The organism is Peribacillus sp. ACCC06369, from assembly GCF_030348945.1.
Classification (GTDB): Bacteria; Bacillota; Bacilli; order Bacillales; family DSM-1321; genus Peribacillus.
Genome location: NZ_JAUCEN010000002.1, coordinates 346,029 through 1,268,774, shown reverse-complemented (window position 1 = coordinate 1,268,774; position 922,746 = coordinate 346,029). Strand labels below are relative to the sequence as shown.

At 40.4% G+C, this 922,746-nt stretch carries 849 protein-coding genes, 16 tRNA genes, 15 rRNA genes, 17 pseudogenes, 17 riboswitches and 1 other annotated feature (2 of these 915 running past the window's edge); of the genes and pseudogenes, 282 read left to right on the top strand and 615 right to left on the bottom strand.

Annotation, left to right across the window (positions count from 1 at the left end):
• The 5 genes from clpB to QUF78_RS07010 form a co-directional block, all read right to left on the bottom strand.
• A protein-coding gene (gene clpB, locus QUF78_RS07030) for an ATP-dependent chaperone ClpB (RefSeq protein WP_289324116.1) crosses the window boundary here: on the bottom strand, positions 1-2,149 show its 5' portion. 434 nt of this gene lie to the left of the window's left edge; the window shows 2,149 of its 2,583 coding nt (coding positions 1-2,149); it begins with the start codon at positions 2,147-2,149; the stop codon falls past the left edge of the window.
• Between the two features lie 228 nt (positions 2,150-2,377).
• Positions 2,378-3,577 carry an FAD-dependent monooxygenase gene (locus QUF78_RS07025; RefSeq protein ID WP_289324115.1) on the bottom strand — a complete coding sequence of 400 codons (1,200 nt, stop codon included), beginning with the start codon at positions 3,575-3,577 and terminating at the stop codon, positions 2,378-2,380.
• A 126-nt stretch (positions 3,578-3,703) separates the two neighbouring features.
• Entirely contained in the window at positions 3,704-4,816 is a 1,113-nt protein-coding gene (locus QUF78_RS07020; protein ID WP_289324114.1) for a cupin domain-containing protein, read from the bottom strand.
• A gap of 31 nt (positions 4,817-4,847) precedes the next feature.
• Entirely contained in the window at positions 4,848-5,339 is a 492-nt protein-coding gene (locus QUF78_RS07015; protein WP_289324113.1) for a DinB family protein, read from the bottom strand.
• A gap of 1 nt (position 5,340) precedes the next feature.
• Positions 5,341-6,288 carry a fumarylacetoacetate hydrolase family protein gene (locus tag QUF78_RS07010; RefSeq protein WP_289324112.1) on the bottom strand — a complete coding sequence of 316 codons (948 nt, stop codon included), beginning with the start codon at positions 6,286-6,288 and terminating at the stop codon, positions 5,341-5,343.
• Positions 6,289-6,702: 414 nt separating this feature from the next.
• On the opposite strand from QUF78_RS07010, the gene QUF78_RS07005 reads away from it, so the two are divergent.
• Positions 6,703-7,461, top strand: coding sequence for an IclR family transcriptional regulator (locus QUF78_RS07005; RefSeq protein WP_289324111.1), 759 nt, complete (start codon positions 6,703-6,705; stop codon positions 7,459-7,461).
• A gap of 52 nt (positions 7,462-7,513) precedes the next feature.
• Here the strand turns inward: QUF78_RS07005 and QUF78_RS07000 are convergent, their stop codons facing one another.
• The 8 genes from QUF78_RS07000 to argC form a co-directional block, all read right to left on the bottom strand.
• On the bottom strand, positions 7,514-7,693 hold the full coding sequence (locus QUF78_RS07000; protein ID WP_061462081.1) for a YjzC family protein: 180 nt from the start codon (positions 7,691-7,693) through the stop codon (positions 7,514-7,516).
• A 133-nt stretch (positions 7,694-7,826) separates the two neighbouring features.
• On the bottom strand, positions 7,827-8,786 hold the full coding sequence (argF, locus tag QUF78_RS06995) for an ornithine carbamoyltransferase (protein ID WP_289324110.1): 960 nt from the start codon (positions 8,784-8,786) through the stop codon (positions 7,827-7,829).
• Positions 8,783-11,902: a carbamoyl-phosphate synthase (glutamine-hydrolyzing) large subunit gene (locus tag QUF78_RS06990; RefSeq protein ID WP_289324109.1), complete on the bottom strand. Its 3,120-nt coding sequence runs from the start codon at positions 11,900-11,902 to the stop codon at positions 8,783-8,785. Before QUF78_RS06990 ends, argF begins: the two co-directional genes overlap by 4 nt.
• A complete protein-coding gene (locus QUF78_RS06985) occupies positions 11,895-12,977 on the bottom strand; it encodes a carbamoyl phosphate synthase small subunit (protein ID WP_289324108.1) in 1,083 nt (360 codons plus the stop codon). Before QUF78_RS06985 ends, QUF78_RS06990 begins: the two co-directional genes overlap by 8 nt.
• Before the next feature lie 81 nt (positions 12,978-13,058).
• Positions 13,059-14,210 carry an acetylornithine transaminase gene (locus tag QUF78_RS06980; RefSeq protein ID WP_289324107.1) on the bottom strand — a complete coding sequence of 384 codons (1,152 nt, stop codon included), beginning with the start codon at positions 14,208-14,210 and terminating at the stop codon, positions 13,059-13,061.
• On the bottom strand, positions 14,207-14,980 hold the full coding sequence (argB, locus tag QUF78_RS06975) for an acetylglutamate kinase (RefSeq protein ID WP_289324106.1): 774 nt from the start codon (positions 14,978-14,980) through the stop codon (positions 14,207-14,209). Before argB ends, QUF78_RS06980 begins: the two co-directional genes overlap by 4 nt.
• Before the next feature lie 10 nt (positions 14,981-14,990).
• On the bottom strand, positions 14,991-16,223 hold the full coding sequence (gene argJ / locus QUF78_RS06970; RefSeq protein ID WP_289317483.1) for a bifunctional ornithine acetyltransferase/N-acetylglutamate synthase: 1,233 nt from the start codon (positions 16,221-16,223) through the stop codon (positions 14,991-14,993).
• Positions 16,224-16,239: 16 nt separating this feature from the next.
• Positions 16,240-17,277: an N-acetyl-gamma-glutamyl-phosphate reductase gene (argC, locus tag QUF78_RS06965; RefSeq protein WP_289317484.1), complete on the bottom strand. Its 1,038-nt coding sequence runs from the start codon at positions 17,275-17,277 to the stop codon at positions 16,240-16,242.
• A 259-nt stretch (positions 17,278-17,536) separates the two neighbouring features.
• Between argC and QUF78_RS06960 the strand changes: the two genes are divergently transcribed.
• Positions 17,537-18,199, top strand: a complete 663-nt coding sequence (locus QUF78_RS06960) for a Crp/Fnr family transcriptional regulator (RefSeq protein WP_483313880.1) — start codon at positions 17,537-17,539, stop codon at positions 18,197-18,199.
• 269 nt (positions 18,200-18,468) lie between these two features.
• Here QUF78_RS06960 and moaA read toward each other — a convergent pair whose 3' ends face one another.
• The 3 genes from moaA to QUF78_RS06945 form a co-directional block, all read right to left on the bottom strand.
• Positions 18,469-19,482: a GTP 3',8-cyclase MoaA gene (gene moaA, locus QUF78_RS06955; RefSeq protein ID WP_289324104.1), complete on the bottom strand. Its 1,014-nt coding sequence runs from the start codon at positions 19,480-19,482 to the stop codon at positions 18,469-18,471.
• Between the two features lie 109 nt (positions 19,483-19,591).
• Positions 19,592-19,933 carry a metal-sulfur cluster assembly factor gene (locus QUF78_RS06950; RefSeq protein ID WP_370014223.1) on the bottom strand — a complete coding sequence of 114 codons (342 nt, stop codon included), beginning with the start codon at positions 19,931-19,933 and terminating at the stop codon, positions 19,592-19,594.
• 38 nt (positions 19,934-19,971) lie between these two features.
• A complete protein-coding gene (locus QUF78_RS06945; RefSeq protein WP_289324102.1) occupies positions 19,972-20,760 on the bottom strand; it encodes an alpha/beta fold hydrolase in 789 nt (262 codons plus the stop codon).
• 242 nt (positions 20,761-21,002) lie between these two features.
• On the opposite strand from QUF78_RS06945, the gene QUF78_RS06940 reads away from it, so the two are divergent.
• From QUF78_RS06940 to QUF78_RS06930, 3 genes are all read left to right on the top strand, one after another.
• Entirely contained in the window at positions 21,003-21,818 is an 816-nt protein-coding gene (locus QUF78_RS06940; protein ID WP_289324101.1) for a Cof-type HAD-IIB family hydrolase, read from the top strand.
• A 104-nt stretch (positions 21,819-21,922) separates the two neighbouring features.
• Entirely contained in the window at positions 21,923-22,075 is a 153-nt protein-coding gene (locus QUF78_RS06935) for a hypothetical protein (RefSeq protein WP_164468789.1), read from the top strand.
• On the top strand, positions 22,075-22,266 hold the full coding sequence (locus QUF78_RS06930; RefSeq protein WP_289324100.1) for a DUF3813 domain-containing protein: 192 nt from the start codon (positions 22,075-22,077) through the stop codon (positions 22,264-22,266). The genes QUF78_RS06935 and QUF78_RS06930 overlap by 1 nt, the downstream gene beginning before the upstream one ends.
• Before the next feature lie 42 nt (positions 22,267-22,308).
• On the opposite strand, the gene QUF78_RS06925 is transcribed toward QUF78_RS06930, so the two are convergent.
• The gene (locus QUF78_RS06925; protein ID WP_483313835.1) at positions 22,309-22,560 is read right to left on the bottom strand and encodes a KGG domain-containing protein; all 252 of its coding nucleotides are present in this window, start codon (positions 22,558-22,560) and stop codon (positions 22,309-22,311) included.
• Positions 22,561-22,696: 136 nt separating this feature from the next.
• The gene (locus QUF78_RS06920) at positions 22,697-23,539 is read right to left on the bottom strand and encodes a YitT family protein (protein WP_289317488.1); all 843 of its coding nucleotides are present in this window, start codon (positions 23,537-23,539) and stop codon (positions 22,697-22,699) included.
• 156 nt (positions 23,540-23,695) lie between these two features.
• Here QUF78_RS06920 and QUF78_RS06915 point away from each other — a divergent pair, with 156 nt between their 5' ends.
• From QUF78_RS06915 to QUF78_RS06895, 5 genes are all read left to right on the top strand, one after another.
• Entirely contained in the window at positions 23,696-24,562 is an 867-nt protein-coding gene (locus QUF78_RS06915) for a DegV family protein (RefSeq protein WP_289324099.1), read from the top strand.
• Between the two features lie 69 nt (positions 24,563-24,631).
• Positions 24,632-24,763 (top strand): DUF3941 domain-containing protein, encoded by a 132-nt coding sequence (locus QUF78_RS06910; RefSeq protein WP_081092478.1) that lies wholly within the window; start codon positions 24,632-24,634, stop codon positions 24,761-24,763.
• A 124-nt stretch (positions 24,764-24,887) separates the two neighbouring features.
• Positions 24,888-25,379 carry a YajQ family cyclic di-GMP-binding protein gene (locus QUF78_RS06905; RefSeq protein WP_289317490.1) on the top strand — a complete coding sequence of 164 codons (492 nt, stop codon included), beginning with the start codon at positions 24,888-24,890 and terminating at the stop codon, positions 25,377-25,379.
• Between the two features lie 240 nt (positions 25,380-25,619).
• Positions 25,620-26,495, top strand: coding sequence for an SDR family oxidoreductase (locus QUF78_RS06900; protein WP_289324098.1), 876 nt, complete (start codon positions 25,620-25,622; stop codon positions 26,493-26,495).
• Positions 26,496-26,612: 117 nt separating this feature from the next.
• Positions 26,613-27,401 carry an MBL fold metallo-hydrolase gene (locus tag QUF78_RS06895; protein ID WP_289324097.1) on the top strand — a complete coding sequence of 263 codons (789 nt, stop codon included), beginning with the start codon at positions 26,613-26,615 and terminating at the stop codon, positions 27,399-27,401.
• A gap of 36 nt (positions 27,402-27,437) precedes the next feature.
• Here QUF78_RS06895 and QUF78_RS06890 read toward each other — a convergent pair whose 3' ends face one another.
• From QUF78_RS06890 to QUF78_RS06875, 4 genes are all read right to left on the bottom strand, one after another.
• Positions 27,438-28,481: a LacI family DNA-binding transcriptional regulator gene (locus tag QUF78_RS06890; protein ID WP_289324096.1), complete on the bottom strand. Its 1,044-nt coding sequence runs from the start codon at positions 28,479-28,481 to the stop codon at positions 27,438-27,440.
• Positions 28,482-28,823: 342 nt separating this feature from the next.
• Positions 28,824-30,473 carry a glycoside hydrolase family 13 protein gene (locus QUF78_RS06885; protein ID WP_289324095.1) on the bottom strand — a complete coding sequence of 550 codons (1,650 nt, stop codon included), beginning with the start codon at positions 30,471-30,473 and terminating at the stop codon, positions 28,824-28,826.
• 78 nt (positions 30,474-30,551) lie between these two features.
• The gene (locus QUF78_RS06880) at positions 30,552-32,087 is read right to left on the bottom strand and encodes an alpha-amylase family glycosyl hydrolase (protein ID WP_289324094.1); all 1,536 of its coding nucleotides are present in this window, start codon (positions 32,085-32,087) and stop codon (positions 30,552-30,554) included.
• Positions 32,088-32,236: 149 nt separating this feature from the next.
• Positions 32,237-33,484, bottom strand: a complete 1,248-nt coding sequence (locus QUF78_RS06875) for an extracellular solute-binding protein (RefSeq protein ID WP_289324093.1) — start codon at positions 33,482-33,484, stop codon at positions 32,237-32,239.
• 368 nt (positions 33,485-33,852) lie between these two features.
• On the opposite strand from QUF78_RS06875, the gene QUF78_RS06870 reads away from it, so the two are divergent.
• Complete coding sequence (locus QUF78_RS06870) at positions 33,853-35,604, top strand: glycoside hydrolase family 13 protein (protein WP_289324092.1); 1,752 nt, start codon at positions 33,853-33,855, stop codon at positions 35,602-35,604.
• Between the two features lie 44 nt (positions 35,605-35,648).
• On the opposite strand, the gene asnB is transcribed toward QUF78_RS06870, so the two are convergent.
• Positions 35,649-37,496 carry an asparagine synthase (glutamine-hydrolyzing) gene (asnB, locus tag QUF78_RS06865; RefSeq protein WP_289324091.1) on the bottom strand — a complete coding sequence of 616 codons (1,848 nt, stop codon included), beginning with the start codon at positions 37,494-37,496 and terminating at the stop codon, positions 35,649-35,651.
• 319 nt (positions 37,497-37,815) lie between these two features.
• Here asnB and QUF78_RS06860 point away from each other — a divergent pair, with 319 nt between their 5' ends.
• The gene (locus QUF78_RS06860; RefSeq protein WP_063232220.1) at positions 37,816-38,382 is read left to right on the top strand and encodes a DUF2777 domain-containing protein; all 567 of its coding nucleotides are present in this window, start codon (positions 37,816-37,818) and stop codon (positions 38,380-38,382) included.
• Positions 38,383-38,438: 56 nt separating this feature from the next.
• Here the strand turns inward: QUF78_RS06860 and QUF78_RS06855 are convergent, their stop codons facing one another.
• The 4 genes from QUF78_RS06855 to QUF78_RS06840 form a co-directional block, all read right to left on the bottom strand.
• Positions 38,439-38,780 carry a YisL family protein gene (locus QUF78_RS06855; protein ID WP_289324090.1) on the bottom strand — a complete coding sequence of 114 codons (342 nt, stop codon included), beginning with the start codon at positions 38,778-38,780 and terminating at the stop codon, positions 38,439-38,441.
• Positions 38,781-38,886: 106 nt separating this feature from the next.
• Complete coding sequence (locus tag QUF78_RS06850; RefSeq protein WP_289324089.1) at positions 38,887-40,095, bottom strand: DUF418 domain-containing protein; 1,209 nt, start codon at positions 40,093-40,095, stop codon at positions 38,887-38,889.
• Positions 40,096-40,134: 39 nt separating this feature from the next.
• Complete coding sequence (locus QUF78_RS06845; RefSeq protein ID WP_289324088.1) at positions 40,135-41,409, bottom strand: MFS transporter; 1,275 nt, start codon at positions 41,407-41,409, stop codon at positions 40,135-40,137.
• Between the two features lie 350 nt (positions 41,410-41,759).
• Entirely contained in the window at positions 41,760-43,352 is a 1,593-nt protein-coding gene (locus tag QUF78_RS06840) for a long-chain-fatty-acid--CoA ligase (RefSeq protein WP_289324087.1), read from the bottom strand.
• A 226-nt stretch (positions 43,353-43,578) separates the two neighbouring features.
• Here QUF78_RS06840 and QUF78_RS06835 point away from each other — a divergent pair, with 226 nt between their 5' ends.
• The 6 genes from QUF78_RS06835 to QUF78_RS06810 all read left to right on the top strand — a co-directional run bounded on the left by QUF78_RS06835 (position 43,579) and on the right by QUF78_RS06810 (position 45,536).
• Positions 43,579-43,800 carry a spore germination protein gene (locus QUF78_RS06835; protein WP_289324086.1) on the top strand — a complete coding sequence of 74 codons (222 nt, stop codon included), beginning with the start codon at positions 43,579-43,581 and terminating at the stop codon, positions 43,798-43,800.
• A gap of 22 nt (positions 43,801-43,822) precedes the next feature.
• Entirely contained in the window at positions 43,823-44,029 is a 207-nt protein-coding gene (locus QUF78_RS06830) for a spore germination protein GerPB (protein WP_289324085.1), read from the top strand.
• A gap of 76 nt (positions 44,030-44,105) precedes the next feature.
• Complete coding sequence (gerPC, locus tag QUF78_RS06825) at positions 44,106-44,717, top strand: spore germination protein GerPC (protein WP_289324084.1); 612 nt, start codon at positions 44,106-44,108, stop codon at positions 44,715-44,717.
• Positions 44,707-44,886 (top strand): spore gernimation protein GerPD, encoded by a 180-nt coding sequence (locus QUF78_RS06820; protein WP_289324083.1) that lies wholly within the window; start codon positions 44,707-44,709, stop codon positions 44,884-44,886. The genes gerPC and QUF78_RS06820 overlap by 11 nt, the downstream gene beginning before the upstream one ends.
• A 5-nt stretch (positions 44,887-44,891) precedes the next feature.
• Positions 44,892-45,296 (top strand): spore germination protein GerPE, encoded by a 405-nt coding sequence (locus QUF78_RS06815; protein WP_289324082.1) that lies wholly within the window; start codon positions 44,892-44,894, stop codon positions 45,294-45,296.
• A 21-nt stretch (positions 45,297-45,317) separates the two neighbouring features.
• Positions 45,318-45,536, top strand: coding sequence for a spore germination protein (locus QUF78_RS06810; RefSeq protein ID WP_289324081.1), 219 nt, complete (start codon positions 45,318-45,320; stop codon positions 45,534-45,536).
• 45 nt (positions 45,537-45,581) lie between these two features.
• Here QUF78_RS06810 and trpB read toward each other — a convergent pair whose 3' ends face one another.
• From trpB to QUF78_RS06785, 5 genes are all read right to left on the bottom strand, one after another.
• Complete coding sequence (gene trpB / locus QUF78_RS06805; RefSeq protein ID WP_289324080.1) at positions 45,582-46,745, bottom strand: tryptophan synthase subunit beta; 1,164 nt, start codon at positions 46,743-46,745, stop codon at positions 45,582-45,584.
• A 133-nt stretch (positions 46,746-46,878) separates the two neighbouring features.
• The gene (gene addA / locus QUF78_RS06800) at positions 46,879-50,610 is read right to left on the bottom strand and encodes a helicase-exonuclease AddAB subunit AddA (protein WP_289324079.1); all 3,732 of its coding nucleotides are present in this window, start codon (positions 50,608-50,610) and stop codon (positions 46,879-46,881) included.
• Positions 50,603-54,100, bottom strand: a complete 3,498-nt coding sequence (gene addB, locus QUF78_RS06795) for a helicase-exonuclease AddAB subunit AddB (RefSeq protein ID WP_289324078.1) — start codon at positions 54,098-54,100, stop codon at positions 50,603-50,605. The genes addA and addB overlap by 8 nt, the downstream gene beginning before the upstream one ends.
• Positions 54,101-54,288: 188 nt before the next feature.
• A complete protein-coding gene (gene lepB / locus QUF78_RS06790) occupies positions 54,289-54,852 on the bottom strand; it encodes a signal peptidase I (RefSeq protein WP_289317509.1) in 564 nt (187 codons plus the stop codon).
• Positions 54,853-54,885: 33 nt separating this feature from the next.
• Positions 54,886-55,500: a TVP38/TMEM64 family protein gene (locus QUF78_RS06785; protein WP_289324077.1), complete on the bottom strand. Its 615-nt coding sequence runs from the start codon at positions 55,498-55,500 to the stop codon at positions 54,886-54,888.
• A 292-nt stretch (positions 55,501-55,792) separates the two neighbouring features.
• Between QUF78_RS06785 and QUF78_RS06780 the strand changes: the two genes are divergently transcribed.
• The 4 genes and pseudogenes from QUF78_RS06780 to QUF78_RS06765 all read left to right on the top strand — a co-directional run.
• The gene (locus tag QUF78_RS06780) at positions 55,793-56,167 is read left to right on the top strand and encodes a YhjD family protein (RefSeq protein WP_289324076.1); all 375 of its coding nucleotides are present in this window, start codon (positions 55,793-55,795) and stop codon (positions 56,165-56,167) included.
• A gap of 1,522 nt (positions 56,168-57,689) precedes the next feature.
• A complete protein-coding gene (locus tag QUF78_RS06775; protein ID WP_289327253.1) occupies positions 57,690-57,776 on the top strand; it encodes a hypothetical protein in 87 nt (28 codons plus the stop codon).
• Positions 57,777-57,831: 55 nt separating this feature from the next.
• The gene (locus QUF78_RS06770) at positions 57,832-58,263 is read left to right on the top strand and encodes a ComEC/Rec2 family competence protein (RefSeq protein ID WP_289324075.1); all 432 of its coding nucleotides are present in this window, start codon (positions 57,832-57,834) and stop codon (positions 58,261-58,263) included.
• A 36-nt stretch (positions 58,264-58,299) separates the two neighbouring features.
• Positions 58,300-58,437, top strand: a pseudogene (locus QUF78_RS06765) (DUF3006 domain-containing protein); the annotation flags it as partial.
• A gap of 163 nt (positions 58,438-58,600) precedes the next feature.
• On the opposite strand, the gene QUF78_RS06760 reads toward QUF78_RS06765, so the two are convergent.
• The gene (locus QUF78_RS06760; RefSeq protein ID WP_289324074.1) at positions 58,601-59,164 is read right to left on the bottom strand and encodes a competence protein ComK; all 564 of its coding nucleotides are present in this window, start codon (positions 59,162-59,164) and stop codon (positions 58,601-58,603) included.
• 325 nt (positions 59,165-59,489) lie between these two features.
• Here QUF78_RS06760 and QUF78_RS06755 point away from each other — a divergent pair, with 325 nt between their 5' ends.
• Positions 59,490-59,726: an IDEAL domain-containing protein gene (locus QUF78_RS06755; protein WP_289317515.1), complete on the top strand. Its 237-nt coding sequence runs from the start codon at positions 59,490-59,492 to the stop codon at positions 59,724-59,726.
• 72 nt (positions 59,727-59,798) lie between these two features.
• Here QUF78_RS06755 and QUF78_RS06750 read toward each other — a convergent pair whose 3' ends face one another.
• From QUF78_RS06750 to QUF78_RS06715, 8 genes are all read right to left on the bottom strand, one after another.
• Positions 59,799-60,608 carry a YitT family protein gene (locus QUF78_RS06750; RefSeq protein WP_289324073.1) on the bottom strand — a complete coding sequence of 270 codons (810 nt, stop codon included), beginning with the start codon at positions 60,606-60,608 and terminating at the stop codon, positions 59,799-59,801.
• 152 nt (positions 60,609-60,760) lie between these two features.
• Positions 60,761-62,026 (bottom strand): M48 family metallopeptidase, encoded by a 1,266-nt coding sequence (locus QUF78_RS06745; protein ID WP_289324072.1) that lies wholly within the window; start codon positions 62,024-62,026, stop codon positions 60,761-60,763.
• Between the two features lie 37 nt (positions 62,027-62,063).
• Positions 62,064-62,330: a hypothetical protein gene (locus QUF78_RS06740; RefSeq protein ID WP_289324071.1), complete on the bottom strand. Its 267-nt coding sequence runs from the start codon at positions 62,328-62,330 to the stop codon at positions 62,064-62,066.
• Positions 62,331-62,357: 27 nt separating this feature from the next.
• On the bottom strand, positions 62,358-63,044 hold the full coding sequence (locus QUF78_RS06735) for a response regulator transcription factor (RefSeq protein WP_289324070.1): 687 nt from the start codon (positions 63,042-63,044) through the stop codon (positions 62,358-62,360).
• A gap of 183 nt (positions 63,045-63,227) precedes the next feature.
• A complete protein-coding gene (locus QUF78_RS06730) occupies positions 63,228-63,755 on the bottom strand; it encodes an HD domain-containing protein (protein ID WP_289317526.1) in 528 nt (175 codons plus the stop codon).
• A 178-nt stretch (positions 63,756-63,933) separates the two neighbouring features.
• Positions 63,934-65,478 carry a fatty acid--CoA ligase family protein gene (locus QUF78_RS06725; protein ID WP_289324069.1) on the bottom strand — a complete coding sequence of 515 codons (1,545 nt, stop codon included), beginning with the start codon at positions 65,476-65,478 and terminating at the stop codon, positions 63,934-63,936.
• 179 nt (positions 65,479-65,657) lie between these two features.
• The gene (lplA, locus tag QUF78_RS06720; RefSeq protein WP_289324068.1) at positions 65,658-66,647 is read right to left on the bottom strand and encodes a lipoate--protein ligase; all 990 of its coding nucleotides are present in this window, start codon (positions 66,645-66,647) and stop codon (positions 65,658-65,660) included.
• A 45-nt stretch (positions 66,648-66,692) separates the two neighbouring features.
• Complete coding sequence (locus tag QUF78_RS06715; RefSeq protein ID WP_289324067.1) at positions 66,693-67,427, bottom strand: MBL fold metallo-hydrolase; 735 nt, start codon at positions 67,425-67,427, stop codon at positions 66,693-66,695.
• 171 nt (positions 67,428-67,598) lie between these two features.
• On the opposite strand from QUF78_RS06715, the gene yhfH reads away from it, so the two are divergent.
• Positions 67,599-67,727, top strand: a complete 129-nt coding sequence (gene yhfH, locus QUF78_RS06710; RefSeq protein WP_065310849.1) for a protein YhfH — start codon at positions 67,599-67,601, stop codon at positions 67,725-67,727.
• A 156-nt stretch (positions 67,728-67,883) separates the two neighbouring features.
• Here the strand turns inward: yhfH and QUF78_RS06705 are convergent, their stop codons facing one another.
• The 3 genes from QUF78_RS06705 to hemE form a co-directional block, all read right to left on the bottom strand.
• Positions 67,884-68,459: a TetR/AcrR family transcriptional regulator gene (locus tag QUF78_RS06705; protein ID WP_289324066.1), complete on the bottom strand. Its 576-nt coding sequence runs from the start codon at positions 68,457-68,459 to the stop codon at positions 67,884-67,886.
• Positions 68,460-68,716: 257 nt separating this feature from the next.
• Positions 68,717-69,652: a ferrochelatase gene (hemH, locus tag QUF78_RS06700; RefSeq protein ID WP_289324065.1), complete on the bottom strand. Its 936-nt coding sequence runs from the start codon at positions 69,650-69,652 to the stop codon at positions 68,717-68,719.
• A 78-nt stretch (positions 69,653-69,730) separates the two neighbouring features.
• Positions 69,731-70,774, bottom strand: a complete 1,044-nt coding sequence (hemE, locus tag QUF78_RS06695; protein ID WP_289324064.1) for a uroporphyrinogen decarboxylase — start codon at positions 70,772-70,774, stop codon at positions 69,731-69,733.
• A gap of 270 nt (positions 70,775-71,044) precedes the next feature.
• Between hemE and QUF78_RS06690 the strand changes: the two genes are divergently transcribed.
• Positions 71,045-71,560: an antibiotic biosynthesis monooxygenase family protein gene (locus QUF78_RS06690; protein WP_289324063.1), complete on the top strand. Its 516-nt coding sequence runs from the start codon at positions 71,045-71,047 to the stop codon at positions 71,558-71,560.
• A gap of 184 nt (positions 71,561-71,744) precedes the next feature.
• Here the strand turns inward: QUF78_RS06690 and QUF78_RS06685 are convergent, their stop codons facing one another.
• Positions 71,745-72,368 carry a phosphatase PAP2 family protein gene (locus QUF78_RS06685; RefSeq protein WP_289324062.1) on the bottom strand — a complete coding sequence of 208 codons (624 nt, stop codon included), beginning with the start codon at positions 72,366-72,368 and terminating at the stop codon, positions 71,745-71,747.
• Between the two features lie 93 nt (positions 72,369-72,461).
• Between QUF78_RS06685 and QUF78_RS06680 the strand changes: the two genes are divergently transcribed.
• On the top strand, positions 72,462-73,673 hold the full coding sequence (locus QUF78_RS06680) for a M20 family metallopeptidase (RefSeq protein WP_289324061.1): 1,212 nt from the start codon (positions 72,462-72,464) through the stop codon (positions 73,671-73,673).
• 28 nt (positions 73,674-73,701) lie between these two features.
• Here the strand turns inward: QUF78_RS06680 and QUF78_RS06675 are convergent, their stop codons facing one another.
• The 3 genes from QUF78_RS06675 to QUF78_RS06665 form a co-directional block, all read right to left on the bottom strand.
• On the bottom strand, positions 73,702-74,406 hold the full coding sequence (locus QUF78_RS06675; RefSeq protein ID WP_289324060.1) for an EcsC family protein: 705 nt from the start codon (positions 74,404-74,406) through the stop codon (positions 73,702-73,704).
• 105 nt (positions 74,407-74,511) lie between these two features.
• A complete protein-coding gene (locus QUF78_RS06670) occupies positions 74,512-75,720 on the bottom strand; it encodes an ABC transporter permease (protein WP_289324059.1) in 1,209 nt (402 codons plus the stop codon).
• Positions 75,713-76,456 carry an ABC transporter ATP-binding protein gene (locus QUF78_RS06665; RefSeq protein WP_289317538.1) on the bottom strand — a complete coding sequence of 248 codons (744 nt, stop codon included), beginning with the start codon at positions 76,454-76,456 and terminating at the stop codon, positions 75,713-75,715. Before QUF78_RS06665 ends, QUF78_RS06670 begins: the two co-directional genes overlap by 8 nt.
• Positions 76,457-77,122: 666 nt before the next feature.
• Here QUF78_RS06665 and QUF78_RS06660 point away from each other — a divergent pair.
• From QUF78_RS06660 to QUF78_RS06650, 3 genes are all read left to right on the top strand, one after another.
• Positions 77,123-77,545, top strand: a complete 423-nt coding sequence (locus QUF78_RS06660; RefSeq protein WP_063232254.1) for an HIT family protein — start codon at positions 77,123-77,125, stop codon at positions 77,543-77,545.
• A gap of 260 nt (positions 77,546-77,805) precedes the next feature.
• Positions 77,806-78,909 carry a 3-phosphoserine/phosphohydroxythreonine transaminase gene (serC, locus tag QUF78_RS06655; RefSeq protein ID WP_289324058.1) on the top strand — a complete coding sequence of 368 codons (1,104 nt, stop codon included), beginning with the start codon at positions 77,806-77,808 and terminating at the stop codon, positions 78,907-78,909.
• 126 nt (positions 78,910-79,035) lie between these two features.
• On the top strand, positions 79,036-79,554 hold the full coding sequence (locus QUF78_RS06650) for a tryptophan transporter (RefSeq protein ID WP_289317541.1): 519 nt from the start codon (positions 79,036-79,038) through the stop codon (positions 79,552-79,554).
• Between the two features lie 100 nt (positions 79,555-79,654).
• On the opposite strand, the gene yhzF is transcribed toward QUF78_RS06650, so the two are convergent.
• A complete protein-coding gene (gene yhzF, locus QUF78_RS27965; RefSeq protein ID WP_483313834.1) occupies positions 79,655-79,834 on the bottom strand; it encodes a membrane protein YhzF in 180 nt (59 codons plus the stop codon).
• 315 nt (positions 79,835-80,149) lie between these two features.
• Between yhzF and QUF78_RS06645 the strand changes: the two genes are divergently transcribed.
• Entirely contained in the window at positions 80,150-80,512 is a 363-nt protein-coding gene (locus QUF78_RS06645) for a YtxH domain-containing protein (protein WP_289324057.1), read from the top strand.
• A 189-nt stretch (positions 80,513-80,701) separates the two neighbouring features.
• Positions 80,702-81,280: an HTH-type transcriptional regulator Hpr gene (locus QUF78_RS06640; RefSeq protein WP_289317543.1), complete on the top strand. Its 579-nt coding sequence runs from the start codon at positions 80,702-80,704 to the stop codon at positions 81,278-81,280.
• Between the two features lie 2 nt (positions 81,281-81,282).
• Here QUF78_RS06640 and QUF78_RS06635 read toward each other — a convergent pair whose 3' ends face one another.
• Positions 81,283-81,609, bottom strand: coding sequence for a DUF1878 family protein (locus QUF78_RS06635; RefSeq protein WP_289317544.1), 327 nt, complete (start codon positions 81,607-81,609; stop codon positions 81,283-81,285).
• Between the two features lie 196 nt (positions 81,610-81,805).
• On the opposite strand from QUF78_RS06635, the gene QUF78_RS27765 reads away from it, so the two are divergent.
• Both QUF78_RS27765 and QUF78_RS06630 read left to right on the top strand, forming a co-directional pair.
• Positions 81,806-82,390, top strand: a complete 585-nt coding sequence (locus QUF78_RS27765; RefSeq protein WP_353957895.1) for a DUF3267 domain-containing protein — start codon at positions 81,806-81,808, stop codon at positions 82,388-82,390.
• Positions 82,391-82,498: 108 nt separating this feature from the next.
• Complete coding sequence (locus tag QUF78_RS06630; RefSeq protein WP_034314696.1) at positions 82,499-82,681, top strand: hypothetical protein; 183 nt, start codon at positions 82,499-82,501, stop codon at positions 82,679-82,681.
• 112 nt (positions 82,682-82,793) lie between these two features.
• On the opposite strand, the gene QUF78_RS06625 is transcribed toward QUF78_RS06630, so the two are convergent.
• Positions 82,794-82,877 (bottom strand): YjcZ family sporulation protein, encoded by an 84-nt coding sequence (locus tag QUF78_RS06625; RefSeq protein ID WP_034314699.1) that lies wholly within the window; start codon positions 82,875-82,877, stop codon positions 82,794-82,796.
• Between the two features lie 185 nt (positions 82,878-83,062).
• The gene (locus QUF78_RS06620) at positions 83,063-83,146 is read right to left on the bottom strand and encodes a YjcZ family sporulation protein (protein WP_285767821.1); all 84 of its coding nucleotides are present in this window, start codon (positions 83,144-83,146) and stop codon (positions 83,063-83,065) included.
• Between the two features lie 199 nt (positions 83,147-83,345).
• Here QUF78_RS06620 and QUF78_RS06615 point away from each other — a divergent pair, with 199 nt between their 5' ends.
• Together QUF78_RS06615 and QUF78_RS06610 are read left to right on the top strand one after the other, a co-directional pair.
• The gene (locus tag QUF78_RS06615; RefSeq protein WP_289324056.1) at positions 83,346-84,212 is read left to right on the top strand and encodes a peptidylprolyl isomerase; all 867 of its coding nucleotides are present in this window, start codon (positions 83,346-83,348) and stop codon (positions 84,210-84,212) included.
• 79 nt (positions 84,213-84,291) lie between these two features.
• Positions 84,292-85,634, top strand: a protein-coding gene (locus QUF78_RS06610; protein WP_289324055.1) for an IS3 family transposase whose coding sequence is annotated in 2 segments (ribosomal slippage) — positions 84,292-84,733 and positions 84,733-85,634 — 1,344 coding nt in all. Because the reading frame shifts where the segments join, the coding sequence is not laid out codon by codon here.
• Positions 85,635-85,702: 68 nt separating this feature from the next.
• Here QUF78_RS06610 and QUF78_RS06605 read toward each other — a convergent pair.
• From QUF78_RS06605 to cysK, 8 genes are all read right to left on the bottom strand, one after another.
• Positions 85,703-85,885: a sporulation YhaL family protein gene (locus QUF78_RS06605; protein WP_053344914.1), complete on the bottom strand. Its 183-nt coding sequence runs from the start codon at positions 85,883-85,885 to the stop codon at positions 85,703-85,705.
• A gap of 100 nt (positions 85,886-85,985) precedes the next feature.
• Positions 85,986-86,924 (bottom strand): 3'-5' exoribonuclease YhaM, encoded by a 939-nt coding sequence (yhaM, locus tag QUF78_RS06600; RefSeq protein ID WP_289324054.1) that lies wholly within the window; start codon positions 86,922-86,924, stop codon positions 85,986-85,988.
• A gap of 170 nt (positions 86,925-87,094) precedes the next feature.
• Positions 87,095-87,793, bottom strand: coding sequence for a (2Fe-2S)-binding protein (locus QUF78_RS06595; protein ID WP_289324053.1), 699 nt, complete (start codon positions 87,791-87,793; stop codon positions 87,095-87,097).
• Complete coding sequence (locus QUF78_RS06590) at positions 87,786-88,610, bottom strand: ABC transporter ATP-binding protein (protein ID WP_289324052.1); 825 nt, start codon at positions 88,608-88,610, stop codon at positions 87,786-87,788. The genes QUF78_RS06595 and QUF78_RS06590 overlap by 8 nt, the downstream gene beginning before the upstream one ends.
• Positions 88,611-88,913: 303 nt before the next feature.
• Positions 88,914-89,321, bottom strand: a complete 408-nt coding sequence (locus QUF78_RS06585; protein ID WP_289324051.1) for a hypothetical protein — start codon at positions 89,319-89,321, stop codon at positions 88,914-88,916.
• Positions 89,322-89,362: 41 nt separating this feature from the next.
• Positions 89,363-92,383 (bottom strand): ATP-binding protein, encoded by a 3,021-nt coding sequence (locus QUF78_RS06580; RefSeq protein WP_289324050.1) that lies wholly within the window; start codon positions 92,381-92,383, stop codon positions 89,363-89,365.
• 21 nt (positions 92,384-92,404) lie between these two features.
• The gene (locus QUF78_RS06575) at positions 92,405-93,643 is read right to left on the bottom strand and encodes a metallophosphoesterase family protein (protein WP_289324049.1); all 1,239 of its coding nucleotides are present in this window, start codon (positions 93,641-93,643) and stop codon (positions 92,405-92,407) included.
• A 148-nt stretch (positions 93,644-93,791) separates the two neighbouring features.
• A complete protein-coding gene (gene cysK, locus QUF78_RS06570; RefSeq protein ID WP_289324048.1) occupies positions 93,792-94,715 on the bottom strand; it encodes a cysteine synthase A in 924 nt (307 codons plus the stop codon).
• A gap of 306 nt (positions 94,716-95,021) precedes the next feature.
• Here cysK and QUF78_RS06565 point away from each other — a divergent pair, with 306 nt between their 5' ends.
• On the top strand, positions 95,022-95,210 hold the full coding sequence (locus QUF78_RS06565) for a YhzD family protein (protein ID WP_289324047.1): 189 nt from the start codon (positions 95,022-95,024) through the stop codon (positions 95,208-95,210).
• 73 nt (positions 95,211-95,283) lie between these two features.
• Here the strand turns inward: QUF78_RS06565 and QUF78_RS06560 are convergent, their stop codons facing one another.
• Both QUF78_RS06560 and QUF78_RS06555 read right to left on the bottom strand, forming a co-directional pair.
• The gene (locus QUF78_RS06560; protein ID WP_370016987.1) at positions 95,284-96,075 is read right to left on the bottom strand and encodes an enoyl-CoA hydratase; all 792 of its coding nucleotides are present in this window, start codon (positions 96,073-96,075) and stop codon (positions 95,284-95,286) included.
• Between the two features lie 96 nt (positions 96,076-96,171).
• Positions 96,172-97,788 (bottom strand): long-chain fatty acid--CoA ligase, encoded by a 1,617-nt coding sequence (locus tag QUF78_RS06555; RefSeq protein ID WP_289324045.1) that lies wholly within the window; start codon positions 97,786-97,788, stop codon positions 96,172-96,174.
• A 495-nt stretch (positions 97,789-98,283) separates the two neighbouring features.
• Between QUF78_RS06555 and QUF78_RS06550 the strand changes: the two genes are divergently transcribed.
• On the top strand, positions 98,284-99,162 hold the full coding sequence (locus QUF78_RS06550; RefSeq protein WP_289324044.1) for a dimethylarginine dimethylaminohydrolase family protein: 879 nt from the start codon (positions 98,284-98,286) through the stop codon (positions 99,160-99,162).
• Positions 99,163-99,492: 330 nt separating this feature from the next.
• Here QUF78_RS06550 and QUF78_RS27760 read toward each other — a convergent pair whose 3' ends face one another.
• The 10 genes from QUF78_RS27760 to QUF78_RS06500 form a co-directional block, all read right to left on the bottom strand.
• Positions 99,493-99,648 carry a hypothetical protein gene (locus tag QUF78_RS27760; RefSeq protein ID WP_353957894.1) on the bottom strand — a complete coding sequence of 52 codons (156 nt, stop codon included), beginning with the start codon at positions 99,646-99,648 and terminating at the stop codon, positions 99,493-99,495.
• A 141-nt stretch (positions 99,649-99,789) separates the two neighbouring features.
• Positions 99,790-100,185 carry a hypothetical protein gene (locus QUF78_RS06540; RefSeq protein WP_289324043.1) on the bottom strand — a complete coding sequence of 132 codons (396 nt, stop codon included), beginning with the start codon at positions 100,183-100,185 and terminating at the stop codon, positions 99,790-99,792.
• 172 nt (positions 100,186-100,357) lie between these two features.
• Positions 100,358-101,002, bottom strand: coding sequence for an urease accessory protein UreH domain-containing protein (locus QUF78_RS06535; RefSeq protein WP_289324042.1), 645 nt, complete (start codon positions 101,000-101,002; stop codon positions 100,358-100,360).
• A 21-nt stretch (positions 101,003-101,023) separates the two neighbouring features.
• Positions 101,024-101,839, bottom strand: a complete 816-nt coding sequence (locus QUF78_RS06530; protein WP_289324041.1) for an urease accessory protein UreD — start codon at positions 101,837-101,839, stop codon at positions 101,024-101,026.
• Complete coding sequence (gene ureG, locus QUF78_RS06525; protein ID WP_289324040.1) at positions 101,836-102,453, bottom strand: urease accessory protein UreG; 618 nt, start codon at positions 102,451-102,453, stop codon at positions 101,836-101,838. The genes QUF78_RS06530 and ureG overlap by 4 nt, the downstream gene beginning before the upstream one ends.
• Before the next feature lie 49 nt (positions 102,454-102,502).
• A complete protein-coding gene (locus tag QUF78_RS06520) occupies positions 102,503-103,189 on the bottom strand; it encodes an urease accessory protein UreF (RefSeq protein ID WP_289324039.1) in 687 nt (228 codons plus the stop codon).
• The gene (gene ureE, locus QUF78_RS06515) at positions 103,182-103,628 is read right to left on the bottom strand and encodes an urease accessory protein UreE (protein WP_289324038.1); all 447 of its coding nucleotides are present in this window, start codon (positions 103,626-103,628) and stop codon (positions 103,182-103,184) included. The genes QUF78_RS06520 and ureE overlap by 8 nt, the downstream gene beginning before the upstream one ends.
• A gap of 9 nt (positions 103,629-103,637) precedes the next feature.
• Positions 103,638-105,347, bottom strand: coding sequence for an urease subunit alpha (ureC, locus tag QUF78_RS06510; protein WP_289324037.1), 1,710 nt, complete (start codon positions 105,345-105,347; stop codon positions 103,638-103,640).
• 4 nt (positions 105,348-105,351) lie between these two features.
• On the bottom strand, positions 105,352-105,666 hold the full coding sequence (locus QUF78_RS06505; RefSeq protein ID WP_289324036.1) for an urease subunit beta: 315 nt from the start codon (positions 105,664-105,666) through the stop codon (positions 105,352-105,354).
• A 12-nt stretch (positions 105,667-105,678) separates the two neighbouring features.
• Positions 105,679-105,981: an urease subunit gamma gene (locus tag QUF78_RS06500; RefSeq protein ID WP_289317572.1), complete on the bottom strand. Its 303-nt coding sequence runs from the start codon at positions 105,979-105,981 to the stop codon at positions 105,679-105,681.
• Between the two features lie 328 nt (positions 105,982-106,309).
• Between QUF78_RS06500 and QUF78_RS06495 the strand changes: the two genes are divergently transcribed.
• From QUF78_RS06495 to QUF78_RS06485, 3 genes are all read left to right on the top strand, one after another.
• Complete coding sequence (locus tag QUF78_RS06495) at positions 106,310-106,762, top strand: DinB family protein (protein ID WP_289324035.1); 453 nt, start codon at positions 106,310-106,312, stop codon at positions 106,760-106,762.
• 115 nt (positions 106,763-106,877) lie between these two features.
• Positions 106,878-107,051 carry a hypothetical protein gene (locus QUF78_RS06490; RefSeq protein ID WP_289324034.1) on the top strand — a complete coding sequence of 58 codons (174 nt, stop codon included), beginning with the start codon at positions 106,878-106,880 and terminating at the stop codon, positions 107,049-107,051.
• On the top strand, positions 107,048-107,275 hold the full coding sequence (locus QUF78_RS06485) for a hypothetical protein (RefSeq protein WP_289324033.1): 228 nt from the start codon (positions 107,048-107,050) through the stop codon (positions 107,273-107,275). Before QUF78_RS06490 ends, QUF78_RS06485 begins: the two co-directional genes overlap by 4 nt.
• A gap of 154 nt (positions 107,276-107,429) precedes the next feature.
• On the opposite strand, the gene QUF78_RS06480 is transcribed toward QUF78_RS06485, so the two are convergent.
• The 6 genes and pseudogenes from QUF78_RS06480 to QUF78_RS06455 all read right to left on the bottom strand — a co-directional run bounded on the left by QUF78_RS06480 (position 107,430) and on the right by QUF78_RS06455 (position 110,783).
• Positions 107,430-107,705, bottom strand: a complete 276-nt coding sequence (locus QUF78_RS06480; protein ID WP_483313833.1) for a transcriptional regulator SplA domain-containing protein — start codon at positions 107,703-107,705, stop codon at positions 107,430-107,432.
• A 115-nt stretch (positions 107,706-107,820) separates the two neighbouring features.
• A complete protein-coding gene (locus QUF78_RS06475; RefSeq protein WP_289317575.1) occupies positions 107,821-108,687 on the bottom strand; it encodes a Cof-type HAD-IIB family hydrolase in 867 nt (288 codons plus the stop codon).
• A 148-nt stretch (positions 108,688-108,835) separates the two neighbouring features.
• Entirely contained in the window at positions 108,836-109,192 is a 357-nt protein-coding gene (locus QUF78_RS06470) for a YlbF/YmcA family competence regulator (RefSeq protein ID WP_289324032.1), read from the bottom strand.
• Between the two features lie 73 nt (positions 109,193-109,265).
• Positions 109,266-109,763, bottom strand: coding sequence for a DUF445 family protein (locus QUF78_RS06465; RefSeq protein WP_289324031.1), 498 nt, complete (start codon positions 109,761-109,763; stop codon positions 109,266-109,268).
• Positions 109,735-110,337: pseudogene (locus QUF78_RS06460) on the bottom strand (DUF445 family protein). Before QUF78_RS06460 ends, QUF78_RS06465 begins: the two are co-directional and overlap by 29 nt.
• A 239-nt stretch (positions 110,338-110,576) precedes the next feature.
• Positions 110,577-110,783 carry a hypothetical protein gene (locus QUF78_RS06455; protein ID WP_289324030.1) on the bottom strand — a complete coding sequence of 69 codons (207 nt, stop codon included), beginning with the start codon at positions 110,781-110,783 and terminating at the stop codon, positions 110,577-110,579.
• Between QUF78_RS06455 and QUF78_RS06450 the strand changes: the two genes are divergently transcribed.
• The 6 genes from QUF78_RS06450 to QUF78_RS06425 all read left to right on the top strand — a co-directional run bounded on the left by QUF78_RS06450 (position 110,782) and on the right by QUF78_RS06425 (position 116,032).
• On the top strand, positions 110,782-111,834 hold the full coding sequence (locus tag QUF78_RS06450; RefSeq protein WP_289324029.1) for a YheC/YheD family endospore coat-associated protein: 1,053 nt from the start codon (positions 110,782-110,784) through the stop codon (positions 111,832-111,834). The two genes, QUF78_RS06455 and QUF78_RS06450, sit on opposite strands and share 2 nt — an antisense overlap.
• 16 nt (positions 111,835-111,850) lie before the next feature.
• On the top strand, positions 111,851-112,921 hold the full coding sequence (locus tag QUF78_RS06445; RefSeq protein ID WP_289324028.1) for a YheC/YheD family endospore coat-associated protein: 1,071 nt from the start codon (positions 111,851-111,853) through the stop codon (positions 112,919-112,921).
• 3 nt (positions 112,922-112,924) lie between these two features.
• Entirely contained in the window at positions 112,925-114,292 is a 1,368-nt protein-coding gene (locus QUF78_RS06440) for a YheC/YheD family endospore coat-associated protein (protein ID WP_289324027.1), read from the top strand.
• On the top strand, positions 114,289-115,485 hold the full coding sequence (locus QUF78_RS06435; protein WP_289324026.1) for a YheC/YheD family endospore coat-associated protein: 1,197 nt from the start codon (positions 114,289-114,291) through the stop codon (positions 115,483-115,485). Before QUF78_RS06440 ends, QUF78_RS06435 begins: the two co-directional genes overlap by 4 nt.
• A gap of 63 nt (positions 115,486-115,548) precedes the next feature.
• Positions 115,549-115,752, top strand: coding sequence for a YheE family protein (locus QUF78_RS06430; protein WP_289327251.1), 204 nt, complete (start codon positions 115,549-115,551; stop codon positions 115,750-115,752).
• 91 nt (positions 115,753-115,843) lie between these two features.
• Complete coding sequence (locus tag QUF78_RS06425) at positions 115,844-116,032, top strand: hypothetical protein (RefSeq protein ID WP_061461991.1); 189 nt, start codon at positions 115,844-115,846, stop codon at positions 116,030-116,032.
• Between the two features lie 277 nt (positions 116,033-116,309).
• On the opposite strand, the gene QUF78_RS06420 is transcribed toward QUF78_RS06425, so the two are convergent.
• On the bottom strand, positions 116,310-117,134 hold the full coding sequence (locus QUF78_RS06420; RefSeq protein ID WP_289324025.1) for an MBL fold metallo-hydrolase: 825 nt from the start codon (positions 117,132-117,134) through the stop codon (positions 116,310-116,312).
• Positions 117,135-117,420: 286 nt separating this feature from the next.
• Positions 117,421-117,525: riboswitch (SAM riboswitch) on the top strand.
• A 67-nt stretch (positions 117,526-117,592) separates the two neighbouring features.
• Between QUF78_RS06420 and QUF78_RS06415 the strand changes: the two genes are divergently transcribed.
• From QUF78_RS06415 to QUF78_RS06400, 4 genes are all read left to right on the top strand, one after another.
• Positions 117,593-118,609 carry a methionine ABC transporter ATP-binding protein gene (locus tag QUF78_RS06415; RefSeq protein WP_289324024.1) on the top strand — a complete coding sequence of 339 codons (1,017 nt, stop codon included), beginning with the start codon at positions 117,593-117,595 and terminating at the stop codon, positions 118,607-118,609.
• The gene (locus tag QUF78_RS06410) at positions 118,596-119,264 is read left to right on the top strand and encodes a methionine ABC transporter permease (RefSeq protein WP_289317585.1); all 669 of its coding nucleotides are present in this window, start codon (positions 118,596-118,598) and stop codon (positions 119,262-119,264) included. The genes QUF78_RS06415 and QUF78_RS06410 overlap by 14 nt, the downstream gene beginning before the upstream one ends.
• Before the next feature lie 52 nt (positions 119,265-119,316).
• Complete coding sequence (locus QUF78_RS06405; RefSeq protein WP_289324023.1) at positions 119,317-120,138, top strand: MetQ/NlpA family ABC transporter substrate-binding protein; 822 nt, start codon at positions 119,317-119,319, stop codon at positions 120,136-120,138.
• A gap of 64 nt (positions 120,139-120,202) precedes the next feature.
• Entirely contained in the window at positions 120,203-121,309 is a 1,107-nt protein-coding gene (locus QUF78_RS06400) for an iron-containing alcohol dehydrogenase family protein (RefSeq protein ID WP_289324022.1), read from the top strand.
• A 148-nt stretch (positions 121,310-121,457) separates the two neighbouring features.
• On the opposite strand, the gene QUF78_RS06395 is transcribed toward QUF78_RS06400, so the two are convergent.
• Positions 121,458-122,492 carry an NAD-dependent epimerase/dehydratase family protein gene (locus QUF78_RS06395; RefSeq protein ID WP_289324021.1) on the bottom strand — a complete coding sequence of 345 codons (1,035 nt, stop codon included), beginning with the start codon at positions 122,490-122,492 and terminating at the stop codon, positions 121,458-121,460.
• A 232-nt stretch (positions 122,493-122,724) separates the two neighbouring features.
• Here QUF78_RS06395 and QUF78_RS06390 point away from each other — a divergent pair, with 232 nt between their 5' ends.
• Together QUF78_RS06390 and QUF78_RS06385 are read left to right on the top strand one after the other, a co-directional pair.
• A complete protein-coding gene (locus tag QUF78_RS06390; protein ID WP_289324020.1) occupies positions 122,725-123,609 on the top strand; it encodes a PucR family transcriptional regulator in 885 nt (294 codons plus the stop codon).
• 124 nt (positions 123,610-123,733) lie between these two features.
• On the top strand, positions 123,734-124,879 hold the full coding sequence (locus QUF78_RS06385; RefSeq protein WP_289324019.1) for an ABC transporter ATP-binding protein: 1,146 nt from the start codon (positions 123,734-123,736) through the stop codon (positions 124,877-124,879).
• Positions 124,880-124,946: 67 nt separating this feature from the next.
• Here QUF78_RS06385 and QUF78_RS06380 read toward each other — a convergent pair whose 3' ends face one another.
• Both QUF78_RS06380 and fumC read right to left on the bottom strand, forming a co-directional pair.
• A complete protein-coding gene (locus QUF78_RS06380) occupies positions 124,947-125,189 on the bottom strand; it encodes a hypothetical protein (protein WP_289324018.1) in 243 nt (80 codons plus the stop codon).
• Between the two features lie 108 nt (positions 125,190-125,297).
• Entirely contained in the window at positions 125,298-126,680 is a 1,383-nt protein-coding gene (gene fumC / locus QUF78_RS06375) for a class II fumarate hydratase (RefSeq protein ID WP_289324017.1), read from the bottom strand.
• 346 nt (positions 126,681-127,026) lie between these two features.
• Positions 127,027-127,140: riboswitch (SAM riboswitch) on the top strand.
• Positions 127,141-127,225: 85 nt separating this feature from the next.
• Here fumC and QUF78_RS06370 point away from each other — a divergent pair.
• Both QUF78_RS06370 and metC read left to right on the top strand, forming a co-directional pair.
• Entirely contained in the window at positions 127,226-128,338 is a 1,113-nt protein-coding gene (locus tag QUF78_RS06370) for a methionine biosynthesis PLP-dependent protein (RefSeq protein ID WP_289324016.1), read from the top strand.
• Positions 128,335-129,516, top strand: coding sequence for a cystathionine beta-lyase (gene metC / locus QUF78_RS06365; protein WP_289324015.1), 1,182 nt, complete (start codon positions 128,335-128,337; stop codon positions 129,514-129,516). The genes QUF78_RS06370 and metC overlap by 4 nt, the downstream gene beginning before the upstream one ends.
• Positions 129,517-129,626: 110 nt before the next feature.
• Here metC and QUF78_RS06360 read toward each other — a convergent pair whose 3' ends face one another.
• The 3 genes from QUF78_RS06360 to QUF78_RS06350 form a co-directional block, all read right to left on the bottom strand.
• Entirely contained in the window at positions 129,627-129,875 is a 249-nt protein-coding gene (locus tag QUF78_RS06360) for a type B 50S ribosomal protein L31 (RefSeq protein WP_061461980.1), read from the bottom strand.
• A 137-nt stretch (positions 129,876-130,012) separates the two neighbouring features.
• Positions 130,013-132,031, bottom strand: coding sequence for an ABC transporter ATP-binding protein (locus tag QUF78_RS06355; RefSeq protein WP_289324014.1), 2,019 nt, complete (start codon positions 132,029-132,031; stop codon positions 130,013-130,015).
• Positions 132,028-133,779 carry an ABC transporter ATP-binding protein gene (locus tag QUF78_RS06350; RefSeq protein WP_289324013.1) on the bottom strand — a complete coding sequence of 584 codons (1,752 nt, stop codon included), beginning with the start codon at positions 133,777-133,779 and terminating at the stop codon, positions 132,028-132,030. Before QUF78_RS06350 ends, QUF78_RS06355 begins: the two co-directional genes overlap by 4 nt.
• Positions 133,780-134,571: 792 nt before the next feature.
• Between QUF78_RS06350 and QUF78_RS06345 the strand changes: the two genes are divergently transcribed.
• The 3 genes from QUF78_RS06345 to QUF78_RS06335 all read left to right on the top strand — a co-directional run bounded on the left by QUF78_RS06345 (position 134,572) and on the right by QUF78_RS06335 (position 138,616).
• Positions 134,572-135,675: a DUF2515 family protein gene (locus QUF78_RS06345; protein ID WP_289324012.1), complete on the top strand. Its 1,104-nt coding sequence runs from the start codon at positions 134,572-134,574 to the stop codon at positions 135,673-135,675.
• A gap of 65 nt (positions 135,676-135,740) precedes the next feature.
• Entirely contained in the window at positions 135,741-136,103 is a 363-nt protein-coding gene (locus QUF78_RS06340; protein WP_289324011.1) for a hypothetical protein, read from the top strand.
• Positions 136,104-136,501: 398 nt separating this feature from the next.
• Entirely contained in the window at positions 136,502-138,616 is a 2,115-nt protein-coding gene (locus tag QUF78_RS06335; protein ID WP_289324010.1) for a peptidoglycan D,D-transpeptidase FtsI family protein, read from the top strand.
• Between the two features lie 52 nt (positions 138,617-138,668).
• On the opposite strand, the gene QUF78_RS06330 is transcribed toward QUF78_RS06335, so the two are convergent.
• Positions 138,669-139,136, bottom strand: coding sequence for a CBS domain-containing protein (locus tag QUF78_RS06330; protein ID WP_289324009.1), 468 nt, complete (start codon positions 139,134-139,136; stop codon positions 138,669-138,671).
• Positions 139,137-139,202: 66 nt separating this feature from the next.
• Entirely contained in the window at positions 139,203-140,693 is a 1,491-nt protein-coding gene (gene glpK / locus QUF78_RS06325; RefSeq protein ID WP_289324008.1) for a glycerol kinase GlpK, read from the bottom strand.
• Between the two features lie 186 nt (positions 140,694-140,879).
• Between glpK and QUF78_RS06320 the strand changes: the two genes are divergently transcribed.
• On the top strand, positions 140,880-141,671 hold the full coding sequence (locus QUF78_RS06320) for a TIGR00266 family protein (protein WP_053534043.1): 792 nt from the start codon (positions 140,880-140,882) through the stop codon (positions 141,669-141,671).
• A 66-nt stretch (positions 141,672-141,737) separates the two neighbouring features.
• Entirely contained in the window at positions 141,738-141,968 is a 231-nt protein-coding gene (locus QUF78_RS06315) for a hypothetical protein (RefSeq protein WP_054397303.1), read from the top strand.
• A gap of 2 nt (positions 141,969-141,970) precedes the next feature.
• Here QUF78_RS06315 and QUF78_RS06310 read toward each other — a convergent pair whose 3' ends face one another.
• Positions 141,971-142,720, bottom strand: coding sequence for an SDR family NAD(P)-dependent oxidoreductase (locus tag QUF78_RS06310; RefSeq protein WP_289324007.1), 750 nt, complete (start codon positions 142,718-142,720; stop codon positions 141,971-141,973).
• A gap of 250 nt (positions 142,721-142,970) precedes the next feature.
• Here QUF78_RS06310 and QUF78_RS06305 point away from each other — a divergent pair, with 250 nt between their 5' ends.
• Both QUF78_RS06305 and QUF78_RS06300 read left to right on the top strand, forming a co-directional pair.
• Positions 142,971-143,273 (top strand): phasin family protein, encoded by a 303-nt coding sequence (locus QUF78_RS06305; RefSeq protein ID WP_289317606.1) that lies wholly within the window; start codon positions 142,971-142,973, stop codon positions 143,271-143,273.
• A 14-nt stretch (positions 143,274-143,287) separates the two neighbouring features.
• The gene (locus tag QUF78_RS06300) at positions 143,288-144,958 is read left to right on the top strand and encodes an ABC1 kinase family protein (protein WP_289324006.1); all 1,671 of its coding nucleotides are present in this window, start codon (positions 143,288-143,290) and stop codon (positions 144,956-144,958) included.
• 229 nt (positions 144,959-145,187) lie between these two features.
• On the opposite strand, the gene QUF78_RS06295 is transcribed toward QUF78_RS06300, so the two are convergent.
• Positions 145,188-146,120: a catalase family peroxidase gene (locus QUF78_RS06295; RefSeq protein WP_289324005.1), complete on the bottom strand. Its 933-nt coding sequence runs from the start codon at positions 146,118-146,120 to the stop codon at positions 145,188-145,190.
• A 239-nt stretch (positions 146,121-146,359) separates the two neighbouring features.
• Positions 146,360-146,782 (bottom strand): Lrp/AsnC family transcriptional regulator, encoded by a 423-nt coding sequence (locus QUF78_RS06290; protein WP_289327250.1) that lies wholly within the window; start codon positions 146,780-146,782, stop codon positions 146,360-146,362.
• Positions 146,783-146,900: 118 nt separating this feature from the next.
• Here QUF78_RS06290 and QUF78_RS06285 point away from each other — a divergent pair, with 118 nt between their 5' ends.
• Positions 146,901-147,299: a carboxymuconolactone decarboxylase family protein gene (locus tag QUF78_RS06285; protein WP_289324004.1), complete on the top strand. Its 399-nt coding sequence runs from the start codon at positions 146,901-146,903 to the stop codon at positions 147,297-147,299.
• 100 nt (positions 147,300-147,399) lie between these two features.
• Here the strand turns inward: QUF78_RS06285 and QUF78_RS06280 are convergent, their stop codons facing one another.
• Positions 147,400-147,867, bottom strand: coding sequence for an Lrp/AsnC family transcriptional regulator (locus QUF78_RS06280; RefSeq protein WP_289324003.1), 468 nt, complete (start codon positions 147,865-147,867; stop codon positions 147,400-147,402).
• Between the two features lie 173 nt (positions 147,868-148,040).
• Here QUF78_RS06280 and hisC point away from each other — a divergent pair, with 173 nt between their 5' ends.
• Complete coding sequence (gene hisC, locus QUF78_RS06275) at positions 148,041-149,153, top strand: histidinol-phosphate transaminase (protein ID WP_289324002.1); 1,113 nt, start codon at positions 148,041-148,043, stop codon at positions 149,151-149,153.
• Positions 149,154-149,249: 96 nt separating this feature from the next.
• Here hisC and QUF78_RS06270 read toward each other — a convergent pair whose 3' ends face one another.
• The 6 genes from QUF78_RS06270 to iadA form a co-directional block, all read right to left on the bottom strand.
• Positions 149,250-150,626 carry an amino acid permease gene (locus tag QUF78_RS06270; protein WP_289324001.1) on the bottom strand — a complete coding sequence of 459 codons (1,377 nt, stop codon included), beginning with the start codon at positions 150,624-150,626 and terminating at the stop codon, positions 149,250-149,252.
• 320 nt (positions 150,627-150,946) lie between these two features.
• Positions 150,947-152,371 carry a dihydrolipoyl dehydrogenase gene (lpdA, locus tag QUF78_RS06265; RefSeq protein WP_289324000.1) on the bottom strand — a complete coding sequence of 475 codons (1,425 nt, stop codon included), beginning with the start codon at positions 152,369-152,371 and terminating at the stop codon, positions 150,947-150,949.
• On the bottom strand, positions 152,372-153,652 hold the full coding sequence (locus QUF78_RS06260; protein ID WP_289323999.1) for a dihydrolipoamide acetyltransferase family protein: 1,281 nt from the start codon (positions 153,650-153,652) through the stop codon (positions 152,372-152,374).
• A 23-nt stretch (positions 153,653-153,675) separates the two neighbouring features.
• Entirely contained in the window at positions 153,676-154,659 is a 984-nt protein-coding gene (locus QUF78_RS06255; protein ID WP_289323998.1) for an alpha-ketoacid dehydrogenase subunit beta, read from the bottom strand.
• Positions 154,659-155,771, bottom strand: coding sequence for a pyruvate dehydrogenase (acetyl-transferring) E1 component subunit alpha (gene pdhA, locus QUF78_RS06250; RefSeq protein WP_289323997.1), 1,113 nt, complete (start codon positions 155,769-155,771; stop codon positions 154,659-154,661). The genes QUF78_RS06255 and pdhA overlap by 1 nt, the downstream gene beginning before the upstream one ends.
• Before the next feature lie 547 nt (positions 155,772-156,318).
• Positions 156,319-157,494 carry a beta-aspartyl-peptidase gene (gene iadA, locus QUF78_RS06245; RefSeq protein WP_289323996.1) on the bottom strand — a complete coding sequence of 392 codons (1,176 nt, stop codon included), beginning with the start codon at positions 157,492-157,494 and terminating at the stop codon, positions 156,319-156,321.
• 193 nt (positions 157,495-157,687) lie between these two features.
• On the opposite strand from iadA, the gene QUF78_RS06240 reads away from it, so the two are divergent.
• Complete coding sequence (locus QUF78_RS06240; protein WP_061461953.1) at positions 157,688-157,996, top strand: hypothetical protein; 309 nt, start codon at positions 157,688-157,690, stop codon at positions 157,994-157,996.
• Positions 157,997-158,198: 202 nt separating this feature from the next.
• Here the strand turns inward: QUF78_RS06240 and QUF78_RS06235 are convergent, their stop codons facing one another.
• Entirely contained in the window at positions 158,199-160,256 is a 2,058-nt protein-coding gene (locus tag QUF78_RS06235) for a transglycosylase domain-containing protein (RefSeq protein WP_289323995.1), read from the bottom strand.
• Between the two features lie 300 nt (positions 160,257-160,556).
• Here QUF78_RS06235 and QUF78_RS06230 point away from each other — a divergent pair, with 300 nt between their 5' ends.
• Positions 160,557-161,078, top strand: coding sequence for a universal stress protein (locus tag QUF78_RS06230; protein ID WP_289323994.1), 522 nt, complete (start codon positions 160,557-160,559; stop codon positions 161,076-161,078).
• Positions 161,079-161,156: 78 nt separating this feature from the next.
• Here the strand turns inward: QUF78_RS06230 and thiT are convergent, their stop codons facing one another.
• Positions 161,157-161,735, bottom strand: coding sequence for an energy-coupled thiamine transporter ThiT (thiT, locus tag QUF78_RS06225; protein ID WP_353957641.1), 579 nt, complete (start codon positions 161,733-161,735; stop codon positions 161,157-161,159).
• A 105-nt stretch (positions 161,736-161,840) separates the two neighbouring features.
• Positions 161,841-161,943, bottom strand: a riboswitch (TPP riboswitch).
• 247 nt (positions 161,944-162,190) lie between these two features.
• Between thiT and QUF78_RS06220 the strand changes: the two genes are divergently transcribed.
• The 3 genes from QUF78_RS06220 (at position 162,191) to QUF78_RS06210 (ending at position 166,042) form a co-directional block, all read left to right on the top strand.
• Positions 162,191-163,075, top strand: a complete 885-nt coding sequence (locus QUF78_RS06220) for a cation diffusion facilitator family transporter (RefSeq protein WP_483313832.1) — start codon at positions 162,191-162,193, stop codon at positions 163,073-163,075.
• Positions 163,076-163,321: 246 nt separating this feature from the next.
• Positions 163,322-164,431, top strand: coding sequence for a histidine kinase N-terminal domain-containing protein (locus QUF78_RS06215; protein WP_289323992.1), 1,110 nt, complete (start codon positions 163,322-163,324; stop codon positions 164,429-164,431).
• 279 nt (positions 164,432-164,710) lie between these two features.
• Entirely contained in the window at positions 164,711-166,042 is a 1,332-nt protein-coding gene (locus tag QUF78_RS06210; RefSeq protein WP_289323991.1) for a hemolysin family protein, read from the top strand.
• Positions 166,043-166,096: 54 nt separating this feature from the next.
• Here the strand turns inward: QUF78_RS06210 and uptA are convergent, their stop codons facing one another.
• The 4 genes from uptA to QUF78_RS06190 all read right to left on the bottom strand — a co-directional run bounded on the left by uptA (position 166,097) and on the right by QUF78_RS06190 (position 168,537).
• Positions 166,097-166,726: an undecaprenyl phosphate transporter UptA gene (gene uptA / locus QUF78_RS06205; protein WP_289327249.1), complete on the bottom strand. Its 630-nt coding sequence runs from the start codon at positions 166,724-166,726 to the stop codon at positions 166,097-166,099.
• A gap of 161 nt (positions 166,727-166,887) precedes the next feature.
• Positions 166,888-167,052, bottom strand: coding sequence for an Lmo0850 family protein (locus tag QUF78_RS06200; protein WP_289323990.1), 165 nt, complete (start codon positions 167,050-167,052; stop codon positions 166,888-166,890).
• A 103-nt stretch (positions 167,053-167,155) separates the two neighbouring features.
• The gene (locus tag QUF78_RS06195) at positions 167,156-167,869 is read right to left on the bottom strand and encodes a FixH family protein (protein ID WP_289323989.1); all 714 of its coding nucleotides are present in this window, start codon (positions 167,867-167,869) and stop codon (positions 167,156-167,158) included.
• Between the two features lie 95 nt (positions 167,870-167,964).
• On the bottom strand, positions 167,965-168,537 hold the full coding sequence (locus QUF78_RS06190) for a YitT family protein (RefSeq protein WP_353957891.1): 573 nt from the start codon (positions 168,535-168,537) through the stop codon (positions 167,965-167,967).
• Positions 168,538-169,150: 613 nt separating this feature from the next.
• Between QUF78_RS06190 and QUF78_RS06185 the strand changes: the two genes are divergently transcribed.
• The gene (locus QUF78_RS06185) at positions 169,151-170,503 is read left to right on the top strand and encodes a hemolysin family protein (RefSeq protein ID WP_289323988.1); all 1,353 of its coding nucleotides are present in this window, start codon (positions 169,151-169,153) and stop codon (positions 170,501-170,503) included.
• A 343-nt stretch (positions 170,504-170,846) separates the two neighbouring features.
• On the opposite strand, the gene ytvI is transcribed toward QUF78_RS06185, so the two are convergent.
• Positions 170,847-171,890 (bottom strand): sporulation integral membrane protein YtvI, encoded by a 1,044-nt coding sequence (ytvI, locus tag QUF78_RS06180; protein WP_289323987.1) that lies wholly within the window; start codon positions 171,888-171,890, stop codon positions 170,847-170,849.
• A gap of 127 nt (positions 171,891-172,017) precedes the next feature.
• Here ytvI and QUF78_RS06175 point away from each other — a divergent pair, with 127 nt between their 5' ends.
• Positions 172,018-172,221, top strand: coding sequence for a hypothetical protein (locus tag QUF78_RS06175; RefSeq protein WP_289323986.1), 204 nt, complete (start codon positions 172,018-172,020; stop codon positions 172,219-172,221).
• 699 nt (positions 172,222-172,920) lie between these two features.
• Positions 172,921-173,340, top strand: coding sequence for a MarR family winged helix-turn-helix transcriptional regulator (locus QUF78_RS06170; protein WP_289317632.1), 420 nt, complete (start codon positions 172,921-172,923; stop codon positions 173,338-173,340).
• 62 nt (positions 173,341-173,402) lie between these two features.
• Here QUF78_RS06170 and pdxR read toward each other — a convergent pair whose 3' ends face one another.
• Positions 173,403-174,797 (bottom strand): MocR-like pyridoxine biosynthesis transcription factor PdxR, encoded by a 1,395-nt coding sequence (gene pdxR / locus QUF78_RS06165; RefSeq protein WP_289323985.1) that lies wholly within the window; start codon positions 174,795-174,797, stop codon positions 173,403-173,405.
• A gap of 103 nt (positions 174,798-174,900) precedes the next feature.
• Between pdxR and QUF78_RS06160 the strand changes: the two genes are divergently transcribed.
• Positions 174,901-175,479, top strand: a complete 579-nt coding sequence (locus tag QUF78_RS06160; RefSeq protein WP_289323984.1) for a GNAT family N-acetyltransferase — start codon at positions 174,901-174,903, stop codon at positions 175,477-175,479.
• A 50-nt stretch (positions 175,480-175,529) separates the two neighbouring features.
• Here the strand turns inward: QUF78_RS06160 and QUF78_RS06155 are convergent, their stop codons facing one another.
• The 3 genes from QUF78_RS06155 to QUF78_RS06145 all read right to left on the bottom strand — a co-directional run bounded on the left by QUF78_RS06155 (position 175,530) and on the right by QUF78_RS06145 (position 177,255).
• A complete protein-coding gene (locus QUF78_RS06155) occupies positions 175,530-175,682 on the bottom strand; it encodes a hypothetical protein (protein ID WP_289323983.1) in 153 nt (50 codons plus the stop codon).
• 86 nt (positions 175,683-175,768) lie between these two features.
• Positions 175,769-176,221 (bottom strand): GNAT family N-acetyltransferase, encoded by a 453-nt coding sequence (locus QUF78_RS06150; RefSeq protein ID WP_289327247.1) that lies wholly within the window; start codon positions 176,219-176,221, stop codon positions 175,769-175,771.
• Positions 176,222-176,238: 17 nt separating this feature from the next.
• Positions 176,239-177,255 (bottom strand): nitronate monooxygenase, encoded by a 1,017-nt coding sequence (locus QUF78_RS06145; RefSeq protein ID WP_289323982.1) that lies wholly within the window; start codon positions 177,253-177,255, stop codon positions 176,239-176,241.
• A gap of 141 nt (positions 177,256-177,396) precedes the next feature.
• On the opposite strand from QUF78_RS06145, the gene trhO reads away from it, so the two are divergent.
• Positions 177,397-178,362 carry an oxygen-dependent tRNA uridine(34) hydroxylase TrhO gene (gene trhO, locus QUF78_RS06140; RefSeq protein WP_289317637.1) on the top strand — a complete coding sequence of 322 codons (966 nt, stop codon included), beginning with the start codon at positions 177,397-177,399 and terminating at the stop codon, positions 178,360-178,362.
• A gap of 641 nt (positions 178,363-179,003) precedes the next feature.
• Here the strand turns inward: trhO and QUF78_RS06135 are convergent.
• Both QUF78_RS06135 and QUF78_RS06130 read right to left on the bottom strand, forming a co-directional pair.
• Positions 179,004-179,636 (bottom strand): superoxide dismutase family protein, encoded by a 633-nt coding sequence (locus tag QUF78_RS06135; RefSeq protein WP_289323981.1) that lies wholly within the window; start codon positions 179,634-179,636, stop codon positions 179,004-179,006.
• A 169-nt stretch (positions 179,637-179,805) separates the two neighbouring features.
• The gene (locus QUF78_RS06130; RefSeq protein ID WP_289327246.1) at positions 179,806-181,131 is read right to left on the bottom strand and encodes a CitMHS family transporter; all 1,326 of its coding nucleotides are present in this window, start codon (positions 181,129-181,131) and stop codon (positions 179,806-179,808) included.
• 197 nt (positions 181,132-181,328) lie between these two features.
• Here QUF78_RS06130 and QUF78_RS06125 point away from each other — a divergent pair, with 197 nt between their 5' ends.
• Entirely contained in the window at positions 181,329-182,540 is a 1,212-nt protein-coding gene (locus tag QUF78_RS06125) for an MFS transporter (RefSeq protein ID WP_289323980.1), read from the top strand.
• Between the two features lie 375 nt (positions 182,541-182,915).
• Positions 182,916-183,006: riboswitch (cyclic di-GMP riboswitch) on the top strand.
• A 452-nt stretch (positions 183,007-183,458) separates the two neighbouring features.
• Here QUF78_RS06125 and QUF78_RS06120 read toward each other — a convergent pair.
• Positions 183,459-183,593, bottom strand: coding sequence for a hypothetical protein (locus QUF78_RS06120; protein WP_289323979.1), 135 nt, complete (start codon positions 183,591-183,593; stop codon positions 183,459-183,461).
• Between the two features lie 178 nt (positions 183,594-183,771).
• Here QUF78_RS06120 and QUF78_RS06115 point away from each other — a divergent pair, with 178 nt between their 5' ends.
• From QUF78_RS06115 to QUF78_RS06105, 3 genes are all read left to right on the top strand, one after another.
• Positions 183,772-184,005 carry a hypothetical protein gene (locus tag QUF78_RS06115; RefSeq protein WP_289323978.1) on the top strand — a complete coding sequence of 78 codons (234 nt, stop codon included), beginning with the start codon at positions 183,772-183,774 and terminating at the stop codon, positions 184,003-184,005.
• A 134-nt stretch (positions 184,006-184,139) separates the two neighbouring features.
• Positions 184,140-185,597, top strand: coding sequence for a SulP family inorganic anion transporter (locus tag QUF78_RS06110; protein WP_289323977.1), 1,458 nt, complete (start codon positions 184,140-184,142; stop codon positions 185,595-185,597).
• An 85-nt stretch (positions 185,598-185,682) separates the two neighbouring features.
• Positions 185,683-185,829 carry a hypothetical protein gene (locus tag QUF78_RS06105; RefSeq protein ID WP_289323976.1) on the top strand — a complete coding sequence of 49 codons (147 nt, stop codon included), beginning with the start codon at positions 185,683-185,685 and terminating at the stop codon, positions 185,827-185,829.
• Between the two features lie 99 nt (positions 185,830-185,928).
• On the opposite strand, the gene QUF78_RS06100 is transcribed toward QUF78_RS06105, so the two are convergent.
• Complete coding sequence (locus QUF78_RS06100; protein WP_289323975.1) at positions 185,929-186,858, bottom strand: manganese-dependent inorganic pyrophosphatase; 930 nt, start codon at positions 186,856-186,858, stop codon at positions 185,929-185,931.
• Positions 186,859-187,151: 293 nt separating this feature from the next.
• A riboswitch (cobalamin riboswitch) is annotated at positions 187,152-187,331 on the top strand.
• A gap of 140 nt (positions 187,332-187,471) precedes the next feature.
• Between QUF78_RS06100 and QUF78_RS06095 the strand changes: the two genes are divergently transcribed.
• The 4 genes from QUF78_RS06095 (at position 187,472) to QUF78_RS06080 (ending at position 191,560) form a co-directional block, all read left to right on the top strand.
• Positions 187,472-189,769: a ribonucleoside-diphosphate reductase subunit alpha gene (locus QUF78_RS06095; protein WP_289323974.1), complete on the top strand. Its 2,298-nt coding sequence runs from the start codon at positions 187,472-187,474 to the stop codon at positions 189,767-189,769.
• 45 nt (positions 189,770-189,814) lie between these two features.
• Positions 189,815-190,867 (top strand): ribonucleotide-diphosphate reductase subunit beta, encoded by a 1,053-nt coding sequence (locus QUF78_RS06090; protein WP_289317647.1) that lies wholly within the window; start codon positions 189,815-189,817, stop codon positions 190,865-190,867.
• On the top strand, positions 190,857-191,276 hold the full coding sequence (locus QUF78_RS06085) for a flavodoxin domain-containing protein (protein ID WP_289323973.1): 420 nt from the start codon (positions 190,857-190,859) through the stop codon (positions 191,274-191,276). The genes QUF78_RS06090 and QUF78_RS06085 overlap by 11 nt, the downstream gene beginning before the upstream one ends.
• 116 nt (positions 191,277-191,392) lie before the next feature.
• Positions 191,393-191,560, top strand: coding sequence for a hypothetical protein (locus tag QUF78_RS06080; RefSeq protein ID WP_289323972.1), 168 nt, complete (start codon positions 191,393-191,395; stop codon positions 191,558-191,560).
• Between the two features lie 70 nt (positions 191,561-191,630).
• Here QUF78_RS06080 and cspD read toward each other — a convergent pair whose 3' ends face one another.
• Together cspD and QUF78_RS06070 are read right to left on the bottom strand one after the other, a co-directional pair.
• Complete coding sequence (gene cspD / locus QUF78_RS06075) at positions 191,631-191,828, bottom strand: cold-shock protein CspD (RefSeq protein ID WP_289323971.1); 198 nt, start codon at positions 191,826-191,828, stop codon at positions 191,631-191,633.
• A gap of 198 nt (positions 191,829-192,026) precedes the next feature.
• Positions 192,027-192,518, bottom strand: coding sequence for a hypothetical protein (locus tag QUF78_RS06070; protein ID WP_289317650.1), 492 nt, complete (start codon positions 192,516-192,518; stop codon positions 192,027-192,029).
• Between the two features lie 115 nt (positions 192,519-192,633).
• Here QUF78_RS06070 and QUF78_RS06065 point away from each other — a divergent pair, with 115 nt between their 5' ends.
• Positions 192,634-193,113, top strand: coding sequence for a GNAT family N-acetyltransferase (locus QUF78_RS06065; RefSeq protein ID WP_289327245.1), 480 nt, complete (start codon positions 192,634-192,636; stop codon positions 193,111-193,113).
• Here the strand turns inward: QUF78_RS06065 and modB are convergent.
• On the bottom strand, positions 193,075-193,728 hold the full coding sequence (gene modB / locus QUF78_RS06060) for a molybdate ABC transporter permease subunit (RefSeq protein ID WP_289323970.1): 654 nt from the start codon (positions 193,726-193,728) through the stop codon (positions 193,075-193,077). The genes QUF78_RS06065 and modB overlap by 39 nt on opposite strands.
• 255 nt (positions 193,729-193,983) lie before the next feature.
• Between modB and spx the strand changes: the two genes are divergently transcribed.
• Positions 193,984-194,379, top strand: coding sequence for a transcriptional regulator Spx (spx, locus tag QUF78_RS06055; RefSeq protein ID WP_057912582.1), 396 nt, complete (start codon positions 193,984-193,986; stop codon positions 194,377-194,379).
• A 67-nt stretch (positions 194,380-194,446) separates the two neighbouring features.
• Here the strand turns inward: spx and QUF78_RS06050 are convergent, their stop codons facing one another.
• The 5 genes from QUF78_RS06050 to QUF78_RS06030 form a co-directional block, all read right to left on the bottom strand.
• Complete coding sequence (locus tag QUF78_RS06050) at positions 194,447-195,877, bottom strand: HAMP domain-containing sensor histidine kinase (RefSeq protein ID WP_289323969.1); 1,431 nt, start codon at positions 195,875-195,877, stop codon at positions 194,447-194,449.
• Complete coding sequence (locus QUF78_RS06045) at positions 195,867-196,556, bottom strand: response regulator transcription factor (RefSeq protein ID WP_289317653.1); 690 nt, start codon at positions 196,554-196,556, stop codon at positions 195,867-195,869. Before QUF78_RS06045 ends, QUF78_RS06050 begins: the two co-directional genes overlap by 11 nt.
• 290 nt (positions 196,557-196,846) lie before the next feature.
• Positions 196,847-197,776 carry a cation diffusion facilitator family transporter gene (locus tag QUF78_RS06040; RefSeq protein WP_289323968.1) on the bottom strand — a complete coding sequence of 310 codons (930 nt, stop codon included), beginning with the start codon at positions 197,774-197,776 and terminating at the stop codon, positions 196,847-196,849.
• A 198-nt stretch (positions 197,777-197,974) separates the two neighbouring features.
• On the bottom strand, positions 197,975-198,103 hold the full coding sequence (locus tag QUF78_RS06035; protein ID WP_289323967.1) for a hypothetical protein: 129 nt from the start codon (positions 198,101-198,103) through the stop codon (positions 197,975-197,977).
• An 88-nt stretch (positions 198,104-198,191) separates the two neighbouring features.
• Positions 198,192-198,941 carry a metallophosphoesterase family protein gene (locus tag QUF78_RS06030; RefSeq protein ID WP_289317656.1) on the bottom strand — a complete coding sequence of 250 codons (750 nt, stop codon included), beginning with the start codon at positions 198,939-198,941 and terminating at the stop codon, positions 198,192-198,194.
• A 216-nt stretch (positions 198,942-199,157) separates the two neighbouring features.
• Between QUF78_RS06030 and QUF78_RS06025 the strand changes: the two genes are divergently transcribed.
• Positions 199,158-199,310 carry a YjcZ family sporulation protein gene (locus tag QUF78_RS06025; RefSeq protein WP_289323966.1) on the top strand — a complete coding sequence of 51 codons (153 nt, stop codon included), beginning with the start codon at positions 199,158-199,160 and terminating at the stop codon, positions 199,308-199,310.
• Positions 199,311-199,355: 45 nt separating this feature from the next.
• Here the strand turns inward: QUF78_RS06025 and QUF78_RS06020 are convergent, their stop codons facing one another.
• A complete protein-coding gene (locus tag QUF78_RS06020) occupies positions 199,356-199,967 on the bottom strand; it encodes a DedA family protein (RefSeq protein WP_289323965.1) in 612 nt (203 codons plus the stop codon).
• Between the two features lie 348 nt (positions 199,968-200,315).
• Positions 200,316-201,281, bottom strand: coding sequence for an NAD(P)H-dependent flavin oxidoreductase (locus tag QUF78_RS06015; RefSeq protein WP_289323964.1), 966 nt, complete (start codon positions 201,279-201,281; stop codon positions 200,316-200,318).
• A gap of 80 nt (positions 201,282-201,361) precedes the next feature.
• On the opposite strand from QUF78_RS06015, the gene QUF78_RS06010 reads away from it, so the two are divergent.
• Entirely contained in the window at positions 201,362-201,874 is a 513-nt protein-coding gene (locus tag QUF78_RS06010; RefSeq protein WP_289317660.1) for a gamma carbonic anhydrase family protein, read from the top strand.
• A gap of 93 nt (positions 201,875-201,967) precedes the next feature.
• Here the strand turns inward: QUF78_RS06010 and paaX are convergent, their stop codons facing one another.
• From paaX to QUF78_RS05925, 17 genes are all read right to left on the bottom strand, one after another.
• On the bottom strand, positions 201,968-202,849 hold the full coding sequence (paaX, locus tag QUF78_RS06005; protein ID WP_289327244.1) for a phenylacetic acid degradation operon negative regulatory protein PaaX: 882 nt from the start codon (positions 202,847-202,849) through the stop codon (positions 201,968-201,970).
• An 85-nt stretch (positions 202,850-202,934) separates the two neighbouring features.
• Positions 202,935-203,711, bottom strand: coding sequence for an enoyl-CoA hydratase-related protein (locus tag QUF78_RS06000; protein ID WP_289323963.1), 777 nt, complete (start codon positions 203,709-203,711; stop codon positions 202,935-202,937).
• A gap of 59 nt (positions 203,712-203,770) precedes the next feature.
• On the bottom strand, positions 203,771-204,979 hold the full coding sequence (locus tag QUF78_RS05995; protein ID WP_289323962.1) for an acetyl-CoA C-acyltransferase: 1,209 nt from the start codon (positions 204,977-204,979) through the stop codon (positions 203,771-203,773).
• Entirely contained in the window at positions 204,976-205,848 is an 873-nt protein-coding gene (locus tag QUF78_RS05990) for a 3-hydroxyacyl-CoA dehydrogenase (RefSeq protein ID WP_289323961.1), read from the bottom strand. Before QUF78_RS05990 ends, QUF78_RS05995 begins: the two co-directional genes overlap by 4 nt.
• A gap of 120 nt (positions 205,849-205,968) precedes the next feature.
• Positions 205,969-207,486, bottom strand: coding sequence for an aldehyde dehydrogenase family protein (locus tag QUF78_RS05985; RefSeq protein ID WP_289323960.1), 1,518 nt, complete (start codon positions 207,484-207,486; stop codon positions 205,969-205,971).
• Positions 207,487-207,509: 23 nt separating this feature from the next.
• The gene (locus tag QUF78_RS05980; RefSeq protein WP_289323959.1) at positions 207,510-208,283 is read right to left on the bottom strand and encodes an enoyl-CoA hydratase-related protein; all 774 of its coding nucleotides are present in this window, start codon (positions 208,281-208,283) and stop codon (positions 207,510-207,512) included.
• Between the two features lie 10 nt (positions 208,284-208,293).
• Positions 208,294-209,070: an enoyl-CoA hydratase/isomerase family protein gene (locus tag QUF78_RS05975; RefSeq protein WP_289323958.1), complete on the bottom strand. Its 777-nt coding sequence runs from the start codon at positions 209,068-209,070 to the stop codon at positions 208,294-208,296.
• The gene (locus QUF78_RS05970; RefSeq protein ID WP_034314904.1) at positions 209,067-209,372 is read right to left on the bottom strand and encodes an EthD family reductase; all 306 of its coding nucleotides are present in this window, start codon (positions 209,370-209,372) and stop codon (positions 209,067-209,069) included. The genes QUF78_RS05975 and QUF78_RS05970 overlap by 4 nt, the downstream gene beginning before the upstream one ends.
• A 20-nt stretch (positions 209,373-209,392) precedes the next feature.
• Entirely contained in the window at positions 209,393-209,890 is a 498-nt protein-coding gene (gene paaD, locus QUF78_RS05965) for a 1,2-phenylacetyl-CoA epoxidase subunit PaaD (protein WP_289323957.1), read from the bottom strand.
• Positions 209,891-209,916: 26 nt separating this feature from the next.
• Entirely contained in the window at positions 209,917-210,717 is an 801-nt protein-coding gene (gene paaC / locus QUF78_RS05960; protein ID WP_289323956.1) for a 1,2-phenylacetyl-CoA epoxidase subunit PaaC, read from the bottom strand.
• On the bottom strand, positions 210,707-211,066 hold the full coding sequence (gene paaB, locus QUF78_RS05955) for a 1,2-phenylacetyl-CoA epoxidase subunit PaaB (protein ID WP_289323955.1): 360 nt from the start codon (positions 211,064-211,066) through the stop codon (positions 210,707-210,709). The genes paaC and paaB overlap by 11 nt, the downstream gene beginning before the upstream one ends.
• 18 nt (positions 211,067-211,084) lie before the next feature.
• Complete coding sequence (gene paaA, locus QUF78_RS05950; RefSeq protein WP_289323954.1) at positions 211,085-212,041, bottom strand: 1,2-phenylacetyl-CoA epoxidase subunit PaaA; 957 nt, start codon at positions 212,039-212,041, stop codon at positions 211,085-211,087.
• A 364-nt stretch (positions 212,042-212,405) separates the two neighbouring features.
• Positions 212,406-213,731, bottom strand: coding sequence for a phenylacetate--CoA ligase PaaK (gene paaK, locus QUF78_RS05945; RefSeq protein WP_289323953.1), 1,326 nt, complete (start codon positions 213,729-213,731; stop codon positions 212,406-212,408).
• 364 nt (positions 213,732-214,095) lie between these two features.
• Entirely contained in the window at positions 214,096-215,475 is a 1,380-nt protein-coding gene (locus QUF78_RS05940; protein ID WP_289323952.1) for an allantoinase, read from the bottom strand.
• Positions 215,476-215,507: 32 nt separating this feature from the next.
• Entirely contained in the window at positions 215,508-216,770 is a 1,263-nt protein-coding gene (locus tag QUF78_RS05935) for a pyridoxal-phosphate-dependent aminotransferase family protein (RefSeq protein ID WP_289323951.1), read from the bottom strand.
• A 14-nt stretch (positions 216,771-216,784) separates the two neighbouring features.
• Positions 216,785-218,032: an allantoate deiminase gene (allC, locus tag QUF78_RS05930; protein ID WP_289327243.1), complete on the bottom strand. Its 1,248-nt coding sequence runs from the start codon at positions 218,030-218,032 to the stop codon at positions 216,785-216,787.
• Between the two features lie 211 nt (positions 218,033-218,243).
• Positions 218,244-219,299, bottom strand: a complete 1,056-nt coding sequence (locus tag QUF78_RS05925; protein ID WP_289323950.1) for a Rieske 2Fe-2S domain-containing protein — start codon at positions 219,297-219,299, stop codon at positions 218,244-218,246.
• A 327-nt stretch (positions 219,300-219,626) separates the two neighbouring features.
• On the opposite strand from QUF78_RS05925, the gene QUF78_RS05920 reads away from it, so the two are divergent.
• From QUF78_RS05920 to uraH, 4 genes are all read left to right on the top strand, one after another.
• The gene (locus QUF78_RS05920) at positions 219,627-221,243 is read left to right on the top strand and encodes a PucR family transcriptional regulator (RefSeq protein ID WP_289323949.1); all 1,617 of its coding nucleotides are present in this window, start codon (positions 219,627-219,629) and stop codon (positions 221,241-221,243) included.
• Between the two features lie 165 nt (positions 221,244-221,408).
• Positions 221,409-222,731 (top strand): nucleobase:cation symporter-2 family protein, encoded by a 1,323-nt coding sequence (locus tag QUF78_RS05915; RefSeq protein ID WP_289323948.1) that lies wholly within the window; start codon positions 221,409-221,411, stop codon positions 222,729-222,731.
• A 14-nt stretch (positions 222,732-222,745) separates the two neighbouring features.
• Entirely contained in the window at positions 222,746-224,239 is a 1,494-nt protein-coding gene (gene pucL / locus QUF78_RS05910) for a factor-independent urate hydroxylase (RefSeq protein ID WP_289323947.1), read from the top strand.
• Between the two features lie 9 nt (positions 224,240-224,248).
• Positions 224,249-224,608, top strand: coding sequence for a hydroxyisourate hydrolase (uraH, locus tag QUF78_RS05905; RefSeq protein ID WP_289323946.1), 360 nt, complete (start codon positions 224,249-224,251; stop codon positions 224,606-224,608).
• Positions 224,609-224,955: 347 nt separating this feature from the next.
• Here the strand turns inward: uraH and QUF78_RS05900 are convergent, their stop codons facing one another.
• From QUF78_RS05900 to QUF78_RS05885, 4 genes are all read right to left on the bottom strand, one after another.
• On the bottom strand, positions 224,956-225,852 hold the full coding sequence (locus QUF78_RS05900; protein WP_289323945.1) for a carbon-nitrogen hydrolase: 897 nt from the start codon (positions 225,850-225,852) through the stop codon (positions 224,956-224,958).
• Between the two features lie 33 nt (positions 225,853-225,885).
• Positions 225,886-227,511, bottom strand: a complete 1,626-nt coding sequence (locus QUF78_RS05895) for an amidohydrolase (RefSeq protein WP_289323944.1) — start codon at positions 227,509-227,511, stop codon at positions 225,886-225,888.
• Positions 227,512-227,538: 27 nt separating this feature from the next.
• Positions 227,539-228,894 (bottom strand): APC family permease, encoded by a 1,356-nt coding sequence (locus QUF78_RS05890; RefSeq protein ID WP_289323943.1) that lies wholly within the window; start codon positions 228,892-228,894, stop codon positions 227,539-227,541.
• A gap of 255 nt (positions 228,895-229,149) precedes the next feature.
• Positions 229,150-229,512, bottom strand: a complete 363-nt coding sequence (locus QUF78_RS05885) for a group I truncated hemoglobin (protein WP_289323942.1) — start codon at positions 229,510-229,512, stop codon at positions 229,150-229,152.
• 448 nt (positions 229,513-229,960) lie between these two features.
• Here QUF78_RS05885 and QUF78_RS05880 point away from each other — a divergent pair, with 448 nt between their 5' ends.
• Together QUF78_RS05880 and QUF78_RS05875 are read left to right on the top strand one after the other, a co-directional pair.
• Positions 229,961-230,707 (top strand): ABC transporter ATP-binding protein, encoded by a 747-nt coding sequence (locus QUF78_RS05880; RefSeq protein ID WP_289323941.1) that lies wholly within the window; start codon positions 229,961-229,963, stop codon positions 230,705-230,707.
• A gap of 529 nt (positions 230,708-231,236) precedes the next feature.
• The gene (locus QUF78_RS05875) at positions 231,237-231,449 is read left to right on the top strand and encodes a hypothetical protein (RefSeq protein WP_289323940.1); all 213 of its coding nucleotides are present in this window, start codon (positions 231,237-231,239) and stop codon (positions 231,447-231,449) included.
• A 390-nt stretch (positions 231,450-231,839) separates the two neighbouring features.
• On the opposite strand, the gene QUF78_RS05870 is transcribed toward QUF78_RS05875, so the two are convergent.
• On the bottom strand, positions 231,840-231,977 hold the full coding sequence (locus tag QUF78_RS05870) for a hypothetical protein (RefSeq protein WP_289323939.1): 138 nt from the start codon (positions 231,975-231,977) through the stop codon (positions 231,840-231,842).
• A 516-nt stretch (positions 231,978-232,493) separates the two neighbouring features.
• Between QUF78_RS05870 and QUF78_RS05865 the strand changes: the two genes are divergently transcribed.
• The gene (locus tag QUF78_RS05865) at positions 232,494-233,366 is read left to right on the top strand and encodes a DMT family transporter (RefSeq protein WP_289323938.1); all 873 of its coding nucleotides are present in this window, start codon (positions 232,494-232,496) and stop codon (positions 233,364-233,366) included.
• 328 nt (positions 233,367-233,694) lie between these two features.
• Here QUF78_RS05865 and QUF78_RS05860 read toward each other — a convergent pair.
• Positions 233,695-234,084 (bottom strand): annotated as a pseudogene (locus tag QUF78_RS05860) (gamma-glutamyltransferase); the annotation flags it as partial.
• A gap of 311 nt (positions 234,085-234,395) precedes the next feature.
• Here QUF78_RS05860 and chrB point away from each other — a divergent pair.
• The 3 genes from chrB to QUF78_RS05845 all read left to right on the top strand — a co-directional run bounded on the left by chrB (position 234,396) and on the right by QUF78_RS05845 (position 237,197).
• Positions 234,396-234,983: a chromate efflux transporter ChrB gene (gene chrB / locus QUF78_RS05855; protein ID WP_289323937.1), complete on the top strand. Its 588-nt coding sequence runs from the start codon at positions 234,396-234,398 to the stop codon at positions 234,981-234,983.
• Positions 234,983-235,534, top strand: a complete 552-nt coding sequence (gene chrA / locus QUF78_RS05850) for a chromate efflux transporter ChrA (protein WP_289317692.1) — start codon at positions 234,983-234,985, stop codon at positions 235,532-235,534. The genes chrB and chrA overlap by 1 nt, the downstream gene beginning before the upstream one ends.
• A gap of 304 nt (positions 235,535-235,838) precedes the next feature.
• A complete protein-coding gene (locus tag QUF78_RS05845; protein ID WP_289323635.1) occupies positions 235,839-237,197 on the top strand; it encodes an IS1182 family transposase in 1,359 nt (452 codons plus the stop codon).
• Between the two features lie 140 nt (positions 237,198-237,337).
• Here QUF78_RS05845 and chrS read toward each other — a convergent pair whose 3' ends face one another.
• The 3 genes from chrS to QUF78_RS05830 all read right to left on the bottom strand — a co-directional run bounded on the left by chrS (position 237,338) and on the right by QUF78_RS05830 (position 239,461).
• The gene (gene chrS, locus QUF78_RS05840; RefSeq protein ID WP_034315019.1) at positions 237,338-237,814 is read right to left on the bottom strand and encodes a chromate efflux transcriptional regulator ChrS; all 477 of its coding nucleotides are present in this window, start codon (positions 237,812-237,814) and stop codon (positions 237,338-237,340) included.
• A 181-nt stretch (positions 237,815-237,995) separates the two neighbouring features.
• On the bottom strand, positions 237,996-238,730 hold the full coding sequence (locus QUF78_RS05835; RefSeq protein WP_289323936.1) for a hypothetical protein: 735 nt from the start codon (positions 238,728-238,730) through the stop codon (positions 237,996-237,998).
• Complete coding sequence (locus tag QUF78_RS05830; RefSeq protein ID WP_289323935.1) at positions 238,727-239,461, bottom strand: hypothetical protein; 735 nt, start codon at positions 239,459-239,461, stop codon at positions 238,727-238,729. The genes QUF78_RS05835 and QUF78_RS05830 overlap by 4 nt, the downstream gene beginning before the upstream one ends.
• Positions 239,462-240,098: 637 nt before the next feature.
• Between QUF78_RS05830 and QUF78_RS05825 the strand changes: the two genes are divergently transcribed.
• The 4 genes from QUF78_RS05825 to QUF78_RS05810 all read left to right on the top strand — a co-directional run bounded on the left by QUF78_RS05825 (position 240,099) and on the right by QUF78_RS05810 (position 243,746).
• Complete coding sequence (locus tag QUF78_RS05825; RefSeq protein WP_289323934.1) at positions 240,099-241,403, top strand: sensor histidine kinase; 1,305 nt, start codon at positions 240,099-240,101, stop codon at positions 241,401-241,403.
• Complete coding sequence (locus QUF78_RS05820) at positions 241,381-242,055, top strand: response regulator transcription factor (RefSeq protein ID WP_289323933.1); 675 nt, start codon at positions 241,381-241,383, stop codon at positions 242,053-242,055. Before QUF78_RS05825 ends, QUF78_RS05820 begins: the two co-directional genes overlap by 23 nt.
• Before the next feature lies 1 nt (position 242,056).
• Entirely contained in the window at positions 242,057-242,608 is a 552-nt protein-coding gene (locus QUF78_RS05815; RefSeq protein ID WP_289323932.1) for a TVP38/TMEM64 family protein, read from the top strand.
• 358 nt (positions 242,609-242,966) lie between these two features.
• A complete protein-coding gene (locus tag QUF78_RS05810) occupies positions 242,967-243,746 on the top strand; it encodes a SurA N-terminal domain-containing protein (RefSeq protein WP_289323931.1) in 780 nt (259 codons plus the stop codon).
• Positions 243,747-243,848: 102 nt separating this feature from the next.
• Here the strand turns inward: QUF78_RS05810 and arsC are convergent, their stop codons facing one another.
• From arsC to QUF78_RS05795, 3 genes are read right to left on the bottom strand one after another with little or no spacing between them, the layout of a single operon-like run.
• Positions 243,849-244,268 carry an arsenate reductase (thioredoxin) gene (gene arsC, locus QUF78_RS05805; protein WP_289317703.1) on the bottom strand — a complete coding sequence of 140 codons (420 nt, stop codon included), beginning with the start codon at positions 244,266-244,268 and terminating at the stop codon, positions 243,849-243,851.
• Positions 244,269-244,299: 31 nt separating this feature from the next.
• The gene (locus QUF78_RS05800) at positions 244,300-245,598 is read right to left on the bottom strand and encodes an arsenic transporter (protein WP_289323930.1); all 1,299 of its coding nucleotides are present in this window, start codon (positions 245,596-245,598) and stop codon (positions 244,300-244,302) included.
• An 18-nt stretch (positions 245,599-245,616) separates the two neighbouring features.
• A complete protein-coding gene (locus QUF78_RS05795; RefSeq protein ID WP_289323929.1) occupies positions 245,617-245,964 on the bottom strand; it encodes an ArsR/SmtB family transcription factor in 348 nt (115 codons plus the stop codon).
• A 404-nt stretch (positions 245,965-246,368) separates the two neighbouring features.
• On the opposite strand from QUF78_RS05795, the gene QUF78_RS05790 reads away from it, so the two are divergent.
• Positions 246,369-246,809: a cell wall hydrolase gene (locus tag QUF78_RS05790; protein ID WP_289323928.1), complete on the top strand. Its 441-nt coding sequence runs from the start codon at positions 246,369-246,371 to the stop codon at positions 246,807-246,809.
• Between the two features lie 406 nt (positions 246,810-247,215).
• On the opposite strand, the gene QUF78_RS05785 is transcribed toward QUF78_RS05790, so the two are convergent.
• From QUF78_RS05785 to QUF78_RS05740, 10 genes are all read right to left on the bottom strand, one after another.
• Entirely contained in the window at positions 247,216-248,592 is a 1,377-nt protein-coding gene (locus tag QUF78_RS05785) for an NAD(P)-binding domain-containing protein (protein WP_289323927.1), read from the bottom strand.
• A 63-nt stretch (positions 248,593-248,655) separates the two neighbouring features.
• On the bottom strand, positions 248,656-249,111 hold the full coding sequence (locus tag QUF78_RS05780; protein ID WP_289323926.1) for a MarR family winged helix-turn-helix transcriptional regulator: 456 nt from the start codon (positions 249,109-249,111) through the stop codon (positions 248,656-248,658).
• Positions 249,112-249,188: 77 nt separating this feature from the next.
• Complete coding sequence (locus QUF78_RS05775) at positions 249,189-249,380, bottom strand: hypothetical protein (protein WP_289323925.1); 192 nt, start codon at positions 249,378-249,380, stop codon at positions 249,189-249,191.
• A 21-nt stretch (positions 249,381-249,401) separates the two neighbouring features.
• Positions 249,402-249,887 (bottom strand): arsinothricin resistance N-acetyltransferase ArsN1 family A, encoded by a 486-nt coding sequence (locus QUF78_RS05770; RefSeq protein WP_289323924.1) that lies wholly within the window; start codon positions 249,885-249,887, stop codon positions 249,402-249,404.
• A 136-nt stretch (positions 249,888-250,023) separates the two neighbouring features.
• Complete coding sequence (locus tag QUF78_RS05765; RefSeq protein ID WP_289323923.1) at positions 250,024-251,439, bottom strand: SpoVR family protein; 1,416 nt, start codon at positions 251,437-251,439, stop codon at positions 250,024-250,026.
• Between the two features lie 173 nt (positions 251,440-251,612).
• The gene (locus QUF78_RS05760) at positions 251,613-252,692 is read right to left on the bottom strand and encodes a YkvI family membrane protein (protein ID WP_289323922.1); all 1,080 of its coding nucleotides are present in this window, start codon (positions 252,690-252,692) and stop codon (positions 251,613-251,615) included.
• Positions 252,693-252,852: 160 nt separating this feature from the next.
• The gene (gene menC / locus QUF78_RS05755; RefSeq protein WP_289323921.1) at positions 252,853-253,962 is read right to left on the bottom strand and encodes an o-succinylbenzoate synthase; all 1,110 of its coding nucleotides are present in this window, start codon (positions 253,960-253,962) and stop codon (positions 252,853-252,855) included.
• 13 nt (positions 253,963-253,975) lie between these two features.
• Positions 253,976-254,770 carry a GNAT family N-acetyltransferase gene (locus QUF78_RS05750; RefSeq protein WP_289323920.1) on the bottom strand — a complete coding sequence of 265 codons (795 nt, stop codon included), beginning with the start codon at positions 254,768-254,770 and terminating at the stop codon, positions 253,976-253,978.
• Positions 254,763-255,917: a M20 peptidase aminoacylase family protein gene (locus QUF78_RS05745; protein ID WP_289323919.1), complete on the bottom strand. Its 1,155-nt coding sequence runs from the start codon at positions 255,915-255,917 to the stop codon at positions 254,763-254,765. Before QUF78_RS05745 ends, QUF78_RS05750 begins: the two co-directional genes overlap by 8 nt.
• Positions 255,918-255,974: 57 nt before the next feature.
• A complete protein-coding gene (locus QUF78_RS05740) occupies positions 255,975-256,817 on the bottom strand; it encodes a MurR/RpiR family transcriptional regulator (RefSeq protein WP_289323918.1) in 843 nt (280 codons plus the stop codon).
• 394 nt (positions 256,818-257,211) lie between these two features.
• Here QUF78_RS05740 and QUF78_RS05735 point away from each other — a divergent pair, with 394 nt between their 5' ends.
• Entirely contained in the window at positions 257,212-257,373 is a 162-nt protein-coding gene (locus QUF78_RS05735) for a hypothetical protein (protein WP_289323917.1), read from the top strand.
• A gap of 94 nt (positions 257,374-257,467) precedes the next feature.
• Here QUF78_RS05735 and QUF78_RS05730 read toward each other — a convergent pair whose 3' ends face one another.
• The 3 genes from QUF78_RS05730 to QUF78_RS05720 form a co-directional block, all read right to left on the bottom strand.
• On the bottom strand, positions 257,468-258,349 hold the full coding sequence (locus tag QUF78_RS05730; RefSeq protein WP_289323916.1) for a radical SAM/SPASM domain-containing protein: 882 nt from the start codon (positions 258,347-258,349) through the stop codon (positions 257,468-257,470).
• Positions 258,350-258,599: 250 nt separating this feature from the next.
• A complete protein-coding gene (locus QUF78_RS05725; protein ID WP_289317719.1) occupies positions 258,600-258,920 on the bottom strand; it encodes a DUF3889 domain-containing protein in 321 nt (106 codons plus the stop codon).
• 49 nt (positions 258,921-258,969) lie between these two features.
• Positions 258,970-259,938, bottom strand: coding sequence for a M14 family zinc carboxypeptidase (locus tag QUF78_RS05720; RefSeq protein WP_289317720.1), 969 nt, complete (start codon positions 259,936-259,938; stop codon positions 258,970-258,972).
• 132 nt (positions 259,939-260,070) lie between these two features.
• On the opposite strand from QUF78_RS05720, the gene QUF78_RS05715 reads away from it, so the two are divergent.
• Positions 260,071-260,313: a YhdB family protein gene (locus QUF78_RS05715; protein ID WP_289323915.1), complete on the top strand. Its 243-nt coding sequence runs from the start codon at positions 260,071-260,073 to the stop codon at positions 260,311-260,313.
• Positions 260,314-260,443: 130 nt separating this feature from the next.
• Here the strand turns inward: QUF78_RS05715 and QUF78_RS05710 are convergent, their stop codons facing one another.
• From QUF78_RS05710 to QUF78_RS05700, 3 genes are all read right to left on the bottom strand, one after another.
• Positions 260,444-260,971, bottom strand: a complete 528-nt coding sequence (locus tag QUF78_RS05710) for an NADPH-dependent FMN reductase (protein ID WP_289323914.1) — start codon at positions 260,969-260,971, stop codon at positions 260,444-260,446.
• A gap of 218 nt (positions 260,972-261,189) precedes the next feature.
• Positions 261,190-262,920 (bottom strand): phospho-sugar mutase, encoded by a 1,731-nt coding sequence (locus QUF78_RS05705; protein WP_289323913.1) that lies wholly within the window; start codon positions 262,918-262,920, stop codon positions 261,190-261,192.
• A 153-nt stretch (positions 262,921-263,073) separates the two neighbouring features.
• Complete coding sequence (locus QUF78_RS05700; protein WP_289323912.1) at positions 263,074-264,621, bottom strand: bifunctional GNAT family N-acetyltransferase/carbon-nitrogen hydrolase family protein; 1,548 nt, start codon at positions 264,619-264,621, stop codon at positions 263,074-263,076.
• Between the two features lie 190 nt (positions 264,622-264,811).
• On the opposite strand from QUF78_RS05700, the gene QUF78_RS05695 reads away from it, so the two are divergent.
• Together QUF78_RS05695 and QUF78_RS05690 are read left to right on the top strand one after the other, a co-directional pair.
• Positions 264,812-265,249 (top strand): disulfide oxidoreductase, encoded by a 438-nt coding sequence (locus QUF78_RS05695; protein WP_289323911.1) that lies wholly within the window; start codon positions 264,812-264,814, stop codon positions 265,247-265,249.
• Positions 265,249-265,719 carry a thioredoxin family protein gene (locus QUF78_RS05690; protein ID WP_289323910.1) on the top strand — a complete coding sequence of 157 codons (471 nt, stop codon included), beginning with the start codon at positions 265,249-265,251 and terminating at the stop codon, positions 265,717-265,719. Before QUF78_RS05695 ends, QUF78_RS05690 begins: the two co-directional genes overlap by 1 nt.
• A gap of 68 nt (positions 265,720-265,787) precedes the next feature.
• Here the strand turns inward: QUF78_RS05690 and QUF78_RS05685 are convergent, their stop codons facing one another.
• Positions 265,788-266,207 (bottom strand): DUF5365 family protein, encoded by a 420-nt coding sequence (locus QUF78_RS05685; RefSeq protein ID WP_289323909.1) that lies wholly within the window; start codon positions 266,205-266,207, stop codon positions 265,788-265,790.
• Between the two features lie 225 nt (positions 266,208-266,432).
• On the opposite strand from QUF78_RS05685, the gene QUF78_RS05680 reads away from it, so the two are divergent.
• Positions 266,433-267,344: an RluA family pseudouridine synthase gene (locus tag QUF78_RS05680; protein ID WP_289323908.1), complete on the top strand. Its 912-nt coding sequence runs from the start codon at positions 266,433-266,435 to the stop codon at positions 267,342-267,344.
• 172 nt (positions 267,345-267,516) lie between these two features.
• Here QUF78_RS05680 and QUF78_RS05675 read toward each other — a convergent pair whose 3' ends face one another.
• Both QUF78_RS05675 and QUF78_RS05670 read right to left on the bottom strand, forming a co-directional pair.
• Positions 267,517-267,771: a GlsB/YeaQ/YmgE family stress response membrane protein gene (locus QUF78_RS05675; RefSeq protein WP_170946860.1), complete on the bottom strand. Its 255-nt coding sequence runs from the start codon at positions 267,769-267,771 to the stop codon at positions 267,517-267,519.
• Positions 267,772-268,248: 477 nt separating this feature from the next.
• Positions 268,249-269,079 (bottom strand): aldo/keto reductase, encoded by an 831-nt coding sequence (locus QUF78_RS05670; RefSeq protein ID WP_289323907.1) that lies wholly within the window; start codon positions 269,077-269,079, stop codon positions 268,249-268,251.
• Between the two features lie 378 nt (positions 269,080-269,457).
• Here QUF78_RS05670 and QUF78_RS05665 point away from each other — a divergent pair, with 378 nt between their 5' ends.
• From QUF78_RS05665 to ald, 6 genes are all read left to right on the top strand, one after another.
• Entirely contained in the window at positions 269,458-270,456 is a 999-nt protein-coding gene (locus QUF78_RS05665) for an inorganic phosphate transporter (protein WP_289323906.1), read from the top strand.
• Between the two features lie 238 nt (positions 270,457-270,694).
• On the top strand, positions 270,695-271,315 hold the full coding sequence (locus QUF78_RS05660; RefSeq protein ID WP_289317730.1) for a DUF47 domain-containing protein: 621 nt from the start codon (positions 270,695-270,697) through the stop codon (positions 271,313-271,315).
• A gap of 15 nt (positions 271,316-271,330) precedes the next feature.
• The gene (locus QUF78_RS05655) at positions 271,331-272,329 is read left to right on the top strand and encodes an inorganic phosphate transporter (protein WP_289317731.1); all 999 of its coding nucleotides are present in this window, start codon (positions 271,331-271,333) and stop codon (positions 272,327-272,329) included.
• Between the two features lie 132 nt (positions 272,330-272,461).
• A complete protein-coding gene (locus QUF78_RS05650) occupies positions 272,462-273,718 on the top strand; it encodes a PucR family transcriptional regulator (RefSeq protein ID WP_289323905.1) in 1,257 nt (418 codons plus the stop codon).
• Positions 273,719-273,767: 49 nt separating this feature from the next.
• Positions 273,768-274,589 (top strand): EcsC family protein, encoded by an 822-nt coding sequence (locus tag QUF78_RS05645; RefSeq protein ID WP_289323904.1) that lies wholly within the window; start codon positions 273,768-273,770, stop codon positions 274,587-274,589.
• 197 nt (positions 274,590-274,786) lie between these two features.
• A complete protein-coding gene (gene ald, locus QUF78_RS05640; protein WP_289317734.1) occupies positions 274,787-275,920 on the top strand; it encodes an alanine dehydrogenase in 1,134 nt (377 codons plus the stop codon).
• 419 nt (positions 275,921-276,339) lie between these two features.
• Here the strand turns inward: ald and QUF78_RS05635 are convergent, their stop codons facing one another.
• Both QUF78_RS05635 and proC read right to left on the bottom strand, forming a co-directional pair.
• Positions 276,340-277,707 (bottom strand): FAD-binding oxidoreductase, encoded by a 1,368-nt coding sequence (locus QUF78_RS05635; RefSeq protein WP_289323903.1) that lies wholly within the window; start codon positions 277,705-277,707, stop codon positions 276,340-276,342.
• Positions 277,708-277,791: 84 nt separating this feature from the next.
• Positions 277,792-278,598 carry a pyrroline-5-carboxylate reductase gene (gene proC, locus QUF78_RS05630; protein WP_289323902.1) on the bottom strand — a complete coding sequence of 269 codons (807 nt, stop codon included), beginning with the start codon at positions 278,596-278,598 and terminating at the stop codon, positions 277,792-277,794.
• Positions 278,599-278,872: 274 nt separating this feature from the next.
• On the opposite strand from proC, the gene QUF78_RS05625 reads away from it, so the two are divergent.
• The 4 genes from QUF78_RS05625 (at position 278,873) to QUF78_RS05610 (ending at position 283,075) form a co-directional block, all read left to right on the top strand.
• On the top strand, positions 278,873-280,438 hold the full coding sequence (locus QUF78_RS05625; protein WP_289323901.1) for an MDR family MFS transporter: 1,566 nt from the start codon (positions 278,873-278,875) through the stop codon (positions 280,436-280,438).
• 110 nt (positions 280,439-280,548) lie between these two features.
• A complete protein-coding gene (locus tag QUF78_RS05620; protein ID WP_289323900.1) occupies positions 280,549-281,181 on the top strand; it encodes a DNA-3-methyladenine glycosylase in 633 nt (210 codons plus the stop codon).
• A gap of 198 nt (positions 281,182-281,379) precedes the next feature.
• On the top strand, positions 281,380-281,541 hold the full coding sequence (locus tag QUF78_RS27960; protein WP_483313831.1) for a TIGR03943 family putative permease subunit: 162 nt from the start codon (positions 281,380-281,382) through the stop codon (positions 281,539-281,541).
• Between the two features lie 361 nt (positions 281,542-281,902).
• Complete coding sequence (locus QUF78_RS05610) at positions 281,903-283,075, top strand: C40 family peptidase (RefSeq protein WP_289323899.1); 1,173 nt, start codon at positions 281,903-281,905, stop codon at positions 283,073-283,075.
• 297 nt (positions 283,076-283,372) lie between these two features.
• Here QUF78_RS05610 and QUF78_RS05605 read toward each other — a convergent pair whose 3' ends face one another.
• Positions 283,373-283,576: a hypothetical protein gene (locus tag QUF78_RS05605; protein WP_289323898.1), complete on the bottom strand. Its 204-nt coding sequence runs from the start codon at positions 283,574-283,576 to the stop codon at positions 283,373-283,375.
• 668 nt (positions 283,577-284,244) lie between these two features.
• Positions 284,245-285,918, bottom strand: coding sequence for an alpha-keto acid decarboxylase family protein (locus QUF78_RS05600; RefSeq protein WP_289323897.1), 1,674 nt, complete (start codon positions 285,916-285,918; stop codon positions 284,245-284,247).
• Positions 285,919-286,289: 371 nt separating this feature from the next.
• Here QUF78_RS05600 and QUF78_RS05595 point away from each other — a divergent pair, with 371 nt between their 5' ends.
• Complete coding sequence (locus QUF78_RS05595) at positions 286,290-287,693, top strand: sigma-54 interaction domain-containing protein (protein WP_289327241.1); 1,404 nt, start codon at positions 286,290-286,292, stop codon at positions 287,691-287,693.
• A gap of 75 nt (positions 287,694-287,768) precedes the next feature.
• Here the strand turns inward: QUF78_RS05595 and cobT are convergent, their stop codons facing one another.
• The 4 genes from cobT to QUF78_RS05575 all read right to left on the bottom strand — a co-directional run bounded on the left by cobT (position 287,769) and on the right by QUF78_RS05575 (position 290,999).
• Positions 287,769-288,815, bottom strand: coding sequence for a nicotinate-nucleotide--dimethylbenzimidazole phosphoribosyltransferase (cobT, locus tag QUF78_RS05590; RefSeq protein WP_289317742.1), 1,047 nt, complete (start codon positions 288,813-288,815; stop codon positions 287,769-287,771).
• 127 nt (positions 288,816-288,942) lie between these two features.
• Positions 288,943-289,491, bottom strand: coding sequence for a signal peptidase I (gene lepB / locus QUF78_RS05585; RefSeq protein WP_289323896.1), 549 nt, complete (start codon positions 289,489-289,491; stop codon positions 288,943-288,945).
• A gap of 269 nt (positions 289,492-289,760) precedes the next feature.
• Positions 289,761-290,537, bottom strand: coding sequence for a nitroreductase family protein (locus QUF78_RS05580; protein WP_483313830.1), 777 nt, complete (start codon positions 290,535-290,537; stop codon positions 289,761-289,763).
• Positions 290,538-290,582: 45 nt separating this feature from the next.
• Positions 290,583-290,999, bottom strand: a complete 417-nt coding sequence (locus QUF78_RS05575; RefSeq protein WP_289323894.1) for an Rrf2 family transcriptional regulator — start codon at positions 290,997-290,999, stop codon at positions 290,583-290,585.
• A gap of 313 nt (positions 291,000-291,312) precedes the next feature.
• Between QUF78_RS05575 and QUF78_RS05570 the strand changes: the two genes are divergently transcribed.
• Both QUF78_RS05570 and QUF78_RS05565 read left to right on the top strand, forming a co-directional pair.
• The gene (locus QUF78_RS05570) at positions 291,313-292,278 is read left to right on the top strand and encodes a bile acid:sodium symporter family protein (protein WP_289327240.1); all 966 of its coding nucleotides are present in this window, start codon (positions 291,313-291,315) and stop codon (positions 292,276-292,278) included.
• A gap of 116 nt (positions 292,279-292,394) precedes the next feature.
• On the top strand, positions 292,395-292,940 hold the full coding sequence (locus QUF78_RS05565; protein ID WP_289323893.1) for an NADPH-dependent FMN reductase: 546 nt from the start codon (positions 292,395-292,397) through the stop codon (positions 292,938-292,940).
• Positions 292,941-293,068: 128 nt separating this feature from the next.
• On the opposite strand, the gene QUF78_RS05560 is transcribed toward QUF78_RS05565, so the two are convergent.
• The 6 genes from QUF78_RS05560 to QUF78_RS05535 form a co-directional block, all read right to left on the bottom strand.
• A complete protein-coding gene (locus tag QUF78_RS05560) occupies positions 293,069-293,854 on the bottom strand; it encodes a glucose 1-dehydrogenase (protein ID WP_289317747.1) in 786 nt (261 codons plus the stop codon).
• Positions 293,855-293,869: 15 nt separating this feature from the next.
• Positions 293,870-294,724 carry a RhaT/GlcU family sugar-proton symporter gene (locus tag QUF78_RS05555; protein ID WP_289323892.1) on the bottom strand — a complete coding sequence of 285 codons (855 nt, stop codon included), beginning with the start codon at positions 294,722-294,724 and terminating at the stop codon, positions 293,870-293,872.
• 522 nt (positions 294,725-295,246) lie between these two features.
• Complete coding sequence (locus tag QUF78_RS05550; protein WP_289323891.1) at positions 295,247-297,073, bottom strand: APC family permease; 1,827 nt, start codon at positions 297,071-297,073, stop codon at positions 295,247-295,249.
• A 139-nt stretch (positions 297,074-297,212) separates the two neighbouring features.
• Positions 297,213-297,362, bottom strand: a riboswitch (cyclic di-AMP (ydaO/yuaA leader).
• Between the two features lie 423 nt (positions 297,363-297,785).
• Positions 297,786-298,241 carry a GtrA family protein gene (locus QUF78_RS05545; protein WP_289323890.1) on the bottom strand — a complete coding sequence of 152 codons (456 nt, stop codon included), beginning with the start codon at positions 298,239-298,241 and terminating at the stop codon, positions 297,786-297,788.
• Positions 298,201-299,223, bottom strand: a complete 1,023-nt coding sequence (locus tag QUF78_RS05540; RefSeq protein ID WP_289323889.1) for a glycosyltransferase family 2 protein — start codon at positions 299,221-299,223, stop codon at positions 298,201-298,203. The genes QUF78_RS05545 and QUF78_RS05540 overlap by 41 nt, the downstream gene beginning before the upstream one ends.
• Positions 299,224-299,238: 15 nt before the next feature.
• Positions 299,239-300,903 (bottom strand): DUF6044 family protein, encoded by a 1,665-nt coding sequence (locus QUF78_RS05535; RefSeq protein ID WP_289327239.1) that lies wholly within the window; start codon positions 300,901-300,903, stop codon positions 299,239-299,241.
• Between the two features lie 179 nt (positions 300,904-301,082).
• Between QUF78_RS05535 and galU the strand changes: the two genes are divergently transcribed.
• Entirely contained in the window at positions 301,083-301,943 is an 861-nt protein-coding gene (gene galU / locus QUF78_RS05530) for a UTP--glucose-1-phosphate uridylyltransferase GalU (protein WP_289323888.1), read from the top strand.
• Positions 301,944-301,958: 15 nt separating this feature from the next.
• On the opposite strand, the gene QUF78_RS05525 is transcribed toward galU, so the two are convergent.
• On the bottom strand, positions 301,959-302,240 hold the full coding sequence (locus tag QUF78_RS05525; RefSeq protein WP_289323887.1) for a hypothetical protein: 282 nt from the start codon (positions 302,238-302,240) through the stop codon (positions 301,959-301,961).
• Between the two features lie 79 nt (positions 302,241-302,319).
• On the opposite strand from QUF78_RS05525, the gene QUF78_RS05520 reads away from it, so the two are divergent.
• The 5 genes from QUF78_RS05520 (at position 302,320) to QUF78_RS05500 (ending at position 303,999) form a co-directional block, all read left to right on the top strand.
• Entirely contained in the window at positions 302,320-302,460 is a 141-nt protein-coding gene (locus QUF78_RS05520) for a bacitracin ABC transporter ATP-binding protein (RefSeq protein ID WP_289323886.1), read from the top strand.
• A gap of 255 nt (positions 302,461-302,715) precedes the next feature.
• Complete coding sequence (locus QUF78_RS05515) at positions 302,716-303,027, top strand: cytochrome P450 (RefSeq protein WP_289323885.1); 312 nt, start codon at positions 302,716-302,718, stop codon at positions 303,025-303,027.
• Positions 303,028-303,088: 61 nt separating this feature from the next.
• On the top strand, positions 303,089-303,316 hold the full coding sequence (locus QUF78_RS05510; RefSeq protein WP_289323884.1) for a hypothetical protein: 228 nt from the start codon (positions 303,089-303,091) through the stop codon (positions 303,314-303,316).
• The gene (locus tag QUF78_RS05505) at positions 303,301-303,726 is read left to right on the top strand and encodes a cytochrome P450 (protein ID WP_353957890.1); all 426 of its coding nucleotides are present in this window, start codon (positions 303,301-303,303) and stop codon (positions 303,724-303,726) included. The genes QUF78_RS05510 and QUF78_RS05505 overlap by 16 nt, the downstream gene beginning before the upstream one ends.
• Positions 303,727-303,825: 99 nt before the next feature.
• Positions 303,826-303,999, top strand: coding sequence for a hypothetical protein (locus tag QUF78_RS05500; protein ID WP_289323883.1), 174 nt, complete (start codon positions 303,826-303,828; stop codon positions 303,997-303,999).
• A gap of 27 nt (positions 304,000-304,026) precedes the next feature.
• On the opposite strand, the gene QUF78_RS27750 is transcribed toward QUF78_RS05500, so the two are convergent.
• Positions 304,027-304,170, bottom strand: coding sequence for a YjcZ family sporulation protein (locus QUF78_RS27750; protein WP_353957889.1), 144 nt, complete (start codon positions 304,168-304,170; stop codon positions 304,027-304,029).
• 432 nt (positions 304,171-304,602) lie between these two features.
• On the opposite strand from QUF78_RS27750, the gene QUF78_RS05495 reads away from it, so the two are divergent.
• The 3 genes from QUF78_RS05495 to QUF78_RS05485 all read left to right on the top strand — a co-directional run bounded on the left by QUF78_RS05495 (position 304,603) and on the right by QUF78_RS05485 (position 308,239).
• Positions 304,603-305,934, top strand: coding sequence for an amino acid permease (locus QUF78_RS05495; protein WP_289327237.1), 1,332 nt, complete (start codon positions 304,603-304,605; stop codon positions 305,932-305,934).
• Between the two features lie 386 nt (positions 305,935-306,320).
• Complete coding sequence (locus QUF78_RS05490; RefSeq protein ID WP_289323882.1) at positions 306,321-306,998, top strand: FadR/GntR family transcriptional regulator; 678 nt, start codon at positions 306,321-306,323, stop codon at positions 306,996-306,998.
• A 14-nt stretch (positions 306,999-307,012) separates the two neighbouring features.
• Positions 307,013-308,239, top strand: a complete 1,227-nt coding sequence (locus QUF78_RS05485; protein ID WP_483313829.1) for a CynX/NimT family MFS transporter — start codon at positions 307,013-307,015, stop codon at positions 308,237-308,239.
• A gap of 731 nt (positions 308,240-308,970) precedes the next feature.
• Here QUF78_RS05485 and QUF78_RS05480 read toward each other — a convergent pair.
• The 19 genes from QUF78_RS05480 to QUF78_RS05390 all read right to left on the bottom strand — a co-directional run bounded on the left by QUF78_RS05480 (position 308,971) and on the right by QUF78_RS05390 (position 332,863).
• Positions 308,971-310,497, bottom strand: a complete 1,527-nt coding sequence (locus QUF78_RS05480; RefSeq protein WP_289323881.1) for a BglG family transcription antiterminator — start codon at positions 310,495-310,497, stop codon at positions 308,971-308,973.
• Positions 310,498-311,319: 822 nt separating this feature from the next.
• Positions 311,320-311,532 carry a hypothetical protein gene (locus tag QUF78_RS05475; protein ID WP_289323880.1) on the bottom strand — a complete coding sequence of 71 codons (213 nt, stop codon included), beginning with the start codon at positions 311,530-311,532 and terminating at the stop codon, positions 311,320-311,322.
• A gap of 381 nt (positions 311,533-311,913) precedes the next feature.
• Positions 311,914-313,074 carry a DegT/DnrJ/EryC1/StrS family aminotransferase gene (locus tag QUF78_RS05470; protein WP_289323879.1) on the bottom strand — a complete coding sequence of 387 codons (1,161 nt, stop codon included), beginning with the start codon at positions 313,072-313,074 and terminating at the stop codon, positions 311,914-311,916.
• A gap of 12 nt (positions 313,075-313,086) precedes the next feature.
• Positions 313,087-313,710 (bottom strand): acetyltransferase, encoded by a 624-nt coding sequence (locus QUF78_RS05465; protein ID WP_289323878.1) that lies wholly within the window; start codon positions 313,708-313,710, stop codon positions 313,087-313,089.
• Positions 313,711-313,850: 140 nt separating this feature from the next.
• Positions 313,851-314,435 (bottom strand): sugar transferase, encoded by a 585-nt coding sequence (locus QUF78_RS05460; protein ID WP_289323877.1) that lies wholly within the window; start codon positions 314,433-314,435, stop codon positions 313,851-313,853.
• Between the two features lie 236 nt (positions 314,436-314,671).
• Positions 314,672-316,483: a polysaccharide biosynthesis protein gene (locus QUF78_RS05455; protein ID WP_289323876.1), complete on the bottom strand. Its 1,812-nt coding sequence runs from the start codon at positions 316,481-316,483 to the stop codon at positions 314,672-314,674.
• A 26-nt stretch (positions 316,484-316,509) separates the two neighbouring features.
• A complete protein-coding gene (locus QUF78_RS05450) occupies positions 316,510-317,241 on the bottom strand; it encodes a tyrosine-protein phosphatase (protein WP_289323875.1) in 732 nt (243 codons plus the stop codon).
• 56 nt (positions 317,242-317,297) lie between these two features.
• Positions 317,298-317,939, bottom strand: coding sequence for a CpsD/CapB family tyrosine-protein kinase (locus tag QUF78_RS05445; protein ID WP_289323874.1), 642 nt, complete (start codon positions 317,937-317,939; stop codon positions 317,298-317,300).
• 89 nt (positions 317,940-318,028) lie between these two features.
• A complete protein-coding gene (locus QUF78_RS05440; RefSeq protein WP_289323873.1) occupies positions 318,029-318,724 on the bottom strand; it encodes a YveK family protein in 696 nt (231 codons plus the stop codon).
• A gap of 61 nt (positions 318,725-318,785) precedes the next feature.
• Positions 318,786-320,141: a nucleotide sugar dehydrogenase gene (locus QUF78_RS05435; RefSeq protein ID WP_289323872.1), complete on the bottom strand. Its 1,356-nt coding sequence runs from the start codon at positions 320,139-320,141 to the stop codon at positions 318,786-318,788.
• A 645-nt stretch (positions 320,142-320,786) separates the two neighbouring features.
• Positions 320,787-321,272 carry a DUF4352 domain-containing protein gene (locus tag QUF78_RS05430; protein WP_289323871.1) on the bottom strand — a complete coding sequence of 162 codons (486 nt, stop codon included), beginning with the start codon at positions 321,270-321,272 and terminating at the stop codon, positions 320,787-320,789.
• A gap of 210 nt (positions 321,273-321,482) precedes the next feature.
• On the bottom strand, positions 321,483-324,899 hold the full coding sequence (locus QUF78_RS05425) for a toxin Cry1Ac domain D-VI-related protein (protein ID WP_289323870.1): 3,417 nt from the start codon (positions 324,897-324,899) through the stop codon (positions 321,483-321,485).
• A 1,496-nt stretch (positions 324,900-326,395) separates the two neighbouring features.
• Positions 326,396-326,959: a hypothetical protein gene (locus QUF78_RS05420; protein WP_289323869.1), complete on the bottom strand. Its 564-nt coding sequence runs from the start codon at positions 326,957-326,959 to the stop codon at positions 326,396-326,398.
• An 18-nt stretch (positions 326,960-326,977) separates the two neighbouring features.
• Positions 326,978-328,126 (bottom strand): galactonate dehydratase, encoded by a 1,149-nt coding sequence (dgoD, locus tag QUF78_RS05415; protein WP_289323868.1) that lies wholly within the window; start codon positions 328,124-328,126, stop codon positions 326,978-326,980.
• A gap of 33 nt (positions 328,127-328,159) precedes the next feature.
• Positions 328,160-328,786: a bifunctional 4-hydroxy-2-oxoglutarate aldolase/2-dehydro-3-deoxy-phosphogluconate aldolase gene (locus QUF78_RS05410; protein WP_289323867.1), complete on the bottom strand. Its 627-nt coding sequence runs from the start codon at positions 328,784-328,786 to the stop codon at positions 328,160-328,162.
• Positions 328,787-328,809: 23 nt separating this feature from the next.
• Entirely contained in the window at positions 328,810-329,763 is a 954-nt protein-coding gene (locus QUF78_RS05405; RefSeq protein ID WP_289323866.1) for a sugar kinase, read from the bottom strand.
• 17 nt (positions 329,764-329,780) lie between these two features.
• Complete coding sequence (locus tag QUF78_RS05400) at positions 329,781-330,545, bottom strand: IclR family transcriptional regulator (protein WP_289323865.1); 765 nt, start codon at positions 330,543-330,545, stop codon at positions 329,781-329,783.
• A 488-nt stretch (positions 330,546-331,033) separates the two neighbouring features.
• Positions 331,034-332,203 carry a sporulation protein YhbH gene (gene yhbH / locus QUF78_RS05395; protein WP_289323864.1) on the bottom strand — a complete coding sequence of 390 codons (1,170 nt, stop codon included), beginning with the start codon at positions 332,201-332,203 and terminating at the stop codon, positions 331,034-331,036.
• Between the two features lie 480 nt (positions 332,204-332,683).
• Positions 332,684-332,863: a hypothetical protein gene (locus tag QUF78_RS05390; protein ID WP_289323863.1), complete on the bottom strand. Its 180-nt coding sequence runs from the start codon at positions 332,861-332,863 to the stop codon at positions 332,684-332,686.
• 118 nt (positions 332,864-332,981) lie between these two features.
• Between QUF78_RS05390 and QUF78_RS05385 the strand changes: the two genes are divergently transcribed.
• Positions 332,982-333,191, top strand: coding sequence for a hypothetical protein (locus tag QUF78_RS05385; RefSeq protein WP_289317779.1), 210 nt, complete (start codon positions 332,982-332,984; stop codon positions 333,189-333,191).
• Between the two features lie 186 nt (positions 333,192-333,377).
• Here the strand turns inward: QUF78_RS05385 and QUF78_RS05380 are convergent, their stop codons facing one another.
• The 4 genes from QUF78_RS05380 to QUF78_RS05365 form a co-directional block, all read right to left on the bottom strand.
• Positions 333,378-333,929 (bottom strand): GNAT family N-acetyltransferase, encoded by a 552-nt coding sequence (locus tag QUF78_RS05380; protein WP_289323862.1) that lies wholly within the window; start codon positions 333,927-333,929, stop codon positions 333,378-333,380.
• Between the two features lie 214 nt (positions 333,930-334,143).
• Positions 334,144-336,039, bottom strand: coding sequence for a PrkA family serine protein kinase (locus QUF78_RS05375; RefSeq protein WP_289323861.1), 1,896 nt, complete (start codon positions 336,037-336,039; stop codon positions 334,144-334,146).
• A 540-nt stretch (positions 336,040-336,579) separates the two neighbouring features.
• Positions 336,580-338,214 (bottom strand): glutamate/serine transporter AimA, encoded by a 1,635-nt coding sequence (locus QUF78_RS05370; RefSeq protein WP_289323860.1) that lies wholly within the window; start codon positions 338,212-338,214, stop codon positions 336,580-336,582.
• 171 nt (positions 338,215-338,385) lie between these two features.
• Entirely contained in the window at positions 338,386-339,375 is a 990-nt protein-coding gene (locus QUF78_RS05365; RefSeq protein ID WP_289318474.1) for a glutaminase, read from the bottom strand.
• 384 nt (positions 339,376-339,759) lie between these two features.
• Here QUF78_RS05365 and QUF78_RS05360 point away from each other — a divergent pair, with 384 nt between their 5' ends.
• Both QUF78_RS05360 and QUF78_RS05355 read left to right on the top strand, forming a co-directional pair.
• Positions 339,760-341,022 (top strand): sensor histidine kinase, encoded by a 1,263-nt coding sequence (locus QUF78_RS05360; protein ID WP_289318475.1) that lies wholly within the window; start codon positions 339,760-339,762, stop codon positions 341,020-341,022.
• 4 nt (positions 341,023-341,026) lie between these two features.
• Positions 341,027-341,974, top strand: coding sequence for a response regulator (locus QUF78_RS05355; protein ID WP_289323858.1), 948 nt, complete (start codon positions 341,027-341,029; stop codon positions 341,972-341,974).
• Positions 341,975-342,059: 85 nt separating this feature from the next.
• On the opposite strand, the gene QUF78_RS05350 is transcribed toward QUF78_RS05355, so the two are convergent.
• The 8 genes from QUF78_RS05350 to queG form a co-directional block, all read right to left on the bottom strand.
• Positions 342,060-343,007, bottom strand: coding sequence for a FecCD family ABC transporter permease (locus QUF78_RS05350; protein WP_353957690.1), 948 nt, complete (start codon positions 343,005-343,007; stop codon positions 342,060-342,062).
• 56 nt (positions 343,008-343,063) lie between these two features.
• On the bottom strand, positions 343,064-344,074 hold the full coding sequence (locus tag QUF78_RS05345; RefSeq protein ID WP_289323857.1) for a FecCD family ABC transporter permease: 1,011 nt from the start codon (positions 344,072-344,074) through the stop codon (positions 343,064-343,066).
• Positions 344,075-344,141: 67 nt separating this feature from the next.
• Positions 344,142-345,062, bottom strand: a complete 921-nt coding sequence (locus tag QUF78_RS05340; protein ID WP_289323856.1) for an iron-hydroxamate ABC transporter substrate-binding protein — start codon at positions 345,060-345,062, stop codon at positions 344,142-344,144.
• Positions 345,013-345,861 carry an ABC transporter ATP-binding protein gene (locus QUF78_RS05335; RefSeq protein ID WP_289323855.1) on the bottom strand — a complete coding sequence of 283 codons (849 nt, stop codon included), beginning with the start codon at positions 345,859-345,861 and terminating at the stop codon, positions 345,013-345,015. The genes QUF78_RS05340 and QUF78_RS05335 overlap by 50 nt, the downstream gene beginning before the upstream one ends.
• A gap of 298 nt (positions 345,862-346,159) precedes the next feature.
• Positions 346,160-346,909 carry an oxygen-insensitive NADPH nitroreductase gene (gene nfsA, locus QUF78_RS05330; protein WP_289323854.1) on the bottom strand — a complete coding sequence of 250 codons (750 nt, stop codon included), beginning with the start codon at positions 346,907-346,909 and terminating at the stop codon, positions 346,160-346,162.
• A gap of 85 nt (positions 346,910-346,994) precedes the next feature.
• Positions 346,995-347,483 (bottom strand): tRNA (uridine(34)/cytosine(34)/5-carboxymethylaminomethyluridine(34)-2'-O)-methyltransferase TrmL, encoded by a 489-nt coding sequence (trmL, locus tag QUF78_RS05325; RefSeq protein WP_289323853.1) that lies wholly within the window; start codon positions 347,481-347,483, stop codon positions 346,995-346,997.
• A gap of 67 nt (positions 347,484-347,550) precedes the next feature.
• Positions 347,551-348,408 carry an amidase domain-containing protein gene (locus QUF78_RS05320; protein WP_289323852.1) on the bottom strand — a complete coding sequence of 286 codons (858 nt, stop codon included), beginning with the start codon at positions 348,406-348,408 and terminating at the stop codon, positions 347,551-347,553.
• A gap of 195 nt (positions 348,409-348,603) precedes the next feature.
• Positions 348,604-349,743 carry a tRNA epoxyqueuosine(34) reductase QueG gene (gene queG, locus QUF78_RS05315; RefSeq protein WP_289323851.1) on the bottom strand — a complete coding sequence of 380 codons (1,140 nt, stop codon included), beginning with the start codon at positions 349,741-349,743 and terminating at the stop codon, positions 348,604-348,606.
• A 106-nt stretch (positions 349,744-349,849) separates the two neighbouring features.
• Between queG and QUF78_RS05310 the strand changes: the two genes are divergently transcribed.
• Positions 349,850-350,518 (top strand): B3/B4 domain-containing protein, encoded by a 669-nt coding sequence (locus QUF78_RS05310; protein WP_289323850.1) that lies wholly within the window; start codon positions 349,850-349,852, stop codon positions 350,516-350,518.
• A 248-nt stretch (positions 350,519-350,766) separates the two neighbouring features.
• Here the strand turns inward: QUF78_RS05310 and QUF78_RS05305 are convergent.
• From QUF78_RS05305 to mgtE, 5 genes and pseudogenes are all read right to left on the bottom strand, one after another.
• Positions 350,767-351,150 (bottom strand): annotated as a pseudogene (locus QUF78_RS05305) (SAM-dependent methyltransferase).
• A gap of 520 nt (positions 351,151-351,670) precedes the next feature.
• A tRNA-Gly gene (locus QUF78_RS05300) sits at positions 351,671-351,744 on the bottom strand.
• A gap of 183 nt (positions 351,745-351,927) precedes the next feature.
• A complete protein-coding gene (locus QUF78_RS05295; RefSeq protein WP_289323849.1) occupies positions 351,928-352,341 on the bottom strand; it encodes a YbjN domain-containing protein in 414 nt (137 codons plus the stop codon).
• 459 nt (positions 352,342-352,800) lie between these two features.
• The gene (locus QUF78_RS05290) at positions 352,801-353,829 is read right to left on the bottom strand and encodes an NADP-dependent oxidoreductase (RefSeq protein WP_289323848.1); all 1,029 of its coding nucleotides are present in this window, start codon (positions 353,827-353,829) and stop codon (positions 352,801-352,803) included.
• 546 nt (positions 353,830-354,375) lie between these two features.
• Positions 354,376-355,727: pseudogene (gene mgtE, locus QUF78_RS05285) on the bottom strand (magnesium transporter).
• A 97-nt stretch (positions 355,728-355,824) separates the two neighbouring features.
• Here mgtE and QUF78_RS05280 point away from each other — a divergent pair.
• The 4 genes from QUF78_RS05280 (at position 355,825) to QUF78_RS05265 (ending at position 360,584) form a co-directional block, all read left to right on the top strand.
• The gene (locus QUF78_RS05280) at positions 355,825-355,974 is read left to right on the top strand and encodes a hypothetical protein (protein WP_289323847.1); all 150 of its coding nucleotides are present in this window, start codon (positions 355,825-355,827) and stop codon (positions 355,972-355,974) included.
• Positions 355,975-355,976: 2 nt separating this feature from the next.
• Positions 355,977-356,142: riboswitch (M-box (ykoK) riboswitch) on the bottom strand.
• Positions 356,143-356,519: 377 nt separating this feature from the next.
• Positions 356,520-357,851 (top strand): alpha/beta hydrolase family protein, encoded by a 1,332-nt coding sequence (locus QUF78_RS05275; protein WP_289323846.1) that lies wholly within the window; start codon positions 356,520-356,522, stop codon positions 357,849-357,851.
• Positions 357,852-357,943: 92 nt separating this feature from the next.
• The gene (locus QUF78_RS05270) at positions 357,944-358,690 is read left to right on the top strand and encodes a 4'-phosphopantetheinyl transferase family protein (protein WP_289323845.1); all 747 of its coding nucleotides are present in this window, start codon (positions 357,944-357,946) and stop codon (positions 358,688-358,690) included.
• A gap of 1,765 nt (positions 358,691-360,455) precedes the next feature.
• Complete coding sequence (locus QUF78_RS05265) at positions 360,456-360,584, top strand: hypothetical protein (protein WP_289323844.1); 129 nt, start codon at positions 360,456-360,458, stop codon at positions 360,582-360,584.
• A 377-nt stretch (positions 360,585-360,961) separates the two neighbouring features.
• On the opposite strand, the gene QUF78_RS05260 is transcribed toward QUF78_RS05265, so the two are convergent.
• The 11 genes from QUF78_RS05260 to QUF78_RS05210 all read right to left on the bottom strand — a co-directional run bounded on the left by QUF78_RS05260 (position 360,962) and on the right by QUF78_RS05210 (position 374,237).
• Entirely contained in the window at positions 360,962-362,449 is a 1,488-nt protein-coding gene (locus QUF78_RS05260) for a sodium:solute symporter family protein (RefSeq protein WP_289323843.1), read from the bottom strand.
• Complete coding sequence (locus tag QUF78_RS05255; RefSeq protein ID WP_289317800.1) at positions 362,446-362,646, bottom strand: DUF3311 domain-containing protein; 201 nt, start codon at positions 362,644-362,646, stop codon at positions 362,446-362,448. Before QUF78_RS05255 ends, QUF78_RS05260 begins: the two co-directional genes overlap by 4 nt.
• Before the next feature lie 12 nt (positions 362,647-362,658).
• Complete coding sequence (locus QUF78_RS05250; RefSeq protein ID WP_483313879.1) at positions 362,659-363,834, bottom strand: M20 family metallopeptidase; 1,176 nt, start codon at positions 363,832-363,834, stop codon at positions 362,659-362,661.
• 343 nt (positions 363,835-364,177) lie between these two features.
• On the bottom strand, positions 364,178-365,536 hold the full coding sequence (locus QUF78_RS05245; protein ID WP_289323635.1) for an IS1182 family transposase: 1,359 nt from the start codon (positions 365,534-365,536) through the stop codon (positions 364,178-364,180).
• A gap of 302 nt (positions 365,537-365,838) precedes the next feature.
• Entirely contained in the window at positions 365,839-367,137 is a 1,299-nt protein-coding gene (locus QUF78_RS05240) for a helix-turn-helix domain-containing protein (RefSeq protein WP_289327234.1), read from the bottom strand.
• A gap of 400 nt (positions 367,138-367,537) precedes the next feature.
• Complete coding sequence (gene nikE / locus QUF78_RS05235; protein ID WP_289323842.1) at positions 367,538-368,359, bottom strand: nickel import ATP-binding protein NikE; 822 nt, start codon at positions 368,357-368,359, stop codon at positions 367,538-367,540.
• A gap of 33 nt (positions 368,360-368,392) precedes the next feature.
• Entirely contained in the window at positions 368,393-369,220 is an 828-nt protein-coding gene (gene nikD / locus QUF78_RS05230; protein ID WP_289327233.1) for a nickel import ATP-binding protein NikD, read from the bottom strand.
• Positions 369,221-369,238: 18 nt separating this feature from the next.
• Positions 369,239-370,069 carry a nickel ABC transporter permease subunit NikC gene (gene nikC / locus QUF78_RS05225; RefSeq protein ID WP_289323841.1) on the bottom strand — a complete coding sequence of 277 codons (831 nt, stop codon included), beginning with the start codon at positions 370,067-370,069 and terminating at the stop codon, positions 369,239-369,241.
• Positions 370,066-371,010 (bottom strand): nickel ABC transporter permease subunit NikB, encoded by a 945-nt coding sequence (nikB, locus tag QUF78_RS05220; RefSeq protein ID WP_289323840.1) that lies wholly within the window; start codon positions 371,008-371,010, stop codon positions 370,066-370,068. Before nikB ends, nikC begins: the two co-directional genes overlap by 4 nt.
• Before the next feature lie 20 nt (positions 371,011-371,030).
• Positions 371,031-372,653: a nickel ABC transporter substrate-binding protein gene (gene nikA, locus QUF78_RS05215; protein ID WP_289323839.1), complete on the bottom strand. Its 1,623-nt coding sequence runs from the start codon at positions 372,651-372,653 to the stop codon at positions 371,031-371,033.
• Between the two features lie 525 nt (positions 372,654-373,178).
• Complete coding sequence (locus QUF78_RS05210) at positions 373,179-374,237, bottom strand: alkene reductase (protein WP_483313828.1); 1,059 nt, start codon at positions 374,235-374,237, stop codon at positions 373,179-373,181.
• Between the two features lie 264 nt (positions 374,238-374,501).
• Here QUF78_RS05210 and QUF78_RS05205 point away from each other — a divergent pair, with 264 nt between their 5' ends.
• Positions 374,502-375,356 carry an alpha/beta fold hydrolase gene (locus tag QUF78_RS05205; protein WP_289323838.1) on the top strand — a complete coding sequence of 285 codons (855 nt, stop codon included), beginning with the start codon at positions 374,502-374,504 and terminating at the stop codon, positions 375,354-375,356.
• Between the two features lie 125 nt (positions 375,357-375,481).
• Here the strand turns inward: QUF78_RS05205 and QUF78_RS05200 are convergent, their stop codons facing one another.
• The 7 genes from QUF78_RS05200 to speB all read right to left on the bottom strand — a co-directional run bounded on the left by QUF78_RS05200 (position 375,482) and on the right by speB (position 382,473).
• Complete coding sequence (locus tag QUF78_RS05200) at positions 375,482-376,909, bottom strand: MDR family MFS transporter (protein ID WP_289323837.1); 1,428 nt, start codon at positions 376,907-376,909, stop codon at positions 375,482-375,484.
• 61 nt (positions 376,910-376,970) lie between these two features.
• Positions 376,971-377,543, bottom strand: a complete 573-nt coding sequence (locus QUF78_RS05195; protein ID WP_289323836.1) for a TetR/AcrR family transcriptional regulator — start codon at positions 377,541-377,543, stop codon at positions 376,971-376,973.
• 253 nt (positions 377,544-377,796) lie between these two features.
• A complete protein-coding gene (locus tag QUF78_RS05190; RefSeq protein ID WP_220126990.1) occupies positions 377,797-377,889 on the bottom strand; it encodes a putative holin-like toxin in 93 nt (30 codons plus the stop codon).
• A gap of 190 nt (positions 377,890-378,079) precedes the next feature.
• Positions 378,080-379,069: a D-2-hydroxyacid dehydrogenase gene (locus QUF78_RS05185; protein WP_289323835.1), complete on the bottom strand. Its 990-nt coding sequence runs from the start codon at positions 379,067-379,069 to the stop codon at positions 378,080-378,082.
• Between the two features lie 64 nt (positions 379,070-379,133).
• Positions 379,134-379,895, bottom strand: a complete 762-nt coding sequence (locus QUF78_RS05180) for a class II aldolase/adducin family protein (RefSeq protein ID WP_289323834.1) — start codon at positions 379,893-379,895, stop codon at positions 379,134-379,136.
• A 42-nt stretch (positions 379,896-379,937) separates the two neighbouring features.
• The gene (locus QUF78_RS05175; RefSeq protein ID WP_289323833.1) at positions 379,938-381,377 is read right to left on the bottom strand and encodes a sodium:solute symporter family protein; all 1,440 of its coding nucleotides are present in this window, start codon (positions 381,375-381,377) and stop codon (positions 379,938-379,940) included.
• Positions 381,378-381,474: 97 nt separating this feature from the next.
• Entirely contained in the window at positions 381,475-382,473 is a 999-nt protein-coding gene (speB, locus tag QUF78_RS05170) for an agmatinase (RefSeq protein ID WP_289323832.1), read from the bottom strand.
• Positions 382,474-382,795: 322 nt separating this feature from the next.
• On the opposite strand from speB, the gene QUF78_RS05165 reads away from it, so the two are divergent.
• Positions 382,796-384,199 (top strand): sigma-54 interaction domain-containing protein, encoded by a 1,404-nt coding sequence (locus tag QUF78_RS05165; protein ID WP_289323831.1) that lies wholly within the window; start codon positions 382,796-382,798, stop codon positions 384,197-384,199.
• A 269-nt stretch (positions 384,200-384,468) separates the two neighbouring features.
• Here the strand turns inward: QUF78_RS05165 and QUF78_RS05160 are convergent.
• The 17 genes and pseudogenes from QUF78_RS05160 to QUF78_RS05080 all read right to left on the bottom strand — a co-directional run.
• Positions 384,469-384,752 (bottom strand): annotated as a pseudogene (locus QUF78_RS05160) (BclA C-terminal domain-containing protein); the annotation flags it as partial.
• 66 nt (positions 384,753-384,818) lie between these two features.
• On the bottom strand, positions 384,819-385,835 hold the full coding sequence (locus QUF78_RS05155) for a LacI family DNA-binding transcriptional regulator (RefSeq protein ID WP_289323830.1): 1,017 nt from the start codon (positions 385,833-385,835) through the stop codon (positions 384,819-384,821).
• Positions 385,836-385,905: 70 nt separating this feature from the next.
• Positions 385,906-386,859, bottom strand: coding sequence for a sugar phosphate isomerase/epimerase family protein (locus QUF78_RS05150; RefSeq protein WP_289323829.1), 954 nt, complete (start codon positions 386,857-386,859; stop codon positions 385,906-385,908).
• Between the two features lie 23 nt (positions 386,860-386,882).
• A complete protein-coding gene (locus tag QUF78_RS05145) occupies positions 386,883-388,091 on the bottom strand; it encodes an MFS transporter (protein ID WP_289323828.1) in 1,209 nt (402 codons plus the stop codon).
• Positions 388,092-388,199: 108 nt separating this feature from the next.
• Positions 388,200-389,054, bottom strand: a complete 855-nt coding sequence (fba, locus tag QUF78_RS05140) for a class II fructose-1,6-bisphosphate aldolase (RefSeq protein WP_289323827.1) — start codon at positions 389,052-389,054, stop codon at positions 388,200-388,202.
• A gap of 41 nt (positions 389,055-389,095) precedes the next feature.
• Entirely contained in the window at positions 389,096-389,941 is an 846-nt protein-coding gene (gene iolI / locus QUF78_RS05135) for a 2-keto-myo-inositol isomerase (protein ID WP_289323826.1), read from the bottom strand.
• A gap of 4 nt (positions 389,942-389,945) precedes the next feature.
• A complete protein-coding gene (locus tag QUF78_RS05130; RefSeq protein WP_289323825.1) occupies positions 389,946-390,824 on the bottom strand; it encodes a sugar phosphate isomerase/epimerase family protein in 879 nt (292 codons plus the stop codon).
• A 47-nt stretch (positions 390,825-390,871) separates the two neighbouring features.
• Complete coding sequence (gene iolG / locus QUF78_RS05125; protein ID WP_289323824.1) at positions 390,872-391,903, bottom strand: bifunctional inositol 2-dehydrogenase/D-chiro-inositol 1-dehydrogenase; 1,032 nt, start codon at positions 391,901-391,903, stop codon at positions 390,872-390,874.
• A 48-nt stretch (positions 391,904-391,951) separates the two neighbouring features.
• A complete protein-coding gene (locus QUF78_RS05120; RefSeq protein ID WP_483313827.1) occupies positions 391,952-393,364 on the bottom strand; it encodes a sugar porter family MFS transporter in 1,413 nt (470 codons plus the stop codon).
• Between the two features lie 22 nt (positions 393,365-393,386).
• Complete coding sequence (iolE, locus tag QUF78_RS05115) at positions 393,387-394,274, bottom strand: myo-inosose-2 dehydratase (protein WP_483313826.1); 888 nt, start codon at positions 394,272-394,274, stop codon at positions 393,387-393,389.
• Between the two features lie 17 nt (positions 394,275-394,291).
• Positions 394,292-396,202, bottom strand: a complete 1,911-nt coding sequence (gene iolD, locus QUF78_RS05110; protein ID WP_289323822.1) for a 3D-(3,5/4)-trihydroxycyclohexane-1,2-dione acylhydrolase (decyclizing) — start codon at positions 396,200-396,202, stop codon at positions 394,292-394,294.
• Between the two features lie 32 nt (positions 396,203-396,234).
• Complete coding sequence (gene iolC, locus QUF78_RS05105; RefSeq protein WP_289323821.1) at positions 396,235-397,212, bottom strand: 5-dehydro-2-deoxygluconokinase; 978 nt, start codon at positions 397,210-397,212, stop codon at positions 396,235-396,237.
• A 22-nt stretch (positions 397,213-397,234) separates the two neighbouring features.
• Positions 397,235-398,050: a 5-deoxy-glucuronate isomerase gene (gene iolB / locus QUF78_RS05100; protein ID WP_289323820.1), complete on the bottom strand. Its 816-nt coding sequence runs from the start codon at positions 398,048-398,050 to the stop codon at positions 397,235-397,237.
• 72 nt (positions 398,051-398,122) lie between these two features.
• Positions 398,123-399,592, bottom strand: coding sequence for a CoA-acylating methylmalonate-semialdehyde dehydrogenase (locus QUF78_RS05095; protein WP_289323819.1), 1,470 nt, complete (start codon positions 399,590-399,592; stop codon positions 398,123-398,125).
• Between the two features lie 972 nt (positions 399,593-400,564).
• Positions 400,565-400,885 carry an antibiotic biosynthesis monooxygenase gene (locus tag QUF78_RS05090; protein ID WP_289323818.1) on the bottom strand — a complete coding sequence of 107 codons (321 nt, stop codon included), beginning with the start codon at positions 400,883-400,885 and terminating at the stop codon, positions 400,565-400,567.
• Positions 400,886-401,062: 177 nt separating this feature from the next.
• Positions 401,063-401,191 carry a hypothetical protein gene (locus QUF78_RS05085; RefSeq protein WP_260359184.1) on the bottom strand — a complete coding sequence of 43 codons (129 nt, stop codon included), beginning with the start codon at positions 401,189-401,191 and terminating at the stop codon, positions 401,063-401,065.
• A gap of 287 nt (positions 401,192-401,478) precedes the next feature.
• Positions 401,479-401,658 carry an IDEAL domain-containing protein gene (locus QUF78_RS05080; RefSeq protein ID WP_289323817.1) on the bottom strand — a complete coding sequence of 60 codons (180 nt, stop codon included), beginning with the start codon at positions 401,656-401,658 and terminating at the stop codon, positions 401,479-401,481.
• Between the two features lie 441 nt (positions 401,659-402,099).
• Between QUF78_RS05080 and QUF78_RS05075 the strand changes: the two genes are divergently transcribed.
• Positions 402,100-403,398 carry an MFS transporter gene (locus tag QUF78_RS05075; RefSeq protein ID WP_289323816.1) on the top strand — a complete coding sequence of 433 codons (1,299 nt, stop codon included), beginning with the start codon at positions 402,100-402,102 and terminating at the stop codon, positions 403,396-403,398.
• An 89-nt stretch (positions 403,399-403,487) separates the two neighbouring features.
• On the opposite strand, the gene QUF78_RS05070 is transcribed toward QUF78_RS05075, so the two are convergent.
• The 10 genes from QUF78_RS05070 to QUF78_RS05025 all read right to left on the bottom strand — a co-directional run bounded on the left by QUF78_RS05070 (position 403,488) and on the right by QUF78_RS05025 (position 412,983).
• A complete protein-coding gene (locus QUF78_RS05070) occupies positions 403,488-404,183 on the bottom strand; it encodes a YjjG family noncanonical pyrimidine nucleotidase (protein WP_289327231.1) in 696 nt (231 codons plus the stop codon).
• A 266-nt stretch (positions 404,184-404,449) separates the two neighbouring features.
• On the bottom strand, positions 404,450-405,169 hold the full coding sequence (locus QUF78_RS05065; RefSeq protein WP_289323815.1) for an anti-sigma factor: 720 nt from the start codon (positions 405,167-405,169) through the stop codon (positions 404,450-404,452).
• Positions 405,169-405,723 carry an RNA polymerase sigma factor gene (locus tag QUF78_RS05060; RefSeq protein WP_289327230.1) on the bottom strand — a complete coding sequence of 185 codons (555 nt, stop codon included), beginning with the start codon at positions 405,721-405,723 and terminating at the stop codon, positions 405,169-405,171. The genes QUF78_RS05065 and QUF78_RS05060 overlap by 1 nt, the downstream gene beginning before the upstream one ends.
• Positions 405,724-405,801: 78 nt before the next feature.
• Entirely contained in the window at positions 405,802-406,272 is a 471-nt protein-coding gene (locus QUF78_RS05055) for a COG4315 family predicted lipoprotein (protein ID WP_289323814.1), read from the bottom strand.
• A gap of 21 nt (positions 406,273-406,293) precedes the next feature.
• A complete protein-coding gene (locus tag QUF78_RS05050; RefSeq protein WP_289323813.1) occupies positions 406,294-407,067 on the bottom strand; it encodes an extracellular solute-binding protein in 774 nt (257 codons plus the stop codon).
• Positions 407,068-407,478: 411 nt separating this feature from the next.
• Positions 407,479-408,582, bottom strand: coding sequence for a GerAB/ArcD/ProY family transporter (locus QUF78_RS05045; protein ID WP_289323812.1), 1,104 nt, complete (start codon positions 408,580-408,582; stop codon positions 407,479-407,481).
• 185 nt (positions 408,583-408,767) lie between these two features.
• Positions 408,768-409,868 (bottom strand): GerAB/ArcD/ProY family transporter, encoded by a 1,101-nt coding sequence (locus QUF78_RS05040; RefSeq protein ID WP_289323811.1) that lies wholly within the window; start codon positions 409,866-409,868, stop codon positions 408,768-408,770.
• 57 nt (positions 409,869-409,925) lie between these two features.
• Entirely contained in the window at positions 409,926-410,117 is a 192-nt protein-coding gene (locus QUF78_RS05035) for a hypothetical protein (protein ID WP_286201571.1), read from the bottom strand.
• A gap of 26 nt (positions 410,118-410,143) precedes the next feature.
• Positions 410,144-411,394, bottom strand: a complete 1,251-nt coding sequence (locus QUF78_RS05030; RefSeq protein WP_289323810.1) for a Ger(x)C family spore germination protein — start codon at positions 411,392-411,394, stop codon at positions 410,144-410,146.
• A complete protein-coding gene (locus QUF78_RS05025; RefSeq protein ID WP_483313825.1) occupies positions 411,391-412,983 on the bottom strand; it encodes a spore germination protein in 1,593 nt (530 codons plus the stop codon). Before QUF78_RS05025 ends, QUF78_RS05030 begins: the two co-directional genes overlap by 4 nt.
• Positions 412,984-413,375: 392 nt before the next feature.
• Here QUF78_RS05025 and QUF78_RS05020 point away from each other — a divergent pair, with 392 nt between their 5' ends.
• Positions 413,376-415,442, top strand: a complete 2,067-nt coding sequence (locus tag QUF78_RS05020) for a Na+/H+ antiporter (protein WP_289323808.1) — start codon at positions 413,376-413,378, stop codon at positions 415,440-415,442.
• Positions 415,443-415,541: 99 nt separating this feature from the next.
• Here QUF78_RS05020 and QUF78_RS05015 read toward each other — a convergent pair whose 3' ends face one another.
• From QUF78_RS05015 to QUF78_RS04990, 6 genes are all read right to left on the bottom strand, one after another.
• A complete protein-coding gene (locus QUF78_RS05015; protein WP_289323807.1) occupies positions 415,542-415,958 on the bottom strand; it encodes a DUF3021 domain-containing protein in 417 nt (138 codons plus the stop codon).
• A complete protein-coding gene (locus tag QUF78_RS05010) occupies positions 415,958-416,413 on the bottom strand; it encodes a LytTR family DNA-binding domain-containing protein (protein ID WP_289323806.1) in 456 nt (151 codons plus the stop codon). Before QUF78_RS05010 ends, QUF78_RS05015 begins: the two co-directional genes overlap by 1 nt.
• Before the next feature lie 189 nt (positions 416,414-416,602).
• Positions 416,603-417,088 (bottom strand): PaaI family thioesterase, encoded by a 486-nt coding sequence (locus QUF78_RS05005; protein WP_289323805.1) that lies wholly within the window; start codon positions 417,086-417,088, stop codon positions 416,603-416,605.
• A gap of 296 nt (positions 417,089-417,384) precedes the next feature.
• Complete coding sequence (locus QUF78_RS05000; protein WP_289323804.1) at positions 417,385-419,178, bottom strand: glycosyltransferase family protein; 1,794 nt, start codon at positions 419,176-419,178, stop codon at positions 417,385-417,387.
• 37 nt (positions 419,179-419,215) lie between these two features.
• Entirely contained in the window at positions 419,216-419,539 is a 324-nt protein-coding gene (locus QUF78_RS04995) for a hypothetical protein (protein ID WP_289323803.1), read from the bottom strand.
• Positions 419,540-419,559: 20 nt separating this feature from the next.
• Positions 419,560-420,744, bottom strand: a complete 1,185-nt coding sequence (locus QUF78_RS04990) for a glycosyltransferase family 4 protein (protein WP_289317853.1) — start codon at positions 420,742-420,744, stop codon at positions 419,560-419,562.
• A gap of 475 nt (positions 420,745-421,219) precedes the next feature.
• Here QUF78_RS04990 and QUF78_RS04985 point away from each other — a divergent pair, with 475 nt between their 5' ends.
• Positions 421,220-422,056 (top strand): RMD1 family protein, encoded by an 837-nt coding sequence (locus QUF78_RS04985; protein ID WP_289323802.1) that lies wholly within the window; start codon positions 421,220-421,222, stop codon positions 422,054-422,056.
• 239 nt (positions 422,057-422,295) lie between these two features.
• Here QUF78_RS04985 and QUF78_RS04980 read toward each other — a convergent pair whose 3' ends face one another.
• The 7 genes from QUF78_RS04980 to QUF78_RS04950 form a co-directional block, all read right to left on the bottom strand.
• Positions 422,296-422,778, bottom strand: coding sequence for a GNAT family N-acetyltransferase (locus QUF78_RS04980; RefSeq protein ID WP_289323801.1), 483 nt, complete (start codon positions 422,776-422,778; stop codon positions 422,296-422,298).
• 138 nt (positions 422,779-422,916) lie between these two features.
• Entirely contained in the window at positions 422,917-423,489 is a 573-nt protein-coding gene (locus QUF78_RS04975) for a YdhK family protein (RefSeq protein WP_289323800.1), read from the bottom strand.
• A gap of 416 nt (positions 423,490-423,905) precedes the next feature.
• Positions 423,906-424,523, bottom strand: a complete 618-nt coding sequence (locus QUF78_RS04970; protein WP_289323799.1) for a hypothetical protein — start codon at positions 424,521-424,523, stop codon at positions 423,906-423,908.
• 66 nt (positions 424,524-424,589) lie between these two features.
• Positions 424,590-424,826 carry a hypothetical protein gene (locus QUF78_RS04965; RefSeq protein ID WP_289317858.1) on the bottom strand — a complete coding sequence of 79 codons (237 nt, stop codon included), beginning with the start codon at positions 424,824-424,826 and terminating at the stop codon, positions 424,590-424,592.
• A 162-nt stretch (positions 424,827-424,988) separates the two neighbouring features.
• Positions 424,989-425,756 carry an arylamine N-acetyltransferase family protein gene (locus tag QUF78_RS04960; protein ID WP_289323798.1) on the bottom strand — a complete coding sequence of 256 codons (768 nt, stop codon included), beginning with the start codon at positions 425,754-425,756 and terminating at the stop codon, positions 424,989-424,991.
• A 204-nt stretch (positions 425,757-425,960) separates the two neighbouring features.
• Positions 425,961-426,941, bottom strand: a complete 981-nt coding sequence (locus QUF78_RS04955; RefSeq protein WP_289323797.1) for an NAD(P)H-quinone oxidoreductase — start codon at positions 426,939-426,941, stop codon at positions 425,961-425,963.
• Positions 426,942-427,154: 213 nt separating this feature from the next.
• Entirely contained in the window at positions 427,155-428,000 is an 846-nt protein-coding gene (locus tag QUF78_RS04950; protein WP_289323796.1) for a manganese catalase, read from the bottom strand.
• 336 nt (positions 428,001-428,336) lie between these two features.
• Between QUF78_RS04950 and QUF78_RS04945 the strand changes: the two genes are divergently transcribed.
• From QUF78_RS04945 to QUF78_RS04935, 3 genes are all read left to right on the top strand, one after another.
• On the top strand, positions 428,337-428,819 hold the full coding sequence (locus QUF78_RS04945; protein ID WP_289327229.1) for a DUF2243 domain-containing protein: 483 nt from the start codon (positions 428,337-428,339) through the stop codon (positions 428,817-428,819).
• Entirely contained in the window at positions 428,809-429,591 is a 783-nt protein-coding gene (locus tag QUF78_RS04940) for a cytochrome c oxidase assembly protein (protein ID WP_289323795.1), read from the top strand. Before QUF78_RS04945 ends, QUF78_RS04940 begins: the two co-directional genes overlap by 11 nt.
• A 113-nt stretch (positions 429,592-429,704) precedes the next feature.
• Entirely contained in the window at positions 429,705-430,070 is a 366-nt protein-coding gene (locus QUF78_RS04935; RefSeq protein WP_289323794.1) for a carboxymuconolactone decarboxylase family protein, read from the top strand.
• A gap of 77 nt (positions 430,071-430,147) precedes the next feature.
• Here the strand turns inward: QUF78_RS04935 and QUF78_RS04930 are convergent, their stop codons facing one another.
• Entirely contained in the window at positions 430,148-430,783 is a 636-nt protein-coding gene (locus QUF78_RS04930) for a spore coat protein (protein ID WP_289323793.1), read from the bottom strand.
• Positions 430,784-430,973: 190 nt separating this feature from the next.
• Here QUF78_RS04930 and QUF78_RS04925 point away from each other — a divergent pair, with 190 nt between their 5' ends.
• Positions 430,974-431,117, top strand: a complete 144-nt coding sequence (locus QUF78_RS04925; protein WP_167555965.1) for a hypothetical protein — start codon at positions 430,974-430,976, stop codon at positions 431,115-431,117.
• Between the two features lie 121 nt (positions 431,118-431,238).
• Positions 431,239-431,719, top strand: a pseudogene (locus QUF78_RS04920) (DUF3231 family protein).
• A 285-nt stretch (positions 431,720-432,004) separates the two neighbouring features.
• On the opposite strand, the gene thiC reads toward QUF78_RS04920, so the two are convergent.
• The 7 genes from thiC to QUF78_RS04885 all read right to left on the bottom strand — a co-directional run bounded on the left by thiC (position 432,005) and on the right by QUF78_RS04885 (position 439,742).
• Positions 432,005-433,786 carry a phosphomethylpyrimidine synthase ThiC gene (thiC, locus tag QUF78_RS04915; protein WP_289327228.1) on the bottom strand — a complete coding sequence of 594 codons (1,782 nt, stop codon included), beginning with the start codon at positions 433,784-433,786 and terminating at the stop codon, positions 432,005-432,007.
• Positions 433,787-433,919: 133 nt separating this feature from the next.
• Positions 433,920-434,034: riboswitch (TPP riboswitch) on the bottom strand.
• A gap of 111 nt (positions 434,035-434,145) precedes the next feature.
• Positions 434,146-434,928, bottom strand: a complete 783-nt coding sequence (locus QUF78_RS04910; protein WP_289323792.1) for an HAD family hydrolase — start codon at positions 434,926-434,928, stop codon at positions 434,146-434,148.
• 183 nt (positions 434,929-435,111) lie between these two features.
• Entirely contained in the window at positions 435,112-435,645 is a 534-nt protein-coding gene (locus QUF78_RS04905) for a histidine phosphatase family protein (protein ID WP_289323791.1), read from the bottom strand.
• A gap of 403 nt (positions 435,646-436,048) precedes the next feature.
• Positions 436,049-436,501: a hypothetical protein gene (locus tag QUF78_RS04900; RefSeq protein ID WP_289323790.1), complete on the bottom strand. Its 453-nt coding sequence runs from the start codon at positions 436,499-436,501 to the stop codon at positions 436,049-436,051.
• A 183-nt stretch (positions 436,502-436,684) separates the two neighbouring features.
• Entirely contained in the window at positions 436,685-437,824 is a 1,140-nt protein-coding gene (locus QUF78_RS04895; RefSeq protein ID WP_289323789.1) for a zinc-dependent alcohol dehydrogenase, read from the bottom strand.
• Between the two features lie 175 nt (positions 437,825-437,999).
• Positions 438,000-438,920, bottom strand: a complete 921-nt coding sequence (locus QUF78_RS04890; protein WP_370013934.1) for a glycerophosphodiester phosphodiesterase — start codon at positions 438,918-438,920, stop codon at positions 438,000-438,002.
• A gap of 573 nt (positions 438,921-439,493) precedes the next feature.
• Entirely contained in the window at positions 439,494-439,742 is a 249-nt protein-coding gene (locus tag QUF78_RS04885) for a hypothetical protein (RefSeq protein WP_289323788.1), read from the bottom strand.
• Between the two features lie 500 nt (positions 439,743-440,242).
• On the opposite strand from QUF78_RS04885, the gene QUF78_RS04880 reads away from it, so the two are divergent.
• Entirely contained in the window at positions 440,243-441,412 is a 1,170-nt protein-coding gene (locus QUF78_RS04880; protein ID WP_289323787.1) for an ATP-binding protein, read from the top strand.
• A 60-nt stretch (positions 441,413-441,472) separates the two neighbouring features.
• Here the strand turns inward: QUF78_RS04880 and QUF78_RS04875 are convergent.
• Both QUF78_RS04875 and QUF78_RS04870 read right to left on the bottom strand, forming a co-directional pair.
• Positions 441,473-441,897, bottom strand: a pseudogene (locus QUF78_RS04875) (ABC transporter permease); the annotation flags it as partial.
• On the bottom strand, positions 441,849-441,995 hold the full coding sequence (locus tag QUF78_RS04870; protein WP_289327226.1) for a DUF6241 domain-containing protein: 147 nt from the start codon (positions 441,993-441,995) through the stop codon (positions 441,849-441,851). The pseudogene QUF78_RS04875 and the gene QUF78_RS04870, both read right to left, overlap by 49 nt.
• A 511-nt stretch (positions 441,996-442,506) precedes the next feature.
• Between QUF78_RS04870 and QUF78_RS04865 the strand changes: the two genes are divergently transcribed.
• Positions 442,507-443,463, top strand: coding sequence for an alpha/beta hydrolase (locus QUF78_RS04865; protein WP_289323786.1), 957 nt, complete (start codon positions 442,507-442,509; stop codon positions 443,461-443,463).
• 115 nt (positions 443,464-443,578) lie between these two features.
• Here the strand turns inward: QUF78_RS04865 and clpP are convergent, their stop codons facing one another.
• From clpP to QUF78_RS04850, 3 genes are all read right to left on the bottom strand, one after another.
• Positions 443,579-444,163, bottom strand: coding sequence for an ATP-dependent Clp endopeptidase proteolytic subunit ClpP (gene clpP, locus QUF78_RS04860; RefSeq protein ID WP_289323785.1), 585 nt, complete (start codon positions 444,161-444,163; stop codon positions 443,579-443,581).
• Positions 444,164-444,193: 30 nt separating this feature from the next.
• Positions 444,194-444,898, bottom strand: a complete 705-nt coding sequence (locus tag QUF78_RS04855) for a sigma-70 family RNA polymerase sigma factor (protein WP_289323784.1) — start codon at positions 444,896-444,898, stop codon at positions 444,194-444,196.
• Between the two features lie 367 nt (positions 444,899-445,265).
• Entirely contained in the window at positions 445,266-445,598 is a 333-nt protein-coding gene (locus QUF78_RS04850) for a hypothetical protein (RefSeq protein ID WP_289323783.1), read from the bottom strand.
• 562 nt (positions 445,599-446,160) lie between these two features.
• On the opposite strand from QUF78_RS04850, the gene QUF78_RS04845 reads away from it, so the two are divergent.
• Complete coding sequence (locus tag QUF78_RS04845; protein ID WP_289327225.1) at positions 446,161-446,682, top strand: tyrosine-type recombinase/integrase; 522 nt, start codon at positions 446,161-446,163, stop codon at positions 446,680-446,682.
• Entirely contained in the window at positions 446,669-446,863 is a 195-nt protein-coding gene (locus QUF78_RS04840; protein ID WP_063235353.1) for a hypothetical protein, read from the top strand. The genes QUF78_RS04845 and QUF78_RS04840 overlap by 14 nt, the downstream gene beginning before the upstream one ends.
• A gap of 299 nt (positions 446,864-447,162) precedes the next feature.
• Here QUF78_RS04840 and glsA read toward each other — a convergent pair whose 3' ends face one another.
• Entirely contained in the window at positions 447,163-448,104 is a 942-nt protein-coding gene (gene glsA, locus QUF78_RS04835; RefSeq protein WP_289327224.1) for a glutaminase A, read from the bottom strand.
• Positions 448,105-448,627: 523 nt separating this feature from the next.
• On the opposite strand from glsA, the gene QUF78_RS04830 reads away from it, so the two are divergent.
• Together QUF78_RS04830 and QUF78_RS04825 are read left to right on the top strand one after the other, a co-directional pair.
• Positions 448,628-448,834: a hypothetical protein gene (locus tag QUF78_RS04830; protein WP_289323782.1), complete on the top strand. Its 207-nt coding sequence runs from the start codon at positions 448,628-448,630 to the stop codon at positions 448,832-448,834.
• 635 nt (positions 448,835-449,469) lie between these two features.
• Positions 449,470-449,760, top strand: a complete 291-nt coding sequence (locus QUF78_RS04825) for a hypothetical protein (protein WP_289323781.1) — start codon at positions 449,470-449,472, stop codon at positions 449,758-449,760.
• Positions 449,761-450,313: 553 nt separating this feature from the next.
• Here QUF78_RS04825 and QUF78_RS04820 read toward each other — a convergent pair.
• The 5 genes from QUF78_RS04820 to QUF78_RS04800 form a co-directional block, all read right to left on the bottom strand.
• Complete coding sequence (locus QUF78_RS04820) at positions 450,314-450,616, bottom strand: hypothetical protein (protein WP_289323780.1); 303 nt, start codon at positions 450,614-450,616, stop codon at positions 450,314-450,316.
• Positions 450,617-450,624: 8 nt separating this feature from the next.
• A complete protein-coding gene (locus QUF78_RS04815) occupies positions 450,625-450,837 on the bottom strand; it encodes a hypothetical protein (protein WP_289323779.1) in 213 nt (70 codons plus the stop codon).
• A gap of 330 nt (positions 450,838-451,167) precedes the next feature.
• On the bottom strand, positions 451,168-451,380 hold the full coding sequence (locus tag QUF78_RS04810) for a hypothetical protein (protein WP_289323778.1): 213 nt from the start codon (positions 451,378-451,380) through the stop codon (positions 451,168-451,170).
• A 180-nt stretch (positions 451,381-451,560) separates the two neighbouring features.
• Positions 451,561-451,788, bottom strand: coding sequence for a DNA-binding protein (locus tag QUF78_RS04805; protein WP_483313824.1), 228 nt, complete (start codon positions 451,786-451,788; stop codon positions 451,561-451,563).
• A 37-nt stretch (positions 451,789-451,825) separates the two neighbouring features.
• Entirely contained in the window at positions 451,826-452,005 is a 180-nt protein-coding gene (locus tag QUF78_RS04800) for a hypothetical protein (RefSeq protein ID WP_289323777.1), read from the bottom strand.
• A 736-nt stretch (positions 452,006-452,741) separates the two neighbouring features.
• On the opposite strand from QUF78_RS04800, the gene QUF78_RS04795 reads away from it, so the two are divergent.
• Positions 452,742-452,876, top strand: coding sequence for a hypothetical protein (locus QUF78_RS04795; RefSeq protein WP_289323776.1), 135 nt, complete (start codon positions 452,742-452,744; stop codon positions 452,874-452,876).
• Positions 452,877-452,905: 29 nt separating this feature from the next.
• Here the strand turns inward: QUF78_RS04795 and QUF78_RS04790 are convergent, their stop codons facing one another.
• From QUF78_RS04790 to QUF78_RS04675, 24 genes are all read right to left on the bottom strand, one after another.
• The gene (locus tag QUF78_RS04790; protein WP_289323775.1) at positions 452,906-453,073 is read right to left on the bottom strand and encodes a hypothetical protein; all 168 of its coding nucleotides are present in this window, start codon (positions 453,071-453,073) and stop codon (positions 452,906-452,908) included.
• Positions 453,074-453,690: 617 nt separating this feature from the next.
• Positions 453,691-454,218, bottom strand: a complete 528-nt coding sequence (locus tag QUF78_RS04785) for a DUF6241 domain-containing protein (RefSeq protein ID WP_289323774.1) — start codon at positions 454,216-454,218, stop codon at positions 453,691-453,693.
• Positions 454,219-454,441: 223 nt separating this feature from the next.
• Positions 454,442-455,592 (bottom strand): IS3 family transposase gene (locus QUF78_RS04780; protein WP_483313823.1). Its coding sequence is split into 2 segments (ribosomal slippage): positions 454,442-455,343 and positions 455,343-455,592, totalling 1,152 coding nucleotides; the frame shifts between segments, so codons are not numbered across the junction.
• A gap of 221 nt (positions 455,593-455,813) precedes the next feature.
• A complete protein-coding gene (locus QUF78_RS04775) occupies positions 455,814-456,623 on the bottom strand; it encodes a hypothetical protein (protein WP_289323773.1) in 810 nt (269 codons plus the stop codon).
• 169 nt (positions 456,624-456,792) lie between these two features.
• Positions 456,793-457,395 carry a tyrosine-type recombinase/integrase gene (locus QUF78_RS04770; RefSeq protein WP_289323772.1) on the bottom strand — a complete coding sequence of 201 codons (603 nt, stop codon included), beginning with the start codon at positions 457,393-457,395 and terminating at the stop codon, positions 456,793-456,795.
• 452 nt (positions 457,396-457,847) lie between these two features.
• Positions 457,848-457,928 (bottom strand) — tRNA-Leu (locus QUF78_RS04765).
• Between the two features lie 8 nt (positions 457,929-457,936).
• Positions 457,937-458,010 (bottom strand) — tRNA-Cys (locus QUF78_RS04760).
• Between the two features lie 8 nt (positions 458,011-458,018).
• Positions 458,019-458,093: transfer RNA gene (locus QUF78_RS04755), tRNA-Gly, on the bottom strand.
• A 3-nt stretch (positions 458,094-458,096) separates the two neighbouring features.
• A tRNA-Gln gene (locus QUF78_RS04750) sits at positions 458,097-458,171 on the bottom strand.
• A gap of 38 nt (positions 458,172-458,209) precedes the next feature.
• Positions 458,210-458,285 (bottom strand) — tRNA-His (locus QUF78_RS04745).
• Between the two features lie 17 nt (positions 458,286-458,302).
• A tRNA-Trp gene (locus tag QUF78_RS04740) sits at positions 458,303-458,376 on the bottom strand.
• A 10-nt stretch (positions 458,377-458,386) separates the two neighbouring features.
• A tRNA-Tyr gene (locus tag QUF78_RS04735) sits at positions 458,387-458,470 on the bottom strand.
• 16 nt (positions 458,471-458,486) lie between these two features.
• Positions 458,487-458,562 (bottom strand) — tRNA-Thr (locus QUF78_RS04730).
• A gap of 7 nt (positions 458,563-458,569) precedes the next feature.
• A tRNA-Phe gene (locus QUF78_RS04725) sits at positions 458,570-458,645 on the bottom strand.
• A gap of 12 nt (positions 458,646-458,657) precedes the next feature.
• A tRNA-Asp gene (locus QUF78_RS04720) sits at positions 458,658-458,733 on the bottom strand.
• A gap of 5 nt (positions 458,734-458,738) precedes the next feature.
• Positions 458,739-458,812, bottom strand: a tRNA-Met gene (locus tag QUF78_RS04715).
• 79 nt (positions 458,813-458,891) lie between these two features.
• Positions 458,892-458,967, bottom strand: a tRNA-Val gene (locus QUF78_RS04710).
• Positions 458,968-458,982: 15 nt separating this feature from the next.
• A tRNA-Glu gene (locus QUF78_RS04705) sits at positions 458,983-459,057 on the bottom strand.
• A 10-nt stretch (positions 459,058-459,067) separates the two neighbouring features.
• Positions 459,068-459,159: transfer RNA gene (locus QUF78_RS04700), tRNA-Ser, on the bottom strand.
• Between the two features lie 5 nt (positions 459,160-459,164).
• Positions 459,165-459,239, bottom strand: a tRNA-Asn gene (locus QUF78_RS04695).
• Positions 459,240-459,248: 9 nt separating this feature from the next.
• Positions 459,249-459,364 (bottom strand): 5S ribosomal RNA (gene rrf / locus QUF78_RS04690).
• A 119-nt stretch (positions 459,365-459,483) separates the two neighbouring features.
• A 23S ribosomal RNA gene (locus QUF78_RS04685) occupies positions 459,484-462,416 on the bottom strand.
• 175 nt (positions 462,417-462,591) lie between these two features.
• Positions 462,592-464,142, bottom strand: a 16S ribosomal RNA gene (locus tag QUF78_RS04680).
• Together the 16S, 23S and 5S rRNA genes with 15 tRNA genes alongside form the textbook arrangement of a ribosomal RNA operon.
• 270 nt (positions 464,143-464,412) lie before the next feature.
• Complete coding sequence (locus tag QUF78_RS04675) at positions 464,413-465,288, bottom strand: nucleotidyltransferase-like protein (protein WP_289323771.1); 876 nt, start codon at positions 465,286-465,288, stop codon at positions 464,413-464,415.
• 175 nt (positions 465,289-465,463) lie between these two features.
• Here QUF78_RS04675 and QUF78_RS04670 point away from each other — a divergent pair, with 175 nt between their 5' ends.
• Positions 465,464-465,817 (top strand): YgzB family protein, encoded by a 354-nt coding sequence (locus QUF78_RS04670; protein ID WP_289323770.1) that lies wholly within the window; start codon positions 465,464-465,466, stop codon positions 465,815-465,817.
• A gap of 100 nt (positions 465,818-465,917) precedes the next feature.
• On the opposite strand, the gene perR is transcribed toward QUF78_RS04670, so the two are convergent.
• From perR to QUF78_RS04645, 5 genes are all read right to left on the bottom strand, one after another.
• Positions 465,918-466,361, bottom strand: coding sequence for a peroxide-responsive transcriptional repressor PerR (gene perR, locus QUF78_RS04665; protein WP_370013904.1), 444 nt, complete (start codon positions 466,359-466,361; stop codon positions 465,918-465,920).
• Between the two features lie 157 nt (positions 466,362-466,518).
• Complete coding sequence (locus tag QUF78_RS04660) at positions 466,519-467,463, bottom strand: D-2-hydroxyacid dehydrogenase (RefSeq protein WP_289323769.1); 945 nt, start codon at positions 467,461-467,463, stop codon at positions 466,519-466,521.
• Between the two features lie 133 nt (positions 467,464-467,596).
• The gene (locus tag QUF78_RS04655; RefSeq protein WP_289323768.1) at positions 467,597-468,721 is read right to left on the bottom strand and encodes an aminopeptidase; all 1,125 of its coding nucleotides are present in this window, start codon (positions 468,719-468,721) and stop codon (positions 467,597-467,599) included.
• A gap of 11 nt (positions 468,722-468,732) precedes the next feature.
• Positions 468,733-469,203 (bottom strand): thioredoxin-dependent thiol peroxidase, encoded by a 471-nt coding sequence (gene bcp, locus QUF78_RS04650; protein ID WP_289318482.1) that lies wholly within the window; start codon positions 469,201-469,203, stop codon positions 468,733-468,735.
• Positions 469,204-469,265: 62 nt separating this feature from the next.
• A complete protein-coding gene (locus QUF78_RS04645) occupies positions 469,266-469,685 on the bottom strand; it encodes a potassium channel family protein (protein ID WP_101225970.1) in 420 nt (139 codons plus the stop codon).
• Between the two features lie 257 nt (positions 469,686-469,942).
• Positions 469,943-470,134, top strand: a riboswitch (cobalamin riboswitch).
• 154 nt (positions 470,135-470,288) lie between these two features.
• Between QUF78_RS04645 and metE the strand changes: the two genes are divergently transcribed.
• Together metE and QUF78_RS04635 are read left to right on the top strand one after the other, a co-directional pair.
• Positions 470,289-472,595, top strand: a complete 2,307-nt coding sequence (gene metE, locus QUF78_RS04640) for a 5-methyltetrahydropteroyltriglutamate--homocysteine S-methyltransferase (protein WP_289323767.1) — start codon at positions 470,289-470,291, stop codon at positions 472,593-472,595.
• Positions 472,592-473,080, top strand: coding sequence for an acyl-CoA thioesterase (locus QUF78_RS04635; RefSeq protein ID WP_289323766.1), 489 nt, complete (start codon positions 472,592-472,594; stop codon positions 473,078-473,080). The genes metE and QUF78_RS04635 overlap by 4 nt, the downstream gene beginning before the upstream one ends.
• Before the next feature lie 41 nt (positions 473,081-473,121).
• Here the strand turns inward: QUF78_RS04635 and QUF78_RS04630 are convergent, their stop codons facing one another.
• The 3 genes from QUF78_RS04630 to QUF78_RS04620 are packed head-to-tail and all read right to left on the bottom strand — an operon-like array spanning position 473,122 to position 475,759.
• A complete protein-coding gene (locus QUF78_RS04630) occupies positions 473,122-473,907 on the bottom strand; it encodes an ABC transporter permease (protein ID WP_289317907.1) in 786 nt (261 codons plus the stop codon).
• Between the two features lie 4 nt (positions 473,908-473,911).
• Positions 473,912-474,703: an ABC transporter permease gene (locus QUF78_RS04625; RefSeq protein ID WP_289317908.1), complete on the bottom strand. Its 792-nt coding sequence runs from the start codon at positions 474,701-474,703 to the stop codon at positions 473,912-473,914.
• A 48-nt stretch (positions 474,704-474,751) separates the two neighbouring features.
• On the bottom strand, positions 474,752-475,759 hold the full coding sequence (locus QUF78_RS04620) for an ABC transporter ATP-binding protein (protein ID WP_289323765.1): 1,008 nt from the start codon (positions 475,757-475,759) through the stop codon (positions 474,752-474,754).
• A 151-nt stretch (positions 475,760-475,910) separates the two neighbouring features.
• Here QUF78_RS04620 and QUF78_RS04615 point away from each other — a divergent pair, with 151 nt between their 5' ends.
• The 4 genes from QUF78_RS04615 to QUF78_RS04600 all read left to right on the top strand — a co-directional run bounded on the left by QUF78_RS04615 (position 475,911) and on the right by QUF78_RS04600 (position 483,921).
• On the top strand, positions 475,911-476,231 hold the full coding sequence (locus QUF78_RS04615) for a hypothetical protein (RefSeq protein ID WP_289323764.1): 321 nt from the start codon (positions 475,911-475,913) through the stop codon (positions 476,229-476,231).
• Positions 476,232-476,374: 143 nt separating this feature from the next.
• On the top strand, positions 476,375-477,664 hold the full coding sequence (locus QUF78_RS04610) for a glutamate-1-semialdehyde 2,1-aminomutase (RefSeq protein ID WP_289323763.1): 1,290 nt from the start codon (positions 476,375-476,377) through the stop codon (positions 477,662-477,664).
• Between the two features lie 341 nt (positions 477,665-478,005).
• Positions 478,006-482,478 carry a glutamate synthase-related protein gene (locus tag QUF78_RS04605; RefSeq protein ID WP_289323762.1) on the top strand — a complete coding sequence of 1,491 codons (4,473 nt, stop codon included), beginning with the start codon at positions 478,006-478,008 and terminating at the stop codon, positions 482,476-482,478.
• Between the two features lie 351 nt (positions 482,479-482,829).
• Positions 482,830-483,921 carry an FUSC family protein gene (locus QUF78_RS04600; protein WP_289323761.1) on the top strand — a complete coding sequence of 364 codons (1,092 nt, stop codon included), beginning with the start codon at positions 482,830-482,832 and terminating at the stop codon, positions 483,919-483,921.
• A gap of 58 nt (positions 483,922-483,979) precedes the next feature.
• On the opposite strand, the gene QUF78_RS04595 is transcribed toward QUF78_RS04600, so the two are convergent.
• Positions 483,980-484,438: a MarR family winged helix-turn-helix transcriptional regulator gene (locus QUF78_RS04595; RefSeq protein WP_289323760.1), complete on the bottom strand. Its 459-nt coding sequence runs from the start codon at positions 484,436-484,438 to the stop codon at positions 483,980-483,982.
• Between the two features lie 331 nt (positions 484,439-484,769).
• Here QUF78_RS04595 and QUF78_RS04590 point away from each other — a divergent pair, with 331 nt between their 5' ends.
• The 5 genes from QUF78_RS04590 to QUF78_RS04570 all read left to right on the top strand — a co-directional run bounded on the left by QUF78_RS04590 (position 484,770) and on the right by QUF78_RS04570 (position 489,189).
• Positions 484,770-485,408, top strand: a complete 639-nt coding sequence (locus QUF78_RS04590; protein ID WP_289327222.1) for a biotin/lipoyl-containing protein — start codon at positions 484,770-484,772, stop codon at positions 485,406-485,408.
• A 54-nt stretch (positions 485,409-485,462) separates the two neighbouring features.
• Entirely contained in the window at positions 485,463-487,067 is a 1,605-nt protein-coding gene (locus tag QUF78_RS04585) for a DHA2 family efflux MFS transporter permease subunit (protein WP_483313878.1), read from the top strand.
• Between the two features lie 18 nt (positions 487,068-487,085).
• Positions 487,086-487,616, top strand: a complete 531-nt coding sequence (locus QUF78_RS04580) for an NAD(P)H-dependent oxidoreductase (RefSeq protein WP_289317916.1) — start codon at positions 487,086-487,088, stop codon at positions 487,614-487,616.
• Between the two features lie 13 nt (positions 487,617-487,629).
• On the top strand, positions 487,630-487,974 hold the full coding sequence (locus tag QUF78_RS04575; protein WP_289323758.1) for a hypothetical protein: 345 nt from the start codon (positions 487,630-487,632) through the stop codon (positions 487,972-487,974).
• A gap of 294 nt (positions 487,975-488,268) precedes the next feature.
• Positions 488,269-489,189, top strand: a complete 921-nt coding sequence (locus QUF78_RS04570) for an EamA family transporter (RefSeq protein WP_289317918.1) — start codon at positions 488,269-488,271, stop codon at positions 489,187-489,189.
• 98 nt (positions 489,190-489,287) lie between these two features.
• Here QUF78_RS04570 and QUF78_RS04565 read toward each other — a convergent pair whose 3' ends face one another.
• The 5 genes from QUF78_RS04565 to fabL all read right to left on the bottom strand — a co-directional run bounded on the left by QUF78_RS04565 (position 489,288) and on the right by fabL (position 493,602).
• Positions 489,288-491,036 (bottom strand): ABC transporter ATP-binding protein, encoded by a 1,749-nt coding sequence (locus QUF78_RS04565; protein ID WP_289323757.1) that lies wholly within the window; start codon positions 491,034-491,036, stop codon positions 489,288-489,290.
• Between the two features lie 270 nt (positions 491,037-491,306).
• Positions 491,307-491,837: a nucleoside tri-diphosphate phosphatase gene (gene ntdP, locus QUF78_RS04560; RefSeq protein WP_048685440.1), complete on the bottom strand. Its 531-nt coding sequence runs from the start codon at positions 491,835-491,837 to the stop codon at positions 491,307-491,309.
• A gap of 234 nt (positions 491,838-492,071) precedes the next feature.
• Positions 492,072-492,326 carry a YgaB family protein gene (locus QUF78_RS04555; RefSeq protein ID WP_289323756.1) on the bottom strand — a complete coding sequence of 85 codons (255 nt, stop codon included), beginning with the start codon at positions 492,324-492,326 and terminating at the stop codon, positions 492,072-492,074.
• 169 nt (positions 492,327-492,495) lie between these two features.
• Positions 492,496-492,771, bottom strand: a complete 276-nt coding sequence (locus tag QUF78_RS04550) for a gamma-type small acid-soluble spore protein (RefSeq protein ID WP_289317921.1) — start codon at positions 492,769-492,771, stop codon at positions 492,496-492,498.
• 81 nt (positions 492,772-492,852) lie between these two features.
• The gene (gene fabL / locus QUF78_RS04545) at positions 492,853-493,602 is read right to left on the bottom strand and encodes an enoyl-[acyl-carrier-protein] reductase FabL (RefSeq protein WP_214747519.1); all 750 of its coding nucleotides are present in this window, start codon (positions 493,600-493,602) and stop codon (positions 492,853-492,855) included.
• Positions 493,603-493,670: 68 nt separating this feature from the next.
• Here fabL and QUF78_RS04540 point away from each other — a divergent pair, with 68 nt between their 5' ends.
• Positions 493,671-493,895, top strand: coding sequence for a hypothetical protein (locus QUF78_RS04540; protein WP_289323755.1), 225 nt, complete (start codon positions 493,671-493,673; stop codon positions 493,893-493,895).
• 322 nt (positions 493,896-494,217) lie between these two features.
• Here QUF78_RS04540 and mutY read toward each other — a convergent pair whose 3' ends face one another.
• Positions 494,218-495,336 (bottom strand): A/G-specific adenine glycosylase, encoded by a 1,119-nt coding sequence (gene mutY, locus QUF78_RS04535; protein WP_289323754.1) that lies wholly within the window; start codon positions 495,334-495,336, stop codon positions 494,218-494,220.
• Positions 495,337-495,542: 206 nt separating this feature from the next.
• Between mutY and QUF78_RS04530 the strand changes: the two genes are divergently transcribed.
• Entirely contained in the window at positions 495,543-496,520 is a 978-nt protein-coding gene (locus tag QUF78_RS04530; protein ID WP_289323753.1) for a metal-dependent hydrolase, read from the top strand.
• A 54-nt stretch (positions 496,521-496,574) separates the two neighbouring features.
• On the opposite strand, the gene QUF78_RS04525 is transcribed toward QUF78_RS04530, so the two are convergent.
• Complete coding sequence (locus QUF78_RS04525) at positions 496,575-496,841, bottom strand: YfhJ family protein (RefSeq protein ID WP_289317925.1); 267 nt, start codon at positions 496,839-496,841, stop codon at positions 496,575-496,577.
• 114 nt (positions 496,842-496,955) lie between these two features.
• Between QUF78_RS04525 and QUF78_RS04520 the strand changes: the two genes are divergently transcribed.
• Positions 496,956-497,111: a small, acid-soluble spore protein K gene (locus QUF78_RS04520; RefSeq protein ID WP_034305387.1), complete on the top strand. Its 156-nt coding sequence runs from the start codon at positions 496,956-496,958 to the stop codon at positions 497,109-497,111.
• Between the two features lie 40 nt (positions 497,112-497,151).
• On the opposite strand, the gene QUF78_RS04515 is transcribed toward QUF78_RS04520, so the two are convergent.
• A complete protein-coding gene (locus QUF78_RS04515; RefSeq protein ID WP_063234815.1) occupies positions 497,152-497,463 on the bottom strand; it encodes a YfhH family protein in 312 nt (103 codons plus the stop codon).
• A 73-nt stretch (positions 497,464-497,536) separates the two neighbouring features.
• Positions 497,537-498,334 carry a recombination regulator RecX gene (recX, locus tag QUF78_RS04510; protein ID WP_289323752.1) on the bottom strand — a complete coding sequence of 266 codons (798 nt, stop codon included), beginning with the start codon at positions 498,332-498,334 and terminating at the stop codon, positions 497,537-497,539.
• Between the two features lie 126 nt (positions 498,335-498,460).
• On the opposite strand from recX, the gene QUF78_RS04505 reads away from it, so the two are divergent.
• From QUF78_RS04505 to QUF78_RS04495, 3 genes are all read left to right on the top strand, one after another.
• On the top strand, positions 498,461-499,381 hold the full coding sequence (locus tag QUF78_RS04505; RefSeq protein WP_289327221.1) for a TIGR01777 family oxidoreductase: 921 nt from the start codon (positions 498,461-498,463) through the stop codon (positions 499,379-499,381).
• Between the two features lie 53 nt (positions 499,382-499,434).
• A complete protein-coding gene (locus tag QUF78_RS04500) occupies positions 499,435-499,557 on the top strand; it encodes a YfhE family protein (protein ID WP_289323751.1) in 123 nt (40 codons plus the stop codon).
• A gap of 115 nt (positions 499,558-499,672) precedes the next feature.
• A complete protein-coding gene (locus QUF78_RS04495) occupies positions 499,673-499,855 on the top strand; it encodes a YfhD family protein (RefSeq protein WP_034306455.1) in 183 nt (60 codons plus the stop codon).
• Positions 499,856-500,261: 406 nt separating this feature from the next.
• Here the strand turns inward: QUF78_RS04495 and QUF78_RS04490 are convergent, their stop codons facing one another.
• The 5 genes from QUF78_RS04490 to QUF78_RS04470 form a co-directional block, all read right to left on the bottom strand.
• Positions 500,262-501,842, bottom strand: a complete 1,581-nt coding sequence (locus QUF78_RS04490) for a fatty acid--CoA ligase (protein WP_289323750.1) — start codon at positions 501,840-501,842, stop codon at positions 500,262-500,264.
• Positions 501,843-501,976: 134 nt separating this feature from the next.
• Positions 501,977-503,128, bottom strand: coding sequence for a thiolase family protein (locus tag QUF78_RS04485; protein ID WP_289323749.1), 1,152 nt, complete (start codon positions 503,126-503,128; stop codon positions 501,977-501,979).
• Positions 503,129-503,158: 30 nt separating this feature from the next.
• Positions 503,159-504,304: an acyl-CoA dehydrogenase family protein gene (locus tag QUF78_RS04480; RefSeq protein WP_289323748.1), complete on the bottom strand. Its 1,146-nt coding sequence runs from the start codon at positions 504,302-504,304 to the stop codon at positions 503,159-503,161.
• Between the two features lie 93 nt (positions 504,305-504,397).
• Positions 504,398-505,165, bottom strand: a complete 768-nt coding sequence (locus QUF78_RS04475) for a 3-hydroxyacyl-CoA dehydrogenase (RefSeq protein ID WP_289323747.1) — start codon at positions 505,163-505,165, stop codon at positions 504,398-504,400.
• A gap of 73 nt (positions 505,166-505,238) precedes the next feature.
• Positions 505,239-505,634 carry a MerR family transcriptional regulator gene (locus QUF78_RS04470; RefSeq protein ID WP_289323746.1) on the bottom strand — a complete coding sequence of 132 codons (396 nt, stop codon included), beginning with the start codon at positions 505,632-505,634 and terminating at the stop codon, positions 505,239-505,241.
• Between the two features lie 164 nt (positions 505,635-505,798).
• Here QUF78_RS04470 and QUF78_RS04465 point away from each other — a divergent pair, with 164 nt between their 5' ends.
• The 3 genes from QUF78_RS04465 to QUF78_RS04455 all read left to right on the top strand — a co-directional run bounded on the left by QUF78_RS04465 (position 505,799) and on the right by QUF78_RS04455 (position 507,809).
• A complete protein-coding gene (locus tag QUF78_RS04465) occupies positions 505,799-506,224 on the top strand; it encodes a universal stress protein (protein ID WP_289323745.1) in 426 nt (141 codons plus the stop codon).
• Positions 506,225-506,390: 166 nt separating this feature from the next.
• Positions 506,391-507,275 (top strand): cidABC operon transcriptional activator CidR, encoded by an 885-nt coding sequence (cidR, locus tag QUF78_RS04460; protein ID WP_289323744.1) that lies wholly within the window; start codon positions 506,391-506,393, stop codon positions 507,273-507,275.
• A 162-nt stretch (positions 507,276-507,437) separates the two neighbouring features.
• Positions 507,438-507,809 carry a hypothetical protein gene (locus tag QUF78_RS04455; RefSeq protein ID WP_289323743.1) on the top strand — a complete coding sequence of 124 codons (372 nt, stop codon included), beginning with the start codon at positions 507,438-507,440 and terminating at the stop codon, positions 507,807-507,809.
• Positions 507,810-507,874: 65 nt separating this feature from the next.
• On the opposite strand, the gene QUF78_RS04450 is transcribed toward QUF78_RS04455, so the two are convergent.
• The 5 genes from QUF78_RS04450 to QUF78_RS04430 all read right to left on the bottom strand — a co-directional run bounded on the left by QUF78_RS04450 (position 507,875) and on the right by QUF78_RS04430 (position 511,965).
• A complete protein-coding gene (locus tag QUF78_RS04450; protein WP_289317938.1) occupies positions 507,875-508,597 on the bottom strand; it encodes an amino acid ABC transporter ATP-binding protein in 723 nt (240 codons plus the stop codon).
• Positions 508,594-509,250 carry an amino acid ABC transporter permease gene (locus QUF78_RS04445; RefSeq protein WP_289317939.1) on the bottom strand — a complete coding sequence of 219 codons (657 nt, stop codon included), beginning with the start codon at positions 509,248-509,250 and terminating at the stop codon, positions 508,594-508,596. Before QUF78_RS04445 ends, QUF78_RS04450 begins: the two co-directional genes overlap by 4 nt.
• Positions 509,251-509,329: 79 nt before the next feature.
• Entirely contained in the window at positions 509,330-510,151 is an 822-nt protein-coding gene (locus tag QUF78_RS04440; protein ID WP_289317940.1) for a basic amino acid ABC transporter substrate-binding protein, read from the bottom strand.
• 339 nt (positions 510,152-510,490) lie between these two features.
• The gene (locus QUF78_RS04435) at positions 510,491-511,510 is read right to left on the bottom strand and encodes an AI-2E family transporter (RefSeq protein ID WP_289323742.1); all 1,020 of its coding nucleotides are present in this window, start codon (positions 511,508-511,510) and stop codon (positions 510,491-510,493) included.
• Between the two features lie 224 nt (positions 511,511-511,734).
• A complete protein-coding gene (locus QUF78_RS04430; protein ID WP_289323741.1) occupies positions 511,735-511,965 on the bottom strand; it encodes an excisionase family DNA-binding protein in 231 nt (76 codons plus the stop codon).
• Between the two features lie 263 nt (positions 511,966-512,228).
• Between QUF78_RS04430 and QUF78_RS04425 the strand changes: the two genes are divergently transcribed.
• A complete protein-coding gene (locus QUF78_RS04425) occupies positions 512,229-513,149 on the top strand; it encodes a glycine-rich domain-containing protein (protein ID WP_289323740.1) in 921 nt (306 codons plus the stop codon).
• A 391-nt stretch (positions 513,150-513,540) separates the two neighbouring features.
• A complete protein-coding gene (locus tag QUF78_RS04420) occupies positions 513,541-513,963 on the top strand; it encodes a hypothetical protein (RefSeq protein ID WP_289323739.1) in 423 nt (140 codons plus the stop codon).
• A gap of 47 nt (positions 513,964-514,010) precedes the next feature.
• Here the strand turns inward: QUF78_RS04420 and QUF78_RS04415 are convergent, their stop codons facing one another.
• From QUF78_RS04415 to QUF78_RS04395, 5 genes are all read right to left on the bottom strand, one after another.
• Entirely contained in the window at positions 514,011-518,681 is a 4,671-nt protein-coding gene (locus QUF78_RS04415; protein WP_289323738.1) for a hypothetical protein, read from the bottom strand.
• 173 nt (positions 518,682-518,854) lie between these two features.
• The gene (locus tag QUF78_RS04410; protein ID WP_289323737.1) at positions 518,855-520,060 is read right to left on the bottom strand and encodes an MFS transporter; all 1,206 of its coding nucleotides are present in this window, start codon (positions 520,058-520,060) and stop codon (positions 518,855-518,857) included.
• Between the two features lie 660 nt (positions 520,061-520,720).
• Positions 520,721-521,515: a DUF4097 family beta strand repeat-containing protein gene (locus QUF78_RS04405; protein ID WP_289323736.1), complete on the bottom strand. Its 795-nt coding sequence runs from the start codon at positions 521,513-521,515 to the stop codon at positions 520,721-520,723.
• Positions 521,508-522,062 carry a DUF1700 domain-containing protein gene (locus tag QUF78_RS04400; RefSeq protein WP_289323735.1) on the bottom strand — a complete coding sequence of 185 codons (555 nt, stop codon included), beginning with the start codon at positions 522,060-522,062 and terminating at the stop codon, positions 521,508-521,510. The genes QUF78_RS04405 and QUF78_RS04400 overlap by 8 nt, the downstream gene beginning before the upstream one ends.
• Entirely contained in the window at positions 522,059-522,379 is a 321-nt protein-coding gene (locus QUF78_RS04395) for a PadR family transcriptional regulator (RefSeq protein WP_289323734.1), read from the bottom strand. Before QUF78_RS04395 ends, QUF78_RS04400 begins: the two co-directional genes overlap by 4 nt.
• A gap of 233 nt (positions 522,380-522,612) precedes the next feature.
• On the opposite strand from QUF78_RS04395, the gene QUF78_RS04390 reads away from it, so the two are divergent.
• On the top strand, positions 522,613-523,671 hold the full coding sequence (locus tag QUF78_RS04390; RefSeq protein WP_289323733.1) for a DUF2157 domain-containing protein: 1,059 nt from the start codon (positions 522,613-522,615) through the stop codon (positions 523,669-523,671).
• The gene (locus tag QUF78_RS04385; protein ID WP_289323732.1) at positions 523,664-524,200 is read left to right on the top strand and encodes a GDYXXLXY domain-containing protein; all 537 of its coding nucleotides are present in this window, start codon (positions 523,664-523,666) and stop codon (positions 524,198-524,200) included. Before QUF78_RS04390 ends, QUF78_RS04385 begins: the two co-directional genes overlap by 8 nt.
• A gap of 89 nt (positions 524,201-524,289) precedes the next feature.
• Here the strand turns inward: QUF78_RS04385 and QUF78_RS04380 are convergent, their stop codons facing one another.
• From QUF78_RS04380 to QUF78_RS04360, 5 genes are all read right to left on the bottom strand, one after another.
• Positions 524,290-524,769, bottom strand: a complete 480-nt coding sequence (locus tag QUF78_RS04380; RefSeq protein ID WP_289323731.1) for a C40 family peptidase — start codon at positions 524,767-524,769, stop codon at positions 524,290-524,292.
• A gap of 197 nt (positions 524,770-524,966) precedes the next feature.
• Positions 524,967-525,239, bottom strand: a complete 273-nt coding sequence (locus QUF78_RS04375; protein WP_289323730.1) for a phage holin — start codon at positions 525,237-525,239, stop codon at positions 524,967-524,969.
• A 206-nt stretch (positions 525,240-525,445) separates the two neighbouring features.
• Positions 525,446-526,297 carry an ABC transporter ATP-binding protein gene (locus tag QUF78_RS04370; protein ID WP_289323729.1) on the bottom strand — a complete coding sequence of 284 codons (852 nt, stop codon included), beginning with the start codon at positions 526,295-526,297 and terminating at the stop codon, positions 525,446-525,448.
• Positions 526,297-526,701, bottom strand: a complete 405-nt coding sequence (locus tag QUF78_RS04365) for a GntR family transcriptional regulator (RefSeq protein ID WP_289323728.1) — start codon at positions 526,699-526,701, stop codon at positions 526,297-526,299. The genes QUF78_RS04370 and QUF78_RS04365 overlap by 1 nt, the downstream gene beginning before the upstream one ends.
• Positions 526,702-526,724: 23 nt before the next feature.
• Entirely contained in the window at positions 526,725-527,441 is a 717-nt protein-coding gene (locus QUF78_RS04360; RefSeq protein WP_289323727.1) for a hypothetical protein, read from the bottom strand.
• 254 nt (positions 527,442-527,695) lie between these two features.
• Here QUF78_RS04360 and QUF78_RS04355 point away from each other — a divergent pair, with 254 nt between their 5' ends.
• Positions 527,696-527,977, top strand: a complete 282-nt coding sequence (locus QUF78_RS04355) for a hypothetical protein (RefSeq protein ID WP_289323726.1) — start codon at positions 527,696-527,698, stop codon at positions 527,975-527,977.
• A gap of 148 nt (positions 527,978-528,125) precedes the next feature.
• On the opposite strand, the gene QUF78_RS04350 is transcribed toward QUF78_RS04355, so the two are convergent.
• Together QUF78_RS04350 and QUF78_RS04345 are read right to left on the bottom strand one after the other, a co-directional pair.
• Complete coding sequence (locus QUF78_RS04350; RefSeq protein WP_289323725.1) at positions 528,126-529,295, bottom strand: LL-diaminopimelate aminotransferase; 1,170 nt, start codon at positions 529,293-529,295, stop codon at positions 528,126-528,128.
• A 69-nt stretch (positions 529,296-529,364) separates the two neighbouring features.
• Positions 529,365-530,258 carry a TIGR01777 family oxidoreductase gene (locus tag QUF78_RS04345; RefSeq protein WP_289323724.1) on the bottom strand — a complete coding sequence of 298 codons (894 nt, stop codon included), beginning with the start codon at positions 530,256-530,258 and terminating at the stop codon, positions 529,365-529,367.
• Positions 530,259-530,814: 556 nt separating this feature from the next.
• Between QUF78_RS04345 and QUF78_RS04340 the strand changes: the two genes are divergently transcribed.
• The 7 genes from QUF78_RS04340 to QUF78_RS04310 all read left to right on the top strand — a co-directional run bounded on the left by QUF78_RS04340 (position 530,815) and on the right by QUF78_RS04310 (position 537,894).
• A complete protein-coding gene (locus QUF78_RS04340; protein WP_289323723.1) occupies positions 530,815-531,228 on the top strand; it encodes a GNAT family N-acetyltransferase in 414 nt (137 codons plus the stop codon).
• A 579-nt stretch (positions 531,229-531,807) separates the two neighbouring features.
• Positions 531,808-532,278 (top strand): DinB family protein, encoded by a 471-nt coding sequence (locus QUF78_RS04335; RefSeq protein WP_289323722.1) that lies wholly within the window; start codon positions 531,808-531,810, stop codon positions 532,276-532,278.
• A 625-nt stretch (positions 532,279-532,903) separates the two neighbouring features.
• Entirely contained in the window at positions 532,904-533,488 is a 585-nt protein-coding gene (locus QUF78_RS04330) for a YjgB family protein (RefSeq protein WP_289323721.1), read from the top strand.
• A 232-nt stretch (positions 533,489-533,720) separates the two neighbouring features.
• Positions 533,721-535,301, top strand: coding sequence for a PHP domain-containing protein (locus QUF78_RS04325; protein WP_289323720.1), 1,581 nt, complete (start codon positions 533,721-533,723; stop codon positions 535,299-535,301).
• 313 nt (positions 535,302-535,614) lie between these two features.
• Complete coding sequence (locus tag QUF78_RS04320) at positions 535,615-536,439, top strand: amino acid ABC transporter substrate-binding protein (protein ID WP_289323719.1); 825 nt, start codon at positions 535,615-535,617, stop codon at positions 536,437-536,439.
• The gene (locus QUF78_RS04315) at positions 536,423-537,127 is read left to right on the top strand and encodes an amino acid ABC transporter permease (RefSeq protein WP_289317971.1); all 705 of its coding nucleotides are present in this window, start codon (positions 536,423-536,425) and stop codon (positions 537,125-537,127) included. Before QUF78_RS04320 ends, QUF78_RS04315 begins: the two co-directional genes overlap by 17 nt.
• A gap of 29 nt (positions 537,128-537,156) precedes the next feature.
• On the top strand, positions 537,157-537,894 hold the full coding sequence (locus QUF78_RS04310; RefSeq protein ID WP_289323718.1) for an amino acid ABC transporter ATP-binding protein: 738 nt from the start codon (positions 537,157-537,159) through the stop codon (positions 537,892-537,894).
• Between the two features lie 75 nt (positions 537,895-537,969).
• Here QUF78_RS04310 and QUF78_RS04305 read toward each other — a convergent pair whose 3' ends face one another.
• The gene (locus QUF78_RS04305; protein ID WP_289323717.1) at positions 537,970-539,145 is read right to left on the bottom strand and encodes an MFS transporter; all 1,176 of its coding nucleotides are present in this window, start codon (positions 539,143-539,145) and stop codon (positions 537,970-537,972) included.
• Positions 539,146-539,535: 390 nt separating this feature from the next.
• Between QUF78_RS04305 and QUF78_RS04300 the strand changes: the two genes are divergently transcribed.
• Positions 539,536-540,237 (top strand): response regulator transcription factor, encoded by a 702-nt coding sequence (locus QUF78_RS04300; RefSeq protein ID WP_289323716.1) that lies wholly within the window; start codon positions 539,536-539,538, stop codon positions 540,235-540,237.
• Between the two features lie 6 nt (positions 540,238-540,243).
• On the top strand, positions 540,244-541,632 hold the full coding sequence (locus QUF78_RS04295; RefSeq protein ID WP_289323715.1) for a sensor histidine kinase: 1,389 nt from the start codon (positions 540,244-540,246) through the stop codon (positions 541,630-541,632).
• A 69-nt stretch (positions 541,633-541,701) separates the two neighbouring features.
• Here the strand turns inward: QUF78_RS04295 and QUF78_RS04290 are convergent, their stop codons facing one another.
• The 5 genes from QUF78_RS04290 to QUF78_RS04270 all read right to left on the bottom strand — a co-directional run bounded on the left by QUF78_RS04290 (position 541,702) and on the right by QUF78_RS04270 (position 546,503).
• On the bottom strand, positions 541,702-542,055 hold the full coding sequence (locus QUF78_RS04290; RefSeq protein WP_289323714.1) for a YxeA family protein: 354 nt from the start codon (positions 542,053-542,055) through the stop codon (positions 541,702-541,704).
• 5 nt (positions 542,056-542,060) lie between these two features.
• Positions 542,061-543,980 (bottom strand): ABC transporter permease, encoded by a 1,920-nt coding sequence (locus tag QUF78_RS04285; RefSeq protein WP_289323713.1) that lies wholly within the window; start codon positions 543,978-543,980, stop codon positions 542,061-542,063.
• On the bottom strand, positions 543,967-544,734 hold the full coding sequence (locus QUF78_RS04280) for an ABC transporter ATP-binding protein (protein WP_289323712.1): 768 nt from the start codon (positions 544,732-544,734) through the stop codon (positions 543,967-543,969). Before QUF78_RS04280 ends, QUF78_RS04285 begins: the two co-directional genes overlap by 14 nt.
• 196 nt (positions 544,735-544,930) lie before the next feature.
• Positions 544,931-545,221 (bottom strand): DUF3817 domain-containing protein, encoded by a 291-nt coding sequence (locus tag QUF78_RS04275; RefSeq protein ID WP_289317979.1) that lies wholly within the window; start codon positions 545,219-545,221, stop codon positions 544,931-544,933.
• A gap of 217 nt (positions 545,222-545,438) precedes the next feature.
• Positions 545,439-546,503, bottom strand: coding sequence for a C45 family autoproteolytic acyltransferase/hydrolase (locus QUF78_RS04270; RefSeq protein WP_289323711.1), 1,065 nt, complete (start codon positions 546,501-546,503; stop codon positions 545,439-545,441).
• A 1,228-nt stretch (positions 546,504-547,731) separates the two neighbouring features.
• On the opposite strand from QUF78_RS04270, the gene QUF78_RS04265 reads away from it, so the two are divergent.
• Positions 547,732-547,893 (top strand): hypothetical protein, encoded by a 162-nt coding sequence (locus QUF78_RS04265; RefSeq protein WP_289323710.1) that lies wholly within the window; start codon positions 547,732-547,734, stop codon positions 547,891-547,893.
• Positions 547,894-548,064: 171 nt separating this feature from the next.
• Positions 548,065-549,456, top strand: a complete 1,392-nt coding sequence (locus QUF78_RS04260) for a hypothetical protein (protein ID WP_289323709.1) — start codon at positions 548,065-548,067, stop codon at positions 549,454-549,456.
• A gap of 194 nt (positions 549,457-549,650) precedes the next feature.
• On the opposite strand, the gene QUF78_RS04255 is transcribed toward QUF78_RS04260, so the two are convergent.
• The 3 genes from QUF78_RS04255 to QUF78_RS04245 are packed head-to-tail and all read right to left on the bottom strand — an operon-like array spanning position 549,651 to position 551,577.
• A complete protein-coding gene (locus QUF78_RS04255; protein ID WP_289323708.1) occupies positions 549,651-550,439 on the bottom strand; it encodes an ABC transporter permease in 789 nt (262 codons plus the stop codon).
• On the bottom strand, positions 550,436-551,341 hold the full coding sequence (locus QUF78_RS04250; protein ID WP_289323707.1) for an ABC transporter ATP-binding protein: 906 nt from the start codon (positions 551,339-551,341) through the stop codon (positions 550,436-550,438). The genes QUF78_RS04255 and QUF78_RS04250 overlap by 4 nt, the downstream gene beginning before the upstream one ends.
• Positions 551,338-551,577 (bottom strand): PLD nuclease N-terminal domain-containing protein, encoded by a 240-nt coding sequence (locus QUF78_RS04245; protein WP_034305547.1) that lies wholly within the window; start codon positions 551,575-551,577, stop codon positions 551,338-551,340. Before QUF78_RS04245 ends, QUF78_RS04250 begins: the two co-directional genes overlap by 4 nt.
• 398 nt (positions 551,578-551,975) lie before the next feature.
• Here QUF78_RS04245 and QUF78_RS04240 point away from each other — a divergent pair, with 398 nt between their 5' ends.
• A complete protein-coding gene (locus QUF78_RS04240) occupies positions 551,976-552,521 on the top strand; it encodes a helix-turn-helix domain-containing protein (protein ID WP_289323706.1) in 546 nt (181 codons plus the stop codon).
• Positions 552,522-552,676: 155 nt separating this feature from the next.
• Here QUF78_RS04240 and QUF78_RS04235 read toward each other — a convergent pair whose 3' ends face one another.
• The gene (locus tag QUF78_RS04235) at positions 552,677-553,237 is read right to left on the bottom strand and encodes a thioredoxin family protein (RefSeq protein ID WP_289323705.1); all 561 of its coding nucleotides are present in this window, start codon (positions 553,235-553,237) and stop codon (positions 552,677-552,679) included.
• Positions 553,238-553,450: 213 nt separating this feature from the next.
• Between QUF78_RS04235 and QUF78_RS04230 the strand changes: the two genes are divergently transcribed.
• Together QUF78_RS04230 and QUF78_RS04225 are read left to right on the top strand one after the other, a co-directional pair.
• Positions 553,451-554,302 (top strand): GRP family sugar transporter, encoded by an 852-nt coding sequence (locus QUF78_RS04230; RefSeq protein ID WP_289323704.1) that lies wholly within the window; start codon positions 553,451-553,453, stop codon positions 554,300-554,302.
• Positions 554,303-554,320: 18 nt separating this feature from the next.
• Entirely contained in the window at positions 554,321-555,106 is a 786-nt protein-coding gene (locus QUF78_RS04225; protein ID WP_289323703.1) for a glucose-1-dehydrogenase, read from the top strand.
• A gap of 148 nt (positions 555,107-555,254) precedes the next feature.
• Here QUF78_RS04225 and QUF78_RS04220 read toward each other — a convergent pair whose 3' ends face one another.
• The 18 genes from QUF78_RS04220 to QUF78_RS04135 form a co-directional block, all read right to left on the bottom strand.
• The gene (locus QUF78_RS04220; protein WP_289323702.1) at positions 555,255-556,595 is read right to left on the bottom strand and encodes an LLM class flavin-dependent oxidoreductase; all 1,341 of its coding nucleotides are present in this window, start codon (positions 556,593-556,595) and stop codon (positions 555,255-555,257) included.
• A gap of 16 nt (positions 556,596-556,611) precedes the next feature.
• Complete coding sequence (locus QUF78_RS04215) at positions 556,612-557,463, bottom strand: MetQ/NlpA family ABC transporter substrate-binding protein (RefSeq protein ID WP_289327220.1); 852 nt, start codon at positions 557,461-557,463, stop codon at positions 556,612-556,614.
• 35 nt (positions 557,464-557,498) lie between these two features.
• A complete protein-coding gene (locus QUF78_RS04210; RefSeq protein ID WP_289323701.1) occupies positions 557,499-558,149 on the bottom strand; it encodes a methionine ABC transporter permease in 651 nt (216 codons plus the stop codon).
• Positions 558,091-559,170 carry a methionine ABC transporter ATP-binding protein gene (locus QUF78_RS04205; RefSeq protein WP_289323700.1) on the bottom strand — a complete coding sequence of 360 codons (1,080 nt, stop codon included), beginning with the start codon at positions 559,168-559,170 and terminating at the stop codon, positions 558,091-558,093. Before QUF78_RS04205 ends, QUF78_RS04210 begins: the two co-directional genes overlap by 59 nt.
• Positions 559,171-559,215: 45 nt before the next feature.
• Entirely contained in the window at positions 559,216-560,049 is an 834-nt protein-coding gene (locus tag QUF78_RS04200) for a MetQ/NlpA family ABC transporter substrate-binding protein (protein WP_289323699.1), read from the bottom strand.
• A gap of 88 nt (positions 560,050-560,137) precedes the next feature.
• Positions 560,138-561,142 carry an LLM class flavin-dependent oxidoreductase gene (locus QUF78_RS04195; RefSeq protein WP_289323698.1) on the bottom strand — a complete coding sequence of 335 codons (1,005 nt, stop codon included), beginning with the start codon at positions 561,140-561,142 and terminating at the stop codon, positions 560,138-560,140.
• Between the two features lie 412 nt (positions 561,143-561,554).
• Entirely contained in the window at positions 561,555-562,697 is a 1,143-nt protein-coding gene (locus tag QUF78_RS04190) for an amidohydrolase (protein ID WP_289323697.1), read from the bottom strand.
• Between the two features lie 14 nt (positions 562,698-562,711).
• Positions 562,712-563,221: a GNAT family N-acetyltransferase gene (locus QUF78_RS04185; protein ID WP_289323696.1), complete on the bottom strand. Its 510-nt coding sequence runs from the start codon at positions 563,219-563,221 to the stop codon at positions 562,712-562,714.
• Between the two features lie 23 nt (positions 563,222-563,244).
• Entirely contained in the window at positions 563,245-564,015 is a 771-nt protein-coding gene (locus tag QUF78_RS04180) for an amino acid ABC transporter ATP-binding protein (protein ID WP_289323695.1), read from the bottom strand.
• A complete protein-coding gene (locus QUF78_RS04175) occupies positions 564,012-564,722 on the bottom strand; it encodes an amino acid ABC transporter permease (protein WP_289323694.1) in 711 nt (236 codons plus the stop codon). The genes QUF78_RS04180 and QUF78_RS04175 overlap by 4 nt, the downstream gene beginning before the upstream one ends.
• A gap of 20 nt (positions 564,723-564,742) precedes the next feature.
• On the bottom strand, positions 564,743-565,450 hold the full coding sequence (locus QUF78_RS04170; protein ID WP_053344404.1) for an amino acid ABC transporter permease: 708 nt from the start codon (positions 565,448-565,450) through the stop codon (positions 564,743-564,745).
• 32 nt (positions 565,451-565,482) lie between these two features.
• The gene (locus tag QUF78_RS04165; protein WP_289323693.1) at positions 565,483-566,307 is read right to left on the bottom strand and encodes an amino acid ABC transporter substrate-binding protein; all 825 of its coding nucleotides are present in this window, start codon (positions 566,305-566,307) and stop codon (positions 565,483-565,485) included.
• 20 nt (positions 566,308-566,327) lie between these two features.
• Positions 566,328-566,861: a GNAT family N-acetyltransferase gene (locus QUF78_RS04160; protein WP_289323692.1), complete on the bottom strand. Its 534-nt coding sequence runs from the start codon at positions 566,859-566,861 to the stop codon at positions 566,328-566,330.
• A 189-nt stretch (positions 566,862-567,050) separates the two neighbouring features.
• Entirely contained in the window at positions 567,051-567,311 is a 261-nt protein-coding gene (locus QUF78_RS04155; protein WP_289323691.1) for a glutaredoxin family protein, read from the bottom strand.
• A gap of 36 nt (positions 567,312-567,347) precedes the next feature.
• The gene (locus QUF78_RS04150) at positions 567,348-568,682 is read right to left on the bottom strand and encodes an LLM class flavin-dependent oxidoreductase (protein ID WP_289323690.1); all 1,335 of its coding nucleotides are present in this window, start codon (positions 568,680-568,682) and stop codon (positions 567,348-567,350) included.
• Positions 568,683-568,726: 44 nt separating this feature from the next.
• Positions 568,727-569,749: an LLM class flavin-dependent oxidoreductase gene (locus tag QUF78_RS04145; protein WP_289323689.1), complete on the bottom strand. Its 1,023-nt coding sequence runs from the start codon at positions 569,747-569,749 to the stop codon at positions 568,727-568,729.
• A gap of 142 nt (positions 569,750-569,891) precedes the next feature.
• A complete protein-coding gene (locus QUF78_RS04140; protein WP_289323688.1) occupies positions 569,892-570,803 on the bottom strand; it encodes a LysR family transcriptional regulator in 912 nt (303 codons plus the stop codon).
• Entirely contained in the window at positions 570,793-570,969 is a 177-nt protein-coding gene (locus QUF78_RS04135; RefSeq protein ID WP_289323687.1) for a hypothetical protein, read from the bottom strand. The genes QUF78_RS04140 and QUF78_RS04135 overlap by 11 nt, the downstream gene beginning before the upstream one ends.
• A gap of 324 nt (positions 570,970-571,293) precedes the next feature.
• On the opposite strand from QUF78_RS04135, the gene QUF78_RS04130 reads away from it, so the two are divergent.
• Positions 571,294-571,506 (top strand): hypothetical protein, encoded by a 213-nt coding sequence (locus QUF78_RS04130; protein WP_289323686.1) that lies wholly within the window; start codon positions 571,294-571,296, stop codon positions 571,504-571,506.
• 110 nt (positions 571,507-571,616) lie between these two features.
• Here the strand turns inward: QUF78_RS04130 and QUF78_RS04125 are convergent.
• Positions 571,617-571,998, bottom strand: a pseudogene (locus QUF78_RS04125) (BBE domain-containing protein); the annotation flags it as partial.
• A 134-nt stretch (positions 571,999-572,132) separates the two neighbouring features.
• Positions 572,133-573,521: an amino acid permease gene (locus QUF78_RS04120; RefSeq protein WP_289323685.1), complete on the bottom strand. Its 1,389-nt coding sequence runs from the start codon at positions 573,519-573,521 to the stop codon at positions 572,133-572,135.
• Positions 573,522-574,050: 529 nt separating this feature from the next.
• Positions 574,051-574,129: riboswitch (glycine riboswitch) on the top strand.
• A 208-nt stretch (positions 574,130-574,337) separates the two neighbouring features.
• On the opposite strand from QUF78_RS04120, the gene QUF78_RS04115 reads away from it, so the two are divergent.
• The 3 genes from QUF78_RS04115 to QUF78_RS04105 all read left to right on the top strand — a co-directional run bounded on the left by QUF78_RS04115 (position 574,338) and on the right by QUF78_RS04105 (position 577,643).
• Positions 574,338-575,678: an amino acid permease gene (locus QUF78_RS04115; protein WP_289323684.1), complete on the top strand. Its 1,341-nt coding sequence runs from the start codon at positions 574,338-574,340 to the stop codon at positions 575,676-575,678.
• A gap of 289 nt (positions 575,679-575,967) precedes the next feature.
• Positions 575,968-576,168: a DUF3311 domain-containing protein gene (locus QUF78_RS04110; RefSeq protein ID WP_289323683.1), complete on the top strand. Its 201-nt coding sequence runs from the start codon at positions 575,968-575,970 to the stop codon at positions 576,166-576,168.
• On the top strand, positions 576,165-577,643 hold the full coding sequence (locus QUF78_RS04105; RefSeq protein ID WP_289323682.1) for a sodium:solute symporter family protein: 1,479 nt from the start codon (positions 576,165-576,167) through the stop codon (positions 577,641-577,643). The genes QUF78_RS04110 and QUF78_RS04105 overlap by 4 nt, the downstream gene beginning before the upstream one ends.
• A 150-nt stretch (positions 577,644-577,793) precedes the next feature.
• Here QUF78_RS04105 and QUF78_RS04100 read toward each other — a convergent pair whose 3' ends face one another.
• Positions 577,794-578,000 carry a hypothetical protein gene (locus QUF78_RS04100; protein ID WP_289323681.1) on the bottom strand — a complete coding sequence of 69 codons (207 nt, stop codon included), beginning with the start codon at positions 577,998-578,000 and terminating at the stop codon, positions 577,794-577,796.
• Here QUF78_RS04100 and QUF78_RS04095 point away from each other — a divergent pair.
• A complete protein-coding gene (locus QUF78_RS04095) occupies positions 577,994-578,506 on the top strand; it encodes a hypothetical protein (protein WP_289323680.1) in 513 nt (170 codons plus the stop codon). The two genes, QUF78_RS04100 and QUF78_RS04095, sit on opposite strands and share 7 nt — an antisense overlap.
• Positions 578,507-578,511: 5 nt before the next feature.
• Here the strand turns inward: QUF78_RS04095 and argH are convergent, their stop codons facing one another.
• Together argH and QUF78_RS04085 are read right to left on the bottom strand one after the other, a co-directional pair.
• Positions 578,512-579,996, bottom strand: a complete 1,485-nt coding sequence (argH, locus tag QUF78_RS04090; protein ID WP_289323679.1) for an argininosuccinate lyase — start codon at positions 579,994-579,996, stop codon at positions 578,512-578,514.
• A 15-nt stretch (positions 579,997-580,011) separates the two neighbouring features.
• Complete coding sequence (locus QUF78_RS04085) at positions 580,012-581,700, bottom strand: ABC transporter permease (RefSeq protein ID WP_289323678.1); 1,689 nt, start codon at positions 581,698-581,700, stop codon at positions 580,012-580,014.
• A gap of 71 nt (positions 581,701-581,771) precedes the next feature.
• On the opposite strand from QUF78_RS04085, the gene QUF78_RS04080 reads away from it, so the two are divergent.
• Complete coding sequence (locus tag QUF78_RS04080; RefSeq protein WP_289323677.1) at positions 581,772-581,942, top strand: hypothetical protein; 171 nt, start codon at positions 581,772-581,774, stop codon at positions 581,940-581,942.
• Here QUF78_RS04080 and QUF78_RS04075 read toward each other — a convergent pair.
• The 3 genes and pseudogenes from QUF78_RS04075 to QUF78_RS04065 form a co-directional block, all read right to left on the bottom strand.
• Positions 581,931-582,470, bottom strand: a pseudogene (locus QUF78_RS04075) (ABC transporter ATP-binding protein); the annotation flags it as partial. The gene QUF78_RS04080 and the pseudogene QUF78_RS04075 sit on opposite strands and share 12 nt — an antisense overlap.
• 14 nt (positions 582,471-582,484) lie before the next feature.
• A complete protein-coding gene (locus tag QUF78_RS04070; protein WP_289323676.1) occupies positions 582,485-583,576 on the bottom strand; it encodes an extracellular solute-binding protein in 1,092 nt (363 codons plus the stop codon).
• On the bottom strand, positions 583,573-584,802 hold the full coding sequence (locus tag QUF78_RS04065; RefSeq protein WP_289323675.1) for an ROK family transcriptional regulator: 1,230 nt from the start codon (positions 584,800-584,802) through the stop codon (positions 583,573-583,575). The genes QUF78_RS04070 and QUF78_RS04065 overlap by 4 nt, the downstream gene beginning before the upstream one ends.
• Positions 584,803-585,070: 268 nt before the next feature.
• Between QUF78_RS04065 and QUF78_RS04060 the strand changes: the two genes are divergently transcribed.
• Positions 585,071-587,578 (top strand): NEW3 domain-containing protein, encoded by a 2,508-nt coding sequence (locus QUF78_RS04060; protein WP_289323674.1) that lies wholly within the window; start codon positions 585,071-585,073, stop codon positions 587,576-587,578.
• 215 nt (positions 587,579-587,793) lie between these two features.
• Here the strand turns inward: QUF78_RS04060 and QUF78_RS04055 are convergent, their stop codons facing one another.
• The 11 genes from QUF78_RS04055 to QUF78_RS04005 form a co-directional block, all read right to left on the bottom strand.
• Positions 587,794-588,528 (bottom strand): amino acid ABC transporter ATP-binding protein, encoded by a 735-nt coding sequence (locus QUF78_RS04055; protein WP_289318015.1) that lies wholly within the window; start codon positions 588,526-588,528, stop codon positions 587,794-587,796.
• Entirely contained in the window at positions 588,525-589,169 is a 645-nt protein-coding gene (locus tag QUF78_RS04050; RefSeq protein ID WP_289323673.1) for an amino acid ABC transporter permease, read from the bottom strand. Before QUF78_RS04050 ends, QUF78_RS04055 begins: the two co-directional genes overlap by 4 nt.
• Before the next feature lie 57 nt (positions 589,170-589,226).
• Positions 589,227-590,003 carry a transporter substrate-binding domain-containing protein gene (locus tag QUF78_RS04045; RefSeq protein WP_289323672.1) on the bottom strand — a complete coding sequence of 259 codons (777 nt, stop codon included), beginning with the start codon at positions 590,001-590,003 and terminating at the stop codon, positions 589,227-589,229.
• Positions 590,004-591,088: 1,085 nt separating this feature from the next.
• The gene (locus tag QUF78_RS04040) at positions 591,089-591,517 is read right to left on the bottom strand and encodes a VOC family protein (protein ID WP_289323671.1); all 429 of its coding nucleotides are present in this window, start codon (positions 591,515-591,517) and stop codon (positions 591,089-591,091) included.
• A 226-nt stretch (positions 591,518-591,743) separates the two neighbouring features.
• Positions 591,744-592,133 (bottom strand): VOC family protein, encoded by a 390-nt coding sequence (locus QUF78_RS04035; RefSeq protein ID WP_289327219.1) that lies wholly within the window; start codon positions 592,131-592,133, stop codon positions 591,744-591,746.
• A 156-nt stretch (positions 592,134-592,289) separates the two neighbouring features.
• Complete coding sequence (gene ltrA / locus QUF78_RS04030) at positions 592,290-593,552, bottom strand: group II intron reverse transcriptase/maturase (protein WP_289323670.1); 1,263 nt, start codon at positions 593,550-593,552, stop codon at positions 592,290-592,292.
• Between the two features lie 748 nt (positions 593,553-594,300).
• On the bottom strand, positions 594,301-595,716 hold the full coding sequence (locus tag QUF78_RS04025) for a DUF4179 domain-containing protein (RefSeq protein ID WP_289323669.1): 1,416 nt from the start codon (positions 595,714-595,716) through the stop codon (positions 594,301-594,303).
• Positions 595,709-596,248, bottom strand: coding sequence for a sigma-70 family RNA polymerase sigma factor (locus tag QUF78_RS04020; protein ID WP_283929407.1), 540 nt, complete (start codon positions 596,246-596,248; stop codon positions 595,709-595,711). The genes QUF78_RS04025 and QUF78_RS04020 overlap by 8 nt, the downstream gene beginning before the upstream one ends.
• Positions 596,249-597,079: 831 nt before the next feature.
• Positions 597,080-597,796: a class I SAM-dependent methyltransferase gene (locus QUF78_RS04015; RefSeq protein ID WP_289323668.1), complete on the bottom strand. Its 717-nt coding sequence runs from the start codon at positions 597,794-597,796 to the stop codon at positions 597,080-597,082.
• Between the two features lie 205 nt (positions 597,797-598,001).
• Positions 598,002-599,152, bottom strand: a protein-coding gene (locus QUF78_RS04010) for an IS3 family transposase (RefSeq protein WP_483313823.1) whose coding sequence is annotated in 2 segments (ribosomal slippage) — positions 598,002-598,903 and positions 598,903-599,152 — 1,152 coding nt in all. Because the reading frame shifts where the segments join, the coding sequence is not laid out codon by codon here.
• Between the two features lie 195 nt (positions 599,153-599,347).
• Entirely contained in the window at positions 599,348-599,497 is a 150-nt protein-coding gene (locus QUF78_RS04005) for a hypothetical protein (protein WP_289323666.1), read from the bottom strand.
• 126 nt (positions 599,498-599,623) lie between these two features.
• On the opposite strand from QUF78_RS04005, the gene QUF78_RS04000 reads away from it, so the two are divergent.
• Complete coding sequence (locus QUF78_RS04000; protein ID WP_289323665.1) at positions 599,624-599,815, top strand: hypothetical protein; 192 nt, start codon at positions 599,624-599,626, stop codon at positions 599,813-599,815.
• A 178-nt stretch (positions 599,816-599,993) separates the two neighbouring features.
• Positions 599,994-600,421 (top strand): annotated as a pseudogene (locus QUF78_RS03995) (manganese catalase family protein); the annotation flags it as partial.
• Positions 600,422-600,572: 151 nt separating this feature from the next.
• Here QUF78_RS03995 and QUF78_RS03990 read toward each other — a convergent pair.
• From QUF78_RS03990 to QUF78_RS03950, 9 genes are all read right to left on the bottom strand, one after another.
• Positions 600,573-601,424 carry a tyrosine-type recombinase/integrase gene (locus QUF78_RS03990; RefSeq protein WP_289323664.1) on the bottom strand — a complete coding sequence of 284 codons (852 nt, stop codon included), beginning with the start codon at positions 601,422-601,424 and terminating at the stop codon, positions 600,573-600,575.
• 161 nt (positions 601,425-601,585) lie between these two features.
• A 5S ribosomal RNA gene (rrf, locus tag QUF78_RS03985) occupies positions 601,586-601,701 on the bottom strand.
• Between the two features lie 64 nt (positions 601,702-601,765).
• Positions 601,766-604,698: ribosomal RNA gene (locus tag QUF78_RS03980) — 23S ribosomal RNA — on the bottom strand.
• Between the two features lie 175 nt (positions 604,699-604,873).
• Positions 604,874-606,424 (bottom strand): 16S ribosomal RNA (locus QUF78_RS03975).
• Between the two features lie 647 nt (positions 606,425-607,071).
• A complete protein-coding gene (locus QUF78_RS03970) occupies positions 607,072-608,277 on the bottom strand; it encodes an IS110 family RNA-guided transposase (protein WP_289323663.1) in 1,206 nt (401 codons plus the stop codon).
• A 675-nt stretch (positions 608,278-608,952) separates the two neighbouring features.
• Positions 608,953-609,261, bottom strand: a complete 309-nt coding sequence (locus QUF78_RS03965; RefSeq protein ID WP_289323662.1) for a hypothetical protein — start codon at positions 609,259-609,261, stop codon at positions 608,953-608,955.
• Positions 609,262-609,966: 705 nt separating this feature from the next.
• On the bottom strand, positions 609,967-610,149 hold the full coding sequence (locus tag QUF78_RS03960) for a hypothetical protein (RefSeq protein WP_095396578.1): 183 nt from the start codon (positions 610,147-610,149) through the stop codon (positions 609,967-609,969).
• Positions 610,150-610,171: 22 nt separating this feature from the next.
• Positions 610,172-610,735, bottom strand: a complete 564-nt coding sequence (locus QUF78_RS03955) for a hypothetical protein (RefSeq protein ID WP_289323661.1) — start codon at positions 610,733-610,735, stop codon at positions 610,172-610,174.
• Between the two features lie 32 nt (positions 610,736-610,767).
• Positions 610,768-611,136: a hypothetical protein gene (locus QUF78_RS03950; RefSeq protein WP_289323660.1), complete on the bottom strand. Its 369-nt coding sequence runs from the start codon at positions 611,134-611,136 to the stop codon at positions 610,768-610,770.
• Positions 611,137-611,714: 578 nt separating this feature from the next.
• Here QUF78_RS03950 and QUF78_RS03945 point away from each other — a divergent pair.
• The 3 genes from QUF78_RS03945 to QUF78_RS03935 all read left to right on the top strand — a co-directional run bounded on the left by QUF78_RS03945 (position 611,715) and on the right by QUF78_RS03935 (position 613,272).
• Positions 611,715-612,023, top strand: a complete 309-nt coding sequence (locus tag QUF78_RS03945; protein WP_289323659.1) for a tyrosine-type recombinase/integrase — start codon at positions 611,715-611,717, stop codon at positions 612,021-612,023.
• Positions 612,024-612,076: 53 nt separating this feature from the next.
• The gene (locus QUF78_RS03940; RefSeq protein ID WP_255264103.1) at positions 612,077-612,325 is read left to right on the top strand and encodes a site-specific integrase; all 249 of its coding nucleotides are present in this window, start codon (positions 612,077-612,079) and stop codon (positions 612,323-612,325) included.
• A 515-nt stretch (positions 612,326-612,840) separates the two neighbouring features.
• Complete coding sequence (locus QUF78_RS03935) at positions 612,841-613,272, top strand: ASCH domain-containing protein (protein WP_289323658.1); 432 nt, start codon at positions 612,841-612,843, stop codon at positions 613,270-613,272.
• 373 nt (positions 613,273-613,645) lie between these two features.
• Here the strand turns inward: QUF78_RS03935 and QUF78_RS27745 are convergent.
• The 3 genes and pseudogenes from QUF78_RS27745 to QUF78_RS03925 form a co-directional block, all read right to left on the bottom strand.
• Positions 613,646-613,870, bottom strand: a pseudogene (locus tag QUF78_RS27745) (YolD-like family protein); the annotation flags it as partial.
• Positions 613,871-614,805: 935 nt separating this feature from the next.
• A complete protein-coding gene (locus tag QUF78_RS03930) occupies positions 614,806-615,894 on the bottom strand; it encodes a DUF4179 domain-containing protein (protein ID WP_289323657.1) in 1,089 nt (362 codons plus the stop codon).
• Entirely contained in the window at positions 615,878-616,405 is a 528-nt protein-coding gene (locus QUF78_RS03925; protein ID WP_289323656.1) for an RNA polymerase sigma factor, read from the bottom strand. Before QUF78_RS03925 ends, QUF78_RS03930 begins: the two co-directional genes overlap by 17 nt.
• 958 nt (positions 616,406-617,363) lie before the next feature.
• On the opposite strand from QUF78_RS03925, the gene QUF78_RS03920 reads away from it, so the two are divergent.
• Positions 617,364-617,492: a hypothetical protein gene (locus tag QUF78_RS03920; RefSeq protein ID WP_255264169.1), complete on the top strand. Its 129-nt coding sequence runs from the start codon at positions 617,364-617,366 to the stop codon at positions 617,490-617,492.
• Between the two features lie 521 nt (positions 617,493-618,013).
• Here the strand turns inward: QUF78_RS03920 and QUF78_RS03915 are convergent.
• The 6 genes and pseudogenes from QUF78_RS03915 to QUF78_RS03890 all read right to left on the bottom strand — a co-directional run bounded on the left by QUF78_RS03915 (position 618,014) and on the right by QUF78_RS03890 (position 623,946).
• Entirely contained in the window at positions 618,014-618,223 is a 210-nt protein-coding gene (locus QUF78_RS03915) for a hypothetical protein (RefSeq protein ID WP_289323655.1), read from the bottom strand.
• A gap of 328 nt (positions 618,224-618,551) precedes the next feature.
• Positions 618,552-620,057 carry a malate:quinone oxidoreductase gene (locus QUF78_RS03910; RefSeq protein ID WP_289323654.1) on the bottom strand — a complete coding sequence of 502 codons (1,506 nt, stop codon included), beginning with the start codon at positions 620,055-620,057 and terminating at the stop codon, positions 618,552-618,554.
• 700 nt (positions 620,058-620,757) lie between these two features.
• Positions 620,758-621,451: pseudogene (locus QUF78_RS03905) on the bottom strand (LbetaH domain-containing protein).
• Between the two features lie 279 nt (positions 621,452-621,730).
• Positions 621,731-622,723: an anti sigma factor C-terminal domain-containing protein gene (locus QUF78_RS03900; RefSeq protein ID WP_289323653.1), complete on the bottom strand. Its 993-nt coding sequence runs from the start codon at positions 622,721-622,723 to the stop codon at positions 621,731-621,733.
• Positions 622,713-623,216, bottom strand: coding sequence for an RNA polymerase sigma factor (locus QUF78_RS03895; RefSeq protein ID WP_289323652.1), 504 nt, complete (start codon positions 623,214-623,216; stop codon positions 622,713-622,715). Before QUF78_RS03895 ends, QUF78_RS03900 begins: the two co-directional genes overlap by 11 nt.
• 343 nt (positions 623,217-623,559) lie before the next feature.
• Complete coding sequence (locus tag QUF78_RS03890; RefSeq protein ID WP_289323651.1) at positions 623,560-623,946, bottom strand: DUF192 domain-containing protein; 387 nt, start codon at positions 623,944-623,946, stop codon at positions 623,560-623,562.
• Positions 623,947-624,608: 662 nt separating this feature from the next.
• On the opposite strand from QUF78_RS03890, the gene QUF78_RS03885 reads away from it, so the two are divergent.
• Together QUF78_RS03885 and QUF78_RS03880 are read left to right on the top strand one after the other, a co-directional pair.
• Entirely contained in the window at positions 624,609-625,883 is a 1,275-nt protein-coding gene (locus tag QUF78_RS03885; protein WP_289323650.1) for an IS110 family RNA-guided transposase, read from the top strand.
• Between the two features lie 586 nt (positions 625,884-626,469).
• Positions 626,470-627,812 (top strand): IS3 family transposase gene (locus tag QUF78_RS03880; protein ID WP_289323649.1). Its coding sequence is split into 2 segments (ribosomal slippage): positions 626,470-626,911 and positions 626,911-627,812, totalling 1,344 coding nucleotides; the frame shifts between segments, so codons are not numbered across the junction.
• 351 nt (positions 627,813-628,163) lie between these two features.
• On the opposite strand, the gene QUF78_RS03875 is transcribed toward QUF78_RS03880, so the two are convergent.
• From QUF78_RS03875 to QUF78_RS03820, 12 genes are all read right to left on the bottom strand, one after another.
• Positions 628,164-628,331 carry a hypothetical protein gene (locus QUF78_RS03875; protein ID WP_289323648.1) on the bottom strand — a complete coding sequence of 56 codons (168 nt, stop codon included), beginning with the start codon at positions 628,329-628,331 and terminating at the stop codon, positions 628,164-628,166.
• Positions 628,332-628,476: 145 nt separating this feature from the next.
• Complete coding sequence (locus QUF78_RS03870; protein ID WP_289323647.1) at positions 628,477-628,938, bottom strand: GNAT family N-acetyltransferase; 462 nt, start codon at positions 628,936-628,938, stop codon at positions 628,477-628,479.
• A 215-nt stretch (positions 628,939-629,153) separates the two neighbouring features.
• Complete coding sequence (locus tag QUF78_RS03865; protein ID WP_289323646.1) at positions 629,154-629,780, bottom strand: GyrI-like domain-containing protein; 627 nt, start codon at positions 629,778-629,780, stop codon at positions 629,154-629,156.
• Between the two features lie 547 nt (positions 629,781-630,327).
• The gene (locus QUF78_RS03860; protein WP_289323645.1) at positions 630,328-631,125 is read right to left on the bottom strand and encodes a fumarylacetoacetate hydrolase family protein; all 798 of its coding nucleotides are present in this window, start codon (positions 631,123-631,125) and stop codon (positions 630,328-630,330) included.
• A gap of 330 nt (positions 631,126-631,455) precedes the next feature.
• On the bottom strand, positions 631,456-632,376 hold the full coding sequence (coaA, locus tag QUF78_RS03855) for a type I pantothenate kinase (RefSeq protein WP_289323644.1): 921 nt from the start codon (positions 632,374-632,376) through the stop codon (positions 631,456-631,458).
• Positions 632,377-632,540: 164 nt separating this feature from the next.
• The gene (locus QUF78_RS03850) at positions 632,541-632,834 is read right to left on the bottom strand and encodes an RNA polymerase alpha subunit C-terminal domain-containing protein (protein WP_289323643.1); all 294 of its coding nucleotides are present in this window, start codon (positions 632,832-632,834) and stop codon (positions 632,541-632,543) included.
• Between the two features lie 324 nt (positions 632,835-633,158).
• Positions 633,159-633,878 carry an alanyl-tRNA editing protein gene (locus QUF78_RS03845; RefSeq protein WP_289323642.1) on the bottom strand — a complete coding sequence of 240 codons (720 nt, stop codon included), beginning with the start codon at positions 633,876-633,878 and terminating at the stop codon, positions 633,159-633,161.
• Positions 633,847-634,923, bottom strand: coding sequence for a threonine aldolase family protein (locus QUF78_RS03840; protein WP_289323641.1), 1,077 nt, complete (start codon positions 634,921-634,923; stop codon positions 633,847-633,849). Before QUF78_RS03840 ends, QUF78_RS03845 begins: the two co-directional genes overlap by 32 nt.
• A gap of 1 nt (position 634,924) precedes the next feature.
• Positions 634,925-635,368 (bottom strand): MarR family winged helix-turn-helix transcriptional regulator, encoded by a 444-nt coding sequence (locus tag QUF78_RS03835; RefSeq protein WP_289323640.1) that lies wholly within the window; start codon positions 635,366-635,368, stop codon positions 634,925-634,927.
• Between the two features lie 311 nt (positions 635,369-635,679).
• Entirely contained in the window at positions 635,680-636,303 is a 624-nt protein-coding gene (locus tag QUF78_RS03830; protein WP_289323639.1) for an FMN-binding negative transcriptional regulator, read from the bottom strand.
• Positions 636,304-636,323: 20 nt separating this feature from the next.
• On the bottom strand, positions 636,324-636,842 hold the full coding sequence (gene paiA, locus QUF78_RS03825; protein ID WP_289323638.1) for a spermidine/spermine N(1)-acetyltransferase: 519 nt from the start codon (positions 636,840-636,842) through the stop codon (positions 636,324-636,326).
• A gap of 25 nt (positions 636,843-636,867) precedes the next feature.
• Positions 636,868-637,320, bottom strand: a complete 453-nt coding sequence (locus tag QUF78_RS03820) for a MarR family winged helix-turn-helix transcriptional regulator (protein WP_289323637.1) — start codon at positions 637,318-637,320, stop codon at positions 636,868-636,870.
• Between the two features lie 116 nt (positions 637,321-637,436).
• Here QUF78_RS03820 and QUF78_RS03815 point away from each other — a divergent pair, with 116 nt between their 5' ends.
• The gene (locus QUF78_RS03815) at positions 637,437-638,081 is read left to right on the top strand and encodes a YczE/YyaS/YitT family protein (protein WP_289323636.1); all 645 of its coding nucleotides are present in this window, start codon (positions 637,437-637,439) and stop codon (positions 638,079-638,081) included.
• Positions 638,082-638,199: 118 nt separating this feature from the next.
• Here the strand turns inward: QUF78_RS03815 and QUF78_RS03810 are convergent, their stop codons facing one another.
• The 6 genes from QUF78_RS03810 to azlC form a co-directional block, all read right to left on the bottom strand.
• Positions 638,200-639,558, bottom strand: coding sequence for an IS1182 family transposase (locus tag QUF78_RS03810; RefSeq protein WP_289323635.1), 1,359 nt, complete (start codon positions 639,556-639,558; stop codon positions 638,200-638,202).
• Positions 639,559-639,944: 386 nt separating this feature from the next.
• Positions 639,945-640,352, bottom strand: coding sequence for a YbaN family protein (locus QUF78_RS03805; protein WP_289323634.1), 408 nt, complete (start codon positions 640,350-640,352; stop codon positions 639,945-639,947).
• Between the two features lie 163 nt (positions 640,353-640,515).
• Positions 640,516-641,004 (bottom strand): GNAT family N-acetyltransferase, encoded by a 489-nt coding sequence (locus QUF78_RS03800; RefSeq protein WP_289323633.1) that lies wholly within the window; start codon positions 641,002-641,004, stop codon positions 640,516-640,518.
• Positions 641,005-641,149: 145 nt separating this feature from the next.
• Positions 641,150-641,605, bottom strand: a complete 456-nt coding sequence (locus QUF78_RS03795; protein ID WP_289323632.1) for a PaaI family thioesterase — start codon at positions 641,603-641,605, stop codon at positions 641,150-641,152.
• 94 nt (positions 641,606-641,699) lie between these two features.
• Positions 641,700-642,032, bottom strand: a complete 333-nt coding sequence (locus tag QUF78_RS03790) for a branched-chain amino acid transporter permease (protein ID WP_289323631.1) — start codon at positions 642,030-642,032, stop codon at positions 641,700-641,702.
• Entirely contained in the window at positions 642,029-642,742 is a 714-nt protein-coding gene (azlC, locus tag QUF78_RS03785) for an azaleucine resistance protein AzlC (RefSeq protein WP_289323630.1), read from the bottom strand. Before azlC ends, QUF78_RS03790 begins: the two co-directional genes overlap by 4 nt.
• A 263-nt stretch (positions 642,743-643,005) precedes the next feature.
• Here azlC and QUF78_RS03780 point away from each other — a divergent pair, with 263 nt between their 5' ends.
• Together QUF78_RS03780 and QUF78_RS03775 are read left to right on the top strand one after the other, a co-directional pair.
• On the top strand, positions 643,006-644,394 hold the full coding sequence (locus tag QUF78_RS03780; protein WP_289323629.1) for an aminotransferase-like domain-containing protein: 1,389 nt from the start codon (positions 643,006-643,008) through the stop codon (positions 644,392-644,394).
• A gap of 412 nt (positions 644,395-644,806) precedes the next feature.
• Entirely contained in the window at positions 644,807-645,523 is a 717-nt protein-coding gene (locus QUF78_RS03775; RefSeq protein WP_289323628.1) for a vanadium-dependent haloperoxidase, read from the top strand.
• Between the two features lie 77 nt (positions 645,524-645,600).
• Here QUF78_RS03775 and QUF78_RS03770 read toward each other — a convergent pair whose 3' ends face one another.
• From QUF78_RS03770 to QUF78_RS03755, 4 genes are all read right to left on the bottom strand, one after another.
• Positions 645,601-646,509, bottom strand: coding sequence for a PhzF family isomerase (locus tag QUF78_RS03770; RefSeq protein ID WP_289323627.1), 909 nt, complete (start codon positions 646,507-646,509; stop codon positions 645,601-645,603).
• Positions 646,510-646,868: 359 nt separating this feature from the next.
• Positions 646,869-648,272 (bottom strand): amino acid permease, encoded by a 1,404-nt coding sequence (locus QUF78_RS03765; protein WP_289323626.1) that lies wholly within the window; start codon positions 648,270-648,272, stop codon positions 646,869-646,871.
• Between the two features lie 388 nt (positions 648,273-648,660).
• The gene (locus tag QUF78_RS03760; protein ID WP_289323625.1) at positions 648,661-649,620 is read right to left on the bottom strand and encodes an L-threonine 3-dehydrogenase; all 960 of its coding nucleotides are present in this window, start codon (positions 649,618-649,620) and stop codon (positions 648,661-648,663) included.
• A gap of 41 nt (positions 649,621-649,661) precedes the next feature.
• Positions 649,662-650,852, bottom strand: coding sequence for a glycine C-acetyltransferase (locus QUF78_RS03755; protein WP_289323624.1), 1,191 nt, complete (start codon positions 650,850-650,852; stop codon positions 649,662-649,664).
• Positions 650,853-651,231: 379 nt separating this feature from the next.
• Between QUF78_RS03755 and QUF78_RS03750 the strand changes: the two genes are divergently transcribed.
• On the top strand, positions 651,232-651,363 hold the full coding sequence (locus QUF78_RS03750; RefSeq protein ID WP_289323623.1) for a hypothetical protein: 132 nt from the start codon (positions 651,232-651,234) through the stop codon (positions 651,361-651,363).
• Between the two features lie 927 nt (positions 651,364-652,290).
• On the opposite strand, the gene QUF78_RS03745 is transcribed toward QUF78_RS03750, so the two are convergent.
• The 5 genes from QUF78_RS03745 to QUF78_RS03725 form a co-directional block, all read right to left on the bottom strand.
• Complete coding sequence (locus QUF78_RS03745; protein WP_289323622.1) at positions 652,291-652,812, bottom strand: YehS family protein; 522 nt, start codon at positions 652,810-652,812, stop codon at positions 652,291-652,293.
• A 117-nt stretch (positions 652,813-652,929) separates the two neighbouring features.
• On the bottom strand, positions 652,930-654,315 hold the full coding sequence (rlmD, locus tag QUF78_RS03740) for a 23S rRNA (uracil(1939)-C(5))-methyltransferase RlmD (RefSeq protein ID WP_289323621.1): 1,386 nt from the start codon (positions 654,313-654,315) through the stop codon (positions 652,930-652,932).
• Positions 654,312-655,196, bottom strand: coding sequence for a DNA-3-methyladenine glycosylase family protein (locus QUF78_RS03735; RefSeq protein WP_289323620.1), 885 nt, complete (start codon positions 655,194-655,196; stop codon positions 654,312-654,314). Before QUF78_RS03735 ends, rlmD (QUF78_RS03740) begins: the two co-directional genes overlap by 4 nt.
• A gap of 122 nt (positions 655,197-655,318) precedes the next feature.
• Positions 655,319-656,104 carry a delta-lactam-biosynthetic de-N-acetylase gene (gene pdaA / locus QUF78_RS03730; protein WP_289323619.1) on the bottom strand — a complete coding sequence of 262 codons (786 nt, stop codon included), beginning with the start codon at positions 656,102-656,104 and terminating at the stop codon, positions 655,319-655,321.
• A gap of 313 nt (positions 656,105-656,417) precedes the next feature.
• Positions 656,418-656,603 (bottom strand): hypothetical protein, encoded by a 186-nt coding sequence (locus tag QUF78_RS03725; protein ID WP_289318071.1) that lies wholly within the window; start codon positions 656,601-656,603, stop codon positions 656,418-656,420.
• Positions 656,604-656,714: 111 nt separating this feature from the next.
• Between QUF78_RS03725 and QUF78_RS03720 the strand changes: the two genes are divergently transcribed.
• Positions 656,715-656,852, top strand: coding sequence for a hypothetical protein (locus QUF78_RS03720; RefSeq protein ID WP_289318072.1), 138 nt, complete (start codon positions 656,715-656,717; stop codon positions 656,850-656,852).
• A 48-nt stretch (positions 656,853-656,900) separates the two neighbouring features.
• On the opposite strand, the gene QUF78_RS03715 is transcribed toward QUF78_RS03720, so the two are convergent.
• Both QUF78_RS03715 and QUF78_RS03710 read right to left on the bottom strand, forming a co-directional pair.
• Positions 656,901-658,469, bottom strand: a complete 1,569-nt coding sequence (locus QUF78_RS03715; protein WP_289323618.1) for a fumarate hydratase — start codon at positions 658,467-658,469, stop codon at positions 656,901-656,903.
• Between the two features lie 319 nt (positions 658,470-658,788).
• Positions 658,789-658,974 (bottom strand): SE1561 family protein, encoded by a 186-nt coding sequence (locus tag QUF78_RS03710; RefSeq protein WP_289323617.1) that lies wholly within the window; start codon positions 658,972-658,974, stop codon positions 658,789-658,791.
• Between the two features lie 156 nt (positions 658,975-659,130).
• On the opposite strand from QUF78_RS03710, the gene yfkAB reads away from it, so the two are divergent.
• Positions 659,131-660,252 (top strand): radical SAM/CxCxxxxC motif protein YfkAB, encoded by a 1,122-nt coding sequence (yfkAB, locus tag QUF78_RS03705; RefSeq protein ID WP_483313877.1) that lies wholly within the window; start codon positions 659,131-659,133, stop codon positions 660,250-660,252.
• Between the two features lie 35 nt (positions 660,253-660,287).
• On the opposite strand, the gene QUF78_RS03700 is transcribed toward yfkAB, so the two are convergent.
• The gene (locus QUF78_RS03700; protein ID WP_289323615.1) at positions 660,288-661,100 is read right to left on the bottom strand and encodes a YfkD famly protein; all 813 of its coding nucleotides are present in this window, start codon (positions 661,098-661,100) and stop codon (positions 660,288-660,290) included.
• A 465-nt stretch (positions 661,101-661,565) separates the two neighbouring features.
• Positions 661,566-662,624, bottom strand: a complete 1,059-nt coding sequence (gene cax / locus QUF78_RS03695; RefSeq protein ID WP_289327218.1) for a calcium/proton exchanger — start codon at positions 662,622-662,624, stop codon at positions 661,566-661,568.
• Between the two features lie 185 nt (positions 662,625-662,809).
• Between cax and QUF78_RS03690 the strand changes: the two genes are divergently transcribed.
• Positions 662,810-663,976, top strand: coding sequence for an MFS transporter (locus QUF78_RS03690; RefSeq protein WP_289323614.1), 1,167 nt, complete (start codon positions 662,810-662,812; stop codon positions 663,974-663,976).
• Between the two features lie 323 nt (positions 663,977-664,299).
• Positions 664,300-666,222 (top strand): heavy metal translocating P-type ATPase, encoded by a 1,923-nt coding sequence (locus QUF78_RS03685; RefSeq protein WP_289323613.1) that lies wholly within the window; start codon positions 664,300-664,302, stop codon positions 666,220-666,222.
• Positions 666,223-666,456: 234 nt separating this feature from the next.
• Here the strand turns inward: QUF78_RS03685 and QUF78_RS03680 are convergent, their stop codons facing one another.
• Together QUF78_RS03680 and QUF78_RS03675 are read right to left on the bottom strand one after the other, a co-directional pair.
• Positions 666,457-667,296: a YihY/virulence factor BrkB family protein gene (locus QUF78_RS03680; RefSeq protein ID WP_289323612.1), complete on the bottom strand. Its 840-nt coding sequence runs from the start codon at positions 667,294-667,296 to the stop codon at positions 666,457-666,459.
• A gap of 16 nt (positions 667,297-667,312) precedes the next feature.
• Positions 667,313-667,711, bottom strand: coding sequence for a YtxH domain-containing protein (locus QUF78_RS03675; RefSeq protein WP_289323611.1), 399 nt, complete (start codon positions 667,709-667,711; stop codon positions 667,313-667,315).
• 231 nt (positions 667,712-667,942) lie between these two features.
• On the opposite strand from QUF78_RS03675, the gene QUF78_RS03670 reads away from it, so the two are divergent.
• The 4 genes from QUF78_RS03670 to QUF78_RS03655 all read left to right on the top strand — a co-directional run bounded on the left by QUF78_RS03670 (position 667,943) and on the right by QUF78_RS03655 (position 670,288).
• Positions 667,943-668,167 carry a DUF1128 domain-containing protein gene (locus tag QUF78_RS03670; RefSeq protein ID WP_289323610.1) on the top strand — a complete coding sequence of 75 codons (225 nt, stop codon included), beginning with the start codon at positions 667,943-667,945 and terminating at the stop codon, positions 668,165-668,167.
• A 98-nt stretch (positions 668,168-668,265) separates the two neighbouring features.
• Positions 668,266-669,531, top strand: coding sequence for a molybdopterin molybdotransferase MoeA (locus QUF78_RS03665; RefSeq protein WP_289323609.1), 1,266 nt, complete (start codon positions 668,266-668,268; stop codon positions 669,529-669,531).
• The gene (mobB, locus tag QUF78_RS03660) at positions 669,519-670,034 is read left to right on the top strand and encodes a molybdopterin-guanine dinucleotide biosynthesis protein B (protein ID WP_289318082.1); all 516 of its coding nucleotides are present in this window, start codon (positions 669,519-669,521) and stop codon (positions 670,032-670,034) included. The genes QUF78_RS03665 and mobB overlap by 13 nt, the downstream gene beginning before the upstream one ends.
• An 11-nt stretch (positions 670,035-670,045) precedes the next feature.
• Positions 670,046-670,288 carry a DUF2164 domain-containing protein gene (locus QUF78_RS03655; RefSeq protein WP_289323608.1) on the top strand — a complete coding sequence of 81 codons (243 nt, stop codon included), beginning with the start codon at positions 670,046-670,048 and terminating at the stop codon, positions 670,286-670,288.
• Positions 670,289-670,327: 39 nt separating this feature from the next.
• Here QUF78_RS03655 and map read toward each other — a convergent pair whose 3' ends face one another.
• The 5 genes from map to motA all read right to left on the bottom strand — a co-directional run bounded on the left by map (position 670,328) and on the right by motA (position 673,760).
• Positions 670,328-671,074, bottom strand: a complete 747-nt coding sequence (gene map, locus QUF78_RS03650) for a type I methionyl aminopeptidase (RefSeq protein WP_289323607.1) — start codon at positions 671,072-671,074, stop codon at positions 670,328-670,330.
• 116 nt (positions 671,075-671,190) lie between these two features.
• The gene (locus tag QUF78_RS03645; protein WP_289323606.1) at positions 671,191-671,706 is read right to left on the bottom strand and encodes a type 1 glutamine amidotransferase domain-containing protein; all 516 of its coding nucleotides are present in this window, start codon (positions 671,704-671,706) and stop codon (positions 671,191-671,193) included.
• A 194-nt stretch (positions 671,707-671,900) separates the two neighbouring features.
• Positions 671,901-672,176, bottom strand: a complete 276-nt coding sequence (locus QUF78_RS03640) for a late competence development ComFB family protein (RefSeq protein WP_289323605.1) — start codon at positions 672,174-672,176, stop codon at positions 671,901-671,903.
• 44 nt (positions 672,177-672,220) lie between these two features.
• Complete coding sequence (gene motB / locus QUF78_RS03635; protein ID WP_289323604.1) at positions 672,221-672,976, bottom strand: flagellar motor protein MotB; 756 nt, start codon at positions 672,974-672,976, stop codon at positions 672,221-672,223.
• Complete coding sequence (gene motA / locus QUF78_RS03630) at positions 672,969-673,760, bottom strand: flagellar motor stator protein MotA (RefSeq protein WP_289318088.1); 792 nt, start codon at positions 673,758-673,760, stop codon at positions 672,969-672,971. Before motA ends, motB begins: the two co-directional genes overlap by 8 nt.
• A gap of 226 nt (positions 673,761-673,986) precedes the next feature.
• On the opposite strand from motA, the gene QUF78_RS03625 reads away from it, so the two are divergent.
• From QUF78_RS03625 to QUF78_RS03610, 4 genes are read left to right on the top strand one after another with little or no spacing between them, the layout of a single operon-like run.
• The gene (locus QUF78_RS03625; protein ID WP_289323603.1) at positions 673,987-674,148 is read left to right on the top strand and encodes a hypothetical protein; all 162 of its coding nucleotides are present in this window, start codon (positions 673,987-673,989) and stop codon (positions 674,146-674,148) included.
• Entirely contained in the window at positions 674,145-674,357 is a 213-nt protein-coding gene (locus QUF78_RS03620; RefSeq protein ID WP_289323602.1) for a hypothetical protein, read from the top strand. Before QUF78_RS03625 ends, QUF78_RS03620 begins: the two co-directional genes overlap by 4 nt.
• Entirely contained in the window at positions 674,354-674,815 is a 462-nt protein-coding gene (locus tag QUF78_RS03615; RefSeq protein WP_289323601.1) for a hypothetical protein, read from the top strand. The genes QUF78_RS03620 and QUF78_RS03615 overlap by 4 nt, the downstream gene beginning before the upstream one ends.
• Positions 674,751-675,059, top strand: a complete 309-nt coding sequence (locus QUF78_RS03610) for a hypothetical protein (protein WP_289323600.1) — start codon at positions 674,751-674,753, stop codon at positions 675,057-675,059. The genes QUF78_RS03615 and QUF78_RS03610 overlap by 65 nt, the downstream gene beginning before the upstream one ends.
• On the opposite strand, the gene QUF78_RS03605 is transcribed toward QUF78_RS03610, so the two are convergent.
• Positions 675,004-676,134, bottom strand: a complete 1,131-nt coding sequence (locus QUF78_RS03605; protein ID WP_289323599.1) for an AbrB family transcriptional regulator — start codon at positions 676,132-676,134, stop codon at positions 675,004-675,006. The two genes, QUF78_RS03610 and QUF78_RS03605, sit on opposite strands and share 56 nt — an antisense overlap.
• 176 nt (positions 676,135-676,310) lie before the next feature.
• On the opposite strand from QUF78_RS03605, the gene QUF78_RS03600 reads away from it, so the two are divergent.
• The 7 genes from QUF78_RS03600 to QUF78_RS03570 all read left to right on the top strand — a co-directional run bounded on the left by QUF78_RS03600 (position 676,311) and on the right by QUF78_RS03570 (position 681,864).
• A complete protein-coding gene (locus tag QUF78_RS03600) occupies positions 676,311-676,562 on the top strand; it encodes a hypothetical protein (protein ID WP_289323598.1) in 252 nt (83 codons plus the stop codon).
• Between the two features lie 127 nt (positions 676,563-676,689).
• Positions 676,690-677,697, top strand: coding sequence for a rod-share determining protein MreBH (mreBH, locus tag QUF78_RS03595; RefSeq protein WP_289323597.1), 1,008 nt, complete (start codon positions 676,690-676,692; stop codon positions 677,695-677,697).
• Between the two features lie 274 nt (positions 677,698-677,971).
• Complete coding sequence (locus QUF78_RS03590) at positions 677,972-678,535, top strand: tyrosine-type recombinase/integrase (protein WP_289323596.1); 564 nt, start codon at positions 677,972-677,974, stop codon at positions 678,533-678,535.
• Positions 678,536-678,586: 51 nt separating this feature from the next.
• Complete coding sequence (locus tag QUF78_RS03585) at positions 678,587-679,084, top strand: cation:proton antiporter regulatory subunit (protein ID WP_101224892.1); 498 nt, start codon at positions 678,587-678,589, stop codon at positions 679,082-679,084.
• Positions 679,085-679,090: 6 nt separating this feature from the next.
• On the top strand, positions 679,091-680,317 hold the full coding sequence (locus QUF78_RS03580; protein WP_289318095.1) for a cation:proton antiporter: 1,227 nt from the start codon (positions 679,091-679,093) through the stop codon (positions 680,315-680,317).
• A 118-nt stretch (positions 680,318-680,435) separates the two neighbouring features.
• Complete coding sequence (locus tag QUF78_RS03575) at positions 680,436-680,876, top strand: hypothetical protein (RefSeq protein WP_289323595.1); 441 nt, start codon at positions 680,436-680,438, stop codon at positions 680,874-680,876.
• A 121-nt stretch (positions 680,877-680,997) separates the two neighbouring features.
• On the top strand, positions 680,998-681,864 hold the full coding sequence (locus QUF78_RS03570) for a YihY/virulence factor BrkB family protein (protein ID WP_289323594.1): 867 nt from the start codon (positions 680,998-681,000) through the stop codon (positions 681,862-681,864).
• A 71-nt stretch (positions 681,865-681,935) separates the two neighbouring features.
• Here QUF78_RS03570 and QUF78_RS03565 read toward each other — a convergent pair whose 3' ends face one another.
• The 5 genes and pseudogenes from QUF78_RS03565 to QUF78_RS03545 all read right to left on the bottom strand — a co-directional run bounded on the left by QUF78_RS03565 (position 681,936) and on the right by QUF78_RS03545 (position 686,488).
• Positions 681,936-683,102 carry a DHH family phosphoesterase gene (locus QUF78_RS03565; RefSeq protein ID WP_289323593.1) on the bottom strand — a complete coding sequence of 389 codons (1,167 nt, stop codon included), beginning with the start codon at positions 683,100-683,102 and terminating at the stop codon, positions 681,936-681,938.
• A gap of 558 nt (positions 683,103-683,660) precedes the next feature.
• Complete coding sequence (ribH, locus tag QUF78_RS03560; protein ID WP_289318100.1) at positions 683,661-684,131, bottom strand: 6,7-dimethyl-8-ribityllumazine synthase; 471 nt, start codon at positions 684,129-684,131, stop codon at positions 683,661-683,663.
• Between the two features lie 72 nt (positions 684,132-684,203).
• Positions 684,204-684,842, bottom strand: a pseudogene (gene ribB / locus QUF78_RS03555) (3,4-dihydroxy-2-butanone-4-phosphate synthase); the annotation flags it as partial.
• Positions 684,843-684,860: 18 nt separating this feature from the next.
• Positions 684,861-685,499: a riboflavin synthase gene (gene ribE, locus QUF78_RS03550; protein WP_289323592.1), complete on the bottom strand. Its 639-nt coding sequence runs from the start codon at positions 685,497-685,499 to the stop codon at positions 684,861-684,863.
• A gap of 146 nt (positions 685,500-685,645) precedes the next feature.
• A riboswitch (FMN riboswitch) is annotated at positions 685,646-685,776 on the bottom strand.
• 538 nt (positions 685,777-686,314) lie between these two features.
• Positions 686,315-686,488, bottom strand: coding sequence for a hypothetical protein (locus QUF78_RS03545; protein ID WP_289323591.1), 174 nt, complete (start codon positions 686,486-686,488; stop codon positions 686,315-686,317).
• A gap of 1,220 nt (positions 686,489-687,708) precedes the next feature.
• Between QUF78_RS03545 and QUF78_RS03540 the strand changes: the two genes are divergently transcribed.
• The gene (locus tag QUF78_RS03540) at positions 687,709-688,437 is read left to right on the top strand and encodes a TspO/MBR family protein (protein ID WP_289323590.1); all 729 of its coding nucleotides are present in this window, start codon (positions 687,709-687,711) and stop codon (positions 688,435-688,437) included.
• A gap of 17 nt (positions 688,438-688,454) precedes the next feature.
• On the opposite strand, the gene megL is transcribed toward QUF78_RS03540, so the two are convergent.
• Positions 688,455-689,630 (bottom strand): methionine gamma-lyase, encoded by a 1,176-nt coding sequence (gene megL, locus QUF78_RS03535; RefSeq protein WP_289323589.1) that lies wholly within the window; start codon positions 689,628-689,630, stop codon positions 688,455-688,457.
• A gap of 365 nt (positions 689,631-689,995) precedes the next feature.
• Here megL and QUF78_RS03530 point away from each other — a divergent pair, with 365 nt between their 5' ends.
• The gene (locus QUF78_RS03530; protein WP_289323588.1) at positions 689,996-690,262 is read left to right on the top strand and encodes a hypothetical protein; all 267 of its coding nucleotides are present in this window, start codon (positions 689,996-689,998) and stop codon (positions 690,260-690,262) included.
• Positions 690,263-690,372: 110 nt separating this feature from the next.
• Here the strand turns inward: QUF78_RS03530 and QUF78_RS03525 are convergent, their stop codons facing one another.
• The 3 genes from QUF78_RS03525 to putP form a co-directional block, all read right to left on the bottom strand.
• Complete coding sequence (locus QUF78_RS03525) at positions 690,373-691,509, bottom strand: DEAD/DEAH box helicase (RefSeq protein WP_289323587.1); 1,137 nt, start codon at positions 691,507-691,509, stop codon at positions 690,373-690,375.
• A 47-nt stretch (positions 691,510-691,556) separates the two neighbouring features.
• On the bottom strand, positions 691,557-692,804 hold the full coding sequence (locus QUF78_RS03520) for an ATP-binding protein (protein ID WP_289323586.1): 1,248 nt from the start codon (positions 692,802-692,804) through the stop codon (positions 691,557-691,559).
• 176 nt (positions 692,805-692,980) lie between these two features.
• Positions 692,981-694,450, bottom strand: a complete 1,470-nt coding sequence (putP, locus tag QUF78_RS03515; RefSeq protein WP_289318109.1) for a sodium/proline symporter PutP — start codon at positions 694,448-694,450, stop codon at positions 692,981-692,983.
• A 157-nt stretch (positions 694,451-694,607) separates the two neighbouring features.
• Here putP and QUF78_RS03510 point away from each other — a divergent pair, with 157 nt between their 5' ends.
• On the top strand, positions 694,608-696,668 hold the full coding sequence (locus QUF78_RS03510) for a molybdopterin oxidoreductase family protein (protein WP_289323585.1): 2,061 nt from the start codon (positions 694,608-694,610) through the stop codon (positions 696,666-696,668).
• A gap of 181 nt (positions 696,669-696,849) precedes the next feature.
• On the opposite strand, the gene QUF78_RS03505 is transcribed toward QUF78_RS03510, so the two are convergent.
• The 3 genes from QUF78_RS03505 to QUF78_RS03495 all read right to left on the bottom strand — a co-directional run bounded on the left by QUF78_RS03505 (position 696,850) and on the right by QUF78_RS03495 (position 701,398).
• A complete protein-coding gene (locus QUF78_RS03505; protein ID WP_289323584.1) occupies positions 696,850-698,370 on the bottom strand; it encodes an aldehyde dehydrogenase family protein in 1,521 nt (506 codons plus the stop codon).
• Positions 698,371-698,620: 250 nt separating this feature from the next.
• Positions 698,621-700,054, bottom strand: a complete 1,434-nt coding sequence (locus QUF78_RS03500) for an aldehyde dehydrogenase family protein (RefSeq protein WP_375091137.1) — start codon at positions 700,052-700,054, stop codon at positions 698,621-698,623.
• Between the two features lie 18 nt (positions 700,055-700,072).
• Positions 700,073-701,398 carry an aminotransferase family protein gene (locus QUF78_RS03495; RefSeq protein ID WP_289323582.1) on the bottom strand — a complete coding sequence of 442 codons (1,326 nt, stop codon included), beginning with the start codon at positions 701,396-701,398 and terminating at the stop codon, positions 700,073-700,075.
• A 386-nt stretch (positions 701,399-701,784) separates the two neighbouring features.
• Here QUF78_RS03495 and rpoN point away from each other — a divergent pair, with 386 nt between their 5' ends.
• Positions 701,785-703,149, top strand: coding sequence for an RNA polymerase factor sigma-54 (gene rpoN / locus QUF78_RS03490; protein WP_289323581.1), 1,365 nt, complete (start codon positions 701,785-701,787; stop codon positions 703,147-703,149).
• 276 nt (positions 703,150-703,425) lie between these two features.
• Here rpoN and bluB read toward each other — a convergent pair whose 3' ends face one another.
• Positions 703,426-704,067 (bottom strand): 5,6-dimethylbenzimidazole synthase, encoded by a 642-nt coding sequence (bluB, locus tag QUF78_RS03485; protein ID WP_289323580.1) that lies wholly within the window; start codon positions 704,065-704,067, stop codon positions 703,426-703,428.
• Positions 704,068-704,586: 519 nt separating this feature from the next.
• Positions 704,587-704,766, bottom strand: coding sequence for a hypothetical protein (locus tag QUF78_RS03480; RefSeq protein WP_289323579.1), 180 nt, complete (start codon positions 704,764-704,766; stop codon positions 704,587-704,589).
• A 63-nt stretch (positions 704,767-704,829) separates the two neighbouring features.
• Here QUF78_RS03480 and QUF78_RS03475 point away from each other — a divergent pair, with 63 nt between their 5' ends.
• Positions 704,830-705,543, top strand: a complete 714-nt coding sequence (locus QUF78_RS03475) for an HAD hydrolase-like protein (protein ID WP_289323578.1) — start codon at positions 704,830-704,832, stop codon at positions 705,541-705,543.
• On the opposite strand, the gene dacB is transcribed toward QUF78_RS03475, so the two are convergent.
• Positions 705,523-706,944 (bottom strand): D-alanyl-D-alanine carboxypeptidase/D-alanyl-D-alanine endopeptidase, encoded by a 1,422-nt coding sequence (gene dacB / locus QUF78_RS03470; RefSeq protein ID WP_483313876.1) that lies wholly within the window; start codon positions 706,942-706,944, stop codon positions 705,523-705,525. The two genes, QUF78_RS03475 and dacB, sit on opposite strands and share 21 nt — an antisense overlap.
• 314 nt (positions 706,945-707,258) lie before the next feature.
• Between dacB and QUF78_RS03465 the strand changes: the two genes are divergently transcribed.
• The 3 genes from QUF78_RS03465 (at position 707,259) to QUF78_RS03455 (ending at position 711,403) form a co-directional block, all read left to right on the top strand.
• Positions 707,259-707,753: a PH domain-containing protein gene (locus QUF78_RS03465; protein ID WP_289318119.1), complete on the top strand. Its 495-nt coding sequence runs from the start codon at positions 707,259-707,261 to the stop codon at positions 707,751-707,753.
• A gap of 2 nt (positions 707,754-707,755) precedes the next feature.
• Positions 707,756-709,225, top strand: coding sequence for a PH domain-containing protein (locus QUF78_RS03460; RefSeq protein ID WP_289323576.1), 1,470 nt, complete (start codon positions 707,756-707,758; stop codon positions 709,223-709,225).
• Between the two features lie 186 nt (positions 709,226-709,411).
• On the top strand, positions 709,412-711,403 hold the full coding sequence (locus QUF78_RS03455) for a methyl-accepting chemotaxis protein (protein ID WP_289323575.1): 1,992 nt from the start codon (positions 709,412-709,414) through the stop codon (positions 711,401-711,403).
• Positions 711,404-711,452: 49 nt separating this feature from the next.
• Here the strand turns inward: QUF78_RS03455 and QUF78_RS03450 are convergent, their stop codons facing one another.
• Positions 711,453-711,959, bottom strand: coding sequence for a general stress protein (locus QUF78_RS03450; RefSeq protein ID WP_289323574.1), 507 nt, complete (start codon positions 711,957-711,959; stop codon positions 711,453-711,455).
• 163 nt (positions 711,960-712,122) lie between these two features.
• On the opposite strand from QUF78_RS03450, the gene QUF78_RS03445 reads away from it, so the two are divergent.
• The 5 genes from QUF78_RS03445 to QUF78_RS03425 all read left to right on the top strand — a co-directional run bounded on the left by QUF78_RS03445 (position 712,123) and on the right by QUF78_RS03425 (position 718,338).
• Positions 712,123-713,187: a M20 family metallopeptidase gene (locus QUF78_RS03445; protein ID WP_289323573.1), complete on the top strand. Its 1,065-nt coding sequence runs from the start codon at positions 712,123-712,125 to the stop codon at positions 713,185-713,187.
• 398 nt (positions 713,188-713,585) lie between these two features.
• Positions 713,586-714,143, top strand: a complete 558-nt coding sequence (locus QUF78_RS03440) for a 3D domain-containing protein (protein WP_289323572.1) — start codon at positions 713,586-713,588, stop codon at positions 714,141-714,143.
• Between the two features lie 153 nt (positions 714,144-714,296).
• Positions 714,297-715,217, top strand: coding sequence for a ketopantoate reductase family protein (locus tag QUF78_RS03435; RefSeq protein WP_353957887.1), 921 nt, complete (start codon positions 714,297-714,299; stop codon positions 715,215-715,217).
• A gap of 230 nt (positions 715,218-715,447) precedes the next feature.
• Positions 715,448-716,716, top strand: coding sequence for a dicarboxylate/amino acid:cation symporter (locus QUF78_RS03430; protein WP_289318126.1), 1,269 nt, complete (start codon positions 715,448-715,450; stop codon positions 716,714-716,716).
• Positions 716,717-716,919: 203 nt separating this feature from the next.
• Positions 716,920-718,338, top strand: coding sequence for an NAD-dependent succinate-semialdehyde dehydrogenase (locus QUF78_RS03425; RefSeq protein WP_289323570.1), 1,419 nt, complete (start codon positions 716,920-716,922; stop codon positions 718,336-718,338).
• Between the two features lie 69 nt (positions 718,339-718,407).
• Here the strand turns inward: QUF78_RS03425 and QUF78_RS03420 are convergent, their stop codons facing one another.
• The 7 genes from QUF78_RS03420 to QUF78_RS03390 all read right to left on the bottom strand — a co-directional run bounded on the left by QUF78_RS03420 (position 718,408) and on the right by QUF78_RS03390 (position 726,995).
• Positions 718,408-719,514 (bottom strand): AI-2E family transporter, encoded by a 1,107-nt coding sequence (locus QUF78_RS03420; RefSeq protein WP_289323569.1) that lies wholly within the window; start codon positions 719,512-719,514, stop codon positions 718,408-718,410.
• A 407-nt stretch (positions 719,515-719,921) separates the two neighbouring features.
• Positions 719,922-721,448, bottom strand: a complete 1,527-nt coding sequence (locus QUF78_RS03415; RefSeq protein WP_289323568.1) for a succinyl-CoA:acetate CoA-transferase ScpC — start codon at positions 721,446-721,448, stop codon at positions 719,922-719,924.
• Positions 721,449-721,578: 130 nt separating this feature from the next.
• Positions 721,579-722,229: a LytTR family DNA-binding domain-containing protein gene (locus QUF78_RS03410; protein ID WP_289323567.1), complete on the bottom strand. Its 651-nt coding sequence runs from the start codon at positions 722,227-722,229 to the stop codon at positions 721,579-721,581.
• Positions 722,230-722,833: 604 nt separating this feature from the next.
• Positions 722,834-723,196, bottom strand: a complete 363-nt coding sequence (locus QUF78_RS03405; RefSeq protein WP_289323566.1) for a P-II family nitrogen regulator — start codon at positions 723,194-723,196, stop codon at positions 722,834-722,836.
• Between the two features lie 15 nt (positions 723,197-723,211).
• Positions 723,212-724,426 (bottom strand): ammonium transporter, encoded by a 1,215-nt coding sequence (locus QUF78_RS03400; protein ID WP_289323565.1) that lies wholly within the window; start codon positions 724,424-724,426, stop codon positions 723,212-723,214.
• Positions 724,427-724,720: 294 nt separating this feature from the next.
• Entirely contained in the window at positions 724,721-724,924 is a 204-nt protein-coding gene (locus QUF78_RS03395) for a YbdD/YjiX family protein (RefSeq protein WP_289323564.1), read from the bottom strand.
• Between the two features lie 13 nt (positions 724,925-724,937).
• Positions 724,938-726,995 (bottom strand): carbon starvation CstA family protein, encoded by a 2,058-nt coding sequence (locus QUF78_RS03390; RefSeq protein WP_289323563.1) that lies wholly within the window; start codon positions 726,993-726,995, stop codon positions 724,938-724,940.
• Between the two features lie 176 nt (positions 726,996-727,171).
• Here QUF78_RS03390 and QUF78_RS03385 point away from each other — a divergent pair, with 176 nt between their 5' ends.
• Entirely contained in the window at positions 727,172-727,423 is a 252-nt protein-coding gene (locus tag QUF78_RS03385) for a MerR family transcriptional regulator (protein ID WP_353957935.1), read from the top strand.
• 55 nt (positions 727,424-727,478) lie between these two features.
• Here the strand turns inward: QUF78_RS03385 and QUF78_RS03380 are convergent, their stop codons facing one another.
• Together QUF78_RS03380 and QUF78_RS03375 are read right to left on the bottom strand one after the other, a co-directional pair.
• Positions 727,479-729,269, bottom strand: a complete 1,791-nt coding sequence (locus tag QUF78_RS03380) for an ABC transporter ATP-binding protein (protein WP_289323562.1) — start codon at positions 729,267-729,269, stop codon at positions 727,479-727,481.
• The gene (locus QUF78_RS03375) at positions 729,244-730,992 is read right to left on the bottom strand and encodes an ABC transporter ATP-binding protein (protein ID WP_289323561.1); all 1,749 of its coding nucleotides are present in this window, start codon (positions 730,990-730,992) and stop codon (positions 729,244-729,246) included. The genes QUF78_RS03380 and QUF78_RS03375 overlap by 26 nt, the downstream gene beginning before the upstream one ends.
• A gap of 455 nt (positions 730,993-731,447) precedes the next feature.
• Between QUF78_RS03375 and QUF78_RS03370 the strand changes: the two genes are divergently transcribed.
• Positions 731,448-732,008, top strand: coding sequence for a nitroreductase family protein (locus QUF78_RS03370; RefSeq protein ID WP_289323560.1), 561 nt, complete (start codon positions 731,448-731,450; stop codon positions 732,006-732,008).
• 443 nt (positions 732,009-732,451) lie between these two features.
• Here QUF78_RS03370 and QUF78_RS03365 read toward each other — a convergent pair whose 3' ends face one another.
• Both QUF78_RS03365 and queF read right to left on the bottom strand, forming a co-directional pair.
• Entirely contained in the window at positions 732,452-733,798 is a 1,347-nt protein-coding gene (locus QUF78_RS03365; protein WP_289323559.1) for an aspartate kinase, read from the bottom strand.
• Between the two features lie 200 nt (positions 733,799-733,998).
• A complete protein-coding gene (gene queF, locus QUF78_RS03360) occupies positions 733,999-734,496 on the bottom strand; it encodes a preQ(1) synthase (protein ID WP_289318140.1) in 498 nt (165 codons plus the stop codon).
• A gap of 106 nt (positions 734,497-734,602) precedes the next feature.
• Positions 734,603-734,648, bottom strand: a riboswitch (PreQ1 riboswitch).
• 151 nt (positions 734,649-734,799) lie between these two features.
• Here queF and QUF78_RS03355 point away from each other — a divergent pair.
• Positions 734,800-735,636: a DMT family transporter gene (locus QUF78_RS03355; protein ID WP_289323558.1), complete on the top strand. Its 837-nt coding sequence runs from the start codon at positions 734,800-734,802 to the stop codon at positions 735,634-735,636.
• Between the two features lie 227 nt (positions 735,637-735,863).
• Positions 735,864-735,998, top strand: coding sequence for a BA3454 family stress response protein (locus tag QUF78_RS03350; protein ID WP_289323557.1), 135 nt, complete (start codon positions 735,864-735,866; stop codon positions 735,996-735,998).
• 655 nt (positions 735,999-736,653) lie between these two features.
• Here the strand turns inward: QUF78_RS03350 and QUF78_RS03345 are convergent.
• The 8 genes from QUF78_RS03345 to QUF78_RS03310 all read right to left on the bottom strand — a co-directional run bounded on the left by QUF78_RS03345 (position 736,654) and on the right by QUF78_RS03310 (position 745,079).
• Complete coding sequence (locus tag QUF78_RS03345; RefSeq protein ID WP_289318143.1) at positions 736,654-737,097, bottom strand: YfmQ family protein; 444 nt, start codon at positions 737,095-737,097, stop codon at positions 736,654-736,656.
• A 329-nt stretch (positions 737,098-737,426) separates the two neighbouring features.
• The gene (gene qoxD / locus QUF78_RS03340; protein WP_289323556.1) at positions 737,427-737,711 is read right to left on the bottom strand and encodes a cytochrome aa3 quinol oxidase subunit IV; all 285 of its coding nucleotides are present in this window, start codon (positions 737,709-737,711) and stop codon (positions 737,427-737,429) included.
• A 1-nt stretch (position 737,712) separates the two neighbouring features.
• Entirely contained in the window at positions 737,713-738,309 is a 597-nt protein-coding gene (gene qoxC / locus QUF78_RS03335) for a cytochrome aa3 quinol oxidase subunit III (RefSeq protein ID WP_289323555.1), read from the bottom strand.
• Entirely contained in the window at positions 738,309-740,255 is a 1,947-nt protein-coding gene (gene qoxB, locus QUF78_RS03330) for a cytochrome aa3 quinol oxidase subunit I (protein ID WP_289323554.1), read from the bottom strand. The genes qoxC and qoxB overlap by 1 nt, the downstream gene beginning before the upstream one ends.
• A 73-nt stretch (positions 740,256-740,328) precedes the next feature.
• Complete coding sequence (qoxA, locus tag QUF78_RS03325) at positions 740,329-741,261, bottom strand: cytochrome aa3 quinol oxidase subunit II (RefSeq protein ID WP_289318146.1); 933 nt, start codon at positions 741,259-741,261, stop codon at positions 740,329-740,331.
• Positions 741,262-742,346: 1,085 nt separating this feature from the next.
• Positions 742,347-742,661 carry a hypothetical protein gene (locus QUF78_RS03320; RefSeq protein WP_289323553.1) on the bottom strand — a complete coding sequence of 105 codons (315 nt, stop codon included), beginning with the start codon at positions 742,659-742,661 and terminating at the stop codon, positions 742,347-742,349.
• Positions 742,662-742,929: 268 nt separating this feature from the next.
• A complete protein-coding gene (locus tag QUF78_RS03315; protein WP_353957886.1) occupies positions 742,930-744,165 on the bottom strand; it encodes a S1C family serine protease in 1,236 nt (411 codons plus the stop codon).
• 188 nt (positions 744,166-744,353) lie between these two features.
• Positions 744,354-745,079, bottom strand: a complete 726-nt coding sequence (locus QUF78_RS03310) for a hypothetical protein (protein WP_289323551.1) — start codon at positions 745,077-745,079, stop codon at positions 744,354-744,356.
• A 180-nt stretch (positions 745,080-745,259) separates the two neighbouring features.
• Between QUF78_RS03310 and QUF78_RS03305 the strand changes: the two genes are divergently transcribed.
• A complete protein-coding gene (locus tag QUF78_RS03305; protein ID WP_289318150.1) occupies positions 745,260-745,616 on the top strand; it encodes a hydrolase in 357 nt (118 codons plus the stop codon).
• 294 nt (positions 745,617-745,910) lie between these two features.
• Here QUF78_RS03305 and QUF78_RS03300 read toward each other — a convergent pair whose 3' ends face one another.
• The 3 genes from QUF78_RS03300 to QUF78_RS03290 form a co-directional block, all read right to left on the bottom strand.
• On the bottom strand, positions 745,911-746,363 hold the full coding sequence (locus QUF78_RS03300) for a helix-turn-helix domain-containing protein (protein ID WP_289323550.1): 453 nt from the start codon (positions 746,361-746,363) through the stop codon (positions 745,911-745,913).
• Between the two features lie 506 nt (positions 746,364-746,869).
• Positions 746,870-747,853 (bottom strand): ketoacyl-ACP synthase III, encoded by a 984-nt coding sequence (locus QUF78_RS03295; protein WP_289323549.1) that lies wholly within the window; start codon positions 747,851-747,853, stop codon positions 746,870-746,872.
• A gap of 327 nt (positions 747,854-748,180) precedes the next feature.
• A complete protein-coding gene (locus tag QUF78_RS03290) occupies positions 748,181-748,531 on the bottom strand; it encodes a winged helix-turn-helix transcriptional regulator (RefSeq protein WP_289323548.1) in 351 nt (116 codons plus the stop codon).
• Between the two features lie 124 nt (positions 748,532-748,655).
• Here QUF78_RS03290 and QUF78_RS03285 point away from each other — a divergent pair, with 124 nt between their 5' ends.
• Complete coding sequence (locus tag QUF78_RS03285; protein WP_251431985.1) at positions 748,656-749,279, top strand: nitroreductase family protein; 624 nt, start codon at positions 748,656-748,658, stop codon at positions 749,277-749,279.
• A gap of 177 nt (positions 749,280-749,456) precedes the next feature.
• Here QUF78_RS03285 and QUF78_RS03280 read toward each other — a convergent pair whose 3' ends face one another.
• The 5 genes from QUF78_RS03280 to QUF78_RS03260 all read right to left on the bottom strand — a co-directional run bounded on the left by QUF78_RS03280 (position 749,457) and on the right by QUF78_RS03260 (position 756,872).
• On the bottom strand, positions 749,457-750,461 hold the full coding sequence (locus QUF78_RS03280; RefSeq protein ID WP_289323547.1) for an ABC transporter permease: 1,005 nt from the start codon (positions 750,459-750,461) through the stop codon (positions 749,457-749,459).
• A 1-nt stretch (position 750,462) separates the two neighbouring features.
• Entirely contained in the window at positions 750,463-751,965 is a 1,503-nt protein-coding gene (locus QUF78_RS03275; protein ID WP_289323546.1) for a sugar ABC transporter ATP-binding protein, read from the bottom strand.
• 56 nt (positions 751,966-752,021) lie between these two features.
• Positions 752,022-753,134 (bottom strand): sugar ABC transporter substrate-binding protein, encoded by a 1,113-nt coding sequence (locus QUF78_RS03270; RefSeq protein ID WP_289323545.1) that lies wholly within the window; start codon positions 753,132-753,134, stop codon positions 752,022-752,024.
• Positions 753,135-753,252: 118 nt separating this feature from the next.
• Positions 753,253-753,358, bottom strand: a riboswitch (SAM riboswitch).
• Between the two features lie 97 nt (positions 753,359-753,455).
• Complete coding sequence (locus tag QUF78_RS03265; protein WP_289323544.1) at positions 753,456-756,197, bottom strand: GTPase domain-containing protein; 2,742 nt, start codon at positions 756,195-756,197, stop codon at positions 753,456-753,458.
• Between the two features lie 501 nt (positions 756,198-756,698).
• Positions 756,699-756,872, bottom strand: a complete 174-nt coding sequence (locus QUF78_RS03260; RefSeq protein WP_164468807.1) for a hypothetical protein — start codon at positions 756,870-756,872, stop codon at positions 756,699-756,701.
• Positions 756,873-757,082: 210 nt separating this feature from the next.
• Positions 757,083-757,331: a binding site (T-box leader), on the top strand.
• A 98-nt stretch (positions 757,332-757,429) separates the two neighbouring features.
• Between QUF78_RS03260 and brnQ the strand changes: the two genes are divergently transcribed.
• From brnQ to QUF78_RS03235, 5 genes are all read left to right on the top strand, one after another.
• Positions 757,430-758,761, top strand: a complete 1,332-nt coding sequence (brnQ, locus tag QUF78_RS03255) for a branched-chain amino acid transport system II carrier protein (RefSeq protein WP_289323543.1) — start codon at positions 757,430-757,432, stop codon at positions 758,759-758,761.
• 122 nt (positions 758,762-758,883) lie between these two features.
• Positions 758,884-759,816: an aldo/keto reductase gene (locus QUF78_RS03250; protein WP_289323542.1), complete on the top strand. Its 933-nt coding sequence runs from the start codon at positions 758,884-758,886 to the stop codon at positions 759,814-759,816.
• Between the two features lie 198 nt (positions 759,817-760,014).
• The gene (locus QUF78_RS03245) at positions 760,015-760,914 is read left to right on the top strand and encodes a DMT family transporter (RefSeq protein ID WP_289323541.1); all 900 of its coding nucleotides are present in this window, start codon (positions 760,015-760,017) and stop codon (positions 760,912-760,914) included.
• 115 nt (positions 760,915-761,029) lie between these two features.
• A complete protein-coding gene (rluF, locus tag QUF78_RS03240; RefSeq protein ID WP_289323540.1) occupies positions 761,030-761,737 on the top strand; it encodes a 23S rRNA pseudouridine(2604) synthase RluF in 708 nt (235 codons plus the stop codon).
• A gap of 80 nt (positions 761,738-761,817) precedes the next feature.
• A complete protein-coding gene (locus QUF78_RS03235) occupies positions 761,818-762,399 on the top strand; it encodes a hypothetical protein (RefSeq protein WP_289323539.1) in 582 nt (193 codons plus the stop codon).
• Positions 762,400-762,421: 22 nt separating this feature from the next.
• Here the strand turns inward: QUF78_RS03235 and QUF78_RS03230 are convergent, their stop codons facing one another.
• From QUF78_RS03230 to QUF78_RS03185, 10 genes are all read right to left on the bottom strand, one after another.
• Positions 762,422-763,390: a sugar phosphate isomerase/epimerase family protein gene (locus tag QUF78_RS03230; protein WP_289323538.1), complete on the bottom strand. Its 969-nt coding sequence runs from the start codon at positions 763,388-763,390 to the stop codon at positions 762,422-762,424.
• A 21-nt stretch (positions 763,391-763,411) separates the two neighbouring features.
• Positions 763,412-764,452: a Gfo/Idh/MocA family protein gene (locus QUF78_RS03225; RefSeq protein ID WP_061461353.1), complete on the bottom strand. Its 1,041-nt coding sequence runs from the start codon at positions 764,450-764,452 to the stop codon at positions 763,412-763,414.
• Between the two features lie 17 nt (positions 764,453-764,469).
• Complete coding sequence (locus QUF78_RS03220) at positions 764,470-765,492, bottom strand: Gfo/Idh/MocA family protein (RefSeq protein ID WP_289323537.1); 1,023 nt, start codon at positions 765,490-765,492, stop codon at positions 764,470-764,472.
• 18 nt (positions 765,493-765,510) lie between these two features.
• Positions 765,511-766,233: a ThuA domain-containing protein gene (locus QUF78_RS03215; protein ID WP_289323536.1), complete on the bottom strand. Its 723-nt coding sequence runs from the start codon at positions 766,231-766,233 to the stop codon at positions 765,511-765,513.
• A gap of 235 nt (positions 766,234-766,468) precedes the next feature.
• Positions 766,469-767,503: a LacI family DNA-binding transcriptional regulator gene (locus tag QUF78_RS03210; RefSeq protein WP_289323535.1), complete on the bottom strand. Its 1,035-nt coding sequence runs from the start codon at positions 767,501-767,503 to the stop codon at positions 766,469-766,471.
• Positions 767,504-767,560: 57 nt separating this feature from the next.
• Positions 767,561-768,379 carry a carbohydrate ABC transporter permease gene (locus QUF78_RS03205; protein WP_289323534.1) on the bottom strand — a complete coding sequence of 273 codons (819 nt, stop codon included), beginning with the start codon at positions 768,377-768,379 and terminating at the stop codon, positions 767,561-767,563.
• Positions 768,379-769,239: a carbohydrate ABC transporter permease gene (locus QUF78_RS03200; RefSeq protein WP_289318169.1), complete on the bottom strand. Its 861-nt coding sequence runs from the start codon at positions 769,237-769,239 to the stop codon at positions 768,379-768,381. Before QUF78_RS03200 ends, QUF78_RS03205 begins: the two co-directional genes overlap by 1 nt.
• 188 nt (positions 769,240-769,427) lie before the next feature.
• The gene (locus QUF78_RS03195; protein ID WP_289327216.1) at positions 769,428-770,717 is read right to left on the bottom strand and encodes an ABC transporter substrate-binding protein; all 1,290 of its coding nucleotides are present in this window, start codon (positions 770,715-770,717) and stop codon (positions 769,428-769,430) included.
• Positions 770,718-771,077: 360 nt separating this feature from the next.
• Positions 771,078-771,263: a hypothetical protein gene (locus QUF78_RS03190; protein ID WP_289318171.1), complete on the bottom strand. Its 186-nt coding sequence runs from the start codon at positions 771,261-771,263 to the stop codon at positions 771,078-771,080.
• Positions 771,264-771,432: 169 nt separating this feature from the next.
• The gene (locus QUF78_RS03185) at positions 771,433-772,272 is read right to left on the bottom strand and encodes a YitT family protein (protein ID WP_289318172.1); all 840 of its coding nucleotides are present in this window, start codon (positions 772,270-772,272) and stop codon (positions 771,433-771,435) included.
• 534 nt (positions 772,273-772,806) lie between these two features.
• Here QUF78_RS03185 and bioF point away from each other — a divergent pair.
• Genes bioF through bioC form a run of 3 tightly spaced genes read left to right on the top strand, consistent with a single transcriptional unit; the run spans position 772,807 to position 775,560 of the window.
• Positions 772,807-774,003: an 8-amino-7-oxononanoate synthase gene (bioF, locus tag QUF78_RS03180; protein WP_289323533.1), complete on the top strand. Its 1,197-nt coding sequence runs from the start codon at positions 772,807-772,809 to the stop codon at positions 774,001-774,003.
• Positions 774,000-774,746, top strand: coding sequence for an alpha/beta fold hydrolase (locus tag QUF78_RS03175; protein WP_289323532.1), 747 nt, complete (start codon positions 774,000-774,002; stop codon positions 774,744-774,746). Before bioF ends, QUF78_RS03175 begins: the two co-directional genes overlap by 4 nt.
• Positions 774,739-775,560 carry a malonyl-ACP O-methyltransferase BioC gene (gene bioC / locus QUF78_RS03170; RefSeq protein WP_289323531.1) on the top strand — a complete coding sequence of 274 codons (822 nt, stop codon included), beginning with the start codon at positions 774,739-774,741 and terminating at the stop codon, positions 775,558-775,560. The genes QUF78_RS03175 and bioC overlap by 8 nt, the downstream gene beginning before the upstream one ends.
• A 217-nt stretch (positions 775,561-775,777) precedes the next feature.
• Here bioC and QUF78_RS03165 read toward each other — a convergent pair whose 3' ends face one another.
• The 4 genes from QUF78_RS03165 to QUF78_RS03150 form a co-directional block, all read right to left on the bottom strand.
• Positions 775,778-776,455, bottom strand: a complete 678-nt coding sequence (locus QUF78_RS03165; RefSeq protein WP_289323530.1) for an ABC transporter ATP-binding protein — start codon at positions 776,453-776,455, stop codon at positions 775,778-775,780.
• Positions 776,452-777,558 carry an ABC transporter permease gene (locus QUF78_RS03160; RefSeq protein ID WP_289323529.1) on the bottom strand — a complete coding sequence of 369 codons (1,107 nt, stop codon included), beginning with the start codon at positions 777,556-777,558 and terminating at the stop codon, positions 776,452-776,454. Before QUF78_RS03160 ends, QUF78_RS03165 begins: the two co-directional genes overlap by 4 nt.
• 99 nt (positions 777,559-777,657) lie before the next feature.
• The gene (locus QUF78_RS03155) at positions 777,658-779,037 is read right to left on the bottom strand and encodes a sensor histidine kinase (RefSeq protein WP_289323528.1); all 1,380 of its coding nucleotides are present in this window, start codon (positions 779,035-779,037) and stop codon (positions 777,658-777,660) included.
• On the bottom strand, positions 779,034-779,753 hold the full coding sequence (locus QUF78_RS03150; protein ID WP_289327215.1) for a response regulator transcription factor: 720 nt from the start codon (positions 779,751-779,753) through the stop codon (positions 779,034-779,036). The genes QUF78_RS03155 and QUF78_RS03150 overlap by 4 nt, the downstream gene beginning before the upstream one ends.
• Positions 779,754-780,099: 346 nt before the next feature.
• Between QUF78_RS03150 and QUF78_RS03145 the strand changes: the two genes are divergently transcribed.
• Both QUF78_RS03145 and QUF78_RS03140 read left to right on the top strand, forming a co-directional pair.
• Entirely contained in the window at positions 780,100-781,077 is a 978-nt protein-coding gene (locus tag QUF78_RS03145) for a bile acid:sodium symporter family protein (protein ID WP_289323527.1), read from the top strand.
• Positions 781,078-781,369: 292 nt separating this feature from the next.
• The gene (locus tag QUF78_RS03140) at positions 781,370-782,626 is read left to right on the top strand and encodes a DUF445 domain-containing protein (RefSeq protein ID WP_289323526.1); all 1,257 of its coding nucleotides are present in this window, start codon (positions 781,370-781,372) and stop codon (positions 782,624-782,626) included.
• 869 nt (positions 782,627-783,495) lie between these two features.
• On the opposite strand, the gene QUF78_RS03135 is transcribed toward QUF78_RS03140, so the two are convergent.
• From QUF78_RS03135 to QUF78_RS03105, 7 genes are all read right to left on the bottom strand, one after another.
• Entirely contained in the window at positions 783,496-783,747 is a 252-nt protein-coding gene (locus QUF78_RS03135) for a hypothetical protein (RefSeq protein WP_053533616.1), read from the bottom strand.
• An 11-nt stretch (positions 783,748-783,758) separates the two neighbouring features.
• On the bottom strand, positions 783,759-784,844 hold the full coding sequence (locus tag QUF78_RS03130) for a hypothetical protein (protein ID WP_289323525.1): 1,086 nt from the start codon (positions 784,842-784,844) through the stop codon (positions 783,759-783,761).
• Positions 784,845-785,025: 181 nt separating this feature from the next.
• Entirely contained in the window at positions 785,026-785,415 is a 390-nt protein-coding gene (locus QUF78_RS03125) for a hypothetical protein (protein WP_127777404.1), read from the bottom strand.
• Positions 785,416-785,437: 22 nt separating this feature from the next.
• Positions 785,438-787,357 carry a ribonuclease YeeF family protein gene (locus QUF78_RS03120; protein WP_289323524.1) on the bottom strand — a complete coding sequence of 640 codons (1,920 nt, stop codon included), beginning with the start codon at positions 787,355-787,357 and terminating at the stop codon, positions 785,438-785,440.
• The gene (locus tag QUF78_RS03115; RefSeq protein WP_289323523.1) at positions 787,354-787,644 is read right to left on the bottom strand and encodes a YwqI/YxiC family protein; all 291 of its coding nucleotides are present in this window, start codon (positions 787,642-787,644) and stop codon (positions 787,354-787,356) included. Before QUF78_RS03115 ends, QUF78_RS03120 begins: the two co-directional genes overlap by 4 nt.
• Complete coding sequence (locus QUF78_RS03110) at positions 787,644-788,069, bottom strand: YwqH-like family protein (protein WP_289323522.1); 426 nt, start codon at positions 788,067-788,069, stop codon at positions 787,644-787,646. Before QUF78_RS03110 ends, QUF78_RS03115 begins: the two co-directional genes overlap by 1 nt.
• A gap of 236 nt (positions 788,070-788,305) precedes the next feature.
• Positions 788,306-789,700 (bottom strand): M28 family peptidase, encoded by a 1,395-nt coding sequence (locus tag QUF78_RS03105; RefSeq protein WP_289323521.1) that lies wholly within the window; start codon positions 789,698-789,700, stop codon positions 788,306-788,308.
• Between the two features lie 272 nt (positions 789,701-789,972).
• On the opposite strand from QUF78_RS03105, the gene QUF78_RS03100 reads away from it, so the two are divergent.
• Genes QUF78_RS03100 through QUF78_RS03090 form a run of 3 tightly spaced genes read left to right on the top strand, consistent with a single transcriptional unit; the run spans position 789,973 to position 794,190 of the window.
• The gene (locus QUF78_RS03100) at positions 789,973-791,121 is read left to right on the top strand and encodes an iron-containing alcohol dehydrogenase (protein WP_289323520.1); all 1,149 of its coding nucleotides are present in this window, start codon (positions 789,973-789,975) and stop codon (positions 791,119-791,121) included.
• Positions 791,122-791,132: 11 nt separating this feature from the next.
• Positions 791,133-792,755 (top strand): sensor histidine kinase, encoded by a 1,623-nt coding sequence (locus QUF78_RS03095; RefSeq protein WP_289323519.1) that lies wholly within the window; start codon positions 791,133-791,135, stop codon positions 792,753-792,755.
• Between the two features lie 4 nt (positions 792,756-792,759).
• Positions 792,760-794,190 carry a sigma-54-dependent transcriptional regulator gene (locus QUF78_RS03090; protein ID WP_289323518.1) on the top strand — a complete coding sequence of 477 codons (1,431 nt, stop codon included), beginning with the start codon at positions 792,760-792,762 and terminating at the stop codon, positions 794,188-794,190.
• Between the two features lie 41 nt (positions 794,191-794,231).
• Here QUF78_RS03090 and adhP read toward each other — a convergent pair whose 3' ends face one another.
• Entirely contained in the window at positions 794,232-795,245 is a 1,014-nt protein-coding gene (gene adhP, locus QUF78_RS03085) for an alcohol dehydrogenase AdhP (protein ID WP_289327214.1), read from the bottom strand.
• A gap of 294 nt (positions 795,246-795,539) precedes the next feature.
• Here adhP and QUF78_RS03080 point away from each other — a divergent pair, with 294 nt between their 5' ends.
• A complete protein-coding gene (locus QUF78_RS03080; RefSeq protein WP_289318195.1) occupies positions 795,540-795,836 on the top strand; it encodes a DUF3892 domain-containing protein in 297 nt (98 codons plus the stop codon).
• Between the two features lie 84 nt (positions 795,837-795,920).
• Here QUF78_RS03080 and QUF78_RS03075 read toward each other — a convergent pair whose 3' ends face one another.
• Positions 795,921-796,733, bottom strand: coding sequence for a hypothetical protein (locus QUF78_RS03075; RefSeq protein ID WP_289323517.1), 813 nt, complete (start codon positions 796,731-796,733; stop codon positions 795,921-795,923).
• A 142-nt stretch (positions 796,734-796,875) separates the two neighbouring features.
• The gene (locus QUF78_RS03070; RefSeq protein ID WP_289323516.1) at positions 796,876-797,397 is read right to left on the bottom strand and encodes a YbaK/EbsC family protein; all 522 of its coding nucleotides are present in this window, start codon (positions 797,395-797,397) and stop codon (positions 796,876-796,878) included.
• A 159-nt stretch (positions 797,398-797,556) separates the two neighbouring features.
• A riboswitch (PreQ1 riboswitch) is annotated at positions 797,557-797,601 on the top strand.
• A 6-nt stretch (positions 797,602-797,607) separates the two neighbouring features.
• Here QUF78_RS03070 and QUF78_RS03065 point away from each other — a divergent pair.
• The 3 genes from QUF78_RS03065 (at position 797,608) to QUF78_RS03055 (ending at position 800,612) form a co-directional block, all read left to right on the top strand.
• Positions 797,608-798,093, top strand: a complete 486-nt coding sequence (locus QUF78_RS03065) for a QueT transporter family protein (RefSeq protein ID WP_289323515.1) — start codon at positions 797,608-797,610, stop codon at positions 798,091-798,093.
• Positions 798,094-798,213: 120 nt separating this feature from the next.
• Positions 798,214-798,870 carry a TVP38/TMEM64 family protein gene (locus QUF78_RS03060; protein WP_289323514.1) on the top strand — a complete coding sequence of 219 codons (657 nt, stop codon included), beginning with the start codon at positions 798,214-798,216 and terminating at the stop codon, positions 798,868-798,870.
• 116 nt (positions 798,871-798,986) lie between these two features.
• Positions 798,987-800,612: a PAS domain-containing sensor histidine kinase gene (locus tag QUF78_RS03055; RefSeq protein WP_289323513.1), complete on the top strand. Its 1,626-nt coding sequence runs from the start codon at positions 798,987-798,989 to the stop codon at positions 800,610-800,612.
• A gap of 67 nt (positions 800,613-800,679) precedes the next feature.
• Here QUF78_RS03055 and QUF78_RS03050 read toward each other — a convergent pair whose 3' ends face one another.
• Positions 800,680-802,134: a cadherin-like beta sandwich domain-containing protein gene (locus QUF78_RS03050; protein WP_289323512.1), complete on the bottom strand. Its 1,455-nt coding sequence runs from the start codon at positions 802,132-802,134 to the stop codon at positions 800,680-800,682.
• Positions 802,135-802,444: 310 nt separating this feature from the next.
• Here QUF78_RS03050 and QUF78_RS03045 point away from each other — a divergent pair, with 310 nt between their 5' ends.
• The gene (locus QUF78_RS03045) at positions 802,445-804,079 is read left to right on the top strand and encodes a copper resistance CopC/CopD family protein (protein WP_289323511.1); all 1,635 of its coding nucleotides are present in this window, start codon (positions 802,445-802,447) and stop codon (positions 804,077-804,079) included.
• Between the two features lie 18 nt (positions 804,080-804,097).
• Entirely contained in the window at positions 804,098-804,760 is a 663-nt protein-coding gene (locus QUF78_RS03040; RefSeq protein ID WP_289323510.1) for a YcnI family copper-binding membrane protein, read from the top strand.
• Positions 804,761-804,814: 54 nt separating this feature from the next.
• On the opposite strand, the gene QUF78_RS03035 is transcribed toward QUF78_RS03040, so the two are convergent.
• From QUF78_RS03035 to QUF78_RS03015, 5 genes are all read right to left on the bottom strand, one after another.
• On the bottom strand, positions 804,815-805,813 hold the full coding sequence (locus tag QUF78_RS03035) for a S8 family peptidase (RefSeq protein WP_289323509.1): 999 nt from the start codon (positions 805,811-805,813) through the stop codon (positions 804,815-804,817).
• A gap of 334 nt (positions 805,814-806,147) precedes the next feature.
• The gene (locus QUF78_RS03030) at positions 806,148-806,654 is read right to left on the bottom strand and encodes an SEC-C metal-binding domain-containing protein (protein ID WP_289323508.1); all 507 of its coding nucleotides are present in this window, start codon (positions 806,652-806,654) and stop codon (positions 806,148-806,150) included.
• A gap of 194 nt (positions 806,655-806,848) precedes the next feature.
• Positions 806,849-807,418 (bottom strand): nitroreductase family protein, encoded by a 570-nt coding sequence (locus QUF78_RS03025; RefSeq protein ID WP_289323507.1) that lies wholly within the window; start codon positions 807,416-807,418, stop codon positions 806,849-806,851.
• Between the two features lie 11 nt (positions 807,419-807,429).
• The gene (locus QUF78_RS03020; protein WP_089362531.1) at positions 807,430-808,602 is read right to left on the bottom strand and encodes a toxic anion resistance protein; all 1,173 of its coding nucleotides are present in this window, start codon (positions 808,600-808,602) and stop codon (positions 807,430-807,432) included.
• Positions 808,599-809,255 carry a 5-bromo-4-chloroindolyl phosphate hydrolysis family protein gene (locus QUF78_RS03015; RefSeq protein WP_289323506.1) on the bottom strand — a complete coding sequence of 219 codons (657 nt, stop codon included), beginning with the start codon at positions 809,253-809,255 and terminating at the stop codon, positions 808,599-808,601. The genes QUF78_RS03020 and QUF78_RS03015 overlap by 4 nt, the downstream gene beginning before the upstream one ends.
• 249 nt (positions 809,256-809,504) lie before the next feature.
• On the opposite strand from QUF78_RS03015, the gene QUF78_RS03010 reads away from it, so the two are divergent.
• Positions 809,505-809,942: a coiled-coil domain-containing protein gene (locus QUF78_RS03010; RefSeq protein ID WP_289323505.1), complete on the top strand. Its 438-nt coding sequence runs from the start codon at positions 809,505-809,507 to the stop codon at positions 809,940-809,942.
• A gap of 208 nt (positions 809,943-810,150) precedes the next feature.
• Here the strand turns inward: QUF78_RS03010 and QUF78_RS03005 are convergent, their stop codons facing one another.
• The 5 genes from QUF78_RS03005 to QUF78_RS02985 form a co-directional block, all read right to left on the bottom strand.
• Positions 810,151-810,288, bottom strand: coding sequence for a hypothetical protein (locus QUF78_RS03005; RefSeq protein WP_289323504.1), 138 nt, complete (start codon positions 810,286-810,288; stop codon positions 810,151-810,153).
• Between the two features lie 393 nt (positions 810,289-810,681).
• On the bottom strand, positions 810,682-812,532 hold the full coding sequence (locus QUF78_RS03000) for a zinc ribbon domain-containing protein (protein ID WP_289323503.1): 1,851 nt from the start codon (positions 812,530-812,532) through the stop codon (positions 810,682-810,684).
• A gap of 368 nt (positions 812,533-812,900) precedes the next feature.
• Positions 812,901-813,128 carry a hypothetical protein gene (locus QUF78_RS02995; RefSeq protein WP_289323502.1) on the bottom strand — a complete coding sequence of 76 codons (228 nt, stop codon included), beginning with the start codon at positions 813,126-813,128 and terminating at the stop codon, positions 812,901-812,903.
• A 45-nt stretch (positions 813,129-813,173) separates the two neighbouring features.
• Positions 813,174-814,451 (bottom strand): ammonium transporter, encoded by a 1,278-nt coding sequence (locus tag QUF78_RS02990; protein ID WP_289323501.1) that lies wholly within the window; start codon positions 814,449-814,451, stop codon positions 813,174-813,176.
• Positions 814,448-814,843, bottom strand: coding sequence for a hypothetical protein (locus QUF78_RS02985; protein WP_289323500.1), 396 nt, complete (start codon positions 814,841-814,843; stop codon positions 814,448-814,450). The genes QUF78_RS02990 and QUF78_RS02985 overlap by 4 nt, the downstream gene beginning before the upstream one ends.
• 303 nt (positions 814,844-815,146) lie before the next feature.
• On the opposite strand from QUF78_RS02985, the gene QUF78_RS02980 reads away from it, so the two are divergent.
• From QUF78_RS02980 to QUF78_RS02965, 4 genes are all read left to right on the top strand, one after another.
• On the top strand, positions 815,147-815,350 hold the full coding sequence (locus QUF78_RS02980; protein WP_057278507.1) for a DUF1657 domain-containing protein: 204 nt from the start codon (positions 815,147-815,149) through the stop codon (positions 815,348-815,350).
• A 170-nt stretch (positions 815,351-815,520) separates the two neighbouring features.
• The gene (spoVAD, locus tag QUF78_RS02975) at positions 815,521-816,525 is read left to right on the top strand and encodes a stage V sporulation protein AD (protein WP_289323499.1); all 1,005 of its coding nucleotides are present in this window, start codon (positions 815,521-815,523) and stop codon (positions 816,523-816,525) included.
• Between the two features lie 236 nt (positions 816,526-816,761).
• Positions 816,762-816,968 carry a DUF1657 domain-containing protein gene (locus QUF78_RS02970; protein WP_076372773.1) on the top strand — a complete coding sequence of 69 codons (207 nt, stop codon included), beginning with the start codon at positions 816,762-816,764 and terminating at the stop codon, positions 816,966-816,968.
• Positions 816,969-816,998: 30 nt separating this feature from the next.
• On the top strand, positions 816,999-817,859 hold the full coding sequence (locus QUF78_RS02965; RefSeq protein WP_289323498.1) for a DUF421 domain-containing protein: 861 nt from the start codon (positions 816,999-817,001) through the stop codon (positions 817,857-817,859).
• An 8-nt stretch (positions 817,860-817,867) separates the two neighbouring features.
• Here QUF78_RS02965 and QUF78_RS02960 read toward each other — a convergent pair whose 3' ends face one another.
• The 19 genes from QUF78_RS02960 to QUF78_RS02870 all read right to left on the bottom strand — a co-directional run bounded on the left by QUF78_RS02960 (position 817,868) and on the right by QUF78_RS02870 (position 838,850).
• Positions 817,868-818,416 (bottom strand): YitT family protein, encoded by a 549-nt coding sequence (locus QUF78_RS02960; RefSeq protein WP_289323497.1) that lies wholly within the window; start codon positions 818,414-818,416, stop codon positions 817,868-817,870.
• Between the two features lie 428 nt (positions 818,417-818,844).
• Entirely contained in the window at positions 818,845-820,215 is a 1,371-nt protein-coding gene (rlmD, locus tag QUF78_RS02955) for a 23S rRNA (uracil(1939)-C(5))-methyltransferase RlmD (RefSeq protein WP_289318216.1), read from the bottom strand.
• A 230-nt stretch (positions 820,216-820,445) separates the two neighbouring features.
• A complete protein-coding gene (locus QUF78_RS02950; RefSeq protein ID WP_289323496.1) occupies positions 820,446-820,628 on the bottom strand; it encodes a hypothetical protein in 183 nt (60 codons plus the stop codon).
• Positions 820,629-820,666: 38 nt separating this feature from the next.
• Positions 820,667-821,242, bottom strand: coding sequence for a GNAT family N-acetyltransferase (locus tag QUF78_RS02945; RefSeq protein ID WP_289323495.1), 576 nt, complete (start codon positions 821,240-821,242; stop codon positions 820,667-820,669).
• 63 nt (positions 821,243-821,305) lie between these two features.
• Positions 821,306-822,220, bottom strand: coding sequence for a diacylglycerol kinase (locus tag QUF78_RS02940; protein WP_289323494.1), 915 nt, complete (start codon positions 822,218-822,220; stop codon positions 821,306-821,308).
• A gap of 181 nt (positions 822,221-822,401) precedes the next feature.
• Positions 822,402-823,328 carry a LiaF transmembrane domain-containing protein gene (locus tag QUF78_RS02935; RefSeq protein ID WP_289323493.1) on the bottom strand — a complete coding sequence of 309 codons (927 nt, stop codon included), beginning with the start codon at positions 823,326-823,328 and terminating at the stop codon, positions 822,402-822,404.
• Positions 823,325-824,395, bottom strand: a complete 1,071-nt coding sequence (locus QUF78_RS02930; RefSeq protein ID WP_289323492.1) for a hypothetical protein — start codon at positions 824,393-824,395, stop codon at positions 823,325-823,327. The genes QUF78_RS02935 and QUF78_RS02930 overlap by 4 nt, the downstream gene beginning before the upstream one ends.
• Entirely contained in the window at positions 824,388-824,855 is a 468-nt protein-coding gene (locus QUF78_RS02925; RefSeq protein WP_289323491.1) for a hypothetical protein, read from the bottom strand. The genes QUF78_RS02930 and QUF78_RS02925 overlap by 8 nt, the downstream gene beginning before the upstream one ends.
• Positions 824,852-825,394: an RNA polymerase sigma factor gene (locus tag QUF78_RS02920; protein ID WP_289318223.1), complete on the bottom strand. Its 543-nt coding sequence runs from the start codon at positions 825,392-825,394 to the stop codon at positions 824,852-824,854. Before QUF78_RS02920 ends, QUF78_RS02925 begins: the two co-directional genes overlap by 4 nt.
• Positions 825,395-825,565: 171 nt before the next feature.
• Positions 825,566-826,993, bottom strand: a complete 1,428-nt coding sequence (gatB, locus tag QUF78_RS02915) for an Asp-tRNA(Asn)/Glu-tRNA(Gln) amidotransferase subunit GatB (RefSeq protein WP_289323490.1) — start codon at positions 826,991-826,993, stop codon at positions 825,566-825,568.
• A gap of 12 nt (positions 826,994-827,005) precedes the next feature.
• Positions 827,006-828,466 (bottom strand): Asp-tRNA(Asn)/Glu-tRNA(Gln) amidotransferase subunit GatA, encoded by a 1,461-nt coding sequence (gene gatA, locus QUF78_RS02910; protein WP_289323489.1) that lies wholly within the window; start codon positions 828,464-828,466, stop codon positions 827,006-827,008.
• A 12-nt stretch (positions 828,467-828,478) separates the two neighbouring features.
• Positions 828,479-828,769, bottom strand: coding sequence for an Asp-tRNA(Asn)/Glu-tRNA(Gln) amidotransferase subunit GatC (gatC, locus tag QUF78_RS02905; RefSeq protein WP_289318226.1), 291 nt, complete (start codon positions 828,767-828,769; stop codon positions 828,479-828,481).
• A gap of 399 nt (positions 828,770-829,168) precedes the next feature.
• The gene (locus QUF78_RS02900; RefSeq protein ID WP_289323488.1) at positions 829,169-830,338 is read right to left on the bottom strand and encodes a CamS family sex pheromone protein; all 1,170 of its coding nucleotides are present in this window, start codon (positions 830,336-830,338) and stop codon (positions 829,169-829,171) included.
• 11 nt (positions 830,339-830,349) lie between these two features.
• Entirely contained in the window at positions 830,350-832,356 is a 2,007-nt protein-coding gene (gene ligA, locus QUF78_RS02895) for an NAD-dependent DNA ligase LigA (protein WP_289323487.1), read from the bottom strand.
• A 103-nt stretch (positions 832,357-832,459) separates the two neighbouring features.
• Positions 832,460-834,706 (bottom strand): DNA helicase PcrA, encoded by a 2,247-nt coding sequence (gene pcrA / locus QUF78_RS02890; protein ID WP_289318229.1) that lies wholly within the window; start codon positions 834,704-834,706, stop codon positions 832,460-832,462.
• Between the two features lie 61 nt (positions 834,707-834,767).
• Positions 834,768-835,451, bottom strand: coding sequence for a heptaprenylglyceryl phosphate synthase (gene pcrB / locus QUF78_RS02885; RefSeq protein WP_289323486.1), 684 nt, complete (start codon positions 835,449-835,451; stop codon positions 834,768-834,770).
• A gap of 231 nt (positions 835,452-835,682) precedes the next feature.
• Positions 835,683-835,997: a YerC/YecD family TrpR-related protein gene (locus tag QUF78_RS02880; RefSeq protein WP_034306094.1), complete on the bottom strand. Its 315-nt coding sequence runs from the start codon at positions 835,995-835,997 to the stop codon at positions 835,683-835,685.
• Between the two features lie 26 nt (positions 835,998-836,023).
• Positions 836,024-837,061, bottom strand: coding sequence for a DUF3048 domain-containing protein (locus QUF78_RS02875; RefSeq protein WP_289323485.1), 1,038 nt, complete (start codon positions 837,059-837,061; stop codon positions 836,024-836,026).
• A 43-nt stretch (positions 837,062-837,104) separates the two neighbouring features.
• Positions 837,105-838,850 carry an adenine deaminase C-terminal domain-containing protein gene (locus tag QUF78_RS02870; protein ID WP_289323484.1) on the bottom strand — a complete coding sequence of 582 codons (1,746 nt, stop codon included), beginning with the start codon at positions 838,848-838,850 and terminating at the stop codon, positions 837,105-837,107.
• A 147-nt stretch (positions 838,851-838,997) separates the two neighbouring features.
• Here QUF78_RS02870 and QUF78_RS02865 point away from each other — a divergent pair, with 147 nt between their 5' ends.
• Positions 838,998-839,264: a YgaP-like transmembrane domain gene (locus QUF78_RS02865; RefSeq protein WP_289323483.1), complete on the top strand. Its 267-nt coding sequence runs from the start codon at positions 838,998-839,000 to the stop codon at positions 839,262-839,264.
• Positions 839,265-839,313: 49 nt separating this feature from the next.
• Here the strand turns inward: QUF78_RS02865 and purD are convergent, their stop codons facing one another.
• The 16 genes from purD to QUF78_RS02785 all read right to left on the bottom strand — a co-directional run bounded on the left by purD (position 839,314) and on the right by QUF78_RS02785 (position 858,035).
• Positions 839,314-840,588 carry a phosphoribosylamine--glycine ligase gene (gene purD / locus QUF78_RS02860; protein ID WP_289323482.1) on the bottom strand — a complete coding sequence of 425 codons (1,275 nt, stop codon included), beginning with the start codon at positions 840,586-840,588 and terminating at the stop codon, positions 839,314-839,316.
• A gap of 19 nt (positions 840,589-840,607) precedes the next feature.
• Complete coding sequence (purH, locus tag QUF78_RS02855; RefSeq protein WP_289323481.1) at positions 840,608-842,143, bottom strand: bifunctional phosphoribosylaminoimidazolecarboxamide formyltransferase/IMP cyclohydrolase; 1,536 nt, start codon at positions 842,141-842,143, stop codon at positions 840,608-840,610.
• An 18-nt stretch (positions 842,144-842,161) separates the two neighbouring features.
• Positions 842,162-842,737 carry a phosphoribosylglycinamide formyltransferase gene (purN, locus tag QUF78_RS02850; protein WP_289323480.1) on the bottom strand — a complete coding sequence of 192 codons (576 nt, stop codon included), beginning with the start codon at positions 842,735-842,737 and terminating at the stop codon, positions 842,162-842,164.
• Positions 842,737-843,762 carry a phosphoribosylformylglycinamidine cyclo-ligase gene (gene purM, locus QUF78_RS02845; protein ID WP_289318237.1) on the bottom strand — a complete coding sequence of 342 codons (1,026 nt, stop codon included), beginning with the start codon at positions 843,760-843,762 and terminating at the stop codon, positions 842,737-842,739. The genes purN and purM overlap by 1 nt, the downstream gene beginning before the upstream one ends.
• Before the next feature lie 42 nt (positions 843,763-843,804).
• Positions 843,805-845,220, bottom strand: coding sequence for an amidophosphoribosyltransferase (gene purF / locus QUF78_RS02840; protein WP_289323479.1), 1,416 nt, complete (start codon positions 845,218-845,220; stop codon positions 843,805-843,807).
• Complete coding sequence (gene purL, locus QUF78_RS02835; RefSeq protein WP_289323478.1) at positions 845,205-847,427, bottom strand: phosphoribosylformylglycinamidine synthase subunit PurL; 2,223 nt, start codon at positions 847,425-847,427, stop codon at positions 845,205-845,207. Before purL ends, purF begins: the two co-directional genes overlap by 16 nt.
• Positions 847,411-848,097, bottom strand: coding sequence for a phosphoribosylformylglycinamidine synthase subunit PurQ (gene purQ / locus QUF78_RS02830; protein ID WP_289323477.1), 687 nt, complete (start codon positions 848,095-848,097; stop codon positions 847,411-847,413). Before purQ ends, purL begins: the two co-directional genes overlap by 17 nt.
• The gene (gene purS / locus QUF78_RS02825) at positions 848,094-848,348 is read right to left on the bottom strand and encodes a phosphoribosylformylglycinamidine synthase subunit PurS (RefSeq protein ID WP_289318241.1); all 255 of its coding nucleotides are present in this window, start codon (positions 848,346-848,348) and stop codon (positions 848,094-848,096) included. Before purS ends, purQ begins: the two co-directional genes overlap by 4 nt.
• Positions 848,341-849,060: a phosphoribosylaminoimidazolesuccinocarboxamide synthase gene (purC, locus tag QUF78_RS02820; protein WP_098370357.1), complete on the bottom strand. Its 720-nt coding sequence runs from the start codon at positions 849,058-849,060 to the stop codon at positions 848,341-848,343. The genes purS and purC overlap by 8 nt, the downstream gene beginning before the upstream one ends.
• 103 nt (positions 849,061-849,163) lie before the next feature.
• Complete coding sequence (gene purB, locus QUF78_RS02815) at positions 849,164-850,456, bottom strand: adenylosuccinate lyase (protein ID WP_289323476.1); 1,293 nt, start codon at positions 850,454-850,456, stop codon at positions 849,164-849,166.
• The gene (purK, locus tag QUF78_RS02810; protein ID WP_289323475.1) at positions 850,453-851,613 is read right to left on the bottom strand and encodes a 5-(carboxyamino)imidazole ribonucleotide synthase; all 1,161 of its coding nucleotides are present in this window, start codon (positions 851,611-851,613) and stop codon (positions 850,453-850,455) included. Before purK ends, purB begins: the two co-directional genes overlap by 4 nt.
• The gene (purE, locus tag QUF78_RS02805; RefSeq protein ID WP_289318245.1) at positions 851,597-852,085 is read right to left on the bottom strand and encodes a 5-(carboxyamino)imidazole ribonucleotide mutase; all 489 of its coding nucleotides are present in this window, start codon (positions 852,083-852,085) and stop codon (positions 851,597-851,599) included. Before purE ends, purK begins: the two co-directional genes overlap by 17 nt.
• Positions 852,086-852,264: 179 nt before the next feature.
• Positions 852,265-852,366: riboswitch (purine riboswitch) on the bottom strand.
• Between the two features lie 74 nt (positions 852,367-852,440).
• Complete coding sequence (locus QUF78_RS02800) at positions 852,441-852,683, bottom strand: NETI motif-containing protein (protein WP_370013689.1); 243 nt, start codon at positions 852,681-852,683, stop codon at positions 852,441-852,443.
• Positions 852,684-853,196: 513 nt separating this feature from the next.
• Positions 853,197-853,312: ribosomal RNA gene (gene rrf, locus QUF78_RS02795) — 5S ribosomal RNA — on the bottom strand.
• Between the two features lie 64 nt (positions 853,313-853,376).
• Positions 853,377-856,309, bottom strand: a 23S ribosomal RNA gene (locus QUF78_RS02790).
• A 175-nt stretch (positions 856,310-856,484) separates the two neighbouring features.
• Positions 856,485-858,035, bottom strand: a 16S ribosomal RNA gene (locus tag QUF78_RS02785).
• 847 nt (positions 858,036-858,882) lie between these two features.
• On the opposite strand from QUF78_RS02785, the gene QUF78_RS02780 reads away from it, so the two are divergent.
• Positions 858,883-859,440, top strand: coding sequence for a shikimate kinase (locus QUF78_RS02780; RefSeq protein WP_289318828.1), 558 nt, complete (start codon positions 858,883-858,885; stop codon positions 859,438-859,440).
• A 121-nt stretch (positions 859,441-859,561) separates the two neighbouring features.
• On the opposite strand, the gene QUF78_RS02775 is transcribed toward QUF78_RS02780, so the two are convergent.
• The 25 genes from QUF78_RS02775 to QUF78_RS02655 all read right to left on the bottom strand — a co-directional run bounded on the left by QUF78_RS02775 (position 859,562) and on the right by QUF78_RS02655 (position 900,035).
• Positions 859,562-860,575, bottom strand: a complete 1,014-nt coding sequence (locus tag QUF78_RS02775) for a LacI family DNA-binding transcriptional regulator (RefSeq protein ID WP_289318827.1) — start codon at positions 860,573-860,575, stop codon at positions 859,562-859,564.
• 225 nt (positions 860,576-860,800) lie between these two features.
• Complete coding sequence (locus QUF78_RS02770; RefSeq protein WP_289323474.1) at positions 860,801-862,009, bottom strand: MFS transporter; 1,209 nt, start codon at positions 862,007-862,009, stop codon at positions 860,801-860,803.
• A 314-nt stretch (positions 862,010-862,323) separates the two neighbouring features.
• Positions 862,324-863,208, bottom strand: coding sequence for a shikimate dehydrogenase (locus tag QUF78_RS02765; protein ID WP_289323473.1), 885 nt, complete (start codon positions 863,206-863,208; stop codon positions 862,324-862,326).
• Between the two features lie 66 nt (positions 863,209-863,274).
• Positions 863,275-864,036 carry a type I 3-dehydroquinate dehydratase gene (aroD, locus tag QUF78_RS02760; RefSeq protein WP_289323472.1) on the bottom strand — a complete coding sequence of 254 codons (762 nt, stop codon included), beginning with the start codon at positions 864,034-864,036 and terminating at the stop codon, positions 863,275-863,277.
• 56 nt (positions 864,037-864,092) lie between these two features.
• Complete coding sequence (locus tag QUF78_RS02755) at positions 864,093-865,298, bottom strand: MFS transporter (protein WP_289323471.1); 1,206 nt, start codon at positions 865,296-865,298, stop codon at positions 864,093-864,095.
• Between the two features lie 903 nt (positions 865,299-866,201).
• A 5S ribosomal RNA gene (gene rrf, locus QUF78_RS02750) occupies positions 866,202-866,317 on the bottom strand.
• 64 nt (positions 866,318-866,381) lie between these two features.
• Positions 866,382-869,314, bottom strand: a 23S ribosomal RNA gene (locus QUF78_RS02745).
• A 175-nt stretch (positions 869,315-869,489) separates the two neighbouring features.
• Positions 869,490-871,040: ribosomal RNA gene (locus QUF78_RS02740) — 16S ribosomal RNA — on the bottom strand.
• Between the two features lie 552 nt (positions 871,041-871,592).
• Positions 871,593-871,708: ribosomal RNA gene (rrf, locus tag QUF78_RS02735) — 5S ribosomal RNA — on the bottom strand.
• Between the two features lie 64 nt (positions 871,709-871,772).
• A 23S ribosomal RNA gene (locus QUF78_RS02730) occupies positions 871,773-874,705 on the bottom strand.
• 175 nt (positions 874,706-874,880) lie between these two features.
• Positions 874,881-876,431: ribosomal RNA gene (locus tag QUF78_RS02725) — 16S ribosomal RNA — on the bottom strand.
• A 421-nt stretch (positions 876,432-876,852) separates the two neighbouring features.
• Positions 876,853-878,922: a glucose-specific PTS transporter subunit IIBC gene (gene ptsG, locus QUF78_RS02720; RefSeq protein ID WP_289323470.1), complete on the bottom strand. Its 2,070-nt coding sequence runs from the start codon at positions 878,920-878,922 to the stop codon at positions 876,853-876,855.
• A gap of 214 nt (positions 878,923-879,136) precedes the next feature.
• Positions 879,137-879,979, bottom strand: coding sequence for a glucose PTS transporter transcription antiterminator GlcT (glcT, locus tag QUF78_RS02715; protein ID WP_289318821.1), 843 nt, complete (start codon positions 879,977-879,979; stop codon positions 879,137-879,139).
• Positions 879,980-880,133: 154 nt separating this feature from the next.
• Positions 880,134-881,465 carry an NCS2 family permease gene (locus QUF78_RS02710; protein ID WP_289318820.1) on the bottom strand — a complete coding sequence of 444 codons (1,332 nt, stop codon included), beginning with the start codon at positions 881,463-881,465 and terminating at the stop codon, positions 880,134-880,136.
• Between the two features lie 109 nt (positions 881,466-881,574).
• A riboswitch (purine riboswitch) is annotated at positions 881,575-881,676 on the bottom strand.
• Between the two features lie 226 nt (positions 881,677-881,902).
• Positions 881,903-883,459: a glutamine-hydrolyzing GMP synthase gene (gene guaA / locus QUF78_RS02705; RefSeq protein WP_289323469.1), complete on the bottom strand. Its 1,557-nt coding sequence runs from the start codon at positions 883,457-883,459 to the stop codon at positions 881,903-881,905.
• A gap of 142 nt (positions 883,460-883,601) precedes the next feature.
• Positions 883,602-883,703: riboswitch (purine riboswitch) on the bottom strand.
• A 36-nt stretch (positions 883,704-883,739) separates the two neighbouring features.
• A complete protein-coding gene (locus QUF78_RS02700; protein ID WP_289323468.1) occupies positions 883,740-885,932 on the bottom strand; it encodes a DUF4129 domain-containing transglutaminase family protein in 2,193 nt (730 codons plus the stop codon).
• Positions 885,929-887,083 carry a DUF58 domain-containing protein gene (locus tag QUF78_RS02695; RefSeq protein ID WP_289323467.1) on the bottom strand — a complete coding sequence of 385 codons (1,155 nt, stop codon included), beginning with the start codon at positions 887,081-887,083 and terminating at the stop codon, positions 885,929-885,931. Before QUF78_RS02695 ends, QUF78_RS02700 begins: the two co-directional genes overlap by 4 nt.
• A gap of 38 nt (positions 887,084-887,121) precedes the next feature.
• Positions 887,122-888,078, bottom strand: coding sequence for an AAA family ATPase (locus QUF78_RS02690; RefSeq protein WP_289323466.1), 957 nt, complete (start codon positions 888,076-888,078; stop codon positions 887,122-887,124).
• A gap of 490 nt (positions 888,079-888,568) precedes the next feature.
• Positions 888,569-889,051 carry a type VII secretion protein EssA gene (essA, locus tag QUF78_RS02685; protein ID WP_289318816.1) on the bottom strand — a complete coding sequence of 161 codons (483 nt, stop codon included), beginning with the start codon at positions 889,049-889,051 and terminating at the stop codon, positions 888,569-888,571.
• Positions 889,038-891,965, bottom strand: a complete 2,928-nt coding sequence (gene esaA, locus QUF78_RS02680; protein ID WP_289323465.1) for a type VII secretion protein EsaA — start codon at positions 891,963-891,965, stop codon at positions 889,038-889,040. The genes essA and esaA overlap by 14 nt, the downstream gene beginning before the upstream one ends.
• Positions 891,958-896,439, bottom strand: a complete 4,482-nt coding sequence (gene essC, locus QUF78_RS02675; protein WP_289323464.1) for a type VII secretion protein EssC — start codon at positions 896,437-896,439, stop codon at positions 891,958-891,960. Before essC ends, esaA begins: the two co-directional genes overlap by 8 nt.
• A gap of 30 nt (positions 896,440-896,469) precedes the next feature.
• Positions 896,470-897,813, bottom strand: a complete 1,344-nt coding sequence (essB, locus tag QUF78_RS02670; protein WP_289323463.1) for a type VII secretion protein EssB — start codon at positions 897,811-897,813, stop codon at positions 896,470-896,472.
• A gap of 70 nt (positions 897,814-897,883) precedes the next feature.
• A complete protein-coding gene (gene yukD, locus QUF78_RS02665) occupies positions 897,884-898,123 on the bottom strand; it encodes an ESX secretion system protein YukD (protein WP_289318832.1) in 240 nt (79 codons plus the stop codon).
• 94 nt (positions 898,124-898,217) lie between these two features.
• A complete protein-coding gene (locus QUF78_RS02660) occupies positions 898,218-898,508 on the bottom strand; it encodes a WXG100 family type VII secretion target (RefSeq protein WP_034306171.1) in 291 nt (96 codons plus the stop codon).
• 612 nt (positions 898,509-899,120) lie between these two features.
• On the bottom strand, positions 899,121-900,035 hold the full coding sequence (locus QUF78_RS02655) for a nucleoside hydrolase (protein ID WP_289323462.1): 915 nt from the start codon (positions 900,033-900,035) through the stop codon (positions 899,121-899,123).
• 361 nt (positions 900,036-900,396) lie between these two features.
• Here QUF78_RS02655 and QUF78_RS02650 point away from each other — a divergent pair, with 361 nt between their 5' ends.
• Positions 900,397-900,579, top strand: coding sequence for a hypothetical protein (locus QUF78_RS02650; protein ID WP_289318811.1), 183 nt, complete (start codon positions 900,397-900,399; stop codon positions 900,577-900,579).
• Between the two features lie 79 nt (positions 900,580-900,658).
• On the opposite strand, the gene QUF78_RS02645 is transcribed toward QUF78_RS02650, so the two are convergent.
• From QUF78_RS02645 to QUF78_RS02620, 6 genes and pseudogenes are all read right to left on the bottom strand, one after another.
• Complete coding sequence (locus tag QUF78_RS02645; protein ID WP_289323461.1) at positions 900,659-902,410, bottom strand: glycine betaine ABC transporter substrate-binding protein; 1,752 nt, start codon at positions 902,408-902,410, stop codon at positions 900,659-900,661.
• Entirely contained in the window at positions 902,391-903,596 is a 1,206-nt protein-coding gene (locus tag QUF78_RS02640) for a quaternary amine ABC transporter ATP-binding protein (RefSeq protein WP_192207592.1), read from the bottom strand. Before QUF78_RS02640 ends, QUF78_RS02645 begins: the two co-directional genes overlap by 20 nt.
• Positions 903,597-904,632: 1,036 nt before the next feature.
• The gene (locus QUF78_RS02635; protein WP_289327213.1) at positions 904,633-906,030 is read right to left on the bottom strand and encodes an amino acid permease; all 1,398 of its coding nucleotides are present in this window, start codon (positions 906,028-906,030) and stop codon (positions 904,633-904,635) included.
• A gap of 324 nt (positions 906,031-906,354) precedes the next feature.
• Positions 906,355-907,872 carry a histidine ammonia-lyase gene (gene hutH, locus QUF78_RS02630; protein WP_289323460.1) on the bottom strand — a complete coding sequence of 506 codons (1,518 nt, stop codon included), beginning with the start codon at positions 907,870-907,872 and terminating at the stop codon, positions 906,355-906,357.
• Between the two features lie 113 nt (positions 907,873-907,985).
• On the bottom strand, positions 907,986-908,435 hold the full coding sequence (gene hutP / locus QUF78_RS02625; protein ID WP_289318801.1) for a histidine utilization transcription antiterminator HutP: 450 nt from the start codon (positions 908,433-908,435) through the stop codon (positions 907,986-907,988).
• A gap of 290 nt (positions 908,436-908,725) precedes the next feature.
• Positions 908,726-908,859: pseudogene (locus QUF78_RS02620) on the bottom strand (iron chelate uptake ABC transporter family permease subunit); the annotation flags it as partial.
• 28 nt (positions 908,860-908,887) lie between these two features.
• Here QUF78_RS02620 and QUF78_RS02615 point away from each other — a divergent pair.
• Positions 908,888-909,235, top strand: a pseudogene (locus tag QUF78_RS02615) (ATP-binding cassette domain-containing protein); the annotation flags it as partial.
• 249 nt (positions 909,236-909,484) lie between these two features.
• Here the strand turns inward: QUF78_RS02615 and pbp4b are convergent.
• Complete coding sequence (gene pbp4b / locus QUF78_RS02610) at positions 909,485-910,855, bottom strand: penicillin binding protein PBP4B (RefSeq protein WP_289323459.1); 1,371 nt, start codon at positions 910,853-910,855, stop codon at positions 909,485-909,487.
• 983 nt (positions 910,856-911,838) lie between these two features.
• Here pbp4b and QUF78_RS02605 point away from each other — a divergent pair.
• Genes QUF78_RS02605 through QUF78_RS02595 form a run of 3 tightly spaced genes read left to right on the top strand, consistent with a single transcriptional unit; the run spans position 911,839 to position 915,735 of the window.
• Positions 911,839-913,407 carry a spore germination protein gene (locus QUF78_RS02605; protein WP_370013673.1) on the top strand — a complete coding sequence of 523 codons (1,569 nt, stop codon included), beginning with the start codon at positions 911,839-911,841 and terminating at the stop codon, positions 913,405-913,407.
• 26 nt (positions 913,408-913,433) lie between these two features.
• Complete coding sequence (locus QUF78_RS02600; protein ID WP_289323457.1) at positions 913,434-914,537, top strand: spore germination protein; 1,104 nt, start codon at positions 913,434-913,436, stop codon at positions 914,535-914,537.
• The gene (locus QUF78_RS02595; protein ID WP_289323456.1) at positions 914,521-915,735 is read left to right on the top strand and encodes a Ger(x)C family spore germination protein; all 1,215 of its coding nucleotides are present in this window, start codon (positions 914,521-914,523) and stop codon (positions 915,733-915,735) included. Before QUF78_RS02600 ends, QUF78_RS02595 begins: the two co-directional genes overlap by 17 nt.
• A gap of 398 nt (positions 915,736-916,133) precedes the next feature.
• On the opposite strand, the gene QUF78_RS02590 is transcribed toward QUF78_RS02595, so the two are convergent.
• The 3 genes from QUF78_RS02590 to QUF78_RS02580 all read right to left on the bottom strand — a co-directional run bounded on the left by QUF78_RS02590 (position 916,134) and on the right by QUF78_RS02580 (position 921,561).
• Complete coding sequence (locus QUF78_RS02590; protein WP_289323455.1) at positions 916,134-919,319, bottom strand: biotin/lipoyl-containing protein; 3,186 nt, start codon at positions 919,317-919,319, stop codon at positions 916,134-916,136.
• 37 nt (positions 919,320-919,356) lie between these two features.
• On the bottom strand, positions 919,357-920,049 hold the full coding sequence (locus QUF78_RS02585) for a hypothetical protein (protein WP_289323454.1): 693 nt from the start codon (positions 920,047-920,049) through the stop codon (positions 919,357-919,359).
• A 1,317-nt stretch (positions 920,050-921,366) separates the two neighbouring features.
• On the bottom strand, positions 921,367-921,561 hold the full coding sequence (locus QUF78_RS02580) for a hypothetical protein (RefSeq protein WP_289323453.1): 195 nt from the start codon (positions 921,559-921,561) through the stop codon (positions 921,367-921,369).
• 351 nt (positions 921,562-921,912) lie between these two features.
• Here QUF78_RS02580 and QUF78_RS02575 point away from each other — a divergent pair, with 351 nt between their 5' ends.
• Together QUF78_RS02575 and QUF78_RS02570 are read left to right on the top strand one after the other, a co-directional pair.
• A complete protein-coding gene (locus tag QUF78_RS02575; protein ID WP_289323452.1) occupies positions 921,913-922,260 on the top strand; it encodes a hypothetical protein in 348 nt (115 codons plus the stop codon).
• A 256-nt stretch (positions 922,261-922,516) separates the two neighbouring features.
• A pseudogene (locus QUF78_RS02570) lies at positions 922,517-922,746 on the top strand (IS3 family transposase) (it continues 1,115 nt past the right edge of the window).

Here is a 922,746-nt window from a genome sequence, read left to right as displayed (position 1 = left end):
CTGTATTTTTACAGTTGATTGTTCTGCCCTGGGAGTCCGTTATCCTACCATCATCCAACATTTGCAGCAAAATATTGAAGACTTCAGGATGCGCCTTTTCAATTTCATCCAATAATACCACTGAGTATGGGTTTCTCCTAATTGCCTCCGTTAGTTGGCCGCCTTCCTCAAAACCAACATATCCAGGAGGTGCACCAACAAGGCGGGACACGGAATGTTTCTCCATATATTCCGACATATCGATTCGGATCATATGTTCTTCACTATCGAATAGCGTTTCTGCCAAAGCTTTTACCAGTTCAGTTTTACCTACTCCAGTCGGCCCCAGGAAAATGAATGAACCAATCGGTCTGTTGGGGTCCTTAATTCCAGCCCTTGCCCGTAAAACAGCATCGGATACTAGTTCCACCGCTTCTCCCTGACCTATTACGCGTTCATGCAGGATATCAGAAAGGCGAAGCAGCTTCTCCCTTTCACTTTCCACCAGCTTGCTTACGGGAATCCCCGTCCACCTTGCAACAATCGAGGCAATTTCCTCCTCAGTCACTTCTTGGCGAAGCAACCGTGATTCCTGTTTTTCCTTTTCCAATTCATCTTCCATTGCTTCCAATTCTTTTTGAAGCTGTGGAATCCTTCCGTGCCGAAGTTCTGCTGCCCTGTTAAGGTCATAGTCATTCTCTGCCTGTTCCAGCTCATGGCGCAGTTTCTCAAGCTCTTCACGTTGATCCTGCACCTTTTGAAGAGCTGATTTCTCCATTTGCCATTTGGACTTCATGCTATTCGCTTGATCCTGAAGTTCTGATAGTTCTTTTTGAAGCACTTCCAGCCTTGCTTTGCTTTGAGGGTCCTCCTCATTCTTCAAGGCCGCTTCTTCAATTTCAAGTTGCATGACTTTTCTCGTGATTTCATCCAACTCGGAGGGCATTGAATCGATTTCCATTCGGATCATCGCACAAGCTTCATCCACAAGATCTATCGCTTTATCCGGTAGGAATCGCTCCGTTATATATCGGTTCGAAAGGACAGAGGCTGCAACGATCGCCCGATCATGTATCCTGACGCCATGGTGAATTTCAAACCGTTCCTTTAATCCACGCAAAATTGAAATCGTATCTTCCACATCCGGTTCAGGAACCAGAACCTGTTGGAAACGGCGTTCAAGAGCCGGATCCTTTTCAATATATTGTCGATATTCATCCAGGGTTGTTGCACCGATACAGTGCAGCTCCCCTCGTGCAAGCATCGGCTTTAACATATTCCCGGCATCAAGCGCGCCATCCGTTCTTCCGGCCCCGACAATTGTATGCAATTCATCAATGAATAAAAGGATTTTGCCGTCACTTTTCTTGATTTCATTCAACACCGCTTTTAGCCTTTCCTCAAATTCACCGCGGAATTTTGCCCCTGCGACAAGCGCACTCATATCAAGTGAAAAAACGGTCTTGTCCTTTAATCCTTCCGGCACATCCTTTCTCACGATCCTTTGTGCCAACCCTTCGACAATGGCTGTTTTACCAACTCCAGGTTCTCCAATTAATACAGGATTATTTTTCGTTTTACGTGATAGTATCCGAATGACGTTACGGATTTCCGTATCTCGACCGATTACGGGATCGACCTTCCCTGATTTAACCTCAGCAACGAGATCTCTGCCGTATTTTTTAAGTACCTCATATGTGCTTTCAGGATTTTGATTAGTCACTCGTTGATTCCCCCTTATATCGTTTATAACCTGTTTTGCTTTATCATAATCAATCCCATATGATGAAAAAAGCCTGTTTACATTCGTTTTATTGACCTGCAACGACGCAAGAAGTATATGTTCGACAGATAAATATTCATCTTCCCACATCTGCATTTCTTTTTCGGCAGCGGTCAAAATTCCCTGTAAGGAGGATGACATGTAAACCTGGGAAACACTTCCGCTCACTTCCGGTAATCGATCCAGTTCCCTATTAAGCTCTATATCAAATTGATTCATCGGTTTATCAGATTCCGATAAAATCCTGATTAATAAACTTTCATCCTGTTCCATTAAAATCTTTAATAAATGAAGCTCCGTCAGCTCGGGATTCCCTCTATCTTTAGCTAGCTCCTGGCCGCCAATGATTGCCTGTTGGGTTCTCTCCGTCATTTTATTAATATCCATCTTAAAACCTCCCATTCATCTATTTCATGAACGAAACCCCTCTTGATTTGACCAAGTTTGACCTTTATATTTTCATTATACTTCTAATTCTCCCCATGTAAAGGAATGTTATAAAAATGCAATTATGGAGGATGAACGGCAAAAGCCTTTCTTCATAAAGAAGAAAGGCAAAACCCATCTGTAAATTCATTACATCCCATCATAAGATTTTTATGAAACGAATCAGCTTTATGCTTTCACGGCCATTTTATTATAACCATGAAATTCATCGACGAATTTGAAATCCTTATCCGTGCGACCTGCAAGGATTGTATCTCTGAGCAGAATTCCGGCATCGGTTTCATTGTGGATGATTTCCCCCCACATTCTAGCGCTGGTTTGAACATTCGCCGTACGCGGAATCCGTTCCTCTTGGTAGTCCAAAAATGCCTGTTCAATGTCATTCCCATGCTTATGAAGCATATCCGCCATATAAGCTGCATCTTCTAAAGCCTGGCAAGCCCCTTGTGCCAAGTATTGAAGCATCGGATGTGCAGCATCGCCCGTTAGCGTAATCTTCCCTTTTGTCCAATTATCAATTGGTAAACGGTCATACATTGGCCAGCGGCGTTGCCGTTGAATGAATGAAATTGCATTCTGAACAAGCTCACAAGTTCCGGCGAATACATGATCCATTTCTTCGGGGGTACCCCATTGATCTGTTTTTTCGTTTTCTTCCGTGTATTGAGAACTTTTGAAGACCACCACTTGGTTGTATAGTTCTCCCCTTCTAACCGGGTATTGAACAAGATGAAGGTTTGGTCCAATCCACATATATACATCATCTAAATCTCCATGACTCGTAACCTCTTCCATCGGAATCGCTCCTCTGTATGCAACATATTGTGAGCAGACCGGTTGATCTTCAACAAACAGTTTCCGTGCATTAGACCATAATCCATCGGCTCCAATGACAGCCGTTCCTGAATGTTGGGACCCGTTGGCAGAAGTAACCGTCACTTCACCCTCATTTTCTACTGTTTCAATAATGGTTTGGTTCGTTACCAGTTCAATATACGGGTTCATATCACAGGCCTCAGCCAGTACTTTATGCAAATCGGAACGATGCAAAACAATATAAGGCGCTCCATATCTTTCTTTATAAACATCACCTAAATCCAAAGCGGAAAGCTCTTTTCCAGAAAAAGCATCCATCAGTACCAATCTTTTTGGAAAGACTGCTATTTCATTGATTTTTTCCATGACGCCTAAACGCTTTAATACGTTGGTTGCATTTGCGGCAAGCTGAATTCCTGCACCAATTTCACCAAATTCGGGAGCTTGTTCAAGGACCTTTACATACTGTTTAGTTTCTGCGATTCCTAAAGCAGTTGCCAATCCGCCAATTCCCCCACCGATAACGATGAATGGTTTTTTTTCTGTGTTCATCATCAATTCCCCCTATATAAGTAGCTTTTAGCCAATGTTGTGGACCAATACCATAGTAAGCGTTTTCATTAAACTGGCATTCTATATATTCATTAGGATCATTCTGAAAGTTTCAACCGATTATTTTCAAACCAAAACAGGCTTGAATTCACTTTCAACCTTTTGGTAACCATTGTTTGTGTCTAATGCCTGTTGCTGTTCCAAATCGAATCTCTCCATTATTGGTAGGTCGTTTACCGAGAATAAGTAAGAATCGGCTTCTGCAACATGCTCATGCCAAGCCCAATTCGGAACGACGAAATAATCTCCCTTGGACCAATCAAAACGCACTCCATTAATGACCGTATAGCCTGAACCTTGGTGCACTTGATAGATTGTGGAATGGGTATGGCGATGTGCTTTGGTATGGAATCCTTTTGGCAGTTTCTGCATCCATGCCCCCATCGTCGGATTTGCCGTTTGTCCATTTGAAGGATTGATATATTCCACAGCAAAACCTTCAAATGGATCTGGTTCGAAGTTCATTAATCCTTCTATCGCTGCTTTGGTGCCTTTCCATTTGTAGTTGGCAAGCGGTGCCACTTGTGAATAACGATCGGATATCGGACGAACCATTCCGCCTTGATAACGGAGCTCTGAAAAATCATCAGGCCGTTTAGGCGTTTCAACCCGGTCTGGGTATGGTTCAAAGAAAGTGCCACCTATTGAATAGATAGTTGGGATATCAAGGGCATCCATCCAAATCATCGGTTTTTCTCCAACATGACCATGACCATGCCATAGGTTTTTTGGCGTGATCAAGAAATCCCCTTCTTCCATGAATATCCTTTCTCCTTGCACGATGGTGTAGGCACCCTCACCATTTGTAATGAAACGAAGGGCACTTTGAGAGTGACGATGGGAAGGAGCCACTTCACCAGGCAACAATAGCTGAACCGCTGCATAAAGCGTTTGTGTTGTCGAAGCCCATCCCCAAGGCTGACGATAAGTTAAGCCTGGGTTTTGAAAATAAATGGCCCTCCGCTCCCCTCCTCGATCAGGTGTGAAGATTTCAGCTGCTTCCATCAACTTTTTAGTCAAAAGCTCTTCTTTCCATAAATAAGCATGGGCATGTGGTTTAGGTTCATGGTCCATCAGAGCGGGAATGGCTTCCCACAGAGGCCCAAGGTTATACTGCTGAATATCCTTTGTAAAATCCTTTACGATTGCACTATTCATGTATTCCAATTTTTCAGCCATATTAATCCCAACTTTCTTTTTTTATCTTTTCTCACTGGATTTTAGAAAGATTTCGCTTAATTTGATCGTAGTGTCCTGAAATATGTTCATCGATGAAGTGTTCCACAATATAAGAAACGGGTTTGTTTCCGAATTTTGCGAAATTTCGGTGTGGCGATTCTCTAGATAGTGTTTCTTCATCTAAATTCCCGAGCCTGCTTTCCACTTTATATTTAAGCTCCTCCAATTGTTTCAAGACATCATCAACAGCAAGTTTGTCAGTATGGGTAACGGCTGCCAATCGGGCTGGATCTTGCAAGCCACGCCCCCATTTGGCTCCAGGCTTCGCTATTACAGTTTCCACTTCACCTAACCAATAAGGGATGGCCTCAGCTAAATGGGAAAGTATCTGCATGATTGACCATTCATCATCTGCAAGCTTATATCTGATCGTTTCCTCCGGGAGATTTGCCACTGTCTCAAGAATGTGGTCGATTGATTGGTGAACCGATTGGATTGATATCCCGATTTCCTGATAAGCCATTTTATTTTCCCTCCCCGACAAGTCGCACACGGTTTTCAAGATAACCTATTTTGTCGATTTCGATTTTGACAACGTCACCATCTTTTAAGAACACTTGTGGATCACGGGCTACTCCTACCCCACCCGGTGTTCCTGTGAGTACGATGTCACCTGGTTCAAGAGTCATTAAATTCGATAAGAATTCAACTAAATACTTCACATCGAATACGAAGTTGGATGTATTCGTTTTTTGGCGTTCTTCACCATTTACCGTTAATCGGACATTTAAGCCAGATGGATCGGATAGTTCATCGGAAGTGACTAACCAAGGCCCCAACGGAGCACTTCCTTCAACCGTTTTCCCTTGAAGCCACTCAAGTGTACGCCGTTGGATATCACGGTACGTAACATCATTCGCAATTGTATAACCAGCTACATAATCAAGAGCATCTTCTTTTGAAACATTACGTGCCCTTTGTCCGACTACAAAAGCGAATTCCGCTTCATAATCAAGTTGTTCAGAGATTGGGAAAAACGGTATATCATCCTGGGGACCGATTACTGTATTGGCGAACTTTGCGAATACCACAGGGAATGGCGGCAATTCGCGACCCATTTCAGCAATGTGTTCACGGTAGTTATGTCCGACACAAATAATTTTGCTTGGCTTTTGGATAGGGGCCTCAAGCTTTATATCTTCAATTTCATGTACAATTTTATGTCTGAAGGAATCACGATTGTTCAATGCATAATCCGCTGCCTTTTTCGCGATGGAAAGGCTTTCATTCCCTCCCTGTAAAAATGCCTCCATTGTTGCAGGGACATACGCTTCAGCGATTTGTTCACTGCGGAGTTTCCCTTCGCTTTCAAGAAGCGCTTGATAGGCATAGTTCAAATCCACTATTACATTATCTGGGTAAATTGCACCAATACGTTTAAATCCCTGACTGCTGAAAGTTACTAATTTCATATTTCATTCTCCTTTATTAATCTGGATTTTTTATAAAGCTGATTTTAGTTCTTTTTTTGTGGGCCATTTCTGCTGGATTAACTTCACAAACCAGAATATGAATGATAAATGCTCATCTCATTAATTCACTAATAGATAACTTAGTTCACTATTTATATAAATGATAACTTAATTTTCGGAATATTGTCAAGATAGTATTGTAAATAATTTTGTGAAAATGTTATCATTTACACCATTAAGAGTTCTTCTGAATCCACTTGGAAAATTTATGAAATAGACAAAAAATTCATTTATTAATAATAAAGTATATTGATAGCTTTCAAGTGGCTGATTTTTTCTTACTTTAATTTCATTTAAATTTTACAGATTCTGATATACTAGACCTAAATTAAAACAGATTAGGGAGATTGACTTATGGAAATCGTAAAATCCGGTTCGACGATTCAATCATTACAAATAGGGATGAGCATCATAGATTTACTTGCTTCCCAAAGAAATCCGTTAAGATTCTCTGATATTCAAGAATTAACGGACATAACGAAAAGTAACCTATATAAGTATTTGAATACATTGACTCAACTGGAGTTACTATATCGTGATAAGACAACCGGTATGTATCACCTTGGGAGCAAATTGATTCAATATGGCATGGCAGCCATAGGAAATGAGGACATCACGAGCAGAATAACACCTTATTTACAGGAAATTAGTCACAATACCTCTTGCACAGTCCTTTTTTCCGTTTGGACATACGATGGACCAATCACGGCAAAAATATGGAATTCCAACCAAAACTTAAACATCGGGGCCCAGTTGGGTACGCGTCTTCCCCCATCATCCTCTTCAGGTAAAGTATTCACTGTTTTTCAGGATCCTTCCTTGACAGCGGACTGGATTGAAAAAGATCGTAATGTTACCGGGCCTTTCCTGAAAGAAACAAATGAATATCATGATATTCGGAAATACAAGATCGCTTTTGCCAAAGAGCCTCTTGTACCTTCTGTTTCCTCGATGTCCATCCCGGTTTTTAATTATAATTCAGAATTATTGGGAGCGATCACTGCCGTTGGATTCACCGAAAGCATTCCAGATCATTACGATGATCCCTTAAGCCACTATTTAAGAAAGAGCTATTTGGAGATCTCGAAAATATTCGGTTACACCGCTGAATGAGAAAAGCAGGAAAAAGGATGGAAATCATTCCTTTTTCCTGCTTTTAGATTTTTCATGGCTTTCGCTGATATGTCCATATCCGGTTGTGATTGGATGTTTCAGGAAAAGCGTCCCCTGCATCAAGTTTTACCATTTTCGGATTCACTACCGTGCTGCCAGTTTCACCGATTTCTACGTAGGTCCCATTGTTAGGCGCTTTCTGACCTGGCTTGAATTGACGATTTTGCCCCATAGATTTCACCCCTTTACATGCTTTCCTTGTTATTATTACCAGGTTCCTTTCTTTCATGTCAGAAAAATTAAGGACACACAGGAAATCAGCAGAATCAAAAAGCGTCTGCTCAGAGAGCAGACGCTTTTTTTGGTTAAGACATTAAATCCACTAGAACCGCTTTTTGGGCATGCAGACGATTTCCGGCTTGGTGGAAAACGACGGAATTAGGTCCATCGATGACTTCAGCCGTTACCTCTTCTTCCCTGTGTGCAGGCAGGCAATGCATGAATAAATAATCTTCTTTAGCAAGATTTACAAGTTCACCATTGATTTGATAATTTTTAAAAGCTTCTAAGCGAATGCTATTCTCGATTTCCTGCCCCATGGAGGTCCAAACATCGGAATAGACGATATCCGCATCTTTTATAGCTTCCGAAGCTGAGGTTGTCACCACAATTTCACTGCCAGTCTCTTCTGCCACTTTTTGAGCATAGGCAACGACCTTTTCGTCAGGTTTGTAGGCCTCAGGACACCCAATGGAAAAGTCCATTCCCATTTTTGCGCAGCCCACCATCAATGAATTGGCAACATTATTGCCATCTCCGATATAACTCATCTTCAGGCCTTTTAGCTGTCCTTTAATCTCGATGATCGTCAAGAAGTCAGCAAGCACCTGACAGGGATGTGCAAGGTCTGTTAACCCATTGATGACTGGGATAGAGGCATTTTCTGACAACTCCAGTATTTTTTCATGCTCGAAGGTACGAATCATGATGCCATCTATATATTCAGAAAGGACTTTTGCAGTATCGGAAATAGTTTCCCCACGTCCAATTTGCAAGTCATTGCCACTCAAGAACAAAGCGTGTCCGCCAAGCTGCATCATGCCAACTTCAAAAGATACACGGGTACGGGTAGACGATTTTTCAAAAATCATCCCCAGCGTTTTCCCTTTTAAAGGTGTATATTCTTCACCAGCTTGCCATTTGCCTTTAATGGTCTGCGCTAGCTTTAACAAATCTTCAATTGCTATGGGTGTAGACTCCTTCATGGTCAAAAAATCTTTTCCATTTAAAATCTTCGCTTGTGTCGGTGCCGTCATTGAACTCATACGTGTGACACTCCTTTCGAATATGATACAAGCCATTCCTGAAGCGAGGTAACCCCTGGATCAGCATTTTCCAACGATTGTAGATAGGCCTTAAAAGTCTCTTCTTCCGTAAATGCAAGTAGTCGATATTTTGCTGCCAGTAACCTTAGCTTCTTATCTTCTTCTGTTGTTCCATATGCCAATACGACCGCTGCATTCCCTTCATTTAACCATTCATCAAAATCAGAATCCCCCAGTGTCAAACCTGCTTCTTCGATTTGAACAAGTAAATCTTCACTTAATTGGACTGATTCGGATTGATATACACCTGAGGTATTTTTTGCGTTTTGAGCATGAAATACTTTTGTCAATGCTTCATTTACCGTTTCTCCGATGGCGATTCCTTCACCTGTTGATTTCATTTCCGGCCCCACCTTCGAATCAAGTCCGCTAAGTGCAAATGTAGAGAATACTGGATATTTTACGACTGCATATGGAATTTCTTCCATCAAGCCCGTTTTATCGAACACATTCGACAATGAATATTTCCCGAGCAATATTTTTGTCGCTATTTGCACTAAGGATACGTCAGTCACTTTACTGATGATTGGAATGGTCCGACTGGCACGGGGATTCACTTCCAATACATATACACTATTTCCGTCAATCACGAATTGGATGTTCATAAGTCCTTTATAACCAAGCTCCATTACTAGTTTTTTGGCATAAAGGGTCATTTTATCTTTGATATCATCCGTTAAGGATTGAGCCGGCAACAATGCCATGCTATCCCCTGAATGAACCCCAGCTTTTTCAACATGTTCAGCAATGATTGGAATATATACATCATTTCCATCTGCAATCAAATCGATTTCGGCTTCTTTTCCCGGAATATAAGAATCGATTAGCACGGGATATACAAGTGCCGTTCCATTTTCCATTCTATTCAATAAGCTTTCCTTGGAGCGGATGATTTCCATTCCCTGGCCGCCAATTACATAGGATGGGCGTAAGAGCACTGGAAAACCGATTGCCTCTGCACGTTCAATTAATTGTTCTTCACCATTAGCCATTGAACCCGGCACATGAGGGATATCCAGTTTTTGAAGAAGCTGATAAAAGCGATCACGGTCTTCTAATTGATCAAGAGTATCAAATGAAGTCCCCAACAAATTGACACCGTAATCTTCGAGGCCTTTTGCGAGATTTATCGCAGTCTGTCCGCCAAATTGAACGATTACATCTTCAATATCTTCCGCTTCTATTACATTAAGAACGTATTCAAGGGTTAACGGCTCAAAATAAAGGCGATCTGCCGTCGCAAAATCCGTACTTACCGTTTCAGGGTTATTATTGATCATGATCGTTTCAACATTTTCATCTTGGAGTGCATAAACCCCGTGAACGGAACAGTAATCAAATTCTATTCCCTGTCCGATCCTGATAGGACCGCTGCCAATCATCAAGACTTTCTTTTTATCAGTCTTTTTCTGTTCATTTTCACCAAAATATGTTGAATAGTGATAGTTAGTATGTGATTCGAACTCGGCTGCACATGTATCAACCGTTTTGTAGACCGCCGTAAGGCCAAGTGATATCCGATGTGCTCTCAGTTCCATCTCACTTACATTCCATACGGAAGCAAGATAGCGGTCTGAGAAACCCTTTTCCTTGTATGACTGCAATTCTTCCTTAGTCACCTGATCGATTGACATGGCTTCGATTTCCATTTCTTTTTGGATCAATGAAGCAAAGGATTTAAGGAAGAAATAATCTATGGTTGTCGCTTCATGGATTTCTTCAATCGTCACGCCTTTTCTAAGCATTTCAAAAATGACAAATATTCGTTCGTCAGATTTTTCGGCAAGCTTCCCCCAAAGTTCAGGAACCGTTTTATTTTTCAGCGATGCTAGCTGCAGTCCATTCGTTTTTAATTCCAAAGAATCGACTGCCTTTTGGACTCCCCCCTCAAAGCTGCGGTGTAAAGCCATCACTTCACCTGTGGCCTTCATCTGTGTTCCCAATTTGCGGTTGGCGGTCGTAAATTTATCGAATGGCCACCTCGGGAACTTCACCGCTACATAGTCAAGAGCAGGTTCGAAGCTTGAATATGTGCTTTTCGTTACAGGATTGATAAGTTCAGATAAATGGTAGCCGACAGCAAGCTTTGCAGCTATGCGAGCTATTGGATAACCTGTTGCTTTTGAAGCTAGTGCCGACGAACGGCTGACGCGTGGGTTAACTTCTATTAGATAATATTGTTTGCTATTCGGATCAAGTGCAAATTGAATGTTACAGCCGCCTATAATACCTAAAGCAGAGATGATTTTAATGGAAGCGGCACGCAGCATCTGAAACTCATCGTCAGATAAGGTCTGTGATGGCGCCACCACGATTGAATCACCTGTATGAATCCCTACCGGATCGATATTTTCCATGTTACAGATGGTGATGCACGTATTGTTGGCATCTCGCATCACTTCATATTCGACTTCTTTAAATCCAGCAATGCTTCTTTCAATCAAGCATTGTGTAATCGGGCTTTCTTGGAGTCCGCCCCGTACGAGTTCCTTAAAGGTATCCAGTGAATCAGCAATCCCACCGCCAGTGCCTCCTAGTGTATAAGCAGGACGAACGATGATGGGAAAACCGATTTTATCGGCAAAAGCTAGCGCTTCTTCAAGAGAATGGACAATTGTACTGTCTGGAACTGGTTCTCCTATTTCAAACATCAGCTCACGGAACAGTTCACGATCCTCCCCCTTTTTGATGGAGTCGATTGGAGTTCCCAATAATTTGACTTTATATTTTTCAAGTACTCCGGCATCATCCAATTGATAAGCAAGATTTAATCCTGTCTGACCTCCTAATGTAGCGAGCAGGCCATCCGGCTTTTCTTTGGAAATGATCTTTTCCAGTACATCGACGGTTAAAGGTTCGAAATAGACAGCATCCGCATTCATATCATCAGTCATGATCGTTGCCGGATTGTTGTTGACCAGTATGACTTTATATCCTTCTTCTTTTAAAGCGAGGCAGGCCTGTGTACCTGCATAATCGAATTCGGCGGCCTGCCCGATGACAATCGGCCCCGAACCAATCACTAATATGGTCTTTATCGTGTCGTCCTTAGGCATAAGCTTTTTCTCTCCCGCTATAATCATTTATCATTTGTAAAAAGTCGTTGAATAGTAGTGAACTCTCGATAGGCCCTGGATTTGCCTCTGGGTGGTACTGGGTAGTGAATATTGGCAGGTCTTCATGCATGAGCCCCTCAACTGTACTATCATTCACATTTCTGAATCTCACTTGAAGCGATGTTCCTTGTAAGCTCGGTTCATCAACCTCATAACTATGATTTTGAGAACTCATATACACCTTTTTCGTTTTCAAATCGACCACGGGCTGATTCGCTCCGCGATGTCCAAACAGCATTTTTTTTGTATTTCCCCCAAAGGCTAGTGCCGTTAATTGATGACCGAGACAGATGCCCATCGTCGGGAAATTCGTAATGATCTTTTTTATGTTTCCTAAAAGGTATTCAAGCTGTTTTGGATCCCCAGGCCCATTTGAAAGCAAAATACCATCTGGCTTCAAGTCCTTGATTTGTTCGAATTCAGTATCGAATGGTACGACCGAAACTCGGCAGCCTTGCTCAACCAATGAATCCAATATGGATTTTTTATAACCGAAATCCATCATCACCACGTGCTTGTCGCCTTCTCCAAAACTCTCGACCACCTTTGTGGATACCTCAGCAACGTGGGCGGATAAACCATTCAGACCAGGTTCGACAGTGAATTTTTCTTCCGCTGTGATGACTGCTTGCATGGAACCTTCCAGTCTTATATTCTTAACGACCGCTCTTGTGTCAACATGGCTTAAAAGAGGAATGTTCCACTTGTCTAAATATTCACCAAGTGAATATTTAGCTTGATAATGAGAATGGCCCATATTTCCTTCATATACAATAACACCCGCAACATGCGGCTTCTTACTTTCAAAATCATATTCATTGATTCCATAATTTCCGATCAGAGGATATGTGAAGATGACAATCTGGTCCTTATATGAAGGATCTGTCAATACTTCTTGATATCCGGTCATTCCTGTAAAAAAGACAATCTCTCCAGTGATTGCTTTTTCAGTCGATTTTGTCAGCAGTTCCCCTTCAAAGACGGAACCATTCTCTAAATATAGATAGCTTTTCATGATCTTCACCTCTTTAGATGATGTATATTTATATATAGAATAGCATAATTATTCATTTTATTCTATAAAAATTCATTCAATTTAGATAGTTTGTTTAATTGCCAATACTTTTTTAATTTTGTTTATCGCCATATCGATCTCTGGTTCAGTAACTGTCAGAGATGGAAGTAAACGAAGTACCTTAGAACCTGCACTCAATACTAATAAGCCCTCTTCTTGAAGTTCCATTAAAAACCCCTGAACATCTTGTTTACATTCAATCCCGACCATCATTCCCAGTCCGCGAATCTCTATCACTTCTTCCGAATCATTTAATGCTTTTGCCAATTCACTTTCAAGGTATTCAGCCTTTTTCACGGTACTTTTTAAAAATCCTGATTGGAAAATTTCCATTAAAACGGCTTCAGCTGCTGAGACACTAACGGGATTACCTCCAAAAGTGGATCCATGACTTCCAGGGTTAAAGAACTCCGACAGCCTTTCCTTCCCAATCATCGCCCCGATTGGCAGGCCATTTCCCAGCCCCTTAGCAGAAGTGATGATGTCCGGTTGGATATTGAAATGCTGGAATGCAAATGGTTTCCCTGTACGTCCTATCCCAGTCTGGATTTCATCAATGATAAGAAGGGCTCCGTGATCTTGACATTTAGTTTGAATCGCGTCCAGATAGGATTGCTGTACAACATGGATGCCGCCCTCACCTTGAACTATTTCAATCATTACAGCCGCCGTATTTTCATCAATGGCTGCTGTCATGGCATCATTATCATTAAATGGAACATATTCGAACGAAGCTAGCATAGGTCCGAAACCAGTTTTGATTTTTTCCTGTCCCGTTGCAGCCATCGTTGCAAACGTGCGGCCGTGGAAAGACTGCTGACATGTGACAATTTTGCTTCTCCCAGTAGCTTTACGTGCAAGTTTGATAGCTGCCTCATTCGCCTCGGCACCACTGTTGGCAAAAAACACCTGGCTTAGACCAGAGGCATCTGCCAGCATTTTTGCTGTCCGTTCCTGTATGGAACTGTTAAACATGTTGGAAACATGCCAATATTTATTAAGCTGTTCCGTGACGGCCATTTTTACCTTCTCATGACAATGCCCAAGATTCAAAACCCCGATTCCGGATGTGAAATCCAGATACTCTTTACCAGTTGTACTCGTAATCTTCATTCCTGACGCTGTGTCTGGCTCAATGTTCCACCTTGCATATGTTGGAAATAAAGAACTCATTGAAATACCCCTTCTTCCTGAAGAAATTTCGTTCCGATGAATTGTCCGCCTTGATAAAAGTGATCTTTTCCACTAACGATCATCACTTCTTCAACCCCTTTATTAAGAACCGACAGCGCTGTATTGACTTTTGGAATCATTCCTCCATGGATGCTTCCATCCTCGATCAATTCCTTTGCTTCCGTTTCAGTCAATTTCTCAATGTTCTGTTCATTCTTCAAGACCCCTTTAACATCGGTCACAAATAAACACATATCGGCTGATAGTGCCTTCGCTACTGACCCTGCAGCCATATCAGCATTCACATTTAATTTAGTACCTTCTTCGGTAGTTGCAATTGGCGTCAATACCGGACAATAACCATTTTCGAATAAAAGTCCAAGTAATTCAGTATTGACTTTTAGTATCTTACCTACAGCTCCAAGTTTCTGTTCATCTATATACTCACCTGTGAGAATTCCGCCGTCAGAACCATTTAAACCAACTGCCTTTAAGCCGTGTGCTTCTAATTTATGAACGAGACTGCGGTTCGATTTGCCTGCCAGGATAAGTTCCACTATTTCCATCACTTCAGTGGTCGTTTTTCTTAAACCATTTTCAAAGACTGGTTCAATTTCATATTTATCAAGCATCAAATTTATATCTGGGCCGCCTCCATGAACAAAGACAATATGATACCCCCGGTTTTGTAACTCTTTAACACTATTGAAAAACGACTCCGATAACTCATTAATGATACTGCCGCCGCACTTAATGACTAATATGTTCATTCTTTCCTCCTTACGAACGATAGCTTCCGTTTATTTTTACATAATCATAGGTTAAATCGCAGCCCCATGCCGTTCCCGATTCATTACCGTCTTTCAAATAAACATGAATGATGATACTTTCATTTTCCAAGTAAGCCTTGGCTTCTTCCTCAGAAAACTGTATTGGCTCACCATCTTTAAGTACGACGATATCACCAAAAACAATCGTTGTTTGATCCGGCTTGAACCCCACACCGCTTCTTCCCATTGCAGCAATGATTCGTCCCCAGTTTGCATCCGCTCCAAAAGCTGCCGTTTTCACTAGATTTGATCCAACGATCGTCTTCGCCATCATCTGTGAATCTTGCTTCGTCTGCATGCCATGAACATTCACTTCTATAAGTTTTGTGGCACCTTCTCCGTCTTTCGCAATTTGTTTGGCCAGATTTTCGGATGTTTGTTTTAATAATTCCAGGAAGACAGACCATTCAGGATGGTCAGGCGTCAAAGGTTCATTGTTCGCTTTTCCATTCGCTAGCACTAACACCATGTCGTTCGTTGAACAGTCACCATCAACCGTAATTTGATTGAATGTATCATTGGTTATGGAAGATAGTGCTTGCTGTAAATCATTCGGTTCAATGACAGCATCCGTTGTAATGAAACCGAGCATTGTGGCCATGTTTGGATGAATCATTCCCGAACCCTTCGCAGCTCCGCCCATTTTCACGGTTTTACCGTCAATCATTGTTTCATAACCGCAGCTTTTCGTTACAATATCCGTTGTTAAAATGGCGGTACCAAAATCTTCAGCAGCTTCAGATGTATTTTCTGGCTGTAAGGACTCTATGCCTTTCTTAACTTTTTCCATTTCCATGTATTCCCCAATGACTCCAGTTGAAGCCACTGCAAAAGAATGATCCTCCAAACCGAACTTTTGAGCCGCAAGCTTCCTCATTTCATTTGCATCTTTTAAACCCTGTTCTCCTGTACAAGCATTCGCACAGGCACTATTGACTACAATGCCGTGAAGTTTTCCAGTAGCGGCAATGCTGTTTTTCGTTACATTGATTGGAGCTGCTTGAACTATATTTTGTGTATAAACCGCAGCCGCTGACGCTGGTACATCGGTAAAAATGATGCCAACATCCTTTTTGGAGTAGCGCAATCCTGCATGGACACCTGACGCTTTGAACCCTTGTGGCATTAAAATGTTTCCTTCTTTAATTTGTTTGATTTCTTCAACTGACTGTAGTGTATTCATTATTTCCCTCCAAAATTTACGGATATAGCGGACTGTTCCATAGTCCTGCCGTTTCTTCTAGTCCCATTAATATATTTGCATTTTGAATGGCCTGCCCTGCAGCACCCTTCACTAAATTATCAATAACTGAAACCACCGTTACCTTACCTGTCCTTTCATCATATGCGACGCCAATATCGCAAAAGTTCGATCCATATACTTGTTTCGTTGATGGAAAGCGATCGAGCGGCTGTACCCGGACAAATGGGTGGTTCTCGTATACTGTTTCGTATAAATCCTTTAATTCAACATTTGAAGTCCCCCGATTTACCTTTATATACATCGTTGCCATAATCCCTCTTGTCATTGGAACTAGGTGGGTATTAAAGGTAATAGGTTGTAAATCCGATGACCATCGTCCAAGCTGTTGTTCGATTTCCGGTATGTGTTGATGTTGATTTACCTTATATATCTTAAAGTTCTCATTCATTTCACTATAATGGGTAACGGCCGAAAGTGATTTACCCGCGCCTGAAACCCCGGATTTTGCATCGATGATCACTTCTGCGGCTGCTCCGGCCAATCCTTCAGTGAATAAAGGGGCGAGGCCTAAAAGTGATGCAGTTGGGTAGCACCCTGGATTCGCAACAATCGTTGCTTTTCTTATTGCTTCGGCATTCCATTCAGCCAATCCGTATACAGCTTCTTCAATAATATGCTGTGGGGCGGCTGGTTTTTTATACCAGTGTTCGTATTCACCCGGGGTTTGAAGCCTGAGGTCTCCTGAAAGGTCGATTACTTTAATATCAAGGTCAGAAAATTCCGAAATTAATTGCGAGGAAACACCAGAAGGAGTTGCAAGAAATACAATATCGGATTTTTTTGCAATCGCTTCCGGGTCAATTTCTTCTAATTTATCTTTCATATGCATTAAATGTGCATTTTCTTCATATAAATTCCGACCAAATTGGGATGAAGTATGCAATGATTTTATTTTAAATTGCGGATGATTATTCAGGAACCTTATTAGTTCCACTCCTCCATAACCCGTTGCACCTACTATTGATACGTTCATAAAACCATCTCCTATAATTTCAAGTCCCTGTCATTCTTTGATTCTATTATTATAAGACTGAATAAAAATAAAATCAAATGTATTTTTATAAAATTAGCAACTTCACTTTAATATGGAAAATTATCCAAATGATCTTCTAAAATTATCCAAAGTTGTTGACTACTAGTGTTTTTTCCGTTTAAATCAAAGGTAGTGATTGTGTTATAAAGGTATTTAAAAGGTGGTCATATACGTGAATGAATTTTCGTTATCCAATCGGATGCATGCAATTTTAGATAATGAACAGCAAGTTAAACATATGGAAAAAGGGAGCTTCCTTTTCCAGGAGAGCACCCCAGCAAGTGATTTGTATTACATTTTAAAAGGGAAAGTAGAAGTGAGTAAGGTTGTTCCCGACGGCCGTGAATTAACTATGCGCATTTGTTCGGAGAATGATTTGGTTGGGGAAACAGTCCTTTTTTCTCAAAATCCTAAATATATGATGAATGCAAAAATGTTGGAAGATGGAACTGTTGCGGTTATTTCCAAAGAAGCATTAGAAGAGAAAATCGCCTCCGATAGCCATCTTGCAGTTGATATGATGACATGGTTATCCGTTCAAAACCGTAAAAATCAGTCTAAATTCCGCGATATGCTCCTGCACGGTAAGAAAGGTGCATTTTACTCCACCCTCATCCGTTTATCAAATAGCTATGGCACTGAAGTTGAAAACGGTAAAGTTATCAATCTTCCTTTTACAAACCAAGAACTCGCCAATTTTTGCGGCACATCCCGCGAGGTAGTCAATCGAATGCTAGCCCAATTAAGGAAAAACAATGTCATCTCCATTAATAAGGGACGCATTACGATTCTTGACTTAGACTATTTGAAGCAGGAAATCGACTGTGAAAACTGTCCAATAGAAATCTGTACCATCGATTAAAACCCTTCCATAAAAACAGCGATTGCATAATGTCTTACTTGATCTTAAAATGATTGTTTTCAAATTCATCCCTAGGACCATTTAATTATTTTCATTACAAAGGATTCGATATAATAATTTCACAGTATTATAAAAAATGCATAAAAATCCGTATAAGTTAATGACAAGCATCGGAAAGCCTTAACAACTATATATAATACTAAATTAGGGGATGGCATAGTTGCCATCCCCTAATTTAGTATATATTCATTCAGACAGGATCACTTTTTTTACCCGCCAATGAATGACATTTCGATTTTTTCCTGTTTTGTCACTGTTCCCGCTGCCCGTTCATCTGAATAGCGGTCGTCCCTATGGTTCCAAAGTGAAATGATGAATTCTGTCAATTCTTCATCTGTCATGTCGGAACGTAGCAATGACTTCAAGTCATGCCCCTTTCCATTAAACAGGCATGTATATAAACTTCCATTAGCAGAAAGTCGTGCACGTGTACAACTGGAACAAAAAGACTCGGATACTGATGTTATGAAGCCCACTTCTGCAGTAGTGCCTTTATAACGGAAGCGTTTTGCCACTTCTCCAAAATAATCTTCATCAACCGGTTCAAGATTGAATTCGGTTTGGAGCATCTCGAGCAATTCTTTTTTCGTAATGACATTCTTCAACTGCCAGCCATTTGTATGTCCGACATCCATGAATTCTATATAGCGTAATTGAATGCCCTCTTCTTTACAAAAACGGGCCATCGGCAGGATTTGGGATTCATTGGTTTCTTTTTTCACAACCATATTGACTTTAACGCCAAGCCCAGCTACTTTGGCAGCAGCTATGCCTTCAATGACCGGCTTTACCCCGATGTCCCTGCCGTTCATCTTCTTGAAAAGTTCATCATCGAGACTGTCTAAGCTGATATTAACCCTCTGCAAACCAGCTGCCTTCAAATTCGCGGCATGTTTTTTCAAGAAGACACCATTCGTAGTCAATCCGATATCTTCAATACCATCAATTTGAACGAGATTTGAAATCAGAGTGGTAAGATCTCTCCGGAGTAATGGTTCCCCGCCTGTCAACCTTAGTTTTTTAACCCCTAAGCTTGCAAATATTTTAGAAAGCCTTACAATTTCCTCATAAGATAATAGCTCACTTTTAGGCAGGAACTGAAAATTCTCATGAAAAATTTCAGCAGGCATGCAATACTGACAGCGAAAGTTGCACCGATCTATGACTGAAATCCTTAAATCCCTTAGTGGCCTGTCCATTGAATCTTTTATATGACTGTTCAATTAACCACTCCTAGCCATAAGTATTAGAAAAAAACCAGACCATAAAAAGTGGCTCCATAGAATGGATTCACTGTTTTTTGACTGGCTTTATATTTCTATTACCTGGTTATTATTTGATTCCTAATGCAATTTTAGCATATCTGGACATTTTGTCTTTGGTCCACGGCGGACTCCAGACTATTTTAACATCCGTTTCCTTGACCTCTGGAATATCTTCCAGAACCAATTTCACTTGATCGACAATCGTCCCAGCCATCGGGCAGCCCATTGCAGTCAATGTCATCGTTACTGTAGTCAGACCATCCTCATCCATATCAACATCATATACCAAACCTAAATTCACGATATCTATACCAAGCTCCGGGTCAATGACCTGCTCCAAAGCTCCTAAAATAATGTCTTTTGTATCTTGATCCACTTCGATCACTCCTTTTATGGAAAATCTCTTCATTGTCCGTATTAGAATCATAACAGATTTCGGGTGAGTACTTAAGCTTTTTGCACAGTTGACAGCAAATGTTTCGCGAACCAGTCTGCAGTAAGAAGTACTCCTTCTCTACTGACCTTGTGTCCTGCTTTAGGGTCGAGAATAAATTTGATTTTTTCATTTGCCTCATTATAACCCGCTTTGACCCCTTCATAAAAGCGATATGCATGCTGATATGGTACCACTGGATCTTTAGCTCCATGCCAAAAAAGAAGCGGGCGGTTGGAAAGTTTATCTTGATTAAGACTCAAATCAAATGGCTTGAGCTGTTCAATCACCTTGGCAACTTCCTCATCAGTAGCGGGGAAATCAACTTTCCTTTTCTTAATTTCCGCCATTTGGAGCTCTGCATACGCGACATATGATGGGTTCCCCATCAAACTGACTCCGGCCGATATCCAATCATAAGCAGCAAGAGCCCCATTAGTCACTATTCCCCCCATAGAGGTACCCGCTACACCAATTCTGTCAGGATCAATTAATTTTCTGGATATTAAATCATCCTTCATCAAAGATAAATCCTGGATGGTCTGTAAAACCATTTCCCAAAAACGGGGCATCATTTGGGAATCACTTAAACCAGCTTCCCTTTCCCCATGATGAATCACATCGGGAAGAAGTACACGAAACCCCTTCTCAGCCAATAAATAAGCATAGTGAAGATTGTGTTCCTTTGCACTTTGAAAACCATGTATAAAAATAATAAGCGGTAATTTCTGATGGGAAGTGGTTTCCTCACTTAAGTGTAATACAGGAATATGTCCAATTTGTTCTTTTTCAATTATTATCAAGTTAACCCCTCCGAATAATTTGTTCGGTTTTTATCTAAAAGAAGTTCAACAACCTTCTCAAAAAGAATTTTGCATTCCTCATTCCATTCCTTTAAACCTGAGCATCACTTTAAGTATCATGATCCTACATATAGTAATATCATACAGGAATGCATAAAGAATGAAAAAGATTTACATTTACTTTAAAATAGTCTTAACAATATTTGCATATAATGAAATCAAAAAGAACAGAAGGTGTGTACATGGCGGAGAAACATTTAATCGTATTGGATCTTGATGGTACTTTACTTACAGATAAAAAAACAATTTCTTCAAGAACTAAAAAAACACTGCTAAAACTTAAGGAAGATGGACACGAAGTTATGATAGCTACCGGTCGTCCCTTTCGCTCAAGTGAACTTTATTACCGGGAATTGGGATTAACTACACCAATCGTTAATTTCAATGGCGCTTTCATCCATCACCCATTACAGACAAGCTGGGGGGTATACCACTCTCCACTGGATATAAATGTAGCGAAGGAGATCGTTGAAGCGTGTGATCAGTTTGAATATCACAACATCATCGCAGAAGTCCGTGACGATGTTTATGTCCATTATCATGATGAAAAATTGATGGATATGTTCAATTTAGGAAATCCAAACATGAAGACGGGTGACTTGCGCAATTTCCTTAAGGATTCCCCAACTTCGATGCTAATTCACACAGATAGTCAATTTGTAGGCCAGATTCGCCAGCATTTATCCGATGTTCATGCAGAATTGGTCGATCATCGCCGCTGGGCAGAGCCTTTTCATATCATTGAAATCATTAAGAGCGGGCTAAGTAAAGCCGTCGGGCTAAAACGCGTATCCAACTATCTGGAAATTCCTCAAAACAGGATAATCGCTTTCGGGGATGAAGATAATGATTTGGAAATGCTCGATTACGCGGGAACCGGAGTCGCTATGGGAAATGCAATCTCACCAGTAAAAACAGTTGCAAATACGACTACATTGACGAATGAAGAAGACGGAATATCAGTCTTCCTTGAAGAAAAATTCAATATTAAACCCTAATACGTCATTTTTTACCTTAATAATATCTCTCTTACAAGCCAAACTAATAAGGACAACAGCTTCCTTTATGTTGTCGACAACGCTCAGAATCGGAGGAGATAAGCATGGGTAAAAGCAGTAAATCTAAACGATTTGTACAGCAGGGCAAAGAAAGTGTTGCCAGGCATGCCGAAAAAATCCCTTATCACACTACGTTTGAAGAGGCTGAAAAAGACAGGTTAAGAATTATGTCAGAACAAAGCTATGGTGGCTTCTAATGGCAAACAATCTATTCCAGAAGGCAAGGGAATTTGTTGAAGAAGCTCTCCACTCTGAGCATGACGGTGACCAGCGCAAGACAGAGGAAGTCGCTAAAAACGCTCTTTCATCAGCCTTTGCCAATACTACAGAGGCGGAAAAAGAACAACTGCGAGAACTCCAGGAAGAGCTGGAAAACCACTCGAAATAAAGTGAAGGCCTCCAGGATTCCTGGAGGCTTTCATTATGTTCATCAATTGTTATTTCTTGCCTTACCTCCTTTTCCACCGATTTCTTTATAAAAATCTTTACCATGGGAATCGGAAGTGGCCTCGCCGCCCTTTTGTCCAATTTCTTGATAGAAGTCCTTATCATGATTATTCGATGTCGCTTTTCCGCCCTTTTGCCCAATTTCTCGGTAAAAATCCTTGTCGTGATTTTTAGAAGTGGCTTCCCCGCCTCTACGTCCTGCTTCTTCACTACTCATTTTTTCATCGTTAGCCATTTTTATCACTCCTTCAAGGTTTTAAATTGGCGCTACATTATCAGAATTAGCCGTATTGTACAAGCTATAAACTTATAACACCGAAAATTCTTCCTTTTGTAATGGAAGTGTAAGGGCTTTAATTTCCCTGTTAATATCATTCCCTGCGAAAGGTACCGACAATGCCCGAAGTTTCTATAATGTTTGTAAAAGCGTGTGGATCCACTTCTTTGATGATCCGTTCAAGGTCATAAAGTTCATACCTTGTAATGACGATCAATAACATTTCCTTATTTTCGTTAGTGAACGCCCCTTTTGCAGGAACCCTTGTAATTCCGCGAACTAACTGAGCATGGATTGCCTGTTTAAGTTCTTCGCTTTTCTTCGTAATGATCATGGCTGTAAGCTTTTCATGACGAGTATGTATCGCGTCCACAACACGGGTAGATGTGTAAAGGGTAACAAGTGTATACAAGGCTTTTTCCGGTCCATAAACAGCTCCTGCAGTCACAATGATCACGCCATTCAGCAGAAATAAATAAGTACCTACAGGTTTATCCTTCTTCCGTGATAGAAGCATAGCGATAATATCCATTCCGCCAGTCGATGCACCGTATTTCAAGGTGATTCCCACACCCACTGCAGCTATGACTCCGCCAAACACTGCATTCAATAGTATGTCAGGTGACCAGCGTGTAATCGGAATGATTTCCATAAAAAAGGACATCAAGACAACGCTGAGGAAACTATAAAAAGTAAAGGACTTTCCAACTTTCCGCCAGGCAATGATCGTTACTGGAATGTTCAATAAAAGCAATAGAATTCCTGTCGATACATTAAAAGGAGCAAAAGAACCTATCATTCTTGATAGTAGCTGGGCCACTCCTGTAAAGCCGCTTGCATATACGTTTGCCGGTATAAGAAAAAAGTTCATCGCAATAGCATTAAGTAATGCTCCGACCACAACTATGATAATTTTCTTCATTTCACCACTGTACATTCTAAAAACCTCCATTTCACCCTTATCCTATTATCTTTTTACCCTTAATTATTTATTCTATTTACGTAGAGATTGAATTTTCACCGTTTCGTGCTACACTAAAAAGTAAAGTGACCACTCATTTTCTAAAAATTGTAAAAAGAAAGCAGGTGTATTATGGCTATCACAATTCTTGCAGATAGTGCATGTGATTTGCCGTTGTCTTTCTATAAGGAAAACAATGTATCATTAATCCCTTTACAAGTCCATCTTGATGGGGAAAATTACGAAGATTTACTTACCATTAATTCTCACGAAGTCTATCAGGCGATGATTGATGGAAAAGCTCCTAAAACATCGCAAGCTTCTCCAGAATACTTTATAGAACTTTTCACACAGTTTGCCAAGGAGAAAAAACAAGGGATCTATATAGCCTTTTCCTCTGAGTTATCAGGAACTTATCAAACGGCAGTGATGATTCTCAATCAGGTGAAGGAAGAGTACCCTGACCTTGACATCGAAATCGTCAATACGAAATGCGCTTCGATGGGGGTCGGTTTAATTGTAAAGAAAGCTGCCGATCTAGCAGCAAACGGTGCCACTAAAGAAGAGATCCTAGCTGACATCGAATTCCGCACCCGACATATGGAGCATCTATTCACTGTTGATAATCTTGATTATTTGGCCCGTGGCGGTCGCATCTCCAAAACCTCTGCCATTGTTGGCGGTTTATTAAACATTAAACCGTTATTGCATGTTGAAGGTGGGAAGCTTGTTCCGCTTGAAAAGATACGCGGCAAAAAGAAATTGATTAAACGTGTAATAGATTTAATGCATGAAAGAGGCAAAAATTTAACAACCCAAACGATTGCCATCAGTCATGGTGATGATGAAGCCACGGCATTGGAATGGAAGGAAGCCATTCAAAATGAATTCGGGACAACCGATTTCATGATCCATACAATCGGCTCCGTCATCGGTGCACATGCCGGTCCTGGTACAATTGCCCTCTTCTTCTTAAACGATACCCCTGAGAAATCATAAACATACATACTCCCCTCCATATTTGTGAACAATATATATTGATCATGATAATGGAAGGGAGTTTTCACTATGTCAAAAACAACTGATAACAATAAAAGGCCAAAAGATAACCAAGCGATAAATGCCGAGAAAAATATCGCATATCAGGAAAACCTCACTGCAGGTAAGCACTCCTATTCGAAGAAAACGGACCATAAGTGAAGCGTGGGGCTTGTGCCCTCGCTTTTTTAATAAGCAGTCACCGATTTACCATATGGTTTATATAGTTGTCTTCCTATCACTCTTTCTCTATAATAAAGGAAATAAAACCTGCTGGAGGTAAGTGATGGCAAAGGAAAATTCATTTGATATTGTTTCGAAAGTAGACTTTTCAGAGGTAACGAATGCAGTTACCATGGCTATGAAGGAAATTCAGACCCGCTATGATTTTAAAGGTAGCATAAGCAGCGTCACCATTGAAAAAGAAGACCTGGTTTTAGTGTCCGACGATGAGTATAAGCTCGAACAGTTGAAGGATGTCCTCATTAGTAAACTCATTAAACGTGACGTACCCATCAAGAATCTTGACTATGGTAAATTAGAAGGTGCTTCTGGCGGTACCGTTCGCCAGCGTGCTAAGTTAATTCAAGGTATCGATAAGGAACAAGCAAAAAAAATCAATACCATCATTAAAAATAGCGGTCTTAAAGTGAAAAGCCAAATCCAGGATGATCAAATCCGTGTTACCGGTAAAAACCGGGATGATTTGCAAGGAATCATTTCTGCGATCCGAGGCGCTGACCTGTCCATTGATGTACAATTTTTAAATTACCGCTAAGTAAGAAGGCCTCACCTGCTTTTTGGGTGGGTCTTTTTTATATGTTGCAGCTGCCTCTATAGCGGTAATACCCTCTTTTCCCTCAAATGAATCTCCTTCATGGAACATGGATAGAATAGTCATGTTCCCTCAGATTAAATAATAACCCAAACTCATCATTTTGGTCATTTTTTCCATGTTTTCTTTTTCCCAAAAGAAGGAATAGAAAAGCGTAGATAATTAAACAGGAGGCGTTTAATCTTGACTAGTCAAAACCAAAATCAAAACAAACAAGGATTTCCACCTCAACATCAACAACATCAACCTGGAGTGGAAACAAAAATGGAACCGAACCCTGATTCAGTTAAATCTACCTACAAAGGAAGTGGTAAATTAAAAGGGAAAACGGCCATCATAACTGGAGGAGACAGTGGAATCGGTAAATCAGTTGCCATTTATTATGCTAAAGAAGGTGCTAATGTGACAGTTGCCTACTTGGATGAACATGAAGATGCTAAAACGACAAAAGAATTGATCGAGAAAGAAGGCCAGAGATGTTTACTCATTTCCGGAGATATCGGTGATGAAGCATTCTGCCAGGATGTCGTCAAAAAAACGGTGGATGAATTCGGCGGTTTGGATATTCTAGTCAACAACGCTGGAGAACAGCATGTGCAGACAAGTATCCTTGACATTTCTGCTGAACAATTGGAAAAAACGTTCCGCACTAATATTTTCTCGATGTTTCATTTAACAAAAGCTGCATTGAAGCACCTGAAAAAAGGAAGCAGCATCATTAATACAACCTCTATCACAGCCTATCAGGGCAATCCAAAATTAATCGATTACTCTTCAACAAAAGGTGCAATACTAGCCTTCACAAGAGCTCTATCGAACTCCATCTCAAAAGATGGCATCAGAGTGAACGGCGTTGCGCCAGGTCCAATCTGGACACCGCTGATTCCTGCCTCATTCGGTGAAGCGGATGTTGCCAAATTCGGTACGGATACTCCAATGGGCCGCGCAGGACAGCCAGAGGAATTAGCACCAGCCTATGTTTATTTGGCTAGTGATGATTCATCCTATGTCAGCGGACAAGTCATCCACGTAAATGGCGGTACCGTTGTAAACGGATAAGGCTAACTTCAAACGCAGTGGATTTCGTCGCAAATTGAAATCCACTGCTTTTGCTTTTTTCAAGCAGGATATTTCCAGTTAACACGGAAATATTGGGTATGGAAGGAGTGGTGTCATTTGAAAAATATTGTAGACCCATGGTTCACCGTTCAGGAATTGGGCTCAAAGACGTTTGCAATTAGCGAATATGGTCATTGGGAGAAAGTTCATTCCTTTTTACTAATTGGGGAGATCCAAGCTGCGTTAATCGATACAGGATTAGGCATCGTGCCGATTAAGCGGATTACGGACCAGCTTACCGAACTTCCGATAATCGTCCTGACCACACATGTGCATGCGGATCATATTGGCGGACATGGGGATTATGATACAATTTATGTTCATGGTGATGATGCCGATTGGCTGATCAACGGCATTAAAGGTTTGTCTTTGGAACAAATAAGAAAAGACATGGCACGGGATATCACTATACCCGTACCGAAGTCTTTCGACCCTGATACATACAAGCCATACCAGGGGTACCCGGATAAACTCTTATCGGATGGGGACACCATTGATCTTGGGAACCGCAGTTTAGGCATTTATCACACACCTGGGCATTCACCTGGCCACATCTCTATTTTGGATCATGAAACTGGTTATTTATTTACTGGTGACCTGCTTTATTCAGATACTCCAGTTTATGCATTTTATCCCTCGACAAGCCCTGAAGACCTTGTGAATTCGTTAGAAAAAATCGCTTCGATCCAGAAAGTCTCCAAAATCTATGGTGGACACAACCAACTCGGCCTTGAACCAAAGATTTTTTGTGAAATACTTACGGCCATTCAATATCTTAAAGAGAATAACTTAGTCAGACACGGAACGGGTGTACATACATTTCAAAGTTTCAGCGTACATTTCTAGCAAAAGGGCATTGCTTTTACGCAATGCCCTTTTCGTTTAATAAGTCATGGCCATCGAACCTTGCTTGATCGATCTGCAAGAATGCCTTTCAACAAAATGATGTGGAATGATGGACCCAGCAGGAGTATCTCCAGTTTGCAGCATTTGAATGATGCCCTTAGCGGCCTGATATCCCAAATCGAAGATATTAATATCTACAGAAGTCAGGGCTGGTAATGACAGTTCAGAGAAAAGAACGTTATTAAAGCTTACGATGGACATTTCTTCAGGAGTGCGCACTCCCATCTCGCGAAGTGAATGCACGATGCCAAGTGCCATAAGATCATCACTGACCACCAAAGCGGTTGGTGGTTCATCGATGGATAGTAACCTTTTTGCAGCAGCTTGTCCACCTTCATGCAAAAAGTCTTCATGCAGGGTATATTCCTTCCTTCGATTGATTCCAGCACTCTTCAACGCTCGTTCATAACCTAATAAGCGATCGAGGGTCATCACTAGGGTTACATCACCTCCGATGAATCCAATCCTTTCATGCCCTAGCTGAATGAGATAATCTGTTGCCTGCTCGGCTGCCAAGACATTATCGTTATCTACATATGTTATCTCCTCGATAAAATCATAGGGTTTCCCAATGATGACAAATGGAAAATCCCTTGCTCTCAAATAGGTCAGAATGTGATCGTCCATCCTAGAATACATCAGGATTATTCCATCAACCATTCCCCCCTGCACCATATTTACGACTCCTTCGTAGATTTCATCTTCTGTTTTTCCCGTGCTTAGCAACAGGGAATAATGGTTTTCCTGAGCCCCCTCACTAAGACCCTGGAGGATCGTCGGAAAAAATGGATTTTGATAATAATCATTTGACGAGCTTGGCAGTACCAAGCCAATGATCCTGGTTGATTGATTAGCAAGACTTCGTGCAATGAAGTTTGGATGGTATCCTAATTTATTCATCGCCTTACGTACCCGTACCTTTGTTTTTTCACTTATTCGAGGATTATTTGCAATCACTCGAGAAACTGTTGAAGGAGCAACATTCGCTAACTGTGCCACATCTTTTATCGTGATGGCCATGCATTTCCCCTCTCCCTTCTTAGCCTTTATTGACTTCATTCAAAAAAAGGTGAATACCAATAAACACTTCTCTTATATTTATTTTATATTTATACATTTTTATGTATTAATAATACACTCTGCCCAATAGCTATTTCCATACTTTTTTTGCCGTTTATTCATTTTATCAGAAAATACCCACTTTTCCGTTTTTTTTCGTATATTTTTCAAAAATTAAAAAGAAGCTGATTATGGATCAGCTTCTAAAAAACGACAGGTCTTTTGGGTAGAAAGAAGTCAGACGACTAACTACATAGGGTTTAAAGCTAGTTTCCAATCAAATCAAAGGAAGATATTTATAGATCAATAACGATAAATCCTTGTTTCATATGGTCGTAAATCAATAACGGACCCTTCAGGACAATCCTCATAATTAGCTAGTAAAAGTTCCATTTCACCCCAATGAGAAAGATCGATTTGGTGGTGATTCACACTAAAGTTACATATTACCTTGACTGAATCACCATTCATAATTCTTGTATAAATATAAAGTTCAGGGTGATCTTCCCATAATAATTCATATTCCCCATAAACAAGGACCTGATGTTTTTTTCGAAGTTCAATCATTTTTTTATAGAAATGATAAATGGATGATGGATCATTCCTCTGCTGTTCTACATTAATGGCACGATAATTGGAATTAACCTTCATCCAGGGTGCTCCGTGCGTGAACCCACCATTTTCTTTATCATTCCATTGCATCGGCGTTCGTGAATTATCACGGCCGCTATGCCATATAATGTTCATTATTTCATCATGCGGACGACCTTTTGAGGTCTCAATCCGGTAAAAATTTTTCATTCCAACATCATCATAATCATCAATCGAATCAAATTTGACATTCGTCATGCCTATTTCCTGGCCTTGATAAATAAAAGGTGTCCCTTGCATGAAAAAATATAGAGCCCCAAGCATTTTTGCGCTTTCCAGCCAATATTGATGATCATTTCCCCAGGTCGATACACTTCTGGGCTGGTCATGATTTTCAAAAAACAAAGCATTCCAGCCTTTGTTTTTCAGCCCCTTTTGCCACTTGGTCATGGTGCGTTTTAACCCCTGAACATCAACATCGTGATTATGTCCCCTATTCCAAAGTCCAAGATGTTCAAATTGAAATATCATATTGAATTTCCCATTCAATTCCCCGACCCATTCATCAGCCTGCTCAATCCTGACCCCATTGGCCTCCCCGACCGTCATGATATCATACTTAGAGAAAGTCTCTTCCTTCAACTCCTGAAGGTAATCCAGAATCCCGTCCTGATTGGTATGCATTTCAAACGCAGGTACATACTGATGCCAATAAGGGTTGGGCATATCCGGCAGGCCTTCACGTTTATGAATATGCGTAATCGCATCAATCCGGAAGCCATCAATTCCCTTATCGAGCCACCAATTCACCATTTCATACAACGCCTGTCGCACACCCTCATTTTTCCAGTTTAAGTCTGGCTGCTTTTCGGCAAATAAATGTAAATAGTATTGATTGGTCCTTTCATCGAATTTCCAGGCACTTCCGGAAAAGATACTTTCCCAATTATTAGGCTCCCGTCCGTCCTGCCCATCCCTCCATATATACCAATCCCGTTTCGGATTATCGCGTGACGAACGTGACTCAACGAACCAGGGGTGCTCATCGCTTGTATGGTTCAAAACAAGATCGAGTATCACCTTCATCCCACGTGCGTGAACATCTTCCAATAACAGTTCAATATCTTCGATTGAACCGAACTCATCGGAAACTGCTTGATAATCACTAATATCATAGCCATTATCCGCATTGGGCGATTTGTAAAATGGACAAATCCAAATGACATCTACCCCTAAATCCTGCAGATAATCGAGCTTTGAAATCAATCCTTTAATATCTCCTACACCATCACCATTACTATCCATGAAACTGCGCGGGTATATTTGATAGCAAACCGCTTCTTTCCACCAAATCTTATTCATGCTGTACCCTCCCGATCCTGTTTTCCACAAAGCCTAGGGACAATGTTTGGCAGCTACCCACAATCGAGAGGTATATGATTATTTTGGTTGGTTCCGTTTTGAACGCTTAATAACCAAAGCAATGAATATACCAAAAATAAGAAGAACCAATCCTATAACTAACAGGTAAGGAATATTGATAATCGACTTGGGTGACAGTGTGTAAACTTCTGTCGTCTCCCTGTCGATTACGATAGAGTAGCTGTTGTCCTTACTGCGGACCAGATCCCCATTCAGCATACCTCTCAACTCTTTATTACTTTCAAGTTCCTTTTCAGTAAGGTTTATCTTTTGAGTTTCAGTCGTATTGTTCATGGCGACGACAATCGTTTCATCACCATACACACGTTTGAATACCGAAGCTCCGCCTTTTTCATATAAAAGCTCCATATTCCCTTTTATCAATGCTGGGTACATGTCTCTGAGATCAGAAAGCTTTGTTATATATTCCACCAATTCCTGTTCTGTCTTGAAATTCATCAATTTATGATTATCCGGAGCAATATCACCATTTAAGGCAATTTCCGATCCATAGAATACGATTGGCACTCCTGGCATCGTATATAGATATGACAGCGCCATTCTCCATCTGGCACCTGGGTTTTCGTTATGATCGGCTGCATCCTTTGTAAAACGCGGCATTCCCTGAGTATCCATGAACAATGCCTGAGGAGCATTGCCCCCAAATTCATCTTCACTTTTCGCAAACGAATTAAAAACGGGTTTCAATTCTTTATCAGGTGCAGCAAATGCTTCCCGTAGCTCAACATTTTGCGGATAAGCCATGAAAGCATCGATACCCGTCTTCTTATAGCTTGAAATCAAATCCGCATCACCTTGTATATCGCCGATTGTATAGAAATTTGATTTTTCAGATTTGACTGCACCTACAAATTCCTTCCAAAAATCTTTTGCTACGTATTGAACCTTATTTAAACGGTACCCATCAATATCAGTTTCCGTAATCCACCATTTGGCGGCATCAAGTAAATATTTCCGTGTTTCCTCATTGTCTTGATTCAAATCCGGAAGACCATCGACCCAGCCTGTTTCCAAATCCTTTTGATTACCTTCATTGGAAATCTTTTTTTCTTCATGGAACCAATCTTGTTTTTCAGGGTCGTTCAGCCAAGATGAGTCAGGACCCACATTATTTGCTTGAAAATCAATGATCACCTTCATATCGCGTTTATGTGCCTCATTTACGAGTTTTTTAAACTCTTTAATTGTCCCAAAGTGTGTATCCGTTTTATAAAAATCAGTCACCCAATCGCCATGATAGCCATTTTCATCATTAGCGAAAATTGGTGAAAGGATGATAGCGGTATAACCCATATCTTTTAAATAATTCAGTTTCTTCGTGACACCTTCAAAATCCCCACCATTAAACGCAGAAGGGTCATTCACATTCGCATCTCCATTATTTTGTGTATTACCATCGAAAAATCGGTCGACCAATAATGAATATACGATTTCGTCCTTCCAAGTTCGTTGTTCTTTTTCAGCTGCTCCTACTGGAATGGCGTAAAAAAGAAGCAACGGAATTAAAGCGAGTGATAACACTCTTTTTCTCATATCCGCTCTCCTCCTAGCTATCTCTTTACGCCTTTAAGATTAGCCTTTTGACCCCTTAACGTCAAATCCAAATTATAAAAAACTTTACACTAAAGGGACAAATTGGGGATACTGGATACAGTTAATGAAATGGAATAAGCAGAAGACGATTATCGTTCTTTTTTTATCGTCTTAACCGCTTTATCCAAAGCCCTTTTTGGTTTTGCTTTTTCAGTGGCTATATCATCCATGGCAGAATTCATCGGTCCCCATACCTTATTCATTTCCGGAATATTCGGCACAGGTTCAGCGTATTGTATTTGTATGCTTAAGGCTTGTGCCCTTTCATTTTCCTTGATTGCTGCATTGTGTTTGATTGAATTATTAGGAGGAATTTCCCCTGTTATTTCATAACGTTGCATTGCATTATCATCGTTTGTCAAATATTCAACTAACTTCGTAGACCAATCAGGATGTTTTGTGAATGCTGTTACATGCCAGCCTTTGATTTCCATGAACGTTTTCATTGGCTGACCATTTGGCAATTCGGGCAAGGGGGCAAATCCTGTATCCTTTCTCTCGGAAAATGAGTTACCGTCACTCATGAAAGAAGCCAAATCCCCTTGACTAAACAACTTCTCGATCGCTGCCTTGTCGCCTTTTGAGATCAAATCCGCTTTATACCATTTTTGGATATACGCAGCTCCTTTTACAGCACCCTTATTATTCAAACCAATGTCCGAAGGGTCTAGATTTCCATTCTTATCTTTAAATGTGTAACCTCCCATTCCAGCCATTACTCCATACCCATCATGGAAATCATTCCATTTGGCATAATAACCATACACGTTACCTTGTCTTAATTCCTTCGCCATTTTATATAAATCATTCATCGTTTCAGGAGGCTTAGCCATCAATTTTTTATTATAAATGAAAACGGAAGTGTTTACGGATTTCGGCAATCCAAATACCTTATCTTGATACATCTCGCCTCTAATTGAAGATTCAATGAAGGCATTTAATACTTCATCACTCACTTTCACTTCCTGAATTAGGCCTTCCTTTACGATTTTCCCGACTTTTTCATGAGAAAAAGTTACCACATCCGGGGCTTTTCCGTTTCCAATCGGCCCATCACGACGAAGCCGTTCATACATCTCGGTAGCTATTTCCAGCTCTTCATGCTCAACTTTGATTCCATATTCTTTTTCAAATGCTTCAAGCACTGGCTTTAGGGCCTCCGCTTTACCTTTTTCCTCCCAAATGATCAATTTTTTCGGTTTCGCTTCATTACTGGCTTCTTCGTTTTTCTTATTTTCTTTCACTACTTTATTTTCCAAATCTGAACTGGATCCACAAGCACTTACAATAAAAATCAAGAACATGGACATGAACAAATGAAAAATCAGCTTCTTCACTTTCATTCTCCTTTTTAAAATGTTTATTCTATCATGTCCAAAAGCACCAAATAATACTGTTTTTCAGTTCAGCCAATCAAATAAATCCCCCATCATGAAAGCGGCACCAAACTTATTGTTATCATTATATGAACGGCTTTGGTTTTTACAACATTTTCCTCGACGTATTTATTTCCTTGTTTTGATGAACACTTTTTGTTATTTTTTAGTTAATAAGTGCTTCTTTCAATTAGAATTGGGTATATAACCATATTGAAAAAAACACTTAACGGCTAATTACAACTGCTTAGAGAACCCCCTCATAACAGCCTGATGTTCCCTTTTTCATATTCACTTCCCCAAATACTTATAGAATTGGAGTGGTTTTAATGGAATTTTCATCCATACACCATAGACCTAATGACAATTACGGCTATCCCATCAACACTGAAACCCTACATATCCGTCTACGTACGAAAAAACAAGATATCTCCTCAGCTGGATTGATTTTTGGGGACCCATACATTTCAGATAATGGACAATGGCAGTACGAAGAACTTCCCATGAGTTTATCAGGCAGCGATAACCGTTATGATTATTGGCATATTTATGTGAAGCCTACCTACAGAAGAATTCGGTATGGGTTCAAGGTCCTCTCAGAAGATGAAAGTGCCATTTACACGGAAAAGGGTTTCTTTAAAGAACCCCCCCGAGATCCGGGATGCTATTTCGCGATTCCCTATCTACATCAAAATGAAGTATTCGGCGCACCAGAATGGGTCAAAGATACAATTTGGTATCAAATTTTTCCTGAACGATTCGCGAACGGAAACCCTGACAACGATCCGGAAGGTGTTAAACCTTGGGGAAGTGAAGACCCGGCAGTGGATAATTTTTTTGGTGGGGACTTCGAAGGAATCATTGAACATTTAGATTACCTAGAGAAGCTCGGCATCAACGGAATCTATTTCACGCCAATCTTCCATGCCCACTCCAATCACAAATACGATACGATTGATTATCGGAAAATCGATCCGCAATTCGGAACGAAGGAAACATTGAAAACACTGATAAACGAATGCCACAAACGGAATATCCGAGTCATGCTAGATGCCGTTTTTAACCATAGCGGCTACTATTTCCCCCCATTTCAGGATTTACTCGAAAAAGGAGAAGATTCGAAATATAAGGATTGGTTCCATCCACACAGCTTTCCTCTCAAAGGAGGGGAAAGGCCCAATTATGAAACGTTCGGTTTTTTTGAATCGATGCCAAAATTGAATACTGCGAATCCGGAGGTGAAAGAATATCTTCTCGAAGTCTCAGCCTATTGGATTAAGGAATTCGATATAGACGCCTGGCGACTCGATGTGGCAAATGAAGTCGACCAACCATTCTGGCGTGAATTTCGAACAACGGTGAAAAGTATAAAGCCTGACCTTTACATTCTTGGTGAAATTTGGCATGACTCCATGCCATGGCTTCGCGGTGATCAGTTCGATGCTGTCATGAATTACCCTTTTACCAACCAAGTTTTCCGCCTGGTCGCTTCACAAACCATCAATGCACGCGAGTTCACCGAAGAAATGACAGCCATCTATCATAGTTACCCGACCAATGTTTTTGACGTGACGTTCAATCTCCTTGGAAGCCATGATACACCGCGGATTTTCACGGATTGCGGGGAAGATTTAGATCGAGCCAAGCTCATCCACGCAATCCTGCTTACTTTCAACGGCAGCCCCTGTATATACTATGGAGATGAAATCGGCTTAACCGGAGGCATGGATCCAGGATGCCGAAAGTGCATGGTTTGGGAAGAAGAAAAACAAAATACCGAGCTTTTCAATGAAATTAAGGCATTGATCCATTTACGAAAAGAAGAACGATTACTTGCCAATGACGGAGAGTTCAAATTCCTAAATACAAACGGAAACGAAAATATCGTGGCCTACCAAAAATATAATGGCGAACGTTCTGTCGTTATCCTCATCAATCCGACGGATGTCCAGCAATCCTTCACTCTCCCTATTGATTTGAAGGGGCGTACACTAACGGATTTAAGAACAAAAGAAACAACACAGGAATGCCAATTTGAATTGGGTGGATATCAATATAAAATTCTCGCATTCAATCTTTGAGACAATGAAAACGGGGCAAGGAATATCATCCTGCCCCGTTTTTTTTAATCGATTATTTGAATATCATATTCCTTGAACCATACATGGGTTTGTGCTAAGTGAGCCAGTAACTGGGGACCTGACATCAATTGCCCGAACCACGGCACTTTAAAAGCGGCTCCTTTGGAATCCACTATATCCGTTAGCTTCTGTTTATCGAAAAACTCATGCAAGACCGAATTTTTATCACTCAGTAAGTCTTTCAGCCACGCCTGCACACGGTCAGTATATATAGGGTTGTGGGTTTTTGGATATGGACTTTTTTTACGATATAATACCTCATCCGGTAACAGTCCCTCCAACGCTTTCCTCAGAATACCCTTTTCACGGTTGCCTTCCATTTTCATTTCCCAAGGAATGTTCCATGCATATTCTACAAGTCGATGATCGGCAAATGGGACGCGCACCTCTAGACTTGCCCCCATACTCATCCGATCCTTCCGGTCAAGAAGCGTCGTCATGAACCATAATAAATTCACATAGAAAAGTTCTCTACGCTTTGCTGCTACACCGTTTTCCCCTTCCAATTTAGGAGTTTCGGCAAGGGTGGTCAAATAGGCTTCATTCGCAAATTCCTCCAGCTTCAATTTCTCACGCCATCCCGTTTTCAATAACGATACCCGTTCCCCGGTCGATCTCATCCATGGAAAACCAGCACGATTTAAATCATCTTCACGATGAAACCAAGGATAACCGCCAAAAATTTCGTCCGCACACTCACCGGACAGGCCTACGACAAAATCCTGCTTGATTTCCTTACAAAACCAAAGTAATGAGGAATCGACATCCGCCATCCCTGGAAGGTCCCTTACAAGGACAGCTTCCGTTAAATAATCCGTTAACTGTTCTTGAGTGATGATCGATGAATGGTGAACCGTGTTAAAGGTATCCGACATCTTTTTAATCCAATGTCCATCAGAGTTAGGCTGAAAATCATTTGCCTTAAAATAGCGCTCATTATCTTCATAATCAATGGAATACGTATGCAGCCGTCCTTTCCCTTCTTTTTGATAGGCGTTTGCCGCAATGGCCGTTATGGCGCTAGAGTCCAGCCCTCCTGACAAGAAGGTACAAAGTGGAACATCAGATACAAGTTGACGAGTCACTGCATCCTCGACAAGGAAGCGGACCTTCTCGGCCGTCTCATCGAGGGTATCCCGATGTTCTTCGCTTTTCACATTCCAATACCTCCAAATTCGGAGCCCTTGCCTTGATAATGTTAGAGCATGGGCAGGTCTTAACTCTTGGATATTATGAAAAACACCGGAACCTGGCTTTCGGGATGGGCCCACACCAAAAACTTCAGCCAACCCGTCGCGGTCGATCTCCGTTTTAACATCCGGGTGGGCTAAAATCGCCTTCAATTCAGAGCCAAAAATGAATCCCCCGTCCCTTTCTGCATAAAAGAGTGGCTTTACCCCCATCCGATCTCTTGCAATGAATAATTTCTGATCCTTTTCATCCCAAATTGCAAACGCAAAAATCCCATTGAACAAGTCAATGCATTTTTCTTTCCATTCTATATAAGAAGTAAGTAAAACTTCTGTATCAGAATGACCCTTAAAGGAATATCCTTTTAATAATAGCTGTTTTCGAATGTCTTCGGTGTTATATAGCTCTCCATTATAACAAAGCGTATATCTGCCGTTTTTTTGATCTTTCGACATCGGCTGTTTTCCGCCTTCCGCATCGACAACCGTTAACCGTTTATGACCAAAGGCAACATGGGCTTCGCTCCAAACATTTTCCTCGTCTGGCCCCCGCTTTGCCAACGTTTTTGTCATATTTTCAACTGTTTTTGTTTCCTTCCGTAAATCTTTTTGAAAATGCACCCAGCCTGTTATCCCACACATTTTACACTTCATCCTTTCTATCCGGACTTTCAGAAAAAATATTGGCTCCCTGTTTTAAAAAGATTTACAGTCCCTTATTTGTAAATTCGAAGACCATGCAAAGAAGGTTTAAGTATCGAACAGCAAAATTCCGTAGGATCCCCGCCCAAAACGCCATGCGTTGATAATGAATTGTTGAGCAAAGCATCCCGTGTTTAACATAGCCTATGCAAAGACGGAAAGATGGTTATTTGTCCATAATATTTTAAAATATACAGTTATATTTTCATTGGATTTTGACTAAAAAGTAGGTGAGGATTCCACTATTGGAGGTATATGTATGAGTCAGCAACAACGAACCAAGTTAATGAACAGGCAAACAAGAGCTTTTACCGAAGGAACAGTGGAAAATATCAATCAACAATGGATTTTTTTCGATGATGAAACAGATGAGGCCTGCTCCATCGAAGACCATGTTGATAGCATCATTGAAGTTTACAGGGGTGGGCGCTGGCAGCAAGGAGTTGTTGAAGAAGAGGGAAAAATCCTGCTTCACCGGGAAATCACCTTCTTAAGGGAAAATGAGCCCATTCGGATCCGCAAAAAGCTGCTCTACTCTTTTGAACGTTTATTGGAAGAATTGAACGACGATTCCTTTTTCCAATTTGTAACGACCTTGAATTCACTTGATTTTTCTATTTATGATTGTATATATAGCTATAATCAGCTCACTTTTTTAAGGGCTGTCCCTAACCAGTCCGGCGTGAATTTCTTCACTTTTGATAACGAGAGCCAAATATGTCTCGTTCAGCACCACTTTTCTTATGGGAAGAAGGATCACGATCGTTTTGAATTCACCCTGAACACCGGAAAAAGAATCGTCATTGAGAAAGTGAATTCACAATAACGGGTAAAAAAAACGGGTAAATGAGATTTCCTCATTTACCCGTTTTCAATTCTGTATTAAAAAAAGTCCATTCCTTGTGGCAGGGAAAGCCCTAAATAAAGGACGAATACAAGCGCAACGATGAACAATATCCACATGGCACTTGTGCTTTTACCTTTTTTCGTACGGACCAACACCATTTCCATCGCCGCAATCACGATGATGCCGACAATTATTTTTACTGCGTAAGCACCAAAATCCGTGATCAGCATTCCGCCAGTAAGGAAAATCAATAGATAGAATAAACGTGTTATCATATGTAGCATTTTCGCTTTCGGATTTCCACCTTTAAGCATCGAATATGTGACAAAGAAAAGAATGATTCCGATAACCCAAGCTGTAATATGCATATGTGTCATTTTTTTGCCCCCTCGTTCAGTTTCCTTTTAATCATATCATAGGCTTTTACAAAATAACAAAACTAAGGATTTATCTGAATAGGTAAAATCAACAATTTAATGAACATCATTTACATTTCTTCTCATCTAGTCCTCTTCGACGCATAACTGGCTTTTTACCATATGTTACAAAACGCCATACATATTCAACCGGTCCGTAATGAAACAGACCCATCCACAATAAGGAAAGCAAAATTTGCATGCAAAAAAGAGCTATTAGGAAAACAACCCCTGTCGTGTAGGAGACAGATCCATATAAACCAAGACCATATGAATAAAAAATGACCGTGCATACTATCGATTGGAATAAGTAGTTACTCATCGACATCCTTCCGATATACGAAAGGGGGTGGAACAGGCGGGAAGCTCCTGCCTGTTCCGCCAAAAGAGTTATTGCCGTGATATAAAAAATCGTAAGTAACGGTCCGCCAAAATAATCCTGTACGAATATCGTGCCAAAATGGTATACCGTCACATATGGCAGTATCTTCATTGACATGCCCAACAGCAAGCTTACAATCAATATCGCTTTGAATTGTCGTTTATATTGACTTGGATTTTGGAGAAAGCCTTGCTTTGCAACGCCTGCTCCAATTAAAAAAAACGGAAAAATCGATAAAAAAAGGATAATAGCATTAAAGAGGTTGTTCACCATATACCAATCTAGTGCTCTTTGACTCATTATTTCCGTAAATGTACCAGATTGATAAACTTCCAAAGACTGTTTCATCATCGCAGAATCAGTCGTTATCGCCATCCCTTCCCTATCAAATATGCCCATTATAAGAAATAGTGAACCCAATATAGCAAATGGCAGGACATAACAAACCGAGCCTAGCAGAATTAGATTCCTGCCCTTCATCTTATAAAAAAACAATAATGCAAACCCAAATACAGCATAATTAATGAGGATGTCCCCATGCCAGATGAAAAAAGCATGAATGCACCCAAGCACCAGCAGGAAACTTAGCCTTTTCGTAAATAATAAAGGAAATGAAATACCCTTTTCTTCACTCCTTACAGCTAGTATGATGGCCCCAAAACCGAACAGGAATGCAAATAACGGATAAAAGCTGGCCTGTGCGACAATATCACTGAATCTGTACAAAATCCTGTCCCATCCTCCGGACCATCGCTCAGCACCATCTATGTACAAAAGCGGGGAGTGGAAAGAAGGCATATTCACTAAAAAAATCCCTAAAATGGCTAATCCACGTAAAATATCGATGCTTACGATCCGTTTACTTTCCTGCAATGGTACCATCGTGCCCTTCATTGGTTCACCTCTTTCATCCATACAGATTTAACGTCTCTTCTATAACCTGATTTCATCATCTTTAACCACTATGGCAGCTTTTTGCTTTTTTATTAGTATGACAAACAAGCTACCCAATAAGCAAAAGACTCCTGCAAGGAAGAATGCCCATGTATAGGAGTTGAATATTTTGAAAATTAGCCCTCCACCGTACGCGGCCACCGCTGCACCCATCTGATGCGCCGCGAATATCCAACCGTATACAATCCCACTTTTCTCCATTCCAAAGACTTGTCTTGAAATGCTTATGGTTGGAGGGACAGTAGCTATCCAATCCAATCCGTAAAAAACGGAGAAGATGATCAATAGGGCGATTGAGCCTTCATTTAGTGCAAAAGGAAGTAATACGAGGGAAGCACCCCTTAGACCGTAATACCAAAACAACAACCAACGGTTATCAAAACGATCTGATAACCACCCGGATACAGTCGTACCAATCAAATCAAAGATCCCCATGAAAGATAGCAGTGAGGCTGCCGTAACAACCGGTAATCCAAAACTAATGCAATAAGAAATGAAATGTGTGCCGATCAACCCGCTCGTTGAAAGTCCGCATATAAAAAAGCTTCCTGCCAATAACCAGAATTCCTTGACTTTCACTGCTTCAATCAACGACTGAAAAGCCATGGCGATGGGGTTCTTCTTTTGGACTGTAACAGCCTCCTGACTTTCCTCTTCTAATCCATATGGAAGAGTGCCAACTTCCTTCGGATTGTTTTTCATGAATAAAAGGATGATTGCCAGCATGATCAAGCTAAGGACCAAAATTAATCCAATCGCCCATCTCCACGAGTGATTCTCAATGATGATGGCTAAAACCGGAAGTAAAATGAGCTGACCTGTGGCCGTACTTGCCGTCAGTATCCCGACCGCCAGGCCCCGCCTCTTCTCGAACCAACGATTTGCCACATATGGGCTCAATACCGTTAAAAAAACTCCAGAACCCAATCCAATGATGATTCCCCAAATTAGAATGAGCTGCCACTCATGCTCCATGAAAAAAGTGAGGAAAATCCCTGCCAATAAAGTGGACATGGCCAATACCATCATTTTCTTCAATCCAAGCACTTCAATTAGGGCGGCCATGAATGGACCCGATAATCCATAAAGAAAAAGACTTATGGCGAAGGCTAAAGAAATGATGGACCGGTCCCACCCGAACTCATTTTCAAATGGTACGATGAATACTCCCGATGATGACCTAACGATTCCGGCTACAATGATCGAGAAGAATGTTATGATTAAAATGACCCAGCTATAATGAATACGTTTCAATGCTCTCCCCCACAATCCAAAACTCTTAGAATCAACAAGTTTTAAAAAGAATTATTATAATAATTTGAAATATTTTATAATAGTAACACTTTATCGTTAAACAGGAAGCTTTTTATCGAAACAAATTATAGTGCTTCTCTTAAAAAGTCAAAATGAATGAGTTGATATCAAACAATGGCATGAGTTCCTGTGGCTGTATTTACGGAACGGGACACCTGGTCAAATGGAGCTTCCTGACATAAGGTCCCTCTCTCTAGCTTCGTTCCCTATCTTCATAGCTTAATATGAAACCGAATCGACCGGGCAAACAGAAAAAAACGCTGATCATTTCTGAACAGCGTTAACGAGCATCAATTGACGAATCTGCCTGTTTTCCCCTTAGAGTCCCAGTAATCATTACGGAGATGGATTTTTTGTATTTTACCAGATGCCGTTTTTGGAAGCTCACTGACGAACGACACGCTCGTGACTGATTTGAAATGAGCTAAATTTTCCCGTGTGAAGTTCTTTATATCATCTTCCGTTAAATCAGCACCCGTTTTTAGCACAATGAAAGCATGCGGCGTCTCCCCCCACTTTTCATGCGGAACGGCGATGACTGCCGCTTCAAGAATGTCCGGATGTTCATAGAGGATTCCTTCCACTTCTATGGAAGAAATATTTTCTCCACCACTTATGATTATATCCTTTTTGCGGTCCACGATATCAACATTCCCATTTTCATCGATTGTTGCCATATCCCCTGTATGCAGCCATCCATTTCTAAGTGTCTGGCTGGTCGCTTCTTCATTTTTCCAATAACCTAACATCACTCCATGACTGCGGACGATGACCTCCCCGATATCCACGCCATCATGGACCACTTCCTCACCATTGTCATGGATAACCCTTACCTCACTGCCTATGATGGGATATCCGGCTTTCGCCTTCATTCTGTATTTTTCTTTTTCAGAAAGATCATCGAATTCAGAACGAATCAGCGATATCAGACTAACCGGAGTTGATTCGGTCATTCCGTATATTTGAATGAATTCCCAGCCTAACTCTTTTTCTACCCTTGTAACGAATGCTGGAGGCGGAGCGGAACCCGCAACAACGATTCGGATATCCTGCTTGATTATCGGAACATTCCGTTCATAATATTGAAACAGTGAATTCAGAACCGTCGGTGCCATATGCATTATGGAAACCTTATGCTTTTCAAGTGCATCAAATATCACTTCTGGGGTGGTTTTCCTCAAACAAACTTGAGTGGCACCATTAGCCGTATAATAAAATGGGGCACCCCAACCATTTACGTGGAACATCGGCAGTACATGCAAATATGTATCGCGGTCATTGACCCTGAAATGATGCATTGCACCTAGGGCATGCAAATAGTTGTTGCGGTGAGTCAGCATCACCCCTTTGGGATTTCCTGTGGTCCCGCTTGTATAAAGGAGGCTCGAAACATCATTTTCATCCACCGACTCCCGATTAAAGCTTCTGGTATCAAAAAGGTCCAGCCAATGATTGTAATCGGTTTCATTTATCTCTTCCTTTTTATAATGTACAATTATGTGTTCCACCGATCCAAGTTCATCCTTGATAGGAGCAATTAAATGATACAATTCCTGATCTACAAAAAGGACCTTGGACTCACTATGGTTCAAAATGTATACATAATCGGCAGGCTTCAAGCGGATATTCAATGGAACGATTACGGCCCCAAGTTGAAATACCCCATAAAATCCTTCAAGCATTTCAATGGAGTTTGGTGCCAAATATGCCACCTTATCACCCTTTTTGACTCCAAGATCCCTTAAACCATTTGAAAGCTGGTTTACACGGCCGTTCAACTCTGAGTAGGTTAAAACCCTGTCATCACCAATGATCGCTTTCTTATCGCCATATAGTAAGGCTGCTCGATCTAAGAAATGCGATAAAACTAATGGTACGTTCATTTCCTCACCCCTCATTTTATTTGAAAATTCTGAATTAGTAATTATTTTACCATATCTGTTTCCAATTATTCAACAACATTCAATGCCTGTTATATAACAATACATATTGATAGGCAGATGAATCACATCAATCATGAGTCAACATACAATACATTGAAACTCCCTTCGTGATAGGCTCATTGCCTAATATTCAAGGGAAAACCAGAATAAAAAAAGGGTGATTTTCTTGCCGGCCATCGTAGGAGTCGTTCAAGTCATCAACGTCGGTAGCAGTGGAATTGTCCATATTGGTGACGTCTTTAAAATTAATCCATATTCAACTTCAAAGACTTTTGCAGGTGCTGGCTCGTTTAATACAGGTGAATCCATATCCCTTTATAATGCCTATAGCACCACAAATACCAATGATACAGATGGTGTTGATCAGCCAATGGTCTTAAATCTCTAATGTTTTTAAGAAAGGAGTCCACATGATCTTCAATATTCACCAGACTATACAAATCAATATGATAAAAATTGAAAGCATCGCCAATTCATCCGTTTTTCAAATAGGAAGTGCCGGGGTGATTAAACCATATTCCACATTGGCCAATACCGGTGGATTCACTGAGCCTGCCCCTGAAATCGAAGCTGATGTAGTACCATTAACCAGTTTCGTCCCATTTACAGCTTCATAGGCATTCACCTATATCCAACTTTTTCATATACTGTCATATATGAATTTATCTTTTTATGAAGGTGAGGTGTTGAATCGTGAATCAGGATTTATATTCGTATTCCATACAAATGCAGCGTTTCCTTGAAGCCCAGGATAAGCGGATCATGAAACTTGAACACGAACTCAAACGCCTGACAGATGAACTCGCCGATTTGAAAAATAAACCGCCAATCCATGTAGATAAAATTGAATATAAATTCGATCAGTTAAAAGTCGAATCTTTAGATGGAACGTTAAATATCGGTTTAAATCCCAATGACCTTAACAACATTGATGAATTTGCCGTCAACAACCAACCCGTTCAACCAGCACCAAACCTATTTCCAGGCAGGGAAATCGTCGTCCAGGAAATTCACAACGATATCCTTTCAGACTTGGAAAATATGATCCACGATGCGGAAACCCAGCTGAAAATATCATTGGAACCCTCTTATCATGACTTCATTAAACAGGACGTCGAACGCCAGCTTCATCAACGAATCAATATGTATTTCGATAATCTTTCTTACGCGGAACGTGCACCGCAGCAACGGGATAATGTCAAGGAAAAGGTCAGGGAGAAGGTAAAATCCGATATTCAAACTGCATTATTACAATTCATTACCCATTCACAAGCCGAGACAGGAGGAAATCCAAATGGAGTTTAATGTAACCAATCACCAGCTTTGTGTAGGTGATATTAAAATTACCGGTGTAGCAAGCTCTGCTTTATTTCTCATAGGGGATGTACAAACGGTCCAACTTTCTTCCGCATTCGATACCCCGCCGGAATCCCTTATCATCGGACCATTCGTGCCGCTTTCTCCAAGAGGATAAATAACATGTTTTCTAGAATATCAAAAGTAAAATCTATATTATCCGACACGGTATCATTCAGCTCCACTCTGCAAATCGGGGATACTTCATATATTGACGGAAATTCCCTGGCTTTAGCGATTCAAAAGAAAAGTGAAACTTTCGGTTCAGTCGATGTTCATTTCGAAGACTATGACATTTTTAAGAAACCTTTTTATATCCCGAGATTGAATGAACCCGTCATATCAAGATTTTCAAATCCGAATCCCTTCATACGGGTCGGCAATATCAATATAATCGGGATATCATCCTCATCTGTGGTTGGTGTCGGAAACGTAGGCCATGCACGTATGGAATCAAGAGTGAAACATATTCGGGAGGTTCCTAAAAAAATCGAAGAGACACCAATTGAGGATTCAGACAACAGTTAAACTATTATAGGAGGGGTTCATATGCCCGCTATTATCGGCCCAGTTCAAATATTTAATGTCGCGCAAGGAAACCTGTTATTCGGTGATTGCGCCGTCATTTCCCCTAAGTCTTCCTCCAAATCCGTTTTCGGATCCGGTTCAGGAAACACAGCTGCAATCACCTTCACGGCTAATGGTCTGAACGGTAGCAATGTCCTAGATGTCAATGGGGTCGACCAGCCCATTACAGGGAATAATTAGTCAAAGAAAAAGCCTCCCATTTCCAGGGAGGCTTTTAAATTCCACCTATTTTTCTATCATGTTAAATACTTGCTCGACATCCTTGTCACCCCTGCCTGATAAATTAACGATCAGTATATCATCTCTTGTTAACTCTTTTGCCAGCTTCATGGCGTAAGCTAAAGCATGTGAGCTTTCGAGAGCTGGAATGATCCCCTCTGTTTTGGATAATACCTGGAAGGCCTCAAGAGCTTCTTCCCCTTTTACCGTCACATACTCCGCACGCCCGCTATCTTTCAAAAAACTATGCTCGGGTCCCACACTAGGGTAATCCAAGCCGGCTGCTATGGAAAATGTCGGTTTTGGCTGCCCATGTTCGTCCACTAACGTCAAACTTTTGAATCCGTGCAATACCGCCGGTACCCCTTGCGAAATACTTGGGGCTTCAATTGGCTCTACACCAATTAAACGGACATTTTCTTCATCGATATAATGAGCAAAAGCTCCAATCGCATTACTTCCCCCTCCTGCACAAGCAATGATGGCAGTTGGCAGTTTTCCTTCCTTTTCAAGGATCTGGCGCTTTGATTCTTCACTTATGATTGATTGGAAATGCTTAACGATCGTTGGATAGGGGTGTGGTCCCACTGCTGAACCAAGCAAGTAAAAAGTATTTTCATAGTTTTGCACCAAATCATTCAATGCCTCATCAACTGCATCCTTTAATCGACCCTGTCCCTTTTCGACCGCTACAACTTTTGCCCCCAACAATTCCATCCGAAAGACATTCAATGCCTGCCTCTCCGTATCCAGCTTACCCATATAGATTACACACTCCAAGCCAAACATCGCACATGCCGTCGCAGTTGCTACACCATGCTGTCCAGCGCCAGTTTCTGCGATGATGCGGTTAGCACCCATCCGTTTAGCGAGCAAGATTTGTCCGATCGCATTATTAATTTTGTGAGCACCTGTATGATTCAGATCTTCACGCTTCAAATATATTTTTGCCCCGCCAATCTTTTTCGTTAAATTCTGTGCATGGGTTAACGGATTTTCACGTCCGACATATTCTTTCAGATAGTATTGAAACTCCTCAATGAATTCCGGGTCATCCTTATATTTCAAGAATTCCGTTTCTAAAATATCCATTACTTCCTGAAGTTCTCCCGGTACAAAGCTTCCACCGAACTCACCAAAATATCCCTTGCTCTTGATCTCACTCGTCATACTCTACTCTACTCCTTTAAAAAAGGTATTTTTTCTCCCCTAGTATATAGTAAGCTTTTATATCTTTTCAAACTATTCTGTTTATTCAATACAAATAAGGAGCGCCCCTCATCAATGGGACACCCCTTCTCTGTTATACTTCCAATAAATGCGATCCGTCAAAGAAAAACAAGTAACGGCTGGTTACTTTCTTATTCATTATCCCTTCAACAGCCCTCGTATAAAGCTGTAGCTGCATACGGTATCGATCGGCAAGAATCTCTTTAGCCCCTTCATACCCGTTAGTAAAACGGCCGGTAATCGTATCCGTTTTATAATCCAGAAGCACAAGACCTTGTTCATCTTCAAAGATACAATCAATCACACCTTGGATAAGGATCTCTTCATCTCCAGCTGCCCAATCGCTGTAAGCTTCCTTTGCAGGCAACGACATCGTAAATGGCACTTCACGGCGAATGCTCTCGGCCCTCTGCATTCTTTGGCCGATTTCAGTGTCAAAGAAATCGACGATCGTCTCAGGATCCACAGCTGCTTTCTGTTCCTCTGTCAACAACTCACGCTGAATCAAGTCAACCATCAGTTCCTGAATCGTTTGAATGGTAATCTCTTTAGATAGATCAATATGCTGCATGACTAAATGTGTAATCGTACCCCTTTCAGCAGGAGTAAGTGACTTTTCTTGCATGAAAGTCGGCCGCTTCGTGATGGGGCGCTTAAATTTACGCAATAACTCTGTGGAGCTTTGCTCGTCCTTAAGTTCATATTGACGTTTTAGTTCAGAAACGGATTGCTTGGAACGATACACCGTCGCCTCATGCTCGGGGTACTCCCATTCGAGCTGTTCTTTGATATCATCATAAAACTCGGAAACGATACCGACCTTCTCCGATTTCTGGACATGATCAAGTATTTGTTCCTGAACTAGTGCCTCTTCCTCATCCAGAACAGCAAGCTCTTCACTTGGAATGACGGAAATGGACCAATTCGATGGATGCGACTCCATTTCCAAGCCTTGGCCAGCAGCACCAAGAGAATCCCGATGTCGGACAAGGGATGGACCAATCCAATCAAGATAGCTTTTTGCACCTGCCCGTACATAGTCCTTTAAAAGCCAATCTCCATGTGCCGCATTACTTGCCCAGTTCTGCTGCGTTTTTTCTGCATCATTGATACTGGCAATTAAATATAGCTTTTCCTTAGCTCTTGTAAGCGCCACGTAGAGGACACGCATCTCCTCGGCAATCAATTCAAGCTGCTTTTTTTTCTTAAAAGCCAATTGAGGAAGGGATGGATATGTAATCCGTAATTCGGAATTCACATACTTTGCCGCAAAGCCATAATCCTTATCCAGTAAATACGGCTTGCGTAAATCCATCATATTGAATTGCTTGGAAAGACCGGCAATAAACACGATCGGGAACTCAAGACCCTTTGACGAGTGAATCGTCATCAGGCGGACTACATCCTCCTGTTCCCCTAAAGCCCGAGCGGCCCCTAAATCATCTCCACGTTCTTGCATCCTTTCTATGAAACGCAAGAAACGGAACAGACCGCGAAACGAACTTGCTTCATATTGCCTTGCCCTGTCATACAACGCTCTTAAATTGGCCTGACGCTGTTTGCCACCCGGCATCCCTCCTGCAAAATCATAGAACTGCGTTTCGCGATATAGAAGCCAGATCAAATCTGATAATGCCTCCTGCCTGGCAAGCTTCCTCCACTTCACTAGTTTTTTATAAAAAGCTGAGGCTTTTTCATAAAGTCCCGGATGTTCTTCGGGGTCACTCTTTCTGTAAAAATCAGCTAGTGCTTCATAGTAGCTCCCTGTATGGAATAAACGCACCTGTGACATTTCTTCTTCATCCAACCCGACGATAGGTGAACGAAGAACGGAAGCCAATGGGATATCCTGTTGCGGATTATCAATCACCTTCAATAAAGAAATCATGATGGCCACTTCGGTCGCTTCAAAATACCCTGTCGACAAATTGGCATAGACTGGAATCCCCTGCTTTTTAAATTCCTCCATGATTTGCGGTGCCCATGGCATCGAACGGAGAAGGATGACCATGTCCCGATAAGTGGCAGATCGGTACTGTTTGGTTTTCGTATCATATATCCGATGCTTTTCGCTTATAGCCTTCTTAATGAGCTTGGCCATTTGTCTTGCTTCGAGCTGCGCTTTTTCAAGTTCCTCGGCCTCAAACCCGCCATCCGACCCTTCTTCCGATTGAGCTTCTGGATCGGCTGTTCCATCAATTAAAAGGAGCTCGATTGGGTTTGGATCGTCTTCGGGATATGGGGCACCTTTTTTCAATTGGGCATCTTCATCATAATCAATCTCACCGACTGTAATGCCCATCAATTGTTGAAACAAGAAGTTCGTCCCATCGAGAACTTCCTTTCGGCTCCGGAAATTACGGTTTAAATCAATTTTCAGTCCGGATTCAACACCATCATGGGTGAAACGTGTGTACTTTCCAAGGAAAAGATTCGGTTCCGCAAGCCTGAACCGGTAAATGGACTGCTTGACATCGCCTACCATAAAAAGATTCCCATTATATTCGCCGTCAGCTGTCACCAGTTTTAAAATGGATTCCTGAACAAGGTTCGTATCCTGATACTCATCTACGAGTACTTCTTTGAACTGGTTCCTGTATTCGACGGCAGCGGCTGAAGGTTTTCGTTCACCATCCACAGTTTCCCCTGTCAAAATCCGAAGACAATAATGTTCCAAATCAGCGAAATCCACTAAGTTCTTTTCTGCTTTTGCAGCGAAGAATCTTTCGTCAAACCGTTTAACAAGCGTTACAAGTGTATCGACATAACCCTTGAGTTCCCTTATATCACGCAGGTAGCTTTCCGGTTGACGGGAAAATAACTCTTCCTGTAACAATTTGATGATTTTTTTCGCCTTATCACGATACTTGGTAGCCTCATCCGCTACTTCTTTGATAAAATCGGCACCAGTAAGGCGTTTAGCCGTTCCAAATTTCACGTTTTGGATTTCTTCATAAAGTGCATTCCAGGATTGGTCTTTCACTTCCGAAAGTTTAGCAACCAGGGCAAGGTCGGCTAAATAGTTCTCAGCCCTTGGTGCAGGCCCCCCAGGGACTTTTGTCAACGCAAGCGACCGTTCCAATAGATCCCTGGCAGTGTCCAATTGTAAACCAATATCGAATTTCAATGAATCGATAAACGAAAGATCATCAATCCCATCATCATCAGCCAACTCATACATGCTGGCTGCATCATTGAGCCATCGGTCCGGATCAGGATTCGATTGCGAAAAATCATACAGTGATCGAACTATATTCTGAAGTGCATCATCGTTTCGATCGCTTGTGAAAGCATCAACCAAATTAAAGAACTCATCATTATCACTTTGACCATACTGCTCCTCGAAAAGTTCTTCCATCACTTCATCACGGAGTAACTGGACCTCTGTAGAATCTGCAATCCGGAAGCCCGGATCGATTTCCGTCAGATAATAATACTTCCTGATCACCTCTAAACAAAAGGAATGAAGTGTGGAAATTGAAGCGCGATTTATCAAGCTCAACTGCTTGCGCAAATGCTGTGAATGCGGATTATCATTGATCGCTCTTTCTAATGCCTCACTTACCCTATGGCGCATCTCGGCAGCCGAAGCATTGGTGAAAGTAACGACAAGAAGTTCATCAACATCGATTGGATCTTCTTCCGAAATGACTTTTTGAATGATCCGATTGACCAGTACCGCCGTTTTCCCTGAACCTGCAGCGGCCGCAACCAGAATATCCTGATCTTTAGCCCATATCGCCTTCCATTGATCTTCCGTCCAGGTCACGCCCCCTGGTAAAGCAGGAATTTTCGTTTTACTCATCGCTCTCCTCCTCCCCCCTTAATAGCTCAAGAACATCATTTTGTTTCTTCTGTGCTAAATTCCTAAATTGATTCTCCTCCAGTGACTGGTCGAATTGGCATACGGATTTAAAGGAACAGAATGTACACGGGGTTTTTTCCTTTAATTTATATGGCGTTATATCCACATCACCATCGACCATTCGATCGCCAGCCTCCTGGTAAACGCGGCGCACATGGTGATTCAGAAGCGAAAACTCTTCCCTGCTGGCAACTTTGGAAGCCGCCAGGAGGGATCCATCCTTTTTAAATCCAGCTGGAATGATATCCGACTTACCCGAATTTTCAATATCAAGCGAATTATCCATCATTTGAATGACATTTGAATGATCTAGAACAAGTCCATTCATTTTAAAACTTTTATAAATTTCTTCTTCAATTTTATCCAAACTGAGCATTCCCTTTGATTTGACAACTGGATTATGCACATGAAAATACAAAACGCCGGCTGGAATGGCTTCCTTGCCTATAAGCGATTTGGAATGGGTGACGACGATATCAAGGTATGTCAACATTTGCAGCGCGAGTCCATAATATACTTCACTCATGTTCAGTTCCTTTTCACTCGACTTATAATCGAGCACACGCAAATAGACACCCTCACCTTCTTCCGCTTTATCCACACGGTCGATTCTCCCGATCAATTCCATCTTCGTACCGTTTTTTAATGTGAATGAAAGTGGCGGCAGCTCTCCATTTTTCCCGAATCCGAGTTCTAATCCAATTGGAGCAAAACCGCTCACCTTTGCATGTTCACTTAATACGATTGAGGCCCGTCCAATCACGTGTTCCAGTTTCCTGCGTAAATAGTGATGGCGGTTCGTACTTAACAAAATCTGATTTTGAAGTTTGGGAGCAAGTCTCTCCACAGCAATTCTAGCTAACTCCAAGCATTGTTCCTTTGTCAATGTAGACCAAGGAATTTCATGTTCCTTTAAGTAATCGGAAATCATTTTCAATGCTCCATGAAACATCTCGCCAATATCCGGTGCATCCAAACGGAAAATTTGCCTTTCCCTCAATTTCAAGCCATGGGCGGCATAATGGGAAAACGGGCAGCTATTAAACATTTCCATCCGGGATACACTCGTAAGAATGCTCTCACCATATAATTGCTTACTAGTTTCCTCAGATAATTTCTTCGTTCTATTTTGATAAAAAAGGCTCGATAAAACCTTGGTTGCCGACGGACCGACCATTTCATCCTCCATAATGGAATTATATACATCCCACCATAGTGAATGGATTGGATAGTTCCTTTTTTTCAGTTGCAATTGGGCAGCCAGATATGATAGTGCCACATCATAATTCGCCGCATATTTCACCTGTTCCTCGGCAGAAAGATCGGATGGATCGTTCATATAATATACATCTGAAACGTTAGGCAATACGTCCCTTACCCGTTTCAAATAGGATGAGGGTAAAAGTGCCTTTCCTTCCTCGTCGGCAAGCGGATATGATAGATAAAGGGCCTCAGCAGGTGTAGTAAAAGCTTTATACGCTGTAAACTCCTCATCAAGGAGGCGCACTTTTGAACTTGGAGCAACATCAAGCCCACCAGCCAGCAGCATTTCACGATCACTATCTGAAAATATCCCGTCAGATAAAGCTTTCCCTGGCAAAACCCCTTCATTCAAGCCGATAACAAAAGCTGTCTTCACATCATCGAGGCGGGATAAATCCAGATTAGCGACTAGGACTTGGTCAATTGCAGGCGGTACCAAAGAAAATTCAAGAGATTCCAGGCCAGCTTCAATGATTGACGCAAACTGTTTCATGGACAGCTCTTCCCCGCTCAGCAGTTCAACGAATTGGTCCAATAGGTCGACAACCGCGTTCCACGTTTGCTCATGCTCTCTAGCCGATACCAAATCACCTGATTCTTCTGCCTCTAGTTTAAGCTTTTCCAATTTTTCCGGTACATGCAATTCTTCAAGATATAGATAAAGGGCTTCACACAATTCCCTGCCATTAGCAGCCTTCTTAACCCGTTTTGAGAGCTTCAAGATGGGCTCGGTAAATAATTGCTTCATCTCATTCAACTCTTGCTCAAGCTTCATTTCCTTATCCGTTTGGTTCCGGTCCTCGAGTTCCAGTCCGCGGAAGCGCCGGTAGGTCCAACGATCTTTGGACGTCCACCTGCTTCCTTTAATTCCACGGGCGAGCACATAGTTTTCCAGCTTATCTACCTGTTCGCGCATCCTATCGTGATTTTTTTGCAGAGGAAATAGAAGCTCCGTCTTGATTGCACGAAATACCGGCTCATAACGCCAATAGCCATTGATGATCTCCAAGGTGGAACGAATCAGTTCAATCAGGGGATGATTCAGCATGGTCCGTTTGGAATCGACGAACAATGGAATTTGATAATCCCTAAACACGGTTTGTAAGATATCTGCGTATGCTTCTCCATTACGGACTAAAATCGCAATATCACGGAAACGGTGCTGTTTTTGTCTGACCAGCGACAAGATGTCCCGGGCAACTCCTTCAATCTCAGCCCTGCGGTTAACTGCCTGGGCAATCGTTACATCAGGTGAATGCTCAAACGTCCGTGCAGGACGAATGGCAAAATAAGTTTCCAGATGATTCAGCCCCGGACTCTTTCCGAACCTCTCAGTCCCTTTTAAGATTCGATCTTCTGTAATTGGTATACCGTTCCTCAATCCAGCCTGATAAAGGTGATGATACAGATTCCCCGTTTGCCTGAACAATTGCAAATCATCAGGAGCATATTGCCTGTAGGGCTGATCTAACGTCAGCGAGATCGTTACACTCCTGCACAGCTTCATCATTTCTTCCACAATCAATAATTCCTGTGGCGTCAAGCTATAAAAACCATCGATATATATATCCGCATTCCTTATATATGAAGACTCTGACATTTTCTCGATAAGCAAAGTGAAATAGTCTTCGGAATCTAAATATTTGTCAACCATTTCATCCTCAAAAGCCTGATAGACCAATTCAAGGTCATGCAGTTTATCCTGAATGCCGCTGCCGGACGGTGATGTTTCGGCCAAATAATTTTGAATGTCATCAGGTTGGATGCAATACTGCTTGAACTCAGCCAGCATTAGTTCCATCTGTGCAATGAACCCCTGCTTATCAGCAGAGCGGCGAAACATCTTTAAATCTTCCTTTTTATCATCCATGATCTTCCGTATCAACATATTAACGCCAACGCTGTCCAAATGTAGCCGGCTCATTCCCCCAGTTTCCTGAAGAACGCGCCAAGCCAGCCTGCTAAAACTGAAAACCTGTGTCCGGATCATTCCGGCAAGGCCTGGTGTTTTAATTAATTTATATTCAGATAGAAACGTCATCTGATCAGGAACGAGGTAGATAATTGGATTGCCTTCGGGATCTTCTGCCAATTTGGAGCGAATTTCGTCCAATATATGCGAAGTTTTCCCTGCACCCGATCTTCCCAGTAAAAAACGGAGTGACATCTCTTTTCCCCCTTATACAACATAATATCTAGATCTATCATACCAGAAATACTTTCTTTTTTATGACTAGGTTTCTGTTTCCAATTAGGCACACTTTCTATTATTTTACCGTTTCCCTTAAAAAAACACCAATCGTACGTTCGCGTTTTCCCCAAAAGAAAAAGCCCTCATAATTTTCGGGCTTCGAATCATTCACCTGTAAATCTATAATTGAATTCTTTGAGCGGCCAATATCGAACATCGACTTTACCGATAACATTTTCAACAGGTATATAACCAAAGTGACGGCTGTCCGCACTTTCAAGACGATTATCACCCATGACAAAAAGCTTGCCCTCCGGGACTGTGGTCATGTCCGTCAATTCTTTTAAGGTAAAATCACCCGTAAAATCCTGTCCCGGAAAACCTTCCTTATATTTCTCAAGATAAGGCTCATCCACTTTCTCACCATTTACGTAAAGCCAATCATCTTTATAACGAATGCGGTCACCTGCAATCCCTATAACTCGCTTAACATAATCTTCTTGTGAATTCGCATGAAAAACAATAATGTCAAATCGGTTGATATCATGAATCTGGTAATTGATTTTATTCACGACAAGTTTATTACCATCTTCAAGGGTCGGCTGCATCGATTTTCCTTCAACATCATAGCTTGAAAAGAAAAAAGTACGGATTAAGATGTAAATAACAAAAGCTATCATGGCTGCTTTTATCCAATCGGATAAAGTATTCTTGTTTGTTTTTTCCATCTAGTTCAACCCCTACTACATTTATATACTAATTTATTGTCCTTCTTCTCTCTTCATGCTTTTATTTAACCGGACTTCCAGTCTTTTTCCTACATACCACAGGATAAAGATGACAATCCCGATAATGATCGTACGCACAGGTTTATGTATTAAGGACACTAAATCGTAACCTACGAAGCTGATCGTAAAAATCATCACCGCTTTCCCTCCTACGACTGCAAGTCCATATTGCAAAGGACTGACTTTTGAAAGTCCTGCCACGATATTCACGATAGCCGATGGAGTAAAAGGGAAGCAGAGCAGTATGAACAGGGGACCGAATCCATGGCTTTCCACCCAAACCATCAACCTCTGTACCTGCTTATGTTTTTGCAAAAATCTAAAAAACCTCATTTGACCATATCTTCTAATAATAAAAAAGATCATAAAAGAACCAGCTACAGCACCAATCCAAGAAAATAAAAACCCCCACCAGAGACCAAAAGCCGTTGCATTAGCAAGCACGAACACCACTAAGGGCAAAAAGGGCAAAAAGGCTTCCAGCATCGGCAGTAAGATCCCAGGAATTGGACCGAATGAGCGATATTGCTGAATAAGCGCCGATATATGATCAAGTGTAAACCACTCACGTATAGTATCCAAATCCATAATTATCTCCCTCGACATGCTACTATAAAAGCAGCATAAACTTATTAAAAACCGTTTATTTTAGATATATCACTTTCCCCTGAAATTGCAAGAATTATTATCCATATATCTTCATACTTTCCCTATCTCAGGAAAACATAATCTTGTTAACAAAAATTTCATCATTTATCAAAATTGCTTGCATATGCACTGAAAATGCATTAGGATTAAAAAATGAGAACAAACGTTCTAACTTTTACTAAGTATACATATTAATATTGTAAACGTGCTACTTTAGAAAGGAGCGGTCATGATGACCCGCATTCCAGAAGATGACCGAAATATGATTGAAAAAGCCATCTACCTCCCTATGGTTATTACAGTCTTGAACCGGGATCTCAAGGTCATCGAAATTAGTCCGTTTAAATTAAAAAGGCCCTATTCGGAACTAGTCGAACATATTTTAACGGTGGTCCAGGACGATCTTGCCGAGGTACGGCGCTATTTGCGCAAGGAGAATATTAAAGTAAGTCAAATCAAACGCGATGAATCCTTCACGATGTATTGTTTTTTATATAAAGGATACGAGGAACATCATAATTACTTCAATCCCCGCCTTCGCAATAAAACCGAAGACTTGTTATGTTATTACTTTTTCGAAAAAAGTCTCCGCTCAAGGGAAATTTAGCGGATTATCCCTATTGCAGACATCCTCCATATTGTTTGCCTATGAATGATGGGTGATTGGAGTCTTTCGGGAAGGATACAGATGCCTGGGGGAAGGAAGATATGACCATTAAATCGCATCTGATCTTTCCTGGCATAAAGATAAGGGATTTCAATTTTCCCACTGTCCTTAACGAATAATAGGTTGGGCTGGCATGCTCATAATTAATCGTCATTTTAATCACCACTTTAATTCTGTACAATAAACATAACTATTCCCCAACACTATCATTTTAGAGTCAGCACAGCATTTTTGCAAAAGATTGTTAACGGCATTGTCTGAGTAAAGTCTTTGAAAACCAAATTACTTTAATTAAAGAGTCTCTGACAGCTTATAAAAATAAATCGCCTACTTATAAATTAACCAACAAAAAAGCGGAAAGTTTATTATGGATATAAATCCGTATTCGATTGGAACAAATTCATAAATGAAAAACGTCAACTAGAACTCTTTTTTTTTAGTCATGTCTATATACTGCCCCTATACCAGTCTAGCCATCTACTAGTAACCATCTCTTGATATAAAAAAGAACTTCCAGAAAGATAAGAACCCTTGTGAATAGTTTGTGAAATATTGAACAAAATATTTGAAACATCGTGGATGTCCAATATATTATGAAGTGAATCACTAACAAACTTATACCCCTTTATTTGATCGTTAAAAGTTTCTCCAACCCTTTTTTCTTATAAAAAACCATGCAATGTTTAACCGCTGCATGGTTTTTCTTTTTTTAATAATCAATTCGAAAATGTAAAGCATATTCCGTTATAAGAATCCGAGATGGACTTAACAATATATAGGGTTTTATATGGGTGAATAATAGAATTAGCCACAATTTCAATCGATTCCCCAGAATTTGTGACAAAATTCCAAACTCCCTTCACATATTCTTCACCTACATCATAAAGGCCTACGCCTATACCCTTTGCAATATCTACCGTTTGCTTGCAGGTTTCTAGCTGCAAAACATACTGCTGTTGGGTGAGCCCTAAGTTTTCATACCCGATCTGATTGGCGATTTTGAGGAACTCATCCGGATTTTAATAGTTCTTTTATGTAAAACTATTATTCACTGTGAAATTCTGGACATAATTTATATTCAAAAAATCAGCGGATTCTTTAAACAATCATCATAGATACCCAGGACAGGACATTTTAACTGGTATTTTATTAGATTGCTCCTATCTATGTTACTCGTAGCTCCTCTTCATATTTAAGTCCAGAAGAAAATCAATATTCTACTAGTTGCTATTCTTGTTTTATCTTTATTCACTGGACATAAAACAACTGAGGCAGCCTCAAATATGAGGGTACATTTCATCAACGTGGGACAAAGAGATTCAATTCTTATTCAAACAGGTAACGAAAATGTTTTAATCGATGGTGGCGGAAAAGAAAAGGGCGACGATGTTGTTGCCTACCTAAAAAACAAAAGGTAAAAACACTTAATGCTGTAGTATCCACTCACCCCGATGCGGATCATGTGGGCGGTCTGGCTTATGTGATTAAAACGCTTAATATAAAATCTGTCTATGCCCCTAAAATCTCTCATATTACCCAAGCGTACTAAGACTTTTTAACGGCTGTTAAGCAGAAGAAGCTTACTAAAAAAAGCGCAGACTGGCGTGGAAATCAACACTAAAGCTAAGGATAATTCCTTAAAAATCATTGCACCTGTTAAAGACTATGCTAAGTCTGGCTTAAATAACTGGAGTGCTGTCCTTTTACTTAAACACGACAAAAAAACATTCTTGTTTACAGGTGATGCTGAAGAAAAAGCCGAGACAGATATGCTGGCTAAAAAACTAATACCAAGTGTGGATGTACTTAAAGTCGGCCATCATGGTGCAAAAACATCAACAAGTTCAGCTTTCATTAACAAAACAAAACCGAAATACGCTGTAATCAGTGTAGGGAAAAATGGATATGGGCACCCTACTTCTACAGTTGTAAAACGGTTGAATTCAGTGAAAGCCCAAACCTATCGCACAGATAAATCAGGTAACATTATTTTTACTTCTACAGGTCAGAAAATTACTGTAAAGACGGTGAACTAAATGGTACAAGGAATTATTGATTGATTCGAAGGAAAGGTTGCTGTCGTTGAGATCGATGGTGGTGTCATGAAGGATTATCCTAAAAGTGCTCTTCCTAAGGGAGCAAAAGTAGGGGATATGCTGATTATCGATGGTGATAATATTTCCATTTCCAAAGAGGCACTGAAAAATTAAGAAAAGAAATTGACGATCTAATGGATGAATTATTTGAAGATTAATTATGGAACCCTTCTTTAATAAGAAGGGCTCTCATTATTTTCGAGTGAATTCCATACGCTTGCTTCCTTTACTTTCATTCCGATCATGCATTTATGATTATCCCAGCCTGAATCCCTTTCTAACGTGGTATATACTTTGACATTACCTCTGAAGCCTTGACTCCATTTGCTTCGGTGAACAGATAGAAAGATTTCCTCTTTGTTTCCTCAATCCTCTGGATGAGTTTCGTTTTTAAAAAGGATGTCCGGTGCAGCTGGTTTTCGAAAGAACTGCATGATACTTCTATATCGACGGTTTGTTTATTCCTGAATGTGATGGTTGTATGTTTGGAATCCTGGCGATCATAGGATACTACATGCTCATGTGATATCCAGATGCATTGGGGACGCAACGGAGATGTAGTTGGAAAGAAGAAGATCGAACTCGTCGGATCAATCGCGATCGGTGCTTTATGTGTGATGTTTATGAGCTGTTTCGTGCCTTGCTTGCGTCCTTCATAACTTGACCCGAAGAACTCACAGCTTTTCTTTACTATCTCCAAAGGTTTAAAGGGCGAGACGAATTCGTCCTCCATTTCAACGATACGGGCATATATTTTACTGCCATAATTGATTGGCGAAACCATTAGTGTATATGGCGTGATTTCATACTCCTCGATGATTCCCTGACTGTTTTCCTTCATTATTAATCCACCTCTTCCTCATTGCATTAAACACTTTTTTCACTTTAACAAAGCTTATACTCTTAATTGCTGTTTGTACCCCCCATTCCCCATTGTCAATAAATAGGTGAAGTCAGATGGGAAATATATGTTAAATTACTCACTATAATAGCACAACCTGTAAAGATAAAAAGCAAGTTCACAGAAAGTTAAAAATTCTTATACATAGTGGTCATTTCGTCATCTAAACGACACATTTTCTATCAAGATTTAAATTTTTTAAATATTCAGTTGATTTTATCCACTCAAATCCATATACTAATAAAAAGGGTCAGGGGTGGTAACTTTGAAAAATGAAAAATCTTATTCAGAGTCAGTGAAGTCCTTATCAATGAGCGAAATGAAAAACGATGCTGTGGTTCAGGAAATGTTAATTGATATGATTATTCTGGAATCCGTCCTTAATACCAAGAAGAATATCCTTGCGAAACAGATTGATGAAGCCCTGGATATGAAAAACGAACCTTTATTCTTAAAATTAAGTTCTGAAATGAACGTTTTGCTAAAACAGTTTGGAAGTTAAAATGCATGACTAAATAACAGCCTGATAATCAAAAAAGCCTCCCCTAATGTTGGGAGGCTTTTCTATTTATCATCACTCTTTATGAAACATCCCCATGACTTCGGCTGTTTCTGTTATATTGACAAAAGCATTCGGATCTACTTCTTTTATCATCACTTTTACATCGGTTAATTGATAACGGGTAATGACTGTCATCATCACTTTACTCTTTTCTCCAGAGTATGCACCTTCACCATCCATGACTGTAATTCCTCGATATAGGTTGGTCAGGAGCTTCGTTTTCATTTCGTCACTCTTTTTCGTAACGATCATTAATGTTAATTTAATGTGATTGGAATGAATCGTATCAATCACCTTTCCAGCTGCATATATGGAAATCAGCGTATATAATGCGGCATCCCAACCAAAGATGAAGCCTGAGATAACCACCACAACTCCATTCATCACTGAAAGCAATGTACCAAGTGGAAAATCGCTCTTCTTAGCCAACAGCATGGCAATGATATCGAAACCGCCAGAAGAACCTGAAGCACGAAAAATGATGCCTATACCGAATCCCGATATGATTCCGCCAAATAAAGAAGACAAAATCGGTTCAGTGGATATTCCATGAACTGGAATGAGATATAAACTGACGGATATCACGACAACTGATAATATCGTATAGGTGATAAAGCGTCTTCCTAACTTCAAGTATCCTAGAATCAGCAATGGCAAATTCAAGAGAAAATTCAATATCCCTGTGTTGACTGGGGTAATGATTCCGAACATAATCGCAAGTCCACTAAGTCCGCTGCTTAAAATTAAATGAGGTATCAAAAATAAGTTGTAGGCTACTGCAACAAGCACTGAGCCTATAGTGATAAAAAGTACATTATACATATCTGATCTCCTTAAAACGAACTGGGAATTTAATTTATTATAGTAGAGAACCTAAGAATTTTAAAAATAATAGTTTTTTCTGAAAACAACTTACAAACTTACAATTTCCCAATATAAGTAAAGGAAAAAGCCAGCTGATTTTCAGCTGGCTTTCAATCACCCTTTGTATCTGCATTTTCAACAGTGGAAATCCGCTCGAGCATGGTTGGATGGGAATACCGTAGCCATTTTACCAGGAATGGTGGATTGACCTGACTCAAACCCGACCTTGTGAGTTCCTGGAAAGTGGTGATTGCTGATTCTTTATCCCCGGTCATTTCAATGGCATAACGGTCAGCCCTTGTTTCTTGATATCTGGAAACATAATTGGACACCGGGCTGGAAGCAAACAGCAGCACAGACGTTATTAAGAAAAATAATGGAAGAGAAGCGATGCTGTCAACCGTACGCACCTTTACCAGGTGGCCCCAGCGCCTTATGATATAATTCATGATTTTCGATGTCAGCCATAAGCCGATTAAAGTCATTCCTAAATATCCTGCAATCCCTATATAAATGTGCTTTTCAACATAATGAGCCATTTCATGTGCCATGATAAAAAGGATTTCATCTTCCTTTAGTTTATTGAGGGTCGTATCCCAAAGGACTATCCTTGAGTTGGAACCTATGCCGTTCACGTATGCGTTTAATGCATTTGTCTTTTCCGCCATATTTACTTCATATACGTGATCAGCCGGAATTTCAGCCTGTGAGGCAAGTGCCAATATTTCCGTTTCCAGCTCTTTATTTTTGAGCGGATAGAATTCATTATACAGCGGATCAATCAAAACAGGCTGAACAAACATAAGAAACAAGGTAAATGGAATGGACAACATCCAAGCATAGAGCCACCACTTCTTCACACTTTTCTTCATTAACCAATATAAGACGGAAACGATGATGAACATCAACCCAAAATTCACCCAAAATTCGATGACTCCATCCTTCATCCACGAAGTGAAACTTTGTGTACTGATATGGTAACTTTTACTCATCCGGTAACCAATGAAGCTGATTGGAAATAGTGCCAGGTAAGAAATAACAGAAAGCCAGAATAAGTAAATGCCTGTTTGGATCACTTTCCGTTTCGATACCGTCACGGAAGACTTTTCAAATGCTTTTGAAAAACCAAATAATAAAATGAAGAAATACAGCAGCCATTCATATGGTGTAGAAACGAAAAAAATAAAATTCCTCATATCTGAATACTCTTCGCTAAGTTTTAGTTCCCTTGCATTCAAAAATGTTGCAGGGTCTGCTGCAGTACCACGCAATGCTTCGGGAATGGAAGTATCTGCCCCATAAAAAATATACCAATACATCACTGCTGCATAAAAGATATATAATAGAATCGCTCTTCCTGCCCATTTTCTAACCATGATGCCCCTCCTTATAACGAAACTCCCTCTTATTAGTTTAATCCAAAATGGACAGGTTAGAACTGCATTTCCCTTCTATATTATTTATTCCATAAATATTCAAACAATCAGGATTATTTTGTCTGGTTTTAATCCTTCTTTGTATGTTCAAATGCAGAAGATAAGGGATGAACTGACGTGGAATTTCCCAATCACATTCGATCCGGAAAAGAACAGCGGAAGGAGTGGATGCATATGCAGAGACAGTTAAAACGGATGGCTGGGAGGTATTACGAGGAACAGTTAAAGATATGAAAAGGCTCATTGACCAAGGAGCGAAGGGCTTAAGTAGTCACCCCTTCATGCTGCTATTTTGAAAACTATACAAAAGTGCCATAAGCTCAGGGCGATTACTAACATTCAGTTTTCTGTATATGCGGCTGATATAGTTTTTTACCGTGCCGATGGATAGAAAAAGTGTTTTTGAAATTTGCTGATTCGTCTGGCCTTCGTTGAGTAGAATAAGCAGTTCATACTCGCGTTTAGAAAAGGCCCCTAATTTTTCAATTGCCTTATCCAATGATACTGGTGATTTTTCAACACCATCCTGCTGCAGCTTCTTCATTAGAAAAGATTTGAATGAGGCAGGATAGACTATTTGACCATTGGCACATTGACGGATTGCCGACACCACTTGTTTCATTCCACTATCCTGTAACACATAACCTGCTGCACCATGGCATATTGCTTCGATAAGATAGTGGTCTTCTGAACAGGCAGTAAGAATGACGAAAGGAATGGATGGGTGTTTTTCCTTTAGGATTGGCATTACTTCCTGTCCATACTTCCCTGAAGACTGGACATCAAGAAGAATGACATCAACTGATGCTGTATAATCAAGATCAAGAAATTCCATTTCATTCCCCGTTGTTCCTATGACCTTAATGTCTTCTTCTTTTTCGAAGATTCCCTTTAGCCCCCCTTGGCCACCATATATCATTAGCTTAATCGACTTCATAACTTCACCTGTTCTTTTCATTATTTGTTAATAATCCGATGATTTTTATAATTGCGGCCACCACGAATAGTTCTATTGGTCTATATATTACATCATTAATTCACTTGATAACAATATAAATGAAATAAATTCAAAAGCAAAATTTAAACTGTAAAATATGCTTTAAAAAAGTGCACGTTAAAAAGGCTATCAACCTGTTTGCCTTCAGGATGATAGCCTTTTTCTTTGTTCCTCGTCTATGAGTGTATCAAGCTTCATGATGCTTTCCTTTGCCCGGAGAAAATCAATTTTACGGTAATGGTGTTTTCCACCTTCTTCTTCATCTTTTTCGTCGGCCCATTTGACGACCTGCTGAAGCGGTGTTCGAATAATATCATTTGAAGGTAAAAACGAATCGGTGTGAAATAAGATGGCGAGGGAAATTGTCTTTGCCTTTATCGGGTTCTCTCCCAAACGGATTAACAGTTTATGTGCTCGTTCTGCACCTTTAATGGGATGGATATCATTTTGTTTGTACAGATCATAATCCCATTTACCGTTGCGATACCAGGTAAAATGACCCATATCATGCAAAAGTCCAGCTTTAGCTGCAATATCAGGGTCTATCTTATATTCGTTTGCTAGGTGAAACGAATGGTATGCTACCGCAATCGCATGAGCCAGACCTGAACGGTTCAAGTATTTTTGAGCAATGGGATGTGTAAAAATATCTAAAAGCTTTACATCTCTCATCTAACCCCTCCTTACAATTATGTGGAAATTTTTAATGACAATCATAACTCTTTTCGAAACAAGAATCAAGGTTTTAAGCTTCCCCTCCTGATATATTTTATGCAGCCTGATGCACTTTGGTTGTACAAAAAAGGACCATTGCAGGTTATAGGCAATGGTCCCCTTATGATCAACAAATTCAGTTTTGTATTACATGTTTTTTTAAGGAACGCCGTAAAATTTTACCGGTTGTATTTTTTGGAAGTTCATCCAAAAATTCAATTTTTGCCGGAACCTTATACTTAGCCAAATGTTCCATGCAATAGGCAAGTAATTCTTCCTCGGTCAATGCATTGTTTTTCTTTACCACAAAGCAATGAACCACTTCTCCCTGATTTGGATCCGGTAAGCCTATGGCTGCTGCCTCAACTACTTCAGGATGGGCGTACAGAACCTCCTCCACTTCACGTGGGTAGACATTATAACCCCCGACGATGATTAGTTCCTTTTTACGATCTACGATGAAAAAATACCCTTCATCATCCATCCTCGCTAAATCGCCTGTATACAACCAGCCATTTTTCAAGACTGCCGCCGACTCTTCAGGCATTTTATAATACCCCTTCATTACATTCGGACCCCGGACAATCAATTCTCCTACCCCATTGATCGGCACTTCTTCACCAAGCTCATTGACCACTTTATTTTCCACCCCAAGGATCGAGGTTCCGATGGATCCCGCCTTCCTTGGACGATCCAATGGGTTGAAGCAGGTAACGGGAGATGCTTCGGATAAACCATACCCTTCCGAAACCCTGACATTAAATTTCCGCTCGAATGATTCAAGCAGTGACACTGGCATGGCGGATCCACCTGAAATGCATATGCGCAACGACTTCAGATCGTCTTCTTTCGCATCGGGAAATTGGAAAAGAAAATTGTACATCGTTGGCACCCCAGCAAAAACGGTTGCATCATATTTTTTGATTTGCCTGAATATTTCCTTTGGACTGAATTGCGGGACAATTAAAAGCGTACCTCCGCTCATCAATGGGGCATTCACAACTACCGTTAAACTGAACACGTGGAACATTGGTAATGTCGTAATGACACGGTCACTTTCCGTAATTTTCAAATAATCACCAACATCATGAGCATTGGAGAATATATTTGCATGTGTGAGCATGGCCCCCTTCGGTTTCCCCGTTGTCCCTGAAGTGTAGAGTATGATTGCCGTAGCATCAGGATCCAGGTCAGGACCTTTAAAACCGGCATGCCCCTTTTCGACCATTTTTGCAAACGATTTCATTTTCGGGTAGATGTTAAATTTGTTAATATCCCCATTATCCGGCTGCGTTTTACAAATTACATAATGTTCTACGCTTGAGAGGATCGGGTTCATTTTCTCGAATAAGGGTACAAGCTTATCTAAAGCCACAACGACCTTTACATCGCCATTATTCAGGATGTAACCAATCTCATCAGGTGTGTAAATTGGATTTACGGGAATTACGGTCGCCCCTGCTCGCAGAGCTCCATACAACGAAATGATGAAATGTGGAGAATTGCCTAAAACCAGCGCAACATTATCACCTTTTGAAACCCCAAGCCTATGTAATTCGTCTGCAAACTTTGTAACGGCCATATCCAATTCCCCATATGAGGTGGATTGATCCATAAAATAATAAGCTGGCTTATCGGCCTTTCTTAAAGCCGTTTGATGAAGCTGTTCAGATAAATTCATCGTTCTCCCTCCCCTGTAAATAGCATGAATGAACAGTCATTCATTTTTATAAAAGACTAAATACATTTTTATTATATTAAAAGAATGCGTTTACAGCAACAATTTTATCCATATTCAAGCAATTACTGTCATTATTAGACACAAAAGCCGTCCTATTAAATCGGGACGGCTTTTCAGGCTTAATATATTAAAGCCAATATTTCTTCTTTCGTTACATTGCCAAAATAATGCCGAACATCTATCTCATCTAGTACACTGCTGATGGCTTCCTTTTCATAGCGTATTCCAGTAAGCTTTTGTTCAATATCCGCAACCTCTCCGACCCCGAAGAAGTCACCGTAGATTTTACAATTCTCAATGATTCCCCTGTTCACTTCAAGACGGATATCAACAGATCCCACCGCGAACCTATGTGAGTTTTGCAAGTTGAATTTAGGCGATTTCCCGTAGTTCCACTCCCAGTTTTGATACCTTTCTTCCGAGATTTTATGAATCTCCTCCCAATCGGCCTCCGTTAAAACATACTCTGTAACTTCGCCGCTATCTTTAAATATATTTTGCAGAAGGAATGAACGGAATTCTTCAACAGACATCGGTTCTTTTAAGAAATCAGCGATATTACCGACACGGCTTCTAATCGATTTAATTCCCTTGGACTCGATTTTATCCTTTTTCACTTTTAAGGCGGATACAATGTGATCCATTTCTGATTGAAACAACAATGTCCCGTGACTGAACATTCTGCCCTTCGTTGAAAACATCGCGTTGCCGGAGATTTTCTTTCCTTCGGCCAGGATATCATTACGTCCGCTTAATTCAGCATGTATTCCAAGTTTCTCAAGCGTTTCCACGACAGGCTGGGTGAACTTCTTGAAATTATGGAAGCTATCTCCATCATCTTTCGTAATGAAACTGAAATTGAGATTTCCTAGGTCATGATAAACAGCCCCGCCCCCTGAAAGGCGGCGAACTACTGTAATGCCATTTCCCTCTACATAATCGGCATTGATTTCTTCAATCGTATTTTGATTCCTTCCAATGATGATTGAAGGGCGATTTATGTAAAATAGGAGATAGGTTTCATCTATATTTAAATGTTTAAGCGCATACTCTTCGATTGCCAGATTAATTCTCGGATCTGTAATTCCCTTATTATCAATAAAAAGCACAGTTGTTCCTCCTTGTAGAGTCCATTCATTACCCTAATGTTTCATTTATAGTTGGAATTCGAGATTGGTTTTAGCTACAGCAATTTCCCTTCTGAATACCTCGGATGCTTCTTTTTTCAGTTGATTAAGATCCCCATAATGAGGAAGATGAGTTAACAGCAAAAGCTGGACGTCGGCCTTGGATGCAAGCATGCCCGCTTCTCTAGCCGTCATATGCCCCGCCTTTGAACCATCCATATCACTGTAAAAGTTACTTTCACACAATAAAACATTTGCGTCTTTAGCGAAATCTGCTAACTCATCCATATAAGAACTGTCACCTGTATAAACAATCGAATGATTTTCAGCTTCAATCCTCATAGCAAAACAAGGGACTGGATGTTTTGTTTTCATGAACGTAAATTTACAAGGTCCTATGGTTAAGGGTTCATCAGCAGAGTAGGCTATGCCCTTTGTCACGTCTTTATAAGTTAACTTTCCAAATTCGGCTTGGTCTATATCATGACCATAAATAGGTATGGTCCTTTTTTCACTGCCCAATAACTGCTGTATGAGCGCAGCGTGCTGCAGGACACCAATATCCGCAACATGATCCGGATGATAGTGGGATAATACAACTGCACCTAGGTCCTCCGGCTTCATATGATTTTGCAGCTGTGATAGAACACCACTGCCACAATCAAGCAGAATGCGAAAATCTTCATATTCAAGCAAATAGCCAGAACTTGCCTCATTTTTAGCTGGATATCCGCCCCAGCAGCCAATTACGGTGATTTTCATGCTTAGGCACTCCTTTTTTCTCTCAATGACTTCCCCATAAATATAAACTATTCTTTCCCTCATTTCACCTTTTTTACTTATGTTATAAAACATTGATTGACAATCTATATCTGTTATAATACAATGAAGTTATAGAAAAGCGAATAATAAAAAATTCAGGAGATGATGTTCATGATTCAAAGTAGCGTTGAGTTCTTTAAAAACCTGCCTCCGAAACAATGCACGGAATGCGGAAAAAAAATTGAAGAACAGCACGAATGTTATGGAAACCACTGTGATCATTGCCTTTCTGGAGAGTAGTAGTAATGTGTTTCACCATCCTCTTCGGCAGGATGATCCCATATAAAGTTCGGTTTAACAGCTGAAAACCCAATATAAAGAAGAGATACCGATCATCGGCATCTCTTCTTTTGGTTTTTTACGATTCATTGCATTCCAGCCAAAAAAATAGAATTATCACGGAGCGGATAATCCTTTGAATAAATATATTTTAAATAGTTCAGCAATTTCATCTTTCTCTAATGGGACATGGTTCCTTTCCCAATCAAAAATCAGGGCAAGGTACATCTTTAACATCAGGAAAGCTGTTATCTCTGGATCGCAAGGCTTTATATAACCCTTATCAATCGCTATTTTAAGTTTGTCCTTAATGTAAGATACGACAGCTTCTTCCATTTCATTAACCATTTCCTGAACGGCTGGCGTACCAATTTCCCGCTCTTCTTGAAAAAGCTTTAAAGATAACTGATGCTCCTGCCTGAACTCCAGGATTCGATAAACGGCCCGATGCAGGTTTTCAAAAAAGGAAAGCTGATCATCCAAAGATTGTTCCGCCTCATATTTCATTTCCTCTATCATCCGCTGAACGATTTCTCTAAACAGCTCTTCTTTATTTTTATAAAAGGTATAAATGGTCCCTTTTCCCACATTGGCAATTTTAGCGACTTGATCCATCGTCGTTGCCTTATATCCAAAAAGTGAAAACGACTTGGTCGCGGCTTCTAAAATTAATTTTTTACGATCAACAGACATTTCCCACCTCAATCCTGACCAAACGGACAAAACAGTCATTATGTTCAAAATATCATACCAAAAATATTCAGTCTTTTCAATTTAATTTTAAATTTTCTAGAGAAATAATGGCCATCCTCATTACTGGACAGCCACCTTTTCGAAAATGGAGTATTTAATTTTCCAAAGTAAAAACAAAAGTGCCGCTTATTCAGATGATAGCTTGAAAATATGTAGAGGCACATTACAAGAATGGTTAAACTAAATGTCCCATATAACTATTTTTCCTGTAATTTGTTTAAAATGATTGTGCCCAAAGCATCGATGAATTCAGGTTTAACATTGGGCATATCCGGCCTGTAGTATCCTGCACCAATATCTTCCGTCACAACCTTACATTCATAATCGTTATCATAAAGGACTTCCAGATGCTCGGCCACGAAGCCTACAGGAATATAAATGAAAGCTTTATACCCTTTTTCTTGATGAAGATCTCTGGTTAAATCCTGTACATCCGGCCCAAGCCATGGTTCAGGTGTTTGTCCAGCGCTTTGCCAGCCTACTGCATAATTGGTGACACCCGCGCCTTCAGCAATCATGTCTGCAGTTTCTTTCAATTGATTTGGATACGGATCTCCAGATTGCAAGATTTTCTCAGGGAGACTATGTGCAGAAACGATCAAAGCGAAATTATCGCGTTCTTCCGAGGGCATTTTCCCGATTACACCTTTTACTTGATCTACCCAATATTGAATGAATTTCGGCTCATCATACCAGCTTTCAACAGAAGTGATGGTCATGTCACCCAATTTAGCGGCTTCATCCTGTGCACGTCCATTATAAGACTTCACGCTGAATGTTGAAAAATGCGGTGCCAATACTATACTGACAGCTTCTTTGATTCCATTATCATGCATTTGTTTCACTGCGTCTTCAACAAAAGGTTCAATATGTTTCAGTCCCAGATATGCCTTGAATTCAATTTCTTCCTGAACGGAATTCAATTGCTTTTCAAGGGCCTCAGCTTGTCCCGCCGTTATTTTTGCAAGCGGGGATAATCCACCGATCGCTTCATATCTGCCTCTTAGATCGGCAATCAATTCGTCGCTTGGTCGTCTCCCATGACGAATATGTGTATAATATCTTTCAATATCCGCTTCAGTGTACGGAGTACCATAAGCCATGACTAGAAGGCCCATTTTTTTTCTTGACATGAAATTACACCTCTTTTAAAGATTTCGTTCTTTTATTGTGCATCCAATTAAGGATTTTTAGCAACTGGTTCGCTCACCTTACTTCATTTTTGATGAATATTCATGAATGAAAGCGGTCAGTCTCTTCAGTGTTTCCGGATTTACGGAAGGGAAAACCCCATGTCCAAGGTTAAAGATGTAGCCATCCTGTTCCATGCCCTGATCCAGAATCCTTTTCGTCCGTTCTTCTATAACATCCCATGATGATAATAGCAGTGCTGGATCAAGGTTACCTTGAACCGTTTTCTGTATTCCCATTTGTCTTGCTTCTGTAATCGGAAGTCTCCAATCCAGACCGACTACATCAATCGGAAGGTCATTCCATTCCAGTGCCAAGTGACTAGCACCGACCCCGAACATGATTAGCGGTACATTTTCTTCACGTAATGAAGAAAAGATACGAGTCATGATTGGCTTGATGAATACGCGGTAATCCTCAACGTTCAATGCACCCACCCATGAATCAAAAATTTGGATGGCTTTAACGCCAGCCTTAATTTGGGACTTGACATAGATGATGATCATATCCGCTAACTTATCCATTAAAGCAAACCAGGCCACTGGCTCGGAATACATGAAAGCTTTCGTCTTATTGTAGTTTTTGGAAGGGCCGCCTTCAATCATGTATGAAGCAATGGTGAATGGTGCACCGGAAAAACCAATCAAAGGAACGGACAATTGCTCCGTGGTCAATAGTTTAATCGTGTCCAACACATAAGGGATGTCTTCCTCTGGGTTCAATTCACCCAATTTTTCAACATCCTTCACCGATTTGATTGGATTGGAAATTACTGGACCAATTCCCGACTTAATCTCGACATCGACACCAATGGCTGGTAGCGGTGTCATTATATCTTTATATAAAATCGCAGCGTCTACATCATATTGCTCAACTGGCAATCTAGTCACATAAGCGCATAATTCCGGCTGATGAGTGATCTCGAATAGGGAGTACTTCTCCTTCAGTTTACGGTATTCCGGCTGTGAACGGCCAGCCTGACGCATATACCAAACAGGCACATGATCCGTTTTCTCTCCTCTCGCAGCTTTTAAAAATGTATCATTCGTAATTTCCTTAGACATTAATATCCACCTTTCAAGCAATCACGTTTCTATTTTTATTCATACTTACCTAGAATATCAGAAGGATGTTGAATTTCAAATCGAATCTCCTTAAACTATAGCTTTTTATATAATAGAAGTATAGCCAACCTATATATTTGTCAGAAAATCGACGTTTTTATAAAAATCTTACCGGTTTCCAGGCCCAATGGTTTGATTGGAAATGGTAAAAGCACGATTCATTGGGTAAAATGGGTATACAGGTACTATATAGAAATTGGAGGGGAATTTATGAATGTATTCATCACATCAGGCACTTACGATTTTTTGAAAATCAAAAAAGATAAGCACCCGAATGAAAAAATATTACTTATGCAAAACCCTGACACTACAGTCCTTTTACATGAAACATCAGGTAAAACGATCTTTAGCTCGCCACGTAAATATGAAGTAGTCGATGGGAAAGGAAACCTTCAAGATCATGGCTATGTAGTCATGAACAATATCCCTGTCAGTGAAGAAGGACGGCCGGTATTCGAACATCGTTTTAAAAACAGGGCCGGATTCATTGAAAATGAACCAGGTTTCGTCGCCCTTCGTGTCCTGCGGCCCATCAACTCTGAAACTTATGTAATCTTAACGATTTGGGAGAAACAAGCTGATTTTCTGAACTGGAAGAACTCCAGTTCCTTTCAAAAGGCGCATAACAGCGACTCCAAAGCTCCAGTTACGAATTCCAGCCAGAAGATGTTTTCAGGTGAAGCCTATGTAACGCAGTATACATTGGTAAAGGATTCCGAAGAATGATCCATTCCTGCTCAATAAAAGGTCCATCCTCTCAAGGATGGACCTCTTTGAAATAATGGCAATCCAGATCGTTATTTTGGAAAGCGCAAAAATTATATAAACCTATCCCAATCCGACAAATTCCTTCTTTATTTCCGGGGAAATGCAACGGATATATACATATATTTCATCTATGAATCCTTTTTCAAATGACTCTCCTTCCAAGTAACTTATACAAATTAAACAAGGTTAAAATATATGCAACTCCTAATGCATAACCTGCTAAGATATCAGTTGGAAAATGAACGTTCATAGCGATCCGGCTGACCCCTATCAGCAGAACCAGACAAACGAAACCTATTCCCACTACCCATTTCAATGAGTTTCCTTTAACTTCTTTTATTATGAAATAAGCTACCATACTGAAAAAAATAAGGCCGACCATTGCGTGGCCGCTTGGAAAACTGAAGCCACCTGTCTCCATCAATTGATTTTCAGGCCGAATTCTTTGAATATGATTTTTTATCCACCCGTTTAAAACATCGCCCCCAGACACTCCGATAGAGAAGACGGCCATGGTCAAATAATCCTTCTTAATTACCCATAAATATAGAACACATAGTAAGCTTCCAAAACCAATGACTTTGGATTTTCCAAGATAAGTGATGAATTTGAAGAAAGTGAATGAAAAAGTCTTCTCACTCACTGCAAAAAGTTCTCCAATATATGTATCGAACGCTAAAGTCTTCTCACCCTGGACTTCATGCATCAAAAAAAAGAATAGCAACAAGCAAAGCAAAACCACAACAACCCAGGAATATTTAATCATAGATATAACTCTCCTCGAGGTATTTAATTTACTTTTGATTATTCTGAATATGATATACTATTTACAATTAAACCAATCATTGGGAGGTGCAAGATGATACATCGATTACACAAACTTCTAGATGGTTCATATGAAGAAATGGTTTCCATCAGGCGTTACCTTCATCAACATCCTGAACTTTCTTTTCAAGAAACCCAAACGGCGGCCTTCATCGCTGAATATTATGAAAAACTCGGAATCGAACATCAGACAAATGTAGGCGGTAATGGTGTTATTGCCAAGATTACAGGCAGTAAGCCTGGTAAAACTGTAGCATTGCGCGCTGATTTCGACGCCTTGCCCATTCAAGATGAAAAAGAAGTTTCCTATAAATCCTCCGTACCCGGAGTAATGCATGCGTGTGGACACGATGGCCATACAGCGACTCTCCTCGTCCTTGCAAAAAACCTTAATGAACTGAAGGATGAGCTCGAAGGTCAATATATATTTATCCACCAGCATGCTGAAGAATATGCTCCAGGTGGCGCCAAACCGATGATCGAGGCCGGCTGCCTTGATGGGGTGGATGTAATTTTCGGCACCCATTTATGGGCTACGGCCCCTACCGGAACGGTCCAATACGCTTATGGACCTCTTATGGCTGCAGCTGACCGATTTGAGATCATCATTCAAGGCCAGGGTGGACATGGAGCCCAGCCGCATAAAACCCGCGATGCAATCGTAGTCGGCTCCCAGCTAGTCATGGCACTACAGCAAATCGTAAGCCGCCGCCTTAACCCAATAGATTCTGCAGTTATTACCGTCGGTTCCTTTGTAGCCGATAATGCATTTAACGTCATTGCAGATAAGGCTAGAATAATCGGGACCGTCCGTACTTTCAAGGAAGATGTCCGTTCATTTATAAGCGAGGAAATAGAGCGTATTGTTAAAGGAACCTGCCTAGCTGCAGACTGCACCTATGAATATCAATACATTCAAGGTTATCCAGCTGTTATCCCACACGATGAGGAAACTACATTCCTCATCGAAAGCACTGAGTCCATCGAGGAAGTTCTGGTTACAGAGGAAATTGACCCGGATATGACAGGTGAAGATTTTTCTTATTATTTACAAAATGTGAAAGGTACATTCTTCTTTACAGGGGCCAGGCCAAAAAATGAACATACATATCCGCATCATCATCCTTTGTTTGACATCGATGAAAAAGCGATGCTCATTGCAGCCAAAATTTTGGGCACGGCAGCTGTAACCTATCATAATAAGGAACAACCATCTCCAAAGGTGAATGAATCTTTATTGCGGTAATGGTAAAGGGACGGGTTTTTGCCGTCCCTTACTCTTTGAGCAGTCGGATTCGGTAACAATTGACAGCAGTCTCCCCAAGCTGTTCCAGCAAATGATGGTTTGCATATGCACCGACAGCCGCCCCAAATCCCGGGACGAGTTGGAACATTTTGATGACATCGATGTGATCACGATATTCCTGCTGAAATTCTTGCCAGTCTATTTCCGGTAAATTCCCCGAATCCCATTTTTCTATTACCCTTAATGTTTCCAGCTTTTTTTCCTCGCTTGAAAACGCCATCTGGAAGATATGGAGAATGAACAGGCGTTCCTCATAATTATTTGGATCAAAACCGTATAAACGGGATATTTCGAATAATAACTTCATCTTGATGCTTAGCAGTAAAGGAAAATCAGCCAATCCGATTAAAAGCCCTGCCGCTCCGGTTCCCACACCTTCTATAACGGCGGTTTTCCGATATGCCGTTACAGTTTCCGCAACCCATTCTTCTTTTTGCTGCAAGGATAGAAGCACTACATTTTTTTCTTTAGACATATATTTCGAACCGGATAATACTGCCTCTATCATCCCTTTAATACTATCAGTAATCATTTTATGCACTCGGGCTGGAATATAACTGTTCATTTTGTTTTGCGCCTTTTTGGACATCCGCTCAAACCTGCCCGATTTCTTAGCTACTTTCTTTTTCCATGTTACTAGTTCCAATAATGCCTTTTGCTCATATTCATCCATCTTTTAACACCTCCGTTAAATATGTATATACCCCTTTAAAGGCTTTTATTTTCAATTTTCATTTCTTAAAAGAAAAAGCTGATTTTTTGAAAAATCAGCTCCAGATTAAAAGTTTTTAATTTTCTTTGTTGCATAATTTTTAAAACCGAATAAGAAAACAAGACCCATTGCCAGAGCCGCTAAAGCGGACATCCATTCCCCTTTCACTAGCAGGACCACGCAAAAGACCAGGTCCTCAAATAATAGGAAATAGGAAATTAGCTTTATGACTGCAGATTCTCTCATTTTTGCTGGCAATGGATACAGTGAGACCCACACTTTCCATTCATGAGCTTTCCAAACAGGCAGCAGTTGAAGGGCTGTCATGAATAGGAACATGAAAGTCACAATCAAATGTGCCCATATATTAGTGAATACACTTAAAATCACGGAACCAATGATAGTTAAACGAAAACAAAGGCCCACATAATCATTGGATCGCAGCAAAGTACGGGCGTATAGATAGGTATAAGTTGATTTTTCACCATACGGAATGAAGGATAAAAGCCAGTCCATCCATTTCCTTCTTGCTACCTTCCCTTTCAAATGGGGAACATCAGTAAACATGTTCGCTATCCGATAAAAAGAATTCATCCGTTTGTTTTCCAGTTCAACCAGTCGTTCCCACTTCAACACAAAACCTTTAGTTGCGCTTCGATAATACATGTAAAGCCCTAACAATAATAAAATGGTTATAAGTGCAAACAGGATATTTGCCCTTGAACAGATGAAATAGAGCATCACTCCATTAAGTAAAAAGCGGATGAGAGAGTCCCAATGGCTCACTGATGCATCCTGATATTTCAATACCTGCCAGCGCATGGTTAAATTCAAAAACTTTAAAATAAGCAAAACAACCAGGATGATCCCAAAGTCTTTACCGCCTGCACCCGTAACCTTTGTATACATCGGTATAAATGCAATTAGGACAACCAACAGGATAAAGCCCTGCATGACCCAACTTAATACCAATGAATTCTTGAAATAGCTTTTCAACTTCGTTTCAAGCGGAAGCAAGAATACCGTATCAGGTTCTTTCAAAAAAGTATTTATCGGGCTTCTGGTTACCAGGAGCGATAAAACAAAAGCCATGATCAATTCAGCCGGGAAATCACGGTCTAAAGTCTTCACCCAATCACTGTAATAATAAGCTAAACCACCAATGGCCAATACCATGACAAAAACCAGATGGCCGTTAAAAATATAGCGAAGATATTTTTGCGTTTCATTTATATAGCCTAAATATCTTTCCTTCCAGAGATTTTGACTATTCATGTCCAATTTCTTCTTTCGTCAATTGAATATATAAATCGTCAAGAGTTGCCCCCGGCATAGAAAATTGTTCACGAAGCTGCTCAAGATTGCCTTTTGCGCGAATCTCTCCATTATGCAGGATGATGAAGGAATCACAATACCGCTCGGCTGTTGCCAGTATGTGGGTGGACATTAAAATTCCCGCTCCACTCTCTTTCATTTTCCTCATCAAATCAAGCAAGGATTGAATGCCTAATGGATCAAGACCCACAAAGGGTTCGTCGACGATATATAAAGACGGCTGTACTAAAAAGGCGCACATTATCATGACCTTTTGCTTCATTCCTTTTGAAAAATGGGCCGGAAACCATTTGAGTCTTTTCTCCATATGGAATTCCTTTAACAGAGCGTCCATCCTTTCTTTATAGGTCGCTTCCGCCAAACCATGAGCCATGGCCGTCAGCCTTAAATGCTCCTCAAGTGTCAGCTCATCATATAAGATTGGTGTTTCTGGAACATAAGTGAATTGTTTACGATATGTATCCGGGTCTTGGGCCAGTGTTTTACCATGAATCGAGACACTTCCGCCTTTTGGCTCCATGAGTCCGATGATATGTTTAATCGTCGTACTTTTCCCAGCCCCGTTAAGCCCGATTAACCCTACTAACTCATTTGGTTGAATGTCGAAACTTATTCCTTTTAAAACGGGCGTTTTCGTGTATCCGCCCACTAATTGCTTGATTTCCAATAAGGACATATAAACGATCCTTTCTATATAGAGGTTCTTATTTCCATTTTAGCAAATTCTCCTGCTTTTATATAGTCGAGTGTTCCTGGATTGAAATTTCCATAAATAACTAATTATAATTTCCCCACTTGGTGGCCATCATAAATAAGGAAGAAGGGGTTAGTCATTACGTGTGATTCACATCATATTGTAAATGAGGTGTCAGTTAAAGACGTATTACACTGAAATGCCCAAAAGTTTTATTACAAATGATTCGCATCATATTGTAAATGAGGTGTCAGTTAAAGACGTATAACTGAATTAAAAACCAGAAGCTTCATTTAAAAAATCGTTTCGAGCAAGGAGATGGTTCTCTTGCACGTAAAAGCAGAAAAATCATTCAATAATTATCAATTATGCTTTGAAAGTTGATGAAACTTTAAAGATATAGGAGATGGTTGCTTTGAATGGAAAATCTCTAAACAGATAATAACCATATTTTACTCCAATGTAGATGAGGTGTTTGTCGCAGAGAATTTATATGCTAATGCGAATTTTTGAAGCAAAACCCCCTTTTTCGAACAGGCAGGGTGCAACTTAATGTTGCATCCTGTTTTTATGATTTTTCCTTTTCCCAAGGATTCATGCTATGGTACGATTAACCAAATACATTAACTTCTAAAAGGAGCGTTTTAAATGAGTGATTGCATTTTTTGCAAGATAATCGATGGGGAAATTCCAAGTACCAAAGTTTTCGAAAATGAACATGTACTGGCCTTTCTCGATATCAGTCAAGTAACAAAAGGCCATACCCTGGTAATTCCTAAAGTACATAAGGAAAATCTTTATGAGTTAACACCTGAAATAGCCAAGAATCTTTTTGAAGTGGTGCCGGAAATTGCCCGCGCCATGAAACAGGAATTCCAACCTGTAGGCCTGAATCTTTTAAATAATAATGGTGAAGCCGCAGGACAGTCCGTTTTCCATTTTCACATGCATTTAATTCCGCGACATGGAGAAGGTGACGGCTTTGGGGCTGTTTGGAAAACGAATACCAGCGACTATACACCTGATGACCTGAAACAAATCGCTGACTCCATTGCCCAGCATTTAAAATGAGACGGGGATAGTAAGGTTTTTAGCCCCTTCCTTTCATATACTTTATATTTCAGCAACTGAACGTTTTCCAAGCGCTGGTTGTACGAAATACAATGATCTAGTTGGTCCTCACTCAATGTGCAGGACCTTTTATTTTGGCCATCATTAAAATGAATTGTCACTTAAAATTCTTAATTTTCCCCCTATTGAATTTAGTTTTCTGGTAGGATATATGAATAGTCTCAAATACTTTATCACATAGTCGTATAGGAGGAAAAAAATTGAAACGTGCACGCAATTTTAACGCTGGGCCAGCCGCCCTTCCCTTAGAAGTTTTACAAAGAGCCCAAAACGAATGGCTGAATATTGAGGATTCCGGCATGTCCGTCATGGAATTAAGCCATAGAAGTTCGGAATTTGAAAAAATTCATAACAATGCCATTCAATCATTAAAGGACCTTATGGAAATTCCTGAAAATTATGAAGTTCTTCTGCTGCAAGGAGGAGCAAGCCTGCAATTTTCCATGATTCCAATGAACATTATGAATGATGGAAAAAGGGCAGATTATGTACTCACTGGTTCTTGGTCGGAAAAAGCATTAAAAGAAGCCAAGAAGGTAGGTAAAACGGCAGTTGTAGCTTCATCCAAAGATGAAAAATATACGTTCATCCCTAAAGTCGAAGACATCGAATTGAATGATGATGCTGCATATCTTCATATCACAAGCAATAATACGATTTACGGAACGCAATGGAAGGATTTTCCGGAAACAGGCAACGTTCCTTTAGTAGCTGATATGTCAAGTGATATTCTCAGCAAAAAAATTGATATCAGTAAATTCGGCATCATATATGCAGGTGCACAAAAGAATTTAGGACCATCGGGAATCACAGTCGTTATCATCCGTAAAGATTTAATAACGGATAATGAAACAATCCCATCCATGATGAACTATTCTATCCATTCAAAAAATAATTCTTTATATAACACCCCTCCGACATTGGCCATTTACTTATTGTCCCTTGTGTTGGATTGGGCAAAAGAACAGGGCGGCGTGGAAAAAATTGCTGAAATCAATGAAGAAAAGGCAAAAGTCATTTACGATGCGATCGACGGCAGCGATGGTTTTTATAAAGGCCATGCCTTACCGGACAGCCGTTCATTAATGAATGTAACTTTTACGCTTCCGTCTGAAGAAGCTGAAGTTCAATTCCTTAAAGAAGTGAAGCAAGCCGGATTCGTAGGACTGAACGGTCACCGTTCCATCGGCGGCTGCAGAGCATCCATCTATAATGCTGTCCCTCTATCCCATTGTCAGGACCTTGCCGATTTCATGAAGAAATTCCAGGAATCGTATAAAGCGCAGGAAGCTCAAATCCTTTAATTCGATCAAATATAACTTCTAAAAAAATAGGTCTTATGATATACTATTTTAAACTTCTTGCAACAGGCAATAGTGCATTGTTGAAGAAAAGATGTTAGTTGAGATGAGAATAGGAGAGATGAGTAAATGAAAACGAAAACCCTTGTGTCACTGTCCCTATTAATCGGGATTGGGGCTGCCCTGCATTTTATCGTTCCTGGATTCTTCCTTGGAATGAAACCGGATATGATGCTGTTGATGATGTTTTTGGCGATTGCACTGTTTCCCGCGAAGAAAAATGTATTCATTGTTGCCTTGGCTGCTGGAGCCATCTCTGCCATGACAACTACATTTCCTGGAGGACAGATTCCAAATATCATAGACAAATTGGCAACAGCCTTTCTTTTTTACCTTTTATTCATCAGTCTTAAGAAGTTTTCAACATCCGTTGTCACCGTTAGTATTTTGACTGCCGTAGGAACAATCATTTCCGGCGCTGTCTTCCTTGGTTCGGCTTATTATATCGTTTCCCTTCCAGGTCCTTTCGTTGCACTTTTCGGCGCTGTTGTACTTCCTGCCGTACTGCTAAATACAGTTGCGATGGTCATTATTTATCCAATTGTGAACGGCATCGTAAGAAAATCTAATATACCCATTAATGCTTAAGCAGCTGGATCATCATACTTAAAAAAGCACCGGAGTGTCCGGTGCTTTTTTTTTCCAATCTTATGAATCTGGGATTCTAGTCAGACTCATCCTCCAAGGGTCAATGAATCAATATCAACATAAACCAAATGAAAAGCAGTAAAACCCCGGGAAGACCCATAGCGAAGGCTCTAGCCTGGAGCACCCTCTTTGGCGGATAGATGCCCGGAGTTTTCGCCTTCCTTAGAAAATACCCCATTCCGCACAGGCATATAAGGCCTAATAAAAAAATGATTTTCATTATTAACCCACCAGTGCCATCCATGTTCCGACAGCTTGTTTTTACTATCTATATGCCGCTCTTTCCTTTATATGAAGCATTTTGAATAAAGCTTCAAGTTATTTTTAAATATTATATATTTACTATATAAGTTTAAAAAAATATTTTTGTGATATAAAGATAAAATGGTCGATATGCTTCCATAAGAATGAAAATTATGGTATTTTGATATCAATAGTATTTCTATCCCTATTTATCATAATTTCCAATTGATTTTTACAGCAGGGATTCTGACCATGTAAAGCGAAAACAATATTATAAAATGAGGTGATCCTAATGAAAGCAAAATCATTACTAATTGGCTTTTTAACCGGGACAGTCGTAGCAGGTGCAGCAACCTTACTTTCTACACCAAGTTCAGGTAAAGACTTACGGACTCGCATCAAAACGAATACGGACGAAATTAAGAATATAATTGATGAATTAAAGGTAAAATTGCTAAATATTAAAGATGACACGATGGAAGCTACAGAAATCAGCAAAGAAACGGTAAAAACCTTCATATCGGATGTCCAGGTCGTCATCGAGAACTGGAAGCAGGAAATCGAACCCAATAAGAATGAATTATTGAAGAACGTTCAAGAAATTGAAAATTCATTAAAAGAATTGGAAACGGTCATTCCTGCTTCGAAAAATTAATAGCTGACATCATCACAAAAGCTTGATTCTCCATTTTTCCCAATAAATTACATGGTTTATTGGAGGAAAATGGAGAATTCCTTAAAAAAACTAAAATTTTCTAAAAATTTCGCAAATATTATCTTTATTAATTTTTATTTTATTGTCATAATAAATATATAGAATCTTATAAGTAGGTGAGCCCATAATATGCAGAATAAAAATTATTCTATGAAAGAAGCAATGATTTTTAGTCAACGAATTGCACAATTAAGCAAAGCATTATGGAAATCGATTGAAAAAGATTGGCAGCAATGGATTAAGCCCTATGATTTAAATATCAATGAGCACCATATTCTTTGGATTGCCTACCATCTTAATGGCTCTTCCATTTCAGATGTAGCAAAATTTGGGGTCATGCATGTTTCTACGGCATTTAACTTTTCAAAAAAATTAGAGGAACGCGGGTTTTTAACATTTTCAAAGAAAGAAAATGACAAAAGGAATACGTATATAAAAATCACCCCTGAAGGTGAAAAGCTTTTACTTGATTTAATGGAGACATACGACCCAAGTAAGAACTCCGCTTTCTCAGGTGCACTTCCACTACGTGAGCTTTATGGGAAGTTTCCGGATATGATTGAAATGATGGCTGTCATCCGTAATATATACGGTGAAGATTTCATGCAGATCTTTGAACGATCCTTCGACAACATTGATCAGGAGTTTACTGACGTGGAGGGTAAAATCACCAAAAAAAAGATAGAGAAAGAAACTGAGCCAGTTTAATTTCACACTCTATCCATTTCCTTCATGAAAGATACATATAAACCTTGTGAGAGGCATGCATCAATGCAATCCTTTATGGTTATTTTGGGATTAATCTTTCTTTCAAATTGATTAAAAAGCGGTCGAAAGTTCATGTAACCTTCCGCTTTTTCTATTTCATAGCGTTTGCTCAAGATATCACATGTTTCCAATAATTCTTCCGCTTCCTTCTTCGTAAAATTTTTTTCCACAAATAGAAAGTCCAACTTGGCCTCCGGATTGCGTATCAAGTTTAATAAAAGCCGTTGATGAAAACGGAGTATTTCTATTTCTTCATTTATATTTTTCATACATCATTTATCCCCAATCAATCATTCAAATTTAACATATAAGGCTTATAACCAATTTGATTTTCATGCTTAAGACCCGGCTGATCCTTTGTTCAAAACCCGTCCTTAAACTCCTTTAGCATTCTTCCACACTAAAGTGATTTTTATCTTAAAACTAATCCAAGAATTCCATTGCTTTTTCCACACATTCATCGTAATGTATGTAAGTATATTCAACGGTCTTTGGAGGGCTGATTTCGAAATGAATTCGTGGAAAACAATTGACGTGGCAAAACAATATGGGAATTGCCGCCTGATCTTCTTTTCAGTTTTTACTATATTGATGTCATTTGTTCTGATCTATACATTATTAAGTGTCTTTTCATCCCATGTTGTTTTGTATGGCGATCAAACAATGGTATTTTTTAGCCTATTACTCTTATTATATCCTGTTCACAAACTATTACACTATTTACCTTTACGATTATTGTGTAAAAAAGTAAAAACTTCATGGTCCTTGAAGTGGAATCTTGTCCTAACATGCAAAGTCAATGTGCATTATCCGATTCGAAAGCACCTATATCTCTTGATTCTTGTGTTGCCTTTCTTCATTATGTCTGTCATATTGATTGGTTGTGCCCTTAGTTTTCCACATTACATCCATTATTTCACTATTTTATTATCCCTGCACACAGGATTATGCGTATCGGATTTTATTTATATTAAAAACCTGGTTGGTTCCCCAAGGCATTCTTTTATCGAGGAACACCTCGAAGGATACGATATACTTATTCAAAAATGATTTCTTATCTATTCATAAAGATGCCTGATGAGATTTTTAGGTATCTTTTTTCATTATAATTTGGTATCGTATTTATACATGATGTTTTGCAAGGAGGGATTTTAGGTTTTGATCTCGTTCTGGTTTATTATTTTTGCTATTTTGATCCTTTATAATATTAATAGAATGACAAACTCTTTATGCATTCAAAAGGAAATTGCTGAAGACCGGCAGCCTAAAGTATTCAGGACCATTAATGTATTAATTACTATTATGTTATTATCCTCCTATATTGAAATATTGTATACGTAGAGATGAGCAACAAATGATGGCCATCATTTGTTACATACATTGGTGATATCCGGCGCATTATCCACATAAAGAAAAAGGGCGAAGCTGATTGCTTCGCCTTTTGTTTATGAGTTTATAACCAAGAAGCTCCAATGATGACTAACAGGATGAAAAGAACGACAATTAGAGCAAAGCCTCCACCTATTCCTCCAGACATTGATCTTCCTCCTTTCCATTCTTAAGTAATGGTAATTTCATGCACACTCTTATATCCGCCAAAAGGAATCCATTCCTTTCATAGCTTGATAATCACTTCAATCTTTTTTGTTGAGCGGCTACCCTATCCTATTCAACTCCACGGCAAAAGGAGTGGGCTCTTTCCATTATTAATTTTGCAACCGATTAGCAGAAGGCTGCTCCTACAATTATTAATAAAATGAATAACACCACTAACAATGCGAAACCTCCGTTAAATCCATTACTCATTATGCTACCTCCTTTTGATGTCCTCGATTTAGCATATGTAATGGTTTATTATCTGGGTAGGCGTTCACCCATTTTTCAAAAAATTCTTATTCATACACCAATATATTATTTTTTGTAAAGTAACCAGAATATGTTATAGTTAATTTTGTGGAAATACGAAAAATAGCAAACCAGAAACTTAAAACTAGGAGTTGTTTTTATGAAGAAGTGGGCATTATCGATTGCTGTTACTGCAGGGCTGATCGGACTTACAGCATGCAACAGCGACAAGGAAGCAGTCGTGGAAACTAAAGCGGGAGATATATCCAAAGAAGAATTTTACAATGTAATGAAAGATCGTTATGGTGAAACCGTTCTTCAAGAACTTGTTTATGAAAAAGTTCTTTCTGAAAAATATACAGTGACGGATAAGGAAGTTAAAGCTAAAACCGACGAGCTTAAAGCACAAATGGGTGAAAATTTCGAAACGGCCCTGGCATCTTCCGGATATAAGAGCGAAGATGATCTTAAACGTGCACTTAAAATCGGCATGCTTCAAGAAAAAGCAGCCGTTGCTGATATTAAAGTAAAAGAAGCTGATGTGAAAAAAGCTTATGAAGACTATAAACCACAAATCAAAGCGAGACATATTCTAGTAGAAGACCAAAAAACTGCTGACGAAGTTAAAGCTAAATTGGACAAAGGCGAAGACTTCGCTAAACTTGCAAAAGAATATTCAACAGACACAGGTACAGCTGAAAAAGGCGGAGAACTAGGCTGGTTCGGTCAAGGTGAAATGGTTCCTGCATTTGAAGAACAAGCTTACAAAATGAAGAAAGATGAAATCAGCAAGCCGATTAAATCAGATTATGGCTACCATATCATCCAACTTCTTGATACAAAAGAAAAAGAATCATACAAAGATATGAAAAAAGATCTTGAATATGATTTGAAAGTCGCTCAGATTGACCAAACAAAAGTTCAAGATATTTTGAACTCGGAAGTCAAAAAAGCGGACGTGAAGATTAAAGATAAAGATCTAAAAGATGCCCTTACTTCTGGTAACGCAACTCAAGCTGAAAAATAATTAGATAGTAAAAAGCGACAGGACTTGAACTGCACCCCAATTGTTAGACACCATCTAACAATTGGAGGTGCTATTTTTTATGACAAAATATTCATTAGAGTTGAAATTAAAAGCTGTCCTTGCTTATTTAGAAGGAGCTGACTCATTTAGAACTGTCGCCAAACAATTTAATACCAGTTCGACTCCTTTAAAGCATTGGGTGGCGCATTATAAAGAACATGGTATAGAAGGGCTAATGTCTACCTATACAAATTATGATATTAGCTTTAAGATGGATGTACTAAACTATATGAACGATTTTGGAGTGTCTAGTACCCATGCAGCTGCTGTGTATAACATTGCTTCTCCTTCTACTATTAATAAGTGGCTAAAGCAATTGGAGGAGAACGGGGTTGACGCTCTTGAAACGAATAAAAAGGGGCGTCCATCCATGAAAAAAGAAACGAAGAAAAAGCCAGTAGAAGGGTCATTTGAGGCGTTACAGGCAGAAAATGAACGATTACGTGCAGAGAATGCATATTTAAAAAAGTTGAGAGCCTTAGTTCAAGAAAGCGAAGCGTCCGAACGCAAAAAGCGAAAGTAGTACATGAACTAAGGGGAGATTTTAATTTAAAGCTACTTCTGTCCGTCGCAAATCTCGCACGGAGTACCTATTATTATTGGATAAACACCTTCGGGCGTCAGGATAAATACGAAGAAATAAAGCCAGTTATCAAAGAGATATTTCATACGAATAAAGGGAGATACGGGTATCGACGCATTACATTGGAATTACGTAATAGAGGGATTCAAATGAACCATAAAACGGTTCTTCGATTAATGAAGGAGTTGGGGCTAAAGTGTCTGGTCCGTATGAAGAAATACCGTTCATACAAAGGCAAGATTGGAAAGGTTGCTCCCAATATTCTCAATCGCAATTTTAAAGCAACAAAGCCCAATCAAAAATGGGTCACGGACGTAACTGAGTTTCATTTATACGGTGAGAAGTTGTATTTATCACCTATTCTCGACTTATTTAATGGAGAGATCATTGCTTACAATATCGAATCACGTCCTATTTATCCCTTAGTCTCCAAGATGCTGGACCAAGCCTTTATTCGATTGGAATCGAAAGATTCCCCCATTCTTCATTCGGATCAAGGCTGGCATTACCAAATGAAATCTTATTCACAAGCCCTGAAAACACATGGTCTTACTCAAAGTATGTCCCGAAAAGGAAATTGTTTAGACAATGCGGTCATTGAAAACTTCTTTGGCTTACTAAAATCTGAATTACTTTATTTACAGAAGTTCGAAAGCATGGAGCATTTCAAACAAGAACTTGAGGATTATATCCATTATTATAATCACCGACGAATCAAAGTGAAATTAAAAGGCATGAGCCCAGTAGATTACCGGGTTCATGCCCTCAGGGCTGCCTAATTAAATAAAGTGTCTAACTTTTTGGGTTCACTTCAACTTTGGCCTGTCGCTTTTTTTCATCATTACAGCTATGCTCCCTGATTTATATCCTTTTTACGCCTCTCGCGCTCTTCCTCCATACGTTCAATGTACTTCTGACCTTCCTTTTCAATCCAAGCATCATCTATGAGGCGTTCCTGCCTAGCTGTCCAAATTGACATGACTGCACTGACAATTATTCCAATAAACACGAACCAGATCCAAATTGGCATGTCCATTCCCTCCCTAATAATCTACTATTCATTTACTAGAGAATATGCATGAACAAAAAAAAATATGCTTCTTTCTCCATCGAGAAAGAAGCATATTTGATTAAAATGTTGGTTTATAGAATGAACGGTTATCAAGCGCGAAGACTCTCTCCGTAAATTCACCCGGTTTCACTTTTTCCAAGGCACGGTCCATCATATTTATCTTGGCATCCATATTATCAATATAATGCAGCACTTCCGCTTCCCGCACCATTGGCGGTTTGGGGCTGCCCCATTCCGCTTTACCATGGTGGCTTAATATCAAGTGCTTGAGAATCATGATTTCTTCTGCTTCAATGCCTAATTCCTCTGCTGCCTTACCGACTTCATTTACCATGATGGTGATATGCCCCAACAAGTTACCTTCCACTGTATAAACAGTCGATACAGGCCCAGATAGCTCATGTACCTTACCAAGGTCATGCAGAATGACTCCTGCATACAAAAGATCCCTATTGAGCGAAGGATATAGGGTTGAAATGGCCTTAGCCAGCCCTAGCATCGATACAACGTGATAGGCGAGTCCAGACATATACTCATGATGGTTCTTAGTGGCAGCAGGAAACGTCAGGAATTCATTCTGATATTTTTTAATGAGATGCCTAGTCACCCTTTGGATATTCGGATTCCTCATTTCAAAAATGAATTGAGTGATGGTTTCCATCATTTCTTCCTGACTTAAAGGGGCCGTTTGAATTAAATCGGCTTTCGTGACGCCATCAGCATCTGAAGTAATTCTGATATTACGGATTTTCAATTGGCTGCGTCCTCGATAATTCTGGACTTCCCCTTGAACTTTCACCGTAGCTTCCGCACTGTATGTTGTCTCATCCGCCTCGGAAACATCCCATAGCTTTGCCTCGATCTCCCCGGTTTTATCACACAAAATCAATGTTAAAAACGGCTTTCCATTACTTGCAACCGCTTTTGTACTCGTTTTAATGTACATATATATATCTACTACTTCACCAATTCCGTAGTGTATGATCCCATTTCCCATGCGACTGCCTCCGTTCAATTAAATATCAACATTATAACATATCAACCTCGTCAGTGTGTTTAGTTTTCGTTAATAAGTGATGGACAATGAAAGTTAAGCCTAAGCTGCGTCTACTTATCACTCCACAAGAAAACCAGGCTTGAACACAAGCCTGGTTAATCGAACATATCTCAACAGTTCTTGTTCGGACAATACGCGCATTTTTCATGGCCCTCAATTCGGTAATATAAACAGCATGTCACCCGTTTATAAGGATTCATGGATTCCTGAACACTTTTTTTCCCAATGAATCGTTTAAAAGGGGAACGCGATTCAATATTCAGCCATACTTCATCATCAAGCAGCCTTTCAATGTCCTTTTCAACTCGCATCTTTATATCTGTCTGTCTCAGTAACTCACTATACATCCATACTGTATAGCCCCAAATATTTTCCCAAAGTACAAGTTTCGATATTTTAGTGGTTCCAGAAAATGAGCGAATGGCATCCGCACCAAAGCTGCTTAATATGGAATGTAGGGCGGAAGAGCTTTCCATTTCCGTAACACTGCTCCACCTGTTATTTTTCAGCAAAAAATCCGGAAGCCAATGTTCATCTTCCGGATCATCCAAAACGCCAATGTCCTGAAGTGTGCCTTCCCAGATAAGCCGATGTTTGCTGAACATGTAAAATTGTGCCGTGATAAAAAAAGCATAACGTCTGAACCACATTGAAATTGCTATTCTTGCCGTTTCCGCCCCAGATCGGGCTTGTGCATACTGAATCAGGTCTTCAACATGATTGAAGGTCTTGGAAACTTTGGCTTCATCTCGAAAGGATATGCGATATCCTTGAAGCTCTTTTTCAATAGATGGTGAGAGGTTATGCATTAGCCAGCGCTTTCATATGACGTTGAGCGTATCGGCCTTTACCAAACGGGATGCACATGGGACTGCCGAAAATTGGATCAAAAGAAATTTGACATTCCATGCTGAATACATGCTGCACCAATTCAGGCGTAATGATATCTTCTGGCCGACCTTGAGCATGTATCGCCCCATCTATAAGTGCCACCAGATTATCCGCATAACGGCAAGCTAAATTCAAATCATGAAGCACCATCACGATCGTTCTGTTCTCAAACTCATTCAAGTCGAACAATAAGTCCAAAATCTCGATTTGATGGGTCATATCAAGATATGTAGTCGGCTCATCCAACAAAATGATGTCCGTATCCTGAGCCAGCGTCATCGCTATCCATGCCCGTTGCTTCTGGCCTCCCGATAATTCATCGACTGCCTGATCCTTCAATTCGGTCAGGTTCGTTGCTTCAATTGCCTTTTGAACTTTCTCTTCATCCACGGAACTCCACTGTTTCAACCAACTTTGATAAGGATATCTTCCTTGTTTAACAAGTTGATAGACTGTAAGTCCTTCAGGAGCAACCGGCGATTGTGGAAGAATCGCCATCTTTCTTGCTACATCCTTCGATGACATGGTAGAAATCGCTTTGCCTTCGAGTAAAACTGAACCGGATTGAGGTTTTAACAAGCGGGCAACCGACCTTAGAAGAGTTGATTTTCCACATCCATTAGCACCGATGAACACCGTGATCTCCCCATCGGGTATTTCTATATTCATATCATTTATTATTAATTTATCACCATAACCGAGCGATAAAGACTGTGTGTTAATAGCTGGTCGCATAAAAATACTCCCCTTTTAGTCTAATAATACCAGTTTAATGAAAATGATTCTCACTGTCAATCTAAAAAAAGAATATAAACCAAAAACTCCTTGGCCCATTCCTCTCAAATTATTCATTAAAGTGAACATTCGATTAAAGATATGATGCTTCCTTTGGAAACATTAATGTAAAAAAATTTAGTTCAGTGTATTAACTTGCCCAACAAAAGATTCTGTCCTTGCTCCCCCTCCGGGAAATCCTTTGTCGAAATCTCCTAACTAGATTGAGCGGAAAATAAAAAAGCCCTCCATTTGGAGAGCCTTTTAACCGACCAGCAGGCGATTTGTACAATGTGCCAGGGATTCATCTCTAATGAAGGTAAATAAATCCTGATCGATAAAAGGTACTAAACCTTCTGCGATGTTCCAGGCATTGACCTCTATTTGATAAAGGATTTCTGATTTTTCTGTACTGTATAGCTGGTCACTAAGTACAGCAAGATCGGGGTCTAGCGCGTGGCCCAACTCATGTGTGAGAATCACCCATGTATATTCTTCAAGCATTTCAAGTGAGCCTAGGGAGCGTTCACACTGAATTTCGATATCTCTACTATATAAAGTAATGGTATGTCCTTTGGCAGAATATTTCCCTCCAACACATCGTTTATCAGGAAACTCCTTTTCGATGATTAACTCTAAAGAAGAATCATGGTGGCTTACAAACTCATTCATATTCAATGACTTCACTCTCTTTATTTATAGTATAAATCCCATTATATTTCGGGGATGATCAAATCATTCATATTTTGGCGCAATACGGGAGTGGGTAGACGAATTACTTGATTTTCGGTAAAATGTTCCATTGCATATCGATGACAAGTAAAAAAGAAAATTTGCCGCTTTTCCGATACTTTTTTCAATAACTCAAGCATCCGTTTTGTCCTTTCCGCATCAAAATTGACGAAACTATCATCAATGATGAGAGGGAATGAATCATTTTCAAAAGTATGATCAGCAAGTGCAAGCCTTAGGGAAACATATATTTGCTCTGCTGTCCCGCGGCTGACCTCTTCAACCCTGAAACTCAAGCCATCACTGCGCTGTACCCAAATTCCTTCTCCCGACTGATCAAGGATGATTTTCCGATAGCTCCCATTCGTTAAAAAGGCAAAATGCCGATCCGCATCAGCGATGACCTTCGGAAGGCGTTCCCTTTTATATCGATCCAAAGTCTTATTCAATAAGCTTTTGGCTATTGCCAATTTCGTCCATTCCTTTGCTTCTTCGTTAAAAGCAGCTTTCTCTTCATAAAAACGATGAAGTAAGTCATCATGAATCCCTGAAGCTTCAAGCTGTTTTATCCTATGCTTCGCATCCGACTGCTTCTCTAATAAAAGTGATTTCACCTTTACAGAATCCTTCCGTCTCCTTTCCAAGTTTTCAAATGTATATGTGGTGATTCCTTGTTTTAAGTATGTTTGGATTTGTTCTGGCTGCATTCCGGATTGCCCAATTTGAATGGTAATCAAATCAAGTTGTTTTTGTAAAGTGACTTTCTTTTCGGACAAGGCAGCGTCATGTCTGAACTCTTCCTCATCCCTGACCTTTGCTAACTTAAATAGCTGTTCCATTTCCGCATCAAGATAATCCTTTTCCATCGTCAGCTGCTCGATTTCGTTCGTCAAACGACTTTGTTCCTGCATCCATTGTGCTAGTTGAACGGAGAATTCAACCGTCCTATTCATTTCCCGTTTCAAAAGCCCAATCGCTTCCCGCCATGTGGATGGTTCAAAATCAAGGCTGTGTGCAAAATGGAATAAAGCCTTCGATTTACCTTCAAACTCAGCATATAGAAATTGGTATCTCTTGATCGTTTCATATTTCCTGTCAACGGCTTCCTTCCATTTCTCAAGCAGTTCAAATACAGATTCAAGATTGAAATCAACTCCGGGATAAGACAGGCCCCAACCGCTTAATATGCCTCTCACCTCCTTATCCAATCGGTCCCTGCCAGCTTCCCATGCGGCATATTCCTGAATGGTCGATTCAAACGCTTCCTCCCTTTCTTCATATTTGAACCTTTCACTTTCAAACCGCCTTTGAAGTCGTTGGTCCAGTTCAAGCAACTGTCCCATCGACTCTCCTTCACTCCCTCTATAAGTTTCACTCCCAATTGCAGCCCTTTTCCTTTTCAGCTCATCCAATTGCCGGATATACCCGGACAATATATCATCTCCTTTGAAGAGAGACCTGGAAACCGCAAACAGAACAGCTATGGCCAGAAGTATAATTCCCAGCAAAATCTGTTCACTGAAATAACTTCCGATCGCACCTACACATAGAAGGACCATCAAACTGCCATTCATTATACGTGCACGTTTGCGGTGATGCGCTGCCTTCTTCCTCTGTAATGCCAATTGCTTTTCAACTTCAAGTATTTGTTCATCAAGAATATGGCTTTTGGCTGCTTCAAATTCGGTGTTATGCTGCTTGGTGTATAAGGCTTCCAGTTCTTTTCTTTTTTCTGCTGGCATTATCTGGGCCTTAATCTCCCTCAAGCGGGCTTCTGACGTTTCCAGATTTCCCTTTTGAAGTCCATATTTCTCATCAAGCTGTTTTTTATCATTTTGAAGTCGATGCTTTTCCCGCTCCGCCCTTTTGACCTTTTCCTTCATGAATGTACTGATATCAAGTTTTCTTATTTCATCATCAGAAACATCCAAGAATAATTCCTGTTTCACCTTTTCGATATTCTTTTCTTCCATCAGCCTTTCATGTTCCGCTTTTCTTATATCCAGCTCGAGCTTCTCCAGCAATACTCCTTGATCGATCGCATGTTCAATCTGCTCTTTATTTTCCTTGATGAACGGTTTGATTTCGATTTCCGTGAGATTCCCCTCAAGTTTGGTCACTTTATCCGTCAATGCGGCAAGTTGGGCTTTCAGGGGCATTCCTACTGCCTGTAACTGTTCAAGCCTTTTTAAACCATCAACTGGAAAACTCACACCCTTGATTTTACCAATTTCAGTTTCAAGTTTCCCCCGTTCTTCAACTAAGGGTTTAATTCGCAAAAAAGTACTCATGTTAACAAGTGTTTCTTCAATCTCTTGAATATCTTCCGTGATTTCAGAAAGGTCCTCCTTAAGCTTTGCCTCTTCCTGAAGTAATGACGTATACGACTGCTGTTCTTCTTCTGAAGCTTTTACTTTTTTCTGCAATTCCTTAAGTTCTTTTATTCTCACATTCAGCTGAGGTTTTTGGCCTGATGGCTTGAACCTTAAATCCAGCTCTTTTTGCAATTTCGTTTCGGCTTCAAGAAGTTTATCATTTCCAATCAACCCAGCGGAAAGCAGATATTTACTCATAGTCCCTTCACTTAGTGTATGTAAACCCTGCAGACCTTGAAGGTCGAAAGAAAAAATGGATTGGTAATAGTTTTTATCCACGCCATGGAGAATCTCATTCAGTTCTTCCTCGCCGCCAACCCTTCCAGATTCGAAGGTCAATTTCACATCTCCAGTAGCTTTTCCCTTCACCCGTTCAATAATGACTTCCCCATCTTTTTTTGTTATGAGACTAAGCCTTCCCCCATATTTGGCATGCATTTTAGGCTCGTAACGCGGTTCATTTTGAACCTTTGTTGGAAAACCAAAAAGCATACTATGAATGAAGGACATAATGGTTGACTTGCCTGATTCATTTTCCCCAAAGAAAATCTGCAGCTGTCCCAATTCAGGAAAACGCTGATTTTCGAGTTTGCCGTAACCATAAACATGGAGGTCTTTAATAATCATATCCGTTCCTCCTCCCTACAATCATTTATTCGGTTCAAACACATGCAAAAGCCATCTTTCCGCTTCTTCCAAAAGCTCCCTCTGCTCTTCCAGCTCAATTGAATCAAGAAACCTTCTTGCACCCGGATGATTATAAAGCGGGGCCAGAGCAGCCTCCGTATCATCAAATTCAGAGGCAAGCATCGATACCTCAGCCATAAATGGCGATATCCTTTCATTTGACCTAAACATTGGCATGGACTGGATGACTTTTATTTTATACACCCATACAAACGATTCACCCTGCTCCTCTTCCTGCAAAATCCGGGTCAATTCCTCAAGATATTCCCCGAAAGCGTCTGCTGCGTCCCCAACAACCAGCTTCATTTCCAAAAGAAAGTTTCTCCCATCAAAACTCTTCTTTTCAATTACTTCCTTGCATTGCTTGAACAGGGCATCAAATCCACCATCCGCGGATATTTCAATTGTTTCACTTTCCCATATCACTTCCGAGGTTTCAATAAAGGTATGGCGCTTCGTGTCCCCGTCGAATTCGACGAGCAGGCATCCTTTAACTCCAGACTCCTTTCTGTTCCTGCCTTGAATGTTTCCTGGGTAAATCACTAGCGGATCTTCTGAAACCACCTGATGCTTATGGATATGGCCTAATGCCCAGTAATCAAAGTCTTTAGCAGCTAGTTCCTTCAATGAAAAAGGGGCGTATGGGCTATGTTCGGAATTGCCTTCCAAATTCCCATGAAGCAGACCAATATGATAATCAGCCCCTTCGGCTTTTATGTAGGTTTCAATCATTCTCTCCCTTACATGACGGCGTGGATAACTGAATCCATACAGGTGGACAGTCGTCCCACCGATTTTTTCAAATAGTTTCACTTCGGTTTGCCCTGAAAATACGTGGACATTATCCGGTAGCTCCACAGTAATCCATGAGCCGCTGAGATGATCATGATTACCATGGATGATATAGGCAGGGATCTGATGTCGCTGAAGTTTTTCCATTTCCCTTCGAAAGCGGACCTGTGTCCGGAGACTCCGATTTTCCCCATCAAACAGATCCCCCGATAACACGATAAAGTCAACCTGATGGGAAATTGCTTCATTAATGATATTTTGAAAGGCTTTAAACGGGCTTTCCCTCAATTCCTTTAATATAGTTGAAGGCAAATCCTTCAACCCTGAGAAGGGACTATCCAAATGGAGATCCGCCGCATGAATGAACTTAACGCCGCTCAAAAGTATCACCTCGATTTCTATAAACATTTCACATTTAATTTTACCATGAACAGAACATACTTTCCCATTTATTATTATTTTAATACGTCATCATGGATCCAGTATGGGCAAATTCAACAGGAAAAAGACCGAATGGCGTGAACATTGTTCCATGCACGGCATTCGGTCTTTTTCATTAATTAAAAATATCCATACTTAAATAGCGTTCTCCATTATCCGGTGCAATGCATAATACCCTTTTTCCACTTCCAAGACGACGAGCTTCCTGCAGGGCAGTCCAGACAGAAGCACCGCCTGAAGGTCCAATCAATATACCTTCCTTCGAAGCCATATCCTTCATGGTAGAAATGGCATCTTCATCAGCCACTTGAACGATTTCATCAAATACCTCTGTATTTAAAATGCTTGGGATAAAACCTGGGCTCGTACCCACTAATTTATGAGGGCCAGGCTTTCCGCCCGAAAGAACAGGAGAACCCTTAGGCTCGACAACGACAACCCTTAAATCCAGCAGTTGTTCTTTTAATGCTTCACCTGTACCGGTTATCGTTCCTCCCGTTCCAGCAGTAGCGACAAACACATCCAGGTTTCCATCCATCTGATCTAGAATCTCGACTGCAGTCGTCACTCTGTGAATATCAGGGTTTGCTTGGTTTTCGAATTGCTGCGGAATAAAGCTATTGGGAATCTCCGCGGCGAGCTCCTCAGCTTTACGAATGGCTCCAGGCATCCGCTCTGATGCAGGGGTGAGGACAACTTCCGCTCCGTATGCCTTTAATATATTGATTCTTTCTTTTGACATATTATCCGGCATGACCATAATGGCCCGATAACCCTTTGCCGCGGCATTCATTGCAAGCCCAATGCCTGTATTTCCTGATGTTGGCTCTATGATCGTGGCCCCTGATTGAATGATTCCATCCAATTCAGCCTGCCTAATTAAGTTGAAGGCAGCCCGATCTTTTACACTGCGGCTCGGATTGAAATATTCAAGTTTCACAAATACTTCCGCGTCACCCTCCGCTGTTAAATGATTAATTCTGACAACAGGTGTATCTCCTATCAATTCCGTGATATTATTAACGATTCTTACTGTCATTCAAAAAAACTCCCTTCGATCCATACACTTTCCCTCAAGATTATTATATCATTTATGAATTTTCATTAAAGAGAGAATTCCTCTAGTATAAATAGGTTTTATTCTCATTCAAAAGGAAAAAAACTATAAAGTTTGTTCGGTATAGTTATTTTCCATCATTATTGAAGATATACAGTTACTCTTCAATATTCTCAGTGTTAATACATTGCTCTGACATAATAATAGTCAAAATTAACAGATAATGATAAAATTTTTATAACAGTACCTATCTTTAGACAGTATTATATTGAAAAGGGAGTTTTAAAAATGAACAGAATATACAAATTAACCGTTTTTGAACCGTCAGGGGAAAAACTATTGGATGAATCATTTACAGCCGAGAATGATGAACAAGCAAAAGAATTGGGACAAAATCTATTGATTGAAAAAAACTATCAAGATCAAACACATCGCTGTACATCACCTTCAGGTGCACTATTACTTTTTCACCGCTGATTTTTAATGGGAGCGCAATCATTTTAAACTAGTTAGAGAAAGGCCGTCACAATAAAGTGACGGCCTTTCAAATTCATTTTCCGATGAAGTTCGGTTTCCTTTTTTCCACGAAAGCCTTTATTCCCTCTTGGTGATCCGCTGTTTGACGCATTTTCATTTGAGCGGCTTTTTCAATCTCAAGCATCTTAATTAATAGTGGGCGATTTTTTTCACTAAGGATCTTTTTCGTTTTTATCATGGCTTGAACTGGGCTTTGCAGCCACGTTTGCACTTTCTTCTCTACCGCATGTTCCAAGGTTCCGTCTGCCACTTCATGAATGAGGCCCTTTTCTTTAGCTTCGAGCGCTGTTAGCACTTTACCTTCCCAGATCAACTCTTTTGCACCTACTTCACCAAGACGACGCTCAAGGAAAAAGTGTCCGCCGCCATCAGGAATTAATCCAATTCCGATAAAATTCATTGCAATTTTACTATCCGAATCTGCAATAAGATGATCGGTTGCAAGAGCTATACTCAATCCAAGCCCTGCGGCTGCACCATGAATGGCACTGATGGTCAGTTTAGGCATGAAATATAAGGTGGTGACCAATTCACTGATTCCATCCATCAGGTCATCGAAAGCGTTTTCTTCGCCAGGCGAGAGCATCATCTTAATATCCCCGCCAGCGGAAAATGCTTTCCCATTCCCTTTTAAAATGACGACGTCCACTTCTTCATTCTCACTTACTTCCTTAAGTGCATAAATAAAGTCATGCAGCATTTGCGGATTCAAAGAGTTCATGGCCTCTGGACGGTTCATTGCAACAGTAGCCTTCCGGTCCGAATATGTGACTAAAACAGTGCCTGCAGGTGATGTCGATTCAATACTCAATTTATTTCCTCCTCTTTCCTTCTATAACTCTATTATATATTTTTCATTCGTTATCAGAATAGGGCGAAAAGTTACAATTAAACAAACATACTATTTCTTGATATATTTATCCTGAAGCTGATCTCGCAAAGCCCTTTTCAAAAACTTCCCAACACCCGTTTTCGGAATATCATCCAAAAAGACCACTTCATCCGGCAGCCACCATTTTGCAAACTGCGGCTTTAAAAATTCGATGATTTCTTCTTGAGGCACTTGTCCCTTGTATGCGTCCTTCAAAACAACACAGGCAATCGGTCGTTCCTGCCACTTTTCGTGAGGCACTGCAATTACTGCCGCCTCAAATATTCCTTCATGGGCCATTAATGCATTCTCTATATCTACGGAAGAAATCCACTCACCCCCGCTTTTAATCAAGTCTTTAGTCCGGTCGACGATTTTCACGAATCCTTCTTCATCAATCGTGACAACATCCCCGGTATACAGCCAGCCATCTTTAAACGTATCCCCTGACCGCTCATCTTTAAAATATTCATTCGCTATCCAAGGACCCCTGATTAGTAATTCGCCCATTTCCTTTCCATCAGGCTTTACTTCGCCTTCCTGACCGATCACTTTAATTTCAATCATTGGCGAGACAAGGCCCTGCTTAGCCTTCAACTCATAAAGTTCTTCTTCAGGGAGGTCTTCCTGATAGCTTTTTGGTTTGGAAACAAAAACGAGCGGGCTTGTTTCAGTCATTCCATAGGCATGCAGGAATGGTATCCCATACTTTTGTTCAAATGTTTTAATCATGCTTTTCGGGGCAGCCGACCCTCCGCATAAAACAGCGCGAATGCTGCTCGTATCATGGCTGCCTTCTTCTAGCTCCTTCAATAATCCCATCCATATCGTCGGAACCCCTGCTGCAATTGTGACCTTCTCCGTTTCTATAAGTTCAGCCAAAATCTTTGGGGTGAAATAAGGTCCCGGCAAAACCATCTTAGTGCCAAACCAAACACTGGCAAAAGGCATGCCCCAAGCATTTACATGAAACATGGGCACTACAGGAAGGGCCACATCACGTTCACTTAAAGCTGTAGAATCGGCAAGCCCCAGTGCAATCGCATGCAACAAAATTCCACGATGTGAATAAACCACCCCTTTTGGATTCCCGGTCGTGGCGGAAGTATAACATATGCCGGCAGGAGCATTTTCATCCAAGGTTTGAATGAATGGCTGTTTCGGATTCCCTTCGGCTAATAGTTTTTCGTAATGATAAATAGGTGAAAGGGTCGTTTCAGGCAGCTCATCTTTATCCGTCATTATGATATATCCTTCCACCGTCGTTAACTCATCTTTAATCGCTTCCAACAGGGGGATGACATCCGGATCTATCAGTAATAATCGATCTTCCGCACTATTGACGATATAAGAAACATGTTGAGGGGACAGGCGCATATTAATTGTATGTAGGACAGCACCATGACAAGGAATCGCAAAATAAGCTTCTAAATGACGATGATGGTTCCAAGCGAGTGTTCCAATCCGGTCACCTGTTTTAATACCGAATTTTTCAAGGTTACTAGTCAGCCTTCTTGTACGCTCAGCAATCTCTGCATATGTAAAAGTGTGAATTCCACCATCCGTACGCGAAACTACCTCTTTCTTCGGAAAATATTTTTCAGCTCTCTCAATGATTTGAGTCATGATCAATGGTGTATCCATCATTACAATCTCCCCCTAATATTGAAAACGTCTTCATTATATATTCGACCAGAAAAAAAATAATCCTTTTTCCCTAGGTGCGTTTTACGATTATTTTGAATTTGGGGTTATCTTGAAGATATTTCAAATAAAAAAAGGATCTAAACTAGATCCCTTTTTTTGATATTCTATTTGCCTGATTTCTTAGAATGCGGAAGCTCGTCAATGTTCCGTTTTACGATTATCCATTCGTCCATTGGACTTAGAAATTTAAACCATCATTAGTCCTTATCTAAAAAAACAAAATCCTGTAATGACTTTACCTTCGATCCATGGAAAGCTCTTTTAAATAGAGTAAGGATTCTTCTGCATAGGTATAAATTAAATCGTAAATTATTTCAGTATAAAAAGCAATCTACTCTAAAGAAGATTAAAGAGACCACGACTTATTTTTTATGTTTCTTTCTAGAAAAAAGAGGAAATAGTAAAGATACAATTATATTTAGAGGGAGCTCATTTATGGTAAACAAAATAAACGATGAACTAGAAGCTTATTGTGCGAGTGAATATTCAAAGCTATCACGGGTGATCGTCTGTGAACCTCGTCATATGGAAATCAGGGAGATCATTAACGAAACTCAAAAAGAGTTTCAAGAAGAAAATATCGATCAGGCACTTGCCTTGAAGCAGCACGCCGAATTTATAAAGGCTCTTGAAAATGAAGGGATTGAAGTCATAAAACTTCCGCCCGAATTAACATATCCAGAACAAGTCTTTACGAGAGATATCGGTTTCACTCTTGGCAATACCGTTTACGTTGCTGAGTTGGCAACAGGTATCAGGCAGGGTGAAGAACAAATATTGAAATCCTGGCTCGAAACGAATGGTATCTCATTTTTCAACCTTCTCAAAAATCATATTGAGGGCGGGGATGTCCTTATAGACGGAAAGACCATCTATATTGGAATCAGTGAAAGAACGGATGAATCATCCGTCAAGCATCTTCAAACCCTATTACCTGAATACGATATCATCGCGGTTCCTTTCATTGAAACGTTCCTTCATTTAGATTGTGTTTTCAATATCATATCACCGACAGAGGCGCTTATTTTTCCAGAGTCCTTTACAAAAAAAGAGATGGATTTATTAGCTTCACGTTATGACATGATTGAAGTGACTAAAGAAGAACAATTCACATTAGGAACAAACGTGCTTTCGATTGGGAATAAAAAATTATTCAGTCTTCCTTGTAATAAACAGGTAAATAGTGAGCTTCGTAAACGCGGATACGAAGTCATTGAAGTCGATATAAGCGAAATCATCAAGTCCGGTGGCTCTTTCCGTTGTTGCACCATGCCACTATTGAGGACAACGAATAAGAAGACTGACCCAGCCTGAGCAGAACGAAAGAAACCCGACTTGTATTGAAGTCCGGTTTCTCAGGACAGTAGGCAAACTCGATCAAAATCGAGTTTACCTACTGTTTTTTTATGGCTTGTACATTTGATTGGAAGTCTCGCACCTTCCGCTCCAATCAACTTTGTTACAAAATTCAGATAGAAACCATACCTGAGGAGTTGAAGGTATTGCTTTGGGTTAAATATAATAAACGTGTTCTATCCCCAATATTTCCCTTTGAGCTTTTCTAATCTTGGATTAAGTTTATGTAATCAACCTTTTCTGGTTCATTTAATTCGCATTTAATATGGCGTTTTGATGCTAAAATAACTAAACCTTCAACGGGATATGCAACGTCTTGGTGAGCATAAAATATTCAGATTCGACTATTACACCACCCTCTGCTTCTACTTCCCCACTTGTCAAAGCACAGCTTAAACATTCAACTTCCACCGTTTTTCCATTAGATAAAGTAATTTTCCTCATATGTCCCTCTAAAGTTTACACCTTAAAAATCCGGCTACGTTAAATAACTCTAACTCTGATGATATTCGGGCACATGAGAGTTCTAAATACAATAAAAAGATGCTTGTCTGGCATTTCGAAAGTACGGATCTCCTCCTTTCATTAATGCAGCAGTCTTAATATAGTTTCAGAATCCTTTCTATTTAACTGTACATACTGGCTATGTTCATCCTTCGTCAATTCTACAATATTTTCATCAGTATTTACCCAAACATAAAATACAGCTATTTTACCCTCGCTTTTTTCATCATTAAAATAAAAGATGAAGTCCGCCTTAGAATGATCCTTTTCCAATGTAAATTCTTCCCAATCAGCATTTTTTACTATTTCTTTTGTTTTTTCTGTTTTCCCCATTTCTATCTTTTCTTTATATGCTTCGAATTTGTAGTTTTTCCCTTCATATTTTTGAATGGAAATATGTTCTTGCTTTGTTGTACAACCTGCAGTTAACGTTATTGCTAATAGGCTAAGTGCAAGCAGGAATGGTTTCCTTTTCATTAAATGCCACCTCCTCATACCTAAGTGGATTAATTATCCAATATATTTCATTATACTAGTCCACTCAAAAGAGTTATAGCAATGTTTATTGATTTATTAGCAGCAAAAAAACCCTCAAGCTTTTGACTTGAGAGTTCCTTCCCCCGGTATCCCTTGGGATGATAGCCTGCATTCAACCAAACCAAACAGAAAATAGTTCCTCGTTGATGCCCAGATTGTACATATAATAGATACCGAAAACTGTGCTTATCACACCAGTCAACCGGATGAGTGAACGATTGACTTTTTTGGAAGAAGAACTTCTAACAAAGGGGATGCTTAAAATCGTGGTGAACAGAAGCATGCCTATACAAGTACCTACACCAAATATGATAATGTAGATTGCCCCCTGCCACGCTGCATCTATCGTACTCATAGTTAGAAGGACCATTGCAGCACTGCCGGCAAGTCCGTGGACAATTCCCACTAACATCGATTTCAGATAGGTAGCCCGGCCTGTATGGTCATGCTGCTCAGTTTGCTTCCAAGAAAAAATCGTCGTGATACCTAAATAAACCAACATGATTCCCACAAGAAATTCCAATGACATTGCCCAAGCTTCCGGAATTTCGTTTTTCAAAAGGATCAGGATGACACCGAACACCAAAAGAGTAAGTGTATGGCCGATTCCCCAAAATACGCCTGCAAGTGAAGATTTCCATATTTTCTTGCTTTGGCTCGCAATCGTAGAAACGGCAATGATATGATCGGGCTCCAGGGCATGCTTGATGCCTAATGCAAATCCAATCGCCAAAACCAGCAATAAACTCATTTCCATAAAACCCCTCCTTTCCCTTTGCTAATATTTACGATAAAAGATTGCATCCTCCCGCAGGACTCTCCTTCGGAATAGATCCTCACAAACAGAAAATACCTTTTCTATCTGTTGAGTTTGATTCGCTAATATCCGCAGTATGAAACCACGTATTGGCAGCCGGGAAAAACCTATTCTAACATTGCTTCTTAACGGGGAAAGCATTTCATCCAGTTCGTTAATGATTTCCCCATCCACCTCTTCATGTATCAATAATAATGAGCCAAAATGACTGTATCCTTCCAATAAGAGCACAGAGTCCATCTCGTCTGAAGGATTCAGAAGCAAGTGGTCCATTATCAGCCTTTTACCATCATGGAACACGTTTAGTTTGGAGCGGATCCAATCATATGTAAATTTCGTCTTACTCTCTGACCATCCCGGTGTAAATATATCCGTCAGCAACAATCCCGCCCCGCTTTCCATATGTATCGTCGTATCCTGAATATATCGAGCAGATTCATAGGCAATTACAGGGTCCTGCACATAGGTAAGAAAACTCCCCTTTTTTAATACCAGCTCGGTTTCCTGCACTGCCGGCTCATCCATCGTTTTGTATATCTTTGTCGCAGACTGTGTTGTCAACGTCATTGTAGCCCCTTCTTCCAAACAAAAAAGCTGATGGTACTTGTCACCACCTACATAGCCGCCTCCAACATGAATGAGAAAGTAGGTAGGTGAAAGTTCATCAAGAAACACAGGACGGGACAATTTGAATGCCCCGTCATAATAAGTATCCTTCACTATTGTACGATCATTTTTCAGTACCGCCTTTAAGCGAATGCTGCCTGTCCAACTCACCGCTCAAGTCCTATAAAAAATGCCTCTGACTTTATCCAGTTCACGACATCAGTCAATCCCTTTTCGTCTTTTAAGTTAGTAAAAAAGAAAGGTTTATCCCCTCGGGTCGTTAATGTATCCCTCTCCATCACTTCCAGACTTGCTCCTACATACGGGGCCAAGTCCGTTTTATTAATGATGAATAAATCCGATTTAATCATTCCCTGGCCACCTTTCCGGGGGATTTTCTCCCCTTGTGCGACATCAATGATATAGATGGAAAAGTCAACGAGTTCAGGGCTGAAGGTCGCCGCTAAATTATCACCGCCGCTCTCCACAAAAATCAAATCCAGTTCCGGATGGAGTTCCATCAATTCATCAATGGCTGCAAAGTTCATCGAAGCGTCCTCACGTATCGCTGTATGCGGACAGCCGCCAGTTTCCACACCGATGATGCGATTTTCAGGAAGTACACCATTTTTCATTAAAAACAGCGCATCTTCTTTTGTATATATATCATTCGTTACAACTGCCATGCTGAAGTCCTTTTCCATTACCCGTGTCAGCTTCTCGACAAGCATCGTTTTTCCTGCACCAACCGGGCCGCCTACACCTATTTTGACTACTTGTTTCATCTATATCGATTTACCTCCATATGAGATAAATCTGTCACCTCTTTTCTGGTTAACTCATGAATAGTCTTACATGTAATTGCTCATGCCTCATTTGAGCGATTTCCAATCCCGGCAGTGTCCGTCCGAGTTCATCCTCCGGAAGACTTTTAATGAATGCAACAGCTGTCTGGATAATATCATGTGTCCATAATAAGAGGGATTGTCCAGCTGTCTGACCCAAAGGGATTCCTCTTACTGCATTTTGGATCAACGAGGATACGCCTGCATACAAACAGGCATGAATGGCCATTTCTACGGTAATATTCAGTTCGGTACATACAAGCGCAAATACAATGGCCGGATGTCCATAACATTGTTTTCCTTGGATTTTCTTCAAGTATGCCGATAACTCTTCGGACGGATATAAGTTCGAGCATAGTTTAGCCATCTGCTGTCCAATTCTTTTCGAGGCCTCCCTGGATTCCCGGGCCGAACATGCGGCATAAAGCTTCTCATCCAGATCCCATATTCCTTCAGCCCTATGACTTGTTACGAATTCATATGCAAGCCGGCACCCCAGTCCATCTGTATAGGTTAAAGATTTTGAAATGTATACCTTCAAAAACGCCTTTAAAGAAGCTGCATCATGTACCTTCCCTTCTTGAATGTAGGTCTCCATCCCGAATGAATGGGAGAACGACCCAGAAGGAAAATTGGAATCACAAAGCTGGATCAACGGAAACAAACGTTCAATCATGTGAATGGCCGATGTGACGGAATGCCTGCTTCACCTTTCTCTTTTCACGGCGAAACGGTATATCCAGTTCCATTAAAAGCTCTTCCACCAGGTAATCATATTGAACAAGCATTTCATCGCCATCAAACTGGGCAGGTAAGTGGCGATTTCCCAATTGATGCGCTATATCGCCCATCTGCCCTAGGGTTGTAGGCATGATCGTCAAAATATCGTCATCTATCGTATGGATCACAATCATATTATTTTCATCCATATAAAGGATGTCCCCATCCATCAAATCCTTGTTTTCTTTAAGGCGTATCCCAATTTCATTTCCATGATCCGTTTTAACCCTTAGTATCCGTTTTCTTAATGCATCGCTTTCCAGATAAACCTTTTCCATATGCTTCGCCTTTTTTTCAATAAACTCTATATTTCCCAATACTTCTTCAACTATCATGCCATCACCTCAGAATAAAAAGTATCGTTGCGCCATCGGCAGGATTTCCGCTGGCTCACACGTAATTAAATCACCATCCACCGTCACTTCATATGTTTGCGGATCAACTTCTATAACGGGGGTCTCCCCGTTTAACTTCATATCTTTTTTTGTAAGATTGCGAATGTTCGAGACAGTCTTCACTATTTTTTTCAACCCAAGGTCATCATGAATTCCCGCTTCATATGACGCTTTTGACAGGAACGTAATCGACGTACTCGCAACGGCCTTTCCAAAACTTGCAAACATCGGGCGATATAACACGGGTTGCGGCGTTGGAATCGAGGCATTAGGATCCCCCATCATACTGTGCGCAATCATGCCCCCTTTTAGAATCATGTCCGGTTTAACCCCGAAAAAGGCAGGATCCCATAGCACCAAGTCCGCGAATTTCCCTTCTTCCACAGATCCGACGACATCAGAGATTCCATGTGTGATTGCAGGATTTATCGTATATTTTGCAACATAACGCTTAACACGGAAATTGTCTCCTTCCCCTGCCTCCTCTAACATTTTGCCACGCTGCTTTTTCATCTTATCGGCTGTCTGCCATGTCCGCAGGATAACTTCACCTACACGGCCCATTGCTTGGGAATCGGAGCTAATCATGCTAAAAACGCCCAGGTCATGCAGAATGTCTTCAGCGGCAATCGTCTCTTTTCTTATCCGGGAATCGGCAAAAGCGATATCTTCCGGAACGGATGGATCTAAATGATGGCATACCATCAGCATATCCAAATGCTCTTCCAACGTATTGATCGTGTATGGACGGGTAGGGTTCGTCGAGGACGGGAGAATATTGGGGTAACTAGCCGCCTTGATGATATCAGGGGCATGTCCCCCGCCCGCTCCTTCGGTATGATATGTATGAATGACACGGCCGTCGATGGCTTTGATCGTATCCTCGACGAAACCACCTTCATTTAGCGTGTCGGAATGAATCGCCACTTGAACATCATATTCATCTGCCACTATTAAACTAGTATCGATCGCTGCAGCCGTCGTACCCCAATCTTCATGTAATTTCAACCCGATCGCACCAGCTTCTATTTGTTCAACAAGCGGTTCTTTGGCCGAAGAATTGCCTTTGCCTAAAAAACCAAGGTTCATAGGGAAATGATCTGCCGCTTCGAGCATTTTATGTATATTCCAAGCTCCCGGAGTACAAGTCGTGGCATTCGTTCCCGTTGCAGGTCCGGTTCCCCCGCCGATCATTGTCGTGATCCCGCTTGATAGTGCAGTCTCGATTTGCTGCGGGGCAATGAAATGGATGTGGGCGTCAATCCCTCCGGCAGTAACGATTTTTCCTTCAGCTGCAATTATTTCGGTAGCGGCTCCTATCACCATTGTCACCCCATCCATCAATAGGGGATTTCCCGCTTTTCCGATAGCTGCAATATTTCCATCTTTCACGCCGATATCCGCCTTATAAACGCCGGTATAATCGATGATGATCGCGTTGGTGAAAACAAGATCCATCACTTCATCTCTTGTAGCGGTTGGATGTTGCCCCATACCATCACGGATTACTTTACCCCCGCCAAATTTCACTTCATCACCGTACTTTGTAAAATCCTTTTCCACTTCTATGAAAAGCTCGGTATCTGCCAATCTAATTAAATCTCCTGTTGTCGGACCAAACATGTCGGCATATTGCTTACGTGACATTTCATGGCTCATATTTTCACTCCTTATCAAGCGGACCATTCGTTTTATTGCTTAATCCATAAACTTCCCTCTTGCCACTGAATGGAACCAGCTCGATTTCCTTCGCATCCCCCGGCTCAAAACGGACAGCTGTACCGGCAGGAATGTTCAGTCTTTTCCCAAAAGCATCCTCACGATTGAACTCCAGACCAGTATTCACTTCATAAAAGTGAAAGTGTGAGCCAATCTGTATCGGACGGTCGCCCCTGTTGATGACAGTTATGACCGTTGGACTTTTCCCCTCGTTACATATGACCGGTTCTTTTTTCAAGATATATTCACCTGGTATCATGGAATTCCCCCTTTACTGAATCGGATTATGAACTGTCACAAGCTTTGTACCGTCCGGGAACGTCGCCTCAACTTGAATATCATGAATAATCTCTGGGATCCCTTCCATAACATCTTCACTTGAAAGAATCGTCCTTCCAAATTGCATCAATTCCGATACGGATTTCCCATCCCTGGCCCCTTCCACAATTTCATAGGTAATCAGGGCAATTGATTCAGGATAGTTCAATTTCAAGCCTCGATCTTTTCGCCTTCGTGCCAAATCTGCCGCCACTACAACCAATAACTTTTCCTGTTCTCTTGCTGTTAAACGCATACCCTCTCTCCTTTTACCAATCTATACCGTTAAAATACCTACCCCTTAAGTTCGGCTGCAACTCTTTCAATGCACCGTTTCAATCAATTACCATTATCCGATCCAACATTCCGTTCCTTAACTTTACATAGTTATGTAAGTTTACCTAACATTATTTTAATTATAATAAATTATCTGACAATTACAACCCTTAAAATGAAATTAATTGTAAATTGATAAGCCTTCCCCTTTTGAAAAGACTTATCTAAAATTTGATAATATTGAAATATCCTTGCTATAATTTCATGAGATAGTGTTTTGAAAAAAAGGATTAAAAGGGGAATGTAAAATGAATTATGTGAAAAATCAGCTGACAGCCATGCGCAGCAATCTTTTAAAAGAAATAGAGGGTATCAATCCAGAATTTATGGATGTGCAGCCTGAAGGTTTTAATAATACGATCCATTGGCACCTTGGACATGTTCTTACTGCAGCGGAAAAATTTTTATTGAACTCCAACAGTAATTTGCCAGAGAATTACGGCCAGTTATTCGGATATGGATCAAAACCCGCCAACTGGACCGGGGATGTACCATCCGTTGAAGTTTTAAAGCAACAACTGCAAGAACAACTTGGTCGTCTTCTTGAAATACCGGAGGAACGATTGACAGAAAAAGCTGCACAACCTTTCAACGGAATGGAAACAGTTGGAGAATTCATTAATTTCGTAGTCCTGCACGAAGCCAATCATATAGGACAAATTCACGCAATGAAACTCTTCATTAAAAAATCTACTAACTGATTTATCCACAAGCTGTCACTCTGTTTTTCTTGAAAAATGAGTGACAGTTTTTTAGATTTAAGTCGGCAACTTACCAGTCAAATATGTTGTTTTAATCACCAAAGTTTCCTGACATGTGAGTATGGGTGCGTTTACTCGTAAGTTTGAAGCAAATACTCGTGAGTTCCGGGCTTTTACTCGTGAATTGAGCATTACTCGTGAGTTTCCGGCTTTTACTCGTGAGTTTCGAGCTTTTACTCGTGAGTTTCGAGCGTTACTCGTGAGTTCCGGGCTTTTACTCGTGAATTGAGCATTACTCGTGAGCTCCAGGCTTTTACTCGTGAGTTTCCGGCTTTTACTCGTGAGTTCCGGGCTTTTACTCGTGCGTTCCGGCTTTTACTCGTGAGTTCGAGCGTTACTCGTGAGTTCCGGGCTTTTACTCGTGAGTTTCCGGCTTTTACTCGTGAGTTCCGGGCTTTTACTCATGAGTTTCGAACGTTACTCGTGAGTTCGGGGCTTTTACTCGTGAATTGAGCATTACTCGTGAGTTCGGGGCTTTTATGGGGCAAATCCATGCAATGCTGCGTGTGTTCGATGCTTCAAGCCAATAAACAAATGAAAGCCCCCACTTTAAAGCAGGGGCTTTCATTTGTTCATTCTCTCCCAGTACAGCGAAGTAAACACCACTTCAAGACATCTGATCGTGGTTATCCATAATATAATCACTGTATGCTTTTTCCGCAGCGGCTTCCGAAGAGAACAAAGCATCATCATCCTCAATCGTATGAAATGTTTCGTTCAGGAATAAGGCTACTGCATTGGGATCTTTTGGATGTGGGACAATTTCCGCTGCCCTTATATTCGAAACGGTAGGAACATGGGGATTATTATAAATTACAAACACCTCGTCACCGACTTGTACTTCTTTTGCATTGATAATACCCATTGAATTCTTCCTTTCCATTACTGATTTTCCTTTAGTTTATGGAAAGTTGCTTAGAATTATTTATGAAAAATAACAGCCTTGCAAAGCGGCATAATGTGAATGAGGCCCCTTCCATATGAAGGAGCCCCACCATTCACTTAAGCATATTCATCTTCTGCAGAAAATCGATTGGATGCTGTTTCCGGAAAAATTCCCTAAGCATATAGGCAACACCATCTTGATCATTGGAGCGCGTCACCCATTTTGCCACTTTCCTTACTTCCTCATCCGCGTTGCCCATGGCAACACCCAGACCGGAACCCGCAATCATCTCCAAATCATCCAATCCATCTCCAATCGAGACGATTTCCGTTCTTTTCACCTCTAAATGATCAGCTAAATACAATACACCGCTCCATTTGGAAACGCCCTTTGGAACAATTGTCAGCTTATGGCCCGGATGTAAGATTGCATCCACCTCTGGGAACATTTCCTTTATCAATTTCAGCATTTCATTTTGATCACTTTTTTCTGAAAATATTATGTCCATTTTCGTCGGGGCCATCGGATTGTCAATAAGCTCTTCACTGATATCATCCACATAATTTTGAGCATAAATATTTTGATCATTCAAATACATAACCGTTTTGCCAAGCAAATTCTCCGGGAGGTTCACCCGATTGCCCAGCGAGTATTTTTCATGAATGAGCAAAATTTGGCATGTGGTCTTTTCAAGCATTTGCACGAGTTCTGCAGTCAGTTCTTCTGAAATTCTTTTTACCATAATGGGCTTTTCAATGGAAGCTCCGACAAACGCTCCTTGTTGAGCAACGATCATCGGATTTATTTTTAGGGCTTTGGCCACTTTTTTTGCTGAGTGATAGTTTCTTGATGTCACAAGTGCAACATGGACACCTTTTTGGTGTACATAATCGATTGCTTCTTTTGTCGATTTATTTAAACGTCCATTTGACTGGAGCAATGTCCCGTCGATATTGACCGCAAGTAGACGATATACCATGCTGATCTCCCCCATCTGTAATATCCTCTTTAAAATTTATGACTAAAATTTAGAGAGTAGAACAAATAGTAGTTCACACCCCTTGCATACGGTACATTTCGGGAACAAAAAAAACTCCCAACCATTATAGAAGGGAGTCTCCAACTGCTTATTGCTGTTGTTCAGGCAAGCCATATAAATCTTCAAGCGGCTTCATGATAATTTTATTGAGGTCTGCGATGACCATGCTCATACGCTGTTCAGCTTCCATCAATTGTGAAATGGTTGTATTTTGTTGGACAAGCTGTACCGTCTTTTGTGCTTGCTCAACCTCTTCTGGAGCAATCTCCTGTCCCATCATTTGCTTTTGCTGCAATGACATTTGAAGATTACGGAAGTTTTCAAACATTCCTTTTGTTGCTTCATCAGAATTTACAAGATCATATAAGCGTTGCAAGTCCGCATATTCATTACTTGCCCTAATCGCCTTTTCCATTTCATACGCTGCATCATATACGTTACTCATGTATTTCCCCTCCCGGTAATCATTGTATTCCTACACCTTTTCCACTATAACAAATCCGATTGCGAATTACACGTCATCCTATCAAAACAGTTACGAAACCTTGAAATAATCCTATGATTCCACCAAGTAAGACCCCAAGGTATGTGATCATCGACAATTCCTTTTTAGTGATGTAAACGACCATGTCCTCAAGCCGGGACACCGAAAATGACGAAACTTGCTCTTCCACGAAGATCGGGACACCCTTTTCCACAATGCTGTTCGAAAAATTGGCAGTCAATTCACGAACCGGGTTATTCATCATACCAGCGAGAGGCATCATTTCTGCCGTTTTTTCTTTAATCCATTGTTTTATCGTTTCCTTACCAATCATTCCCTCGATTTTCTCTACATCCCATTTCTCGAGATTTCCCCACTCTTTCACCATCATCACTGACAATGTATCAATTGTTCGAGATTGTTCTAAGAATTTAATGATTTCCGGTTGGATCTTATCAATTAACTTTTCGTTTCCAATGAACATCTGAATTAAATTGATCAGCTTACTTACCCCGTTCCTTGAAAAAATCATCCAACATATCTTCAAGACGGCTTTTGCCTTCTGCACTGCCAAAATACTCTTTTCCCTTTTTCACGATGAAACGTGACAAATCAGGAATCGAGTCGAGGGCTTTTTGCTGAATGTGAGACGGGACGATATCCTTCAGGCTCTTGCTCCGATTCTCTTCCGACCATGTTTCATATTTACCAAGAATGAATGCTTGTAACCTCTGGTCTAACGTGAATGACGAATTCTTCATTCCCAATTGATCAAGCAATTGAGTTGCACTTTTTTCCGTGGACAATGCTTTCTTTACTTCTGCCTGAACAAAAATTTTCATATTCTGTATAGAGGCATCATTGATGACTTTGCTTTGAATGCTATCTAGGGTGATTAAATGATCAACCACCAATTTGCCTAACTGTTTGGCTAACTCATCCTGCCGCTTCGGAATCAACCCTGGTGTCTACGGCAACTGTTTCCCGAAAATATAGATTGGTTTATAAGGTCTGAACAGCATTCTGATAGCTAATAAATTAGTGAAGCCACCTATTACAGCACCTACGACGACCATAAACAGTATCTTTACCCAAAACTCACCCATGAAATTTCTCCTTTTATTTCTTAAATAGAGGCTTGATGACACCTTCTAATTAAAAAAACATAGAATGTGTTATCCACATTTGCCCATCATTAAATTATAAAAGGATATCAAACTTAGTGCAAACGGGGAATTATTATGAACCTTAACCATCAGAAAGTTTTCATTACGGTAAATCCCGCAGAGACTAGAAAGAAGGCGCTACTGTTTATCGAAGAAAAACTATTTGAGGAATGGGGCCTTCAATTTGGAGAACCCTTGACGATCATGGCTGGATGCCGTTCGGTCCCGGTACTTGTCCAGCCGTTCCCGTCATCCCAGCCTACATTGAAACTTTCATATGATATGAACCAAACTTTATCCTTACCCGTTTTATCCGATCCAATCTCCGTCTCATACCATGCGGAGGGACGGTCAATTAAAATAGGCCCGTTCTTCGCTTCACTCATGAACCAGACTCCCTTGCAAGACGGGACATTCGGCGAGATGGAAAAATTTTATCAGGAAATGAAATCATATTGTAATCAGCAGGGCGTCCCCTTCTATTTAGTAAAATTGCAGTCTCTTCAAGATGGAGTTGTGGAAGGCTACCTGCCAGGGCAAGATGGCTGGCAAACCTTGCCCCTCCCCATTCCTGATGTTTTTTATAACCGGATACACTCGCGCAAACTTGAGGAATCGCATTCTTTCAAGCTATTTAAAACTGAACTGGAGGAACGGTCAATACCGATGTTCAATGGAAGGTTCCTCTCCAAACATGATGTACATGAGCTGCTAATCTTAGAAGATGACCTGTTGCCAAATTTGCCAGAGACGATCCTTTTTAACCAAAAGGAATCTTTCTTGACATTTATAGAAAAGCATTCGGTAATCTACTTTAAACCCACATCAGGCAGCCAAGGCAGGAATATTTGCAGATTAACGCAAGTGGCTGAAAAATGGAAAATCGAGCAATCCGGGCATCTCCAAGATGTACATTTTGCTGATACGGATGAAAAGTTGTACGAAACCTTAAAAATATTTTCCAGAAAACAAGCCTTCATTCTTCAAAAAGGGATTTCCCTATTCGAAACCGATCAGAGAAAAGTTGATTTTCGCATACTTCTTCACCGGAACGATCAGCTTGAATGGAAAGTTTCATCAATGGTTGCCCGGATTGGGGACCCTGGTACTATCGTTTCCAATCTTGCACAAGGCGGATTGATGAAAAATGGGCCGGATTTTCTAAAGGAAGCATTTGACCTTCAGGACGCCAGCCGCATATATCAAAAGCTCGTACGGCTGGCTAACAACACTGCCCAGGCCTTGGTCGAAAACCATGACGATTCATTCGGTGAGCTAGGTATCGATTTAGCACTGGATACCGATAGCCATCCATGGATCATCGAAGTGAATTCAAAACCTTCGAAAAAATTTCATGGCAACTATGAAACGTTTCGTCCATCAGTAAAATCCATCATAGATTTCATGCTTGCCCTTAACCGCGAAAACCATCGATAAAAGGAGTTGCTAGCACGTGTTAATAGGATTAATGGCCGCGTCGGATACACATGAAAACAACTACTTCACCGAAATAGCCAAAAACGCTAAATCATTTAATATGAAAGTTTGTAAATTCTCACCGGAAAATATTGATATGGATCTGAAAAAAGTGCGCGGCGAGCGTTTTGATGCCGAGAACGAAACTTGGATCACCACATCTTTTGATTTACCTGATTTTGTATATGATCGCTGTTTTCACGGATTAGTCCGTGAGTCTACGGAAACACGACACAAAATCGATTGGTTAAAAGAAAACTCGAATTTCTTAGGGCTGGGCCTTCCTGGTAAGTGGGAAGTGTACCAAATCCTAAAAAACCATCCACACCTACAGGCATTTTTTCCAGAGACCGTACAAGTGACGACACCTGAAGATATTACCGGTCATTTGGAACGCCTGGATAAAATCATCATCAAACCTGAATTCGGTGAAGGTGGTACAGGAATCTATCTTCTTTCAAAAACCGAAGACGGGACCTTGGTTTCCATGACGAAAAAGGGCACCAAATATGACCGCCAATTCTCCTCCAAATCTCAGCTTAACAAATGGCTGCAGCATTTATTAAATCGATACCGTTACCTCTGCCAGCCATATTTGGAACTTCGCAACCAAAATAACGAGCCATTCGATTTACGGATCTTACTTCAAAAAAACGAGAAGAATCAATGGATGGAACGGGGACGCGGAATTCGTACGGGACAAAAGGATGGAATTACCTCAAATCTTGCCACAGGCGGGGAAGCCATTTCATTGGATACTTTCAACAAAAGGAACCCGGAAACGTTTTCGAATGCTGTCGAACAAAAGATTCAGCATATCCTTCGCACCCTGCCCGTAAAAACCGAAGCTGTCTTTGAAAGGTTATTCGAGTTGGGGATTGATCTAGGCATCGATAAAAAAGGCCAAATATGGATAATGGATATTAACTCGAAGCCCGGAAGGAAAATCATTCAGGCACTTCAGCCGGAGACAATGAAAGATATTCATCGCGCACCGTTTCAATATAGCCAGTATTTAGCCGAACATCTTCAGAAAGCAGGTGAATAGAAAGTGAGAAAGACTTATCCTGCCGAAATTGCCGCTATCCCTGGCAATGTTCTCTACTATCCTTCAGAGCTTGGAGATTTGGCAGAGATTGAATTAATTTATTTCGGACGACATTCATGTCCTGCCATCGTCAAACAAAACCCGGCCGTCAATCAATCAATCGTCCTATCGGAAAGTCTTGCGGAATCGCTTATATTCGATCATACCGATATTCCCCTTCATTTATTCATATACGGCAAGAGCATCCATATCGGACCGCTTGTCGGAATCTTTTCCTCAGGATTCACCGGCCTTTCAAACAAACCATTAGGGGAGAGAACGGAATTTTTCGCAAAGCTCCTTTCGCTTAGCAGGACCACAGGCTGTATCCCCTTTGTTTTTGGAGAGAATGTAATCAATTGGGATGAGGAGACAATCAAAGGTTATGTGTTTGATAACGATGACTGGCACATTAATGAATTTCCTTTTCCTAATGTCATCTATGACCGTCTCCCAAACCGGTTGACGGAAAACCGCGATGGACCCAAAGAAGTGAAGCAGAAATTTCAAAAAGAATATACCATTCCATGGTATAATCCTGGTTTTTTCAATAAATGGGATGTAAATGAAAGGTTATGCGCAGATGAGCGGGCACTGCCTTATTTGCCGGAAACGTATCCATTTCAATCCATGTCCGTGGTGGAAACCCTTCTTTCCCATTACCGTCAAGTTTATATAAAGCCCATTCACGGCAGCCTCGGTCTAGGGATTCACCAAATTCTTTATGATAAGCATGAGGATGTTTACTATTGCCGCTATACAAATGAAGCAAAAGAAAATAAACTGCAAAAGTTTTCCACTTTGGAAGCCATTGTTAAACATATTTTTCACGACCGGCCGCTTGAGAACCTTATCGTGCAGCAGGGCATCCCATTAATTCGATCTGAAAAACGTCCAGTGGATTTCCGGGTCCATACGAACAAGGACAGTAATGGAAAATGGCAGGTGTCCGCGATTGCAGCAAAAATCGCTGGTGCCGGTAGCGTCACGACCCATATTAAAAGCGGGGGTGTCATCAAAACGGTCGCCGAATTGTTTGGAGATGACGATGAAGCGAAAGAAGTCGAACGAAAGCTATCGGAAGCCGCACTGATTCTAAGTGACAGTATAGAAAAGAACTTGGACGGCATCATTGCAGAAATAGGATTTGATTTTGGATTGGATAAAAAAGGGCAGGTTTGGATGTTTGAAGCCAATTCCAAACCTGGACGTTCCATCTTCTCCCATCCAAAACTCAAGGATTTCGAACTGCTGACCAGAAAGCTCAGCCTTGATTATGCCATTTACCTTACGGAACAGACGATTACGAAATCAATCAGTGTGCCGCGATGAACATTTTTTACGATATCCGCACTGAAAATTGGCACCACACTCATGAGAATGCGGATCTTTTCGCCGGGTCTGCCAAAGAGGAGATCAGCTATAAAAAGGACCATTCGAATCACCCCCTAATTCCTATCACCATATTTCCAGGTAACCGGATGCTTGTCGTCGGAATACTGACTGTTTCCAATCCCAAAAAGGAATCAGGTTTGGGTGGAAACCTGACCCTTTTTCGGGACCTATCCTTATATTTATTGGAACACGGGATTTTGACTTATGCTTTCACAGGAAATGCCCTGCATTCCGAGTCGTTGAGAGGGTATGTTTTTTCCTCCACTTCAAACAAATGGATCGAGTGTAAGATGCCCCTCCCTGACATCATCTATAACCGTATCCCATCGAGGGGCTATGAGGCTTCAGAAGAATTCCAGCGTCTCATCAACCACTTTAAAGAATATCGAATGAACCTTTTCAACCCTTGTTTTATAGATAAATATGTAATGTTCGAAGCATTAACGGAAGACGGGGCCCTCACCACTCACCTCCCCCCCACCATGATCCTGCGGAACAGCGATTGCTTGGATGCTTTCCTCGAAACCCACAGGCATATTTACCTTAAACCATGCAAAGGAAGCCAAGGGAAGGGCATTTATACCATCATCAAAAATCCTGATGAGACACTTTTGTTCAATAGCCTAAAGCATAGTGAGTCCTTTCCGGATTTCACTTCATTCTGGGAAACAAAAAAAAGGGATTTATTAAAAAGAAGCTACCTTGCTCAACAGGCGATCATACCGAAAAAAATTTTTGGTCATCGTTACGATTACCGAATTCTCGTCCATTATGAAAAAGGTTTTTATAAAGTGACCGGCAAAGCAGTAAGGATGTCACAAACTCAGGAAATCACCACCCACACTCCCCGAGGGGGTAAGCTTTTTCCTTATCAAGACCTGCAATCAAGAAGCTTGAATCAAAAATTAGCGAATATCGCCCAAAAATGCGGTGAGACTCTTTCGAAAAAAATCGGGTTTCTCGGAGAATTTTCCATTGATGTAGGCGAAGATGAATCGGGTTCGCTCTTCATATACGAAGTGAACTCAAAACCCATGCAGTTCGATGAAGAGGAAATTGAAGCTAACCGGCTTTTGCATTTAAAAAATCTTTTCATTGAATTGACTTTTTCCAACCTGACAATAAAATGACACCTCCAGCTGCCGTTTTACATTATAATGATATGAAAGACAGCATATATGGAGGTTATACATATGATCACCCATTTTCAGTGGGCACCACTGCATAAGAATCTGCCAGGATGGAAAATTTCATTTTATTTCAAAAAGGAGGCAATCAAAGCCTTATACCATAAAGATGGTTCCATCGAATGGACAGCCAACCCACCTTCCGAAACAGATGAAACCCAACTCAAAAGCATGATCCATGACTTAATGGTCTACCATGTATATGAATGAGCCCTTTCCCCTTTTTCATTCATTAACCCCCTGAACGGAATAAAAATCCCTCCTTTGCCTAAACTAAAGAAAAGGCTAGGAGGGATTTATTTTGGATAAAGAAAAAATGACATTTTTGAAGGATACCGAATATGATGGCAAGGATTCCGTTTTCCTCGATATCGATCGAATAATCAATGAAGGAATGGCAGGCGGAAATGTGTATGAAGTCGCTAACCTTCAGAACATCGAGGAAGCACATGATTTTTATGATGAAACAGATCCCAATATCAATAAATAAACACTCGTGGGCTCCCTTTTTGGGGAGCTCCACTTAAAAAAAGTGAACTTTAGTTCATGCGTCATATTCCCCACTATCAAATGTTTTTTTATGTAAAGCACCCCCCTCCATAAAAAAACAACTTCCCGGATGGAAGTTGTTTGATTGCAAACTAAATATTACAACATGCTGTCTTCTTGCCTTTTCCAATTCCCGCATTCTATCCCCCGTAGGCATTTGGTATTATGCTAAAAGCATTAATATCAGAGCTCGTCCTTTCAATATCTATTGTTAATATTCAAATAGTTCCATTCTCCCTGGCATTCAAAACATTTTCGTATAATATCGAAGTTATGATATGCTCTGAATCCCATTCATGTTCAGATATCTCGATAAGGGGATAGCGATTCGGTAAAACGACTTGCTGGATTTCATGGACTGTATGCCCTTGATCATGTAAGCGTAAAATTTCACCTTGGAGGTTTTCCAAATAATCGAGTTTTTTTCGAAACATTTCCTTTCCGTCAGGCACATGTCCAGCATGGCAGCAAAACACTTCCCCAAAGTCATATCGGAGTAATTTTTTTATGGAATCGATGATGATCGGGACAGACTCTTCCCGTAAGATAAGCTTTGTTTTTGGTGTTACGAAAAGGTCTCCTGAAAAGAGCATGCCAGTGCTGTGATTCACATACACCATATGGTCCTTCGCATGACCAGGGGTAAAAATCGGCTCCCACGTTTGGGTGCGGGAATGAATGGCCTTGCCTAGCGGCTCAGCCTTAAAGGCGTCTCTTTTTCCCCAAAACATTTTACGATATTCAGGATATTCAGCATCCTTCGCACAAGCATCAACCGACATCGGATGAATGAATATCGGAACCTTTTTATGTTCCTTTATCCAGGCAGCGCCTCCCGTATGGTCTTCATGATAGTGCGTAAGGGCAACTGCATCGAAGTCTGCGGACTCATAGAATGAAACAAGTCCTTCCAATAAAATCTGTGCGCCAGTATCTATCAATAGCCCATCCGTTAAAAAAACATAGACACTCATCCCCGACTTGATACCGTCAGGAGTCCCGTGCACACAAACCACATCATTTACCGTCTTAATCTCTATCATCCATTTTCACCCCATCATTGTACAAAAATAGTTTTTTCTCCCTTTTTCACTTTATTATAATAAATGTATTACCTCTTTACCCTTTTGACAAGGAAATAATGGAATATCTGGATGTAAAAGACGGATTATTGACTAAGAGCCCTTTTGACAGGAATGGTTTTAATGAACCGCACGGAACATTATCGAAAAAAAACTATCACCAAATCACAGAAACGATTGACATTGTGGAATTTTACAAATATTATAGATTATATTATAAAACTTGAAATATTCTAAAATAATAATTTACTTATCAAGAGTGACGGAGGGATCAGGCCCTGTGATGTCCGGCAACCGCCCTTCGGGAACGGTGCCACTTCCTGCAGAATGTTTGCATTCTGAAAGATAAGACGAGATATAATTTCGCTGCCTCTTTCTGAATGATAGAGGCAGTTTTTCATGTTTAAGGGGGAAGGATCATGATTGAAATCCGTTCAGTCCGAAAGGAATACATCACGAAGAAAAACCGAGTTATCGGAGTGGATAACGTATCTTTAACCATTCAAAAAGGCGAAGTGTATGGAATTGTCGGCTACAGCGGAGCTGGAAAAAGCTCATTACTCCGCTGCTTGAATTTGCTTGAACGTCCGACAGCTGGAAATATCATCATTGACGGCATTGATTTAACCTCTTTATCAAGTAAAGAGCTTCGTAAACAACGTCAAAAAATCGGAATGATATTTCAACACTTTTCCTTGGTCAGTTCAAAAACCGTTTATGAAAATGTCGCTTTCGCCTTAAAGGCCGCGCATCAATCGAAGGACGCCATCAGGTTACGTGTATTGGAATTGCTGGAAATCGTAGGTCTCAGTGATAAAAAAGATGTCTATCCGGCACAGCTTAGCGGTGGACAGAAGCAACGGGTCGGCATAGCCCGGGCCTTAGCAAATGACCCCACCGTACTGTTATGTGATGAAGCGACTTCAGCCCTTGATCCAACAACAACAAAAGCGATTTTACAGTTATTAAAAAAGATAAGCAGGGAGCTCGGGATCACCATCGTGTTGATTACACATGAAATGGAAGTGGTCAAAGAACTATGCCACCGAGTCGCCGTCATGCAGGATGGGCGGGTAATTGAAGAAGGTTCCGTTTATGAAATATTTTCACAGCCAAAGCAGGAATTAACGAAGCAATTCATCAGCAGTGTATTGGATTTCGAACTTCCCTCACATTTGATTGAAGAAAGTAAAGGAACGATTATTAAAATTCAATTCGAAGGGCAAACCGCCGGTGAATCGATTCTCTCCGACGCTCTCCAATCCCATTCAGTAAAGGGGAATATCCTGCACGGTAAAATTGAGTATATTCAGGATGTCCCTTTAGGCATCTTGATCATTGAGTTAATCGGTGAGGCCGCTGAAATTCATTCGGCATTGGAATATATAAAAAATCGTTCCAATTCTGTGGAGGTGTTAAAACATGTCATTTCTTGATTCCATCGTCAATATTTTACCTGATCTTAATAAAGCCTTTCTTGAAACAATTTATATGGTCGGCGTTTCCCTTGCGGTAGCCCTTCTGATAGGTTTACCACTTGGAGTATTGCTGTTTACGACAACCAGGAATTTATTCTTTGAAAATAGCGTCGTGAATCGATCACTCGGTTTCGCAGTCAATATTGTCCGTTCAATCCCGTTCATCATTCTCTTGGTCGCCCTCCTTCCTTTAACGGAACTGCTTACTGGATCGACGATAGGGCCAAGAGCGGCTTCTGTTTCCCTGTCCGTATCCGCGATACCTTTTTTTGCAAGGATCGTGGAATCGGCATTACGTGAAATAGACAAAGGAGTGATTGAAGCTGCAATTGCCGTGGGGGCCACTCCATGGATGATCATCAAGGATGTACTTCTTCCGGAGGCAAAACCGGGAATCATTCAGGGGCTGACATTAACGACCATTTCACTGATCGGTTACTCAGCAATGGCAGGGACAATCGGCGGAGGGGGAATTGGTGACCTGGCCATCAGGTACGGTTATTACCGTTATGACAACACGGTCATGATCACGACGATCGTCGTGTTGATCTGCCTTGTACAAATCATTCAAATGGTTGGTGACAAAGCCTCATACTTAGTTAACAAACGATAGAATCAGTCATTTTTCCAATGATTCAATACATATATTTCAGGAGGAATTTCAAATGAAGAAGATAGCTTCGTTATTATCAGTCTGTGCACTTGCCCTTGGCTTGGCAGCTTGCGGAAGCGATGATGCATCCCCAAAAACTGAAGACAAAAAAGAATTGAAGATCGGGGCGACTACCGGGCCATACGCCGATATGGTTAAAGAAGCAATCCAGCCAGGTCTGGAAGATCTCGGTTACAAAATAGAGATCGTAGAGTTCACCGACTATATCCAGCCGAATAAGTCGCTTGGCAACAACTCGATCGACGCCAACCTATTCCAGCATAAAGTGTACATGGATAACTTCGCTAAAGAAAATGATCTAACGCTTTCCGACCTTATCATAGTTCCAACAGCACCAATGGGCATATACTCGAACAAATATAAATCGTTGAAAGAAATTAAAGACGGTACATCCCTTGCATTGCCAAATGATCCGGTTAACCTTGCACGTGCACTTAAAGTGCTGGTGGATGAAAAATTGATTGAGGTTGACCCAGATGTCGACCCTTTAAAAATATCTGAAAAGGATGTAACGGAAAATCCAAAAAACATCCAATTCAAGCCATTGGAATCCGCTCAATTGCCCCGCGCAACAGACAGTGTTGACCTATCAGCTGTCCCTGGTAATTTCGCTCTCGCAGCGAAAATGGACCTCCAGGATGCCCTTGTTTTAGAAAAGATGCCAGATATGTATCGAAACGTTGTTGCAGTGAATACAAAAGATGTAGACGCTCAATTTGCCAAAGATATTAAATCAGTAGTGGAATCCGCCCAGTTTGAAAAAGTGATCGATAGCAATTTTGCCGGATTCGGAAAACCAGATTGGATGAAATGATCAAATAATCGAGGCCTGCTTTCCCTTTTCAGGGAAACAGGCCTTTACATTAAGGAGAACGAATATGAATACCCTACTGGAAGTCCGCAGCGGCCCAGCCTATTATGCCTGTAAAGCTAATGTCCTTGAAACACTGGAAGCAAAACTGAGTAAAGCGAACATTCGTAAAGTGCTCGTTATTCATGGAAGAAAATCATGGAAAGTTGCAGAACCATTTTTTCCTTCTTTCGAAAATATTGAGACGATCTTTTTCACATACGACGGGGAATGCAGTGACCCGGAAATTGAACGCGTCAAGAAGTCAGCTCTTGAACAAGGTGTGGATGCATTAATCGGCATTGGAGGCGGTAAGCTGCTCGACCTCGCCAAATCGGCCGGAAACTCGCTTCAAAAGGAAATCATCCTCATACCAACCCTGGCTTCCACCTGCGCTGCCTGGACACCGTTAAGTGTCATTTATGATGATAATGGTTCCTATGTCCGCTATGATATTCATGAAAAAAGCGCTTGGATGTTATTTATCGAACCGGGAATTCTATTGGATTCGCCTATTGGCTTTTTACGGGCAGGAATCGGCGATACATTGGCGAAATGGTATGAGGGCAATGCATTGGTCGAAAAACTTGCCACAAAGTCCGTTTGTATTGAATTGGCACATATGGCCGCAAGGCAATGTCAGGAAGTTTTATTGACATATGGCGAGGAAGCCCTAGCGGATTTGGAAAAGGGCAAATGGACAGACTCACTAAAGCGTGTAATTGAAACGAACATCATCACCAGTGGTCTAGTTGGCGGCTTTGGTGACCAGTACCTGCGCATTGCCGGTGCCCACTCCATTCATAATGGCATGACTTCCATCACGCAAACGCATCATTTACTTCACGGGGAAAAAGTGGCATATGGCATTTTAGTCCAGCTTATGTTGGAAGGGAAATTCTCAGAAATCAAACAATTAATTCCATTCTACCAGGTGCTTAAACTGCCTATGACATTGTTTGATATTGGTCTGACGGTTGAACATAGGGCGGAACTTCAAGAGATTGCAGCCCACTCTGTCAAAGAAGAGGAAGGCATCCATCTTCTTTTCCCTGATATTAACCGGGAAAAAGTGACAGCAGCCATGGAAAACCTTGAAGTCCTCACAACCCACGCAAGCACATCCATGGACTGAAAAAACGATGGGGTTTTTCCCCATCGTTTTTTAATACATTAAGGAATCAAATCATAACATTGCTTGTTTCAAATCACCCTTTTCTCTATGTACCTATTATTAAACAAAATGTGGTGCCAATCCTTCAGTCTAATAAAAGAAGTTTTCATCAGACTGTCTGTTTCCATAATCGAAGGAGATCACTTTCATGTTGTCTGTGGATACCAGCTTTTCTATCAGCTGACTCTGGTCGATTCTTTTCCCAATCCCAAATATCTTCGAGTGTTTCAGAAAGCGGACGGAATGTTAGTCCATTATTGATGGCTTTATTGTTATCAAAAGCCAAAAATCCATTCAAAGGTTCCTTGGCTCCTGGAAAAGGGAACTCTTCCGGTATCCATAAAGGCATCTCTCCCCACGGCTCGACTTTATTGTCCATCAAGAACTTTTCAGATACCCATGTAAAGGCAGCATTGCTTCTTGTCACCTTTTTACAGTCTTCAAGTAAACGACCCATAGTTAGAGTGTAATCCGGTCCCACGGCGTTATATGCACCTGTCATACCTTTTTCTATCATTTGTATGATCCATTGAGCTAAGTCCCTTGCATCGATAAATTGGATTGGACGGCCAGGGCGTCCCGGGGATAAAACTTCTCCCCCTTCCGCTATTCTCTTAAGCCAGTATGGCAAACGGTCAGTGTAATCATAAGGACCTACTATTTGGCCAGCACGAATTGACAAGACTTTCCCCGGCAGTTCTTTTTCAGCTGCTTTTTCGCTCAATGATTTTAGCGGACCATAATATTCCCCGTATATCGGTCCAGCCGTTCCACGGGTGATTTCTTCTACTTTTGCATCATTTAGTATATGAACCGCTCCATTTTCATCAATGCCTGGTTTGCTAGGATCCTTATAAACTGAGCAGCTTGAAATATATGTATAATGTTTAACCTGATTCAGTAATCTGCAAGATTTCTCTACAGTTCGAGGGATAAAACCCGATGTGTCAATGACTGCATCCCAATGTCTTTCCTTCAACATTTCCAGATCCCCGTCGCGGTCCCCTCTTAATTGTTCGATTTCGCCAAAAACATCAGGGTTGCTTCCACGATTAAAAAGTGTGACATCATGCCCTTTCTCAATCGCAGCTTTAACTAAATACCGGCCTATAAACCGTGTACCACCCAATATTAAAATGTTCATACAATCGCCTCCTCTTAAACGATATTCCATAAAGCATACGCAAAACCCTTTCCTAAAATTAACAATAATTCCAACTTTTATTCCAACTCGCTTTTAACCATGAATTTCCGTTTACCGGAATGATTTGACCTTGTCATGTCGTTTTTCTTAAAAACTAGTAATATTCTTAATCTTTTGCACTTTATTCTTTTTCGCTATAATGATATGGATATGAAGAAAGAAGGTGGAGACGATGCTTGAAAATCTTAAACAAAAATTCCCGAATGCTATTACCAATAAAATGGATACTGATGAAATTTCTGAATATGTTTGGTTCGAAGACTCTAGAAGTATACTTGGGATTCCCCGTTCAGAAATCACCGCAGAAGAAATCAGTTTATTGGAACTGCTATTTGCTCCTTGCATAAACCCAAATAACCCAAATACGTATCAAGACGTATCATGGAAAACTTTTTTATCCGAACCGAATGCACCATTGCCCTTAACAAGCTGGGAGAATGTTCGATTCATTCATTTCAAGCTGACTCATGCAGATTTTTCCAACTCCGATTTTGAAGACGCCTTCCTCGCTTTCGTTCCATCTGATGCAGCATTGGTCTGGGAAAATGAAACGTCAGGAATCTTGATTGAAACGGACAAGGATGGACCTTTATCAAATAAAGAACTAATCGCCATTTCTTCCACGCTTGAAAGTGACTTTTATGTAAAGACACGTATGTTCACCGGGCGCTTTCACCCTGTAAATCAAGACCTTCATCATCACAGGAACCAGGAGAAAAAATGTTTTTATTTGGCACAAGTGCATCTGCCGGATCTAAAGGTGGCTGATTTAGCAGACATCATCCCCCACTCATTAATAAATGACCTTTCCGTTACGAATGCAAAGTGGTATATCAATGAGATTCTCGGCAAGACCAAGCAGGATACTGAACTTATCAAAACGATCAAAACGTATATCGAATGTAATTCCAATGCCACCTATGCCGCCAAACAGCTTTATATACATCGGAACAGCTTACAATACCGGATAGATAGATTCTCTGAAAGAACTGGTCTCGATATTAGGAACTTTCGTCACGCCTTGACTGCGTACTTGATTCTTTTACTGAATGATTAATTTTCATTACAAACAGGGGTTTTCATCCTTTTTTGTGCAATGTGCCCATACTTTTTTCTAAACTGATAGCTTAGACTATATTTAATTAGTACAAGTAATCAATAGTTTAAAAGGGGGATTTTTCATGGCAGAGTTAGTATTGGATCATATATTCAAGATTTATGATAAAAAGGTGACAGCTGTTAAAGACTTCAACCTTCGTGTTGCCGATAAGGAATTCATAGTTTTTGTGGGACCTTCAGGCTGCGGCAAATCGACGACTTTACGGATGATTGCCGGACTGGAAGACATTTCCCAAGGGGATTTATTTATAGACGGCAAACGAGTCAATGATGTCCCCCCTAAAGATCGTGATATTGCGATGGTTTTCCAGAACTATGCCTTATATCCACATATGTCCGTCTATGACAATATGGCATTTGGATTAAAGCTCCGGAAAACGCCAAAAGCGGAGATCAAGCAAAGGGTCAATGAAGCTGCAAGGATCCTCGGACTTGAAGAGCTGCTAAATAGAAAACCGAAAGCCCTTTCAGGTGGTCAGCGCCAGCGTGTGGCACTAGGCCGTGCAATTGTAAGGGACGCAAAAGTATTTTTGATGGATGAGCCATTATCCAATCTCGACGCAAAGCTGCGGGTTCAAATGCGTGCTGAAATCGCAAAGCTACATAAACGTCTGGACACCACAACGATATATGTCACACATGACCAAACAGAGGCAATGACCATGGCGACACGTCTTGTCGTAATGAAAGATGGTATCATCCAACAGGTCGGTGCCCCAAAAGACGTTTACGAGAAACCCATAAACGTTTTCGTCGGCGGCTTCATCGGATCGCCTGCCATGAACTTCTTTACCGGAACATTAAAAGAAGGCATGTTTAAAATTGGTGAACAAACCTTTGAAATACCAGAATTGAAGATGAGAATGCTGCGTGATCAAGGATATGTCGGAAAAGAAATGATCTTTGGCATCCGTCCGGAGGATTTCCATAACGAAGGAGATTGCTTCACGGAGTCCCCCAACAGTATATTCACAACCCAAATTGATGTAGCCGAACTCATGGGCGCGGAGATCATGCTTTACTCCACATTAGAGGGGCAGGACTTCGTCGCACGGGTAGATGCCAAGAATATTATCCAGGCAGGCGAGAACATCAAACTAGCCCTTGACATGAATAAAGCACACTTTTTTGATAAAGGGACCGAACATCGCATTTTAGTTGAAGAGGACGAACAAATGCAGGAAAGCATGAAGTTATCTGCCAATTAAACGTAAAAAGACCCGTTCATGAATGGGTCTTTTTTTCATTTATTCAAATATTAAATAAGGGTCAAATCTATTCCTGGACCAATACCACTTCATCATGTCCGCATTCAGAGCATTTCATAAGATGCGGGCACTGGCCTTTTTGAAGGGATTGGGGGTATCCGTCGTTCAGCTTAAGTGTGTCGATATCCATATAAGCACTGTAATCATCAGCGTAATCCATGAATTTCCCTTTATCCTCAAGATTGCTGCTGCATTCCGGGCAATTTACATGAATTTTTCTTAGACCGTTGCAAAGCGGGCATAAAGACATTGTTATTCCTCCTGTTCCCGATACTTATGATCTAGTATTTGTTGCTTTCATTATTTTAACACATGGAAACACCCTCCCTAATACCGGCGGGAGGGCACTCCTATGGAATTATTTATTAACCATGTTAGCGGGATCGACCCATGCTTTGAATTCATCTTCCGTGAGGAACTCCAATTTCAATGCCGCTTCTTTTAAGGTAGAGTTGTCCTTGAATGCAGTTTTGGCGATCTTGGCTGCTTTTTCATAACCAATATGCGGGTTCAATGCTGTTACCAACATAAGGGAGCGATCTACATTTTCTTTGATCTTATCTTCATTTGCAGTGATGCCAACCGCACAATTAATGTTAAAAGAGTGTATGCCTTCCGTCAATAATTTCACTGTTTGAAGGAAGTTATAGATGATGACTGGTTTGAATACGTTCAATTCAAAGTTACCTTGGCTTGCTGCAAATCCAATTGTAGCATCGTTACCCACGATTTGTGTCGCAATCATGGTAAGCGCTTCACTCTGTGTTGGATTGACTTTACCCGGCATGATGGAACTGCCTGGCTCATTTTCAGGAATGGCTATTTCGCCGATTCCGCTTCTAGGGCCACTTGCCAGCCATCTGACATCGTTCGCAATTTTCATTAAATCTGCTGCCAATGCTTTCAAAGCACCGTGTGCATAAACGATTTCGTTATGGCTTGTCAATGCATGGAACTTATTATCCGATGTGACGAAAGGATGTCCTGTATCCGCTGCAATTTGTTTTGCTGAAAGTCCCGGGAATTCTTTTTTTGTATTGATTCCTGTTCCTACAGCCGTTCCGCCTAGAGCCAGGTTCAATAATTTTTGGCTGCTTTCCTCAATCATCGCTAAATCTTTATCAAGCATCGCTTTCCAGCCAGAAATTTCTTGTCCTAATGTCAGTGGTGTTGCATCTTGAAGATGCGTCCGGCCAATCTTCACGACATCCCAAAACTCTTTTTCTTTTGAATCGAATGTATCACGAAGTTCTTTGATGGCAGGAACCAACTTTTCAGCGACCTCCATAAAGGCTGCAATATGCATGGCGGTCGGGAAAGTATCATTGGAGCTTTGTGCCTTGTTTACATCATCATTCGGGTGAAGTGTTTCCGATTCACCATTTTCTTTTAACCATTCATTCCCTTTGTTAGCGACCACTTCATTCACGTTCATATTACTTTGCGTCCCGCTTCCCGTTTGCCAAACTACAAGCGGGAAATGTTCATCAAGCGTACCTTCAAGGATTTCGCCGCAAATCTTAACGATGGCATTCTTTTTAACTTCCGAAAGATCACCGAGATCATAGTTCACCTTTGCCGCAGCTTGTTTAACGTATGCAAATGCACGAACCAATTCAATCGGCATTTTTTCATTACCAATTTTGAAATTGTTACGGCTTCTCTCGGTCTGTGCTCCCCAATATTTATCGGCAGGAACTTTCACTTCACCCATCGTATCTCGTTCGATTCTGTAATCCATGTGTTCTCCTCCTATGTTTGCACTATTCATCGAAGACCTTAAGTATATGAAATGAATAATGTCGTATTATTCTCTCTCCTTACATTGTACAAACTTTATTATTTTAAAGCAAAAATATCCGGCCAAGCCTCCCCTTTTTCTGAAAAATTCAATTAATTCAACAGGATCATTCAGGATTATCCTTGACCACATGAAAATTCCGGATATTCTTTTTTAGACACGTAAAGTGTTGACACCGCTAGGCTCCAATAGACCTAGTCATGAACATCGAAGCAAAATCCATCAAACTTGTTCTTGACAGTATTTTGTATTTATAGTAAATTCAAAAGAAATTGAATAATCTAAACTCTTATCGAGAGAGGTATAGGGAATGGCCCGATGACACCTCAGCAACCTTCATTTGTTTCAAACCAATGAAAAGGTGCTAATTCCACAAGTTTGTGAACTTGGAAGATAAGAAGAATGACTCGTCCCTACTTAATCAAAGTCTTCTTCTTAAAGAAGACTTTTTTTATTTTATATAACTCAAAGGAGCAGTGAAAACTATGTACAAAACTGAAACATATCTTGCTCAATTAGGAAATCGCAGCGAAACGGCGACAGGAACAGTCAATCCGCCGGTATACTTTTCAACTGCTTTTCGCCACGAAGGAATCGGTCAATCGACTGGATTCGATTACACAAGGACAGGTAATCCTACACGCCAACTATTGGAACGATCCATCGCCGATCTGGAAAAAGGCGACCAAGGATATGCCTGCAGTTCAGGAATGGCAGCCATTTCTACTATACTGGCCTTATTTAAATCAGGTGATGCATGGATTGTCAGCGAAGATCTTTATGGGGGTACATATCGTCTGTTAGAACAAGGTTTTAAGAAATGGGGGTTGCAGTGTGACTATGTGAACACTTGTTGTTTGGAGGATATCGAAAAAGCCATCACTCCTCACACGAAAGCCATCTTCATTGAAACTCCCACTAACCCTCTTATGCAGCAAACGGATATTAGCGCCGTTGCCGCATTGGCCAAACGATTTGATTTATTGTTAATCGTTGATAATACTTTTTACACGCCTCTTATTCAACAACCCATCCTGCTTGGAGCGGATATTGTGATTCACAGTGCTACCAAGTATCTCGGTGGTCATAATGATGTGCTCGCCGGACTGATCGTGGCCAGCGGCGCGGAATTATGTGATGCACTTGCCTTCCATCATAATGGTACTGGTGCTGTCTTGAGCCCCTTTGATTCTTGGCTGTTGATGCGCGGAATGAAAACCCTGGCATTGCGGATGGAGCGTCATGAAAAGAATGCAAAGGTACTTGTAGATTACTTGTCGGAACATGATTGTGTTACGGACGTATTGTATCCCGGTAGGGGCGGCATGATTTCCTTCCGCATCATTGAAGAAGCGGCGGTCAACCCATTTTTACAATCACTCTCATTAATTTCGTTTGCAGAAAGCCTTGGAGGGGTCGAAAGCTTCATCACCTATCCTGCTACACAAACACATGCCGATATACCGCTTGAAGTCAGAACGGCCAATGGGGTTTGTAATCGCCTGCTTCGCTTCTCTGTCGGCATTGAGGACAGCGACGATTTGATTCAGGATTTACAGCAAGCATTCGCACACGTAAAAAGGGAGGCACTACGATGACCGATCATGATTTTAGCTTTGAAACCAAATTACTCCATAATCAACATAAATTCGATTCGGCAACAGGCGGTGTGAGCGTCCCCATTCAGCACGCTTCCACTTTCCATCAATCCGATATCGATCAATTCGGTAAATATGATTACAGCAGAAGCGGGAACCCAACTCGCGAAGCGCTGGAAGATATCATTGCCGAACTTGAGGAAGGTACACACGGTTTTGCCTTTTCATCAGGTATGGCAGCCATTTCAACAGCTTTCCTACTGTTGTCTGCCGGAGACCATATCGTCATTTCCGAAGATGTGTATGGCGGAACGTTCAGGATGGTCACAAGTGTTTTGACACGTTTCAATATTGAGCATACTTTCGTTGACATGACGGACCTTGAAAGCGTCAAAGCGGCCATTAAGCCAAATACGAGTGCCATATACATCGAAACGCCTTCAAATCCATTACTTAAAGTGACCGATATTAAAGCCGTATGTGATATCGCAAAAACAGCCGGGGCCTTAAGTTTTGTTGATAATACATTCTTGACGCCAGCATTACAGAAACCACTGAATCTGGGCGCTGATGTTGTCCTTCATAGCGCGACGAAGTTTTTATCCGGACATAGTGATGTGGTAGCTGGACTTGCTGTAGTGAAAGATCCTGAATTGGCAGTAAGACTCGGTTCCCTCCAAAACTCCTTTGGAGCGGTTCTTGGTGTCCAGGACGCCTGGCTAGTAATGAGAGGTCTGAAGACCTTGTCCGTTAGAATGGAGCACTCCCAAAAAGGGGCAGAAAAGATTGCCGCCTACTTAAAGAAGCAGCCCTTGGTTAAAAAAGTGTATTATCCCGGCCTAGCAGATCATCCACAGCACGCCATCCAGGAAGGCCAGTCACTTGGAGCCGGGGCGGTCCTATCATTTGAATTGGAAAGCGAAGAAGTCTTCCGCTCTTTCGTGAACTCTGTCGAGCTTCCTGTTTTTGCCGTAAGCCTTGGAGCTGTCGAATCGATATTATCCTACCCGGCCAAAATGTCCCACGCTGCCATGCCTGCTGATGAAAGGGAAAAGCGGGGCATCACGAACAGCTTGCTTCGTCTCTCTGTCGGACTTGAAAATCCGGACGATTTAATCAAGGACTTCGATGCGGCCCTTGTAAATATTGCAAAAGGCGAAGCAATTGCTGCGAAATGAAAAAAGGATGGGTGCCCCATATTTATGGGCACCCTTTTTGTTTGCATCATTTTAATTCTTGTTAAACCCATCCATAAAAAAAGGCCAACGATTTCCCGACGGCCTTACTCTCATTTCTTCATATTATATTTATCCAGGAAGCGATCCACTCGTCCGCCTTTTTCAGCAAACTTCTGCTTTCCAGTATAAAAAGGGTGCGTATCTGAACTGATCTCCACTTTTAATAATGGATACGTTTGGCCGTCTTCCCATTCGATCGTTTCATTGGATGTTTTCGTGGAACCTGTCAAGAATTTATAACCGCTGTTGGTATCCATGAATACTACTTGTCGATAATCGGGATGTATTTCTTGTTTCACTATTATCACCTCATCGTTAGTATAGGTATATGTTAAGCGTAATGATTACTATTATCAAGCATTGTGCTTGAAGGTGCCAATTACGGCACCTTCATTAATAGTTTAATCTTGATTATCCTTACTTATTCAATTGTATTTCAACCGGCCATCCCTTTATGCGGCCCAGCCTGCAGCTCATACATTTGATAGTACTTCCCTTTTAGTTCCATTAATTCTTCATGTGTACCTTGCTCAGCAATCCGACCTTTATCCAGTACCAGAATTTGATCTGCATTTTTAATCGTGGAGAGTCTATGTGCAATGATGAAGGTCGTTCTCCCTTTTTTCAGCACTTCCATTCCCTTCTGGATAATTGCCTCGGTTTCTGTGTCGATGCTTGCCGTCGCTTCATCCAAAATCAATATCGCCGGATTGAATGCAAGAGCACGTGCAAAAGAGATTAGCTGCCGCTGTCCAGAAGACAACGTTCCTCCTTTTTCAATCACAGGTTCATCTAGCCCTAAAGGAAGATGCTTCAGCACTTTGTCGCCCCCTACATCCCTTAATGATTTTTCAACCATTTCCCTTGTGATGCCTTTATGATTCAGACTGATATTGGAAGCGATGGTGCCAGTAAATAAATAGGGATCCTGGAGGACGATTCCCATATGCTCCCTAAGCGTTTGATGGGGAATATCCAAAATATTTCTTCCGTCAATTTTGATTTGCCCTTCACTACTGTCATAAAAACGGAACAATAAATTCATTATGGAACTTTTTCCTGATCCAGTATGGCCAACTAAAGCGATCGTTTCCCCTTGCTTAGCTGAGAAGGAAATGTCCCTTAACACATATTCATTATCCTTATAGCCAAAAGAAACATTTTCGAATTGCACGTTTCCTTTGTATCTGGATATGTTTTCATCACTGACTGCCAATCCCTGCTCATCCAATAAACTGAATGCCCGCTCCCCTGCAACAAGTGCCTGTTCTAGGTTAGCGAACTGATTGACGATTCCGTGAAGCGGATGAAGCAGGCGGCTGATCAAATCAACAATTGCATACATCATCCCTAAAGAAATGGCTGAACTCGCTGTAAGGGAAATCCCCCCGAAATACCAGACGAATGCCACTAGCGCCAGAACTTTAATGACACCAATTAAGTTTCCACCCGTCAACGAATTCAAATGGAGCATTTTATTTTGATAGGAATAGTGCTCCTGGTTCAAATTTTCAAAAGATTGCTTCGTCTCCTTTTCACGTCCAAATGCCTGAATGATGCTCATTCCAGAAATGGATTCATTGATCATCCCATTAATATCGCTGACCCGTTCCCGAATGATGTGATTATATTTTGAGGCGAATTTACGGTATACCGTCGTCCAGATAACGATGATCGGAATGAGTAAAAGGCCAATGGTACCGACACGTGCATCCAGAATGTACAAAGCAATCAGAACGCCGAAGATATTAATCGTGCTCGAGAAGAAGTTGGCGAGCACCGTTACATATAATTCCCGGATCGCTTCCGTATCATTAGTTACCCTGGCTACCACTTTTCCCGCTGGCATGTTATCGAAATAGCGTATCGGTAAACGGGAAATATGCGTAAAAATATCATTTCGCATCTTTTGAATGATTCGGTTTGCCGCTTTCTGCAAATAAAAACTCTGCCCATATTGAAAAATGGAGGAAATGATGACAAGGCCAAAATAAAAAGCCACAAGCTTAAAGATCCGCGGAATTTCCGGTTGATAAAACCGCATCACTTCCTGACTCGTCAATTTAACCGCTTGCACCCGTTGCTCTTTCCCGTCTTTCTTGATGATCAACGATTGGTTCTCCAAGCTTCTTCGGCCATCCATAGGCACGGCTTCATCTACGAAGACAAATTGATTGCCAACCTGCAAAACGCGGACTTCCCTGCCTTTCTTCTCACCTTCATTAAAGTAATCGGCCCGTTTATACCAATTTTCATCATACTTAACAGCATCTTTTCCTTTAACCGTTTCATACCAGGAGGATTCGATCCCAAGGATATGTGAATCGATGATTTTCTTGGCAACGAATGGACCCGTCAAATCGGCGGCTACCGAAAGTGCCAGCATGATCAGGGCGCCAATGATTAATTTTTTATATAGTGCAGCATAATTAAAAAGTTTCTTTACGACCTTCATGCCTTCACCTCCGTCCCTTGGTCAACCTGCTGTCGATCGTATTGCTCCCTATACCAGCCATTATTCTGCAGTAAATCTCCGTGAGTCCCCTCTTCGATGATCTCTCCACTGTCCAACACGATAATCCTATCCGCGTGCTGAACGGCTGATAAGCGATGTGTTGTGATGATGGTCGTTTTCCCTGCCCGTTCATTTTGAATGTTTTCGATGATGGTCGTTTCCGTTTTCGCATCTACAGCGGATAAGGAATCATCCAATATAAGGATTTCTGGATTTTTGATCAGTGCCCTGGCAATCGAGATCCTCTGCTTTTGCCCTCCAGATAGAGCGACACCTTTCTCACCGACGAGTGTCTCAAGACGGTTGGGCAGCATCATTAAGTCCTTCTCAAAATCCGCAAGCCGGATAGCTTCAGCCAGTTCATCTTCAGTTGCATCCATTTTACCGAATAAGATATTTTCCCTAACAGACTTCGAGAATAAAAAATGGTCCTGTGGAACGTAACCGATCCAGTTACGAATATCTTCCAGATCCAGTTGCTCCAACGGAATTCCTGCAAAAGCAATTTCTCCTGTTCCTAAAGGATATTCCCGTAGCAATTGCTTCACGAATGTCGTTTTACCACTTCCTGTTTTCCCGACGATACCCAATGTTTGACCACGCTCAAGCTGTACGGAAATATTGGATAGATTGACTACTGAAGAGGAAGGGTATGTAAAAAACACTTGATTGAATTCGATATTTTCCGGATTAGGAATACTCTCCAAACCCAATGGGTTCTTCACATCCGCTTCATATGAAAGGGTATCTTGAACACGATCCAGCGAAGCATTTCCCCTTTGCATGACATTGATCAGTTCACCCACCGCGATCATCGGCCAAATTAACATGCCTAGGTAAACATTGAACGAAACCAGTCCGCCAAGAGTTATGGCCTGTTGAAAAACAAGATAAGCCCCATAGCCCAAACCGATTAAATAACTGATTCCGATGATAATGCTGATCGTTGGATCAAAGAGGGCGTCGATTCTTGCCACGGCGAGATTTTTGCGATATACATCCTCCGTCATATCATCAAATCGTTTTTCATCCTCCCGTTCCTGGACATAAGCCCGGATGACACGGATACCTGAAATGGATTCCAGGACCTTGTCATTTAAAGTACCAAAGGCAGCTTGTGCATCAGTAAAACGTTTGTAAATTTTTTTCACGTAGATTTGCATCATCACTGCCATGATCGGAAGTGGAAGCACCGCCGCAATCGTCAACTGCCAGCTGATGGTGGCTCCCATCATGACCACAACTGTAATGGTGAACAGCACCGCATCAACGAGCGTCAATATCCCGAAACCAGCTGTGAGGGATATTGCCTTTAAATCATTGGTTGCCCTTGCCATTAAATCCCCAGTACGGTTTTTTTCATAAAAAGTCGGCGTCATTTTCAGCAAATGGCCCATAAATCCGGACCTTAGTTTTCGTTCGGCCAAGTTTCCGCCGCCGAATAACAGATAACTCCATAAGTACCCAAATAGGTAGCTGCCGCTCAGTACCAGGAGCAAATAAATAACGTATTTCATGACATCTTCCTGCGTCATGCTTCCACTGTTCATATCATCGATGGCATTCCCGACTAATTTTGGCGGGATGACCTCCAAGATATTCACTAGACATAGGAATAAAATGGCCAAGGTATAACGCCGCCACTGTTCTTTAAAGAACCAGGACAGCTTTTTAAAAATCGCAAGCATGAATTCCCCTCCCTTTTGTTCAAACCTTTCCCTTCGCTAACCGCTTTCTGGATCTCCGGGGTGCAGTAAGATTCCCAATTTCTTTTGTCTCATTTAAAATTCCTCCTATCTTTTATATGGAAAGGATGCTATTGCACCTGAATCCCAAATGCCAAAAAGCCTCCGCCAATTAGCGGAAGCTTTTTTAGATGTGTAAGAACACATATAAAAGCGCAGGCCGCGAAAATTCCACAACCTGCGCTTAAATGATGAATGAACACGTTCTCAATCCTTTGTCTAGAACGACAAAGCCTCAGGGCAGGCGGACGTATGATATTCGGTTGTAACATCCATATGCTTAACTGATTTAGTCATGACGTTCGCCTCCTTTTACATTGATTAATGGTAATTTTTAACTTATGTTTAAAGATTACTACGTGTGTATATTTTTGTCAATTGTGACTTTTCTAGATTATTGATGGATAATCCTTTATTCTTATAAGAATGACGTTTACCTAAGGAGGTTCAGCATATGCACTGGAGAAAATATATACTCCTGGCGGTTCCCTTTTTACTTTCATCCATTTTCATCTTATTTGCCGTACCGGTCCAATATAGACCGTTATCCTTCATTCCTGTGATACTTTTCTGGATAGTTTATTATATTTTATTGTACAGGGAAAAGAAGAAGAAAAATAACTGATGACAAAAGAAAACCATCAAGGGCGTTGCAAATTTGTAACGCCCCTTTCTTGACGGCTCTGCATATAATGATCGAAAAACCTTCGTGGTGATCATATGTTCTCCCAATATGTGCAGAAGCTGTTAGGCAAAAACCCTGTCAAAACCAAACCCATCATCGATGCTGAAAGATATGACACGCTAAAATCCCATTTACAAAAAGAGCTATTTCAGCCTTTGGATGAGTCAAAAGTTTTTTTTCCGGAGGAAACCGCCCTTGTAAAAAGCATTCGTACCGAAACGGCTGCCTTGAACAGGAACAATATCACAAGAACACAAGCATATCTCGCCTTTTACAATCGTAATCCAGAGGTCCATTGGGCCTTTTTAGCACATATGGTTTCGAGGAATGGAGGATACCATATGACTGACTTGAAAAGTTCATCCATGACCCATCTTATTGACAAAGCGGAACGGCAGAAATTTTTCCTGTTCCTTGAGCGCGCCAATTCGGCCATATTTGCCGATGCCTTCCCCCAGCTCCTTTTATATGAACTTTCTAAACAAAAAGCACTTCCAATAAGGAAATACTTACAGGTATTCCGCATTTCAAGATTCATGGCCCCGATTTGGGAATCTTTCATCGAAGAACCACATTCACCCCTTTTGACAACATCCCTCATCATTAATGAACAAAGAATGCTTCAGGAAAGGGTACTAAAACGTACCCGCCATGGTGAAATCCTCCGAAGGCTTGATTTTCAGCTTCAGGAATACTTAGGCTTCATGAATGTGATCTTCCCTTACGAAAACAAGCAAGACGGACTCCATTCCTTGACAGGCCTGACCGTTGAACGCTTTGCCGATCCGAAACAGCGTATAGAAACGGGAAAATTCTTATATGGGCTTCTTTTTCAGCATCCGGTTGTTTTTCGCGGTGTTAGCCAATTTACAAAAGAGGTCCCACACACGGGTTCCAGAGAGGATTACTGGAAAAATATATATACCTCAGACCCAACCACGGCAAAAGATGCTAAAGTCTACAGCCCCACTCTTCATGATGCATGGGCAGATCAAATAGTCTTTCCTCTCCCTTCCATTGATTGGTTCTCGAATGAAAGCTTCATAGAAGATTTACGAAGCTCACCGATTACTAAAAAGGTGGACTTGACCAACAAGGTGCTCGAAAATGTCAAGCAGCTCAAGACCCTTAACGGAATGAAAGCCATTTTCTAGCATCAGGCCTCTTACTTTGAATATCCCATCCTCCATTTGGCAAGAATGGTTAGCAAAAAGAATGGGTGATTCAAATGAGAGGCATTGTACTATTGAATCCAAACTACAGATTCGGGGATTTACATACTAACGAAAGCTTTACAATCCAAAAGATCATGACGGACAAGTATAGGGACGAAATGAATATTTCCCCGGTCATACTGAATCCGTATCAAATCCATCCTTATTACACCATCCCGCATGAGCTTCTATTCAATTTGCAGAAGCGAAAAACGGATCAAATCGATTGCCTGATACTTCACTCTATAGAAACGATTGAACGTTTCATCTATATTTACCCGGAAAAATGGCTTGAGCTATGCGGATATTTCAAAGAGATTATCAGTGTGGCGACTCTAACTCCCGTTAGGAAATCTGAAGCAAATTAATGCTTGAATAAAAAATCATGGTACTTAAGGCATTGTGAATGAATTCTCGAAGGTTTAAAGTCATTGATCGTTCATTTACCATGACCATCTCTCCAAGTACTTTGATTTGAGCATCCCTTTTTCACATGAGCAACTCTATAAAGCATCTCTCCTCTTGATTGCCGCCGTGCTGCTTCACCCACTATTTATCTATTAGAACCCCACCCAAATCATTTGTCATATAAATTTAAATCAATTTTCCCAATTTTGAGACTACTAGGAATTTTATAACTCTTAAACAATCTTTTGGAAATATAGATAAATTTACGGATAAAGCATAGAAAAATAAGTTAATTTTATATATCATTGGAGATAGGAATTTTCTTATTTTTTACTTTTACTAGAAAGGAATGTTAATCATGGCCAAAGAAAAAAAGAAAAAAACCCCAATTCCTTTCCGACTGAACTTTATGTTCTTTTTAATATTCATTTTATTTTCAAGCTTAATAATCCGGCTTGGCATCGTCCAAATCGTGTATGGGGATGATTACCTTCGCGAAGTCGACCGAACGGAAAACGATGTGGCCAATACCCCCGTTCCCCGTGGTAAGATGTATGACCGCAACTTGAATCCGGTCGTTGATAATGAGCCGCGGAACGCCATCACTTATACGAAATACCCGAATACGAAAGCGGCCGATATGGTGAAGACGGCGGAGGTCCTTGCTACCTTGATAGAAAAAGATACAAAAAAGGTAACACTGCCGGATAAAAAGGATTTTTGGATTTTAAAACATCCAAAAGAAGCCGAAGCCTTGATTACCAAAGCCGAGAGGAAGAAAGTAATCGAAAAGAAACTGGAGCAAAAAAATTTATACAAACTTCAAATGGAACGGGTAACCGATGAAAATATCAAGAAATTCACCAAGGATGAGTTGGAAGTGATCGCCATCTTCCGGGAATTCAATAGTGGCTATGCCCTCGCACCGTCGATCGTGAAGAATAAAGATGTCACCACAAAAGAATTCGCCAGGGTTAGTGAACATTTGGATGAAATGCCAGGCGTGGACGTAACGACGGATTGGGAAAGGACCTATAAATATGATGAGACCCTCCGCTCGGTTCTTGGCAAGGTCTCTTCTTCCGAAGAAGGCATTCCCAGTGAAAATATTGACTATTATCTGGCACGGGACTATACCAGGAATGACCGGGTCGGAAAAAGTTATATCGAAAAACAATATGAAGATGTCCTGCGTGGTCAAAAGACGCGGATTGAAAATGTGCTGAGCAAAGGAGAAGTCATCAATACGAATACCCTGACTGAAGGGCAAAGCGGAAAAGACTTGATCCTTACAATTGATATGGAGCTGCAGCAACAGGTTGAAAAAATCATCGAGAGCGAATTGCGCAGAACCAAGGCTAGGGGAAATACCTACTTATTGGATCGTGCCTTCGTCGTTTTAATGGACCCGAATACAGGCGAGGTACTTACGATGGCCGGCAGGCAATACGGCCGCAACAGTAAGACCGGATTGACCGAAATGAACGATTTCGCCCTTGGAAACATTACGACCTCCTATACGATGGGGTCATCTGTTAAAGGGGCTACGGTCTACACGGGCTTTCAGACTGGAGCCATCTCACCAGGGACGGCGTTTCATGACCATCCACTTTACTTAGCTGGTGCAAATCCAAAAAAATCTTATAGCCCTTTAGGGTATGTAACGGATGTCTCCGCTTTAAAAAAATCGTCGAATGTCTATATGTTCATGACGGCGATCAGAATTGCCGGCGGGCATTATATCCCTCATCGACCGTTAGGAATCAACAGGGAAGCATATGCGATCATGCGAAATCATTTTGCTCAATTCGGATTGGGTGTCCGTACTGGCATCGACCTGCCTAATGAGTCTGTCGGATTTAAAGGCGTCGATACTTCAACAGACGGATTGCTGCTGGATTTATCGATTGGGCAGTATGATACATATACTCCAATGCAATTGGCACAATATGCATCGACGATTGCAAATGGCGGAAAAAGGCTTGAGCCACATATGGTCAGGGAAATCAGGAATCCATCCAACGAACACAATGAATTGGGCAGCGTCTTTAAAACAATGAGTCCCAAAGTGTTAAACGATTTAGGCGGGAAAGACGTTTGGATGCAGCGTGTCCAGGAAGGATTCAGGCAGGTTGCCCAGGAGCCAGGCGGGACGGCATATAAATATTTCGGCGGGAAGTCTTACCGTGCGGCAGCAAAAACTGGTACTGCCGAGGCCTTTTACGACGGACCGCGGAGAAATCAATATAGTGAACCCTTGGAAACCATAAATTTGACTCTTGTAGGTTATGCACCTCACAATAATCCGGAAGTGGCATTTTCTGTTGTCGTGCCATGGGTGTATCAAGGCAAGCCCTCTGATGATATAAACAAAAGGATCGGGCGGGACGTAATGGACGCCTACTTTAAATTGAAGGAAAAAAGAGCAAAAGGTGAATCTGATGCAGATAAAGCAGTAGAAAGCACTCAATGATGATTACAAAAAGGCCTGCTCGTAATCGAGCAGGCCTTTTTATGATACCCATTTATTCCAGCTTTTGAACGAATTCCTTATAAAGGGCCCTAAGGGCATCTCCCCTGCTGATGATGCCGACGACTTTATCATTTTTGTCCACGACAGGGATTTTCTTGAAATGATGCTTGGAAAGGACCTTTATCAATTCATCTAGCGGATCTTCGGGAGATAGCTTTGTAATCCTTTTATTTTTAACGATTTGTGAGACTTTATCATTCATCTTGGATGTAACCTTTTCATCCAATTCTTCACCAGGAATAACCGTAATGTATGTGAAATACCCCATGATGGCTTCCTCGGCAGGTGTCAAATAACGAAGGATATCCCCGTCCGTCACCATTCCCAATAGCTTATCATGTTCATCCACGACCGGGACACCGCCCACTTTATTTTCGATTAAGATTCGCAGAATTTCCTTTAATGTAAAATCAGGACGGGCTACATAGACTTCCTTTATCATGAAATCCTTAACTAACATATTACCACCCCTTTTTTAATTTGGACGTTCTGCATTTATCTCTCTTCTATTAATACCCTTACTAACTTATTTAAAAACCCTTGCCGCCTGAACTGCCTTTTTCCAGCCATTATATAAACCCTTCCGTTCCTGTTCTTCCATCTCTGGTTCGAATTTCTTATCGACTGCCCATAGCTTTGAAATCTCTTCCTGACTTTCCCAATATCCGACTGCAAGCCCAGCTAAATATGCTGCACCTAACGCTGTCGTTTCACTAATAACCGGTCTTTCGACTGGTACATTCAAGAGGCCGCTTTGAAATTCCATCAAAAAGTTGTTTTTGACAACCCCGCCATCGACCCTCAATGCCTTCAAGTTAATCCCTGAATCGACTTCCATCGCGCTAAGGACATCTTTTGTCTGGTAGGCCAATGCTTCCAATGTTGCCCTGACAAAATGCTCCTTCGATGTCCCCCTTGTTAGACCGAATACAGCTCCCCTGACATCACTATCCCAATAAGGGGTACCTAATCCGACAAATGCGGGGACTACATAGACGCCATCGGCTGAAGTGACCCGCAAAGCATACTTTTCACTGTCTTTCGGGTCATGCAAGAGCTTCAATCCGTCCCTTAACCATTGTATTGCCGAACCTGCAACAAAAATACTGCCTTCCAATGCATATTCGACTTTACCGTTCAGCCCCCATGCAATCGTGGTCAACAGACCATGCTCTGATTTCACTGCCTTTTCTCCTGTATTCATCAGCATAAAACATCCGGTGCCGTACGTATTCTTAGCCATTCCTTTTTCAAAGCATTCCTGTCCGAACAAGGCGGCCTGTTGATCTCCCGCTGCCCCGGCAATCGGAATCTCGTGTCCAAAGAAATGGTGTGGCGCTGTTTTCCCATATACCTCCGATGAAGAACGCACATCCGGCAGCATCGATTGCGGAACTTGAAGAATTTCCAGTAGCTCTTCGTCCCACTTCAAATCATGAATGTTATACATCAGCGTCCTTGACGCATTCGAATAATCGGTCACATGTGCTTTACCACCCGAAAGTTTCCATATCAGCCATGTATCGATCGTACCAAACAATAAGTCCCCGTTTTCAGCTTTTTCCCGCGCCCCATCAACATGGTCGAGAATCCACTTCACCTTAGTACCGGAAAAATAAGCATCAATCAACAAACCTGTTTTCTGCAAAAATAATTCATCGAGACCCTCATCCTTCAATTGCGCGCAAATTTCGCTTGTCTGTCGGGATTGCCAGACGATGGCATGATGTACCGGCTGGCCTGTTTCCTTATCCCATACCACGGTCGTCTCCCGTTGATTCGTGATGCCGATCCCAGCAATCTGTTCCGGCTTTACATTCATTTCCGATAGACAGGAAGCGATTACCGATAAAATGGAACCCCAAATTTCATTGGCATTGTGCTCCACCCATCCTGGATTCGGGAAATATTGGGTGAACTCCTTTTGGGCAATATGCAAAACTTCCCCGCTTTTATTAAATAAAATGGCCCGGGAACTAGTCGTTCCCTGATCCAATGATAATATGTAGGTCTCCATGGTTGTCTCCTCCTACACTTAAGATTCATTTCAGCTTAAGTGTCATGCTGTTTTTTTCTTTCTTTATTCTAGGATATATCCGTGAAAACAAAAAATATATAAATTACGGCTGAAAAATTGAAAAATATTGGCAGGTTAAGAGTTTATCTTTTAAAATGAAATTAAGGTCGATAGGAGGAATGGAAATTGAATAATCATGAAATAGATTTTAAGTTATATGGAGATGACATGCAGTTTGTTGAAGTGGAATTGGATCCTCAGGAAACCGTGATTGCCGAAGCTGGAAGTTTAATGATGATGGAAGATCAAATCAAGATGGAAACCATCTTTGGTGATGGGTCTTCAAATGGTGACAGCGGAATGATGGGTAAGCTATTCGGTGCCGGGAAACGGCTCCTTACTGGTGAGAGTCTTTTCATGACGGCTTTTACGAATGAAGGACGAGATAAAAAACACGTTTCATTCGCCTCGCCTTATCCAGGTAAAATCATTCCGATGGATTTAAGCGAGCTCGGCGGGAAAATCATTTGTCAAAAAGACGCTTTCCTGGCGGCAGCAAAAGGCGTTTCGGTCGGAATAGAGTTTCAGAGAAAAATAGGGGCAGGCTTCTTTGGCGGTGAAGGCTTCATCATGCAAAAACTAGAAGGGGATGGAATGACCTTCGTTCATGCCGGTGGCACGATCCATAAAAAAGAATTGGCTGCAGGAGAGATCTTACGTGTGGATACAGGATGTTTGGTAGCAATGACCAGCGGGGTAGATTATAATATTGAAACTGTAAAAGGCGTGAAAACCGCTTTATTCGGAGGCGAAGGTTTATTCTTTGCAACATTAAAAGGACCCGGAACCGTTTGGGTGCAATCTTTGCCATTCAGCCGGCTTGCCAGCCGTGTATTTGCTGCAGCGCCGCAAAATGGAGGATCATCCGAAGAAGGCAGCGTAGCTAAAGGCTTATTCAATTTATTCAACGATAAATAAGAACCGGACCAATGGCTGCCCCATCATGGCAGTCATTGATCTCTTTTGAAAAGGATGGATAGCTAGATGCAGCTTGTTAAGTGGTCTTACATGAGACGCTATAATATCAGGGCAATTTTTGATCAATTCCCGAATTCTCCTGTTATTTTCCGAAAAATAAGAGATTACTATTTTGTTTATACCGTTCACTGGACAGCTGCCGATGCCCCTATCGGCATAAAAGAGCTAGAAGAAATGGAACAGCTGCTAAACCGTGAGCTCGGAACTGAATTGCAATATCTTTATCGAAAAAAATGAGGTTACTCCTCGTATATCATTTTTCTTGTCATACCTCCATCGACGATAAGATCCGCACCCGTAACGAAATCATTTTCCGTTGCCGTCAAATAAAGACAGGCCCTTGCAATATCTTCCGGTTTGCCAACCCGATTGGAAAAATGCTGTTGATGATCTTTATCCCTCAGCGATTCATAATCACCCGTTTCAATCCACCCCGGAGAAATCGAATTGACCGTAATTTTCTCTTTGCCTAAAGAAGCAGCAAGTGCATGTGTCAGTGCTTTGATCCCACCTTTTGTCGCTGCATAGGATTCTGAATCCGGCTCAGACATTATTGCTCTAGTTGATGCTAAATTGATGATTGCACCCCCCGTTTCATTTTTTCGCATTGATTCTGCCGCCGCCCGGGAACAAAGGAAAACACTTCGCAAATTCGTATTCATCATATCGTCCCATTCCTCAATCGTCAGATCATAAAGCGATTTGAATGATGCCTTTCCCGCATTATTGATTAATATATCAATGGTCTTATATGTTTTTAGAGTTACATCCATCAAATGTCGGATGTCTGCTTCCTTACGAACATCCGTTTTAACGAACATGGCTTCATGACCATTACTTTTGAGCTCTTCCACATACAGAAGACCTTCCCGCTCGTCCAAATCTGCGAGAACGACTGAAGCTCCGCTTTCTGCATATCCTTTTGCCACGCCTTTCCCTATACCATTCGAAGCGCCTGTTACAATCACCGTTTTATTAGTGAAACCCATTATTCCATCCCCACTTTCACAGCGTATTTTTCCCTATCATAATATCCAATTCGCTTCACTTCAAACAATTTCCCTTGACTGATCAACAATTCCTTTTCCTTATCATCAATAATCATCAGGACCCTTATTTTTTTGTAGCTGCACTAAAGTGATGTATGATGGATAGTAACAACAAGATTGAACCCAGGGTGAAAGTCATCCGCTATTATCTTTCTTACAGTGTAAAAATTTATATTGGAGGAATGTAAAAATGGACTTATTAAAAAATGTGTTTTCTTTAGGATTAGGTGCTGCCGCTGCTACAAAAGAGCAAATTGAAAAAGCGGTGGACTCTCTTGTGAAAAAAGGCGATATCAGCAAAGAAGACTCCAAAGTCCTTATTAAGCAATGGGTCGAAAAAGGGGAACAAGCCCAAAAGCAGCTGGATGATTCCGTCAAGGCCAAAGTCAACCAAGCGCTCAACGGCCTAAACTTGGCAACTAAAGAAGAAGTTCAGGAATTGGAGCGACGTATCGTAATTTTGGAGAAACAGAACCAAAATATACAATCGTGACAGGAGGTACTTGAATGTTTCGCAAGCGACTGAAACACGCACATCGTTACCAGGAAATCATTAATGCCTTCTTGAAAAATGGTTTCGGTTACTTCATCTATCGCCTGGGATTATCCGAGAGCAAAGCGGGATCGAAACTCCAACCCGATGAAAACCTGAACCTCCGCTCAATCGGAGAGCGGCTGCATAAGATATTACAAAGCTTGGGACCAACATTCATTAAACTTGGTCAGATTGCAAGCACCAGGCGTGATTTCGTTCCCGACGAAATCGTCCGCGAACTTGAAAAGCTACAGGACCAGGTGACCCCCTTTCCATTTGATAAGGTTCGCAAAATTGTCGAAGCCGAATTGGGTGATTCTTTGGAAAACATTTTTCTTGAATTTAATGAAACCCCTCTGGCAACCGCTTCAATTGGACAGGTCCATATGGCACGCCTTCCTTCACAGGAAGTCGTAGCAATCAAAGTGCAGCGGCCCGATATTCTGCCGACAGTGGAAACGGATTTGGAAATTCTCGATGATTTGGCAAGACTTATGGAAGCTCGCATATCTTGGGCAAGACGCTATCAAATCAGAAAAATGATTGATGAATTCGCTAAATCACTCCGCGCAGAACTCGATTATAACTCCGAGGGTCGAAACGGGGAAAGAATTGCCAAGCAGTTCATCGATGATCAAGGGTTTAAGGTACCAAGGATCCATTGGGAGTTTTCCACAAAAAGGGTCCTGACGATGGATTTCATTCAGGGAATTAAGATCAACCATTATAAACAGCTTGATGATGAAGGTTATGATCGCCGGCAAATCGCGGAAAGATTAGCGAACTCCATGCTTCAGCAAATATTGATCGATGGCTTTTACCACGGCGATCCCCATCCTGGCAATATCATCATTTTGCCGGGAAATGTCGTCGCACTCATGGATTTCGGAATGGTGGGACGTCTGGAGGAGGAAACGAAGTATCAGTTCGCCTCGCTAGTCATCAACCTGAAACGCGGAAGCACCAATGGATTGATCAAGACACTTTCAGATATGGGCCTCCTGACGGACGAAATCGATATGGCCCCATTAAGGGGGGATATTGATGAGCTGCGAAATAAATATTATGATATTCCATTGAGCCAAATCAGTTTAGGCGGAGCAGTCAATGACCTGTTCACTGTTGCCAATCGGCATCAAGTCCAAATCCCTCCCGAATTCACGATGCTCGGCAAGGCTCTGCTTACCATGGAGGCCATTGTCGAAGGGTTGGATCCGAATTTCAGCATCATGAAGGCAGCTGAACCTTTTGGGGAGAGGCTTTTTAAGGAACGCTACAATCCAAAAAACATTGCGAAAAATGCCTGGAATCAATTCATCGAGTCTGCTGAAGCCATTGCCGAACTGCCCAAGGATATCAAGGAAGTGACAGGTATCATTAAAAAAGGGAAATTGCGGCTCGATATCAACATTCCCGAACTTCAAGTATTTTTACATAAGCTTGATCAAATCTCGAACCGGCTGTCGTTCAGTATTATCCTGCTTGCATTCAGTATAATCATGGTCGGTCTCATTATCGGCTCTGCAATAGGCGGGGAAACCTTGATCCTATGGAAAATACCGGTTATCGAGATTGGATTTGTCGTTGCAACCCTGATGTTCTTACTTATGCTCTACACCATTTTCAGATCCGGAAAAATGTAACCCGAATTTAAAACAAGTCCTTATCCTTTAAGTTTTTTTACTGCAATTCTCACTGGATTGAAGAAATTTGCGACACTCCTGCCGAATAACTGGCTAGCCGAAACCCCACAGACGCTTTCTTTGATGAGGCTGGTCTGACAATGGGAAAGGGAGTGGATTTCTGAAAGCAGGTTTTCCTGCAGCCTGAAGGGAACCCCTTTAATTCAGGGTTCCCTTTTCGTGATTTCATTCATTGGTTATTTATCCGTCGTTCATATGAAACGGCATACGCACTATGGCGAAAATGCAAGATTTGGTCTTCCGAGCACTCGATTCCTTCAGGAATATTGGTTGGATCAAACAATAAAGTATCTTTACACACTTCCGATTTTTTGGAGATCATTAAATGCCCAATCGTGATTACCTGTTTATCTTCCGACCAAGCTGTGGTTGGATCGTCAGTCGGGTCATTTTCCCCTCCTATTTGTATGTTCAATTTAAAGCCAACCGGACCTTCTTTAAGCCTCTCTTCCATTTCTTCATTCAGATACTCTGGCGAATGCTTGGCCAAATCCTTTTTTTCTAGCATACTAAGGCCGGCATCAGGTACCCACTCGTACTTGATGGCCTGCCGCCTTCCTTCCGCGTTAATGAAATAGAATGCATGAATGGAGTAATATTGACACGTTGAGAAACTGGCTGGAGAACGCATTTCTTTAAGCATTTGCAGGCTTGCCTTGCTTTCAGGGTACTTCCACAGGATTTTTGCAAGCTCTTTCAGATTGGGGAAACCTTCTTTGGCAGATTTGAAAAAACCAGCAATATCAACAAACGCTTCTGGTGTTTTCGCAAAAAATAACGGAATGGTCACAGTAATAAGATCTGATACCTCTCCATTCGGCAATTGAAACTTGACTGCCATGCCCTTTACAGGGGAAATGGCATCAGGATGGCTTGGAATCGGCGAGCTATTTGAAAACCGAATGATCGCCGGCACGGCTTCATCCTGAAGATGTGAAGCCACCGTTAATGGGGACGCTTTTCCATTTGGGGTAAAAACCCCCTCATAAACATATCCTCTTGCATGTGCACGCCGATAACCAGGATGTTTTCCAGCTACATCTTCAATCACATTAACTGCTTCCCTGGCTAGTTCAGGTTTAAAGTCGTCAGTTCCCTCCAAGATACCTCACCCCACCTTTTCAGATTATAATCCATTATTACATGTACCCTTTATTCCATTAGCTTATTCTTTCTTGAATCACCGAAAGCTTTGATTGCAAAAAAAACCTGGAAATATCCAGGTGCTGCAAACATATGTATACCTTTATGGACACGTGATTTTATCCATTAATTCAAGAACGGTTCAAAATGATCGGTATATACAGATCTCTTTTTCTTCCATTATAAAGATACTCATTCCTATTCCAGCTCCACCTGTGAAAGGATCACATGGGTAACGGTTGCCGCAAAAGGGATTGTCCGATTGATGAATTCCTCCACTTCTTCAAGGCTCTCACTGTGGATTTTCAGCATAAAGCAAGCCTGCCCGGCAATTCGATAACAAAAGTCAACATTCGGTAGCTTGGAGATATACTTTTTGAATTTCTCATATTCCCCATTTTTTATCGTTGCTTCCACGATGCACTCAATAGGAAAACCGATCTTTTTATGATCAATCTCGGCAACATACCCTTTAATGATCCCGAATGACTCCATTTGCCGTACCCGTTCTGTAACGGTAGGGGCGGAGAGGTTTACTTTCTTTGCCAACTCCATCATGGAAATCCGGCTATTCAACCTTAATTCAGCAAGGATGCTTTGGTCTTTTTCATCTATTTTCATTTTAAAATCATTCCCCTTCTTTTCTTTATATTTATTCATTATTCAACCGAAATACTTTACAAACGGAATTAATATTCCTGTTTTTTTATATTAGGATTATCTCAAAGGGGAGATGTTCATGACAAGAATAAAAAAATCATCGCTTGGATCCAGTCCGTTTCAAAGGTTATTTCATTCAGAAGTTATTTCGCATAAATGGTCGGACCTCTCAGATTGCGTATCTGCAGATGGGTTACTTTCGAAGAAGTTAAAGGAAAACGTCAGAAGGGTGTTGGCATACGGTAATGGCTGTTCATACTGTCAGGCCAAAGGGATTCCATTAAAGCCGGAAGAAACGAAAGAAAGCTATGCAATCGCCTTTGCGGAAGTATTCCTCATTCAACGTGAAAAAACGGAGGAAAAGTTTTTCCAAGTATTGAAGGAGGCATTCAGTGATGAAGAGATTTCTGAACTATTGGCATTCATTTGTTTTACAACGGCCCAGCAATATTTCGGTGCTTTGATGGATTTAAAATAACGCCAAAAAAGGAACAGGCATCTCGCCTCGTTCCTTTTTTAAAAAACTATGAACCTTTCAACCGTCCGAACCCATTTACCGGCATCAGTTGAAATTCCAGCTATGATTTCGCACCATGATCCTCCATTTCATTGACCCTTGGAAGAATGGAGCGGGAAGGTACCGGAGATGTCAAAACTATGGAAGTATTCAGATGTCCATAAGGTATTAATCGATCTATTAGTAATCTCATGCTGTCCATATCAGCTAAAGCCGCTTTCAAAAAATATCCAACTGTTCCTGTTACACGATGGCATTCGATAATGTCTAAATCATTTTTCACTAATTGCTCAAAATCGGAAACAGCAACCTTAAGTTCACTGACTTGAATGAACACAAGTACACCTCTGCCTATTGCCAATGGTGAAACCCTTGCGCTGAAACCCTCAATGATCCCCTTTTCTTGCAGGCGATACATACGTTCAGAAATGCTTGGTCGACTGAGAGCCAATTTCTTCGATAGTTCACTAATCGTAATGCGTCCATTCATTTGTAAAAGTTCCAGTAACCTGACATCTATTTCATCCATGAAGCAACCGCCTTTCATAATGAAGGAATATAAGCTTATATTTCTTTAAAATGTTGTATGGAAAGCGAAAAATACATTCTTTTTTGTATGTAATTTTAACAGTTAATATTCTATCATTAAAATAATCAAATAGATAAAGAAAATTCAGAATTTACCAAAGGGAGGAACCTGCATTGACCTATACGAAAATCCCGGTTCGAAAAAACATCGAAGACATCAGCCCATATGTTTCCGGTAAGCCAATAGAAGAAGTGCAACGCGAACTAGGACTTGAAACGATCGTTAAATTGGCATCCAATGAGAATCCATTCGGTTGCTCAACTCTGGCAAAAGAAGCCATGATTATCGAAATGGAGCAAACCTCCTTTTATCCTGAAGGTATGGCACCGTCATTAACTGAGAAGTTGGCAAGGAAATTGAATATCGATCAAGACCATATCATCTTAGGCAATGGATCTGATGAGGTAATACGTTTGTTAACAAGAACCTACATTCAACAAAATGATGAAGTCATCATGGCTGATGTTACTTTCCCTCGCTATGAAACGAATGTAGTGATAGATGGCGGCACATCTATAAAGATACCTCTTATTAATGGTGCACATGACCTGCAGGGTATGTACGATGCCATAACTGAAAAGACAAGAATGATATTTGTCTGTAATCCCAATAATCCGACAGGAACGATCGTTCAAAAAGAAAAGTTAAGATCTTTTATCGAGAAGGTGCCGAAACATATTTTACTGATCGTTGATGAAGCCTATTATGAGTATGTCGACGATGCAGAATATTTAGAAACTTTGCCACTGCTAAATAATCATTTAAATCTGGTCATCTTACGCACTTTTTCAAAGATTTATGGATTGGCTGCATTAAGGATTGGATATGGTTTAATGGATGCTTCCATCATACAAGAGCTAGTTAAAGTGAAAGAACCCTTCAATACGAATCGTTTAGCACAGGCTGCGGCCTTCGCTTCCCTCGACGACCATACATTTGTAGAGCAATGCGCCCGTAAAAATGCAGAAGGAAGAAGATATTTAGAAAACGAACTACGCGAGATGGGATTAGCTTTCTTCCCTTCACATGCCAACTTCTTGATGGTCAAACTGAACCATCCTGGCAGGGACGTTTTTGAGAAGCTATTAATTCAAGGTGTCATCATCCGTTCCGGTCATTTGTTAGGCTATGAAAATACTATCCGCGTGACCATCGGCACCCCACTTGAAAATGAAAGATTCATAACCTCCTTACAACATGTAATCAATAAAATATCCACTACTTGAACTATCAATGAAGTTGCAGCTGGATTGTAATTATTAAAACATGAAAGATACGACATAGACGCCTTTGCCCATGTCGTATCTTTGACGTGAATTTATTTAACAAGATTCCTTTTCGATTATGGTCGTTTCCTGTTCATCCCCATTTTTAAATTTGAAGATCGAAATCGAGATTAATGCAGCCAGCACAATAAGGCAAGCAATGATACTGATTCGGTTCTGTTCACTAAACACGAACATGACACAAATTAAGCTTAAGGTGATTACAGCAAATAATGTTACATATGGAAAGCCCCATAATTTAAAACTCGGAGCTTTAGGGTATGAATTGCGAAGTTTTAGCTGCGCTAAACAGATGCTGATCCATACAAGTGATACCACAAAACCCGGAAACGCCATTAATAGAGTAAATGCCTTGTCCTGGGCAACGTAGGTAATCATGGAGCCGACGACCAATACAACGGCACTTAGTATTAAACTATACAATGGAACTCCATTTTTCGATACATAAGAGAACGACTTTGGAGCTTCCCCTTCTGCAGCTAAAGAATGCAGCATCCGAGTACACCCATATATTCCAGAGTTAGCAGCAGATAATACGGCCGTAATTAAAATGAAGTTCATGATGTGTGCAGATCCCTGAAAACCGGACATTGATAATACTTGTACGAATGGACTTGCCTGGTCGCTAATTTCGTTCCAAGGAATCAGACCGCAGATTATAAGGATCGGTAAGGTGAAAAATAATACGACTCTCCAAATATAGCTTTTAATGACCTTCGGTAAAATGCGTTCTGCATCCTTCGCTTCCGTTACCGTCACCCCGATTAACTCAGAGCCGCCATATGAGAACATGACGATCAGTAATGCTGAAAAGATTGACATCCACCCATTTGGGAAAAACCCTCCGTGCCCTGTGAAGTTTTGTAGATAATTTGATCCGCCGCTTGGGATGACCCCAAATAAAATACAGGCTCCCAAGATAATGAATACGATGATCATTGTAATTTTAATGCCAGCAAACCAAAATTCGAATTCGCCATAATGTTTAACATTCATCATGTTGACCCCGATGATCAAAGCAGCACACCCTAAACTTAATATCCATAGTGGGATTGCCGGGAGCCAATACTGCAAGAAGCTGCCTGCCACCACTACCTCAATGACACAAACGGACAGCCACATGAAACAATACATCCAACCTATGATGAAGGAACTTCGCTTTCCAAATGCTTTCTGAATGAAACCTTTCATATTCGTATTTGGATAGACGATTGCCATTTCCGCTATAGCTCCCATGACTACAAGAAGTAATAATCCTGCAAACATATAAGTGAAAATGACTCCTGGTCCTGCTAATGATATGGTTTCGGAACTTCCTTTAAAAATTCCAGTACCTATTGCCCCTCCCATTGCCATCATGCTGATATGCCGCGGCAATAATCTCTTTTGCAGTGATCCGCCATTTGATTCCATTACATTTGCCTCCTTTATTCCATAATTTCTCGTATAATAAATCCAACTCATTTCAATCGTTGAATGGCGAATAGATAAATTATCTCATCAACCGTTATGGTTCAGGAGTGAAAGGGTGCAAAGCCTTTTTGAAAAATTTTCTCATACCTCACCAAAGTAAAAATGATATCAATATACCATTAGTTTTACAAGAGGAATCATCATTACAGTCTATTACTGCTTTGACTTAGGGCGGACCAATGACTAGGTTTCTAACTCCATTAAAATAAACCAATCTAATCGGGGACTACATCGGTAATCCCCACCAATTACCGGTTATCCTATTTATTTACAATGTGAATCGCATGTCCCAAAACTGCCTCCGCCGCTTCCATCCATCCCTCAGCCAAGGTTGGATGAGGGTGCACGCTGAGGGCTATATCTTCGACCCGAGCCGCCAGCTCAAGGGCGAGGACCCCTTCACCTATAAGGTTGGAAGCATCTGCACAAACCATATGCATCCCAAGCAATATGTGGCTTTCTGCATCCACGATCACTTCAGCAAATCCCTCTGTTTCATCCATTGCAAGTGCCCTTCCGTTGGCACTGAATGGGAATTTCCCGGTCTTGACGCTGTATCCCTGTTGTTCAGCTTCTTCACGGCTTAAACCAACCCCTGCTATTTGTGGTTCCGAGAAAATCACATAGGGGACATAAGGAGAGTCAATCGCACTTGGCAACCCCCCTATTACTTCAGCTGCCACGATTCCCTGTTTGGACGCTCGATGGGCAAGAGCTGGACCAGGTGTAATGTCTCCGATGGCAAAGATATGCGGCACATTTGTACGGCATTCCATATCTACAGCTATATAGCCTTTTTCGCCAACCGTAACGCCAGCCCGATTCAGGCCAATCTCTTCAGTGTTAGGAATCCTGCCAATCGTAACCAGGGTCTTTTCGCTCACGACCACTTCCGACCCCTGTTTTTTCGAGGAAATCTGAAGGTGTACATGACCATCCACTACACTCGCCTTTTCTACCTTCGAGGATGTTTTAATGTTCATCCCCAGCTTCTTGGCATTACGGGTAACTTCCTTGACCAGGTTTTCGGCAACCTGGGGGAGAATGCGGCTAGCCATCTCAATGATGGTCACTTTAGTACCTAACTTGGCAAAGGCCATACCCAATTCGATTCCGATATAGCCTCCGCCGATGATCGACAAGCTGGATGGGACTTCCTGCAGCAGCAAAGATGCTGTTGAATCCAAAATATATTCTCCATCGACCTTAATGAATGATGGAATGTAAGGTCTGGACCCCGTCGCAATAATTGCCTGTTCAAACTTGTAGGTTTCAAAATCGCCATCGGTTTCGACTCCGATGCGGTCATCAGATAAAAAGGTTGCTTGACCTTTAACCACCGTCACTCCATTTTCTTTACACAAATGGGCAATACCTTGGTTCAACTGGGAAGTGATGCCCTCTTTCCAATCCTGCCAAATTCCCAAGTCCATTGTGGTTCTTTCTTGAGAAAGTCTGATACCCATTTTCCCTAAATCGTTAAGCCTTTGGTACTGATTAGCTGCGTGAATTAAAGCCTTCGAAGGAATACAGCCCCGATTTAGGCAAACCCCGCCCAGCCTATCCCTTTCAACCAGCACGACCGATTTCCCTAACTGTCCGAGACGGATAGCCGCAGCATATCCCCCCGGACCTCCCCCCATGATGATAATATCCGTCTCTACAGCAACTTCCCCTACTACCATTTATCTCATCTCCACAACTAAACGAATTGGATTTTCCAGCAGTTCCTTGATCCTGTTTGTAAAATGTACCGCTGTTACACCATCAATTAAACGATGATCGAAAGATAAAGACATATTCATCATTAAACGGATAACACCTTCCAAATCGCGAACGACCATGCGGTGTTCCATTTTATGCAACGCCAATATTGCCGCTTCCGGATAGTTAATGATCGGGGTGGCATGCAACCCTCCGATCGGTCCAACATTGCTTATGGTAAATGTGCTGCCTGTGATTTGATCTATGCTCAACTTCCCTTCCCTGGCTTGGGTTGCCAATTTCCTGATTTCATCAGCCAGTTGGAAAATGGTTTTTTGATCTGCATGTTTTATGACAGGAACAATGAGACCCTCTTTTGTATTTGTTGCAATCCCAATATGATAATAATTTTTCAGGATGATTTCATTGGTCTTTTCATCAATTGAAGCGTTTAAAGTTTTAAACTCCTTTAAGGCAATGACAATCGCTTTAACGAAAAATGGTAAAAAAGTCAATTTAATATCCTTAACATCGGAATACGCCTTTAATTGATTTTTAAATTCCTTCAATCGGTCCATTTCCAATTCATCTACATGGGTTACATGAGGAATGGTCGAAACCGACTTTACCATATGTTCAGCGATTTTTTTACGAATGCCCTTAAGCAGAATCCGCTCTTCCCACTCATTTTCCAATCTCTTTGCCCTGTCGGCATTCTTCATTGTGGCCTTATCTTGAAGAATCTTGTTATCGTTATTATAGACATTTTCCCGTGTAATCGAATGATTTTCTTTAAACTGCTTCAAGTCACTTTCGGTAATTCGCCCTGCAGGACCGGAGCCCTTAACCTGCTCGATATCAATCTTCATTTCCCTCGCCATTTGACGCACGAATGGGGTAGCCAACACACGCACTGCCTCAAGATGCGGCTTGCTTGTTATATGTCCTGCATTTACTTTTACATCACCTGATTGCGCGGCCTGGATTTCTTCTTCACCCATGTCTGTTTCCGGAGCAGGCATACCGTTTTCTACTTGAATGGTGAATATGGTGGTTCCCACTTCCACTATATCCCCTTCGGAAAAAAATATCTTCTTGACCACTCCCGCTGCGGGAGCAGTCAACTCCGCATTGACTTTATCCGTTTGCACTTCAACAATGGGTTGGTCCTGTGTTACCGCATCCCCTTCTTTGATGAGCCATTGGATAATTTCACCTTCATGCATCCCTTCCCCTACATCAGGAAGTTTGAATTCCAACATGCGTCTTCCTCCTTAATCATCAATTAAAATGATATCGTTTCGACTATTCCTTGTTTTACACGGTCAACAGTCGGTAAATAATGATCTTCTATTGTAAACGGCGGAACCGGTACATCAAATCCTGTTACACGCTTAATCGGAGCTTTCAGGTAAATAAGGGCTTCATCATTAATGATGGAGATAATCTCCGCACCTAATCCGGCAGTCTTGTGGGCTTCATGGACGATTAATGCACGACCAGTCTTTTTAATGGATTGCACGATCGTATCCCTATCTAAAGGGTATAGTGTTCGAAGATCGACCACTTCACACTTCCAGCCTTTTTCATCTTCAATCTTTTTCGCGGCATTCAATGCCTCCCTCAACATGGACCCCCATGCAAAAATGGTCAGGTCACTTCCCTCCTGGACCACTTTTGCTTGACCTATTGGTATTCGGTACATTTCGTCGGGAACTTCTTCCTTAAAAGCCCGATACAATTTGGTCGGTTCCAAAAAAATCACTGGATCAGGATCTTCGAGCGCTGAAATGAGCAGCCCTTTTGCGTCATATGGATTACTGGGTGCAACCACCTTTAAACCCGGAGTATGGGCAAAGAAGGTTTCGACACTTTCGGAATGAAGTTCAGGCCCCCTGATTCCGGCACCATATGGTGTACGGATTACGAGGGGCACCCCAAATTGCCCACGAGTACGATACCTCATACGGGCAGCATGGGAAACGAGTTGCTCGAAACCCGGGTAAATAAAGGCGAGAAACTGGATCTCCACTATAGGCAGCATTCCGTTAAGGGCTAAACCAATGGCAGAGCCGATGATTCCGGATTCAGCTAATGGCGTATCCACAACTCGATCTTTTCCATACTTCTCATAAAGCCCTTCCGTCGATCGGAAAACTCCGCCATTCACTCCAATATCCTCACCCAAGATCATCACGCGATCATCATGACCCAGCATTTGGTCCAGCGCTTCCGTAATAGCCTGGAGCATCGTTAAATTTTTGCCCATTATTTCTTCCCGCCTTTCCTTAAGATTTGGTTCAATTCCTGCTTCTGTTCCTTTAGATGCCACGACTCCTCGGCATATACATGGTTAAACATTTCGAGCGGGTCGGATTTCGGATACCCTTCGGCTTTTTGAAGGTGAGCATCAATCAGTTCGTTGAATTGTTTTAACGCCAATTCTTCCTGCTCTTCATTCCAGTAACCCTCTTTATTCAAATACTTACTAAGACGTGTTATCGGATCCCGGTTCTCCCTCCAGTAGGTTGAAATTTCCTCCTGATCGCGATATATGTTCGGATTGTCTGCAGTAGTATGGGCGCCATAGCGAAAGGTAACAGCTTCGATTAAAGTAGGTCCTTCCCCTTTATGCGCTCTTTCGACAGCCTCCTTTACAGTCAGCCATACTGCGAAAATATCATTTCCATCCACTCGCACCCCATGGATGTCATAAGCGGCAGCCCTTTGGGATATGGTTTTAGATGCCGATTGCTTTTCAAAAGGCACACTGATAGCGTAGCCATTATTTTGGCAGAAAAAGATTGTTGGGGTTTTATAAACGCCAGCAAAATTCAGTGCCTCATGAAAGTCCCCTTCAGAAGTGGCTCCATCACCAAAATAAGCAATGCTAACATTCTGTTCGCCTTTAATCTTACTTGCCCAAGCCGTTCCAACCGCATGAACCATTTGAGTGGCAATGGGAACACTTGGGGGCAATATCCTTTTGCCTTCTGGACAAATCGAACCATCAAAATGCGCCATCCAGTATAGGAAAACACGGTATAATTCCTGACCATGAATGATTGCCGCTCCATGATCACGGTATGTGGGAAACATCCAATCCCCTGCCGACAATGCTAAAGCGCTTCCTACCTGGGATGCTTCCTGTCCTTCGAAAGGTGCATAAGTTCCAATCCTGCCTTGGCGCTGGAGATTAATTGATTTTCGGTCAAATGTTCTGAGCAGGAGCATCCTTTCATACATCTTTAACATCAGTGATTTATCGATTTTTCCATCTATCGTTTCAATGATTTCCCCATCAGGAGTCAATACTCGAAACATTTCCGGCTCAACTCCACTTGAATGCGCTTTCATTATTGGGTTTCCCGTCTTTTCCATTTCACTTCTCCCCTTAAGATAGATTTGTTTCGCAAACTTACCAAGGTTTTGAACAGTCATGAAATAACAGCCCAAAATGTTTTCATTGGTCTTTTATGTCTGTGAATATATAATGTTTCATAACCTACATTTGCTTATATAAAAGGATAATACATCCAAGATTTTAATAATATGTTAAATAGAATGAATTTTTCGGATATTACCTTTATTTAGAATGTGTTTTCTCATACCTCACCTTCATTTTGAAATTAAGCACCATTAATGGAAAAAATTTATATAAAATCACCAGGTTAGACAAATTGTTGGACTTGCTTCGATTGATTCAGGTCACCCATTCGCTTGCAGAGGATCCAAAATGCAACAAATCAGTATCCAGTCCAAAAAGACCCATTATATATTTATGGGTCTTTTTTCATTTCATGATTGTTGGATGTCTTGCAACCACAGGAAAACAGCAGCTACCATAAGCGAAATCCATTATGTTTTTGCGGATTACCGCACCAATTTAGTTTCATTTCCTTTTCCTGCTTACGGATATTAGAAAGATCTATTTTTCAAATGTTCCTTTCACGACCGCTTCACCATCTTTGACCATGATCTGTCCCATCGCGATGACACTATTTATTTCTAAAGTTTGTTTCTTCATTATTATCAGATCGGCGTCTTTACCTACCGCAAGCTGTCCCTTTTTAGAGAGTTTTAAAATATTTGCCGGATTTTCCGTCACAACTCGTACGGCATCGGCAATTGCCACTCCATCCTCAAGGACCGCATCGACAACAGAATCATATAAGGACATGCATGTACCAATGTTCAATCCGCGCAGGTTACCGCTGCCATCGAAGTCTGGCAGGCTTGCTTGTCCATCTGAAGTTAAAGTGATCTGCCCGATTTCAACACCTGCTTCCAGTGCACTTTTTATTGCTGTACTTGCTTTGACCTCCCCTTCTTCAAGGAACTTCTTGATCGTACTTGTCGTAAAATCAATATACCCCCCTTTTTTTGCATATTCCATCCCCGCTTTGAATAAATGCGGATTTCGATTTATATGTGTAGGGTAAAACTGAGTGATCGGTATTTCCGTTGTCTCGACAACTTCTTCAATTACCTGCAAATGATCTCGACTATCGCCGACATGAATGTTGACGATACCGCTTTTCCCGGACAACAGACCTCCATTACGCGCCTGAGAAGCTAGTTTAGCAAGTTCAGCTGCAGTCGGCTGCGAAGAACGATGATCGGCAATGGCGATTTCGCCCACACCGATAATTTTATCCACTAGAATCAAATCATCTTCAATCTTGCCGGTTAACGTCTTGACTGGAACTTGATATGAACCTGTCTGAACAAAGCAGCTAATTCCTTCTTCTTCAAGCGCCCTGGCTTTAGCAAGCAGAGCTGGCATCGTCCTTGTCGTACCATCTGTTCCGATGACCCCTACCAATGTCGTTATACCCGCTAACGTGGCATCCGTTAATTGTATTTCAGGTGTCCTCGTCTTGAATCCTCCTTCACCGCCTCCGCCGATAATATGTACGTGAGCATCTATAAAACCCGGAACCACGACTTGACCACTCGCATCAATCACTTCCAATTCAACGAAATTGGCAGGTACATCAATCTTGTCCTCAATGAAGCCAATTTGCCTTCCAACCAAGAGGATATCTTTTGGTCCCATATATTCCGGGCCATAAATCTCCCCATTTTTAATTAGTGTGAGCATTGTCCTTCTCCCTTCAAAAATTGAAATTTTCAAATAGGTTTCAAAATCATTTATACGGGTAAATATACAACATGACCCGCTAACAATTACATAAAAAAGACCAAACATACTTGTTCGATTTTAAAAATTGTAGCTGAATTGACATCTTGATTATGCTTTTCCAAAAGTATAAAAACATAAAGGAGTAAACGACATGAATAAAGTGATTTCTTCTGACATTAAAACAAATAAAAGATTATCCATGCGACAAATCATGAACCTATATCAAGTTACGAAAGAATTTAAAGGGAATATATATTTTATCTGCAACCATAAATTGGTCGATGCCAAGAAACTTTCAACTTTTGTATCCTTTGTGCTCATTCTTCAAGAATGTGCAACCATGAAAGTCATACTCGAAGGCGAAAATGTACATGCCATGCTCGAAAAAGTACAGGCTATTTGTAAAGAAAATGATGAAAGTGCATTTGGTTTCCAATCGAACCAAACCGTTAACATTTAAATGATTCCAACAATTTCAGGATAAGAAGAGGGTGAATAGAATGAGAACCATTTTAATGGTGATAGGCGCAATCGTCGTAATCGGCATAATAGCAAATCTTATTTTTTAAGAATGATGAAAGACTGTCAAATAATTGACAGTCTTTTTTTGTGTAGATTTTTATTGGAAAGAGCGTGTGTTCCATACTCCCTTTTCAGAAAAATTACCACGGCACCTCCCAATCCCTCCATTTATTCAAACCATCCCGAATTTCCTTTCCTTTATCAATCCAATATTGCTTCCTTTGCTCCTCTTCTTCCTTTGTTTGTTGCTCCTCTTCTTCCTTTGCCTGTTGCTCAGCTATAAGTGCCTGTTGTTCAGCTATTAGCGGTCCGATATCTTGAGCTTTAAAGGATTGAGCCGCTTGATTCTGTAGAGCTTTCGACATTATTTTTTGAAAGATGAGTGCACTTCCCTGACTGCTGTGTGTCGTTAGGTAATTTTTTTCATCCGTCTTATCATATCCAGCCCATACAGCACCGACCAGTGAAGGTGAATAACCGATGAACCATTGATCTTTAACCCCTGAAATCCCTTCGATGGGCACTTGTGTGGAACCTGTTTTGCCTGCTATTTCATAACCGGAAACAGCCGCGTTTTTAGCTGTGCCATATTCCACTGTACCAAGCAGCATCGCATTCATTTTATCGACGACGCTTTTAGAGGTTACTTTGGTGCTTTTCTCTTTCCAGGCCCCTACCTCTTTTCCATCGTTATTTTCTATTCTTACAATGGCATGAGTTTCCTCCCTTTCCCCATCGTTGGCAAATGCTGAAAAGGCTCCTGCCATCTGCAGCGGGGACACACCTTTCCTCATCCCTCCTAGAGCTAGCGACAGATTTCGATCATCCTTGTCATACGGAATCCCAAACCGCTCAAGTGAATCCAGCCCCTTATCTATGCCAATCTCATTCAATAGCCAAACCGTTGGTACATTCAAGGAATTCATCACCGCTTCATACATGGGTACTTCTCCTTTGTATTCACCGCTCAGGTTTGTTGGCTCATATTCACCGAAGCTCATTTTTTCATCCTTTAAAGGGTCAGTGATATCGTATCCCTCCTCAACCGCTGGAGTGTAAACGACAAGTGGTTTAATGGATGAACCCGGAGATCTTGACAGCTGGGTTGCCCGGTTATATCCCATGAATTGATGCTCACCTCTCCCACCGACTAGTGCCTTTATGCCGCCCGTTTCAGGATCAAGGAGGACTGACCCACTTTGAACCATTTCCTCTGTACTCGTTCCAACTGGAAAATTGGCTTCATTCGCATACACGGATTCTGTAGCCTGCTGCATGGATTGATCCAGTGTAGTGTAAATTTTATAGCCCTTTGAAAGCAGTTCCTCAAGCTTAATTCCATATTTACTCGATGCTTCCGATAAAACATGATCAACATAATAAGGATACTTACCTCTTAATGGATCGGTTTCCTTCTCCCCCATAAGAAGTGTCACCGAATCTTTTTTTGCGGCTGCTTCTTCATCTTTCGTCAAATAACCATGTTCCGCCATTCTGGAAAGAACCAAATCACGCCGCTTCAATGCTCCGTCCAAATTCTTATATGGATCAAGTTTGGATGGTAGATTAATGACACCCGCCAGCAAAGCTCCCTCGGCAACGGTCAATTCAGAGACCTCTTTGGAAAAATAAATATTTGCAGCTTTTTTGATTCCCCATGCCCCATGGCCAAAATAAACTTGATTCAAATACATTTCCAGAATTTCATCTTTCGTATATTGATTTTCAACTTCCTGGGCTAGAAAAAACTCTCCTATCTTCCTCTTCAATGTTCGATCCGATTCCAGCATCGTGATTTTCACAAGCTGCTGGGTGAGCGTGCTCCCGCCTTCAACAACACTTCCAGCCTTCGCATTTTTAACCAAGGCTCGCAAGATCCCTTGATAATCTATACCGTGATGTTTATAAAAACGGTGATCCTCAATGGAAACCACCGCTTGTTTCATATGTTCCGGTATTTCATCTATCGCAACACCTTCGGATTTATTTGCCGTGATCGTACTGGCAAGATTCCCATCCAGATCATAGATTCCTGTCGGTTGCTGAAGATTATTTTCAAGATGGCTTATATCTGCACCCTGCCTGAAATACAAGAGTGAACCGGCGCCTAAAACCACAATCGCCAATATTATAATTAGAACTAATTTCACTAACCCTCTCATTTGTACCCCCATTTTCCCATCTGCGACATGTTTCATTAAAAATATTTTACCCTTTTTATTAAAGAAAACTCGTAGATTGACTAAAAGGCCACAGCTCAGTCGCCTTTTCTTTTAGCACTATACTCGCGTACCGGTTTCCTTGCTGAATGATATTCCTTCCGAATGAAAAATAAAGCACGCCAACTAATTGAAGGACCAGGATTTCATCCTACCATTTTAACAATGCCCGTATCTATCCTTTCCCCGTAATTGGCGATCTATATACCAATTAAAGGCGTGAAACATTTAAAAGTGGGTATAACACTTTAAAGACTTATAAATGGGAGAGATGAAATTATGAAAGACATAAAAAATATTGTCGTCGCTTTTGATGGAAATGAAGAGAGTACACGGGCCGTGGAATATGGAGCAACAATCAAACAGGCCTTTCCTGAAGCTGAGCTGACCGTAGTCCATGTCCTAAGTGATAAGGTTGAACAGAGTATCATGGGAAACGTCACAGCTCCTGGATTTGTACCCGCTGCAGGATTTTATGTCGATCCCGTCCAGACACATCCCGTCGTTGAAGTTGAACAGCGAGAACAAAAGGTAATTGACACCCCTTCCCCCGTCGAGAATAGTGTTCGGAACGCAGAAAGTAATACGTTGAGATTGCTAAGTGAATGTCAAGTCAAGGGGAAATTCGAGATATTGGAAGGACATGCGCCAGATAGCATATGTGAATATGCAGAAAGAACTGCGGCCGACCTCATCGTCGTCGGCAATAGCTCTAAAAGCGGTTTGGAAAAATTCTTTCTTGGAAGTACAAGTAGTTCAATTGCGAAAAACGCACCCTGTTCGGTATTCATTGCAAAATGAGATTGAGCCGGTTCGCCCTGTACGTATCGTTTGATCATTCCGAAAAAAGCCGGATTCTTGTAGAATCCGGCTTTTTTGTTAATAGGCTTTTTTCAGTAATACATTTGAAGCTGCCGAATATAACATCATCACCACAATGGCCGATAAAATAAAACTGATCAGCATATAAGTCCCATTATAAATGAATGAATAAACCGCTACTGGCTGTCCTTTTGGTGCTGCAGATCCAAAAAACACGATTCCAGAAGTGAAATGACATAGAAACCTCAGGAAACTTCCCAAAAACATGCCGCCAATCCCGTATAATTTCGCTTTGGAACGCTTTTCCTCTTTATAGCTGTTTACAAACTTGTTCATGAATACACCGGATATCCCGACAACCATAAAGGCAAGATAATAATCAATGAAGCCTTGGATCGGTGTTCCGATCCATGCTGTACCACTGACAATCTGCAATAGTCCAAGTAACAATCCGGCTAACATCCCACCTTTTATGCCCCAACGATATGCCATCAGAAAAATAGGTACCATGGCTATTGAAATCGAACCCCCTTGAGGCCAGATTCTTGAAAAAATGAATCCAGAGACCATATCCAGTAATAAAGCCAATGATGCAAAAATGGCGACCTCTGTCATGAATAACGTTTTATTTTTCATCAAGCCACTCCTTTCTCCAAAAGCGAAAAAATGTCCATGAGTTCCCCCTGCCAATTTTGCGCAAAAAAAAGCAACACCGGGGCGGTAATGGATGCCCAGTATTGCTTGTATCCAAAACCACATCCCTACGCTAGTGCTAACTATCAGGTTCATAGGGTCTGAACTCAACCGTTCACTCTCAGCCTTTTTGGCTCCCCTTGTGGAAGTATTTATTTTTCGATCCTCGGTTAGAATATACTACTAGTTTCTTTAATTGACAACTAAAGAAACAGTATATGTCAACAACTTGTCATTCCCATTTTATGGCGATATTCTTTCTTATAACCAACTTCTTTACATACCTTCAATACACCTGCAATTAAACAAGTTAGATGGCTAAATACGACAATTTTTCTATAGACTCACTAAGGTTTGTTTTGTTATCTTTATTAAACCTAATTTACATAGGGGAGGGAATGGACATGGATAAACATTCGATTTCAGCTGAAAAAGGCGCCTACATAAGCATTGCCGCTTACATATTCTTGTCTGCCCTTAAATTGTCATTTGGTTATTTCGGTGATTCTAAAGGACTTTGGGCAGATGGTTTAAATAATACGACCGATATCATCGCTTCCATAGCCGTATTGATTGGTTTGAAAATTTCGAAGAGACCTCCAGATGATAATCATTCATATGGACATTTACGGGCGGAAACCGTAGCCTCGTTGGTAGCTGCCTTCATTATGATCACCGTAGGCCTGCAGGTTGTATTCAGTGCTGTAGAATCCTTCTTCCAGCAAGATTCAACAACCGTTCCCAATATGCTTACCGGTTATGTCGCCCTATTCTCTGCAATCTTCATGTACGGAATCTACCGTTATAACTTAGCATTAAGTAAAAAGATCAACAGCTCTTCCATCTACGCCGTTGCACAGGATAATCGTTCCGATGCCCTTGTCAGTGTTGGTGCTTTCATTGGAATCATCGGTACTAAGATGGGAATCCCTTGGCTTGATGCAATAGCTGCAGCAGTCGTGGGGGTCATCATATGCAAAACGGCCTGGGATATCTTTCGGGATGCCTCCATCTCTTTAACCGATGGTTTCGACGAGCAGCTCCTGCAAAAGATCGGTCAAACCATTATATTGACAGAAGGTGTAAAAGACATGAGTGAAATTAAGGCCCGTATGCACGGAAGTGAAATCCTGCTCGAAACTACCGTTCATGTTAACCCTCTTTTGACCGTCATCCAAGGTCACGATATTACGGTTAAAATCGAAGAGAATCTTTTGAAGGAATATAATATCCAGCATGTGATCGTTCATATCGAACCATATGCATTTCATAAAAAAAGGTAACCGTCATTAACTTTACGGATACCTTTTTTTATTATTAATTCATGTAATCACTGTAATAAAACTGTGTCAAAAAAAGGTATTTATCGATTGATTGACGAATATTTATCCAATTGACACATGTTAAAAGAACTCTAATCTGTTATCATAAAAGCGAGATGTAATTATTTTAATATTTTGTAATTTTTTTCTAATACATTAATTTCTGGGTCAAAAGTAAATTCATTTTCCTACAGTATGGAGGGCAAAATGGTATCTAATCGAGAAATGACCATTCACTTTTTATCTTCTCAAAAAAGCAGTATCATATCCAAATGGAAAGATGAGTTGCTGCATTTACCGGACGGATATATGGGATATTTTAAAGGAGAAGTGGAAAATATCTTTAATCTGCTAATGGATCAGCTTGGAAAACCGGATACTGACATAGACGATGTACTGAAGGTCGTAGGGGGAAAAATTGCGTCTGATCGAGTTAATAAGCAATTGGATATGGAAAATTTCTTTTCCACTGCAACCATCGGCAGATCCATCATCATTGAGCACGTTTTGAATTCAGAAGCACCCAAAGAAGAAATATCCGATCGAATCAAGCATGTAAACGTTTACTTCGATAAACTCATTCATTTTGCATTATCCCATTATACCGAATTGAAAACGATGGAACTTGAAGAACGCTATCAATTCATAAGCCCAAACCATAAAGACCGTTTAACACTCCTTGGCCAAATGACCTCGAGCTTTGTCCATGAATTCCGAAATCCACTGACATCCATAATGGGATTCATACAATTGTTACAGGCAGAACAACCGGAAATAAAATACCTTGATATCATTTCAAAGGAATTGGATCAGCTCAATTATCGGATTACACAATTTCTTAATATTTCCAAAAAGGAAACTTCAACATCACCACCAGATCTATTTTCCATTGCTAAGCTAGTTAACGAGGTCATTGAATTTTTATATCCAAGCATTTTGGAAGTAAATGCTTCCATTACATGTAATATCGCCGATGATGCCGTAATTTCCGGTTCTGAAGAAGAATTCCGTCAGGTATTACTTAATATTATTTTAAATGCTCTTGATGTGGTTGCAGGGATGCCTTCCCCATCCATATACATTTCAGGCTCTGAGTCACCACCCGGCATTCTTACCTTAAATATTTCCAACAATGGGCCGAAGATACCTGACGAGGTCCTGCCGAACATTTTTGAACCATTCATCACCACAAAAAAAAGAGGAACGGGATTGGGACTATTCGTCTGTAAAGAAATCGTTTTAAAACATCAAGGAGCCTTATCCTGCCACTCTACCGATTTCCTAACGACCTTTTCCATACAATTGAAAACTAAATAATGGATAAATATCCTTTTTTCCATGGGTTTTTAGTGTGAAATTTTTGACTGATTGACGTCCAGTTACTTATACTAATAGTTAGGTTCCACTACTAATCGAGGTGAATGATCCTATAGATTGAAAATAAAACCCTCATAATATTCATACAAGATAATCGATCTTATTTTTTATCTAAAATTTTATACATTAATATCATTTCATCTATTATTGGTTTTGGGAGGTGACTGGGATAATTAAGTCGTTCGGTACATCAGGCGATTCAATTAAGTCCCACACTAATTGGACATATTAAGTTTTTTATTAGTCATTATTTTAATCGCTTTAACTGCCTTTTTTGTAGCTTCGGAATTTTCGATCATAAGGGTCCGCAGCTCCAGGATCGATCAATTGATTGAAGAGGGAAGCAAAAAAGCGATTGCGGCCAAGAAGGTTACATCCGATCTTGATGAATACCTATCCGCCACACAACTTGGAATAACCGTTACTGCTCTTGGATTGGGGTGGCTAGGACAACCGACTATCCTAAAATTGGTTGGACCTTTATTCAATGCCTTGAATTTCCCTCAAGAAGTCACAAACATTCTGACATTTGTCATTTCATTTTCCTTGATAACGTTCCTGAATGTGGTAGTAGGTGAATTGGCTCCAAAGACGGTTGCCATCCAAAAGGCTGAGCAAGTGGCCTTGGCTATTGCCGGCCCGCTGATTTTTTTCCATAAGATTGCCTTTCCCTTCATCTGGGTATTGAACCATTCTTCACGTTTCGTTGTCGGATTATTTGGCTTCAAACCTGCATCCGAAAGCGAAATAGCCCATACGGAAGAAGAATTGCGTTTCATCCTGTCGGATAGCTATAAAAGCGGAGAGATTAACCAGTCCGAATTTAAATATGTAAGCAACATCTTTGAATTCGATGACCGTGTTGCCAAAGAAATCATGGTACCAAGGACAGAAATCATGACGATATCCAAAGATGAAACGGTACAGGAATTCGTCGATGTGGCCAAAATGGAGAAATACACTCGATATCCTGTTGTCGAAGGTGATAAAGACCATGTCATCGGCTTAGTGAACTTAAAGGAGGTTTTCTCGGATCTTATAAAGAATCGGGAAATCCATATCAAAGCGATTGAAAATTACACTCGTCCGATCATTCGAGTTATGGAAAATATTCCCATTCACGATTTACTGTTGAAAATGCAAAAAGAACACATTCATATGGCTATTTTGATGGATGAATACGGCGGTACTTCAGGACTTGTCACAGTTGAGGATATCCTCGAGGAAATCGTTGGGGAAATTCGTGATGAATTCGATATCGATGAAGTCGCATCGATCAGGAAAATCAAAGATGGACACTATATTTTAGACTCTAAACTTCTTGTAAAGGAAGTGAATGATTTACTTGGCATTCACTTGGAGGAAGATGATGTCGATACTATAGGCGGATGGGTCCTTACTGAAAATTATGATGTGAATGTAGGGGACATCATGGAAAAAGACGGATTCTGCTTTAAAGTGATTGAAATGGAAGATCACGCCATTCGTTCTATCGAGGTGACAAAAAAGGTCGTACAGCTTCCTCTGGAAGAAGACCTTCCCCAAGGATAATAATTAAAAACAGCCACGTAAAAGGTGATTTTACATGGCTGTTTTTTGATGTAATCATTTATCGAAAAACCGTCCCATTTTTTTGACCGTTACGATTGGAGGTGTACTCTTTTTTTTCCAGATGATATAAAGCATGATAAGTAGAAAGGAAAAACCAGCTACCGGAATAAGATAAGGTGCAGTTATTTCCCTGATTTGCTGCCAATTTTCGCCGAGGATCCGCCCTAAGGTCAGAAACAATATGGTCCAAGGTATGACAGCGGCAATCGTATAAAATATAAACTTCCATACGGACATCCTTGCAATTCCGGCAGGGATCGAAATGGCATGGCGAACAACGGGAATGAATCGTGCCGTAAAAACCACTCCTACCCCATAACGTTGAAACCACTCTTCAGCCATTACGATATGATTTTCTTTAATGAAAATATATTTTCCATACTTCAAAAGAAAGGGCCGTCCTCCATAATAACCAGCCCAATAGAGAAATAGTTGTGCCATCGTCCCACCTACCACACCAGCTAAGACAGCTCCCCAAAAATTCATTTGCCCCAGGCCGACCAAATAACCACCGTATCCAAGAACAAGCTCACTCGGGATGATTTCAACCATCAGACCCAATAAAACTCCCATATACCCCATTTCTGCAAACCAATTCAATATCGTTATTATAAGCTGTGATATCATGCAATCGGACTCCCTTAAATCTAAATTTCAAATTGTTTGTCCTTCTATCCTATTTCAGCTCATAAGGTTCTATTCGATTTTTCATTTCCTGCTTCACCGGTATTACTTTAGGAATGCACAAAAAAAGACCAGCTGATATGTACCCCGGTCTCATTGCATCAATATTCTTTTAGCTCCCTTTTTTGGGAAAATTGAGTAAAAACAGCTGTGGTGAGTAAGGATGAATCGTTTTGTGAAACATTAGTGAAAATCTCTCGGCGTGATTTCGTTTTTTCAATATGAATCCCGAGATTCTTAAACTTGTTGATTATTTGATTATTCATGCTTACCCTCCCTTTCTGCTGTATCGTTATCCTTTAACTTCCCATTTAACGAAAGGATAAAACCCATTTAAACAATTCCATCAAAAAAACATTTTACACGGTGTCAATTTACTTGAATGGTTTGCAATTGGTGTTCATGCACTTCGTCTTTTTCTACATGTACCTGCACCTTATAGGTTCCCGATTCTTCGAATGATACCTTATTTAGATATGTCCCATTTCCATCTTCTTCAGCTTTGGTGAAATGACTCTCTTCGCTGCCTTCCTTCCATACCTCGAAATTCACATCAGCATTTGTCAGTGGCTTACCATCCAATTCTACGGTTGCTTCAAAGTTCGAACTGTTTCCTGCTTTTACAGGGTTACTTTGAAACTCGATTGATACATCCGTACTTGGATGAACCGATGCACCTTCACTTTCATGTTCTGGAACGACAACTTCTTTTTCAGGCATCACATGAAGGCCTTTGGCCGTTACATGGGAAACTACAATATATTTGCCTTGTTCTTCAAAAGTATGCATCACCTGATACACGCCACTTCCAGTATTCTTCGCTTCCAGCATTTCCCGTTTATCCTGTCCGGACTTTCTCACTTCAAACAGTACCTCATCAGCTTCATTCACCAATCGGCTTCCTTGTTTTACTGACGTTTCAAGAATGACTTCTTTGCCAGGCTCCACTTTCCCTTTAATGACGATTGAAGCATCCATCGAATCCGGAACAGCACTGTTCACTTCTTTATCCTCTGGCATTTCAGTCTCTTGACACCCAGCCAGCATAAATAACAACGCAGAACATATATAGAATTTTTTCATAAAAACTTCCCTTTACTATTTATTTAGACTAAAAATCTGTCCTTTTCATACTGCCCATCCTTTCCTTTTTTCAGATTTTTATACATAATTCAATATCAAATAGTTCGCATCACGGTGACTGAAGTCAGCATGGCTACCGCAATGATCGTTAAAAATGAATATAAAAAGATTGAAGTCCCTACAACGCTCAGTCCGCAAAACAGTACGCATCCGTCAATGAAAAAAATCAGCAAACCGACATTGAGCCCACTCTTCCTGGAAATGATCTGTGCCAGCATATCCGTTCCGCCAGTAGAGGTTCCATACCGAAGCATCAAGCCTATTCCAAGTCCAATCAACCCTCCCCCAATTATCGCACTTACATAAATGGGAAGATTCCATCCGGTGACGACATCGGAAAAAATATCGATGCATAAAGAGGAAAAAAGCAAGCCATGCAAGCTGTTCAGAAATAGTTTTTTTTCAAAGTACCAAGCATATATATATAATGGAATGCTGCTCAAAATCACACCCAGGCCGGTTGGAAGTCCCATATAGTAATGGAAGATCAGCCCAATCCCTATCATGCCCCCATCCAATAAATGATAAGGGATCAGAAAAAAATTGATCCCCACACCCACAAGCATGCTGCCGGCAATGATCGCTGCCATCCTTTCCATGATTTTCATGGCTGCCACCCCCTTTAATCTGCATTAAAACCTGTCCAGTTTTTATAGAATATGTTTATGCCGTCCAAAAAATAATGAAATTGGCCATTTTTTTTGAAGCAGGCTCTCAGTTTTCTGAATATTCTATAATAGAATGCAATAAATTAGAGAAAACAGTCAAATATCGCTAATTATTAGCTCAAATTGATCCTTTACAAGCAATTTACCGGATTTAAGGAGCCCTAAGCTGTTTGACTGAATGACTAACTCTTTCTATAATGAAAGTATTTAAATTGATTAAATGAGGTGATTTGATGGGGCATTAAAGAATGTTCGTTTTGACGGACGGACGCTGCTTTGCGTAACGGATATGTGCATACTTTTGAAAAATGGCTGCACTCCTTCATACAGAAATTCTTCTATTTCCCGTCTACGCATCGCTAATCGGCATATACTATTATTCTCTTCATCACTCGAAAAAATGGGAGTTCAAGCGGCTGCAAACCTATTTACCACAGCTATTTTGAATAAATCCCGAAAATATTCAGCACAGCAAAAAAAATATACTTGTATATTTTAAAAATGTAGGAGGTGGACTCCTTATTCGTCTCGAAGGCGAGTTAAGGGAGACTATTTGGACATAATAAACTTGGTTCTTATTGCCATTTTAATTGCTTTAACAGCATTTTTTGTAGCTACGGAGTTTGCAATTGTTAAAGTGAGAAGCACGAGGGTCGATCAATTAATTGAAGAAGGAAAGCCGAATGCTATTTCAGCAAAGAAGGTCATATCCAACCTAGATGAATACCTCTCGACATGCCAGCTTGGAATTACAGTTACCGCTCTTGGGCTTGGGGTGCTTGGGGAACCGACAGTTGAAAACATTTTGCACCCACTCTTAATTCAATTGAATCTTCCAGATTCCGCTTCACATGCACTCTCAGTTGCAATTGCCTTTTCTTTCATAACCTTCATACATGTGGTTGTTGGAGAACTGGCACCGAAAACATTGGCGATTCAAAAAGCGGAGCAAGTAACTTTATTGGTTTCCAAACCTTTAATTGGTTTTAACAAAGTCATGTATCCTTTCATCTGGGTACTGAATGGCTCTGCAAGGACGCTTACAAAAATGCTAGGATTAAAAGCAGTTTCCGAACATGATTTGGCTCATACAGAAGAAGAGCTTCGTATCATTGTTTCCGAAAGCTATAAAAGTGGCGAAATTAACCAATCTGAGTTTAAATATGTGAATAAAATTTTTGAATTCGATGATCGGATTGCAAAAGAAATCATGGTTCCACGTACAGAGATTGCAACGGTATCCAAAGATGATACGATCCAACAGTTTTTCACCGTTATGGCGGAAGAAAACTTTACACGATACCCTGTCATCGATGGTGATAAAGATCATGTTATCGGAATGGTCAACATCAAAGAGCTATTCACTGAAATGATAGACAAAAACAATCAGGCAGCGTCAACGATCAACCGATATGTTCGTCCGATCATCCGTGTCATCGACAGTATCCCAATTCACGATTTACTTTTAAAAATGCAAAAGGAACGCATTCACATGGCTATCCTCATGGATGAATACGGCGGTACATCAGGATTGGTGACCGTTGAGGATATCCTTGAAGAAATCGTGGGCGATATCCGCGATGAATTCGACCTGGATGAAGTGCCGGATGTCCGCAAATTAAAAGAAGATCACTATATCATCGATGCCAAGGTATTAGTCAGTGAAGTGAATGATTTACTTGGATTGGATATCAACGATGAAGATATTGATACGATGGGCGGATGGATCCTTACCGAGAATTACGAGGCCAAACAAGGCGATATCCTGACTTATGGTCCCTATAACTTCAGGATAAAAGAAATGGAAGATCACCATATTTGTTATATTGAAATATATAAACCAGCAAAAGTCGTAAGCGAAGTAAAAGAATTCCCGATGATATCACAAACCGAAATCGTTTCATGATAATAACCCCCGCTCCTAATTGACAATAGGAGCGGGGGTTATTTTTTTTCAACTGGTACATGAAATAAAATAAACACATAATATATAAAATCTGCTGCATTTAGATTGAATGATAACATTAAGTATAGTTCTACCTTTATTGTTTCATACTGTTAGAAAAGCGATACTTTTTGAAGGAGTGAGGAATTATGAAACTCATAACCATCTGCCAGCACTGCAAAGGGAAAGGGAAAACCCGCTATTTGCAATTCTTTTCCCGGGACTGCAATCATTGCAACGGTCACGGTAAAGCGGTAAAAGATATGTCCAATTTAAGAAATCAGGCAAAACACTTCTAATAATCTCATATTTTGAAGTTTGATTTAATCACACCTGCCCTCTTTAACGTATCATAAACAATCAGTATCGAAGGTCCAAGGAAAAGCCCAATGAAACCAAGCATTTTAAACCCTAAATAAAGACTGACCAACGATGCCAAAGGACTCAACCCCATATTTGCTGAATAGATTTTTGGTTCGATGGTCCTTCTTATGATGGTTATGACCAGGAACAGGATAATAAGGCCAATCCCTAGATGATGGTTTCCTTGCGCCCAAACAATTACTGCCCAAGGAACCAGTATAGATCCCGTCCCCAGGATAGGAAGAATGTCCACAACAACTATTAACAGTGCCAATGGGATCGTATACTTCACATTTAACAACCAAAGTCCTCCATAAGCCATGATGAACGTAATTAAACTCAACAGGATTTGTGCCTTGATGAAGCCAACTGCTGCCATACTTAAATCTTGATAAACTAGCGATATCTTTTGATAGGTGGATGTCTTCAAATAAAGGATTGCCTTTTTCCTTAACTTAGGCAATTCAAGACTAATTAAGAATAAAGCGATTAAATAAATTAAAAAATCAATGAAAAATCCCGGAATGAGTGTAACGAACTGAACCATATCCTGAACAAAACCCTCAGTGAAACCTTCTAGAGCCATGACTCCCTTTTCCATCGTTTGTTCTATGGACTGAATGAGATTTGGCGGCAATGTTTGGGAATATTGTTCCCATTGCCTAATGACCGGCAATAACGCCGTCAAATACATTTCACGTATGAATCCAGGAAATTCTTCCGAATAGACAATGACCTTCTTGATTAAAACCGAAAAGGAAAAATAAGTGACGCTCATAAGCCCGCCTACATATAAAACAAATGAAATCAATACTGCCCAAATCCGATGCAGCTTTGCCGTTTCACCAATCATGCGGACCATTCCATCCAAAAGGATGGCAGTGAGTAATGCTAATATCAAAGCCCATGAATAGGGAATGACGATAAATATGCCTAAAAGGAAAATACCCCTCCAAAACCAGCGAAAAAAAACAGCGGCATTCACTAAGTAAACCCTCCTTGCACTTCTTGTTCTCCTTATATTTATGAAACGGGGTCGTATATATTTCGCTAATACGTTTTATTTTCTCAATAAGGGGAAAAAGAGATACAAAGGGATGGAGGGATTGACATTGGATAACAAAGATAAAGAAAAGTATGTTGAAGAGCGTAATGATAAATCCAAGGCATTCAAGGAAAATCAGGAAAAACAACTGGAACGTGATCAAGTAATCATGCCCATCGATGATTTACCAATTGATGAAATTAAATATGAACGACAAGAAGAACGAAATAAAAAAGAAACAAAACACCGCTCCACCAGCGAGAGGTTTTAATCAAAAACCAGCCCACTCAGAGGCTGGTTTTTGTTTGCAGGATATATCGCATTCAGCTTCAAGGTAAGTTGTCGTATCGACTTTTACCAATTCTCGGAGGCACTTATGGACAATTGAAGGAAAAAATAAATTTTTGCCATCATATATTACAGTTTGTAGACAAAAGGGGTTCGGAAAACGTATCTTTCATTAAATGATGTTCCTGCACCAACTGACCCAAAGCAACACCATCAACTCCTCAGGAATAGTTTCTAACTAAATGTTATAACAAAGTTGATTGGAGAGGAAGGTACGAGACTCCTGCGGGAAAAGCGCGTCCAAGGGAGACCCCGCAGGCGCAAGCCGAGGAGGCTCCCGGACCGCCCGCGGAAAGCGAGTGCCTGGAGCGGAAATAAACGCCCAAATGGACAAACCATAAAAAACTGTAGTCAAACTCGAATTCTCGAATTTGACTATAGTCTGAAATATATTCATCATATATTAAGGTTCTTCTTGTGATAGTGTATATGCTTCACCCATTTTTTTCTTGATGATTCTGGGAGACTGGACTCTCCCTGAATTCTTTCATTCTGCGATTATCTTCCCTTTTCTGCTTTGTTTCCAAAAATAAACATTGACTGAAATAAATGATTCTTTACAATAGACTTTTAAGAATTAAAGAATATAATGGATTGGTCGACCATTATAAAGGAGAATCATATGACGAACCCTACTCAATTATTTCATCAATATTTACAAGTATCCAGATCATTAGTCAGCAAAATGAATGAACAAATTACAGCCCTGGAAATTTACCATAATCAGTGGACAATATTGAATTATTTAAAGAACTGTGGATATTCCACAATACCTGATATTTGCAATTACCTGGATGTAGATGGTGTCATCATCACACGTTCGGTCAACAGCATGGAACAGAATAATATGATTAAACAGGTCCCTGGAAAAGATGAACAGGAAAAACGAATCGAACTGACTCCGCGGGGCAAAGAGGTACATACAAAATGCCTTAAGATTGCAGAAAAAATCGAAGGAAAAGCCCTGGAAGGCATTACTGAAGAAGAACAGGACTTATTTTTCCAGACGGTCCTTAAAATCCTCAATAATATAAGAAACTGAATGGGGATCTTATATTATTGTTGAATCAGTGAGAATCAGGGCCTTCCCATTGATCACTTTCGCTATAGCCATGCCTTTTTTAAAAGTCGGATTCCTTCTTCGATTTCCCTTTCGGTTAAACCACCGTACCCAATCAAAATAGTCGGCTCTTTTACCTTCTTTGAAAGATAAACCGAAGTGGGGTGGACTTTAACCCCAACACTGGCAGCCTTTTGAATGAGCTCTGACTCACTGCTGCCGTTTTTTACTTTTAATAGAATGTGCAATCCTGACTTTTCACCGATTACGGCTACACGATCATGGAAGCTCTCTTCAATTGCATTCAACAACACCTTATTCTTTTTACGATAAATCGTTCGCATTTTATTCAGATGGCGTTCCCAATGTCCATTTTTCATAAAAAGACAGAGCGTTTCCTGAATCAGTCTGGAAACGGTCTGTTTGTATCCTATTAGCTTCTCCTTATATTGGCATGCCAACTCCTTGGGTAACACCATATACCCCACTCTGATTGATGGGATTAGCGACTTTGAAAACGTGCCTAGGTAAATGACCTTTCCATTTGTGTCCAACCCCTGCAAGGACGGAATCGGTTTACCCGCATGACGGAATTCCCCGTCATAATCATCTTCAATAATAAAACCATTTTTCCCCACTGCCCAATTCAACAATTCCACCCTTCTGGTTATCGGCATGATCATACCCGAAGGAAATTGATGGGAAGGAGTGACATAGGCAACATTCGCTGCACTCTCTTTCAAGGATTCCACACTCATTCCGCTTTCATCTAATGGAATGAATGCCATATCGGCCCCCTCCAACCCCAGTACCTCCCTAACCCTATGAAAGCCAGGGTCTTCCAACCCAAATATCCGCTCATTTCCAAGAAGTAACCGCAGTAGATGGATGAAATACTGTGTACCTGCCCCAATGATGATTTGATCAGCGCCGCAGCGAACTCCTCTCGATTGAAATAAATAGGAAGAGATCTCAGCCCGGAGCCCCCATTCCCCTTGAGGATCACCGCTCATGAACATTTCCCTTTCATGTAGATACAACGTATTATTCAAGCATTTTTTCCACACAGCATGCGGGAAAGCATCCACATCCACCCGGCCATGATTGTAATTGATCTTAATCATTTCATGCAAAGGGCCTTTCATCACCTCTGCAACATGCCGCTGCTCATTCAAAGGTGAGATCGGTTCTAAATCGGCTACATAAAAACCTTTCCTTAATTGACTATCCACATACCCTTCTGCCATCAACTGCTGATAAGCCGTATCCACTGTATTCAGGCCTATACCTAAATGCACGGCTAATTTACGTTTAGAAGGCAGTTTCGTTCCTGCCTTTATTTGTCCATTCTGGATTTCCGTTTTAAAGTATTTATACAATTGGACATATAAGGCTTCATCTTTATTCGTTTTATCTATGGTAAGAGTGATTTCAAACATTTGGTCCTCCTTAAAACTGGTTCCATAAATTATATCAGCTTTGGTCCTTATTGCAGGACCAGATTATTTTTATAATGAGGATATCAAACAAGAGGAGGATACTATGGAGCATATCGAATTATTCGGGAAACACGTGATACTCACCCCAATGATGGATCATCATATCGAACCGATTTACGCCGCTTCCCTGTCATCTGAAATATGGAAATGGAGCGCCACAAAGATCTTGTCATATGAAGAGGCGATTTCCTATGTAAAGGAAGGAATTCGGGCTAGGGAACAAGAACTTCATCATCCGTTTGTCGTAATCGATCAGGCTAACGATGCGATAGTTGGCAGCACTAGCTTAAGAAATATTCAATTTGATAATCAATCTCTGGAAATCGGTGCGACTTGGTATCATCCCGACAAATGGCGAACAGCCATAAACACAGAATGTAAGTACCTGCTATTGAAGCATGCTTTTGAAAAGTGGCATATGAAACGGGTTGAATTCAGGACGGACGAATTGAACAAAAGATCACGTGCAGCAATAGCTAGGCTCGGCGCACTTGAAGAAGGCATTTTACGGATGGAGAAAAAACTGCAAGATGGAAGGATAAGGAATACGGTGGTTTACAGCATCCTCGAGCACGAATGGCCCTGTGTGAAAAAGAATTTGGAAGCTTTTTTGGAAAAATGAAGATGGAGAAAAAGAGTACCGCTCATTTTGGACACTCTTTTTCTCTTGCTCTATTTTTCAGGTGAGTCTTTATGATCCGATTCAATCCTCGCTAAAGAATCCTTTTTACTTTTCGTTGATCGAATGAATATGAAAACGACAATTGCAAATAAAAGCGGCATTAGTAAAGCAAAAACAAGATAAATCATATCTCCAAAGAACAAGTTCATTCCCCCTAAGCAATTCGACCCGCACTTTTGTCTGTAAAGCTATTCCCTATAATTGATCATTGCTTAGTCTCCCGTTCCCATCAAATACTTTTTGACAAGCGGATCATATCCTGACACTGAATCCCATTTTCATAAATGGCCTCGGTATAGTTTATATTAAAAAAGTCGCGATCGATCCCAGTTATTCTAAAACCGCATTTTTGGTAAAGGGCAAGTTGTCCTATCCCCGAATTCCCAGTTCCGATTTCAATCGTTTTATAACCTTGTTCCCTTGCATGGCTTATGGCGTGTCCAATCAATTGTTTACCGATTCCTTTTCCATGGTGCCGTTCGTCCACTGCGATGTTCATTATCTCTATCAGTTCAGGACCTTTTTGCAGCAAAACATAGACTCCAATCATTCGCTTATCCATCTCGGCAACAAAGCACGTCCCACTTCCCAAGTATGCTTCCACCAATTTCCTTGAAGGATCAGCCAAAAGCAACAAATGCATCGGCGGGGACTCCTCCCTCAATAATTCCCTTATCTCCATTTCCATTCAAACCCTTCTCATTTTAGTTCTTCTACAAGAAGTTCCATCAATTCTGATGCCGGAAGGTCCCTGCTCAATTTATACCCCTGTCCTGCCCACAACGCCATCAATTCAGGATTGTTTTTTTGTCCTGCCGCTTTTCGCATATGCTTGGTCATGTGATGGACATAAGGATAGGCGGCTGGTGCAACGCTATCATATTCCATTAAAAAATGATTCACCAGCCCGCGTGCCCTCCTGCCGCTGAAGGCGCGGGTAACAGAGGTATGAGTAAAGCGCGGATTTCCGAGAGCTGCCTTATGAACGGGACTTGCCCCGCTTTCGGGACAGCGTAGGAAAGCTGTTCCCAATTGTGCGGCTGTTGCTCCCGCTGCGAGCACGGCAGCGATATCCTTTCCACGCATCAGTCCACCTGCCGCAATGATCGGTAACTTCAGTTCATTTTCAATCATCCGTATTAGAACTAAGAGACCATAATCGTCTTCTGAGCAGTTTTCAAAGCTTGCTCGATGCCCTCCTGCCTCAATCCCCTGGACACATAGAACATCGGCACCTGCACTTGCCGCCCTTTTTGCTTCCTGTAGGTTGGTCACTGTCACGGCAATATGGGAACCTGCACTTTGTAGCTCCCTTATTACATTTTCCGAAGGACAGCCAAACGTAAAACTGACGACAGCGACCCGAGCCTCCATTAATGCAGTTAGTTTATTTCCCCAATCATCCTCATCACTATCGGCTTTTCCAACCTCAGCCCCTACACTCTCAGCCTCTTTTTTGATTTTTTCACCATAGGCAGATAATAACGTTTCATCCACCACTTCGTTGCCTGGCACAAATACATTCACACCAAAAGGGCGTTCGGTCAATTGACGAGTCTGCCCTATCTCGTCCTTCATCTCTTCTGCAGTCTTATAGCCAGCTGCGAGAAAGCCCAATCCTCCTGCATTGGATACGGAAGCCGCAAGCTTTGGAGTGGAGGCTCCTCCTGCCATCGGTGCTTGAATGATTGGATATTTCAGTAAATCTTTAAACATTCCACACAACTCCTTTTGATTTTTCTTTATGCCCTTATCATTTTTAAGTTTTCTTGGTATAATGATTGTCTGTAAGAGAAAAGTGTCTTAATGATCACCCTTTATATCTTGCAAATATAAAACATAGGTGGTAAATAAAAAATGGAAACAAAACCATATAGAGTATTACTTTATTATTTGTATGTACCTATCGAGAATCACGAAGAATTCGCAGCCGAGCATCTTGCGGCATGTAAAGCACTTGAATTGAAAGGCCGTATCCTGGTGGCATCAGAAGGTATCAACGGGACTGTTTCAGGTACGATCGAACAAACCAACCAATATATGGACATGATGAAAGCAGATCCCCGCTTTGCCGATATCGTGTTTAAAATAGATGAAGCCGATGGCCATGCTTTCAAAAAAATGCATGTTCGTCCACGCAATGAACTTGTCACTCTTCGTCTGGAAGATGACATCAACCCGAACCGGACGACAGGCCAATATTTGAGCCCGAAGGAATTCTTCGAGCAAATGCAAGATGAAAATACTATCGTCCTTGATGCCAGAAATGACTATGAATATGATCTAGGACATTTCAGGGGTGCAATCAAGCCGGAAATCACGAATTTCCGGGAACTTCCGGATTGGGTCCGTGAAAATAAACAAATGTTCGAAGGTAAAAAAATCCTTACGTACTGCACAGGCGGCATCCGCTGCGAGAAGTTCTCCGGCTGGCTTGTCGAAGAAGGCTTTGAGGATGTTAGCCAGCTGCATGGCGGCATCGCGACATACGGGAAGGATCCAGAAGTACAAGGCGACCTTTGGGATGGCCAAATGTATGTATTCGATGAAAGAATTGCCGTACCCATCAATCAAAAGGAACACGTCATTGTCGGACGCGATATTTATTCCGGGGAGCCTTGTGAACGCTATGTCAATTGCGCTAACCCCGAATGCAACAAGAAAATCCTTTGCAGTGAAGAGAACGAACACAAATATATGCGTAGCTGTACCCACGAATGCCGAGTGCATCCGCGTAACCGCTATGTAGTCGAGCATAACCTTTCTGAAGAAGAAGTGGCTGAGAGATTACAGCGAATTGAAGAAACCATTACAGCAAAATAATCAGCCAAACCCGAATCAGTGGACATGATCCCTATTCGGGTTTTTTATTATATCCTCATAAATTTTTCAATACATTTTGGCAATCAATAAACTTCCAAACTAACTACCCTAAAATTCAATCCTTACTCTTACTTCTATATATAAATAGAAAAACCCTTTTTAAAACAAAAGAATTTAGCCCAAGTACTGCCGAAAAATGGCTCATATTTATATTTTATGAAAGATTCTTATTTCATGAACACTTGTAGAAACAAGGAGGAAACGTAAGCTAAGTGTATGTTATATTTTAATAAAAGGTATAAGTTGGGGGATTATTCGATGTATCAATTTCAACATGAATTCCAACGAAAAGAAAGGATTTTTAAGGCCTACATCTTTTTATTTATCTTAACAGCGTTAGTCAATATCGTTCTATTTTTTGTGGATACTAATTCAAGTTATCCGATTTTTCGTGGCAGTATGAGTTTATTTTTTTTCTGTACCATTCTATACTTTGGCTTACGAAGGAACACTTGGGCTGTGCTCATCATTAAATTTTTTGTATGGGTGCAACTATTCTTATTAATTATAGTCTTTCTTAGTTTTATTTAAATGAAAAAAAGCGATTCCCCTTTAGAAGAATCGCTCTTGCTTCATTAAATTTAATTCTCCTCTGAACTGACAACAATTCCGCAAGCTTGTCGATCGCCTGCATCACCAGTTTTCAAGGTATCTTCATCAGGTCCTTTTTCTCTATTGGCTTCATAACGGTCAGGGATATTGGCAAAGTTGTCTGGATTTGCATGAACGATGACAGCCAACTCCTCTTTCTTCAGTTGGTCCACTGTCATGTTATCCAATGTTGCCGTATACTTCGCTGTCCCATCTTCATTTACATAGAGAGGGGGCATGTCCCCTGCATGATTCGAGTGGGTTTCATCAGTTGGATTGAAGTGCCCCCCCGCTGTAGTGAAAGGGCCATCCTTAGCATCCGCTTCACATGCTGCGTTTTCGTGAACATGGAATCCGTGATAGCCTGGCTCAAGGCCTTCCAAAGCGGTCTCGATCACTACAGCATTTTCTTCCGCGGTAAAGTTTACCGTACCAAGCGTTTTACCTTCTACATCTTTCATTTCCGCTTTAACCTGCGGATCAACCTCTGTTTGTGTTCCTTGTCCCATCGTATTCATGTCCTCGGCATTTTTGTCGGCCTGATTTGAATCATCAGCAGAATTACATCCATACAGTAAAAAGGCAGCACACATAGGAAGCACGAGTTTTTGTTTATAATTCATGATAAATTCCCTCACTCTCTTTATGTATATTCCTCTTATTACTTTCCACTATTATGGAAGAATAAACAGAAAGCGGGATAAATAGGAAAATAGATTACATCAGTGAGAGTGAGCCCCTTACTAAATACACAGACAAGAATTATACATTATAGCTTAATGGGCTCACATTTTACAAAGTGATGACACCGAAAGTAATGGCTGCGATTGTCATGATGATCGTTGACCCAAACGCCCATTTAAACAGGAATTTTTGATGATCCCCAAAATCCACGCCTACAAGACCAATCAATATGAATGTTGCAGGCACCAATGGCGATAATGGGAACCCTGTGGTCGAATGACCTAATAAAGCGGCCCTTCCGATTTCTACAGGGGCAATACCGAAGTTCGATGCCGTTTCACTTATGATTGGTAGAATGCCAAAGTAATAGGCATCAGGTGAGAATATGAACCCCATCGGAATACTCGTTAGCGCTACCACAAGCGGCAAATGTGCCCCAAGCCAATCCGGAATGACGGTTACGATTGAAGCTGCCATCGAGTCCATCATCTTTGTTTCTGTGAATAAACCTGTAAATATTCCTGCAGCGAAAATGAGCGTACAGATCATCACGAAACTATTGGCATGACTTAAAATCCTTTCCTGCTGTTCTTGTGGGTTCGGAAAGTTAACAAATAATGCAATCGCAAAGGCGGAGGCAAATAGGATTTGAATTGGCAGCACTTCCATCACTAACAATACCATCAGTAAAATCGTCAAGAGCCAATTAAACCAAAATAACTTGGATGTTCCTTTAGGTGTGGTTTCAACAGCTGCAGCCTGTTCACTCATACCAGGTGGCATGGTCGTCTCCTTCGAACTGACTCCTAATCTCTCCCTTTCCTTTTTGCCAAGTACATATGCCGAAAAAAGAGTCCATATAAGCCCGCAAATCATGACCGGAATGAGAGGAAGGAATAACTCCGATACTTCAACTTGAAGGCTAGCGGCCGCTCTCACCAAAGGACCGCCCCATGGAATCATATTCATGACCCCAGCACCTAAACCAACGACACAGGCCAGTACGAGCCTGTTCATCCCTAATTTCATATAAAGCGGAAGCATGGCCGAAACGGTGATCATGAATGTGGAAGAACCGTCTCCATCCAAACCTACCAATATGGTTATAATGGCGGTTGCCATGACAACCTTTAGCGGATCGCCTTTTACAAAACTCAGTATTTTCGCGATCATCGGCTCGAATAAACCAACGTCAATCATTAAACCAAAATATAAAATAGCAAAAACGATCATGACTGCTGTCGGTGTAACCTTTAAAATACCTGCCACCATCATATCTCCCATTTCAGATGCAAACCCGCCAATCAGACCAAAAGCTATCGCCGTGAAGATAAAAGCGACGACAACGGATAGACGCTTTGTGATGACTAAGACCAGAAACGTTAAAATCATGCAAAATCCTAAAATAGTTAACATGCTGAAAACTCCTTTAATTTGAAAAATGAACGCTTTTCATTTTATCTAATTTTTCTGAAAAATCAATATTTTCACATTATACCATTTGCACATTCATTAAAAAACCAGTTTTTATCATCAAAAATCAAATTCGTTTAAAAAATCAGCTAATTTCTGTATACTATTATTTAGGAACCCGAAGTTTTTTTTCGGAGGAAAGAAGTGTTGTATGTAAAATGAATGCTCATAAAGTAGCTAAACGGAATCTTTTCATCATGTGGTTCGCCAACTTCTTCATAGGCGGAAGCATGACGATGGTTCTTCCATTCATATCTTTATACATTGGAACATTCGGGGATTATTCGACTCAATACATCCAGCATTGGTCCGGATGGACATTTGGGATCACTTTTGTGACTGCCTTTTTATTTTCCCCCATTTGGGGACGGATTGGTGACCGGTATGGCAGAAAGAAAATCTTGATTGCCTGTGCCTTTGGGATGGGACTGTCCATTTTCTTGATGGGATTCGTTGAAAATGTTTGGCAGCTATTCGTCTTAAGGATGTTCACGGGAATTTTCACTGGCTTCATATCCATGTCACAGGCCTTCATATCAACGCAGACCCCGAAAGAAATTGCCGGACGCGTACTGGGGACACTGCAAACGGGTAATATAACTGGTTCACTTTTCGGGCCATTGCTTGGAGGCATTCTTGCAGACACACTCGGCTATTCAACCGCCTTTAAATTCACCTCCATCACCATTTTCATCTCTGGACTTCTTGTATTTGCAACCAAGGAATATCAAATGGAACGGCAAAAGGGAACAAAGTCGAGCTATACAAGCAGGGAGGTTCTTTCGCATATCTTACGGAATCCGATCCTAGTGAATGTCATGCTCATTTCGACCCTTGTTCAAGTTGCCCACTTCAGCATCCAGCCCATTCTTTCTTTATACGTTGGCGAGCTGCATGGAACTTCCAATCTTGGATTTTATTCAGGTATCGCCTTTTCTGCAGCAGGCCTAGGGAATTTATTGATGGCGCGTCACTGGGGTAAGATAGGTGATCGGCATGGACATGTGAAGATTCTTGTGCTGCTTCTTTTTCTGACTGCACTTGTCTACTTGCCTGGTGCCTTCATCAATCATTTTTGGCAGCTTGTTTTTGTACGGTTCTTACTCGGCATGGCCATAGGCGGCATCATCCCTGTAAGGATTGCCTACATTCGCCAGGAAGCGCCTGTCACAATGCAAGGGGAAGTACTTGGGTACAATACGAGTCTACGCTTTTTAGGCAATATCATCGGACCTGCAATGGGCGGAATGGTCGCCGGTTTCTATGGATTCTCCGCTGTATTCATCACGACCAGCACCTTGCTCCTCATCGCCGGACTTGTCCTCTATTTCGCGATGCACCGCAATCCGGAGTTGGCCAGATCACATTAATCGAAGGCCTGCTTTCAGAAGAAAGCAGGCTTTTATATGCTTAATGCTCATAAAGCCGTAGTACTGGTTACTTCTCAACAGGTTTGTTTGGGTCGGATTCCGAAAAAAAGTTAGAAGAAAAATCATTGGAAATAGCAGAAGGAAATCTTGTTACTGAAGTGAATGCGGTATTATCGAAGGAAAACCGAGAAAAAAGATTGGAAACGGATCACTTTCAAGCCTTTCAGTGAATAACATGCAACCCTTGTAAAGATGGATTCAACAGAAAATGAATTAAACAAGCTAAATGTTACCGTTGGGGCTAACCACTTTAATATCTTCATCCCCACCCATTAAACTGATAAGTATTTTTTCCGCACTTCAATTTTATGTTAAGATTATTTTAGGCAAATTTTATGAAAGTAAAAGACGCAAAGCCACGGGCCTAACCCAACAACTTAGTTGTCATGGCAGCCGGGCTGCCAAGATTTATCTTGAATTAGATCGCTTTATTATTTATTTCTTGCCCCTTTTTAATTTGCCTAAAATTAGAAAAAGGAGGGTTATATATGTTTTTTCCAACCATTTATTCAGCTACTACGGATGAGAGACACATAGTTAAAGATAAAAATACTTGTGCTTGCGGCACAAGATATAATGTATTCGCAATGTTGACCAGAAGCGATCTACGAAAGATCAGGTTCAAGCATTATAAAGAAGTGACATGTCCAAAATGTAAATCCAGTATCAATGAAAAGGGATAGCCCCTTAACACAGGGCCCCTCACCACTTCCATGCATGTTGAAAAGGGAAAATCTCGTTCCGGTAAAAAAATCCATTTTACCTCATGCCCATTGATATAAATCCTTTCGGGAATCCATTCTATTGGCATTATAAGCATGCGTGCCCTGTTTGTAGGCATAATGATAATCCTCCAGCTTAATTGTGGTAACGCCCACCTCCATATGCATCGTCAAGGAAAGCTTCTTGAAAATGGCTGTTCACTAGATAATGGTATGCTTCTTCCCAATACGCAGTTGCGAGTTCCCTTTCGACCGGTATCATCAAAAGCATCACAGCATCCCTTTAGTCATGATGATTTCTTAATATTCAAGTACAGTTGTTCTTTCATAGGATCCCATTCCGAGGCTTATTCTGCCTCTCTTTCAATCAGGTTTTAATGGGGAGGCATAAACTCCACTTCCAGTTCAATACAGCCCAATTTAAATGCGTCCATTGCCTTATTGGCTAAATGTATCATTCCAATTCACCGACAACTGGATGCCCACCGCAATTCATCCCCCCATTTTTGGATAATCGTTTCATTCAGTTTCGAAAACCCTATCGAAGTGCTTTACAAAAAATGTTTACCGATTCATCGTATAGTAAGATCGAGGTTTCTTCAGCCTTGGTTTCCTCAATTATAGAACTGGCACTTCTTGCACCAAATCTTCCTTCTGAGCATACTCCGTTCATTCGCCTGTAAATGATAAGACATGAATAGCCCTCAATTTGTCGTTTATATTATCCATATAGATAGAAAGAAGTACTCATGCTATAATTTAGTGCGTTAAAAAAGAAGATTAACACACATAAGTAAAAGAAAGAAGGAGTGTTTCTTTGAATACATCTGCATACAAACAGGAATGGTTTGGCAACGTTCGAGGAGATGTTCTATCCGGAATTGTCGTTGCCTTGGCATTGATTCCAGAGGCGATTGCCTTTTCGATCATTGCTGGTGTAGACCCAATGGTTGGTCTATATGCCTCATTCTGCATTGCCATCGTCATCTCTTTTGTCGGCGGAAGGCCGGGAATGATATCGGCTGCCACTGGAGCAATGGCACTCGTCATGGTCGATCTTGTTAAAGATCACGGCTTGAACTATTTACTTGCTGCAACAATATTGACGGGATTGCTCCAAATTTTACTAGGGGTTTTCAAAATCGGGAAATTAATGAAGTTCATCCCAAAGCCAGTCATGACTGGTTTCGTGAATTCTTTAGCCATCTTGATTTTCACGGCACAGCTCACCCATTTCGTCGGCGAAACATGGATCATGTATGTCATGACAGCCGTTTCATTAGCTATCATTTATCTTTTTCCGCTGATCTCGAAAGTCATTCCTTCACCACTTGTCGCCATCATATTCATGACGATCGTTGCAGTTACTACGGGGGCTACGGTACGGACTGTTGGGGATATGGGGCAAATGACCGAAGCACTTCCGATGTTCATGCTTCCAGACATCCCTTTGACCTTCGAAACTTTGGCGATCATTTTTCCATATTCCATTGCCCTGGCGTTTGTGGGGTTGCTTGAATCGTTATTGACAGCTCAAATAGTCGATGGAATGACTGACACGGACAGTAATAAAAATAAGGAAGCCAAAGGCCAAGGAATTGCTAATATCATCGCCGGATGTTTTGGCGGCATGGCAGGATGTGCAATGATCGGTCAATCCGGTATCAATATTAAATCAGGAGGAAGGGGCCGACTCTCCACTTTTGTAGCTGGCGCATTCCTTATGGTATTAATCGTGGTACTGAATGACGTCCTTATTAAAATACCGATGGCTGCACTTGCAGCAGTCATGATCATGGTTTCAATCGGGACATTTGACTGGTCTTCCCTAAAGAGGCTCAATAAGGCTCCAAGGACGGATGCAGCCGTGATGATCGTGACGGTCCTCATTGTCCTATATACGCATGACTTATCAAAAGGGGTATTGGCTGGAGTGCTCTTGAGCATGATTTTCTTCTCAGCTAAAATTTCTAAAGTGGCTGTTGAGAAAACGGAAGACATCCATGCTAAGAAAATCACTTATCGTATTAGCGGACAAATATTTTTCGCTTCGGTCCAGGACTTTGTTTCGAAGTTTGATTTCAAGGAAAAAGCCGATGCAATCATCATCGACTTTTCCCTCTCTAAAATATGGGATGCTTCTGCAGTCGGTGCTGTTGATACGGTTGTCCTAAAATATCAGCTACGAGGTACACCTGTCCAGGTGCAAGGCCTCGATGAGGAAAGTTCGTTATTGCTGGAAAAACTCGCTACATCCGAAAGTAAAATTTCTTGAAGAAGTAAAACTCTGCTGAATAGAAACTTTTCAAACCGACAAAATAGATAACATGAAATATTTCCTTTTGAAAGGAGCGAAAAGCATGACATCCGAGCAGGATTATACGGCAGCAAATCTGTCACCAGATTTATTGAATGAACTGAAAAGCTTTGAAAGCAAACTTGGCGAGGAAGCCAATAAAGAACTGATTGTCATCGCCTATGAAAAAGAAAAGGAAACTTTGAATTAAGAAAAAAGACTCAAACACCTTTAAATGGATGGTTGAGTCTTTTTTTGCATGTACAGAAAAAGGATGCCCACGTTTTTAATGAGCACCCCTTTCCCTATATTATTTACTGAATACGCCCGTTAAGACCGGCACGATTTGTTTTTTACGCGATACAACGCCCTCTAAGACGGCGATGTTATTGTTTAATGAAACGTCATATGCTTTTTCCACTGCGTTGGCTGCTTTACCAAGAGCCAAGGCAACAGAATCATTGGTCAGGATATCCGTTACTACGAATAGGAATAAATCCAATTCCTTCACAGCGATGACCGATTCAATGGCTGCTTCTAGTTCGGCTTGCTTAGCAAGGACTTCGTTCGGATCAACAGCATTGACCTGAGCTATCTCCACTTTAGCCATGCCCATGGAGAATTCTTTTGCATCAAGAGTGATAAGCTGGGCAATCGTTTTGTCGCTCAAGTCAGCTCCCGCCTTCAACATTTCCAAACCATATGTTTCAGCGTTGACTCCCGCAATATCAGCCAGTTCCATAGCTGCTGCAACGTCTTGCTCCGTGCAGGTCGGCGATTTGAACAATAAAGAATCCGAAATGATGGCAGACAGCATAAGACCTGCAATCGCTTTTGGGATTTCAACGCCGTTTTCTTTATAGATTTTATTTAAAATGGTTGCCGTACAGCCAACTGGTTCCGCACGGTAATATAAAGGATCGCTTGTTTCAAAGTTAGCGATGCGGTGATGGTCGATAACTTCCAACACACGTACTTGGTCAATATCTTCAGCACTTTGCTGGCGTTCATTGTGATCGACCAGGATCACGCCATCAGCTTCCCCTGCCACTTTTTCCACAAGACGAGGAGCTTCGAATTTGAAGTGGTCCAACGCATATTGAGTTTCACCATTCACTTCACCCAGACGAACTGGTTCAGCGTTGATACCTAACTGCTTTTTCAGATCTGCATAAGCGATTGCTGAACAGATTGTGTCTGTATCCGGGTTTTTATGTCCAAAAACTAATACTTTTTCCAAGATTTTATCTCCTTTTTCATAAATATTTTTCCGCGAATCCCCTTATCGCAATAAAGGAGAGCCACCTTTACTATACACTTTATTTTAACACAAAATCCCCTAAATTCAGCGCTTGAATTACCCATTCCCCAATAAAATCTTTCATTCTTTCACCCTCTACCTTCTCTTTGTCAATAGATAAGGGTTGGTTTTTCTCAAATATATTAGTTGAATTATCATCGTATATGGCTTACGATAATATAAGCAGAAATACTAGATATTGATTACATAAACAACACCAATAACTATATATAGATTTTTTTGTAATCCAAGGTGCCAGCGATGGCTGAAAAGGGAATCCGGTGCGAACCCGGAACTGTCCCCGCAACTGTAAATGTGACGAAATGAGAAACCACTGTATAGCTCTCTATACGGGAAGGACTCAAAGTAGGATGATCATGAGTCAGGAGACCTGCCTTGAATTTTTCACGTTTCTTATTCTTCGGGGATTGAGATGATGAAACGATAGCATAATGGCTATTTTTTCATGGCTCTTTTATTCTATCGTTTGATCCGCTCAATTCATTGGGCGGTTTTTTTTTATTTTAGCGGAAGTTTACAAGGAGGATTATTAATGACTCAAACATATAACTCTACCATAAGTGAAAATGACACCGACACGAATTCCATCCAGCTTGAGATGTTATCGAAGGAATTTGAAGGCCGTCTCGATATGGAAAAGTTCAAGAAGCGTTTTACAAAATGGCTTGATCGCAAAAGTGACTCAACCGAAGAACAGGCATCAAAGAAACTGATTCAGCTCGCTCTGGAAAGTGTCGATATCGATGCTCCCGATTGGACGTTCGTTGCTGCAGCAGAACTGTTGAATGCGATGTATAGGGATGCACAAGCCAATCGAGGTTATGAAGGCATGAGTTATGGCCCATTCTATGAACTGATCACGGAACTCTCCCAACTTTCAGAAGGCCAGCGTTACCCCATCTATAAATCAGAACTGCTCTCTTCTTATACGAAAGCGGAAATTGAGGAATTGGGTTCGGTGATCGACCCGGAAAAGGATAAATTATTTTCTTACATAGGCATCTACTTATTAAACGATCGCTACCTAGCCCGCCCAAAAAAGGACAAGGTCTACGAACTGCCCCAAGAGCGCTTCATGATCATCGCGATGGAAATCATGCGATTGGAAAAAACGGAGCACCGCCTGCAACTTATCAAAGAAGCTTACTGGGCAATGTCCAACCTTTATATGACTGTTGCGACACCTACACTCTCCAATGCAGGAAAAACGCATGGACAGTTAAGCTCTTGCTTTATCGACGCAATTGAAGATTCCATTGATGGTATCTACCTATCTAACTACGATGCCGCAAAAGTATCAAAATTCGGCGGCGGTGTCGGTCTTTACGTTGGTAAGATCCGCTCGCTTGGTTCCGATATCCGTGGTTTCTCTGGAAATAGTTCCGGCACGACTCCTTGGATTCGACTGTTCAACCAGACAGCTGTCAGTGTCGATCAACTGGGGCAACGTAAAGGTGCCATCGCGATTTACTTGGATGCCTGGCATAAAGATATCATGAGCTTTCTTGATTTGAAGACGCAAAACGGGGATGACAGATTAAAAGCCCATGATATTTTTACGGGTGTATGCATTCCTGATTTATTCATGGAGGCTGTACGTGACAGAAAAGAATGGTATCTTTTCGATCCGCATACCGTCAAGCAAACCCTTGGATTCTCACTTGAAGACCTCTACGACGAGAAGAAAGGCGAAGGAAGCTTCAGGAATCATTATGCACTTGCTGTCGAGGCCGCAGAAAATGGTTCGCTTCCAAACTATAGCTTTGAAAAGATCAATGCGATGGACATCATGAAAAGCATCATGATTTCTCAATTAGAAGAAGGCGTACCATATATGTTCTACCGCGATGAAGTGAACCGGAAGAATCCAAATAAACATAAAGGTATGATTTATTGTTCTAACCTTTGCACCGAGATTGCTCAAAACTTAAGCCCTTCGACGATCACCGATGAATACGAAACAGAAGATGGAGATGTCGTTGTTGTTCGTAAAAGCGGCGATTTCGTTGTCTGCAACCTTTCATCCATTAACTTGCCCCGTGCGGTGAGCAGCGATGTTTTGGAAAGGTTGATTCCCATTCAGATCCGGATGCTGGATAACGTAATCGATGTGAATAATCTTCCGGTCAAGCAAGCATCCATCTCGAACAAACGTTACCGGGCAATTGGTTTAGGAACGTTTGGATGGCATCATTTACTTGCCACACAGAATATTTATTGGGAATCGGATGAGGCTGTTGAATATGCCGATGCATTATACGAAAAGATCGCTTACTTAACGATCAAGGCATCCAATGAATTGGCTAAGGAAAAAGGAACGTACCCATATTTCGAAGGATCGGATTGGCATACAGGGGAATATTTCGAACTGCGTGACTATACGGATCAAAAATGGATGGATTTAAAAGCAAACGTCCAGGAACACGGGACCCGTAATGGATATCTAATGGCCATTGCCCCCAATTCATCGACCGCCAAGATCGGTAATTCCACGGATGGGATCGATCCTTTGTATGAAATTGAATTTTACGAGGAAAAGAAAAACTTTAAATTCAAGGTGACCGCACCAGGCTTGACGCCAAATACGTATGAATATTATAAAAAGACCCGATTTAATTTGGATCAACTGGAAAGCATCAGGCAAAATGCTGCCCGCCAACGCCATATTGACCAAGCAATCAGCTTTAATCTGTATGTACACAACACAATCAAAGCCAAGGTCCTATTGGATATACATTTAACCGCTTGGGAATCCGGGTTGAAATCAACATATTATGTTCGTTCAACTTCTTCCGAATATGACAATGCCTGCGAAAGCTGTTCAAGTTAACGACAACCATAACCCAGTAATCTACTCTTAAAGGAGTTTTCACGAATGACAAATCATATCAAAAAGATCCGGATGCTGGAACCAACGCATCCAACTAAAGCGACAGGTGTTTTCAAAGGAGAAGCTTCAGGCTTTCTCCTTTGGAACGATATTCAGTACGAAAAATTCTATGATACCTATACTCAGCTCATCAATAACTTTTGGAAACCATCGAGCGTGAACATGATTCAGGATAAAAAGCAGTGGGGCGAATTGGACGAAGATATCCAGGACGCTTTTCTTGATATCCTTACGATGATTGCTGGAATGGACAGTCTACAAACGCCCACTTTAGTAGAAATCCTTCGGTACATCAAAGATCCGGCGGCAAAAGCTATCCTGGCCAATATGGCCCAGCAGGAATCCATCCATAATGAATCTTATTCCTATATCCTTGCTTCCCTGATCCCAGTAGGCAAGCAAAAACAGCTTTTCGACCGCATTAAAGAACATCCTGAAGTAATAAAGCGTAATCAACCGATCGTGGATGCCTATCAAACGTTCGTGGACGATCCAAGCCCCCAGCATTTATTCGAGGCACTGATCCATTCAACGAACCTCGAAGGGATCTATTTCTATTTGGCTTTCGCTTTCTATTATAATTTAGGACGCCAGAACCTTATGACCGGTTCGGCTACGATGATATCCTATATTCATCGCGATGAAATGGTCCATTTCGATTTCATTGGAATGCTCGTTCAAATCTTGATGTATGAATATCCTGAGTTAAATAATGAAGAAAACACGAAGTTCATTTATACAACGATTGAAAAAGCCGTCGAACTCGAAAAGGAATGGTCTGAATATATGCTTGAAGATATCCAAACCAAAGCCGATCTCGATTTGGAAGAATTCAATGAATACATCGAATATATAGCCAACAAACGGTTACGCATGCTAGGCCTTGAAAACTTGTATAAAGAATATAGCGAGAACCCGATGCCATGGATCAAAACGTTCGATGATGAATCCATCGGCCTTACCAAAACCGATTTCTTCGAACAGAAGTCTAGGACATACAGTCAAGTAAATGCCAGCAATGGGTTCGATGAGCTATAAAGTTGCCATTGTCTATCATTCTGCCGGAGGCAATACAAAAGCGCTTGCTGAAGCCATCGCTTCCCTATTACCTAAATCTGAACTATATCGAATGAATGAATTTGATTTACGTACATTACCGGATTACGATGCATTGATCGTTGGTACCTATACATGGGGAAACGGCGAGCTGCCTGCTAAATCAGCAGCACTTTATACAGAACTGGAGCAGCTGTCAATTGCTCATCTTAAAACGGGAGTATTCGGAACTGGTGAAACCAACTACAATCATTTTTGTGGGGCGGTAGATCATTTCCGGGACATGTTATTTGCCAAGAGCCAGTTATTGGTGACATTGAAGATAGAACAAATGTATCAAGAATCGGACTTGTCCAGACTTCAAAAGTTCGCCTCGCTATTCCAGAACTGACTGAAAGGAGATATGCATTTTCGCATATCCCTTTCAGTTTTTTAAAAATAAACTTAGTTCCGTGTATCATAGCAAGGGTGAACATGAAGTATAATGAAGGAAAAAAGGAGATAAACATGTCTGATAATATAACTCAGTTCCTGCCTATCCTTTTTATGCTAGTGCTTGTCGTATTCGTTATATTCATTGTGTTTTACCTGACAGGGCATTTTAATCGTTCAAAACGGATCGAAGAAAAATTGGACAGAGTATTGAAGGAAATGGCCGAAAAAAAAGAAGCATGAACGTGGCTTCCCTTACAAGGAAAAAAATAAAAAGACTCCAGAATCGGAGTCTTTTTTTATATGCGTTCAATTATTTTTGAACGTTAGCTGCTTGTGGTCCACGAGCGCCTTGCTCGATTTCGAAAGAAACTTCTTGGCCTTCTTCAAGCGTTTTGAAGCCGTCGCCTTGGATAGCTGAGAAATGTACGAATACGTCGTCTTGGCCTTCAACTTCGATGAAACCGAAACCTTTTTCTGCGTTAAACCATTTTACTTTACCTTGTACCATGATAGTTCCTCCTGTGTTTGGAAAAATCCATTTTATTACTATTTTTGGTTCTGGATAATGTTTCAAGAGGAATCCTATAACAGTAAATCCTTCTATCAAACTTATTCCGAACAAAAATAATTACTAATATTATATCATGGGAAATCCAAAAAAAACATGATTATCACAGTAATTCAACCGACAAATTATCCTAAAATTCTACATTTTTCGCTTCTTGCTTTGACGGAAGCCTTCGTCCAATAAGTAGCGTTCCGCCTCTACTGGACTCTCGAAACACTCCTCCAGATTCGAACCTGAATACACGTTCCAAAGTTGGTCTTCCCTTTCAAGTGAAAGCTCTTGCTTTTCACGTCCAATCCATGTTCCTTCCAACCTAGCGAACTCGTTTTCCTCTTCCTCGATTTCAACAGGAGGTTCAGAAAGATATTCCATGCTTTTTTTGATTAGTTCTTTTAATTCCGCTTCATTATAGTCACGTATATTGATGAACCCTTTACGGTCAGTATCTTTTTTTCTCATATGGCCGGCGTAAACGAATCCATTTCCATTAGGATGCAAATGCTGAACGACGATCTTTTTCTCCTGGACACTTTCCGGATAATGGAAATTCACACGTCCCAATGAAACGTCTTTTCGCTGTAATTCCGGAAAAGTTTCAATGATGCTCAATTTTTCTTCAAATGTTAACAAATTTCTTCCTCATTTCATTAGTTCATATTGTTTGTCGATTATAACACAGACTGATAAGAAACAATAATCTCCCTCTTCCATTATAATGTAATGAAAGGGAGTGATTTGATTGATCATGAAAATTCGGGACTTGGACTCCGATTATGGCCGGCAGCTTTATAAACTTCAAAAAGCATCCTATAAGGTGGAAGCGGATATGATCGGCTATGCCGATATCCCTCCATTATTGGAAACATATGAACATTTCATTCAATGTAATGAATCGTTCATATGCTTTTTAAAGGGGGATGCCTTAGCAGGAGCAATATCCTATACAAAGGAAAATAGGCTAATGCGTATTTGCCGAATGGTCGTCCACCCCGATTATTTTCGGCAGGGTATTGCGGATGCCCTGTTGACTGCTCTTCAATTACAAGGTGGCTGGGATACGATATCCGTATCGACCGGTAAAATGAACCTGCCTGCGCGGAAGCTTTATGAAAAAAACGGCTTCACCCATAAAGAAGACATAGAGGCCGCACCTCTCTTTTTCATAAGCAGCTTCGAGAAACAGCATTCATTTTATGTACGTCACGACAAAAAGCATAATGAATGAAATGACGATGATTACCGCAACCCATAGCCATGCCAATGTCATATTCCCGGAGTCCATGGCGATATAAATCGCCGTTGGTATCGTTTGTGTCTGTCCGGGAATGTTTCCGGCAAACATGAGTGTGGCCCCGAATTCCCCCAACGCACGTGCAGAACTCAATATGCCACCTGTGACGATGGATTTGACTGCCAATGGAAGGGATACAAACAGGAACAATCTCCATTCGCCGGCACCGTCAACCCTTGCTGCATTTTCAATTTCTTCATCAATGCCCTCAAAACCTGTTTTAGCGGATTGGTACATAAGCGGAAAAGCCACCACAGTGGATGCAATGACCGCCGCCCACCACGTGAACATCAGGGACTGATCAAAAACCCTTTCAACGAATTGGCCTGGCATTCCATTATTCCCAAAAATCACGATCAATAAAAAACCTACGACAGAAGGAGGCAGAACAAGCGGCAATAAAAATGCTGTTTCCAACAGGACTCTTCCCCTGAATTGCTTTTTAGCCATCATACGCGCAAGAATAATCCCGATAATGAAAACAAGGATACCCGCTAATCCTGCGACCTGTATCGATAGCCTGACAGGTGACCAAAAATCCCCTGTCATAATACTATCCGCTCATCCATCTTATTTATGAGCCTATGCTGGTGCTTGTTCGGCATTTTCACCGAATCGGTTTTTTTTTCATTAAAGGCAGATTGCATTTCATTTTCTCCCTTTCTTTTGAAATAACTTTTAAGTTTATTTTTCTTGACATCTTGCTGACACATAGAAACGTTAAAGTAAGAGTATCACAAATGTAAAAATAAATTCATTCCAATAAACTTTAAAACTTTGAAACTTTGAAGGAGTCGATTTTAAATGGTAACAATTTATACTACTCCAAGCAGTTTAGCCTGTCGTAAAGCAAAAGCTTGGCTTAAGAAAAATGAAATTTCATACAATGAACGCAACCTATATTCCCAACCTCTTTCTATAGAAGAAATAAAAGAGATTTTACGTAAAACGGAAGGCGGAACAGATGAAATCATCTCAACCCGTTCCAAAAAATTCAAAAGCCTGAATATCGATATAAATAATACACCACTTAATGATCTTTGCAAGCTTATTCAAGATAACCCTGATCTACTCCGCAGGCCGATCATTTTCGACCATAAGAACTTGCATGCTGGATATAATGAAGAAGAAATGGGACGCTTCCTTCCAAGGAAGGTCCGTCATGTACAATTATGGCGTGCAATCAGCCAATTGGCATAATTAGTTAGCATGTTACGTGCAGTTGCATAAAAGAAGGGTTGTCCATTAAAATCGGACAACCCTTTTTTTATATCTGATTCACTTTCTCTATAATGATCGTGAAGGTGGTACCTTTTTCATTGCTATCCTTAAGAACAAGATCTCCCTTTTGCGCTTTTGCGAGCATTTTACTGAATGGCAGTCCCAAACCTAAACCACGTACTTTCAACTTTTTGTTTTCCCCCCGATAAAATGGTTCGAACACAAATTGTTGTTCATGTTTTGGGATTCCCCGGCCACTGTCCAGTACATCAATGAAGATTCGTTCTTCATCCTTTTCATAAAGGTGAATCGCAATTTTCCCGTTGCCATCAAGTGCATGCCTGGCATTATTCAAAAGGTTAATGACGATTTGCTGCATCCGCAATGAATCAATTTGACCAAAGACCGGTTCATCAGGTACTTTTATCTCAAAAGCGAAAGCTTGATCATCATCCTGGGTCACTTGCCAGCGATAAGCGATTTCCTGGATGAATATATTGATATTTTCTTTTTGCACCCGAATTTTAAAAGCTCCTGCCGATATGGCATTATAATTAAGTAAATCCTCTATCATATCTTGCAGACGTTGAGTTTCCTTTAAGGAAATATCGAGGAATTCCTTACTTTGCTCTCCCGTAACGACCTCATCCTTAACCGCTTGTATGAGTCCGCTAATGGAAGTGACTGGCGTTTTCAAATCATGGGTTACGCCTGCAAGCAATTCCGCCCGCAATTTCTCCATGACCTTCAATCGATTGGTCATTTCCTTAAAAGATTCTATCAGTTCATAAATTTCTTCTTCCTTGATCTCCTCTTCCTCTTTGAAATGGATATCGTAGTTGCCTTCACGAACCTGGACAGCAGCGTTAGCTACGTCTTGGATGGGTCGCGAAATCTGCCTGGAAAGAAAATAAATGACTCCCGTCCCCAGAATTAGAAGGCCTCCAATCATGATTGCCAATAAGCCATGATCTTGGTTGATTTCCTCCAATGCCCCTTCTTCCTGTGCAATGACCACCCAGCCTCTCGTCTCACCATTAAACGTAATCGGGGATTTGACGACATATACTTTGTTGTCGGAAATCTTGACCTTCTGGATTAACTCCTTATTTTTCATAATGACGTCCGGAAGTTTATTTTCATCCGGATCGATATACAATTGAGGCATCGTATATATGATGCTGGCATCGGGGTCGACGATATAGATGATTGGCTGTTGGTTCAAATGAAGGATTTTCTCCCTTTCCTCAACAATCTCCGCAAGGATCGGGCCAACGACAATCTGACCATTTTCCTTTATCGCACGGTCGGATGTTTCATCAGCTAAGTACTTAAGGAGGCTAAGCCTATATTCCAAAGCTGTTTTTTCCATCCACCATAAGGAAAAAACAGACAATAATATCAAACCGGAAATCAAGGTCAATACGTATCTCTTAGTCCAATATCGTTGTAAAGTGGTTCTTTTTTTAGTTTTCATAGACACTCAATTGATACCCCAATCCACGCAATGTTTTTATTTCCCCCTCAGTTACAGGCCATGCATCAATCGCCTTCCTGATCCGTTTGATCGCCAGGTCCACGGCACGGTCACTGCCATCATAATCCATACCCCATACTTGATCGAGAAGTTGTTCTCTCGTGAAGATTTGATTAGGGTGCTTAGCGAAAAAAATGAGCAGCGACAAATCACGCGGAGTCAAGTTTATTTCTTCCCCATTCAATTGCACCATATAAGACTGGTCATCGATGGTTAAACTCCCAAACTCATGAACATGTTCATCTTCCGCAACAACTGTCGAGGACCTTCTTAAAACGGCATGCACCCGGGCCACGACTTCTTCGGCAACAAATGGTTTGGAGATGTAATCATCCGCACCTGACTTAAATCCGGATAATCGGTAATCTACATCGTTCAGTGCCGTCAACATGATAACCGGGCATGTATCGTCCTCCCGAATTTCCTTCAATATATCCCAGCCTTCCTTTCCAGGCAACATGACATCAAGCAGGACAAGGTCTGGCTTCGCATCTTCAAAAACCGGAATGGCTTTTAGTCCATCGTATACTTGGACTACATTAAAACCTTCACGCTCCAAATATGCTTTCAATACCATCGAAATGGCAATTTCATCTTCTACTACAAGAATTTTCTTCATATAGGGATTCCTCCTTCCTGAATTATAGTGGAATCATTTTGTATATGCTAACTATTAAAATAATCAAAGCTTTTTTCCTCAATCTTACCCTTTGAATGTGTCAGGATTATGTTCGCAGACCGATGTTTTCACTTAGTATTTTCCATAACTTATTTTGTACAAGTGTTCTCGACTCATTTTACAGGGATGCATCTGACTGGTTCAATAAAGTCATATGGATATGAAATCGCTTGTAAAAACTTATGATAACACCCTTAAGAGACTGGCTCTAACTTAGAGCCGGCCTCTTTTCAATTACATGTCTCGTGTGGATTCGGACAGCCTGCCTCCTGCCTTTCCACTTGAATCGTGCTATGTTCAATTCCAAACTGATCGTGAAGAAGTTTTTGAGCTTCTGCTAGAACTGAATCGTGATTGCCCCCCTCATCAATGACAACATGGCAACTCATTGTCAAAAAACCAGAAGTAATCGTCCAGATATGGAGATCATGGACATCGGATACACTGTCCAAATCCATCAAGGATGCTTTTACGTCATCCATATCGACTTGGTCGGGTGTGCCCTCCATCAAGATATGGAAAGAATCCCTCACCACCCTAATACCGCTGATAATAATTAAAATCGCGACTATGACGCTCGCAATCGGATCCGCTATTCCCCAATCGAAAAAATAAATCAAAAGTGCGGCAGCAATGGCTCCCACAGATCCGAGCATATCGCCCATCACATGTAAAAAAGCACTCCGAACATTCAAATTGTCTTCCTTATCCCCGCTCATTAATATCCATGCCGCAATGACATTAACCAGTAAACCAATGATTGAAATCATTAGCATTCCCAAGCTTTGCACTTCAGGGGGATCCACGAACCTCTTAATTGCCTCTATGAAAATGAATACGGATATAACGATCAAGGTCAATCCATTCAAACAGGCAGCAATGATTTCAAACCGTTTATATCCATACGATTTGGTCGATGTCGCTTTCCTTTCCCCCAACCTTATCGCTGTATAACTAAGTCCTAAAGCTGCTGCATCGCTAAGCATGTGACCTGCATCCGACAGTAAAGCCAGACTATTTGTCATGAATCCCCCAATGACCTCAACTACCATAAATGTGGAGATCAATAAGAAAGATGCCAACAACACTTTTTTATTATTAGTATGATGGTGGTGGTGTCCGTGCCCATGATCATGGGAGTGACCATGATGATGTCCCATGCCATCCCTCCTCTCGGATTTAAAACTTATATATAGTATGGGATAAATCCAGAATGGTTTCAAATGATTCACTTCACGGGTTCACCGCTGGAAAAAATGTATGCCCTGATCCATTTAGCGGGGATCAATACTCTGCCTTCAACCATTTCAAAGCTAAAAATAAACGCTACAGACATTACCTGCAGCGTTCCTTCCAATTTATCTTTCCTCTTGCATCGTATCATCGACAATGGCGTGTAAATCTTTATTAAACAATTCATTATTACAGACAAGACTGTGTCGTTCCATCTCTTCTTGCTCTTGATTTACCTGATCTTTTTCCTTCATAACCTACCTCCAGCATCATCATGTTTTGCCTATTATCGTATCCACAGGCATGTACATTTATGCTGAATATTTCCCCATATTTCATCATTTATGAACGCACCTGCTGTCCCCCATGGAAGGCCCGTATAATGAATTCATACTCGGGAACCAGTAAGCTTTTATACGATAACAGAAACGATGAATTATCATAGAGGACTTTTTCAAGATTTACCTGTATACCTGTATTTTCAATCGTCACAATGGCATAAGGAGCAATTGGTTCACCATTACAGCCTAGAGATCCCGGGTTCAGATATATCGTTCGGTCATTTTTAAAAAGGTGGGTAGGGTGATGATGTCCAAATCCTATTAAATCGTGATGCTCATCTTTGAAAAGCGTTTCTAAGTTATTTAAATTCGGTTCAACGATTTTACTAAATGGATTTTGGCTAATGTGCTCATCCAATTTCTTCGATTCCATATGATAATGGGTGAAGTAAACGGAGTGATCATTAATGATATGCTGTATGGTGCGAGGCAATTTTTCCAGTTTGGTTATGAAATTCCGATGCATTCTTTCAGCTATCCATTCATGATGCTCCTTTACATGAATATGACCGTCCGGATGCGGCTCCCCGTTAATGATGGCCAGGACAGCTTCATCATGATTTCCAGTTATCATCGATAAATCATTTCTTGCAAATAAAAGTTCAAGGACTTCATTTGTATCCGGGCCAATCCCAACCATGTCTCCCAAACAATAGATATGATCTATATCATCCCTTTGATCAATATCCCTAAGAACGGCTTTTAACGCTGAAGCATTACCATGCACATCCGTTATAATGGCAACTCTCATGACTAAGTTCAGCTCCCTTCCCCCATAATCCATATGGTATATTATAACATTTTAAACGAAATCAAAAAAATATTCGGGCTTATTCCCCTTGATTTACCAACGCCCATTTTTTATGAATAAGCAAACACTTCGGCCTAGAATACATAGTATGAAGTATTCCCGGTAAAGATGTTTTACTAGGTATGTAATTCATAAAATGTATGAGGAGGAAATTAAATGGGTGGAAATGGTAACGATTGTTGTGGCGTTGGTGGCGGCTGCGGCGGTTTCGATAACGGATTTGCATTGCTGATCGTATTATTCATCTTGTTAATCATCATTGGATGCAGTTGGGGATTCGGCGGCGGCGGCTTCGGTGGATGCTGCTAATAATGAAAGAAATGAAAAAGGCGCCTGATCATGGCGCCTTCTTTGTTATTGATTGACTTTTATTTTTTCTCTTTGCTTTTGTTTTCGAGTCTTCATAATGAACCAAATGACTATAAGTGCAATGGGTATAAGCAAGAAATTCGCATATTGTGAAAAGATGGCTCCCGCCTGCTCCCAGCTAGGTCCTAACTTAAACCCTAAATAAACATAAACGCTTGTAACAGGAAGCATCGCCATATAGGTATATAATATGAATTTCCAAATATTCATTTTCAATATTCCGCATGGTAGCGACACGGCGGTACGAATACCTGGTACAAACCGTCCAAAGAAGGCAATTCCCCCACCATACCTTTCAAAGAAGCGGTCAGCTTTGTTCAACTGCTCATCTTTGATCAAAAAGTATTTTCCGAACTTTAATACAAGCGGTCTCCCGCCATACTTGCCTAAGGCATAAAGCGTCAATGGTCCCGTTACCCCACCTAGCGAACCGGCAAGGATAGTCAAGTATAAATTCATATCCCCTTGATAAACCCAGTATCCTGCCAGTGGCAAAACTATTTCAGCAGGAATGAATTCAAAAGTCAAAGCTAGCAAAACACCGAAATAAGATAAAGATTTAAACGCTTCAATCATATCCATTATTAAAGTTTCCATTGAGGTTACCCCTTTTCTAACTTTTATTACATATAAAAAGGGGTGCTCCAAGATGAATCCGGGCACCCATGATGTCAAAAAGGACATTTTCCATTGTATCACAAGTTAACCCGCATTTTTCCATAATGTTATCCTAAAACAATGTTCTTATGGAGTCCATGTTTTGTTATCGGGCTATTTACTACAGAACTAAGCTTGTAGGAAGAACGATAATAATAGAATATCGATGGTCCCGAAACGAAAAAAACTTGAGGACGAATTGACCTCAAGCATTCAATATAGTTAACCAAGTGAATAGCCCCTAAATGGGTTGAGATGTACACATGACAAAATCGATACCCTTAGTTCTCAAATCATAAAGGGGGTGGAAAGCCTACTCAATCCATCTTCCAAATGCCTTTTCGCGTCTTTCATCATGCCATCAAGTAATTCCTTAACCGTCGGTATATCGTCAATCAATCCGGCAACCTGGCCGCTGTTCATAAAACCATTATCAACATCACCGTTCATCGCACCATTAATATGGTGGACTTCCGAGGTCATTTCACGGTAATCAATAGGAGACAGTCCCTGTTTTTCCAAATCCAGGACTTTCTCCGTATATCGGTCCTTCAATACTCTTCTTACCTGGCCAACGGATCTGCCCAATATAAACGTATCATTGCCCATCGCTTCGATTAGTTTTTGTTTATATGATGGATGGAACGGTGCTTCTTGTGTAGCGATCAGCCTGGTTCCCAACTGGACTCCTGACGCTCCCAGCATCAACGCAGCGGCCAACCCCTGTCCATTGCCTATTCCGCCAGCGGCCAAAACCGGAAGCGTCACATGCTTGCTAATTTGCGGAATGAGTGTAAAGGTCGTCAATTCCAGGTTCGAATTGATGCCGGCAGCTTCAAACCCTTCAGCTACCAACACATCGGCCCCTGCAGCTTGCGCTTTTTGCGCGTGCTTGACCGATGCAACGATGGCAATCACTTTAATATTCTTTTTTTGCAATAGTGGAATGTAAGGGGCAGGATTTCCCGCAGATAAGGAAACTACAGGAATATCATGCTTCAGGACAAGATTGATTAACTCATCTGTATATGGACTAACGTTAATCGGAATGTTCAACGCAAAATTGTTATTGGTTTTATCTTTGGTTTCGAGAATGATGGCTTCTACCTGTTCAGGATTCATGGTACCACATCCTATTGTCCCTAAGCCCCCTGCATTGGATACTGCAGCGGCAAGACTTGCATTGCTTATATTCCCCATGCCGCCTTGAATAATGGGATATTTTATCGAAAAAAGCTCACAAATATATTTCACTTTCATCCCTCCCTATCCATTTAATGTTATACTATATTCATCAGAAAAACAATTCTGACTTTTCCAAAAGGAGCGAGACTATGATTATTCCGTACAATAATAAAAAGCCATCCATTGATGAATCCGTTTTCGTTGCACCTGGTGCCCATTTAATCGGAGATATTTCGATTGGGAAAGAATCGACCATTTGGTTTAACTCCGTTCTGCGCGGTGATGAAGATTCAATTACAATCGGAGAAAAATGCAGTATTCAAGATAACTCCACCATTCATTTATTTGAAGGGTGCCCAGTTGTCATTGAAGACGAAGTGACGGTTGGTCACAATGTTATCCTACATGGTTGTAAAATAGGAAAACGGTCCATCATCGGGATGGGCTCTACGATATTGGATAATGTAGAGATCGGCGAAGAATGCATTGTCGGCGCGAATACATTGATTTCCTCTGGTAAAATCATACCTCCACGTTCGCTGGTTATCGGTTCCCCGGGGAAAGTGGTTCGCAGATTGAATGATAAAGATCTTGAATTGATCCAACTTTCGATTGATACGTATGTTCAAAAAGGAAAGGACTTCAAAGGGATACTTGATTAATTATCACAAAGGGAATTCCCCGTTGTCTTTAGTTGACTTAAAGTAGAAAAGAGCTCCGGCAAGTCGTCATTAGCGACTGGCTGAAGCTCTTTTTCACTTAATGATAAGAGGATGATCCTTGGCGTCATAGGTTTCGTCTTTCCGCCATAAATCATTGTTTTCCTGAAAAACGCTTTCAAAGAAACGGCTTGCCGGTTCAGCCAAAACTTGATAATACTGGCTAAATAAAAGAGCAGCATGATTCCCATTCCACTTTGAAGGCAACAGTTCCTTTGGCAGGCCCGGATCGACAAATAAAAACTTACGGTATTCATGTACCAGGTTCGTTCGTTCCACAAAGCAATCAGCATCGGACATTTCCCCCCTGCTAATGATGCTTTGATGAACGATGAATTGTTTGCTGTATTTCTCAATGAATTCTTCATATTTATTTTCAATCTCTTCTAAATGCCAGCTTTTCTCGACAAGCGATTGATTTTCTTTTGGACCCTTGTATTCCGAAATGAAAAAATCAACATATTCATTGATGTCATATTTCTCGATCAAGCGCTTAATTTGTTTCTCCAAATCATTAGGGGAAATCCAGCAACCACTGGAAAAACTGCCAAACCCGCTCCATAATAATTCTTTACGTAGATCATCCCGTAATTGCCGCTTATCTTCAGGGATCGTGTACATCAAGATACGCCATTTACCGTCCCATTCATTTGGTTTCATCTTATATATGCGATTGGCCGCTTCATCCATTCTCTGCACACCGCGATCGGTCAAAAAGTAATAACTTTTATTTCCGTGCTTTTCTGACTGAATCCACCCTTGCTTGACCATTCGTGAAACGGCTACACGAACACCCTGCTCATTATGACCGAATTCCTTTAATAAACGAATTAAACTGCCTATCCAGATTTTACTTCCGTAATTACGGATATAATCACCGTATATCGTAAAAATCATCGATTGCGTATTAGTTCCTATTTTTCTCACCTCACTCTCACATTGTTACCATTTTCACACGGACGACATAATTATTATTATATCTTTTTGAATTGAAACCGCAATATTATTTACCTGAAAATTGCGTTTTTCTCCGTTCACTAAATGCCAGGAGTGCTTCCAATCTGTCTTGAGTCGGGATGGTCAATTCATAGGCTTTTCCCTCTATGGCCATTCCGGTTTGCAAGTCTGTATTCATCCCTTGGGTAATCGCGTATTTGGCTTGTTTGACTGCAATCGGCCCATTTTTCATGATATCGGCTGCCAATCCCTCACAAGCTGACATAAGTTGATCCCTTGACACGACCTTCAAAAGGATCCCTAATTGACATGCCTCTTCTGCAGTCAATTTTTTAGCGGTAAAAATTAATTCCTTCGCTTTCATTTCCCCTATCAATCTCGGCAGCCGTTGTGTACCGCCTGCCCCGGGAATAATGGCCCAGCTAGTTTCAGTGAGCCCCAAAGAAACACCTTCAGCAGCAATTGCGAAGTCACATGAAAGCATCCATTCAAATCCTCCCCCCAATGCATATCCATTGACGGCAGCTATGGTTGGCTGCGGAAGCCCTGCGATACTATTAAAAACATCGCGAATCGCTTTTACGTTCCTTCTTACTTCCGCATCATTCAAAGCCTTCCTTTCTTTCAAATCCGCGCCCGCGCTGAATGCTTTTTCCCCTGCACCCGTGAAAATGACGACGCGGATATCGCCGTCCGTATAAACTGCATCGATGACTTCCTGGAGTTCAGAAAGTGTCTCATAGTCGAAGCAATTCAATACGTCAGGCCGATTCACTGTTACATAGCCGATTTGATTTACTACTTTATAAATAACCTTTGACATGGGTCCTCGCCCCTTTTTTAAGAAAATGTCCCTTATACTAGAAAAATAAGGGCCGATCATCAATCATTTCCAATATTTTCTATGATGGCGGCAATTCCCTGACCAACACCGACACACATCGTTGCAAGACCATAGCGTACATTCCGCTTTTTCATTTCGTGAACAAGTGTTGTTAAAATACGTGCCCCGCTTGCACCGAGTGGATGGCCAAATGCTATCGCCCCGCCGTTGACATTCACTTTATCCTGATCCAATTTCAATTGGCGGATGCACTCTACGGATTGGGAAGCGAATGCTTCATTCAATTCAACCAACCCGATGTCTTCAATCGATAAACTCGCCCTTCCCAATGCTTTTTTAGTTGCATGAATTGGACCCAGGCCCATAATGGACGGTTCTAAGCCGGCTACCGCACCTACAACATATTTGGCCATAGGTTTTAGTCCAAGGTTTCGTGCTTTTTCTGCACTCATCAATAGTAATGCTGAAGCTCCATCATTTACACCCGAAGCATTCCCCGCCGTTATAGTGCCACCTTTAAAGATCGGTTTGAGTTTTTCCAACTTTTCGATGGTCGTGTCAGGACGAGGGTGTTCATCCTTTTTGAAAATGACCTCATTACCTTTACGATCCGTATATCGAACAGGTACGATTTCATTAATGAAACGTTCTTCTTCTACTGCCTTTTTCGCTCTTTGCTGGCTTTGAAATGCAAATTGATCTTGGTCTTCCCTTGAAACCGAAAACTGCTGGGCAACGTTTTCTGCCGTTTGAGGCATGGAATCCGTGCCATACATTTCTTTAAGTTTCTCATTCGTGAAACGCCATCCGATCGTTGTATCCTGAAGCTCCATTGAACCCCGCGGAAATTCACCTTCAGGTTTGGCCATGACGTACGGCGCCCTTGTCATGCTTTCAGTCCCGCCTGCGATATAAATATCGCCTTCTCCTACAGCAATGGAACGTGCAGCATACATAACGGCATCCAGTCCGGATCCACACAAACGATTTATTGTCGTTCCAGCTACGTTTACTGGAAGACCAGCTAAAAGGGCGGACATCCTTGCCACATCGCGATTATCCTCTCCCGCTTGATTTGCATTCCCGAAGATGACATCTTCAATTTGATCTGGCGGCAGCTCTGGATTGCGATCTGTCAGCGCCTTGATTACAATCGCACCGAGGTCATCCGGACGAACCCATTTCAAAGCACCTTTATATCTTCCTATTGGCGTTCGCACAGCATCGATAATCACAACATCCTTCATTTCCTCACCAGCTCTCCATCTTGTGTATAATCGTACACCCCTTTACCTGACTTGCGGCCGAGCCTGCCAGCTTTAACATACTGTTCAAGGAGGGGGGCCGGACGATACTTCTCACCAAGTTTACTATGTAAATATTTTAAATTATTCAATCGGGCATCCAATCCCACCAAATCCCCTAGCTCAAATGGTCCCATTGGGTAATTCAGCCCTAACTTTATCGCCTTATCGATTTCTTCCGGTGTTCCTAACCCTTCTTGAAGCATGAAGAACGCTTCATTACCTACCAAACAGCTGATCCTGCTGGTTACAAACCCAGGGAATTCATTAATGACCACGGTTTCTTTCCCCATTTTTCCGGCTACTTCTTTTATTATGGCTGCCGTTTCATCGCTGGTTTCAAGACCACGTACAATTTCAACCAGCGGCATTTTTTGTACAGGATTGAAGAAATGCATGGCAATCGTTTTTTCAGGACGTTTTCCGTAAGAACCAATTTCCGTCGGGCTCATTGTGGAAGTATTGGTTGCAAAGTAACAGCCTTCTTTTGCATGATCTTCCATCGTTTCGAAGACTGCCCTCTTAATTTCTGCCTTTTCCGGAACTGCCTCTATGATTAAATCGGCATATGCTGCTGATTCTTCCAAATTGGAAGAATACGAAAATCTGCTTTTTGCTGCTGCCACTTCTTCCTGGGTGATTTTTTGATAGCGCACACCCTTTTCAAAAATGGTATCGATCTCTTTTCTTGCACTTTCCAATGCATCTTGATTCACATCCACCAATACTACATTGAAGCCTCCTGTTGCTCCTACATAGGCTATTCCCCTACCCATGACACCAGATCCGACAATCACAAGATTTCTAATCATTCGTTCATTCCTCCTTTAAAAATAAATAGGGCTGGCTACGATGAATCAGATCAGCATTCATCCATATCTGAATTACTTCTCCGACATACCGTTCAGCCAGCCGCCTATTTTATGTTTTTATTAAATTCCAAAGGGATTTAAGGGACGGCTTCCATGATAGGAAATGATGCTTTTCGTTTCTGTATATAGATCAAGTGTCTCAATACAAAGTTCCCGGCCGAATCCTGACTGTTTATAGCCTCCGAAAGGTGTTCCAGGAAATGCGGAGAATGGGCAATTCACCATGACGATTCCCGCTTCAATTTGATTGGCCACTCGAGTCGCACGGCCGCCATCCTTTGTCCAAAGAGCTGAACCCAAACCGAATTCCGTATCATTCGCGAGTCGCACGGCTTCTTTTTCATCTTTGAATTTCATAATGACAACGACCGGTCCGAATATTTCCTCTTTCACTACATTCATTTCATGATTGACATTCGCTATGACTGTCGGCTCATACCAATATCCGTTCTCGAAACTTTCTATAACCGCTGGCTTTCCTCCTGTCAGGATTTCCGCTCCATCAGCAATGGCAGATTGTACATAATTGTCGATGACATCCAATTGCCCTTGATCTATGACTGCACCGACATGCGTTTCTTTGTCGAGTGGATTGCCCAATTTCAATTTTTTCGTTTTTTCCACGAATCTGGCAACGAACTCATCATATATGTCTTCGTGAACGTATAAACGGGATCTAGCTTCGCAAGATTGCCCAGTATTGTAGAAAATTCCATATAATGATCCATCGATAGCTGCTTCAAGGTCCGCATCTTCGAAGACAATATTAGGGGACTTTCCGCCAAGCTCCAATGTCACCCTTTTTAATGTCTGTGAAGCTTTGCCCATAAGATCCCTGCCGATTGGCGTAGAACCTGTAAAAGCCACCTTATTCACTTTCGGATGCTCGACAAGGTAATTCCCTACGTCCGATCCAGGACCTGGAATGATATTGACAACTCCTGAAGGAACACCAGCTTCTAAACAGATTTCCCCTAATACGATTGCAGTCAGCGGTGTTAACGAAGCTGGCTTAACAATGACTGAACAGCCAACTGCGATCGCAGGTGCAATTTTCCATGCTGCCATCATCATAGGATAATTCCAAGGAATGATTTGAGCACAAACACCTACTGGCTCTTTTTCCGTGTAGTTATGGAATTGACCAGGTACATTATTGACAGTTCCGCGGTGTCCGACTATAGCACCTGCATAAAACTCGAAATCTTCTATCGCCTGCATGACTTGGCCTTGCGCTGCAGAAATGGATTTGCCGCTGTTCAGAACCTCCAATTCAACCAATTCATTAAAGCGTGAACGCATGATTGCTGCAATTTTGTTCAAAACTCGAGACCGTTTATTAATCGGAGTTTTCTTCCATTTCCCATTATCAAATGCCTCACGTGCAGCTTGAACAGCTCTTTCTGCATCTTCCTTAGTCGCCTTTGCAACTTTGGCAATGATTTCACCATTCGCAGGGTTGTACGCATCAATCGTGGATCCATTAGAGCTTTCCACTCTTTCGCCATTAATAATCAGATGATAATAATCACGCTTCATTTCCGCTTTTTCAAATGCTGCCGCTTGAACTCCAACCATGTAATCCCACTCCCTTTTCTATATTACTTGCCTATGAATTTAGCTTTCCTTTTTTCAGTGAATGCTGCCACACCTTCAGCATAATCCATCGTTAAGCCAGCAATTCGCTGACCCTCCGCTTCTTCTTTTAAGTATTCTTCCAATGAAAGGTGGTAGGATGCCTCTAAGTATCTTTTGATTAAGCCGATCGCTTTCGTTGGTTTGTTTGCGATATTCGCCGCAAAGGCTTTCAATTGCTCGTTCCATTCTTCCACACCGATCACTTTTGTAGCGAGCCCGACATTTTTCGCCTCGCTAGCAGGGACCTTTTCCCCCAATAAGGATATTTCCAAGGCTTTCGCATGCCCAACGATCCGTGAAAGGTAATATAGATTCCCTGAATCAGGAATCAACCCGATATTGACAAAGGCATTTAAAAAACTGGCTTTTTCAGAAACAAGCCGGAAATCGCATGCAAGAGCAAGGCTGAAGCCAGCCCCTGCAGCCACTCCATTAACTGCTGCAATGATCGGTTTTTCACAGCTTGCTATTTGCTGCATCATCGGACCGTAGTGATCACGCAGCACCTGGCCTAAATTCATGCTTCCATCAACATCCGATAAATCTTGCCCTGAACAAAAGGCCCTGCCTTCCCCTGTAATGATAATGGCCCGCACTTCATCGGACCCCGCAGATATCTTGATCGCCTTCTGTATTTCCTTATTCATTTGGGACGTAAAGGCATTAAGTTTATCAGGACGGTTCAAAGTAAGCCAAGCCACTCCGCTTTCAACCCTATATTTGATCGTTTCGTACATAGAGCACTCCTTATCCGCCTGTAAAATTAGGCTCCCTTTTTTCAACAAATGCTTTCATGCCTTCTTTTTGGTCCTCTGATGCAAAAAGAATATAGAAGTTCTTCCGTTCGAATTGCATTCCCTCATATAAGGGGTAATCAACGGCTTTATTGACGGATTCTTTAATCAGCCTTACAGCTAACGGGGGTTGCTTTGCTATCTTTCTAGCGAAATCGACCGTTTCTTCCATTAGCAATTCAGGGGCAACGATCTTATTAATGAAACCATATTGCAGAGCTGTCTTTGCATTTATCCTTTCAGCCGTCAATATCCATTCGAGTGCCTTCGTCTTTCCCACCAATTTTGTCAACCTTTGTGTTCCTCCTGCACCAGGCATGACTCCCAGTGTCACTTCCGGAAAGGAAAACTGGGTATCGCTGGCGGCAATCAGGAAATCGCAGGATAAGGCAAGTTCAAAACCACCACCGAATACAAAACTCTTCACAGCACCGATCACAGGCTTCTTGACTAGGCTCATTCGGTCCCAATCGGCAAATTGGTTGGTTAACTCCAGACTTATTGGATTGTCGTCCATCATCTCGTCAATATCAGCTCCAGCGGAAAATGCCTTTCCATTGCCCGTTATCAAGATCACCTTCACTTGTGGGTCCCGGTCGAATTCTTCCATGGTTGAAACTATTTCCCTGACCATTTTCCTGTTAATGGCATTCAGCTGCTTCGGCCGATTTAAAAAGATATAACCAATGCCATCCCCGATTGACGTTTCAATGAATTGAAGCGCATTCATTTTATTTCTTCCCCGATCATCATCGTTACGAGTTTCCCGGCAAATCCCATTAGGTCTTTCCCTGATGCTTTTCCTTCCGGGGAACGCATTCCTTGTTGCAGTGCATCGTGGTCTTCATAATACATTTCACATAGAATGTAATACTCAGAGTCTTTGCCCATTGGGGTGCCTACTATTTTAGTGACCTCCATTTTTTGAAGACCTGGAATTTTTTCCGTTATCGGACCATGTACATTGAAATAATGCTCATCGAATTCTTCCTTGTTTTCAGGTTGTTTATATAGGGCGATTAACTTTACCATTTTAGAAAACCTCCATTTTATTAGATCATTTTTATCATCGGTTTCATCGATTCGAACGGATTTTTACATGCTTTACAATATAAAATGCTGCGGCAGGCCGTTGGACCGAATATATTTTCCATCGTGACATAAGTAGATTCACAATACGGGCAATCCACATGCCATGATCCATCTTTTTTCATTTGTCGAGGAGGAGGGGAGATCCCGAAAACCTTCAATCCAGCTTTCCCCTTTTCCGTGATTCGATCAGATGTCCAGGAAGGGGAACGTAAAAATTCCACGCTTACTTTTTTTACGGCAGGCAGCTGTTTAATGGCTGTTTCCACATTTTTTTGAATGATTGACAATGCCGGGCACCCTAGAAAAGTTGGCAGCATTTTCACCGAAACGTCCCGGCCCGAAACCGTCACGTCTTCAACCATCCCTAAATCCAAAATACTTACTGTATCGATTTCGGGATCTTTAACGTCTTCCAGGAGTTTATATATTTCTTCTGCGGTTAACAGTACGGTCGACATGATGCCCCTCCCCTTTTTCTATTGGTTCACCATGAAGCTGATTTATCGGTTGCGTACACTTCACTTAACGTTTCTATCGCCTTTTCCAAATCTTCCGAATGCTGGCCACTACGTCCATCACCTTGGGCCATTCCTATTTCAAGAGTCGTTGCCAAGCCCACACTTTCAAAAATTGGGGTGACAGCCTCGATCCATTTCTTCTGTAAGGCAGCTTCGCTTTCTATCAAGCCAAGCTCGACCATTTCTTCTCCATATTGGCCAAGTGAAAATACTCCAGCAAAATCCGGCATCGTTTTCTCAATCGCTGCATTCATTCTCGAAACCGCCTCTTCGTGACCAGAACCCAGCAATTGGACGAACCATGTTTTCCAGTGCATCAAATGATAATAAAGTTCCATCTGTACCTTTTGTGCCACTTCAGCAAGCGGTTCATATGAACTTGATTGAAGGGATTGAATCTTAATCGCTTTGGCTTGGGTATAAAAATAATTCCGAACTACCGCAAACGCCCAATCATAATCCGGGTCTTTCATATAGTATCCAGGACCGTTGACCAATTCGAGAATGATCGCATTACGCCGTTCCTTGGCGGGACGGTCGTGAGCCAGCTTATCTGCGTCCCCTTCACCTAGTTCATCCAGTAATTTATAATATATGGCTGCATGCCCCATCGTGTCTTGAGATATCGAAGCCGATGCAACATCTTCTTCGATATGCGGTGCGAGTCCAAGCCATTCCGAACCTCGGTATGAATGGATGAAATCATCGTCCGCCAGTTGAAGCAGCAATTCTTTGATAGCGATGTTCTCCAATGATTCATTCCTCATTCTTCACGCCTCCACCCCAAGACATTATCTCTTTTTCATCGAGCATTCCCTGCTCATACTTCCGCCACTTTTTCTTTAAATACCCATACCCTTTTGTGGTCCTGTAATCTTTATTATCAATACGTTGAAGCGTTTTCTTTTCCTCAATCGTCATTTTCCGTATATTCTGTCTTTTCACTACCCAGATATCATCAACTGCTTCCCGTCTCATGAAATTTTCTTGCGCCATCATGATGGCGATATCCTCATTGGGAGCCAACAGGCTATAATGGTATTGAACGGGTGAAGATTGAGTTTTACGGCTAAATACTTCAAATTCTTCAAAGTAAGTGTTTTGTCTAGTTTCCATATCATCCTTCCCCCTACCTTAGATGACCTTTGGCGCTAACGCCTCACGTACCCATTTATTATTTTCATAAGAAGTTCTTCGAAGACGTAAACGATCCTGCGAAAGGGGCCCTTCATTCCTTGCGAACACCTTCAATTTCCCCCAATCAGGTTGTTTGTAAATCCAGATTTCAGAATTTTTATCAAACCTAAGTGTTTCATCAGGAATGGTAAAGCCGAGTGAAAGGATCCGCTTCACATATTTAGAAAAAAAGGCTTGGCGAAGCTCTTCATTCGTACTGGTTCTGATTCTGTACTTAATCGTTATATCCTGTTTGGATGAGCCCACTTCATTCTTACTGGGAGGTCCAAAAAAGAGTAATAAAGATTCCCACCAATAATTGATGGAGTCTTGAACCAATTTCCTTTGTTCTTCCGTTCCTTCAGCCAAAGCCATGATTATCGCTTCACCATGCTGTGCATGAAAAACTTCTTCCGCGCAAATCCTCAGTAAAGCTCGGGCATAAGGTCCGTATGAAGCCCCAAGCATGTTCGTCTGGGAGATGATGGCTGCCCCATCAACAAGCCAGCCAATCAATCCTGCATCACCCCAAGATTTGGCTTCCATGTGGAAGACATTATGAAACTTTAAATCTCCATTAAATAAATCTTGCATAAGGTCATCCCGTTTTTTGCTGTACGGCTTTAGCAAATCCTCGGCGACTCGAAGCAATAATTGTCCATGTCCCATTTCATCCTGCACCTTAGCCATGATTCCAAGTTTTCTATTTAAGGTCGGGGCTTTAGGAACCCATTCTTTTTCGGGAAGCGCCCCCATGATTTCACTGATGCCATGCATCGATATTAACTTGATTAAAGTGCCCCGGTAATCGTCCGGCATCCAATCATCGGCTTCTATCTTTTCTCCTGCTTCGATTCTGGCAATGAATTGATTTAGCTTTTCTTGTTCAGCCATATCATTTAATTGAACGTTCATTCAAATCACCTCTCTTTTTATTATATAACGTTTATATAACGTTATTATATTTTACAGTTATATTTAATGCAAGACTATTCCGACTTTTTTTGAAATAAAAGGAAATCAATAGGAGATTTCATGATATTTTTAATCACCATGATGCCTCCTTCCCTATTTCAAATTGGTTCTTTCTTCTCTTCTGATTAAACCTATTCTATGAAGGGGCTGCACTTTTTATTTGATCGTCAGAGTTCATAAGGTTTTTCACTGCGAATTTACGATAGGCTCGAGCATTAAAGCTCCATCAACGGCAGAATCGCCAACAAGGAACATCCATTTCCATGAACGAATCCAGGTCATCCAACGCATCTCCATCCAGTTATCAACTTGTCACTTCATCTTTCCGTTTATCAACGACACGAATGGCTTTTCCTTCTGAACGCGGAATGCTTTTTGGAACGTTGACAACAATATCCATCGTTACAAGACATGCGGATTTCATATGATGCTGAATCGTTTTCTTTAATATCTCTACATCTCCATGCGTTAAGTCTTCTTCAATCTCCTTATAGAAACCGCTTTCAATTTCAATGTGCAGTTCAACACCGTCCATTTTCCCCTTCTTAACGAGATGAATCTGATAATGAGGCACTATTCCCTCCATTTGGAATAAAACACGCTCAATTTCAGAAGGAAATACATTCACTCCCCTGATTATGATCATATCATCCGTTCTGCCTTTAACGCGGGACATTCTTGTTGTGGTCCGTCCGCATTTACACGGTTCATGGGTAATGGATGCGATATCACCAGTACGATAACGAATGATTGGCAGCGCTTCCTTGGTAAGGCTGGTAAAGACCAGTTCCCCATCTTCGCCGTCCTCAACTGGCTCAAGTGTGTCAGGGTTAATGACCTCAACAAGGAAATGGTCTTCTGCGATATGCAGTCCTTCCTGCGCTTCCTGGCATTCTATCGCAACTCCTGGACCCATGATTTCACTTAGTCCGTAAATATCGATTGCTTTCAAATTCAGTTTTCTCTCAAGTGTAGCTCTCATTTCCTCAGACCACGGCTCAGCTCCGAAAATCCCATACTCTAGCCCATTATCAGCAGGGTCAATCCCCATTTCTTCCATCTTTTCAGCGATATTCAAAATATAAGTAGGGGTTCCGCAAATACCGCGAGGTTTAAAATCATTGATGATCGTAATCTGGCGATCGGTATTTCCACCTGAAATGGGTACTGTGGCAACTCCTAGCTTTTCTGCTCCGTAATGGAGACCCAATCCGCCTGTAAACAGGCCATATCCATATGCATTATGGAAAATATCCGACTTCCGGCCTCCTGCAGCTACAATTCCACGTGCGACGATCGTTGCCCAGTTTTCCAAATCGTTTTTCGTATACCCGACAATGGTAGGCTTTCCACTTGTTCCGGATGAACCATGAATGCGTGTTACATCCTCCATTGGAACGGCGAATAAACCGAATGGATACTGATCACGAAGAGTCTGTTTTTTTGTAAAAGGAAGCTTTGACACATCGTTCAGATTTTGAATATCTCCTGGATCAAGGCCCATCTCTTCAAATTTCCTTCTGTAATAAGGTACATTTTCATATACACGGCTTATCGTTTTTTTGAGGCGTGCCATCTGTAAACTTTCCATTTCAGCACGCGTAGCCGTTTCAACTTCCGGATTGTACATCGTTTCAGTCCCCCCTTAATTTTGCTCGTGTCCCATCCGATTCTCCATATATAACGGTAATAAAACGGATATTATATAATTGTTATGCTTGATTTTAAGATTAATACGTCATTTCTACGTTGTCAATAATGTTTTTTTGAATTAAGCAAAATGGCCGAATAGACAAAAAAACAATTTACTAAATTTTCAGACTATCTTAATTTTAACAATGATATATCATTTTATCAAACACTCGTTTTAAAAACGTATTAAAATATTAGGAAAACAATTTTCCTGAAGTACTGTTCATAAATATGTAGAGCAGGTAAAGGGGTGATTCCCGATTTGGAATCACCCCTTATAATGGATAATCTAAGCGTTCTTCCTATTTATTGACCGCAATACTGGAATCTATCACTTTTAACCACTCCCCACGCTCCCTTTCACTTATTACATTATTTTTATAAACTATTTTCCCTCTATTAAAGGTAGCGGTGATTCGGCAAGGAAAGGAATGGCCCATATAAAGGCTTTGCTTATGTTTCGCGAAAAAATTCGTTTCCGAAGCTTCATGCGGAACATCAAGGGAAACGATGGCAAGATCTGCATCCATTCCATCCTTAATTTGTCCTTTTCTGGAAGAGAGACCAAATCTATTTGCCGGGGCTGAAGCTGTCCACTCAGCGACTTTGTGAAGTGGGATATCGTGCAATACAGCCAATTCTATCATCGACATCAGTGAAAATTGCCCCCCGCTTATTCCACCCCACGCTTCGAAAATATTATGTACGCCAGGGTCTTTCAACTCATAAGGACATGGTGAGTGGTCGGAAGAAATCATATCGAATTTCCCTTCCATTAAACAGGCTATCAATCTTTCTTGTTCTTCTCTTTCCCTTAGTGGGGGAGCACATTTTGCAACCGCACCTTTTTCTATTAAATCACCCTGATTGAATAATAAATAATGTGGACACGTTTCAACCGTTACATCCAGTCCCTTTTGTTTGGCCGATTCAATTTTTTCAATGGCCAAGCCACTACTAATATGGACAAAGTGCAGGGGACAGCCTGTTAACTCGGAATATGCGATGGCACGTTCCACAGCCTCCGCTTCTGCTTGCACAGGTCTTGTGGCTGCATAATCATTCGCACTGAATAGTCCATCCTTCTCTTTTTCTTGCTTCAGCCATTGAGTGATCGAATCACTTTCCGCATGAAGGGCCAAGACCTTGCCCAATTCTGCAATTTTCTTCATACCATGTAAAAGGGTGAAATCATCCGCACGCTCAAACTCATCATTTCCCGTCTCTGAGAGAAAAGCTTTAAAACCGATGACTCCAGATTTTGATAGCTCCTCTAATTCATCAATATTTCCCGGGACCAGCCCTCCCCATAATCCAAAGTCTATAACTGATTTCCCTTCACCGATCTTGCCCTTTTCAAGGAGAGCCTTTCGATCGATGGTTGAAGGGATTCCATTCAATGGCATATCGAAATATGTGGTGCAACCTCCCGCTGCCATCATTTGCGATCCTGTTTCAAAGCCTTCCCAATGAGCGCGGCCAGGTTCGCTAAAATGTACATGGACATCAATCATACCCGGAAAGATATGTTGGCCATCCGCATCATACTCTTCATCCGCTTTACCACTCAGACGATCCCCAATCTTAACAATCACCCCATCTCTGATTGCAAGATCAGCTTTCTTCACTTCATCTGGAAAAACTACATACCCATTGCGGATAATAAGATCATATATTGACATACAGACCACTCCTCCAAAATATTTTTATAGAATCAAAGAGATCCCCTGGATGCAGACACTTTCTCCGTTTTTCCCACATACACATCGAGTGCAGCCTGCAAAGCCTCTCCCCGATTCACTTGAAACCCCTGGCGCAAAAGGACAGCTTCCAAGGAGGCCAATACAAAGAGGATGTTTTCTTTCCTACAACTGAATCCCATTGTGCCGATTCTCCATATTTTTCCGTGAAGCGGACCAAACGAGGAGGCAATCTCGATACCGAATTCATTCAACAGCATTGCTCGAACGGCTTCCCCGTCGATTCCTTGTGGAATTTCGATGCAAGTTACACACGGAAGTTTGTTTTTCCCATTCCCGAATAACGTTAGTCCCATCGCCTTAACCCCTTCAACGAGAGCAGCTTCGTGGAGTTCATGACGGGCAAATCGGGCTTCCAGACCTTCCTCAATTACCAGGCGCAAACCTTCACGTAACGCATAAAGCATTGAAGTCGCTTCTGTGTGGTGATTCAAACGGCGCGGTCCCCAATAATCCTGCAGCATGCTTAAATCGAAATAATTACTGGTGATGGGACGGCGGATTGAAATCTTTTGGTTGTCTTCATCTGTCGCAATACCACGTTCCACCTTTTTGCGGAACTGGATGATTTCTTCTATTCGCTCATTATACGTAATCGGCGCCATACCCGAAGGAACGGACAAGCATTTTTGCGTCCCTCCTATCAATCCATCAATGCACCATTCATCCACCTTTACATCCGTTCCCCCGATGGACGCAACCGCATCCACCACAAGCAGGACACCCATTTCACGGCAGGCCAACCCGATTTCCTTCAATGGCTGCATACATCCCGTGGAAGTTTCCCCATGGACGATTGCCGTTATTTTAGGTGAGACTTTCTTGATTTCCGCAATGACTGCTTGCGGGTCGAACACCTCTCCCCAAGGACATTCGATCGTATGAACATCAGCTCCGTATCGCTCACAAATTTCCACCAATAAATGACCGAATCTTCCGAAGATGGGAACCAGAACTTTATCTCCCGGCTCAATGATGCTGCATAGAATCGCTTCATTTCCTGATCTTGAAGTGCCATCTATCGGGAACGCCCATTTATTTTTCGTTTGAAAAACCAAACGCAACATTTCCATCACTTCATTCATGATATTAGTGAATGCAGGATCGAATTGACCTAATATCGGTGTGCTCATCGCTCTTAAAACACGCGGGTCCACTTCGACTGGACCTGGCGTCATGATCGTTCTCATCGGTGCATTCAATTCTGAATATGACATTTTACCCAACTCCTTCAATAGGCTAATTTATATAGTATTTCGCTTAAAACATCGATTCCCCTTTCCAAATCCGGAACACTCGTAAACTCCTTAGGCGAATGGCTGACTCCGTCCTTACTTGGGACGAACAGCAGGCACGTCGGACAAAATGAACCAAACACTTGCGCATCATGCCCGGCTCCGCTGACCATATCCTGATAAGGTATATTTTTATCTTCAGCAATTTTGCGGACAAGGCGATTCATTTCCCGATCCATGGCAACAGGTTTGACATCCATCCATTGTGAAATCTCCATCTTCATATCCGCTTCTTTCGCCAAGGCATCGAAAGCCGAAAAGATTTCCTTACAAAACCTATCAAGAATCACTTCCTCGTGATGCCTGATATCGAGACTGAATTCCACTTCACCAGCAATGACATTCGGAACATTAGGTTCAACATCCATTCTGCCAACCGTCGCAACTAAATCCGAGTCCATCCCCTTCGCTTTTTTCGTTAAAAAAGAAATGAATTCCGCAGCTGCACTGACTGCATCCTTCCTGTAAGACATAGGAGTGGTGCCCGCATGATTGCTTTCACCAATGATTTTCACCGTATAACGGCGCTGCCCGACAATATGGCTGACGACCCCGATCGTATTCTCATTCTTTTCAAGCACCATCCCCTGTTCTATATGAATTTCAACGAATCGGTCAATATCATCGCGGACGGGGGTCATATAGGCTTCAGGTTCAAACCCTGATTTTTTCATGGCTTCCAAAAAAGAAATTCCCTCTGTATCTTTTAAATGCTTTACGTTCTCAAGACCATAGACTCCTTTGATATTCCTCGATCCCCAAAACGTCAAGGGAAATCTGCTTCCTTCTTCCTCACAAAAAGAAACGACTTCAATCGTCCTCCGAGGCTGCCCATAGGCTTTAAACAACCTCTTAACTGCCAGGAAACTAGCGATGACCCCATATGCACCGTCATATTTCCCCCCATCCTTGACCGTATCTATATGAGAGCCGGTCAGAATGGTTTCATCGGTGGAATCGGTCCCCTCAAGCCTGCCAAACAAGTTGCCTACACTATCAAAATATGTAATCAGGCTTTCTTTTTCCATCTTTGCTTTCATTGCATGCTGAGCTCTCATCCATTCCTTGGAATATAATAAACGGGTCACCCCATTACTCTCAGTTGCCCCGAAAGATGCTAACCATTCAATCATCGAAGCAACATCATCCTTTTCATCTATGAATTTTTCGATTTGAATTGCCATCACTTCGCTTCCCTTCTCAATATCCATTCATGTTATGAATATTCACAAATATATGTTATCTACTATTTTACTTCTTTTCGCATATAACTTCATTGGCAATTCTGTTAGTATTTTGGTGTTTTTTTGTGCAAAATAACCAACTAAAATCCAATCCAATAATGCCTGTAAAAGAAGAAGAGAGTGCCCACTAAACATGGACACCCTCTTCTTCTCAACTTGTATAATTCGAACCTAAGCCCAATTCCCTTAATAGCTGACGATACGCAATCGACGTCTTATCTGCGACGATATGCGCTTCCGCTTGTAAATCTAGAGGCAGCTCCTCCGGCTTTTGATTTTCAACCATTTCCTTATCTTCATTGAAGATCTGTAAATTGAATTCATAGGTATCTTCTATCGGAGCATCTAAATCAAAGTTACGGGCCATCGGCGAAAACATTCTTGTCTTACGTGCAGAAACTGGACTGGCACAGTTCAGGATATGAAGTTTTCCGTCCTCCGGGAAGTGGACAGTCAGCCTGGCCGCAAGCGGTGGATAGATATCAAAAACACGGAGCCATTCAAAGTTGGCAGGTTCTAAATGCTGCATGCTTTTGCCATAATTACTGACGGAACTTAAGTATTCCACGTGCAGGCCATACTCCGTTTTTTCCACTTTATAACTAGGAACGATAGGATTGTTACGATCAGCGAAGCTTTCTGAATGTACCCAAGCAAAGTGGGACACATCCAAAAAGCCTTCCATCTGCCGACCGGCTGAACCAGCAATGTCAATGGATGGAGGCAGGATGTTCAAATATTCATCATCATCCCATGCCGGTAACTTCGGAATATCCTCTTTATCGCTCGCAATCGATGTCCAAACCAAACCGTAGCGTTCTACCGTGGGATAAATATTAATACAAAGACGCGGGGATATTTTAGCATTGGGATGTGCAGGAATCCCAGTACAATTACCTTCAGGGCCATATCTAAAACCGTGGTAAGGGCATACGATATTATCATCTTCCACCCACCCCATACTTAATGGCACACCACGATGCAGACAAAGGTCCCTCGCAACGATGATCTTCCCACTAGCCCGATAAAGGACAAGGTGCACATCGAGAAGCTTAATGCCTATCGGTTTTTCCGACACTTCCTCGACTGCTGCCACAGGAAACCAATATTGCGATAATACATCCCAGTCCGCTTTGCTGAATGTGCATTCTTTTGGAAACGGCGTGACTCTTTTTTTCTTACTTGAAGCAACTGTGCCTTCATTCATTTTATCGTCTCCCTTATTCCCACGTTATTTTATTTTTATAAATATTAACAAAATTCAGATATTATGTCACTAACAATGTTATAAAACCTTACACACAAACCCATTTTTGTATACCTCAACAACCCAAACAATGAAATTTGTAAGATATACCAAAGGAATTGTATGATATGATAATGAAAATCTGCAAAGCATGTGAGTGAACGGAGGGATTCAGATAAATATCAGTTACATGCACTAATTTAAAACCGATCAATTCCCTGGATTCATATACAGCTTTAATTATAAAATCACTTCAATAATCTAATTTTCCAGAATGAGGTGTATCAGATGAAGGTAACCGAACTTTTAACATTGCCCGCATTAACCGGCATGCATTTAATTGCCGGAGGAACAGGGCTCGAACGCGAAGTCAAGACTGTCAATATGATGGATGCTCCAGATATCATCAACTTTTTAAAACCAAATGAATTCCTTGTAACCACAGCTTATCACGTAAAGGACAAGCCACACCTTTTGTTATCACTTGTCGAAGCGATGGCAAATCAAGGCTGCGCAGCCCTAGGGATAAAGACACGTAGATTCCTAAAAGAAATACCCGAGGAAGTACTGGTTCTAGCCAATGAATTATCCTTACCAATCATTGATCTTCCAGCAGAATTGTCACTTGGGGAAATCATCAACCATACATTCCGGGCGATTTTGGATCAACGGGCAGCTGAATTGACTTTCGCCATGGAAACACATAAGCAATTCACAAACTTAATCATGCGGGGTAAAGGGATTCAAAAACTGCTTGATCATTTATCGAATATGATTGGATACCCCATTTTATTAGTTGACCGGTACCTTAAACCGATATTCCATCCAACCTCAACATCCGGAATTATTCCAATAATCAAAAAAATGAACAGTGAAGGATACAGATTTCATAAAACCATAGCTTCGTTCTTTTCATTTTCATCTCTATCCAATAAACAAACCTATACCGTATTCCCCATCTATATGAATGAAGAAAAATTTGGCTATTTGACAATATCAGGAGAAATCAAGAATAGCGATAACCTGATAACACTGACGATAGAGCAGGCAACTAATGTCATTTCTTTTGCCTTGATGAAAGAACATGCCCTTAAACAGCATGATCGGAATATCCGAAATGATTTCTTCCTTCATTTCCTGGATGGGAGTTTCTCTTCACAAGAGGAAATCATAAACCGAGCAAAAGAGTTTTCCTTACATAATGAACAAGCCTATATATGCGCAGTCGGAAAAATCGATGAATCCGAATTGGCCAAAAGTTACACACAGCTACAACGAAGGGCTGATTCGATATACGAGTTTTTGGAAGATGAGCTTCGCCTATCACCTAATCCCATTCACCTCTTTACAAAAGGTAAGAAATGCATTCTTTTATACGAAGTGAACGAAGTCTCTGGCGATGTTCTTCAATATGTCGAAACCTCGCTAAAATCATTGCAAAAGATAACAGCCAGCCAATTCGACTGCACGATATCTTTCGGAGTGAGCCATATGAGACCGAACTTTTTACAGACCAAGAACGCTTACAAAGAGGCGAACGACTCCCTTCTGGAAGGAGGCCTTTCGAAAAGGACAGATTACATCCAGATATTCCGGACGAAGGATATTATGGAATTATTGAGAATCATCCCCGAAGAAGACCTAATGAATTTTTACCTTTTCGCATTACAGGGATTTTCAAAGATTTTCACCGAGGAGGAGCAATCCTTATTACAGACATTATCAGTCTATCTCGAAACGCATTGCCAAATATCCGAAACTGCCAAAAGATTATTCGTTCACCGTAACACCGTTGTATACAGACTCGAGAAATGTGAAGAGCTGCTCGGCAAGAGCTTAAAAGATTCAGAGACCACACTACAGATACGACTTGCCCTTCGCATTAAATCCTTACTTAATATATAAAACCCAACCTCTTCCCCCTTCACTTTATGCAAGTTGTCTATATCAACAACCAAAAATTGTCTAATCTAACTAATGACAATTTTCTGATTATTCATTATGATGGTATTAATCATAACGAATTCGTGTGATATAATATGACAACCAATTAGAGGAGGGAGTTTTTTTATGAATGAAAGAATTAATAAGTCCAAGGCCTTCTCGTTAGGTCTTCAGCACGTTCTTGCCATGTATGCTGGTGCCATCTTGGTACCGATCATCGTCGGCGGAGCATTGGGGTTCACTTCCCAACAGCTCGCCTACCTTATTGCCATTGATCTATTAACCTGCGGAATCGCTACATTATTGCAATCCTGGAAAAATAAATATTTTGGCATTGGCCTCCCGATAGTATTGGGAACTTCTTTCGTGGCAGTCACCCCCATGATATCCATTGGCAGCAATTATGGCATTTCCGCTATATATGGATCAATCATCGCCGCTGGGTTATTCATCATTTTATTCTCCAACATATTTGGTAAACTACTTAAATTATTTCCGCCTGTCGTGACCGGTACCGTCGTCATCATCATTGGATTATCCTTAGTGCCCACCGGCATAAAGAATATGGCTGGCGGTTCTGGCAGCCAAGACTTCGGTTCAGCCGAAAACTTAATGCTTTCTTTCGGTGTCCTCGCTGTCATTCTGTTAATTAATCGCTATTTCACAGGATTCATACGCGCCATTTCCGTTCTGATTGGCATCATCGCAGGAACGATCGCTTCAACATTTTTTGGGAAAATGAACTTTTCCACGGTTGTCGAGGCTTCTTGGTTCCATATCCCTGCACCTTTCTACTTTGGTACACCCACCTTTGAAATAACTCCCATTCTTACGATGATATTGGTTGGCACAGTCATCCTTATCGAATCCACTGGCGCATTCCTTGCTCTCGGAAAAATAACAGATAGGGAATTGAGTGAAAAAGATATTGTCAAAGGCTACCGCGCAGAAGGCCTGGCATTCACTTTAGGTGGCATTTTCAATGCCTTCCCTTATAGTACATTCGCGCAGAATGTAGGTCTCGTTCAATTATCCGGAGTGAAAAAAAGAACGATCACCATTGTAGCCGGCTTCATTTTAATCGGGCTTGGACTGGTTCCGAAAATCGCAGCTCTCGCTACACTGATTCCTACTGCCGTCCTCGGGGGTGCTACCGTCGTCATGTTCGGAATGGTTGTTTCATCAGGAATTAAAATGTTGAATGACGTCGATTTCTCGGATAATGCCAATTTATTGGTCATTGCTTGTTCAGTCTCACTCGGACTGGGCGCCACCGTCGTTCCCGAGTTATTCTCGAGCCTGCCGGAAGCAATCCGTATCGTTGTCGGTGATGGAATCATAACAGGAAGCCTGACAGCCATCATCCTGAATTTGATCTTGACTCCACGCAAGAAAAAAGCCGCCGATAGTACCATCCCCGATTCAGATCTAATGGCAAAAAGTATATAAGAAGGAGACTGGAGATGATTACTCTTACTTCATTAAATGCACTAACCGAAAAGGAATTTACGAAGTTCCTTGGGGATACTTTCGAACATTCACCTTGGATTGCAGAAAAATCGGCAGGCAATAAGCCCTTTTCTTCAATAATCCACCTGCATCGATGCATGGTGGACATTGTAGGCAATTCGTCAAAGGAAGATAAGTTATCGTTAATCAGGAAGCATCCGAACCTTGGGGACAAAGTTGAAATGAGTGATGATTCGATTAAGGAACAGCATGGCGCCGGTTTAAAGGACCTTACGTCCGATGAATATGAAGATTTCATATCATTGAACCGGAAATATATGGATAAGTTTGACTTTCCATTTATCCTGGCTGTGCGAGGCAAAGATAAAAATGACATATATCAATCGATGAATACAAGGATTCACCATGCAGAAGCAGCCGAGTTCGATAAGGCCTTAACTGAAATCTATCAAATAGCCCTATTTCGTTTACAGGATAAAATTAAAATTGAAGGAGAGAATTTAATGAAAAATAAATCAGCCGCACAAACACTTAGTTATGGAAAAGGGAATGTTTTTGCCTATAGGACCTATTCGAATCCTTTAACCGGAATCAAGCAAATTCCAGAATCCACTTTTTCAGGAAGAGGTCATATCATTTTTGGCACGAATGTAAAAGTTTCCGTTGGCGGCTCCTCTTTTCTTCCCTCATTCACGGAAGGAGACAATTCCATGGTCGTCGCGACTGATTCGATGAAAAACTTCATCCAAAGGCATTTAGCTACATTCAAAGGCGCAACATTAGAAGGATTTGCTTCATATGTATCAGAAGCCTTCCTAAACAAATATCCTCAAATCGATACTGTTAAGTTGATTGCTGAAGATATCCCTTTCGAAGCAGTGACTGAAGCAACGGACCCCCAATTGAAACCGAGTGACCTTGTATTCAAAAAGTCCCGCAATGAACGGGCCAAGGCTGCCGTCGAAATCATCCGTGGGGAAACTGGCAACGAGATCGTTCAGCAAAGCAGTTCCATCCTCGACCTTCAATTAATCAAAGTAAGCGGGAACTCTTTTGTCGGTTTTGTCCGTGATGAGTATACGACGCTTCCCGAAGATGGAAATCGGCCGCTTTTCATCTATTTGAATCTCCATTGGGTCTATGAGGATCAAAAGGATGCATTCGGCATGGATCCCTCTAAATACGTAGCTGCCGAACAGGTAATCGATATTGCTACATCCGTTTTTCATGAAATGGAAACTCCTTCGATCCAAAATCTGATTTATGAAATCGGCTGCCGCATTTTAACTAGATTCCCTCAGCTTCTTGAAGTTACATTCGAATCCCAAAACCACACATGGGATACAGTTGTTTCCGAAATACCGGACTCCAAAGGAAAAGTATATACCGAGCCGCGCCCGCCATATGGTTTTCAGGTCTTCACCGTTAAAAAAGAAAATCTCGAAAACAACAAAATCCTGGCTGCCGCTGAAGAAAACATCGGTTAAGGAGTATATATGCCTGGTATAACAACACATATATTGGATTTAATGCATGGCCAGCCAGCCGAAAACGTGACGATTGAATTATACTTTTCCGAATCATCCACCGCTAGCTGGCAGCTGCTCCAGTCAGCTGTCACAAATCCAGACGGGAGGCTCGATGTCCCGCTGCTGAAAGCAGATAACACCAAAACGGGAAACTACGAAATCGTTTTTCATATCGGGGATTACTTCCGGAATAAATCCATCGAACTCCCTGATCCGCCCTTTTTGGACCTGGTTCCCGTCCGATTCGGACTATCTTCCCCATCCTCTCATTATCATGTGCCCTTGCTCGTTTCCCCATGGGGCTATCAAGTATATCGTGGAAGTTAAAGAAACTGCCGGAGAAGATTCCCTCCTTCTCCGGCAGTTTCTTGTTTGATTGATTATAGTCAGGACCGTTCCACTATTAATCCGAGTAATAAAGATCTATTATAGATTGCGATATCTGGGATACTTCAAGAATAGAGTTTTGAAACGTAGATGCTAGGTATCTCCTCAAGCGGAACCGCAAGAAGATCACGGTCGAGGACAACGATATCAGCAAGCTTCCCTACCTAATTCACGCTCCCCGAATGTACCAATGGCCAAGCCGCCAGTATAAGCTTATAATGCTTCGGCAAGGGCGTTCCGTTCATGTTGATGCCATACTACTTTTTTTCCACTGCAGTTGATTCTCATTACTGCACGATAATCCTTTGTTTGTTTTTTGAAGGGGGTGGGGTTGGGAGTATTTCCTTTTGTAATATAGGGTCGTATGTATCGACACGACGGTCTCTAAAGAATTGTAGAATGTTTCTAGTCTTTTCTATTTCTTTTAAATCAATCTCTTTTACAATAATTCCTTCTTCATCATCAAGTGAAGCTAAAATATTCCCTAATGTATCGCTAATGAATGAACCACCGTAAAAATTCATGTCTTTTTCCTGGCCTACTCGATTTGTTGCAGCAACGAATACACCATTAGAAATGCCATGAGCAGAAATTGCCTTTTCCCAGGATGGTCTTGTTGATATCTCAGGATGATCTGGCTCTGAACCTATGGCAGAAGGATAGAATAATATCTCCGCACCTTGTAAGCTCAAAATTCGGGCAACTTCTGGAAACCACTCGTCCCAACAAATCCCGACACCTATTTTTCCATAAGCAGTTTCATAGACAGGATACCCGGTATTGCCTGGAACGAAATAATATTTTTCATGATACTGGGGACCATCCGGAATATGATTTTTTCTTGTAATCCCTAAACATTCTCCATCTGCATCAAATACAGCTGCACTATTAAAATAAATACCAGCACCTGCTCTTTCGTAAAAAGGAACAATCAAGACGATTCCTAATTCCTTTGCTAATTCACCCATTTCGGATAATGCACCGCTATCTACATCTTCAGCTAAATCATAATTTTCCACACTAACATTTTGTGGAAAATATTGCGAAGAAAATAATTCTTGTAAGCAAACGATTTGCGCACCTTTATTTACTGTTTCTTTTATTTTCTCTATCGTTTTTTGAATATTTTCCTCAATGAATTCCCCGCAATGAATTTGAATAAGACCAACTTTTACTTTTGACATTTTCTCACTACCTGACTTTTTTATTTTTTTATCTTATACAGTTGGGACGACCTGGTTTTCATATACAACCTTTCCATCCATAATCGTCATCTTCACTTCAGTTTCAAGAATTTCCTCTGTTGATATGCTAAATAAATTTTTATTCAATACTGCGATATCCGCTATCTTTCCTGCTTCCAATGTACCTAATTCTTTTTCTCTAAAAGATCCGTATGCCGGTGTAGCCGTGTAGTATTTTAATGCTTGTGCTAAAGTAACTCCTTCCGACTCCTGCCACGCCTTCCCGGTTAAATCTTTTCTGGTGATTGCCTGATAAATACCCATCATAGGATTTAGGGGTACTACTGGAAAATCTGTACCAAAGGCAATTTCAGCACCAGTATCTTCTATTGTTTTGATAGGATAATAGAGAGGTTGTTGTTTTTCACTAATTCTAGCTGTATAAGCCTCACTTTCCATTAATTCAATATGTTTGGGTTGAAAGGAAGCGATTACACCTAATTCCTTAAAGCGATGGACATCGTTTGGATGCAATACCTCCACATGTTCAATGACATGTCTGGCATCTCTTTCTCCATTTACGTTTCTTGCTTCTTCAAATGCATCCAATGCTAAGCGGACAGCACCGTTACCAATAGCATGGAAACGAATTTGGAATTTTTCCTTATCTGCCTTTTTTACTAATTGTTTAATTGTTTCAGATGGATAAGTGGTTCCACCTTTTGTTTCAGGACGGTCTTTGTAATGATCCAATAAAAAAGCAGTATGACTTGTCACAACACCATCTATAAATTGTTTTAATCCAGAAAAGGTAAGCTTGTCTGACTGATAATTTTTTTGTAATACCTTCGCGACAGCTAAATCCATTTTTAACTCCGGAGAAAAGTGAATTCTAGTTGTAAGTAACCCTTCTCTATCAAATTCCTTAAAAATTTCAAGATCGTCTAATGGGTTTGGCGCAATTTTAGCTCCGTATAAATCATTAACGGATGTGATTCCCAATCTTTTTGTTTCATCGAGAAAACCTTGGAATAGTTTTACACGTTTTTCTTTCGGTAATTTATATGCATGTTCCGATGCATACCCAATAGCCTGTTCAAAAAGAAGGCCTGTCAGTTCCCCATTTTCATCTTTTCCAATTTCTCCATATTCCGGGTCTGGGGTATCCTTCGTTAATTGAATCATTTCTATTGCTTTACTATTGATCCATGCGTAATGCACTTCTGCATTGAATAATAAAACGGGACGATCAAAAATATATTTATCTAATGTTGTTCTATGTGGTAGCACTTTCTTTTTCCAATTGGTATGATCCCAGCCAATACCAAATATCCACTCATCATTTGGTCTTGTTTCTGCAAATTCACCTACTAGTTTAGCTACCTCTTCTTCTGAAGTAGCATCAAATAATTTGGCACTATCCTTCTGTAAAATGCTTCCCATCATTATGTGCATATGAAAATCATGAAATCCCGGAATAATTAGTCCCTCTTCCATGTCATACACCTTAGTTCGATCCCCAATGAATGACCATATTTCTTCTTTAGGACCGATCTCAACAATTTTATTATCTTTAATAGCGATAGCTGCTTTTATTGGCTCATCTTGTAGCCCAGTAAAAACTTGTTGACCAGAAAGAATGATGTCTGCCTTTATCATTTTTGTCCTCCTTGATAAATCTAGCTTTTATGCTTGAATTTCATTTTCCTTCGCACTTTCAATAGAAAGCTCTGGTGGCCGTTCACTAAACATTTTCGTATTGGAAAGGAGCATGATGAAACCTATTCCAAACCATCCTAGTCCGAGTAAAAGTGCCTTTGAATCAAGACTAGTCCATAACCAAATTGTGAAACTGGTTCCAATCAGAGGCAATATTAGGTATTTTAGTTTGTTAATTCCGTTTCGCTGTTTCTCCCTAATAAAATAATGAGAAATAACCGAAAGATTAACAAATGTAAATGCAACGAGTGCTCCAAAGTTAATAAAGGATGATGCTGTCACTAAATCAACAAATAAAGCAGATAAAGCAAAAATTCCCACTAAGATAATGTTGTGTGTTGGAGTTTGAAATTTTGGATGAATATGACCAAATATTTTCTTAGGAAGAACTCCATCTCTTCCCATCGCATACAAAAGTCGCGATACACTTGCGTGAGCTGATAAACCAGATGCTAGCCCCCCTGTAATGTATCCTGCTAGAAAAATAGATTGAAATAAATTACCCCCGATGTATATAGCAATTTCTAAGGCAGCAGAATCTGGATCTTTAAAGGATTGGAAATTTGGGTAAACAAGGTGACTGATGTATGAGATGGCGATAAACAGACCTCCTCCTATTAATGCTACGAGGAAAATTGCCTTTGGTATTATTTTTTTAGGATTAATGGTCTCCTCTGAAAATGTAGTGACAGCATCAAATCCTAAAAAAGATAAACATAAAATAGAGGATCCTGCTAATACTAAGGATAGTGGTATATCTCCATTCACAAATGGAGAACCCATAAATAATGTCCCTGAACCCATTCCGTTTAGTAACCCTTTAATTGAGAGGAATGTAAATATAACTATTATTAAGAACTGACAGGCAACTAATAAAAGATTTATCTTTGTTGCTATTTTCACTCCGATTATATTTACAGTGGTGATTAAAATTACAAAACCAATTAACCAGACGGAAAAAGGAACGGATGGAAAATATGCGTTTAAGTAAATAGCGATTAGTAATCCATTAATCATTGGCAAAAATAAATAGTCTAATAGTATAACCCAGCCTACTAAGAATCCAATATGAGGATTAAGAGCCTTTTGAGTAAATGTATATGCAGAACCGGCAACAGGATAGGCCTTAACCATTTGACCATAACTATAGGCTGTAAACAACATACCAACTAAAGCTATAATATAAGCGGCAGGTACCATCCCTTTCGTTATTTCCGCAACAACCCCATAAGTAGAAAAAACTGTTGTAGGTGCCATATAAGCCAATCCAAATAGCACTAAAGGAAATACTGTTAACGAACGTCTTAATTTTGCATTCTCCATGTATCACTCCACCCTTAATCGTACTTAATTAACTTATATGCAAATATCATACCAAGTGAGGGATGATTATTTAGAGCTTGAATTAAAGTCATCTTCCCAATAATTACAATATATAGAATCTTCAATAAATTGATAGTTTTATGCAATTTTACATCAATTATTTAAGATTGCATAATTAGTCGTTAAAGAAGGGTTCCATAAGAAAAGGAGCTGCCAAAGCAACTCCTGGTAAAGCACCTGTTAATTCAATATCAGTTATTTATACAAAATATCATCTCTTAGTGAAGCAACTTTAGTTAAAGCTGTATCTATGTCAGCTTCATTCACTCCAAAATGAGCAAGTGCATCGCTAAGATGATTTACAATAGCATTAAAATGGGATGGTTGCAGATCCATTCCTTGGTGAGCTTTTGCCATGGATTGTCCAGAATATTGTTTTGGGCCACCTAATGCAAAACTTATAAACTTTGTCTGATGACCGCGTTGTTTTTCCATATCCGTTTTTTCAAAAAAATGATTAACTGTATCATCCTTAAGAACCAACTCAGAGTAAAAATAGTCCACAACTTTTGCAATCGCTTCTTCTCCGCCAACTTTTTCATAAAGTGTTTGTTCCATATATACACTCCTACTTTTTAATTAATAGAAGTATTCTCTGCAGAAAATTTGTTTTTATTCCTTATCTATTATTTAATCCCTTTAATCGAAAAAAGCACCTTATGTAACTATGTCTATTAAAATCGATAAGAAAAAGTCTGCCATAGCAACTCCTTTAATGAAGTAAAGCGCCTGTCAGTCATTAGGAAAAGCCTATTCTAATTAAACGTGCCCTATTGTTGGAGTTGAACTCGGTTATCCATTTATCCCTCATCTATTTCAGCTTGTTGCTACCAAGATGTTGAGAATGCATAATTGATTTGGGGAATTCTTTATTACATTCACTGTTCATTACTTATTTTACATATTCAAAGTGGAATGTGACAAAATTGTAATCTAACTTCCTGTTACATCTATGGTGGAGAATAGGATGAATTTTATAGTATGTAACATGAGGAGGGGATTTACGTTGAAAAAAGTATTACAAACTAAAAACTTATCTAAATCCTATGGAAAGACACAGGTTTTAAAGAATATTGATCTGACAATAACTTCGGGTGAATTCACAGCTATTATGGGGCCTTCTGGTTCAGGAAAAACAACACTGATGAATGTGCTATCGACGATTGATAAATTTTCTGGCGGGGAGGTCTGGCTTGAAGAACAGGCGCTGTTAGATTTAAACAAAAAGGCATTACGTACATTTCGCCAAGAACGAATGGGTTTCATCTTTCAAGATTACAACTTGCTTGATACTTTAACGATCAAAGAAAACATTCTTCTGCCCCTTTCATTAAGGAAATTTTCTATAGATGAGATGGAAAGACTGCTGAGACCAGTCATTCAGGCATTGAATATTGAAGAAGTTCAGGATAAATACCCTACGGAAGTTTCTGGTGGTCAGAAACAAAGGGCATCATCTGCACGTGCCATCATTACAAATCCTGCGATTGTCTTTGCAGATGAACCTACAGGTGCGCTTGATTCCAGTTCAGCAACACAATTATTGGAACAGTTAGCTACCTTAAATGTAACCTTTCAAACAACTATCCTTATGATTACGCACGATTCGTATGCAGCAAGCTTCTGTAAACGAGTTATCTTCTTGCTTGATGGAGGAATCGTAAACGAGCTTTATAAAGGTGACCAAAGTCAAAGTGACTTCTTTGATCGAATCCTTCACATCCAGAGTGCCATGGGAGGGATTCAAAGGTGAACTTACTGAATATGAATGATAATTGAAGATGATGAAAAGATTAGAAAAATAGTGGCTGATACACTAACGAAGTGGAAATATGAAGTTAATTTTAAACATAACAATCTCCTATTCATGGACAGAATCGATAAAGGTTTAACCTGCGTTTTAGCATCTAATACTAATTATTCCAAACTCCTGCCTTTTGTACAATACGTCACTCAAGAATATGGCCCAATTAAGCAACTATAGAGACGAAGTGAAACAAAGCCCTCCTACAAAATTCCCCTTTCGGCAACTTTATTTTGAGACGCTGGAATTCCCATAGCCATTACGATTTATTCAAATCCCCATGCTTTGGAAATGACAGGAAAAGTCATTATACTTTTATCAGGTAATTTATACCAAAAAATAATTGTGTCCGGATACTATATTCGCTTCGCTCTCCCAAAATCAAGAGCTAATCACCAACTGTATTTAATATTTATAAAAAAACAAAGTATAAGAATGTAATAGAGTGGATAAACTAATAAAAAAGGAGTGGGAGATTATGGAGACTAAAACTAAAGAAGGAACGAAAGAAATGTGGAGCGAAATTCATGATTGTATAAATCGAGTAATTGATGAAAAACATGATTTATCTTTTCAAAAGAAGAGCAATGATAATTATATGAATCTATATATTCAAACAGCCGTTTTACACACCTTATTTGAACTTTCAAATGAATTCAGGAAAATTGAAAGGAAATATACCAAATTGTGATATTTCTAGAAAGGCATGTACCAACTTTGACTATTATTGTGGATTAGGATAAAAAAAACTCCCTAAGAGCCTATTAATACCAAAGTAATATCCAATCTTTCCTAGTCCACGTTTTCTTTCCAACACTAAACATTACTATATAATATCGATCATTTCCGATACCACATTTGACCAAGTTCCATTTGTTCTTTGCCTTCCCTACAAATAACCTCTTTATTATTCCAACTGAAAATCCACTTTTGAAAAATGTTTTTTGCAATACTAATTAAAAATAAACTCTTCATACACATGACAAAACCCCACCTGTTATTAACAACTGGTGGGGTTTCTATTTGCCTTCTACATCTACATCAACCGGGAGGTCCATCTTGTGTAATCACGCCCTTTCATTTAAACAGCTAATTTACTGTATTCATCCAACTGATCTTTGGTTAAATTTTTGATGAAGTGATCGATATTTATCGACTCCATTCCATACCTTTCACAAATCTTTAAATAACTTTCATAAGCTTTATCATAAGTGTTCATCATCTTGCTCCCCTTTCTGTTATATAACAATTAATTTAACTTAAAATCAATATATAACAGAGTTATTCCCATGTCAATGTAATTTTCTGAAAATTTAGAAATAACTCATATTACCTTTAGTATTACCCCAATTGTTCTTCGCTAACCGTAACACTTAACAAAAAAGAGACTGACACAAATTTAATTGGATAATTGGCCTTCAATAGCGAAGATGGTATTTTTCACATAATTAAAGTGACAATAAAACATTTTTTTGTTTATTTAAATGAGTATGTAGTTATTGCTTACTGATTTTTGAATCGAATGATTAGTAGAATCTCGGAACTGTTTTTTTACACAATTAACTAAAACCATTGTATGATATGATAAAATAAATATTTTGAAAGTGAGCTGAAAGCTTATGATGTGGTCACCGCTATTCGAAAATGATGTACCTGCAGTCATTCTTCCTTAACGGTAGAAAACTTGCAACTCCGTTAAGGACTGGAAAGATCTAGTTAAAACGGAGGGTACAAAATGAAAAACACTTTATTAGGTTCTTTATATTTATCACTCGCTGCTAGCATTTGGGGCGGAATGTACGTGGTGGTAAAAGTTGTGGTAGACGTTGTTCCACCACTTGAATTAGTTTTATTACGATATGTAATTGCGATTTTAGCATTGCTAACCATTGGTTTAATAACAAAACAATCTTGGCGGATTGAAAAACGGGACTGGCTATTAATTCTCATTATGGGACTTGTTGGAAACACAATCTCCATCGTAACCCAGGAAGTCGGTACGCTACTTTCTACTGCACAAATGGGAGCCATCATTACTTCAACTACACCTGCATTTATGGTGATATTTGCACGTATCATTTTAAAAGAAAAGATTACTTTTAAAAAATCAATTTCGGTTATTTTAGCGACAATCGGTGTCGGTATCATTGTCGGAAATGCCCATATCGGTTCATCTCACCAACTTGGGGGCGTATCACTGCTTATTGCTGCATTAACTTGGGCACTTATGTCAGTTCTAATTAAACGTGTACCTGGGCAATATTCACAACTGGTTGTAACTACCTATGCTGTGCTTGTGGCAATTGTCTTTTTAACACCTTTTACAATTAGTCGATTGGATGAGCTCGATTTCCAAGCAATAATGCATCCATCCATATGGGGCGGCCTTTTATACTTAGGCGTTATTTCGACAGCATGTGCCTTTTTACTGTGGAATCGCGGACTGCAAATGCTTACCGCTTCAAGTGGTGGATTATTTTTCTTTTTACAACCTATAGTCGGTACGTTTTTAGGCTGGTTATTACTAGGTGAGCAAATCGGCTTGTCTTTTTGGATAGGTACAATATTAATTTTTATTGGTGTGTTAATAGTCATTCGGGAAGAATAACCGTAATAAAAACGTTGAATGGTGTTTTATATTAAAAAGTACCCTATAGAGACTTTTAAAAAAGTCTGCCTATAGGGTACTTTTTTAGAAAGGGGGATTAAGGGAAAGATATTTACAGAGAAATAATTAAGGTGCTATCAGATAACAGAAATGAGGTATCTTCTTTAGTATGCAAAATGTGTTCTTAATTCTTTTATTTTATATCTGAAGAAGGGACAATATAGCTCCCAATTTTATATTAGATAGGTTCGTATTAATTATTTATACGTTTTTGGGAGTGTCATTTCCTTAATTTATTCCCATTTATGTTATTAAGAAGGGGGAATCTTCAAGAACAGACCGCCCCACCGTCCCCACGGGAATCGCCCCCGCCTTTGAGGAAGTTATGCTCATCAATCCGAATGGCTTGTGCATGGCCCATCACCCCATCGAATTCTTCTACCCACTTCGACATGATGTCCCCTTGCCTTTAGTTCCTCTATCGCAACCTTTTTGACACGGCTTTCTAATTTTAACGACTCACTATCTTGACCCCAGGTTCTTCCCCAGACGAATCACGGTTCATTGATTGCCGCTTGTGGGTCCATTCGTAATCTATCATCCTGGTAATGATCACAGTCTGTGTTTGCGGCTGGCCTTCCCCACCCTGAGTACCATATAAAATGCTCTGTTTTCCATCTTTGCAGGCTATTGCTCGCATCAATGTATGGAACGTGCGCCCACCATACTTTTCGTTCCAATTATCGATTGGGTCATAAATCTACTCCTTGTTAATTATTTGATTTTTCAAAAATAATGATGATTGTATTATAACTTGTATGTTTTTCTTACGTAATCCAAATTTCATTCCTCAAAACAAAAAGTTGTTTTTTCATCACTTTTATAAGCCTATTTTATTTAAAAATACCAATTATTCGTTCATTACGTAATAATCATTAAAATTTTATATACATTTTGAAAGAATTTTTGTTATCATTAATTCATAATCATGGAAATGAATTCTAAATTTAAAACAAAGGAGGAATCGTTTTGAAAAATCCATATACGGAATTAACGGTTGGGATGATGAGAACGGGGATTTTAGGTTTCGGCGGCGGGCCATCAGTCATCCCGCTCATCCGCCACGAAGCCGTTTCCCGTTATCACTGGCTCGACGATGATGAATTCGGGGACACTTTAGCGATCGCCAATACACTCCCAGGACCGATTGCCACTAAGATGGCAGCATATCTTGGTTATAAATTAAAAGGCTGGCCGGGAGCCCTCGTAAGTGTGGCCGCTCACGTTTTACCTTCATGCTTTGCGATGGTTTTCTTAATTGCGTTCATTAATGTTTTAAGTAATTCAGCAATGATCAGCAATATGATCGCTGCTGTCATGCCAGTTGTTGCCGTCATGCTTGGCCAAATGGCTTACGAGTTTGGCGAAAAGGCGGTAAAAGGTTTAGGGAAGGTGCTCGGAATCATCTTTTTTGCGATTTCCTTTTTGCTTCTGCAGGTCATTTCCCTGCATCCGGGTATCGTCATAATGATTTTCCTTTTATATGGGGCGTTCCATTTTAAATTAAAAGATAGATTGAAAAATAAAAAGGTTGATAGGAAGGAGGAATCCGCTTAATGGGTCTTATAATCCCAATTGGAGTCGCTGTTTTTCTAGCGTTTTTCATAGCCAATATCCTTGGTTACGGCGGAGGCCCAGCCTCGATTCCGCTTATGTATGATCAAATCGTCACCCGGTACGGTTGGCTTGATAATACCGAGTTTTCACAAATGCTTGCGTTAGGGAATTCACTCCCAGGGCCGATCGCCACCAAAATAGCCGCATATGTCGGATATGATGTATATGGGTGGCCAGGATTTTTAGCTGCATTGGCGGGCACCGTCATCCCTTCAGCAGTGGCTTTGATATATTTATTAAAAATCCTGCGAAAATACAAGCAATCGCCTATCGTAAAAGGCATGTCCCTGCTTGTGCAGCCCGTGATTGCGATCATGATGTTATTGCTCACTTGGAATATGGCCGCTGATGCCGTCGGTTCCATCGGCTACATCCATTCAATCGTCATCGCTGGTTTGGCATTCTTGGCTTTAGGTAAATTCAAGATTCACCCCGCATTCGTAATCATTCTTGCTTTTGCGTATGGCGGCTTTATCATCCCACTCACATAATAAAAAAAAATCCCCCTATATAGGGGGATTCAGACTGTAGACAAACTCGATGAAAATCGAGTTTGTCTATTTTTTATGAGTTGTACAATTTGGCCGTTGATTTTCCACTCCAGGCACTCGCTTTCCGCGGGCGGTCGGGGAGCCTCCTCGGCTTTCGCCTGCGGGGTCTCCCCTAGACGCGCTTTTCCCGCAGGAGTCTCGTACCTTCCGTTCCAATCAACTTTGTCTTACCTTTTAGATAAACACTTTTGCCTGGAGTCATTTTTGTTTTAAAATAGAAGTATTAAAACTTGAGGTGATGAGGATGCTTTCTAAACATGATTCTATTCAGCGAGATCAACTTGAAATGATTACGTTAGATCAACTGGTGCCACTGAACCATTTGGTTCGTAAAATGGAGGCTGCCATTGACTTCACTTTCATTTATGACTTGGTGAAAGAGATGTATTCAGAGGTAGGACGCCCAAGTATTGATCCAGTTATTTTAGTTAAACTGACATTCATTCAATATACCTTCGGTATTCGTTCCATGCGTAAAACGATTGAAGAAGTTGAAACCAATATGGCTTACCGTTGGTTCTTAGGCTATGGTTTCCATGATAAAGTACCTCATTTCTCTACGTTCGGGAAAAATTATGAGCGACGCTTTAAAGATACAGACCTGTTTGAACAGATTTTCTATCGCATTTTAATGACAGCTGCTAATAAAAAGTTAATAAGTGCTGAACACGTTTTCGTGGATTCCACACATGTGAAAGCCAGTGCGAATAAAAGGAAATTTGAAAAGAAAATCGTTCGTAAAGAAACACGAGCGTATCAAGGGCGTCTTCAAGAAGAAATCAATCAAGATCGTGAAAAACATGGAAAGAAGCCTTTTCCATCAGATAAATTTGATAAAGAAGAGACCAAAGAGATTAAAGAAAGTACAACGGATTCTGAGAGTGGCTACTATGTGAAAGATGAACGAACAAAACAGTTTGCCTATTCATTCCATGCGGCCGCAGACCGCAACGGTTTTGTATTGGGAACGATTGTAACACCTGGAAATATACATGACAGTCAGATCTTAGAGCCACTAGTTGAACAAGTGATTGAGAAAGTTGGAAAACCGGAAGCCGTTGCCGCAGATGCAGCTTATAAAACACCAGCGATTACAAGCTACCTATTTAACAAAGAAATCATACCGGCTTTACCTTATACACGTCCTCGCACCAAAGAAGGATTTTTCCGCAAACAGGACTATGTATACGATGAACATTTTGATTGTTACCTTTGTCCTTCGGGAGAGCTATTAAAGTACTCAACAACCAATAAAGAGGGCTATCGCGAGTATAAATCACCCAAACACACTTGTGCGACATGCTCATTTTTATCTCAGTGTACAGAAAGCAAAGACCATCAAAAAGTGGTGACACGGCATATTTGGCAAACACATGTGGAAGAAGCAGATCATCTGCGTCATCATCAAGATGTAAAAACTATATATGCGAAACGTAAAGAAACGATTGAGCGTGTATTCGCAGATGCAAAAGAAAAGCATGGTATGCGTTGGACAACTTTAAGGGGACTTAAAAAATTGTCGATGCAGGCGATGCTTACTTTCGCTGCCATTAATTTAAAGAAGATGGCCAATTGGACATGGCGAGGTCCAAAAATGGCCTAACATAGTGGGCTCGTAGAGCCCCAATCTCCTAACTTCAGGCAAAAATTCAAAGGGAATCTCAAAAAGGGGTTCGGAATTTTTTAATTCCGAACCCCTTTTGTCTACAAACTGAATCCCCCTATATAGGGGGATTTTTTCATTTAAAGCTTCATGCCCATCCGGCTTTTATAACGTTTAATGAGAATTTGGCAATCAACGCTGACAACACCTACTACCGCATATAGCTTCTCATTGAGAAAGCGTTCCATCTCCTGATTATCAGTAAAGATTCCGTGCATATGGAGTTTACTCGGACCAGTCATATGATATAAGCTCGTTACAGCCGGTTCACTTTCTAATTGCTGGGCGACCGATTCCAAATATTTAGGCTCAACCTCAACGTTAAAAAAAGCCGAGACATGGATGCCGACCTTAGCTGGATTTATGACCGCAGTGAATCTCTCGATCACGCCGTTTTCAACAAGATGATTAATTCTCATTTGAACCGCAACTCTGGAGAGTTCCACTTTCTTCGCTAAGTCGGTATACGAAATTCGCGCATCTTCATGTAAAACCGATATGATTTTCTTATCGATCTCATCAACTTTCAAGCTGGGAATCTTAAAGTCCTCTGCCATCCTATGTAACTCCTTTTCGATTTCTTAATTCCATTATCGCAGAGAACACCACCGGATCACAACATTCTTCCTTTTCACTTTCAAATTTACCCTCCAAGAAACGGCAGAATTTAAGCAATACCCAAACAAAATAAACCGATTGAGTAATGAATGAAGGCCTTCAAGTTTTGACAGCCCCTTTTCAATAAGCCCCCTCCAACTCTTCCTCTTGCACAGTAACCAGGAAAGGAACATCCACGAAATTATATCCAGTCGTATAGCTATTTCCGTTAAAGGAGTGCTCAGGGATTATCTCCTCCCCTTCTTTATCATGAAAATTAGTGACCAACCGTATCGGGTCGTTAAAATCAGGGAAGTCATTCTGTCCATCTTCTGCCTGTAGTTTTACATACTGTTTCATAAGTTCCCGCCAATTGTCAGGAAACCTCTCGACTCCGTACGTTTTCCCCTTAAGCGCAATGCTGTGCATCATTTCTATACCTGGTTGATATGTGGCTATTCCATCCGATACCAAAAAATCCCTATCACCCTTCATAAAAACCCCGATTTCGGATACGTCATCTTTTGGATTCATATTCCACATGATCAATGATTTTTCTTCTCCATTCCAAACCTGTGGCTGACCGCCCATGTTCACGGAAGCAGCTTTCCATTTGTTACCCTTCCAGACCCAAAAGCTCATCCCATATCCACTTTCTTCGCTGATAAAGGGGACAAACACATGTGTATCATCTAAAAAGATTTTATTCTGAATGGACTTTGGTTGTGCTTCAGGGAAGATTGAGTTTATTCGTTTAATGATTTGCTTTTCCGATAGAAAGGGTTCCGGCTCTTTTTGGAATAGTACAAATAAAAGAATACCTCCTATCAAGATGGCAGCTGTAATTAAAACACTCATTTTTGCTTTTTTAGTCATTCTTCCAACACACCTCCGGTTAAAATGGACTCTTCTAACCTGAAGTAGACCTGGTGCCCCTTATTTGGTGTAATCAGCAGACCCTTGCCATCTTCTTCAATGAAAATGAGTGTTTCAAGACCACTTCCTTTTTTAGGAACTGACCCTGTCAGAATATAAGGGAACGTTTCTTTATACCCGCTCTCTTCATTGATCCCATAATACCAAGATTCGCTCTCGATCTTTTTTTGTTTCATCTTGTTCATTTGTCTTTGCAGTTCTTCTTTATTCAAAGTGACTTCTTTGGAATTCGAATGGGTCGCTATCAGCGAAGCCTTGTTAACGTCCATCATATATGTAGTTGTTTCAGACTTAGGATATATAATTCCATCCAGAGGCATGGCTAAAAGTGAAGCTGTCAAAAAGATGAAATTCGATAGGAATCCGAGCCAGGCAAATCGACGGAATCGCTGCCACCGCCCTTCATTTCCTTTCCTTCTCAATAACCATGATAAAAGAGCCACCCCTAAAGGGACAATGGGTACACTAACAACCTCATCTGATAGATTAAAAGAAAAATTAAAAGCGATCATTCCAAGTACCAAGACAACTGAAGCCTTCCATACCTTAGGTGAATCCTCTTGTCTTCTATAAATAATGGCAAAAGCTATCGCAATCAGCATGTAACTTAATGCTATAAAAATTAAAGAGGGTGCATGCATATATTTTTCTGCATCAAACAATCCATTCATTCTATCTAATACTCTCCTTTTAACCGACTTTACCCTATATATATATGAATCTTCCTAGAATTCCATATATCCCCTTCTTTGTAATTAAAGGGCACAAATTAGTATTTATCAGACTTCAATCCCCCTCCTTATTCGGAAATTGAAGGTGGGGGTTTTACAGCCTGTTTAAAGTAGGATAAAAGTTTATGAGTATCCAATGGACCCTTCCTCAATCCCTTGTTTGTAAAGTTTTCGCGATACTTTTATATTCCTCGTCATTGAGAATGCCCATTTTTTTGAATAATGCAGAATAAGCCATTATTTTTTTTTGGGTACGGTTTGTACAATTCATATGGATCAGCTCCTTTTTACATAGTATTCATTTGCGACAAAATGTTTCCTGCGAGCAAACATTTTGTATAGACTAAAATAAAAAAACTGCCCATTCTTGCAACCAGTCATCATTCGGATTATCGTTGTTTAAGAAGATGCGACGGAATTGAAAAAAAACTGCATACTTTCTACATACTTTTTCGCTATACTGACTCCATTGAATAAGAAGGTGAATATTTTGAAAATCTCCTTTAAGCTGGGACTGTGTATATTTGTTTGCATTTTTTTGATGGAAACCGTTTCCATGGTTTACTTACATAATAAAGTGATCCACTCCCGTATCAATCAAGAATTGGAATCACTGAAGGCCCGGGGTAATAGTCATCGTGATGTGTTGGAAATCACTTATTCTGACTCAACTCTTCAGCATATCGCCCTGATGGAATCACATACCGATACAGATGTCGTGATAACGAATAGAAGAGGAGATATCCTGATATCTTCCGAAAAGGTTAATGGGGGAATGAAAAAAATTTTAGGAAAAAATCTCTCACCGTTATCCCGAAAAGGTCTGATCATCCAATCAAGTTGGAAGGATGAAAGGTATATAGCCACCGTTACACCATTTATCAGTGATAAAGAAAATGAAGGCTATGTATACATGTTCAAAGATACCAGGGATGTTGAAGATTTAATCGCTCAATTGAATAGGCATTTCCTCTTTGCAACTGTAATGCTCCTTTTCTTCATGCTTATCACCATTTATTTCTTATCAAAAGCTTTGACTAGACCGCTTATTGCGATGAAAGAAGCGACCACCAAACTTAGCAAAGGGAATTTTTCAGTGGCTGTACCAGTACGATCACAAGATGAACTTGGGGAACTTGCCCAATCCATTCAAAGCTTGGCTAATGAATTGAACTATTTAAAGAAGGAACGCAATGAATTTTTGGCAAGTATCTCTCATGAACTGCGCACGCCGCTAACTTATATCAAGGGATACGCTGATATAGCCCGCCGGAAAGATTTGAATGCGTACGAAAGATCACGATACTTGGAGATCATCCATGATGAATCCCAACGATTAAACAGATTATTGGACGAACTATTCAATATGGCTAGAATGGATGTACATACATTCACCATATCAAAAGAAACCATTCAGCTCTCTTCATTCCTGCAAACCATTCATGAAAAAGTGCTACCAGCTTTTACAAATGAAAAAATTCAATTGAATCTGGAATGTAAGGATCATTTATTTATAGATTTAGATCCCACACGGTTTGAGCAAGTTATTCTTAACCTGCTGGATAATTCACTGAAGTACTCGAACGAACATACAGTCACCGCCATCAAAGCCACTGAATCACCTGACGGAATCTCGATCTCCATAATCGATCAAGGGGTGGGCATTCCAAGTGAAGATATCCCGCATATCTTTGATCGTTTATATCGTGTCGAGAAATCACGGGCTAGAGATACCGGTGGATTCGGATTGGGGCTGTCCATCGTCAGGCAATTAGTGGAGGTTCAAGGAGGAACCATTTCAGTTAAAAGCAAGTTGGAGCAAGGAACGTGCTTCACTATCACATTTAAGGAGATAAAAAATGAAGACAGTAGTTCTGGTTGATGATGAACAGAGAATGCTTGATCTTATAGAGCTATACCTTATACCTCACGGGTTTACATGCATAAAGATGAATTCCGGAAATGATGCCATACAGTTCTTAGAGCATAAACAAGCTGACATGGTCCTTCTTGATGTAATGATGCCTGAGATGGATGGGTGGGAAACGTGCGAAAGGATCCGGGCGTTTTCCAATATTCCCATAATCATGCTCACCGCACGGGATGCTGCAGAAGAAATGGTCAAAGGGCTGAAAAAGGGCGCCGACGATTATGTAACGAAACCCTTTAATGAAGATGTTTTACTAGCCAGAATCGAAGCGGTGACGCGGCGAATACATAATCATCAAGGTGTGATCTTTAGGGGGATAAAATTAAATGAATCCGCTTATGAAGCGCATTATGATTCCAATACCATCCCATTAACCCCAAAAGAGTTTTCCATGTTGTGCCTGTTTTTAAAATCACCAGATCAAGTGTATTCCAGAGATCACCTGCTTTCGACCATATGGGGATTTAAAACGGATACGGAAGATCGGACAATCGATTCCCATATTCGAAATATTAGAGAGAAATTGCGTCATGCCGGTTTTCCAGTTGATCAACATTTGAAAACGGTATGGGGCATCGGATATAAATGGAGTTCTGTGGGTTGATATGAATTTCATTTCTGAGGCATTAGCATCCAGCGGACCTTTTTCCATTGCTATAAGTTTAGTATTGAACATATTGATTAGCGTGCTTGGTTTTATTCCAAGCGTATTCATCACGGCTGCCAATATCACCGTATTTGGATTTGAAAAGGGATTGACTCTTTCTTACTTGGGGGAAATTGCAGGAGCAGTGGTCAGCTTTTGGTTATATCGAAAGGGCATTCAAACATTCAAACCCAAATTCATGAGGAACCGATGGGTCATGCAGCTGCAAAAGTCACAAGGGTTTCATGCATTTTGGATGATCCTGATGCTTAGGCTCCTTCCTTTTATACCATCCGGCGTGATTAACCTTACAGCAGCATTAAGCAAGACGGGCTTGATGATATTCTTCTTCGCCACATCCATCGGAAAACTGCCTGCCCTCCTTGTCGAGGCCTATTCGGTGACACAAGTATTGAAGGCATCAGACGATGTGAGGATTGTTTTGGTGCTGTTGATTCTGGTAATTGCAGTCATTTATTACTTTAAAAGAAACAAGAAAAAAGGAATGTAGAAAAAAAAGGCTTCTTTATTAAACTCGGCAGATACGACCTAAAAGAAAGTTAATTTGATATTACCTTGAAGGAATCCCCCGAGTCAGCAATACGGTGGAAAACAATCAACACGGCCTGGCCGCTATCGGAAATTCCTCTCTTCGCTATTTAATCTATAACGATTAGAGCTTTAACACGATTAACGAAGGGTAAATTGGTTCATTTCCACGAATGCTTCACCTATATAATGAGATAATGCCTATACTATCTTCCTGTTTTCTGGAAAAAAAGAATGAATATATTGTGTTTCTATGGGACATTCCTTTATAATGCGCATTAGATGATTTTTTTAGCACCGAATAAGAGAGGAGACTGAATATGAAGAAACTATTGTACCCAATCGTTATTGGATTATTGGCAGTTGTTCTAACAGCTTGTGGTTCGAACGATGAAGCTGATAAAAAAAATGACGAAAAAGAAACTAAAACAACTGAGGAGAAAGAAACGGCTAAAGCAACTGAGGAACAGCAAAAAAAGATGGAAGAAATGCAGAAGGAACTGGATAAACAAAAGGTAGATGAAAAGAAAACGGTGGCCATCGTCAATGACGAAAAAATTTCAGGTGCGGAATATAATACAGTGTTGTCCACGACACAAATGCAAATGCAGCAATTCGGACAAGACCCAACATCCAAAGAGGGAGCCAAACAAATTAAAGAGCAAACGCTCAACTCTTTAGTGGGACAAACATTGCTGCTTCAAGCTGCTGATAAAAAGGGCTACACAGCCACCAAGGCTGAAATCGAAAAGCAACTTGCCGAAATCAAAGACGAATATGAAAGTGAAGAGAAATTCAAGGAAGCGATGAAACAAGCAGGTCTGAATTCGGAAATGTTGAATACTCAGATTGCAGAGAATATTCCATATACTAAGTACGTTGAAAAAGAGATTAAAGTGGAAGAAGCAACTGATGAAGAAATTCAAAAGTACTACGACCAGGTTGCGGAGCAAGCTAAAACAAGCGGGCAACCGGTACAGAAACTCGAAGAAATGAAGCCGCAAATCAAGAAACAACTAGAGCAGCAAAAGAAACAAGAAAAGCTTGTGAAACATGTGGAAGAACTTCAGAAAAATGCTAAGGTCGATATTAAGATTTAATGCATTTAAGAGCTGCCAAAATTGGCAGCTCTTTCTTAATGGTCTTTGGTTCGCCTACTAACTAAAACACAATCATTTACTTATACCACGGCTTTACATTTTTTATACGCCCGTTTTAGAGTAACGTTCGATTCTTTCTCCTATTTCATCACGAACACGTTGGAAGGTAGCCCATTTTTCTTCATCTGTTCCTTCCGCTTTTGCCGGGTCATCAAAGCCCCAGTGTTCGCGTTTAACATGCGGTGGTGTCATTGGACATTTGTCTGCCGCATCGCCACATAACGTAACGACAAAATCGGCATTATTCAATATGTCAGGGTCGATGATATCCGATGTTTGATTGGAGATGTCCAATCCAACTTCATTCATTGCTTGTACAGCTTTTGGATTTAACCCATGTGCTTCGATTCCTGCACTAAGCACTTGCCATTCGTCACCTAAATATTTCTTCCCCCAAGCCTCCGCCATTTGGCTTCTGCAAGAGTTACCAGTACATAAGAAGTATAATGTTTTTTTAGCCATGCTGTTTCTCCTTCATGAATAATGTAAGTGTTTAATGAATAATTTGTAACCATATATATAAGCCAACTAATGTGATGAACAATGTTGGGATGGTTAAGATGATTCCAGTTTTAAAATAGGTTCCCCATGAGATTTTCACGCCTTTTAATGATAGGACATGCAGCCACAATAACGTTGCCAAAGAACCAATCGGAGTGATTTTCGGTCCCAAGTCCGAACCAATGACATTTGCATATATAAGGGCTTCCCTGATCACGCCTGTAGTATTGGTATCGGAAATGGCAAGGGCATCAATCATCACGGTTGGCATGTTATTCATAAACGATGAAAGAATGGCGGCTATGAAGCCCATCCCCATCGTTGCTGTAAATAATCCTTGATTGGATGTAACTTGGATTAAATCCGTCAATACATTCGTCAATCCAACATTCCGCAGGCTGTACACAACAACATACATGCCTATAGAGAAAAAGACGATTGCCCATGGTGCTCCTTTAATAACTGTTTTCGTATTGACTGCTGGACTCCTTCTAGCCATCATGAGGAAGAAAATAGCCACAATGCCTGCAATGATGGATACAGGCACTCCAATAAATTCACTGGCAAAATAACCTACCAGCAATATTCCTAATACTATCCAGGACAACCGGAACATTCTTTGGTCCCGAATGGCTTCCACTGGTTTTTTAAGTTGGGATACATCATAATTTTCCGGTATGCTTTTACGGAAAAACAGATATAAAACCAAGATGCTTGCTACCAATGCAAAAAGATCTGGTACGATCATTCTTGATGCAAACTCGGCAAAACTGATATTGAAAAAATCTGCAGAAACAATGTTTACAAGATTACTCACCACTAAAGGCAATGAGGTTGTGTCCGCAATAAACCCACTGGCGATGATGAATGGGAATATCATTTTATCATTAAACTTTAGGGCACGAACCATTGCTAATACAATCGGGGTAAGGATTAGAGCAGCTCCGTCATTTGCAAAAAAAGCAGCTACAAGAGCACCGAGGATACTTACATAAACAAACATCCTTACTCCATTTCCCTTGGCTGCCCTAGCCATATGCAGTGCTGCCCATTCAAAAAATCCTATCTCATCCAAAATAAGCGAGATGATGATGATGGCGATGAAGGCCAGTGTAGCGTTCCAGACTATGGATGTCACGTCTATGACATCAGTAAAATCCACCACACCAACAAGTAAGGCCAAAACCGCACCGCCACAAGCTGACCAACCGATCGACAATCCCTTTGGCTGCCAGATGACGAGAATGAGTGTTAATAAAAAGATGATAACTGCCAAAATAACTGGTCCCACTGAAATAGTACCTCCTAGTTAGTCACAACAAATCCGTTTTCCTTGTGCTGATAATTCTTCTAATTTAAAGTTTTGACTTGGCAAATCCTTGATGACCGTCTGAATAAATGAGTAATAGGAAGAAGACTGGTTTAACGAATAAAAGACCCATTGCCCCCTTCTCGATTCTTTCACGATTCCACTATCTTTCATTTTCCGTAAATGTTGGCTGATGGCAGGTTGGCTCATTTCGAACAGGTCCACAAATTCACAGACACAACATTCATGATCATACATGATTTTAATCATAGTCAAACGAGTTTTATCACCTAGAAGTTTAAGAACGTTTGCAGTTCCTTCTATATCCAAAGCTTCATTCGTTTGCATTTAATCCCTCCTAGTCTAATCAAATAAATAATCATATGCTTATGTGATTATTCAGGATAATTGTATAAGTATATTCTTATTTAATCAATAATTAAATATTCAACAATATAATTTTTTAATTTTAGTCTGCTAAAAGATGTTTCGAAATAATTCCGACTAAGGCGAACTTTGCCTACGCCCGCACTTCACTAGCATTGGGAAATCTTATCCAAAGGCTCGGTTAAAGGGGTTGTTGATTTTCTTATTGACCTAACGGGACAGGATAGTTACATAAAGTTATAAAAAAGAATGCCATAGTTTACTTCTTACTTAAAAGCTGTAAGCTTTAAAAACTAAGCATTCTTATTTTATAAACAATGACATTAATGTAGGCTTTTTTCATACTATATTATTGGGGTGAAAAAATGCCAAGAGTAAATTACCGAAGTTCAGACGTTGACTTAATGGCAAGGATGATGAGAGCAGAAGCTGAAGGTGAAGGATTACAAGGAATGTTATATGTTGGCAATGTAATTGTAAATCGTCTTAAAGCAAATTGTATAGACTTTAAAGATTTAAGAACAATTCCACAAGTCGTTTATCAAGTTCAAGGAGGAAATTATTCTTTTGAAGCTGTTCAAAAAGGTAATGTATTTTATCAAAGAGCGAGAACTGCTGAAAAAAGATTAGCGAAACAGAATTTGGATTATTGGAGGCAACACCCAGGGAAATACGCTCTTTGGTATTTTAATCCATATGCTCCATGCCCACCAACATGGTACGGTCAACCTTTTGCTGGACAATATAAAAATCATTGTTATTATGAACCAAAGCCTGGAACATGTGAAAGTGTTTATTCCGGTTAGGTTGTCTAGGAGCTCTTATTAATTCTGGAGTTTTATTGTAATTTTTCTTTTCGGTTCCGCGAATACAAAATCTTTTAGTCGTAGGTGCTGATAGCCAACCACATTCATTCAATACAACTCCTGTTGGTAATGTAACGGTTGTCTGTTAAAGAAGCTTGAATCCCCAGCCTATTTTTTCAACCGTTGTTTTAGTGTATTTTTAACTCACGAAATGAAAAGGGAACTTCCTGGTTAGCAGGTGTTCCCTTTTTTTATATCAAACCTTTAGTAATAGTTATCAAGAAAGCAAGATTGTGAAATATTGTACTTAAACTTAAAGGTGAGTTAGTTCCTTAGTGCCCGAGAGATTATGTTTACCAATGTCTATAAAAAGACCAGTCTCGTATCACCAGACTCGTCTTCTGTTTTATTTACAACAAGAATTATTTTTAATTTCCAACCTCGCTAGAACGGGGACGCCACAGCAAGAACCATCCTTTGTTTCAGTTTCAGGAATATCAGAATCGCAGGAACTAGAAGTTATATTAACACTGCACACCCCTGTTTCAGGGAGTTCCAAGTGTACTTCTTTTGCTCCCTCTACATCGCCAGTAAGATAAGCCACCACGGAACGGACTTGTTCGTAGCCTGTCGCCAGTAAGAAGGTAGGTGCTCTTCCGTAGCTCTTCATGCCAACAATGTAGAAGTCCTTTTCAGGGTGCCGTAACTCTTGTTCACCATGCGGCCGCACGGTTCCACAACTATGAATATTGGGATCAATTAACGGAGCAAGCGCTTCTATACTTTCCACAGCTGAATCAAGGTTTATCCTAATTTCATTTAAAAAGGATGTATCTGGTCTGAAACCCGTACTCACAACGATTTCATCGATATCACCGAGTGTGAATTCTTCGCCGTTAAGTTCTCCCACCACAGTGATTTTATCGTTTGTTGGATAAACTCCGTTAATATGAAAGGGAGTGAGTATTACTATGCGTCCAGACTCCACTAAGTGCTGAATTCTAATGCCCAATTCTCCACGAGCGGCCAAGCCGTCGTTTTCTTGCCCGCCGTACACTTCTTTGATTTGTTTTTTACGAAGAACCCAGTAGATCTTTGTATCCGTAAATTTCTGCTGTAAGGTGGCCAGATCCAATAGAGCATTTATGGCAGAATGGCCACTTCCGATCACCACGGTGGTTTTATTTTGATATCTGTTTTCTAGTTGTTCGACGTTAGGAATGCCATAGTGGATTTGATTGTGTAATTTTCTCTCGGCATTCGTCCAAATTCCATTTGAAAGGATTGGGTTTGGATTGGTCCAAGTACCTGAGGAATCAATCACAGCTTTCGCTTCAATGACTTGTGTGTCACCATTCACTTCTACATACAGTTGAAAGGGAACCGTGTCCCGTTTTCCTGTTTTTAATTTATCATGAGCCTTTTTGGCAACACCGACTACTTTTGCTTGTAAGATGATCTTTTCTTTTATTTCTGGAAGGTTACTCAACGGAAGAAGGTACTCTACTACCAGTTCGCGACCTGTTGGCAAAGCATTTCCGTCAGGTGACATCCAACCAGAGTTCTCCAGCAGTTCCTTTGCTGCTTTATCGATGTTATATTGCCACGGAGAAAACATTCGAACGTGTCCCCACTCCAACATGCTGGAACCAACCGAGTCGCCTACTTCCAATACAATAAACTTCTCTCCTTTTTTTTGTAAATGAGCGGCAGCGGCCAGCCCCACAGGACCCCCACCTATAATTGCTACGGGTAATGCACTTTTATCAAATTGAACCATCATTATTCCCTCCTATATTTTCATTTCAAAAAAGTTGTAATTTGCAAGTATTCTTGAAAAATTATACTACCCCCAAGGAGTAGTACAACATACGGAAGACTTCAACATTCGATCATTAAGCAATGTCAGAGCACGCACGACGGATTCCTTTTCAAACTCATTCATCGTCTTGAAGATCTCATTCAAGTAATCATTCATTTGCTGATCGATTGTTTGATTGACTTTCACTCCTTCATCGGTCAGAGAAAGGATAGAAATTCTCCGATCTTCCGCATGAGGGGTTTTTGTGACTAAATTCAATTTTATTAGGGATTGGATTTGTCGGCTGAACGTCGTAATATCCGTTCCCAGTGTTTCTGCAATTTGCTGGATGGAAGCGTTATTCTGTCGGTTTATTTCATATAGAATATGACTTTGAACAAGTGATATCTCAATTCCATCTGCGCTGCAGCAATTTTTATTCAATAATCCAAAACGTCTAGTTAAGAGTTGGAAGAGACCTCTAAGGTTTTCATTTTCCATTACTTTCACCTCACTATATTTATACTCACATTATTTGCATATTGCAACTATTTAAATCAACTATTTTTAATTTATCCTTATAGCTTGTTAAAAGCCGTAATGAAATTTCGGTGAGTTTGCTCGCCATAATAGCAAGCTTTGCCTTTAAAAAAGTTTGTTTCGATGAATTCTTTTGCCTTTTCCACCCTAGGTTCACGAGAAGCTAAAACCAACTTGAAATAGGCATCAAAATAATCAACAGACAATACGCTTGAATGGTTAACAGTCATCCCCTCCTACCCCCTATTTGTTTACAGTAATTTCTCCATAGCCATAACATCGACATATTCCCCATCTAATATTCCCTGGTTCTTAAACACACCCACTTCACGATAACCCCTTTTTTTGTACAATCCTTGACCAACCTGGTTAAAAGGAAATGTGAATAACACAATTTTATTGAAGTCATTTCCTTCTGCGATCTTTTCGATTGATTGAAGCAATAAACCGCCAATCCCTTTTCCTCGATGATCTCTTGAGATATAAACGGATAAATCAGCAACCCCTTTATAAGCACAGCGATTGTTATATGGATTCAAGGAAGCCCATCCAACGACTTCCCCTTCTTGCTCGGCGACGATTACCTTATATCGTCCCATGTGCTTGGCAAACCAATCCTTCATGTAGGCTTGATCCTTCGGTTCCGTTTCTAACGTGGCAACCCTATCCTCAATTCCTTGATTGTAAATTTCTTTGACGGAATCTATGTCCGTTTCCATCGCTTCACGAATGATCATATCTTTCCCCTGCTCCTTTCGCTACCAAATGAGTTCATTCAAAATATTCTATATTATATATAACACCAATACTTGCAAATCGCAAGTATTGGATGAAACAAGAAAACTGCCGAGTGACCGGCAGTTTTCTTCCTCTTTATAAATATTTCCGGTGAATACCTTTTCCATCATAGGAAAACAGGACTTCTTTTCCTTCCATGACTGATTCCATATGCACGGAGCGTCCCCAAAGCTGATGGATATATGGCATGACTTTCTCAAGATATTTCAGATCCAGTTCAATATCTTCATACCAATGTTTCAGATAAAGTTCGCCATTACGCATGAAGTCTCCATCATTTACTGTGATATAGGGGAATCCGCCGTTAACCCTCATACTGACGAGTTGGTCACGAACCTGTTCCCATGCTTTATCGACGATTTTATAATCCTTGCCCTGCTTTTGGAATAAATACATATCTTCACGCATGACCAGATCTTTCGTCAAATAATTACGGATAAAGGAAATGTCAGATTCGATTTCCCTAACTTCGAACATCTTTTCCCGTCCAGATCCGGGCATGACGCCAAGCCTGATCATCTCTTCAGTTGGATTATCATAGCGTTCTTCAATATCTTCAAACACTTTTAATCCAAGATAATAAGGGTTGATGCTGGTCTTTGATGGCTGAACGACACCTGCGTTCAGTTTAGCGAATTCAATCGCTTCCCCTGAGGATAAATCCAATTCACGGATTATGCGTTGATGCCAGTAGGATGCCCAGCCTTCATTCATGATTTTCGTTTCCAGCTGCGGCCAGAAATACAGCATCTCTTCCCTGATCATCGTCATGATATCCCGTTGCCAATCTGTTAGATCCCTGCTGTACTGTTCTATGAAAAGCATAATATCCTTTTCAGGCCTTGGCGGGAATTTTTTTCTTTTTTTCACGGTGGATTTCTTCGGTTTATCCTTATTTTCAAGATTCCATAAATCATCGTATTGTGTGGCTGTCGGTTTTATTTCCTCTTCTTCTTCCTCATCTTCCATCGTCCAGGCAAGCTTCGGTCTCATCAACGACGGATCGATATGTTCTTCAATGGCTAATAGTGCATCGAGGAAAGTTTCCACTTCCTTTTTGCCATGCAGGATTTCATATTCACGGATTCTTTCTGCCGTGGCCGACATACTTTCCACCATATCTCTCTTAGTATTATTAAAACGTATATTATTCTTAAAGAAATCACAATGCGCCAAAACGTGGGCAACAATCAATTTATTTTGTACAAGTGAATTGGAGTCCAACAGAAAAGCGTAACAAGGATTAGAGTTAATGACCAGTTCGTAGATCTTACTTAATCCAAAGTCATACTGCAGCTTCATTTTATGAAACTGCTTCCCAAAACTCCAATGAGAAAAACGGGTCGGCATCCCATAGGCACCAAATGTATAAATGATTTCTGAAGGGCAAATTTCATAACGCATCGGGTAAAAATCCAACCCGAACCCAGTTGCTATTTCTGTAATTTCACTAATGGCATATTCCAGAGCCTTTTGCTCCGCTCCATTCATCCGATATCCCCCTTGTCTTCCGCCTTTAAACTAATGTATGAAAAAAAGGAGGAAAAATGCCGTGATCATGAGTAAAGGTCCTCGATAACAGAAAAAAAACACCTCCATGAAGAAGATGTCAGGTCAAAGATCCATGCAGTTTTAAACTCTAATCCTTAAATTCCCCTTCCCTATTATAATTTCGCGAGTTCCATAGTCACTGCCCCTTTTTTCGCTTTTGAACGGATCCAGGATATGATAAGCGCAGCAATGATTACAAATCCTAAATATCCTGTGACTGGATATACTGTTCCAACCAATTTAATGAAGCCAACGAAACTTGCAAGGAATGCGAGGATTCCCACCATAATCACGGATATCTTGAAGCGTTTCGTGTCGGCAGGCACCATCCTGGCTGTAAATGCATACAGCATCCCGACCGAGGTATTATAAATCATCCCTAAAAGGATGATTGATAGGATATATCCCAACCATGGAGAAATCTGATTCGCTAAATGAAGGGTAGGCATCCCTGAGCCTTCTATGCCCTTCAAGTCGGACATCATCCCCATATTGATCAAGAATAGCAAGATCCCCAATCCAATACCTCCTAGAAGGCCTCCCATACCAGCCTCCTTCTTATTCTTAATGGTCCCTCCCATTACGGCTAGCATGGCAATTCCGGCCGTCATATTATATGAAACATAAAGTAATGAACCCATCATCCAATTTCCGGTTGCAGCATTCCCTTTACTAGAAGAAGATATGATTTCATTGAAATTTAGATTGGAGGTGAAAAATGAATAACCTGAAATAATAATCATGATAACAAATAAAAATGGTGTTACAGCACTAATGATGGACATTATTTTATTAACATTAAGTAAAAGCGTACCTATCGTCAGCACAGTCATGAGAATTGCACCAGCTATACTGGGTACCCCGAATTGTTCTTCAAAAATCGTTCCGGAACCAGCAATCATGATGACTGTAACTCCAAACAAAAAAAATGTGATAATAATATCGACCACCCTGCCTAAATAGCGGCCACAAATATGATCGATGATGTTTTTATGGGAGCGTGTTTTGAGGGTGCTCCCCAATTGTGTAACTTGCATGCCTAAAAACGAGAATAAAGCTGTCGCCACCACAATTCCCAATACACTGTAGATTCCAAAGCTCGTGAAGAATTGTAATACTTCTTGTCCTGAGGCGAAGCCTGCTCCAATGATGATTCCAATATATGCACCTGCAAGATTTATACTGTTTTTCATATCCAATTCCACCTTCAATTAAATGATTATTCTGACAATTTGAGTTAAAAAAATATCTTCCTCTCATCACTGTTCCGTAATAGCTTCCCAGCTTCATTAATTTTAACGAGCCATCGCCCATGAAGCTGGGTAGAGTTACTATTCCAACCTTGTTCTTTTATCAATTTGTATATCTTTTACTATAGGAAGTGAATTCATCGACCGCAGCGTAATCGACTTCATAGCCGATGCCTGCCGCCTTTGGAACAGTTATGACTCCATCTTTCACTGTAACCTCTGGTTTAATGATGTCCTTATGCCAATAATTCGCAGATGCCGCCGTATCACCAGGCATCGTGAAGTTATCAAGTGTTGTCAATGCGATATTATGGGCACGTCCCACACCGGATTCCAACATCCCCCCGCACCAAACCGGAACATTTCTTTCTTTACATAAATCATGTATTTTCTTCGCTTCCGTTAAACCGCCTACCCTGCCGATCTTGATATTAATGATTTTACAGCTTCCCAATTCAAGGGCTTTTCTTGCATCTTCCACGGAATGTATACTTTCATCCAAACAAATCGGTGTTTTGATTTCCGCTTGTAATGTGGCATGATCGACAATATCATCTGATGACAAAGGCTGCTCAATCATCATTAAATCAAATTGATCAAGTTGTTTCAGTAATTCGATGTCTTTCATCCGATAAGCGGAGTTTGCATCTGCCATGATCGGTACATCGGGATATCGATTGCGCACTTCCCTGATTACATCAACATCCCAACCTGGTTGAATCTTTATTTTGATTCTTTTATACCCATCCTTCAATCCATCTTCTATCTTCTTCAATAATTCGGGGACCGTTTTTTGGATGCCGATACTGATTCCAACATCGATTTTTTCCAGTTCCCCGCCTAAAGCCATACTTAATGGAACATTCTTTTCTTTTGCATATAAATCCCAGATAGCTCCCTCGATTGCCGATTTTGCCATATTATTTTTCCGTATGTGCGAGAACATATCCGATACATCACGAGGATGTTCTATATCTTTATCCAATACAAGCGGAATCAAGAAATCCTCCAGCATGGTCCAATTGGTTTTTATGGTTTCTTCGTTATACCAAGGTGCTGAAAACGCCACTGATTCAGCCCAACCTGAAAGCCCCTCTCCATTTTTCACTTCCACAAGTATGAATTCCTTATCTACAAATGTTCCAAAGCTTGTTGTAAATGGAGCTATCAAATCCATATTTAGATGGCGTAAACGCACTTCTTTTATTTTCATCTGGATTCCCCCTTTATTCTTGTTTTTTTAATAAGTAGTTTTGAATGTCTTCACCTTGTTCCCGAGCTATTCCGACTGCAACATACCCATTGGCAAAAAGCGTTTTGAATAATTCACCCGTTTTCGACCGCCAATCTATCGCAAGGCTGAGATCACCTTTTTTGATTTTTTGAATATCCGTCGGAATGGGAATGGCGACCACATCGGCATTGGTTTCCAAATGATAATCCTTGATGTAAGGAAAGCCTTGGTCATTCATTCCAGTGGTTACGATATGTGTGGCTTTATCAGGAAGTGGGGGCTCTTCATTTGCTTCCTGCCGTATATTCCATTCCACCATGAACCGATCAGTCGACAATCCTTCATTGAGGGCATCCTTCATATCTCCATAACAATCTTCCATATATGTTGAACAAACCGCTTTTAGTTTACCGATATTCAAGTTTGCGTTCACACTTTCCAATGGATCATACGTCCATGTGATTAAGTCGTAGCCTTTTTTGAGTGCTTCTTCTTGTTGTGCCAGTTTAAGCAATCTACCGTAGCCCTTCTTTTGATGATCCGGATGGATGGCTAACATATGTGAACAAAGAAACACCCTTCCATCCTTAAATCCTGGGAAACTGTATTGAAATCCCACTAACTGGCCATTGATGTAACCACCTAAAACGAGCCCTCCGTTTTTGACTGCGGTAATCGTCTGATGGGTAGGAACGCAATCCATGCCCCATACAAGGATTTCAAGTCGCTGCACTTCTTGTAAATCCTCTAGTGTCGATAGGGATTTAATGATTAATTCATCAGTCATGTAAGTGGACCCCCTCTCCATATTTCTCGAAAGTAAGAATGATGGCCTTTGTCAGGATTTCAATTCCCGATAACAAAGCATCTTTGTTGAACGTCATGTTCGGATGATGGAGCCCTGGTGTCAAATCACAGCCCAATCCAAGCATCGTCGCTTTGATTTCAGGTCTTTTCAACGTATAAAAATGAAAATCTTCTCCTCCTGTTGTAATGACTGGCGCTACCAGATTTTCTTCCCCAAGTGTATCGGCTATCGCTTCAGCCATTATTTCCTGGGCTTGATCGTTCACGGTTGCTGCAGCAACTTTAGTCCCCGGTTCGAGTTTCACATCAACTCCATGGACAATGGCCAAAGATTCTGCAACCTTTTCCACTTTTCGGGTGAGCTCTTCCATCACTGCATTATCCTGAGCCCGTAAATCCAATGAAAATGTGGCTCTCCCCGGGATGATATTGGAACTTTCACCACCAGCAAAAAACTGCGTCATTTTTACTGAATAAGGGATGGATGGATTGAGATGGATCCCATTTAACAAAGTGATGAATGCCGCTCCTATCTCGATGGCATTTTGTCCTTGATGCGGTCTGGCTCCATGTGCATCCGTTCCCACTATTTCTCCTTTAATGAACCGGGCGGCTCCATGTACAATCGCTGGTGCAGCCTGCCCATCCTTCACTTCCTCGACTGGCCTTAAGTGCACCCCATAAAGGAAATCCACATCATCCAAAACTTTTTCTTCAATCATCTTCAAGGCACCTGTACCTTTTTCTTCAGCAGGTTGAAAAATGAATTTCAGCTTACCTCTTGGTCGAAAGTCCATTTCCTTCAATACCAGGAATACTCCAAGGGCCAAGGTCATATGCCCATCGTGTCCACAGGAATGATTGGCCTGAAACGTCCCATGTACCTCCTGCCAAAGTGCATCGATATCCGATCGTAACCCGACTGTGAAATTCCCATCCCCGATTTCCCCAATCACTCCTGTACAGTCTTCGAATGTTTTTACCGTAGACTGATTTTCCCTTAAAATATTTGAAATGAAAGCTGTCGTATTCACCTCATTCCAACTCGTTTCAGGATGTGCGTGTAAATGGTCGAAGATATCGATGATACGCGGCCTTAATTTTTCGATTGATTGTGTGATATCCATTTATGTCTCCCCCTTATATCCCGGTTAATCGGTTTGCATCTCGAACTGATGTTTATCTCAAAAGAAATAATTGTCTTGATTGAACGCGTCATATATAGCTTTTCTCTCTTTAAAACCCTGTTCATCTTTAATCGATACACCTGCTACTAAACTATTCAATAATGAGAATAAAACCGGTGCCGTATCGATAGTGGAAGTCCTAGGTGTTGAAATGGGCAATAAAATGTCAGTGAAGTCAGCAATTGGAGCCAGTTCAGAATCCGTAACGCCAATAACAAATGCCCCGGCTTGTTTGGCCATTTCCGTGATTTTCACAGTCTCTTTCACATAACGGTGAAATGAAATGGCCACAAAAACGGAATTTTCAGTCATTTTATTCAGCAATAAAAAAATATCATCTGTATCCGGCCTATATAAATGGACCTCTTCCCTTACTAGCCTAAGCGTAAAGGTTAACCAATGTGCTGCCGAAAATGATAATCGATGTCCTGATACCAATACATTGTCTGCTGCCGCCAATTTATCAATTGTTTTGGAGAAATCTTCATTTGATAAATTTTTGATTGTCTTTTCGATGCTGACGATATCCTGCCCCATCACTTGAGCCATGAAGTTTGGCTGATTCGCAGCTTCAAGTTTTGAAGAATGATATTCATTCAAACTGCTGCTCTCGAATATCAACTGATTGCGAATAAGTTTTTGAAGTTCCGCAAATCCGCTTAACCCCAATGAATAACAAAAGCGGATGATGGTCGTTTCACTCACGCCTATATCTTTTCCGAGCTTTTGAGCTGAAGTGACTGCAAATGTATGTGAATGTACTAACAAGTATTTTGCTACCTTTTTTTGGCCAGTTGATAAATCAGGGAACACCTCTTTAACTTTTTGCTGTAAATCCATAAAACATCCCCTCTATTGCAAGATATGAATCCAAAACTTTAAATATTCCAATATGAAGTTTTCGCTTCGTCAATAATAAAGAGTATTTTATCATGGGATTTTCAATAAAACAATAATATTCAGAATTTTTAACAAGAAGGTGGTTACTGTCCTTAAATCGCAAAAAAACCACGAAGATGAACTCCGTAATTTCAGCTTGGCGACAAAATGGTGTTCGGAGTCCGAATAGTGAGATGAAGGTCAAAAAAAAATTCGTGAACAGTCGAATATCGTGCTTCAACGGCCGAATAATGTGCGGGGTAGGTCGAATACAGTGCGTGAACGGCTGAATAAAGTGTGGTTTTGGTCGATAAACTGCGTCAACGGCCCAAGACAGTAAAGCGGGACGAATAAAGTGCTCCGGTCTTTATGGTTTTTTACTGTAATCCTCATTGGATTGAAGAAATTTGCGACACTCCTGCCGAATTACTGGCTAGCCGAGACACCAAAGGCGCTTGCACCGAGGGGGCCTGGCAGACAGTCGGCGGAAAGGGAGCGGATTTCTGAAATCAACTGAACTTGTTAAATAAAAAACTGCAGGCAAACTGAGTTTTCATCAAGTTTGTCTGCAGTCTGAAACCACGAAGATGGACTCCTTGGTTTTCCTTCATTTATTTTTTATGACGCTTTGCATAGCCACATCGTTTACATAATTCTTCAACTGCACATCTTCTTGAAAAGCCGTCATACATATTTTTAGCCCGTTCACCATTTAAAATGTCTTCAAGTGACGTTTCAAATATATTACCCAGTGGAATTTTCCCTTCACTATCCAAACAACAAGGTACGACTGTACCATCCACCAAGATGCCTAACTGATCTCTAAGAGCATAGCAGAAAATATTCTCATCTATAATGTCACGGTCCAATTCCGGCCACTCGAATTTTTCAGCCATGTTTATATATACACGGTCCTTCAACTTAATATTATTCTTTTGCTGAAGGGCTTCACTTAAGCGAACGTCCAATGAAAGCTTTTCTTCCAACATGCTGAGAATATCGTCGTTCAGGCCATTACTCGCTTTTAGTTCATCCGTATCCATATTCCATAATCGAATGGCACAAATCATTTCACTTTTTTCATTTGCTTCATTTATGAAATCGGCAATATTGCTGACATATGAGTCAAGACTGTTGCTCGTATCGTTTGCCTCGAAGCTATGAAGTGAAATATTCACCTGACGAAGGGCTTTTTTGGAGAGCAGCTTATCTTTGACCTTTTGAATCAAAGTGCCGTTCGTTGTTATATTCACCTGCAGGTCATTTTCAGCACTGATATCCAGGAATGTACCCAAATTTTTATTTAAAAATGGTTCACCCATCAAATGAAAGTAAATATGATCGGTGTGTGGTTTGATTTTCTCGATTACACGCGTAAACCCTTCAGGATCCATGAATTTCAGCGTCCTTTGCAAGCTGGAGCTTGGACAGAAATTACACTTCAGGTTACATATATTAGTAATTTCCACATAAACTTTCTTAAACTTTCTCATTTTCTAATACCCCTACTATCAAGCTTATTGTTTCAATCTGATACTAACTATACTGGTTAGCTGCTCATAAATGCAATGAAAACTTCATGGCAGCATATATCAAGGAACGGATAGTATCACTTCCCACTGGCAACTCATCCGAGATCTACCATTTTTTGGACATTCTTTTAATCAAATCAGAAAAAAACATCTTCTCGAAGTGAAGATGTTGAACAGGATACAAACCTTTGATTTTCCGTTTGTTCTTAAATCACTTTCCTTTTTGCTCGGTGACCTTTAAACTAAGTAATTTTTCATTTTTCAAATCATGTTGTACGGTCACGATTACAGTGAACTGATTTCCTTTATCCTCGACTAAAAATCTGAAATCGTCTTCGACAAGATTTTTCGCTACAGTTTTTCTCCCCTTATAGGCATAATCGGTAATCTCAACTTCAGGATAATCAGCCTGCACTACGGTGATCGCAATCTTTCCGTATTTTTCGTAATCTGGTTTTTGGGCTTGTGCTGAAATGGACCCTGCTTGTATAATCAAAAAAATCCCCATTAACATCACGATGACTTTTTTCAAAATCTTTTCCTCCTCATACTTTCCTCTTGATATTATTATGTAAAATTGTTCATTTGTTATGCACCTGCATCGCTTCTTTTACAAGCATGATTCCAACTAATCGATTCCTCTTCCATTCCTCAGGAAATACAGTCAATGGAGGATTGGTTTCATCCACTAAATAACTAAGTTCGATTGTCATTCCCGGGCGGCTGAATTCCGTTATGAACCAATCCGTAAATCCGCTTCCTACCGCTTCCTTTTCCGGAAAGGTCAGTTCATACCCAGTCAATTCCGAAGTTTTTTTGGCAATCCCATAATCCCTCGCCATATTTTCCCGTTTATTTTTGTAATGCCAAAAGATTTCCCTTCCTGAAGTATGATAGGAAACGGCAATAAGGGGATCGATTTCCCTTGTGAACTCCGCAAGCGCCTTCACTTCAGCTGCTTCAAGTGGTTGTTCGCCCTTATAAAATTGATAAGTTGGCTTTGTTTCATGACTCATGACTTCTTTCCACCCAGCCGGATACTGCCTATTTAAATCAATGCCTTTGGCATTAGCTTTCCATCGCGACCAATTCTTGCTATATCGATTCATTTTCCATACTGCTGCCTTTTCAAGTATATTTAAGTTTGATAAATCACCTTGCTGGATGCTGACTCCATCTGGATTCAGCATCGGGATAAACCAGATGCTAACTTCATCCAATGATCTTGACGGATATCCTTCAACAGGTTTGCCCGCTCGATAGGCGGCTGCATAGTCTTCAAGCATGCTCATCAGAATTTTGGAGCTGAGCCATTCCCGACCATGATGTGATCCAACAAGCATAATCGTTTTTTTTCCTTTTCCTAACTTGACTGCCTTTATATTTTTCCCCTTTTCTGTTTGTCCGATTATTTGAACGTCCAATTCATACTTGTTTTGGATCCCTTGAAGATCCATTTCCATCTGTTCAGGGGAATACACTTCTTGTGCCAGTGTGGTTTCAGGAAAAAAAAGCAGGACCAATATTCCAATTACCATTAGTTTTCTCATGTACTCACCTTTTATTTTTATTCAGGTAAAAAGCAACAACCGCGGTCCAAATACATCGCCACTTATTGTAAGGAGATATTCTGTCCGATCTGAACAAAATACAAATAGCTCCTTATTAAGGGGGAGAACTACATGAGGATTGCGGATTATGATCAGGCATTGTTTCACACACACCGTTCCGATTGGGACAGCTTGTTAGTATTGATGGTTCGAACGAAAGATCACTTTCTTTCGAAAAAAATAGAACATTTTTTGCACGCTTACCGGTTTGAGCATGATTATCAAATCATTCAATCCCAGTTGTATGCTCTGCTTCGTTATCTGGATCATGCGGCAGAAAAAACAAGTGATTATTTAAGTGAACTTCCAAGCTAAAATCAACTATAGTTTTTGCTAAACGGGAAAATTTATACAAGAAGATTGATTTTCGGGGATTTAACTTTGGCTGGTGAAACCCTATAAAAATATGGAAGGGTCAGGTATTAAATACCTGACCCTCATTTCATTATTTTTTCATTGTTGCATATGCAGTTGCATACATTTTAAGATCTTCAATTAAACCTTCAACAAGTACGGCAGATTCTTCAAATAAACCATCACTTTCATAATCGAAGCAATGTGGATCCAAAACCAGTTGTTTGGCAATCACATTTGCATACAGACTGCGGCCCACTGTCCTCATGGAATTCAAGGCGTTGATCCCGCCTTTTCCTCCGCCGGAGACGGCTAATAAAGCGACTGGCTTATGCGTGAATTGTTCATTGCTAAGAAAATCCAAGGCATTTTTCAAAGCTCCACTCATTAAACCGTGATATTCCGGAGTGGCCAGGATCACGCCATCCGCTTCCCCGATGCTTTTGCGAAGACCTTGAATCACGTCCAATTGATATTGCTCACCTTCACCTGAATATAAAGGGATCTCACTATTGCTTAAATCAATAAGTTCCGCTCCGTATTTCTTGGAAATGTAGCGTGAGGCTATACCTGTACGCCCTTGTTTACGTGGTGAACCATTAATGATTACTAATTTCATGAATATATACCTCCATTATTCCTATATGCTGTTCACTCTAAATACAATAATTAATCGATGTTTTCCGAGATCACTCGCCAATACAGTATACCAAAACTGAAACGGAAATTCCTAGAATTTTGATTATTCATGCTACTGGAAATTCCCAGAGTCAACTTTCATTCACTTTACCCGAAAAAAACGAAAGACCTAAGTCTTTCGTTTATCTTTTCATCCATTTAAACTAATGCTTCAATCTTGCTCATGAAATCTGTCATGACTCCAGATAACTTGGACTCAGCTTCTTGCATTGATTCACCTTGGACACCGAAATAGAATTTAATTTTTGGTTCAGTGCCTGAAGGACGGAGGCAAACCCATGTACCATCTTCAAGGAAATACTTCAATACGTTTGATTTCGGAAGCTCGATCTGTTCTTCACCATTTGAAAGTAATGTACGCTTTTTGCTGCTTTGATAATCTTCTTCAACGACTACCGGGATGCCTGCTATTCGAGCAGGAGGATTTTGACGGAATTCATTCAATATTCCTTGAATCTGTTTCGCTCCCTCAATGCCCTTTAAAGTTAATGAACGCAATCCTTCCAAGTAGAAGCCGTACTTTTCAAACACATTCAGTAACCCTTCATATAGTGTCAATCCCTGTTTTTTATAATGAGCACAGACCTCGACAGCCAGCACTGCCGCTTGAATGGCATCCTTATCACGTGCAAAGTCTTTTATCAGATAACCGTAGCTTTCTTCATATCCGAACAGAAAGCTATTTTCCCCGCTTTCATCATATTGATTTATTTTCTCGGCGATGAACTTAAACCCGGTAAGCACATCAACCGTCTGCAAGCCATACGACTTCGCAATCGTCCGACCGATTTCTGATGTGACGATTGTTTTTAAGACGACTCCATTTTCAGGAATCTTCCCTTTTTCTTTTTTCTGGGACAGTAAATAATCCAGGAAAAGGGCACCTGTTTGATTTCCAGTCAGGACAACATATTGGCCCATCTCGTTTTTCACGGCAATCCCAAGTCGATCGGCATCCGGATCCGTTGCTATCAATAAGTCGGCTTCCACTTTGTTTCCAAGCTCTATCGCCATTTCAAATGCAGCCGGTTCCTCAGGATTTGGAGACTTGACAGTCGAAAAATCCGGATCTGGAAGTTCCTGTTCCCTAACGATATGCACATTTTGATACCCTAAGCTTTGCAGTGCCCTTCTGACGGATTTATTTGCCGTTCCATGAAGAGGTGTAAAGACGATTGACACATCAATTTCCTCGGCAAGCTGTGGGTTCTCGGGAACTGTGAGCAACTCCCGGTTATACGCTGCATCCAATTCCTCCCCAATCATTTCAATGAGGCCCCGCCCTTTAAGGACTTCTGCTTCTTCAATCTGAATTTCAAGCTCACTTTCAATGGCATTCACGTAGCCGATCACTTGATCCGCTCCTTCAGGTGGCAATTGGGCCCCATCTGGTCCATAAACCTTGTAACCATTATATTCAGGCGGATTATGGCTTGCCGTGATGACGATTCCAGCAAAAGCATTAAGCTCGCGAACCGCAAATGATAATTCTGGTGTCGGACGCAATTCATCGAATAAATAAGCCTTTATCCCGAAAGTTGCCAAGGTTTTAGCTGCTTCGAGTGCAAACTCCGGGGACTTATGTCGTGAATCATAAGCAATCACGGCCCCTCTTCCTTTTGCCTCTTCCCCAAACGATGAGATAAAATGAGCCAACCCAACCGTTGCCTTCCTTACAGTATAAAGATTCATCCGGTTCGTTCCGACTCCAATTTCCCCACGCATTCCGCCTGTTCCAAATTCTAAATTCTTATAAAAGGCATCTTCGAGTTTTGCTTCATCCCGCTGCATTTCCTCAAGGAGGACACGTAATTCCCCATTTAAATTATGGTACTCTGCCCAAGTGGTGTATAAAGATTTCCAGTTCATCTCCAACATCTCCTCCCAAACGCCTGATTTGTAATTATTATGTATCAGCTTACATATACAAAATTATCACATTTATTCCAATAAATGAAGTAAAGGCTCGTAATGAACAGAACCGCATCCAGCGTTCTTCACATCACGAGCCCTTTTTTCGCTTTATTTTTCGCCTTTTTGATAATGCAGTTTGTAAATATCATGGCGGCGATCTTTCAATTGCGTTACAGTACCGGACTGCCGCTCCCGGCGTAAGATTTCCAAATCAACATCACCAATCAGGACCATCTCTAGGTTCGGACTGGTTTCCCCGACTATGCCGTCACGTGCAAATTCGAAATCCGATGGAGCGAAAATTCCGGATTGAGCATATTGGATATCCATATTTTCCGTTTGCGGAAGATTCCCGACCGTTCCGGAAATGACTGTATAGATTTGATTTTCCACAGCACGGGCCTGGGCACAATAACGAACGCGCAGATAGCCTTGCCTGTCTTCTGTACAAAATGGAGTGAATATGATTTTGGCTCCCATGTCGGTAGCAATCCGGGCAAGTTCCGGAAACTCAATATCATAACAAATTTGTATGGCAATCTTTCCACAGTCTGTATCAAAGACACGAACGCGGTCACCTGCGTTGATGCCCCACCATTTTCTTTCATTCGGTGTAATGTGAATTTTATATTGCTTTTCAATCGTCCCGTCACGACGGAATAAATAAGCGATATTATAGATGTTGTCATCATCTTCTTTTACGAAATGGGATCCGCCGATGATATTTATGTTATACCTCACAGCTAAAGTGGTAAATAATTCAATGTACTGCTCCGTGAAGTCGGACAGTTTCCGTACAGCCAAGCTTGGTGATCTTTCATTTAGGAAAGACATCAGCTGGGTGGTGAACAATTCAGGGAATACGGCAAAATCCGCATTAGCATCCGAAGCGACGTCGGTGAAATACTCGACTTGGTTAGCGAAGTCTTCGAATGAATCGATTTTACGCAGCATATATTGCACGACGCAAATCCGTACCGGTTCAGATGTTTTATAATAACGTTTTGTTTTCGGCTGATAATCGACGTTATTCCACTCCATGAGCGTAGCATACTTATTGGATTGCAGATCATCCGGCAAATAATTCGGGTTGATCCTCATTAGCGTGAACCCATTTAAAAGCTGGAACGAAAGTACCGGATCATATATTTTATGCAATTGCACTTCTTTCACATATTCCCTTGGTAACAGTTCCTCCGCATGTTTATGGTAATTGGGGATCCTGCCTCCGATAATGATGCTTTTTAAATTCAATTGGGCAACAAGTTCTTTCCTAGAATCATATAGTCTTTGACCAATTTTCATCCTGCGGAATTTAGGATGGACCATGACCTCGATTCCATATAAATTATAACCGTCCGGATTATGGTTAGTGATGTACCCACCATCTGTTACATCGTCCCATGTATGGCGATCATCATATTCGTCAAAATTAATAATGAGGCTGGAACATGAGCCAATCACTTTTCCATCATATTCAGCTACAAACTGTCCTTCCGGAAAAATTTCCAGATGGCTCTCAAGCTGATTTCGCTTCCAAGGAACCATTCCAGGAAAGCAACTCGACTGCAAAGCAATTATTTCATCTATGTCTCCTAGCCTCATATTACGTATTTCCATTATTTTTTCATATTTATGCAGGTCCAAATTAGGCATTTTCCTCAGACTCCTTTAATCTCTTCCATAAGAATTATACCCCTTATTCAAAAATTAAAACACCTGAACCTGCCCAAGGCATTGATAAAATCCATTCTGAATGTCCCTTAAAAAGAATATATATTTTACAGACGCCGTCCATACATACTATACTTTTCATGAGAGCAAAAAGAGATGGGGAAGAGGAACCATGAACAATACAAAACGCAGTGTGGAAAACTTATTATTTGTAGCCTGGGCTGGTTCCATCATTGCTATGTTTGGAAGCTTATATTTTTCTGAAATCAAGCAATATGAACCATGTGCGCTCTGTTGGTATCAACGGATCATCATGTATCCTTTTACAATCATTTTAGGAATTGCAATCATTCGAAAAGATTATTGGATCAGCTTTTATACCATGATATTATCCGCTATCGGTGCATTCATTTCCACGTACCATTATTTGATACAAAAGGTTTCATTCTTTTCTGATCACACCCTTGCATGCGGAAGGGTTCCATGTACAGGACAATATATAAACATATTTGGTTTCATTACCATCCCGTTCCTAGCCTTGACTGCATTCATCATTATTTTCATATGCAGTTACATCATATGGACAAGATCCAAGGAGGTTGCAGCTTAATGAAGAAAATGGCTATATTTTTAGTGATAATCGTCGCGATATTTGTCCTGCTGGGCGTTTTTACAAACATGAAAAAGGAAGAAAAATCAAAAGGAAATCCATACGGGAAGGATAAGCTTCATCCCGCTACTGTCGATCAGCTGGATGATCCCAATTATCAAAACTTGATACTGCCGGAAGAATTGGAGCAGGACCTCCAGGATAATAAAGATATGACCGTTTATTTCTATAGTCCTACTTGCACGCACTGTCAAAAAACCACACCAATCGTTGCGCCTTTGGCAGAAAAGTTGGGAATCGACCTAGTTCAATACAACCTTAAGGAATTTGAACAAGGATGGAGCGATTATGGCATCAAAAAGACTCCGACCATCGTTCACTATAAAAATGGACAAGAACAAGAACGGATCGTTGGCTTTAATGAAGAGGTAACCTTCGAGAAATGGTTCAAGGACCACGATATTAATTAAGGATGGAAAAAATGAGCCGGCCCTAACGGAAATGCTTCTCCCGTTATAGCCGGCTCATTTTTTATCCCTTATACTAAATATTGATTCGCCACCTGCATATCCATCATCTGCATATCATTACTCAGTTCATGGTTTATACAGGAAAAATGGTCATAATAAAAAGGGAAGAATATTCCGTATTCATTCAATAGAGTGATGTTATGTTGGAACAATTCTTCAGATTTAGATTCCAACACAATAGAATCTGCTTTCTTCTGTTTGTCTAATATCGACATGAGGACTTGAAGACATGTCATTACTTGAAATGCATCTCTTAATGTTGCAAAGTAGGTAAAAGAACCTTGATTGGGCTCCAAAACGCCAATCTCGCGAAAATGAAGGATTTCACTTTCCGTGAAGTATTTCGGAAATACAGATTCGTAGAAACGAGAAACGAGGCTCGCTATTTCTTGCTCTTGCTCTTCCGTTGAAGAAAAGACTGTCTTCACTAAAAAAACCACCTTTTTTCAGATCCGTTAGACCTATCTAATATATGTATATTCTAGGACAAGCCATTTCTTTCCCCATAGAATAACATAAAAATTGTAAAAAAAATGTGGTAATTTCCACCACGGAAATCTTGACAATAGGTCCAAGATCACTTTTTTATGACTTATCTGTAATTATTATATATTTTTTTCATTTGACCACAACCAAATAAGTCGAAAGTAGGAATGAAATTGGAAGATTTCAAAATAACTAACCAACATTTAATAATAGAAGTTCTTCAAAGTTGGAATGGATTAACATTGGAAAAGCTTTTCAGGGAGCGGTGGAAAGCCCCAAAGAAGTTGGTCCATGAATGGAGGATGAGTAAAGAAGTGACAGTGAATGGCCATTCCGTCACATGGTCAACTGTCCTTACTGAAGGAGATACGATATGCATTCCCTTGCTTGATCACGTTGAAAATGAACCGGTTAAAGCGGCTGACTTAAGAATATCCATCTTATATGAAGATGACGTGTTGTTGATAGCCAATAAACCGGCTGGAATGGATACTCACCCTTCTCACCCCGGTGAAGCACACTCCCTCATCAATGGAGTAGCGCACCACCTTCGACAAACTGGCCAGAACTGTATGATCAAGCATATTCATAGACTTGATAAAGATACCACCGGTGCGGTCCTTTTTGCCAAAAACCGCCTCATTGGGTCCATGCTGGACAGAATGTTGGAAGAAAGGGAAATCAAACGGACTTATCTTGCATTAGTTGAAGGAAACATTAAAAAGGATGAAGGCGAAATCAAAGAAAAAATTGGCAGGGACCGCCACCATGCCACGAGACGAAGGGTATCCCCTACAGGCCAGACGGCAGTTACCCATTATCAGGTGCTCAATCGTAATCCCAAGAAAAACTTGACGCTCGTCAGCTGCACCTTGGAAAGCGGCCGAACCCACCAGATCAGGGTCCATTTCAGCCATTTGAATCACCCCTTGGCTGGAGATACCCTGTATGGCGGAAGAAGGACATTTCCACGTCAAGCCCTGCATGCAAGGAAAATCGAATTCATCCACCCCATTTCCGAAGAAAAATTGATTATTGAAGCTCCTTTCCTGGATAAACCTGAAATATTCGATAATTGAAAAACACCGTTCCATTTCGGAACGGTGTTTTTTAATGCACTAACGGACGGATTATTTGGTTCTGGGACTAATTATACTGCTCTACGGTCGGGTTTTCCGCATCGCAGACAAATTCAATTCCGGTTCAGTATAAAAAAATAGCTGGCCACTTGGGCCAGCTTTATTTTTGTATTTATGAAGCTTTTCTCATGCCTTTTAAGATAAGGCTTAAGATGAAGACAAACACGATAGCACCAATCAATGCTGGAATAATAGCGAAATCTGCTACTGACGGTCCCCAGTTCCCAAGAATTAATGAACCTAACCATGCACCAACAAAACCAGCGATGATGTTACCGATAATTCCAAATGGTACGTCACGTCCAACGATCATACCTGCTAACCAACCGATGATACCTCCGATAATTAATGACCATAAAAATCCCATAATATATTTCCTCCTTCTAATTAGTTGATTTTTTACTATCTACAGCAGACTCCAAGAAATTTCATCACACTTCCATATTGTCATGCCTTCAGTTCTTTTAACTTTTACATCCAAATGGTATGATGCCGATTACGCACAATATCTAATGAATGTGAATGTTTTAGTTATTGGGTAGAATTAGCTAGCTAGAGCCCCTGAGGAACTGATTTGACAATCCTCAATGTGTTAGTGTGTTTTTCTTTTTGTTTGCCGCTGTACTCATTATTTTCCCCGTTTAACTAATCTAAAACCTAATTTTATTTAAAAATATTTGGCAACGGAAATAGGATTATTAGTCATAATAAACGGGTATACAATATGCTTAACTCTGTCACATAGTTAGTATAAGCAGTAACTGTGTCAATTATGTTCATAAAGAAAAAAGAAAAAGGATGCCCCTTTATCGGGACATCCTCCTATCATTTTCAACATTCTTATTTAGAACAAAAGTTCATCTGGATTGCTTCCGAACCGTTCATTTTTGTTCAAGGCATCTATTTGGTTCATTTCGTTAAGGCTTAATGAAAAATCAAATACCTGTGCATTTTCCTCGATACGGGACGGCGTAATCGATTTGGGTATTACTACGAGATCATGTTGAAGATGCCATCTAATTAACACTTGCGCTGAACTTTTCCCGTGCTTCTTAGCTATATGATTAATTGTTGGTTCTTCCAATAAGTTCCCCCTGCCTAGCGGGCTCCATGATGTCACCTTTATTTCATGCTTTGCACAGTAATCACGAATTTCGACTTGAGTCAAAAGTGGATGCAATTCGATTTGATTTACGACCGGTTTCACTTCACTATTTGCAAGTAAATTTTCCAAATGATGAACATGGAAATTACTTACACCGATAGATTTCACTTTTCCATCCTTATAAAGCTTTTCCAGCGCCCTCCATGTTTCCAGATATTTATCTTTTCCAGGCCAGTGAATCAGGTATAAATCCAAATATTCCAGCCCAAGGCGATTTAAACTATCATCAAATGCCTGAAGCGTGGTTTCGTATCCTTGTTCCGTATTCCATACTTTAGATGTTATGAACAATTCTTCACGAGGTACTCCGCTCTCCCGAATCGCCTGTCCAACACCTTCTTCATTTTCATAAATGGCTGCCGTATCAATCGCTCGATATCCTACTTGGATTGCTTTCTTAACGGATTCAACCGTTTCTTTGCCATTTTTCACTTTGAATACACCGAAACCCAACTGTGGCATTTGAACTCCGTTATGTAGAGTGATCGTTTCCGCAATATTTGAAATCATCCTTCATCCCCCTTACTTTTATTTACCAATTATACATCGCCCCAACTTCTATTTCTAACCATAAGCCTCGGGATTTAAAAAGTCCCATTATCCTTTTAATATAATTAAATGAATAATTTGTCATTAAATCCTTCACTAAGTTAAATATTTTGTAAAAAAATGACCAAACGTCTATCCTTATAGATATGAAATTCGTTACAATGAAATAGTTCGTTTTAAAACCAAGTAATAAAGAAGGTGCCATCTTTAAAAAATAATCAACCTTAAAAACTCCCATTTTAAATAATGAGGGGTTGCAAACTGTCCTGTACTGCGCCCAATCATGGGCCACAATCCAAATTCACATTATATACTTGAAATCAAGGGAGTCTTCCATGTATGAATAGCATATTCATCTTAACAGCGCTAATTATTATATTTGCTTTGGTCTTTGATTTTATCAATGGTTTCCATGATACGGCTAATGCCATCGCTACAGCAGTATCAACCAAGGCGCTTAAACCACGTCATGCAATCATCATGGCTGCGGTCATGAATTTATTGGGAGCACTGACTTTTACCGGTGTAGCGCATACCATTACGAAGGATATCGTTGATCCGTTCACATTAAACAACGGCTCTTATGTAATCCTTGCTGCTCTGCTCTCTGCAATAACGTGGAATTTAATCACTTGGTATTTCGGCATTCCAAGCAGTTCTTCACATGCAATCATTGGGTCAATAGCAGGAGCGGCCATCGTGGCTAGTGGATTCGATGCAATAAAATGGAGTGGATTCACTAAAATTATCCAGGCATTGATTCTATCTCCCATCCTTGCCTTTACGCTTGGATTCATTGTATACAGTATCTTCAAGGTAGTATTCAAAAATAATAATTTAGGAAAGACCAATAAGCGATTCAGGAGAATACAAATTCTCACGGCAGCCATCCAGTCTTATACACACGGAACGAATGACGCTCAAAAATCGATGGGTATCATCACGATGGCTTTAATCGCTAACGGATATGCCTCTACCTCGGAAGTTCCCTTCTGGGTACAATTATCCTGCGCAATAGCCATGGCGCTTGGTACATCAATCGGAGGTTGGAAAATCATCAAAACCGTTGGCGGTAAAATCATGAAAATACGGCCGGTTAATGGGGTGGCTGCAGATATGACTGGTGCAGCAATCATTTTCGGTGCCACATTCCTGCATATGCCGGTCAGTACGACACATGTCATTTCTTCTTCCATACTTGGTGTCGGTTCTGCACACCGTATCAAAGGCGTAAAATGGGGAACTGCTAAAAGCATGTTGATTACTTGGTTCATTACCTTGCCGATTTCCGCTTCATTAGCTGGAATTATTTATTATTTAATTGCTTTATTTTTATAGAACCTTCAGCCTTTCCACTTCGGGAAGGCTTTTTTCTACAAATATCGCCTTTGTAAGTGGCAACTGTTTCCCATTTTTTACTTATCCTTGTTTTTGTTTGTAAAGTTTTATTAAGATTTTGTAAATTTTCGTCGAAAAACCTTCCCTGAGACTACATGAATTCGTTACAATCAATTTGTTAATACTAAACGTACGATAAAAGTGTGTAAAATTGCATGACTAATTGGGAGGCTTTAACATGGCTTTTAAATCAAAAAAAGACAAATTCGCAGTAATGCTTTTCAACATTGCTCAAAACCTTAAAGAAGGTGCTGACTATTTCGCGGATTATAAACTCAAAAACATCTCCGATCTAAAAGTATTTTCAGATACTATGAAAGATTATGAGCATAAAGGCGATTCAATGGTTCATAACGTGATTAAAGAGCTGAACAATGCCTTTATCACTCCTATCGAACGCGAGGATATCCTTGAACTAACCATGAGAATGGATGATGTCATAGACGGTTTGGAACACTGTGCCGCATTATTTGAAATGTACTCAATAGTCAATGCAGATGAGTATATGCTTAAGTTTGTGGATGCAATCAAGCAGTGTACGTATGAGATTGAAACAGCTGTCGATACACTATCCACTAAAAAATTACCAATGATTCGTGAAAATGCAATCAAAATTAAAGATCTTGAATCCGTTTGTGACGGGATCCAACGTCAATCAATCAAAAACTTGTTTACAGTTGAAAAAGATCCAATCAGGATCATTCAATATAAAGAAATTTACGAAAGCCTTGAAGAGATTGCCGATCACTGTCAAGCAGTGGCCAATACACTTGAAACAATCATAATGAAAAACGCCTAAGGAGTACCCCAATAAATGGATACTTTATTAATTTTAACAATATTAATCGTTTTCTTTGCTTTAGCATTTGACTTCATCAATGGTTTCCATGATACAGCCAATGCAATAGCCACTGCTGTTTCAACAAAGGCCATGAAGCCTCGGCATGCCATCATCATGGCAGCTATCATGAATTTCGTCGGAGCTATGACATTTACTGGAGTAGCGAAGACCATAACCAAAGATATCGTGGATCCGTTCACACTTCCGAATGGTTCATATGTAATCTTGGCTGCTCTGCTTGCCGCGATCATATGGAACCTTCTTACCTGGTATTACGGAATACCAAGCAGTTCCTCCCACGCATTGATTGGTTCGATTGCAGGTGCCGCCATTGCTGCAGCTGGATTCGCCGGAATTAAATGGGAAGGATTCATGAAAATTCTTCAAGCTTTGATCTTCTCCCCGTTAATTGCTTTTGCAATCGGGTTTATCGTATACAGCATCTTTAAAGTGGTCTTTAAGAACAATAACCTGACAAAAACAAACCAAAAATTTCGTACTATACAGATTGCTACTGCAGCACTTCAATCGTATACCCACGGAACGAATGACGCTCAAAAAGCGATGGGTATCATCACGATGGCACTTATTGCAAATGGTTATGCATCAAATGCCGATATCCCCTTCTGGGTTCAATTTTCCTGTGCGTTAGCAATGGGACTTGGAACTTCCGTAGGTGGATGGAAAATCATTAAAACCGTTGGCGGCAAAATTATGAAGATCCGTCCGGTCAATGGTGTTGCAGCGGATTTAACCGGAGCCTTTATCATCTTCGGCGCGACCGTAATACACATGCCAGTCAGTACTACCCATGTTATTTCCTCTTCAATCCTTGGAGTTGGAACCGCCCATCGTGTCAAAGGCGTAAAATGGGGAACGGCAAAAAGAATGATCATCACTTGGTTCATTACCATTCCCATCTCGGCAACATTAGCAGGTTTGATTTATCTTTTGATTAATTTCCTATTCTAAAATAAAAAAATCCCTTCCGATTTCCGTCGGCAGGGATTTTCTGTTTTATGAATGGATTTATCTATGCTTATTAATAGGAAATCGTTTAAAATTCAAGGAGAAGGAATTTTTTTAAGCGAGGGGCACAAAAAAATGAAGGAATTAGAAAAAAATAGAGATATTTTTAAAGACCTTTATGGAGATATGATGGAGTTTGCCGATAGAATCAGTTCTGTTTTAGGTTGCCCCATTACAATCGAGGACGGTAATCACCGCTTACTTGCTTATAGCACACACGATGATACTACGGATCAGGCTCGTATCATGACCATAATCGGAAGACGCGTCCCTGAAAAAGTCATCAACAGTTTATGGAAAGATGGCTTCATCCCAGCTTTATTGAAAGAAGATGCCCCCATTAAGATCGGGGCCATCAATGATGTCGGTCTCGGTAACAGGGCTGCGGTGTCCATTCGGAAAAATAATGAAGTCCTTGGATTCATTTGGGCTTTAGAAGTAAATGAACCTTTCTCCGAAGAAGATATGGAATTTCTGCAATTCGCTGCCAAAGAGGCGAAAAACCAGTTACAGCAATTGCAATTGAAAAAGAAAAGGAAAGAAGCGGGTAATCAAGAGTTCCTTTGGCGCATGCTGACTGGACACTACCAAGAAGAATCGGAAATAATTGAAAATTTCACGAAATTCTCCTTACATGTTCCGGTGGTTTTTTCCATATTGGTATTCGAATTTCCTGAAGAGATCAATCGGGAAGTAGAGCGATACATTTCATACATGTTAACGACTACGCAAAAGATAAACAGTTCCTTATTTGCGATTGACCATAACAAGCTCATTCTTTTTGCAGGAGCCAACCAGGAAAACAGCCCTTCTTTCACATCATCGATTTATGATTTCATCCCTTTTTTCATTTTGGAAATGAAACGGCGTTTCGGTGTTGAGCATATCCTTGGAACGGCTGGCCATATGTATAAAAACTTATTGGATGTTAAAACAAGTTACGATGAAGCTCAATACACTCTAAAAATGAAGACTATTTTCCCTGATGACATGAAGCTCATCTTACATTATGAGGAACTTGGCATGTTTCAAATGATTGAATCGCTCGCAAGCAACAAACAACGTCATGTTCATCCTTCCATCCTGAAGCTAAAAGCATATGACATGAAAAACCAGACGGAAATGCTGCAGACACTCACTGTCTATCTAGAAAAGGACTGCAACCCAAATGAAGCTTCAAGAAATCTTCATATCCATGTGAATACATTGAATTACCGATTAAAAAGGATTTCAGAGGTGGGAAATATCCGGTTAAAAGACCCGATTCAAAAAATGTCCCTCTTTCTTAACATTAAACTTGATCAATATGATAAATTTTTCAAGAAAAATTAATGATAAATTCCCTGATATGGAATACTAGAAATGTGGAAAGGCTGATCATATGAAATTTGAAACAAAAGAAGAACTTGAGAAGGAATTAATAACCATTGAAAAATGGGAGAAGGATCAGAAAGGGCTATGGTTTTGGGAACGGATTGGGCGAATCCCCTTCAAACTATTGGATAAGCTGACACCGGATTTCATTCAGAAAAAATTGGGTGTCATGCTTGATGAAATCGGCAGCTATATTCAGAATGGCGGAAAATATTTAACGAAAGAAGCTCAAATTCTAAGTCAGCTACAGGCCAAGAACCCCGAGTTGAAAATTACTTCCCTGGAAGATGTATCAAGCATTCCCCTCCATATAATGGATAGCGTGAGTCAAGATATTAAAAATTCAGGCAGCAAATTGGCAACGGTTCAAGGTGCCACTACCGGTATTGGCGGAATCTTCACCTTAGCCATCGACATCCCCCTTCTACTCGGCATGTCGATTAAAACACTTCAAGATATCGCCATCACATATGGGTTCGATCCCAGTGACCGTCAAGAGCGTATTTTCATCGTCAAATGTCTGCAATTCACAACATCGGATGTTGTAGGCAAAAAAGCACTATTAAATGAACTGTCGAAAATGCACCTGCCTGATTCCGAATCAAAAAGGGAAATAGCATCCGAGCTGCAAGGATGGCGAGAAGTCGTTTATACATACCGCGATCAGTTTGGCTGGAAAAAGCTTTTGCAAATGGTTCCTGTTGCTGGAATAATCTTTGGAGCCCTTACCAATCGATCGATGATTGCCGATATGGCCGATACGGGAATCATGCTTTATAAAAAAAGACGGATTTTAGAGCGCATCCAAGAACCTATTTCGAAAAATTAACTTCAGCGTTATATTTTCTAACGTTTATGATATGAATCAGGGGTCTTGTTCCTGACGAGTCCATGTTTATTGATATTGCGTTTGTGGAATTCCACAAATACACCTTTTTCATTTTTCTAATTTCCACATACTAACTGTTTCTATTTCCAACTATACTTGTGATACAAATAGTAAAACATATTATTGGAGGGATTAAGATGAGAATAGGAATTCCAAAAGAGATTAAAAACAATGAAAACCGTGTAGCTATCACTCCAGCTGGGGTTGTAGCATTAGTCAATGCAGGGCATGAAGTATTAATCGAAATGAACGCAGGTCTAGGAAGCAGTTTTACAAATGAATCATATCAAGAAGCTGGTGCTGTAATAGTCGAGGACGCTGCTAGCGTTTGGGCAAGCACAGAAATGATCATGAAAGTAAAAGAACCTATCTCATCTGAATATAAATATTTCCGAAAAGATTTAATCCTTTTCACATATTTGCATCTTGCGGCTGAACCGGCACTAGCTCAGGCCCTAAAAGAAAGCGGTGTCTTGGCCATTGCTTATGAAACGGTTGCAGTGAACCGCACACTTCCTTTATTGACACCAATGAGCGAAGTTGCAGGACGCATGGCTGCACAAATCGGTGCTCAGTTCCTGGAAAAAAATAACGGTGGTAAAGGAATCCTCTTAAGCGGAGTTCCTGGAGTGAAACGTGGTAAAGTCGCTGTTGTCGGCGGAGGAATGGTTGGAACGAATGCTGCTAAAATCGCTATAGGATTAGGCGCAGATGTTACAATTCTTGACTTAAGCCCTGACCGCCTACGTCAACTTGATGATATTTTCGGAAATGAACTGACTACACTCATCTCCAATCCTTATAATATTGCAGAAGCAGTCAAAGATGCTGATTTAGTGATTGGTGCTGTATTGATCCCAGGTGCTAAAGCTCCTAAGCTCGTTACTGAAGAAATGGTTAAATCGATGTCTCCAGGTTCAGTCATTGTCGATGTTGCAATCGACCAAGGCGGTATCTTCGAAACGGTTGACCACATAACAACACATGATAACCCTACTTATGTTAAACATGGAGTAGTGCATTACGCAGTGGCAAATATGCCAGGTGCAGTGCCTCAAACCTCTACAGTTGCTTTAACTAACGTAACAGTGCCATTTGCACTGCAAATCGCAAACAAAGGCGCCATCAAAGCGATCCTTGAAAATGATGCACTTGCAAAAGGCGTCAATGTGGCGAACGGTGAAATCACGTTTGAAGCAGTTGCAACAGACCTAGGCTACAACTACGTAAGTGTTGAAAACGCCTTAAACCCAAATAACATTAACGCTTAATATTAAAATAAGACTCCAGACATCTGGAGTCTTATTTTTTTTTGAAAGGGAATTGGTTAGATTTATTTGGATGAAAGATCGATTTATCACGCTCATCGGTCGATTTATTCCGATGAAGATTGAATTATCTCGATATGGGTCGGTTTATCACCACAAACAGGCGATTTTTCTCGATATGGGTCGGATTATCACCACGAACAGGCGATTTTTCCGAATATAGGTCAGTTTAAAGACGAAAATAAATTTTATCCGTTTATTTTTTTAAATTACATGATATGAAATTAGTGTTTGAATTGGCCCCATATCTAGGCTATGATTTGCACTAACATTTTATATGGGACAGCAAGTCTGCCTTTTCACCAATTGATTTATTGTACATTTTTGGTTGTTACTAATCTACCATAATTAAAACATTCCTCTTAATCTATAAAAATTTTCCCGGGATTCATTATTCCTTTCGGATCCAATGCCTGTTTGATCGTTTTCATCACTTCGTAAGCTGCTCCATGCTCCCTTCGCTGATACTTCGATTTTCCAAGGCCTACCCCATGTTCACCTGTACATGTACCGCCTTTGGTTAAGGCAAATTCAACGATTTCTTCATTTAACCACTTCGCTTCTTTCACTTCTTCAGGATTTTTCAGATCGATCATGAACAATACATGATAATTCCCGTCACCTACATGTCCTACAATCGCCCCCTCCACTTTTGATTGTTCGACTTTCTTTCTTGCATCCAATATGGCATCCGATAATTCATGAAGGGGCACACTTACGTCGGTCACCATCAGCTTCTTTCCCGGGGCACTGTGAATGAATGCGTACGCAAGATTATGGCGGGCTTCCCATAAAGCATTCCGTGCTTTTGAATCAGTTTCAAACTGGATATCCCCACAGTCAAAATCACTTACGATTTCCTTGGCAAATTTGACGTCCTGTTCAAGTCCGGCAAAGTTACCATGAAACTCCAGGAATAAAGTTGGTTTGACATCATAGGATTTGTCCATGAATTGATTAACTTTTTTTATGGACTCGGCATCAACCAATTCAATTCGTGCAATTGGGATTCCAGCAAGCATGATCCCATTAACCGCAGATACTGCCTGTTCGACGGTTGGAAATGAGGCTCTTCCTGCCATGGTTACCTCAGGAATGCCGTATACCTTTAATGTCAGTTCAGTAAATACACCTAGTGTACCTTCCGACCCGACAAACAAGCCATTCAAATGAATGCCTGAAGATGATTTTGTCGCTAAACTTCCGGAATGGATCACCTCACCGTTTGCTAAAACCACTTCCAAATCCCTGACTTGATCGCGCATTATCCCATATTTGACCGAGGTCGTCCCACTTGCATTCGTAGCTGCCATCCCTCCCAATGTAGCATCGGCACCCGGATCGACGGAAAAGAACAAACCGTACCTTTTTAATTCTTTATTGAGTTGCGTCCTTGTCACACCTGGTTGGACCTTCACAAGGAAATCATTTTCCCTGATTTCCAATACTTGATTCATCAAGGACAAATCCAGTGAAATTCCCCCTTTGACTGGAACGACATGACCTTCCAAACTTGATCCCAATCCAAAAGGAATGACCGGTATTTCATGCTCATTCGCATAACGCATGACTGAGCTGACTTCCGCAGTATCCCTTGGATATATGACCATATCCGGTAAATGAGGAGTGTGATAGGATTCATCATGGCTGTGCTGTTCCAATAATGTTTCATTCACCGTTACTTGTTCTTCCGTCAGAATCTTCCTTAATTCTTCTATATAACCATTCATAATGCAGCCTCCTCTTTTTTTCACCAAACATTCTGAAAATGGCAAGCGGATGAGATCGCCCGCTAATAGGCAATCCATCTTTTTTCATTTACTGAAACCTTTCGTTTTATCCGTGCAGGCCTTCATTGCCTGTAGAATGCTTGATCTAAGCTGGTTCTCTTCTAATGACGCTACCGCAGTTATCGTTGAACCACCCGGCGTGCAGACATCATCCTTTAAAGCAGCAGGATGTCTTTCCGTTTCTAGTACCATTTTAGCAGCGCCCATTACAGCTTGTGCTGCCATTCGGTATGCTTGTTTTCGTGGAATGCCATCACGGACCCCTCCATCAGCCAGCGCCTCGATGAACATGTATACATAAGCAGGCGACGAACCGCTGATGGCCGGTACTGCGTCCATCAGATCTTCATGGAGGATTTCCGTTTTACCGAAACTATTCAGCAGCGCAGTCACATCCTCTATATCAGCATCGGTAATTTCATCATTAATGCTCATTGCCGTCATGCCTTCACCTACAAGTGAAGGAGTGTTGGGCATCGTCCGGACAACTTTCACGCTTTTTCCGAAGCAGTTCTCAACTAGAGATACAGTGATCCCAGCAGCCATGGTAATGATTACAACGTCATCTTTCACATGATTCTTTACTTCTTCAAGCACTTGCTCATGCATGGCAGGTTGAATCCCTAGAAAAAGAAAATCGGCAAAACCGGCAACCTCTTTATTATCCAAAGTGCCTTTAACCTTATATTTCGTGGTGATTTTAGTTTTCGTTTCCACACTCGCTGAACTGACCATGATTCCATCAGGTGAAATGACCTCTGCATGCAACATGCCCTCAAGCATTGCCTCACCCATTTTACCGCATCCAATAAACCCAATTTTTTTATTCATTCCGTACACTTCCAATCATAAGTTCGTCTATATTCCTTCTTATTATAACTAATATGGTAAATGGAAACACGCTGGGGATATTAATCAGGAAGGATTTAGTGGTTTCTGGTCGAATTAATAATTTTATATGATATCTACCTTTCGAAAACACTCCTTCATGCAATTGAATTTTTTACAGAAAAAATGTTGACTAAATGGTCATTTCGGATTTATAATTTTGACCTATTAGTCACAATCGAGTAAAGGAATTAAGTTCGAAGAATGGAGAAATGGTATGCAAATGGATAAAAAAGCGGTCAATACCAAGCTTGTCTTAACAGGATTGATCATTGGAATGTTTTTCAGTTCGTTGGAACAGACGATAGTCGGGACGGCAATGCCGACGATTATCGGGGAATTGAATGGTTTTACCATCTTTGCATGGGTAACGACTGCCTATTTAATAGCCTCAACTACTGTTGTACCGATTGTTGGAAAGCTATCTGATTTATATGGCAGACGTTCCCTATATCTGCTTGGTACAATCATTTTTACAATCGGCTCATTTTTATGTGCCACAGCCACTTCGATGGAGCAATTGATCATCTACAGGGGGCTGCAGGGAATCGGCGGCGGAATGATCATGCCCTTATCCCAAACGATAATTGGCGATATATTCTCTGCGGAACAAAGGGCTAAATGGCAGGGTGTATTTGGAGCCCTTTTTGGGTTAAGTTCTGTCATTGGTCCTTTTCTGGGCGGCCTGATCGTTGATCATATCAGCTGGCATTGGATCTTCCTGATCAATGTACCGACGGGTTTACTATCCGCCATATTGATTTATGTAGGGTTGAAACATGAAGCCATAAGAAAAACGGAGAAAGTGAATATCGATTATTTAGGGATTTTCACCTTGACTCCTGGTATTGTCCTGTTACTGCTGGGCTTGACCTTTGGTGGTGATAAGTTCGAATGGTTATCACTGGAATCTCTCTTGATTTTCGGCAGTACCCTTGTCTTCATTGCCCTTTTCATTATTTTTGAAAGAAAAGCAGTTGAACCGATCCTTGATTTATCCCTTTTTAAAAATAGGGTTTTTGCCACCACGAATATTTTGGGATTCTTGCTGGGCCTCGGAATGTTCGGGGCAATCATGTTCGTTCCGCTGTTCATGCAAGGCGTACTGGGAGTTTCACCAACAAAAGCGGGGTCGACCATGACTCCGATGATGATCGGTATGATTCTTTCCAGCGTCGTTGGCGGGCGGTTACTGTTGAAATTCCGTTTTCGTACCGTGCTTACCTTTGGAATGGCCTTTGCGACGCTCGGCTTTTTCCTAATGAGTACGATGGACGGCAGTACGACTATATTCACTGCGTACTCATTCATGGCCATCCTTGGAATAGGTATGGGTCTTGTCATGCCGACATTGATGATTGCCGTTCAAAACGAATTTCCAAAATCCCAGCTAGGATCGGTTACAGCGGCTTCGACATTCTTCCGATCAATAGGGGGAACGATGGGCATCACGATTTTGAATGCCGTCATGAACCATAATCTCCAGCAAAATATGGATGACGCGGTTGTAAGCCAAAAGGACCCTATATTGCATGAGGCACTGAAAGCATTAGCCGATAAAACGGATGCGTTATTCAACATCATGCTTTATCCGGAAAACCTTAAAATGCCGGCAGAAGTCAGCAATGTCCTTGTAAAAACGATTGAAAATGCTTGGATCGATGCATTCTCCAGTGTTTTCATCACCGGTATCTTTTTTGTTTCCGCAGGGATACTAGTGGCACTTTCCGTGGGTTCGGGCCGAATCAAAAGAGATCAAGAAACGGAAAAAGAATTAGGCTAAAAATATGCTCGGGACCGGCTGATATAATCAGCCGGCCTTTTTAATCCCTTCATGTTTCTTTTTCATTGATAAGGGAATTTTACCTGTATGAGACTAAATGGAGTGATACTATGAACAAGATAAACCATTCAATTTTACCTGCGGATTTTTATCAGCAGCCCACGCTTGAACTGGCAAAATCCCTTCTTGGCTGCCTGATTGTAAAAGAAACAGCGGATGGAACCGCTTCTGGATTCATTGTTGAAACAGAGGCCTATATGGGACCTGTGGACAGGGCCGCACATAGTTTTGGAAATAGAAGGACAAAACGGACGGAAGTGATGTTCGGAAATTCCGGTTTGATATATACATACGTCATGCACACACATACACTGGTCAATGTCGTAAGCGGCGGACCTGAAAATCCGGAGGCCATTTTAATCCGGGCGATTGAACCCTATTCAGGGCTCGAGTTAATGCATGAAAGACGCGGAAATGCCGATATACGAAAATGGACCGATGGACCAGGGAAGCTAACCAAGGCACTAGGCATCACCATGGATGATTATGGTCAATCTTTTACGGTTCCTCCGCTTTATATTTCTGCCGGAAAGCAGCCTGAACACATATCCAGCGGCCCCCGCGTCGGAATTGACAACTCCGGTGAAGCAAAAGATTATCCGTGGCGTTTTTGGGTTACCGGCAACCCGTTCATATCTCGCAAGAACCTAATTAATAAAGGGGGACCGAAAAAACCCGAGTGACCTTATCCCCTCTAAGTAAGCAGTATAAAAGGCAACAGGTAACAGGCCTCTTTTTGCCTGTTGCCACAATGGACTCCAATATCGTAGAAAAAAAAGGATTTCATTTCCCGGTGTAATGATTCGGATGAATATAGCCAGCATCAATTTCTGCAGCCGGATACAAGTCTTTATTATGGCAAGGATGACTATTTAACTCTAATGGATCATTCGCTCCAAAGCTTGGTTGAACGTGATAGTCTTCATTTAACCGATAAAAACTATCTTAATGATTTAGAAGCCATCTATTACTCTCCTGGAAAGTTCTCCGGCAAACAAATTACGTTAACCGGGTTTTCGTACAATTCAGATGAGCTAGCCTGATGATCACTACGTTTATAGACAATATTAAAAAATTAATCATGAAAAGGTAAGGATATGTTATTCTTACCTTTCTTTTTAATTACTCCAGCTCAAACTTCTTCAAGAAGAATAGTCATCCATTCATTCTGCCATATCCTTCATCTTTGAATCTATCTTTGCACATCTCAACTTACCTGTAATTAGTATAATTTACACTTTCATAATTGCACTTGAATCCACTAGATGTGAAAGATCTACAAAATAACCTGAAAAATGACGAAAAAGTTGAATTTTATTTATATGGGTCATGTTTTTTATATGCCTTACCTTTATAATATAAATGCTACATATTTTTTTACCACATCAGGAGGAACTTTCCTAAATGAACAATTCGAAAAACTCTTTCATTCTTGCAGGAACTATTATAGGTACCCTTATCGCCGGCACCTCTGCTTATGCTGGTTCTTATCAAGTTAAATCAGGGGACACCCTTGATAAAATCTCTAAAGCTAATCATACAACTGTGCAACAATTAAAATCTCAAAACCATTTGACTAGTAACCTTATTTTTCCCGGCCAAGTCTTGAAGGTTAATACCCTTAATACCCAGACTAAAAATATAGATAAAACCGAAAAATATGTGGTTAAACTCGGGGATACTTTATCCAAAATTGCAAAAAAATATAACCTTTCCCTTAGTGCCCTGCTAAAGTTAAACACTAATATTTCTAATTCGGATCGCATTTATATTGGCCAATCCATCCGGGTTTCCGGACAAGCACCTGCATCCAGCTCTACGGCTAAAAACAGTCAATCTAATGCTACATATACAGTCAAATCCGGGGACACCCTGGACAAAATTGCCAGAATCAATAATATGACTATCCAACAATTAAAGTCTAAAAACCATTTGACTAGTACTCTTATTTTTCCCGGCCAAGTCTTGAAGGTTAATACCCTTACCAGCAAACCGAATAATAGTAAAAATACAACAGAAGTTTATGTGGTTAAATTAGGGGATTCCTTATCAACAATTGCTAAAAGATATAACCTTTCCCTTAGTGCATTACTTAAAATAAACCCTAATATTTCTAATTCAAATCGTATTCGAATAGGCCAATCCATCCGTGTTTCTGGGAAAGCCTCGGCATCTGCAATTAAAAAACCGTCCAAAGCGACCAAAGCGGACCAAGTTTTGGCAGCTGGCGCTAAATACATGGGAGCCAAGTATGTTTACGGTGCAAGCACTTCACGCACTGACGTATTTGATTGCTCTTCATTCACATTAAGGGCATTCCAAAGTGCAGGTGTTTCCTTACCTCGAAATTCAGTGGCACAATCACACGTTGGTACAACTGTATCTTCGAAATCCCTCCAAAAAGGGGATTTAGTATTTTTTGATACCAATAATGATGGTGTAATCAATCATGTGGGAATTTATGCCGGTAATGGTCAGATGCTGAATGCTTCCACATCTAAAGGTGTGTCCTACGCTAACATTAACAATTCTTACTGGGGACCTAGCTTTGTAAAGGCAGTCCGAGTTCTTAACTAAATAACGATATGACAACAAACAATTTTTGGCTATAAAACTAACTCTATAGTCCTTGATAAAAGAGCAAAAAAGCGTGTATTGATAAAATATCATACACGCTTTTTTGCGTATTATAATGTCAAATAGCCGCCAACTGGCGTTATGGCTTATAACCCTTCTCATTATCTTTTTTGAATCCATCATCACTCGCGCATTAACCTTTGCATCTCCATAATCGCATAATTAAGTTGTTTACTGATACGGACTCCTTCCAAGCTTGATAATTCCTTTCGTTCAGCTATTTCATCCTTCTTTTTTCTATGATAGGTCATCGTTTGTTGTAATAACCAGGCTTTTCTTAATAACATTCTCATCACCTGCCTGTCTTGTTAGATGTTTTTCCTGCATTTCCACTTGCTTTTTTTGAACTTTTTCTTCAATAAGATCTATGAACAACTGATTATTGCTGAGATTTTCTTTATTCGACTCTATTAACCGCACTAATGATATATTTTTACGCATTTTTGTGCCCCCTTATCTACAGAAATAGCCAGCTTTAAAAAGAATGGTTTTCTCTACTTAGGAAAAATATATTCCCTATTACTTCGTGACGTTTTCATAATACTCTTAATTTAAAAATTCTTGGTTTCAATTTTGAAATGCCAGTGACCAATACTGGTATTATCATGACGGATATATTCTGTTTACTTTTACAACTCGCCATTCTTGTCCTTGATCGGGCTAAACACGGGTAAATATAGTAAGCCCCACAGAGGAAATTCACTGCCAATTCTCATTTATACTCGAAAAATTCAATTCTTAAACACTTTCCAGTATCGACTTTCCCAACAAAAAAAGGCCTCCATCACAGAAGACCTTTCGGACTGTAGACTAATAAGAAGAGCAGGTTTGCCTACAGTTTTTTACTTTTAAAAAAGTTCCAGCTGATTTCAGAAATCCGCTCCCTTTCCACCTACTGTCTGCCAAGCCCCCTCGCTGAAAGCGCCTGTGTGGTCTCGGTTAGCCAGTTTCCCCGCAGGAGTGTCGCAAATTTCTTCAATCTAGTGAGGTTTCATAAAACAGTAAAAACCCATAAAGTATAACCCAGTCTTAATCAGGTGGTGTGAGACACTTACGAACCCATTTTGTCGGCAAACTGAAAAGCCTTCAATAAAGAAGGCCTTTTGGCATTACTTTTGCTTCTCTTGCTTTTCAAGATACTGCCTTATTTTTTGCAAATAATCCGGTGCATCCATTTGATTTTTCACGACCAATTCTATAAGGCAAAGTTTCTCGGCATTCATATCCTGAGCATTTGTGATGGCATCATCCAGTTCACCATTCGTCTCGACTCGTGCTGTGAATGCCTCTTGACCAAACGCTTCAGCCAGTTTTGTATAATCCCACTCTGGTATCTCGTTGTATTTCTGTTTTTCTATATCGACCTTTACGTTTAAGAATTTTTCTATCGTATAGCCGTTATTGTTGAGGATGAACACGATGGGCTTGCATCCGTTCTCCAGCATCGAGCTTATTTCCTGTACTGTCAGCTGTATCGAGCCGTCACCGGTAAACAAAAGAACACGTCTGTTTTTATCCGCTATACAAGCCCCGAAAGCGGCGGGAGTCGCATATCCGATGCTCTGCCAGCCTCCCTGTGCAATATAGGTCGCCCCTTTCGGCAATCTGACCTGTGACATGCCATAAGAGAATGTTCCTGTTTCCGTGACCACAATGTCATTTTCCTTCAACATTTGCTGAATCCGTGGATAATAGGAAGCCGCTTCCAGTTGTGCTGTTGGGTCTTCAACCATTGTGTCATACGGAAACGAGATGGTTCCAACAGATTCGTTCTGCCGGTAGCCGGTGTCCTGGAGGGCATTTAGAATTTCCTCAGCCCTGACATTCATATAACTGGCTTCTCCCACTTTTAATGTGTCAGGTTGAATTTCCACCATTTTCAGCGGGTTAAGCTTTGCTGTCCCTTTGGAAGTATTTACGTCTGACCAAACAGCACCAACGGCTATGATGAAATCCGCTTCTTCAACAGTCTGAGTTACATCCTTACTTCCGAAAGCTCCGCCGTATACACCAATATACTGGGGATGACTCTCATCAAATCCGCCTTTCCCCTGCATTAACGAAGCAACTGGAACATTTAACCGCTCAGCGAGCTGCAGTACGGGTTTCTGCAGGTTATAACGAAGTGTTTTTACGTCGACAAGCAGAACCGCTTTGTTTACATGTTCTAACATTCCTTTTATATGCTCCATTGCTGACTGCAACGCACCGACATTCGTTTTGGCCATATCTTCTGAAGGCTCGCTGTGAGAAAGCAACGGTTTTGTTACGAGATCTATAGCCACTACCAAATAAACGGGCTTTTTCTTTTCTTTCGCGATTCTGATTGCAGCCGGTATCTCCCTAGCTGCGTTTTCTGGTGTAAGAATTGCCGTATAACTGGTGATATGCTCATAAACCTTACGGAAAACATCAAAATCTCCATCCATTAACGTATGATGGGCAAGCTCCTTCTCCTGTTGCATCATGGACTTTGGCGAGCCGACAATATGTATGAGCGGCACATTTTCACTGTACGCACCAGCGATTGCATTACATGCGCTCATTTCACCGACACCAAAAGTGGTGATCAGTGCCGACATGCCCTTCACCCGGGCATAGGCATCCGCTGCATAACCAGCATTGAGTTCATTTCGTCCATTAATGAACTCAATCCCATCGTAATCTTCCAAAGTATCTAGCAATGAGAAATTATAGTCTCCGGGTACACCAAAAATCTCTGTAATGCCCTCTGCTTTTAAGCAATCGTATAAAAATTGTCCCAAGGTTCTGTTCCCAGCCAAGTCAATCACTCCTCCAATCGATTCATCTCTACTACTTTATTTATACCCAAACATAAGTAGGTTAACCGTATAAAAAAGAGCGGGCTTCGCTTATCTATTACTCTATTCGACACTTTGATTGAAGTTAGTGAAATCAACAAGGAATGGCGGTAACCACCCAAAGGGAAGAGGATGTTTTTAAAAGTGTTAAAGAAAATTTATGATTATCAACCATTCCAAAACAAACTACAACATCGGAGCGTTTGTATACATTAAAATTGCCAATTTCTAAAAAATGATTCAATTCCAAATCAAAATGTCTGAAAATTCTTGATTTCGCCACTATTTTTGATTTATATTTGAATCAATCGAAAAAACGGACAAGGGGGAAAATGATGAGTGATAACAATGTGAAAAGAGTTTTGGAAACGATCATCAGCACATCGAATAATAATATTACCGTGACCGATGAAAAGGGATTCATTTTATTTACGAATCCTAACCATTGGTGGATTTATGGAATTGAACCCGACCATTATCTTGGAAAATCCGTTTACCAGCTAGAAACGGAAGGAATTCTTTCACCTTCGATTTCTGCCATGGTATTGAAAGAGAAAACACCTGTCCAGATCATGCAGCATACGAAGACGGGAAAAATCGTCATGTCGACTGCCTATCCCATCTTTGATGATGATGGTGAATTGATTCGTGTCGTCAGTTATGCTCAAGATCAAACTGAAATCAGGAACCTCCAGGATCAGTACGGTCAATTGGAGAAAAAGATTCAAGAATATCAATCGGAGGTCGAGGAACTTAGGGAGCAGGAAGAGCTGATCTATCGCAGCAAGGAAATGCGGCAAATCGCCAAAACGATACTCCGTGTTTCCAAAACGGATGCCACCGTCATGCTTCTTGGGGAATCGGGTGTGGGTAAGAGCGTCTTCGCCCGCCGGCTACATAATCAGAGTTACCGCAGCAAAGAGCCATTCATCGAAGTTAACTGCAGTACCATTCCAGAAAGTCTCTTTGAATCTGAAATGTTTGGATACGAGGCGGGATCCTTCACCGGTGCGCAAAAACATGGGAAGCAAGGGCTGATTGAACAGGCAGATAACGGAACCTTATTTCTGGATGAAATCGGGGAGCTACCCCTGGATATGCAAGTGAAATTATTAAATGTCCTGCAAGAGAAGACTTTTAAAAGAGTGGGAGGAAAAAAAGAGCATAAGATAGATTTCCGGCTTGTGACAGCAACCAATCAAAACCTTGAGGAAATGGTCGAAAAGGGAACTTTCAGGCTCGATTTGTATTACCGCTTAAATGTAATTCCCGTCCAAATACCGCCTTTACGAGAAAGAAAAGAAGATATTGCCATCTTGATCAATCATAATCTCGAAATCATCAACAAGAAATACAAGACAGATAAGAAATTGCACCCTTCCACTTACGAAATCCTTATTCAGCATAAATGGTCAGGGAACGTTCGTGAATTGGAAAATCTGATTGAACGGCTCATTTTGACCTCGGAAGACTCCATCATTTTCCCAGGCTTCCTCCCCTCCCATTTCCATGGACAAAAATCTTTGGAGAAAAAAGATGATACCCTAATGATCGAACATATGATGGTTGATGATCGTGATCTCAATACCGCTCTCGAACAAGTGGAGAAATGGATGATGATGAAAGCGAGTAAACAATGTAAATCCACATATGAAATGGCTAAATTCTTAGGTATCAGCCAGCCTTCCGTCGTTAGGAAAATGAAGAAATATAAAGGTCAACTACCCATTAAGTAAAAGAATATTTCACTGCAATCTCCCCTTTTGAGCATATAAGAAATAGGAGACCTTCACATGAAGGTCTCCTATTTCTTATTTATTTGACACGCCTGCCGATTCAAATGTTGCCATTTCTTTTACCACCAATGTCGCTGCCTTAAGGATGGGGTATGCCACTGCGGCCCCTGTTCCTTCTCCGATTCTCATTCCTAAATCAAGGATAGGCTCCTTACCAAGCAATTCTATGGCCGTTCTATGACCTGGTTCTGCAGATCGATGTCCAATGAACATATAATCGGCTGCACGTCCGGAAAAAAGGTTGGCCAATACAGCAGCCGTGGTTGTAATGAAACCATCAACAAGAATGGGGATACGGTCATTCGCTGCAGCAAGCATGGCCCCTGTCATACCTGCAATTTCGAATCCACCGATTTTCATCAAAATATTGATTGGGTCATCAGGATTAGGTTTTCTTAATGAAATGGCTTCTTCAATTATTCTTTGCTTATGTAAAATCCCTTCAGACTTCAATCCTGTTCCCTGTCCCACTAGCGACTCGACACTTTTTCCGCTTACGACAGAGATGATGGCAGAACTGGATGTCGTATTACCGATTCCCATTTCACCAAGAATCAGGCAATTAACTCCACGGGCAATCATTTTCTGTGCACGGTCATATCCAATTTCAAGCGCTTGAATTACTTCTTCCTTTGTCATCGCATCTTCTTTATAAAAGTTTCTAGTTCCATTGCGGACTTTTCTCGAAGTTAACCCCGGTGCTTTGATTTCTGAATCGATCCCTATATCGACAATGTCCAAGCAAGCATCTATCGCGCGGCTGAATACATTGATGGCTGCTCCGTCATTCAGGAAATTGAGCGCCATTTGTTCCGTCACCTCTTTTGGATAAGCCGAAACCCCTTCTTCAGTAATTCCATGATCGGCTGCAAACACGATCACCCCTGGTTTCGAAATGTCCGGAAAGGCCTCACCTGTCATCTTGGCCAATTCGATTATCCATTCCTCAAGCCGTCCTAAGCTCCCCTGAGGAACAGTCAGGGAATCGACATGACCTTTTACCTGCCGTCCCATTTCTACATCCAGCATCGGGATGGAAATCGCGGCCAAACCCTTCGTCATATTAAAAACCTCCATTAATCAAAAATGAAAAACCTTAACCATCGGAAAAGGTTCTTATCAATCATCTGCTATAAATACAACTTAGTCCATATAATTATCCACTAAGCCTTCTCTCACTCGGATCCATTTATCTCGGCACCCCTATTTCATTTAATGGGTAGATACGAAACTTCACTTTCCCCACAAGTGATTCCTCCGAAATAAAACCAAATCTCCTTCCATCCCAGCTGTTCCTTCGATTATCCCCCATGACAAATAAATGACCAACAGGTACTTTGGATTTCCCAAGTAAATCATTCAAGGTGAAATTCTCCGTCAGATTTTCGTCAGGTGGAATTTCCTCCTTTTTTGTTTTCAAATATGGTTCTGTATACTTTTTCCCATTGATAAATAGGACATCATCTTTCATTTCAACACTGTCACCCGGTAAACCGATCACCCTTTTTATATACTTCTCATCCGCGTCCGGAGCATAAAATACGACCATATCGAAGCGTTCCGGCATTCCGACTTTAGTTACCACGATCCGGTCATCATTTTCATAAGTCGGCTCCATTGATTCACCTTTGACTGTGACTGGCGTAAATAAAAACTGTTGGCAAATGAACACGATCAGTAAAGCGAATAAGATAGATTTCAACCACGAGAACACTTCACTTTTCACTTCTTTCTTCATAATGGCTCCCTCCCATCCATTGTGAACGGCTAATATTGGCACGCAGCGTCAAGACCCATTCTTTAGCTCTTTTAATCCCTTAATGCTGAGCGGTCGGTGATTATAGAGGAGATACCCAAAAAGAAATATCTGGAAAAATTGTAACATATCCATTTATCGCTTGCGAGAATTAATCATTTTTATTAACAGGAGCGCAGAGCAACTCTACTATAGAAAAAAGGATAGCGAATTTCAGCTATCCTGGCTCCAAAAACCTTATATTATGAACCTTAGTATTTATTCCAAGTCAATATAGAATCGAGTGGCAAACGGACTTTTTCAAATCCTGCTTTTGTCCCTTTCCCAACGGAGATTAACATGACGGGTTTGAAGTTTTCCGGTACATTTAATGCATCAACAAATTGGGCTTCATCGAACCCTCCCATTGGTACTGTATCGTAACCTTTTGCTTTTGCAGCTAACATGATCTGCATGGAAACCAAGCCACCGTCAATCATAGCTACACTTAAAGCCTTTTCAGCAGAAAAGTTACCATAATTATGCATGATTGAGGCTACATATGGCTCTTTTATTTCATTCTTCATGATCCCCTTATTTACTAATTCACCATAAATCCGCTCTGCATTTTTGTACCCTTCTATATCAGCTAAAACGGCAATGACAGCAGAGGCATCAACAATTTGTTGTTGGTTATTTGCGATGGGCAGCAATTCTTGTTGGGTTTGCTTATCTTGAATCACAAGGAATCTCCATGGCTGCAAGTTGGAAGAAGACGGTGCTTGAATCGCAACATCCAGGATTTCACGAATTTCTTCTTCAGTCATCACGTATTCAGCATCGTATTGGCGAACAGATCTCCGTTCTTTTGCTACCGTAATGAAGTCTGTATCAGTAAGGGCCTTCGGCTTTTCAAGCGGTATATTCAATTCTTTCGATTTATTTAGGTACTCTTCTTTACTCATTGTATTTTTTGTCATTTGTAATGACCTCCATTTAACTGTGTTTAATACAGAAACAGTATATAACGCATACTGTTCTTTTGTCAAATACAGTTCAAGAAAAACGAAACCCTGTTAGTTTCGTTTTTCACATTAAGATTTTGATAGTAAATCAGCAATCGTCTTCTTCTCCAAGCCCTGTATTATCCAGCTCTCCATCTCATTTTTCAAACCGCATAAAGCTTCACGAGAAGATGGTTGAAAGCATTTTTTATCATTTACATCTAGGAAGCCTTTTGAAAAAGGTTCGGATTTAATTGCAGAGTATATATCCGCAAGTATGATTTGATCGGGATTTTTGGCAAGTGAATATCCTCCATCCCTGCCTTCCTTCGCTTGAATCAGCCCTGCCTTCACTAAATTACTTAATATTTTTCTAAGAAAACCCGACTCCGAATCAAGCTTATCGGCCAATTTAGTACTATTGCATAATCCATCATGATCAGCAAGTATTAGCAGAGATTGTACTGCAAGACTAAACCACATTATACTGGAAACCTTTTCTGACATTACTTTCACCTCACCTCTACTTTAAACTATTTTTCAATGAATATACAACGCTGCATCGAACAATCCTGCCTAATCTCCTTTTAAAGAAGATTCATCTGAGCAAGCCTGCAGCTCTTTTTGGATCGATGGGAGTTCCAGCGCAGTGATAGTATATTGATAGGAACGAAGAATCTCCCACTAGACCTCCCCTTCCAATAATGGTTTTCGCCATTCCAGACAAAAATAAATAAACAAACTGTTTGTCTTACAATATATCTTTTTTGGAATATGGTAAACTTACTTAATAGAATTTTGCTTAGGAAGTGGATGAATGATGCTGAAGTTAATAAATGAACAAATGGATAAAATTATGCCTCTCATCACGCCGATAAGCGTGGTTATTGGCATCTTGTTGGCCGAACATCTAATGGATTACACCTTTCTTGTTCCATGGATATTTGCCTTCATTACATTTTCCGGAAGTTTAGGCTCCAACTTTAAATCTCTGCAACGGGCAGTCACCCACCCTTTACCTGTATTCATCGTATTGATCATCCTCCACATACTTATGCCTATTTGGGCCTTTTGTCTCGGCCATTTAGTGTTTCATGGTGATGCTTTCACGATTACCGGCTTAGTGCTGGCTGTAGTTATTCCAACCGGTGTCACTAGTATGATTTGGGTATCGATGTATAAAGGGAATGCCGCACTTGCCCTAACCATCATCTTAATCGACACCCTTCTCTCACCATTCATCGTTCCTTACAGTTTTTCCCTTTTTGGAGGCGGTTCAATCGAAATGGATTCGGGGTCGATGGTGAAAGGATTGATCGGGATGGTCGTTCTTCCGTCCCTTCTTGCCATGTTCTTGAATCAGATTACAAAAGGGAAGATACCATATATACTATCCCCCCGCTTAGCTCCATTTTCCAAGATAAGCGTTGGAATCGTAGTCATATTGAACAGTTCAAAAATTGCGCCCTATTTAACCCATTTCGACAAGAAATTAATGATCATGTCCTTCTTGGTTTTGTTCATCGCTGCTTCAGGCTATGCCCTTTCTTGGATGGTCGGTGCATGTTTAAAATGGGAAAAGGGGGACATCATCACCTTGACATTTACAGGCGGTATGCGAAATATCAGTGCAGGAGCTGTTCTTGCAACCACCTATTTTCCTGCTGCCGTCGCGGTACCCGTTGTACTTGGCATGCTGTTTCAACAAATGCTTGCTTCCTTTTTTGGCTATGTAATGGAGAAGCATTACCATCACGTTGTGAATGAGGGGCGATCCGCCGAATGATTATTTCCTAAGCATCCTTTTTCCCTTTCATTTACATTCCAATTATAATAAGTAAGTGGAACATATTTACATGATTATCCATTATCCATTACAAATTATAATTGGAGGTATTGAAGATGAAAGTTGTTGCAATAGTGGGAAGTATCCGTAAAGAATCTTACAACCTTAAGCTTGCCAAATATATTCAAACTAGATATCAAGATCGGTTTGAACTCGAAATCTTAAACATTCGGGATTTACCTTTTTATGATCAAGATATTGAAAATGATCCTCCATTAGTTGTAAAAGAATTTAAAAGCAAAGTGGCCGAAGCAGATGCAGTCTTGTGGGTAACACCAGAATACAATGGTACGATTCCAGGTGTATTGGGCAATGCAATCGATTGGTTATCACGTGTCGATAAAGTCTTGATTGGCAGACCTTCATGGATCATGGGTGCATCAATGGGGCAATTAGGTACGGTTAAAGCTCAATTGCATTTGCGTGACATCTTATTCGCATTAGGCATCTCCTCCCCACTCCTTCCCGGGAATGAAGTATATGTTGGAGCCGTTCATGACAAAATCGATAACGAAGGCAGTCTTACACATGAGTCGACTGTCCAGTTTATAGATACTGTCGTCGATAACTTCATTAGCTGGTATAATCATCATACTCGTTAATGCTTTTTAACAAGAATCCCAGCAGGGTCCAATCCTGCTGGGATTCTTGTTGCATCATTTCATAAATGAGGGAATCAACTAGCAGTGTTCCTGCTAGATGTAATCCTGCTTTTTCCAAGCAGATACTTTCATCCTCTTCCCGCTTGGAATGAAGGGTATTTTGTCATACCGCCGTCAGCGAAGAGAGTGATGCCCGTTACATAACTGGATTCTGAAGATGCAAGCCATACAGCAACCGCGGCAATTTCCTCAGGCTTTCCGATATAACCCATCGGAATCATGCTTTCCAGATCCTTTTTCTTTTCGGGATCTTCAAGCTTGTCGGCATTTATTGGCGTGGCGATAGCTCCAGGACCAATGCTATTCACACGGATCCCTTTTGGTGCATATTCAAGAGCCAAGGTTTCCGTAAGCAACTTCACACCACCCTTGCTTGCCGCGTAGTGAACGAATAAAGGCCAGGGAATCATCTCATGTACACTGGACATGTTTATCACATTCCCTTTAATATCGTTCTCTACAAAATACTTGATGGCTTCACGGCAGCCTAAGAAATTACCGGTTAAGTTTGTATCGATTACCCTATTCCAGTCGCTTAACGGCATCTCGTGAGATGGAACAGGGTTTTCTATACCTGCATTATTGATGAATATATCGAGTTTCCCGAACTTCTTTATCGCTGATTGAACCAGGTTAATCACATCTTCTTCAACGGTGACATCGCCTTTCACTGCGATAACTTCCCCGCCATTGGTTTTGATCTCTTCCAATACACTATCCGCTTCCTCTGATTTTGTGCGATAGTTAACGACTACCTTTGCCTTTTCCTGAGCAAAGCGAATGGCCATCGCTTTTCCTAAACCAGTGGATGAACCGGTTATAACAACGACCTTACCCTCTAAATCTGTATACATTTAATCACCCTCCAATTAACTTTTTGCCAATCCAAGCATAATCCCAGCTATGATAATCAAGATAATTCCAATGCCGATTCCAATTAGTTGGCGCTTCGTTTTCTTTTCACGTAAAATGATGATCCCGCCGATAGTTGATATGACAATGCCCATTTGAGAAAGGGAAAAACTCGTAGCCACTCCAACACGGGGCTGGGATATGAATAGAAACATGTTCCCTGCTGCCCATATCAGTCCCGGAATGATATTGCGAATCGTATACTTGTTAAACGGCTTATGTTTAAAGGTCAATAATAGACCGCCTATCACCATCCCGATCGCTTGAGGGAACAACGCTGACCAGCCATCAACATCAAAAAGACGGGCCACGACCACATAGACCAAATAACCGAATGTCGAGATGAGGAGAATAACAATTCCTTTCTTCAAGTTTCCCGATTTGCCTTCTTTTGATTCTTTATCTTCCAAGGAGGTCAAAACAATTCCTATAATAATGAAAACCAATGCCAAAACGCCTAAAATGACCGCTTTCATTGTAGACCATTCGTGAAAAACAATGACCCCAAATAAAGTGGTTGAAATGAGCTGCAATCCAGTTGATATCGGCATCGTTTTGGAAACACCCATTAAATCGATGCTCTTAAGCTGATTAGCTTGTCCCACGGCCCAAAACAATCCAGAAACGACCCCGACACCAAATACCAATAGGGATAACTTAATATCGGCAAAAATATAAACACCAATTGAGAAAATCAAGGCGCCAATCGTTGTACCTAATGTTTGACTGTAAGGTCCTCCCCCCAGTTTCACATTAAATAGAACGATGCTTCCCCAGAATAATGCCGGCAAGAGAGCTAATAATATATCCATCTTCATCCCCCATATATGTAAGTTCCAATCTATAGCGAAAATTTCATTAAGTCTTCTTTTTAATATGTTCGCATTATTTGAATTGAACCTTGGTAATTTTATGAAGTGTTCAAAAACCACCCTTCCGTTCCAATGTCCAACTTACAGAACACTTGACTCTCTGTAAGTTTCTAGGGTGAAAATAAAAAGAAGCAAACCCTATCAAGGTTTGCTCAGCTTGTCGACAAAAGGGAGTTCGGAATGGTCTCATCCCTAACTATGATTTAATAAAATGGTCTTTACTGTTTTATGAAACCCCCAATAGATTGAAGAAATTTGCGACACTCCTTCCGAATAACTGGCTAGACGAGCACCAGAAACGCTTGCGGCGAGGTGGCTTGGCATACAGTCGGCGGGATAGGGAGCGGATTTCTGAAAACAACTGGAACGTTTTTTAAAGTAAAAAACTGTAGGTAAATTCGCTTTCTTCGAATTTACCTACAGTCTGAGCAAACCTGATCAAGGTCTGCTTCTATTCTTAAATTACTTCTTCAAATGATATGGCACTGTCGTAATAACTACATTTCTTCTATAAAGTAAGTAGGCACGGATCAGTAAACTTGATTGGTTATGAAGAATATTGTGCCATCCCTTCTTCGGAATGAATTGCGGGATGATCACTGTAACTTTATAGTTAGATTCACTCGCCTTATGTTCAACTGTATCCACAAACTTAGTTAATGGCTGAATGATGCTTCTGTAATAAGAGTTCAGTGTGACGAGTCTAACATCAGGCTGCCACTTTTTCCATTTTTCTTCGAATTTCTTTTCATCTTCTCTTTCAAAAGCAACATAAACGGCAATGATCTGATTTGCTGAAAGAGATTTAGCATAATTTAAGGAATTCTCAACCACATGAGTTATACCCGCCACAGGGACAAGAATGATATTCCCTTCTATTGGTAAGATGGGCTCACAAGTTGTAATCCTCAGTTGGTCACCAACTGCTTCATAATGCTTTCTTATTCGATGAAAAATTAAAATGATGATTGGTAAAAAAATCAAAACAGACCATACCTGCGTAAATTTGGTTAAAAAGAATATCATCGTGACGACCAGGCTAATAATGGCACCAATTGAATTAATGGTTAATTTAACCACCCAGCCTTTTGGCTTTTCGCGGAGCCATTTAACGATCATTCCGGTCTGGGACAGCGTAAATGGTATAAATACCCCTACAGCATAAAGGGGAATTAGATTTTCTGTATGTCCTTTAAATGCGACTATTAAGATGATGGACGCAAGCCCCAGTATGATAATTCCATTGGAATATCCTAATCGGTCCCCTCTAATCGTAAACGCCCTTGGTATGAATTTATCCTTTGCAAGATTTACCGCAAGCAGCGGGAATGCCGAATAGCCAGTATTTGCGGCCAGTATCAAGATCAATGCAGTCGTACCTTGAATGAAGAAATACATGAAATTCCGTCCAAAGATTTCTTCAGCAATCTGCGAGACGACCGTGACCTCTGCGCTGGGAACAATGCTTAAATAATAGGCTAAGAATACGACTCCCGAAAATAATACAGCTAGTAAGGACCCCATAGCTATTAAAGTTTTTGCAGCATTATTCGGGGCTGGATCTTTAAAGTTCGGAATCGCATTGGAAATCGCTTCGACTCCTGTCAATGCGGAGCTGCCTGATGCAAATGCTCTTAGCAGTATAAATAAACTGATGCCCGCTACAGGGGTCCCGATTGGCGCGTGCAATTCCGGTGAAACTCCTCCTGTCAAGATCTTGTAAATTCCTACACCAATCAAGATGAACAATGCTAAAACGAATAGGTACACCGGATAGGCCAAAACAGAGGCCGACTCCGTAACCCCCCTAAGATTTAGGATGGTAAGTAGAATGACGAAAATGATGGCTATGCCGACATTATATGAATGCAGGCCTGGAAAAGCGGACGTGATGGCATCCGTTCCTGCAGAAACACTTACAGCGACAGTTAATATATAATCGACCAATAAGGATCCTCCAGCTATCAACCCTGGATTGATGCCTAAATTGTTTTTTGAAACCACATAGGCTCCCCCGCCATGGGGATAGGCAAAAATGATTTGTCTATAGGACAAGATCAAGGCCGTTAACAGGATCAATACCCCGATTGCTATCGGGATTGAATACCAGAATGCCGCGGCACCGACCGTGATGAGAACGATCAATATTTGTTCCGGTCCATAAGCAACCGAAGACAATGCATCAGAAGATAGGATGGCCAAAGCCTTAGTTTTGTTTAGCTTTTGCTCGCCAAGTGCATTTGATTTTAAAGGTCTCCCTATCAAGAACCTCTTTATAGAAGATAACATCAAGTATTCACCACCATATTTTAGTTATAAATTTATGTTCCCCCAGTTATTGCAAAAAACAAGACGAAATAGAAAAATGCCTACAAGTCATAGATAAATAGACCTGTAGACATCAATTTTTTTGTCTGACAAGCTCCACCTTCCTTCTCATATAACGCTTACGAGGTTAGCTGTCGGATTCGGACCTAAGAGTAGCCCTACCTTTACCTTGAAAGGATTCACCCCTTGGATTGAAAAACAATCCCTATAACGGGTCCCCCGTACCATTAGGTTTAAGCGATTTAGAAATATGAAACTGTTGATTATCATACTCCCGTGAAATGGAAAAGTAAATGAAAATTTTACACGGAAAAAGAATAATTTATTGTTAGTGAGGTTTTGTTCATGACGTATACTACATAAGTCATCAAAACAAATGATTGAAGGAAGGAAAGAGGTGAATGACATGTCTAAAAAAGAAGAAAAAAAACAAATAATATCTGATGATAATTTTCAAGTCAAAGCATTAACGGATCAATGAACAATATGGCTGTCCACAAAAATGAAAAATCATCAGCCACCACGGAGACAGCGAAGAACGAAACTGAATACCTATCTAATCAATCAACTAATTCTCCTTTCCCATTAAACAGATCTGCCCCCGCTTGGATAGTCAACTTTAATTTCATCCAATCAGAGGGCATTATTCATTATTCCCAATGATCCACTCTAATTAGTTCCTTCCTTCTTGAATTGGTCTCAAATTACTTTTCTTAAAGACAAAGTATTTCTGGCCAATATAGTTAAGTACTGTATAAAAGATTGTTCCAATGAGTACAGCCACATTTTGCTGTATGGATAAATGAACGAATCCTTCCATCGATTCTGCAATGGCCTGTCCTAAAGAATAAGCGGCGGAATAACAAATCAGGATGACGCAAAAGAAACGGGCAACTCCTCTCCGCAAGTCTATATCGCTTTTAAAGGTAAATGTCCTGTTCAACAGAAAACTCGTTACAGCTCCCGTACCATTACCGAAAAAGGTGGAGATCCAGTAAGATAAATCAAGAACATTCATGAGAAAAAGCATGATGGAAAGTCCAACCGCTGTATTGACTATTCCAACCAATAAAAAGCGGATAAAGGAATTAGTGTGTTTTAGATAGTTTTTCAATACTGTTCCGTTCATTGTCTAGTTGCTCCCGTTTTGTTAAATCGAGCGGATTAAATAGATCCAGATCAACAATATATTTAGGCCGGCGTTTGGATTCATTATATATTTTACCGATATATTCCCCAATCAAGCCGACAGCAATCAACTGCAGTCCACCGATCAACCATATGGAGGTAATTAATGAGGTCCAGCCCGTTTCGGTCTGTCCATAAAACTTTAACCATAAAAAGTATGACCCAAAGAGTAAGCTAATGAAAAAGGAAAGACATCCTAGCCATAATACAAGCCGGATCGGCGTAACTGAAAAAGAAGTAATGCCATCAAGCGCAAAGGCAACCATCTTCTTTAATGGATACTTCGTTTCCCCAGCCAATCTTTCTTTTCTGTCATAATAAACAGAGTCCGTCTTGAACCCAATGAGCGGGACGATTCCCCGTAAAAAAAGATTCGTTTCTTCAAACTGTTCCAGCTCCACGATCGCCCTTTTGCTCATTAGCCGGAAATCGGCATGATTATAGATAAGGTTAACCCCCATCTTGTTCATCAATTTATAAAAACCAGTTGCAGATGTTCGTTTAAAAAATGAATCAAGGTCCCTTTTCTGGCGGACACCATATACAATTTCACAACCTTCATTGAATTTCCGAATGAATTCAGGGATGACTTGAATATCATCCTGCAAATCTGCATCAATGGAAATCACACAATCCGAGGCTTCATTGGCTGTAAACATTCCTGCCAGAAGTGCATTTTGATGACCTGCATTCCGGGAAAGCTTTAGCCCACGAACAAATTCATTGTTAATCGTTTCTTTATAAATGATCTTCCATGTTTGATCTTTGCTTCCATCATCAACCAATAGAATTTTACTTTTATCGGATACAACGTTTTCTTCGACTAAACCCCTCACCAATCCACAAAGTTGGGAAATGGTATCCTGCAAAACGCTTTCTTCGTTATAACAAGGTACAACAATCGTTACTATCGGTGAATTCACAATATTCCCCCCTTTTCACGTGACTCTGTATAAATAAATTTTCCAGATACTTCCTTTCTTTATGAAAATCCTTTCTAGTACCAACCCGTTTTCCTTCGCATTGTTGATTGGTATAGCAGAAAATATATACTTGCCACCTAACCCTTTATACGCATCGACATTAAGTTCCAAATTTTCTAGCTCTTTCTTCGAGCCTTTCTTGAACATATAATGCTTCCCAAGCTCATCGGTAAATAGGTAACAACGCCCTCCCCATTCATCAAAGTAGATTTTGATGTTTTTATTCTTAGCCAATTCGTTTTCAATTATTTGACGAAATTGATGTTTGTAAGTAAGCGGATAGAAATTGTTATAGCTATCAAGCGTGTAAAACCCATTAAATTGGGCAATCGCAGGATGTAGGCCAATGCTCGCTACCCGATATTCTTCCTGTGGAAGGCCAATATGATCTTTTATTTCTTGAAAAAGACTTTCTGCATAGAACTCTTTAAAAGATGGTTTTTTATTGTGAGTGATTTCTTCATTGAAACCCATTAAGATCATAATTTGAACGGCTATGAATATTGAAAGGGTTTTCTTGGCATAATCGCTGTGCTCCCAGATGATTTTTATCGCGAGGGCAAACCCCAAGTAAATCACCATCGGCCTTAAAAAGTGAAATCTGGCAAAATTAAAGGTATCCAAGGTGTGGAACCTTTCCGTTAAAGGAAGCCAGCCTTTATAAAACCAAAATGCGTACCACGCGGAAAGCATAAAATTCAAGCCGAACAAAAAAACAAATATCTTTTCCTGTCTCCATAGCTTTTTGGTCAAAATGATATAAAGGGCAAAGACTGTAATCGGCAGAATGATAAGCGCATGTACAGTCATGACATGCGTATGTCCAAGGACGAAATTTTTGAAAGTAAGCTTGATGACCCACTCGAGCGGCAGCCTTGCATGAAAATATTCATCTCTGCTGTTCGGCTCCGAATCAAAAATGAAGGAAGCGACCAGCCGATACTCGACCAGACCAAAAATGACCGTCATATACACGATTGAAAGTAGAAACCTTAAATTCCACCCTTTTTTCCTGATCACATCCGATATCCAAAGGAAGCCCATTGCAACAAGAAAAAAGAAAAAGCCAAGCACGATGCTTGAATAAAGCGGTAAAAGTGTAAGGACCAAATAATTCTTCCACGAATGGTCCTTGCTGCGGATATTCAAAAAAGCCCAAAGGGCTAGCGGCATCCCAAGAGTACTGAGCATTCCCGATGGCCAAAATGGGGTAAGGGCAAAGGCCAAGGATGTTCCAACCCTAATCCATCCTGATTGGCGCCCTGTAACCAAATGTTTTTTTAATAGGATATACATACCAAAGAAAGCAATGAATCTTGTTAATGCCTGGCTTATTGCATATGCAACCATTGTCGGGAAAAGTGCATACAGCCACACGATGATACTGAATTCACTGCCAAACGCATTTCGTGGCAGCCCATTCATAATCTGTGGAATTTTGGCGTCTATTGCACCGAATAATTCACCGCTCTCAGAAAGCACTTTATACCAGGCAATGTTGGAATCCAAATTATCATGTACACGAATATGCGCATTTTCTCCAAGGATGAATAAAGGGGAAAGATATAAAACAATGACAAGTAAGGCAAAAAGGATTTGTTTTCTCTCTTGATTTTCAATTGGCAAAATATACACCTCTTGACCAAAATTCATATATCAATAATATTTGCTTCAATGGTAAATCTATTCTTTTTCAGGGATTTATTTTAACCTTTTTTGATATAGGTCAACCAATGAACACATAAAATGAACGGTAGAACGAAAAGCGAGATAAAAGAACCTTAAAAAGGGGCTGGGCTATGATAAAGAAAGCCGTAATTCCAGCAGCCGGTTTAGGAACACGATTTTTACCCGCTACGAAAGCTCAACCAAAGGAAATGCTGCCGATTGTCGATAAGCCGACCATTCAATATATTATCGAGGAAGCGGTACAATCAGGGATTACAGATATTATCATCATTACAGGGAAAAACAAACGTGCCATCGAAGATCATTTCGATAAATCCATTGAGCTTGAAATGCTTTTACAAAAGAAAGGACAAAATGATCTGCTAAAGACCGTGGAGAACATTTCCAATATGGTGGATATTCACTATGTAAGACAAAAGGAACCATTGGGTCTGGGGCATGCAGTTTTATGTGCCAAAACGTTTATTGGAGACGAACCTTTTGCAGTCCTGTTAGGTGATGATATCGTGGATAGCCGGGTCCCAGCCTTGAAGCAGTTAATGGAACGGTATAACAAGGTTCAAGCGAGCATTATCGGGTGTAAGGAAGTGTTACCTGCCGATGTATCCAAGTATGGGATTGTAAATTTTCAAGAACAATATGAGGATTTATTTCTGGTAAAAAACTTAGTGGAAAAGCCAAAAGTTGAGGAGGCACCCTCAACACAGGCGATTATTGGCCGATATATTTTATCGCCTGCCATTTTTGAAATCCTCGAAACCTTACAGCCAGATCCTAAGGGGGAAATCCAGCTTACCGAAGCTTTGGATCTTTTGCTAAAAAAGGAACCATTATATTCGTATATCATTGAGGGACATCGATATGACGTCGGGGATAAATTTGGCTTTCTTCAAGCATCAATTGATTTCGCCATGAAACGACCTGAACTTCGTGATCAGCTAATAACATATTTAAGACAGTTGTTTCCTTAATGAAGTTAATATAGCTCATGCCCAATTACCAAGAAGTGATTGGGCTATTTTCACATCTTCTTGAATTCCTGTGATTTCACCCGTAAAAAAGACATCTTCCACAAGCAGTCCTCTTAGATACCTTTGTCTAATTAGCTCCACCTCCCTTCTCATATCCGTTACGAGAGTAGCTGTCGGATCACCCCATTGATTGTAAAATGAACCCAAAAACATATACCCCGTACCATAAGGTTTAAGCGATTTATGAATATGAATGGAAAAGCCCGTGAAAATTTGCACAGAAAAAGAATAATTCATTGTAACTGAGGTTATGTTGATAAGTATCTTTCATAAGTGATCCAAACACATGATATCAGAAAGGATTGTAGAGAATCACATGCACAAAAAAACAAAAAATCCGATAATATCCGATGAATTTTTAGATCAAGTGGTTAAGGAAATCAATGAACAATTTGGTGGACCCATTAATGAAAAAAATGATCATTTCCAACATGGAAACGATGAAGAAAGAAGTTAAGCTCCCTATCAATACAAAAAGTTTACTCTGCCGAGAACCGATTCCAACATCTTCTTAATCTAAAGCTCTCATAAAAAACTCTGGCGCTATTTTTCCAGAGTTTTTCTATGGTTTCTGCAAGTTTACTTCTTTTCATTTCTATATATAGCCATATTTATATTATCCGCCCTTTCTTTATCGACTTGTCCAAACCGATTTAGTTTATGCTCATAGAATGATTATATGGAATTATTTTAAAGAAAGGGGGAAAACAACTTGAGCCAAACTGATGGTGCCTTCCGCGATTCTCCAAAAGTTCCAAATGGAAGGCTGATTTCCGGACATACAAAGGAATTTCAAACAGATCCCCTCGGCTTTCTTACCCAATTGGCCAAGGAATATGGGGAGGTTGCTAAATTCCGGTTAGGACCATTCCAAAATGTTTACCTCGTTTTAAATCCTGATCTAATAAAAGAAATACTCGTAACAAAACAAAAATCCTTCGTCAAATCAAAGGACTTCACTGTATTGAAACCACTTCTCGGTGAAGGTCTACTTACAAGCGAAAAGGACTTTCATATGCGTTAGAGAAGGCTTATTCAACCCTCCTTCAAAAAGACTCATATTAGCCATTACGCCACGGATATGATTGATACCACAATGGATTATATATCAACTTGTTGGGAAACCGCTGGAAACAGCTTTAAGAATCGCAGTCAAAAGGATGAGATCGATTTTCCGTATGCCATTATGGGTACCAACTAAAATCAACCGTGAATATAAAAAGGCGATACAAAGACTTGATAAAGGATTTATGGAATTATTGAAAAACGGAAGAACGATACAGGAAAACACGAAGACATGCTTGGAATCTTGATGGATGCCCGGGATGTGTCGGACGATGTTGTAATAGGAGGATATCACTTTAAAAAAGGCACTATGATTCTAATAAGTTCTTATTTGATGCAGCATAACCCAGAGTATTTTGATCAACCTGAATCTTTTATTCCTGAACGATTTGATAACAACTATTTGAAAAGCCTGCCTGCGTTCGCTTACTTTCCCTTTGGCGGAGGGCCGCGGGTTTGTATTGGCAATCATTTTGCCATGATGGAAGCGGTGCTTTTGCTGGCCTGCATTGCTCAACGATATAGGATTCAGATTGCACCTGACCATCATGAAGTAACCCCCCTTCCGTCCCTTACGCTCAGACCTAAGAGTGGGTTGCGCATGGTAGTAGAAGAAAGAAATACAGAATCCTTCGAACCTGGAGCATCCTTGATCTAATGAATATGAATTATCCCCCATGAACAAGACATTCATATCAGTAAAGCCTAGGAATAACTCCTTTATGAGACTGGCCTTTTTTGAAAGGAGGGATGAAAAATGTATATGCTCCATTCACCAAGGATTGGTATCATCCACACTGAATTGCAATATTTAGGGATGGCCTCGCAGGTATATACCGGTTATTTGGAATTTCTAAGGGAAATTGACCCGGTACAAGAAACCGAAAACCTACAGCCGCTTCCTCTCACCTTTTTATATGAGAACGGGTAGTCTCATTAGCTAACCTGCTCCAACACCTTATATGTCATAGAAAAACCGACCTATCAATGTCGGTTTTTTGTATTCAGCAGTATGTTCCATAACCCGGGGCATCGCCGCCGCAACCAAAAGGATAAACAAAACGACTTTAAAGGCGAAACCTCCGCCATATCGAAAACCCAATCACAGCCTGACATATATGAACATTTCCTAATTCGTTTTTATAGAAGGACTTGAACTGGTTAAAACATCTTATTCACCGTCAAACAAAATGACAGTAATCATGCAATATAAGGGAATTTTGTTTGCTCGTGGCACTTGTTTAATTCAGCCATTTAACTTCCGATCATTTTTTTATAAAATGCCTACATCTCTTAAAAAATCACCTATCAGGTTAATTTTTCATAAAATCCAAGTACTTTTAAGATAATAAAGGAGAATCTTTTTTTACTGTTAAAAAATAGTTTTCCGTTCCCCTGCTTAAATTGACATTTTCCCGAATCGTGATATATTAACATAGTACTTTAGTACGTAAAAGCGTTCATTAACAGAAGAACTTTTAATTTTACTGAAATTAACATTTTATTAAAATAGCGAAAGAAAGGCATGAATAAAATGGAAAAGACTCATCAAGATTTAAAAAAGGGTTTATTGCCTAGGCATGTCCAATTTATTGCTTTAGCCGGAATGATAGGGACAGGGATTTTTAAGGGGAGTTCAGATACATTAAATATGGCAGGTCCAAGTGTCGTGATAGCCTATTTAATAGGGGGACTTTTGTTATTTATTGTAATGGCGGCACTAGGAGAGATGGCTACCGCTTTTCCTAATTTGAATGTACAGCATCTCATAAATAAAGCTTTTGGGTTTCAACTATCCTTCATTGTCGGATGGCTCTATTGGTTTAACTGGATTATCGTGATCATTGTAGAAATAGTCGCAGCCGGGAGCTTTCTACAATATTGGTTTCCTTCAATACCATTATGGCTGTTAAGTATACTTTGCGCTGCAGTAATAATAGGAATAAATTTGTTTCAAGTAAAATACTATGGTGAACTCGAGTTTTGGTTTGCAGGTATAAAAATAATAACTTTAATTGCTTTTATTATTTTGGGAGCTTTGATCATGTTAGGACTTTTTCCTAGTTCGGCTTCTTTTTCTAATTACACGGAGCATGGGGGCTTTTTCCCCAATGGAATTGACGGAATGTTAAGTGCACTTTTGGTTGTAATGTTTTCATATGGGGGTGCAGAATTAATAGGTGTAGCAGTCACGGAAACAAAAGATAGTCAGCGAGTCATACCAAAAATCATTAAAGGAACTGTATGGCGGGTGATTCTTTTTTATGTCTTCCCAATTTTTATTATTTGCGGGGTTATACCTTGGAACCAAGTAAGCACTGAAGTAAGTCCTTTCGTACAGGTTTTCAGCTTATCAGGACTTCCCGGAGCAGCTGATATTATGAATTTCGTCCTTTTAACAGCTGTCTTATCAGCTGCAAATTCAGGGATATACGCTACCTCAAGGACACTGTTTACTCTTTCCCAGAACGGCGAAGCCCCTAAGGCATTTTTAAGGACAACTAAAAAGGGAATCCCGCTTAATGGTATATTTTTAACTACATTATGTATATTGGCTGGTGTGTTTTTATCCTATTTGACACCTGATCTGATATTAAGCTACCTTATGGCCATCCCTGGCTTCACAGTTTTATTATTATGGATCAGTATTTGTTCCGCACAATTGAAGCTGCGTAAACAATACAAAGGCAAACCAGGTTTCCGGGTAAAATGGTACCCATATCCAACCATATTAGCTATCACAGCCTTGAGCATCATCTTTTTAGCATTCATTTTTAATAAGCAAAACATAATCGGGACCACTGTATGTCTTGTAACTTTGGGAATATTTATACTTCTCTCTTTTATTGTCAAACAAAAAAAATAGAAATATTATAAAATCCCTGAATTTTAATATCTGGGATTTCAGACTGTAGGCAAACTCGATGAAATCGAGTTTGCCTACAGTTTTTTTAAAGTTTGTACAATTTGGACGTTGATTGGAACTACAGGCACTCGCTTTCCGCGGGCTAGACGAGACCCCGCAGGCGCTTGCTTTGATGCGGCTTGGTAGACAGTCGGCGGAAAGGGAGCGGATTTCTGAAATCAACTGGAATTTTATCTATTGCCCTAATAAGACCTTTTGTCCTTTAAGCAACTAAAGTTAAGGATGGAAATAAACTTGGTTAAAAATACTCCCTATGCTCCATTTTCAACATACATATGTTAAAATAACCAATGAACCAATCATCCTACAAATTCGAGGTGTGAATATTGACCATATCTAAAACAAATCGCTTATCACTTGTAGAGCAAGTGGTTTCCCAAATTGAATCCTTAATCCAATCAGGCGAATGGCAAATTGGAAAGCAGATTCCACCTGAAATGGATTTGATTCAACAGTTCGATGTAAGCAGAAATACATTAAGAGAAGCTGTACGATCACTTGTTTATGCTGGTCTTTTAGTAACGAAACAAGGAAAGGGGACATTTGTAAGGTCATCAAGTACCTTGGGGGCTGCATTTCAAAGAAGGATTCAGCAGTCAAGTTTATTGGAAACATTAGAGGTCCGTCATGCCCTTGAAAGAGAGGGAGCCCAGTTAGCGGCATTAAGACGGAACCAAGAAGATATAGAACGATTGCGGTTTTATATAAATGCATGCAGTGAAGCTGCTGAAGCAAAGGATATCAAGGCTTACGAAGAAGCGGATATACAGTTACATAAATCGATTATGGGTTCATCACATAATGATTTATTGATTGATTTATACGAACATATGGATGACTCCCTGCATGATTCCATCCATCAGATAGTCGAGATGAGTTCTGATGCGAACCTACATTTGAACATTCATTGTAACCTAGTAGATGCCATCATCGAACAAGATGTGAACCGGGCAATCGAAACAGTGAATGAATACATTGCACAATTCAAGAAATCTTTAGAGTAAGTAAGGAGGAGATTATGGGCATTCATCAAGTGGCAAATCAACTAGAACAAACCAAAATGGATATTAAACCCAGATTTGGACTACTCATCATGGGGATCATTCTCCTTGGGGCCAATCTAAGGGCTCCCTTAACATCGGTTGGCCCCCTTGTCACTTCGATCCGTGATAATTTGGGGATATCCAATACACTATCAGGTTCATTAACGACATTACCTTTGCTTTCTTTCGCATTACTATCACCATTTGCACCTAGGATAGCACGGCGTTTTGGAATGGAGCTCACCCTTTTCCTATCTTTGATATTATTAACGATCGGGATTGGGATACGCTCCGTTGGCGGAGTGCAGACATTGTTCATAGGGACCATTTTAATCGGGTTAGCCATCGCAATCGGCAATGTATTGTTACCCAGTCTGATTAAACATAACTTTGCCAGGAATATCGGTTTGATGACAGGGACTTATGCAGTGTCCATGAATTTATGTGGCGCAATAGGTTCCGGGATCAGCATTCCCATTGCTTCTTCATCAGGATTGGGATGGGCTGGTGCCCTTGGATGTTGGGGGATTTTATCTATTATTACAATTTTCTTTTGGATGCCGCAATTAAGACGGCCATTCAAGTCAGGTAAAGATGTACAAACGGCTCAAAAGTTTAAAAAGATTAACTTATGGCGTTCTGGTTTAGCCTGGCAGATCACTTTTTTCATGGGATTGCAATCTTTTATCTTCTATACAGTCATTACCTGGATGCCGGAAATCCTGGAGCAAAAAGGCCTTAACGCTGATGAAGCTGGTTGGATGCTATCCATCATGCAGCTTGCAGTCATTCCTATAACATTCATTGTGCCAATTTTAGCTGGCCGCTTACAAAGTCAGCGTCTGTTAGTGGTCCCACCTGTCATCTTCCTTATTACAGGGATATTCGGCATATTGTACGGCAGCACTCTATTCATCCCAGTATGCATGATATTGATCGGGATTGGAGTCGGTACCATATTCAGTTTATCCATGATGTTCTTTAGTCTTCGAACACAAAATACCCATGAAGCTACAGAATTATCAGGAATGGCTCAATCATTCGGGTACCTCTTATCTGCCATTGGACCAATATTATTCGGATTGCTTCATGACGTTACACACAGCTGGACAATTCCCTTATTAATGTTGGTAGTAATATCTGCACTTATATTTATTGTTGGAATGCGTGCAGGGAAAAATGAATATGTTACAACTCAATAAATTTTGTTAAAACAACCTTAAAAAAAGAGAACTGTCACACATTATTTGAACATCATAAAAAGTTCCTAAAGGAAATGGCCCAGGTATTGTACCTGGGCCATTTCCTTTAGCAGCCACTGATAGCCGCGGTGGTTTAAACTCTTTCCTCCGTTACAGCATTGCACTACAGGTTAATGATTTGCTGTCAAATCGTTAAAGAGACACAATCTTTCAACGGACACCCAGTATTTTGATCCAAAATTACAATTGTGGATGACCTTAGCAAATATGTTGGAAATATCACTAACCCTTTTCGGTCCGAATATTTAATTAAAGAAGGAATGCAGCCTATAGTTGAGCTTATTTTACCATTTAACATCATTTCAAAATTCAAGCTGGGAAGTAGGGAAATGTTTTGGATTCGTTCACTTTCTGATCTCAGATATCGCTTCCGTGATAAAGGTATCAAAAGGGTATCCATTCGTGTTTTAAAATTTTGAAAATAAGAGAATGATCTGTGGTTTAAATTGGGAAGTGAATGTTTGGCATTTTCGCTTTGGTCATTTGGTGCTCCCTTATCTATTGTAAATGATATCAACCCTTAAACTTCTGTCAGATAAGTAATGCTTTTCACCTTCCCCTTTGGAGAAAAAAGAATGACCAAGGCTTAATGACGAGGTAGTTTATTAGCTGCATATTACTGTTTAGGGGTAAAAGGACATAGTGATGAAATTAAATGTTGAAGACTAACCTCAATCAATATCTTCTTCAAATGGATATAAGATATTAGGGTTTAAACCATACCTATCAATAAAATTCTTTCGAGTGAACATCTTGATTTCTTTTAATTCTGAAGGAGTTGGAAATGAAGAAACTTTATAAACAGGAATGTGCTCAATATTAATTAACTGCCCTAAATCCGTGGTTATTAAAATATCAAAACCATTTTTTCTGAAAAGTGAATCTATATCGGAAAAATCCATTACATAAATATTAAGCTGGTTTCCAAAATGATGTTTTAATACCTCACGAATATAATCTTTCTCTACATATGAACGACAAATTAATGCTGTCTCTATAACCATCTGGTTTTTTTTTCTTAAGATTGAAGCTTGGACCAGCATGAATATTTCTAATATTTCTATATTTTCAAAAGAAATAGTAAATTCTTCCGAGATATATTTTGCTATTTCTTCAATAATTCCGAATAACGGGTTTTTTTCAAAATAAGGAACGAATTGTAAAATATTATTTATTCTAGTATCTGTTTTTAATTGAAAATCAAAGGAGATCCCACGAAGAGTTTGCGCAAATTCATACATGAAAATATCGTCCTGAGAAACATCCAACCCAATTTTTTTAGATAAATTACTTAGAAATTGACTTAAAGGCTTACCGCTATCCGAATTAAGTTTGGAACGAATGTACCGAAGCTCTTGGGTACGGTTTAAAGACATTTCTTCGCTCATTAGATATAAAGAAAGAAATAAAATTTCTCGAATCTGTTTCTCCCTATTTGGACATTTTTCCATGAACTTGAAAAGTTTCTTTGATATTTCAAATGCTTTGGATGTTTCATTTTCATCAATTACCACTTTTGGGAATGTCACAAAACTATTATGTGTTATGCGAATGTTAGAAATATGAAGGATTATCGCTAGTCTTTGTATTGCACCCATATGCAAAGAAGTTGAATGTTCCTTCAATAGCTCCAATAGAGTGTCTTGAAACTCCTTAAGATTAAAAGATGTAATAAAGTCATTTAAATTGCCCGACATATACTCTACATACTGCATGATGAATCGCCTAACCTTTTTTTCATCCCCAACAATTTTAAAAGGACTATTCGATAATTGAACTTCGGCACTTTTTAATACTTCTTCTATTTTCTCTAACTGGCGGTACACTGTGGAGCGACTAATATGTACTTTTTGAGTAATGTATTTTATCGTTACTCCATTGTTAAAAAGAATCAATTCCAAGGTTTGAAAATAGGTATTTTCGCTTTTAAGATGAAACCAAAGTTCCTCCAAGGTGCCGTTTTTAGGTTTCAATAATCTTACGCCCTGAACTTCATTCTTTTCAATTTTCCATTGAGGTGGAAGATTGGAACTCATATGTAATATATCCCGCCATAAAGTGCTTTTCGAATAACCTGTTTTTTTTGATAGTTCGTTTAAACTACACCAGTTATCCTCATAAAATAAATGATACAGCAGTTTTGAATAACGGTCATTAAATCGATTCATACAATCACCTTTAACTTTATTGATTTTCATATATTCTTATTATAACTATCGATACATACGATTGAGTATTAATACCTAATTTTCATAAATCCCACACACATTTTCAAAATAACAGAAAACACACACTACTTACTACCTAAATTTATCACAACTTTATTCCAGCGTCGTTTCATATACGGTACAGGAAAATCAATTTTTGAAACTTATCCGAGCTTGGACTCCCATATAGGTATCAGTAAAACACTCTTTCCAGTAGATAACCTGCTCGAAAATTGACTCACTTTTAGATATTTTTGAGCAACAGCATGACCATCGAAAACTATCCCAAGCTTTGTACAGTTAAGGAATTAGAAAGGTAATGATAATATCCTATTACGAATAGTGATTATATATAATTGGGATTAGTAATAAAATTCCAAACTAGCAATGAAGCATTTCATTTTAGAAACCATCCATTTTGCAACATCCGTATGTTCTTGACAAAAAAAACCATCCTTCTTTTATCGAGGATTTGTAGAGAGACACTATTAAAAGAAATGCATTTCCTCCTGGTGGAAAAGTTAAAAATTCACGGGAGTCTTCTATTTTGGGGAGGAAGAACACGAATGCCAAGTTAAATACATTCCCAAAAAGATTTAATATAATATCGATAGATGTATTGTCTTTTTATGACCTTATAGTTGATGCGGTAAGTCATAACATAGGAATAAGTCTAATTAAAGCGGTAAATAGATAATAAACAAAGGAAAGAAAAAGACTGTGGAGAGTTTCTCGACAGCCTGACCAACATCCGGAGTGGTGTGTCAATTTTTATTCTATTTTAGAAACAATAAAATAAAATACAACCCTTACTCATCGATAGTCATAATGGGGCACTTTTTGTGAATTCTCTGCATAATGAGGGTTTGTCTTCTTCAAATGAGATATATGTGCCAATTCGAATTTCCCATGCTTACAATCAAGTGAAAGAAGCTCGACTTTTAAATCATTTCTATAGATGTAAATAATTTTATATTCACTTGATTTATAAATCACTTTATCACCGATCTTCATAAGCACGCTCATTTCTATTATAGATTTAAACAGGCTTCCAAAAATGAAACCTTTTTTCGGAAGGAAAAGGTAATATCAGGTACTATTTATCCAGAATCTTCATTATTGAAAACGATGGTATGAAGCTCTATGGCTTTTATATTTTCAACTAGTCTTTTTCTTGTTTTTTCAATCTCTCTGCAATTCAAACCATTTCGCCTATGTTTATTGGATAAACAAACTAACTTGTCGATATCTTGATAAATCTGTTTAAAGGTAATTCTCATATTTTGTTTGGCCTCCTTTTTCATTGTAAGGAAGTTTAAATACTATTAAAGCGGACTTAGTTTATATCAATGTAAAATGTATGTCACGGTCCTCTAATGATTTGACTCGTATGACACGACGAAAAATTCATCGAGCTATTTTGGACGGTTCAATTACTTCCTTTACGATTTTCACAACCCGCTCTTGATCTTCTAATGTCATGCCGGAACCGGATGGTAAACATAGACCTTGTTCAAATAACATAGTTGAAATGCTTTTATCGCCGCTTTCTGAAAAAAATGCTGCATCTTTAAAGATGGGTTGTAAATGTAATGGTTTCCAGACAGGCCTTGATTCAATATTTCTTGCTTCTAACGCATTAATCACATCACTGTAGCGTACTCCAGTAATTTTGTCGTCTATTGTTAAAGCCGTCATCCAGCGATTCCCCATCGTATCTTTTAACTCGGGCATGAAGGTGATGCCTGCTATGTTTGCCAACGACTTTTTATACCGAGCAAAGATTTCTCTCCGTGCTTTTACACGCTCATCCAATACATCCAATTGGGCACGGCCAATTCCAGCTAGAATGTTACTTAAACGATAGTTATATCCAATTGCGCTATGCTGGTAATGAATGGCTGGGTCACGTGCTTGAGTAGATAGATAGAGAGCTTTATGCAAAAAATCTTCGTTATTTGAAACAAGCATGCCCCCACCAGAAGTTGAAATGATTTTATTTCCGTTCAACGAATAAATCCCTATGTCACCAAACGCTCCTGTTTGCTTCCCCTTATACGTACTACCAAGGGATTCTGCAGCATCCTCTATCAAAGCAACTTTATATTTCCTGCAAATGCTCTTGATCTCATCCAGCTTTGCACTCTGACCAAATAGATGCACTAAAATGACAGCCTTTGGAATTTCCCGTTTTTTCCTAGCGTCTTCAAAAGCCATTTCCAATGCTTTAGGAGACATATTCCAAGTATCTGATTCAGAATCAATAAAGACAGGCTTCGCCCCTTGATATACGATAGGATTTGCACTGGCTATAAAAGTTAATGAAGAACAGAATACGGTATCACCACTGGTGACTCCCAATACTTGCAATGCCAAATGAATAGCTGCTGTCCCTGAACTTACTGCCAATGCCCCTTTAGTGCCTGCATATTTGGCAAATCCTTCTTCCAAAGCATTTACGTTCGGTCCTAGAGGCGCAATCCAATTTGTCTCGAACGCTTGGCTAATGTACATTTGTTCATTCCCACTCATATGAGGAGGCGAAAGATACAATCTTTTATACTCCATCCCACACACTCCTTATTTTATTATCCTTGCTGGGGACCCAACAGCGGTAGATGCATGAGGAATGTCTTTAATAACGGTCGATCCGGCCCCAATCGTACACCATACACCTATCGTGATGTTTGGTATAACGGTAGATCCAGCCCCTATCAAGGTTCCAGTTCCGATCATGACAGCTCCAGTCAGGGTTGCACTAGGAGCTATATGGATAAAGTCATTAAGCTGAGTATCGTGCTCAATGACAGAAGACGTATTAACGATGACGTGATTCCCCACTCTCGCGTCCGCGTTCAAGACGACATTCGGCATAATGACTGTTCCTTTTCCTATCGATACATTTTCACCCACTACAGCAGTGGGGTGAATGACTGTCTCATAATCCATTACATCTAAATTCAGCTTGTTTACGATTTTTAACCTTAAATCATTCCTGCCTATCGCAATAATTACTTTACATTCAAAATGGATAAACAAGCTTTTAAAGCATAAGATGGGGCCAAGATATATATTTCCCTTTTTTTTCAGCACTTCGTATTGATCATCCAAAATAGCCATGAGCCGATACTCACCCGTTGCTTCAATAATATCTTGCACAACTTTTGAGTGCCCGCCTGCACCGATTATTACGATTTTCTTCAATTTAAATCACTTCTCACTCATCTAATTTAGTGTTTCTTTAAGATAAATATCTACAGGAGTTAGAGGTTTACTGGTGTTCCCTCCAAGTTCAAAACATTTGAGTTATATTGGTAAATGGTCAATGATCTTCATTCATCCTACTATCCAACAAATTTTCGGGTTGTCACATGCCCTTCTTGGGTAATGGCTTCTTGTTTACATACCTTAATCAAGGTAAGATATATGATCTTCATATCCAGTAAAAAGGATTGATTTTCTACGTACCAGACATCAAGCTCAAACTTTTTCTCCCACGAGATTGTATTGCGTCCATTCACTTGTGCCCAACCTGTCATTCCTGGACGGACATCATGCCTCCTTGCTTGTTCGGCAGTGTATAATGGGAGATATTCCATTAATAACGGCCGTGGACCTACAAAACTCACATCGCCTTTGATAACATTAATCAACTGTGGCAATTCATCTAAACTTAATTTTCTAAGCAATTTCCCAAAATCGGTTAATCTCTTCTCATCAGGAACCAAATCCCCTTTTTCATCTTTTTCATCTGTCATCGTTCTAAACTTGTACAGATAAAATGATTTCCCATTAAGGCCTGGGCGCTCCTGCTTAAAAATGACAGGGGAACCTAATTTCAAACGGATGAGGATGACGATAAACAGCATAAGAAGTGAACTGGATATGAGCGCCAGACAAGATATCAATAATTCAAAAGCCCGTTTCATTTTTTCCTCCTAAATCATCATTGTGGATCGTTACAAGTAAACAAAGGAAATCTCAGATAGCTTTACAGCATTTAATTGCTACTCTTATCGCATTTCCAATCGTTTTTTCTATTATTCTTCATTATTTTTCATTTCTCTTCACTTCTATTACATTCTTTGGATAACAAGGTTGCTAGAATGTAAACAACCGCCTTACCTTCTCTAGTAATTGCTAATCATCGGGATATCAGTCATTGTCACGGAACGGGAATTTTGTTATTCGTCCTATAATTTGCTAAATTCAACACTCTTTCTTTTAACGTTTCTTCGCTCAAGACATCGTATGTTGTGATAATATCCTTTATTGCATTCCAATTTACCACTCTTGGTTTTCCAATATGGATTTTTGGATAGATCTGATTTAAATAAACTTCATCTTCCCCAAGTAGTTCTTCGTATAATTTTTCACCTTGCCGAATTCCAGTATAGGTAATCCCAATGTCTTCAACATTGTAACCTGACAATTGGATGAGCTTTTTTGCAAAATCGACAATTTTGACAGGTTCACCCATATCAAGTACAAATACCTCTCCGCCTTTGGCCAGGACCCCTGCCTGAATGACTAATCTAGAAGCTTCGGGAATGGTCATGAAATAGCGAATCATGTCCGGATGAGTAATTGTCAAAGGTCCCCCTTTTTTTATTTGTTTTTTGAAGAGTGGGATGACGCTGCCATTACTGCCAAGGACATTTCCAAATCGGACCGTTACAAATTTAGTATGACTCGACAAACTCTTATGCTGGATCATCATCTCGGCTAAACATTTAGAGGCGCCCATTATACTGGTTGGATTTACGGCTTTATCCGACGAAACCATGACAAAAATATTCACCATGCCAGCCTCCGATGCCTCTGCAACATTCATCGTGCCTATGATGTTATTTTTCACCGCTTCTTTAGGGTTGGACTCCATAAGTGGCACATGTTTATGAGCGGCTGCATGATAGACGATGTTAGGACGATGATGGTCGATGACCTGAAACATCCTCCTGCGATCCTGAATATCTGCAATTTCAGTCACAATCTCAATGGTATCTGCATAAGCCTCAAGCAATTCCAACTCAATCGAGTAAATGCTGTTTTCACCATGTCCAAGCAATACAATTTTAGCTGGATTATATTTCATGATTTGACGACAGATTTCTGATCCAATTGAACCGCCCGCACCTGTTACTAAAATAGTACTATCAACAATCTTTTCCGAAATACCTTTATCATCAAGTTGAACGGGTGAGCGCCCCAATAAGTCCTCCATCTGGATATCTTGCAATTCATTAATTGGAACCTTACCTTGAACAATCGCTTCAAGGCTAGGGACAATTTGAGTCTTTACACAAGTTTTATTGCATTCTGCAAAAATGGAATTTATTTCATCCCTTTTCAAAGAAGGAATCGCAATGACGATATGCTCAATCTTATATTCCTCAACCACTTGAGAAATATGTTTTGTTACTGCTACTACTGGTATGTTAAAGATTTCTAAACTTAGCTTCGTTTTATCATCATCAACGAATGCAACTGGGACTAATTCTATATTGCTGGATTTTAACAACTGACTAGTTATCATCGTCCCAGCAGATCCGGCTCCAACGATCAACGTTCTTTTTTTATTCGGTGATTGCTTAATGTATCGATCAAAATAAACCCTCCATGCCAAACGTGAGCACCCAATCATGGCCATATAAAGGATCCATGTAATGAAAAGTTCTCTTATATATAGAAAATTGGTAAAGTACAGCTGAAAGAAGGTAGTAATGGTAATAGCAAATGCAGTCACTTTGAATATATTGAACATTTCTCTGATACTGGCGTATTCCCAAGCCTTTTTATACTGTTTCAAATAAGCAGTAAAGAAATAATGACACACAAGCAAAATAAGCGTACTATTCAGTGCAAAAGCCGGTATTTCATCATATGGATGTAATAACCAATAACTTGAAAATACAGCGATCACAACAATCATGGCGTCCAGTATGACTAATGTGAAAAGCCGGTTATAATATGTCAAATCTACTTCTCCTCATATAAATATTTTTAATCAAACAAGAGTTCCTTAACTTTCATCCCGTACAAAACATTCTCGGCATTTTCATTAAAGGCATTCACTACTTCTTTTCCAAAATTCTTTTCAATCATCCTTTGTGCTTCCCTGATTTGAAAACCTCTGTTTCCAACATTATGAGCATCTGAAGCAATAAAATGAGTAAGACCTGAGTGAACTAAAAATTTGGAAAATCTTTTTGTTCTCCATCCGAATTTACCTGTGATGCTCCCTGCTGTTATTTGTGAATACGCCCCCTTCCAAATTAGCTCTTTTAGAAGTTGCGGATTTTTTATTATTTCCAAATTCCGCTCTGGATGAGCAATGATCGGTGTCATTCTTTTCATTTGAAGATCATAGATTAATCGTTCCGTATATCTTGGCACATGGTTTGAAGGCAGTTCGAGAAGGATGTACTGCGAACCATTCAAGCCCATGATTTTATTATTATCATAATCATCCATAAGTTCATCGGATATCCTGATTTCCTGCCCAGGCCATACTTTTAGCGGGATTTCCAGATCATCAAGTACTCGGTTTATTTTTCTAGTTTCCTCCGACACTTTTTCTTTATCATTTTCATATATCCCCCTATTATAATGAGGGGTTGCAATGATATTGGTGATTCCTTGTTCTACAGCTTTTCTCGCCATTTCTATACTTTCCTGGATATTTCCAGCCCCATCATCGATATCGGGTAAAATGTGACTATGAATATCAATCATTGGTATCCCCTCTTTGGCCAACTACGAATGTTAAATCAAATTCCAAACTGCTTATTTTATTTACCATAGTAGTAGTATTCGTCAGGATGTTTTTGTTTTTTCTTATTTAAGATTGCGCCTAAAAGCTTTGCATTTGCATTTTCAAGTAATTCCTTCGCTTTTTTTGCTTGCTGTATTTCAGTACTTCCGCTGCTAACCACTAAAACGACTCCATCTGTCATATTCGCTAGTATTTGAGCATCTGTAACAGCATTAACAGGCGGCGTATCCAGAATAACCAAATCATAATTCATCTTTACTTCATCCAACAATGTCACCATTCCGTTTGACCCAAGCAATTCCGATGGGTTAGGAGGAATGGGTCCACTTGTCAACACATCTAAATTCGGGTAAATGGAAGGTTGTACAGCATCATGTAATTTGTTTTGCTTTGATATGACATTCGTTAACCCCAGGTAGTTCTCCATGTTAAAGTTAGTATGAACACTGGGCTTTCTCAAATCCGCATCTATGATGAGGATACGTTTCCCTTGCTGTGCAAAAACTGCTGCGACATTAATTGAAGTGGTTGATTTTCCTTCACCTGCGTTTGCTGAGGTGAAAATCATGGATCTTATGTCTTTTTCCACAGCGGAAAATTGAAGATTCGTTCGGATCGTCCTATATTGCTCCACAACCGGAGATTTCGATTTCAACATAGAAATACTGCTCCTTTTCTTACTCTCCGTCATTTTATGCCGTTCATTGCGTGTCAAGCTTTTCACCTCTTGAGGTTGTGATTATAAATCTACTTTTTTCGTTTTTTTTTATTTTCCATTAAATTAACGATGCCTAGCATCGGCATCTTTAAATGATCTTCAATATCAGATTCAACCTTGATTGTATTGTCTAAAAATTCGATCAATAATGTAAGAACTAAACTTATTACCAACCCTGCAAAACATGCGAAGATCATGTTCGTGATCGGATTCGGTTTTATAGGTGAGGAATTATCTCCTATAGTTGCATTTGATAAGACATTGACATTATCCACATTCATTAGCGCTTTTATTTCATCTTGGAAGATGTCCGTAATTGCACTGGCGACATTTACAGCAAGTTTAGGGTCCGTGCTTTCAACTTTAATGGTAAATATTTGGGAATTACCCTTACTGACGATTTCGATTTGTTCCGATAACGCTGTATTTGAAATGTCAAGATTCAGTCGATTTTTTACTTTTTCCAACATCATTGGACTTTTGATGATCTCTCCGTAAGTCTCAATCAATTGAATATTGGTTTGAATCTCACCTATATTGTAAAGTTCTGTACTTTCCTTGGATTGATTGACCAAGATTTGTGTAGAAGCTTGGTAAACAGGTGAAAGAATAAAAAAGCTTACGATACCCGTTATTGCCGTAATAAGGGTTGTGATGATAAAAATGAGTGCCATGCGCTTTTTTACCATTTGAAAAATATCGTTTATATTGAGTGTCCCACTCATTCAATCAACTCCAATCCATCTTTAAACCTTTTTCGTTTGTTCACATATTTGTTTTTGATGCCTATAATTTTGCAACCTTATCGGACAGCAGACCATTTTCCTCCATCACATTTTTGGAATCGAATATTAATGACGCATTATCATGGACACTTTTCCAGTCAAAACAATTGTGTGGTGTTCCAATGACAACAATATCGGCTCTTTGAAGAATGGCAGCATCGTATTTTGCCACCGGTTGAATTTGATCATTGATCCGGATTTCCTTTGCATAGGGTTCGATGACAGTTAGATTCTGGACTTTATTTTGTAACCTTTCTAGTAAGCGAACGACCGGGCTTTCCCTTAAATCACCAATATCACTTTTATAAGAAGCACCTAAAACCACAACATGTGAGTGTTTCATAAGCTTGTCTTTGGCTGCAAGCAGCTCAAGTATGCGGTTATATGAATAGTGAACCATCCCGTCATTAATATCCCCTGCCAGTTCAATCATTTTTGTTCGTTGACCATGTTCTTTTGCTTTATAGAGCAAGTAGTAGGGATCGACCGGTATACAATGTCCCCCTACACCAATACCTGGGGTAAATTTCATGAACCCGTATGGTTTCGAGGAAGCTGCATTGATCGTGTCCCATACATCAATTTCCAATTCTTTGCACAAAACTGTCAATTCATTGACCAAAGCCATGTTAATCCACCGGAATGTGTTTTCAAAGATTTTGCTTAATTCTGCAACGCGGATCCCTTTAACACAATGTGCGTTCTTTCCGATAAACATGCATGCTAATTCTGTACAGTTTTCCGTTATCCCCCCGACAACCTTTGGGGTGTTGCTTAAGTTGAATTTCTTATTTCCTGGATCAATTCTTTCAGGCGAATAAGCTACAAAAAGGTTATCCCCAATCACATATCCTCTATCTGTTAATGGTGTACAGATATATTCTTCTGTCGTTCCTGGATACGTTGTACTTTCTAAAATAACCATTGTTCCTTCCTTCACATGTTCAGCTATAACTTGTCCTACATCTTTCACATACGAGATATCAGGTTCTTTCAAATTATTGACAGGGGTCGGGACACAAATCAAAAGAACATCCATCTCTCCAACCTGTTTCATATCCGTTGTCGCAGTAAATCGCTTTTGGTTTATCAATTCGCTAAGCTCGTCATTATCTACATCATTGATATAATTAATTCCGCTATTTAAACTTTCCACTTTTGACTCGGAGACATCGAATCCAGTCACCTTATATCCTTCAGCTGCATAATGACAAGCTGTTGGAAGACCAACATACCCCAATCCAATCACTCCGACTTTAGCCGTCTTGTTCTTTAATTCTCTCCGCAGATTAGATTTGTGCGAGTATTGAGCATTATATATTTGTTGTTTTCTTTCATGAGTTATCGCAGTTATCATGATTCAACTCCTCCATTTCATTTATAACTTAACGATTTATTAAAACTAACACGCTATAATGTCAATTCACGAACCAAACCATTACACCGAATAAACTGGCAAACTTCTAATATTAAAGATATAAGTAAGCAAAACCGACCAGGTACAACCAATTTATGATACACATACTAGAAATTCTTGAACATCCGTTTTGTAAGCTTCGTTTCCCATTATATTTTTCGTTAGCATTAATAAATTATCATATTTACTTTTAATCCTAGTTCCAGATTTCGAATGAATCGTTCTGTTTTTGATTCATCTACCCTTTATAACCTGGATAACCATGTTTTTTTCATGATATATAAACTTACACCAACAGCTGGGTTATGCGTAAAGATTAAGAGTAGCCTGCCCTTTGCCAACACGCATTTTTAGCTGAGTATATTTCTAATTTAGGCCGGACCCTCCCCAAAAAATGAAAATATATTAACAAGCAAGCAGATAGGAAAAGATCAAAAACTTTCACTACTCCATTCTCTTGATCGTTTAAGGAAATACAAAAACCCCCGATGAATTGGCCTTTATCACGGTGCCATTACTCGGGGGATTTCAAACACTTTAGCCAGGCTTATAATAACACTGCCTACTTTTTAGAGGCATCAGCTGTCATGTCACTTGGTTAATGATCCATTCCTGCTTATCTTTAGTGTCAGTATTTTCATACTGCACCTTAAACGGCCCCTTACCTTCTATTACATAGTACCCATTTCCTTTAACACTTTTTCCAGGTGATAATTGTGTCCCCAAATTATCTCCTGGATAGATACTTAGTTTTTTATTTTCTTTATTCCATACCGACATTTCAAAAACGTCTACAAATCGTTCTTCTGCCGTTTTATTAGTTGCCTTCAGCTGTATCTGTAAAACTTCTTTTCCTTTTTGATCTGGATGTTCAAGCTTCAAAGCCTTTTCAATCCGAATGTTTACGCCAGATATGGCTTTCTCTTGTCCTGTTTCGTCCTTAGTGGAAGAGTTCGTTTGCTTTTGCTGTTCATCCTGAACAACCTTTTCTCCTGACGTACAGCCCGTCAAAAATATAGTTAAAGTTAATATACAGATCCAAATACTGCTGAAGCTACTCTTTAATATCATAATGTCACCCCTTAATAAATATATAAATCCTTTTTAAAGAGAGATTCTTCAGTATCTTTTCTCTATATTTCTCACTCTCTCATACACAAAATTGGATCCTTATTTATTTGTAACGAAAAAAATACTCATAAAACTTTAAAAAGCTTTTGAAACATGTAAGAAGGACCCACTTCCTATAGGAGAGGCCTTCTTACATCATTCTCACAATGATTATTTGACGATCGTTTTTACTACGTCTCCTCCAACTACTAGTGGACCATAATCAACTTCTATGACATCTCCTGCTTTTAGCCTCCGGTTTGCTCCATTTTCATCGATGATAAATCGGCTGTAAATTTGGTAACTTCCATCCGAATTAATGTAACCTGCCCCGGTTTGAGTTAGGGAAACTGTTCTCTGAGGCATTCCATTCACTAACAAACGGAGACTTAGAGTTCCTTCAGGTGCTTTGCCAGTAACATAATCCGCATTAGGAGCCACTGCATTTACCTGTAGTTTTTCAACTTCCTTGACTACCGTAGTATGAGCTTGTAATTTCGATGGAGTCCGCATACCGTAGTCAACCGTTACGACATCGCCTACTTGTAGGGTTTTATTATTTCCCTTCTCGTCCACTCCTACGTACTTACTGTATATACTGAATGTTCCATCTTCATTGATAGGTGCCGTACGTAGAGCTTCGCCATTTACCAGTAAGCGTACGATCGTTGCCCCTTCAGGTGCAGTTCCTGTTATAACCTCTGCATTTTGGTACACAGTATTGAGCTTAACAGGTTCACTCGGCATAAACTGTACCACCTTAACAGATGAACTCCCGCTGATATTTCCTGCCGCGTCTGTAAGGGTGACTGTTATTATCGTATTAACGGGTTGATTTGGAATAGCAACCTTGAATTTCCCGTCTGCACCTACAACCCCAGTATATTTCTTGGAATTAATGGTGACAGTCACATTTGCTTCAGGTTCACCGCTTCCTGTTACTTCTTTACTGTTTGTTGTAACTTCATTTAGTTTCGGTGCATTCGGAGCCGTTATATCTTTATCCAATAAATCTTCAGCTTTGTTCAGTAAATCTTGCAGACGGTCTTTTTCTGCACCTTCTGGAAGCTTATTCACCGCCTCTTGGGCTTCATCAACCGCTCCTTGATCGGTACTTCCTTCCAATGTATCGAACTTATCGTCCGTGAACAGATTCTCCACTTTGTCCTTTGCATCCGCTAAGTCTTTTTCTGCTTGTTCTTTTTTGTTCAATAAATCTTGCGCTTTGTCCACCAAATCTTGTAAGCGATCTTTTTCCGGACCTTCCGGTAATTTGTTGACCGTGTCTTGGGCTTCATCAACCGCTCCTTGATCGGTACTTCCTTTCAATGTGTCGAACTTATCGTCCGTGAACAAATCTTCCACTTTGTTCTTCGCATCGTTTAGGTCTTTTTCTGCTTGCTCTTTTTTGTTCAATAAATCTTGCGCTTTGTCCACCAAATCTTGCAGACGGTCTTTTTCCGTACCTTCTGGAAGCTTATTAACCGCTTCTTGAGCTTCGTCAATCGCTCCTTGATTCGTCGTGTCTTTCAATGTGTTGAATTTATCATCTGTGAACAGATCTTCGACTTTGTTCTTTGCATCGGATAGGTCCTTTTCTGCTTGTTCTTTCTTATTCAATAGATCTTGGGCTTTGTTCAGTAAATCTTCCAGACGGTCTTTTTCAGATCCGGCTGGTAATTTGCGGACCGCTTCTTTTGCTTCATCTATCGCTCCTTGATCCGTCGTTCCTTTCAATGTGTCGAACTTATCATCCGTGAACAGGTCTTCCACTTTGTTCTTCGCATCGGTTAGGTCTTTTTCTGCTTGTTCCTTTTTATTCAATAAATCTTTCGCATTGTTCAGTAAATCTTGCAGACGGTCTTTTTCTGCACCTTCTGGAAGCTTATTAACCGCTTCTTGGGCTTCATCAATCGCCGCTTGATTCGTGGTTTCTTTCAATGTGTCGAACTTATCGTCCGTGAACAGATCTTCCACTTTGTTCTTCGCATCGGTTAGTTCTTTTTCTGCTTGTTCTTTTTTGTTCAATAAATCTTTCGCATTGTTCAGTAAATCTTGCAGACGGTCTTTTTCTGCACCTTCTGGAAGCTTATTAACCGCTTCTTGGGCTTCGTCAATCGCCGCTTGATTTGTCGTTTCTTTCAATGTGTCGAACTTATCGTCCGTGTACAGATCTTCCGCTTTTTTCTTCGCATCGGCTAGGTCTTTTTCTGCTTGCCCAGCTTCATTTTTTCCTAATTCGATCTTTTTTGTTTTAGCAAGGTCAATAATGAAATTCGTTGGGTTACCACTAATTGATTCCGCTACGCCATAGCGATATATAGCTTTCCATGTAAGATTTCCACCTGATTTTCCCATATAACTATTTGTAGGATTTTCTGTCGCACTCGTCCAAAGATTCACCATACCCGTATTCATACTCATCGTAAGGGATGTACTTAAATTATTTATTGCTTGTTTTTTTACTGAGGACAATAAAACATTCTCTGGATTAGTAAAATCAATGGTGGATAGTTTATTTTCCACTTGCAAAGCATGACCATCTTCTGTAGTTACATGCAGTTTCGCTTGATTATTGATCTTGGCTGTCCCATAAACCGAGATCACTGGGTATGAATCCGTACCAGATCTATTTATCTGTACATCTGCACCGTCATCCACGTTAAATGACTTAAACTTTCCATTGACGGTAACTCCTTTTGCCCCATCAAACTTTACCTTTGCATTATTTCCAATGGAAAAACCTCCATCGCCACCTGTTGCATAAAATATTCCATAACCACTTTGAAGTGTTTTAATGTCTACATTCGCATTTGGAGCAATCTTAAATTGTGGTTCTGCTGTAATCGACCAAATAAGAGCATAGCCATTATTATGGCTTATATGAGTTTCACCATCAATCTCTACACTTCCAGTTTCCGCCATCTCCTGGGCAGGTGCTGATCCTGGCATTGTATGATCATTAATATAAATGTCGTTAACTCCTTTAAAAATTGCATTCCCGAAACGGTTCCAGATTAATTGTGGTCCACTGTAATTTACATTTTCGAATATTTGCTCTACATTTTGTGTTCCATCATGTATAGTAATGAAACCATAATAGTTCTTTCCTTTAATATCCAAGTTCTTTACATGGACACTTCTTAGTTTATTACCATTGGCATAGATACCATCTGCGGCTCCTAACGCTCCTCCTGTTTCCGATAGTGTATGATTATTTCCTTCAATCACGATTTCCGTTTTTGCCGGGTGAATTTTAATCGCTCCGCTTATGTCTATATCTCTACCTAGATGAATCGTCGATATTCCGTTATCTGCCTCTAAAGCAACCTTTAACTCTTGAAAATTGTTGACGACTGTTTCGTTTGCTGTCATTTTTGTAACGGCTTTACTCGGTGATTGTGTTTCAGTTGTTTGTGTACGCGCTTCTTGAGTTTTCACCTCGGATGCTTGTGCATTCGAAATATCCTTATTCTTTGGTGTGGATAGTTCTTCCGCAAATCCTACACTTGGTATTAATAGAGAACTTGCTAATAGAAATGATGTTGTCATAACGTTAATAGGTTTTAACATTTTATTTTTCTTCATAAATTGAACGTTCCTCCTAAATAAATTTTTATTACAAGATTAATATTACTTTTTTTCGACAAGTAGCTCGTTCCAATAATGATTCATAAAAAATCATTTTAGGGACCATATTAGAGCATTAAACGTCAATTTTAATGTAATTATTTTCATTTATGTTGATGAGTGTTAAACAGAATAAGTAATATACAAATGATCCTGCATAAAAAAAGCACACCTTCCTATCCACTCCACCGTTTAAACACTATAAAATTCAAAGTTTCTTTTAGGGGTTTCAATCATTATGGTTACATAACTAAAAATGTGATAAGAAAAACCATTGGTTCCCTCTTATCACATTTTCCTTCGAAAGGATTTATCCTATTTGGTTATTATTTTCATTCCCTGAAGAGTTTCTTCTATTTTAATCTGTAGCTCATTTTCATAACGCCCGTCGCCATTACGTGAACATTTATATCCATAGCAGTATACAATCCAGCGCATAAGTGGCGACTCGGTATCGCGCATAGACCTTCCCCGGTAATCCTCATACATACACCTTTACTTTTATTCATCCTTTTTTTCTATGGGCACTTTTAAGAAAGGATAGTGACGTTATTAAAATGAGGGTGATTTTCAGCGTATTTATTTCTTGTTCATTTAATAATAGGTACATCAAAAATAAGACTAAAAAGGCTTGAATAAAATAGATCTTATATTTCAATAGGGTGGACCAAGTTTGTGACACCCATAATAAAAAAAAGTTAAATTGCTTCGACATCATCTTTCTCCTTTATCATGATGTTGATTTTATCTAGATTTATATTCTGGCATCATTATATACAAATAGGTGAGTGTCGCTATTTCATAAAGTAAAAATATTCGTTCAGAAAAGAAATGAGATCATTTTTCATAAATGGAATCTTACTGTGTTTGATTTAATAGATTTTGAAAATGCTGGTGAGAGCGGCTAATTATTCTTTTCCCACAGAAGCACTAAGTTTTAAATGAAATGGCATGGGGATATAAAAAGGAAGAGAGGGAATCGCAAATAAAGTCTAATAGCTTCTGGGGAACAAACCACCTAATATTCAATCTGCATGTATTAAAAGGAGCAAAAAAATATTATAAATTCAGGAGAAATTAAAACAGCCTGCCCCTTGCAACAAAGGGAACAGGCTGCCTGAGTGTTTATCCATGGCACAATATTATGGATACACTCAGAGAATTGGGCCTTCTTTTTACAATGGGGGTTTGGGGAAGTGGCCCTCACTGCTATTTCATTTTATAATATTCACAAAATCATATCGTTTCAAAAATGAAATGAGATAAATCATTTTTTATATTATTCATCCTGTAAGATATGATCATGGCAGGTGAAGAAGGATAGGAACGAAGTATCATGAACGAAATTTTCACCAGACCCCGCCATCCACCTCCACTAAAGGGAAAGCGCAGCACCCCTAACGAACAAAAAAAATTAGCAATCCAAAATGGAATGGATTGCTAATTCCTATCAATCACCTGACACTCTTACTGCTTGAAACCTTGTGTTTTCCACACATTATCTCAATGAGTCGATTCAAGATTAATAGAGCGATCGGGTTATGCTCGATTTGACTGACAAGTTTCCAGGTAACCGTTAGGATCGACCCTTCGCCCATGTCTTGTTTGATAACGGAGCCGCCATTTTGCCCGAGCCATCCTTCGAAGTAACCAGAAGTGATATCTACATTCTCCGAAAGCAAGGGATTGCCAAACATGTTCACGGTCTGCTTTTTACCTACCTTTTTGTAATCCTTGAAAGGAATCACATAATCCGGAATTAATCGATCGAATTCCCATCCCATTTCAGGTTGGATCGGTAACCCTTCAAACCAAGCAGTGTCCACATAATTCATTGAAGAAGCACGGGCCCAGCTTTCCCCAATATCCAGCTGACGGAAGGAATAATGGGCTTTATTCTTTACACCATCCCCCTTTTCCGCGAAGAAGATGACTTGACTGCCCTTCTTGGACTGAGCAAGGATTTCCTTATTAAGACTATTAGTAAGAATCAGATTCGCTTGAGTTATTTCTTCCACCAAAAGGCCGCAGACCTTTTACCACTCTGCTACACTTCCGTCTTTATGTCTCCAAACCGGATTTCTCCAGTTATGGCCAATCTCAGCCATTTTTCTCACGTGATCTTCGTTAATCTCAATACCAAGACCGACTCCGTCTGGAATTTTTACAAACCCCTCCTCATATTCGAATACTTGGTTATCCACGATGTAATCTAGCAAATCACTACCTTGGTTATAATGAATACCTAGACTTTGTTCCTGGATAAATGCGTTATGACAAGTAGCATCGACTTGCAAGCAGGCAGCTAATGCAATCGGTCCCAATGGACAGTGAGGAGCAGCTGCCACATCGAAAGCCTCCGCCATGGATATGATTTTCTTACATTCGGTAATTCCACCAGCATGTGATAAGTCGGGTTGGATGATATCGGCATATCCATCAGTCAATAACTTTTTGAAATCCCACTTGGAGAACATTCTTTCACCTGTCGCAATCGGGATCGCTGTATGATTGGCGATTTCACGCAATGATTCATTATTTTCCGGTAATACAGGCTCTTCAATGAACATCGGTCTGAAAACTTCCAATTCTTTTGCAAGAATTTTTGCCATTGGCTTATGCACTCTTCCGTGAAAATCAATACCAATTCCTACATATGGTCCCACTGCCTCACGTACAGCTGAAACCCGAGCTAACACTTGATCAATTTTTTCATAGGAATCCACATATTGCAGTTCCTCGGTACCATTCATTTTTACCGCTGTAAATCCTTTAGAAACAACTTCCCTGGCAGCTTCGCCGACCTCTGTCGGACGATCCCCGCCGATCCATGAATAAACTTTAATCGATTCTCTTGCTTTTCCTCCAAGAAGTTGATGGACTGGAGCATTATGATATTTCCCTTTAATATCCCAAAGTGCTTGATCAATTCCAGAGATTGCGCTCATTAAGATAGGACCGCCACGATAGAAGCCTGCTCTGTACATCACATTCCAATGATCTTCAATATTACGCGGGTCTTTTCCAATAAGGTTTTCCATTAATTCATCAACTGCGGATTTTACCGTTGCGGCTCTACCTTCAATTACCGGTTCTCCCCAACCAACGATTCCTTCATCAGTTTCGATTTTTAAAAATAACCAGCGTGGTGGTACTTGGAACAATTCATAGCTTGTGATTTTCATAGTAAATCTCTCCTTAAAAGTTTTATGTTTTTCCTAAGAACGAATGGCTGAGACAAATGCTTCTGCTTTACGGGTTAAGTCCTCTAAGTATTTCTCGTTGACTTCATGCTTTGTGTCGAGCAGCGCGCTTCCAATTCCGAAGCCGACCGCTCCAACTTTTTGGAATTCAGCGATATTTTCTAACGTAACGCCTCCTGTTGGCAACAGTGGGATATGTGATAAAGGACCACGAATATCTTTTATATAACCCGGGCCGATGCTTGCTGGGAATACTTTGATGATATCGCCACCGTTTTCATAAGCCGTTAAGATTTCTGTTGGTGTAAAGGCACCGGGAATACTTACTGCCCCATATCGTTTGGTCATTTTGATTGTTTCCAAATTAACCGTTGGGGATAAAATAAACTTCGCACCAGCAAGGATCGCTGCCCGTGCCGTTTCCTGGTCCAGTACTGTACCGGCACCAACCACCATTTCATCGCCAAACGCTTCGGAAACGAGTTCGATCGAATGTAAGGCGTTGGGAGAATTCAGCGTGATTTCTATTAATTTAACGCCACCGTTTCTTAAAGCTCCTGCAATTTTCACCGTATCCCCAGGCTTTGAGCCACGGACAATGGAAATAACCTTGTGTTTTAAAATAGTTGAAAGCGCATTCATTTTTGAACCCTCCTTCTTGCTGTTTAGCGGATGACGTCATCTTTGTCAATACGGTTCATATATTCTTCCAGTGCTTCTTTATCTGGAAGACCCTCGATATCCCCGCTGACCTTTGTGACGATTGCTCCAATGGCACAGCCTCTTTTCACCGATTCTTGAATGGACCGCTCATCCAGTAAGCCCGACAGTACACCGGCAGCAAAACCATCTCCCGCCCCAATCGGATCGAGCACAGTTTTGACCGGGTAGGCCTCCACATAGCCAGAATCTTTGGGGGTTGAATAGTAAGCTCCTTTTTCACCAAGCTTCACGACCACCATTTCCGCCCCTAAGTACTTACATTCTGCCGCGATTTGCTTACAATCCTTTGTTTGAAATAAATAGTCACCTTCCGAAATACCGGGTAAGATGATATCAGCCTTAGCGACTATTTCCAATAACATGTCTCTTCCTATTTTTTCATCTAGTAACGTTTTTCGTATGTTTGGATCAAAAACAATTTTCACTCCATTTTTTCTAGCAATCTCGATCGCATGAAAGACGGTTTCTTTGCATGAATCACTAAGCGCCGGGGTTATGCCTGTAATATATAAGATCTTCGCTCTCGCAATGTAGCTTTCTTCCATATCAGCAGGAGTCATTTTACTGGCAGCTGAAAATTTTCGGTAATAGAAAACCTTTGAACTATCGATAGTTGTTCGTTCTTTTAAAAACAGCCCAGTGGGAGCGCTTTCATCTTCTTTTACAAAAGAAGTATCCACTCCTTCACCACGCACACTTGCAATAATTCTTTTTCCAAGTTCGTCCTTACCAACTCTGCTCATCCAGCCTGTTTGATAACCAAGCTTCGCCAGGCCGATCAGTGTATTGGTTTCTGCCCCGGCTACCCTGGAAGAATAGTTTCGGTTATATCTTAATTGACCCGTTTCTTCAGGAGAAAATAAGATCATCGTTTCTCCTAAACTTACAACATCCATACCTGTCCCTCCTTCCATTAAGGTTGACCTTGACCTACCTTGTAGCCAATACTGGTTGACACTTCTTTTGAAGTGAACAACAATTTTTCTACAATCGTTTCCCTTTGTTTGATCATTCTTTCTTTAGGTCCTGCCACACTGATCGCTGCTTGAATGGAATTATCCGCTCCATATATCGGAGCCGCCATACAAAATAACCCTTCTTCATTTTCCTCATCATCGATGGAATGACCCAACTGCTTAAAGATATCAAGCTGCTGTTCCAACTCTTGTCTATCGGTAATCGTGTGACCCGTAATACGAAGTAATTCCGTGCTGTCCAGAATTTGATTTTTTTGTTGTTCGTTCATAAATGCCAAAAAGGCTTTTCCAAGTCCTGTACAATATAATGGTTTATGACTTCCCGGCTGAGCAGTGGTTCGAATGGAACGATTGTTATCAATCTTCGCTACATACACCAAGTCCTTCTCCGACAATAACGCCATAAATACAGTCTCTTGTACATCCTCCATCAACCTTTTTAAATAAGGTAACGCCTGTTTAGAGATATCTAACGACTCCAATGCAGCGCTTCCAATCTGGATCAACTTTGGCCCTAACTTATATTGGTTAAAAGAATCCAGAGAAAGATAACCTTCCTTAAATAACGTACCAATCAGACCAGATGTACTGCTCTGTGGAAATGATAACTTCTCGCTTATTTCCTTAATCGTTAAACCATCTCGATACTGGCTTAATAATTCAAAAACTCTCAAAACACGTTCTGCCGATTTAACTGACATCTGTTGTTCACCTCTTTGTTAAATCACATATGTGATTTTAAATCTTATATGTGATATGTATTTTCATACTATCATATTGAAAAATAAATGCCAACCAATTCAGTAATTATTTGGTTTTTTTGCATTTTCCAATTAAGGTTATATCGTCCTTGAGGGTTGGTATCATTGTTGGTTTAACAGGGATCGTATTAACTGTAAGAATCCTACCCAGTTGAATGTTCTACTTATTACCAAACATGATGAAGAACTTGGGAAAGCGTTTGGACAGCGTGCTGTTGAAATGACGAAACGAATGATCTATGTATAGTGGATTTGAAAAAGCCATTGCTTCTGTTGAGCAATTGGCCTTTTCATATGTAATTCGACTTTATGAATCTTAATACTGAAGGGAACTGAATATTTCGAAAAAAAGACGCACAATGTAAATCGCACGCCTTTTCACCTTCAACTATATTGATTTACAAAAATCACTCTCCACGTTTCCTTTTTCATGCATACTTCTTACTTTCCTCGTCTTTAAAAAAGCTCTTCATTGCGTGGAAAACGTCTGCCTTTTGCTTAAGGATATAGTACCTGAATTTTTCATTATCGATATTCTTATACGCTGTCATTAATGTCGAATGACGATTGTATTGATTGACTTCACCATACCCGAACATATTGGAAACCTTCATGAGTTCTTCAACAAGCTTAACGCATCGGACGTTGTCAGATGTGAGGTTATCACCGTCTGAAAAGTGAAACGGATAGATATTAAACTTCGCAGGGTCATATTTATGATCAATAAGTTCTAATGCTTTTCGGTATACGGACGAACAAATCGTACCGCCGCTTTCCCCTTTTGAAAAGAAATCCTCTTCCGGAACCACCTTCGCTTCGGTATGATGAGCAATGAACTCGATTTCTACCGTTTCATATTTTGTCCGCAAGAAACGGTTCATCCAAAAGAAAAAGCTTCGAGCCATATATTTTTCCCATAATCCCATACTACCGGATGTATCCATCATTGCCAGCACAACTGCTTTGGAATCAGGTTTCTGGATCTCATTCCAGGTTTTGAATTTAAAATCTTCCTGATAAATAGGGTGAAAACCCGGGTCACCGCTTAAAGCGTTCCGTTTGAAAGCAGATATCATCGTTTTCTTTTTATCGATATTTCCCATTAAGCCTGTCTTGCGGATATCGTTGAATTCGATATGTTCAAGCGTATGCTCTGCCTGTTCTTTCTTCTGGAGATTAGGCAGTTCCAACTGGCTGAACAGGGCTTCCTCCAATTCCATCATTGACACTTCGGCTTCATAATAATCCTCACCGGCCTTGTCACCTGCACCTTGGCCCTTACCGGCCCCGGCGTCGGACGGCGAGCCATCCCTTGCAACCACGTCCCCCACTTTACTATCTCCATCGCCTTGCCCTACATGTTTGTTTTTATCATAGTTATAACGAATTTTGTATTCATCCAAGGAGCGAATGGGAATCTTGATAACATCCCGGCCATTGGACATTACGATGCTTTCTTCTGAAATTAAATCAGGTAAATTATTCTTGATGGCTTCCTGCACCTTTTCCTGATGGCGTTGTTGATCATCATAGCCTTTCCGATGGAGGGTCCAATTTTCCTGTGAGATAACATATTGTTGATTATTCTCTTCCGACATTCTCTTCCCCCCTTAAAAATGTTTGCACGCTTTTCATCATTCCTTCATATAATAAATTAGTGTGAGAAAGCCCACATCATTCCGGTTTTTCAATGAAAAAATACTGTACGAAAAAACGGATTAAAAGAAAAGTATTACTCTATCTTATGCAGCGGTGCAGGATAATTTACAACAAAATTCAAAATGGATGTTTGCCTACGAACTAGACAAGTCATGACATGTACATTAGAGGCCCTTTTAAGATTTTTTTAAAACGTTACTGCAAAATTGGTATTTCATCAAACCGAATAGACCTGATGTTTTTCAGTCTTTTCGGTTTCTTGTATGCTTCATTTTTTGGATTGGCTGGGGTACATAATCTGCATAGCAGAGACATAAAAGTACATTTCAAAAAAAGCAATGAAAACAAAAAAAGGGTGCTCCAGTAATTTTCTGGGCATCCCTTTTATATAGATAGAATGATTCTGGTTATGATATTCGTCAATCTTTATCTTCTTCTATTTCATGTTGAACTGTACCGGGGCGTTTATCCCACTGTTTCAATTCTTCATTCGTCCTTTGATTTTCCATCTGCTTCCCAAGTTCTTTCATTTCTTCATAATCCTTCGCCATGGAGCTATTTTCCGGAACATGCTCCTTTTTCAATTCTTCTTTACTCATTTTTTCATCACCTCTACTTATTGATACCCAATATTTCCAAATCCAAAACGTAACATATCTGATGGAAAGATGGGGTATAGATAAGACATTATGAGCAATCTAAGGAGGTGCAAGAAATATGCAAACAACTACTCTTTATGTAAAGGAAGCAACATCAGAAGGGCCGATATTAAATCTAGAGTCCATACTTTTAAAAACGGAAGGTGTGGAACGTGCGATCATCGATGTTGATGATGGGGAAATTAAAATTGATCATAGCGAAGAAAAACTTTCACCTGACCAACTTATCACACTTATTGAACAGTACGGTTTGAATGTAACTAAATAGAAAACAAAAACTCCGGGCTCCCCTCCATTGAGAAGTGCCCGGCATTTTTTTGTCTTAGGCCCTGTTTAACTTGATTGTTGATTTTCTTCAATTAATAAGCGTTTTCGAAATGAAAATCGAATACAAATTTTTTTCGAATGGCGAGTAAGTAATATTCACCCCCCTTTTCTTAACTTCGTATGTTAATTATTGATCATTTTCATTAATAATCCCGCAATATACTAAATCCTCATATTTACTGTCTTTTATGACATGTTCCTTTAATATCCCCTCTTTTTTCATACCAATCTTCTCCATAACTTTACCTGAAGCAAGGTTCGATAGAAAATATCGTGCAAACACTTTGTGCAATTTCTTTTCTTCAAAAGCAAATTGCAAAATCGCTCGTGCTGCCTCTGTCGCATAGCCATTTCCCCAATATGGCTCGCCAATCCAATAGGCTATTTCTCCGTGGTTAAAACTTTTATTGTTCGATAATGCAATTGCTCCAAATAATTCGCCAGTTTCCTTGTCTGTTACCGCGAACTCATAATTTTTATCAGCCATAAAATTATCGTAATGGTGCCCCATCCAGGATAAAGCATCATTTAAACTATACGGATAAGGTAGGTACAATGTATTTTTGTAAATATTATTGTTATTGCAAAGGGTCGCAACCGCTGCTGCATCGGGTGTTTGAAATAATCTAAGGACGAGCCTTTCTGTCGTAATCATTAATTTTTCACGAACATAATCCATTCAATCGACTCCAAATCCTGCCCTTTTCTTAACTAAGGCAACTTGTTTTTCTTTGATTATAGATAACTGTTCACACATATTCCTGAAAACCTTGTTACACTATCATTTTTTATAATGGAATCGTTGCGTTTGTTTCATTCGTAGGATATAAGTAACTTTCCGTAAAAGTCGGTAAACCCCTGCCCGATAGGGGGCAGGGGCAAAAAAGTATGGATTACCGATTTAACAAGCTGCCCACGTAGCGCAGCAAATCATTGGCTGAAGTGGAATTATATCCGTGCTCATCGATAAGTCTCGTGATGACTTCGTTCACTTTCTTCAGTTGCCTTTCGTCTGGTGTCTTCGTTGAAGTGGTGATCTTAACTACATCCTTCAAATCGGCAAATAGTTTTTTCTGGATCGCTTCCCGTAAACGATCATGTGAATTATAATCGAATCGCTTACCTTTACGCGCATATGCAGAAATTCGAATCAATATTTCTTCGCGGAATGCTTTTTTTGCATTCTCGGAAATTCCAATTTGCTCTTCAATCGAGCGCATCAATTTTTCATCCGGGTTAATTTCTTCCCCAGTCAAAGGATCGCGCAGTCTTGATTTATTGCAGTATGCTTCGACATTGTCCAGATAATTATCCATGAGGATCTTAGCCGACTCTTCATATGAATAGACAAACGCCTTTTGCACTTCATTTTTTGCAATGGCATCATATTCTTTACGTGCCAGTGAAATGAAATTCAGATACCGCTCCCGAAGTTCGTTCGTAATGGATGGATGTTGGTCAAGACCTGCTTTTAATGACATAAGTACATCCAATGCATTAATGGACGGATTTTCCTTACGAATGATCGTTGAGGAAATTCGGTTAATCACATAACGTGGATCGATTCCGCTCATGCCTTCGTCCTGATATTCTTTTTTCAATTCATTGATGTCAGCGGAATTAAAGCCTTCCACGTTTTCCCCATCATAAAGCCTCATCTTTTTCACTAAATCTATATCGCCCTTTTTGGGATCCTTAAGGCGGGTCATGATGCTGAAGATTGCAGCCACCCTTAATGTATGCGGGGCTATATGAACATCGGAAACATCACTTTCATGAATCATCTTTTCATAAATCTTTTCTTCCTCTGTAACCTTCAGATTATATGGAATCGGCATGACAATGATCCGGGAATGCAGTGCTTCATTTTTCTTGTTGGAAATGAAAGCTTTATATTCCGTTTCATTCGTATGTGCCACGATAAGTTCATCGGCACTGATCAATGCAAACCGTCCCGCTTTAAAATTTCCTTCCTGAGTCAGTGAAAGCAAATGCCATAAGAACTTCTCATCACATTTCAGCATCTCCTGGAACTCCATCATCCCGCGGTTCGCCTTGTTCAGCTCGCCATCAAAACGGTATGCACGCGGATCCGATTCGGATCCATATTCGGCAATCGTCGAAAAATCGATGCTGCCCGTCAAATCAGCAATATCCTGTGACTTAGGGTCAGAAGGACTGAATGTTCCAATACCAACACGTTTATCCTCCGAAAGGAAAATACGCTCGACCATTACATCTTCAATTCTGCTTCCATACTCTTGTTCTAACCTCATAACATTCAGCGGCGAAAGATTACCTTCAATTCGGATGCCATATTCCTCATAAAAATCCTGCCGTAAGTACTGTGGGATGAGATGCAGTGGATCTTCGTGCATAGGGCATCCCTTTATTGCATAGATGGCACCAGTATCTTTTAACGAATAATTTTCAAGTCCACGCTTCAGTAAAGAAACGAGCGTAGACTTCCCTCCTGAGACAGGACCCATCAAAAGCAAGATCCGTTTACGTACATCCAACCGCTTTGCCGCCGGATGAAAATATTCCTCGATGAGTCTTTCCAGTGAATCTTCAAGGCCAAACAACTGGCCGCTGAAAAAATTGTATTTCTTTGATCCATTTACTTCCTCTATCCCCGCATCTCTGATCATGTTGTATACACGTGAATGAGCAGATTGTGCAACCAATGGTGTTTCTTTCAAGATGTCTAAGTACTCTGCGAAGGTGCCTTCCCACTTAAGCTTCTGTTCATCTTCTCTAAATTTTTCGATTTTCTTTAAAATATCCATTTAAGGAACCTCCCCCTGTCACTTTCAGAGAATACTTAAATCTATGCACCAAGTCTGACAAACATGTCAGACTTTAAAAAGTCGCCGGGCATTGTTTCGAATCCCCCTTCACTCTTTTTGTATCTAAAAAGGCTTATTCATTGAACAATTGATGACAAAACAGCTGACAAGAAAAATTGTGTGCACTCCTGCTAAAAATTAGGGTATACTAAGCCTATACTTAAGTGGGACAATATGGGTAAAGGGAGGTCACAACATGGGCACAGTTATTATCGTTGCAGTCGCTATTACATTTTTAGCCGCTATCTTCACTGCTGGGTATGACGATAAACCAGGTGTGAAATAAAGAATATAAAAGCCTTTCTTAAATTCCAAAAAGGGGACAGCAAATTAAAATTTGCCGTCCCCTTTTGCATCCAATCCATATAGATAGAAAAAAGCACTTTCGTTATTAAATATCTTTTTAAAATGATTAAAAATAAACACTGCCATTGATTTCCGCTTATCGAAGCCTGAAATCAATGGCAGTGCCTTCATATTTTATACAGCGTTCTTTTTTTCCGTTTGAGATGTGATGTCGTTCTCCATTGATCTCAAGTCGTCGTTTACCTTTTGCCCTTGTTCCAAATATTCTGTTTGGAATCCACTCTTTATTGCCCAACTATAGAACACTAGTGATAAACATGTAATGATGACCATATCCCAACCAAATGGAATTACATTCAGTCCGCCAAACTTTTCACTGCCTAAGTATGAAATGGTCATCATACAGAGTAAATAAACAACCATCCAAAGCCCTGCTGAAAAGTTTTGACGGAATCCCTTCCATTTTATTTTTGATTGATAATAGAAATAAACGGGAAGACCAATCATAATGATAAATAATACTTGTCCTGTCAGTGGCCATCTTGCCCAATATAGAACTAAAGAAGCAAAAACGAAGCCAAGTGGTGCAATAATACTTAATCCTTTTAAACGTAATGGTCTATACAAGTTCTGACCTGTGCGTCTTAATGTTATAACAGTAACTGGACCCGTAATATAAGAGACTAAAGTCGCAACCGAAATAACCTCTGCCAGTACACCCCAGCCTCTAAACATGAATAAAAATAAGAACGATACGCCTAGATTTAAAAACATGGCTTGACGAGGGATACCATAAAGAGGATGTAGTTTTCCAAACACGCTTGGTAAATATTTATTCTTTTCCATTCCATAAAGCATTCGTGACGTTGTAGCCGTGTATGTTATTCCCGTCCCCGAAGGAGAAATAAAAGCATCCACATATAGTAAAATAACTAACCAGTTTATGCCTAAAACAATAGCTAAGTCAGCAAACGGTGAATTGAAATTCAAATGTTGCCATCCGTTCACAATCATAGACGGATCAACGGCTCCAATAAACGCAACCTGTAATAAAACGTAGATGACCGTTGCAATTAATATGGAACCAATTACTGCAATTGGGATCGAACGTCCAGGATTCTTTGCCTCACCTGCCATATTAATTGGACTTTGAAAACCGTTAAATGCAAAGATAATACCAGAGGTTGCTACAGCAGTGAGTACACTTGCCCAACCATTAGGTGCTATACTTCCTGCAGACGTAAAATTGGATGCATGAAAACCGGCAAATAAAAGTGATCCAATCGTAAGTCCAGGTATAATAACCTTAAAGACTGTAATAAATGAATTAGCTTTCGAAAACAAACTAACTGTCCAGTAATTTAATAAAAAGTAGACGATCAATAATGCAGAGGCAATTGCCAAGCCTCCCCCAGTAAGACTTCCATTTTCCACTAAACCATGTGTCCACTGTGCCCATTCCCATGGCCATGAGCTCATATATTGAACAGAAGCAATCGCTTCAACCGGAATTACGGAAACGATTGCAATCCAGTTTGCCCAACCTGCAAGAAACCCTAAAAACGAACCATGAGAGTACTGCGTATACTTTACCATTCCCCCAGCTTCAGGAAACATTGCCCCTAATTCACTGTAAGAAAGTGCGATAAATAAAATGACGACCATCCCGATAATCCAAGAGATAATGGCTGCTGGTCCTGCAATTTGTGCCGCTCTCCAAGCTCCGAATAACCAACCTGAGCCAATAATAGAGCCGAGTCCCACCATCGTTAACGAAAACGTTCCCATCTTTCGCTGCAAATTATTCATATGTTTATCACCATGCTTTCCAAAATTATTCCTTACGTTTAAAAGTAACAAGATTAATGATTTCTCTTACTGCATTACATCACCTCTTGTTATAGTTTAGTGAATTGATAGGGAAATCTTTAGGATGGTACCCTATATTGATTTTTTATAAGAACAAAATTTTCTTTACTTTCAGAAAATACTTAGATCCCATTCTTGTGCCATTTGTTTCAATAACAAACTACCTGTTACGCTATTCCCATATTCATCTATGGCCGGTCCATAAATACCAATACCACATCCATCTTGAAAAGGCAGTCCGCTTCTGGCATTTGGAGGAACTAACGCCATAATCCCACCAGATACTCCACTTTTGGCTGGCACCCCAACAAAAGCCGCAAATTTCCCCGAGGCATTGTACATTCCACAAGTAAGCATTAATGCTTTGGCTAGTTTTGCCACTTTTTTAGGGAGAACTTGTTCTTTACGAATAGGATGGTATCCATCTTGTGCAAGAATCAATCCAAACAGGGCTATGTCTTCCGTGGTCACTTCTATGGAACATTGCTTCAGGTAAACCTCCAAAGCTTCCTCAACATCCGATTCTAAATAATTCGCCTCTTTTAAATAGTGAGCTAAAGCTCTATTTCTATGAGAGGTTTGCCACTCAGATTGATACACTTCCTCATTGATGGTCGGGCGCTTCCCTAACAAATTTTCAAATAATGCATAGAGAAATTCCAATTTTTTTTGTGAAGAATCCCCTGGAAGAAGCGACGCTATAGTAATCGCTCCAGCATTTATCATAGGATTAAACGGTTTTCCCGGCTTATGCATTTCTAAACGAATAATTGAATTGAAAGCATCCCCAGTTGGTTCCACATCGACCCTCTCTAAAACATAAGAAATGCCGCAACCCAAGCATGCGGCTATAAAGCTGAGCACTTTTGAAATACTTTGCAACGTGAAAGGGACTTCACAATCCCCTGACTTCATCATTGTTCCACCTGGCTCTAGTATGCAGATACCTAATTGCGATAAGTGTATATTGCTCAATGCCGGTATATAATTGGCGGTTTGTCCTTCTGTTGCATAGGATCTGTAGTGTGCCACCCATTCATCTAAGCAGGCTTGCTTTTGGCTATTAACGTGAATGTCATACTCTTTTGACAATTCTTCAATCACATTCTTCCACCTCATTAGTTGTTTGTGCTTACTTTATTGGATTTGCTGAAAACACAATGAAAATCGTTAAGCGCTTTCAAAATATTTCTATCTACCTTTAATTTTAAAATGGGAACTACATAAACATACGAAAACCTACAAATTCTAAAAAATAAAAATCCACAAAAAAAACGTGATTAATTCACATCAACTGTTACCATTATTTGTTGATAGAAAAACAGATTGGTTTTGCCATAATTGGTACTAAGCCGTTTAATCAGGAACAAAGTAAGCGTTGTATTGAAGCCGATGTAACTGTATACTGATTTTTTAAACAAATTGGGAGGTGACGACTTGAATCTCAGTACGTTAATGAAAAAAGAGGTCAATATCCTTGTTCTGATGTTATTAACAGTACCATTAGCAGGCGAATTGAGTTTTTATCCTTTAAATGAAACGTTTCGAATAAGTTTTGGTCCGCCTGCACTTTTCTTCTTTTTACTATTATTACAGAAAACACCTGCCATTTTTTCAGGCATCTTGACAGGAACAATGGTTGTGGTATTTCGAATCCTAATAGACTTTTTCATGCATGATAATTTTTCCTGGACTTCTTCTTTCCAAGTCCAATATCCTAGTTTTTTCTTTTATTTCACCTATTCCTTTCTTTTTTCTTTAGTGAAAATACACCGCTTTCAAAACCGATCTTTAGTTATTGGGTTTATTGGTCTCATTATCGAAATATTGTCCGACTCTGTAGAATTATTCTTTCAATATATTGTATTAGAAACAACGATTACGTTAGGTTCACTAAATGAGATGATCGTGATCGCATTCGGCCACAGTTTTATCGTTTTAAGCTTTTTTAATATGATGAAACTTTATGAAGCACAATCACGAGAAAAGCAAATCAGAAAACAAAATGAACATATGCTGATGCTCATTTCAAATTTATATGAGGAAACGATTCATTTAAAAAAAACATTAAAAAATGCAGAGAATATTACAAAGAAATCGTATGATTTGTATCGTGATTTAAAAGAACTGGAAAAAAGGGAAAAGCAACCTGATGTTCCTGCACAGCAATATAGTCAAAAGGCTTTGCGTATCGCGGGTGAAATGCATGAAGTTAAGAAGGATAATCAACGAATTTTTGCTGGTCTATCTAAATTGATCTCCAATGAGAGTTTTAAAGATTATATGAATGCTGCTGAACTCTTTCATTTAATTATCCGAATTAATGAAAAATATGCCTTATCACTTGGAAAGGATATTCAATTTGAATACTCATTGGATGGAAATAACCATTCACATTATCATGTATATACCGTATTATCTCTTTTCAATAATTTAGTCGCTAATGCAGTGGAAGCAATTAAAGAAAAGGGAATCATTCGTTTAAGTTTGTGTGAAATTTGCGACAATGTAGAATTTAAAGTGGCTGATAATGGACCTGGTATCCCTCAAAAATATCAGACCGTTATATTTAAACCTGGATTCACTTCAAAATATGATCAATACGGAACACCTTCAACAGGGATTGGACTCTCATATGTTAATGAAGTCGTGAAAGAACTGGGGGGGGACATCCTATTTGAAAATAAGCTTAACGGGGCCCTTTTTTCAATAAAGTTACCAATTCATAAGTTGATTCAGAGAGGATGATTTCATGCGTTTTTTTATAACAGATGACGATTGTGCTATACGTTCAAACTTAAGCCAAATCATTGAGAACGAAGATTTAGGAGAAGTGGTGGAGGAAGCGGAAGATGGAAGTTTATTAGAAGGACATATTTTGAATTTAAAACAAATTGATATATTATTCATTGATTTATTAATGCCCATTCGAGATGGCATTGAGACTCTCCGTCATATAAAAAATACATTTAACGGAAAAATAATAATGATTTCACAGGTTGAATCCAAGGAGCTAATTGGTGAAGCATACTCGCTCGGAATTGATTATTATATTACTAAACCAATCAATCGTATTGAAATATTAACGGTCATTCGAAAAGTTATGGAACGTATCCATTTGGAAAGATCGATCACTAATATCCAAGCCTCTTTAAATAGTGTATTGAGTTTTGAACAGCCAAAAGTTGCTAAATCAAATAATTTCAATGAGAACAGTATAAAAGAAGTGGGCGAATTTCTTTTATCGGAATTAGGAATCGTTGGAGAAAATGGGGCAAAAGATTTAATGGAAATGCTTCAATATTTATTTATGTATGAACGGACTTTTACTTTTAAACAGCATTTCCCGACCCTTAAAGATATCTTTGTGGAAATCACAAAGAAAAAGCTCGGAACATCAGCTGTGCAGGCTGATATTAATCGTGAAATAAAAGCTGCCGAACAGCGAATACGCAGAACCATCAACCAATCGCTGAATCATTTTGCTTCGCTCGGTTTAACGGATTTTTCAAATCCAAAGTTTGAAAATTACGCTTCTAAATTTTTTGATTTCACAGTCGTTCGCCAAAAGATGAAAGAACTGCAAAATGATTCTACAATAGTTCTTACTCCTACCCGAGTAAATACAAAAAAGTTTATTCAAGTATTCTTTTTCGAAGCGAAACGCTTGAATCCAGATGAAATAATTAGATATAGATAATCCATGAATATTCACAAAAAAACCACTGAAGTACTCAAAAAGCATAAAATCCCCTGAAAAATTTCAAGGGATTTTAGCTACGTTCTTATTTTTTCAGCAATAAATACATGAAATAAGGAGCACCGATCAATGCAACCATGATACCTGCAGGAATCCCTTCGGGTTCAATTATATTACGGCCTATCGTATCGGCAAGCAACAATAGCCATCCACCGATTAAAATGGCAACTGGAATGAATAATTGATTTCGAGGTCCTACCAATGATTTTGCTATATGCGGAGCCATGAGTCCAATGAATGCAATTCCGCCTGTAACGGAAACGGCAGCTGCGGCCAGTGCGACAGCAGTTATTAGCAATACGATCCGTTCCTTTTCAATCGATACACCCACTCCAATTGCGACCGGTTCACTTAAACCAAGCAGATTCAACCGATTTGCTTTATATAAAGTGAATGGGATAAGGACGATTAACCATGGTAGAACCGCCCAAATGAAGGGCCAATCCGTGCCCCAAATATTCCCCGCCAACCATTTTGCGATGAAATCGACTTTTGCCCGTTCTGCCGATGAAATGAGGACAATCATCAGGCCTGAAAGCGCCATTGAAAAACCAACCCCGATCAGCACTAACCGAACTGGTTCAAGACCGACCCTTCTTTTAAATGAGAGTATATATATTAAACAGGCCGTCAGTAACGCGCCGATAAAAGCGACAAGTGGAATCATATAAACAAATGAACCTGCGTCAATCGGGAAAAACAGAAAGAAAGCGGCAATGGCTACACCAGCTCCTGAGTTGATTCCGATGATTCCGGGATCGGCTAAATCATTGCGTGTGATTCCCTGTAGAATGGCTCCCGACAGTGCAAGGGCCATACCTGCTAAAAGGGTAATGATGATTCTTGGTAATCGGACGGAAAATAATATGAATTCCTCTTTAAACGTCCCTTGCCCGAAAAGCGTAGGAATCAGTCGCCCAAAAGAAAGATTCGAATATCCCGAACACGTCCCAATAATGATCGTAATGATAATGAGTGCGGATAATGCACCTAATATCCATCGCTGTTTTTTGACTAATGCTGACTGGATCATGAAAATGCTTTACCTCCTTTACGCACGATTAGGAGGAAGAAAGGTAAACCTATCATCGCAACAACCGCTACCACAGGCGTTTCATATGGAGAATTGATAGTACGTCCGATCGTATCGGCAAGCAACATGAAAGTGGCCCCTAAAATCGCGGACATAGGCAGGATGAATCGATAATCCGTACCCACGATAGCCCGAACCATATGGGGAACCATTAACCCGATGAATACCATATTCCCAACAAGCGCAACGGCAGCACCAGCCAGGAGAATGATGACTACGAAGAGTACCGCCTTTATTTGTGTTGTCTTTTGACCTAATCCTACCGCCACCTCTTCACTTAAGCTAAGTATGGTGAGCTGTCTGGAAAAGAGAAAGGAGATCAGGATGCCTATTAAAATGAACGGGACGATTACACGAAGCTGATTCCATGATGTTCCGATATTCCCGCCTGCAGTCCACATCGAAACATCTTTTGATACTTTGAAATAAATCCCGACACCTTCCGAAACGGCAAATAGGAATGCAGAGACTGCTGCACCAGCCAATACGATCCGTAAAGGAGAAAATCCTCCCTTTTTCATCGCACCTATCCCGAAAACCATGGTTGCCCCCACAGCGGAACCTATAAAACACGCAGTCATGATCCCTAAGTTATTAGCTGTTGGAATAAATGCCAAAGTAATGGCCAGACCCGCATTGGCTCCTGCCGTCAATCCAAGCAACCCCGGATCGGCAAGTGGATTCCTAGTCATCCCCTGCATGATGGCACCAGAAACGGCAAGTGCTGCACCAACAAAGATTGCCCCCACTTCACGAGGGAACCGGATTTCCCGAATGATTGAAATCTTTTCACCGGTAGCATTTGATGTCAGTGCTTGCCAGACATCTCTTACGGTAACATCAGCCGCACCAAATGCCATGGAAATAATGAACATGCCTATGAATACAGCAATCCCTATCATCAGTTTACATATAAATGGGATGAAACGTTGATTTTCATTAGTCATCTGTCTCTCTCATCTCTTTTTTTATAGAATAAAAGGAGAGGAATTGGTATCCCTCTCCCTCGCTGTATTATTTTCCAAGAAAACTTTTTGAAAAGAAGTCTAATTGGTATTCTAATGTTATAGGATCATTGAAGTAGAATTCTTTCGCATTAGCTTCAAAGAGTTGATTGTTTTTTACAGCAGGAATGTTTTTATACGTATCTGTTTGTTGGAATGAATTGTCCTCATCTTTATTATTACTCAAAATCACATAATCACCAGCATAGTCTGCCAGAACTTCTAAAGATAAAGCGAAGTAACCATCTTTCAACGCCGCTTCTTTTACTTTTTCAGGCATGGCCAATTTCATTTCCTGATAAAGGATTTCCGTTCCACGACCCCAATTATCGCCAAATACATAGAACTGTTTGTCAAACTTTTCGAATACCGAAACGGTAGTATCTTCACCGATTTTAGCTTTAATGTCTTCACCGGTCGCTTTTGCACGTTTTTTGAAATCATCCACCCAAGTTTGGGCTTCTTTTTCTTTATTCAAAAGCTTACCAATTTCTATGTGCTGTGTTAAATAGTCCACTTTTCCGTATGTATATGTTACGGTTGGGGCAATTTCACTTAACTTATCGACATTTTTAATCGTTGATAAACCAATGATTAAATCCGGATCCAACTCGATGATCTTTTCCAGGTTTTCGTCCGTCACTTCTTCGACATCTTTTAATTCTTTAAAATTCGGGTTCATTTTAGACCAGGAATCAACCCCTACAAGGTTAACATCCAAAGCCATTACGTTACCTGCGAAAGTAGATAGAACGACAACACGCTTTGGATCTGCCGGAACTTCAACAGGGCCATTTTCAGATTGGTAAGTGATGGTTCCTGATTTTTCCTTTTTGGAAGTGGAGCTTTTTTCTTTTTCGGTTGCCTCGTTACCACAAGCACTAATAATTAACACTAACAGCAGTATAAATGGGATCATTATCTTTTTCATTTGTTGTCAAATCTCCTTTTAGTAAATTGTATGTACTGCACATTGGTTTGTTCGTTCGTTGATCTCGTCCGATAACCGCATCAATATGGAAGACTTCCTTTAACACTTCATGAGTGATGACTTCTTCACAATCTCCCGCTTTGACTATTTCCCCGTCTTTTAAGGCAATGATATAGTCGGCAAAGCGAGCAGCTTGGTTTAAATCATGAAGAACCATGACAATCGTACGTTCCTGTTCTACATTCAGCCTCTGTAAGAGTTCTAAAACCTCTAGCTGATGCGCCATATCCAAATAGGTGGTCGGCTCATCAAGGAAGATGATTTCCGTTTCCTGGGCAAGGGCCATGGCAATCCAAACACGCTGGCGCTGACCTCCTGAGAGAGCATCCACCGGACGGAACTTAAAGTCTTTCGTACCGGTCACTTCAAGTGCCCAATCAATCACATCATAGTCTTTTTGGGTTAGACGCCCAAAACCTTTTTGATAGGGAAAGCGCCCATATGATACGAGCTCACCAACTGTCAATCCGCTTGCACTCTCGGGTGTCTGCGGAAGTATGGCCATTTTTCTTGCAAGGATCTTAGTGCTCTCTTTTGAGATATTCATCCCATCTAAAACAACCATACCTGATTGATTTGGAATGATCCGGGTGATCGCTTTCAAAAGTGTGGATTTCCCACATCCATTTGAACCTATGATCGTTGTGATTTTTTTATCTGGAATTTCCACACTGAGATCTTTTACAATCAAACGTTCACCATAACCAATATTTAAATTCTCTGTATATAGGCGAACCATTTTTTAACCTCCATTTATTGAAAAATAGGTAAGTAAAAACTCAAATGAAAATGATTATCATTATCCATTACTTATTTACTATAATTCTATCTAAATATATTGTCAATAGTTATTTCATGGGTATATAAGGAGCAATTCTGATAGGATTATTGAGCTGAACCCGTTTTTAGCGACAAATGAAAACAATAAAGATCCCGGAAATATTTCCGGGATCTTTATTGTTTGGCTCATGTTCAGGATTTTGGTAAATGTCCCTTATGGGAACGGAAAGAATACTCCTAAAAGGTCATTTCATCGATCAATGTTTCTTAAACCCTTGCTTCTCCACATAATCTTTCATGTATAACCTGCTTTTCTTTCCAAGCATGGCAGCCATTTGCTCGGTCCAGGTGTCTTTTCGTTTACCTTTAGTCCGACGCTCGTAATAACTCGAGATCGTTTCATTATACTCTTCAAGCTGTCCGATGTATTCCTGCTTATCCTCCTGATATCCATTTTCATGATAGATATTGGACTGCGGCAAACGCGGCTTTTTATCAGAACGGTTTTTCGGATATCCGACCACTAGGGCGAATAACGGAATGACCCGATGAGGTATATTCAAAATCTCTGACACTTCCGGGAGATTATTGCGGATCCCGCCGATATAGCAAATGCCAAGATCCATCGATTCTGCGGCCAGCGCTGCATTTTGAGCCGCTAGAGCAGCATCAATACAGGCAACCATGAATTTCTCCGTACTTTCAATCGATTCAGTCAGGTCCGTGTTTTCCATTTCGGAAACCATATCCTGACGATATAAATCAGCACAAAAGACGAATAGATGCCCATTCTTCTCTACATAAGATTGTGGTCCGGCAAGTTCAGCAAGCTTGGCTTTCTTTTCCGGATCTGATACCCCTATGATTGAATACGCTTGAATGTAACTTGAAGTCGATGCAGCCTGGGCACATTCCACAATCGTATTGATTTGCTCCTCAGACAATAGCTTGTCCTCAAAAGAACGAATGGAACGGTGATCTAAAATCTTCTCAATAATATGATTCAAAGCTCCCACCCCTATTCAATATGTAAAATGAAACAACCATCATCGGGGCTGAATCTACCCCGATGACAGTATGCAGTAATGAAACTCAATCTTTTGTTTTCAAATCCAATTCACGGTAATTTTGCTGTCTCAATGCTTCATAAACCAAGATGGCAGCCGTGTTCGAAAGATTAAGGGAACGTACTTTATCCGTCATTGGAATCCTTAGGCACCTATCCATATTTTCCTGGATTAGCTCTTTCGGGAGCCCTGTCGTTTCACGGCCAAAAATGAAGTATATCTCACTGTCTTGATCACTGTAATCGAAGCTGGAATGCGGCTGCTCCCCGAATTTCGTTAAGTAATAAAATTCACCGCCGGCATTCTTTTCATAGAACTCTTCCAACGAATCATAATAATGGATCTTTACATTCTCCCAGTAATCGAGACCGGCCCTTTTGAGCTGTTTGTCATCCGTTGAGAAACCGAGCGGACGAATGAGATGTAAAGACGTATCCGTCCCTGCACATGTTCTTGCGATATTGCCTGTATTTGCTGGAATCTGTGGTTGATATAAAACTACATGTATTGACACTTCATTTTCACCTCTAGTTTAAACTTCACCTTAATTATAGCATTAAACAAAAAAGACTAAAAACCAATCACCTTCCATCCAAAATCGCAAAGAATTTATAAACGATATTCGGTGTATACCTAGTCGAATCTTCATACGTCCAATACCGGTGACGGCTGTTCATCGTATGGGCATTCACAAGCGGCATCCCATCCTGATCCTTCGCCGTTACGATCAAGTTATGATCAAACCGCCCATCCCCTTCGAAATCTATACAGAGGATATCACCCAAATTCAATTCCTTGGCCGTCTTCACCTGCTTTGTCCTGATGGCATTCCCGGCTTTAAGCAGATGATATAAAGAATGGGCCGTCGTCCATGTGTAACTCCAGCTTTTCCCTCTTATCCACCAGCCCTTATTTTTGTTTGGCGTCCCCCACATCGGGATTCCTCCCGCATGTAAACATTGTGAAATGTAATTCGTACAATCATCAGTGAATTTATAATAAGCCGGATTGAATTCGTTCCACCAACGCTCGGCATATTGGACGGCCTTCATCCGATCGTACTTATATGCGAGACGATCTGCACCTGGATCAGATTCTGGCGGTACCTCTTCCGTTTCAATGGTGGGAAACAGCTCACGTTCATCCACTATATACCCATTTCGAAACCGAGCCTCCCGTTCTTCCATTTCTTCTTCTATATAAAATGAATCCTCCTGTTTCAATAAATATTGCAGGTGCACATGATAAGTCAGGACAGTATCCATGTCTTCCTTTCTCTTCGAATGAACCTTGCCTGCAGCATTCACCCGAACAATTTCCGCAGCACGGTTCCTCATCAAATCCTTTTTCAGATGTAACTTCCTTTCACTCCGTTCCTGATTATCGGAAGTATAAAACTCCACTCTTTCTTGTAAAAGGCGTTGCAATTGATTCCTCAAGTTCATGCCCTCCTTCTTACCATCTATGCTAATGTGTATGTATAAGGGCAGGACAAAAACACAACTTCATAAAATGTAGGGTTTCAACCCTTTCGAATCTTATAAATATATAGAAGGTTTCCTTGAAGGAACTCGGAATATCTTAAGCAAAAAAGCAGCCCCGTTAATATTAACGAGGCTGCTTCGTCTTACATATCATTTTGTTTCCAAGGTAAACCGAAGTCCTTTTTCTATTTCCGCCAGTACCTCTTCATCCGTTTCCTTCATTCGTGCTTCTTCCAGTATGGAAACGGCCTGCTCCCGACCAATTTTACCAACTGCCCAGGCTGCCGTTCCCCGTATGACGGGCCGCGGATCATCCTTCATGACCTGGATCAATTCAGGCAATGCCGTTTCATCTTTGAAGTGGGCCAATGCTAAAATGGCATTTCGTTGGATTGGTTTTTTACCGCGCCAAGAGCCAGATACATGGCCGTATGTCTCTTTGAATTCCCGATTTGAAATCGTAAGCAGAGGTTTCAACAGCGGTTTCGCTAACTCGGGGTCGGGTTCCATCTCTTCATGAAGATGAAAATCCATTCCTTTGTTTTTGGGGCATACGGTCTGACATGTATCACATCCATACAAACGATTGCCTATTTTCGTCCTGAACTCATCAGGTAGGAAACCCTTTGTCTGCGTTAAGAACGCAATGCAACGCTTGGAATTCAGCTGACCACCCTGAACGAGCGCACCTGTCGGGCAAACATCGACACATTTATTGCATGTCCCGCATTGATCTTCCATCGGTTGATCCGGTTCAAATGGCAGGTTGGTGATCATGTCTCCCAAGTAGACATAAGACCCGTATTCCGGAGTGATGATCATACTGTTTTTTGCACTCCAGCCAATTCCTGCCCGCTCAGCAACAGCCCGATCTGATAATTCGCCCGTATCAACCATTGACTTCGCCACTGCCCCCGGCACTTTATCTTTAATGAAATCCTCAAGTAACTGCAATTTATTCCGAAGGACGGTATGGTAATCCGTTCCCCACGAAGCCCGACAAAAAATCCCGCGTCGCTCACCTTTTGTACTTTGCGGAGCATCCTTCAATTTCGAAGGATACGCAAGCGCAATCGAAATGATGGATTGCGGTTTATCGAATATCAATTCAGGCCTGACTCTTTTTTCTATATCTGCTTCTTCAAACCCTGACTGATAATCCAGTTCCTGTTGACGTACCAGCCGACCTTTCAATTCGGTAAACGCCGTGGCCGATGTAAACCCGATTTTATCGATGCCGATCTCTTTACTATATAAAATCACTTCTTGCTTGAATGTATTCATATCCATATTAATCACCTACGTTCATTCAGTATTCCCATCGAAGCTTGTATTCATTTCAAACCATTGCTATCTATGATAAACTAATTCCAATCATTTTTGGAGGTGTAACGTCTTGGAAATTACCATATCGGCTAATCTTAGCAGCAAAATCCCTGAATTCAAAGTTGGGATCATTACATATGAAAACATCGAAGTAGGTCCCTCCCCGCAAATGGTGAAAGGAAGACTTCATTTATTTCAGGAGGCTCTTTTTTTCGACCTTGAAGAAAAGGAGTTGACCGACTTTTCCGGCATTAAAGAGTGGCGAGAGATTTTCAAGACCACAGGAACCAACCCGTCACGGTATCGCCCATCCGTGGAAGCCCTTTACCGCCGCGTTAAAAAACAGAATTACTTGACACCCATCCATTCAGCCATCGATTTGAATAACTTCTTCTCGCTTTTATATGAAGTTCCTATCGGCATTTATGATGCGGATAAATTAGCGGGTGACATCTCGATTAAGATTGGCGAGGGAACAGATGGTTATGACGGTTTGAACGGCCGCTTGAATTCCATGGAAAATATGATTACATCAGCCGATCATGATGGAGCATTCGGAAGTCCATACGTTGATTCAGAACGAACGAAAGTCACCGAAGAGACGAAAAGGGCCATCCAAATCATTTATTTACAACCCAAGACTCCAATCACTGAAGCCCATCAGCTAACGAAATCTTTGATGGACATGTTCCTTGAAATCCACGGTGGTGAAGGGACTTACTCGATTGTAGAAGGATAATCAAAATTGAACGGAAATAAACCCTTTCTACAATCGGAAGGGGTCTTTTCATAATTTCCAAGGAACTAGCTAGTATCCTTTTATTAACCCTCTCGTCCCCGAAAAAGGAGTATTATGATTCCTGAATGGAAGAGCATATAAGAATGATTGAAATAGCTACTTGAAATTAATTTCATACCATTACCAAATAAGAAAAAATGAGCAGCAATAAAAAAATATGCACGATTTTTTTATTGCTGCTCATTTTGTTAACCATTACTATAATAGTTTTTCATTACCTCTTTTGACCAATTGAGTTGTTTCACTTGGCCAATCGGGCCAAATTCAGACATATAAGGTTTAATATCCAATACTGGCGTTCCATCAATGGCATCCAAAGCCCTCACAGTTATCTTTAGACCCTATACTTTTAACAATTCACATCTTGATACTGATACACCAAGCTGATTTGGCCTTGCTTTGGCCCTTTGAGAAAAGATACCTACCTTTGGCCAATCAGTTCGATTTCTTGGATGCCTAGCATTGAACTGAATTTTATCAGGGTCCACTTTATTCATATAAAATATGACTTCAATATGTGAAAATTGTTCTAATCCAAACAGGCAATCTTCTTTGAATTTGGATCCATCCATAATTATCTCGGAAATTACTTCTCCCCAATAATCATCTTCCAAATTAACTCTATTATTTTGGATTAAACCTATTGGTTCTAAAAGTAGTGACATTTTCGCTTCCCCCTACATATTCACAATTCAAAATGGATCCATTGAACAAACTTCCCGAAATTCTCCTCTAACCATTAAAGGATCAGGATTTACGCGAAAACATGAAATATATTTACTCTCATTATCAATACTACAAGATTGGATAATTGCATTACAAATATTTCCTTAAATACCTTTTATTCAATGAAGAACCGTCTCAATAAACGTTTATTTGGACAAAAAAAGCACACTCTTGTTCAAACTGATTCTACTACCGTAGTTAATCACTTTGAACAAGAGTGTGCTGCATCAAAATAGCCACCCTTCTGGATACAGGTAATTTTGGACAATAAAAAAATTCCACTGTAAACAGTAGAATCCTAGTTATAATATTTAAACGCAAAGCTTCGTTCTCCAGGTAACGAAACCCTACGTTATGAGTATGTATTGGAGCGGGTGAAGGGAATCGAACCCTCATCATCAGCTTGGAAGGCTGAGGTTTTACCACTAAACTACACCCGCATAATCCTTGTAGAACTTTGTCGAATTACCAACAAAATTAATTATATAGTTTAATCTAAAAAAATGCAATAGTTCTTCTTAAAAAATTTAAATTAATGGATTGTAACGATAATATATTCATTCACTTTAGTAAAGATGTTAAAAAGTCCCCTGATTCAGAGAACTTTTTCATCCTATATTATGTTATGACCATATGACTTCCATTAACCGTGGATAAACCTGCTGTGCCGTCTCAAGCAGCATGATTAACTTCCTGAACGCGAGATCCGGTACGATATCCCCCTCGATGGAGTATGAATACCTAATGGAAATCGTCCCATTTTCTTCATAAAGCTTTGAATACCTAAAATTAGCATTATATTCATTCAACAGTGTATGTACATCCTGCTTCTTATCAGGATTCTTCAACTCGGCGACATTAAAGCAAAATAAGTCCGCCACATTTTCATCTTCATTGAATGCAAATACTAAAAGGACCTTCCACCCGTCCTTTAACTTTTGCTCAGCTCTAAAAAAGGTGGTGCCATCTTCATTCAACTCATTCATATAGATTTTCTCACTAGTTAAAAAATCACGAAATTTAGCAACGTTTGACATGGTTCATCACCTTTCTCTATGTATTTACATTTTATAATGAAAATTGCCATTTTTACAGAGTTTTCTACAAACATTCCAATTTCATCCTTTTCACACAAGAGTGAACCACTCCATTTAACGAATGGTTCAAAAAAGGGCTCCTCGAATAGATAAGATTGATGCCATATGCTTCTCCGCTAAAAATGCTTTCTGAAAATCCAAAATCCCCTGGATATTTCAAGAGATTCTTTGATCGACCTATATCTGCCGTTATCGCCATGGTTTCAAAAACTTACTGCAATTGAGCGAGCTCCCCCTCTTAAGGTACTGGCCGATCAGAGAAACTCAACCCGGCATTATATCTTTAACTTGAAAAGGAAAACGGCCTTTCCCCGATTGAATATCGAAAAAAGGCCGCTTTTATTATAAGCTGCTTAGGAATCACAACAAAGGCCTGCCTCTGCCGTATTTCCATAAAACTTATAGTTTAGCGAATTCAGGTTCCGCTACTTTCACAAGCTGTTTACCGAGGTTCGTTCCTTTAAACAAACCTAAAAATGCATCTGGTACGTTTTCAAACCCTTCAATAATCGTTTCCTCATACTTCAGCTTTCCTTCTTGGAGCCATTTTCCTAAATCCGTCGCACCCTCTTGGAATCTATCGGCATAATTTCCAATTGTGAAACCTTTCATAAGTGCACTCGTTTTGATCATCGCGGATTGCAGACGCGGTCCTAGATCTTTCCCTTCTGCATTATACGAGGAAATCGCTCCGCATAATGGAATTCGGGCATTCGCATTCAACAGTGTGAAAACAGCATCGGACACCTCGCCGCCCACATTATCGAAATAAACATCGACTCCATCAGGAACAGCATTAGCTAAATCTGCCGTAAAACTATCCTTTTTATAATTTACGGCACTATCAAATCCGAGCTCTTTCGTTAAGTACTCAAGTTTTTCATCTGAGCCTGCGATGCCAACAACTTTCGCACCTTTAATCTTAGCGATTTGTCCAACTACTGAACCAACAGCACCAGCTGCCCCGGAAACCACTACAGTTTCACCTTCTTGTGGCTTACCGATATCAAGCAATCCAAAGTAAGCTGTTAAACCGGTCATTCCAAGAATCCCTAAATGAGTTGTGACCGGAGCCACCTTGGGATCAATGACGCGGATTTCCTTTTCGGTGACAACTGTGTATTCTGCCCAGTCGATATTCCCAACAACGACATCCCCTTTTTTGAAGGAACTCGATTTGGACTCAATAACTTCAGCAACAACGCCACCCGTGATGACCTTATTCAATTCAAATGGAGCAATATATGATTTGGTCTCCTGCATTCTTCCACGCATGTATGGATCGACGGATAAATATAGCGTCCGTACTAAAATCTCATTATCTTTTGGTTTGGGAACTTCACTCTCAACAAAGTTAAAATCCCCTTTCGAAGGCATACCTTTTGGACGGTTTGCCAGGGTGATTATTTGTTGTTTGGTTTGTGTCATCATTCGTTCCTCCTTGGTTTTGAATACGTAATTTCGAAAAGAAGCGTATCACTGATGAAGTTCGCAGGTCAAAGAATATAACTGTCTATTGTTTCCATAACACTCTTTATGTAGCCTTTAATGGATATCCTAAACTTGCTATGACCTATTATGTCCCATGTTTTTCATTCATATAAAGGTCATGAGCATAATGGCTGAATGAACAAAGGCATGGTTAATAACCTTTGAGCAAATAAGAAGACCGTTTATTTTTGGTCTACATTATATAACATACTGTCCATATTTTAGAGTGACCGTAAAATGAAACAAGAATTATGGATCAGTCAGGGATATATTCCTGATTAAACTTGGATGACATAGAGAGCTGCTTCTCATATACGGAATTCTACAATACATGGATCTCTTCCAAGAAAAATTCAACGGCCTTTTCCCTATTGAATACTGAGAAAAGGACGCAGCTTGAAATACTCTTTTTTATTGTACACTTGACAGGGGTACCACCCCTTCTTCTTATGAACTGGTTTAAGAAACTAACTCGTGGATAGTCTACATCAATTTTGAAATGAACATTGTTGCAATGCCAAAGTAAATAAGTAACGAGAGTATGTCATTTAGTGTTGTAATTAATGGACCCGAAGCAACTGCAGGATCTATGTTGAATTTATATAATATCAGAGGAATAATGGTCCCAGCTAAAGTCCCAATAATCAGTGTCATGACTAATGAACTTCCAACCACTAATCCCAGAACGGGATTACCCTGCCAAACATAAGCTATGATGGAAATTAAAATTCCACAGGTAACACCTATTATCAATCCAACTTTAAGCTCTCGTATAATAAGTCTGGTAACCACTCCCTTATCCGTGTCACTAGTAATCAGGCCTCTTACAACAACAGCTAAAGATTGAGTACCTGTATTTCCAGTCATCCCAGCAATCATCGGCATAAAGAAGGCAAGTGCAACAACTTTGGACAATGTTTCTTCAAAGCCGCTTATAATGGTTCCAGACACTAATCCGATAAATAAAAGTAAAATAAGCCAGGGTAGCCGACGATATGCGGCCACGTGCGCCTTCGTGTCAAAATCTATGGATTTACCAGATGCCGACAGTTTTTCAATATCTTCATTCGCTTCCTTAATGACAACATCAATGATGTCATCAACGGTTACAATTCCTAATAACTCATTATTTTTTTCAACAACAGGAATCGCTAAAAAATCATAACGCTCAATAACACCGGCTACCTCTTCTTGATCTTCATAAGCAAATACGGAGATAACCCGGCTGTACATAATATCTTGAATTTTTTCAGATTCATCATTATTAAATCCCGATATGAGACAACACCCACTAATTTTTTATCGTTATCTATTACATAAAGATAGTTAATCGTTTCCGAAAACTCCGCAAAGATTTTAAGCTTTTCAACTGATTCACGAACCGTATAATGTTGGGGGATCCATACAAAACGGTTCGTCATTATTCGTCCTGCCGTTTCCGGGGGATAATTCATGATATTTTGAACGATTTTAGATTCTTCTTGTTTCATACCTGAAAGAAGTTCTTCAATTTTTTCAGGGGATAGGTTCTCTAACAATGAAGCTAGATCATCATTATCCATTAAATCCATTACATGGCCGGATTTCTCAATTCCTAATTTACTAAGAATCTTTAATTGATGTACTTTTTCAAGTTCTTGAATCAGTTCAGCAATTTGTTCTGAATCAAGGAACAACAAGAAACGTGTATGATGTTTTTCTGGGAGTCCCTCGAATATGCGTGCAATGTCATATGGTTGGAGTTCTTCTAATATTGCTTGAAATTCTTTCTTTTTTCCTTCTTTTAAAACTTTTATGATTTGTAAAGTTATTTGGTCTTCTGTCAGGACTTTCATTTTGCCCTCAACTCCTTTTAGGGGAGCAAAAAAATATTATTTTTCCCCTTCAAAATCTTTGTTTTCATTCAATTTTCATTAAGCTTGGAGTATTCCCGTGAGTGATGACCCACAATCCTCACCTCCAGGAAAAAATAAAAACACCTCCATTACAAATGAAGGTGTTAAATACGGTATATATGCGTACATTGCCTGGAAGACAAATACAAACAGCCGTAAATGGCTGAATGACAAATACATAGCATAAATCCAGTTCCTCCATTCGTAGAGCTTTAGCACTGTGTGGCATAGGACAAAGCCAGCTACATTAAAAACCACCTTATGTCGATGGTTTCTGTTGACCCATTGGCGTCTTTCGACATTTTTGGGCAGTAGCGTATCTCCTACACAGGAGCCTCACCTAACGAGGATATTTAATTTACACATCCACTCTAAAAGAGTTTCTATTAGATGTCAATGTTTGATTTATAAATCATTCTATATATTGACCTAATATCCCTACCTTTAAAAAGGTACCATGAAAACAACACCGACTTATACGCTCTCGATTAAGACGGTCTGATTTAATGTCTCTTCGATATTTTTTTAATACATCCCTCTACACAGCCGCAATAGCCTTTAAAAAGATACAATGGAAAAACAAACGCCATATTAAGGGAAAATATTGGAATTATATATTAAAACTTACTTATAATGAAGACTGATATGAGTGACTGAAACAAAAAAACATGTTAAATACTCTAATAAAATATCTTCTTATCTCTAATTATATTAAGAAAGGAAGTTGCTCAAATGAAAAGACTTTTGTCGATTATATGTATTATCGTAAGTGCTTTTGTATTGATGGCAGGCTGCAGAACCAAGGACACGGAACAAGTGGATGAGAATTCGAAGGATGTGAGCTCGTTGAAAGCCATTGAAGGTAGGTGGGAAGGAGATATAAAGATTCCAAATCAACCTCTTCCAATCATTGTTCATTTCACGGGGAAAGATGGAACGATAAGTATTCCTGTACAAGGATTGAACGAATTCCCCTTAACCAGTGTAAAGTTAAGTAATTCAGACTTGTTTTTTAATATGAAAATGCAAAATCAGCAAATAACGTTTGATGGGAAAGTGGATAAGGAAAAGATTTCAGGAACATTTGTTCAGAAAGGGCAAGAGTTCCCCTTCGAATTGCTTAAGAAATCCGATCAGGCAGTTGAAGAGAAAGAATCAGGTGAAATTGTGCAGGCTGACTTACAGAATGGAACAATTAATGGCCTTTTAGAAACACCCAAAAATGAAGGACCTTTTCCTGTGATGATTATAATTGCGGGTTCGGGACCGACTGATAAAGACGGGAACACCATGGCAATGCCCGGGAAAAATAATAGTTTAAAAATGTTAGCCGAGAGTCTTGCAGAAAAAGGTATCGCAAGCATTAGATATGATAAGCGCGGAATTGGCGAAAATATGCAATTGGCAGGAAAAGAAGCGGATCTGAGATTTGAACAATATATTGATGATGCAGCTGCTTGGGTTCAATTTGCCAAAAAGGATGGCCGTTTTTCCAAAGTCGGCATCATCGGCCATAGTGAAGGTTCTTTAATTGGAATGGCAGCTGCCAAGAAATCAGAGACAGACATATTCATTTCATTAGCTGGTGCAGGCGAACCTATTGACCAAGTACTTATTAAACAGCTTGAAGAGCAACTGACACCGACGTTATTAACGGAGTCCAAGGATATACTGTCAAAACTAAAACAAGGAAAACAAGTCGAGACTGTCAGTGCAGACTTGCAAAGTGTATTCCGTCCTTCTGTTCAACCTTACATGATTTCTTGGATTCAATATAATCCGATCGAATTTGTAAAGGAACTGAATATCCCTGTTCTAATCGTAAATGGTAATAGAGATATTCAAGTGGCGCCAACTAATGCAAAAGCGTTACATAAGGAAAAAGGCGATTCTGAGTTACTTATACTCGAAAAGATGAATCATGTATTGAAAGAAGCTCCTGCAGATCGAGAGGGAAATCTAGCAACCTATACAAATCCTGAACTACCATTATCCCCTGGATTGGTGAATGGCATCGTTGAATATTTAAACAAACATGACATCTCCAATGATGACGATCATTGAAATGATAATTGAGGATTGGCTCTCCGGAGGGATTGTAAAGATAATCAAATGATCCTCGTGCCTCCGGTATTAGGTAAATAAGGAGATCAACAATGAAGATTTTAGCACTAAAATTACCAATTAATTTGAATGAAAATACTTATGAAGAAATGCTCCATTTGTTACCTAAACAAAGACGATTAAGCATACACAAATTACAAAAGAAAAATGATAAATACCGTTCTTTATTTGGGGAGCTATTAGCAAAGTGGTTCATAAGTGACATTTTAAGAAAACCATTTCAAAATATCCACTTTATTTTAGATAAACATGGGAAACCCAATCTAGTAGGAGGAAGAATTCACTTTAATATTACCCATTCAGGTGATTGGGTTGTTGTTGGCATTCATAAGGATCCCATAGGTGTTGATATAGAAGAAGTCAAAGATTTTAACATCCATGAAATTACCAAAAGTACTTTTAGCAGTAAAGAATTTAGCTATTTCATTAAATTACCCAAAGCTAAACAAATCGATATTTTCTTTAAAATGTGGACGCTGAAGGAAAGCTGGTTAAAGTGTATAGGTACGGGGTTTTTGGTTTCCCCAAATACTTTTTCAATCTTGAATGGAAATAATCAATATAGTTTAGAAATACCAACAGAGGAAATTTTAAAACTAAAAACACTAGGTGTAAAAATTACAGATATGTCTAACTATCTTTTTAAGTCGTATCATCTTAGCCCTGGATATCCCATAAGTGTTTGTATTAATAACAGAAATGAAGATCATTTAGAATTCCCGGATAATATCGATATTATAAAATTGACTAGTTTAATAAATGGGTTAAAAGCACTTTAAATAACCTTATATAACTATGTAGAAATAAAAAAAACAAAAGGCAGTAATTCTGCCTTTTGTTTTATATTTTCTCCGTGATACTCTGTCCCACTTTTGAATTATTCTTCTTACTCATTACCACTCACAAAAGAGCTAAGAATGCTTTTATAACAGGTCAATGTCATTATTCGTCCTTTTCTAAACATAGGGCATGGCATTGTTACAATGAATAAAAAGGACAAATGACAAAAAAGTTATTTTGGTGTTTCATGAAGCCTTCTTTATGGTAATTGAATGCCTTGTAAATAACTGAGGCTTTTTAGAAATATCGAGAGAGTACAAGGAAATGATTAGTGAGCTAAATTACTTTTATATGTGATTAAGTAAGTCTTCTAATTCAATCAGGAATCGACTTTTTCTACTTCTTTGAATATGTGAAGTTCCAGAGTGTAAGGAACATCCTTTATTGACCTTATGGAGTAAATGATTAAAACCAAGAGAACTGAAGAATACACCTTTCGGCCCGAGCATTATTAATTTTTGGGAGCAAAGCGCTTATTGCGACTTTCTACTTATTTTTTCTCAGTTAGTTTCCGATAGGTTGGGGAAATTGATATCTCTTTCGGCAAGGCTGTGATCACCGTAAATGGAACAGGACTCATGGACTGTAGTCGTGAGCTATACAGACCGTTTGTTATCAGGTCATTTAATGCCGAAGCAACACATCATTCCAAAATAAAAATATATTCTATCGAGGTAATTGTTGAAAATATTGTCCACTTAAAATAGCCCTCCTTCATTTACATGATGACATTCACCTTGGCGAACGATCCCCTTTCAACAAAATCCACTTCAAAAAAACACTGTTAGGTAATCTAACAAAGTGGGAGATATTGTATAAAATCATTAGTATAATTGATGAAATTACATTAAGAAAGGAAAGATCATTATGCAAATGTTTATACATGCCTTAAAAAAGAACACTACATGTATCTTTGAAATCATTTATCTGTATATACTGTTCTTTTTTTCAGAACTACAAACTACTACTGCAAGCTTATTAAAAATAAAGTAGCGAATTATGTAATTAAAACCTCTTGAATAAACTTATGATAAAAGATCCTCTAGTTCCGAACATTCCCTAACGATAATTTTTTTTCATCTCCAAAGTCAAAACTTTCAACAGTCAAAACAGCCATTTTTCACGCTTTGTATGTACGATCCCTCAAGGGCGAAAAGACAATCTCTTTGCTGGATCCAGATCAATAAGCTTGGAAATCCGACTAGCGTTTTAATAATTTGACTAAGCCCTGCTGTGACTCTAGTCTAAACAACCTGACTAGAAATGCAGCTGATCCCCTTTTTTCAACAGGAAATAATTCTATCCATCATCCCTATTGAACTACCGCTTACTGGCCGTGAAACAGTGTGGAAGAAGTGTGTTTCCACACTGCAACTCACGGTTCATGTTTTCTACTTGTTGTACTAACTCTTTGAGTACGACCTGCAACGCTTACTAATAACTTAAAAATCCCCCTGGTTCAGCTTACTACTACCCCCCTTTAGTAAAATTTTAGATGCAAATTACATATCATAGAATGTCGCCACTCTGTTCAAATTCATCAACATAAACGATATGCCCATATCCTGGAGGGTAATTTTCGGTTTTTATCTTTGAAACAATGGTTTGAATATCACTTGGATAAAGATGTACTTTTCAATTGAAAAACATAAGTTCATCAAAAAGGGACAAACTGTATTTGAAAAAAGAAAGGAGATGTGAGACATGACAAAAAAAATTAATAAAGGCAGCCGTAATCAAAATTCACCGCAATTACATGGACAAGTTCCTGTTAGTGGTGACAACAGTAAAGGAAATAAAAGAAATAAAGATCAGAGCTCTAAAACAGAGTAATTAGATGAAACAAACCGGCCAAATTCAGACCGGTTTGTTTCATTTATAGATAATCTTCTTTGTTATTGTTTAGAAAGCGATCTAAATGATTTATTTCCTTCAAGTTGAAGATTAATTTGGTTCCCATGGATTCTCACCAAAAAGGGAGACTCGCTGAATTACCATGTGCACTGGACACCCTTTGATTTCAAAAAAGTCCCATTCTGTATCAGTCTACATAATCAGCGTTATCCGAACTGTAAATATACCCCTACAAAACAGCCCCCAAATTGTGGAGGACGGTCGGTTTTCATAAACTTATCTGATGTTAATTACTCTTGAATGGTTAGTATTCATGTTGATTGGCTATTCGATTCATTTTGTATTAAAACCTTGTGCTATACTGTTTTTGTCTCCAAAACATCATTATCCTTATGAGTATAAGTAATGTTTTTTGTCATCCGACTAACCACCACTAATACTGCAATGTTAACAAATAGCGCGATAATTCCTACATTCAGGTCTTTAATTGCTTGAGGAAGATAAGGAAACAGTTGACCAATTTTTATGTTCCCTAGTTCCATAATAGAGACTAGCACGCCTCCTGTTATAATCCCGGCGAATGCTCCTTGTTTGGTTACAAAATTCTTTCTCATCAAACTTGCGAAAAAGGCAGGAGCAAGTTGTGTGATAAAATTATAGGCGATTAAAGCGAGACTAAAGAGGGAATTTCCACCTTTAAAGGTCAAGTAAATCCCTACGAGCGAAATTAGCGGAACCAAGTATTTAACCAGTTTTGCAATCTGATTTTCCGTTGCTGATGGAGTGAATACGCTATATACATTTTTTGCGAGCAATGTTGATATTGACATCAACAGCATAGAGCTTGGCACTAAAGCGGCTAACACGCCAGTTCCACCAATTAAGCCCACAAACCATGGATCAAAATCCTGTTTAGAAAGTTGCAGCAAGATAAGATCGGCTTCGCTGCCTTTTAATCCAGGCGTCTGTAAGATAGCTGCAAATCCGACAAAAAAGGCAAACAACAAAATCAATTGGTACATTGGCATTAGGATTGCATTTTTTCTTAAAGCTTTTTCGCTAGAGGCGGCATAAATAGGAGAAAACCCGTGCGGCCACATATAAAATCCAATCGAACTTAATATAACGGTTGATATATACCACGAAACGCTCATTCCTTTATCCGGAAGTATGGTATAGTTCGGCTTTGCACTTTCAATGGCCTCATACATAGGTTGAATACCTCCATAATAATGAAGAGGGAAATAAACTCCTAAAAATACGACGATGCCAAGAATCAGAATGTCCTTCAAAATAGCTGTCCTGGCAGAACCGTTAATACCGGAGACCATTACAAAAATGGTTACACCAATTGCTCCAACCCAAATGGCAGCTGTAGAGGAGATTGCGCCATATGATGTTGCAGAAACGATATACCCTAACCCCTTCAATTGCAGGACTAAGTAGCAAGTACAAGCTATAACACCAATAACCGCAACTAGCACACCAAGATAAGGACATTGATATTTTTTTACAAAAAAATCAGATTGGGAAACTAATCGGTGTTTCTTTGCATACCTCCAGATAGCAGGAAATGTCCAGTAGGAGATGACTGTTGCCAGGCAGCCGTATGATACGATACTAAAGATGGACCCCCCTTCCCCATAAGCCGAACCACTTGCCCCTAAAAAGGTAAAGGTAGTATACATTTCACCTGCGGACAAGAGGAAAATCAGTAGGGTTCCCATTCCGCGTCCTCCAACCGACCATTGCTCTAAGTTCATTTCTTTCCCTTTTTTAGCCTGAATACCAATCAAAACAGAAATGACGAAAAAAAACAGGATGAAAAACACGGCAATATTCATTTTGAATCTCCCTCCTGATTAGCAGGATCAAATAGATAGATAATCCCCATAATACCTGTGGTTAGCACAGACCAGAGTACAATCCAAAAGTGAAAAAATGGCATTCCAAGTACATAGGGAGTCACTTTATTTGTAAACAAAGCGCCTACAATAAATCCAAGAAACGGGATAATTCCGAGCCAATATATTTTTTTCATACGCTCAACCCCCTAGTATGATAGATTTAACACTTTAAAAGTCCCGTGAACAAATAACTTCACCCCATATTGTAAAGCCTGTTCATCGAAAGTGAATTGGGGATGATGGTGAGGATGAATAATCTCTTTTTCTTCATTACGAGCTCCTATTACAATATAAGATCCCGGAACTACTTTTTGAAAAGCAGAGAAGTCTTCACTTCCCATAATTGGCTTTAAAATCTCTCGACTTTCTTCACCAAATACTTCACAGACCATTTCGTCCATCAATCGAGTTACGTCTTCATCATTAATGGTAGGAGCATAACCGAACTGATAATCGATTTCATAAGTAGCTCCATGCGCTTCAGTAATTCCTTTTACAATCCGTTCCATAAAGGTTGGAATCTTTTCCCTCAGTTCCGGATTAAAGCTTCGAACGGAGCCTCCAATGCTTACACTACTTGGAATAACATTAATTGCACTTCCCGCATGGAACTGAGTCACTGAAATAACAAGAGCGTCCTGTGCATCTTGATATCTCGAAACAATGTGCTGGAGATTTGATACCACCTGAGTTCCAATTGCTATGGGATCAATGGTTAGTTCGGGCTGTGAGGCGTGCCCTCCCTTACCCACCACGGTAATGTTAAAAGTATCAGCACCAGCCATCATCGGACCGTAACTCAAACCAATTTTCCCTAAAGGAAGAGTCGACAAGAGATGAGTGCCAATGATCATATCTACTCCATCAAGCACACCGGCCTCCACCATCTCTCGGGCTCCACCCGGCGGCAGTTCCTCAGCATGTTGAAATAAAAAACGTACCTCCCCTTTAATTTGATCCTTTAACTGGGTAAGAATCTTTGCCGTGCCAAGCAGCATCGCCGTATGTCCGTCATGTCCGCAAGCATGCATCACTCCTGAATTCTGTGACACAAAGTCAAAATCATTCTCTTCTTCAATTGGAAGCGCATCCATATCTGCCCGCAGTGCAATAACCTTCCCAGGCTGCCGGCCAATCAAACGAGCCATTATACTCGTTTTTGTTGGACGTGAAATTTCTAATTCACCAAAAGTTTGTAGCGTTTCATAAACAAATTGTGCTGTTTTTCCCTCCTGAAAAGACAGCTCCGGATGCTTATGTAAATATCTTCTCCAAGCAATCACTTCATCTTTAACAGTCTCGATTAAATCATGAAACATCATCGTTTGAGACACCCACTTCAACCCCTTTTTCATTCAATTTACATAACAACCATTAATTTAGGATAGTTTAAGGAAAAAATTCCTTAAATAGATTATAATCTCACGCGGTTTTTATTTCAATATTTTTTGAAAATTCCAAACCGTTTTTTCGCACTGAATCCAATTGTTGAATTTTTCGATACTTTGATATGCGACATGAAGTAATAAAAAGGCACCCAAATTATGGGTGCCTCAGTTTGTAGACAAAAGGGGTTCGGAATTAAAAAATTCCGAACCCCTTTTTGAGATTCCCTTTGAATTTTTGCCTGAAGTTAGGAGATTGGGGCTCTACGAGCCCACTATGTTAGGCCATTTTTGGACCTCGCCATGTCCAATTGGCCATCTTCTTTAAATTAATGGCAGCGAAAGTAAGCATCGCCTGCATCGACAATTTTTTAAGTCCCCTTAAAGTTGTCCAACGCATACCATGCTTTTCTTTTGCATCTGCGAATACACGCTCAATCGTTTCTTTACGTTTCGCATATATAGTTTTTACATCTTGATGATGACGCAGATGATCTGCTTCTTCCACATGTGTTTGCCAAATATGCCGTGTCACCACTTTTTGATGGTCTTTGCTTTCTGTACACTGAGATAAAAATGAGCATGTCGCACAAGTGTGTTTGGGTGATTTATACTCGCGATAGCCCTCTTTATTGGTTGTTGAGTACTTTAATAGCTCTCCCGAAGGACAAAGGTAACAATCAAAATGTTCATCGTATACATAGTCCTGTTTGCGGAAAAATCCTTCTTTGGTGCGAGGACGTGTATAAGGTAAAGCCGGTATGATTTCTTTGTTAAATAGGTAGCTTGTAATCGCTGGTGTTTTATAAGCTGCATCTGCGGCAACGGCTTCCGGTTTTCCAACTTTCTCAATCACTTGTTCAACTAGTGGCTCTAAGATCTGACTGTCATGTATATTTCCAGGTGTTACAATCGTTCCCAATACAAAACCGTTGCGGTCTGCGGCCGCATGGAATGAATAGGCAAACTGTTTTGTTCGTTCATCTTTCACATAGTAGCCACTCTCAGAATCCGTTGTACTTTCTTTAATCTCTTTGGTCTCTTCTTTATCAAATTTATCTGATGGAAAAGGCTTCTTTCCATGTTTTTCACGATCTTGATTGATTTCTTCTTGAAGACGCCCTTGATACGCTCGTGTTTCTTTACGAACGATTTTCTTTTCAAATTTCCTTTTATTCGCACTGGCTTTCACATGTGTGGAATCCACGAAAACGTGTTCAGCACTTATTAACTTTTTATTAGCAGCTGTCATTAAAATGCGATAGAAAATCTGTTCAAACAGGTCTGTATCTTTAAAGCGTCGCTCATAATTTTTCCCGAACGTAGAGAAATGAGGTACTTTATCATGGAAACCATAGCCTAAGAACCAACGGTAAGCCATATTGGTTTCAACTTCTTCAATCGTTTTACGCATGGAACGAATACCGAAGGTATATTGAATGAATGTCAGTTTAACTAAAATAACTGGATCAATACTTGGGCGTCCTACCTCTGAATACATCTCTTTCACCAAGTCATAAATGAAAGTGAAGTCAATGGCAGCCTCCATTTTACGAACCAAATGGTTCAGTGGCACCAGTTGATCTAACGTAATCATTTCAAGTTGATCTCGCTGAATAGAATCATGTTTAGAAAGCATCCTCATCACCTCAAGTTTTAATACTTCTATTTTAAAACAAAAATGACTCCAGGCAAAAGTGTTTATCTAAAAGGTAAGACAAAGTTGATTGGAACGGAAGGTACGAGACTCCTGCGGGAAAAGCGCGTCTAGGGGAGACCCCGCAGGCGAAAGCCGAGGAGGCTCCCCGACCGCCCGCGGAAAGCGAGTGCCTGGAGTGGAAAATCAACGGCCAAATTGTACAACTCATAAAAAATAGACAAACTCGATTTTCATCGAGTTTGTCTACAGTCTGAGGCACCCAAATTATGGGTGCCTTTAATTTATAATAATCGATAAATTTTACTCGGCCTTCCACGGGTGGCGTTAGCCTCTTCACCAATGCATTGTGCCAAATCAACTTCGCACATATCCGCAACAATACGCCGTACATTGCGCTCTGTCATCTCAAGATGTGTCGCTAATTCCTTTGTTGTAAACTCACTCCAGCCCATTCTTTGAACGAGAGCCGATATCTTTTTATACGTTTTAACACTGATATTCCCCTTTTTTAACTTTTCGATAAGGAGTTTATTATGTGTCCGGGCAGCATATTGCAGTTCTTTCTTTTTGCCTGGTGATTCGATAATCTTACCATCATCTTGAATAATCACAATTTCACGCTTCTTCATCTCTTTTGAATGTTGAATAGCACGAAAAGCATTAATTTCCGCCGAATAGGCAGTTTCGCCGAAGCCAATACCAACGGCAACGGTTGTATCTGCTTCAAAAGCCAATCTTTGAATGGTATCTTCGAGCGTAATGATTTCTCGTTCAATTGCGCCGCGAGAACTAAAGATCATGTATCTTCCATTCCCTTTCTCTGAAAAGGAACCATTTATTTTTTCACCAAGTTTAATTAACATCTCTTTTAGCCGAAGCTCCAAGTACTGTAAATGATAAGGAGTTTTCATTTCCTCTGCCACTTTGTCAAAGTGTTCAACTTCAATGATCTCCACTCCGATTTGTGTATCCTTAAAGTAGGAAGTCTTTACTTTTTCAGAAAGAATTCGAAGCGTTTGCCGCACTTCCATCTTACTCATCGACATACGGTAGGCTGGAATGCCATATTCCCTTAAAACTTCACACACAGACGGAAAACAAGAAAAAGCGCCTTCTGTCTTTCCCTCATTCCATAAATTCAAGTGAAAATGAACCAATTCATCCGTATCAGCATCTGTCTCAAACACTTTCGTATAAATCTTTTTGGTTTTTATATTCAACTGTGACAAAGCTTCTTCGCTAATATTATTTGAGGACATAGTGTCGATACTTAGATGCTCAATGATTTTCCCTTGTTCGTAGATCAACTCTAAAAAGGATTTATAAAAACCTGATTCCGTAGCAGGAACATGGACCATTATTTTATCTGTACCTAGTGTTTTTTTTGCAATTTCATAGGGAAGTGGACCAGAAAAAAGCCATGCATGTACGTGAGAATCATATTCTTTTACAATATTATCCACCTCTGCGGTCTTTACATAAGGCAATGAGATGAATTCCAACTCATGTTTATATTCTTCTGCCAAAACTAAAATTTGTTCTATAGAAGTTTCTAGACCGACTAGTCCGATTTTATACATCCAGTAATCGACTTCCTTTATCATCTGTAATATATTCATTGTTCTTTGTAGAATATCCTAGTTTAACGTACGTCATGTTAGTGTAATGCTAATTCTTCTGCTACTTTTGCTCAATTTGTATTGATTCCTGTTTAAAAGTTGTTTTGTTACTCTTGATCATATCAGAAGCAAAAAGAAAAGTATGATAGAAATGAAATATATAGCTGTATTCACACCTACTCCGACTTCTCCCTTTTATACCATTTTATCATGCAACATGAAGGAAAAATACGTTGTATACGCTATTCAAATGATCCACAACTACTTTTGAATTCCAGCACATATAATCCATTTCTACAAACAAGAGCCTCGATTTTCAACTGAAATCGAGGCCTTCCAATCAATAAATATAAATTCTAGACTAGGTCTTGTTAATCCTCGTTGGAAGAGAACGAAAACGTGGATGCTCGGCAAGGATAGAGCCCCTCATCTGTTTGACGACAGGATGTTCTGACGAAAAAAACTGATTTTTAGAATCGTAAAGCTCGATTAATTCTCCTTTTTCCAGTACACCCAAAGTATCAGCGATTGAATAGGCCGCTTTAATATCGTGTGTAATAAAAAGATAAGATAAGCCGAAGTCTTTTTTTAACTCACTTAATAATTCTAAAATTATAGTTTGATTAACCATATCCAGACTACTTACGGATTCGTCTAAGACGATTAGCCTTGGCTTAAGAGAGATTGCTCTAGCAATATTAATTCTTTGCAATTGTCCACCGCTAAATTGGTGGGGATATTTTTTCAAATCCTTCTCACTCAGGCCTACTCTTTCCAATAACTCAATAACGGTTCTTTTTTGTTCGGCTACGGTTAGTTTTTCATAGTTTTCTAATGGCTCGCCTATAATATGCTCGGCTGTCATTCGTGGATTGACAGATGAATACGAATCTTGAAAGACGACTTGTAGATCTCGGCGTATCTTTTTTCGAATAAGCTTGTCAGCAGTATAAATATCATGCCCTTGAAACAGAACTTGTCCTTGCTGTGGACGTTCTAAGCCAAGAATCACTTTTCCTAATGTGCTTTTTCCAGCTCCACTCGTCCCAAGTAGTCCTAAACATGTTCCTTCGTCAATAGAGAGGGAAATGTCAGTGAGTACTTTTTTTGAATGGTCTTTCCATTTTAAAAAAGTATGAGAATTATAGCTATGAGTTACTGCTTTTACTTGTAATAAACTCATTTGTTCACCCCTCAAAAGAATGCAATTTATATATCACAACATATGGGTGATAGGTTCTTCATGATTTAAGATAAGGCGGGCATTTAGCAGTTTCTTTGTATACTCATGCTGTGGATTATCAAATAATTCAAATACATTTGCAGTTTCTACAATTCTGCCATGTTGCATAACGACTACATCATCTGCCATTTCAGAAATGACTCCCAGATCATGAGAAATGAGTAAAATGGATGTTCCATATTCAGAACGAATTTTATCCAAGTGGCGAAGTACTTGTAATTGGTTATGAACGTCGAGTGCAGTTGTCGGCTCATCAGCAATAATAACGGAAGGATTTAAACATGCTGCTACCGCAATCATCACGCGTTGAAGCATACCTCCACTCAATTGAAAAGGATAGCTTTTTAATAGTTTCGCGGGATCTGGCAGGTTTACATTCTGCATCGCATCGATGGCAAGCTCTTTTGCTTGTTTTTTATTCAATGAGGTATGTGACCTAATCGTTTCGATAAATTGATTGCCGATTGTAAAAACAGGCGTAAATGAATTCATCGGATTTTGCATAATGAAGGCAATATCCTTGCCACGAATTTCACGTATTTCTTTATCGTCTAAACCATTCAATTCTCGTCCTTGGAGGGTAATGCTTCCTTCAATCGTCGTTGTTTTCCGATCAAGAAGCTGCAGAATGGACATACTCGTAACGGTTTTACCACTCCCACTTTCCCCAACAAGCCCCAGTACCTTCCCTTTTTCCAGTTCAAAATTAATATCCTGAACGAGGGTGGAAGCACCATCTTTTGTTTGTACCTGTACATGTAGATCGCTCACTTTTAATACATTCGACCGTTCTGTTCTCAATCTTCTCATTCCTTTTTATTAACGACGTTTGACTCCAAAACGTTCTGATAGCGCTTCGCCTAATAAATTGAAGGTGACGACAACGAGCATAATCATCAAACCTGGATATAGCATTAATTCTGGATTCGTCCGGATATACGATTTCCCCTCATGAATCATTGCTCCCCATTCTGGAGTAGGGGGTTGCACACCTAAACCTAGAAACGACATGGCGGATATATCCATGATGGCCCAACCCATTTCCAATGTACCCATAACAGCTAGCGGTGGGAGAACATTTGGAACAATATGTTTCTTTATTATCTTCCATTGAGAAGAACCGCTTATTTTAGCTGCCGCAATATAGTTTTGTTCTTTCAGACTAAGTACCATTCCTCGGAAAATTCTCGCATAATACACCCATTGCACAAGCATCAATGCTAAGATGACCTGTTTAAGGCCAGGTCCCAATATACCAACAAGTCCAAGAATGAGCAAAAGATTCGGAAATGCCATAACACCATCACAAAGTCTCATTAGCACCTGGTCCACCCATCCACCTTTATAACCAGCAATGGTTCCAACAATCAAACCGATGCCTAAAGATGAAATAAAGATTAATGTGGCAAATCCTAACGAAATGCGAGCTCCATATAAGATGCGTGATAACGTGCATCTCCCTAAATGATCAGTTCCCAATGGATACTCAAAGGAAGAGGGCTGTAGTTTATTAGCTAAATTGACAGCAATGGGATCATTAGGTGCAATCCAAGGAGCCAAGATGGTTATGATAAATAGGAAACTCAATATTATCGAACAAAGGACAATCACTTTCTGACTTCTCATCATAATGCGAAGACTTGTTATCATTGACGTTGCCCTCCTTTTCTGGAGATGCGTGGGTCGATGCACATTTGAATAAGGTCAACAATCAAGTTGCTAAAAATGAATAGTCCCGCTGCTAAAAGCACATAGCATTGAATGACAGGAACATCCCGATTAAAAATAGCTTCAATAAAATAACGACCAAATCCTGGCCAGGAAAAGACCGCTTCGACAATAATGGTTCCAGTCAGTAGCTTTCCTAAATTCATCCCTAGTCCAGTAATCATAGGAGATATGGCTATTCTCAATACATGTTTTCCCATAATCACTTTTTCATGAATCCCTCTTGTACGAGCAAAAAGGATATAAGGTTCCTGTAAATTTTCAAGAACACTGGCACGTAACAATCGAGTATACAAGGCTATTAATGGCAAAGCTAAAGTAACGGAAGGGAGAACCAGATGTTGCAACGTTCCGATTCCTTCAACAGGAAATAGGTCGAGTTTAACAGAAAAGAAAAAAATCAATAAATAACCAAGCCAAAAAGAAGGGATGGATGCCCCGAAAAAAGAGAGAATTCGACTAAAATGGTCAATACCACTGTTTTTCTTTATGCCTGCCAAAAATCCAAGAGGGACACTGACCAGGACCGCTAATATAATGCTACCTAAAGCTAACTGAATGGTCGCTGGCATTCGATATGTAACCTCGTCCCAAACAGGTTTATTCGAAACATAAGATATGCCAAAATCAAATTGGCATATCTTAATGATAGAGTTTACATATTGAACATGGAGGGGTTGATCTAAGCCAAACTCATGTCTTTTCTGAGCCAATATCTCATCTGTAGATTGGATATGTGCTGCAGATAAATATGCCTCAGCTGGGTCCACGGGTGAAAGGTGAATCATTCCAAACGTTAGAAGAGTGGCCAAAAGAAAGATGGGAATGATGGCCATAATTCGTTTCAAGATATAAGTTCCCATGAAAGCCCTCCTGTATCTTACTACTTGATGCTAATTCCTGTGAATGGATGTTCATCCCGGTTAGCAGGGAATGTGAAATTTGATACATCTTTTTGATAAACAGCTATTTTCTTAATATAAGAAATAGGTACAATAGCTCCTTGGTCTTGCAGTGATTCCAAAATAGTCGAGTAAAGTTCTTGACGTTCCTTTTCATCTGTTGTTCTAGGAACATCAGCAATTTGTTTTAACAACTTATCTTTGTTCGGATAAGATGAAATGGCTTCGTTAAATCCAAATCCTTCTGAACCAACGATGTTTACGAAAGTATGAGGATCATAGGGTGCGCCATAGTTACTAAAGAAATTCAATTCAAATTCATTAGCTTTGAATCTTTGAATTTGTACCGTAAGCTCAACTCCAACGATATTTAATTTAACACCCAGTGCCGCCCACTCAGATTGTAATGTTTCGGCCATTGCTTTTTGAATCGATTCTGCAGAGTCGTACATTAACTCTATTTCAAGTGGTTTTCCGTCTTTCTCACGAACGTTTTTTCCTTTTGGCAGCTTCCATCCTGCTTCATCTAATAAAGCTTGTGCTTTTTCAACATTATAATCAATCGCTGTTACATCAATGTCTGAAGTATACGGGAAGTTTGTCGGTAAAATAAAATCTGCCTTCTCTTCCAACCCAGAAGTAACTCCTTCAACCATTGCTTTTTTATTAAATCCATATTGTAACGCCTGACGAACACGTATATCTGAAAGCTGATCTTTCTTCGTATTCATAACTAGTTGTCTTGTCGCAACCGGCTCAGAAATACTAGTCTCATAGGTACCTGTTGTTTCTAATTGTTTGAACGAATCTAGACTGATAACCCCTTCACCATAAATAAGGTCTAGGTCTCCTTTTTCAAAAGCAAGAACTCGGGTTTCAGCATCAGGAATGATCTTGACTTTGATTTTCTTTACTTTAGGGAGCTCACCCCAATAATTTTCATTGCGTTTGAAAATAGCATATTCATCTGCTTTATATTCTTCCAAAATCCATGGACCTGTACCGACTGGTTTTGTAACGCCTTTTGAAGTGTCACCATCTTTAGGGAATCCAGCATCACCTAAGAAACGGACTGGACGAACGACGGCTAACTCTTGAATAGTAGGATAATATGGCTCCTTTAATGTTAGTTTAAACGTGTTTTGGTCAATTACCTCCGTTTGATCCACTTTGGGAATAAAGCCCAACCAACTATGTAAATCAACATTCTTCAATATAGCATCAAAGTTCTTTTTCACAATTTCAGCATTAAAGCTTGTACCGTCAGAAAATTTCACATCTTGACGCAGGTTGAACGTATATTCCTTCCCATCCTTGGAAATTTCCCAAGATTCAGCTAAATGTGGTTTCAGCTCGCCTCCATCTTGGTAGCTAACCAAAGGTTCATATACCATCGATTGAGCGAATAATTGAGAAGGATTATAGACATGCGGATTCATTTCACCTATATCTCTAGGCCAAGCAAAAGTAAGCATGTCTTTACTGTCTTTATTTGAAGTTGAATTTTCTTTTGATTCATTTGTACATCCAAGTAAAAGCGTTGATAAAATTAAAACGATGGCAGATATAAATAACACTTGTTTGCTGTTTCTTCTTTTTGACATAACATTGGTGCCTCCAGTACCATATTGAGAATCATTTTCAATTCTAAAGAGTAACTATATTATTGTCAATATAATGTCGAAACTCTAGAATAATATGTTTTGTTAGAAACATAGAACCTCAATATCCTTTTCATTTATGAATGATGATGCTACTCCAAATAATATATATATGAATTCAATCTCGCTTTGGAGAGTCTTCACTCCTTGTTAATGTTGTCCTTTTTTCAGCATATCCCCCCACCCCGCAGATTATCTGTTATCTCCAAGCCTTCTTGCAAAAGTTGATTTTCCGACACCCGCGGACACTCCGATAACCATGATTCATTCCATTGATATCCCCGTTTCCTCACCTTATTTATTAAAATGACCAGTAAGCTTACCAAATACATATCACTATTCACCACTTTTAGTTCCATAAGAAAAGGCGACCCTTCTTAATGAAGAATCGCATCAGTTAATTGAGAGAAAAAATGAATGGTTACTTCGGTGCACTGGCCTCTTAAGAAAGGCTTTGTTTTTTCTCTATTAAATCAGTTGCCCTAAATGTTTCTTTGCCTCGTAATCAACAAGTTTTTCATCCTGCTTAATTCGTGTTAGATAATCCGGGTTGGCGATAAGCGGACGTCCGATTGCCGCAACATCAATGATGCCTTTTTCCAGTGAAGCTTCTGCTGTTTCAGGATCAAGCCCCCCCACTCCAACTATTATTCCATCCCAGTGGCTGCGTACCAATTCATGCATGGTTAATCCTCTTGCAATCGGTTTGGTGAATTCCATCGTGGACGGGTGGATCATTGTGACTCCTGTTTCTTTAAACGCTTCAATAAATGTTTGGATCGCTGTTTCAGGATCTTCCCACATGTAAGACGGCTGGTCAATTTTCAAAGCTGAGAAACGAATAAGGGTACGATCCACTCCAACCGCATCAATAACCGCGTTTAGCACTTCCTTCATAAAGGTCAGACGCTGTTTTAAATTACCACCGTACCGATCGGTCCTTTTATTGGAAGTGTCGGAATTGAACTGGTCTATTAAGTAGCCGTGTGCGCCATGAATTTCAACGCCGTCAAAGCCAGCATCCATCGCATTCTTAGCAGCTTGTTTATATTGGTTCACCACTTCTTCAATATCCGTCTCTGTCATTTCTTCAGGAGTATCAAAAGGTTTTCCGAATCGTGAAACCTTTCCTTCAGCAGCGATAGGAGAAGGAGCCTGCGGAGGAAGTCCTCCTGCAATTTCATGGTGGCTTGCACGGCCAACATGCCAGATTTGCGCTATGATCGTTCCGCCTTCAGCGTGTACAGCTTCCGTTACTTTTTTCCACCCGTTGATTTGCTCTTGTGTATATATTCCGGGAACTCCAGGATTGCCCTTTGCTCTTGGTGAAATCACTACACCTTCAGTAATGATAAGTCCGATTCCATCTTGAGCCCGTTTTCGGTAATATTCTACGGTCAGGTCATTTACAACACCGGTTTCGTTATCGGCAAACGACCGTGTCATAGGAGCCATTGCCGTTCTTGTTCTTAAGTTCCATGCACCTATTGTTACAGGTTCAAACATTTTAGTTTTTATTGTATTCATTTGAATTCCTCCTGTTAACCGCTTTATTGAGCTGACTTTTAGTAACTATTATTGTGTAAGATTATCCGATAAGTGGTTAATTTTCAAATAATTCACTCTGATCTTCATAGTTTTTGATAAAATATGGTAATAAAGACCAGTAAAAACGATTTTACCCTTATGGTATTCTTGTTAACTTTTAGATATTAAGGAACAGGATAGCACAAGAATGTTTATAAGGACTGGACATAACCTTATTAAAAATAAAAAAGATGGGGTGTTTTTATGTGGAAACGACAAATGGTTGAAACAAGCCGTGGAAAGTTCGAGGTCTTTGTCCAAGGAGAAGGTGAACCTGTTTGTATCACTCATTTATATAGCGAATTTAATGAACTTGGCTATTATTTTGCTGATAATTTTGTAAGTGATTTTAAAGTTTATCTTGTAAATTTAAAGGGAGCGGGAAACTCTTGTAATGCAGAGTCAGACGAAGAAATGAGTATGAGTCAAACAGTTATGGATTTGGAAGCTATTAGGGAAGCATTAGTATTGGAGCGATGGAGTTTTGCAGGACATTCAACTGGAGGAATGTTAGGGTTGGTCTATGTAACATCATTTCCTAATACCCTTTCAAAGTTAATGGTCGGAGGGGCAACTGCTACAAAAAAATATATGGAACACGAAGGAAGTATGTATAGCCCCAGTAGTTCACTTAACAAGAGGTTGAAAGAGATATTCTCTATTTTGAAGTCTCCGGATACCACTATTGAGGAAAGAAGATCTGCCAATAGAGAATGGACAGATATGTCTTTATACAATATTGAAAAAAAAGCTGAATATTTTCAAAGACCTTCCAGTGGCAAAGTAGTACATAGAAGGTTAGATTACTTTTCTTTTAATGACCTACCTAATTTTGATTTACAAAAAGAACTATCAAAAGTTAGAATTCCCACCATTGTTTATTGTGGACGACATGATGCACAATGCCCTTTAGTCTTCTCAGAAGAAATCGATGCTGGATTGATGGATTCGAAACTTTATATCTTTGAAGAGAGTAACCACTTCCCTTATTTAGAAGAAAATGCGAAGTTCCTTAATATGGTTTCGGATTTTAGAAGAATAGAATACAAAACAGTGTAACTAATGGGGCGTAAAAAATTATTAAGTTCTTTTAAAGCACCAATATCCTTTTTCAAACAAAAAAGCCAGACAGAGAAAATCTTTTCCCTGCTGGCTAATTTATCTTTTTCCATTAATATATCTTATTAGTCTCGTGCAGTTCTGATAAAAAACGATACGATCAAGCCAATGATTGCTAGGACAAGACCAAAAATGAAGGCATCTTGAACGCCTGCAGTCAATGAACCGCTAATGGCAGATGGATCGAACGGATCTTCTGCATTTGCCATATAATTTTTTTGTGATGCTGACATGATGGTAATGGCAACGGTTGTACCGATGGCCCCCGATACTTGTTGCAATGTATTCATTAGAGCCGTTCCATCCGGATAAAGATTTTTCGGCAGTTGATTCAGGCCATTTGTTTGGGCTGGCATCATGACCATCGAAACACCAATCATAAGGAGAGTATGCATGACGATTACCATAATGATCGATGTTTCAGTCGTTACGTTCGTCAAAGTCCATAACATGACAATCATGATAATGAAGCCTGGGATCACTAATCCCCTTGGTCCGAACTTATCAAAAATGCGCCCCGTAACCGGAGACATGATACCATTAAGCACTCCACCAGGTAAAAGTACGAGCCCAGCAGAAAACGCAGCTAATGCAAGCCCGGTTTGCAAGTATAACGGTAAGAGAATCATGGATGACATGATGATCATGAAGGTGATGAAGACGGTTATTAACCCTATCGTGAACATCGGATATTTAAAAACGCGCAAGTCAATCATCGGTTTATCCATGTTGAATTGTCTTACAGCAAACAGGAACAGCGCTATAAGGCCAACAATGATCGAGGATAGAACTATCGCATTATTCCACCCTTGCTCTCCAACAATACTAAAGCCATAAACAATTCCACCAAAACCAATGGTCGATAAAATAATGGATGGTACATCGATTTTAGGTTTGGTGATTGTTGAAACGTTTTGCATATACTTGAGACCGAATAGTAAAGCGATCACAAAGAACGGCAAAGACACCCAGAAAATGTAATTCCATTTTAGATTTTCAATAATCAAACCTGAAACTGTCGGCCCGATGGCTGGGGCAAACATGATCACCAGCCCCATCAATCCCATCGTCGCTCCCCTTTTATGAATAGGGAAAATCAATAAAATGGTATTGAACATGAGGGGCAATAAAAGACCCGTTCCGATTGCCTGGATGACACGGGCTAGCATCAAGATGCCGAACCCAGGTGCAATTGCTGCAATGAGCGTCCCAATGATCGAGAACACCATTGATGCAATGAATAATTGACGGGTATTGAAGCACTGAATCAAGAGTCCCGAAACGGGAACCAATATCCCCAATGTCAATAAGTAACCCGTTGTCAGCCATTGCACGGTGGAAGGACTGACATTGAATTCCTGTATTAAATCCCCCAGCGCCATGTTTAAAGCCGTCTCGCTGAATAACCCAATGAACCCTGCAATTAAAAATGCAATTAAAATGGGGGTCGTTCTAATGACTGGGTTTTGTTGCTGTCCTGCATCTGTAGACATAAAATGATTCCTCCAATTACTAACTGTTCGACCTAAGCTTATAATAATTTTTCCCGATGAATTATTTATTTATCAGCAATAATGGTATCTGTTCCGCAATGGCTTGGAGAGGTTCCCCGTTTTTCGCCGTTAAGGATAAAAGGATACCTCCTTCAATTAAAGCATTAATTACGATACTCAATTCCTTTGACCGTTTCTCACTGTATTCCGCCTCGAGTAATTTCTTCACATAAATGGATTGCCAATCTTCTATCGCTTCTTGACAGGCCGTTCTTATCTGCTCACTCGTAGTATATGTTTCCGCTGCAATCGTCCCGATTGGCAGTCCTAATAGATTTTCACTATCACCAAAAACCTCGGATAATTGAAAAATATGAGCCTGAATGGCTTTGATAGGGTCTTCTATTTCATCAAATCCCCGTCGAATTTCATCTATCACGAATTCTTTTGTATGATTAATCGCCTCTATCGCCAATTCCTCTTTGCCTTTCGGAAAATAATGATACAGCGAACCTTTTGGGATACCACTTTCCTCAATAATGTCCTTAAGCCCTACACCATAATATCCACGTATTCGAAAAAGCCGGGAAGCAGCTTCAATAAGAATGTCTTTAGAGTTTCGTTTTTCTGCCATAGCTGGATCACTCCTTGAAATTATATCAACCGGTCTATTAGCACTATACTTGCATATCATTGTTTTGTCAAAGATGACAGCTTTTGAGTGGATGGGATTACTAATGAACCCATTTGAAATAATTTTACAACAAAAAGAACACCTCATATTGGTGTTCTCTGCAAGTTTAAAGAATAGAGGAAATCAATACCTTCTATATTGTACCCAGTATTTATTAAACGCTTCCAATTATCAAACACATCGGCCTTTCTTTTCAAGGATTCTTGTCATGATTTTTGAAATCAAGAATAGCAATTACAAACATGCCAAAGCTTAGCATCAGGGAAATAACTTCGAAAGTACCCATTCACATCGCCTCCTTACATCCAGCTTTTCCTGATCGGAGATTGTCCTATACAAGGAAAAACATGAATCAGAAACTTTTAATCAAAAAAAGAGTAAACCCAATCAGGGTCTACCCTCCTACTTCAGTCATATCATTTAAATATCTAAAGTTCCCATTCTTGAGAACTTCCTTTTCAAATAAACCATTCCTGTTAATAACCCAGTTTTTTTTCCACAACGTTCATTAGTGGTTCACCTTCAGAAAAAAGTTTTAAATTTTTCAGGAATAACTCCATCACACGATCTTGGTGTTTGGAAGAGTTATAAGCATTATGTGGGGAAACCATGACATTTTCCAGCTGCCAAAAAGGGTGATCCCCAGGTAAAGGTTCTACTTCAAACACATCGAGCGCCGCTCCTGCTATGTGCCCATTGCTCAAGGAATCGATTAAATCTTCATCCACAATCGTATTACCCCGGCCGACATTAATTACATAGCTGCCTTTTTTCATTTTATTTAAGCGTTCTTTATTAAAAAAATACGAGGTATCTTTCGTAAACGGGAGTGCCAATACAACAAAATCGGACCTAGAAAGGACTTCATCCACTTGATCCATGCCCATTATCAAATCAGCAGGTTCATATTCGTCGTTCCTCTTGGCGGGATTCCGGCGGCACCCAATAACCGTCATACCTAGTGCTTTACATCTCTTTGCTATCTCATAGCCAATATCACCATACCCAATTATCCCAACTGTCGCATTTTCAAGATCTTTCACAGGAATTTCAACCCAAGTTTTGTTTATTTGATTTCTGATCATTGCCGGCACACCTCTTGCTAACGAAGATAGCATCGCAATTGTATGCTCGGCTATCGGGACAGATGTGCAGCCTTTGACATTGGTGATGATGACATCGCTGTTTTGTATATCTTCAGTCAGCATGGCCTCAACTCCAGCACTGTCTGAATGGATCCATTTAATCCTTGGAGCATTTTTTATAATGTTAAGATTATCATGAAGCCCCAGCGTATAAAGGACATCAAACTTTGATAGATCAACTGTTGGCTGTGGTTCAGGTTCGCCGAATTCCCATGGCTCGACAACAACTTCTGAACAAATCTCCTTAAACTCGTTGATGTATTTTTCCGGTATATCGACCCTTATATAAAGTGAAGGTGATTTTTTCTTGGAAGCGGACATAATAAAACCTCCTCAAGAACCCATGTTAAATGTGAATGCGATCATACCATAGCGTGCTTTATGATCAATTCAAGAAATCTGGTTGCTCTTTTCTGATTCTGTCCCAAAGAGGCTGAAAACTCAACCATCCCTCATATTCCGTTCCCGTTTGTTCTGCCGTTAGCTTTGCATACTCTTCTTCAATAAAAATGGGCTTACCTACAGATTCAGCCATTATCTGTGCTTGACATGAACGCTCCATCGTTATGAACCACCAAGCAGCTGAATCTACAGATTGACCCACCGTTAACAATCCATGGTTGCGGAGGATGACAGCTTTGTATTGACCTAGAGCCCTGGCAATGCGTTTCCCTTCTTCAGATGCATAAACCACACCAGTAAAATCATCAAATAATGCATGGTCATTGTAAAATTGGCAGGCATCTTGCGTAATCGGATCTAACAGTCTCCCTAAAGAAGACCATGTCTTTCCATATACCGAATGAGCGTGTGCCGCTGCAATGGCATCCGGTCGTGCTTTATGAATTTCCGAATGAATGGCAAAGGCAGCACCATTTACTGAATGTTCACCCTCTACAATTTCACCTTTATGATTTACCAATATCAGATCTGAAACGGAAATTTGACTAAAGTGCATCCCAAACGGATTGACCCAGAAATGGTCTGTATATTTAGGATCACGGACCGTAATGTGGCCAGCTATCCCTTCATCGAATCCAAACTTTGAAAAAAGACGGAATGAAGCTGCCAACCGTTCTTTCCGGTGATTACGTTCTTCTTCCATAGTATTGAATGTTGCGGGTTGCAGGGAAATTGTCTTTGTCATTATTCTTTCCTCCTCGATCTTTTTCCTTTTTTTGCTGACCAATCAATTAGCCATGGTATCCATGTCAGCTTTACCCTTTCCATCTTGCTTGACTTCACTTTTGTTCTCGTTATTTTTATTGGAACTTAAGAAAGTAAGTACAGTAATGACGACAAAACTAGTAGCAAGCCCGTACAGAATTGGTTGTGTGGAGGAAGGTCCATTAATCACCAATCCCACAATAATAACGACCATGCTGGCCAGAATGGAGTAAAATGCGGCTGTAGCCGTGACCCTCTTCCAAAAGAAGCCAAGGATGATCGGAAAGAACACAGCACCGGATAAAATTGCGTAAGCTACATCCAATGCAACTAAAATATCTTGAATCCATATCGAAACGATTATGGTCAATACACCAATCGTTAAAGTTGTAATCCGGGATGTTTTTAAAAATTGTCGTTCACTCATTCCTGGACCGATATATTTTTTTATGATGTCATTAACAACTAAAGTGGAAGAAGCAAGCAACGTTCCTGAAGCTGTAGACATTAGGGCAGATACCACACTCGCAATGACAACCCCCAATAGACCAGCAGGTAAAGTTTCCATCGCTATGCTAGTAAATGCATTTTGTGGATCTCCTAAATTAGGAAGGATAATAAAAGCGCACATTCCAATTATACTGATTGCAATCGCATAAAAAACACTATATATTCCTGCTCCAACCGTTCCGCCACGAGATATCGCTTTGGTTCGTGCGGTAAAAAGACGCTGCCAAATATCTTGTCCAACAACAACCCCTAGAGTAAATAATAAGAAGTATTGAAAAATTGTCTCTCCGCCAATATTTCCTAACTCGAAATGTGATGCAGGGAGATTTTCCTTAAGCGAGCCCCACCCTCCTGCCTTAGAGACGCTCATTGGAAGCATGATAAAGAAAATACCGATCGTCATGATGACAAATTGCACGACATCAGTCATGGTGACGGACCACATACCTCCTAATATTGTATAAAATAAAACGATCCCACCCCCGACTATCATGGAAACCGTTAAATTCCAGCCTGCCAAAACATGTAATATCGTCCCCATCCCAATCACTTGCGTTACAGTCAGCATGAATGTATAGATGACAGAGACCAGGGCACTGATCAATCTTGTTTGAGAATTGTAGCGCTTCTCAAGCATCTCACTGATCGTCAGCACTTTTAAATCAAATATCTTATTTGTTAAAAACAACCCGATAGCAATAATACCGAGACCGATCATCACCACTAGCCAAATACCGGATATCCCAAACTGATAACCTAACTTTGCTGTTCCTAGAGTAGAAGCACCCCCTAATATCACAGCAGCTAAACAGGATAAATACATAAAATGACCCAGATTACGCCCTGCTACAATGAAATCATCTGCTGTTTTTGCCCGTTTGGACCCGATTACTCCCACAATGATTAAAACAGAAAAATATAGAGTCATGATCGATATATCCAAAATATGCATTTACACATCTCCTTTTGGGGTTGTTTTGTTTTTATCGCTTTATAGAGGGAGGGAAGGAGGAAGTATACCATTCCTTCCTTCCATTTAAATGAGGAAACTAGTTGTTAAGCTGCGTTTCCAGATCTCCAACTCTCTCTTTTTTCTCCAGTTTCCCTTTTTTTGCGAGAGCGATGAGTGTGATGAATTCATAGACGATATTAGCCGCTGCGGCAGCCGTGACTTGTCCGTGATCGTATGATGGTAAAACCTCAACGAGATCGAATCCTACAAAATCTATATTTGTCAAACCTCTTACAAAGGCTAAAGCATCATCAATGCTGGCCCCTGAAACTTCCGGGGTTCCTGTTCCAGGTGCATAAACGGGATCTAAAAAATCAATGTCAAAAGATAAAAACACCGGCCCCTTCGCGACACGCTCATGAATGACTCCAAGCATCTTTTCAACCCCGATACGTTTATAATCGTTCGTCGTATAAACGCCCAACCCTAAATCCCGGGCATCCTGAAGATCCTCCGGTCCGTACAGACCACCCCTCATACCAATTTGAAGAGAACGCGATACATCGATGAGGCCCTCTTCTATTGCGCGGCGAAAAACGGTTCCGTGATTATACTTTTGTTCAAAATAACTATCCCAAGTATCAGAGTGAGCATCGAATTGAAGCAGGGCAACTGGTCCATGTTTTTTAACGATTGCACGTAACTCCCCTAGAGTAATAGAATGATCGCCTCCTAATGAAATGGGAATGATCCCTTTATCAATGATGGGGGTAAGCTCTTCTTCAATCTTTTTATAAGTCTCAGAAATATAGCCAGGAATGATTGGAATATCTCCATAATCAATTCCTGATATATAATCAAAAATATTAATATCCTGTTCTGGATTATAAGGACGTAAAAGGATTGAAAAATCGCGAATGGCTTCTGGTCCGAATCTCGCACCCGTCCTAAATGATTGCCCGGAATCAAAAGGAATTCCCGTAATGACAAAATCCATATGTTCATCTACCTGTTCAACAAATGGAAGCCGCATAAACGTACGTACTCCGCAAAAACGGGGTGATTTGAATGAGTCTTTCGGTTGATACTTCATCATGTAACATCCTCCTAAATTTCCACTATTATTTTTCACTCCATGGCATTGCACGATGCCATATAAACTTCCACCTTTTTATACATTAATAGAAGAATAGAATTATATAACACCCTTGTTTTAAAATTATCTTCTTACCTTTTACATAAGCAAGATTCACGCCAACTATTTAGCTGCGGTTTATAAGGCTTTTCGTTATTTCTGTTTCATCAAATGATTAATAACTTAATCATTTTCTTATTTATTGATTTAATTTTTGATTATTCCGACTTTTTGATTTATATTTTAATTAATAACCATCTCAAAACCCAAAGGAGCGGGACCTATGTACGACGATATGCTGGAGGAAGAACTAAATAAGATTATTGAAACATCTAATAATAACATACTCATTACCGATCAAGATGGAATCATTTTATATTCCAACCCAAAGCTTTGGGAGATTTATGGTATGGAAAGTGACTCTTATATCGGTACCTCCGTCTATCAATTAGAAAGTGAGGGCCTTCTCACACCTTCCATCAATGCGATTGTTTTAAAAGAAAAGAAAGCGAAGCGGATAATGCAAGAAACAAAAACCGGTCATGTTGTCATGTCGACTGGCTATCCCATTTTTAATAAGGAAGGACTTCTCGTTAGGGTAATAAGCTATGGTCAGGATCAAACCGAGATCCTGCAATTGCAGGATCAATTTGAGCAATTACAACGAAAAGTAAAAGGCTATCAAACGGAAGTCGAGGATTTAAGAGAAAAGGAACTTGATTACCATTATTTGATTGCTAGAAGTAACGAAACGAAGCATATTTTAAAAACGATCCATAATGTCGCAAAAACCGATGCCACGATACTCTTATTAGGACCTTCCGGGGTAGGGAAAAGCACTTTTGCCCGTGCTGTTCATGACCAAAGCAACCGAAAGAAAGAACCTTTTATCGAAGTGAATTGCAGCACGATACCTGATAGTTTGTTTGAATCAGAAATATTCGGCTATGAGCCGGGATCATTTACAGGAGCAGATAAACAAGGGAGGCAGGGCCTGATTGAGCAGGCTGACAGCGGGACTCTGTTCTTAGATGAAATCGGGGAACTCCCACTTGCCATGCAAGCCAAATTACTGAAAGTATTACAGGAAAAAAAGATAAAGCGCATCGGTGGAAAAAAAGAAAACCATATTAACTTCCGCCTGGTTACAGCAACTAATCAAGATCTGAAGGAGATGGTAAGTCAAGGTAAGTTTAGATTGGACTTATTTTATCGTTTGAATGTGATTCCCATCCAAATTCCGGCACTACATGAACGTAAAGAAGATATACCTCTCTTAATACAGCATTACTTACAGAAAACCAATGAAAAATACCAGAAATTCAAAAAAATCCATCCATCGACTTATGAAGTTTTGACCCATTATCATTGGCCAGGAAATATACGAGAATTAGAAAACTTAATTGAACGATTAATCCTGACCATTGAAGAGCCAAATATATTTCCCGAACACCTTCCCCAATCCATCACAGGGCAAATAGAACAGCCGGAAGATTCCACCTTCTTGGCAATCGAACAAGAATGTGAAGAGAATTTCGATTTAAAGAAGACACTGGAAAAGGTTGAAAGGCAACTGATTGCAAAAGCATGGAAAAAATGTAAAACAACCTACGAAATGGCAGAACATATGGGTATCAGCCAGCCAACAGTCATCTATAAATTAAAGAAATACAAAAAGTACTTGTAAATTCATCTGGATTAAAACCCGTTTGCAACCATGAATGGTCCTTAGCCTTTAGTAATGGATGCCATTCTAGCTAAGGGTGCTTTTGAAACTATATATGCAAGCGCCAAAAATGATCAATTCGAAATGAAACCAATGATGATTATCGACAATAAGTCCAATAAAAAATCCATAATACATTCAATCAACAAAAAAATCCCCATTCAAGATGAATGGGATTCACAAATATCATTTACGTTCCATATTCAATGTTTAAGATTTGTGGACTTAGATTAACTCAAACGAATGATCGTCAGTGAAGCTCCTGCAGATCCTCCCCCCGTTAAGACAACGGTGGCAATTAAACCAAATATATCTGAAGAGAGATTGAATCACCTGCTGATAAGTTTACAATCACATCATTATTATAATTAGAAATCGCGACAGCTGGTGATATTATGGAGCTAGGAATAGGCGTGGCACCATTTAAAATCAACCTCGAACCAGCAAGAAGTCCAGCGGTGGTATTTATTTGATACGTCAAATAATAACGACCAGTAACATGAACGGTAAACACCATACAAAAAGGCCCCCATAAAAGGAAGCCACTCATTTACTAACATAGCAATCTTGCCAAACATTTTTACGCATTCAAACTTTTTTCCAAATTGGCACCGCAAGATTCGCGGATGATTAACTCATCCTTCATAACGAATTTTTTCTTTTCAACGGTTCCGCCTTTCATTAAGGTCAGCAATAAGTTTGTTGCTTTTTTCCCTATTTCGTACTTAGGCTGGTCAATGGTCGTAATATGAGGATGAAAAATGGATGCTATTTTCAAATTATCAAAACCTACGACAGCAATATCCTTGGGAACGCTCAACCCATGATCCTGGATCGCTTTTACAGCTCCCAGCGCCATTTCATCATTAAAAACAAACACTGCTTCAGGCCTTTTTTCCAGCGATAATAATTTCATCATCTGGTCATACCCTGAGTCAATGCTATAATCCCCCCCTTCTTGGATTAATTCCTGATTGACTTTCAAGTGATGATTCTTCATTGCCTGCTGGAACCCCCCTAAGCGATCCCGGCTAAGGATGATATTCATGGGGCCTGTTATATGAGCAATTCGTGTATGTCCAAGCTTGATTAAATGTTCCGTTACTTTTCTGGCACTGCTTACATTGTCGATCGATACAGTTGGAATGTCCAGTCCGTCCACGTATTCACATGCCAGTACAATCGGGAATTGATTTGAGAGATTTTCCAGGCTTTCTTTGTTCATTCTAGCGGTTAGGAGTACCGCTCCATCCGCCTGCTTTTTGTATAGCAAATCGATGTATTCCTTTTCCCGTTCAATGTCATTCTCGGTATCTCCCAATATAACCTGATAGCCATTTTCTACAGCAGTATGCTCAATGCCCCGAAGGACTTCGGAAAAAAAGGGTCTTGTTATATCCGGTACGACGACCAGAATGATCTTTGTCTCTTTCGTCCTGAACTGACTGGCAATCATGTGAGGCTTGTAGTTCATCTCTTCAATCACCTGCAGCACCTTTTGTTTGGTATCTTCACTTACTAAATCCGGCTGTCTGAGCACTCTTGAAACGGTTGCGGGAGATACGTTGGCCAATTTCGCCACATCGCTCATTTTCATTCTATTATCTCCACCTGCCTATTTTCTATTTTGTCATTTTCATTAAGTCCATTATAAAGTAATTTAGACTTCATGTTAAAATATCGAATTCCCTAGGCAACGTTTCTTTCAAAACATTCATGGATTTTTTCACGCCTGTTAATGGCGCCATTGTTAAATCTTCCATTTCGAGAACGATCGGTCCTTCATAACCTATCATTTTAACGATAGTAAAAAACTCTTTCCACCAGCCACTGTCGTGACCATATCCAAGTGCAACGTAATTCCATGATCTTCCTGCGTATTGGTTCATTGGTTTTACATCAATCAATCCCTGGACATCATATATCCCTCTTTCTAACCTGACATCTTTTGCGTGAATATGATAAACTGCGCTTCCTAATGTCCTTAAAGCCGCGATGGGGTCACCGCCCATCCAAAATAAATGACTCGGGTCAAAATTCATGCCGACCGTATCACCGACTTCTTGCCTTAATTTAAAGAGTGTTTCAGGATTGTAAACTAAATTGCAGCCCAGATTTTCGATGGCAACCTTTCGAACTCCATGTTCTTTTGCCGTTGTCACCGCTTTTTCCCAATAAGGGAATGCCACCTCATTCCACTGCCAATCAAGCATCTCAAAATGCGAGGGCAAAATAGGATGTGTCAGCCAATTGGGCGTCTTGTCACTTGGTCCGCCGCCAGGGCATCCCGACATCATGACAACCGTTTCGACACCCAAAAGCCCTGCTAGCTGAAAGGTCTTATCCACAACGGATTTATGTATGGTTCCTTCTTCTGATGGGTCAAGCTGATTGCCAGAACAATTCAACGCTGCAATGCTCATCCCCCTTATATTTAATTCATTTAAAAACCGCTTTCGTTTTGTGGGACTTCCAAGAAGTTCATTCAAATCGAGATGTGGCGCCCCCGACCAATTGCCGCATCCAAGCTCGAGTGTCTCTATTCCCAGATCAACACACGTATCCAGCATCTCTTCAAATGGCATGTAGCCTAAAATATCAGTAACTAAACCAACCTTCATAAAGTTTTCCTCCTCTATTTAAACTAGACATCCCGTACATGCCGCTCAGTCAATTCTCTGTTCGGTTTCTTTCCTTTATGGCGGCTCCATAAAATCATAAAGAATACAGCAGTTGCACCAAGTGAACCCGAAAAATAAAATCCTGCAGAAATACCTAAATGTGAAATCAATACTCCCGCAATAAAAGGTCCCGCAAACATACCAATCGCGTAAATTGCTTGATATGCACCCATGGCCGTTGCCCTTTTTTCAAGGGGAATCGACTCCACCGCCATTCCTAAAAATAATGGAAAAAGAATTCCTAATGAGAATCCATTCAACCCTTGAATCAGAAAAAGCATCTCTTTTGTATCTATTAATGGCGTACATGTTGTGAAAATGGCCGTTAGTCCGAAAGCTAGTTTCAGTAACCTCCATTGTCCGAATAATGGTACGAATATCTTTCCGCTAAGCATGGTGGCAATGGCATGAGGAATCATGAATGAAAAGATGACCATGCTGATCTCATCAGTCTGGAGACCAAGCTTTAAAGCAAATGTCGGAGTGAAGCCGAACATTGTCGTGAAGATGATGCCATGTGCGAGAATGGATAGAAATGATACTTTTAAAAGCGCCGGCTCAAGCATAACTGATACGAGTTCTTTCAATTGAATAGGCTCTTTCAGAAAGTCTTCGTTCGATTCGTAAATAAAAAGTGAAAGGACGATACCAACGAAACCGATAATCCCTCCCATCCAAAAAGGTGCTTGCCATCCCCATTGATCGACAATGTATCCGCTGACCACCATTCCAAGCAGCTGTGCCAGAACCACTGCTAACGAGATACTGCCCATAGCTCGGTGAAGATCACGTTCTGAAAAATAGCTGGAAAACAAAATGGTGAACGCTACCCATGTTGCGGCGGCAACTCCAGCTAACGAGCGGGCCAAAAGGATCCAGCCTAAACTATCGGCCCAAGCAAAAGTCACGCAACTCAACGTACTCACGACCATTCCAAAGATAATAAAAGGTTTTCTTACTTTTATGAGGTCGGAAAAAATTCCGAACGGAAGCCTGAAGAGAAATTGCATCAGCCCATAACTGCCTAATACCATGCCGATAAATGTATAATCCCCTCCAATCGTCTCAAGGTAAGGAGACAAAATGGGTATATAAATGAAATTTGAAAACCAAAAAATAAATGAGAGCACTAAAAATAAAAATCTATTTCGTGCGGTATGTAACAAAGTCATTGCAACCCTTCCTCTGACCAGCGAACTATTTTTCAGCAATGGCACCTCATTCAAAAACTGAATATACAAAAAGGTGCCCGCAACGTAATTGGGAACACCTTTACATACTTAAGCCTTTCCAATTGTATTGAACTGTGCCATTTTTCTCTTCACGACGGAGATGATAGCTTCTTTCGCTGGTGTGATGATGGCGCGAGGCTCATATACTTTTCCTTCAACGGCCAATACTTCCCGAATCGTTTTTGCCCACACTTGTATGTTTTCGGTATTGACATTTATTTTAGCGTGTCCTAGTTCAATTGCTTTTTTGATTTGGTGCAGCGGAATACCTGAACCTCCATGTAAGACGAGAGGCACATTCGTCATGTTCGAAATTAATTCCATTTCCTCAAAACCGAGTTTAGGTTCTCCTTGATATGGACCATGAACGGAACCCAAAGCAGCCGCTAGTGCATCAATTTGCGTTTCTTTTACAATCCTCGTGCATTCATGGGGATTTGCATATTGAATACCTCCGACGAGGCCATCCTCCGTCCCACCGACTGTCCCCACTTCCGCCTCAACGGAAACGCCGCTCTTTTGGGCATAGTCGACAACCATTTTGGTCATTTCAATATTTACATCTATTGAATGATGGGAGCCATCGATCATGACCGATGTAAAACCCGCATCGATCGCTTTCTTGCAGCGTTCCACATCCATTCCATGATCAAGATGAAGGGCAACCGGAACCGTAATGTCCATTTCTTCCATAAGGCTTTTTACCATAGCCGCAATCGTTTTAAATCCGCCAAGATAATCAACGAGCCTGTCCGATGCCGCAAGTATGATTGGCGCTCGTTCCTCATTGGCAGCCTGTAAAAAAGACTGGGCGAATGCCAAACCATTAATATTATATTGACCCACAGCATAACTTCCTGCTTTTGCTTTCAAAAGCATCTCTCTCATTGATACTAAAGGCATAATTCCATCACCCCCCATTTTCCCGAGATTACCATTTTTACTCACGCATTCTGGAGTACAAAGTATTTCGAGATAGCTTGAATTGTCGTTTCTTTTGCAGTCTTAATGGCTTCTTCAGCATCGAGTTCATAATATTCAGGACGGAACAATTCAACAGATACGACGTCAGAATAACCAATTCCCTTCAAGATGAATAATATGCTGTCTAAATCTATGGCACCATGCCCAGGCCACACCCGGTCTTCATCCGTCAAAAAACCGATTGGAAAATCCTCTGTATCATCAATGTGTAAAATGAAGATTTTCGACCCATCCGCTTTCTTCAAGTCCTCCAAACTGGAACCCATAGCATGGAAGTGAAAACAGTCCAGCACCAACCCAACATTATCACGATTGACTTTTTCAACAATATCGTATGCCTGACCGAATGTATTCACAGTACATTGCGGATGCCCGACAAATTCGACTGCAATTTTTACGCCAAACGGTTCAGCGATTTCGGAAAGCTCCGTCAATACTTCCACACAGCTGTTTTTAATATCTTCTTTCAATATTTTCGCTTCCGTTACAAGTGGAACCGCCACCACATATTTAACACCCAATTTCTTCGCCATGATCATCATGTTTTTAAATTCGGCTATTATCGCCTTATGGCCGTCTTCATCTCGGTTATTAAAGAATACGAGCGCGTTGAAGGCAAGTGGTTTAATATGATTTGCGTTAAAAAATTCGGCTAAGTCTTCAATAGAGTGCTCTTCCAAATACTCAGGCAATTTATCCATGGTACGGATTTCGATATAATCGTAACCATGTTTTTCACAGTATTTGAGATCTTTGACCAAGTTGGAATTTTCAAGTGTTGTCGCTTGGTTGAAACAAAGTTTCATTCTGTCAGCCTCCAATTCTTTCTGCTAAACCCAATCCGTCTCTCATTTTTTGAAGCATAAGTTTACTTGACCAGTCTGCTTTGTCGATCCAAGCAAATACTGCATTTGTCGCGATGCCGTCAAAATTCATTTCTTTCAGTTTTTTGAAGATCGTATCAAAGTCAACTTCCGCTTCGCCGATGTTCAAATGCTGGTGGACGGTTGCCTCGACACCTGGAGGATTGACGATATAACGGAGTCCGTTGGATGCTTTATGATTAAATGTATCTGCAAACAAGACATGTTTCAGGCGATCCCCGGCAGAATCGAACATAGGGGCAATATCGCCTTTGCCATCGTCATAGAAAAATGTATGTGCGGTTGAATACACAAGGTTGATCCATGGACGGTCAAGGGCACGGATCATATCCATCGCTCCCTCATGCGTTTCAATGAAATCGAATGGGTGTGCCTGCAAATTCAGTTTGACGCCTTCCCTTTCAAACACCGGGAGGAGCTCATCCATTGATTTAATGAATTTCTCTTCACAGATAACTTCATTGAATTTAGATCCGTTAAATTCACTATTCATCAAGTCAACATCCAATTCCACTGCCACTTCAATGGCACGTTTCCAATTACGGACTGCGGCCTGGCGCCGTTCCTCATCAGGACCGGCCCAGTAGTAAAGCGGAAGCAAGGATGATATCTTCACACCTGCGTCGCTACACCAGCGTTTCAAATTCTTAATCTGTTCCTTATCCACTTTAGGGTATTTATAGAATGGACAAAAATCTTCCCTCGGTGACAGTTCGATATATTCATAGCCTAGTTCAGCTGTTTTATCGACCATTTCTTTTAATGATAAATTGGCATACATCGTAGGATCCAAAGCTAGTTTCATTGGTCTTTCCCCCTATAATTCATTTTTCGTTTCAATGCATGGTACGTTCACTGTACAGTGATTTTCCCCGTATAAAAAACGGGCTTCTCTTCTAGATCAACGGATTCTTTCTGTCCGGACTCTTGTGCTTTTACACAAGCATCAGCTGTTACGGAAGCGATGTATCCGTCCCATGAAGTTGGACCATTCGGCTGACCTGTCTTTATAATGGAATCTATGAAATCCTGCAACTCTATGTCATATGCATCCATAAAACGGTCTTTCCAATCTACCAAGATATCCGTGCTCCGTTTTGCGCCTTTCCTTGTCACGATGCTCGCTGGTTCAGGAAGATATGCAACACCGTCCTCACCAATGACTTCACATTGGATATCATAGCCATATTTACAATTCACGAATACTTCAGCTTGAATGACAATCCCGCTCTTCGTTTCCATTATGATGAGTTGGGGATCTTTTAAGTTAGCGTGCGCGCGGCTTGTTTTCTTCGGGTAAATGACTTGAACTGATTTGTAATCATCGCTGATTAACCAATGCAATACATCAATCTCATGAATCAATGTATCAACGACTGCCATTTCCGTCGTATATTTTTCATCCACTTCTGGATTTCGGTGTACGCAGCGGACCATGAGTGGCTCGCCAATTTCATTTCTATCAATGGCTTCTTTCAGTTGTACGTAACCGCTATCATAACGTCGCATAAAACCAACTTGCACCAAACGCTTCCCGTGTTTCATTTCCGCTTCGGCTATTCTCCTGCAGCCTTCCGCCGTTGTTGCCAGTGGCTTTTCACAGAACACATATTTTCCAGCTTCAATCGCATTCAATACGTTTTGCTCATGTGCAGGACCCCAACTCGTAACAAGCACAGCATCCACATTTTCGGAGTTTACCAGTGATTGGTCATCCGGATATACAAGTGCCTCAAGTCCGTATTGATTCACGACCTGCTTTGCCGCCTCTTGATTCACATCGGTTACAGCCACAATTCTCCCTCCGGATAATTTGTTTGCAATTCTTTTAATATGCTCCCGGCCGATGGCACCCGTTCCTATTACGCCAAAATTTAATGTCATGATCATATTCCTCCTATTATACGTATCTATATTTTCTCTCTGTAACTCTTATATTATTTTTGTCATTTCCTTAATAGGTTCTTTTCCATGATTGCGGAAGTTTTGTTCAAGCTGTTCAAGTGTAAGTCCTCTTGTTTCCGGTAGACATTTTTTCACAAAGATGATAGCCAAAATGCCTAAAGCGAAAAAGAAATAGAATGTTGTGGACAATCCGACTTTATCAAGTAAAACCGGAAATGTTAAGCCAATCAGAAAGTTCACGACCCATAGAAAAAATACGGTGACACCCATACCAAGCCCACGTACTTGAAGCGGGAAGATCTCTGAAAGCATCAACCAGGTAACCGGTGAAATGGCTCCCTGCTGAAAGGCAAGGAAAGTGACTGTCAAGGACAAAACGATATAAGGAAGGGCAGCAGTCCCTTCAAGAAGGGAAGATAAGACGCCAATCAGCAGCAATGTGGTCGTAGTCCCAATCAAACCGGTTAAGAGCATTGGCCGGCGCCCGATTTTACCAAGCAGCCAAATACCTAAAAACGTTGCCAAAACAGAAATGATACCGTTTGCAATATTCCCGATCAAAGCAGCTTTTGTCTCAAACCCTGCATCCTTTAAAATTTGGGTACCATAGTACATGATAGAATTAACGCCCGTTATTTGCTGAACGATGGCAATCCCGATACCAAGAAAGACTATTCTCCGTATCCATGGGACGGTCAAATCTTTATATGTAGCTTTTTTAACATGGTTCTCCTCATCGAATGTCGCTTTGATTCCCTGAAATTCCGATTCTGCCTCATCCATTTTACGTATTCTTTTCAAAACCTTCAGGGCCTCTTCATTTTTGTTCTTGGACACAAGCCACCTTGGACTTTCAGGCAACCTGATCATGCCAAAGAAAAGAAGTATGGCTGGAAGTGATGCTATTGCCAGCATGTAACGCCAAACATGTGAACTGTCACCCATCGTTGTCCCTAGAATGGCATTGAAAATGAATGCAAGCAGCTGTCCGCTAACAATCATCAATTCATTTTGGGTGACGATCCGGCCGCGTCGTTCAGCAGGAGACATTTCCGCCAAATAAGTAGGAACGGTTACTGACGCCCCGCCTACCGCAAGGCCGAGTAAAAAACGGCAAGCAATCATGACCGTAACATTCGGTGCAAACGTGCATCCAAGGGTGGAAAAGAAAAAAAGTACCGAAAGAAAAAGAATGTTTTTTCTGCGGCCCGCATAATCCGAAAGCCTGCCTCCCAGAAACGCTCCAAGTGCCGCGCCTAAAAGAAGTGAACTGGCAACAAGTCCTTGCGTAAGTGAATTGAGGTTAAGTTGATCCGCTTCGGACATGAACGGCAAGGCACCATTAATGACACCTGTATCATATCCGAACAAAAGACCGCCTAACGTCGAGATGATAATAATCTTGCGTAAGAATGCCATTTGATTTCCATCATTACTCAAATTAATCACTTCTTTCCGGTTTTTAATCTTGAACGAGGAGCAGCCTTTCATTTATATACTTGCGAGCGATTAATGCGTATTCCAATGGATGGGCAACGGACGGATCTTGTTCCGCTTCTACTACAATCCAGCCTTTATAATGATTTTCCAGTAATGTATGGTAAGCTTCCACAAAGTCAATGCAGCCGTCACCAGGCACTGTGAACATACCGGCTAAAAAAGATTCTTGAAATGATTTTCCCTCTTTCCGACACTGCTTCATCACGTTATGCCTCACATCCTTGAAATGAACGTGCCCAATGCGGTCGATATGCTTTTGCAGAAGGGACATGCAATCGCCATCCGATACATAAATATGTCCAGTATCATATAACAGATGCACCTTCTTGTCGGTATTTTCCATAAGGCGGTCAATTTCACTCAGTGTCTGGACCCCTGTCCCCATGTGGTGGTGATACACCAGTTTTAAGTTGTAAAGTCCAGCAATATCCCCGAGCCGATTCAGGCCCGTACACAATATTCCCCATTCTTCTTCAGTAAAGTGGGGCTTTTCCTTAAATACATCGTACCTTCCGCCTTGGATACTGTAGGTCTGTTCGGATACTACCGCTACATCGCCATCGACAGCCTGTAAATATTTGCAATGTTCATGGAATTCCCGTTCTGCTTTTTTGATTCCATCACGAACGATGAAACTGCTGAACCACTGACCGGCTATTTTTAAGTTCCGAAGCCGCAGCTCTTTATTCAGTACCGCAGGTTCCGGGAAGAAACCGCCTACTTCGGTCCCCTGAAATCCTGCCACGACAATATCGCTTAAAAGGTGGGATAAGGTGTTTTCAGCCCCTATTTCCGGTATGTCATCATTACGCCAGCCAATTGGGGCAATCCCCCACGAAATCTCCTGCATTTTCAGACTTCCCCCTTTTAATATTGTTTGGCCTTTTTTAATTTCTCTTGTCTCGCTTCATATGCCCTTTGTATACTTTTTCGTTCCGAGACCTCTGCCACGCCAACATTCCACCAGGAGTCATAACCATCCGTCATCGTTTTCGGCAGAACCTTCATTTCTATTAATGTAGATGCCGATTGTTTCTTTGCATCCTCCAATGCAGCTTTCAGCTCATCGACAGTATTGGCCCTGTAAGTTTTGGCTCCGTACCCTTCCGCCACTTTTGCGTAATCTATATTCATGATTTGGTTATCATGTGTTCTGAACTCACAGCAATATGTTCCGCTGCCATTCTCCATTTGCAGATTGTTGATGCAGCCGAAGCCAGAATTATCAAACAATAATATGTTGATTTTATGATTATATTGGATGGCTGTGATCAATTCCGAATGAAGCATCAGAAAACTGCCGTCCCCTACCATTGCATAGACTTCCCGGTCTGGATGGGCAAGCTTAGCTCCTAATGTTCCTGCAATTTCGTAGCCCATACAGGAAAATCCATATTCAAGATGGTACGTGTTTGGCACGTTTGAATGCCAGAGTCGCTGCAAGTCACCCGGAAGTGATCCGGCTGAACCGACCACCACACTTTCCTGATCGATTGTATCGTTTATTGCGATCATCGCAGTGGATTGGGCCAATTCAGTTTTCAATGCATCCGAGTATTCATTCAAGACTTGCTGTGAAAACTGGCTTTTGATTTCAGGCATGAAATTTTCACGGCTGAAAGTGACTTGACTTAAACGGGTCCGTTCGGAAAGCCACTCCGCCTTCCATTCTCCAAGCATTTCCCCATATTCGGTTTCATAGCCCACTAGTAACGCTTCAAGGTTCTCGAGCGCCACTTTTGCATCGGCGACGACTTGAAATCCATCTAATTTATAGGTTTGAAGGCGGCTGACGTTAATGTTCAAAAACTTTGTCCTTTCAAAATCAAATGCAGTTTTGGAAGAAGTCGTAAAGTCAGTATAGCGGGTCCCGACACCAATTACGAGATCTGCCTGGCGGGCAGCCTTATTGGCAGCCATCGTACCGAGAATGCCGACTCCGCCCAAATTCTTAGGAAAAGATGATTCCACCGTCGATTTACCTGCCTGTGTTTCCACAAGTGGAATGTTATGCTTTTCCGCCAGCTTCATCAATATATCCCGAGCTCCGGAATATCTTGCTCCGCCACCGACGATGATGATCGGCTTCTTACTTGCTCTAATTCTATCGGCCGCTCCTTGCAGTTCCCGATCAACCGGAGCTTTCCGATCTAAATAATGGACGCGTTTTTCAAAAAAATGTTCATCGAAATCGAATGCTTCCCCTTCTACATCCTGTGAGATGCATATCGTCGCTGGCCCGGCTTTCCCGGGATCGGTCATCACCTCGAAGGCCCGGATCAGACTGGACATGAGCTGCTCAGGGCGAGTGACGCGATCCCAATATCTTGATACTGCAAGAAAAGCGTCATTTGTGGTGATGGCCGTACTATGCTCATGCTCAAGTTGCTGAAGAACCGGATCCGGCTGACGTGTCGCAAAAGTATCAGCAGGAAGTAAGAGGACAGGAATATTGTTGGCAAGTGCAGTCCCCGCCGCAGCTATCAAGTTTGCCGAGCCTGGCCCGGCAGATGTAGTGACGGCATAAATTTTCCGCCGCAGCATTTCCCGGCTGTAGGCGATTGCTGCGTGTGCCATCCCTTGCTCATTCTTTCCTTGAATCACTTTCAAGTGGCCAGCGTCCTGTTCGAGCGCCTGACCAATACCAACGACATTCCCATGGCCGAATACATTAAATATACCTTCTACAAATGGAGACTCCTCACCATCAACATGAATGTACTGCTGATTTAAAAACTTGATTAATGCCTGGGCTGTAGTCAACCTCACTGTTCCCATCTTCAGTTCACCCCTCTATGTAGATAAATTCCTTACACGCGTTCGGCAATCAAACCTTCGATTTCTTCTGCAACGGGCATCGCCTCGGATGAGCTGTGCTTGCTTACTACTATGGAAGCGGAAGCACTGCCAAACTTCAAAGCGCTTTCAATCCCTTTGCCGCTCACTAACGCATATAAGAAAGCGGAAGCATATGAATCCCCTGCGCCGAATGTTTTCAATACTTTCGTTTTATAGGACTTCGCTTTAAAAACTTCGCCTGATTTGGCATAGGCATATGAACCCTCGACGCCATGTTTGATGACCACCAGGTCTGCGGAATGTTTAAACAAGTAACGGACGGTTTCTTCATTTGTACCTTTTTCGGTATTTTCCATAACATCATATTCATCACGCGTGCCAATCAAAATGTCTGATTGCTCGGCAACCAACGAATAGTAAACAGAGGTTTCTTCAATGGAATTCCATGTATAAGGACGGTAATCCAATTCAAATACGACTTTTACATCATTTCTTTTCGCAAGGCTGACGGCTTTTAAAACTGCCTCACGTGATGGGCTTTTTGCTAAAGCCGTCCCTGAAACCAATAGGATCTTTGATTTTTTGATATATTCTTCATCCACTTCCGAAGGTGCTAAATGAAGGTCGGCTACATTATCCCGATACATCAGGATACTGCATTCTTCAGGACTTTTAATTTCCGTGAAGGCGAGTCCCGTTTTATGCCCTTCTTGATCGATTACCATATTCGATGTATCAACACCTGCCTCACGCATATAACGCTCGATGAAACGGCCGTGCTGATCATCTGCAAGCTTACCGATGAATCCGACTTCCAAGCCTAATTTTGCACATCCGATGGCAACATTGGCAGGTGAACCGCCCACATATTTTGTGAATGTCATGGTCTCTTCCATCGGACGGTTATATTCATTGGCATTCAAGTCGATGCAGGCACGACCTATGGCAATCAAGTCAAATTCCTTATCGATATTAAAAGTATAGTTCATCCGGTTAACAGCTCCTTTTCCTTTAACGATTCAGGATCCACTCATGATCGGGATCATTGTAGAATTTCCATGTCCTTGTTGGACCGGCCATGACATTCAAGTAATAAGATTCATAACCGTCAGGCACCCCTACCGGATGATAACCGGCCGGTACAAGTACGACATCACCGTTTTCGACGGACATGGTCTCATCGATCGAACGATCATCTGTATATACCCGCTGAAATACGAATCCCTGAGGCGGGTTCATTTCATGATAATAGGACTCTTCCAATAATGACTCATTTGGTAGGTTATCCCGATCATGTTTATGCGGAGGATAGCTCGACCAGTTTCCGCTTTCTGTATATACTTCAACCACCAGAAGGCTATTCGCATACGGAGCTGAATCCGGTAATATATTATGCACCATCCGCTTATTGCTCAAAATGCCCCTGTGCTCCACGTCAACATCTCCCGCTTTAATCCATTTAGTCGGAAGCTGCTTATCAGAAGGTGAATAACACAGCGCCACTCTGGCCTTGGTTATCGCTTCCAATTCAAAACCTCTATCATTTGACACGTAAATGCTATCGGTCGGCACTTTATCAAAAACACTATCGCGTGTGCCCAAATCATGGTATACATCTTCGCCTACAGCCACATTGATTTTTCCCGTAAGAGCGACAATGCAGCATTCTTTCTTGATTAGTAATTCTGAATATTCAGCACCCGGAGTCAACTCCACTATTTTAAATTCAACAAATTCTAAAGGAGAATTTCCTTTCGTAACCGCTTGAACGACTGTAACACCTTCAGCGACCTCTTGTTTTTCCGGTTTTTGAAGCAGTTTACTCATATATACCTCCTTGTTTTTCAAAAAATCCGGCCCGTATCCAAACGGGCCATCTTGCAATGTCTTTTCGTTCACTTATTTCACGTAGCGTGCAGTCACCATTTTTTTACGAGTATAGAACTCCACACCATCGGTTCCATTTGCATGCAGATCACCATAAAATGAATCTTTGTATCCAGAGAATGGGAAGAATGCCATGGGTGCAGGAACACCCACGTTAATGCCCAACATCCCGGCATGAATCGTTTCACGGAATTGGCGTACATCGGCAGCACTGTCCGTATAAAGGCAAGCCCCGTTTGCCAATGCTGAAGCATTGGCAATCTCAACGGATTCCGTTAAATCTTTGGCGCGGACAACGGAGAGCACTGGTGCAAAAATTTCATCTTGCCAGATTTTCATTTCCTGCGTCACATGATCAAAAATCGTAGCCCCGAGGTAATATCCATTGCCGCTTGCTGCCTCGTCTTTACGACCATCGCGTACAAGGGTCGCGCCTTGAGCTATTCCTGATTCGATGTAATCGATGGTCCTCTTCTTAGCCCCTTCCCGGATTACCGGTCCAAGAAAAACGCCGTCATCCAGACCATTACCGATCGTAATGGCATCAGCTGCCTGTTTCAATTTTTCAACTAACTCGTCCGCTACACTTTCTTCTACAACAACAACCGCAGCGGCCATGCAACGCTCACCGGCCGACCCAAAAGCCGCACTTGTTATTTCCTTGGCCGTCATATCAAGATTGGCATCTTTCAAGACAATCGAGTGATTCTTCGCTCCCGCAAGAGCCTGGACGCGCTTTAAGTTAGCCGTGCCTGTTTTATACACATATTCTGCCACTGGCTGTGAACCGACAAAGGAGATAGCTTTCACATCTTTATGCTCCAGAAGTCCATTAACCACGTCATGTGCTCCATTAACAATGTTCAGTACTCCTTTAGGAAGACCGGCTTCCTCAAACAGTTCAACAATGCGTGCAGCAAGCAAAGGTGTACGTTCAGATGGCTTTAACACGAATGTATTGCCACATGCGATCGCAAGAGGGAACATCCAGCAAGGGACCATCATCGGAAAGTTAAATGGGGTGATACCGCCGATTACACCAATTGGGTAGCGGTACATACCCGATTCAATGTTTGTCGCGATATCCGGAAGCTGTTTGCCCATCATCAGCGTAGGTGCACCAGCCGCAAACTCGACACACTCGATGCCCCGCTGAACTTCACCAATCGATTCCGATAAGCTTTTACCATTTTCGATAGTTACCAGTTTAGCAAGTTCTTCCCAATGATCCACAAGGAGCTGCTGATATTTGAACAATACCCGTGCCCGTTTCGGGACGGCAACCTGCGACCATTTTTTAAACGCCTCATTCGCCACTTGAACTGCACGATTCACATCTTCCCTAGTTGAAAGTGGCACCTCGGCAATCGCCTCACCAGTTGCAGGGTTGAACACGATTTCCGTTTCCTTTGAAGTGGATTCAATCCACTCACCATTTATATAATTTTTTAATTTTTTCACCTCATGTGTTACTGATGACATGTCATTTCCTCCTTAAAATAAGTAATTTGTTTGATCATCAAGCCATTTTTAAAAAGTATAGGTATCGACGCCAATGAAATCGATTTCATTTGACTTTAAAGAAAATCCATCCAGGTTTCTTTCTAGGATCAATCAATTTTTCTAGCTCAATCCCATTATCAAAGCCATCATAAAACAGAGAATGAAATCGATTTCATTTCTTTTTCTGGAGTTCCACTTGAAGGAAAAAGGTAAAGACCAATCCAGGATAACGAATATCTAATCATCCTTAAACATGAAATAGTTCATCACTATTCGCATCAATTTCTGAATAAAGCTTGGATAATCGCGTTTCGGGATGAAATCGATTTCATTTACTTTATAAGGAAATACTACAATGAATTTTTTTCCCTGTAAACACTTTTTTTGGATTTTTTATAATATTCTTTCTTCTTCGCACTTCAATACATTGATGGCTATGGAAATGGGCTTCAATATTTAGTTAAAATCATTTCCTGGGAGAATACCTCTTCGTCGTAATTGACATCCCACTAAGGCCGGTCTTGGTCCTATTTAAATTAACTACTATTTTTGAATATTATTATTTATAAATCTGATTGACTTTATCATAGGAAATCCAGCAATCCTTAGAACTACATCCCTTATAAATTCATATATATAAACATAATAAACGACCTTCCTGCTCTCCCCTTTTCTTCACATTTCCATCAATGTCCCATTATAAAAAATAAAAGATATTTTACTATATCAACAGAATAGGAATATATAACCTAATCCGTGATGAGTTCATCAACAAAAAAAGGCACCCATAATGGGAGCCTGAATTTTAGTGAAGGTAAGCTATTGTATGTGAACGGCAACCATTCCGCATCCCTATGCGCCTCGATAGTTGAGAAATGGGATATTCCACCCAGTAACTTAAGAAATATCTTTTCTATTGTAAGGAAATTAAAACAGGTAGCTTATAGTCTGTTATTTCACTGCCTTTTTAATAGCTTTCACTTCATATAATGATCCTTCCGAACTCACGATATATTCAGGTTTCAGTTTCCCAAGGTTTGCTTTATGGCCTGCGATATGGGCTTCACTCTTTTCCCATTGCTTCCAATGCGCCTCCGACTCCCAATTGATCATAACGATGACCTCTTCATCCCCGCGTCTCACTTTTTTCACCATTACACTTAAATCGATGAAACCTTCCTGCTTTTCTATGATCCCTTCCCCACCGAACCGTTTTACTACTTGTTCTGCATTACCTTCCTTAACCACCGTTTTTCTCATTTGAACGAACAATATGAACAACTCCAATCGATATACTTATAATCAATCATATTAGTCGATAACGATTCTCATTGTCAATTATTGAGACTTTGACTTAAGGGCGCTACTTAAAACTCTAGATCCCAAAAACAAAATAAAAAATGAATCAAGAAGTTATGCAGACCTTCCTGATCCATTTTTTATTGTCATTCACCTTTTATCTTTAAGACTTTTGGGAACATAGTCATTCAGTTTGTTAAATAAAGAAGTAATGTAGGAGCTGAGTTCGAATCGATCCTCCTGAACAAATTCAACTAACGACACTCCATTCTTTTTCATATCTTTTCCCCCTTTTAGTTTTTAATCCCGGTGCATAAACTTTTCAGCCACTAATACCTGTGAATCCCGCCATTAGCGTACTTACATATCTTCTCTCCATCGGTTTCTTTATTTGATTATACAAGAAAGCGCTTACAATGTAAAATATTATAATACCATAGATTGCTATTTACTTAGAATGTTCCAGATAAATAAAGTTTCATCATATTTATATTATCAAGCTGTGCTGGCTTTTAGGTGTACTTTCTATATCATAACTACTTGTCTTGTTCACAGTGTATAAAATTTCAGGAAATGCCCTTCAATATTTCAGTTAAACGTATGAACTCTTCCTTATCCCGATTCTTTAATGAGTTATCGATCTCTTTTTCGATTTGTGCTTTCCGGTAATCACTAAGGGCCTTTTTCAAAACCATTTCAGCCATCTCTTCAGGTTCAAGCGATGTTCCTGGCAATTGCTTCTCCATACGAAACCAACTCCTTAACCTTTTTTCTATTATACTAAATAACTTGGAGATTATTATTATTTATTAAAAACTTATCCTTTCCTCTTTTTTATTTCCTTATCCACATGATTTCCACTTTGCCACTCTTCTATACATAAAAAATAGTTGAAACTTTTCCATTTCATTTCGTTTAAGTCATTTTATCCGAGATGGTCGAATCGTTTATTTCCATTACTTTAGAATTAATTATATTCCACTACAGGTGATGGGAGCTAAGTTATTCGCTTCTTTTTTTTCAGAAAAGTCAGAAATATATTGACCGATATGGATAAGCTCTCTAAAATAATCTAAATAATCCATTTTTTTACTTATATTCATTAATCATCATTTTTGTTCATTTCGGCTTTATTTATTGTTGAAAACAATTTTGATGAAAAACTTTGCATTAAAGGAGCATTTTCCATGAAAAAAAGTCGAGTTCTTTTCGCTAGTTTAGCTGGTTCCGTTATTGAGTGGTATGATTTCTATTTATACGGTACAGCAACGGGCCTAGTTTTTACAACTCTATTCTTCCCAAATCATGATCCTGCCATTTCACTTCTTCTCGCCTTTGTCACTTTCGGGGCTGGTTACGCAGCCCGTCCAATCGGAAGTATCCTATTCGGTCATATGGGTGATCGCATCGGACGGAAGGCTGCACTCATGTTCACCCTTATTGGTATGGGAGGGAGTTCAATGCTCATCGGTGTTCTGCCCACATATGCCCAGGTAGGGTTGGCCGCCCCAGCCATCTTGGTGGTGCTGAGGTTGATTCAAGGAATTTCTTTGGGAGGTGAATGGGGTGGAGCCATCCTATTGGCAACGGAATCTGCTCCAAAGGGTGTCCGTGGGTTATATGGATCCATTCCCCAACTAGGGGTCCCCATCGGTTTGGTTGCCGGTTCGTTCAGCCTAACCCTTATCAGTTCCTTGACAACCGATGCCCAATTTTTATCTTGGGGTTGGCGGATTCCATTCCTTTTAAGCGGTGTACTGATCGCATTGGCAATCTGGGTAAGGAGTGGCATTGAAGAAACGCCTGAATTCCAGCAGCAGAAAGATAGCGGTGATCTTGCGAAAGTCCCCATTATTGAAACGTTGAAACACGATTGGAGAAGTGTGCTGCAAGTGATCGGACTAAAAATTGGCGACGGGTTCTTCAATGTATTCATCATGTCCTATGTTCTCGTCTTTACTACAATGTATTTTGGTTATTCACAAGATTCAGCCCTTACCGGGTTAACCATTGGCTGTGCTACAATGCTAATTACCATTCCTGTCATTGGTTACATTTCTGATTTTATCGATCGAAAAATCATCTATTTTGGAGGACTGATTCTCCTTTTCGTCTTGGCCATCCCATATTTCACAATGATTGGGCAAGGGGTCGGCTGGTTCTACTTTATGCAGGCAGTTGTGCTCGGCGTCATCTGGGGAGCCATTTTTTCTACACAAGGAACATTATTTTCGGAGCTCTTTCCAGCAAAGGTCCGTTATACTGGATTATCCGTCGGTTATCAGGTCGCAGCAGCCATTGCAGGTTTCGGTCCGCTCATCTGGACCACCATGGCTGAATCATATGGCCCATCCCCTTTGGTATTTGGCGGATTCATGATGGCAGGTCTCGCAATTTCCCTGGCGCTTTGTATATTATCACCGTATTTCAGCAGAAGGATCGTAAAGGATCGAACACTCAAACCACAAGATCTGGATTTGAACTAATTCTAAATCCCTAGCTAAAATAATAACAGAGGCTGCACGTCCTATCACTTGGACAAGCTGCCTCTGTTTTTTAGAATGTGGATAACTCTCTAAACTCCCTTACTTCCAACAATCTCCAAAAGATCAGTCAGCTTCCGGATTTCATAGGTGGGCTTGATTCCCAGATTATTACCCTTTTGCTGGGGATTGTACCAGCAGGTATCCATTCCATAATTCAATCCGCCCTGTATATCTGATGTCAAGGAGTCACCCACTATCAACGCTTTCGATTTATCTGTAATCTTTAATTTGGAAAATGCATAATCAAAAATCCCTCTATCAGGCTTCTGAAACCCAGCCTCTTGGGAAACTATCAAAGTTTCAAAAGTATTGCTAAGGGGAGAACCCCCGATTCTTGCTGTCTGCACTGTCGTGAAGCCATTTGTTATAATAGCCAGCCGGCATCCTCCAAGCTTCTCGCAAACCTCTACAGCACCTGGCATTAGGTGTATTTCCTTTCCCAAATGTCCCAGATACGCACGGCTGAATGCATCCGCCTCGATATCAAGCCCATGATTGAGGAACAACCGCTTGAACCTTTCCACTCCCAGATTTGTTAAATCTATAAGCCCCTGTTCCAAATCTCTCCATAATACCTCACTGATTTCTTGATAGCATCCTACATAATCCTTCACCCCTGTGGGCAAACCGTACTCTAAAAAGGCTTCATGCAGTGCCTTTTTTTCCGATATTCCAAAGTCTAGCAATGTATCATCAACATCAAATAAGATAATCTCGTATTTCATCGCTGCCTCCATAATCATAATGAACATCATCTGTATTACTATTAATAGTATCATTAGAATCGGAATGAAGATCCACTTCTTAATGAACACTTTGTTATTAATGACCATTATTCGAACAATTGAGACAATCCTCTTTTATAAAGCTTCTTTTCAGGAAGGGGCTCTTTTTGTTCAGGATCTTTATTTTGTTGTCCCATCGTTAGACCTATTTCGGCTTGAAGACCTTCATACGCAGAACTTCCCCTTTGCAGGAAAGTCTCTTATTTTTATGATCCAACTATTTTTTCGCCTCTCGGCTTTGTACTATTTGAATCCGGTTCTCTTGTGATGCCAATTTGATTGAATTGATCATTAATGGACAGTTTGTAAGTCAACGATCCTGTGCCGGTTTCATCAGGCTTGAAAGTTCCTGCATTTGTCCGTTTTCCATCTTTCAGCAACCACACCTGATACACCTCGGACTCTTTAAGGCTAGGCAAATTCTGAATCTGAACGATTAACCTCCTATCTTCACCTTGCTGCAAAATGTATGCTTCTCCATCCGTATTCATCTTTACAGCCGTCTTATCAGCGGGCTGCAAAGATAGTGACGTTTTAACCTCCATTGGCAGATTGATAGCCGCAAGTTCTTTTTTTAGTTGAATATTGGAATACAGCAGCACAAACGCAAAAACTAGTGTTGCCAGCAAGAGACCCGAAGTTACAGGGGTAAACTGCCTAAAGAAAAAACTGCTCCAATTCTTTTCCTTGAGTACCGGAACTTGATCATTAGGTTCAAAAACAAAATTCATAACCTCTGATTTCAGAGAAGAAGAAGGTTCCATCTCTTCGAAATCCCATTTCAATGAATTCCAGGCTTCCGTCATTTGTTCATAATCCTTAGTGCATTCAGAGCATTGAATTAAGTGTTCCGCGAATACCTTTTTTTCTTTTTCTCCCAGTTCACCAGATAAAAATGAAAGCAGGTTAGCGCACTCTGTATTCATTACAAACCACCTACTTCCAAGTACTTTTTCAACTGTTTGAGCGACTGATGAAGCCTGCTCTTGATTGTACCAATCGGTTCGTTTTCAATTTTGGCGATTTCCGTTAGCGAATACCCTTTCCAATAAAGTAAATCAATCAGTCTTTTTTGCGGCTTGCTTAACTTACTTTTTGCATTGGCAATTTCACTGGATAACAGCCCATTTTCTATATCATTATTCGGATCTTCGATGTCAATTGGATGGTTCATGTCCATTTGTTTGTTATTACGAATATGTACACTGTCTTTACGGACATAATCCACACACACATTCCTTGTAACGGTCAAAAGCCAACTTATAAAGTGCCCCTTTTCGGAATTATAAGTGCTTTTTGTGGTCCAGAGCTTTAAAAAGACCAACTGCACAATCTCTTTTGTTTTTTCAGCATTTCCATTTGTGAATTTAAAAATATAACCATAGATTAATTTAATATGCCGATCATAAAGTTCTTCCAGAGCAGGACGGTGCTTTTTCATTACTAATGCCATCAATTCCTTATCAGGTTTTTCTTTCAATCGCACCTGCAACTCCTCACCAAGTAAATTTGGAAAACGAATAACAGGAACGACCCCCAGTGGTCGTTCCCTTTTTTCTTATTTTGGAAAAGCCGTCTCATTATTTACAATATACCAAACATTTTTCACACCTTCACCATTGACATCTCCCGCTACCTTATCATTCAAGAAATAGTAGAGTGGATATCCTTTGTACGTTACCTGCTCTTCCCCTGTATCTTCCCTTTTAATGGTTCCAAAGTCTTTTTTCTCAAATCCTTTAGGGACCGCAAAATCGCTTTCCATGAACGGCGGCCATTTTTCCAGACATTCACCCATGCAATTGCTTTTTTTAGATTTATCATTTTTGAAAAAATAGAGTGTCATTCCCTTGGAATCAGCCAAGTATTCGCCTGTTGTTTCACTTTCCAATAATTTTAGGGTTACTGCCTTTTCATCGGCTGTTCCACTAACCACTTGATCATTTTGTGTTGAATCATTAGCTTCATTTCCGCATGCTGCCAAAACTAGGACCATCATAAAAACTGAAAATACCATCCACTTTTTCATATACTCTCACTCCTCGTAAATTTACTTCCATCCCCATTTTTGAAATACTTGATGGGATTCTTCCGTTTTAAGATAATCAATGAATTGTTTTGCCTTTTTCTTGTTTTCACTCTTACTTGTTATGCTTACTGGGGTTCCTCTATAGAGCTTATCTTCCTCAGGGAGTTGAACCAGGTCCGTCACATCCGCCAGACGGTAATGCCAGGATTCATAGGTAACCCAGGCGTCTAATGTAGAATTTGCTTTCCATAGATCAATAGCTTCTGCACTGGATTTCACTGAAATGTCAATATTCCTGCTAATTCCAGGAATCAATCCTTTTCTTCCAGCCAAATCTTCCCATAGCCCCAGTTGCCCGGCTCCATTAACATCCACAATCTTTACGCCCTTCTTCGTTAAATCCTCCAATGACTGTATATTCTTTGGGTTTCCTTTTCTAACCAGAATTCCAGCTGACCGTGTATACAATTCTGTACGGTTTTTTTCATTAAGGACTTCCGGATGATCATGCATAAATTCAGTTAGCATATATTCCGACCCTCCGTAAATGATATCCGCATCCTGTTTGGCTTGATCAATCCATTTTTCTTCGGGTCCCGCTGTTACTTCAACTTTTATCCCCGTTTCTTTGGTGAATTGTTCCGCAACTTCCTTAATAGGTCCAAGAGGTCCACCTGGTCCATATACTTTTACGACGTCGTTGACAGCTTGCCCCCGATTCGAACCCATTTCCGGTGAAAATCCTAACAGGACTGCCATCAATGATATCCACCCAACAAAAATGACCTTTTTCACGTTTTTCCTCTCTCCCTTCTAAAAAAAACCTTTGTACTATAGATAACGGGACAAACCTCAAAACGGTTTGAAAAAGAATTGTTAATTATTTTTAACTTGCTGCAAAATACATCTGATGATCTTAAGCTTTTCTCTTTTTTCTCAACAAAAAAACCATTCGAAAACGGAATGGTTGCAGACTGTAGACAAACTCTATAGTAATTGAGTTGGCTTTTGAGGTGTGTTTAAATTGAATGTTGCTTCACTCCGGGCACCTTTGCGCCAACGGGGTCTCCATTGGACGCGTTTTCCCGCAGGAGTCTCGCACCTTCCGTTCCAATCAACTTTGTTTTAACATTAAAGATAGAACTCCTTTTACCTACTTTCATGCCCAAACTTTTTCAATTCTCTTAAACCAAGTGGCAGAAAAGGTTAGCTTGAATTGCTTCCCTTTCTCTGTCTATTTCTTTTACCAACAGCTATCACCAACAATAACAGAGGAATCAACGTTTGCATCAAAATTCCATGAAAAGGGAAGGCGATGATATCATATCGACTGACATCCATAGAGCTAGGATACGACCAAAAGCTGAATTCTACAATCAAAATCCCTATCGGCCATACAACAGGACGATAGTCAGAGAGATTCAGCCACTGCGCGGTACCCAAAGCAGCCGCATAATAAAACACAGAAATCTTGACAAACGCTCCTACTATCCATACGGCCATGATGGCGGACTCCAAATGTTCAAAAAAGTCGGCCAAACTGATGTACCGAGATACATTCATCAACGGATAATTCTTTGTGGATGTTGTTGATCCGAGTACAAAAAGAACGATAAGATTCACCACAACTAATGTCATCATCACGGCAAACACAGTCATCATCCCATATTTCATTCCTTTTTTCATATCCGCTAAAAAAGGGAGGAGAAAAATCATCAGAAAAAACTCGCTGAACCATCCACCCGGTACAATCGAACCCTTGATTGGAGGCATAATTCCATTCCCCAATATCGGGAATATATTCTTAAATTCAAGATCAGGGCCCAGTAAGATGATTAAGATGAGGATTGGAATGATAAAAACGGGAACAAACAATTGGGCAGCTCTCCCCAACACCTCTATCCCTCCGCGTACGATAAAGGCACAGAGGAGTATCATTGATGCCATGATCACGCTAATCGGGGTTTTGACCAGAAAAGAGTCGACAATATATTCTCCGTAACTTCTTAGGATTTGCCCTGTGATCGGGATATAAAAAAACAAGAATAAAAAACCGAGAATTTTCCCCGGAATCCGACCGATGATCTGTTCACTGAATTGGATAACCGTTTGTTTCGGATAAAGTTTGTGCAGTTTATAAGTGATATACACCGTCGCATACCCGATGAGAGACGCCAAAATGGGGGACAGCCATAAATCAGTTTTGGCATATTTCGCTGTGATGCTTGGAACACCGAGAACAGCCGTTGCCACAATCGTTGGATACATCATGAATGCCATCTGTAGAGATGAAATTTTACCTTTCTCCATCATCTTCCTCCTTTCTCTGATAGTATGTAAATTTGAAATCACGCAACCCACTGATAGATTTACTTTTTCATAAACTCTTCAAACGGCTTAAAAAAGAGATGCAATCCATTCAGTTGGTCCTGCCCTCTGCGCGAGTACGAACATAGATAGCACCTTATCGAATATTTAGCATAAAAAACGCCCATTCAGCTGGTTTCGGTTCCTTTACGATTTCTTTTCCTTACAACAGCAATCACCAACAATAACAGAGGAATAATCGTTTGCATCAAAATTCCTTGTAAAGGGAAGACGTTGGTATCATTACGACTGACATCCATAGCGCTTGGCAACGACCACAAACTGAATATGACAATCAAAATCCCAATCGGCCATACAACAGGACGATAGTCGGAGAGATTCAGCCACTGCGCTGTACCTAAAGCAGATGCATAATAAAAAACGGAAATTTTCACAAACGCCCCTACTATCCATACCGCCATGACGGCGGACTCAACATGTTCAAAAAAGTCTGCCAAACTGATGTATCGAGATACACTCATCAGGGGGTAAAGTTTTGTGGATGTGGTTGACCCGAGTACAAATAGAACCATAAGATTCACCACAATTAACGTCATCATCACGGCAAACACAGACATCATCCCGGATTTCATCCCTTTTTTCATATCTGCCAAAAAAGGAAGAAGAAAAATGATCAGGAAAAACTCGCTGAACCATCCCCCCGGTACAATCGCACCCTTGATTGGGGGCATTATACCATCCCCCAATACCGGGTATATATTCTTAAATTCGAGATCAGGAATCAGCAAAAGGATTAAGATAAAGATTGGAAAAATAAAAACAGGTACAAACAATTCAGCAGCTCGCCCCAACACTTCTATTCCCCCGCGTACGATGAACGCACACAGAAGCACCATCGATGCCATGATCACACTAATCGGGGTACGTACCAGAAAAGAGCCGACAAGAAATTCTGCGTAGCTTCTAAGGATTAGCCCCGTGTTCTGGATATAAAAAAACAAGAGTAAAAAACCGAAAATTTTCCCCGGAATCCGACCAATGATCTTTTCAGTGAATTGGATCACCGTTTGTTTTGGATAAAGTTGGTGCAGTTTATAAGCGATATACACCGTCAGATACCCTATGAGCGCAGCAAAAATGGGGGACAGCCATAAATCAGTTTTGGCATATTTCGCTGTAATGCTGGGAACCCCGAGAATAGCCGTTGCCACAATCGTCGGATATATCATGAATGCCATCTGTAATGATGAAATTTTTCCTTTCTCCATCTGCTTCCTCCTTTCTTTAATAGAATGAATTAAATCCCGCAACACCCACTAATAGACTCACTTTTCCATAAACTCTCCAAATGGCCTGAAAAGAGTTTCCACCCATTGAGTGGGTCCTGACATCTGTGGAAGATTGAACATGGACAGAACCAAGCCAGTGAGGAGCAGTGTAAGAAATGCCACTTTATCTTTTTTAGGATTTTTTTTCATTTTCGGCCATTCAAACAAAATGATTAAAGCTACGATCACGGTTGTACACAAAAAAGCCCCCCATCTCACTTGTCCTTCACCTCTTTCTCAGACAAACCCGCCGGTTTGTTAATATAGCCCTGTCTTCGAATATGGGCCGCAACATCGATTTCCACTTCCATTTCCGCGAATATCTCATCCCAGTGGTTTTCGACCTTATTAAACTGTTTAGGATATTTCCTATAGAAATCTTTACCTAACCCTAAAATGTCCGCTTTCTTATCCTGAGTATTCAGAAAAGCCATCTCGATGCGTTTTTCTATATCTTTTTGATATGCTCGTTCTGCAGCTTTTAGAGACTTAGGATTTGAAAGGTTTAAATTCGTTCCATTTTGTATAACAGCTCCATCTGTATTTACCTTCACCAATAATTTCCATTTGTCATTGATAATTTGCGGAATGATCTTGACTTTGGCTGACACTGGACTTAAAGATATCTTCCCTTTCACCCCTTTGGGTTTTATGGTCACGGTGTATGATTCCACTTCATCCCTTAACCACAATAGCCCTCTTGTTTCTTTTTCCGTCATCATCCCAGTCATTTTATCTTTTTTGAACACGGCTGTCCCGACAATGTAAGGGATTCCCTGTAATTTCGTTTGCCCTTTCCCTGGAGGCAATATTTTAATGAATGGAAGTGCGGCCGCTTGAGGCTTACCGGTTAACATTTCATCTAAATCCTGTAGTGTGACCAGCATCCCAATATGTAAATCAGATAGTTCTCTAAGCACTTCCCCTGAATAGTTTTCTAGAGGTGGCAAAGATTCAAGGATAGGCTTTGCTTTCCCTTTGCTGACATACACATTTGCTTTCTCTCTTGGCTGCGGATGGCGCAGTAAAAAATCCAGCTGCTCTTGAATTCCTTCTTTCGCTAACTTTTCACCGAATACAAATACTTTACAATGTCCCCAAAATACTTTTCGCGGAAGCTTGCTTTGAAGCTTAGACAATGCATCTGAAATATTGGAGCCTTTTTCATATCTCACCAATGTCGTAACAGCACCCCCTCCTTGACTGGCCCCTCCTCCTTGACCGCCGCCTCCACTACTTATTGAACTTGGAATAAAGACTTGGACGGATAGTTCGATTTGATTATTATCCTTCTTATCGATGGAGGCTGCTGTGACAATCGCCAAATCAGTGATTTCTGTTCGATCCCAACAACCGCTTAGAAAAGGGGTTGTTCCACAAATACCGAGCAAAAGAAGGACGCTTTTCATGAAACGACGCCTCTTTACTTTCTCCAATATCTTTGTTCGCCTCCAACTATTATTCACTCCGTTTCACTTCCCCTTTTTGGATTTGGTCCCTGCTCCGGGGGTTGACGGTATACATTAGAATCCCCTGTGAGACGCGGGCGTGTATCCATCATCCACCAAGGAGCTCTCCACAGCACATCTTTCAGCCCTTGACCTTTTAACGGTGCCAGTGGCGTTAAGTAGGGAACGCCGAAGGAGCGCAAGCTGCATAAGTGAATGACTATGGCAATGATCCCCATCATGATACCAAGCAGTCCTAATGTACCGGCAAGCAGCATCATTGGAAAACGCAGCATCCGGAAAGCAATTCCGGCAATATAACGAGGCATCATAAAAGAAGCGATTCCCGTAATCGCAACCACAATGACCATTGGCGCTGAAACCAACCCCGCTTGTACGGAAGCTTGACCAATCACTAGCGCTCCAACAATGCTGACAGCAGAACCTACCTGCTTCGGCAATCGAACCCCTGCCTCTCTTAGTGCTTCAAAGGTAATTTCCATAGCCAATGCCTCTACTATTGCAGGAAAAGGGACCGATTCCCGGGATGCCGCGCTGCTTAGCAGGAGTGCGGTTGGGACCGCCTCATGATGGAACGTCAAAATAGCAACATATAGGGACGGAAGCAAAAGAGATAATCCCATAAAAATATAACGTAACCAACGGATAAAAGTGCCTGCCATAAAACGTTGAGCATAATCCTCTTGTGATTGAATCAAAGAAAAGAACGATATTGGTGCAATTAAAGTAAAAGGGGTTCCTTCTACAAGAATGACAGCCCGTCCCTCCAGCAAGCAAGAACAGGCTACATCCGGCCGTTCTGTCGTCATGATCTGAGGGAAAGGTGAAAACGGATTGTCCTCAATCATTTCCTCGATGTACTCGCTTTCTAAAATACCGTCTATTTTAATTCGTTCCAACCGAGTTGTAATCTCTTCAATCAGTGTTTTATCCACAAGTCCATCAATATAAGCAATCGAAACATTCGTCCTGGTATAAGTTCCGATCTTCATCGATTGTAATTTAAGGGCAGGACTTTTAATAATACGTCGCAATTGAGACGTATTTACCTCTAGAGATTCAATAAATCCCTCTCGTGACCCCCTAACTCCCCCCTCTGCCATAGGTTCTTCAATCGCCCGCTTTTCCCATTTGGACAATCCTAAAGAAAATCCATCGCTTTCCCCTTCATATAGAAGGATCGGGTTTCCAGAGGAAATCGATTCAATGCAATCCGCCAACATATTCACTTTTACGACTTTAGGAACGGGCATTTTATGTTCAATAAACTCATTTAATGGCTGTGGCTCTTTTGATGACTCTTGCATGAGTGGAGATAGCACATATTGCTCTATCGCCTCGATGTCTGAGAGTCCCGCAATGTAAATAAGCATGGCTCTCGTCTTTCCGAAAAGTAAGAACGAACGGAACATGACATCCGAGCAATTATCATAAACAGAACGAAGTGTTTCTACATTTTGACTAAAATTCGCATCAAGTGCATCTGCAGGCTTAGAATCTTGGTAATTATTTTGTACACTGGATTTTTTTTCTTTCTTTTTTCTTAACAATTTGCCTACATTACGAATCAAACTGGTTACCCCCATTTTTTTGCAGGTCGCTCTAACTCCATTTTTCTATGTTTCTTCATAAAGGGTATTTTATACAGAAAATCCTGAGCTTAACATGAACTTATTTTTCATTTAAGCAGTATTAAAGGGGAATACAAAAGAGGCTATGTTAAAGGTTGATATTGAATAAACCATATTCATATGTGATATCCTGTTTGTAATTAATGACAAAGGGGTATATCAAAGACCGAGGCTACACATTGGCGGATAGTACGTGTATCTGTACAGATACATGCACGACGTGCAATAAGAGGGTTTCTAAAAAATATAAAAGAATGGTTAATCGATTTAAATACCTCTGCTTTTTTATCTTTTTATATAGGTTTCATGGGCAATCAGACTAAAACATTAGAAGATAAGGAGATTCTATGTCATTCTTAATCACATTGCTCGGATTATTGGTGTCCACAATAATTGCTACAATATTAAATGCCATATGGCCTCGTATTCCACTTCCGATTTATCAGATATTCATGGGAGCAGTACTTTCATTATTACCATTTCACTTATCGTTCGATTTTCATTCAGAATTATTTATGATCTGTGTTATTGCTCCGTTACTCTTTACAGAAGGAAAAAATACGTCCCGTAAAGAAATGCTTGAATTGCGTAAGCCTATTCTGTTATTGGCCTTTGGGTTAGTATTTGTGACCGTTTTTGCAGGAGGTTTTTTCATCCACTGGTTAATACCTGATATGCCGATGGCTGTTGCTTTTGCTTTAGCGGCTACAATTACCCCTACGGATGCCGTAGCGGTACAATCGATTACAAAAGGATTGAAATTGCCCGGAAATATGATGCCTATCCTTGAGGGTGAATCACTTTTCAATGATGCTGCCGGAATCGTTGCTTTTAAAGTTGCCCTGGCAGCTGCCTTAACTGGAGCATTTTCTATAAAAGATGCTTCGCTTCATTTTATATTTGTGGCTTTAGGCGGAATCATTATAGGTATCCTATTGGGGTATTTAATCGTTAAATTAAGATTACTTTTACGGGTTCACGGACTTGAAGAAATCTCGATGTCTATTGTTATTGAGCTGATTACGCCTTTTGTCATTTATATGGTGGCTGAAGAATTCCATGTTTCCGGAATCTTAGCAGTGGTTGCCGCAGGTGTGATTCATGGCATCGAGCGGGATCGCCTTCAGAGTTCCACAACTAAATTGCAAATTGTATCATCGAATACATGGTCTGTATTAAGTTATCTTTTGAATGGACTGGTATTCGCTTTATTAGGATTTATGTTACCGAGCGTTTATCAGGAAATTGAGTCCAACTTAAATAGGGGTACTCTTTTTGGGATAAGTGTATTGATTGTTCTTTTATTATTGGTGATTCGTTTTATTTGGGTATACATTCTGCATGATACTTTTACTAAAAATAGAGTGAATCCATTAGAGCAATTCATTATGTCCAGGGTTCATCCAGAAAATATCAAAGACAACGATGATAAGAATGTTTCAAGATCACGATATGCCTTCTTGATATCTGTTGGCGGCATTCATGGTACCATTACACTAGCTACCGCTTTATCCATACCATATTTTATGCCGGATGACACTTTATTCCCGATGCGTAATACAGTCTTGTTTATCGCTGCTTGCGTTATTTTGTTAAGCGTCTTTTTGGCTACGGTTCTTTTGCCCATACTAGTAAAGACACCTACTGAATATAAAGATGAACGCCTTACCTCCGAGGAAGCTTATAAAATTGTGTTAAATAAAACAATCCATCTGTTGAGCAAAGAAGCAACGATGGATAATCAGAAAGCGGTCCATCAAGTAATGGAAGATTTAAATGAACAACTGATTGATTTGGAACGAGGAATAACGAATAGACCGGATAATCGGACCATACAGGATTTAGTGGAGCTAGGGGCCACTGAGGAATTGGAAGTAGTCTCTGGATTGGTTGAAAAAGGGACTATATCTGAAACAGCCTTTGAGCTTTATAAAGTGTATATTTCAAGAAAGTTAAATTATATGCAAAAATCATCGTTGCAAAGAGCTTGGATTAATTTGCAGGCAATGCTTTTCAAGAAAAAGATCAATGTCAAATGGGATAAAAAATGGGAAGCTAAATTAGAAAACTCCATCGTTAAAAACGCGGATCTGATCCGGGAGTTCCGTAATGCACAAAAAGAAGCTTCAAAGGAAGCTATTTCATTAATCAAACAACAAACTACACCAGAAAACCGTCATGAAGTTATGCTTGTCATTCAAAGATATAATCGTTATCTGAATCCATTTGGAACATTAAGTGAAAAAGAAGCACATCGCTTCGAAGAGATGGTGAGTCATTTTCAGTTGATTGCAATGCAAATCGAACGTGATATCATTCAGCAAATGGTTGAAGAGGAGCAAATATCCATGCAAACGGCAACTGAGCTTAGACAAAACTTAATCTATGATGAAATGCTCATGATACAAAATTGATTAAATATAATATAAAGCGACACCGTTCAAATAGGGAGCGGTGTCGTTTAAGTAAATGAACATTTAAATCTAACTGATCAATCCCTTGTACATCCCCCATCAATTCCCTCGCTTATCTAATCCATCATTCAATATCTTCACTTGATAGCGGAAATAAAGATAGAAAATAACCCAGATGATCACATAGAAAGGAATGAATATCCCAATGCCTATCGCTAACCCTTTTAAGCTGAATGGAATCCAGCCAACAAAGAAAGATAATATGAAGTAAAGTATGCTGACAGTCAGGAAGTGCATAATGGTTTGAGATAATAAACTCCATTTTTCCATTTCAAATAAGATGGTCGCCGTGCTGAAGAACCAGCCACATAATAAGCAGCCAATCGCGTTTTTCACAAATATTTCACTGTCTAATGCAGTGGCCTCCCCAAATCCGATTACTCCAAAACACGTCAGCACCATCACGAGTGCTCCAAAGCAAATCCCAACAAAGCTACGGAATAATAGTGTTTTCATCATAATCCCTTCCTTTTCCATTGAAATGCTTTCTTGATCCCTTGAACATAGTGCCGAGAAACATATTCTTTTTCCCCTGATCGGAAATACACACATAAGGTCCCGTTGAAAGATGCTTCGAATCGGCTTAACTCATTTAAGTTGGCAATCACTGACTTTGACAATCGTACAAACTGATTACCTGGAAGGGCCATTTCCAGTTCATATAATCTTTCTTTCATTTCGAAAGTCCCCTGTTTCGTCCGCACCATTATGGAATCTTGCTCTGTGAACAAACAGATAATTTCTTCTGCGCGGAAGACATGCTGCATTTCTCCTTTCCTGCCAACAAAATACGGTCTTTTCCTCTCCTTCAAGCGCTCCATCAGTTCCTGCACTTCCTCATTCCATTCATGATTGCGGATAAGCACCTCTATCGCCTTGACCTCCTCATCTATCTCTACGTTTATTTTCATCTCTGTGGCCTCCCTTTGCTTATAGTGTAAGTATATTGATATTTTTGACAATTCGCTTGTGATTTCCGGCTACATGTAACTTTACAGTGATAACATGCTTGAAATGGATACTCAGATACACTAAATAACCGTCCAAATAATTGGACGGCCCTTTAATTCTACTTTTGAATACGTTTACATTAATTAAAATCACTCTTTGCTTGTAAAAGTACTTGGCATCACCACAGCGATTACCTCCCCACGGGCGCAGAGTTTATCGAAAGCAAATACTTCTGTTTCGATTCTCCATTTCTTAGGATGAACCTCATGAATCGTCCCAACGGCTATTAATGGCACATCATTAGGGGTTGGCTTGACGAACTCAACTTTCAGTGAAGCTGTCACAAACCTTGGAGGCTCCACTCCATCCCCAACTTCATGCCCATTTTTACGATGTAATGCCAATGAAGCCGAACCCGTTCCATGACAATCAATTAATGATGCAATCAAGCCTCCATAAACAAAGCCTGGAATCGCGATATGTTCTGGGCTTGGTGTATAAATTGTCTTTGTGTGCGCTCCTTGCCAACCGGTTCGAAAATGATGACCACCTTTATTTAAACGACCACATCCATAACACCATGCAAATGCATCTGGATAATCATCTTGAATCGCTTTTAGCACTTTCTCCTCCATCATATCTCCTCCATCTTTTTCAGAATATTTTAACACCCCAAAAGGATAATGGGTCTATTTGGATAATATCCGAAATGTTAGTTTCTTTGTATTTCCCTGATTCTTTATTGAGTTCACGTCCATGTTTTAATTTTTTTAGTAATGATAGACTGTGAAATTGCTGCTCCTTTTCTACAATTTAAATGACAAAGGCCCCTGTACGCTAGGTAGCGTTCAGGGGCTTTCATTTGACTAATATCGATCAGATGTATTTTTTTGTCTACTAATTTAATTGCAGGAAAGCCTTTCCCTTCTTTTTAAAAGTTAAGCCTTTTTCTTAAATCCCAATACTTGAATGTCATTTTACCCATTTTCGACTTCGAAAGTGAATCGTATTTACGTCCAAGTGCCAAGTTTTGTTTTTCTAACTTAGTAATTTGTTTAAGTTGAACGGCGTTCAGTTTTTTTAATTGCTTTACTTCTTTAACAAGTTCTTTATTTTTCGCTTTCATAACATATTTTTCTTTTTCAACAATTACCCGTTCTATCATTGGAATTTCCAGGTTCTTTGGTTTTAATTTAGGAGTGCCATTGGTTTCAGATCCTATGGTTTTTAAATATGCCATGTTATTTTGAAAATTCCGTTCAAAGTTTCCATAACTTTTATGGATGTGGAGGAAGGTAAAACAACCTGCTTTTTCTGCTTGAATGATTTGACCGAATTCAGACAGTTTAAAAATTTTTCCGACCCGTTTTAATTCTTCAGGTGTGTTTTTGACAATATAGGTGAAAACTTCTTCAACATTAAAATCTGCAGGCAATTTTTTCACCTGATTTGATGGTGCATGCTTATTCAGTTCATCAAAGTCATCTTCATCAATATAAAAATGCCTATTTCCACTTTGATTCATATAATCTGTTATACGTCCGCTCCATAATAGCCCTTGCAATTTTTTTAATGCTTCCGAAAACAAAAACTGCCTGCTGACTTGATACATCCGTTTTGCCGCAACCTCATATATATCCTTATTACATAGCGCTAATTTGACTGCGTCACGGAAATCCTTCTCTGTAACAGCATATAAGGGGTAATCTTCGCCAAAAAGCTTAATATGCATTTTGGTTGGATTCATTATTACCGCCTTCCTTAAAATTCCGTACTCCAATAGCTTTGTGGACAGTTCCAGACTGCTGTCCATTGCCTCACTTCTCCAGGTTATCCCAATATCACTGTTCACGATTAATTGTTGGGCATTCTCCCTTGTCATTGCCCCGTACCATGTAAGTCCTTCCGTATTTTTAAGGAGGTATGCCGCTTCTTCCTTAAACTGAGAATCATCTTTAACCCATTTGAATTTATCCCCCGCAATATCAAGTGATAGATTCGGAATCTCGCGTTTTAATTCTTTAAAAGCAGTAATGATCGGAATGGTCTTCCAATCGGGGTCGAATTTGCCTGTATATACAAGTTTGTTTTTTAACCGGGTCTCCCCTCCCGCTGATTCAACGTTTGGTATCATCGGAGTAAGCAGGGAAACTTTGTTTTTTTCTTTATTCAAATTAAGAATCTCAATTACAAATTCGCACATCTCTTCTGTTTGACATAAGAAATACGCACACTGATCATATATATTTTTGATGCTCTCAAATTTTTCTTCATTAACATCCTGCCCTATGTGAGTCAAGCCTGTAGCATAAACTAAGGTATTATTTATGATATGTTTATGCCTTGCTATTTTTTCCACAGTCTCTATGCTTCTGACAAATAGCCAATCATATTCATTTTGACTCCAATAATGAGAAATGAGCATTTCAGCAATATCAAAATTAATGACACCTTTTTTTACCCATTCATCATCGGTGGCATTAAAAAAAGGATCAACAAAAGGATTTAGAATGGTTATATTATTAAATTTCTCAAGAGGTTGAATTAAGATATCGCGTTTTACCGGGCTAGCTAAAAGTAAATCAACCTCGATGTTAGGGTCTAACGCAATAGTCGATGCTAAGGAAGATAAAAATACTGCAGATCCATCCATTGAATTCATGTCAATAAAGCCAAATAAAAGTACCTTCATTTTTCTGTTTTCTGCTATTTCATGTGAATTCAAAGTTTTCACTCCAATGACTGAAATCTGATATGAATTTTTATTTCTTTATTTGTTCCTTAATTGATGATTTAAGTGCAAGATATTTCAACGTGAATTTCCCAACATATGTAACATTAAATTTGTGTTCCAATAACTTAAGTCTTCGTATCTCTTTGTTTAGCTTAATATTTTCTTGTTGGGCTACCTTACTTTTTTCTAATTCTTCTCGCAATATATTATTTTCTTTTGTAACCTTCTCGATAATGTTTTGTTTTTCAGTGCTATTGCCCTCTATGAGCTCCAATGTCATGGACATCATGTCTTTCATTTGTAATTCAAGTTCCTCATACATAGTTTTCCAATATCCGTTTCGTTCGTCCATATTGAAAAAACTCCCCTCTATTAACCTTGAATAATCTCCAATTCTCTTTTAATGACAACATCTACGGCGCATTTATCCCGAATCGACTGCGATGCTTGTTTTGACACTCTCAAGAATACGTCCGAGTTGTAATATAAGCGCTCTATTGCATCGGCAATTTCGATAGGAGACTCAGGTTTTGTAAGAAGACCAGAAACGTCGTGTTTAACGAATTCCGGGATGGCCGTGATATCTGTTGAAATCGGCACTAGCCCACTGGACATTGCCTCACACATAGAAACGCCTTGAGAATCCAACCGGGTCGGGCAAAGGAAAATTCCATACTCCTTATGTAATGAAGCTATTTGCTCCTGAGAGAGGAAACCTTTATGAATCGTAACATTCTCAAAATTCCGGATTGGCTCAACTGTTTGATCGAACAATTTTCCATCACCATGAAATGCAAATTCCAATTTATCGAAATACGGTCTCTTCGATAGTTCCAGCACTGCTTTCACCGATAAATCATTGGCGTATTTTCGTGAAGCGTACGGCCTGATTGAAAGTACTTTTGTCCGCATCTCAACTGGCTTCTCAATAAAGGTAAACAGGTTGTCATCGATTACATTAGGAATGATCACTGAATTTTTTGATTCTGCTCTCGCATCACATTCCGCGATATGTTCTTTGAACCATTTGGAAATATGGACAAAAGTTGTATCCAATTCATTCGTTTGATAAAACCAATTCATAAAAGAAAGCTGTGCTTCATAATAGTCGTCCGACATTTCAAGTATCTTCCGTAAGCTTTCAGGGCTTTCAAGAAAATTAAACCATCTTCTATGCCATGCCTCCGTTTCAAATCCATGTATCCAGGTGATAATCGGTAAATCGGTATTTGTTTCTTTAATCGCTTGCACCATTTTTGGATTAACAAAATGAATGAGCGCTTTTTTATGTACTTTATGATTTAAGAAAATGCGTAGATGCTGTTCAGTTCCTCGATAAACAGGCACATCTTCATACGTATACTTTTCTGCTTTTTTATAGGCAGGATGCAAAACAAAGACATCAACCTTCAAACCCTCATCCAGATAAGCCTTTACTCTTCGGTGGATGAACCCATTCCGATATAACTGATCTTCATGTGGATAAGCATTCGTAATGATTACATATCTATCTTTTTCACTAAATGTAAGCTCATATAGATTTATAGATTCCTCCATTTTTGTTCACTCCTACTATTCAGTCATCTTCAATCAGCTTGCTACTTATCTGTAAATGAAGGATTTTTAGAAGACCCTTTCCAATTACTTTTAAAACCGTCAATCGATTATAACAAACATGTATTACTGAATATTGACATCAATATGAGAATTCTGTAAATAAAAGTAAAGTTTTCATGAACTTTTAAATGTTTTGTAAAGGTTCAGTAATGACATAACTGAAAGGATCAGTATTGGCATGAAGGAAGGCCATATAAACAAGCAAAATAAAGAAGGACGATCCATTTACCGGCATCGCCCTCTTACTTATACACTTTTATATTTTTTGATTAGTTATCAAATCATCAGTATCACTATCTTTATCAACTTGATCTGTCAGTAAACTTTTTTCTACCTTCAAGAATTCTTCAAGCATGTTTTTGTAAGAAAAGAATAAAATCGAAACAAGACCAATTTGCTGAAGAGAGTGATATAAATGAAACCAATTACCTTTAAAGCATTTGCAATCACTAATGAAATTGATTTAAACAAAATCGCCATTCATTGCGGCATTCCTAAAAAATTCACCTGGGAAGAGCCTTTAATCCTTAAAGGCGATATTCTAAATTCCATCCTTAATAAGAATGTAAACGATTCTCAACAGGTACTGGTTTTTTCCTTTGGCAGCATTGTCTTCATTAATTACTCACACGTGGATGAGATAAAGGTATTTGCTGCCTATATCCGTTCTTTCGAGCCAGACATTGATCTCGTAAATGTAGATAGATACACAGACGATTACAGCCTTCACTTCAGTGAAACTGAAAACATCAAGTTGACAGACGAATATGTAGTTGTGCCTAAATATGAATTTTTCTACCCTGAATTAATTTCCACTGTTCTCGCAAAATCGGTGGCACTCGAAAAAACTGAGGAGCAACTCGGGAAAATCCACGACAAGCTCGAAGCCATGATAGACCGACTAGAAAAGGGCAAGCTGAGAATCGGCAACAAGGAACTAGCGAGGACGACCGCAAAAATCGTACGTCACGAGTATAATACCCTAGCGTATATAATGATTCTGGATAAACCTGATATTACATGGACAAGCAGCATTGCCGGCGAATTTTATGACAGCATGCTGGATTTTTTTGAATTGAATGATCGGTATAAAATCTTGAAAAGTAAAACGGAAATTTTATATAACATTATGGATGGATTTTCTAACATCAGCCATTCGATCAGGGGCCTCTTCGTTGAATGGATCATTGTGATTCTCATTGTCTTTGAGATTGTCCTGACGATTTTAGAAATTGTAGGATGGATACCATGAATTCTGAATTAACCCCTATCCATATCATGAATTATTAAGAAAATTCCCCTGCATGATAGGTTCGGTTGGAATATCCCCCCAAAAATAAGCATCGTTAAGATGCTTATTTTTCGTTTAACCACTCTTTCATTTTTAAGCTGACTGTTTAAGGACGTTAAGTTAAATTCCATTAATATCGGGTCAAGGTACCATGGGAGATTCCCGTTTCCTTAGCATTCCGGAAGTTATCTAAAGTTCCCTTAATCCAGTGTAAGGTGGAAAATTAATTCCTCCCCGTCTTCCCCGTTAAATCTGTATCCCTTATCAACGAATCCAGCTTTTTTATATAAATTTATCGCTGGAATATTTGAATGATGCACCGTTAGAATAATCTCATTTTTATCAGGATGGCTTAGTTTGATCATTTCAGGCAACACTTTTAAGGCCTTAAAAGCTAGCCCCTTTTTCTGATGGCGTGAATCCAAGGAGAATGATTTTAGAAGAATGGCTTTCTCATTACTTGTATATTGATTTCCCGCTTTATCCGTATATAAGGCAAAACAACCAATCAAATCCTCATTTAAATATATGACCATGGGAAGGTTATAGTTATCTTTCCTGAAGTCTTCGATAACTTTCAAAGGTAAAGAAGTATAGATTGCTTGTTCTATAGGTAAACAATAGTTGCTCAGCGCCTCATAGTCATTCTCCATAAAAGGTCTAATAGTTAATCCAATCACCATACCCGCACCCCATTTTTATATTTCTGATAAATCCATATTAACAGATACTGAAGTTTTACAATCCAATACAACAAAAAAAGGAATGGCTTGTTTGCCATTCCTTTTTTCTTCTTCCGATTTGCAAATCATTGTACTAAATCATTCAGACTCTGATAATTCACTTTCCGTTACCCATTTATGGTTCTTCACTTTTTCTCCTCCCGTAGTCGGAGTGAAATCGACCATATAAACAGTCGTTTTTTCAGCAGATTCAATTTCAGCGGCTACCCCGTTCATCCCTTCCATATGAGAGGCATTTACTGTAACCTCTGCTCCGGGTTCATACGTTTTCTCACCCGCGTCTTTGATTTCTTCGTGAATGATCCATTTATGATTTTCCACTTTTTCTCCGCCAGTTGCAGGCGTATACGAAATAGCATAGACAGTCGTATCATAGGCACCCACTATAGTTGCTTTTGTCCCCTTCATACCTTCCATATGACCTGATTCGATAATCGCTTGGCTTCCAACTTGATAGGTTGGATTTTCAGCAGTTTTTAATCCTTTAGGAACTTCTCCTGAACTAGAATGGTTCATGTCCATTCCACTATGTTCCTTTTCTTCTTTATTTTCTTTGTTTCGATCTTCGCTGTTGGAGCATGCGCCGAGGGCTAAAAACAGGGCTACCAATAATGATAAAATGATTGGCATTTTTGTTCTTTTTTTCAACATGGAAAAACCTCCTTTAAGATTTACATCCATCTTACCAATCAAATATGCAGAAATTGTGGAGTACACTGAATGATCAAAGAACGGAGCTTATATTGCAAAATCCTGCCCTTATTATGAATGTACCTGACAGCATCCCACCTAATGTCCTATAAGATAATTAAAGGTATGTAAAGTTGACGAACTTTTCTGCCGCAGATAGAAAAAATCGTCTTTCTTTTAGTTAAGCCAATCATTTAATAACAAGTAATAACAGTGAATGCCATATCACCGATTGTAGTTCTAGCGGAGAAAAAGAGAAGGTTTATTGAAAGAGGTCTGTCGGGGATTAATTGAAAATCAAGCAAGAAGGACTTGGCCAAAAGTCCTTCTTTTTCTTTGTCTACTTGCCAAAATGACAGCCACCATTTTATAAGCACCTATTCCGTGGCTTTTGATTGTTCTATTTTTTGGATGATATGTGAAAGGTTCATGGAAATATGCTCGTTATAATCCCTGCCGATGGATTTGAATAATCCTTTCGCTATACCTCTTAACATGATTTTGGTATGTGCATCCGCAATAATGGATTTATTAGGAAGACTTGATTCTGCTTGCGCCCCACCAATCTTATTAGCTGTTTCCTTAATAAAATCAATGATTTTAATTTCATGGATTTTTCCTTCGATATTGGTTTTATAGATAATTTGATTTCTCCAAAGCTTTAACTCGATCCTCTGCTTAGTGTAATCGAAAATGACTTCGGGAATATCAACATTGCTCAATTGAATTGAGTCTTTAATGGGATACAATTTCGGATTAGGATTGATTTTCTTTATTAAGGAATGATCAATGGTGACCTTTTCCCGCTTTATACGCGTATTTTTCGTTTCACATAGAATCAGCTTTAACTGGCCGGCAATTATATTATTGAATTCTTCTAATTCAAAAAATTCGACAAGCATTAAGCTATATTCCAAAATGGTGATTGCTTCATCGAATTTTCGTTTAGTACCAGCATTCGATCTGGTAAAAACCAACCGATTCTTCCTCTCCATATTCTTTTCACCCCTCTTAATTCGATTCTATTGATAAATGGGAAAAAACATCCATAATGGATGTTTTTACTTATTAGGTCTGAACTTGATTGAATCCGGTTTAAGATTACTTTTTTCTCCTGTATATTCAATACTAATTACATTAGCCAAATTGATATGTTTGCCACCGGCTTGCAGCCACGTCGCATTTTGGATTAATTGCAATTTCAGGATACTATTCGCTTCATCAGAATATTGTTCATTCGTCTCTAACTCTTCTGTCTCACCATTCACATAATAAAATTTATATTTTGCATTACTCATTTTCATCAGCCTCTTTTCAACTACTTAATTCGACAAGGAATGACAATTGTCCTGCTTTCAAAAAAATTAGATCGTCTCATAAATCAAATGAGGTCCCATGAAAGTGAACATACCACTCATAAAATACTATCCAGCACGCCTTTGATATTCAGACCTATTCACTTATCTATCAAAGTGTTTTTTCAATAACTCTTTAAATCGTGTGCCATCTATTTCTTCTTTCGTCATTTTCCCATCGTCCCACTGTGTAAAGGATGTATCAGTTAAAGTGATGTTCCCGCTGTTTGTCAGACGAGTGATTAATGGATGCTTATTAAATGGCGATTGGGGATTTTCCCTGATGATCGTTTGGATCTCATTAAGTTCCGCTACATTTCCTACGGGTTTTGACGAATCGAATGCATACCCTATTTTCCAATCGGGATCTTTATGTTTCAGCTTTAATTCTAGGATATGATCTCCATGGTCGGTACTTTCTTTTTTTATCCTGAATTCACCATTTGGTGAAACGACCGTTTTTCCATTTAACGGAACTGGTTTTAATGGCAGATTCCCACCAAATCCCGTATCGACTAAATAGGTTTGGCCCTCATGGTTCAAAAGAATGGTGACATGGGTCCTTCCTATGGTCATCCACCCCTCTTTATAGATGACGCCCCGAACCACGAATACATCAAAGTCATTTTCCATTAGGAAAAAGTAAAGGGCTGTATTCAATTCATAGCATAATCCCCCCTCATTCCTCACGAGGACTTTTTTCTTGATATTCTCTTTGTTGATATCACTCAGATGGGATGCCATGATTGAAAAGTTTTCAAAAGGAATGGTTTGCGCTGTCTTTTCAAGAATTTCATCTAATTTATCAAAAGTCAGTTTCACATCTTCCTGGAACCCTATTCTTTTCCTGAATAATGCATTCAGTTCATTCATCACGATTCCCCCCTTAAGTCCATTACCGATGAAGAGTATCTAAACCTCTATTTATATTCATTATACTTTGCCCATATTTCATTCATCAATCAATCGCCATTAACAAAAATCGACATTACTCCTTCCTCATAAAAAGAGGTCGCCCAATAATGTATTATTTCTGGGCAACTTCTTCCATTTATGCACCAAAGAAGCTTTCTTTAATCATTCATTTACCTGTAAGATGATTTTACCTAAGTTCTTATTGGCTTCCATATGTTCATGCGCCCTTTGTACTTCTTCAAAAGGAAAGACACGATCCACGATTGCCCTGATTTCATTTTGGAGGAATAACGGCATCGACTTTGCAACAAATTCTTCCGTTAACTCTTTTTTATATTCATCACTCCGAGGAGTTAATAGAGTGCCTTTTAATTGAACTCTTTTTAATAGAAGTTCCATCAAGTTCACCTTCTCGACTACAGTTCCTCCTAGAATACCTATCAGTACCCATCTTCCATCAGTCTTTATGCTTTTAAGGTTTTTCTCCCAGTAAGAAGCACCGATGAAATCCAGAATGACATCCACTCCTTGATTATTTGTAGCTTTCAGTACTTCCTCATCGAAAGATTGTTCTTTATAGTTGATACAGATATCCGCTCCTAGAGAGTGACAGAAATCCAATTTTCCCTTTGAGCCGGCTGTAGTGATGATTTTCGCTTTTGTCAATTTTTTTGCCAGTTGGATGGCTGCAGTGCCTACACCGCTTCCGCCAGCATGAATCAATACCGTATCATGATCTGTCAATTCACCTAACCAAAATAAGGTTTGATACGCAGTCAAGAAAACTTCAGGAATCGCTGCTGCTTCTTCAAATGACAGGTTATCCGGTATCTTCATCGCTCTATCAGCTGGCATCACGGCATATTCAGCATAACCGCCGCCATTTACAAGGCCCATCACCCTTGTCCCTAATTCTATATTCGCACCTTCCCCTGTTTCCACCACTTCCCCAGAAACTTCAATCCCTAATATTGGATTGGTCATATAACCGGATTTTCCTTCACGTGAAACAATATCCGTTCTATTTATTGCAGAGGCTTTCACCTTAATTAAAATTTCCCCTTTTCCCAGCATGGGCTTCGAAAAATCCTTAAATAGTAATTGTTCAGCACCACCCGGTTCTTTAACCACTACTGCTTTCATTTGTCACACTCCTTACAAATTATATTAGTGACCGCCCTTTAAAATGGTTTGTCTTGAAGATGGAAACTATGCTACTCCAATAAATATCCATAAGCAAATAATTAGGTTTTGATCATATAGAAGGATAGTGATAAATGCGGGAAACCTAGTCGAATAAAAAAAGCCGATGTCCCTTTTGGGTCCATCGAGCTTTTCTTTAAGGGTACTATCTCTTTACCTTTTATTAAGTGCTTGATTTCTATCGAGGTCATGATGCAACTCTGCTGCCGGAACCTTAGGGTTAGGAATCTGCCCTTTTGCAACTGGTTCTGCTACATAAACAAAATCCCCTGTTCCATCTGGGGCGCTTCCTGTTGCCCACAGGCCGTCTCCTGATTCATTACCTTCCGACAAGTTCCAGAATTCGTACGCTTCAGGTTGAGATTCCATTTCCGCTTCCGGTGGAAATGACGCAGGAACGACCACGCCATTTTTCTCTTCAAGTTCCGCAATTGCTGCCATCCATTGATATTGGTGGTAACGGTCACGGGCTAACATTTTACGGAACGTAGCACGAACCCCTTCATCTTTTGTCATATGATATAAACGGGCAACTTGAAGACGTCCTTGACTTTCAGCATGCAGATTCGACCGCATGTCCGCTAGTAAATTTCCGCTCGCTACAATATAAGATCCGTTCCAAGGCACCCCATTCGAGTTGGTTGGCAGTCCGCCAAGTCCGCTCACGAGCAAATGCTGGGGGTTGATCCCACCCATGATCGCTGCTGTAGCAGGGTCTTTTTCGGCTTCTGCCTGATCTTCCGGAGAAGCGCCATCAAGCAATTGACTAATGAGCGAACAAAGCATTTCTACATGTCCAATTTCCTCTGTACCAATATCCATCAGCATATCTTTGTATTTTTCTTCTCCACGGCAGTTAAAACCTTGAAAAAGATATTGCATCATGACAGTCATTTCCCCAAACTGTCCACCTAACACTTCCTGGATTTGACGGGCAAGCATTGGATCTGGTCGATCTACCTTCACTTCAAATTGCAATTCTTTTTGATGACGAAACATATTAACTCCTCCTTCTATTATAGGTTTATTTTTATGATCTACGGTTTTTTATTACCCGCTTGTCCATCCTTGAAACATGAATTACGTTATAATGAACATTAATTAGAAAAAATTTACAGACAGTTAATAATGGCGACTAAACGTAAAGCCAAGGATTATCTTAGGGCTATGAACGACTCAATAAATAAGTGATATAAAGGTCCATTTACCTGTCTATAACTTTACAATACAGGGTAAAGTAAGGAGAACCATATATAGAAAAAAAATCCATTTCAAAGAAACCCAAAAGGAGGATGAAAATTGGATTTCAAGCCCAGAAATCAAAAAGATCAATCCATTTCGGAAATACGTTATACTTATTCCGCTCGTAATCTATGGTCCGGTTTTCTATTCGGAATCGGACTGGTCGCATTCATCGATGAGGCCATCTTTCATCAACTATTACATTGGCACCACTTCTATGACAAGTCCACATCCAATATCGGGCTAGTCTCGGATGGTTTATTTCATGCCCTAAGCTGGTTCGCGACGGTCGGTTCTTTATTCATGTACGCTGACCTTCGTCGTCGAAAGGGATTATGGCTGAAAAGGTGGATAGGAGGAGTTTTACTCGGGGCAGGTTCATTTCAGTTATACGACGGGATCATCCAGCACAAGCTCATGCGACTCCATCAGATTCGTTACAATGTCGATATTCTCCCATACGACTTGATTTGGAACATTGCTGCCACTGTCATGATCTTGATCGGCATTACCCTCATCATTCGAACAAGGCGCAGCTTAATTATAATGAAAGAAGACGGCAGAAGTGCACAGTAATGGACATATTCATGAAAATGGAGCTGGCATTGAGCCGATTTTATGGATTCTATTCGCGCTTGTTATTGTAATGTATATCGCAGCTGGCGTAGTTTCGAACCGCCGCTATAAAAAATGGCCCTTATACCGTACGTTCTTTTGGATTCTTGGCATCATCTGTGCCGCTTTTGCAATCATTGGTCCAATAGCCAATCGCGCTCATATGGACTTCACGGCACATATGGTTGGTCATTTACTGCTTGGAATGATTGCACCCATCCTACTGGTGCTTGCTGCTCCCATTTCTCTTGCACTTCGAACACTGGATGTGCCATCTGCAAGACGTCTTTCAAAGGTGTTGAAAAGTTGGCCGTTGTGCATATTAAGCAATCCAATCCTGGCCTCCGCACTTAATATTGGGGGGCTTTGGATACTATATACGACTGGGTTATATGGGGTGATGCAACAGAATGTCCTTCTGCATGCATTGGTTCATTTTCACGTGTTCATTGCGGGTTATCTATTCACTGCCTCGATGATTTATATGGACCCGACACCCCATCGGTTCAGCTTCATGTTTCGAGCTATCGTATTTGCCATTTCACTGGCAGGCCATGATATCCTTTCTAAATATATTTATGCCCATCCGCCAAGCGGAGTCACTAAGGAACAAGCGGAAAGTGGAGGCATGATAATGTACTATGCCGGTGATGCCATTGACCTTGCACTTATCTGTATCCTTTTCTATCAATGGTTCAAGGCCACCCTTCCTAAGGAATCACTTGCCTTGTAACAGGAACGGTTAAATGATTACTTCAGTAAACTCCTGTGTTTCTGTTTAATCGTTCAACATTTAGCTCATACTAATTTTTGATGAAAAAAATTTAGGATGGAGCTGAATGGAAAATGGAATTTGAAGCTAACAATTCTACTGAAAATGCTCTTCGTGATTATAAAGCTGGAATCGGTGCCTTTACGCATAAAATGCCAGACCTCGCTGAGAAATTCAATGCCTTTACGGAAGAGTGCTTCAAAGAAGGTCAATTATCCAAGAAAGAAAAACAGCTTATCGCACTAGGGATAAGCTTATATTCACAAGATGAATACTGTATTATCTATCATACAAAAGGATGTCTTGATCAAGGGTGTGCGGAACAAGAAATTCTGGAAGCCATTGGAGTGACCGCAGCATTTGGCGGAGGAGCTACCATGAGTCAGGCAGTAACCCTTGTCCAGGAATGCATCCAGGAAATCAATCAGATGAAACAGTAATAAAGAAGGGATAGGACATTTAGTCCTACCCCTTCTTTATGTTCTTGACTAGCAAAAATAACTGTCACATATAGCTTTTAATGACTTATGTTGTTATTTCTTTGTGCGGGTGCATATGAATTCATCATCTGTTGCATATCCTGCTGTGCAAGCTGTGGAACTTGGTAGTAATGATGTTTGTTTTGATATAACGAAATCTCGTATGCCATTTCAATGCAGTTCGGAACGGAATCTGCAAATACGCGGCGAACCACCGGATTCGTTATTTCAAGCGCTGACATCGCTTTCAAGGATGCTGCAGACTTAACAGCTCCAAGCATCATACCTGAAATGCATTCATCCGTAATTTCCGAGACGGATTGCAAAGGTTTCTTTGGCTGTGTTGGAGTCAATCCATATATAAAATCGTTACCTTGATTCATTTTGTAGCTCTGGGTCGGTTTAGAAGGATCCTGGCCCGTTTGGAAGCACTCCAATGTAATATTATATTCATCTTGGATGAACTGATATTGACGATCCAAAATATCCAGCAATTCCTGATCCTGTACATGCTGACGCAAAAGCATATAAGTGTTTAATGTACCAATCGTTCCCGATAACACTTCATGTACATCGAATACTTCGTGACCTCCGTGATTCATTTGTGGAGGAATAGCACCCGTTTGCATGTTCTGGTGTACTTGACCTTGTTGATATTGATTTTGATTTTGCATTGTATTTCCCTCCTCGTTTTATCAATCATGCGAACAAGTTTAGTATGTTAAACCCCAACAGGATTATTCAACCTAAACTCTTCCATGAAGACCAATTAAGCTACCTCCATCATGTTGTCTGTTTGTCTGTATAAAAAAACCGAGACGTTTTAAACTATAAACACCTTTAATATGTATGGGAGGATTTCTAATGACACATAAATGCTTCTATTGTACTGACGACACAGAAGAAAAAAAAATCCATGTTGTAACGTTTCAAGTTACTGACACGGATAGAAATGAAATGCTTTGTGATGAATGTTATCAAGAATGGCTGCAAGGAATAAAAGGTTAGTATAAAAAGCCCTCAAATAATCTCAAAAATGATTAAGTATAGGGCAACTTAAATTCGTTTCACACAGTACAAATATATAATGATTTATGGAATTTTAAGCGTAAATCCGAAAGAATAGCCTATGCATTATGGTTACGTACTTGGAACATGGGCATTTCAAGCAACAACAAAAGGGTTGATTGCATGTCATCAAACCATGCTTAATCATTCTGGTGATAAGGACTGATAAGGACCCTACATAAATTCCTTGTAGAAGTGATCAATCAAGGTAAACAGGAAATGACCATTGAATTATCATTAAAAGAAAATAACGTAGGACTGCCTCCATCACCACCTGAAAGGCCTATAGCTAATTTAGAGGATATTCCCGTGGGGGCAAGACTTCAAGATCCTGAAATCTCCGCTTCAGTATCCATTGATATTAGTGCAGGATTAGTTGCTTGCAGCCAGATCATGGTCAATGCATCCACGAAGATATTGCGGAAATGTTTGCACAATTCCACACAAAAAAAGCGGCATTGAGTGCTGATTTCCTAAGATTAAATAAGGAAAAAGGATGGCTGGTCCCTCCTCCTCTTCATATTAATAAAACAAGTTCGTAAAACATGGATGAAATATCCCCTTAATCATGTTGGCTGAATCTCCAACATGATTAAGGGATTGATTTCCGTATGAAAGGAAGATTAATGAATCACTACCATTGCAGACTTTCGATTAAGTGGCACTTTGTGCATTCTTGACTATAATCATTTTTTATAAATTCATGATTACAATTCTCCCGAAAAATGTTCAGCTCTCTTTTCAGCTGTTCCAATTGAGTTTCCAACTGTTTCATTTCAACTTTTATCTGGATTACCCGATTCATCGAATTCTCCCTCTCGTCCGAATCATTGATAGATTTTTCCGTCCGTTTTCCTAAATTCATTGGCTTTTTCTTTAAGCCCTTCATCGATTACCGACTCAAAGCCCAGACCCTTTTCTTTTGCCAAATCACGGATGTCCTGTGAGATTCTCATACTACAGAATTTAGGTCCGCACATTGAACAGAAATGGGCTGTTTTGGCACCTTCAGCTGGTAGAGTTTCATCGTGATATTCAACCGCCCTTTCAGGGTCGAGAGAAAGATTGAACTGATCTCTCCAACGAAATTCGAATCTAGCCTTAGAAAGGGCATCATCCCGTTTTTGTGCATGCGGATGGCCTTTTGCAAGGTCAGCTGCGTGGGCTGCAATTTTATAGGTAATGACCCCTACTCGAACATCCTCTTTATTCGGAAGTCCCAGATGCTCTTTCGGTGTCACATAACAAAGCATGGCAGTTCCAAACCATCCAATCATGGCAGCACCAATTGCAGAAGTAATATGATCGTACCCAGGTGCTATATCCGTTGTTAATGGTCCTAGGGTATAGAATGGTGCTTCTTGACACACTTCCAGCTGCTTATCCATATTTTCTTTAATTAAATGCATAGGTACGTGACCGGGTCCCTCAACCATGACTTGAACATCGTGCTTCCATGCAATCTTCGTCAGTTCCCCCAATGTTTCCAATTCAGCAAATTGAGCCTCATCGTTTGCATCTGCAATGGATCCAGGACGGAGGCCGTCGCCTAATGAGAAAGAGACATCATATGCCTTCATGATTTCACAAATCTCTTCAAAGTGAGTATAGAGAAAGCTTTCTTGGTGGTGGGCCAAGCACCATTGTGCCATGATGGAGCCCCCTCGGGAAACAATTCCCGTAACTCGCTTCGCTGTTAAAGGGATATATCGCAAAAGCACACCAGCGTGTATAGTGAAGTAATCGACACCTTGCTCGGCCTGCTCGATTAATGTATCCCTAAAAACTTCCCAATTTAAATCTTCCGCGACTCCATTCACTTTTTCCAATGCTTGATATATCGGAACAGTTCCAACTGGCACAGGCGAATTCCTGATAATCCATTCCCGGGTGGTGTGAATATTCTTTCCGGTGGAAAGATCCATTATATTGTCGGCTCCCCATCGTGTAGCCCAAGTCATTTTCTCCACTTCATCTTCGATCGATGAACTAACAGCTGAGTTTCCGATATTCGCATTTATTTTCACATGAAATTTTCGTCCGATGATCATAGGCTCACTTTCAGGGTGGTTAATATTTGCCGGAATGATCGCCCGTCCGCTAGCTACCTCTTCTCTTACAAACTCAGGGGCAACATTTTCCCTGATCGAAATGAATTCCATTTCTGGGGTAATGATACCTTTACGGGCATAATGGAGCTGGGTTACGTTTTGCCCTTCCATCGCTCGCAATGGTTTTCTTTTCAATCCCGGAAAAATTTCTACTTTGGATTGTGAATCCACTTTTCTATACCCATTATCTTCTGGTTTTATTTCACGTCCTTCATACTCTTCAACGTCTTCCCGTTCCAGGACCCAGTTGCGTCTAATCGGGGCAAGACCTTTATGAATATCAATGGGATATTCTGAATCCGTATAGAAACCGCTTGTGTCATAAACTCGTAAAGGCGGATTCTCCTCTTCGCCGAATGCCCCTGTAGTCGGACTTAGCTTAATTTCACGCATAGGTACTTTAATATCAGGTCTAGATCCCTCAACATACACCTTTTTACTCCCAGCAAAACTGGACATAATTGAAACGTTCATGTCATTTACTGAATTACTCATGATTTCATTTCTCCTTTTTAAGTTCATTTAAAAAGGACAAAATCCAATCCATTTCGCACGAAAAAGCCAGGTCTCATATTTAAGACCCGGCTAACGTTAGTATGGCTACAGAAATGACCAATTGAAATGGTCATTGTTTAGTAGATTCTAACTTCCCCACGCTGGTATGAACCAGATCAGGTCCTGAGGGTTAAGAAGCTTAAGCGCTTCTCTCTCAGCCCAACTTTTATTGGACACCCCTAGTCTAAATAATTTAATTGATTACAGGGTAACTATATATCACCCTTTTCACTCTGTAAATAATTTGAAAGACCTAATATTTTATTTCAACCTCTCCAAAATTCGTTACTTGAAGAGTAATATTACAGGCTCTCAAGGATTGGGAAAAGCTCCTCTAAATGCTTGATTTCATAGGTTGGAAGCACTTCATTCCGTTCCTTATCATGGCGATTTATCCAAACCGACTTTATGCCTACCCGGGACGCTCCAAGGATATCCGTCATTAAATTATCGCCGACCATCAATACTTCATCCTTATCAAGCTCCATGATTTCCAAAGCATGCTCAAAAATGGAGGCATCCGGTTTACCTCTTCCAAACGCACCAGAAATGACGATTTGGTCGAAATAAGGAACTAGTTCAGGCGTAATTTCAAGTTTGGTGTTTTGCAGTTCAGGAGACCCGTTCGTAAGCAATAGCAATTTGTACTTCCCTTTTAATTCATCTAACACACGGAATGATTCTTCATAGATAAATGGCTTTTTGCGTCTCTCGGCAGGGAAACGTTCTGCCAGTTCAAGCCCAAATTCCGGGTCATCGATCCCTAATGCCTTCAAGCCTCTCGTCCACGCTTCTTTCCGATAAGCCGGTGCAATCCCGGCCATCTTCCGGAATTCATCATGATCATCCTGAAAATTTCCCCATAGCCCCTCAAATGGGTTGATACCGATCATTTGAGTAAATGCATATGTATCGTAAGAAGAATAAAGCTCACGCGCTTCCTTCCGCACAGCTTCTTCAAACTCGTCGACATTCAAATCATACTTCTCCTTAGCCACTTCGCATGTAGCCACAAAAGCCTCTTTTACACTTTTCTGATCCCATAGTAATGTATCATCTAAATCAAAAAAAACTGCCTTCACCAAAATGTCCACCCTCTTTCCCTATTATTGAAATCGTAAAAATTACACTATTACAATAATAAACCACAACCAATGGAAAAAGAATAATTATTCAGAAAATCCCTGCATCTTTCTTAAAATCAGCAAAATGTACGATGGACATCAGACTTACCTTCTCTGATGGAAAACCCTATATTTCTTCACTTATCATCTTTCGAATACATACAGCTTTCCATTACTTGCAATCTTGAATTTTGGACCGGTGAACCCCCGTCGGATCAGCTCTTTTCTCATATATATCATGAGGGCGGCATGACTCACGATCAGAACATCCCTATCCCCCTTTGTAAAGATTTCATCCAATACCTTATTGATCCTTTGTTCAGCGATCTTAATTTCCGCCCTTGTCTGCCTGTTGAACATCGAGCAGCATCGAATCCAGATGGCCCATAGGATGAACGGCAGCTTCACTTTTCCTTTAAGAGGGGGAGAAGGTATTTCCCGCAGCTCCTCCATTCGATGAACCTTACCTGGATAGATATGTTCCGCTGTCTTGACAGCTCTCGACATATCACTGCAATAACATTCCTGCCATTCCTCCATGCCAAATAAAGTCGTTCCATAAATAATATCCGCTGCATCATAGTCCTCAAACCATTGCTTCATATCATCCGCCGTCACAGATTTCCCAGTAGGAAATTCATGTGCCACCTTAAAATGCCGTACCAAACCAATTTTCATATATTCTCCTTTTTATCTTTTTAAATATAAGTTTCTTTTTGGCTTTTCAATAGTTATGTAAAATTATACAAAAACAGGTATATGAAAACCATTAAAAACCTTACTGAATTGCACTTGCGAGTATGTGTTTTTAACAATCTTACAGATTGGGTCACTGCTGAAAATGGTCCTGCAGAAGTGGTCCCGTCACATGCTATAACCAAGCGTTTATCCCTATGCTTTTTTAATACCCTTTCTTCACTTTAACCAACAAACGTAAAAATACAAGAAACGACTTTCCCTAACGAGATCATGGAAGATGTTACAGAAGTAGTAGCAATTATTAAAGGGAAAAATTTCATGGCCAGACTCTATCTGAAATTATCAAAAAAAAGAGAAAGCATTTTGCCTTCTCCATATGTCGTTACCCTATGAATTGAAGTTCTGTTATCGTACATCTCTTCCTGAATTTATATTTCCCGCTTAAATCACTGAATTGATAATCATTGAGGGATTTTCCCAATTGTTCCTTTAGCTTATCCACAGTGATGGATTCCTCCACTGTCTCTTTCCAATTTTCATTTTCTATTAACTCATCGAATGGTATGGTAGTCAGGACTTCATCATAAATCTGGATGCTTTGATCGATGCCGAAGCTGCCATAGATACTGCCATTTTCTTCAGCAAAGATATGCTCCGATTCAAGTTCTTCCACCAATACTTCTAGATATTCCTTTGACTTAACAGGCTTGATGTCAATCTCTGCTTCCGCCTTTACAGGTCCCAATCTCTTATCTATGATCTCTATTGTCATTTTAACGTAAACGGGCGGATACCCAAACCCTTCACAAAGTTCCGCTGCCGAATTATATACCATCTGAACATCCTCCTTTTGTCACTATCATTATATAATATAAATCCTACATTTCCTTACCAAAAACCCTTATTCAAGATCACTTGGCATCGTAGTTCGTTTTGAATGCCAACGCTTCTTTTTCCTATACGAACCTAACAAAGAAATCCAATGCAGCTCCATGCATTGGATTTCGCCAACTTCTTATTATGGCTTTAGCACCACTTTAATACATTCATCTTCGTGATCATTAAAGATTTGATATGCTTCACTCGCTTTTTCGAGAGGAACTCTATGGGATATGATTTCCGTCGGGTCGAAATCTCCAGCTGTGATTTTATCAAAAAGCTTTGGCATATAGTGTATGACCGGTGCTTGTCCCATTTTTATATTAATGTTCCTTTCAAATAAATTGCCTAACGGGAACATATTATATTTGGACCCATATACGCCAGTCAGTTGGATCGTGCCGAATTTACGCACGGCGTTAATGGCAATTTCGATCGCACTTAACGTTCCACCCTGAAGTTTCAACTTTTGCTCAATCGCCTCAATCTTCGATTTCTTGCCATCCATTCCCACACAATCAATGATGACATCCGCCCCGCCTGAAGTGATTTCCTTAATATAGCCGCCCATATCGTTATACTCATCGAAGTTATACGCTTCAACCTGATTCATCTGTTTTGCCTTATTGAGCCGATAAGGAAGATTGTCGATGGCAATGACCCTTTTTGCGCCCTTCATCCAAGCGAACTTCTGGGCCATCAAGCCAATTGGCCCACAGCCCAGTACCGCTACCGTATCATCTTTCTTGACGCCTGCGTTCTCTACACTCCAATAAGCGGTTGGCAGCACATCGGACATGAACAGAAGCGCCTCATCTTCAAGTTCACATGACTCTGGGATGACAAACGGCATGAAGTTCCCATAAGGGACCCTTAAATATTCCGCCTGTCCTCCTGGATAGTTCCCATATCGTTCCGTAAAACCAAAGTATCCTCCAGTATCCACCGCTTCATTGGGGTTGGAATTGTCACATTGACTCTCCATATCATGTTCACAATAATAACAATGTCCACAAGAAATGTTGAAAGGCAGGACAACCCTGTCCCCTTTTTTCACTTTCGATACTTCCGGACCCACTTCTTCAACGATTCCCATCGGTTCATGACCAATGACATAATCTTTATGCGTAGGCAAAGCGCCCTGATATATATGGAGATCGGACCCGCAAATCGCCGTTGAAGTCACTCGGACGATGATATCATCCTTTTGCTGAAGTTTCGGATCTTCAACTTGTTTTACCTGAATATCTTTTGCACCTTGGAAAGTTACAGCCTTCATAATCAACCTCCTAAAATATTCTTAATACAATTGATATACCCGCCAAAAAAGACTACTAAGCCTAGCAACACCTGATTTTCCCAAGAAATAAATAACCTTCTTAAGTTGAATCCGGATCATACAAAAAAAGCCCCGGAAAACCGGGACTCACCTATGAAACACCTATTTAGTAAACTTATAAATTCCCATTGTTATTGTGCTTATACTCTCTTAGTACCTCGTTAAATACATCGGGATAATTCGTAAACAGCCCCGTTGCACCCCATTCCAGAGCCTTTTTCATGTCCGCTCTTTCATTTACTGTATATGGATGGAATTGAAGGCCATGGTCTCGAACCATCTTCACATATTGTCCGTCAACCTTACTGAAGTTCGGGCCAACTCCAATGGCATATTCCTTAATCGATTCCAATTCTTCATCAGAAATGGTTGCTTGGTTCTTATAAGAAAAAAGTTGCACAAGCGGTAACTTTGGATTCATGTCATGAACCTTCAAAAGGCTTTCTTGACTGAACGATTGTATAAGTACATTTTTGGTACGGCCCTTTGAATCTACCATTTTATAATCTTTCAAAACCTTCAGAAGTTCTTCTTCCATTCCTGGATATACATCAGGGGACTTTGTTTCAATGTAGTAATTGGCCTGCCTGCCGAATTTCTTAAAGACTTCTTCAAGAGTGGGTACCGTTAACCCTTCATATTTCTTTTTTGCCAATTGCGGATATTTTTCATTGAACCATGTACCGGCATCCAGTTTTTTGACTTCTGCCAGAGTTAAATCCTTCACCAGACCTGTACCATTCGTTGTACGATCAACCTTTTCATCATGCATCGCTATCAATCTTCCATCCTTGGTCATCTGAAGATCGATTTCTATGTAGTCGCCTTCCATTTGTTCTCCCAATTGATAAGCGGGAATGGTATGTTCAGGTGCATAACCGGAAGCTCCGCGATGTGCGACATTCACGATTTTCTTCTCATAAATAGATGAATTCGAATGATTTTCATTTGCTGCTGAAGCCCCCATAGAAGTAGCCTGCAATATAAAGGCCGCACTCATCATACATAAACCGAATTTCTTTATATTCGTTTTCATTTTCCCTCTCTCCCTCCTATTGTTACCATCATTTTAGAAGGGGAATGTGAATCTACAGCAAATATAGTGTAAAGAAATAATAAATTGGTTTAATTGGGTAAAATAACCTATCTAATAAATTACCCACAGAGCATTCATTTAGTTTGTTGTACCTAACCAAAAAGCATTCGTCTCCCCATCATGCATTTTCTTCACTCTAGTTGATACAAGAAAGTCCCGTGAAGAGAGTCGGAGTAGGAACCCACTAAAAGCCTCTTTTACTGAAAAAGTTATAAATAAAAAATGTGCTAAACATGGATACTGGTAATCCAATAAGAAAATATAAAAAGTTTCTTGGCATGTAGATATTGAAATAGTAGAAAAAACAGTAACCTATATACCTATTACTAAATATTTCCACATTCTCTTCATTACTAAACTCCTTACTTCGCTGTTTGAACGCCAAAGCTATCAATTTTGAGTTTGTGGATATTGAAGCAGAATCCTCAAAAAAAGAATTGGATTCAGAATCATAGTTTTTTCTGCTTTTTCTTCACTAGTCATTTCGGAAGGATTGATTATTAGCGACTTATTCTAAATCGAATTCATTAGATAATAATAATTATCCAATTCAATTTCAGATGCCAATTTTTCAGTTTTTTTTGTAATTTTAACATCCTCAAGATTATCGAAGGAAGTTTCTTCTGCATTTTCAAGTGATGTTACATCTGTAATTTCTTTATTTATGTCATGAGTCGACTTAGATTTCGCAGAACTTGGACCAATAGAACTAATGATCAGTACAAGTGCAGTTAAAATGAACATAAACTTGGCTAGTTTCATAATCCATCATCCTTTCTCTACAATTTAATAGTTTTCCAAATCCATAATAAACTAAATCTATAGCTTACAAATTCCAGATATGAGATCATGTGTGTCAATGTTGACATACCAAGAGGGCCTGGGCAGAGTTGGTATTACTGGTACATTTGACGGCCTTTAGAATCCACTTCTATACGCTTTTATAGTTGTCCTTAAGTTTAATTCATATAGAAAAAAACAAAACACCTTTAAAAGCAAATATGAAGCTGAGAGCCCTAGCCTAACCAGGGTGAAGACTTTTTGAAAGGATTTTCTCAAATTCCAACTGAACCATTCGTAGAGAACAGCCCTTTTTAGAAATAGAAAGAGAGACTATCGATGACAAAATCTATCTTTTTCTGATTTACAAAAAACTAGTATCATATTACTATTAAGCAAACAGAATATTAATATTAAGGGGAATTATGTTAAAAAATTATCAATATTATCAAAACAAACACCGATTTATCCTGAAGGCATTCATGGCAATGATATCTTTTTTACTTTTGGTGGGGATTTCTGTATCACCTATAAGTTGGAAAGATAATCCTTACGAGATGACATTACAGGTCATTTTAATATCGGGGATGATAATTTCTCTGTTATTTTTCTTAAAAACAGAAGTCAATTTCTATAAAACCCTATTCATTTTCTTAATTACTGTTTATTTATATGGCAAATTTTGGATATTCCCAGACACTGCAATTATGCTGGCTTTATTTGCTATAGCACCCTTGATTCCCATTTTTCTCTTTGATAAAATTGGATTTTATATTGTCTCCACTTTAAATATCATATTAGGTCCTGCTTCCATCTTGACCATTTCGCAAACGGACCTTCAATACACTTATGAATATGTCGCTTTGGATAGTTTCGGCAATACGCTTAATTTCATCGCTATACAAATCATATTGGTATTCGTATTCATTGGAACCAATAATAGGATGGAATCCACTAATGCATTCCATAAGGAAATTCAGCAGGCCAAGCAATTGAACTCAGTCGGACAGCTCGCTGCCACCATTGCACATGAGATACGGAATCCCATTACAGTCGTAAAAGGGTTTGCCCAGTTATTAGATCAAGAGAAGGAACTGAATGAAACGGAAAAATTTTATGTACAGACCATGCTTACAGAACTTGAATATACACAAGTGATTATCAATGACTATTTGTCTTTGGCAAAACCGCAAACGGATAATATACAGGTCATTCCTTTAAATTATGAAATCCAAAAGATTTCCGATCTATTAACCAGTTTCGCCAATAATCGCAACATAGGCTTTATCCTGGATTTCCGTGACAACCTACATATTAATATGAATCCCATCGAGCTTAAGCAGATACTGGTCAATATCATGAAAAATGGAATTGAGTCAATGAACAATCCTGGATTCATCAAGGTGGAAACAGAGCAGGAACGCACTATGGCAAAAATACGAATAACGGATACAGGAATAGGTCTTTCCAAAGACCAGCTTGCAATACTCGGCACTCCATTTTATTCGCTTAAGGATAAGGGAACTGGTATCGGCCTGACCGTTTGTTATTCCATCGTTCAAAAATACAAAGGGAAAATCGTGGTGCAAAGCGAATTGAACAAGGGAACATCTTTCACCATTTATTTGCCCTTATTTAAAGAAATAGTATAAAAACACCTTTCAAACAAGAAAAAGGATGACCTTCCATCAACGGGCGGTCATCCTTTTCAATTAGGCTTTAAAACTATCTTGCCATTTCAGCAAATGGTTTTCTAAAAAGCGGACAAACGAGTCGGAGATTTTACCAGCGAGGGCAAAAAGGATGATGCCTACGAATACGACGTCTGTTTGCATGAATGAACGGCATCCTGGATCATGAAGCCCACCCCTCTATCGGCGCCCAGCAATTCAGCGACGACCAAGCACATCCAAGCAGCACTTAAGGCTAAACGGATACCAAGTAATATATTTGGTAAAGCTGCCGGAATCATGAGCTTCGTTATTTGTTCCAGACGGTTGAACTCTAAGATTCGGGCAACATCGTATAGTTTTTTATCCACATTCCGAAGGCCCAAAAATGTTTGTAAATATAGTGGAAAAAAAGCACCTAATGCAATAAGCAGCACTTTTGATAGTTCACCAAATCCGAACCACAATCACTTGTATTGATTATATAATAAACTTCTTCAATAATCTTAGGGGACATTGGTATAGCTCCCCATTTATCTTGCGATCGAACCTTTTGATGAGTCATTTTATGCATGACATCCATGACTTCCATTTCGGTCGATTCTTCATCAAGTCCTGTCTCAAACTCAATCCCATCATATATCGCTGTTTTCGCTTCAAGCTCATCCGCTTTAGCTTTTGCTTCCCTTTGGGCTTTGATTTTTACATCCTCTCTTTCCCTTTCAATTTGATCCTTGGTTTCCCTTGCTTCGATTACTAGCTGGGCTTTTTCGTACTCATTTGCGTTTTCCATGTTTTAAAGGAAGCAATTCCTAACCCGGATAATGCAACAACAGAGATTCCACTTATAAGTAAAACCTTTTGCTTTTTTTCATAAAGACTTCCCCCAAGATATTGTTATGTTAGATAATACTTATTTTAACATACTAACTGGATGGACTATCCAGAAAAGGAATATGTTCAAATTCCTCCGGCTCATCCATATTCAAAACAATTTTTGTAGTTTCGGATTTTCACAATCACCTCAAAATATTGTACTATTAAAAAATAATGGTTCGTTTTTTGGAGGGTCTTGAGTGAAGAAATTCAGTATCGCTGCGACAAGTATTCTTGTAATTCTAGTCGTTACATATGGAGTGGCAGGAAACTTTTTTTACAATATCGCCTTAAACCCGAATAAGGAAAAAGACTTTTTAAGCAATAACCCCCATCTTGCCCAATCTGAAGCCGTTTCTGTTGAAGTCGCTGAATCCAGTAAATTGGCTGATGCGGAATTTTCCAAAGAGCATCAACCGGATGAGATGGGCATTGTTTCTTCAGACCAACTAAAACTAAGTGCTAAACTTTATGAAAATAATAACCAAGACCATAAATGGGCTATTGTCGTTCACGGTTATACCGGCAATAATACACAAATGATTCGGTTGATACGCAATTTTCACGAAAATGGATACAATGTGTTGGCACCTGATCTTCGTGGACATGGAAAAAGCGAAGGAGAATACATTGGAATGGGCTGGGACGATCGGAAAGATATGCTTTTATGGATCAAGCAAATTACCGACAAAGATCCACAGGCAGACATTGCATTATTCGGGATATCCATGGGAGGGGCAACCGTCATGATGACCTCTGGGGAAAAGCTGCCTACCAATGTTAAAGTTATTGTAGAGGATTGCGGTTATTCATCGGTAATGGACGTATTCACCTATCAACTTGATGATTTGTTTGGATTGCCAAAATTCCCAGTAATGAATGCAGCCAACACAGTGACCCAGCTCCGTGCAGGCTATGATTTAAATGAAGCATCAGCTGTCAAACAAGTGCTCAAAAGTAAAACACCAATGTTATTCATCCATGGGGAAGATGATACATTCGTCCCTTATTCCATGCTGGATGACGTATACAATGCAGCGAACGTAGACAAAGATAAATTGATAATACCGGGGGCCGGGCATGGTGAAGCTGAACTAGTGGATCCGGAAAAGTATTGGAACAAAGTATGGGGTTTTGTGGATAAATATATGGAGTAATGTTGAATTATCATGAAAGAGGGTAAAAAAAGAAACTGCCGATATACTAATATCGATAGTTTCTTTTCGTTTTCATTTAGCTTATTTTTTGCTTTTGGATGACGCTTTAATCCAGTTAATTAACCTGAAGGATTATTTCATCGATTATACCGTATTCCTTCGCCTCACTTGCGCTTAAGAAGTAATCACGATCTGTATCCTTCGCCACCTTTTCGATAGGCTGCCCAGTTCTTTCCGAGATGATCTGATTGATATGATCCTTTAGCTTCAAAATCCTTCGGGCAGAAATTTCAATTTCCGTGGCTTGCCCCCTTGCCCCACCAAGCGGTTGATGAAGCATGATCTCACTATTTGGCAATGCGCACCTTTTTCCTTTGGTACCTGCCAATAAAAGCATGGCACCGAATGATGCAGCCATCCCCGTACATACAGTTCGGATATCAGGCTTAATATATTGCATCGTATCATAAATGGCGAAACCGGCACTAGTCGATCCCCCTGGACTATTTATGAAGATGGTAATTTCTTTATCAGGTGCATCTGCTGCCAAGAATAACAATTGAGCAACCACACTATTGGCTAAATGATCGGTGACCTCTTCCCCAATCATGATGATTCGGTCCTTTAAAAGTCTGGAATAAATATCGTATGAGCGTTCACCCTTACTGGATTGCTCAATTACATATGGAATGGTAGTCATATCTCTTCTTCCTCCTAACAAAATTATTGGCTATGCAGCCATTGAGAGTGTGTTTGAAGGAGTGAAGCATGCTTTTGAATGTATCGAACGATTCATCAGTTTAGGAACCATCGATTCACTGTTCAGGGATTTGAAAGATGGGATGCTTCTAATGAGGATATCAGGATCTTGGGCTTTTAAAGCCTTTGTCATCAGGGACATGAGCCTTTGTTCCTCATCGTCTTGCCAATCTTCCGCGCAGGACAACTTACGCTCTTCGACGCCATTGTCAAAACGCTTTTTCACACGGTTCAAGATGGCCTTTACCGCCGTTTCCGTCGTGTTCAAATAATCTGAGATTTCTTTGGAGCGATAGAGGAATCCTTCCTTTAATATGAACACTACAGCTTGTTTCGGGGTAAGGGATTTTATAATATATTCAACCGTTTCAAAGGCATTTTCCCCAATTGATCCCTGCTGTTCGGTATCCAACTCTTCTAAAGATTCCTTTTTTCTTTTTCGTATCGTATCAATCCAGGAATGGCGGGCAATCGTCTTCAATAAAGCCGTTGTTATCTCCGTTTTCTTTCCATAGCCCTGCATTGCCTTCAATATCGTTTCCTGTGCCAAATCATCCCCATCCCAATTATTTTGGGTCAGGAATCGGCAAAAACGAAGCAATTCTGGATAGACTTCACGCAAAATCTTGCCGTTATCCTTCCCTTCAAAAATATCTTCCCTCAACTTATTTATCATTTTTCTCACTCCTTCAACACCCTCTATCCTATAAACGTTTCAGAAAGAGAAAAAGATATGGGGGTGAAATTTTTTTCTTCATTCTCCATATTCTATTCCATTTTTTCCATTGGATTTCCTTTCATACTAAAAACCTGTTTGGTTATGATCCAAACAGGTTAATTTCAAGGTTCTGTATGCAACCAAATAGACTTTTCCCCAGCCACCCCCGATTCGTCACCAATCATTTCAGCGAGCCCCTATTTTCTAAAACACTTAAAATCCGTGCATTTCACTCCGTTCCATTAAGCCAACCAGCCAAATCTTTGGATGTGACGTCCTTGATGTCCTTGTCGTGAATCCTGAGTTTCCATAGGAACTTAGGCTACTATTCCAAGTGTTCAATGCATTCAACCGTGTATTCACTGGGTTCCATCACGTCGGATTCAATACCAACCCAACTGGAGGCGCGACTTTCATTAGCCCTATCTTTACAATAGTTCACTAAAGAACTGGCAGGCATCTCTTCCGATTCTTGATCGCTCATCTCTTCAATATTCACTGATCGCTCGTAATGCCTTTCGCTGTCAGATATCCTTTCATTCTCCAGGTCTGCGAACATGAACATGCAGTAAAAGACCGCAATCATAATTGCCATTGTAATCAACCTTGACTTTGCCGGCATTAACTTATTTTTCAATATAGCTAAAAATCTCTTCATGGTGGTTTCCCCAATCCTAAAAGCATAATAAATATCAAAAAAACATTCTTTTGGAATGACCCTAACCGTTTTCTTTTGATTGACCTATCCAAATATCCAATAATAACACTAGTTTAGAAAAATATTACTATTGATTCATTATATCAAGTTTCAGGAGTTTTTATAGCTATCCACACTTAAAATTCAGCCTTAATATGAATAGGCAAGGCCTTTCATGACTATATCGAAGAACTCTATACCATCTTCATTAAATCTAGGGAATGTTCTATGAATAATGAAGTTTGCACTTACCTAAAAACGCGGCCCTTTCTTTAAGAGGAGACCGCGTTTTTTTATCTCTATTCGTCCCGATATCTTAACCTCCCCCTACACCACCGAATACATTGCCATCAATATACTCTTCACATTGACTTCCATCCTTTTTCAGTGTTACTCTTAAATTAATAAAAAAGTATACATTCAAAACACTGATTCCATTAGCGTGAAATAAGGGTGATCACATTTGCCAAAAGAACATTTAATTGACGTCCAACCAATCAGATCATTGGAAAAATTAGATGATATGAAATGGTCATTGAAAAGACATTGCAGCGAGAGAGACTACATATTGTTCTTGTTAGGCATCAATACCGGCATGCGTGTGTCTGATCTATTATCGTTGAAGATAAAGGATATTAAAGGCAAGATGGAGGTCACCATCAAGGAAGGCAAAACAAAGAAACCAAGAATCATACAGCTTAATAATGTATGCAATGAATTGGCCGCCTATATAGCCACCATTGATGGTGAATGGCTATTCCCCTCACGCAAGGGCGATAAGCCTATAAGTAAGATACAAGCCTACAGGCAACTTAATAAAGCAGCAGACATGGTAGACATCGAGAACGTCGGTACCCATACCATGCGGAAAACATTCGGGTACTGGTTCTATAAACGAAGTAAGGACCTTACTGATTTACAAATGATCCTTAACCATTCACACCCTGACATTACACTTAAGTACATTGGGATTGCTGATGGAGGAACAGATGACAGCTTAAATGACTTTGTACTATGGAAGGACGGAAGAAATGTCACTGACTGAATACAATGCAAAATATGAATATATCATTCGCAGCAATATTTCCGACAGACAAAAGGCATTGAAATTAGCTGATTTAATGACAGATATGGAAGGCCAGCTAAGAAATGAAATCGGGGAACATCGAAATAAAGAGGTAAATGCTTTATATAAAAAAGTATCTCTTTTCTCCAACTTGTTATAAACATTTTAAGACCTTGCCCTTATGTGCAAAGGTCTTTTTTTGCCGTGAAAGTAAATGCTTTGCTTCTGTAAGGATTTAGACTGAACCTCACTTAAAAATGCCACTGTTCCAATCGCATCTGGCAGGCATTTCCCTTTCCAGAAAGACCCCTAACATAACGAAAAAGCTCTACTCCAAGCTTCATTCTCTCTCTTCTCAGACTCTCATAAGCCGTATGATAACGAAACAATCTTTAACTCCAGACACTTTCGTATAAAAATGATTAATATCATCCGACTCATCGGTAATAGTGTCAATGTTTACAAATTAAACATGCTTAAGGAATACTTCTTCGCCATCATTTCCAAGATTTTTATCCCGGCAACGCTATTCCCCTTCTCATCCAGCGCTGCACCATAAATTCCAATTCCACATTTTCCGGGTACGGCCCCCATGATTCCCCCTGATACACCGCTTTTAGCCGGTATGCCTACATTAATGGCAAATTCACCTGATGCGTTATACATGCCGCAGGTAACCATGAATGTCTTGCAAATACGGGCAATGTCCCCGGGGATGATTTGCCTTCCCGTCAACAAATCTTTCCCATTCATGGCCAGCACACAGCCAATCCTCGCCAAATCCTGGCTGTCCATTTCAATGGCACACTGCTTTGAATACAATTCGATTAAGTCCTCCACATCCCCATTTATTACATTATGCTGCTTTAAAAAATAGCTTAACGACCTATTTAAATCTGCTGTATTGTATTCTGACCGGGCAACTTCTTCATTAAACCCGATAGTAGGATTTTGCGTCAACTCCCGGATAAAATGTAAAATACGCTGAAATCGCTCATTTACACTTTCACCTGCAACCATGTGGGTCACAGTCAATGCTCCTGCATTGATCATCGGGTTTAATGGCTTGGATGGCTTGTTTGTCTCTAGCTTGGCAATCGAATTAAATGGGTCACCGGTGGGTTCTTTTCCTATATAGGAAAAGACATATTCCTCCCCTTTTTCCATTAATACCAGAGCAAGTGTCAAAACTTTCGATATGCTTTGCAGGGTCATTTTACCACTTACATCCCCCGCACAATATCCTTTTCCGTCAGGATAGTAAATAGCAACAGATAAATCCCCAGGGTTAGCCTTTTCAAGAGCCGGTATATAGTCTGCCACTGTTCCCTTATTTGTATATTTTTTTGCCTCATCAACCAGTTGCTGTAATTCGTTGTTGGACCTGCATTGACATCCCATATTGTTCACAATTTGCCGCCCCTTAGAAAATTTGTTATGTGAAGTATTCTTAGCTAGTGGTTTTATTATTTATTACCATATTTCATCGATATTATTTAAAAAACTACGAAGCGGGTAAGGTTACAGGAGCTGCTTTCCTTGGCCTTAGATTTCTTAAATAACTTTCTCTAAAGAAATTTTCAAATGCTTTCTTCATCTATCATTTTCGTTTACTGATTTTAATTCATCCTTTGTAAGGTCACACGTCTTACCATACTTCCCTAATATAAAGGCACAAGGTTCTGAATTACTTTTGTGGTGTTAAGACAAAGAAAAAAGAAAATATATACGGCAACGGTCAAGCCGTAAGACGGGTAAGCTAACTCCTTTTAAAAAATCGGGATAAACTTCACTTTTCTTAAAAGAAGATTTAATTGACTAAAAAGAAGGAAATAAAAGCCCTCAGACGGAAATATAGACTATACGGATATTAGCGCATAAGCTATCATATGTATTTTACAATTGATGGAAAGTAGGAAAAGCCATGGAAAAAGCGAAGAGTTTACAAGAAATCTATAACGCCAACCGGCCAGAAAATAATGAACTTTTCCAATCGATACAACAGCATCTACAATTGAAACATCCAGACAAACGAATGACAGCTACGAGAACCTTGCAGATAATTGTGGCTGATAGTGTTTCATCTGGAGAGCTGCGTAATGTGGAAGCCCGACTTCTTCACAGTTACTAAGGATTTGTTTTATCATAAGCTCTTTGAAATTACCGAACACAGAAAGGATCTCATCAATGAAAGAATTAAGAAATCTAAAACATTCGGCTTAATCGTGTCACTTGTGGCACTGGCTTTTTTCTCGTTTTTTTAAAAAAAGACAGCTCAAAATCGAGTTGTCTTTTTAGTATTTATGCTCCTCTAAATATTTTTATTTATTGGTATTCTTCTTTACTCATGCCTTGCCAAACTTTTGGCCCATGGTCGACCATTCCTATTTGTTAAATAAAGTAAATGGAAGAAAGTGAATAATATGTATCTCTTCTATCCAACTTGTTATGATCGAGCCTGAGACTCTTGCCTTCAGGGTCTTTTTATATGTAGCCGAGCAATCGAGCTTGAATCAACATGTCTCATGTAATTTGATTCGCTTCGTAAACTACAGCAACATACATTTGCTTACTTCGTACTCATCGGTGAAATGTTTTTTACCATTGGTAATGTCGCCTATTTTCTATTTACCCGATTTGAGTACAAATGTACTTTCATCTAGTGAGTAAAATTGCTCAAAAGATAAAGATTGACAACATTTTAATCGTGACTCATACTTATAGTGACTTAAATGACAGAATATTGAGAATAATGGAGGGATAATTATGAATAAGATTTTCGTTCCTAACGCAATCGCTACTTTAACAAGACTTTTCTACAGTTCAACTACACTGAATGAGTATTTAGCGATGAGGACCGCTCAATTCTACATTGAAGACCTGAAGTTACTACAAGACGTGGAAGCTGTTGCTCTGGCAATTGAAAAACAAAATGCTTTCGCATTAATGTCTAAATTTAAATTATTTGATTATAAGGCTGCTGAAGAAATTGAAATTGCACTTTCCTCTGCTGGCTATACGGAAGCAGAGCTAACTGCTATGAATATTGAAATCTGAAATCATTGTTTTCGGAACGAATGGTAGAGTTAGTGCTCTTTGACCCATTCGTTTTTTTTTGTAAGAGCAACGGTTCTTTAAACTATATCTTTTATGACTCCCTGCAATATCTGTGGCAAATAAAATTACATTCACCATTGGATCATTTTTATGTTTTTGATCTATGGAGAAAATAAAAGAAACTCCTTATCAATCGCGTCTTGAAATAATGGTCGTTACTTTTAATCTACTTCCCTGCATATTCATTTCACACTACCCCTATACAAATTATTTGTACATATTTTATAGTGCTGATAAACACAAAAAAGCTTCACACAATTAAGTGTGAAGCTTGATGTAATAGCGATCCTTCGCTATTGGTGATACCGGTGGCCGGGGTCGAACCGGCACTCCAGAGGAACACGATTTTGAGTCGTGCTTCGGGCAATTTCGAAATGGAAACGAACCCTTATCCGTTGATATATCGACAATATAAAGCGTGAATGACGTCACACTATTCGGTTGTATTCGTAAGATTCATTTTCAACGTGTTCACCGCTTGAACGTTTGTAAGTTATTGTTTTCCTATGTAGCTTCGAATGGACGGATATTCGGGAAATGATAGAATATCACCCTCTCGAACACTAGTATTTAGAAACTCAATAATAAGAATAAACAAAAATAAGACGCCGTCCGCGTGGGAAGCGTCTATTTCTTTTGTTTGTTCTACATCATTAAAAATATCAATTAAGTATAAGGGAAGCCCATATACCTCTTGGGTTTCTCCTAAAAAACTCCCTTCCAAGTCGACTATTATGAACATCATACCTTGTCCACTTTTTTGACGGTCTACCTGAGAGGATAACATCAAGTCCAAGTCAGATATTACCTAGTGCGGAAAAATATGACAGCATTTTCTGCTTGAGCGTTTACAAACCCATTCCTAACCATACATAATACAACATCACTTATAGGAGCACCTACCCGTAGGAACTTTCTACACGGGGATGCGCTTCCGATTATTTCAAATTTAGCAATATTCTCAAAGTTCTTTTCATCTCTAACTATAATGACTACATCTGGCAGTTTTTTACTCATACAACCACCTCCTTTTGATGTCATAAATTAAATTATTCAGTTGTACATGAAGTTGTCGCGGCTTTTTTATTAATAAATTTCCAGGAAATATTTTTCATTTTAGAGCAATGGGAGAGTCGCTAGACTCTTATCGAATACACTACACCGCGAGGTTGCCACGGAGATCAATCGGCAGCTTCGTTCCGCTAACAGGGAACGTTAGTTCAATCAACTGCCCTTTATAATGGTAAAAATTCATTAATAAATATTGATTTTATTATCCTCTGGAAGTCATTAAACAGTATCTTTGTAGATAAAAGAAAAGGACAGCTCATAATCGAGTTGTCCTTTTTAATATTCATCGTTTTTATTTTCAACTTCAAAAAGGTTGAAACTTGATGATTCATCTAGGTTGAATGCAGGTTCTTCATTTTCATATTTATATTTATGTTCTTCTACGTATTTAATTTTCTGATATTCCTCTTTTGACATACCTTCCCAAATTTTTGTTGCATTGTGGTCTTCATGGCCAGGCTGAGGATTCGTATGCGGTGTTGTGTCCAAGAAAAAACTGCCAAAGAATATGGCGGTGTAGAAGAAGGGCATTGCCATAATCAACACATTAAGCCCAACGCTTGAGTTATATTAATGTATTTTTTCATTGGTAGCATACCTCCTGTTATGTTATGTAATTGGTCAGGACTTTCACGTTGTGAAATCCCTTTAATATTCATATGGGCGGTACTATTTTCTCAAAGAAATCAATTCATCTCGTTTTGCCTCTATTTCTTCACGTAAGAACAAGCTAGTTGCTCCTGTTTTTTTAATCGGAACAATCTTACCCGTTTTGATTAATGAAGCTATCCTTGGTCGTGTCACTCCCGAAATTTCCATTGCTTCGGATGTTAAAAGCACATTTTCAGCAATATACTTTTTAGGGTCGAATGGTTCCATTTTATAAAAATCGGTCACGTTATCACCTCCTTTTCATTGCGACATCGCTTTTCGCTCATTCCTTTTCCTTCTTTTCCATTTTGTGCAGAATGATTGAAGAAAACAGCATATAGACCACCAGTAGTAGCCAATAATAACCTCGGTTATCAATGAGCTCAAACATTAATATCGCAAATAATAGCAAATATGGAATGGTCAATAAGAGTCGGAGCTTCCATAGATACCGTCCCCACATGGCAATTCCTCCTTTTAAAATTATTGGCAGTGATTTTGAGATTTTTTCCACTCCTCAAATACTATGTCACTCTCAATAATTTCAGCATCGGTAAATCTCAACCCACATAAAGCAAGTTCAATTTCATCAGCTTTCCTATTATCAAAAAATCGAACTTTCGGAATGAGAGCCCACGCTCGCTGTGGATACAAAGGATTGTATGCTAACGGTAAAAGTTACATCGTTCCTTGAGAATGAATAAATACGCTACAAGATGTAAATCGTTAATACTCATAACTCTTATATTAACGATTTAAAAGATGTAGCGTTTTGAATTGAATCAAAAAAAACTCCAATAAACTGAGTGGAAATGTGAAGCACTTGAAATATGGTTGTATAGAACCATCAAGACTCAAGATCTGGTAAAATATCTGTTTTATAAATACAAAAAAATGAGGAGTACTCGGTGAGTACCCCATCAATTATTATAATGGTACAGATTTGTGTTCAAATTTACTGCGATTAGAAGTCTTACTTTGAATGTTATACGATTGAGGACTAAATATATATTCATGTTTATATTCGTTCCCAATTATGTCATTTAACTCAATAGTAATTTCTAATTTAGGTATATTTTTATGTTTAATGTTTACATATACTATACCATCAGAACAATTAAGAATGGGGGTTAATTCTCTTCATAATAAACCCTATAGGATTGCAATTTATACACAATGCTTTCAGGGGGTGTTAAAAGATGGAATGGTTTACTTTTTTTGTTTTTCCAGCATTCACTTTAGGTGGAATAGCTTTAGGGCTCGCCCTTCACTCAATCAAAAAAATAAAGAACATGGAAAGGAAAGTTGAGGAATTAGAAAATAAAAATAAATAAATCTATGACTTTGACACAAGCAAATGACGTTATCCATCAATCCAATCATAATAAAATGGAATCTTACTCGTATCCACTTTAGTTCTTGATTCCTCGGCAAATTCCGCATCATAATTCGATTCCTTATATCCGACTACTTTTTTCAAAGCTCCTGTTAAATATTTACCGAAGTTACGTATTTCCTTATTTTTTTGCACTTGAGCTAAAACTTTATTAAATAATGATTTGGTGATTCCTTGTTTATTAAATTTTAAATATGTATCAAAAATGATTTTATCCTGTTGAACGTTTTCTTGTTTAACAATATTATGTATTAAATCTTTATTAGGGTTAGAAATATAAACTAAAGATTGAGTATGGAGTTATATATGTCTATATTAATAAATTTGAGGGAGAAACTGAATTTTTTGAAGAAATTCGAAGCAAATATAATCCTGCTGCTAAGACGGAATTTTATCTTCAAGATTATACTAACGAAGTAATAATACAATATTTAAGCAGTACGTTCGAATCAATATCTAAAAATAAAGAGTTCTGGCATGATCCCCATGTGCAAAAAAATCATGTTATTTTTGTTGATAGTAATTTTAACATTCAAGAACATAAGGAACTAAAAGAATTACAAGATCGCAGTAATTTAGCGTTATACTTTTTAAATAAGAAATAGCAGTTCACATGTTTTCGTTAAAATGTCTTCAAAAAGAATAACTATTCTTTTTGAAGTAACGTGGACTTTAGTTTTAAAGGACCTATATGGTCCTTTTAAAATATTGATTTTAAAATAAAAAATAAGCCTTGATGGGCTCGTTTTTTGTTAAAAGTTATTATCGATAAATTCTGCTTCTTCATCCGAGTTAAGGACTCCAGTAGCTTTTCCAACAGTTCCACCTTGATATTCCCAAAAGAAGTTATGATCTTGATCAACGTTTTCAAAGTTTCCTTCTTTCCAGCCAGTTACGATTCTTAACAAATGACGTTTAAGAGAGAATTCGCTATCTTTCACTATTTCGTAAACTTCGTTAATGTTTTCAGGATTCATCTGAACTGATCCCCATTTGTCTTCAGAAATAACTTTTTGATGTGTCATGTGATGCATAACCTCAATGACTTCATCTTGAGTTGAAGTAGCGCTAAGACCAGTTGAATCTTCAACTCCGCCAATTGCTGCAGTTTGTTCTTCCATTTCTGCTTCTTCATCATCCTTATTCAAAATTTCCACAGGAGTACTTTTAGCTTCCCGCCTCTCTTCATAATTTTTAGCATTCTGATAAATAGTCATTACCACTGAAATTACTGCTGCAGCTGCTATAAGTCCAACCATTGACCATCTAAATTTGTTCATTGTAAGTTCCTCCGAGTCATAGTTCGATTATCACTCATTTCAGTTACATCCTTTTATGGATAAGCTAACCATTATTATATTAACATAAACTATTAACAAATAATCTTAAACTATTAAGTAACCATATAGATAGATATAAAATTTTTATCTTATAATAAAAAAATTGAGCATAAGTTATTAATCTGGATTTGAGTCAATATTTTGGACACTAAAAAGTTAAATCTTAAGCTGTATTCCTAATTCGATCTTCAATGGCTTGTGGGGTTTGATAACCCAAGCTGCTGTGAATTCTTTTTCGGTTATACCAACCTTCAATAAATTGGAACATCGCTAATTTAGCTGTTTGATAGTCTAGATATTGTACGTGGTTGACTTCTTCCTTCTTTAATAGGGCATGAAAGGATTCAATACAGGCATTATCGTACGGGCAACCTTTCTGACTAAAGGATTGCTTAATATGATGGTTTTGGATATGTTGAGTAAACTCACTGCTTGTATATTGTGAGCCAAGATCGGTATGAAGAACTAAGCCCTCCGAGGGCTTTTGTGATAGGTGTGCGTTATTGAAAGCTTTTATGACCAGTTCTGTCGTCATTGAACGAGAAAATGAATACCCTACTATTTTCTTAGAATGAAGGTCTAATACCGAAGCTAAATAACACCATCCGTCTTTTAACGTATGGATATACGTAATATCTGCTACCCATTTCTCATTAATGGTCTGAGTAGTGAAGTCTCGTTTTAACAAATTATCCAATTGAATAACCTTTTCTTTAGATGGATAGGGACGGTATTTTTTCTTAGTAATAGAACGAATTCTCGCCTTGCTCATTAAGCGTTGAACACGCTTTAGACTTAGGGAAAACCCTTTGGTTAATAAGCTTTCATGAATCTTTGGAGCCCCATATCGTCCCTTGCTTTCCAGGTAAATGAGATGAATTTCCTTCGTGATTTCTTGGTTTTCCTGTTCGCGATTTGATACGACTATTTGAAGGGACTGATAATGGCTGCTTCTTGGGATTTCTAGTATTTCACACATCTTCTGTACGGGATATTGTTTCTTGTGTTCCTCAATAAATTCGGTAAGATCTGTTTCGGTTACTTTTTCGCGAATATGGCCATAGCCTTTTTTAAGATTTCAACTTCTTGCTTTAACCGAAGGTTTTCCTTTTGAATGGCGGCTAATTCCTTTGGAGTCATGGACTCTTCCCCTAAACCGATTGGAGTAAATTCTTTAACCCATTTATAAATGGTAACTTCTGATACGCCATATTCGCCGCTTAATTCTTTGACCGAATTACCCGAGTGATAAAGATCTACAATAGTCTTCTTGAATTCATTATTGTATTTTTTACCTGTATTCTTACGTTCCAAGACGGACACATCCTCTCAAAAATCATTGTAAGGACTTAACTAAAATGTGTCCATGAAACTATACTAACTCCAATCCTCAAAATCATCTAAATCTAAATTGATTAGATGGGGTTAATAATCACTCTGTATTGGCCATTAAACTATTCCCTATATAAATTCTAAATAAATTTTATTGGAAACCAATACAGAGCATCCTGAGACTTCTAGGGATTATATAAATCTTACCAGTTAATTAATTGAACATTGGAATCATTTAATCTTCCTTCAAATATCTCATAGGGATCAATTTGTCCATGCTTCAATTGGCTTTTATATAAGGTGTTTTCTAAGCAAGTTCTAAAGTAAGCTCCAAAGTTATCTATATCAGGATTTGCTTCTACCTCTTTTAAGACCCTATAACAAACTTCTTTACTCAATCCTTTTAATCGATATTCATAAATTAATTTATTTATTATTTCATCCTTGTTAACCAATTCTTTGTTAACAAAATAATTATTAATATTTTTATATTGTTCTTTTTTATTTTTCTTTTTATAAGCTGGTAACTTTTGTACAGGCTTGGATTGCTCTTTTGTTATTGCTAGGGTTACATTTTTGTCATGGCTCAAAAAATCTTCAGACTGTTTCTGTACTGAAGTTCCTTTTTCATTTTCCTCGTTTAGGTCTGCGTTTTTGTCAGAGCTGACAGCAACTTTTGGAAGTAAATGCTGCACTATTTTATCTGTGATGTGAAAGTACTTCTTAGATGGCGAACCCATGATTACCGATTCGATATATCCTGCATCTTCTAAATCCTTAATTGCTTTCAATTGCTGCCTGTATGATAAAGCTGTTTCTTCTTCCAAAACTCCACTAGTTAAATAGAAGTACTCTTTACCATCTCGTACAGTTAGCATTTTCTTACTTCCAAAACTTTCATAGCTTGAACATAACTGCCCAAAAATAATTGCTCTGTTGACTGATACTTCATGAGCTAATTCTTTGTTAAACATGACAAATCCTTTTCCACTTAAAAGTGACATGAGTTTCATAAAATTTCCCCTTTTGACACAGAAAAAGAAACTTGCTAAAATTTAATTAGAAGTTAATTCTTCTGTTTTTTGTTTAGAGATGGTAGAGCCGCCAAACTCATTTGCCATCTCTTTTATTATTATAATATATCGAACTCTTGTTCGTAAAATATAAGTTGGGATATATTACCTATATCTTTAATCCTTTTAATGCTCCGTGCAACTTATGCTTTTGCTCCAGATCTTGTCCCCATAAATTCACATATCTTTTAGTAACAGTGATATCTGTATGACCAAGTAAATGCATTAAAGAGAATGCATCCACACCTGAAACAATCATCCTCTTAGCCATCGTATGTCTAAATATATGAGGACTAACTCGCTTATTTATCATTGCTTCCTTCCCATACTTAGTAAGCCTAGTTTGAATGCTATGTCGATTTAATTGTTTATTATCCTGGCTTATGAACAGTTTGGTTGTCTCAACGTCTCCTCTTATCTTTATATATCTGCTTAGCTGCTCTTGTGTCGTTTCAGATAAGTAAACCGTTCTTTCAAAGAGATTCTTTGTTCTTCTAATAATGATAATGTTCCCTCTAACATCATTTACTTCAATGCTTACAAGTTCAGACAATCTGACTCCAGTATCTAGGAAAACAAGTATGATTACTTCATCTCTAAAGGATATAAACGTTTTTTCTTTTCTAATTGTCCTTATAAGTTTTTCAATTTCTTTATTGTCCAATGTATCAATTGTCTTTTGTCTATCCCTTAATAATTTGATGTTCTTCATTGGGTTCCTATCGATAAGTTTGCTCTTACATAAAAAGTTATAGAATGCTCTTAGAGCTCTCAATCGGGTATTAATAGTAGTAACTTTCATTAGTTCCTTACTCTGGAGAATTAAGCTTTCTACGTCCTTTTGTACCCATTCAACGAGCTGCTTATTAATAATCCTCTTTGCTCCATGAAATTCATTTTTGTAGTATTCAATCGTCGCTGGTCTTAAGTTTCTTAAATAGCAGTCCTAAAAAAGGCTTCATATGCTTCTTCATCTGAAATCTTATTCTTAATAATTCTTAGTTCATCTTCTGTTAATTCTTTACGTCTTCTCATTACGACCTCCTAAGCACACGATTCGCCGCACACGATTCTGGATTATTTTTGTAGTATTAAAGACAAAGAAAAAAGGCCTCAACATTTAAGTTGAGACCTTTTTTCTTTAATCATATTTCGACTATTTGATACCGGTGGCCGGGGTCGAACCGGCACTCCAGAGGAACACGATTTTGAGTCGTGCGCGTCTGCCAATTCCGCCACACCGGCATGTATGTTGGAGGCGGCAACCGGAATCGAACCGGTGGTAAAGGTTTTGCAGACCTCTGCCTTACCGCTTGGCTATGCCGCCAACGTTTTTGGAGCGAAAGACGGGATTCGAACCCGCGACCCCAACCTTGGCAAGGTTGTATTCTACCACTGAACTACTTTCGCATATGGCTGGGCTAGAAGGGATCGAACCTTCGCATGACGGAATCAAAATCCGTTGCCTTACCGCTTGGCTATAGCCCATTAACGTTGTATTCATTATACCATGATTTAATAAAAAATGGGGCGACTGATGGGAATCGAACCCACGAATGCCTGAACCACAATCAGGTGCGTTAACCACTTCGCCACAACCGCCATTATAGGATTTAAATTGGCAGGGGTAGTAGGACTCGAACCCACACTGGAGGTTTTGGAGACCTCTGTTCTACCTTTAAACTATACCCCTGTTAGAAAGATGGTGGAGGGGGGCAGATTCGAACTGCCGAACCCGAAGGAGCGGATTTACAGTCCGCCGCGTTTAGCCACTTCGCTACCCCTCCGCATATGGATGAAACATGGTGCCGGCAAGAGGACTTGAACCCCCAACCTACTGATTACAAGTCAGTTGCTCTACCAGTTGAGCTACACCGGCACTACTATGGTGGCTCAGGACGGAATCGAACCGCCGACACAAGGATTTTCAGTCCTTTGCTCTACCGACTGAGCTACTGAGCCAAACAATAAAAATGGCGGTCCCGACGGGAATCGAACCCGCGATCTCCTGCGTGACAGGCAGGCATGTTAACCGCTACACCACGGGACCATAGATTGCGGGGACAGGATTTGAACCTGCGACCTTCGGGTTATGAGCCCGACGAGCTACCGGACTGCTCCACCCCGCGACGTTAATAATGTTGCTATTATGCATCAGATTTTCGTGTTGAACGTTTCAATGCAGAAACAACCTGATCTTATTGAAAATGGTGGAGGATGACGGGATCGAACCGCCGACCCTCTGCTTGTAAGGCAGATGCTCTCCCAGCTGAGCTAATCCTCCAATATGTTATCTAAATGGTGACCCGTACGGGATTCGAACCCGTGTTACCGCCGTGAAAGGGCGGTGTCTTAACCGCTTGACCAACGGGCCAGGTATAAAATGGCGGAGAGCAAGGGATTTGAACCCTTGAGACAGGGTTACCCGTCTACACGATTTCCAATCGTGCTCCTTCGGCCACTCGGACAGCTCTCCAATAATGGCTCCGCAGGTAGGACTCGAACCTACGACCGTTCGGTTAACAGCCGAATGCTCTACCACTGAGCTACTGCGGAACAATATAAGCTTGGCGACGTCCTACTCTCACAGGGGGAAACCCCCAACTACCATCGGCGCTGAAGAGCTTAACTGCCGTGTTCGGAATGGGAACGGGTGTGACCTCTTCGCTATCGTCACCAAACATTGTTAACATTTTTTCAAGACATATATTATTATAACGTCTTTTCGAAAAAATGCAAGAAGAAATTTTCATTCCTTCAAAACTAGATAATAAGAAGGTATTTCATTTTTTAAAAAGCGTTGGTTAAGTCCTCGATCTATTAGTATCAGTCAGCTCCACATGTCGCCACGCTTCCACCTCTGACCTATCAACCTGATCATCTTTCAGGGATCTTACTAGCTTGCGCCATGGGAAATCTCATCTTGAGGGGGGCTTCATGCTTAGATGCTTTCAGCACTTATCCCGTCCGCACGTAGCTACCCAGCTATGCCTTTGGCAAGACAACTGGTACACCAGCGGTGCGTCCATCCCGGTCCTCTCGTACTAAGGACAGCTCCTCTCAAATTTCCTGCGCCCGCGACGGATAGGGACCGAACTGTCTCACGACGTTCTGAACCCAGCTCGCGTACCGCTTTAATGGGCGAACAGCCCAACCCTTGGGACCGACTACAGCCCCAGGATGCGATGAGCCGACATCGAGGTGCCAAACCTCCCCGTCGATGTGGACTCTTGGGGGAGATAAGCCTGTTATCCCCGGGGTAGCTTTTATCCGTTGAGCGATGGCCCTTCCATGCGGAACCACCGGATCACTAAGCCCGACTTTCGTCCCTGCTCGACTTGTAGGTCTCGCAGTCAAGCTCCCTTGTGCCTTTACACTCTACGAATGATTTCCAACCATTCTGAGGGAACCTTTGGGCGCCTCCGTTACTCTTTAGGAGGCGACCGCCCCAGTCAAACTGCCCACCTGACACTGTCTCCCACCCCGATAAGGGGCGCGGGTTAGAATTTCAATACAGCCAGGGTAGTATCCCACCAACGCCTCCACCGAAGCTAGCGCTCCGGCTTCTCAGGCTCCTACCTATCCTGTACAAGCTGTACCAAAATTCAATATCAGGCTGCAGTAAAGCTCCACGGGGTCTTTCCGTCCTGTCGCGGGTAACCTGCATCTTCACAGGTACTATAATTTCACCGAGTCTCTCGTTGAGACAGTGCCCAGATCGTTACACCTTTCGTGCGGGTCGGAACTTACCCGACAAGGAATTTCGCTACCTTAGGACCGTTATAGTTACGGCCGCCGTTTACTGGGGCTTCGGTTCAAAGCTTCGCTTGCGCTAACCTCTCCCCTTAACCTTCCAGCACCGGGCAGGTGTCAGCCCCTATACTTCGCCTTGCGGCTTCGCAGAGACCTGTGTTTTTGCTAAACAGTCGCCTGGGCCTATTCACTGCGGCTTTTCCGGGCTATTCACCCTAAAAAGCACCCCTTCTCCCGAAGTTACGGGGTCATTTTGCCGAGTTCCTTAACGAGAGTTCTCTCGCACACCTTAGGATTCTCTCCTCGCCTACCTGTGTCGGTTTGCGGTACGGGCACCTTACATCTCACTAGAGGCTTTTCTTGGCAGCGTGGAATCAGGAACTTCGGTACTATATTTCCCTCGCCATCACAGCTCCGCCTTAATGGAAACGGGATTTGCCTCGTTTCCGGCCTAACTGCTTGGACGCGCATATCCAACAGCGCGCTTACCCTATCCTTCTGCGTCCCCCCATCGTTCAAACGATGTATAGGTGGTACAGGAATATCAACCTGTTGTCCATCGCCTACGCCTTTCGGCCTCGGCTTAGGTCCCGACTAACCCTGAGCGGACGAGCCTTCCTCAGGAAACCTTAGGCATTCGGTGGAAGGGATTCTCACCCTTCTTTCGCTACTCATACCGGCATTCTCACTTCTAAGCGCTCCACCAGTCCTTCCGGTCTGACTTCAACGCCCTTAGAACGCTCTCCTACCATCGACACCTAATGGTGTCAATCCACAGCTTCGGTGATACGTTTAGCCCCGGTACATTTTCGGCGCGGAGTCACTCGACCAGTGAGCTATTACGCACTCTTTAAATGGTGGCTGCTTCTGAGCCAACATCCTGGTTGTCTAAGCAACTCCACATCCTTTTCCACTTAACGTATACTTTGGGACCTTAGCTGGTGGTCTGGGCTGTTTCCCTTTCGACTACGGATCTTATCACTCGCAGTCTGACTCCCAAGAATAAGTATTTGGCATTCGGAGTTTGACTGAATTCGGTAACCCGTTGGGGGCCCCTAGTCCAATCAGTGCTCTACCTCCAATACTCTCATCTTGAGGCTAGCCCTAAAGCTATTTCGGAGAGAACCAGCTATCTCCAGGTTCGATTGGAATTTCTCCGCTACCCACACCTCATCCCCGCACTTTTCAACGTGCGTGGGTTCGGGCCTCCATTCAGTGTTACCTGAACTTCACCCTGGACATGGGTAGATCACCTGGTTTCGGGTCTACGACCTCATACTCATTCGCCCTATTCAGACTCGCTTTCGCTGCGGCTCCGTCTTATCAACTTAACCTCGCATGAAATCGTAACTCGCCGGTTCATTCTACAAAAGGCACGCCATTACCCATTAACGGGCTTTGACTACTTGTAGGCACACGGTTTCAGGATCTATTTCACTCCCCTTCCGGGGTGCTTTTCACCTTTCCCTCACGGTACTGGTTCACTATCGGTCACTAGGGAGTATTTAGCCTTGGGAGATGGTCCTCCCTGCTTCCGACGGGATTTCTCGTGTCCCGCCGTACTCAGGATCCACTCAGGAGGGAACGAAGTTTCAACTACAGGGTTTTTACCTTCTTTGACGGACCTTTCCAGGTCACTTCATTTACCCCGTTCCTTTGTAACTCCATGTTGAGTGTCCTACAACCCCAAGAGGCAAGCCTCTTGGTTTGGGCTAATTCCGTTTCGCTCGCCGCTACTCAGGAAATCGCATTTGCTTTCTCTTCCTCCGGGTACTTAGATGTTTCAGTTCCCCGGGTCTGCCTTCAGTACCCTATGTATTCAGGTAAAGATACTGTTCCATTACGAACAGTGGGTTTCCCCATTCGGAAATCTCCGGATCAAAGCTTACTTACAGCTCCCCGAAGCATATCGGTGTTAGTCCCGTCCTTCATCGGCTCCTAGTGCCAAGGCATCCACCGTGCGCCCTTTCTAACTTAACCGTTAAAAAGATCTTACAGATGCTTTGAAAAAAATTAATTGCCTTCTATCTATTATCTAGTTTTCAAGGAACAAAGCAGAAAGAATCCATCACATCGTGATGTTTTTCTTCCCTATCTGAATGAATTACTCATTCAAAACTGAACAAAACAAAAGCGCTCTCGTAATTATCCTTAGAAAGGAGGTGATCCAGCCGCACCTTCCGATACGGCTACCTTGTTACGACTTCACCCCAATCATCTGTCCCACCTTAGGCGGCTGGCTCCATAAAGGTTACCTCACCGACTTCGGGTGTTACAAACTCTCGTGGTGTGACGGGCGGTGTGTACAAGGCCCGGGAACGTATTCACCGCGGCATGCTGATCCGCGATTACTAGCGATTCCGGCTTCATGTAGGCGAGTTGCAGCCTACAATCCGAACTGAGAATGGCTTTATGGGATTCGCTTACCTTCGCAGGTTTGCAGCCCTTTGTACCATCCATTGTAGCACGTGTGTAGCCCAGGTCATAAGGGGCATGATGATTTGACGTCATCCCCACCTTCCTCCGGTTTGTCACCGGCAGTCACCTTAGAGTGCCCAACTGAATGCTGGCAACTAAGATCAAGGGTTGCGCTCGTTGCGGGACTTAACCCAACATCTCACGACACGAGCTGACGACAACCATGCACCACCTGTCACTCTGTCCCCCGAAGGGGAAAGCCCTATCTCTAGGGTTGTCAGAGGATGTCAAGACCTGGTAAGGTTCTTCGCGTTGCTTCGAATTAAACCACATGCTCCACCGCTTGTGCGGGCCCCCGTCAATTCCTTTGAGTTTCAGCCTTGCGGCCGTACTCCCCAGGCGGAGTGCTTAATGCGTTAGCTGCAGCACTAAAGGGCGGAAACCCTCTAACACTTAGCACTCATCGTTTACGGCGTGGACTACCAGGGTATCTAATCCTGTTTGCTCCCCACGCTTTCGCGCCTCAGTGTCAGTTACAGACCAGAAAGTCGCCTTCGCCACTGGTGTTCCTCCAAATCTCTACGCATTTCACCGCTACACTTGGAATTCCACTTTCCTCTTCTGCACTCAAGTTCCCCAGTTTCCAATGACCCTCCACGGTTGAGCCGTGGGCTTTCACATCAGACTTAAAGAACCACCTGCGCGCGCTTTACGCCCAATAATTCCGGACAACGCTTGCCACCTACGTATTACCGCGGCTGCTGGCACGTAGTTAGCCGTGGCTTTCTGGTTAGGTACCGTCAAGGTACCAGCAGTTACTCTGGTACTTGTTCTTCCCTAACAACAGAACTTTACGACCCGAAGGCCTTCTTCGTTCACGCGGCGTTGCTCCGTCAGACTTTCGTCCATTGCGGAAGATTCCCTACTGCTGCCTCCCGTAGGAGTCTGGGCCGTGTCTCAGTCCCAGTGTGGCCGATCACCCTCTCAGGTCGGCTACGCATCGTCGCCTTGGTGAGCCATTACCTCACCAACTAGCTAATGCGCCGCGGGCCCATCTATAAGTGACAGCCGAAACCGTCTTTCCATCTTCTCTCATGCGAGAAAAGAACGTATCCGGTATTAGCTCCGGTTTCCCGAAGTTATCCCAGTCTTATAGGCAGGTTGCCCACGTGTTACTCACCCGTCCGCCGCTAATCTCAGGGAGCAAGCTCCCATCGATTCGCTCGACTTGCATGTATTAGGCACGCCGCCAGCGTTCGTCCTGAGCCAGGATCAAACTCTCCGAAGAAATGTTTGACTTGCTCATTTTGCTTTTTTAATAGTGTGTGCTCACTTAAAATTTAACGTTGGCGCTTTGTTTTGTTCAGTTTTCAAAGAGCAATTTCGTTGTCGTTTACTTCGCAAGCGACTTTTACATCTTATCATGTTATCAACTCTGTTGTCAACATGTTTTTTTATTTTCTTTGTTTTGATGAAGCTGCGAAAGCTGATGTCCCGCAGCGACATGTATTAATATAACACCTATATTATTATTGGTCAACAATAAAAACACATTTTTTTAAAAGTTTTTTGAAACTCGATAAAACCGATGATAAACCTCGTGTCCTTTTGTCTCCGCTTTGATGACATCGATTACCTTCTTCTCTATCAAATATTCCAACAGAACACCTAGGTCGACTGAATAAAACTTAACTTCCGGATGCTCCATAAGCTCCGCAATCGTCCACGGATCTTCTTTCGTCCCCATTATTTCTACCAAATGCTGTGAACCTGCATTCGTCCTCGAATAAATAAGAAATTCACTCGCAAGGAATAGAAGCTCCAATCTTTTTTCAAGAGTTTCCTCACTGCTGATCAATTCTTTATACAACTTGTAGATCTCAGGTTCCATTTGCTTCACTTGGTTCCAGACCGTAACCTCCGGATAAAAGCCTTGTTCTATTATTTCCAAACGTGCCAAGTGATGTAGGGAATGAACGATATGGTTGTATGCCTCAAGATAATGACCTTTTTCAAAAAAGCTTTTCCCATCCATGTACCTGCGAATTAACTTCGCAAACTCCATCCCCATCTTTAACTTCCTTCCATAGAAGGGGAACTCCCGGATTTCGGTTTTCAAACGGTCCAAATATTCATTCCGGTCAAAAAGGACCTTCCCATTATAGATCCAGTCAACCACTTTGCGGTTCGTCCCTAATAGGAGCCATTCTTTTAACTGGTCTTCCTTTACGATATGTAAGGCTGCCTTTTTATCCTGATAAGTGTAGTGTTTTAAAAACACGGCCTCCTGGGCTTCGTCTGCAATCACAAATAGGATGTAATCAAATGTATCGGTAATCGGGCTATTATCTTCTCTTTTTTCTATTAACAAGATTCCAAGTGTAGATTTTAAGCTTGCTCGCTCTTGATAAATCGGGCGAAGGATATCTTCCATCATAAATTCCTCCAAAACCTTTTTTTTTTAACTTTCGACAAAACTCTTCATTTTCCTGCTTATTTCCCTTACCCCAAACCATTTCAATTCAAAAGTAATAAGTATCCTTTATTTCTTTTTTGTTCCATCCATTGTTTATGTTATAGTTAAAGTTATATTTTAGGAGGGACAATCCATGGCTAAACATTCTAGCAAAATCAATAAAATACGTACATTTGCTTTGAGTTTGATTTTCATCGGCTTTATCGTAATGTATATCGGGCTTTTCTTCAAATCACATCCAGTTGTCATGACACTTTTCATGGGGCTTGGCCTTTTATTCATAATCGCAAGCACCGGGGTTTATTTTTGGATTGGAATGCTTTCTACAAAAACGATCCAGGTTGTCTGTCCTAACTGCAGCAAACCTACAAAAATATTAGGGCGTGTAGATATTTGCATGCATTGTGAAGAACCCTTGACCCTTGACAAAAAGTTGGAAGGCGAAGAATTTAACGAAAAATATAATCGCAAAAGCCTGCATGATTAGAGGGATTCCAGCTTGCTGATTTACCTATCATGAGACCTTAACAATTGTATCATTTCTTCGAGACATGAAAAAAAGTTCCAACCAAGTGGAGGAACTTTTTTTAATGCGTTTCTTTTTTCGCACAATCCGTACAGTCGCCGTAGATTTCCATCCGATGGTGACTGACATTGAAACCGGTGACTTGTGCCGCGAAATGCTCGACTTCATCCAATGCAGGATAGTCGAAATCCACAATTTTCCCACAGGTTTGACAGATTACATGATAATGATTCGTCGTTACGAAATCAAACCTGGCTGAAGAATCACCATAAGTAAGTTCTTTTACCAAGCCTACCTCCCGGAAAACACGCAGGTTATTATAAACTGTCGCCACGCTCATATTTGGAAACTTGCCTTCCAGCGCTTTATATATATCATCCGCGGTAGGGTGGGACATGGAGCTTATCAAATACTCAAGTATCGCATGGCGTTGAGGAGTTATTCTTACACCGGTATCTTTTAGGGAATCCAATGCTTCTTTTAACTGAACTTCAGACACCGTCATCCACCTCGTTTTCTCATTAAGTATGAATTCTTAAATTGTAATATTTATAATTAGTGTACCTTTTATTCGTTGAATTTGTCAATAATTCGATGGTTTTACCATTCTTTTTTATTTTATTCATCACCGCTTTGAATCTTTCCCATTTTCGTATTGTATTTTAGTATCCCCTCGATAAGTCGATTACGTTGATGAAGTCTTTTCCAGCTTTCAGGTATTCACGCATGTTTTTTTCGAATATAGCAAAGGTTCTTGGTAAATATTCTCCGCTTTTACTTGAAAGATGCGGTGTGACCGTAACGTTTTCCATCTTCCAAAATGGATGCCCTTTTCCTAAAGGTTCCGGATCAAATACATCCAAGATGGCATGAGCCAATTCCCCTGCTTCCAATGCTTCGATCAACACTTCATCGTTAATAAGATCACCGCGGCCAATATTCACGAATACGGAGGTTTCTTTCATTGCTTTAAAGTGTTCTTTTTGCAGAAGGCCCTTGGTTTCATCAGTACTTGGCAGGACGGATACGATGTAATCGGCTTCCGGTACGGCTTCCAATATATTATCCAGTGTATAAAGGCGATCGATGGAATCCACTGGCTTCCCGCTGCGGTTCACCCCCATAGTCGTCATCCTAAAGGCTTTCCCCAAACGGGCCACTTCTCCTCCAATTGCACCGGCACCAAGAACGAGCATCGTTTTGCCATTCAATTCCCCTACTTCAATCTTTCTATGCCACAGTTCTTCCCTTTCATTCTTCATAAGCAGTTTCAGTTTCTTTTCATATTGTAAAAGCATCCCTATCGTATACTCGGCCATTGGGATTTTATGAATGCCTCTTGCGTTCGTCACCAAAATGCCGCGTTCCTCAATGGCTTTAAAAGGCATTAATTCCAATCCTGCACTCATGACCATTATCCATTTTAAGTTCGCCGCTTTCCCAATGATTTCTTCATTTAAATCCTCACCGTATGTAATCAAGATTTCCGCTTCATTAAGTGGCTCATCCGTCCATCCTTCTTGATAAATGAAGTTCAAATCAGGAAATGCGTCCATCATCTTCGTTTGGATGCTTTCATTCGGAATGATTGTTGAAAGTATTAACATGTTTATCTCTCCCTTTTAATTAACATAAAAAAACACGGGCTCTGTGTGTCCCGTGCAACTTTCTCTGAGGAGGTATTCCCTTAATAAAGCATATTCAGGTGTCCCCTTTTTGAGTTGGACAAAAGCCTTAGCCTTAATAAAAAAGGCTTTGTTTTAATGAATTTGGGTTTAATGCATGTAATTCAGGCAATATGAAATTTCCATCCCTTCTGATCAGCACATCGTCAAAGTAGATGTCACCACCGCCATATTCAGGACGCTGGATCAAGACCATATCCCAGTGTATAGATGAACGGTTTCCATTATCCGCTTCTCCATAGGCAAGTCCCAGAGCCAAGTGCAGACTCCCGCTTATTTTCTCATCGAACAATGTATCGTCCATAGGTTCCAATATGTATGGATTGATTCCAATTGCGAACTCCCCGATAAAACGGGACCCTTCATCGATATCCAGAATCCGGTTCATTTTGGCAGGTTGATTGGAAATGGCTTTAATGATTTTCCCCTTTTCAATGTTTAATTCCATGTCACTAAAGGTGATTCCTTCATAGGTTGTGGGTGCGTTGAAGGATATCCTTCCATTGACGCTTTCTTTTATGGGTGCCGTAAACACTTCCCCATCAGGTAAATTCTTTTTGCCGGCACATATGATGGCCGGCATACCTTTGATGGAAAAAGTCAGATCTGTCCCCGGTGAAACGATCCTGACTTTGTCAGTCCGTTCCATCAATTGCTTTAACGGTTTAAATGCCGCCTCCATTTTCCCGTAATCCATAGTGCATACTTTGAAAAGGAAGTCTTGGTACCTGTCGAAGTTCATGCCGGCTTTTTGCGCTGATGCGTTGGTGGGATATTTAAGTAAGACCCACCGTCGGTTGTTTACATAGAAAAGAGTGGGAGAATTCATAGCTTCCCCTTGAATACGTTGCCTCTCGATGGGAACATCAGTCATTTCCACGTCGTTTTCTTCACTGGTGATGATGATGACCGCATCGATATCCGTATACTTCTTCAAAGCCCATTGCGACGATGTATCAAGTTGTTCCTTCACATTCCCTTGTAACAGATGTCGGCTAATCTCATCGTCTTCGAGTTCTATATATGGATAAGCACCCACCCTGTATATTTCATCAATCAGCTCTTTCAACAATGGTTTCGTGTTGATATGGCCCCGGATGAGGATTCTCTCTTTTGGCTGTAATTGTATCGAATGATGAATCAGCCTGGCCGCAAGCTTCGTTATTCGTTCATCCTTCATCTGCCTGTCCCTTATTTTTCTAGGTCTCGAAGAGTTTCAAGCGCTTCTTCGACGTGGCCTTTGACTTTTACTTTACGCCATTCCTTGACTATTTTACCTGCCTTATCAATCAGGAAAGTTGAACGTTCAATGCCCATATATTCCTTGCCGAAATTCTTTTTCAATTGCCACACATCAAATGATTCAGCCGCTTCATGGTTTTCGTCAGCTAGCAGCAGAAAAGGCAATCCATGTTTTTCGATGAATTTTTCATGACGTGCCGCCGGATCTGGGCTTATACCAATAATGACAGCGTTCAATTCCTCGAATTGTTCATTGTGGTCCCGGAAATCACAGGCCTCCGTCGTGCATCCTGGCGTCATGTCTTTTGGATAAAAATATAAAACGATGTATTTCCCTTTAAAATCCGATAGGGAAACCATTTCACCATTGTTTGCAGGGAGTTGAAAATCAGGTGCTTTTTCTCCAATTTTAACAGTCATATTGAATCCTCCATTTCCTTCATTATGGTAAGAGTACCCAATAATCGAAAGAAACACAACTTTCATTTATCCTTCCTATCTTTATGCTCCAGATCGATCACCGTCCGAATCACGAACGCTGCCGGGAGTGTGTACCCGATGAAAGCCTGAATGGTAGCTATCATCCTGCCCATTCCAATTGGGGCTATATCTCCATACCCTACAGAAAACATGGTCATCGCGCTAAAATAAAAAGAAGTCTTCAACTGTTCATAGAATGTGCCATCCAATCGATTGCCCATATCAAGAATCACCGAATGATTCTGAAGCTCGTATAATAAATAAATCAGTGCAAATCCAACTAATATCGTCGCATATAAATTGCCAAGCCACAGCATATCCTCCAGAGAAAACTTCTTTCCTCCCGACTCAACAAGAAATAACGTCCGAATGCTCATCACCATGCAAAAAATGATTCCTGCAATCAAGATGTAGAAAGTCATCCCCTACGCCCCATTTCAAAACGCCACTTCCTTTATACATACTCCCTGTCCTAACAATATATTCTTTTTTAGGAACAGACTTCAGCCTTATCACTCACACACCCTAAAGGCATTTGTCAAAATGTCGGGAACGTTTCCCGATTTTTTTCATGTTGACCCTTTTGGTCGGATATGTTAAGATTATCTAAATTTTTATAATAGTTTTTATTTTATAAATATTTGGTACCTGCAATCAGTTTATCAGCAGGTTTAGTGAAATTTCATATGTGGAAATAGGTTCCTAATTTTCATTAGGATTAAAAGGGAAGCCCGGTTTGATTCCGGCACGGTCCCGCCACTGTAATGGGAATGTTAGCGCCATCCAATATGCCACTGATCTACGGATCGGGAAGGCTCGCTGCTAATGATATTCCCTAAGTCAGGAGACCTGCCTATTTCGACAACACTGTTTTAACCTACGGGAGATAGGGAGGTGTTAGGGACCTTATAATTATAAGGGGCATTCTGCATGTCTCTTTATTTTAAGCATTTCTAACTTTCTCTTATTGACAGTTAGGGGTGCTTTTTTTATTGTTTTTAAACAAATCAAAGGAAAGTAGGAGGATGAGAATTTTGAAAAGCAGTAATTTGGGGTACCCGCGAATCGGGGAAGATCGTGAATGGAAACGTACATTGGAAGCATATTGGTCTGGGAAAATCGATGAACCAAAATTTACGGCACAACTAAAAGCCATCCGTTTAGGCAACTTACAAAAACAAAAAGATCAAGGCATTGATATCATTCCTGTCAACGACTTCACTTTCTATGATCAAATGCTCGATATGTCCGTCATGTTCGGTCTTGTTCCTGAACGTTACTCTGCCTATGAAGGCGGAAGCGTTCCCCTTTCCGTTTATTATTCAATGGCTCGCGGGAACAATGATGAGGTCGCTTCCGAAATGACGAAATGGTTCAATACGAACTATCACTATATCGTCCCTGAATTAAAACTGCCACAGCTGACTTTAACAGAAAATAAACCACTTGTAGCATATCGGGAAGCCAAGGAAAAGCTAGGGATTGAAACGAAGCCCGTGTTAATCGGACCTTATACTTTCATCTCCCTTTCCAAAGGCTTCAAAAAACAAGATATCCCTGGCATAATCCTGCGCCTGCTTCCTCTATATACGCAAATCCTGCAGGAGTTGGAGCAAGAAGGCGTGAAGTGGATTCAAATGGACGAGCCTTCTCTTGTTTCATCCATTTCCAAAGATGATATGCAAACTGTTACTTACCTTTATGAAAAACTGAATGAAGCAGCACCAAACCTAAACATCATGCTGCAAACATACTTTGATGCCGTGGAACACTACCAAGAAGTCATCGAATTACCAGTTCAGGGAATCAGTCTTGATTTTGTACATGATAAAGGAAGGAATCTAAGTAATCTTGAAGCATCCGGCTTCCCGAAGGACAAAGTGCTTGGTGCAGGTGTGATTGATGGAAAAAACATTTGGCTTTCTGATTTATCGAAAAAGATTCAATTGATCGACACTCTAAAGAAAAAAGTAGCCGAAGACCGAATCTGGCTTCAACCCTCTTGTTCCCTGCTTCATGTTCCAGTGACCGTTCGTAATGAAACCGCCGTTTCAAAAGAAGTGAAAGAAACCCTTGCTTTCGCCGATGAGAAACTTGAAGAAATAACACTCTTGGTCAAAGGGAATAATCAGGGCTTTGAAGCAATCGCCGATAAGGTCGATGCTAATAAATTAACGGTTCAGACGTTAGCTAGTTCAAATGCACGGAATCATAAGAGTGTACAATCCAGTGTCGAAAAGGCTAAATCAGAGCATGTTGGACGTCAGCTGCCATTTAAAGAACGTTACCAAAAACAACAGGAATTTTTCAAATTGCCTTTTCTACCTTCAACAACGATCGGTAGTTTTCCCCAGACATTTGAAGTTAAGCAAGCACGCGGGAAATTCAAAAAAGGAGAATGGAGCGCTGCGCAATATGAAACATTCATTAACGAAGAAATCGGCAGGTGGATCGACATTCAAGAAGAAATCGGCTTGGACGTTCTCGTACACGGGGAATTCGAACGGACGGATATGGTTGAATACTTCGGTCATAAGTTAGGCGGATTTGTCTTTCTAGAAAAGGGCTGGGTACAATCCTATGGGTCTCGCTGCGTAAAACCACCAGTCATTTATGGCGACATCCATTTCATCGAACCGATGACAGTCAGGGAAAGTGTATACGCACAATCACTTACGAAGAAGACCGTAAAGGGAATGCTTACAGGTCCTGTCACGATTTTGAACTGGTCATTTGTCCGTGATGATATTTCCAGGGAGAATGTATGCTACCAGCTGGCACTTGCTTTGGAAAAAGAAGTCATTGCATTGGAATCGGCAGGAATCAAAATGATCCAAGTTGATGAACCTGCACTTAGGGAAGGTCTACCATTGAAAAAAAGCGATCGCGATGAGTATTTGAACTGGGCTGTGAATTCGTTCTTGATATCCACATCAAGCGTGGAGGATACAACGCAAATTCACACGCATATGTGCTATTGCGACTTCAACAGTTTCATGGATGTCATTTCTTCCTTGGATGCCGATGTAATTTCCATCGAAACATCCCGTAGCCATGGAGAGCTTGCTTCCGCATTCGAGGAAAAAACTTATGAAAAAGGTATTGGCCTGGGTGTGTATGATATTCACAGTCCCCGAGTTCCAGCAGTGGAAGAAATGGTCGATATGATTGAACGGGGCATCAAGATATTAGATAAAGACCAGTTTTGGATCAATCCCGACTGCGGCCTGAAAACAAGGGGTATCCCGGAAACCGTCGCTTCCCTGAAAAACATGGTCGAAGCAGCAATAATCGTCCGTGAAAATCTGTTAGCCCAAACAACAGGCAAATGATTGAAAAGGAAAGCGGCTTATCAAATGCCCATCCAACACAGCAGTCACGGACTTTCCTAACCGACCTTGTTTTTCCACCGGATACGAACCATCATAATACCATCTTTGGCGGGAAAGTAATGGCTTATGTTGATAAAATAGCCTGTATTTCAGCTATGCGCCATTGCCGAAAACCCGTTGTGACTGCTTCAAGCGACTCTTTTGATTTTTTGGCCCCCATCAAGACAGGGGACGCAATTAACCTTGAAGCTTATGTCACTTGTGCCCATCGCACATCAATGGAGGTATTCGTGAAAGTGGAGCGTGAGAACTTATTAACAGGTGAAAAGCAGCTTACGGCACGCGCTTTTTTAACGATGCTGGCCATTGACGAAAACGGTAAGCCGACAATCGTACCTCAGGTCATTCCGGAAACGGAAGATGAAAAGCAGCAATATGTTCAAGCACAAGCAAGATATATTGAAAGAAAGAATAAACGCAAATAAACAAAAACCCCTTCAACATGAATGCTGTTGAAGGGGTTTTTTTAGTTTCCTGCCCCACGGTACCTCTTCACTCCTTGATTCCATATGAAAACGGATATCATGAAAAAGGCAACCCCGATTACAGGTGTGGCAAATGCATACGCATACCACTCTTCTTTTCTAAGGAAATAAGATGCCGGATAAACACCAACAAACGCGAATGGCAGCACCCATGTAAGGATAAAACGAATGACCTTATTATAAATATCAACAGGATAGCGACCGTAGTTCCCGATATTGTACATCATTGGCATGATGGATGTTTTCGCATCCGACCAGAACCCAATGCTTGCTATCGCTACGAATATGGCTGCATAAGCAAGGGCCCCTCCTATTGCAAAAATGATGAAAAGAATCGGGTCATACCACGCAAGCTCCAGATCCAATGAAGCCCCCGAATAGAATATAATGATCAAACCGGTCACAACGCCAAATAACGATTCTAGCTCGATTCTTTCTAAGATGACTTGAAAGAGGCTATGTATCGGTCTTGTTAATATCCGATCCATCTCACCTTTGACGATATAGCGATCATTAAAATCCCAGATGTTGAAAAAGGCTGAAAAAAGGGCGAATGGGATAAGGAAGAATCCATAAATGAATATGATTTCTTCACGGCTCCACCCGCTTAAAAATTGGGTATGTCCAAAAACGACTAAGATAAATACCAGATTCACGACCTGATTCAGCAGGTCAGATAGGATTTCCATGAAGAAATCGGCTCTATACTGCAATCTTGTTTTCATATACTGACTCACATATTGAAAAAACATCGATACATAAAACATCCCGTCAACCTCCTTGAATAATCAGCTGTTTTTTTGCGACTATCCATAAAAGCTGAATCGGTATTATAAGAATGATGCACCAAATTAACTGCTGTAAAAGCGCCATGCCAATTTCGCCTGAACTGTACCCGTTCGTAAAAATCATGCTTGGTACATAGCTGATCCCTTGAAAGGGCAAATATTTCATCACTTCCTGCGCCCATATCGGATAGAAACTGATGGGCAGCAGCAGACCGGAAAATAAATCAATGATAACCCTTTTAGCCCGGATCAATCCGGCATTATTATATAAGAAAAAGGTAGTGATTCCTGTCAATAAGTTAATTTGTGTATTGATGATGAAGCTGAACAGCAAGGAAATGCCGAATATCCCCCACGTAGCCGGCTCGTGTGGCAATTCAATAGGAAAAATGAAAGCTACCAGCAGCATTCCCGGAATCGAGAAGAAGAAGAAACGGAATATCCCCTCCCCAAGTCCTTGCATCGTTTTCATGCCTAAATAGTTATAAGGACGGATCATTTCAATGGCGACCTTGCCGTCCTTAATTTCAGTGGCGATTTCGCGGTCAATATTATTGAAATAAAAAGCACGCGCCATCCATGCAACAGCGACGTAGGTTGTCATCTGCATACTTGAAAGTCCTTCGATGGAGCTTTTCTCTCCATATATCGCATTCCATAAGAAATAATAAGCACCGATATTAATGCTATAAATTAAAATGCCGGTATAATAATCCGTTCGATACGCAAGCATCATCAAAAAACGCATGCGAATCATTGCAATATACTTCCCCATTGCCCTCCCCCTTCTTGATAGACACGTTGTTTCTTAATGATTAGAGAGTCAGACAGTGCCTTCTTCATAAATATTGCGAACAATCTCTTCAATGGACGTTTCATGGATTTTGATGTCCTTTATTTTAAAATGTGACACGACAGCTGAAACAAGCTGTGAAATATGATCACTTTCTTCTTTCAACAAGGCAATGTAAGTTTGATTTTTCTCATCATAAACCCAGTTAGCAGTAAATGGGAGTGGTAAGGATTGCAATTCCTTCAATTCAATCGGCTCGATGAATTGAAAATGGATCTGTTTTTCCTCAGCCCAGTTATCTTTCAAACTCTGCAATTCCCCATCATATATGATTTGTCCTTCATCAAGCATGATTACGCGCTCACACAATGCCTCAATGTCACCTAAATCATGGGTAGTCAAAAGGATTGTCGTATTATATTTCTCATTGATTTCTTTCAGGAACTCGCGAATTTTCATCTTCACGAGTACGTCAAGGCCTATTGTCGGCTCATCAAGGAACAGCAAAGGCGGATTGTGAATCAGTGCTGCCGCAAGCTCGCAGCGCATTCGCTGACCAAGTGAGAGTTTACGCACTGGTTTGTCCAGCAAAGGACCGATATCGAGCGTCTTGATGACATGTTCCATATGATCGTTATAATGTTCATCCGTTACTTTATAGACCTTTTTTAGCAGCCTAAAGGATTCCTGAACCGCAATATCCCACCATAGCTGTGAGCGCTGACCAAATACGACTCCGATTGTTTGAGTGAACTTTTCCCTTTCCTTATGTGGATTCATGCCATTGACCGTGATTTCACCCGCTGTCGGTTCCAAAATACCTGTCAGCATTTTGATAGTGGTCGATTTTCCTGCACCATTTTCCCCAATATAAGCTACCATCTCACCCTTTTTTACAGTAAAATTGATATCATTGACGGCAGGGACGATTTTATAATTTCTTGTAAGTAAATCCCGGAAGGCACCTTTTAAGCCTGAACGGCTTGATGCCGACTTAAATTCCTTCCGAAGCTGTTTCACTTGAATTGCATCACTCATCCTGTTACATCCTCCGTAATCTCTTGTCCTAATGAATTAGTTTATCCAACCTAACCCTTTTAGACAATAAAAATGCTTGGATGCCATCTACCATTTTCAGGGCGAATCCGAACGTTGTACCAGATACATATATAAAGGAGACGATCATGCCATGAATATTAAAGAATTTTTACTATCCCAAATCGAAAAGGTCGTAATCGACCTTCGATATGACTTCCTTTATGAAGATGAATACGGAGAATTATTATGCCAGGTCATCCAAAGGGATTCCAGCGGATCGATTGAAAGCACCCCCATAAGTTTCCACATTCCTATTAATGAAGAAAAAGGAACCGGCCAACTTATCTATTACCAAGCCCAGGGCGAAATGAACCGCCAATCCTTCGACATCGAAAACCCTGCCACCATCTTGGACATTTTATCTTTCATATCCGGAGTTTTGGGGTCCGACCCCATTTCCCAAACAAAATGAAGGCCCAGGAATGCTGCTGCTCTAAGGCTGCATCATTCCAACAGAGGCCGGATCACATTTCCTAGCCTTCCACCACAGATTTACGGACGGAAAAGTGCTATGATTAAGGTGAAATATGTTTATATTTTTAGGAGGTTTTAAGATTGGATTTTAGTAATTCGGAGCTTTTACATAAAGAGGCATTAGAACATATAGTTGGTGGGGTTAACAGCCCATCCCGTTCTTACAAAGCTGTAGGCGGCGGTTCACCAGTTGCAATGGATCATGCCAAAGGGGCTTATTTCTGGGATGTAGATGGCAATAAATATATCGATTATTTAGCTGCATATGGCCCGATCATCACAGGGCATGCCCATCCACATATTACGGAGGCAATCGTTAAAGCGGCAGAAACCGGCGTTTTATACGGCACACCAACAAAACATGAAGTGAAATTTGCCAAAATGTTGAAAGATGCCATTCCATCCATGGATAAAGTCCGCTTCACCAATTCAGGCACTGAGTCTGTCATGTCCACCATCCGTGTGGCCCGCGCTTACACCGGACGCGATAAGATCATCAAGTTTGCCGGCTGTTACCATGGTCACTCGGACCTTGTTCTAGTAGCTGCTGGTTCAGGCCCGTCCACCCTAGGCACACCGGACTCAGCCGGCGTGCCCAAAAGTATCGCACAAGAAGTCATCACGGTGCCTTTCAATGATATCGAGCCTTTTAAAGAAGCACTGAATAAATGGGGCAATGAAATTGCAGCCGTACTTGTTGAACCGATCGTCGGTAACTTTGGAATCGTAGAACCAAGCCCAGGCTTCTTGGAAGAAGTCATTTCATTATCTCACGAAGCCGGATCACTCGTCATTTTCGACGAAGTCATCACAGCTTTCCGCTTCATGTATGGAGGGGCACAGGACTTCTTGGGCATTCAGCCCGATTTGACGGCGCTTGGAAAAATCATCGGGGGCGGACTTCCGATTGGTGCCTATGGCGGCAAAAAAGAGATCATGGAAACTGTCGCACCGTTAGGACCAGCCTATCAAGCAGGTACGATGGCAGGAAATCCGGCTTCCATGCTTTCCGGGATAGCTTGCTTAGAAGTACTAAAAGAAGAGGGTCTGTACGACGAGCTTGACCGGCTGGGAAAAATTCTTGAAGAAGGTATCCTGAAAGCCGCTCGCCAATATAATGTCCCGATCACCATCAACCGCCTAAAAGGGGCATTGACGATCTATTTCACGACAGAAAAAATTGAAAACTATGAGCAGGCGGAAAATACTGATGGCGAAATGTTCGCTAAGTTCTTCAAACTCATGCTCAACCAAGGCATCAATTTGGCGCCTTCTAAATATGAAGCATGGTTCTTGACAATAGCTCACACGGACGATGATATCGCTTATACTCTAAAAGCGGTTGAACATGCATTCAAAAACCTAATTTAATAAAACGAAACAGCATAATTATGCATTTTTTATACACCCCCAAGATGTACATCAATCTTGGGGGTTTCTTATTTCCGTGTAATAAATCTTTTAAATTAGCCTTTGGAGCAATTCTCCACAAAAATTCCATCAACCACAGCATCCAATCCATTGTATAAAAAATTGATTTCTGAATATTTAAATGATATGATATGGATACATTTATATACATTTATACACTTTCTTTCAATCTATAAAAAAACTTGGACGATTGTTCGGGTTTACTAATATTTCCCCCATTAAACAAATGCTACAGGAGGTGAAAGGCTAAGAATAAGGGCAGCCTTATTCAAGCCACACATATGACCCAACAATGGACACCTGCTACATTCAAAGAATTTTACAAGGAAGAACATGATGCCTGCGGAATCGTTTCCCGAATCGAAAAAAAGAAGATCCCTACTAACGAAAACATCTTTGCCTGTATCGACGCCCTGGTTAAAATGAACCATCGCTGCGGCTTCATCAATGGCGAGGGTGATGGCGCCGGCATCCATATCGATATTCCCCGGGCTCTTTGGAAAAAGAAGCTGGAAGCGGTAAATATCGATCCAAGCATCGTCGATGAAGATTCCTTCATAGTCGGCCACTTATTTTTAAGCAAAAAAACAGATGCGAACGACTTAAAAATCGAAATAAAGGAGAAACTGCTTCAACATGGTCTCTCTTTGATATATGAAACAGATAAAGCATACCGTTCTGAGGCCTTGGGACCGATTGCCATTCAGGAAGACCCAATGTTCTGGCAATTCGCCTGTTCCTCCACCATCAAAAACAACCAGGAGCTCTCAAATCTTCTTTTTGAGCTGACTTCCGACATCGAAAAAAGTGATTTCGTCCATGTTGCATCCTTAAGCCAGCATCATGCTGTCTACAAAGTGATGGGTGCGGGGGATACCCTCCCTGCATATTATCTTGATCTTGCAGACCCTTTAGCTGCCTCCACCATGACACTGGGACATAACCGTTTCTCCACTAATACTCTATCAAGCTTCTTCCGGGTCCAGCCTTTCAGTGTACTTGGTCATAATGGCGAGATCAATACCATTGCCAAATTGCGTGATGAAGCGAAAATGATCGGTGTTCCCATCGCTAAAGACGGAAGTGATTCACAGGATTTAAACAAGACGATCGAAACTTTCATCTGCCGCCATGGCTACTCTTTATTTGAAGCTGTCGACCTTATGTTCCCGCCAATCATTAATGAAATCAAGGAATATCCAGAGCACTTACAAGACTTATATACGTATTTACGGGAGGCTTGGGGTCACTTTGCACAAGGTCCAGCAGGAATCATCTCACGTTTCGGCGATGAGGCCGTGTTTTCTGTCGACTCTTTAGGTCTGCGCCCGCTATGGAATATTGAAACGGAATCATCCTATATGTTCACTTCCGAACCAGGAATCATCCCTTCAAGTGAATATACCGGAGATCCTAAACCGATGGGACCTGGGGAAAAAGTGGGTTTGAAATGGAATGGTGACCGTATTGAGTTGTACACCTACAAGGATTACCAGGATAAAGTATTTGAACTCTTCAATAATCGTTTCGTTCTTTCCAATGACCGAGTCCGCTTGCAGCCCCAAGTTTTTGAAAAGGTTGTCTCCATGACAAACACGCAAGCCATTCATAATGGTCAGTATAAAGCTTTCGGTTGGGAAAGGGAGCATGTTCAATTAGTGGAACAGATGGCCGAAAAAGGCGCTGAGCCCATTCGTTCACTTGGTCATGATGCTCCTCTGGCTGCACTTAATCCCCAACGGACCAACATTGCGGATTTCATTAAGGAAAGTGTGGCTGTCGTAACCAACCCAGCGATAGATCGGGATCGGGAAACCGAGCACTTCTCAACAAGGACCATCATCGGAAAACGACCTTCCCTATTCGAAGCCAATAAGGCTGGAAAGGTTATGGAGCTGCTGACTCCTTTATTGATTGAAGGATTGACGGGTTATGAGTGTTCATCCATCGTATCGCAGCCAAGCTATGATCAGTTCATTAAATATAACCAAGATCAAAAACTCGTGCATTTCATTTCAAGCACGTTCAAAGAGGATGAAAGCATCACGGATGCTTTAACCAGGATTACGGATGAAAGTGTCAATGCAGTGGATAAAGGAAAAACGCTGCTCGTTCTGGATGACGCCCTTGCCCATCAAAACGGCAACCTTTGGCTTGATCCCCACCTTGTCACTTCAGCCGTCGATCAAGCATTGGTCCGCACAGGCAAGCGCCGGGATTGTTCCATCCTTTTACGTTCCGCATCGCTAAGGTCACTGCATGATATCATCGTTTCTTATGGTCTTGGAGCCAACTTAATCAGCCCGTATTATATGTTCCTATCCTTATCTTCAGAGGACCTTAAGGGGGTTACCAATCTATATAACTCCTTGACGAAAGGACTTGAGAAAGTTATCTCCACCATCGGCATTCATGAGCTGCGGGGATATGGAAGACTTTTCTCTAGCATCGGTTTACATGAGGAAATCGCAAAATATTTAAATGTGGCTAACTTCTTCGGTTCCAATGATCTGGATTACAATTTTGATAAAATCAAGGCTGACGCCATCCAGCGTGCGGAAGATTACTGCAATGAAAAAGAACGGATGGGAAAGACCTTCCATTTATTCCCTAGGGTTTGGAAGTCGATCGGGGAAGTGGCTTCAACCGGTGACTATGACGCTTATCGCGAAAAGATCACCGAACAGGAAGAATCCAATCCTACGACGATCCGACACTTGACATCATTAAAAGCTTCAGATTCTTCAATCCCTTCTGAAGAGGTCAGTCTTTCGGTCGGCGAACAGGATTTGCCGTTCGTCATAGCCTCCATGTCCTTTGGATCACAAAATGAAATTGCTTTCCGGGCTTATGCAGAAGCTGCCGAGCGGTTAGGCATGATCAGCATGAATGGTGAAGGCGGGGAAATCAAGGATATGCTGGGCAAGTACCCGAAATCCCGCGGTCAGCAAATCGCTTCCGGCCGTTTCGGTGTCAACGCAGAACTCTTGAACTCTTCAAATCTATTGGAAATTAAAATTGGGCAAGGGGCAAAACCTGGTGAAGGCGGACACCTTCCCGGTTCCAAGGTCACAGCGAAAATCGCAGAAGCCCGGAATGCAACAATCGGTTCCGACTTGATCTCCCCTTCCAATAACCATGATATATACTCAATTGAAGATTTGGCCCAAATGATCCATGAACTAAAAACGGCAAACGATAAAGCAAAAGTTGCCGTCAAGGTTCCGGTCGTTCCAAACATTGGTACGATCGCGGTCGGCGTCGCCAAAGCAGGGGCCGATATCATTACGCTTTCCGGTTTTGATGGCGGAACAGGTGCTGCCAGGATCCATGCACTCGCACATGTTGGTCTGCCAGTCGAGATTGGTGTGAAAGCGGCCCATAATGCTTTACTTGAGTCAGGTATTCGTCAGAATGTTGAAATATGGGCTGATGGTGGGTTAAAAAGCTCGATGGATGTATTGAAATTAATGCTGCTCGGGGCAAACCGTGTAGGTTTTGGGACACTTTCGATGATTGCCGTCGGCTGTACAACGTGCCGCGGTTGTCACCTTGATACCTGCCATGTGGGCATCGCCACTCAAATCGAATCGGAAGCACAAGCGAAAGAACATGGGCTACGCCGTTTTGTTCCGCGAAAATTTGATTTAGCCGTTCAAGGATTAACGAATATGTTCAGTGCATTTGCCAAAGAACTCAAAGCGCTGACCGGATCACTCGGGGTGAAGAATCTTCAGGATATCGTCGGACGTTCTGATTTGCTTCAGCAAAGTAAAGGTCAACAATCAATGGATTTAACCTATTTATTGAAAAATTTGGATATAACACCGTTCTCACATAAAGAAACGGCGGCATATTTGAATGAAGGCTCCATGCAGGTTGCCGTTGGCGCTGAATATCTGGATTCACATGTAGATGATCTGCAGCAATCCCGCAACTATAGCTCGATCACTTCCGAGCAGCGTGTACTAGGCAGCAGGGTGTCCTGTCATCGCGTTAGGGGCAGATTGGATGGTTCATACAAAAAACTTCCTCCCGTTCACCTATCCTATCAGGATGGTTCCATCCCGGGTAATGGACTTGGGGCATACAATACGGAGGGAATTACGATCAGTGTGAATGGCGGCGCCCAGGATGGGATTGGCAAAACATCGATTGGCGGTAATATTGCCATCTTTAAATCTCCCGGAAAAGACGGAAAGTTCTACAATGGCTCTGTCGGTAAGGGCTTTGGATATGGTGCACAGCATGGTCTCCTCATTGCCCAAGGTGATGCCGATGCCAGAGCGGGAATCCGGCTTTCCGGAGCAGATATGATCATTGGAGGATTATTGAAACAACCACTTCCTGAAAAGGAAACCGGTAATATTGCGGTTACTTCCAATATTAAGGGATTCGCTTTTGAATACATGACAAATGGAAGAGGTTTGGTTCTGGGTGATCCGGGTCCATGGATTTGCGCAGGGATGACAGGCGGTGTCGTTTATTTACGGCAACAGCCTGAATTTGGATTAACCAAAGATGTCATTAAAAAACGGGTTGCAAAAGGGGCAAAGATTTCCATTGAGTCCCTGTCTGCAAAAGGCCTGCAGGACGTGGCCGAACTTCTTGGCAAGTACACGGCACTCTTGAAGGATCATGGCCAAACGGAAGAAGCAGCCTCCTTGGAGGCTCTGCTTCAAAATCCTGGAGAGCACTTCCTTCAGGTCGTTCCTGTGAAAGAACAAGCGGATCCTGCTGTATCCACAGAGTGATTCCGAAAACAAATTTAATCGAGAATCGTTCATTAAAAAAGCTGATGCTCTTCAATTCGAGCATCAGCCTTTTCCAGTCATTTACCTCTGGGGTAGTCTTTTAAACGAAGGAAAAACGCACTTGAAAAGCAGCCAAGAAATTGCCTATATTTTCTTTATATATTAAACTTGATTTTACCTATTGTAACTCTAAGGAAAATCCTGTATATTACTTTTTGTTTACATCCTCTTATTTTAGTGTAAAGTACTAACAAATAAGTTAGAATACAATTTTAAGCAAAAGCCTATATATAAATAGAGCATTTTTCTTACCATGTTCCATTACATCACAAAGAAAGGATTAACCTATATATGAAGTTTGGTGCCCGCATTCTCAAAACAGGAATAGCAATTGTTTTAGCGCTTTATCTATCGGAACTGCTTAACCTTCCTGCTCCTGTCCTTTCTGGGATTGCTGCAATTTTTGCAATACAGCCGACCATTTACCGTTCGTATCAAACGGTGTTGGAGCAAATTCAAGGAAATATCATTGGCGCGTTGGTTGCTGTCTCCTTCGTTTTGTTGTTCGGAAATGATATTTTTATAATCGGTCTTGCCGTAATGGTTGTCATAACCATCAATTTAAAATTGAAAATGGATAAAACGATTGTCCTTTCCATCGTGACGGTCATTGCCATCATGGAAAACCAGGAAGGGGAATTCCTTAATTTTGCCTTTATACGTCTTTCATCCGTTTTGCTGGGAATCGTTTCTTCTTTTATCGTGAATCTGGTTTTCATTCCTCCAAAATATGAAGCAAAACTTTATACACGCATTACAGATGTGACGGAAGACATCTTAAAATGGATCAGAATCAGCACAAGACATGCTACAGAACACACTTTATTGAAGAAAGACATCAGCCGATTAAAGGCGGAATTACTCGATCTCGAACATATCTATTCCATGTACAAAGAGGAACGAGAATATTTCAAGAAGAACAGTGTAGCTAAAGCAAGAAAGCTTGTCGTTTATCGGCAGATGATCATAACAACAAAAAAAGCGTTTGAAACCTTGAAGAGAATCCATAAATTCGAGAATGAAGTATATCAAATGCCTGAAGATTTCCAACGGAGTATCTTACAACAGCTTGATTCCTTGATTCGCAAGCATGAACAGTTGATATTACTGCATATCGAAAAAATCAAGTCGATTGGGGAGATTGAAGATTGGGACCAGGATTGTTTAAGTCGTAAAGAGCTGCTCGCCCACTTTTTCGAACAGCAGAATCAAGTGGACGAAATGCATGATAATCTAGGCCATCTCTCTGCCCGTCTTGTACCATTGATTTCTGCAGTCATAGAATATGACGAACAATTGGAACATCTTGAAAAGCTGATCGTCAGCTTCCAGTCCTTCCATAAGGAAGATAACGAAATATCTGTCCAGTATGAAGAAGATTAAAAAAGACGGTTCCCCGGGAACCGTCTTTTTTCGTCTCTATTTAGAGCATGCTCCTCATTCAATCATCCAAAAGGTTCTTATCAGCAGCCTTTTCAATCGTATCCAATTTCTTCAAAAGATCCTGCAGCTCATCTTCTGAGAATGAGTTGAAGTTCTTGCCCATCAATTGGTTATGCTCCGCAAGGACTCTCCCCAAAATCGCTACCCCTGCCTCTTTCAATTCAAGATTGATGACCCTGCGATCCTTTTCAGAGGGCTGCCGTTTCACATAATCCATTTCGACCAGCTTATCTACAAATACGGTAATTGCACTTGGCTTTACGGTTAAGAAGTCAGCCAGCTGGGTCGATTTGATCGACCCCTCTTTTTTCAATATCAATAATATGAAAAACTGAGGCGACGTTAATCCATAAGGCTGAAGATTTTTTGCTACGATGGCCCTAAGCTTCTTCCTAATCCGAAAAATCTGCATTTCTATACTATTAGTTACTTCCCATTTAAAATCCAGCCTTCTCACCCCTTATATAGGACAATCCTACCTCTTAAATTTAATTAAATGACATACCATTGTCAAATTTACTTTCCATATATCCTTAAAACTAAAAAAAATTCAAATTTTCCCCATTTAACTGTATTTATTTCCTACTTCCATTCCGAATAAATTACATGACAAAAAATAATTAAACTGGTAAACTCTTTAGTTAATAATATTAATACTTATAAAAATTAATATTTATTAAAATTAACAAATAAACATTGATATGGGAGGCGTTGTCAAATATAGGTCAAGTCATTTAATGAAACTGATTCAAAAACCGATCATCAATATTTTTTTGGAGGCGAAACAAGTGAATAGAGGACGTTTAGTTTTAATCAATATCATTGGTTTGGTTATTATATTGGCGGTAGTGGCCGGTGGGGCTTATTACTATTATGAAAGCACGAATTTCATTAAAACGGATGAAGCGAAAGTGTCGGGTGACCTTTATACCATCGTTGCCCCCGCAACCGGAAAATTAGCAGATTGGGACTTACACGAAGGAGACAGTGTAAGTAAAAATGACAAAGTTGCTAATGTAACCACATCAGATGTAAAAGAAGCAGTAAAAACGGCAGCGCAAGGGACAATCGTTAAAACACAAGTACATGATGAGCAGCTGGTTCAAGCGGGTCAAACGCTTGCTCAGACCATCAATATGGATGATCTATCCATAACGGCTAACATTGAAGAAAATAAATTGAAGGATATTGAAAAAGGTGACAGCGTCGATATTATCATCGATGGAGATCCCGATACTGTCTTCGAAGGTACATTGGAACAGATCGGTTATGCGACAACGTCTGTCTTTTCAGTGATGGGCAATCAAAACAGCAGCGGAAACTATACGAAAGTCACTCAAAAAGTACCAGTGAAAATTTCCATTAAAGCACCATCCGATAAAGTTCTGCCTGGAATGAACGCAGAAGTGAAAATTTCAACTAAATAAACCGTCAATACAGTTATACAGAAAGGAGGCTTACCTTAAATGGCTTCTCAAACCATCTCAGTAAATGAAAACAAGGGAATGAAACAGTTTGCCCCCATGTTAATTATCTTAATGCTAGGTTTGTTCATGGTCATTTTGAATCAAACCCTGCTTAGTGTCGCCATGCCGAGGATGATGGCCGAATTTAATGTAGCTGCGACAACGATTCAATGGTTGTCAACTGGATTCATGCTCGTGAATGGAGCTTTGATTCCACTGTCCGCTTTTTTAATAGAACGGTTCGGCACGCGCATTTTATTCCTCGCTGCCATGTTTCTATTCACTGTAGGGACATTCATCTGCGGCATCGCACCAAATTTCCCCGTCATCCTTACTGGCCGGCTGATCCAGGCTGCGGGCGGCGGGATCTTGCAGCCATTGGTCATGACAATCATTCTTTTCATCTTCCCTCCAGAAATGCGCGGGAAAGGAATGGGAATCTTTGGTCTGGCCATTATGTTCGCCCCTGCCATCGGTCCGACTTTATCTGGTTGGGTCATTCAGGAATATAGCTGGCGGGTCATGTTCTACGCAATGGTGCCATTAGGCATGATTATCATGACACTTGCCTTTATAAGTATGCGTAATGTAGCAGAACCCAAGAAAATAAAATTGGATTTGTTGGGCGCCTCTCTATCCTTGATAGGTGTTGCATCATTACTATACGGTGTCAGTGAAGCAGGCTCCAAAGGCTGGACGGATTCCATCGTTCTGGGAACGATCATCATCGGGCTTATCCTTCTGAGCCTATTTGTGGTTCAACAGTTAAAATCGGAAGCACCTATGCTCGACTTCCGTGTATTTAAGTATGACATGTTCGTATTATCGAATATCATTTCCGCCATAGTCACAGTGGCCATGTTTACCGGGATATTCTTATTGCCTATCTATTTACAGACTCTAAGAGGATTCACACCCGTTCAGTCCGGTCTGTTGATGTTACCCGGAGCCCTTGTGATGATGGTGATGTCACCCATTTCAGGAGCATTATTCGACAAAATCGGACCTCGTCCATTAGCACTTGTCGGTTTAGCGATTACTGCTATCACAACCTTCGAATTCGCTAAATTGACTACGGAAACTACCTATTCGACTTTGGTCGTCATCTACGCCATCCGCTCACTTGGAATGTCTTTACTTATGATGCCGATCATGACAGCTGGGATGAATCAGCTTCCTAAGCATTTGAATACACATGGTACGGCAATGAGCAATACGCTGAAACAAGTAACTGGAGCAATTGGTACGAGCTTCGTGACGACCATTTATACAACCCGTGCTTCTTTCCATGGAACTTCCTTAGGTTCGGAAATGAGTACGAGTGATCCCGGTTTTGTTCAGAATTTCCAAACAATCGTTCAATCCATCATGAGTTCGATGAATCAAACGAGAGAACAGGCACAGGAAACTGCTATGTCGCTGATTTCTTCACAAATCCAGGGTCAAGCAAATGTGATGGGAATCAATGATGCATTCTTTTGGGCAACAGGTTTCGCAATTGCCGGTATAGTTCTCTCATTGTTTTTGCGTGACGTTCGGAAGGACAAAGCAATGAAACAAGCTAAACAGAAAAAATTGGATGTACCTTTGCTTCCTTCACCAGTAAAAAAATCGGTTTAATTAAATGGGGGATTTAATATGAAAATCTATGTTGTATACGACAGTGAAGGTAACCATACGAAGGCACTTGCCGAATCAATAGCTCACGGAGCCGCTGGGGTTCCAGGGGCTGAGGTTCTAATTGACCATGTAAACGAAGCGGATGTTTATAAGCTTCAGGAAATGGATGCCATCATTTGGGGATGTCCGGGTCACTTCGGCACCATCAGTTCGAGTTTGAAAACATGGATTGATAAACTTGGGTATCTATGGGCGGAAGGAGCGCTGATCAATAAAGTGGGTGCTGTTTTCTGTACGACTGCCACCATACATGGAGGACTCGAGGCTACCATGCTTAACTTAATCACCCCAATGCTTCATCAAGGCATGATCATTGTCGGCTTACCCGGCACTGTCCCGGAAAACGCCTTATATGGTTCCTACTATGGTGTAGGAATAAGCTGCCCGCCCGGGGTGGATGACAACATAACCAAGAACGACTTGCAGCTTGGAGAAGCATTAGGAAAACGGGTAGCCCATGTCACCCGTTCATTCACAAACGAGCTCTAGGAGGCTTGATTCAATGGGCATAATTCTAATTATCATCGTTGCCATTTTAGCGGTTTCGGGCTTGATCACATTCAATATCAAAGCTTTATCACCTGAAGATAAGCCGGTTCTCGAGAAAGAGAACTCGTCGGAAGAGTCCGCTTCTTCTTCGGATGATGATCCCGTTACCGAAATCATCGTCCCAACAGACAATGATGAATTGAAAATGAAAGATCAGGATTATCGTTCGGCACTTTCCAAGCTTCACAACCAAAAGCCTGACGATGAGCCAACTGCAGAAAAAAAGCCTAATCTCCGCAAAATGAAAGACGAAGAATATCGTGGTAAATTGGAAGACTTCCAGCAAAATGGCGATTGAAACACGCCCCCTCATTCGGCATATTTGCCTTTTGGGGGTTTTGTTTTATATGCCATGAAAGGATCTTCTCTTACCTCTGCAACCACCTTCAAACTTAGGGATCGACATGCAGGTTTTACTTTTTTTTCTGGTTGACAAATATTCACAAAGACTTTAAGCTAAATTAATGCAACACAAACATTTTTTTAAACTCAGCTTTTGTTGAGAGACGGAATTTTAAAAGGATTTCCTTTTTTCGTTCGTCACTTGCCTTTTTGGCAGGTGGCGATTTTTATTTTTACAGGGGTGAAAAATATGCAACTTTTGAAGTATTCCATAATGGTCTTAATTGGTTCGATCTCATATGGCACATTATCCACCATGATCAAGTTTGGATTTATGGATGGCCATTCATCTGGAGAACTGGTCGGCAGTCAATATCTTGTCGGTTGGCTGATTGTCTCCGTTTTATTTCTTTTTTCGTTTAAATATAAAGTTTCATGGAAGAGTGCCGGATTACTTTTAATCACGGGCATGATGTCCACTTTCGTCGGAAAGGCATATGCCGTTTCCGTATCCGAGCTTCCCGCTTCGATTGCCGTTGTCTTTTTATTTCAATTTACCTGGATAGGCGTCCTCATTGAAAGTTTCATAAATAAAAGACGCCCGGATAAAAATAAACTCATTGCTATTTTCGTTCTCTTCATCGGAACATTATTGGCAGGGGCGATTTTTGGTCAGCCTCTATCTGCCCTAAGCCTAAAAGGCGTATTGTTCGGACTATTGTCTGCGGTGCTTTTTGCGCTATATATGTATTGCAACTCTCAATTCGCAGTTGGGGAATCTTCAATGAAACGGCTGTTTTTCATTGCAACGGGTGGTATGCTGACTGCTGTATTCACAACTAACCCCGTTACACTTGTTACGAATCTTGTCCAAACGAACCTATGGTACTACGGTTTGTTGCTCGGTACTTTGGGTGTTCTTGTTCCTTTCTTTTTCTTTGCTGTCAGTCTGCCGAAAGTGGGAGTCGGGCTTGGAACGATCCTTTGTGCAGCGGAATTGCCATCAGCGATGGTCGTATCCGTCATCTTCTTGAATGAACAGGTTACGTCACTGCAATGGTTCGGGATGTCCTTGATCATTGTCGGTATCGCCTTGCCTGAGGGAATAAAGCATCTTCCTCAATTCCTTCCTGACAGAAAAAAAACGCTGCATGAAAAAAGAATTTCCTAACAGGTTCATCATTATAATAAGAAAGACCATTCCCGTTAGCGGAATGGTCTTTCTTATGTATATTACTTTGGCGGGAATCATATGGTTTTCCTTTTCCCTTAGGAATCCAATTGTTGTACTTGAAATAGGCTGTAGTAATGCCCTTGCTTTTTCATAAGTTCTTCGTGTGTTCCCATTTCCGTAATTTCCCCATTATCGATATGAACGATCCGGTTGGCATGGGTGATGGTTGATAAGCGATGGGCCACGATGATGGTGGTCCGGTTTTTCGCCAAAATATCAAGTGCCTCCTGGATATAGTGTTCACTCTCTAAATCCAATGCGGATGTAGCTTCATCCAGCACAAGGATAGGTGGGTTTTTCAAAAATACCCTCGCAATGGCAACCCGTTGCTTTTGGCCTCCGGATAATTTAACTCCCCGCTCCCCGACTTTCGTTTCATACCCCTCTTTTAGACCCATAATGAAGTCATGGGCATTCGCCGCCCTTGCCGCTTCAAATACTTCTTCATCACTTGCATCAGGCCGTCCCATAAGGATGTTAGCCTTAACCGATTCACTAAATAAGATATTATCCTGTAGCACCATCCCGATTTTATCTCTTAGGCTGCGGACTTGATATTTACGGATATCCGTTCCATCCAATAATACCCTTCCCTCCGTCACATCATAGAAACGGGAAATTAAACTGACGATCGAGGATTTCCCTCCGCCGCTCATCCCGACAAGTGCAATGGTTTCTCCTGGTGTAACATCCAAATTTATATGTTTTAAAACGGGTGCCTCTTTCTCGTCATAAGCAAACGAAACATCCTGAAAGGTAATTCGGCCATCTACATGCTTAAGCTCTTTCGCCCCTGGTTCGTCATCGATATCATACTTCTCATCCACAAACTCAAAAACCCTGTCCATGGACGCCAATGTCTGGGTCATTGTTGTCGAAGAGTTAACTAATCGTCTGAGGGGATTATATAGCCGGTCTATGAAACCGACGAAAGCAACCATGGTACCCAGCGACAATTGTTCGTGAATGACTTGATAACCGGCAAAGCCTATCACGAGCAGGGGGGCAATATCCGTAATCGTATTCACGACAGCAAATGACTTAGCATTCCAACTCGTATGCTTTAGGGCCTTTTCCAGGAAATTCTTGTTCTGCTTCGCAAACAGTTCCTGTTCCCTGTCTTCTATCGCAAAGCTTTTGATGACTGACATCCCTGAAACCCTTTCATGAAGGTGACTCTGTACATCCGCTAACGCTTGGGAGCGAATCCTTGTATAGGTTCTCAACTTGCCAAAGAAATGCTTAATCGAAAACGCATAAAATGGAAGCATGATGATGGATACAATGGTTAACTTCACGTCCATCGTAAACATGATGGCTATCACTATGACGATCGTTGCGATATCCAGCCAAAGATTCATCAAACCCGTGATGACAAAGTTCTTCGTTTGTTCCACATCCGTGATCATCCTTGAGATGACCTCGCCCACTCTTGTATTGGAATAATATTTAAAGCTCAGTTTCTGTATATGAGTGAATAAATCATTACGAATATCATATAGGATTTTCGTTCCGGTCCATTGAGCGAAATACTGTCGATAATACTCAATCGGCGGTCTAACCGCAACAAAAATGAACATCATGATGCCCATTGCCCATAAAAGGCGTTCAGACTTCACAGCTTTGGACAGGTCACCATTTCCGATGATGTCATCCACTATGTACTTACTGAGCAATGGAAGCAAAAGCGGAATTGCGAACTTCAGCAATCCAATCAATACCGTCCCGATTATCTGCCATTTATATGGTTTAACGAATTGCAAATACCTCTTAATGCTCTCCACGGAATCCCTCCTTTTCTGATTCATTAAATCAAAATGCTAAAAAAAGTCCCTAACGTTCAATTTGGAATCATATATGCACTTTTCAATTATATTTTCCTTTTCGAAGATTAACTATCAAAAGGATTTCATTCAATATCTTTCATACACATTTATAGGAGGCAAGGGGTTAAAGATTTGCTGTTATTCAAAAATCGTTCCTGCTTGAAAGATCAGTGGGTAGGTACGTTACACAATGAAAAAGCCTGCTAATTAAGCAGCAGGCCTTTTCTATCATCGATAGGTTAAAAAGCGTTCATACCAACTATCAATAAACTCTGCGGAGAATGGTCCTTTTCGCTGGCGTATCATATAAATTAAATAGTCTACGTTCTGTTTCAATATTGAATCGATGGCATCCGGGTAATTCATTTCTTTCCGATGCCTTTCATATTCATCCTCATCCAGCAAATTAAACGTCATATCTGGGAATACCTTAATGTCCAGGTCATAATCAATGTATTTCAATGCTCCCGAATCGTATGTGAACGGAGAACTGATATTGCAATAATAATAAACTCCGTCCTCTCTCAACATACCAATAACATTAAACCAATACTTTGAATGAAAATAGCAAATCGCCGGCTCTCTCGTAATCCAGGTCCTTCCATCTGATTCCGTTACCATAGTACGGTCATTGGCTGCTATCACCAGATTTTGGGTCCCTTTTAAAACAGTTGTCTCTTCCCAGATACGATGGATATGTCCATTATGTTTATAGCTATGAATTTGGATTTTTCCTCCTTCGGCAGGAACAATCCCCATTTATCTCTCCCTACTTTCTATAGACACCCTGACAGCGTACTGTGCCCTATTCCGTTTGCAGTTGTTGTGTGTATTTAAAATATATACTTTTTTCCATTTACCCTATATTCCTATATTATAGCGATTTATTCATAAATTTAAAACAAAAGTGGCTAATCTCCCAGTGAAAATGTGTAAATAAGTCGAAAAAGTCTGACCATCCACCCCATTTTAACTTAGAAATTAGCCGGTTATTCATTGTATTGCAGCTTGTCCTTGCTGATAATAACGGATGACTTCTTCCGTTTGCTTCTCGAACATATCATGGATACTTTTCAATTCCTGCTTTTTAAGTTGGATCTCTTCATGAATGGTGACCGCTTCATTCTCCTCTTGCAGGGCAAGGAGTTGCTTCTCTATATCTTGGCATCTTTCGATTTCGGATTGTAAAAGTAAAAGCTTATCCATCGTTTTCAACTGGTTGTTTATTAGCCGGTTAAATTCCTCCATGAATGCACCTTCCTAATGTGTATTTTTTCTATAGTATGTATATTCTAGTTTTTATCCAGCTTTTCCTTTGACATAAAATGTAAACACATCAAAACATTTGTCGAATCAAATGAAAGGCAAAAAAAAGCATCCTTCAAAAGAAGGATGCCTTTCGTTTTTAAAACGGCAATTAGCCTTGGTTTTTATTGCTTTGGGATTTTTGGTTTTGCTGTTTCACTTCTTGGACGTTTGTTTCAGAAGCGAACTCAGTACCGAATTGGCCTTGAGCTTGACCTTGACCCTTTTTTTGCTGAGATTGTGCGTTTTGTTGTCTCACTTCTTGAACGTTTGTTTCAGAAGCAAACTCAGTACCGAATTGACCTTGACCTTGCTGAGATTGCGCGTTTTGTTGTCTTACTTGTTGAGCGTTAGTACCTGCTTGTGATTTATTATTGTTATTAGCCATTGATATCACCTCCACGATAATAAGATAACCAATATCAAGGAGTGTTATCCAACTAATAACATTTAAATTTTTCCAGTTACATTAAACAAGCAATGAAATCCCACCATCAACTATAATGGTTTGTCCACGAATCATACTGGCTCCATCGGAAATTAAAAACAGGATGGTATTCACCATATCTTCCACCTCGACCATCCGTCCAGCAGGAGTTTGTTCTGCCGCCTCAGCAAGCATTTCATCCCGATTCGGGAAAGACTTCAGGGCATCCGTATCGATAACACCACCGGAAACGGCATTGACACAAATGTTTTTCGCAGCCAGTTCGACCGCTAAATATCTTGTCAGGGCTTCAAGCGCAGCTTTGGAAACACCGACAGCTGTATAATTTTTCAAATAGCGAATGGACCCTAGTGAACTGATGCTGACGATTTTCCCTCCGCCGTTCCTCTCCATCAATTTCGCCGCTTCCTGTGCGCAGAAAAGGAGGGCTTTTGTATTGATGTCCATGGTCCAGTTCCAATGCGATTCTTCAAGCTCCATCAAAGGACGCTGCACTCCTGAAGCAGCATTATTAATGAAGATATCCAAACGCCCATAATAAGCATCGATTTCCTCGAACATGCTTTTCACTTTCGCAACGTCACCGACATTTGCCTTAACTACAAGGGCTTTACGCCCCAAAGCTTCAATTTCAGCTGCCACTTCTAATGCTTTCGACTTGCTCCGGGCATAATTAATAACGAGGTCGTATCCTTCCTCTGCAAGCCTTATTGCCGTGCTTCTACCTAAACCTTTACTGCTACCTGTAACGAGTGCCACTTTTTGTTCCATACGTTTATTCATCCTTTCTGAGTAAACACCGAGTAATAAAAATCATTTTTAAAAGGAGTGTTACTGTTATGTATGTTGGACGTGATATGACAGAGTTGTCGATGATGAAAAAATCGGATTGGGAAAATAGCGAACTTGCCTATTTTCATCACTCCCTTCAACAAATGGTACCTTATTTAAACCAAGAAGGACAGAGTATCCATAGCGAAATCGTCAAAGAAATTGAAAATAGAGGCGGACTTAATAGGCAGGAAGCCAATTATACCCATGGAACGAAAACCATTTACGATTGATTTTATACGGATATGACATTGTAAATCAACAAAAAGAAGAGGATATCTTAGCGGATATCCTTTTTAGACAGAAGGCAAACTCGATGAAAATCGAGTTTGCCTTCTGTTTTTTTAGAGTTGTATAATTTGAACGCTGATTGGAGAATGTAGGGCACTCGCTTTCGGCGGGCGGTCCGGGAGCTTCCTCTGGCGTCTTTGCTCCTGCGGAGTCTCCCTTTGACACGCTTTTTCCGCGAGTCTCTCACCTTCCGTTCCAATCAACTCTGTTTTAAAATGTAGATAGAAACCATCCCCAAGGTGACCCTTAATTACAATACTGCCTTTATTCAATCCGCTTTTTTTCTTTATAGGCCTTCATCATTTTTTGGTGGGAAACCGGAAATGCGAAATCCTCCATTTCTTCTTCATTCACCCACTTGAGTTGGTTTTCTCTTAATGTCTCTTCACTGATGGCTTCTTTGACTATTCCCTTATACGTGTCCACTTTCCAAACAAGATGTGAGAAAACATGTTCAATTCTCACAAGTGATTCCGTGATTTCCGGTTTGACACCATACATTTCCTCAAACCGATTCTCGAAGAACTCCCTCTTATGCTGAAGGGATGAATGGTTCTCGAAGTTCGGATATTCCCAAAGATTTGCCAGCAACCCTTCAGATGCTCGCTTGTGAATTAAAAATTCACCTTTTTCATTCGTTAAAACAGCAGCCACAATTGGTACATCCCGCGTTTTTTTCTTTTGGACTTTTACAGGCAGTTCCGATTGAACCCCTGCTTCAAATGCAATACAATGACTTTGAACGGGACATAATAGACAGGCAGGCTTACCTGGTGTGCAGATTAATGCCCCCAGTTCCATCAAGGCTTGATTAAATGCAGAGGTATGTTCATGATCGATCAGCTTTCTGACGGCAGCTTCGAATGTTTTTCTAGTCTTTGGCTTGGCAATATCTTCATATATCATCAATATCCTTGATAATACACGCATGACGTTTCCATCGACAGCTGGCTCCGGCTTGCCATAGGCGATACTTAGAATCGCACCAGCTGTATAAGGACCCACGCCTTTCAATTTGGAAATTTCCTCGGGATCATCCGGTACAATCCCATTGTAGGAAGCCTTCACTTCCTGAACGGCACTATGCAGATTCCTTACACGTGAGTAATACCCTAGCCCTTCCCAAGCTTTTAGGATTTTCTCTTCATCGGCATTGGCAAAATCCTCGAGTGTGGGGAACCATTCCACAAACCGGTTAAAATAGGGAATCACCGTGTCCACCCTCGTTTGCTGCAACATTATTTCTGAAACCCAAACACGGTACGGGTCCTTATTTTCCCTCCATGGCAATTCTCTTTGTTCTTTGAGAAACCAGGAAACCAAATCTTTTTGAAAATCATCGATTTTTATTTTTTCTATTGTCGGGATCGTTATTTCTTTCACATCAGTTCCTCCAAAGATGTTACACTCTTATCAAAAATGGGAATACCTATAGTAGGTCATTCTTTTTTAATATCATGTTCATATCCAGTTATTTGTAATTGGTCACGGAAATAAGTCTGAATTATATTCATTTGATGGTTAATATATAAATACGGTATGATGAGAGAAGACCATTTTTTTCAAATTGTGGCAGGGAGGTTAGTTTTTTGGATACAGGTACTCACTTTGTCATGGGAATTGCTCTTGGAGGTCTTGCCACGTTAGATCCTGTCATTGCGCAGAACCCAGTCACTGCAAGTGCAGTAATAGCAGGTACGATATTGGGATCACAAGCTCCAGACATTGACACCGTTTTAAAATTAAGGAATAACGCTGTATATATACGAAACCACCGTGGAATCACGCATTCCATTCCCGCTGTTTTACTTTGGCCCTTGATTATCAGCGGAGCACTTTTCGCCATCATACCTGAAGCAAATTACCTTCATCTTTGGCTTTGGACGTTTTTAGCCGTATTCCTTCATGTATTCGTGGATATATTCAATGCTTATGGGACCCAGGCTCTTAGGCCAATTTCGTCAAATTGGGTAGCTTTAGGGGTCATCAATACATTCGACCCGTTCATTTTTGGAATACATGTTGCAGGTCTGATATTATGGGGCTTTGGATTTCCTCCAGGCTATTTATTTCTCTCGATTTACGGAATACTCGTTGTCTATTATATCTCCAGATTCAGGGAACAGGCGTTTATAAAAAGAGCTGTTAAGCAGCAAATTCCCGGAGCAAGAAAAATTATTTTATCACCGACCATGCGTTTTCACCGCTGGAAAATCGCGGTAATTACCGAAAAGAATTATTATGTGGCACGAGCCGATAATGGGTATGTGACGATTCTTGATACATTTGATCGAGTGCCATTGCCAGAAAGTGAAATTCTCGAAGCCGCAAAGAAGGACATCAACTTGGCAGCCTTTCTGTCCTTTTCTCCGGTTTACCGATTTGAAATCGAACAGATAAAAGATTATTATGAAGTCCGTTTCATCGATTTAAGATATCGCAGCAATGGGTATTACCCGTTTGTGGCAGTAGTCCATTTAGACAGCGAATTGAATATATTGAATTCTTATACCGGCTGGATCTTTAGCGAAGCGAAGCTGCAGAAGAAATTGAATATTATTTTGTAGTCGCTGCATATTGAAAAAAGGCTGATCCCAGGGAACCCCTCTGGAATCAGCTTTTTAATGAAATCGATTCTGCTGATTTAATAACTGTTTATATTTAGGATTTTTTGCAATGAATTCGTGGAACTGCTCACCGTAGTTATCAATCCAGGTCCTTACAACACGCGATGTCATTTCTTCCCCGGCATATTCATGTCCAGCCTTTGCATAGGTCGCTTCGAAATCTTCCCATAATAATTCCACCCAAGTCAAAGCTTGCTCATACGTGATGTGGTCATTTTTCTCAAGCAGTATCTTGGTTAATCTTTCATGGTAATCATTCATTTGAACCACCTCATTGCCAATATTTTTACAGAATGAACTATACTGTCCCTTACCCATACTAGTGGTAAGCGGAAACGCTTCTTTTCTTTAATCTGATGCTTGGAGGAGAAAAACTTGCGAAATAAACAAAAAGGATTCCCCAACCAAAACAATAATAAATTCCAAGGCGAGCCTCGTGCAAAAGCAAGATATGCATCAAAGCGTGCAGATGGCAGTATTAATACACACCCTCAAGAACGAATGAAAGCATCAAACGAGCGATCGAATTAAAAGGTACCTCAAAAGGAATCGGGTCTTCCCCGGTTCCTTTTTATTTCAACATTGAAATTGGCAGTGCCTCTTCCTTTCCGCTTCCACCTAAACGATAACCCCAGGCGAATACGCCGTTCATATAATCAATTTTGAAATAGACACCGGGATCGCCGTCAATTTGGTATATTTCACCTTTTTTGAAATCATCCGGATTTAACAAATAAGCCTTGGCCATCGTCACTTTACGTTCCAATACTGAAAATTCATTAACCATTCCCAATTGCTCTGCTTTTCTCGCTTTTTCAGTCAACGCTGCAATTTCCTGTTGTAGTTCATAGGCCGACAACTTGCTGTACCTTACGTCGCTCATATATATGGCTCCTTAAATGAAATTAATTTACTTCTATATTAAACAAAATTTTATGATTTGGCTATCGATGCACTTAATCCATATCAGGATTGGAAAGATAACGCTCAATCAATTCTATTGGAAAACCTTTTCGGTATAATGCCTGCTTCATTTTTTGTTCATATTCGAAGCCTTCATGGTTTTTATATCGGCGTTCCATTTTTTCAGCATGGTGGCAAAGAGAATCCCATTGTTCATCTTCATCCTTTTCAACCGTCACATCTTCAAGCGCTTCAAGGATGACATCTCTCGGGAAACCTTTCCGTAACAAGGTTTGTTCAACTTTCAGCCTTAATGCCCGTTCTGATATGTTTTTTTCCTTTTTGACCGATTTTCCAGCAAGTTTCCTTGCATGTTCAATTTGAATATCATAGGGGTATTCCTTCAATGCCTCGACAACCAACTTTTCTTGTACCCCTTTTTCCTTAAGCTCGAGCTTAAGGGTAGTGGGACCTTTATTGCCTCCGTTAACATGGGTCCGTACGTATGCCTTGGCAAATTCTAGGTCGTCTAAATAGTTAAAGCTGTTTAGCTTATGTATCGCTTCCTTTATAATCGGCTCTTCCGTTTCCTTCTTTTTTAAATAAAGGCGAATTTCCGATTCAGAACGCATCCGGTATGATAAATAATTAAGTGCATCGGTAAATGCTTTTTGGATTTCATCATGGAATTGTATTTCAGCTAGCAGCAGGTCATCAAGTGCCGTACCCTTTTTCAATTGAAACTTCAATAGCACTTCTTCGTCCACACTGAAAGCATATTTTTCATCAACGAAAATGTTATAACGATCTTTACGTTTTTTTTGGGTTGTTATTTTTGTTATGTTTGGCATAATATCCACCCCCACCCCTACTTTACCCCTTTACGTGTACCATTTCTATATATAGCATGTCTAAAAATGAAAAAAGGACATGGTCATGTTAAAGTGAAGGAAAGAAAGGGAAAGGAAGTGGTTTTCATGAAAATAGCCATTGCTGGTGGAAGCGGTTTTGTCGGCACAGCCCTTATCGATGAAATATTAAAAGAGAATCATGATATATATATCTTGACCCGTCATCCCGAAAAATTCAAAAAACAGGAAAATCCGACATATATCGGCTGGCTGACCAAAGACGCAAAGCCGGAAATGCATTTGGAAGGGCTCGATGTTTTCATTAACCTTGCTGGTGAATCTTTAAACAGCGGGCGTTGGACTCCTGAACGAAAACGCCGGATTGTCGAAAGCAGGGTCGAAGCTTCCAAAGAGATGAACCGTATCATTTCCAAACTGCCCGAAAAAGTATCTGTCATAATCAATGCAAGTGCAATCGGATATTATGGTATTTCGGAACATGAAACCTTTACCGAAACCTCCGAATCCATCGGTGATGATTTTTTGGCCCGTACTGTTAAGCTATGGGAAAAAGAAGCCGCTAAATCCCGCACTTACAGTGAAAGATTCGTCTTAACAAGATTCGGCGTGATTCTGGGGGAAAAGGAAGGAGCACTGCCAATGATGGTCATGCCTTATAAACTTTTCGGCGGAGGAAAGATGGGCAAAGGGAATCAGTGGCTTTCCTGGATCCATATTCATGACGTGGTCCGTGCAATCATCTTTTGCATGAACGATCAGCGGATTGAAGGTCCAGTCAACTTTACGGCACCTAATCCCGTTCAGATGGATACATTCGGGAAAACAATAGGAACTGTCATGCACCGGCCCCATTGGTTACCCGTACCTCCCTTCTTCCTCAAGACCATGCTTGGGGAAATGAGTGTACTTGTGCTTGAAGGACAAAATGTCCTACCCATTAAACTTAAAGAGGAAGGATTCCTCTTTTCTTTCCCAACCCTCAAAAACGCTTTACAAAATATCTTAAAAGAGGATTCTCACGTATGAAAGGATCATTTTAGGAAAAAATAGGGATATTAAGTGAAATGGAGATGATCTAATTGTCCAAAAAACACGAAAAAGTAAAAAGTAACTTAACTAGTACGCAAGCGGTTATTTATGCTCGGGAATTTAAAAATGCAGATCGAGCAGGTGGTTTTAACGAGAGGAAATCCCGTCGTTAAGTCTGGAGTATTTTCCCGTACATTTTGAACATCCATTCAACACAAAATAAGCTAGAGATGATAAGTTGAATAATCATCTCTAGCTTATTTATTTTAATTTTTAGGGGGCGCTAGCATGGGACGCAATAACATACACCATAATCGAGACAAGAACAAACAGAAACTTCCGCAGGTTCCTAAAAACCTGAAAAGTGACGGACTTGACGTTGAATATTCTTCCGAACTGGCTGACCAGGAAGATATCGAGGCACAAGCCCGGGCAAATGCAGCTGACCGCCGTGCTCATAATCGCCGCTAATAAATAGGACGAACCAAACCAAGGGGCTGTAATCAGCCCCTTATATTTACTTTATTCACATAGTTTATCCACAACCCTGTATATATTGTGGATATATTCTGAAAATACTGACAAACAATAGGTACAATGACTGCCTTACTAACATGAAAATAATGTTATTTCTGGATAACCCTGTGGATTATGTGGATAAAGGGAATGTTCCACTGATCACTCTGCATTTTCATTGTGGATAACTATTCAGTTTCCTTGAATTGTTAAACAGGAATATTATTTATATAATAATTCATCTAGATTGTTAAACTTCCTCCTTCCAATTATCATCGCATGCCAAGCGACTTTTCCAACCATTCCCCCATATGATTGCTAACTAATTTGTCAGTATTTTTTCCGGCCGCTAACCCCGGCATTAAAGGAGGTTCCCCATACTTTTGTCATCCGCACTTTCTTCCAACTGTTTACGAAGCAAGAATTTTTGTATCTTCCCACTTGCATTTCGAGGCAGCTCATTACAGAAGATATATCTTCTTGGACGTTTATAGTTCGCCAGTGTATCACTGTTCTTACACCAGGTTTCTAAATCGCTTTCCTGTAACGTAAGGTCTTTGGCAACGATGAAAGCCGTTACCATTTCCCCCCATTGATCATCAGGCTGACCCAGTACTGCACAGTCGAGAACTCCTTGATGCTCATAAAGTGTGTCTTCCACTTCACGTGGATATATATTTTCCCCTCCTGAGATAATCATGTCGTCCACTCGGTCCTTGACCCACAGATATCCATCTTCATCCAGGAAACCGATGTCACCGGAATGGTACCAGCCTTTGTAAAGCCCTTTTTCGGTCTCTCCACCTTTTTGGAAGTAACCCTTCATGATACATGGACCTTTCACAAGAATTTCCCCTGTTTCCCCAGGTTCCAGAATATCATCGGGATCTGATGGCCCTTCGTCATTCGGACGGGCAATGATGATTTCATGATCGGAACATGCTTTGCCGGCAGAACCCGCTTTCCTAATTTGATCATCCTCCAATAAGAGAGTGATGGCGGGACCCATTTCAGTCATACCATAAGCTTGGATGAACTGGATGCCAAGTTTCTCCTGACAGGCACGTACAAGTGATGGTGCCATAGGGGCTGCTCCATAAAGCCCCAGCTTCAAACTCTGGAATTTATATTCATCCAAGTTTTCCTGAAGTAGCATGTTCCACATCGTTGGTGCAGCAAATAACTTAGTGATCCCCTCGGATTCAATCAGTTCCATAACCTTTTTGGGATTAAACTGATGTAATATGACATTTGTGGCACCAGCCTGTACGCGAGGTAAAAAGGAACAGTGCAATTCAGCACAATGAAACATCGGTGCAGTAATCAACCCGATGTCAGAGCGTTCGTACTTCATGGCCTCTATTAAAATCTCTGCTTGTTTGACCATATCTTTATGAAGGTGAATGACCCCTTTTGGTCGTCCGGTTGTCCCGCTCGTATACATGATGGCATAAACATCATCCTCGTGAACGTCCACTTCATCCGGATTTGATGAGATACTTGCCATTTTTTGACGGTAACCTTTGGCATATCTCGGAACATTATCATCAATATACCAGAAAGCAGTTTCCGGAAATCGCTTCTCAACCGCGGCAACGCTCGATTCCAATTCGTGCTCGAATAAAACGACCTTTGGAGCAGCGTCATTTAAGATGTAAGCCAACTCCTCTGGCATTAAGCGGAAGTTGATTGGATTAAAGATTGCGCCGATTTTTGCACAGGCAAAGAGTGCGGTGGCAAGCTCTTCATTGTTGTAAAGGTATGTAGAGACCCTGTCGCCTTTTCGCACTCCTTCCGCTTGAAGGGCCGCCGCCAACCTATTCACCTGCTCATTCCATTGAATGTACGTATAGCGGATATTTCTTCTCACGTCGTAGATAGCTTCTTTAATGGGGAATTTCTGAACCGTCTGATCAAAGATATTTTTAATCGTCACTGACATATCATTTTCCTCCTCAAGTAAACCCACCATCAACGGGGAGAGTTCAGGCCAGCCCTGCCGATGGTAGGCTTCATCACTTTTTCAGCTTTTACTTTCGTGCGAATTACGAATGTTCATAACCGTATAGTCCCGTTTCAGTCCAATCTTTCAATGATGGTGGCATTCGCCATTCCGTGGCCCTCACACATTGTTTGCAGCCCATAACGGCCGCCTGTCCTTTCCAACTCATGGATCATTGACACCATCAATCGGGCCCCACTGCCGCCAAGAGGATGACCTAAGGCAATCGCCCCGCCATTTGGATTCAGCTTCTTGGGATCTGCCCCCGTTTCTTTTAGCCAGGCAATAGGTACAGGAGCGAAAGCCTCATTCACTTCGAAGACATCGATATCATCGATGGAAAGGCCGGCTTTTTCCAAAGCTTTTTGAGTGGCGGGAATCGGCCCAGTAAGCATCAGGGTGGGATCTGATCCGACTACAACCCGTGTATGCACTTTAAAACGTGGTTTCAATCCAAGTTCTTCCGCTTTACTGCGTTCCATCAATAATAAAGCGGCAGCACCGTCACTTATCTGGCTTGAGTTCCCGGCATGGATTAAACCGTCTTCTTGGAAAACCGTTTTCAACCCAGCCAGTATTTCCATGGTAGTTCCAGCCCTTGGACCTTGATCTTCCGTAACTTCCATATGATTTCCTTCTTTATCAGTACCCGTTACTGAAATCATTTCACGGTCAAAATGCCCTTCTTTTTGAGCACGTATTGCTTTGGCATGACTCTCAACGGAAAACAGATCACATTCTTCACGTGTTATTCCCCACTTATCGGCGATTCTCTCAGCTGATAAACCTTGGTTAATCACCTCATACCTGTCTAAATACTTTTGGCTGGTTACAGCACCTTGATTATTAGACCCCATGGGGACTCGGGACATGTTTTCCACTCCTCCGGCTACTACAACATCCATATCTCCCGACAAAATGGCTTGGGAAGCGAAATGGACAGCCTGCTGACTTGACCCGCATTGACGATCAATCGTCGTTCCCGGCACTTCGATCGGAAATCCTGCAATCAGTGCAGCAATTCTTGCTATGTCACCTGCTTGTTCACCAACCTGTGAAACACAACCTAGTATGACATCATCGACAATAGCCGGATCGATGCCCGCCTTCTCAATCAGCTTTTTCAATACTTCCCCTGCTAGATCATCTGGGCGAACGTCTTTCAAGGCACCGTTCCTTTTCCCTACTGGGGTTCGAATCCCTTCAACGATTACCACTTCCCGCATATACTCTCTCCCCTTCTCATCCTGTTTATATTAAAGGCCCAGATTCTTAGCGATGATTTTCTTCATGATTTCATTTGTCCCGGCATAGATGCTTGCTACCGGGACATCCCGATACCTTCTGGCAATCTTGTATTCTTCCATATATCCATAGCCGCCATGAAGTTGCATGCACTCAATCGATATTTTTCTCGCAGTCTCCGTCAAACGCCATTTTGCCATCGAAACCTCTGTGACCACCTGTTCTCCCGCCATATGATTGGCGATCAATTGATCTAGGAAAACACGCCCCATTTTGATTTCCGTTGCCATTTCCGCGATTTTGAATTGAGTATTTTGAAACTGACTCACGGATTTTCCGAACGCTTCCCTGCTTTTCACGTACTCAATGGTATCGGCCAGCATATCCTCTGATGCCGTTTGAGCACAAATTGCCACTACAAGGCGTTCCTGCTGCAATTTCTCCATTAAATAAGCAAAACCCTTTCCTTCTTCACCAAGCAGGTTTTCCTTTGGAACACGACAATCCTCGAAGATCAGCTCTGCTGTATCCTGACTGTGCAAACCAAGTTTCTTCAGTTTTCGCCCCCTGGAAAATCCAGGAGTATCCCTTTCTACCACGACTAAGCTAACGCCTTTATGCTTTGGAACGGCATTTGGATCCGTTTTACACGCAACGATGACCAAATCCGAATGAATGCCATTTGTGATGAATGTCTTTTGGCCATTTAATATGTAATGTTCTCCATCCAAAATAGCAGTGGTTTTTATATTGGCTAAATCCGAACCTGTTCCAGGCTCTGTCATGGCGATTGCTGTAATGATTTCCCCTGTTGTGCATTTAGGAAGCCAGCGCTCTTTCTGCGCCTCACTTCCGTATGCGGCAATATACGGAACAGTGATGTCACTATGGAGTCCGAAACCAATGAAACCAGAACCTACTCTTTCCAATTCCTCATTAATTATGACTGCAAAGCCCCAATCTACCCCGGAACCCCCATAATCTTCTCCAAGATTCGGGCAGAGAAAACCCTGTTCCCCCATTTTCACCCAAAATGACCGGGGAATGATCCTCTCTTCTTCCCATCTTTCATAGTGGGGAACTGCTTCTTTCTCTAAAAACTTTCGGAATGACTTACGGAAAATGTCATGATCTTCACTTAGATATGGATGTTTCATCTGTTTTTATCTCCTCTGCATGGCTTTGTCTAAGGCTCTTTTCAAGATCGATCTATAATGGATTGGATCATCTTTTCCAAAAGGAATTCACACTTACCTGGGTGACATTCGAATGGCCCCATCCAGCCTGATGGTTTCCCCATTCAGCATTGGATTCGTTATGATGCTCTCCGTTAGCTTAGCGTACTCTTCGGGATATCCGAGCCTTGATGGGAATGGAACGGTTTTACCTAATGACATCCTCGCTTCATCAGGCAATGAATCGAACATCGGAGTATGGAATAGACCCGGTGCGATAGATACGACACGTATCCCTTTTGTGGCAAGCTCCCTTGCAATCGGCAGGGTCATCCCAACAATGCCCCCCTTAGAAGCACTATATGCGGCTTGTCCGATTTGTCCTTCAAAGGCAGCTACCGAAGCCGTATTGATAATGACACCACGCTCCCCCTCTTGGTTCGGCTCATTTTTGACCATTTTTTCAGCCGCAAGTCGGATGACATTAAATGTACCGACCAAATTGATTGTCACCACATTTGAGAACGCTTTCAATTCATGTGTACCTTTTCTGCCTATGACCTTCTCTGCAATTGCAATACCAGCACAGTTGATGACCGTATTGATGCTCCCGAATTTTTCAATTCCTTCTTCCAACGCTCCCAATACGCTATCTTCACTTGTTACATCCGTTTTAATGAACAGGACTGAATCTCCCAATTCATGAGCCATCTTAGCGCCATTTTCTTCCGAGAGGTCAAATATGACTGCCTTTCCACCTTTTTTAATGATGTTTCTTACTGTCGCCGCTCCCAGACCTGAAGCCCCGCCTGTCACAACTGCAATGGTTTCTTGAATATCCAAATCCTCACCTCATTTGTTTCTAGAATATATATTCATCTTTCACTATCATCAATACCTATTTTCAATATTAATTTCACCGCTTGCCTGTTTTATCGTTCACCTTCAAGTCATGAAGGGTTACGGTGAAGCCTTTGATTACCTGTTCAAAATCCTGTTTCAATCCATCCAGCTCTTGAATGCGTTCATTAATTTCGTTTAATTTCTGTCCTGCCATTTCAATCGTTTTTTCCAATTGCTTAATGCCTGTCCTATCCTTATCGAATAACAGGACTATATCCTTTATTTCCACTAACGAAAAACCATACTTCTTACCGCGCATTATGATTTTAAGCTGTGCGTATTCTTTCTTTCCATATACTCTTTTTCCCGTTTCGGTACGTTTTGGACTAAGCATACCCAGTTCCTCATAATATCGGAGGGTCCTTGTCGTCAATTCGAATTCTTTTGCTAACTCAGAAATGGTGTACATGTAAAAACCACACTTTGCAAAGGGATTATTTACCTTTATTTTAACATTGACGTTAACGTAAACTTCAATAAATATTCACAAAATTTATAATATATGAAACTGCATGAAAGATTTAAATTGATATACTATGGGTATATTCTTTTAAAGAAGGGAATGATCGATCAATGCTATGCTCAAAAATATTAGTTGCTTACGATGAATCTGAATTGGCACTTAAATCTTTAGAAAAAGCGATTGAATTAGCCAAGTTGGATCCCACCATCGAAATCCAGGTGCTTCACGCTGTAACGTTGCCAATCAAACCAAATATATATGGCAATGCCTTTCAGGAAATTGAAGAATCCATGCTCAATTATGGAAATGAAGTGATAAAAAAAGCGGAAGCGTTATTATCAGAAATCCCGAATGAATCCCAAACATTTGTCGTAGAGGGTTCAGCCATCACGACTTTATTGGAACATGCAAAATCCCGTAATTGTGACCTTATCATCATGGGCAGCCGCGGATTGAGTGGTTTCAAGGAATTCCTAGGCAGCGTGAGCCACTATATCGTTCAACATTCCCCAGTGCCCGTCTTGTTGGTCAAATAAAATTTACTGCAAATATTCATGCCGGCCCTTTCATAGCTGGGTTTCCCTTTGGAATCCAGCTTCTTTATGCGTGCATGAAACCCCATCAAAACTTATCGTGTTTTACAAACACTTCCGTTTACGGGTAAAATGAAACTAATTTTAAACGAGGATAACAGGTGACGCAATGGATATTAAGCATTTGCAATACTTTATAGAGGTAACCAATTTCAATAGCTTCACTCGGGCTGCCGACCATTTATTCATTACCCAGCCGACCATCAGCAAGATGATTAAAAACCTGGAAACCGAGCTAGGTGTTGAGCTTTTTGATCGGTCGCGTAAGCAACTGATCTTGACCGATGCAGGCAGGGTTGTCTTGGAGCAGGCAAAATTGATAGATAAGGCCTTTCACAATTTAGAAACGGAAATGGACAATTTATTAGGTTTGAAAAAGGGACATATACGCATCGGCCTGCCGCCGATCATCGACGCTTCTTTCTTCCCCCGAATTCTTAGCCGTTTTCATGAGGAATATCCCAATATTACCTTTCAATTAGTAGAGGATGGTTCAAAAAAGATTGAAGAATCCGTCCAAAATGACTTAATTGATATAGGCGTTATTGTCCTGCCAACCAACACCGCACTTTTTCATCATTTTGCTTTTTTAGAAGAAGACATTAACTTGATTGTTCATCCCTCCCATCCAGATTCTTGTCTGGAAGAAATCGATTTGGCCGATTTGGAAAACGAGTCTTTCATCTTATTCAATAAGGATTACGTCCTTCGAGATCTCATCATTTCATCCTGTAATGAAGCCGGTTTTTCTCCACATACCGTTATTGAAAGCTCACGCTGGGATTTCATTGAGGAAATGGTTTACTGTAAACTTGGCGTTGCTCTATTACCTGAAAGTTTATGCCGTCATGATGAACGCGTGAAGTCAATCAAGGTTAAAAACCCCTCCATTAGTTGGAATTTGGGATTCATTTGGAGTAAGGACCATTACCTTTCATACGCTGCAAAAGAATGGCTGAAATATACGAGGGAATCGTTATCTCGTAACGAGTGAATTTTAATCTGCCTGATGGGATGTAAGCACTATCATAGATTTTGGTTATGCATTTGATAACATCTAACCATTTTACAATACGTAACGGCGGGGTTAGACTTGGTATGAGTAAAAAGCACGGTAACTGCTGATGGTTTCCATTTTTTCTGAAAGGAGATATTCATGATCACTTTATCCAGTGTCGATGAGTTACACGAAACAAAAGCAGCTCTGGAGAAAATTAAATATTCATACCCCGAACTATTTAATAAACTGCTCCATGTCGTTGCCTTAACACGGACTTTTCAATTTAAATATCAATTTATGGGCACTTTAATCATGGATGAAAACCCAAACGAATACACCCCTGAATTCGTTATGCCCTCCGTTATCAGATTATATATAGAGGAAGTTCAAAAGTTAAAGGATGATCCGAATATCCAGGTATTACTTCAAACCTTCTCCCAAAATAAAAATATTGGATATGCCAAAATCAGTATGCTTGTGCTCGGTAAAAGCCCTGAATCGCTTTTAGGTGCTTCATCCATCAAATGAACCACCCCTGATATGCTCCCAAAAAAACCCTCCATTAACGGAAGGTTTTTTTCTTTAACACGTTATTAAAGCACTTTGCTCAAAAAGGCTTTGGTTCTTTCCTGCTGGGGATTATCAAAAATCTCACTGGGGGTGTTTTCTTCAATAATATAGCCTTCGTCCATGAAAATGACGCGATCACCAACTTCTTTTGCAAATCCCATCTCATGGGTCACCACTACCATGGTCATACCTTCCTTAGCAAGTTGCTTCATGACCTCAAGAACTTCACCGACCATTTCCGGATCTAGAGCGGAAGTCGGCTCGTCGAATAACATGATTTTTGGTTCCATCGCCAAAGCCCTGGCTATTGCGACGCGTTGCTTTTGCCCCCCCGATAATGAATCCGGGTATGCGTTCGCTTTCTCGGCAAGCCCCACTTTCTTAAGCAGTTCCATCCCTCTTTGGGAAGCCTGTTCTTTGGAAATCTTGCGGACCTTTAGAGGCGCAAGCATAATATTATCAAGAACAGTCTTATGTGGAAATAAGTTAAAATGCTGAAATACCATGCCAACTTCCGTTCGGACTTTATTGATATTGACCTTCTTGTCTGTCGTATCAAGTCCTTCGATGAAAATATGCCCTCCTGTTATCGTTTCAAGTTGATTGATACACCTGAGGAAAGTGGATTTACCCGATCCAGAAGGCCCGATTACAACGACTACTTCCTGAGGGGAAACGATTGCATTGATATTTTTCAATACTTCATTTTCCCCAAATGACTTCTTTAGATTCTCGACCTTGATCATTCTGTTTTCAACCTTCTTTCGAGTCTACTTAATACGAAACTTAAAATGAGCGTAAGGAATAAATAGATGAAGGCACACGCCAAATATGGCTCCCACACTTTAAAGTACTGACTCCCCATCGCCTTTCCCCAATACATTAATTCCGGGGCTGCAATGACACAAAGCAGGGACGAATCCTTCAATAATACAATGAATTCATTTCCTAAAGGAGGGATCATTCGTTTGAAAGCTTGAGGCAATACAACATGAATCATTGTTTGGGTATGGGTCATCCCCAATGAACGTGATCCTTCCATTTGCCCTTTATCGATGGATTGAATGCCCGCACGGAAAATTTCTGCAATATATGCGGCTGCATTTAAAGATAAAGCAATGACCCCGGCGGTTACTGCATTCGTTTCACCGGTAAAAAAGGGCACAATTCCAAAATGGATTAAAAAGATTTGAACTAAAAGCGGTGTTCCGCGAAAAACCGTGACATAACAGTAAAATGGAAAGGCCAGCACTTTGTTTCTCATGATTTTCCCTAAACCGATCAATAACCCCAAGAAGGTTCCGATGAGGATGGAGGAAACCGACAGCCCTATAGTAAGCAGTGTTCCTTTTAATAAGAAAGGAGCATATTCAAAAATAATATCCCAGCGAAAACTCATTCCGTTTCCCTCCTAAAGACCAAAAAAACTGCGTAACTTCACACGTAAAGTTACGCAATCTTTTACTATCCACTTGTTTTTATTGTTGTGCTTTCAATGTTTCGATATCTGGATCAGTACCAAACCAGTCTTTATAAATTTCTGCATATTTTCCATTTTCATAAATGGCATTCACAGCTTTATCGAACTCCGATTTCAATTCACTGCCTTTCGGGAACATAAGACCATAAAATTCCTCATTGAAACTTTTGCTATCTTCAACGACTTTCAGTTTTTGATCGGGGTTATTTTTCACATATTCCTCAACAACCGTATTATCAGCTACGACAGCCGAAGCTCCACCTTTCAGTAATTCCTGAATGGCCAGGTTATTGTTTTCGAACTTTTTGATGTCCTTATGATTTTTTCCAAGGAGTTTCTCTACCGCTTCCTGTCCAGTTGTACCAGTCTGAACGGCAATGACCTTCCCTTTCAATTCACTTCCTGATTTTATATCACTTTTCTCAGGAACGAGAATCTTGTTAGTTGATAAAAAGTATGGAACCGAGAAATCATAAGATTGTTTTCTTTCGTCATTCACTGTAATCGCAGAAATTGCGACATCCGCTCTCTTAGATTCGATTTCAACAAAAATCGGGTCCCACCCAACACTTTCAAGTTTAACTTCATAACCTGCTTCTTCAGCAACGGCGTTGATGAAATCAACATCGAATCCTACAATCTTATCGCCTTCAAGAAATTCAAATGGAGCATAATTGGCGTCAGTCACGATTCTGAGTGTTTTTCCATTGGACTCTTCTTCTTTACTAGTTGTCGAGACTTCTTTATCCTTTCCGCATCCTGTCATGACTAGTAACAAAGAAGCTACCATGGCAAACACTAAAAAAGAAACCTTTTTCAAAATAATCCCCTCTTCTCTCTCGTAAACTCTCTTTTTTAAAAAAAACAGATAAATCTAACTTTAGAGAACATTCAGTATATTCTTTTAAGAATATTATACGTTTATTTGTTTTTTTATTCAATAAAAAATCGACAAATAACTTTAGTAAAATAAAAGTTTAATCAATTAACTCGGTAAATCAAAAGTGCAAATATTCTCTAATGGGGAAACGGGCAGACTTTTTCCCTTTTCTCGAATTAATGGATATTATATTGAAAACAGTAAGTGAAACTTTCAAAAGGTTTAATAGAATAAAAATAAGCAGCGGCCAAATTAGCGTGGCGGCTGCTTAAATGATTATTATGGAACTTCCTTATTGCCCTCTTCAATATCTAACATATCCAAAAGGAAGATGAAGATCGGTATCCCGATGATCAATCCCCATATCCCTAGGAAATGCTCGGAAAACAAGAGGATGATGAAGGTGAAAAATGTTGGAAGATTTGTTTTTGCCGACATGAATTTCGGATTTAAAATATAGCTTTCAATTGCGTGGATCACAACAATCATGATGAGCACAGCAATCACTTTTGGCATGCCGCCGATACTATAGGCTATCATGCTAAGTGGAATGAGGGAGATGATGACCCCTGCAACCGGAATCAAACCCAGGAAGAAAATCATGATTCCTAGACCGAGCAACTGAGGGAAGCCAAGTATCCATAAGAAAGTTACCGATAGGACAGCATTCGTAATGGCTATCAAGAATTGGACCTCAATCACCTTTCCAAATGAATTGATGAATTTGACGCCAAAGTGTCCTAGGTTTATGAAGAAAGATTTAAATTTGGCACGCTTGAATTTTGATGTAAAGCGAATGATTTTATCTTTTTCCAATAAGAAAAATAGACTAAGCAACATGGAAATGAAAATTTGAAATGCCAGTTTACCGAAATCGGATATATAAAGATAGAGTGTATTCATCTGTTTTTGAAGATCGAGCGGCGATTCCAGCTCGTTCATTAAGTTAATGGCATATTGAATGACCCTGCTATCTGGTGGATGTTGAAAGAAGAAAACGATCTGTGTGACTAATTCCGTGAATTGTAGCGTAATGACCGGTAGATATTTATAAAGAACGATGGCTAAACTAGAAATGACGACTGCATATAAAAAACTTATAACAACCTTAGAATTGATATGCATCACTTTATCCAGCCGAATCATGATAAATTGCTCCAGCCTTCCCATCAGGAAAGTGAAAACAAATGTGAATAACACGATATTAACCATACTTCCGATGCTTATTAAAAAGAGGACTAACACAATTAATGTAATTAACCTTGAAAAACCTTCGCTTTGCAAATACTCTTTTACCACTTACCTATCTCCTAACTACCATTCTGCCTTGATAATTCCTTCTACTTATTATTTTACACGGAATTGAGGGATTCTACTACAATTACCTTCCATTGACAACAAAATTTTTTGAATGATCAGTAATCCCCATGATGCAGACGTTAGTTGAGAGCTTTTTAGAACATCCGATTCCATAATTCCACTGTCATTCATGCATGAAAAAACATCTGCCAAATGGGCAGATGCTAATCTTCATCCTTCACATCGATATCTTCGGGAATGGGTTCGTTATAATAATCCGCCAATTGCTTCTTATATTTTTCCATCTGTTCAAGATGCATATTAAACTGCTCTTTAAAAATCAAATGCTGCTCACCGTCATGAACGGTGCGAATTTTATTTTGAACGATCAAACTTTCTATATAAGATTCCGGCATCGATAAATATTCCGCAGTCTCTTTAATTGTCAAGTACATGCCTTCACCCCTTTTCCATACTAACTATACTAGATTGGGGGCATTATTTGAAGTGCTTGATCTTTGATTGAAAATCCCTTCAATTCCAAGGAAAGGACGAAACCGGATTCAGGGGTTTTTGGCATGTTACCTACCCAGCTTAATCGATTACAGTAAATAGAACATTTTGGACGGAATTCCAAACAATAACTTACAATCCCTTCCAATAACATGTAAGATAATGTTAAAGTACAATATACATAGATTAAGAGGAGTGGACAAAAATGACCTTCTTTTATGTCATTCTTGCGGCAATTTTTGCTGTTATCCTGGTCAATTTCTTGAAACGGCTAAGTGAACCGGCTAAATTAGAACGCTATCAAAATGAATTCCGTAAATACCATGCGGAAACTCTAGACCTGCATTCAACGGAAATCGTTTCAGAAGCATTGATAGAAAAGCTTAATAAAGCACTGGATTTCAATTATATGGAAAAGGTCAATGCTGAATTCCGACTGAAGCATCCACGTGACTCACAGATAAAGGTCAATCAGGCTTGGCGTGAATTGAAACGCTATTTGATTATGGCTGCAGTGTTTGGAAAAGTTGAAATGTTTAATTCAGTCATCGATGAGTTATGGCACATCATGCTGAAATATAGACAGGAATATGATGAGTTTTGCCAGGCTTTCATCGGTAGGACCATTCAACACCATCCGCATTCAGAACCTGTTTTCAAACCCGAAGAGCGTACTCTTTTTGACTTTTACTATGTACAGCTATTTACGGTGGATTCCCATTCCATTCAAAAATGGGGCAAATTTTTCAAACATGATAAAGGGCAAACACTTCTCCGCGATTTTGAAACGTTGGAGCTGGAGCAGTTAAAAGAGAAATATATGAGGAAACCGACAAGTATACAAGCGGAACGGACCTTTGAATCTTTCACTTCCCAATTTAAAGAAAATCGCCCCATGACAGAATTGAATTGGCGGAAAACGTACGACCAGACGGACTACGCAGCTCCTGCCTATTTCACTTATGCAAGTACCGATGATTTTGACAGCGAATTTAAAGATATTTTCGGGAATGAATCGAACACAGTTTCCTCTGGATCCGGCCATGGTGGCGATCATAACAGTTCCCATGACAGCAGTTCTGATTCCTCTTCTAGCTGTTCTTCATGCAGTTCTTGTTCGTCATGAGCTTTTCGCTTGGAAAAACATTTGAATAAACGCGAAAAAACCACTCTGTATGCTTTCAGAGTGGTTTTTTATGATTTTGATGATGTTCTCATAATGGATTTCTACTAATTCTTCACAAACTTTATCTCAGATGTTTTGAAAGTCTTCAAAACCAGCTCCATGAAAAGTTAGATAGATTCTACTATGAGTTTGGTTTTTTCAGAGGATCATTCAAAATTGAAAAGATATTAACCAAAATTGGAACAATGTCCTCTATTAATTTTTATAGAATTTAATTTATAGCTTTTAGATTATTAATTAAAAGGAGAAGAAAAAATGAAAAAACATTTTTTAGCAATTTTAGCAACGATTTTAATGTTTTCCACTATTGCTCCAAGGAGTTACAACTGATATGGATGATAAAGAGATACGGAAATTCAGACCAGTTTTTGTATCTGCAAATTTGGAAAATAAGAAAAAATTAGTACAAGGTTTAACTGAAGATCGAGTGAAATTAATTAAAGAATTAAAAAAGTATAGAAATGCCCTTTCACCATTTTTAATTAATGTTTTGCAAACTAATCTAGATGAGTGGGAAATAGAAATTCATGATTGGCAAGAGGAAATAAAAAAAAAGAAAAAGAGAAAGAGAGCTTTTAAGTGCTCTCAGTTTGTAGACAAAAGGGGTTCGGAATTTATAAATTCCGAACCCCTTTTGAGATTCCCTTTGAATTTTCGTCCAAGGTTAAGAGATTGGGGCTGTGCAAGCCACTCTTTTAGGCCATTATTAGACATTGCCATGTCCAAGTGGCTATCTCCTTCAAATTATAGGTAAGCATCGCCTTCATCGGAAATTTTTTAAGGCGTCTATTTCCTTCTTCATTAATTCCACCGATTGAACCAATTCTTGATCCTTTGTTTATTTTTCTCGAGAACCTCCTTCGATGTCCGGTTGTCTTTTTGTTTTTTCCATTCAAAGAAAGAGGCAATTCCGATAAGCAGCCCTCCGCCAATGATTAAATACAGCCACCATGGCATCTCGCTCCACATCGAATTGGTATTCATATAGACATTGAATAAAATGGTGCCAGTTCCAGCGATGAAATAGGATTTGTATTTCATCATGAAGCCAACGAGCATTGCTGCCAATGACACCGTTCCGATAATGAGCGCATCGTATAAAGTGTTGCCCACCATTGCATCAATGATCAAGACTAAAAACAGGAGGAATACAATACCCATCTCGATATATTGTGTGATTTTGCCTTTAACAAAGATTTTCCTCAGCAGAATGGTGCTGACAATGAACAGCGGCAGTATATTTACCTCCTCCTCAAGTACAGCTGGTATCGTGAATTGACCCGTGATGACCCAATACGGATAGAGACTGAATAATATCGCTGCAGCTAATTGGGTTTTTCTTTCCATCATTCCTGTCGTCGTGCTTCTCATCAAAATGAAATAGATTGGAATCAACAGTGCCACGATGATTTGCAGAAGGAAATGTGCTGGTCCCCCCGTCAAAACATCCATGTTCATGGCAAGAAGAAACAGCAAGCCATAGACTCTGTAAAAGTCCAATTGAAGTCCTGCCCCGCCTTTAGTCAGCAGGCCTTTAAAGAATTTCCTGCTAAGCAGTACCATTATGGCCGCACACCCAAAAAGGACTGTCATACCAACCAAATGCCGTAATGTGTCCGTATACATGATGATGGTCCAATACGGATACAAACTGATAATTCCCGTCAGCCAAACGTAGATGCCCTTTTCTTTTACATCCTTTGTGAAACTTCCAATCAAGATGAAGTAAACCGTGATCAAGAGTGAGACAAAAACTTCGAGTAACTGGCTTGATGTTTCAGTTACTGGAATTCCCCTATTCATGGCCAGTAAAAATAACAGGCCATATATCCTGTATCCATCGATAGTAATACCTGTATCTTCCTTTTTGATTAAGCCATTGAAATAACGTCGGCTTAAAAGCAGCATTCCTAACATACAGCTGAAAAGGACCATCAATCCCATTACAACCGATAGGCTTTCGGCATAGTCGACGATGATTAGGAAAGGATATAGACTGACTAGAGCAGCAATATTGGTATAGATTTTCCTTTCTTGCTTTTCCGTTGTTAAGCTTCTCAGGAAAATGAAATAAGCGGTTAACAAGAGCGATACAAAGACTTGGAGTAACTGTTGATCAGTATCATGAAAAACCTCCGCATTCATATCGATCACAAAGAATAAACCATAGATTCTGAAAGGATCAAAGCTGATGATGCCTGATCCGTTTTTCTTGAGTAACCCGCTGGAATACAGCCTGCTTAGCAACAACATTCCTGCCATACAGCCGAAAAGAACAGCCAAACTCGTGACGATTGGGAGTGTATGGGCATAGTCTATGATATTAATGAAAGGGAAAAGTCCGATGATAGCCGCTATTCCTGAGTAAATGCTTCTTTCTTTCTTATAGATCGTGAATCTTCTCATCAGGATGAAGTAGCTAGGCAACAGCAGGGAAACAAAAATCCCCAAAATCGCAGAACCTGTATCGCCCATAAACACTTCCAGATTAAGAGTACAGAGATATAACAAGCCATAAATCCGATAATAATCAATGACTCTTTTCGTTCCCACTTGGTTGACCAATCCTTTGAAATGGCGACTGCTGGCAAACACCATCACAGCCATGCATACAAACAATACGATTATCGCAAAAACCAGAGGTAATGTATTTGCATACATATTGTAGAAAATGAACGCCAGGGTCAGAGGAATCACAACATAGTTCCGCCAATTCCTTTGCATGAGCAGATACCAGGCAAACAAGAACTGTCCAGTCATCACCCCTACCCAGACCAACTCGCGGTTAAGCGGAAAGTCCCGGATTGCCGTTTCCAAGATGGATATGCTTATCCCTAAATGAATGAATGGAATAAAGTAATACTCCATGATTCCTTTCCAATTCTTATTGGATAACGCCCACAGAATGGTTATGAGTCCTGCTGTTATCATCATGCATATTGATGTAATGAATACCATTTGCTCCATGTTTACCACAAATAAATGGACCTGTAGGAAAAGGACTGAAAACCCTAGGTACGTAAAAACGTATACTCCCCATTTCACATGCGCCCTAAAAGCACTCAAAATATAAATCAACAGTTGCGCAACATATAGGAACGGCGAACTTTCCGTTTGGGCAATGAGCATATATCCAACAGGAATCGCCAGTAAATTGGCAAGGTGACTTGCGTAAAAGAAGTACAGTTTCCCATTTTTTGAGTATTTCCCAAGCCATTCTCCTAATAGGAAAAAGATAATGGGGCCGATCAACACGAACGCAATCTTCAACACCATTGAACCAAAATCAAAAACATCGTAGAGTGAAGCATATAAGCTGGCACTTGTAATTACGACAGGCACCCAGAATATGTGCTTCCGATGGATATGGACGGACCAACCATTTATTGCAGTAGCTACAGCAATCACTCCGCTTGCCTCCAAAGGATTCAGTGAATCGAATGAGATCCATATCAAGGAAAGGAAGGAAAGAATCTGTCCACTATATGCAAAAACAGGAAAGAATTTATGATATTCCTTTTTAAATGTATAAGCTGCACCTATTGAAATCAGCGAAACCCCCATTAAATAGAGGCTGACCGGGATATATGAACGGACCCACTCTAAACCTTCCAACAAATATGGATAGAAAGCAACCAAAGCCAAAACGAAAGTGATTGGAAATCCGTATATGGCGTTTTCCTTCATATGCTTACTATCGTCTTTAATATATGTGATGAAGAAAAGTCCAGAGATCATGGCAAGGGCTACGCTAACTGCAAGCCAATCCATTTCGCTGAATTTACTGGTCAGTATCACTAACATGGTCATTGGGGAGATAAGTAAGATACTCCGCTTAAACAGGCTGTACTTCGGGTGACGGTTATATAAATATAATCCAAGATATTGAATGACCTGAAGAACAAAAATCAAATTCAAACCGGTAGAAAAAGTGACTGGTAAAGCAAAGAAAAGATATACGAACGCTAAGTTGAAAACAACAACAGCAGGGTACGTGAAGCTTGATTTTCTCGATTGAACGGAAACATAGACAAGCTGTGCGGATACTATCATGAGCGCGATGAATATTTGCGCATAGACTTCCTGGTAAGCCATCGCGTTTATATATAAGAAAACGATCCCGCTCTCAATCAAACTTGTAAACATGAAATTCTTCGAAAGCTTAGTCATTTTGAATTTGGCCAGATATTTTGAAAGAGCGGTAAAAATGATTGGTACAAGTGCAAAAGCAATGACCATGTATTCACTTAATAATGAATTAGAAACAAAATGGATATATCCATACGTAAAAACGGCACTAAAAGCCATTTCATAATATTTTTTTTGAAATTTTACGGCAAAAATTAAAAACAAAACAGAAAAGAACATCAACGTTAGTGAATACACCAAGTTACTAGAAAATAACGTCAAGATTACAAAGGCTTCAACGATGATCTTAAACTGGATGAATTGAAAAATGAATGGTTTGAATAACGTTAATGCTTTTTGATTTTTCAATTGCTCAATATTCCATAATAGAATTAAATTAAGAATGCCAATGGCCAAAAACATCCACTCGATTGTCGGCGTCACAAAGGCTAAACCGAAATAACAGGTAATACCGAACGTGAATATGGAAATGAAAATGAATATTTTCGACTTAAAGTAGTCAGCAATCTTAAAATAAATGGCTAAGCAGAGTAATCCTCCAAGAAACCCCAGAAGCCCCCGCCCCCCACCATTAAGTGAAAGGTACTCTCCAAAAATCCGATAATATGAAGCTGATAAAATCGTAATCGGAATGAATAAACCCGCTAGCGTCAAGAATGCAAAAGCCGTCTGTTTAATTTTCAGCTTCGAAGCGATGAAGGCCATCCCCGCAAAAATGACGGAAACCATTCCTATGAAGAAAACTTTCAGGACCGCATTCAAATTCCCCCATGAAGAGGTTGCTAAAATCAATCCGCCGAACAGAAGTAATATGACCCCAGTAAGCAGGATGACAGAGATATTCCGTTCCCTGATTTGCTCAGGTGTTTTCTTCAGCTTTGCCGGTTTTACTGGTTTCTCCAGCTTGATTGCCTGCTGTTGAATAACCGGTTTCCTATCAGTGATCTCCTTGACAGGTTCAAGACTATCCTCCGAAACTGATTTATTAGGTTCATACCCGGAATTCTCACCTTTCATTATCGATTCGTTCAATCCATCAGATTTCAGTAATTCCAATGAAGACTCCTCAATCAGGCTATCTTGAACCTTCATCTCGGGACTATCACCGATAACCTTCTCAGGTCCTTGGATGGATTTCTTTTTTTCATGCTCTAAGCGCTTTTGTTTATGGAGGGCTAATTGGAAATGCCGATTGTATGCCCTGCTAATCCGGATATATTCTGATTTAGGGATGAGCCGCCTTTCCCATAAAACATCCAGCTCTTCTTGGAAAATACGCTTCCTTCTTTCTAATGTCATTTCTTCATTTGAAGAATCATTCATCCCAAGATTCCCCTTCCTTCAAATAGACCTTCTATCATCTTATGTATATTCTCTTTTCGATAATAACAAAGTTTTTCCATTTTTTAAATATTCAGGATGATACGTATATGAAACAACGAAGCCAGTGGTGTTCCTCCTGACTCAAAAAAAAGAATGACTTCCATTGAAGCCATTCAGCGTCTTTCCATTGATTTTACTTTATCCTCGCTCCTGATAATGCATAGATAAACGATCATTGAAATGAAAATCGAGGCGGCTGCCGTGATATAGATGCTTCTATAGCCGAAGAGGAAGCCTATCTGCCCGAACACGATAGCACCTATACCCACTCCAAGATCGAAAAATGAAAAGTATGTTGCATTCGCCATCGCCTTCCGATTAGGTGCCGTCTTTTCAATCGACCATGCCTGCAGCGCCGGCTGAACAGAACCGAATCCAAATCCATAAAGCACTGCAGCGGTGTAAAGGACTGCTTCATTAGGCATCCACGCGAGCAGTAGCATCCCAGTCATGATGAGTAATGTTGAGGGCACAAATACTGCACGATGTCCCCTTCGGTCATATAATCGGCCCGCAAATAATCTCGTGACCATGAGGGCCATTGCATATACCAAAAAGTACCACTGGATCCCATCTACACCTTTTTCCGCTGTATAAAGGGGCAGGAAGGTTGCAATTCCACCAAATGTAACGGAAATGAAGAAAATGAGCAAAGATGGCTGAAGGGCACTTTTTTCATATATATCAAACCTTTTGGCTGCCACTGCCGTCGATGGATCACTTTCCACTTTTTGATATCGAATAAGTGATGCAGTAATGATGGCAAACAAGCCTAATAATGAACAAATCAGAAACAACTCTTGAAACGGAAGGACCGTAACTAGAAAAAGACCTAATGATGGCCCGAATGCCAGTGCTAAGTTACCCGATAATCCGTAATAACCCATCCCCTCACCACGTCGTTTCGCAGGGATGATATCGGAAGCAATCGTTCCTGAAGCCGTTGAAGAAAATCCCCAGCCGACGCCCTGTACAATCCGCATCATGAATAACAAGCCGATGCTCCCCATAAAACCGAAGGAACCCACTGACAATGCGAAAATGGCTAACCCAATAAGAAAAACGATGCGTCTTCCCTTCGTCTCCAATAATCTGCCGGCAATTGGCCGAACAAGCAAGGCCGAAAAAGTGAAGATTCCAAGAACAGCCCCCACCAGGCGGTCGTCACCACCAAGCTGCTCAACAAACAGCGGGAGGGTCGGCATCGTCATTTGAAACCCCATGAAGATGCACATATTTGCCAAACAGATCATGATGAAATCACGTGTCCAGATTTTATCAGACCCTCTTACCCGTTCATCCACTAAGGTTTCCCTCATATCCCTTCACCTTCTAATTAAAATAGTCATTGCCAGTTTACTAAAATTGGTTAAAATAAGCGAATGATTTATTTCGTGCACCTAAATATATATATATAAATAAAAGCCCAGTATGACACTGGGCTCCATTCTACGAACATTATAAAAAGTGCTTAAGCGGCTAATAATTGGTCCCGGTTTTGTAAAAATCCCGATTGATAACGATGAACATTATATTCTTCTTCGAAACTTCTCCCGTAACATCCATTAAATTAGTATATTTTTTTATTCCGCCAAAACCTTAAAGTTGCCAAAAGACTTTCCAGCGGCGCATTATCCCAACAATTTCTTTACGGGACAATTATTACATAAGACTGAGAAACAGCATGAAGAGATTCGTATAGTAATGAAGAAGGAGAACCTTATAAACACTTAGAAAAGTAAAAACATTAAAATGTTTTTCATTATTTCCTTAGAAGGGGGACCACTTCTAGCAAATTACCCACGCTATTATAAAATGAAAAACCACTAGCATCTTCTCTATTATTGGAAACTCGTCAATTCCTCTCTAGCCGATCAGTACTTTGTTCCAACAAATATTAGCTTCTGTTTATGAAAAAAAAATGGCCGCATAATTGAAAAAGCCGATCCCAATTGGGTCGGCTTTTTCATGCTTCACGACTATTTCGTTATCTCGATTTTCCCATTATTCGCTTCCAATTTCACTAAGTTTTCACCTTTGCCAATGACAGTATTTCCCTCATGCTTACCAAGGATATCTACTTTCCCATTGTCGACATGAACATCGAAAGTTGTATTTGTTGGTTCATTCTCCGTTTTAATCATGATTTTACCGTTATTACATTCGAGATCGATCATCCTATCCAAGTCTTTCGTGACCAATGTGATTTTACCATTATTCGATGACCCAACCAGTTTTCCCTCTACATTATTAAGATCTAGTTTCCCATTAGCAGATTTCACTTCGACTTTTTCGGTTACTATATCATTCAGTTCAACCCGGCCATTTTGAGATTCAACCATTAGATTTTCACTTTTCAATCCTGATATTTGCATTTTTCCATTATCAGACTCGACGACAAAGGATTTATAAGATTTATCAGGTACAAATACTTTTAAATGTAAGGATTGTATATGAAAACCAAAGCTAAAGGTACTTCGGTCTTCTAATTTTACCGAAAGCTTCTTTCCTTCCACATCTGCAGTGAAATCCAACTTGGAAACATTCACCCCTTTTGAAACCAACTCAATCCGGGTCTCCTTATCCTTCGTTGGAAGAATCTCTACAACTGCATTGTCAGTGTCGATTTGAACATCCGTCACGATTTCTGAAATCGTTTTTTCCTCTGTAGTCGCCTTCTGGTCCATAACCTGGGAAAACGTAAACAGACTTCCTATCACTCCGACCAATAACAATACAAGTGCAATAATCGATAATTTTTTAGCATTAATCATTTTTCAAACCGCCTTTCACAAGGGAAGCGTTAAATTTTAAATAGCGAATGAACCCTTTGGTTAAAGCACTCGTAGCAACAAACATTCCCATGGCAATGAAAATGCCAATCCCGCTTAGTCCCAATGCGAAGAACAGGTCGAAAAACTGAAAGTTACCTATCGCAAGGTTGAAAAGAGCGCCAAACGGAGCAAGAATGAATGCTATCGCCGAAGTCCAGCCTGCAATGACAACTCCAACCAATGCTATAAAAGGTCCCAAAACGATCACTAAATTAAAGAATCCCAAACCAATGACTGCCCAAACTGCCCGCATTACATTACCGGCAGAAGTCGTTTGTTCGACCTGGCCAAGATGATAGGATGCCATCAGCTCCTTGGAAATCTGTTTAGGATTCCCAAGGGAGGTGGAGATTTCCTGCTCTGACTTCCCTTTTTCCATTCCAATTGCGAAATACTCTTCGTAATCTTGGAGGATATCTTCCCGTTCCTCTAAGGAAAGTCTGGTTAAAGAGGCATTCAATTGTTTTAAAAACTGTTCTTTATTCATTGGTTCACACCTTCCTTGATTAATTGGTTGACCCCATTGGAAAATTCATTCCATTCCATCAGCAGCTCTTGAAGGTATCTCCGGCCTTTGTCGGTTAACTTATAATACTTGCGCGGAGGCCCTTCTGTTGATTCTTGCAAATAAGTCGTAAAATACTCTTCCTTCGTCAATCGTCGCAAAAGTGGATATACCGACCCTTCCGATATTTCAATTTGATCCGAAATCTTCTGTACAAGTTCATAACCATAACGATCCTGCTTATCCAATAAGGCCAGGACACACAGTTCCAGGACACCCTTTTTAAATTGTACATTCAAAGCACCATCACTCCTTCCAAGAGTCTTTTAGTATAGTTCAATAGACAGTACTGAACACCGAACAATACATCTTATGTAAATAATTTACCACACGGTATTGTTTATTGCAAGGTACTGAAAATATTTTTTTGGTCTTACATGCATTCCAATTAGGGTAGAAGAAAATTAACATTATATTCAAAGCTGTAAGAGAATACGATGTATAATAGTAAAATGTGGAAGGAGGAGTTACTTTGGCCAACAAAGAAATAACGAAAAAGCAATTCGAGTTTCTTGAACATGAATTTAATTACCTTGAAAAGGAAGGAGTCATCTCCCAGCAAGAGAAAGTGAGGATGTTAGGTTCCTATGATATAAAAGGTAATTTGAGCTTCATCACTATTCTATTATCCATTGGGGCACTTCTTTTAGGTTTAGGCATATTGACCTTCGTAGCCAGTAACTGGATCTATTTAAGTAAAGCGGTTAAATTCCTGCTTATCATTGCATGCCTCATCGGAGTGAATTTTGCTGGCGTGAAGGTGCAGGTACGCTTTCCCAAAACGTCACGAAGTCTGCATTATGCAGGTATTCTGATTTTTGGTGCAGGAATTTTTCTAATCGAGCAGATGTTTAATATTACCATCAATTTCAACAGTTCCTTTTTATTATGGGCGATTGGAACGGCATTCATTGGATACTATTTGAAGGATGTCTTCATCCTCCTTTTTACATCTTTCCTGCTTTTCATTTATATTAACGGAAGTATATTCGCTGATGAAACGTCTTATCCGCTTGCCATTCTTATATTTCTACCGGCTTTATACATTTTGTTAAAGAAATTCGATTACCCTAAATATCTGACCTTTTTCATTAACGCTTTAGCCATCAATACAATTGCCTTATTTCTTATGGAATTCGTGCCGAAGCTGGATGTTGAAAATTCGAATACGATTGTGCTTTCTATTCTGTTTGTACTGGGAATCGTGCTTGCCTATATTCCTGTAAGAGCCAAATTACAAAACATCACCCACATACAAGGGCATATCTTACATGGTATTACGGCACTCTTCCTAACCTTTGATTTTTCAATCTGGTTCCCTTTAGCTTATTTCGTTTTTCTGCTTTATCTCATTCTAAAAGGCAGTTTGACCAGCATCGTGATAATATGTGCACTGATTTTCAGATATTACATCTACTCCTTTGACTTCCTGCCAAAATCGCTTACATTCATTATCGGTGGAATCATGCTTATCGGTTTTGGCTTCTTCTTTGAAAATCAACGAAAAAAGGGAGGGGAACTCAATGAATAATCCATCATTCCGTCCACTCTTCATATTTTCCATTCCAGTCTTGATTCTGTTAGTCTTGGCGATTCCTCCGGTCTGGACAACAATGACAGGAGATGTAATCAAAATCAAAACAGCCCCGGTTGATCCGACTGACTTATTTAGGGGAAGCTATGTGGCTTTGAAATACGAAATTGAATCCGTTAAACCATCCCAAGTCGATGACTCGATTAAAACCGAGTTCAATACAAGGAAGATGGGTGATTATAAAAAGGTATATGTACGTTTAAAACAAAACTCTGATGGACTATACGATGTTGATTACGTAACGAAAGAAAAACCCGCCAAAGGCGTTTACCTAAAAGGGGAATTGGAAATCCCATATGAGCTTCAAAATGCGGAAACCATACAGATCAGATACGGTCTGGACAATTATTTCGCATCCGAAGAAAAGGCAAAAGAGATGGAGAAGGACGCATTGGCCAATCCTTCAGTGGCCGTGGTAAAGGTCCGTAATGGCAATGTTGTTTTAACGGATATCATCATTGAATGAATGCCCCCCGGATATGACTAGCAAAAAGAGCATCGGATTTTCGATGCCCTTTTTTTTTGCTCGACTTTTTTCATATGAAATTCAGCTTGTTACTTAATGACTCGTTTTGCCCCTATATATTTTTCTTTCCAATACTTATCACTCATTTTGACCACCTTGACCCCTTTGGTGGTGGTCCCGACAAATGTACCATTTCCATAATAGATTCCTACAAAAGAGACCTGCCCTTTCTTACCGGTGGCATAGAAGACCAAATCACCCGCTTTTAAGTCTTTTTGTTTCAAAGCCTTTCCTATTTTATACTGTTCGGCACTCGTTCTTGGAATCTTCATTTCTGTCGCGGCATTTTTATATACATACTGGGTAAGACCGCTAGCATCAAATCCTTTTGGTGTCGTCCCCCCATATTTATATTTGCTCCCCACCTGCTTCTTTGCCAAAGCGGCAACTTCATCACCATAATTGATAGAGGCTGAAGCATTAGCCGGACTGAATATGAATGCCGCCATCAATGCTCCAATTAATACTATGGCTGCAAGCCATTTTGAAACTGGTAAACTATAACTCATCCTTTTTCCTCCCTAAACTGAAAATGAACCACAATTTTAAATGTATGTTGCCTTTCGGTTTTCAGACCAAAAATCATTTTTTAATTCGTTCATCATAATCTTTGCAAAAAACAAATAACCAGAGATCGCCGGTGTGTAACTAGTCCGGTGTTCTCTGGTGGATTCTACTCTTCAGTAGATGAAAGAATCGAGGCCCATTATTTAGGCTCCTCGTATTTTCTAGCATTCTCACTGTCACTTATGCCTTTCGTGGTATGATCGACCACACCGCCGACCCCAAAGAATGTAAGCGCTATGAAGTTAATGATGCCCAAAGCCCCGTTCAATGCATCATCAGTAATGGTAAAGCCTATAGGAGTAATGAAATTGTTTATGAATGCGGCAACCATCTGCGCCAATATTAAAAGCCCAGGAAGGAGTACCGTGAATATAAACGTCGGGTTCTTAAGACGGACTCTCCAGTTGATCATTGCTTTTCCCCCCTCTCTATCATATTAAGCCCACTTCATTGAAGATAGTTACGGACTTGCTATATATTATGCGGCTTGTCCTTTTTACGTTCGGATATTCCATTAATAATCTATCTCGCTAGTTTCCCATAAACATAAAAAAGCCCATCCGAGGATGGACCTTCTCTTAAACATAAAAGTAGTTTTAAAAAAAGCTAGAGAGCGCCTTACTTTAACAAGTAAGTAACAACCTCCTCAAGGTCTAAATACTCCTCAGCGTGCCAGTTGATTCCTTCCTTCAGAAAATAAGCTTCTGCCTCTATAGGCGAATTGGAAGTCACCGTCCGCAAACCTTTTCTCTCAATCTCCCCCGGAATGGATACTGGCGGCAAATCCTCTGCCATCCAGAACCGTTTATACTGCTGAGCCAATTTATCCTTTTCGAATTCACCTATCATTTGCCCCCGGTTTATAAATATGAGGTAATCGGCAAGCCTGCGGATATCCTCCATTTGATGAGTGGAAATAAATATCGTCTTTTCTCCCCTTTCCATCCACTCAATCAAAAAGTCCGTGTACTTCCGTTTTGAGACGATATCCATATGTGCGGTCGGTTCATCCAGAATCAATAATTGGACATTTCTGGACAAAATCAAGGATGCTAGTAACTTCTGTTGATTACCCTGTGATAATTTTCCATACTTCTTATTCATAGGTATCTCGAAGGTTTTCACCATACTCGCAAACCTAGTATCATCCCAAGTCGGATACCATTTAGAGAATAAGACCATTAATTCATTTCCCGTAAAAGAGTCACAGCCCATCAGAGTTTGAGGCTGGTAAGCTATTTTATTTTTCCAACTTTCATCATCTTGGTTCGTATTCGATCCAAAAACGATAATATCACCCATATCCTGTCTCGCCAGCTGCATGATCGTTTTCAGCAGTGTACTTTTCCCTGCACCATTATTCCCGACCAAAGCCGTAACTGTACCCGATTCAAGCGTAAGGTTAATCGGTCCTAACAAGAAATCCTCGATTTTCTTTTCAACGGAAAGAACTTCAAGTGATGTCGTCATCAACCTTCCCCTCCCTTTTTCATTTTAAGCTCGTCAATCAGTTCTGCAAAAATCCTCTCGATTTCTTCAAATGTGTAATTTTGTTGAAGTGCTGATTCAATGCTTTTCTCCATCGCTTGCTGGACGGATTTGATTTTCACACTCCGAATGAGACTTTCCTCCACTTTTGCAACGAAGGTCCCTTTTCCCTGGATGGTAGTGATGAAACCTTCCAGTTCCAAATCCTGATAGGCTCTCCTAGTGGTAATTGCACTGATTTCCAGATCCTTCGATAGCGTTCTTATTGAAGGCAAGGGGGCACCTGGAGCCAGTTGTCCACTTGCTATCATGGCTTGAACCTGACCAGCTATCTGATGATAAATGGGGACTCTTGATTCTTTTGATAAATGAACCGGAAGCTCCACTTTTCTTTTCCTCCCCGGATATCTTATTTTAAATAATCTATTTTTTTCATTTGCTTTACCATGTAATGCTTACAGTAATAATAACCGCTGACCGTTATCACTGCTGAAACAGCCATTGACCAAATAGGGAAAACCTTCGCTGCTTCCATCGATAAGCCAACGATCCCTGTATCAGTTTTCACGTAAAGCCATACGAGAATTAACGTGACTCCCCCATATATGATGACACCCCACATTAACAGCATCATTGGAGTGATCCTGTCTCCTACATCGCTTGCCGCGAACGTGAAGGCAGATGATATCCCAAAAACCAGCCAGATGAGCATAAACGCAAGGTATTCAATAATGCTCATCGTTTCGAGAAACCTAGGAGAAAATAAGATCAAGAACAATAGTTGAAAAGGCAGGCTGGGAAACAGTGCTTGAACTAAGCGACTCTTCATCAACACTTCTTTTTCTATAGGCAGGGTATTTAACATCATGAAAAATGGCGAACCCCAGATTTCCCCATCCACCTTTTGATACTGTAATTCTTTCGATCTAATCGTATATGGAACCAAACCAAATAACAGCAGGAAAGCAATATCAATGAAGATAGAGGGTAGTTTATCTCCATCTTTCCACACAACCGTATACATAAATGCAATCGCAATAAGTATCAAAAGCAAACTGAGGATCCCGATCCAAGATTTTTTCCATTCCATTTTTGCTAACCAGAAAGCGTCTTTCCACGTATCCATGTACGCATGCTCCTTTCAAATTGTTATAGTGTTTATATCTATATACACAGTATATGTTAAAGATATCCAATTCGCAACCATAAACAAGATCTTTCAAGTGAAGTTAAACTGGATATAGGAACACCCTCTTTCGAAAGTCAGAATGAAAAGGTATGAGAGAGATTGAGAGAAACCCATTTTAATTACGGAAAGTGTAAATAGCAGGAACTCCCAAACAGGGAATCCATAAATGATTGAGGAGGTGTAAAGTAAGGATGAAAAAGTATCTACTTTTCACGATTTGTTTCTTATTGATATTCATGATATTGCAAGTATTAACCGGACTGATTCTAGCTGCTGCTTATGACCCGGATTTTTCGGGAACAGGTCAGATCGGCGGTACATTATCCCATGAGGTCATTTTTGTTCAACGTTCGCAAATGCCTTTAATGATACTTGCTGCAATCTCTGCTACATCAGCTAATTTCATTTTAAATAAAATCACGAAAAAATATTTAAGCGGGAGAAAACAAAAAGAAAGAACGTTCGATCCGTGATCGAGCGTTCTTATATCCTGAACATATTGAATGAATGTAAATAAAACGATAGGCATGATAGATGCTTTTCATATTTGAATGAGATTAAATCCTTAGAGTTATTTAATACTCGAACCTTCACTTTTCCTTTCAACTGCTAGAATTCCACTCAATTCCCCTTCAAAAACCATCGAATCCGTTCAGCAGCTTCCGTCAATCTCTCAACCGGTTGGACCAAAGCCATCCGGACATACCCTTCACCCTGCTTCCCGAAAGCATCTCCGGGGACGACTGTAACCCCTGCTTTTTCGATCAATGCATAGGAAAAATCGCGTGATTTCCACCCAGCTGGAATTTGGGCCCAAATAAACATCGTGGCTGAGGTTTTCGGGACATGCCATCCCCCATCGGCAAGGCCTGATATCAAGGCATCTCGACGGGACTCGTATTCCTTAACCTGATCGGATAGCAGCGAAAGGTTGGAAGTAAGCGCCATTTCGGCAGCTTTTTGGATAGGATAAAAGACCCCATAATCGATGTGTGATTTCAAAGTTCCCAGAATGTTCAGCGCATCGCGATTGCCGACCGCATACCCAATGCGGCATCCGGCCATATTAAATGTTTTGGAAAGTGAATTAAATTCAATTCCTACTTCCTTGGCACCCGGAATGGACATAAAACTAATTTGTGGATGATTATCAAAAATCAACTCAGAATAAGCAAAATCGTGAACCACCAAGATTTCATTCTTTTCCGCAAACGATATGACTTCTGAAAAGAAAACTTCATCAGCAAGGGAGGTGACAGGATTTCCTGGATAACTGATGATCATCATTTTCGTTTTTTGCACTATTTCATCCGGAATTTCGTTGAGCTGGGGGAGGAATCCGTTATCGGCAGTAAGCGGCATCGGATGAATGATTCCGCCGGCAAGCTCTACACTCGCTTCATAAATTGGATATCCCGGATCTGGCACCAGCACATAATCTCCCGGGTTTATCATCGCCGTTGCCAAGTGTGCAAGTCCATCCTGGGATCCCATCAGTTGAAGGACTTCCTTTTCTGCATCCAGCTCCACTCCATACCGCTGCTGATAAAAATAACGGACTGCTTCATGGAACTCAGGAGTACCTTTTAACGTATACCCGTAGGAATTTGGATCCTTCGCATATTTCACAAGCGTTTCCACTACAAAATCAGGCGGTGGTAAATCCGGACTTCCTACACTCAAATCGATAACATCCATCCCTCTTTTCATTGCTTCCTGCTTGCGGGTAGCCAACTCTGAAAATATCCCTGTTGTGAATCTTCCGACTTTTTCAGATGGAGTCATATTCATTTATGATTCCCCTCCATTATTGATCTTATATCTATCATTATAGCAATCAATCTCCGGTATTTTATACCCTTAATTAGTGCTCCTCAGTATCTGTTCAAGTGCTTCTTCAAGATGATGGAATTTAAATGCATACCCTTCCTTTTCCAACCTCTCAGGTATGACCCAGCGGCTTTTTAATATCAATTCCGTTTCGGTCCCCATAAAGAAAGCCCCCATTTCAAGCATGGGTGTTGGGCATGGCATTCCTATCTTTTTATTCATGATTTTTCTCAAATGGGCCATTAATTCGCGATTTGTAACTGGATGCGGTGAAGAACAATTGAATACCCCGCTCAATTCCTCATTCTTTCTCAAAAAAAGGACAATATTAAATAAATCTTCTATATGTATCCAACTGAATTTCTGATTTCCTGATCCTTGATGGCCTCCCAGGCCGAATTTAACCAAATTCCTATAAGGGGTCATCACTCCCCCATCGCCCAATACAATGGCGATCCGTAAAGCAATTTGTCTCGTCTTGGGTAATTGGAAATCGAAAAATGAGCGCTCCCATGCTTTAGCTACATCAACGGAAAAGCCTGAACCGATCACACCATCCTCTTCCGTCATTGGTTTATCTTCAGCATGCCTGTATATCGTTGCCGTACTTGAGTTTATCCATAGTGAAGGTGGATTTTCACATTGTTCGATCGCCTGTCCGAGCACTTCAGTCGTATCAGTTCGTGAATCCAATATTTCTTGCTTATTCTTGACATTATAGCGGCAATTGACCGTTTTTCCTGCTAAGTTGATTAACATATCCGAATTATCGATCGTTTCCCTTATTCCTTCTTTATCTTCCCAGCCAATATGAGGGGTTTGCCTGGAGATGATCCTTACCTCATACCCCAAATTCCTGAAATGCCTTTCAAAGTATTGACCGACAAAACCAGTCCCGCCCGCTAAAACCACTTTCTTCAGCATATAACCAACCCACTTTCTCTTATGAGTTAATAGTACGAATAATAACCAGTGACACCCTTTTTTGTGAATTAATTCACAAAGATTATACCATATTATTACATTGAATGGTAGCACGAATACATAACATACCGCTGAGCAATAATTGATGAACTTGTCCAAGCAAAAGGGAAAATTACACATAAATTAGTAATGTGGAAAATTATAAAACAAAGGGATGATTTCAGTGTCAAACAAAAAACTAAGAAGAACTGGTAATTCCGGAACTGGTAATTCTGGAACTGGCAATAGCAGCCGTAGGACTGCCTTGAGAAGAGTCTTAGAAAATTTTTTAAACAATAATAGAGGTACTTCAATCAAGGAACCCACTTCTATCAAGGAATTTGAAAGGGATTAGAAGGATGCTTTTTTGAAATTAATAGGGAATCCCTTTGGACTATTCTAAAGGGATTCCCTGTTAAAATACTGTTTTCTGATTTTTGGTTATGTATTTACATGTACCAGCTATATATTTCTAGTGAATAACTGTTATATCTAATAGAGATAAGGAGAAGTTATGATGTATTTTTTTCGAGACTGGAAACCTAAAAAAGATATAAAGAAATTAACTGATATTACGGTAAAAAATTTTCGGGTTTCGTCCGATAAAGCGAATGAAATTTTGCAAAAGTCACACAAGGTACTTGTGATTTGTAATGATAAAGGTAAAGTAGTGGGGTTTCTTTGTTATAATCTTTATTTATATAAAGTTGCTCATATTAATTATGTAATCCTTGACAAGAAATATAGAGGAAAGGGAATTCTGCAATCCCTTTTACCAGAATTAGTAGCATATGTGAGAAAAAAAGGAATCCTTGTAGTGTCCGGTTTTGTGAACAAAAATAACCCTGAAGCATTGCAAAAGTTTAAAGGCCTTGGATTTAAACCGATTTTAATTTATCATGATGACATTCTAATTCAATCCCTGATTTAAAAAGGGCCTACTGCCCCTTATAGCGTAAATAAGAAGAAAAATCGATTAAAATACATTCTGTTTTACCATTCATTAACTGGAATTCTCTGTCTGGTACTAATAAGGAATAGAAGATTACCCCGAATATATGAATCTTTTGTTATTCCCTGCAATGAAAAACTACGGAAAGAAATCGCCTGTAAATTCTACATGGATTCATAGGCATTTTCCCTGTAGTCTCTTCGACCATTTAATACCCTATCATGATCTGACCCTCTCTAGGTTGCTTCATTGAACTGCCCTTTTCTACATGTAGTCACGTACAATTCAATAGAATGAAACCATCCGCCCGTATGTCTTACCTTGTCTTGATATTTGAGTTCCCATTAAAAAGGTCAACCAGTAAAAGCTGGTTAACCATATCATACGTTTATCTTCATTGAATAAAACAGGAGCGGTGCTGCACATATTAGAAGAAATACGCAATGATTTTATACCTCAACAGAATGTAAATTTTTTTCTATATTTTCAAAATCACCCCATATCTTCAGCACTCATTCGTGTATAGTGATTGTATACCTGCTTAAAGGGGAGATAATTATGAAATCGATAGAACTAATCATCTTAAATATGGAAGAGGTTAGAAGAAGAAACATTAAACTATGGACTTCAATACCTAAAGACACACTCCATTGGAAACCAGACGACAAGGCAATGAGCTGTTTAGAAATGGTTAGACATGTCCTTGATAGTGAGCATTACTATCATTTATCTATTAAAAATCAAGGTAGCTTACCAGTTTACGAATCACCATTTGAAAAACAGCCACTTATCTCTGTAGAAGCGGAATTAAACTTTGCCGAACCTTACAGGCGTGATTTTTTGGAAACAATAGTATCCTTTAGCGAAGACGACTTATCCAATATTAAAATTGATCGCTCTAATGTAGGATATATCAGGGATTTAGGAGACATGTTGCTAAGAATCGCTTATCATGAGTCTGTACATACTGGTCAATTATTGGACTATTTAAGAACTGCTGGAGTTCCTAGAATTAGTGTTTGGGATTAACAGCATCATCTTCAAAGGGTGTTTCACATGGTGAAGCACCCAGACTGTAGGCAAACTCAATGAAAATCGAGTTTGCCTACAGTTTTTTTATTGCTTGTACAATTTGGACGTTGATTTCCGCTCCAGGCACTCGCTTTCCGCGGGCGGTCCGGGAGCCTCCTCGGCGCCTTTGCGCCTGCGGGGTCTCCCCCTGGACGCGCTTTTCCCGCAGGAGTCTCGCACCTTCCGCTCCAATTTACTTAGTTTTAACTTTTAGATAGAACCCTTTTGCCTAAAGTCTTTATTGTTTTAAAATAGAATTATTTGAACTTGAGGTGATGAGGATGCTTGCTAAACATGATTCTAATCAGCGAGATCAAATTGAAATGATTACTTTAAATCAACTGGTGCCGCAGACCGCAAAAGTTTTATATCGGAAAAGATAGTAACACCTGGAAATAAACATGAGAGTCAAATCTTAGAGCCACTTGTTGAACAAGTGATTGAGAAAGTTGGAAAACCGGAAGCAGATGCAACTTATAAATTCCCTGATGCTACACCATAATCAAACAATCCAATAGATCACCAAGAGAATGTTTCACGATTAGGAAATTGTGGAAAATAAATGATATAGGAGGGATAAGAAATGTTATCTAAAAAACCAGCGGTCAGAATGGTTAGCGCGGTTATTCTAACCAGTACTCTTTTAGGGGCAGGTGCTTCATTTTCAACAGAACCGATTGAGGCTGCTTCCACTATGGATTCCACTTCTGGCATAGCTAAGGAACACGCTCTTACCACCTTACATGAAATCTACAACAAAGCTTTTTCAGGAGAGATGCCTTATACTGCCAAGGGTTTGAAAATTAGTGAAAACACCCAAAAAGAAGTATATGAGAAATTTGGTTCCCCCCCAGAACCAGGTAACACTGATGAAACATTTGACTATTACCATGCAGAGATGGGACACCCAGGATTTGCATTTGCCTATAACGATGACAAGACCATCTCACAAATCCGATATTTTGGGACAAATGTAGAACGGGACCATAATCTAGGAAACATCACACCTAAAGTTATAGGGAAACAACTCGGCAGCGCTGACGAAATACGCCATATTTCCAGAACGAATGAAATCAACTATATTTACAAGACAGGAAATTATGAACTACAATTCATTGTCGGTGAAGATCAAACTGTAGATCATATCAATTTACTCGAAGCTAAATAATATTTACGGCAAAATAGTCGTTGCAGATTGTAGAGAAGGAATTTTTTCTCTACAGCCTTTTTTGTTTCCAGCCCCTAACCTTCTATCACTTTCAACCTCCCAAAATACAGAATGGAATCAGAACCGATCATTCCATTTACAAAAACCATACTCCCCCCAAACGAGTTCTTAATATTTTTACAATAAAATTAGCTTGTTCAATATTATTTCAATATTAGGAGATGTCGGAAAGATGATTAATAAGTTCAGGGCATTCACAGTATCGGTTGTAAGCATAGCCATCCTTTTTCAAGGTCTTCCCGCGGTTGCTGCAAAAGATTCAGAAGACAATCAACCTGGAGGCAGATGGATAAAGGGCGAATATCATGCCCATACCACTCAGTCAGATGATGCCGAGGGATCACAGAGCCTTGAAAGCTTGCTAAATAACGCATTTGAAAAGTACGGCATGGATTGGATGGGAATTTCCGACCACTTGAGGATGTCTTCAAGGGATGATGAGGGAAATTTGATTCCGGGCGGGCCGATACCGCTATCTCAGGGAATCATTCAATATCAAGCCCCGAAAATGGAACAACTTCAAAAAGAGGGAAAATTTAAAAATAAAGTCATCTTTTCAGGCTTTGAATGGGACATGCCCACATACGAGCACGTCGGCATAGGCATTTTGGGAGATCAGCCGGGATCACCTAAAAGTCTGAAAGCTGGCAATCAATTTGAATATCTGTTCACCAACCAGGATGAAAAGATGTTTGATCCTGTGGATGTAGACGTCTGGAAAGCACAGGATCAAAGAGCCAATAAGACACCCGGGGATGCTCGAACAGCATTGGCATGGCTTGAGAAAAATTATAAGAATACAAGTTATGCTATATTGAACCACCCATCAAGAAAAAAGGTGTACAACATATCTGATTTTCGCGACTTCAACAATATCGCCCCGAATGTCATGTTCGGATTTGAAGGTATGCCAGGTAACCAGATGGAGCCAGATAGAGGCGGTTTAAATCTGACAACACCCGAAAATCGGACCTATGGCGGTTCCGATTACATGCTAGCTAAGGTAGGAGGGGCATGGGATGCGCTTCTTGGGGAAGGTCGTAAGTTCTGGACCTTTTCCAATTCGGACTCCCATTTTGAAATCAGTGAAAACCGGCTATACTCCAGCGGTTACTGGCCAGGAGAATATTCGAAGAATTATACATGGGTAAATGGTTCATCGATGCAATCCGTCCTTAATGGAATGCGATCTGGAAAATCCTTCTCCGTTTTTGGTGACTTGATCGATGCCCTTGATTTCCAAGCTGAAAACGGAAACAACAAGGCAGATATGGGCGGGGAACTTAAAGTGAAGGAAGGACAGAAGGTCAAGATTACCATCCGATTTAAGAGCCCCAAAAAGAACAACAACGGGGACCCCGTTAAGGTGGATCACGTGGATTTAATTTCCGGGGAAGTAACTGGAAAAGCAATGCCTGGAACACCTGCTTATAATAAAGCTACCAATGATACGACAAAAGTGGTTAAACGCTTTACAAGTAAAGACTGGAAAACCGATGGCGACGGTTTTCATGCCATCACTTACAAAGTCAAAGCGAATAAGAATCAATATTTCCGTTTGCGAGGGACGAATCTAGGGGTAAATGTCTCTGGAGAAACGATTGACGGTGAACCGCTGATTGATACAAAGACTGAAATCGAGGATAACGAAACGCGTTTTTCAGAAATAAACAAACGTAACTATAAAGACCTTTGGTTCTATTCGAACCCTATTTTCGTCAGCGTAGAGGATAAAAATCATGATAAACACTAAGTTAATTAATATTCTGCAATAGTTCTGGACGGTCCAAAAAAAGCCTCTCATCCACTTAGTTAATAATCGAAGTGGCTGAGGGGCTTTTTGTCCCCTTAGATTCTTAATGATCCCTTCCCTTTCTTTAAAACCCTTCCTCGGATAACGAATATCTTTCTTTTAGTATTATTTCACTTCAATGCGTGAAAATCCGTATAATTCACCAAGTTTCATTAACACTAATCATATAAGTTATTTTCATTGACTTTTTTCCTTTTCTTGTATAGTATCACAGAGTATCAATCCCTATCAGATTACTAGGAGGTTTACCCAAATGAAAAAAATGGTTGCACTTTTATCGATATTGTTAGCTTTCACGGTTGTACTTACCGCTTGTGGTACCAATACAAAAAATGAGGCAAACGATACCGACAATAAATCTTCTTCACAAGAAAATCTATATGATAAAGTTAAAAACGATGGCGTATTAACAGTTGGAACAGAAGGTACATACCCTCCTTTCACATTCCACGATGATTCAGATAAACTAACGGGGTTTGATGTTGAAATTGCTAAAGAAGTGGCAAAACGCCTTGGAGTGAAAGCTGAATTCAAGGAAACACAATGGGACGGCATGTTTGCAGGATTGGATGCTAAACGTTTTGATATGATCGCAAACCAAGTGGGCATCGATGAAGACCGTCAAAAAAAATATGATTTCTCTGACCCATATATTCAATCCGGAGCCGTATTGCTTGTACACAAAGACAATTCGGATATTAAATCCTTTGATGATTTGAAAGGTAAGACCTCTGCACAATCTTTAACGAGTAACTACAATGATCTAGCCAAATCACATGGTGCTGAAGTTACCGGTATTGAAGGATTTTCTCAATCTGTACAGCTTATTGGTTCTAAACGTGTAGATGCGACAATCAATGACAAATTGTCGTACCTTGATTATAAAAAGCAACACCCTGATGCACCTATCAAAGTCGCTGATGAGGAAGAAAGCGGAGTCGCCAGTGGTTTAATGTTCAGAAAAGACAGCGACAAATTAGTGGAAGAAGTAAACAAAGCATTAAAAGCAATGAAAGACGACGGCACGTACGCAAAAATCTCGGATAAATGGTTTGGTGAAGATGTTTCTCCTAAGTAATATTTTCACCGACCCCGAGCGTATGGACCAGCTTGTTTCCATCGCTCAAACCTCCCTCTATCCGATGATAGAGGGAGCTATTCAATATACAATTCCACTAACGCTAATTTCATTTGTTCTCGGCCTTATTCTCGCTGTACTCACAGCATTAGCTAGATTATCTTCCATTAGGATCTTTCAAATAATTGCGCGAGTATATGTGTCAATCATCCGCGGGACACCATTACTTGTGCAATTATTTATCATTTTCTATGGACTTCCAAATTTAGGTGTAACCATCAGTCCTTTTATATCGGCTATTATCGGATTCTCATTAAGTGTTGGAGCATACGCTTCTGAAATTATAAGAGCGGCCATTTTATCCATACCTAAAGGACAATGGGAAGCGGGCTATTCGATCGGGATGTCATATACCCAAGCTTTAAAGCGGATCGTCTTGCCGCAAGCAGCGCGTGTATCCGTTCCCCCATTATCAAACACGTTCATTAGCCTTTTAAAAGATACATCGCTTGCATCACTCATTCTTGTAACGGAATTATTCCGTAAAGCTCAGGAGATCGCTGCAAAAAACTATGAATTTCTACTACTTTACATGGAAGCGGCTGCTTTATATTGGATTTTGTGTACCATTTTATCCTTCATTCAAGGAAGTTTAGAAGACAGACTCAATCGTTATGTAGCAAAATAAGAACCGCAGTAGTTAAAGGGGATTTTAAAATGATCAACATTAAGAATCTTCATAAATCGTTTGGTGACCTTGAAGTTTTAAAGGGCATCGATTTGGAAGTGGAGCAAGGTAAAGTCATTGTATTGATCGGTCCTTCGGGTTCAGGTAAAACAACCTTTCTTCGGTGTTTGAATCTCCTTGAGGTGCCAACGGACGGGACGATTGAAATCGATCAAACCGTAATGGACTTCAAAAAAACCGTTAGAAAAAAATCGATTACATCTTTTCGCGGCTTGACAGGGATGGTTTTCCAAAGCTATAATCTCTTCCCCCACAAGACAGCTGTGGAAAATGTAATGGAAGGCCCCATCATCGTAAAAAATATAGCCAAACATGAAGCGAAAGAAACGGCTGCTGCCCTGCTTACAAAAGTGGGCTTAGGTGAAAAAATCGATTTTTATCCTTTTCAATTGTCCGGCGGACAGCAGCAACGAGTCGGCATTGCAAGGGCGCTGGCCATGGAACCTAAGGTCATGCTATTCGATGAACCCACTTCCGCTCTAGATCCTGAACTAGTTGGAGACGTGTTACAGGTGATGAAAGACCTGGCGAAAGAAGAAGGCATGACAATGATCGTAGTAACCCATGAAATGCGTTTCGCCCGTGAGGTCGCCGACGAAGTCATTTTCATGGATGAAGGAAAAATAATGGAACGGGGAACACCCGAACAAATTTTCACAAACCCTAAAGAAGCACGTACACGCAAGTTCCTCAATATGATTCAATAAAAAAAACGATGCTTTTTCAAGCACCGTCCCTGCCCCCCATTTTTTTTGGAAAATGGGGGGTTTTTCTTCATTAGATTAATGAGAGGCTTGGACCTGTTTAGTCCTTGTCCGTGCATGGTAAAGCTGAAAAAGAATCAAAGCAAAAACGGAAAGGATCGCTCCAGATATAAATGGCAAATCTATTGAAATCGAAAATAACCAACCGCCTATCGGAGGGCCTGCAATCCTGCCGAACGAGTCGAAGGAAGAAAGCAGTCCAGTGACACTTCCATGCCCCGACATGGAACTTTTGGTCAGCAAGGCCGAAATTGCAGGTCGGATGAACCCATTACCCACTCCGAAAATCGTTAGGAAGACCGCAGATGTCCAGAAACCGGTAGAAAACAGGATGAGAATGAAACCAACTGCCGATACGATTATTCCTACTCGGATAACCGCGCCTTCCCCGTATTTCTTAGTCATCCTACCCACTAATCCACCTTGAACAATCGCACTGCCAAATCCCATGATCATAAAGATATAGCCTAATTGAACAAGAGTGATATCAGCTTTTTTTGCTGCAAAATAGGCAAAAGTCGTTTCGAGTCCCGCCATTGAAAGCGTGACGATCAATTGTAGGATGAACATGGTGGTAAGTGGCCCTTTAAAGGCTGTCCACATGGACTCTTTATTTTTAGACTGTTGGGCCCTCTTTTCAACCGTATGTGATTCCTTCAGTATCGCAATCACTAAGATTAGTGTGATCAAAGAGGAAATTCCAGCAATGTAAAAAGGTAAATTCAAACTTGATTTGGAGAATATCCCACCAATCGCCGGACCAAAGATGAACCCTAGCCCTGTAGCAGCACCGATGATTCCCATCCCTTTTCCCCGATCTTCCGGCGTCGTGATATCAGCCACATACGCCATTGCGGTTGGCATGTTTGCCGATGACAAAATCCCGCCAACGATCCTGGCTACAAATAATACCCATAAAGAATCTGCCGAGGCCATGATGAAAAATGAAAGGGCCAATCCAGCAATCCCGATTATCATGACAGGCTTACGTCCTATCCGATCAGATATACGTCCCCACATCGGGGCAAAAAATAATTGCATTAACGAATAAACAGCCATTAAAAGACCAAGCTCAGTAGGACTGCCGCCAACCTTTTCAGCGAGGAACGGAATGACGGGAATGATGATCCCAAATCCGACCATGACTAAAAACATCACTAAAAAAAGAACGGGTAACACCTTTTTTGTTTCCATTATTTTTTTCTCCTTTTATTCTTCCACATTCGTTGAGTACATTTTTTAGAAAGTTTTTGTTTTAAAGTACAGGAACGACGTCCTGAATCATAATACTTAGCATGAACTGCCTAGCAATACTTTAAACAGTTTATCATACAACCTTTACCAAATCAGTATGAAGCGCCATCTTCTTTCTCCCCAAATGAAAAGAAACCTCCTAAACTAAATAGAGATCAGGCATCGGGGTCCCTGATCCTTACAGTACATTTTCATTTACGTGTTTCGTGAAACTTATGGAATGGATGCCAAAATTCTATTACTTATAAGAAATATCTTTCACTTTCCCTTATTTTTTGCTGAAGGGTACTCTATAATGTAGGGTATGATTGATGTTTGGGAGGTAGAAGAATGTCAAATGGTCAGTGTATTTTAATTATTGACGATGAAGAAGATTTAGCACGTCTCATGGAGACAGTTTTACATAAGGAAGGTATTCCAAATATTATTACGGCAGGGACGATTGCGGATGGATGGGCAAAGTTTCAGGAATTCAATCCTGCACTAGTCTTGCTAGATATTATGCTTCCAGATGGTGAAGGATATGATTTATGCAAGCAAATTCGTGAAGTGTCCAATGTTCCGATTTTATTTTTGTCCGCAAAGGATGAGGAAATTGATAAGCTTTTAGGATTGGCAATAGGCGGGGATGATTATATTACCAAACCTTTCAGTCCGAAAGAAGTTGCCTATCGAGTAAAGGCACAGCTGAGACGTGCTGGCTTTTCAGAGGACAAAGCGGCTCCGAAAAAATTACAAGTTGGTCCTTTTGAGCTTAGTGCCAATGAAAATGAAGTGAAAAAGGATGGCAACACAATCGAGCTCACAGCTAAAGAAATCGGGCTGATGAGCTGTTTTATGCATCACCCGAATCAGATCTTGAGCAAGGAGACTTTGTTTGAACATGTGTGGGGTGATGATTTCTTTGGCTCTGATAATACAGTGATGGTACATATTCGCCGTTTACGCGAAAAAATCGAGGTGGATCCTTCAAAGCCTTTGTTTTTAATAACCGTTAAAGGGCTTGGTTATAAATTACAAACCAAGGGGTGAAACAAGATGAAGTGGAAATTGACACGGCGCTTTTTAGGATCCGTTGTGACAATAGTTGTAATCGTAGGGATTGTAAATACAATTTTACTCTTAAGCTTACTCTTTGTTCATTTCGACACGGAAGAGGAATCTGCGGAAAACTTTAGCCGATCTTTTTCACAATATGTAGAGCTAATAGATGGCAAACCAATGGTAAATGAAGAAGGACTGGAAAAACTGCGGAACACAAACGCCTGGATACAATTTTTGAATGATAAGGGTGAACAAGTCGCAGCCTATTACACACCTCAAAAATTGCCAACCGTATATTCCCCTGTTGAAATCGTCCAAATGTATAAGTATAAAGAAATTGATGCAGAGACGACTGTTTTTGCCGGCGAAGCTCATGATTTCAGCTATTTTGTAGGGGTTAAAGATCGAGGAATAGGCCGATATGTACTGTCCTATAATTATGTTCACATTTTAAATTACATCAACATCATACTTTTACTGTTTTTAACCGTGGATATCATTATTGCCCTAGTCATTGGACTATTATTTGGTAAAAGATTAACGACACCACTTAACACTTTAATAGAAGGAATTCAGCAGCTTCGTGAAAGACGTTTTAAAAAGATGAGCATACCAAAAGGCGTTTATGAAGATGTATTTCACAATATGAATGAACTGTCTGTAAAGCTAGATCAGTATGAGAAAGAACGTGATCTTCTCGACAAAATGCGTGAGGAATGGATTAGCAATGTTTCACATGACATGAAGACACCACTTGCTTCCATCCATGGGTATACAGAATTGATGAAAGACAACGCCACAGATTTAACACCACAGGAATTGTATGAGTTTTCATCCATTATTAATAGACAGTCCACTTATATGAAAGATTTGTTAGATGACCTAAATTTAACGATGCGTTTGCGGAATCAAAGACTCCCCTTGCAATTTGAAGATGTAGAAATCGTGGGGTTTATTCGGGAAATGACGATCGAGCTTTTAAATGATTCACAACTTGGTGATCGACAGGTTGAATTTGAGGCAAATGTGGACATGGCAAAACATAAAGTGGATAAAAAATTACTGAAGCGGGCAATTTTTAACTTTATCTACAACGCACTCGTGCACAATGAGGAAAATGTCATTGTGAAAATACAAATTGATGATATTCGTCTAGAATCGGAACTTCATACCAAAATTACCATTGCCGATAATGGCCGCGGTATTCCCTCCGAAGATTTAGAACAGGTTTTTGAACGCTATTATCGAGGGACGAATACTGCCAGTACACATGGGACTGGACTAGGTATGGCCATTGCAAGAGACATCATTCTGGCTCATAATGGAAAACTTGATTTGACTAGCGTTGAAAATAAGGGAATCACCATTACCATCCTTTTATAATGCACATTTTACTTAACAGGAAAAGGGCTGTACTCCTCTTACTTATTGGAGACAGCCCTACTTCCCTATTTATTTTGTTTGTGCCTTTTTTGGAATTTCCTCAAATTTCACTTCATCATATGACGAAACTTCATCACCATTTTTCACGTACATCTTCAAGTAAGCATCTTTCCGAAGATTTTTTTGTGCCGTGAATTCTAGTGGTATTGTTTCACCATCTGCATTCTTTGCGTCCAGTTTATAAGAATAGTAGGTCATCACTGAACCATCATCAAGTTTGGTTTCATGTTTTACCCCATCCTCTATAATTTGCAAATAATAATTATCGGCATTCATACGGTTAAAGTCTATTTTAGTAAGCGCGAAGACTCCTGCCGCTCCCAGTATAAACAAAATGCCAACTACCATAAGAAATTTCTTCATCTCGATCATCCTTCTGTTTTATTATTTTGTGTGATAATACGATTATAGGAAGCTACTGTTAAGAAATAATACAGACCGTAGATAACCGTATAAGCAATCATCCAGATCAACACAGGTTTTGCCAGGTCCATCATCAATAAGCCCGAGAAGGCTTTTAAAGCAACTGCACTGTGTAATAACCCCACTGTCAGTGGTACGAAAAAGATTACGAATACTTGTGATGCAATGGATTTCCGCATTTCTTTTGCGTTAACGCCCATTTTATGAAGCATATTGTATTGCGATTTATCTTCCTCTGCTTCAGTTAGAACTTTAAAGTAAATGATACTGCCTGTTGCAGCTAAAAAAACCAGACCAAGAAAACTTCCGATAAAGAGCAATGAGCCCACACCCTCGATACTTGTTTGGAAATCTTGAGGGGCACTGGAAAATAGCGCTTCTTCAGGTAATTGTTTTGCAATTTTTTCTGATAAATCCTTCGAAGCTTGTTCAACACCGATAACACGATATTTTAGGGATTCCCCTTCTTTTTGCAATGATTTAAATTGATCATTCGATACTACCACTGCAATGCCTGCTGTTCCGGCATTTAAAACTGTTTGTGTCTTAATACTTTGGAATGTGATTGCCGTGTTGTTTTCTGTCGTGATGGTCTTGTCCTTATATATAGGTGAGAACCTTTTGTCATATCCAATATCCAAAATGACTGCATTGTCATTATTCACAAGCAGTGCTTCCTTGCCTTGAACTTCCGCTAATTTGTTATATGTTTTTTCGTCGATAACCGTGTAAATCCTTTTATCAGAGCTATCGAATGCTGATGGCATGTTTAATTCTTTCGTATTAAATGTGACAGATAGCGCTTCAATATTTTCATCATACTTTGTATCTGACAATACAGCGCTCACTTGTTGATCGCTTTTTGCATCCGATAGCTGATACATGAAGGTATTCGGATCAACGGTCATAACTTGGTCATTTGCATTGTAATAAAGACCATAAACCGCACCGCCGGCCGTTACCGTTGTAGCACTTAACACCGCAATTACGGTCAATGTACGTGCATTACCCCGAATGCGATACAGCAGTTGCGAGATCGTCATTAAATGAAGGCCTTTCCATAGCCATTTTTCATTTTTCTTAATCACGGCTAGCACAAAGCCTGTCACGCTATGAAACAAGAGAAACGTACCGACAATAACTGTTGTCAATATAATGAGTGCTGTCATTAAAAACCCGACCTTTTCCCACACTTTAGAAGTAAAAAGATCTTGCATCGCCAACCAATAACCCATGACAATCAGGAAAATTCCCAGAATGGCTACAATCATTGATGGCTTCGGGGCTGCTTCCCCTTTTTTCGATGCATGGAAGAGATCAATTAGTTTAAATTGATAAATTAAACGATAACCCTGGAATGATGTCACCAAGAAAATAATAAGAAATACAATTGAGGTGTTCAATGCTGCAGATCCCGAAAAAGTAAATGGTGCTATGACATCATAGCCCATTAAATAAATCAAAATCGTCATGAATCCTTTTGAACAAAGGAATCCAAGGAAAATCCCGACAACTAATGAAACCAAACCAAGCAATAGGTTTTCAAAGAAGAGCATAAAACCAATTTGACGATTACGTACGCCAAGCAATGCATATAATGCCACTTCTTTTTTACGTTTTTTCATAAAGAATGAATTTGAATAGGCAATGAAAATGGCAACGAAGAAAATCAGGATGACTGCCGCACCACTCATTAATGAACCTAATTTTTGTGATGAAGCCGTTTGTTCTGCAACTGTGTCGCTATATTTTAATGTTACAAATGTGAAGTAGATGATAATGCTAAAAACCATCGATGCGATATATAAAAAATATTGGGAGAGGTTTCGTGCAATATTTTTTCTCGCTAGACTAAATAACGTCATCTACCTCACCTCCAATTGTTGCAAGAACATCCAAAATCTCTTGGAAGAAAGCTTTACGTGTTTTGCCACGACGGTAAATTTCTGTTGAAAGCGTACCATCCTTGATGAAAATAATGCGCCTGCAGAAGCTTGCGGCATAAGCATCATGCGTCACCATCATAATGGTGGAATTATTATTTTCATTCAGTTCACTTAAACTTTCGAGCAGACCTGTCGCAGATTTTGAGTCAAGTGCACCTGTTGGCTCATCTGCCAGGATCAGTGCCGGCTCTGTCACCAGTGCTCTGGCTGCAGCTGTTCTTTGCTTCTGGCCACCGGAAATTTGGTATGGATATTTAGCTAATAAATCCTCAATCCCAAATACTTTTGCAATGCGATTCACTAAGATAGTAATTTCTTTCGCTGGAATTTTCGCAATCGCCAGTGGTAATAATATATTTTCCTTCACAGTCAAAGAGTCGAGCAAATTGTAGTCCTGGAAGATGAAACCGAGATTATCACGTCTGAAATCTGTTAAGTCAGCTCCCTTCATATCGTGAATGCTCGTATCATTCATATAAATTTCCCCTTCAGTTGGCGAGTCAATAGTTGCTAACATATTAAGCAACGTCGATTTCCCTGCCCCAGAAGGTCCCATGATCCCTACAAACTCTCCTGCATGAATATCAAAAGATATATTTTCCAACGCTGTGTAGGCAGCACTTGATTTCCCATAAGTTTTTTTTATATTATCCACTTTTAATAATGGTTCCATTTGTTTCACCTCTTAATTTTGTTGATACTTATACTTTACATGCCCATCCTTACAGCATGGTTATGCCAACCTTACAGCAAGCTTAAATCCATAAAAAAACGCCTTCTTTTGAAAAGAAGACGTTTTTTCATTATGAATTTTTCAAACACCATCAAAGGACTTAATAATTACGATATTAGAGTATGCCCCTTATCATTTAACTTTGCTTCAATAGCCTGCGATCGATTACAAAATTCCCAAACGGGATGAATGAAACGATGAAGATCAACGCCATTTTTAAAAAGGACCATTTTGATATAATGCTCACATAGAGCAGTAAAAGCCCAAACACGACAAATAAGAAACCATGGATGCTGCCCAAAATGAGTGTTGCTTCCCCAATATCCAATATGTACTTAATGGGCATACCAATGGCAAGCAATAGAACATATGAAATTCCCTCAATTATTGTAATAAACCGAAACCAACCAATAGCTGTCGAAAACATTCGCTCATCCCCTTATTCATTGTACAAGAACGACACACAAACAGACTTCCAGCTTCTTGTCCCCAATCCAAAATATGTTACTCTATCATATTATATTACTGGAAGATCCACTAATAAATAGTACCAGGAACCGTTTCCTAAAATTAAACTTGCAAAAGCCCAATCCAAGGATTGGGCCTGTTAACAACGTAAGGGGTTCAACTTTACTTAAAGACGTTCAATTCCGAAACCAATTCGCTCCCTCATCCATGTGCACGAAGGGAATATCCGTATCAATTACACCTTTGATTCGTTCTAACTCAACATCTTCCCCTTCGAGCCATTTCGCAAAATCTATTGAAGTCGGCTCCTGGTTCCCACCCAAAGCGATCCAAGCTTTCATCTCCTTAGGTAAATAAGCGGATGTATGAATCGTTCCCGCCCAGCTGCTATATAAATCCGAGAAGACGCCTTGATTGGTATCATTAAACAACCTATAAGCATCGTAGGCAGATGAAAGGTTCCCTTCATGATCTTGTATAATTTCCAATCGGCGTTTCGAATCGATAAGATGGTTACGATTTTCATGTTTCATGATTTCAAAATGATTGGTACAGGCATTTGACGTGCGCACCTCTACATTTCTCGGAGAGGTTTCCACAATATAGGTACTTCCGCTTTTATCATAGACGACGTAAGTGAAAGAATGACGATGCGGGATTTCCTTCAACATCGCGACCGCTTCCTGAACGTTCGCACAAGATTCAACAATCAGCCTGCCAATCATGCAACAAATGAACCCATCACCAGGGTTCTTGCGATTCATGAAGTTATAGCCTATCACCAAACCTTTTTCGTTCATTCCATCCATCCGGCCAGTCCCTCGCTGACTCGGGCCGATGCTTGAATACCCTCGATCGCTTGGCTGGAATAAGACATAGCGCCCTTCATATGTCTTTGGATGGTAATCATAATTGCGAATCAGATAATCATCGCCTGTCATGATGGAGCACCCCGACCGAACATAATCCAAACGGTATCCCCCGAACTCCTGCAACACGCGTTCAATTGGCCATTTAAGCGCATCTTGCAACCCCAGTAATTCCTCCCAAACTCCAGGGGCGAATTGTGTAATCGCCTTCTTGACCTCTTCCTCTTCAACCGTAAACCGAGGCTGCCTGATCTTCCACTGATCTTCACGATTTTTTACCGTTAGTGAATCTTTTAATTCCTCCCCTTGCATGTATCCAAACTCATAATGTGTACCCCGAAATTGTATGACATCACTATATATTTGCTTCACGGCTTATCCCTCATTTACAGTAGTTACTATTCAAATTAAGAATACTTGAAGTAATGTTGAAAATAAAGAAGATAAGCCTTTAAATTCATGAAACAACTCACTTTGGCCTGTTCTCTCTTCCCGTTGTTTTACGGGCCGGTTTAACTGGCTTGGGCGTGGGGATTGCATGCAAAAGAATCTTTTCAATTAAAGGGCATCTCTAGAATTTAAAGTAGATTAAACTTAATTGATTATATCTTATTTATATTTAACTTTTATATAAGGAGCACCTACACCATATGCGTATTAGAATAATAAGTATTTATAATCTTTCCAGTAGGATTTTTTACTACGTGTTTAAATCTCTTGAAAGTAATATCTGACCATACACCTAATCTACTATATTTTTTTGAATTAGCTGAGATTGTTGCAGAAACTGAAGTGTTATGTGATATGCTAACGCCCACATTAAACCCACCATAACTATAAGAACCAGAAATAGTATAGGATTTTCCACGGGAAATGGTATAACTACTTGCTTTAACCCAAGCATTTGTTAGAGGGTGGTAGTTTACCCATTTTTCTCTTTTACTGTATTAGTAGTAATTGTTGTTGTTGTAGTTTTATTACATGTTGCGCACCTAGAAACGATATTTTGATTCTTAAAATTTAAATATTCACTGTAATCTTCTTCTGTATCAAAAAAAATTAATGTCCCATCATCTTTTGTTAAGTTGTACGGTGTGTCCACTGTTAATTCTACATTCGCTCCTTCTAATTCAACATTAGAATCTCTTCAGAGTCTGCTGTAACCTTGGATAAATTCGCAGAACTAATCAATAAAATAAACAGACTCAAAATACTAAGAAGTTGGAAGTAAAACTTTCGGTTATTAATTATCATTTTTAACAACCTCCCCTTTTTCCATAATATTCTGTATAATTCAAGTATACATTTTTTTAAATACAAATTGGTACAAAAGGAGTATTTTTATGAAATTTTTAACTGGCACTATAGCATTGTCTGTTTCTTTTATACTATTCATTTATTTGTATGGTTTAAAAGTCGATCATTCAATAAAATATAATGGAAGCTTTTTTACTTTTCCAGTCATCCTATTATTAATAGCCGTATTTTGTTTTGTATCGAAAAACAACAATACAAAAATGTAGATTAGAAAACTAAAAGCCCCTTTCAACTAGCATCTTAATCCTACATATTAGAGGGTTCGGGTGGTGGTGGATGTTTCTTGGAAATTTTTTACAACTTACAAATAGACGAGGAGAATTACCAGAAATCCGGAGAGTTCGGTCTTATAGTGGGAGAATATCATATAAAAGAAGAAGATATGACTGTTGAGTACGCTTTGCTCCTTTTCAAGCTTTTTCTAGTCAATAATCAACTTATCTGATGACAAATAAAAGAGGAACGGTTTTATTCCGTCCTCTTTTATTTTAGTAGATTCCGCTAATGATTTCGTGACATCTAAAAAAAAGATAAGCCTTTAAATTCATGAAACAACTCACCACCCCGTACCTCCTTCATAATCTGTAACTAGGCATATATATGAGGGGGACGGATCATGGAGATGGAATTAACGGCACTCCATTGGATTTATGTTGTATTCATTGCATTGATAATCGGGTTTATGGTAAAACGTCGTGATACTACCCTCATCTGCATAATTGGTATTTTCCTTTTGGCTTTAGTGGCTACAGGCAGTTTAGCATCCTCCATAAGCGGGATATTCAACAGCTTCATTTTCGCAATCACGGAATTAATGTCCACGATATTAATCATTTCCATCATAGTTGCCATGAGCACGGTTTTAACGAAGTCCGGCATTAATGATGTCATGATTGCACCGTTTGCTAAATTCATTAAAAATCCTACACTTGCCTTTTGGGTAATCGGGATCGTCATGATGATCATATCCTGGTTTTTCTGGCCATCACCGGCCGTTGCCTTACTCGGGGCTGTTTTGCTCCCTGTTGCATTACGGGCTGGTTTACCTGCGTTAGGCGTAGCGATGGCGATGAACCTTTTTGGTCACGGAATAGCATTATCAGGGGACTTCATCATTCAAGCTGCACCTAAACTAACTGCGGATGCCGCTTCAATACCAGTCGGTGATGTCATCGCCGCGAGTATTCCCCTTGTCATTACAATGGGGGTCGTTACCACCCTTTCCGCCTTTCTCCTTTTAAAGCGGGATATGAAACTTGGAAGAATCAAGGCGGCGGATAATGAGGGAATCGTCCAAGATCAAACAATCAGTGAAGATCTGCTCACACTGGGACAAAAGAAGTTTTTTGCCGTTTTCATTCCGATCGCCTTTCTGTTGGATGTTGTGGCATTGTCGATTTTGAAGCTCCAAGGCGGAGATGCAACGGCGTTGGTTGGCGGTACAGCCGTTTTCATTTTGCTGATTTTATCCCTTGCCGCACATAAACAACAAGGACTTGAAAAATCAACGGCCTATTTAATTCAGGGTTTTCAATTTGGCTTCAAAGTATTCGGACCAGTCATACCAATCGCTGCATTCTTCTATTTAGGTGATTCTGGATTCAATCAGATCATCGGGGACTATTTACCAAAAACATCCCTCGGCATCGTCAATGACCTCGGTGCCGCATTAGCGGCCTCCGTTCCTTTAACGAAAGAAATAGCCGCTGTCACATTAACGGGAATTGGTGCCATCACTGGATTGGATGGATCGGGATTCTCAGGCATTTCTTTAGCCGGATCGGTCGCCAAACTATTTGGAACGGCAATCGGAAGCGGAACCGCCACATTGACCGCACTTGGGCAAATAACCGCGATTTGGGTCGGCGGAGGTACCCTGATTCCATGGGCACTGATACCAGCCGCTGCAATCTGTAACGTCAGTCCCTTTGAACTTGCTCGAAGGAATTTGCTGCCGGTAACCATTGGTTTAACAGTCACTACGATAGTCGCGATGTTTCTCATTTAATGATTCTGTCCGATATGTATGGACTCACGGAACGGATTGAAATTTCCACATTCCCATATTTAAAAAGGACTGAATTAAAAATCAGTCCTTTTTCATTTCAATCGTCGATATAACTGTAGATTTCGTCGATATATTTTTATTTTCGGAGATATAACTGTAGATTTCGTCGATATATTTTTCTTTCATACCCTAACTTATTCGTTATGGAATTTCTTTTTTGAAATCCATATGTTCGTTACCAATATCGTTAGTGCCGTCAATTCAAGTGCCGCTAATGCACCCCAAATCGCCTGTGTATTGACGGTACCTAAAATCAATACTTCCATCGCATATTTACTCATGCTTGCTGGATTCACATTATCTATAACCGGGCTTAAACCAACTATCATTCTGCAGCCGAGAAGAAATACTATCGAAATTAATGCAATGATGCCCTGACTATTAAAAATGGTACTGATCATCGTCGTGAATGAAACGATAAATAAAATCCACAGCAGATAGAACAACAAAGCCACTATTAAATTCACAAAATCAACACTCGTAAACAAAAAAACTGCATACAGATATGAAACCAAGTATCCTAATGCTACACTGCAGGCAACAAACAGATAATTGGAAATGATTTTCCCACTTATATAAGATACAACCGTCACGGGCCTTGTAAGAATGAAAGCCAGCATCCCATTTGCTTTATCAGATTGTACGACCCCCATCATGGAAACGATGATGATCATGACTCCGAGCTGATCAAATTGAGACCCTAATGTACTAGCAAGAACTTCGCCGCCTGTTTGGGCAGCCATGCTTGGATCAATGGTGATACCTTGGCCCCCACCCAGAGCTTCTAATATTGAAGGTAAATAATAGCTTACAACCGGTTGAGTTATCCCTAAAAAAATAAATGCAAGTGGAAGCCAAATTACTTTAAATTCACGTACCATCTGAACAAATTCCTTTTTCGCTAAAACGGTAAAATTATTCATTCTTCTACCACCAATTTTAAAAATATCTCTTCCAATGTATCGTTATCTATTTCGAACCTTACAAGATCAACATTATGCTCCAGCGCATTCGCCAGTAACATATTCTTGTTTGACTCAATATTTTCCACTTCTATCTTCAATTTATTTCCCATTACCTCTACACTTTTTACAAAGTTCAAGCTTTTAACGTTTTCAATCCATTTTTGACTTTTAGAGGTTATGTCGACATTAATTTTGTTTCCGCTATTCCTGTTTAGTAATTCTGACATTGTTGTATCTTCAATTTTTTCCCCACTCTTTATAATGACAAATCTCTCACATATTTCTTCTGCATCGCTTAATATATGTGTCGATAATAAAATTGTCGTATCTTTCTTTATTTCTTTTATTATATTTAACACTTCTCTCCGGCCGATTGGATCTAATGCCGAAACAGGTTCATCCATGACAATCAATGCTGGTTTATGTAACAACGCTTGTGCAATTCCAAGCCTCTGTTTCATACCTCCTGAAAAAGTTCTCACCTTTGAATTCTCTTCCCCGCTCAACCCCACTTTCGACATTATCTCTGGAATGCCCCTTAATAATTCTTCCTTCTTGATACCTGAGAGCTGCCCCATGAAAGTGAGGGTTTCTTTGGCAGTCATCCATTGAAAGAAGTTTGGGTATTGTGGTAAATAGCCTATTTCCTTTTTCATTTTTGAAATTTTCTTACCATCAAGCAATACTTCTCCCATACTTGGATCTATAATATCTGAAATCACTTTTATTAGTGTCGATTTACCAGCCCCATTTGGCCCTATCAATCCAACACATTCCCCTGATTGCAGTTCCATTGAAAAATTATTGACCGCTGTTTTTTCTTTGAATTTTTTTGTAACATTTTTAATCTCTAATTTCATATTCTTTCACTGTCCTTTCTACCAATAACGAAGTACAGAATTGGACCGATAGTATTTGCAAAAATAATGATGAGTGTCCACAATAAAACATTTTTCCTCGTCTTTCGATTTCTGTATAAATCAATTAATGCTATAAGCACTAAAATCATTCCAATAGCAATTACCGGTAAAATAATCGGCAGAATAGACATGAAATCAATATCTTTCAATTCGTTCCATCCATAATGCAATTCCATATATACCACTCCTTTGAAAACGAAATATTATTATCATTATCGATAATGATAACATTAAAAATGGAATTTTGCACCTATTTTTTTCTTTAATAAAATATTGTTTTAGTTTTTATTGTTATTTATAATGATAATATTATCACAATGAATAATAATAAAAATATAGTGTTATTTATTAATTTTTTTTCATGAAGACATTATTTTTTTACACTTATTTGAAAAGCCTTATTATTTACTTCGAAAAAATATTTCTGTACTATTATTTTTCAAACCGTGTCATTTTTATAAATGAAAATGATTCAAACATTACAATATATGATGAATTAAACTTATTATTCATGGTCAACATTAAAATTGATTGAAACTTATCCAGTTATAATTTCCAATGTGAGGAGAATAAGATGATTAATAAAGCTGAAATTTTAATGCATCCTGTAAGAATAAAGATTACCCAAGCTTTAATGAGAAACAGGGAAAATGGCTTAACACCATTGGAAATGTTAAAAGTCATTAAAGATGTACCCCAAGCAACATTATATAGACATATACAGGTTCTGTTGGATTCAGGGGTCATTCGCATTGTAAAAGAGAAAAAGGTGAGATCCGTTTCCGAAAAATACTATGTTTTAAATGAAGAAGAAGCGCGACTTAGCGGGGAAGAATGGAAAAAATCTTCTAATGAGAAAAAGGTGAATTATTTTTCTTATTATCAATTATCCCTTATGACTCAATATCAAAACTATCTTAATAAATTAGAAGAAAGAGACTGCGCAGAGGATGGTTCAACCTTTTCCCTTTTAGAACTAAAGCTTGATGATGAAAGCTTTATTAACTTCCAAAATGAATTGAACGATTTAATGTTAAAATACTACAAAGCTACGAATCAAAGTGCTAAACAAGACTCTCCTATTCGAACAATCGGCGTTACGATTATTCCAGAATCATAAACAAATGAAAAAGGCTGTTCCAAAACCATGGTGCCATGACCTTGGAACAGCTCCTTCATTATGGAAGAAACCCTACATTTTTTATCTGCTTGACGGCAATTATCAGGTCAAAAATGAAGCTATCCGTTGGCAGCAGCAAGAGTCATCCTTAAAATTCAAATTCCCCCCAAAGCTTCCTTGATACTGCTGTATACTTCGTCCCATAGATGCTTTTCTTCGGAAAAAGCCGCTGTTATCTTTTTAATAACTTCTTTTTGCTCTGCCTCGAAACGTTCATCATCCTTGGCAGGCAGGTCAGACCTCAACTCCATTACATACTCTTGTACCTTTGGTGCACGAGGTCCCCAAACAGCTTTTTCTTCCCCATTCTTATCAATTAATATAAAGATGGGGATCGAACGCGCTGTTCCATTCGTTAAGTATTGATCCATCAGTTCAAGATTTTGATCTCGTAAAACCATGCGAGTTTCAATATTTGCCGCTTCAGATATATTCAGCAATATAGGAATATTCATCATCGCGTCTCCGCACCAGTCTTCAGTAATGACAATGGCTCTAAGTTCCTTCGTCTTTAATGCATCAAAGAACCCTTGGTCCTCTGCAGAAATGGAAAAGCCCTCCTGAATCGATTGTACGTTTTCTTTATGAACTTTCATCGAAGATACAAATTCTTTAGCAGGAATCCCCTTTTCAAACCATTCATTCAGTGTCGTCATACTATTTCTCCTATCTATTTTTACATTAAAAGTACCATAAACCAATTATTATTTCATTGTTTCCACACTGAAAAATAAAATAACAAATTGGTAAATTAAAACCATGTTTTCTTTCCCGTGTAGAGGGAAAACTCTAAATACATCCAATAGCTTGGTAACTACCTATTTTATATTTATTAAAACATTGTTTTTTAGTTTAGGAGATGAAATTTTGTGGAAGGTTTTCTCTTTGCGCTACTCCCTGCATTGACATGGGGCAGCTTAGTGCTTGTTTCCGAAAAACTCGGAGGCAACTCTTATAATCAAACGCTTGGCATTACAATCGGGTCATTACTGTTCGCCATCATGATGTCTTTCATCAATCCGCCGGAATGGAACAGTCTAGTGTGGATTGTCGGCATCATTTCCGGGATAGGCTGGGCATTCGGGCAGTTATTTCAATTCAATAGCGTCAAGGAAATCGGGGTATCGAAAACCGTTCCAATCTCAACAGGACTGCAAATTCTAGGAAATACATTCTTTGCGGTTATCATTTTCAGGGAATGGAATGACAGGATTACAGTCATCATCGGCATTGTTGCAATAATCTGTTTGATTACAGGTGTCTTGCTGACGAGCTACGGCGATGGTGATAACAAAAAAGCAGGTAGCATGAAAAAAGGGATTTTTTATCTTGCCATTTCAACAGTGGGTTATGTTACATATGTCATTGTAGTCAGATGGAATGAAGTTGACGGATGGTCGGCGATCCTGCCTCAAGCAATTGGCATGTTCCTAGCTGCCCTGCTCCTTTCCATCAGACATAAACCGTTTAATAAGTATGCCGGACGAAATATTCTAACCGGAATCATGTGGGCAATCGGCAATATCGGTCTCCTGCTCGCTAATCCAAAAGTGGGCGTTGCCATCGCTTTCTCATTTTCCCAAATGGGAATCGTCATTTCGACTTTAGGCGGCATCTTTCTTTTAGGAGAGAAAAAGTCCAAAAAACAAATGGCCTTCGTCATCATCGGATGTGTACTCGTAATTACTGGCGGAATCATGATCGGCTTTACAAAAGAATAGTCAAAGGAGAGATAATTGATGTATGAAGATTTAGAGAAAAAAGTAGTCGTGATCACTGGGGCGGCAAAAGGGTTAGGAAAAGCCATGGCCGAAAGGTTCGGTAAAGAAAAAGCACATGTCGTATTGAATTATCACACTGAAAATGGCGACCATAAGGAAATCATCAAGACGATTGAAGCTGCCGGCGGGAAAGCCGCAGCCATTCAAGGAGACGTTTCAAAGGAAGCGGATGTGAAGAAATTGCTTTCATTCGCTGTGGACACCTTTGGTACAATCGACATCATGATCAACAATGCCGGTATTGAAAATGAAGTGCCAAGTGAAAAATTGACACTTGAAGATTGGCAGAAAGTCATCGATGTAAATCTAACGGGTATGTTCCTGGCTAGCAGGGAAGCCATCAGTTATATGCTTGATCATGGTATTAAGGGGAATATCATTAACATGTCTTCCGTTCATGACCGGATTCCTTGGCCTCATTTTGTCCACTATGCAGCAAGTAAGGGCGGAGTGAAGATGATGACAGAAACCCTTGCACTTGAATATGCCCCTAAAGGGATTCGCATTAATAATATTTCTCCTGGCGCAATCGACACACCAATCAATGCCGAAAAGTTCAATGACCCAAAAGCTAAACAAGAAGTCATCGACCTGATACCGATGGGATATATCGGAAAACCGGAACAAATTGCCGCTTGTGCTGCTTGGTTAGCTTCCGCTGAATCAAGCTACGTAACGGGCATGACCTTATATGCTGACGGCGGAATGACCAAATATCCAGGATTCCAAGCAGGAAAAGGCTGATCTTAACTTAGCTATATGGATAGGAGAAAAGAATTTGAGGGACTAGGATTTCTCCTATGTCCCTCATTCCTTTGTCATCCCCTTATGTCTTTATTTGATGGATTCTAATGATGAAAATACGACTAATCTAATCCCTTATTCCCGTTAATTACCTATTTTCTTCATAAACAAACCGATTTTTTGGATTCTTTAATCCAAGGTGATCACGGAGAGTGTCTCCTTCATAGTCCAAACGGAACAAACCCCTCTCCTGTAAAATTGGAACAACCTTCTCGACGAAATCCTCTAAGTCGCCTGGTAACAGTGGAAATTGAATCATAAAGCCATCTGCAGCTTTTTCAGTAAACCATACCTCCATTTCATCAGCTACTTGACTTGGTGTACCGACAAATCTATCTCGTCTGGCAGGACTGAAAAATCTCGCATATAATTCACCCACTTTTATGTCTTCTTCACCAATAATTTTCTTCATTTCATTAAAGTTACTTTGTATGCTATTTACTGATGGAAATTCAACATCCTTCGCTGGTGTATCTAAAGAATATTTTGAAAAATCTACGTTGCCCATATAACCAGAAACGAATTTCAAACTCTCATAAGGGTCGACGAGACTTTGGAGTTTATTGTATTTTTGAATGGCTATTTCCTCGGTTTCTCCGATAATAGGGGAAATGCCGTGAAGGATGTGGAGCTCTTCCACACTTCTTCCAAAATCCATTAAAGACGATTTTAATTCTTGATAATATCGTTTGGATTCTTCAATGTTATCCCAATGTGTGAAAACGACTTCTGCTGTTCGAGCGGCTAATCGCTGCCCTGGTATTGACGCACCCGCTTGAATGATAACCGGCTGCCCCTGCGCCGAACGTGCAATATTCAACGGACCTTTTACCGAAAAATAGTTGCCTTTATACCGAAGCTCATGCACTTTATCAGGATTAAAAAATTGTCCAGTTTCTTTGTTATGCACAAACGCATCATCTTCCCACGAATCCCATAACCCTTGGACAACGTCGAGGAACTCCTCCGCTCGTTCATAACGATGATCGTGTGCCCAATGTTTATCACGACTGAAATTCAAGGCCGTCTCTCCGGTCGCATCAGCTGTAGTAACAACATTCCATCCCACCCGTCCGCCGCTTATATGATCAACAGAAGCAAATTGGCGAGCGAGTACATATGGTTCACTGTACGTTGTAGAAGCTGTCGCCCCAATGCCGATTTTTTCTGTCGCTGCAGCTAATGCTGTAATTAGTACAATCGGATCAAATCGATTAAGTATTTGAGGATGCGATTCATGATTAATGGCCAAACTATCTGCCACAAAGGCAAGGTCAAATTTCCCTTTTTCCGCAATTTTTGAGAGTCTTTGCAAAGCTTTCACATCAATACTTGCATTCGGATTTGATGCCGGATGCCGCCACGACGCAACATGCATACCTGTTCCAATCAGATAAGCAGCTAACTTCATCTTTCTGTCTTGAGCCATTCTAATCTCTCCTTCCTTATTTATTAGAATATATCTCTTTATAACTGCTCAATTCTTTCAAGGAAATGAATGTTGGAATATAGTTTCCATTGTAAGTTTCTTCTATAAATTTAGCCGTTTTCTCTGATTGATAGAGATCAACTAATTTTCGGTAAATTTCATTGTCTTGATCTTCACTCCTAGCCGCTATGATATTAATATAAGGCTTTGCAGTACTACTTTCATAAATAAGAGCATCTTTTAAATTTAGTCCCGCTTCTACCGCAACTCCATTATTAATCACCGAACCAGCTGTATCTTCCATCACACGTGGGGCACTGGCACCATCGACAGGCACAATTTTGATTTTCTTCGGATTTTCCTTTATTTTGTCCTGTCCACCATTCCCGTCAAAGTCTTCAACAACCTTTAAGAGTTTTGCTTCTTGTAATAACAATAAAGCTCTTCCCCAGTTAGCTTGGTCATTGGGTACAGCAATTTGTGCACCATTTGGGATCTCTTCCACCGATTTATATTTGCTTGAATACAAACCGAGAGGAGCAATAATTGTAGTCCCAATTGGAACGATGTCTGTATTATTATTCGCATTAAATGAATCTAAATAGGCAACATGTTGAAAGGCGTTGATATCAATATCCCCTTCTGCCAGCGCTTCGTTCGGATCATAAGCCGATGAGAAATTAACAATTTCAATTTCCACCCCTTCTTTTTCAGCCTGTTCCTTTAAAAATTCCCATGTTCGAAGTTCAGAATTTCTAATCCCTACCTTCACTTTCGTTTGTTTCCCTCCTGCATTCGTTGAATCACTTGAGCAACCTGCCAATAACACCCCCAAGATAAGCAGTATAGGTAAAATACATTTCTTCATCATTCATTCCACTCTCCCTCTGTATACTACCGCAACTACACTCTTCTAATTTTCCGTTCGAAAACATTTCCTAAACTTTGTACTCCCTGAACAACAATTACTAGAATTACAACGGTGACGAATATCGTAATAGTGCTAAAGCGTTGATAACCATATGTTATCGCTACATCTCCAAGTCCACCGCCACCTATAGCTCCTGCCATTGCTGTAGCGCCCACTAAACCAATTGTTGCAGTTGTTATACTTAGAATTAATGACGCAAAAGCTTCAGGCATTAAAAACTTGAAAATAATTTGTAACGGCGTTGCTCCCATGGCTTTCGCGGCTTCAATAATGCCTTCATCCACTTCCAATAATGAATTCTCCACAAGTCTTGAGATATATGGGCCAATATGAAGCACTAGTGGCACAATTGCTGCTGTCGTACCAATCGACGTACCAACAATTAGTCTTGTAAATGGAATAATCGCCACAAGCAAGATAATAAACGGAATCGACCGGAAAATGTTTACAATCGGATTCACTATAGAAAAAATAAATCTATTTTCATAAATATGACCTTTTCTTGTTACAACCAATAAAATGCCTAAGAATATTCCAATGATGCTTCCAAAAAAAAGTGAAATACTAACCATGTACAGCGTTTCCCACAAGGCGTTTAAAATGAGCTCTTGGCTTACTTCCATCGTTCGTCACCTCCTTCACTTTGACATTTTGACTCTTTATAAACTGTAATGCCCGATCAATTTCATCTTCATTTCCTATTATTTCAACAATTAAATTACCAAATGGGATGCCTTGTAACTCAGTAATATTGCCGAACAGAACGTTTATTTCCACATTAAACCTCTTCGCTGTTTTTGAAACGATAGGCTGCCCAGAGCTCAATCCCAAAAAATCAATTTTAAAAATCCGGCTGAAATAGGCATCCTCATTGAGCAATCCATAAACACTTGATGGCACTTCATCGCGAACAACCGATCGAATGAAGTTACGAGTTGTTTCTGTTCGCGGACGGGCAAAAATATCGATCACATTTCCTGATTCAATCACGCTCCCATCCTCCATCACTGCAACCCGATTACAAATTTCTTTAATCACTTCCATTTCGTGCGTGATAATTAGAATGGTAATTTTATATTCTTCATTTATCCGTTTCAACAGATTCAGGATTGATTTTGTTGTTTGTGGATCCAATGCCGATGTTGCTTCATCACATAATAAAATCGAAGGGTTTGTGGCCAAAGCACGGGCAATCCCGACACGCTGCTTTTGTCCACCTGAAAGCTGATTTGGATAGTTCATTGCTTTGTCTTCTAGACCAACAAAGCGGAGAATCTCATTAACTCGTTCTTCAATCTCTTTTTTCTTTTTTTTACTTAACAATAATGGCATCGCCACATTATCAAAGACTGTTTTGGAATTAAGTAAATTAAAATGCTGAAAAATCATGCCAATATTTTTCTTAGCTTCACGCAAATCTTTTTCAGACATCTTGGCAAGATTTTTTCCTTCTACAATCACTTCACCTGAAGTAGGATATTCCAGTAGATTCACAGTTCGGATGAGTGTACTTTTTCCGGCTCCACTAAAACCGATAACCCCGAATATATCCCCTTTTTCAACGGTTATATTAATCTCCTTTAACGCTTCAATTTTCTTCTCCCCGTCATCAAAAACTTTTGAAACCCGACGAAATTCTATCAAAGTGGCCACCTCCTCTTTTTAATTAGCTTGGTATAGAAGCCACCCTTAAAACGCGGGCACGACGGCTCCTTCATATTGATCTAAAATAAATTCTTTGACCTTTTCCGTCGTTAATGCATTCGCAAGCTTTTGGATCGCTTTATCGTCCTTATTGTCTGGACGAGCAACTAAAATGTTAACATATGGTGAATCCTTCCCTTCAATTATCAGTGCATCATCGAGAGGTTTTAACCCTCCTTCCAGAGCATAGTTTGTGTTAATGGCCGATGCTTCCACATCATCTAGCGAGTGAACTAAAAGAGGGGAATCGACTGGAATGAATTCTATTTTTTTAGCATTTTTTGTAATGTCCTCAATCGTATAATCACCTGACTTGGAAGCTTCCAACTCAATGATATTATTTGCCGCAAAAAGCTGTAACGATCGCGAAAAGTTTACTGGATCTTTCGGTACGGCTACTTTCGCTCCGTCTGACAATTCACCTATAGACTTAATTTTTTTGGAATAGACACCAAATGGTTCAATATGTACACCCTTCACATTAACCAAATTCAGACCACTATCTTTATTTACTTGCTCTAAGTAAGGGGTATGTTGAAAGAAGTTTGCATCCAATTCTTTGTCTGCTGTTTGTTGATTCGTTTGAATACCATCCGTAGAAATAACTACATCCAGTTTCACGCCTTGTTTTTCTAAATCCGGTGCAATAAACTCTAAAATTTCTGCATGTGGTATTGAGGCTGCACTAATTTTCAAAGTCACTTCCTCATTCTTGTCTCCTTTACTCTCCGATGATGTTTGCTCATTACTTCCACAAGCACCCAATATCAGCAATACTACTGTTAAAACCGTTACGGACAGCCATTTAATTTTCTTCAATGTTTCTCGCTCCTTTTTTTATCCTTTTATATTGGAATAACAAATATTTATCAGCTGCTTCATGCCCTCTGGATCTTTTCTTTTCCTTCTATATGATAGTCTCTTCCCCTAAGAGAAGCGGACTCAACAACTGAAAGGATTGGATCCGTTCTGCTTCTCTTCGAAGCGGTGTATGCAACATAAATTCATCCACTTGAAAAACTTTCTGAAGTTCCTTTAAAATCCCGTTAACATATCCTGGACTCCCAGCAATAACACTGGCGGTCTGCTCTTCTATTTCGTAAGCTTCACCAGCCTGCTTCTCAAATGACTCAGCCTGCTCACGTGATTGAACTGTCAGCGTCCGTCCACTTTGTAGATGAACTTTAAATAGTTTGTGTTCGCTTGCCAGCTCCTCTGCTTTTTGTTGGGTAGGAGCTGCCACAACCGCTACTGATACGATAAAGCGACCTTCTGGGTACTTGCTTCGGTAAGCAGAAGACGCTTCATACAGCATGGTATCATCACTATTAATAAATCTGGCGAATACAAAATCCATTCCGAGGTTAGCGGCTAGTTGAGCGCTGTCTGAACTTGCACCTAGCAGAAAGGTTTCTGGCTTTTCAGGAGGTATCGGTGTTGCTTGAATACCAGAGAGCAAGTGATCATCATCGATTGAATTTTCAATTATCTTTTGCAATAAGGATGCACGTTCCCCAAAATCTTTTCCATCATTCACAGTTCCAAATTGTAACGCCTTTGTTGATAAAGGAAATCCACCTGGTGCTTTACCAATGCCAAGATCTACCCTGCCCGGGGCAAGAGTGGATAAAACATGAAAATTTTCAGCGACTTTATATGGACTGTAGTGCTGAAGCATGACACCTCCCGAACCTACTCGAATGGATGTGGTTTTCGATAATAAATAAGAAATTAATACTTCCGGTGAAGATCCAGCAACTTGTTCCATATGATGATGTTCCGATACCCAAAAACGGCTATATCCCCATTCTTCAGCTTTTTGAGCTAGGTTTATGGTTTGCTTAAGTGCATCAACTGCCGAATTCCCAGGAAAAATGGGGCTTTGATCTAATATTCCAAGCTTAAAACTCATATGACTTTCTCTCCAATCATTAATACCGAGTTAACAAATCGAATTAGTTGTTTTAATGTAATTGAAATTCATCCTAACATTGTAAACAAGCACTTGACAACACCTTATTTGATAGAAAAATTTATTTAATTGATAAAAAAATTCTATCAATTGCTTATGAATTTGAAATGCCTTTGCCTAATAATTAACCAAGCTCCCGCCTATCATGGTTTGAGATCTATTCTTCTTACCGCTATCAGAATAGGATTCATCAATGAGAGGAAGAATGAAGAGTGGCTATGTATGGTAGGTAAAATGGGGGGAATGTTCGCATCATGACTACGCTTGAAATCAAGTTGGAACCAAGCCTTTGGAATTATAACAACAAAGGTGCTAGGCACGAAATCGTGTCTGGCACCTTTGTCATGTATGTTCACCACTTACCATGGTTATATAATAAATCCTTGGCACTTTCAGATAAAAAATGAGCGGCTTTAATAATGGATTTTTCATCAACAGTAAAAGCTGGATGATGCCAATCTTCGTTTCCGTTTGTACCAAAAAAGGCAAAGGTACCGGGGATATGTTGAAGGTAATAAGCGAAATCTTCACCACCCATTGAAGGTTCAGGATTGATTACATGTAATGATTGCTCCAAAGCAGACCTGCGTGCCATCTCTGTGACTGCCGGATGATTAAGAAGCGCGGGCGGTCCAGGAAACCAACCAATCTCAGATTCCTGTGAAAAAGCAGCTGCAATATGATTCACAATCGAATAAAACTTATCCTTTACTTCTTCGCGGATTGTTGATTCAAAGGTTCGAATCGTTCCTTCCAGTATTACGTCACCCGGAATTACATTCCAAGTGTTTCCACCTGTTATTCTCGTAACACTCACCACAGCACTCTCTAATGGGGATACATTCCGGCTGACGATAGTTTGAAGAGCGGTAATAAGCTGGGCCGCTGCCGCTATTGGATCTTTTCCGTTTTGAGGGATGGCCGCGTGGCTCCCCTTTCCTTGAAGAACAATATGAAAACGGTCCACTGCCGCCATTAACGGACCATCTTTTATCCCAATGGTGCCTACAGGCAAATTGGGTTTATTGTGCAGCCCAATAACAGCCGCTACATCGTCAATTTGACCATCTTTTATAACATGCACCGCTCCGCCACCTAATTCTTCTGCGGGTTGAAAAAGCAATCGCACTGTCCCGTTCAGCTCTGATTGACATTCTTTTAAAAGGTAAGCAGCGCCAATAACGGCTGCGGTATGGAAATCATGGCCGCACGCATGCATTACTCCTTTTACTTTCGAAGCAAATGGAAGCCCAGTTTCTTCCTCAATCGGAAGAGCATCGATATCCGCTCTTATGGCAACGGTAGGTCCGGGTTTACCACCCTTTATATCTGCAAAAACACCTGTTTTCAATCCTGTATTACGGATCTCAATACCCTCTTCCCCGAGCCACTTTTGAATCGATTTTGTCGTTTCGAATTCTTCATTTGATAACTCCGGATATTGATGTAAATGGCGCCGTATCGATATTAAGCGCTTTTCCAGCTCTCGACTCATACAGTCGCCTCCTTCTATAAATCTAAGCGATAGCATTTTACCAAAATATCATGATTTTGAAATTCTTTCGTTCGATCCCGCTTAAAGCCAAACCATTCATATAGTTTAATGGCTTTATGCATCTTATCAGTAGAATGTAGATACAAACTGGACGCACCTTGCGATTTTGCATAATTTACACTAGCTTTTAATAATTCCTGTGCGATACCGCGTCCCCTTGATTCGGGATGAACAGCCAACAACCGAATGATTGGTGAAAAAATCCCAAGTTCCGGCTTTTCATATGCTTTTTCAGATGACTGAAAAAGCTGTAATGTACCAAGGATATCCTGATTGCACTTTGCAACCAACACCTTATCAACATGTGGATTATCCACCGAGGATTCAATATTATTTAAATATCCTTCCCAAGCTTCCGGGTTCGAATATTCATGTTCATATTGTTGATAACTTTCTACCAATAAGCGGCGCACCGTCTCTTTATCTTCTTCAATCAATTCATCGACTACGATTGTATTAATCATACGTTCTCCTTTGGCCCCTTCCTTTAATTGACCTTTTCTTCTAAAAACGATAAGGAAAAATCTCTTGATATCCGGTTTAAAAATTGTCGTGTTCGATCTTTCTTTGGAGCATTGAAAATCTCCAATGGTGACCCTTCTTCTACAATGACCCCGCCATCCATGAATAGAACACGATCCGACACCTCTTTAGCAAAACTCATTTCATGGGTTACAATTACCATCGTGATGCCTTCCTGTGCAATTGCTTTTATGACAGAAAGCACCTCCCCAACCAATTCAGGGTCAAGTGCCGACGTTGGCTCGTCAAAAAGAATGACTTCCGGATTTAAAGCAAGTGCCCTAGCAATTCCAACACGTTGCTGTTGACCTCCTGACAATTGCGAAGGAAAATAATTATGCTTATCTCCCAAACCTACTTTTTCCAACAACAGCTCACTTTCCCGTTTCGCTTGAGCTTTCTTATATTTTCTTGTAACAATTAAGCCTTCCATTACATTTTCCAAAACAGTTTTATGAGCAAATAGGTTATAATGCTGAAAAACCATCGCCGATTGTCTTCTAAGGGACAAGATTTCCCTTTTTGTCGCCTTCTTAGACTTCACCTGTATATCTCCTACTTGAACCATTCCCTCATCTGGTTTCTCCAGAAAATTCAAGCATCTAAGCAAGGTTGTTTTCCCAGAACCACTTGGCCCAAGAATGGTAACTACTTCTCCCTTGGCTATTTTCAAATTAATACCTTTTAAAACGGGCTGCTGGTTAAATGATTTTTTTATATCTTTTAAATAAATCATTGTACTCCTCCTCGATTATAGGCAGTGGCCTTTTTCTCAATTAAAAACGAAAGACCTTCTGCAATGATTGTGAGACCCCAATAAATTAAACCAGCAGCGATAAAAGACTCCAAAAATTTCAAATTGGTGGATGCAACAATATTAGCTGCTCCTGTCATTTCTTTTTGCGATACAATGAAAGCAATGGATGACGTATGCAGAAATCCAATGAAAATATTCGTGAAATTCGGGATGGACTGAGCAATGGCCTGTGGCAAAACAATTCGTGTCATGGCTTGAAACGAATTCATACCCACGGAATAGGCTGCCTCCATTTGGCCATTGGAGACACTGATAATTCCCGATCTGAATATTTCTGATAAATAAGCACCCGCACTCAACGATAAGGCGGTTAAGACAAATAAAATAATTGGAATGGAATTAGATTGTATACCCAAATCAAATTTCTTAGAAATTTGATCGATTAATAATGGAAAACCGAAATAAATAAGCATTATGTGCATGATAATCGGTGTTCCTCTAAAGAAGGAAACATAACCATTTGCAACTCTACATAGAAATTTCACTTTATATATCCTAATTAAGGCAACAGCGAGACCGATAATAAAACCTGCAAGAAGAGGAAGCATCGTTAAGATAAGTGTGACCGGAAGTGCTTTAATAATCTCCTTAAAAGCAGTCCAAATAAATAGAATATCAATCGTCAAGTCCTTCCCTCCTCCCTTTGTTATCCAGTAACAGACACATCAACAGTTTGATGCCGATTAATGCGGTTTTCATAAAGTCTGAATATTTTCTCAAACAATAGCACGACTGCATAATAGATAACAGCTAATGAGAGATAGACTTCGAGAGCATGTGCAGTTGCAGCAATTAATGTCTCTCCCCTACCCATCATATCCATTACGCCGATGGTAAAGGCAAGTGAGGTATCCTTCAAGGATCCGATAATAGAGTTTGCGATATTCGGAAAAGCAATCCGTATTGCCTGAGGAAGCACAATCCGAAAAAAACTTTGACTATTATTCATACCAACAGAATAGGCTGCTTCCGTTTGCCCATAATCGACAGCCTTAATCGCTCCTCGGAATATTTCTGCGAAATGCGCCCCATTACTTAATGCATAAGTAATAATGACAAAATACAGAGCATCCATTCTTGAAATATCAATATTAATGAATAAAAGGATTGCAGGCAGTCCATAAAAAACTAGAAATAATTGTATTAAAATAGGCGTTCCCCGAATGAATGAAATATACAAAATGACAAATTGATTCAAAACAGGGATACGAAATAATCTCAGGATGGCTGCCGCTATCCCGATGACCATTCCTAATAAAACGGATGCTGCCAGAATTTGCAATGTTACTCCAAGATAATATATTAACGTCGGAATGAAATCGACGATTAATGAAGGATCAAATGCTTTCCCCATGCTTTAGCACCTCCGCGCTTACTACTATCTAATTAAAATCCTACTGAATAGTCTGCGCCCAGCCACTTTTTACTTAGTTCGCTAACTACCCCATCTTTTTTCAGCTCCACAAGTGCTTCATCAATTCTCTTCTGTAAAGGCGTTTCGTCTTTTCTTAGCAAAAAGTATACTTTTGAATTAAGAAGTGGCTCACCCACAACCTTTTGCTGTGCATCTGCTTGTTTATTTAAGAAGTCGACTGCAAATGGTGTAGTAATGGTAGCATCCGCCCGACCAGTTTTGATTTGATTCTTCGTATCATCTACGCCTTGGCCAGAATAGACAATTTCAATCCCGGCATTGTTTTCTTTATTATACTTTTCAAGAAAAACAGCAGAATTGCTCGTTGCACTCACGATCGCTTTTTTTCCTTTTAGATCTTTAATGGAGTGAATATCATTGTTGTCCTGATGAACTGTAACTTGAAGGGGAAAGACATTATATGGTTCTTTATTAAATAGAAATTTTTCTTTTCGTTCATCATTCACCTCCATTTGGTGAGCAACAAAATCTATTTTGTTCGTTTCTAAACTTAATAATAGATTAGAAAATTCCATCGTTTTAAATTCAAATTCATATTCTGGCAGCTTTTCATCGATTTGACGAACCAACTCGACATCATAACCTGTCAGCTTACCATTCTTATCCAAAAAGCAAATATTCGGGAATTGCGTCCCTGTTCCGACAATGATTTTCTGAACTTTGTTATTTTTTGAATCTCCAGAACTTGATTTAGCAGTACTTGCTGTTTCTTTCGAAGAGCAAGCTCCCAAAAAAGTAAGTAGCAGTGCCATAACAATAAATAATGTTTTTTTCATCTCAAATTCCCCCGACGTTTTTAATTACTAACAATTGGTTCTTTATTTTCAATAATGCGATACAGCGTTTCATCTAGAATTTTACGAAGATACACAATTTTTTCTCCATCGTGATCTCGTTCAGCAAAAATCTCATAGCCTCTTCTTTCATAAATGGAAACAAGCCAAGGATGACGATCAGCTGTCGCCAAATAGACGGCCGGCGCTTTCACCTGTTTCCGAAGTACATTTTCTTCCACCCAGGTTAACAAAGTTGAGCCTATACCTTTTTGTTTGTATAGGGGGTCAACTGCAAACCACCAAATGAATGGGTACGGACTAAAATGATCAGGATCATTCCATGGATGACGAACTGTCACAGTTGAAACAATTTGACCCTCCTGTTCTAAAACATAAGTGAGATTCCGCCTAATATTATTCGTCACTAGCTGCAAATCAGCTGTCGCAGCCAGAAAGTTAATATTCAATTCTCTAATTGGTTCATAAGCCCGAAGTGTGACGTTTAGCACTTCTGGAGCATCCTTTACAGTAGCAAGACGGATTATCTGTGTCATGATTAACTCCTCATTTCCATAACATATTATTTACACAAGAATAGTCGGATTTAAATCAGCAATTTTTCATTTATTCATACTTTACTAACATCCTCCAGTTCTCAGGATTGAAGAATAAGTCATAAAAACTGTCAATTTTTTTTAATCAGCTATTTCTACTTATATACTCGGATTAACACGCGTCTTTTTTTATTGTAATCGTTCGAGTACTTTTTCAAGATAAGGTATGCCAATTTCCGTAACACTCTCATATACGTTACCTCGCCCAATTTCAATAATAGGCACATACCGAACACCATATTTGATTTCTAAAATATCTCGCCGTTCATCATGATTGGTAACATCCACCGTTTGATAAGCGATCTCCTTTTCTTTTAAGTATTGTTTAACTTCTTCGCAATAGTGACATCCTTGTTTTGACCAAACGACGACAGATAACGCTTCTTCCATTTCGTATTCCTCCTTATTTTTTAAATGATTCTTCAATTATTGATTAATCTTTTCTTTCGCATAACGATTTTCCGGGAATGGAAGCCCCAAGTTGCCTCTTAATGTTTCTGCTTCATATTCAGTACGATATATTCCCCTTTTCTGAAGTATAGGAATCACATAAGATACAAAATCACTTAAAGCATTTGGAACACTTGAAGTAAAGATAAACCCGTCCGCACCCTTCTCTTCGAACCATCGCTGAATCAAATCCGCTACTTTCTCTGGAGTTCCAATAAAAGAAGTCCGAGGTGTAGTCTCCTTAAGTGCTACCTGACGGAGCGTTAACTGTTTCTCCTTGGCTTCCTCTTTAATGCGATCAGTCGTACTTCGGAAACTGTTTTTTCCGATGTCTCCGAGGTCTGGGAAAGGCGCATCCAGTTCATATTGAGAAAAATCATGATGATCGAAGTATCGTCCCAAATAGTCAAGCGCCTTATCTATAGATACTAGGTTAGCGAGTTCTTGATATTTGTGCTCTGCCTCTTCCTCAGTAGCACCAATGATTGGCGCTATACCTGGCAGAATAACAATTTCATCAGGATTTCTCCCGACTGCAATAGCCCTGTTTTTTACATCTTGATAAAAATTCTTTGCATCTTCTAATGTTGGTTGACCTGTAAAGATTGCATCCGCTTCTTTAGCCGCCAGATTTTTGCCAGCTTCTGATGAACCTGCTTGAAAAATGACAGGCCGCCCCTGTTTAGATCTAGCAATGTTGAGTGGTCCTTGCACGGAGAAAAATTCTCCTATATGATTTAATTGATGTATTTTAGAAGGATCAAAAAACTCACCGGACTCTTTATCCCGAGTAAACGCGTCATCCTCCCATGAATCCCAAAGCCCTTTGGTAACTTGTATATATTCTGATGCTATCCGATAGCGTTTGGCATGATCAGGGTGTTCTTCGATCGTTTTGTTATAGTTCAAGGCGGTACTCTCAAGAGGTGTAGTAACAAGGTTCCATCCGCCACGACCATGACTAATGTGATCAAGTGAAGCAAATTGCCGAGCTACGGTAAATGGTTCACTGTATGAGGTGGAAACAGTTCCGACAAGCCCTATTCGTGATGTGAAAGCAGCAAGTGCGGATAAAATGGTAAGTGGCTCAAATCGATTTAAAAAATGCGGAATGGATTTCTCATTGATGAATAAACCGTCAGCAATGAAAAGTAAATCGAACTTTCCCTCTTCTGCCTTCTGGGCCTGCTCCTTATAAAATTCAAGACTAACACTGGCATCGGTTTGAATGTCAGGATGCCTCCAACCAGATATACTCCCTCCAACTCCATGAATAAGCGCTCCAAATTTCAACTTTCTCTGCTCAGACATCAATACTCCTCCTTTAATTAATCGGTTTTTAGCTTGCTGACTTCTTAATTTTGGCTCACAAAGTTCTTTTCGCCAGGTAAGGCTAATTGAAGCGGACTCAACAATTGAAAAGATCGGAATCTTTCTGCTTCTTTTACTACCGGTGTATGTAGGATAAACTCATCTACCCCATATTTTTCATGTAAATTTGTTAGGACTTCCTTTACGTAAGAGGGAGTTCCAGCAATAATATTGGAATCTTGTTCTTCTATTTCGTAAGACTCCCCAGACTGCTTCCCAAATAATTCTGCTTGCACTAAGGTTTGGACCGTAACAGAACGACCGCTTTGGAGATGAACTTTCACTATCCTTTGGTCACCTGCTAGCTGTTCTGCTTCTTGTTGTGAAGGAGCAGCAATCACTGAAACTGATACCTTAAAGCTCCCAGTTGGATAGATACTTCGGTAAATGCGTACAGCATCTTCGAATACAGTCTCATTACTGTTGATAAATCGAGCAAATACATAAGCTATACCCAGATTGGCTGCTAGCCTGGCACTGTCAGCACTTGCACCAAGCAGAAACATTTTTGGCTTTTTTGAAGGGAGTGGCGTCGCTTGAATACCTGAAAGCGGGTGATTATCATTAATCGAATTTTCAATTATTTTTTGTAAAAAAGATAACCGCTCTTCGAAATCTTTTCCATCATTAACAGTACCAAATTGTAGCGCCTTCGTTGATAAGGGGAGACCACCCGGTGCCTTTCCAATGCCAAGGTCAACTCTGCCAGGCGAAAGATTTGATAACACGTGAAAATTTTCCGCCACTTTATATGGACTATAATGCTGAAGCATAACACCTCCGGACCCTACCCGAATAGATTTTGTTTGGGCTAATAAATATGATACCAATACTTCCGGGGAAGATCCCGCTAGCTTTTCGGCATGATGATGTTCTGATAGCCAGAAACGGGTATATCCCCACTCTTCTGCATGTCTCGCCAGCTTAATGGTTTGCTGTAGTGCATCAAAGGCTGAAGTTCCTGGAAATATCGGGCTCTGGTCTAAAATGCCAAGCTTATAACTCATATTCTCTCCTCCGCTTCAATTCAAAGTATACTGATATGAATAATAACAATTTAATAATTTTGATTTATCCTAACACCTAAAGCATGTTAATGGCAATGGTTTAACTAATAGGAAAAAATATTGTATTGATAGAAAATATCTATCAATTAGATTGTGTCTGTGATTGATGATGGTCTTGTTCAAATTTCCGTATTGATAAAAGAATGTCATTCCATAGTAAGGGTGCTTCCATCCCGTGATTTAAATGAGTCAGATAGATGTGCTGCTTTATCTTGATTAAATGTGACACATCAACTTCAACCAAAGTTCCCTGTTCTAACTCTTTTTTAATACATAAATACGGTAAAAATCCGATACAGCTTCTGCTAAGAATTAGCGATTTCGCCACTTCCAAGTGATCAACCTGAAATTCAATACGCGGCTCTACATTTGACACTTCAAAAATTTTATTAACGTGGTTCCAGTCAAACGCACCACACTCAAAAAATACCAACGGCTCCATTGCTAATACTTGCACCGTTAGCTCTGTTTCAACTTGAAATGGATGTCCTGGATACACTACTAAACGTATCGAATTATCAAGGGTCTTGTGATTTTGCAGACCACTATGTGTAACATCCTTCATAAATGCTATATCAACCTTTTTCTGAAGCAACTTATCAATTAATGCATCATTTGTTGCTGAAATAAATTTAAAGCGTAAATTAGGGTTTTCCTTTTTCCATAGAGGAAGAGCAAATGGAATAAAGTATTGCGATGTAATGATATTAGCCCCTATCGTTATTTCCTCCAGATCGCTTCCTGTTTTCAACTGTTTTTTCCCCTGTTGAAAGGTACGAATAATTTGTTCCGCAAATGGAATGAACGCTTTCCCTTTTTCCGTTAAAATAATCCCTCTCCCTTGCCTCTCAAATAGTTCTGAATCGAGTTCACTCTCAAGCGTCTTAATTCTTGCCGAAACCGTCGGCTGTGATAAAAACAGTGCCTCTGCTGCTTTATGAAAACTATTAAAATGAACAACATACATAAAAGCTTCAATATGATCAATATTCATCTCCCCAACTCCTTTTTCCAAAATGAACGCAAAAAGCTCCTGTTCGCTTATCGCGTTCAGGAGCTTTTGGTTGTCCAATCAGCTCATCTTTTATAATAATTCTTTCTCCGATTTTAATCTTATAAAACCAATAAGTAAAGTGTAATTTAATTAACTGTACAACCAACAAGTCACGATATATTTATTGCGATTTCATACAATATGATATTCAAGGAACATAATACTATTTATAAAGATGAAAATTTAAGGATTCTAAGTAAATAAAACTAATAATTTCATTCTCTTTCTTCCCGTTTTTCAATCCTAAGGGTGTATCTTTTTTCCCGATTGCGCGATAAATTTTGCATAGTTTATTTAAATTGTTTATCCCAATGGACTTGGCAGTTTCAGTCCTTCCTGTCTACGTTATATATTTTTTCTCCTTATAAAAAAGAAAAGAAGGGTCATCCTAATGGAGTAATTCAAATTATGACATAAGGAGAGAAACTACATGCCTCAACAACAAATTGATATCAATCAATTAAATCAAGCAAAAGCAAACGTTACCCTTACGCAAACCTTACTTTCACAAGCAATAGAAAAATCTTCCTCTGATCCAACTTTGGCACAAGAAGCCATTAAACAAGCTGCTCAAGAAATCGCACAAGCCCAATCTTCCGTAAATCAGGTTTACAGTACAGTACAAGCTCCGCAAGCAGAGTGATTTTGGGTATTATCTCGATTAATTGATTCAAAACAAGATGAAAGAGGCCTATATCCAAATTTAGGAATAGGCCTTTTTATAACGGATGTTTTTGGTCCAACCAAGCCTTTTCAACACCACTTATTTAATGGGGGTATGCTTTGAGGGAACTTAAACGTATTGTATGGATCTTACATACCTCGTTTTCACTTCTCGAAGCCGTTTGAATTTTTCTCCATAGTACGCAGTTGGCCAATTTTTGATGAGAGTATCCGGCCAATTCACGTAGTCACCGGTAGTATATGAAGCCAAAGCGCATTTAAGTTCCTTGATCCACTGGATGTTTTCACGCTCTTCTTCTGGATTGGTCCATGTAGCCAGATACTCCCGGGCGATGATGGCATCCCGATAATAAAAAGCCGTTTCATTTGGGTCCGAACGACCAGCGACCCCTATGGATTGGTGCCAAATTGCTGCATTTTCATTTGGAGTATTTTCTAGAAAATGCTTCATCGCAGGTTCACTCGTGATTTCCACGCATTTACTCGTGATTTCCAACAATTGATCCACAAAGGCAAAAAAAAAGCCCCTCTCGATCAAGAGAAGGGCTTTTTAAAAAGTATTTTAACGCTTTATGCTTTCGTACCTTATCCAGAAATCTCATCATCGGATTTAACTTCCAATGGAGTTCGTTTATCCATTTTCAGCAGGTAATAACTCGCTGCGACCAAGACTAGGAAAACGATCCCGACAATCAAGGAAATCCGGGTACTCGGATTGACCCACATACCAACCAGCACCATCAGTAAAAAGGCAATTGTCGCATAGTTACTGTAAGGGGCCAACGGCATTTTGAACGGATGTTTTTCCATTTCAACAGCATTTACCTTTCTGAATTTAAGCTCACTGATAAGTAAGACAAACCATGGAATCATCCCGGGTAAAACACTCGCACTGTACACATAAAGGAATAATTGCGGGGGTGCAAGGTAATTCAGGATAACCCCGATGCCCAATCCTAATAATACAGCTATCGTACAATATGCCGGCACTCCATTTTTAGATACTTTTGCAAAGATTTTAGGAGCTTGGCCATTCAATGCTAGAGTGTAAAGCATACGCCCTGCACTGAAAATCCCACTGTTGCATCCAGACATTGCGGCAGTGATTACGACAAAGTTAATGATGCCTGCCGCTGCAGTGATACCGATTTTAGCAAAGGTTGAAACGAATGGACTTCCGATGTCATCCAGTTTATCCCAAGGATAAACCGTCACGATGACGAAGATAGCGCCAATATAGAAAATTAGAATGCGCCATATGATTGATTGGATCGCTTTTGTTACGGTCTTTGTTGGATCTTTCGCTTCTCCGGCTGTGATGCCGATAAGCTCAACGCCTTGATAGGAAGCCACGACAAGGGAAAGCGCAAAGAAGAATCCTGTCCAACCTCCCGTAAAGAAGCCGCCATTTGCCCAAAGATTCGATAATCCAATCGCATCCCCCCCATTCCCTATGCCAAAGAAAATAAGGCCAAAACCGGCAATGATCATCAATACAATCGTAATTATTTTTATAAGCGCAAACCAAAACTCAAATTCCCCGAAAGATTTTACGGAAATGAGGTTTGCCGCCCCCAAGATGATCATGGCGACCACACCTGGTATCCAAGCTGGTAACTCCGGGAACCAATACTGCATATACATTCCAACGGCGATGATTTCGGACATTCCGACGATTACCCATTGAAACCAATTGCTCCAAGCAGTCATATAACCAGCCAAAGGATGTATATAGCTGCTCGCAAAGGTTGCAAAAGAACCTGTAGTCGGTTCTAAATATAGCATCTCCCCCATAGAGCGCATGATGAAAAATATAAATATACCTGCGATGGCATAAGCGAGCATGACAGAGGGCCCAGTCCATTTGATCGTGCTCGCCGATCCCATGAATAACCCAACCCCGATGGTTCCGCCCAAGGCTATCATTTGAATATGACGTGCCTCCAGCCCTCTCTTTAATTCCTTATTTGACATGTTTAACTCCCCCAGATGCAATATTAGCGGCAATGATATTAATATCCTTTCCACCAATCGACTCTCTATTATTATTGCGGTTAAAAATGCTTTATCCTAATCATTTGCATAACACTTTAATTTTGTTTTCTTATCTTATAATAGTAAATATTCTGTAAAAATACAAATGTATTTTTCAAATAAACAGTTGCCAAAAATATCTTGTTGATATTCCCAATCAAAAATTATCATTTTAAAAAAGTGATGATCAGTATTTTATAATAGTGATAGTACAAAAAGAGCAGGAAACAATCACTTCTGATTGGAGCCCATTCAAACCTTCGCAAGTGAATGTTTATAAAAATTTAAACCATTTCAAGAAGTGTTGTAAATGCAAAAATTTGTTGACCTCCGAAAAAATAAATGATAGAATTCCAATATTATTTTATAAGTATAATGAATGATTTAGCAGTGGAAGATTATCACTGACTGACATTTTCACACAACCGCATACAAGCAAGCGATGAACGCTATGGATGACACTATAGCAGGAGCAGCTTCTGGAGAGACTGTACAAGATGCAGCGCCGAAGGATTCACAATCTCAGGCAAAAGGACAGAAGAGTAACGAATGATAAATTGTTATTCTGAACCCTTTAAGAGATTGGTATTATCCAATCTCTTTTTTTATTGTCCACTTTGTGATTGGCGGAAACAACACTCGTGAAAAAAACCATTGGGAAATGCAAGCTGGGCGAAAAATCACGTCCCTCTCTCCAAGACCAAGCAGGTTTGAAATCATTCACTATCAAGACCATAAAAGACGGGGGCGTACAAATTGGCTAAACAGGAATTAAAAAGAGATTTAAAAAATCGTCATGTACAACTGATTGCAATAGGAGGAACAATTGGTACCGGTTTATTTTTAGGATCCGGAAAAGCCATACAATTGGCAGGTCCATCCATCATCTTCTCCTATCTGATAATAGGGATTGCTTTGTTTTTTGTGATGAGGGCCCTAGGCGAATTGCTCTTATCCAATGCAGGGTATACGTCATTCACTGAATTCGCAACCGAATATGTCGGTCCATGGGCTGGCTTCGTGACCGGTTGGACCTATTGGTTCTGTTGGATCATGACCGCAATGGCCGATATCATAGCTGTCGGTGTCTATATACAATACTGGTTCGATATCCCTCAATGGATTCCGGCTCTAATATGCCTGGTCACCCTGTTAGGATTGAACCTATTGACCGTTAAGTTATTTGGCGAATTGGAATTCTGGTTTGCCATCATTAAAGTAATCACGATCATCGCCTTGATCATCGTAGGTATCATCTTATTGATCATCGGCTTCAATACCAATACCGGAACGGTTTCCCTAACGAACCTATGGAATCATGGAGGCATGTTCCCCAATGGCATTTCCGGATTCCTGTTATCTTTACAGTTGGTCGTCTTCTCCTTTGTAGGTGTCGAATTGGTCGGGGTTTCCGCAGCAGAAACGGCGAACCCGAGAAAGAACATTCCGTCTGCCATCAATAAAATCCCTGTCCGGATTTTACTTTTCTATGTGGGTGCCATATTCGTCATTCTCTGCGTCAACCCATGGACTCAACTGGATTCCACGAGCAGCCCATTTGTAGAGGTCTTTGCGTTAATCGGCATTCCTGTAGCTGCAGGGATCATCAACTTCGTCGTTTTGACATCTGCTGCTTCTGCATGCAACAGCGGTTTATTTTCAACAAGCCGAATACTCTATACGTTAAGCAGGAGTGGCGAAGCCCCTGCTAAACTGGAAAAATTAAATAAACAGGCTGTTCCAAGCAATGCCTTGTTTACATCAACAATCGTTGTATCACTTGGGGCATTATTAAGCAAACTGATACCGGAACAGGCATTTACCGTTGTGACGACCATCAGTGCCATCTGTTTCATATGGGTATGGAGCATAATCTTGATCTCCCATATCAAATATTCGAAAACAAGGCCTGACCTAAGAGCCGCATCAACTTTCAAGGCTCCTTTTACACCCTTTATCAATTACGTCATTTTAGGATTATTCCTGTTCATCCTTATCGTTATGCTATTCGCTGAAGCTACACGGCTATCACTGCTCATGACGCCAATCTGGTTCATACTCTTGGTGATACTATATAACTACCAGAAAAAAAGATAGAAAACGGATAAAGCCTTGAACTCAATATGAATTCAAGGCTTTATCCATTTCAACAAACACTTCAACTTTCCATCAGTGGACTCGGTTGCTAAAAATATATCAAGCAACCACATTAAATTTTATATCGAAATAGTGTAAGCTAATATATATCATCGGAACTTGTAAAAGAAGGGAAATCAATCATGTATGAATTTCCCTTCCCCGTTTGGTTCACCCATCCATCAGTGGCATTGAAGAAAAACCCCATTGGTGGACGTTTCACTTTATTTAATACGGAGGGGTTTGTTTAATGAAGATTATATATATCCTTACTCTAGTTCCTTTCATAGGCATACTAGGATTTCTACCTTTTGTTAATAGAATAGAACCTTATGTATTAGGGATGCCTTTCAATATGTTCTGGATGGCTATGTGGGTGGTCCTTACCTCTGGCATCTTGGGCATCATGTATAAGCTGGATCCCAGGAATCGGGAAGGTGACCAGGAATGAATATTGCTCTCTTAATCATTTTAGCATTTTTACTTCTGTCGATATTTTTAGGCATTCGCTCTTCAAAAGGAAAAGATATGGACTTGGAACAATGGACGGTGGGCGGACGTGGTTTTGGTGCAATATTCGTCTTTCTGCTGATGGCTGGGGAAATCTATACGACCTTCTCCTTCCTTGGCGGCAGCGGCTGGGCTTATGGCAAGGGCGCACCCGCTCTATATGTTCTTATTTACATTACTTTGTCTTACGTATTATCCTATTGGCTCCTTCCGGAAATATGGAAATATGCCAAAGAAAATAAACTGATGTCTCAATCCGATTTCTTTGTAAGCAAATATAAGAGTCCTAGTTTAGGAATTTTGGCTGCGCTTGTCGGTGTGGTGTCGATGATTCCAGTGATCGTCGTGCAGCTGAAAGGTTTGGGGATCATTGTCTCAGAAGCTTCTTATGGTGCCATCTCAATGTCCGCGGCGGTTTGGATGGGGGCGATCAGCCTTACCATTTATGTGATGATATCCGGTATACACGGTTCAGTTTGGACAGCAGTCATAAAAGATATCATGATGATTGCCATTATAGGATTCTTAGGGATTTATCTGCCCATTCATTACTTTGGTGGATTTCAGCCGATGTTTGAAGCGATTGATGCGGCAAAACCCGGTTTTCTAAAGTTCCCTGAGCAGGGACTTAGCGTTTCATGGTTTATCTCCACGGTAATATTGCTCGTATTCGGTTTCTATATGTGGCCCCAAGTTTTCAGCGCTGTTTATTCAGCGCGCAGCGGGAAGGTATTTCGAAAAAATGCCATCATCAGCCCTTTATATACACTCATGCTGTTATTCGTCTTTTTTGTAGGGTTTACAGCTATATTGAAAGTGCCTGGACTCGTTGGGGCAGATGCAGACCTCTCATTGCTGCGCCTTTCGATCGAGACCTTTGATCCATGGTTCATAGGCATAATCGGCGGAGCTGGATTGCTGACCGCATTGGTGCCTGGATCCATGCTTTTGATGAGCGTCGCTACACTGCTCGCGAAAAATGTCTATAAGGAATTCGTACCTACAGTATCCGATCGGCACGTTGTAAGATTGGCAAAGTTCCTTGTTCCCATCATTGCCCTTATAGCTGTCTACTTCACCTTAAACGGCGGCGAAACGATGTCAGCATTAATTCTCATGGGATACAGTCTCATTACACAGCTATTCCCTTCCCTTCTCTTTAGTCTGAAGAAGAATAATCCAATCAATAAATATGGCGCAATCGCCGGCATCGTCACCGGATTAGCCATCGTAATCTGCATTACACTCAGTCATTCAACAATAGGGACCTTGTTTCCATCCTTGCCACAAGCAGCAAAAGATTTGAATGTCGGAATCATTGCCTTGGCAATCAATTTCCTTGTGATGATAACAGTAAGTCTTGCTTACAGGAAGTACGCGGTTCAGTTGGAACCTAAATCCGTTAACGATATATGAAGCGCTCATTGGCTGTTTATTTTGGATAAAGAAACATTAGAAGAGCATCGGAAGGCTCAGTCAAAAGACTGAGCCTTCCTTTATAATCGACATCCAAAGCATAATGTCCTTTTTCTCAAGATTGATTATAGGAAGTCTCATTTTAGACTACTACTCTTTTTTGTTTATAATCAAATCCCCTATTTTAACTAATAAATACAACGAAAAAATAATCATCAAGGTTCTGGCTACTACCAGACCATCAGTAGCTAAATCATATCCTTTAGGTATTAATAATTTAGGGTTAAAGCTAAAAGTAATCGATATTAAGAAAGCTATTAAAATCAGGATGAAACCGAACTGAAATCTATTTGACATTAACATTCCGCCTTATATTAGGTTCGCAGTTAGCAGATAAAATGCTTCGTATTGCTTCCAAGACAACAAAAAAATACTCTTTTCAGGAGATTCGGGCTTTTACTCGTGAGTTTTACGCATTTACTCGTGAATTTGGAGCAAATACTCATGAGTTCCATGCATTTACTCGTGATTTGGAGCAAATACTCGTGAGTTTCACGCACTTACTCGTGAATTTGGAGCAAATACTCGTGAGTTTTACGCTTTTACTCGTGAATTTGGAGCAAATACTCGTGAGTTCCACGCTTTTACTCGTGAGTTTTACGCTTTTACTCGTGAATTCGGAGCATTTACTCGTGAGTTTCACGCATTTACTCGTGAATTTGGAGCAAATACTCGTGAGTTTGGAGCAAATACTCGTGAATTTGGAGCAAATACTCGTGAGTTCCACGCTTTTACTCGTGAGTTTGGAGCAAATACTCGTGAGTTCCATGCCCGTTAATAAAACTCCCTTCCTTTTTACCTGATAACTTCAGTAATCCACTAAAGCCTTCCTTCCATCATTCAATGCTTTGACCATTTCCTTATATTCCTGTAACTCTTGTTCCAGTTTTTGTTTTCTATATACAATCATCCTCGAAACCTCTTTCGGGCTGGGCCCGCCTTGAATGCTTCTAATCTCCACAAAGTATTCGGGAGAGATTATTTTTTTCCATTCATCTTCTGCTATATTCACTGAAACGAATTCATTTATCATCTTGTTTATGTCTTGTGTGTCCCAATCATATAACTCTTTCCCTTCACTTATCGACCGTTTTGCAATATGGCTGGCTATGGAATGGGCTTTTCTAAATGATATCTCGTAATCTCTTGATAGGGTATCCGCTAATTCAGTAACCGTTATACTAGATTTTGCTGCCATTTTCTTTGTATGTTCTTCATTCACTTTCAAAGTTGATATGACGGCATACATCAGTTTCATGACACGGCCCGCATTCGAAAAGGCTCGATATAAATGCGGCTGTAAATCATCTTCCGTATCGACGATATCACCAAATGGTGTGTTGTGGATCATGTTCATGGCAGCAAGTGCGTCACCATACGCACTGCTTGCAATCGAACGGGAATGTTCAATTGATACTGGGTTTCTTTTTTGCGGCATGATGCTGCTCACTTGAACATAAGGATCTGCCACATGAAATGTACCAAACTCCCTTGTCACATGCTGCAGGAAATCTTGAATCCACCTTCCAGTGTTGACCATGCACGTCATGATGGCAGTTGCGGTTTCCAATAAATAATCGGCCCCACCTATCGAGTCATAGGAATTTTCAATAACCGAATCGAACCCAAGCAGTTCTGCGGTACGGTTCCGGCTGATTGGAAAACCAGTAGTCGTTAACGCAGCCGCGCCCAGAGGGGATTGGTTCACTGTTTCAAAGGCTGCCCATAACCGGCCAATATCCCTTTGGAGAACATCATAAATGGCTAAAAAGTAATGGCCTAATGTAGTCGGCTGAGCCGGTTGGGTATGTGTGTAACCAGTAATATATGTTTCTGTATGTTTTTCTGCCTGCACCAAGAATGCCTCACTCAATTGGTTTGCATAACCAATCAATTGGAGCAGATGACCTCTCAAAACTAGCCGGTACATCGCAACTCCCATATCATTACGGCTACGCCCGATATGAATTTTCCCTGCAAGCTCATGACCAATTTCCTCACCGACCTTTGCCTCCATCATGAAAAATAAGTCTTCGAATTGAGGCTGATAGGTCAGCTTGGTGAGATCTGTTTGGGCCACTTTCCGAATCCCATCCAGCATGGTTTTCGCCTCTTCTTCTTTAATGATCTTTTGTTCCGAAAGCATAATGACATGTGCTCGATGAATATCGAACATCACATGAAATAAGTAATCTCTTTGATCATTAAAAACTGGCATTAGAAGCTCTTCCGCATATGTTTTACCGGGAAAAACACTACCTTCATTTTTGATAAATTCTTCAAGCTTACTCATCTTTAAACCTCCGATTTATAAAGCTTTTTCCGCTTTGATTCCAAAAAACTTGTTCGAAATAAAGAGAACGATAACAATAAGCGTGATTTGAATCATCCCATAGGCAGCTGCCTGCCCCATATTGAACATCCGAAGCTGATTCATGATTTCAATGGATATGGGTCTGTTTGAAATCGTATACAACAAGACTGACGTTGGAAATTCTCCTACAGACTCGATGAATGCCAATAATGTCCCTGATAAAACACCAGGCATGATAATCGGTAAAATGACCTTTCTGAAGGTATAAAACCACTTTGCCCCCAAGTTTCTGGCCGCTTCCTCAATCGAGTCATCGAGCTGCTCCAGAACGGCGTTAGTCGAGCGGACAACGAGTGGAATATGTCTGATGAAATAGGCAAGTGGCAAAATCCAAAATGTTCCTACCAATATTTGACCGAAAGAAAAAACGCTAGGTTCATTGAATGCGAAAATCAAGTTCATCCCTATGACCGTTGCAGGCAACGCCCAAGGAATCATGACTAGAATATCAACAAAGCTTTTCCCTACGAATTTCCGTTTGACAAGAACATAGGACGCGATGACCCCAAACACCAGATTTGCCAGTGTGGCAATTACGGCCATCAGTAAACTATTCCGTAACGGTTTAAAGATATTGGGATCTTCAAACAATAGCCGGTAATTTTCCACATTAAATACTGTTGGGTACGTTTGGAATGTCCAGGTTCCATCCGGCACAAGTGAAAGCAATAGAATCGTAAAGTGCGGTAAAAGCAGAATAATTACGCCGATGATACCCGTTACGACCATCACCCATTTCATAAACGGATTTTCCACTTCATTCCTGTGTGCCCCAATTCCTTTGGAAGCCATGCGGTAATCTTTCCTATTCTGATACCAACGCATGAATAATAGAAATGAAATCGAAACAATGGATAGAATGACGGATTGAGTGGCGGCAATTTCCATATCTCCATTAATCTTCGAAAAATAAATTTGCAAGCTCAATACCCTGTACCCCCCAGCCAATAAAAACGGGGCGCTGAATGAAGCCATCGATATCATGAAAACAAGTAAAGAGGCGGCCACGATGGCAGGTGTCAATAATGGAAATGTCACCTTCCAAAATACCTTAAATTTATTTGCGCCTAAGTTATAAGCAGCTTCTTCTAGGGACGGATCAATTTTATTGATTGCAGCGGATACGGTCATATAAAAATATACATACATCGTATAGGCATGCACGATCAGTATTCCCGATACCCCGCCAATTTTAAATGGAACTTTATCAAGACCGAACAGATCCTTGATGGCATTTGGGATTAATCCCGATTCTCCATATAAAAACATAAACGCCATAACCCCCACCAACGACGGAAGGACAATCGGCAATATCGCTGCTGATGAAAAGAAGCTTCTCCCTGGAAAATCATAACGGTTAAAAATGATTGCGAGAGGAATGCCAATCAAGGCACTGACCAATACACTCAATACGGATATATAAACGGAATTCCATAGAGCCTCTAAGTTCGTTTTCGATTCCTGTACGAAGAAGTCCTGATAATTTCCGAGGGATATCGATCCGTCTTTTTGCAAACTTTCTATAAAGGTTCTCAATGATGGGTAGAGTACATAAGCTACGAGCACCAATACAACTGGAATAAGGAGCCAAATCGTCAATCTGGTGTCACGATTTTTAATCATGGTGCATCACCGCTAATGACAGGGAGAAGGCGCAGCTGTTTCTCAGGTAGTTGGACATGCACTTCCTTCCCTTGATAAAAGTATCCAAATTCATGAGTATTAAATGGGATGTGGCCGAAGAGGGAATGAATATCTTTAAAGGTAAAATCCATTCTGTCCAATTCTTTGGATCTGTTGTAAATGTCATGGTGGATGTTCAAAACGTGTTATTAAGGGTGGACGTAATCACGCTGCAGTCTTAAGATTTCTACCCTCATTTCATCACGAAGCTTGGCATCCAGATTACTTAAGGGCTCATCCAACAGCAATATTTCCGGTTCAATGACCAGTGCTCTTGCAAGGGCAACACGCTGCTGCTGTCCTCCGCTCAACTGGCTCACTTGACGATTCGAGTAGCTCTCCAGCCTGACCTTTTGGAGGGCATCCAGCACTCTCCTCTTTAAGTCAGCTGCAGAAACTTTTCTCACACGCAAACCAAATGCAACATTATCAAAAACAGTCATGTGGGGAAAGAGGGCATAGTTTTGAAATACCATGCCTGTATTTCTTTTCTCCGGAGGTACACGCGTCATATCTTTGTCGCCAAATCGGACGATACCTTTTGTTGGATAATAAAAACCGGCAATCATTCGAAGCGTTGTCGTTTTACCGCAGCCACTTGGACCAAGAAAGGTAAAAAACTCTCCTTCTTTGATTTCCAGATTTAAATGGTCAACAGCTATCGTTTTCCCGAAGGCTTTTTGGACATTCTCCATTTTTATTGACGCCATCCAACGACACTTCCTTATTCTTTAATTTCTTTATCTCCACTTTTTATATTTTCGTCCCAATATTTCATCCACTCATCACCATTTTTTTGGAATGCATTCCAATCGATATCCATGGCTTTGATTTCGGTTTCCGTGATCCATTCCGGTAAATCCTTCACATCACTTCTGGTTGGAATCCTGTAAAATTCTTCTGCCAAAGTTTTTGCGGCTTCTGGTGAATTGACAAACTCATAAAAGGCTTCAGCCGCTTTTGGATGCTTGGCACCTTCAACGATGGCGATACCTTCTGTCAATACGGGCGTTCCGCTTTCTGGAATGACGAACTCAAACGGATAATTTTTATTTTCTTTCAGCATGACAACATCCGGCATTGCCCAAACGGAAAGGGATCCCTCACCTTTAGCTACCTTGTTATACATCATTTCCGGGTTCGCTGAATATTCTTTCGTGTTCTGGTCGAGCCTCTTTAACCAGTCATATCCTTCTTGGGGATCATTCGTATCCTTATACGTACGATAGATCATCGCAGAAAAAATTGTCCTCATCGTTCCGGAGGCCAACGGATAGCGGATGATGATTTCATCTTTCCATTTCGGATCAAGCAGCTCATCCCAATCTTTCGGCACTTCGTCTTTTGACAGTTCTTTGCTGTTATACATGATGACTTCCGGTGTCTGGCTCGTTCCCGTCCAATACCATTCCGGATCGTGGAATCCTTCTTCGAGACTATCGGAATAGGTAGGCTTATAAGCAGAAAGCAGCCCATCATCCTTTGCTTGATTGAAGTTCGTGGAAGGTGCTCCCCACCAAACGTCTGCCTGCGGATTATTTTTCTCTGATCGAACACGGTCAAGGATTTCCTGGGACCCCATATCAAGCCACTCAACATCAATACCATATTTATCTTCGAACTGCTTTTCGAACTTCGATAAAATATCTTTGCCATGCGGAGAATAAACGACGATTTTATCTTCCAACTCACCTTTTTCTCCCTTGGAACCGCCAGACTCCGAATTCGTTTTCGTATCTGAACCATTACATCCTGAAATCAATAGTGCTGCCGATAAGACCAGAACTGAAACAAGCGACTTTTTCCTATATTTCATAAATAATCCCCCTCATCACGAAAATTCAAAATGCCATCATGTTCCCTTAAGAATAGGGAAACCGCCCCTAATACTCCTGCGTTTTCTCCCAATTGAGAAGTTTTCATTTCTACTAAACTTGGAAGATATCGATCAACGATCTCCCGAATTCTAGGTAAAATGTATTCAGATGAATTTAATACACCACCTCCTAAAATAATCACCTCTGGATTTAGCAAACTAGCCGCATTGACAATTCCGCAGGCTAAATGTTCGATGGCTTCATTAATGACTGCCATCGCTGTCGTGTCTCCTTTTTTTGCGGACAAAAAAGCATCTTCCCCCGATAGTTCGAAAGATTGGGCCCGTTCGAATAAAAAATGATGAGGATCCTTAAGAACAGCTCTGGTAAATTGACCGCCAATCGATTTTCCACCTGCGACACTTTCCAAATAGCCGTACCTATGGAAAACCGGCTTGAATTCACGCTTCATATCCTCTTTATCAGTTACCATATATCCCATTTCCCCAGCTGCACTGGATGCCCCTCTGTATAACTGATTATTCAAGATTATGCCGCTTCCTATCCCCGTGCCAACCGCAATGAACAGTAAATTCCGCTTATTTTGTGCATTACCCAGCCATTGTTCTCCAAGCGCAGCCGCGTTTACATCATTGTCGAGAAAAATGGGGAAATCAAAATACCTTTTCGCTTCGGCTATAAACGGATACTGTACCCACCCTAAACTCGGTGCCTCTATGACTAATCCGCTTGCCGTTTGCGTTATACCAGGAATCCCGACTCCCATCCCTAATATCCTGTCGTTTCCAATCTGCTTCTTTGCAATTAACCGTTCCGTTTCAATCGCCATTTGTTTAAGAAGACCTGAATGTAAATAAGTGCTTGTTGAAAAACTAGCTTCTGCAAGGATGTTGCCAATTAAATCACATAAAACGATTTTCACTTTCGTCCCGCCAATATCAACCCCTATGATATAGGCAGCCTTCTCATTGAAAAAGAGCTGGATAGGCCTCCTTCCACCTTGAGAAGAGGATTCTCCTATCCCTTTCTCAAATACCCATTTCTCCTGTATAAGTTCATCCACGGCCAGGGAAACGGTCGGTTTACTTAGCTTAAGCTTAACGGCGATTTCAGCTCTCGATATGGGTGAACATTCTTGGATGCATTGAATGATTCTTTTTTTATTAACGTATTTTTGATGACTGGGTGTTCTTTTAAAACTCATCACATCACGGCCTTACATCATTTAGTTAGTAAATCTTCCTAATTAAGTAAAAATATAACTTAAATACATTCTGTGCACAAGTTATAATTCTGAATATTTTAAATACTCACCTTTTAATAGTTACTTCGAATTATTTACATTTATAACCATTAGTGCTATTTATTAGATAAGTTTTTTCATCTGGTTAGTTAGAAAATATTACTAACCTACATTTTTTTCTTCACAAAAGCTTGGGTATTTTATTAAGGTTGAAGGGGGTTAAAAGAAAATGAAAAAAGCTTTTTTATCGTTGCTTTCCCTTTTGCTAGTTCTTGCATTATTGCCGTTTGGAGGTTCCGCTGCAAATCCGGAGGAAGCCAAAGTTGAGTTATGGAATGCTGTCAAGCCACTCGAGACGACCGTGACATTCTTAAACAGCGGTGCCCATCCTGATGATGAGCGCAGTGACTTTCTCGCTTATCTATCGAGAGGGTTAGGGGTGAAGACATCCAGCCTGATTGCAAACCGGGGTGAAGGAGGACAAAATGAAATTGGGGATGAACTGGACAATGCTCTTGGAATCATCCGTTCAAGGGAAATGATAGAAGCTGCAAAAATCACCGGAGTTAAGGCCTATCATCTAAGTGAAACAACCTCTGATCCCATCTATGATTTCGGATTCTCTAAAACACCAGAGGAAACATTGGGAAAATGGGGCGAGGAACTCACGTATGAACGGCTTATCCGCTTTATTAGGACGTATCAGCCTGATATATTGATGCCATCCTTCCAAAATGATGATACCCAGCATGGACATCATCGAACAATGACAATCTTAAGCGAACGTGCCTTTAAGGATGCCGCTGATCCTACTGTTTTTCCAAAACAATTGAAACAAGGTCTATCGGTATGGCAAGTGAAAAAGTTATATTTACCTGTTTCCTCCGCAGATCAAGCAACCACTTCGATTGAAATCGGTAAATATGATCCAATATACGGTATGACTTACCCACAGCTTGGAGAACAATCCCGGTATCTGCATAAAAGCCAAGGCATGGGCTCTGATATCCCTGCAGCACCGCGCCAGGTCCATCTAGATTTGAAGCAAAGCGCCGTTGATACAAAAAGCCAGTCGGACCTATTTGCAGGCATACCTTATGATTTTACTGAATGGGCTGAAAAACTCCCTCGCTCAGCATCAAAATTAAAAGGTGAATTTAAATATCTACAAAGGAATTTAGATGCTGTTATTGAAGCTTATCCAAATGATAAACGGGTTTTTTCAACTTCCCAAACGGCTCTCGCCAATGTTCGTTCAATTACTGCGCAAATCAAAAAGGCAAAGCTAAGCCCTGCCATGAAAAACGACTTACTTCATAAGCTCTCATTAAAAGAAGAGCAATTACAAAATGTCAGTTATGTCTCTTCAGGACTGGATGTTCAAGCTAAAGCAGCGTCAATGATCCTTACAAAAGGCCAGAATACGAACGTAACCATAACGGTGAGGAATAACGGGAAACAAACATTGAAAAAAGTCGCTGCTGCATTGAACGTACCTAAAGGATGGAAGGCTAAAACAAAAGCTAAAGAAGTCAATCTAGCACCAAATAAATCAACGACAATAACCTACCAGGTCGAAGTCCCTGAAGATGCAGCCTATTATCATGCTTATGATGAATCAACAATTACAACCAGCATTTCTTATAAATACGGCAGCACCAAAACCGCCATCATGGAAGAATTGGATGGAACGATTGCTGTCCTTCCTGACGTTGGTCTTAACCTATCCCCTGAAGATATCGTGGTAAATACATCAGATGTAAAAGAAAAAATACCAGTGACCGTAACCTTGAAAAATTATACAAAAGGAAAAACAGCAGCAAAGGTCGCTTTAAAAATTCCTGAAAATTGGGAAGTTCATCCCAAAAAAACCACCGTATCATTTAATGAAAAATCAGAAGAAAAACAAGTGAAGTTCACTCTAACACCACCGAAGGCAATTCAAAATGGTGAATTTCAGGTTAAGGCAGTTGCCACGGTCAATGGAAAAACCTTTGATTCAACCATTCAGGAGATTTCCTATGACCATATCGGAACCTTCTATTACCGATATCCAGCTGCAATCAATACCGTTGCATTTGAGCTTTTGATGCCAGCTTCATTAAAAGTGGGTTACATTGAGAGTGGATTTGATAAAGTGGCAGATTACTTAAGCAACGCTGGCCTTAACATCACAAAGTTAACTGCAGCTGATTTAGCTGAAGGTGATTTAAGCCAATACGACACGATCGTTACAGGCATACGTGCCTATCTATCCAGGGAAGATCTAAAGGCAAATAACGCGCGCTTACTTGAATATGTGGAAAACGGCGGTCATCTCGTCGTTCAGTACCATAAACCGGGTGATGGATGGGATGCCCAGAAAACTGCCCCATATCCACTTACCCTCGGGAATCCTTCCATTCGCTGGCGGGTAACCGATGAAAATGCCACGGTCAACGTGTCTAAACCAGAATCAGCGCTTTTTAACTATCCAAACAAAATAACAACGGACGATTGGAACAATTGGGTTCAAGAAAGAGGATTGTACTTCCCAATGAAATGGGACGAACGGTTTGAAACATTCATTTCCATGGCTGATCCGAATGAAGAACCATTTGATGGCGGAATCCTCATGGCTAAATACGGTAAAGGCACCTACCTCTACACTAACCTGGTCCTATACAGGCAAATTCAAGGTCAGGTTCCAGGCGGATATCGAATCATGACGAACCTGATTAGTTACGGTTCCAAGTAAATAAAAAAGAAACCTATGCAGGTGTTGATTGCATAGGTTTCTTTTCTTATTTTACTCTAAAAAAAGTTATGCACAAAGATAAGGGAAAGGCTTATGCGTTTGGGTTTTCCCGCATTTCTTTATCCACACTTTATGCACAACTTCTTTCATAATCCACTTCAATGCCGGCAATACTTATACTAATTTATTACAGGCAATCCCACACTCGCATTCCGTTAAAGCACTTTACTCAAGAATGCCTTGGTTCTCTCGTGCTGAGGGTTACCGAATAGTTGATTCGGTTCATTTTCTTCGACAATATACCCTCCATCCATGAATATGACCCGGTCCCCGACTTCGCGGGCAAAGCCCATTTCATGCGTAACCACGACCATTGTCATGCCTTCTTTAGCAAGTTGTTTCATTACCTCTAAAACATCCCCGACCATTTCAGGGTCAAGTGCCGAAGTCGGTTCGTCAAATAGCATGATTTTCGGATTCATCGCTAATGCCCTTGCGATGGCAACCCGTTGCTTTTGTCCACCGGAAAGTTCCCCTGGATAGCTATTTGCTTTTTCCTTGAGACCAACCTTATCCAATAACTCAAGCGCTAATCTTCCCGCTTCCGCTTTATCGGTGGCACGAATTTTAATAGGGCCCAACGTTATGTTTTCCATCACCGTTTTATGAGGAAATAGATTGAAATGTTGAAAAACCATTCCAACTTCTTGCCGGACCTTGTTAATATTGATTTTCCGTTTAGGATCGGTTATATCATGTCCGTTAATGACCACCTCACCGCCCGTAACCTCCTCAAGGAGATTCAGGCAACGCAGGAATGTACTCTTTCCAGATCCGGAAGGGCCTATTACGCAAATTACTTCCTTTTCTTGCACTTCTGCATTAATATCTTTTAAAACCTCGACAGTTCCAAATGATTTTCTCAGGTTTTTTACAGTAATGATGCTCATCGAACTTGTACCCTCCTTTCAATGAAATTAGCAATAAGGGTTAACAAATAGATGATGATAAAGTAAATCACACCTACAGCCAGCCAAACCTTGAATGCTTCAAAGGTTGCCGAAGCTTGAATCTGACCTTGCTGAGTTAAATCCGCTATACCAATGACGGATAATAGAGAAGTATCTTTCAAGCTGATGATCGATTGGTTCGTAATGGTAGGGAGCATCCTTCTAAAGGCTTGCGGCAGCACGACATATCTCATTGTTTGAGTACCCGTGAACCCGATGGATCTTGCCGCTTCCGTTTGTCCTTTATCGATGGATTGTATTCCTGCCCTTATTATTTCAGCAAAATATGCCCCTGCATTGATTGCAACGGTAATAATTCCTGCTGTTGTACTGTTCAAAGAAATCAAATTTAAAGAATTTACACCAAAATAGATAAAAAACAACTGCACAATGAACGGTGTCCCCCGTATAGCATCCACATAAACCTTTGCAATCCAGTTCAAGATCTTGATCGGGGCAAGTCGCAGCAAGGCCACCACTAAACCAATCAAAAAACCTAGGATAATGGCAATCACAAAGATATAAAGTGTCACCTGAAGTCCTTTTAATAAAATAGGCAATGCCGCAACAATTATATCCATTCCTTTCACCCCTTTGAAAAAGAAAGCGCGCTTTATGCGCGCCTATTGATCATGAATTTATTCACCAAGATACGTTTTTATAATCTCATCATACGTGCCGTCTTTTTTAATATTGGCAAGACCATCATTTATTTTCTTCAATAAATCCTTGTTTTGCCCCTTCAATACAGCAATCCCATACTGATCACCATTCAAACGGTCACCTACGATCTTCAGCCCAAGATCTTTTTGGGCGATTGCATAGGAGATAACCGGGTAATCTTCTATAAGAGCATCCGCATTACCGTTGGCCACTTCCTGGAACATTGCTGGACTATCATTAAATTGAACAACTTTAATTCCTAGTTTCGTAGCATTATCCTGTGCATATTTAGCACCTGTTGTCCCTTTTTTCACTGCTATGGTCTTTCCTTTAAGATCTTTAACCGTTTTAGTACTTGTATTATCTTTTTTAACAACTATTGTTAATCCTGCATCAAAATACGGTGTTGAGAAATCTACTACCTTTTTTCTTTCCTCCGTGATACTCATTCCCGCAATGGCCACATCAAGCTGATTGGCTTGCATCGCTGGAATGATTCCACCGAAATCCATAGGAGACAATTTGATTTTAAAATCCTGGTCTTTCGCTATTGCATTGATTAACTCAATATCAATACCTTTATAGTCGTTCCCCTCTTTAAATTCAAAAGGAGGATAAGTTGTATCAACACCAACTTTATATACCTTTTCAGGTTTCTTTTCCTCACCTGCATTTTTTTCATCACTGGTTCCACAAGCCGAGATAAAGATAGATAAAATCAAAAACATACTAAGTAAACCAAGTTTCTTCATTCAAATCACTCCACTTCTTAGATTATACGTGATAATAAATATTTCTCCCTATAATATAGCATAAGAATAAAGTATTATAATATGAATTTTTAGAATAAATATTATTTTCTTTGAATAATAATTATGGATGTTTTTCCTAATATTGTTTAAGTGATGGTAAATATAAAATAAGTATGAAACTGCGTATTTGATCCTTTCGAGCTGCTATCATAAAGGGACATTCAGGTATCCCTAATAGGACACACCCCATAGGGTCCAAGGACCGATAGGATTATTGGAAGCTTACACAACTTATAATCGATACAACAGGTAGAAAAGATGCAGATAGCAATTCATCACCTGCTCTCGTACTTTTCACAACTGGATATGAAGAAGTGAAAACACTGCATTAAGATCGAAAGGACTGGCCCAATTTCGGCTGAATTCGACTTTTCCGGACAGACCTTTTTTAATGATATTTGAACAAATAAAAGAGACCACTTTATTTTGGTCTCTTTTTTACAGCTTGCATAATAACGCATTCGGAAAAACTCCCAATTATCAGAAGCCATCTTCCGCCACTAACATTGATGATTTCGCCCAATATGTAATTCGAAACATTGGATGAAAGAAAAGGTATGCTTTCATCCATTTCAACTGGTTTTGCTATTCGTTTAAGGGTTACTCCATGATAGTTAATACCTCAGCCACTTGGAGTCCATCGCAATGATGTTTTTTTACTTAGAATCCATTTTAATGAGTCAAATCATCATGTATCACAACACTGCCGATGACACTGTTTTTTCTTTCTCTCTACATCCAAAAATCTTTTATTTCAGGTGTCTTGGAAATAAGATAAAACCATGATTAAGGCTCATGTTTTTCCCCCTAAAAATAAGTCTTCGTTAGGGTGATTTTAGGTTTTTTCATTCTTAAGGAACTATCCTGCCCTAATAGTAGACTATGAAAAAGCTGCCTTATAGACAGTTCTGATCTTAAGTTAACGTACCTGTTAGTTGAACAGCGTAATAGATTATTTAAAGTTCACGTTAATTCCCCAATTGTTGCTTTGAATTTCCTCTACCAATTAAGATAAAAATTTTTCTTTAATTATTTGGATAGCTACAAAGTTCAATCAAAGTTCCATCAGTTGATGCGGGATTAACATAAATGAGCCTTCTTCCACGTGTGTTTGTACGTAGTGTGTCCTCTAGAAAACGAACTCCATTTGTACTTGCCTCGAGTATTGCTTTGTCCAAATCGTCAACTCGATATGCAATATGATGTACCCCCTTTCCTCGTTGCTTTATAAACCGAGCCATTGGAGAGTTCTTGTTGGTTGGTGCCAATAATTCAATTACTTTATCATTAGTTCTAACAACAGCAACGTGTACTTCGACACCAGGTGTATCGCTTGTATAACGGTCCTCTAATACTCCATTTAATACATTAAGATAAAAGGGAAGAGCATCATCAATACTTCTAACAGCAATTCCAACGTGATCTAAAACATATTCAAATTCAGTTCCTCCCAATTTAGTTCCTCCTTTCATTATTATTATTATTATTATTATCTTTAATAAGGCAAAGTCTATTTTTTAAAAATTTTAATCCTCTATCATTATTGATCTAATTTTTATGGATTCTACATTATTGGTTCCCATTATCCTCCATCCTCAAAAAAGGCATTTTGTTCCACTATCCTGCCCCGTTTCTTCAATAAGAAAAGACCCAGTAATGGCAGCCTTTATCTTAGCTTACTCATAGATTGTTTTGATTAACATTTAGTTCAATCAAATTACCGTCTGGGTCAGCACAGAAAATTTGTGCGAATCCACTTTTTCCGTATGGTTTTTCAAGGATTTCAACTTCATTCTGCTTTAACCATTTAAGAGTGTCATAGTAGTTATCGACTCTAAGGGCAAAGTGACCTTCTCTGCTGGATATGCTTTTATCCTTACGAATCGTCTGTGAAGAGGGATCGACTATCAAGTGCAGTTGATGTCCCTCTATTTCATACCAGGCACCTGGAAAATCAAAATCAGGACGCTGTATTTCTTTTAAACATAGAGTTTTACCATAAAATTCTTTTGCTCTTTCCAAATCTGTCACAGTAAGACTTACATGATGGAGGCATTTATATTTAATCAAAACCTTCACTTCTTTCATATTATCTAATTTCCCCTTTATTTTATCACTACTTCAACTAAACTGTCCCTTTAGTTCCATAAAATCGAGTAGGAGGAGGCGCCTAGCCTCCGACCTCTCACACCACCGTACATACCGTTCGGTATACGGCGGTTCAGTTTAAGTCTGACGTAGTTTTGTATATCGTTCATATAGATTTACTAACCCTTGGTGGTGCCAATAAACATTATTAAGGGTTTTGTCTAGAATAGGACTATGCGCTATGCGCCAATAACCCTTTCTGCTATTTCCCCATTCATACGCTTTTCCAAATGGGGCGCCTAATCCTTTGAGTTTCCTCACTCTCGTTCTTGGCAATTTCCATTGCTTCCATAGGCACATCCTGAGTCTTCTTCGAATCCATGAATCTAAATTCTTCAAAACGTTCGGAGTATCAATGAGGGCGAAATAACCCATCCAACCTCTAAGGTATTGCTTTAACTTATTTATTCGGAGTTTCATGGGTTTCGGTAATTTTCTCGAGGTCATTTCCCTGATTCGTTTCTTTACTCTCTTCACCGTTTGTTTAGCCAGTAGAACCTTCGGGTTCTTCTTTGACTTCGTGAAACTAAAACCGAGAAACGTTCTGTTCCAAGGGCGATCATACTTCGACTTCTCGTAGTTGACCTTTAGCTTCAGTTTATTTTCAATGAAGCTTGAGATATTTCCCATTGCACGTTTGGCGGCTTTTCGTGTCTTCACAAAGATAGTACTGTCATCCGCATACCTTACGAATCGAAGATTGCGTTTCTCTAGTTCTTTATCTAAATCGTCTAACATTATATTAGATAATAAAGGACTTAACAGGCCTCCTTGCGGAGTTCCCTCCTCACTTTTATGAAAAAGTCCGCCTATCATAATGCCTGCTTGAAGGAATTTACGAATCAGTTTGAGAATTCGTTTATCTTCAATTTTCCGCTCTAACATTCCCATGAGCTTGTCATGATTCACTTTATCGAAGAACTTCTCCAAGTCCATATCCACTACCCATTTATAACCTTCGGTTATATAGGACTTTGCCTTTCGAACCGCCTGGTGCCCTTGTTTGTTAGGGCGAAATCCATAGCTATTCTCCGAAAAGGTTGAGTCATATATCTTGGTCAATATTTGGGCAATGGCTTGTTGAATGAAACGGTCTAGAACGGTTGGAATACCCAATAGCCGAACTCCGCCGTTTGGTTTCGGGATTTCGATACGACGGACGGGCTGCGGTTGATAGGTACCCTGTAAAAGGGCAGTTTTCATGTTGTACCATTCAGTTGCGAGGTGCGGTCTCAGGTTTTGAACCGGCATTCCATCTACACCATGGCTTCCCTTATTTCTTTCTACACGCTTCAATGCCTGTATTAAGTTTTCCCTCTCTAGTATCTGTTCCATTAACATCGTTGATATCCTTTCTACGTGGATAAATGGTCTATTTGTGCCTTTATCTGCTCCACCCTTTTGAAGTTCCCCGTGTATTCACCACTTCTTCCTTCAAATAAGTTCCGTTAGGAATTGTTTGCTTCTTCGCAGATAACGAACGCCTAGTATTCATCCTCCTTAATCTGTTCGGTCCTTCCTTATCTTCTCGAGTAGACAAGTACTATGACCTCTGCTGACTTCTGATGATTCAGCTGTCCATCACTGGACAGGTTACCAAGTGTACTTGGCTGTCATCAGACCTCCCCGGGTAAGAGTGCAATCTTTCCCTCCATCTATCTGCTTCATTTACTCTGTACCACCTTCGGCAGTAAGGACTTTGTTTTGTTTCGCAAACTCATCCAATGATACCTAGCCTTATATGAAGTTCGTGTTCCTCAGACCGGAGGTTTGCCGCTTGCTTCCTTCAGATTCCACGTCACCGTGGACACCCTTGCATTAAGCTAACCACTACTACTGCCTTCATGGTTCGGGACTTTCACCCTATAGATTGCACCCATGCCGGGCGCACGAAAAAGCTGTCTTTAAGACAGCTCCGATTTTCAGCTAACGCACCCATTGGTTTAAGTAGATATTTTCACAAACTTCTAACTAATAAAAAAGACGGTGACTTACATAAATCATCGCCCCTATATTACTAATTATTCAATGCACTAGTAGAATCCCACTCGTCAACTATATGGTCCCTAAAATGAGCTACTTTAATTGTTTATTCATTCCCCACTGGAAGTACAACAGTAAATGGTTGTAATTCCTTAGCTGGGATAAAGTTTGAAAAATTGAATTGCAAAATTGTATTTTCCAGTTTAAAGTTCATGATTTTTTCTTCTCCATTTAAATCGAATGTAGATTGGAAGTGCGCTGTCTTTTTATCGATAGTTTTCACTTTATTCATGCGAATGCTATGATTTTTAGGTGGCACTGGATTTTCAGGATCTATTTCCCCTATATATTCCTTATCTACCAACAATGATTCATATTTCAAATTATTTTCAAATAAATCAAGCTGGTGTTTACTCAATTCCTTGGAGAGCCCTGTAAATTGATAATCGATTACTAGTTTACTACCCTTTTTAGTTATATCATTTACCTGAAGGCCTAAATTGAGCCGTTTGCTTTTTAACGTAAATGATTTTTTGTCCAATAGCTGTTGTACTTTTGGGTCTGCAACAGATAGCTGCGGATAAAAAGTAAGTGAAGTAGTATTTGAGTTCAGCTTGGTCATTTTTGTTCGAGCAGTACTATGATATCCATCCTCTAGTGCTGCCTCCTCTAGAGATGTTCCGTTTCCAAACCTATATACCTTTCCTTTATTATCAATTGCTTTTAGTATATAAATTTCATCATCTTTATATTTTTCCACCGTCTCATAAATAAGCGAAGATGACGCCCTTGCGGTGAGGACCTCTTTAATACGGATTTTGACCTCATCATCCGGGTACCCTTGCTCCTGATCAATAACAAGTGTACTGTTTTTTTCTTGCTGAATTGGGATATCAAAATTCCATTCACCTTTTATCCCGTTAATATTATGAATAGTTATAGGGAGAGTAGAATTCTTCTTAAATGATTTATATGGATATTCCATTTTCCATTGGAAATTGTATCCCCCCTTGACCTTCCTAATGTCTGTCGACTTTCCATTCAACCAAGGGTCATTATCCCCTTTGTTGTGTTCAAAATTCATATCAAAGCTTACTTCCCCTTTTTCGTTATGCCCTTTTTCAACCTCTTCATCTACAAATCCTGTAATTGATATCACATTGCCATCAAAATAAGCGCTGGTGAGTTTTACAGTCACTCCATTTTTAGTTAAGGATTGATTTAATTCTGTAACTGCATCTTGATTCGCAAGTTCAACACCCATTGAATCATTGAATTCTTGAAAAATACCGCCTATTAAAGGGGTATTAGCCAATACTTTATTCATTGTAGGATTAACAAATCCAGAAGCAATGGTGATTCCAAGAAGAGCAGCTGCAGCAGATGAACCTGCAAGAACTTTCTTTTTCTTTATTTTCCTACCTTGCCCTGACATTTTTAAGCCTTTATCAATAGCGCCAAACACTTTTTCTTTTGGTACAACTATTTTTTCAATAGCACTTTTTACTTCTTTGTTATCCATTGCATTTGCCCTCCTCATCTTTATAGGACTTTTTTAATTCGGCTTTCCCCCTGCTTAAATAAGTTTTTACAGTCCCTTCGGGGATCTCCATGATTTCACTAATGGTTTTAATAGAATAATCATAGTAGTAAAACAAAATAATGGCGGATCTATAATTCCCTTTTAACTGTCCGATCGCATTTAATAGATCTATTGCTTCGTCATGACCTGAATGATAGGTTACCGATAAATCAGACAATACTTCGTCTGTTAGTGGCACAATATTATTTCTTCTTTTGAGAATATGACCAGCACATCGGATAATGATCCTGGTAAGCCAAGTCATAAAGTAATCTGGATGCTTTAACGAGTGAATACTCTTATAAGCTTGATATGTCGTCTCTTGAACGACATCCAATGCATCCTCTTCGTTATGTACATAAAGATAAGCAGTCCGGTAGATTCGTTCATAGTGCTGCTTTATGAGTTGTTCAAAGGCTTTTTTATTTCCCCTGATTGCTTTTTTAACCATCTTATCATTCTCAAACTCCATCTCTCTCTCTCTCAACTCCTTTCAACTATTAGTGGAATATATCTTTAGAAAAAGTTTCAAAAAGTTAAAGTATTTTTAGAAAAAGCATAACATGCAAATAAAAACCTAAGTTTAACAAAATAAACAGAAACCACTTTGCGATTTCTGCTTCTTTAAACTGTTGCTTTTTTTGATAGCTTTTGAATTTGTTGAGTGTATTCTGCAACTCAAAGGTGTCGTGATTCTACAAAATCGCTTATTGAACAAACCTGCCCCTTTAGTTGCATAAGAAAAAGGCTGCCGCAGCAACCCCTGTTATTGAACTAAAGCACCCGTTAGCCATCCATGAAGCGCAAAAATCAGCGCTTCACCACAGAGAATGAAAATTGGTCTCTATGTCGATAATGTTTTAATGGCTGGCGAAGAAGGTCGTTGAACTATGGTGCCTTTGAGCCCATCCGTTAGTCTGACTCCGACGACCACGGTGTACCACCGACTGTCGCGCCCTTTATGGGTAGCACTCATGGGAGATTAATCCTTTTTTGGTCGTCGCGCTAGCCTCTACCTAATTTAAGTATGATTGGAGGTTTTTGTTTAACGATTTACCAAACTCAATCAGATCACTCATAAGGCTCAGCCTTTTTTAAAAGCGTTTTTACTGGGTCTATTTTGTTGTGGTTTTTTCTAGATTTTGTGCTTTTTTAATTTTCATGGGAGTTCATTAAGAAAAGCGATTCTTATTAAAGAATCGCGCCCGATTGCTGAATATAATAATTGTCTCTCTTTCATTCTTTCGTTTCTAATAATGAAATTGTCAAAGTAGATAAGCAAATCGTCAAAGAAATCCCTTATTTATTTTACACTGTGAAAAATAAAAGATTTGGTTTCTGAAGTTGCTTGTTTAAACTCCCAATCTCCATAAACTTGGAATTGTGAAAAGCCTACTTGTTGTAATGATTCATGGATTTCATCTTGTGTTCGGAATTTTAATTGCATCTTTTTATGAATTACTACTTCTTCTGTACGTGCATTTTTCACAGTTTCATAAAATGTAAAAACATCTTCTATAAATCCCTCGTATTCTGTCCATATTTCAAGTGTATCACCAGTCATCTGATTCGTTGCAATATCAGGTGTCATATCCTTTTTCCACTGTTCCCACGCCTTTGCTAATGGGTTACGTGTATCAAAGATAAAATGTCCTCCAGGCTTTAATGCTCGATATGCATCTGAAATGACGTGTTGCCAACTTTCATCTGTAAGAAATACTTGCGCAACATTCGCTGTCATTATAACGGCATCAAACCCACTTGTTTGTAATTTTGAGCTATCACCAACAATCCAAGTCACTTCGCCTGGATACGCTTTGTTTTCCGCATATTCGATTGCTTCTTCATTCGGGTCAATAGCTGTAATATGATAGCCTACTTTCGCAAAATGCGTTGTCAATCTTCCAGTTCCACAACCCAAATCAGCTATTTTTTTAACATTTACCTTCTTTAACAGTGCTAAGAAGAATTCATCGTCTTTACCCCAGCTATTAATTTGATCATATACTAATGGAATCATTTATTTACCTACTTTCTAAATCATACTTATTTTTTCCTTTATATTTGGCAAAGTACTTTTACCAGTACCTGTACCACAAATTATTTTCACTTAATTACTTCGATTGGATTACAATTTCTTCTTCCGCAATATGGCCCTTTAATGGAATAACATAAACAACTTTAATGGATTTGAGTCAATATTTTGGACACTAAAAAGTTAAATCTTAAGCTGTATTCCTAATTCGATCTTCAATGGCTTGTGGGGTTTGATAACCCAAGCTGCTGTGAATTCTTTTTCGGTTATACCAACCTTCAATAAATTGGAACATCGCTAATTTAGCTGTTTGATAGTCTAGATATTGTACGTGGTTGACTTCTTCCTTCTTTAATAGGGCATGAAAGGATTCAATACAGGCATTATCGTACGGGCAACCTTTCTGACTAAAGGATTGCTTAATATGATGGTTTTGGATATGTTGAGTAAACTCACTGCTTGTATATTGTGAGCCAAGATCGGTATGAAGAACTAAGCCCTCCGAGGGCTTTTGTGATAGGTGTGCGTTATTGAAAGCTTTTATGACCAGTTCTGTCGTCATTGAACGAGAAAATGAATACCCTACTATTTTCTTAGAATGAAGGTCTAATACCGAAGCTAAATAACACCATCCGTCTTTTAACGTATGGATATACGTAATATCTGCTACCCATTTCTCATTAATGGTCTGAGTAGTGAAGTCTCGTTTTAACAAATTATCCAATTGAATAACCTTTTCTTTAGATGGATAGGGACGGTATTTTTTCTTAGTAATAGAACGAATTCTCGCCTTGCTCATTAAGCGTTGAACACGCTTTAGACTTAGGGAAAACCCTTTGGTTAATAAGCTTTCATGAATCTTTGGAGCCCCATATCGTCCCTTGCTTTCCAGGTAAATGAGATGAATTTCCTTCGTGATTTCTTGGTTTTCCTGTTCGCGATTTGATACGACTATTTGAAGGGACTGATAATGGCTGCTTCTTGGGATTTCTAGTATTTCACACATCTTCTGTACGGGATATTGTTTCTTGTGTTCCTCAATAAATTCGGTAAGATCTGTTTCGGTTACTTTTTCGCGAATATGGCCATAGCCTTTTTTAAGATTTCAACTTCTTGCTTTAACCGAAGGTTTTCCTTTTGAATGGCGGCTAATTCCTTTGGAGTCATGGACTCTTCCCCTAAACCGATTGGAGTAAATTCTTTAACCCATTTATAAATGGTAACTTCTGATACGCCATATTCGCCGCTTAATTCTTTGACCGAATTACCCGAGTGATAAAGATCTACAATAGTCTTCTTGAATTCATTATTGTATTTTTTACCTGTATTCTTACGTTCCAAGACGGACACATCCTCTCAAAAATCATTGTAAGGACTTAACTAAAATGTGTCCATGAAACTATACTAACTCCATTATTCCATTAAATGGCCCGATTGCTAAATAAGAAAAAATCCTACATTATAAAAAAATAGAATATAAACGACCTACTCAGGGTTATTTCCCCATTAACTAGATCACCTCTTAATTAAAAACAGTTAAGTCCCATTTTCCATAATAAAATCACGTTCTGATCTTATTTGTTCTTCTAAAAGATAATCCTCTAACTTCCCATATCTTGAAGCTTGTGTTAATGATAGGCCAAACCCTTCAACGAGTAACTGTGGTCCAAAATTACTTGCTATCATATTAAATTGCTTACCTCATTGGATCAGTATGCTGGTAAAGATTCAAGACTTGAAAAGTATGGTGAATCTGCTTTTAAATTAATTCATAAAGAATAGAACCAAGAATTAAAAACTTTGAATTTACGCATGAGAAGGAAATACGCCTTACGTGGAGAGGTGTTGCTTGCCGATATGGAGGAAGTTCAACCTGAACATGGCTACACACTAGAAAAGGTGTTTGAGCTTCTTTATATAGACTTTATTGATAAATTTCGAAAAGGTGATCATGCGGGTGTCGTAGAAGATATCCTGCACCTGCTTGATGATGAAATCGAATAGAATATACGTAAGGCGTAAGGCTAAGGAACACATTTGAAGGGAAAAGTCCATTAATCTCAGGCAAAATTATTCACAATACAATTTGCATAGGTAATGAGCTTGAACTATGATGGATTCCCGTTCTCTTTTTTTATTGCTAAATAAATAAAGAGGACGGATAGCACTATCCATACGCTAAGCTAACCTTTTGAACATTGTCATGCTTGAATCTACTGGTGTCCTGCAAAAGTCCAGGATTTATGAAATGAGTTCCAATAAAACAATGCGTGAAACACTGGCATTTTTAATAGTTTGCGACAATGCGCACCAAAATGCATTTGCCAAGGCATTGGAAACGCTTGGTGTCGACTGGGGAAAAATCTTCCCTGTACCCAATTATGATTTGAACAAATATCCCGAATGCCGCAAATATGTGGATTTAGGCTACCATAATGCCCAATTCAACTTCAGATTGGATCAAACTCAAATCAGCGAAATTTCCCAAGGGGAGACACCGAGCCGAAATGGTGGAAACCTTATACCGAGCCGCCAAAAGGATTCCCGGTTCCCGAAATGCCGGATATGCCAAATGAACATAGCCCCGGCTTGAGTGATTTGAACAATTAAAAAAAGGCGGGCACATCTTAAATTGTTTCTTTCTTCTATTTGGACACAATAAAAAAGACACTGTTTCCCTTAATCTTTATTGGGAGCAGTGTCTTTTTTATTATCCTCTAAAGAGGAAATACCATAAGAAAAGGATTTTACCAAAGGGCCCTTATAAATTATCAAAAGTATTTTCAATGGCTAATTCCAATTCTTCTTTTCCTTCTCCTATATAACGTTTGGTCATGTTCAAATCTTTATGCCCCATCAATTTTGAAACGGTTTGAAGGTCTATCCCCTTATCGATTAGTTTTTGGCAAAACGTACTCCGCAGCTTATGGGGAGTCGCATTATATTTAGTCAGCATATATTGCACGGACCTTGGCGTGATGCGCTGATTCACACTGGATATGAAGATGGCTTCCGTTTCCATATTTAAAAATTCCTTGTATGCCTTGATCTTTTCACTAGCAGTTATGGACAGTGGAATCTTCCTGTCTATATCACCTTTTGAATCCCGGATGAGGATATATTGCCTTTCTCCCTCTTTTTGAATGTCGCTATGGTTCAAATCACAAAGTTCGGACACCCGGATACCCGTATGTATCATTGTGTAGACTATAGCAATATTCCTGAAATGACCAGAGGCCTCGATTTCTTTTAGGAGAGCAGCTTGCTCAAGCATGTTCAGGGCTTTTGGCGGATCTTCTTTCTTTTCCTTTGCTTTACGATCAATGTTGAGGACGATCTCGGGTTTATCAAGGAACCTGGAAAACATGGTAATGGCTGAATAATGTTTTTCAATCGTTCCTCCACTCTTGTTTGACTGTTCCATATCGTCTATATAGGTTTGCACGTGGGATTTTTCAATCTCTTCCGCTTCTTCTTTAAACCATTGAAGAAACTGGGAGATGACTCCCACATAGGTTTTAATCGTACCATCGGATTTATTTTGACCCATTAACCATTCGGCAAAAGAATGAAGAATTTGTTTATTGTCCAGGTTTTCTTCTTTACTGGTCATCGAGAGGCCCCCTACCAAAATCATGCTATTAATAAGCCTTTCCAACGAAAAGTTGAATTTATACAAAAAAACCTTAGGAGAATCCTAAGGTTTAGAATGCTAAGATAGGATTTGAACCTGTTTATACGGGTTTATGAATCCTATTTGATGTGATAAACTTTGCTTGGCGGCGTCCTACTCTCACAGGGGGAAACCCCCAACTACCATCGGCGCTGAAGAGCTTAACTGCCGTGTTCGGAATGGGAACGGGTGTGACCTCTTCGCTATCGCCACCAAACATATCAGGAACGTTGTTCCTTCAAAACTAGATAATAAGAAGGTATTTCATTTTTTAAAAAGCGTTGGTTAAGTCCTCGATCTATTAGTATCAGTCAGCTCCACATGTCGCCACGCTTCCACCTCTGACCTATCAACCTGATCATCTTTCAGGGATCTTACTAGCTTGCGCCATGGGAAATCTCATCTTGAGGGGGGCTTCATGCTTAGATGCTTTCAGCACTTATCCCGTCCGCACGTAGCTACCCAGCTATGCCTTTGGCAAGACAACTGGTACACCAGCGGTGCGTCCATCCCGGTCCTCTCGTACTAAGGACAGCTCCTCTCAAATTTCCTGCGCCCGCGACGGATAGGGACCGAACTGTCTCACGACGTTCTGAACCCAGCTCGCGTACCGCTTTAATGGGCGAACAGCCCAACCCTTGGGACCGACTACAGCCCCAGGATGCGATGAGCCGACATCGAGGTGCCAAACCTCCCCGTCGATGTGGACTCTTGGGGGAGATAAGCCTGTTATCCCCGGGGTAGCTTTTATCCGTTGAGCGATGGCCCTTCCATGCGGAACCACCGGATCACTAAGCCCGACTTTCGTCCCTGCTCGACTTGTAGGTCTCGCAGTCAAGCTCCCTTGTGCCTTTACACTCTACGAATGATTTCCAACCATTCTGAGGGAACCTTTGGGCGCCTCCGTTACTCTTTAGGAGGCGACCGCCCCAGTCAAACTGCCCACCTGACACTGTCTCCCACCCCGATAAGGGGCGCGGGTTAGAATTTCAATACAGCCAGGGTAGTATCCCACCAACGCCTCCACCGAAGCTAGCGCTCCGGCTTCTCAGGCTCCTACCTATCCTGTACAAGCTGTACCAAAATTCAATATCAGGCTGCAGTAAAGCTCCACGGGGTCTTTCCGTCCTGTCGCGGGTAACCTGCATCTTCACAGGTACTATAATTTCACCGAGTCTCTCGTTGAGACAGTGCCCAGATCGTTACACCTTTCGTGCGGGTCGGAACTTACCCGACAAGGAATTTCGCTACCTTAGGACCGTTATAGTTACGGCCGCCGTTTACTGGGGCTTCGGTTCAAAGCTTCGCTTGCGCTAACCTCTCCCCTTAACCTTCCAGCACCGGGCAGGTGTCAGCCCCTATACTTCGCCTTGCGGCTTCGCAGAGACCTGTGTTTTTGCTAAACAGTCGCCTGGGCCTATTCACTGCGGCTTTTCCGGGCTATTCACCCTAAAAAGCACCCCTTCTCCCGAAGTTACGGGGTCATTTTGCCGAGTTCCTTAACGAGAGTTCTCTCGCACACCTTAGGATTCTCTCCTCGCCTACCTGTGTCGGTTTGCGGTACGGGCACCTTACATCTCACTAGAGGCTTTTCTTGGCAGCGTGGAATCAGGAACTTCGGTACTATATTTCCCTCGCCATCACAGCTCCGCCTTAATGGAAACGGGATTTGCCTCGTTTCCGGCCTAACTGCTTGGACGCGCATATCCAACAGCGCGCTTACCCTATCCTTCTGCGTCCCCCCATCGTTCAAACGATGTATAGGTGGTACAGGAATATCAACCTGTTGTCCATCGCCTACGCCTTTCGGCCTCGGCTTAGGTCCCGACTAACCCTGAGCGGACGAGCCTTCCTCAGGAAACCTTAGGCATTCGGTGGAAGGGATTCTCACCCTTCTTTCGCTACTCATACCGGCATTCTCACTTCTAAGCGCTCCACCAGTCCTTCCGGTCTGACTTCAACGCCCTTAGAACGCTCTCCTACCATCGACACCTAATGGTGTCAATCCACAGCTTCGGTGATACGTTTAGCCCCGGTACATTTTCGGCGCGGAGTCACTCGACCAGTGAGCTATTACGCACTCTTTAAATGGTGGCTGCTTCTGAGCCAACATCCTGGTTGTCTAAGCAACTCCACATCCTTTTCCACTTAACGTATACTTTGGGACCTTAGCTGGTGGTCTGGGCTGTTTCCCTTTCGACTACGGATCTTATCACTCGCAGTCTGACTCCCAAGAATAAGTATTTGGCATTCGGAGTTTGACTGAATTCGGTAACCCGTTGGGGGCCCCTAGTCCAATCAGTGCTCTACCTCCAATACTCTCATCTTGAGGCTAGCCCTAAAGCTATTTCGGAGAGAACCAGCTATCTCCAGGTTCGATTGGAATTTCTCCGCTACCCACACCTCATCCCCGCACTTTTCAACGTGCGTGGGTTCGGGCCTCCATTCAGTGTTACCTGAACTTCACCCTGGACATGGGTAGATCACCTGGTTTCGGGTCTACGACCTCATACTCATTCGCCCTATTCAGACTCGCTTTCGCTGCGGCTCCGTCTTATCAACTTAACCTCGCATGAAATCGTAACTCGCCGGTTCATTCTACAAAAGGCACGCCATTACCCATTAACGGGCTTTGACTACTTGTAGGCACACGGTTTCAGGATCTATTTCACTCCCCTTCCGGGGTGCTTTTCACCTTTCCCTCACGGTACTGGTTCACTATCGGTCACTAGGGAGTATTTAGCCTTGGGAGATGGTCCTCCCTGCTTCCGACGGGATTTCTCGTGTCCCGCCGTACTCAGGATCCACTCAGGAGGGAACGAAGTTTCAACTACAGGGTTTTTACCTTCTTTGACGGACCTTTCCAGGTCACTTCATTTACCCCGTTCCTTTGTAACTCCATGTTGAGTGTCCTACAACCCCAAGAGGCAAGCCTCTTGGTTTGGGCTAATTCCGTTTCGCTCGCCGCTACTCAGGAAATCGCATTTGCTTTCTCTTCCTCCGGGTACTTAGATGTTTCAGTTCCCCGGGTCTGCCTTCAGTACCCTATGTATTCAGGTAAAGATACTGTTCCATTACGAACAGTGGGTTTCCCCATTCGGAAATCTCCGGATCAAAGCTTACTTACAGCTCCCCGAAGCATATCGGTGTTAGTCCCGTCCTTCATCGGCTCCTAGTGCCAAGGCATCCACCGTGCGCCCTTTCTAACTTAACCGTTAAAAAGATCTTACAGATGCTTTGAAAAAAATTAATTGCCTTCTATCTATTATCTAGTTTTCAAGGAACAAAGCAGAAAGAATCCATCACATCGTGATGTTTTTCTTCCCTATCTGAATGAATTACTCATTCAAAACTGAACAAAACAAAAGCGCTCTCGTAATTATCCTTAGAAAGGAGGTGATCCAGCCGCACCTTCCGATACGGCTACCTTGTTACGACTTCACCCCAATCATCTGTCCCACCTTAGGCGGCTGGCTCCATAAAGGTTACCTCACCGACTTCGGGTGTTACAAACTCTCGTGGTGTGACGGGCGGTGTGTACAAGGCCCGGGAACGTATTCACCGCGGCATGCTGATCCGCGATTACTAGCGATTCCGGCTTCATGTAGGCGAGTTGCAGCCTACAATCCGAACTGAGAATGGCTTTATGGGATTCGCTTACCTTCGCAGGTTTGCAGCCCTTTGTACCATCCATTGTAGCACGTGTGTAGCCCAGGTCATAAGGGGCATGATGATTTGACGTCATCCCCACCTTCCTCCGGTTTGTCACCGGCAGTCACCTTAGAGTGCCCAACTGAATGCTGGCAACTAAGATCAAGGGTTGCGCTCGTTGCGGGACTTAACCCAACATCTCACGACACGAGCTGACGACAACCATGCACCACCTGTCACTCTGTCCCCCGAAGGGGAAAGCCCTATCTCTAGGGTTGTCAGAGGATGTCAAGACCTGGTAAGGTTCTTCGCGTTGCTTCGAATTAAACCACATGCTCCACCGCTTGTGCGGGCCCCCGTCAATTCCTTTGAGTTTCAGCCTTGCGGCCGTACTCCCCAGGCGGAGTGCTTAATGCGTTAGCTGCAGCACTAAAGGGCGGAAACCCTCTAACACTTAGCACTCATCGTTTACGGCGTGGACTACCAGGGTATCTAATCCTGTTTGCTCCCCACGCTTTCGCGCCTCAGTGTCAGTTACAGACCAGAAAGTCGCCTTCGCCACTGGTGTTCCTCCAAATCTCTACGCATTTCACCGCTACACTTGGAATTCCACTTTCCTCTTCTGTACTCAAGTTCCCCAGTTTCCAATGACCCTCCACGGTTGAGCCGTGGGCTTTCACATCAGACTTAAAGAACCACCTGCGCGCGCTTTACGCCCAATAATTCCGGACAACGCTTGCCACCTACGTATTACCGCGGCTGCTGGCACGTAGTTAGCCGTGGCTTTCTGGTTAGGTACCGTCAAGGTACCAGCAGTTACTCTGGTACTTGTTCTTCCCTAACAACAGAACTTTACGACCCGAAGGCCTTCTTCGTTCACGCGGCGTTGCTCCGTCAGACTTTCGTCCATTGCGGAAGATTCCCTACTGCTGCCTCCCGTAGGAGTCTGGGCCGTGTCTCAGTCCCAGTGTGGCCGATCACCCTCTCAGGTCGGCTACGCATCGTCGCCTTGGTGAGCCATTACCTCACCAACTAGCTAATGCGCCGCGGGCCCATCTATAAGTGACAGCGTAAACCGTCTTTCCATCTTCTCTCATGCGAGAAAAGAACGTATCCGGTATTAGCTCCGGTTTCCCGAAGTTATCCCAGTCTTATAGGCAGGTTGCCCACGTGTTACTCACCCGTCCGCCGCTAATCTCAGGGAGCAAGCTCCCATCGATTCGCTCGACTTGCATGTATTAGGCACGCCGCCAGCGTTCGTCCTGAGCCAGGATCAAACTCTCCGAAGAAATGTTTGACTTGCTCATTTGCTTTTTTGATAGTGTGTGCTCACTTAAAATTTAACGTTGGCGCTTTGTTTTGTTCAGTTTTCAAAGAGCAATTGTTACTGGTTTGTTTCAACTTATTCATCTTAACATAACGTTGAATAGTTGTCAACTTCTACGAAGAAAATATTTTGTTAATATCGCTCGTTAATTAGGCGACTTCATTATCATACTTCTATTTTTCTTTAGTGTCAATATTTAATTCGTAAAATGAGAATCTGTACTAACACTTCCCTCTTGAACCATCTTGTTAATGAATACAAAAAACCACTGTACGTGTTTCTTCTATAATAATTAACTGGGATGCACTAAACTGAAGATTTTATCATTTTTAAAGTATTCTTCAATATACATTATCTACCTCACGGATGGACAAATTAGTGACTTAAGTTATCTAGACCTAATTATAAAAAAACTTAATAAATAAACGAGAGTACATTTTAGCCATGTATAATATACTCTCCTTTTTTCTTTTAGTGAACTAAACCAGCTAATAGGATGTCAATATCTTTCTCTAAAATTTTCATTTCCCTTATGATATACTATTTTTGGCCACGCCAAATAACCCTCCAAAACCTTTTGGAAGGATTTTTCTCTGTTACACAAAACCGTTAATAGGCTAAATCTAGGAACGTTTCTTTTCTCTTTAATAAAGCATAAATCCAATGAAGCAACTTATTCACACAGGCAACGATTGACACTTTGGCAGGTTTTCCTTCTGATTTTTTCTTATCATAGAATGCTTTAAGCTTTTTGTTCCTTGAACTTCTTATGCCGCATAGTACGGCAAGATACAGAGAATGACGTAGTCTGCTCGAACCTCTTTTTGTCATACGATTAATGGTTGCTGTAAACTTACCCGATGAGTGAACACTTGGATCTACTCCAGCGAAGGCAACCAGTTTTTTCGGATGATTAAACCGATCGATTTCACCAATTTCAGAGATAATCGTGGCTTTGATTTTTTCACCGATACCGGGTATCGATTGGATGATCTTATATTCTTCCAGTTCATTTGCCAGGGCCACTATACGATCTTCCAAATCAGAAAGGTGCCCCTGGTAATGAAAAAGCAACTCAATGTACATACGAAGATTAATTACGTGACTTTCATACACGTTTTTTTGAAATGGATTCCGAGATACGGAGTCCATTATTTTTTTTGCTTTTCCCCATGCCCATTGACCGGATCGGCTAGAACAGAACTCTATAACACTCTCTGCTAGTCTACTTTCTCCGGCTGTTAATACAGCCTCTGAAGTAGGATATTCCTTTAACATCAATAAAGAAACCTTCGAATACAGATCCCCAAAAACCTTCCGATATTCAGGAAACACTTGATCTAAAATGGTGTGAAACTGAAGTTTAGCTTCCACATACATATTCGTTACGATTTCCTGTTGTCTGGACAAATTCCGAAGGTCTAAAAGCTGAATTCCTCTAATTTTATGAGGTTCAAAATCCTCTTTGTAATACAGCACACACAACTGGTACGCATCGATTGCGTCTGTTTTTACCTTTCGTAAACTGGTCTTCTTTGCCTGATAAGAAATAATCGGATTTAGTAAGATATATAGAATCCCTTGTTCCTCCAAGTATTGAATAACAGGAGTATGGTAATGCCCTGTAGATTCTAAAATGACCATAGGCATCTGCCCTGTCACCACTTCAATCTCTTTTAAAAAGTCTAATAAATGATCTAATTCCTCTTTGATATGCTTCATTGAAAAGCTCTTCCCATACGGTTTAGATTGATCTAAAAATGCCTGAACTTGGCTCTCTCCTTTTGCTACATCCAGACCAACAACTGGATTCATTGCTTTTTTCCTCCTCCACTTATTTACCAGTACCCCTAGTCCTCCATGTAGTGTCATAGCTTCGCTTGTTATACGAGATCCACGTCCCAACCAGCCTCAAACATGTTTCTACAAGTAGGGGGCGAACAGTTTAGTTCACGGGATCAAGTCCCACGCACCCGTACGTCCTACCCTGGCTACTGATATAATAGATTCTATTAAAAAAAGGTCAACCAGTAATTTTTACTGGTCAACCTTATGATACGAACGCACCCGTTAGCCATCCATGAAGCGCAAAAATCAGCGCTTCACCACAGAGAATGAAAATTAGTCTCTATGTCGATAATGTTTTAATGGCTGGCGAAGAAGGTCGTTGAACTATGGTGCCTTTGAGCCCATCCGTTAGTCTGACTCCGACGACCACGGTGTACCACCGACTGTCGCGCCCTTTATGGGTAGCACTCATGGGAGATTAATCCTTTTTTGGTCGTCGCGCTAGCCTCTACCTAATTTAAGTATGATTGGAGGTTTTTGTTTAACGATTTACCAAACTCAATCAGATCACTCATAAGGCTCAGCCTTTTTTAAAAAGCGTTTTTACTGAGTCTATTTTGTTGTGGTTTTTTCTAGATTTTGTGCTTTTTTAATTTTCATGGGAGTTTAAGTACATTTTTTCACGATCTTATGGTTTGAACATTAAACATTTAAGAAACACTCTAAAAATATAATTACTTTTTTAACACATAATTGAGGATTCGTGATTAATTTAGCTTTCGCTATTCCTCGCTTTAATCTTACATTGTTTAACCATTCAACAATTGCTTTTGCATCATAATTAGGGTGAATTCTTTCCCCTTTTTCTAAAGCCCAATATTCTGTATTCTTTTCCTCGTCAAAAATCCAATTTAGAAAGTCCTCCTGAATACTGTTCATCTTCCTGCCTACTTTTGTTGAACAAGAAATGTATTGAATAAAATCGTCACCAAAGTCAATTTTTATAATCATAAGAGTTTAACTCCTTAAAATCGTTTTGAAATTAAGGTTATTATAGCATTCCTTATTAACTAACCTGACCCTTTAGCTCCATAAAAAAAAGCTGTAAACTGCCCCAATCAATCTACGTTCTTTAACTAATGCGACGCGTTGAAGAACGAATCTAGTTTTTACTATTTCGACTATAATAAAAAGAAATGAGAAGATAAGTACCATAGAGGCAAGATATAAAAAATATTATAAGTTCTATATTAACTGTTCCAGTCTTAAACCTAATAGTTAACGCAGCTAAAATGACTGCTATAAGACAGGCGATAAAACCTTGAGTATGTGGTTTCAACATCAAAACCTCCTGTTCTGTTCTTGAAGGCTTACCTTAACCTATATTAGCTTATTTTTCTATTCTTCTATATGGAAATGTTTCACAATATCCTGCAACTAACCTCCCCGATAGTTCAATAAGAAAAAGGCTGCTTTAGCAACCTTTCTTATCAATGTATGCACCGTTAGTTGACCAAATAAAAATACACACTAGAGTCATTTAATGATTTCATAACACAAAAACGCAATAACACAATAACACAATTAAAAAGTGTAAATAAAAAGACACTTTCCCAAACTTTGAAAATGTCCTTTGATATTTATCTGCTACTAAAATAAAAAAAAGAACCTCTAAAGAGATTCATTAAGGTGTATCTACTAATTTATCTATTTGATTTAAGGAAAAAAATCTGCCAAATTAATTGGAGGATGTTTAGGTATATCTTCTAATTTATCGACTAATTTTCCATTTTCATCGAAAAGGTAAAGGGATGGTTTCCAAGTCATCCAATCTTCGGATGCCGGAATCAAAAAATAGGCACAGGCAAGAATCAAAGATAATTTAAGTAAATTTTTCATTTACATCCTCCCGGTTAGTGTATTAATAAAAATCCTTTATTTTATATTTCTTTTCCACGTTTTTCAGGTATTGAGTGGTATTCTTATTAAATACTTTTATAATCTTGTTACAATAACTCATCTGATTAACAAGAGTTTCATATCTATCAGGATCGCCGGGTTCCTCGATGAGCTGATCATATGCAACAGTGACCGAATGGATGGCACTTACGATTGTGAAGTATCTGGTTGTAAAGTCATAAGGAATATTTGCTCGCTCTTTTTCTAATAATGTATGTTGTTCTTCGAAAAAACCTTTGCTGTTTTTAAGAATTTTTAAAAGTCCTTCGTTTCTATAACCTTCTTTATCTATCATTTCTCTTAATACTTTCAATGTCAATTGTTCCCATTGAGATAGATAAACCAAATGATCATTAATAACTTTCATTGTGCCATAGCAACGAAAATTAAATTCCTTGTTCTTTTTCCAGTTGTTGTAAATCAATATGCCTACTGCTACCGAACCTGATATAAATGAACCGATTAATGAACCATAAAAACTGGGTGGTAACCCTGAACTTTGAACTGCTGCTCCGATTAAAAACATATCTCTCCCCCGAAATTAGCTTTTTTTCCTTATTATCGCATGTAAAAAAAGAATAGAAATTGATACAAATAAAAACAGCCCTCTAAATTCTTTGGTTTAAGGGTTGTCCAATCCAAAATATTAGTTGATTTTTTTAAAAAAGGTAAATCATCTTTTATTATAGGGCGTACTTTTCTTACTAAATCTGTAATGTCATTTTCTCCGTTGTAAACAACTCTAACAATTTGAAAGTCGTCTGGATAGCGAACAGTGTTTTTTATCTTTTGTATCCACTCATATGCTGATACAGCAGCAGTCCATTCCGGTTCTTCTCTAAAGTCAGTTGTTATTACTGAACAACTACCAGACTGTAAGAAATTAGCACCGTTCGCAAACAATTGAACCTCAATTTGAATCTTCATTTATTACTCCTAAATCTCTGTGCCTTTTTTTGTGTATTCTTCATCCTTAAGTTCAATAGTGTTATTTGAAACAGTTAAAGTTATATCAGCTAAATGAACTTTTGAGCCCTCAGGCATTTTATGAAGCCAACTAGAAAGATCATCAAATTTTTCTAATTTAGCCAGTGTAGGTGCTTCAAATTTGGTGTCCTCATGATCATATCCAAAGAAATCAACATCAGTCTTTGTAGATGCAGGATGAATGAATATATATAAATAGGTTGTCTTTATTCATTACTCTTCTTCCTCCTTCTCATTGAACCCGAGTTCTTTAATTTCTTCCTCAGTTAATTCTACACTTACTACAAAATTACCTGTCTCATAGAAGGTGTAATGGTAAAAAATTCAAATTAAATCCCTTTTATTCCAGTATATCCTTTTTTTCTTATCTAATTCTCGAACCATTGAATCGAAGCGACATTCGTTATATGAAAAGCAAGAATTGTAAGACCGTAACTATTAACACGCGTTTAAGGGAGATAAGAGCTTTCTTTAATTTCCTCGTTAGAGAACGGCTAATAACGAAGAAACAAAATCCAATGAGTGAAATAAAGCTGGTAAAAGATAGGAAGTGCGCTGTTCCAACATATACAAATGATGAACTTGACCTTCTCTTTAAACAACCTAATCACAGAAAATTTACAGGCATCAGAGACTTAACTATTATGATGCTGCTTGAAACAGGTATAAGGGCATCTGAATGTATAGGAATCAATATAAAAGACATTGATTACTCGCGCTCAAGAATACTGATTCAAAACACAAAGGGATACAAACAACGCTTCGTACCGATTCAGAACAGGATGAAAGAACAACTCCAAAGATACCTCTCGATTAGAGAGTATTAGAACATGATTTTCTATTTGTAAATATCGACAATGATCCATTAACTAAAAGACAGATGCAATCGCAAATATCAAGATACGGTAAAGCGATAAATATCCAAGCTACTTGTCATAAATTCAGACATACTTTTGCTCGATTATCTGTAGAAGCATCTGCTGGTATCTTTGAACTTCAAGCAATTTTAGGACATACATCAATGGAAATGGTAAAGCACTATGTAAATTTGTTTTCTGATGACGTTATCAGAAAGCACAAAGAGTTTTCACCGATTGAAAATATAAATAAAAAAAGGGTACGAAATTAAGTCGAATGAAAAAAAAGAGACAAGGTACTCGCAATACCCTGCCTCCAAACATTTTAAATCAATAATCCTATAAAACTAAATATGGAATTTCCTTACCCTTATAGTATGGAAAAAAATTCGATGTTGCAAGGTGTCTTTAGTATTGCCTTTTTTAGGGTATTCCCTTGTGAGCTGCCGTTAAGCACAAGTTAATAGACAAAACAAAGGAAAAAATAGCTGATTTTAAGCAGGAGAAAACTGTTCTACAATTCGATTTTTCTAGCTTTATCGACAGTGAAAAGTTAGAACCGTTTACTGTAGAACTGCCAAAATAATGCACTAGCATCTATTATGTCCACATGCACTTAGTGTTGCAACAAAATATAGTTAGGACCACGAGGACAGCGTACATTTTGGTTAGCTGTCTTTTTTATGGCAAAAGAGAACATTAAATCTAGATACAGTCTATATTATCCTTATTCAAGGGAACTATATAACCAATTAACTTAATGATGTCAGGAGCAGGGGGATTAATAATGAAAGTACTGTCGATGATCCAGCCTTGGGCAAGCTTATTTGTCCTTAGGGAAGCCGAATATGAAACAAGGACTTGGAGAACGCATCATCGGGGTCCTCTTGCTATTCATACGAGCAAAAAAGTAGATAAGCCCGCCTGTAGACTGGATGGAGTTGCCGAGCTGCTGGCTAAGCATGGGTATACAGAAGATAATCTGCCGACCGGAATGATAATTGGAGTCTGCAAGCTGAAAAACTGTTTGAAAATAGAAGAAAACAATGGAAACTGGGCGGTCTTAGAAGATAGTCGGGTTATTTCAGGGAACGACTTGTTTTTAGGGGATTACAGAGTTGGCGGCTATGCCTGGGAAATTGAGGACATGCGGATGCTCGATGAATATATTCCTGCAAAAGGGCAGCTTGGGCTGTGGGAGTTTAGCGGAAAGATATAAGTATCAAACCATAGTGGCACTGAATCTGGAAATTCTATGCTTGTGGTTCTCTTTGGGGTTGCCATTTGATTAGGAATTTACTGTTTTTTTGGTGGTTTTTCATAGTTATGAGACTAATTTTTGCTTGTTTCCCCATTGCGCGGTTCAAAAAGAGGGAGAAATATGATGGTTTTTAAGGGATATCGGTTTCCGCAAATGGGGAATTTAACATTTTTTAGCCCGACTCAAAATCGTGTTCCTCTGGAGTGCCGGTTCGACCCCGGCCACCGGTATCACCAATAGCGAAGAATCGCTATTACATCAAGCTTCACACTTAATTGTGTGAAGCTTTTTTGTGTTCATGACGCACTACAGAATATGTACAAATAATGTTTTAATCCTCAACGATTACATTAATAATTTCATTAAATTTAATTTTCTCAAAGAAACTATCTTTCTTCTGAATACTTAACACTTTCGTGACAGGATCAATATACACACAGTATCCATGCAGTTCAATTGGATTTCCATCGTTATGCAATCTAAAACTTATCGGTAAATGATATTCCATCGCATAATGAATGTTGTTTTCAAATTCTTCAACCTGGTATTCATCTAGGACAGGTTTTTTATTTAGGAAGTAATCACACCCATTTTTTTATTTAAAGCTTTATGTTCTGGCATAATCAGCGCTGCTTGCCATTTAACGAGCCCTCTATCACGAATTGTACTCATCAGAAAGATCCCTCCTTTTTATTTATCATATACGAACTAATGTTCTTATGAAAGGTAGAAAAAAATGCCTGTTCCAGAGAAGGGCTTTTCCAATTGTACGAAGACACAAAGATAAGTACATTGGGGACATGAATTTGAGTACATAGAGTTATTAATCCACTCAAAACCGCACCAATTCAATCTCTAAACTGTTTTGAGATACAAAATCGAGTACATTATAAACAATACAGTCATATAAATTTATCTGTATACACAAAGGGGAAGGCAATCTATACCCTCCCCTTTTTCGAACAACATATATTTTTAATCTTCTTGATTATTTTATAAAAAAGATAGATTATTTTTGTGATCCTTAATCAACTAACGCACCCGTTAGCCATCCATGAAGCGCAAAAATCAACGCTTCACCACAGAGAATGAAAATTGGTCTCTATGTCGATAATGTTTTAATGGCTGGCGAAGAAGGTCGTTGAACTATGGTGCCTTTGAGCCCATCCGTTAGTCTGACTCCGACGACCACGGTGTACCACCGACTGTCGCGCCCTTTATGGGTAGCACTCATGGGAGATTAATCCTTTTTTGGTCGTCGCGCTAGCCTCTACCTAATTTAAGTATGATTGGAGGTTTTTGTTTAACGATTTACCAAACTCAATCAGATTACTCATAAGGCTCAGCCTTTTTTAAAAAGCGTTTTTACTGAGTCTATTTTGTTGTGGTTTTTTCTAGATTTTGTGCTTTTTTAATTTTCATGGGAGTTTAAGTGCATACATAATTGTAAGAATTGTACATTAAAAAGGCCACCAATTGGGGTCTTTTTATTTAATTTATTTTCTTTTTATCCTTACTGTATACATTAATTTTGTATGAATCATTTTTAACCAATGGTTGCATTTCTTTAGAATTTATATATTCTTTAAGGACCTTTTCGATAGTATCTCCATGTTCCCTTGAATCAGAATCCGAGCTTTTTATAGAAGTCCATATATCAATCCTAGGTTCTGGGTTAATTGAATATCCAGTCAACGTAACTTTATAACCTTTTTTACCGATTAATTCATCAGTAACAGAATCTAAAATTTTCCGCCATCTTTCATCTTGATCTTCTTTTTTCATATCAATTTTTTTAATTTTAACTGTGTATTGTTCGTTTGTTATTGTCTGTACTATTTTACTAACTTCTTTTTTAATTTCATCTGTATTTGTCTCGGTGTCCGGTAAGTCTATTTCTACTGTCTTATAAGAGGGATTCACACCATATTGTAAGATGTGATACTTTTCAAACACTTTATCAAGAGCCTTCCAAAGTTCCATGTCCTCCTTAGCCTGTTTTTCTTTCTGTATTTTATCTTTCTCGCTAAGGACATCGACGTATTCCTTGTATCTTTCTACTTTAATTTTATAAGCATCATATTTCTTTGATTGTAATACATCCTTCACAATACTCTCAATCTCATCTTTAACACTTTTATAATACTGTTTATTACCTTCTACAGTTATGGTGATTTCCTTTTTGGTATAGTCAATAGTAGTACCACTAAAGTTGTAGCCCTCTTTCTTTAACGCTTCTTTAATCATGACGCCAACCGATTTTTCATTAATAATGGAGTTTAAAAAAGGAATCTTTGAGACCACTTCTGCCATAGCTGGAGAGACAAATGTAGAGCCAATAAATAAACCGAATAATATGATCAGCGCGATACTAGAGTATGCTAACTTACGAATCAAACTTACTTTTTTGATACCAGTTGATAGGATAGGGTTCTTATTTTTCTCTTGGGATTCCAACTTTTCAATATCAGTACTAATTCGGTTTTTGAGATCTTGTTTTTGTTTCGTCTTCCACATTAAATCGGAATTTAATTTCTTTAAGGAACTATCAAAATCAGTATCTTCATATTGCTTTTTCATCCAAATACCCCTCCTTTATTAATTGTTTTTTCAATGCTGGAATAGCTCTAAAAAGAGTCGATTTAACTTTACTCTCAGACCAGTTCAATATCTTTGCCGTATCCTCAATAGAAAAACCTTTGATCTTTCTTAAAATGATCACCTTTCGATATGTATCTTTGATTTCCCCTAACGCTTTATATAGTTCAAATGATTCCTCTTTTATTTGAATCATTTCTTCAGGCAATGAGTTATTGTCCTTTTGCAAAAGAAATACTTCTTTAAAGAACCTGCTGGGTTTGCGTTTTCTTAAAAAATCAACCGTTAAATTGTGAGCGATACTGAATAGCCATGTTTTTTCACTGGAATGCTGATTAAATAAATTATGATATAAATACGCTTTTACAAAGGTATCATGGGTCAAATCCTCTGCTTGTTGATAATCCTTAACCATCAATAAAATAAAACTTAAAATGGATTTACTATGTTGGTCATACCAATCTGCAATTTCTTCTTTTCTGTACTTCGACAAGTTACCAACCCTCCTTTTCTTGAATGTTCAATACTTAGACGTATTAACTAAATAAAAGTTGTGTTTTTACATTAAAAAAATCTCTAAAAGTTTAGATTAGAGATTTTTTCGTTCTTTTATAGAACTGACGTTTATATTAGTTGTCTTAGAAATAAGATGAAAATCATGCTAAAAGCTCATGTTTTCCTCCTTAAAATAAGTTCCTCGTTAGATCTAATATTAGTATTCCTTATGGAACTATCCTGCCCCTTTAGTTTAAGTACATTTTTTCACAATCTCAATAGTGTAGAGCCTTTTTAGACACAATCCAATCACCTACAAAATAGAGTTCATAATGTCCATATGACTTGTATCAGAATGCTTATCGTTGTAAATAAGCATTATCCTGATGCTCCCCCTATATAAGGTAATGAAGGTAGGTTGCTACAGGTACAGTGATGGTGAATCATATGTTCTATCAGTATGCTTTTCAATGAGTGAACCAGCAGTGACTGTGAGGTGCAGTCTGTTGTGTATCCCTACCAATGATAGATGATATGGCTAATGCGTTATTTCGTTATGCTTATGATGGTTGATGTATCATGCTATGAGTAAGCAAGGAGCATGACGTTATGATGATAGGTAGTTCAATCGATGATGGATACAACATAGAGAGCACAAGAAGAGAAGCATATCAAGCAGGTCAAGGTAAACAATGTTTACCCTCCATTGATAGAAGATTCAGTTACAAATCCGCAGGGATCCAAATGAGTTCGAGGAAAGACTTAAAGGTACGCCCTACCACTTTCATAAAAAATCACTTTTTTACCTATAATAACGTGTGAAGTGTCGTTCACACTACAGGACCCAAAACGCGGTTTGACCGTGAACTTTAAAAATCTAATCTTTACATTTTCAAAGGAAAAAACATATAAAAATATGTTATATTATGGAACAACAAAGAAGGAGGAATTGTTCAATGAAATACCATTATAATTTTATAATTGATGGAAAGCTCATCGAAGTTGAGGAAAGAAATTATGAACGTGCTGAGCAGCGTGCTAAAGAAATTCTGGCAGAAATGAATCAAATAAAAGCCAAAAAATAAAAGCCTAATCTTCGTTAGGCTTTTATTTTTGCTTTTTTTTAATTGTCCTCGTTAGGTCTTATAATAGCACTCGATTTTTACACCATGAGCTCTGTAACGGCACGCAAAGTTAAACTATAACTTTCACTTTTCTTTAACATTACATGTATGTAGGTCGACTGGATACTATGTGTATCCGGTTTTTTGTTATCGTACAATCATAATTCTTAAAGGTAAGAAAGTAGTACTAGAATTTTGATAAAAAAAAAGAAGGATAGATCAGTTGAATGATTTATCCTTACCTTTCTAATAAAATTGAGTTTTCGATACGTGATAAACGAAGTGATCGGCCATCTGCAGAGGTATTTCGAACCTATGTACTAGAAATATTTTAGTTTTTTCAGGGTTAACCCTGCTTTGTGCCTTTGAGCATGTAACTTAGAAATATAGTTTGACCGTGCTTCATACTTCCTTAATGAACTAATAAAAATAGTGCCAACTTCTCTTTAATAGAAATGGGCACTTCGTTTATTCGCTATACGTTATCGTGACGCTTTAGGCGGTTGGCACACGTCACATTTACGTTGGTTTTTATTTTTAAATTTCGTAAATGTTTTTTCAAAGTTGCTACCACATGCACATTTAAATAGTAACTTTTGAGAAAAACCGTGATATTCAGTCGTTAGCAACTTACTTTCCGAATTGTTCTCAACAAATTCTTTAATTTTGCCAATTGTCCATTGTTTATTCATTCTCTTACACCTCCATATTTTATCGCTATGCGGAGGCTTTTCTTGGCATCCGTTCAATTATAAGTAAAAGTAGTATTTATCTTAGGTTATCCATTATAACATGAGCTGGCACTCAATTAAACAGATGGAATGCATCTTATTAAACCAAACTACTTCGTAGGCGATAGACACTTACATTGTTTTACATTTCGTTCATACTAGATCCAAACAGCAACCTTCCTTATCGAAGTAATGCATCGGTTAATTGAATTAGGAAATTACTCTTTATGACAAAAAAAAGAACCTTCAATCCATAGATAGATCAAAGGTTCCTGTGTAAAAATCAAAATCAACTATAAACTAGCTCTTTTTTTTTACTTAGACCAAGCGTCTCTGCTGTTGAAGAGTGAATTTCTTTCAGAAGCTCTGGATTTTCCATTAATGACTCGCCATAGGAAGGAATCATTTCTTTAATTTTTGGTTCCCACTCTTTCATACGTTGCGGGAAGCATTTATTAATTACCTCAAGCATAACGTGAACAGCAGTAGAAGCACCTGGAGAAGCACCTAGTAATGCTGCAATCGAGCCATCAGAGGCACTTACAACTTCCGTTCCAAATTGAAGCGTACCTTTGCCGCCTTCAGCAGTATCTTTGATTACTTGTACACGTTGGCCAGCTACTACTAAATCCCATTCCTCGGTCTTAGCGTTCGGGATAAACTCACGTAGCTCTTCCATGCGCTGTTCTTTCGATAACATGACTTGCTGGATCAGGTATTTTGTCAATGACATCTCTTTTGCGCCTGCCGCCAACATAGTCAAGACATTATTCGGTTTTACGGAAGTTATTAAATCTAACATTGAACCTGTTTTTAAGAACTTCGGTGAGAATCCGGCAAATGGTCCAAATAGCAACGATTTTTCATTATTGATATATCGTGTATCAAGATGCGGAACAGACATTGGTGGAGCACCAACTTTAGCTTTTCCGTATACTTTTGCATGATGTTGTGCAACGACGTCCGGATTATTACACACCATGAAAAACCCGCTTACTGGGAATCCGCCAATGTGTTTCCCTTCAGGAATACCGGATTTTTGCAGTAAGTGCAGGCTTCCGCCCCCGCCTCCAATAAAGACGAATTTAGCAGTATGGTGTTCTACGCTACCGTTATCGACATTACGCACTTTTAATTCCCATGAGCCATCACTAGTACGTTTAAGATTATCAACACTATGTTTGTATTTGATATCGACGTTTTTAGTCTTTAAGTGATCAAACATCATGCGTGTTAAAGCACCAAAGTTAACATCTGTACCAGAGTCTATTTTCGTGGCCGCAATAGGTTCATTCGATAGGCGGTCTTGCATGATAAGCGGTATCCATTCCATCAGTTTGGCTGGGTCATCGGAATACTCCATACCTTTGAATAGAGGATTGTTTGATAGCGCTTTAAAGCGGTTCTTTAAAAACTCTACATTTTTATCCCCTTGTACCATACTCATATGAGGCAATGGCATGATAAAGTCTTGCGGATTATTAATCAGCTTACTGTTTACAAGATAAGACCAAAACTGCATTGAAACTTGGAACTGTTCATTAATATTGATAGCTTTGCTAATATCTATAGATCCGTCAGATTTTTCGGATGTATAGTTAAGCTCACACAGTGCAGAATGTCCCGTACCCGCATTATTCCATTCGTTAGAGCTTTCTTCTCCTGCGTTTGCGAGCTTCTCGAACACTTTGATTTCCCATTCCGGTGCTATTTCTTTCAGTAATGATCCCAAAGTCGCGCTCATGACTCCGCCACCAATTAAGATAACGTCTGTTTTATTCTGTATGTTGCTCATTATAACCTTCCTTATCCGCTATATTTGCAAAAAAGATGTAGGCGCTCCTGCTTAGGTCTCACAAAAAGCCAGGCGCGACCTAGGAACACACCTTTTCTGTCTCATTATAACTATATCATAGTCTATTATAATTATTTATAGATTAAAGTATTCTACTATTACTTTTTGTTAAAATATAGTTTCTGTGAAAAAATGAACTTAAACTAATTTCCCCAATCGTAGTATAACAAATAAGTTGCTCCAGCAACCATCCTTATTGAAGTAAGAAACTGTTAGTGAAAATATATTAATATATCCGGAATCAGTAATGAAATAAACATAGATCGACAAAATCAAAGGTAAAGTAACCATTTCCCTAAATATGTGGTTTCAACACCAAAACCTCCATTTCAGTTCTTAAGGCTTGTCTAAATCTATTTTAGCCTATTTTCTAATTCTCCTGTATGGGAATTACTGGGAGTTTACCAGTTGTACAATCATTAAACTATCTGCCCCGTTAATTCTATAAGAAAAAGGCTGAGACAGCAACCTTCCTTATTAAAGTAAAGCGTCCATTACTTTAAGTACAAATCATCACAAACTCACAATTCAGTGAACCGGACTGCACCAATTACAATAAAAAAAACTGCCAAGATGACAGCTTCGGGTTTCTATAAAGAGTCCTTTGCGAAAAGGATCTGATCCAGCATCCATTTCACGTTTAAAGTTGGTCATAGGCAAATCCGCAGGAGCAACGGTTTATCCCAAATAGCAGGTGATAAGATGCGGGAAATTCCTGATTGACTCGTTGAACTGCATTTGCAAATTCATTACCATCCTTTGGTACTGGCGAAAGTGCATCCGCTTTTTCTTGAGAATCAATATTAGCTCCAGGTGGTACGAACCTATCAGGTGGAATTCGAACGCCATTTGTTACTACTGCATTATAAGAAATAAATGCGCCTTTCCCTACAATTGCCGTATAAACAATGGAATTAAAACCAACAAATACCTTGTCTGCGATATAACAAGGACCATGAACAAGGGCACCATGAGTAATGGTCACTTCATTTCCAATGAATATTGAATACTTTTTTGTTCCAACTGAAATCCTTTTATTTAAAACCATGTAAAATTACTCCGTCCTGGATATTTGTATTAAAACCTATATAAAATGGGGTTCCTTCATCCGCACGTATACTTACATTAGGAGCTACATAAACATTGTTCCTAATGGTAACATCACCTATGACACTGGAAAACTGACTTACAAATGCTGTTTTATCAATTTTAGGAAAGCGCTGAACGGGATTAAATGAAGTAATTGGGTTGGGACTTATGAATGGTTCAAAATATTTAGAATGGTTATTAGAAGATGTTTTTTCTTCCAAGTAATCACCTCCTTTACTATCCATAGGCGTATGATTATTTTATGTGAGAAAATCAAGTGAGGAATGGGCTATTATTAAAACAGTAATAATATCAAGTATCAATCCCTTTCCATGCAGCAGAACTGGAATTGTTCATTCACTGTTTATTGCATAAGAAAAAGAGCTGCTGTTCAGCTCCTGACAATGAAGTAAAGCACCTGTTCGTTACATAAGAAAAAAAACTGCCAAATGGCAGCCTGATCTTCAATTATTATATTTTTCCTGGTTTTTTAATCGATAAGTTCATTTAGTATTTACCTGCTTTCAATACTTATCAATCGTTGCGCCAATGACGGAGGCGCGAATGAAATCTAGTTTTTGGAAACGTCTAAACTCCTCTGCCGTACCTGTCACGACGGCCCCGTTAAAACGGACTTCCCCTTTTGAAGATTGGGTATTTTCCTTGATTCCCTTCAGAGCTTCTTTAATAGAGCTTTTATGACTGTCTGTTTTACTCAGTTGCTCCAACGTGTGAATGAACCCCTGCCCACTTTCCCCAGAATAAGGAACTTCTTGGCTGACATCAAATCCAAAGGCACCTCCACCGCCCTTAGTTTTTAAGCTATCAGAATCCAGCTCCTTTGTCATTCTGTCCATTTGAGCGACAGTTGTTGTATCGACCCATAGCCAATTTACATTTTCATAGCCAAGCTGCTTCCCCATCTCTGCTAAAGTCATTGGCTCCTTAAAGGAAAGGGCAACCTCGATTAACGTATTTTTGTCCAAACCAACGGCAGTATCAAGTTCATCCGGTAAATAGTCATAGGACAAACCTGGATAATAAAAATCGATTTTTCTTTCATTATTGAAATCATTATAACGGACTGTCCGTTGCTCCTTTTCGTTAAAAACATTGACTTCAACCATTCCACTTCCACGTTCAATGGTGTCTATCCTTCCGAACAATGGGATTTTCTCGATCTTTTTATCCCATACTATTGAACGGTCACCAATGCTTTTACGATATGTAGTTTCTCTTGTTACACTAAATAAATTGTAATCATGGCTGCTATCCCCAAAAGATATATTTGCCCCATGGACCATCTCATATATACTATCCTGATGCTCTAGCCGTTTATTGAGAATGTATTGACTGCCTGTGAAAAGAGTGGTCAACAGGATGGTAGTTGTAAGTACAGCAATGATTACATACTTGATTGTTTGCCACCTTTTCGTTTTTTTGAGGGCCTTTTGCAAGGAAGGTTTGCTGATAAAATCGATTTCTTCCTCTTTTTTAGATTCGTGATTACCGCTCATGGTTTGCCTCCTTATAAATCTTCGCTAACTGTTTCCTGGCCCTGAATAAATTCGTCTTAATAGAACTGATAGGTTTCTCTAATAACTTGGATATCTCTTCGTACGATAATCCTGATTGATACTTCAATAACAAAAGTTCTTGAAAGTGCGGCTTTAACTTTGATAGTGCATACCCAACCTCTCTAATCCTCTCTTTTTCAAGAAAAATCACCTCTGGAAGCTCATTCATATCCGTCTCTAAAAGTCCTTCATTTAAATTGAGGTCATACCGCCGTTGCTTCCGGCACTGATCATAATGAAAATTTAATGATACACGTATCAGCCAACTCCTTATCCTAGAAGTCTGAATCGTATCGTAATAAAGCAGATACTTATAAGCCGTTTCCTGAACAACATCCTCTGCATCAGCTTGTGAAATACCCAATTTTCGCAAATATCTATATACGATATTAAGCTCTGAATTAAGCTCGTTATTCTTATTTATGTCATTCATCATCGTCCTCCTGCCAACTAGACGTATAAGGTAAAGAAAAGTTTACAATTTTAATCACGCAAAATAGTTTTTTAGTAAATAGTTTCGAATTTTTAGTAAGAAGGAATCGTTATGTATCTTTGAAAACAACGTTTGATAAAATTAATACAAAAATACCTTGATAAATGAATAAATAGAAAGAGCATGTCCTGACTAAAAGATAATTCTAAACATACTCTTCACTATTCAATTGAATGATTCTTTTATAAGAAGGTTAATCTCACAATCTCCCTAGAAATATTAACATAAATATCCATTAAAAAATCACCTCACCTCTAAGAACTAGAGGTGAGGTGATTTGAATTTAATCAAACTTTACATAATCCCCTTCTTTGATTTGATTCTTTTCAAACCATCCAAGATTCACTTCAATTGCATAACGATAAGAAAGTTCCGGATCATAGGTAGGACATATATCCACTTTACAAGGCTCCATATCAAGTATTTTTAGAATTTCCCCATCTGAATCAAGAAAAGCAATAGATAAAGGAATGAATGTGTTTTTCATCCAAAAGCCACCAAATATTTTTTCCGAATAAACAAATAACATACCCTCATTTTCGGGTAATTTTCTAACAAACATTAAGCCCTTTTCTCTTTTTCTATGAGTATCTGCAACTTGAACGGTTAATCTAGTTTCCCTGTTACCACTGAGTATTTTTATCATTTTTGTTTTTATTCTATTTTTCACGTTCACTCACCTTCGATTATTATTATAAGCAGGAAAGAAAATTGATGTCTTTTTAAAAGAAGTTCATGAGATTGTAATTTCCTTTTTTCGAAAAAACGTCTTTTCCCCTAATAATAAAAAGGAAGAAAGTTGGAGATAAAAACGAAAACAAGAAGAAAAAAATAACTAGGCAAGCTCCTTTTCACTTCTAATACTTATTCTATGGTTCTAAATTTAATACTTTGTTTTCAATAATCAAAGCAATAATATATAAAAAGATTTGTTCAATTATCCTGCCCCTTTATTCAGTAAGCAAAAAAGCAACCAATTCGGCAGCTCTGGATCTTGAACTCCATAGTTGAAGTACATACCTTCACAATCATACAAATACCAAAAAGCATTTCTTCAAATGAGGAACTTTTCACTTTGCACAAACAATGAAACTATTTAATGAATACCCATTGACCGTCTTGTAATGATGACTTCAAGTATAATTTACCCCACATTTATTGTGTATTGGTTCATCAATAAAGGCTGCTTCAGCAACCTCCCTTATTGAAGTAAAGCACCTGTTAGCATTCCTGTAGATCGTTAAATATCAGGTTTGAAAAAAATAGAGCCCCTCAGTAAGATACGAGTATAGAGACCAATCTAACTCAAAACCTTAAGGAGGAAGCCCTACTATGAATTTTAAAATGCAAAACAAACAAAATCAACTAATTGAGAGAATTACGGATCAACATCTAGTTGTTGGTGTGGATATTGCCCAACACGTACACGTGGCCCGTGCTGTAAATTATCGGGGCATTGTGGTCGGAAAACCTTTGTCTTTTCAAAATAACGAAGAAGGTTTTACTAGCTTACTAAACTGGATCAAGGAACTAAAACACTTGAAAAACTTAGACACCACGATAGTCGGAATGGAACCTACCGGTCATTATTGGATAAACCTTTCAAAGTGGCTAGTCAAACAAAACATGGATGTTGTCACGGTCAATCCTCACCATGTCAAAAGAAACAAAGAAAATCGTGATAATACGCAATCCAAAAGTGATAAAAAAGATGCCCTTGTCATCGCTGATATGGTGAAGAATGGCTACTATGCCATCGTTGGTTCCACTTCAGAATCATTTGAAAAACTTCGTGTCCTTATGGCTAACCGAGATGTGATCGTTAAGCGTCTTGTTAGCTCCATCAACCAAATTAATCGCTGGGTGGATGTTGTCTTTCCCGAGTTCCGGGAAGTGTTTAAAGACGTATCATGTAAAGGGGCAATCGCAACCCTACGCCTCTTTCCTACCCCAGCGGAATTATGTTCCTTACAGCCTCAAGATATCGTAACCGGGTGGAAATCATGTATGAAGCGACATTCCGGGCATAAAAAAGCCCATGCCCTGCATGCGTTGGCCAAGCGTTCAATTGGTACGAAACAAGCCCTTGATGCGTATAAACTTCACTTGGGACAGTTATTAGAGGAATATGATCTCGCTTCATCCCAACTCGAAAGAGTGACGCAAGAAGTCACAAACGTCTTGGAACAGATTCCATTCGTTAAGCCATTACTTGCCATTAAAGGAATTAGCGAGATTTCACTAGCGGGCATCTTAGGAGAAGCTGGAGATCTAAGTGGGTTCGCTCACGGGAATGCGCTCCTTCGTCATGCAGGATTGCATCTAGCTGAAGCAAGCTCTGGGAAGTGGAAAGGCCAAATTGTTCTTTCCAAACGTGGAAGATCACGCCTGCGGCGTTACCTTTTCCTTGCGACCATGAGTCTGGTGATGAATAACCCTGAGTTTAAAGCCCTACACTCGAACAATGTTAAAGTGAAGAAGATTAAGAAAATGAAATCCATCATGAAACTATGTGGAAAACTTGCCCGTGTTCTAGTAGGGATAGCTCGTAATGGCTCTGCCTATAAACCGGAAATGGTCTTCCCTCTTGAACAACTAGCAGCGTAAATTTACATTCACATTGTTATTAACGAAAGTTGGCTTATTCGTAGGATTTCACAGAAAGCACGAAGTACTGGATGTAATGAACAAAAGGGCAATGACCCGTTCCGTTAGCAAAACCGGCCTCCACCCCTTGGATAGGTATGACGAAGGAATGAAAGGGCATATGATTATGACCCGTTGAGACATGGGAGGGAAAGCCTCCAGGGGCAACGTGGAAAATGCGTGCAGAATATGTAATAATATGGGATTTTCAATGGATCCCCTATTTCAATCTGCCCTCATCTTATCAAAACGGTCCTATCTCTTTCGTTCATCTAAAGCAACCTATACCATGTGGTATGAAATCCTGCGAATAAGCGAGTATTCGTGAGCATTATCTATTAAACTGAGGGAGTTCATTTAGATACATAACTTTATATAATTAATAAATCACTTTAAACTATACAGAATTAATCAATTTATGTTTTTTTTTTCTTTTTATAGAACTTTTTTAAAACATTAATGTTGATTTTTGCACAAAAAAAGAAGACCTCTTGTGAACTGCACCCCAATTGTTAGACACCATCTAACAATTGGGGTGCTATTTTTTATGACAAAATATTCATTAGAGTTGAAATTAAAAGCTGTCCTTGCTTATTTAGAAGGAGCTGACTCATTTAGAACTGTCGCCAAACAATTTAATACCAGTTCGACTCCTTTAAAGCATTGGGTGGCGCATTATAAAGAACATGGTATAGAAGGGCTAATGTCTACCTATACAAATTATGATATTAGCTTTAAGATGGATGTACTAAACTATATGAACGATTTTGGAGTGTCTAGTACCCATGCAGCTGCTGTGTATAACATTGCTTCTCCTTCTACTATTAATAAGTGGATAAAGCAATTGGAGGAGAACGGGGTTGACGCTCTTGAAACGAATAAAAAGGGGCGTCCATCCATGAAAAAAGAAACGAAGAAAAAGCCAGTAGAAGGGTCATTTGAGGCGTTACAGGCAGAAAATGAACGATTACGTGCAGAGAATGCATATTTAAAAAAGTTGAGAGCCTTAGTTCAAGAAAGCGAAGCGTCCGAACGCAAAAAGCGAAAGTAGTACATGAACTAAGGGGAGATTTTAATTTAAAGCTACTTCTGTCCGTCGCAAATCTCGCACGGAGTACCTATTATTATTGGATAAACACCTTCGGGCGTCAGGATAAATACGAAGAAATAAAGCCAGTTATCAAAGAGATATTTCATACGAATAAAGGGAGATACGGGTATCGACGCATTACATTGGAATTACGTAATAGAGGGATTCAAATGAACCATAAAACGGTTCTTCGATTAATGAAGGAGTTGGGGCTAAAGTGTCTGGTCCGTATGAAGAAATACCGTTCATACAAAGGCAAGATTGGAAAGGTTGCTCCCAATATTCTCAATCGCAATTTTAAAGCAACAAAGCCCAATCAAAAATGGGTCACGGACGTAACTGAGTTTCATTTATACGGTGAGAAGTTGTATTTATCACCTATTCTCGACTTATTTAATGGAGAGATCATTGCTTACAATATCGAATCACGTCCTATTTATCCCTTAGTCTCCAAGATGCTGGACCAAGCCTTTATTCGATTGGAATCAAAAGATTCCCCCATTCTTCATTCGGATCAATGCTGGCATTACCAAATGAAATCTTATTCACAAGCCCTGAAAACACATGGTCTTACTCAAAGTATGTCCCGAAAAGGAAATTGTTTAGACAATGCGGTCATTGAAAACTTCTTTGGCTTACTAAAATCTGAATTACTTTATTTACAGAAGTTCGAAAGCATGGAGCATTTCAAACAAGAACTTGAGGATTATATCCATTATTATAATCACCGACGAATCAAAGTGAAATTAAAAGGCATGAGCCCAGTAGATTACCGGGTTCATGCCCTCAGGGCTGCCTAATTAAATAAAGTGTCTAACTTTTTGGGTTCACTTCATTATTGTGGTCTTCTTTTTTTTATTTTCTTGAATTAATGCACCTGTTAGTTCAACAAGAAAAGGATTTCATAGATTAGTTTAACCTGTTACCACGGTTATTTTTGGTTCTTCACAAGAAATAACATCAATCGTGTGATTTAAGCAGAGAAACTGATAATGAATGTAATTTTCAGAGGGACATATATCTTCTCGTTCATTCGTGGCTATTTTTATATAATCCAAGTACCTTGACTTGGTATATAACCGAAATAGCTCTCCCTTTGATATTTCAGAATTATCTATAGAATATGAAAAACATTCATCGATAACAGAATATCAAATATATGATTCAAATTCTAATTGCACCAAAGGTAAATCGATGTTGAACGTGCTTCTATTAATAAGCAATTGTAATGAATTTTCTTTGGATTCTATTATTTTTTCCAAATAACTATATCCTTTATCTTGCATCAATTCAGTCAAATCCACTTCATCATCACTCATTCCTTAATTTGACTATTTAAATTATACTTCATTTCCCAGACGTCTTCTTCAAATAACCTGACCCTTTAGTTCCTAAAGAAAAAACTGCCTTAAAGACAGCACTGATTTTATACCAACGCACTTGGTAGTTCCTTAAGAAACATAGTTATTTTATAGGAAGAAACCACACATCTTCTTCTCCATAGACATCTCCTGTGGGAAGAAAGCCAAAACGTTTATATAATTCACGAGCATTTTCGTTATCTTTAAATACGGTTAGACGAATTTCTTTACAAATGGTAAACCTATTTGCTATCCAATGAACCATCTCAGACAGTGCCGCCCTACCATATCCTTTACCCTGATAACTCTCATCAATTATGAATCCGTTAATCCAATACATATTCGTCGTATTTTCATCGTAAGCATGCATGATAAAACCGACCATTATCTCTTTGTCATATATGGCAAAGGGCAAATAAACAATGTTATCCCCGTCTGGTTTAATATAAACTTTGGCAAGTGAAACGGCTACTGGTGGTACAAAGTTACTTTGCTGTTTCTTAACTTTTAGTGCTAGTGCCTTTTCCCAATTTTCTCTCGTAACACATTTCAAATGTACTTTCATAAATTTCACCTCTAATCATAATCTGACATTACCTCTTTATTAAATTCACTATTGACAATGAAATCCTTGTTGCACTAACCTGCCCCTTTAGTTGCAAAAGAAAAGGAGCTACTGATCAGCTCCTGATAATGAAGCAAAGCCCACCCTTTACTTTAAGTACACTCCTTCACAATCTTTGCTACATTAATATGCACGTTAGGAGTTAAGAGAGTATGCTATTCTATTGGCCTAACCTTATATCTCAAAACAGTTTTTAAATTTGCAGGTTCAACTTTGCTAAAATCCGAAAGATATATTTCTCTATGTTGTAATGAAGTTCTTTCAAGATTATTATTTTTTATGAATTCATTCATTAATTTAAAACTTTGAGATTCATCATCATACGGGCCTATATGAAGTATCTGGACAGATAAACCATCTTGTAATGCACCGAATTTTACATCATTTAGAAATGGATGTGGTTTCTTTTTTTCTACATTTTCAAATGCTCTCTCTACTATTTCTTTTGTTACAAAATCTGGTTGTCTAATCATGATAGTATATAATAATTCATCTTTATTTAATGTATCTAATTTCTTTCCCTCTTCTGTTAAATCCCATATTCCTTCTAATGGATATACAGTATATTCAAAATATCCATCTGGAGTGTATCCTTGCTTCGGCATCATTTTGACAGCATAAGCCAATGAATAAAGAACACCTATCTTTTCAGCGAATTCGTGTTCATTTGGATTTCCTTTTCCCTTTATCATAAAAAATTTCTGTTCTGGAATTTTTACAAGTTCAGATTTTTGTTTTGGGATATATAAATTCTTCTCTTGTTTTCTCCATTCGTATTTCATTAGTTTTTGTTCCCTTCTATATATTTTTTTATTATGTTTGATTACTACTTCAACGTCCTTCTAAATAAACCTTCTTCTTCAACAAACCTGCCCTTGTTAGTTCAATAAAAAAGGCGATTCCTAATTAAAGAATCGCATCCTAAAAATAATTATTGAAGAGAGTTATTGATCTTTTTTTAATCCTTTAATTGTTATATGAATCACCATATTCTTCACTAGGAAGATATTTATCTACTAAATCATTCAAAATAAGATATCCTATGATGAAGATTAGACCTGTTGTGAAAAATATTTAAGATGTTTTGATTTTTAATTTTTATTGAAATTCCTTGTTCCAAAAAACTGCCCCGATAGTTGCATAAAGAAAAAGCTGCCTTAGAGACAGCTTTGATCTTCGCTAATGCACCAATTTGTTTAATAAGACTTTGCACATGAGAGTCATCTTAATAACAAACAAAGCGAGATGATGCCCCTGTATAATTTACATAAGTCGGCTCATCTATTTATGACTATTTTCTTTTTTGGTTATTAAGAATGCAGGCACGCCCTACTGGACACCATTACACAACCGACCGATATTCTCGACTTCAACAACGACCTCATCCCCCGACTTGATCGGGCAGCTGCCAGATGGTGAACCCGTGGCCAAAATGTCACCTGGCTCCAGAGTCATTACCTGCGAAAGCCAGCTGATTAAATACGGAATGCTTAGAGACATTTCATTGGTATTCCCGTCTTGGACAACGCGGCCGTTTAAAGTGGTCACAATCCGCAAATTGGTAGGATCTACCCCGGTAACGATGCACGGCCCTAAAGGTCCGAACGTATCAAATCCTTTGCCCCGAGTAAACTGTGGATCTTTTTTTGTAAGATCTCTTGCTGTGACGTCATTAAATATTGTGCAACCAAACACATAATCAAGCGCATCTTCTTCTTTAATGTTCTTTCCGCGCTTTCCAATGACCAGGGCCACTTCCCCTTCAAGCTCCACTTGGTTGGTTAGCTCGTTTGGAGGAAGTATAATATTCTCCTTGTCTGAAATAAGCGAAGATAATGGCTTTAAAAATAGAAATGGTTCTACAAGGTTTGCCTCTCCCCCTGTTTCCTTCGCATGACCTGCATATGTCCAGCCGAAATTAACCACTTTAGAAGGTTTTACAGGTTCCAAAATTTTCACGTCACTATATTTCAGCTCTACCCCGTCATACTTTATTTCCTTGTTGACAAGTTCAGCAAAACTGCTAGACAGTTGTAATATTATCTCATCCTCAACAATACCGTAATGTATATTGCCCTGTTGATTTTGATAGCGAACTATTTTTTGTGTTTTTTGTAGTACATGCATGATGAATAAACTCCTTTGATGAATAAGATATGCTTACCTCAGATAATATAAAATCAGGCTCTCCTCTACTATAGTAACATGTCTGTTCTTTTACGTGAAAAAAGAGCTGCGTCGCAACTCCGTCTTCAACTTAAGCACTCTTTACTTTAAGTACATTTCTTCACAATCTATATCTATATTTAATTAACACTATAGAGTATGTCAAGAAGAAGCTTGTTCCAGTAACTCTTCACAGTTATTTCGTATTTGTTCTTTAATTTATAATTACGGTACAAATACCTGTTTCCTTATTCATTGATATAGCATCGACTTGATTATTAACTAAAATTATCATTTTCGCAAATGTATATTTTCAACCTTATGATCTGATCCTTTTTTTAAAACTAGATTGGCCCGTCCTTTTGTCGGAAGTATATTTTCATGTAAATTTTTCAAATTAATTTCTTCCCAAATTTGAGTCGCTAATTTAATGGTATCTTCTTTAGACAAATTAGTGTAACGATGAAAGTACGATTCGGGCCTTTGGAACGCTGTCTTTTGAAGTAGAAGAAACCTTTCAACATACCACCGTTCAATGTCGGGTACGTCTGCATCAACATAGAGTGAAAAATCAAAAAGGTCACTGACGAATACTTGATTTTCTTTGTCAACTTGAAGAACATTAACACCTTCCACTATTAAAATATCAGGATTACAGATGGTCTGGATTTCATTTGGCAAAATATCGTACGTCAAATGTGAGTAGATTGGAACTTCCACTTTATTTTTTCCTACTTTTACATCTCCGATAACATTAATTAGTTTTTGAGTATCATAACTTTCAGGAAACCCTTTTCGTTTCATCAGTCCTTTTTCTTCTAAGAAATCATTTGAGTACAAAAAACCATCTGTAGTGACAAGACCTACGTTTCTATGATTATCCCATCTAGATAATAATGTCTGAAGTAACCTTGCTGTCGTACTCTTTCCTACAGCAACACTCCCTGCAATTCCAATGATATACGGTACTTTTTTTGCATTAGTTTTCAGAAAGGAAGATGTAGCCGTGTTAAGCTGCTGAGAAGCTTCGACATATAAATTAATTAAACGGGTCAAGGGCAAATAAACCTCTTCCACTTCCTGAATGGATATTTCTTCATTTATTCCTTTTAAGTTATCCAATTCTTCTTCAGTTAAAGGAAGAGGAGTATGGTTTCGTAAAGATGCCCACTTTTTTCGATTGAATTCAAAATAGGGAGTATAGGAACTCATGATTTTTCATTACCTCACTTTTTAGAGTTTTAACAAGGAGGGTGTCCATAAAATTCAGGAATGATCGATGTTCCTAATCCCTTATTGACGTAATGCCCCTGTGACTTGAGGAAGAACTTGAAATATGCTCAAATGCATTCCTGTAAGTTTACTCATTCTTGTGTTTAATTTTTGAATGATAACCCATTTGTCTCCAAAGCAGCCCTTAGTTTTGGTAAAGAAGCTGGTCCCATACCATGAAATTTCAATATCTCTTTTTCACTATATTTTGTTAGCTGTTGTAAAGAGGTTACCCCATTGTGTTCCAATGCTCGTCTGGCTGGTGCCGAGAGTAATGAAAGAAATCCGTCTTCAGGATTGCGTTCTTGCTCACAAACCGGGCAGGTCGGACAGTCGCTGGATTTATAGTATTTGTGTCCTTCGTCGCAAGTCCTTAAAGTTTTTTTTGAAATTGTCATTATTAATGTCTCCTTTTCTCTCAAGAAATTTCCCAGCCATACTTTCGTCAACCTGCTCCAATTCCCTTTTACCCTCGTCGGTTTAAGACCAAATTCTATTAAGAATAATTCTATTGCACAATTCATTCGTCACGAATTGTATACTCTTTTTCATTTAGCTTATATATTAACAAACAATTCATTTTAATTAAACAGCTAACCTCTGCCACGACTTTTGCATAACCTTCATTATTAGATTGAGCACCAGTTAATGAAAATACCCTGTCCGGTGCTTAAATATGTTTATATTAGTAAATTTCCGATAAAAAGAAGGGATAGTGGAACTTAATCCAATAGTTTAATTTTAATCCTTTTTTTCGTGGGACCTTTTTGTTGAATCTTCATAATGGAAAAGTCTTTAATTTCATTTGTGTTGTTAACATGGGTTCCGCCACATGCTTGCTCATCAATATCATTTATTTGAACGATTCGAATTTGGTTAAGAGAGGCTGGAAGTAAATTAATGACCGTTTTAATGAACCCTTCTTTTTGCTCTGCTTCAGTCCTGCTAATTGTTTTCGCGTAAACATTATGGGGGTGTGCCAGTATCTTCTTTATCGATTGTTCTAATGATTCAAATGGTATTTCTTCCATTATTTCAGGAGAAAAAGACAGCTCTAATCTCGCATGATCTTTTTCAATTTGACTGCTTGTAGCTAAAGCATTGTAATGTTGAAATAAATAACCTGAAATGACATGCAATAATGTGTGGTACTTCATATTCTGAAACCGCCAGGACCAGTCAATTTGCATCTCTACTGTTTGATTAATTTCCTGTAATGGACGTTCTAGTTCATGAATTATTTCACCATCTATTTTTTTGACTGTTACTATTTTATAGGTTTCATCACCTTGTTTAATAAACCCTCGGTCACAAGGCTGCCCACCGCCACCTGGATAAAAAATCGTTTGATTAAACACAACAAATCGATCTTGTATGGAAACAATATTTGCCGAACATTCTTTTAGATAACTATTCTCTAAATATAACTCTATCGAGGCCATTTTTTTCTCCTTTAGTTGCTTTGATATCCTCTACCAGCATTTCAACATGTTCTTTTTTCGTAGCCCAACTAGTACAAAATCTCACAGCACTGTGTGTAGCATCGACTTTTTCCCAGAAGGAGAATGAATACTTTTTGCCTAATTCCAAAATTACATCTTCCGGTAAAATGGGAAACTGCTGATTCGATGTAGAATCATATCGTAATGAAAATCCATTTTCAACAAACGCTTCTCGAATCATGATTGACATTTCCACGGCATGATTAGAAATTTCATAGTATAAGCCATCTTCAAATAAGGTTTCAAACTGGATTCCCAAAAGTCTTCCTTTAGCCAGTAATCCTCCCTTTTGCTTAATGAAATATCGGAAATCCTTTTTCAGGGCATCATTCATGATGACTACCGCTTCACCAAACATTGCACCAATTTTCGTCCCCCCTATATAGAACACATCACAAAGCCTTGCAATATCCGCCAAGGTTAAATCGCTGTCTATTGAAGCCAAACCATACCCTAATCTAGCGCCATCCAATACCAATGGCAAACCACATTCGCGGCAAACTTTACTTAATGCTTCCAATTCGGCTTTACTATAAGTCGTTCCATTTTCTGTAGGGTTAGAAATATAAACCAAGCCTGGCTGTACCATATGCTCATGAGTAACATCATTCCAGTGAGCATCATATAATTCTTTCACCTGTTCAGCTTCAATTTTCCCATCATCACTCGGTAAAGTAAGTATTTTATGACCAGTGGCTTCAATAGCTCCTGTTTCATGTACTGCGATATGACCGGTAATTGCAGCCACTGCACCTTGATGCGGCCGCAAAATTGAAGCGATGATAGTTGTATTCGTTTGTGTTCCTCCTACTAAAAAGTGTATATCGGCATTCGCAGCATCACACTCTTTTCGAATGTAAGCTCTCGCTTTTTCACAGTGTTCATCCACTCCATACCCGGGTGTTTGTTCTTCATTGGTTTCTATTAATCGTTTAAGAATTCGCTTATGAGCACCTTCTGTATAATCATTTTCAAAACGTATCATCCTATATCCTCCCCAAACTATCCAATTTCTTCTGAATGAACATCATAGAAGCATGGATTTCTTTTATATCATTTTGTGATAATCCTTGGAATAACCTCACTATTTGTTCATCGGATTTTTCATTAAGCTGGTTAAAAAGTGTCATCCCTTCAGGAGTCAACTGAATCAGGCTAGTTCTGTTATCCAAGGTCGAGTTTTCCTTCATAACAAGTCCATCTTTACTTAACTTGTTAATTATTCTGCTCATATAGCTGCGATCAATTTCCAGTTTATCAACTAAATTATTTGCTATACACTGCTCCATCAAACCGATTTCTAAAATTACCCGTGCCTCAGTGAAAGAATATCCGGTATCCAAAATATGCTTATCCAATACACCAAGTATATTCGTATAAAATCTATTGAATTGCCGTATATCAGCAATGGTATTTTTATTTATATTCATTGTAGACTTCCTTTTTAGTGGACTTTATCCACTAATACTTTAGTGTGATTAGTGGACTTTGTCAACTTTTTTTAAATAAACTTTGAAGGATCTATCGATACCACTAGTTTGGCCAATTTAAAAAATTCACTTTAGAGCTTGCAACACCTGCTGCAATCAAAAAAGGAGCTGCCGATAAGCAGCCCCAAACGAATTGAACTAACGCACTCTTACTTTAAGTACAATCTTTCATAAATGAAGAGAAGTTGCCAATATGACAGCTCCGTTCCGTTCTTTAATTCTTGCATCTGAGGGTTAAATAAAAATTGGGCTTATATGTGATTTTTCAATCTCTTTTCCATCAGTTCTGCCATTTGTTTCGAATTTGGATTTTCCTCATTTTGTAGCTTATCAATGATGTTAATATAATCCGTTTCAGTTCGGTTCTGACTTAATTTATATGCAGCCTGAATGTCTCCCACCTTAATCTTAAATCCAACTATGCCTTTCAGTTCACTTTCTAAGAGATGAGGAGAAAGTTTATCCCATAAAACAGGATTTTCACGATTTTCTTCATATTTTTCCAGCATTATTGTTAATTCTTCTATTAATTCATCTTTCCCTAAAATGCTTGCTTTACCATATACATGGACGGCTTGATAATTCCATGTTGGAACTTCTTCATGCCCATACCAAGAAGAAGAAATGTAAGCGTTTGATCCCTGAAACATTACAAGCACATCTTCACAGGTTTCAAATGTTCTCCACTGAGGATTTCCATAAGCCAAATGCCCAGTAATATAGTAATCATCACCTTTTTTATTTAACCCCAAAGGCAAATGAGTGGCAATCGGTTTCCCTTGTTCTGTTGTGACAATCGTGCCAAAAGAGTTTTTTTTAACAAAATCCCAAATTTCATCAACATTTTTGACTTTATAATATTTTGGAATATACATAATAATCCACCCTTCAAAAGTTATGTGAGTGTTTTGGTCATTATAAGGTCCATTTGTTCTTCATCTCCCATATAAAAGGAGTGGGCTCCAGTTTGAACAAACCCCAGTTTCTTATAAAAAGCAATAGCATTTTCGTTTTTTTCCCATACACCTAACCAGATTTTCTTTTTATTACGGTCCATCGCGATTTCAATAGCTTTATTTAGCAGATATTTACCAAGCCCATGTTTTTGAAATTTTTTCTTTATATAAACCCTCTCGATTTCAAGTGATTCAGCACCCATTTCTTCAGACTGAGCATCATCGGTATTGACCTTTAAATATCCAGCGACTTCATTATTAAAATAAACAAAATAGAATTGCGAAGAAATATTGGATAATTCATTTTCTAATTGTTTTAAGTTAAATGCCCTTTCCAAATAGGCATTCATATTTTCGGGTGAATTCTGATGCTTAAATGTCTCATTAAATGTTTCATAACTAATTAGTTGAAGTTTGCGTGAATCTTCAAGGGTACATTTTTTTATATTTAAAGTCATTTAAATATGTCACTCCTTTATATAATCAATAATTTCTCTTGTTTCCCTTTTTTACAAATTCCCAGTCTTTTTCTATATTTTTTCTTACTCTTTGAAGAAGATTGAAAATGGTTTCGATTTCTCTTTCGGAAAGTCCCTCTAATGCAACAATATTGGAATAATCATTTTCTCTTTTTATAAAAGGATAAACATTTTTCCCTTTCTCTGTAGGAGAGAGTTTTTTAATTTTTTTGTTATGTTTATCTTCTTTCTTTTCAATAAAGCCATTAATTTCAAGTTTTTTTATTGCACGAGCTGCTGTTGTTCGATCTACTTTTATCATCTCAGCTAACTTTTCTTGAATGATTCCCGGGTTTTCACATATTCGCACAAGGTACAAATACTGCCCTTTTGTAAGGTCATGCTCTTTAAATTCTATATTACTTAAAGAATCCAATGCCCTTGCAATCATTCCTATTTCTCGAAGAATTTCCTTCATAATTAACTCCTTAGTACATATTTTTGTTGCAAATGCAATAAAATAGACATATATTAAATTTAACTTAACTTTGTTGCGTTTGCAACAAAAAAATAATGATAAAGGGGTCGAGTAAAGTGAAGTATGTTTTTTATGTATTAGGAATTTTAATATTAACGCTTGGTATCTCTTTCACTATACAATCAGACCTTGGAACTTCCCCTTTTGATGCACTTTTAGTAGGACTGTCCATAAATGTGGGGCTTACTGTGGGTAGTTGGGAAATAATAATAGCATTAATATTGATATGTAGTAATTCATTTTTAAAAAGACAAAGACCAGAAGTTTTGGGGTTGTTAACAGCATTTATAACAGGTATTGGTATTGATACGTGGCTTTTTTTATTGCACAATTTGATAACACCTGAACTATGGTACAGCAAAGTTGTTTGTTTTGGAATCGGCTTAGTTCTTGTAGGATTAGGAACTGCAACATATTTACACACAAATTTTGCACCGATTCCAGTTGACCGGTTAACTTTAATCATCCAAGAATTAACTAGAACAAATATATTTTTTTCGAGAACATTCATTTACCTCGTATTCTTGATAATGGCAATGATTTTAAATGGACCAATTGGCATTGGAACTTTATTAACCGTTTGTTTAGGGGGGCTTATACTTAATTACTTTATGTCATTTACTGAAAAAGTATTAGACCGGATATTAACACACTCTAATACATCACCAAATTATGATAAAAATAAAAAGCATTCAATATAGAATGCTTCAGTTTGTAGACAAAAGGGGTTCGGAATTAAAAAATTCCGAACCCCTTTTTGAGATTCCCTTTGAATTTTTGCCTGAAGTTAGGAGATTGGGGCTCTACGAGCCCACTATGTTAGGCCATTTTTGGACCTCGCCATGTCCAATTGGCCATCTTCTTTAAATTAATGGCAGCGAAAGTAAGCATCGCCTGCATCGACAATTTTTTAAGTCCCCTTAAAGTTGTCCAACGCATACCATGCTTTTCTTTTGCATCTGCGAATACACGCTCAATCGTTTCTTTACGTTTCGCATATATAGTTTTTACATCTTGATGATGACGCAGATGATCTGCTTCTTCCACATGTGTTTGCCAAATATGCCGTGTCACCACTTTTTGATGGTCTTTGCTTTCTGTACACTGAGATAAAAATGAGCATGTCGCACAAGTGTGTTTGGGTGATTTATACTCGCGATAGCCCTCTTTATTGGTTGTTGAGTACTTTAATAGCTCTCCCGAAGGACAAAGGTAACAATCAAAATGTTCATCGTATACATAGTCCTGTTTGCGGAAAAATCCTTCTTTGGTGCGAGGACGTGTATAAGGTAAAGCCGGTATGATTTCTTTGTTAAATAGGTAGCTTGTAATCGCTGGTGTTTTATAAGCTGCATCTGCGGCAACGGCTTCCGGTTTTCCAACTTTCTCAATCACTTGTTCAACTAGTGGCTCTAAGATCTGACTGTCATGTATATTTCCAGGTGTTACAATCGTTCCCAATACAAAACCGTTGCGGTCTGCGGCCGCATGGAATGAATAGGCAAACTGTTTTGTTCGTTCATCTTTCACATAGTAGCCACTCTCAGAATCCGTTGTACTTTCTTTAATCTCTTTGGTCTCTTCTTTATCAAATTTATCTGATGGAAAAGGCTTCTTTCCATGTTTTTCACGATCTTGATTGATTTCTTCTTGAAGACGCCCTTGATACGCTCGTGTTTCTTTACGAACGATTTTCTTTTCAAATTTCCTTTTATTCGCACTGGCTTTCACATGTGTGGAATCCACGAAAACGTGTTCAGCACTTATTAACTTTTTATTAGCAGCTGTCATTAAAATGCGATAGAAAATCTGTTCAAACAGGTCTGTATCTTTAAAGCGTCGCTCATAATTTTTCCCGAACGTAGAGAAATGAGGTACTTTATCATGGAAACCATAGCCTAAGAACCAACGGTAAGCCATATTGGTTTCAACTTCTTCAATCGTTTTACGCATGGAACGAATACCGAAGGTATATTGAATGAATGTCAGTTTAACTAAAATAACTGGATCAATACTTGGGCGTCCTACCTCTGAATACATCTCTTTCACCAAGTCATAAATGAAAGTGAAGTCAATGGCAGCCTCCATTTTACGAACCAAATGGTTCAGTGGCACCAGTTGATCTAACGTAATCATTTCAAGTTGATCTCGCTGAATAGAATCATGTTTAGAAAGCATCCTCATCACCTCAAGTTTTAATACTTCTATTTTAAAACAAAAATGACTCCAGGCAAAAGTGTTTATCTAAAAGGTAAGACAAAGTTGATTGGAACGGAAGGTACGAGACTCCTGCGGGAAAAGCGCGTCTAGGGGAGACCCCGCAGGCGAAAGCCGAGGAGGCTCCCCGACCGCCCGCGGAAAGCGAGTGCCTGGAGTGGAAAATCAACGGCCAAATTGTACAACTCATAAAAAATAGACAAACTCGATTTTCATCGAGTTTGTCTACAGTCTGAAGCATTCAATATAGAATGCTTTTTATTTTTATTGTTCAACTATCCTGCCCCATTTTAGCACCATAGAAAAAGAGCTGCCGCAGCAACTCTCTTGATGTAAGGACCCGTTACTTAAAAAGCGCTTTGTTTCTTACTTTTTCGGTCAATTGTCTTAATTTTTTTAATGAAATAATAATGTTTGTAGAGGGCGAGCACTACCAATAAGATTTTCACTAATAGGATGTCCACATAAAATACAGAAATTACGATGAAGAAGTCGGCAATTAAATTGATTCTGATTTTCTCTTTTCGAGTCATACCTTTTTTTTGCAGGAATGCTTCAACGTATTTTTCATATAATGAGGTGCTTTTGAACCAGTTTTCAATCGACTTGGAACTTTTAGCAAAACAAAAAGCAGCAAATAAGTAAAACGGACCGCCCGGCAGAACAGGTAACACAGTCCCTGCAATACCAATCACAAGAGATATGGATCCAAGAAGAAAAAATAGGATACTTTTTACCTTTTTAATTGTAATCACCTTTTTATTTATATTCTATTCCCTTATAACGTAAAGAGGAAGTCTAATTGATTCAACATCATTGATTAGTAACTTCCCTTTTTCTTCTTGAATTAACCTGCCCCGTTATTTGCATAAAGAAAGAGCTGACTTTAAAACAGCTCCGATAGTTTAATAATCTCATTTAAATTCGGAAGGATTGAACCAAACATTCTTCATCATCGACAATTTTCTTTTTTTCTTCAAACTCTATATTCAGCGCACTAAAAACCCTTCTCCAAAATATAACAGCAGGAATATTCTTAGCTAATTCAACAATATAGTAACTACCCTTTTTTTGTTTAAACAATTCCTTTAATAATGAAATTGCAATACCTTTTCTTCTATATTTTTTCAACATAAAAATATCATTAATACTGTAATCAAAGTCCTTTTTTAAAAATGGCCTTTCTAAAAGTAATAAAAACCCTACAATTGTCTTATCTTTTTTTAAATAATATGGTGTTAACCCTTCTTCCTTCCAAATTAATTCAAATGAATCAAATTCAAATGAACCATCTGTTGATATGTCTAAACCATCGGTATACTCTGAAAGGTCATGTAAATAAAGGGAATATAAATTCTGAAGAATATGCTTTTCATCATTGGAAATGGGGTTTAATGAAACAGTCATTGTTATACCTCCTTTACAATTAATTGAATTCTCACTTAATTTATTTCTACATGAATTTCATTTGTCCTTCTTAACTAACTCCCCGATAGTTTCATAAAGAAAAAGCTGCCTTAAAGACAGCTCTGATCAATAACTATTAGACTACTTAATCTTGTTCATCAAGTTCAATAAAATAATGATCCTTACGATATGACACTGCCTCCATGGTTGCTATCAGGTTTTGCTCATGCAAAACGTCTATTCGATAAAATCCTGTCCGATAGTTTCGTTTAACTTCCGTTGCACGGGCTACTATCTTATCTCCGGGTTTAGCTGATTCAATAAACTGGATTGTTGTCGAGAGTCCTAAGGATGTTTTTCCATATGCATTACAGGCTACCGAAAAAGCATGATCTGCTAAAGCATAAATAACTGCCCCGTGTACAGTTCCATATGCATTTACCATATGGCTTTGCACTTCTAATGTTGCTTCTGCAGAACCTGCCTCGAATTTTGTTAACTGAATGCCTAAAGACTGAGCATACGGATCGTTTTTTACTTGCTCATGAATTTGTTCATAGTGTTTTTCATAAATTTGATACTCATCAATTTTCTTTTTCACTATTACCTGCCCCTTTGATTGAATATTTTACTCCCCCACCATTGAAATAAGAAATGGAAATACGAGATGGAACAAGTCAGTACCAATATAATTTTCAAAAAACCAATTGAACCAACATCATGTAGACAATCGTTCCCCCTGCTATGGAAAGGAGCATCATTTTCTTCCAAAAGTGAAGCAGAGCAACTATAGCCACCGCAATAAATTCAGGGATGCCGTGACTTCCGGATTGTATGCTCACATCCTTTAAACAATAAATGACCAAAAGCCCAATTACCGCGGATGGCAGTATTTTACCGAGATACTGAACATACTTCGGTGTGGGTTTACCGGATGGGAAAACGATGAATGGAAGAAACCTTGTAAGCATTGTGCCTAAAACAACCATCGCAATTGTAATGATTTGCTGTGTTAAATCCATTGTCATATGGCCTTGACCTCAACTTTCTCTAATGGCTTTCTAAGTAAGGTGAGTACCCCTAAAATTGCAAACATAGCAGGGATGATGAAATTGTTTCCACCAAAAATAATAAGGCAGACAGCTGACAGCCCAAGCCCTGCGAGAGCACTATGATGGTTTTTCTCTTTCATCCATTGTTCAATGAAAATGACAACAAAGAGAGCCGTCATAACAAAATCGAGTCCTTCTGTGTTGAACTTAACAAGTGATCCAAAGATGCCACCTATCGCTGCTCCTATGACCCAATAGACATGATTAAGCAGTGTTACAAATGTCATAAACCAGCCCTTGTCTACATTCTGCGGAACATCAACCGTACAATTGATGGAAAAAGACTCATCGCAAAGCCCATAAATCAGATACAGCTTTTTCTTCCCGGTCCCTCTATACTTATCAAGCATGGAAATGCCATAAAACAAATGTCGTGCATTCACCATTAAAGTTAGAAAAAGGGCGTTAATCGGATTGAATGCGACAAGCAATAAATTGGCTGCAATAAACTCCATTGATCCTGCAAATATTGTTAGACTCATCAAGATTGGATAAATCGCACTGAAACCTAATGAATTCATATAGATTCCATAAGCTATTCCCAAAAATAGAAACCCTGCAAAAATGGGGACTGTATATGGAAAAGCCGAACGAAATGCCATCCATATTTGTTTTCTTTTTTTCATATGATCCACATCCTGAACTACTGATTTGATACTAAATTTAACATACAAAATCCATACAAAAAATAAGATAATTGTATGGATTACAATTATCTTCAAATTAATAAAAGCCCCTATTTTGATGAAATGGAGGCTTTATTTGTTCTACTTCTTCTTTATGCAATATGGACTCTTCTAGATTCACATATTTCAAACCATACATTTTATCATTATAATTCCGTACAATAATGATATTATTGTATGGAATACGATAGTAGAGGTGCAGTATGCCAGTAAATTCATTTGACAATTATCCAATGTCTTGGAAACCTGATAAGAAAGCATTAAAGCGTCCTTTTTATAAATCTCTTGCATCATTACTTGAACAAGATATAACAAATGGTTTTTTAGCACCTGGAACAAAGTTACCTCCGCAACGAGAATTGGCAGATTTTCTTGACTTAAACTTTACCACTATTACCCGTGCCTATAAAGTCTGCGAGGTAAAAGGGCTGATTTATGCAGTCACCGGAAGTGGAACCTTTGTCGCTCCTAACGCTGCTCGTTCAATTACCATTTCCAATGATAAAATCACAAACATTATTGATTTTGGTTTAGTAGCCTCTTTTGAGCAAACGAATGGTATTGTAACAGAGGTTATCCAAAAGGTTGTGGATAAAAAATATTTGGAGCAGCTACTGAATTACAATGATCCGACCGGTATTCCACATCAAAAGACTGCAGGGCTAAACTGGATGAAATCTTTCGGTATTCAAGTAGACCAAGAACATATAGCGATTGTTTCCGGCGCACAAAATGCGTTGGCAATTGCTTTGACTGCGTTGTTTGAGCCTGGTAATCGCATTGCAACCGACTTATACACTTATTCAAACTTTATCGAGTTGGCAAAGATGTTACATATTCAGTTAGTACCCATTCCCGGAGACCAGTTTGGGATGCTGGCAGACGAACTTGAAAAGCAGTGTTGCCAAACAAATATTCACGGCGTTTTTCTGATGCCCTCTTGTAACAATCCAACCACAGTCATGATTTCAGATTTTAGAAAGCAAGAATTAGCTGCGGTCATCCGTAAGCATCGTTTAATTTTGATTGAGGATGATATTCACGCATTTTTGTCGGCTGGTATTATCTCCGATTACCAGCAGCCGATGTTCCATTTGCTTCCGGAACAAAGCGTTTATATTTGTGGCACCTCTAAGTCAATATGTTCTGGATTAAGAGTTGCCTATATGGTCTATGGGGATGCCTTACGCGAGAAAATTTTGCAGGCCATTTTTAACATCAATGTAAAAACCTCTTCTTTTGATGCTGAGGTTATCACAGAGCTTATCCTATCAGGAAAGGCTCATGAAATTGTTTCTCAAAAGAAACAGCTTGCACAAACTGCAAATGATATTTTTTCAGAGTATTTTCCTATAAGAAAGAATGTTGGACATCCTCATAGTTTTTATCGTTGGCTTCCTATTCAAGGGCCTAACGATGCGTTACAGCTGGAAACGGATTTGAAAAGGCACGGCATTCGGGTTTTTCATTCTGATCGTTTTCTAAGCGGGCAGACCACGCCCGATCAGTACTTGCGTATTGCACTTTCTTCTACAAACTCATTTGATGAGTTAAAAATAGGATTAGAAATATTAAAACAGTATCTCGACTGATTCAAAAATTCAATAAATCTTGTAAACCAGTGCATCAGTTTATAGCCGACACCAATATCCTGAAGGTGTCGGCTCTTCAATTATAAAAAATTGTCCTGAACTTAATAATCCTTTTTAAGATGATTTTATGAACCATTCTGCCCCGTTAGCTCCATAAGAAAGCCACCTTCCTTTTTAAAGCTTAATGAAGGAAGAAAATTAATTGTAACAACGTATTATTCATCAACCTTTTTTGTCTTAGTATCAATTAAAATCCCATAAGAATCTTCAAATAACGGACCTATAACTGGTTGTCTTAATAAATATATGTTTTTGAAATTTTCCTCTAATAGATATGAGGGCAATAAATGGTCATATTTAATTACTCTTAATCATAAGGAACAAGGAGAACTTTTATTAAGGGGTGGTCTTTATGCGGATAAATTACAGAAGATGGACAGAGTATCCTTATACAGGGGAGAGTATCCCACCTAAAGGTTCTCCAGAGGCAGGATTTTGGCCGATGTTTTTTATTTCAAGGGGAAGAGATAATGTTTTCCTAGACCCTTTTCATCAACGTATTAATTGGAGAATTAAAAATCCTGAAGGTATTGATTGGGAAACTGAGTTATTGATTGTAGAGCAGACATTAAATTCATTGACTCCTCAGAAAATACAAATCGCCCAATATTGGGGAACAGGTGAATTAACCGAGAAAATCAACACCATACTTTTCAGTTTAGCTGGAAAGTATAAGCTGGGATCACCGAATGTTGCCAGGGTGCTAGGATATTTAAACGCTGCTTTAAATGATACATTTGTTATAACCTGGTTTTTTAAATATCATTGGGATGTTGCGCGTCCAAATCAATATGACAGAAATCTTACTACTGTGTTGATTACCCCTCGTTTTCCAGCTTATCCTTCTGCACATGCTACTGTGGCGGGATCTGCAGAGGTAATATTATGTTATATTTTCCCTCGAGAGTCATCCGAAATAAAAAAAGTAATGGAAGAAAGTGCCCAATCCCGTTTGTACGCTGGCGTACATTTTAACGTAGATAACAATGAAGGCTTAAGTTTAGGCAGACAAATTGGAGAGGTAGTTGTAAGTTTATTAAGGACACAAAATCTAAACACGCTTCAATAATATTTAAATGGTTCAGGTAAAGCTAACCTGAACCATTTAACGACAACTTCGAACTTAAGCTACTGCACCTTGAATGGCTAATCAAGTAATAACTCGGACTTAAACACGATTACAGCATTTCCCGCAATTCTTACTTCCTCTGGCTCCTGATTACAAATTTTCACTTGAACATCAATGATACCCGCCCGTTTTATAGCTTCGCCCTGCACTGCTTTAAAACTGAATAAAGAATTATCATGTTTGACAAGTCCATGGTGTATTAAATATGCGCCTAAAGGACCGTTCGCATTACCCGTAACAGGGTCTTCGTTAATACCAATTGCAGGAGCAAACATTCTTCCATGAATTAAAATTTCCGAGTCGGGAGCATTCATCGTAAAAACATAGAAACCATTGCAATTAATTAATCCACTGACTTTTGTAAGTAGATCCATATTAGGGTTTAATTGGTGAAGAAGTTCCGAACTCTTAATTCCAATCATCACCTTGGAATGCCCGGTAGAAACGATTTGTACTGGACAATCTTCTAATAAATCATTTTCACTAATATTGAGAGCCGTTAATATGTTTTCCAAAGCTACACCATCAATCACCGTTTCAAAACTAATACTACCCTGCGTCATTATAATTTTGTAATCATTATCTTCATTAATCACATCGACTGGTAAAATGCCGGCACCGGTTTTATGATAAACTTTAACTGTATTTATACTATTTTCAACTGCACGAGCATAGTGGGCCGCAATCGTCGCATGTCCACAGATGGGAACCTCATGTGTAGGTGTAAAAAAACGAATCTGTACATCATATTCACTATTGTCTGATTTAAAGATAAATGCCGTTTCCGAATTGTTAAGCTCTCTTGCAATCCTCTGCATCTCACCCGAAGATAATCCATCTGCATTTGTTATTACACCAGCCGGATTACCTGATAATTTTTCTTTCGTAAATGAATCAATTTGATATAATCGGTATTTTCTTGCCATGTCATTTCCCACCTTTAATATCTTCAAATTCTTGTCCTTTCACTATCTTTAATTCTTATTATAGTAAAAGTTCCCCCGTTGCTTCTATAAAGTGCTTGATGGAGTTAAAACATGCAGCAACAATTACATCGGAATGTACCCTTTTGTCATAAAACAAATATCAAAATAGGAAAAAAACTGAAGACCATAACTAAATAAAGCTACGAATCTGTTTGTTTGATAAATAACCAAACAAATCAAATTGGGTTAAGGACTAATTAATCCATTAGAAAAGGGCTGCCGCAGCAACCCTCATTTTTTACTTGGATTTTCTTATCAATGCAACAAAACAAACTTCGCTTAGAAAAATCAAAAGTGAATTATAGGTTAATCACTTTATCTTCCGTCTGAGTATCTGTCTGAGTATCAGCTTGTCCACGTTTACCTATTCCAAAAGCGAAATAACTAATTACAACGATACCTAGAAATCCTATTCCTACCATAAGCGACATCCGTGTGTCATCATTAAACCACATGCCGATTAACACCATAATCAAGAAAGCGATGGTCAGGTAGTTTGTAACAGGTGCAAATGGCATTTTGAATGGATGATTGTCCATCTCGGCTTTTTTTACTTTTCTGAATTTAATTTGGCTGATCAGAATGACAAACCACGGAATCATACCAGGAAGTACACTCGCACTGTATACATGCACGAATAAATTTTCTGGTGCAATATAACTCAAAACAACGCCAATCGCTAACCCGACTATCACTCCGAACGTACCGAATAATGGGACACCACTATTAGATACTTTCGCAAAGAATTTTGGCGCTTGTCCATTCATACCTAATGTATAAAGCATACGGCCTGCACTGTAAATACCACTATTGCAGCCAGACATAGCAGCCGTGATTACGACAAAATTAATAATTCCAGCTGCTGCTGTAATACCAACTTTCGCAAAAGTCGCAACAAATGGGCTGCCGATCGCGCTTAATTGATCCCAAGGGTAAACGGTTACAATAATGAAAATCGCACCGATATAGAAGATTAAGATACGCCAAATGGTACTTTGAATCGCTTTGGTTATCGTTTCTTGCGGATTTTTTGCTTCACCCGCTGTAATCCCAATTAGTTCTACACCTTGATAAGCTGCAACGACTAATGAAAGAGCAAAGAAGAACCCTTTCCAACCGCCCGTAAACCATCCACCATGTTCCCAAAGATTCGATAACCCTAATGCTTCTCCTCCGTTACCGATGCCAAAGAAAATAAGTCCAAATCCTGCAACGATCATTAATATAATCGTTATGATTTTAATCAGTGCAAACCAAAATTCAATTTCACCAAAGGATTTAACTGAAATTAAGTTCGCTGCTCCAAGAATCACCATTGCGATTAAACCTGGTATCCACGCAGGAAGATCAGGGAACCAATACTGCATGTATGTCCCAACTGCAATTATTTCAGCCATCCCGACAATAACCCACTGGAACCAGTTACTCCATGCAGTCATATACCCTGCCAATGGATGAATGTACTTATAGCCAAATGTTGCAAACGAGCCTGTACTTGGTTCTAAATACAACATTTCCCCCATTGCACGCATAATTAAAAATATAAATAACCCTGAGATTGCATAAGCTAACATTACAGAAGGACCTGTCCATTGAATCGTGCTGGCTGAACCCATGAATAAACCAACACCAATCGTACCGCCCAAAGCGATCATCTGAATATGACGGCCTTTTAACTCCCTATTCAAATCTTTGTTTGCCATTCCATTTCCCCCTACACTACTAATAGTCGATTCTGATGCAAGATGTTTATTGCTCTCCCTATTTAGTACAGAAATGATATAGCAGGCTCCACTTTTCACTATCATAAAGCTGCCCCATAAAATCATTCTTCACTTCTAATTTAAGCAATCCTGACAGTTAATAAGATTCTTAAAAATTATAACGTAATTCCAGATCGTGGATTTCAAGTTAATGCTGTATCAAGTATCATAAGAACTTTGAACCAAGCATTTAACCTAATCACCCACTCGCATGGAAAGCGCTTACTTTTTATTGGTTTTAAAAGTGAAATCCTTAAACGTTATCTGAATATAGTAACTCGAATAAAAGAGTATTACAACTCTTTTATTCGGCTACTAGCAGATATATTTATGCTGTTACTAAAAGTGACCTTAATTTCAGCTTCACCAACATATCATTCGTCATTTTTTCCAAATCATATTCCGCCTTAAATCCCCACTCTTCTTTTGCACAGGTTGAATCTATTGTATTTGGCCAACTATCGGCAATGGATTGTCTTACTGGATCTACGTCATAATTCATGACAAATTCCGGAATATGCCTTTTTATCTCGGCTGCAATTTGCTCCGGATCAAAGCTCATTGCAGACACATTGAAAGAATTCCGATGTTTTAATTTTGAGGCATCGGCCTCCATTAGGTTAATGATGGCAGCTAATGCGTCAGGCATATACATCATATCCATATACGTTCCCTTATCAATGTAAGAAGTATATCGCTTGTTTTTAATCGATTCGTAGTAAATTTCAACTGCATAATCGGTTGTTCCCCCGCCGGGAGGTGTAACATATGAAATCAATCCCGGGAATCGAAGACCCCTCGTATCAACCCCAAATTTATGATGGTAATAATCACATAATAACTCCCCTGATACCTTATTAACTCCGTACATCGTATTCGGTCTTTGAATGATGTCTTGCGGTGTACAATCCTTAGGTGTGCTTGGACCAAACGCACCAATTGAACTCGGTGTAAATAATTGGCAATCAAGTTCCCGTGCCGATTCCAAAGCATTGACCAATCCGCCCATGTTTAAATGCCAAGCTAATAGAGGCTTCTTTTCAGCTGTTGCTGACAATAAAGCAGCTAAATGTATGATCGTATCCACTTCATGTTTTTTTGCCATATTAAACATCGCTTTTTCATCTGTAACATCTAAAGTCTCGAATGGACCTGATTGGACAACATCGCTGTCCGTTTTCCGAATATCTGTTGCAATGATATTATCAGATCCATAAATCTCTCTCATTTTCAGCGTAAGTTCTGAACCTATTTGACCTAAAGCCCCCGTTACCAAGACCTTTTTCATCAAAATCCCTCCCCTTTTTCTCTCTGCAGCAAGCAATTCCCTTAAATGATCGACATCTCTTTTCCTACTTTTTCATAAATGGCTAGTGCACTATCCAGCATCTCTTTTGTATGAGCAGCTGTAGGCATATTCCTCACTCTTCCTGTTCCCTTTGGAACGGTAGGAAATACGATGGATTTAGCATACACGCCTTCTTCATTCAGTCTCTTACTGAATTGCTGCGTTTTTGCTTCATCTCCTATAATGCAAGGCGTAATCGGTGTTTCGCTCTCCCCGATATCAAACCCTAATTCTTTTAGGCCCTTTTTCAAGTACTCGCTATTTTCCCATAGCTTATTTTGAAGATCTGAGCTATTCATCAAAATATCAATGGCTTCTATACTAGCTGCAACTGCTCCCGGTGTGACAGCAGTTGAAAATAAAAATGGACGACTTCTCACTTTTAACCAATCAATTAAATCTTTCTTTCCTGCTACATAGCCACCTACAACACCTATCGCTTTGGATAAAGTTCCAATTTGGAAATCCACTCTATCCGATAACCCGAAGTGTTTTACCGTTCCAGCACCATTACCCAATACCCCTGAGCCATGTGCATCATCAACATAAGTAATTAAATCAAACTCTTCTGCAATCTCAACAATTTCAGGGAGCTTGGCAATATCCCCATCCATCGAGAAAACGCCATCAGTAATGATCATGACCTTGTTATACAATCCGGACTCTTTTGCTTGACGTGCTTTCGCTCGTAAATCGTCCATGTCCGAATGAATGAAGGGAATAATCTTTGCTTTGGATAATCGGCATCCATCAATGATAGAAGCATGATTCAATTCATCCGAAAGAATGGCATCATGTTTATCCATCACTCCTGAAATCGCTGCCATATTACAATTGAAGCCCGATTGATAAGCAATCGCCGCTTCTGTATGTTTAAATTCAGCAAGCTTTTCTTCTAATTTGACATGAATATCCAATGTTCCGTTGATCGTACGAACGGCACCAGCTCCGACACCATATGTTTTCGTTGCTTCTATGCAAGCCTCTATCAATCGTCGATCTGTCGCTAAACCTAAATAGTTATTTGATGATAAATTAATTAACTCTCTGCCTGCAATGGTGATTACCGGACCGTTTGGACCTTCTACAGGATCAATAACGTTGTAAAGGCCTTTTTCTTTTAAATCTTCCAAATTTTCTTTCAAAAATTTATTTAATATTTCACTAGACATTTAATATACCCCCTCATTGATGGTTGGAATAAGTGCAGGATTATTATATGTTTTACCCCAATTTCAAGAATACTGAAATTTACTCTTTTTTTCTAAAAATACACGTGTCCTCTCCATAAACACATAGGGAAGTAACCTAAATCCCTTTATACTAATAGTTATATCAATCATAATAATAGAAAATTTTAAGGTTGTCCATATTGTGTGGACAAAAAAATCGGAATTTTTGTAGTTTTGTAATAAAGATCGCTCAAAAATGTGTTTAAATCGGGGTAAATTCAAAGAGAATATCATCATCAATTTTCCAAGTTAACCTATGTTTTATCTTCTGGTTTTTTGGAGACCTTAACAAATGATCACAAATAAGGAGGGTTATAAAGTGAAAACAGAAGATGAAAAAACCTCAGAAGGCTTAAATGAGATTTTTGAAATTATCAATGCAAAAGGTGACATAGGAGAATTAAAAGAAATCGTTCAAAAATCCGATGACCAAATAAAGGAAGACAAGTAATCTAAGAGGATTTAATTATCCTCTTTTTTTATCGTTTTCCATGGTTCAAATGGACAGTTTGAGTCAAATACACAACAAAGGGCCCATCCAAACTTCCATTTAGTTCCATAAAAAAAGCTGATGACCAGCTCCTGAAAGTTGAGGTAAATTTCACGTACAAGAAAATTAAAAAATGTTATGCACATGATCAGGAGGAATTAGGATTTTTCCCATTTCCCCCTTCCATTATCCACACCTTATGCACAGCTAAAATTGAAGCCAGTTCCTTTCTTTGATGCCGACTTCGAATTTACATTACGGGTTCATCTTTTTAAGTAAAGGACCCTCTGAATTTTTGTTTTCCCCTATTACAAAATTCGTCATCTAATAGGTCAAATTAACCATAATAATTATTGGTTTTTTTTAACAATAACTCAATCACAAAGTAAACTCCGTTTGGGATTTGATCCAATTACAACACCGATATATAAACATATATACCGCATGTCACTTGAAAGTATGTTCATTGGTGGAAAAGATATCGGCATTCTTTGAAGATTGTACATATACCGCTCCTTTTCTTGATAAACAATAAGGATACCAACTAGATCTTCTCCTTCAAGTTAGGCTTGAGTTTATTCCTACATCTATTTTCAGCATAAGTGAAATAATTAACAAGAAGAGATATCCAAAGGGAAAAAGGAGAATGACTATGAATATCCCCATCCCAATTTCACAAAGCCAGACTTTTTAAAAGGTTAATGAACTTGTCTAAATGAGCAGAAGGTGCCTTAGGGACACCTTCTGCTTTTTTTCCCATTTCACACTTTCTAGTGTCTTCAATAAAATCAAACGAAAAGAAATAGACCCTGAAATCGGAAATGTTTTTCCCGAAACCAGTGCCTAATATGATGTACTTGATTAAAATAGTTGCTATTTCCTGAACCCTTATCCCCTATATTTCAAAGCTAATCCTTTTAAGAAATTCCTGGCGTATCGATCTCCGCACTCTTTATAATTCCTATGGCCAACTTTTCTTAAAATAGCGCTTAGTTCTCCTTTGGTTATCATGACTCCTGCTTCCTCCAAGATATCAATCATATCCTCACTGGTTAATGTCAATGCTATTTTCAGTTTCTTCAGAAGGATATTATTCACACTTTCCTTATTCTTTACAGCCGGTGCCTGGCTTTGAGGCTGACCAGGTTTTGGCTCTTGTCTCCCTCTTTTAAAAATGATCAAGCCATTTAAAAAGGACTCTAACATCATGTTATTGCAGTTTATCCCTTCTTCATCTTCATCTATATCATCGTCGTATTCATCATAGTAATCATCTTTTGGTTTTGTGAGCATCTGCATGACTTCTTCTCTTGTCACTTCAATGTCCCCAAGTTTAAATATCTCTACCATATCGTTATTTTTTATATCCAGCGCGTATCTTAATCGAATTAATATATCATGATTATGCATCTAATAACCTCCTATGTATTTCTCAATTTTCACAGTACCTTCATTATTTCACAAATGGATGGAAATAAACGCAGAGGAAAATCCGAGAACCTTTTACAGATTCCCGGATCCTTCTGCTTATTCTTTAATCAGCTTCAACGAGGTAACTACTTCAACATGACTCGTCTGCGGGAACATGTCCACCGGCTGCATGGTTTCAACGCTATATGAACTGCTTAGTTCTTGTAAGTCCTTCGCCAATGTGGATGGGTTACATGATACGTACACAATGGTTTTCGGTTTAACTTTCAAGATTGTTTGCAGTAGGGATTGATCACAGCCTGATCTTGGCGGATCGACGACGAGTACATCCGGTTTCCAGCCTTCTTTGGTCCAGCGTGGCAGGATATTCTCGGCTTTGCCTGTTTCATAGTATACATTGTTACGATTATGTTTTTTTGCATTTTTCTTGGCGTCCTCAATGGATTCTTTAATGACGTCCATTCCTCGGACTTCTTTGGCATTTTCAGACAGCCATAGTCCAATGGTCCCTACGCCGCAATAAGCGTCAACGACTTTTTCCGTGCCGGTTAAAGCTGCTGCTTTTTTCACTTCATCATATAAGCGAACAGTTTGGACCGGGTTAAGCTGGAAGAATGTACGCGCTGATAGTTCGTATGATATGTCACCCAATGTTTCGTTGATGACTTTTTCGCCTGCCAAATGAATCGTTTTTTCCCCAAAGATAAGTGAGGTGTTTTGGTTGTTGATGTTTTGAACGACCGATTTCACTTCTGGCAGTTGGTCACGAATTTGTTTAAGCAGCTGATCCTTTTGTGGAATTTCTTCCGCTCCTGTGACAAGGACAACCTGCACTTCACCTGTTTCAAAGCCTACCCGAGTAATGACCGTACGGATTACACCTTTTCTTTTTCTTTCGTTATAAATCGAGATATTCAGGTTCTTTAGTATCTTTTTCACCGTACGTGTTACTTTATTGGTTGCCTTATGCTGTACAAGGCAATTCGGGATATCGATCAGTGTATGGGAATTCAAACCGTAAAGACCAGCAATCAATTTGCCATCTTTTTGGCCTACTTGGTACTGACTTTTATTGCGATAATTCCATGGATCTTCCATGCCGATCGTTTCTTTTATATTTAATGAAGAAACTGGGAATTCCGAATGACGTTCCATCGCTTGAATGACGATATCGCGTTTTTCTACAAGCTGCTGGTCATAGCTTAAATGCTGTAACTGACATCCGCCGCACTCTGCGTAAACCGGACATGGTGCTGCAATCCGATGTGGCGATTCTTTCCGGATGGTTTTAATTTTCGCTTCGGTAAAGTTTGGCTGTACTTTTGTGACCAAAGCTACAATTTCTTCACCTGGTAATGCTCCAGGGACGAAGACGACTTTCTTTTTAAAATAACCGACTCCCTCTCCGTTAATGCCAAGCCGTTTAATGGTAAGGGGAAGGGTTTGATTCACTTCCAGTTTTGTATCTTGAATGTTTGTCATTTCTTTTCACTCCGTTTTTCGATGCTTCTCCACAAATAGAGGGAAGCGTAGCTTAGATATGGAGCCCAGTTCACACTATAGGATTCCATTTCTTCTTGGGTTGGCTTTTGCGGTAAGCCATATAATATTTTCAAGGCATTTTGAATGCCAATATCGGCTTTGGGAAATAGGTTCTGCCGGCCGAGTCCAAAAAGCAGGAAGTTTTCAGCCGTCCATCTACCGATACCGCGTATTTTTATTAGTGTATCCATAACCTCTTGATCGGAAAGCTTATCCATTATACCAAGATTGAGATGGCCCTGAATGATTTGCTCGGAAAGCCCGATGACGTATTCCGCTTTCCGGCCACTGAATTGAATGGCCCTTAATTGCTCAACTTGAAGTTGGGCGGTTGTTTCCGGTGTCGGATAAAACCAGGCACCTTCTATCTGGTAGCCGAATGTTTTAACGAATCGTTCCGTGAGCGTATGAGCAAAAGATAGGTTTAATTGCTGATGTATGATGCATTTGACGAGGCAACTGTAGTAATCGAAGTCCAAGACTATGGCTGTACCGCGGTGCTCCTCGAAGATTTCCCGCAAATCGGATTCCCGAAAATGCTGGGAAACGCCTTCTAATGGCTGATGCCAATGAAAAACCTTTTTTAACCGTTCGATTGCTTTAGACTTGTCCTCTTCTGAATGACCTTTGATGATAAAAAATGGTTCTTCGATATTCCCAATTGCCTGAACCTGCAAAACGATTGGTTCTTTTTCTATATATAGCGGAACTTTTACCGTCCTGTTAGTAAAATCAACTACCTGAAGTGGGTCTAACGATAATCGTTCGAGAACTAGATCGAAATTATAGGGTCCTTGAACCTGTAATTTTTCTGTCCACACAATCGATCCATCCTTTAGCAGTTTTCCACGTATTATAGCATGTTTCCAGAAATATTACTTGAAATAGAGGAGAATGGATAAAAGCGGGACCTGAATCATCACTACAGGACCCGCTTTTAATTTTAATAAAGCATTCGGTTTGGCAATTGTTTCTCAATCATTAAATCATCAAGGCTGCTGAATGTGTATCCCTGTTTTTCAAGATCCGTCAGTATCGAGTCAAGTGCTTCCGCATTATCCCTCGATACTGTATGCAGTAATAATATCGCGCCGGGATGTATCTGCTTAAGCACCTCATCGTGTGCAAACGCGGCACCCTTTTGTTGATCGACAATCCAGTCTCTATATGCCAGTGACCAAAAGATGTGGTAATACCCTTCTCTTTTTGCGATTTTCATTGTTCTTTCATTAAATACCCCACGAGGCGGCCTTAAGTAATTCATTCCCTGTTGCCCGGTTAATTTTTCCGTCGCTTTTTTTACCCGCTCGAGCTCAGTGCGAATGACATCGTCCGTCACGCTGGTCATATCCGGATGGTTCCATGAATGGTTCCCCACGATATGCCCTTCATTAGCCATACGGATAACAAGCTCAGGCGCCGTTTTTAAATAATGACCCGTGACAAAAAAAGCTCCCGGAGCCTTATGTTTCTTCAGAACATCTAAAATCTGTGCCGTATAACCATTTTCATAACCGTTATCAAATGTTAAATAAACGTCTTTTTTCTTTGTATCCCCTTTATAAATCGCTTCATATTTAGGCAGCATTTCATTGAATTTTTTACCGGCATCGGCAGGTGTCCCATTTCTTCCTTTATTGAAACCCCAGTTATAGGATTCCGCAAAAGCTGGACTTGCCAAAGAGCATATCAAGCATATAAAAGCGGAAAAAATCACCATTTTTTTCATTGGAATATCCCCCATGTTCTTTTTTCTTAGTGTTTGGAACATAGAGATTTATATGCATGATATTGTGAAGGTCGAATTATCGAATTGTGGGTCGAATTTATCGGGTTGGGGTCGAATTATTCTCGCTTTAGGGCGGGATTATCGGGTTGGGGATCGAATTATCCTCGCTTTAGGGCGGATTATCGGGTTGGGGGTCGAATTATTCCCGCTTTAGAACGAATTATCGAATTGTGGGACGATTCCTCTCAACAAAATCTTAATCCCACGCAAAAAAGGCCTTTCCTCCGAAAAGGATTGGCCCCTCCATATTGGTTTATCCTTTAAATAACGCTTGTGCCGCTTTCCAAATAATGGCGATAGCGAAAATGAGAACTGTTACAATTCCGACTACGTCCAGGAATGTTTCAAGACCGGAGAAGATCGTGTTTGCCACAGGAAGTTTGATGAAAGCAAAACCGGTTAACATGGCGATAAAGAATAAGATGTAGCTATTCTGCATGAAAATCCCCCCTTTCTCTTCTAATGTATGTGCGACCGTTCCAAAAGATTGTACTTTTCTAAGGTAATTATCGCCTTTTTTTTCATATACATTTAGCAAGGGGGGAATGAAATGCTGGAATGGGTTATCACGTTAGGCTTTGTTGGTTGTCTTGGTTTAGGTGGTGGAGTGTTTATTCATTTTGTGAAAAGTGGATTGAATTTAGAGGATTCTTCGAGGGTCGATCCACTGCCGGAAATAGAAGAGTAAGATAGCAAAAGACGCTCAACCGATTGGTGAGCGTCTTTTGCCATACATTTATTTAAAAACTGGTTCTTTGAATTGTGCCAATTTTTCCAATGAAGATTGCTGAACATCTTTATGCAAGCTGTTACCATGTGAATCCATGGTAACAACGGCTGTAAATCCTTCAACATTCAGATGCCACATTGCTTCAGGAATACCAAATTCAGTGAAGTTCACGCCTTCTACGGATTTGATGCAGTCTGCATAATATTGAGCAGCTCCGCCGATTGCGTTTAGATAAACGCCGCCGTGTTCACTTAGTGCCTCAAGTGTTTTTGGTCCCATTCCGCCTTTACCGATAACTGCACGGATGCCAAATCGTTTCATGATATCACCTTGGTATGGTTCTTCACGAATACTTGTTGTTGGTCCCGCAGCCTTCACATGCCATTTACCTTCTTCGTCCTTCAGCATTACTGGTCCACAGTGATAGATGATTTGTCCATCCAGGTCGATTGGAGCAGGATTTTCAGATAAATGTTTGTGGATAGCGTCACGGCCCGTATACATTCTGCCGTTAATATGAACTACGTCACCAACTTTCAATTCACGGATTTGCTCTTCCGTGATAGGTGCTTGCAGGGTGATTTCACGGGAAGCTTCAACGTCGGGTTCTACAGCGGCTGCCACTTCTTCCTTCGCTTCTTTTTCTGCTTCTAGAGCGAAGTCGATTTTCTCTCCTTCTTGATATAACCACTCATTGATTTCGCCTGTTTCCGGATTAACTTTCACTCCTAAACGGCGGAAAGCCCAGCAGTTATAAGCCACGGATACGAAAAAGCTTGCAGGAATACGGTGCATGACACCGATTTTACATCCAAGCAGTGTAGTTTCGCCGCCAAAGCCCATCGTGCCGATTCCCAATTCATTAGCTGTCTTCATGATGTAATCTTCAAGTTTACGAAGATCTTCATTCGGATTCACATCTTCATTACTGCGGAAAAGTTGAGCCTTAGCCAGATCATATCCGGATGAACGGTCACCGCCGATACCAACGCCGATGAAGCCGGCACTGCAGCCTTGTCCTTGTGCTTGGTAAACAGAGTGAAGGACACATTTACGGATTCCGTCCAAGTCACGGCCCGCTTTCCCCAATCCTTCAAGCTCCATAGGAAGACTGTATTGGATGTTTTTGTTTTCACAGCCGCCGCCTTTTAAGATGAGACGAACATCAATGTAGTCTTTTTCCCATTGATCGAACTTCATGACAGGAAGACCTTCCCCAAGGTTATCCCCGCTATTTTCACCCGATAAAGAGTCAACGGCGTTTGGACGAAGTTTTCCGCCCTTTGTTGCTAAAATGATTGCATTTCGGATTGCTTCTTTTATTTCAAGTTGGTTCACGCCAACTGGAGTTTTTATTTTGAAAGTCGGCAGACCCGTATCCTGACAAATCGGTGATACATTGTCGTCAGCCATTGTAATATTATTCGTGATGGTGGCCAAGCTCAATGCAGAACGAGTACCTGCATTTTCACGTTGTTTTGCACTTTTGACCGCACGACGAACATCCTTTGGAAGATTCGTTGAAGTTTCAACGATAAGACTGTACATACTTTCTTGGAATTTTTGAATATCCAAATTTCTCTTCCCCCTCTTATTTCCCCTAGATTTAATCATTTCCCTGCTTCTCTATAAATAGCGAATGATACAACACCCGTTTTATTATACATCTAACATAATCTTTCGAAAACAAGTAATTATTTTTCTTAATGAAAAGCAAATTGGTGAGGAATCTTCAAAGCGCCAAGAATAGCCCATGACTAAATTTTCATCACCAAACATTTCCTATTTGTTATGAACGCTATTCATCATTATTTATAAAAAAGGGATGACGCAGGTTGCACGTCATCCCTTCATGAATATTAACATTGAAAAAATCATACTATCGAAACAGATATTATTCTTCCCTGGTTTTGAATTGTTCAACTTTGCCTTCCAAATCATCTAACATGTCGATTAAGCGGTCTATATCTTCCAGTTCAGTATTTTCAGGTTCGATATGATCAAGAACCTCCATGAACATCGTTAGGCGTTCTTTTAAGTATGTTAATTGTTCGTTTTTACCTGTAATGGATTTTCCCATGAGGCACTCTCCTTCCATTCTTCTTTCATCGTAACGAAATCTGCTTGAAAGTGCAATGGCAAGCTATAAATGCAGCTCTCCGCCATTTGACAATTTTTGTCCCCATTGTTCATAATGGGTTAGTGCATTATTACGTAAGGAGTTTTAAACATGTCAATAATCAAGCAAGACCTTTTAACACCAATTACACCCAAGTATGATCCTTGGGAAGCATATATGGACGTTGAACAATATGGAAAGCTCAGCCTGACCAACGTGGAGTTCACAACCACCACACTTTGCAATATGCGTTGTGAGCATTGTGCTGTCGGTTACACACTTCAGCCCAAGGATCCCGATGCTCTGCCACTGGAATTACTGATTCAGCGCCTTGATGAGATTCCTTTGCTTCGCTCGCTCAGCATCACTGGCGGAGAACCGATGCTATCAAGAAAACAAGTGAAGAATTATGTTTTGCCTCTATTGAAATATGCCCGTAGCCGCGGGGTACGGACACAAATCAATTCCAATTTGACCCTTGACTTGGAATGGTATGAGGAAATCATTCCCTATTTTGATGTCCTGCACATTTCCCATAACTGGGGAACGATAGATGAATTCATTGATATCGGCTTCGCCATGATGGACCGAAAACCATCGTGGGAACAGCGAAAGAAATTATTTGATAAAATGATCGAAAATTCCCGTGCCCTGACAAAGGCTGGTGTGCTGGTTTCAGCAGAAACGATGCTTAATAAACGCACTTTGCCCCATCTTGAACATATTCACAGACAGATCGTCGATGAAATGGGATGTCAAAGGCATGAAATTCATCCGATGTATCCAAGCGACTTCGCTTCAGCACTTGAAACGTTATCATTGGAGAATATGCGTGATGCGATTCATCATTTGCTTGATATCCGTGATGAAAATGTATGGATGCTTTTCGGTACCCTGCCATTTTATCCTTGCAATAACGGTAAAGAGGATATTGAGCTGCTTCAACGCCTTTATGATTCACATAAAGTGACTGTTCGAAATGACCCTGATGGACGTTCCCGGTTGAACGTTAATATTTTCACCGGGGAAGTTATAGTGACCGACTTCGGTGATGCACCTACATTGGGAAATATCATTGATCGGCCATTGACCGAATCGTATGACACATGGATGAATTCAAAACTGGCCAATGAATTGAACTGCCACTGCCCGGCAGTCAAATGTCTCGGCCCAAATGTTCTCGTCAAGAATGCCTACTACCCAAAGGAAGACTTTAGGATCAGGAAGTCAACCATATGAAGAAAAAACTCGCCAATCCGGCGAGTTTTTTCATTTTACCTGGGTTGCTGCGAGACTGTAAAGCTGAAGGAAACATGGTCCTGAACCGGTATCCATGCCCCGATTCCTTGTGAAGTGATGTTCTTGATCGTTATGGTTCTTTTATTTCCTTTTAGATTCAAATATACTTCCCCATATGTGACCTTTCCTTTTTCATTGACGGCGGAAGCATAACTGGATAAATAACCAATCCTATTTGAAGCAACATTGTATACTTGATCTTTTTTCGTACCAGCTCCGATGATCGTTTCGAAAGCCAATGGCAAATTGGTTTTTTCCGTGGCTTTTAAAAGCATCATCTTTTGAACATCCTCAGCCTTAGGGATTTTGGCGGTCAGACCGCCACTTATTGCCTTCTGACTTTCCTGGACGTAACGGATCCTGTATGGAACTTCACCGCCGCGATTATCATAGTAATTCATATTGATCTTTTGGTATTCCCAGTTTGGGGCAGTTTCCGAAGACTCATAATTCAATGCCCAATGGCCAAGGTAAATGGTCGCCCTGTATCCAAAAGCAAGCGGAGCCTTTGCAATTGCTGATTCATTCAACATATGAATGAGTTCTGGATTTTCAATCTTTATATCCGACGAATCAATCAATTGTTCGGCAAACTTACTCGGCTGTAGCATTGGCAGATCTTGAGTCGAGTTCGGATACGTATTCTCCTTTGCAATATTCAATACGGAAGGTGGGATTTTCACCTTATTCGGAGTTGCTATATCTCCTGGTATATCTGCTGCAAAACCTACATTAGCCTGAATGAAGGCAAATAGGGCAAACATCGTAATAAAAATAATTCTTCTCATGCTGTCGCACTCCTTTTGAGGGGTTCAATCATTTGTTTATAGATTTTGTTTTTAGCCGACATTCTATACATTTCAATCTGATGTCGATTTTGTAATATATTTGTAAAGTTCAGAATATTTACTTTTCTATTCAAATCGGTTATACTTAATTTACATTATAAAAAGGAGGCGAAATCGTTCATACCTATAAATCTTTCAGGAGGTATGCTTATCGAACAATCCACGACACCCTTTTAAAAGATGACAGAAAACGAATTTGCCTATACTTAAATCTGATGTAAAAGGATGGTGTGACACTCTAGAATATTTTCTCAACTTTTACAAAAGCATGATGAAAAATTTTGGATTAACTTATGGATGGTAATTTACTAATATAGAAATGACTCTGCTAAATCTAACCTGAGCAGAGTCATTTTTATTTTTATTTATAAAAAAGAGACCTTCCGCATCGGAAGGCCAGCATTCTTATAATAAGTAAAATCCAATCCCCATAATGAAGTAAGCAGCCAATAGGGTAAGGCCTTCAAACCAGTTCGTTTCCCCGTCATTCGAAATCATGATCATCAGAAAGACTGCTGTAACCATTGATATCAGTTCTGGCCATGTAAAAACAAGCGGCATATGTGTTGGATACATTAACGAAATCAGTACGAGTACAGGTGCTACGAACATCGCAACTTGAAGTGTGGAACCAACGGCAATCTCCACAGCGACATCCATTTTATTTTTATAGGCCATTATGACGGCGGAAGCATGTTCTGCCGCGTTACCCACGATCGCAACGATAATGACTCCGATGAATAACTCCGTCCATCCGAAGGTTTCCCCCACTTCGCTGAACGTATGGACAAGTTTCTCCGATACGAACGCAACAGCCAATGTAGCGGCAGCAAGTATTATAATTGCCTTTTTCTTGCTCCACTCCGGTTCTTCCTCTTCATGTTCCTCGGTTTGCTCCGTATGCTGATATACCCCTCGGTGAGTAACCAATTTAAAGAATAATGCAGCAAGGTATAATAAGATCAAAATGATGGAAATTCCGACACTTAACGACATCGTGCTTGATTCACTCATGTTTTGTGTGAATACTTCCGGTATGACGAAGGCTACAATAACAGCAAAAATTAACAGGCCGGCATTATGCCTCGCATCGAATACACTAAATTTCTGCCGTTTATATTTGGTCCCTCCGATAAAGAATGATAGTCCTGCCACCAACAATAAGTTTCCTAAAACGGAACCAGTCAAAGACGCCAATACGACACCCACTAGTCCCGCTTTTAATGAAAAGATGGATATGATCAATTCTACTGCATTACCAAAGGTTGCATTCAATAGTCCGCCAATCCTTGGTCCCATAACTATCGCTAAGCTTTCAGTCGCCCGGCCCATGAAGCCTGCAAGCGCGACGATTGTTAAGCAATATACTATGAACATGATTACGCTCGGCCAATGCAATAAAGACCCAATGACAGATAAGGGGACACCTAACAGGACAAGCCCCAAAAATATTTTATTCACGATACTTCTCCTCACAATCCTATAGTTCTTTTATGTAACAAAAACTATCATACATAATTTCCGGGCGATGACAAAGGAAAATTTTATCATCCCTTCGCTTCTTGTCAATTACCCAAATTTCTATTGCTTAATCCTCTTACTAAGATGTAACATCAAAAAGGTATACATTTCTTAGGAGACATGACCTTATGAATAATAAACTGCTTTTAAGTGTTCTAATCATTATTGTCGGCATATCAGGGTTTTCTCAAGGGATGCTTCTGCCGATCATCGCCATCATTTTTGAAAATGACGGAATCAGTTCATCCTTAAACGGGTTCCATTCAGCCTCCCTTTATATTGGGATTCTGTTGATTTCTCCTTTTATGGAAGCGCCACTCCGTAAATACGGGTATAAGCCATTGATATTATTTGGCGGGATAACCGTCATTCTATCGCTTGCCTTATTCCCGGTTTGGAAATCATTCTGGTTTTGGTTCGTACTCCGTTTCTTCATTGGAATCGGCGATCATACACTCCACTTTGCTACCCAGACATGGATCACTGCTATTTCACCAATAGCAAAACGAGGAAGGAATCTTGCCATTTATGGACTTTTCTTCAGTCTTGGCTTCATGGTCGGCCCGCTAATGACGAAGCTTCTCGAGATTAATCAGTCTTTGCCTTTCATCATGACATCCATACTTAGCCTTCTTACTTGGTTAACTGTTTTCCTTATTAGAAATGAGCTTCCTGAACAGGATGACTCTGAAAACACATCATTCCTTGGAACACTCAAAAGGTTTTCAAAGGTGAGCCGCATAGCTTGGGTCGCTTTTTTACTTCCGTTCACCTTTGGCGTGCTCGAAGCATCATTGAATAGCAACTTTCCAGTATTCGCCTTGCGCTCCGGAATCGATTTAACCGCAGTATCCATCATCATTCCGGCATTTTCCGCCGGGACCCTGCTTACACAGATTCCCCTGGGGATGATCAGTGACCGCTTTGGCCGGCGAAAGACCTTGTTGACGATTCTTTTTTCAGGCTTTGCCACATTCACTCTGGCAGGGATTTATTCCTATTCAGTTCTTGGCCTATTCATCTGCTTTATGATTGGCGGAATGATGGTCGGTTCGACTTTCTCGCTGGGTATCAGTTATATGGCAGATCTTTTGCCTCGAAACCTTTTACCCGCAGGAAATTTATTATGCAGCATTTTCTTTAGTCTCGGCAGCATCGGCGGTCCATTCTTTGGCGGCCTGGTCATTGAACACGTTCAGGGTGGGAATTTTTTCTATATGATCAGTATCATGCTTTTGCTTGTCTTCATTTCATTGGCCTTGTTTAAGGAGAAAATGCCTGCTTCAGTTATGTAGTATATTTTATTATCTGGACAACTCCATTTATTATTCAATTTGCATGGTATTTAGCAATAGTGCCTGTAAATGCACTTTATATTTTTTACTAGATTAGAATCATTCTTCTTTATTTCTGAATAGGATATGTGGTAATATAATATTAACAAAAGGGACATCACGTTAATAAACCTTTGAAAACATTGCTGTCATCGCAATTACGATGGCAGCTTTCATATTTTATCCAGAGAAATGACGTTGATTATCTTTCTCAATTAGGTATTAAACAAATGATAATCTATATCATTTACACAAAAATAGAGAAGAATGTGGGAGGGAATCTTATGACTACAGATACTAAACATTTAACCCAACCGGCTACATGCAAAACCTCTTGGTTGGAAAAAGCAAAACCTCATTTAGAACTTATTGCTGCCTTATTCAGCGGATTATTAATAGTTTTGGGCTGGGCTTTTTCAAAGAACGGAATGGAGTCCACTTCCATAGTCATATACTTAGCCTCTTTCCTGATTGGCGGATATGCCAAGGCAAAAGAAGGCATAGAAGATACAATCGCCGACCGGGAATTGAATGTTGAGATGCTGATGATTTTTGCCGCCATCGGTTCAGCGATCATCGGATACTGGACTGAAGGCGCCATATTGATTTTCATCTTTGCTTTAAGCGGTGCGCTTGAGACATACACGATGAATAAAAGCCATAAAGAAATTTCGGCACTTATGGACTTACAGCCTGAAGAAGCGTTGCGCATCACTAACGGATATGAAGAAACCGTATCCGTTTCCCAGCTGCGTATCGGGGATCTCATATTAGTGAAACCAGGTGAGCGAGTTCCTTCAGATGGAAAAATCACGGATGGCCGTACCAATATCGATGAAGCGGCAATCACTGGCGAATCCATGCCAGTCAGTAAAGCCTTGGATGATGAAGTATTTGCGGGAACGGTTAATCTCCGTGGAACGATTACCGTGGAAATTACAAAACCAGCAAATGAAACATTATTTCAAAAGATAATCACTCTCGTTCAATCTGCACAAAGCGAAAAGTCACCCTCCCAGCTGTTCATTGAACAGTTTGAGGGGACTTATGTAAAAGTGGTATTGTCAGTTGTCGGCTTAATGATGTTCGTGCCCCATTTCTTATTGGGCTGGAGTTGGACCGAAACGTTCTACAGAGCAATGATCCTGCTCGTTGTCGCTTCTCCTTGTGCCCTTGTAGCCTCCATTATGCCAGCTACACTTTCTGCCATATCAAATGGTGCACGTCATGGCATTTTATTTAAAGGTGGCATACATCTTGAGAATCTAGGAAACCTGCAGGCGATTGCCTTAGATAAAACCGGAACATTAACAAAAGGAAAACCAGAGGTCACGGATGTCATTATCCGCGAAGATTTAAACGAAGAAGATTTCTTATTTCATATTGCATCTGTTGAAAATTATTCAAACCACCCTTTGGCAACATCGATCGTACGTTATGCTAAAACGAAATTGCAAAAGAAGGACATCATTAAACCGGATAACATGGAAGATATTTCAGGTAATGGGGTTCAAGCTTATTTCAATGGCGTGCTTTGGCAAGTTGGAAAAGCTGATTTCGTCGGTCGCAGTGAAGCTGAACGATTCCAAAATGGCATTGCGCTGACATTGGCTGAACAAGGTAAGACAATAGTTTTTGCAAAAGATGATCAAGGGATTGCCGGTATACTCACTTTGAAAGATGTCGTACGCGAAGAAACGATTGCTGCCATCGAAGCTTTGAAAAATGAGGGTATCCATACTGTCATGCTGACAGGCGATGGTGAAAAAACCGCTAAAGCAATTGCGTCGGAGAGTCACATTGATGCATATATTGCCGAATGCCTCCCTGAAACCAAAGTGAATGAAGTGAAAAAGCTGAAAGAACATTTTGGCACTGTAGCAATGGTTGGGGATGGCATCAATGATGCACCTGCACTAGCAACAGCTTCTGTTGGGATCGCAATGGGTGAAGGCACGGATGTTGCCTTGGAGACAGCGGATGTTGTTCTGATGAAGAATGACCTGCCACGTATCGCCGAAGCCGTCAAATTATCCAAGAAAATGAATCGAATCATCAAACAAAACGTCATTTTCTCGATTTCGGTCATCATGATCCTGATAGCATCTAATTTCCTTCAATTTCTCGACCTTCCATATGGCGTCATTGGCCATGAAGGAAGCACAATTCTCGTTATACTGAATAGCTTAAGACTTTTGAGAAACTAAACATGAATAAGGAGCCCCTAAAGGCTCCCTTTTTTTATGTTCGTTTCAGTTAGTGATATCCGTTCTTACCGTTTGCAGAACCTGATGTTTTATGGTTCGAACCTTTATTTTTTCCTTTTTGCTTTGTGCTGCCATCCTTTTTACTCATGAAAGAACTCCTCCTCTACAAAAGTTGTCATTTCTTGAATAGTATCTGCAGAATTAAAGTCCGCTACTAAGGTAACTCCAGGAAGCTCATTCACATTCTGGATTTTCCTTTACACTTATTAGGGCATTTATTTCCCCGCCCAGTATGATGATTAGCCCCGATAAATAAAACCAGACCATTAATACGATTATTCCTCCAAGGCTTCCATAAGTCGCGGAATAATTAGCGAAGTTCTCCACATAAAAAGAAAACAAAAAGGAAACGATACTCCATCCTACCGTTGCAAAGATAGAACCGGGCAATACTGTTATGCATTTCAGTCTTTTGTTGGGCGCAATCCAATAAAGGATCGTGAACACAATCAAAAATACCAGCGTACTGATCACCCAGCGCAGTTGGTTCCAAATCGTTAGAAACTCATCGGATTGCCCAATCTCGGCAAATAGGAATACTCCGATTTGTTTTCCGAATATCGGAAGCAATAAAACGACAATAAAAACAAATATCATCGCTAAAGTGAGAAGAATCGACATTCCCCGGGAAATAAAGAAAGTTCGACTTTCTTTTACACCATATGCATGGTTAAATGCTTTAATGATTGCATTCATCCCATTTGATGCCGACCATATCGTCCCGATGACACCAAACGACAATAAAGTACCATTCGCTTCCATCACTTCCGATAGGTTAGCCTCAATGATATTCATCGAATCTTCAGGTGCATATGTACGGATGGTATTTAAAATATCTTCCTGGGAAAATGGCAGATAGGCCAATAAAGTGAACAAAAAAATAAGTAACGGAAACAGGGAAAGTAAGAAGAAATAAGACAGCTGTGCGGCAAGTCCCGACACATCATCCATATGTAACCGTTTTATGAAAGTCTTGAAGAATGAGCCTTTCAGCCATTCTTTTTTATTGGCCATACCTCCACCTCATTTTCTAATTTAAGGAGACCCGTTCTTGTGGATCCTGAATTGAAGATGACTCTTCCTGCTCTGCAGCAAAGACTTCCTTCGTCTCCATCACCACTTGGGCAACTTGCGAAGGAATATCTTTCATTTCCTCCACCTTTTGGGAAATGAAGGATACATCATCGGAGATTTTTTCAACAGTGGAACGTACCTTAGATGATGTTTCACGTACTTGTGTAAGCACCCCATTGGGATTCTTCACGAATTCTTTCATATTACTCATGCAACTTTTGCTGTTTTCCAATACAGAATAACGTGTATTCTTATCAAAAAGGCTTACTGCAGCCCCTGCTAACGCCCCAATAAAGACCGCTTGCATAAATTTACTTTTCTTGGCACACTTATATTCTTCTCGAATGTTGCTCATATATTCTCCTCCTCGTCATATATTGGTTCATGGATAATGGTAGCTATCTCCATTATACAATGTTTAAAAAAGTTTTTTCCTATCTTTTCCCAAACTCTCTCACTTTAAAACGTGGAGATGACAAAGTGAATTGGGGATCAAGCTTCGCTTTCCACCCGAATATCCATTGACTTCTAGGGATAATCATGCAAAGATGAAAATAATTTAGGAACGTAAGAAAGGATGAGGAATATGGATTTAACACAAAACACAGCCGAAAGTGTAGAGTTTATGGTCGAAGCAATTAAGGATAAATTAAAAGTGATGAACTTCGGTGCAATCAAATCAACCCATTTTGATATCGAAATGTACGAAGAACTGCACGATATCTATATAATGGTGATGAAAAAAACGAATTTCAGTGTCCGTGAAATGGAAGCAATCGCCGAAGAACTTGGAAGACTGCGTAATAAGTAACATTTAGATCCTCCCATACGGTGAGGATTTTTTTCATTTTTTTAAAAATCCTGCTACATTTGTTATAGAGATTTTAAAAACAGACAGGGGTTGTAAGCATGGTAGAAAGAAGAACGCCCATCAGTATTGCAGAAGCAGTGGAAAAAGTGATGAAGCATAAATTAAACGGACATATGGAACTGATTCCCCTCGAGGAAAGCCAAGACCGTTTTTTGGCTCAAGATATTACAGCTACAAATGATGTTCCGCATTTTAATCGCTCGCCATATGATGGATTCGCCCTCAGGTCCAAGGATACCGTTGACGGTTCCATAAATAACCCTCTCGAGTTCGAAGTGGTTGAAGAATTAGCTGCTGGTATGGTATCGACTATTCCCGTACAAAAAAACCAAGTGGCAAGAATCATGACTGGAGCTCAGATGCCTGCTGAGTGTGATGCCGTAATCATGCTCGAGCTCACGAAGGATTTCGAAAAGGACGGAAAGAAGTACATATCATTTAAACGCTCACTAAAGGAAGGGGAAAACGTTTCTTTTCAAGGTGAGGACGCAAAGAAAGGAGAAGTTCTTGTAAAAAAAGGAACAGCGATCAACCCAGGGATCATCGGCTTATTGGCAACATTCGGTTATGCTGAAGTCCCTGTTGCCAAGAAGCCTGTCGTCGGATTATTCGCTACAGGTTCGGAACTTCTTGATGTTAATGAACCCTTGCAGCCTGGTAAGATTCGCAACAGTAATTCTCATGCCATCTCCGCCCAAATTCGGAGGGCTGGAGGAGAAGTCCGTTTTTATGGAAAACTTAAAGATGAACTCGAATTAAGCTACGAGGCCATTTCTACGGCCTTGGAGGAAGTCGATCTGCTAATCACAACGGGAGGCGTTTCCGTCGGTGATTTTGATCTTCTCCCAGATATTTATCAACAAATTGGAGCTGATGTCTTATTCAACAAAGTGGCCATGCGCCCGGGCAGCGTGACGACGGTAGCCGTATTTAATAACAAATTTTTATTCGGTTTATCCGGCAATCCATCCGCCAGTTATGTCGGCTTTGAACTATTTGCAAGACCGATCATCCGCACCATGCTGTTTTCGGAATATCCGCATTTACGAAAAGAGACGGCTCAATTGGCAGAAGATTTCTTAAAGCCCAATCCATTCTCACGTCTGCTTCGAACCCGATTATTTTACGAATCCGGCCAGTTGAAAGTAATTCCCAGCGGAGTTGATAAATCCAATATTACGACAAGCTTGGCAGGTGCCAATTCACTGACCGTCTTACCTGGGGGGACCCGTGGTTTTCAAACGGGAGATTTTGTGGACATCCTGCTTCTCGATGATCAAGAAGGATGCAAATGGCCTTGGTGAAGCCTTTTATTTTTCAGGTGGTTGGCTACCAAAATAGAGGAAAAACGACTTTCATAACGAATATTATCGAAAAGCTTCGCGCAGCAAAATTAGAGACAGCCGTTTTAAAACACCATGGACATGGCGGAAAACCAGATGTCACAGGCATGAAGGATTCCAATAAACACTTTCAGGCTGGAGCAGCCGCTTCACTTGTTGAAGGAGACGGGACAATAGAATTGCTCGGCAATTTCAAGGGGGGAGCCCCTATCACTGAGCTGATTCAATTATTGGGTCTATTCCTCCCCGATGTGATTTTAATTGAAGGTTATAAGCAAGAGGACTATCCTAAGGTCATTTTAATCAAAGAAGAAAGCGACCTCCTGTTATTGGAACGGCTTACTAATGTCAAAGCAGCGGTGGCTTGGCCCGAATGTCTGGAACGCACCAGGAATCATGCTTCAGTACCAGTCTTCCCTTTGAATTCGGACGATTTCATTCCATGGTTCTTAAAACAAATATGAAGGAGGGCACAATGTTCATTCAATTTCCCTTAGAGAAACGCCGTAAGATGATCGAACGTATCCAAGAATATGTGTATCAGGAACATGGCAAGGAAATCGGTGAAATCGCTGCTGAAAATCACTTGCAATTCATTTTCGAAAACATTGCTCCCTTTATTTATAATGAAGGCATTAAAGATGCTAAAAAAGTGATTGAGGACAGATTAGGAAATATCGAAGAAGATTTGTATTCATTGGAACGACCGATTGATTAAGATCAAAAAACAGCATCATAATTGATGCTGTTTTTTCGTTCATTGTTCGGTAAGAATTAGCGGACCGTTCTTCGTGATGGCAATCGTATGCTCATATTGAGCCGAGTATTTCCCATCTGCGGTGGAAGCCGTCCATCCATTCGCATCCCGGCTGGCTTTGTATGTACCTACGTTGACCATTGGCTCGATAGTGAATACCATGCCTTCCTTAAGACGCGGACCTTTATTCGGCAGCCCATAATGCGGAACCTGCGGCTCTTCATGAATGACATTTCCTATCCCGTGTCCGATGAAATCACGAACGACCGAGAAGCCTTCAGCCTCGACATATGTTTGAATGGCATGACCAATATCACCAATCCGGTTTCCTTCCACACACACTTCAATCGCCTTATATAAAGATTCCTTCGTCACATGCACTAAATGTTCCGTTTCCTTTGAAACCTTACCTACCGTATACGTCCAAGCAGAGTCGGCAAGGGCTCCGTTATAATTGACGACCATGTCAATCGTTACGATATCTCCATTTTTCAAAGAGGTCTTTCGAGGGAAACCGTGACAGATTTCTTCATTTATGCTGGCACATGTCGCATACTCATATCCCTTGTAACCTTTTTGTTCCGGCTTCGCACCATGCTTTTTTAAGAATCCTTCGACAAATTCTTCTATTTCCCATGTTGTCACACCAGGAACAATCAACTTTGCAATCTCCCTATGACAAGCTGCCAAAATTTTACCCGATTCATGCATCGCTTGAATTTCACGTGCAGATTTTAATACGATCAATCGTGACACTTCCTTTTTTAATTCGTCTCTCCTTTTATTTTACTGCAAAGATGGAAGTATATGAATCCTTTAAATCTCATTAAATAAAAAATCCCGGCAGCTGCCGGGATTTTTTATTATTTCAATAGATTAAGCGATTCCCGGTTAAATGCCCGAAGATCTTCTGGTGTCCTGCTGGTTACAAGCTGGTCGCCGCAAACTACAACCTCTTTGTCCAAATATGTGGCACCTGCATACTCCATATCGACTTTAATGGATGTATATCCTGTTGCGTGGCGTCCTTCAAGTGTTTTGGCTGTAATTAGCAACTGCGGTCCATGACAGATCGCAAATACAGGTTTTTTATCATCCATGAACGATTTGGCGAACGATACGAAGCGTTCGTCAGCACGTAGTTGATCAGGTGAGAACCCTCCGGGGATGAACAAAGCATCGAAATCTTCCGGTTTCACTGAATCGATGCTTTCATCAACCTTGACTCCTACTTCCCCTTGTTTTCCTTTTACGGTTTTCCCTTTTTCCATTTCAATCGTCGTTACCGTATGACCAGCTTCTTCAAATGCTTTTGCCGGTTCACTGTACTCCGAGTCCTCAAACATATTCGTTACAACACATGCGATATTTTTACCCATAAAAATTCATCTCCTCAATTTTTGATCGAATGAACCTATCCTTGTACTTTATTTATGTTCCCTACTGCACTATAAATAAAACACAATGTTCCCAAAACTATTACCTTTCGTTTATGAGCGAAATCCCTTTCGGCGGTTGCTCCCAATATCAAAAGAAAAGGGGTCCCTGACCTTTTATCTTTTCCAAAAGCTGATCAATGTTTAGGATACTGGCCAACAACGTGTATGGCATTGATGATTCTTTTGTTGATCCATTTCCTATTTTCTTCTATATTCAAATTTTCAAACATCCTTTTCCGCCCTTCTTCAGTGGTTACATAGTAATTAGGCAGGTTATTCAGTGATAATGTGATGATGTCATTTTTACATTTGCTGCAAGAGCAAAATGTTTGGTATTCCATACCGGACATTAAAACCTGCACCCATGTCACAACGATCTCTTCCATAACATTTGTATGTTCTCTATCCATAAATTCTCCTTCAAAAAGAAAAACCCGTCATTCCAGACAGGTTTTCACTCATTTATTGCCGTCCGTGGGACAATCAGGATTTCAACTCTCCGGTTTTCAGCTCTTCCTTTTTTCGTTTCATTAGAAGCAACCGGCTTGAATTCACCATGCCCTTTAGCACTGAACATTTCGGGATCCAACTCTTTATTTTCGAGAAGAAGTTTCATGAAATTCACGGATCGCATCACGCTCAGATCCCAGTTGGATTCATACTGATAATTTTTAATTGGAATATTATCGGTATGTCCGCTTACGATAATGTTTCTGGGTAAGTCCATGACCAGTAAATTTGAGATTTCCTTTGCGATTTTTTGATTTTCACTTCTCACCTCAGCCACTCCCGATTCAAACAACACGTTCTCCCTAATTGAAATCAACATGCCTTCATCCGTAAGGTTCGTTTGCAATCTATCCGTTAAACCATTCTTTTGGATATAGGCATTTACACGCTCCTGAACTTCCGTAAGTTCTTCTTGCTCGTTTTCCCCTAACTTCTTAAGGTCATCAGCCCCTGATCTTTGTTCTGGTGATGTCGGCTCATTGCTGGGGGAATCACTTGGGAAATCCATAAAACCCGTTCCGCTCGTAAATACCTGGTTAAATACATTGGACAACTGCTGGAACCTTACTGCATCAACCGAACTTGAAGCGAATAAGACGATAAAAAGCGCAAGAAGCAATGTTAAGATATCGGCATAGGGAACCAACCATGATTCATCGATATGCTCTTCATGCCTTTGTTTCCTTTTGCGCCTAGCCATCTTCTCTCACATCGCCTTCTAACCACTTTTTACGATCTCCAGCAGGCAAATATGATGTTAATTTCTGTTCAATCGTTCTTGGCGCTTCCCCTTCGATGATCGATAAAATCCCTTCTATCATCATTTCTTTGATCCGGACTTCCTGCTGCGATTTCCGTTTGAGCTTATTGGCAAATGGATGCCATAACACATACCCTGTGTAAATTCCCATCAAGGTTGCGACAAAGGCGGCAGATATGGCATGCCCCAATGCCTCCGTGTCAGCCATATTGCCCAATGCAGCTATCAGCCCGATTACAGCACCCAATACGCCAAGTGTCGGTGCGTATGTTCCGGCTTGACTGAAAATCGCTGCCGCGCTTAGGTGACGCTCTTCCATCGCGTCTATTTCCTCTGCTAAAATATCACGAATATAATCGGCACTCTGACCTTCTACTGCAAGATTCAAGCCATTTTTCAAAAAAGCATTATCCACTTGGTCCGAAATGCTTTCCAATGCCAGTAAGCCTTCTTTCCTTGCAATGACCGCCCATTCCGAAAATGTTTTTATTAATTCTTCAGGCTTTGTCAATTTTTGTTCCAAGAATAAAATCTTGAAAATTTTAGGTAGTCGTTTTAATTCCGACAAAGGGAAAGCCGTTACGACAGCAGCTATCGTCCCTACAATAATGATCAGAATAGCCGCCGGGTTAATCAATGCTGTTACACTAACGCCTTTCAACACCATCCCGACTAAGATGGCCACAATACCAAGAACTACGCCCAAAACTGATGTTATATCCATAATACTCACCCAATCATTTAATTTCTCGTCTCCTCCTTATATCGGATGAAGTTTAAAAAAAGTGAGGATTATTTTTCTATTCCATTTTAATTTTCATTAAATCATCACAAAATCCACTCACTCCTTGCCAAGGGCGGAATTAAAAGCATATATCAACAGGTCGGGTAAAATTTCCGCCGGGAATGTAATTTCACTTGGGGTTTGGTGCTTTTACCCGTGAGTTTTGGTGCTTTTACTCGTAAGTTTCGATGCTTTACTCGTGAGTTTTGGTGCTTTACTCGTGAGTTTCACGCTTTTACTCGTGAGTTTCACGCTTTTACTCGTGAATTTTGGTGCTTTACTCGTGAGTTTCACGCCTTTACTCGTGAGTTTCGGTCTTTACTCGTGAGTTTCGGCGCTTTACTCGTGAGTTTCACGCTTTTACTCGTGAGTTTCGGTGCTTTACTCGTGAGTTTCACGCTTTTACTCGTGAGTTTCGGTGCTTTACTCGTGAGTTCCACGCTTTTACTCGTGAGTTTCACGCTTTTACTCGTGAGTTCCACGCTTTTACTCGTGAGTTCCACGCTTTTACTCGTGAGTTCACGCTTTTACTCGTGAGTTTCGGTGCTTTACTCGTGAGTTTTGGTGCTTTACTCGTGAGTTTTGGTGCTTTACTCGTGAGTTTCACGCTTTTACTCGTGAGTTTCGGTGCTTTACTCGTGAGTTCCACGCTTTTACTCGTGAGTTCCACGCTTTTACTCGTGAGTTTCACGCTTTTACTCGTGAGTTTCGGTGCTTTACTCGTGAATTTTGGTGCTTTACTCGTGAGTTTCACGCCTTTACTCGTGAGTTTCACGCTTTTACTCGTGAGTTTCGGTGCTTTACTCGTGAGTTTTGGTGCTTTACTCGTGAGTTTCACGCTTTTACTCGTGAGTTCACGCTTTACTCGTGAGTTTCGGTGCTTTACTCGTGAGTTCCACGCTTTTACTCGTAAGTTTCGATGCTTTACTCGTGAGTTTTGGTGCTTTACTCGTGAGTTTCACGCTTTTACTCGTGAGTTCACGCTTTACTCGTGAGTTTCACGCTTTTACTCGTGAGTTTCACGCTTTTATTCGTAGTTTTGGTGCTTTATTCGTGAGTTTCACGCTTTTACTCGTGAGTTTCGGTGCTTTACTCGTGAGTTTCACGCTTTTACTCGTAAGTTTCACGCTTTTACTCGTAAGTTTCGAAATTTGGACATTTATCAAAAAAAGGACAAAGCCTGTCAGCTTTGTCCTTGTTCCTGTTTCCATCGGCTTCTTCCACCGAGCCATTTTATGATGGGCGATAAAAAAAATAAGATGAATAAGATCCTGAATAAATGAAAGCTTGTGACAACGGATAAATCCACATGCACAGACATGGCTGTGACTGCCATTTCGGCGACGCCGCCTGGCGCCATGCTCAAAAATAATTCGTTTGCCTGCAAGGATAGGACAGGAGCAAACTGAATGGAAAGAAAATAGCAAAATCCAATTAACAGGATGTTACTTACGAATACTGCCCCGAACATCTTTCTGAAGAGTCGGGGGTTATCAACCTTCAGTGTGTACCCTAAATGGGCGCCAATCAACAATTGTGACAAGTTCAACCAAAAGTCAGGAATTTGCGGGGCACCTGGGCCTACTAGATTAAATAAGGCTGCGGCCATGAGAGGTCCTAGTAAAAAAGGCAGCGGGAAATTCGCTTTCTTTGTGATTATGATGAGTATTAGCAAGGTTGCCAACATCATGATGGCTAATACCCCATCATATTCAAATAAGAAAAACGGCCGCTCCGATATAGCCATCACAGCACCTGGTTCAACTGACATTACATGGGTCACAAGCCAAGGAACAATGGAGATCACCAGGATGACACGAAGTGTTTGCATGAAACCTACAACGGTTTCATCACTATCCTTCATCTCCTCACTTAAGACCACCATCTGGGAAAGGCCTCCCGGAAAACTGCCAAGCATGGATGTGCTCAGAGATAGGTCCATCCGTTTTCCGACAAACCAGCCAGTCAAAACTGTAAATAAAATGATTGCGATTGTCGTAAAAAGCATAACCGGCAAATATTCAATCATCTCATTTAACGATTGTTTAGTGAATGAACTGCCCAGTTGTAAACCAAGAATGACCAATCCTGTGCTTCTAAAGGTTTTAGACCATAACATGTACTTCCCTAACTTCACTTTCGCAATCATCACCACGAATAATGGTCCCAGCATCCATGGTAAGTATATTCCAAGGCAATCAAACGCATATCCACCCAGGAAAGCCAAAAAAGATGTAAAAATGACTCTAAAACTCTTACTCTCGATTAAATTTGCACTCACAAAATTACCTTCTTTACCTAAGCGAATTTTCATCTATATCTTAACATAAAATAAGCTGATTCAAAGTTTCCTTACATACTTGTTTTCGTTGAAGCGAGGAGTATTCGTCATACTCTTTACCATTTCAGTACCAAAATGATCGTCCGCCTATAAAGAACGAAGTGTATTCATCGACTCCTCGATTACCTACTGCCTTTCCTTCATTTTATTTGGATCGTCACAATGGGTTTAAAGATTATTCATTGCCATTGTACTGTTTCAATGGCGGAGCTTTTAAAGCAGGCATTCAGCAAGGATTCGCATCCAAGCTTATGCTGGGACAATATTTCGCGGCATCAAGCTTACTGTTTACAATAGGCAGAATGTTGGTGCCAGTAGCCATTGATGTCAGGATGAATTGGTCACAACACTTCACGTTCTTGGCGTGCTCGCCATCGTCAGTGCATTTTTATATTTCATGATATATTCGCTCCATTAAAAGAAACAGCAATGCACTTCCACTATTTACTAGATTTCCCACCCCCACAAACTCGCTACAAAAGGTAGAATGAGTATATAGGGGTCAAACTCTTATGGAGGGGTGACTAAATGTTATCAAATACAGAAATAGGCATTGACTTAGGAACTGCAAATACGCTAGTTTACAGTAAAAATAAAGGAATCGTATTTAATGAGCCATCAGTGGTGGCCATTGATATAGAGACTAATAAAGTATTGGCAGTTGGTGTGGATGCAAAAAACATGATCGGGAAAACACCTGGAAATATCGTGGCAATCCGTCCGCTTAAGGACGGTGTCATTGCGGATTTTGAAGTAACGGCGCAAATGCTTCGGGAAATCATGAAAAAAGCAAGTAAGGCCCTAGGCTTTTCGATTCGAAAACCTAGTGTGGTGGTCTGTACACCATCAGGTTCCACATCAGTTGAGAGAAGGGCCATTCAGGATGCAGTCAAAAGCTGCGGAGCCAAACAGGTCCACCTTATCGAGGAACCAGTAGCAGCAGCAATAGGTGCAGGCCTGCCTGTCGAAGAGCCGGTTGCAAATGTCATCGTTGATATCGGCGGGGGCACGACTGAGGTCGCGATCATATCTTACGGCGGCGTAGTTTCTTGCAATTCAATAAGAATTGGCGGAGATCAATTGGATGAAGATATCAGCCAATATGTTAGAAAAAAACATAATGTGCTGATCGGGGAAAGAACAGCCGAGGAAATAAAAAAAGAAATCGGCTACGCACTAGTTGAACATCCCGTGATCACCATGGAAGTCAGGGGCCGCGATCTTGTAACGGGTCTTCCAAAGCCGATTACAATATCATCCACTGATGTCCAGGAAGCCATCCAGGAATCGCTTCTTCATATATTGGAAGCAATCAGGGCCACTTTGGAAGACTGTCCACCTGAATTGAGCGGGGATATCGTCGATCAAGGTGTCATCTTATCCGGCGGGGGTGCACTTCTCAACGGGATACAAGAATGGCTGACGAATGAAATTGTCGTCCCAGTCAAACTTGCAGATAATCCGCTTGAATCAGTCGCCATCGGAACCGGGCTTTCACTTGAGGTCATTCACAAATTACAAAAAGCCGTATACTAAAAAGATGAAGGAATCCCAACTTGGGGTTTCTTTTTTTTATCTATCCAGCCTTATGTTCCCAGGGTGCAAGCAGCAATCTCCACGTTTTAAAGTTAAATAACTTCACTGATATATTTTACCTCGTTTGAGTAGAGAATAAGGAAAAGGGTTTTTACGTTCGACAGTATGCGTTGCTTTTTTGAAGAAGGATCATTCCTGCAGGACTAAACGCATGCAATGTTACATAAGTTGTGATATAGTATAATTATGTTACATTGGTAAGAGGAGAAGATTTATGGAATATGTAGAAGCCTTTAAGGATATCAATCAAATCAGCAAAATAAAAACCTATTTACGAGCTCACTCCAGTCGGGATTATTTATTGTTTGTACTCGGCATCAATACAGGTATGAAGATAAATGAAATGCTCGAAATAACCGTCGCCAACGTTCTTGATGAAACTGGAAAAATCAAGGAATTTTATGAGCAACGGATGGAAAATGATGAGGTCAACCAAATTTATTTGAACCTGAAAGTCCGTACCGCCTTACAAGAACACCTTAAAGGCTCGAAGGTTATCGAAGGTCAATTTTTATTTCTTTCCCCTAAGACAAAAAAGCCGATTACACGTCAACAGGCACACCGAATCATCCATGATGCTGTGGAAGGTGCAGGTCTGACAGGCAAATTCGGAGCAAGTTCGATGCGTAAAACTTTTGGCTACCATGCCTATAAACAAGGAGTGTCACTGGCCTTGATACAGAAGCATTACCATCATTCCAGTCCATCGGAGACATTAAAATACATCGGCATATCCAAGGAGAAGAAATTCAAGACGAATATTGACGTTAACTTATAAACATTCTGCTATCTTCTATTAACTCTACCAACATTTTAAGGAGGAATTCCAGTGAGAATTAGAGAAAGTGAACTTCCTGGTATTGGCCAAAAGTTCGAAATCATAACGAGAAATGATGAAAAGTTAGTAATTGTCATTCACGATGACGGCCGTCGGGAATTGTACCATTTTGATAATGAACATGAAGACGTCATTTCGAGCATCACCCTTAACGATCAGGAATCCCGGCAAATGGCTTCCATCATAGGCGGCATGGTTTATAAACCACAAGCACTTGAAACGATTGAAATGTCATTGGGTGACTTAGTGATTGAATGGTTCAAAGTGGAACCAGGTTCTAAGGCCATCAATCAAACGATCGGTGCGATTGATATAAGGAGCAATTATAATGTAACCGTCATCGCCCATTCGAAAAAAGGAAAAAAACAACTGAATAATCCTGGTCCTGACTCTATCATCGAAACAGGCGATACCCTTGTGATATCTGGTGAAAGAAAAGATATCCGTAACCTGACAAGAGAATTATTGACCGACGAAAGGAGTGACTAAGCTCATATGGACCATTTAGTCTTTGAAGTGGGAACTGCCCTACTTCTAGTAGCATTAGCTGCTCTCGTTGCAGGTAAATTCAAAATCTCAAATGTTCCACTATTAATTATCATCGGGATGCTCGTTGGTCCCCATGCCCCACAATTCGGATTAATTGACCTGCGTTTCATTGAAAGTGATGAAATCATAGCGTTCCTCGGACGTGTCGGTATCTTATTCCTCCTGTTTTACTTAGGTCTGGAATTTTCCGTAAAAAAACTTATGAAGTCCGGGAAAAATATCGTGACAGGCGGAACGTATTACATTGTGATCAACGCCGGAATGGCCTTTGTATATGGTTTCCTGCTCGGACTTCCATTAAAAGAGGTTCTGATATTAACCGGGATCATCAGTTTTTCTTCAAGTGCCATTGTAGCAAAGGTACTTGTTGACCTTAAAAGGACCGGGAACAATGAAACGGAGCTAATCCTTGGTATCATCATGTTTGAAGATATCTTCCTCGCTGTTTATCTTTCAGTCGTATCCGGATTGGTATTAAGCTCCTCTGGTTCCATTTGGGGAACGTTACTTTCTACTTTAATCGCAATTGGGTATATGCTTGTATTTTTTGTTATCGCCCGGAAAGCATCTGGGATCCTTAACAAATTATTCAATATTACATCAGATGAGATTTTTATCATCGTCGTGTTTGCATTACTGTTCTTTATTGCAGGTTTCTCGGAAACGATTCATGTTGCGGAAGCCATTGGTGCATTACTGCTCGGCCTAGTCTTTTCTGAGACGGAACATAGCGACAGGATTGAGAAACTTGTCATTCCCTTTAGGGACTTCTTCGGGGCCATATTCTTCTTCAGCTTTGGCTTGAGCATCGATCCGACGACCCTTGGCGGAGCTGTCTGGATGGTTCTTGGAGCCGTCATCATCACTATAATCGGTAACTTTGTCGCTGGTATGATTGCCGGACGCAAATCCGGTTTATCTCACAGAGCTTCCGCAAACATCGGTTTAACGATTGTTTCACGTGGCGAATTCTCCATCATTTTAGCCAACCTAGGCATTGCTGGCGGTTTAATGCCTATACTAACCCCGTTTGCGGCACTTTATGTTTTGACCTTAGCCATTCTTGGGCCGATCCTTACAAAAGAATCCAAACACATCTATAATATCCTAAATAAAGTCTTCAAATGGACCCCCCCGAAGGTTCAAAAGGAACAAGGAAAAGAAGTACAATAGACAAAAAGGCCAGACATGTTATCTGGCCTTTTTTCTGTTAACCTTCAATAGCCCATCCGGAATAACTTCCATAATTACCCTAACATTAATATAATTGTTATAAAAGGGGCGTGGAATAATGAGTCTTTCTTTAAAAAGAGCCATTAGATATTTAATCTGCCTAGTGGTAGTATTGGGCGTATTATTCATAGGCTTGAAGTACCAACAGCACCTATTTACAGTTAGTCGCGAAACTTACGAGATTAAGGGATACTTGCTGTTCGGATCTTCATTCCCGATTTTCCTGGGCATGGTACTCGCCATTCCCCGAATTCTGCAAAGGTTTTCTAAAAAGGGGCATTGGAAAGTGAGTTGGTTAAGGCTAATCATTCTTGGCTTGCCATTCCTTTACCTCTCCATCATTCCGATTTTGTACTTTACTGGATTATTTAAAGATTTGCCTCTCTCCAAATTTGTTTTTGGTTACTTCGGAGAAAATGAATCAACCACATTAAATGCGATCATTGGAGTAATTGCAGGTTATATCATTGTCACAAGCTTATACAAGCGCGAGGATTAACATGAAAGGGACTTCTTTTTTAGGAAGCCCCTTTCAATTTCTTTTCATTTGAGGATTAGCTTGCATGAACAGAGGGAAAAGAAGCAGATAACCTAAGTAACTATTCAGGAGTGATGCCCGGATGAATAAGTCGATAAAATTTTCAAAGAAACTGATTAAAGAAATAAAGGAGGATCGCGTGACGGGGCTGGCAGCTGAACAAGCTTATTACTATTTACTCGCCCTATTCCCTTTGCTCATTTTACTTCTGTCCATATTACCTTATCTGAATATTGATATTCAGACAGCACTGGACACGATAAAAACCTTCATGCCTGCGGAGACGATGGAAGTCATTGAGAAAAATATCATCAACATATTATCTGAGCGGAACGGCGGCTTACTGACTTTTGGTTTCCTTGGCACCATATGGTCCGCTTCAAACGGAATGAATGCGTTCATTCATTCCATGAATATCGCTTATGATGTTGAAGAAACAAGGAATTTCATTAAAGCCCGCTTCATCTCCATTGTATTAACATTAGGCTTGGTTGTTGCATTCATCGTCATGTTAGGTCTCCCCGTCTTCGGAAAAGTCATCATCGATTTACTACAGCAAGTCATCCCGATCCCTGAAGAAATGCAAATTTTATTCAGCTTGTTACGGTGGGTTATCGCGGTTGTGGTCATCTCACTCGTCCTGGCCTTTCTATATCGTTTTGCACCGAACAAAAGTTTCCCCATTAAACACGTCATCCCTGGGGCAGTGACCGCAACTGTACTTTGGCTGGGAATATCACTTGGATTTTCATTCTATATCAGTAACTTTGCCAACTATTCTTCCACTTATGGCAGTTTAGGAGGCGTCATCATCTTGATGATCTGGCTATATTTGAGTGGTCTGATCTTTGTGATCGGCGGAGAAATCAATGCAATTCTTCATCGCCAAAATACCATTCCAAAAAAACAGTCACGCACTATCGTACATCCTGTCCCGCTTAAAAGGTAAAATCATGAATTACGGAACTAGATGGAATTAATTCAAAAGCGGCTGTCCCATTCGGACAGCCGCTTTCCTATTCACCCTTTATTGACAAACTCTTCATATCTTTCATCATGGGCCAGCCATGCCGAGTATTTCCGCTTCATGTATTTTTCAGCTTCCCCAAATGTATCGAATGTTTTTTTCTGTTGTTTTCCGTTGATTTCAACAATCCATTCTTCTTCTTCATCTTCATAGATGAATATGTCCTTTTTATCTCTCGTTGAATATAGGCAACCCTCTGGGGATTCCTTTACATTCAATTGATTTTTATGTGCATCGCGTTTAAGGGGCTCGGCAAAGAATGTCTTTTCGACATATTGACTATAAGCCTTTTCGGACATGGTACAACCGGCGGCTTTTTGATGGCCGCCACCATCGTACTTTCCAGCAACCTCAGAAACATCTATGTCATCGTGGATTGTCCGGAAGCTGATTCTTTTACTCCCTACCATCAGGATGGCGATATAATCCAGATGCGAGAACTCTTTCGACAGTTCATTTCCCAATTCTGAGTGGTATGACTCTGCATGGACCACCCCAGCTGTATGGGGACCGACCGTAGCCTGATAAACTTCTCTTTTTTTCCTGTTTATGTACCGATCAACCCGACTCTCCTCAACATTCAGAAGCGTTTGCTCCACTTCGTCAAAAGTAAAACTTTCAGCCGTCGACAACTTTTTTGCGATTTTCATTTCGAATTCCTCAATCGGAATCATGAAAAACAGGTCATTCAGCCGTTTTGCCGTTGAATTTTTATTGACTTCCCATTCCCACGTATCGTATTGACGGACCAATTCAACGAATTCAGCGATAATGCTTGAAGGTTCCAGAAATTTATTTTCAACAGCATACTGATAGAATAATGAAGTTGCTGCCGTCTGTTTACCGTCTTCCTGTTCGACAGTTACAGATGCCCAATCATGTTCATTCAAATGCAATGCTGACTTATGATGATCGATCAGCAGCGCTTTACCTCCATCTTCCACAAACTGAGTAATCATTTTTTCGTTATCTTCATCAACCGATAAATCAGTAACAATCAATGTATCTTCAATCTTAGCCTGCTCAAGAAATGCTCCTACATTCTGATTAAGGCGACCGATTGAATTATAACTAACAACTACTTCTTCTCCGAATGCCAGCTTAGCTACAATGCCGCAACCGACTCCATCTAAATCATTATGTGTAAAGAGATGGTACACACAAACCCCTCCTAATAACTAATAAATTTACTTTTCCCTAAAGACATGAATTTCAATTGCAATCTTTACAATTGTAGCATAATCATATCCGCATAATTTACCATGCTACCATTACGCGATGCTTTTGTTCTTTTTTTTTTTGAAAAACCCACTTATGATTCTTTATTTTCCAGAATTTATACCAATATATAATGAAAACACATTACTTTGAAATCGTGGCATTTCCATGTACTCCCTTAAAACAGACAGGGGAAAACAACAAACCATTAATGCTTCAAGATATCATGATCATGTATTCAATGATCACTTTATGCCTCATTCTATCCATATTTCTAGGCACCCCGCCAACAAGTGGCCCTTATGGCCATTTCAGAATTGTCCAAATAACAGGGGGAAATCTGAGGAAATCGTTATTGCCTTAATAGATATAAAAAAAAACTAAAATAGCCGTCATGCCACAAATCACATTCAACAGAACCTGAGTAACATAACCTAAAATCCATTACATCAAAAAAAAACCGCAGGAAATGTTAATCCCTGCGGCCTCCTTATGTGAAATCACTGTTCTATCAATTTTCCAAGGTTGGCCATTTCAATGGCACTAACGGCAGCTTCATAGCCTTTGTTACCTGATTTAGTTCCGGCACGTTCAATGGCTTGTTCAATATTCTCAGTTGTCAACAATCCGAAGATAACCGGTACACCTGTGTCCAAGGAAACGGATGCCATGCCTTTAGCTGCTTCATTGCACACATAATCATAATGTGAAGTGGCACCCCTGATTACCGTCCCAAGACCGATTACCGCATCATATTTACCTGTATTTACAAGTTTCTTCGCAATTAACGGAAGTTCAAAAGCACCCGGGACCCATGCGATGTCAACATCATTCTCATCAACACCATGACGCTTAAGGCCATCCAATGCCCCTCCTAAAAGCTTGCTTGTGATAAACTCATTAAATCTTCCTACAACGATTCCTACTTTCAATCCTGATCCGATTAATTGTGCTTCAATAATTTTCCCCATGTCCAATTCCTCCTAATTATTATACAGATATCATTTTTTGTTCATTTAAATGCGCTAAACTCCTTAAGCATTCGGGATGTTCAGTTCAAATTCTTGTTTCCCGATTATATCACTTTGTTGAAGAAACCGAATCAAATCGGCTATCGTGATGAATTTCAGGTTGAATTTCTCAGCGATGACTTCCAAATCGGATACGCGTGCCATCGATCCATCTTCATTCATGATCTCGCAAATGACACCAGCTGGAGCGGCACCGCATAACTTTGCCAAATCCACCGAAGCTTCCGTATGTCCTGCCCTCCTCAGTACGCCGCCTTCTTTAGCGACTATCGGAAAAGTGTGACCAGGCCTTTGAAAATCTTCAGCGACCGAATCCTCTTTAAGAAGCTCAAGTATCGTCAATGACCGTTCAAAAGCACTGATTCCTGTGGAAGTGCTTTTATGATCGACACTAACAGTAAAAGCAGTACCATGATGATCGGTATTTTCTCCTACCATAGGATGCAGGTTCAATTTTCCTGCCAATTCTTCAGTAATGGTTGTACAAATCAAACCTCGTCCATGAGTCGCCATGAAATTAATCGCTTCCGGCGTCGCCTTTTCGGCCAACAAGACAAAATCCCCTTCATTTTCACGGTCTTCATCATCAGATACGATTACTATCTTGCCAGCTTTCAAATCTTCGATCGCTTCTTCAATTGTATGGAACATCATTACACCGCCCTTTTATTAGAATCCGTGCTCTGCCAAAAACTCTAAATTCAACCCTGGTTTTGAATCACCATTTTTCATTTGATGTATAATATATTTCCCTATCATGTCATTTTCGATGTTAACTATATCGCCAGCCGCTTTTTGCCCCAATACGGTGTCCTGATGAGTCAATGGAATCAGTGATACAGTCAAAAGGTTTCGTTCGATTCCAAATATCGTCAAGCTCGTTCCATCAATGGCTACAGATCCTTTTGGAATGCAAAAGGTACTGAGCCCTTCTTCCAATTGGATTACATAATATACGGCATTTTCTTTTCGTTCTTTTTTTATGATTGTTCCGGTTCCGTCGATATGACCTGAAACAAAATGACCGCCAAACCTTCCCTGTGCACTCATGGCTCGTTCGAGATTCACAGGTGATCCCAACTTTAACGTCCGGATCGAGGAAGCTTTGACCGTTTCCGGCATCACATCGACCGTAAACAAACTTTTCGTGAAGGACGTTACCGTTAAGCAGACCCCGTTGACTGAAATACTATCCCCCAGATGAACATCTTCAAGGATTTTTTCAGAACGAATCGACAGCTCCATACTGCTTTTTCCTTTTTTCAAGGAATGGACGGTACCGATATCCTCAATGATTCCCGTAAACATGTTTTTCCCCCTTTTATAAAATATAAAAAACCCCTTAGGAAGACCTAAGGAGTTAGCAGGAGAAATGAGTGAAAAAAACTGTATACCTAAAAAGCCTAATATTTTCTTTTTTGAAAAATTAGGCGTACGTATACACTTGGGTTCCACACGTCCTTCTCCCATCCAGACTGTACTGTCGGCTTTGGAATCTCACCAAATCCTGCCTTTATCAGGCTCGCGGGCTTAGAATTTCTTCATCACCGCCGGTTGGGATTTTCACCCGACCCCGAAGGACACTATCAACACATTGCTGCGCTTTCTAGTATTATGTTGTTATTTAAAAGCCTATGTAATAGGATTTTTACGGTTATGATATTGATTGAAATGTTTTATAGTTCTGTTGAATATTGTTCATTCCTTCCAAGTATCCTACCAAAAAACTACCACTGAATTGACTTTTAATTAATGACATATTACCACGACAAAATAAAAAGAACAAGGAATGAATCTCCTTGCCCTTCTCCATCAAGCCATTTTAAAAAAGTAATTTTGGATACTTTGTATATCCTTCCGATTTTAACCACGTGTAAGGGAAGATCCCTATTCCCTTTTTTATCCTTAGCAGGCACGTTTACATCCACTTCGACGTTTTACTCTACCTTTTGTTCAATCTTTACATTTTTTGTTTAAACCCAATTAATCTCACCTCTTCAAAGTCTCGAATATGTTAATGACTAGTTTATGTAAATGAATAAAAAGAGTTTGGACCACACAATGGATACTATAAAGACTTGGCCCATAAGCTCGGCCATACTAAAAATCAAGTTAGCTGCAAGTTATATGTGATGGACCATGTCTACAGGTGTGATCCGTTTCTTCCACCATTCCTGGCATAAATGATTGTCTCCTGCCAATACAACAGCACTGCACTTCTTCCAACCAGATGAGTTATAGAACTTCTTAGCTTCTTTATCACGTTTGTATTTATTGTAATAAGCCTGCTTACCCATACTATTTCCTCACCTTCTTTCTCCAAAATAAAAAGCACCCAAAGAATGAGTGCAATATTTAAACTATTTAAATTCAATTAGTGCTTTGCAACTTACCATTAACTAAACTACTATATTGTATCGGAATGTACTTACCACCTGATTTTGATTTTACTATTCCATTCAAAATAATGCTTTTTACTCTCTTTTTTACAACACTTTTTCTCTTTTTTCTTGCAACAATCTTTTACCTTCTTACAACTGTGTTTCTCTTTTTTGCAACACTTTTTATCCTTTTTTTTCTTACAACTATGTTTCCCCATATAATCATCCCCATATCATGTATTGTTATATAATATGGATTTACTAAATTTACGCTTGTGCTTGTCCCCATTAATGAATATATTGACATCTTCTTTCTCCAAGATAAAAAGCACCCAATTGAATAGATGATAATATAACTATACAATCGAATTCAGAGGGTTTTCTTTATATATTTTCTATAAAGATTTTCTTTGGGAATTTTGCTCTAATGTTGAAAAAAATTTTGAGTATTCGAATCCGATTACAGAACGGATGTTTGTAAGTTTAGGCAATTTAGGAACCCCCATAATTATGGATGCTTAATGATTTCAAATTATCTATCCACGTTCTATAAAATGAATCTCCCATAAGCCTGGTTATATCTAACATCTGTGATTTATCCTCATAGACCAATCTTGTATTTTCGTCTTCTAATTCTGTATTCAAACCAAAAATTACAGCCTTTATCAGTTATTACTTTCAGACAATAAAAAGTTACTTCCCTACTTCTTCAGGTGGAACTTCTTGACGATTTACAAAGTCCTCATTAAGGCTTTATCATTTAAGCTAGCATTTCGTGTGGAGTATACGATTCAATGCACCCTTCAATTGTGCCAACCTTTCCTACCTACCAAACACTAAAATGGAACAAATAAAAACCGCCTCAAACCCTTTAATACAAAGGTTTAGGCGGTTTATTTTTGATCTTACGACCGGAAGGACTAAAATAATATGAATTTTTGAATATTTTAACGCCATAAAGTGAAAAAAGATTTGAAATTTCTAAACTTAAATGGTTCATTAGTTACAGGAAATCCCTTTCTATATGGAAAAATGAAATTCATTTCCGAGTACCTCCGATGTGCTCCAAAAAGATTAAACATGCCTAAATGGTGGAATAAGTTATAGGAGTCACAATTCATACAAGGAGGAAGCTCATGCTTATTGCCATCACCAATTTGATTTTCTTTCTATTCGTCGTAACAATGAATTTTCTAGCCAATTTCCTGCCATTGAACGGCCAAACATCAGGAGAGGTCTCTGATAAATTGGATGTCCTTTTCACTCCTGCCGGTTATGTATTTTCCATATGGGGCTTTATCTACTTTCTGCTGGCCATTTGGGTAATCAGGCAGTTTTTAGGTAACCACCTTAACAGCCCTGTTTATAAGGCATCCTCCCCTTGGTTCGCTTTAAGCTGTGTACTGAATGGTTCCTGGCTTTTGGCTTGGCATTACGAACACTTTTTGTTATCCGTATTCATTATCATCGCTCTTTTGGCTACATTAATGGTCATTTATATAAGCATAAAAAAAGTGGAGCATACTGCTTTCGATCTATTTCCGTTTTCCGTTTATACAGGCTGGGTGAGTGTTGCTGCCATCGCTGACATTTCTTATTACCTTACCTATATTAAATGGGAAGGTTATGGGATTTCCAGTGTAGCTTGGACAATCATTTTGCTGATTGCAGCAACAATCCTGGCCTTTGTCTTTGCAGGTAAAAACCGGGATTGGTGCTATCCTCTCGTATTCGTTTGGGCGTTCATAGGCATCGGGATCCGAAATGGTGCCGCCTCCCCGGTAACCTCAGACATTTCTTATATTCTGGCTGCTCTCATCTTTATCGTGTCCATCACAATCTTCATCAAAAATAGAAGGAGCTGAAAAGGAAATATGGCTGCCTAAAATGCCTGCTGAAGATCATGCCATACGTCCTGCCAAGCTTCAAGGCCAACTGAGAGACGGACTAGTTGGTCACTGATGCCCATTTGTTCCCGCGAATCTTCAGGAATGGCAGAGTGCGTCATGGTGGCGGGATGCTGGATCAATGTTTCGGCATCCCCTAGACTGACGGCAATTTTGATAAGTTCCAATTTATTGAGGAATTCCTGCGCATCCTTTTTTGTGCCATGCAATTCGAAAGAGATAATGCCGCCGCCATGTTTCATCTGTTTTTGCATTATATAATGATCCGGTGAGGCTTCATCACCTGGATAATATACCTTTTTCACCTTTGGATGTTTCTTAAGTTCATGAAAGATCTCCATTGCATTGGCCGAGTGACGGTCCATCCTGACAGGCAAGGTCTTTACCCCCCGCAATAGTAACCAGGCATCGAATGGTGAAATGATTCCACCGATATCCTTCTGTGTAGTTCCAGCTACCTTTTTCATAAACTCCTTCTTGCCGACAACAAGGCCCGCAACGACATCCCCATGCCCGCAAAGATATTTTGTCGCACTATGAAGGACGATATCACATCCATATTCAAGCGGTCTCTGTAAGTAGGGAGTCGAAAACGTATTATCGACTACGACCGTTACATTATATTCCTTCGCAACTCTCACTACCATCTCTAAATCAATCATTTTCATCGTCGGATTGATTGGGGTTTCTACATATATGCAGGTCGTTTCCGGCCGAATCATTTTCCTTACTTGTTCTTCTGTATCCATTTCACAAAAATCATGAGTGATTCGGTATTTATTTTTCATTAACTGCAGAAGCCCGAATGTACATCCATATAGCCCCTGTGAACACAGGATGTGGTCATCCGTTTTAGTTAACGCAAAAAGCACTGCTGAAACCGCTGCCATACCCGATCCGAAAGCAAGGCCAGCTTCCCCCCCTTCCAAAGCGGCAATCTTTTCTTCAAGCACTTGTACCGTGGGATTTCCAAGGCGAGAATAAATATATCCATCTTCTATACCGGCAAAACGCCGTTCCCCTTGCTCGGCCGTTTCGAAAGTGAATGTTGAGGTTTGGAATAAGGGTGTTGCCAAGCTTCCTAAATGCTTCTTCGAGTCATATCCTTCATGTATGACTGCCGTTTCAAACTTTTTATACTTCCCTGTCATATCGTCTCCTCCTAACCTATATCTATTGCTATCATATGTCAAAAATCCATATAAAGGAAGCGTTTTCATGCATGAATATCCCCATCAATAAACTCCAGAATTCAGTATATATAATTTAATTTCACAATCAGAATTTATAGATAAAGATTTTGGCAGGGCGCAAGATGAACAAATTCATTTTTGGTTTTCTGGTTATATTAACGACTGCTTTAATGGGTTCTTCATTCGCTATAGGACAAATTGGCTTTGCGTACTTCACCCTAAGTTACTGGCAGTGTTTCGGTTCATCCTAGCAGATTTCAGCATGGCCATAGTCGTTAAGCTCATCAAACGCCCGCACTCAAAAAGATCAAGAATTGGTCCAAATGGAGTATCATCTTTTTTTCCAGACAGCTGGTGTCAGGGGATGCTTCTTTATAGGTTTAAGGACCAATTCAGCCGGGGAATTGTCGATCTTGACATTCATGAACCCGTTATTCCTCTTGCTGGATGACCCTGTTCACTGGTACGTTGCAGTTGGAGGTTCACTCATTTTCATCCGCATATTTTTGGTTAACTGGGAATCCCACCATTTTAAGACAGTGAAAGGTCCTGTAGAGCGAATTCAAATTGAGCATCCACTTAATTTTTAAAGAAAAGGAGGAGTTTTAAGAATTGGTCGGATGGTATATGTTCCCTGCTTAAATCCTAATCGTGTTTGTAAAAAAAAAGAGACAGCCGCCACGGCCATCCCTTTTCCAAATCATTCATCGACTACGATGTTTCCACCATAGAAGGTTACTCTTGTTAATGGAATCTCCAGTTCACGAGCCATTTTTTTCAACTCTCGCTCTTCTCTTTCCGTTACGATTGAAATAACAGTGCCGTCTGCACCTGCACGCCCAGTTCTCCCTGATCTATGGATATATTGATCGATGTTATCAGCCATATCAATATGAACGACCGCAGTAAGACCTTTAATATCAAGCCCCCTAGCCGCTACATCCGTTGCTATCAACATCGGGGATTTTCCGGAACGAAGCTTGCGCAGCGCTTTCTCCCGGTCGACTTTATTGGATTCCCCGTGAAGCACGCCCATTTCAACACCTTTATAGCTCAGCTTTTCATGTAAGACGCTCAGTTCTGCTATATCATTCAGGAAGGCAAGGGCCTTCACATCTTTAAGTCTTGTGATTTTCTCAAGAATCTTGGATTTTTCCCGTCTCTCTACAACAAAGTACAGATGATCCACTTTCGATTCCATTTTTTCATGCTTATCGACCTTTATCATTTCGGGTTCATTCATGAATCCTCGGGCCGCTTTTTCAGTTTCCTCTGGCAGAGTTGCCGAGAATACCATTATTTGCCTGTCTTTAAGGGTTGTTTTGATAATATTATTGATCGTACCCATATGCTCTGGAGTGATCAATTGGTCACCTTCATCAAGTACAATCGTCTTAACTTCATGCATCTTCAATTTCTTTTGGGCAATCAATTCATAAATCCTACCCGGTGTTCCGGCAATTACCTGTGGATGCTTCTTCAGTTTGTCCAACTGCCTTTTCACATTAGCACCGCCGATGAATGCTGCACCCGTTATGCCGCTTCCCTCTGACCAAATGCGAATTTCTTCATTGATTTGCATGACCAGTTCTCGGGATGATGCCAAAATCAAAGCTTGCGGCGATTTTTTTTCAGGATCTACCTTTTCTAACACTGGAAGTAAATAAGCTAAAGTTTTTCCGGTTCCAGTCGGTGATTCAGCCATGATGTCTTTTCCCTCAACAATCACGGGAATCGCTTTAGTTTGAATCGGGGTAAGTTGTCCGAATCCGGACTTTTTCCAGACCTCTTGTATATATGGTTTTCTATCGTTCACTAATGCAGGTAATTCGCTCATATCGTTCTCCTTTAATATAAAACTTTTCCTATCTTTCATAGTACCACTTATTCTTGTCCAGTAGCCAACGGAATACGAATTGTAACCGTCGTCCCTTTGTTTATCTCACTTTCAAAATGCATTTCCCCGTCAAGGCGATGAACGACCTTCCGGCAAATTGCAAGTCCGATCCCTGTGCCCTTTTCCTTCGTCGAATAAAAAGGCTCACCAATCCTTTCAAGGCGCTCGGGCATCATTCCTATGCCATTATCACTCACGCTGACTACAGCTTGATCATCGAGGATTTGCAGCGACAGATCAATTTTCCCATTATCCTCTATCGCTTCAATGCTATTCTTGACAACATTGATTATCAACTGTTTAAGTTCAATTGAATCAGCCATAATATAAATCGGTTCAGCGGTTTTAACCCTAAACCCCATTTCGATATTATTCAAATTCGTCTCTGCTTGCATCAACGTGAATACCTGTTGTAAACTGTCGGCAAGATCTATCCTTCGGAATGCGACATCCTGTTTCTTTCCGAGAACCAACAGTTCACTTGAGATAATATTAATTCGGTCAATTTCCTTCAACATGATATCAGAATGCAGCGGGTTGACCTCCTGTGTCATGTCCATTAATTGTACGAATCCTTTTAAAGATGTCAGCGGATTTCTTATCTCATGTGCGACGGCAGCAGCCAGATGTCCGATTACAGATAGCTTTTCCGACATGACCATCAATTCCTCTTCGCGCCGCAATTCAGTAATATCCCTTACGATTGCATATACTCCAAGCATTTCCGCTTGAACGATGATCGGTAGAAAGGTTACACGGATTATCCGCTTTTCATCACTCTTATTCTGGATGGTCGTTTCGAATTTTACGGCTTCGCCTTGAAGGGACTGTATAAAGAAAACAGATACTTTTTCCTTTTCATTCCAGTTGATGAGATGATTCGCATTCTTGCCTTTCAAATTGTCACTGTGATGACCTAACAGCTTTTCAGCTTCCGGGTTAATTGAAACGACATTTCCTTCAAGATTCAGTTCAAGGACACAATCGGGGTTATGCTTGAACAGCGACTGATACTGTTCATCCTTTAGATTGAATTCCTGTTGGGACCTCAACATTTTCCCCGTCCAATACCTGATTATGAAGTATAAGAAAAGCCCGGTTATGAAAATGAACATCCATCCTTTGGAATGTTGAAACATTGCATATATCTGAACATCCGCCTTTGCCTGTGTCATAGAGATGTAATCCGTAACGATAATCCATAAGACCCCAATGATTATATATATAATAGCCACTTTACATGCAATTTTATGAGATTGGTTCATGTTTTATCCTTTGTAATGTTTTTTGGTTTATTATTCCCAAATCACTCAAAAAAAGCCCTCATGTTTTCCACATAAGGACTCTTTGGATATTGTACCATATCTATGGCGTTCATTGTTTATATCTAAAAAACAACTGGGTTAAATGATCAAGAGAGGTTTTTGATGGCTTGATTGAATTCCTCTTCTATAACTTTTGAAGGCTTGGCCGATAGTAAGCTGAAAACAACGACCGCTATTGTTCCAGCGATGAAACCAGGAATGATTTCGTATACTTCAGCTAACTCTTCGATCATTTCCCAAACGATTACTGTTGAGGTACCGACAATCATTCCCGCCAGGGCTCCCCATTTCGTCATTCGCTTCCAGTACAGGCTTAACAAAATGACCGGACCGAAGGCCGCTCCAAAACCGGCCCATGCATAACCCACCAATTTAAGGATCGTACCACTTGGATTAAAAGCTAAAATGAGAGCGATGGCAGAAATTGCCAAAACTCCAAACCGGCCCACTAGCACTAATTCCTTATCCGATGCATTCGGCCGAATGAACTGCTTATAGAAATCATCCGTCAGGGCACTTGCAGAAACTAACAGCTGAGACGCAATCGTACTCATGACCGCTGCCAAAATCGCCGCCAACAAGAAGCCTGTAATTAAAGAAGGAAACAGTTCTTTAGCTAAAATGATGAAGACAGACTCTGCACTTTTTTCCCCTAAAGGACTGCTTGTCAGATTAAAATAAGCAATCCCTACCAATCCGGTGAACATCGCTCCCACGATAGCAAAAATCATCCAGCCCATACCGATTCTCCGTGCACTTTTCAATTCCTTAACAGATGAAACCGCCATGAATCGAACGATTATATGAGGCTGCCCGAAATAACCAAGTCCCCATGCCAGAAGAGATATGATGCCAATGGTTGATGTTCCTTCGAAAGCATGCAATAAATTCGGGTTAATCGATTTTATTTCATTGAAGGTAGGATCCCAGCCACCAATATTTACAATCGTGACAACTGGTACTAGAATTAAGGCAATGAACATAATCGTACCTTGTACGAAGTCCGTCCAGCTAACAGCCAGGAATCCGCCAAATAATGTGTAAAGAATAACAACGCTCGCCGTCAGCCAGATGCCCCACCGGTAATCCAAATTGAAAGCGGAGCGGAAAAGCTCACCGCCTGCTACCATACCTGAAGAGGTGTAAAAGGTGAAGAAGATTAAAATGACCGATGCTGATACAACTTTCAAAATCCGTGATCCATCTTTAAACCGATTTCCCAAAAAGTCGGGAATCGTAATCGAATTGCCGGCCACTTCCGTATATGTCCGAAGTCTTGGTGCCACGAATAACCAGTTTAAATAAGATCCTGCACACAGGCCGATGACAATCCAGCCAGCACTTAACCCGCTTATGTACATTGCACCGGGAAGACCCATCAACAGCCAGCCGCTCATATCGGAAGCACCTGCACTCAATGCAGTTACAGCTGGGCCCAAGTTCCGGCCGCCAAGCATGTAATCCGTTAAGTTGGCCGTTCTCCGATAGGCCAAATAACCAATTAACAGCATGCCTGCCATGTATATTCCAATTGATATTATAATTCCATATTCCAAAAATGAATCCTCCTATTTATAGGTTAATTTTCATCTTGTAAGCTTATCAGAAAAAAAAACATATGTTAAGAAGTTCTTGCACCTATCAACGATTTCACTTTCAATATAATTAAGAAAATTCATTTTATTAGATTAAATTATTAGGAGGAATACGCCCATGCAATCCTATATCAATCAGCCAGATGGAGTCTTTCCCTCTGTTTGCTCTCTTGACTGTCCTGATCAATGCGGTCTACTGCTGCACAAAAAGGACGGGAAAATCATTAAAGTTCAGGGGGACCCTGATCATCCAGTCACCAAAGGGAATATTTGCAACAAGGTCCGGAACATGACTGCCCGCCTATATGACCCCAATCGCTTAAAGCAGCCATTAAAGCGCATCGGCCCGAAAGGAGAAGGGAAATTCGCTCCAATCAGTTGGGAAGAGGCCATTGACACAATTACTTTCAAATGGAATGATCTGCTCGAAATGCATGGCCCTGAAAGCATACTTCCCTACAGCTTTTATGGAAACATGGGTAACCTAAGCGCAGAGGGCATGGATCGCCGTTTTTTTCACAAACTCGGTGCAAGCATGCTTGAGCGATCCATTTGTAACGCGGCCGGCTCAGTCGGATACAACTATACAATGGGTGGTTCTTTCGGCATCGACCCTGAAGAAACGATTCATACAAAGCTTTTCATCATGTGGGGCATTAATGCGGTGAGCACAAATATGCACCAAGTTACGCTTGCACAGCAAGCCCGAAAAAACGGGGCCAAAGTAGTTGTCATTGACGTACATAAAAACCAAACCGGTAAGTGGGCAGATTGGTTCATACCGATTCTGCCTGGTACCGATAGTGCCCTTGCCCTCGGTTTAATGCATATTCTATTTGCCGAGAATCTAGTCGATCAGCCTTTTCTTGATGAATACACAGTGGGTGCTGCTGAATTGCGCGAACACGTCCGCCAATATGACCCTGCAACCGTCTCCGCGATCACCAGCGTTCCAATGGGTGACTTATATGAATTAGCCAGGATGTATGGCACTACCACTCCATCATTCGTCCGAATAGGCAATGGGCTGCAGCACCATGATAATGGCGGCATGGCAGTACGCACCATTGCCTGCCTGCCTGCACTTACCGGCCAATGGATGACGGAAGGCGGCGGGGCCATCAAAGGGAATTCAGGATATCTGGCTTTTAATACAAATGCCTTAAGACGCCCTGATTTATTGCACAATAAATCTACTCGGACCATTAATATGAACCAAATCGGTCAAGCTCTATTGGAAAAAGAAAACCCGATTCGCTCCATGTTTGTATACGGCTCCAACCCAGCACTTGTCGCTCCGAATGCAAATAAGGTGCAGGAAGGTCTAATGCGGGAAGATCTATTCACAGTGGTGCATGATCTATTCTTGACCGAAACGGCCATGTTTGCTGACCTCGTCCTCCCTGCCACATCATCTTATGAAACGGAGGATTTTTATAATTCATACTGGCATAATTACGTCCAAATACAGAAACCTGTAGTCGATAAATATGGCGAGTCGAAATCGAATGTTGAATTGTTCAAACTTTTAGCTGATGGAATGGGCTTTGAGGAACAAGCTTTTAAAGATTCAGAAGAAGATATGATACGGCAGGCGCTTGATTTTCCCGATAATCCGCATTTGGAAGGCATCACCTATGACTCCCTTTCAAGGAATCAATTTGTCAAAGCCAAGATGCACCGGATGTTCCCAGGCAAGCTACCGACACCAAGCGGTAAAATCGAACTTTATTCAGAACGGATGAAGCGCGATGGATATCAGCCTCTACCAACATATACACCAATCATAAAAGACAGCGAACTGCCATTTTTATTCATACCGGCACCTAATCATAACTTCTTGAATTCAACCTTTTCAAATAATGCCAAACATATCTCCTTGGAAAAGGAACCTAAGCTGCACATCAATGCAGCTGATGCCAAAACGTTAGGGATAGCTTCCGGAGATATGGTTAAAATCTGGAACGGCCGCGGTGAATGCTTGCTTACCGCCGCTCCCGGTGAAAATGTGTTACCCGGCGTACTTGTCAGCCAAGGCTTGTGGCAGAATGCACCTGAAACGAAACAACTCATCAATGCCCTTACTCCAGATCGCCTCTCAGATATGGGCAATGGCGCCGTTTTCTTTTCAGGACGGGTGGATCTTGAAAAAGTCCAACATAAGTCCACGAATCTATAAATATATCGGCGATTCTGGAGTAATTTCGCCGATTCTCGGATTATATGGGCGATTCTGGAATTATTTCTGCGATTTCCAGATTTTATCGTCCCATTTCCGGATTATATCGGCGATTTCCGTTTTTTTGCATATCAACATAAAAAAGGCTGTTCCACAAGGAACAGCCTTTTCGTCTAGCTATTTACTCTTCATCAAACCAACCAGTTGGCTGAATATCCAAGTTGTTATTGATTTGCTTTACTTCCGTATATGCCTCATAACCGAAAGTGCCCAGTTCGCGTCCATTTCCACTTTGCTTGAATCCTCCCCAAGGAGCTTCATTATAAGTCGGGTGATATGAGTTTATCCACGTGATGCCGGCACGTACTTTTTTAATGACACGGTACGCTTTTGCGATATCATTCGTGAACACCGCTCCCGCTAAACCATATTTCGTATCATTGGCAAGTCGAAGAGCTTCCGCTTCATCCTTGAACTTTTGAACGACAAGCACCGGTCCAAAAATTTCTTCCTGCACAATCCGCATGTCCGGTGTCGTATCAACAAAAATAGTAGGTTCGACAAAGTAACCTTTATCCAAGCCTTCTTCTTTAATTCGGTTTCCACCGACGATTAATTTGGCTCCTTCTTCTTTTCCAATTTGGATATACGATAATATCTTGTTCATATGGGCCTCTGAAACGATAGGACCCATTTGGCTTTTTTCATCGGAACCTGAGCCTACTTTGATCTTTTTCGCCTTAGCAGTAAGGCTTGCAATGAACTGATCGTAAATGGACTCCTCCAAAAGTAACCGGGAGCCCGCTGAACAAACTTGTCCTTGATTACAGAAAATCCCGTAGAGAGCATAATCAACTGCAGTCTCGAAGTCAGAGTCCGCAAATACGATATTAGGCGATTTCCCACCTAGCTCCAATGTCACTTTCTTTAGGTTACCTAGTGAAGCCTCCATGATCTTACGTCCTGTGGCCGTTCCTCCCGTAAAGGCTACTTTATCTATTTCTTCATGTTCGGCAATCGCCTGTCCGACAATTGGCCCCGCTCCTAACACTAGGTTTGCGACACCTTTAGGCAATCCGACCTCATCCATGATTTCAAATAGTTTGACAGCTGTCACGGGAGTAACCTCCGATGGTTTGAACACAACGGAATTTCCTGCAGCCAGTGCCGGGGCTAGTTTCCAGGCTGACATCATTAGAGGGAAATTCCAAGGAACAATCTGCCCGCATACACCAATCGGTTCCCTTACGACCATCGCTTGCTGACCATCAGGAACTTCATAAGTCTGACCTGTCGGTTTTGTAGCCAATCCTGCATAATATCTAAAACAGGCTGCTGAATCATCTATGTCATAACGAGCCTCACGCAATGGCTTCCCATTATCCAATGTTTCCAACGCAGCAAGTTCTTCAGCTTTTTCTTCTATTTTATCGGCAATTTTGAATAAAATGCGAGCTCGCTCCACTGCCGGAGTTCCCCACCATCCACCTTCATAGAAAGCATATTTCGCTGCCTCGACAGCTGCATCCACGTCTTCCTGTGTGCCTTCTGCAGCTGTAGCAATAACTTCTCCCGTGGCCGGATTCAATACATCCCTCTTCTCACCTGAAGTCGAATTCACCCATTCCCCATTGATGTACATCTTTAAGTCCAGTGCTCCCGTTCCTTCTTTTTTCGTGTTATTTTGTAAAGTTTCCTGCATATAAATTCCTCCTCGGTTTTAAGTTATCTACCTATATAAGATATGAGCAAGATTCATGCCAGTCTGAAATATTAGGGAAATCACATTTTCTTGCCCTTTCCTGTACCATTTAAATTCAATCATGAATTCCCTATTCAATTCTGCATAAAACATTTACAACTTTCGCCACAGCTCTTTTATAAATTCATAGAAAAATAGTAAAATCAGCTGCTCAAAAAAAGAGATGAGCAGCTGCTCATCTCTTAATACATTAATTTCGGTTAAAAATGACCAATTTCATTTCCGTCATCTCTTCAATGGCATATTTTAACCCTTCGCGACCCGTCCCGCTTTTTTTGATTCCGCCATATGGCATGTTGTCGACACGGTAAGTTGGGATATCATTAATGATAACACCGCCGACTTCCAATTTTTCTGCGGCAGAAAGTGCCAAATTGATATTTTCTGTGTAAATCCCGGCCTGCAATCCGAATTCGGAATCATTGACCATATCAATCGCTTCCTCAACGGACGAAACTTTATTGATCAAAACAATGGGAGCAAAGACTTCCTGACAAGATACCTTAAGCCCTGCATCCACTTCCAGCAACACGGTGGGATGCAGGATATTCCCTTCAGATTTACCTCCCGCTGCAACAACAGCACCGTGTTGTTTAGCTTCACCAATCCAGTCCAGGCTTCGCTGTACATCGCCAGGGCTGATTAATGCCGAGATATCCACTGCGGGATCCATGGAATCACCAAGCTTCAAGTCCTTCGTTGCTTCAGTGAATTTTTTGACGAACTCATCATATATCTCTTCATGAACATATGCGCGCTGTAAGGAAATACAGACCTGCCCTTGGAAAGCGAATGCCGCCGATACACAGCGCTTGATGATTTTATCGATATTTATTCCTTTATCCACTATGACAGCTGCATTTGAACCAAGTTCAAGACTCACTTTCTTTAACCCTGCCTTATTACGAATCCCGATTCCTACAGCAGGACTTCCAGTGAATGAAATGCTCTTCACCCTTGAATCAGTGACTAATTTATCACCAATTACCGAACCGCTTCCGGTAACTAAATTAAACGCACCTGCCGGCAAATCCGTTTCTGCTAACAGCTCAGCAAGAAATAGCGAAGATAGCGGTGTTTGGCTCGCAGGTTTCAAGACAAGCGTATTTCCTGCAGCAATGGCCGGCCCTACTTTATGAGCAACAAGGTTCATCGGAAAATTAAAAGGCGTAATCGCACCCACAACTCCAATCGGCTCACGGACGGTGTAGCCAATCCTTCCTTCCCCGTCAGCTGTAGCATCCATCGTCAATGTTTCGCCATGAATCCTTTTTGCTTCCTCTGCTGCAAATTTATAAGTGGCGATCGTCCGGGTTACTTCCCCCATAGCCGTTTTAATCGGTTTCGCTGCCTCTTTAGCAATGATTTCAGCTGCTTCATCTTTTCGGCTTTCCAAAAGACTCGCAAGTTTTTCAAGTATGGCAGCCCGTTTATGGCTAGGTAAAGCGGCCATTGTTTTTCTAGCTTGATAGGCTGATTCTATCGCCGATTCGACATCTTCCAGGCTTGCTGAAGGAATCTCCGCAAGTACTTCCCCGCTATAGGGAGACTTTAGTGTCGTGAACTTTTCTGCTTCTTGCCATTTACCATTAATGAATAATTTCTTCTTCAGCGTTTCCGTCATGACCATCCTTTTCACCTCTTATAAAATTTCTTTTTCTACAGCAGTAAATGTCTTATCAAGGATTTCAATTATTCTTTCTACTTCCGATTTAGTAATGATTAAAGGCGGTGCGAATACCAGTGTATCTTGGTCAAACGTAACAGACCGACAAATCAAACCATTCTTTGCGGCTTCAGCAACCAATCTTGGAGCAAGCTGTGTCTCAAAGCCTTCCCCCGTTTGTTTGTCCTTTACGATGGAGATGCCCCCAATTAGTCCAAGTGCCCTAACATCACCAACAATCGGGTGTTTGCTTTGAAGCTTCTTAAAGCCAGCAAGCAACTCTTCACCACGCTGTTTCGAGTTTTCTATCAGGTTTTCACGTTCAATTATTTCAATATTTTTCAAAGCAACCGCACAAGCCATAGGGTGACCACTGTATGTGTAGCCATGTAAAAGCGTGCCTTTTGAAAGGGCTATGAAATCTTGATGCATCTTATCATTCAGGACGACCCCGCCTAACTGTGCATATCCACTCGTAACACCTTTTGCAAAGCACATCATATCCGGTACAACGCCAAAGTGCTCAATTCCAAAATAAGTCCCTGTTCTACCGAAACCTGTAATGACTTCATCCGTCACCATTAAAATGCCGTATTCATTACAAATCTCCCTTACTTCCTTAAAATAGCCTTCAGGAGGAAGGTTCACGCCACCTGCTCCTTGAATCGGTTCAGCCATAAATGCCGCAATCGTTTCAGGTCCTTCCTGTACAATGACCTTACGCAACTCCTCAATGGAGGAACCTTCCACATGGTAAAAATCCGGTGCGGTTGAATTCGTGAAGTCCCGGAACGGTTTCAGACCAGTCGCACTTGTAGCTCCCATTGCCACCCCATGATAGGATTTCGAGCGGGAAATGATTTTTTGTCGATTAGGCTGACCTTTCAAAATCCAGTAATGACGAGCTAGTTTGATGGCCGTATCATTCGACTCCGATCCACCTGAAGTGAAGAAAACTGCATTCAAATCCCCAGGAGCGATGGAAGCGATTTTGGCCGCTAACCGGATTGCCGGCTCATTGCTGAAAGTGGCGAAACTAGAGGTGAAAGCTAACTTCGCCATTTGTTCCTTCGCCACATCAGCCAACTCTTCTTGTCCATGTCCAATATTCACATTCCAAAGTGAAGCCATGCCATCAATGACAGTCCTGCCCTTGACATCCGTAAGATATATTCCCTTACCTTCAGTAAAAATGAAACTTGGACCATCTGTCTGCTGTTGTTCGATTGCAGTAGTAGGATGAATAAAATGCTTTTTATCCAAATCGATTAATTCCTGAATACCCGTCTCCTCTTTAATCATGTAAAAAACACCCTTCTCATGTAATGTATTTTTTTGCTAAACTATTTTATTTATATATATTTATAGATATAGCAAGATGCATGCCAAATTATATGAGCCTTATATTAAAGGTATTCAAGTTAAAATGATTCATAATCAAATCAATACGAGTGAATATTGATTCATATATAAATCACTCGATTCATATTCAAATCACTAGCCCCCCATTCATTTAGAAGAGTACTAATTTACAGGCAGTATGTTGAATTCCACCGTCATTCTCCAACAGATGTTACATAACCTTACATAATATATTGAATTTTCGGAAGATTTGTATTATTATCGTGTTAATACTTTTCATTCTTTTTTTGCCGCTAGGTTAATCTAAACGAAAGAAGTTGATATATATGCAGGCAGGTTTTGAACTGCTCCAAAAACAAACCATGAAATTATCATTAACCCCTGAATTACAGCAATCGATCAATATCCTTCAATATTCCACCTATGAACTAATAGATTTCCTACATCGACAGGCAAACGAAAATCCCGTACTCGAAATAAGCGAAACATTTAAAGAGCCCCCCGGATCCTCTGAATCTTTCATTCGTACACATAAAATTAATTCTCAGTTACGGGGATCTTCCTCTAAAAGTTTCAACGGAGAAAATGATTACAACCCGATCAATAATTATTCCGTCAACACAGAAACACTGGAAAACCACTTATTGGAACAAATGAGTATGTTAAGGTCATTGAGATCCATCGAAAGGAAGATTCTCCAATTTTTAATTGGGAATTTAAATGAATATGGATACCTTGAATTGGATGGAAATTGGACAGCCTCGCATTTTTCCGTGTCCGTGGAAGAAATAGAAGATATGATTCAAGTATTGCAATCCCTTGACCCCATTGGAGTCGGGGCTAAAGATCTGACCGATTGTTTACTCATTCAGCTGCGTGAGCATGACGATTACAATGAATTGGCGTATAAGATCGTTAAAAAGCACATAACGGATTTAGCAGAAAAACGCTACAGAAAAATTGCGGGCCTTTACAACGTGACCGTTCAGGAAGTACAAGAGGCCTCTGATTTCATCCGGACGTTAAACCCTCGTCCCGTCAGTCACTTTTCCAAAGATATGACTCATTACATCGTTCCGGACGTATATGTGGAAAAAGAAAAAGAAGGGTTCCTGATAACGGTCAATGACAGCTACACACCTAAACTTTCCATCAATCCTTACTATAAGAACCACCTCGCTATGAATCCTGGTAATAAGGTAAAAGATTATGTCAAAGGTCACATAAATGATGCCCAATTACTATTAAAGGGGCTTGAACAAAGACAAATGACACTTTACAAAGTGACAGCTACAATAGTGGAGGAGCAACAAGAATTTTTCATGAAGGGAATCGCTGGTTTAAAACCTATGACACTGAAAGACATTTCGGAAAAACTCCAACTTCATGAATCAACAATCAGCAGGGCGACAAGCAATAAATATATTCAGACACCGCATGGCCTATTTAAATTAAAGAACTTCTTTACTAGAGGCTTAAACCGAGTGAACAGCCAAGCGACCGAATCCACGGCGACCATCAAAGAAAAAATAAAGGTCTTGATTGCCGATGAGGATAAGATAAAGCCTTTTTCAGATCAGAAAATTTGTCAGATATTCGAAAATGAAGGGACGAAAATTTCTCGCCGCACCATTGCTAAATACCGTGAAGTCCTAGGTATACCGGGATCTTCCAAACGCCGCAGATATTAAAATCAAAAAAACTAGCTATGACTCTTTCAAATACATTTATTTGGAAGATTCTTTTAAAATGGATAGATGGGGAATTTTAAAAGAATCTTCCATACTTCCGTTGATTCTGTTAAAGGTCTAGTGAATGCCACATAAACAAAAAACCCCTGAACCAGGGGCTCCATACACTTATTAATTCAAACTTTCCAAATACCTGTGTAACGGTTGTCTTAAGTCCTCCCCCAATTCACTGAAAGAGGACTTAGTATCCTAATGTCATTCTTTATTATTCGAGTTTTATTTATTACCCCATTTATCCTCGAAAATAAGTTCATCCATTGGTCTTCTTTTTTCCCAATTGGCAAGTTCAAGAATGGGTTTATCCGGATATTGATCGGTATAGCCAATCGACATGAGTGCAATGGGTTCCACATGCGGCGGAATTTCCAAAATATCACGAATATCATTTTTCTTATAAAAGCTTACCCATCCCATTGCCAATCCTTCCGCACAGGCAGCCAGCCACATATTTTGAATCGCACAGGCTGTGGATAGGATATCCGTTTCCGGAATGGAGTTCCTCCCCAAAACATGGGAGCCTCCCCGTGTCGGGTCACATGTTACACAAATTGTGTATGGTGCTTCTTTTAACCCTTCCACTTTCAAACTAAGAAACTTATTTTCTTTACCGCCTTCATAATGAATAGCGAGTGCCCGTCTTTCTTTATCCGCTGCCCATGCCAATCTGTTCTTGGTTTCCTGAGATGAAATTACAATAAAACTCCAAGGTTGCATGAATCCTACAGACGGCGCATGATGTGCAGCATCCAAAATTCTGCGGAGTACATCCTTTGAAATGGGCTTAGGCAAAAAACTCCTGATATCCCTTCGGTTATAAATGGCTTTATATACTGCGGCTTGTTCTTCATTAGTAAACATAGTTTCCCCCCATGATTCCGGTTCCCCAGAACTTTATCTAAAAATTCAATATGAATTTTACAGGTAAACCCTTACAATTAACAGTGACTTTCCAGATATCCCTTGATTCAGCTTGTTCCGTCAACACAAGATTCGCTCTTTCCTGAGGCCTTTGTGCGTCAACATAGCAATCTTCATGAACCATCCAGTTATATTATCCTTCCACATTTGACGCGCATCTTCACCATCCCTCTCAAGGCCACGTATCACGGGGACATTCCACCCAAATTGTGAAATCATGGGACCCTTCCATTTCTTTACGCATAGAATACGTTCCTTCAATATTGACCCAAGCAGGTACCATATGCCATTTGGCCGTAGAGTCCGTTTCTCACTCATACATTTGATACCTTGCTTCTTTCCCCTCAGTAAGCGGTTTCATGATTTGGTTAAAAAGCGGTCCTCAATCACAGACCGCACCAATCTGTTTTTGGGCTGGGGGCAGTTGGATCCTTTTCGATGATGGCAAATGAAAATCGTCTATATGAATGACCGCACTACCTCGACATTCTGCTTGGAAACGGGAGGCGAGTGTACTTTTCCAGACCCACCCGACCATCTATGGCCATTATATATGGAGATCGTTTTTTTTGAAATTTCGAGAACATCAGTTATAAGACTTTTAATCGTATACTGTCCATTAAGTGTTGGAAAGGTCATTAGCATTCCTCCTATACTACTTATTCATCGTCCTCTCTTATATCCCTTCCTTGAGAGGATAAAATGAAAAAAACTATGAAGAAGGTGCAAGTATTGAATAACATCCAATTTGCCGCCATTTTCGATATGGACGGTACCTTGTTTCAAACTAACAAGATATTAGGTTCTTCACTTGAAAAAACATTTGAGATCCTTCGATCAGAAGGGAGCTGGATAGGAAATACCCCGCTTGCCACGTACCAAAGGATTATGGGCGTCCCACTAACAGTCGTTTGGGAAACTCTGTTACCAAAGCAACCCGCGCATATTCGCCGGCAAGCTGATCAACTTTTTTTAGAGTGTTTGATACAAGAAATCAAAGAAGGAAAAGGTTCGCTTTTCCCTCTCGTCATGGAGACTTTGTCAACGATCAAACAGCTTGGAATTTCCATTTTCATTGCTAGCAATGGTCTAGAAAATTACTTGGAAGAAATTTGTTCTTATTTTGGGTTACATGAATTTATTACCGACATATATAGCGTGGAAAGGTCTTCGAAAGGATCGAAGACCGACTTGGTGCAAATGTTATTGAGAGACTATCGAATTGAAAGCGCCATTCTGATTGGGGATCGAAAGTCCGACATCGAGGCAGCAAAGGAAAATGGCTTAACGGCTGTAGGCTGCCAATTCGGATTTGCCGAAGAAAATGAATTGGCTGATGCAGATCTGTTCATCGCAGATTTTCCTGAACTTCAAATATACCTTTCCAAATGGATACTAAAGGCCACTCCCCAATAGGTTTTCCTGTTCTGCAAGCATTACGGCTATCCTATCCTGGATTGCCGTGATGCCTTTTTCTTCAACAAAATTATTCACAATGATCGAAAATATGATTTTTTCCCCTCTTTTGGTCGTCACATAACCTGATAAGGAGCTCGTTCCTGAAATGGTCCCTGTTTTCGCACGGACATTTCCAGCTGCATTTGTCCCTTTCATTCTTTTTCTTAGCGTACCGCCCACCATCCGATTTTCATCTCCCGCAATTGGCAATGCATTCAAGTAAGCAGGAAACCACGTTTTTTCCTGTACGGCATATAGCAGCTTCGTTATTTCATTCGCTGGAACCATATTGACTTGGGAAATGCCGGACCCATCACGCATTATGATCGTTTGCATATCGAGACCCATACAATTCATCAGATTTCGAGCAACCTTCAAACCATCTTTCCAGCTTCCCTCCTCTTCTGCTTCTTTGCCCATTTCTTTCACCAAAACCTCGGCATGACCGTTATTGCTCAATTTCATGAAAGGTATAAGCAGTTGTGAAAGCGGCATGGACTGATGAGTGGCGATCAAGTCCGCCCCTACTGGCGTTTTCCCTTTTTTCCTTTCTCCCGACACTTTAATTCCATGTTTCCTCATTGATTTTTTAAATAAGCTCAGGGCATATTCTGTAGGATCTTTCACCGAGATCCACTCTTTGGTCACCCCGGCATGCTCGGGAATGGTCCCCGTCACAGTAATGACATCTGTGCCATGGGACCGTTCAACTTCAATTTCCTTATTGCCGTCTACAGATTCCGTTTTCGTTTTGTTGATGACCTTCACATAATCCGTTTCCGGCTTCAGCTTCACCGTTGCCATTTTTCCAGGCTTTTCCCCGGGTGTTACCTCCACGATGATTGTGCCGGTATCGTAGTCCTCATTAGGGGAAGCGGTTAAAGCTGAAACAGCTGCTCCGTAATATTCCTGTTCATCGCTCCAAACTAAGTCTTGGGAATAACGAACATCATCATACCAAGAATCATCACCTATAAGATCTCCATGAACGAGCTTAACTCGCCTTTGCTTCAGCGAGGCTGCCAGCTCATCAAAATCCTTTTCCAATAATGTGGGATCTCCTTTTCCCTTCAGGTACACATCTCCCTGCAGAACATGGCCAACCTGCACTCCATTTATGTATAGTTCGGTTTGAAAAACATGATCTTCCCCTAATGTTTCTAAAGCTGCTGCTGCGGTCAAAAGCTTAAGGTTCGAAGCAGGCCGCAATCTTGTTTGCGCCCCTCGTTCATAAATCATTTCTCCTGTTTTAGCTGAACGGATGGAAATTCCCATTAACGCCCCTGCCAATCCTGGTGAATCGTCCAATATTTGTTGGATCTTCTGTCCTAGGTTTCCATCATCATTCGCTGCCTGCATCGATTCTCCATTAAAAAAACAAATCAAAAACAGGAAGAATATAAAACTCAACTTCCTTTTATATGTCAAACCTATCACTCCCACTCTCATAACTCACCACTTCTATCTTGTCCATTTTACGGTCATATAAAAAGAAAAGATCCACTAGAACCTCCCTATTTATACATACTCATGAAACTGCAGGATTATTCGGCCCCATTCAATGGGATTCATTAGGCAATCCCAACTTCATGATTCATTTACATGTACGATTACAGGGAACTTTTTTGATTGATAATCCGTATAAGTATGAAGACATAGTAAGGAGTGAATATATGTATTCAAAGATACAGCCACCAACGAAGAAAATTTCCAAAGAATCCGTGAAAGTTTGGCGGATGACTGAAGCCATTACCAATCTCATTATCCTCACCGTCCTTGGCATCCTATTATATGTTGATGATCATTTCGCTTGGACAGAATGGATTGGATGGATTTTATACGGACTTATCACATTATCTTTTTTCCATGCAATCTGGTCCATCTTCATTGAACCGATCTTGTTGCAAAAGTATTGGCGTTACGACGTGAACGAAGAATTCATTCAAACAAAACGTGGAGCCTGGAGTGAAACGCATGAACTCATTCCGATGACGAAGGTTCAGTCCGTCAAATTGAACCAAGGCCCGTTTTTAAGAAAATATAACCTTTATTCACTAAGTATCGGAACAATGGGAAACTCTCATGACATTCCCGCCATCCCGAAGAAAGAGGCGTATGAATTAAGAGATAAAATTGCCCATTTCGCAAAAATAAAGGAAGTGGATTAACGATGGAAGAACATGCAAAACGATTACACCCTTTCAAAATCCCCTTCGAATTATGGAAATTGCTGAAAGGGAATGTATTTTTCATAATTATGCTTTATGTCCTGAACTTCGGTTCTGAAAAGATGTATATGAAGGTACTCCAAATCGGTTTTCTAGTTTATCTGATTTGGAAAGTCATTTCTGTCATCCTTAAATGGTTTACTTATAAATATCAAATAAAAGAAGGAACCATCTATATTACTTCAGGGCTTGTCTCGAAATCGTATCGAACGGTCCCGCTTCATAAAGTACAGAATGTTCAACAACGTACGACATTATTCCATAAGATTTTCCGCTTAACCTCATTAACATTCGAAACGGGGATGACTGGTGATCAGGGTACCGTGTCTTTCGAGGTGATTTCCCGAAAAGAAGCAGAACGGCTTGAGGGGGAATATTCTTCAAAACAAGAACTTTCGGTTATCGAAGTGGATATTCACGAAGAACGAATTGCGGAGAATATGGAACCATTCAATGAAAAGACGATTCATTTCACACCCACCAAACAAGACGTTCTAAAGGCTTCCTTTACATCACTCAGCTTTTTGGCTCTTATCCCGGTTGTGGCTACGTTATATAATACACTCGATGATTTTTTCAATTTGGAGAATGCAGAAGGTTTTTTTGCCAAGTTATTTGATACATGGTGGATCATAACCATCGTTCTCGTCTGTCTCATATGTGTAGCCGTTGCCTTCGGAATCGTTTCCACATTCGTTAAATATGGAAAATATGAAATTTCATCCGATCACGAGCGTATATATATCAAGAAAGGTGTACTGGACGAATCTGCTTTTTCCATTCAGAAAGAAAAAGTACAAGCTGTCGAAATCACCCAATCAATCATTAAAAGATTGCTAGGATTGGCAGAAGTGAAACTGATTAGCGCAGGAAGTACAGGTGATGAAGAACTGGAAACGAATACTCTCTATCCTTTTTTATCCGTTGAACGGGCATATGGGATGGTAGAAGAGATTTTACCCGCTTACAAAGTGGAACGGTCAATGGAGTCGTTATCGAAGCAGGCCTTCAAAATCCGAATGCTGCGGCCAAGCTTTTTCTGGATTCTCACAACAGTGGCAATCTATTATTTCAAACCCTCCCTATGGTATATATCACTTATCCTACTCGTTCTCATTTATACATTGAGAATAATGGATTACAATAATAGCCGTTACTTGTTAAATGATGAGTTCATTCAGTTTAAATCCGGAAGTTTGGAAACATCACTATTCATTACCAAAAGAAGCAAGGTCATTCAAATTGAGGTGGAACGTTCGAAGCTGCAAAAGTTTTTCGGGCTTGCTTCAATTGAAACGATCAACCGCTCCAAGCCTGTACACCATACAAAGCTCCAAGATGTATCCGTTGAATATGCTGACGAATTTTACACATGGTATACGGGCAGGACAAAAAATATCCAAGTCGAATAAGATTCAATGTTTGGAGAGTTGACTATTGCAGTCAGCTTTTTTTTTCATCCTTTTCCACTCCCTTCCCACCTTCGCACTTCACGACAAAATTAATATTGGAATTTTCTAACTTGTCACTTCAAAAAAGCGAAAGAAGACCGAAATATCAAATAGAAGCCAAAATTAATTAGAAGGGGGATTGTCCATATGAGAAGACTGACAGCCTGGTATTTTAATTCGCTAAAAAAACAAATATTGATTCCCTTTTTAGCTTTGATCATGATAAGCGGAATGGCCATCTCCTACATGAGCTATAAAAATAGCATCGATTTGACGACCCAGGAACTTACCGGAACGACTGAAGAACAAGTCAAGTCAATGAACGATTCTTTCGAAATCTTCTTTCAAAAAACGGAAAATCAATTGGATAGGATCGGCAAATATCCTATCATGAGTACTTATGATAAGAACCTCGAATCCATAATGGATGAATTTTCTTATACGCAATCCAGCAACTCGGAAATAAATGGTATATATCTCGGCACTGAGAAGGATGGAAAAGCATTTATATTCCCAAAAACTGAATTGCCGGCAAACTACGATCCAAGACAAAGGGATTGGTATCAATCCGCATTGAAACAAAAAAACAAGACCATTTGGACGGAACCTTATACCGATCAGGCTACGAATGAACTTGTCATTACGGCAGCAAAAGCCTTATATGATGGTAATGAATTAATAGGAGTGCTCGGTGTCGACATCTCGATCGATACTTTGGTCACGATGGTTAATCAAACGAAATTCGGCGAAACAGGCTATACGGTTTTGCTGGATAAGAACGGGTCATTCGTTACGCATCCAGACAAGAAAAAAATTCAAAAGGATATATCAAAGGAAAATATTTTCAAAAAAATGAAAAGTGAATCCGGATCAATGATCGAGGAATATGACGGGCAAAGCCGACTCATCGGATACGCTACCAATCCAAACACGGGATGGAGAATAGCAGGGCTAATGGATGAACATGAAGTACTCGTCCGTGCAAGCCCGATGATATTCGATAATATCATCACACTGTTGATTGTCTTTACTGTGACTGCACTATCTGCAATCTTCATCACCCGTTCTTTAACGACTCCCATTAAAAAGCTGCAGGAATCCATACGGAAAATGGCTGACGGCGATTTCACATCCAAGAATTTCATTTCCAGGAAAGATGAGATTGGGCAGCTTGCAGAAGACACTAACTTAATGACCAGAAATATGAGCCATATGCTAGGGCAGGTCAACAACCTTTCCGATAAAGTATCAGATTCCTCCATGACGTTAGTGGCTAGTGCAGATGAGAATTCAGCTGCAGCTAACGAGGTGGCCATGACGATAGAACAAATAGCGGCCGGTGCCATCGACCAAATCGAAGTCGGGCAGAATAACGAAATCGCTGTAAAGCTATTGGCTGACAAAATCAATGATCTTGAAGCGCAAACGAGCAAAATGGCCACGGAATCCGAAAATATGTTCAAGGCTTCCGAAAACGGAATAACTCAAATGCAAGGCCTAAAACAGCAATTCAATGAAACGTCCCTGATATCCAGTAAGATGAGTACAGCAGTCAAATCTTTGGATGCACGGTCCAAAGATATTAGTGCGATCGTAAAGACCATAAGCGGAATTGCCGGACAGACTAATTTACTCGCCCTGAATGCTGCCATCGAAGCGGCCAGGGCTGGCGAGCACGGAAAAGGGTTTGCAGTTGTTGCCGATGAAGTGAAGAAATTAGCCGCGCAGACGGAAAACTCCTTGAAAGAAATCTCTGAAATCATTCAAGCCATGCAAAGCGACACAACCAATACCGTTCATTTGATTGACCAAGTCAATCAAAAAATCCACCATCAGGATACTTCTGTAACGGATACGGAAAATGCCTTCAGTCACATTGCGTCGATTATCGCGAACACATTCAGCAATTTTGACGAAATGAAAAAGATGATGAACGATATGGTATCCGAGGTCACACGGATGGCGAGTAACGCAGAACAATTAAACTCGATCAGTCAGGAAACTGCGGCAGGAACAGAAGAAGTATCTGCATCAGTAGAACAAACGAATGCTTCCATGGAACAATTAAACGCCCTTGCTAGTGAATTGGATGCCTTATCCCAGGAAATGCACAAAGAAATACGGAAATTCACATTCTAATCAAAAAAAGGACGGATCCTAAGGGATCCATCCTTTTTAAACTTACGATTTATAGGAGTCGTCTACTGTTCGATAGCGTTTCGTCTGTTTCAGTAATTCCTGAGTAAGAAGAATTGGATTTACTCGCATTCGAATCGACTAACACTAGCAGCTTGCCACTCTTTACATCCGCTTCATAACGGTTCGCCTCTTCTTCAGGTATACCCATACCGATTAAGGTACCGGCCAATCCGCCTGTACCAGCACCTACAGCCGCCCCGGCTAATGTTGCAGCAAGCGGTCCAGCTGCCAGTACTGGTCCGATTCCCGGAATTGCCAACGCACCTACACCTGCTAATAATCCGGCAGCACCTCCCAAAATACCTCCGGTCGCTGCACCAGCTGCAAGCCCCTCTTCAACTTTTGTACCCGTTTCTTCATTCACTGACTTTAATTCTTCTTTATCTTTAGCTACCACTGAAATATCTTCACGATTATATCCTTGAGCCTGTAATGACTCAACAGCCTTAATTGCTTCTTCTCCAGTTTCATATACACCAATTATACGCTTATCCATATCTATCATCCTCCTTAAAGAATGTAAATTGTCGCTCCCCCTTTACATACCCCTGGGAATGAAAGGGCTAAACGTTATTTAACAGGAAAATATTTTTGAGTTAACCCTTACTAAGAAAGGGTATATATAATAATAGTATGCATATTTTTAGGAGGTTTTCTTTTTGCTTATCGAGTTACTTAAAGATTTAGTATCTATCGAAAGTTCATCGAAAGAAGGAGCTAACCAAGCAGTTGAGTACTGTGCGAACTGGCTAAAAAATCAGGGACTTACCGTGAATGTGATCGTTAATAACGGTTATAAAATGCTTGTTAGCGAAATTGGCAGCGGAGATAAGACCGTCATTTGGAATGGCCATGTCGATGTTGTCAGCGGGACGCCGGATCAATTTTTCCCTGAGGTTCATGAAGGAAATTTATATGGACGCGGGACAGCCGACATGAAAGCTGGGGTTGCAGGGATGATGTGTGCATTTAACGAACTGAAGGATAAGGACTTAGGTTTGAAAATCCAGCTGCAGATTGTATCAGATGAAGAAACTGGTGGGTTGAACTGTTCTGGATATTTAGCGAAACATGGTTATAGAGGGGATTTTGTAATCTGTGCTGAACCGACGCAATTGGGAATCGGACTTCAGGCAAAGGGTGCCCTTCGCCTCGATATTGAAGTATCCGGCAAATCCGCACACGGAAGCCGACCATGGGAAGGGGTGAATGCAATTGAAAAGGCATATGATCTCTATCAAAAAATAAAGGAACTTCCTTTCACCCGGGATCATACTCCCCTTTACTCTTCCCCTTCACTTAACCTAGCAAAAATAAAAGGCGGGGATGTCTATAATAAGGTACCGGATGCCTGTTTGCTCAGTCTTGATATCCGCTATCTCCCTACACAAACAATGGAAGATATCATTGCACAGATCGAAAGTGTGACAGGAAAGAATATCCACCTTAATATGTACAGTAAACCTGTAAAAACAGAAGAGTCAGACCCATTCATAACATTGCTTCGTCCGATTATCGAAAAGAACACCAATCGGGATGCAGTCATTTTTGGACAACATGGCTCCGCAGATACCGTCTTTTTTGCTGCATATGATATCCCAGCCATTGAATTCGGACCAAAAGGCGAGAACTGGCATGGAGATAGGGAATGCGTTAATCTTGAATCTGTAGCAGTATATCAAAAAATGCTAGTCGATTTCGCTTCTGAATTTGTTTTATCTTAATCCATTTCATGAAAAAAGCCGACATTACATAAATGCCGGCTTTTTTCATGTTCTAAATATCCTCTCCTACTAAAATATACAGCGCTTAATTGTCTATTATTGCGTTTGTTTTTTTACAAAATATACAGGACTATGAAACCAAGCATTACATATCCACATTCTTTCTCAATAAACATAATATGCCATTGTATCAACACTTTTTAACAATAAAACGCTTATACTGACATAATAAATAATATATTTACATTTAACAGATAAGTACTTTTGTCCTAGTTTATATTACATTTATTTTTCAAAGGAAACCATTTTGTAACACAATTACTATTCCACCGAAACATTATTGTCACATAGACCTGTTATTCTAAGTCTACGATTTAAAACAAAGGAGACTATTCATTTTGAAAAAAATACTACTTCCACTATTCACTGCTTTCTTTTTGGTATTTAGTTTTTCCGGAGTTTCATCGGCTGCTACTACTACATACAAAGTTAAAAGCGGCGACACACTATGGGGTATCGCCAATAAACATAATATAACAGTCAATCAACTCAAAAGTTGGAACAACCTGAAAAAAGATAACATCCATCCAAAACAAGTTTTAAAGGTCAAGAAAACATCGACCTCCGCTAAACCTAAAGCTAAAACATCATCATCATCATCAAAATATAAAACGATCACGGTGAAGGCAACAGCTTACACAGCGAACTGCAAAGGTTGCAGCGGTATTACAGCATCGGGTCTTAACTTAAAGAAAAACCCTAACGTAAAAGCCATCTCAGTCGACCCTAAGGTCATTCCACTTGGAACGAAAGTTCATGTAGAAGGATACGGGGATGCCATTGCGGCAGATAAAGGCGGCGCAATCAAAGGGAATAAAATTGACGTCTTTTACTCTTCACACTCAAAAGCTACCAATTGGGGCAGAAAGACCGTTAAAGTTAAAATCTATAAATAATGAATAATAAGCACCAGCCTGAAACCTTTCAGGCTGGTCTTTTGTTTTTCCCCCATTCTTACACACTCCTAAACATCAAGTTTACTTAAAACGATAACCGTTTACTGAAAATTCCGCCAATGTTATGATTAGTATATCTTAATCAAAAGAGAGGTGTGCACTTTGAATATTGTCATTATAGGGGCCGGGGCACTCGGCTCCTACTTTGGAGGCAGGTTGCAACAGGCCGGGCAGGATGTTCAATACCTTGTCCGAAAAAACCGTGCCAAACAATTGAAAGAAAACGGGATCAGCATAACCAGCCCACATGGAAACTACCAATTTAACGAACTTCATATCACAGAGAATGTAAATGATATAGAAAAGGTCGACCTCGTGATTCTCGCCGTAAAAGGACAGCATCTGCAAGGCACCCTTACAGATTTAAAGGTCCTTGTTGAAAAGGGCGCAAAGGTCCTCCCGCTTTTGAATGGATTGGAACATGTATCCATATTACAGGACGAACTGGGCGATGAAGCCGTATTGGGAGGAAGCGCCTTCATCATTGCCACCCTTGATGAAAAAGGTCATGTCATTCACTCCAATGATAATCACGATTTAATTTATGGCCCGCTCCATCCTTCACAAAAAAAGATTTGTGATGATTTCGAACAGGCGGCCGGATTAGCTATCATGAAGGTAAGCAGAACGGAGAACATATTGATCAGGATGTGGATCAAATATATGTTCATCACCGCTTTTTCCGGTGTGACAACAGCCTCCAACCTCCCTATCGGCACGATACGGAAATTCCCGGAAACCAATGGATTGCTAGAAAAGGTCCTTGTTGAAATGAAGGAGCTTGCAAATGCTTATGACGTCGGAATTACTGTGGAGAATATTGCTCAGGCGTTGGAAAACATGGCAGGTTTACCTGATGAATCCACCTCTTCCATGCACCAAGACCGCCGGAAGGGACTAACCCTCGAAGTGGAGCATTTACAGGGCGGTGCGCTGCGCCTTGCCGACAGGGTTGGTTTGAAACTTCCTGTGATCGGAACCCTATATGCACTCATAAAACCCTTTGAAAATTGATTTTCCCCAATACCGGCTCTCCGCCGGTATTTTTTATTGCAGTTTAGCAGTCTATCTATATCATAGTAGTAACTTTTGATTCCTCTTCCACCCTTCAGTTATTAGAAATTCTCAAAGACCAAAAAGAACAAAAAGAAAACAATATCACCAAAAGAATATTCTGATTCTTTCTTCTGTTACACTATTATCAAGTTAAGAAAGCGCTATCATATAACAAAGGAGAATGCCCCTTGAAAATATTAAAAAATCTAACAGTTCAGGTCATCATCGGTATCATTCTGGGTATAACAGTCGGTTTCTTCTTCCCTGCTTTCGGTGAACAACTGAAGATATTGGCAGATTTATTTATTAAAATGATTAAAATGGTCATTGCACCAATTATCTTCTTAACCGTCGTAATCGGAATTGGCGGTATGGGCGATATGAAAAAGGTTGGCCGCATCGGCGGAAAGGCCCTGCTCTATTTTGAAATCGTTACCACTTTCGCACTTGCAATCGGAATCATCGTAGTCAATCTGTTGGGACCTGGTAAAGGTTTTAACATCGATTCAGTCGAAGGCGGAGATGTATCACAATATACAACAGCCGCTTCCGAAACGGAACATGGCGCAGTTGCCTTCATTTCGAATATCATTCCTGATAATGCCGTTGCCGCACTGGCTGGCGGAGACTTACTCCCCATTTTATTCTTTGCCGTATTATTCGGATTATCAATGGCAGCAATAGGACCGAAAGTGCAGCCAGTCGTTTCTTTCTTTCAGCATATTGCCGATATTTTCTTCGGCATCGTCGGCATGATCATGAAAGTATCTCCATTGGCGGCATTTGGGGCAATGGCTTATACAATCGGTAAGTTTGGTCTTGGCTCTTTAAGTTCGTTAGGACAATTGATGGGTAGCGTATATATCACAATGGCTCTATTCATCTTCCTTGTCCTTGGTACGATCGCAAAAATCTACGGCTTTAATATTTTTAAATTCATCGCTTATATAAAAGAGGAAATCCTATTAGTATTAGGTACATCTTCATCGGAATCCGCTCTACCAAGCGTAATGAAAAAACTAGAAAAATACGGTTGCTCAAAATCGGTAGTCGGTTTGGTTGTCCCAACTGGTTATTCTTTCAACCTTGATGGCACATCCATCTACTTATCCATGGCAGCGATTTTCATTGCCCAAGCCTATGGTGTCGATCTAAGCATCTGGCAGGAATTGACCCTTCTGGGGATCTTGATGTTAACATCCAAAGGCGCTGCCGGTGTGACGGGGTCCGGTTTCATTACACTTGCTGCCACATTAGCTGCCTTCCCAATGATTCCAGTTGAAGGAATGGCACTACTGCTGGGAGTAGACCGCTTCATGTCTGAAGCACGTGCAATCACTAATCTAATTGGTAACAGTGTTGCTACAGTGGTCATTTCTAAATCCGAAGGTGAATTCAATCCAAATCAAGCCATCTCGGGTGATATGGGTGAAGTGGCCGTCTCATCGGAAAAATAATCGAACCTTAAATGAAGAGGTGTGCAACTTGCACCTCTTTTTTTATTTTTTCCCTCCTCATCTTTCAATGAATCTCCGGGTTTCAAAAAATAGCCAGTCAAATAAATTTCAGAATCACCGAAAAGTGTTTATACTTTTATGTAACAGGTAAAAGTATAAAGTTTAGTAGTTTGATGGATTTAACCAAATTAGGAGGTTTTATCATGAAAGATTACGGATTATTTATTAACGGTGAGTGGTCGGATTATGGATTGGATAAAATTGAAGTGAAAAACCCGGCAACGGATGAAATAGTTGCAACCGTTCCTAAAGGCGGTGCAACTGAAGCAGCAAAGGCAGCAGATGCTGCTTATGAGGCCTTCACGGATTGGGCAGCACTCTCAGTCTACGAACGTGCTGAACTAATTTGGAAATGGCATCGATTGATTGATGATAATAAAGAAGAACTAGCCAAAATCATGACTGAAGAACAAGGCAAGCCCTTTAAAGAGGCACTTGGTGAAATGACATATGCAAATGGCTTTTTATCTTGGTTTGCCGAAGAAGGAAAACGGGTGTACGGAGAAACGATTCCCGCTTCCGTGTCCAATAAGCGGCTTTTCGTGACTAAACAGCCTGTCGGAGTTGTAGCTGTCATTACGCCTTGGAACTTTCCAGCAGCCATGATTACTAGAAAAGTGGCACCAGCCCTTGCCGTCGGCTGTACAGTCGTCATTAAACCCGCAAACCTGACTCCCATAACAGCGCTAAAAATGGCTGAATTAGCGGAAGAAGCTGGCATTCCGAAAGGAGTCATCAATGTCGTGACAGGAAAATCATCAGAAATCGGTGAAACTTGGCTTCAGGATACAAGGGTCCGTAAATTGACGTTCACCGGTTCTACAGAAGTCGGTAAAACCCTAATGAGGGGCTCAGCTGACACGGTTAAGAAAATTTCTCTTGAACTCGGAGGTCACGCACCCGCAATCGTTCTTGAAGATGCCGACCTTAATAAAGCGGTTGATGGCATCATCAGTTCAAAATTCCGTAACGCTGGACAAACATGCGTCTGCTCAAATCGCATATATGTCCACGAAACCATTCAAGAAGCCTTTATCGAAAAGCTCGTAGCCAAGGTCAAAGAACTAAAAGTAGGAAACGGAATGGAAGATGGCGTCGATATCGGTCCGCTTATAGATCAAGATGCAGTGGATAAAGTTCAAAAACAAATTGATGAAGCAATTAGCAGCGGAGCTAAGCTCGAAGCTGGCGGAAAATCGCTCGGCGGCCTTTTTCTTGAACCAACCGTACTGTCCAACATTGACGACAGCATGCTCTGCATGAAGGAAGAAACATTTGGTCCACTAGCTCCAATTACCTCATTTAAGACTGATGAAGAGGCAATCAAAAGGGCAAATGACTCCATCTTTGGTTTGGCAGCTTACGTCTTCACTGAAAATATCACCAAAGGCATCAAATTCACCGAGGCACTTGAATTCGGTATTGTAGGCTTGAACGACGGGCTTCCTTCCGTGCCACAAGCTCCATTTGGCGGATTCAAGCAAAGCGGACTTGGACGTGAAGGCGGACACCAAGGCATCGAAGAATTCCTGGAAGTTAAATATATTTCCTTGGGTTTGTAATCTATTTATTTGCTTTCGTTCCATAACTTAAGAAAACGGGCCCGACTCTAATGAGTCGGGCCCGTTTTTTCATTCCAATATATCTTCTTCAAGCTTTTCCTCTTTCCGGATCCTGATGAATTTTACGATATTCAATACAATCGTTTTAACAACGGAATAAGTTGGAACGGCCAAAATCATACCGATGATACCGGCAATGTTTCCCGCGACGAGCAATAGGATGATGATGGTAAGCGGATGTGTGTTCAATTTTTTCCCGATGACTAACGGTGAAATGAAATTACCATCAAGTTGCTGGATGACCGTTACAACAAGAATGACCAATAGCGCTTCGGTCGGTGAATGAATCAATGCCACAATGACCGCAGGAGCCGCTCCGATAAACGGGCCTACATATGGAATGATATTGGTCACAGCACCAATCAGCGCAAATAAGAACGCGTAAGGCAAACCAATGATTAGATATCCGATGAACGTTCCAATCCCGACAAACATACAAACAAGCATCTGTCCTTGTATGTATGTAGTAAGCGTCCCACCAGTTTCCTGAAGTACTGTCAAAGCTGGTTTTCTATAGCGAACCGGTACGAATTTCATGATGGCGCTCGGTAGCTTATCCCCATCCTTCAACATATAGAATAGGATGAAAGGAACCGTTACGACCACTAATGTAATATTCGTCACTACGCTGAAAACAGAAGATAAACTGTTCGTTATATTACTAGGTAAATCAGTCAAATATTTCTGAAGCGAGTCTCCCACTTCTTTCAAGGAAACATAATCTTGTTCCATGGTCCACAAAAACCATTTTGACTCAGCTGAATCTTCAATGAACTTCCTTACTTGATTGAAATAATCAGGGAGGTTATTGAGTAAATCCGTAACCTGTTTTGAAAGTGACGGGCCTACCAGACCGACCAACAAACTAATCAATCCCAGGAAAAACACATAAAGCAGTAATATCGCCAATCCCCTTGGTACTTTTCTTTTTACCAGGAAATCAACAGTGGGGTTGAACAAAAAGTAGAGAAAACCTGAAATCAAGATCGGAAAGAACAATGTAGATGTAAAAATAACTATTGGTTCAAAAAGAAAAGAAATCTTTGTACCAACATAAAAAAGTAAAGACAATAGTAATAACTCTAACGTCCAAAAATGCAGTTTTGTCTTGAACAAATTATCTCCTCCACTATAACCATTCTATTTAACTCCCCATTTCTAAGGAAACAACATCTTAAATACGAAAAATCCTATGTATAATAATCTTTCATTGTTAGCAGTTTACCATATTTCTATAACTTGAATGAATAATTATATACAAAAACAATAAAAAACCCTAATGATACAGTTCCCTATCTTTTTGATGGTTAAGCTTCATTTTACACTTTAAATCAGTTATGTGTTGAAGGAAAAAGAACAAATTGGAAACATCATACAAATTACTTAGAAGAATAATCCACTTCCCTTTCAATATTCCATTCGAGTGACGAAAGTTTCATTATTTTCCACCCAGACATCAAAAGGGGCATAGTGCAAGGCGAACACAAATAAAAAAACCCCGCTGAAGGGCGGGGTTTTGTCTCTTATTTTTGATCTTGAAGCACTGTTTCAAGCATCGTACCGTTTTTAGCCAGGTTTGTATGCCATGAGAATGCTTTTTCAAGAATATGTGGAGTTTGATGTCCTCCAGTTTGCGCGACAGCTTCAGTGAAATATGCACGAAGCTGTTGACGGTAGTCAGGATGTGCACAGTTTTCGATGATTAGCTCTACGCGCTCTTTTGGTGCCAAACCACGTAAATCAGCGATCCCTTGCTCTGTCACTAATACATCCACATCATGTTCAGTATGATCCACATGAGAAACGAAAGGAACGATACTGGAAATGTTGCCGCCTTTTGCATATGATTTCGTAACGAAAATGCCTAGGCGTGAATTACGGGCAAAATCTCCTGATCCACCGATTCCATTCATCATTCTTGTCCCAGAAACATGTGTCGAGTTTACGTTACCGTAGATATCGCACTCTAACGCTGTATTGATTGAAATCAAACCAAGACGACGGATGATTTCAGGATGGTTAGATATTTCTTGTGGACGAAGAACTAGTTTATCACGGTATTTATCAAGCTCACCGTATACTTGTTTTCCTTTTTCTTCAGCTAATGTAATCGAACACCCTGAAGCGAATTTAACTTTTCCAGCATCGATTAAATCGAATACAGCATCTTGCAGTACTTCTGAATACACTTCCAATTCTTTAAATTCAGAATCAAGAAAGCCAGCGAATACTGCATTTGCCACGGAACCTACACCTGACTGAAGCGGAGCAAGGCTTTCAGTTAAACGGCCAGCCTTGATTTCTCCACGAAGGAAGTTTATGAGGTGGTTAGCGATCGTTGCAGTTTCTGCATCCGGCGGCACGATTGTAGAAGGTGCATCAAGATCTGTAGAAACGACGATCCCCATTACTTTTTCAGGGTCAACCGGAATTCCAATCGATCCCAGGCGATCGCTTACGCTAGTCATAGGAATCGGTTCGCGTTCCCCTTGTTTAGCTGGTGTATATATATCATGCATCCCTTCCAATCCTTCTGGATGGGACACGTTCATTTCAATGATTACATGTTTAGCTTCTTGAACGAATATGGCTGAGTTACCTACAGAAGTTGTCGGGATGATTAATCCTTCTTCCGTAATCGCCAATGCTTCGATGATAGCAATATCTATAGGTCCGACAATGCCTTGACGAACTTGTTCAGCTGTATGAGATAAATGCTGATCCACATAAGTGACTTCATCAGCATTGATTTTATTGCGAATGCCTTTATCCGCTTGGAACGGCAAACGTTTGTTTATGATACCGGCTTCCGCCATATGTTGGTCGACTTCCGGTCCTAATGAAGCACCAGTATAAACGTCAACTTTGAATTTTTCAGTTTTAGCCCTTTCAACTAGAGCCATCGGAATGACCTTAGCATCACCAGCACGGGTAAATCCACTCATACCGAGTTTCATCCCATCTTTAATCCAGGAAGCTGCTTCTTCCGCTGTAACTACTTTCCCCTTAAATTGTTCGTTGCGAATTTTTTTGAAAACGCTTTCGTTCATACAAAAGACCCCCATTTTCGCTTTTCTTACACTTAATTTTACCAATCCTGTGTAATTGTCACATTCATTTTCGAATGAAAAGCCTTAAATAGAGCATAAACCAGCATTTTTTTCACACTAAGGAGAAACACTAAAATCCCAAAGCTCTTCTAAATTGACTTGCATATGTTTGACTGACTTGAATTTTGGAATTGTCCTTCATTATTAGTAAAAATGTAGAATGAAAATCAGGAAGGATCTCTTGTATATAGTTGATATTGACGATGTACGAACGATGTACACGAATGAATAAATCATTAGGTAAAATGAATTCCAATTCACTTAGGTTCATTTTATGAAATCCACTCACGCGTTCGGACTGAATTTTAGTTTTCCTATTTTGAGCTTCCAAATACATAATTTGATCATATGGAAGCGGTATCCAGTGACCATCTATTTTAATGGTCAAGAATGATGTCGGTAAAATTAATGGCTTTGTTGGCAAAATGGCTGTTACCGCGCCTAAAGGATTGCCCTCGTCCATGATAGGCACACTCAACCCATAGTAAGGTACACCAAACACATTACTTTCCACTTGCACCCCAATTTTTTTACGAACACTCAACGCTTTATATGTCGCCGTGTTTTCACTAATTCGATCACCCGGTTTTATTCTAAGGTCAACTTGTTTGCTCGGTTGATAATAGATGTATTTTTCGGAATCAGCAACAGAAATTGAAGCATCCTTCGGTACAAACTCCCTGATGATATTTAAAACGGATTCGACCGTAAATTGATCCATTTCCCTTCACCTCTTAAAAGAACATATTAATAATTTCCCCATCATCAAACAGGGCAATAGCAAAATGATTCATAGATTTTTGGAGCACTTACATTTTTTTGAATTTAATTTCTCGCAAAATAAAGAAAAAATGAATTAACTAAGCGAAAAGTGTCAAAAAATGCAATAAAATTGAATTTAAATTTATATCCTTATCCATTATAGTTGGAAACACCCCCAATTTCCATGGGGGATTCAAGAAAAAAGTTTCCTTATATAGCAAAATTCATTTTGAAGCTATAATTTTAAATGCCACTACTGAGGGCGGGCATCAAAAGCATAAAGAAAGCCGTTCTCCTGCAGATAGGATAACGGCTGAAAGGTTATTTTTTAAAACGGGAATTTCGAAACGCGGATTTCATTCGAAGGCATAAAATTTCTTCTAGATTTTTCAGTGGTAATTCCAATAAAAAGGGTCGGTCATCAGGTTGATATACATCCTCTGAAATGAGCGTATTAACGATCTTCTGTTTTTTTGCATTAACAATTCGGACCAGTCTCCCCATTTTCAGCTCCCTTTCTTAATCTATTGGCTCCGGCACATTCGGTCGGAGTTATCACTGCATTAGATTTCATTCTTTAACGCATCATGACCTTCTTTTCCGGTACGGATATTCACAACATTCGCCAATTCATAAATGAAGATTTTACCGTCACCCGGTTTACCGGTGCTTAAGAATTTTCTTGCTACATCCACAACATCCTGAACTGGCACTTCACACACGACAATTTCGATTTTCATCCGGTCATGCAATGACATTTCCCGGTTTCTGCCTCTATATGTTTCCACATAACTTTTCTGAAGACCCGTTCCTTTTACTTCCGATACAGTCATTCCGCTTACCCCTATTTTTGCAAGTTCCGCTTTGAATTGTTCAAACTTGATAGGACGTGTAATGATTTCTATTTTCGTTAAAACCTCGGACATATGATCAACCCCCTTTTAAATTGATTCATGATAGGCCTTTTCTCCATGAAGTGTAAGATCAAGCCCCATTGACTCATCTTCCTCACTGACACGTAACGGAACGAACAGGTTAATGACTTTAGCAATGACATAAGTGACCACGGCAACGAAAATATAAGTCGCAACGATTGCTACAAGCTGCTTCCACAATAAGTTGAAATCTCCATAGAATAAACCATTTGCCCCGTTTTCGTTGACGGAAGTGGTCGCGAATAAACCTGTAGCGATGCCACCCCATGTACCACCGATCCCATGTAATCCGAAAGCATCCAGAGCATCATCGTATCCCAGTTTATTCTTCAGGAAGAATACACCCCAGAAACATACAGCACCGCCGACGACCCCGATGATGATGGAAGAAGCGGGCGTTACGAATCCACAAGCAGGTGTAATCGCAACCAACCCTGAAATAGCTCCTGATACTGCACCAAGCAACGTTGCCTTCTTATTAGCCATATACTCGACGATCAGCCAGCCTATGATACCAGCTGCTGCTGCAACGGCTGTATTAACGAATACATTCATGGCCACTTCATTGATTGTCAGTGCGCTACCGACATTGAAGCCATACCAACCGAACCAAATTAGTGATCCGCCAAGGAATGTTAAAGGAAGATTATGTGGCGCACTGTCCCCTGACTCTTTCCTTTTACCTAACATGATTGCTAATACCAGACCGGCAACCCCGGAAGATATATGAACAACGTTGCCGCCTGCAAAGTCAAGTGTACCCATCTCCGCTAACCAGCCCCCACCCCATACCCAGTGAGCAACAGGAGCGTATACGAATAAAGACCAAAGGATCGTAAAAATCAAGAATGCAGAAAACTTCATCCGCTCGGCAATGCCACCTGCAATGATCGAGACTGTTAAAACGGCAAAAGTCATTTGGAATAACATGAATAAACTATGAGGAATTGTTTCGCTGTATGGACCAGGTTCGAAGCCTACATCTTTTAAACCAACCCAGTCCAAGCCGCCCAGGAGTGTATTTCCAGGTGAAAACGATAATGAATACCCAATCAGTACCCAAAGAATCGAAATGACTGCCAGCGGCATGTAACTATGCATCGCCGTATTCAGGACATTTTTACTTTTTACCATCCCTCCATAAAACAGGGCAATCCCTGGTGTCATTAGCCAAACCATCATCGTCGCCAAAAACATGAATACCGAATCTGCCATTTGCATATTGTTTTCCCCCTTGTTTTTTGTATATGTTATGTTTATTAACAATATTATGTTATGTTTTTTATCATATACTTAATTTTCTAATAATTCAACTGATTTTTTGTATTTCATTAAAAAATGTAAGGTTATATAACATCTCCCATGAATAAAGAACCGTAAAATTTCATTTTTTGGTACTTTTCAAGATTTTTTCAGTCCATCACCGTTACATTTCCCCCTCTACTTATGTCCCACTTCATAAGATTCAACTAAAAAAGGGCCCTCTTATTTGAGGGCCCTTCAAAATATATTCAGTTAACAGCAACGAGACACCTTGCCACCCTTTGCGTTATACCGTTCATCCTGGGCTTCGCAGAAAAATTCTTTCCTGGTTTTTACAGGATCATCAGGATGGTGCACGCTCATATGTGCCACATAGGTATCATAACTTGGAACGCCGACAAGCAAACTGACGAATTGCTTTCTGTAGCTGAGAATCTTAACTAATCTTTTCAACATGGCCATTCCTCCCTTATGATGTCCTTCTTGATACATAAGGCGATTCATGTAAATCTATTTTCTGGTTCTTCAAGACTTTTATCCATAACCTAATGGCAGAAATCAGGACAGTGATCACAACGATCATGAAGATGGCACAAAGGGCTGCATCCACATAATCATTGACGATAACCCGTTTCATCTCGGCTAGATTTGCTGCCGGAGCAAGAACTTCCCCACTATCATAGGCCGCTTTAAATTTATCCTTATGCGCTAAAAAGCCTATCGCCGGGTTTTCGTGGAACAGCTTTTGCCATCCAGCTGTCATGGTCACTATCAATAAGAATGTAGTAGGGACGAGTGTGACCCATGTGTACGCTTTTTTGCCCATTTTGAAAAGGACTGTCGTCCCAAGCAGCAATGCAATGGCGGAAAGCATCTGATTCGCAATTCCAAACAATGGCCAAAGGGTATTGATCCCGCCAAGAGGATCTATGACCCCTTGATAAAGGAAGTATCCCCAACCGATTACACAAATGGCAGTTGCAATAATATTGGGCAGCCATTTATTCGTTTCGGCAAATGGCTTGTAAAAGGTGCCGATAATATCCTGTATCATAAAACGCCCTACCCTTGTTCCCGCATCAATGGTGGTCAATATGAACAATGCCTCGAACAGGATTGCAAAATGATACCAGAACGCCATCAGGGACGCTCCACCAATCACTTGCGAGAAGATATGGGCCATACCGATTGCAAAGGTTGGAGCCCCTCCAGTTCGGGATAGAATGGTCTCTTCCCCAACATCATCCGCAAGGCCAGTAATCATTTCAGGTGTCAAAATGAAACCCCAATCGGATATCGTAGCAGCCACTTGAGCCGGCTCCGTACCTATAACGGCCCCCGGGCTATTAATGGCAAAATAGATCCCTGGCGTCAGTACACAGGCTGCTATCATCGCCATGATGGCTACAAAAGATTCAGTCAACATCGCCCCGTACCCGATTGGACGTGAATGGGATTCGCGTTCAATCATTTTAGGAGTTGTACCCGATGAAACGAGTGCATGGAATCCAGATACCGCTCCACAAGCGATCGTAATGAATAGGAACGGGAATAAATTTCCGGAAAATACGGGTCCTGTTCCATCAATGAATTGAGTGACGGCAGGCATTTCAAGGCTCGGCATGACTATAAAGATTCCTAGTGCAAGTCCGATGATCGTACCGATTTTCAAGAATGTGCTTAAGTAATCACGCGGTGCCAATAGCATCCATACCGGCAAAACGGAGGCAACGAATCCGTATACAATCAACATGATGGCGATCGTTTCCCCACTGAAAGTGAACATTGGCGCCAACGTAGCGCTTTCGGATACAAAGCGGCCGAAATATAACGCAAGCATCAATAGTACGATTCCAATAATCGATCCTTCACCAACCCGTCCCGGCCGTATATAGCGCATATAGATGCCCATAAGGACTGCAATCGGTATGGTCGAGGCAATCGTGAACATCCCCCATGGACTGCCCACCAGCGCTTTAACGACAACCAGGGCAAGTACCGCTAATAAAATAATCATGATACCCAGGATACCGATCATTGCTATCAAACCTGTAATCGGACCAATTTCCTCTTTGATCATTTCTCCCAATGACTTGCCGTTACGGCGCATCGAACCAAAGAGAATGATGAAATCCTGAACGGCACCAGCTAATACAACTCCGACTACAAGCCAAAGCGTCCCTGGCAAATATCCCATTTGCGCTGCAAGGATGGGGCCTACAAGAGGGCCAGCTCCTGCAATTGCTGCAAAATGGTGGCCAAACAGCACCCATTTATTTGTAGGCACGTAGTCCTTCCCATCATTATTCGCTTCAGATGGAGTCTGGCGATTATCATCTAGCTCAAACACTTTCTGTGCAATGAATTTACTATAAAAGCGATAGGCAATTGAATAAACACAGAGTGCTGCAGTGACAATCCACATGGCATTGATGCTTTCCCCTCGGTTTAGCGCGACGACACCAAAACTCACCGCACCCACTGCTGATATGATCCCCCAAAGAATAACCGACTTAAGCGCTTTCATTTTTTCCATCTCCTCTCTATTAAACTAGTGATCAACTATAAAAAAATCTTCATTTTACAGGGTGTTAGGGCTATATTCCGCCTCGTGACGTTAAATTTAAAGAATTTTATATATATTCTGAATTATATGTTATCATAAGGTTTTTTAGCAATAGTAATTTAGTCAAATTGTAAAGTATTTTCCATTATTTTGTCGATATTTACCTCTTTCCCCACAATACAAATGGCCGCAGGTATTATACGGAAAAAGACCTGAAAAGGCTCGAGAAAATCTGTCTACTCAAAAGCCTTTCGGTCTCTTTGGATGATATAAAAACCGTATTGGATAAAAAATCCTTCAAAGAATTGCTCCTCCATCAACAACAACAGACGTTTGCGAGCATAGAGGAAGCGGAAAACAATGAGACGAAATGCAACCCCCAAGTTTAAGTTCGTGTTTTACAGGACAACGCAAAAAATGTGCGCCTGACGGCACACATTTTTTTCATCCGGTCTGATTTTCCTTTAATGAACTGCGATAGAGATCGTAATAAAAACCCCTTTGCTTCAACAATTCATCATGTGATCCCTTTTCAATGACCTTTCCTTCATCAAGCACCAGGATTTGATCACTTTGCTGGATCGTATTCAATCGATGGGCAATGACAAAACTTGTCCTCCCCTCCATCAAACGGTGTAATGCTTCCTGGATTTTAAGCTCGGTAATCGTATCTATGCTACTTGTCGCTTCATCCAAAATCAATAGAACGGGATCGGCTAAAATGGCCCTGGCAATCGATAAAAGCTGGCGCTGTCCCTGACTGATTCCACCGCCATCCTGATTCAAGATGGTATCATATCGTTCTGGCATTTTCATGATAAAGGAATGGGCATTGGCAAGCTTGGCTGCATCCACCACTTCTTCATCTCCCGCCTCCAGTCGACCGTAGCGGATATTTTCACGAATCGTACCCTGAAATAAAAAGGAATCCTGTAAAACAAAACCCATATGCTTGCGGAGACTTGATCTGGTCACCTGCTGGATATTCTGGCCATCAATCAAGATCCGGCCGTTGTTTGGCTCGTAAAAACGGGCAAGAAGATTAATGATCGTTGTCTTACCGGCCCCAGTGGGACCTACAAGCGCGATGGTCTCCCCTTTTTCTGCATGAAAACTAACATCATATATCGTTTGGTCCTCATCATTGTATGAAAATGTAACACCCTCAAAGTCCACCTCACCACAGACATCCCGAAGTTCAGAAGCCTGTTTCTCATCCACTTCTTCTTCTTTTTCATCAAGTATGGTGAAAACCCGCTCAGCACCAGCAACAGCTGAGAGGAGTGTATTGAATTGATTAGCCAGGTCATTGAGCGGACGGGTGAATTGCCTTGAATACTCGGTGAAAATAACAATGCCCCCGATGGAAACCGTGCCTATGCCACTCAACGCCAAAAACCCGCCGACTGCGGCAATTACCGTAAAACTTAAGTTGTTGAGTAAATTCATCAGTTTTGGAATCAGCCCGGAGTATGATTGTGATAGAAATCCGGCTTTCTTTAAGTTTTCACTCCGGGTGATAAAATCACGGATCACTTTATCTTCCTGCGAAAAAGCCTTTACGATCCGTTGTCCCGAAATCGTTTCTTCTATAAACCCATTCAGTTCTCCAAGGTTCTTCTGCTGTTCTTTAAAAAGCTTTCCCGTCCGGTTCGTTATCCACCTCAGCCCGAAGAACATAAGAGGAACGATGAATAAGGTTAAAACAGTCAATAGAGGGCTTAAATACAACATCACTCCAATCGTCCCGACCAGTGTCAGCACACTTGAAAAAATCTGGATCACGGAACTATTCAAAGTGGAACTGACGTTTTCTATATCATTCGTGACCCTACTCATCAATTCCCCATGCTGACGCCGGTCAAAAAAGGGAATGGATAACTGGTGAAGCTTCTTGAACAATTGATTGCGCATCGCATAAACCGTATCCTGCGCGATTCCGATCATCCAATAATTCTGAAGCCACATGGATAGGGAATAGAATAGATAGACTCCGAGAAGCCCGATAAGAAGGCTGAACAGCCCCTCGCTATCCTTTGTAACAATATAATCATCGATCGCCATCCCAACAAGAAAGGGGCCGAGCAATCCTAAAACGGAGCTTACCAGTACCATGAAAAGGACACAAAATAGCAGGCTTTTATTCGTTGCTAAGTAGGGGATGATCCTTTTTATCGTATTCCATGAATAGACCGGTTTTGACTTTGCCTTAACGGGAGATATTCTTGGACTCAAGAGAAACTCCCTCCTCCCCAAACTGTGAGTGAACGATTTTTCGATAAAGATCACTTGATTGAATCAAATCCTGATGTTTCCCTAGTGCAAGCACTTGACCATTTTCCAGTAACAAGATTTTGTCCGCCTCCATGGCTGTGCTGATTTTTTGTGTAATGATGAGCGTTGTGCATGTATAGGCCTTTAAAGCGGCGAGTAATCTACTTTCCGTTTTCAAATCCAGCGCACTCGTACTATCATCCAGAATGAGAATCTTCGGTTTGCGCACCAATGCTCTCGCAATCGATAACCGCTGTTTTTGCCCTCCGGACAGATTCACTCCTTTTTGCCCTAACTGCGTTTCATATTGTTTCGGGAGTTTCATGATGGTTTCATGAACCTGGGCATGCATGGCTGCTGCCATGATTTCCTCCATTGATGCCCCTTCTTTTCCCCAGGCAACATTACTTTTTATGGTTCCTGAAAAAAGAAGGGCTTCCTGCGGTACATAGCCAATCCTTTTCCGCAGCGAATTCAAGGGAATATCTTTCACATCCTGGCCATCTATTTGAATGGAGCCGCTTTCAACTTCGTATAATCTCGGAATCAGCTGGAACAAGGATGTTTTCCCTGATCCCGTCGCTCCTATGATGGCAAGCGATTCTCCCAGATCGATAGAAAAGTTCAAGTTTTTCAATACCGGTGCATCTGTTCCAGGGTAGCGGAAAGATACATCCAGGAACTTTATGCCTCCCCCATTGACGGCCTCACTCTTGCTTTCCAACTTACCCTCATCAATATCTATCGGGGTTTCAAATATTTCCGTCACACGTTCCGCGGAAGCCTTCGCACGGGAAATGACCATGATCAGCCATGAAAAAACGGAAAGTGATGCCGCAATCCTTGTGGCATAGTTTACAATCGCCACAACTTCCCCTACCTGTATATCTCCCGTTGTAATAAATTCGCTTCCAAGCCAGAGAATGATCAGAATTGCCACATTCATGACCAGCATCAGTACAGGCATGGTCGTTTCAATTAAACGAAGGGAAGACATAGTCTTTCTTTTCAACTCGTCATTTGCATCGTCAAACCGTCCAATTTCATGCTCCTTACGAAGAAAGGCTTTGATCAAGCGCATGCCTATCAGGTTTTCCCTCATGACACCGTTGACATTATCGAGCTTTTTCTGTACGAGCTTAAATAGAATAGCCGCTCGTTTCATAACCCAGCCAAGAAAAAAAACAAGAACCGGAATCGAAATGACCAAAACAAGGGAGAGTTTAAAATCTACCGCAATGGCCATTATCGCCCCGCCGATTACGATCAATGGCGCCCTTGCCATGATACGCAGGCCCATAAAAACCGTATTTTGAAGTTGGGTCACATCATTCGTCATCCTTGTGATCAACGAGGAAGTCGGGATATTATTCAAATTCGCAAAAGAAAACGCCTGTATCTTACCAAAAAGGCTTTTCCTGACATCATGTCCAAAACTCTGACTTACATGTGATGCCGTAAAGGAATTAACGATCCCGCCAATAAATGAAAAAATGGAAAGTCCAACCATGACGCTTCCCCATTTAATCACCACCGATAAATCTTTCTGTAAAATGCCATCATCAATTATTTTTGCTATAAATAGAGGTTGTAACAGTTCTACACCGAGCTCGACAATCATTAAGATTAAAGCAAGAATGATCAAGAGCCAGTACGGCTTAAGAAATGAGGCCAGTTTTTTCATCTATGACACCCTTCGATTCTTCATATGTAGATAGCATCTTTTCATCCTCTCATTATACATTTTTATACAGATTTTTTAAAAGATTTTAACTGATTCAAAGGATTAGTAAATAACTTGATTTTTTTTTAATAAATACTCTTGACAAATAACAGGAAATAAGCGAAAATTCTAATTGATAATGATTTTCAATTTCATTATTGATCTCTGAAATTTGATAAGCAATTACGATAATCTCTTATCGTACCCTTTTGATATTGTACATAGATACAATGTCGCCCCGGCTTCTCTGTGCCTAGTAAAAATTATATGCTCATTAGCGAATGCAAGTCACTGGAATATTGCCCCCTCTTTATTCAAGTAATTTATTCACGTTGGAAGCATATTAGGCAGCCGGGGACTATTTTTTATAAAAAAACTAATGAACTTACATATATGATTAAAGGAGCAGGATGATCATGAAACTTGAAGATATCATTAAAGAACGGCGCAGCATTAAGCGATTTAAGGACATTCCTGTTCCTATTGATACCATCCAATCATTATTGGAAACGTCGACATGGGCACCGAACCATAAAATGACCCAGCCTTGGCGCTTCGTCGTGGTACATGGCGAAAGCCGTTTAAAACTCGCAGAAGCAACCCGTGCTTTTATGGCAGGCAAAGAGAAGGACCCTGAAAAGAAAAACGCAGCCGGACAGCGAGGATATAATAAACTTATAGATGTCCCGATGTTCATCGCAGTGATCATGGAAGAGAATCCGAATCCAATGACACGTGAAGAAGATTATGCAGCTACAAGTGCCTTGATCCAAAATTTCAGCCTGCTTGCCTGGGAACAAGGAATCGGGATGATATGGGAAACATACGGCATGATCCACAGCATGGAGTTTCGTGAAGCTTTAGGCGTTAAACCTGGCGAGAAAATCGTAGGCAGCCTTCATGTCGGCTATCCCGACATGATCCCTGCCCCACGCCCCAGGAAAGAGATCGATCAACTCCTGACAATTATGGACTAACAAAAAGGAAAGCCTCCAATCTTGGAGGCTTTCCTTTTTTATTTGGGGAATGAGGGCAAACGTTCAATTCATCTATCATAATCACTGAAAGATCCCTCCGGTACATTTAATGAGGCATCCCGGCAACTACCCCTTTTTTCACCTTTAATCAATAAATTCGCTTCTTCTTCAAACCCAGCTATCAATCCATTCATCTATTCCTATACTCTGCCCCCTCATCATGTTCGATCCGACACGCGCTTGAGGAAATCATGGCGTTGTCCGCGGCCCCCTATAGGTTTCATTGATTTGCATCCGTTCTTCTTCCATTTGCTCATGCTGATTCTTCAGCATCAAGAAACTTCTCCCATATTGCGCCCACCATTTCGACCCCTATGAACAAAAGGGAATATCCCCGATAACCAAAAACCTCCTTTTTCAAGGAGGTCTCTAATTTCTCATTCTCAAAAGAACTCGTGATATAATGCCTGAATTGCCGTCTCTTCGTTGTGCCCTTTCACACCGAACATCATGCTAACCTCCGAAGAGCCCTGATTGATCATTTCAATATTCACCTTTGCTTCGGCTAACGCTTTTGACGCTCTAGCCGTTGTACCTACATTATGACGCATTCCTTCACCTACAACCATGATTAAGGCAAGATCATGCTCCACATTCACTTCATCGGCATGAAGCTCTTTCTTGATTCGTGAAATAATTTTCTTCTCGGCTTCACCCTTCAACTGGTCCTGCCTTAGAATAAGCGTCACATCATCAATGCCTGATGGAATATGCTCATATGAAACTCCGTAATCTTCAAGGATATGCAGCAGTTTCCGGCCAAAACCAACTTCCCGGTTCATCAAATATTTGCTAATGTAAATACTGCAAAACCCTTTATCACTTGCAATCCCAATAACCGGACCATTCGTATTATCCCGCGTGTTCACAATGCGGGTCCCTTGTGCCGTCGGATTGTTCGTATTTTGGATATGGACAGGTATTCCCGCACGGAATGCAGGAATCAGCGCTTCATCATGAAATACCGAAAAACCGGCATAAGAAAGCTCCCGCATTTCACGATAGGTTAACTCCCGGATTCCCTTCGGATTGGAAACCACATTTGGATTTACCGCATAAACGGCATCCACGTCCGTAAAGTTCTCATACAAATCGGCTTTGACCCCATTTGCAAGAATCGAACCCGTAATATCGGAACCGCTTCTTGAGAAGGTTAAAATATCACCATCTAACGTATATCCGAAGAACCCTGGAAATACTACGATTCCAGGCTCTTCACGCAGAGCATACAACCGATCATATGACTCTGGCTGAACCTGGGTAAATCCATCTACATCCGTAACGATTAAGCCAGCCTTCTTTGGATTTATATACTTTGCCTCTACCCCACGGCTTTGAAAATAACCTGCGACCAGCTTCGCATTATTATCTTCGCCACTGGCCTTTAAAGCATCCAAATAGCGCTTCTGGTTAGATTGGTCAGCATGCAACAGTGCTTTTAAATTTTCATGAATCCCTGTGATGACCTCCTCGGATATATCCAACTCTTCAGCAATGCTCGCATAGCGGGATACCACGTCTTCGATCAAATGCTCCCCGTTATCGCCGCGCAGCTGCTGTTCCGCAGCCTCAATCAATAAATCCGTCACCTTTATATCATCGGAATTGCGTTTCCCTGGAGCCGAAACGACTACAAACTTCCTCTCTGAATCAGCAACCACAATTTCGAATACCTTTCTCAACTGTTCACCTGACGCAAGTGAACTTCCGCCAAACTTCGCAACTTTCATCTCGACATCCCCTATTTTAAATAATATTCTGTCAAAATCAACTCTCCCTATTATTACGTTTTTTCTCTAAACAATCAAGTAAAAATTCCACTATAGGAGGACATTTGTATTTTTAAAGAGGACAAAATAATGTGATTATTGAAAGGGAATAGTAAAAGGCAAAAAAAGACAACGGCATAAGCCAGTTGCCTTTCCAATCTTTAGCGATTATCCACAGTTTCAGGGTATAAATCATGATTCATCAAGCGGTAATCCGCCATTTCCTCATACTTCGTCCCTGGTTTCCCGTAGTTTGTGTATGGATCAATAGAAATCCCGCCCCTAGGCGTGAACTTGCCCCATACTTCAATATATTTAGGATCCATCAACTCGATTAAATCGTTCATGATGATATTCATGCAGTCTTCATGGAAATCACCATGATTACGGAAGCTGAATAAATAAAGTTTCAAAGACTTGCTTTCGACCATCTTCACACTGGGAATATAGCTGATGTAAATGGTTGCAAAGTCTGGCTGGCCGGTTATCGGACATAAGCTAGTGAATTCCGGGCAATTGAATTTGACGAAATAATCACGGTTAGGATGTTTGTTATCGAATGACTCAAGAATTTCAGGCGCATAGTCGAATGTATATTTTGTCCCTTGATTCCCAAGCAGTGTAATTTCCTTTAATTCTTCTTCTTTTCTTCCAGACATAAAAAGTCCTCCTCATCCACGTTTGTCAGGGGAGATTCATAAAATGGGCCTCTATATAACAAAAACCATATCTCATCAAAGATATGGTTGATTCGTGAAAAAAATCAAAGCCATAGTTTTTTTAAGAGGGTGATGCTATGAACCTCTCCCGTTTATCGGGAAATATTTTAAAATTGTCATAGTAAATATAGAAAAAAAAATCTAATCTGTCAATCATACTTTTTAATTTTAGTTTGATTCCCACATGTATTCGGCTTAAAATGTAGAAGAAGTTTATCCTACATGAAGGAAGAGATTTAAACAATGTGGATTTTTGCAGCACTCATCACCAGTTTATGTTTCGGAATCAATAACAGCATTTTTAAATGGAGTAGCGGAAAGGGTTACTCAAAGGTACCTATCCAATTTTTCTTTTATTTTGTAGCTTTCATTTTGTCCATATTTTATGGAGTACTTATGGATGGTTTGAACCTGAACTTGCTGTCTATCATGCTTGGTGCAGCAATTGGTGTCCTGAACGCTAATGGTAATATCCAGATGGCAAGTGCCTTTGAAAAAGGGCCGGCAAGTTTAACATCACCATTAATCGCAGCGAATGCAATATTTCCCATCCTATGTGCTGCATTAATTTTTCATGAGCATATTTCTTCGCTGCAGTGGACCGGAATCATCTGCATGCTGCTTGCAACCCTTGTCATTCAGTATACACCTAACGCCAAGGGCAACCACCAATATTTACCTTGGATGATGCACACATTATTTTCCATATTATCTTTTGGTGTACTCGGCATTCTGATGACGACATCAACACGGCTTCATTTAAACTCCCTCGACATCCTTGTATCAATGTATGGGGGCGGAACTCTTTATCTGCTTTCAGTTCTATCCTTTAAGAAAGAAAAAATCAAGCTACAGGAAGTCAAAATTGGTTCCATCGTAGGTTTTTTAAGCATCATAGCCTATGGATGTTATTTCTATGCGTTGAATACCGGCATCGCAAGCATCATCTTCCCTGTCGTCAGCCTAAATTGTTTAGTTGTCGTTTTCGCAGGATGTTATTTATTCAAAGAAAAACTAAAATCCTATCAAATTGCCGGCGTTCTTGCAGCATTAATCGGTATTATCTTAACCAAAATATGAATATAGTTAATTTTAAAAAACAACCTGGCTGTAATAATCACACATGCCAGGTCGTCTTTATTTAGCGGTTCAAAAAAAAGTATTGACATCTCTCAATAAATATCAGATAATTTTGAATATTAAATCTCAACTTTTGCTAATTCCGCAATGTTTGAAAAATCTCCTCCCACGGGTATAAAAGAAGTAGTACAACCATCCCATTTAATACTAGAAAGGAACGATGCATAATGGAAAAAGTTACAGTAACAGTTGATTTCCAAGGAAAATCTTATCAAACTAACGTACTTACTAAACCGGGTACTAATCAAGAAGAAATTTTACAACAAGCCCTTCAACAAGTGGAAAAACAATGGAAAGCATAAAAAAGCAGGCATCGATTTAGATACCTGCTTTTTTTTATTACCTTTTTAGATATAACTCACCAAAATCACTATGCACTTTGTTTTTATATAAATTAACAATTAAAACCCTTTTCAATCCTGATTTCTGTATTTCATTTGTATTCTCTAAAGAACCCTCGATAGCGATTTTCCCATATAATCCACATAATTGTTTTTTCTTGTCACAATAATTTTAAGACGTTTTTACGTTACAACAATCAATTTGAATAACAAGTAATTTAGAAATTAAGACGATCTTTTTAAAGAACGCCTCAGTTTGTCGAAAAAATGGGATACGGAATGGCCTAATCCCGTATCCCTATCGCGATTACCGAGGGAAGCATTACGATCTTTTTAAAACAGACAGGGTATACTCCAAGATACTTTTCTCTTGAATATGGGATGAAACCTCACTGGATTGAAGAAATTCGCGACACTCCTGCCGAAAAACCAGCTTACCGAGTCACCAAAGACGCATGCGGCGAGGTGGCTTTGCAGACAGTCGGCGGAAAGGGAGAGTCTGAAAACAACTGGAACCTTTTTTAAATAAAAAAACTGTAGGCAAATTCGCTTTTCTTTCGAGTTTGCCTACAGTCTGAAATGTTCATTTTTAAAGATCGCCATTTTTAATGTTCTTTTAATTTAAACTTAATGGCATAGAGCGTTCTTGGAGGCTATCGGAAAGCAGACTATACGAAACTAATTTCTTCCTATACTGCTTAACTACATCCACACGGTCGTTGTACATGTACACAAATAACCTAACATCTTTTTTACCTCTTTTAGTATCAATGACTAATGGAGTCCCACTGTTCTCTGGATGTAAAAACAATTGCTCATTACCAGGGAATATATGGTTCTTTTTCAAAAATTTAGCCTTATTAAAATAATTAATAACTTTTATTTTATCTTCACTTTCCAAACGTCTTCCGTCAAAGGTTACGATTGCATTCTCGTCACTAAGTTCTGAATGTATTTTAAATTTGCTGATAATCCAATTCACTGCATCGGTTGGAAGGCAGGTAACTAATAATTTAAGCAAACTTAATAGAATTGTCAAAATCAAAACCGGCAATGTCATATTTCATCATCTCCGCTACGTCATATATTAATTTCTTATATAGATTATTATATCAAAGAATCAGATAGTTTTTCTTAGAAAATGTGTCTGTTATATTAACGTTTTACTTTAGTAAAACATTGCACTTAAACGCACGGAAGCGCTTCAAAAAGAGTAAATTTTGCCCTTATAAATATAATGTTCCGAAATGGTTATACTAAACAAAATGGTTTCATCCACACCCTTCTTAACTAATTTCTATGAACGAAGTGATTAGAGTGGTATATGAATTTCTACTTATTAAATACAAAAAAACTGGGCGTCATCAAGACGCCCAGCTTTTCAATCGATTATTGATATCCCCAAATCATTGTTAGCATTGTACCGAAAATTGTAACCAATGCTACGAACAATCCGTAATAAACATTTGTGTAAATCGATGCTTTATCTTCAGACTCACCTGCGTGCATGAACATAACCAATTGCAGTGCAGCTTGCATGAAAGCTGTAACAAGCAGGATGATCACACCCATTTTAAGTGAGAGATCAAACACAATAACTGATAGTGCGACCACAGTCAGGACTAGTGAGAAGGCAAATCCCATAACTTGGCCCCGTGGGAATAATTCTTTCATATTACATCATTCCTTTCAGGTAGACGAAACTGAAGATGAAGATCCAGACAACGTCCAAGAAATGCCAGTAAAGTGAAAAGATGAAAGCCTTGTTTGTTGTTTCTGGAGTCATACCGCGCTTTTTAATCTGCAAGACGATGAAGGTTCCCCAGAATAAACCAAGTGTAACGTGAGCTCCATGCGTACCTAGTAATGTAAACAAACTAGATAAGAAAGCACTTGTTTGAATGGTTGCTCCTTCATGTACATACTCAACGAATTCATAAATTTCGACTCCCAAGAAGCCTAAACCAAGAATAAGGGTGATAATGAAGAAACCAATCGTTGCTTTCTGCCTGCCAAGTCTCATTGCATTGATTCCAAGACCTATGGTAAAACTACTAGTTAAAAGAAAGATTGTTTGAAACATTAAGGTTGGGACTTTAAAAAGATGTTCCCCTGTTGGACCATTTCCAGTTCCATCAACCAATACAAAATAAGTGGCGAACAGTGTAGCGAAAAGAGCTATTTCTGCCCCAAGGAAAATCCAAAATCCAAAAATCTTTAAGCGATTTTCTTCCGTGCTATATTCTAGTGGCAGCGAGTTATCTATTTTCATTACTTAGCACCTCGCAATTTATTTTCAGTTTCTTCGATCTCTTCAACAGAGATATAACGTCCGTGATCTTTTTCGAATGAACGGTGAATCATACAAGCAAAGATACCGACCGTTGCAATGATTGCAATGATCCACATGCTGAATACCATTGCAAAGCCCCAAACGAAGAAGATACAGCTCATGATAAACGGCACGCCACTGTTATTTGGCATATGAATCTTTTCTACTTTACCACCAAATAATTTAAAGCCCTTTTTCTTAGAATCCCAGAATGCTTCTGTAGAATCAACTGTAGGCACAATTGCAAAGTTATATTCTGGAATTGGTGTATGGGTAGCCCACTCTAGAGAACGTGCATCCCATGGATCGTTTGAAATATTTCTTGATGCATAACGAGTGCTCCAATAGATATTGTACACAATAAGTGCAAAACCTATTGCTAAGCCAATTGCTCCAACGAAAGAAAGCATATTCAATGGACCATAGCCCGTTGATTCAGAGTACGTATACATACGACGTGCCTGCCCATCTAAACCAGTGATGAACATCGGGAAGAATGTTACATTAAAGCCGATTGTAATGAACCAGAACGACCATTTCCCAATTTTTTCGCTCAACATGAAGCCAAACATTTTTGGCCACCAGTACGTAAAACCAGCAAGTACGGCAAATACAGTACCAGGGATTAAAACGTAATGGAAGTGAGCTACTAAGAACATTGTATTGTGGTATTGGTAGTCAGCACTCGCCATTGCAAGCATAACCCCAGTTACCCCACCGAGAGTGAAAATCGGAATGAAAGCTAACGAGTATAACATTGGGACGGTAAAAACGATTTTACCTTTCCAAAGTGTGAACAACCAGTTGAAAATCTTAACACCGGTCGGAACGGCAATTGCCATTGTGGTAATCGAGAAGATACCATTAACCATTGCACCGTGACCCATTGTATAGAAATGGTGAGCCCATACAATGAAAGATAGAGTAGAAATAGCTACCATGGAGATAACCATCGAATTATATCCGTACAGGTTACGACGTGCAAATGTCGAAATGATTTCACTGTAAATACCGAAAGCTGGAAGTATTACTATATAAACTTCAGGATGTCCCCAAACCCAGAACAAGTTCGCCCAAAGCATATCGCTACCGCCATTGGCCATCGTAAAGAATTGAGTTCCGAATAGACGATCCATTGTCATCAACGCAAGTGCCACTGTCAATACAGGGAAAGCGAAAACGATAATGAAGTTTGTGATCAAGATAGACCATGTGAACATTGGCATTTTCATTAAGTTCATGCCAGGTGCTCTCATTTTCAAGATTGTTACGATAAAGTTGATACCAGTCAGTAATGTACCGATACCAGCTATTTGAATTGCAATCGCGTAATAGTTCGAACCAACTGATTCACTGAAATCATTACTTGCCAGCGGGAAGTAAGATGTCCAACCTGCATCAGGAGAACCACCAACTACGAAAGAGATGTTAAATAGCATTGCCCCCATGAAGAATAACCAGAAGCTTACTGCGTTTAGACGTGGGAATGCTACGTCACGCGCTCCAATTTGTAATGGTGTGACAATGTTCATTAACCCAATGATAAATGGCATAGCCATGAACAGGATCATGACAACCCCATGTGTTGTAAATACCTCATTATAATGCTGCCCATCCAAAAGACCGTTATCTGGAATAGCCGTTTGAGCACGCATCATGAGAGCATCAACGCCACCACGGAAGAGCATAAGCAGTGCTGCCAAGATGTACATGATACCAATACGTTTATGGTCAACCGTTGTTAACCACTCACGCCATAAGTAACCCCATTTTTTAAAATAGGTAATTCCGGCAACAACCGCAATCATGGTTAAGCCAATGGCAACCATGGATGCATAAATCGCAGGACTTGGATGAGGTACGGCAAATCGATCAAAGTAATCCATACTTTTGTGACTCCTTTCAGGAAAATATTCCTTATCTTGTAAACTTAGATGTTTTATCGAACGAAATTAATTCTTAGTGATCATGATTCATGTTGCTGTGTTCTGAATGTTCCTCGTGTGAATCCTTGGAATCACTTTCTTCAGTATCAGAAGATCCGTGGTTACCATGACCAGCATGTTCCCCTTCAGGAGCTGGAGAAAACTCTAAGTGAGTTCCAGTGTATGTGGATTGTCCCACATGACCAGGTTCTAATAATTCATTGAATTTTTTCTCAGTAATCGGTTCAGCAGTAGCTTTAATTTCATCTACCCACTTATCGTATTCTTTTGCAGACAGTACATTAACGTTAAACGTTTGCTGAGCAAAACCTGAACCACTGAAGTTTGAATTTCGACCCATATACTCTCCTGGCACATCAGCTGCTAAGTGCAACGTATTAACCATGTTCGACATCGCGTATTTTTGTCCTCCAAGTTGTGGAATCCAGAAACTCGAGATTGGACCATAAGAATAAAGTTTAAATTCAATTGGTCGGTTAGTCGGTAAAAACAGATAGTTAACTGTTTCGATATCTTCTTCCGGATAACTAAAATGCCACTTCCAGTTGGAAGATGAAGCGTAAATAATTAAAGGTTCTTGATCTCCGTATCCTTTAGGTGTTGCCTCAACTTCATTTGTTGTTTTAACAGTAACAACGGATAGGAAAGCGACGATTAAAATTGGGATCGCTACCCAAATTATTTCAAGAACCTTACTTCCTTCAATATGAGGTGGTTCATAATCATCACGCTGTTTGGAAGCACGATATTTCATTATCATGAAGATATACAGTACCATAACGACAAGGACGACAAAGGCCATTGTCCATATCGAAATCATAATAACATCTGCTTGTGTTGCAGCTACTGGCCCTTTAGGGTCCAAGACCATTAATGGGTTATCGCAACCGGTTAGCACAGTGGCAATTGTAAAAAGTATAGTTAATAGAGCCCATTTTATTTTCATAGTACTACCCCTTTCTTACATATTAAAATTCCTATTGGTAATTATTCGGACAAAGTGTTACCATGTTCACAAACCCCGACATACCAATATTAATCCCAAGTGTAAAAAAAGACAATATAAAGTGACATCTGTCACATAAAGTTCATTAAAGAGCAGTAAGAAGATGGTAAATGAACTGAAATGTTCGAAAATCTTCAGCAAATGAAATATAATAAATGTTTAATAACTTACCTACGGAAACTTCACTTATCAGTACAGGATTGCAGATAGAACTGATCCACTTTCCGTTTAATATTACTCTAATATAATGAAATAAAATTTTCACATTATATTCACCGCGTTTATTTCCTCAAGACTTATAAAGATTATGAATTATATTACCTATCTTGTTAATTAGGTATCTATCGTTGGAAAACATGATTTAAAGCGGATTTTTTTCACTCGGCCATGGAAGTTTTTAAATGGTAGCCGCATTGTACACGATCTTGCATCCATGCTTCAATACCCTAATGATCCAACACAGGTCATTATTATATATATATAAGGAAACAACGAGCGTGAAATGTAATTGGGTTCTTTCTCCTCGCAATACTTATTTTATTGCCCTGTCAGTATTCCTAAACAGCCGTTTAGCAGTAGTCGTGGGGTGAAGTAATTCAGGGGTCAATCAACCTGTTGCAACTGTTCAAGTTTATCAGTCAGAGGACAGGACAAAAACCATTTTTTAATAAGTACATTTGGTGTTCAATCAACTCCACCTTTTGGAAACTCTTTACTCAATACCCCCATATTGATACGTGCTTCCCTTTTGTATCTTCAGGTAAAAACACATAAAAAAACCCACGAAAAAAGGACTTTTTAAAAGTGTCCTTTTCTCGTGGATATAGTTCAAAATTCAAGGTGAGAACTTCCTGGCGTGCAGGCAGTTTGGTTTGGATGTACAAGCAACACACAGGATGAAAGCGCATTCAATACTTGGGGTTAAATTGGCTCAGATTCTGCAAGCCAACGAACAACTCGTTTTGTTCATCCATACAAGTGAATCTGATGATAGAAAGCCAGTTTATTACGCTAAATTCCTCGTTTTAGTTACTGAATTCTGTACTTCTTTTTGTTTGAGTTTTAGCCTTTGATTTCATTTTTATGATTTTAGTCGTTTCCGATTCAATTCTTTTGCCTTTATGTGTATTCATTACCATTTCTTCTGTCAGGACAAAAAATATACCAACTAGAAAAATGGCAGCTGCGCTTAGTGTGATGGCGATTCCAACAGCGGTAAATATATAATCCTTATTGTAATCGCTTACAAAAAAACTTAAAGCAAAAATAATAATTCCGATTACGCAACCTGTGCCCGATACCCATTTCACTGCATCCAACATCTTCTGATTAGCTTCCATAATTTCATCCCCTTTCTTTCTATTTTATGACATTTCACAAATTTGTCAAATCTTTTCTATTTTTTAACATATCCATAATGTAAACCTTGACAAATAGAATACGCCGCTATTCACTTTTAGGTATTCGAGACTATATGAAAAATCTGATAAACAGTATAAATACACTATCATTTTTTCCGATATCATCACTTTCAATACTATTAAAAACTTTTTAACTACATTTTCAAATAAAAGACCCCTGATGATCAATCAGAGGCCTTCCTTCTATCTATGAGTTTTGCAAGGTTATCGTTACCGTTTTCTCTTCAGTCCCCCGATAGACTTTAACCTTTACTTTATCGCCGATTTTCTTATCTGTGTATAAAATTTTCCTTAATTCTGCTGTCGTTTTTATTTTCGTTCCATCAATCTCCACAATGATATCCTGCTGCTTAAGCCCTCCATTCGCCGCTGCCGACCCCGCTTCTATACTCGTAACCATGACACCCGACTTTGCAGCTTCAGGAACATTTTGAAGATAATACTGTGGCAGTTCTTCTATGCTGGCCAAGCTTACTCCTAAATACGGTCGCGTGATTTTTCCGTTTTCAATCAGTTCCGTAACAATCGGAATCACATCATTACTTGGTATGGCAAACCCTAAGCCTTCCACACCGCTTTCGGAAATCTTCAAGCTGTTTATGCCGATCACTTCCCCAGCGGTGTTGATCAATGCGCCGCCGCTATTGCCAGGGTTGATCGCTGCATCTGTTTGAAGGACATCAAGTTCCCACTCCCCCTCCGATGTATCGACTGAAATGGAGCGTCCGGTAGCACTGACGATCCCTTGTGTAACGGAACGTGAAAAATCAAGTCCAAGAGGGTTACCGATCGCTAATACTTCTTCACCTGGACGCATGCTATCAGAATTCCCGAATTTAATTCCCTCAGGTGCTATCGAGGCATCAATTGTCAAAACCGCTAAGTCCGTCAATGCATCAGCCCCGACAACCACTGCCGTTGCCTTTTTCCCATCATACAAGGAAATTTCGACTTCCTTAGCTCCTTCAATAACGTGATTGTTCGTGATGATATAGGCCTTCCCATTAGCTTTTTTATAAATGACCCCTGAACCAGTGCCGCTCTCAACCGTTTCGCTCCCCGTGCTTTGCTGCTGGTATGGGTACCGGTTTTGAATCTCCTGTAAATTCACGACCCCTACTATCGATTTGGATGCTGATTCAACCATCTCTGCCCTATCATTAGAATCCATACTAGTCGATAACTTTTCTGCCGTGACACTCCCATCCTTTTCACCACTTTCCGTTTGCTCTACACCTGCCGTTTGACTTGACTCATTCACTGAACTTTTCCCTTGATCTATAAAGTCCCCGCCAAATAAAAATACAGTTGATGTAACCATAGAAGCAACCGTTCCGGAAACAAGGCCAGTTAGCCAAATAGACTTGCCCTTTTTCCGTTCTGTCTTCACTCTGACTTGCTCATCGCCATTATTATTCTCCATCATTATCCCTCCTATGATTGTCCTTTACTTGGCTCAATCATAAACAGTAAATATTAAAAAATTCTTAAGAAATAAAGAATAAGGCCACATTTTCACAAAAAAAATTATCGAATCCAGCTATGATATTTTGCAGTACGACAAAATAAAAAGGCCTCCACAGGGGCCCCTCTCAATTCGACATTATAGCCTTACATGACTTCATACACTTCTTTTGTCTTCTTATTCACACCATACCAGCCCCAAGTAGCTTTGTGGCCATTTTTCTGACTGCCTGCATCTACTTCGAACACTTGAAAAATGTAATCTCCCTTTTCGGCATCATGATCATATTCGATTTGCAAATGTGGAAAGTTTTTCATGTCCACGTAATCCTTCACTAGCTTCTCCGCCTGAGATTTACTTAAGGGACTAGCCGAATCCTTACTCCCTTCTTTGCTTTTTACCATTTCTACTTTTCCTTTTGAATCCGTTGCCGCCTTATCATCTACTTTGGATCTAATGGTCCCGTCCTCACTTGTTTCCTCCACCGGTTCCACTTCTTCATTTCCCTCTACTGTTTCTAACGTGGTGGAGTCTGATACCGGGTGCATTTCCACCGCCTTTAAAACCATTAGTTTCCCATCCCGATATTTTGCTTTATATGCGGTTGCTTCTTCAAAATCTCTTTTTGCCGAATCAAAATCCTGTTCGTCGTATTTCTTCATTCCACTCGCCAGAAAACCTGAAAGATCCATTAACTCTCTTGCTTCCGGTGTTTCTGATTCTTTATAAGCTAATTCAAATGCCTCGTGGGCTTCTAAATAATTTTCCTCATTCAACTGACTTTTCCCTAAATCCATATTGGAATCATAATTCCTTGTTACGCAGCCTGAAGCAATCAACACCATAAAAATAACCATGATTGACCTCTTCACAATATCACTCCTCAAAGTTACTCTTCCATATCATTCTATACATCCATCTTAAACCATTTGATATGAAATCCGATACCTCTATTTCCTATCATTTTCATTAAGGAAATGTTTACTTTTATGATTAACTTTTTACAAATAGTGGTACAGAATAGATAAACGCTTGAAAGGATGATGAGCAGAATGATGCAGGAAAAACAGACCTATCATGTCGATTTGGTCAGCGGCGATGTACTCGGACAAAAACTTGAAGAGAACCCGAGCTTCACTGTACACGCAACTGATGAGGAACTTGCAGAATTGAAACAATGCTTGGAGGAACACCGGACAGATGACCTGGAGGCATACGCCCGTTCACATGTGCCATACCTTCTCTATCATCATGACCGGGCAAATGATAAATACGATGCAGCCATGAAAAAGCTTTATGCCCTCATTTATAAATTTGGCGATGAAACGGCGCGAAACCATATTGAAGAAATCGGCATTTTGAAAGACAACAAATTCGAGGGAAATGAAGAAGTGCAAAAGTTCAAATAGAAAATGAACAGAACCTAAAATTCAAAGGTACTGTTTCTTTAAGATAAGACTCCTAAAGGAGATATCGGGCTATACCTCTGGCATTGAAACTAAGTTTGCTCAAAAGATTTCCCTCTCCCTATATAAGGAAAAATAAAAAGAATCCATTTTGAAAAAAGATGGATTCTTTTTTTGTGTTTTAATGTACAGTTTTTTATAAAATGATCAATCTCTTTCCTCTGGTATCCCTAAAGTTTGTAAGGGCATTTCCTTTAAAAGAAATTACAATTATCGCTATTTTAGGTAGAGTTATTTTTAATCTACATATTTATCTTTCAAATAATCTGAACCAATACCACCAATGACCATCAATGCAAATGGTAAAAACCTAAATACAACTGGCATACTTTTTAAAATTGTAATATCTGTGCCAACAAATTTGTTAAGGCCAAAAATAATTAATTTAGACACTAACAAAAATGCTCCTATTAATAACACGATATCAAAAAACAATTTCCTTTTCGGAAATGCCAACTGCTTACTTTCCCGTATTATTTTTTCTTTCAATTCCTCGTCACTCCTTAATAATTCATCTACCGTAATTTGAAATAAATCACTTAAATTAATGAGTACTTCAATACTTGGATAATTTTTTCCCGTTTCCCATTTGGACACAGATTGGCGACTCACATGAATCTTCTCTGCAAGATCATTTTGTGACCAATTTCTTTTTTCACGTTCTTTTTTTAATCGTTCGCTAAAAATCATAATGAGTTCATCGCCTTTCCTAGTCCTAGTATTGTGAGAGGAATTATGCAAAGTAAAGATAGTAATAAGCGCATTACTATGCAACTTATGAGTGACAACGTAGAAAACCTTGATCTATCAAGGGAATCCGTTGAATTTTAGGGAACTGCTGTAGAAAGTTAAAATTTTTAAAAAAAATTTCGCCAGTTAACACGAAAATGGTGGCGACTTTGGAAATAACAAAAAGTGCAGCCACTCACAGACAGAAGGCAAATTAGAAGAAGCAGTTTGCTTTTTTTCTTTTAAAAAACGTTCCAATTGATTTCATCCCATATAAATGATAAAAATCATGGAGTACAACCAAGTCTTGTTTTAAAATTATGGTAATCATAAAACTACAAATTGAATTTAATAACACTATAGAAAACGCAAACGGTTTTTATAAAAGAAGCCATTTCCTCATGGGAATCACCTCAAGTTTTACACCATCATAATTCTCCTAAAATTAAAATGGAGGTCTTGCTGAGTTATAGCGTCCAATCGATAAGCAATCCTGCTTGTGCTAAACCACCACCGAAACCATATAATAAAACCTTCTCACCATTACGGAGCTTCCCTTCTCTTATTCCAATATCTAAAGCTAATGGTATTGTTGCTGAAGAAGTATTTCCATACTCCACTAAGCTATATAAAGTACGCTCAATAGGAAAGCCGCTTCTTTCACATATCGACTCAATCATTCTTAAATTTGCACTATGCGGAACAAACCAATCAACATCATTCAATTGAAATTCAGTATTTTTCATCACTGTTTGCATTCCTTTTGGAACAGTAGTAACAGCCCATTTATAAACTTCACGTCCATTTTGTACAAGGTTACCACTATTATTCAAGTCTTCACCATTTATACGTGTCGATAGGTTTGTACTATATAAATTTTTTCCGCCTTCTCCTTCCGAATATAAATGTGAAGAAATGAAACTTGGTTGCTGTTCATCATATTCTACAAGAACTGCTCCTCCACCATCTCCAAATAAAATACAAGTTGCTCGATCTTCATAGTCCATAATTTTAGATAAAGTATCCGCTCCAATAACCAGAACTTTCTTGTTTAAACCAGATGTTACTAATCCATTAGCTACATGCAACCCATAAGTAAATCCTGCACAAGCAGCATTTAAATCAATAGCTCCAGTATTCTTAATACCTAGCTTTGCTTGGACTAAAGAAGCTACACTTGGCGTGTTGAAATCAGGTGTAAAGGTACAGACAATGATCATATCAACATCTTCGACAGATTTATCATACCGTTCCATTAAATCCTTTACAGCTTTATAACTTATATCACTAGCAAACTCTTCTTCATGTGCAATTCTTCGTTCTTTAATACCAGTACGTTTAACAATCCATTCATCATTGGTTTCAACCGTTTTTTCTAAGTCTTTATTTGTTAACCTTTTTTCTGGAACATACGACCCTATCGCAGTAATACGTGCTTTGGATTTGAACATAGAATAGCCACCTCGTGTTTATGAATTGCATCAATTTTGTAACTTGATATTAATACCTGGTACTAATTATAAAGCAAAAAAAATCTTATGCAACTAACCGTTACCTTTAAACCCATAAGAAAAAGAGCGGGGCAAAGCAACTACTTTAAAGTAAAGCACCTGTTAGTTTAATACAATCTCTAGAGAGACTGCCAAAAAGTTCATCTTCAAAACATTTCCTCTAATAACGTATTTCTTACAATTATACTGAGAGCTTGAATAAATCCTGCTTCCCATCACTGATCTTGTCAAAAAAAAAGCCATTCTCCTAGTTGAGGCAGTTCTTACTTATTTATGATGACGACAGATTTGTTCTTGTCTTTCGAGGTTTTGTTCGGCTGCATATGTAGTGCCCCATTCACACATTGTATTTAATACAGGTACAAAGGATTGACCCAACTCAGTTAAACTGTATTCCACTTTTGGTGGTACTACTTTATATACTTCTCTTCGGACAAGCCCATCTCTTTCCAACTGCTTTAATTGGTCGGTTAAGACTTTCTGGGTAATGGCCGGTATTAGAATATAAAACTCCTTCGTCCTCATTGGTTTTTGACTCAGAAAAAAGAGGATTAAGCATTTCCACTTTCCTCCTACAGTATTCATGAAAATATTTATTCCAGTATTTAGACTCTTCATTACTCATTCCTCCTGAATAGGCACATAAAGGTGGCTATTCCACTTTATTGTGCGTTATTTTCTACTACATCATGGTCCATTATACTCTGATTATGAAGCAAATATAACATTGGGAGTGAACAGGATGAGTGTAAGAGAGATCATAGAAAAAAGACGTTCCGTAAGGCAGTATGATCCCCATTATAAAATTAGTCCAGAAACGTTGGCGACATTTATTGAAGGAGCCAGTAAATCGCCTAACGGAAACAATATTCAAGCAACACGATACCTGGTTATAGATGAACCATATTTAAAGAATTTGTTACTGCCCATTGCTTTTAATCAGCAACAGGTAATTGAAGCATCAGTACTGATTGTTATATTAGGTGATTATCAAGCATTTGAAAAAGAAAATATCATAATGATACATGAGGATGAGTTTCAAAAAGGTTATTTTGACGCATCAGTAAGAGATTATCTAACAAACGCGGCAATCAATTATTATCTAAATAAATCAAAAGAAGATTTAAAGGTTGAATTAATAAGAGACGCAAGCCTGGCGTCAATGTCGTTAGTTTTATTGGCGAACGAGGCAGGTCTTGAAACCATTACAATGTCCGGGTATGATTCCGAACAATTAAAGTCAGCCTTAAAAATTTCTGATAGGTATTTAGATGTTATGCTTATTGCCATGGGGAAAGGAATTAAAGAGGGTCACAAAACAGTAAGACACGATGTTAACAAAGTCATTTATAAAAACAAAATATAGTGAGTGTAATTACTTTTTAAAAATTTGGATATTGGAAATTAGTGTGGAAAGAGGGTTAAAAAGAACCCTCTTCCCCTATCTTCTTATTCTTTCGTTAAAACTCACCACGAGTTGCCATTCTCTTATATCATCCACATGCAACTTATCATATAGTCATATTAACGTGACGGATTCACTTTAGTGTTTTTGTTTGTAATAGGTTACCGCGAGCGCAAGGGCCAGCACTGTTCCTTTGACGATATCCATCGCATAATACGGAACTGACATCATGATGAGCCCATTTTGAAGGATTCCGATCAGGACTGCACCGACGAAGGTTCCAAAGGCATTCGGTTTTCCCGCTCCTAAAACGGAGGAACCAATGAAGGCTGCTGCAACGGCATCCATTAAATAAGGGGACCCTGAATTGATTTCCGATGTCATGACCCTTGAAGCAAGGACAATCCCCCCAATTGCAGCTAATAGAGCCGAAAGCAGATAGGCAAGAACTTTGTATTTATTAACCGATATCCCGGAAAGTCTTGCCGCTTCCTTATTTCCGCCAATAATGTACATATAACGACCATGCTTCGTATAAGTCAAAAAGATATGGGTCGCTATCACAATGGTTGCCATGATCAGGATTATCCATGGTACCTGGCCAATTTTGGCGAAAAGGGGGCTGATCAGACCTGTTGCGAAGGTCCCATCGGGCATGACCATATTTTGCGAAACCGTGGCCCCTTTTGTATAGGTTAGGGCAATTCCCTGGATAATGAACATGGTGGCCAATGTCATCAGCATGTCGGGAATTCTCAATTTAACGATCATGAACGAATTTAAAGCCCCTACGACAAGTGAGGCACCGATCGCAGCTAATATGGCGATAAATGTATCCTGCGAAAACCAGACAAACATTGATATGACGATGGCATTGGCCAATGATGCGACGGAACCGACGGAAAGGTCGAAGCCATCCACCGTAAGGGATATCGTAATGCCGATCGCAATGATGGTCACGATTGAAATGGAACGCAGGATGTTGATCAGATTAGTAGTTTGAATGAAAGATGGATTGGACACGGCAAAAATTCCAATCAGAATGATAATCGTCAATATTGTGCCGTATTTATAGAAAAAGTCGAATAGCTCCACCTTTTTCTTTGCTTTCACTGTCTGTGTAACAGGAATGGGTACGCTCATCCTATTTCCCTCCTGTTGAATAGAATAGTAGTTCTTCTTCATTCGTTTTGTTCGTTTCGAATTCGATGACAGTGCTCCCGTCATATAACACATATGTCCGTTTGGTAATGCCAATGATTTCGGAAAGCTCGGATGAGGCATAAATGATCGCTTTTCCATTCCTCGCAAGCTTAGCAATCAATTCGAAAATATCCTTCTTGGCTCCAACATCGACCCCTTTCGTCGGTTCATCGAATATGTATACATCCGCATCGGCAATAAGCCATTTTCCAATGGCAACCTTTTGCTGGTTACCACCTGAAAGGTTTTCGACTTTCACTTCCCCGGAAGGAGTTTTAATTCCGATACTGGCGATCATTTCTTTCGCCTTTTCCTTTTCCGCCTTACGATCCACGAAACCAAATGTTCTGCAGAATTTGCCGATACTGGCTGCAGTCAAGTTCGCCGCGACCGATTCCTGAACAAGGATCCCTTCTTTCCTGCGTTCCTCAGGTACAAGTGCCATGCCGCTTTTTACTGCATGGTGCGGTGATTTCAAAGAAAGCTTTCGGCCATTCAGGATGACCTCACCCGCTGTGATCGAAGTATGACCGAAAAGGGTTTTACACAGCTCCGTTTTCCCAGCCCCGACCAACCCCGCCAAGCCTATTATCTCTCCTGCTTTAATATGGAGACTAACATTTTTAACTTTCTCTGCATCTGACAATCCCTTCACTTCAAGAATAACGTCGCCAATCGAAGAATTCACTTCAGGGAACTGTTCCTCCATGGTTTTCCCGAGCATATTCTCTACCACTTCGTTACGGGTGATGTCTTCCATTTTTCGACAAGTGACACGCTCCCCATTCCTCATGACCGTAATTTCCTCACATATTTCAAAAATCTCGGGCAGACGATGTGAAATGAAAATGATTCCCACGCCTTTTTGCTTCAATTCATTTACAATTCGAAAAAGCTCTGTCGTCTCCGTATGACTTAACGGAGCAGTTGGTTCGTCGAGAATCAGGAATTTGCATTCTGTCGAAACGGCTCTTGCTATCAGGACCATCTGTTTTTCAGCCAAGGTAAGGTCTCTTACCAGCTTTTTCGAAGGGACACGAATTTTCATATCTTCAAGAATACAAGAGGCTTTATTGTGCAGCTCTTTCCATTGGACCATCTGTTTTTTTCCCATGTTTTGGACAATATCATTCAACATCACATTTTCCCCAACGGTTAAATAAGGGATGAGGGCCGTATCCACTTCCTGATAAACAATTTGAATGCCTTGTTCCTGCGCCTCTTTTGGTGAGCGGATATCCTGCTTCACCCCATCAATGAATATGTCACCTGAATAATGAACATGGGCTCCCGATAAAACTTTCATTAACGTCGATTTCCCTGCTCCGTTAGCACCGACCAATGCGTGGGCTTTCCCTGATTGTACAGAAAAATCAACTTCACTAAGCGCCTTCACCCCCGGAAATTCAATCGAGATTTTCTTCATTTCTAGTTGCGTGCCCATGTCCATTCCCCCTTATTGAACAGACACTCCCTTCACTGGAAAGAGAGTGTCCCCTTTTACTTTTTATAATGATCTTTCAAAACTTTCATCCAATCTTCTTCAAATTCCGCTGATACACCCCATCCTTCGACAATACCAGACAGATTTGCCATATTTACCGCTTCTTTTGAAGCTTGGATTTCCTTTTGTGAAATAAGTGAAGCCTCTAAGTCATAGGTTTGCGGCGTTTCTTCGCCCGCTAATTTTTTCGCCAATATCCTCATATTCACTGCACCGATCAACTTGGGATCGACTGCTGCCGTGTAGGACCATGAGCTGCCAGCTGATTGAATTTCCTGAAGGTCTGCATTCGACACATCAATTCCGTATATCTTCACTTCATCGCGTCCCGCTTCTTTAATTGCCCGGGCGGCACCGATAGCGAAGGCATCCCATGTTGCGAAAATGGCATCCAATTTACCTTTAGGGTATTTATTCAGCATTGCGGCTACAGCATTTTGTGTTTGAACCGAAGTATCTGCAGACGCCACTCCGAATCTTTCGACTTCTTTAATTCCAGGGTTTTCTTTTAATTTCTCCTGATAAACAGCATTTCTTCTCACCATTGGAGGGAAACCATCCACCCAAAGATACGCAATTGCCGCTTCACCTTTCTGTTCTTCTATCAGTTTATCAAGAGCCAGTGTTGCCAACGCTTCATCATCCTGTGATGTTAATGTTACGCCTTCTATTTTAGTTAGATCGCTTATTGAATCGAATGTAACAACGCTTTTGCCTGCATCAACCAACTTTTGAACGTCATTCACTGTTGCTGCATCATCACCATGGGAGATGATATAGCCGTCATAATCTTCCTGCAAAGCCTGTGCGATCGCATCATGAAATTTAGCCGTATCACCATTGGCTGTATATGTATCCACTTGAAACCCCAGTGCTTCTCCTTCTTCCTTCGCTCCTGCTAAGTATTGGGCCGTATGATCATCACCGCCAATTTTACGGATCACTTTGATTTTGGCTCCTTCCCCATTAGCAAATCTTTCCGGGACATTTTCAAATGATACTTTTTCTTCTTTCTTCGATTCTGTGGAACTCTGCCCTGTAGAGCAACCCGTTAAAAGCAAAGCCGAAGCGATGGCTGAAATGAATATCCCTTTAATAGACCTTCTCATCTTGTTCCCCTCCATATTTTCTTATTAGTCTTATCAGTTAAGTTGGTGTAAGTCCCAAAACAAAAACCTCTCTATTAATATAGAGAGGTTTAATCAGCTGTTCTGCAGACTTATCCCTCTCTTATCTGTCAAAACATTTCTGTTTTGCAGGATTTAGCACCAATTCCTAATGGAACGGTTGCTGGGCATCTTAGGGCCAGTCCCTCCGCCACTCTTGATAAGAGAATATATTGTGTTACGTTTTTCGTAATTATCACTTTATAGGGATATAGTCGTAAAGTCAATAGTTTTTCGAATATTTGAAATGTTCCCCGTTATTTTTCATTTTCTTTGCAGCTGGGCTAGACGCTTTTTCTCGATTTTTTCAAGTCTCTCCAACTGACGTAATTTCACTTCGAACAAAGTGATCGGGTCACGGTAAACTTCCGGATTTTCTTTCATATGCTCCAATGCAGCCTGGTAGTCTTTGATTTCTGTCTGCGTTTGCTCTATCGTTTTTTGAAGTAACGCAAAGGAACTGCGATAGAAAAGTGAGATGTCCCGATCCAAAGATTTTTCAAACAATCCAAATTGGGTAAGGAAACGTTCCGTGATCATTTCGGCAACATCTAGGTAATCTTCACTTTCCAGGTATTTCTTATAACGATTGTACATATTGGCTTTATTTTGCGGTATCGCCCCAAACAGCTTCCCTGCTCCTTTAAGCAGCAATTGTGATGGAGTTCTGCGCAAAAGGATATTAACGTTTTCGATGCGGATACTGCTTGTCATCCGGTCGGCATCACGGCGCCAGTCATCCAATACCCTAAAGTCACCTGCCAGCGTGATCCGTTCTTCTTTGTATAATTCATTGAACCCGGCACTCATTTCATCCATAAACTGCTGGCTTTGTGAGAACTCCATTTGGGAACTGGCAATCCAATCTTGAAGAGAACGGTAATATTGAGGCATGATCTTGTCAGAAATGAATGCTTGAATCCGCTCATTCATTTCCTGGTTTAACTGTACATGGACCTGACTGAAATCACTGCTTTCCGTTAACGATTTAGAGCAATCCCTCAGCAATTCAGGAATTTTAGATGAAAGCTGATTTTTCACTTCATCCTTAAGCGAACTATAAGACCTTATGATATTTTCACTTTTTTCTTTTTCCAAATCAGCCAGTTGATTGACCGCACCATTCAGTTTAACCTCCATCTGTTCATTCCAAGAGATGGAATGCTCGCATTTCCGTTCATTGGCTGCCCGTTTTTCTAACAGATAAGATAAAGTTTTACGAATGAACGCTAGGATTTTTTCAGATCTTCTTTCTTTCCAATTATCATCTTGATAATTCGATTGAAGGAATGCTGAAAGGTCCTTCAACTGCTGCTTGCTGTCATAAAGTTTGGAGAAAGCGAATACTTTTGCATTCGGAAAATATGCATTCACTTTATCCCATGTTTCGTCTTCCATCCGGACTGCGACTTGATCACTATATATCGTATCCATTTTATTCAATAAGAAATGGATAGGCAGTTTCGGAGCCATCATTTGAATTTCCAATAATAGATCTCGTTCACTGCCGGTGAAAGGCGCCCGGGCATCAAGAACGAACATCAGGCCATCACTGCCATGTAAATAGGCTTGGAAATCGGATTCCACGCTTTTCTCCCCATTGAACCCCGGTGTATCCAATAATCGCAGACCATTATTTCTAAGGTAGTCACTGATAATCGTCACATCGACAATAGTCCCGCGCTGACGGCGTGTTTCATCCAATTCAGCCAGCTCCATGACCACTTTGCTATCTGTATCTGTAATCTCTAGGATTTCCAAATCATCCCCGTCTTTGACACTGACTAGGGATGAATGATCTTCGGCAGCAATGCTCTCGCCAACAATTGACTGAATGAAGGATGTCTTGCCATTTCCTGTACTTCCCACAAGAAGAAGATTGAAATTATTAGTATCCTTAAGCCCTTCGACCATCCATTTAAGCTTATTGCCAACCCTTAAATCATTCTCTTCAGCCCATTGGATAATGGAATTGAACAGTTTCTCTCCCGCTTCCAGTCCGCCTCCCAATTTAGGCGATTTTGCCAACAGGCTTTCTGCATCCTGAATGACAAGCGCATTAATCGTATCCGGGAAGATTTCATTCCAGGACAACGCGGATGCCGCTGCAAACAGCGAAAGCTCCCCATCTGCGATTTTCAGCCAGTTTTCCAGCAACCTTGGCACGACGGGGCTTAAATCTTTGATTAGGTGCGTTCCTTCTAATAGACCTGCATATGCATCCCTATAATAGACGGAAAGCTCATCCCATACATCCCCTTGGTTTAATTCGATGGTATCTATCAAGTTATTAATCACTCTTAGCCATTCAAAATAAGAATCCGTATATTTATAATTTTTCCAAAGTGCAACCGTCACTTTTTCGAAACGATCCTGGTCCAGTGTGTATAGCGAACCAAGGACAGTTGAAAAATAATCCGGATCCATCGATTGGGCAACACCCTGCTGGATATACGTTTTAAGCACATCGAACCAGCCCATTGATTCTGTCCGGATACTTTCATTTGCCGCTAATACCACTGCACTGTTCCAATCCTTTTGTTCTTCAAAAAAGGCGCGTGCTATTTCCGTGACATTCGGGTAGTCCGGTTGAAACTCGACTGCTTCTTTCACGACTTTGGAAGCCAAATCATTTCTAGATTCCACTATGTACAGGGAAAACAGTTGCAATAGAACCTCCGTTTTCAAAACCGCTTCATTCGTATCGACGGATTTATAAATATCCTCCGCGGTTGAATACATTTCCAGTTCAAAATAAGCATCGGCGATGTTTTTCTTCGCCCATGAACCAAGCTCACCTTCTATGTTTTCCCATTTGAAAATGGCTGCCTCATAATCATGGTGCTGAAAGTATACTTCACCTTGAGCAAAGCGAATTGCGGTTAAATCCGCCCTTTCCTTTTTTTGTTCCACGAGAAACATTTCACCCAAAGCTTGAATGGGATGCTTCCTTGTATCCTCAATCATCGTTTCATAATATTTTTTCCCGATCAGCCGTTCGTCCATCTTTATTCCCCCGATATATTTCATATTTTCAATTAAAGGATAATCACCGATTTGATAAGCCTTCCAGAAGACCTTCCATGCAATTTTAGAGGTTCCTTTAGTTAAGAAAATTATTTACAAAACCTTAAAATATTATTTTAACAAAACAATATGGTAACAACATGTCACCACTCTTACAATTTTAAAACAGAAACAAGTGGAACTGTAATGATTTTAATAAACAGATACAGAGATGTCATTCCCATATTCGAGAAAAAATGTTTTTTTAGCTTTACCGACTTTTGAAGAAGTGGGCGAAGCATTCTTTATACCACTGAATTACCAGGAGTCCAGCTTACCAACCACCTAATAAACGGTAAATATATGAAGTCACACTAGAACCTTTCACTCATTACTAATATCCCATTTGAACGTTCATATAAAAAAGCAGTACCTTCATTCATGAAAGGTAACTGCTCTCTGATAAGCTCCGAACAGTCGTTGTCCTTTGACAAATTAGGATTATACCCCTGTACGCTTACGTTGGTTATTCGGCTTTTTGGTCAACTGGCTTTTAAGCTGTTTCGTTTTCTTCACAACGCCGGTTTCCAGTTTATCTTTACTTGAACCTGCTTGCTTTTGAGCCAGTTTTTGTTTGACTGCATCCGCCAGGCTTAACTTTTTATTTTCAGACATAATGTTGTCTCCTTTAGTGTTCTGCTTCTATTATAATATAGTTGCGGTTAGAAAGATAATAGGGAGTTATATCCGATTCTTTTTGCAAAAAATACCTCTGAATAAAGGAAGTTTCGCCAACGAGGGACTAATTTCCTGCTCCTTAAATAACGAAATGATGATAAATTATATTGACTTCATAATCAGAATTTGCTAAATTATCTTTATATTATAAAATCTATGAAGAGAAAGAGTAAGATGAGAACCCTGTTCCACAGAGAGTCGACATGTGGTGGAAGTCGATGTCCAAGGCCTATCCGAAAATCATCTCTGAGATGCAAAGCTGAAAATGCAGTAGGCTTTGACGGGTTTCCGCCGTTACAATGGATCACGTATGAATTCGTACGTTGACTGAGTGCCGCAGCTTCTTAATGAAGTGCGGAATATGGGTGGTAACGCGAGCACAAACTCGTCCCTGATTTTCAGGGGCGAGTTTTTTTATTTGCACAAAACACTTAAAACAGCCTTTTTCAGGCCAGTCGGCGGAAGTCATCATTTTTAGAAAAGGAGAAATCACCATGAAAAAAACAGACACATTATTTATCGGCCTTATGCTTTTCTCAATGTTCTTCGGAGCGGGGAATCTTATATTCCCCCCATTTTTAGGTGCATCTTCGGGAACTTCTTTCTGGCCAGCCATTGCCGGCTTTGTCGTTACCGGAGTCGGACTGCCAATATTGGTGCTTCTGGCCGTCTCACTTGTTAAAGGCGGGGCACAAACTATCGGGGCACGTGTACATCCTCTATTCAGCACGTTGTTCATGGTAGTCATTTATTTAAGCATCGGGCCTTTTCTAGCCATTCCACGGAATGCGAATGTTGCCTATGAAATGGGCTTCAAGCCATATCTTGGCGACTCAATGAATCAATCACTATTCCTATTCATATTCACAACCCTATTTTTCATCATCGTTTATGCCATTTCATTGAATCCAGAAAAAATGGAAACCTTCATGGGACGCTGGATTACACCTGTTCTACTTTTGTCCATGGTCGTTCTCTGTGTAGTCGGGTTCGTAAAGCTTGATGCTCCATTCCAAGCCCCAACAGAAGCATATGCAGCAGGAGCATTTTCGAAAGGGTTCATTGAAGGCTACAACACGATGGATGCTCTAGCTGCCCTGGCTTTTGGGATCGTCATCCTTACTTCAATCCAACAAAGAGGGATTTCCGAACGAAAACAATTGACGAGATATACAGTAAAAGCGGGACTCATCGCCGGTGTATTGCTTTCTTTAGTCTATATCTCCTTAGGTGTAATGGGAGCACGCATGGCAGCGGATGGATCATTCGAAAACGGAACGGATATCCTTACTGTCGCATCCACCCTTTTACTTGGAACTGGCGGGAAGGTCCTTCTTGGCATCATTTTCACTTTAGCATGTTTCACCACCGTCGTCGGATTGACGACTGCTTGCGGACAGTATTTCTCGAAACTTTTTCCCAAGCTGAACTACAAAACCGTCATCCTGATCGTAACAATCGTCGGTTTCATCCTTTCTAACATGGGTCTGAATCAAATTTTGAAAGTATCGGTTCCATTCCTTGTGATGGCTTATCCGTTAACGATCGTCCTGATTGCCCTGACATTCTTCAGCCCTCATTTCAAAAACCCGAAGAAAGTATATCGTAGTGCAATGACCTTCACAGGAGTTTTCGCCTTGATAGATGGACTGAATGCATTCGGATTACAATTAGGACCCGTGCAAACATTGAGTGATGTCCTTCCCCTTTCTGCCTACGGTATGGAATGGATCATCCCTGCTCTCGCCGGTACTGCCCTTGGCCTTTTGCTCAGTCAAACCGGACAGACTGCTCCAGCTGAGGAGTTGGAAATCGAAACATTATAATAATGAAGGAAGCAGATGATTTTACAGATCATCTGCTTATTTTTGGGACGCCCTGCATTGCATTATCTTGGAAACCGACATCCACTTTTTGTTATGATGGGATAAAGGAGATGATAAGTAATATGTCTAAACAAACCCGTATTGGTAAAACAGATCTGTATGTAAATCCGATTGGCCTTGGCACAAATGCCATTGGCGGACATAACCTATTCCCTAATCTAAGCGAGGATACAGGAAGGGATGTTTTGAGAACGGCATTGGAAGAGGGAATTAACTTTTGGGATACAGCTTACATTTACGGTCCTGAGCGTTCAGAAGAACTTATCGGTGAAATCCTTAAAGAGACCCGCAAACGCGAGGATATAGTCCTTGCCACTAAGGGGGCACATAAGTTTGTCGATGGCAACATCGTCTTTGATAACTCCCCGGCTTTTCTGAAAAATGCCGTGGACTCGAGTCTAAAAAGGCTCCAAACAGATTACATCGACTTATATTATATCCATTTCCCTGATGAAGGTACTCCTAAAGATGAAGCAGTAGGTGCCTTAAAGGAATTGAAGGACGCAGGCAAAATCAAGTCCATCGGTGTTTCGAACTTTTCATTCGAACAATTGAAAGAAGCGAATAAAGACGGCTATGTCGATGTCCTGCAATCCGAGTACAATCTATTCAAACGGGAGGCGGAACAAGACTTACTGCCCTATACGGCCGAGAATAATATCTCCTTCATTCCTTATTTCCCCCTTGCTTCCGGTCTACTAGGCGGCAAATATAATCAGGAATCAACATTCGAGGACGGCCGGGCAAAAAGTCCGCTTTTCCAAGGACAAGCCTTTGTAAGCAATCTGCAAAAAGTGGAAGAAGTACGGGCGATCGCCAACAGGAAGCATGCCGATGTCGCCGATGTGGTACTAGCTTGGTATTTAACTCGCCACTCGATAGATGTCCTGATTCCCGGAGCGAAAAAGCCAGAACAGGTCTCACGCAACTTACAAGCATTGGCTGTCAGTCTAACCATGGATGAAATAGCCGAAATCAGTGCCATTTTCGCTTAATATAAATAAGAAAAGGCTCTTCAGCTCAAGTTGAACGGCCTTTCTTCATTTTTCCTGCTCTGTGGTTTAATCCTTTCTTGGTTATCATGCATAAAGACTGATACCCCTAGGCCCATTACGTTTTCCTTATATATTGCTTAGAGTCTTCTACTTTGCTATATTTAGTGAATATTCCATCATTTTAGGAGAGGCGTCCTGATGAAAAAATCCGTTGTCATTTCATTTCTTTTCTTAGCAAATTTATTCTGGGCCGGTAATTACATTTTCGGTAAATACGTTGTTACCGAACTTTCCCCGATCCAACTAACATTTACGCGTTGGCTAATTGCCGTTTTCTTATTATTTCCTCTAGCACAATGGATTGAAAGGCCAAACTGGAAGAGTGTATGGAAGGCCTGGAAATTACTATTAGTCATGGGTGTGCTCGGTATCATCAGTTATAATTTTTTCCTTTATTGGGCTCTGACCTATACGACTTCCATGAATGCAGCTCTTGTCAATTCAATTAACCCTGCCATAATTGTTCTTTTTTCGGCTTTGCTGTTGAAGGAGAAAATTTCATCCCACCATGCACTCGGGCTTATCATTTCTTTATTCGGCGTTTTATTGGTCTTAACAAAGGGACATCTTCTGGATATTTTCCATCTCACTTTTAATAAAGGCGACCTATTGATGATCCTGGCGATTATCGTTTGGACCTTCTATTCGATAATCGGTAAAAGACTGAAAAACATTCCGATCATCTCAGCAACTGCCGTTTCCGTATTTCTCGGATTGATTCTCGTCGCTCCGTTTGCCATTGGCTCAGGATTGAACCTTGATTTAAGCAGTAAAGCAATCACGGGACTCATATACATTGGAATCTTCCCATCTGTCGGCTCCTTTATTTTCTGGAATATTTCCCTTCGCCATATCAATGTCAGCCAGGCTGGAGTTTATTTAAATCTGATTGCTGTTTTTACCGCCATTCTTAGCCTGATTTTAGGGCAACCGATTACTATCGTCCAACTCCTGGGTGGTCTCCTTGTCTTCATTGGTGTCTACCTGACAAGTAAAAAGAAAAAAGAATATCCGGCCGCTGTCACAAGGCACATGTAAAAAATGTCCAGAAATCCAAATCAACGAACGCTTTCTTGTCTTTTCCCCTTGTCTACGCAGCATGATTTACGTTATCCTTTAAAGAAGAAAATCTGAATGTAAAGGTGTGCTTTAGTTGAGGATCAATAAATATATCAGTGAATCCGGAATTACCTCGAGACGAGGCGCAGATAAATGGATAGCCGAGGGCCGCGTGACGATTAATGGCACTGTTGCTGAGCTTGGCAGTCAAGCTGAACCCGGCGATGATGTTCGTGTAGATGGCAAGCCCATTAAAGTGGAACAGCAAAATGTCTATATTGCACTGAATAAACCGATAGGGATTACAAGTACGACGGAAAAACACATTAAAGGAAATATTGTTGATTTTGTAAATCATCCGCTTCGCATTTTTCATATCGGACGGCTGGACAAAGACTCAAGCGGTCTGATCCTGCTTACAAATGACGGAGACATTGTAAACGAAATCCTTCGTGCAGAAAACAAACATGAAAAAGAATATATCGTAACCGTGGATAAACCTCTTACCGCTTCCTTCATTCAAGATATGTCATCCGGCGTGGAGATTTTGGATACGAAAACACTTCCTTGTAAGGTTGAGCAGTTGACCAAATATACATTCAACATCACTTTGATGCAAGGACTGAACAGACAAATCCGCCGTATGTGCTCAGCACTAGGCTATGAAGTCCGTGATTTACATCGAATTCGGATCATGAACATCCATTTGGACGGACTGGCGCTAGGACAATGGCGCGACCTGACCAAGGATGAATTGACAGAACTATTTAAGGAATTGGATTATACTCCAAGGCAGAGATGATAATTGAGATGCCCCCAGAATACCGGGGGCATCGTTTTTTTTATTTTAGAAGAGTTTTCAGCAATAATTTTCACTAACTCGTGAATTCCACGCTTTTTCTCGTGATTTCCACGCTTTTACTCGTGAATTCCACGCTTTTACTTGTGAATTCTGCGCTTTTACTCGTGAATTCTGCGCTTTTACTCGTGAATTTCGCGCTGTTACTCGTGAATTCCACGCTTTTACTCGTGAGTTTCACACCTTTACTCGTGAATTCCACGCTTTTACTCGTGAGTTTCACGCTGTTACTCGTGAATTCCACGCTTTTACTCGTGAGTTTCACACCTTTACTCGTGAATTCCACGCTTTTACTCGTGAGTTTCACACTTTTACTCGTGAGTTTCACGCTTTTACTCGTGAATTCCACGCTTTTACTCGTGAATTTTGCGCTTTTACTCGTGAATTCCACTTTACTCGTGAATTTCACGCTTTTTCTCGTGATTTCCGCGCTTTTACTCGTGAATTTCGCGCTGTTACTCGTGAATTCCACGCTTTTACTCGTGAGTTTCACACCTTTACTCGTGAATTTCACTCTTTTATTCTGCGCTTTTACTCGTGAGTTTCACTCTTTTACTCGTGAATTCTACTTTTTTAGGTCAAAAATAAAAAGCAACCTGCTATAGGCTGCTCGTTATCGGCTATAAATTATATCCACCATAAATCAGTCGGGCTTTCATTGATTAGAACAGTTTTAAGGTTGGATACCGCCCGTTGAAATCCTTCTTCTACAGACATCAGCGGATCTTCGTGTTCGATGCTGACGACGTAATCGTAGCCGTATGTGCGAAGGGCGCTCATGATGTCGGACCACTCTTGCAGGCTGTGACCGCATCCGACAGAGCGAAAGTTCCAGGCACGGCTTTGGACATTACCATATGGCTGCATGTCGGTTAATCCATACATATTGATGTTATCCTGATCCAAGTATGTGTCTTTTGCATGGAAGTGGTAGATTGCTCCCGCTTTTCCTAGGATTTTGATGGCACCGACTGGCTCGATGCCCTGCCACCAAAGATGGCTTGGATCAAGGTTGGCGCCTATTGCATCCGATGTAGCTTCCCGTAGTTTTAACAAGGTGTAGGGGGTGTGAACGAGAAACCCCCCATGCAGTTCAAGTCCGATTTTTATATTGTGTTCATCGGCAATGGCGGCTACTTTTTTCCAATAGGGGATCAATTTTTCTTCCCATTGCCATTTTAGCACATCTGTATATTCATTCGGCCATGGGGCGACAGGCCAGTTTGGATATTTAGCTCCTTCGTGATCACCGGCTGTACCTGAAAAGGTATTGACGACCGGGACGTTCAGTAAGGATGCAAGCTTGATTGTTTTAATCAGTGTTTCATCACTTTCTTTAGCGAATGCTTCATCTGGAGAGATTGGATTGCCGTGGCAGCTGAATGCACTGATCGTCAATCCTCTTGTTTGAACGGATTCCAAGTATTTTTGGCGCTTTTCTTCACTTTCCAGCAGTTCATCAAGTGGACAGTGGATATTGCCTGGATACCCGCCTGTACCGATTTCAACTGTTTTTAAACCGGAATCTGCCACATAATCAAGCATATCCTCGAATGATTTTTGAGCAAATAACACTGTAAAAATCCCTAATTTCACAAGCCCCACCTCACCTTTTCTTTAATTTATGCTCATGACCTTCCCACTTGCCGAGCTTTGATAAATGGCTTCGATTATTTTCGAAACTTTCATGGCTTCCGATGGTTTTACCAATGGTTCCACCAACCCTAGGCAGCTATCAATAAAGTTTTCTGCCTGCTGCAGGTCTGGTGTATCCTCCCCTGGCATCCACACTGCCTCACTATTCAAAAGCATGCCGTGCTTAGCCTGATTCAAGACTAGCGGGAACACATCAAGTCCGCCCTGCGTTCCGGATAAACTCAAAACAGTTGCTTCTTCACGGATATTCGCAGCCCAAGATGTTTCGAATAATAAAGATGCTCCGTTGGCAAATTTGATATATGCCGTGGCATGATCATCCACTTCAAATACCGAGGCATCGAAGTTCCCCCATAGATTGACCTGATCGACACCCTTACTGACATAATTATATGTCGAACCTACGATTTCAATCGGTTCTGGGTCATCCATCAGCCATAAAGCCAAATCAAGCAAATGGCAGCCGTAGTCGATTACGCTTCCCCCGCCTTGCAATTCCTTGCTTGTAAACACTCCCCAGCCAGGAACTTTGCGGCGTCTGATTGCCTGTACACGCGCTACATAAGGCTCACCGATTTCACCGGCCTGAATCATTTTCTTTGCAGCCTGGGCTTCCTTCATGAAGCGGTAATGATATGCTGTCGATAACACTTTACCCGATATGTTTGCAGCCTCGGTTATTGCCTTACATTCCTCAGTAGTGATCGCCATTGGCTTTTCGCATAACACATGCACACCCGCTTGCAGAGCGGCAATGGAAATCTCCGCATGGAACTTGTTTGGCGTTGCAATCGTTACAGCATCCACTTCAGCAAACATTTCTTCATAATTGGTGAAAACTTTCTCGATATGAAATTCACGTGCAACTTCTCGCGCCTTCATTTCATCTATATCATGAATGGCGTATAAAACTACTTTATCTTGAAATTTTTGAAAAGCTGGGATATGCCTTTTTTGGGCAATTCCGCCAGCACCGATAATACCCATTTTTAATTTGTACATGATGACTATTAACCCCTTTATAAGCGGATGATTTTTCGGGATGCATTTGATTCCATCGCGCCAAGAATGACTTTTAATGATTTTAATCCTTCTACTCCTGTGACAAGAGGCTCCTCATTGTCCACCACACATTTTACAAAGTGGCTGATTACTTCGGAATCATGCTGTCCTTCAGAGTCATTTGTCTGGATGCTTCCCAATTGGATGGTTTCTGTCTTTCCATTATCATGATGGATGATCAGTGAGTATTTCGGATCGTCTTCAAGACGCAACACGGCTTTTTCCGCATAAATGACCGTCGCATTGTCTTCTTTTGCATAAGACCAGCTGGCGGTAAGAGTACCGATGATACCGCTCTCCGTCCGTAGGATACAGGCAGCACTGTCATCAACATCTGTGTTTTTCTTGGCAGTCGTCTCCACAAAGGCTCCCACTTCAACAAATTCTTCTCCAAGGATATACCTTAATAAATCAGCTTTATGAACGCCTAAATCACCCATTGCACCAATGACTGCCTGATCCTTTTTAAAAAACCAGCTTTCCCGTCCGTCCACGCTCCATGTTTCTGGCCCGGAATGTCCAAAAGCCGTCCGGAAGCTATAGACCTTTCCAAGTTCACCACTCTCAATAAGCTGTTTCGCTTTTTGATGTGAGGGAACAAAACGCTGATTATGACCAATCATTAGTATTTTCCCGCTTTTAACTGCTGCTTCATTCATTTCTTCAGCGTCATTTAAAGAAGTGGCCATCGGTTTTTCACAAAGGACATGCTTACCTGCTTCCAAGGCCGCAATTGTGATGCGTGCATGCAGGTAATTCGGTGTACATACACTGATCGCTTCTATCTCCTCATTCTTCAAAAGTTCTATATAATCAGTATATGCTTGCGCGCCATACCTTTGTGCTGCTGCATTCGCCCGGTCTGGCACAATATCACAAACGGCAATGATTTCAGTTACCTGATGTGAATCGTACTCCGGAAAATGCCTATTTTTTGCGATACTCCCGCATCCAATGACCCCTACCTTCACTTTACCCATTCTGTTCTCTCCTTCACTTCAGCTCTTTGTCGAGATGGATTCCAACGGTTCGGCTTTCCCATAGTTCGTTACCATTCCAAATTCCGGCTTGACCCAATCAACTGCATTCTTAATTACCCGTTGAATCTCTGGATTATGGTAGGTCGGATATGTTTCATGACCTGGTCGGAAATAGAAAATCTTCCCTTTTCCCCGCAGATACGTGCAACCGCTTCTGAATATCTCCCCGCCTTCAAACCAACTGACGAATATTAATTGATCTGGTGCAGGAATATCAAAATGTTCCCCGTACATCTCTTCCTTCTCAAGCTCTATATATTCTCCGATTCCATCAACGATAGGATGACTGGGATCGACAACCCAAAGCCGTTCCCTTTCATCAGCCACCCGCCATTTCAAATCGCAAGTCGTGCCCATTAATTGTTTGAAGATTTTTGAGAAATGACCGGAATGGAGGACGATGAGACCCATTCCCTCGAGTACTCGCTTGTGAACCCTCGCAATGATTTCATCCTGGACTTCATCATGTGCAACATGCCCCCACCATAGAAGTACATCGGTTCGTTTCAGTGCTTCTTCGGTTAATCCATGCTCTTCTTCATCGAGAGTAGCCGTTCTCACCTCGACCTGCTCACTTTGCAAAAAGCTGGCAATTGCCCCGTGGATTCCATCTGGATATACTTCGGCTACTTCAGGCTTTGTTTTCTCGTGGCGAAACTCATTCCATACTAGGACTCTCAAACAATCTCCTCCATTCCATATTAATTTGTCGGCAACTTGCTCTGCATGTTTAACTATTACCTCTTTATTCTTAACGCAAACGTTTGCGTTAGGCATGATCAAATCTCAGCCGGTTATAAGAACATACTTAATGACTCAAGAAAGTATGAATTTTCAAAAATAATAGTGATAATCTATATTGTAAATTTATGTTAGCAAAAATCAAGCTTTAATTGGTAAAACATTTCTACATTTTTCATTTAATTTCCTTTTCGGCTACAAAATGCGACTCCCGCTTTATGATTTTCGTAGGAATCCTAATGCTCTTTTCCATCATTTCAGGATTTGCAATAAGGTCGAATACGCATTTTGCCGCCTCATACCCTAACTGATACGTATGGATATCAACCGTTGTCAGTGGAGTGCTTAAAAATTCTATGAATTCTGAATGGTTAAAACAGACGACGCTAATTTGCTCTGGTACTTTCAAGTTCTTTTCAGCTAGCACTCCTAGCAAAAGAACACCCAATAAAAGATCCATAACCAAAAAAGCGGTTGGAGCCTCCCTCAATTCCAGCAATTCGTCAATAGCCTTTATTCCATCCGTTCGATTTAAAGGGATCAATTTGATATATTCCTGTGGCACATCCAACCCGGCCTGTTCCATCGCTTGTTGAAAACCTGCCATGCGGGCTTGAATCACCTCAAACTCTGGACTGCCTCCTAAAAAGGCGATTCGCTCATGCCCAAGACTGATCACAAACTCCGATACTTCCCTGGCCGCTTGAACATTATCATTATCAATGAATGTAATGCCGCTCATGTTCGTACTTGGCTTCCCTATCAGAACAAACGGGAAGCCCTGCTTTAATAAATATGGCACGACTTTATCGTCCTTTTTAGAGTATAAAACAATCATGCCATCAACTCTTCTGCCCTGAACCATTTTCACGACATCCTCAAAGATGGCATCCTCCGTCTCGCCGGTTGTCAGAGAAAGACTGTACCCCTCTTTATTACAGAAATCCCCAATGCCCCGAATCACTTCTGGAAAAAAGGGATTATAAAGTGATTCCCTTGCGGAACTTTTCATGACGATCCCAATGGCCTTAGTGGACTTCGTGACTAAGTTCCGGGCATTTTCATTCATATGATAGCCCATTTCCTTTAATACCTTGCGTACTTTACGCTTTGTCTTTTCACTGATTGTCGGGCTGTTATGGATTACACGCGATACCGTTGATGGAGCGACATTAGCCTTTTTGGCAACGTCCTTTATTGTAACAGACATATTCATCACCACTTCCCGTTCACCGCACATGGTTTAATATTCCCTATATTTAAATAGTTATTTAACGGCTCCATCTGCAATTCCTTTGATAATTTGCCTCTGAGCAAAAAAATACGCAATGATGACTGGAATGATGGATAAAGTAAGTCCAGCCAAGGCTAGATGCCATTGTTTCGTATATTGTCCGAAAAAGAAGAATAATTTAAGTGGGATGGTCTCAGATCCTGCGCCACCAATAACAAGGGATGGCAACAAATAGTCATTCCATATCCAAATGACATTTAAGATCCCAACTGTAATGGACATCGGTTTTAATAATGGAAATATGATATGCCAAAATATTTGAAACCGGTTTGCACCATCAATTTTTGCAGCCTCATCAAGTGAGATGGGAATCCCTTTTAAAGTACCATGATATAGGAATATGGAAAGGCTGCAGCCAAAACCTAAATACATGAAAATCAGCCCCGCCTTGTTCAACATCCCAAACTGTCCGAATTGGGCAACAAGCGGTATCATCACAGACTGAAACGGAATCAACATGGCTGCTACAAACGCAAAGAAAAGCAAGGAACTTATTTTACTTTTGTTACGGGAAAGCGCATATGCCGCCATCGCAGAAAAGATGATGATGATGACTACACTGACGCCCGATATCAATAAAGAATTGAATAAAGTCCGGAGGAAATCCAATTGCTCGAATGCTTGATAGAAGTTTTCGAATGTCCAGGTTTCAGGCAGTCCCAGTGTATCGGCAAATATATCCCGCTTCATTTTAAAAGCATTGACAATCATTAAATAAAACGGAGAGAGCCATAATATGGCCAAAATGAATCCGACGAATCCAATAAGCCACAATTTCCATTTTTCCCTCATTACAGCTCAACCTCCCGCTTTTTATTGATATAGACTTGTGTCAGTGAAACTACCGCCACAATTACGAAAAAGATAACGGCCTTTGCCTGTGCATATGCCATATCATTTTCAGTGAAAGCGGATTTTACGATGTTCATCGCGACCATTTCGGTTGAATTATAGGGAGCTCCGTTCGTCAAAGAAAGATTTTGATCATAAATCTTGAACGAGTGTGACAACGTCAAAAACAAGCTGACGGTAAAAGCAGGTGCCACAAGCGGAAAGGTAATATGGCGAAAACGCTGGAAGCTGTTAGCCCCATCAATTTTTGCCGCTTCGATCAAGTCTTCAGGAACAGCCTGCAGATATGCAATATAAATGATCATGATATATCCGGCCATTTGCCAAGACGTTAATATGATCAATCCCCAAAAGCCTGTATCTGTCGTTGATAACCATCCATTAAATGCTTCGATCCCAGTCAGATCACCAATCGCACCGAAGACTTTAATGAAAATGAACTGCCAAATAAAACCGAGAATCAAGCCGCCAATTAAATTGGGCATGAAGAATACTGTCCGCAGGATGTTGCTTGATTTAATTTTCGATGTCACGATTAGAGCCAAACTTAATCCGATGATATTGATTACCACAATTGCAGCTACGGAAAATTTAATGGTGAACCAAAATGTATCAAGGAACCCTTTATCAGTAAACAAGTCCATATAATTCTTTAGACCGATGAAATCTGGTGTCCCTAGACCGTTCCAATTCGTAAAGGAATAATAAAATCCGTAGATGAGTGGCACGATCACCACCAAAATGAGTGCAGCAAGAACAGGTGTTAAAAACAGCCAATATGCGGCATCCCGATTCCTCAACGAAACCGACCTCCTTGAAATGATTTAATAGATAACGGGTTTTAAATTATAGAAAAATCATCGATCATGACTAAGTTAGTTAATGAAAATCTTGTTGCGGCAAATTCCCTTAGAGACTTTCTTGTAACAAGGAACAACCAATCGGCACACTATTTTTCATGCCGATTGGTCATTTGCCATTCCAAACACTATTTGCTATGAATCTTCTCCCAATTTTCAATGTTCTGTTGTACAAATTCCTCCCACGTCAATTTACCAGTTACGTATTTTTGGACACTTGCACCAAGGTCATCATTCCAACCAACCGGATATCCATTGAACACCCAGCCAATCGTATTTCCTTCTTGGGAGTATTTATAAATTTCTTTTGAAATTGGATCGGCTATTTTTTCTACATCATATCCTTCATAAGCAGGAATGAATTTAAAATCCTCTAAAACGGCTTTTTTCCCTTCTTCAGATGTATACATCCAGTCGAGGAACTTCTTCGCTTCTTCCTGCACCTTTTCATCCGATTTCTTGTTCACTGCCCAATAGTTCGGTACGCCGACTGGCATGCCCGCAGAGTCTCCATTAGGAATCGGAATGATGCCAATGCCTTTTTCCGCTAACTCAGGGTCCATATCATACACTGTGTTATATACCCAGTTACCTTGCTGAATGATTGCAACCTTTTCAAGTGAGAACAGCTCTTCCACTTGTTGGGAGTAATCGAGGCTTGCTGTCGGCTGGACAGAATATTCATTTTGGATATCGACCATTTGTTTAAACTTGTCACCATCAGTAAATTTAACCGTTGGGGCCTTGCTTGCTTCCAACACATTCCCATCAAACTCCGGAGATAAGAATACATTTGATAAATGGTTTCCTGTCACCCACTTCTCTTTAACCGGATACGCAAAAACTGCATCGATTTTCAATTTATCTTTCTGTGAATCCATTTTCTTAACTGCCGCCTCCAGGGCTTCATAATTTGTAATTTCATCAGGATTAATTCCGGCTTCTTTAAATATCCGTTTGTTATAAATCAAGCCGTAACCTTCCTGGTTAAATGGAAGTCCAAGAACTTGCCCGTCCTCTTCCACGCCATCCAAAGTACCATCAAGTGCTGCTGCTGCAGCTTTCGTGTCCTTTAAATCTGTTAATCTATCTTTATATTGCTCGACATCTACCGGTCCGCCAATGTTAAAAACTGCTGGCTCCTCACCGGAAGCGAACTTTGCCGTAATAGCTGATTTATAATCATTTCCACCGCCAACTGTCGATACCTTGATCTTCACATCTGGATTTTCTTTTTCATATTGTTTTGCCAATGTCTCGAATTGCGACTTGAATTCTACCTTGAACTGAAATATATCCAGCGTCACTTTATCCTTAGAGTCGCTATTTCCGCCAGTAGATGAAGAGCATCCTGCCAAAATCACACTAAAAATTAATAAAACAGAAAAGATTCCCCCGTACCATTTTTTTCGCTTCATGCCTACCGACTCTCCCTTTTTCATAAGATTCACGCAATTTTAAGAAAACGTTTGCATAAAATTGTAAAATAAAAGCCTTTCATTCTGCGATAATCATAGTCTATCGTACTTCTTTTACATCACCTCCTCACAAAATTACTTTGCAAACGTTTACATTTATGGGCTTTATATTACCACCTAATTCCATACTTTACAATAAAATTGTAGTATATTGTAAAAAAAGGATGTTAAAAACCTTCTCAACCTAATTATATGATTCAGAAACCTTTGATTATTCCTTTATCCGATTATAAAATCTAATTTATTGTACGGGCCTTTTTCTACTATACGAAAAAGGGAAACCCAACGGTCCCCCTCTTTTCACTTCAATACCATTTTCACATTTGAAGGACCATATTCATCCTTCAATTCATAATATTTATCGCTTGCTTGTCCAAATTCTTTAAACACACCACTAATGATCAATTCATTCGTTTCCTTATCAACGACACTGTACTTGATATTGCTTTTCCCAAACTTTCTGTCATCCACTTTTAAAAGGATCATCTTGGACACCTCCACAATTAATGGCTGCACTCCTCAGGGTGTGTGGTTTCTTACTTACATAATATAACAAATTATTCCGAATTCACAGTTTTTTTTACAGTGCAAAATAAAAAAGCCTATTAGGCCTTTTCATTTCGAACTTACGATATCCTCCTTCTGCCAAATAGCTTCAGGACTTCGAAATATCCAGGAATCCTTCACCAAATACATCCCGAACATCATGTATGGCTATAAAAGCATTGCTATCAGTTGACTGAACAATTCTCTTTAACTTGAGTACCTCTTGCTTACTTATAACGATATACAAAATATCCTTTGATTCTTTTGTATAGTATCCATGACCGCTAAAAACAGTGACCCCTCGGTCCATCAATTCTGTTACTTGCTTTGCAATCTGGTCCGCTTCTTTTGAAATGATGGTAATCGCTTTTTTCGGGTTCAATCCCTCAATGATGAATTCCATCGTTTTTGTACCAATATAAAGCATGAGAATAGTAAGCATCAGACCTTCTGCACCAATGATGAAATAAGATGAGAACGCAACGATTAAATCGAAAAACAGAAGTCCATAGCTTAAGCTCCACCCCAAATATTTATTCGTAATTCGGGCTAGGATCGTTGTACCGGCAGTTGTACCTCCAACACGAATGATTATGCCAATACCTGCTCCTGCAAAAACCCCGCCAAATATAGCATTGATGACCAATTCATCTGAAGATATACTCCAACTTTCGGTTAAATGGAGGAAAAGCGAATTAAATGCAACGGCAATAATTGTATAAACCGTTGTCATTTTCGACAAATATTTATAACCGACAATGAGCAGGAAAGCGTTAATGATCAAACTTAACAGCCCTGGTGACCATTCAAAAAGATAAAATAAAATGATGGTTATCCCTGTGACTCCTCCCTCACCAAGTTCATTGGGAATAACGAAAAGATTTATTGCCAAAGCGAAAATAAAAGCTCCTATTAATATAAAGAAAACATCTAAAGAAATCTTTTTCATATTTAATACCTTCCTTTAAGTAATGGTTAATGTGAAAAGAGATAGGTTAATTTCACTGCTCTATAGTAACATGGATTTCCATTTAATCCTTCAAAGATTTGAAGGTTTAACAAAAAGACTACCTTGGGAGTTAAATTATCTTCAATGAACTTTCATTAAGCTCTTTTAGCCATTAGCTCAACAAAGCCCCTGCCAAAGGAAAACGCAGCCAGTCTTTGTGATTACCCAACCTGGATGCACCTATGATGGCCCTCATTTCTCCCTTCACATAGTGCAGTCATTATTCCTCCTTATTATTATCGACAAATGCTAGTTTACTCATCATCCGCCCGGCTTGGTTCAAATCACAAAATTACCAACCAGCATGTTGGTGATAGTTGTCTTCTTTCGCCTCTTGATATCTCCTGATTTTTCGATAAATAATTCCTAATCCGGTTCCATTTCAAAGCTTGACAGTTTCATTGAGTCATGATTAGAATGTTTTATATGTTAACTAATTAATAATTTAGTTAACATATAAAAAGGAGAATGACCATGCACAGTGAAAAACAATTATCTTGGGAAGAAAAAATAAAGAAAGAACTTGCTTATTTAGAAGAGATATCACAAAAGCGTGAACTCGTAACAACGGAATTTGCCGAGCAGCCATGGCTTATGATCGACGGGTGCAGGATGCTAAATCTAGCTTCTAATAACTATTTAGGATATGCAGGAGATGAAAGGTTGAAAAAAGCCATGGTTGATGCAGTACATACATATGGTGCAGGAGCAACGGCTTCACGGTTAATTATTGGCAATCATCCTCTTTACGAGCAAGCAGAACAAGCTCTTGTCAATTGGAAGAAAGCAGAAGCAGGACTCATTATCAACAGTGGCTATAACGCAAACCTTGGAATTATCTCCGCCCTGGTGTCTCGTAACGATTTAATTTATAGCGATAAATTGAATCATGCAAGCATTGTCGATGGCACTCTTTTGAGCCGTGCGAAACATTTGCGATATCAGCATAATGATTTAGATCATTTAGAAGCATTATTGAAAAAGTCATCAATTGAAGCACGTAAATTAATCGTGACGGATACAATCTTCAGCATGGACGGTGACTTTGCTTACCTTGAGGATCTTGTTCGGTTAAAAGAACGTTATAATGCAATATTAATGACTGATGAAGCACACGGAAGCGGCATCTACGGTAAGAACGGTGAAGGTTATGCCTGTCATCTCCACCTTCAAAAAAAAATAGATATCCAAATGGGTACTTTCAGCAAAGCGCTCGGTTCATTCGGAGCCTATGTTGTCGGGAAAAAATGGCTTATCGACTATTTAAAAAATCGCATGCGCGGATTCATTTATTCAACTGCACTTCCCCCAGCCATACTTGGTGCTATAAAAACAGCGATTGAACTTGTGCAAGAAGAGCCAGAGCGCCGCACACTACTCCAAATGAATTCGGAATACTTTAGAGAAAAACTCACATATTACGGGTTTAATATTTGTGGAAGTCAATCACAAATTGTTCCCATTGTCATCGGAGAAAACGAAAAAACGATGAAATTTGCCAAACGTTTGCGGAAAGAAGGAATTGCAGCTATCGCTGTCAGGCCGCCGACCGTTCCTGAAAATGAGGCGAGAATCCGGTTTACCATGACAGCTCTCCACGATAAAAAAGATCTTGAGTGGGCAGTTGAAAAAATTTCGATTATTGGAAAAGAAATGGGTGTTATTGAATGAAAATGCCGAATTTAGTCATGCTTCCAGGCTGGGGAATGGAAAAAGGGGCGTTTCAACCGTTAATTCAACCGTTGTCTGAAGTATTTAACCTTTCATTTATAGAATGGAGAGATATGAAAACACTAAATGACTTTGAAGAAAGAGTCATAGACACAATCGCATCCATCGATGGTCCTATTTATTTACTGAGCTGGTCATTAGGATCACTAATATCACTGGAACTTGCAAGTACGTATCGAGAAAAAATAAAAGGTTTTATACTTTTTGGCGCAACAAGTCGGTTTACCACAGGAGAAAATTATTCATTTGGCTGGGATCGACTTATTGTCGAGCGCATGAAGAAACAACTACAGCGTAATAAAGAGAAGACTTTGACTTCCTTTTATGAAGCAATGTTTTCCGAAGCTGAAAAAGAAGAAGGTTTTTATCATCAATTCAACGCGACAATTCAACGTGAATTTCATGGAGATGAGGTGTTTTCTCTTTCTATAGGTTTGGATTATTTACTTCAGAAAGATGCTAGAGTAAATCTAGACAGGATTGAAACCCCCTTTTTATTGATTCATGGGAGGGAAGACAAAATTTGTCCACTCGAAGCCTCATCTTTCATTAAAGAAAATCTGGGTGGGAAATCAGAGTTTCATATTATGGAAGGTGCAGGTCATATTCCATTTTTCACAAAACCACAGGAATGTGTGCAGCATATCAAAACATTTATTCAAAAGGAGTACATTCATGATTGATAAACGATTGTTAAGTAAGCGGTTCAGTGAACACGCGAAAACATATGATGCGTACGCCAATGTTCAAAAAAACATGGCAAAACAATTAGTGGATTTGCTTCCTCAAAAAAACACCAATCATAAAATCAATATTCTTGAAATCGGCTGCGGCACTGGTTACTTAACCAGGTTACTAGTCAAAACATTCCCTAATGCCACTATTACCGCTGTTGATTTAGCACCAGGAATGGTTGAAGTGGCAAAAGGAATGACAAAGGATGACCGTGTTACTTTTTTATGTGCTGATATCGAAGAAATGGCGCTTAATGAAAATTACGATATGATTATCTCTAATGCAACGTTTCAATGGCTGAATAATCTTCCTGCAACCCTTGAAAAACTGTGTACACGATTAACGGCTGAAGGGAGCCTGATATTTTCAACGTTTGGAATTGATACCTTTCAAGAGCTTCATAGGTCATATGAACATGCGAAAGAAAAGCTTCAACTTTCCATTGATAGTTCACCAGGCCAAATGTTTTACACTCTAGAAGAATTATCTCAAGTTTGTGAAGAAGCACTCCCCTTTTCACCAGCATTTCCAATCGAGATAACAAAAAAAGAAAAGCTTGAACTAGAGTACTTTCAGACAGTACGTGAATTTTTCACTTCAATTAAAAAGATTGGTGCAGCTAACAGCAACAAAGAAAACTACTGCCAGCGCCCTTCCTTTTTTCGAGAGTTGATCAACATATACGACACAGAATACCGAGATGAATCAGGTGTGAAAGCAACCTATCACTGTTTGTTCTTTAAAATTAAAAAACATGGTTAATCCGAAGATAACCATCTGAGATCCAAGCAAAATATAATACATAATTGCAGGCCGTTTATATAAAGTAACGACTAGTATTTCAACTGCTTACTGTCGATTAACCAGGTTCTTCAAGCGATTCAGGTCGCCGCCTCCCCTAATTCCTTTGGAGAAACGGCGGCCTATTTACCGCTTATTGTAATGACTCAACTCATGAGAGTGTGTTTTACGTATAACTTCATTCAAATACCTTGCCATCTGTAATATTGACCACTCGATCACATAAATCTAACATTCTTTCATCGTGCGTTACCATGATGGCCGCTTTATTTCTTGATTTCACCTCATGTGCAAGCATTTCAACAACATCCCTGCCTCTTTTGGAATCAAGACTTGCGGTTGGTTCATCCGCTAAAATGATTTCTGGATCATTCATCAGCGAACGGGCGATGGCTACACGCTGCCTCTCACCGCCCGACAGTTCTTCTGGCAAGTGACCTGCCCGATGTCCAAGTCCAAGGTGGCTAAGCAATTCGTCCGCTTTTTTCACAATTTTTTTATCCCGCCTGCCAATCAGTTCAGAAAGTAGCAGAAGCTGATCTCGTACGGTGAGATATGGCACAAGATTCGACGATTGGAATACAAATCCGATCTTTTCAAGGCGTACTCTAGTCAATTCCTTTGGGGATAATGTTGTAATATCCTCATCATTCAGCAGTAAGCGACCTTTGCTCGGGGAAAGTAACGCACCTGCTATTGAAAGAAAAGTACTTTTCCCTGAGCCTGAAGGACCCACGATGGCGACGAATTCCCCCGCTCTCACATTCAGCGAAATATTATCAAGGGCTGTCACCTTATTATCGCCTTCCCCATAAATCTTACTGACGTTTTCAAAAAAAAGCTTATCCCCCATCATGATACCCTCCCTATTGCTTCAATCGCATCTATCTTCGATACTCGGTATAGTGATAGCAGCGAACCCAATACGGATACAACCAAAAGTAACACGGAATATTTAATGACCAAATCTGTACTCAATTCAAATGGCATTCCTTCTGGCATGATTAAAGTGACGCCATATGTCAGTGCAACACTGATGGCTATACATGTCACGGCAAGCAGCATTACTTGACCAACGATACTTTTTGCCAGGTAGCCGGTATTGGCCCCGAGTGCTTTAAGGACTCCAAATTGATTCGTCTTCTGCAAGGTAATCACATAAAAGAATACAGCCAAAACGAAAGCTGCTATGACAAACAAGAAGGCAATCATCATCGTCAATGTACCCTGTTCCTCTTTGAAGCCTGGTATACTCTGAAGTGATTCTTCTTTCGAAATGAGCGTTACGCCTTCAGGCAATGATTCACGTACATTTCCTTCTGCCTTCGAAGCCATTTGCACAGCTATTGTGCTGATTGAATCTTTCTCTTGATTTTTCAATGCAGGATTAATCTCCTGCCACCCCTTAACATTCATGTAAACTACCGGTGAATGGCTGTAAGATTGCTTTTCAGTAAAACCAACAATGGTGAAAACCTTACCTGATAGGTCATCTTTAAGTGAATCACCCAATTTATAACCCACTTCTTTTAAAGAACGATCTGCAACGACTTCACCTTGTTTCTTATTGTCATAGTTGGTTCCTTCTATGACCTTCGGTGCTAAAATTCCACTAGCATCGGTCGCAAAAATGGTGACATCCGTTTTCTCCGATGAGCCGATTTTATTCAATGTGATCATCATTTGCCCTAGCCCTTCGGCTGCTTTAACATCCGACGAGGCACGGATTTCATCTAGCTTTTCCATGGATATGATGGATCGGTTCAATTTATTTTTAGACTCATGCTCCATAACGAAATAGTCGGCCTTCATGTTTTGTATGGATGAAGCATTATCTGAAGAAAGTCCATTAGCTAATCCGGAAATGATAAAGACAAGCAAAGCGACCAATACCATGATCAGTCCAATCAGCAGATAACGTAACTTTGAATGCTTTAGTTCACGTAATGCCAAAAACATCATTTCAGCTCCCATTCCTTTTGTTTACCGATAAAGTCCTACCTGAATCGGTATAACCCGATTGTAAACAATCAATATGAATGGAAGATGAACAACTGATTACATAAGGGGCAACTGTATATAAAAAGTGGTCCCTTTACCAAGTTCGCTTTGAACTTCGATCGTTCCCCCATGAAGTTCAACCGTCTTTTTCATAATCGAAAGTCCTAATCCGCTGCTTGTTTCACTCCTGTTCCTCACTTTGTCGACTTTATAAAAGCGATCAAAGATATAAGGGAGGTCTTCTACTGGAATTCCCATGCCCGTATCCGCGATCATCACTTCAACAGCACTGCCTATTCTTTTAACCCGAATATCAATCGAACTGCCGTTTTCCGAGTATTTAATGCTATTGGTTATCAAATTCGTCCATACTTGATTTAAAAGTTTCTCATCTGCAGAAATGAGGGTTGAAGGCAAATCCATTTCGATCACCATATCCTTTTCCCGCCAATTCCATTCAAGCATGAACAACACTTGCCGTATTTGTTGCGCTAAATCGAAATTGGACCGTTGCAGCGGATCTTCTTCTTTATCCAACGAAGCAAGCAGGAGCAGCTGTTTGCTTAACAACGACATACGCCTGCTTTCTTTTTCAATAATGGACAAGTACTGATTTCTTCGTTCCTTTGTTAATTCTTCCGATTGGAGGGTTTGAGAAAAACCTTGGATGGATGCAAGCGGAGATTGAATTTCATGAGATACATTCGATACGAACTCCTGCCTCATATCATCTAACCGCTGTATGCTTTGAGTCATTTTCGAGAAATTTTGAGCCAAATCTCCAATTTCATCACTACGGGTAACGTTCAATTCACTACTATAATCTCCATCGGCAATCCTCTTTGTAGCTTCCGTTAATTTCGTAATTGGCTTAACGATGAAACGCGTGTTAATGATCACAAATAAAAAGCTGAGAAGGAGCGTGAGAACAAGCAAAACTGCAAGAAAAAAGCGGAATTCACCAAACTGCAGCTCTATATTCGGCCTTACAAACAATGCATGTTTTTCGCCATTGACGTTCATCGGGACCCCAATGCTATTAATCAGTACATCTTCAAAAAATCCGGTAATAAACAACCCATTATTATAATTGGCAATCCCTTGATAGGTCTTCCCGTTCAAAACACCGGAAATCGTATCTCGATCCAAACCAGTTTCCCGAAACGGCTCACCATATAAAGTTCCTTCACCCTGCTCATTAAATAGATACATTTGATAGTGCAATCCTGCAATATGATTTAAATACGCATCAATATCCTGATCAGGATTTTCCTCATATAAGGAGACGATATCACTTGCAACTTTCTTTATCTTCTCACCATTGTTGGGTTTTTGAACCTGATGATAATAGACATTGGAAATCAAAAAGGCGATGACACTGGCAAGCACCATGATCAAAATGGTTTGAATAACTATCCTGAAATAGAGTGTTTTCACTTCTTGTTGACCTCCAGTTTATAACCTAAGCCACGGACTGTCGTTATAACAAAATCATTGGTCCGCCCGGCAAAACGTTCTCTTAACCGTTTAATATGGACATCAACCGTCCGATCATCCCCTTCAAAATCAGCACCCCACACCAATTCAATAAGCTGCTCACGCGTAAAGACCTGATCAGGAAAACTCCCCAGCTGAGCCAGCAGCTCAAATTCCTTAAGCGGTAGGAGCAGCGTACTCCCATTTAGTCGTACCTCATAACTTTTACGGTCAATGACCGTTTGATTCAATGAAATGGATTCAGAATTCACCATACGGTACCTTCGCAATAGCGCTTTTATCCGAAATAGAAGTTCCCGTGGCTCAAATGGCTTTACGAGGTAATCATCCGTACCCGCAAAGTACCCCTTTTCCTTATCGATAAGTTGATCTTTAGCTGTCAATAAAATGACCGGCAGATCATATTGATCCCGGATTTCCTTACAAAGATCCAGTCCGTTTTTAAACGGCATCATAATATCAACAACGGCAAGATGGATCCGTTCCTTCTCCAGTATCATGGAAGCTTCATTCCCGTCCTTCGCTTCAGATACCATGTACCCTTCCTTTTCCAAGTGAAATTTAAGCAACTCCCGAATATGCCGATCATCATCCGCAATTAATATATGTATCAAAGAAACCACATCTCCACTTCTTTTATAGCACTGGCTAAACATACCATAGCAATAATTAAACATGTAAAACAACAAATACTATTTCCTACTCTAGAAAACCCGTAGCTACTTTCCATATAATTAGTATGCCAATAATTTGCACCTCTCTTATTTTTCAAAAAAAGAAAAAGGATAAAAGTGAACAGAATTTCTAAAACCTTTTTCTTTGTTAACAACCGCTAGAGAATTACAGTTCAAAAAATCACTTTTTTCAATGTGACTGTCCATAATGAAACTACCCAAAAAGCTGGTTAGAAACGTATTGATATTTTTTTATCGCCTAAAAGGGTTTTAAATATTCTGAATATAAACTATAATGGGATTATTTTAAAACATCTAGGAGGTCACTATGGGAGTAGTAGAGAAAATCAGCGGATTTGCTGGTAAAACATTTACCTTATGGGTCATTATATTTGCAGTTATTGCGTATATCTTACCTAATCATTTTGTATGGATTGGAGACTATATTGTTCCATTATTAGGAATTGTCATGTTTGGCATGGGACTTACATTATCAACATCGGATTTCAAAGAAGTTTTCCGACGTCCGAAAGAAGTGGCACTAGGGGTAGCAGGACATTTTATCATTATGCCATTATTGGCATTTGTATTAGCAATAGGGTTCGATTTGCCCAAAGAAGTGGCTGTTGGTGTTATTTTGGTAGGATGTTGCCCTAGTGGAACAGCTTCAAATGTCATGGTGTTTCTTGCGAGAGGAAATGTTGCGCTTGCAGTTGCCATTGCTTCTGTTTCCACTATTCTAGCGCCTATCGTAACTCCCCTGCTTATTCTGCTCTTGGCAAGTAAATGGGTCAATATCAGTATTGGGTCATTATTCATTTCCATAATTCAAGTGGTGATTATCCCACTGATGCTTGGATTCATTGTTAAAAAGTTTTTCGGTAAACAGGCAGAGGCAGGTGCAAAGGCTTTACCTCTAGTATCTGTCATTTCTATCGTTCTGATCGTATCAGCCGTAGTAGCTGGCAGCCAAGCTCAGCTGGCTAAAACAGGTTTGCTTATTTTTGCAGTAGTCGTTCTTCATAATGTTCTTGGTTTTTTACTCGGCTTTTTCTTTGCTCGTTTATGCGGGATGGATTTAGCTAAACAGAAAGCTGTTGCAATGGAGGTTGGTATGCAAAACTCTGGTTTGGGTGTAGCTATAGCAACAGCCCACTTCTCGCCTTTGGCCGCTGTACCTAGTGCCATTTTCAGTGTTTGGCATAATATATCAGGTTCCGTTCTAGCCTATATCTTCAGTCGTATGAAAGATAAGAAAAATGTAAGGACCGTTAAAAATAATTCGATAAAAGCAGACGCATCATAATCTTTTGGAGATGAACCAAAAACTCTTTTCATTAAATGAATAAAAAAGCCGATTGACTAAATCGGCTTTTTTTATTGTGAATCAACCATCCGCATCTTCGAAATTCAAAGGAAAATATCAATGATTGTGGTCTTATAAGTGATTTCCCCATTTCCCAATAAATGAACTTACTACCCTTGTTGGGAGTATTTTTTTGAACTACCTGCTATACTACTAAATAAAAGTAAGACATTAAACATATTGATGATTCGTTAATAGTAATTGAATTTCATTTTAAGGATGAGAGAATATAATGTCACCAAAAATAAAATCGTCTAGAAAAATTGCTAGGTATTCACTAATTATCATGGGGGCGGGTTATATTGCAACCACTCCATTTCAAGGTTCTTTACCGTTGGATTTATTACATGGAGGGTTTGAAGCAGGTCTAGTTGGAGGATTGGCAGATTGGTTTGCAGTCACTGCATTATTCCGCCATCCGCTTGGATTACCAATCCCCCATACAGCGCTTTTGCCCAACAATCGTAAAAGAATGACAAATGCACTTGTTTCGATGTTAAAAAACGACTGGCTTTCTAAGGAAAGTATTCAGGACAAAGTAAAACATATTTCTTTTACTGAGAAATTGATCCCTATTTTAGTAAAAGAGATACAAAGTGATACTTTTAGAAAAGTCCTGATTAAACTTATCAAGCAAATGATTGGTTATTTAGATATTGAAAAGATTACACCTTTCGTTGCAAAAAAAATTAAAGCATCACTTTCTAACATAGACATGAGTAAGATTCTACATTTAGTAAGTTCACAGTTACTTAACGAAGAGTTTGATAAGAAGGCTTTGGATCATGTTTTGAAAAAAGCTGAAGATTGGTTAGGAAAAAAACAAACCAGTCACCGTCTTGGCACTGTTTCCATGGATGTACTCAGCAAGATTGAACTGGAAGGTATGCTTCAGTTTGCCGTTAAATCCATTCAAAGCCTACTTAACGAAGAGAAACTTGGGAATATCATACAAAACCTGTTATTAAGTGTCGTAAATAATTTACAAAACGAGGACGAACCGAATAGAGAGGCTTTAATCTTATATATCAGGAAAGAGATACAAGGCATTAACCATAACCGGGAACTGTTAGAAGGAGTTGAAAAATGGAAAAATCAACTTCTGACAAAATGGGAGCCTGAAGCGACAATAAAGGGAAGTCTACAACAAATTCAACAAGAAGCTTTGGATTTCGTCGAAGATGAACATTTCTTGGATACGTATCTGACTCCAATGATTCATCACATACTGGACAATATTAAAGAAAATAGCACCCACATCGATCAATGGATACAGAAACAAATTACTGTTCTCATTGAAAACAATCATACGCAGATCGGCAATCTTGTACAAGAAAATTTAGATAAGCTAGACAATGAAACGCTGATTGATATGATGGAAAATGGTGTAGGAAAAGACTTACAATGGATTCGTGTGAACGGAGCGGTCTGTGGTTTTATAATAGGGCTTATCCTAACAGGTGCACAGGCTCTACTTAAGCTATTATAATTCTGGCACCTTCGATATGGTAACGGAAGAATACTGTCATTACTGAATCAACTGGGGCTGATTCGTTGCCTTTAGTTTGATACCCCTCATAAAAAAGGCCCTTAACCTCAAGGGCTTTTTAACGGGGATATTAATCTAATATATAGGGCTTCCTCTCTTCGATTATCTCCACTTCATCCCATTCCACATATTTGGAGTACGGATAACGTGTTCGTAACGTAAATCCGTTAAAACGTACTGTATGATGACTTCAAAAAATAATACAACCCTTAATTTTTATATCGTTTTTTCTCTAGTAGTGTCGTACACTGTATAAAGCCAATTACAGTGTATAAATTTAACACTTAGTACACTTATAAAATTATACGTGTACCTACTTGTTTCTAAATCAAAACGCAAAAAAGCACTCGTTGCCATAAGTGACAATCAAGTGCTTTAAGTTTGTATATTTTCTAAGTTTCTATGTTCGTTTTAAGTTTGTAGGTTTCATTGCATTGTAAAAACAATATGACAGCTTTTGTGTCTCGTGACAAGTAATACCTTTAAAACGTACGAGCTTGTGTGCATTCGTTAGTTTACTATACATTCCCTGTACTTTGTACCCCCCATACAATAAAATGTCATCTCGCCTAAGCTCGTGTGTCTTATTTTATCTTGTCGAGATATGGGGGTGTAAACACTAGCTTATGATGGTACAACCATCATGGAGTCGATTCTTGAAAATGGCCTTTTCTTTTTTTGTACACTTCAAATATGCTTTGTTTTTCAATTACCTGTACATGTTTTGCTACAAGTTCGGTCATTCCTGTATGCAAAATATAAATTGAATAATAAGTGGTGTTTTTACACTTTCCCATCTAATGCAAATTTTAATTATTAATTCTGTTATGTCTACTTAATATTAACTCATAAAGAAAATCAAATGCTTCATTTTCACTAGCAATTTCTTTAATTATATAGTGACCTCCTCTCTCTCTTGTTTTATAAACTTTCCACACTCCTTGATCATGTGCACATCCTATTACTAGCGACTCATCCGTTATAGTATCTAGTACCATAATATATTCACCAATATTTAGTTTTTCAGCTTCATATCTATTTAAGAACTCTTGTTTTGTCACGTCTAGCCCTCCTAGTATTTAGGTATAATTCCTATAATCTCTAGCATCTCACCATTTAATGGCGTTACAATTTGTTCTGCTCCACCATTCATTAACTTCTCACCTGTAGAGCTACTAGTCCAGGAAGCAGCAGTACCTTTCACTCCGTAAGTAGTATCTGTATTTCCAATAAATTTTTGTACTCTATCTTGGAAATCGTCATAATAAGCCTTAAAATCAGCAAATTCTGAATCAGAAATTGCTGTTCTTCCATTGGCCACTACAATTCGATTTAGCTCTTCAAGATTTCCACTTTTGACTGCATCAATAGATTCAAAATAAGATTCATTATTAAAATGCCCAACGTGCCTTGCAGCAGGGTTTTCTATATACGGTATTGCACGTTGATCATATGTGTATGGAATACCATTATGAGGTAAAGTGGTGAAATTCTCTCCACCTTTTCCACCTACTCTATCCCATCTTTCTGGTAACGGACTATTTCTATCAATTGGCTGGATGGATTCTTCTACAAACCCCATTTTATCTGGCCAATCCACAATCATTCTACCATTTCGACCAAACCCTTCTGGACGAAGGAATTTTGTGCCTTTAACAACAGTAACATCACCTTTTATTTCTAATGCGGCATATGCTTCGTGAATCTTTACAAGCTTCTGTTCACTCGTTAAATCATCTCGTTTTCCAATATTATTGATACTATTAAAATACTCCCCAACATTATTAAACTTAAGATCATCCGTACCCTTAGAAATACTCTCCCCTGAAACACCCTCTACTTTGCTATCCTTCACCGTGAATTTCTGATAGGCTTCTTTAATTGTCTGCTTTTCCATCATAACTTGGCGAAGGGTTGGTCCTCCTGCGAGGGATACTTGTTCCATACTTATCCGTTTAGGGATTTCTTTTTTACCGATTGCTTCACCTATATTTTTTAACGTGGTTTTTCCTGATCTCGCTATGTCTGTTATTGTAGCTTGAACCTTCTGTACCTGCTTTTGCGCAAATTCCTTGCTGTAAGGGACGAACTTTGTACCACTTGCTACTTTATCAGCGACTTTAGCCGCACCTGCCACACCGCCGATGCCAATTGCCATCAACAGCCCGTTCTGGCGCTGTTCCTCGGTTAGCTGGTTGCAAAGTGGAGCTAAAAATTGAATTGATTATAAAATTGGATTCTAGTTATAAGATATAGAAAAGCCCCTAATAAGGGGCTTTTACTATTGTCCATATTAGGGGAACAGTTCAATAAATATTAAAGGCATTTTAAACGAGGAATCAATCTAATGAATAGGGCTTCCTCTCCTCAATTATTTCAACTTCATCCCATTCTACATATTTGGAGTACATATATTTATCTGTTCTTTCAAAATCCATTTTTTTGGCAAGTTCAGTGTTGGTTGTATCCAACAGCACTTTACCTGTTTTTCCATCTTCAGATGCTGGAAACATCTCCCCCTTATATTTGGCATAAGGATTTATAGAAAATAATTCATTAACCTGATTTATATGAACCATTTTTGTGTAAATATTATTCTTATAATGAGTAAATCCATTGTCCATATCCTTTTTATCATTGCTTATTAATTCAATGAACTCTACTTTATCTGATTCTATAAACCTATATTCTTTCCCATTATATATAGTATACTCACCTTTTCTTATCATTTATATCCTCCATTACTTAGTTTTATATTACAGATGTAAACTTCTTCTCTCTACCATCAAAAATCCCGACTAATATTTCTTCGCCATTTTCAACTTTATATAATTCTGCGCCATTTTTCGGTAGGAATCTACCTTCAAATTTAAATTCAGGTATTACTTTATCATTTCTAGACCCCGTAAAACCGTTTAGTGTACATGGAGGACCATCTGTATTTAAGCCCCCAAATTTCTCCCCATATGGAACATATACATTATCTACTTTTTGTGTCATAAATTTTATAACACCGTAGGTACTTCCTCCTTCTGGAAATGGTCTTTTCCCATTCCAATCCGTATAATCTAACCTCAAACTTTCAACGAAATCATCATAAAGCTTTATATCATGAACATCTTCGGCTTTTGCAACGTAACCTCCAATTTCAGAATATGTGCCATCTAAGTATTTTTCTATATCCTGCCCTGGAATGGTTTTCTGTAAAATAGTTGTCCTTGTAATAGGTGGAACAGCTTCTCTAATTGTTTTTAATTTTTCTACTTCCAAATCCGTTAACTCATCATGCGATTTTAATTTTAATTCTTTAAACTCTGACGAGGTCATGCCCACATTTTTGAGTACATCATCTATTTTAATATTAAAGCCTTGTAGGTCCTTTAATTTTTTTGAGTCAAATTGGGTTTTAACTTTTCTACCGTTAGTTGTTTGTTCACTAATATTTTTAAGCTGTCGACTATCCACATACTTAGCCGCACCTGCCACACCGCCGATGCCAATTGCCATCAACAGCCCGTTCTGGCGCTGTTCCTCGGTTAGCTGGTTGCCGAACATGTCCTTGCCGGTGACTGCTTCGCCGAGGCCGTTGGCTGCGAGGAGTCCGTATATCCCGTATTCGGTTTTCTGGAGGAGGCTAAAGCCTTTTGTTGTTTTATAGGCATCGAGCGCGTGGTTCGCCGCGTTGAGTCCTTTGGCCGTTTTGTAGATGGCGCTGCCGCCCTTGATTGCCCGGCCGGCCCAGCCGACGACGGGGATGAATCCAGCGGCCGCCATGGCGCCGGCTGCGATTCTTTCAGCATCGGACAGCTTGCGGCCCGTTACTGGATCGACTCCGGTTGAGGCCCTGATTGAATCATAATATCCCGTGAATTCCCCTGTAAAGGTTTTTGTGGTATCCCAGGCTTTTTCATACCACGGGCGGTTTTCGAGTTCTTCCATTTCACGTTCGATTTTCTGGGCTTCGGCTTGTTGCTTTTTGAAGGTCTGATAGTCTTTCATCTGACCGGCGACTTCATCCTTCACTTGATAGACGTCACTATTCTTAAATGCCGATTGGTTGAACGTCATCGGCGAAACGTTGCCGTCCTGTTTGGTGGCATCAAGCAAGGCGCGGAAGAGGCCAACGGCCACGTTTTCCTGCCCGACGGACACATCATATTCCTCGACCAATTGCCGGTCGACATTCTCGACCTTTGTCACGGTGTCGTCCAGCCTTTGTCCGGCCAGCGTGATTTTTTCATTAAAGTCCTTTTGGTTGAACATATCAAGAGGCAGGATATCGTCAATGCTATTCAGGATCCTTTGGAGATCGTTCGCTTGTTCATCGACAAGCGACTTCGCTCGGTTAATGCCGGTCGAGACTTCGCCATCTAAAAAGGGAACCTCGACCACCGTATTTCCGGATAGGTCCGCCTCTTCCAGACTGGCTGGAATGCCTTCCAAAAAACTGATCTGGGTAGTGAATAGTTCCATCCAGGCGTCGGCCACCTCGATTTGTGCTTCATAAAAGCTTTTGATGGCTGCGGCACCGGCCCCTTGAAACTCGTTATCCAGGCCGACGATGCCCTGAAATTCCTTTTTCAGGGCTGTGACTTCCTTCTTTAGTTCTTCATATTGCTTGGCCCGCGACTTGGTTGCGGCCGTCAATGTCTTGGCTTCATATATTTTCATCGCGGCTGGTACCCATGTGAAGACGTATGGGCGATGGCTTCATCCTGTTCTTTTAATAAGTCAATGTTGGCACGGGTATCTTCCACATTTTTCTGGACGATTTTGATATATTGCTCGAAGACCTTCTCCAGGTTCGTTTCCCGGTCAATCCATTTCGAGGTGAATTCCAATTTATTGCTGCCAAGTTCGCCTGCCGGCTGATTTCCAAGCGTGACTGTACCAAGCGCCGTCTTCACCTGATCGACTTGCTTCATTACGGCAGGATGATTCAGTTTGATCGTCGTCATTAAAACAACCACCCTTTTAAATATGATATTTTACTTTCCAGTTGATCTATGACGGCTTCTCCTTTACCTATAAGTACATCCGCTTCATGAGCTATGGTGCCTGCTGCACTCAGAGCCTTTTTCTCTATATTAAGCATCATGATTTTACCGTCGATTTTCTCTTGATAGTCGTCATAATCATCATGAATGATCGTTGACATTGCCTTGTATGCATCACTGCGGGCATCTTGAAAGTCTTCTGCACGGTTTCCCGTCCAGCTTTTTGCCAAGTCTGGATTTTTAATTTTAGCAATTTCCCCCAGACAAGCGTTCTGTTCGTCTTTTATTTGTCTTTTTGCCTGCTCCAAACGATTAATTTTTTCATTCACATCGGACATTTTACTGGATAGGGCAGAGTGAATTTCACTCAATGAATTTGCATACACTTAAAAAAATCACCTCAAACATACTATTCTCATTATGCAGACTGTCATATTTTTCATAATTTTCATTATAAGGATTATAGTCTTAGAGTTAAATAGGGATAAATAAGCTATTTATGCTAGGTGTTTAGGGAATTCATCCCACACGCACCAATTCCAGAATAGACTTTTTACCTCTTTATTTCCATTTTCAAACATAAAAAGAGAGTGCAGGCTGCACCCTCTAAATATTTACTGCATTATTTAAATTCCTTTTCGTCAAATAAATGCGGAACTTTCACCTTTTTCCCTTTTTTATGATTGAGATCAGGTTTTTCAGGTTCGATTTTAGCTTGGTCATAGACAGCGGTGCCGACAATTTCAGCAACATCTTGAAGCTTTTCTTTTGAGATTTTATCAATGGTATCATCAGGAGTATGATACCAAGGTTCTGATGGACTATGGATGAATAATGCAGCGGGAATCCCAGCCTCTGCGAAAGATACATGGTCACTTCTACCGCCTTGTCCATATGGAGTCGGCTCGCCATTCAGTCTTGCACTTGATGTCTGAGCCAGCTCGGTTACAAGATTCATTTCTCCATCATTAGTTAAAATGACCAAATCTCCTGCTTCCCGGCTTCCTACCATATCCAGATTGAAGTTGGCAAGCGTCCGCTTGATATCATCATCAGAGAGATTGTCCACATAATGCTGTGAACCTAGAAGTCCATTTTCCTCAGCCCCAAAGGTGACGAAGCGAATTTCCGTATCTGTAGGAAGATTCTTCAGCACACGTGCAAGTTCAAGGGTGACGGATGTTCCTGATGCATCATCATTCGCTCCGGGTGCTCCAGCGACGGAATCATGATGTCCAGTAATATAAATGATATCGCTCTTTTTTGCTTTTATGTTCTTGGTTGCTTTTTTCGTTGCCACTACATTATAAGAGGTTTTCTCTCCGGAATAAGCTCCTTCAATTTTTAATGATGCTGTCAATTTAGCTCCAGCATTTAATTTCTCCAGCAGGGCTTCTCCATCCTTTTTGGTTATCGTGACAGATGGAATATACTTGTCATTAGCCCCTCCGAGTGTCCCGTTTAATTCCCCATCGGCATTATTGAACAGGATGACTCCCGCTGCCCCTTTTTCTGCTGCATTCAATACTTTCTCTGCAAAAGTGAGGCTGCCTCTTTGTATAAGGGCAATCTTCCCTTTAACATCGGTTTCCTCAAGTTCTTCTTTCGTTCCTAAACCGGCGTATACCACTTCACCGGATAAATTCCCATTAACTGAATAGGTTAGATGGTTCGCTTGGATTTCCCCATCAAATCCAGCAACGGACAGTTTGACCAGATTTGGGTCTGTATAAGATAAAAAATTGAACTCTTCGATGTCGGCTTCATAGCCATAAGAATTGAATTGCTTTTTGATGAATTGGACGGCCTTATACTCAGAATCCGTACCGGCCACCCGAGGTGTTTGTGAGAGGTATTCAATATTCTTGTAGATTTTGTCGACATCAATTTTCTTAACGACTTTCTTGTCCGTGGATGGCGCCTGTTGCACCTGTGATGAATGCGGCGTCGCTAAAGCGGTAGTTGTCCCGAGTGTCAATGCTGCGATTAATGTTATCGATAGAAATTGTTTTTTCATAGATTGCCTCCCAGTTTAATAGATTACCTCCATAATTTTACAATATATAGATAATACTAACTAGGTAGGTTTATCCCTATTAATGCATGTCTAAAGTAACGAATTTACAAATTAAAGAAAAAAGAAGGCCGTTTGACACGTGCCGAAAGTTCTCTACCATTTGATATTTTGTCATATTATATAAAAATACCTGGAATCCAAACAGGATTTTCGCTCTTTTTCGGGAAAATAATACAGAAGAGATTGAATTTTTACAGGGAGAAGGCGCAAAGATGTCGATAACTAAATTTGTGATGCCGGAAGTGATTTTTGGAAAAGGTTCGATTGAACAAGCCGGTGAGGCCTGCTTGCGGTTGGGTGCCAAAAAGGCGCTTATAGTCAGCGACTCTGGTGTGGCCAATGCTGGCTGGTTAGATAAAGTCATTAAATCCTGCCAAGATGCTGGTCTTGCTTTTGCTACCTTCATTGATATGACGACCAACCCGAAAGACAGGGAGATTGAAGCCGGCTGTTTGACATTTAATGAACAAGAATGCGATGCCATCATTGGTTTAGGAGGAGGCAGTGCTTTGGATGTCGCCAAAGGGGTAGCCCTTTTAGCTACGAATGGCGGCATCATCAGTGATTATGAAGGCGTTGATAAAGTCCACTCCCCCCTCCCACCCATGGTGATGATCATGACTACGGCCGGATCGGGATCAGAGGTCTCCCAGTTTTCGGTGATTGTCGATTCATTCCGCGAGAAAAAAATGACGATCATTTCAAAATCACTCGTCCCTGATATTGCAATAGTCGATCCCGGTACCTTAACCACCTTGGGTCCGGATTTGACCGCGGCTACGGGAATGGATGTTTTAACCCACGCCATTGAATCCTACGTTTCAATCGCTGCCACACCATTGACAGATGTCCAAGCTAAAAATGCGCTTTCCATCGTTTCCCGTCACTTACGCCCCTCTGTTGCATCCAGGCATAATGAGGAAGCAAAAAAAGCGATGGCGATGGCAAGCCTGCAGGCAGGACTAGCTTTTTCCAATGCCATTTTGGGAGCGGCCCATGCCATTTCACATGCCATCGGCGGCAAGTACCTCCTTCCGCATGGTGAAATCAATGCGATACTCCTTCCCCATGTTATGGAGTTCAATCGAATTGCCTCACCAAGTCGATTCAGTGAGATTGCAGACATCATGGGCATCGATACACGTGCATTGACCGAGCAGCAAGCTGGAATGGCGGCCATTCACTTCGTAAGGGAATTATCCCAGGATATAGGGGCTCCCAAGAGTTTAAGTGATGTCGGCATTACAAAGGAAATGATAGATCCCATAGGGATGACTGCCCTTGAGGATGCCTGCATGATCACAAATCCTCGTGATATGTCATTAGAACAGATTAATCATCTGCTTCTTACAGCCCTATAAGAGGTGAAAACATGAACAAACTTGAATTGATAGATTTAATGACAGGTGTAAAATCTTCAAAAAAAACGTATTACACGGAACTTAAGAAAACTGTGGATCAGCTGAAGAAGAAGAATATGCAGCTCGAAATTATGAATGACATCACTAAAAATATGAATATGGACATCGACATCCAAGAGATTCTCCGAAATGTTATTGCAAAGCTCAAGCAGCTAATTACCTTCGATGACAGTCACTTTGTCATATTGTATGAGGAAGAACCTGCCCTGCTTCACATCTGCCCCAATGGTCACTGCGAACTTGAACTTGAAATTGATTCCAATAACCCGTTACACCCATTTCAGGGTTTCTCGTCTGCTCTGAAAGATAAGCAGCCCATTCAGGTGGAAGTTAAACGGTTACCGGACTTCCCAGAAAAAGAACGACTATTATCCCTTGAGATCGAAGCACTTCTATTGGTTCCTTTGTACGGAAAAAGTAAAAAAATCGGAATATGGACTTTCGGCAGGAAGAATAAGAAAACATGGCATAAAGATGAACTGGATTTTCTTGAGCAACTATCAAATCAGCTTGCACTAACTTTGGAGAATGCCCAGCTTTATAAGGAAGTCCTTCATTCCAAGCAGGAGTGGGAGGATACGTTCAAGGCAGTTGAAGATATGATTATCGTTTTTGATCACAAAGGAACCGTCTATCAATCCAATGATTCTGCAAGGGACTTTTCCGACCTGGTTCCTTTAATTGAAAAATCTCAAAATCTGATTCAATATACCTTTTCATTCAATAAGCCAGGATTTCAAGAAATTCTCCTTCAGCATGATACCATCTTGGAAATGCATGCCTACCCGATTCAGAATGAGGAGCATCAAGTCTATGGGGTCATTGCTTATTATAAAAATGTCACCGAAAGAAGACAGATGGAGGTCCAGCTATTGCATGCCGGTAAACTTGGGGCGATCGGTGAAATGGCAGCAGGGATTGCCCATGAATTGAATAGCCCCTTAACGGCCATTCTTGGTAACTCCCAGATTTTATTACGGAAAACTCCCCAGGACAATCTGGACTATATGCTTTTGAACGATATTAAGATTTGTGGGGACCGATGCAGGCAAATAGTGAAAAGCCTGCTTACCTTTTCGAGGCAGGATGAGTATAGATTCAACTATTACTCTATTAACGAAGCCATTCATCAGGTTCTGAACCTTTTGAAGTTTCAACTGGGGAAGAAGCAAATTTCCCTTCATCTTTCCCTTCAGGAAGACCTTCCCTTCATAAAGGGCAGCCAACCTCAAATAGAACAGATCATCATCAACTTGTTATTGAATGCCAAGGACGCATTGGATGAGTCCTCTCCATCGGAAAAATCGATTTCAATCACTACCTATTCAGAAGACAAGTTCATGGTGGTACAGGTGACTGATAATGGAACGGGGATTGAAAAAGAACGCCTGCCCTTCATATTCCATCCCTTTCATACAACTAAAGACCGTGAAAAAGGTACAGGTTTGGGGCTGTCCGTAAGCCTTGGAATCGCCAAAGACCATGGTGGCAAGATCGACGTTTTGAGTAAATCAGGACAAGGAAGCACTTTTTTCCTGAGGCTTCCCTTGCAAGCAGAAGAGGAAAGGCGATGATAAGTTGATCAATTTACTTGTGGTAGACGATGAGAAAGAAGTTGGGACTTTTCTATCCCGCCTTTTTACGATGAAAGGTTACCTCGTACAAGTTGTGAATAGCGGAAAGGATTTTCATGAAATCGATTGGAATCAGCAGCGTTTTGATGTAGCAATGATAGACCTGAAGCTTCCGGATTGTGATGGCCTTTCCCTTCTGCAACATCTAAAACAACTACAGCCGCGTTGCAAGGTACTGATCATGACCGGATACAGCACCGTCAAGACCGCTGTTGATGCAATGAAACTTGGCGCGAGTGATTATATGGAAAAACCCTTTGTGGATATTGAAGTATTGGAAAAGCAAATTGACAACCTATTGAATGAAAATGAAGATTTGAATCAACATTTCATCCATAAGCTAGCCGAGGAATCAGGATTGATTGTCGGTGAAAGTACTTTAATGAAGAGTTTGATTGAAACGGCATTCAAGGTTGCCCAAAAATCAGTCAATGTATTAATTGAAGGAGAAACCGGCAGCGGCAAAGAAGTGCTTTCACGTTTCATCCACATAGCCAGCCCCCGAAACCATGAACCTTTTATCGGCATCAATTGTGGAGCGATCTCTGAATCCCTGCTTGAAAGCGAATTATTCGGCCATGAAAAGGGGGCTTTCACCGGAGCTACCCAGTTGCGAAAGGGTTTTTTCGAAATTGCAGGGAATGGTACGCTTTTCCTTGATGAAATTGCGGATGCGAGTCCCGCCATTCAAGTCAAATTGCTACGAGTGTTGGAAACACGGGAATTCATGCGGGTTGGCAGCAGCGGGACATTACGGACGAACGCCCGGTTAGTGGCGGCCTCCAATGAAAACCTGCAACAGGCAGTGGACAAAAATAAATTCCGGGAAGACCTATTTTACCGACTGAACGTCGTGACTCTGGATATCCCGCCTTTGCGCAACCGAAAAGAGGATATTCCCTTGCTTGTCCGTCACTTGATTGAGAGAAATGGTCATGGAGATATCTCTTTTTCCAATGAAGCCATTGAAAAATTACAACAATACAACTGGCCAGGCAACATACGCGAACTATCTAATGTGGTCATGCGCACGCTAACTCTTGCAGACCATAAGTCTGAAATAACAGCCAATGATATCTCGCTATCTAACAGCCAGGTCACTCCGAAGAAGAAGGAGCGTCCGAATGAGATTCAGACAACTGAAAACCTTCTTGAAGAGTGGCGAAAAAAGCTGGTGGCCGACTTTAATGAGAAAGATGAACTGATGCTAGAAGAAATCCTTACGGAAATCAAACAGCTTCAATCCACAATTGGAAAGGAACTCGTCATGCAGGCACTGCAAAAAACCTACGGCAACCGGAATGAAGCAGCCAAACGCTTGCAAATATCCATAAGGAAATTACGCTATATATTAAATGAGAAGAACCAGACATAAAAAAAGGGGGATGCCCCGTTCCAGGGCATCCTCCTCTGTTACTATTCTAGCGTCAATACGATGCGTCCATTGATTTCTCCCTTTTCCATCATTGAAAACACATCATTGATTTCATCAAGCTTCCTCGTCTCTATATTCGTTCTGACTTTACCCTCAGCCGCAAATTGAACGGCTTCCTGTAAATCTTTTCTCGTCCCGACGATTGACCCTTTTACAGTTACCCCATTTAGTACCGTATCAAAAATCGGGATCGGAAGTTCATCATTCGGCAATCCGACTACGACCAGTGTCCCGCCCCTCTTGACTGAACTGTAAGCCTGTTCGAATGCTTTTTTCGTAACCGCTACAGAAATGGCTGCCTGCACACCGCCAACTTTATCCTTAATGGCTTGTACAGGATCAGTCTTAAGCCCATTAACCGTGAAATCCGCCCCCAGTTCCGCCGCCAGATCAAGCTTATCATCTTGAATATCGACAGCAATGACATTAAAGCCCATCGCTTTCGCGTATTGAAGGGCAACATGTCCCAATCCGCCAATTCCATAAACCGCTACCCAATCACCAGGTTTTGCTTCTGATACCTTAAGCGCTTTATAAGTCGTTACGCCTGCACAGAAAATCGGTGAAACTTCCGCAAAGTCAAGCCCTTCAGGAACCTTCACCACATATTTGGCAGGTGCTTTACAGTATTCCGCATACCCCCCGTCCACGGAGTAGCCTGCATTCAATTGATCCAAGCAAAGCGTTTCCCTTCCAGTCAAACAATACTCACAATCGCCACAGGCCGAGTAAAGCCATGGGATCCCAACGCGGTCACCGACCTTCAAGGAAGTTACGCCTTCTGCCACCTTTTCTATGATGCCTACACCTTCATGTCCTGGGATAAGCGGAAGCTTGGGCTTTACCGGCCAATCGCCATGTACCGCATGTAAATCGGTATGACACACGCCACATGCTTTAATTTTCACTAATATCTCACCATAATCCAATTCCGGGATGGGTACTTCTTTTATCTCAAGTTTTTGGTTAAATTCATTGACGACCGCTGCCTTCATTGTCTTGACCTGTTGTTTTGCATTTACAGTGCTAGCCCCTTGTTTTACATTCATGATTCATATTCCTCCCTTAATTAAGTGGATATTATTTCTTACTCCACTTATATTTCTTACTCCACTTATACAAGATGCAAGTGCCATGCCAATGCAAAAAGGCCAAGACGACAGCATCCAATTTAAAAAAGTGCCGAAAATTCGGCCCATTTGGACGAATTAACGGCCCAAGTTGGACGAAATCCGGTTTGTATATTGCAGAAAAAATAGCTCACCCTATAAATGGGAGGTGTCCAAAACATGGACCAATTTGAAAAAGCTTATGAATCCTATAAACAGCAGGGAACACCGCAAGCAAACCAACTTGATTCAGCAGGAAAAGAAGAAATCATCGCCGTAAGGAAAAATGAAGAGGACAATATTATCGCCATCAAGACCAACTCCGGCCGCGAACTCGACTACCCCACTGCCCTTTCGGAAGCCAAAGCAGGCATCCTGGCCAATGTTGACGTCTTTCATAAATATGGACGTGATATATTGCGGAGTGAGCCTGATGGGATAAAAGAAAATAACCTGGATCAACTGCCGGAGTTTTGAGTTTTCGGGGAAACTGCCTGATATGGGCAGTTTTTTTCTGTCTGGAGTTAAACATTAAAAAGAACCAGCATGATAGCCGGATCCTTATTTTTCATACTGATAGGATTCAGAGATTTCGAGCAGTTGCCCACAGGACTCGACAACCTCAATGATTTCCATCCACGACATGTCCAGTCCCAGTTCATTTGCATGGGAAATCTTATCCCGTAATTTCCGGATGGCATTCGCATCCTTCTTCCCTTTACTTTTCGAAGGGATTTGGAAGAAGCACCTCAATTCTTCATCCTTATGTATGATATCGAATTTATCACTGATTTGCAGGCACTCTATTAAATTGATATCCTCATTTTTATCGATTCTCCTCCTATATAATTCGGTTGCCTTTTCTAAACGGTCTTCGCTGATCATTGGATGCCAGCTTCCGTCGCCGAATCTATCCATGATGATATCGCTCATCCTCATTTCCAATAAGGTAATGTATCCGAATATCAGCATCCTAATTGGAGGCTTTTGAAGGTCGGCATGGGTAATCAACTTTTTAATTGAATTATTCTCTAATACGAAGACCCTTGTTTTATTCTTGAAAATATGGAGCAGCTGGATTAAAGGGGTTGAATCCGAAACCATTTCCCTTGGTGAAAAGTTTCTCAAATATTCCGAAATGCTCCCTTCACCCAGTTCTTCCCTTTCGATATATCCGATGATTTCCCCTTGATCTTGCACTGCCAATATATCAAAATTCTTTTTTTCCAATGCTTTCCGAATATCCAGCGCCAGATCGTTTGTATGGCAAAACTCAAGCTCCTGGGCTATGCTCTTAACCGTGATATTTTCTTCATAAAGAGTTTTAAGACTAAGATAGCTGCTATTGCTTTTTCTTTGGCTTCCATTTAACATCTTTCACCCTCCGCTCAGGAACACTTTCTGCACGATTTTCCGCTTTAAAATTATTGACCGATATAATGCATACGGCCCCCACAAATAAAGTCCACCCAAGTGGACTTTATCCCATTCATGTGGATCTTTTTGGTACCATTAATCAAAAGCCTTCCACTGCATTACCTGCTGCCGTTTCCTCATTCCCCTCTTCATTCCAAGCCTTGCAAACATCCACCCAATCCTTTGCTCCTGAATATTCAAATAATTCCGTGGGTGTAAGTTCTATTGCAGAGTTCGTACTGCCGCATGCCGGGAACAATGACTCAAAGCGCTTCATTGATACATCAAGAAAAACAGCTAGATCGTTAGCCAGACCAAACGGACAAACTCCTCCGATGGCATGGCCGGTCTGCTCAAACACTTCCTCGGGTGACAGCATCCGTGCCTTGAAACCGAACATCTGCCGAAATTTCTTATTATCCACTTTTGCGTCCCCAGCCGCTACAACCAAAATCGCATCATGACCTTCCCCCCTAAAGGAAAGAGTTTTAGCGATCCTCGCTGGGATAACGCCGATGGTTTCTGCAGCCTCACTCACCGTAGCGCTCGATGTTTCGAACTCCATTACATCGCCTTCCCGATCCCATTGTTTAAAATGGCTTTTGACACTCGCGATAGACATATTATATTCACTCCTTTGAAGTACATATAAAAATAATATCATCCTTCATTGCCATAAATCAAAATCCTATGGATGCTTGAAAACCTATAAATTAAAACCATTCTTTACAAATTGACGAAACAAGCTTACTTGGGATACTATTAATCATCGGGCAAACGCCTATACGTGGTTCGTAACCATCCCACGATAAAAAACTAGGGAGAGAGTAAAATGAATGTTCGTACACTCGTGATAAACGGGTTATTGGCTGCCTTGTATGTGGCGGTCTCATTGGTGTTTAAACCAATAGCTTTTGAGATGTTCCAATTTCGTGTACCGGAAATGTTGAACCATCTTATTGTATTCAATAAAAAATATATCTATGGTATTGTCGGCGGCGTCTTCATATCGAATCTGCTCTTTTCACCGATGGTTCCATATGATTTAATTTTTGGGGTGGGGCAATCCGTACTCGCCTTGCTGCTTGTCATTTTTGTTTCGCGGTTCATAAAAGGCATTAAAGGGCGGATGATCGCCACGATCATCTTTTTCACGTTCACAATGTTTTTAATTGCCATTGAACTGAACCTTGCCTTTGGCTTACCATTCTGGTTAAGCTGGATGACCACGGCTGTCGGTGAATTCGTTGTCCTCTTGATTGGCGCGCCAATCATTTATGGAATGAACAAAAGAATTCAGTTTGAAAAGTGGCTTTAAAGGAATCTTCGCTTCATGAACCCACTATAATGTAAAAGAGCTGTCTGCATCATGCGACAGCTCTTTTTTCACCAATTAACTTAAAAATGATAAACTATTAGTCAGAATGGTGGTGACCCTTTGAAAAAAGTCCTGACCTTAACCGGTCTACTGGTAATTGCATTATTTATTTTTTCAAATGCAGAATTATTTACTTTGATTTGGAAAAGTGACTTGGATTCAGTTATTAGCATATTGAAGGAAAACCTTTTGCTCACTTTTATTGTGACATTCGTATTGATGTTTGTCCAAAATTCATTTACAATCATCCCCTTAATTTTGCTTCTGACTATCAATGTAACGATATTCGGATTCATATATGGCTACCTATGGAGTTGGTTTACAAGTGTCGTTGCTTCAGGATTCATTTTTTATGCTGCAAGAAATTGGTTTCAGGAACTTCTCTTAAAGAAGATGGGGGAAAAATGGCAAAAAACTGTTGTGGAGCATGGCTTCATGTACGTGTTTACAGGCAGGATTTTCCCACTTATCCCAACAAGTTTAATTAACTTGGCTGCTGGAGTCAGCACCGTCACTTTCAAGGATTTTTTATTAGCGACGGCACTTGGCAACCTGATATACTTTTTCTTCCTATCGTTAATTCCATATGGACTCCTATCTGTTGAAATGAACCAATACACGCTAGTTGCACTCGCACTCCTCTTCTTATTATTTTTCATTATCTATAAGCGTGCAAAAAAGAAAAAGAACCTAACCTTATTCAGAAAAAATAGGTGACCCACATTGGTCCCTGTTTTTTTATTTAGGATTCTGCATATATTTTTTTCCGATAGTTTGTTAAAATGTGTATGTAATTTTACCTTTGAAATGTCTTAAAATCAGGGAGAATCTCCATGTCCAAACGCTCCATCTTAGCAATATATATCCTATCCGGGATTCTTACACTAGTCGTGTTCGACTTTTTTTTAACTACAAATATCCATAACAAAGAGGTCTTCATTCAACTTCAGAGAGTGGAAGGCATTGTTTTCCTTTTATCAATAGGCTTGATATTATTTCTTTATTTAGCTAAAAGGGAAGAATTCAAACAATTAAAAGAAGCGGAACAACGCCGGCGCACACTCATCAATTCAATGGTGGATTTCGTTAACTTCAAGGATGGTGATGGCCGATGGCTTGAGTCCAATACCTTCGGGCTACAATTATTTCAGTTGGAGCATGTAGATTATAAGGGAAAAAAAGACAGCGAACTCGCAGAATACTCCGAATTTTATAAAGAGTCGTTGATCTACTGTGAAGGTTCCGATGAAGAAACGTGGGTAAAAGGGGAAATTACAAGGTGTGAGGAAATCATCCCTCTTCCCGACGGCAATCACAAGACCTTTGATACGATTAAAGTTCCCCTGTTCAATGAGGATGGTTCACGAAAAGGCTTAGTAGTCATCGGCAGGGATATTTCTGAAAGGGTTGTCGCTGAGAATCAATTATTCGATAGTGAACAACGCTATAAATCATTGTTTGAACACAACCCTTATCCGATGCTGATGCTTGATTTAAATGGAATGATCACGACCGTAAATCCAAGGTTTGAAACGGTAACAGGCTTTCAACAGGAAGAAATACATGGAGCCTCATTCATTAAATTGAACTTTACTACAGAAGATGCGGAACTGATCCGTACATCTTGCCAATATGTCATCGAAAACCATAAGGGGATTAAGAAAGGGAAAGATATAGAATTCCTAACGAAGTACGGGAAGTCCATCTTACTTTCTTGTACGTTTGTCCCGATGATGGTTGGCGAGGATTTGGTCGGGATCATCACTTATGCTAAAGAAGTCACTCAAATTCGAGAAACCGAAGCACGCTTAAGAAGAACAGAAAAATTGTCGATAGTCGGCGAACTTGCCGCAAGTGTAGCCCACGAAGTACGAAACCCGTTGACTTCTTTAAAGGGTTTTGTCCAGCTACTTAAAAAGAGCGACCATCCCTATGAACAATACTACACGATTATGTTAAGTGAATTGGACCGGATCAATCTTATTGTAAGCGAGTTACTCGTTCTGGCAAAACCACAGGAACTTCCATTCAGCAAGCATCAAATCATCGAACTGATGAATGATGTCAAAACCTTGTTGAAACCAGAGGCGGACTCGTACCCCACCCAAATATCAATATCTGTAAAAAACGAAATACCGCTTCTATTATGTGAGGGAAACCAATTAAAACAAGTATTCATAAACATGCTCAAGAATTCAATGGAGGCATCCGCCGATCACATTTGGATTGATTTTGAGCGCAAGGACAATAACCTTTCCATTACCATCAAAGATAATGGAAGCGGAATAGAAAAAAAACGGTTAAAGCATCTTGGAGAACCTTTCTATTCCTCTAAAGAAAAAGGAACAGGGTTAGGATTGACAGTCAGCTGCCGAATCATTGAGGCGCATCGGGGAAAGGTCCACTTTAACAGCGAACCAAGCCATGGAACCGAGGTCCAAATTCTTTTGCCCATATAAATATAAATCGGAGGACAAGCCTTAATCTTGTCCTTTTTTTACGATTCAGAACCATCCCTTGATAAAATTAAAATAGAGAGGTGAAGAAATCCTTGATTTTCCCCCAGAATGACACGGACTCATCAGGTTGGTTCCCAATTATTCTCGGACCTCCAATCTTATTGGAAGTAACTGTATCCTCTTTTCCAGCTGTACTCATTTGCGTTGCCTCAACTTCCGCCTCTTTTGTTTTGATATCATCTACGGTTTCTTCCTCATCCATCTCCAAATCCATATCCTTTTCGAAAACAAGGACATAAGTACGGCGTTCCCCATCCTTTGAAACTGTAACTGAAATGGCCGTCTTCGCTTTATCCTTGATCTTCACTTTTTTACTGCTCTCACCGTCATATTCAATCTTGGCTCCGCTAGCACTTGTCGTTGCATTCATTTCGACTGAAGCAATATCATTATCGACCTCGATATGATATGTATGCTCATTCGAATCAAAAGGTTTGTTCCATACTCCGGATGATACTGTCAAATTGTTCAACACTGGGGCGTTATTGCCTTCTTGACTTAAAGAATCGGTTGACGGTACCTTCTCTACAGAATCCGTTTTCGGTTTCTGTGTTGAAATACTTTCAAGCTGCTGTGCTTTCGGTACTTGGCTGCCACTGCTTGGTTTTGGATTATTGGAGGATTCAGCAGTAGAAGTTAAAGATGATTTATTCCCCTTGTCGGAGGAAGGCAGAGCCTCACTTGCTCCTTTTGTGGGCTCCTTTTGAACTTCATCATCTTTAGGGGCATCTTTATCCTTCGATTCAGTTATCTTGGCTGCGGCCCGTGTAATCGTGAGCGTATATGTTTTTTCATCTCCATTTTCCGCTGTAACGATAATCCTCACTGTCGTCCTACCGATCGGAAGGGTAACCTTTACACCTGCGCTGGTTGCATCCTTTCCATTCACCTTTACTTTTGCGGTACTGTCACTCAATGTCGGGGCCACCGTAACGGACTTGACTTCATTTTCAACTGAAGCATTATAAGCTGTCACATTAGAATCGAATGTTAACGAGCCTTTTGATAATCCAATCGAAGTTAAAAGGTTATCATCACTTTCAAGTTTTTCGATCTTGACGGTATATGCAACCGTTTCATTTATTCCATCACTCACGGTGATTTCAAAAGTATTCATGCCGGTTTGAAGAGTTAAGTCCTTCACCTCACCATTTGTCAGTTTGACGCCATTCACATATATGGCTGCATTCTCATTGTAACTCTCTGCAATCAAGGTAATCTTTTCCACATCATTCCCCACTGTTGAACTATAGTCGTGTATACTCTCTGAAAATTTTTGATCCAGTACCAAACCTTCTATTTCTAACTTTGAAAGAATATTTACCGTTTGGGCCTCTTCCTGCAGAACAGAAGGACCCTCCGCAGCCTCTACCACGGGCATATAAGTGGATGCTCCTATCCCCACAAGGGAACCAACCAAAATCGCCTTCACACTTTTTTCTTTTAACCCCTTATTTAGCAAAGCCTATCCCCCCTATAATTCCTGTAAACATGATAGGGTCAGGTTACCAAATAAATCTTAATTATTTCTTAATGGGGTATATAGCTTGATTCTTTAGGTAAAAACTGAAGGGGTTACATACCAATTTTTACCACCGATTATTTTAATGGCTATTATGGTGGAAGCCAGACCAATCTAACCTTATTGTTATCACTTTTCTTGCGAACCTCTTAAATTGCCTTTAGATAACTAATTTATTTTCACTGTTTTTTCACATTTTCCTTTTATAATAAGCTTACATAACCTGATGAAAGGGTGATGGCACACCACGATGAAAAATTATTTATGGCTGGTATTCAGCCTATTCAGTTTGCTTTTATATCCAGCAATGGCTTCTGGTCATGCTACTGTAATAAGCTCTAATCCCAGCCCGAATGAAGCGATGGATACTCTTCCTGAAAAGATCAGCATTCAATTCAGTGAAAATATACAACCAGCTTTCCATTCGCTTGAGGTATTCAGCCAAGATGGGGATAAAATTAAAATTCAAGACAGTACAATCTCGGAACAAAGTGAAAAAATACTGGTAGCTAAGTGGAAAGGCACTATCGATGAAGGGATTTACTACATAAAATGGAGAGTGGTTTCTAGTGATGGTCACCCCATTGAAGGGACAATTCCCTTTCAATTCGGAGAATCAGCGGGTCTATCAGACCAAGAAAATTCCGATGTGAATGCAGGTTTTCCGAATTTCATCAACGTTTTCCTGCAAAGTCTTCAATACATATGCTTCGCAGCCCTAACCGGAATCCTTTTTTTCCAATTATCGTTAATGAAGGATTCCCGCCTTTTTGAAGCCAGCCGAAGAGCCAGTCTATACCTTTGGCTTTCATATGCAGGTTTAGCATTTTCCATTTTCTTCAGTCTGCCTTTAAAGGTGACGATTGACGCTGGCGTAGGTTGGACCGATGCATTTAATGTGAGTTATATAAAAGAAGTATTGAATGCTACAAACTTTGGAACCATCTGGATCGTTGAAATTCTAATGTTGCTTCTTCTGTTTTTAGTGATTTATTTCATGCTCGAAAACTCACTGATTAAATCACTCCCTTTCGTTACTATCATAATAATAGCCGGCTTGATGGTTTGTAAGGCTTTAACTGGACATACGGCAGCCGTCCCTAATCAGGTTCTGGCCGTTTTGATGGACTTCCTCCATTTATTGTCCATGGCTTTATGGCTCGGCGGACTTATGGCCTTATTGGTGATTTTACCTGGGCTTGCTGATCGGCAGCCAGTCCAAGAAGATAAGAAAACATATTACTGGTCAATCATTCAAAGGTTTTCCAGATGGTCGTTCCTGTTTGTAATCATACTGATTGTTAGCGGGATATATAGCAGCTTACAGCATGTGCCGACTATCCATTCATTGATAAACACGACATATGGACAATTGTTACTTGCGAAAATTGGTCTCATGTTGGTCATGATCGTTTTCGGGGGCTTTCATTTTCTCAGAGGGAAAAAGCAAACGAAAAAACTTGGTTATAGTGTGGGAATGGAGTTTGGTTTAGGAATCATCATACTTCTCGTTGCAGCTCTATTGACAAATGTCCAAACTGCCATGTCTTCTCCCGGGCCAATAGAGAAAACCTTACAGACTGACGAAAATAATGAGATCACATTAATGGTGACTCCCAATGAAGTCGGGGATAACCTAATTCAAGTAGATCTATCCAATGGCGGCAAGCCGATTGCTGAAATAGAACAGCTTACAATCACCATGCAGCCAGTCGATACGCCAGGCGGTGAAATAAAGCTGCAAATGCAGGAAAAAAATAAAGGTACATTTACATCAAAGTCTATATTAACCATGCCAGGAAAGTGGAATATCCATGTTCACGGATTAACCGAAAGCCTGGATTCAATCAATGTTGATTTTACAATTTTAATAGGGAATTCATAACAGGAGGGATTTATAAAAATGAAAAACATTTCAAAGCTACTTATATCCACATTTGCTGCATTATTCATTTTCTCCGGTTCGGCGAATGCACACGTTACAGTCAAACCTAGTTCATCTGCACCTGAGGCATGGGAAACTTATACACTCAAAGTGCCCGTTGAAAAAGAAACTGCCACTACAAAGGTGACTTTAAAAGTACCTGAAGGGATTACTTTTGAAAGCTATCAGCCTGTACCAGGATGGAAAGTGACAACCGAAGGTGACAAAGATGGGCATGTAAAAACGGTAACTTGGGCAGCAACTGATGCAGGAATATCCGCTGGACAATTCCAGCAGTTCTCATTCGTTGCCCAAAATCCCAAAGAAGAAACGAATGTGGCCTGGGATGCATTTCAATATTACGAAGATGGTGAAATTGTCGAATGGAGTGGTGATGAAGGCTCAGAACTCCCGCATTCTGTAACGGAAATTTCAGTTGCGCCAAAGGCAGATGCAGAATCTACGGACCATGGTCACAAAGATGCAGATGACACTAATGATTCCAAGACAACTGACAATTCAAAGGATTCCGTAACAACAGAAGATGATAGCAATCAAACGCTAATCATCACTCTGGCTGTCATATCACTAATTCTTTCCATTGTAGCGCTTTTTGCAGCTCTAAGGAAAAACAAAAAATAATCATTACATGATGGAAGGTGCCCCATATTTCTCCCGGGGCACCTTTTTTCACTTCTAATATTCCATGACCACCGATTTACTCGGTAACTTAAGGTTTTCTGATTCTATGGTAATCTTAATGGATTTTTCAATTCTTTGTTCCCCTATCGTTAAGTTAAGCATTCCATTTCCCTGTGCTTTTTTGCTGATTCCCAGATCTTCGGTATTTTTCACTAACTGTGCGTATAATTCCGCTTCAGTTAACTTACGGTCAAACTCCTTTTCAGCAATCACTTTCAAGAGCGCTGCTGCACCGCTTACATGAGGCGTAGCCATTGACGTTCCGCTCAGCCTCGCATACTTATTCCCTGGATACGTAGAGAGAATATCGACCCCTGGCGCCACCAAGTCAATCTCATCATTTGTATTTGAAAAATCCGCTAAATTCCTGCTTAAATCCACAGCTCCGACTTCCACTACTTCGGGATATGCTCCTGGATAATCCAATTCATCCGTTTCATGACGCCCATCACCACTATTTCCAGCTGCGCAAACAACAAGGATATCGTTCTGAAGGGCCTTTTGAATGAGTTTATGTTCAGCCTCATCCGGAGGACCGCCAAGTGAAAGTGAAATAACTGAAACCTTTTCTTCATTAGGTCCCCGCCAATTGATTGCATACTCTAAAGCTCCATTAATCCAATCTATTTCGCCTTGTCCCTGACCATTTAATGCCTTTAACGCTAATATGCTTGCTTTCGGAGCCACTCCCACTACACCAGCATTATTAATGGCAGCCAAAACCGTACCGCTCACGTGTGTCCCATGTCCGTTATCATCTTGAAAATCCCCGGTATTGGTAAAATCCTTTCCACCGATGATTCTTTCTTTGAGGTCTGGATGCCCCTTATCAATGCCTGTATCGATGACGGCAATTACCACGCCCTCACCATAATTGCTTTTTTCCCAAATTGCCGGGGCTTTCACAAGCTCGACACCCTCAGGAATCTTCTCTTTCACCGCATCCATTACTTCTAGAACTTTGTAAGGTATTAATCTTTTTTCTCTTGTCATTTGATTACCCCTTCCTTCGTTCAAAGTTAAACTGCCATCAGTGTGGGGATTTGCATCCCGTCTGGCTGCCGTCTACCGTTGAAAGAGATGAGATCAAAAAACTCTTCTCTCTTATATATACCAGATTTTTGAAAATAAAAAAGAAGTTTTCTGAAAATTCCGTCTAAATAACTACTTTTTATTTCTTTTTCAGTTACTATCTGGTACCCTTATTATAGAACAAGTGTTCCTATATTTCCACATTTTTTTAATTATTGCACAATTCATTTCTCAGCTTAGCGCTTGTTCAAATAAAAAAAGAAGCGACTCTTAATCGAGTCAGCTTCCATGAATGTTAAGCTGCACCGCAGCATTTTTTGTATTTTTTCCCGCTTCCGCATGGACAAGGTTCGTTTCTTCCGATTACCGGTTCCGTATGGACATGCGGCATTTTAGCTGCCTTCGCACTTTCCATGATAATTTGCGTGCCTTTTTCCTTCATTTGCTGATAGCGCTGTTTAAATAACTCCATTACATCTTTACTGTACTTTAACGTATCTTCCGCGATATCCATTGCCTTTTGCTTGGAAATATTATAATCCTCCAGGGCAAATTGATTATCCCTGAAAGAAACCCTCACTCCAAAATGCTGTCCTGCCTGTTTATTGCTCTTGAGCTCCTCTACGAATTCAAGGTATACTTCCTGGCAATCACAAGTCTGATGCATGCAATAATAATCATATATCCAATATGTTTTATCTTCATACTTACTCTTTAATGCAATTCCATCCTCAACGCCAAAAACATCCAAATATTTAATCGCTTTTCCATCGAGTATCTCAAATGGATCAATCGTCCTCATCTATAGACACATCCTAATTCATCAAAATTTATTCTTCCTATGTATTGTACAACCTAATTCATCAATCGTCACTTGAAACGAAGTCTGCCTAGGACAAATCCCATTCGTTAAAACAGATATAAGAAATCTTATTGAAGGCAAAAAAAACAGTTGCAGCAGTGTGTTTGCACTGCTGCAACTGCCCCCTTAATTTTTCACCCGATCCATGTGGTCAATTCATCAATCGGTGTTTTCTTAGCAGGTTTCGGCTCCATGTCAGGATAGCCCAAATATATGAAGGCCAATACTTCTCCCTTTGAGGATAATTTGAAAAATTCCCGGACCTTTTCATGATATGTTATTTTCCCCGTTCTCCATACTGCACCCAAACCTAGGGAATGTGCAGCTAGAAGCATGTTTTGGATGGCACTGTTCACTGCCGCATATTCCTCTGAAACGAGGACATTATTCTTATCACTAGGCTCTATGCCCACTGCAATGATGACTGGAGCCCTTAAGGGATTCTTTTTTTGTCTTTCGAGCTTGCTGATTAGACTTTCCGGAGTATCATCAGCATTTTCGATTCTTGTTATTTCTTCGAAGACCTGCCCAAGTTTATTTCTTCCTTCTCCTGTCAATACAAAAAAGCGCCAAGGCTCCGTTCGGTGATGATTAGGTGCATATGTTCCAGCTTCGATGATTTGTTCGATCATTTCTTTCGGTATCGGATCTTGCTTAACGATTCCAATGCTTCTTCTCGTTTTTATAGCCTCGATAGTTTCCACGTTATCTCCCCTTATCCCTTTATCTCCAATAGTTTCTGTTTCAGTTCATTTTCCATTGACGCCAATTCCTGCTCGGCTTGTCGGCGTTTATGCCTGCCTTCTTCCTGAATCCGCATGGTTTCCTCAAGCGTGGAAATCAAGTTGGCTTGAGTATTTTTTAATGTTTCGATATCGACAAGTCCCCGCTCATTTTCTTTAGCCGTTTCAATGGTATTCGTTTTCAGCATCTCAGAGTTCTTCAGTAACAAGTCATTTGTAGTCTTGGAAACCTGCTTTTGCGCTTCTACAGCATGCCTTTGCCTGATTAGGGTCAGTGCAATCGCAACCTGATTTTTCCAAAGAGGAATGGCCGTCATGATCGAAGATTGTATTTTCTCGACTAGTGCCTGATTCGTGTTTTGAATCAGCCTGATTTGCGGTGCGCTTTGAATCGTGATTTCACGACTCAATTTCAAATCATGAAGCCTTTTATCCAACCGTTCAGCAAATTGGCGCATATCATTGACTTCTTGAAACTTCATTTGATCATTGCTTAATTCAGCGGACTTCCTTAGCTCCGGAATCGTTTTCTCATGGATTTCTTCGAGTTTTATTTCCCCTGCTGCAATATAGACATTCAACGCCTGAAAATATTCCTTATTCGTTTCATATAGCTTTTCAAGGATTACGATATCCGATAACAGGATATTCTTGCTCCGATCTAGTTTTACACTGATTCGATCAATCTGGGCCCCAGTTTTCTGATACTTGGAGAGCACCTCCTGTACAGATCCCGAGAGCTTCCCGAACATACGCGCAAAAAAAGAGGGCTTATCCGGTTTAAGCTCATCCGGACTCAGCTCGTTTAACTTCTTCATTAAATCACTGATAATGTTGCCTACTTCACCCACATCTTTTTTCTGGACATGCTCAAGCATGGAATTAGAAAAGGTCAGGAGTTTTGATTGGGCGGGTGTACCGTAGGATATCATTGCCTGATGATTCGTTGGGTCGATTTGTTCGGCAAGCTGATAAGCCTTTGCCCTGTTCTCTTCAGGAATGACATCAATCAGTTTTACTGGTTTCGCTTCCTGGGAAGATACTTTCTCCAGCTCCTGCACCCCATCAAATGGATTGGCTAAAAGATCATCGATCAAACTGGCATTATTCGTTTTATTCAACAGGTTTGGATCATTGTTATTCATTTTAACCTCCTGCTTTCATCAATTACTTGTGACTCTTTTCCAGTGTTAATGGATTGCTTAGCAACATCCAATTCGAAGTTAAGGTTATCGATATCATCGGCAATCACTTTATATAAATCTTTTTCTATCGTTTTAGTGAGTTCCTTTAAGGTTTTACGAGTTTCCGTTAAGGAAAGTTCGAGTTCCTTATTCTTTTTTGGCTGCTGTGATAAAAAAACATATTTCTCTGCGAGTTCCGTAGCCGAATCCAGATGCGAGTAATAAAATTGCTCCGCCTGGTAAAACCGCTTCGGTTCTTTTTTCGTCAGACTATATATTTTCCTGATCATTTTAATCATATCCTTCCTCTGTTTAAAAGAAGAGATATGCCTGACCGAGATGAGTGCCTTTTGCACCCGCCATATCTTTGGTTTTGCCTCAATTAAATTTTTCTTTATATATTGGTATTCTTTTCTCGTCAATTCATGTTTTTTTAGGAATCGCGAGGAAAAATAAACGGAACTTAGCCAGTATGCAAGCACCCCTCCTGCTAAAGATATGACAACAGACAGGACAAACGGTTGATTCAATACGAAATAGCTAATCAACCAAACCGGAAAAACCATTGGAAATGCAATCAATATCGGAACAGTATCAGCAAGAAATCGATTCATTATCATTACACTCCTGACTTACACTCTTTTCTATATATACGGATTATCATTGAGATTGGTTTCAAGATGGATAAAAGAATTTCTCCTATCCTAAACGATATAGGAACAGGATGGTTTCTGCAAATTTATTGAAATTTTTTCTGCAGACTACCTCTTCTTCCCACTGTTATGGGCTAACGCCTATTCACTTCACCGGAACTTACATAAGTTATAACGTATCCATCCCGATTTTAAAAAGGAGAGTTGACTATGAATTCATACGGATTTTATCCTTTTCCACACCAAAATGGAAATCACCAGTACTTTCAGTCTAATTATAACCCATATTTCCAACAGCCTGAACGATTTGAATATGTGCCACAGCAAGATTGGGACCTTCAGCAGGTTCAAGAAAATTCATATGGCCAAGTGCCTGACCAGTTCGATGTTGAAAGGCAGCCTCAACAACTCGAAAGAAGGGTCCGGGAACTTGAGCGGCAAAATGAGCGTCAAACGAGGGAACTCAGTCGGCAGAACCAAGAAATTACGCGGATAAATAGGGAAGTGAACCGCGTTAACCAGGAAATCACCAGGCTAAGTCAAGCGGACCAGCGACATACGAATAGGTTAAACAGGCTTAATCAAAGACTTCGGGCAGTGGAAAGAAACCTAAACATCCCCTTCTCTGCAACAGATGATGGTTTTTAATGGAGGAAATGGCAGGAGCTCATTATGGGCTCCCGCTTTTTTTATGCGCAATGCTTTTATCAAAGCCTGTTTTAATCAGTAAAATCCAGTACATGAGATTTAATCAAACGATTGATTAGATTTTTAAAGGTTCAATAAACACCCTTTTCTAAATTACTTAAACTGATTAATCACTCCTCAAAACCATCCTCGGTTTCCCTTAACAGCCCTACCCACATCCTCCATGGCTATAAGTTTTAATAGCCGCTATAAAAGCCATTTTTACGAAAGCGCGTGTACCCTTGAATTTCAGTACACCATTTTGAAGAATACCGATTCGGTCATAGAGTTTTATGATTTCACTCATATCATGTGTCATATACAGAATTGCATTTCCTTGCCTTGCAATTCCTTTTTACATATTGATTAATTTAAAGTTTGGATTGAGGATCGATACCCACGGTCGGTTAGTCGAACAAAAGGATATCAGCTTCATGTATCAAGAAACCGCGATATTAAGTTTACCTTTCTTCCCCAAAAGCTAGATAACCTGGAGCTGAACTGCATCACATAACTCCATAAGCCTTTCCTTGGAATGACCGCCACATTATATGGGAGAACCTTGCTTTCTTCTTTAAAAACGTAGTTACGAATTACTGATGAGCCCAATAAAAAGAAAATAGGAAACAGCCACATTCCTGCGGCTGCTTTCCTATTTCCCACTAGTACTTTTAAATAAAAGGAAGTAAAAACACCCTGTCTACAACTTATCTTTCGTATCTTCATCTTCTAAATCATAATAACCATCATAACTAGCCTCATCATAGATATCGAACTGATAAACATCTTCTGGCACCAGTCCGTATTTAACACCTAGCTCCATCAAATTGATTCCTACTTCTTCCTGAATTCGATACATTTCATCTTCAGTAATGTTCACTAAGCTTAAGCCTCCTCCAGAATCAGGTTTCAAATCCGGCATTTCCAGTTTGTCTTTTAGTTTCGTTTTGTAATCCACCTTTAATGTGACCGTACCTGAGTCCCATTCATCTGCTAAACCAAGCTTTAATTCGAATTTGCCGTTAGAATAGTCTTTCTTTAAGTTAAGGTCATTCGTTTGTTTAAAGGTCCCTTTAAAAGCGGAAGGCATATTCGTGAAGTCGCCGCCGACGAAGTTAAGATTGAAATCTCTTTTGATTTTTTGCTTACCACCCTGTTCTCCGGCAATATCACTCTTCATCGAAAACTTGATTTCCACAAGCTCCTCATACTCTTCTAACTTATAAGAGGCATTAAGATTCTCTTTCCGAGTATCTTTTTTAATGGTCACATCATTTGTAATCCGGAACATAAGCTTTGGTTCCTCATCTTTTTCTGGAGTAAGTGCCACGCTAAATTCTTCGGTTTTCCGATCTTTGCCATATGGAACGTTTTTGCTCCTCAATTTCATGTTGACTTGGTTCTTACTGCCTCCAAAAGCAGTTGTTACTTTACGATCGATTATTTGCTCATCCTTATTAATAATCAATGTAGAAGAAAATCCTTTAGAAAAACGGAAACCCTTCGTTTCTTGCTTAGCAGCTTTTAAACCGTCCAACAATTGCCGTTTCAATTCTTTAGCATCAGGACTCCCAGCCTTTGACACCTTTTGTACCCTAGTGACTATCATGTTATGAAGCTTTTCATCTTTTATTAAATGGTCCATGAAATCATTTACTAGGTTTTTAGTTTCCGAAGAAGATAGTTTAAGCGTCACTTCCCTTACCTTCATCGTTTCGCCTTCACGTTTAAACTCCACCCCTTTTTTCATCTTAAAGTTTTCACCATCCAAATTGTCCAACAGGAACGCCCCATATCGTTTTTGGATGTATTCCTGTTCTTTCTCCGTCAATTTCAAGTCTTGCCATTCAAGATCGGATACTTCCAAGGTTTCAGTGCCAGCATATGATGGATCGATCATCCGCATGAACTCACCATATTCATCAATATTTAAATATAAGAATTTCTCATATAAGATCGGCACCTTCAAACCGAGTCGATCCTTGGTTTGGAACATTTCTACATCCAATGCCCTTTCCTTATCGACATTCAAAGCTAATTTATAATAACCTTGATTGCTTATTGGATCCTGTTCTGTTTTGGCAGTAAGAGATGCCTGGTTAAATGATTCTTGAATCATTTCCAGGTCTTGTTCATTCGATAATGAATCCATTTCGACTTTTCCGCTTAGAGTCATCTCCGAACTTGAAGGTTCCTTCATCATTTTCTCTTGGAATTCAATTGTATCGCCATATTTATCGACCCACCCTTCTTTGGAACTCTGATATGTTTTATATTCAGAAAGAAGATACAGCTCTTTCGGGGATTTATGAAGAATAATAGCTGCGGCTGCACTCGAAAACATGATAAAGGCCAATATTGCAGTAATGATTAACGTTCTTTGCTTGAATTGCCTTTTGGTAGACCTTTCCTCGAATAGTTCTTGCCTCACCTCGGAAGCAGCGGGTTCCTTTTTTGTTATTTGTTCTTCACCCACAACAGGAGCGCCACATGATGGGCAAAATCGAGAGTCCTCGTTCAAAGGATTGCCACAAGATTTACAATTTTTCATTTTTTATGTCTCTCCCTTTTGTTACTCGTTACACCTTTTACATGCATTAAATAAGTACAACCACGAAAAAATCACGTTCCTTGAAAAACCTAGGTTTTTACACCAAACCTCTTCTTTTCTGACAATTTTGAATATCAGTTTTTCAATTTCTCACCTCAATCCATTCATTGTTAGCCTTATAGATCAACCAACTACGCGTAAGTTTCCTTACGCCCTCTGTATAAGTATGTAAATGATTCATGAGATAGTATCACAAAAATCCCTTAAATAAATAGTGCGCCTCCCTGCCGTTTTAAGAGACAGATATTCCATTATGAAAAAAACAAAAAAAAGAACGGGAGTAAGCTTCCACTCCCGTTCTTTCTCGATTACAACATTATCTCTTTCAACTTTTCGTTTCTTGATTCCTGTTCCTCAGAGGTAGATAAGTCATACTTCTTCAATAGATGAAAAAGTTCATTCAGTGTTTCCTGCGAATTCGCTTTTTCCAGATAACGATCTAATGTTTGACTCAAAACCGTTGGTAAAAATGCCTGTTGACTCTCGAATTTCAACCTGACATCTTGCTTCGAATGATTAAGATTGCATGTACCCATATAAAATTCACCTCTCACTTGATTCTACCATGAGTATTATAGACATTACCTTTTCAATTCTTCATCCTGCTTATAGTAGTCCTCTACCTTGATGAACTCCGGCGAGGTATGTGTGGCCATGATGCCATGATAACTGATATCCAACCCGAGTTCTTCTTCTTCTTCAGTGGACCTTATAGGAAGCCAAACATTTATAACTTTAAAAACAAGCCATGTTAATGAAAAGCCCCAGATGCATAACACCACTAATCCTAATGTTTGAACACCGAGCAAATGCCATCCCCCACCTGCAAACAATCCGTTTTCAGTGGAGAAAATCCCTACCGCTATCGTACCCCACATGCCTGATGCCGCATGAACAGGAAAGGCGCCAACCGGATCATCGATTTTTCGGGCTTCCAACCAATTTGTCGCAGCTAACATAAGCATTCCAGAAACTGCTCCAATCAGTATCGCCGCCAAATCACTAACGAATGCACAGCCTGCTGTAATCCCGACAAGACCTGCAAGTGAACCATTGATGACGGAAGGTGCATCCGAGCGTCCATATCTAAATAGTGTATAAAGCAAGGTCGCCGCTCCCCCTGATGCAGCTGAGAGCATCGTGACAATGGCAATATGGCCAATTCGTCCATCTGTAGCCTGCAAGGTGCTTCCTGCATTAAACCCAAACCAGCCAAACCATAAAAGGAATGCCCCAACGGATGCCAACGGGAGATTACTTGGCAGCGAAATGGAACTGACCCCCCGTGCAGTGAATTTACCTGCTCTCGGCCCGATTACAATGGCAGCTGCAAGTGCAGAAAAACCGCCTAGCGCATGAATGACCGCCGACCCTGCGAAGTCCTGCATGCCCAACCGGCTTAACCAGCCACCACCCCATACCCAGTGACCAGCAATCGGATAGATGAATGCCGTCATCATTACCACAAAAATAAGATACGCCCGAAAATTAATCCTTTCCGCAACTGCTCCCGAAACGATGGAAATAACGGCGATGACGAATGCCCCTTGAAATAACCAAAATGCATCCATGGAAATCGTAAGGTCAATGTGCGATAAATCACCTTTTAGCAGAAAGCCGCTGGCTCCGATGATTCCAAAAACATCCATTCCATACATTAAGCCAAAACCAACGACGAAATAGCAAAGCGTTCCGATCGTGATATCGGCAAAAACCTTCATGATGATATTCACATTATTCTTCGTACGGACGAACCCTGCCTCCAATAAGGCAAACCCGCCCTCCATTAAGAGAATCATGGCTGCTGTAAGTACCACCCATATCGTATCCAAGCCAGCGTTTAACGTTTCAAGTGTCATCTTGGTGTTCCCTCCACTTTCTGCCAGGCCATTATTTCGTTAATGATGTCTGATGGTAAATTCAATTCCCGTTTTTCCGGTTCTTCTTCAAGTAAACGGATCACTTCATTTAAAAAGGCGACCTTCTGTTTTATCATCTCAATTTTTTTATATCTATCTTTAACATTCACCAAATGCTCAACGGCCTGGTGATGACTTGGAGCACGCCCTGTAAAAAAACGTTTAAATGGTGATAGGGATTGATACCAAGCTTCCTCAGCTCTTCGTTTTTGCTCATATTTATGTATTTTACTTTTGATCGCTTCAATTTCCGATTCCTGTTTGCTTTTATGAAATAGCAGTCCTTTTATCACTTCTTCAGATGAAATTTCAAAAACAACTCTACTATACAAATCGTCCCTAATATAAATGTCATATCACCTCACGTAATTGCGTTATGTTTTCTATAATTATATTAATAATTCTGAATTCAGTCAATAATTAATCAATAAAAACGATTTGTACTACATGATTTTTACAATGCTTTTGCCTGTTCCCTTTCAATTAATCAAACGTTTGATTAATTGAATGAGCTAGTTAAACTCTTGATTTGAAAAAGAATTTAATGCGCTTCATTTCCTAGAGAAATTTGGAAGGTATAGATACTCATTTTTTCCTTACTCTAATAGGGCAGTTACAAACTAGGAGGTTCATATATGACAGTAATAAACGATGTCAAAACAACTATAGCAGGGCTGAAAAGCGCTCAAGCGAGCTTTGAAACCTTCGCCCTTTCCACAGATAATGAGCAAGCCAAACAACTATACCAACAAGCTGCCCAACAAACACAAACGATTGTGGACAGCATCACCCCTCGCATTGAAGAGATTCAAAACGAGGAACCTCAATATAAACAATAATCATTCATATAAAAAAGGTTGGTTAAAACAACCAGCCTTTTTTTATATCTTTCAATCCATAAGGGGAATAAATTTTCATTTCTTTTTCTATACCATCGTTTTTAAATGTTATTCCTTGGTTTAATCACAGCACTGGTACTGACAATACTCATACAATGGGGTGGTTTATAATGCTTACGGGGCATCGCACTTGGGTGTTTGATCAAAAGCCTGTCATCGTCTCCACAGGAACCGTTGGCGGTCCATTTGAAGCAGACGGTTTGCTTGCGGATGATTTCGATCTTCTCCATTCCGATTTATGGATAAATCAAGATACTTATGAAAAGGCACATAAAGTCTTATTGGAAGAAGCGAGTACAAAAGCAATCGAAAAGGCGGGTCTTCAGAAGGAACAGATTCAATTTTTCCTTGGAGGCGACCTTATCAATCAAATAACCCCTACGAGTTTTGCCTGTCGTACACTGGGAACACCTTATCTTGGCTTATTTGGTGCTTGCTCCACCTCCATGGAGGGACTGGCTCTTGGTGCATACCTTGTCAATACCAAAGGGGCAGATTACTTATTGACAGGAGCATCAAGTCATAACGCCGCAGTAGAAAAGCAATTTCGCTACCCAACTGAATACGGAGGGCAAAAACCTCCAACAGCCCAATGGACCGTTACAGGGGCAGGAGTGGCATTATTAAGTAGCGCCGGGGAAGGCCCAAGGGTCACTTCAGCTACGATAGGCCGTGTCATCGATATGGGATTGACTGACCCTTTCAATATGGGAGGCGCCATGGCCCCGGCCGCTGTGGATACGATTGAAGCCCATTTAAGAGAACGGAACCTAGACCCATCCTATTATGATTTAATAGTGACCGGGGATTTAGGAAAGATTGGACATGAAGTTTCTCTGGAATTATTTAAGAAACATGGTACTCCGATTAAAGAGGAGCAATATAAAGATTGCGGTTTAATGATATACAGGGATGGTCAACCTGTCCTGTCCGGGGCAAGTGGCCCTGGATGTTCCGCAACTGTTGTTTATGGTCATTTGTTAAATCGCATGAAAAAGGGAGAGATAAAACGATTGCTCGTCGTGGCTACCGGTGCCTTGTTATCTCCCCTATCCTTTCAACAAAGTGAGACGATTCCATGCATTGCCCATGCCGTATCGATTGAATATGAGTGAATGACAACCATGATTCACTCGTGTAATCTGGTCATATAAGGGTTGAAGTGCCTGCTCATTCGGATGAACATTCGCGGCTGCGGACATTGTTTTCGGGAGCGTTAACGGATGCGGAAAAGCATGGATTGATCGGTTGTTGTCACTGGCACGATTGAAGTAACCAGTGCCAGGAAAAACAGCCTCGGAGTATTACAAGCCATTATATTTAGATCCAAAGGATAAGGAGGATCCCTTGTATGACGATAGCTTCAAATGTAAAACAATGTGTCTCTAGCCTTAAAGGAGTTGAAGCAGGTTTATCCAGCTTAGCACTCCGGACTCAAGATGATGAATCTAAACGCATCTTGCATGAAACGATGCTGGTGGTGAATGAAGTTATGAAGGATGTACAGAAGCGTGTGGGAGAATTAGAACGGGAAGAACCACAATATAAAGGTTTTTAAATATACTGATCAAGCAGGAGGTGTTTGGTAATGCCGGGTTGGATAGAAATTGTTTTGCGTTCATTATTCTTTTTAATTGTTCTCTTTGTGATCACAAAAGTGTTAGGAAAAAAACAATTGTCCCAGCTCTCCTTTTTTGAATATGTAACGGGTATAACCATCGGTAATGTTGGGGCAGAATTAGCTACAAAAGTTGAGGGCAATATTATACATGGTGTACTGTCCATTCTTGTTTTTGCCATAGCACCTTTTATTGCAGGATCAATATCCCTAAAAAGTAAAACTTTCCGTGATCTTGTGGAAGGAAAAGCATCGGTTTTCATCAAAGATGGGAAAGTCATGGAAGATAATTTAAAAAAAGAGAAATATACCATTGATGAATTGTTAGGGTTGCTCCGAAAAAAGGATGTCTTCGATATTTCTGAAGTTGAGTTTGCCTTATTGGAAGCCAACGGGGATTTTTCCGTAATGTTAAAGAAGCAAAATCAACCTGTAACAGCTAAGGACCTTAACCTGTCAGTGGCTGCAGTAAAGGAGCCACAAACCATCATTATGGACGGCAGCATACTCGATGAACCACTTTCCACGATTGGACTGAACCGAAATTGGCTTCATACTGAACTGGATAAGTTAGGGGTAATCCTCGAGAATGTTTTTCTTGGTCAAGCTAATTCCAACGGGGAATTAACTGTGGACCTTTTTGATGATAAACTTAAAGTTCCTTCTCCTCAAGAAAAACCTCTCATGCTCGCGACCTTGAAAAAATGCCAAGCGGACTTAGAGTTGTTTGCACTTGGAACTGAATCAAAGGAAGCTAAAGAGATGTTTAGCAAAAATAGCGAAAAGCTGCAAAAGGCAATAGATGACGTAGCCCATATCTTACGGAACTGATTATATATTCATTTCCTCACTTTCATAAGCGAAGTGATCAGTCCAATGATGACGATCGTCACACATGAAAAAAGAAAAATTTCGATACCTAAAGTGAATGCTGCAGCTGAAATGATGAGTGTATCTATGATGATAATGGCCAAAGCAATATCTATGTAGGAAGATTTGGAGATGATTTTGGCTAACATATCCGTTCCACCGCTGCTTGTCTCATATCGAAGCATGAGCCCTATGCCCATCCCAATGATGGCTCCGCCAATCAAAGAGCTAGTTAGTATCGAAAGGGATAAGACTTTTTTCAATGGATTTAGCCAATCCATAAAAAGGGATGTCAAAAGTAAACCGTGAATGCTGCTATAGAAAAAGGACCTTTCATAGTACCAGGCATATAAAAATATAGGAATACTTAGGATCAACATGGATAGCCCTGTTTGAAAACCAAAGAAATAATGAAGAATGAGTGCAATTCCAATAACGCCGCCATCTATTAAATGATGAGGCACTAAAAAACCATTGATTCCAATAGCCACCAAAAAGCTACCAACAATTACAGCCACTGCTTTTTGAAAATTAATAAAATCACCTTACCTCCCAATCATATATTCCTTAATATATGTCCAAGTCAGAGCGTCAAGAATATACATGCAAAAAAAAAACCCCTCACTTTACTTCAATTTAACTACGTGAAAAAGGCTCCGGTCATTCAGACCGAGGCCTACAGTTTGTAGACAGGGGTTCGGAAAACATATCTTTCATTATTCCCGAACAAACTGACCCAAAGCAACCCCTTCAACTCCTCAGGAACGGATTCTATCTAATCGTTATATCAAAGTTGATTGGAGAGAAAGGTACGAGACTCCTGCGGGAAAAGCCCGTCTAGGAAGACACAGGCGGAAAGCGAGTGCCTGAAGCGGAAATCAATGTCCAAATTGTACAAGCCCTAAAAAAACTGTAGGCCCGGTCATTTAGACCGGGCCCCATTTCCTTATTTCAACTCTAATAACACTACATTTTCAACATGTGTAGTCATTGGGAACATATCGACAGGTTGGATATCAACTGCTTTATATCCGCCTTCTTCCAAGATATGAAGATCACGCGCTAGAGTGCCTGGGTTGCATGATACGTATACGACTTTGTTAGGTTTCATCTCGATGATCGTATTCAGAAGGGATTCTTCACAACCTTTGCGAGGCGGATCCACTACGATGACATCCGCAGTGTTACCCTTTTGATACCATTCAGCAATAACGTTACCTGCATCGCCAACAATGAATTCGGCATTGGAGATTTCATTCAATTCAGCGTTGCGGCGTGCGTCTTCTATCGCTTCTTCCACTACTTCGACACCGATTACTTTTTTCGCTTTTTTAGCTAAGAATAAAGATATGGTTCCAATGCCGCAATAGGCATCTATCACCGTCTCTTCACCCGTTAGCCCTGCATAGTCAAGGGCTTTATCATAAAGGACTTTCGTTTGGTCTGGATTGATTTGGTAGAAGGACTTTGCTGAAATCGCAAATTTCACATCACCGATCATATCATGGATAACTTCGTCGCCCCACAGTAAAGTCATTTTATCGCCTAAGATAACGTTCGTTTTCTTGGAATTCACATTTTGAACAATGGATTTCACTTGTGGAAGACGTTCAACGATTTCTTTAACGATGGTTTCGATGAAAGGGATACTATTCGTTCTTGTAACGAGAACAATCATCAATTCACCTGTTTGCTTGCCATAACGGGCCATGATGTGCCGCAATACACCTTTATGTGCCTCTTCATTGTAAGCAGGGATACCAAGTTTACTGAAGATCTCTTTAACAACCTGAACGGCTTCACTGATCACTTCATTTTGGATTATGCTTTCTTTCGTTTCAACAATTTCATGTGTCCGCGGTTTGAAGAATCCCGCTATTAGCTTGCCATCCTTTTCACCAACAGGCACTTGCGCTTTATTGCGATAATGGGTTGGATTCTCCATCCCGATGATCGGGTGAACCTTTACATCCTCAAGCTTCCCGATGCGTGTCATCACTTCACGTACTTGCTTTTCCTTGAATTTCAACTGTCCTTCATAGCTCATATGCTGCAGCTGACAACCACCGTATTTATGGAAATCTTCAGTCGTGACCTCAACCCGGTATGGACTATTTTCTATAATTTCCATCAAGCGTCCGAAGCCATAACCTTTATTAGCCTTCATCACTTTAATTTTTGCCTTTTCACCAGGAAGGGCGTTCTGAACAAAGATCGGGTAGCCATCAACTTTAGCCACTCCAGCTCCTTCATGTGTTAAATCTTCAAATAAAACCTCTATAATATCATTTTTAGCAACTGGTGCTGTTTTTTTCATATCATCTTCTCTTTTCTTTTTTATGCTAGCCTGTATTTTACCACAATCGAGGCCTCGCCACAAAACCACTCACCAATTTACATTGGTTTTCATAAAAATATAGTGGAAGGAATTACGGATTTTTCATAGTTCCATGTATAAAAGTTCAATAAAAAAAGAAAAATAAGGAAAAAAGAAGAGGTGAGGAAATGGGTTTATTTAACTCTATATCAGCCTGGAACGCTACAAGGTTAGAAAAACATCGAGCAAGTATGGAGGAAAAAGGCCTCTGTCCGGATTGTTACGGACGAGGATATAGCTCCTTCGTACCTACGGAATATCATTTTTCCGATATACACGACTGTCCTGGCTGTAATGGTACCGGTGATTACTCTGATTGGGCCGCCATGAATGGGCAGCAAATGTAATCGCATACATTGCAAAATTTCAAATCAATAAAAAGGACCCCCTGTTAAACAGGAGGTTCTTCTATTTCCTTTACCATATAGCCAAATTCATGGCCGCCAATCGTAATGGTTTTCATTTCTTTATAACCTAATCTTCTATAGAGACGATTCGCCCCTTCATTTTCATTTTCAACGACTAAAGAAACCCTTGGATATCCCTTATGTTTAGCGTATCCCTCAACATACTGAATCAGTGCACTACCAATTCCTTTTCCTTGAAAATACGGGTCAACGCATAATGTATCCAAATAAAAGTCTTTCATTTCCGCTTCTTTATCGAGCGTAACGCTTGGGTCTTTCATTTTCATCCTTAATTGTTTCACTATCGGTTCATCCAAGCTTTCTGCATCCTTACCATGGTAAGCAATGATCAATCCAGATACTTGTCCATCATGTTCACTTACGAACGTATTTTCAAAACTGATCCGATTTCCACTTTTTCTGAACAACTCGGATAGAACGGTTAGGATTCTTTCTTCTTCCGTTTCACCTGTCAAAACCTCTGCAATTTCCTTAATCGCTAACCGGGTCAAAACGGCTGCCTTGTCCGCATCTTCCGGTGTCGCTTTCCTGATATACATGTTTATACATACTCCTTGATCTATTAAAATGAAAAGGCCACCAGATTCAGTGGCCTTTTCACCCTATTTATTTGCCGGATCGTCCGGCAGTATTCCTTGTGGGATGAATACATCAAAATGGCGGTACTGATTTACGAATTCAGCTGGGGCCATCCCGCCAAATTCCCCATCCAAGTTAAGCATCATGTCATTTTTGGCCTGTACTTTAATTCGATTGGCTTTTTCATAAATGACGTTTTTATCATGGATATGTTCACCGCGCATTGCCAATGTTGCGACACGGACAATATCAGCCAGGTTGGCCTTTTTCAAAATAAGCAACGTGAACATACCATCATTCAGAGAGGCGTCAGGAGCCAGTTTCTCGAAGCCACCGACCGAATTCGTGTTAGCCACCAAGAAAAGCATGATCTCCCCTTCAAAAAGCTTCCCATCATATTCAATTGAAACTTCCGTCGGCTTAATTGAAGGAAGCATTTCAATCCCTTTAATATAGTACGCTAGCTGACCAAGCATGGTTTTCAGCTTGATCGGCACGTCATAGGTCAATTCGGTCAATCTGCCCCCGCCAGCAATATTGATGAAATACTTATCGTTCATTTTCCCAATATCGACCGGCATCGTATGCCCACCGGCAATAATTTCGGCTGCCCCTTCAATTGACTTCGGTAAATGCAGCGCCCGCGCGAAATCATTGGTCGTTCCCGTCGGAATGATTCCTAGTTTCGGACGTTTCTCTGCAGTGGCCAGTCCATTAACAACCTCATAAATCGTACCGTCGCCCCCTGCTGCAATAACTATATCATAGCCGCGTTCAATCGCTATCTTAGCCGCTTTCGTTGCATCCCCAGCACCAGTCGTCGCATGTGCAGAAGCTTCATAACCAGCTTCTTCAAGTTTTGCTAGCACACCTGGCAGGCTCTTCTTAATGGCTTCCCGGCCCGAAGTCGGGTTGTAAATCAACCTTGCTCTTTTCATTTCCCATCATCCTTACACATATTGATTCCATAATTTACATCTTAATCCTTCGTTGCATGAAAAGCAATATTCGAAAAAAAGAGGACCGTATTTCGGTCCATATCTTTTATGCATTTTACAAGAAAACTTATCAGGGAAATTATAATGCTTTTTACAATTTTATTCTAGTAAATGATTTCAATCATGGATATTGTACATTCACGTTAAATGTATCGGTAACGGTTAAAGTATGATTGCCTTTACCAGTATTGAATGTCCCATTCTTTTTTACAATGCCTTCATCACTTGTTTCTTCTTTCACTTCAGTCATCTTCCAGCTATTCTCAGGACCTTCCAGTTCCTCGACCCCTCTGGCATCTATCTTGATATCGCTATTATCCTGAAGGAATACACTAAGATTCCCACTATCCTTCACACTCCAATCATTCAATAGCTTTCTAGGCTTCAAGACAAGATCGGTACTTTGTCCGTCTATTTCCAATGCCAACTCAGCAGGGATTATAAGAGTGGCCTTAAGATTCATCATACCACTGTCCAAAATTCCATTTTGAATCGGCAAATCCTTGAAGCTTATATAAAGTGTATCACCATTTCTCTCAACCATTAGATAATCTTCCGCCTTCTTCAACACAGAATCAGCATCTTCCATTACCCGCTCACCATATGTTCCAAAAATGGATACTTCCCCATCCTTGCCACTTTCAATCGTCAATGGGTATGAGCCAGAGTCCAGAACAACTCTCTGTATGTCTTTCCCGGCCTTTTCATTGAAACCAGGCAAATTGACCGTTTTTTCTTCACTATTCACGGCAGCCCTAACTTGATCCATCAATCCGCTTGATGTTAGCAGAATTAAAACAATCCCTGTCGTTCCTAGCAATCCTACGAAAAGAATGCTAAGAATATCATATTTTACAAAAGAACTTTCTTTTCTGGAAAAATAAATATAGCAGAGAATCTCCACACCCAAGATAATGAACAGCAACGGCCACCAAGATAGCATAATCGTCGTCAAATTCATATCCGTAATTTGAGAAACCAGTAAAACCAAACCCAAACCAACCAGGGAGATACCCATTGAAATCGTTCCGACTCTCCATGTTCTCATTTTGTCTCCTCCTTGACTCTCCCTTTTTTACTGCCCGACAGCAATTTGATTCCCCCACCTATAAGTAGGATGCATACCAGTCCTTTTTGAAAATAATCTCTAAACCAATATTCCAAGTTGCTTCCAATCCATTCATCTAAATGAGGTGCAATTGCAGGGACGATTATATTACTAGCCAAGAAATAGATTCCAAGCCCCACCAACCCAAATCCTACCCATTTTTGGTTATTGACGATTCCCGAAATGATGGGCGTATCTTCAACAGGACCCTCTTCCATTTTCGAGGCTTTTTGCAATCCATCAAAAAAACTATAAAACCAGATGATCGGAATAAGGAAAAAGAAGAAACCTAAACGAAGTAAATCCAAAATGTAAATGGCGAATAAAAAGCCAGCCATCAATTGAATCCCACGTTTTTGCAGCCCCAAATATAAGTGACCCGCTCCAGGGAAAATGGCGAATAAAGTCGCGACCGATTTACTCTTCTTCCCGGATTCCCGCCTCTCCTCGAAATCTTCCAAAACGGTCCGATCGATAAGCTCCTCACCTCTTTGCTTTTTATTCAGCTGTTGAACGGAATCAAAAAAACTGTAAATCCAGATAACAGGCAATAGTGCCATGAATATTAACAGACCTTCCATATGTGTCATTACACTGATGAATACCACCATAATGCCAAGGCCTAAAAAGCCGATCAGAAAAATGAGTCCCCGATTCATGAGGCCCAACTGAAAATGCCCTAATCCTGGAACGAATGAAAGGATGATTACATAGAATCTTTCCGCTTCCGGCTGATCTGCCATCCCCTCTAAATTCTCTTCACTTTTAGGATTCCTCAGTGAGGTGACCACCAAATCAAATATACTGATGAAATAAAACACCATTCCAATAATGGAAAAAGCCAGAAATTCATCCGCTTGACTGATCAATGAAAGAAAAAGACCTCCAAGTCCCAGTCCAGCTGCGGCAAGAAAATAAAATAAACCTTTATATTTCCTTCCTAGGTAAAAATGTCCAAAACCTGGCAAAAACGATAATAAAAAAGCCAATACCGGACTTTTATTCATTTCTAAACCCCTCCTTATTTTTCTTTTCGATTGTGTCCATCCAATTAAATGTTTTATCAATAAGCCCTTCGGTTAAGGACTGAGTTTCCTTTACACTGCTGGATTCCACAGAATCCACGTATTCTGTCAATGATTGAAATACTCCGCCTGCCATTAATAGGATCGTAAATCCGGCCGCGATCAGGTAATGTCTCGTGATGGTCCGAAGGGATTTCTCTTTTCGGAGTTGCTTAGCCTCTTCAACAGACCCGCCTTTCAATCGGCTAATCGAGTCCATGACAGGACCCGCAATATCAAATCCTTCAATGTCCAGTCTGGATTCTTCTTTTTCCATCGCTTCCATATAGGCGGATAAACACTTGTCACAGGAGTATAGATGATTTTCATATTCAATTTTTAGAGCCTCTGGTATTTCATCTGCCAAATATTCAACCCATTCTGCTTCTGGAACATGATTCATGAAAAATCCTCCTCTTTCCAATGTTTTCTCATCCAATTTCTTGCCCGATATAGCTTAACCTCCACAGATTTCACTTGAATCTGCTGCTCCTCTGCAATTTGCTTGAATGTCTTTTCCTTTATGTAATAGCCATATACAACGTCCCGGTATCCCTCTGGAAGGTCATTCAGCTTCCTTAATACTTGCTTTCGCCTTTCATTCCGAAAAAATACTGCCTCGACATCATCAGTTAAGCCCAAATTAGCTTCCGATGAATGTTCGTCCTGCAATTCTTCCTTTTGGCGTTCCCTCTTTCTCTTTAAATCGATTGCATGATTGACCGCAATTCGGGTAATCCAAGTCTTGAAACCTTGGTTCTTATATTGAGGAAGAGAAGTATAGATTTTGATAAAGACTTCCTGGGTAACATCTTCTGCATCCTTTTGATTCCGCAAGACGGAATAGACGGTTCTATAAATCGTCTGTTTATAAGTTTCAATTATTATTCGGAATGCATGATCATTCCCTGCCCTTACCTTCTCAACTAACTCATCGGTCACTTCTCTTCCTCCTTTCCTGTTAAACATTCATGTAATAGACGACACAAAAAGGAGTTACCCCTACAGATAACTCAAAAAAAAAATCAAAAATTATTTTCCGTTATTTCTCTCAGTAAACTCTTTCCTTAATCAAGAGAAAACCGTACCACTTTAAAAGTGATACGGTTAATATTAACGTTTATTGATTTCTTCCACCAAAATTTTATTAACAAGCTGTGGATTGGCTTGTCCTTTTGTCGCTTTCATAATCTGTCCGACAAGGAAGCCGATTGCTTTTTGTTTACCGGCTTTAAAATCTTCAATTGATTGAGGATTATTATTCAATGCTTCTTCAACTGCTGTACGCAACGCGCCTTCATCGGAAATTTGGACTAGTCCCTTCTCCTTGACGATCGTTTCAGCGTCTCCACCGTTTTCAATCAATTCTTTGAAAACTTTTTTAGCTATTTTAGAAGAAATCGTACCATCTTCGATCAGCTTGATCATTCCAGCCAACGATTCGGCAGTCAATTTGACTTCATGCAGCTCTTTTCCTTCTGCATTCAAGAAAGCAGAAACCTCACCCATGATCCAGTTAGATGCTAGTTTCGCATCCGCACCTGAAGCCACTGTCGCTTCAAAGAAATCAGCACTTTCCTTCGTTACCGTTAAAACGGCTGCATCATATTCCGGTAAGCCGAATTCTTCGACATAGCGTTTTTTCCGGGCATCCGGAAGTTCTGGGATCTCGGCAGCGATGCGTGCTTTCCATTCTTCATCGATATGGATTGTCAATAAGTCCGGCTCTGGGAAGTAACGGTAATCATCGGAACCTTCTTTAATTCGCATTAGTACCGTTCTGCCTGTAGCATCATCGAACCGGCGAGTTTCCTGTTCGATTACGCCGCCTTCATTCAAGATTTCCGCTTGTCGGATTTCTTCATGCTCCAACCCTTTGCGAACGAAGTTGAATGAGTTCAAGTTTTTCAATTCGGTCTTCGTACCGAATTCTTTTTGGCCGACAGGTTTCAAGGAAATGTTAGCATCACAGCGAAGTGAGCCTTCTTCCATTTTACAATCGGAAACGCCTGTGTACTGAATGATGGATTTCAACTTTTCCAGATAAGCATATGCTTCTTCCGGGGAAGTGATATCCGGTTCGGATACGATTTCAACAAGTGGCGTACCTTGGCGGTTATAATCACAAAGAGAATAGTTCCCTTTATGTGTCAGCTTTCCAGCATCCTCTTCCATATGAATGCGGGTAATGCCAATCTTCTTTTTGTTGCCACCGACTTCGATTTCAATCCAGCCATGCTCACCGATCGGTTGATCGAACTGTGAAATTTGGTATGCTTTAGGATTGTCCGGGTAAAAATAGTTTTTCCGGTCGAATTTCGTAATTTCTGCCACTTCGCAATTTAGGGCAATTGCAGCCTTCATTGCAAAATCAACAGCCTTTTTATTGACGACAGGCAATACGCCTGGGTAGCCTAGGTCAATTACAGTCGTGTTACTATTTGGAGCGGCACCAAAATGATTTGGGCTCGCAGAGAAAATTTTAGAATCCGTTTTTAATTCTACGTGTACTTCTAGACCAATCACCGTTTCAAAGTCCATTTATTTCACCCCTTACAGCTTAGGAAATTGTTTATGAAAATCTGTTGCTTGCTCAAAAGCGTGAGCTGCGCGGTAAATAGTGCTTTCATCAAAATGCTTTCCAATCATTTGAAGTCCAAGCGGAAGCCCATTCGCTGCGAATCCACATGGCACGGATATACCTGGTACACCAGCAAGATTGACTGGAATCGTTAAGATATCATTCGCATACATCGTTAATGGATCGTCGACTTTTTCACCAATTTTAAATGCAGGTGTAGGTGTAGTCGGCCCAACGATGACATCATATTTTTCAAAGACATCTTCAAAGTCTTTTTTGATTAAAGTACGGACTTTTTGAGCCTTTTTATAATAAGCATCATAATAACCTGAACTTAAGGAGAAAGTTCCAAGCATGATACGGCGTTTCACTTCGTCACCGAATCCTTCTGCACGAGTTTGCTTATACATTTCTATAAGAGTTTCTGCATTATCTGTACGATGTCCGTAACGCACACCGTCAAAACGCGAAAGGTTAGCCGAAGCTTCCGATGAAGATAGCAGATAATAGGCAGCTAAGGCATATTTGGAATGCGGCAAGGATACCTCTTCCCATTCAGCTCCAAGTCCTTCTAATACCTTTAACGCTTCAAGAACGGAATTACGTGCCTCTTCGCCAACACCTTCACCAAGATATTCTTTAGGCACAGCTATTTTCAATCCTCTAACATCGCCTGTTAACGAATTCACAAAATTCGGCACATCAACGTTTGCAGAAGTCGAATCCATTGGATCTACTCCTGAGATCGCTTCAAGCAAATAGGCATTATCTTCGACCGTTCTTGTAACCGGACCGATTTGGTCCAATGAAGAAGCAAACGCTACAAGTCCGAAACGGGAAACCCGTCCATATGTAGGTTTTAAGCCGACAACACCACAATATGCCGCTGGTTGGCGGATCGATCCACCCGTATCGGAACCTAAAGAGAATAGGACTTCTCCGGAAGCGACGGACGCAGCCGAACCACCTGAAGAACCGCCTGGTACATAATCCGTATTCCACGGGTTGCGTGTCGCCTGAAATGCAGAGTTCTCATTTGATGAACCCATCGCAAATTCATCCATATTCAATTTCCCGATCGTCACCGTTTCTGCCTGCTGCAGCTTTTGAACGACGGTTGCATCATAAATTGGATCAAAGTTCTCCAAGATCTTGCTTGCACAAGTCGTTCGTAAATTTTTAGTGACAATATTATCCTTCACTCCGATTGGCATACCAAATAAAGCGCCTTCGTTCTCGCCTTTTACCAATTGATCATCCAATCGTTTTGCTTGATTGCGGGCGTTTTCTTCATCAAGTGTCAAAAATGCCTTCACCTTGTCCTCTACCTGTCCAATGCGCTCATACGATTCGTTTACAAGATCAGTGACACTGATCTCTTTCTTATGTAAGCGTTCATGAAGCTCAGAAACCTTTTGTTCGAACAACGACATCATTGTCCCCCCTTATTCAATTATAGATGGTACACGGATATATCCTTCTTTGCTATCCGGTGCATTTTTCACTACTTCTTCTACTGGCAATCCTGGTTTTGCGACATCTTCGCGCATAACATTTTTCATATCTAAAACGTGAGAAGTCGGGTTTACTTGATCCGTATCAAGCTCATTCAACTGCTCCGCAAATGAAATCATTTGGTCAAGCTGATGTTGAAACTGTTGTGCTTCATCTTCCGTAATTGCCAAACGAGCCAAATGGGCAACGTGTTTAACTTGTTCCATAGAAATACGTGACATTCTCTTCACCTCCGAAAAAATATCCAAATCGACTGAATTCCGTCGCTATTCTCCATAAAATCATCGTTTAAATCATATCAAACTATTACACAGTAAAGCAACTAGAGAAACAATGTCGAAATTCAATTATTTCTCAAGGAAAAAGAGATATTTTCCGGGAAATATGGGAAAGTTGTCGGAATTTCCGGGGAAATGACAAGAAAGCCTTTAATATTCGACATATGTTCCCCTTTTTAATATTCACTTCCTTATTTGGAAGGGTCTACTTTCTACTATATGTGTCTGTTCCTACTTAAAGGTTATTTTGAAATTCACCTTATCTCCGGAAGAATAACTTATGAAAAGTGGATTTCAGAGATTGTCGCAAAAAAAGATGAAGCCGTTAAGCTTCATCTTTTTTCATTCATATATATGCACGGTTGGTTCGTCCTGATTTGCTTCTCGGACAATGAGAGCTTCAGGTCCATTTACAGAGGTAATGGATACTTGTACGGCAATATAGTTAGGGAAACGTTCCATTACAAGCCCAGCAACATATTGGGTAAAGCCAATCGCTTCCGAGTTCCCATAAAATTGAATGGGGATATCGATGTTCAGACTTTGTAATTGATCATCCATATAGAACGCCCTGCCAATGACTCCGTTAAAGTTAGGGAAAAATTCTTCGACATCTTCTTTAAAGTTCGTGAAAGTATTGACGTCATCACGGTATTTTTTTTCAGCACCAGCAGAAGGAAATAGGAAATACTCTTCGTCCAAGTTCGTCCACTTTCCAATATTGTCAGAGTTTTTATCAATATTCGTATAGGAAATGAAATTCCCAGGAACTACTGAGGATTTTTCATTTTGCTCGAATAAGGCAATCGTAATCGGAACATTTTTCAGCTTGTCCATTTTACGTAGCCTCTTTAAGACTTCTGCAGCAATTTTCTCCCCTTCTTGCTTTACCTTTTTACTATCGATTGTCTTTTCATAGGTGGCACCGTATGCCTCTTTTTGATAGTAATGCACTGAATTCAACGCAAGACCTATTACAACCCCGCCTAGGCTCACTGAATTATCTTTTGTTTTGACTAAGTAATTATGTTCTAAAATATGAGCAAGATAGATTGGATTGTCTTTATTCCGCTTATCGATGTCCCCTTTACCTGGATCAACCGGATTCAAGCCGACGTTGTCTGATGCTTTCTTCTTCTTTTCTTTCAACTGACTATTGGTATATTTTCTGTTCAGCCAGGAAGATATTTTGGAACTATCAAGCGTTTGCCCCTCTTGAAATAGGTATTCTTCCGGGTCGAATTGGGTTTGGGCCAACCGCATCAATCCATTTTCGAATTCTTCAATATCATATCGGGTATTTAGATTAGATACGACCAAACCGCGTGCTTTTGATGGTTCAAACGGTAGGATCGTTTGATAATATTCTTCCGAAATTTTGTACTTCGGAATAATTGCCGTCTCTTTTTTGTCTTTGGAGTCTTGAACTACCTCTTGCTTATCCTCAAAACTAGGCGCACAACCAGCAAGAAGCAGTATAAGAATCATCCCCAAAATAGAGTGTTTCCTCATAGCTACACCTCTTATTTTTTTAGTTCCTCAATCAGTCTCTCTTCATCCCATACCATGACGCCCAGGCTTTCCGCTTTTTCCAGTTTGGAACCGGCATCTTCGCCAGCTACGACCAAATCGGTTTTCTTGCTGACACTTCCAGCAACGTTAGCTCCCAGCGCCTCTAATTTTTCTTTTGCTTCATTACGTGTTAGCTGATGCAATTTACCCGTTAAAACGACTGTTTTACCGGCAAAAACGGAATCGATTTCTTCAATGGGAACAGCCCTTGGCCCTTTAAAAGTAAGATTCACACCGGCTGCCTCCAACTCATTCAGTAACGCATGAACTTCTTCCAATTCAAAATAAGCTACGATGGAATCCGCCATCTTTTCCCCTATTTCATTAATGGACGTTAGTTCTTCACGGCTCGCCTTGCTTAAGGCTTCCATTGTCCCGAACTCCCGTGCAAGTGTTTTGGCGGCTTTCGAACCGACATGGCGAATGCCTAGCCCGAATAGTAATTTTTCCAATGAATTGGTTTTCGAAGCTTCGATTGCTTGAAGGAGTTTATTGACTGATTTATCCCCCATCCTTTCCAATGCAATCAGTTGATCGTATGTAAGCTTATAAATATCAGCCACATCTTGTATGAGTTCTTCTTTAAACAACAAGCTAATCACTTTTTCACCGAGACTGTCTATGTTCATTGCTGTCCGGGATACAAAATGAATCAAGCCTTCCCGTATTTGTGCAGGACACTTCGGATTGATGCACCGTAAGGCAACCTCCCCGTCCAGCCGAACGAGTTCGCTGCTGCATTCCGGGCACTCAGTCGGCATCTGAAACTCGACTTCTTCCCCTGTACGGCGCTCTGCCAGTACATTGACCACCTCTGGAATGATATCGCCAGCTTTTTTCACGACCACTTGATCTCCAATCCTTATGTCTTTTTCACGGATTAAGTCTTCGTTATGAAGTGAAGCTCGCTGCACAGTCGTACCAGCTACCCGAACGGGATCCAAAACGGCAGTTGGGGTCAATACACCCGTACGGCCAACATTCAGCTCGATATCCCGTAGGGTTGTAATGACTTCTTCAGCCGGGAATTTATAAGCAATTGCCCAACGCGGACTTTTTGCAGTAAAGCCTAATTCATCCTGCTGTTCAAGGGAATCCACCTTTACGACAATCCCATCAATATCATAGGCCAAGTTCGGACGTTGTTCCGTCCATTCTACTATATAAGCTAGTACTTCCTCTATATTCGAGCATGTTTTTCTTTCCCGGTTCGTCTTAAAGCCAAGCCTATCCAGCAAATCCAGACCCTCACTGTGGGAACGGACCCCGGTTTCTCCTACATCGGCAATCGCATAAAGGAAAATATCCAAGTTCCGTTTAGCAGCAAGTTTCGGGTCAAGCTGCCTTAACGAACCAGCAGCTGCATTCCGTGGGTTAGCAAATGGTTCTTCCCCACGTTCTTCCTTAGCCTCATTTAAAGATTCAAATGATTTTTTTGGCATGAATGCCTCACCGCGCACTTCTATCGCAACCGGCTCCCGCATCTTCAATGGAATTGACTTGATCGTTTTCAGGTTAGCTGTAATATCTTCACCGATCGTTCCATCTCCACGGGTTGCCCCTCGTACGAAATATCCATTCTCATATTGAAGTGTGACGGCTAGTCCATCAATTTTTAATTCACATACATAGGAGAAATCGTCACCAACAGATTGTCTGACCTTTCTGTCGAAATCCCGTAAGTCACTTTCATTGAAGGCATTGCCTAAACTAAGCATCGGCGTGGTGTGCTCCACTTTTTCAAACATATCCAAAATGGCCCCACCGACCCGTTGTGTCGGAGAGTCACCCGTTTGCAGTTCCGGAAATTTTTCCTCATACTCAATAAGTTCACGGAGTAGCCGATCATATTCAGCATCAGGTACTGATGGCTGGTCCATCACATAATATTCATAGCTGTATTGGTTCAATAAAGTTTGCAGTTCTAGAACTTTCTTCTCTGCAGCTTGTAAGTCCATACGTTCAATCCTTTCTAAAGAAGACTCCACCGCACTTCTTATAGAAGAGCGGTGTCTAAAGTCAGATATCCCTATTCTTTACCAGTAGAAGCATATTAATAGCTTAGGCTTTTTCAACCGGTGCAAATTTCGCCAGTAGGCGCTTGATGCCGATTGGACTTGGAAAAGCAATATCCAATTCCTTCCCTTCGCCTTCCCCTTTTACGCTCACCACGGTTCCTATCCCCCATTTTTTATGGGATGCACGGTCACCGACAGCCCAGCCAATCTCTTCACCGCCCGTTGCGGATGGTGCAGAAACAGCTCTTCCAAAGGCAGGGACTTTTCTTGTGGAAGCTGTTGAAGGAGATCCAGTTCTCGAAGAACTGAAAGGTGTTTGCCTAGCTCGAGGAGCCGGTTTCGGTTTTAGATCTTCAAGAAGCTCCTCTGGTATTTCACTGATGAACCGTGAAACTGGGTTCATACTCGTCCGTCCATACAATGTCCGCATTTGGGCATTGCTTATGAATAGCTCATTTTCAGCCCTTGTAATTCCCACATAAGCCAGACGGCGTTCTTCTTCCATCTCCTCTTCATCCATGAGCGAGCGGCTGTGAGGGAAAACCCCTTCTTCAAGGCCCAATAAAAAGACCACCGGATATTCCAGTCCCTTCGCGGAATGCAGCGTCATCAACGTTACCGTATTTGTAGCTTCTTCGGAATTCTCATCAAGTTGGTCTATATCCGCAACCAACGCCAGGTCAGTTAAAAAGCCAACCAATGACTTGTCCTCGCTGTTACTTTCGAATGCCTTCGTTACAGATAAAAACTCATCTATATTTTCAAGCCGGCTTTGTGATTCAATCGTTTTTTCTGCCTGCAGCATCTCTCGGTAACCGGTTTTCTTAATGACTTCCTCCACCAGTTCCGTCACGGATAGGTACTCCTGCTGATTTGTATAGTTAGTGATCAGCGTATGAAATTCCCTTGCCGCTTTGGTAGCCTTACCGCTTATCCCTACCATTTCCACGGATTCAAGTGCTTTATAAATGGAAACATCATATTGATCTGCATAATCTGCCACTTTGTCCATTGAAGTTGCACCAATTCCGCGTTTTGGTACATTGATTACACGGCGAAGACTGATGTCATCATCAGGATTCGCAATAAGGCGCAGATAGGCAAGTAAATCCTTAATCTCTTTACGGTCGTAGAACTTAGTGCCCCCGACTATTGCGTAGTTTATATTGGATTTAAGCAGAACTTCCTCCATGACACGTGATTGTGCATTTGTTCTATACAGAATTGCTATATCGGAATATTTCCTGCTGCCAGCCTGAGCTAACTCATTTATCTTTCCGGCTACAAATTGCGCTTCCCCTTGTTCATTGTCTGCACGGTAATAGAATATCTTATTACCATCTGCATTCTCGGTCCAAAGATTTTTCGGCTTTCGGTTTTGATTGTTATCGATGACCTTATTCGCCGCTTCTAGAATCTTTTTCGTCGAGCGGTAATTCTGTTCAAGGAAAATCATGTTGGCATTCGGGTAATCTTTTTCAAATGAAAGGATATTCGCAATATCCGCACCGCGCCAGCGATAGATCGATTGATCGGAATCCCCGACAACACAAAGATTACGGAAGCGTGAAGCCAGTAGTTTAACAAGCATATATTGAGCCCTGTTCGTATCTTGGTACTCATCGACATGAATGTATTGAAATTTGCGCTGGTAGTATTCAAGCACTTCCGGTACCAGTTGGAACAATTGAATCGTCATCATGATCAAATCATCGAAATCGAGCGCTGAATTTTTCCGCAACCGCTTTTGGTATTCCGTATAAACATCGGCAGTTACTTTAGTGAAGTAATCAGACGCCGTCTTCAGGTACTCTTCCGGCCCGACCAATTCATTTTTAGCTGAACTGATGCTACCCAAAATGGCACGGTAATCATATTTCTTCGTATCCATATTGCGATCTTTCATAATTTGTTTAATGACCGATTGCTGATCCGTCGTATCCAATATCGAGAAGTTCCTATTAAAACCGATACGATCAATATCCCTTCGTAAAATGCGGACACACATCGAGTGGAAAGTCGAAATCCAGATATCTTCGGACGCACCGCCAAGTATGGCACGGATCCTCTCCTTCATTTCACGTGCAGCTTTGTTGGTGAACGTGATTGCAAGGATATTCCAAGGTGCTATTTCCTTCTCGACCATCAAGTAAGCTATTCGGTGAGTCAGCACACGCGTCTTTCCACTTCCTGCCCCAGCCATGATTAAAAGTGGGCCATCAGTTGATTTAACTGCTTTTTGTTGCTGTTCATTCAAACCTATTAGTAATTTTTCCGCTAAATATTGCATTATCACACCACCTATACGAACGTTCGTTTCTGTTTTAGTATACTATATTTATTCCAAGTTTTCATTTAACTGCCGTAACTGTTGATAGTGCCACTTTCAAATCTTCATAAATCACATTTCCGACAACGATAACATCCGCAATCTTAGACATCTCTTTAGCCTGTTCAAGCGATTTAATCCCACCGCCATAGAATAATACTGTATTCTCCAGACTCTCTTTGGCCGCTTCCACCATCTGAACATCGCCATAATCACCGCTGTATTCCAGATAAAAAATCGGCAGGTTGAACATCTTTTCCGCCATCATCGCGTATGCTCCCACATCATCCATATCCAAATCGGTATTGGCTTTCGTCAATTGGGCCGCCTTGCACTCAGGATTCAGGATACAGTACCCTTCAACGAAAATTTCATCCCAATTCAAAAGGTATCCGTATTCTTTGACTGCTTGCTGATGCAGTTTCATCATCCAATCCGGATTGGTGCTATTCAGGACACTCGGAATGAAATATAAATCAAACCCTGGCGTCACCGTTTCAACAGAAGAAATCTCCATCACACATGGGACGGTATATCGTCTGACCCGTGCCATTAAATGAAGCACATTCTCAAGCGTGATTCCATCCGTTCCCCCGACCATGATTGCATCAGTACCCGATTCACAGACTTTTTCAAGGGCTTCATCACTTATTTCTTTATTTGGATCGAGTTTGAAAACATGTTTCCACTCGCGAAAATCGTACATAATAATCCTCCATTCACACTTCCCATTAACCATTATAGCATTAAGATTTTTCATTAAAAATGAGAAGTATTGATAAAATGTTTACCAAATGGAACCCCCTGAATCTAAAATCCAATATAACATGGATATGGCTGAAAGACAGCAGACAAAGAAAGCGCTAAACTCAAAATAAAAAGCCGGGAAATGAATTCCTCGGCTTTTTCTAATTCACCATATAAAAAATCTAAAGCATTAAGATTCAGTTGTTTCCTCAACGTTATCCTTAATCCGGTTAAGAGCCATTGAATAAGCGTCATTTCCGTAATTCAAGCAGCGTTTCACCCTGGAAATCGTAGCCGTACTTGCACCCGTTTCCGTTTCGATTTTATGATAGGTCTTACCTTCTTCAAGCATCCGGGCTACTTCAAGACGCTGTGCTAATGATGAAATTTCATTAACTGTGCATAAATCATCAAAAAATCGATAGCATTCGTCCAAATCACGCAAGGAAAGGATCGACTTAAACAGCTGATCCGTTTCTTTTCCCCTTAACTTATCAATTTGCATGTTACTCCCCCTCAATTTCATGGGTATCAAAATGTGACGTCTCCTACTAAACCAGGTTCATTCGGAATAATATTGACCCAAGTTTTCCCTGGAATCAACCCTACTTCTTTATCGTTTTTCACTGGTGTAATCCGACCATCCTTATTAACCCATTCTACTTCATTCGCTTTTCCTTTTTGAAGTAAATAACCTTTTCCACCACTTTTCAAGTCGATTGTACGACGTCCTTTATCGTCAATCACTTGGTGAGTGGCCTCAATGATCAATATATTATCCAGTAAAATCGGTTTATTCGATTTATGTTCGACTGTTTGCTCACCATTCGAATAACGTTTATATTTCTCTTCCGTGGCTTCGTATTCATACTTTACATCATACTCGTCTGATCCGTAGGATATCTCGGTTTTCACTGCCGGTTCCCCTTGAAGGCCAGCCGCCTCTTCCTTTGTAAGGAAAACATAAGGATCCGGTGCACCATTCATCTCAAACCCCTTATCCTTCGCGCCTTTTTGGATATCCTCAAAAGAGATGTAGGAATTATGCGGTGCTTTTCGATCTGCCGAACGTTGAAACAAAGTACCATCATAATATAATCCGTTCAAGTTATCAATATACCCTTTGTCCAGCATGGTCTTTGCCTCGGGGCTATACCCATGACACACATAGATGCAATCCATGCCTTTAGCCAATTCGATATAATAGTCCCTTGCACTCCGAATCGGACCGATTTGGCTTGGCATTTCACTTTGGAAGATAGCTAAAAATCTGGTTATGTCACCTTCTGCGAGCATTTCATAGACAATATCGGCTTCTGAGAGGCCCGATTGCGGGCGTGCTTTTGGATGATTATTAATCATCACTGCTGCGGCCCTTTGCTCACTGACTTCTTTGGTGGCTATACCTGTAAGTGGAAACTCATTGGAAGGTTCATTTTTCACATCTGTATTTTTGATGACAGCCTGATCTTTCGGTTTACTATCATCCAATGCAGGATCTTCTTTCGTTGAACAGCCTGCCAGCAGTAAAATAGAAATAACGATGAAAAGAATTCTCTTAAAATTCATCTTTCCACTCCTCCGATTTATTAGCCATTTCTTCTCTTATATTTTAACGCATTATAGTGGGAAAGAGTATAGTTTTATTCATAACATCATACACTCCCCGCTGGGTCAGCCTTATATATGGCAGATGGGTTGTCGAAAAGAATGAAAGGGTATACACAGGATCGGCGAAGCGATACCCCCTGTCACGCAGCAAATTTTTCAATTCATTTTCTTCTTCTATCAGTTCAGGAACCTCTTTGGTGGACATGACCCCCTTTAATTTCAGAGGAAGTTCATGAATCACCTTTCCGTGTTCCGTTAAAATGATTCCGCCGCCAATCTCCTTCAGCCGGTTAAATGCCAAATGCATATCCTGTTTCCTTTTACCGATCAGTATGATATCACCTGTATTGGTATAAGAACCGGCAAAGCCACACAACTTATCCGCAAACCCTTTTAATATCGTATTGATGCGCCATTTCCCTTCCCGATCGATAAGCATGAAAAAGCATTCATCATCCTCAAAGTTCAGCTCTTCATGCCCAACATCATTGGAAAGAGAGTACGGTTTAGTAATTACATTATTGACCAATTCAATTCCAAACGGCATGGAAAATTCAAAATCTTCCTTTAAACTAAGATCCCAGTCAAGATCAAGTGGTTTAAAATCGAAATCACTCCATTCGATTTCCTGTGAATCGGGTATGATTTCACCATCCCTTTTCACCCATTTCCCTTTTGCCATTACCGAAACCGGTGCAGGCTCCTTTACATCAGTCAGGAAGTTGATGTTCGCTACCCTTCCAGTGGCAATATTGCCATGAAGGTACTCAATGTTATAATATCGTGCGATGTTGATAGTTGCCATATTGTAAGCATCGATTACCGGAACGCCATGCTCTATCGCTATTTTAATCAAGCAGTCTATGAAACCACCTTCATAAAAGGACGGCGGCGATCCATCTGTCGTATAAAAGAATTTGTCATAATGATCAATGCCCAGTTCATGGATTTCCTGTATCATCTTTGGAAGATCCGGCCGGATCGAAGAATGTCTTAACGATACATAATAGCCCTGCAGCAAGCGCGACATGACTTCATCACCTGTCATTGCCTCATGATCACAATCGGCGCCGAACAAGGTCATTTTCGCTAAAGTCTTCTCTGAAGCACCTGGAAAGTGTCCTTCTATTTTCTTCCTCATTCGCTTTGCTTCCTGAATCCAGTGCAACATCATGTCATCCCCATCGAGAAGCTTCGGCCATCCAGTCAGTTCCCCGCCCTGTAATACGGCATCATGCTCCAGCCATGATTTAACGGCCCCATGGGAAAAGACCATGTCTTCATCTATCAATTCCGTTTGTCCGTCAAAACGGCTCCACCAATACATTGTTACAGGAATGTTACGTAATTCTTTCAAAAGAGAAAACGCTTTCTTTTTATCTAACTGCAAAAGAAACGGCAAGTTATCATTGATCAATGTCGTTGTGCCAAAATGAGATGCATAACGTGAAAAAGAAAGGGGATTATATAATTGAGAAGGGTGTGAATGCGGCTCAATATAACCCGGGACTAAGTACTGGTTTGTACAGTCTACCATTTCACAGCGGTCTATATTATCAGGAAGCTTATCGCCAACATATATGATGCGATCATCATATATCCATATATTCGCTTTTACCCATTTTCGTAAAGCCTGATTTAAATAAGTCGTATTTTTAAGCAGAATATGTGGTGCCCTATTGCCATCCAGCACATCTATATGTTCTCTTAGATGCTTATTTTTCCATCTATAGCGCTGTTCAAGCATTAAACATTCCCCCATAATTTTTTAGAAACAGTTGTATGAAAAAAACCATTTTCAATCCAATTTTATTTCATAGTAACATACTTGCCTCATTAGAACAGTAATGTTATCCAGAATATTGTTAAATTTTTGTGAAGGGATGGACATAAAATGAATTTTAAACAAAATATCAGTATAATAAATGCGTTAATGCGAATTACTTGTGGTTTTACACTTCTAACATGGGCAATGGCTAAAATGGTAAAAAAACCATGGAAAAACCAATCTTATCTATTCGTGGTCATGCTTTCAGCCATGAAAATAGGCGAAGGCATTCTTCGCTATTGTCCTGTCGTCGATGCAATGGAAAACGGACAAAACTTTATGAAAAACGAATCAAAACAGGAAAAAGAATCTAATCAATCGGATTCATATTAAGTTTTTTCTAAAGAAGAAGCTGACTCCGCTAAGAGTCAGCTTCTTAATATTATGATGAAAAATTGTATTTTATTGCACGGTAGCCAATATCCGTTCGCCAGAATAAGCCATCTTTCTCAATATGCCCTAACTCTTTATATACTTCAGCTTGGGCAGAGGCCAAATCTTTCCCTTTTGCAGCAACCAAAAGTACACGTCCGCCATTAGAGATGAAATTCCCCTCACTATTGAGAGCCGTTCCAGCATGATAAACATGGGCATCCGGATCAATCTTTTCCAAGCCTTTAATGATGGAACCCTTTTTATAATCCCCTGGATATCCATCAGCTGCGACGACCACTCCAAGAACGGCTTCTTCATGCCACTCAAGTTGTAAATCCTCTCCAGAAAGAACCGCTTCAAGCGTATCTACAAAATCTGTTTTCAGGCGTGGTAAAACAACTTGCGTTTCCGGATCTCCAAAACGTGCATTGAACTCAATTACTTTCGTACCTTTTTCAGTAGCGATCAACCCGGCATATAATATCCCTGTAAAACGCCGATTTTCCGAAATCATCGCATTTACTGTAGGCTGAAGAATTGTTTCGACTGCGGTCTGAATCATTTCATCGGAAATTTGCGGCACCGGTGAATATGCACCCATTCCACCTGTGTTCGGGCCCTGATCTCCATCAAAAACCCGCTTGTGATCTTGAGCTATGACCATCGGATACACTTTTTCCCCATTCACGAATGCCATCAATGAAAATTCCTCGCCATCGAGAAATTCCTCAATAACGACTTTGGCAGAAGCTTCGCCGAACTTTGCTCCGACTAGCATGTCATGGATGGCATCTAACGCCTCTTCCATCGTCATCGCAACTACGACACCTTTTCCTGCAGCCAATCCATCCGCTTTTATGACGATGGGGGCACCCATTCTTTCAATATATGCCTTTGCTGAATCATAGTCAGAAAATGTTTCGTATTCCGCTGTCGGAATGCTGTAGTTCTTCATTAAATCTTTAGCAAAGGATTTACTTCCCTCAATCACTGCAGCACGACCATTAGGGCCAAACACCTGTAAGCCTGCCTCCGTAAAGTCATCAGCAAGTCCATTCAACAATGGGGTTTCGGGCCCAATCACCGTTAATGAAACTGCATTCTTCTTGGCAAAGGCAACCAATTCCTCATGATTGTTTTCATCAATTGGAACAAGAGTCGCAACATCGATCATACCTGGATTTCCCGGTGCTGCAAAAACTGTCCCCACCCGTTTACTTTCAAATAGTTTGCGGGCAATGGCATGCTCCCTGCCGCCCCGGCCAATTACTAGTACATTCATTATCGCACCTCATTTTTGATTAATGTTTAAAGTGACGAATTCCTGTAAATACCATCGCAATTCCATATTCATCAGCTTTCTTGATTGAATCCTGATCTTTTACAGATCCACCAGGCTGAATGATTGCCGTGACGCCCGCTTTCGCTGCCGCTTCTACGGTATCATCCATTGGGAAGAAGGCATCTGATGCCAACGCACTTCCTGTCGCTCTTTCCCCAGCTTGTTCCAGAGCAATTTTTGCAGCTCCCACACGGTTCATCTGCCCTGCGCCAACACCTAATGTCATTTGACCGTTACTTACCACTATTGCATTCGACTTAACATGCTTTACGATTTTCCAGCCAAGTTCCAAGGCTTTCCACTCTTCAGGAGTAGGCTCACGTTTCGTTGCCACTTTTACCTCTGCATCCTTTAAGCTATGTGCATCCCGATCTTGAATAAGTAATCCGCCTTCAATGGAAGTCAATTTACGTTCAGGTTTTTTAACCGCGTCGAAATCGATCGTTAATAAACGAAGGTTTTTCTTGCTTGTTAATACTTCCACTGCCTCATCCGTAAACCCAGGAGCAATGATGATTTCAAGGAAAATTTCATGAAGCCTTTCCGCAGTCGCCTTATCAACTTCACGGTTCAAAGCAATGATTCCGCCAAAAATGGAAGTGGCATCTGCCTCATAAGCTTTTTCATATGCTTCTAAAATGGTCGCCCCGACACCGACGCCGCAAGGATTCATATGTTTGACAGCTACAGCAGCCGGCTCATTGAATTCTTTAACGATTTGAAGTGCTGCATCAGCGTCATTAATGTTGTTGTATGAAAGTTCTTTTCCATGTAATTGCTTCGCTTCAGCAATTGAGAAGACGGAACCAAGCGGTTTTTTATAGAATGCTGCTTTTTGATGTGGATTTTCCCCATAACGAAGCGACTGTTTCAATTCATAGGTAACAGTCAATGATTCAGGGTTTTCTTCATCGGCAAGCTCTGTCATATACTCCGAAATAACAGCATCATATGCTGCTGTATGGCGGAAGACTTTTGCAGCCAGGCGGCGATTCGTGGTTTTAGATACTCCGCCGTTTTGTTTCAGCTCAGCCAATACGGTAGGGTAATCTTCGGAATCAACGATAACAGTTACATATGCGTGGTTTTTAGCAGAAGAACGAAGCATAGTCGGTCCACCGATATCGATGTTTTCAATAGCATCTTCCACAGTGACTTCCGGTTTGGAAATAGTCGCTTGGAAAGGATATAGGTTTACACAGACAAGTTGAATGGGTTCAATATTATGCTCTGCAAGCTGTGCTGCGTGATCCTTGTCATCATGTTTTGCCAACACTGCTCCATGTACATTTGGGTGAAGCGTTTTAACACGTCCATCCAATATTTCCGGGAAACCGGTGACATCACTGATTCCAATTACATTAACGCCATTATCCTGCAGCGTTTTTTTAGTACCGCCTGTAGAAATAATTTCAAAACCTGCCTCAATTAAACCTTGAGCAAATTCTACGATCCCTGTTTTATCCGATACACTGATTAAAGCACGTTTCTTCATGTTATGTTGGTCCCTCCATTAAGTAAGTTTCTTGTGGCATAGCTCCTGCAAAACTGGCGGATACATGTCATGCTCCATTTCCTGAATCCTTTTTTGAAGGATGTCTTTCGTATCCCCCTCAAGAATTGGCACTGCCTTTTGGGCAATGATCGGTCCTGTGTCCATTCCATCATCAACAAAATGAATCGTTACCCCCGTTACCTTCACTCCGGCATCAAAAGCCTGTCCAATTGCATCCTTGCCTGGAAAACTAGGCAAAAGTGAAGGGTGGATGTTCACAATCCTCTGTGAAAACTTTTGTAATAATGTCGGACCAATCAAACGCATATAACCAGCCAGAATGATAAATTCTATCTCGTGCTGGCGAAGTTTCTCCAGGATTTCCGATTCATACTCAGTCTTGTTAGAGTAATTCTTAGCTGAAAAGGAGAAAGACTCAATATTCTCAAGGTTAGCTCTCTCAAGCACATATGCGTCTTCACGATCGCAAACGACAAGACAGATTTCCGCCTCCAACTTTCCACTTTTTATTGCGTCAGCAATCGATTGGAAATTACTACCGTTACCTGATGCAAAGACAGCAAGGCGCTTCATTATTTAAACGACACTCCATTTCCATCCACAATCGTTCCAATAACCGATGCTTCTTCACCGCAAGACCGTAGATGGGATAGTACATCGGATGCCACTTCTTTTTTCACGACAGCAGTCATTCCAATACCCATATTGAAAATATTGAACATTTCCTCTTTTACAAGGTTCCCTTTTTCTTCAAGGAATGAGAATATAGATGGAATTTCCCAGCTTCCAAGCTCGATCTCAACACCGCATCCTTCAGGTAGAATACGCGGGATATTTTCGATGAACCCGCCACCCGTGATATGGGCAAGACCATTAACATCAAATTTTTCCAATGTCGATAAAACGGACTTCACATAGATTTTTGTCGGTTTTAATAATTCCTCGCCCAACTTGCAATCCAATTCCGGTACGAAGTCATGAAGCCCCATACCTGAGTCTTCAAGAAGGATTTTACGAACAAGTGAATATCCATTACTGTGAATGCCGCTCGAAGCAAGTCCAATAACGACATCACCCGCCGAGATGGCCTCACCCGTAATTAGACGGGATTTTTCAACTGCACCTACAGTAAAACCTGCCACATCGTATTCTTCCGTTTCGTACATGCCTGGCATTTCAGCCGTTTCTCCACCGATTAAAGCACAACCCGCTTGCTCACAGCCATCTGCAATTCCTTTGACGATCATTTCAATTCGTTCTGGATCTGCTTTACCGCAGGCAATATAATCTAAAAAGTATAAAGGTGCAGCACCTTGAACGACAACATCATTGACGCACATAGCTACACAATCCACTCCAATTGTATCGTGCTTATCCATCATGATTGCCAACAATAGTTTCGTACCCACTCCATCCGTACCTGAAATGAGCACAGGTTCTTTAAGGTTCAAGGAAGATAAATCAAACATGCCCCCGAAACCGCCCAGACCATTCATTACTTCTGGACGAAATGTGCGTTTTACATGTTTTTTCATTCGATTTACCGCTTCATAACCAGCCTCAATATCAACACCAGCCTGCTTATATGCATTAGCCATTTGAAATCCTCCTCCGAAAATCAATCATCATTGCCGACTTGATTAACATTTTGTTTTTTCTCGTTCGTACTCAAAAATTTCAGTCGGATAATTTCCGGTGAAACAAGCTAGGCATGAACCGCGCGTTTCTCCAGGAAACGGTCGTCCAATTGCTTCGACCATACCTTCGACGCTTAAAAAAGTTAAGGAATCAGCTTCAATGATTTCTCTTATTTCCTCCACCGATTTAGAGCTAGCAATCAGTTCTTCCTTTTTAGACGTGTCTATACCATAAAAACATGGATTCTTGATCGGTGGTGAGCTGATTACAACATGCACTTCTTTGGCTCCAGCATCTTTTAACATGCGGACAATCCTTCTGCTTGTTGTGCCACGGACAATTGAATCATCAACCATTATGACCCGCTTACCTTCCACGACCCCTCTTACAGGTGAAAGTTTCATCTTCACGCCTTGTTCACGCAGACTCTGTGATGGCTGAATGAACGTCCGTCCAACATACCTATTTTTTATCAAGCCCATTTCATAGGGTATGCCGGCCGCTTCAGCATAGCCTATCGCTGCCGAAATGCTGGAATCGGGTACACCTGTAACTACATCCGCTTCAATTTTGGTTTCCAGTGCCATTTGCTTGCCAAGGTTTTTTCTTGCCGTATGAACATTAATCCCATCAATGTTGCTATCCGGACGGGAGAAATACACATATTCCATCGTGCACATTGCCTGTTGACTGGAAAGCGAAAAGTACTCGGATGTGATTCCCTCATCATTAATGACAACGAGTTCACCCGGCTCAATATCGCGGATGAATTCTGCACCTACAATATCAAGGGCACATGTTTCTGATGCGGCGAAATATGCATCGCCTATTTTCCCCAAGGAAAGTGGACGGAAGCCATGCGGGTCCCTTGCCATAATCATTTGGTTTTCTGTCATGATGACAAAGGCGTAAGCTCCCTTCAGCATGCTTAAACTGTTCTTCACGGAATCTCTGACATCCGAGTAGCCGGACCGTTTAATAAGATGGGCCAGGACTTCCGTATCCGATGTCGTTTGAAAAATGCTTCCCTGTCCTTCAAGCTGTGCCTTTAACTGATGGGCGTTGACTATATTCCCATTATGAGCAAGCGCCAGCCCTCCTGTATGTGAATTGAACAAGAAAGGCTGAACATTTTGATACCCGCCGCCGCCTGCCGTTGTATAACGGACATGGCCGATCGCAGCTTTTCCTGAACCGGAAAGTGACTGCATTTTTTCGGCCGTGAATATCTCTGTGACAAGACCTTCACCCTTGGAGATGGACATCTGCTCACCGTCAGTAACGACGATGCCAGCTCCCTCTTGACCACGATGTTGTAGGCTATGCAAACCGTAGTAAGCCAGCTGTGCTGCATCGGGATGTCCCCAGACTCCAACAACACCACACTCTTCGTTTAGGCTTCTTATTTCAGCAAGCATGGTATGGCTCCCTTCCAAGCTGTTTGTAAATCTTCAACGTCCGCTTCCAATACTTTGCTATCACTGTCTGTTGCCACGACTAATTTATTATCTCCCGTTATTGAGCCAATGCATTTCGCATCTTCAACTAGCGCTTCGAATGCCGTTTGGTTTTCAGGCTTGATGGATAGTAGGAATCGAGATTGCGTTTCACTGAATAATTCCGATACCGGTTCGCCAGCTATATTCACTTTTGCCCCAAGCTTGCTAGCCCCGAATAAAGATTCAGCTAAAGCCACTGCCAAACCGCCTTCCGAAAGGTCATGGGCTGATGCAACAAGTCCTTTTTGGATTGCAGTGAGGATTTGCTGCTGACGTTTTTGTTCAACGGCCAAATCAAGTTCCGGTGCGCGTCCGAAGATTTTACCTTCGAGCATTTTTTGTAACTCACTGCCTCCAAATTCAACTTTCGCTTCGCCGACCACATAAATCAAATCGGCTTCATTTTTAAACGTTTGTGTAGTGATGTGCTGAAGGTCATTGATAAGACCAACCATCCCAACCACAGGTGTCGGATAAATCGCTTCACCGTTCGTTTCATTGTATAGCGAGACATTTCCACCAATTACAGGAGTGCTTAAGCTTCTGCAAGCTTCACTCATACCGTCTGCCGCTTTTTCCAATTGCCAAAATATTTCAGGTTTTTCCGGATTCCCAAAATTCAAGCAATCCGTAATCGCTAAAGGTTCCGCCCCCGAGCAAATAATGTTACGGGCTGCTTCAGCGACTGCGATTTTACCTCCCGTTTCAGGATCTAAATAAATAAAGCGGGAGTTGCAATCCGTCGTCATGGCAAGGGCCTTATTTGTGCCCCGGACACGTACCACCGCCGCATCAGATCCAGGTGAGACGACTGTATTCGTACGGACCATGTAATCATATTGGTCGTAGACCCATTCCTTACTCGAAATCGTCGGTTGCTTCAATAGTGATACCAATGTTTCTTTATAATCTTCAATGACTGGCACTTCAGCCGTCATGCTTTGGAAATCGCGGAAATATTGCGGTTCTGCAGATGGCTTATGATAAATCGGAGCTTCTTCAGCCAATGCATCCACCGGAACCTCTGCAACGATTTCACCTTGATGCGATAATGTTAGGTTTTTGTCATCCGTCACTACTCCTACGGAAACAGCCTCTAAATCATATTTCGTAAACAAGTCAACGATTTCTTGTTCACGTCCTTTAGTGACAACGATCAGCATCCGTTCTTGTGATTCAGAAAGCATCATTTCATAAGCAGTCATTCCAGTTTCACGCTGCGGTACCAAATCAAGGTTCATTTTAATGCCTGATCCAGCTTTACTTGCCATCTCTGCAGATGAACTTGTAAGACCCGCTGCACCCATATCCTGAATGCCAACAAGGGCATCATTTTGAATCAATTCAAGGCATGCTTCCAAAAGCAGTTTCTCCATGAATGGATCTCCCACTTGGACGGCAGGTCGTTTTTCTTCTGAAGACTCTGACAGCTCTTCAGATGCAAATGTTGCTCCATGAATACCATCGCGTCCTGTTTTGGCTCCCACATACATGACTGTGTTACCTACTCCATGAGCCTGGCCTTTTTTAATGTCTTTATGATCGATCAAGCCGACACACATCGCATTTACCAGAGGGTTCCCTTCATAAGAAGGGTCGAATTGAATTTCGCCTCCGACAGTCGGTATTCCGATACAATTGCCGTATCCAGCAATCCCGGCAACCACTTCTTTAAATAAATATTTAACACGATCATTGTCTAGCTCACCAAAACGAAGCGAATTCAGCATCGCAATCGGACGCGCACCCATGGAGAAGACATCACGGATAATTCCTCCGACACCAGTAGCGGCACCTTGGTAAGGTTCGATAGCAGATGGGTGGTTATGACTTTCTATTTTAAAAACGACAGCCTGATCGTCACCGATATCAACGATACCAGCTCCTTCACCAGGACCTTGAAGAACTTTCTCCCCAGTTATCGGGAATTTTTTTAAGATGGGTTTTGAATTTTTGTAGGAACAATGCTCTGACCACATTACAGAAAACAATCCAGTTTCCGTATAATTAGGCAGTCTGCCTAAGATTTTCTCAACCATTGCAAATTCTTGATCGGACAGTCCCATACTTGCGTACAATCGCTCCGATTTAATTTTTTCCGGACTTGGTTCAAGCTGTAATAACATGTGATTCCCTCCAGTTTTTTACGATGGATTGAAAAATCTTTAAGCCGTCTTTACTGCCAAGCAGTGAATCAACAGCACGTTCGGGATGAGGCATCATACCGAGGACATTTCCTTGTTCATTTGTAATTCCCGCTATTTGTTCCAAGCTTCCGTTTGGATTTTCACCATCATAAGTGAATAAGATGCGGTTATTTCGTTTTAATTCAGCCAATGTTTCATTATCACAGTAATAATTCCCTTCACCATGGGCAACCGGGATCGTAATCGTTTCATTTACTTCATAACCTGTCGTGAACATCGATTGATTATTTTCAACCTTTAATCCAACATTGCGGCAAATGAATTTCAAGCCTTCATTACGGCGCATCGCTCCAGGTAAAAGTCCTGCTTCAAGTAAAATCTGAAAACCATTGCAGACACCCAAAACAGGCTTTCCTGCTTGTGCAGCTTTTACAACTTCGGCCATTACATTCGAAAATCGGGCAATCGCTCCAGAGCGTAAATAGTCTCCATAGGAGAAACCTCCAGGAAGGAGAATTCCATCATACTGATCTAGATTGTCTGTGGAATGCCAAACATACTCCACTTCTTCCCCTAGTGCATCCTTGATCGCATGGTACATATCGACATCACAATTGGAACCAGGGAAAACTATGACAGCAAATTTCATTTGGTGATAACCTCCTCAACATCATAACGGTAAGCTTCAATTACCGTATTGGCCAATAGTTTTTCACACATTTCCTTCACAAGTTGATCTAAATCACGATCCGTATCCTTAATTGTAAGTTCAATGTATTTCCCCACTCGAACATCACTGACTTCGTTATAAGTCAAACTATGAAGTGATTGTTGCACTGCTGCTCCCTGTGGATCTAGTACACTTTCGCGTAGTGTGATATATACTTTAACCTTATACATGTTGAGTGCCCTCCAACTTTGCTAGTATTTTTTCGTAAGCATCTGTTAAACTGCCTAAATCACGGCGGAATACATCTTTGTCTAACTTTTCGTTCGTGTTAATATCCCATAATCGGCAGGTATCAGGTGAAATTTCATCTGCCAGCAGAATGTCTCCATTCGGGGTCTTACCGAACTCTAATTTGAAATCAATCAATTTAATGTCCAATTCTTTAAAGAAGGAAGTTAAGACGATACTGATTTCTTGTGCCTTTTCTTTTAAAATGGCTACATCTTCCTTGCTTGCAAGTTCCAACTCTTCAATATGGTCTTCCGTTAACAGAGGATCGCCGAGCTCGTCGTCTTTATAGTAAAACTCAATCAGCGTTTTCTTGAGCGGCTGGCCTTCTTCAATGCCAGTTCTTTTAGAAAAACTGCCGGCAGCCGTATTTCTGACAACGACTTCAAGTGGGATGATAGATACCCTCTTGACTAACTGCTCCCGGTCGGAAAGCATTTCAATAAAATGGGAAGGGATATTTTCTTGGGCAAGCTTTGAAAATAGTAAGCTAGTAATTTGATTATTCAACTTACCTTTTCCGGCAATCTCTGATTTCTTCTCACCATTAAACGCTGTTGCCGAATCCTTGTATTCCACCCATACTATTTCACTGTTGTCCGTTGCAAAAATCTGTTTCGCTTTTCCTTCATACAACAATTCTCGTTTTTCCATCTGTCCAGACCCCCACATTGTGAATATTATGAATCTTCCTACCATTGATCAGGCTTGGCAAACATATCACCGTTTAGAGGTGCCATGTTTGCCGCCTTCATTTTTATAAACCTAAACGATCAAAGATTACATCAACATTTTTCAGGTGATGTGTAGGATCGAAACAATCATCAAGTTCTTCTTTCGTAAGCAAGCTTGTGATTTTATCATCCTTTTCGATCAGGCTTCTGAATGGAACCTGAAGCTCCCATGCTTCCATCGCCTTCGGCTGAACCGTATCATAAGCTTCTTCACGGACAAGTCCTTTATCGATAAGGGAAAGCAGCACACGTTGTGAGAAAATCAATCCCAGCGTTCGGTCCATATTGCGTTTCATATTTTCTGGATAAACGGTCAAGTTCTTAATTATGTTGCTGAACCGGTTCAGCATGTAGTTTAAAGCGATCGTTGCATCCGGTAAGATGATGCGCTCAGCAGAAGAATGCGAAATGTCACGTTCATGCCATAACGGTACATTCTCAAAAGCTGTCATCATGTAACCGCGGATTACACGAGCCATTCCCGTCATATTTTCAGAACCGATTGGATTCCGTTTATGAGGCATTGCCGAAGAGCCCTTTTGTCCTTTTGCAAAGAATTCTTCCACTTCACGTGTTTCACTTTTTTGCAAGCCGCGAATTTCCACTGCGAACTTTTCAATTGATGTCGCAATTAAAGCCAAAGTGCTCATATAATGTGCGTGACGATCGCGCTGCAATGTTTGTGTTGAAATTGGTGCTGCTTCAAGGCCAAGCTTTTCACAAACGAATTTTTCAACGAACGGGTCGATGTTTGCGTAAGTTCCGACAGCTCCAGAGATTTTCCCAACCTCTATGTTCTTTCTGGCTTCATCAAAACGTTCGACATTGCGTTTCATTTCTTGATACCAAAGTGCCAGTTTCAACCCAAAAGTAGTCGGTTCCGCGTGAACTCCATGTGTACGTCCCATTTGAACCGTATATTTATGTTCTTTCGCTTTATTTTTCAGGATCTCCACGAAGTTATTTAAATCCTTGGAAAGGATATCATTCGCTTGCTTAATTACATATGAAAGAGCTGTATCGACAACATCAGTTGAGGTCAATCCGTAATGAACCCATTTCCGTTCTTCACCCAACGTTTCAGAAACCGCACGTGTAAAAGCAACAACATCGTGTCGTGTATCTTTTTCGATTTCATTGATACGCTCCACATCGAACGTAGCATTTTCACGAAGAAGTTTCACATCTTCTTTTGGAATGACACCTAGTTCAGACCATGCTTCACAAGCTAAGATTTCAACTTCCAACCACGCATTAAAGCGGTTCTTTTCTGTCCAAATGTTTCCCATCTCTGGGCGGGTATAACGTTCAATCATTTTACTTCCTCCGTTTCAACCTGTTGATTCCATATTTTGCTTCGATCACTTTCCAAAAGAGCTTCCTCAATCGTTGGACGTAAAATATTCACATGACCCATTTTCCGCTTAACCTTGGCTTCTTTCTTACCGTAAAGGTGAACCTTCCAATCTGAAAGCGTCGGAATTTCATCCATTAAGGGCCCGATATGCTCACCAAGGATGTTTATCATTACCACAGGCTTCAATAACGCCGTATTTCCGAGCGGCCAATTGCAGACAGCCCTTATATGCTGTTCGAACTGTGAAGTCTCACATGCTTCCATTGTATAATGCCCTGAGTTATGAGGTCTTGGCGCTAATTCATTAATGATGATCTCATCCTGAGCAGTTAAAAACATCTCTACTGCCAATGTCCCCACTAAATCAAGTTTCTCTGCAAGCTGCAAAGCTTCATTAATAGCCTTCCGTTCAGCTTGTTGACTAATACGGGCGGGAACAATGCTTTTATGAAGAATATTTTCGATATGAATGTTTTCCGCTATCGGAAAATGACTTGCCTCGCCATTTGCCTTACGCGTCACAATGATGGAGATTTCTTTTACGAAAGGAATCCAGGCTTCCAGCACACATATACCTGTTTTGAGCAGGGATTCTGCCTTTTTGATATCGGCTTCTTCCTTAATGACCAACTGCCCTTTTCCATCATAACCGCCCCGCGTCGTTTTTAACACACTAGGGTACCCTAATTTCTCTATATGAAGGTAAATTTCTGAAATATCCCGTATTTCCCGATATGGAGCAACAGAAGCTCCTGCATCAGATATCGCTTTTTTTTCTGTTAGTCTATCCTGTGTCAGCTTTAATAATTCTGAGCCCTGTGGCAGAAATGCATGTTGCTTTAACCAATCCAGGGCTTCTGAACTGATATTTTCAAACTCATAGGTTATTACGTCACTGACCTCAGCTAACCTTTTCAATGCTTCGATGTCATCATAAGCACCAATGATTTCAATATCCGCCACTTGTGCACATGGACCTTCTGCAGTCGGCTCAAGGACCGCTATCTTAAAGCCCGATGCCCTAGCCGATAAGGCCATCATCCTTCCCAATTGCCCACCGCCGATAATTCCAATGGTCTGTCCCGGTAAAATGATTGTATTATTTAAGTTGTTCACTGCTCTGTAACACCTTTTCTCTGGTTTCGTCTCGTAAAGCCACTAACCTATCAGCAATGTCAGAATCGAAAGCTGCTAATATTTGGGCCGCAAACAAACCGGCATTGACTGCGCCCGCTTTTCCGATCGCAACCGTTGCAACCGGTACGCCACCAGGCATTTGAACAATCGATAATAACGAATCCATCCCATTTAATGCCTTCGATTGAATTGGCACGCCTATCACAGGGACAATGGTCTTGGCTGCTGTCATACCTGGAAGATGTGCCGCCCCGCCCGCTCCGGCAATAATCACTTTAATGTCTCTCTCTTTTGCACTCTCTGCATATTCAAATAGTAAATCCGGCGTCCTGTGAGCGGAAACGACTCTTTTCTCATAGGGAATCTCAAGCTGTTCCAATGATTCACAAGCGTATTTCATCGTTTCCCAATCCGAGACACTTCCCATAATAACCCCAACTTGCGGTTTCATATCATCTTTCCCTCCAACACTCATATTAAGGCGTCCCGAGTATGCAGATGGACGCTTATCATTATCTATAACATGTAAAATATAAAAAACCGGACAGGTTGCTTCCTCATCGAGAAAGCAACCTGTCCGGAAAAGAAAGCCCTTTTGAAAAATACAAAAAGACTTGGCTAGTTTCCGAATTAGTCAGATGCTTTTCTCATAGTCCGATGATTTACGGTCATCAGGTAGAAACTTTTGGGCCATATCCCCATGATTATATGAGATGTATTAATGTAACTTCATCTTACCTTCCGGCCATTTTAATGTCAAGTTAAAATCGAATATTTTTACATGATATGAATAAATCGTTCGTGTTTTACTCAATTAATTTTGCTTCGAATACAATTTTTCGATCAACTGGCACATATTGGACTTTGCCATTCTCGATTCTCTCGGCGAAGATGGGTTCTTCTGTTCGCCTTACAGGAAAGTACCCTGCTGCTTTAATTCGATCTAAACATGCATCGATTGTCTCGCCCTCGATAACTTCAAACTTTTCCTTACTCTTTTTACTCACAATACCGATCCCTTCCATAATTTCATTTCGCTTTGTATCCAACTTACATTATTACCATTAATAAATTCTTCCTAGTATAATGAAAAGAACCAATAAAGACAAGAAATTCATTTTTCGAAAAATCCATTCCAGTATAAAAATCCGTTCTATCGTAAAGGCACCTACCCTCATGAATTTACATACCTTCAATATCCTATCCTTTCTCCCTTTCGAATTACTATAGCCTGAATCAAGAAATTAACCTCTGCTCCTTGATCGGTACATAATCGTATCTTGCTCTCATGAATTATTTCAATTCACATGGGCCGTATTAATAAACGGCAGTTTGAATTTGAGGGAATTGACGATAGGACGGATTAATTGGGTTTTGGTCGAATTGGATAGGCTGCGGCTCGAATTATTTCCTTCTAGGTCAAATTAGATAGGAAACAGGTCGAATTGAAGGCATATTCTTCTCCAATTCGACCTGAAATATGGGGATTTCTAAAAAAACGATTTCCATTCAAATCATTGAGACGCAAAAAAAGACCAGCCGGATGGCTGGTCTTTGAAATGGCTTGGCGGCGTCCTACTCTCACAGGGGGAAACCCCCAACTACCATCGGCGCTGAAGAGCTTAACTGCCGTGTTCGGAATGGGAACGGGTGTGACCTCTTCGCTATCGCCACCAAACATATCAGGAACGTTGTTCCTTCAAAACTAGATAATAAGAAGGTATTTCATTTTTTAAAAAGCGTTGGTTAAGTCCTCGATCTATTAGTATCAGTCAGCTCCACATGTCGCCACGCTTCCACCTCTGACCTATCAACCTGATCATCTTTCAGGGATCTTACTAGCTTGCGCCATGGGAAATCTCATCTTGAGGGGGGCTTCATGCTTAGATGCTTTCAGCACTTATCCCGTCCGCACGTAGCTACCCAGCTATGCCTTTGGCAAGACAACTGGTACACCAGCGGTGCGTCCATCCCGGTCCTCTCGTACTAAGGACAGCTCCTCTCAAATTTCCTGCGCCCGCGACGGATAGGGACCGAACTGTCTCACGACGTTCTGAACCCAGCTCGCGTACCGCTTTAATGGGCGAACAGCCCAACCCTTGGGACCGACTACAGCCCCAGGATGCGATGAGCCGACATCGAGGTGCCAAACCTCCCCGTCGATGTGGACTCTTGGGGGAGATAAGCCTGTTATCCCCGGGGTAGCTTTTATCCGTTGAGCGATGGCCCTTCCATGCGGAACCACCGGATCACTAAGCCCGACTTTCGTCCCTGCTCGACTTGTAGGTCTCGCAGTCAAGCTCCCTTGTGCCTTTACACTCTACGAATGATTTCCAACCATTCTGAGGGAACCTTTGGGCGCCTCCGTTACTCTTTAGGAGGCGACCGCCCCAGTCAAACTGCCCACCTGACACTGTCTCCCACCCCGATAAGGGGCGCGGGTTAGAATTTCAATACAGCCAGGGTAGTATCCCACCAACGCCTCCACCGAAGCTAGCGCTCCGGCTTCTCAGGCTCCTACCTATCCTGTACAAGCTGTACCAAAATTCAATATCAGGCTGCAGTAAAGCTCCACGGGGTCTTTCCGTCCTGTCGCGGGTAACCTGCATCTTCACAGGTACTATAATTTCACCGAGTCTCTCGTTGAGACAGTGCCCAGATCGTTACACCTTTCGTGCGGGTCGGAACTTACCCGACAAGGAATTTCGCTACCTTAGGACCGTTATAGTTACGGCCGCCGTTTACTGGGGCTTCGGTTCAAAGCTTCGCTTGCGCTAACCTCTCCCCTTAACCTTCCAGCACCGGGCAGGTGTCAGCCCCTATACTTCGCCTTGCGGCTTCGCAGAGACCTGTGTTTTTGCTAAACAGTCGCCTGGGCCTATTCACTGCGGCTTTTCCGGGCTATTCACCCTAAAAAGCACCCCTTCTCCCGAAGTTACGGGGTCATTTTGCCGAGTTCCTTAACGAGAGTTCTCTCGCACACCTTAGGATTCTCTCCTCGCCTACCTGTGTCGGTTTGCGGTACGGGCACCTTACATCTCACTAGAGGCTTTTCTTGGCAGCGTGGAATCAGGAACTTCGGTACTATATTTCCCTCGCCATCACAGCTCCGCCTTAATGGAAACGGGATTTGCCTCGTTTCCGGCCTAACTGCTTGGACGCGCATATCCAACAGCGCGCTTACCCTATCCTTCTGCGTCCCCCCATCGTTCAAACGATGTATAGGTGGTACAGGAATATCAACCTGTTGTCCATCGCCTACGCCTTTCGGCCTCGGCTTAGGTCCCGACTAACCCTGAGCGGACGAGCCTTCCTCAGGAAACCTTAGGCATTCGGTGGAAGGGATTCTCACCCTTCTTTCGCTACTCATACCGGCATTCTCACTTCTAAGCGCTCCACCAGTCCTTCCGGTCTGACTTCAACGCCCTTAGAACGCTCTCCTACCATCGACACCTAATGGTGTCAATCCACAGCTTCGGTGATACGTTTAGCCCCGGTACATTTTCGGCGCGGAGTCACTCGACCAGTGAGCTATTACGCACTCTTTAAATGGTGGCTGCTTCTGAGCCAACATCCTGGTTGTCTAAGCAACTCCACATCCTTTTCCACTTAACGTATACTTTGGGACCTTAGCTGGTGGTCTGGGCTGTTTCCCTTTCGACTACGGATCTTATCACTCGCAGTCTGACTCCCAAGAATAAGTATTTGGCATTCGGAGTTTGACTGAATTCGGTAACCCGTTGGGGGCCCCTAGTCCAATCAGTGCTCTACCTCCAATACTCTCATCTTGAGGCTAGCCCTAAAGCTATTTCGGAGAGAACCAGCTATCTCCAGGTTCGATTGGAATTTCTCCGCTACCCACACCTCATCCCCGCACTTTTCAACGTGCGTGGGTTCGGGCCTCCATTCAGTGTTACCTGAACTTCACCCTGGACATGGGTAGATCACCTGGTTTCGGGTCTACGACCTCATACTCATTCGCCCTATTCAGACTCGCTTTCGCTGCGGCTCCGTCTTATCAACTTAACCTCGCATGAAATCGTAACTCGCCGGTTCATTCTACAAAAGGCACGCCATTACCCATTAACGGGCTTTGACTACTTGTAGGCACACGGTTTCAGGATCTATTTCACTCCCCTTCCGGGGTGCTTTTCACCTTTCCCTCACGGTACTGGTTCACTATCGGTCACTAGGGAGTATTTAGCCTTGGGAGATGGTCCTCCCTGCTTCCGACGGGATTTCTCGTGTCCCGCCGTACTCAGGATCCACTCAGGAGGGAACGAAGTTTCAACTACAGGGTTTTTACCTTCTTTGACGGACCTTTCCAGGTCACTTCATTTACCCCGTTCCTTTGTAACTCCATGTTGAGTGTCCTACAACCCCAAGAGGCAAGCCTCTTGGTTTGGGCTAATTCCGTTTCGCTCGCCGCTACTCAGGAAATCGCATTTGCTTTCTCTTCCTCCGGGTACTTAGATGTTTCAGTTCCCCGGGTCTGCCTTCAGTACCCTATGTATTCAGGTAAAGATACTGTTCCATTACGAACAGTGGGTTTCCCCATTCGGAAATCTCCGGATCAAAGCTTACTTACAGCTCCCCGAAGCATATCGGTGTTAGTCCCGTCCTTCATCGGCTCCTAGTGCCAAGGCATCCACCGTGCGCCCTTTCTAACTTAACCGTTAAAAAGATCTTACAGATGCTTTGAAAAAAATTAATTGCCTTCTATCTATTATCTAGTTTTCAAGGAACAAAGCAGAAAGAATCCATCACATCGTGATGTTTTTCTTCCCTATCTGAATGAATTACTCATTCAAAACTGAACAAAACAAAAGCGCTCTCGTAATTATCCTTAGAAAGGAGGTGATCCAGCCGCACCTTCCGATACGGCTACCTTGTTACGACTTCACCCCAATCATCTGTCCCACCTTAGGCGGCTGGCTCCATAAAGGTTACCTCACCGACTTCGGGTGTTACAAACTCTCGTGGTGTGACGGGCGGTGTGTACAAGGCCCGGGAACGTATTCACCGCGGCATGCTGATCCGCGATTACTAGCGATTCCGGCTTCATGTAGGCGAGTTGCAGCCTACAATCCGAACTGAGAATGGCTTTATGGGATTCGCTTACCTTCGCAGGTTTGCAGCCCTTTGTACCATCCATTGTAGCACGTGTGTAGCCCAGGTCATAAGGGGCATGATGATTTGACGTCATCCCCACCTTCCTCCGGTTTGTCACCGGCAGTCACCTTAGAGTGCCCAACTGAATGCTGGCAACTAAGATCAAGGGTTGCGCTCGTTGCGGGACTTAACCCAACATCTCACGACACGAGCTGACGACAACCATGCACCACCTGTCACTCTGTCCCCCGAAGGGGAAAGCCCTATCTCTAGGGTTGTCAGAGGATGTCAAGACCTGGTAAGGTTCTTCGCGTTGCTTCGAATTAAACCACATGCTCCACCGCTTGTGCGGGCCCCCGTCAATTCCTTTGAGTTTCAGCCTTGCGGCCGTACTCCCCAGGCGGAGTGCTTAATGCGTTAGCTGCAGCACTAAAGGGCGGAAACCCTCTAACACTTAGCACTCATCGTTTACGGCGTGGACTACCAGGGTATCTAATCCTGTTTGCTCCCCACGCTTTCGCGCCTCAGTGTCAGTTACAGACCAGAAAGTCGCCTTCGCCACTGGTGTTCCTCCAAATCTCTACGCATTTCACCGCTACACTTGGAATTCCACTTTCCTCTTCTGCACTCAAGTTCCCCAGTTTCCAATGACCCTCCACGGTTGAGCCGTGGGCTTTCACATCAGACTTAAAGAACCACCTGCGCGCGCTTTACGCCCAATAATTCCGGACAACGCTTGCCACCTACGTATTACCGCGGCTGCTGGCACGTAGTTAGCCGTGGCTTTCTGGTTAGGTACCGTCAAGGTACCAGCAGTTACTCTGGTACTTGTTCTTCCCTAACAACAGAACTTTACGACCCGAAGGCCTTCTTCGTTCACGCGGCGTTGCTCCGTCAGACTTTCGTCCATTGCGGAAGATTCCCTACTGCTGCCTCCCGTAGGAGTCTGGGCCGTGTCTCAGTCCCAGTGTGGCCGATCACCCTCTCAGGTCGGCTACGCATCGTCGCCTTGGTGAGCCATTACCTCACCAACTAGCTAATGCGCCGCGGGCCCATCTATAAGTGACAGCATAAACCGTCTTTCCATCTTCTCTCATGCGAGAAAAGAACGTATCCGGTATTAGCTCCGGTTTCCCGAAGTTATCCCAGTCTTATAGGCAGGTTGCCCACGTGTTACTCACCCGTCCGCCGCTAATCTCAGGGAGCAAGCTCCCATCGATTCGCTCGACTTGCATGTATTAGGCACGCCGCCAGCGTTCGTCCTGAGCCAGGATCAAACTCTCCGAAGAAATGTTTGACTTGCTCATTTTGCTTTTTTGATAGTGTGTGCTCACTTAAAATTTAACGTTGGCGCTTTGTTTTGTTCAGTTTTCAAAGAGCAATTTCACAATCGTTCTTTCGAACGGCTTGTTTATTCATCATAACATCTTATTGATTAGTTGTCAACTTCTGCGAAGTTTTAAACTTATTTTAAATCGCTGTGTTTCTCAGCGACCATTTCATCTTATCATTTTCATAGTAAGAAGTCAATAGTTATTATTTTTGTTTTGGTAATCTACCAAAAGCGGATGAAGTTTTTCGTTTGTCTTAGTTGGTGCTTATTTATATTAATCCTTTCTTACCATAAAGTCAACACATTTTATACAATTCTTTATTAAGTGATTTATCCATTTATTATATAGGAGATAGGAGCATTATATGTCCTTATCACAACATGAATATAATCCACCAAAACCTTCTTGATCCTTGTTCATTAAACCTAAGGTCCCCTTCGATCAACATCCATTTTATTAAAACGAAGACCTTTTTGAAACACACTCCCCTTCCGATTAGTAACGCTTTTGGCCAAATCCATTAAAACTATATTATCCAGATCAATTACTATCTTCATTTTCAATAGACCATTCACCCCAATAAATGAAAGGTGTAAATCGAATATAAAAAAATTTATTGTTCCTTTAAGAATGGGATAAGTGATTTTAGAAATAAACCGCTTATATTACGCATTTCCATTGTCCAAATATTAAAAAATATCTTTTTTACAATTTTACTTTCTTGTACTATAATAAAGTTATTTTAAAAATTTCAGGAAAGACTTTTAATCATTATAAAAATAGTTGGGAGAGGGATTTATAGATGATTAATAAAAACACATCTTTGAGGATGCAAAGTATCGTTTTTATTGGCTTTATGGGAGTTGGAAAGACGACGATCGGACAGAAAGTAGCCAGAAAGTTATATAGGGACTTTATTGATATAGACCAAGAAATTGAAAAGGAATTCAATATGCCCACTACAGAAATATTCAAGAAGTTTGGGGAAAAAGCATTTCGCGAAAAAGAAAAAAATGTGATTGAAAGCCTTAGTCAACAACAATTGAAAATCATTTCAGTTGGAGGCGGGGCATTCTTACAAGAGGATATACGCAATATCTGTTTATCTAATTGCATTGTCTTCTACCTTGATTTATCTTGGGAATATTGGAAAGAAAGAATTGGCTTACTTATTGATAGTAGACCTGTTTTACAAAGTCGGACCCTAGAGGAAATCGAAGAGCTCTTTTACACCAGACAGGAGATATACTCCTATCATCATTCAAAAGTGAATACCAACGATCTTGATGTTGATGAAGTGGCAGACTTTATAGTCGATTCATTGAAAGTGGCCTGGGATATTTATGAACCGCTTAAGTAAGCCCCATTCCTTTTATATTTAACCAATGTCCCCGATAAAAGAATAATAGAAAAGATGAAAAGGATACAGAGGTAAGGACACCCAGCCTCCTGTAAACTAATCACCTTTTTATTTTTCTTTATTAGGAAGACTCTCTAATTATCAGTTCTGGGTTTAATATGATTCGCTGTTGTTCACGTTCGATTTTCTCCATTTGCTGGTACAAGAGATTCGCTGCCTCTTTTCCGATACGTCTAGGAAATGAAGAAATGGTCGTTAACGGAGGATGATAGATTTCTGCAACTGGAACGTTATCGAACCCTACGATATCTATATCTTTTCCAGGAGTAAATCCTTTCATCCTTAATCCTTGCATAACACCGAAGGCAATTAAGTCGCTAAAGCAAAAAATTGCAGTTGGCGGATTGGGATTCTCAAGTACTTTCAATACAGCCTCTAGCCCGCCCTCCCGTGTCGGGGCACTATCTATCATTAACGATTCATCCACTTCCAAGCCCGCTCTTGAAAGGGCTTCCCGATACCCCTCCATTCTCTCGATCCAAGTAGAAGATTCCCTGATTCCACCAAGGAGCGCAATTCTTTTATGTCCCTTTTCAATAAGATGGTCAACAGCAATTCGGGCTCCTTCTGGATAATCGATGCCTACATAGTCACTATTCACTTCCGGTAGTTCTCTCACAGCAAGGACCATTGGCGTGTCAATTTCATTTAATCGCTCAATGGTTTCTTGTGTACTTTCAGAGACAGGACAAAGAATCAAGCCTCCAACCCTATGTTCCAACATGGTTGAAAGAAGATGGTCTTGCTTGGTAACCGAGTCGAATGTAGTCCCCAGCAACACCGTATAACCGACCTCATCCAATGCGTCGTGAACGCCTATCAGGAATTCAGAAAAAAAGGTATTTGATATATCAGTAATAATGATTCCTACAGTATCAGAACTCTGCGATCTTAGGTTTGCTGCAATTCTATCGTAAACATAACCCAATTCATGCATGGATTTTAATACCTTTTTTCGCGTCGCTTCCGAAATTCGCGGGTTATTACGAACTATAAGGGAAGCAGTGGAAGTAGATACCCCAGCATGTTTCGCTACCTCTTGCAGCGTGACTCGACCTTTTTTGGATTGTTTCATAGTTCAATCACCATCTTGAATGTATTTTTGATGTATTTTTTATTATCATGTTCTTACTATAATAATAATATAGTTACTGTCATTATTATACCCTTGCTTTTGGGACAAGGGTATTTCATCGGTCAATAATCTCTCCAATACATCTATATACCTTATTCATTTGACCAAAAAAAAACGCCACCCTAGTTCTAGTAGATGGAGTTTTAACTAATCCGTCACCATTCATTATCCATGGTTAAATATAGTCTGGTGCTGTGTCAATTTTTTATACCGATAATTAACAAATGCTGCAGCTAGGATACCTAATGTTGCAATAAAACAATCGAATAGAAATATGTGAGATATATCCCCACTCTTGGCGATCAGACCCGTTGCAATTGGTAAAATGACGCTCGCCAAACTTGAGGCCGTCGCAACGATCCCTGTTACAGTTCCTTTTTTCCTCCAGAAAAGTTCAGTCATTATTGCAATGGTTAATTGAAATATCCCAGCTGTCGAGGCTCCAAGGAAAAAGGAGGTAATACTTAAGACCATAGGTGAATGAACAGTTAATATGATGATTACTGTCAGTAAAGTAATCATTGGATAAAGCAATATCACCGTCACGGGCTTAATCCATTTGTTTAATAAGACGGATAGTAGCAGGACGGAAATGAGTGATCCAACACCATAATAGCTCAGTAATTTAATCGAACCTGATGTGGACATCCCTGCAACTTCATGTCCGAAACTCGGTAACCAGATTTGTGAAACTGTAAATAACGCAGTTGAAGTAAATCCAATTATGATTAGCGCCAGTCCTTCGCTCCAAAATTTAGGTTCAGTTATGAACCTGTTCAATTGCAAATCATCCTCATTACTGACAGGACCGGACTTGCTTTTTGGAAATGAAACCGACATCACAAAAAACATATTAACGAAATAGATGACGGCCGGTAATATAAATGCAAATCCGTAAAATAATTGGTTCTTGGAAAGAAACAAGATGATGAATGGTAAGATGGTTGCACCTAGGGAACCAAAAGCCTTAACCATAACACTGGCGGAACCTGCAGAATTAGGAAACATTTCAGTTAGAGCTGGATATGTACCAGCATCCATGGCTGAGTTGGAAATACCCGCAAGTAAAGCAAATACAAAGGCCATTTCATATGTGGGGGAAAATGGAATCCCAATTAGAAAAACTCCCATTACAATTGAGGAGACAATAATTAAAGGCTTTCTTCCAAATTTATCTGATAATACTCCCGTGAGACCATACGTGAGTAATCTCCCTATTCCTATTGCGGCAATGAGATAACTGATGCCAGTAGAATCCGTATCCCATTGCTCTGTTAAGGAGGACATGTTTGAGGCGAGGATTATATTGACCATACCCAGCAGAAAATAGTTAATATACATGCTGGATGCCGCTTTAAAATACTGATTTTTCATTATTACACCCCTATAATAGGTCACGATGTGATGTTTCTCCCTTGACCTTATAATTCAAAAATACAGTAATAAAATATTTTTCTATAAATACATTTTGAATTAAGTCTCCCCTTTATGTTATCCATTTAAATGAAAACCACTTTTCAAAAAAAAAACGCTAAGAAAAACAAGGGACTTCACTCCCTGCATTTCTTAGCTCCGAGGTTTTCTGCACTCATTTGTAAGTACTTTTATCCTTTAACAATGATGCACTTCAAGTATGAAAAAACCTCTATTACGATAAAATGGAGAATAATCTCGAGAGTGGAATCATATTATTCTGCAAACATTTGCTCTTTGATGTAATCTACAGGCATCTGTTGACCTGTCCATAATTCAAAGGCCAATGCACCTTGCCATAGCATCATCCCAAGACCATTAATTGCTGTAGCACCCGCAGCCTCAGCTTGTTCCATTAGTTTCGATTTGCGGGGAATGTAAACAACGTCTGTTACGATTAAATCAGGACGTAGCATGGATTCATCTTGAATGACACTTAAGCCTTCAAGTGGTTTCATGCCAACGCCAGTTCCATTTGCCAAAATATCACTAGTTGCGATTTCAGCCCTTAATTGCTCAACATTTTCAAGAGGGTATACATTTGCTTTCACGTTTAAGTGCTTCATATCTTCATTGATGATTCGTACATTTTCTTCTGCTTGCGGGTAGAAATCATCATCACGAGCAAAAATGCTGATTTCCGCCACACCTTCTAGAGCAGATTGAATAGCGATAGGAGTAGCAGCCCCACCAGAACCGATAAGAGTCATTTTCTTACCTTTAATATTTATACCATGTTCTTTTAGGTTCCGAGTATAACCCATTCCATCGGTACTGTGACCCACGAATTTCCCATCGACATTGACAACTGTATTAACGGCCCCAGAAAATTTAGCACTGTCTGCCAACTCGTCAAGATAAGGAAGTATTTTCATTTTATTAGGCATGGATACGTTAAATCCTTTTACATTTAATGCACGCATCCCTTTGACTGCATCTTCCAATTGTTCATTTCCGACTTCAAATGCTAAATAGGCGCAATTCAATCCTAATTTATCAAAAGCTAAATTATGCATGGCTGGTGACAAAGAATGTCCGATAGGTGTTGCAAGCAACCCTACCAATTCTGTTTTTCCATTGATACGTCCTAGATTTTCCATGTTCTATTCCCCCTGGTGGTTAATTTGAAAAATTTATATAAATTCCTTCTTGGAAGAAATTTCGAATTAAATATTTTGATCAATGATCTCCAATACACTTCTTAATTGATTAACAGGAATTTGTCCTGGGGCAGATGCTTCTTTTCCGGCACCGAATGTACAAGCAGATCCAAACACCGCGCCTGATAATCTACTTACCAGACCTGTACCCGACATTGACATCGTAATGAACGGACGATCGGCATACTTTGTTTTCATCGTATGGGTTGCATCTAATAAAATGAGTAAATCACCAACACTTTGGGGCATTACAGCGATTTTTGGAATATGAGCTCCAAATTCCTGCATTTTACGCAAACGGTATATGATTTCTTCTTTTTCTGGTGTCTTATCGAAATCATGGTTACACATCACTACGTATACGCCATTTTCCTCAGCTATTTTTACAGTCTCCTTCACTGACGACTCTTCAAAAAATAACTCTACATCGACAAGATCAATATTCTTCGTTCTAATTGCTGTATGAAGCAGTTGAAAATAATATTCATCGGTGATTTCCTTGTTCCCGCCTTCTTTATGGCTTCTAAAAGTGAAAAGCAGCAATGTACTAGGTACAGCACGTCTAAGTTTTGAAATCATTTCCGAAACGGCTTCTAAGCTCTCAACTTGTTCAAAGACATCCACTCGCCATTCAATGATATCCGGCTCTAAAGCATTTACCGTTTCAACTTCTTTCAGTAGTTCTTTTTCAGTGGTCCCCATAAGCGGAACGATGATCTTTGGAACCCCTTCTCCGATCGTTACGTCTTTGATCGTGATTGTTTGCATGGATGTTTCCCCCTTTTATCATTATCATCAGTGGTGATTGATGTTCGCTTTACCACTTAATTGGATGAAATCTTAATTACCTTTTTATATCGATAGGCAACGAATACGGCCAATAAAATACTGACTACTGCAATTGCCACATCAAACAAGAAGACTGCAGTTAAACCGGCACTCTTAGAAATGATACCTGTAACGAAAGGTATGATGATAAAAGCTGAACTAGCTGCAATGTTTACATAAGAAGTAATCGTCCCTTTATTGGCTGGGAAGAATTCGGTAATTATTGTCATGGCTAATTGGAACACTCCTGCAGTTGAAAGTCCAATGAAGAAAGCGCTCAAAACAGTCATAAATGGTTGCTGGATATATATGAGTGACAATAAAGATAGTGCTGCAATGATTGGATAGATGATCATGACGGTAATAGGCTTAATTACTTTATTCAATAGTACCGCCAGTAAAATGACAGAAACAAGGGAGCCAACGCTATAGTAACTAAGCAATTGAACAGCCTTAGCCTGGGTTAGCCCCAATACCTCTTGTCCAAAGTTCGGGAGCCAGACTTGAACCAGCATGAATAAAGCAGTTGATGTGAAGCCTAAAAGTATGACGGCCAATCCTTCCTGAGCAAACTTCGGTTTTGATAGGAATTGGTGTTGAACCGTTGCAGCTTGTTTTTCATCTTGGACATGACTAGGAGCTTTATGATTCGGGAATGAAACCTTGAGCAAGAAGAATCCGTTAACAAGGTAAACAGCAGCCATTAAGAAGAATGTATACCCGTAAAACATATCTCTAGCTATAAAGAACGCCATGATAAATGGGAGAAGTGCGGCACCGACTGAAACGAACGCTTTTATTAATACGGTAGCGGAACCTGCTTTCTTTTGAAAAGCCTCAATAAGCGCAGGATACGTACCAGCGTCCAAAAATGAGTTTGCAATACCAGCACAAACAGCAAATATAAATGCCAATGTATAGTTAGGAGCCAAAGGTATACCTATGAGGAAGATCAGGTAGATAAAAGATGCTGAAACGACAAATGGCTTCCTTCCTAATTTATCTGACAGTCTACCGGCGAAAAACAAAGAAACTAACTTACCGATTCCTATAGCAGAGACCAAGTAGCTTATCCCCGATGCACTTGTGTTTAATTGTTCGGATAAATTTTCCATATTAGATCCAATGATAATATTAATCATGCCTAAAATAAAATAACTAATATATAAACCTGTTGCCATTTTTATAAATAAATTTTTCATGAAACACACCCCTATAGTTATTAATGATCGAAATTCAATTTGATTCTTTAGCCTTTCAGAAGTTTCCCCCTTGCCCCATATCATAAATTCAAGAAACAAATTACGTTCAAATAAAAAACAATAAACCTCTAAGTAACCGACTCCAGTTAGTACATCGTTCTACTAGATTTTAGCTAGTATATCGTTCTACTAATTTTTCTTAATAGTTAGTATATCGATCTACTAACACTATTCTTATCAATAAGTTTATAAATCCAATAGTATTGAATTTTAGCGCTTATGCTGAAGTAATTTAGTTAACTTTTTTAGTATATCGTTCTACTCGAATTATTATACTGCGCTAATTTCATTGTGTCAAACTCATGAAGCAGTCCTGAAACACTGTTCCTTATTAACCATCTCTGAATTTTGAAGTGCTCACCAAATATCATCCTTATCTTAATAGTTCAGCCATAGCTTGTTTTTGGTACTGTTCATACATGATGATGAATGTTTTTATTTAATATGGCACAAGGCATATCTCTTAAAATTAGTTTCTTCTATTTCGATATTCCTTACTTTTTTAGTTACCAGTTTCTGAATAAATTTCTTTTTAGCTAAAATAAATGAAGTGCTTCTGATTTAAATCCAATGTTGCAACTTTTTGTAATTGAAGTTATAAAGTTGAATTTTTCACTCGAGTTAATCATCTGTCTTCTAAATTATTATAAATTACTTTGTTCAATCTCTGACTAAGTAATGCTGTAACACATTTGCCCTTATTTCAACTTCCTTGCTTCTTATTTCCTATAAGGGAGATAAATGGAATTCATATTTTTTTCTCTTCATAAAGCCTAATGATCTTATCCGGTCTTTTATCCAGAACACAAAAAAAGACCAGCCGGATGGCTGATCTTTGAAATGGCTTGGCGGCGTCCTACTCTCACAGGGGGAAACCCCCAACTACCATCGGCGCTGAAGAGCTTAACTGCCGTGTTCGGAATGGGAACGGGTGTGACCTCTTCGCTATCGCCACCAAACATATCAGGAACGTTGTTCCTTCAAAACTAGATAATAAGAAGGTATTTCATTTTTTAAAAAGCGTTGGTTAAGTCCTCGATCTATTAGTATCAGTCAGCTCCACATGTCGCCACGCTTCCACCTCTGACCTATCAACCTGATCATCTTTCAGGGATCTTACTAGCTTGCGCCATGGGAAATCTCATCTTGAGGGGGGCTTCATGCTTAGATGCTTTCAGCACTTATCCCGTCCGCACGTAGCTACCCAGCTATGCCTTTGGCAAGACAACTGGTACACCAGCGGTGCGTCCATCCCGGTCCTCTCGTACTAAGGACAGCTCCTCTCAAATTTCCTGCGCCCGCGACGGATAGGGACCGAACTGTCTCACGACGTTCTGAACCCAGCTCGCGTACCGCTTTAATGGGCGAACAGCCCAACCCTTGGGACCGACTACAGCCCCAGGATGCGATGAGCCGACATCGAGGTGCCAAACCTCCCCGTCGATGTGGACTCTTGGGGGAGATAAGCCTGTTATCCCCGGGGTAGCTTTTATCCGTTGAGCGATGGCCCTTCCATGCGGAACCACCGGATCACTAAGCCCGACTTTCGTCCCTGCTCGACTTGTAGGTCTCGCAGTCAAGCTCCCTTGTGCCTTTACACTCTACGAATGATTTCCAACCATTCTGAGGGAACCTTTGGGCGCCTCCGTTACTCTTTAGGAGGCGACCGCCCCAGTCAAACTGCCCACCTGACACTGTCTCCCACCCCGATAAGGGGCGCGGGTTAGAATTTCAATACAGCCAGGGTAGTATCCCACCAACGCCTCCACCGAAGCTAGCGCTCCGGCTTCTCAGGCTCCTACCTATCCTGTACAAGCTGTACCAAAATTCAATATCAGGCTGCAGTAAAGCTCCACGGGGTCTTTCCGTCCTGTCGCGGGTAACCTGCATCTTCACAGGTACTATAATTTCACCGAGTCTCTCGTTGAGACAGTGCCCAGATCGTTACACCTTTCGTGCGGGTCGGAACTTACCCGACAAGGAATTTCGCTACCTTAGGACCGTTATAGTTACGGCCGCCGTTTACTGGGGCTTCGGTTCAAAGCTTCGCTTGCGCTAACCTCTCCCCTTAACCTTCCAGCACCGGGCAGGTGTCAGCCCCTATACTTCGCCTTGCGGCTTCGCAGAGACCTGTGTTTTTGCTAAACAGTCGCCTGGGCCTATTCACTGCGGCTTTTCCGGGCTATTCACCCTAAAAAGCACCCCTTCTCCCGAAGTTACGGGGTCATTTTGCCGAGTTCCTTAACGAGAGTTCTCTCGCACACCTTAGGATTCTCTCCTCGCCTACCTGTGTCGGTTTGCGGTACGGGCACCTTACATCTCACTAGAGGCTTTTCTTGGCAGCGTGGAATCAGGAACTTCGGTACTATATTTCCCTCGCCATCACAGCTCCGCCTTAATGGAAACGGGATTTGCCTCGTTTCCGGCCTAACTGCTTGGACGCGCATATCCAACAGCGCGCTTACCCTATCCTTCTGCGTCCCCCCATCGTTCAAACGATGTATAGGTGGTACAGGAATATCAACCTGTTGTCCATCGCCTACGCCTTTCGGCCTCGGCTTAGGTCCCGACTAACCCTGAGCGGACGAGCCTTCCTCAGGAAACCTTAGGCATTCGGTGGAAGGGATTCTCACCCTTCTTTCGCTACTCATACCGGCATTCTCACTTCTAAGCGCTCCACCAGTCCTTCCGGTCTGACTTCAACGCCCTTAGAACGCTCTCCTACCATCGACACCTAATGGTGTCAATCCACAGCTTCGGTGATACGTTTAGCCCCGGTACATTTTCGGCGCGGAGTCACTCGACCAGTGAGCTATTACGCACTCTTTAAATGGTGGCTGCTTCTGAGCCAACATCCTGGTTGTCTAAGCAACTCCACATCCTTTTCCACTTAACGTATACTTTGGGACCTTAGCTGGTGGTCTGGGCTGTTTCCCTTTCGACTACGGATCTTATCACTCGCAGTCTGACTCCCAAGAATAAGTATTTGGCATTCGGAGTTTGACTGAATTCGGTAACCCGTTGGGGGCCCCTAGTCCAATCAGTGCTCTACCTCCAATACTCTCATCTTGAGGCTAGCCCTAAAGCTATTTCGGAGAGAACCAGCTATCTCCAGGTTCGATTGGAATTTCTCCGCTACCCACACCTCATCCCCGCACTTTTCAACGTGCGTGGGTTCGGGCCTCCATTCAGTGTTACCTGAACTTCACCCTGGACATGGGTAGATCACCTGGTTTCGGGTCTACGACCTCATACTCATTCGCCCTATTCAGACTCGCTTTCGCTGCGGCTCCGTCTTATCAACTTAACCTCGCATGAAATCGTAACTCGCCGGTTCATTCTACAAAAGGCACGCCATTACCCATTAACGGGCTTTGACTACTTGTAGGCACACGGTTTCAGGATCTATTTCACTCCCCTTCCGGGGTGCTTTTCACCTTTCCCTCACGGTACTGGTTCACTATCGGTCACTAGGGAGTATTTAGCCTTGGGAGATGGTCCTCCCTGCTTCCGACGGGATTTCTCGTGTCCCGCCGTACTCAGGATCCACTCAGGAGGGAACGAAGTTTCAACTACAGGGTTTTTACCTTCTTTGACGGACCTTTCCAGGTCACTTCATTTACCCCGTTCCTTTGTAACTCCATGTTGAGTGTCCTACAACCCCAAGAGGCAAGCCTCTTGGTTTGGGCTAATTCCGTTTCGCTCGCCGCTACTCAGGAAATCGCATTTGCTTTCTCTTCCTCCGGGTACTTAGATGTTTCAGTTCCCCGGGTCTGCCTTCAGTACCCTATGTATTCAGGTAAAGATACTGTTCCATTACGAACAGTGGGTTTCCCCATTCGGAAATCTCCGGATCAAAGCTTACTTACAGCTCCCCGAAGCATATCGGTGTTAGTCCCGTCCTTCATCGGCTCCTAGTGCCAAGGCATCCACCGTGCGCCCTTTCTAACTTAACCGTTAAAAAGATCTTACAGATGCTTTGAAAAAAATTAATTGCCTTCTATCTATTATCTAGTTTTCAAGGAACAAAGCAGAAAGAATCCATCACATCGTGATGTTTTTCTTCCCTATCTGAATGAATTACTCATTCAAAACTGAACAAAACAAAAGCGCTCTCGTAATTATCCTTAGAAAGGAGGTGATCCAGCCGCACCTTCCGATACGGCTACCTTGTTACGACTTCACCCCAATCATCTGTCCCACCTTAGGCGGCTGGCTCCATAAAGGTTACCTCACCGACTTCGGGTGTTACAAACTCTCGTGGTGTGACGGGCGGTGTGTACAAGGCCCGGGAACGTATTCACCGCGGCATGCTGATCCGCGATTACTAGCGATTCCGGCTTCATGTAGGCGAGTTGCAGCCTACAATCCGAACTGAGAATGGCTTTATGGGATTCGCTTACCTTCGCAGGTTTGCAGCCCTTTGTACCATCCATTGTAGCACGTGTGTAGCCCAGGTCATAAGGGGCATGATGATTTGACGTCATCCCCACCTTCCTCCGGTTTGTCACCGGCAGTCACCTTAGAGTGCCCAACTGAATGCTGGCAACTAAGATCAAGGGTTGCGCTCGTTGCGGGACTTAACCCAACATCTCACGACACGAGCTGACGACAACCATGCACCACCTGTCACTCTGTCCCCCGAAGGGGAAAGCCCTATCTCTAGGGTTGTCAGAGGATGTCAAGACCTGGTAAGGTTCTTCGCGTTGCTTCGAATTAAACCACATGCTCCACCGCTTGTGCGGGCCCCCGTCAATTCCTTTGAGTTTCAGCCTTGCGGCCGTACTCCCCAGGCGGAGTGCTTAATGCGTTAGCTGCAGCACTAAAGGGCGGAAACCCTCTAACACTTAGCACTCATCGTTTACGGCGTGGACTACCAGGGTATCTAATCCTGTTTGCTCCCCACGCTTTCGCGCCTCAGTGTCAGTTACAGACCAGAAAGTCGCCTTCGCCACTGGTGTTCCTCCAAATCTCTACGCATTTCACCGCTACACTTGGAATTCCACTTTCCTCTTCTGCACTCAAGTTCCCCAGTTTCCAATGACCCTCCACGGTTGAGCCGTGGGCTTTCACATCAGACTTAAAGAACCACCTGCGCGCGCTTTACGCCCAATAATTCCGGACAACGCTTGCCACCTACGTATTACCGCGGCTGCTGGCACGTAGTTAGCCGTGGCTTTCTGGTTAGGTACCGTCAAGGTACCAGCAGTTACTCTGGTACTTGTTCTTCCCTAACAACAGAACTTTACGACCCGAAGGCCTTCTTCGTTCACGCGGCGTTGCTCCGTCAGACTTTCGTCCATTGCGGAAGATTCCCTACTGCTGCCTCCCGTAGGAGTCTGGGCCGTGTCTCAGTCCCAGTGTGGCCGATCACCCTCTCAGGTCGGCTACGCATCGTCGCCTTGGTGAGCCATTACCTCACCAACTAGCTAATGCGCCGCGGGCCCATCTATAAGTGACAGCATAAACCGTCTTTCCATCTTCTCTCATGCGAGAAAAGAACGTATCCGGTATTAGCTCCGGTTTCCCGAAGTTATCCCAGTCTTATAGGCAGGTTGCCCACGTGTTACTCACCCGTCCGCCGCTAATCTCAGGGAGCAAGCTCCCATCGATTCGCTCGACTTGCATGTATTAGGCACGCCGCCAGCGTTCGTCCTGAGCCAGGATCAAACTCTCCGAAGAAATGTTTGACTTGCTCATTTTGCTTTTTTGATAGTGTGTGCTCACTTAAAATTTAACGTTGGCGCTTTGTTTTGTTCAGTTTTCAAAGAGCAATTTCACAATCGTTCTTTCGAACGGCTTGTTTATTCATCATAACATCTTATTGATTAGTTGTCAACTTCTGCGAAGTTTTAAACTTATTTTAAATCGCTGTGTTTTTCAGCGACCATTTCATCTTATCATTTTCATAGTAAGAAGTCAATAGTTATTATTTTTGTTTTGGTAATCTACCAAAAGCGGATGAAGTTGTTCGTTTGTCTCAGTTGGTGCTTATTTATATTAATCCAATTTCACTTTAAAGTCAACACATTTCAAAATAAATAATTCCTTGTCTAAATGAAGGGTCTATATCTATCTGATCCCCGTTGGCTTAAGAATAAAAAACACGACTTTAATAAAAATAATTCAGACAGAACTCCAAGGTTTCATAAAAAAACCTTATAAGTCTTCATATATTGTACACGTCCTTATAAATGCAAAAAAAGATCAGCCGGATGGCTGATCTTTGAAATGGCTTGGCGGCGTCCTACTCTCACAGGGGGAAACCCCCAACTACCATCGGCGCTGAAGAGCTTAACTGCCGTGTTCGGAATGGGAACGGGTGTGACCTCTTCGCTATCGCCACCAAACATATCAGGAACGTTGTTCCTTCAAAACTAGATAATAAGAAGGTATTTCATTTTTTAAAAAGCGTTGGTTAAGTCCTCGATCTATTAGTATCAGTCAGCTCCACATGTCGCCACGCTTCCACCTCTGACCTATCAACCTGATCATCTTTCAGGGATCTTACTAGCTTGCGCCATGGGAAATCTCATCTTGAGGGGGGCTTCATGCTTAGATGCTTTCAGCACTTATCCCGTCCGCACGTAGCTACCCAGCTATGCCTTTGGCAAGACAACTGGTACACCAGCGGTGCGTCCATCCCGGTCCTCTCGTACTAAGGACAGCTCCTCTCAAATTTCCTGCGCCCGCGACGGATAGGGACCGAACTGTCTCACGACGTTCTGAACCCAGCTCGCGTACCGCTTTAATGGGCGAACAGCCCAACCCTTGGGACCGACTACAGCCCCAGGATGCGATGAGCCGACATCGAGGTGCCAAACCTCCCCGTCGATGTGGACTCTTGGGGGAGATAAGCCTGTTATCCCCGGGGTAGCTTTTATCCGTTGAGCGATGGCCCTTCCATGCGGAACCACCGGATCACTAAGCCCGACTTTCGTCCCTGCTCGACTTGTAGGTCTCGCAGTCAAGCTCCCTTGTGCCTTTACACTCTACGAATGATTTCCAACCATTCTGAGGGAACCTTTGGGCGCCTCCGTTACTCTTTAGGAGGCGACCGCCCCAGTCAAACTGCCCACCTGACACTGTCTCCCACCCCGATAAGGGGCGCGGGTTAGAATTTCAATACAGCCAGGGTAGTATCCCACCAACGCCTCCACCGAAGCTAGCGCTCCGGCTTCTCAGGCTCCTACCTATCCTGTACAAGCTGTACCAAAATTCAATATCAGGCTGCAGTAAAGCTCCACGGGGTCTTTCCGTCCTGTCGCGGGTAACCTGCATCTTCACAGGTACTATAATTTCACCGAGTCTCTCGTTGAGACAGTGCCCAGATCGTTACACCTTTCGTGCGGGTCGGAACTTACCCGACAAGGAATTTCGCTACCTTAGGACCGTTATAGTTACGGCCGCCGTTTACTGGGGCTTCGGTTCAAAGCTTCGCTTGCGCTAACCTCTCCCCTTAACCTTCCAGCACCGGGCAGGTGTCAGCCCCTATACTTCGCCTTGCGGCTTCGCAGAGACCTGTGTTTTTGCTAAACAGTCGCCTGGGCCTATTCACTGCGGCTTTTCCGGGCTATTCACCCTAAAAAGCACCCCTTCTCCCGAAGTTACGGGGTCATTTTGCCGAGTTCCTTAACGAGAGTTCTCTCGCACACCTTAGGATTCTCTCCTCGCCTACCTGTGTCGGTTTGCGGTACGGGCACCTTACATCTCACTAGAGGCTTTTCTTGGCAGCGTGGAATCAGGAACTTCGGTACTATATTTCCCTCGCCATCACAGCTCCGCCTTAATGGAAACGGGATTTGCCTCGTTTCCGGCCTAACTGCTTGGACGCGCATATCCAACAGCGCGCTTACCCTATCCTTCTGCGTCCCCCCATCGTTCAAACGATGTATAGGTGGTACAGGAATATCAACCTGTTGTCCATCGCCTACGCCTTTCGGCCTCGGCTTAGGTCCCGACTAACCCTGAGCGGACGAGCCTTCCTCAGGAAACCTTAGGCATTCGGTGGAAGGGATTCTCACCCTTCTTTCGCTACTCATACCGGCATTCTCACTTCTAAGCGCTCCACCAGTCCTTCCGGTCTGACTTCAACGCCCTTAGAACGCTCTCCTACCATCGACACCTAATGGTGTCAATCCACAGCTTCGGTGATACGTTTAGCCCCGGTACATTTTCGGCGCGGAGTCACTCGACCAGTGAGCTATTACGCACTCTTTAAATGGTGGCTGCTTCTGAGCCAACATCCTGGTTGTCTAAGCAACTCCACATCCTTTTCCACTTAACGTATACTTTGGGACCTTAGCTGGTGGTCTGGGCTGTTTCCCTTTCGACTACGGATCTTATCACTCGCAGTCTGACTCCCAAGAATAAGTATTTGGCATTCGGAGTTTGACTGAATTCGGTAACCCGTTGGGGGCCCCTAGTCCAATCAGTGCTCTACCTCCAATACTCTCATCTTGAGGCTAGCCCTAAAGCTATTTCGGAGAGAACCAGCTATCTCCAGGTTCGATTGGAATTTCTCCGCTACCCACACCTCATCCCCGCACTTTTCAACGTGCGTGGGTTCGGGCCTCCATTCAGTGTTACCTGAACTTCACCCTGGACATGGGTAGATCACCTGGTTTCGGGTCTACGACCTCATACTCATTCGCCCTATTCAGACTCGCTTTCGCTGCGGCTCCGTCTTATCAACTTAACCTCGCATGAAATCGTAACTCGCCGGTTCATTCTACAAAAGGCACGCCATTACCCATTAACGGGCTTTGACTACTTGTAGGCACACGGTTTCAGGATCTATTTCACTCCCCTTCCGGGGTGCTTTTCACCTTTCCCTCACGGTACTGGTTCACTATCGGTCACTAGGGAGTATTTAGCCTTGGGAGATGGTCCTCCCTGCTTCCGACGGGATTTCTCGTGTCCCGCCGTACTCAGGATCCACTCAGGAGGGAACGAAGTTTCAACTACAGGGTTTTTACCTTCTTTGACGGACCTTTCCAGGTCACTTCATTTACCCCGTTCCTTTGTAACTCCATGTTGAGTGTCCTACAACCCCAAGAGGCAAGCCTCTTGGTTTGGGCTAATTCCGTTTCGCTCGCCGCTACTCAGGAAATCGCATTTGCTTTCTCTTCCTCCGGGTACTTAGATGTTTCAGTTCCCCGGGTCTGCCTTCAGTACCCTATGTATTCAGGTAAAGATACTGTTCCATTACGAACAGTGGGTTTCCCCATTCGGAAATCTCCGGATCAAAGCTTACTTACAGCTCCCCGAAGCATATCGGTGTTAGTCCCGTCCTTCATCGGCTCCTAGTGCCAAGGCATCCACCGTGCGCCCTTTCTAACTTAACCGTTAAAAAGATCTTACAGATGCTTTGAAAAAAATTAATTGCCTTCTATCTATTATCTAGTTTTCAAGGAACAAAGCAGAAAGAATCCATCACATCGTGATGTTTTTCTTCCCTATCTGAATGAATTACTCATTCAAAACTGAACAAAACAAAAGCGCTCTCGTAATTATCCTTAGAAAGGAGGTGATCCAGCCGCACCTTCCGATACGGCTACCTTGTTACGACTTCACCCCAATCATCTGTCCCACCTTAGGCGGCTGGCTCCATAAAGGTTACCTCACCGACTTCGGGTGTTACAAACTCTCGTGGTGTGACGGGCGGTGTGTACAAGGCCCGGGAACGTATTCACCGCGGCATGCTGATCCGCGATTACTAGCGATTCCGGCTTCATGTAGGCGAGTTGCAGCCTACAATCCGAACTGAGAATGGCTTTATGGGATTCGCTTACCTTCGCAGGTTTGCAGCCCTTTGTACCATCCATTGTAGCACGTGTGTAGCCCAGGTCATAAGGGGCATGATGATTTGACGTCATCCCCACCTTCCTCCGGTTTGTCACCGGCAGTCACCTTAGAGTGCCCAACTGAATGCTGGCAACTAAGATCAAGGGTTGCGCTCGTTGCGGGACTTAACCCAACATCTCACGACACGAGCTGACGACAACCATGCACCACCTGTCACTCTGTCCCCCGAAGGGGAAAGCCCTATCTCTAGGGTTGTCAGAGGATGTCAAGACCTGGTAAGGTTCTTCGCGTTGCTTCGAATTAAACCACATGCTCCACCGCTTGTGCGGGCCCCCGTCAATTCCTTTGAGTTTCAGCCTTGCGGCCGTACTCCCCAGGCGGAGTGCTTAATGCGTTAGCTGCAGCACTAAAGGGCGGAAACCCTCTAACACTTAGCACTCATCGTTTACGGCGTGGACTACCAGGGTATCTAATCCTGTTTGCTCCCCACGCTTTCGCGCCTCAGTGTCAGTTACAGACCAGAAAGTCGCCTTCGCCACTGGTGTTCCTCCAAATCTCTACGCATTTCACCGCTACACTTGGAATTCCACTTTCCTCTTCTGCACTCAAGTTCCCCAGTTTCCAATGACCCTCCACGGTTGAGCCGTGGGCTTTCACATCAGACTTAAAGAACCACCTGCGCGCGCTTTACGCCCAATAATTCCGGACAACGCTTGCCACCTACGTATTACCGCGGCTGCTGGCACGTAGTTAGCCGTGGCTTTCTGGTTAGGTACCGTCAAGGTACCAGCAGTTACTCTGGTACTTGTTCTTCCCTAACAACAGAACTTTACGACCCGAAGGCCTTCTTCGTTCACGCGGCGTTGCTCCGTCAGACTTTCGTCCATTGCGGAAGATTCCCTACTGCTGCCTCCCGTAGGAGTCTGGGCCGTGTCTCAGTCCCAGTGTGGCCGATCACCCTCTCAGGTCGGCTACGCATCGTCGCCTTGGTGAGCCATTACCTCACCAACTAGCTAATGCGCCGCGGGCCCATCTATAAGTGACAGCGTAAACCGTCTTTCCATCTTCTCTCATGCGAGAAAAGAACGTATCCGGTATTAGCTCCGGTTTCCCGAAGTTATCCCAGTCTTATAGGCAGGTTGCCCACGTGTTACTCACCCGTCCGCCGCTAATCTCAGGGAGCAAGCTCCCATCGATTCGCTCGACTTGCATGTATTAGGCACGCCGCCAGCGTTCGTCCTGAGCCAGGATCAAACTCTCCGAAGAAATGTTTGACTTGCTCATTTTGCTTTTTTGATAGTGTGTGCTCACTTAAAATTTAACGTTGGCGCTTTGTTTTGTTCAGTTTTCAAAGAGCAATATTTTGCATCGCTTCTTCAGCGACTTAATTAGTGTAACACCTTTCGAACACCATGTCAACAACAAGTTTTCATTTTCTCTCACTGCCTTTAATGTCTCAAGCGGTGTATTTAATATATTAGCACTTGCATACAGACAAGTCAATTTAATTCTCAAAAAAAATTCCTTCTTTTTTAAAAACTACCACCTCCTTCTATATATACTCCTTCTTTCTATTAATGGTATTTCGAAGCAAAGAGAATTTAATGTCCCTAATTCCCGACCTTACTAATGAATAAACAAAAACAGGAGTGCAGCTAATTATAGCTACCCTCCTGTTCTTGAAAGTTTATTTATTGATAGAAATTACGTCCGCTTCTTCTCTATCTACATTTCCGGCCTTCTCAATCTTCACACTTTCACCCTCGGAAAGATTGGTAAAGACGATTGGCGTAATGATAGAGGTGGCATTGTTTTTGACAAACTCTAAATCGACTTTAAGCAACGGCTGTCCGCTTGTCACTTTATCTCCTTGAGCGACAAGAGCTTCAAAGCCTTTGCCTTCTAACTTAACTGTATCGATCCCGACATGTATTAAGATTTCACGTCCAGCATCGGAAACGATACCTATTGCATGTTTAGTCGGGAATAGGTTAACGATCGTACCATCTACAGGAGAAACGACCAAACCTTCCTCCGGTAAAATGGCAAACCCATCACCCATCATTTTTTCAGCAAAGACTGGATCAGGCACTTCCGTAATCGGTTTTAATTCCCCTTTAATAGGTGAAATAAAGCGTTCGGAAACTTCATCCGTCCTTAAAGGTTTCGGGACGATATCCTCGATTTGGTTTTCCACGCCTACTTCAGGAGACGCTTCTACTTTACGAGGCCTTTTTCCATCGATGATATCTTTCATTTGCCCTTTGATTGTTTCTGAACGAGGTCCGAAAATTGCCTGAATGTTATTGCCCACTTCCAGAACTCCAGCGGCACCAAGTTTCTTCAATCTATTTTTATCAACGTTACCGATATCATTCACTGATACACGAAGGCGAGTAATGCAAGCATCTAAGTGAGAAATATTTTCTTTTCCACCCATGGCTTCCAAGATATCCCCAGGTAGACTTCCAGCTGTACTTGCAGACCCTTCAGTTTCCTCGTCCTCTTCCACTTCACGGCCAGGAGTTTTAAGGTTAAACTTCCTTATCGCAAATCGGAATCCAAAGTAATAGATAACCGCAAAAACTAAACCAACTGGGATAACGATCCAAGCATTGGTTTGAGGATTAATTAAACCAAACAGTACGTAATCGATCAAACCACCCGAAAACGTCATCCCGATTTTCACATCCAGTAAATGCATAGTCATGAAAGATAGACCTGCAAACAGACAGTGAATCCCGAAAAGTATCGGTGCAACAAATAAGAAGGCAAATTCAAGAGGCTCAGTAATCCCCGTCAAGAAAGATGTAAGTGCCGCCGAAGCCATCAAGCCACCGACAATTTTCTTTCGTTCCGGTCTTGCTTCATGATAAATGGCCAAAGCTGCAGCTGGCAATCCGAACATCATGAACGGATATTTACCAGTCATGAAGGTACCTGCCGTTAAATTCTGTACGCCATCTTTAATTTGCGCCATGAAGATGGCTTGGTCACCCCTGACTGGCGTTCCCCCGCCTTGAGGGATATAGCTGCCAAATTCAAACCAGAATGGAGAATAGAAGATATGATGCAGTCCAAACGGAATTAACGCACGTTCTACAATCCCGAACACTAAAGCTCCCAGAGTCAGGTTAGCACCCAACATATTTTCTGAAAATGAATTTAGCCCCGATTGAATCGTCGGCCAAACTAAAATCATCAACAACCCAAGAATAACTGCGCTTGCAGCCGTTGCAATGGGTACAAAACGTTTACCTGCAAAGAATCCTAAATAAGAAGGCAATTCAATTTCATAAAATTTATTATACATAACAGCAGCCATGACACCGACAATAATACCGCCGAACACGCCTGTTCCCAACGTTGGGATTCCCAGAACATTGCTATACACCGCACCATTTTTCGCAATGTCTGCAGCGTCAATTCCAAGAACAGTTCCCATTGTTACATTCATAATCAAGAACCCGATAATCGCCGCCAGCCCGGCAACACCATCTCCGCCAGCTAGACCAATCGCGACCCCCACAGCAAACAATAAGGGAAGATTCCCAAAAATAATATTCCCAGCATTCTCCATGACCGATGCGACCATTTCAACTCCGCCACTTGCAAGAAACGGGGCGATATCCAACAAAGTCTCGTTTTGCAATGCATTACCAAAAGCAAGTAAAATTCCCGCCGCTGGTAAAATGGCTACAGGAAGCATCAAAGCTTTTCCGATTTTTTGCAAAACACCAAACAACTTCTTAAACATAGGTTTTCCTCCTCTTTACTATTTTTCCACGCTAATAAAACGGTTACATTTAACGATGGAATTCATCTTCCCACGCAACAGAATTCGAATACAAAAAAAGGCATAAGCAAAGATAGGATTGAAATGAAGTTCAGGTATATAATACCCTCTTTCATAACAATCATTCTCCTCACTTATGCCTGATCGAATCAGTAACACGTAAGTTAATGTATTTTTATTTGATTTTCTTTTGTAATCGTTGGATATGCATCGTTAGATAGACAGCTTCCGCATCACAAACCGGTCTGCCTAATTTCTGCTGCATAATTTTTATTAGCTTCCATGAGATATTGTAACACAAAGGATATTCTTCTTTCAATAGCAATGCAATTTTTTCAGGTTCATCGACCATTTCCCCAGCCAAAACCCTGTCTATCATGAATCTTAAATGACGGACCAAACGTGTATAATCAATGCTTTCCTTATTAATTTTTACGTTTAGCTGTTCTTCAACGACTTGAATAAGATGATAGATTAACTGCGAATGCTGATTGACTTCCGATAAGTCTTTATTTGCTATTGCACTATGAATATGAAGGGTAATGAAACCGATTTCCCCTTGGGGTAGGCCTATGCCTGTCTTATCTTGAATTAAGTCGATTACATCAACAGCAATATCATGTTCAAAAGGATAAAGGGTTATCGTTTCTTTCAAGAATGGGTTTTTGATAGTCATTCCTTGTGAAACACGCTGAAGGGCGAACAGTAAATGATCTGTTAAACCGACATGTATATGTTCATTGAGTTTTCCGGTTACTCGATCGTTAATGAGATGAATGGATTCTATAATGGCTGCTTGAAGATTTTGATCGATCTGCGGCAAAAGTTTTTTGTAACTTTCCTGTTCCTTAACATTTTTCAGAACGAACGTTTTCTCCGCAAGTTCCGGACTTAACTCTTCACCTTTCTTTCGGTTGAAGCCCAAGCCCTTTCCAATAGAGACGACTTCACCATACGTCGGATGCGTGGCTATCACCACGTTATTGTTCAAAACCTTTTCAACGATAAAACCATTCATTTTTCTCCCTCATTTTTTCTCAAAGTCATCCCTATGCCCCATACAGGATAAAGCGCTTAGTACTTAGTACTTTTACTATACACGATATGAGCTTTCTCTTACAACATGAAAGAAGAGCCCCAAAAGTCAGGGCTCTTCTTACTCACTCGCATTATTACTTCAAGAAAATGAAATATAGAAGGAAGACGACTCCAAGACCCCACATGATCGGGTGAACTTCTTTAGCCCTTCCTTTCATCGACATCGTGATCGGATAGAAGATGAATCCACAAGCTATCCCTGTCGCAATTGAATATGTCATGGGCATCATGATAACGGTAAAGAAGGCTGGAACAGCAATTTCGAACTTCTGCCAGTCAATATTTTTAAGTGAAGATGCCATTAATACTCCGACTATAACTAATGCCGGCGCAGTCACCGCAGATGTCACCACCGAAAGAAGCGGGAAGAAGAAAAGGGATAGGACAAACAGCAAACCGGTTACTACAGCCGCAAAACCACTTCGAGCACCAGCAGCAACACCCGATGTTGACTCTACATAAGATGTAGTGGTGGAAGTACCAAGAATTGCACCTGAAACGATGGATAATGAATCGGCAAGTAATCCTTTTCCCACTCTAGGAAGTACATTATCCTTCATCAGTCCAGCTTGTTGCGCAACAGCCACCAACGTACCGGCTGTATCAAAGAAAGCTACGAACAGAAAAGTCAATATCACGATTAACATTTGACCAGTGAAGAGATCACCGGGATTTCCGAAGGCATCGAATGCAACTCCGAAAGTAGGAGCAATGCTAGGAACGGCACCGATTATTTTCTCCGGCACCGGCACTTGCCCAAAGATCATTCCTGCAATGGCTGTAATGACCATTCCTATGAACACGCCACTTTTAACGCCTCTCGTCATCAAAATGACGGTTACGACAATTCCAAAAACAGCCAATAAAGTATTTCCTGAGGTTAAGTCACCCAATCCGACAAGGACGCTGTCATCATTCGTGATGATTCCAGCATTTTGAAACCCTACAAAAGTAATGAATAAGCCGATACCAGCTCCAACTGCGTATTTAAGTTCGACTGGAATTGCATTAATGATTTTCTCCCGTATTCCCGATAGGGAAAGCAAAACGAAGATAATCCCTGAAATCAATACCCCTGTTAAAGCAGTCTGCCAAGGGATTCCAAAACCAAGTACAACGGTGAAAGCGAAGAAAGCATTCAATCCCATTCCTGGCGCCAGCGATATTGGATACCTGGCTATGAGCCCCATCAATATCGAGCCAATCGCAGCTGCTAAGGCAGTCGCTGCAAAAACGGCTCCGTAGTCCATTCTCAATTCATCTGGATAGTCCTCGATGCTTTGTAAAGTCAGCATCACAGGGTTAACAACCAGGATATATGCCATCGAAAGGAACGTAGTTAGTCCGCCAAGTATTTCACGGCGATAATTAGTTCCCAGCTCATTAAACCGAAAATAATTTTTCATTATGAGTCTCCCCTATCATAAGATCGTAAGCCAACAGACAAATGCCCCATTCGCTTCCGAACGGGGCTTGACCACAATCATGTAAAGAAGTGGCGGTTTATCCTTGCTCGCGCCAATCCATTCACATCGTAGTCAAGCCGTTCACGGCAGCTTGGTAGAAACTTTTGGGCCATATCCCCAATATTATACGACAATTATGTTTTTTTATTATTATAGGTATAGTGTACCAGTCACAAAAATAATCGTCAATACGCCAAACGAATATTTTTTATGTAATTTTAGGCATTGTTCGCGTTTCGCTATATTTCCCTTACTTATTATGGCTATATCTTCACCAACATACGTGAAATGTAAGTATTCAACATATTATCTATAATTTTTATAACAAAAAAAATCAGTGAAGGTTAATTCCTTCACTGATTGGATGATTTAATCTTCTATTCCCACTCGATAGTTGCAGGTGGCTTGGAAGTAATGTCATACACGACGCGGTTAACATGATTAACTTCATTAACGATTCTCGTTGAGATGATTTCAAGTACATCCCATGGGATTCTCGCCCAATCGGAAGTCATTCCGTCAATGGATGTTACAGCACGGATCCCGATTGTGTAATCATACGTACGGGCGTCGCCCATTACCCCTACACTACGGATGTTAGGAAGCACCGTAAAGTACTGCCAAATTTCACGTTCCAAACCATTCTTTTTAATTTCTTCACGTAAGATATGGTCAGATTCACGAACGATTTCAAGTTTTTCATCTGAAATTTCACCTAATACACGAATGCCTAAACCTGGACCTGGGAATGGTTGACGCCAAACGATTTCATCTGGAATGCCCATTTCACTTCCAAGTGCACGCACTTCATCCTTGAATAGAGTATTCAATGGCTCAATCAATTTAAATTGCATATCTTCCGGCAGACCGCCAACGTTATGATGCGATTTAATTGTTTGTGCAGTAGCCGTACCACTTTCAATAATGTCTGTGTACAGTGTCCCTTGTGCAAGGAATTCAATACCTTTAAGCTTTGTTGCTTCGTCATCAAATACGTAGATAAACTCGTTACCGATGATTTTCCGTTTTTGTTCCGGATCTGAAACGCCAGCAAGTTTCGATAGGAAGCGTTCCGATGCATCGACCTTGATTACGTTCATATTGAAGCCTTCCCTGAATGTTTCCATTACACCTTCGGCTTCCCCTTTACGAAGTAATCCATGATCAACGAAAATACATGTTAGCTGATCGCCAATCGCTTTATGGATCAATACAGCCACAACGGATGAATCCACTCCGCCGCTCAATGCGCATAACACTTTTTTATCTCCGACCGTTTGACGGATTTTCTCCATCTCGATTTCAATGAAGTTCTCCATTGACCAGTCACCTTTGCAACCACAAACGCCGAATACGAAATTTTTCAAAATGTCATTTCCGTAAACTGAATGACGGACTTCAGGATGGAATTGTACGGCATACAATTTACGTGACTCGTCACTCATAGCCGAAATTGGGCAAGACGGGTTCGTTCCATCAATCTTGAAACCTTCAGGCGTTTCCACCACTAAATCACCATGGCTCATCCAAACGATTTGTTCTTTTGGCAAGTCACTGAATAACTTGGACTCATTTTGGATGGCAAGTGTCGCTTTTCCGTATTCACGGTTTTTAGCTGGTTCCACTTTTCCGCCAAAATGTTTGGTCATAAGCTGCATGCCATAACAAATACCGAAAATCGGTAGGCCCATTTCGAATATGCGTTCATCACAACCAAATGCAGTTGCATCATAAACACTGTTCGGACCGCCTGAGAAAATAATTCCCGTTGGGTTCATTTTCTCGATTTCTTCTACAGTAATTGTATGAGGATGAAGCTCACTGTACACACCAAATTCGCGGATACGACGAGTGATCAATTGGTTATATTGGCTTCCGAAATCAAGTACTACGATCATTTCCTGGTTTTTTTGCAATTCTGTTTTCCCCGGCACAAACGTCACCTCTATCAATGTAATTCACTCATAAAATCGAGTGATACTTTCTTATAAAAAATATTATCATAAAAAAAGAAAAACTAAAAATCCACCCTCAAAAATACACAAAAAGTATAGACGAAGGCAGATTTTCAGCTTTCCTGTTAAAATCCGCCTTCATAGTCAAATCATTTACGGTGATTCGGTAGAAACTTTCGATCCATATTATCGAGGATATATGAAGGATATATTAGTTTAAGTTAGTTTTTGTTATTGTATCAATATAATAAAAACCTGGTCAAGAGCTAGTTTTTTTCATTAAGCTTTCCCAACCGTTTTGAAAGTGCTCCCATTCTCTATCTTCCACGTCTCCACGATATATCATTAACTCGTATCCAGCCGTCAATTCACTCATCTCATCCGTATCGTACACTGCATCCACATAGGCGGCGTACTCCCTTAAAGTTTGCCCCTCCGGACGAACTAAACCAGTTCGCTTTAATTGTTTCAATAATATTAAATAGGCTTTCGTGAAATGAGCACCGGTTTTATTTTTATATCGAAGAATCTGCAGATGTGGAATCCACTTCCTTCTGGAGAAATAACCAATTGAAGCGAGAATCATTACACCTAACAGTGTGATGGCAGTCCATTTAAAGAGACCTTCTGAGCCCCCTATACCAGTTTCCCCTGATGATTGAGTTTCCCTATCGGGTGTATCCTGGCGTTCCCTAGTCTCTTTTTTTGTATGCTCTTCATTAGTTGGGCCAGGGTTCTTGATCTTTTCCTGTTTCAATTCCGAATCGTAAAATTCAACTTCCCCGTTGAATCCCTTTGTCGGCTCGAAGGGGACCCAACCTATCCCAGAAAAATAAACCTCGGCCCAGGAATGTGCATTATTATTGGTCACCTTATAAACGGATTCACCATCATTGATTGACTTTTCACCTTCCGAGTAGCCCTTTACCCACCTGGCAGGTATATTGGCGGCACGGAGTAAAACGACCATTGCACTTGAAAAATTATCACAATACCCTATATGTGTCTCGAATAAAAATTGATCGACATAATCTTGATTTGTCCCCGGATACGGAATATCGTCTTTTGAATAAATGAATTCAGGACCGTCGAAGTAATCCTCAATGGCTTTTGCTTTATCGTACCAATTCGTTTCATTTCTTGTTAGTTGGGATCCCAATTCATAGATCCGGTTTGGCAATCCCTCAGGAAGCTGTGTGTTTTTTTCCATTAACAAATCCATCGTTTCGTCAGGTTCTGTTACCTTTCTTAACTCAGCTATATCAAAACTCGGCATATCATAGACCAGCTCATACTCTTCCATGTCCAGTCTGTCTCCATTTTCCCGTTGAGAAATGATTTTGTCGATACCCTGATAATATTTGAAATCCATTCCGTTTTTGGCATCGATCTTTTTTAAATATCCGGACTGCGGATGGAGTATATGCGAATATGTTTCCGTCATTGTTACTTTTGCCGTCATTTCTTCTGTTTTCTCTACTTCAGGAACCTGAATATCTAAAGATGTCATATCCTGCCCGTTGGAAAAAGCATGAAAGTCCGTTTCCGGTAAGGAAACCCATCCTTTACCGGTATAAATATCTTTGTTCTCGACTTTCCAATAATGTCCTGCAGGTGCATTATTGTAAAAAACGATGGAACTATCTGGCTCTATCGAACCGCCAAGATCCGAATCGTCTTCATCATATCCGACACTTTTACCCTTCGAACCACCGTCTTCTTTAACCGCTTTATCAGAATATGAAGTAATATAAGGAACTGGGTCCGCCCACTGCGGAGAGAGCTTTGGGGCACCGAATCCAACAAGGACACTTACCAATATCATGCCGGTTAGCATCAAGATCCACTTATTGATGGCAGCCATCGGAAACCTTATTCTCTCCTGTATCGTTAGACGCAGCAGGGATAGTAGACCGAGCATCAAGAACCCGATGATGATGATTCTTACCATTGCCTTATCCCCCACATAGGGAGTGAAAGTATCGAGTACAGAGATAAAAATCACCGTTAACATAAAAAAGAAAAAGATGCTTTGCCTCACCATCACCCAGTAATGGATCAAATATGTTACTAGCCAAAGCAGGACAAAAAATAGAAATGTTCGAAATGGATTGGTGATCGACTCCCAATTCCCATCATACATATACCCAAGGTTGCCCGTAAAATCCACTAGAAATCCTTTCAACCATGATAATTGAAATAAAGCGCTTTTGGAATGAAGGAACTGTAATGAAATCATAATATAAGCAATAATGAGAATAATTCGGATTGACCAATGAATGCGGAAATAATGCAGTAGTAGGGAATAAATCAAAAATAGAACAAAAATGATGATATTACCTGTATCGGTGAGTTTATCGACAGGCCTTAACCATTCAGTAATCAACAACAGACCAAATATATATAAGAGGACATGCATGAACCTTTCTAACTTTTCGGTAGTGACATTCATTTTGCCATCACCCCTGATCTGTCAAACTTTAGTTGGCCATGTTCAAAAAAGCTAACCTTTATCCCCCTCGAGACAGCTGTAGAACATGACATTTTTTCCTCATCAGTAAGATCGGCCTGTTTCTTTACACATAACATTAATCCCTGATTAGCGCGGAAAGCACTCAATATGTCCACCTTTTCTAAGGTTAAGTCTGAAACTATGAATATCACAGCAGCGTTTGCCGGAAGACTGCCCTTACTTACATTTTCTTTCAATGCATTCACAACACTATGTTCCTCTTTAGCAAGTCGGTAAAAAATCTTTCGTCTCTGGTTATTTCCTGCTCCTGTCGGTATGATTAGTCTCGATCCCATACTTGCATACCCAATCTCCATGCCTTTTTTTAACATGGCGTGTGCAATGGAAGCCGTGATTACAACTGATTCTTCAAATAAATCCGATGGCTTATTATCAAGCATGATGAATACATCCCTGTTTTTCTGCACTTCGAATTCCTTCGTCATGATTTCACTCGTTCTAGCCGTCGCCTTCCAATTAATCCATGACAACTGATCGCCTGGCTGATACTCTCTTACCCCAGAGACCACTGAATGTTCCCGTTTAGTTCTCTTTGTTGAACCCACTGCCCCCTGATTGAACACTCGATCAAGATCACTGTAGGCAAGTTCATGATATTGAGGGTAAACAGTTATCTTCAAAGGTGAACGATATATCGCTTCCTTTTCACCGAGCCCGAAAAAGTCCCCTATCCTGAAGCGGATAGATTGAAACGAATGCTCTCCACGTGGCAAGTTTTCCAAGGTATATGACATGCTGAAGGTACGCTTGAATCCCGGAAAGATAAGTATTTTCCTTTGGAATCCCCTATCCTCCATCTCCTGAGGCAATTCCTCCTCTATCACCATAAATAATAGGGGCAGCCGGTTTTTACGGGTAAACGTCACGGCTATTTGAACGGATTCCCCGGCCTGGCATTCCCTTTTATTGACCTTTCTCTCAACGGTAAAGGCATGCAGCGGATAAAACAGCAGAATCGCAGCGTACGCAGAAAATGGAAAAAACGAATAAAAAATAAACCAACTGACAAAACCGCCTTGAAACATTGCAAAGCAAAAGGAAATGGCCATGAGTAATACCAGTCCGATCACACTCATATTTCCCCTTAAAAAGTTGATGAATTTGCGCATCAGGTCACAGCCCGCTTCACAGGCACTTGAGTTGTCGCGACAATTTCATGTATCACCATTCCTGCATCGAATCCATCATAATTAGCTTCAGGTTTCAAAATGAGCCGGTGGGAGAATACGAATGGAACTAAATATTGAATATCGTCCGGTAGAACATAGTCCCTTCCCTGAATCAGTGCGTATGCTTGAGCTGCTTTCATCAAGGCTATCGATCCACGCGGGCTTACCCCCAAATAGACCCCTTCATGAGTACGGGTTCGTATCGCCAACTCAACGATATAACGTTTTATTATGTCATCCACTATCACTGCTTTTACCTCTGCCTGTAATGCTATCAATTCATCTATGGTGATGACGGATTCCAGCTCCTCAAGCGGTGCCATATGTTGAGCTCTATGAAGTACCTCCATCTCGTCTTCCACACTTGGATAGCCCATTTTCATTTTTAATAGGAATCTATCCAATTGAGCCTCTGGAAGCGGATATGTTCCCTCGTACTCGATCGGATTTTGTGTTGCCATTACGAAAAAGGGCTTCTCCAATCCTCTTGTGACACCATCTATCGTCACACTTGCCTCTTCCATGGCTTCAAGCAAGGCAGACTGCGTTTTTGGCGAGGTCCGGTTAATTTCATCGGCTAAAATTATATGTCCCATTATCGGTCCCGGTCTAAAAATGAATTCTTGTTCCTTAGGATTAAAGATCGAAACACCAGTTACATCAGAAGGCAGTAAATCAGGCGTGAATTGTATACGTTTAAAGCTTGCACCTATTGATTTTGCCAGTGCCCTTACCATGACTGTCTTTCCCACACCCGGAACATCCTCCAATAAGACATGCCCGCCGGAAAGAAGTGCCACGATGCTTAGTTCTGCTATATCCCGTTTTCCGATAATCACCTTTTCGATATTCCCTAGAATCATTTCCAGCTTTTGATTGATCTGCTTATAAATCATTCTCTACCTCCTGAGATCACCCTATCAATATTTCATATATTTCCCATATTAAAACTAGACTTTTTTTACATTAAGCTCCAATTAAACCTTACATTGTAAGTTTACTAGATATTCAGTAAACCATAAACGAATTTCTCTAAAAATATTAATGCTGCTTAATGTTATCATAACTTGTTCAAATAACACGAAGAAGGATGCACCAATATATTGGCGCATCCTTTCCATTTCCTGCTCGCTCATCAGGGCAATAGAGCTACGATCATCTGGAATACATTCTTAAGGAATTAAAAATGAACCAACTTCCTTTCTTTCTTAATTATGCTAAAATGGATGCAATCCACTCAAAGATATAAGAGGTACTGATCATGTATAAAAGATTCTTCATTTTGATTTTCGCAGTTGCCCTTCTTTTAGGGCTTCTTAAAACGATTATGGATATGTAGCAAAAAAAAAGCCCAATTCCTGACATATGCCAGAAATCGGGCTTTTTTCATTTTCGTTTAACCTCACCATTCAGCTTCCCCATTTTCGGAATAAGGATAAAAAACAAACAACCGACCAAAAGTGCCAAAACAATTCCGAGCAATATCGTCAGGTCAAAATTAAGGGTAGGCTCCGTTTCTTCTTCACTTCTCGTTCGAATGCTGACTTCCGAGAATAATCCAAGCTGTTCTGCTTTTGAAGCGATGGTATTATTTTGATTCTCCGTTACCGGAGACAGAAACAGTGAGTCCTTCACCGAGTCAATGACATCATATTTACCTCTTTCAAAAGTAAGGTCTTTTAGTTCTTCAGGCAGTTCTTGCTTCTGTTCCAACAATCCTTCCTCATGGAAATACTCCGTCTGAATATCAATATCCTTTTCTTGATACTCATTGGGCTCCACCATGGGTTCCTCTTCTGCCCCGGCATGCGCTGTATAGCTAAAGAACAGGATGAACAAGACTGGCATTACGAATTTACTCCACTTCATGGGCCATTTCTCTTCTTTCTGTCAGACGCTTCACTATATATGGAATGACCGTTCCGATAAGCGTCAGTACAATCAAGATGATGATAGCCGGAATGAATGCAGACTGATTACCGAATTGAATGGACATGTATACGTCTGCAACAGGGTGTTCAACATTGAAATTCGGCATGATTAAATCCAATAATGGAATGGTAAAGAAACTGATCAAACCAATCACAAGGATAGCACCGACAAACGGACCAATTGAGAAGGCAAGTCGTGTAAACGCTGAACAGAAGAATAAAAGCAGGACAGTGAAAACAGTCCATTTAATCTCCTGCATATCTCCCAGTGGATAAATCTTCAAACCATATATGCTGATTATTAAACCTACGATCAGATTCAATAAGGTAAACAAGGCCACATGGACCATCATTGGAATGGTTTCATAATGATGCATGAAGAAACCGATCAATAACCCAGAAATGAGTATGATCACCAACATGACGATTGGCGGGATATTAACCTTTTCCTGATGAAGGACTTCACCGCTTATTTGAACGGGATTCGCTAAATATTCATACACATACCCGTTCTGCTGATCATCGACCAGAGTGTTATTCAAGACACTATATACGTCTGTCTTGATTTTTACGGTTGAGTCTACATTTTGGGACCAATTATCATTAAGCTGATCGGCCCTTTCCTGTACGGACCCCACTTTCGCTTGCAGGTCTGCTGTATCCTTCGTAACCGTGTCTTGTCGTTCCGCTACAGAGTTGACAAGGTCTGAAATGAAGCCGACAGTTGTTGCCGTATTGTCTTGAAGTGATACAAACATTTCGCCATCAAGGTTTACTGGCGGTTCCGTCTCTAATTCAGGAGCTTCCAAATGATCTGACAAATTGGCAGACACTCCTTGAGCCCTTTCGGTAATTGCCGCTAATTCAGCTAAAGTTGCTTTCTGCCCTGATTCGACGTTTGCATCATATTCCTGCATATAACCCATAATGGAGTCGGAGAACATTCCAAAGTCTTCATTAACTCCCGCTAAACTCGCCTTGACGAGCTTTGCTTCTTCATCTACGTTTCCGGAAACCCCATTTTTCAAGTTTTCCAATTCTTTTATATTGGCTGCAAATACCTTATCTACATTTGCTTCCGTGACTCTTTCAGCCAATTCACCATAAGATGAGAGCGAACCGTAATAGGCAAGGAGGGTAGTTGAATCCCGGTTAGTGATAGGATTATCAAAGGCCTTCACCAACATTGCCCGCCTTTCTCCCCCCACTTTTTCAAGGAGTGACTGTTCGAGATTCTTGATCTCTGCGATGGCCTCGTCGATTGTCATACTCTGGATGTCCTGTAATTTTTGAATATCTTCCTGTGACTTTTTCCATTGGTCACCTAAATCCTTATAATTCGTGCCGAGTTCATTATAATCAGTCTGTAATTGCGTAAACTGAGCGAGCAGATCACTATATGAATCTACCAGTGTATTAAACTCCGTAATCACTTGATTATAATTTCCCGTTCTGCCGTTCACTGTGCCGCTAAGATTATTGATTTCTGCTTGGAGTTCTGCCGTAAGAATGTTGATTTGTTCGGCAGTACCTTCACTTCCCTCTGCCGGCACCAAACTTTCAAGTGCCGTGTTGATGCCATTTATTTGATCCAGCAGTACCTGGAGTGATAGTTCATCAATCGGATCCTTCTTTGAAGGAGCAGCATCCGATTCACCTTTACCCGTTTCCGTTTCAATATCTTCTATAGAGGTCGTTCCTTCATCGATAATTTCCCCATCACCAGAGCTGCTTGCAAGATTTCCCCTTTGCATTAGTAAAGTAGACTGAAGGTTATCAAGACCCCCCTCTTCAGATTGTTTCAATTGTTCAATTGAGCTTTGTTGATCTTGGGTGATTTTCGTGATTTGTTCTACTTGTTTGTCTTTCATGCTTGTTGAAAACTGTTCCAATTCATTATTACTAGAATCAAGTTTCTGCTGCATGATTCCAACATTCTCACTAATGCCTTGATCATTAAGACTGAATTCCGTATTCATCCCTTGCTGAATCTCTGGTACAGATTGGTTCCCTTCATTCAACACCTTGTCATATGATTGAATACTCTCCTTGACAAGCTGCTGATTTTGGGTCGATGCCTTCTCAAAAAGGTTACTTTGAGCTTGTTGATACTCCTCAAAAGAAACAACATCCTTCACAAAGGAAGCCATTTGGGCCTTAGTGTCCCCGATTTCACCCATTGTTTCAGTACTCGTTTTCCCTGCATCCTTCGTCTGGGCAAAGACTCCTTCAAGCATGTCCTTATGCTGCTTGATTTCGCCAGCAAGGCTTTCCGAGCTTGGAGTATAAAACTCATACATCGTGTTTTGAAAAGCGATTTCTTTAGCTAGGACATTATCGAACTTCTTACGAATGTCCTCGACTGATTGGGAAACATAGCTCCAATACTGTGTGGAAATATGCTTATTCATTTTGCTCTTTGTCTTCTCTAATTCCTTTTGTACCTTTTCCATATTCTCTGCATTCAAACTAGGTTGTACCTTGTATTTCAACCCCGCCTTGACAGGCTGTTCATCATCGAACGTATAAATATTCTCTGAAAAATCGGATGGAAAATATATAACTGCATCATACTTTTCATTTGCAAGTCCACTTTCCGCCGTACTTCTATTAACCACAAACCACTCATATTCAGAATCCTTGTCCAATGTGGTAACAAGCTCTGAGCCCATGTAAATGGGTTTTTTGTTAAATTCAGTGCCATTATCTTCATTTACAATGGCGATTTCACGAGAAGCCGTTTCTGTCTTTTTCATTGGATTTTGGCCAATATAGGAAAAAAACAGGATTGGCAGCGCTAAGATCACCAGTATTTTACCGATTAATAGCATCGGTTTTATTTTTTCAGACACTCTCTTGCACTCTCCTTCTTTCTTCACTTAGTGGAATTTGGATTTTACTCTCCTGGCCATTCAGCACAAAGTATCCGTACCCCGGCTGTATTTCTTCTTCTTTTCTGGAATACGAGAGGGTGTACAAGCTTTGGTCCGATTTTTTAAGAAGCAAAACAGCCTGTCTGACTTGTTTCAGTTCGGTTGTCAACGAATCATACCCCTTGGTGAAGTCGTTGGCATTTCCAGCGACAATCACACTAAACCCGAGATGGCTGTACTGTTTCATCAAACCACTGATCCTATCCTGAATCCTGCCGTCGATCGTTTGTTGGATTCTTGAAATGCTATCTATGACAAACATGATCGTTGGGAATTCCAGTTGCTTCATCGGTTTCATTTCCAACGCCTCTAGATAACGTCGTTCACGTTCTTCAAATATTCCAGTGATATGATCAAGCCATTCGGTTATCTGATCTTTTGTTTCCACATAGCGTACCTTCTCCTCTAACGCATATGAAGATAGGCCACGATCAACTCCGTCAAATAAACCAATTTCCACAATCGTCTGTGTAAGCAACGATTCCAAGAGCACTTTAAGGACATGGGTTTTCCCTTTACGTGACTGTCCTACGACAAGCAGGAATGGATTGGAATTCAACTCCACGAAAACAGGTGTAACGCTTTCCTCAGAAAGCCCGATTGGAATGGAATCCTTCTTAATGGCTTGTGAGCAGTAACTCTTGAAGCTGCTGGAATCAAGTCGCGTCGGTAACATCGGAATCGCCGGCGGTTTGGCTATTTCCTTATATTTAACCTTATGTTCTGCCACCGCTTGTTTCATTTCTTCCAAAACGGCTATATCATCCGCTCCATCAGCTGGTAAATAAACCTGTGTGAGATAGGTTTGGTCCTTTTTCACCAACGCCCTACCCGGAACAGGTTCATTTTCATAAGGGGTCCTCCCCAAAACTGAATATTGCTCCGAACTGTCCATTAAGTAATGGACGACCTTCGTCTTAAGACTATTCATTAACGGCTGGCGAATCGCATTGATTCTCGTTGCGGTTAAAATCATGAATATTCCAAGTGATTGTCCATCCCGTGCAAACTGAACGAATTGCGCTTCCTGGTCTTGCATCTCATCCTTCACTAAGTCAAAATTGTCGACCACGATATAAATAATCGGCAATTTATCTTCCACTAATGCATTATAAAGCTTTATGTTACTAAGCTCCTTTTCTGAAAAAAGCTGCTTACGCCTTTCCATCTCCGACTTCATGAATAACATGAATTTTTCAATTTTCCTTAACTCATCGAACCTAAAGTATTCCCCAGTATGAGGCAGCTGGCGTATTGGCAGTAAAGCGCTATTCCCGAAATCGAAAATATAATAATGCAGTTCTTCAGGACTGAATTGATCTGCAAAACTAAAGAGAAGTGTCAAAACGGTGGTTGACTTGCCGTATCCGGAAGAACCAAAAACCCCAACATTCCCATCTTCAATCCAGTTATAGACATAATTTGTCTGGCTCTGCAATTCGGGCTCATCCTTCATTCCTAGGTGGAATTGATTGCTCGCCAAGCTTCTTTCAGCGTTTCTCGATAAACGATCTGAAAGAGGCGGTAGCCATGGGCTTGCCAACTTCTTAATCTCCATTTCTTCCTGTGTCGCCACAATTCGATCCGCCACGGCTTCAATTTCACTAATCTTTTCTTTCCTCTTATTAGTGATCTGTTCCGATACATTTGAGATTTGAACAAGACCAAGGTCTGTGACAAGTGCCACTTCATCCTCAGATCCAACCGTATCCTCTAAATAGGGTGCACCGCTCCATGCAGACTGGAACAATTCATAAACCTCGTTATTTCCCACCTGCAAATATCCCCGTCCGGTGACAGTAATATTTGCCGCATCGCTATTTTTAAGAATTTCCTTACTATCATTGGCATCCTGCACTTTTAAGGAAATTTTAAAACGGGCATTACTCCAAATCTGGTTATCGATAACACCGCCAGGCTTTTGTGTAGCAAGAATTAAATGAACACCCAAGCTCCGTCCAATTCTTGCCGTACTCACTAATTCCCTGATGAAATCGGGTTCTTCGTTTTTAAGTTCCGCAAACTCATCTGATATCAAAAATAAATGCGGTAACGGTTCATCCGCTTTGCCTTCTTTGTATAAATCCGTGTAATCGTTGATATGGTTGACTTCATATCGATCAAACATGCGCTGACGTTTCTTCAATTCACTATTAATGGAGGCCAGTGCCCTGGCACTGAAGTTCTTGCTTCCTTCGATATTCGTAATGACTCCCAGCAGATGCGGAATCTGTCTGAATGGCTGCGCCATTCCCCCACCTTTATAATCAATGAGCAAAAAGGCAACTTCATGCGGATGATAATGAACGGCTAATGATAGGATGTAAGTTTGCAGTAATTCACTTTTCCCCGATCCTGTCGTACCAGCAACCAATCCATGGGGGCCATGCGCCTTTTCATGCAAGTTCAATTCAACCCTATCCGTTTTCCCTTTCAATCCAATCGGTACTGCCAGGGATTTGGAAGACTGATTGGTCTGCCAGTTTTGGCTGATAGGTAGATCTTCCACTTCACGAGCTTTCAATAACTCCAGAAATGAAACCGTTTCTGGTATTGAATTGTTCATCCCCTTTTGATGATCCAGTGAACGCAGCGTACGTGCATAACGCTCATTACCTTCTTTTGTATGTGTATCAAGTGTAAAAGGGGTATGAACAGCCTTCGTTTGTTGGATGAGAATCTCACCATCGCGATCATTTATATACTTAACAAGCGTATGGACATTTTCCGTCAAACTCTCTTTTGCATCCGCAGCAAAAATCGTCGAGATACCTAAATCTTCTGTTTTACCCTCTAAATATTCCAATATGACATGCTCTGCAATTAAATTGCGATCCGTGACAATAAAGACAAAATGGGGAGTGAATCTTACTTTCCCTTTGTTCTCATCCAAATCTCTTTCCCTCAATAGCTGATAAATCGAAGTAAGTAGCTGGTCGCGTGATTGCTCATTGTATATAAGGCCTTTTGCATAGGCATGCGGCAATTGAAAATGAGGGAGCCATTTCATCCATTCCCATTCTTGGTAATCCTTTTCCGGAAAAATGGCCACAAATCGTACATCATGATAACTATGAAAAAAGGCCAGTTGCCCAATCAATTGTTGCAACTCACGTTTAACAATCGATTCCTTTCCAACCAGACCCATCGATCCGCTTGATAAATCAATGGATAACGGAAGATCATCCAGGTTTTTGTATACCTCCACAAGTTCCTGCGACTGCTCAAGTAAATCATCTATATCACGATTGGACATATCGTTACTATTAACCGACACCTCATAACTTGAGGGTATGGCCGCCGTTCCTATCTTAAAGTGGAGAGCGTCTTCACTATCCACTGTTCGCTCCCAAATACGGTCGCTGATACTATCGGTCAGATGCTTCATCCTTTCAAAAGAAGGGTAATGATACAACAGCACATTCTTTTGCCTTTCAGACAGCTCTTGCAGTTCTTCCCTCTTCTGCTCTAGATACCTGGTATAAACGCGTTGACGTTTTTCTTCTCTGAATTTTTGCTTCTTTTTGTCTTTAAAGTATTGTACCGTCGAGGTAACTAAAGTCGTTGTGAACATCACGATCGATATGATGATGAAAATGCCCCGAGGTTGAATGATCGTGATGACCCCCATGACAATAAGCATCATTAACGGTGGCATAAGGATTAGCCATAACCCTCTATTATTATCTTCCGATTCTTGGCTCGGAAATGATATCGTCACTTTCTCATCCGGCAATTCATAGATCATCCTTGGTGTACGGCGATATTGTGGATAGCTTTTCTTCATTTCAGAGATTGGCTTCTTCATTTTAGATAAAGATGTTTCATAACTCTCGGCACTATGAATCATCAATAAGTCGCCTTCAATCAACCTCAGCACCATATTTGGCCAGCAAATCAGATCGCCATTTTGAACGGGAACAGCCTTCGTTACCTTTTCACCATTCAGGAAAATCCCGCTATTTTCCTTTGGCACGAGAAGCCATTGCCCTTTATGAAGCACAAAGGAAAAGCCATTGCCGGAAACGGGTCCTTCTTTACGGAAAGTCGCTCCCAGCTTGGCTGATATAGTGATTTCTTTCAAATTGCCAATATAATAGAGGCTTTCTTCCAATTCCCCTGCCGTATAAAAAATCTCGATCGTTTCTTCTCCTTCATGAAAGGTGAAGCTTTGAAACGGCTTTACATCGCCAAGCTTCTTTTCCTCTCTAAACACCTCAAACTCATCAAGCCCATTTTGCTTTCTCAGCTTGATAGGTCCATGTTCAAAGGGAACGGAATAGACGGTGATCGTATCCTGCTTTGATGGGCCAATCGTGATCGGACCTTTATGATCATCCTTGATCGTGAAGGACTGATAGGTCCCCTTAGAATAAATCCATAATAAACTCATTAAATCTCACCTCCGCAAAAGGCCAAATGCTCACTCTTTGCTTTTCTCTTTTTCTTCAGATGATTTTTTCGAGGAATCCTTACTTTCTTCTTTTTCTCCAGAAGCAGGCTCCTTTTCCTCTACTTCTTTTACAGCAGGTTTTGCTTCAGCTTCACCTTGATCATTGGACTCTGTTGCAGGCTGGTTTTGATCTTGCTGTTCCTCCATTTGCTTTTGCAATTCCTTTATTTCCTTTTCATATTGGGACAACTCTGTATCGATTTCTTTAATTTGCGTTTCCTTTTCTTCCCCTGAAAGGTTATCGTCTAGCTTAATCTGTTCTTTCTGATTTAACAGACCATATGTAATCAATTCGCGATCCTCCATGATTCTCGCCAAATCGATCGCGTCCTCGTTCATGCCCCTGCCTATATAAATCCAATATAGAAGATACTGACTATCCGTTTGCAAAGTGATTGCATTTTCTACATTCTTCTTCCTGACATCATCTAACGGCTCATAAGTGACATAGGCCATAGCCAGTTCATATTGAACGACATACGGCATATTTTTTGGATCGTAGTTTTCCAAACGGTCAATGACTTCACTGTATTTTTGTTTTAAGAAGCTTTCACCGCTTTCTACATATGCCTCCTGCCTAGGTTGGGAGAAGAATAGTGTGTAAATCGTAAACAACAGCAGTGGCACTAGAACGATCATCGTACCCCAAAGTGTATAACGGCCCGTTTTCCATTTCTTTTCAGGGATATGTACAAATGCTTTTTCTTCCTTCTCTAATGCTTCTATCCGATTTTGAATGACCTTGGAAAGTTCATCCCAAGTCCCCGATGCCAGTATACTTTGTGATTCGTTCGATAGTTTTAGTGTTTTATGGTAAAGCAAATACTCTTCGAATGTATACTGCCCATCCACAAGTGCAGAAATCGTTGCCTTCGTTTCTTTAAATAGCTCATCTTGATTATGTTCATAAGGAGGCAAACTGTCTTTTACACCATAATGCAGGAAATATGGGGCCAAGCTTGAATCAAAAACGATATTTTCTGGACAGACGACTAGTTGCAGCCGAGTCAATTCATGATTTCTGATTTTCTTCACGATTTGATAGGACGATACCCATCGACCTATCAGATTTTTATCTTTAGCTTTGGAAAAAACAAAAAAAGAGGCTGGTGGATTTACTCTGATCTGCACCTCGTCCTCTGTCACTTCTATATGTTTCTGGAGAGCATCATCGGCTTCATGAATAAGCTGTAATTCCAATGGATCTTGCATCGACAGTTTTGCCCGTTGGAAATCGAACGAATACCCATTATCACCCTTCACAATTGCAGCTTCTGTTTTTTTCTCCAGATATGAAGATTTTTTCTCATCCATTCTATGTACTCCTTTACCCCTGCTAAAGGGCTTTAGACTTTATTCCTATAACGAGCCCACACTTAATCCATTAGAGGATCTCAAGGCGGTCCCCCGTCGTAATTCCGCTATCAAGCAGGGTATCATAACCTGAACATACAAACTCCTTATTCTGGACCCGCACCCAATAGCCATCTTTAGGTGCACTGGCAATATCCTTTACCTGCCATACAATTTCCACAACCTTCTTGATGGAGCGGTAATTCGACACTTGCAAGTCAAATACTTCCCCTGTGTACCTGTTTAAATCGATCGTAAGTTGAATATATATGGAAACCACCTCTTTAAAAGCAAAAAGCACCACGATCTTCATTAAGAGTCGCGGCGCTTTTTCCTAGAAAATTCTTTATCTCTTTGACTATTGATTATCCGCGAATTTGACTAGCAATCTGATTATCTGTGTCTTCAAGGATTTGAGCTGATTTATTCAATTGTTGAGAAACTTCATTCAACAAACGAGCCATGTCCATGAATGAAGGCTTCAATTCTTCGTACTGCCCGACGAAAGCCTCACTGGAAGAACCTTCCCAAATACCAGTTAAATGATCTCTCATTCTATCTAAACGACCAATCATATCCGTTACCTGTTGGCTTTCATTATCATATTGCCTAGCTACATCTTTCAGTTCTGAAGGTGTTACGCGAATTTGTGACATAGAAAAACTCCTCCTTATATCTTATATAGTACATTTTAATGGAACCATACATTTTCTGCCATATAAATAAGTGCAAAGTCGAAAAATGGGAAATTATGATTATGTAAAAAAACCTATATATGGCATTATGAAAGTCTATGTACCTGTTTTCCCAAGTAATTAAACCTTTTTTTGAATTAATTTTAAATATTTTACTTTTCATGGAAAAAAAGTTCTTTATACCCAATTTTCCTGATCCATTACTCAAACAACTGATTTTCATCGGTGACTTTAGAATCTTTTCCATTAAACATTAATCAAACGTTTGATTAATTTTCGAAATATCCAGCGTTTCCATACAGTTTGTCTTTATAATCGAAATATTTTCCAAACCATTCAAAAGGGACATCCGAATGGACGGAGGTCTTTTTTTGGCCTGACCCGGCTTTTTTCCGCCTACCTCCTACTTACTTCAGCTATGCTTCCGCAGCAGGAGTACGTCATATTGCCAGAATCGAATTCAAAGGAAACAGTCTGTCTCTTCCCAAAGGTTTTTGGAAAAGTGATAGCATTTATACCAAATACATGGATTTCAACTCCGTTGTTTAGTTAATGGAAATCCTGATCAAGCCCTCATATAACCCGTTCCAAAAAGTGTTTCACAAACCGATCCGCTTCCACTTTCGTACAGACACGGATTCCAGGTTCGCTATCTTGTTGACCGATTGTCCTGCCTGTTTCTTCACCTTCGGTCATCACCTTGACGTTCATCCATTCCGTACTCACAAAACTTGAATCAATCGCAACCCCGACAGCAAGAGGATCATGAAGTGCACAACCGCCCAAACCTGGATGGGAGTTTTCATATGCTTTCATATAATAATCGGTCATTTCCGCTAAAAATTTGGCGCTTTCCTTTCCAGTGGCACGCCAATCATCAAGCTTCGATTTCAGTAGGTATGTTTGCAGTGTCACATCAAGCCCCACTAGGGTGATTGGCAGCCCTGAAGCAAATACCTGATCAGCTGCCTCAGGATCTGATATTATGTTCGCTTCAGCATAGGGCGTTACATTTCCTGGTACGTATACGGCACCGCCCATAATAACGACCTCTTTTACCAAGGTCATGATCGTTGGGGCTTTTTTAATCGCCAATGCGATGTTAGTCAGTGGACCAACTGCAATAATTGTAATTTCATGCGGTCGGCTCTTCACTTGATCGATAATGAAATCTACTGCATTTCCTTGTGAAGCTTTGATACTTGGTTCAAACTGAAGGGTATTTCCTAACCCGTCTTCCCCATGAACATGCTTCGGATATTTCTTCTTCCTTCCGCGCACCAAAGTTTGGTCAGCACCTTCAAAAACCGGAATGCGCCTATTTAATTTCTCCAAAACGGCAAGTGTATTGCGGGTCGATTCAACAACGGGCACGTTACCAAAGCAAGTCGTGAATCCGAGCACTTCCAATTCTGGGGAATTTAAAGCATACGCCATCGCCATGGCATCATCAATTCCAGTATCAACATCGAATATGATTGGTTTCAATATTTCCACACCTTCCAAAATCACTTTTCGAGAGCTCTTTCAATGCCTCTCTTTTCTTTTTCTTATGTATCATGAAACACTGTTTTCCAACTGAATTTTAACATTCAATTATAGGCACTTCCACAGAAAGTTAGGAATACTCATAATTTGCAAACAAATGACAATGCCCGCTGGTTCTTGTATCTACCAGTAAAAATAGTTGACCACTCATAAATATCAATGATATAAAAAGTGAAAAGAAGAAGTTGTATCTTAGTAGCGCCCTAATTCCTTTTCAACTTGTTCAATGCTATTACGTCTACTCCAAAGGTAGTTATGAATGCATGCGTTACGAATTTATGATATCCAAGGTGGAAAAAGGATGAAAATGTTTAAGTTGATTGTAGATGATCCTTCTGCGTATAAAAAGGGAACAAAATTCTTTTTAATATCACATTCAGAATTCATAGGTGTGAAAAGTTATGTATTACTAGCTGAAGATTTGAAAGGAAAGATCGAAGTAACGGAAGAGGAATTGAGGAGTAAGTTCGTTTCCATACATTGATCCTCAGTTTTAAAACCCCAGCTGTCCAATATAACTGAAAAAACGCGGGAATTTCATTTCTGAAATTCCCGCGTTTTTCTTATTTTAAGTCTTCAACCGAATCAATATCGACGTAATCCGGTACGACCAGACCATTCTTTGTTCCTTTTAAGTTTGGTCCAAGGTCAACCATTTCAGCTTTATACTTATTATAGTATTCAAGATGTGTTCCCGGGAGCCATGCGGCCACCATGGCGTCCGCACTTCCGTTTGCAACGCCGGCAAACATTGGTCCCACTTCAACCTGACTTAATGTTACATCATAACCATTCTGCTCCAGAACCTTGCCAATCACATTTGTGCTGGCAATTTCAGTGTCCCATGCAACATAAACCAGTTTGATTTTTTCACCATTTCCTGATTCAGCACCTTTGGTCCATTTGGATACTTTGTCCTGATTTTCCTTTATCCATTTTTCTGCTGCTTCTGAAGGAGACATCCCTTCAGCAACTTGGACCATTACATTTTCCATATCTTTAGTATCCCAGAAGAATTGATCAAGGATTTTATAAGCGCCAGGGGCATCCTGTTCAAGGCCTTTTCTGGCAATCGAATTAATATTTTCAGCCCCGCCAAAGGATTCATTCGGATCTTCGAGATATTTCAAGTCATATTTCGAGAACATCCAATGCGGTGACCATCCTGTAACGACGATTGGTTCTTTTTTATCAATCGCTTTTTTCAATTCAGCAACCATTGCCGCCGAAGACCCTTCAACCAACTTCCAATCATCCAGCTTATAATCATCTATAGCCGTTTTAGTCAACTTCATCAATCCTGCTCCAGGTTCAATTCCGATGATTTCATAATCGGTTTTGGCAGCAAAACTATTTTTATCCCCGTTCACAGCCGTATCTTTTGTAAAAGCACTGAATAGTGCAGTACCTACAACGAGTAACGCCAATATTGTAAAAATGATTTTTCTGCTAATGATATGCTCGTAAGCTGGCTTACGTAGGTTTTGCGTGATACGATCGAGAATGATTGCAATGATTACGATGGATAAACCTGCTTCAAATCCTTGCCCAACATTTATTTGGCTGACAGCCCGGTAGACATCCGCCCCAAGTCCGGGTGCTCCAACCAATGAAGCTGTAACTACCATGGATAGCGCCAGCATGATGCTTTGGTTAACTCCTGCCATAATCGTTGGAGTAGCCAATGGTATTTGTACCTTGAATAACTTTTGGCTGCTGGTTGAACCAAAAGCATCCGATGCTTCGATCAGATCATTAGGCACTTCTTGAATCCCAAGATTGGTCATACGGATTGTCGGTGCGATTGCGAAAATAAATGACGCAATGATTCCCGGTACTACCCCTATTCCAAAGAATAAGATCGAAGGAATCAAATAAACGAATGCAGGCATTGTTTGCATGAAGTCCAAGATCGGGGTAACGATCTTACGCACCGTGTTATTTTGGGCACACCATATTCCGATCGGTATCCCGATCACTATCGTTAAGACTCCTGACAATATAACGATTGCCAGTGTTTGGATGCTTGATTCCCAATAACCAAGATTATCAATCAATAGTAAGCTAATGAATGTAAATATCCCTAAGGGCCATCTGCTTGTATAGGTAACCAGAAGGGTAAGGACTATAATTAACAAGATGGAAGGTCCAGCACTCATTACATCGACCAGGATATCCAGTAGTCCCTCGATCACATTCGTAATAAGTGTAAATAATCCAGCAAATACAATAGTTATCCAATCCACTAAAGAATCAACCCAAGCTCCTAGTGGGATTTTCGGCATATTCATTGAATTATTCACTCTCCATTTCATTCAAGGAATCTTTATTTCCGGCCAAAGCGCCGATAACGGCACCGCGAAGCAGAATTCCTTTAATTCTATTCTGATCATCAATGACTGAGATTGGCAAACTTGAAGTCGCCATCACATCCATGAGGTTTCCAAGTAATTCATCCTCTTTTACAGTGGGGATATCGGTTGACATCACTTCAGATATCGATTGGTTATTGCTCATTGCCTGACGAGCCTGTTCAGCGGTCACGGCCCCCAATAACTTCTGCTTTCTATCCACAACAAAAATGCTGGAATACCCTTGTTTGCGCATGATTTCCAAGGCAACCCTCGGACCTCTGTCCACCGCGATCTTCTCTGGGCGTATCATCACATGAGATGCTGTCAAAACTTTTGATAGATCAACATCTTCCACAAACTTCTCGACGAATTCATTGGCTGGATTCATCATGATTTGTTCAGGAGTTCCCAATTGAATGACACTTCCATCTTTCATAAGGGCAATTCTATCCCCGATTCTTAATGCTTCATCAAGATCATGGGTAATGAAAATGATCGTTTTTTTGTACTGATCTTGGATTTGAATCAGTTCATCCTGCATATCCTTACGAATCAATGGATCAAGGGCACTGAAGGCTTCATCCATCAATAGGATATCCGTATCACTTGCGAGTGCCCGGGCTAACCCAACCCTTTGCTGCATACCACCACTAAGCTGTGATGGCAGCTGATTTTCGTAGCCTTTTAATCCAACAGCCTCAAGAGCCTTCATCGCATTTTCATGACGTTTTGCTGGATCCACTTTTTGAATTTCGAGCCCAAATTCAGCGTTTTCCAATATCGTTTTATGCGGAAATAAAGCAAAGTTCTGAAAGACCATGCTTATTTTCTTTTGTCTGACTTCCCTTAACCGGGCAGCGTTCATCTTCACGATATCTTCATCATCAATTAAGATTTCACCCAAAGTGGGATCGATCAAACGATTGAACATGCGGATCAAAGTGGATTTCCCGCTTCCTGATAGGCCCATGATGACAAAAATCTCGCCGGGATAAATCTCGAAATTAACATTATTCACTCCGACCGTTTGTCCCGTTTCTTTCAAGATTTCTTTTTTCGTCTTGCCTTGCTTCAATAAGTCTGTTGCTGCTTTTGGAGATTTGCCAAAAATTTTCGAGACATTTCTGACTTCTACATACGGCTTCATCAAGTCACCTCATTCTAATAGTTGCCCATATGATATTCAGTTTTGCTGAATTCCCCCGTTTTATGCGAGTGATGATTATTAATCCACAAGTATCTTGAAATAACCGACATTAACAAAGCTATTCTACCCCATTACTTTTTCTTCAAAAAAGCGGAAGTGACACTTATTCAGTGGCACAGGGCATAACGTGCATAGAAAAATAATCTATATTTATTATTCCCAAGAAGCATTTCTTTACTTGGATTATTTTTGTGTGATAAATTGAGCATTTCAAGTAGGAAAAAAGAGGTGCAATCACAACTGAGGAAACTAGCAGGCACAACATATACCAACTGTAATATAAACGATTTCCACTTAGAGTTTTGTCCAGATGGTGGACTTACGACTACCCTCTAAAGTACTTCATTTCCTTAACCAGGTGGAATGATACTTGCAGTGCAGTATAACACCAAAACGCATAGAAATATGATTATGGGATTCCCAATGTGTCTAATTTGAGCTTTGCAGGGAAAAGAGGTGCAATACAACTGAGGAAACTAACAGGCACAGCATATACCAACTGAAATATAATGGTTTTTTATTTTAGAGTTTTGTTCAGTCTCAACATACGGACTGAACCTCAATCCCTAAAGTACTTCATTACCTTAACAAAGAATGAATATAAGTTCAAATGATGTGGGACGGAATTCTTGCCTAAAAAGCCCATTTACGCCATCAATTCTTAAGGTTCCTGAAGACTCTAAAAACCTTGATATACCAACACTTTGGCTTCCTATAATCATAAACGCCCATCATCAGCCACAAATTTTTTTCAGTTTTTTTATAATCCAAAATGATCCAAAAAACGGAAAAAGCGATTTTCTGTCATAAATAACGGGTAAATTTAAGCGGTTCCGGATCTGGCAAGATTGGAATTTTACACTTTTTTTATAGGTTATGTTTTATGCAGACATACATGGAAATGTGTCACATATACAGAAAAAAAACCTTGAAACAACTAACTCATTTCAAGGTTAATGCATATTATCGATACATACTAATTGGCATTCCTATGTTCATCAAAATCAATTTGACATTCCTCTAGCGGAGTTACTTTTGTTTTCTTAATGAACTTATATCCAAGCCACATTACCAGAAAGAATGGGATGCCAAGATAGGCTGCGAACACACTAGCCCAGTTAATGTCATCGCCAATAAAGGCCTGATAGTTTTGCGCCAATAAAACGAAAAAACAAAGAGCAAAGGAAAATATCGGTCCGAAAGGAAACCATTTTGACTTATAGGGAAGATCGTCCAGTGAATACCCTTGAGCAATATAGGCTTTTCTAAACCGGTAATGGCTTGCCGCTATTCCCAACCAAAATATAAATCCAGTGACTCCAACTGCATTCATCAGCCAAATATAAATGACCCCATCACCGAAAATGGAAGCAAAAAATGCCAACATCCCTACAAGTGAGGTCACAACCAGTCCCCAAATGGGAACGCCGCGCTTGTTGAGCTTTCCAAAAATACGCGGTGCCAATCCTTCGTGTGCCATTGAGTACAACATTCGGCTTGTCACGTAAAGGCTCGAATTACCAGCGGATAATACGGCCGTTAAAATGATAGCATTCATCACGGAAGCAGCAAATGCCAGTCCCACTTTTTCAAACACCATCGTAAATGGGCTGACCATGATCGTGTGTCCCTGCAGACTGCCATTCGTATAAGGAACGATCAATCCAATAACAAGTATCGCCAGGATGTAAAAAAGGAAAATCCTCCAAAAGATACTGCGAACTGCACGAGGTACATTTTTTGCCGGGTCTTCACTTTCACCGGCTGCCACACCTACTATTTCCGTACCTTGAAAAGAAAAACCAGCAGCAATGAAAATACCCAATGTTGCCAAAAAACCACCGGCAAAAGGAGCTTCACCAACTGTGAAATTTTTAAAACCAATCGCCTCTCCGTTCATAATCCCGAATATCATCAAAATACCGACGACGATAAAAATGATGATGGTCGCCACTTTAATGAGTGAAAACCAATATTCCCCTTCTCCATACCCTTTAACAGATACGTAATTCAATAAGAATATCAAAACTAAAAACAAAGAACTCCATAAAAATGACGGACTGTTAGGAAACCAAAACTTCATTACCATTGTTGCGGCGGATAGTTCCGCGGCAAGAGTCATCGCCCACGTGAACCAATAGTTCCAACCAAGTGCAAACCCTAGAGCTGGATCGATGAAACGCGTAGCATAGGTACTGAAAGCCCCGCTGACTGGCATGAATGATGCAAGTTCTCCGAGACTTGTCATAATAAAATAAACCATTATACCAATTACGGTGTAAGCGACCAAAGCCCCGCCAGGTCCTGCAGAGTGAATGGCTGGCCCGCTTCCGAGGAAAAGCCCTGTTCCAATTGCACCGCCCAACGAAATCATCGTAAGGTGGCGCGCCTTTAGCTTTCTTTGTAAAGTATTTGACGGCTGGTTCTGTTCATTTTTAACAGGCAGTTGCAATTGCCGATTTTCCAAATTGGATTCCCCTCCAAAAATTCATATTTAATCTAGCACGAATAAGTAAAGTCGATCATTCCATCAATAGTTATTTCCTGCACTTATTACTATTTCAAGGTCATTTTCTCTATGCTGAGACCTTTTTTGGATTTCAGGGATCTATGTAGCATTTACGCAACTATGTTAGGCTTAAAAACCCAAGTGAAAGGGCTATAAGCCTAACGTTTATTGAAAAAGAATCACCGGGATTTATGTCGTAGGTAAACTCCTGTGAATAAATGAATTCCAATCAATTTGATGTAACCAGCTTGCCGTTGCTTCAATATCTTTTGAGAATATACGATCTTGGGTGATGCTTGGAATGAGTTTTCTTGCTTCCGTATAAAACTCTTTTGTAAATGGAGCCATTTTTTCTGTTCCACGGTATTCCACCGCCTGTAAGGCACAAATGAGCTCAATTGCCAAAACGCGGCGAACGTTTTGAATGATTTGATGGGCGTGGCGGGACCCGATCGTTCCCATGCTTACATGATCTTCCTGGTTCGCTGAAGATGGAATGGAATCAACACTTGCAGGATGTGCGAGTGTTTTATTCTCAGAGACGAGTGAAGCTGCACAATATTGCATGATCATCGCTCCCGACTGCAAGCCAGGTGACGGACTTAAGAATGGCGGTAAATCATTCAGCTGTGGATTGACGAGTCGCTCAATCCGGCGTTCTGAAATGTTCGCAAGCTCGGCAACAGCGATTTTCATGAAATCCATTGCAAAAGCAATCGGCTGGCCATGGAAGTTCCCCCCTGAAATAACCTTTTCCCCATCATCAAAGATTAGCGGATTATCCGTCGCTGCATTCATTTCGATTTCCAATTTTTCTTTAACATAATCAAGAGTTTGCCATGATGCACCATGTACTTGCGGGATGCAGCGGAGCGAATAAGCATCCTGTACCCGCAGTTCTCCTTGCTTGGTGATTAGCTGGCTGCCATTGATCATTCGACGGATCCGTTCCGCGACCTCTGTTTGCTGGCGGTAACCGCGTGCTAGATGAACATCCGCATCAAAGGCATCTTCAATGCCGCGTAACCCTTCCAACGTCAGGGAAGCAATCGCTTCAGTTTGATGGGCCAGCTGTTCAGCTTCAATGTAATTTACGAGGCCCATCCCCGTCATGGCCTGTGTACCGTTAATTAATGCAAGACCTTCTTTTGCTTTAAGTGTCACTGGAAGAATGCCTTCCTTCGATAAAGCTACGATGGCCTCCATTCGCTCTCCTTTATAAAACACTTCCCCTTCTCCCATCAATACTAGCGCCAAATGGGAAAGCGGCGCCAAGTCCCCACTTGCCCCAAGAGAACCTTGCTGAGGAATGACCGGATGGATATGGGCATTCAAAAGATCGATCAAACGTTCAATGACAACAGGACGGACGCCGGAAAACCCTTTTAATAGAGCATTGGCACGGAGAAGGACCATAGCTCTTGAAACCACCTCAGGAAACGGTTCCCCCACTCCGCATGCATGGGAATGAATCAAATTCCACTGTAGCTGCTCTGCATCCTCTGCATCAATCAAAACATCGCTGAACTTTCCAAAACCTGTTGTAATGCCATAAACGACCTTCTTTTGTTTCACGATATTTTCAACCGCTTCCCGGCTTTTTTCCACTTTCTTAACACTCTCGGCTGAAGCCGTGACAAATGCTTCCCCATACAATACTTTTTTCGCTTCTTCAATCGTTAAAGTTTGGCCCGTTAACATAATCATTTCCTGCACCCCTATTCTTTTTTAAACAAACAAAAGGAGGCCATATTGACAGACTTATCCAGTCTTCCAATACAGCCCCCTATTTCACTAAATAACTATAGGCTTTTAATTATTTAAATGTGGTTAATTCCCAATCCAACCGCTTCATGTTCAAATCCCCGAACCGGTGCTCCAATCGTTCCATACACGGCGACAGCAATCCATTCACCTTCGTCCCCGTTTTTAAACGGCCTGCCCCGAACGATTGCAAACCGAAGGCCTGCCGTCCTCAAAAGACCGCCAAGCTCGACTTGGCCGCGTGTCACTCCTTGGAGTGCTTCGATGATTGCATGATACAGCGCATGCATTTCACGATAAATGTCGGGATTGACCAATCCCAGCCTTTTCGCTGATGTCTCAATGGCCGCAACTATTTTCTGCAGCTCCATTGAACCGACTTTACCTTTTCCATAAAGCCAATTCATCCGCTTTAGATCAGTCGTTAATATGACTTCTTCCTCTTCTTCCGCAAACGCGTACATGATTGCATGGCGTCCGATTCTTCTGTCGAATTCCTTTGTCATGCAAGTACCTCTTTTACAATTTTCTAAATACACTAATAACTAAGTATCATTGTAAGCGGATACAAGCCATTCGGTCAACATATTTTTTAAAATACTTCTTTTAGAGGATGACTTATCACCCCCACTTCCAGCCTATCCATCGTACATGGTCATGAATATCCTTTGAAAATCATCAAAGATTCTCAAAAAGGCATATTCCCCTGATTGCAAAAAAAGCCCATCCTCCGTCAAGCTGGAAAATGTGCTTTTTCTAAACTTTTCTTTACCTCTCCTGAACTTCTTCACATATATTAAATGTTTTTCACGAGTAAGTAGATAAAATACGGCGCTCCTAAAATCGAAACGATAATTCCCACTGGCAATTCCATTGGGGCCATGATAACTCGTCCTAATGTATCGGCGGATAACAGCATAATGAACCTAAGATTGCAGTCAGTGGTAGCGAACAGCTGCCCGAAGGCTTGGATACGTTGATTGGAGAACGCGGAGTGAAATTATCAGGAGGGCAAAAACAGCGTGTCTCGATTGCTCGTATATTCCTGAAGAATCCTCCTATATTAATACTGGATGAAGCGACCTCCGCTCTGGACACCGAGACCGAACAGGCCGTTCAAAAAGCATTGGAACGACTTTCGATTAATCGGACTACACTTGTCATTGCACATAGATTAGCGACAATTAAACATGCCGATCGCATCATCGTTGTCCAAAATGGGGAAATCATCGAACAAGGTGCCCATGATAATTTACTCCATCAAGACGGAGCATATAAAAATCTGATTCTTGCCCAAACAGTATAATTCACTTTGTATAAAAGAAATCCTACAACGGTCAAGGCACCCTGCCAAAACCGATAACAAGAAAAACGGCCTCCCAAAATAAACGATGGGAGGCCTTCAGCTTTATAGAGATATAAATAAATCACTAACGGAATTCATAAGGTTATCGCCCTATCAGTAATTAACCATTCTCCCTCAGCAGAACTTTACAAACTTTTTTGATTTAGCACTTCGGCTTCATCCGCTGTTAATCAATTTATTCTTTTCCTCTTATTCATTCGTTTCCAATGCTTCATATATCGCAGTTACAACACTTCCATAGCTCCCTGTTTTGAAGAGATCGCCAAAAAACTGATTCGAATTGGCTACTGGGTTAACTAGCGGGGAATGCTTTTTATTTGTAAGTAAAACAATCCCTAAGTCTATTTCAGGATCAATGATCGTGACCGTCCCAGTCCATCCAGTATGTCCGTATGCACTGTCGCTCGCATAAGGACTGAACATCCACTTCATGCTGGCATCACCATATCGTCTCCATCCGAGTCCATAGGTAGGGTTCATCTCGGAGGGTGCGACGAATTCATCGATTGTGTCTTTATCAAACAACATATGTTTACCGTATCCCCCGCCATTCAGCATTACCTGCAGAAGGACAGCTAGATCGCTGGTAGTCGAGAAAAGACCTGCATGACCTGATACGCCTCCCATCGAATAAAAGGCTTTTTCATCATGAACTTCCCCTTGAAGCGTGTATTTGCGAATATTAGGGAAATCTATCACGCCATCCCGAGTGTTCCCAAGCAGTTCAGTTGCCGCAATATCCTTTGGCTTAAAGCCCTTTTGCAGAGGATTGAACTTTGTATCTTTCAAATTAAGCGGCTTGTACAATTTATTTTCAACATAGGCGTCAAGCTGCTGACCCGTGATTTTTTCAACAATGGCACCGAGCAGCATATAGTCGACATCACTGTATACATTCTGTGTTCCAGGTACATATGTCAGCGGTGTTTTGGATATGAACTCAATGGTCTTATCCCGATCCTGTGAATAAAGGTCTTTCGAAACCTTTGGATTATGGTATTGCGGATCTGGTTTAAACCCTGCTGTATGATGAAGAACATCGATTATCCTCAGGTTATCCTTCCCTTTGATCAAATCCGACTCCGTGTCTTTGAATTCAGGAATATATTGCTGAACTCTTGCATGGATATCAAGCTTGCCTTCACTGACTAATTTTTGAATGGCAAAATTAGTTGCATACATCTTCGTATTTGAAGCAAGGTCAAATAAAGTGTCTTTTTCCATTTTACGAAACTTCTTAAGAGGTATATGTTCATTAAATTTCTGTTTGTACCCGTAGCTTTCACTTTTAACGATCTTTCCATCCTTTATGACAATCAGGGCAGCACCAGGAAAACCGGCAGCCACTTCCATTTCAATAAGCTGATCCACCTTTTCCAGTTTTTCAGATGAAAAGCCCGCTTCTTCCGGTTTTTTAGCCTTCGTTAACACGGGGTACTGGCTAGCCTCCTTACTCTCAGTAACTTCCTGATTTGCATTTGCTTTAGCGTAAGATACAGGAGAAACAAGTAATGAGAGAGTCAGAATTGAACTTAGTGTGCAGCTTGTCCATATATTCATCATTTTCCCCCTATGAAATCGTACTTTAGAAAACAAGAAACGAACAACTTTACCTTTTAACCAATTGTCAAATCAATAGAATACTCTCATATTCTCATTCATTCGGACGAAATTCTTCCCTTTCACTCTTATATACACCAGGCTTCACAATCCTATAAAGCGAGAACCGTGTATCCGTTCCGGGGAGAAAAGTAGTAGCGATTGGGATAACTTTTGAAGAGCTAATTTATCAATTCTTTTTTCACCAAGTCAACCGTTGATAAAAGCAAATATTTTTCCAAAAATGGATAATGATTACTAATTATTCTCAATTTTCAGTATATATCACTTCAAACATAATTTCAATTTGATATCTATATTTTCAAAATTATATTTCAATTATTAGCATAAACCCTCTCAATTTCATTGTATGAGGAAAAGTCAATTATTGAAAAATAAAATCATTCGATTCTCACTTTAATATATGGGGATTCCGCCTTCATTCATCGTTAATTAAGTTCCAGATGATATTGATTTTCCCTCGTTCTCTCCTCAACTAAATCAAAGTATTTCTGTTCCTTTTGCTTCTCTTAGTATTATTCTACTTACGTATTTTCACTATCGAAGACTTTTATGACCGCTCTTTCCCCATGAACATTAGCTTGGGATCATTTGCACTGTTATGTAAGAGATTGTTGGATGACATTTATTGTGCTGTATAGCTAATACACATATATAGTGATGGACAATTGCTTTTAACTTCATTGCATAAGAAACGTAGAAGATAATAATACTATTTGAGAAATAAAGGAATTTTGCAGAAGATTTCACAGATTTTAGCTGCTGATATTAGGCAAGTATAGGGTGATGAAAATGTGGAAAACGATTGTTTCCTACCTTCCAGAATGGCAGGTTTTTATACAAGCTTTTATAGTGTTTTTTATTCCGTTTTTGATTGCCAAATTATTTTATAGGCTTCGTAACTCAAAGGATGAGTGATGAAAATGAAAGAGTGGATATCAAAGATTAGTAAAAAAGGGAAAGTTACCGATAAAGACAATCAAGAAGCAAATACCTCCCAAGATTCAACTGGTCAGTTTACTGATAATTTTAATTTAAATCTAGAAATGGTTAGGCAAGAAATTGGCCATAATTGGGATGTGCATTTTCGAGAATTTAATATAGGGCGAACCGATATTCGGTCAATTATCATTTTTGTGGATGGACTATCGGATAAAGACCTCATTGATAAACATATTATGCCATCATTGATGGTTGATTTTTCAGCAGAATATAAACAGAACCTTCCTTACACCAAAGGAAGCATTTCAAAAGAATTCATAAAAAATGAAGTGTTATCTATTAGTGGAATAGAAGAGGTTGGTTCCATTAAAGATTTAGCTTCAAAAGTATTAACAGGTTCTACCGCTCTTTTAATTGAGGGATCAGTGGATGCCCTAATCCTCGGAACGACAAAACTTAAAACAAGGACGATTGAAGAGCCGGTATCAGAGGCATTAGTCAGAGGTCCACGGGTCGGTTTCACTGAATCATTGAGTGATAATACATCTTTTTTAAGGGGTAGTGGTGAAATTGAGAATTTATCGTTAGTAAAATTCCAAGTAGGAAAGCGTTCAAAAAAGGACTTAGTTGTCGCTTACATAAAAGATATTGTTGATCCCGAATTAGTTCAAGAGGTAGAAAACCGAATTAAGAAAATTGATATTGATAGTGTGCCGGAATCAGGTTATGTAGAGCAACTTATTGAGGATAATTACCTTAGTCCTTTTCCGCAGGTACAGAATACAGAGCGTCCTGATCGAGTGATCGCTGCTTTGATGGAAGGTCGAGTGGCCATCTTATTGGATGGGACGCCATTCGCTTTGATCGTTCCGGTTACCTTAAGCATGATGTTGCAGTCACCGGAAGATTATTATGAAAGATGGATTCCTGGCACATTCATCCGTATGCTTCGTTACCTAGCAGCTATTCTGGCTCTTTTTACACCGTCTTTGTATATAGCTTTTATCTCATTTCATTCAGGGATGATTCCGACCAAACTGGCCATATCCATTATCGGAACCAGGTCCGGGGTTCCGTTTCCGGCACTAATCGAAGCATTATTCATGGAAATAGCCATCGAAATTTTGAGGGAAGCAGGACTGCGCTTACCTAAGCCAATCGGTCCGGCAATGGGAATTGTCGGCGGTTTAATCATTGGGGAAGCTGCTGTACAGGCAGGGATCGTTAGCCCTGTTTTGGTCATTGTAGTAGCGTTAACTGCTATTTCATCATTTTCAATTCCGCACTATAGTATTGGGATTACATTACGGATTCTTCGTTTTCCCGCAATGCTATGTGCTGCTACATTTGGATTATACGGGGTCATTCTCTTTTTTCTTTTAATGACCAGCCATTTAGTTAAATTAAAAAGCTTTGGTGTACCTTATATGAGTCCAGCCGTTCCTTATCGCTTAAGTGAATGGAAAGACCTGATGGTTCGCATGCCACTTATGATGATGAAACGCCGTCCAAAGATGATGCATACAAAAAACCCCATACGTAAAGGATAACTCATCGGTGAAAGGGTGGTTAAAGAATGATTCTCAATCCGAAAGATCAAATCACGACTCCTCAAACAGCTGTGATTATCAGCAGCTTTATACTTGGTACAGGATTACTCACCCTACCCCGATCATCTACGGAAAAGGTACATACACCAGATGTATGGATAAGCGTTATTATAGGCGGGTTCATCGCCATAATCGCAGGGGTGATCATGGTCAAATTAAGCCAACAGTTTCCCGATAAGACCTTTTATCAATACATAAATGAAATTGTAGGAAAATGGGTGGGGAGTTTACTCAGTTTAGTTATAATATGTTATTTTCTCACAACTTCCGGATTTCAGCTCCGTGCAATGGCTGAAGTTATAAAGTATTTACTTCTGGAGGGTACCCCTACATGGGCAATTACCATGATTTTCATGTGGGTGGGTCTTTATCTGATCCTGGGCGGCATTAACTCGATCGCCCGTCTTTTTGAAATTATATTACCTTTGACAGTTATCCTTTTTTTGGTAGTTGCCTTTATGAGCATCAAAATATTTGAGATCGATAATCTGCGTCCGGTATTAGGAGAAGGAATCATCCCTGTACTAAAAGGAGTAAAAACAACGGCTCTCGCTTTTTCAGGTCCTGAAATCATGTTACTGCTTCTTCCGTTTATGAATCAGCCAAAAAAAGCAGTAAAAGCCATGCTTGTTGGAGTTTCCATTCCATTAATTTTTTACGTGATAACGGTCGTCATGGTTGTCGGAGCATTATCTATTGATGGAGTGGTCATGAGAACATGGCCAACTCTTGATCTTATACGAAGTTTTGAAATCTCCGGTTTGATCTTTGAACGGTTTGAATCTTTATTGCTCGTGGTATGGATCATGCAAATATTTGCGACATTTACCATAACATTCTATGCAGCTGCTCTAGGACTGGCTCAACTTTCAAAAAAGAGCATTCACCCATTTATGTATGGCTTGCTTCCAATTCTCTACATCATTGCTATGATTCCGAAAAATATCAATGACCTATTTAAACAAGGAGATTTCGTCGGCAATATCGCATTGTTTTTATTTGGTTTACTCCCGCTTCTCCTGCTTATCATCTCAAGAATAAAGGGAGGAAAATATGAAACAATCACATAACAATATACGTCCCCTCTTCATTTCCCTCTCCGTTCTTTTGTTCTTAACCCTTACAGGATGCTGGAGCAGTCATGAAATTGAAGAGCAAAGTTTAGGTATAGGTTTGGCATTCGATAAAGGCAAGCAGTCCTCCATCGAGAAAAAGTTAAACGAACAAGGGGAGGGTTATTCAAAAAAGGACCTGATTACTGCAACCTATCAATTTATCACTCCACTAGTAGCAAGTTCAACAACGAAACAATCCGGACCACAACAAAAATCTTATGTTAATGTTTCTGAAACGGGAGATTCCCTCCATCAAATGGTTCGTGAATTATCATTGAGAAGTGAACAACCCGTAACCGCTCACCATATGAAAGTGGTTGTTATCGGTGAAGGTCTTGCAAGATCGTTTAGGTTGGAACAATTACTTGATCAAAATTTTCGAGAAAGCGAGCTTAGACCAAGCTGTCTTGTGCTCATCAGTAAAGGAAGAGCAAGCAAGACACTGGAAACAAAGAAAGCAGGAGAAATTCCAGCGTTCCGTCTGGCTGGCATTGTAGAAAATGCATATCGAACAACAAGGATTTTGCCTCCTATGTCGCATATTAAAGTAGAAAGCAAGATCAAATCAGGATCTAGTTTTCTGATGCAAAAAGTACTATCAGTGAACGGGCAAGTCAAATTTGCCGGAGCTGCCGTGATCGATGGAAAGACACACAAAATGACTGGTACTTTGAATGAGGAAGAACTGGAGGGCGTAACATGGATAACAGGTAAGGGAAAAGGCGGTGTAGTGAAAAGCTTTGATAAAGAAACCGGTCAGCTGATTGTGTATGAGATAGAGTCCATGAAAAGCAGTATCGTACCTAGAGTTAAAGGAGACAACATCTCTTTTGATGTAAACATTGAATCAGTGGGAAGACTGTCTGAAAACTGGGTAGTTTCAGGAGATTCTTTTAAAAATGAATTTCTAAAAAAAGCAGAAAAATCATCTGAAAAAGAAGTGAAACGCTTGGTGGGGAATGTATTAGAAAAAATGCAAAAAGAATACCAAGTGGACGTTGCTGGCTTCGGAAATCGATTGAGAATCGAGAACCCCAAAGTATGGAAGAAGGTCAAAAAAGATTGGGATCAAAGATTTAGTGAAACTACTATAAACTATGATGTAAACTTAACCATTAACGATTATGGAACATCAGGAGGATCAAAGGAGTGAACATTCAGGATAAAAAAACACAAATGAGCTTCTAGCATTAAATGTTGGGAATGAAACTTTTTCTTAAACATTTTAAAGTACCACGGGAAGCTATTAAACGGTGACCATGAAAATACAATAACGATAGCATGAAAAGGCCTCCCACAGTAAACTGTGGGAGGCCTATAACTTAAAAGTGAGTTATTTTCCACTCAAGGCTTTTTTCATAAAACCTTAACCGATGCACCAGGTGAAGACATCTTCTATTTATATACCACTCAAATAAAACATAGCATCATCTTGATATATTCAATTGAATCAATCAAACCCACAAATGCCCATACAATTGAATAATCTGTTGTGTGTTCACAAAAAAAATTTTCTTTTAATATATATTTCTAAATTCCACAACCGAAAGATTAGCTTAATTCCACTTTAGTAGTTTCACTTAAATAGACCCCATTTAATATCGAGTCTTCGTCTGCAACAACATATTCAATGACAGTCGGGCTTAATGTTCGAATATAAACAAAAGCTGAATCATCTACATGCTCAATTCGAAGTTTTTTCCTTTGTGCCTGCTTAATATCAAGCTGGTTGGTACTAGCTTCAGGCAGGCTTGTGTAATAAATTTCGAAATCTTCTTCTGACGCATCAATGAAAAGATGCCATATGTTATAGTCTTCTTCTTGATCAATCACTGTTTTTAATTTCCCTTTTCTCCCGATGCCAAGAAAATACTTGAACTTTGATTCACCATTCACCAAATCGCGGTCAATAACTTTTATACTTCCGCCCTTTCTGCTTTGTACAAGTCCAAAGGCAACGCCTGTTTTTCCTGTAGGGGCTGTTAAAATATCTCGGTTAACCACTCTATTTCTCTCTTCTTGCTTTAAATAAGCACCTTCTGTCCCCAGTGGTGGGAAAATCTCAAAAAGATTATCAGACATTTCTCCCCAGTTTTGAGTATTCTGTACTTCCCTTTCAATCCATTTATTAAATAGATTCATAACGATCGGGGATTTACTTGAATTACCCGCAAGCAGTATATTTACTTTACTAATTTTGCTCGGTTCTGACCCGGTAAAGGCGCGCCTTAATGACTCAAAGAAATTTTTAATGCCTTTTTCAATTCTTTCCTCAATCAGTTGTTCCATTTCATCTTGATCGATCAAAAGTTCCACATTGAGTTTTGCGTGGCCGGCTTTGTCAAACAAGTCTGCTCGGATCATGCCTTTTCCAAACTGTTCTTCATACCGTTCATGTCTTTCCCAAAGCGGCCTTAATTTTTCTACCAATTGTTTCGTATTTAAATAGGATTCTTGTGACTCATTAATCAGCATTTCACTTCCAGGAAATTTCACACATTCTGCTGGGAGAGTAAAAGGAATATTTAACTCACGCATTGTTCTTTGATTGTTTTTAAACACTTGGAACGCCAAAAGCTCTAGCAGGTTCTCTCCACCTAAATAACGGTCCCCGCCAGCTGCAAAATGCTCAATGACATAATCATATCTGCTTTCTCTCAAGCCCGCTTCACGCCAAATACCAAAATCAAAATCTGTCGTTCCTCCACCAAAATCAAACACACCGTAGTACGTTTTTTCATCCTCTTCCGGTTCAAACCCGTATTCCTGTAAGGCACAAACGGCATAGGCAGCAGGTTCACTCGCACCAGCTGTGACACGAAACTTTTTCATTAATTCTTCATCCTGCTGTATCGGCATAGGAAGCGTCTTTTTTAACCCACGCTCAAAACACTTTAGAATTTTTTCTCTTACCTCTTTTTCATACGTCACCGGGAAAGATAAGGTGTAGTCCAGGTAAATTCCATTGTTCTGGTTATTGATATACAAACCGAGGTAGTAGGCGTATAACTCTATTGGGTTGATTTCCTGATCGGTTAAATCCAGAAATGAACGCAGTACAACGGCATATCCCCTCTTATCTTTTAATCGGAGTTCGTTTTTCTTTTCTCCAGCCCACTGCTTTAGATTATTCAATATGGAATAATAATGGTCACTCTTTCCATTCATCAAGTTGTTTAGAGCATTGTGGGAAACCGTCACATCCTGCCACCTTGTATCTGGTCTTCCTTCTTTTTCTTGATAAAGCTCCAGAAAATGTTCTAAATCAATAAATTCAATCACGGTTGGATTTTCATAATGCCAGTCTTGTACTTCCGTGTTAAGGTAGCCAACCCCAATACGCATGGGAAGAGTAAAATCACTTTCCTCTTGATGAACGACCACTGTACTTTTCGTTCCAAAATCAATGCCAACTATGCCGTCCTCCCTAATATCCATTTTAGGGTTTCTGGCCATTATTTCTTCGTTCAGTTTTATCGTTAAAAGTTTTTCATCAGAGTGGACAGGCCATAAATCCCAATGTCCTCTGTTTGGATCCATTAACATCTTTTCATCATATGTATCAATATCGGCTCTTACTTTTTCAGAGTTTAAAAGCTTCTCATAAAAAGTCTTGGAATCGATAGCGATTGATGGCAATTCTTTTAGAAAACTTTCATGATCTGAACCCTTTAATTGATACAATGCCAGCAAATAATCATACTCCTTCTGGCGTTCTGCGCTTAATCCACTTGGTACTAATCGGTTTTCCAGCCAGAGATGGAGAGCCATTTGATCATTGATTTCAAAGGCATTTTCCCCATTTAAACGGAAAACAGGAACGAAAAATCCTTTTCCTAGCAAATTAGTTTTTTGATTTACTACATCGAAACTTTGAATGTCGTACCCGTTGAATTTAAACGCTATTGATTTAGAAGAGTTAGCCGTTTGATTGGCAAATATCCTTGAAATGGAAGGATTTTTACTCGTGGAGTAATCATCTAAAGCTATTATTTTCTTATATACAGGGTGATCAGTTGTATTGAAACTTTTGGCAGCTTCTTCCCGTGTCATGGCATCACCTATATAACCGGAAACGTCCAGATGCTTTTTGTAGTCAAAATCTTCGTCCACTAATTCATAGTATTTTCTATAAGGAAATAAAGCTGCAATGTTGTGATCATAAATAACATTTCCGTTATTCATGTAAACCCATCTGGAACGGAGCATCTTTTTAATTTCTTGAAAGAAGCTCGCTTCCTCCTTTAAAAAAGTTTCTTCTGCACTCTGATATAAATGGCTGATTAAAGATCTCACTTCTTTATAAGTCATTGAAATGGCAGAGACTGGAACGGTTTGGGAATCAGGTGAGAATAGAACCTGCTCTTCGTTCTTATTCATTAAATAAATAGAACTGTCTATATTATTTTTTTCAGCTAAACTTGTTACGTTCTCAAGGGGCTCTTTATCTTCTATCGTTTCTTGCTTTTCAACTTCCTTTAATAATTCTCCTGAAAGAGCTTCACCAGAATCCAAATAACATATCAGATCACCAATCTTGACTATAGTGTCCTCTGCTACATGCAATTCTTTAAGGGTACCTTCTTTTTCTGAAAAGAGGTCAAATTCGATGCCCTCACAGCTGAATTTGGCTAAGCTTTCGCCCACCGTAATATAATCTCCTGGCTGTTTATACCATTGCATAAGAAGGATTTTTTCAATCCCTTCTTCAATCTCTGGGATAATAATCGATGTCATTGTTATTTCTCCTTTATTATCATTCTCTTTTTCGCTGCTAGATTCTCACAACGGATTTTTTAATGGTTTTACCATTAATGCTTATATATCCTGGCAGCAGGATGTCCGTAATGTTCCCGGATATTTTGCTATTGAGGGCTCTTATGTACAAGTCTTCTCTGAAGACCTCATTCATTTTCACTTGCTGTATTTTATATAAAGGGGTATCGTATGTTTTACTGTACTCTTGAAAGAAATACAGAAAAAGGGCGAGCAAAATCTCTCTTTCCTGCTCTCGTCCTTCCATAATCTCGTTTTTAATAAAATCCCACAAAGATGAAATGTTCTCATATTGCACACCACAGACAATAAACTCCTGAACCGAACTGCCCTTGAAGATTCCTTTTAAGGAACTTTTAGTAGTTTCGGATAATCGTTGAATAGCGTCGTAAAGTTCTTCTGCTTCCCGATAGTCTGCTCTTCTCTTTTGCAATTCATTAAAATAGGATTCCATTTTCTCATTTAGATGGTGGATCATTTTTTGGTACTCAATAATTTCCTCTTTTTTCGACTCAATCTCTTGTTGGAGTTTTGCAATTTCTTTATCTTTTTCTCTCAGTAGCTCCTTAGGTTCCCCCATTTGACTCAAAGAGCCCGCTTCTGCTATTTCTTTTATCTTTTCAATGACCCTTTCGTCTTGAAGGGAAACCATTAATGCCCCAATAAAACCATCATCTAATTCTTTATTCATCTTTACACTCCTTTCAAAGTGTTAACCAACCCTGAATAGCTACAGAAGCTTGTTTTGCTGTTTTTGGGTGTCCAAATTTACCTTCTCTGCATATAGTCCACCTGTGCTTTCAGATAAACATTTTCTTCTTTAACACTAGTAAATTTCTTATGGTTCCAAATACAACGCTGGCCTTCTATGGCTCATTATTTGGGAATTTCTTTACTTAATTCCTATTTGCGCATCACTTTTAGCAACTTTCCGCTTTAATTCTTCTGTATATGAGGCTTACCCTTTTTTGCCATAGAAAAATCCCCTCCCAGTTAGACTGTTAGGAGAATGCAACCATAACTTATATTCTAAGAAAGCAGTAGTGAGATCACTTATTTCCATCAAAAATACGTATATAACGTATTAAAGATGTATTGATAATATGATGCTTACTTTCACTTTTTACAATAAAATACTCACAGTGTTCCATCCTTTTTAAGACTTCTTGTAAAACATCCTCTTTTTTAATACTCAAACCTTTTTTTATTTTCTCCCACTTAACATCAGCGTCAAGAGTATAACAAACATAGAATTCCTTTAACAGGTTAATCTTCCCCTTAAATGCTTTGGTTTCTTTAATTTTTTTATTTTGATAAAAATCTGATACAAAAAAATAAAAAGCTATATTGTTAAAGCTAAAGACAAATTACTATAACTTTATTTAGTCACCCATCTGTTGTATACAAAAATATTTGTTTATATCTAATCCGAAATTCATTAATTAGCAGGATTAAATCATGTACATCCTATTTAATTTTTCCTCACTTCGATATACTAACTCATATGCACTACTTAATAACATTCGGTATGATCATGTTGTTTTAAGTGGGTTAGAATAACTAGGGTTAAACCTCCTGCCCATGTCGCCCATTCATCTTTAAATAAAAAAGAAAGTAATAAGATAAAAAAAGACTATATATCAATATTCCGTAAGAGTTCGACTAGATTAATTTAAATGCGATATGATTAAGAAGAGGACAAACGCGAACAAAAAAAGCCCTTCTCGTTTGAGATGGCCTCTAGTTATGCTGTTCATTTAATTCATTTCGATAGCCAATAACGACAACAACAAGCTCTTTCTAATAAGTGGGAGATATTATCCGAGCTATTGCTAGTAATGCTTTAAATTATTTAAGAGAATCGGCTGGTGACAATACGTTATAAGTTGCAGTATTGATCAACTAACTATTGGGTAATTGAAAAAAATGAAGGATTTCTGAAAAAAATATGATTTTAGCTATACATTTTATGAGCAATCGCTTACCTTTTAAAACGCATTGCTTGATGCTAGTGGGTTCTTGATTGTTCGCATACATCGGTATAGGAACGACCATGTTTGTATGGGAGCTTAAACAAATTATCCATAACAGCAGTAACACAATCTTCGCAATAATAATTGACGAACTCTCTACCTTGTTCAAAAAGTGGTGTCATCGTATCCATGTCAGCCCATTTAAAACAGTAAATACACATTTGCCTCATGATATATCACTCCTTTTTTATCCAAAAATAATTAGTAATAATCAAAAGAAGAATATGTGCTACCTGTCGACATTATTCGATACTCTTTCGTAAAGAACCTCTACCATCAAAGGAAGCAGGGGCAACTACTACAAACCGATACCATTTATATACCACTTAACCTGAGTATTAAACCTCCCCCAAAAACATTATTCGTTGCCCGTCAATTTTTTCACCAAGGTTTTTTTTCTTTTAGTAGATTTTCTCCCAGGTCAAATTTTTGTTTACTCCGTTTGCTGATTGGAAATAACATAATAAATCTTTTAACTATAATTAAATCTTTTAATTATAATCAGAGTAGGAGTGATATTTGTGACAAGACATTCCAACAAAATCAAACATAAAGCAAAAACTACTTGGAATAAAGTAAAAACTAATATTAAGGAAACATTATTTAATATCGCAGACATTCCATCAACATCTGTACAACAATTGGCTGATTTTATACAACATCACCCTGATACAAAAGTCACCAAGAAACAAATGCTTGGAATATACTATGCCTTCTATAGTTTAGAAACAGAAGAGTATCATTATTATTTAGAAACCAACAAATCCAAAATTTTGCAATTGGATGGAGATTATCAGGATAAAAAAATGGTATCTTATCGATCATATAGGGATTATTATCAATTAAATACACCAATTAAAATGCCATGACTAAAATTTCCAGCCTCTTTAATTAGAGTCTACAGTTTTTAAAAGCTTGTACAATTTGAACGTTGATCTACTCTCAAGAAACTCGCCTTCTGCGGGAGGTCCGCCCTCGGCGCCCTTGCGCCTGCGGGGTCTCCCCTGGACACGCTTTTTCCGTAGGAGTCTCGTACACCCGCTCCAATCAAATTTGTTTTAAAATTAGATAGATGAACTGCACCCCAATTCTTAGACAACATCTAACAATTGGAGGTGTATTTTTTTGACTAAATATACGATAGACGAAAAATCAAATGCAGTTTTAGAGTACTTAGAAGGGAAAAAATCGATAAATCCATTGCTCAAGAAAGAAATGTAGGTTTATCCCCTCTGAAAAGATGGGTCTCTCGCTATCTAAAACATGGGATGGAAGGACTTGTTCCATCCTATACAAATTACACTCTGCCCTTTAAACTAGAGGTACTTAAATATATGAACGAATATGGGGCATCG

Coding starts and splice junctions, on each gene's coding strand:
- QUF78_RS07025 (WP_289324115.1), bottom strand. CDS start 3,577: ATGAACACAGAAAAAAAACCATTCATCGTTATCGGTGGGGGAATTGGC.
- QUF78_RS07020 (WP_289324114.1), bottom strand. CDS start 4,816: ATGGCTGAAAAATTGGAATACATGAATAGTGCAATCGTAAAGGATTTT.
- QUF78_RS07015 (WP_289324113.1), bottom strand. CDS start 5,339: ATGGCTTATCAGGAAATCGGGATATCAATCCAATCGGTTCACCAATCA.
- QUF78_RS07010 (WP_289324112.1), bottom strand. CDS start 6,288: ATGAAATTAGTAACTTTCAGCAGTCAGGGATTTAAACGTATTGGTGCA.
- QUF78_RS07005 (WP_289324111.1), top strand. CDS start 6,703: ATGGAAATCGTAAAATCCGGTTCGACGATTCAATCATTACAAATAGGG.
- QUF78_RS07000 (WP_061462081.1), bottom strand. CDS start 7,693: ATGGGGCAAAATCGTCAATTCAAGCCAGGTCAGAAAGCGCCTAACAAT.
- argF (WP_289324110.1), bottom strand. CDS start 8,786: ATGAGTTCAATGACGGCACCGACACAAGCGAAGATTTTAAATGGAAAA.
- QUF78_RS06990 (WP_289324109.1), bottom strand. CDS start 11,902: ATGCCTAAGGACGACACGATAAAGACCATATTAGTGATTGGTTCGGGG.
- QUF78_RS06985 (WP_289324108.1), bottom strand. CDS start 12,977: ATGAAAAGCTATCTATATTTAGAGAATGGTTCCGTCTTTGAAGGGGAA.
- QUF78_RS06980 (WP_289324107.1), bottom strand. CDS start 14,210: ATGAGTTCTTTATTTCCAACATATGCAAGGTGGAACATTGAGCCAGAC.
- argB (WP_289324106.1), bottom strand. CDS start 14,980: ATGAACATATTAGTCATTAAGTGCGGCGGCAGTATCATTAATGAGTTA.
- argJ (WP_289317483.1), bottom strand. CDS start 16,223: ATGAATACACTACAGTCAGTTGAAGAAATCAAACAAATTAAAGAAGGA.
- argC (WP_289317484.1), bottom strand. CDS start 17,277: ATGAACGTATCAATAGTAGGTGCAACGGGTTATGGAGGAGTGGAACTA.
- QUF78_RS06960 (WP_483313880.1), top strand. CDS start 17,537: ATGCATGCAATTTTAGATAATGAACAGCAAGTTAAACATATGGAAAAA.
- QUF78_RS06950 (WP_370014223.1), bottom strand. CDS start 19,933: ATGAAGAGATTTTCCATAAAAGGAGTGATCGAAGTGGATCAAGATACA.
- QUF78_RS06940 (WP_289324101.1), top strand. CDS start 21,003: ATGGCGGAGAAACATTTAATCGTATTGGATCTTGATGGTACTTTACTT.
- QUF78_RS06935 (WP_164468789.1), top strand. CDS start 21,923: ATGGGTAAAAGCAGTAAATCTAAACGATTTGTACAGCAGGGCAAAGAA.
- QUF78_RS06930 (WP_289324100.1), top strand. CDS start 22,075: ATGGCAAACAATCTATTCCAGAAGGCAAGGGAATTTGTTGAAGAAGCT.
- QUF78_RS06925 (WP_483313835.1), bottom strand. CDS start 22,560: ATGGCTAACGATGAAAAAATGAGTAGTGAAGAAGCAGGACGTAGAGGC.
- QUF78_RS06920 (WP_289317488.1), bottom strand. CDS start 23,539: ATGTACAGTGGTGAAATGAAGAAAATTATCATAGTTGTGGTCGGAGCA.
- QUF78_RS06915 (WP_289324099.1), top strand. CDS start 23,696: ATGGCTATCACAATTCTTGCAGATAGTGCATGTGATTTGCCGTTGTCT.
- QUF78_RS06910 (WP_081092478.1), top strand. CDS start 24,632: ATGTCAAAAACAACTGATAACAATAAAAGGCCAAAAGATAACCAAGCG.
- QUF78_RS06905 (WP_289317490.1), top strand. CDS start 24,888: ATGGCAAAGGAAAATTCATTTGATATTGTTTCGAAAGTAGACTTTTCA.
- QUF78_RS06890 (WP_289324096.1), bottom strand. CDS start 28,481: ATGGCCATCACGATAAAAGATGTGGCACAGTTAGCGAATGTTGCTCCT.
- QUF78_RS06885 (WP_289324095.1), bottom strand. CDS start 30,473: ATGAATAAGATTTGGTGGAAAGAAGCGGTTTGCTATCAAATATACCCG.
- QUF78_RS06880 (WP_289324094.1), bottom strand. CDS start 32,087: ATGAGAAAAAGAGTGTTATCACTCGCTTTAATTCCGTTGCTTCTTTTT.
- QUF78_RS06870 (WP_289324092.1), top strand. CDS start 33,853: ATGGAATTTTCATCCATACACCATAGACCTAATGACAATTACGGCTAT.
- asnB (WP_289324091.1), bottom strand. CDS start 37,496: ATGTGTGGGATAACAGGCTGGGTGCATTTTCAAAAAGATTTACGGAAG.
- QUF78_RS06860 (WP_063232220.1), top strand. CDS start 37,816: ATGAGTCAGCAACAACGAACCAAGTTAATGAACAGGCAAACAAGAGCT.
- QUF78_RS06855 (WP_289324090.1), bottom strand. CDS start 38,780: ATGACACATATGCATATTACAGCTTGGGTTATCGGAATCATTCTTTTC.
- QUF78_RS06850 (WP_289324089.1), bottom strand. CDS start 40,095: ATGAAGGGCACGATGGTACCATTGCAGGAAAGTAAACGGATCGTAAGC.
- QUF78_RS06840 (WP_289324087.1), bottom strand. CDS start 43,352: ATGAACGTACCATTAGTTTTATCGCATTTCTTAGATCGAGCAGCCTTA.
- QUF78_RS06830 (WP_289324085.1), top strand. CDS start 43,823: ATGATCTTCAATATTCACCAGACTATACAAATCAATATGATAAAAATT.
- QUF78_RS06820 (WP_289324083.1), top strand. CDS start 44,707: ATGGAGTTTAATGTAACCAATCACCAGCTTTGTGTAGGTGATATTAAA.
- QUF78_RS06815 (WP_289324082.1), top strand. CDS start 44,892: ATGTTTTCTAGAATATCAAAAGTAAAATCTATATTATCCGACACGGTA.
- QUF78_RS06810 (WP_289324081.1), top strand. CDS start 45,318: ATGCCCGCTATTATCGGCCCAGTTCAAATATTTAATGTCGCGCAAGGA.
- trpB (WP_289324080.1), bottom strand. CDS start 46,745: ATGACGAGTGAGATCAAGAGCAAGGGATATTTTGGTGAGTTCGGTGGA.
- addA (WP_289324079.1), bottom strand. CDS start 50,610: ATGAGTAAAACGAAAATTCCTGCTTTACCAGGGGGCGTGACCTGGACG.
- addB (WP_289324078.1), bottom strand. CDS start 54,100: ATGTCACTCCGTTTTTTACTGGGAAGATCGGGTGCAGGGAAAACTTCG.
- lepB (WP_289317509.1), bottom strand. CDS start 54,852: ATGGAAAAAACAAACAAGAATACTTTATCCGATTGGATAAAAGCAGCC.
- QUF78_RS06785 (WP_289324077.1), bottom strand. CDS start 55,500: ATGGATTTGGATACTATACGTGAGTGGTTTACACTTGATCATATATCG.
- QUF78_RS06780 (WP_289324076.1), top strand. CDS start 55,793: ATGACCCGCATTCCAGAAGATGACCGAAATATGATTGAAAAAGCCATC.
- QUF78_RS06760 (WP_289324074.1), bottom strand. CDS start 59,164: ATGAAGGAAAACAGTCAGGGAATCATCGAGGAGTATGAAATCACGCCA.
- QUF78_RS06750 (WP_289324073.1), bottom strand. CDS start 60,608: ATGTATAATGTACTTTTTATCACTATAGGCTCAGTGCTTGTTGCAGTA.
- QUF78_RS06745 (WP_289324072.1), bottom strand. CDS start 62,026: ATGGTTAGAAAATGGGCAGGAAGAGCGATTCTATTATATATCTTTTAT.
- QUF78_RS06740 (WP_289324071.1), bottom strand. CDS start 62,330: ATGAGCCTTTTCATATCTTTAACTGTTCCTCGTAATACCTCCCAGCCA.
- QUF78_RS06735 (WP_289324070.1), bottom strand. CDS start 63,044: ATGAAAAGAACAGGTGAAGTTATGAAGTCGATTAAGCTAATGATATAT.
- QUF78_RS06730 (WP_289317526.1), bottom strand. CDS start 63,755: ATGAGAGATGTAAAGCTTTTAGATATTTTTACACATCCCATTGCTCAA.
- QUF78_RS06725 (WP_289324069.1), bottom strand. CDS start 65,478: ATGAATTTATCTGAACAGCTTCATCAAACGGCTTTAAGAAAGGCCGAT.
- QUF78_RS06715 (WP_289324067.1), bottom strand. CDS start 67,427: ATGAAAATCACCGTAATTGGCTGCTGGGGCGGATATCCAGCTAAAAAT.
- yhfH (WP_065310849.1), top strand. CDS start 67,599: ATGATTCAAAGTAGCGTTGAGTTCTTTAAAAACCTGCCTCCGAAACAA.
- QUF78_RS06705 (WP_289324066.1), bottom strand. CDS start 68,459: ATGTCTGTTGATCGTAAAAAATTAATTTTAGAAGCCGCGACCAAGTCG.
- hemH (WP_289324065.1), bottom strand. CDS start 69,652: ATGTCAAGAAAAAAAATGGGCCTTCTAGTCATGGCTTATGGTACTCCG.
- hemE (WP_289324064.1), bottom strand. CDS start 70,774: ATGTCTAAGGAAATTACGAATGATACATTTTTAAAAGCTGCGAGAGGA.
- QUF78_RS06690 (WP_289324063.1), top strand. CDS start 71,045: ATGAATGTATTCATCACATCAGGCACTTACGATTTTTTGAAAATCAAA.
- QUF78_RS06685 (WP_289324062.1), bottom strand. CDS start 72,368: ATGATTAAATATTCCTGGGTTGTTGTGGTTTTGCTTTGCTTGTTGCTA.
- QUF78_RS06680 (WP_289324061.1), top strand. CDS start 72,462: ATGATACATCGATTACACAAACTTCTAGATGGTTCATATGAAGAAATG.
- QUF78_RS06675 (WP_289324060.1), bottom strand. CDS start 74,406: ATGGATGAATATGAGCAAAAGGCATTATTGGAACTAGTAACATGGAAA.
- QUF78_RS06670 (WP_289324059.1), bottom strand. CDS start 75,720: ATGAATAGTCAAAATCTCTGGAAGGAAAGATATTTAGGCTATATAAAT.
- QUF78_RS06665 (WP_289317538.1), bottom strand. CDS start 76,456: ATGTCCTTATTGGAAATCAAGCAATTAGTGGGCGGATACACGAAAACG.
- QUF78_RS06660 (WP_063232254.1), top strand. CDS start 77,123: ATGAGTGATTGCATTTTTTGCAAGATAATCGATGGGGAAATTCCAAGT.
- QUF78_RS06650 (WP_289317541.1), top strand. CDS start 79,036: ATGAAAACGAAAACCCTTGTGTCACTGTCCCTATTAATCGGGATTGGG.
- yhzF (WP_483313834.1), bottom strand. CDS start 79,834: ATGAAAATCATTTTTTTATTAGGCCTTATATGCCTGTGCGGAATGGGG.
- QUF78_RS06645 (WP_289324057.1), top strand. CDS start 80,150: ATGAAAGCAAAATCATTACTAATTGGCTTTTTAACCGGGACAGTCGTA.
- QUF78_RS06640 (WP_289317543.1), top strand. CDS start 80,702: ATGCAGAATAAAAATTATTCTATGAAAGAAGCAATGATTTTTAGTCAA.
- QUF78_RS06635 (WP_289317544.1), bottom strand. CDS start 81,609: ATGAAAAATATAAATGAAGAAATAGAAATACTCCGTTTTCATCAACGG.
- QUF78_RS27765 (WP_353957895.1), top strand. CDS start 81,806: ATGTATGTAAGTATATTCAACGGTCTTTGGAGGGCTGATTTCGAAATG.
- QUF78_RS06625 (WP_034314699.1), bottom strand. CDS start 82,877: ATGTCTGGAGGAATAGGTGGAGGCTTTGCTCTAATTGTCGTTCTTTTC.
- QUF78_RS06620 (WP_285767821.1), bottom strand. CDS start 83,146: ATGAGTAATGGATTTAACGGAGGTTTCGCATTGTTAGTGGTGTTATTC.
- QUF78_RS06615 (WP_289324056.1), top strand. CDS start 83,346: ATGAAGAAGTGGGCATTATCGATTGCTGTTACTGCAGGGCTGATCGGA.
- QUF78_RS06605 (WP_053344914.1), bottom strand. CDS start 85,885: ATGCCAATTTGGATCTGGTTCGTGTTTATTGGAATAATTGTCAGTGCA.
- yhaM (WP_289324054.1), bottom strand. CDS start 86,924: ATGGGAAATGGGATCATACACTACGGAATTGGTGAAGTAGTAGATATA.
- QUF78_RS06595 (WP_289324053.1), bottom strand. CDS start 87,793: ATGCATAACCTCTCACCATCTATTGAAAAAGAGCTTCAAGGATATCGC.
- QUF78_RS06590 (WP_289324052.1), bottom strand. CDS start 88,610: ATGCGACCAGCTATTAACACACAGTCTTTATCGCTCGGTTATGGTGAT.
- QUF78_RS06585 (WP_289324051.1), bottom strand. CDS start 89,321: ATGAATGAGTTTGTAAGCCACCATGATTCTTCTTTAGAGTTAATCATC.
- QUF78_RS06580 (WP_289324050.1), bottom strand. CDS start 92,383: ATGATTATTAAAGACCTCCATGTTTATGGTTACGGCAAACTCGAAAAT.
- QUF78_RS06575 (WP_289324049.1), bottom strand. CDS start 93,643: ATGTTTATAGAAATCGAGGTGATACTTTTGAGCGGCGTTAAGTTCATT.
- cysK (WP_289324048.1), bottom strand. CDS start 94,715: ATGACAGTAAGAATCGTTAATAATATCACGGAATTGATAGGAGATACA.
- QUF78_RS06565 (WP_289324047.1), top strand. CDS start 95,022: ATGAACAGAATATACAAATTAACCGTTTTTGAACCGTCAGGGGAAAAA.
- QUF78_RS06555 (WP_289324045.1), bottom strand. CDS start 97,788: ATGATGGATACACCATTGATCATGACTCAAATCATTGAGAGAGCTGAA.
- QUF78_RS06550 (WP_289324044.1), top strand. CDS start 98,284: ATGGTAAACAAAATAAACGATGAACTAGAAGCTTATTGTGCGAGTGAA.
- QUF78_RS27760 (WP_353957894.1), bottom strand. CDS start 99,648: ATGAGGAAAATTACTTTATCTAATGGAAAAACGGTGGAAGTTGAATGT.
- QUF78_RS06540 (WP_289324043.1), bottom strand. CDS start 100,185: ATGAAAAGGAAACCATTCCTGCTTGCACTTAGCCTATTAGCAATAACG.
- QUF78_RS06535 (WP_289324042.1), bottom strand. CDS start 101,002: ATGGAAATGAGTTTATTGCTGGTTTTGGCGATTGGATTTGCATTAGGC.
- ureG (WP_289324040.1), bottom strand. CDS start 102,453: ATGAAACAAGTAGTCAAAATAGGTGTAGGCGGCCCGGTTGGTGCAGGA.
- QUF78_RS06520 (WP_289324039.1), bottom strand. CDS start 103,189: ATGATTGAACGTTTGTTTCCGTTGATCCAGCTTTGTGATTCCAATTTT.
- ureE (WP_289324038.1), bottom strand. CDS start 103,628: ATGATAGTTGAAGAAGTATTGGGAAATATAGAGTTTATTGAAAAAAAG.
- ureC (WP_289324037.1), bottom strand. CDS start 105,347: ATGAGCCATGAAATGTCACGTAAGCAATATGCCGACATGTTTGGTCCG.
- QUF78_RS06505 (WP_289324036.1), bottom strand. CDS start 105,666: ATGATACCAGGTGAATATATCTTGAAAAAAGAACCGGTCATATGTAAC.
- QUF78_RS06500 (WP_289317572.1), bottom strand. CDS start 105,981: ATGCGTTTAACAGCAAGAGAACAGGAAAAGTTATTGGTTGTAGTGGCG.
- QUF78_RS06495 (WP_289324035.1), top strand. CDS start 106,310: ATGAATTATGTGAAAAATCAGCTGACAGCCATGCGCAGCAATCTTTTA.
- QUF78_RS06480 (WP_483313833.1), bottom strand. CDS start 107,705: ATGGAAAGGAAGAATTCAATGGGTATTATCAATGCAAAAGAAGTACAA.
- QUF78_RS06475 (WP_289317575.1), bottom strand. CDS start 108,687: ATGGTATATCGTCTACTTGCGGTCAATATCGACGGGACATTGCTCCAG.
- QUF78_RS06470 (WP_289324032.1), bottom strand. CDS start 109,192: ATGAGTAACGTATATGATGCAGCGTATGAAATGGAAAAGGCGATTAGG.
- QUF78_RS06465 (WP_289324031.1), bottom strand. CDS start 109,763: ATGATTTTTTCAAGGAACGGGGTAAGTAAGCTGATCAATTTAATTCAG.
- QUF78_RS06450 (WP_289324029.1), top strand. CDS start 110,782: ATGAACCAGACTCCCTTGCAAGACGGGACATTCGGCGAGATGGAAAAA.
- QUF78_RS06455 (WP_289324030.1), bottom strand. CDS start 110,783: ATGAGTGAAGCGAAGAACGGGCCTATTTTAATTGACCGTCCCTCCGCA.
- QUF78_RS06435 (WP_289324026.1), top strand. CDS start 114,289: ATGAACATTTTTTACGATATCCGCACTGAAAATTGGCACCACACTCAT.
- QUF78_RS06430 (WP_289327251.1), top strand. CDS start 115,549: ATGATCACCCATTTTCAGTGGGCACCACTGCATAAGAATCTGCCAGGA.
- QUF78_RS06420 (WP_289324025.1), bottom strand. CDS start 117,134: ATGATAGAGATTAAGACGGTAAATGATGTGGTTTGTGTGCACGGGACT.
- QUF78_RS06415 (WP_289324024.1), top strand. CDS start 117,593: ATGATTGAAATCCGTTCAGTCCGAAAGGAATACATCACGAAGAAAAAC.
- QUF78_RS06410 (WP_289317585.1), top strand. CDS start 118,596: ATGTCATTTCTTGATTCCATCGTCAATATTTTACCTGATCTTAATAAA.
- QUF78_RS06405 (WP_289324023.1), top strand. CDS start 119,317: ATGAAGAAGATAGCTTCGTTATTATCAGTCTGTGCACTTGCCCTTGGC.
- QUF78_RS06400 (WP_289324022.1), top strand. CDS start 120,203: ATGAATACCCTACTGGAAGTCCGCAGCGGCCCAGCCTATTATGCCTGT.
- QUF78_RS06395 (WP_289324021.1), bottom strand. CDS start 122,492: ATGAACATTTTAATATTGGGTGGTACACGGTTTATAGGCCGGTATTTA.
- QUF78_RS06390 (WP_289324020.1), top strand. CDS start 122,725: ATGCTTGAAAATCTTAAACAAAAATTCCCGAATGCTATTACCAATAAA.
- QUF78_RS06385 (WP_289324019.1), top strand. CDS start 123,734: ATGGCAGAGTTAGTATTGGATCATATATTCAAGATTTATGATAAAAAG.
- QUF78_RS06380 (WP_289324018.1), bottom strand. CDS start 125,189: ATGTCTTTATGCCCGCTTTGCAACGGTCTAAGAAAAATTCATGTAAAT.
- fumC (WP_289324017.1), bottom strand. CDS start 126,680: ATGGATTACAGAATCGAACGAGATACGATGGGTGAAGTGAAAGTTCCT.
- QUF78_RS06370 (WP_289324016.1), top strand. CDS start 127,226: ATGTACAAAACTGAAACATATCTTGCTCAATTAGGAAATCGCAGCGAA.
- metC (WP_289324015.1), top strand. CDS start 128,335: ATGACCGATCATGATTTTAGCTTTGAAACCAAATTACTCCATAATCAA.
- QUF78_RS06355 (WP_289324014.1), bottom strand. CDS start 132,031: ATGAAGGTCGTAAAGAAACTTTTTAATTATGCTGCACTATATAAAAAA.
- QUF78_RS06350 (WP_289324013.1), bottom strand. CDS start 133,779: ATGCTTGCGATTTTTAAAAAGCTGTCCTGGTTCTTTAAAGAACAGTGG.
- QUF78_RS06335 (WP_289324010.1), top strand. CDS start 136,502: ATGGCCAAAGAAAAAAAGAAAAAAACCCCAATTCCTTTCCGACTGAAC.
- QUF78_RS06330 (WP_289324009.1), bottom strand. CDS start 139,136: ATGTTAGTTAAGGATTTCATGATAAAGGAAGTCTATGTAGCCCGTCCT.
- glpK (WP_289324008.1), bottom strand. CDS start 140,693: ATGGAGACCTACATATTATCATTGGATCAGGGAACGACTAGTTCCCGG.
- QUF78_RS06315 (WP_054397303.1), top strand. CDS start 141,738: ATGCAGCTTGTTAAGTGGTCTTACATGAGACGCTATAATATCAGGGCA.
- QUF78_RS06310 (WP_289324007.1), bottom strand. CDS start 142,720: ATGGGTTTCACTAATAAAACGGTGATTGTAACAGGCGCTTCGAATGGT.
- QUF78_RS06305 (WP_289317606.1), top strand. CDS start 142,971: ATGGACTTATTAAAAAATGTGTTTTCTTTAGGATTAGGTGCTGCCGCT.
- QUF78_RS06300 (WP_289324006.1), top strand. CDS start 143,288: ATGTTTCGCAAGCGACTGAAACACGCACATCGTTACCAGGAAATCATT.
- QUF78_RS06290 (WP_289327250.1), bottom strand. CDS start 146,782: ATGAAAATAGATGAAAAAGACCAAAGCATCCTTGCTGAATTAAGGTTG.
- QUF78_RS06285 (WP_289324004.1), top strand. CDS start 146,901: ATGACAAGAATAAAAAAATCATCGCTTGGATCCAGTCCGTTTCAAAGG.
- QUF78_RS06280 (WP_289324003.1), bottom strand. CDS start 147,867: ATGGATGAAATAGATGTCAGGTTACTGGAACTTTTACAAATGAATGGA.
- QUF78_RS06270 (WP_289324001.1), bottom strand. CDS start 150,626: ATGGAATCAAATGGCGGATCACTGCAAAAGAGATTATTGCCGCGGCAT.
- lpdA (WP_289324000.1), bottom strand. CDS start 152,371: ATGGTAGTAGGGGAAGTTGCTGTAGAGACGGATATTATCATCATGGGG.
- QUF78_RS06260 (WP_289323999.1), bottom strand. CDS start 153,652: ATGTTGGAATTCAAACTTCCTGATGTAGGGGAAGGGATGCATGAAGGT.
- QUF78_RS06255 (WP_289323998.1), bottom strand. CDS start 154,659: ATGGGCAAAAATTTAACGATGCTCCAGGCTATTACGGAAGCGCTGGAC.
- pdhA (WP_289323997.1), bottom strand. CDS start 155,771: ATGGAAAAGACGGGAAACCCAATAATGAAAGCGCATTCAAGTGGAGTT.
- iadA (WP_289323996.1), bottom strand. CDS start 157,494: ATGCTCACACTAATTAAAAATGGGGAGATTTATGGCCCGGAATATATG.
- QUF78_RS06240 (WP_061461953.1), top strand. CDS start 157,688: ATGAATAAAGTGATTTCTTCTGACATTAAAACAAATAAAAGATTATCC.
- QUF78_RS06235 (WP_289323995.1), bottom strand. CDS start 160,256: ATGAAACATGTCGCAGATGGGAAAATGGGGGTACAAATGAGAGGGTTA.
- QUF78_RS06230 (WP_289323994.1), top strand. CDS start 160,557: ATGAAAGACATAAAAAATATTGTCGTCGCTTTTGATGGAAATGAAGAG.
- thiT (WP_353957641.1), bottom strand. CDS start 161,735: ATGAAAAATAAAACGTTATTCATGACAGAGGTCGCCATTTTTGCATCA.
- QUF78_RS06220 (WP_483313832.1), top strand. CDS start 162,191: ATGGACATGGATAAACATTCGATTTCAGCTGAAAAAGGCGCCTACATA.
- QUF78_RS06215 (WP_289323992.1), top strand. CDS start 163,322: ATGGTATCTAATCGAGAAATGACCATTCACTTTTTATCTTCTCAAAAA.
- QUF78_RS06200 (WP_289323990.1), bottom strand. CDS start 167,052: ATGAATAATCAAATAATCAACAAGTTTAAGAATCTCGGGATTCATATT.
- QUF78_RS06195 (WP_289323989.1), bottom strand. CDS start 167,869: ATGAAAAAATTCTATATATGTTCTGCGTTGTTATTTATGCTGGCTGGG.
- QUF78_RS06190 (WP_353957891.1), bottom strand. CDS start 168,537: ATGAAAATCATGGAAAGGATGGCAGCGATCATTGCCGGCAGCATGCTT.
- QUF78_RS06170 (WP_289317632.1), top strand. CDS start 172,921: ATGACGAACCCTACTCAATTATTTCATCAATATTTACAAGTATCCAGA.
- pdxR (WP_289323985.1), bottom strand. CDS start 174,797: ATGTTTGAAATCACTCTTACCATAGATAAAACGAATAAAGATGAAGCC.
- QUF78_RS06160 (WP_289323984.1), top strand. CDS start 174,901: ATGGAGCATATCGAATTATTCGGGAAACACGTGATACTCACCCCAATG.
- QUF78_RS06150 (WP_289327247.1), bottom strand. CDS start 176,221: ATGGAGATAAGGGAATTATTGAGGGAGGAGTCCCCGCCGATGCATTTG.
- QUF78_RS06145 (WP_289323982.1), bottom strand. CDS start 177,255: ATGTTTAAAGATTTACTGAAATATCCAATCATTCAAGCACCGATGGCA.
- trhO (WP_289317637.1), top strand. CDS start 177,397: ATGGAAACAAAACCATATAGAGTATTACTTTATTATTTGTATGTACCT.
- QUF78_RS06135 (WP_289323981.1), bottom strand. CDS start 179,636: ATGAATTATAAACAAAAACTCGTGCTTCCTATGTGTGCTGCCTTTTTA.
- QUF78_RS06125 (WP_289323980.1), top strand. CDS start 181,329: ATGAATGCTCATAAAGTAGCTAAACGGAATCTTTTCATCATGTGGTTC.
- QUF78_RS06120 (WP_289323979.1), bottom strand. CDS start 183,593: ATGCTTTTGATGATACCGGTCGAAAGGGAACTCGCAACTGCGTATTGG.
- QUF78_RS06115 (WP_289323978.1), top strand. CDS start 183,772: ATGTATCATTCCAATTCACCGACAACTGGATGCCCACCGCAATTCATC.
- QUF78_RS06105 (WP_289323976.1), top strand. CDS start 185,683: ATGACATCCGAGCAGGATTATACGGCAGCAAATCTGTCACCAGATTTA.
- QUF78_RS06095 (WP_289323974.1), top strand. CDS start 187,472: ATGACTCAAACATATAACTCTACCATAAGTGAAAATGACACCGACACG.
- QUF78_RS06090 (WP_289317647.1), top strand. CDS start 189,815: ATGACAAATCATATCAAAAAGATCCGGATGCTGGAACCAACGCATCCA.
- QUF78_RS06085 (WP_289323973.1), top strand. CDS start 190,857: ATGAGCTATAAAGTTGCCATTGTCTATCATTCTGCCGGAGGCAATACA.
- QUF78_RS06080 (WP_289323972.1), top strand. CDS start 191,393: ATGTCTGATAATATAACTCAGTTCCTGCCTATCCTTTTTATGCTAGTG.
- cspD (WP_289323971.1), bottom strand. CDS start 191,828: ATGGTACAAGGTAAAGTAAAATGGTTTAACGCAGAAAAAGGTTTCGGT.
- QUF78_RS06065 (WP_289327245.1), top strand. CDS start 192,634: ATGAAAATTCGGGACTTGGACTCCGATTATGGCCGGCAGCTTTATAAA.
- modB (WP_289323970.1), bottom strand. CDS start 193,728: ATGACAGGGGATTTTTGGTCACCTGTCAGGCTATCGATACAGGTCGCA.
- spx (WP_057912582.1), top strand. CDS start 193,984: ATGGTAACAATTTATACTACTCCAAGCAGTTTAGCCTGTCGTAAAGCA.
- QUF78_RS06050 (WP_289323969.1), bottom strand. CDS start 195,877: ATGAAAACTAAAAAAAGAACCACTTTACAACGATATTGGACTAAGAGA.
- QUF78_RS06045 (WP_289317653.1), bottom strand. CDS start 196,556: ATGAAGAAAATTCTTGTAGTAGAAGATGAAATTGCCATTTCGATGGTA.
- QUF78_RS06040 (WP_289323968.1), bottom strand. CDS start 197,776: ATGGGACATCATCATGGTCACTCCCATGATCATGGGCACGGACACCAC.
- QUF78_RS06035 (WP_289323967.1), bottom strand. CDS start 198,103: ATGAAGGAAAAAGATCAGGTAAATCAAGAGCAAGAAGAGATGGAACGA.
- QUF78_RS06030 (WP_289317656.1), bottom strand. CDS start 198,941: ATGAGAGTTGCCATTATAACGGATGTGCATGGTAATGCTTCAGCGTTA.
- QUF78_RS06025 (WP_289323966.1), top strand. CDS start 199,158: ATGGGTGGAAATGGTAACGATTGTTGTGGCGTTGGTGGCGGCTGCGGC.
- QUF78_RS06020 (WP_289323965.1), bottom strand. CDS start 199,967: ATGGAAACTTTAATAATGGATATGATTGAAGCGTTTAAATCTTTATCT.
- QUF78_RS06010 (WP_289317660.1), top strand. CDS start 201,362: ATGATTATTCCGTACAATAATAAAAAGCCATCCATTGATGAATCCGTT.
- QUF78_RS06000 (WP_289323963.1), bottom strand. CDS start 203,711: ATGTCAAAGGTTATTTATAAAGTAGTAAATCAAATCGGCTATGTAACA.
- QUF78_RS05995 (WP_289323962.1), bottom strand. CDS start 204,979: ATGAAGGATGTTGTGATTATCGATGCTGTGCGAACGCCAATAGGAAGA.
- QUF78_RS05990 (WP_289323961.1), bottom strand. CDS start 205,848: ATGATTAGAAATCTTGTGATTGTCGGATCTGGTGTCATGGGTAGGGGA.
- QUF78_RS05985 (WP_289323960.1), bottom strand. CDS start 207,486: ATGGTTGGAGTTCAAGCGGCAGCATTTGAAAAAGCGGAAATGAAGCGT.
- QUF78_RS05980 (WP_289323959.1), bottom strand. CDS start 208,283: ATGTACGAAACGATCAAATATAGGGTTGAAAGCGGAGTGGCTTGGCTT.
- QUF78_RS05975 (WP_289323958.1), bottom strand. CDS start 209,070: ATGAATGCGCTTCAATTCATTGAAACGTCAATCGGGGATGGCATTGGT.
- QUF78_RS05970 (WP_034314904.1), bottom strand. CDS start 209,372: ATGGTAAAGTTAATCGCCCTATATAAACAACCTGAAAACAAGGAAGAA.
- paaD (WP_289323957.1), bottom strand. CDS start 209,890: ATGTCGACCGTACTGTTAACCGCAGAAGAAATATATAAACTCCTGGAA.
- paaC (WP_289323956.1), bottom strand. CDS start 210,717: ATGAGGAATGAATCATTGGAGAACATCGCTATCAAAGAATTGCTGCTT.
- paaB (WP_289323955.1), bottom strand. CDS start 211,066: ATGGAAACTAGACAAAACACTTACTTTGAAGAATTTGAAGTATTTAGC.
- paaA (WP_289323954.1), bottom strand. CDS start 212,041: ATGAACGTTCAATTAAATGATATGGCTGAACAAGAAAAGCTAAATCAA.
- paaK (WP_289323953.1), bottom strand. CDS start 213,731: ATGTACAATCCGGAAGTTGAAACGGCTACGCGTGCTGAAATGGAAAGT.
- QUF78_RS05940 (WP_289323952.1), bottom strand. CDS start 215,475: ATGTCAATATATGATCTTATTATCCGCAATGGGTATGTAGTTTTTCCA.
- QUF78_RS05935 (WP_289323951.1), bottom strand. CDS start 216,770: ATGTCATATTCAGAATTGAATGCACCGATGAGAACGATCATGACGCCA.
- allC (WP_289327243.1), bottom strand. CDS start 218,032: ATGGCAATTCAAATCGAAAAATTCATAGATGAAAAGGATGATGTTGCT.
- QUF78_RS05925 (WP_289323950.1), bottom strand. CDS start 219,299: ATGAATGAAGGCACAGTTGCTTCAAGTAAGAAAAAAAGAGTCACGCCG.
- QUF78_RS05920 (WP_289323949.1), top strand. CDS start 219,627: ATGAAGGTAACCGAACTTTTAACATTGCCCGCATTAACCGGCATGCAT.
- QUF78_RS05915 (WP_289323948.1), top strand. CDS start 221,409: ATGAATGAAAGAATTAATAAGTCCAAGGCCTTCTCGTTAGGTCTTCAG.
- pucL (WP_289323947.1), top strand. CDS start 222,746: ATGATTACTCTTACTTCATTAAATGCACTAACCGAAAAGGAATTTACG.
- uraH (WP_289323946.1), top strand. CDS start 224,249: ATGCCTGGTATAACAACACATATATTGGATTTAATGCATGGCCAGCCA.
- QUF78_RS05900 (WP_289323945.1), bottom strand. CDS start 225,852: ATGTCAAAAGTAAAAGTTGGTCTTATTCAAATTCATTGCGGGGAATTC.
- QUF78_RS05895 (WP_289323944.1), bottom strand. CDS start 227,511: ATGATAAAGGCAGACATCATTCTTTCTGGTCAACAAGTTTTTACTGGG.
- QUF78_RS05890 (WP_289323943.1), bottom strand. CDS start 228,894: ATGGAGAATGCAAAATTAAGACGTTCGTTAACAGTATTTCCTTTAGTG.
- QUF78_RS05885 (WP_289323942.1), bottom strand. CDS start 229,512: ATGGAACAAACACTTTATGAAAAAGTTGGCGGAGAAGAAGCGATTGCA.
- QUF78_RS05875 (WP_289323940.1), top strand. CDS start 231,237: ATGGAGACTAAAACTAAAGAAGGAACGAAAGAAATGTGGAGCGAAATT.
- QUF78_RS05870 (WP_289323939.1), bottom strand. CDS start 231,977: ATGAACACTTATGATAAAGCTTATGAAAGTTATTTAAAGATTTGTGAA.
- QUF78_RS05865 (WP_289323938.1), top strand. CDS start 232,494: ATGAAAAACACTTTATTAGGTTCTTTATATTTATCACTCGCTGCTAGC.
- chrA (WP_289317692.1), top strand. CDS start 234,983: ATGGGTCTTATAATCCCAATTGGAGTCGCTGTTTTTCTAGCGTTTTTC.
- QUF78_RS05845 (WP_289323635.1), top strand. CDS start 235,839: ATGCTTTCTAAACATGATTCTATTCAGCGAGATCAACTTGAAATGATT.
- chrS (WP_034315019.1), bottom strand. CDS start 237,814: ATGGCAGAGGACTTTAAGATTCCCAGCTTGAAAGTTGATGAGATCGAT.
- QUF78_RS05835 (WP_289323936.1), bottom strand. CDS start 238,730: ATGACTAAAAAAGCAAAAATGAGTGTTTTAATTACAGCTGCCATCTTG.
- QUF78_RS05830 (WP_289323935.1), bottom strand. CDS start 239,461: ATGAATGGATTGTTTGATGCAGAAAAATATATGCATGCACCCTCTTTA.
- QUF78_RS05820 (WP_289323933.1), top strand. CDS start 241,381: ATGAAGACAGTAGTTCTGGTTGATGATGAACAGAGAATGCTTGATCTT.
- QUF78_RS05815 (WP_289323932.1), top strand. CDS start 242,057: ATGAATTTCATTTCTGAGGCATTAGCATCCAGCGGACCTTTTTCCATT.
- QUF78_RS05810 (WP_289323931.1), top strand. CDS start 242,967: ATGAAGAAACTATTGTACCCAATCGTTATTGGATTATTGGCAGTTGTT.
- arsC (WP_289317703.1), bottom strand. CDS start 244,268: ATGGCTAAAAAAACATTATACTTCTTATGTACTGGTAACTCTTGCAGA.
- QUF78_RS05795 (WP_289323929.1), bottom strand. CDS start 245,964: ATGCAAACGAATGAAGCTTTGGATATAGAAGGAACTGCAAACGTTCTT.
- QUF78_RS05790 (WP_289323928.1), top strand. CDS start 246,369: ATGCCAAGAGTAAATTACCGAAGTTCAGACGTTGACTTAATGGCAAGG.
- QUF78_RS05785 (WP_289323927.1), bottom strand. CDS start 248,592: ATGATGGTTCAATTTGATAAAAGTGCATTACCCGTAGCAATTATAGGT.
- QUF78_RS05780 (WP_289323926.1), bottom strand. CDS start 249,111: ATGGAAAATGAAAACCTTAGAGGTCTCTTCCAACTCTTAACTAGACGT.
- QUF78_RS05775 (WP_289323925.1), bottom strand. CDS start 249,380: ATGACTGTTAACCATTCAAGCGTATTGTCTGTTGATTATTTTGATGCC.
- QUF78_RS05770 (WP_289323924.1), bottom strand. CDS start 249,887: ATGATCATTCGTGAAGCGATGGAAACGGACATAGATTCCGTCAAAGAA.
- QUF78_RS05765 (WP_289323923.1), bottom strand. CDS start 251,439: ATGAATGGAGCGGAGCAAAAGGCTCTGGAATATGCCATTAGTGAAATT.
- QUF78_RS05760 (WP_289323922.1), bottom strand. CDS start 252,692: ATGAAAAACAGTATAAATCTTGCAGGTGCATATATTGGAATCATCATT.
- menC (WP_289323921.1), bottom strand. CDS start 253,962: ATGAAAATAAAAGAAGTGCGTTTACGCCATCTAAATATGGATTTGATA.
- QUF78_RS05750 (WP_289323920.1), bottom strand. CDS start 254,770: ATGACTGATGAATTAATCATTAAATCCCTATCGACACTAGAGGATTTA.
- QUF78_RS05745 (WP_289323919.1), bottom strand. CDS start 255,917: ATGGATATCACACAATCAATCGAAAAATTAAGGCCGCGTATCATCGAT.
- QUF78_RS05740 (WP_289323918.1), bottom strand. CDS start 256,817: ATGGATTTACAGCAAAAAGTTAAAGAGGTGTTCCCTGATTTATCAACT.
- QUF78_RS05730 (WP_289323916.1), bottom strand. CDS start 258,349: ATGAGAAAGTTTAAGAAAGTTTATGTGGAAATTACTAATATATGTAAC.
- QUF78_RS05720 (WP_289317720.1), bottom strand. CDS start 259,938: ATGAGAAAACTAATGGTAATTGGAATATTGGTCCTGCTTTTTTTTCCT.
- QUF78_RS05715 (WP_289323915.1), top strand. CDS start 260,071: ATGAGGATTGCGGATTATGATCAGGCATTGTTTCACACACACCGTTCC.
- QUF78_RS05710 (WP_289323914.1), bottom strand. CDS start 260,971: ATGAAATTAGTAATCATTAATGGTTCACCACGTAAACAAGGGCGTACA.
- QUF78_RS05705 (WP_289323913.1), bottom strand. CDS start 262,920: ATGAACTGGAAATCTTTATACACCACTTGGGCAGAGTACCATAATTTA.
- QUF78_RS05700 (WP_289323912.1), bottom strand. CDS start 264,621: ATGCCTAATTTGGACCTGCATAAATATGAAAAAATAATGGAAATACGT.
- QUF78_RS05695 (WP_289323911.1), top strand. CDS start 264,812: ATGAACAATACAAAACGCAGTGTGGAAAACTTATTATTTGTAGCCTGG.
- QUF78_RS05690 (WP_289323910.1), top strand. CDS start 265,249: ATGAAGAAAATGGCTATATTTTTAGTGATAATCGTCGCGATATTTGTC.
- QUF78_RS05680 (WP_289323908.1), top strand. CDS start 266,433: ATGAAATTGGAAGATTTCAAAATAACTAACCAACATTTAATAATAGAA.
- QUF78_RS05675 (WP_170946860.1), bottom strand. CDS start 267,771: ATGGGATTTTTATGGTCATTAATTATCGGAGGTATCATCGGTTGGTTA.
- QUF78_RS05670 (WP_289323907.1), bottom strand. CDS start 269,079: ATGATTTCAAATATTGCGGAAACGATCACTCTACATAACGGAGTTCAA.
- QUF78_RS05665 (WP_289323906.1), top strand. CDS start 269,458: ATGAATAGCATATTCATCTTAACAGCGCTAATTATTATATTTGCTTTG.
- QUF78_RS05660 (WP_289317730.1), top strand. CDS start 270,695: ATGGCTTTTAAATCAAAAAAAGACAAATTCGCAGTAATGCTTTTCAAC.
- QUF78_RS05655 (WP_289317731.1), top strand. CDS start 271,331: ATGGATACTTTATTAATTTTAACAATATTAATCGTTTTCTTTGCTTTA.
- QUF78_RS05650 (WP_289323905.1), top strand. CDS start 272,462: ATGAAGGAATTAGAAAAAAATAGAGATATTTTTAAAGACCTTTATGGA.
- QUF78_RS05645 (WP_289323904.1), top strand. CDS start 273,768: ATGAAATTTGAAACAAAAGAAGAACTTGAGAAGGAATTAATAACCATT.
- ald (WP_289317734.1), top strand. CDS start 274,787: ATGAGAATAGGAATTCCAAAAGAGATTAAAAACAATGAAAACCGTGTA.
- QUF78_RS05635 (WP_289323903.1), bottom strand. CDS start 277,707: ATGAATGGTTATATAGAAGAATTAAGGAAGATTCTGACGGAAGAACAA.
- proC (WP_289323902.1), bottom strand. CDS start 278,598: ATGAATAAAAAAATTGGGTTTATTGGATGCGGTAAAATGGGTGAGGCA.
- QUF78_RS05625 (WP_289323901.1), top strand. CDS start 278,873: ATGCAAATGGATAAAAAAGCGGTCAATACCAAGCTTGTCTTAACAGGA.
- QUF78_RS05620 (WP_289323900.1), top strand. CDS start 280,549: ATGAACAAGATAAACCATTCAATTTTACCTGCGGATTTTTATCAGCAG.
- QUF78_RS27960 (WP_483313831.1), top strand. CDS start 281,380: ATGGATCATTCGCTCCAAAGCTTGGTTGAACGTGATAGTCTTCATTTA.
- QUF78_RS05610 (WP_289323899.1), top strand. CDS start 281,903: ATGAACAATTCGAAAAACTCTTTCATTCTTGCAGGAACTATTATAGGT.
- QUF78_RS05605 (WP_289323898.1), bottom strand. CDS start 283,576: ATGCGTAAAAATATATCATTAGTGCGGTTAATAGAGTCGAATAAAGAA.
- QUF78_RS05595 (WP_289327241.1), top strand. CDS start 286,290: ATGATGAGTGATAACAATGTGAAAAGAGTTTTGGAAACGATCATCAGC.
- cobT (WP_289317742.1), bottom strand. CDS start 288,815: ATGACGAAGGGTTTGGCCGCGATTTCCATCCCGATGCTGGATGTAGAA.
- lepB (WP_289323896.1), bottom strand. CDS start 289,491: ATGAAGAAAGAAGTGAAAAGTGAAGTGTTCTCGTGGTTGAAATCTATC.
- QUF78_RS05575 (WP_289323894.1), bottom strand. CDS start 290,999: ATGTCAGAAAAGGTTTCCAGTATAATGTGGTTTAGTCTTGCAGTACAA.
- QUF78_RS05570 (WP_289327240.1), top strand. CDS start 291,313: ATGCTGAAGTTAATAAATGAACAAATGGATAAAATTATGCCTCTCATC.
- QUF78_RS05565 (WP_289323893.1), top strand. CDS start 292,395: ATGAAAGTTGTTGCAATAGTGGGAAGTATCCGTAAAGAATCTTACAAC.
- QUF78_RS05560 (WP_289317747.1), bottom strand. CDS start 293,854: ATGTATACAGATTTAGAGGGTAAGGTCGTTGTTATAACCGGTTCATCC.
- QUF78_RS05555 (WP_289323892.1), bottom strand. CDS start 294,724: ATGGATATATTATTAGCTCTCTTGCCGGCATTATTCTGGGGAAGCATC.
- QUF78_RS05550 (WP_289323891.1), bottom strand. CDS start 297,073: ATGTTATCTTCTATAAAGAGGTTCTTGATAGGGAGACCTTTAAAATCA.
- QUF78_RS05545 (WP_289323890.1), bottom strand. CDS start 298,241: ATGAACGGAACAGTATTGAAAAACTATCTAAAACACACTAATTCCTTT.
- galU (WP_289323888.1), top strand. CDS start 301,083: ATGATAAAGAAAGCCGTAATTCCAGCAGCCGGTTTAGGAACACGATTT.
- QUF78_RS05525 (WP_289323887.1), bottom strand. CDS start 302,240: ATGAATTATTCTTTTTCTGTGCAAATTTTCACGGGCTTTTCCATTCAT.
- QUF78_RS05520 (WP_289323886.1), top strand. CDS start 302,320: ATGCACAAAAAAACAAAAAATCCGATAATATCCGATGAATTTTTAGAT.
- QUF78_RS05505 (WP_353957890.1), top strand. CDS start 303,301: ATGCTTGGAATCTTGATGGATGCCCGGGATGTGTCGGACGATGTTGTA.
- QUF78_RS05500 (WP_289323883.1), top strand. CDS start 303,826: ATGTATATGCTCCATTCACCAAGGATTGGTATCATCCACACTGAATTG.
- QUF78_RS05495 (WP_289327237.1), top strand. CDS start 304,603: ATGGAAAAGACTCATCAAGATTTAAAAAAGGGTTTATTGCCTAGGCAT.
- QUF78_RS05485 (WP_483313829.1), top strand. CDS start 307,013: ATGGGCATTCATCAAGTGGCAAATCAACTAGAACAAACCAAAATGGAT.
- QUF78_RS05480 (WP_289323881.1), bottom strand. CDS start 310,497: ATGAAAATCAATAAAGTTAAAGGTGATTGTATGAATCGATTTAATGAC.
- QUF78_RS05475 (WP_289323880.1), bottom strand. CDS start 311,532: ATGAGCGTGCTTATGAAGATCGGTGATAAAGTGATTTATAAATCAAGT.
- QUF78_RS05470 (WP_289323879.1), bottom strand. CDS start 313,074: ATGGAGTATAAAAGATTGTATCTTTCGCCTCCTCATATGAGTGGGAAT.
- QUF78_RS05460 (WP_289323877.1), bottom strand. CDS start 314,435: ATGAAACGGGCTTTTGAATTATTGATATCTTGTCTGGCGCTCATATCC.
- QUF78_RS05450 (WP_289323875.1), bottom strand. CDS start 317,241: ATGATTGATATTCATAGTCACATTTTACCCGATATCGATGATGGGGCT.
- QUF78_RS05445 (WP_289323874.1), bottom strand. CDS start 317,939: ATGTTGAAATCGAAATCTCCGGTTGTGGAGCAATATAGGACGATCCGA.
- QUF78_RS05440 (WP_289323873.1), bottom strand. CDS start 318,724: ATGAGTGGGACACTCAATATAAACGATATTTTTCAAATGGTAAAAAAG.
- QUF78_RS05435 (WP_289323872.1), bottom strand. CDS start 320,141: ATGATAACTGCGATAACTCATGAAAGAAAACAACAAATATATAATGCT.
- QUF78_RS05430 (WP_289323871.1), bottom strand. CDS start 321,272: ATGATATTAAAGAGTAGCTTCAGCAGTATTTGGATCTGTATATTAACT.
- QUF78_RS05425 (WP_289323870.1), bottom strand. CDS start 324,899: ATGAAGAAAAATAAAATGTTAAAACCTATTAACGTTATGACAACATCA.
- dgoD (WP_289323868.1), bottom strand. CDS start 328,126: ATGAAAATCACAAGCTATGAATTGTTCCAAGTACCACCACGCTGGTTA.
- QUF78_RS05410 (WP_289323867.1), bottom strand. CDS start 328,786: ATGAATGCGCTTTCAACTATTTTAAAACACAAGGTTATTTCCATTGTC.
- QUF78_RS05405 (WP_289323866.1), bottom strand. CDS start 329,763: ATGGATGTTGTAAGTTTAGGAGAAACGATGATCTTATTTTCTCCTGAA.
- QUF78_RS05400 (WP_289323865.1), bottom strand. CDS start 330,545: ATGTCAGTTAAATCGGCAGAACGTGTTTTGAGAGTTTTTGAATTATTA.
- yhbH (WP_289323864.1), bottom strand. CDS start 332,203: ATGTCGGAAGAGAATAATCAACAATATGTTATCTCACAGGAAAATTGG.
- QUF78_RS05390 (WP_289323863.1), bottom strand. CDS start 332,863: ATGAGTAAAGAAGAATTGAAAAAGGAGCATGTTCCGGAAAATAGCTCC.
- QUF78_RS05385 (WP_289317779.1), top strand. CDS start 332,982: ATGCAAACAACTACTCTTTATGTAAAGGAAGCAACATCAGAAGGGCCG.
- QUF78_RS05380 (WP_289323862.1), bottom strand. CDS start 333,929: ATGGATTATGTTCGTGAAAAATTAATGATTACGACAGAAAGGCTCGTC.
- QUF78_RS05375 (WP_289323861.1), bottom strand. CDS start 336,039: ATGGATATTTTAAAGAAAATCGAAAAATTTAGAGAAGATGAACAGAAG.
- QUF78_RS05370 (WP_289323860.1), bottom strand. CDS start 338,214: ATGAATAATTTGCAGCGAAAGATGGGAACGTTTTCGTTAACGATGGTG.
- QUF78_RS05360 (WP_289318475.1), top strand. CDS start 339,760: ATGTTATTAACAGTACCATTAGCAGGCGAATTGAGTTTTTATCCTTTA.
- QUF78_RS05355 (WP_289323858.1), top strand. CDS start 341,027: ATGCGTTTTTTTATAACAGATGACGATTGTGCTATACGTTCAAACTTA.
- QUF78_RS05345 (WP_289323857.1), bottom strand. CDS start 344,074: ATGACTAATGAAAATCAACGTTTCATCCCATTTATATGTAAACTGATG.
- QUF78_RS05340 (WP_289323856.1), bottom strand. CDS start 345,062: ATGAAAAAGATAATGATCCCATTTATACTGCTGTTAGTGTTAATTATT.
- QUF78_RS05335 (WP_289323855.1), bottom strand. CDS start 345,861: ATGGTTCGCCTATATACAGAGAATTTAAATATTGGTTATGGTGAACGT.
- queG (WP_289323851.1), bottom strand. CDS start 349,743: ATGGATATGAATACATTCAAGCAAGAAGTGATTTTATATAGTAAAGAG.
- QUF78_RS05295 (WP_289323849.1), bottom strand. CDS start 352,341: ATGTCAAACGTTGCTAAATTTCGTGATTTTTTAACTAGTGAGAAAATC.
- QUF78_RS05290 (WP_289323848.1), bottom strand. CDS start 353,829: ATGACACAAACCAAACAACAAATAATCACCCTGGCAAACCGTCCAAAA.
- QUF78_RS05275 (WP_289323846.1), top strand. CDS start 356,520: ATGAAAAGACTTTTGTCGATTATATGTATTATCGTAAGTGCTTTTGTA.
- QUF78_RS05270 (WP_289323845.1), top strand. CDS start 357,944: ATGAAGATTTTAGCACTAAAATTACCAATTAATTTGAATGAAAATACT.
- QUF78_RS05265 (WP_289323844.1), top strand. CDS start 360,456: ATGACAAAAAAAATTAATAAAGGCAGCCGTAATCAAAATTCACCGCAA.
- QUF78_RS05260 (WP_289323843.1), bottom strand. CDS start 362,449: ATGAATATTGCCGTGTTTTTCATCCTGTTTTTTTTCGTCATTTCTGTT.
- QUF78_RS05255 (WP_289317800.1), bottom strand. CDS start 362,646: ATGAAAAAAATATATTGGCTCGGAATTATCCCGTTTCTTGGATTTATT.
- QUF78_RS05250 (WP_483313879.1), bottom strand. CDS start 363,834: ATGATGTTTCATGATTTAATCGAGACTGTTAAAGATGAAGTGATTGCT.
- QUF78_RS05245 (WP_289323635.1), bottom strand. CDS start 365,536: ATGCTTTCTAAACATGATTCTATTCAGCGAGATCAACTTGAAATGATT.
- QUF78_RS05240 (WP_289327234.1), bottom strand. CDS start 367,137: ATGTATAAAATCGGACTAGTCGGTCTAGAAACTTCTATAGAACAAATT.
- nikE (WP_289323842.1), bottom strand. CDS start 368,359: ATGAGTTTATTACAAGTAAAAGCAGTAACTCATAGCTATAATTCTCAT.
- nikC (WP_289323841.1), bottom strand. CDS start 370,069: ATGATAACAAGTCTTCGCATTATGATGAGAAGTCAGAAAGTGATTGTC.
- nikB (WP_289323840.1), bottom strand. CDS start 371,010: ATGGGAACTTATATCTTGAAACGAATTATGGCCATCATTCCCATCTTT.
- nikA (WP_289323839.1), bottom strand. CDS start 372,653: ATGTCAAAAAGAAGAAACAGCAAACAAGTGTTATTTATATCTGCCATC.
- QUF78_RS05210 (WP_483313828.1), bottom strand. CDS start 374,237: ATGAATACAATAAAAACTAAAATGTTTGAACCTGTAACAATAGGTGCA.
- QUF78_RS05205 (WP_289323838.1), top strand. CDS start 374,502: ATGTGGAAACGACAAATGGTTGAAACAAGCCGTGGAAAGTTCGAGGTC.
- QUF78_RS05200 (WP_289323837.1), bottom strand. CDS start 376,909: ATGTCTACAGATGCAGGACAGCAACAAAACCCAGTCATTAGAACGACC.
- QUF78_RS05195 (WP_289323836.1), bottom strand. CDS start 377,543: ATGGCAGAAAAACGAAACTCTAAAGACATTCTTATTGAAGCTGCTTCC.
- QUF78_RS05190 (WP_220126990.1), bottom strand. CDS start 377,889: ATGGGTACTTTCGAAGTTATTTCCCTGATGCTAAGCTTTGGCATGTTT.
- QUF78_RS05185 (WP_289323835.1), bottom strand. CDS start 379,069: ATGTCCGCTTCCAAGAAAAAATCACCTTCACTTTATATAAGGGTCGAT.
- QUF78_RS05180 (WP_289323834.1), bottom strand. CDS start 379,895: ATGACAAAGACAATTTCCCTGCAACCCGCAACATTCAATACTATGGAA.
- QUF78_RS05175 (WP_289323833.1), bottom strand. CDS start 381,377: ATGCATATTTTGGATATATCGATCATGACTCTATATTTTTCTGTTTTA.
- speB (WP_289323832.1), bottom strand. CDS start 382,473: ATGATGAAGTATCAACCGAAAGACTCATTCAAATCACCCCGTTTTTGC.
- QUF78_RS05165 (WP_289323831.1), top strand. CDS start 382,796: ATGTACGACGATATGCTGGAGGAAGAACTAAATAAGATTATTGAAACA.
- QUF78_RS05155 (WP_289323830.1), bottom strand. CDS start 385,835: ATGAAAATGAGCGATGTGGCGAAATTGGCCAACGTATCTCCCGCAACC.
- QUF78_RS05150 (WP_289323829.1), bottom strand. CDS start 386,859: ATGAAGGTTGGTTTAGTTACTGATATTTTAGGCTACATGCCATTTGAA.
- QUF78_RS05145 (WP_289323828.1), bottom strand. CDS start 388,091: ATGACTTTGTTACATACCGCACGAAATAGATTTTTATTTTTAGTGCTC.
- fba (WP_289323827.1), bottom strand. CDS start 389,054: ATGCCTTTAGTATCAATGAGAGAGATGCTTTTGAAAGCAAAAGCAGGA.
- iolI (WP_289323826.1), bottom strand. CDS start 389,941: ATGAAACTTTGTTTCAACCAAGCGACAACACTTGAAAATTCCAACTTG.
- QUF78_RS05130 (WP_289323825.1), bottom strand. CDS start 390,824: ATGAAACTAGCTTTGGATCCTACGATGTATGCCAATTTATCATTAAAA.
- iolG (WP_289323824.1), bottom strand. CDS start 391,903: ATGACATTAAATTTTGGCGTAATAGGAACGGGTGCCATCGGCCGGGAG.
- iolE (WP_483313826.1), bottom strand. CDS start 394,274: ATGCAGGAGATTTCGTGGGGGATTGCCCCAATTGGCTGGCGTAATGAT.
- iolD (WP_289323822.1), bottom strand. CDS start 396,202: ATGGGAACAGTGAGGTTGACTACAGCCCAGGCATTAATCAAGTTTTTA.
- iolC (WP_289323821.1), bottom strand. CDS start 397,212: ATGAACTATACTTTTAATATCGATAAGGAATTTGACTTGATTGCCATA.
- iolB (WP_289323820.1), bottom strand. CDS start 398,050: ATGAGTAAACTGCTTCAAAAACCGGAAAAACAAGAGGTCGCTGAAGGT.
- QUF78_RS05095 (WP_289323819.1), bottom strand. CDS start 399,592: ATGTCATCAGTAACACATGAGGTGAAAAAATTAAAAAATTATATAAAT.
- QUF78_RS05085 (WP_260359184.1), bottom strand. CDS start 401,191: ATGAAAAAGAATGGAGTGTCGTTAGTTGAATTTGTTCAGGAGGATCGA.
- QUF78_RS05080 (WP_289323817.1), bottom strand. CDS start 401,658: ATGGAGAAGCAATTGCCAGGAACATCGCTTGAACCTGAAGAGATGGCT.
- QUF78_RS05075 (WP_289323816.1), top strand. CDS start 402,100: ATGAAAAAAAGTCGAGTTCTTTTCGCTAGTTTAGCTGGTTCCGTTATT.
- QUF78_RS05070 (WP_289327231.1), bottom strand. CDS start 404,183: ATGAAATACGAGATTATCTTATTTGATGTTGATGATACATTGCTAGAC.
- QUF78_RS05065 (WP_289323815.1), bottom strand. CDS start 405,169: ATGAATACAGAGTGCGCTAACCTGCTTTCATTTTTATCTGGTGAACTG.
- QUF78_RS05055 (WP_289323814.1), bottom strand. CDS start 406,272: ATGAAAAAGTGGATGGTATTTTCAGTTTTTATGATGGTCCTAGTTTTG.
- QUF78_RS05045 (WP_289323812.1), bottom strand. CDS start 408,582: ATGGAGAAAGGTAAAATTTCATCTCTACAGATGGCATTCATGATGTAT.
- QUF78_RS05040 (WP_289323811.1), bottom strand. CDS start 409,868: ATGGAGAAAGGAAAAATTTCATCATTACAGATGGCATTCATGATATAT.
- QUF78_RS05025 (WP_483313825.1), bottom strand. CDS start 412,983: ATGGGGGTAACCAGTTTGATTCGTAATGTAGGCAAATTGTTAAGAAAA.
- QUF78_RS05020 (WP_289323808.1), top strand. CDS start 413,376: ATGTCATTCTTAATCACATTGCTCGGATTATTGGTGTCCACAATAATT.
- QUF78_RS05015 (WP_289323807.1), bottom strand. CDS start 415,958: ATGAAAACACTATTATTCCGTAGCTTTGTTGGGATTTGCTTTGGAGCA.
- QUF78_RS05010 (WP_289323806.1), bottom strand. CDS start 416,413: ATGAAAATAAACGTAGAGATAGATGAGGAGGTCAAGGCGATAGAGGTG.
- QUF78_RS05005 (WP_289323805.1), bottom strand. CDS start 417,088: ATGGAGGAGAAAGTGCTAAAAGCGATTCAAGATGATTATCCAGATGCA.
- QUF78_RS04995 (WP_289323803.1), bottom strand. CDS start 419,539: ATGGACGAACGAAACGGATATTGGAAAACTATGTATGAGGAACTTGAA.
- QUF78_RS04990 (WP_289317853.1), bottom strand. CDS start 420,744: ATGGAGGAATCTATAAATCTATATGAGCTTACATTTAGTGAAAAAGAT.
- QUF78_RS04985 (WP_289323802.1), top strand. CDS start 421,220: ATGAAACCAATTACCTTTAAAGCATTTGCAATCACTAATGAAATTGAT.
- QUF78_RS04980 (WP_289323801.1), bottom strand. CDS start 422,778: ATGGTGATTGGATTAACTATTAGACCTTTTATGGAGAATGACTATGAG.
- QUF78_RS04975 (WP_289323800.1), bottom strand. CDS start 423,489: ATGTTGAAAAAAAGAACAAAAATGCCAATCATTTTATCATTATTGGTA.
- QUF78_RS04970 (WP_289323799.1), bottom strand. CDS start 424,523: ATGGAGAGGAAGAATCGGTTGGTTTTTACCAGATCGAATGCTGGTACT.
- QUF78_RS04965 (WP_289317858.1), bottom strand. CDS start 424,826: ATGAGTAATGCAAAATATAAATTTTATTATGTGAATGGTGAGACAGAA.
- QUF78_RS04960 (WP_289323798.1), bottom strand. CDS start 425,756: ATGAATGAACTGAATGCATTATTCAGGAAAAGAATAGGGTTCCAGGAA.
- QUF78_RS04955 (WP_289323797.1), bottom strand. CDS start 426,941: ATGAAAGCAGTAGTGGTTAAAGAACCGGGTGGTGCTGAACAATTACTA.
- QUF78_RS04950 (WP_289323796.1), bottom strand. CDS start 428,000: ATGTTTCGTCATCAAAAAGAATTGCAATTTGAAGTGAAGGTAGATCGA.
- QUF78_RS04935 (WP_289323794.1), top strand. CDS start 429,705: ATGGAATTTGAAGCTAACAATTCTACTGAAAATGCTCTTCGTGATTAT.
- QUF78_RS04930 (WP_289323793.1), bottom strand. CDS start 430,783: ATGCAAAATCAAAATCAATATCAACAAGGTCAAGTACACCAGAACATG.
- QUF78_RS04925 (WP_167555965.1), top strand. CDS start 430,974: ATGACACATAAATGCTTCTATTGTACTGACGACACAGAAGAAAAAAAA.
- QUF78_RS04905 (WP_289323791.1), bottom strand. CDS start 435,645: ATGAAAATTGGTTTGGTACGGCATTTTAAGGTGGCACATGAATTTCCT.
- QUF78_RS04900 (WP_289323790.1), bottom strand. CDS start 436,501: ATGGTATATAATTCGGCAGCGGAACTTTGTGAAGGGTTTGGGTATCCG.
- QUF78_RS04895 (WP_289323789.1), bottom strand. CDS start 437,824: ATGAAGGCTGTAACTTTCCAAGGTGCAAAAGATATTCAGGTAAAACAA.
- QUF78_RS04890 (WP_370013934.1), bottom strand. CDS start 438,920: ATGAAAACGAATATAAAGAAATTCGGTTTATGTATGATGAGTGCGGCC.
- QUF78_RS04885 (WP_289323788.1), bottom strand. CDS start 439,742: ATGAAACTAGCCAAGTTTATGTTCATTTTAACTGCACTTGTACTGATC.
- QUF78_RS04880 (WP_289323787.1), top strand. CDS start 440,243: ATGGCAATGATATCTTTTTTACTTTTGGTGGGGATTTCTGTATCACCT.
- QUF78_RS04870 (WP_289327226.1), bottom strand. CDS start 441,995: ATGACTCATCAAAAGGTTCGATCGCAAGATAAATGGGGAGCTATACCA.
- clpP (WP_289323785.1), bottom strand. CDS start 444,163: ATGACTACCATTCCATATGTAATTGAGCAATCCAGTAAGGGTGAACGC.
- QUF78_RS04855 (WP_289323784.1), bottom strand. CDS start 444,898: ATGATAAATAAGTTGAGGGAAGATATTTTTGAAGGGAAGGATAACGGC.
- QUF78_RS04850 (WP_289323783.1), bottom strand. CDS start 445,598: ATGAAGAGATTTTTAGCTATATTGAAAAATAAGTTAATGCCGGCAAAG.
- QUF78_RS04845 (WP_289327225.1), top strand. CDS start 446,161: ATGAAATGGTCATTGAAAAGACATTGCAGCGAGAGAGACTACATATTG.
- QUF78_RS04840 (WP_063235353.1), top strand. CDS start 446,669: ATGTCACTGACTGAATACAATGCAAAATATGAATATATCATTCGCAGC.
- glsA (WP_289327224.1), bottom strand. CDS start 448,104: ATGGGATGTCAATGCAGGTCCAACAACGAATTACAGCAACTGGTTGAT.
- QUF78_RS04830 (WP_289323782.1), top strand. CDS start 448,628: ATGGAAAAAGCGAAGAGTTTACAAGAAATCTATAACGCCAACCGGCCA.
- QUF78_RS04825 (WP_289323781.1), top strand. CDS start 449,470: ATGAATAAGATTTTCGTTCCTAACGCAATCGCTACTTTAACAAGACTT.
- QUF78_RS04815 (WP_289323779.1), bottom strand. CDS start 450,837: ATGAGTAAAAAACTGCCAGATGTAGTCATTATAGTTAGAGATGAAAAG.
- QUF78_RS04800 (WP_289323777.1), bottom strand. CDS start 452,005: ATGTGGGGACGGTATCTATGGAAGCTCCGACTCTTATTGACCATTCCA.
- QUF78_RS04795 (WP_289323776.1), top strand. CDS start 452,742: ATGGAATGGTTTACTTTTTTTGTTTTTCCAGCATTCACTTTAGGTGGA.
- QUF78_RS04785 (WP_289323774.1), bottom strand. CDS start 454,218: ATGAACAAATTTAGATGGTCAATGGTTGGACTTATAGCAGCTGCAGCA.
- QUF78_RS04775 (WP_289323773.1), bottom strand. CDS start 456,623: ATGAAACTCATGTCACTTTTAAGTGGAAAAGGATTTGTCATGTTTAAC.
- QUF78_RS04770 (WP_289323772.1), bottom strand. CDS start 457,395: ATGAAGAACATCAAATTATTAAGGGATAGACAAAAGACAATTGATACA.
- QUF78_RS04675 (WP_289323771.1), bottom strand. CDS start 465,288: ATGGAAGATATCCTTCGCCCGATTTATCAAGAGCGAGCAAGCTTAAAA.
- QUF78_RS04670 (WP_289323770.1), top strand. CDS start 465,464: ATGGCTAAACATTCTAGCAAAATCAATAAAATACGTACATTTGCTTTG.
- perR (WP_370013904.1), bottom strand. CDS start 466,361: ATGACGGTGTCTGAAGTTCAGTTAAAAGAAGCATTGGATTCCCTAAAA.
- QUF78_RS04660 (WP_289323769.1), bottom strand. CDS start 467,463: ATGTTAATACTTTCAACAATCATTCCGAATGAAAGCATCCAAACGAAG.
- QUF78_RS04655 (WP_289323768.1), bottom strand. CDS start 468,721: ATGAAGGATGAACGAATAACGAAGCTTGCGGCCAGGCTGATTCATCAT.
- bcp (WP_289318482.1), bottom strand. CDS start 469,203: ATGACTGTTAAAATTGGAGAAAAAGCACCTGATTTTCAACTCCCTGCA.
- QUF78_RS04645 (WP_101225970.1), bottom strand. CDS start 469,685: ATGACTTTCTACATCTTGATTGCAGGAATCATTTTTTGCATGGTGATG.
- metE (WP_289323767.1), top strand. CDS start 470,289: ATGAGAATTTTGAAAAGCAGTAATTTGGGGTACCCGCGAATCGGGGAA.
- QUF78_RS04635 (WP_289323766.1), top strand. CDS start 472,592: ATGATTGAAAAGGAAAGCGGCTTATCAAATGCCCATCCAACACAGCAG.
- QUF78_RS04630 (WP_289317907.1), bottom strand. CDS start 473,907: ATGTTTTATGTATCGATGTTTTTTCAATATGTGAGTCAGTATATGAAA.
- QUF78_RS04625 (WP_289317908.1), bottom strand. CDS start 474,703: ATGGGGAAGTATATTGCAATGATTCGCATGCGTTTTTTGATGATGCTT.
- QUF78_RS04620 (WP_289323765.1), bottom strand. CDS start 475,759: ATGAGTGATGCAATTCAAGTGAAACAGCTTCGGAAGGAATTTAAGTCG.
- QUF78_RS04615 (WP_289323764.1), top strand. CDS start 475,911: ATGAATATTAAAGAATTTTTACTATCCCAAATCGAAAAGGTCGTAATC.
- QUF78_RS04605 (WP_289323762.1), top strand. CDS start 478,006: ATGACCCAACAATGGACACCTGCTACATTCAAAGAATTTTACAAGGAA.
- QUF78_RS04600 (WP_289323761.1), top strand. CDS start 482,830: ATGAAGTTTGGTGCCCGCATTCTCAAAACAGGAATAGCAATTGTTTTA.
- QUF78_RS04580 (WP_289317916.1), top strand. CDS start 487,086: ATGAAAATCTATGTTGTATACGACAGTGAAGGTAACCATACGAAGGCA.
- QUF78_RS04575 (WP_289323758.1), top strand. CDS start 487,630: ATGGGCATAATTCTAATTATCATCGTTGCCATTTTAGCGGTTTCGGGC.
- QUF78_RS04570 (WP_289317918.1), top strand. CDS start 488,269: ATGCAACTTTTGAAGTATTCCATAATGGTCTTAATTGGTTCGATCTCA.
- ntdP (WP_048685440.1), bottom strand. CDS start 491,837: ATGGGGATTGTTCCTGCCGAAGGAGGAAAAATCCAAATTCATAGCTAT.
- QUF78_RS04555 (WP_289323756.1), bottom strand. CDS start 492,326: ATGGAGGAATTTAACCGGCTAATAAACAACCAGTTGAAAACGATGGAT.
- QUF78_RS04550 (WP_289317921.1), bottom strand. CDS start 492,771: ATGGCTAATAACAATAATAAATCACAAGCAGGTACTAACGCTCAACAA.
- fabL (WP_214747519.1), bottom strand. CDS start 493,602: ATGGAACAAAAAGTGGCACTCGTTACAGGTAGCAGTAAAGGTTTAGGT.
- QUF78_RS04540 (WP_289323755.1), top strand. CDS start 493,671: ATGTATGTTGGACGTGATATGACAGAGTTGTCGATGATGAAAAAATCG.
- QUF78_RS04525 (WP_289317925.1), bottom strand. CDS start 496,841: ATGAATGATTACCATGAAAGATTAACCAAGATACTGCTTGAGAAAAAT.
- QUF78_RS04515 (WP_063234815.1), bottom strand. CDS start 497,463: ATGAGCGACGTAAGGTACAGCAAGTTGTCGGCCTATGAACTACAACAG.
- recX (WP_289323752.1), bottom strand. CDS start 498,334: ATGCCAAACATAACAAAAATAACAACCCAAAAAAAACGTAAAGATCGT.
- QUF78_RS04505 (WP_289327221.1), top strand. CDS start 498,461: ATGAAAATAGCCATTGCTGGTGGAAGCGGTTTTGTCGGCACAGCCCTT.
- QUF78_RS04495 (WP_034306455.1), top strand. CDS start 499,673: ATGGGACGCAATAACATACACCATAATCGAGACAAGAACAAACAGAAA.
- QUF78_RS04490 (WP_289323750.1), bottom strand. CDS start 501,842: ATGTCAGTGACGATTAAAAATATCTTTGATCAGACGGTTCAGAAATTC.
- QUF78_RS04485 (WP_289323749.1), bottom strand. CDS start 503,128: ATGCGGGAAGTGGTAATCGTTGAAGGGATTCGAACCCCAGTAGGGAAA.
- QUF78_RS04480 (WP_289323748.1), bottom strand. CDS start 504,304: ATGAAACATCCATATCTAAGTGAAGATCATGACATTTTCCGTAAGTCA.
- QUF78_RS04470 (WP_289323746.1), bottom strand. CDS start 505,634: ATGTACACCATTTCTGAGTTAGCAAAAGAATTCGAATTGACGACAAGG.
- QUF78_RS04465 (WP_289323745.1), top strand. CDS start 505,799: ATGCTATGCTCAAAAATATTAGTTGCTTACGATGAATCTGAATTGGCA.
- cidR (WP_289323744.1), top strand. CDS start 506,391: ATGGATATTAAGCATTTGCAATACTTTATAGAGGTAACCAATTTCAAT.
- QUF78_RS04455 (WP_289323743.1), top strand. CDS start 507,438: ATGATCACTTTATCCAGTGTCGATGAGTTACACGAAACAAAAGCAGCT.
- QUF78_RS04450 (WP_289317938.1), bottom strand. CDS start 508,597: ATGATCAAGGTCGAGAATCTAAAGAAGTCATTTGGGGAAAATGAAGTA.
- QUF78_RS04445 (WP_289317939.1), bottom strand. CDS start 509,250: ATGAGTTTTCGCTGGGATATTATTTTTGAATATGCTCCTTTCTTATTA.
- QUF78_RS04430 (WP_289323741.1), bottom strand. CDS start 511,965: ATGTACTTGACAATTAAAGAGACTGCGGAATATTTATCGATGCCGGAA.
- QUF78_RS04425 (WP_289323740.1), top strand. CDS start 512,229: ATGACCTTCTTTTATGTCATTCTTGCGGCAATTTTTGCTGTTATCCTG.
- QUF78_RS04420 (WP_289323739.1), top strand. CDS start 513,541: ATGGATGATAAAGAGATACGGAAATTCAGACCAGTTTTTGTATCTGCA.
- QUF78_RS04415 (WP_289323738.1), bottom strand. CDS start 518,681: ATGAATGATTCTTCAAATGAAGAAATGACATTAGAAAGAAGGAAGCGT.
- QUF78_RS04410 (WP_289323737.1), bottom strand. CDS start 520,060: ATGAGGGAAACCTTAGTGGATGAACGGGTAAGAGGGTCTGATAAAATC.
- QUF78_RS04405 (WP_289323736.1), bottom strand. CDS start 521,515: ATGATTAATGCTAAAAAATTATCGATTATTGCACTTGTATTGTTATTG.
- QUF78_RS04400 (WP_289323735.1), bottom strand. CDS start 522,062: ATGAATAAAGAACAGTTTTTAAAACAATTGAATGCCTCTTTAACCAGA.
- QUF78_RS04385 (WP_289323732.1), top strand. CDS start 523,664: ATGAATAATCCATCATTCCGTCCACTCTTCATATTTTCCATTCCAGTC.
- QUF78_RS04380 (WP_289323731.1), bottom strand. CDS start 524,769: ATGAGTTATAGTTTACCAGTTTCAAAATGGCTTGCAGCCATAGTATTA.
- QUF78_RS04375 (WP_289323730.1), bottom strand. CDS start 525,239: ATGATCAACTGGAGAGTCCGTCTTAAGAACCCGACGTTTATATTCACG.
- QUF78_RS04370 (WP_289323729.1), bottom strand. CDS start 526,297: ATGACGACATCACTTGAAGTTCTTTCCGTTGAAAAGAAAATCGAGGAT.
- QUF78_RS04360 (WP_289323727.1), bottom strand. CDS start 527,441: ATGGATACGTGGAAAGACGCTTTCTGGTTAGCAAAAATGGAATGGAAA.
- QUF78_RS04355 (WP_289323726.1), top strand. CDS start 527,696: ATGAAAAAGTATCTACTTTTCACGATTTGTTTCTTATTGATATTCATG.
- QUF78_RS04350 (WP_289323725.1), bottom strand. CDS start 529,295: ATGAATATGACTCCATCTGAAAAAGTCGGAAGATTCACAACAGGGATA.
- QUF78_RS04345 (WP_289323724.1), bottom strand. CDS start 530,258: ATGCTGAAGAAAGTGGTTTTAGCGGGCGGGACTGGTTTTGTCGGTCAA.
- QUF78_RS04340 (WP_289323723.1), top strand. CDS start 530,815: ATGTATTTTTTTCGAGACTGGAAACCTAAAAAAGATATAAAGAAATTA.
- QUF78_RS04335 (WP_289323722.1), top strand. CDS start 531,808: ATGAAATCGATAGAACTAATCATCTTAAATATGGAAGAGGTTAGAAGA.
- QUF78_RS04330 (WP_289323721.1), top strand. CDS start 532,904: ATGTTATCTAAAAAACCAGCGGTCAGAATGGTTAGCGCGGTTATTCTA.
- QUF78_RS04325 (WP_289323720.1), top strand. CDS start 533,721: ATGATTAATAAGTTCAGGGCATTCACAGTATCGGTTGTAAGCATAGCC.
- QUF78_RS04320 (WP_289323719.1), top strand. CDS start 535,615: ATGAAAAAAATGGTTGCACTTTTATCGATATTGTTAGCTTTCACGGTT.
- QUF78_RS04315 (WP_289317971.1), top strand. CDS start 536,423: ATGTTTCTCCTAAGTAATATTTTCACCGACCCCGAGCGTATGGACCAG.
- QUF78_RS04310 (WP_289323718.1), top strand. CDS start 537,157: ATGATCAACATTAAGAATCTTCATAAATCGTTTGGTGACCTTGAAGTT.
- QUF78_RS04305 (WP_289323717.1), bottom strand. CDS start 539,145: ATGGAAACAAAAAAGGTGTTACCCGTTCTTTTTTTAGTGATGTTTTTA.
- QUF78_RS04300 (WP_289323716.1), top strand. CDS start 539,536: ATGTCAAATGGTCAGTGTATTTTAATTATTGACGATGAAGAAGATTTA.
- QUF78_RS04295 (WP_289323715.1), top strand. CDS start 540,244: ATGAAGTGGAAATTGACACGGCGCTTTTTAGGATCCGTTGTGACAATA.
- QUF78_RS04290 (WP_289323714.1), bottom strand. CDS start 542,055: ATGAAGAAATTTCTTATGGTAGTTGGCATTTTGTTTATACTGGGAGCG.
- QUF78_RS04285 (WP_289323713.1), bottom strand. CDS start 543,980: ATGACGTTATTTAGTCTAGCGAGAAAAAATATTGCACGAAACCTCTCC.
- QUF78_RS04280 (WP_289323712.1), bottom strand. CDS start 544,734: ATGGAACCATTATTAAAAGTGGATAATATAAAAAAAACTTATGGGAAA.
- QUF78_RS04275 (WP_289317979.1), bottom strand. CDS start 545,221: ATGTTTTCGACAGCTATTGGTTGGTTTCGGTTTATTACAATAATTGAG.
- QUF78_RS04260 (WP_289323709.1), top strand. CDS start 548,065: ATGGAGATGGAATTAACGGCACTCCATTGGATTTATGTTGTATTCATT.
- QUF78_RS04255 (WP_289323708.1), bottom strand. CDS start 550,439: ATGAATAATTTTACCGTTTTAGCGAAAAAGGAATTTGTTCAGATGGTA.
- QUF78_RS04250 (WP_289323707.1), bottom strand. CDS start 551,341: ATGAAATTAGAGATTAAAAATGTTACAAAAAAATTCAAAGAAAAAACA.
- QUF78_RS04245 (WP_034305547.1), bottom strand. CDS start 551,577: ATGGAATTGCATTATGGATGGAACGAATTGAAAGATATTGATTTCATG.
- QUF78_RS04240 (WP_289323706.1), top strand. CDS start 551,976: ATGATTAATAAAGCTGAAATTTTAATGCATCCTGTAAGAATAAAGATT.
- QUF78_RS04235 (WP_289323705.1), bottom strand. CDS start 553,237: ATGACGACACTGAATGAATGGTTTGAAAAGGGGATTCCTGCTAAAGAA.
- QUF78_RS04225 (WP_289323703.1), top strand. CDS start 554,321: ATGTATGAAGATTTAGAGAAAAAAGTAGTCGTGATCACTGGGGCGGCA.
- QUF78_RS04220 (WP_289323702.1), bottom strand. CDS start 556,595: ATGGCTCAAGACAGAAAGATGAAGTTAGCTGCTTATCTGATTGGAACA.
- QUF78_RS04215 (WP_289327220.1), bottom strand. CDS start 557,463: ATGAAGAAATGTATTTTACCTATACTGCTTATCTTGGGGGTGTTATTG.
- QUF78_RS04210 (WP_289323701.1), bottom strand. CDS start 558,149: ATGGAAGTAAGCCAAGAGCTCATTTTAAACGCCTTGTGGGAAACGCTG.
- QUF78_RS04195 (WP_289323698.1), bottom strand. CDS start 561,142: ATGAGTTTTAAGCTTGGAATATTAGATCAAAGCCCCATTTTTCCTGGG.
- QUF78_RS04190 (WP_289323697.1), bottom strand. CDS start 562,697: ATGAGTCGAGAGCTGGAAAAGCGCTTAATATCGATACGGCGCCATTTA.
- QUF78_RS04185 (WP_289323696.1), bottom strand. CDS start 563,221: ATGATTAATACAATCGTAGTCGATGAATTGATTGAAGAAGATAAAGAG.
- QUF78_RS04180 (WP_289323695.1), bottom strand. CDS start 564,015: ATGATTTATTTAAAAGATATAAAAAAATCATTTAACCAGCAGCCCGTT.
- QUF78_RS04170 (WP_053344404.1), bottom strand. CDS start 565,450: ATGGGGAAAGCATTTGATCCTTCATTAATCGTCGATTTCATTCCGACG.
- QUF78_RS04165 (WP_289323693.1), bottom strand. CDS start 566,307: ATGAAAAAAACATTATTTATTGTTATGGCACTGCTACTTACTTTTTTG.
- QUF78_RS04160 (WP_289323692.1), bottom strand. CDS start 566,861: ATGACACAGATAATCCGTCTTGCTACTGTAAAGGATGCTCCAGAAGTG.
- QUF78_RS04155 (WP_289323691.1), bottom strand. CDS start 567,311: ATGGAAGAAGCGTTATCTGTCGTCGTTTGGTCAAAACAAGGATGTCAC.
- QUF78_RS04150 (WP_289323690.1), bottom strand. CDS start 568,682: ATGTCTGAGCAGAGAAAGTTGAAATTTGGAGCGCTTATTCATGGAGTT.
- QUF78_RS04145 (WP_289323689.1), bottom strand. CDS start 569,749: ATGAGTTATAAGCTTGGCATTTTAGACCAGAGCCCGATATTTCCAGGA.
- QUF78_RS04140 (WP_289323688.1), bottom strand. CDS start 570,803: ATGAATATTGATCATATTGAAGCTTTTATGTATGTTGTTCATTTTAAT.
- QUF78_RS04130 (WP_289323686.1), top strand. CDS start 571,294: ATGCCTCAACAACAAATTGATATCAATCAATTAAATCAAGCAAAAGCA.
- QUF78_RS04120 (WP_289323685.1), bottom strand. CDS start 573,521: ATGTCAAATAAGGAATTAAAGAGAGGGCTGGAGGCACGTCATATTCAA.
- QUF78_RS04110 (WP_289323683.1), top strand. CDS start 575,968: ATGAAGATTATATATATCCTTACTCTAGTTCCTTTCATAGGCATACTA.
- QUF78_RS04105 (WP_289323682.1), top strand. CDS start 576,165: ATGAATATTGCTCTCTTAATCATTTTAGCATTTTTACTTCTGTCGATA.
- QUF78_RS04100 (WP_289323681.1), bottom strand. CDS start 578,000: ATGTCAAATAGATTTCAGTTCGGTTTCATCCTGATTTTAATAGCTTTC.
- argH (WP_289323679.1), bottom strand. CDS start 579,996: ATGAGTAAGCTTGAAGAATTTATCAAAAATGAAGGTAGTGTTTTTCCC.
- QUF78_RS04085 (WP_289323678.1), bottom strand. CDS start 581,700: ATGATTAAAAATCGTGACACCAGATTGACGATTTGGCTCCTTATTCCA.
- QUF78_RS04070 (WP_289323676.1), bottom strand. CDS start 583,576: ATGAAATATAGGAAAAAGTCGCTTGTTTCAGTTCTGGTCTTATCGGCA.
- QUF78_RS04065 (WP_289323675.1), bottom strand. CDS start 584,802: ATGAGTTTTAAAAGAACACCCAGTCATCAAAAATACGTTAATAAAAAA.
- QUF78_RS04060 (WP_289323674.1), top strand. CDS start 585,071: ATGAAAAAAGCTTTTTTATCGTTGCTTTCCCTTTTGCTAGTTCTTGCA.
- QUF78_RS04055 (WP_289318015.1), bottom strand. CDS start 588,528: ATGAGCATCATTACTGTAAAAAACCTGAGAAAATCATTTGGAACTGTC.
- QUF78_RS04050 (WP_289323673.1), bottom strand. CDS start 589,169: ATGGATATAATTGTTGCGGCATTGCCTATTTTATTAAAAGGACTTCAG.
- QUF78_RS04045 (WP_289323672.1), bottom strand. CDS start 590,003: ATGAAGAAACTTGGTTTACTTAGTATGTTTTTGATTTTATCTATCTTT.
- ltrA (WP_289323670.1), bottom strand. CDS start 593,552: ATGTTAATGGAACAGATACTAGAGAGGGAAAACTTAATACAGGCATTG.
- QUF78_RS04025 (WP_289323669.1), bottom strand. CDS start 595,716: ATGGATAACAAAGAAGTAAAAAGTGCTATTGAAAAAATAGTTGTACCA.
- QUF78_RS04020 (WP_283929407.1), bottom strand. CDS start 596,248: ATGGAGTTTGAGAATGATAAGATGGTTAAAAAAGCAATCAGGGGAAAT.
- QUF78_RS04015 (WP_289323668.1), bottom strand. CDS start 597,796: ATGATTCCATTAGTATATGATCAAATTAATAGCTGGGGTAAAGACGAT.
- QUF78_RS04005 (WP_289323666.1), bottom strand. CDS start 599,497: ATGATAGCAAGTAATTTTGGACCACAGTTACTCGTTGAAGGGTTTGGC.
- QUF78_RS04000 (WP_289323665.1), top strand. CDS start 599,624: ATGAGAAGGAAATACGCCTTACGTGGAGAGGTGTTGCTTGCCGATATG.
- QUF78_RS03990 (WP_289323664.1), bottom strand. CDS start 601,424: ATGACCAGTAAAGAAGAAAACCTGGACAATAAACAAATTCTTCATTCT.
- QUF78_RS03970 (WP_289323663.1), bottom strand. CDS start 608,277: ATGAATCCAGTTGTTGGTCTGGATGTAGCAAAAGGAGAGAGCCAAGTT.
- QUF78_RS03965 (WP_289323662.1), bottom strand. CDS start 609,261: ATGATTATAAAAATTGACTTTGGTGACGATTTTATTCAATACATTTCT.
- QUF78_RS03960 (WP_095396578.1), bottom strand. CDS start 610,149: ATGAAAAATTTACTTAAATTATCTTTGATTCTTGCCTGTGCCTATTTT.
- QUF78_RS03955 (WP_289323661.1), bottom strand. CDS start 610,735: ATGTTTTTAATCGGAGCAGCAGTTCAAAGTTCAGGGTTACCACCCAGT.
- QUF78_RS03950 (WP_289323660.1), bottom strand. CDS start 611,136: ATGAAGATTCAAATTGAGGTTCAATTGTTTGCGAACGGTGCTAATTTC.
- QUF78_RS03945 (WP_289323659.1), top strand. CDS start 611,715: ATGAGTGAAATAAAGCTGGTAAAAGATAGGAAGTGCGCTGTTCCAACA.
- QUF78_RS03940 (WP_255264103.1), top strand. CDS start 612,077: ATGCAATCGCAAATATCAAGATACGGTAAAGCGATAAATATCCAAGCT.
- QUF78_RS03935 (WP_289323658.1), top strand. CDS start 612,841: ATGAAAGTACTGTCGATGATCCAGCCTTGGGCAAGCTTATTTGTCCTT.
- QUF78_RS03930 (WP_289323657.1), bottom strand. CDS start 615,894: ATGAAAAAGCAATATGAAGATACTGATTTTGATAGTTCCTTAAAGAAA.
- QUF78_RS03920 (WP_255264169.1), top strand. CDS start 617,364: ATGAAATACCATTATAATTTTATAATTGATGGAAAGCTCATCGAAGTT.
- QUF78_RS03915 (WP_289323655.1), bottom strand. CDS start 618,223: ATGAATAAACAATGGACAATTGGCAAAATTAAAGAATTTGTTGAGAAC.
- QUF78_RS03910 (WP_289323654.1), bottom strand. CDS start 620,057: ATGAGCAACATACAGAATAAAACAGACGTTATCTTAATTGGTGGCGGA.
- QUF78_RS03900 (WP_289323653.1), bottom strand. CDS start 622,723: ATGAGCGGTAATCACGAATCTAAAAAAGAGGAAGAAATCGATTTTATC.
- QUF78_RS03895 (WP_289323652.1), bottom strand. CDS start 623,216: ATGAATGACATAAATAAGAATAACGAGCTTAATTCAGAGCTTAATATC.
- QUF78_RS03885 (WP_289323650.1), top strand. CDS start 624,609: ATGAATTTTAAAATGCAAAACAAACAAAATCAACTAATTGAGAGAATT.
- QUF78_RS03875 (WP_289323648.1), bottom strand. CDS start 628,331: ATGAGTGATGATGAAGTGGATTTGACTGAATTGATGCAAGATAAAGGA.
- QUF78_RS03870 (WP_289323647.1), bottom strand. CDS start 628,938: ATGAAAGTACATTTGAAATGTGTTACGAGAGAAAATTGGGAAAAGGCA.
- QUF78_RS03865 (WP_289323646.1), bottom strand. CDS start 629,780: ATGAAATACGAATGGAGAAAACAAGAGAAGAATTTATATATCCCAAAA.
- QUF78_RS03860 (WP_289323645.1), bottom strand. CDS start 631,125: ATGCATGTACTACAAAAAACACAAAAAATAGTTCGCTATCAAAATCAA.
- coaA (WP_289323644.1), bottom strand. CDS start 632,376: ATGAGTTCCTATACTCCCTATTTTGAATTCAATCGAAAAAAGTGGGCA.
- QUF78_RS03850 (WP_289323643.1), bottom strand. CDS start 632,834: ATGACAATTTCAAAAAAAACTTTAAGGACTTGCGACGAAGGACACAAA.
- QUF78_RS03845 (WP_289323642.1), bottom strand. CDS start 633,878: ATGGCCTCGATAGAGTTATATTTAGAGAATAGTTATCTAAAAGAATGT.
- QUF78_RS03840 (WP_289323641.1), bottom strand. CDS start 634,923: ATGATACGTTTTGAAAATGATTATACAGAAGGTGCTCATAAGCGAATT.
- QUF78_RS03835 (WP_289323640.1), bottom strand. CDS start 635,368: ATGAATATAAATAAAAATACCATTGCTGATATACGGCAATTCAATAGA.
- QUF78_RS03830 (WP_289323639.1), bottom strand. CDS start 636,303: ATGTATATTCCAAAATATTATAAAGTCAAAAATGTTGATGAAATTTGG.
- paiA (WP_289323638.1), bottom strand. CDS start 636,842: ATGACTTTAAATATAAAAAAATGTACCCTTGAAGATTCACGCAAACTT.
- QUF78_RS03820 (WP_289323637.1), bottom strand. CDS start 637,320: ATGAAGGAAATTCTTCGAGAAATAGGAATGATTGCAAGGGCATTGGAT.
- QUF78_RS03810 (WP_289323635.1), bottom strand. CDS start 639,558: ATGCTTTCTAAACATGATTCTATTCAGCGAGATCAACTTGAAATGATT.
- QUF78_RS03800 (WP_289323633.1), bottom strand. CDS start 641,004: ATGACTGTTTCATTAAACCCCATTTCCAATGATGAAAAGCATATTCTT.
- QUF78_RS03790 (WP_289323631.1), bottom strand. CDS start 642,032: ATGACAATGGATTTAACACAGCAAATCATTACAATTGCGATGGTTGTT.
- azlC (WP_289323630.1), bottom strand. CDS start 642,742: ATGAAAAAAAGAAAACAAATATGGATGGCATTTCGTTCGGCTTTTCCA.
- QUF78_RS03780 (WP_289323629.1), top strand. CDS start 643,006: ATGCCAGTAAATTCATTTGACAATTATCCAATGTCTTGGAAACCTGAT.
- QUF78_RS03775 (WP_289323628.1), top strand. CDS start 644,807: ATGCGGATAAATTACAGAAGATGGACAGAGTATCCTTATACAGGGGAG.
- QUF78_RS03770 (WP_289323627.1), bottom strand. CDS start 646,509: ATGGCAAGAAAATACCGATTATATCAAATTGATTCATTTACGAAAGAA.
- QUF78_RS03765 (WP_289323626.1), bottom strand. CDS start 648,272: ATGGCAAACAAAGATTTGAATAGGGAGTTAAAAGGCCGTCATATTCAG.
- QUF78_RS03760 (WP_289323625.1), bottom strand. CDS start 649,620: ATGAAAAAGGTCTTGGTAACGGGGGCTTTAGGTCAAATAGGTTCAGAA.
- QUF78_RS03755 (WP_289323624.1), bottom strand. CDS start 650,852: ATGTCTAGTGAAATATTAAATAAATTTTTGAAAGAAAATTTGGAAGAT.
- QUF78_RS03745 (WP_289323622.1), bottom strand. CDS start 652,812: ATGCATAATCATGATATATTAATTCGATTAAGATACGCGCTGGATATA.
- rlmD (WP_289323621.1), bottom strand. CDS start 654,315: ATGACAAACATTCAAGATACAAAACTGGAAGTGAATCAAACCCTTCCC.
- pdaA (WP_289323619.1), bottom strand. CDS start 656,104: ATGAAAAAAATGGTGATTTTTTCCGCTTTTATATGCTTGATATGCTCT.
- QUF78_RS03725 (WP_289318071.1), bottom strand. CDS start 656,603: ATGCAGAATAGCTACATCTTATTCTTTATCGCCATGTTAACCGGTTTT.
- QUF78_RS03720 (WP_289318072.1), top strand. CDS start 656,715: ATGCTGGAATGGGTTATCACGTTAGGCTTTGTTGGTTGTCTTGGTTTA.
- QUF78_RS03710 (WP_289323617.1), bottom strand. CDS start 658,974: ATGGGAAAATCCATTACAGGTAAAAACGAACAATTAACATACTTAAAA.
- QUF78_RS03700 (WP_289323615.1), bottom strand. CDS start 661,100: ATGAGAAGAATTATTTTTATTACGATGTTTGCCCTATTTGCCTTCATT.
- QUF78_RS03690 (WP_289323614.1), top strand. CDS start 662,810: ATGAATAATAAACTGCTTTTAAGTGTTCTAATCATTATTGTCGGCATA.
- QUF78_RS03685 (WP_289323613.1), top strand. CDS start 664,300: ATGACTACAGATACTAAACATTTAACCCAACCGGCTACATGCAAAACC.
- QUF78_RS03680 (WP_289323612.1), bottom strand. CDS start 667,296: ATGGCCAATAAAAAAGAATGGCTGAAAGGCTCATTCTTCAAGACTTTC.
- QUF78_RS03675 (WP_289323611.1), bottom strand. CDS start 667,711: ATGAGCAACATTCGAGAAGAATATAAGTGTGCCAAGAAAAGTAAATTT.
- QUF78_RS03670 (WP_289323610.1), top strand. CDS start 667,943: ATGGATTTAACACAAAACACAGCCGAAAGTGTAGAGTTTATGGTCGAA.
- QUF78_RS03665 (WP_289323609.1), top strand. CDS start 668,266: ATGGTAGAAAGAAGAACGCCCATCAGTATTGCAGAAGCAGTGGAAAAA.
- mobB (WP_289318082.1), top strand. CDS start 669,519: ATGGCCTTGGTGAAGCCTTTTATTTTTCAGGTGGTTGGCTACCAAAAT.
- QUF78_RS03655 (WP_289323608.1), top strand. CDS start 670,046: ATGTTCATTCAATTTCCCTTAGAGAAACGCCGTAAGATGATCGAACGT.
- QUF78_RS03645 (WP_289323606.1), bottom strand. CDS start 671,706: ATGGGTAAAAATATCGCATGTGTTGTAACGAATATGTTTGAGGACTCG.
- QUF78_RS03640 (WP_289323605.1), bottom strand. CDS start 672,176: ATGGATAGAGAACATACAAATGTTATGGAAGAGATCGTTGTGACATGG.
- motB (WP_289323604.1), bottom strand. CDS start 672,976: ATGGCTAGGCGCAAAAGGAAACAAAGGCATGAAGAGCATATCGATGAA.
- motA (WP_289318088.1), bottom strand. CDS start 673,760: ATGGATATAACATCAGTTTTGGGCGTAGTTCTTGGTATTGTGGCCATC.
- QUF78_RS03605 (WP_289323599.1), bottom strand. CDS start 676,134: ATGAAAATTCGCTTAGGTAAAGAAGGTAATTTTGTGAGTGCAAATTTA.
- mreBH (WP_289323597.1), top strand. CDS start 676,690: ATGTTATCAAATACAGAAATAGGCATTGACTTAGGAACTGCAAATACG.
- QUF78_RS03590 (WP_289323596.1), top strand. CDS start 677,972: ATGGAATATGTAGAAGCCTTTAAGGATATCAATCAAATCAGCAAAATA.
- QUF78_RS03580 (WP_289318095.1), top strand. CDS start 679,091: ATGGACCATTTAGTCTTTGAAGTGGGAACTGCCCTACTTCTAGTAGCA.
- QUF78_RS03575 (WP_289323595.1), top strand. CDS start 680,436: ATGAGTCTTTCTTTAAAAAGAGCCATTAGATATTTAATCTGCCTAGTG.
- QUF78_RS03570 (WP_289323594.1), top strand. CDS start 680,998: ATGAATAAGTCGATAAAATTTTCAAAGAAACTGATTAAAGAAATAAAG.
- ribH (WP_289318100.1), bottom strand. CDS start 684,131: ATGGGGAAAATTATTGAAGCACAATTAATCGGATCAGGATTGAAAGTA.
- ribE (WP_289323592.1), bottom strand. CDS start 685,499: ATGTTTACGGGAATCATTGAGGATATCGGTACCGTCCATTCCTTGAAA.
- QUF78_RS03545 (WP_289323591.1), bottom strand. CDS start 686,488: ATGGGTAAGCAGGCTTATTACAATAAATACAAACGTGATAAAGAAGCT.
- QUF78_RS03540 (WP_289323590.1), top strand. CDS start 687,709: ATGCTTATTGCCATCACCAATTTGATTTTCTTTCTATTCGTCGTAACA.
- megL (WP_289323589.1), bottom strand. CDS start 689,630: ATGACAGGGAAGTATAAAAAGTTTGAAACGGCAGTCATACATGAAGGA.
- QUF78_RS03530 (WP_289323588.1), top strand. CDS start 689,996: ATGGAGTATCATCTTTTTTTCCAGACAGCTGGTGTCAGGGGATGCTTC.
- QUF78_RS03525 (WP_289323587.1), bottom strand. CDS start 691,509: ATGAGCGAATTACCTGCATTAGTGAACGATAGAAAACCATATATACAA.
- QUF78_RS03510 (WP_289323585.1), top strand. CDS start 694,608: ATGCAATCCTATATCAATCAGCCAGATGGAGTCTTTCCCTCTGTTTGC.
- QUF78_RS03505 (WP_289323584.1), bottom strand. CDS start 698,370: ATGCAGGAAACTTTACAAAATAACACGAAAAAAGAAGGAACGGGAGCA.
- QUF78_RS03500 (WP_375091137.1), bottom strand. CDS start 700,054: ATGACGGAAACGCTGAAGAAGAAATTATTCATTAATGGTAAATGGCAA.
- QUF78_RS03495 (WP_289323582.1), bottom strand. CDS start 701,398: ATGATTAAAGAGGAGACGGGTATTCAGGAATTAATCGATTTGGATAAA.
- rpoN (WP_289323581.1), top strand. CDS start 701,785: ATGCAGGCAGGTTTTGAACTGCTCCAAAAACAAACCATGAAATTATCA.
- bluB (WP_289323580.1), bottom strand. CDS start 704,067: ATGTTTACTAATGAAGAACAAGCCGCAGTATATAAAGCCATTTATAAC.
- QUF78_RS03480 (WP_289323579.1), bottom strand. CDS start 704,766: ATGACCTTTCCAACACTTAATGGACAGTATACGATTAAAAGTCTTATA.
- QUF78_RS03475 (WP_289323578.1), top strand. CDS start 704,830: ATGAAAAAAACTATGAAGAAGGTGCAAGTATTGAATAACATCCAATTT.
- dacB (WP_483313876.1), bottom strand. CDS start 706,944: ATGCAGGCAGCGAATGATGATGGAAACCTAGGACAGAAGATCCAACAA.
- QUF78_RS03465 (WP_289318119.1), top strand. CDS start 707,259: ATGTATTCAAAGATACAGCCACCAACGAAGAAAATTTCCAAAGAATCC.
- QUF78_RS03460 (WP_289323576.1), top strand. CDS start 707,756: ATGGAAGAACATGCAAAACGATTACACCCTTTCAAAATCCCCTTCGAA.
- QUF78_RS03455 (WP_289323575.1), top strand. CDS start 709,412: ATGAGAAGACTGACAGCCTGGTATTTTAATTCGCTAAAAAAACAAATA.
- QUF78_RS03450 (WP_289323574.1), bottom strand. CDS start 711,959: ATGGATAAGCGTATAATTGGTGTATATGAAACTGGAGAAGAAGCAATT.
- QUF78_RS03425 (WP_289323570.1), top strand. CDS start 716,920: ATGAAAGATTACGGATTATTTATTAACGGTGAGTGGTCGGATTATGGA.
- QUF78_RS03415 (WP_289323568.1), bottom strand. CDS start 721,448: ATGAACGAAAGCGTTTTCAAAAAAATTCGCAACGAACAATTTAAGGGG.
- QUF78_RS03410 (WP_289323567.1), bottom strand. CDS start 722,229: ATGGATCAATTTACGGTCGAATCCGTTTTAAATATCATCAGGGAGTTT.
- QUF78_RS03405 (WP_289323566.1), bottom strand. CDS start 723,196: ATGTCCGAGGTTTTAACGAAAATAGAAATCATTACACGTCCTATCAAG.
- QUF78_RS03400 (WP_289323565.1), bottom strand. CDS start 724,426: ATGCAAATGGCAGATTCGGTATTCATGTTTTTGGCGACGATGATGGTT.
- QUF78_RS03395 (WP_289323564.1), bottom strand. CDS start 724,924: ATGTTGAAAAGATTAGTTAAGATTCTCAGCTACAGAAAGCAATTCGTC.
- QUF78_RS03390 (WP_289323563.1), bottom strand. CDS start 726,995: ATGAAAGCGCTTAAGTCGGTTATTCTTTGGGGGATCATATCAGCAGTG.
- QUF78_RS03375 (WP_289323561.1), bottom strand. CDS start 730,992: ATGAAAAAACTGGCCTCATTTCTTAAGCCGTACTGGCTCTTGATCATT.
- QUF78_RS03370 (WP_289323560.1), top strand. CDS start 731,448: ATGAAACTTGAAGATATCATTAAAGAACGGCGCAGCATTAAGCGATTT.
- QUF78_RS03365 (WP_289323559.1), bottom strand. CDS start 733,798: ATGAAAGTTGCGAAGTTTGGCGGAAGTTCACTTGCGTCAGGTGAACAG.
- queF (WP_289318140.1), bottom strand. CDS start 734,496: ATGTCTGGAAGAAAAGAAGAAGAATTAAAGGAAATTACACTGCTTGGG.
- QUF78_RS03355 (WP_289323558.1), top strand. CDS start 734,800: ATGTGGATTTTTGCAGCACTCATCACCAGTTTATGTTTCGGAATCAAT.
- QUF78_RS03350 (WP_289323557.1), top strand. CDS start 735,864: ATGGAAAAAGTTACAGTAACAGTTGATTTCCAAGGAAAATCTTATCAA.
- QUF78_RS03345 (WP_289318143.1), bottom strand. CDS start 737,097: ATGACATTGCCGGTTTTGATTTTGACAATTCTATTAAGTTTGCTTAAA.
- qoxD (WP_289323556.1), bottom strand. CDS start 737,711: ATGAAAGAATTATTCCCACGGGGCCAAGTTATGGGATTTGCCTTCTCA.
- qoxC (WP_289323555.1), bottom strand. CDS start 738,309: ATGAAAATAGATAACTCGCTGCCACTAGAATATAGCACGGAAGAAAAT.
- qoxB (WP_289323554.1), bottom strand. CDS start 740,255: ATGGATTACTTTGATCGATTTGCCGTACCTCATCCAAGTCCTGCGATT.
- qoxA (WP_289318146.1), bottom strand. CDS start 741,261: ATGAAAATAAAATGGGCTCTATTAACTATACTTTTTACAATTGCCACT.
- QUF78_RS03320 (WP_289323553.1), bottom strand. CDS start 742,661: ATGGAAGCTAATCAGAAGATGTTGGATGCAGTGAAATGGGTATCGGGC.
- QUF78_RS03315 (WP_353957886.1), bottom strand. CDS start 744,165: ATGGAGAATAATAATGGCGATGAGCAAGTCAGAGTGAAGACAGAACGG.
- QUF78_RS03305 (WP_289318150.1), top strand. CDS start 745,260: ATGATGCAGGAAAAACAGACCTATCATGTCGATTTGGTCAGCGGCGAT.
- QUF78_RS03300 (WP_289323550.1), bottom strand. CDS start 746,363: ATGATTTTTAGCGAACGATTAAAAAAAGAACGTGAAAAAAGAAATTGG.
- QUF78_RS03295 (WP_289323549.1), bottom strand. CDS start 747,853: ATGTTCAAATCCAAAGCACGTATTACTGCGATAGGGTCGTATGTTCCA.
- QUF78_RS03290 (WP_289323548.1), bottom strand. CDS start 748,531: ATGAAGAGTCTAAATACTGGAATAAATATTTTCATGAATACTGTAGGA.
- QUF78_RS03285 (WP_251431985.1), top strand. CDS start 748,656: ATGAGTGTAAGAGAGATCATAGAAAAAAGACGTTCCGTAAGGCAGTAT.
- QUF78_RS03280 (WP_289323547.1), bottom strand. CDS start 750,461: ATGAGCGTACCCATTCCTGTTACACAGACAGTGAAAGCAAAGAAAAAG.
- QUF78_RS03275 (WP_289323546.1), bottom strand. CDS start 751,965: ATGGGCACGCAACTAGAAATGAAGAAAATCTCGATTGAATTTCCGGGG.
- QUF78_RS03270 (WP_289323545.1), bottom strand. CDS start 753,134: ATGAGAAGGTCTATTAAAGGGATATTCATTTCAGCCATCGCTTCGGCT.
- QUF78_RS03265 (WP_289323544.1), bottom strand. CDS start 756,197: ATGGACGAACGGCTGATCGGGAAAAAATATTATGAAACGATGATTGAG.
- QUF78_RS03260 (WP_164468807.1), bottom strand. CDS start 756,872: ATGTCTGAAAATAAAAAGTTAAGCCTGGCGGATGCAGTCAAACAAAAA.
- brnQ (WP_289323543.1), top strand. CDS start 757,430: ATGAAAAAAACAGACACATTATTTATCGGCCTTATGCTTTTCTCAATG.
- QUF78_RS03250 (WP_289323542.1), top strand. CDS start 758,884: ATGTCTAAACAAACCCGTATTGGTAAAACAGATCTGTATGTAAATCCG.
- QUF78_RS03245 (WP_289323541.1), top strand. CDS start 760,015: ATGAAAAAATCCGTTGTCATTTCATTTCTTTTCTTAGCAAATTTATTC.
- QUF78_RS03225 (WP_061461353.1), bottom strand. CDS start 764,452: ATGTACAAATTAAAAATGGGTATTATCGGTGCTGGCGGAATTGCCCAA.
- QUF78_RS03220 (WP_289323537.1), bottom strand. CDS start 765,492: ATGGGTAAAGTGAAGGTAGGGGTCATTGGATGCGGGAGTATCGCAAAA.
- QUF78_RS03210 (WP_289323535.1), bottom strand. CDS start 767,503: ATGTCTGTTACAATAAAGGACGTTGCCAAAAAGGCTAATGTCGCTCCA.
- QUF78_RS03205 (WP_289323534.1), bottom strand. CDS start 768,379: ATGAGGGAAAAATGGAAATTGTGGCTTATTGGATTCGTCGGATTCATT.
- QUF78_RS03195 (WP_289327216.1), bottom strand. CDS start 770,717: ATGAAGCGAAAAAAATGGTACGGGGGAATCTTTTCTGTTTTATTAATT.
- QUF78_RS03190 (WP_289318171.1), bottom strand. CDS start 771,263: ATGATCCTTTTAAAAGTGGATGACAGAAAGTTTGGGAAAAGCAATATC.
- QUF78_RS03185 (WP_289318172.1), bottom strand. CDS start 772,272: ATGAAAAAGATTTCTTTAGATGTTTTCTTTATATTAATAGGAGCTTTT.
- bioF (WP_289323533.1), top strand. CDS start 772,807: ATGCACAGTGAAAAACAATTATCTTGGGAAGAAAAAATAAAGAAAGAA.
- QUF78_RS03175 (WP_289323532.1), top strand. CDS start 774,000: ATGAAAATGCCGAATTTAGTCATGCTTCCAGGCTGGGGAATGGAAAAA.
- bioC (WP_289323531.1), top strand. CDS start 774,739: ATGATTGATAAACGATTGTTAAGTAAGCGGTTCAGTGAACACGCGAAA.
- QUF78_RS03165 (WP_289323530.1), bottom strand. CDS start 776,455: ATGATGGGGGATAAGCTTTTTTTTGAAAACGTCAGTAAGATTTATGGG.
- QUF78_RS03160 (WP_289323529.1), bottom strand. CDS start 777,558: ATGTTTTTGGCATTACGTGAACTAAAGCATTCAAAGTTACGTTATCTG.
- QUF78_RS03150 (WP_289327215.1), bottom strand. CDS start 779,753: ATGTTTAGCCAGTGCTATAAAAGAAGTGGAGATGTGGTTTCTTTGATA.
- QUF78_RS03145 (WP_289323527.1), top strand. CDS start 780,100: ATGGGAGTAGTAGAGAAAATCAGCGGATTTGCTGGTAAAACATTTACC.
- QUF78_RS03140 (WP_289323526.1), top strand. CDS start 781,370: ATGTCACCAAAAATAAAATCGTCTAGAAAAATTGCTAGGTATTCACTA.
- QUF78_RS03130 (WP_289323525.1), bottom strand. CDS start 784,844: ATGGCAATTGGCATCGGCGGTGTGGCAGGTGCGGCTAAAGTCGCTGAT.
- QUF78_RS03125 (WP_127777404.1), bottom strand. CDS start 785,415: ATGATAAGAAAAGGTGAGTATACTATATATAATGGGAAAGAATATAGG.
- QUF78_RS03120 (WP_289323524.1), bottom strand. CDS start 787,357: ATGAAAATATATGAAGCCAAGACATTGACGGCCGCAACCAAGTCGCGG.
- QUF78_RS03115 (WP_289323523.1), bottom strand. CDS start 787,644: ATGACGACGATCAAACTGAATCATCCTGCCGTAATGAAGCAAGTCGAT.
- QUF78_RS03105 (WP_289323521.1), bottom strand. CDS start 789,700: ATGAAAAAACAATTTCTATCGATAACATTAATCGCAGCATTGACACTC.
- QUF78_RS03100 (WP_289323520.1), top strand. CDS start 789,973: ATGTCGATAACTAAATTTGTGATGCCGGAAGTGATTTTTGGAAAAGGT.
- QUF78_RS03095 (WP_289323519.1), top strand. CDS start 791,133: ATGAACAAACTTGAATTGATAGATTTAATGACAGGTGTAAAATCTTCA.
- adhP (WP_289327214.1), bottom strand. CDS start 795,245: ATGAAGGCAGCGGTCGTCAATGAATTTAACCAAAAACTTGAGATAAAA.
- QUF78_RS03080 (WP_289318195.1), top strand. CDS start 795,540: ATGGACCAATTTGAAAAAGCTTATGAATCCTATAAACAGCAGGGAACA.
- QUF78_RS03075 (WP_289323517.1), bottom strand. CDS start 796,733: ATGTTAAATGGAAGCCAAAGAAAAAGCAATAGCAGCTATCTTAGTCTT.
- QUF78_RS03070 (WP_289323516.1), bottom strand. CDS start 797,397: ATGTCTATCGCGAGTGTCAAAAGCCATTTTAAACAATGGGATCGGGAA.
- QUF78_RS03065 (WP_289323515.1), top strand. CDS start 797,608: ATGAATGTTCGTACACTCGTGATAAACGGGTTATTGGCTGCCTTGTAT.
- QUF78_RS03055 (WP_289323513.1), top strand. CDS start 798,987: ATGTCCAAACGCTCCATCTTAGCAATATATATCCTATCCGGGATTCTT.
- QUF78_RS03045 (WP_289323511.1), top strand. CDS start 802,445: ATGAAAAATTATTTATGGCTGGTATTCAGCCTATTCAGTTTGCTTTTA.
- QUF78_RS03040 (WP_289323510.1), top strand. CDS start 804,098: ATGAAAAACATTTCAAAGCTACTTATATCCACATTTGCTGCATTATTC.
- QUF78_RS03035 (WP_289323509.1), bottom strand. CDS start 805,813: ATGACAAGAGAAAAAAGATTAATACCTTACAAAGTTCTAGAAGTAATG.
- QUF78_RS03030 (WP_289323508.1), bottom strand. CDS start 806,654: ATGAGGACGATTGATCCATTTGAGATACTCGATGGAAAAGCGATTAAA.
- QUF78_RS03020 (WP_089362531.1), bottom strand. CDS start 808,602: ATGAATAACAATGATCCAAACCTGTTGAATAAAACGAATAATGCCAGT.
- QUF78_RS03015 (WP_289323506.1), bottom strand. CDS start 809,255: ATGAATCGATTTCTTGCTGATACTGTTCCGATATTGATTGCATTTCCA.
- QUF78_RS03010 (WP_289323505.1), top strand. CDS start 809,505: ATGAATTCATACGGATTTTATCCTTTTCCACACCAAAATGGAAATCAC.
- QUF78_RS03005 (WP_289323504.1), bottom strand. CDS start 810,288: ATGAGTGAAATCATAAAACTCTATGACCGAATCGGTATTCTTCAAAAT.
- QUF78_RS03000 (WP_289323503.1), bottom strand. CDS start 812,532: ATGAAAAATTGTAAATCTTGTGGCAATCCTTTGAACGAGGACTCTCGA.
- QUF78_RS02995 (WP_289323502.1), bottom strand. CDS start 813,128: ATGGGTACATGCAATCTTAATCATTCGAAGCAAGATGTCAGGTTGAAA.
- QUF78_RS02990 (WP_289323501.1), bottom strand. CDS start 814,451: ATGACACTTGAAACGTTAAACGCTGGCTTGGATACGATATGGGTGGTA.
- QUF78_RS02980 (WP_057278507.1), top strand. CDS start 815,147: ATGACAGTAATAAACGATGTCAAAACAACTATAGCAGGGCTGAAAAGC.
- spoVAD (WP_289323499.1), top strand. CDS start 815,521: ATGCTTACGGGGCATCGCACTTGGGTGTTTGATCAAAAGCCTGTCATC.
- QUF78_RS02970 (WP_076372773.1), top strand. CDS start 816,762: ATGACGATAGCTTCAAATGTAAAACAATGTGTCTCTAGCCTTAAAGGA.
- QUF78_RS02965 (WP_289323498.1), top strand. CDS start 816,999: ATGCCGGGTTGGATAGAAATTGTTTTGCGTTCATTATTCTTTTTAATT.
- rlmD (WP_289318216.1), bottom strand. CDS start 820,215: ATGAAAAAAACAGCACCAGTTGCTAAAAATGATATTATAGAGGTTTTA.
- QUF78_RS02950 (WP_289323496.1), bottom strand. CDS start 820,628: ATGCGATTACATTTGCTGCCCATTCATGGCGGCCCAATCAGAGTAATC.
- QUF78_RS02945 (WP_289323495.1), bottom strand. CDS start 821,242: ATGTATATCAGGAAAGCGACACCGGAAGATGCGGACAAGGCAGCCGTT.
- QUF78_RS02940 (WP_289323494.1), bottom strand. CDS start 822,220: ATGAAAAGAGCAAGGTTGATTTACAACCCGACTTCGGGCCGGGAAGCC.
- QUF78_RS02935 (WP_289323493.1), bottom strand. CDS start 823,328: ATGAGAACATGGAGAGTCGGAACGATTTCAATGGGTATCTCCCTGGTT.
- QUF78_RS02930 (WP_289323492.1), bottom strand. CDS start 824,395: ATGAATAAAAGTCCGGTATTGGCTTTTTTATTATCGTTTTTGCCAGGT.
- QUF78_RS02925 (WP_289323491.1), bottom strand. CDS start 824,855: ATGAATCATGTTCCAGAAGCAGAATGGGTTGAATATTTGGCAGATGAA.
- gatB (WP_289323490.1), bottom strand. CDS start 826,993: ATGGACTTTGAAACGGTGATTGGTCTAGAAGTACACGTAGAATTAAAA.
- gatA (WP_289323489.1), bottom strand. CDS start 828,466: ATGTCGTTGTTCGAACAAAAGGTTTCTGAGCTTCATGAACGCTTACAT.
- gatC (WP_289318226.1), bottom strand. CDS start 828,769: ATGTCACGTATTTCTATGGAACAAGTTAAACACGTTGCCCATTTGGCT.
- QUF78_RS02900 (WP_289323488.1), bottom strand. CDS start 830,338: ATGAGGAAACACTCTATTTTGGGGATGATTCTTATACTGCTTCTTGCT.
- ligA (WP_289323487.1), bottom strand. CDS start 832,356: ATGGACTTACAAGCTGCAGAGAAGAAAGTTCTAGAACTGCAAACTTTA.
- pcrA (WP_289318229.1), bottom strand. CDS start 834,706: ATGCAATATTTAGCGGAAAAATTACTAATAGGTTTGAATGAACAGCAA.
- pcrB (WP_289323486.1), bottom strand. CDS start 835,451: ATGTACGATTTTCGCGAGTGGAAACATGTTTTCAAACTCGATCCAAAT.
- QUF78_RS02880 (WP_034306094.1), bottom strand. CDS start 835,997: ATGCAAATTGATAAGTTAAGGGGAAAAGAAACGGATCAGCTGTTTAAG.
- QUF78_RS02875 (WP_289323485.1), bottom strand. CDS start 837,061: ATGAATTTTAAGAGAATTCTTTTCATCGTTATTTCTATTTTACTGCTG.
- QUF78_RS02870 (WP_289323484.1), bottom strand. CDS start 838,850: ATGCTTGAACAGCGCTATAGATGGAAAAATAAGCATCTAAGAGAACAT.
- QUF78_RS02865 (WP_289323483.1), top strand. CDS start 838,998: ATGAATTTTAAACAAAATATCAGTATAATAAATGCGTTAATGCGAATT.
- purD (WP_289323482.1), bottom strand. CDS start 840,588: ATGAATGTACTAGTAATTGGCCGGGGCGGCAGGGAGCATGCCATTGCC.
- purH (WP_289323481.1), bottom strand. CDS start 842,143: ATGAAGAAACGTGCTTTAATCAGTGTATCGGATAAAACAGGGATCGTA.
- purN (WP_289323480.1), bottom strand. CDS start 842,737: ATGAAGCGCCTTGCTGTCTTTGCATCAGGTAACGGTAGTAATTTCCAA.
- purM (WP_289318237.1), bottom strand. CDS start 843,762: ATGGCTAATGCATATAAGCAGGCTGGTGTTGATATTGAGGCTGGTTAT.
- purF (WP_289323479.1), bottom strand. CDS start 845,220: ATGCTTGCTGAAATAAGAAGCCTAAACGAAGAGTGTGGTGTTGTTGGA.
- purL (WP_289323478.1), bottom strand. CDS start 847,427: ATGTTATTACAGCTTGAACCAAGTCCGGAAAAAATTAAATCGGAGCGA.
- purQ (WP_289323477.1), bottom strand. CDS start 848,097: ATGAAATTTGCTGTCATAGTTTTCCCTGGTTCCAATTGTGATGTCGAT.
- purS (WP_289318241.1), bottom strand. CDS start 848,348: ATGTATAAGGTTAAAGTATATATCACACTACGCGAAAGTGTACTAGAT.
- purC (WP_098370357.1), bottom strand. CDS start 849,060: ATGGAAAAACGAGAATTGTTGTATGAAGGAAAAGCGAAACAGATTTTT.
- purB (WP_289323476.1), bottom strand. CDS start 850,456: ATGATTGAACGTTATACCCGCCCAGAGATGGGAAACATTTGGACAGAA.
- purE (WP_289318245.1), bottom strand. CDS start 852,085: ATGAAACCGCAAGTTGGGGTTATTATGGGAAGTGTCTCGGATTGGGAA.
- QUF78_RS02780 (WP_289318828.1), top strand. CDS start 858,883: ATGATTAATAAAAACACATCTTTGAGGATGCAAAGTATCGTTTTTATT.
- QUF78_RS02775 (WP_289318827.1), bottom strand. CDS start 860,575: ATGAAACAATCCAAAAAAGGTCGAGTCACGCTGCAAGAGGTAGCGAAA.
- QUF78_RS02770 (WP_289323474.1), bottom strand. CDS start 862,009: ATGAAAAATCAGTATTTTAAAGCGGCATCCAGCATGTATATTAACTAT.
- QUF78_RS02765 (WP_289323473.1), bottom strand. CDS start 863,208: ATGGAAAATCTAGGACGTATCAATGGAAAAACAGAATTGGTAGGGTTG.
- aroD (WP_289323472.1), bottom strand. CDS start 864,036: ATGCAAACAATCACGATCAAAGACGTAACGATCGGAGAAGGGGTTCCA.
- QUF78_RS02755 (WP_289323471.1), bottom strand. CDS start 865,298: ATGAAAAATTTATTTATAAAAATGGCAACAGGTTTATATATTAGTTAT.
- ptsG (WP_289323470.1), bottom strand. CDS start 878,922: ATGTTTAAGAAGTTGTTTGGTGTTTTGCAAAAAATCGGAAAAGCTTTG.
- glcT (WP_289318821.1), bottom strand. CDS start 879,979: ATGAATGGTTTTATCGTTGAAAAGGTTTTGAACAATAACGTGGTGATA.
- QUF78_RS02710 (WP_289318820.1), bottom strand. CDS start 881,465: ATGAAAAATTATTTTCGGTTTAATGAGCTGGGAACTAATTATCGCCGT.
- QUF78_RS02700 (WP_289323468.1), bottom strand. CDS start 885,932: ATGAATGTCACTACCGAAAAGTTAGAAAGGTTCATGCATGTCCTCTTA.
- QUF78_RS02690 (WP_289323466.1), bottom strand. CDS start 888,078: ATGATTTATAAGCAGATCAATCAAAAGCTGGAAATGATTCTAGGGAAT.
- essA (WP_289318816.1), bottom strand. CDS start 889,051: ATGAAGTGGAGTAAATTCGTAATGCCAGTCTTGTTCATCCTGTTCTTT.
- essC (WP_289323464.1), bottom strand. CDS start 896,439: ATGAGTTTATTATGGATTTATTCTAAGGGGACCTATCAGTCCTTCACG.
- essB (WP_289323463.1), bottom strand. CDS start 897,813: ATGGATGAGAAAAAATCTTCATATCTGGAGAAAAAAACAGAAGCTGCA.
- QUF78_RS02660 (WP_034306171.1), bottom strand. CDS start 898,508: ATGTCACAAATTCGCGTAACACCTTCAGAACTGAAAGATGTAGCTAGG.
- QUF78_RS02650 (WP_289318811.1), top strand. CDS start 900,397: ATGAAAATGTTTAAGTTGATTGTAGATGATCCTTCTGCGTATAAAAAG.
- QUF78_RS02645 (WP_289323461.1), bottom strand. CDS start 902,410: ATGAAATGGAGAGTGAATAATTCAATGAATATGCCGAAAATCCCACTA.
- QUF78_RS02640 (WP_192207592.1), bottom strand. CDS start 903,596: ATGAAGCCGTATGTAGAAGTCAGAAATGTCTCGAAAATTTTTGGCAAA.
- QUF78_RS02635 (WP_289327213.1), bottom strand. CDS start 906,030: ATGATTTCGTTGGGCGGTGCAATTGGAACAGGGCTTTTCCTCGGAAGC.
- hutH (WP_289323460.1), bottom strand. CDS start 907,872: ATGATTATGTTAACGGGCCAAACTTTAACGATTGAAGAAGCGAAAAAA.
- hutP (WP_289318801.1), bottom strand. CDS start 908,435: ATGACAAAGGAATTCGACAGAAGAATCGGACGCCATGCAATCATGTAC.
- pbp4b (WP_289323459.1), bottom strand. CDS start 910,855: ATGAATATATGGACAAGCTGCACACTAAGTTCAATTCTGACTCTCTCA.
- QUF78_RS02605 (WP_370013673.1), top strand. CDS start 911,839: ATGAAAGAGTGGATATCAAAGATTAGTAAAAAAGGGAAAGTTACCGAT.
- QUF78_RS02600 (WP_289323457.1), top strand. CDS start 913,434: ATGATTCTCAATCCGAAAGATCAAATCACGACTCCTCAAACAGCTGTG.
- QUF78_RS02595 (WP_289323456.1), top strand. CDS start 914,521: ATGAAACAATCACATAACAATATACGTCCCCTCTTCATTTCCCTCTCC.
- QUF78_RS02590 (WP_289323455.1), bottom strand. CDS start 919,319: ATGACATCGATTATTATCCCAGAGATTGAAGAAGGGATTGAAAAAATC.
- QUF78_RS02585 (WP_289323454.1), bottom strand. CDS start 920,049: ATGAATAAAGAATTAGATGATGGTTTTATTGGGGCATTAATGGTTTCC.
- QUF78_RS02580 (WP_289323453.1), bottom strand. CDS start 921,561: ATGAGGCAAATGTGTATTTACTGTTTTAAATGGGCTGACATGGATACG.